Here is a 922,746-nt window from a genome sequence, read left to right on the forward strand (position 1 = left end):
GAAAAAAGCGTGTGGGTAAATCCCAGACTTTAACTTTGATATGTTCGGTTTCCATAATACCTGCCACTCGACTGAGCAATGAAATAAGTGAAGGTATTTTATCGGGATCTAATGAAAAACTTAAAGTAAAGATAGGTAAATGATGGGAAAGACTGCGCAGTTATCCCATCAAATATGGCCTGTTCCGATAACCAATTCAAGCCTTTTCGACCAAGAATCCGCGAGATTTGTCTAAGCGATCAAATAACCAACGAACAGAACTGAACAGGGTAAAAAATGTGATTTAGATCTCGTTTTTAAGGGTGTAGATTGGTAATCTGAAATCGAAGGAAACAAATAGAAGGTGCAACATATGCTAAAGATTACGAGCAAACAACTAGAAGTCACTGCCCCAATCCGTGAACGCATTGAAAGCCGTTTTGACAAACTTTCTAGGCACGATGTGCAGTTGATTAATCCCCATGTCATCATCACAGAGGAGAAACCTGGTTTCAAAATTGAAGCATCGGTTGGCATCCCAAATGGAGAACTTTTTGCTCAAGCAAAACACGACAATCTTTATGCAGCCATTACGGCCATGGGTCAAAAATTAGAGAAACAACTCAATCGATTAACCCATAAACCTGAAGCACAACGTTTCGCATCCATTGCTCATCCCGAAGATGCTGTTAATGTCGAGGATGATTATGAGGAGGAAGATGCAGCTTAAGTTACTAGATGTTAGTGCGAGACCACATCACTTCGAGAGCATAAAGTAGATAAGGTTTAATAGGTCACATTTTTAGCAAAAGTTTGATAGACCATCCTAATGGCCAGTAAAAAGAGTGTGAACCTGTAAATAACTACTACACTTTACTAAGTGACAGCAGAATCGAAGTGATGTGAATTTCAACTTAAAAGCGTTAAATATCACCATAAGAAGGAGTACGCCGCCACACAAAACTCATACTCAAAAATAGTGACACAGGCAGTTACATTAAGACAGTCACATTACGGCAGTCATATTAAGACGGCCACATAAATTCGGTAACGCCAAGCTGTAATATTTATGCGTTTTCCTCTGATGATCAAATGAGATGCGAGGTTACTAAAAAATAGAGACCAATGACCAACAACTAACGACAAACGCACTAAATGGGTGTTAACACACGAGTCGATCATAAAGGAGTAACCTACTACATCATATTGCCAATTTTAGTCTTACAAACTCTTTGAGCCCAAATGTAACAATCCAAGAGGAGGACGTCAGCAATAGAGCCACCATAGGTACCATGAAAGACCACTTTAGGTGAATTAGCTTCTTAACAGTCAAACAATATGAGGAGGTTAATAGCGTTATCGGTAATATGAGCAAGTGGGCATATTACAAATAGTGAGTAAAAAGAATTTAGATAACACGGAACAAGGCGAGCTGCTTAACAGCAAAATACCCAGTACCTTTTTGAGTACTAATATCAGCCAGATTCCTTTATTTATATTCTGTAGTGTAATCGTAAGTGAAAATGTAAGTTAAAATTGTAAGTTGAAAGTGAGTTAACCTGCTGAATAAACAAAATCTAATGCGATATGTGTTGTTTATTCACAAAGCGTCAATAAAATCCTTTAATAACAATGCTCAATAACCTAGGAGGAATAGTTTGTTTGACCAGTCTTTCAACCAGCGCACCTTCGGGTGCGCTTTGCTTTTATATCCCCAAAACCCATAGTCGTTTAACCATTACTCTTAGTCTTAAGCGAGTACTTAAGCTGTGCACATTTGGCACAGTAACGGCTTAAGCCAACCCCTGTCCCCTCCGCTCAAGCTCCCGTGAAAAACCCCGATGCTAAGCGTTAACCCCGCTTGAGTTTTAGTGTAGACTTACCCGTTCGTCTATAACTTAAAGCAAGGCATTGAAATCATGACTCAAGCGCTGTTTTATTTACTGCCGCCGATGGGCGTGAACACGGCCCTTAATGACATGTATCAATTGGCTTGCCGTCTAGCCCAACAGGGATTTATAAACCAGCAGCAGGTCTATATTCACTGTCAGGACAAGAACATCGCCTTCGAAATCGACGAGTTACTATGGCAGTTTGAACCCAGTGCATTTGTCCCCCATAACCTCAAAGGTGAAGGCCCCACCACAGGCTCACCTGTTGAAATCGGTTTTGACAGACTCGGCCCAAACAAAAGTCGCCAACTTCTGATTAATCTTGCAGACCAAGTACCTCCGTTTGCGGTAAACTTTGGTCAAATCTTCGATTTTGTGGCTAATGACGACCAACATAAAGCGATAGCACGTGAACGCTACCGCCAATATCGTGGCTTAGGGATTGAATTAACAACCCAAAATTTAGCAACACATCCACTTAATTTAGCTTGAGACAGATACGTTCCCATGGAAAAAACATACGATCCTCAGTCCATTGAGCAGACTCTTTACCAAAACTGGGAAGAGCAAGGTTACTTTAAGCCCCACGGCGATGCCTCACAGGGCAACTATTGCATCATGATCCCGCCACCTAACGTGACGGGCAGTCTGCACATGGGCCACGCTTTCCAAGATACCATCATGGATACACTGATCCGCTACCAACGTATGAAGGGTAAAAACACCCTGTGGCAAGTCGGTACTGACCATGCGGGTATTGCGACTCAAATGCTGGTTGAGCGTAAGCTTGAAGCCGAAGAAGGCAAGAGCCGCCATGACCTTGGCCGCGATGCTTTTATGGAAAAAGTATGGGAATGGAAAGCGCAATCTGGCGGCACCATCACTAAGCAGCTGCGTCGTATGGGCGCCTCAGTGGATTGGGACCGTGAGCGCTTCACTATGGACGAAGGCTTGTCTAAAGCCGTACAAGAAGTGTTTGTCCGTCTCTATGAAGATGATTTGATTTACCGTGGTAAACGTTTAGTGAATTGGGATCCTAAACTACACACCGCGATTTCTGATCTCGAAGTGGAAAACAAAGAAAAGCAAGGCCACATGTGGCACCTGCGTTATCCATTAGCCGATGGCGAGCTGACTGCCGACGGTAAAGATTACCTCGAAGTCGCCACCACACGTCCAGAAACTATGCTGGGCGATAGCGCGGTTGCAGTTCATCCAGACGATGAGCGTTATCAAGCGCTGATCGGCAAATTTATTCTGCTGCCTATCGTTAATCGTCGCATCCCTATCGTTGCCGATGACTATGTAGACATGGAGTTTGGCACAGGCTGTGTGAAGATCACTCCTGCCCACGACTTTAACGACTATGAAGTAGGTAAACGTCACAAGCTTCCTATGTTCAACGTGTTGACCTTAGATGCGGCCATTCGTGCATCCGCTGAAGTCGTCAATACCGATGGCACCATCAACACTAGCTTAGATGGTAGCCTGCCAGAGCGTTTCGCAGGCCTTGATCGTTTCAAAGCTCGTGATGCTATCGTGGCCGAATTTGAAACCTTAGGTCTGCTCGAAAAAATCGCGCCACACGGCCTAAAAGTGCCCTACGGTGACCGCTCAGGCGTAGTAATCGAACCAATGCTGACCGACCAATGGTACGTCGCCGTTGCGCCTATGGCGAAAACCGCTATAGAAGCCGTTGAAAATGGCGACATTAAATTTGTGCCGCAGCAGTACGAAAACATGTACTTCTCTTGGATGCGCGACATTCAAGATTGGTGTATCTCTCGCCAATTATGGTGGGGTCACCGCATTCCCGCTTGGTATGATGCTAACGGTAAGGTGTATGTTGGCCGTAACGAAGCTGAAGTGCGTGCTAAGCACAATATCGATGATTCAATTGCCCTGCGCCAAGATGAAGACGTACTGGATACCTGGTTCAGCTCTGCCCTGTGGACATTCTCAACCTTAGGCTGGCCTGACAATGTTGAAGATTTAAAAACCTTCCACCCGACCGACGTGTTGGTGACGGGTTTTGACATCATCTTCTTCTGGGTTGCCCGTATGATCATGATGACCATGCACTTCATCAAAGATGAAGACGGTAAGCCACAGGTGCCATTTAAAACCGTTTATGTGACAGGCCTTATCCGCGATGAAGCGGGTAACAAGATGTCAAAATCTAAGGGCAACGTACTTGACCCATTGGATATGATTGACGGTATCGATCTAGAAGCCCTAGTTGAAAAACGCACTGGCAACATGATGCAACCTCAACTCGCCGCCAAGATCGAAAAGAGCACCCGTAAAGAATTTGAAAACGGTATCGAAGCTCACGGTACCGATGCCCTACGCTTTACCCTAGCGGCAATGGCCTCAACTGGCCGTGATATCAACTGGGATATGAAGCGTTTAGACGGTTACCGCAGCTTCTGTAACAAGCTTTGGAACGCGTCACGCTACGTGCTGATGAATACAGAAGGCCAAGATTGCGGCCCGAACTCACCGGATTACCAAGGCGGTGAGATGGAACTGTCACTGGCGGATCGCTGGATTATCGGTTTATTCAACCAAACCGTGAAAACCTACGACGACCACATGACAAACTACCGTTTCGACCTTGCAGCGAACACGCTGTACGAGTTCACCTGGAACCAGTTCTGCGATTGGTATTTAGAGTTAACTAAACCAGTACTGCAAAACGGCAATGAAGCGCAAATGCGTGGCACCCGCCATACGCTGGTCAATGTGTTAGAAGCGATGCAACGCTTGATGCACCCAATGATGCCATACATCACTGAAACCATCTGGCAACGCGTTAAACCGCTGACTGGCGCTCAAGGCGACACCATCATGCTGGCACCATTCCCAAGCTATGATGCCGCCAAAGTAGATGCGACCGCGATGGCCGATCTCGAGTGGGTTAAGCAAGTCATTGTTGCAGTACGTAATATCCGTGCCGAACTCAATATTGCGCCTTCTAAGCCATTAAATGCCCTACTGCGTGGCGTGAGCGCCCAAGATCAAGCCCGTGTTGAAGCTAACCAAGCCTTCTTCACAACGCTTGCGCGCTTAGAGAGCATGACGATTCTTGGCGAAGGTGAAACAGCGCCAATGTCGACCACAGGTCTGATTGGCGAAATGGAATTATTGATTCCGATGGCAGGTCTGGTGGATGTCGCGGCTGAAATGGCTCGCATCGACAAGCAGCTTGAGAAGCTGACTCAAGAGATTGCCCGTATCGAAGGTAAATTATCGAATGAAGGCTTCGTGGCGAAAGCACCGCCAGCCGTCATTGATAAAGAACGCGCCAAGATGGCCGATCTGAGCCGTGATATGGACAAACTAAAAGAGCAAAAAGCCGAGTTTGCTAAGCTAGAAGCCTAATCACGACATCTACGCTAAAAAGGGCTGTATTTTACAGCCCTTTTTATTTCCCCAAATTGCTGCGCTAACACTCTTCAAACCTCTCTCAGGACTCGTCCCTAAGACGCGAAGTCACTCATCAATCCCTTGTTCCATGCTTATCTCTTCGTCTCTTTTACAGCTCAACTTGCGAGTCAAGATAACCCTTACAGCTATCTCTTTATCAGGCGCTAAACAGCAAGCCAGCGCGATAACATCATCGCTTAAGGCATAGGTACTAGATTAAACATAGCGTGGCGCAAGAAGCGAATTATCAAGGTTTTAAAGCATGGGAAGAGATAAGGATTGATTCGAGATGAAGCAGAAAAATTTCATTAAAAAAGCCCTGCAATTGCTTGCAGGGCTTATCTAAATCTAACTAAGTAAATGGTGCGCGTGGAAGGATTCGAACCTCCGACCGCCTGGTTCGTAGCCAGGTACTCTATCCAGCTGAGCTACACGCGCTTAAATACTGGGTAAGTTGCCACCTTACCGATAGACTTGAGTCTAGAAGAAGCACTTAAGTCTCGCAAATTAAATCTATTCACTAGGAATAGAATGGCGGAGAAGGAGGGATTCGAACCCTCGATGGGAGATAAAGCCCATACTCCCTTAGCAGGGGAGCGCCTTCGGCCACTCGGCCACCTCTCCGCAAAATCTGCATTTGTAAGCTAATACTTACTAAAATGGTGCGCGTGGAAGGATTCGAACCTCCGACCGCCTGGTTCGTAGCCAGGTACTCTATCCAGCTGAGCTACACGCGCGATTTTTGCGTTTTGCTAACAAAGCTAAAGCTCTGTCGGCGAATTGGTGCGCATGGAAGGAGTCGAACCTCCGACCGCCTGGTTCGTAGCCAGGTACTCTATCCAGCTGAGCTACATGCGCATTTTTAACTGTTATCTCAACACATTCGCATTGAGATTGAATATGGTGCGCGTGGAAGGATTCGAACCTCCGACCGCCTGGTTCGTAGCCAGGTACTCTATCCAGCTGAGCTACACGCGCTTAAAACACTTACTTGAAGCACTAATTACAAAATTTCGTCTGAAATTCAAACCTGATGAGTTAAACATAACTAATGCAGAGATGGTGCGCATGGAAGGAGTCGAACCTCCGACCGCCTGGTTCGTAGCCAGGTACTCTATCCAGCTGAGCTACATGCGCGACTTGTATCTATCTTGCTTCAATAAAATGGTGCGCGTGGAAGGATTCGAACCTCCGACCGCCTGGTTCGTAGCCAGGTACTCTATCCAGCTGAGCTACACGCGCACTTTTATCGGTAAGAAATGGCGGAGAAGGAGGGATTCGAACCCTCGATGGGAGATAAAGCCCATACTCCCTTAGCAGGGGAGCGCCTTCGGCCACTCGGCCACCTCTCCGTTTTCTTGGCGCACATATTACTGTTTGACGAAAATAAGTCAAACCCTTTTTCTGAAACAACTTCTGTTTGAAGCGTTTTTAATCACATTGCTGTTATATCCATCCAATGTGTTGATTTGCGCCAATCTTTCGGTTCAAAAAATAAAAAAGCCAGTTAAAAAACTGACTCTTCTATGTCGCTAATACTCGCCTAAGCGCCGTATTAAAAGTTACCACCTTCTGAAGGTGTACCTGATTTTTCAGATTGAATGCGTTGATAGATTTCTTCACGGTGGACAGAAACCTCTTTCGGTGCATTAACACCAATACGCACTTGATTGCCTTTTACCCCTAGCACTGTAACTGTGACTTCATCACCAATCATCAGTGTTTCGCCAACACGACGAGTCAAAATCAGCATTCGATAGCTCCTTTATGTCTTAATTCAGCTTACACACGGCACTCATCCGGTAGATGGGCATATTATAGGGTCAGCTGAGTACAAATTAATAGTATTCAATACTCAAACAGTTATTTAATTACACCTTATTTAGCTCGAAGGCGTGATGCAACGCTCGAACCGCCTTGTGTAAGTCCCTTTCATCGATCACAGTTGACAATTTACTCTCCGATGTCGAAAGTAACTTAGCATGGATTGTTTCATTACCCAATACATCTAACATCTTAGTCAATAATCCAACTTTTGCCTGTAAACCTTTGCCAACTAAAGACACTTTTGCACGTTGACGCTCAACAATCAATTGGCCTAGATCAAGACTTTCGCTTAAAAGCTCTAGCTCATGCAATAAAATATCGACCTTGGCTTCGGCCAGCATAAAACTGACACATTCGGCTGCTGAGGTTTCATTGAGCTTGAGCGGGGTAATAAACTCAACATCAATCTCAAGCCGTGCCAAGCAGGCTAACAGTGCTTGATAATGCTCACTGCTAGTAAACAAACCTTCGATGGTTAAGGTCGCAAGCGTTATTAATTGCAATACCTTGCACGGATGCGGCCATCGCTAGCTCTGATTCATCACCAAATTGGATCAATGTCCCATGGCCCGCCTCAAAGCTGGACAATACACGCAGTGGTACTCTAAAACGTTGTGCGTATTCAACCGAGTCGGGATGCAACACCTTAGCGCCCAGTTTTGCCATTTCTAGCATCACATCAAAACCAATCACATCGAGGCGTCTGGCACTACTATCGATATTCGGATCGGTCGTAAATACACCGGGCACGTCGGTAAAGATTTGGCATTCATCGGCTTTTAACGCCGCAGCGAGTGCCACTGCCGTAGTATCAGAACCACCGCGCCCTAGGGTTGTTACATCACCATTGGGATCAATACCTTGAAAACCAGCCACAATCGGCACAATGCCGTCGTTTAGCAACGAAGTTAAGTATGCCGTATCGACACGCTCAATACTCGCTCGACCAAACTGACTGTTTGTATGAATTTGGACTTGATCGCCAGTCAGGGATCTCGCGTTAATGCCGCGACGTTGTAACGCCATCGCCATTAACGCAATACTGATTTGCTCTCCCGTCGAGACCAGCATATCGAGTTCCCGCGCACTCGCGCGGGGATCGATTTGCGCCGCAAGCGCAAATAGTCTGTTGGTCTCCCCTGCCATAGCAGAAAGCACCAAGACCTGCAGCTCACCATTGTGAGCGGACTTTGCAATTTGCTCGGCAACCACTTCGATGCGTTCAATCGAACCCACCGAAGTGCCACCAAACTTCTTCACAAAAAGCTTGCTACCACTAAGCTTTCGTTTTTCGAGCACAGCAACCTCTTAAGCTAAACGCTCAGTAATCCAAGGTAATACTTGAGACAGTGCCGCATCCAGATTTTCTGGTTGGCTACCACCCGCTTGGGCCATATCAGGGCGACCACCGCCTTTACCACCCACCTGCGCAGCAACCATAGCAACCAGTTCACCGGCCTTCACTTTAGCGACTAAGTCGTTGCTCACGCCCGCGATAAGGTTCACTTTGCCTTCTTGAGCCACACCGAGCAGGATAACGGCGGATTTCAGCTTTTGCTTTAACTCATCTTGCAGGCCACGCAGTGCACCTGCTTCAACGCCTTCAAGTTTCTTAATCAGCACATTTACGCCATTAACCACAACCGCATCACCGGCTAAATCCGCACTGGCTGCCGCAGCTAACTTATCTTTCAGTTGCTGCATGTCTTTTTCAAGCTGCTTCATTTTATCCAGTTGCGCTTTCAGCTTAGCCACAACAGATTGGGTATCGCCTTTCAGAAGTGCTGCCGCTTCTTCAAGTTGTGCTTGTTGCTGTGCCACATAGGCCATCGCCGCTGCGCCGGTTACCGCTTCGATACGGCGAACGCCCGCAGCAATACCCCCTTCAGAGGTAATTTTGAATAAACCAATGTCACCGGTACGGCCAACGTGAGTACCACCACACAGTTCGATAGAGAAATCGCCCATAGTGACAACACGCACTTGTGCATCGTACTTCTCACCAAAGAGTGCCATAGCGCCTTTTTCTTTGGCTTCATCAATCGCCATTTCAGCGACTTTCAGCTCATGGTTACGGCGAATTTGGGTGTTAACTAACTCTTCAACCTGTTTCAATTCAGCAGGTTTGACCGCTTCGAAATGAGAGAAGTCGAAACGTAAACGCTCAGGGTCAACTAACGAACCTTTTTGAGTGACATGAGTACCCAACACTTGACGCAGCGCAGCATGTAATAAGTGAGTCACAGAGTGGTTTAACTGGGTGCGGTGACGCAGTTTCTTATCCACTTTTGCTTCAAGTACTTGGCCAACGCTTAAGCTGCCAGCCGTTAACGTACCTTTGTGACCTGAAGCTTGACCAAACTTTTGCGTATCGCTAACAGCAAACTCAATACCTTGAGCCACTAATACGCCCTTGTCACCTACTTGGCCGCCCGATTCTGCGTAGAATGGCGTCACATCGAGCACGACTACGGCATCATCACCCGCATTGATTGCAGGAACTGACTCACCGTTTAGGTAAAGTGCCGTGACTTTGGCATTGCCTGTGAGTTCTGAGTAACCACAGAATGCAGTTTCAGCATCAATTTTCAGTGCCGCGTTGTAATCGGCGCCGAAGTTACCCGCGGCTTGCGCGCGGCTACGTTGTTCAGCCATCGCCGCTTCGAAACCGGCTTCATCGACGATAATGTTGCGCTCACGGCATACGTCAGCGGTTAAATCCACTGGGAAGCCATAGGTATCGTACAGTTTGAAGACTGTTTCACCGTCTAAGGTGTCGCCCTGCAATTCGTTTAACGCGCTATCCAGGATACCTAAACCACGCTCAAGCGTACGAGCAAACTGCTCTTCTTCCGCTTTAAGGGCTTTTTCAACAATCACTTGAGTATCGGCAAGACCTTTAGCGGCATCGCCCATCACTTCGATTAGCGTCGGAACTAACTTGTAGAAGAAGGCTTCAGTTGCCCCTAACTTGTTACCGTGACGCACGGCGCGGCGAATAATACGGCGCAGCACATAGCCACGACCTTCGTTCGATGGCATTACACCATCGGCAACTAAGAAGGCGCATGAACGGATATGGTCGGCAATAACGCGCAGTGACTTGTTAGATAAGTCAGTCACGCCGATGATTTCAGCCGCTTTAGCAATCAAGGCGCGGAAAATATCGATTTCGTAGTTTGAATGCACGCCCTGCATAATCGCAGCGATACGCTCAATCCCCATACCGGTATCGACTGAAGGTTTTGGCAGCGGCAACATTTCACCAGAAGCTTGACGATTGTATTGCATGAATACGATGTTCCAGATTTCGATGAAACGGTCGCCATCTTCTTCTGGGCTACCGGGACGTCCGCCCCAAATATGATCGCCGTGATCGTAGAAAATTTCGGTACATGGACCACAAGGACCTGTGTCACCCATTTGCCAGAAGTTATCTGAAGCGTATGGCGCGCCCTTGTTATCGCCGATACGAATGATGTTTTCAGCGGCAACACCAATCTTTTTATTCCAAATTTCAAAGGCTTCATCGTCTGTTTGGTAAACAGTCACACACAGACGCTCCTTTGGTAGCTTCAAGACTTCAGTCAGGAATGTCCAACCAAAACGAATCGCATCTTCTTTGAAATAATCACCAAAGCTGAAGTTACCCAGCATTTCGAAGAAAGTATGGTGACGCGCGGTGTAACCAACGTTATCTAAATCGTTGTGTTTACCACCCGCACGGACGCAGCGTTGGGCTGTGGTCGCACGTGTATAGCTACGTTTGTCCATGCCAAGAAACACGTCCTTGAACTGGTTCATACCGGCGTTGGTGAATAAAAGCGTTGGATCGTTGCCTGGTACAAGAGAACTACTGTCCACAACTTGGTGACCATTGCTGCGGAAAAATTCGAGGAAAGCACTTCTAAGCGCTGCTGTCGTTTGATACATGAAATCGTCCTGAATTGGGTAAGCATGACCAGCTACACCATAAGGTAGCCGTATTTCTATTTGCCCAGCATTATAAGCAGACTGAGGAAAGACGACCAGCCTTGAATAGCGATATAGGCTTAGGAATCTCATATTTTCGGTGAGTTTGCAGCTAAGACATGGCTTATCACAAAAGCCAAGCGGTAAAGAAGAGTCGATGAGGCGAACCCGCACCGCTGCCGAACGCAAAAGACAACGACAAGCACTAGCCTAGAGCTGCGAGTTTATGCCATGACGTTAGTCATCATGGTCTTCCAAAGGGTCGTAATCTAAGGCGTAGGAGACTTGTTCGTAATTAAAGCCTTGGCTCAGTAAAAACCGCACCCGTTTGGCTTTTTCTTTCGCCAGCAGCTCGCGGGATTGTGAGCCTTTGACCTCGGTGACTTTTGGGATAGCATATTTTTTGATGGCTTTAGCTTTTGCTAGCTCAAACCAATCATGATCATTTGCAGATAACGCGGCTTCGATACAATCCTTTGAAAGCCCCTTTTGGGCAATGGCTTGGCGAATACGGATAGGCCCATGACCACGGGCAATATGGCTGCAAACGAGAAGCTCGGCATAGCGCTTATCATTGATAAAACCCGATGCTTCACAATCATCGAGCACGGGATCAATATCTACGACCTCAAAGCCTTTTTCGAGCAGTTTGGAGCTGATTTCTTGGCGAGAATAGTCGCGGCGCGCTAACAGCGCGACCGCGATTTGACGGGCAGACTGGCTCAGAATACTTCGCCTGTTTCGAAATCAACATTGCCTTCGCTATTTTCATCATCAGAAGAAGATGAAGACATAGCACTTGGGTTACTCAGCAGTAACTCACGCAGTGTTTTATCGATTTCAGCAGCAATTTCTGGATTTTCAGTCAGATATTTACCGGCATTTGCACGGCCCTGACCAATCTTGTCACCCTTGTAGCTGTACCATGCACCGGCTTTTTCGATCAGTTTATGGGCCACACCTAAATCGACTAATTCACCGGTACGGTTGATACCTTGACCGTAAAGAATTTGGAACTCAGCTTGCTTAAACGGCGCAGCAACTTTGTTTTTAACCACTTTAACGCGCGTCTCGTTACCTACCACTTCATCGCCTTCTTTGATAGCACCTGTACGGCGAATATCGAGACGAACAGAGGCGTAGAACTTCAGCGCGTTACCGCCTGTTGTGGTTTCTGGGTTACCAAACATCACACCAATCTTCATACGAATTTGGTTGATGAAGATTAACAGTGTATTCGATTGCTTGAGGTTACCCGCTAACTTACGCATCGCTTGGCTCATCATACGCGCCGCTAAGCCCATGTGTGAGTCGCCAATTTCACCTTCAATTTCCGCTTTGGGTGTTAATGCCGCAACCGAGTCAACGATGATCACATCTACCGCGCCAGAACGGGTTAACGCATCACAGATCTCAAGGGCTTGTTCACCAGTATCGGGTTGTGAACACAGTAAGTTATCGATATCAACGCCTAACTTTTTAGCATAGATAGGGTCTAGCGCGTGCTCGGCGTCGATAAAGGCACAGGTTTTACCTTCGCGCTGAGCGGCAGCAATCACTTCTAATGTCAGCGTCGTTTTACCTGATGATTCTGGACCATAAATCTCAACGATACGTCCCATTGGTAAACCGCCAGCACCTAAGGCGACGTCAAGGGAAAGTGAACCAGTAGAAATAGTCTCAACATCCATAGAGCGGTCTTCGCCCAGCTTCATGATGGAGCCTTTACCAAATTGCTTTTCAATTTGGCTCAATACCGCAGCAAGTGCTTTCTCTTTGTTTGGATCGACCTTCATTCCTGTTCCCTCATCTAGACAGTATCAGTACTGTCAAAAGTGATATTCAATTTATTAAAGCGGGTAATACAAAAAGCGAGGCTCTTTGTCATAATCTGCTGACTAGTATACTGTACAATCATACAGTATCAAGACCTGTGAATGATTTATTTTTCAGTCAGAAAATTTTCCCGTTGAGACAAGCTTTTACCGACTCGTGCTGCAGATTTGTCAGGATATCAGTGAATATCCATGGTTTAAGGGTCAATTTTCAGAAAATTATTGCTAAGATTGGCGTCAATTTATTTTAGACAGTAATAGTGCATATCCACTGATTTTTTATCCCATTACTGTACGACTTTTTTCCCCCGCTTTGGGCCGGCATAACGGACGAAAACGATTTAATGAATCCTATAGATACCGATGATTTAGAAAAACATACCCCTATGATGCGTCAATATTTGACCATGAAAGCAGAGCATCACGACATGCTGCTGTTTTATCGTATGGGTGACTTCTATGAACTCTTCTATGATGACGCAAAACGCGCCTCTGAATTATTGGGCATTTCCCTTACGGCCCGCGGCAAAAGTGGCGGTGACCCGATCCCGATGGCGGGTATCCCTTACCATGCAGTTGAAGGCTATCTCGCCAAATTGGTTCAAATTGGCCAATCGGTCGCGATCTGTGAGCAGATTGGCGATCCTGCTACCTCAAAAGGCCCTGTTGAGCGAAAAGTGGTGCGCATCGTCACCCCAGGTACTTTGACCGACGAAGCGCTATTACAGGAGAGACAAGACAATCTGTTAGCCGCGGTTTATCAAGGTAAAGTCGGTTTTGGCTACGCGACCCTCGATGTGTCTTCCGGCCGTTTCGTGATTGCTGAATTAGAGACAAAAGAGTCCCTCGAAGCCGAGCTTCAACGTACCAATCCGGTCGAAATTCTCTATAGCGAAGATTTTGGCGCGATGGAGCTATTGCATCATTTTAAAGGCAAGCGTCGCCGCCCCGAGTGGGAGTTTGATTACGATACCAGCATTAAACTGCTGCTGGCACAGTTTGGCACTAAGGATTTGCACGGCTTTGGGATTACCGATGCAAGGCTTTCGCTACAAGCGGCTGGTTGCTTAATGCAATATGTGAAAGACACCCAGCGCACCGCCCTGCCCCATATCAATGCCATTACCCGTTTCAATCAAACCGATACGATTGTCTTGGATGCGGCAACGCGCCGTAACCTCGAACTGACACAAAATTTGAGTGGTGGTCGAGATAACACCCTAGCAGCCGTACTCGACAATACCGCCACAGCCATGGGCAGCCGGATGTTGCAACGCTGGATCCATCAGCCGCTAAGAGACCATGCCCAGATTTTTGCTCGCCAAACGGCCGTGAATGAATTACTCGAGACCACTGCCCATGAATCATTGCACGAACAGCTTAAAGCCCTAGGCGATATTGAACGTATCATGGCAAGGCTGGCACTGCGTAACGCTCGTCCAAGGGATTTTGCCCGCCTACGCCAAGCATTAAACCTATTGCCTCAGTTGCAGCAATCACTCGCGCAGTTAAGTGCGCCCCATACGGTGAAACTAGGCCGACTCTTAGGTGAGTTTCCCGAAGAGCAACAACTGCTTGAGCGCGCCATTGTCGATAATCCGCCGATGCTTATCCGTGATGGCGGCGTGATCCGTGAAGGCTACAATGCCGAGTTAGATGAATGGCGAGGCTTAAGTGAAGGAGCCACTGATTATCTAGTTCAGCTCGAGGCGCGGGAAAAAGAGCGTACCGGCATTGCCACGTTGAAGGTTGGCTACAACCGAGTGCATGGCTACTACATCGAGGTCAGTCGCCTGCAATCGCAGCAAGTACCGTTAAATTACCAACGTCGTCAAACCCTTAAGAATATGGAGCGTTACATCACGCCCGAGCTTAAGGAATACGAAGAAAAAGTGCTGTCGAGCCAAGGTAAGGCGCTCGCCCTTGAAAAACAACTTTGGGACGAATTGTTTGATTTAATCCTCCCCAAGTTGCATGAGCTACAAGCCTTCGCCAGAGCGGCAGCCGAACTCGATGTGCTGAGTAACTTTGCCGAACGTGCCGAAACCTTAGGGTATACCTGCCCAGAACTGAGCAGCGAAATCGGCGTAAAAATCGAAGCGGGTCGCCACCCTGTAGTCGAGCGTGTGAGTCAAACGCCTTTTATCGCCAACCCTGTCACCCTGCACAATCAACGCCGGATGCTGATTGTTACAGGTCCAAACATGGGCGGTAAATCGACCTACATGCGCCAAGTGGCGCTTATCACCCTAATGGCACACATTGGCTGCTTTGTGCCAGCTGATCGCGCCATCATTGGCCCTATCGATCGGATTTTTACTCGGATTGGCGCCTCAGACGATCTCGCCTCTGGTCGCTCAACCTTTATGGTGGAAATGACTGAAACGGCAAATATTCTCCATAATGCGACCGCACAAAGTTTAGTCTTGATGGATGAAATTGGCCGCGGCACATCAACCTACGATGGCCTGTCATTAGCTTGGTCTGCGGCTGAATATTTAGCACAGCAAGTCGGCGCAATGACGCTGTTTGCGACCCATTATTTCGAGTTAACGCAATTACCGGAAATTATGGCTGGCGTTTATAACGTGCACCTCGATGCGATTGAACACGAAGACACCATCGCCTTTATGCATGCAGTGCAAGAAGGTGCAGCCAGTAAGAGTTATGGTTTGCAGGTTGCGGCCCTTGCCGGGGTGCCAGCTCGGGTGATTAAGGCGGCAAAACACAAGTTACATCAACTTGAGAGCCGCGATCATCAAGTGGAAGGTGCTAATGTTCACGGCACTAGGGCACCGATCCAAACACTGCTCGCTCTGCCTGAGCCAGTGGAGAATCCCGCTGTCAGCAAATTAAAAGCCATAAATCCCGATAACCTGACCCCAAAACAGGCGCTGGATTTACTCTACGAGCTAAAACGCTTGAGTTAACACATAGAGTGAAAACTCGCGATAACATAAACGCGAAAGCATAAAAAAACGCCCTCAATATTGGGCGTTTTTTATGACTTGATGAACGGGTTTAGGGCTAAATATCCAAGCCAAAGTTTCTAAACCTAAATCTCTAAACCTTAGTTTCTAAATAATGCCTCTACAGAGAGACCTTGAGCGCCCAGCAAATCACGTAGGCGTTTAAGGGCTTCTACTTGAATTTGGCGAACACGTTCACGGGTGAGGCCAATTTCTGCGCCTACGTCTTCAAGGGTTGAGGGTTCATAACCCAATAAGCCAAAGCGGCGCGCTAACACTTCTCTTTGCTTGGTATTGAGTTCGTTAAGCCATTTCACCACTGAGTTTGAAATGTCTTCATCTTGTACTTTGTAGTCAGGGCCTACGTTGTCGTCATCGGCAAGCACATCGAGTAACGCCTTGTCGTTATCGCCACCTAAGGGGATATCGACAGAGGTGATCTTCTCGTTGAGCTTCAGCATACGGCTGACGTCAACACTGGATACTTGCAGTTTCTCGGCAATTTCTTCTGCCGTAGGTTCGTGGTCAAGTTTTTGCGCTAATTCCCGAGCCGTACGTAAATAGACGTTGAGTTCTTTTACCACATGGATTGGCAAGCGAATCGTGCGGGTTTGATTCATGATGGCACGTTCAATCGTTTGTCTGATCCACCAAGTCGCATAGGTTGAGAAACGGAAGCCTCTTTCTGGGTCGAATTTTTCCACCGCACGGATCAAGCCAAGATTACCCTCTTCGATTAAATCCAGCAGCGCAAGGCCACGATTATTGTAACGACGGGCAATTTTAACCACGAGTCGCAGGTTACTCTCAATCATACGATTACGGGATTTTTCGCAGCCTTTTAAGGCCTTACGGGAAAAGTAAACTTCTTCTTCTGCGCTAAGCAGTGGGGAAAACCCTATTTCACCTAAATAGAGCTGGGTGGCATCAAGATTTTTTTGCAGGTCATCTTGAACCTGTTGTTCGAGTCCTAGTTCTTGAACTAAATCAGCGGCAATATCCTCTTTATCGAGATCAAACTCTGCGGTATCTACGGAAAAATCTACGAGTTCTTCTGCGGCAGTGCTATTTATGCGGCTCATGATCAAATCTCCCAAACCTAATGTAAACTGCTTGAATTACTGCAATTTTTTATCCTCCATGCCAACAAGGCCCTAAACAATCATTGCTTAGGTAAATAGTTAAGTGGGTTAACAGACTGACCGTGGTAACGGATCTCGAAACGAAGCATTACCTGATTGGTACCTGTACTGCCCATTTTTGCAACTGTCTGTCCAGCAAGGACATGTTGCTTTTCTTCGACTAAGATCTGATCTGCATGAGCATAGGCACTAAGGTAATCGTCACTATGTTTAATAATCACTAAATTACCGTAACCCCTAAGAGCACTACCTGCGTATACCACCCGCCCATCTGCAGCGGCTTTGATGATATCTCCGCGTTTTCCTGCGATCTTAATTCCTTTATTTCCCTGCTCATTGGCAGAGTATGTCCCAATCAATTTACCTCTTACTGGCCATTGCCACTGACTGACACTGTCTGGCAGTGTTGATGTCGGGGCGACGATCGAAGGGTTAATATTTTGTTGAGAGCTTGTTGCAGAATACGCAGGCTTCGCTTTCTGATCAAGTGTTTTTTTCTGCTGTTCACTTGACAAGTTTTTCGCGGAAGAATTGTTACTAGCTGATTGTTTATCAAGAGAATTAGCTTTATTTTGCCCTTTAGACGCTGAATTGCTTCCACCTAAAGTTGTAGAGCCTTTACCATTTTTTCCTGTGTCATTCGTTAAATATAAAATCTGTCCAGGGTAGATGGTGTACGATTTATCTAATTGATTAATTTTGGCAATTTCGGCGAAATCTTTACCCGCAGCCCAAGATATAGAATAAAGGGTGTCACCTTTCTTAACTTTATATGAATTAGATTTAATGTGGCCTTTGTTATGTTTGGAATAACTGTGGGAGAGACTTTCGACAGGTGCGGGGCGACTCGCCTGAAAGCTACAGCCCACAAGCAACAACACTAAACAGAGGTTTAAGAGTAAACCCGCATTCAACAATAAAAACTCCTCTTTAGGGCTATCTTACTGTTTTACCTAATCATAAAAGGCCAAGTGTTTAACGAAGTGACCTAAAGCTAAAAACTTAAGCGAATAACTTAAGCGAATAACTTAAGCGAGCTCGCCATTGACCAAGGGAACAAATTTGACGGTTTCTATCACTTCAGAACTAAAACGGTCCGAGCGGCGGGTAAAGCGCATCAATTGCTGCGTCTCTTCCCCCACAGGGATGATTAGCACGCCGCCTTCGGCCAACTGAGACAACAAGGCTTCGGGAACCTTAGCCGCTGCCGCCGTGACCATAATCCCATCGAAGGGGCTGCGATTCGGCCAGCCCTGCCAGCCATCACCATATTTGAATGACACGTTATGAAGATCGAGCCGCTTTAATCTTTGTCTCGCTTGGATCTGTAAACCTTTAATACGCTCAATGGTGCACAGTTCTGGCACTAATTGCGCCAGGATCGCCGCTTGGTAGCCTGAGCCCGTTCCCACCTCAAGCACCTTTTGCGGCTGATGTTGAAGCAGTAACTCTGTCATACGCGCCACGATATAAGGCTGAGAAATGGTTTGTCCTTGGCCTATGGGCAAGGCAGTGTTTTCGTAAGCTTTATGGGCCAGCGCATTATCAAGAAACAACTCGCGCGGGGTATGGGATATTGCCTTAAGAACGGCTGGATGGCGGATCCCCGCCTCCTGAAGCTTTTTTGCTAAATTCACCGCCGATGTTAAGGCAACTCGAGTCATATTTTATCTACCCAATCTTGCAATACCGATAATTGTCTATACGCGGTCAAGTCCACGGTTAAGGGAGTGATCGACACATAACCATGGGCAATCGCATGGAAATCCGTTCCTTCACTCGCATCTTGTTCTACACCCGGTGGGCCAAGCCAAAAAATCTCTTTCCCCGCAGGATCCTGCGTTCGCACTATGCCTTCGGCCTTATGCCGTGCACCTAGGCGCGTCACCCGAATCCCTTTAATCTCATCGAGCGGTAAATCGGGCACATTGATATTGAGGATCTGATCGCTCGCAATCGGATGCGCTAACAGCCCCTGCACGATCCGCCGCGCATACACTGCCGCAGAGTGGTAATGTTTTAATGCCTTACCATTAAGCGAAATTGCAACGGCGGGGAAACCTAAAAACCGCCCCTCCATCGCCGCCGCTACTGTACCCGAATATAAAGTGTCATCCCCCATATTCGCGCCAGCATTGATGCCCGATACCACCATATCCGGCTCTCCATCACAAAGCTCACGTATAGCTAAGTGAACGCAATCCGTGGGTGTACCGTGAACCGAAATATAACCATTATCTAACCTATTAATTCTTAATGGGTTAGTCAAGGTTAAAGAGTTACTTGCGCCGGAACAATTACGATCGGGCGCGACCGTCATCACAGTGGCGATTTCGGCAAGCGCCTCGGTTAAGGCTCTGATCCCCGGCGCATTCACACCATCATCATTACTGACTAAGATGCGGATCATGAAGCGGACTCATCAGGCTCTGGCGCACTGGTTTCTGGTGTATCGAGCTCTACAGTCTGACTCGCTGTTGCAGTATTAGCCTCAGGAGCATTAGCCTCAGGCGAGACTGTCGCTTGCCATTGCAGCTCTTTCACATCTTGATAATCAACCAGCTCTCTTAACAGCGATGTCGCAAAGCTGCCCGCAGGTAAGATAAATTCGAGCACTAATCCATCCACGGTTTGCTCGTATTTAAGACCTTGAGGTTCGAGCAGCAATGGACGACGCTCCTGCTCAAGCCCCGCGTGCTCAAGGCCGTAGCAATCTTCGCTCAGCTCTGCCATAGCGAGGGTTTCAACCTCGGCAGCCTCGCCCTGCGGTAGCATTTTCCCGCGGCCCCAAAGTGGGGCTGAAAGCTGAATATCTTTCTCAATCAAGCGTTTTAATACCACTAAATCCCATTCTGGCGTGACGAAAAAGCTCTTACTGCCCGCCAGCATCACGCAATCCCCCGCTAAGGGTTTAGTGCCATGATTCGCCAAACGATAGGAGACAACGGTATTGAACAGATTGGAGCGCACCGCAGACAGATACATGCTTCGCTTATTACGGTCTTTCACCTTTTTGCCCGCCAGCATTTGCCGTCCCATCACGAGGTTTTTACCATCGTGACCGAAACGCTGCTCACCAAAATAATTAGGCACACCAATCTGGCTGACTTTTTCGATGCGGCTGATAATGTCTTCCACGTTTGTGACATTACGCAGGGTAAGAATAAAACGGTTGCCCAAGAGCGCGCCAATGCGTAGTTTTTTGCTGTGGCGACTGCTGGATAAAATGGTTAAGCGCTCGCTGTTTAGCTCGTTCCACGCAGGGGTTTCTTTACCTGGGATACGAATGCCAAACCACTGTTCTGTGATGGCATTTTTATCTTTTTGTCCGGCATAGGTCACCTCTTTGGGATGAACCTTAGCGAACTTCGCCAGCATTTCAGCCACTTGCACCGTATTCAGCCCATCCTTACGAATGTGGACTAAATGATGCTCGCCCTCGCCCGACGGGCTAAAAGGCAAAATCTCTTTCACGATAAAGTCGCTGTTAACGGTTCTTAAATCTGCGGTGCCCGTCGGTTTGCCGTACAGGTAATGTAGTTCGCTCATGGGTCTTTCTTATCTCTTAAAGTTTCAGGCTATTGGCGACTGAGTAATACGACGGCTTCGACCGCAATGCCTTCTTTACGGCCGGTAAACCCGAGTTTTTCGGTAGTGGTTGCCTTAACGTTGATATCGGCAACGTCAGCATTAAGATCGGCCGCCAACACGTGGCGCATATCCTCGATATGCGGCGCCATCTTAGGCGCTTGGGCAATGATAGTGACATCCAGATTACCCAGCTCAAATCCCTTCGCCCGCGCTAACGCATAGCAATGGCGCAGCAAGACGCGGCTATCGGCGCCCTTATAGGCGGCATCGGTATCGGGGAAATGTTTACCAATATCCCCAAGGGCCATAGCCCCTAAAATGGCATCGGAGATGGCATGCAGCACCACATCGCCATCGGAATGAGCCACCAGCCCGGTTTCGTAGGGGACTTCGACCCCACATAAAATTAACGGGCGCGCTTCACCAAATTTATGGACATCAAAACCATGGCCGATTCGGATTTTCATTACTTAATTCCTAACGTATTTAATAAATTGCGCAATTCACTCAACTTGCATTCAAGCATTCGCGCGCAGTAAAAAGAGCTCTGCCAACTCCAAATCATCGGGATGGGTGACTTTAATGTTATCCGCCCGCCCGGCGACCAAACCAGGGGAAATGCCCGCCCACTCCATCGCCGAGGCCTCATCGGTTACAACAGCACCCGCGGCAAGCGCGGCTTTTAAATGTAATCGCAACAAGGAGGTTGGAAATAACTGCGGCGTCAACGCATGCCAGAGATTATCGCGGCAAACGGTCGAGCTAATTTCACCTAAGCTATTGGCGCGCTTCATGGTATCCCGCACAGGCATGGCTAAAATCGCCCCCTGGGGAAAGTGCACCCGCGAAGCCAGCAATTTATCTATGTCCCCCGCCATCAGGCAGGGTCTGGCCGCATCGTGTACTAAAGCCCAACCATTATCAGGCGCCTTATCGAGTGCCGCCAATACCGAGTCGGCGCGCTCAGAGCCGCCAATGACAGTCACCAGCTTGGGATGCTTGGCCTGCGGCAACGCAGCAAACTCGGTATCCTCTGGATGCAGTGCCACAATCACTTGGTTAATTTGCGGATGGGACAATAACTTGTCTAAGGTATGGGCCAGAATGCTTTGCCCCAGCAAGGTTAAATATTGCTTGGGTTTGCCCGCGCCCATGCGACTGCCAATCCCCGCGGCGGGCACAATCGCGACCACATGGTGCGAGAAAGGATCAATTTGAACTGCAACTTGGGTTTCGACCTGCGGCGCGGCTTCTAATACGGTATCCATAGGCGCTCCGTTACTGCGAGGGACTCGATACTGAACGGTCACCGCCCACCACGCGATAGAAGGTTTCACCTTCTTTCACCATGCCTAGCTCGTTACGCGCCCGCTCTTCAATCGCTTCGGTACCACTCTTAAGGTCGATAATTTCCTCTTTAAGCACTTGATTACGCTCATTGAGTTTTGCATTACCTTCTTGCTGAGCCGCGATCTGTTTTTGCAGAACAAAGTATTCGGGCAGGCTGTTATCGCCCGACCACAGCCGATATTGCAGCAAACCGAGAAGCACTATGAGTGCAATGACAAAGAATTTCATGGAGGAATTAGCGTCAGTATCTTGAATTAAAAAAATATACTGCAGATAGTACAACAAAAAAGGCCACCAAGTGGTGGCCTTTTTACATCAGACGACTAAATTACGCCTGACCTTTGATTTCTTTCAAACCGCGGTATGGTGCTTTTTCACCTAATTGCTCTTCGATACGCAGCAATTGGTTGTATTTAGCAACACGGTCAGAACGGCACAGTGAACCGGTCTTGATTTGGCCAGCCGCAGTACCTACCGCTAAATCAGCGATAGTAGCGTCTTCAGTTTCACCGCTACGGTGTGAAATCACCGCAGTGTAACCCGCTGCTTTTGCCATACGGATAGCCGCTAAGGTTTCAGTTAATGAACCGATTTGGTTGAACTTGATCAGGATTGAGTTAGCGATGCCGTTCTCGATACCACGGGTTAAGATCTTAGTGTTAGTTACGAATAAATCGTCGCCCACTAATTGGATCTTGTCGCCCATGATCTTAGTTTGGTATGCCCAACCATCCCAATCTGACTCGTCCAGACCATCTTCAATAGAGACGATTGGATATTGTTCAGTCAGTGACTTCAGGAAGTCAGAGAAGCCGTTTGAATCGAATACTTTGCCTTCGCCAGACAGGTTATATTTACCGTCTTTGTAGAACTCAGAAGCCGCACAGTCTAATGCCAGAGTCACGTCAGTACCCAGCTTGTAACCCGCTAATTCAACGGCTTCTTTGATTACCGCTAATGCATCGGCGTTAGAAGACAGGTTAGGAGCGAAACCACCTTCGTCACCCACAGAAGTGCTTAAACCTTTACCGTGCAGTACTTTTTTCAGGGTGTGGAAAATCTCAGCGCCCATACGTAAAGCTTCGCGGAAGTTTTTCGCGCCAACAGGTTGCACCATGAACTCTTGGATATCAACGTTGTTATCCGCGTGCTCGCCACCGTTGAGGATGTTCATCATCGGTACAGGCATAGCGTATTGGCCAGGTGTGCCGTTTAATTCCGCAATGTGAGCGTATAAAGGCATGCCTTTAAATGCCGCAGCCGCTTTAGCCGCCGCTAAGGACACAGCGAGAATCGCGTTAGCGCCTAACTTGTCTTTGTTTTCAGTGCCGTCTAAGTCGATCATGATTTGATCAAGTTCGGCTTGGGCAGTCGCATCTTTACCGATTAACGCAGCACGGATAGGACCGTTTACGTTAGCCACAGCAGTTAATACACCTTTACCTAAGTAACGGCTCTTGTCGCCATCACGCAGTTCTAGTGCTTCGCGGCTACCGGTAGAAGCACCAGATGGCGCAGCCGCCATACCGATAAAACCACCTTCTAAATGCACTTCGGCTTCAACTGTTGGGTTACCACGAGAATCCATAATCTCGCGACCAATCACGTTAATAATCTTAGCCATATTACCCTCGATTTAAGTTTAAAAGAGAAAAGAAAAAACCAATACCAATGGGAATTAACAGATGTAGAGTACGACCAAAATCTTTAAATTCCGTTTACTATTTCCGTCTAGACGCATGTCGTTTATACACATGGGTATGAGTTTTGACTCATGTTTACGCGGCCTGAGTGTAACAAAAGGCCGGGCCCACTGTCGCGGGTCCGGCCTTAAAATTTATTTCTTCAGATCACGTTTTTGATGTGCACTCGCGGCAGCAACGAAACCTTCGAACAATGGATGACCATCGCGTGGGGTCGAAGTAAATTCTGGGTGGAATTGACCCGCTACAAACCAAGGATGATCTTTGAGCTCAATCATCTCAACCAGTTTACGGTCAGAAGATAAACCACTAAATACCAGACCCGCTTGTTCTAAACGTTCTCTGTACTTGTTGTTCACTTCGTAACGGTGACGGTGACGCTCAACACAAGTGTTACCTTTGTACGCTTGCGCCGCTTTTGAGCCTTCCAACAGGTGACATAACTGCGCACCTAAACGCATAGTGCCACCTAAATCAGAGGCTTCATGGCGTTGTTCAACATTACCTTCTTCGTCAACCCATTCAGTGATTAAGCCAACCACTGGGAATGGCGTTGCTTTATTGAATTCGGTTGAGTGAGCATCGGCCATGCCTGCAACGTTACGGGCAAATTCAATCAGTGCCACTTGCATACCTAAACAGATACCGAAGTATGGCAGGTTGTTTTCACGGGCAAATTTAGCCGCCTGAATCTTACCTTCCACACCGCGTTCACCGAAGCCGCCTGGAACTAAGATACCGTCTAAACCTTGTAAGACTTCATCGCCTTTGGCTTCAACGGTTTGTGAGTCGATATACTTGATGGTAACTGATACGCGATTTTTCAGACCTGCGTGTTTTAACGCTTCGTTGACTGATTTATAGGCGTCTGGCAGTTCGATGTATTTACCCACCATACCAATCACGACTTCGCCGTTTGGATTGGCTTCTTGGTAAATGACGTTTTCCCACTCAGACAAGTCAGCTTCGCGGCATTCTAAGCCAAAACGCTTAACGACTAAGTCATCTAAGCCCTGTGAGCGCAGCAGCGCTGGGATCTTGTAGATGCTGTCGACGTCTTTTAATGAAATAACTGCACGTTCTTCAACGTTACAGAATAGCGAAATCTTCGCACGCTCGTTGGCAGGAATCGCACGGTCGCCACGGCAGATCAATACGTCTGGTGCAATACCGATAGAACGCAACTCTTTTACAGAGTGTTGAGTCGGTTTCGTTTTCACTTCGCCCGCAGCGCCTAAGAATGGCACTAAGGTTAAATGCATAAACAGGGTACGATCCCGGCCCAGTTCAACGCCTAATTGGCGAATAGACTCAAGGAATGGCAGTGATTCGATATCACCCACAGTACCGCCGATTTCAACGATAGCCACATCGTGACCTTCGCCACCAGCTAATACTTTTTCTTTGATCGCGTTAGTGATGTGCGGGATCACCTGAATGGTCGCGCCTAAATAGTCACCTCGACGTTCTTTACGTAATACTTCTTCGTAAATACGGCCTGTGGTGAAGTTGTTGCGACGATTCATCTTAGTGCGGATGAAACGCTCATAGTGGCCTAGGTCGAGGTCTGTTTCTGCGCCGTCCTCAGTCACAAACACTTCACCATGTTGCGTTGGGCTCATGGTACCTGGATCAACGTTAATGTATGGGTCCAGTTTCATGATGGTTACATTGAGACCACGGGCCTCTAAAATTGCGGCTAATGAAGCGGCTGCAATGCCTTTACCTAGTGATGAAACCACACCACCAGTAACGAAGATATACCTTGTAGTCATGCTGAACCTGAGAAAATGAGTTTGAAAATACGTGCTTGTAAGAAAGCACTAGGACGGGGCAGTAGTATACCAAAGGTGTTGCCATTCGACAAACACCAATCCGGATAATTTGCCCTTTATCTTGGCTCGCCCTGTTTAACCTTATCCCAGTAGGCATCTAACTCTTCTAAGCTATGTTCTTCTAATGCTTTATTATTTTGCCTTGCAAATGCCTCAACACCTTTAAAACGGCGTTCAAATTTAACATTGGCTTGGCGCAGCGCTTGTTCTGGGTCCACCTTTAAATGACGCGCCAAATTCACCACTGCAAATAATAAGTCACCCATTTCGGCCTGAACTTTGGCTTGGTCGAGCGTTGGCTGGTTCACCTCCGCCAGCACTTCCTCAATTTCCTCATGGATTTTTGCCACAACTGGCTCAAGCTCAGGCCAATCGAACCCAACGCGCGCGACCCGCTGTTGAATTTTGATAGAACGGGATAACGCTGGCTGTGCGCGCGGAATATCATCCAGCACAGAAACCTCGCTTGGTGACGTCACCCCAGCCGCTAATGCCTTTTGCTCACGCTCGCTGGCTTTGATTGCTTCCCAATTGGCCTTCATTTGCTGACTACTAGCATCGGCCTCAAACGTGGCTTCGCCAAACACATGGGGATGACGGCGGGTCAGCTTATCAGTGATTTTATTGACGACTGTGCTGAAATCAAACCTGCCCTGCTCTTTGCCAAGCTGACAATAAAACACCACTTGGAATAATAAATCCCCCAGCTCATCAGGTAATTCATCTAAGGCTAAACGTTCAATGGTATCGGCCACCTCATAGGCCTCTTCGAGGGTAAAAGGCACTATGGTTTGAAAAGTCTGCGCCTTATCCCAAGGACAACCCGTTTGCGGATCGCGCAGCTTCTCCATAATCTTCAATAGTGGAGCGACATCGGTTGCTGAAACTGCTGTTGCGGGAAGCTTATTTGGTGATGGCACTTTTGAAGAGGGTTCTTTGGTTGATAGCTCTGTTGCTGAAAGCTCAGTAGTAGAAGGCGTGGTATGGGAAGTCATGCAGATATCCTTTCAAGAAAGAGAGTCGACACAGGTGCAGGATGCGTAAACAGGAATACACTCAAGCTGAGTCGCAACTAAGGCCGTAATAAGGGCAATAAAACGCTAATAATAAAGTAGCCAAGCTCAAAGTGCTATTTTGAGTCTGATATTAGGCTTTAACGAAGAGGATATGCCCCATTGTGCGTTGGCAAATTGGCATCTAGCTAACTCCAGCAGAAGAACATTGACCCAATTTAAGTAATGCTACAGAGTTTTAGCCTGATCCTTTATCACCTCCTAACCAATGAAAAAAAGTGGTACGAGTGTTATTCTAAATGCAGTGATTTAAAGTCAATAATTAATCAATCGTTAGCATAACACAATAAGAAAGCTAAAATGATATCAAGTAATTACCCATCAAACCGTATAAAAAACTTCTATCGCAAAAAAGCAAATCCCTATAGCATCATTTGTACCAATTGACATGGATGTGGCAGCGGCCAAGTCCAGCAAGCGATTTATGTGCAGCAAACAGCACAGCGTATAAATACTAAGACGTGATGCATCGGAGACATCTGCATGAGAACAAAGCCAAATGGTCATATATGGATGGCAGCTGAACAATTTTTTAATGCTGCAGAGCACATTTGGAATGATGACACCGCTGAACTTGAACGTTACGTGTACCCGCTGATAGTAACAAAACATGGACACCCAACCTTAATAGCGAGGTAGCTAACCTCCGACTATGCTTTGGTTAAGCATTGAACAAGGAGGTTTGTATGCCGCGCCCTCGCAGAACTCAGATAAGTCTTGAAGACACGCCCTATTACCATTGCTGTAGCCGCGTGGTGCGGCGGGCATTTTTATGTGGTGATGACAGTTACTCGGGTAAAAATTATGACCATCGTCGAGGTTGGGTAGAATCGCTAATGTTTGAACTTGAAGCTGTTTTTGCTATTGATATCGCAGCCTTTGCCGTGATGTCTAATCATCTGCATCTGGTGTTGCGAGTCGATATCGAGACGGCAAATCGTTGGACTGACCGCGAAGTGCTTGAGCAGTGGCATAAGTTGTTTAAAGGCGATGAGTTAACGCAAAAATTCGCTAAAGGTGAGTTAGTCGAAGCCCATCAGGTCAACCGATTAAAGCACTCAATCGCCCTTTATCGTAGTCGTTTGTGTGATATCTCATGGTTTATGCGCTGCCTTAACGAACCAATAGCAAGGCAAGCAAATCAAGAGGATAACTGTACAGGTCGTTTCTGGGAGGGGCGATTTAAATCGCAAGCCCTACTCGATGAAGCTGCGGTATTAGCCTGTATGACCTATGTTGATTTGAATCCGATTCGAGCGCAACTTGCTGATACACTAGAACAATCCGACCATACCAGTATCCAACTACGTATTCGGGCCGCATTAAAAGGTGAGCAGCCGAGTAATCTATTACCGTTTATTGGTAACGAGTGTGACAACCAACCCAATGGCATTGCGTTTTCCTTAACCGATTACCTTCAATTGGTGGAAGATACAGGCCGAATCATTCGCAATGATAAACGTGGAAGCATTAGTGAAAATAGTGGTAAGTTACTGACCAGATTAAATATCCCCCATGACAATTGGCTCAAATTGACTACCGAGTTTGGTAAGCTATTTCATGGTCCAGTAGGCACATTACAAGAACTGACTCATTACTGCGAACGCTTAGAAAAGCGACGACGGCACTTTGTCGCAAGCTGCCAGCACTTTTACAGTGAGTGACAACTGCTTATATCCCTTCGACAACAATCATTGCCTAAAACTTCCCAAGCACTATGGGATGACTTACCTCGTCTGAAATACACTATTTTTGAAGGAATTAGCTCAATTTATTACCTCAGATGCTATCCCTGTGACTTTTGATGATTCTTTTTTGAACAATATTAACTTTTACAAGTTGTAGGTAAACGGAAAGTGCATTATGTTGTTGATTCAAAATGGGTGGCTCGATTTATTTGTGCGGGGCGGAGGAGTGGGTACAGCTCTATCCATTGGTTATTCGGTAGTAGATGTTACATATCCAGGCGGATGGATACAGGCGAATAAAGACGCCAATAGAGGTATATCGCAATTTTCAAAAGAAATTGATACACATAATATCCAGAAAGGATGGCGAGAAGACCCTGTGAATACAATGAAACAAATTTTTGGGGTACCGGTGATTAAATTATGAAAACTTTTTTCTTTGACGACTTTCTAATTGGTGGGTGGGCGTACGCAAGACGTCATGGTACGTCAGACGATCGTGCTTGTAGTCTTGCTGTCGCTCAAGTTGAGCTATTTATCTTATTTCCTCTCATGCCTTGGTTAGTTCTGTTACTAAAATATTTAAAGTTCGAAAGTTCCAATATTATGTACGTGATAATTGGTTCTGCAATCATGTTGGGCATTATTTTTGAATTATATGTCAGTAAGAAAGGTCTGTTTAGAGATATAGATTTCCACAGTGAAGAAGTAAGCAAAAAGATCAAAAAGTGTACATATTTTTTTGTTTTTCTATTTTTCTATATGCCACTATCAACCTACATTACGTGGCCCATTATGAGGCAGCTCTAATTTCTATTAGCACCATTTTTGGGGCTTTTTCTTGCCTGAAACTGGGCAATTCAACCAGCAGACTGGGCAGTCGTGACCAGTAGAAGCGTTCAGTCTGTAACAGCCGTGTGGGCAACTTGGTGCAGCGCCACCAACTGATGACACTGACGCAATTGATCGCTTCTGCTGTTTATGGGTGATCACTTCTACTGCTTTGAGCTGCTCAGTCTGCTGCAAGTGTTGGCAAAATGAGTTTTAGAAGAGCATTCGCTTTAGGATGGCTTGTTCATCGGTTTTAATACTAACGTTCAATAGTTGCCTTACAAATATTAATCCGAAACTAATGGACTAGAGTAAAAAATCTATCACGCTTTTGTCCCAAAACGGGACACGTACCTTCTTTCAAACCGACAGATTACGCCGATACCAAAAAGGTGAGCCATGGAGATTAGCGAGACGACCGTCCGCCCCATGGACGGGGCGGTCGAGCATCCAAGGACGGACTTGCTGCGCGTCGGGGAGCAAGTGCCATGGCTCATCCATCAATCTTCCGCAGCTTTCAATTGACCAAATAAGTGATTTAGCCGTATAGGTATTAGCACTCCTATTTTAACGTTTTTACCCTACAAACTCCCAAATACAAAAAAGCGGTAGCGCTTTATGCCCTACCGCCTTTTACAACCGATAACCAATGGAGTCGAGAATTACAATCTGCGCGCTTCTATCACGCTATCGACTTGGGAGAGCTTAGATAACACCCGCGATAAGCCATCGAGATTATAAAGTTCTAATTCCAGCTCAATGGCTGCCGTCTGATTCTTAATATCCGATGACGAGCTCATGGCGAGTACATTGGACTTTTCGGCGGCGAGTACTGAGGTGAGATCCCGCAATAAGCCGCTGCGATCATGTGCCAAGACGCGCAGGCGCATGCGATAACCGCCGGAGTAATTTTCGCCCCAAACTACATCGACGCCACGCTCTGGGTGAACGCGCATCAACTCTTTCACCTGCTCACAGTCGGAGCGATGCACCGAAATACCGCGCCCTTTGGTGATAAAGCCTAAAATCTCATCCCCTGGCACGGGCTGGCAGCAACGGGCGATATGACTGAGTAAGTTACCCACGCCATTCACTTCCACCTGCCCACGGCTATTAGTGCCAGATTTAGGTTGGCTCTTCTTAACTAATTCTTCAACCGCATCTTCTTCGCTCGCCTCATCGAGGCGCAACTTACTCTGGATATGGTTAACAACCTGATGTAAACGCACATCACCGCCACCGATTGCCGCAAGCAAGTCGTCCATACTTGCCATATTAAAACGTTCAACGGCGATGGCTGCATCTTTGATTTTAAGGCTCACACGCGCCAGCTCGGCTTCGAGCATTTCTTTACCGGCGATAATGTTTTTATCGCGGTCTTGCTGCTTAAACCAATGCTGAATTTTCGAGCGCGCCCGCGATGTGCGGATATAACCTAAGTTTGGATTGAGCCAATCGCGCTTAGGATTAGGGTGCTTCGAGGTAATGATCTCGATACGCTCACCCGTTTCAACCTGATAAGTAAACGGCACAATGCGGCCATCGACCTTAGCACCGATACACTTATGGCCGACCTGCGAGTGAATATAATAGGCAAAGTCGAGCACGGTTGAGCCAAGTGGCAAGTCAACCACTTCACCGCTTGGGGTAAACACATAGACTCGGTCTTCAAACACTTGGCTGCGGACTTCTTCGACCAAGTTGCCGCTTTCAACCACGTCCTCCTGCCATTGCAGAATTTTACGCAGCCAATTGATTTTTTCTTCGTAGCCGCTTTGCTTACCGGAGTGATTACCCTCTTTGTATTTCCAGTGCGCGGCAACCCCCAGCTCTGCATCTTCATGCATATCTTGGGTACGAATTTGAATTTCAACGGTTTTACCCTCAGGCCCCACCACAACCGTATGGATGGATTGATAACCGTTAGGTTTAGGGTTGGCCACGTAGTCATCGAACTCGCGCGGGATATGATGCCAAAGAGTGTGCACTACGCCTAAGGCGCCATAACAGTCCTGCAAACGCTCTGTGACAATCCGCACGGCGCGCACGTCAAACAACTCATCAAACTTGAGGTGTTTGCCCTTCATCTTGCGCCAGATGCTGTAGATATGTTTTGGACGACCATACACCTTAGCGCGGATATGATCCTCATCGAGGCGTTGTTGCAACTGTTCAACAAATTTTTCGATATAGACTTCGCGGTCTAACCGCTTACCATCAAGCTGTTTGGCAATGTCCTTGTAGGTATCTGGATGCAGATAACGGAAGGAAATATCTTCTAATTCCCACTTTAACTGACCAATCCCCAAACGGTTAGCGAGCGGCGCATAGATATCGGCAATTTCACGGGCCAGCAAGACGCGGGTTTCTTCGTCGGCATTTTTCACGGCGCGCAGCAAACAAACACGCTCGGCCAGTTTTATCACCACGGCGCGCACGTCTTCGACCATCGCCAGCAACATGCGGCGGATATTGTCGATTTGCGGCTCGGTTGAGCGGCTATTGGGATTGATTTTTAACGCGCCAATGGCATCCATGGTCACCACGCTGGCGACTAACCGCGCCAGCGGCTCACCAAACTTTTCTTTGATCGCTTCTTCGTCTAATAAACCGGCATCAAACACCACAAACAGGATGGCCGCTTGCAGCGTCTCAATGTCCATATTCAGAGGCGCGAGGATTTCAATCATCTCGCGGGCACGTTCGAGCAGTTCTCTTTTCGCGGCAGGACTCTTAGCGGGTAAAGCATCGACCTGCTCAATCAGGGCGAGTAAGGTTTGCGCCTCCTCGACATGACTAACATAGCGAGCCACCCACTCTTCAAGATGAAAATCGGGATCATTAAAGTGCGCTTCGCGAACAGAGACCATCTAATTTATTTCCTTATTCGTGCTCAGAGAAAAGTGGCACCACCTCGGCACTCCTATCTTCAGCATTGGCACGGACTTGTCAAACCCAACGAGACGAAACTTCACATTTTTTACGTTATTCAAACGCTTTGCTTACTTTACACTCGAATAACGCGGGCAAGTGAAGCAACCTTGCCCCACCGATAAGCCTTATTTTGCAAGCTCAAACAACGCCATGGCTTCGATATGATGTGTCTGCGGGAACATATCGATTAAGCCTAACTTTTGTAACTTGTAACCACGTTCGAGTAACACCGCACTGTCGCGGGCCAAGCTCGCCGGATTACAAGACACATAAACCACTTGGCGGGGCTTCATCTTCTTAAGCCATTGCAAACTCTCAAACGCCCCCGCGCGGGCAGGGTCGAGTAGCAATTTATCAATCTTGCCCATCCAAGGCTCACAGGATAAATCGGCACTTAAGTCGCCATGGTAAAAGGTTAAATTGCTCAAGCCATTCGCCGCCGCGTTTTCACGGGCTTGGCTGACCATTTCTGGTACCCCTTCAACCCCAATCACTTCGGCGCCCAGTTTAGCTAAAGGCAAACTGAAGTTCCCCATACCACAGAAGAGATCGAGAATACGCTCACCCGGCTGTGGTGCTAACCAGTCTAACGCCTGCGCCACCATGGCCTTGTTAATTTGCGCGTTGACTTGTACAAAGTTGCCTGGGGTAAAGGTTAAGCTCACAGGGGTTGCATCGACTTTATCATCGAGTAACTGGTAAACAGGCAATAACAGCGTGCCATTCACCCCATGGAACTCACCGTTGTTGTCTTGCAAACAAATATGAATTTGATGCTGCTCGGCAAACTGCGCAAGCTTTGCCATATCCTTATCGTTTAAGGATTTAGTGATCCGAATTACCGCAAAATGGCCATTGTCGGCATCAATTAACTCTAAGTGCCCAAGGCTCGATTTGGCCACCAGCTGATTAAGCAACTTAGCAAATGGCGCGATTAAATCCGCTAAGGGTTTCGCCAAGACTAAACAGGTATCAATAGGCACCACTTGGTTGCTGCTTGAGGCGCGAAACCCTAGGCTCAACTGCTTGGTATTTTTATCAAATAGGGTCGCAAGGCGGGCGCGACGACGATAGTGCCACCCTTCGCCGGTCAATGCGGGCACTGAGTTGCCTTCGGCGCCAGCAAATTTAGCCATAATATCAACCAAGGCCGCTGACTTATGCTCGCGCTGGCCAGCTAATGACATATGCTGTAAATCGCAGCCACCACAGCTATGGTAATGTGGGCATAGCGGCGTGACTCGCTCAGCGCTCGGCGTCTCAACTTTAATCAGCTTGGCTCGAGCATAGTTTTTCTTTTGTTCGGTCAGCTGCGCCTGCACAGTTTCATTCGGCAAGGCGCCGGGGATAAATACGACTTTTCCCTGATGTTGTGCTATACCTGCCCCTAGATGATCCAGCTGGTGCACGCTAAAGGACTGCTTCGCGGACAATTGCTTGGAACTATTTGGTTTTGCTTTAAAAAATTGTGCCATTTCGGCCTCTAAATCAATAAAAAACTGGTAAAGACCGCCCTTTTTCTGGCAGTCTTATAAAATTATATCGTCCCTAGAACTTAGGAAACTGCGCTGCGGCTATGAACCCTGTCAACAACATGACCAAATACAGCTTACGTTCCTGGGTTCTGGTGCTTGCGCTTGCGCCGACGATCTTAGTCGGTATTCTGCTGGGCAGCTACTTTACCATAAATCGCTTCTATGAACTCGAAGATACGCTGATTGAACAGGGCAGCAATATTATCGAGCCTCTAGCGATTGCCAGTGAAGTCGGACTCGTGGGCAATGACAGAGAGGCGACCAAACGCCTCCTTGCCGCCGCACAGCTGAATAAATCCACGCTCGTTAAATCCATCGCTATTTTTGATATTCAAAATCAACTGTTTGTCACATCGCATTACCACAAAGATTTCGAAATCATGCGCTATAAAGAGGCGCTGACGAATCTGCATAAAACCGAAATCGAACATGTGGGCGACAGCCTTATCCTACGCACACCGATTTTTGCCACCGCACCACCTGCGGCGGGCGCGCCCGTCAATTTTGATATCCAAACCGATAATGGCGAGCTGCTCGGCTATATTTCGGTGATTATCAATAAAGAACGCGCGCTACTCGAACAACATAGGGCCGCCGTGGCCGCCTTTATTATCGTCTTGATTGGGGTGCAATTAAACCTGTTGTTTACCTTTCGTCTGGTGAAAAACGTCACCCAGCCGATTACCGAAATGGTGCGGGTGGTCGCCAAAATCCGTGAGGGTAAACTCGATGCCAGGCTCGAGGGTAATCTTATCGGTGAGTTGGATTTACTCAAACGCGGTATTAACGCCATGGCGGGCTCGCTCTCGGAATATCACGATGAGATGCAGCAAAATATCGATCAGGCAACTTCGGATCTGCGGGAAACCTTAGAGCAGATTGAGATCCAAAACGTCGAGCTCGATTTAGCCAAAAAACGCGCGTTAGAAGCCAGCCGCATTAAGTCAGAGTTTTTGGCGAATATGTCCCATGAACTGCGAACACCGCTTAATGGTGTGATTGGTTTTGCGCGCCAACTCGTTAAAACCCCGCTGCACTCGAGCCAAGTCGATTACATTAATACCATTGAGCGCAGCGCGACTAACCTACTGGCGATTATCAACGATATCCTCGACTTCTCTAAACTCGAAGCCGGTAAAATGGTGCTAGAAAGCATGCCATTTGGTTTAAGGGAAACCTTGGGTGAAACTATCACCTTAATCTCCGGTAGCGCGCAGGCCAAAGGGCTTGAGTTAGTGGTTGATATTGCGCCGAATGTCCCCGACAACGTTAATGGCGATGCCATGCGTGTGTGTCAAATTATCAATAATTTAGTGGGCAATGCCATCAAGTTTACCGATTCGGGCAGCGTATTAGTCAAGTTAGAGTTACAAAACCAAACCGATGATCAAGTAATCCTGCGCTGTGATGTGATCGATACCGGCATTGGGATTGATGAAAACCAACAGGACTTCCTGTTCCAAGCCTTTGGCCAAGCGGACTCCTCGATTTCTCGCCGCTTTGGTGGAACAGGGCTAGGACTAGTCATCACTAAGCGTCTCGTCAATCAAATGGGCGGCCAAATTGGCTTTACTTCTTCGGTGGATAAGGGCTCGAACTTCTGGTTCACCCTACCATTAGGCCTAGGTCAATTCCAGATTGGCGATTCGCTACCCCTTGAAAAACTCAAAGACAAGACAGTGCTGTTTTATGAGCCCAGAGTCCTCACCCATTCAGTAATTAGTCGTCAGCTAAAACAGTGGGATACAAAAGTAACCCACCATCAACACATTCCAAGCTTGTTAACGACGCTCTCGACCACTGAGCATCAGTTCGATTATGTGTTATTGAGCTGCCATGGATTTAGCAATTCTAACCAATTGCTCGGTACCTTAAACCAAGCTAAGGATAAGACGGATTGTTTAATCGTACTGTTCGATTGCCAAGAGCAGGAAGTACTAAGCCAGTTTATTCGCCCCAATGCCGATGTGGTGTTGTCACTGCCGGTGAGTGAACATCAATTGGCGCGTAATATGCTCTATCCACCAATGGAATACGACATTTTACCTCCCGTGGCGATTACCGTTCCCGCCGCGCGTCAGTCCCTTACGGTGTTGGCGGTGGATGATAACTTTGCCAATTTAAAACTGATTGATACCCTGCTTAACGAGTTAGTGACGACCGTCATTGCCGTTAACAGCGGTGAAGAAGCCGTGAAGCAGGCTAAGAGTCGCACCTTTGACCTTATCTTTATGGATATTCAGATGCCGGGCACCGACGGCATCAGCGCCACTAAGCAAATCCGCCAAGGGTCGATGAACCGCAACACGCCCATTATTGCCGTGACCGCCCACGCGATTGCCGAGGAACGTGAACTGATTTTAGGCAGCGGCATGGATGGTTACTTGCCTAAGCCTATCGACGAAGCCGCCCTCAAAGCGGAGATAAACCGCTGGATCACTCGGCCCAAGTTCACCCACTTCGATTTACACACCCTCAACTGGGATCTTTGCTTAACCCAAGCCAACCATAAGTCGGATTTAGCCTTAGATATGTTGCGCATGTTATTGGATTCCTTGCCACAAACGGTCTCGGCAATTGAGACGGCGCTGAGTCAGAACGATCAAGCGACTATGCTCACCACTATCCATAAACTCCATGGTGCCAGTTGCTATTGTGGGGTGCCGACCACACAGCGATTATGCCAAGAGATTGAATCGGCATTGAAACGGGATGCCCGTGTCGAAGATCTCGAACCGGAAATACTAGAGTTACTTGATGAGCTAACTAAGGTAGAATCGGCGGCAAAACAAGTGCTATCACAGCTATCAGCGGAAATAACAGATGACCAAAAAAACGGGCTTCTTTAAGCGTTTAAAGGCGCTAGAACTACCACAGAAAAAACTCTTTGCCATTGCCCTTTGCCAACGAATGTTACCTAACTATCAATTGTTTTCAGAGGTTTGCGAGTTTGGCGATCCTGCGGTATTAAGCACTGTGCTCGATCTTCTTTGGCAATCCCAGTACGACAACAAGCTGAAATTCAACATTGATGTGCATCTACAGCGCTTAGAAGATAACACCCCAGAACCCGCCGATTTTGATAACTATGGCGTATACCCAGCGATGGATGCCGTAGTTGCTCTGTCTACGTTACTCGGTGCGATTCAAACCGATCTTGAAGAAGATATCACCAATATCAGCAAGTTATCCTCAAGCACTGTGGCAAACTACATCGAGACCATCAGCGATGTGGATCTAACCGATGATGCCTTAGATGACTATGTCTTCGCCCATGAAGTGATGGAAGAAGAGCGCGAACTGCAAAATACGCTGCTGGAAATCATCGAAGAAAATCCTAAGATCACCGCAGAGTTGGTGAAAGGTTTACGCAAAGAGATTATCGAAGCGGGTGTCTCGAATATCGGTATTAGCGTCGCGTAAGTGAGCCCAGCTACCTAAGAGTGATTCACTATTAGGTAGCATCTTATCCAAGGGATAACACTGCGAGGAGTAGGATTAAGCCAAGTATCCATTCAATATGAAAAAACTCGTTTACCAAGGATTTATCTTAACCAATAGCGAAGGTCGCACCGATACCTGGAAACTCACCATAGGCCAGCAAAGCCGTATTGGTTCTCTGTTTGAACTGCGCCGTTTAGTCAATTACTACCTTGAACTGGGGATTGTGCCCGCCACCCGCGCTAGCCTGCAAGAGGCGAAGCAGACCCAAAACTCCATGAGTAAAAATCCGCTAAAACCCCGCAAACGCTAACGAGCTTAAATCATCGAAAACAGTTCGGGCGCCTTAGACTGCATAAACTCTATAAATACTTTTACCTTTAGCGGCTGCTGACTCCGCTGGTGGTACAGAATCGATATTCTGCGTTGCTCACCTATCCATTCGGGCAAGAGTACTTTTAACTGTCCCTCTTTAATCTGCTGTTTTACAAATAATTCTGGGCCATAGAGTATGCCACCGTGATCGAGTGTCGCCTGAATCGCACCGTGTAGATCCGTGAGCGTGAGCTTTGTCGGGCCATTAAAATAAAACGACTCGCCATTTGGATGCTTTAAGTGCCAGTTAAACAGTGGCCACACTTTAATTAACTGATGGGCTTCAAGATCATCGGGATGGGTTAACTTAGGCGCCGAGGCTAAATATTCCGGCGTCGCAAACAGGCGGTAATCGAGTTCGCCTAAGGTGCTCGACACCCAAGAGGAATCGGGCTGAGCACCGCCCACAATCGCCACATCGATCCCTTTATCGATTAAATCCACCAATTCATTGCTTTGGGAAATATGCAGGCGAATATCGGGATATAAACGCCCAAACTCGTTCAATGCACGGATAAAGATGATAGAAATAATCGAAATCGGCGCCGCTATCCGCAATGTTCCTTCCGGCTTATCACTGCCGACACCGCTGAGTTCATCAAATTGGGCAATGACGCTCTGATAGCGTTGAAATAACGCTAGGCCTTCTTCGGTTAACCGCAGCTTACGAGTGCTACGCATAAACAATTGCTTATCGAGCTTCTCCTCAAGTTTGGCCAGCTTGCGACTCACAGTGGCGATGGGCATATCGAGCTCTTTAGCCGCTTGGGAAAAACTCCCCGCATTCACTAAATGCACAAACAGATAAATTAACTGCAGCTCGGCGCCTATATCATCAGCCATTTTCTATCCCAATCGTTTATGTGAGTGCTTGCGTTCAGACTACGCACTAACTCATTGTGTTTTAAACGTAGAATTATTCACTTCTACGACCATAGCGCAATAGCCTCTAGGGGGAATGCTATGCTATTTTGCTAACAGATTTGCTGCGCTAGCGCCGATTATCGTCAATTCGCTGAAATAACATCCCAACCGACCTCACCTTGGCGGCTTGAATGAAATCAAGCATCACTAAGGCTATCTCGCGGGATAAGCAACACAAAAGGATGAGTGAGGGTCATGAACATTTTAACCCCTCTGTTTGCCGTCTTCGGGATCATGCTACTGGGCACATTGGTGCAAAAACTGCGCTTTCTTCCAGTAGAAACAGACCAAGTACTCAATCAATATGTTTACTATATTGCGTTTCCTGCCATCCTGTTGATAGCACTGGCGCAGCAGCCCATTGAAGAGATCCTACAGTGGGGATTTATCGCCGGGTACAGCGCAGCCATGCTGCTGATTTACCTCGTTTGTATCGGCATCTCCCTGCTGGTTAATCCTAAACAACATGCAATTGCCGCCGTGCGCGCCTTAAATGCCACTTTTGGTAATACCGCATTTATCGGTATTCCACTCCTGATAATCTTATTCCCCCAGCAACAAAGCGCCTTAGTTGCCGCTGCGATTGCCAGTTTATTGTCCGTACTCATGTTTGCCGTGGCCTTGGTCTCGCTAGAACTCGCCACCAATAAACAGCGGCAACATCACGCCGCGGTGATCATGCTGTTAGCCGTGGTGAAAAACCCAATTGTGATAGGTTGCTTTATTGGTGTGGCCATCTCGGCATTAGGGATAACTCTCCCCTCCGGTTTGGCAATGATGATCCAGCAGATAGGCAATACGTCCAGCCCCTGTGCCCTCTTTGCCGTCGGCATGGTACTGGCGAAAGCCATGCGCTATCAAAAAGATAGCAAAGTCTTTAGCCTGACAAACTTTATCGAACTGAGCCTTATCAACCTGTTTAAACTTATCCTGCAACCCGCCTTGGTTTACTTCATGTTAAAAGGCGTGGGTGTCACGGGCGACTACCTCGTTATGGGTGTCATTCTTAGTGCCTTGCCCACGGCGGCAAGCGTCTATCTGTTGGCGCAGCGCTATAACACTCAGGCCTCCACCAGTGCTCAAGGGATACTCTTTGGCACTATAGTGACCTTTTTCAGCTTACCCATTCTGGAGCAGCTCGTTAAAACCTATTCATAAACAAATAATTAGGCTTTAGGTTATCGCGATATGTCGAATATTCACCCAAAGCCACTTTACTGTATATAAATTCAGTATATACTGTTTATCAATACAGTGATTTGGTAAGTTTTTCGACAGGAACTCACTATGCTTTGCCAACTCAGCATCAACAATTTCGCTATCGTACGTTTTCTTGAACTGGACTTTCGCCCCGGTATGACCAGCATTACCGGTGAGACTGGCGCGGGAAAATCCATCGCCATTGACGCACTAGGCTTATGCCTAGGTAACCGTGCCGATGCCAGCAGTGTTCGCCCTGGCGCGAGCAAAACCGAAGTCAGTGCCCGATTTTCGCTCGAGGATGTGCCTCTGGCAAAACGCTGGCTTGAAGATAACGATCTCGAACTCGATGATGAGTGTATTCTGCGTCGAACCATTGGCAGTGACGGCCGCTCACGCGCCTATATCAATGGTAATCCCGTCCCTTTGACTCAGTTAAAATTACTGGGGCAATTGCTTGTCGGGATCCATGGCCAGCACGCCCACCATGCCATGTTAAAGAGTGAACATCAGCTCACCTTGCTCGATAGCTACGCCAATCACAGACTACTGATAGACACAGTCGCGGCAAGCTATCAGCGCTGTAAACAAATTGAAGCCGAACTCAAACAATTAGAAGCCTCCCAGCAGGAGCGTATCGCCCGTAAACAGCTGGTGCAATATCAAGTTGAAGAGTTAGATGAGTTTGATCTCAAGGTTGGTGAATTTGAAGAGATTGAACAGGAACACAAACGCCTGGCAAATGGCACCGAGTTGGTAGATAGCTGCCAAGCCAGCCTGTTTTTGCTCACGGATGGTGAAGAGAGCAATATCGAGTCATTACTGAACAAAGCCGTCGGCCTTGCCGAAAATCTGCAAAGTTATGACCCCGCGTTAACCAATGTCAGCACTATGCTGAACGAGGCGCTTATTCAAGTGCAAGAGAGCGCGGGCGAATTGCAGCACTACCTGAGTAAACTTGAGCTCGATCCCGCGCATTTTGCCTATTTAGAGGAAAGGCTCTCTAAAGCCATGCAATTGGCCCGTAAGCACCATGTCAGCCCTGACAAATTAGCCGAGCATCATCTCGCCCTCAGAGCCGAACTCACGACCCTCGATGATGATGAAAATAAGCTAGAAGATATTCAACGCCAAGTGGAAGCCAGTAAAGTGGCCTACCTCGCTAACGCGCAAAAGCTGAGTCAGAGCCGCGCCCGTTATGCAAAAGAGCTGGATAAGTTGGTGACTCAATCCATTCATGAGCTCAACATGCCCAAGGGTAAGTTCACCATTGAAGTGAATTTCAATCCAGAAATCATGTCGATGAACGGCAGCGATAACATAGAGTTTATGGTTACCACCAACCCAGGCCAACCGTTACAACCTATATCAAGGGTTGCCTCAGGCGGCGAATTGTCACGTATTGGCTTAGGTATCCAAGTGATTACCGCGAAAAAGGTTGCCACACCAACACTCATTTTCGACGAGGTGGATGTTGGGATCTCAGGCCCCACTGCAGCCGTGGTTGGACGTATGCTGCGTAGCCTTGGCGAATCGACCCAAGTACTGTGTGTAACCCACTTGCCGCAAGTTGCCGGTAATGGCCATCAGCATATGTTTGTGAATAAATTCAACAAGGGCGGAAGCACTGAAACCACTATGACGCCTTTAGATAGAGAGCAACGTATCCAAGAACTCGCCAGATTACTCGGTGGCGATACTATTACTACCAACACCTTAGCCAATGCGCGGGAGTTATTGCAGTAGGGAGCTATTGCACTAGGTAATTATTGCAGTAGTCACTCACGCTACCCCGCTGTAAATAAAGACGTACACAAATTAAAGGCTCCAAGGGAGCCTTTAATTTTATTTGCAAGGGATAAACCTAAGCAGAGGCATTCACAATATTAGACATTTTAAGACGTTAGAATATTGATATCCCCAGATACTGACTAGCGGAATGCAAAATAACCGATAACGATAACAATCGCCCTCCGTGAAGGATGAATGAATAATTTTTTATATTAATCGTCATATTTATAAAAAATAATCAATAGTCCTGTCACCATTTTCAACAACCTAATGAAATTTAAATATTAATTTCAGTTGATTATTATTGGCTAGATTGCAAATTTGATAGTGATATTTAATATTATCGAATCACACCCGCTCTCCTAGACTTAATTACCTCTCTGGTCAATAGGAGTTGATCATGCCTTTCCAGCACATTCTCGCAGCAGTAGATGATTCAGTTCCGCCCAATGCCGTACTCAAAAAGTCCGTTGTCTTGGCTAGAAAATGCCATGCGTCCTTAACCGTTCTCAAGGTAAAACGTACCCACAATTTTAATCTCAACCTTTTATTTCATAGAGATAAATCTAAGCAAATGCCAGATGAAAGACGAAAGCCCATCTTGGCTTATCCAGATAAACAATATCCAATCCACATAAAAGAATGCCTATCCCACTCAATACACAATGCTATCGTCAACGAATGTAATCAGTTTGACTATGATCTCATCATAGTCAGTCACAAATTCTATCCACCTTTCTTCAATGAATTTTTAATTGCAGATGAATGGCAATTGCTACGATTACCCCATATTCCAGTGATGTTTGTGGATCTTGAGGATTGGCATGAGAACGGCCATGTTCTCACCGCATTGGAACTCGACAATGAAAATATGACTCACCTCGAGTTTAATGAAACCCTAATAGAAGAAAGTAAGCGGATAGCGAGCTTGCTCTCAAACGATTTACACTTAATTAATAGCTACTTACCCGACCCCTTCTATATGAGCTTTAATCATCAGCCGCAAGAACCCGTTTCAGAGCGGGAAAAATATAAAGCGAAGCTCACCACAGTGGCACGGCAGCACAATCTCAATACCCGCAACCTACACGTAGAAGAAGGCTTACCCGAAGATACGATTTCCAATGAGGCCCGTAGGCTCAACGTCAATATGCTGGTGATGGGCAGCGCCGAACGCAAAGGCATGTTGAGCGTATTCAAAGGTAATGCCGCGCGAAATATTATTAACAAGCTGCGAACCGATCTCTTTATAGTCAAACCGCGACATCCGCACTAAGCGCTAATCGCTCAGCACTCAGCAATCTCGCAAATAAAAACAGCCTTTAGAATTCACTAAAGGCTGCTTGATTATCACAAATCGGTTTCGTTAATGAATAAAAGCCGTGAGAGCCTGCACACCAATAAGCGCGAAAATGCCTGCTAATACATCGTCGATCATAATTCCAAAGCCACCTTCGACCTTGGCATCGAGCCAACGGATTGGCCAAGGCTTGATGATGTCAAAGAGACGAAATAGCACAAAACCAACGACTAACCAGAGCACTCCGGCAGGCGCGGCAATCATAGTGATTAATAGGCCTGCGACTTCATCCCAAACAATTGCACCATGATCATGTACGCCCATATCCTTAGCAGCTTTATCGCAGATATAAATCCCCGCGAGTACGCATACTAAGGTCACGGCTAAGTACCAACTCAAGGGCAATTGCGCCAGTAACAAATAGAGCGGCACGGCCGCCAAGGTACCAAAGGTGCCGGGCGCCTTAGCCGCTAAACCACTGCCAAAGCCTAATGCTAAAAAATGGATTGGATTTTTAAGAGACAGGCGCGACAGCGCCTGATCTTGGGATAACAACTTCATTAAAAGTGCTCAAAACCATGATATGGCGGCGTAAACGGCTCACCATTGAGTTGCAACTTAAGTTTACTGCCCGCGCAGATTTGTCCAACCCGCACAAACTTAGTCCCAGCGTGGCTCAGTGCTGTTTCTAACGCACCTTTTTGCGCCTCTGGCACGGTAAAGAGCAGCTCATAATCCTCGCCTCCCGTCAGCGCATAACCTAAGGCATGCTCTTCGCTCACGGTATCCTGCATGGCGCGAGACAACGGGATCGTGCCCACATCCACAACCGCGCCTACCTGCGATGCTTTGAGGATATGGCCAATGTCCGAGATAAAACCGTCGGATAAGTCGATGGCGCTGGATGCTAAAGACCGTAACGACTGACCCGCTAACACTCGAGGTGTTGGACGATAATGGCGATTGATTAAGAACTCTTTATGCTCCGCACGCGCATGCTGCACGCCGCGGATCAAATCCAACCCTAATGCTGAATCGCCTAGCGTACCGGTCACATAAATCCAGTCACCTGCTTTTGCACCGTGACGAGTCAATGCTTTACCCTGTGGCACTTGTCCATGCACGGTAATGTTAATGGCTCTAGGGCCACGGGTAGTATCGCCGCCAATGAGGGCAATACCATAGTATTCAGCCGCTTCGAAGAGTCCCTCACTAAACCCACTCAGCCAGGCTTCGTTAACCTCAGGTAAGGTAAGCGCAAGCGTCATCCACGCAGGCTCTGCCCCCATAGCAGCTAAATCCGACAGATTCACGGCTAAGGCTTTGTAACCTAAGGCTTGAGGGGGAATATCGGGGAAGAAGTGAACGTTTTCGACTAAGGTATCGCAGGAGATGGCGATCGACTTGTTTTCGGCGGGCTGCACTAGGGCGCAATCGTCGCCAATACTCAGTTTGACATCACGGCGCGTGGGGCCGCGGTGATTGAAATAACATTCAATAAGTTGGAATTCTTTCACTGTACAGTTTGGCGCGACTCACATCGGCCACCTTTGTTAGCAATGAAAAACGGTATCCTAAGATACCGTTTGTCCTTATTACTTACGTGCAACCAGTTTGTCGAGTAATCCATTAACAAACTTATGGCTTTCATCCGCACCGAAAGCTTTAGCCAGTTCAATCGCCTCGTTAATCGCGACTTTGAACGGCACATCTTTACGGAAAGTCAGCTCATAGGCCGCTAAGCGAACTATGGCCTTCTCCACTGGCGACACCTCATCAATGGGGCGGTCTAAGTGTGGAATGAACAACTCATCCAGTTGGGTTTTCTTAGTTGCTACGCCTGCAAATAGCTCACGAAAATAAGCTACATCAACACCGTCGAGGCTCTGTTCAGTTAAAAACTCGTGCTCGACATCGGCAATATTATTCCCGCTTAGTTGCCATGAATAAATGGCTTGTACGGCTAAACGGCGGGCCTTGCGGCGCTCAGAAGGCTTCATTATTTTTCCTACTATTACAACTGTTGTTCTAGCTGTTGCAGAACATTGACCATTTCAAGCAAGCTTAGTGCAGCTTCGCCGCCCTTGTTACCTGCTTTAGTACCTGAACGCTCAATGGCTTGTTCAATGGTATCTGTCGTCAATACACCGAAGGCAACAGGCAGATCGAACTCTAATGCGATTTGAGCAAGACCCTTGTTACATTCACCTGCAACAAAATCAAAATGAGGGGTACCACCACGGATCACAGCACCAAGTGCAATGATACCGTCAAACTTACCACTTGCGGCAACACGACGTGCAGCCAGCGGTAACTCAACCGCACCAGGTACACGGACGACAGTGATGTTTTCATCACTGACTTGGCCAAAACGTTTCAGCGTGTCAAGTGCACCTTCAAGCAGGCTCTCAACTAAAAAGCTGTTAAAACGCGAAATTACAATCGCAACTTTGGCATTCTTCGCTTCGATATTACCTTGAACTACGTTCATTTTCTTACCTAATTTAGCTAAAGCACCCGGCTTGGGCGAAAAGTGGCGACATGATACCACAGTCAATCGCCCACAGCCCTATGCAAATTATACAAATGATTAATTTTACCTTAGTGCAACGTCTAACAAGCTCAGCCTGTTACTCCGCCACGTATTCAGTCACTTCAAGACCAAAGCCCGAGAGCGAGTGATAACGCTTAGGCGAGCTCAAGAGGCGCATTTTGGTCACCCCAAGGCTGGCAAGGATTTGCGAGCCCACACCCACGCGCCGTGAAGTGCCTTGCCATTTTGCAGAGGCTGGCGCTTGACCTTGATCTTCTGCCTCAAAGGCTTTGACTTTAGAGAGGATTTCACAGGGATGCTCTTGGTTGCCCAGCAACACCAACACACCACCTTCGGCAGAAATACGCTCCATGGCTTTTTCAAGCGGCCAGCTACGCTGCTGATCGCGCTCTGAGTGGAGTAAATCGTTGAAGGTATTTTGTAAGTGTACGCGCACTAAACAATCTGGCTTCACCTCGCCCTTCACTAAGGCAAAGTGCAGTTGATTGTCGATAGTGTCCCTAAAGGTCACCATGTCGAACTCGCCAAAGCGGGTTGGCAGTTTACATTTGGCTTCGCGCACGACTGTGGTTTCTTTGGTGTTGCGGTATTCGATAAGCGCCGCAATAGTGCCGATTTTAATCCCATGTAATTCGGAGAAAATCTCTAAATCGGGGCGACGGGCCATAGTGCCGTCTTCATTGAGGATCTCAACAATCACTCCCGATGGCTCAAGCCCCGCTAAACGGGCTAAATCACAACCCGCTTCCGTGTGACCTGCGCGGGTTAACACGCCGCCGTCCTGCGCCATTAATGGGAAGATATGACCCGGCTGCACTAAATCCGATGCCTTGGCATCTTTAGCCACGGCAGCTTTTACCGTTACGGCGCGATCGTGGGCCGAAATACCAGTGGTTACGCCTTCTGCCGCTTCAATCGATACCGTAAAGTTAGTCGAGAACTGCGCATTATTATTAGTCACCATCAAGGGCAGGTTTAACTGCTGGCAACGGGCTTTAGTCATCGTTTGGCAGATGAGTCCACGACCGTATTTCGCCATAAAGTTAATCGCTTCAGGCGTGACCAGCTCGGCCGCCATAATCAGGTCGCCTTCGTTTTCTCTGTCTTCGTCATCCATCAAAATAACCATTTTGCCTTGACGAATATCCTCGATGATCTCTTCTATACTGTGCAGCGCCATTGTAGGACCTTTATGATTTTACTGTTGTTATGAAATTCTATACCTAAGTGAGCTAAGTGCCAGTGCCCTAACGCACAAAGCCAGCACGGGCTAACATTTCCATGGTCACCCCACCGCCTTGATTTTCTTTAGTATCAAAGCGCATTAAACGCTCTAAATAGCGGGCGATTAAATCCACTTCAATATTAACCTTATCGCCAGCTTTCAAATCTACCAGCGTGGTTTCACCCGCAGTATGGGGCACTATGGTTAATCGGAAACGGTGTCCATCGACTTCATTTACCGTCAGGCTCACGCCATCGATGGTGATAGAACCTTTATGGGCGATGTAGCGAGCCAGCTCCGCAGGCGCCGCTAACCAAAATTCGATTGCTTGCCCACGAGCAAGACGCTGCTCTACGGTGGCAATGCCATCCACATGGCCGCTCACCATATGCCCGCCGAGGCGAGTTGTCGGGGTAACGGCTTTTTCAAGATTAACCTTAGTGCCGACTTTATAGTTAGCAAAGCCTGTGAGACTGACTGTTTCAGCCGACACATCCGCCACATAGCCATCGGCTAATTGCTGAACCACAGTCAAACACACCCCATTGGTGGCGATACTGTCGCCTAAACGCACATCGCTTAAATCCAGTTTGCCACTGGCGACCGTCAAACGAATATCATCGCCTTTACGTTCAAGCTTTCGCAGCGTGCCAACGGCCTCAATAATCCCAGTAAACATGGTTAACTCACTTATTCGCTAAAGATGGATTGGACGTGAGCCTCAAGGTGAAACGCGTATCCGCGCCCACTTTACGCTCATCGACCAGTTTGAGGGTCGGAATATCGGCCATCATTTGATAATCGGGTAATTCGAGTAGATTACGTCCCTGTGCGCCAAGGATTTTCATCGCTTGATACAGCACTAACTCATCGGCTAATCCTGCACCGATAAAGGCGCCGGCTAAGGTCGCGCCCGCTTCGATAAGCACCTGATTACAGCTTTTGCCTAAATAGCTTAAGAGTGCTGGCAGCGAGATTCGACCATCAATCGCCGGTAATTGAAGACAAGTCACATGGGCAGGCAACTGCTCTACAAAGGCTGGCGAGTAAGGCTCAGTTGAGACTAATAACATCGGCGATTCAATCGCAAGCAAGGCTGCCGTAATCGGCATCCGGCAACGACTGTCTAAAATCACCCGCAGCGGTTGTAAAATCTGCGCTTCACTCAATAGTGAGCTAAGGCTGCCAAGTTCTGAGTAACGCACATTGAGCGAAGGGTCATCGGCTAGCACAGTTTCAATCCCTGTCACTAGTGCGCAGGCGCGTAAACGTAAGCGCTGCACATCGCGGCGAGCTTCGGAGCCAGTGATCCATTTAGACACACCGTTTGATAACGCGGTTTTACCATCGAGGCTCGCGGCAAGCTTTACCGTCACCCAAGGTAGGCCTGATTCCATGCGCTTCATAAAACCAAGATTTAAAGCGTAAGCTTCGTCGCGGTGCAAGCCAACATCCACTTCAATGCCCGCATCGCGCAGCATTTGAATACCGCGGCCACCGACCTGCGGATTGGGATCTTCAACCGCCACCACGACTCGTTTTACACCTATGTTGATCAACGCCAAGGCACACGGCGGTGTGCGGCCATAATGGCTGCAAGGCTCTAAGGTGACATAGGCGGTCGCGCCACGGGCAAGCTCGCCAGCCATCCGCAGTGCATGCACCTCGGCGTGGGGCTCGCCGGCTTTTTGATGATAACCTTCACCGACAATCTGATTATCTTTTACGATAACGCAGCCCACACTAGGATTGGGGCGAGTGGTATAAAATCCTTTGCGAGCCAGTTGTATGGCTCGGCTCATCATCTGGTTATCGAGTTCTGACCAATTCATATAAACCCTATGAAATCTTGAGGAAGCGTGCCCGAATGCGGCGTATAACGAGGCGCTAACCTAAGCACTAACTTAAGATAACCCACATTACTTTTGCAGTTTCGCAATCGCCTCCCCAAATTCGGAGACGTCTTCAAAGGCGCGATAAACCGAGGCAAAACGAATATAGGCAACCTTATCTAGGCTCATTAACTGTTCCATCATCAAGTTACCTATCATCTCGGATGGCACTTCGCGCTCGCCAGTAGCCCGCAGCGTTGACTTGATTTTACTTAAGGCCTGCTCGATTTCATCCATAGACACGGGGCGCTTTTCGACCGCGCGTAACATACCTGCTTGCAGCTTTTCTTCATCGAAGGGTTGGCGCGTACCATCGCGTTTAATCACCCGTGGCATGACTAATTCTGCCCCTTCGAAGGTAGTAAATCTTTCGTGGCATTCGGTGCATTCTCGGCGACGACGCACTTGATGGCCTTCCGCCACTAATCGGGAATCGATCACTTTAGTATCTGTCGCGCTGCAAAATGGACAATGCATTGAGCCTCCTGCCGTGAATGGAATAAAGCCTATGGCTTTCGCTGTTTCTCGCTTAAACCGAGCGGGTTTAAGTCTAAGATTTTAGCAATAAAAATGGCCGCTTAATGCGGCCATGGGATTTTATCCTATTTATCGGCTGAGGTTAACCACCTAAGAGTGACACCCTAAGCAGTTGTGAACTCAGCCTTCATATTCAGATAAATTAACGAATTAACCGTAAACAGGGAAACGGGCGCACAGTGCCAATACTTGGCCTTTTACGCGCTCGATGACTGCTGGGTTGTGGGCATCGTCGAGGATGTCACAGATCCAACCGGTTAACTCTTTCGCTTCAGCTTCTTTAAAGCCGCGGCGAGTGATCGCAGGCGTACCGATACGCACACCAGAGGTCACGAATGGAGAACGTGGGTCATTTGGCACAGAGTTTTTGTTTACTGTGATGTTCGCGCTACCTAAAGCGGCATCGGCTTCTTTACCCGTCAGGTCGCGACCGATTAAGTCCACCAGCATTAAGTGGTTGTCAGTACCGCCAGAAACGATCTTGTAACCGCGCTCTAAGAACACTTCAACCATGGCTTTAGCATTCTTAACCACTTGTTGTTGGTAAGCTTTGAACTCTGGCTCTAAAGCTTCTTTGAAGGCTACCGCTTTACCCGCGATAACGTGCATCAAAGGACCGCCTTGACCGCCTGGGAATACCGCAGAGTTCAGCTTTTTGTATAGCTCTTCATCATCGGCAGCAGACAGAATGATACCGCCACGAGGACCGGCTAAGGTCTTGTGAGTAGTAGAGGTCACAACGTGCGCATGTGGCACTGGGTTTGGATACACACCAGCGGCGATAAGACCCGCAACGTGCGCCATGTCGACAAACAGGTAAGCACCGATTTTGTCTGCGATTTCGCGCATTCTTGCCCAGTCAACGATGCCTGAGTAAGCAGAGAAACCACCGATCATCATCTTAGGCTTATGTTCAACCGCCAGACGTTCCATTTCGTCATAGTCGATCTTACCTGATTCATCGATGCCGTAAGGAATGATGTTGTACAGTCTACCGGAGAAGTTTACTGGCGAACCGTGGGTCAAGTGACCACCGTGAGCGAGGTTCATACCTAAAACAGTATCGCCTGGTTTTAACAATGCCATGTAAACGGCGCTGTTTGCTTGAGAACCTGAGTGAGGTTGCACGTTTGCGTAAGTCGCACCAAACAGTTGTTTTGCACGCTCAATCGCTAAGGTTTCAACTACGTCCACATACTCACAACCACCGTAGTAACGCTTGCCAGGATAACCTTCGGCGTACTTGTTGGTTAATTGTGAACCTTGCGCTTGCATCACGCGTGGACTGGTGTAGTTTTCAGAAGCAATCAGCTCAATATGCTCTTCTTGACGCAGAGTTTCGTTCTGAATTGCGTTGAACAGTTCCGGATCATAATCTGCGATATTCATATCTTTTTTCAGCATTGCTTACTCCAGCTGCCAATTCTTGTAGGTAGGGTTGCGCGGTATTCTACTCGTAACGAGCCGACAATCCCAGTCTCTGAAACATGAAAATCCTACAGTTTTACCTTGAACTCGCCTCAATGCCGAGTTGAGTTCGGCGCGCAATCGAGTAGAATTAGCCGCATCATTAGTCACTTATAGATGCAGAAAAATGGCTCAGTTTGTTTACAGCATGCTGCGGGTGGGCAAGGTTGTTCCTCCTAAGAAGCAGATCCTTAAAGACATTTCCTTAAGCTTTTTCCCCGGCGCTAAGATCGGTGTGTTAGGTCTTAACGGTTCAGGTAAATCCACCCTACTGCGCATCATGGCCGGTATCGATACCGAGATTGAGGGTGAAGCGCGTCCAATGCCTGGTCTGAAGATTGGTTATCTACCACAGGAACCGAAACTCGATCCGACGCAAACCGTGCGTGAAGCGATTGAAGAAGCGGTTTCTGAAGCCAAAAATGCCCTCAAACGCTTAGACGAAGTCTATGCGGCTTACGCCGATCCCGATGCGGACTTCGACGCGCTTGCCAAAGAGCAAGGCGAACTCGAAGCCATCATTCAGGCGCAGGACGCCCACAATTTGGACAACATCCTTGAGCGTGCGGCAAATGCCCTGCGTCTGCCAGATTGGGATGAAAAGATTGAAGTCTTATCGGGTGGTGAGCGCCGCCGTGTGGCAATTTGTCGTCTGCTGCTGGAAAAACCAGAGATGCTGCTACTCGACGAACCCACCAACCACTTGGACGCCGAATCAGTCGCTTGGCTCGAGCACTTCCTGCAGGAATACTCGGGCACAGTTGTGGCGATTACCCACGACCGTTACTTCCTCGACAATGCTGCGGGCTGGATTTTAGAACTTGACCGTGGTGAGGGTATCCCATGGGAAGGCAACTACTCTTCATGGCTTGAGCAAAAGGATGCTCGCTTGAAGCAGGAATCTGCCGCAGAAAGCGCGCGTCAAAAGACCATTGCGAAAGAATTAGAATGGGTTCGCCAAGGCGCGAAAGGCCGTCAGTCTAAGGGCAAAGCCCGTATGGCGCGCTTCGAAGAGCTGAACACCACTGATTACCAAAAACGTAACGAAACCAACGAGCTGTTTATTCCGCCCGGACCGCGTTTAGGTGACAAAGTCATCGAAGTGAAGAACTTAACCAAATCCTACGGTGACCGCGTTCTGATCGATAACCTGTCGTTCTCCATTCCTAAGGGCGCGATCGTCGGTATTATCGGTGCCAACGGTGCAGGTAAATCGACCCTGTTCCGCATGCTGTCTGGCAGCGAGCAGCCTGATAGCGGCACCATCGAACTGGGTGAAACCGTGCAACTGGCGTCGGTTGAACAGTTCCGCGATTCAATGAATGACAAGAACACCATTTGGCAAGAAATTTCCGGTGGTCAAGACATCATGCGTATCAACAACATGGAAATCCCAAGCCGCGCCTATGTGGGCCGCTTCAACTTCCGTGGTGCGGATCAGCAAAAGGTGATTGGCACGCTGTCGGGCGGTGAGCGCAACCGTGTTCACTTAGCTAAACTGTTGCAGGCTGGCGGTAACGTACTGCTCCTCGACGAACCTACCAACGACTTAGACGTTGAAACCCTGCGCGCACTGGAAGAAGCGATTCTCGAATTCCCAGGTTGCGCTATGGTGATCTCGCACGACCGTTGGTTCTTAGACCGTATCGCGACCCATATTCTGGACTACCGCGACGAAGGCCAAGTGAACTTCTACGAAGGTAACTACACCGAATACTCGGCGTGGTTGAAGAACACCTATGGTGCCGATGTGGTTGAGCCACACCGCTTAAAATACAAGCGTATGACTAAGTAAGCGCGATGCGTTTACAGGTACAAATAAGCCCCGCAATTGCGGGGCTTTTCTTTTATGCACAAAAGGTTATGCCGACTAATCCTGTTCCTGAATCGCTTTCACATCACCATCGCGGTCAATCACATCGACCTGAAAGTAACGTACGCGCACGGTCGCCGGTTTTACTTGCCCCGTCTGCGTCAACTCACTCTCCAGTAGTCGCACAAAGCTGGCATCTGGTTTTTTAATGCCGCCAACGGTGACCCGCACTATCCATTGACTCGCCTCTTCCTCAATGCCGACTTTAATCAACCGCATATTGGGGAACTTGAGTAGCTGCTCACTCACAATGCGAGTCACTTTGCTTTCATACAGTTGTCTTGCCACCACATTATGCAGATTCACGCTGAGGGCAATAATCAAAATGATCAGCAGAATCAATGTGATGAAGTTACGTTTCAGCAACTCCCACAACGAGCTTTTTTGCCAAAAATAAAATCCGTGGAAACCGTTCAACCACAGCACCACGGAGGACACAAATTGGATGGCGACTATGTTGGTAAACGTCAGTAAGAAGGCACCACGGGCGAGTTCAAAATTACCATGACCTAGCAATATCGCCGAGGCACACAGGGGCGGCACTAATGCAGTAGCAATCGCTACCCCCACAAAGGAAGTACTTAAGCGCGGCGAAATAGTCGCATAGGCGCCCGCCGCACCACCCGCAAACGCGACCATTAAATCGAGAAAGTTTGGTGCCGTTCTCGCCATGATCTCCGGCGTGATGGGAATATCGGAATGCAGAAAGCCAATTAAAAAGGCGGTGAAATAAACCAGAATACTCCCCACGATTAAACTTTTAATGGCATGGCGAACTAGCAACTTTTCCCCTTCAACCAGTCCTAATGCCAAGCCTAAAATGGGGGAAAACAGCATAGCGACAATCATGGCGCCAATGACCACCGCGGCGCTGTTGGCCAAGAGTCCGTAGCTGGCGATGATGGCCGCTAGGGTATTCATCGCCAAAAAGGGCACATCGAGCTGGGATTAACGCGAATATTCGCGCGGGTAATTTCTTTGTGATCTTTAATATCTTCGCTCATATCGTCTGCTCAGCAAGGGAGGATGGGGCCTAAGTTGCACATTTAAAACAAAAATATCCCAACCAATATAGCTGAACAGAAAATAGCCGCAATGGGGTTTAAGCGTATGACGCAAAATATAAATCGAAGGAAGGAGCTGGGGTTGATTAACGATTCCAAAGTGACGTAAACCGAGGGACAAAGTCGAACGAACAACGCAACCCTGTCACCGTTATCTCATAGAGATGCAAGCGCAAGTCGCGCATTCAAGATCACACCCTTAAATTGCCCCATTAAAATGCTGCACTAGCATATCCATCATCACCCTTAATGCGGGCTGCATATGTTTGCGGGATTGATACACCCCGTACACGCCTAGGGATTGAGGTTTAAATTCCCGCAGCAATGGCACTAATGCCCCCGAATCGAGGTGCGGTTTAGCCGCCCACAGGGGCTGCATGGCAATTCCCTCCCCCGCCAAGGTGGCATTTAGCACCACCATAGAGTCATTGGCACTTAGGTTGCCCTTCACCGGAATATTGAATATCTGCCCGACTTCCTGCGTTGACGTTGCCTTCGCGGCGATAGGCGTTTGAGTGAATCGCCACATCACATCGCCAAAGTAGGAATAGGTTAGGCAGTTATGCCGAGTTAAATCCTCGGGATGCGTGATGGCCGAATGGCTGGCAAGATAACTCGGTGCCGCGCACACCACAGACTCACACTCGCCTAAACGTCTGGCGATAAGCGTAGGGTCGAGTTCGTTGGTGATACGAATGGCAAGATCGATTCGTTCAGCCACTAAATCAACGGTTTGACTCGTCACATGAAAGTTCACACTCGCCTGCGGGTATTGGGCTAAATAAGAACGCACGACGCTGGGGAGGAGTAAATGCGCCATAAATTGCGAGCAGCTGATCCGCAGTAACCCTCGGGGCTGGGCACTCTGAGCATGACTGACGGCGGGGACTTCCTGCGCCAACTCAAGTAAACGCTGACAATAATCGAGCACTTGTTCACCCGCATCGGTCAGGCTCAAACGTCTTGTAGAGCGGTGCAATAAACGGGCGCCCGACCATTCTTCCATCTCTGCCAAATAACGGGTCACCATGGAGCGCGACATATCTAACGCCTCGGCAGCACCAATCATGCTCCCCCGTTTAACAATAGTCACAAACACCTTTGCCGCTTCGAGTCTATCCATGGTTTATTCGCCCCTTGTTGATTAGCTTGCACTAGATTCTCGGCTTTCAACGCCAATTCGTCCGAATTATGCAACAAATAAGCGCAATTTTCCGTGTTTATCTAACGTTTTTTGCAACCTAAACTAAGCTCACTTTTGCAGCAGTGCAAATCACCGAATGCCTATTTGAATGAATAAGTGAGAACTGAAATGACACTATTGAATAACCTAAGCTTAGCCAGCTTCAAACCCCAATTCGCCGCTGCAATGCTTGTGGCAGGAATGGCTACGGCGCATGCCGCACCTTTGCAAGTGAGCCATTTTAATCCGGGTGAAAACAGCATCTTTGCCGTATCCTCCAGCTTTATCAGTGGCGAGCATGAAATGATGTTGGTCGATGCTCAGTTCCAAAAAAATGATGCCCAAACCTTAGTAGATACCATTAAAGCCAGCGGTAAAAAACTCACCTTGGTTTATATCAGCCACAGCGATCCAGACTTTTACTTTGGGTTGGATGTGATTAAGCAAAACTTCCCCGAGGTAGAAATCGTCGCCACCCAAACCACGGTCGATGATATTAAAGCCTCAATGGAAGGCAAACTCGCCTACTGGGGACCGATCTTAAAGGACAATGCGCCGAGCCAATTAGTGCTGCCAAAGGTGGTGACAACCAATAGCTTTAGTATCGACGGTGAACAAGTGCTGATTGAAGGTCTAGAGGATGCACATCCTAAGCATACCTTCCTATGGGTACCTTCGGCTAAGACCATCACTGGCGGAGTTGAAGTATTTGATAATACCCATGTTTGGATAGCTGATACCCAAAGTATCGAGTCTCGCCGGGCTTGGTTAGCCCATTTAGATAAAATGAGCGCCCTCTCCCCCGAAACAGTGATCCCGGGCCATTATCTTGGCAAGGCAAGATTTGATCAGCGTTCAATTAGCTTTACCCGCGACTATATTCATGCCTTTGAAAATGCAGCTAAAACAGCAAAAAATTCTGCGGACTTAATTGCCAAGATGCTTGCACTCTACCCACAAATCCCCAGCGATGTGGGCCTTGAGATCAGCGCTAAAGTGATTATGGGCGAAATGCGCTGGCCCATGTAAACGCATCGGGGCACGGTATTCCCTGCCCCATTCATTCTGATGTAAGCATCGGTTAGCACTCAAGCCAAAGCTCAGTACAACTCAGTTCAGCCCGTTTTATAGGAAGTCCCCATGAATACCATTGAAAATCCACAGGCCGTTTTACACGCCATTATCGACCCTCTGTGCGGTTGGTGTTATGCCGCCGCACCGCTGTTTGATGCCGCAGCCGCTGCCGGATTTAGCATCAAACTCCACGCAGGCGGCATGCTCACAGGGCCAAGACGCAAACAGATTGATAATCAATGGCGCGACTATGTCATGCCCCATGATCAACGTATTGCCGCACTAACCGGACAAGTCTTTGGTGAAAACTACTACGAAGGCCTATTGCGTGACACGAGTATCCTATTGGATTCGGCGCTGCCCATCAGGGCGTTACTCGCAGTGACTGCCTTAGGTGGCGATGACTTAGCATACTTGCATGCGATGCAGCTCGGCCATTATCGTGATGGCAAGTGCGCAAGCGATGAAAATAACCTGCATCTTTTAGCGGAAAAATTGGGCATAGATGGCGCCGCCTTTGCCCGAGAATACGCCGAAAATGAAGAAGCCCTTTATCAACATATCATCGCTTCACGAGCATTAATGAATCAGCTCGGCGCCCAAGGGTTTCCCTCCGTGGCGCTAGAGACCAGTGAAGGTCACTTAAAGCTTCTCAATCACAGCCGCTTTTACGGTCAACCCTCGAAGTGGCTTGAATATCTGAAAGAGCAGCTATCCTAATCGGCAGCTTTCTTATCAAGTTGGTGTTTAAAAGCATACGCCTTAGGAAGTTTACTACCTAAGGCGTAATATTTTAGTCCTGAGCACAAAGCGATTTTCTAGGTTTTTTAAATACTTAGAAAACCGGTCAATCTTGATTTTCAGGAGAAAGCTCGGCCTGCTTGGCCTCTTCGAGGGTAAAACTCTCCGTCTTTTTCACGCATTCCAGCACCGTCTTAACATAGAGCGCTATCGGTTTATCCTGTGGTAAACGGGGCAATTTTGTTCCGGGTAAAGACAGTTGATACTGCTCGGCTTTAGATTCAAACCAGGAGAAACGCATCAATTTAGCTCCTTGATTCGTTTCTAAATAGCATTTGTAATCCTGTCGTTTCTCTTTTTCTGCCGCCATTGCAGGCCATTGAAGCCCCCATAACAGCAACAAACAAAATGCACCATATTTCATCATTAAGCTATCACTCATATTGATTTGTTAAGGCTTTGCATCATTGATCTACGTAATAGTAAATCTTACGAGCCTTTGGCCAACTGCCGATACACTTAGGATTACCACTCTCGCAGGTCGCCTCCTCAGGCACTGCCTTACCAATCCCAATCAAAAACATATCCTGCGTAGGAGCTTTAGCATTCGGAGCATCGGGCTGTGTATTGGGATCATCGGGCTGCGCAGCGGGGGGGATGACCAATTGTGGCGTATCCAAAACCAGTTCACCGGCATATAAGAAATCGGTTCTGTAACCATTTGTTCCCTTCTGTAAATTTCTCTTATGAAGAAATCCCCTACCCGAACTTAAACATTGGTCCTCCGAAGCATCACTGCCAGGCGCAAAGCTAGTAAACTGGACAGCACCGCCAACAATAATTGCAGACGAAAGGCTCTTTTGACCTTTCAGAGGGAACTGATAGTACCAACCCCGTTTTTTGCCAAAGGCGATTTCGCTAGCTTGGTTGCTTGGCGCCGCCGTAGTCACATCGTATAAATCACTTAAGGTTAAGGCACTCGGCACTGGCTTTTGATTAGACTTACCTTGGAATGATTGGGTCACAACATTCCTATCTTGCAAGGCAAAAAACATATCCGAACGGGACACATCGTTAGGTTTTGCCCTGTGACCACTACCCACCACTACGGCATCGTAGGGAATATTCTGCTTCGTCACTGTCTTGGTCGATTTTCCGTTGACCACCTGAGTCAACTCGAAGGTATTGGTGATTATGGTCTGCGCGACCGTGGGGCCGGAGAAGAATCGTCTGTCACTTGCCACCGAACTCCTATCCCCTAATGCGGCAAATTTAAATCCCGACCAGGTCGAGGTATTTGCCGTAGGCATGTCCATTCGCCACACATTCCCTTGTGTGTCTGTGGCATAGATCCTATCCGTTCTTCCATCACCATTACCGTCTAACACGGCAACGCTGCTCGGAATACTGTTGCCAATCCCTGGCAGTTGGGTGTTTGCGCCACTGCCACCAAATTGATGGATTAACGCACCCGTTTCGGCGTCGACAATAAACACGCCTCGGCCTTGGCTATCGTCACTGCCAATCTCGGCGCCATCCTTAGTCGCGGGGGTATATCCCGCACCGAAGATGAGCACGGGTTTATCCCCAGTGGCACTCGGAATCGTGGTGACGACAGGCGTCGACCAGGATTGACCCAACTCGCCCATTCCCGGAGAACTAGCATCAATCCTCCACATAAAAGTAGGATTATCGGGGGAGGTGATATCGAGGGCATAATAAGCATTTCCCCCACGGCGCATCCCCACAAACACCCACGCTTTTTCAATACGTTTGCCCTGCATTTTGGTGTAAGCGACTGGCGAGCCATCAATACCGTATACCGAGTGCACGCCCGTTGGCGCGTTCGCCTTCAGATCGCGAAAATTCGGCAGCAACTCATAGGGGATAAAACCCCAAGTCTCAGACACGCTATCGCCTTCATCCTTGAACATATGCAGGAACCCATGGTTAGTCCCCACGATAATCCGAATATCGGGCTGATCTTCAGAGCCAAAATTGAGTGCTAAGGGTTTGGAATGTAAAGCATCCCCCATAATATCGGCGCGCCAATTGGGGGTTGCGCCACTCGCGGCACTAAGGTCCTGATTCTTGTCATTATCGACATCGATGCCCTTGGCCCAATCAAAATGCTCGCTAAGCTCAGTTTCATCGACCCCCATATACAAGGCCAAACGGGCATCGCCCCCCGCTTTGCGAGAGGCATTCGACAGGGTAAACGGGCTTAATCCCGTGCCTAAATTACTGTACAAGGTGCGACTACTCGCCTGCTGCATTGCACCTAGCACACCACCCCGCTTCACATCGTTACCATCGCCACTCGCACCACACTCTTCGGCCGAGGTCCAATAGGAGCAGGCCTCGGCTTTGATGTTGCCATCTTCACCTATCGCATTGTTGCCTTTGCTATCGACAACATCACCACTACTGGTCACCTTAAATTTCTTGATATTGCCTAACCATCTCGGTCCTTTGTTCGGCAAAAACATAGAGTAATAAGCGGAATCAAAGGTTTGTGTTCGGTTAAAGTTATTACTCGCCACCGAAGGAGAGGTAAAGCTGGCATTTTTTTCGAGGATATTGTTCAGGGCCGTTTGTAATGAAGGACGTAATTTACTGGCATCGGTCGCATCGAAATACTTACCTCCGCCATTTTCGGCGGTCTGCTTCAGCAAATGTTCGGCACTGGCGGCACCTTCACTAAAGCCGATGGTAAAGGTTCTAACGGTTTGTTTACCCGCAGAATTAGGATTGACGTCTTCGTTTCTCATCCAGCCCGAAAGTGCACTGAGGTAACTGACGGGGCTTGAGGTATGTTTTCCCACACCTTTGGTTAACTGCTCCACCAAACCATCGGCCGCGTTATCCAAGGTGGGTTCACCATCGGTGATATAGATGATATAGGCGTCGTTTTGGCAAGGTTTGAAGGGCGAGTTATAGTTATTTGTAAACTTTACCAATGCATTGGGATCGGTAAAAGGGTTGACGTTCGCTTCGTAAGTCCCCTGATAGCGCCCCCAGCGGTCGTAATAATGGTAATCGCTGTCGTCGTCACCAAAATACTGACTCTGCCCGCCGAAATAGCGGTACGCCTCATAGAGGGTTTCGCATAAGGGAGTATTTTGAGCATAGTTAATGCCATTAACCCCTTTGAGCAGATCAATTTTAGCTGCAGCGGACATCGGCTTAATCCCAGAGATAATCCGCCCACCGTCACGCTGCCCATCATAGGGGCCATTCATATTGAAAATCGCTAGACCAAAATCCACACCCGGCGTGGTTAAAATCACACTTTCAATGGCATCTTTAGCCAAGGCCAGTCGCGTTTTATTGACCCTAGTTTTAGGACCATGCAGCCAGTTTAAGTAATCTTCGGTATAGACGGTAACCACTTTACCAGTACCAAACGCGGTCTTTTCCGCCTTCGCCTTGGCCGCGGACTTTACACTGTCTGACGAGTTAATACTGGCTTTAGTGTAACGAACCGGTTTGCTCGCCGTCCCTAAGCTATCCACGGGTAAACCTTGAGCTTCACCTGCCGCGTTACCGAACTTGTTTTCCTGAATATCCTCAAAACAGTCGACGGCGGAAATGGAACTGCCGTTAAGCTCTGAAAACTCTCTCCAAGACCCCGAGCTTCCCGAAAAACCATATTCCCTAAAGAACCCCGTAAAGGTGCCGTAACGATTCAGATATTCCCATGAGCTTTCGCAGCCATTGAGAGCCCCTTTGAACTTACGTTTTTCCCGCCCTGAATTAGGGTTGGGCGCAGCCTCGTTTTCCGATGAGCCTCGGCTATAGAATAAATTACCCGATTGGGCATAATTTACACCGCGCTTATTCTCGTAGGGCGCCTCGACATCATAGGCGAGACTGCTCATGCTGCCCGAGTTGTCGAAAATAATCAGCACCTGTGGACGCGAGCCATTACGGGCGGACGCTTCGAAAACATAAAGCTCTGTGTCATCGGCGTGAGTCGGCGCCATAAATAAACTGGCCGCACTCACAATTACACTCGACAGAATAAGAGAAATGACTGACGTTAACGTATGGCGAACGTTTTGTAGTCGAGCGTTAAGGAATATCAGTGAAGAAACACGAGCAAGCGAGGACGCTACCCTATTATTAGGCTGGCATGTTAATAAAGACGGAATCATACAGTACGCATATCTGTTATTTAGATAAAAACACTTTCACCTAGCGCTTTATTATCAATCCACAGATTAACAATAAAGCCGATGCCATAACTACCAACACCATTACCGAATGGAAACCAGTAAAATCATAGCATTAGGTAACACGAACTGACTTTTACCATTATCAACACTTCTTTGGCAATAAATAAACAAAACTATTTAAACTGATAAATATGTATCAACAAGTTCACAATGATGCGCACTAAAAATAATCACTTAAAAGTCATCATTTAAAAGGTGTCAGAAATAATTTATTTAAAAGTAACCGTATACCTCCCGTTTAAAATCAATTCCAAAATAACGCATTTAAATATGCGTAAAATATGATCAACCCATTTCAACTATTTATCTTGATATCCGATTTCGATGCTCAATTATCGCTATCACTTTAGCGGTATTTTAGGCACTCAGTGAGTCCATCATGAAAATATCCCATCTTTATGCCCCTTGCTGCATCTAATTATTAACATTATGCTAACCAGCCCTAAATAGGCGGCGTAAAACGATATAAGGAACATCGAATGCACTTAGTCTCTGAATCTGGCCTCCCCCATGCCAACAGTCCATCGCAGGATGTGTATTCGTCCGTATCAACCCCAAAACGTCGCACGCTCGCCGCTCAGGGAGTCTTATTGACCCTGCTCAGCTTATTTTCTGTTGCCAGTTATAGTGCAGAGCCAAGCTCCCCGGTCACAGATGGCCCCTATGTGTTTCTCAATCAAGGGCAAGAAAATATCGCCTACTGGATCTGCCAGAGTGAGTTAAAACAAACCCCTATCGCACACAATCAATTGGCTCGCCCAAATGATTGCGGCAACTTGCCACAGCCCTTACGTCATAGCGAAGCGCCTCAAATTGAAGCCGACACTTATACCCATGCGGGTAAAATAGTGGCCCTAAGCGATGTGCATGGCCAATTTGATGTGATGATTAACTTGCTTAAGGCGCACAAAATTATCGATGACCAAAATCGTTGGGCCTTTGGTGATGGCCATATGGTGATGACGGGCGATATGTTCGACCGCGGTCATCAAGTTAACGAAGTTCTGTGGTTTTTATATGAGTTAGATAAGCAAGCCCAAGCTGCTGGTGGTCGATTACATTTACTCATGGGCAACCACGAGCAAATGGTGTTTCGCGGCGACTTACGTTATGTGAATGAGCGCTATCAAACCTCGGCGGAATTACTCAATCGCAGCTATGATGCGCTCTACAACAAAGACACCGAAATCGGCCGTTGGCTTCGCAGTAAAAATACTCTGGTGAAAATCAATAATCTGTTGTTTATGCACGGCGGAATAAGCCCAGAATGGGTCGAGCGTAAACTCAATATCAGTGATGCCAATCAGTTATTTCGCCAGCATTTAGACGATAAAAAAGAAGATTTAAAACAAAACGATCTGCTGAACTTCCTGTTCTTCACCAACGGCCCGACTTGGTACCGTGGCTACTTTAAAGATGCGCTTAACGAACAAGAAATTGACCAGATCCTTAACTACTTTAAGGTTGACCACATCATAGTTGGCCACACCTCGCAGGATCGGGTTCTTGGGCTTTATCATAATAAAATCATTGCGATTGATAGCAGCATTAAGAATGGTCAATCGGGCGAGCTATTACTGATAGATCAAGACAAGCTCACCCGTGGTCTGTACCAAGGTGAACAGGTAAAGCTTTAAATACCCGTAGCGCGTTAAACAAGAGCAAGCTTTAAAATAAGCACAACTCGAAGATAAGCACAGTGCGAGATGATTAGGGCTTATGGGCTTTCCCATAAGCCCTATTAATTGGTCAAAGCAATAACTTCACTCCCCCTTTAGTTAAAGAGTCACATCCAGTTTAGTCATCGCTGTTGCCACCATTCGCTTCCGCCGTTTTCAACACAGCGAGGCCATTACACAAAATTCCCGCTCAAGGCCTAAACAGCCCCTATACTCAGCAAAGTGGCTCTGTCTATTTAAAGGATAAGTATGGGTTTCAAGTCGCTAATCAAGATTAGCCTTGTATTACAGCTCTTAGGATTATCCGCACCCAGTTTAGCGGGGCGAGAGTTGACACTGGTCGCAACTAACTATCCTCCCTTTTATACCAGTGAGTTAGCCGATCAAGGCGGCGTCGCACTCGTCGTCAAAGAAGCCTTTAAACGTCGCGGCTACCATGCCAGTGTAAAATTCTATCCCTTCGCGCGGGCAGCCTTACTAGTCAAAACCGGCCAAGCCGATGGCATTATCGGCCTTTGGTATCGTAAAGAACGTGAGCAATGGGCGCACTATTCCGATCCCATACAAGCCGTACAGATAGTGTTCTTTAAACGTAAAGATAACCCCTTACATTTTAGTCAATTGAGTGAGCTTAAGCCCTTCACCATAGGCATTGGTCGCGGCTACGCCAATCCGCCCGAGATTGCCGCAGCAGGGTTAACCACAGAGGAAGGCAATTCCGATGAGATGAATCTTAAGAAATTGTTTCTAAAACGCATCGACTTAGTGCTGATTGGTTACAATCTTGCCCAATATTTAATCAAGCAACATGGCGATGAGTATCTCAATGCCCTTGAACAAGTTGGCGAACCCATAGCAACTGAGGTATTCCATTTAGGGATATCGTTAGCGGTTGCCGATCAGGCCACCTTAGTCGATGAGTTTAATAAAGGCCTTGAAAGCATGGCCCAGGATGGCCGCCTTGACGCGATTTTAAGCCAATATCCGCAAATTCAATCCAGCTTAGATCCGATAGAGAAAATACGAACACAAGCACATCCTTAGCAAGATAACTCGGCTATCTTAGCCACTTCGAACGGGACGGATGAGATTGCCATGGGGTATCTCGACACAAAACACAATTTCTTTCACTTTCGAGTGCTTAACTTTACAAACTTTTACCCACCTGATGACGGTTATTCACTAGAATAGCGCCATTAGTGCGTACGCCTGTTAACCGTCTTTGTGCGAGATAATCATTCCAATGAAAAAAACCATAATAGCCATTGCCTTAGTAGCTGCGGTTGCCGCCGCTGTGAGTTTTAGTGATGTACTGCAAGCGGCCAAACCCGAAAGCGCGCCCCATTTAATGCGCACTGTACCAGTGGTAACCGGAGAAGTGATTGAACATCCGCTGGCACAATCGATTTCACTCATAGGTAAACTCGCCGCCGATCGCGCTGTGGTCATCGCACCGCAAGTCACAGGCAAGATTAAGCAAATCGCAGTGACATCAAACCAAGCGGTCAAAAAGGGCCAGCTACTTATCGAACTCGATGATATGAAAGCCCAAGCCGCAGTGGCCGAAGCCAATGCCTTTTTAAATGATGAAACCCGTAAACTCAGGGAATTTGAAAAACTCATCAGCCGCAACGCCATCACCCAAACCGAAATCGATGCGCAAAAGGCCAGCGTCGATATCGCCAGAGCACGACTCGCCTCGGCGCAGGCGGATTTACATTACCATTCGCTGATTGCCCCCTTTGCCGGCAAAACCGGTCTGATTAACTTCAGCGAAGGTAAAATGGTCAGCATAGGCACTGAGTTGATGACCTTGGATGATTTATCTAGCATGCGACTCGACCTGCAAGTCCCCGAACATTTTCTGTCTCAGCTGAGCATTGGTATGCCAGTATCCGCGGCCAGCCGCGCCTGGCCGGGGGAAACCTTTATCGGCAAAGTGGTCGCTATCGATCCCCGCGTCAATGAAGAAACCTTAAACTTGAAGATCCGCGTGCAATTTGAAAACGCGAAAAACCGCTTAAAGCCGGGCATGATGATGTCATCGACCATCACCTTCCCGCCGATTTCCGCCCCAATTGTGCCAGTACAAGCCTTAGAATATTCAGGCACTAAGCGCTACGTGTATGTGGTTGGTGAGGACCATATCGCCCATCGCACCGAAGTGATTTTAGGCGCCCGCGTAGGTGACCAAGTGCTTATCGATTCTGGCCTCAAGATTGGCGACAAAGTGGTAGTGCAAGGGCTAGTGAACATGCGCGATGGCTTAAAGATCAATGAAGTCGTGCTCGAAGCCAATAACAAGACTCAAGGTCCTGCCGCTAAATCAGACGTCAACACCGCGGAGACGAAATAATGTGGCTGTCCGATGTTTCCGTTAAGCGCCCCGTCGTCGCGATCGTTTTAAGCTTATTGTTGTGCGTCTTTGGTTTAGTGTCCTTCACTAAACTGTCGGTACGGGAAATGCCCGATGTCGAAAGCCCAGTGGTGACCGTCAGTACCAGCTACTCTGGTGCTTCGGCCGCGATTATGGAGAGCCAAATCACTAAAACCCTCGAAGATGAACTCACGGGGATCAGCGGCATCGATGAAATCACCTCTACCACCCGTAATGGCAGCTCGCGGATCACAGTGAAATTCCTCCTCGGTTGGAACTTAACCGAAGGCGTGAGTGATGTGCGTGACGCCGTGGCCCGCGCCCAGCGCCGCCTGCCTGAAGATGCCAACGATCCTGTGGTCTCTAAGGACAATGGCTCTGGCGAGCCCTCTGTCTATGTCAACTTAAGCTCCAGCGTAATGGACAGAACTCAGCTGACCGATTACGCCCAGCGCGTATTAGAAGACAGATTTAGCCTCATCAGCGGCGTCAGTTCCATCAGCATCTCGGGCGGTTTGTACAAGGTGATGTACGTAAAGCTCAGACCCGAGCAAATGGCGGGACGCAATGTCACAGTCACCGACATTATTAACGCACTGCGTAAAGAAAACGTCGAAACCCCAGGCGGTCAAGTACGTAACGATACCACTGTGATGTCGGTGCGCACTAAGCGACTCTATTACAGCCCGAAGGACTTTGACTATCTAGTGGTTCGCACCGCCAGCGATGGCACGCCTATCTATCTTAAGGATGTGGCGGATGTGGCCGTTGGCGCCCAGAACGAAAACTCCACCTTTAAGAGCGATGGTATCGTTAACTTAAGCTTAGGCGTCATCACTCAGTCCGATGCTAACCCTTTGATTGTGGCGCAGGAAGTCCATAAAGAAGTCGATAGAATTCAAGACTTTCTCCCTGAAGGCACAAGCCTAGTGGTGGACTTTGACTCGACCGTCTTTATCGACCGCTCAATTAACGAGGTGTACAACACCCTCTATGTGACAGGCGCCCTTGTGGTATTAGTGCTGTACATCTTTATCGGCCAAGCCAGAGCGACCCTCATCCCCGCTGTGACAGTACCTGTGTCGCTGATCTCGGCCTTTATTGCCGCCAATATGTTTGGCTACTCGATTAACCTCTTGACGCTGATGGCATTAATTCTCGCCATCGGTCTTGTCGTTGACGATGCCATCGTCGTGGTAGAGAACATCTTCCACCATATTGAGCGCGGTGAAGAGCCGCTACTCGCCGCTTACAAAGGCACGCGGGAAGTCGGTTTTGCGGTTGTGGCCACCACCGCCGTGTTAGTCATGGTGTTCCTGCCGATTTCCTTTATGGAGGGCATGGTCGGTTTACTCTTTACCGAGTTCTCGGTGATGCTGGCGGTATCCGTGCTGTTTTCTTCACTTATCGCCCTGACGCTGACGCCAGTACTGAGTAGCAAACTGCTCAAAGCCAATGTTAAACCGAACCGTTTTAACCGTTTCGTCGACAGTGGTTTTGCCCGCATGGAAAAGGTTTACCGTGTTGGCGTGACTCAGGCGATCCGTTTTAAATGGTTGGCGCCACTGGTAATCCTCGCCTGCGTTGGCGGCAGTGCCTGGTTAATGCAACAAGTGCCCTCACAGTTAGCACCGCAGGAAGACCGCGGCGTACTGTTCGCCTTCGTAAAAGGCGCCGAAGGCACTAGTTATAACCGTATGACAGCGAACATGGACATAGTCGAAGACCGACTGATGCCCCTGCTCGGCCAAGGCGTGTTACGTTCTTTTAGCGTTCAAGCCCCCGCCTTCGGTGGTCGCGCTGGTGACCAAACCGGCTTTGTGATCATGCAGTTAGAGGACTGGGAGCATCGCCATGTCACGGCGCAGCAAGCCCTTGGCATTATCAGCAACGCCTTAAAAGACATTCCCGACGTGATGGTTCGCCCTATGATGCCAGGCTTTAGGGGCCAATCGAGTGAGCCTGTACAATTCGTCCTCGGCGGCTCAGATTACGCCGAGCTGTTTAAATGGGCGCAGGTATTAAAAGAAGAAGCCAATGCCAGTCCTATGATGGAAGGCGCGGACTTAGACTATGCCGAAACCACACCGGAGCTTATCGTCACCGTCGATAAAGAACGAGCGGCGGAGCTTGGGATCAGCGTCGATGAAGTCTCGCAAACCTTAGAAGTGATGCTCGGCGGTCGTAAAGAAACCACCTATGTCGACCGAGGCGAAGAGTACGATGTGTATCTGCGCGGCGATGAAAACAGCTTTAACAACGTCGGCGATTTGAGCCAAATCTACATGCGATCGGCCAAGGGCGAATTAGTGACGCTCGATACCCTAACCCATATCGAAGAAGTCGCATCGGCACAAAAACTTAGCCATACCAATAAGCAAAAATCCATCACCCTCAAGGCCAACATCAGTAAAGGCTACACCTTGGGTGAAGCCTTGAAGTTTTTGGATAATAAGGCGATTGAGTTATTACCTAAGGATATTTCCATCGGTTATACTGGCGAATCTAAGGACTTTAAAGAAAACCAGAGCAGCATCTTAATCGTGTTCGGTTTAGCGCTCCTAGTGGCTTATCTGGTTCTGGCGGCGCAATTTGAAAGCTTTATCAACCCCTTAGTGGTGATGTTTACCGTGCCTATGGGGGTATTCGGTGGCTTCCTTGGCCTGTTGGTTACCAGTCAAGGCATTAACATCTATAGCCAGATTGGGATGATCATGTTGATTGGTATGGTGACTAAAAACGGTATCTTAATCGTCGAGTTTGCCAACCAATTGCGTGACCGAGGTTTAGCCCTAGATAAAGCCATTATCGACGCTTCGACTCGTCGCTTACGCCCCATTTTGATGACAGCCTTCACCACCTTAGTGGGCGCAGTGCCGCTGATCTTCTCATCGGGCGCGGGCTCTGAAAGTCGGATTGCCGTGGGTACTGTAGTGTTCTTCGGCATGGCCTTCGCCACCTTTGTGACCCTGTTTGTGATCCCGGCCATGTACCGTTTAATCTCGGCCGCGACCCATTCACCGGGTTATGTTGAGGCCAAACTCGAGGCGGCCATTAAGGCTCAAGAATTAGCAGCGAAAGAATTAGCGGCGCAAGAGGCAGCCAAACAACAGGAACAAACAGCCAAAGCCTAGCGCGATACAGTAAAGCGAAACGGCATAAGGTGTTTGTTAAAACCATAAAGCCAAGGGAGTCATTGCCCCTTGGCTTTTTTATTTAAGTCTGAGCACCGCTCCCTCTGCGCCCAGTCAAACTCTTCAAGTTAGTCAAGCTCGTCAAACCAAGCCCCACACAAAGCAGCGCCGCGAAGCTAATCACGCCCCCAAGATGGCTAACCATGCCTGCACCACCTAAACCTAGCCCCAACAAAATGTAATAAAACAGTCCAAATAGCGCGCCAGCAGAACCAGCATAAGCGCGGTAGTTTGCCAGCGCCGAGCTGAGTATGTTCGGAATCGCGATCCCATAAGCAATCACAATCAACAGCATGGGTAGTAAGAAGTAAACATTGTTCAAGCCAATATCTGTCGATTGGATGAGCCAAATACCGAGTCCCCCGAATAGTGCAATAAGGCTTGCTAACCGCACTAATAGTGCACTGGAGTAACCTCTGCCTAGTAATAGTTTATTAAAATAACTGCCAAGGAATGCGCCAAAGCCCAATAACAACCCACTCATCCCGAAGGCAAGCGTCGACAATCCTTGCGCCTCAAACATAAATGGCGCCAATGAAAAGTAGCTAAACCACATCAAGTTAAATGAGGCCACCAGCAAAGTGTTTTTAATTATCCCGCTGTCGGTAAGCATCTTGATAGCTAACTTAACTATCGCGATTTTTTGGGTATGGGCAGGCCTCGTTTCGGGCAAAGATTTTACCGACAAAAACAACAACACAATGGCAGAAACCATCAGGGCGACAAACACCCCTTGATACCCCCAATAAGCGCTGAGGATGCTCCCCAATAGCAATCCGATAATGGGGCTGATCCCAAGAGACATGCCCATCACCGAAAAGACTTTGGCCAATTCCTCCCCGCTGTAGCTGTCACGCATCATGGTTTGAGTAATGACAGACCCCACTGCTGCACCAAAGGCCGATAATATGCGCGCCAGCAACAGCAGAGTAAAGTCGCTAATCATCAAGGCGCATGCTGAACCAATGGCATAACAGACTAATCCCGCAAGCATGGCGTTACGGCGACCAATGATGTCGGCTAAACGCCCCCAACAAAATACGCCTACAGCAAAGGCGATAAAGTACACGGATAAGGTTTGCGAGGCGCTGGTAACAGACACCGCAAAGTTTTCTGCAATATTAGGCAAAGCCGGGCTATAGATGGTTTCCATAATTTGCGGAAACATCATCAACAGCACGCACAGCCAGAGTGGTGGTTTTATTTTCATGATTTTAGATACGTTTTAGCCTTTCAGTGTTAACCGATAAACCAAAACGGCACTCCATACTTGTCAAAAAGGGCGCAGTATAGATAGGATCACCAAGTGACAATTAACGACACTTAGACAAAAAACATCAAAAATAAGACAACATGGCCTTTATTCAACCCGAGCAGCAATTTAATCCCGATGCCTTAGACAACCTAGTGATTGGCATTGCCGCCGAAATTGGCGAACATGACTCAGGCGTACATCAGCATCGCAAGGCTCAGCTGCTCTACTCATCGGCGGGATGTATGCGGTTTAATTTAGCCGATACTCAAGTCGTATTGCCGCCAACCCGTGCAGCTTGGCTGCCCGCAGGCGTGGTACACCAAGTCACAATGCGCGATGTAGTGGCCTATCGTTCACTCTACTTTGAGCCTGAAACCGTGGCGTCTTTGCCGGATAAAGTCACGATTTTCCATGTGAATCCGTTACTCAAAGCGTTAATCGACACTATGTCCTTTTGGCCTTGGGACAAACCCAGACACAGCCAGCACAATGCCTTTGCCCTGCTAATTGAAGAGTTACTCCATGCGGATGCACAGAATTTAAGCTTACCCCTGCCCAAGGACAAACGGCTGCAAACTTGGCTTAAGCAATTGCAACAACAGCAAAAAATTCCCGCCAGCTTGAAGGACATGGCCATTGAGATCGGCGCCAGCGAACGCACCATCAGCCGTATCTTTAGCAACGAAACGGGCATGGCTTATCAGGCGTGGCGGCAGCAATGGCGCTTGCTCTCAGCTATTGAGCAGTTAGCTGCGGGCGCCTCGGTGGCGCAGGTAGGATTTAATTTACAGTTTTCCAGCGACAGCGCCTTTATCAGCTTTTTTAAACAATATACCGGCATCACCCCGGCGCAATACTTTAGATAATCAATCCGTTAACCTAGCTAAAATCCATTAAGCACAGCTGCACACGGCAACTCCCTTTTAGACCCATTGCAGTTTTGCCTGCTCGCGCCATTACCCGCCTTGCTGTGCTATAGTGCGCAGAGTCACCCAACTGATAGCCATAATCCCTTGAAAAGAATCGCCCTCTTTGTCGACGTGCAAAACATCTACTACACCTGCCGTGAGGCTTATCAGCGCCAGTTTAACTATCGCAAACTCTGGCAACAGTTAAGCGCGCAGGGTGAGATTGTCAGCGCCATCGCCTATGCCATTCATCGTGGGGACGATGGCCAGTTAAAATTTCAAGATGCGCTGAGACATATTGGTTTTGAGCTAAAACTTAAGCCCTTTATTCAGCGCAGTGATGGTTCGGCAAAGGGTGATTGGGATGTGGGCATCACCATAGATGTGCTGGAAATGGCGCTCGAGGTAGATACTGTAATCTTGCTGTCTGGCGATGGGGACTTTGCCCTCTTGCTCGATAAGATAAGGCAAAAATACGCCGTCGAGGCTGAGGTGTATGGCGTGCCCTCCCTCACGGCAAAATCTCTGATGGAGGCGGCCACGCAGTTTATTCCTATCACTCCCGATTTACTGCTCTAACCTTTTACGCTAGTGAGCCACTAAGCCTCATACTCTTGTGTCGAGAGTTGGTAAAAATTATCGGCATCGGCTAGCAACACATCATAAACGTTCGAGTCCAACTTACCTTGTTGAACCATAGGCAACATAATCTCCAGCACCTCACTTAAGGACATAGAACCTCGATAAGGCCGATGTTGGGTTAAGGCTTGAAACACATCGACGAGTGCAAGGATACGCGAAGGTAAATCTAACTGTTCTTGTCTTTTTCTAAAGGGATAGCCCGAGCCATCGAGACGCTCATGGTGGTTTGACGCCCACTCACCAATCACAGACTTAGGAAAAAAACTCTTTAAGGTGTGGTCGGTATCGACTGTGTGACGCTTCATAATCGAGTATTCCTCCCTAGTCAGCTTGCCTTCCTTATGGAGTAATAAATCGGGGGTTTTGAGCTTACCAACATCGTGTAACAGCCCAGCCACATACAATAACTCGGCATCGGTATCCGATATGCCACAATCCTTAGCGACCAGTTTTGCCAGCAGTGCCACCTTGTCCGAATGATGAAAAGTAAAGGGACTCTTGGCATCGACAATCCGCGCCAGAAATCTTGATATCTGCTTAACGCCTTCGAGATCCAGCTGTTTGTCGTACAGTTGATTCGCCTCAAACTCAAGGGCCATTTGCTCGATATGGGCAGCCTCCATGTTGTACCAAAAACCGTCTTTGCTGACTAATTGGCACATGGCCGCCACCATATTCGGCTCGAAGAGCACGCCACTGTGGGCTAGCAAATTATCCGCAACTAACCCCTCATGGAGGGTGATAAGCTCTTGATGACAACCATGGGTATAGCGCGCTCGCAGAAAATCGGTCCGATCGGCCAGAAACACCAATGCAGCAAGATCACGGTCAAACTCAGAGATTGCCGCGGTTTGCAACTCTAGCCAAGGTGTATGGTGATAAAGCACAGTGAGGGCAAAGACATCTAGGATAGGACACTTCATTAATGCCTCATACCCACGGCGACTGTGGGAGGTGGCATCTTCTGGCTGCATTAATTTGAGTAGGCGTAGATGTTCCTCGGAGGAAGACACGCCGCAGTCATGGATAAGCCCCGCAAAATAGGCAAACTGCTTCTTTTCATCTGACCAGCCCAGCACATTGGCGCATTCGTAGGCCATATAGGCCACTCGATGACCGTGGTGTAAATCATCCACGCCGACAAAATCCAATGCCGTCGCCACGGCTAACAGCGCATGCCGCACATCAATTTTGATGCTGATTTCCTGGGGCTGAAAAGCATTCATCGTATTTTCCTAATTTAACGCACTGATCTAACTATAGTTACTCCGTCGATATTTACCCGCAAAAATAAAAAAAGACCTGCATTTGCAGGTCTTTTAAGGAGATAACAGATTGAACTGGCTTAATTATTGTGCCGTTAGCGCTTCCGCTTTACGGCGACCGCGTTTAGCAAGGGCATAGTAAAATAGCGGTGTCAGGATTAACCCAAACAGTGTCACCCCTATCATGCCAGCAAATACCGCGACGCCCATGGCCTGACGCATTTCAGCGCCCGCGCCTGTTGAGAACACCATGGGCACCACCCCCATGATGAAGGCGATAGAGGTCATCAAGATGGGGCGTAAACGTAAGCGCGCCGCCTCGAGAATCGACTCCATGACTTCCATACCATGGTCTTGTTTTTCCTTGGCAAATTCGACAATCAGAATCGCGTTCTTGGTCGCTAAGCCCACGAGGACGATAAGACCAATCTGGGTGAAAATATTATTATCACCGCCATAAATAAGCACACCACTGAGCGCTGAGAGTAAGGTCATTGGGATAATTAAAATAATCGCCAATGGTAAACTCAAACTCTCGTACTGCGCCGCCAGCACCATAAACACCAGCAGGATCACTAGAGGGAACACTAACAAGCCTGTGTTACCAGCGAGGATCTGCTGATAGGTCAGCTCAGTCCACTCGTAGGTCATGCCTATCGGCAAAGTCTCGGCGAGGATTTTCTCAATCGCTGCCTGCGCTTGGCCCGAACTCACACCGGGTGCTGGGCCACCGTTAATCTCAGCCGTGGTGAAACCGTTATAGTGCATTACACGATCGGGTCCCGCGCTCTGACTCACATTAATAAAGGAGCCGAGTGGGATCATATCGCCATTCACATTAGGCACTTTTAGCTGACTAATTTGCTGCGGGCTTTGACGGAATGCTTCGTCGGCCTGCATATTCACCTGATAGGTTCGACCGAAACGATTGAAGTCGTTGACATAGGTCGAGCCCATATAGGTTTGTAATGTCTGGAAAATTTGATCGAGCGACACTGCCTGCTGTTTCGCTTTAGTCCGATCGATATCCAGTTCAAGTTGTGGCACGTTCACTTGATAGCTAGAGAAAATCCCCGCTAATTGTGGATCGGCCCACGCCTTGTACATCACTTGTTGGGTCACCTGATACAAGGCCTCATAACCAAGGTTGGCTCTGTCTTGAATTTGCAGACGGAACCCTCCAATAGTGCCGAGGCCTTGCACAGGTGGCGGCGGGAAGATGGCAATAAACGCATCCTGAATACCAGCAAATTGCTGATTTAATTGGCCGGCAATCGCATTCGCCGAAAGCTCAGGACTCTTACGTAACTCAAAATCATCTAGGGCAACAAACACCACGCCCGAGTTAGGACTATTGGTAAAACCGTTGATACTCAGACCCGGGAAGGCAATAGAGTGCGCCACACCGGGGTGATTTAAGGCAATGTCGGACATTTTCTTGATCACCGCATCGGTACGCTGAGTGAGGCCGCATCCGGTAATTGGGCAAATGCCACTAAATACTGTTTATCCTGTCCTGGCACATAGCCCGTTGGGGTATTTACAAATTGTACGCCCGTAAGCGCAACCATCCCCAGATACACCAGTCCGATAATGCCGCCAAAACGGATCACCTTACGCACTAAATAGCCATAACCTTCTGATGCACGGTTGAATAAGCGATTGAATGGCGTAAATAACCAACCACCAAACAGCTTATCCATTAACCGAGTGAGCGCATCTTTAGGCGCGTCATGGCCCTTGAGTAACAATGCCGATAACGCTGGGCTCAAGGTGAGCGAGTTAATGGCCGAAATAAAGGTCGAAATCGTGATAGTCAGCGCGAACTGCTTATAAAACTGCCCCGTTAATCCGCTCATAAAGGCGGTCGGAATAAACACTGCGGCCAACACTAAGGTGGTTGCCACAATCGGCCCAGTCACTTCCTTCATGGCTTTTTGTGTTGCGGCAATGGGGCTTAAACCCGAGGCGATATTTCGCTCCACGTTTTCTACCACTACGATGGCATCGTCCACCACAATCCCGATGGCCAGCACCAAACCAAACAGCGACAACGCATTGAGCGAGAAGCCCATCAAGTGCATAAAGGCGAAGGTACCCACCAAAGACACAGGCACGGCCACCAGCGGAATAATCGAGGCGCGCCAAGTCTGCAGGAATAGCACCACCACGAGCACCACTAAGAGCACGGCTTCGAGCAGGGTTTTCACCACCGCATGGATAGAGCCACGCACAAACACAGTCGGATCGTAGACAATCTCGTATTGCAGCCCTTCGGGGAAAGACTTAGCCAGTCTTGCCATTTCGGCTCGCACATCGTCGGAGATTTGAATCGCATTCGAGCCTGATGCTTGGAACACTGGAATAGCGACCGCGTCCTTGTTATCCAGCAATGAACGCAGCGCATAGCTCGTTGCACCGAGTTCGACACGGGCCACATCCTTAAGACGGATCACCTCACCGTTTTGACCAACCTTGATAATAATGTCTTCGAATTCTGACAGTTCAGTCAGACGACCCTTAACGTTGATCAAGAGTTGGAAGTCAGCATTACCACTAGGCTGCGCCCCTAAACTGCCCGCTGCCGCTTGCTGATTTTGCTCACGTACGGCGGCTATAATTTCAGCTGGTGACATGCCAAGCGCCGAGACTTTATTCGGGTCAAGCCAGATCCGCAGACTATATTCGCCCGCACCGAATAAACGCACCGCGCCCACGCCTTTGATGCGTGCTAACTCATCTTTTACGTTGAGCGCCGCGTAGTTAGACAAATACAGCATGTCATAACGGTTATCCGGCGACAGTAAATGCACCACCATGGTTAAGTCTGGCGATGACTTTTCGGTCACAATCCCTAGGCGTTGAACCTCCTGCGGCAAACGAGGCATAGCTCGGTCAACCCGGCTCTGCACTTGGGTTTGCGCCCTGTCCACATCGGTGCCAATGGCGAAGGTAATGGTCAAGGTCATGCGTCCATCGGACGTCGCCTGCGATGACATATACAGCATGTCTTCGACGCCGTTGATTTCCTGCTCTAAGGGCGAGGCAACCGTTTCGGCGATGACTTTAGGGTTAGCGCCAGGGTAGTTGGCGGTTACCACGACCGTCGGAGGCACCACTTCTGGGTATTCGGTAATGGGTAATTGCCAGACGGCAATCGCCCCTGTGATAAAAAACAGCAGCGAGAGAACGGCTGCAAATATCGGTCTTTTAATAAAAAACTGCGACAACATTCTGTTGGATTCCTTAACCGCGGCTCGCTACTTCAACGTCTGGGGTGGTGATATTTTCTTGATGTTTATCAAGCAGTAATTGAGCTTGACGAAGCGCCTCTAGCTGTTCGCTGTCGGCCATATCAACCAGATGTGGCTCAATTTGCATCTTAGGACGAACCCTTTGCATGCCATTGACGACGATTTTGTCGTCTGCCGCTAAACCTTGCTTAACGATGCGTAAACCTTGAACTTTTTCACCTAAGGTGACGCCGCGATACTCCACGGTGCCATCGTTTGCCACCACTAAGACGAACTTGTTGTTCAGATCCGTGCCCACGGCTTTATCGTCGATTAAGATGCCGTCGTAGGCGCCACTACCAGCGGTACGTAATCTGGCGAACAAACCAGGGAGCAAGCTGTTGTCTTCATTGCTAAACGTGGCGCGTACTCGAATAGTGCCTGTCTGTCTGTCCATCGAATTATCGACAAAGTCCACTAGGCCTATGTGTTGATATTCGCGCTCGTTGGCCAGCGCCATATACACGGGATTGTCGCCAGCCCTAGGGTCTTTACGCTTTTTCTCGGCGGTTAACTTGACGTATTTTAGATAGGTTTGCTCATCCACATCGAAGTAGGCATACATGCTGGCGGTCGACACTAAGCTGGTTAACACACTCTGCCCCGCAGACACATAGTTACCCGCAGTGACATTGGCGTAGGAGGCTCGGCCATCAATCGGCGCGCGTACTTGGGTGTAATCTAAGTCCAACTCGGCTCGCAGCAGCGCCGCTTTCACAGAGGCTACGGCCGCCGTGGTTTGACGTTTGTTAGACTCACGGGTATCGAGTAATTCTGCCGATACCGCCTTTTGGGCAAAGAGTTTGCGGGCGCGTTCTAAGTCGTTAGTGGCCAGTTGCTCAGCAGAGAGCGCGCTAGCAAGATCTGCTCTTAACCGGGCCACTTCCGCTTCGAACACACTCGCATCGATATGGAAGAGCACATCGCCTTTTTTCACTAAGGCGCCTTCTTTAAAGTTTACCGAGGCGATATAGCCAGACACGCGTGGCACTAAGGTCACACTCTCTGGCGCCTGCAAACGGCCAGTAAATTCATCCCACTCGGTAACGCGCTCATGCAATACCTGCGCAACATCGACCTTAGGTGCACCCGGTGCTTGCCCCTGCTGGGCTTCGGGTTCACCACAGGCCGAAAGGACAAAAGCCGCCACGGCAGTCAACATCAATATCCGTAAAGGTTGGTTACTTTTCATCTTACAATCCTCATGTGGCAGGCATTTATCTCGTTTAAGACAGACATCAGTGATGGGCACTCGGTCAAAACCAATAAATACCGATTGGTAAAAAATATTATGTACTGGACGGTAATATATAGTGTAAAATGACCCTGTCAACTCATTTTGTACCGGTTAGTATTTAATTTTTTGTGACAGCGTGAAACTATGTAGTTAAGCCTTTGAGGTCATTAGGGCGTGTTGACGTTTCGAGATTAGATTTTGTTCGTTCTGGCAAGCACGTGCTCGCGAAACGAGGAATGATGTGTAGTTATTCTACTCAAATGACGAGCTGCTCTTATGACAGAAAGTAAGAGCAAGGGCTTGCCAGACGAACCCTTCGGGCAGCATTTGGCTGGCGTTTCTGCTGCGTTATCGTCCGTTTATGTAGAATAACTACACTGCACGGACGTTGCCTTGCATAAAAGCCAGCCACATTGCTGCAAAAATAACCCTAAAACGTCAATACGCCCTAGCCACGGCGAACGTGCTATGTGGGCTTGAATGGACGATATATTTTGGTGAGTTACTCACCTAACCCGCAGACAGCAGGCAAGAGTGGCTGGACATGAACTAAACCCATGTCTATCCTAGGGGCAATTGAGAATTGAGGAGCCTAATGATGTCAACCGTCACCCAGACGCCCTGCGTAGGTCGCCCACGAGCCTTCGACGCCGACGATGCATTGGCCAAAGCCTTGGAAGTCTTCTGGCAAAAAGGTTTTGAAGGTACATCGTTAACCGATCTGACTCAGGCCATGGGCATCAACAAACCCAGCCTATATGCCGCCTTTGGTAATAAAGAGCAGCTGTTTCTGAAAGCGATCGAGTTATACGAGCAGCGACCCTGTGCATTTTTCTATCCTTCGCTTGAAAAAGAAACCGCCTATCAAGTGGTTGAGGCCATGCTCTATGGCGCAGCATCATCTTTAGTGGATGAGAGTCACCCACAAGGCTGCTTGATTGTTCAAGGCGCCCTCGCCTGCAGCGAAGCCGGACAAGCGATCAAAGATACTTTAATTACCCGCCGCCGTGATGGTGAACAGGCACTATGCCAACGCCTGCAACGGGCGAAGGATGAAGGCGATTTACCCGCAGATGCCGATCCGCTGCTGCTGTCTCGATATATAGGCACAGTGCTGCAAGGCATGGCAGTGCAAGCCACCAATGGCATATGCCCTGGAGAATTACGCAAAGTCGCCGAGCTAGTGTTAGCCAATTTTCCGAAAAATAATGCGTGATAGTGCGACTAGCTAAGAACCATTGACATAAACCCCAGCAAACACTGGGGTTTATGCTTTTAAGCCGCTATCGAAATTAATCTTGAGATTAGTGCTGAACTTGGTGAGTGACTAAGCTTGGGCGCAGCAAATTGTCGTGGACAGGGCAACGGTTACAAACAGTATCTAAAAACTCGCTCTTTTGTGCATCGGTTAAGTCAGCATCAATGCTGGCATTGATGGCAATTTCTTTAAATCCCACAGGATCATCCGAAGGCTGGCCTAGTAATCCCGCCGAATTCATCACGGCTCTGACATGCACATCGAACTGGTGAATGGTGATATTTCGCTCACGCGCAACCATCTTAGCAATCGCCGAGATACAGCCTCCGAGCGAAAATAAAAAAGTCTCTAAGGGATTCGCTCCTTCATTAGTCGCGCTGGGTTGATCGATAATCAGCAAATGCTCACGTACCTGCGCCGTAACCTTCCAACCGCTTCCCATATGTGTGGTGACTTCAACGACTTTATCCGCCATGACTTACTCCATTAGTTTTTTTTCAATCAGATTATTCTAATAATTAAAAAACCAAAAGTCACAACTTAAGATCACAGTTTTATGGCCTAACTCGTTTTGTCATAAACAATCTCGGCCACATCACAAATCGCAAAATCATTAGGTTCGTTATAGGCACTTATGATATAAATTTCCGATTAGGAATAGGATGATACGGAAATAAGATGCGTGTTTGCAGCCCAACAAGGAATGAATTTCAGCGAGTAATAAATAACCCGCTGACGTTGTTGACTGCGGCTTGCTTATTTTTATTCTCTACCACAAGCCACTCCTCCTTTGCCCAAGAAAGCCAAAGTAGCCCACAAGCCGTAGGCCATAGCATCACCTTAGCCGCCGAAGACAGCTGGCCGCCGTTTGCCAATCAGTTTGGCCAAGGGATCTCCCATCGCCTTATCGCGGCGGCATTCAAACAATCTCAAGTGGAAGTCAACAGCCTAGTCGTGCCCTATAGCCGCGCCCTTATGATGGCCGAAAAAGGTGCCGTCGATGGAGTCTTTAACGTGACCCGCGAAGCGAGTACCGAGCAACGTTTTGTGTTTGGTAACACGCCGCTATTTGTGGCGAAAGCCTCTTTTTATCAACGTAAACAACGCCCGCTCATCGCCGCCAATAAATGGGAAATTCCCAAAGGCAGCATAGTCGGGGTCATAAAAAGTTATGAGTATGGCGATGAGTTTCCCGAACTGGTGAAACAGCGCCAACTGAATGTCATCACGGTCGCCAACCAACAGCAACTGATTAATCTGTTGATGATTGGCCGAGTCGATGCGGCGGTCATGTTCGATTTAGTCGCACAGGAAAACCTGCAAAAAATGGGCGTCAGTGACGATGTGATCCCCGCCTTTAACAACCACAGCAGCGAGATTTATCTGGCCTTTTCGAAGGAAAACCCCAAAGCCGCACAACTCGCTAAAGAGCTAGATCTGGGCTTAACCCAGTTAAAAGCCAATGGACAGTATCAACAACTGCTTAGCACTAAGTAACCCTTCAAACCGCCATTAGCTGCCTTGGGTACGGATAATCTCTTGATTCACCCAATGTAGCAGCTGCTTAATCGCTTTCGATAGGATCTGATTCTGCCGCACTATGTAGCCCAAACTGGTGCTCGGAAACTGTGGCAATGGCGTGACTTTACTCTTTAAGTGCGTCTTAGTGTAAATCGAAAACTCAGGCACAATCGCCACCCCAAAGCCCGCTTCGGCCCAATCGATTTGCGCATCCACACTGCCGACTTCCATGATCCGATAACGGGGTAAATTTAAGGTCGGTAATGCGGGATCGAGCAACTCACGGGTACGGGTATCATGGCCGAGCAGAATCAAAGTCGGCCGCTCCGCATGGGGCATATCATGGCTGGCTTGGCTTTGCTGCCACAGCTGCAAATTATCCCCAAGGGCACACCATTTGATTTGCTGTAACTCGGTAAAATGCAGCGGCTGACTCTCTTTTTGCGCGATCACAAAGCCTAAATCCGCCTCGGCATTAGTCACCAATTCTGAGGCTTGGGAAGACGTGGTATTAAGCAGGGAAAAATCAATCCCGGGGAATTCCGCTTTAAATAACTGAAATGGCTGAATAAGCAGCAAACGCGAAATGATATCGCTGGCCGCTATGGTCAAAGTACCTTGACTGAGATCGTTGATAGCATTGAGATCCGCCTGACACACTTGCAGTTCCATCAAGGTCTTCTGGCTGCTCTCGAGCAAACGAAACCCCGCCTGAGTTAGCCTAAACGGATTGCGCTCAATCAACTTAACTCGAGTATTCTGCTCCAGTTGTTTGATATGCAAGCTGACATTAGGCTGCGTCATATGCAGCGCTGCTGCCGCTTTTCCGAAGTGCTTACACTCGGCTAAGGTCACGAAGGTCTTTAACCAATGAAGTTCCAGCATCGCATTCATCTCCATCCATTCAGCTCACCCTATGATATATGATTTCCTTATCACGACGATAACTATAATTAATTTCTCTTATTCATTAAGCAGGTCTAGCATAATCGCTTAATTCCTGTGGAGATGATGTTATGCCGTCTATCGTAGTTGTTGGTGCAAATTGGGGTGATGAAGGCAAAGGCCGAATCGTAGATTATTTAGCCGCAGATGCTGCAGCGAGTGTCCGCTTCCAAGGCGGTAACAACGCAGGTCATACGGTCGTTAACGACTTTGGCACCTTTAAATTACACCAATTACCTAGCGGTATTTTCAATCCAAACTGCGTTGCAGTACTTGGCCCTGGCATGGTGATCAGCCCTGAAAAACTCAGTGTTGAAATCGCCGAAGTCGAAGCGGCAGGCATTGAAGTTAAACTGTGCATTTCTGACCGTGCGACCCTGTGCTTACCTATCCATGCACTGGAAGATACCTTAGAAGAACAACGTTTAGGCGATCTGGCCTATGGTTCAACCCGTCAAGGGATTGCCCCAGCCTATGGCGACCGCGTGATGAAGAAAGGTATTCTGGTTGGCTGGTTAAACCAACCAGAAGTGCTGCAAGAACGCATTCAATTTATGCTCGACTGGAAACTGCCCCAGTTAAAAGCACTATATCCAAGCTGTGACTTTAGCCAAACGGCCGCCGAAATGACCCAATGGTTATTGGATGTGACCGCCCCATGGCGTCCATTTATTTGCAACGTCACAGAGCCATTAAAAGCCTTACAAAAACAAGATGCTAACTTGTTATTTGAAGCGCAATTAGGCGCGGGTCGTGACTTGATTTACGGTGAGTATCCTTACACTACCTCTTCTAACGTGACGGCGGCTTTCGCAGGTCTGGGTAGTGGTTTACCGGCTCTGCGCCCAGAGCGTGTGATTGCGGTAGCGAAAGCCTTCAGCTCATCTGTCGGTACTGGCACCTTAGTGACTGCGATGGAAGAGCAGGATGATTTCCGTAAAAACGCCAACGAGTTTGGTGCAACTACGGGTCGTCCACGTGATATGGGTTACTTCGATGCCGTTGCTACTCGCAATGGTGTTGAACTGCAAGCCGCAACTGAAATCGCCCTGACCAAGATTGACTGCCTGACTGGCATGAAAGATCTTAAGATTTGTGTTGCCTACGAAGGCGAGCACACTGAAAACCCCATTTGGCCACAGACTGCGGCATTAAGCCCAGTGTACGAGCAAATGGAAAGCTGGAGCGAAGACATCACTGGCTGTCGCACCTTCGAAAGCCTGCCAAAGGCGGCGCAACATTATGTTGAACGCATCGAAGCCTTAATGGGTGTGCGTGTGAGCATGGTGTCTGTAGGACCTGAACGCGACCAGATGATCATTCGCTAAGCGCTAGGCTTTAGCCACCGATTACCCTACAAAAAAGCCATATTCGTTTCGGCGAATATGGCTTTTTACTTTGTGTCGTCTAGATATTCTCAATCCTAACCACCTAATTTACCCGCACCTTGGGTTTTGTTTAGCCCGATAAACCGCTAGACTGCGCTCACTCAACATACTTCATATCGACAACGCCATGCCGCAATTTAGCCCAAGTTATTCTTTCCCTGTGCAAATTTACTATGAAGATACGGATTTTTCTGGCGTGGTGTATCACCCCAACTTTTTGAAATACTTCGAGCGCGCCCGTGAGCATGTGATTGGTGCCGAGTGCTTACGCAACCTCTGGCAACAGCAGCAATTGGGTTTTGCGGTATATCGCAGCGACATGTTGTGCCACGAAGGGGTGGAGTTTGCCGATATCATCGATATCCGCACTAAGTTCTACTTTGAGAGTAAATATCGCACCGTCTGGCATCAGGAAATTTGGCGCCCAAATGGTAAAAAACCGGCGGTCACCGCCACCATTGAAATGGTGTGCATGAATCAGGCGCGCCAACTTGCGCCCATGCCCGCCGACTTAATCGCCCAATTAAGCCTAGGGATGTAAAGCTAAGTCTAAGGATGTGAACCATTAACGCAGAGCATTTCGGGTCTGGGTCTTAGCTGGTTCCAGTTCATTTCAAGCTCTGCGGCCCGCATCGGCTTGGCATAAAAAATCCCTTGAATACGGTCGACGCCCATCTTCACTAACATATCGTGGATATTTACAGTCTCAACACCTTCGACCGTCACCTCATAGCCGAGCTTTTTCGCAATATTAATGCTGGCCTCAAGGATATATTCTGAAGGCTGATTCGGCTCAAGATCCCTAAGAAAGGCTTTATCGATTTTGACTTCATTGGCGGGTAAATGCTTTAAATACGCCAGCGATGAATGGCCCGTACCAAAGTCATCGATTGCCAATTTCACCCCAAGACGACGGATCTGTTCTAAGGTATCCACGGCCTTGTTTAAATCGGCCATCAGAGTGCTCTCGGTGATCTCAATCATCAAGCATTCTGGCGGTAATTTATAATGCTCGAGGCGAGCCGCGATATCATGGGGCAAGGTTTCACTGTCGAGATCTTGAGTCGAGAGATTAAGCGCCACGCACACAGACACGCCCGCCGCACGCCACTTTACCTGCTGCTGTAACACTTGCTCCAGCGCCCAATGGCTCACTAAATCGATCATCCCGGCGCACTCTGCCAGCGGAATAAATTCTCCGGGGGAAATAAACCCGAGCTCCTCATGCTCCCAGCGGATTAAGGCTTCGACTTGGGTGCAGGCGCCCGTATGAATATCCTGCTTAGGCTGATACACCATATACAGATGATTTCGCTGCAAACCACTGGGAAGGCTGTCGATAATCTTAAGCTCCCTCAATTGGCGGATATCGTCATTCTCGCTGTAACAGGCGATAGCACTACGGGTTGCGCGGGCCTTTTTAAGGGCAAGATCCAGCCTTCTGAGCATATGGCTAACATCGGCATGATGCTTAGCAAGTCGCAGACAACCAATCTGCATCCGCACACTGACGGGGGTATCTTTAATTTTAAAGGGCACCTGTAGTCGACCACGTAAATGCAGCAGTTGCTCCTCGGACAGACTTTGCTCGTAATAGAGGAAAAACTCATCGCCGTTTAGGCGCGCAATCAACTTAGGTTTAAGGCTTAGACTAGTTAAGCGCTCGGCAAACTGTTTAAGCAGAATATCGCCAAACACAAAACCAAAGAGATCATTCACATAGCGAAAGCGATAAATATCGATAAGCACTAAAGTGCCTTGGGTGATGGGCATCAATGCGGTCAGAGAACGCTTAAGCCCGACACGGTTATTCAACCCTGTGAGTTTATCCTTACCCATGCCCGCAGGCAGCGCTGCGAGCATCTCGTTTAAGGAATGGTAAAGCGGTGCAAACTCCTGCGGCACCACAGGCACATTCAAAGGACGGCGTTCAATCTTTTGCTGATCGAGCTGCGGGCATAATTGCGCCAAAAATCGCTGCTGTAACCGCAGCGCTTGGTATCTAGCGAGTAATATATAAAGCACGGCTATCAAGATGATACCCAGTGCTAAACCGATAAATCCCAGAATAACCATAATTTGGCCTCAATCTTACCACGTAAGCTTAACCACCATTCTCCCCTGACTCAGGGCAAGAATGGCTTCCCTATAGGCCCTACGACTACTGGTAACTCTCTCTGATTGAATGGAATTTATCCATAAATTCGTCACTAGCTAAATCATTCGCCGAGACGGGTAATCCACGACTCACAAAGACTTCCATCCGCTGCTCGAAATCGGCTCCGGCGCGTAACTCACCGGTGTAAAAGGCAGCGGCTCGGATAAAGTCTAAGTAGGTCACATGGTCTGGCAGATAAGGTAAATCCGCCCAGCGCTCAACCACTTCCATCACCTCTGGCGCAAAATCCCAGCTCTTTAATACTGCGCGTCCTAATGGGCCTTGCATTTTACGTACTAAAGAGCGCAATTGATCAATACTGGTGAATAACTCTGGATGGGCTTCGGCTTCAGTCAAAACCGGTAATGCACCGATATTATGGACTAAACCTGCCAATGTTAAGGTATCTAAATTGAGCTGCCCAGGATGACGTCTATTATACATTTGCAACATGGCACAGGCGGCCGCCGTTACTTCAATCGAGGTGCGCCACACTTCATCCATCACTTCCCATACCATTTCATTGGTGGAAATAAATAGCTGCTCCATCGCCACTGAGGTCGCAATACTCTTGATTTGGATGAGGCCAATGCGAGACACTGCGCTACTAATGCTCTCGGCGGGAATGCCGCGGCTATATAAGGCACTGTTGGCCACTTTGATGATACGCGCCGAAATCGCCGCGTCTTGACCTATCACCTCACCCACTTGCTTTAGGCTCGCATCGGAGCGGCTCACCACTTCTTGTACCCGCATGGCCACTTCGGGCAGGGTTGGCAACACTAAAGCATCATCTTTTAATTTTTTGAGTAATCCGACTAACAGTAGATGTTCAGTAGACATCTTCGCTCCCATCAATCTGCAAACATAAATCTTCAATAGTTGGAGTATATCAGTTGCCCACCAATTGATGGGCAGAAAAAAGCAACAGACGTTAATTATTTGTATGACGCTGTTATCAATTTCACCCAGAACGGCATACGAAAGTAATTGGCTATCCCTTGATTCGCTTAAGCGAAATCGCGCTAAACAAACAAGACGTCGTCAATCCACAGACAAGCGTCATCGCCCGCCATCACCTAGCTTAGGGGTATATTCGTAAAATGCGAACTATACCTAATCTTAGACGAGGTGATTTGCATAACCCTACTTTGATTGTGTAAAATGCCGCCCCCGCGCACTGCGCCTCCATCTACCAACCAATTCGAGAGTCATTATGTTTAAACCTGAGTTGTTATCTCCCGCTGGGACGCTGAAAAACATGCGTTACGCTTTTGCCTATGGTGCAGATGCCGTGTATGCCGGTCAGCCGAGATACAGCCTGAGGGTTCGTAATAACGACTTTAAAATGGAAAACCTCGCAACGGGTATCGAAGAAGCCCATGCGCTGGGTAAAAAGCTTTATGTGGTGAGTAACATTGCTCCCCACAACGCCAAGCTCAAAACCTATATCAAAGATATGGAACCGGTAGTCGCGATGAAGCCCGATGCGCTGATCATGTCAGATCCTGGCCTTATCATGATGGTGCGTGAGGCTTTCCCTGAGCAGGTGGTGCATTTATCGGTGCAAGCCAACGCCATTAACTGGGCGTCGGTTAAATTCTGGCAGACCCAAGGCATTAAACGGGTGATTTTATCCCGTGAATTGTCCTTAGATGAAATCGAAGAAATCCGTCAACGCTGCCCCGATATCGAGCTAGAAGTGTTTGTCCACGGCGCCCTGTGTATGGCTTACTCTGGCCGTTGTTTACTGTCGGGTTATATCAATAAGCGCGATCCAAACCAAGGCACTTGCACTAACGCTTGCCGCTGGAAATACGATGTGCACGAAGCGCAGCAAACTGACTCGGGCGATATCATTGCCACCCCCAATGCGGTGCAAATCGAGACGCCAACCTTAGGCACGGGTCCTGCGACCGACCAAATCTTCCTGCTGCAAGAAGCCAATCGCCCCGGCGAATACATGCCAGCGTTTGAAGATGAGCATGGCACTTATATCATGAACTCTAAGGACTTGCGCGCAATCCAACACGTTGAGCGTTTAGCGAAAATGGGCATCGACTCGCTGAAGATCGAAGGCCGTACTAAGTCGTTCTACTATGTTGCCCGTACCGCCCAGCTATACCGTCAGGCCATCGACGATGCAGCCTCAGGCAAGAGCTTCGATCGCAGCCTGATGAACCAACTCGAAGGCTTAGCCCACCGTGGCTATACCGAAGGTTTCTTACGTCGCCACGTACATGATGAATATCAAAACTATGACTATGGTTACTCGGTCAGCGATACCCAACAATTTGTGGGTGAATTAACCGGTAAACGCAATCTGGCTGGCCTTGCCGAAATCGAAGTGAAGAACAAATTCTCTGTCGGTGATAGTGTTGAATTAATGACGCCACAGGGCAATATCAGCCTCACCATAGAGCAACTCGAAAACCGCAAAGCCGAATCGGTTGAAGCGGGATTAGGTTCGGGCCATACCGTTTACTTGCCCGTGCCGAAAGAGGTTGATCTGAACCACGGCATTTTACTGCGTAACCTGCCCCAAGGTCAGGATACCCGCAACCCACACGAAGCAGGCTAAGGCATGGCATTACTGATCGACGACAGCTGCATCAATTGCGACATGTGTGAACCTGAATGCCCAAATCAGGCCATCACCATGGGGGAAGAAATCTACGAAATCGACCCAGACCGCTGCACCGAATGCGTAGGCCACTATGATAAGCCGACCTGCGTCTCCGTCTGTCCGATTGATTGTATTGACCCCGACCCTAACCGCGTCGAGTCCCACGACGAACTGTTGGTCAAATTCGCCATACTCACGCAAAAAATTTAAGTGAGCATCGGCCGTTTAGCTAAACAAAAAGCCCCGCAATATCAGCGGGGCTTTTGTTTATCACTTGATTAAAGCTAAGTTCGCATCAACTTAAGCTTGGGGATTTAGCCAAAATCACCGTCGGTTTTGCCTCAAGCTGCAAACGCACAATGGCATCGGCCAGCTTTTCAACGCTTAAGCGAATGGGTGTCGGCAGGCTGGCAAACTCGATACTCAGCAGTAGGTTTTTCACCTCAAGCCCTAACTCGGTATCGCCTTCGATGCTCAGTTTGCGTTGGAAAAACAGCGTATCAGGGTCTTCTTTTGCCGCAGCGACCAATAAGAGCTCGGCGGAATTAGCACTAAAGCTGACCTGGGCATCGGTCAGCTCACGCACCTGCCAGCGGCCATCGAAACTCACTTCAAAATACAGATTTAAATCTTCAACCCGAATCGCAACCCATTTATCTGCCAAGAAATCTAACTCGCCATCTTCGGCCTGCGGCGCCAGCAGCTGCGTTAAGAGTTGGCTAAGTACCTTGGCCTTAAGGCTAAAGGGCACTTTGGAGAGTGGCAAACGGATCAGTTTTGGGGTGAGTTCGAGCAGTTGTTTTGCAAGATTAGCTGAAAAAACAGCGGACATAAGCGGTTACCTAAGGATAAAAAACACTATATCTCCCAGTTTACCGAGATTTTATGATCTTAAACCTGTTTTAAATCAATTCACCGCCATTCAATCTTCCCTACACTCTGCCCCTGTTATTTTATCGGGAGCACCATTATGGAGTTGTTGTGTCCAGCAGGAAACCTGGCCTCGCTAAAGTCGGCGCTGCAGGCCGGAGCCGATGCTGTCTACCTTGGGTTAAAGGATGATACTAATGCACGTTCATTCGCGGGCTTAAACTTCACCCCCGCAAAATTACAGGAAGCCGCCGAGCTGACCCATCAGCGGGGCAAGAAAATCTTCCTCACCTTAAATACCTTTCCTAAGCCGAATGAGGAACACCGCTGGTATCAAGCCATCGACTTGGCGGCCAGCATTGGCGTCGATGCCTTAATCGTTGCCGATCTGTCGCTGCTCGACTATGCCCATAGGCAATATCCGCATATTCCGCTGCATTTATCGGTACAGGCGAGCGCCACCAACTTGGGCGCACTGAGCTTTTATAAAGAGGCTTTTAATATCGCGCGGGTGGTATTACCCAGAGTACTGTCGATGAAACAAGTGCGCGACCTCGCTAAAGTCAGCCCAGTCGATTTAGAGGTCTTTGCCTTTGGCAGTCTGTGCATTATGGCCGAAGGCCGCTGCCACTTATCCTCCTATGTCACTGGCCAATCGCCAAATACTGGTGGCTCTTGCTCGCCAGCAAAACACGTGCGCTGGCAGGAACAGGGCCAAGACAGATTGACTCGCCTCAACGAGGTCTTAATTGATAAGTCAGGGCTCGATGAGCAAATGGGCTACCCTGTGGTCTGTAAAGGCCGTTATCTCACCCAAGACGATGATAAACCGCAATATCTGCTCGAATCCCCCACCAGTTTAAATACCCTTAGCTTGCTGCCTGAGCTTGCCAAGGCGGGCATAGTGTCACTCAAGATTGAGGGGCGTCAGCGCAGCCCTGCCTATGTGGAGCAAGTGACAAAGGTTTGGCGTCAAGCGATTGATACTTATCTTAATCATCCAGATAAATTCCAGACTCAGGCCCATTGGGAACAAGCCCTCGCGAAAGTCTCCGAAGGTCAAATAACCACCTTAGGCGCCTACGAGCGTGACTGGCAATAGCCCTAGCGATAACCACAAAGAAGAAACGATTATGAAAATTTCCCTCGGCCCACTGCTCTATTGCTGGGAAAAACAACAGGTCATCGACTTTTACCAGCAAGTGGCCAACAGTCAGATCCCGTTAGTGTATTTGGGTGAAGCCGTTTGTAGCCGTCGACGCGAACTCAAGTTTGGCGACTATCTCGAACTGGCCAAAATGCTCAAATCTGCGGGTAAAGAGGTGGTGCTGTCTACGCTCGCCCTTATCGAAGCACCCTCTGAATACACTGAGCTTAAACGTCAGGTCGACAATGGCGAATTTAGCATTGAGGCCAACGATATGGCGGCCGTGTATCTCGCCAAGGAGCACAAGCTGCCCTTTGTCTGCGGCGCCAGCATCAATAACTACAACCGCGCCAGTTTAGATATTTTGCAGCGCTTTGGTATGCAGCGCTTTGTGATGCCAGTTGAACTGTCGAAGACTTGGCTAAGCCAAGTGATAGAAAACAAGCCTGCATTCGAAGTCGAAGTGCTTGGCCATGGCTATTTGCCACTCGCCCACTCTGCGCGCTGCTTTACCGCTAGGCATCAACACTTGTCGAAGGACAGCTGCGAAACCGTTTGCCGCCAATACAGCAAGGGCTTACTGGCACAGACGCAAGAGGCGCAACCTTTGCTCAGGTTAAACGGCATCCAAACCCAGTCGGCCAGCTGTGTCGATTTACGCAGCGAAATCAATGAAATGATAAAGATGGGCGTCGATGTGTTTCGGGTTTCGCCCAGCAGCTTAGCCTGTATCACTAAGGCCGATGCGCTGGTCGAGGCGTTAACTAGCGAGGCAACGGATGCTCAGTTTCCTCTTAGCGATGAGCACTGTAACGGTTACTGGTTTGGCGAGGCGGGACTGAAATCCTTAGGCTACTGAAATCCTTAAGCTGATGGCATGATGGGCTATCAGCTTAATCACTCACTCGGGAGCTGGCTCCTGAGCGAGTGACTGTGGAGTAAGCAGTAGCGCCGCCGTCCAACTTAATAAACTCCCAAGCGCAATCCACTCTAACAATGCAGGCCACCATAAATCGGGCCTTGGCAATTGCAGCACCATTTCTTGATAGAAGGGCCTGTCCCCCTCGGTTAAGCCCAGCTCTAATAGGGGGGCGTAGAGAAAGGTCATCATGCTCAGCAATACCACAAGCGCTAACAATAGCGTCCAAGGTTGTCGCCTTTGTGAATTAAGGCCAGCCCACATCAGATAACAGATGGCACTCGAACTGCCGAAGTAGAAAAACCATTTCAGGGCGAGGATATGCAGATGATACACATTGACCGGAAACAAACCCACGCAGGCCAAGGCTAAAAACGTTAGCGCCAGCGCGCAGTAAAAGGGATAGCCCCAAAAACCACTTACGGTTTGCAAGGATGAAAGGCAATAAAACACAATGCTTAAACTGCCAAAAAACAAGCCACCATTGAGCACCACAGCAAGAGCGGAATGCCCATAGGTCCCCAATTCACTCAAGGTATGATTCAAAAAGTTGAAGGCTGAGTCTCGGTCTGATCGAAGCCTAACACCGCCACGCCTATCCCGAGCAATAATCCAAAAATACCAAGAAAACCAAACTTAGTGGCGAGCGAAAAACCTCTTGTCGCGACATTCATTTTTGTAACAGTCATGGATAATTTAGCTAAACAAAAGTAGTACTAACTTACATGGAATTGAAAAGAATTAAAGCGGCGTTCATCCTCTTTAGGAGAAATATTTTATTTCACCACTATTTACGCTTATTTAGTCACTTGCGCGCAGCGCCCGCCCTTAGTCAATATTCAATTTAAAATATGCAAATACCGACTCAAAACCGCATAAAAATGCACAATCCATTCAGCAACACTGAGATTATTGTCGGCGATAACGTCGCGGTTACAATTCGCGTTAACGGCTTCACATTGTATGGAGAGCGACAGAAGCTCTAATCGCATTAACGGATAAATAAACCGCAAAAGCGGAATATTCGAAGAATCTAAGGGAAAATTTTGTACAAAATCCCCCATCGCCGCTAACAACACCAAGAATAAAACAACTCGATAAATCCGCTGCAACACCAAGATTTAATTGCATGATTTAGTTATCAAAACATCTAGCTTACGCTAAACATCCACTAAGATAAGCATTCAGGAATGGCCCAAATAACTATGCTATTTTGCTGCTTATCTCAAACAAATTTCCGAATCGTTTTACATAGCGGCGCTAAGCGAGTAATCTTCCCCCTTCTCGATTTTGAGTTGAATGAAAATGCACCTAACATCCGCCTAACATGCGGCTTTGAGGGGCAATTTGTTCAAGTTTATTTGTGCGACTCGTACTTTTAAGGTGTACACCATTGGCTACTGAACATAAAAACCGCAACATTAAGACGATACTCACCTTTATCGTCCCTTCGCTGATCGGTCTGCTGCTGTTTATGACCCCTATCAGCTACAACGATGCGATTACTATTCCCATCGCAATCATCTCTAAAGCACTGCAAAGCGTGTTAAGCGATGTATTAACCTTAATCGTGACTGTGATTGTTGTCGCCATGGCCTTGGCCTCTGTGCTGACGAAGTTACTCAAACCTAAGTTTGTGCTGAACAATCACTTTCTCAATGGTTTACTCAACATCAGCCCACTCTGGCTTGCAACGCGTGTCGTCGGCGCCGTCTTTATCGTGCTGACCTACTTTGGCATTGGCCCCGAAGCCATTAACTCTTCAAGCACTGGCGCCTTAGTACTGAACGACCTGTTACCCGTACTCTTCTCAGTGTTTATCTTCGCCGGTATGTTACTGCCGCTGCTGTTAAACTTCGGTCTATTAGAGCTATTTGGCACCCTGCTGACCAAGGTCATGCGCCCAGTATTTAACCTGCCAGGTCGCAGCGCCATCGACTGTATGGCCTCTTGGTTAGGTGATGGTAGCGTTGGGATTTTGCTGACCAGCAAGCAATACGAAGCGCGTTTTTACACCCAAAGGGAAGCCGCGGTTATCGGTACCACCTTCTCGGCGGTGTCAATTACCTTCAGCTTAGTGGTGATCTCGCAGGTGAAGTTGGAGCAAATGTTTGTGCCCTTCTACCTGACCGTATGTTTAGCGGGTTTTGCGGCGGCCGTAATTGTGCCTAAGCTGCCACCACTGTCGTGGAAAAAAGATAACTATATCGACGATACGCCACGTCAACCCGACGATGAGATGATCCCCGCTGGACACGGCGCACTCTCTTGGGGCTTTGATAAAGCACTCGAGAAAGCTGCCAGTGCTGGTGGTGTGAAAGCCGTTTTAAATGAAGGCGTTAAAAACGTTATCGATATGGTATTTGGCATTATCCCAGTGGTAATGGCCATTGGTACCACTGCGCTGATCATCGCCGAGCATACGCCAATCTTCAATTACTTAGGTATGCCGTTTATTCCATTACTGGAACTGCTGCATATCCCAGAAGCGACCGAAGCCTCTAAAACTATCGTTGTCGGCTTTGCCGATATGTTTATCCCATCGATTTTAGCTAGCTCTATCGAATCGGATATGACCCGCTTTGTGATTGCCGCCTTATCAGTAACCCAACTAATTTACATGAGTGAAGTGGGCGCGCTGCTGATTGGCAGTAAGATCCCAGTGAACTTTGTTGAGCTATTCGTCGTGTTCGTACTGCGCACCTTAGTGACTCTGCCAGTGATTGCCGGCGTGGCTCACCTGCTGTTCTAAGCACGACATCGGCTTTAAATATCAAGGGGAGTCAGATTTAACTGACTCCCCTTTTTTATACTCATTCAAACACAAACTCATACACGAACAGGCAGTTTTGATTACTTCGTTGAGTGTGGGTTAGTCGTACAAACTCCACTCGCCACCATATAACTCAGTTTTACAGGAAGTCATTTAGAATTTCTGGATACTACTGCTGAAGGATAAAGTTTGGCCGTTTAATTCTTTAAGTGCTGTCTTTTGGTGAGCCATGGCATTCTCTCACGCCCCGTCAATGGGCGACGGTCGTCTCGCTAATTGCCATGGCTCACCTGTTTAGCATCGGCGAAACCTGTTTGTTTTAAAGAAGATGGTGACTCGTTTTGGGACATTAAAGCATGTCAGGACATCAACTGTATCAGGTGAATTTCGGATAAAAATTTCTATGGGTTAATGCCCGCGTAATGTGCTGGTTTGAAGCACTAGCGGAAAATCCGCCCATTATGCGTTTGTTATGTATTTACTTCGCCACATAAGCATCAAGCATTTCATAAAAGTTTTCCGAATACTCGTAAAACTCTGAATCTAGCTCTCCGAGCTTACCCATCTTTGAGTCTTCATCTATTTTTAAATGGTTTTGTCTTTCAAAGCGAGATTCCGGTAACTTACCATTGAAAGCCACATCTATAGCTCGTTGGAGCAATGAGGCAGTTTTAGTGGCACCTATATTATTGAGTGATTTCAGAGCAAACGCAGCATGATCCCCTGAAGAGTTCCAGAAGTATTGATGGAACCCACCATTGTTTACCTCTGCTTCCAACCTCCAAATCGTATATATTGTCTGTTCTTTTTCAGACAGATTCGAAAAGCCAACAGCCTCATACTTTTCAGAAACTGCATCATAAGATGCAGGGTATTCATTTGCCATTACCAATCCCGATATAGCTGTAAGAATAATTAGAAGTTTTCGCATATTCCCTCAGAAAACATAACGCCTCAAACATCGGCTTGGTGAAGTTGGCGTTTTTTTTGCGCACGCAAAAAAAGTGACAGCTTTACCAAGCCCACGGCTTTGACTTGTTAATCCTAGTTTTTGGCAAACACCCATGCCGCATTAAACTCACGAGTACTTGCATTAAATGTAAATTCACAACCTTCATCAGTAAGGTCATTTAGAACCCCTTTTATTACAGGACCGGACTGGTCGATAAAGCTAATGCCGTCAGCAGATACTCTTTCACCTGACCATTCTAAGCGAGGCCCATTGAATAATGGCTAAACAAAGACCATCTGTTGCAACTAGAAACCCAGTTGCTTTGTTGTAGATAATATTGTCGATACCATCCCATTCAGTTGTTGAAACTATTTCTCTTTTATTTGGATCAACAAAATATCCCTGACCACCTGCAACAACCCAAAATAGCTTCTCATTGGGAACACGAAGGACGGTATTATAGGAACTCCAACCACTTTGACTAAATACGCCCACCCACTCGATATATTCTTCGTCGAAGAACTTTACCCACAAGTGTTTCCAGACTTTGAAAAATTGTGTTCTTCAAAATCTTCTGATAATGGTGGCCTATCAAGTATCCCTGCTTCCATGATAATGCTTAGTGTCAAATAGGGTTAACATATTAGTAAATATGCGATGCGCTGTTTGCAGAGCATAAACCGCTTGTTCACTAAATCTCAAATATGGCCGCAGCCACATCCATGTAAAATGATATAAATGATATAAATGATATAAATGATATAAATGATATAAATGATATAAATGATATAAATGATATAAATGATATAAATGATATAAATGATGCTATAGGTATTTGCTTTTTTGTGGTAGCGGTTTTTATACAGTTTGATGGGTAATCACTTGATATCGTTTTACCTTTCTTGTTCTTTCACGCTTATTTTTTGCTGATAAATTGCTATCTAACGACTCAAAACGCCAAGGAATACACCTCCCCTTGGAGTTGCCGCAGGGCGAATAGAGCTCTTGATTTAATAAAGAGTGCGTGAGTCTCGCTATGGATTGCGCACAAAATCTAGCCACCCATTTTAAATCAACAACATAATGCACTTTCGGTTTGCCTACAACTTGTGTGAGCTAAAATGACTTGAGTGGGAGTAATCAACAATCGCGGGGAGAGCATCTAAGGCAATAAATTGCGCTAATTCCTTTAAAAATCGGGTATTTCAGACGAGGTAAATTGTCCCATAGCGCTTGGGAAGTGTTCTGGATGGGGCTTTTGAAGTGATATAAGCCGTTGTCAGTTACTGTTAAAGTGCTGACAGCTTGACGCAAAGTGCCGTCGTCGCTTTTCTAAGTGTTCGCAGTAATCGGTCAGTTCTTGCAACGTGCCTACAGGACCATGAAATAGCTTGCCAAATTCGGTTGTCAGCTTGAGCCAATTGTCATGGGGGATATTTAATCTGTTCAGTATCTTGGCGCTATTTTCACTGATGTATCCACGTTTATCATTGCGAATAATTCGGCCTGTATCATCCACCAACTGAAGGTAATCTGTTAATGCAAACGCAATGCCATTGGGTTGATTGTCGCACTCGTTAGCAATAAAAGGCAGGAGATTACTCGGCTGCTCACCTTTTAATGCGGCCCGAATACGTAGTTGGATACTGGTATGGTCGGATTGTTCTGGTGTATCAGCAAGTTGCGCTCGAATCGGATTTAAATCAACGTAAGTCATACAGGCTAATACCGCAGCTTCATCGAGTAGGGCTTGCGATTTGAATCGCCCCTCCCAGAAACGACCTGTACAGTTATCCTCTTGATTTGCTTGCCTTGCAATCGGTTCATTCAGACAGCGCATAAACCATGAAATATCACACAAACGACTACGATAAAGGGCAATTGAATGCTTTAATCTGTTGACCTGATGAGCTTCAACCAACTCACCTTTAACGAATTTTTGAGTTAATTCATCGCCTTTAAACAACTTATGCCATTGCTCAAGCACTTCGCGGTCAGTCCAACGATTTGCCGTCTCGATATCGACTCGCAGCACCACATGCAGATGATTAGACATCACGGCAAAGGCTGCGATATCAATAGCAAAAACCGCTTCAAGTTCAAACAATAATGACTCTACCCAATCACGGCGATGGTCATAGTTTTTACCCGAGTAACTGTCATCGCCACATAAAAATGCCCGCCGAACAACGCGGCTACAGCAATGGTAATAAGGTGTGTCTTCAAGGCTTATCTGAGTTCTGCGGGGGCGCGGCATACAAACCTCCTTGTTTAATGCTTAACCAAAGCATAGTCGGAGGTTAACTACTGCGCTATTGAGGTTGGGTGTCCAGTTTCGGTACTTCCAGTTTCGGTACTTTAAGGTTGGGTGTCCTGTTTCGGTAATGGTATTGGCAGCAGATGAAGTCGTCGAGCCTATAGGGATACTTCTAGTTAAATAAAGGGGCGGCGTGTCACTGGGGAAGCAAGGCAATTCATCCTGCACACCTAGCGATAATACAATCTAGCTTTAGGCAAAAGTAAGTTAAATCCTCCAGCTTGTTCTCATTGCATCCAGTTCTAAATCTTGACGGGTGAAGTTCAAGCTAATCCACCTTGTTGTCATCTGCATGTCACTTAAGCTTCATCATTCAGTCAAAGCTCGTCCCTAATCTTTAAGGCAGTCAACAGCCGCATAGGGTGAATATGAGATGACGGGTGCTAATTACAGGGGATTTGAACGCACGCTTATCAACGCACTCAACGCCCCCCGCAACTCTTCCGACAATGCTCCATCCAGTGTTAACGCCACTTTCTTCTCCACGCCACATTTTGCCAACGCCAGCAACGCAGCAAACAGCCACACCACCACAGTCAACGCCCTCTGGCTATCGGATATCCATCTAGGTTGTAAGGATTGCAAAGCCGACTATCTGTTAAACCTATTAAATACCGTGCGTTGCAAGCATTTGTATCTAGTCGGCGATATTGTGGATTTATGGGCGCTCAAACGCCGCCTGCACTGGCCCGAGAGCCACAACAAGGTATTGCAAAAGCTGATTGAACTGGCGCAAAACGGCACTCAGGTGATGTATCTGCCGGGTAACCACGATGAGTTAATCAAGCCCTATGCCGAACTGACACTGCTGAATATCAAAATTGCTCGCCAGCATATTCATCAGGGCATTGGCGGCCACAAACTGTTAATGCTGCATGGCGATCAGTTCGATGCCGATGTTTGCGTTGGGCGCTTCTACGCCATCTTAGGCGATCATCTCTACGACTTGTTGCTGTTCCTCAACCGCAATCTCCACCGTCTGCGCGAACGCTTAGGCTACCCGTACTGGTCACTCGCCAGCTATATCAAATCCCGCGTTGGCAAGGCGCAGACGGCTATCGCCCGTTATCGCCAAGCCGTAGTGAATTATGCGCAGCACTATGATGTGGATGGCGTGGTCTGCGGACATATCCACCAGCCAGAGCTATCGATTCACCCTCGAGATAACCAATACTCCACACCGGATAAGCGCCAAATCATCTACGCAAATGATGGCGACTGGGTCGAAAACTGCAGCCTGATCACAGAAACCTTAAGCGGTGAATTACAGCTCTGCCGCTGGAATGAGCAAAGCTTAGGCCTCGATATTCTGAGAAGTATTATGTTAGTTCAAACGCCGCCTAACTCACCCATTCCAATGCCAGCTCAGGCCTCAAGACCAGTTCCACAAACGGCCACACACAGCCCCATACAAGCAGAAATCCAACCAAGGGATGTCGCCTAATCATGAATCACTTAACTAGTCATGCGCCAAACGCCGAGCCATTAAATCCCAACGCATTAAACCAAGGCACGGCTATTGAATCTACAGCAATGCCACAACCTGCTTTTAAAGACAGCTCGATGATCTTTACCGTCGATAATGTGGTGGAGCAAAACCTGCCCTCCCTCAAAGACAAACCTTGGTTAGCCAAGCCAACCAAGGCCATGCTGCGTTACCTGTTGAATGAAAAACAATGCAACGAGATAGCCAATCAATTTGCCTATCTGCAAGGGGTCGACTTTGTCGAGCAAGTGCTTGCCAGCTTTGATTTTAGTTTTACCGTGCCCGCCAACGAGGTCGAAAATATACCCTGCGAAGGCCGCGTGGTAATCTTCGCCAATCATCCGATTGGCTCTCTCGATGGCCTCGCATTGATAAAACTGATTAGTGAGATCCGCCCCGATATTAAAGTCGTCGCCAACGAGCTATTGATGGCACTTAAGCCTTTACATTCGATTTTGCTGCCGGTGCGCAATATGACGGGCGGCACGCCGAAACAGCACCTCGAAAAAATCCACCAGCATCTGCGTAATGAAGGCGCGGTGCTGATTTTCCCGTCGGGGGAAGTCTCTCGCCTGCGTCCCAATGGCGTGCGCGATACCCTGTGGCACTCAGGCTTTTTAAAGATGGCGATTTCCTGTAATGCACCGCTGCTACCAATCTTTTTGGATGCCAAAAACTCCGCCACCTTCTACGGCGCCTCGATGATTTACAAACCCTTAGCCACACTGCTACTGGTCAAGGAAATGTTTAAACAGGCCAAACGCAATATGCCTATTCGCATCGGCGAGCTTATCCCGAATGAAGCCGTGCGCTCGATGGACTTTCCGCTAAAGACCAAAATAAAACTACTAAAGAATCATCTGTATCGCATCGGCAAAGATAAAGACCCACTGTTTATCACCCAAAGCGCCATCGCCCACCCTGAGTCGCGCCGAGAGCTGCAAGCCTCGCTGCAACAATGTGAACTCCTCGGTGAAACCCAAGATAACAAACTGATTTATTTGTATCAGCATCAGGACAGCAACCCCATCATGCGTGAAATTGGTCGCCTGCGGGAAATCGCCTTTCGCGCCGTCGGTGAAGGCACGGGCAAGCGCCGCGATATCGATAAATACGATTCCTACTACCAACATCTGGTGCTGTGGGATAAAGAACAGTTTGAAATTGTCGGCGCCTATCGTTTCGCCAGCGGTGAGCAAGTGCTAAATCGCTACGGCGACAACGCCCTCTACAGCCAATCTCTGTTCCAATATGCCGACGGCTTTATGCCCTTTGTCAAACAAGGCTTAGAACTTGGCCGCAGCTTTGTGCAGCCCAAATATTGGGGCAAACGCAGTCTCGACTACCTCTGGTTTGGCATTGGCGCCTTCCTCGCTAAACATCCCGAATATCGCTACCTGTTTGGCCCTGTTTCCATCAGTAATCAACTGCCTGGCAGCGCGCGCGAAATGTTAGTGCATTTCTACTCCAAGGAGTTTGCGCCAGCACAGCAGCTGGCGGTGTCTATGTCCCCCTTTGGACTATCCAAACAGCGTAAAGAGCAGTTGGATGCCCTGTATTCCGGCGAGGATTACCAAAGTCACTTTAAGCAACTCAAACAAATGCTGGCGAGTATGGGAGCCGCAGTGCCTACCCTGTACAAGCAGTATGGCGAGTTGTGTAAGCAGGATGGGGTCAAGTTTCTCGCCTTCGGGATCGATGCCGATTTCGGCGACTGTGTCGATGGCTTAGTCTTGGTCGATACCCATAAACTCAAAGGGAAAAAGTACCAACGTTATATCGGCGCCCATTTGCCCGAAGACTTACGCAACCCCTTGATGACGGAAGACGAAACCGACGAGCAGGATTAGGCATAATCCTGTCTAAGATATTGGCTAAATAAACATCGGTCTGTTATAAGTATCTGTAATACAGTGCATTAAGGATACATATCCTTGGAAGGGTTTATCATGCCGATCATTATCGCCGATATTATGCGTACCCGAGTCGTTACGGTCGAAATGGACGATCGTTTAACCGTGGCGAAGGAGATTTTCGAGCAGGCAAACTTCCACCATCTACTGGTGGTGGATGAATATAAACTCGAAGGCGTGTTGTCGGAGCGCGACTTGCTGCGTGCCATCAGCCCGAATCTAGGTAGCAGCGCCGAAACCTCGAAAGATCTCGAAACCCTACAAAAACGCGTCCATCAGGTGATGACCCGTAATCCGGTGACCGTTGCGCCCCATGTGTCGCTCGATGTAGCCAGCCGTACCTTGCTGGAACACAATATTGGCTGTTTACCTGTGCTCGATAATGGCGATTTGGTCGGGATAGTGACTTGGAAGGATTTACTGCGAGCCTATTGTGAACACAATGAGGTTAATGAAAGCGAGTGCTAGCTGCACTCGCTTCCGACTTTATAGAGTAATCTAGATTGCCCAACCGCCCATATAGAAGGCCACAAGGCCCAAGGTAATGGCTAACACACCTAACTTAAGTTGACGCCATTCGCCGCTAAAAATACGGCCAACCACTAAGGTTACAAAGCCGAGCATAATACCGGTCACAATGTTACAGCTAAGGATAATGAACACGGCGCAGGTTAAGCCCGCCATCGCATCGACCTTGTCGTTAAAGTCCAACTTAGTCACATTGCTGAGCATCAATAGCCCCACATACATCAGCGCAGGCGCCGTCGCATAGGCAGGCACCAAATAGCTGAGCGGCGCTAAAAACACCATCAGCAGGAACAATCCACCGACTATGGTCGCCGTTAAGCCTGTCTTACCGCCCGCCGCTGTCCCTGCCGCCGATTCGATATACACCGCCGCAGGAGCGCCGCCGACAATACCCGCAAACATGCTGCTGACAGAATCTGACGTTAATGCCTTGCCGCCGCCAACGATATTATCGTCTTTATCCAGTAGATTGGCTTGCCCCGCTACCGCGCGAATGGTGCCCGTGGCATCAAAAATCGCCGTCATCACCAACGCCAGCACAATCGGCAATACCACAGGATTCAAGGCGCCCATAATATCCATTTGACCAATCAGCGAGTGCTCAGAGGTAAAATCAGGCACGGCGAAGAAACCTTGGAATTTCACGCTTGGGTCAAACACTAAACCGAACAGGGACAGGCCGATAATCACCAATAAAATCCCGCCGGGTACGCCGCGACGCTCTAAACCAATAGTGGCCGCTAAGCCCAGCACGGTGGCGATAACGGGCAGGCTGTTAATGTCGCCTAACTTCACAGGCAGCCCCGCGTCATTGGCCACAATCAACTGCACACTGTTAGTGGCAATTAAGAGTAAAAACAAGCCAATACCTATACCTGTGCCATGGGCAATCCCCTTGGGTAGGTTAGCCAGCACCCATTGACGCACGCCAGTAACACTCACGACGGTAAAAATCACCCCCATCCAAAAGATGGCGCCTAAGGTCACAGGGATACTCATGCCCTGACCTAACACCAAGCCGAAGGCGGTAAAGGCGGTGAGTGAAATTGCACAACCAATGGCCATAGGCAGATTCGCCCAGAGTCCCATCAGCAGCGAGCCAAAGGAGGCAATTAAACAGGTGGCGACGAACACGGCGCCGGGATCGAATCCCGCTTTGCCTAACATATTGGGTACCACAATCACTGAGTACACCATCGCGAGGAAGGTGGTTAACCCTGCAATCACTTCTTGGCGAACTGTGCTACCACGTTGTTGAATTGAAAAAAAACGGTCCAGAAACGAACCTGAGGGTACGGCTGTTGAACTCAATTGCTCAGACATATCTTGTTATACCTTGTGATCTCTTAAAATAGGGTCGATACCAATTGGCTTAACCATTGGCGACGCCGGCTGCGGCAGATTAGAGCCCCAAATCCAAGGAGTTGGGTGAGAGATCCACATCATTTTCCTACATCGGGAAAAATCCATGATCTGCAAGCAGTGATGCTTTGCCCAGTTAAACTATCTTCAACCATGCAAACGCAGCCTTTGTTGGCCGCGGATAATACTGTAAACGCCGCCAGATAGCTAAGACCTCGCCTGCACTTCAGTAAATAATTAGCCAAAAAAGTCAAAATCAGTGTTTAAAAAAACACCTAAACTGCATATCAAACTGCCGATAGCGATCACAGAAATAAGATTAACGCTCTGTCAGTAAAACAAAAAATGATGTGATTTTTAAAATTTTCATAATTTTTCATATATTGTCAAAGCCCATTCATCACAACAGGCAAGTCCATTCACATCTCCCCTTTATAGTGCTCCCATCAAAAATCGCTTTCGAACGGAGCTATTCCCAATGACAAAGCCCACTATGCAAACATCGGATAAGTCCTCACGCAGCAATGAGTTAAAGGCGCTGGGATTCATCATTTTCATACTCTTTCCCGCACTGACTGTCGCGGGGATCAGTCTCTACGGTTTCATCATTTGGATGATCCAAGCCTTCGGCGGCGTTGTCGGCCACTAATTCACTGATACTTTGAGGACGCTATTATGAAGTGGTTAACCAACCTCTGGCGCACACTAAACAAACCCACAAAAGCTCTCACCTTAGGCGCTGTCAGCATCAGTGCTTTTATCATGGGCATCATCTTCTGGGGCGGATTTAACACCGCACTAGAAGCCACCAATACCGAAGCCTTCTGTATTAGCTGCCACAGTATGGAAAGCAAGCCTTACCGAGAGTTACAGGAAACTGTGCATTGGTCGAATCACTCTGGCGTGCGCGCCACCTGCCCAGACTGCCACGTGCCCCACAACTGGAGCCGTAAGATTGCCCGTAAGATGGAAGCTTCCCACGATGTTTGGGGCTGGTTATTCAACACGGTCAACACTCCTGAAAAATTTGAAGCTAAGCGCCTAGAAATGGCGAGCCGCGAATGGAAACGTTTCGATCGCGACAATTCTCTGGCCTGTAAAAACTGCCACAACTACAACTCGATGAAGTGGGAAAGCATGTCACCACTGGCGCAAAAACAAATGAAACGTGCCGCCGAAATCGACCAAAGCTGTATCGATTGCCACAAAGGCATTGCCCACCATTTACCTGAAATGGGCACGGCCCGCGCACCCGAACTCATCGCCGAAGTGGGCGCAGGTGTCAGCTCAGTCGAAACCAACCAAACCTACTACAGCGCCCTGACTAAGCCACTGTTCTTTAGTGAAAAAGGTGACGTTGAAGCCGGTACCTTAAACGTAGCCACTAAAGTCAAAGTGCTCGAAACCCAAGGTAAGCGTATCAAAATTGGTATCGATGGCTGGCGTAAGAAAATCGGCGCAGGCCGCGTGATCTACATGGACTTTGGCGTAAACATTCTGTCGGCACAGTTAAGCAAAGATGCCGCCGAAACCGAAGGTGTTATCCAAACCTTTGAAGAGAAAGAAGACCCAATGACAGGCCTGAAATGGCAACGGGTTGAAGCCCAAATCTGGACCGATAAGGATTACCTGCTCACCGAGCTGCAACCACTCTGGGGCTATGCCCGCGACACGTTCCGCTCAAGCTGTAGTGTGTGCCACACCCAGCCAGATGAAGCGCATTTCGATGCCAATACTTGGCCTGGTATGTTCCAAGGCATGTTGGCCTTCGTGAACATGGACCAAGACACCCAAGCGCTGGTGCAGAAATACCTACAGGAACATTCGTCAACCTTCGTGAAAAAAGAGCACTAATTCGGGAGTAATACCATGAACAGAAGAGACTTTTTAAAAGGCTTAGCCTCAACCTCTTTCGTTGCTTTAGGTGGCAGCTCAGTGTTAGCGCCCTTAAATGCGCTGGCCAGCACAGGCTTAAATGAAGACGAATGGCTGACCACGGGCTCACACTTTGGCGCCTTTAAAATCAAACGTAAAAACGGTGTAATTGCCGAGGTCAAAGCCTTCGATTTAGATAAATATCCAACGGATATGATTAACGGTATCCGCGGTATGGTCTATAACCCATCCCGCGTGCGTTACCCTATGGTTCGCTTAGACTTTTTACTCAAAGGCCATAAGAGCAATACCCAGCAACGGGGGGATTTCCGCTTCGTTCGCGTGACCTGGGATAAAGCATTAAAGCTGTTTAAACACTCACTCGATGAAATCCAAACCCAATACGGTCCATCGGGCTTACACGCAGGACAAACCGGTTGGCGCGCAACCGGGCAACTGCATTCCAGCACCAGCCATATGCAGCGCGCGGTGGGGATGCACGGCAACTATGTGAAGAAAATCGGAGACTACTCCACCGGTGCAGGCCAAACCATTCTGCCCTATGTGTTAGGTTCAACCGAAGTGTATGCCCAAGGCACCTCTTGGCCGCTGATCTTAGAAAACAGCAACACTATCGTGCTCTGGTCAAACGATCCTTACAAAAACCTGCAAGTGGGTTGGAACGCTGAAACCCATGAGGCCTTCGCTTACCTCGCGCAGTTAAAAGAGAAGATCAAACAGGGCAAGATCCGCGTGATCAGTATCGACCCTGTGGTCACCAAAACCCAAGCTTACCTTGGCTGTGAACAGTTATATGTCAACCCACAGACTGACGTAACCCTGATGCTGGCGATCGCCCATGAGATGCTCACCCAAAAGCTACACGATGAAAAATTCATCCAAGGTTACAGCTTAGGTTTCGAAGAGTTTGTACCTTACGTGATGGGCACTAAAGATGGTATCGCCAAAACCCCTGAGTGGGCGGCGCCTATCTGCGGTGTTGAACCACACATTATTCGCGATCTGGCAAAAACCTTAGTTAAGGGCCGCACCCAAATCATGATGGGTTGGTGTATTCAGCGCCAACAACACGGTGAGCAACCTTACTGGATGGCCGCAGTCCTTGCGACCATGATAGGCCAAATCGGTTTACCTGGCGGCGGCATCAGCTATGGTCACCACTACTCGAGTATTGGTGTGCCTGCAACAAACGCAGCGGCGCCAGGCGCCTTCCCGCGTAACTTAGACGAGAACCAAAAACCCCTGTTCGACAGCACCGACTTTAAAGGCGCGAGCAGTACGATTCCCGTCGCCCGTTGGATTGATGCGATTCTCGAGCCCGGCAAAACCATTGATGCCAACGGTTCGAAAGTGGTGTATCCCGATATTAAGATGATGATTTTCTCGGGTAATAACCCATGGAATCACCATCAAGATCGTAACCGCATGAAGCAAGCCTTCCATAAGTTGGAATGCGTGGTCACTATCGATGTGAACTGGACGGCAACTTGCCGCTTCTCCGACATAGTGCTACCCGCCTGCACCACCTATGAGCGCAACGATATCGACGTATACGGCGCCTATGCTAACCGCGGTATTTTGGCGATGCAGAAGATGGTGGAGCCGCTGTTTGAAAGTTTGTCAGACTTTGAGATCTTCACTCGCTTTGCCGCATTGATGGGTAAAGAGAAAGAATACACCCGCAATATGAGCGAGATGGAGTGGATAGAAACCCTCTATAACGAGTGTAAAGCCGCGAACGCGGGTAAGTATGAGATGCCAGATTTTGCCACTTTCTGGAAGCAAGGTTATGTGCACTTTGGTGATGGCGAGCTGTGGACACGCCACGCCGACTTTAGAAACGATCCTGAAATCAATCCATTAGGTACGCCTTCTGGCTTGATTGAAATCTTCAGCCGTAAGATTGAACAGTTCGGTTATGACGACTGCCAAGGCCATCCAATTTGGATGGAAAAAGCCGAGCGTAGCCATGGTGGCCCGGGTTCAGACAAATATCCTGTGTGGCTACAATCTTGCCATCCGGATAAACGTCTGCACTCACAGATGTGTGAATCGAAGGAATACCGCGAAACTTACACAGTCAACGGCCGCGAACCCATCTATATCAGCCCTATGGATGCCAAAGCGCGCGGCATTAAAGATGGCGATATAGTGCGGGTATTTAACGACCGTGGCCAACTGTTAGCGGGCGCAGTGGTGTCGGATCGCTTCCCTAAAGGCGTTGTGCGAATTCATGAAGGCGCATGGTATGGCCCAGTGGGTAAAGATGGCAGCGTCGAAGGCGGCGCCGAAATCGGTGCCCTGTGTAGCTATGGCGATCCAAATACTCTGACCTTAGACATTGGCACCTCGAAGTTGGCTCAAGCCTGCTCAGCCTATACTTGTCTGGTCGAGTTTGAGAAATACCAAGGCAAAGTCCCTAAGGTCAGCTCCTTCGATGGTCCTATCGAAGTCGAAATCTAACCAAGCCCACAAGGCGATGCGCCTAGTCAACTAGGCGCATTCCACTGTTAATCTTGAGGAACATGCGATGAGCAACGTCGATATCAATCATGCCAGAGCCTTAGTGTATCAGCTGCTGTCTTCTCTGTTTGCCCGTGAAATTGATGAGCAGCGCCTTAAGCAACTCAGCAGTGAGCAAGCGCAGCAATTCTGGACACAACTGGGTTATGCGCCCGAGTTTAGTGCACCAGTCGCCAGCATACAAAAGGTGCTGAATGGCTTAACGAGCGATGAAGCCTTGCTCGAACTTGCCGCCGATTATTGCGGTTTATTCCTTGTAGGCACAAAGCACAGCGCCTCGCCCTATGCCAGCCTGTACTTGAGTCCCGAGGAAGAACCCTTGCTATTTGGGCAGCAGCATCAACAAATGAGCGAGTTTTTACACCAGAGCCAACTGCAAGTGCAGAGTCACTTCCCTGAGCCTGCCGATCACTTAGCCGTGATCTTAGCCTATATGGGACACTTAACTTGTCACAGTGAAGATGCCGCCCAGTTAAACTTCCTCAATGCTTGTATCGACTCATGGTTAGCCAAGTTTGTCGCCAAGGTCGTTGAGTGCGATAGCAAGCACAGCAATGGCTTTTACAGCGCCCTCGCCACACTCACCTTAGCTTGGGTGCAGCAAGATACACAGCAGTTAGAACAGGCAATGCATTAATCGCCATAAGCATAAAGCCCGATTAGCGTTACACCTGAGTCGTGTTAAACCTGAGTCGCATTAAGACTCAAAGTAATAACTCATGTCTCGTCCTGGAATAAGTTAACGAAATGTGGCTCCCATGGGAGCCGCCTTTTTATCACTCGATTTGCATTGATTAGGCAGAAATACGTTTTGCTTATGTACGACTCAGGACGACTCTCGCCTAGTGCAAACGTCTTGTCGTTAATCCTTTGTTGCTAACACTTTGTCGCTAATCCTGTATTGCGAGCCACTGCTCAATCGCTGTTATCGACGCCTGCCAGCAGGCGGTTAATTCAGTCACCGCTTTGCTATCCAATACATTTTCCCCTGTGGTGTTTAGTGCTTTCTCCCACTGCTGACAACACTGAGTCAGTGCTTTTAGCCCCATGCTGGCACTACTGCCCTTAAGCGCGTGCAATAGTTTTCCAACATCGCTGAAATGCGCCACAGAGCTTAGCGCCGAGAGTCGCTCCATTTGCTCAGTACTGGAGGTTCGATAGAGCGCTAACATATCACTCACGGCTTTCACGCCTAAAACCTCAATATCTTGCTGTAACTGGTTAAGATCTAACAAGGTTTCGGCTTGATGGCTCTGGCTGGTAGATTCGGCATTGTTCGCCGATTGAAGTGATTGTGCCGATTGCGGCGATGATTCACCTAGTGAAATCGGCATTGAAGTTGGCACACGCGCAACACCTAACCATTCTGTCAGGGTTTGCAGGCTCAAGGGTTTAGCTAATACAGTATCAAACCCCGCCTCCCGATACAGGCTAAGATCCTCTGTCTGCATCTGCGCGGTAAAGGCGGCAAACTTCACCTTGCCATTGGCGAATAACGCCTTTAACTGGGGTAATAGTGTGAGTCCAGAGCCATCACTCAGTTGGATATCTAGCATCACGGCATCGAATGCCTTGTCGCCACTTACATGCGCTAGCGCCTGCTGACAACTGATGGCCAAGCAGGAACTGTGGCCTAAATGCGCCAAAAATCCCTGCGCGACCATGGCATTAACCTTGTTGTCTTCAATCACTAACACCCGTAGGGGATTAACCTGTTTTTGCTCCTGAGTTTGCGTATCCAATGCCTTATCACATTGGGTAAAGCTCAGCTCAAAACCAAACTCACTGCCCTTACCTAGTTCGCTCTTGACCCAAATTCCCGGCCCCTCGGTATCCATCAGTTCAACTAACTGTTTGCAGATGGCAAGCCCCAAACCTGTTCCACGGCTGCGCCCCTGATTAGGCAATACGCAGTAAGGCATAAATAATTGCTCGCGCACCTCGGGAGCAATCCCCACGCCGGTATCGGCCACCACAAAGACCAACTTATCGCCTCGCACGCTGACATTGAGACTCACGCCGCCTTCTGGGGTGAATTTAATGCCGTTACCAATCAAGTTAAACAGCACTTGCCTCAGCTTAGGGCCATCGATATGAATACACGCAGGTAACTGGGGACGATTCAGCCTTAAGCTCAATCCTGCCAAATTGGCGCCCGCCACCATGATCGCCAGCACTTCATCGAGCAGGGCATTGATATCCGTTGGCCGCGGTTCATTGGTTAAATTACCCTGCTCGAGGCGAGAGAAATCGAGAATATCGCTCAGCACAGTTTGCAGCAGCGTGCCGCTGTATTGTGACAATGCGAGCATCTGTTGCTGCGCTGGCGGCAGCTGACTATGGCCGAGTAAGGTAAGTGTCCCGAGTAAGCCGTTGAGCGGGGTGCGAATCTCATGGCTCATGGTCGCCAAGAATTGGGATTTTGCCTGACTCGCCTCCTCGGCAACGATTCTTGCCTTAGCGTGGCCTTTGGCCTCCGCATCGAGTCGCAGGTTGGCTTCGGCCAATTCCTGTGTGCGCGTAGCCACGGTTTGTTCGAGGGCTTTTTTATGCTCGGTCAGCTCATCGGCGACCTGACGTAAATCCGTCTGTAATTTCAGGTTATGGGCGGTTTTTCGCTTAAATGCCTCGATGGCATTGGCCATGGCGGTCAACTCATCGTCACCGTGGGCATCGAGGCTCACATTGGTGTCCCCTAAACTTAAGCGCGACATGGCCTCGGTTGCCTGATTTAACCTCAAGGCAATGCCGCGATAGATCACCCGATAAACCACTACGGCTATGATAACCAACATTAATATGCCCGTGCCCCACAGCCCCAAGCGGGCGTAAGACAACTGCATTAAATAATCACTGCGCGCCAGCTCCGCCCGCTGCTGCTGTTGATTAAGTGCACTGTCCACCCGCGTATTGAGGCTATAGAGTTTTTCCGCTAACTCCTGCTGCTGCCGCTGTTGGCGCTGCAGGCTTTGGCTCAGTTCTCGCTGTAATTTAATGATTTTTGGGGTATGGAGAAGAATAGCCAGCTCCGTTTTTAGGGCATTGAGCCTGCCGGGGTCGCGGATAAGCTCAGCCACAGTGGTGAGCGCCATTAAATCGATACCCACCTCTGCCACTGGCGCCTCAGTGGTCGCCAGCTCGATAGCCATCCCTTGCGTTGGATGATGCTGCGCCATGGGGTGCGATGGTTCAGTACTGGCAAAGGTTGCCAATAAACGGGGAACACTCAATTGCAGCTCAGACTGTAACTCGGATGCCTCAAATAACTGACTGAGCAGCGCAATTTGATGCACTAACTTGAGCGCACGGTTGAGCTGCTCCTGCACATCTAACTCTCGCTCAATCACATCATCGAGCAATTGGCCACTGCGCTTATCCCCCGCCATATCCGGATAGGCTTGGCTGAGTTTTGCCAAAATAGCCGAATCGACAACCGCCAATTCGGATTGCAATAGCTCAGAGGCTCGGCCTGCGGCAACCGATAATTCGCAGGCCCTGAGCTGTAACTCATCGCCCAAGGTAAGGCGCTGGCCCACACTCTTACCAAGTAAGGTTAATTGCTCGATGATTTGCCCTGCTAATACGGATAAATGATTATCTTCGTTCACATCCAGTGTTAGTAACACTTTGATGCTATTTAACATTGTGGCGCTTTCAAGGCTGAGCTTACGGCCGATAAATTCCCGCTGCCGCTCATCCTCTACTTGGCCTAACTGGGTCACGCCATCGGATAAGGCATTAGAGGCCTGCACTAATTGGCGCGCGGCTTGAGAGGCGGGTAAGGATTCTTCATACAGGTAACTGTCGGCCTGTTTGAGCCAATGCAAACTCAGGCAACCTAAGCTAACCAGTAGCAACAGCAATACCCCAAGCACGCCGAAGGCGAGCATGAGTCTGCCGGTTAAACTACTTCGCGATAAAGATAAAGGCGCCACACTTGTTCCTTCTGTTACAATGCCTTCGAGATAATCACTGTGGATGATACGAGACAATGGGAAAATTTTGGCAAGCTTTGCTCACACTCACCACTTTTGGGCTGTTATGTTTACCGACTGCTGACGCCAACAGCCAAACTTGGCCATTAGAGCAACGCCATCCCTTTAATGCCAAAATTCAACAGGCGCAGGCGCTTGATTATCATCCCCTGAGTAAAGCACAACAGGCTTGGCGCATTTGTGCCTTAGTGCCTCATCTTAAGGACGCCTATTGGATTGGCATCAACTACGGCCTGATCCAACAGGCGAAACACCTCGGTGTGTCGCTGGACCTGTTCGAAGCAGGCAGCTACTACCATCAAGATAAACAGCTCGAGCAATTAAGCGCCTGTATGAAGGGTGATTACGACGCGATTTTGCTCGGCGCCGTGAGTCCCAATCTGCTCGAACAGTTTTCTGAGCCGTTAACCAAACCCGTGCTCGCCCTAGTCAATAAACTCAATGCAGAGCAAGTGCAGACCCATATCGGTGTTAACTGGTATCAAATGGGACTGAGCGCGGGCAATTTTATTAAGGCAGATGCCAAGGCGCATTCGCCCACCCAGCCAACTACCTTGGCCCTCTTAGCGGGCCCTGAAAACCTAGGCGGCACAGATTTAGTCGAACAAGGCATTCGCCATGCCCTCGAGGGCAGCAATGTCAGTATCAGTGCGATTCAGCATGCCGATAACAATCGCAATCTCTACCGCGACCAATTACAGATACTGCTTAAAGCCCAGCGCCCCAACTATATTCTCGGCAGTGCCGTGGCGATAGAAGCCGCCGTCAGCACCCTCAAACAAAAACAGCTGACGCAAGACATTAAGCTGGTGAGCAGTTACTTATCTCCTGCGATTCTTCGCGGCTTGAAACGCCAAAAAGTGGTATACAGCAATGATGACTTGGTCGTGTTACAGGGCAAACTCGCCATCGATGTCACGGTAAAACAGCTCGAAGGCGCTGCGCCTTTTGGCGATATAGGTCCTGCTATCGTTGAGCGCACGACTTCACCAAATACCCTATCGGATCTTAGCGTTAGCCTCGCTGAAGCGGATTTTTATCCTTTATATCAAGTACGGCCTTAATCTTTACCCTAGTCCTCCACCTTAGCGGCAAATAAATAACCCTCACCATGGACAGTAACAAAGAGTTCGGGATTAAGCTTATTACGTAGGCGGCGGATGATGACATCTATGGTTCTGTCATTCACATCCTGATTGCGATGACTGGTTTGCTGCATTAAGCGCTCGCGGGAAAGTACCTGCTGCGGATGCAAAGCAAAGGCGGTTAACAACTCAAACTCGGCCTTAGTGAGCTTGATTATCTCCTCCCCTTGGCGCAACTTACGGCTGTTTAATTCAAGCCGATAACCTTCAAAACTCATCACATCGTCGGGCTCGGATAATTCCTGCACCAGCGCTTGTTCGGCTTGTTTTACCAGAGAAATCCGCCACAGTAGATTTTTAACCCTAACCAATAGCTCCCGCAGCTCGAAGGGCTTAGTCACATAATCATCGGCGCCCATCTCGAGACCAACGATTTTATCAATCGATTCATCACGGCCCGAGACCAAGATAATCCCCACATGGGAACGGCTACGTAACTCACGGGTTAAACTTAAGCCATCCACCCCAGGCAGATTAATGTCCAACATAATTAAATCAATATGTTGACGATTAAACTCATGCCACATCTGCTCGCCATCGACCGCCTCGACAACGCGGTAACCTTCTTTTTCAAAATATCCTTTCAATCGCGCACGAATAACCGCTTCATCATCGACAACGAGCACACTATAGGCCATGTTCAACATCTCTTATTTTGCTTAACTGAATTATTCATACTTTTTCATATTTGCATATGAGGAAAAGGTGAAATGTGCGATCTGCGTTGCTTTATTGCACAAAAAACTGCCGGGCTTTTACAGCGACCTGAATATGACATATGCTTAGGCATATTGACTGGGGTGAGCACTAACAAACTATGAAAGATAAAGAATTAGTGATTGATGAAAGACGCAATTTTTCACGGATCTTGTTTGCCGCAAGCGCGTCGCTACACCAAGGCGATAAACAATGGCAAACCACCATTCTTGACCTCAGCCTGAATGGCGCTTTAGTGGAAGAACCCGCAGGTTTCAGCCATGCAGGAGAGCCTATCATCCTTAGTTTTAGCTTGCAGGGCTCGGATATTGAGCTGCAAATGGAAACCGAGTTAGTGCATCAACGCAATCAACAGTTGGGATTGAAGTGTAACTTTATTGATGTTGATAGTATCAGCCATCTGAAACGCATCGTTGAGTTGAACCTAGGCGATGCATCGATACTGAATCGTGAATTAGCGCTATTTATCGAAAAACATAATAGCGCCAATTAAGTAAAACACTTAGGTGTAACTTAGCCTTCGTAGAAATCAAAAACAGCGCCACTGAGCGCTGTTTTTTATTGAAAATTAAATCGCTTCAAGTGCTTCCGATAGTTTAGACACCCCTACCACTTCCATACCTGCGGGCGGCTTTTTCGGCACGTTCGCACGGGGCACAATCGCCCGCTTAAAACCATGTTTGGCGGCTTCGACTAAACGCTCTTGGCCATTGGGCACGGGGCGAATTTCGCCAGATAAACCCACTTCACCAAACACCACTAAATCGCTCGGTAAAATATCGCCACGAAAACTCGATACCATGGCCAGCAGCAAAGTTAAGTCGGCGCTGGTTTCCGTCACTTTAACCCCGCCCACCACGTTCACAAACACGTCCTGATCCGACATTTGCAAGCCACCGTGGCGATGCATCACTGCAAGCAACATGGCTAAACGGTTTGCATCCATCCCCACTGCCACGCGGCGCGGATTCGACATCGCCGAATTATCCACCAGTACCTGTAACTCAACCAACAACGGACGCGTACCTTCCCATACCACCATCACCAAGGAGCCAGAGGATTCCTCCTCGCCGCGGGAAAGGAAAATCGCCGAAGGGTTAGCCACTTCCTTCAGACCGCGCTCGGTCATGGCGAATACGCCTAACTCGTTGATGGCACCAAATCGGTTCTTATGGGAGCGCAGGGTGCGATAACGGCTGTCGCTATCCCCTTCAAACATCACTGAGCAATCGATACAGTGCTCGAGCACTTTAGGCCCAGCGAGGCTACCGTCTTTGGTTACATGCCCTACCATAATCACGGCAATGCCGTTTTGCTTGGCAAAGCGAGTTAAATAGGAGGCCGACTCTCGCACCTGCGACACACTGCCCGGACTCGACGCCACATCGCTCATATGCATGACCTGAATAGAGTCGACGACGATGACTTTTGGCAATTCTTGCAGGGCGATTTCGCAAATCTGCTCCACACTGGTCTCGGATAACATCCTCAATTTATTGGTCGGCAGTCCTAAGCGATGGGCCCGCATTGCTACCTGCTGCAGGGATTCTTCGCCCGTCACATAGAGCGCTGGCATTTGCTCGGCAAGATAACAAAGTGTTTGAAGCAACAACGTACTCTTACCAGCACCGGGGTGACCGCCAATCAGAATCGCCGAGCCAGGCACTATGCCGCCCCCAAGTACACGGTCGAGCTCGCCAAAATGGCTCACAATACGGGGTAAAGCATTGAGATCAATTTGATCTAAGGTTTTAACTTCGCTGCTGCCAGCACCGGCATAACCCGCAAACTTTGTTCCCCTTCCGGGCGAGGCGGCACCTAAGCGCACTTCGGTTATCGTATTCCATTCATGGCAAGCACTGCACTGTCCTTGCCAACGTGGAAAATCTTGTCCACACTCATTGCACACGTACGCGGTTTTATTCTTTGCCATAACTTATTAAAATCTGTATAAAATCAATTTAAGTAACTATGAATACTGCCGACATAAGACTAACACAGCACAACATATAACCAAACCATCTGAAGACCTGAGTTTCACTTAGCTTGAGATGAAATAAGCATTAGAAAAGATCCCTACATGAGTTTAGATAACCATAATGCGCTCATAGAACAGCTCAAGCCGCTACTCATGGAACCCAACTTCCAAGAGATTTTTCAGCAGCTGACTGCCGATGAAAACAACTCCACCCGTTTTCTGTTGAAAATGGAGCTGAATCGTTTGGCCTCGCCCTGCACGCGGATTATCGATCTTAGGGACAAATCAGAGTTGCCCTGCAGTGAAGTCATGCTGGGCCAACAACGTCATTTCCTAGATGAGCCAGCCAAACATAGCCTGCAAGAAGCGATGTCCTTATATCGTAATAAATATACGCTGGGCGTGTATGAGTACGTCATCGCTGCCCATCAACAACGGCGACAAAAGCTACGTCAGGTGACACAACAAACGGACGGCGTTGAACCCGAACCTTTTATGGTTCCTGGTGTGGTACTCGGCAGTTATTTTAACCGCGCCGAAGAGCGGATGAATTACAGTATCCGTATTGCAGTTTCGCAACCCGGGCGAACCGAAATGCCGGGGATCACCGTGGACTTATCCATTGGTGGTGCGCGTATTCGCTTGGGGGCGAATCATCCCTTCGATCTCGACAAGCCTCTCAAGGTCAAACTGCTCGAGCTGAGCGAGGAATATTACTATCCCGATCTGCAACTCGGGGTCGATTATCAAATTGTCGACAGCCAAGCCAACGGTGAGTTTATTTGGCTAAGGTTAAAGCGAATTAGTGGCACTGACGCACTAGGTGAAATGCTAGGTAATTTGATTAGGGGCTACAAACTCCGCTACAAACTCGATGTGAACGATGTCTTGGTGACAGCATCAGGCCTAGGCTTTGAACGCCACTATCTTCCACATTTGCCGCATTTGCCTTTGTTTTTTAATCAACAAACGCAATCGATTAGCCATATGCTGCTAAGCCGCGACAATCAGCAGATAGTACATTATTTTCAAGATGAGAATGATATCAGCCAGCTGCCCGCCATGCTGACACCCGCGCGGCTCTCTGCGCTGCTCAGCCACCCTGAAAATCCGGATTACGGACTGTTTTTTAGTTTTACCTACAATGCCCAAGGCGCGTTATATTTTTATTCCGCCACCTTAGCCGAATTAAAATCCAAGGGCATGATGCCCTTATTCCTTGGTTTTGCCTCAACAAAACCAAGCTGGCGTATTTTTAAGCTTATCCCCGATAAGATTTATCATGCGAAAGGCTATCGCCGTGCGACCTTGCCAGGGGATGAAGCTAAATACAGCCCACTGGTAGAGCAACAATTAGTCCAGTTCAGCCATATGTTGCAACTTATCGATCTGACCAACGAGGATGAAAGAGCGACCTATAAAGCCTGGCAGAACGATAGTAATGCTAATGCGCTCAAGACCTTTGGTCAGCCGCGCCTCACCGCACATCAAATTAAGCCAATTTCGATGCAATTTAGTGAGCGTAGGCAGGAAGCGCGTTTCGCCTTTAAAACTTTAGTGAATGTGTCACAAGGAGGCATAAAAGCGACAGGGATAACCTTAGATATTTCTGGCAGAGGCATGCAGCTGACGCTGGATAACCCGACTGAGTTTGCCACCAACAAGCCAATAATGATCAGTTTGCCTAAGTTGCAGACCATTGCCGGTAAGACTCAGCTAGACAATTTACCCTACCGTCTAGTGCGTACCCGTAAAAATGGCGTGACTCTTCATTTAGCCGCGGTCATGGGACATACCCCCCATGTTGGCGTTGAGTTTTTAAATAAGCTGATCGCTCACAATCGCGAAAAACTTGAGCAACTCACTGAAAATAATAGTGAAGCAAACGAACTTTCTGATGGCTTAAAAAACATCCTTTTACGCGAGCTACACTCAGTCCCCTATTTTGTTGAGAAAACAACAAAATCAGCCCAAGTCGCCTGCTTAGGTGTCAGCACTGAACATGATGAAATCAGCGATATTTTTGCCGCAGGCTCCTCGGATACCCTGCAATATAATCTCGCCCCGCTGTTAAAAGATGGATTCTTTAAACGGGATATTCTCGATCCTATTCGCCAAATGAAACCACAGCAGGATATGGATTTTATTGAGGTGTTTATCCAGTTGACCCGCCAGTCCCGCGGTCAATTCCATTTAAAATGTGTTCCTGCCACCGAACTTGGGGATGCGCAGGCCAAAATCGCCTTTATCAACCAAAGCAAACTGGCGGGACGCTTTATGGCGCTGCGGATTTACCGTGGAGCGACCGAGAAACCGGATATGGGTTATCTGCGCCGCGAATTGGAATACATCAATATCCACGCCAACCACAGGGCGAAACAACTCGAGGAACAACTCTGGCGAATTATCGGTGTAGGAGAACTACTCGATATCACCCAAGAGGTGGAGCTGCGATACCCTGCTCTGCAAAAATAAGCAAGGGCGCATCGCCCTAGTCTTTTAACACCGCCAATTCAAACCTGAGATACCAATCGCGGATCAGCGGAAAATGGTCACTCATCGCATCCAGATGGGTCAGCATATCCGCATGACCATAGTCGTGTTTAAAGCCGTTCGCCTTTGAGAGCAGAGTATATTTCACTTGGCGAAAACCACACTCAGAGATCATATCGGCGACATCTTCAGGATGGCCAAGCACGGTATCGTTTTGCCCGGCAATAAACCAAGCAACAGGCCAGTTGGCCACCTTCGCCGCCTTGCCGTAATCGAAGCCATCATCATGGTCACGCCACTCTCCACGTACCCAATCTATGCTTTGAGTTAACGATGCGCGGCTCTCGTTATCCATACCGACACGCAGCTTATCTGCGGCGAGATACCCCTGTCCCACGGCTAAACTCGGGGCGAGACGATTCCAAAACACATCGACCATCAACCATTTTTTAAAGGACTTCACTCGAATCGTGCGTTTACTGCCAAAAGTCAGTAGTGACCGCACACTTTGCTGCAATTCGGGGTAACGCGCTAAGGCGCTCGCCATCAACACGCCGCCCCACGAATGCGCACACCAATGTACCTTCGATGGAGCTGGTTTCCCCTGCTCCTGACAAAGCTGTTGATGCATATTCAAAATATGCTGCTGCACTAATGGCAGTTGTTCGCGGATCACCTCCCCTTGTCCTAGGGTAAACCCACGCGCAATTTTGGGCAGACTCAAACCTCTGCCCGCCGTATCCAGCACATAAACCACAAAGCCCGCCTGAGCGAGAAAGCATCCTAAGCCTCGGCCACTCTGGCTGTAAAATACCCTGCCATTGGACATAGCACCATGTAACATCAGGATCGGTGGCTTCGAAAAATCCGCATTAGCAGGCAATAACTGGCGCAGATGCAGCTGTCCGTCTCGGTACGGAATATAGAGGGAAGTTTGTGCGGGCGTTGGCGCCGAGTGTTGGGATGCAGGGGAAGTCAAAGGCAGTCGCTGGTAGTCCATTCATGAACACTAAACTACCAGCTAAGCGTCAAAAAACAAGAGTCATTACTCTAATGTTAACGACTCGGAAACAACCGATGAATTAAAACTGCAGCAGATAAGGCAATACGCGCAGATCTAAACTGCAGATCCGCGCATCCGCCGCCGCCGCAAGTTTAGGTTTAGCATGGAAGGCAATACCAAAGTCCGCCGCCTGCACCATAGGGATATCGTTGGCACCATCACCGATGGCGACACGCTGCCCAGCAGGGATCTGCCAGTCTTGGCTACAACGGTTAACCACATCGGCCTTAAACTGGGCATCGACGACTTTCCCCGTGACGGTTCCCGCGAGCTTGCCGTCCACAATCACTAATTCGTTGGCAAATGCCGCGTCTAAATTCAACAGCTGTTTTAAGTGACCAACAAACGGCGTGAAGCCTCCTGACGCAACAACCAAACGCCAATGGTGCGACTTAAGCTCGGTCAGCATGGCCTCAAGGCCCGGCATCAGTGGTAAAGTGTCACACAAGGTTTGAATAATCTTGGCATCGGCGCCCTGAAGCTGGGCAACCCTTTGGCGCAAACTCTGCTCGAAATCCAGCTCGCCCTGCATAGCGCGCTCCGTGATTGCCGCCACTTGCTCGCCGACCCCTGCCATCGCGGCAAGTTCATCAATACATTCAATTTGGATCGCGGTAGAATCCATATCCATCACCAGTAAACCCGGCTCGCTCAGTTTAGGTAATGGGCCGCGAATAAGGTGTAACTCCACCTGCGATGGACAAGTGGCTAACAGCTCGGCACTCGGCTCCACGGGAAGCACAACTTCAACGCAATGTAGCGCCACTTGACGGCGAATAGGTGCGATGGAGAGCGAAGTTAATTTAAGGCTTTTAGCCAGAGAAACAATCCAATCTGCTAATGAGTCTTCAATGCTTAAATCTTCGTAAATCAGACGCATAGCACATCCGCTCTGGGATGGCCGCGTAGACGATTCCTGATAAGCCTCGAAACTGAGCCCCTGATATTCAAAGCGAGGTGAAGGGCTAGCAGCTAACCATACAAACAGCGCATTTTGGTTCAAGCTTTCCATAGGACTCATGTTCTCCAACTATCGGGCTCACTCAGAATCAATTATGATTAGGCAAGCGCTCTCACTATTAAGGGTCAAAGTGTTATATCTTAAAGGGCTAAAGAAAAGCCATAAAATCAGTAGACTGCTCCAAATCGCCATCGCCTTGACCTTGATGGTCGGCTTAGTGCAATTGTGGCAGACAAGCCTACTACAAGGTCAGCTGCTTCTAAAGTCCCAAACGCAAAAGATGGCCAGATTACTGGTGCAACAAACGGCCTACAGCGCGGCGCCCGCCCTACAATTGCAAAACGATGAACAGCTCCAATGGCTGGCTAGCGCATTAGTTGAAGATCCTAAGGTGATTTCGGCGGCCATTTTCAGCGACCAAGGTATACGCTTAGCCTTCGCCCAAAGTATTACCAAGGAAGTCTTAGACCCAGAATCCGAAGACATGAGTTTGCTCCTGATTAAATATCCGCCCTATGTCGAACCCGTGATCCAAGATGGAAAGAATTTAGGCTATGTCGAGGTTAGACTCGACACCAAACTATTTTTTAATGAAATCAAAGAAGCGCATAACCTGAATATGGAGCAGCAGCAAATCATGCTGCTGGTTGCTGGCCTTATCGGCATGTTGTTATCCCGCGCCTTATCCTTTAAACGCGCCGATTTTGACCGCCGTCGCACCCGCGCCAAATTACGTAAAAATCCTAAGAAAAATAAAGCTATAAAAGCAGCTGAGGAAGCTACGCCCGCAGATAATCAAGATACGCAGCAAGATGCTGTTATCGCAAGTGACACTGAGGCCGCTCAAAAGCCGATAGAAGCTAAGAAGACCAAAGAAAGCAAAGAAGCAACAGACCTTGACACTCAGCCCTTGGAGAAATCGGTAGCAAGTAAAGCGCCAAATGAAGACAGCAATGAAGCCATTGCCGAATCTAAAGCAAGGAAAACCAAAGTAACCACAGGGACAAAAGCTGTGCTTGCGCCAGAAAGAGTTGCATCAGAGAAAGCGCTTGATACGGAACCGGAGCTTAAACCAGAGAAAGATACTAAGGACAAGTCATCATCTGAGTCTACGTCTCTGTCGCAGTCTAAAGTGGATACCAAGGAACATGCGACCCAAGCGACAGCTTCAACAACTGAGCCGCAAAGCTCAACGCCCGCACCAAATAAACCTAAGGTAAAATCGGTACGCCGCGTGAAAACCAATGCGGCGAAATCCAACACAGAGAAAACCCTAACTCAACCGAGCGATTTAGATACCGATTCTACGGGTTAATTGAGACGTATCAGCCCAAACTGAGCGTCTTGGGGTCAGAGACAATAGAAAAGGGTTCGCAGTGCGAACCCTTTTTTTATAACGAGATTAGCGACAGATTACAGCGTAATTGCTGCGTCTAATGTCATCACGATCATATCGTTGAACGTGGTTTGACGCTCTTCAGAAGTGGTTTTTTCACCAGTACGGATATGGTCAGATACAGTTACCACACACAGTGCACGGGCACCGAATTCATGGGCAACACCGTATAAACCAGCGGCTTCCATTTCTACGCCTAACACGCCCATTTTTTCCATCACGTCAAACATTTGTGGATCAGGAGTGTAGAACAGATCGGCAGAGAAAACGTTACCAACACGGATCTTAGTGCCTTTCACTTTGGCAGACTCGATCACGGCATTCATCAGCTCGTAGTTCGCGATAGCAGCGAAATCTTGGCCTTTGAAACGTAAACGGTTAACTTGCGAATCGGTACAAGCACCCATGCCGATGATCACATCGCGCACTTTAACGTCAGTGCTGATCGCGCCACAAGTACCCACGCGGATCAGGTTCTTAACGCCGTAGTCTTTAATTAATTCAGTTGCATAGATTGAGCATGAAGGAATACCCATGCCTGAACCCATTACAGAAATACGTTTGCCTTTGTAAGTACCAGTAAAACCTAGCATGTTTCGAACGTCAGTCACTTGCTCAACATTTTCTAAGAATGTTTCAGCAATATATTTTGCTCGTAATGGATCGCCTGGAAACAGAACCGTCTCAGCGAATGCGCCCTCTACAGCATTAATGTGTGGTGTTGCCATCGAAATAACCCCTGTTTATTTTATTAAGACTTAAGTCTTTGTTTACTGGCGGCCCAATGCTGGCCGCCAAATCGAGATCTTGCACGTTTACTTAGATAAACGACTCACCGTATTCCATCGGCTCAAGCTTGAAGTAGCTTGCGATAGATTGGCCGATATCGGCGAAGCTGTTACGGCGACCGAGTGAACCGGCTTTCAGTCCTGCGCCATAGGCCAATACAGGCACATATTCACGGGTATGGTCAGTACCTTGCCACGTTGGATCGCAACCATGGTCGGCGGTGAGGATTAACAGATCGTCCTCATCCAGCAGCGCGAGCATTTCAGGTAAACGCGAGTCGAAATACTCCAGCCCTTTCGCATAACCTGCCACATCACGGCGGTGACCATAGTGGGAGTCAAAATCAACAAAGTTAGTGAATACAATAGTATTTTCACCCGCTGATTTCACTTCGGCTAACGTCGCATCAAATAGTGCTTCTAAACCGTTTGCCTTCACCTTTTTGGTGATGCCACAGTAAGCGTAAATGTCGGCAATCTTGCCCACACTCACCACTTCACCACCAGCGGCTTTTAACTTATCTAACACTGTCTTCGCTGGCGGCTCGAGGGAGTAATCCTTACGGTTACCAGTACGAGCAAAGTCGCTTGGGCCAGTACCATCGAATGGACGCGCAATCACGCGGCCAATGTTATAAGGTTCTAACTCTTCACGAGCGATTTCGCAAAGACGATATAAATTTTCTAAGCCAAATGTGCCTTCATGGCAGGCAATCTGGAATACAGAATCTGCCGAGGTGTAAAAAATTGGCTTGCCAGAGCGCATATGCTCTTCGCCTAATTCTTCCAGAATAGTAGTACCAGAAGCATGGCAGTTACCTAAAAAGCCATCGAGTCCCGCACGGGCCAAAATCTTATCGGTCAGCTCTTTAGGGAATGAGTTTTGGTGCTCGCTAAAATAGCCCCATTCGAATAATACGGGTACTCCCGCCATTTCCCAGTGACCGCTCGGAGTATCTTTACCCGAACTTAATTCCTGAGCGTGGCCATAGGCACCAATCAAGTCAACATTGTCCGCAAAGCCTGGTGCAAACGCCCCGGTACTCTCCATCGCGGCATGGGCTAACCCTAAACGAGCCAAGTTTGGCAGAGCTAATGGGCCTTTACGACCAGTATCCGCTTTACCTTCGGCGCATGCTTTGGCGATATGGCCAAATGTGTCAGAACCTAGATCCCCAAACTTAGCGGCGTCACCAGCAGCGCCCACGCCAAAGGAATCCAACATCATTATAACTGTACGTTTCATAATTCTTCCTTAAAGATCCGAAGCTCGAATATAAGCATAGATCTCAGGTGTTTTTTCTGGAGCGACTTCATCGATATGAATCGCTTTTTTCACCGCTTCTTCTGCCTGCGCAAAGGCTTCTTCAGATTGCGCGTGGATCACAGCAATCGGCGTAGAAGCATCAATTTTATCGCCAAGGGCACAGACTTGCGTCAAACCAACACTGTAGTCGAGTGCATCACCAGGTTTGCGACGACCACCACCTAAGGTAACCACGGCTAAACCGAGTTCGCGGGTATCCATGCTGTAGGCATAACCTTGGGTATCCGCAAAGACAGGGCGAATAATTTGCGATTGCGGTAAGTACTTACTGTAGTTTTCGACAAAATCGACGGGGCCACCGAGGCCTGAAACCATCTTGCCAAAGATCTCGGCAGCGCGGCCATTATCTAATACCCGATTTAACTTGGCACGGGCATCCGCTTCATCGGTCGCGAGGCCACCAAGGAGTAACATCTCGGCGCAAAGACCCATTGTCACAGCGTATAGACGAGGATTACGGTAAGCACCAGTTAAGAAGTCGATGGCTTCTTTCACTTCAACCGCATTACCCGCACATGAGGCTAATACTTGGTTCATGTCGGTGAGTAAGGCCGTCGTTTTAGTACCTGCGCCATTGGCTACCGCAGCAATACTGCGAGCAAGCTCTTCAGAGGCTTCGTAGGTTGGCATAAATGCGCCGCTACCGACTTTGACGTCCATCGCCAATGCATCGAGACTACAAGCTAATTTCTTAGAGAGAATAGAGGCGGTAATGAGGGAGATGGATTCGACAGTCGCAGTGTTGTCACGGATGGAGTAGAAACGTTTATCGGCGGGAACCAGATCACCAGTTTGGCCGATAATCGCCACACCAACATCTTTGACCACTTTGCGGAACAATTCACTCGAAGGTTCGGTTTGATAACCGGGAATAGCGTCGAACTTATCGAGCGTACCGCCTGTATGTCCGAGTCCGCGACCCGAAATCATCGGCACATAACCACCGCAGGCAGCAGCCATGGGACCGAGCATAAGACTAATCACATCACCGACACCACCTGTACTGTGTTTATCGATGACTGGGCCATTAAGACCAAGTGATTGCCAATTGAGTACAGTGCCAGAATCGCGCATTGCCGTAGTCAAAGCGATTCTTTCATCCATATTCATGTCATTAAAATACACAGCCATGCCTAATGCGGCGATCTGACCTTCCGACACTGCATTAGTGGTTATGCCCTTAACGAAGAACTGGATCTCTTCGGTGCTTAAAGCTAACCCATTGCGTTTCTTACGTATAATTTCCTGAGCTAGAAACATGATACTGCCTCCAAGCTAAATACTAATACAACATATCCGTTATTTAGCTTTGCAATGAAACATCAAAACTGTAGCAATATTACAATTACATGCTATCGAAGTTTTGATGTTTCCAACTAGATTTAGGTCACACTTAATTAGTTTCGATATATGATTTTGGTATTAATCGAGATGCAATGTTCGATTAATAGCCTTGAGTCGGCTTAGGCGCATCGGCTAATTCTAACGTGTGTAACAAGCTATTGAGTAAGCTTGAAGCACCAAATCTAAAGGTACGTGGAGAGACCCAATCCGCACCAAGAATACGCTCAGCCACACCTAAAAACTCTGCAGCTTGAGCAGCATCACGTACGCCGCCAGCAGGCTTAAAGCCTACTTTGGTGTTCTTCTCACTGATCACAGTCAGCATGATTTCAGCCGCTTCAAGGGTTGCGTTGACAGGCACTTTACCGGTAGACGTCTTAATAAAATCAGCTCCGGCATCGATAGACAGTTCAGAGGCACGGCGAATAAGCGCAGGATCGGCTAATACACCCGATTCAATAATGACTTTCAGCAATACTTCGCCACAGGCTTCTTTACAGGCTTTGACTAACTCATAGCCGACTGTTTCATTGCCTTCCATCAGCGCGCGGTATGGAAATACCACGTCCACTTCATCGGCGCCATAGGCAACCGCTGCACGGGTTTCTAATACCGCAATAGCGATATCGTCGTTACCGTGTGGAAAGTTGGTTACTGTCGCGATTTGAATGTCTTCGGCGCCCAATTCATCAAGGGTCTTACGTGCGATAGGAATGAAGCGAGGATAGATACAGATGGCAGCAGTATTACCCGCTGGCGTCACAGCTTTGTGACATAGGTCGATCACCTTCTGATCGGTATCGTCATCGTTTAAGGTGGTTAAATCCATAAGTTCGATGGCGCGTTGTGCTGCTTTTTTTAAATCAGTCATAATAGCTCTCCAAAAGAAAAAACAAATAAACAGAAATCAGTCGCTTATAAGCAACGCTTAGAGGTGGCATTATTTTGATTATTTTTATATGGCCGGGCCTTCAGGCGATGCCGAGTAATTTGTGTAGGGCAAATTACATATTTATTAGGTATTCAATCTTGCCTATACATAACTAGGCATCCTGACACTTAAATTGACTATAAGTGATCACGACTTGAATCCTTGAAGACCGGAAGAGAGGAGACGAATAATGTCTTGTTCCTACTTTTCCGCGAAAAATCCGTTTTAGCGCGAGAAAAACACAAACCTTTATATAAACGCACTGCTCAAATTATAAATGGGTTTAGATAAAGATTCATGACACATAAAAGATGGAGCCGCCATCGCGGCTCCAACAAGTCTTACAAGCAATTAGAACTTGTAAGTTGCAGTGAAGTAGTGAGCGAAACCTTTAGTTTCTAAACCAAATGTTCCTTCATCCTTCAGCAAATAAACATCGCTATAGGCTTTCAGGCCATAACCAAGAGCATAGTTATCAGAATGCCAGTGCAGACCAAAGTATGCTGCACCACCGTGTGAGGTGAATGTAGTATTGATAAATTGACCATTATCGTCATACGCATTCACTTCGTCAGCACCGAATTGGTAATCAACATAACCCTGGAATGAAATAAAGCTCTTATTGTCAAAGAAATAGAAAGGCTTAAACCAGTTCATAGAGAATTGGTAACCATTCCAATCTTTAGCATTAATATCATAAGTAGCATACAGGTTCATGCCAGTCTTACCTAGCCAAGGCACCATAACATCAGCACCAACACCCCAAAATGACATATTTACGTCACCTGAGCCATCTTTATTAAATGCACCACCGCCCCAGTTAAACAGAGTAGAGAAGTAAACTTCTTGTACTGGGCCGAAAGATAAATCTTTGCCAGTAATAGCATCTAAAGAGAAACGTGGCGCAAACTTCATAAACATCTTGCTGTCGCCGCCAGTTTTATCGCCTGAGCTACTGTTAGCTAAATTGAAGACGTCTACATAACCATATAAATCAACGATGCCTTTACGACCACCAAATTCCATTTCTAAGTAATCATGGCCGCCATCATCAGCATCACCACGTGGCAATTCATTAACAGCATACATAGCATTAAACTGCATCCACTTGTAATCAGTGGCATAAATATCAGAACGGTCTGCAGCAAATGCGTTACCAGAGATTGCAGCTACTGCTGTAGCGGCTAAAGCTAAAGTTTTAACGTTTTTCATCATCAACCCCATTATTTTGGTTGCTACCGTCTAGGGTAGCGTTCTTTTTGTGGCGCTCGCATTTTACCTCGATTAAAAAAAATCTCAATAATCTTGCGTAAAATCACGAACACAAAATTCTTAATTGTGAACAAAGTCGCGACTTATTGTTTACGACTAATTAACTTAACCGTACGTCACGACCGTAAGACAGCATCACAGCTAAAGTTTAGTTGTAATCTGACCTATACAATCGGAGAAACTATTCACTACAGGAATCACTACTGGAAAATGGTTGAATTAACTTAGGTCCTGCCCTGCATGGTCAGGACCTAGTTAGTGGGGAATCTCTCCCCAACGTTTCTGTGCTTAGATAGCTAAGAACAGACCCGCAATTGTTGCACTCATTAAGTTAGCTAACGAGCCTGCGATAACCGCACGAATACCCATTTTAGCTAAATCGTGACGACGGTTAGGAGCCATAGCACCTAAACCACCCAACAGAATCGCGATAGAAGACAAGTTCGCAAAACCACACAGTGCAAACGAAACAATCGCTTTGGTTCTGTCGGTCATAGCTAAACCAGTTTCAGCCACAACCATACCGCCATCAGCGATGTCTTTTAAGTATGGAGCAAAGTTCAGGTAAGCTACGAATTCGTTAACAATGATCTTTTGACCAATGAAAGAACCAGCAACTAATGCTTCATTCCAAGGCACACCGATAAGGAATGCTAAAGGCATGAACACATAGCCAAGGATCAGTTCCAGTGTTAAACCTTCAACACCAAACCAACCACCTACACCACCGATGATGCCGTTGATCATAGCGATCAAGCCAACGAAGGCTAACAGCATTGCACCTACGTTCAGCGCTAAATGCATACCAGATGAAGCACCCGCAGCAGCAGCGTCTAATACGTTAGCTGGCTTATCAGGATCTTCTGGTAATTCATCCATGTCGTTTTTAGCAACTTCAGTTTCTGGATGCATCAGTTTAGCCATTAATAGACCACCTGGTGCCGCCATGAATGACGCAGCAACTAAGTACTCAATAGGCACGCCCATTTGCGCGTAACCAGCCAATACTGAACCTGCGATAGAAGCTAAACCACCCACCATGATCGCAAACAGTTCTGATTGAGTCATAGTAGGAATGAATGGACGAACAACTAACGGCGCTTCAGTTTGACCAACGAAGATGTTAGCAGTCGCAGACATAGATTCAGTACGGCTTGTGCCTAATGCTTTTTGCAGACCACCACCGATGATACGGATGATCCACTGCATTACGCCTAAATAGTACAGAACGGCGATTAGAGAAGAGAAGAACACAATAACTGGCAACACGTTTACCGCGAAGATAAAGCCAAGTTTGAAGTTAGCTAAATCACCGAACAGGAAACCGATACCGTTTTGTGCATAACCGATAACGCTAGATACGGCGTCAGATACACCTTTCAGGATATCTTTACCGACAGGAACGTACAGTACAAAACCACCGAAGGCAGCTTGGATGGCTAATGCCCCACCCACAGTACGCAAGTTAATTGCTTTTTTGTTATTCGATAGGAGGAAACCTATCGCAAGTAGGACGACCACCCCTACTAAGCTCATCAATATATTCATTAACCATCACCCTATTGTTAACACTTTTTAATTATGTTGTTAATCAACCTATTTCCGAGTCAGATTATACCCGAGAGAAAGTCGAAAATCGTCGTTTTGATCAAAATTTTGGAGTTTAATTTCAACCGCTTAGCGCAAAATGCTATTGCGACCTACACCTGTTTAACCAAAAACAACTAAAGGTCAAACAGTTGCATTGCATTCGACACCAAGTGTTCTGATATTAGAACACTAGATTTTTTTTGCAAAGTTGCAATTTTGTCTATAAAAAGTACAGCATTAGCGGGTTGATTCCGTTTTTCTGTAACATTTAGTGGAGTCATGGCTGGAGAATCAGTCTCAAGTAGGAAACTTTCTAAGGGCAATTCACTGACGGTTTTGAGCAGTTTTTTCGCATTCGGATTCATCACTAAACCACCAATGCCAAGTTTAAAACCTAGCTTAGTGTATTCGAGTGCAATATCAGGACTGCCAGAAAAGGCGTGTATTACGCCCGCTTTTGGGAGTTTATGGCGCTTTAAATGGAACAATACTTCTTGATGTGCTTTGACGGCATGGACGATAACAGGCAAATTTTGCTCATAAGCAAGCGCCAACTGAGCGTCAAAAAATGCTAACTGGTTGCTCCAATTGTCAGCATAAAGTTTGTCTAACCCACACTCACCAATGGCAACAAAACGGGGACATTCTCGTAACTGAGCTACCTGTAATGTTAATTCTGTGATGGCCTTATCAACATCTTCGGGGCAGAACCAAGGGTGGATCCCTAAGGCAAAATAACACTGGTATTGCTCAGCAATGGCCAATTGTTTGACCCAATGCAGAGGGGAAACACCTGGGATGATCAGATTATCGATGCCCGCTTGTCGCATACGCTGCACAACCTGTTCACGGTCACTATCAAACTCGACAAAATCGAGGTGCGCATGGGTATCTAACATCATCAATCCATTACTCCGATTTTGTCTCTCCATGGGATGCAGCAGCCTTTTCTTGGCAATTCGGCTTATTGCGGACTAATGGCGGGTCCTCCAATCGAGGCATACAACAGCGGCGATTCTCTGGTGTCAGCCCCATCTTGTCGCACCAACGGATATAAGCCTGCCAAGTTCGAGTTATCCAACTTATCATCAGTCACCCCTCAAATTTTAGATACAAAAAAGGCGGTGAATCACCGCCTTTTACCCTAGAGTCACTTACCTGTTAGTGTTCGCGCGTTTTAGCGAACTCGATATCAGGGTATCTTTCCATCGAAAGATTTAAGTTAACCATAGTTGGCGCAATATAAGTTAAGTTATCGCCACCATCGAGTGCCAAGTTCTGGCTACATTTGCGGCGGAACTCTTCTAGCTTACGCTCATCTTTACAATAAACCCAGCGTGCGGTTGAAACGCTAATACCTTCGTAAATCGCTTCAACGTTGTACTCGCTCTTTAAGCGGCCAACAACCACTTCAAACTGCAGCACACCTACAGCACCAACGATTAAATCGTTCGAGTCTAATGGACGGAACACCTGCACAGCGCCTTCTTCAGACAACTGCACTAAGCCCTTAAGCAATTGTTTTTGCTTGAGCGGATCGCGCAGACGAATACGGCGGAACATTTCAGGTGCAAAGTTTGGCACACCGGTAAAGCGGAACTTTTCACCTTGGGTGAAAGTATCACCGATACGAATGGTCCCATGGTTATGTAAACCAATAATATCACCAGGATATGCCACTTCGGCACGCTCACGGTCACCCGCCATAAAGGTCAAGGCATCGCTGACGTTTACATCTTTACCGATACGCACGTGGTGCATCTTCATGCCTTGCTCATAGCGACCCGAGCAAACACGCATAAAGGCAACACGGTCACGGTGTTTGGGATCCATGTTGGCTTGGATTTTAAACACAAAACCGGTGAATTTTTCTTCGTCAGGCATGATCATCCGCACATCGCTTTCACGAGGTAGCGGCTTTGGTGCCCACTCCACAATACCATCGAGGATATGGTCAACACCGAAGTTACCCAAAGCGGTACCGAAGAAGACGGGCGTAAGCTCACCCTTTAAGAAGGCTTGGTGATCAAATTCGTTCGATGCACCGCGAACCAGTTCCATTTCATCACGTAAATCAGCAGCATAACTACCAATCGCTTTATCCAGCTCAGGGTTATCGATGCCTTCAATCACGCGGCGCTCTTGGATAGTGTGCCCCATACCGCTTTGGTACAGCACCACTTCATCACGCAGAATATGGTAAACACCCTTAAACTCTTTGCCACTACCAATCGGCCAAGTGATAGGCGCACAGGCGATATTGAGTACATCCTCAACTTCATCCATCAGTTCGATGGGATCGCGAATATCACGGTCGAGTTTGTTCATAAAGGTGACGATAGGCGTATCACGCAGACGCGTTACTTCCATCAATTTGATGGTACGGTCTTCAACACCCTTTGCCGAGTCGATAACCATCAGGCAAGAGTCAACCGCCGTTAAGGTGCGGTAAGTATCTTCCGAGAAGTCTTCGTGGCCGGGAGTGTCGAGTAGGTTAACGAGCGCACCGCCATATGGGAACTGCATGACAGACGTAGTAATCGAAATACCACGGTCTTTTTCCATTTCCATCCAGTCAGACTTAGCATGCTGACCCGATTTTTTGCCCTTAACGGTACCCGCTTTCTGCAGCGCGTTTCCGAATAACAGCACTTTTTCGGTAATGGTGGTTTTACCCGCGTCGGGGTGCGATATAATCGCGAAGGTGCGACGTTTATCGACCTCTACTTTATTGTCTGACATTTAACCTATGCACTCGTATCGCTAAAAAAGGCGCAAATTATAGCGCCTCAGTGCGTACTTGGCTAGGTAAAGCCCAAGATGTGTCTCGGGCGATATGGCTTATTTTGTGCCTTCGAGCAAACCTTTAACTTTGGCTAGTTCAATTCGCGCATATCTGTGCTCAACAAAGTCATAGATATTGGTCGCGAGGGCAAGGCGGAAATAATTCGCCGCCTCTTGGTATTGATTCTTGGCGATTTCGATTTTGGCGAGGTAGAAATACGCTTCACAGAGACGCTCAGCATATTCTTTGGGATGGGTCAGGCCTAATTTGGCGTCGGCAAAAACCTGCTCGCGGCTCTTAACGCCTAGGTAATAATCAACAATCACGGTTGACCAGGCATCGGCTTCCAGTCCCTTTCGGTGCTCCTGTAACTGACGTTTAGCTTCCTCAGCGTTATCCTTTGACTGGATGAGATATAACCACAGGGCGCGGTAACCATCTTTATTGTCGCCGGCATAAAACGCCTGCATATCTTTTAAAGCGAGATCGTTCCGATCGCCATAATAAAGCGCAATGCCGCGATTCAAGTAGGCATAATCATAGTTTGGCGACAGCTCTAATACCCCATCAAACGCTTCATAAGCGCTATCGTATTCACCCTCTTGAGTGTAATAAATACCAAGGAAATTATAGGCATCGGCTAAATCGGGTTGCAGTTTTAAGGCCTGCATAAAATCGATGCGCGCCATTAAGCGTAAACCAACGCTATCGTAAATCACGCCACGGTCGTAATGAAAACGTGCGCGCTGCTCGTTGGTTAGCTCAACCGCCGATAATATTTCATTCAGCTTGGCAAGGGTGACTTCAACTTTATAGTCTGGCATCACGGGGGCGATGACTAACTTGCCTTCAACGTCATTTTGGTTGTCTAAGGGAGACTTAGTGGTCGCACATCCAGCCAACATCAAGCTGGCACCCGCCAGCACAGCAACAACAGCGGTTCTAATTTTAAGACTCATCCATTTCTACCTTTTTAGATTCCCAACCCACGCAGAAGAATGTTCATGATAGCAATCCCACTTCAGGACTGCTATTGAGGAATAGCATTAAACGCAATTTTATTAAACCTAAACAAACAAAAAGGAGATCAATTGATCTCCTTTTAGTCACGTCATGTCGAAACTGACGCCGATAATGTCAGTGAAGACGATTATTCAGCAGCGGCTTCTTTAGTCTGTGCTTCTTTGATTGACAGTCTTACACGACCTTGACGATCCACTTCCATTACCTTAACGGTAACTTCTTGGTTCAGTTCAAGGTGGTCAGAGACGTTAGCAACACGCTCATCGCTGATTTGCGAAATGTGCACTAAACCATCTTTGCCAGGCAGAATGTTAACGAAGGCACCGAAGTCTACGATACGGATAACTTTACCGTTGTAGATACGACCCACTTCAACTTCTGAAGTGATTTCTTCGATACGACGGATGGCTTCACGGGTTGCATCGCCATTTGACGAAGCAATCTTCACAGTACCGTCATCTTCCAGTTCGATAGTGGTGCCGGTTTCTTCGGTCAGCGCACGAATAACCGCGCCGCCTTTACCGATAACATCACGGATCTTCTCTGGGTTGATCTTGATAGTTGTGATACGTGGAGCGTGGTCAGAGATATCATCACGGTGTGAACCAATCGCTTGGTCCATCACGTTCAGGATATGTACACGTGCGCCGTAGGCTTGTTGCAGTGCAATTTCCATGATTTCTTTGGTGATACCTTCGATCTTGATGTCCATCTGCAGTGCAGTCACACCATCACGAGTACCGGCTACTTTGAAGTCCATGTCACCTAAGTGGTCTTCATCACCTAAGATGTCAGACAGAACAACGAAGTTGTCGCCTTCTTTTACTAGACCCATAGCGATACCCGCTACAGAAGTCTTGATTGGTACACCCGCATCCATCAGCGCAAGAGACGTACCACAAACTGATGCCATAGAGCTTGAACCGTTAGATTCAGTGATTTCAGAAACCACGCGAACGCTGTATGGGAATTCTTCAGCCGTTGGCATTACTGCGTTGATACCGCGCCATGCTAACTTGCCGTGACCGATTTCGCGACGCTTAGGTGAGCCCACCATACCTGTCTCACCCACAGAGTAAGGAGGGAAGTTGTAGTGCAGCATAAAGCGGTTAGTACGCTCGCCCATGATGCTATCAATCTTCTGTGCGTCACGCTCAGTACCTAGAGTACAAGTTACCAGTGCTTGAGTTTCGCCACGGGTAAACAGTGCACTACCGTGAGTACGTGGTAATACGCCTGCTAATACGCTGAGAGCACGAACCATGTCTGGCTCACGACCGTCGATGCGCGGCTCACCACGGATGATGCGACCACGAACCACTTTCTTCTCTAAGCTACCGAGCAGACCGTCAACTTCACGTAAATCGACGTCTGGGTTTGCAGCCAACAGTGCTTCTTTAGCAGCGGCTTTAACCACAGCAACTTGAGCATAACGATCTTGTTTAACTTGAATTTGATACGCTTGCGCTAAACCGTCTTCAGCTAATTCTTTAACTTGAGCAACTAAGGCTTCATTGGCAACTGGTGCAGTCCAATTCCAAGCTGGTTTACCCGCTTCTGCTTTGAATTCAGCAATCGCTTTGATAACCACTTGTTGTTGGTCATGGCCATAAACCACTGAGCCTAACATCACTTCTTCTGGTAATGCTTGAGCTTCTGACTCAACCATCAATACCGCGCTCTCAGTACCGGCAACAACTAGGTTCAGTTGGCTGCTTTCTAACTGAGTCACTGTTGGGTTCAGTACGTATTCGCCATTGATGTAACCCACACGCGCTGCACCTAACGGGCCGCTGAATGGGATACCCGAAATAGCAAGCGCAGCCGAAGTACCGATCATTGAAATAATATCCGGCTCGATTTGTGGATCGACAGATACAACAGTAATGATCACTTGAACTTCGTTTGTGAAGCCATTAGGGAAAAGAGGACGAATTGGACGGTCGATCAGGCGAGCGATTAATGTCTCATCTTCTGAAGGACGGCCTTCACGCTTAAAGAAACCACCAGGAATTTTACCTGCTGCGTAGGTCTTTTCTTGATAGTTAACAGTCAGAGGAAAGAAGTCACGGCCTGCTTCAGCTTCTTTTTTACCAACAACAGTGACCAACACTGTCGTGTCACCCATGCTAGCTAAAACGGCAGCGTCTGCTTGACGTGCAATAACACCTGTTTCCAGGGTGACTGTATGTTGACCATACTCAAAACTCTTTACAATTGGATTCACGTGACCCATTCCTTAATTAATGACCTTGAATTACGCGCGTAAGTATACTGCAATTATCCACAATAGATAAAGAGCAGATAATGATGACAAAGGTCTATCTTTTCACTAAAGTGGGTAAACGAACAAAGAGTTATGCTGTAACTTAATGTCGCAAGATCCCCATAGCGAAAACAATAATAAAGGATGTGTTGAATGACGGGTCGCTTTAAATCCCTAACTTGGAAACAAACAAATCTCGTCGTTTTTACAGCGCTTTTTTTCGCTATCGCCATCTTCATTGTTGAAATCGCCCTCGTCGTCGTCTCCACCAAGCAGCAACTCACTACCACTCAACAGGAATTACTCGATTCTGTAGAACAACCCGCCGCCAACGCCGTTTGGGCTTTAGATGATAATTTGGCAAGGCAAACCTTGGAGGGGGCGATTAAAGTAGAGCATGTGGGCTCTGCGGTGATTGAACTCGATGACGGCTCGATGTTTGTTTCCGTGAGCAATAATAAAAAAAACAACTCACAAACCTTTATCAGCCTTAGCAATAAACTCTTTGATGACTTAAAAGAAATTTCACGGCCCTTGTATCGGCCCTTTTACTTTGAAGGCACTCAAAAACAGCAACTTATCGGCACACTAACCATTTTTTACGATACGCAGGAACTGACCAACACCCTCTTTAGCCAGTTACGCTTCAGCTTTTTTGCCACCTTAGCCCGCGCGCTGTTACTCACCTTAGTGTTATCTGTTGTATTCCATCGTTTTTTAACCCAACCGATAGCTCGAATAAGTGAAGCGATCGATAAAATTTCCCCCGATTCACCCGATGAAAACCTGCTGCCGATGTCAAATGCCCATAAGGATGACGAGCTTGGCTTGGTGACATCGAAGTTTAATCAAATTCTTATTCAATTCAGCCAGACACAATCCAAATTACGTAAGATGGCAACTCGCGACCCTCTCACTGGCTTGCCAAATAGAACTCTGTTACTTGAAACGATCGCAGTGACAATCCAGCGCTCGCAAGTACATAAACGTAATTTTGCATTAATGTTTATCGACCTAGATCGCTTTAAAAATATCAATGACTCCCTTGGCCACGCGTTGGGCGATCAATTTTTGGCACGCATCGCTCGCATCCTCGAGCGCGTCGTCGGTGATAAAGGCACTGTATCGCGCCTAGGCGGCGATGAATTCGTGATTCTTGCCGACTCAGTTCACTCCCCCGACCAAGCGGCGGACTTTGTCGATAAACTATTAGTACAACTCAATGTGCCTATTCAGTTAAACGAACATGCCATTCACCCTGCGGCATCGATTGGGATTTCTATTTATCCAGAAGATGGCAATAGTGCCGAAGATCTTATCCGCCATGCCGACATCGCAATGTACAGCGCAAAGGCTGCGGGGTCGAATCAATGGGCTTTCTTCAAGCAACAAATGACCGAGCGTGCGGCCGTACGACTGCGTACCGAAGCATCATTGCATGATGCGTTAAAAAATAATGAATTCTTGCTCTACTTTCAGCCAAAGCTGGATTTACAGACTGGTAAAATTACAGCCTGTGAGGCTTTGATCCGTTGGCAAAAAGAGGGTCGCTTAATTAGCCCTATGTCCTTTATCCCTGTGGCGGAAGAAACGGGTATTATTATTCCTATTGGCCGCTGGGTAATCGAGCAGAGCTGCCGCGTATTACGTGAATGGCAGAAAAAATATAACTATGCCATCCCTATTGCCATTAACGTTGCTTCGCAACAATTTGCTGATGCTAGCCTAGTGTCAGATATCAAACAAATGGCGCTGCGCTACCAAATCCAGCCAGAATTGCTCGAAATTGAAATCACCGAAACATCGTTAATGAATGACATTGAGCTTGCGATCAACAAGTTAGAGCAGCTTAAGTCGGCTGGGTTTGGTATTGCCGTCGATGACTTTGGTACCGGCTACTCTTCCCTGTCTTACCTGCGCCATCTGCCAATAACCACGATGAAAATCGACCGCTGCTTCGTGTCGGACTTACCGGGAGACAGCGCGATTGCCTCGACCATTTTGATGTTAGGTAAACAATTGAATCTGACGATTGTGGCCGAAGGGATTGAAAACGAGATGCAACTCGATTGGCTCAAGCGTAACCAATGTCAAATCGGTCAAGGCTTCTACTTTAGTCAGCCGTTGCCACAGGCGGAATTTGAGGCGCTGTATATTGCCAATCAAACCGCAACCATTAGCAATATTGATGGATTACGTGGCGCTTAATACGTCGAAGAAGATAGTGTAAACACTGAATTTGAGGCAATAAAAAAGGAGGCTTAGCCTCCTTTTTTACGTCAGTAAACGCGTGATTAACGACGTAAACCTAACTTTTGGATCAGCTCATTGTAACGCGCTGCTTCAGTACGCTTCAGGTAAGCTAATAACTTACGACGAGCGCTAACCATGCGTAACAGACCACGACGTGAGTGGTGATCGTGGATGTGCTCTTTGAAGTGATCTTGCAAATGGTTGATTTGAGCAGTTAACAGCGCAACTTGAACTTCAGTTGAACCAGTGTCGTTTGCGCCACGGCCAAATTCAGCCAGGATCTTTGCTTTCGCTTCAGTACTTAGTGACATGTGTCTCTCCAAATATAAAATGTGAATCTCTAGCCGATCACTAACTCAGCCAGAGGGCGCGCTATTCTACCCATAAACCTTGGCGCGCGCAATAAAAGCGATGGATTAATAACCCAAGATAATCAATTAAGAGGCTTTTTCGCTTGATCGTGGATCACGACTAAGCGCTTAGGCGCCAGTAAACCATCTTCATTCATCTCGCCGATACCGACAAAACGACGCTCACTTCCTAAGGTAATGCGCACTAGTGTATCTGCAACGAGTCCAGAGACTCGTACTGCCTGACCTTGCATTAAATAAGCTGCGCTAGCATCAGGCACATTGACCTCGGGAAAGTCGGCAACCGCCGTATCCATAGGCAGCAACAGCGAGTCCAGCAAGCTACTTGGGTCAAGCTGCTCCTCCTGCGCCTTAGCGACTAAGGCTTCTAGTTGCTCAAGAGTGACCATTTTGTCGTAGGGATAATGGGCAACTTGAGTACGGCGCAGCATAATCACATGGGCACCACAACCGAGCATCTCACCTAAATCATCGATAATAGTGCGAATATACGTGCCCTTAGAGCAATGAATGTCTAAGGTCAGCTCATCGCCTTCAAGACCAATGAAATTCAGCTCAAAGACTGTGATTGGACGCGCCTCGCGCGGCACTTCAATCCCCTCGCGGGCATACTTATACAAAGGCTGGCCTTGGTATTTCAGCGCCGAATACATTGAGGGCACTTGCAGGGTATCACCACGGAAATGCTCTAAGGCGGACATTAACTGCGCCTCAGTGAACTCAAGCGGGCGAGTCTGCACCACTTCGCCGTCAGAGTCGCTGGTATCAGTGCGCTGTCCTAGTTTTGCAGTGACCAGATAACGTTTATCCGAATCCAGCAAATGCTGCGAAAACTTTGTCGCTTCGCCTAAACACACTGGTAGCATACCCGTTGCCAAGGGATCGAGTGCACCCGTGTGCCCCGCTTTGTTGGCATTAAAAAAGCGCTTTACCCGCTGTAATGCAAAGTTGGAGCTCATGCCAGTGGCCTTATCCAACAACACAATACCGTCGATAAAGCGGCCCTTCGAACGTCTCGCCATTACGCTTTACCTTCGGTGTCATCGGCTTCGTCGATGTCACTGTCTGTTACATCGTCGGCGCTACCAAACTGTTGCTGCTTGGCTTTATCGCTGTTGATGACTTGGCTGACGAGGTTAGACATACGCATACCTTCAACCAATGAGCTGTCATACACAAAACGGATTTCAGGCATGACTCTCAGCTTCATACGACCCGCCACTAAAGTACGGATATAAGGAGCGGCAGCAATCAGCGCGTTAAGCTTTTCTTGCACCAGCTCTTTGTCTTCTTCGAAGAAGGTGACAAAAACTTTGGCGTAGCTTAAATCGCGGGACACATCGACATCATTAACGGTTACAAAGCCAATACGGGGATCTTTCATGTCGCGTTGTAACACAACAGCCAGCTCTTGCTGCAACTGCTGGGCTATGCGACGTGTACGACTGAATTCTTTTGCCATAATAGAGTTACCATAGCTAATGTATAAAATTGAAAGGGCGGCTAATGCCGCCCTCTTTATCGTTACAGTGTACGTGCCACTTCGACGGTTTCGAATACTTCGATTTGGTCACCCACGCGGACATCGTTGTAGTTCTTAACACCGATACCACATTCCATGCCGTTGCGAACTTCGTTAACGTCGTCTTTAAAGCGACGTAGCGATTCGAGTTCACCTTCGAAGATCACCACGTTATCACGCAGTACGCGGATTGGTGCGCTGCGCTTGATGGTACCTTCAGTCACCATACAACCGGCAATTGCGCCCAGTTTTGGTGACTTGAACACGTCACGAACTTCAGCCAGACCGATAATCTGTTGCTTGAATTCTGGTGACAACATACCCGTCATCGCCGCTTTCACTTCATCAATCAGATTATAGATAACGCTGTAGTAACGCAGGTCAACACTTTCGCTTTCGATAGTCTTACGCGCCTGTGCATCGGCACGGACGTTAAAACCAACCATGATCGCGTTAGAAGCTGCTGCTAAGGTCGCGTCGGTTTCGGTCAGAGCACCCACACCGCGAGCGATGATGTTCACTTTCACTTCGTCGGTAGACAGACCCATTAAGGAGTCGGTAATCGCTTCGAGTGAACCTTGAACGTCTGCCTTCAGAACGATGTTCAGTTCCTTCACTTCGCCTTCGGTCATGTTTGCGAACATGTTTTCCAGCTTAGACTTCTGCTGACGTGCTAATTTCACGTCACGGAACTTACCTTGACGGTACAGTGCTACTTCACGGGCTTTACGCTCGTCGCGAACCACTGTTGCTTCATCACCGGCTGATGGCACACCTGACAGACCTAAGATCTCAACAGGGATTGATGGGCCCGCTTCAGTGATTGAACGGCCATTCTCGTCTTTCATCGCACGGATTTTACCGTACTCTAAACCACACAGAACGATGTCGCCTTGGCGCAGTGTACCTTCTTGAACCAGAATCGTTGCCACAGGGCCGCGACCTTTGTCCAGTTGTGATTCGATAACCACACCTGCCGCCATACCGTCACGTACCGCTTTAAGCTCTAATACTTCAGCTTGCAGCAGAATGCCTTCGAGTAGGTCGTCAACGCCAGCACCTGTCTTCGCAGATACGAAGGCGAACATGTTGTCTCCGCCCCACTCTTCAGACATAACGCCGTGTTGCGCTAATTCGCTCTTCACACGGTCGATATCGGCTTCTGGTTTGTCCATCTTGTTGACGGCAACAATCAATGGCACGTTACCCGCTTTAGCGTGTTGAATCGCTTCGATGGTTTGTGGCATTACGCCGTCATCGGCAGCAACAACCAGTACAACGATGTCCGTCGCTTTAGCACCACGGGCACGCATTGCGGTAAACGCGGCGTGACCTGGGGTGTCTAAGAAGGTGATCATGCCGTTTTCGGTCTCAACATGGTATGCACCGATATGTTGAGTAATACCACCTGCCTCACCCGCAGCGACTTTCGCGCGGCGGATATAGTCGAGCAGAGACGTTTTACCGTGGTCAACGTGACCCATAATGGTCACAACTGGCGCACGAGGCTCAAGTTTAACGCCACCGTCTTCATCACGCTCAGACAGCACTTGTTGCTCTAATTCGTTTTCACGGATCAGTACCACTTTGTGGCCCATTTCTTCAGCTACTAACTGGGCGGTTTCTTGATCTAACACTTGGTTGATCGTCACCATTGAACCCATCTTCATCATTTGTTTGATGATTTCAGTCGCTTTAACCGCCATTAAGTGGGCAAGTTCTGCCACAGTAACGGTTTCGCCGATACGCACATCACGGGTCACGGCAGCAACAGGCTTGTTAAAGCCGTGCGCCATTGATTCTGGCGCAGTGCTGCGGTTACGCATGTGTTTTTCGCGACCGTCACGGGCATCTTTACCACCACGTTTAGTCTTGGCGGTATTTTTGTTACGGGCACGACGACCACGTTTTTCTTCATCCATATCCGATGAATCTTCAGCAGCACGGGCTACTTTAGAGGTAGTGATATGGTGATCGCTGTAACGTTCAGCCTCTTTACGTTGACGCTCTTCTTCGTCCCAACGCTTAGAGTTTTCTTCCGCTAACAGACGCGCTTTTTCAGCCGCTTTAGCCGCTTCTTCATCTTGCTTACGCTTGGCAGCCTCGGCTTGTGCGGCTTTTAAACGCTCAGCTTCTAAACGAGCTGCTTCAACTTCTGGTGAAGCGTCTTTAGTCACTTTAGCATCAGCTGCAGCTTTCGCTTTTGCCTTAGCTTCTGCTTCGGCTTTTGCCTTGGCTTCGGCTTCAGCTTTCGCCTTAGCTTCGGCTTCCGCTTTTGCCTTGGCTTCCGCTTCGGCTTTCGCCTTAGCTTCTGCTTCCGCTTTTGCCTTCGCTTCTTCTTCAGCTTTTAGAACCGCTTCGCTCACGTCACGTTTTACGAAAGTACGGGTTTTACGCACTTCCACTTTGACGTCTTTAGATTGACCACCATTACCGGCCACACTCAGGGTCGATACGGTTTTACGTTGCAGTGTCATTTTGGTCGGTGCGCTTTCGCCGCCATGCTGCTTCTTCAGATAATCCAGTAACTGTTGCTTCTCAGCTTCAGACACGTTATCAGTTTGGCCTTTCTTAATTCCGGCCTGAGAGAATTGCTCAATCAGACGTTCAACACTTTTACCCACTTCCGTGGCCAATTTCTCTACGGTAGTATCTGCCATCAGTTAAATCCCCCTGTTGATCGACTTATGCTTCTTCGCCAAACCAACAGATGTTGCGGGCAGCCATGATCAGCGCACCTGCTTTTTCTTCTGTCAATTCTTCAATTTCGATCAAATCATCAATGCCTTGTTCAGCCAAGTCTTCTAGAGTCACGATACCTTTGCTTGCTAAAACATAGGCTAAGTGTCTTTCAACACCTTCAAGTGCTAATAACTCTTCACTTGGCTCCACACCATCTAGTGCTTCTTCAGAGGCGAGAGCTCGAGTTGAGATCGCCGCTTTTGCACGCTCACGTAATGCTTCAACAATATCTTCATCGAAGCCATCAATTGCTAATAATTCAGATACAGGTACGTAAGCTACTTCTTCGAGAGAAGTAAAGCCTTCGTCAGCCAGTACTTGAGCAAAATCTTCATCTACATCCAGTGCGTTCATGAATAAGCTCTTCACCTTAGCGCTCTCGGCTTGGTGCTTCTTGTTCATGTCTTCCACTGTCATCACGTTCAGTTCCCAACCAGTCAGTTGAGTCGCTAAACGGACGTTTTGACCGTTACGGCCAATGGCTTGCGCCAGACTTTCCGCTTCAACGGCGATATCCATTGAGTGGTTGTCTTCATCAACGATGATAGAAGCCACATCGGCAGGCGCCATTGCGTTGATCACATATTGTGCTGGATTATCATCCCACAACACGATATCGACACGCTCGCCACCAAGTTCATTCGATACCGCTTGGACGCGTGCGCCACGCATACCCACGCAAGCACCGATTGGGTCGATACGACGGTCGTTTGATTTCACGGCGATCTTAGCGCGTGCACCTGGGTCACGGGCGGCGCCCATGACTTCAATAAGCTCATCGGCAATTTCCGGTACTTCAACACGGAACAGCTCAATCAGCATGTCTGGCTTAGTGCGAGTTAAGAATAACTGCGCGCCGCGTGCCTCAGGACGTACTGAATACAGCAGAGCACGTACGCGGTCACCAGGACGGAAAGATTCGCGTGAAATTAAATCTTCACGGAACAATACGCCATCAGCGTTGTTACCTAAGTCAACTACCACGCTTTCACGGGTCGCTTTTTTCACCACACCAGTGATAAGCTCGCCTTCTTTATCTTGGAACTGTTCAACCACTTGTGCACGCTCGGCTTCACGCACTTTTTGTACGATCACTTGCTTAGCGGTTTGAGTAGTAATACGGTCGAAGGCAACAGATTCTATCTGATCTTCAATGTAATCCCCTGGTTGGATTTCTGGGTTTTCAAAACGCGCAGCTTCCAAGGTGATTTCGCGATATGGGTTTTCTAACGCAACACCGTTATCGTCGATAACCATCCAGCGGCGGAAAGTTTCATAGGCGCCGGTTTTACGGTCGATAGAAACACGAACGTCGATATCGCCTTCGTATTTTTTCTTGGTCGCAGTTGCCAGCGCAGTTTCTAGCGCTTCAAAAATTTTCTCGCGTGGAACGGCCTTTTCATTTGAAACCGCCTCAGCGACTAGCAGAATCTCTTTATTCATTTCGTCTTGCCTCGTTCACCTTGAAACCATCAAAACTTAGCGATGATGTTGCCTTTACGGATATTATCCAAGGCGACAACCAGCTCTTTACCATTCACATTAAGTGACAGCATTTGGCCGTCAACCTGTGTAATGGCGCCTTTTAAATTACGACTGCCCGCAACGGGCATAGTCAATTGAAGCTTGACATCCTCACCGACGTAGGCCGCATATTGTTCAGCATTAAACAGCGGTCTATCTACTCCAGGTGAAGAAACCTCTAAGGTATATTCGGTCGAAATAGGGTCTTCAACATCGAGTACAGCGCTGACTTGGCGACTTACGTTGGCACAATCTTCGATATTGATACCATTCTCACCATCAATGAACACGCGCAGGATTGAATGTTTACCCGCTTGTACATATTCAATGCCCCAAAGTTGGAAGCCTAATGCCTCCACAGGCACTTTGAGCATGTCTGCCAGTCTGGATTCTAATGTTGCCAAAATTGACCCCCGGAAAAAACAAAAAAGGGCTTAATAGCCCTAGTAAAGCGTCGTATTGGATACGACAAATTTAAAAGTCCAGATAACAAAAAACCCCGTAATAACGAGGTTTTTAGCTTTAAGAACCTGTAAACCATAACGAATTTAAATCTTATTCGTTACTAGGAGCTGGTTGCGGGGGCCGGATTTGAACCGACGACCTTCGGGTTATGAGCCCGACGAGCTACCAAGCTGCTCCACCCCGCGTCAACTGTGTGCAAGTATATTGACTATCGTCTTTGCTTGCAATAACTAAGTCAGCGCTTACTTCGTCTCACTTAGCTATATTATGGTGCCGAGAGCGGGACTTGAACCCGCACGTCCGTTAGGACACAGCCACCTCAAGGCTGCGCGTCTACCAATTTCACCACCTCGGCGACACCTTTTACTAGTCAGGAATTTTGGTTTCTGACTTTTCGGTTGCTTGATCAACTGGTTGAGTTACCTGTTCATCAGCACCTAAATTTTTCCATGCATCTTCATTTTTTGCGTGGTTTGCACTTAAGTTGCCAATCAGCAGACTTAACGTGAAAAACGCAATGGCCAGAATCGCCGTCGTACGTGTCAGGAAGTTACCTGAACCGCTTGAACCGAATAAGGTACCTGATGCACCGGCGCCAAACGAGGCCCCCATGTCAGCTCCTTTGCCTTGCTGGATTAAGATCAGGCCAATTAAGCCTAATGCAACCAACAAGTAAACAACCACTAAAACTTCATACATATTATGCGCTCATCGCTATGGTACACAGACTTAAAAACTCGGTAGAGTTTAAACTGGCACCGCCAATCAGTCCACCATCAACATCAGGTTGGGCAAATAAATCTGCCGCATTACTCGGTGTCACACTACCACCGTACAAAATCCTGATATTTTCTCCGATAAACGGAGACACTTCAGAGAGACGTTTGCGTATAAACGCATGTACTTCTTGTGCCTGCTCTGGTGTCGCGCTCTTACCAGTCCCTACAGCCCATAACGGCTCGTAAGCGATAATGGCGTTATCAAAAGCCATAGTGCCATTTTTCTGTATCACTATATCCAACTCTTCCGCAATCACCTCGAAGGTACGTCTTGCTTCACGTGCTGGACCCGACTCACCCACGCATAAAATGGGGGTTAAACCGTGCTTTTGTGCTGCAGCGAATTTCTCCGCTACGATATTACTCGTCTCTCCGTACATACGGCGACGTTCTGAATGTCCGATAATGACATATCGACATCCGCAATCTTTAAGCATCTGGCCCGAAACTTCTCCGGTATAAGCGCCAAAGTCATGTTGACTTAAATTCTGAGCGCCCATCCTAACAAGTGAACCGTCTAACGCTTCCTTGTTTGCTTCTAGCAGTTGCCTTACGCTTTCTAGATAGATAGAAGGCGGGCATAAAACCACTTCAGCTGAATCATTTTGGAGCTTTGAGGCAAATTTCTTGAACAACTCTTGGGCTAATGCCGCGCTGCCGTTCATCTTCCAATTGCCAGCGACCATAGGACGTCTGAGTGCCATCACTGTCTCCTCTGAAAGCGGCGTGAATAATAGCGAACCACTTATTAAGTTACAATAGCTAAATTCGAAATTTTTCAGATATTAGGTTGGAATGCTTACTTTTTACACGCCAAACCCTATTCTTGCTCATTAATGCAGCTAACACCTTCATTTTTAATCGGTATCAGCTGCACTCGACTAAAGATTGGTGTGATTAGCTCGCCGATTTTACCGCATCTGCAATCAAATTGGCGTGCGCTAACACAGTATTGTGATCATCACCTTCAACCATCACGCGAATTAACGGTTCAGTACCTGATTTACGTAGTAATACGCGACCTCGGGCACCCAGTTGTGATTCAACCTGAGCTTGAGCAGCTTTGACTTTATCTGAGCTTAATGGATCGTGTTCACCCTCAAAACGCACATTCACTAACACCTGTGGCAGCATCTCCATCGGGGCTGTGAGTTGCTCTAATGTGGCATTTTGTCGACGCATTGCCGCCAATACCAAGATACCTGCCACGATACCATCTCCCGTCGTGCCATGGTCAAGGTTAAGGATGTGGCCCGAGTTTTCACCACCGATACGCCAATCGAGTTCTTTCAATAACTCCATCACATAACGGTCACCCACTTTAGAGCGGGCAAAGGGAATATCTAAGGCTTGTAAGGCTAAATCGAGGCCTAGGTTAGACATTAGCGTGCCGACAACGCCACCACGCAGCACGCCACGGGCTTTAGCATCGCAGGCCAGAATATAGAGAATTTGGTCACCATCGATAACTTCACCACGGCTGTTGACCATCATAATTCGGTCACCGTCACCATCGAGTGCAATCCCTAAATCGGCGCCTTCAGTCAATACGGTTTCGCAAATTTTCGCCATGGACGTGGCGCCCACTTTGTCATTGATGTTGACGCCATTGGGCTTATCACCAATCGCAATAACCTCTGCGCCTAACTCACGGAATACCGCAGGTGCAATGTGATAGGTCGCTCCGTGAGCACAGTCCACCACAATTTTTAACCCTGTTAGGGTTTGATCCGCAGGGAAGTTACCCTTGCAATACTCGATATAACGACCACGCGCATCTTCAATACGTGACACTTTGCCCAATAAATGCGACTCGACACACTCTAAGGGCTTTTCTAATTCGGCTTCAATTTCAAGCTCTAAGTTATCGTCGAGCTTGCTGCCATCGTTGGAGAAAAATTTAATGCCGTTATCGTAGTATGGATTGTGGGATGCACTAATCACCACACCCGCTTCTGCGCGGAAAGTGCGAGTAAGATATGCCACAGCGGGTGTTGGCATTGGCCCCATTAACATCACATTGAGGCCCGCTGCCGAAAGCCCCGCCTCTAAGGCAGACTCAAACATATAACCCGAAATACGAGTATCTTTACCAATAATCACTTTTTTCGTGCCGCTGCGGGATAACACACGTCCAGCCGCCCAACCCAACTTTAATGCCAGCTCGGGAGTCATCTGGCCTGAACCTACCTTGCCACGAATACCATCGGTTCCAAAAAATTTACGTTCGCTCATAACGCCCCACAAACTTCAATGTGTCCCTCGGTTGGGATCATAATATTAATGAGATACTTAACAAAAATAGCCTTTATAGATATGCCTGTGTCGCTTGTAACACTTTCAGCATATCAACAGTTTCAGGGACATCATGGACACGAATGATATGTGCCCCTTTCTGGGCCGCTATCATGGCACCAGCAAGGCTCCCCGCTAGACGCTCGGAGGTCGGTCTAGCGAGAAGGTTTCCTATCATGCTCTTACGGGATAAACCTATCAATATCGGCAACTCAAACTGCTCAAAACGCTCTAACTTCGCGAGCAGTTCATAGTTATGCTCTAAGGTTTTGCCAAAACCAAAGCCCGGGTCGATTAACAATCGCTCCCGCGGGATCCCCGCATCGATGCAGGCTTGAATACGCTCGCACAAAAACTCAGTAACATCGGCAACCACGTCCTGGTATTCGGGTGCAGTTTGCATACTGCGCGGCGCGCCCTGCATGTGCATTAAACAGATGGGCACATTTAGCTGAGCCGCGGTCTCTAATGCCCCAGGCTCTAACAAGGCTCGCACATCGTTGATTAAATGCGCACCAGCATTCACCGCTTGGCGCATCACTTCCGGTTTACTGGTATCGACAGAAATCCACACATCATGATGTTTAGCGACATATTCCACCAGAGGGATCACACGGGCGAGCTCATCCTCAACCGTCACATCGGCCGCACCCGGCCTTGTCGACTCGCCACCGATATCGATGATAAGCGCACCTTGGGCTACCATGTCATCAGCATGTTGGCAAGCTAATTCAAAGGAAGAGAACTTTCCACCGTCGGAAAAAGAATCGGGAGTAACATTCAGAATGCCCATCACGACGGGCGAAGCTAAGGATAAGCGTTTGGTTCCAGCAATTAATTCAAACACGCATTGACTCCATATGGGACAGCTTGCTAGCGCGTTTCATCCGTTTACTGCGCAGGTTCATTCATGTGACTGATTTATATTGAATGACAGCGCAGTCAATTTTCTAGCAAGATAAAACAAGAAAACCCCTTAACGGGGTTCTCTTTCAATTAACAACCGCTACTTAACGGGTGACTCATCGGCATCTTTCAGCTCTGCCTCAACGGGAGCGGCCTTTACCACTTCGTCGACTTTAACGGCAGGCTCACCTTTGCCATTGCCTTTGTCGTTTGAACCATTGTCATCCGCTTGCCAATCGGCAGGCTGACGCACTTCACGACGGTTCATCAAATCGTCAATTTGTAGTGAGTCAATGGTTTCATACTTCATCAGCGCGTCTTTCATCGAATGCAGAATATCGATGTTATCCAGCAGGATTTGCTTAGCACGGCCATAGTTCTTATCGATAAAGGCTTTCACCTCGGCATCGATAACTGTCGCGGTTTCATCGGACATCGCCTTGGCTTTACCCATGCTACGACCTAAGAACACTTCACCTTCTTCCTCGGCATAGAGTAATGGACCGAGTTTGTCGGAGAAGCCCCATTGGGTCACCATGTTACGGGCAATCGACGTCGCATATTTAATGTCTTGCGAAGCGCCTGTAGACACTTTTTCGCTGCCGTAGATCAGCTCTTCTGCTAAACGACCACCGTAGGCAACCGAAATCTGGCTTTCTAACTTACGACGGCTTTGGCTAATCGCATCGGCCTCAGGTAAGAAGAAGGTCACACCCAACGCACGACCACGTGGGATAATGGTTACCTTGTGCACAGGGTCATGCTCTGGCACTAAACAGCCCACAATCGCGTGGCCCGCTTCGTGGTATGCCGTCATTTCTTTCTCGGCTTCTGACATCACCATAGAGCGGCGCTCAGCACCCATCATGATCTTGTCTTTTGCACGCTCGAATTCTTCCATACCGACAACACGGCGGTTACCGCGCGCCGCAAACAGTGCAGCTTCGTTGACTAAGTTGGCTAAATCGGCACCAGAGAAACCAGGGGTACCGCGCGCAATCACGCTTGCTTTAACATCTTCAGAAAGTGGCACTTTACGCATATGCACTTTAAGGATTTGCTCACGACCACGAACGTCCGGTAGACCCACAACCACTTGACGGTCGAAACGCCCTGGACGCAGCAGCGCAGAGTCCAATACGTCAGGGCGGTTGGTCGCCGCAATCACGATAATCCCTTCGTTACCTTCGAAGCCGTCCATCTCAACCAGCATTTGGTTAAGGGTTTGCTCACGCTCATCGTGACCGCCGCCTAAACCCGCGCCACGTTGGCGACCTACGGCATCGATTTCGTCGATGAAGATAATACAAGGGGCTGATTTCTTCGCTTGTTCGAACATGTCACGCACACGAGATGCACCAACACCGACGAACATTTCCACGAAGTCAGAACCCGAAATGGTAAAGAAAGGTACCTTTGACTCGCCCGCAATCGCTTTAGCGAGTAAGGTTTTGCCTGTACCTGGTGGACCCACCATGAGCACGCCCGTTGGAATACGGCCACCCAGTTTTTGGAATTTGGTTGGATCACGCAGATAATCGACCAGCTCTTTCACTTCTTCTTTGGCTTCATCACAGCCAGCAACGTCAGCAAAAGTGGTCTTGATTTGATCTTCGCTCATCAGCTTGGCTTTGCTCTTGCCAAAGGACATAGCGCCTTTGCCACCGCCGCCCTGCATCTGGCGCATAAAGAAAATCCATACCCCAATCAGCAGCAACATCGGGAACCAAGAAATAAAGATCTGGGTTAAGAAACCCGATTCTTCGGCTTCTTGGCCTTTCATGGTGATGCCTTTACGGTCAAGATCATTAATTAAATCTTGGTCATACAGTGGCATGATGGTCGTGAATTTTTCGCCCGTGCGCTTAGAACCTTCGATAGTACGTTGGTCACTTTTCACTTCAACACTGGCGACTTGTCCATCACGAACATTGTCTAAGAACGTAGAATAATCCATCTTCTGCGATGACGAAGAAGAGGGGGAGTAACCCTGAAACACTGACATCAGCACGACGGCGATGACAACCCAGAGTATTAGATTTTTTGCCATGTCACTCAAATTACTAGACCTCATAAAGTCTTGCGATGATTAACGCTAGGGTACTACAACTTGTACCCTGTCGCCACAAGATAGACTTCACGGGAGCGTGCCCGCGACGAGTCCGGTTTACGTGTTTTTACTACTTTGAATGCGTCTTTTACCGCCTTCATATATTCGTCAAACCCCTCCCCCTGAAAGACTTTGACCGCAAAACTGCCGTTAGGTGCCAATACTTGATGGCACATATCTAACGCCAGTTCGACTAAATACATGGCGCGCGGCTGATCGACACCATCGGAACCACTCATGTTGGGCGCCATATCAGACAATACAACGTCAACCTTATCCGCACCGACGCGAGTTAGCAATGCTTCGAGCACTTTCTCTTCACGAAAGTCCCCTTGCAAGAAATCCACGCCGACGATGGGATCCATTGGCAAAATATCGCAGGCGATCACTTTACCTTTATCTCCGGTCAGCTTAACGGCTATTTGAGACCAACCACCTGGAGCCGCACCTAAGTCCACCACAGTCATACCTGGGCGGATCAATTGGTCCTTCTCCTGGAGCTCCTCAAGCTTGAACGCAGCGCGAGAACGCAATCCCCGTTTCTGTGCTAGTTTGACATAATGATCATCAAAGTGTTCCTGCATCCAACGGGTGGAACTGGCCGTACGTTTTTTACCTGACATTTAAAATCCGCAACAATTGAGAGTTACACAAGGGCTATATAAGGGTAGAATAGCGGTTTTTCAACAGTAACTCAGCAAAAGTTGGTAGAAATGAACTTAACAACCAAACAAAAACAGCATTTAAAAGGTCTGGCGCACAATTTAAAGCCAGTGGTGCTGCTTGGTGCCAATGGATTGACTGAAGGTGTACTCGCTGAAATTGAAAGCGCACTCGCTTATCATGAACTGATTAAAGTGAAAGTAGCCTCTACCGATAGAGAGCTAAAAAATGCCATCGTTGATGCCATAGTACGTGAAACTCAATCTGCAAAAGTGCAACTTATTGGTCATATTCTGGTGATCTATCGTCAATCGCCTGAAATGAAAATTGCCCTGCCAAGAGCTAAGTAATTTTCCAGCCTTAAACAAAACGGCCACTCAAGCGAGTGGCCGTTTTGTTTTCAGCACTTAAGGCGTGTCGGTGATGACTTGCACTTTATAATGCTCTGGCGTTAATCCCAAAAATTCAGGCAATGAAGTCCCGACCGATATCGATGAGAAAGTACCAGTTAAGATGCCGATAAACATGGCTATCGAGAATCCTTCCAACGGCCCACCACCCATGATCCATAACGCTCCGACCGTCATTAAGGTGGTTCCCGAGGTCACCATAGTACGGGAAAATGTCGCGACAATCGCTTGGTTGTTAATCTCTTGGATAGCAAGCTTTGGCTTAGCAATCAATAACTCCCGGATCCGGTCGGCAATAATGATCGAATCATTGAGCGAATAGCCTAAAATCGCCAACACGGCGGCGAGCACGGTTAAATTAAACTCCATTTGGGTTAATGAGAAAAAGGCGAGTACAAAAATCACGTCGTGCACCAGTGCAAATATCGCACCTGAGGCGAGACGCCATTCGAAGCGATAACTCAGATACCCTAAAATACACAGCATGGCCACCAACAAAGCAAGACCGCCCTGCTCCGCTAACTCTTTACCCACTTGCGGGCCGACAATACTGGTGTTCAGCACTTGCACCTCACCTAGTGGCGCTAAGGTTTGCGCAATATCAACATTACTTTGTGCAGTGTCTGCATAGCGCAATACCCAACGTCCGGGCTCACTGGCCGAAATCACCGTCACCTCTTGCTGATAAGCCGCGTTCAATAGCGGTTGCAGCTCGCTGCTGGTGATCCGTTTATCGAGCTGAACTTCGGTCACCACACCGCCCGTAAAGTCTAGGCCCCAGTTAAAGCCTTTCATCCCGATGATAGTGAGTGAGGCCAGCATTAAAAAGATAGAGATAGCGCTCGAAATATAGCGCCATTTAGTCAGATTGAGATTCTTCATAGTTATACCCTCACATGGCGGCGCGCATCACGCCCATACACTAGGTTGATTAAGGCTCTTGAGGCAAAAATACCGGTAAACATACTGGTCAGCAGACCTAAACCTAAGGTCAAAGCAAAGCCTTGGATGGGGCCATTACCGATGGAATAGAGCACAACCGCGGTGATCATAGTGGTGAAGTTAGCGTCGAAAATGGTTGAAAATGCACTGTCAAAGCCAGTGTCGATGGCCAGAGCGAAGCTGCGCCCCTCTTTCAACTTGTCTTTAATCCGCTCGAAGATCAGTACGTTGGTATCGACCGCCATGCCGACTGTTAACACCAGACCGGCAATGCCTGGTAAGGTCAATACCGCGCCGGGGATCAATGCCAACAAACCAAAGAGAATAACCATGTTGGCAATCAAGGCCACATTGGCCACCCAACCAAGACGGCGGTACCAGAGCGCCATAAACAGCAAGGTGATTCCCATGCCAAGGCCGAGCGCAGCAAACCCGTTTTGAATGTTTTCGGCGCCAAGGGTCGGGCCAATGGTGCGCTCTTCAACGATTGTCACAGGCGCCGTCATTGAACCTGCACGTAGCAGCAGCGCTAATTGTTGCGCTTCTTGATAGGTCCCTGCACCAGTGATACGGAAACGATCACCTAGTTGGGATTGAATGGTCGCGACGCTAATGATCTGTTGTGTTTGCTTAGCTTTGCCCTGCTCATCCCGGCTATATTCGCTGTAGGATGTTGCCATCGGCTTACCGATATTGGCGCGGGAGAACTCCGACATTTTTTGGCCGCCGATACGGTCGAGGTGAATGTTCACTTCGGCCATGCCCATTTCGCCAATATTAGCGCGGGCATCGACAATATGATCGCCGCCCAATACAGGCGTACGCGCCACATAAACAGGATTGCCAGATTTATCCTTCAGTACCTGTGCGTTCACTGAACCCGATTCTTTGACCTCAAAAAAGGCCAGGCTTGCGGTCGCACCAATCACGTTTTTCGCTGCAGCGGGGTCTTGGACACCGGGCAGCTCAATACGAATACGGTGTTCGCCCTGACGCTGCACTAAAGCCTCAGTGATACCCAGCTCCTCAATCCGGCTACGCATAATTTGCAGGTTTTGCTGCACGGTTAAATTACGTAACTTGATTTGCTCTTCTTGAGCGAGTTTCACCACTAAGCCATTATCCGCATTGGTTAATTGCCAAGTCGGGTAGCTTTGCTGCATAAACTGGCGAATGGTTGAGCGTGCGTTATTGGTGGATTGAGCCGCGTCATTAAATGCAATTGCGATTTGTAACCCTGCGTCATCGCGCGTGCTATCAATACGCACACTGGCGCCGCGAATTTGCTGGTCACGCAAAAACTGCCTAAGGGACTCGACTAATGCATCGGCCTGGGCTTGATAGACGGGCTGCACATCCACATCCAGCAAAAATTGCACCCCGCCGCGTAAATCGAGCCCGAGTTTAATCGGTTCAAAGCCCATATTTTGCAGCCAACTTGGCGCAGCACTCACCAGTGCCAGCGTGAGTTCTTTCGGCTCACTGACCATGGATGACACTAAGGTCTTCACTAAGGTTTGCTCGCTGTCATCATTGAGTACAATAAGGGTTTGCCCGTCTTCTGAGCTGTTGGCGTTGCCATGTTGGGCATGCTTAACTTCGATACGCTTAACATCAACGCCCTGCGCCTTTAATTTATCCCGCAGTTCGATGGGGGTTAAATTAAGCCCCGCTTTAGCGCCCACCTGCACGGCGGCATCTTCTCCATACCAAGTCGGTAAGGCGCTAAATAACATCACGATAATCGTGACGATAAGCACAACGTATTTCCAAGCTGAATAATGATTTAGCAGCTTTTTACTCTGAATTTTATCCATAGATATCACTCGCATGATATTGCCCGCTCTAATAGCCAAATGCTGCGCAAATAGTGCTAATAAACATGAGCGAACAATCACTGTATTACGGTGAAACCTGTAAACACGGATCCCACAAGGAGTACGCTTAACGCGAGCAAACTCAGTGGTGATAACCGATTAAAATCCGTCTAAACCGAATGGATTTAAATCCCATGCGATTTAGTCGCACCTTCGGCGTACACACCGCAGGCTTTGATGCTAGGTTATCGGATACAGGTTTCGGATGACAAAATGCAAAGTTAATCAAAGACATCCCTAACGACCTCTGGTTCAGATGATGAACTCAAACGGTAGTTATGGATAAGCCTTGCTAACTTGCTACAGGGAGCGGTGAGTTAAGCGGCTTGCTGACTAAAGCGATATTGGAGATTGGAGACTTTCCAGCCGGAGATCCGCGCTGGTGAAGATTCGGCTAAGAGAGTCCAATCCGGGCGAGCATCGAGGCGAATATTTTCCCCTAATGCGGGCGCAGGCTCTGGTTCGAACTCAAAGGCTAACAGGTAAACAGGCTTCACCTCACGCATATCATGCTGAACAAGATTGATAAAACGCTGGGAGTTAGCCGGAGCAAAATTAAAATCATCCGAGTGACTGACTAATTCAGACTCTGAGCAATCGGTGGCTTGTGCCTTATCTGAATCGGTACAGACAGCTTGGCTATCGCTCACCGTCGATTGTGCCGTTGAGTGATGTGATGTTTTGCTCTGTTGCGCGGTGAGTGACGGCGTATCCGCGGTAGACGCAGTTGTAACTACCGTTGTCGCTACCGTTTTAGGCGCCAGATGCAGTTGCTGGGCGGTTAAGCTGCGCGGCGCATAGCCACCCGCATGGGCGATCAAGATGATCGACACACAGAGTAACATTAATCCTTGGCGCCAGTGCTTAATCAAACTCAGTTCCTAATTGGATACACGCAACTTTTACGTGATGAAATATTTGCAGAAGAAACAACACTTTTTTGGATAGCTTTCATAAAGAACCTTGATGAATGCATAGAAAGCTCCAAACATGCAGCTTAGGTAACCGCCGCCTCAGAGGCAAATTAAACTTTATCCATCTTGCTTATTTATGCGCCAAGGACACTGATGTTGCAGTGCCTTTGGTATAAAAAAGGCCATAAAAAAAGCCGCACTAGGCGGCTTCTTATCGGTAAATAATCGAGTCTGGTGAGACCAAGACTTAGATGTATTGCACCGAAATAATTTCGTAATCGGTCAAGCCACCTGGGGTTGCGATCGTCACTTCATCACCTTCATTCTTACCCACTAAACCACGGGCAATCGGAGAGTTGACTGAAATCAGGTTTTCTTTGATGTTAGCCTCATCGTCGCCCACGATACGGTAAGTCACTTCCGCATCAGTATCCAGATTGAGGATAGTCACAGTGGTACCAAAAATGATACGACCATTGTTCGCCATCTTAGTCACGTCGATGATCTGCGCGTTAGAAAGTTTGCCTTCAATGTCACGGATACGCGCTTCACAGATCCCTTGCTCTTCACGGGCTGCGTGATATTCCGCGTTTTCCTTCAGATCGCCTAACTCTCTCGCTGAGGCAATCGCTTCAGTGATTTTCGGGCGACGTTCAAACTTGAGCATATCTAACTCTTTACGCAGCTGTTCTGCACCGACAACTGTCATAGGAACCTTAGTCATAACTTCTTTCGTCTCCTTTAAAACAAAAGCAACCCGTGCCGACGCTAAAGGTCAACACAGTAAAATCAGGGTGGAATTGCGCTATTCTAATCGTTATGCGCTTGGGATGCATCAAGAACTATGCACCAGTGCAGCTTACTGAAGCTCACGCTCAGATGCTAGTGCCAAAGTATAATAGTGCGAACTTAAGTGGGGCAAAATGCCCACAAATAAATTTGTGGGCATGGGGAGCGTTAAAGCATGCGCTTATTCAAGCCCAGCTTCGAAGGTCAAAAAGATTTCGCTAACTGTTTTATCGGCAAGAGATTTATCAGGACTTGGACGTTCGATTGAAGCATGCAGCAGATAACGACCAGCAGCTGGCAGCGTCATCGCCACTTTACCTTCTTTATCCGAAGTTAAACTGATTTCTTCCGGCTTGTTACGGTACAGGCTGCCATCCTTCATGATCGCCACACTCACGCCTTCGACGGGCTTACCATCGTAAACAAACTGCAGTGTTGCGGGTTCATTTTCAACGATATCAGCGGGATGGGTAATAGGCACCAATTCCAAGTATTCACCTTTCGGTGCTAATACCTTATCGGTGGGTTTGTTGCGGGTCACATAGGTTTCGACCCGCGCCACATTTAATGAACCTTTTAGCTCATAGGCATCCTTTGGCATCACGGCCGCTGTCGCTTTTTTATCGAGTCGACTGCGAACCATGCCTTCTTTACCTTTGATTTTATAAACAGAAAAGTATCTCGGTGTGACTTCCTTTTCAAACTTATAGGTACCATCTTGCAGTAATTGCACGTCGAAAACCGATTTACGACCGCCAGTGTAGCTTGAACTTGGGGAGCTTGGCTTGCCATCGGGTAAGTACACTCGTACATCGCTGGCGGTGACCGGTTTATCAAACATAAAGACTTGGTTACTGGCAGACACATCCGAGGTGATCCACACCGCCTCTTGGCTTTCGGCCGAGACGTTATAGTGGCTAGGTAAAATCCAGCGGTCATGGCTGCTCGCCAATGGGCTGATGCAGAGCGCGCTAACTAAGGCAAGTAAACGTAGTTTCATCTTCATATCCTTTCAGTATAGTGTCGTGCTTAGCGAGTCATACCGCTTAAGCGAATATCAATCACGCCAGTTTCAGTGGTCGCTGGTAGTTGGGCGGAAAAATCCCCCGCCGTTAAATCAATATTTTGTCTCACTAGGTCACGCCCGCCGTGCTCGCGTACCACTTCAATAAACACTGTGTAGGAGGCAGGAGTCAGCGGTTTTCCCGCATCATCCGTTAAGTCCCAATCAATTTTGTAATGGCCTGCAGGCTTGGTCGCCGAGGCGATACCGTCTACAAAGCTCATATCTTCACGCCCCGCCTTTCGCCACCAACGGCGAATGTCCTTAAGCCATTTATGGCCCTCGTCCCATACCCATAGGCTTAAGGTTTTAACGGTTTGGCCCTTGGCATCCTCAACCCACACTGCCACATAGGGTCTGTGATACTGACCCTCAGTAATTTCAGGTAAGGTCAAATCAATGGTCATTTTCGGTGCGGCAAATACCGCTGAACTCACAAACAACGCACCGATGGCGCTGGTGCGAATAAGCTGACGCATCATTAATCGGTTCTCCCTATGGAACAAAATAGACATACACAAGTGCGCAGCCTGAACTGACAAGCACCATATACAACAAGGATTTTTTCAATCGTTTCGTTTGAGGTAGTAGCAAATAGGCGCCAGTGAGTGAAAAGAGAATAATCAGCAAGGAGCAGAGATCTAACACCCAAGCCCAGACAATCCCAGTATTGCGCCCCTTGTGCAGATCGTTCAGCACCGCAATAACGCCATAATCTAAGGTCTCAACATAGGCTTTGCCGTCGAGCAGATCTAAGGTGACGGTGCGATACGTGCCAGGGCCTTTATTCACTAGGCTTATCTCATCCTCATCAATATCGGCAGTACCGATATCCATATCCCACTGGCTTTTTAACCAATGCCCCGCCGCTAAACGCCACTCAGGCTCCTGTGGCGCAGCTGGTATCAAGTAGTTAGGAATATCAAACTGTTCACGTCGCGGTTCTTGATCCGCTGAAGAAAACCAATTGGGGTGGTTTAAGGTGATCCCAGTAATAGCAAAAAACAGCATTAACAGCAGCAGTGCCATAGAGACATAAACATGAATAATCCGAGCGAAGGAAAGCGATGATTTACTGACTTTTAATTTCAATGACTGACTCTCAAGAAGGGATATTAGGCGAGCGCCTAAATCGCCACCAACCGTTAGCTAATAGCCTGTATTAACAAAAATTAATGGGATAGAGATTAAATGATATTTATTATCAACAAACCCAAATTTACATTCTTTACATCTCAAGTACGGTATAACGGCAAGGTTGATGGGAAATATCGCAAACTCACAGTGTGAAAAAAGAAGCGGGGAACACAGAAACAATTGTAAAATCAATATAAATTCAATTAGATAAATCTTTACCTTTTACCTTCTAATCTCAGTAAAAATTTACTTATTCACCCCTCTCGTTTACAGAATTGCAATCGGCTACAATCCGCCGCCGGCGACTTGCTGGTACTTCCAAAGGAAATATCATCTTGAGTACAACTCTGCTCAAAAAAATGCGTTGCCTACATATTATCTGGCTCGCACTAATGCTTAATGCCTGTGTTGCCCCACTGCTGTTGATGTCACCCCAAGGTCAACTCATGTGGGCACTGCTAAAACCCCTTGTCGGATTAAATCCAAATGACGTGGGGCTGTTCGAACAGCCACTGATTAAAGATCGGATGAAGGCCCTGCTAGGTGACAACTACGAGACCACAGTATCGCTGCTGAAAACCGCCGATAAAATCCAGCAGGAAGGTCCGCTGTTTTATATGGTATCGACCTATACGCCAGTGCCGGAAATGGCCGAAAAAGCAGGCTTTGTATGGAACTCAGAAACCAACCAAATGGCGGTGATGTTGCTCACGGGTGGCTCGCCAAAAATTATCTCTGAGCAATTTACCGATCAGGCTGAGAAACTGGTACCAAGCTGGCCTAAAGAACTGGCTGACTACACAGATCCACAAAAACTACAGCAAAAGGTGATAGCTGCAGGCACAGAGAAACTTCAAGAACAAGTTCCAGCTGCTGCGCCCCTGAAAGCGGTTGCCACAGGCGATGTAAAAGCGACACAGGAAGCGGTGCTTGAAAAGGCGGTGAGTGAAGTTGCAGCTCCCGCAGCGGTCAAAGAAGTTAAACCCGTTCAATAATAACTAATCAACGCTCGGCGAACGTTTTAGTCGCACTTCACTTTTGTCGGTGTCAGCCACAGTGTTTATTCAGCACTGTGGCTTTTTTATCTCAATGAACACCCATTAAGCACATCTTAGCCATTAGCACATAGCCAAAATTCAAGGCTTGCGCTAGTGATGCCATAGCACGCTAACGATATCGGAAAAGAAGATTGGAAAATAACGAAGTAATGAGAGAGTGACTCGATAAGCACATACAAAAGACAGAAAGCAAAAAGCCCGTCGTAGGACGGGCTTTTTAACTATGGCTGGGGTACTAGGATTCGAACCTAGGTATGCCGGGATCAAAACCCGGTGCCTTACCGCTTGGCGATACCCCAATTAACTTGTCATCAACCTAAAGGTTGCATTTTGATGGTACGGGAAGAGAGACTTGAACTCTCACACCTCGCGGCACCAGAACCTAAATCTGGCGTGTCTACCAATTTCACCATTCCCGCATCAAAATCTACCAGATTGGCAAACAAAGGCGTCTCTGGATTTTTACCAGATAAATCAAATTGATTTAACGTGGATTTAAATATGGTAGCAATGGCGGGACTTGAACCTGCGACCCCAGCATTATGAGTGCTGTGCTCTAACCAGCTGAGCTACATTGCCATGGCTGGGGTACTAGGATTCGAACCTAGGTATGCCGGGATCAAAACCCGGTGCCTTACCGCTTGGCGATACCCCAAAAACTGAGAAACATGAAATGATGGCTGGGGTACTAGGATTCGAACCTAGGTATGCCGGGATCAAAACCCGGTGCCTTACCGCTTGGCGATACCCCATCACTAACTTGTTTCACACATCCGCTAACGCCGATGTTTAAAAATAATGGTACGGGAAGAGAGACTTGAACTCTCACACCTTTCGGCACCAGAACCTAAATCTGGCGTGTCTACCAATTTCACCATTCCCGCACTGCTTCAAGTTGACATCCTGAATTGATGCTAGCAAACGCTAGGATAACGAAATGGTAGCAATGGCGGGACTTGAACCTGCGACCCCAGCATTATGAGTGCTGTGCTCTAACCAGCTGAGCTACATTGCCACTTCGTTATTGCGCGCCCCTCGTAGCGAGGAACGGGGCGTATTATGCTTATTCGAGGTATCGAGGTCAACAGCTTTTTTTCGCTATTTTCCTCGAGGCAAACCGTTCGGCTATTACTTCACCAAACTGAGCAACAGATGCGCTAAATCAACCTCTGTTGCCCGTATTTTGCCTTACTTTCTAAAGCTTAGCCCTTTTTATCAAAGCTGTTATACGTTAAACAGGAAGTGCATTACATCACCGTCTTGAACAATGTATGTCTTGCCTTCTACACGTAACTTACCCGCTTCTTTGGCGCCCGCTTCACCTTTATAGGTAATAAAGTCATCAAATGCCATTACTTGAGCACGAATAAAGCCACGTTCGAAGTCGGTGTGAATAACGCCCGCCGCTTGTGGTGCCGTCGCGCCTACAGAAACGGTCCAAGCACGCACTTCTTTTACACCCGCTGTGAAGTAAGTTTGCAGGTTCAGCAATTGGTATCCAGCGCGGATCACGCGGTCTAACCCAGGCTCTTCTAACCCGAGGTCAGCCATAAACTCATCACGCTCTTCGGCCTCCATTTCAGCCAGTTCTGACTCAATGGCGGCACACACAGACACGACAATGGCATTTTCTTTTTCAGCAATGGCACGTACTGCATCTAAGTGTGGGTTGTTTTCGAAACCATCTTCAGCCACGTTAGCGATGTACATGGTTGGCTTTAAGGTTAAGAAGTTTAAGTAAGCAACGGCTTCTAATTCTTCCTTAGACAGATCCATAGAACGCAACATATGGCCTTCATCGAGGATGGGGCGCATCTTCTCGAGAACATCCACTTCAAACTTAGCGTCTTTGTCGCCGCCCTTAGCACGTTTTTGTTGGCGGATCACCGCACGCTCTAAGCTGTCTAAGTCGGCTAATGCCAATTCAGTATTGATGACTTCGATATCGCGCGCAGGGTCAACACGGTTAGCTACGTGGACAATGTTGTCATCTTCAAAGCAGCGCACCACGTGACCGATAGCATCGGTTTCGCGGATGTTAGCAAGGAACTTGTTACCTAAACCTTCACCTTTCGACGCACCCGCTACTAGACCAGCAATATCCACGAATTCCATAGTGGTTGGCAATACACGTTGCGGATTTACAATCGCCGCCAGTGCGTCTAAGCGTGGATCCGGCACAGGTACAACGCCAGTGTTTGGCTCGATGGTACAAAACGGGAAATTTGCCGCTTCGATGCCAGCCTTAGTTAACGCATTAAAAAGCGTTGATTTACCTACGTTAGGAAGACCAACAATGCCGCATTTAAAACCCATATTCTTACCTTTCTCTCGATGATAGGCTGGCGAGTCACACTCACCAGCAAGTTTATAGTCAGCCTGCCCTTAGGCAGTACATTGATTAATTCTATTGTCTTGTGTTCGCCGTCCTTTCGCGGGCCGCGAGCACTGGGCTTACTCCGCTTTAAAGGAGTGTAAGCGAGTCATGGCTTTCACCATGTCCTCTTTAAATAGCACTTCAGTGGAGCGTACAGCTTCATCCACGGCGGCGTTGATCAGCTCTTGTTCTTTGGCTGGCGCCTTACCCAGTACGTAACCACTGACTTTATTCTTATCGCCAGGATGGCCAATCCCAATCCGTAAACGGTAGAAGTTTTTATCATTAGCCAGTTTAGCAATAATGTCTTTTAAACCGTTATGGCCACCATGACCGCCACCGAGTTTAAATTTAGCCACCCCTGGCTGCATATCCAACTCATCGTGGGCCACTAGAATTTCTTCAGGCGTAATACGGAAGAAATTCGCTAAGGCCCCCACGGCTTTGCCGCTTAAGTTCATATAAGTGGTTGGGATCAGCAAACGCACATCTTTGCCATGCAATACGGCTCTGGCGGTGAGGCCAAAATACTTGCTGTCAGGCACTAAGCTGACACCACAGATGCGGGCCAATTCTTCCACATACCAAGCGCCCGCATTATGGCGAGTCTGCGCATATTCGGCGCCCGGATTGGCAAGACCTACGATTAATTTAATTTCGCTCATGACACTCACTAATGGCACTCAATACTGTGTTAATTGGTCGATGGCAAAGCGCACATGGACGACCATCTTGAGTTAATAATGCCGCTTATGCTCGTTAAAAACGCGGCATTTTAGCACTCAATGCGTAAGTCAACAAATGCCGAGTGAGTCAGCACTAATGATGCGGCCTAATTGAGGCCCATCGCATACTTCAGCACGGTTCGCTTGATGGGGGAGTTAATATTGGCCAGTTTTAACGCGCCGTTACGCAGTAATTTAAGCGGCAGAATGTCGTTACTAAAGCCTGCGTAAAACACATCCATGGTCGTCATCATCAGTTGATTATCGCGATAACGTTTAGCTTGATAGGCATTTAAAACCTCGGTGGACCACCAAGGTTTATCCTCGGTTAATGCAGTCTTGATGACCGCCAGTAAGGCTTCTACATCTTTAAAGCCGAGGTTAACCCCTTGGCCCGCCAACGGATTAATGGTGTGCGCCGCATCCCCTAAAATCACCACATTCGGCTTAAAATAGGCATTCGCGTGGCGGCGCGTGAGGGCAAAACTGCCTTTGGCTTCAACGGTAAAGTCACTGTCTAAGCGAGCGGGAAAATGCTGGCGGATTTGGTCGGCAAGCTGCTTATGATTCAGCTGCATTAACTGTTTAATGCGATTGGCATCGTCATACCAGACTAACGACGCATGATTGCCGGGTAGAGGTAATAACGAGCGCGGGCCGTTAGGGGTAAATTGTTGCCAAGTGACATCTTGTTGGCCTTGAGCGGTTTGGATATTAATCAGCATCGCCGATTGGGCATAGTCCCACCCCGAAATACCAATTCCCGCCCATTGGCGCACCTGCGAGTTGGCGCCATCGGCCCCGATGAGCAGCTTTGCCTCAAGCTTGATACCGGATTGTAAGTGTACGCTCACACCGTCTGCGAGGCGCGAAAATGTCGCCACACGCTCGGGGCAAAACAATTTAATCGCATCCCATTGCTGCATTTGCTCCCACAGGGCGAGTTGCACCAAACGGTTTTCAACAATATGGCCTAAATGGCTCGCGCCAATTTGTGAGCTATGGAATTGAGTAATGCAGCCATCAAGCTCCCAGGTTTCTAAGCCCAGATAAGGCACATTACGCATGTTAAGCAGACTCTCGAGCGCGCCGAGTTGTTCGAGTAACTGTTCGGAGGCCACGCTTATCGCCGACACGCGCACATCTAATGCCTGCTCAGGGGAATAAGCCTCGGGGGCAAATGATTCAATCACCGCCACCTGTAAGCCTTGCTTTGCCAGCCCGATAGCCGTTGCCGCGCCCACCATACCGCCACCGACAAGGATCACATCAAATTGTTGAGTATCTGTGGTTGTCTGGCTTGGTTGCTGTGTTTGGCTTATCACTTGGCTCATCTTAGTTACCACTCTTTAGAATTCTTTCCATTTATCTGACGCACTTTACTCTTAGCTAGAGCTCGAAATTAAGCCTCAAGCTTAAAAGCGCATCACGCTGATCGCGGGCATTGTATCAAAAGCATGTCAATTTCCGCTCAAAGGTGAGCAAATGTTGCTAGGGGCGCATTTGCTCACAGTTGCTTACAAAGGCAAGTTTTCACGCTTAACAAAGCCACTACACTCTAAAGCAACCCCGCGGGGATCTCAGGCGGTCTGCGGGATAAGCCGATTAGCATCTCACTTAGCGAGCCCTAGCCGTTCGGGACGAGTTACCAGTGAATCCACTTAATAGAGTTAGTGAGGATGTCATGAAAACACTCATCCACTTGCAGATAGCCAGTAGTCTACTGATTTGCAGCTCAGTCCTATTTAGTCATGCCTTGGCGGCAACGCCAGTGATGGAAACCATCACAGTCAGTTACCGCGACCCGCTCGATTATGCCCTATATCTACATACCACGGAAATGTTGAGCGTATTTCGACTCGAAATCCGTGAAGACATTAGCATTCAAGCCCGTAATAGCTTGTTAGAAATGGCAAATGCAGCTCAATTTAGCCAGCCATCCCTCGCACAAAACTCATCCGCTGAGATAAACCTAGCTTCTTTGTGGGTATCACAATCTCAGGGGATTGGCGAGTAAAAATGTGGACAAAGCTGGTCAGCAGCCATAACTGCGGGTAAAATGTCGCGCTATTTTTACTGGGCGGCCGGATTTGTCTGTAACAGGGCAAAGGCAGCTTGGGCACATATTTACTGGGCAGCGTAGGGCAACACAACTGATGAGCAAAAAACTCCATATTAAAACTTGGGGCTGTCAAATGAATGAGTATGACTCATCCAAGATGGCGGATCTTTTAGGCGAATACCAAGGTTACACCTTGACTGAAGAAGCAGAAGAAGCAGACATTCTACTGCTTAACACTTGTTCTATCCGCGAAAAAGCGCAGGAAAAGGTGTTCCATCAGTTAGGTCGTTGGAAAACCCTCAAAGATAAAAATCCCGATCTGATCATTGGTGTGGGTGGTTGTGTTGCATCGCAGGAAGGTAAGGCGATCAAAGACCGTGCTCAGTGCGTCGACATCATCTTTGGACCACAGACACTGCACCGTCTGCCAGATATGATCGACCAAGTACGCCGTGGCGAAAAGGCCGTGATCGACGTAAGCTTCCCTGAAATCGAGAAATTTGACCGTCTACCAGAACCGCGCGCCGAAGGCCCAACGGCGTTTGTGTCTATCATGGAAGGTTGCAGCAAGTACTGTTCATTCTGCGTGGTGCCTTATACCCGTGGTGAAGAAGTCAGCCGTCCATCGGACGATATCATCCTCGAGATTGCCCAACTGGCAGAACAAGGTGTGCGCGAAGTTAACCTGCTCGGTCAAAACGTTAACGCCTACCGTGGTGCAACCCACGACGGCGGCATTTGTACCTTTGCCGAGCTATTACGCTATGTTGCCGCTATCGATGGTATCGATCGTATTCGCTTCACCACCAGTCACCCGATTGAATTTACGCAGGACATTATCGACGTTTACGAAGATACTCCTGAATTAGTGAGTTTCTTGCACTTACCTGTGCAATCCGGTTCTGACCGCATTCTGACAGCAATGAAGCGTGGCCATATGGCGATTGAGTACAAGTCAATCATCCGCCGTCTGCGCAAAGCCCGTCCTGATATCCAAATCAGCTCTGACTTTATCATTGGCTTCCCAGGCGAAACCAAAGAAGACTTCGCCGATACCATGAAGCTGATTGAAGATGTAGGCTTTGACCACAGCTTTAGCTTTATCTACAGTGCGCGCCCAGGTACACCTGCGGCAGATTTACCCGATGACGTTGATATGGAAGAGAAAAAACAACGTCTGGCGATTCTGCAGGACCGTATCACTCAACAAGCCATGCGTTACAGCCGCCATATGATGGGCACAGTACAACGTATTCTGGTTGAAGGCCCATCGGTGAAAAACCCCATGGAGCTGCGCGGCCGTACCGAAAACAACCGTGTCGTCAACTTCGAAGGCCTGCCAAAGCACATTGGTAGCTTTGTGGATGTCGAAATTGTCGACGTTTACACTAACTCACTGCGCGGTAAATTTATCCGCGGTGAAGATGAAATGGATCTGCGCCGCAACCTGCGCCCATCGGATATTCTGGCGAAACACAAACAGGATGACGATCTCGGTGTGACACAATTTAAACCTTAAGGGTTTAAAATTTAGCGAGTAGCACCTATATCAGGGCGACATGGTTTAATTAACCTCAGTGTCGCCCTTTTTGTTTTGTGTACTTTTGCCTTGTATTGAACAAGCTATTCAAAACCCTTGGGCTTAACGATTTTCCGTTAGCAATTATCCGCTATGGCTCGTAAACTGAGATTGTCTTCTGATTAGAGACTGCGATCGCAAACAGGCATCGCACTTGGCTTTTCACTCAGCACTTTGCTTGGTATTTGACAATAGGAGTACTATTTGTCCAGTAAATTAACCACAATGAATCTGTATCTCGAACCCGCAGAAACCCGCCGTTTGGCCTCGCTGTGCGGTCCATTCGATGACAATATCAAACAGATTGAGCGTCGCGTTGGCGTTGAGATAGTCCGTAAGAACAACCATTTTCAAATTACCGGACTGCCGCGTAACTGTTTAAGTGCCAATAACTTACTTAAGCAGCTCTATATCGAGACCCAAACGGTCAAGGGCAGCACGCCGGATCTCGATCCTGAACAAGTGCACTTGGCAATCCAAGAAGCCATCGCCTTAGAGCAGGACGATAGCGGTGATGATAAAGCCTTATTTATCAAAACTCGCCGTGGTGTGATTAAACCGCGTAACCCCAACCAAAGCACCTATGTGGCCAACATTGTGCGCCACGATATTACCTTTGGTATTGGCCCAGCGGGAACGGGTAAAACCTATTTAGCGGTGGCCGCCGCCGTTGATGCATTAGAGCGTCAAGAAGTGCGCCGTATTCTGCTCACCCGCCCCGCGGTTGAAGCAGGAGAAAAACTCGGCTTCTTACCCGGCGATTTAAGCCAGAAAGTCGACCCTTACCTGCGCCCACTCTATGATGCCTTGTTCGAAATGCTCGGCTTTGAAAAGGTGGAACGCTTAATCGAGAAAAACGTCATCGAAGTGGCGCCACTCGCCTACATGCGTGGTCGAACCCTAAACGATGCCTTTATTATTCTCGATGAGAGCCAAAACACCACAGTCGAACAGATGAAGATGTTCTTAACCCGTATTGGCTTTAACTCGCGTGCGGTCATCACAGGTGACATCACCCAGACGGACTTACCCAAACATGTTAAGTCGGGTCTGCGCCACGCCATTGAAGTATTAAGCCAAGTAGAAGAAATCAGCTTTAACTTCTTCGTGTCTCAAGACGTAGTGCGCCATCCTGTGGTTGCTCGCATCGTTGAAGCCTATGAAGCTTTTGATCGTAAAGAGCAGGCATTAAAGGCCGAAAAAGAACGCCGCGACTATCAACAAGCGCACCCACAAACGCAACCGGAAGTCTTAAAGCATGAGTCTTGATTTAGCCTTAGATGTGCAATACGCCACGGCGAGTGACTATCTCCCGAGCGAAGAACAGTTTGCCCTTTGGGTAAAAACCGCCATTGGTAACAGCATGGAACAGGCGGAGCTGACAATCCGTATCGTCGATGCCCGTGAAAGCCAAATGCTTAACAGCACCTACAGAGGCAAAGACAAACCGACCAATGTGTTGTCGTTTCCCTTTGAAGCGCCGCCAGAAATTGAACTTCCACTGCTCGGAGATCTTGTCATTTGTGCCTCAGTCGTTGAAAATGAAGCGCGTGAACAAGATAAAACCCTAGAAGCCCATTGGGCACACATGGTTGTACATGGTTGCCTACATCTGCTAGGTTATGATCACATTGAAGACGAAGAAGCCGAAGAGATGGAGTCATTAGAGACTCAACTCATTGAAAGCTTAGGTTTTACTGACCCATATAAGGAACAATAATTAACTAAGATGCCATTCATCAAAGTTAATGAGAACACTATGAGTGACGATATCCCCCCGAGTACGACCGCCCAAAAGAAAAGCTGGTTTGACAGAGTAAGTCAGTTATTTCAGGGCGAACCTCAAAATCGCGAAGACTTAGTTGATGTAATTGATGGCGCAGAACAGCGCGAACTGATATCAGAAGACACCCGCGAAATGATTAAAGGTGTATTAGAAGTTTCTGATATGCGTGTTCGGGACATTATGATCCCACGAGCTCAAATTGTCGCAATTCAAATCGACAATACCGTTGAAGAATTGCTCGCAACTGTTATCGGTTCTGGCCATTCTCGCTTCCCAGTGGTTAACGAAGATAAGGACCATATCGAAGGCATTTTACTGGCTAAAGATTTGATCCCTTATGGTTTCTCAAACAGTGAAGAACCCTTCTCCCTTGAGCGCGTGATCCGCCCAGCGGTCGTTGTGCCTGAGAGCAAACGCGTCGATGTGTTACTCAAAGAATTCCGCTCCCAGCGTTACCATATGGCGATTGTCGTCGATGAATACGGTGGCGTATCCGGTCTGGTAACCATTGAAGATATTCTCGAAGAAATCGTCGGTGAGATTGAAGACGAATTCGATCACGATAGCCCTGAAGACACTGAGATCCGCAAGGTCGGTAACACTGTCTACATGGTGAAAGCGTTGACGCCTATCGAGGATTTTAACGAAGAATTCAACACTCACTTCAGCGATGAAGAGTTTGATACCGTCGGTGGTTTAGTGTCCCATGCCTTTGGCCATTTGCCTGAGCGTAATGAGAGCATCATGATCGAAGGTATTGAATTTAAAGTTATCAATGCCGATACGAGACGCTTAATCCAACTTAGAGTTAAACTACCCGATCCCAAAACTGGTGAAGACGTAGAATAACCCTCTGCGTAAGAATAACGCTCAGTGTAAGAAGAATTATCCGTGCTAACTAACATTCGGGCTTTTGCCCAACAAAAGTCCCGACTGAGCGTATTACGGCTCGTGCTGGCGTTTATTTTAGGCGCCAGTACAGCGCTTTCCTTTGCCCCTTATTCCTTGTGGATTATCTATCCCGTCGCCATGGCCTTAGCCCTGTGGCTGAGTGGCTCCTTGACTCCTAAAGCCAGCTTCTTCCATTGGTTAAGCTTTGGTTTTGGCTGTTTTGCCGTTGGGATCAGTTGGGTGCATGTCAGTATGGACACCTTCGGTGGCCTCCCCTTGGCCGCCTCAGTGGGGCTAATGGCGCTGCTAGCCCTCTATTTAGCCCTCTATCCGGCCTTAACGGGTCTAGGTTTAGCGTGGTTGACCCGCACTAATACTCCGTCGCTATGGCGCAATCTATTACTCTTCCCCTCGCTTTGGGTCTTAACCGAATGGGCTAGAGGCTGGGTGATGACAGGATTTCCCTGGATCTGGGCCGGCTACTCCCAAACCCAAGGTCCATTAAAGGAACTCGCGAGTATTATTGGTGCCCTAGGACTTAGTTTCTTAATTGCGATACTCGCGGGCGCCTTAGCCCTGTGTTTTAGCAAGCGCTACAAAAGCCTGTTGGTTTTACTGCCCATCATAGCAGCTGCGGCTTGGGTTGCCCCAAAGCTAACGCAGATCCAGCCGACAGGCGAATCAGTCAAAGTTGCATTGGTACAGGGAAACATTCCCCAAAGTATGAAATGGGAACCCGAGGCGCTCTGGCCAACCCTATTGAAATACATGGATTTATCCCGTGAGCACTTCGACGCTGACATTATCGTCTGGCCAGAAGCTGCTATCCCGGCGCCAGAATCCATGGTGCAAGACTTTTTGGATAATGCTAACAAGGTTGCCAACCTTAACCACACTTCCATCATCACGGGAATTATTAGCCGTCAACAGAACGAGTTTTATAACTCTTTGATCGTGCTAGGTAACCATAATCAGAAGCAGCAAGATACGCCGGATTATGAGAGCGATGGCAGCAACCAGTTTAAGAAACACCATTTACTGCCTATCGGCGAGTTTGTACCCTTTGAAGCCTTACTGCGCCCGATTGCGCCTTTCTTCAATCTGCCCATGTCCTCTTTTGCGCGAGGCGACTATCAACAGCCAAATTTGAGCGCGGTAGGCCATAAAATTGCGCCAGCAATTTGTTATGAAATAGCCTTCCCAGAACAGCTGCGTGACAGTGTTAACCTCGGCACCGATCTGCTGTTAACCGTATCGAACGATGCGTGGTTTGGCACCTCAAATGGGCCGTTGCAGCATATGGAAATTGCCCAAATGCGCGCCATCGAATTAGGCCGTCCTCTAGTGCGCGCCACCAACAACGGCGTGACCGCGGTAGTTGATGAGAAAGGCAATATCACAGCTGCACTACCGCAATTCGAAACGGGCGTGCTAAGCGCGACGATTCCATTGGTCACAGGCCAAACTTGGTTTGCCAAAATCGGTCAAACACCGCTGCTATTGCTGTGTGGTGCGCTGCTATTAGTCGGGTTTATTCGTCGTAAAAAATAACAATAGAGTCAGAAATTGATTAATCAGAAACGCATTCAAGGTTTTACCTTAATCGAACTCGTCGTCGTTATCATAGTGCTCGGGATTTTAGCGGTTATTGCAGCGCCGAAATTTATCGGTATGAGCAAAGAGGCGCGGGAGAAAAGTCTGCTGCAACTTCAAGCCAGCGTAAAAACCGCCAATACCTTGGCCTATTCCAAGACCCAAATGCCCAGCTTACAGAGTCAAGCCGTCGCAGGCCGTGATGATATTATTGACATCGACCTTAATGGTGATGGCGTGGCAGAAACCCGCCTCAAGTGGGTTATCTGGACAATACCGATATCGAAAAATGGATAGAGAAAGATGATAAACTCGTCATTCAATATCAAGGTATTGATATTACATATATTGGCTACGACTTGGATGCTAATACCTTAGTCAACGATGACCAATGTTATTTCCGCTATACCCAAGCAGCCGATGCCAACACACCACCGCTTTACGATATCAATGTCCAAGGCTGTTGATGGCTAATAAAAAACGACGCTAAGCGTCGTTTTTTATTTATGCACGTTGAAGCAATCCCCTTAAGGCGTTAATGCCTCGCGGGTAAACTCTTCATGGTCACACTCGGGGCAATCGGGGATCACGCCCGGAAACTCAATACTCATTTCATGGCCGCAGTTAGTGCACACCATCACCCCTTGGCTAACAATATCGCCACTCTGGTAATAGCCGTGGTGTTTAAAGTCTTGAGCCAGTTCATGCCATTCCACTTGGCTGCGGTCGGTGATTTCACTTAACCAATGCCAAAGGGTGTTTTCTAGGGTGATCACCGTGGGGCTGTGGCTTAAGCTGTCGGCATTTTGCTCACGCAAAAAGCTGGCGATATCACGCTTTAAGAATTGCTCAACTAACGCGAGCTCATCTTCCCCCGCTTGTTCTTTGAGGCGTAAGAACTCCTTCCCTTGAGTGACAGACTTAAATAAATTCTTTGCAGTCAGCGAGTTATCTTCCGCAAATTGCGCTTTCACTTCGTTAATTAAGGCTTGATACAGTCCTAGTAGCGCACTACTTCTATCATTCATAACCAATACTCCTTCATAGAACCTTTTTAATGCATCGCTTCTAGTTTATTCTATGCAGATCTTATTCGCGTCGATATGGCGTTAGATCAAATAAATAGGCGGCACTGCCGGAAATAGCGTGATGCAAGAGCAATATAATCCCTCAGAAATTGAAGCCTTAGTGCAAAAGCACTGGCACGACAACAAAACCTTTGAAGTTACTGAAGATGCGAACAAAGAAAAGTTTTATTGCCTTTCGATGTTCCCCTATCCTTCAGGTCGACTCCACATGGGACACGTTCGCAACTATACCATAGGCGATGTGGTTGCCCGCTTCCAGCGTCTTCAAGGCAAAAACGTGCTACAACCTATCGGTTGGGACTCTTTCGGTTTGCCTGCAGAAAACGCCGCAATCAACAACAAAACAGCCCCAGCACCATGGACTTATCAAAATATTGAGTACATGAAGAATCAGCTAAAACTGTTAGGTTTTGGCTACGACTGGAGCCGTGAAATCGCCACTTGTACCCCAGAATACTACCGCTGGGAACAATGGTTCTTCACTAAACTGTACGAAAAAGGCTTAGTTTACAAGAAGACAGCTTCTGTTAACTGGTGCCCTAACGATGAAACCGTACTGGCCAACGAGCAGGTGCAAGACGGTTGCTGCTGGCGTTGTGATACCCCTGTAGAACAAAAAGAAATTCCACAGTGGTTCATTAAGATCACCGCCTACGCCGAAGAACTGTTAAACGATATCGACACCTTAGACGGCTGGCCTGAGCAAGTTAAGACCATGCAGCGCAACTGGATTGGTCGCAGCGAAGGCGTTGAGATGACCTTCGGTGTAGCGGGTAGCGACAAGTCATTCGATATCTACACAACCCGTCCCGATACCCTGATGGGTGTAACCTATGTGGCGATTGCTGCGGGTCATCCATTAGCAGAATTAGCCGCTCAATCTAACCCAGAGCTGGCTCAATTTATTGAAGAGTGCAAAAACAGCACCACGTCAGAAGCCGATTTAGCCACCATGGAAAAACGTGGTGTGGCGACTGGTCTATACGCAATTCACCCCATCTCTGGCAAACAAGTGCCTATTTGGGCGGCGAACTTCGTACTGATGAACTACGGCACCGGCGCCGTGATGTCAGTCCCTGGCCACGACCAACGCGATTACGAATTTGCGAAAAAGTACAATCTGCCCATCGAAGCGGTAATCAAGCCTGTTGATGGCGACTTGGACATCAGCGAAGTGGCTTACACCGAAAAAGGCGTACTGTTTAACTCTGGTGAGTTCGACGGTTTAGACTTTGACGGCGCCTTCAATGCCATCGCCGACAAGTTAGTGGCTGAAGGTAAAGGCAAGCGCCAAGTGAACTACCGTTTGCGTGACTGGGGTGTATCACGTCAACGTTACTGGGGCGCACCAATTCCTATGGTGACCTTAGCCGACGGTACTGTTATTCCAACACCTGAAGATCAACTGCCGGTGATCCTGCCAGAAGATGTGGTGATGGACGGGATCCAAAGCCCAATCAAGGCCGATAAAGAATGGGCGAAAACCCAAGTTAACGGCCAAGACGCGCTGCGCGAAACCGATACCTTTGATACCTTTATGGAATCTTCATGGTATTACGCCCGTTATTGCAGCCCACAGGCTGATCAAATGTTAGATCCAGCCAAGGCTAACTACTGGTTACCTGTGGATCAGTATATTGGTGGTATCGAACACGCTTGTATGCACTTGTTATACTTCCGCTTCTTCCACAAGTTGCTGCGTGACGCTGGCCTAGTAAACACTAACGAGCCAGCAAAACAACTGCTGACCCAAGGCATGGTTCTGGCCGATGCCTACTACTACACCAACGATAAAGGTGCCCGTGTATGGGTGTCTCCGCTGGATGTAGTCACTACCGAAAAAGACGACAAGGGCCGAGTGACTAAGGCTATCGATAAAGACGGCAACGAACTGGTTTACACCGGTATGTGCAAAATGTCTAAGTCGAAAAACAACGGTATCGACCCACAGGTAATGGTAGAAAAATACGGTGCCGACACAGTTCGTCTGTTTATGATGTTCGCATCACCACCAGAATTAACGCTGGAATGGCAAGAGTCAGGCGTTGAAGGCGCACACCGCTTTATCAAACGTCTGTGGAAACTGGCCAGCGATTATGTGGCGCAGGACAACAGCGAAGCCTTAGACGTTAGCAAATTAACAAGCGAACAAAAAGCGCTGCGCCGTGAAGTGCACAAGACCATCGCTAAGGTGACCGATGATATCGGTCGTCGTCAGATGTTCAACACTGCGGTTGCCGCCGTGATGGAACTGATGAACCACCTGCAAAAAGCGCCACAAACCACAGGTCAAGACCGAGCCATCATTGGCGAAGCTTTAACTGCGGTAGTGCGTTTACTGTACCCAATCATCCCACACGTGAGCTTTACCCTGTGGAACGAACTGGGCAACACCAACAGCATCGAAGACAGCCAATGGCCTGTTGTGGATGAATCTGCTCTGGTAGAAGACAGCAAACTCATCGTGGTACAAGTGAACGGTAAAGTGCGCGCTAAGATCACTGTCGCTGCCGATGCTGACCAAGCGTCTGTTGAGGCACTCGGTATGGCGGACGAGCAAGTCATCAAGTACTTAGATGGTGTTACGGTTCGTAAAGTTATCTATGTACCCGGTAAACTGCTCAGCATCGTTGCCAACTAACATCGTTGCTGTGATAAACGGATGCTGTCCACAAGACAAACAGGAAACCGCGAAAACTTATGCTAATTAAACGCTTAGCTTTCGCAATCATGGCGCTGGTCATTATGACCAGCGCAGGTTGCGGTTTTAAGCTTCAACGTAGCTACCAAATCCCCGAGCAGCTCAATCAACTCAGTTTGAGCAGCTCGGACGAATACAGCGAACTCACCCGTTTGGTGCGTGAGCGGTTACGTTTGAACAACGTCAAGATTGTCGATGCCGCCAATGATGTGCCAGTGTTAAGGCTCATCACCGACTCCTTAGAGCGTTCTACCCTGTCACTTTACCCTACGGGCAATGTGGCTGAGTATGAGCTTATCTATTTCGTCGAATTTGCCGTGGCCTTGCCGGGCAAAGAGGCGCAGCCTTTCAAGATTGAAATTCGCCGCGATTACTTAGACGACCCTCGCACCGCACTGGCGAAAAGCCGTGAGATGGAACTGTTAGTCAAAGAAATGCGTATCCAGGCGGCCGACCGGATCCTGCAATCCATGGCCAGCACAGAGGTGAATTAATGCAGGGTCCAAATTAATGTGGAACTGCAATAAAATGTGGAGAGTGATTTAAATGCGTGTTTATCCTGATCAACTCTCCCGCCATCTCAATCCGCTTCACGCTTGCTACCTGATTTTTGGTGATGATCCTTGGTTGCTCGAAACCTCCAAGGATCAGATCCGCCAAGCAGCCAAACGCCAAGGGTTTGAAGAGCGCGTTCAGTTAATTCAAGAAACGGGTTTTAACTGGGGTGACTTGACCCAAGAATGGCAATCCATGAGCCTGTTTTCTAGTCGGCGCATCATTGAGCTAACTCTGCCAAACGCAAAACCCGGTGCAGATGGTTCGGCGGCGCTACAAGCGTTGCTGCAAACGCCAAATCCTGATGTGCTGCTGATCCTCGAAGGCCCAAAACTCGCCAGTGAGCAAACCAATAGCAAGTGGTTCAAAACCTTGGATAGTTTAGGGATTTATTTGCCCTGCACTACACCAGAGGGCGATCAATTCAGACGTTGGCTCGACTCACGCATTGCGCACTTTAAGCTGAATTTACAGCCCGATGCGCGCGCTATGCTTTACAGCCTCTACGAAGGGAATTTACTCGCCGCCGATCAGGCCATGCAGTTACTACAACTGTTAAGCCCAAGCCAGCCCATCGGCGCCGACGAATTAAGCCATTACTTTGAAGATCAATCCCGCTTTACCGTGTTTCAGCTCACCGATGCACTGCTGAATAATCGTCAAGACAGTGCTCAGCATATGCTGGCCCAGCTCAACGGTGAAGGCACGGCCATGCCGATTTTACTCTGGGCCTTATTCAAAGAGCTGCAGTTACTGCTTAGCCTCAAGAGTGAACAAGCCCAAGGCGCGCCCTTAAATAGCCTGTTTGGTAAACATCGAATTTGGGATAAACGCAAACCCTTGTACCAAACCGCGTTGCAGCGCTTAAGCCTCAGCCAAATCGAACATATGCTTGCCTTCGCGTCTAAGCTGGAGCTAAACCTAAAGCAATTAGGCCATGAAGATTGGACAGGGCTTAGCCACCTGTGCTTATTATTCGATCCTAAGGCCCACGGCCATTTGGCCCACATCAGCTTAGATTAAGGCAGAGTGTTGATGCGTATCGGTATTTTAGGCGGCACCTTCGACCCCATACATTACGGCCATATTCGCCCCGCGATGGAAGTCAAAGCGAGTCTCAAGCTGGATAAAATCCTGTTGATGCCCAACCATATTCCGCCGCATAAAAACACCACCCACTCGAGCACAGCGCAACGGCTCGAAATGGTCGCGCAGGTATGTGAGGCATTAACAGGTTTCGAGCTCTGTGATATCGAAGCTAAACGCGACAGCCCATCCTATACGGTTGTCACCCTTAAGCAGTTAAGTCGGCTTTATCCCGATGACGAACTGTTTTTTATCATGGGGATGGATTCGTTTATTCATCTGCAAAGCTGGCATAAATGGCAGCAACTGTTTGAATTAGCCAATATTGTGGTATGTCAGCGCCCGGGCTGGCATTTAGCCGAAGGGCACCCAATGCAGCATGAGCTAAGCGCCCGTCATGCAACGCACGAAGCCTTAAGTCACTCAAGCGAGCCGCAACATGGGCGCATCTTTACCGTCGATATCAGCCCACAGGATATTTCGTCCACTCAAATTCGCTCACAGCTGGCCATGGGGGAAATTCCACAGGACGCTCTGCTGCCCGTCACTCTAAATTACATTCAAAAACAACGGCTTTATTTTTCTTAGGCTGAAAATCAAGCGCTAAGAGTACAAACTCAGCCGCTAAGATCGCTAAGAGAATGTATTCCCCCGCTTAAGACTGATATACTAGCGCGCTATTTAAAATGAATGAGGTACATCAGCGTGCAGAGCGCCGAATTAAAGCAGTTTGTTGTCGACAAAATCGATGATTTAAAAGCCCGTGACGTCGTGGTTATCGATGTCAGCAACCAATCTAACATCACCGACTATATGGTGATTTGTTCAGGTACATCTAAAACTCACGTGAAAGCGATCGCCGAAAACCTCGTGCTCGAAGCGAAAGCCGCTGGCATTCCACCAATCGGTATCGAAGGCCGCGACAGCAGCGAATGGGTATTGGTGGATATGGGCAACGTGATCCTGCATGTTATGCAAGACCAAACCCGCGATTTTTACCAGCTTGAAAAGCTCTGGTCAGAAAAGCAAGCCTAATGAAGTTGCAACTTATCGCAGTAGGGACACGGATGCCCGATTGGGTCACCCGCGGCTTTGAAGAGTACCAACGCCGCTTCCCCCGAGATATGGCGCTGGAACTTATCGAAATCCCTGCCGGCAAGCGCGGAAAAAACGCTGATATCGTTCGTATCCTGCAAAAGGAAGGCGAGCAAATGTTAGCGGCGATCCCTAAGGGCAATCACATTGTCACCTTAGATCTTCCCGGCAAAAACTGGACTACGCCAGAATTGGCGACCGCCATGAACAAATGGCAACTCGATGGTCGTGATGTGAGCTTACTGGTTGGCGGCCCCGAAGGCTTAGCGCCCGCCTGTAAGGAAGCCGCCCATCAGAGTTGGTGCCTGTCGGCATTAACCCTGCCCCATCCTTTGGTGCGGATTGTGGTTGCCGAAAGCTTATACCGCGCGTGGAGCGTGAACACCAATCACCCTTATCACAGAGAATAGCGGGATCTTGATGTTAACGAGTGTCAACCACCCGGATGGGATCAGCTGGAGATAGCCTAAGTGTCGCCAAAAAAGCGGATAACCATGCACGACCACGCCGCCGAGGCGTCACTGTTTAAGCGCCGTGCGCTGTTCACTTTTTTTTGTGTTGTCGCCCTCCTGAGCGTGTTGGTGACCAATCTTTATCACCTTCAGGTTGAATCCTATAAAGATTACGCAACACGTTCTAATGACAACCGTATTCGTGTCGTGCCCATCGCCCCAAGCCGCGGCCTGATTTACGACAGAAACGGCGTACTCCTCGCCGAAAACCAACCCTTTTACTCCCTCGATCTGGTCCCAGAGAAAATTGCCAATATGTCCGAGACCTTGGACGAGCTAGGCAAGTTAATCGAAATCACCCCAGATGAGCGCGAAACCTTTACCGACGCCTTAAAGTTTCACCGCCGCTTTAAGCCGCTTACCCTTAAAAATCAGCTGACTGAAGAGCAAGTGGCGATTTTTAGCGTGAACCAGCATCGCTTTCCCGGGATTTCCGTCGAGGCGGGTTTAAAGCGTAACTACCCCTATGCGAGCCAGCTCACCCATGTGCTGGGCTATGTGGGCAAAATCAACACCCGCGATCGCGCCCAATTGGAGCGTAACGATCAATGGAAGAACTATGCCGCCACCAAGGATATTGGTAAGCAAGGCATTGAAAAGTTTTATGAATCTCTGCTACACGGCACGCCAGGTCACCTCGAAGAAGAAGTGAACAACCGCGGCCGAACTATCCGTACCCTTAAAATCGTACCGCCGGAGCCGGGGCAAGATATTTACTTAACCCTCGATTTGCAATTGCAGCAAAAGGCGGTGGAATTACTGCAAGGTCACCGTGGCTCAATTGTCGCTATCGACCCGAGGGACGGCGGCATCTTAGCCCTAGTCTCAAGCCCTAGTTACGACCCGAATCAGTTCGTTCAAGGGATTAACAGCAAAGATTACAGCGATTTATTAAACGATAAATCTCGCCCACTGATTAACCGCGCGACCCAAGGTCAATATGCGCCAGCCTCGACGGTCAAACCCATTATCGCCCTGCTGGGATTGGATGAAAAAGCCGTCACCGAGCGCACCCGTATTTGGGACCCTGGCTTTTGGCAAATCCCCGGCGTGGAGCGTAAATACCGCGACTGGAAACGTTGGGGCCATGGCTGGGTGAACGTCTACAGCGCCATCGTTGAATCCTGCGATACCTACTTCTATGAATTGGCTTATAAAATCGGTGTCGATCCTATCGCCCGCTTTATGGAGCAATTCGGCTTTGGTCAAAATACCGGTGTCGATATTTTCGAAGAGTCGGCGGGCAATATGCCGTCGAAGGAATGGAAGCGCTTAAAATACAACCAAGCTTGGTACATTGGTGACACCATTTCTGTCGGTATCGGCCAAGGTTACTGGACCGCCACGCCATTGCAATTGGCCAGCGCCACCGCCATTCTCGCCAACGATGGTCGCCGCTTCCCACCGCATTTGTTAAAGTCGATTAAGGATAATACGGCCAAAATTGACTCACCAATTAACGAGTTACCGCCGATTGAACTTAAGAACCCGCGCAACTGGAAAATCATCAATGAAGCTATGCGCCAAACCGCTCATAAGTCTCGCTTCACCGACGCCAGTTACACGGCTGCGATGAAAACCGGTACGGCGCAGGTCATTGGCGTGGCCGAAAACACTAAGTACGATGCCAATAAGATTGCCGAGCATTTCCGCGATAACGCCTTAGTAGTCGCCTACGCGCCCTTTGAAGATCCTAAAATCGTCCTCGCAGTGGTGATGGAAAACGCCGGCTGGGGTGGCGCAAACGCAGGCCCTGTAGCCCGCGCCATGCTCGATGAATACATGCTAAGAGACACTTGGAAACCAACGCCATGAGTGCCCATCAACGTCAAAACATCTGGCAACGATTGCATATCGACTTGCCCTTACTGCTCGGCCTGTTTGCCGTCATGGGCTTTGGCCTGTTTGTCATATACTCCGCCAGCGGTGAAGATCTTGGCATGATGGAGCGCCAACTGTTTAGGATGTTTTTATCCCTAGGCATTATGTTTACTATGGCGCAGATCAATCCCGAGGCGCTAAAACGCTGGGCCCTACCGATTTACCTTGCGGGGATTGTGCTGCTGCTTGGGGTGCATTTTTTTGGGGAAATTAACAAAGGCGCGCAGCGCTGGTTGAACTTAGGCTTTATGGAGTTTCAGCCTTCGGAGCTGATTAAGCTCGCCTTCCCCATTACTATGGCTTGGTATATCAGTAAGTTCCCTCTGCCGCCGAAGAAACGCTACCTTGCGGGTGCTGCAGTGATCCTCTTAGTACCGACGCTTTTAATTGCCAAACAACCTGACTTAGGCACCTCGATTTTGGTTGCCGCATCGGGCATTTTCGTGCTGTTTTTATCGGGCATGAGCTGGGCAATTGTGGGTGGTTTTATTGCCGCCGTATTAGCCTTCTTACCGATCCTTTGGTACTTCCTGATGCACGATTACCAAAGAACCCGCGTATTGACTCTACTCGATCCAGAGCAGGATCCCTTAGGTGCCGGTTACCATATTATCCAATCGAAAATTGCCATCGGCTCAGGTGGCCTCTGGGGTAAAGGTTGGCTCGATGGCACTCAATCCCAATTAGAATTTATCCCCGAACGTCACACCGACTTTATCTTTGCGGTGATCGGTGAAGAGTTTGGCCTGATAGGCAGCATTATCCTGCTCCTGATGTATCTCTACATCATCGGACGCGGCTTAGTCATCGCCTCTCGGGCGCAAACTAGCTTTGCCAGACTCCTTGCCGGCAGTATCACATTGACTTTCTTCGTTTATGTTTTTGTGAATATTGGTATGGTTTCAGGTATCCTGCCTGTGGTGGGTGTACCTTTACCCCTTGTCAGTTATGGTGGCACTTCCATGCTGACATTGATGACAGGGTTTGGCATTCTTATGAGCATTCATACCCATAGACGTTTTGTAGATAGATAATTTTTAGGGACTTCTTAATGCCTATTCTTCGAGCTTGTTTGGCTCCACTGGCAGTGCTTTGCCTCAGTTCATACCTCATTGGCTGCTCGACCGCGAACGAGCCAGCAACAACTACACCGCAGCCAAGTGCGGCCGTGACCACACAGGCGCCAACACCTGTATTGCCCGAGGCCTTAAAGGCAGAGTTTATTAAAACCCAAATAGCACAAGGCTTTACTCAAGCCGAAGTGGAAAGTTTCTTGGCCAAAGCCAATTACAACCAAGCGGTTATCGATGCGATTTCTCGCCCTTGGGAAGCTAAGCCTTGGCATCAGTATTATCCGATTTTCTTAACAGAAAAGCGCCTCAACGCGGGCCTAGCCTTCTGGAAAAAACACGAAAAAGCAATCGCTAAAGCCGCGTCAAAGTACCAAGTCGAGCCACAAATTATTGTGGCTATTATTGGTATCGAAACCTTCTATGGTCAGTACACGGGCAATTATCCGGTAATCGACGCGCTCTATACCTTAGGGTTTTATTACGAGCCAAGAGCCACATTCTTTCGCAAGGAATTTGGCGAGCTGATGAAGCTGGTAAAAGAAGAACACTTAGATATCAATAACCTAAAGGGTTCTTACGCTGGCGCCATGGGCTTTGGTCAGTTTATTCCGTCAAGCTACCGCCACTATGCCGTGGATTTTGATGGCAGCGGCAACCGTGATTTACTCCAGAGTCCAGAGGATGCCATTGGCAGTGTCGCCAATTATTTCCATGAACACGGCTGGCAGTTGCACGCGCCCGTTGCGCTTCCTTTAGTGAACAGCAGCCCCAATGCGCCTAAAGCCAAAGTGTGGGCCGGCGAGAAGTTGCAGTACAAGGTTTCTGATATTCTCTCTCCAAGTTTATCGCTGGCCAATGCCCGTGATTTAGATGCCTCGCAAAAGGCCATGCTTATCGAGCTGGAACAAGTGGATAGCAAGGACTACTGGTTAGGGCTCAATAACTTTTATGTGATCACCCGTTATAACCGTAGCCCTTTGTATTCCATGGCCGTTTACCAATTTAGCCAACAACTGAAGCAACAACATGACGCTAAGAAATAATCTTTTACAGCTCTTGATGCTCGGCTGCTGTTTTGCGCTTGCGGCCTGCTCAAGTTCTAATTCTGGCTCGGCTAGCGAGAAGAACAAGAACATGGATCCCAACAAGGGCCGCTATGCGCTAAAAAACGATAAGATGCCCATCAATCCACCCAATGTGGACCATGTGCCAAACGCGACCCCAAAATACGAGCCTTACAGCCGTCGCGGTAATAAACCTTACACGGTTTATGGTGAGTCCTATACGGTGTTAGATTCGGGCCAAGGCTTTTCCGAAACTGGCCGCGCCTCATGGTACGGCGAGAAATTCCACGGCTATGAGACATCGAATGGCGAGCCCTACGACATGTATGGCATGTCTGGGGCACACAAGACCTTGCCTTTGCCAAGCTATGCTCGCGTCACTAACTTAGATAACAATAAGCAGGTCATTATTCGGATTAACGATCGCGGCCCTTTCCATTCGGACCGGATTTTGGACTTATCCTACGCCGCCGCTTATAAGCTGGGTATGCTAGGCACAGGTACAGCACGAATTAAGCTGGATGTGATCTATATTGGCACCCAAGCCGCGACACAATCGGCTATCGCCAGTATTCAATCCTCAGGCAATCATTACATACAATTGGTAGCTTCGAAGGATCAGCATAGGCTGAACAAAATGGCGAAGGATCTGGAGAAGAAATATCAGGTCAAGACCCGTGTACAACCAGCAAACAATATGTATAGACTACAGCTCGGTCCAATTGGCCAAACCGAACTGGCCGACCGATTACTCAATAAAGTGAAACAAGACGGTTACCCCGAAGGCTATATGGTTTTGGAGTAGTGACCGCTCACTATAAGATATAGATTTAGCTTAAAAATGCCCCAGATGAAGGAACCTTCACTGAAAACCTTTGTCGAAGGGTGGTATACTCGCGAAACTATTTTGCCTTTTCTTTCAATACAACCAAAAAGACGTGCTAAGTTAATGATGAATTTTGTAAAAAGTCCCATTAAAACATTGCTGCTAATTTCGAGTGTTTCTCTTCCTGTTTATGCTGCGCAGCCGATTGTTACCCCTGATGCACCTACAGTTGCCGCCAAGGCTTACGTCTTGATGGATTATTACTCGGGCCAAATCATTGCCGAAGAAAATGCCTACGAAAGCTTAAACCCAGCCAGCTTAACGAAGATGATGACCAGTTATGTGATTGGTCAAGAAATCAAAGCCGGTAACGTATCCCCAGATGATGATGTGACCATCAGTAAAAATGCGTGGTCGAAGAACTTCTCTGACTCATCAAAAATGTTCATCGAAGTGGGTAAAACCGTTAAGGTTTCCGACTTAAACCGCGGCATCATCATCCAGTCGGGTAACGATGCCTGTGTGGCCATGGCCGAACACATTGCTGGCACCGAAGGTGCATTCGTCGACATGATGAACTCATGGGCGAAGCAGCTTGGTATGCGTGACAGCTACTTCGAAAACTCCCACGGTTTAGACTCTGAAAACCACAAATCAACTGCCTACGATATGGCGTTATTAGGTGCCGCACTTATCCGTGACGTGCCCGAAGAATACCGTGTCTACAGCGAAAAATATTATACCTTCAACGGTATCAAGCAATATAACCGCAACGGTCTGCTGTGGGATAACAGCATGAATGTCGACGGTATCAAAACCGGCCACACCTCTGGCGCGGGTTATAACTTAGTTGCATCTGCCACCAAAGACGGTATGCGTTTAATTTCAGTGGTCATGGGCACCCAGAGTGAAGCCGCCCGTAAAGCCGAAAGTAAAAAGCTGCTGACCTATGGTTTCCGCTTCTTCGAAACTGTAACCCCTTACAAGGCGGGCGACAGCTTCGTAACCCAACAAATTTGGTACGGCGATAAGAGCACTGTCGATTTAGGTGTTGCTACTGATACCCCAATCACCATCAGCCGTGGCCGCGCGAAAGACTTAAAAGCCAACTTCGAACTGACTAAGCCACTGGACGCACCACTGAAAAAAGGTGAAACTGTTGGTCGCTTATACTTCCAGTTAGATGGCAAAGATATTGCTCAATTCCCGCTGGTTACCCTGCAAGAAGTCAATGAAGGCAGCTGGTTCAGCAAATTAGTTGATTACTTTAAGCAACTGTTTTCTGGTTGGTTTAGCTAATCGGAATCACAAAAACTAAGCCACCTTCGGGTGGCTTAGTTGTTTTTGGGGGAGTATCGCCCTTGAATCGGGTATAATCGTCACCATATAGTTCCCATTAAAATGGTTATAGAGCACGACTATGTTAAACACGAAATTTGATGAACTCATGGAGTTCCCCTGCGCCTTCCCCTTCAAAGTGGTTGGCGATGCCCACGAAGCCCTGACCGACAGAGTCGTTGCCGTAGTGCAAAGACACGCCCCAGGTGATTATTCACCTACGGTTAAGGCCTCAAGCAAAGGTAGCTACTACTCTGTGACCATCCGCGTCACAGTGACCAGCAAAGATCATATTGAGACACTGTACACTGAGCTTGCCGGTATCGAAGGCGTACGCCGCGTACTATAAGTATTCCTCACGGCCATGAAATGTGATCTGTCTTACATTTATGGTCAAGAGGCGTATAATAGCGCCACTCAATTATAGGGGAGAGGTTGCCCTTGCAAGACACCACTTTGCATATTCGGCATCTGGGACAACAGGATTACGAGTCTGTGTGGCATGCGATGCAGCATTACACCGACACACGTAACAGCGATAGCCCAGACGAACTGTGGATCGTTGAACATCCACCCGTATTTACCCAAGGCCAAGCAGGTAAAAGCGAACATATTTTGAATCCGGGTGATATTCCCGTGATCCAAGTGGATCGTGGCGGCCAAGTGACGTACCACGGGCCGGGACAATTAGTTGTCTACCCTCTCCTCGATATTAAACGCAGCAAGATTGGCGTCCGTCAGCTCGTGACCCATATCGAGCAAAGCATTATCGATATGCTCGCCAAATACGATATCAATGCCTACGCCAAGGCCGATGCGCCGGGCGTGTATGTGGATGAGCGCAAAGTCGCCTCTTTAGGGCTTCGCATTCGTAAAGGCTGCTCCTTCCACGGCTTAGCACTGAATGTCGATATGGATCTGGCGCCGTTTCGCCGTATTAACCCCTGCGGTTATGCTGGGCTTGAAATGGTGCAATGCAAGGAACTGGGCGGCCCACAAACCGTGATAGAAGCAGGCGACCAACTCATTATTACCCTTAGCCAACTATTGGGCTACCAACAACTAGTTCATCATCAAGGATTAGCAGCGTCATGAATAGGCCTGAACGTTTACAACCCGGAGTCAAATTAAGAGATGCCGATAAGGTCTCGCGCATTCCGGTTAAAATCGTGCCCTCTGAGCGCGAAACCATGTTACGCAAACCCGATTGGTTAAGGGTCAAACTGCCCGCATCTAACCAACGCATTCTCGAGATCAAGCAAGCATTACGTTCGAACGGTCTGCACTCGGTCTGTGAAGAAGCTTCTTGCCCTAACTTGGCAGAATGTTTTAACCACGGCACCGCGACCTTTATGATTTTGGGCGCAATTTGTACTCGCCGCTGTCCATTCTGCGACGTAGCCCACGGTCGTCCACTCAAGCCCGATGCGGAAGAGCCAGTCAAACTGGCACAAACCATTCGTGATATGAAGCTGAAATACGTGGTTATCACCTCGGTTGACCGCGATGACCTGCGTGATGGCGGCGCCCAGCACTTTGCCGACTGTATCCGTGAGATCCGTAAGCTCAATCCTGAAATTAAGATTGAGATCTTAGTGCCCGATTTCCGTGGTCGTATCGACGCCGCCCTCGACATTCTGTCGACCGAGCCGCCTGATGTGTTCAACCACAACCTCGAAACTGCGCCTATGCATTACCGTAAAGCGCGTCCGGGTGCGAATTACCAATGGTCACTCGACCTACTGAAGCGCTTTAAAGAGCGTCACCCCAATGTGCCGACAAAATCGGGACTGATGATGGGTCTAGGTGAAACCAACGAAGAAATTGCTCAAGTGCTGCGTGACCTACGTGAACACAAGGTCGAAATGTTGACCTTAGGCCAATATCTGCAACCGTCTAAGTTCCACCTGCCGGTTGAGCGTTACGTGTCGCCAGCCGAGTTCGATGAGCTTAAAGTCCTTGCCGACGAGCTTGGCTTTACTCACGCCGCCTGTGGTCCATTAGTGCGTTCAAGCTACCATGCCGACCTGCAAGCTCAAGGTAAAGAAGTGAAGTAACCTTCGCTTTATTAACCCCATAAAAAAACAGCGCTAAGGCGCTGTTTTTTTTATCTTCTTCTAAAATATTAAGCCGTTTCGCTTAAGGCTAAATCCATCAAAATCGCATCTTCTTTGCCGTCAGCCAAAGAATAATAACCTTTGCGACGCCCGGTTTCGATAAAGCCCCGTTTCTGATAGAGCGCGCGCGCCGCAAGGTTTGATTCGCGAACCTCCAGCATCAGCACCACCGCCTTGGCAGCCTTAGCGCCGTCGATAACCGCCGTGAGTAGCAGATGCCCATATCCTCGCCCTTGTTGCTCCGGCGGCAAACAAATATCCAGCAGCGTTGCCTCATCGACAATCTGCTGCACAATCGCAAAACCGAGCAACTCGCCATCGTTTTGCATTAACCCAATAACGCGGTACAAGTGGCCAAAACAGTCGGCAAGATTATTCTCACTCATAGGGTGGGAATGGGCACTCGCCTCAATGCGCGTCATTTGGCTTACATCCGTTGGCGTCAGGAGCACAATTTGCAACGATTCACTAAGGGTTTTAAGGACTTGATGACTCACGGGACAATCCAAATTAAAAGGCAACTTAAGATAATGTATACAGGGTACGACCCATAGAGGCTTAGGCCGTTAATTGCTGCTCACGCCACTGGCAAATCTGCGTCCACAAGGTACGCTTTGCCTCACTGCGAGACAGTAAATCCGCTAAGGGATCCGACACTAACCAAGCCACTCTGGGCCTAACCCTGTGGCGGCGTAAATCCCAGACGATGGTTTTGCCCTTATGTGGCTCAGTGTTGAACTCACAATCGTCCTTACTGATGCCGATTAATCCCAGCACGGTTTCGAGTAAAGGCACGGCGGCGGGCGTCATCTCATCTGCATCCCAAACCACTTGATAAGGTCGCACTTTAGTATCACGAAGCTGCCAAGGAGTAATCTCCATTGCGGCTAAATAGGCTGATTTATTCATGGGGTGACTGGGGTTTCATTAGGCACTGACACCGCATAAGGATACCAGCTTAATAGGCTGAATGTTATTGTCTCGAGATAAGTCCCCATGCAAATCCATCCCAACATTCCAATTAAGCCGCAGACTTTAATCTGAAAATTCGATTTACAGAATCTATTTTAACCGCTTTAGATGTTTAGCTCATTTGATAAGCTATCCCCATTGAGTAGGACAATAGGAGGAATTTCCATGATTAACATCGGCATCAACCAGAGTCACAGAGAAGAAATCGCTGCTGGGTTAAATCAGTTATTGGCCGACAGCTACAGCCTTTACCTTAAGACCCACAGCTTCCACTGGAACGTCACAGGCCCCATGTTCACGAGCTTGCACTTATTGTTTGAACAGCAATATACCGAGCTTGCCTTAGCGGTCGATTTAATCGCCGAGCGAGTTCGTGCATTGGGCGCAAGAGCCTTAGGCTCCTATTCGGCCTATGCCAAGTTGACTGAAATCCGTGAAGATCAAGGTGTCACAAAAGCCGAGACCATGATCCGTGAACTGTTAAGCGACCAAGAAGTGGTGATCCGAAACGCTCGAGCGCTCTATCCCTTGGTTAGCCAAGCCAACGATGAGGCAACGGCAGATTTACTCACCCAGCGCATCCAACTCCATGAGAAAAATGCGTGGATGTTACGTAGTTTATTAAGCGAATAACCCTTTCATCATCCCCAAGCCAAATGGCCGAGCAGTCACGCGCTCGGCCATTTTATTAGGGCGTGTTAACGTTTCGAGATTAGATTTTGTTCGTTCTGGCAAGCACGTGCTCGCGAAACGAGGAATGATGTGTAGTTATTCTACTCAAATGACGAGTGACAAAGAGCAAGAGCTTGCCAGACGAACCCTTCGGGCAGCATTTGGCTGGCTTTTCTGCCGCGTTATCGTCCGTTTATGTAGAATAACTACACTGCACGGACTTTGCCTTGCTTAAAAACCAGCCAAATTGCTGCAAAAACAACCCTGAAACGTCAACACGCCCTAGGCATTTATTGATGCTAAAGCCAAGTTAGAGATACTTAAGCCAAGCCTGCTGACTCTGTCCTTTGTAACGGCTAAACCAGCGCACGGGATAATAGAGCAAAGGGATCAAGACTAAGCTTATCAGCCATATCCATCCCATATGCGCTACGCCAAACAGCTCGCCATGGTTTGCGCCAAATACCCATTTAGCCAGCGAGTACAGCAACAGCAGCACATATAAGTGCAAGATATAGAAGAACATGGGCACTGAGCCAAACACTGCTAACCTCTGCCCCATCCAACCTAATACTCTGCCTGTCGCAAAATAGCGCTCAAACACGACTAAGCCGTAGAACATCCCGCCCAAGGTCACCAACAAAAAACTCAGTGATGGCGGATACTTAGTTAGATTGAATACCGACATTAAGGTTTGGCCTAAGGTATCGCCAAACTGCCAAGGTAGCGTCTCGCCGTAGAGATTGAATCCGCGCAGCAAGCCAAACAGCAGGGCGCAGCCAAGCCCTAGCAATATTAATTTTTGCTGACGCAGCCCCGCATCACTCCCTCGGCCAAATAAGGGGCCAGCCACATAGCCCAATAAAATCACGCCAATCCAAGGTAGCGCTGGGTAACTTATCTTCAGCTTAAGCTCGCCCTCGGCAATCAAATAACCTCGGTCATGTAATATCGTCCACAGACTATAGCCCCACTCGTCTGGCGTAAAATGGATAGGCGACAATATGTTATGACCAAAAACTATCAATAGCCCGAGTAATGCCATCCACAGCCTCGGGAGCTTGATTAATGCTGCGAGGGCCAACATGCTCAGTCCTATCACCCAAATCACCTGCAACCATAGTGTGTGATAATTGCCCATCCATGAGAAATTAATCACCAATACTTCGAGGGCGATTAAGAATAGTCCGCGCTTGATTAAAAACTCGCGCGCAGAGCGCGGCTCGCCATAACCACGATTGGCATAAAGCCAGGCAGAAACCCCAGTTAAAAAGACGAATACGGGGGCACAAAAGTGCGCCGCAAAACGGCTGGCAAACAGCGCCCAGTTGGTTGTGCTTAAATCCATTGGGTCGCTCACCTGCATATGCAGGAAAAACCGCTCCCGCACATGGTCGAGCAACATAATCAGCATCACTAAGCCGCGCATCATGTCGATGCTATTGATCCGCTGACGCCCATGCAGCTGAGGCGTCTCAGGCGAAGCGGCGGGTGTCACAATGGCATTAGAATTCATAGCTAATACTCACTTTAACATTACGTGGCTCACCCGGCACGGCCCACAGCGCCGAATAACTGCTGGCGATATAGTGCTCATCCAGCAGGTTATCGACATTAAGCGCGAGACTTAGATTTTCGCCAAGCCGAGTAGTAAAGAACATTCCAAGCAACTGATAACTCGGTAATTGAAAACTCGGATCGGCCGAATCGCCCAAGCGTGAGTCCACATAACGCCAACTCAGCCCTAAATGACCGTCGATAGAAAGATCATTTAAGTCCTGCTTGAGAATGATACTGCCCGTGTGTTTTGGCACATTGACCAACGGACTGCCCGCCGGAATTAACACGCCCCAATCTAAATTCAGGCTGTCGTTCGCCGTGCGGGTATTCAGGTAGGCATAGGACAAGGTCGCTTGTAAGCTCTCGGTCAACTCGGCCGCGACATCCAATTCAATCCCCGTGCTCTTGGCTTCACCAAGGGTCGCCGAAAAGCCGACATTGACGGGATCTGAGGTCAAGATATTGCTCTTTTGCGCATCAAACCAAGCCAAACTGCCATTGACGGGTAACTCAAACCAAGTGCTGTTGAACTTAACCCCCAACTCGACGGATTTGCTCTCCTCTGGCTCGAAGGGATTACCCGCATAATCAGTGCCTGAAATCGGTAAAAAACCTTCCGAATAGGAGCCGTAAACACTTAACGCCTCAGACCATTGATACACTAATCCGACTTTCGGGCTGACCCTGTGATCGCGTTGCTCCGACAGACTCGCGTTGACCTGCTCTGCAATTTCTTGGGAATAACGGTCAAACCTTAACCCTAAATGCAGTTTCCAGTGATCGGTTAACTCCAATTGATCCTGTAAATAGGCGCCCCAGGCATCTTGAGTCTCTCGGTTTTCATACAGCAGACTGACCTCTGGCTGAGCTGCGCCATATTGAGGTGCCAAAATATCGATGGCATAGGCGCCCTTCTGGCCTCGATAACGGTAGAGTCCCGTTTTCAGTCGATAATGATAGGCATCCATCCCGAGCAGCAGATTGTGCCTTATGCTACTAGTATCAAACTGGCCACTGAGTTCGGCACGCACTGAATGATCCTCTGAAGCGTAATCTCGATAGCGATGCTGCCGCGTCAGAGTACGGCCATCGTCATATAAGGATTGACGTCCCTTTGCTAATTCGGCATCCGATGAGTAGCCATTCAGACTCGAATCACGATAGTTATAACCCGCGGTAAGCGACCAATCCTCATTTAATTCATACTCATAGGTAAGCTGATGCCCAGTCGCATCCACTTTCGTTGGCCCATCGTTGGGCTCGCCCAAGTAACGCGAACGGGGCACGGTATTAAAGTCGTTATTGAGCACCACTACGCCACGATCAAATAACTGTTCTTGCTTAAGATATTCAACCTCATACAGGAGCGATGACTTATCCGACAGTTGCCAGCGCAGCGATGGTGTGACGATTTTTTTATCGCTAAACACGTAATCGCGAAAACTGTCATGCTCCTGCCAAGCACCATTGATCCTAAAGGCCAAGGTATCGGTCAGCCCCGAGGTAAAATCCCCTTCTAACCGATATTGATCAAAACTCCCCGCAGACGCTTTTAAATAGCCTTGCGCCTCGTACTGCGGCTTTTTAGTCACAATATTCACAGTCCCGCCCGGCTCCGAGCGTCCATAAAGCGCCGAACCCGGGCCTTTGAGGATTTCCACATAGGCCACGTTCGATAGGTCTCTATGACCGCTAAAGCCTCGACCACCATTAAAACCATTGATTAAATAGCCTGATGGCATGTTTTCATTCCCAGGAAAGCCCCGTAACGAAAAACTATCCCATAGCCCACCACCGTTGTTTTGCCGCGCGACACTGGCGGAATAATCCAATAAGTCTTGAAAACGCGTCAGCCCAGTATCTTTAATCAGTTGCTCATCCAGCACAGTGATCGCTTGAGGCAACTCAGTCGCCGGCACATTGCCGCGGTAGGCCTGACGATAATGAATGCTTAAACGCTCGATATCGTCGTCATTAAGTCCCGCGGTATCAGTTTGCACAACCTCGGCGGCCAATAGAGGAACACTCGCATCCAACGCCAATAACGCCACGCCCAGCACTAATGCCGAGCGCTTGTGGCTCACATAAACAGCCATTTTCACTCCAAAAATAAACAGCATCGGGCACCTTAGTTAAGCCAAGGCGCTCGAAAAATAAGAGAAATAGATAAAAAAGCAGGAGTTAGGCTGTTAGCGGCGGCGCGCGGCTATGGAAGTGGCGCCTAAATGGCGTCTTAAAGGAAATAACATCAAACTCAACCGAAATGATACCCTGTTGAGCAACTTGAAAATCTAACGGAGAGTATGAGAGTGCATGCTGCAATTGATGCTGATGCAAACACAGCGCGCAGTGGGCCTTGGTATCATCATTGAGGTGGGAAACACTGTGCACCGCAAACGCAACAGACAGCAACACTAAGATGGCGGCAAGCCATAGTGCTAATCTGCGCCTTGTTTGCATCACAGAACTCAAACCATACATCCTCAAACCAAAGGGCTTGCGATTGTATGTTAGACACTACGAAAGTTGCAAATACCTTTACTTAACAAATGTAAGCAAATGCGGTGAGAAAATTTATCGCGCGCAAAATAAAACGGCTCGCATATTTCTATGCAAGCCGTTGTTTTATTTGGCAGGGGTGGCAGGACTCGAACCCGCAACCATCGGTTTTGGAGACCGCTGTTCTACCAATTGGAACTACACCCCTGTTGACGTGGGGCATTATGCTAAAAGCACTCTCAAAGGTAAAGGACTTTTTATGACAAACTTAATTAACTGAGGAATTTTCAAACAAGTTTGCCATCTACTGTTGATTTAATTGGCATAAAGCTGAAAAAGTCAGCATATAAGCTCAGTACAGAGCGTTAAAAACCCGTCTGCAATCGAGTAAACATTAAGACCCGACGCCCTGCTTATGGCAAAAAACTAACAAAAGAGCCGTGAAAACGTCTTAAAAGATGAATTTAAGCGCGGTACGTCCCATACACTCGCGACTAAATCCCATCGCTGATGGTTAATCATCAAGGGTTGAGATAAAAATCCGCCGCAAATCATTGTCCCAAAGCTGGACAATCTTACGGGTCTTGTCCTTATTCCAAAAACACTTACCAAACAGGATAAGCCCTGCGCCCTCTAAATCCCGTTTATCTTCGATATTAAAGCGCTTAAACAGTTTAGTTTTGACGGCCTCGATTGGAATGCCAATGTCTTTACTGTCGGCGGGATTGAGCCAAGATAACGTCGGGTCGCTGTGGGAGATAGTGCCCCAGTACATATGGGGTTTGCTATCTGTAGGATCCGCATCGGCAAAATTCACAAACAAATTCTTCGCACGCCAGCGGTACTTACGTTCATCATCGGTGTAAACCCAAAGATCCGAAGTCGCCAAATCCGAGCCGCGCAGCAGGCTATGGAGTAACTTTTCTAGCCCTTGGCTCGGAGTACGCTTTACCGTGATGGCTACCTCGGGTTTATCGGCCGCCACTTGATAGCCAGCTTTGGGCTCCTGTACTGACGCTAATTGCTCGGTATCATTTTCAATTTCACTTTTGACTCCAAACTCTTGCTCTTGGAGAGCCTTGATTTTGTGAGCTGAGTTAGAGGGTCTCTTATTACTGGGATTAACCGAAAAATCGATAACCAAGGCATCGGCGTCGAGCAGTTGTTGCTGCACTTCGAGGGCATCTTGTTCTTCACGGGACTTTTGCGCCGACGGATTAAATTCGATGCAATCGAGCTCATGGTAACGGGAGCCAAAACAGGCGGCCTTACCATCCTTAGAAGCTTTACGAAAATAGGCTTTGCCGTAGCAGGCGGGGCAATATAAATGCTGGCGCAAACGCTCAATCTCAGCCTCGGGTAACTGCTGAAACTTGAACACACTGTAGGTGACACCAGCCTGAGCATGAGGATTGAGTCGTAATGGCGACGAAGCGTGCTCTGCCGCAGCCTCGGTTGTGAGTACACAAATCGCATCCAACATCTCTTGCCCCCTAATCCTTATCGTTACGACCTTATCTCAAGTCTTAAGCTGGATGAAAATAGCTCGCGAGTCGTGCGGCTAAACTCGGCGGCAATAAGGGTTTATTACCGACAGTCGTTTTGCCATAAAAACCTTGTAGCTTGTCGATTAACTGCCAAAAACAGAGGTTCGCCGCCAATGCATCGAGGGCGGCGTACTGATTTTGCGCTTGGGATAAAGGCACCTGTTGCCAATTCGAGAGGGTAATTTTTTTAGGTTTATCGATGCGTTTATGCAGTAATGCCGCCACCAATTGCCGCGTGCCCATTTCCTTACCGGCGCCGAGCTGCGCCATCGCCCAATTCAAATCGAGTCGAGGGGAGACCTGTATATCCCAATCCCGTTTCATTGCTTGGCCATCGCCCCTTAATCCAATCCCCACTTTGAGGATCTGTTCATTTTCGAGCAAAGGTTTGAGCTCGGCGAGCCTCTCACCCAATACCACCCGCTGAAATAAATAGCAGGTATCTGAGGTCGCCAATTGCACTAAGCTCAAGGGATATTGAACGCCCGGCTCAAAGCTTGCCCGCGTTTCGGTATCAAACCCCAGCACGGACTCACTGCTAAGTTGTTGTAATGCGGTGGCAAGCGTATCGGGCGTGACTAACTCGACGCGCATTTCCACCCGCATTTCACCACGAATTTCGCCACGCATATCCACCAGCGACAGTGGTACGAGGTTTGCCAGCTCGGCATCCGTTAATCGCGTCGTTAAGGCGAGTTTTTGCTGAAACCATTGGAACTTAAGTTGCGAATCGGCTGCCGATAAGTCCCCCGCTTGGGACTCGGCTAACCCAGCCAGATATTGACTCCCAGCTTTATCCATCGCCGCGATAAGCTCGTCGGCATGTTCGCCTAATTCCTGACGCAGCCAAGCCAACTTATTGGGAGAAAGGCAATAACGCATTAATTGCATACTTCGTCCTTGAGCGTTGAAATAATCGCCGCGAGCACCTTAGCACTCGCGCAACTCGGGTTAGCTGATCTGCAATAAAGGATGAAAAACGGATCAGCTACGCAGCTTTTGGAATCCAGTCATCAGCAGTACCGCAACCGCGCCCGCCGCGATGCCAAAGAGCGCGTTAAGAATGCTTGGCGTCAGTAACCCAAGCACTGGGCCGACAACGGCAATGGTTTCCACAAATTGCTCGGCATGGTGGATTTGCTCGCCGACCCAATGTAATCCATGGGTTAGAATGCCGCCGCCCACCATAAACATAGCGGCAGTACCGATAATGGTTAAGCTCTTCATCAACACGGGCGCCGCACTCAGTAAGCCAAAACCCAACTGACGATTAAAGCGAGTAAAGCTCGACTCGCCCTGACGCTGGCTCAGATACAAACCCGCATCGTCCATTTTGACAATCGCTGCCACCAAACCATAAACGCCTATGGTCATCACGATACCAATAATGGCGAGGGTAAAAAATTGCGTTGAGAGCGACTTATCCGCGACTATGCCTAAAGTGATGGCGATAATTTCTGCCGACAACACAAAGTCGGTGCGAATTGCACCCTTCACTTTTTCCTTTTCATAGGCCGCAAGATCGCTTATCTCGGGTAAGTCAGATTCGGCCTTCTCCGCGTGTTTGTCTTTGCGGTGGCTATAGCTGTGGTGTAATTTCTCAAAGCCTTCAAAACATAAAAACAAGCCGCCGAACATCAATAAGGGGGTCACCGCCCAAGGAATAAAGGCGCTGATCAACATGGCTGCGGGCACTAAAATCAATTTATTGCGAAACGAGCCTAAGGCGACCGCCCAGACCACAGGTAATTCGCGGTCGGCACTCACGCCCGTGACTTGCTGGGCGTTTAAGGCCAAATCGTCCCCTAACACCCCAGCGGTTTTCTTGGCCGCGACCTTACTCATCACTGCCACATCATCCAAAATAGATGCAATATCGTCGAGTAAGGTTAGTAAACTCGCCCCTGCCATACATACTCCCTTAAACCAATGGTTTTGTTTTTCCGATTCTGCTTTGGCAATAGTAACTTAGTTAGATTAAGCCCGCATAGCGAATCGTCAATAGTGAAATGTATTTCATCTAAGGGCTGAACTTAGGTGCTTAAGATGAAATAAGTGAGCGCTGCTAGCGGGATCACAGCCACAATGCAATTGCACCACATTGTTTGACGGAAAAGAGTATACTAACCCCAGAATTTTTTACTGCCATTACAGGATGTCAACATGACTCAAGATGAAATGAAAAAAGCCGCAGGCTGGGCTGCCCTCAAATACGTTGAGAAAGACAGCATTGTGGGTGTAGGCACAGGCTCAACCGTTAACCACTTTATCGATGCTTTGGCGACCATGAAGGCTGATATTGAAGGCGCAGTATCAAGCTCTGAAGCTTCAACTCAAAAAATGAAGGCCCTTGGCATCCCTGTTTATGACTTAAACAGCGTCGATAAATTATCCGTGTATGTCGATGGTGCCGATGAAATCAACGGCCACATGGACATGATCAAAGGCGGCGGCGCAGCATTAACCCGCGAAAAAATCGTTGCAGCCGTGGCTGAAAAGTTTGTCTGTATCGTGGATAACACTAAGCAAGTTGATATCCTAGGTGAATTCCCACTGCCTGTTGAAGTGATCCCAATGGCGCGCTCTTACGTGGCCCGTGAACTGGTCAAACTCGGCGGCGACCCAGTGTACCGTGAAGGCGTTGTGACTGATAACGGCAACGTAATCCTCGACGTTTACAACCTTAAGATCATCAATCCTAAGGAATTAGAAGATAAGATCAACGCCATCGTCGGCGTAGTGACAAACGGCCTGTTCGCAAAACGCGGCGCCGATGTGTTACTGGTTGGCACCCCTGAAGGCGTGAAAACCTTTACCGCTTAAGGCAAGGTGAGTCAAAAGACTCCCATGTAAGAAACAAAAATGCCGATGCAACTGCACCGGCATTTTTTATGACCCTAGGGCTATTAAGCGATTACCACACTCGAGCCACTAAGCCCTTGAGGTAAAAACCTTCTGGGAAGGCGCTACCAATCGGGTGATCGCTCGCTTGGCTTAAGCGCTCGATAAATTGGATCTCACGTTTGGCATCCAAAGCCGCATCGGCAACGATTTTTTGGAACAGATCCGCAGGCATTAATCCCGAGCAAGAGAAGGTCAACAGCACCCCGCCCGGATTTAATAATTGCAGCGCAATCATATTGATATCTTTATAGCCACGACAGGCGCCATTGAGCTGCGACTTATTGTCGGCAAACTTTGGCGGGTCGAGTACGATCACATCGAAGGTTTTACCCTCATCGCGGTACTGACGTAGTAACTTAAACACATCGGCTTCGTTGTAATGCACATTGTCATCATTTAAGCCATTGACTCGCATGTTCAAACGCGCGGTATCGAGGGCAAGCGCCGACACATCGACGTTTTCAATGCTGGCCGCGCCCGCCTTAGCGGCGTACAGACCAAAGGTACCCGTGTAGCAAAAACAGTTCAGAACCGATTTGCCCTTCACAAACCGCGCCGCCATAGCACGGTTGTCGCGCTGGTCGAGGTAGAAACCAGTCTTATGACCCTTAGTCACATCGACGGCAATCTTGATACCGTTTTCTTCAATAATGACGGGCATTTCAGGCAACGTGCCATGGAGCAGTCCCATGGTAGAGGCTAAGCCTTCTTTCTTACGGGAATCAACGTCTGAGCGCTCGTAAATCGCGCAATCGGGATACAGCTCGGCGAGCACATCGACAATAGTGTCACGCCACACATCGGCGCCCATGCTCAGCAATTGGCAGACCAACACATTGGCGTATTTATCAATGGTGATACCGGGCAGACCATCGGACTCGGCGGCAATTAAGCGGTAACCGGTTAAGCCTTGCTCACGAATGAGATCGTCGCGTCCCGCTTGGGCACGCAGAATACGGCGCTTAAAAAACTCACGGTCAATTTCTTCTTCGCGATCAAAAGTCCAAATCCGCACTTGGATTTGAGACTCAGGAGACCAGGCACCACGGCCCAACCAATGACCATCATGGGCAACCACATCGACGGTATCGCCCGCTTCGGGCTTACCTTTTACGTTGTGGATCCCGTTGGAAAAGACCCAAGGATGACGACGCTCAAGGGACTTTTCGCGACCGGGTTTAAGTTTGATTCTGACTGCCATAGTACCGCCTTAAAAAAGTACCGCCTTGCTAAATTGAACCGCCACAACAAACTGCGTTAAGTTCGTCAGGCGCCGTCTTCAAAAAATGGAAGCGGATAATATACCTAATATCGTTTGAGCGCGAGCCATCCACAGTAAACAACGCGTGTCCACCGTCAACAACGCGCAATAGTGCCGCGCTAAGTGATGGCGATCATAGCTTAGTTTTCGCCGCAAAACCCACTTACCACAGCCGATTTTTGGCAAACCAGCACGATTTTCGACGAGAGAAACAGGATTTTGCTGAAAGATATTCTCGCCCCTTAAGGTCTTATCCCAGTAACAGGACTTAAGCAAAAGCTGCACAAGCAACTAGGCTTATTCCTGTGTTTATCCATCCGCTTTATATGCTGCCTATTGGTGCTGTCGTTATAAAAGCAAGCTAATCAACAAGATGACTCATGTAGTCAGAATGCAAAGGAAGAGACCATGAATAAGAAAGCCCAAACCGCACTTTCAGGTGCAGCACTTGCTATGGCCATGGCCGGTATGGCAAGCCAAGTAAGTGCAGCAGAACCGCTGACCAGCGCCGACAGTAGCGACCTCGTCCACTGTTATGGCGTGAATACCTGTAAAGGCCATAACGACTGTAAAACCGCAGATAACGCCTGCGCCGGACACGCCAGCTGTAAAGGCAGTGGTTTTGTGGCTATGCCATCCAAGAGTTGTGGCGATGTCGGTGGCAAAGTCGCCGATGATTGGGTGGGCAAAATCGCCAATACCGAGCTAGTGCACTGCTATGGCATCAATACCTGTAAAGGCCATAACGACTGTAAAACTGCTGACAATGCCTGCGCCGGACACGCCAGCTGTAAAGGCAGTGGTTTTGTTGCCACCCCAGCCAAAGCCTGTGGCGACTTAGGCGGTAAAGTCGGCGCCTAAGGCTCATCCGCAAGCTTGGCACAGAGGAAGAAGCGGTCGGAATCTGGACCGCTTCAGCTACTCAGTCATCATGAGGTTGATACATGGATAAACAGCGTCTCACTCACCCCACCCTAGGTTTTGGTTTAGGGCTGCGAACCCAGCACTTCGACCATGTGCTTAGGCATCAGCCCGAAGTCGACTGGTTCGAGATACTCTCGGAAAACTTTATGGTCGCAGGCGGAAAACCCCGCTATTACCTGAGTGAGATTGCCGAGCGTTATCCACTGGTGATGCACGGCGTTTCTTTATCCATCGGCAGCACAGATCCACTGAATATGGATTATCTTAAGGCGCTCAAACAACTCGCGAATGAAGTACAACCCCAATGGATTTCGGATCATATTTGCTGGACCTCCATCCACGGCATCAATAGCCATGACTTATTGCCCCTACCCTACACCGAAGAAACCGTGAGACACGTGGCCGAGCGCATCGGCATAGTGCAGGACTTTTTAGGCCGCCGCATTCTGATGGAAAACGTCTCCAGCTATTTGTCCTACCAAGGCTCCACCATGAATGAGTGGCAATTTGTTAACGCAGTAGCCGAGGAGGCTGATTGCCTCTTGCTGTTAGACATCAACAACATCTATGTCAGCGCCCGTAACCATCAGTTCCCCCCTGAGGATTATCTGCTGCAAATCGCGCCTAATCGGGTGCAACAATTTCACCTAGCGGGTCACTCGGATTACGGCGACTATGTTATCGACACCCATGATCACGATGTTTGCCCCAGTGTCTGGGAGCTGTATCGGCAGGCATTAACCCGCTTTGGCGGCGTCAGCACTATGATTGAGCGCGATGCCAATATCCCCGAATTTAATGCATTGGAAGCCGAGTTGGCGATTGCCCGTAACATCGCCCGCACCACGTTAGGCGAGTCACATCCTCTGGTTTACAGACCGCGGCAGGAGACGGTGGTATGAGTCAACTTCGCGAGATCCAACAGCAATTTATGGATTATCTGCTGGCAAGCGCCGCCCAAACGCCGATACCAGAAACCATAGAAAAATCCTTTAGTGACAAAGTTGCCGAGCAAGGCGGCGTAGGCCGTGATATCCGCATGCAGATTTACGCCAATGCCTATCGCATTCGCTTAACCGAAGTCCTCGATACCGACCATGAAATACTCGGTCTGTATTTGGGCGATGACTTATTTGCGCGCATGGCCAATGGCTATATCGCCCACCAGCCCTCACGTTTTACTTCGTTACGCCAATTTGCCGATGCCCTGCCCGACTACTTAGCCAGCGACGCTTTTTTTAGCCAGTATCCGATTATCAGCGATATTGCCAGATTCGAGCGCAGACTACTCAACACCTTCGATGCCAAGGATGAACAGCGCGCGAGTTTTGCGGCGCTGCAATCCTTACCCGCCGATGCTTGGCCCTATTGCCAACTGCGTTTTCACCCTAGCGTGCAGCTTTTTGAGTGTGCCAGCAATGCGGTCGAAACCTGGCAAGCCTTAAAGCATCAACAAGTCCCGCCCGCGCCCGATTATCAAAGTAAACGCGCTTGGTTACTCTGGCGCGGTGAAAGCCGTTTAACGGAATTTATTTCCCTCGCTGAATACCAATTCGCCTTGATTCAAGGATTTATTCACGGCGCCAATATTGCCGAGCAATGTGAATTGATGCTGGCGTTTTTTACGCCAGAAGAGGCCATGCAGCAGCTGTTGCAAGCGCTGCAAGCTTGGTTTCAATTAGGTTTGATATTGAGTGTTCAACCGAATGATTAAGGCATCAGCCGCTCTATACACAAGCAGCGGCTCGAACCGCTAACGCCGCAGTGCCAACTCCACCATCACGGGCGCATGGTCAGTACTATAGGCATCGCGCTCATATTCGGGCCTGACTAAGTGTCTATCGCAGGTCTGATAATCCACCACCTGCGCCAAACTGCGGCTATCGCTGGCATCAAACTCATTGGAGAGCAACACATAATCCAGCACTGATCCTTTAGGGCCATAGTAATGGGTGGGCGCCCTATGCTCACGGTAATGGATAGCGTTATCGGCTAAATTGGCTTCGATAAACAGCTCATAGGCATCTTGTAATCGATAGTGGGCAAACACTTGCGCTAACGCCGCATCGGATAAATGCCCAAGCCCAGCGGCTTTAATATCGTTACTGTGCAGCGCTTCGCCTTGGAGGGTTAACGCATCCAACGCGCCTAAGGACAAACTATCGTTAAAATCCCCCATCAGGATCACCGGATGTTTGGCACTCTGTCTTCTGGCGAGTATGGCATGGAACAACAATGCCGCCTCGGCGCCCCGCTGCATGGTCGAGGCCCAACGCCCGAGGGCTTGTTCGGTTAATAGCTTAGTCTCGGCGTGTAACTTAAGATCCGACGGCGCATTTAACGACAAGCCCAAAGGATGCGGCTCTAAAGCCAATCCCGGCCGCTTAGATTTAAAATGCACCACATAGCAATCACAGGGGCCAATCTGCGGCACCTCCACCGTTGCCCGTAACACTTTACGGCTAAAGCTAAATTCGCTCGACAGACCCATCGCCAACACTAAGTGCGCCTCTGGTTCGATAGCGTGTACCTCAAGGATTGGGAAGCGAGATGCCAACGCCACCACAGGGCTTTGGTAGATATAGTCACTGACCAAGGTTGCACTATCGACCACCGCAAAGTGAGTGAGTCCCTGCTGCAGCGCAAGCTGGCGTAACGGTTCGGGGCTAAACACCTCCTGAAACCCAACAATATCCGGATGGTGTTGATTCAATAACTCGCTAAACCACTGGCACTTTTTCTGCCATTGGCCGTGGCTATAGATATTCTCAAAATCATAAAAGGCTGAGGGCGGCTCGATAAAGTTAAATAGATTCACGGTCGCAATTTTAATATTCGATTGCGTCGCCTCGGTCGAACTCGACCATTCTGGGGAATGCTGCGCCACGGTATTATTCCTCTTTAGCCAAATCATGCTATCAACAGCGCCTTTAACGGATTTACGCATCAAAATGGCCTATTTCCCCAATGACTTAGGCAAGAGATGCCATTTTAAGGCGTGATACCCAAGGTTATACCTAAATCGATTTGATCATCAATCACAGCATGCTCATTGCCACCAGCGACCTAGGCAAGAAAGCCCATAAAACCAACAATCGCCACACCCAATGAGAACACTTAACCACCAAGGCGCAACAAGATTAAAACCAACTAACTCAATTCACTCAAGAATAAAAACCAAATTCAAACATAAACATAGCCAATTGGCGTTCGGGTTTGACTTTGCGTTTTTGCGGTTTAGAATCTAGCCACTTTTATCATTGCGGAGACCCACTGTGGGCACACACATAAGTGACAGTAGATGCCCTGTCCAAGTGACAGGATTAAACACCTAGCACTAGCCCGCAATGTTTTTGCTGCTACCTGCTAGGCAGGGTAGTAGCGTGACGCTTCCTCACTCCACTCCCATATATTCAATTTAAGCCTTTCCCCATGGCCAATCAGCTTATGCTTGCGCTCGGCTATTGGTTTTATCCGGCCTTTGGCTGGAGGGAAAGTGCTGACCATTGAATACATCTTCACCCATGTTTTGCCCCAGTAGGCCTCCCTTACTTTGGGAGTTTACCTATGGCTTATATCAAACATACATCCACCTTAGCCCGGCAACCTTTGGCCCTCTTTGGGCTATGTCTTAGCGTCACAGCGAACGCTTCTTTACTGGACGTTGATGATCCTGGCATCGCCGAGCGTTGCGAGCTGCAACTCGGCTGGCAACAACCTAGATCGGATCACTCTGCGACAGCACTCAAAACGGCGGCAACCTGCAACCAAGGACAATGGGAATGGCACTTAGGGCTTGAACATCAACATCTAAGCGTTGAAGAACAAGCAGACAGCAGCAAGAACCAACAGCAAGCCGAGCTGGGCATTAAATTACCCTTGTCTATCGACACTGGCCCTTGGCAGAGCGCGCTGGCTATTAATCTGCAACACCATCATCAAGAGCCACACCCCATTGCCACAGAAGTGCTCGGCATTATGGGATATCAGATGGCGGAGCGGGATTTACGCCTCTATAGCAATTTGGGCTTTTATCAACACGCGGCTCAGTCGCCACAACTGATCGCAGGCATCGCCATTGCCTTAGCGCAGAGCGAAGATCAGCAATGGATCGGCGAAATTTATCGCAAAGCACCCGAGGCACACGCCTACCGTCTTGCCTATCAATGGTTACTCAAAAGACAGTTGCAACTCGAGTTCAGCCTAGGCAATGACCTTAAGGGAAACGCCCAGCAATTCGGTGCTGATATCACTTTTTTCTTTGGCTAATAGCTCGTTGGGAGAATGACCTATGAACATGAACAACAACCAAAAAAACACTAAGCAAATCATCTTAGCCCTGCAAATCATCCTAGAACAACGCGACAGCGAGAGCATGGTCGCCTTGGCCAAAGAGCGCCATCCCGCGGACATTGCCACCGCGCTCAGCACCTTTAGTCAGTCGCAGCAATTAGTGTTTTTGCAACTGGCACCGGCAAAAGTTGCCGCCGATTTACTGCGCTATTTAAGCGATGAGCAGCAAGCCGCATTAGTGCAACAGCTTGATAAAGCGACACTATCGTCGCTATTACTGACGATGGCGGCGGATGAGCGCGCCGATCTCTACAATCTGCTTGAACCCGAGCAGCAAAAACTCTTCTTGCCAGTGTTAGCGCAGGCTAAACGGGAAGATCTGCGTACCTTAGCCGCCTACGATAAAACCAAGGTCGGTGCGGCGATGACATCGGATTACACCTTACTCAATAGTCGACATACCGCCGCCCAGGCGATTGATATGCTTCGCACGGAAACCGCCGACAAAGAAACCATATATCAAGCCTATGTGGTTGATATGTTGGGACGCTTAATTGGTACAGTCTCGCTACGGCAATTACTGCTGGCTCAACCAGAAGAACGGGTGGTCGATTTTATGAAGCCCAACCCTATTGCCTTGGATGCCAACGCCCAATGCCAAGAAGCGGTGCAGATGATCGCCCATTACGATCTGCTGGCCCTGCCCATCATCAATGGTAAGGGGCAATTGGTCGGGATTGTGACCTATGACGATGCGATGGATATTGCCAGCTCACAGGCCGATCTCGAGTTCACCAAAACCGCGGCCATCGGCAATATCGAACACAATTTAAAGACCGCAAGCATAGGGCTACTCTACCGTAAGCGCGTGGTCTGGTTGGTGATTTTGGTCTTTGGCAATATCTTCTCCGGGGCGGGCATCGCCTTTTTCGAAGATACGATTTCGAGCTATGTGTCTTTAGTGTTCTTTCTGCCCTTACTTATCGACAGCGGCGGTAATGCTGGCTCGCAATCCGCTACCTTAATGGTGCGGGGATTAGCCACGGGCGAAGTGATACTCAAGGATTGGCTCACACTGCTAGCGCGCGAGTTAGGGGTTGCGGGATTACTCGGTGCCAGCATGGCACTGGCGGTGTCCTTGCTCGGTTTCTGGCGCGGCGGCCCTGAAATTGCCCTCGTCGTCGCACTGACCATGCAAATTGTGGTGATCATTGGCAGCCTGATTGGTATGTCACTGCCCTTTTTACTCAGCAAGTTAAAAATGGATCCAGCTTCAGCCAGCGCGCCACTTATCACCTCAATAGCCGATATCATTGGTGTGCTGGTTTACTTTAGTATTGCCACTCTGATACTCGACTTACCAACGGCATAGGTCGATTGTCATCTAACAAATCGTCACAGCGTTTGCAGTCAAATGCCGCTGTGACGCACAGATTGGTGTCATAGCTTAAAACCACCATGGGAAGGCAAAGGCATTTATCGCTCTGTCTTCCCCTCTGGTTGAGGTCCGTTATTTGCGCCAGTTCATAAATTTGTTGTTTATTAAGAAAATGATAAGAATAAAATGCTGGGGTAGATTACGCTTTTACTAGCCGCATTTTGATTTAACACCTGCCTCACAGGAATCGCCCATTAATCGGCGAACAAGCTGCTGCCATAACAATATCGACAAAGGTTTAGAGGTTTTTTATGTGGTTTCATTCCAAACTCAAAGCAGAAAACGAAGCGCTTAAACAGCGGCTGATGGATCAACAACACAGACACGAATTGGAAATTGAAGAGTTAAAAAACATGGCCAGAGAAAACGAGGCCATGCAGCAACAGTCCCGTCAGCATATTGATCTGTATAGCGAAGTCATCGCCTGCCAAAACCAAGGCGGCGAGATGTTAAATGCAGTGAGAGAAGGCCTAGCCAGCAGCGCCGAATTACTCACCGAAGAACAGGCTGCGCTGTCTGAATTAGACAAAATATTTGATCAAACACGGGTAGCAATTGCCAATTTAGGCAGCCGCGCGACTGACATCAACGAACAAGCCACCAACAGTATGGATGCCGTAACCGAGCTGAATAACACTACCTCATCGATTAATCAGTTTGTCTCCGCCATTCAAGGCATCTCAGAGCAAACCAACTTACTCGCCCTCAATGCCGCCATCGAAGCGGCTCGTGCGGGAGAAGCTGGCCGAGGCTTTGCCGTGGTCGCCGACGAGGTAAGACAACTCGCCAGCAAGGCCCACGAGGCCAGTAGCCAAATTGAAAAACTGGTAAAACAGATTGTGGCACAGGCGTCGAATATCAAAGAAATTGTGCACAACAATCAAAACAGCGCCCTCGATGTCGCCTCCTCTTCGACTCAAATCGGCCAAGTGGTTGAAGATGTACTCCAACGCTCCCACAAAATGCAGCAGGTCATCCACAATGCGGCGACCGCTTCGTTTTTAAATACCACTAAACTCGACCACGCAGTATGGAAGAGCCATGTGTATCAATTAATTGAGAAGAATCAACATAACCACAGCGTGAACTCCCATACAGAGTGCCGCTTGGGGCAATGGTATTTCAAAGGATTTGGCGCGGAAAATTATCAGCATTTAAGCAACTTTAAAGCCCTCGACGCTCCCCATAAAGCAGTGCACGATGCGGGTAAAGCGGCGCTGGCTGCAAAACAGAAAGGCAACTTAGCAGACATGGTAAAGCAGTTACATGCTATGGAAGACTCGAGTATGCGGGTTGTGGCTTGCCTCGATAATCTACTGCGAGATGTGTATCGCCAGTAACTCGCAAGTGTCAGCGGATATGAGCGCCCTTGGGCGCTCTTTTTATTGCTAAGTCTCTTTTCCCTTCCCGCTCCTGCACTCGTAGCAGGGGAAATTCACTATCTATGTGCCGCTGACTAGAAGCCATCGCGCCATCACAACCTACAAATACCTCTGAGCCGCCTTGATAGCCTAGGGCTTATCAACTTTACTTCATTGAGAGCATGCCGTGAGACTTGCCGATAACCGTTTCATTTTTAGGGTGATTAATGAAGTTTGTCACACACTTACTACTTGCAGTGTGCCTGTGTATTCTTCCGTACCGGGCGCTTGCCGCCCTCAGTATTTATACCGAAGAATGGGCTCCCATTAGCTTTTCCGTCGACGGTAAACCCGATGGTTTAGCGGTACAAGTGGTGCAAGAAATTCAAAAGCGCGTGAATAATCAGGATCCCATCAAGGTTGTTCCCTGGGCTCGCGGCTGGAAGATTATGACGGAGCAACCTAATACAGTGCTGTTTGCCATGACCAGAACGCCAGCACGGGAACAACTGTTCAGCATGATAGGCCCTATCGCCACGGGGACGATTAACTTCTACGCCCTGAAAGACAGCCAACTCAAGATTAGCTCGATTGATGATGCCAAGCAGGCGAAAGCCGTGGGTGTATATCGCTCTTCCGTGGAAGATCAATTATTAATGGAGCATCAGTTTACCAATATTGCCCCTTCTACCACGCCGTTACTGAGCGCGAAGCAACTAATGAAAAAGCGTATCGATTTATGGTGCAATACTAACCTCACCGCACCGAGTATTCTCGCCGAAGCGGGCGCGAGTATGGATGAGGTCAAATCCCTCTACACTATCAGCGAAAATCATCTGTACATTTCGTTTTCGAAGGGAACCCCCAACAAAGAAATAGAACAATGGAAAGAGGCGCTTATCGACATCAAGGCCGATGGCACCTTTGCACAAATTTATCACCGCTGGCTGCCCAATGATGCGCCGCCAATGGAAACCGAGCGCGTTGGACAATAAATCTTTAGTACAAGGTATTGAGTGCAAAAAGAAAGGCCGGATAACTAAGTTATCCGGCCTTTTGATGGCAGAGGCTTATGGCTTATTTTGCCAATACGCGCTGATGCAGCTCTTGCACTGACGTCACGTTAGTGCGGTCGTCCGCAGCGTGTGCCATACAAGTGGCGAATGCGGCGTTCATGGTCGTGGTGTAGTTCACTTTGTAACGCAGTGCACCGCGACGTAATTGACGAGAGTCTTCAATCGCTTGACGGCCTTCGGTGGTGTTCACTATGTAGGTGTACTCACCGTTCTTGATGCGGTCAAGAATGTGTGGACGGCCTTCGTGTACCTTGTTCACTAAGCGTGGGTTGATACCCGCTTCACCTAGGATAACCGCAGTACCGTGGGTGGCATCGATTTGATAACCTAGCTCAATCAGCTTAGCGGCTAAGTCGGCAACACGTTTCTTGTCGCTGTTACGCACAGACAACAGTGCACGACCAGACTTAGGCACTTCAGAAGTCGCACCTAACTGCGCCTTAGCATAGGCTTCGGCGAAGGTATCGCCCACGCCCATCACCTCACCCGTTGAGCGCATTTCAGGGCCTAACAGTGGGTCAACGCCAGGGAACTTGTTAAATGGCAGTACCACTTCTTTCACTGAGTAGAAAGGTGGGATAACTTCTTGAGTGAAGTTTTGCACCTTCAAGCTTTGACCCGCCATCACACGGGCGGCAATCTTAGCTAACGGCACGCCAGTAGCCTTCGATACGAATGGCACGGTACGCGCTGCACGTGGGTTAACTTCAATCATGTAGATTTCGTTATTCTTCACGGCAAACTGTACGTTCATCAGACCGACAACACCCAGCTCCATCGCAAGCTTTCGTACTTGCACGCGCATTTCGTCTTGGATTGCTTGGCTTAAGGTGTAAGGAGGCAGTGAACAGCCTGAGTCACCTGAGTGAACACCCGCCTGCTCGATATGCTCCATAATCGCGCCGATAACCACGGTTTCGCCGTCACACACTGCGTCGATATCCACTTCGATAGCATCGTCTAGGAAGTGGTCTAACAGTACTGGCGAAGCGTTAGATACGCTTACCGCTTCGTTGAAGTAGCGCAGTAAATCCTGTTGGTCGTAAACGATTTCCATCGCGCGGCCACCCAGTACGTAGGATGGACGAACAACTAATGGATAACCGATACGCTCGGCGGCAATCACAGCACCTTCAACGGTGGTGACTGTATCGTTTTCAGGCTGCTTCATTTCCAGACGTTGAATCGCTTGCTGGAAACGCTCACGGTCTTCAGCGCGGTCAATCGCATCTGGGCTAGTACCAATAATTGGCACACCTGCCGCTTCGAGGGCGCGAGCCAGTTTCAGCGGAGTTTGACCACCGTACTGTACGATAACGCCCTTTGGCTTCTCGATACGGACGATTTCTAACACGTCTTCTAGGGTAACAGGCTCGAAGTACAGACGATCTGAAGTGTCGTAGTCGGTAGAAACGGTTTCAGGGTTACAGTTAACCATGATGGTTTCATAACCGTCTTCACGCAGGGCTAATGCCGCGTGCACACAGCAATAATCGAATTCGATACCTTGACCGATACGGTTTGGACCACCACCTAACACCATGATTTTCTCACGGTCTGATGGGTTCGCTTCACACTCTTCCTCATAGGTTGAGTACATGTAAGCGGTGTCGGTGGCAAATTCAGCCGCACAGGTATCTACGCGCTTGTAAACTGGGTGGATGTCGAAACGGTCGCGCAGTTTACGGACTTCAGTCTCGTTTACGCCAAGGACCGCCGCCAGACGCGCATCGGCAAAACCTTTACGCTTAAGCTTACGCAGTAGTTCTTCGTTAAGACCGGCTAAACCACCTTCGGCCACTTGGCCTTCCAGCTTAATCAGCTCTTCAATCTGGACTAAGAACCATGGGTCGATGTTGGTTAAACGGAAGATTTCATCTAGGGTTAAACCCGCACGCATAGCGTCGGCGATGTACCAAATACGGTCACAGCCTGGCTCTTTCAGCTCGAGGCGAATGCGCGCTAGTGCATCGGCTTTGGTTAAGTCAGTGATTGGGTCAAAGCCGTGACGGCTCACTTCTAAACCGCGCAGGGCTTTTTGCAGTGACTCTTGGAAAGTACGGCCAATTGCCATCACTTCGCCCACTGATTTCATCTGAGTGGTTAAGCGATCGTTTGATCCGGCAAACTTTTCAAAGTTAAAGCGAGGTACTTTAGTCACGACGTAGTCGATGGCTGGCTCGAATGACGCTGGCGTACGGCCGCCAGTGATGTCGTTCATCAACTCATCGAGGGTGAAACCCACCGCTAACTTGGCGGCGATTTTCGCGATTGGGAAGCCCGTTGCTTTAGACGCCAGTGCCGATGAACGTGATACGCGTGGGTTCATCTCGATGATAACCATACGGCCATCTTTCGGGTTGATACCAAACTGTACGTTAGAACCACCTGTTTCAACACCTATCTCACGCAGTACCGCCATAGAGGCGTTACGCATCAGTTGGTATTCTTTGTCTGTCAGAGTTTGTGCTGGGGCAACGGTAATAGAGTCGCCAGTGTGCACGCCCATTGGGTCGAAGTTTTCGATAGAACACACGATGATACAGTTGTCGTTACGGTCACGAACCACTTCCATCTCGTATTCTTTCCAACCGATTAAGCTCTCGTCGATGAGCAGCTCTTTGGTTGGCGATAAATCTAAACCTTGAGAACAGATTTCTTCGAACTCTTCCTTGTTGTAGGCGATACCACCGCCTGAGCCACCCATAGTGAATGATGGACGGATAATACAAGGGAAACCAACGAGGTCGAGTACACCATAGGCTTCTTCCATGCTGTGGGCGATGCCCGCACGTGGACACTCTAAGCCAATGCTCTTCATGGCTTTGTCGAAGCGGCTACGGTCTTCTGCTTTGTCAATCGCATCGGCGGTTGCACCGATCATTTCAACGTTGAATTCAGCCAGTACGCCTTTAGCTTCAAGCTCAAGGGCGCAGTTCAGTGCGGTTTGGCCGCCCATAGTTGGCAGAATCGCATCAGGACGTTCTTTAGCGATAATGTTGCGTACCACTTCCCATTGGATTGGCTCGATGTAAGTGGCATCGGCCATTTCAGGGTCGGTCATAATGGTGGCAGGGTTAGAGTTCACCAGAATGACGCGGTAACCTTCTTCACGCAGGGCTTTACAGGCTTGAGCGCCTGAATAGTCAAACTCACACGCCTGACCAATGACAATCGGGCCTGCACCTAGGATAAGAATACTCTTTATATCTGTACGTTTTGGCATTGCTTCTCTCTTCTCCTAGCTTGCGTATTACTTAGCGTTCTGACGGTATTGTTCAATAAGCTCGATAAAGTGATCGAACAGTGGGGCCGCATCGTTCGGACCAGGGCTAGCTTCAGGGTGACCTTGGAAGCTGAACGCAGGCTTGTCCGTCAGATGGATACCTTGCAGTGAACCATCGAACAGTGACTTGTGAGTCACTTTGATATTGGCAGGTAATGTGGCTTCATCGGCAGCAAAACCGTGGTTTTGGCTGGTGATCATCACGTTACCTTTTTCGATATTGCTCACTGGGTGGTTAGCACCGTGGTGACCAAACTTCATCTTTAAGGTTTTCGCGCCTGATGCCAATGCCAGTAATTGGTGGCCTAAACAGATACCGAAAATCGGCGTATCGGTTTTCAGGATTTGTTGAATCGCTTCAATCGCGTAGTCGCATGGCTCTGGGTCACCAGGGCCGTTAGAGAGGAACACACCGTCTGGGTTCATCGCTAACACGTCAGCTGCGGGTGTTTTTGCTGGAACAACGGTGACGTCACAGCCACGGTCAACCAACATGCGCAGAATGTTTTGCTTAACGCCGTAGTCGTAGGCAACGACTTTGTACTTCAGCGCTTCGGCTGGAGTATCTTCAGGCAAACCGCCCACTAAACGCCAGCTACCTTTACGCCATGGGTAAGCTTTCTCAGTCGTCACTTCTTTTGCTAAATCCATGCCCTTTAAACCAGGGAAGGCTTTAGCCGCAGCCAGTGCTTTCGCTTCATCTAAGTCAGCACCCGCCATGATGCAACCCGCTTGGGCACCTTTTTCACGGAGGATTCGAGTTAATTTACGAGTATCGATATCTGCGATGCCAACAACATTGTTTGCTTTGAGATAATCACTGAGGGTTTGCTGATTGCGGAAACTACTTGCTACGAGTGGAAGATCGCGAATGATTAAACCACAAGCATGAACCCCATTGGATTCGACGTCTTCATTATTGGTACCAGTGTTACCAATGTGGGGGTAGGTTAAAGTTACTATTTGGCGTGAATAAGAGGGATCAGTTAAAATTTCTTGGTATCCTGTCATGGAAGTGTTAAAAACAACTTCACCAACAGAGAGACCATCGGCACCAATTGCTGTGCCAGTGAATACGGTTCCATCTTCGAGTACGAGTAAGGCAGACTTTGTCAACGCGACCTCCATAAAGAGCCAAGCCACTGAAATATAATGTTTTTATGCTATGTTAAGATACCAATTTCCGCTTATTTACGAAATTTTGACAAATTCCAGCGAGTTTACAGGATAAATCCAAACTCGTCTACACCTTGGTATCTGAGTGCAAAAAAAAACGCCAATATGGCGTTTTTTCTGTTAATTCAAACCTAATACCTGCTGCATGTCATACAGACCCGGTTTTTGCTCCACTAACCAATGGGCGGCACGCATAGCGCCATTAGCAAAGGTCATACGACTAGAGGCTTTATGGGTGATCTCTAAACGCTCACCGATATCGGCAAACATAGCGGTATGTTCACCGACTAAGTCGCCCGCGCGCACAGTCGCAAAACCAATAGTTTCACGGTCACGCTCGCCAGTGATCCCTTCGCGGCCATAGACGGCGCATTTTTCAAGATCACGACCTAAGGTCTTGGCAATCACTTCACCCATTTTTAGCGCAGTGCCAGATGGCGCGTCTTTCTTATATCTGTGGTGACCTTCGATAATTTCGATATCGGTGTAATCGCCCATGACCTCTGCGGCCAACTCGAGCAATTTCCACATCAGATTGACACCCACTGACATATTCGGCGCCATCACTACCGGCGTCTGCTCGGCAAAGGCATTGATCTGTTCTTTTTGAGCATGATTGAAACCGGTTGTGCCGATCACCATGGCTTTCTTATGGCGCACACACCAGTCTAAATGGACAATACTGGCCTCTGGCGCAGTAAAATCAATCAGCACATCAAAGTCATCAGTCGCATAGTCGAGCGAATCCATCACTAGGACATTTAACTTGCCCACACCGGCAAGCTCGCCCGCATCCACGCCAACTAAGCTTGAACCAGGACGCTCGATGGCGGCCCCTAAGCGAATGTGCTCTTGATGATAAGCCGATTCAATAAGAGTCCGTCCCATGCGTCCACCCGCACCGACAATTGCAACTCTCACTTGTCCACCCATTTCAATCTCCTCAAACCTGTTCATCACTTCCATACAAAAACGCCTAAGACTGGCTTAGGCGTTTCAATCACATTAGACGATGTCTAATAACTCGACTTCAAACACTAAGGTTGAGTATGGAGGAATAGAAGCACCCGCACCACGCTCACCGTAAGCTAAGTGATGTGGAACGAATAATTTTAACTTAGTACCTACAGGCATCAGTTGCAGCGCTTCAGTCCAGCCAGCGATAACGCCAGATACTGGGAATTCAGCTGGTTGACCACGAACAACAGAGCTGTCGAACACATCACCATTGATGAAAGAACCATGGTAGTGAGTACGCACTGTGTCTTCGTAGGTTGGTTTTGCACCGCTACCTTGAACTAATACTTCGTATTGCAGACCAGAGTCAGTCACGATCACGCCAGCACGCTTAGCGTTTTCAGCTAAAAAGGCTTCGCCTTCAGCAGAAGCCGCAGCAGCAGCTTGCTCTTGAGCCGCTTGAATACGACGGCTGATCTCAGTGAATGCAACTTGCATATCTTGCATAGATACAGCGCTTTCAACGCCAGCAAATGCATCGGCTAAACCTGCTTGAACAGCAGCAATATCCACACCTTCAAAAGAATTAGCAGCCAGTTGCTCGCCCATTTGACGACCTACACCATAGCTTGCTTGCTGTTCAACAGTACTGAATTTATCAGACATAATTAACGACTCTCAATGTTCAATGGAATTTTGCGCGCCAGTTTACCATAGTTCCACGCCCTATGCTGATAAACTGACTGCTTATTTAACTTTGGCGGCGATTTTACGTAACCGATGCGTATTTATCCAGCAATAGCGCCTAATTGCGGCAAGATAAGGCCTGCCTCTAAACGAGCGCCACGCACTGAATGGCTATTTAGGCAACACGCATTGGTTTTTGATATTCGCCTTTGCGCTCTGATACAAAGGCTGCATTTGCCCCTGTAATTGCTCGAGTTGGGCGATGCGGTTGCTGTTTGATGGGTGCGTCGATAACAGCTCTGGCCCTTGGCTACCGCCCGCTTTCGACATGTTGTGCCAAAGCACTACGCTCTGCGCTGGGTCAAATCCTGCACGCGCCATCAACTCCAGCCCCATCACATCCGCCTCACTCTCCTGAGCGCGACCAAAGGGTAAAATCACCCCAACCTGCGCACCTAGTCCTAAGGCCGACATATATAAGTCACGGTTTGAAACGCCGCTCGCGCCAAGGGCGGCATCGGCGATTTGCATCCCCATGCCCGTCATCTGCGCCCGTGAGACCTGTTCATTCCCGTGCTGGGCTAAGACGTGGGCCACTTCATGGCCTAATACGGTCGCCAGTTGGTCAGGAGTGCTCGCGACGTTAAGCAAGCCCGTATACACGCCAATGTGTCCGCCAGGCAATGCAAAGGCGTTCACTTGTTCGGAGTTGAACAAGACAACATCCCACTTCTGGCTTTGATCGGGTAGCACTGCGGTGACGCGATTCGCCACGCAATTTACATACTGGGTGAGCTTTTTATCGCTGCTGATCTTTTGCTGCTTTTTCATTTCTTCAAAAGAAGCATCCCCCATTTGCTGCATCTGTGAAGCCGAATACAGCAAGGTTTGGCCACGCCCCGTAGGCGATTTAGTGGTCGCGCAGCCCGATAATCCTAACGTGAGTCCAATCGCCACTAAGGCGAGTGATGTTGCTTTCATAGGGAACTCCTTAATCCGAACGAGGCCGAACCTCGCAGCCAAGTGACTCAACTGATCATGCTTAAGATTTTACTGAGATAGCAAGCAGAAGCCAAACGACATTCAGAACTTGCCTTAAAGCCTAGTGAGCTTCGAGCCAGCTAAGGTGCAATATAGTCTTCCCTTAACATGGCATAGAGGTATTCATCGCCCCATGCGCCCTTAAAGAAGATGTTTTTCACATAATGGGCTTCGCGCCGAAAGCCGAGTTTTTCAAGTAATCTACAGCAGGCAAGATTGTCTACATCGGTTATCGCAATGACACGATGCTTATCTAATTCCACAAAGAGATAACCCAGCAATGCACTGACGGCCTCAAACGCAATCTGCTGGCCTTGATACTCAGGCGCAATCGTAAAGCCGATTTCCATTTGCTGCTCATCGATAAAATGCAGCGCCACATCGCCCACTAAGATGGCAGGCGTCGCTGCCGATGCCTCAGAGACAATCGCCAATTGAAACCATGTGTCCGCCGCGCCAAATTGTGCATAATCCATGTTCTCGAATAGCGCGACGGCATCGCTATAAGAGTAATCCGTCCAGCTTTGATATTTGGCGACCTTAGGCTCGGCTCGATAGGCGGTAAAAGCTTCGAGATCCGCTCGCTGAAATGCTCGAAGCGTAAAACGTTGGGTGGTTAAACCGTGATTTACCATATGGTGAAGTGCGTTACCTATCGTCAATGTCGACGCCATGCCAGCTCCTTTAATGTGAATAAACCGCTAATGTGAGTAAGTCCCTAAACTCGCTATATAGTTCGCCCATTGGAAACAGGTAAACAGCAGCGAATAAGTGCTAGCGGTTTAAGGGAAGCAGCGCAGGCTCACTCTCAACGCTTACCTTTAAAGGCTTTGATGCTGTGCTTATTAAGACTGCGACGATTCGCCTGCTTATCACGAGGTGGGCGCTTAGGCGCCACTTTATTCTCGGTACCGTCCTCTCTGACTCTTTCGCTCGGCTTATCGGTCACAGGAAAGTCCGCCAATGATGCTAACGGTAACTCACGCGCCGTCAAGCTGCGGATCGCGGTCAAGCTTGGCATTTCACCATGGCACACCAAAGAGATGGCAAGCCCTTTGGCGCCCGCCCTTGCGGTGCGGCCAATACGGTGCACATATACAGGTGCACTCATGGGTAAGTCTAAGTTGATCACCACAGGCAAGGCATCGACATGAATACCACGGGCCATTAAATCCGTCGCCACCACCACTTGAATGCGATTGGCTTTAAAGTCTGCCAAGGTTTGACTGCGCACGGTTTGATCTTTTTCGCCGTGCAGCGCAGCAGCATTTATCCCCGCCTTAAACAGTCGTTTCGCTATCGCATCCGCATCATCCCGAGCACTGATAAACACTAGCACTTGCGGCCATTGATATTGTTTGAGTAACGCAATCAATGCCTGCGCCTTACTGCCCTTATTGACTAAATACAGCCGCTCTTCGATGTCGGCGGCGACAGCATTGCGTGTACTGGCCTCAACCCGTAGGGGATTGTTGGTCAGCAATTTACCCGCCAAGGCATCCAACGCCTCTGGCAAGGTGGCTGAAAACAGTAAGTTTTGCTTACGCTTAGGCATTATTGCCATCAGCTTTTGCACATCAGGCCAAAATCCCATTTCCAATAAGCGGTCGGCTTCGTCTAGCACTAGGTATTTAATCGAGTCGAGACTGATATGGGACTGCGTGCATAAATCCAATAAACGCCCAGGGGTGGCCACGATAAGCTGCGGTTTAGCGGCAAGTTCGGCTAATTGCTCTTCCTGCGCGATGCCGCCACAGAGGAGCTGAATATTTAAAGAAGACGATAACTTACTCGCCAGCGCGTGCAGCGCTATCGTTACCTGCTGCGCCAATTCCCGTGTCGGTACTAACACCAAAGCCTGCGCATTGCTGGCCAAAGATGGCACTGACTCAGCCCCCGCTACCCCCACTTGCTGCTGAAGTTGTTGATGGATGGCTTGTAGCAAGGGCAATCCAAAAGCCAAGGTTTTACCGCTACCGGTTTGCGACAGCGCTAACACATCTCGCCCCGCAAGAATCGCCGGAATCGCTAATTGCTGTACCCGTGTCGGATGCTTGAGCGCGGCAGGCAATACCGAACATAACGCCGCATTGACGCCAAGCTCGGCAAAGGTTAACGACTCAGGGGAAGACTCTGTGGAAGAAAAAGGCTTAGGAATGGTCATCGCAACACCAATAAAAACATGGGAGCGAAAGTTTACGCAGAGTTGGCTGCTAATACCAATGTTGTTTCGGCTTTGACTAAAGCCTTGGGATAGTTTTCGACGGTATATTTAGGCATTTACGTTAGGCCACTAAGAAACCTTAAGTTTTAAATTTGTTTAAATATCTGAGCCAAACACAAAATCAAAGTCAAAATCAAAGTCGTGGGGCTTCACCCCACACCCGACCAAGAGGGGATCAACAGCAATTCCCTCTTGGATCTCCCTTGCCGCCCCTAGCGAAGTTACATGCTTTAGAGACTGGCCTTGGTCTTATGGATAAATAGCTATCGCTTCCGAAGGCAACGTCCCTGTACCTGCGAAAGCTAGCCGGTCATCCATGACCGGACTCACGCAATTTATTCCAACGCCCCGCGGCAACTTCGCAGGGGAAGGTGTATTCTGGGATAATTTGTGATGTGTTAAGTAAAGGAAATTACTAATCAGTCCGACTCTATACATGCACTGCTTGGCAAGTAAGGTACTGTGACTCGTTTCATAAAATACTCATGAGCCAAATCTGAAATATCGCAACCTAGGTAAGCTCTATTTAAATTTTTTGCAGCTATCAATGTCGAGCCAGAGCCAAAAAATGGATCAACCACTAAATCCCCGACGGCACTGCTTTGAGAAATCAAAATTTCAAGTAAGTTCACTGGTTTTTCTGTGGGATAACCTCTATAAACCCTCTTGCATTCGAGTATATCAGGCACAGCCAAATCATTGAGCTTCCTCTTTCCTTTTTCAAAAAAAAGAATGTACTCATGACGACATCTATAGTGATACCCCATTCCTATTGTGACCTTGTCCCAAATAATAGGTTTCCAAAATTTGAAACCAACTCTCTCAGCTATCGGTTTGATCTCAAACATGGTTTCTTGATCACAAAATAAATAGAAGTGTGAGTTCTTTTTTAAAACTCTATATATCTCTTTTAACAAATCCTCAAAACGTTCATTGGGAAACACATTAAACCATTGATTACTAGATGATTTGCTAATCTTTAGCCTAGTCGTAGTACCAATGTTACGGTGTTTTTCTAGGGATTCATAAGGGGGATCGGTGACTAATAGATCAACACTCGCATCAGCGAGTGTTGAAAGCCAACTCACGGCATCACTTTGATAAATATGCATTTAACCTCAGATAAAACTGTTGCAGGTTCGACCATTCAAATAAACCTGTGAAGGTACACCTTTATCTAACCCACGGCAATCAATGCAATAGCTCTGATCTCCATCAGGATTTCTAGCTGTTACACGAGCAGGAGTATTCCCAAATGACGAAGGATAAGGATGAAACACATGGAGACCACCATTAGCGTCAGAACAATGAGGACAGGATTTATATTTCTTACCTGTCTGAGAATCTTTTTTATGTATCATTCCACTATTTAATCTTTTTCCACAGCAGTTACAAGCCATATAAATCTCCATAAAGAATACAAAAGTAGAACTCACTAAAATATTAAAAATACATTGGGCTTATTCCGTATAAAAAAGACATTAGCTCTCTGGATGATACATAAGGCAATTCTAATAAATATATTACTCATGACTTGCCAAGTTATTCTAATGCAAGTAATCCTCATCAAAATCGAAATATCTGAGGCTCATCCATATTGTATTTATTTTAAGCGTTACAATATATTAACCTGTATGTTTTTAGTCCATATTTTTGGCAATAAATAAACAATTAGTATGATATTCATTATCTAAAAAAGGATGGGAGATCGGACAGGCATAACTCTTTCGGGATTAACAGCTAACATCGAAGCTACAGAAGTTCACCTCCCCTCGGAGTTGCCGCAGGGCATTTGTGTCCGTTGCGTGAGCGAGGCATGGATGCCGAGATAGCGTCAGTCGAATCAGGGACGAGCGTCTGACGCGATAGCATAAGGACGCTTAATGCCCAAGGGGCTTTCAACTCCGTTGGGGACGCCGGGGGATATCCAAAAGGGGAACAGGCGCTTTTCCCCTTTTGGTCGGGTGTGGGGTGAAACCCCACGACTTTGACTTTGACTTTGACTTTGACTTTAAAAACAATCAAATCTCAAACTAGATTTGAGATATAAAAAAGCCCCGCTAGTGTTAAACACTGCGAGGCTTTATTTATCTAGTGCGCAGCTAACATAACCGCTGCGCCACCCAACCTAATTAGCTATTTAGGTCTTGGAAAAACTTCTTCACGCCATCGAAAAAGCCTTCAGCCTTTGGGCTGTGCTTCTTTGACTCACCAGTTAATGTCGCCTCAAACTCACGCAGTAATTCTTTCTGACGCTCATTGAGGTTGACTGGCGTTTCCATCACGACTTTGCAGAGCAGGTCGCCAACAGCATGGCTGCGAACCGATTTTACCCCTTTGCCACGCAGACGGAACATACGGCCCGTTTGCGTTTCGGCTGGGATCTTCAGGCTGACTTTGCCGTCCAGTGTTGGGACTTCAATCTCGCCGCCGAGCGCCGCTTTGCTGAATGAAATCGGCACTTCGCAGTAGAGGTTGTTGCCATCACGCACGAAAATAGCATGTTCACGTACTGTGACCTGAACGTATAAATCGCCCGGTGGCGCACCAAACTCTCCCGCTTCACCTTCACCCGCTAAGCGGATACGGTCGCCAGTGTCGACACCCGCAGGGATCTTAACTGACAGGGTTTTAGTCTTCTCGACACGGCCATCACCATGGCACTTAGAGCAAGGGTCTTTAATGATCTTGCCGCGACCATGACAGGTTGGACATGGCTGTTGTACGGTGAAGAAACCTTGGCGCATTTGCACTTGGCCTTGACCATGACAGGTGCCACAGGTGGTCGCTGAAGAGCCTTTTTTCGCCCCGCTGCCGTCACACACATCACAGCTGGCTAAGGTTGGAATACGCAGTTCTTTGGTGAGGCCTTTTACGGCTTCTTCCAGTGATAACTCTAGGTTGTAACGTAAATCTGAGCCGCGGGCCGCTTGGCGTTGACCGCCACGACGTCCACCGCCGAAAATATCGCCAAAGACATCACCGAAAATATCGCCGAAATCTCCCGCGCCGCCGTAGCCACCACCGCCGCCGCGATTCGGATCCACACCCGCATGACCAAATTGGTCATAGGCCGCTTTTTTGTTGGCATCGGTCAGGATTTCGTAGGCTTCTTTAACTTCTTTAAAGCTCGCCTCGGCAGCTTTGTCGCCAGGGTTGCGATCGGGGTGAAACTTCATTGCCAAACGCTTGTAGGCTTTTTTAATTTCACGTTCGCTGGCGTCACGACCAACGCCTAATACTTCGTAATAATCTCGCTTTGACATAATCTCATGCTTCTCAGCTTAAGTTGAACGAACGGGCGTTAGGGTTTCCCCGTAACGCCCGCCTAGAAATTAACTATTTGAAATCAATCAATTTGATTGAGAGCAAATGTTATTTCTTGTCGTCTTTCACTTCTTCAAATTCAGCATCGACAACGTCATCGGCAGTCGCGTTAGACTGTTTAGCAGCACCTTCTTGTGCGCCGCCTTGAGTTTGAGCTTTAGCCTGAGCAATTTCCATCAGCTTAGCAGACGCTTCGATTAGCTCTTGAGTCGCTTTTTCAATGGCTTCTTTGTCGTTGCCTTTAGTTGCAACTTCAACTGCGCTCATTGCCGCTTCAATCTTAGCTTTGTCGTCTGCTGGCAGTGCGTCGCCCGCTTCTTCAACTTGTTTCTTAGTTGCGTGAACTAAGCCGTCAGCTTGGTTGCGAGATTGCACTAACTCTTCAAACTTCTTGTCTTCTTCAGCGTGTGCTTCAGCGTCACGTACCATTTGTGCCACTTCTTCTTCACTTAAGCCTGAAGAAGCTTTGATGGTGATGTTTTGTTTCTTGCCAGTTTTCTTGTCGGTGGCAGAAACATGCAGAATACCGTCAGCGTCGATATCGAACATCACTTCGATTTGTGGCATACCACGTGGTGCTGGCTCAATACCGTCAAGGTTGAACTGACCTAATGACTTGTTCGCGCTCGCTTGCTTACGCTCACCTTGCAGTACGTGAATGGTTACTGCGCTTTGGTTGTCATCGGCTGTTGAGAACACTTGCTGTGCCTTAGTCGGAATAGTGGTGTTTTTCTCAATCAGCTTGGTCATTACGCTGCCCATGGTTTCGATACCCAGAGACAGTGGTGTTACGTCTAACAGTAGAACGTCTTTCACGTCGCCTGACAGTACGCCCGCTTGAATCGCAGCACCTACGGCTACGGCTTCGTCTGGGTTTACGTCTTTACGAGGTTCTTTACCGAAGAAGTTAGAAACCGCTTCTTGAACCTTAGGCATACGGGTTTGACCGCCCACTAAAATCACTTCGTTAATGTCTGATACTGATAAGTCAGCGTCAGCCAGTGCCACTTTTAATGGCTCTAAAGTACGAATGATTAAGTCTTCAACCAGTGACTCTAACTTAGCACGGGTGATTTTCACCACTAAGTGCTTAGGACCTGTTGCATCGGCAGTGATGTATGGCAGGTTCACTTCAGTTTGGTTGGTGCTTGAAAGCTCAATCTTCGCCTTTTCAGCCGCTTCTTTCAGACGTTGCATTGCTAATGGATCTTTACGCAGATCTAAGCCTTGCTCTTTCTTGAACTCGTCAGCTAAGTAGTTGATTAAACGGTTGTCAAAGTCTTCACCACCTAAGTGAGTGTCACCGTTAGTCGCTAATACTTCGAAGGTTTGGTCGCCGTCGTTGCTGTCGATTTCGATGATAGAGATATCGAATGTACCACCACCTAAGTCGTACACTGCAACGATGTTGTCGCCTTGCTTCTTGTCGATACCGTAGGCCAGTGCTGCAGCCGTTGGTTCGTTGATAATACGTTTAACTTCAAGACCTGCGATGCGGCCCGCATCTTTAGTGGCTTGACGTTGTGAATCGTTAAAGTATGCAGGAACGGTAATTACCGCTTCTGTCACTTCTTCACCTAAGAAGTCTTCTGCTGTTTTCTTCATCTTTTTCAAGATTTCAGCAGAAACTTGTGGTGGAGCCATTTTGTTACCACGTGATTCAACCCAAGCATCACCGTTGTCGGCTTGGATAATTTTGAATGGCATGATGTTCACGTCACGTTGAACTTCGTCATCTTTGAAGCGACGACCGATCAAACGCTTGATCGCGAAGAATGTGTTATTTGGGTTAGTTACAGCTTGGCGTTTTGCTGGCTGACCCACGATGGTCTCATCATCGGTGTAAGCGATGATAGACGGGGTTGTGCGATCGCCTTCAGCATTCTCTAATACGCGTGCTTTGCCACCATCGAGGACAGCTACACAAGAGTTTGTTGTGCCTAAGTCGATACCAATAATTTTACCCATGAGGTCCTCCGAAAAATTTCTGTCTAACTAAATTTATAAGTTGGTTTTGATATGGGGCCGGACGGTTTTTTTTCAAGTCCACTGTTGGCCACCTTCTCTGCCTTAACACCTATATTGGGACAGGGAATTTAATTACAAGGGCCGATAAAAAATTTTTCTGATTTATCTTTTCAAAGGACTCGACTGTATAAAATATTCAAAACCACAAAATCCGCTTGCTTATCAGCAATAGCTGTTATTCAATCTGCGCACATTGAGTGATGTTTAAGCGCATAGGGTAAAAGTGTGAAATCTTCAAATTTGGCGTATGTGTACGGCATGGCCGCGGTATTCCTCTGGTCGACGGTGGCAACCGCCTTTAAGATTGCCCTCGGATTTTATAGCCCGTTGCAACTGGTGTTTGTGGCGGTACTCATTTCAATCGTCGCCCTAGGTGCCATTCTCACTTGGCAGAAAAAACTGCCACTCCTTAAAGCGCAGCTCCTGCGTCGCCCGGCGTTTTATCTGGTTACCGGGCTGATTAATCCGTTTCTGTATTACGTGGTGCTGTTTAAAGCTTATTCACTGTTACCCGCCCAGCAGGCACTGTCACTCAACTACACTTGGGCGGTATTGCTGCCGCTGTTAGCCGCGCCGCTGCTGAAACAACATTTGCGTAAGAGCGATATGATTGCGGCACTGATTGCCTACTCTGGGGTTTTTATTATCGCCACCGGCGGCGATGTCAGCGGTTTTCGCTTCGACAGTCCACTCGGGATTGGGCTTGCATTAACCAGCACTTTGCTCTGGTGCCTATATTGGATTGTGAACACTAAAGATCAAGGTGACCCAGTGGTCAGCCTGCTATTAAGCTTTTTGATTGGTTTGCCCTTTATTACCGTGACACTGCTACTGACCGATACCCTGCCCAGCTTTAGTTTGAGCGCTGTAATGGCGGGAATGTATGTTGGCTTATTTGAGATGGGCATTACCTTCGTGCTTTGGTTAATGGCACTAAAAACCGCGACTCGCACGGCCAATATCAGTACCTTAGTATTTTTATCGCCTGTGATGTCGATTGGCTTTATTGCCTGGATTCTGCAAGAGACTATCGCCGCCGCGACTTATATCGGGTTAGGTTTTATTTTGAGTGGCATGATGTTGCAGCAGTTATTCCCGCGCTATCTGGAGCGCAAAACCAAGCTCAATGCCAAGCTTGTAGACTAAATAAGGCGTATCACTCGGGCATAAGCAATTTATGCCCGAGCTAACATTTTAACGCCGCAGAAAGGGCTACTATGGCGGACTTTTATTGCCCCTAGACTGTTATTGCAGCTAATTGGGGCGCGAGGACGAGAGCATGACACCAGCCGTACAAATGGCAAAGAAAGCCAAAATTCCCTTTGAAATCTTAGAATACAGCCACGACCCACACTGCGCCGCCTACGGCGAAGAAGCCGCCAATGTGTTAGGGCTCGCCCCCGCGCAGGTATTTAAAACCTTACTGGTTGCGACCGATAAAGCCCATCCACCACTGGCCGTCGCTCTGGTGCCCGTTGACCATCAACTCAATTTAAAAGCCGTCGCTAAATGTTTAGGCCAGAAGAAACTGCAAATGGCCGATGCGGATTTAGCACAAAAATCATCAGGCTATCTCGTTGGCGGCATTAGTCCCCTCGCCCAGAAAAAACAGCTGCCAACGCTAATCGATGCGACGGCTCAGCAATTCGATAAAATCTATGTGAGTGCCGGCCGCCGTGGCCTTGAAATCTGCCTTGCGGCGAATGACTTAGCGAGATTGTGCCGCGGGTCTTTTGCCGATATTAAAACCCTTTAAGGCTAAATATCAGATATTTCTAAAATATGTTCAGAGCATCACAGTATTTATCCCAAATTGATTTGAAAATAGAGACATATCCGACTATAAATTGAACTGTACACAGACGACTAAGGATAGTCAGATGGAAAAATCAACTCAATGGAATCAAGAAGATGGCTTAAGCCCTATCAGTTGGGTCGCCATGCTCATTTGTATTGCCCTTTTTATCTACGAACATTTTTGGGGAAATGGTTTTACGACCATGGTGGTGATGCTCTACTGTACTTTTTTACTCCCCTCGGTACTGATCACCCGTAGAGTGCAAGAAAGGTATTTCCTGTATACCTTGGTATATATCAGGGCCTTTCGTAAATTCACTACCCTAATGTCGGTGGCGTTTCTGTGTCTGTGGTTGATTGCCACTTACACTCCACTCATCCATTAACCGAGATGTTTGTCTGGTCCTGAAATAAGTTTGCCAACAAAAAAGCCGCTATTGCGGCTTTTTTAATTGAACGATGTAGCCAAGCGAGATAGCCCGTCGTTGGCAAGTGAACTATGCGCGGCTGGTGTAATCACCCCATGCTAACCACTTATAGGTGGTCAGCGCCTCGAGCCCCATAGGACCTCGGGCATGGAGTTTTTGCGTGCTTACGGCCACCTCGGCACCCAAACCAAATTGGCCGCCATCGGTAAAACGGGTGCTGGCATTCACATACACAGCTGCCGAATTCACTTCGTTCATAAAATGCGTTGCGGCGTGGATATCATCGGTGAGAATCGCCTCAGAGTGCCCACTGGAATAGGTACGGATATGGGCAATAGCTGTATCTATGTCATTCACCACTTTTATACCTAAGGTCAAAGACAACCATTCGGTCGCAAAGCTTTGCTCAGTTGCCGGGGAAATATCAAACCCCAGCCCATCGAGCAGTGCATAGCTTTGTTCACATACCGAAAAACGCACACCTAAACGGTGTAAGTACTCGGCAATTTGCGGCACAAAACGCTCGGCAACCGCGTTATCCACCAGCAAAGTATCTAATGCATTACACACCGTTGGACGCTGCACTTTTGCGTTAGCAATCACCTCGAGTGCGCGCTCAAGATCGGCATGTTTATCGACATACAGATGGCAGATCCCAATGCCACCTAAGATCACCGGAATCGTCGCTTGCTCGGCGCAAAGGCGCTGTAAGGCTTGTCCGCCACGGGGGACTATCATATCGACATATTGGTCAAGCTTGAGTAGCCCTGTGACTAAGGCTCTATCGGGTGAATCAATCAGCTGCACCGCATCAACTGGCAGACCTTGGCTTGCAATTGCGCCACGGATCACTTCGCTAATCAGTTTGTTAGATTCGAGCGTCTCTTTTCCGCCGCGCAAAATCACCGCATTACCAGTTTTAAGTGCCAACACAGCAATATCGACCGTCACATTCGGCCGCGCCTCGTAGATAACCCCAATCACCCCAAGCGGTACACGGCGGCGCGTGAGCCTTAAGCCATTGTCCAACACGCGGCTGCCAAACTCTTCGCCAACAGGATCGGCAAGACGCACCACATCACCGATATCACCGATAATCCCCGCCAGACGCGACTCGTTAAGCAACAATCTATCGATCATTGCATCATTCAAGCCTTCAGCCTTAGCGGCTGCAACGTCTTTGGCGTTGGCCGCGAGAATCGCCTGAGTATTCTGCGTCAGGGCCTCGGCAATCGCCTCGAGTAAATCCGCTTTCTGTGCGGCGCTAAGATTTGCTAAGGCATAGCTGGCTTGTTTAGCCTGACTGCCCAGTTGTTGTAAATATTGCGCTTGATTAGTTTGACTCAAAACAGACCTCGCTTATAAGACGACCATGTCGTTGCGGTGCACTATTGCGTCACCATAATCGTAACCGAGTACAGACTCGATTTCGTCGGAATGTTTACCCGCAATTAACCCTAAAGCCTCACCACAGTAGCGGGTGATGCCTCTGGCAATGATTTTGCCTTTTTGGTCAACCAATTGCAGGGTTGCACCACGTTCAAATTCCCCTTTAACCCCAATAATCCCCTTCGATAGCAGGCTGCGACCTTTTTCGGTCACGGCTTTCACCGCGCCCGCATCGAGCACCAAGGAACCTTGGGCGGCTGGTCCCGCTAAAATCCACTGTTTGCGGCTCTCTAACGGATTTTCGATGGCACTAAAATGTGTGCCGACAGATTCTTTGCCGACGACTTTTTTAATCACATCGGGGTGATGACCCGAGGCAATCACCACTTCGATGCCCGCACGGCGAGCAATATCCGCAGCTTCAAGCTTAGTCGACATTCCGCCCGTGCCTAAGCCCGACACCGAACCACCCGCTAACAAACGCAGACTGTCGTCGATTTTCTCGACCTGAGAAATCAGCTTAGCATTCGGGTTAGTGCGCGGATCGGCATCGAATAAGCCTTTTTGATCCGTCAACAAAATCAACAGGTCTGCATCACACAGCAGTGCAGCACGCGCCGACAAGTTATCGTTGTCGCCCACTTTGATCTCATTAGTAGCGACGGCATCGTTTTCGTTGATGATGGGGATAATATTGTTTGCCAGCAAGGCATTAAGCGTATCGCGGGCATTCAAATAGCGCTCTCTATCGTGTAGATCGGCACGGGTCAGCAGCAATTGCCCCACATGCAAACCGTAGATACTAAAGAGTTGTGCCCAAGCGAGAATAAGCTGACTCTGCCCGACAGCGGCTAATAACTGTTTGTTAGCCATAGTGTCGGGCAATACCGGGTATTGGAGATGTTCGCGTCCGGCGGCAATTGCGCCAGAAGTGCATAATACGACTTCGACCCCTGATCTCATCAGTGCGGCCATTTGACGAGCAAGCTCAACCATATGGGCTTTATCCAGCTGTTTACTGCCAGAAGTCAGCACACTCGTCCCTAACTTCACTACCACGCGGCGATACGCTATCTCACTTAAATTCATTATTCATATGTAGAAAATAACCGGATAATCCTTATACCTAATCCGCAGAGCAATTGGTAGTTAGTGGGCAGGATGTTGGTAGAAATTTTCAATTCTGCTTGGGATCGCGCATAAAAAAGGGCCATCGATTAGATGACCCTCAAAAAATAGCCGCGAATAGGCGACTAGCTCAGTATCAGCCGTAAATAAATTTCGCAATAAACATGGCCGCGAGCACCAGCACGCCGATATTTAAATCGCTAAAGCGGCCCGTTAACAGCTTGATGACAGCATAGGAAATAATCCCCAGCGCAATCCCTGTGGCAATCGAGAAGGTCAGCGGCATCAGGATACACACCACAACCACAGGTGCAGCCTCAGTTAAGTCTTCCCATTCAACGTGAACCAGTCCAGCCATCATTAGAATCGCCACATAGAACAAGGTACCAGCCGTGGCATAGGCGGGGATCATTCCAGCTAATGGTGATAAGAATAAGGCCAAGATGAACAGTAAGCCGACCACGACGGCGGTTAAGCCAGTACGGCCGCCCGCGCTCACCCCAGCCGTACTTTCGATATAACTAGTGGTGGTTGACGTACCGAATGCAGCGCCCGCAATCGTCGCTAAACTGTCGGCGGTTAAGGCACGGTTTAAGCGAGGTAAACGGCCTTTTTCATCGAGGAAACCACCGCGCTGCGCAACCGCAACTAAGGTGCCCGAGGTATCAAAAAGATCCACAAACAGGAAGGCAAATACCACGGATAGCACTGTCACTTCAAATACTTGGGATAAATCCATCGCCATAAAGGTCGGCGCGACAGAAGGCGGCATAGAAACGATACCGTTGTAATGCACATCACCGAAGAGTAACCCAAGCCCGGTGATGATAAGGATGCTTAAAATCACCGCCGATTTCATTCCACGTTGCACCATGGCGATGATCAGGAAGAAACCTAACACGGCCATCACCGCTGGGAAGGCGGTAATATCGCCCATAGTCACTAAAGTTGCAGGGCTTGCGACCACAATGCCGGCACTCTTAAGACCGATCAGCGCGAGGAATAAACCAATACCCGCAGCAATACCGATACGTAGCGACATAGGAATACTGTTCACAATCCACTCGCGAATACGTACTAGAGACAGGATTAAAAAGCAAATTCCCGACAGGAAAACCGCACCGAGTGCCGTTTCCCAGCTATAACCCATCTCACCTACCACAGTGTAGGTAAAAAAGGCATTGAGTCCCATACCAGGGGCCAGTGCAATGGGGTAGTTCGCCATCACACCCATCACAATACATCCCACCGCCGCCGCTAAACAGGTGGCCACAAACACGGCGCCATGATCCATACCCGCATCGGCTAACATCATTGGATTTACAAAAATGATGTAGGCCATAGTCATAAATGTTGTCAAACCTGCTATCGCTTCCTGCTTGAGGCTCGTTTGATTTTGTTTCAGTTTGAACAGCTTTTCTAACATGGAACTGGGTTCCTTTTCTTTTTAAGTAGGTAGGGTCAAAAATGTAAACACTATGTAGTCGTGTTTTCCGCAGGGGATTATAGGGAGTTTGTGCTGGTCAGGCCAGAAAATTGATGGAGATTTTCTTGATATAAATCGCTAAACAGAACAAAAAACCACCGCACTTAATTTACATTAAAGCTCACTATAAATAGGGCTTAGCAAGCCAATCTCAACCACGGGGAAATTCAAATGCCGTTCAGGATTAACAGCACATTGTTTTTAAAGCGAAATAATCACAATAAAGCACAATGGTTATCCCATGCTGACATATAAGGCTACCTCAGTACCCCAAATGGGATTAAAGTCGATAGCAAAAAGCCGGCGCCCTTAAGGGCGCCGGCTTTTTGAGTGCAACGGGTAAAATGCTTAAAAACGATAGTTAAAGCTGACGGTAAAATTACGTGGCGCGCCGTAGTGATACGCACTGTAAGCAATGCCAGACGCTGTCATATAGGCATAATATTTCTCATCCAGCAGATTCTCTACGTTAACCTGCAGATCCATATCCTCAGCCAGATCGTAGCGCGCCATCAGATTCACTAGGGAGTAAGCATCCTGCTTGATTGCCACACCACCGCCTTCAGAGTAACTGTCGCTTTGCCAATTCACCCCACCACCTATGGTTAACTCAGGCAATAAGTCCACAAATTGATAGGTGGTAAAGAGTTTAAATTGCTTCTGCGGACTAGTAGTCGCGACTCGCTTACCCTCTGCATCTTCGGCATTAAATTGCGAGTAACCAGCAGAGATATTCCAGCCATCGGCAGGCTCACCCACCACTTCTAGCTCAAATCCCTTACTCTTAGTGCCTTGTGCGGCCTCATAGTAATTCACGGGTTGACCACCGATAACAATCGTTCCGGCTAAGGTTGCCAAGTTATCTTGGTCAATTTGGAACACGGCCACAGTGGTATGTAGACGATCGTCAAGATAAGCACTCTTTAGACCTAATTCGTAGGCTTTGCCTTCTAATGGGTCTAGATATTCTTGATTGGCATCGAAATAGTTCTGCGGGTTAAAAATTCCGGTATAACTGGCGTAAATACGATGCGCGTCATTGATATCGTACAAGGCACCAACATAGGGCACAAACACCCCATCATCACCAAAGTTAGTATCGGTACCATAGCTCACACCTTCACGGTTCCAGCTTGAGATACGTCCACCGGCAATCAGTTTAAAATCATCGGTAATGGTCAGGCGAGTCGCCGCATAAAAGCCTTTTTGCTCGGTATCCATATTGAGCTGACGGTTCGCGTTGCTAGACCATTCAGGCTCAGCAAACTGATTTTGTTGCCATTCGTAGAAGTTATCCACCACTTGTGAGTCCCAACCCGTCATATCCTCACGGATAGGCTCATAGGTATCGGCGTAGGATTTTTGCTTACTATACAAAGCGCCCGTCACAAACTCATGGGTTTGACCAAAGAGGTCATAGTCGCCTTTAAGCTGCACATCAAAGTTATTCGAGTTACTTTCACCATGGCTGTGATAACGCTGTCCACTGAGTCCCGCCCCGGTGTCTTTATCGAGCATACCCGACATGTAGATCATCTTAGTGGTGGTCTCATACTCCATGCGGTTGTAGTTAGCGACCAGCTGCCAACCATTGCTGAAGTAGTGATTCAGGTTCGCAAAGTAGTTGATATTTTTGGTTTCCCAGCGGCTCCAATCGGCAGCTGTGGTGGCCGATGTATCCCAATCAGTGGCAGAACCATCACTAAAGACGGCGGGCAACGCGCCCCACATCGCCCCTTTGGGATCATTGTGGTTATAGCTACCACCGACACGCAGCAAGGTGTTGGCCGTAATATCACTGTCGACCACACCATAGAGAATAGTTTTGCGGTCTTGATACAGATCTTGGTAAGAGTCGCTATTTACATACTTAGCGACCAAGCGCCCACGCACGCTGCCGTCTTCATTCAGACCATTAGACACATCCGCAGTAACTTGTTTTTTATCCCAACTTCCAGTGGCGACATCCACATAACCTTTAAGATCAGAACTGTCGGCATGCTTACGCACTAAGTTAATCGAGGCCGAAGGATCGCCAGCACCTGTTAATAATCCGGTAGCACCACGTACGACTTCAACGCGCTCGTAGATAGACACATCCGATACCGTTTCACCGGCATCACCGCCTAAACTCCAAGATAAAGGCACGCCATCAATTTGATAGTTTTGCACGGTAAAACCACGGGCCGAAAAACCGTTACGCACGTTATCGGTTTTTGAAGATGATAAACCCACAGTGTTGTTGACCACATCGACCACGGTATTTAGTGCCTGATCTTCAATCCGATCCGCCGTCATAATGCTGACCGACTGTGGCGTTTCCCGCAGCGTGAGTCCTAACCCCGTTGCGGTATCAATATTACGACTCACTGTGTATTTCCCCATCACAGTGATTTTTTCGATATTTTGATCTTGTGTCTCTGTTGTTGAAGCGGTTTGTTCTTCGGCCATCAGCGCCAAAGGATTCAAAGCTAGGGTTACTGCAGCAGCAAGTGGAAGTAGATTAAAACGCATAGTCGTTCAGCAAGTTTCGTTAAGGTGCGCATACGGTAACATCATTGAGAACGATTTGCATTTGTATTTTATGTGACAAATGTAACAAATTCATCATTCTTAAGTCGTACAAAAAGATGAATAGATTGATGAAAAAGTTTTATGCTTTAAAAACAGATAATTAAATTAACTCTTGATAAGAACAGTCATTTCGAGATGGCCGCAAAAAAATTTACGTTTATGGGAATAAATGAGAGGCATTGCGCCGTAACGACATTAAAAAGCTAAAAAAAAGCCTGCTCAATGAGCAGGCAAGACATATTTCAAGCGTCCCTTTCGGGGAAGTACATTACCGCGCTAGCGGAAGAAACCTGGCATACCCATGCAAAAACACCGATATGCTACTTGAGTCTAAACACGCCAAAAAGGCGATACAAAGGTTGATGGATGATGGAAACTAGGTTTAAAGGGATAGTTAGCCCTTAAAGCTCATAGCGAATAAACCGCCACGCAAAACATCAGAGTTAATCCAAGTGTTTTGCCAAACAAAGTGATTCTTGCCTGTATAAGACATAGTCAATTACTCCTAAGTAAAGTTGAGATTAAGTACTCTAGTAAAGCTTGGCTCGGTTCCTTGGAACTAGAGATTCTCAAATCCGTTGAGACGACTTGTCACTCGGGTCCTTGGAGAAGGATATCCATCCTGGATAGACTAGAGGGGATGGGCGCATTGCCCTGTCCACGAAAACTATTATATGTTTTCGTAGTTTTATTACAAGCTTTATTTGTATTTTTTTTAATTAAGGCTTTTTAATGTAATTTTATTACGTAAAACAACCAAAAATCTTGGCGACCTGCATCACATAAAAACAGAAATAATCCTGTAACCACCTAATAAGTAAGATATTACAGAATTATTTCTATTTATTACGTTAAATTGTTAACGATTGATCAGATATTGATACAGACCGACCAAGGGACTCGCAGTGGGTTTACCATAGAGCGGATCGCCCTCCGTTGCACTGCCAGCGATATCTAAGTGTGTGTAAGCTAAAGGAATAGCGGCATTTATGCCATGTTCAAACAATCCCGAAGCCTTAAGCAGAAACGCCGCCGGATATTGATGCCCACGGGCAGTTACCGAAGATGGCGCATTGTTAGAAGATAAAATATCAGCCGCCCCCGACACTTCACGGATCTTGGCAAAGTCCTCGCGGCGTAATGTAGAAACCTCAAAGGGTTCGCCCCATTGGCTTGCCTGTAACGCGAGTGTCTGCGCACACTTGGCGCCACTGGCGACCGCATTTTCAACCGCAGCAGGATACGCCCCATAACAACGTACCACATGGCCCGTGAGAGTCGCGACCGAGAACAACTCTGGTTGCACCGCCGAAACCGCTTTAATACGCAGATGACTTAACAGGTCTGCCAATACTAAACGCCCTTCCGCATCCGTATTACCAATGCGTACCCGCACGCCCGCATGGCTAGTGATAATTTCATCGGTGACAAAGGCTTCGCTACCAATGCTATTACGCACTAAGCCCAGTTCGGCGATCACTCGGATCCCTTTAGGCTTGAGCATAGACAAGGTTTTAAATAACCCCGCCACGGCAGAGGCGCCACCTTTATCACGACTCATGCCCGCCATTGCACCGCCGACTTTCAGATCGGCGCCGCCCGTATCGTAGACCACACCTTTACCTGCAAATAAGAAGGTACGAGTAATCTCGCCTTCGGGCAGATATTCGAGTTTCACCACCCTCGGTTGATGCCGCCCAACGGCAAAGGAAGAACGCGCCACCGCACTTAACAGTGGATAATCGCGCTCGAGAATATCCCTATCTTCCACGACTGCGGTTTTAATCACACTGCCTTTAAAAGCTTGCAAACAATATTCGGCAAAGGCTTTTGCCGACATACGCTCAGGTTCAGTGCCACATAAATCCCGAGCCAACACACGGCCAGCTTCTAATGCGTTGAGCAATTGACTCTTTTTAGATGTTAAAGACAGCAACCCTATGGCTTCAAAGGCTGGCGTTAAGCCCGTTGCCTCGCGCAATTCTAAGGTTTGCCATAATTCTTGGCCGCAGGCGAGCGCCGCAACTTCAGTCGCAAACCCAAACTTGGGCGTGGTAGAAGGCACCACATAAAGCAGGGGACGCTTAGCGCCCGCGTCTTTAGCAATAGCAATAGCAGCTCTTGCCGCATCGCCATAAACACGCACATCGGCATAATCATCAGCCACTTGAGTAACCGGCGCTATGATTAAACGGCCACCGGCTAAACCGGGGGCAAACAGTAACGTCGGGCTCTTACCGACACGCTTATCGACCTTAGCGCCATGCTCGGCCAATAAACTGATCTCATCAATTCCAATAGCACCAAGATCCGGTGTGACGACCACAACCGCATCCCAACCTTCACCATCAAAAATGGCATTTTCTGCTTGTACATCAACAAAGTTAACTTGAAACATGACCCATCCTTTTTCATTATTGTGCCTGCATTATTCCCGCTATAACGCTTAATTACCAATCAAAAAATCCCTTTGTCCCCATCGAAAAGACTGAGGGTGGCAACTTTCGCTGCCACAAGCACAGATAGGCTGATCGAGAAGATTAATCGGCCGAGCAGAATGTGGTAGGATCAAGCCAAATTTGCCCTATACCCACAAGACCTGATGAGGGACCTCCTGTGACAGCGTTAAGTCAGTTATACCCACAGCCTTTATGGCAATGGTTCGAACAAATCTGTGCAATTCCCCACCCTTCCAAACATGAACAAGCACTCAGCCAACACATCCAAGCGTGGGCTAAGAGTAAACAACTCGATGTCGTGGAAGATGCGGTCGGCAATTTAATCATTCGCAAACCCGCAACGCCCGGAATGGAAGATCGCAAAATCGTCGTGATCCAAGCTCACATCGATATGGTGCCGCAAAAGAATGCCGACAAAGTGCATGACTTTACCAAAGATCCTATCGAAGCCTATGTTGACGGTGACTGGGTAAAAGCCAAAGGCACAACCTTAGGCGCCGACAATGGTATTGGCATGGCGTCAGCCTTAGCGATTTTAGGTAGCGACGATATCAAACACGGCCCACTAGAAGTACTGCTCACGATTGATGAAGAAGCAGGCATGACAGGCGCCTTTGGCCTGCAAGCGGGTATGCTCGATGCTGAAATCCTGATCAACACCGACTCAGAGCAAGAAGGTGAGATCTACATGGGCTGCGCTGGCGGCGTCGATGCACAGATCACTCTGCCTATGGTATGGCAAGCATCGGAGCAAAGTTACGCGTCATTTAGCCTGCATTTATCTGGCTTAAAAGGCGGTCACTCTGGGGTTAACATCCATTTGGGTCGTGGTAACGCCAACAAACTCTTGGCACGCTTCCTGTTTGAAAATGCCGATGAATTAGCGCTGGAATTAACCCAATTTACCGGTGGTTCACTGCGTAATGCCATCCCACGCGAAGCCAATATCAGCTTTATGTTACCCGCTGAAAATGTCGATGCACTGAATGAAAAAGTGCGCGCTTTTGAAGCCTTAGTCCGCGCCGAGCTGGCCATTGCCGACCCTGATATGCGTTTAGTGTTGAGCGAAATCCCAACGCCAAAACGCGTGATGAGTGAAAACAGCCAAAACACGCTGATCGACCTGCTGCATGTATGCCCTAATGGCGTGATGCGTATGAGCGATGAAGTCGCTGGCGTGACAGAAACCTCACTCAACGTAGGCGTGATTAGCACTAACGATGAAGAAGTTAGCATTCTGTGCTTAATTCGCTCGCTCATCGATTCGGGCCGCAGCCAAGTTGAAGGCATGCTCAATGCGCTGACTAATCTCGCTGGCGCTGAAATTGAATTCAGTGGCGCTTACCCAGGTTGGAAGCCAGATAACAGCTCACCCGTAATGGCGATTGTGCGTGAGACCTACGAGTCTATCTACCATAAAGAACCGGTTATCATGGTGATCCACGCGGGTCTTGAATGTGGTCTGTTCAAGAAGCCTTATCCAAATGGATATGGTGTCGATTGGCCCTACCATCCGCTATCCACACGGCCCGGATGAAATGGTCAATATCACCACAGTAGGTCAATACTGGGATCTGCTCCTTGCTGTGCTAGAACGAATTCCCGCTAAAGGTGAATAATCACTCTAGGTGAATAGTCGCTAAGCAGACTTAAATAACAAAGGCCGCAGAGGGTTTACCAATGCGGCCTTATTGTTGCTTCTATTTGCGCACTGCGTAAAGCTGATTATCGCGTTATCTAAACTAAACTAGGTTAGATTGGCGCGGAGCCAGATCCGCTCAGATTAAATTGACACTAAAACACAAAATCCAACTGCTTCGTTTCGCGTACCATGAGCGGCGAAAGCGTGTCTTTACTCTCGGCGAGTCCAACAGAAACCCCGAGTAACCGAATTCCACGGCCCTCTTGCCTAGCCATTGCTTGGCTCAGTAGCTCATAGAACATCACCACGGAGACCTCGTCACTACGATGCTCGATGGTGGTCTGTTTAAAATCATTAAATTTAAGTTTGACCACCTGCTTATGGATTTGCCTCCCCTTAGCACTTCGCCCTAAACGGCTGGACAACTCTTGGATTAATCCCGGCATCACCTGTTGGCACTGCTCCAGCGTGTAAATATCCTGAGCGAGAGTGGTCTCAACGCCTACGGATTTGCGCTCGCGGCTCACAGAAATCCCGCGATCATCGATGCCATGGGCCCGCTCGACTAACACGGCGCCAAACTTACCAAAACGGGCAATCAACTCTTGCTTTGGATAAGCCTGCACATCGGCGCAGGTATTTAAGCCTAGCGAAGACAGTTTCTCAGCGGTCACTTTACCGACTCCGGGTATTTTCCGCAGGGATAAGCTTTTAACGAACTCGGGCACCTCATCGGGTGGGATAACACATTGCCCATTGGGCTTATTTAAATCAGAGGCAACCTTGGCGAGAAATTTAATCGGCGCCACGCCCGCCGATGCCGTCAGCCCAGTTTCGGCCAAAATATCACGGCGAATCGCCTCGGCAATTAACGTGGCTGAGCCCTTAAACAGCTTACAATCGCTGACATCTAAATAGGCTTCATCGAGGGAAAGTGGTTCGATTAACTCAGTGTATCGGGAAAAGATGGCGCGAATTTGCTGTGAGACCTCTTTGTAGACCTGCATACGACCGGGAACGAGGATAAGATCGGGGCACAATTTCAGTGCGTAGCCCGTCGCCATGGCCGAACGCACGCCAAATTTGCGCGCCTCATAATTACAAGTGCTGATGACGCCACGCTGCACCCGACTGCCGCCGACAGCCAGCGGTTTACCGCGGTATTCGGGAAAATCCCGCATTTCTACCGCAGCAAAATAGCAATCCATATCGATATGAATGATTTTTCGCACCTTGCATTCCTCCGACACTCAAAATACTGTATATAAAAACAGTAATCAAGTATCACTTATCAATTTGCAGCGGTGCTGTTTGCGCTTGGATTATCAGCGCTCAAAAACAAAGGGAGCCCTAAGGCTCCCTTGATTTGCAACGTTTTGAATTAAATCTTAAATTGCCCAATGTTGCGGGTGAGTTCGTGAGTCGCTTGCTCAAATCCTTGCAAACTTTGGGATAAATCTTGGCTCGAGAGCAAAGACTGATCGGACAAACCACGTACGCTAACCACGTTCTGTGCCACCTCTTCAGCCACAACGGCCTGCTGGCCAATCGCGACAGTAATTTCCACCGTTTGCTGCTGAATCGACACAATGGCACTGGCGATATCACTTAAGGCTTGCTCCACTTGTGTGGTCAAGTCTTGTCCGACTCTTGCCTGCTCAACCCCAGATTCCATCACCTGCTCGGCTTGTAGCGCACTCTGTTGCAGGGTTTGGATAATGCCTTGAATGTTGGCGGTAGAATCTTGGGTACGAGACGCGAGGGTACGCACTTCATCGGCCACCACGGCAAAACCTCGGCCCTGCTCACCCGCCCGCGCCGCCTCGATGGCCGCATTGAGCGCCAGCAAGTTGGTTTGGTCGGCAATGTTGCGGATCACGCTTAACACTTCGCCAATTTGCTCAGATCTGCTACGTAACTCCTTGATGACTTTGGCCGCTTCAATCACTTGAACCGATAATGCCTTCATACCTTCGGTCGCGCGGGACACGATTTGGGTACCGTCATGGGCTTGGGTTTGTGCCTTTTCAGCAAAATCATTCGCCCGCTGCGCGCTAATCGCCATTTCTTGGCTCGTCTGTGCCATTTGGGTGGCGGCCGTGGCCACTGAGTCGATTTGTTGTTTCTGCGATGACACCGAAGATACGGCTAAATCACACACTTGGCGCGCATCCATCATCCCAGTGCCCACCTCTTGGGTTAAGTTACGAGTATGCAGTAACATCTGCTGCACCTTTTCGGCAAAGCGATTGAAGGCATCACCCAACTTGCCTAACTCATCTTCGCGCTCCATTAAAATGCGTTGGGATAAATCGCTATCACCTTCGGCAATGTCTTCCATCGCATCGAGCAATTTGCCGAGTTGGCGTCTAAAGGGCAATAACATCAACCATACTGTGATGCCGACCAAGAGCATGATCCCTAAGGCTACAAAACAGGCATTCCAAAAGGCTTCGGTTACAGGCGCTTCAATCACCTCATGGGGTAACATAAAGGCTAAGTGCCATTTCTGCTTAGGATAATCACCGCCCACGGACACAAAGGTTACCCGCTGCGGCACACCGTTAAAGGTGACTTCGGCAAAGCCCTGCGTCTCGCGCTGCATTTGTTGTCTTAAGGCGGTAAAACCTGAGGTGTCCTTAAACTGGCTATCGATTTGATTCGCAAGTGAGCCTGGCGGGAATTTATCTGAGAATCCAGGGAAATAAACCAGCTTACCTTCATCTGTCATCAGGAAGGCTTGGCCATAGTTGCGGTATTTGATTGGCGCTAACAGGGTTTTACCAATGGTATCGATAAGAATATCCATACCACCAATCCCGATGAGTTCGCCATTGGCACCATAGACTGGGGTTTTAACCGTGGCTGAAATAGATCCATCGTTGGCATCGACCGCAGGATCGCCCACAAACAAGCTACGCTGATCGATAGCCTCCTGCCACCAAGGACGCTTGTTAGTGTAATAGTTTGGATCGCCATCGAAACGGCCATTGAGGTCGAAATATTCGAAGGTATTCGCCGAGCCAAAGAACACTGACTTCACATCGCTATCACGGTCGGAGAACGAGCGGAAATAGCGAATAATATCTTGGTACTGTTGATCGTTGGCTAAGTTACTGCCACGGGCATGATATTGGCTAAACCAATGGATAAGCCCTGGTTCAGCAAAAACCGAGTGGATCACTTGCCCTTTAGCAACAAAGTAACCACCAATCTCATTGGCCTTGAGAGCCACAAGCGCCGAAATGTCCGCATCCACTTGCTTACGTGTGTTATTACTTTCTTTATTCACGAGCAAAGCGGCAACTAAAGTAAGAAGTACAGCGAGGGCACCGACGATAGTTACCACTAACTGCAAACTAAGAGAACGTTTTATATATCTCATCCATCTTCCCGTCTGGTTAACCAACCACTTAACAAAAAAGCCTGCAAAAACAGTTTCACACGGTAACAATTTTTACCAGCCAACAACAGCCGAAATGATGAGAAAAAACGTAAACAAGTATTTGTAAAGAATAGACATTAGCAAAATAACAGGAATCGCTAAACAATCGACATCCATCAGAAGATCCCATTGCGATAGCGATTTTTTACAGAGTGTTAGACTAAATACTCAAAATCCAAAAACAAAGGCCAGTCATTTAGTGACTGGCCTTTGTGCTTAAGCTGCGTAAGCTGGAGTGGTTACATCTTAGTTTGCAGATAATTCGGTAAACCAATTCGGTCAATCAAACCGAGCTGTTTTTCTAACCAATACATGTGGTCAGATTCGGTATCGTCGAGTAACACTTCTAAGATCTCACGGGTTTGATAATCTTTTTTCGACTCACACAGGGCAATCACCTTACGCAGATCATCGGCGACCTTATATTCATAGGCCAAATCGTTACGCAGCATCTCTTCAACGTTTGAACCAATGTTGAGCGCTTCCCGCGCGGCCACATTCGGCACGCCTTCGAGGAATAAAATGCGCTGTACCAGTTTGGCCGCATGGCCCTTTTCATCATCCGACTCGTGGGCAATACGTTCATAGAGTTCGTTCAGGCCCCAGTCTTCGTACATATGGGCATGCACAAAATACTGATCCATCGCCGATAACTCTCCCGTTAGGAGTCGATTCAACGCGTCGATGACCTCTTTATCACCTTTCATATTCAGCTCCTATGACTCACTAATTTGCGATTGAAGATAGTTTTGAATGCCGGTTAAGCTGATCAGCTCCTGCTGTGACTCGAGCCAATCCAAGTGCTCTTCTTCATCTTCAAGGATATCTTCGAGCAGATCGCGACTCACATAATCCTGCTCCGCCTCGCAAAGGCTAATGGCATCCCGTAACAGTGTGAGTTGTTCCTGCACCATGGCTAAATCGCAATCCAGCATCTCTTGGGTATGCTCGCCAATACGCAGTTTTTCGAGCTGTTGCAGATTCGGTAATCCCTCTAAAAATAATACTCGCCCGATAAGTTTATCGGCGTGTTTCATATCTTGGATGGATTTCTTGTATTCGACGTGATCTAGCTTCTCGAGACCCCAATGCTTGAACATTCTAGCGTGGAGAAAATATTGATTAATGGCCGTTAACTCACAGGTAAGCACCCGATTGAGTTGTCCCACCACTTTAGGATGACCTTTCATAAGTAACTATCCTTGATATGAGTGAAAGATTGATCTAAATCAAGCTTCTAGCCTAGTACAGTTTTCAAGCTAACTCAAATTTTCTTTATTTTTCACAAGCTTAAAGATAAAAAGCATTCTCATTATCGCTTAGATTAGCCAGCTATCCTCCTCATATATCAAGGATTAATTTTATGGGTACGCTCAGCAGGTAAGTAAATTCTCTTTCTTGCAGTTATAAAAGGCACTCGTTAACTGATTAGCATAACCCGCGTCACTCATCCCTTCGTGAACTTGCGCTTTCCAGAAGAAAATCGACGCTCCAAACCTCTGCTGCGCTAAAATCGAGGCAAAAAATAGCCTCCAGAGGAGGCTATTTCAGTTGAAGCGGATAATTAAATGATCCTGTCTTTCGTTAACTTCTCACGGCGCGCTTCTTCTGCGGCCATACGACGCTTACGCTTGTCGCAGGGATCATCACAATCGCAGGCTTTTTCAATCCCTAATACACCTAAACCGCCACAGCTTCCTTCAACGGCTTTGCGCTTGATGAGATAACCTATCGACATAAGCAAAAAGAACAGTAATAAAATCACAAATGCCGCGATAAAAGTGCTCATGTTAACTCCAACTACTTAAGGAAAGGCTTGAAGGCGTCACTGTAGTAGACTTTAAATCCTTCGCCTTGCTTTTCTATTAGCATTATCGCCAAGTGTTCTTTCTTGGCAAGCTCCAATGACGCTTCTGTGCCTAAAACCATCATCGCCGTCGCAAAACCATCGGCCGTCATACATTCTTTATGCAAAACGGTCACAGATGCTAGCTTATGATTAATCGGTAAACCGGTACGTGGATCAATTATATGAGTAAAACGCTGACCTTCTTCCTCATAATAATTGCGATAATCCCCCGACGTTGCCATCGCCATAGTGCCAGGCTCAATCACCTGCTGCACCGCCATGCCATCATCGGTCGGTTTCTCTATTGCGACGCGCCACGAGCTACCATCGCCTTTAGTGCCTTTAATGCTTAGCTCGCCACCAATTTCGACTAAGTAACCGCTTGCATGATACTTATCTAAAATAGAGGCCACTTTGTCCACGCCAAAACCTTTGGCGATTGAAGACAGGTCCACATATAAATGCGCATTGTGCTTGCTTAAGCGATTGCCTTCGATAGAAAGCTCACTGATACCCGTTTTGGCTTTAGCCGCATCGATATCGGCCTGAGTCGGCACTTTGGTTGGGCGCTTATCGGGGCCAAATCCCCATAGATTCACCAGCGGCCCTAAGGTAATGTCTAAGGCTTTGTCCGTCACGTTATACAAACGCATGCCTTCTTTAACCACTTTGATGGTATCCGGCGACACTTCAACGCTCTGCTCGAGCGGTAACTGGTTGAAACGGGACAGTTCTGAATTGGGTCGATAGGTCGACATTTGGTTATTGACTTGCTCGAGTGCTAAGTCAATTTCGGCCTGCAACAGCTGGGCCGTTGGCATTTGCTCATTGGGAACCACTTTAATGTGGTAGGTCGTGCCCATTGTGCTGCCCGCGAGGGAGATAACCTCATCCTGTTTGCTACAGGCTGAAATAAAAAAGGCTAGACCTACAAGGACCAGCCAGCTCACTGAATGCTTTAACACTGAGGTTTTTAACACGGGGGTTTTTAACGCTAGGGTTTTAAACATAGTGACTAACAACTCTTTTGGATGCCCTTTAATGCAAAAGTTGCAGATGAGAGCTTTACTCCACATCTGCAACTCTTCTCACCTTGGGCTAATTCACATTAGCCGCCGAAGTCATCCAACAGGATGTTTTCGTCTTCGACACCAAGATTTTTCAACATACCGATCACGGCCGCGTTCATCATTGGAGGTCCACACATGTAGAACTCACAATCTTCTGGCGCTTCATGGTCTTTCAGGTAGTTTTCATACAGTACGTTATGGATGAAACCTGTGTAACCATCCCAGTTGTCCTCTGGTTGAGGATCAGACAGAGCCACATGCCATACGAAGTTGTCGTTTTCAGCCGCTAGGCCGTCAAAGTCTTCCACGTAGAACATTTCACGCTTAGAACGTGCACCGTACCAGAAGCTCATCTTACGCTTAGACTTCAGACGCTTCAGTTGGTCGAAAATGTGTGAACGCATTGGTGCCATACCCGCACCACCACCGATAAACACCATTTCTGCATCGGTATCTTTCGCGAAGAATTCACCGAATGGGCCAGAAATCGTCACTTTATCGCCAGCCTTCAGGCTCCAAATGTAAGATGACATCTTACCGCATGGTAAGCTCAAGTTACGTGGAGGTGGCGTTGCGATACGTACGTTCAACATGATGATGCCAAACTCTTCTGGGTAGTTAGCCATTGAGTAAGCACGGATCGTTTCTTCGTCAACTTTAGATTCTAACTTGAAGAAGCCAAAGTGTTCCCAGTCACCACGGTACTTTTCAGGTACGTCGAAATCAGCATATTTAACATGGTGCGCAGGCGCTTCGATCTGGATGTAACCACCCGCACGGAACGGAACAGATTCACCATCAGGGATTTGCAGCTTCAGTTCTTTAATGAAGGTCGCCTTGTTATCGTTAGAGATAACAGTACATTCCCACTTCTTAATACCGAAGATTTCTTCGTCAAGCTCGATTTCCATGTCGTTCTTAACGTTCACCTGGCAAGACAGACGGCAACCTTTACGGGCGTCACCCTTGCTGATGTGATCTAATTCTGTTGGCAGAATATCACCGCCGCCAGACTTCACCACTACGCGACATTGGCCACAAGAACCACCGCCACCACAGGCGCTCGATACGAAGATACCGCTGTTCGCTAGCACGCCTAACAGCTTGCCACCGGCACCGGTTGTAATCGCTTTTTCAGGATCGTCGTTGATGCCGATCGTGATGTCACCGCTAGACACTAGCTTAGATTTAGCGAATAAAATCACTAACACTAAGACCAGGACGATAGCAGTAAACATACTCACACCGAGGTAAACCTCGAGCGGAGTAGATTTAAAAATACCAAGAATATCCATTAACTTATCCTTAGAAGGTCCAATTCAAGAAGCCGTTTGGTGTCTCTTACAGAGACACACCAGAAAACGACATGAAACCTAAGGCCATTAAACCAGCGGTAATAAAGGTAATACCTAAACCACGCAGGCCATTCGGCACATCGGCATACTTCAGCTTCTCACGGATACCGGCCATCAATACGATAGCTAATGCCCAACCTACTCCAGAGCCGAAACCAAACACCACACTTTCGCCCAGCTTGTAGTCACGCTCAACCATGAATGATACCGCACCGAAAATCGCACAGTTCACAGTGATCAGAGGTAAGAAGATACCTAACGCGTTGTACAAAGGAGGAAAGTACTTATCCAGTGCCATTTCCAGAATTTGAACTAAAGCCGCAATCACACCGATAAAGGTAATGAATTTCAAGAAGCTTAAGTCAGCTTCAGGTGCACCAGCCCAAGCCAGTGCGCCAGGAGCTAACAGCCCTTGGTAAATAACTTGGTTAGCAGGAACAGAGATAGTTAACACTACAACTACCGCAATCCCTAGGCCCATCGCGGTAGTCACTTTCTTCGATACCGCTAAGAAAGTACACATACCTAAGAAGAAGGCCAGTGCCATGTTTTCAATGAAAACAGAGCGAATTAACAGGCTAATATAATGTTCCATCTCAAATTACCCTTTTGCTTCAACTTGCTCTGGCTTATAGGTACGAATAATCCAAATCAGAATACCGATCAGGAAGAACGCACTTGGCGGCAGTAATAACAGACCGTTTGGTTGATACCAGCCACCTTCAGAGATCTTGTGCAGGATTTGAACACCGAACAGAGAACCGTTACCAAACAGTTCACGCACGAAGCCAACGGCTAACAGAATCGCACCGTAACCTAAACCGTTACCGATACCATCCATAAAGCTCATCATTGGCGGTGTTTTCATCGCATAGGCTTCAGCGCGACCCATTACGATACAGTTCGTAATGATAAGGCCCACGAATACCGATAACTGCTTAGAAATCTGATAAGCATAAGCCTGCAGCAATTGGTCAACCACGATTACCAGAGAGGCAATAATGGTCATCTGTACGATAATACGTACGCTACTAGGAATATGGTTACGGATCATTGAGATAAACAGGTTAGAAAACGCTGTTACCGCAGTTAATGCCAACGCCATTACCAGTGCAGTTTCGAGCTTGCTCGTTACCGCTAACGCACTACATACACCAAGTACCTGTAATGCAATCGGGTTGTTGTTGACGATAGGTCCAGTCAGAACCTGTTTCAGTTCTTTAGCGTCAGACATTAGCTGAGACCTCCATTGCGTGCTTTTTCAATGAAACTCGCAAAACCTTCTTTACCTAACCAGAATGTTAGAGAGTGTTGAACACCGTTACTGGTCAGAGTCGCGCCGGATAATGCATCCACACCGTATTCAGTGCTAGCAACAGCTGGGTTTTTAGTTACGCTGATTGCAATGTTACCTTGCTCATCAAATAACTTCTTACCGTGCCATTTCGCTTTCCACTGAGCGTTTTGCACTTCACCACCAAGACCTGGGGTTTCGCCTTGCTCGTAGTACACTAAGCTTTGAATCGTGTTCAGATCAGCATCTAACGCGAGGAAAGCATACATAGTCGACCACAGGCCATAACCATGAACTGGCAGGATCACACTGGTTAACTTACCTTGTTCGTCACGCACTAAATAAACCACTGCATCTTCAGCAACACGCTTAACAGAAGCGATGTCGTTTTCAGGTACAAATGAGGTTTTCACATCGCGAGACGCTTTGCGTTGATCGAATGTGTTGGCATCAACACCTTCAACCCAATCACCGGTTTTTAAGTTAACTAACTTAGCTTCGATGTGCTTGCTGTAAGTATCCAAAATCTGAGCTTTGGTTACTTTGCCCGCTTTCGTGTCAATCAGACCCGCAGCTTCGAGGATGTACTTTTGCTTATCAAGCAGCTTGTTTTCTGCTTGAGTTGGGCGCAGTAATACTGCCGCTGTCGACACGAATATCGCACAAATTAGACATAAGCCAACGACGATAAATAACGTTCTGCCGAACGAATCTTTATTACTAGCCACGAGCAATCCTCCGCTTGATATTTGCCTGAACCACGAAGTGGTCGAACAATGGCGCGAACAAGTTAGCAAACAGAATCGCTAACATCATGCCTTCTGGGAATGCAGGGTTAATCACGCGGATAAACACAGCCATTGCACCAATCAAGATACCGTATGCCCATTTAGCTTGGTTAGTGAACGACGCAGACACTGGGTCAGTCGCCATAAACATCATGCCAAATGCAAAACCACCTAACACTAAGTGCCAGTACCAAGGCATTGCAAACATTGGGTTAGTGTCGCTACCGATCACATTTAACAGTGTAGAGATAGCAATCATACCGACCATCACGCCGCCAACGATGCGCCATGAAGCGATACGGGTATAGATGATAACCAGACCACCTAACAGAATCGCCAGAGTCGATACTTCACCCACAGAGCCTGGAATGAAACCGAAGAACGCATCCCACCAGTTTTGGTTGAATGTGTAATCTAAAGTACCCGCTGCCGCTTGGCTCAGAGCCGTTGCACCAGAGTAACCGTCAGCGACAACCCATGAAGTGTCACCAGACATGTTCAGTGGGTAAGCGAAGAACAGGAAGGCACGACCGGCTAATGCTGGGTTTAAGAAGTTACGACCAGTACCACCGAACACTTCTTTAGCCACAACCACACCGAAGGTGATACCTAAGGCCACCATCCACAATGGGATAGTTGCTGGCAGGGTTAACGCGAACAGGATAGAGGTAACGAAGAAACCTTCGTTAACTTCGTGGCCACGGATAGCGGCAAACAGCACTTCCCAAATACCACCTACGGCGAAAGTCACCGCGTAGATAGGTAGGAAGAAACATGCGCCGTACCACATCAGTGCTGGCCAGCCAGAGTTGGCGGTCAGTTCGGTACCGAACATGCCGAACAGGCTCACTTGCCATACGTCAGGCGTTGCAAAACCCGCGATTAACGCAAGTTGTGCTTGCAAACCTACGTTGTACATACCCACGAACATCGCAGGGAAGGCACAGGCCCAAACCGTGATCATCATACGTTTCAGGTCGATGTTGTCGCGAACATGGGTTTTACCCTTGTTCACTTTACCCGGCGTATAAAAAATGGTGTATGCCGCTTCGAAGAGGGCATAAAACTTTTCGTATTTACCGCCTTTTTCAAAGTCGGGTTCAATACGTTCGAAAAAATCTTTCAAGCTCATTAGCCTTCCCTCTCGATCGTATCTAAACAGTCACGCAGATATGAACCGTAGTCATATTTGCCTGGACATACGAACGTACACAGTGCGAGATCTTCTTCATCCAACTCTAACGCGCCTAAAGTGGCAGCACCGTCAAAGTCACCTGAGATCAGGTCACGCAGCAACATAGTAGGAAGAATATCCAATGGCATTACACGCTCGTAGTTGCCGATTGGCACCATAGCGCGGTCTGAACCACCAGTGCTCGTTGTCATGTTGAACAGACGAGAAGCGCTTAAGTGGCCAAGGAATGCACGGGTAATAGAGTATTTGTTTGAGCCTGGTAACACCCAACCAAAGAATTCTTTTTCAGTGCCTTCTTCTAACAGACTCACCTGCGCGTGGTAACGACCTAAATATCCTTGAGGACCTACAGCAGTACGGCCATTCAGCACAGAACCTGAAACAACACGTACGTTACCATCTAAGGTTTCGCCCGCGGTCAGTTCAGTCATGCTTGCACCTAAAACAGTGCGAACCAAACGTGGCTTAGCCGCTTTAGGACCGGCAATAGCGACCACGCGTTCGGTATTCAGTTGACCGGTAGTAAATAGCTGACCAATGGCTATTACATCTTGGTAACCGACATGCCAAACAGTACGTTTTGCAGAAGCTGGAAGTAGGAAATGGATATGAGTACCAACAAGACCCGCAGGGTGAACACCGGCAAATTCTTCAACTTGGGCATTAGCGGCAGGAATATCGGCGCCAGGCGCTTTACAAAGGTAAACTTTACCTTCGGTAAGTCTTGCTAAGACCTTAAGACCATTAGCAAAATCTTCTTTATGCTCACGGATCACTACAACAGGATCGGCGGCATGGGGTTGCGTATCAATCGCGGTTACAAAAATACCAGCGGCAGAAGAATCTACGGCAGGCACTTTGCTGAAAGGACGTGTACGCAATGCAGTCCATAAGCCTGATTCGATCAGGTTGTCACGGACCAGTTGCGAGTCTAGCGTATCGAGAGCAGTGGCGTCATACTTAGCAAAGGCAACGCTTTCGTTCCCTTCTACTTGAATAACAACAGACTGCAGCACACGCTGGGCGCCCCGGTTAATGTCTAATATAGTACCACTGGCTAAAGCCGTATATTTTACGCCAGGATTTTTCTTATCTTCGAAAATCACCTGACCTTTTTGTACTTTATCGCCCACTTTGATCTTCATCGTTGGACGTAAGCCAATATACTCTTCACCCAAAGTAGCTACATGTTTAATGGCTGGGCCATTATGGATAACTTGCTCTGGTCCGCCTGCTATAGGCAGTTCCAATCCTTTCTTAATTGTAATCATATCCACAAGCACTACGTTTTGAAGGAAAGACAATGCGCCGCGTTCCTGCTAAATACTGAGGTTTTAAACAAAACCTACTGCATTGAGCTAGCGCAGATTTATCACAGAAATGCGATCGCAATCACGCTGGTCGCGCGCATTTTACCCCAATTGCCGTGGCATCGCCACGAAAATTATAGGTGATTTCAAACCTCAAATAAGGATTTAAAAGAATCATGCGCTACAGCGTTCACCTTCCGACCGAATGAGGGCTCAGAAAGAGAAAATATTACGGTCGTCAAATACTATAACATTAATTTTAAAAGAAATAATTTAGCGAAAGGTCGATACCTCTTTATGGCGAGGCTTAATACGACCATTTCGCTTTCTCGTTGAATAATCTTTAAACAAGATTTAATTCAGTTTAAAAACGCCATTGATAACCCAAATAGCTGATCCGTCCATTTTCAGACCGAATTCCGCTATTTGATGCTGTGGTGACTAAGGACTCATCGAGTAGGTTTTCGACGCGAATATACAACCTATGGTGTTTATCAAAATCATAGTTTGCCGCTAAATCGACCCGCCATTGGCCCGAAACCTGTTGCAATTCGCTGCCAAATTGGCTGAAATTCCGCTCCGATTGATAGGCCGCCTCAAGATTTAGTTGATATTCGCCGTAGTTAACCCCCGCACTCAATTGCAATTGATGCTCGGGTAACCAAGCCAATCTCTCTCCCTCCAGAACACAGCCTTGAACATCGGTGCAAGTGCTGGTTTGATACTCGGCGCTAAGATATTGATAATTTAGCCCTAAGGGTAGCTCTACCCCACCCAGATCCCAGCGATAGCCAAGGCCAAGTTCTACGCCGTAGGTGAGCACATCGGGAATATTCTCTTGGGTTAACAAGCGTTCATCGGCGCACATCGAATAGCTATCGCAGTCCACATGTAAATTATCGAACTCTTGAACATAGGCCCGTAAATCCGCTTTTATCCCTTCGCGCGCATATTGGGCGCTCACTTGATAATGAAGCGACACCTGAGCCTCTTGGGTAGTATTCCCCGCGCTTGCCGCAGTCCAGGCACGACGGATATCGGTACTAAAACGCCAATCGCCCGCATCATAGAGAACACCTAATTGCGGCATCCAATCACTATCGGAGAAATCCGCTTCATCCAGCCCCGCAAACGCTTGCTTCACTTCACGATTGACAGTCACATGCTCGTAAGTAAGCCCTAACTTGATTTGCATGCCTTGCCAGCGGAATAACGAATCGATGGCCGACGTCAGCGCAGTGGCATCATCGGTATAAGCGAACAGGGCGTTTGACTCATCAGCCATCAGACTTCTATCCGCTTGCCATAACGCGGTTTGCTCGCCAAAGTGCATTTCGGCCTTATCCGTATGATAACGAGCGCTGTAAATAATTTGATGTTCGCCGTATTGGTTTATGGCTTGGGTCTGGGCGCCAAAGGCGCTGTAATCGTTGTCTTGGACGAGCAGAGCGACATCATTAACATCCGCGGTTGGCGCACGGTCAAAGGCGGCGATGTCCGCAAGCGTTGCAGCGTCAATCTCTTGCCCATTAAACAAGCCAAGTTGGTTCAGTTGTTGTGAATAGGACTGATAGTAAAAGTCAGTGATCACTTTACTGCCGCCTAAATCCACTTGGTGTGATAGCTGATACTTGTGCTGCCGTCCCTGGTGGTTATCTTGTGCCGTTGCCGAATATAAGAGTAAGGGATCCTGTTGCCAGTCCGCTGCCGTGATACCAAGCTGCGAGCGATAGCTGTCATCATCGATAAATTGGTAAGTAAATTCTGTTTGCTGCGGACTACGAGCCCCGAGCAAACTGGCGGCGTTGACCTTAAACAGCAGGTCAGTTTTTTTTCTATCGGCATCGCTACCGTTGAAAAAATTGGCATCACCTTGTTCTTGAAGATAATTCGCCGCGAATAAGGCTCCATATTCCTTTTGCTTAACACCCCAAGTCATGCCGGCATTGAAGTCGGAATCCGTTGTGCCTTCAACCTGAAAACTACCAGACTGAGGTTGGTCGGCAATTTCAAGGCTCTGGTAATTCACTACCCCAAAGGCCCCCTGCCCGCCTACCGTCATATTTGCCAGTGGTGTACTCGTGACATTTTGCTGTAGTAAAAGGTTAGGCAGTAACTGCAACTGCGGCGCCGAATAAGGCGCGGGTGAAAAATACACCCTATCTTGCATCACAGCTACTCCTTGGCTGGCGGAGCGCATACTGATATTCGCACTGTTTCCGCTGTGGTCGGCTCGCAATAAGGTTAGGCTGTTTAAGTAACTCAACTGCATCCCATCATCACTGGAGTGATACAGGTTATTGAGTTCAATCAGATCGAGCGTCTGAGAATGGAGCGGATTTGCATTAAGTTTATTAGGGTAAACACAGGAAACCGCAAGCGCGGTCAGCGACATCACAAAGTAGCGACTGGACATACCAAGCTCCCAAAAGTGTTTGTTAGCGTACGGCGTTTTTGTTGTTATTTTGTAAAATAGCTGAATTTACTCGAAAAAAAAAGCGACGAATGTCGCTTTCTTGACGCTAACACTTTGGACATCGCTAGCGCAGCAAAGCTTAGAGTTGACCTAAGATCTCATCGCTGAGTTTTAAGTCGTCGTTCCGGTTAACACTCACGCCTGCGGCGATAATGTTGCGGGCAATATCTTGTGCTTGTTCTAACGAGTGCATCTGATAAGTACCACATTGATACTCGTTAAGCTCAGGAATTTCAGATTGCTCAACCACTTTGAGCACATCTTCCATAGAGGCAAGCCATGCATCGGCCACTTGGCGCTCGCTGGGCTCACCAATCAGGCTCATGTAGAAACCAGTGCGGCATCCCATTGGTGAAATATCAATAATTTCAACATCGCTGCCGTTAAGATGATCACGCATAAAGCCCGCAAACAAATGCTCTAGGGTATGGATACCGCGCTCGCTGAGGATATCTTTATTCGGTGCACAAAAACGCAGATCGAATACGGTAATGGCATCGCCTTTGGGGGTACTCATATGTTTGGCAACGCGCACGGCAGGCGCATTCATCCGTGTATGGTCAACGGTAAAGCTATCAAGTAATGGCATAGGGCTCTCCAAATTCTTAGGGCGATACAACCGCTATCGGTTTATGGGCGCAAGCATAACACCAAATGGATTCGGTCGATAACAAGATAATGTAAGATGAAATCATCTCATATCAATCAGACGCTAATATGAACATTTTGTTCAAATTAGCAGCATTAGTGCTGACGCTGCAGGCTGTAAGCATCCTCAGAAATCTTATGATACTCACGCACCCCTTGCTCATACGCATGGTAAGCGCGGTACACTTTGCGCATCATAGGGTCTTGCTCCGCCTGTTCTTCAATGACCTGCTGTGAAATACGTTCAAGCTCGCTAAGCACCTCTGGCGGGAATGCCTTCAGCACCACACCTTCGTCTTTTACTAAGGTTTCAAGGGCGGTCACGTTACGCGTGGTGTATTCGTCCAACATATCTTGATTGATAGCACGCGCCGCGCCTTTGACTATGGCCTGTAAATCTTCGGGCAGACTCTCGAAGGCGGCTTTATTGATCAAGAACTCCATATTGGAGCCAGGCTCATGCCAGCCGGGATAATAGTAATATTTGGCGACTTTATGTAAGCCAAAGGCAAGGTCATTAACTGGCCCAACCCACTCAGCCGCATCAATCGACCCCGTTTGCAAAGCGCCATAAAGCTCCCTGCCCGCCATATTAACGGGAACGGCACCGACACGTTTCAGCACTTCGCCCCCGAGGCCTGGCATACGGATCTTCAAGCCTTTAAAGTCGGCAATAGTGTTGATGGGTTTATTAAACCAGCCCCCCATCTGCATGCCCGTATTGCCCCCCGCTAATGGAATAATACCAAAGGGACGATAGACTTCCTCCCACAGTGCCATGCCGCCACCATAATGCAGCCAGCCGTTCATCTCTTGGGCCGTCATGCCAAAGGGGATAGAAGAAAAAAACTGTGAGGCGGGCGCTTTCCCCTTCCAATAATAGGAGGCGGCGTGGGCCATCTGCACTTTACCTTGGCTCACCCCGTCGAATACCGCAAAGGCAGGCATGAGTTCACCCGCGCCATACACATGAATTTGTAAACGGCCATGGGACATGTCGTTGACCAGCTTAGCAAAACGCTCAGGCGCCATACCTAAACCAGCAAAGTTTTTCGGCCACGACGTGGCTAAGCGCCACTCAATCACCTCTTTGGCGGGAGCCGAGTCAGGATGGGGCGATGCAGAAATCTGTTCGGTCTTTGAAGGCGCAGGATTACACCCACCGAGTCCAATCAATAATACCGCAAGCAATAGACTCCCCAAATGACGCATCAAACCTCTCCCAGAAGACAAATAACCAGTTAACAGTATGAAAATTAGCGTGCTTTTATCGAACAACGAACGCTTAACGCTGCTGAAATAAAACATATTGTTAACACATAAAGTTAGGGAGGGAAACCCAATAATTTCCTCAATTTGACCTAAAACAAAAAAGCCACGTTGATAACGTGGCTTTTATAAAATCAGGGGCGCAATTAACCGCGACAATTTGGCGTTTTAGGCACTTCAACATCCTTAGCCCATTCACTCTGAGTGAAGGTATGGATAGAAAGTGCATGCACACCGTTCGCTAATTCATCGGCTAAACAATTGTTTACCAAACGATGGCGGGCAAGTAAGCGAAGGCCTTCAAATTCATCACTGACGACAACCACTTTAAAGTGAGTCTCTGAATTTGGCGGAACATGGTGACGATGGCTTTCGTTAAGGACTTCTAAATGAGTTGGCGAGAAGCTTTCAGTCAGCTTCTTATCAATGGTCTGTGCCACTGTGCCCTGCGCATGGGTATTGGACATATTCAAATCTCAACATGGGAAAATCCAGTGGCCGCAGAGTACTGCTTCAAGTACAAAAGATCAAATCCCAACGTCAGCTTTGCGGCTTTAAACTGAGCCAATTTAGCAACAGTATGAAATGATTTAGCTTTCAATCAGCCATGATAATTAACAATCAATTGCCTAAAGGTGTAGTTCCAACGGGGTTCCTTAACCTTTAAGCGCTTAGGCACGCTGTGTAACCAATCTTGCTGCATTGGCCAGTGCATGATCAGTAAGTCACCACTGTGTAAGCTAATAGTGTATTTCACCCTGCTGTGTTTATGTTTAATCACAAAATCCCGCGAGGCGCCAAGGCTGATAGAGGCAATGTCAGTGCCGCTTGCAATCTCGGGCTCATCATCGCTGTGGGCGCCCATGCAATCTTGACCATCGGCATAGCGATTCACTAACACACCATTGCTGCCTAGGCCAAAATCCCGCTGCAGTTTGTCGCGCAATTTTTGCAAATACTTAGGCCAAGGCAGAGCACGAATAAATAGCCCTGAATATAAGTAGTCGCATCCCGCATCGCCATACCAAACCTGCAACCTTGGAATGGCATGATATTCCCCAAACACTTGGATTTGTGGGCGGCTCAGCGGGTAAGATTCGGCCTCCTTGAGTAAGGCATGTTGCTGCGCCACATTCAAATAATCCCTAATTAAGGTAATAGGCGGCTCGACCTGTGCCGCATCTTGGCTATGAGCACAAGAGCTTCCTCTAGCAGCTTCAATATTGACCTCAGGCTCGAGTCCTAAATCGACTTGTTTCATGCAGCACCTTATTACAACTGACGACGTGATTGACCCCGCTCAATTACCCATGAATGCGCGAGCGGATACACAACCTCAGGCAAGCATCGCACGATGAGCGGAAATCTGCGATAATCTGCGCCTTATTTTTATTGGCAGCATTTTTATTGGCGCCGTTTTTATTGGCATAGTACAAAGATGACGACACAATTTTCAGTGGCAGGGATTGAGCTTGAACTATTTCGCTACCCCGCTTCGCAGGAATCCAATCTCCAAGCTTGGGATGCGGCAGACGAGCATTTGATTAACACCCTAGTCGAAGGCGGACAAACCGCTGTGCCAACGGCCATTATCAACGACAGCTTTGGCGCCTTAAGCTGTGCCCTATCGCGGCTCACTCCCGATTGGCCACTAAATGTCGAAAGCGATGCCAGAACCAGTTTTTTAGGTGCAGAGCAAAATCATCATCGCAATCAGTTGCCTATGGATAACCTCACCTGGTTTACCAGTCGCGATGCCTTGCCTGGCGATCTCGCCCTCGTGTTGATGAAGCTGCCTAAAAACCTCACTTACTTTGCCCACCAGCTAATGCGCTTATCCCAAGTGTTGCCCGCGGGCAGTAAAGTGTTGGTTGGTGCAAAAGCCAAGTCAATCAACGCCAGCTTATTGGAAGTCTTTGCCAAATACTTAGGGCCAGCGAGCGCCAGCCTCGCGTGGAAGAAAACCCGCGTCATCACCTGTATTAGCGATGGTAAGCCACGTGCCTTACCAAAGGAAATCACTTGGGATATTCCCGAATTTAATCTCCACATCAGCAATTTAAGCAATGTGTTTGCCGCCAATAAACTCGATATCGGCGCGCGCATTATGTTGGATAACCTCCCTCAGGGCGATTTTAAAACAATTGTCGACCTAGGTTGTGGTAATGGCGTGCTCGGTCTGCGTGCCGCCCAGTTATACCCAAATGCCGAAATCCATTTTATTGATGATTCCGAAATGGCGGTGGCCTCGGCAAAAGCCAATTGGGCAAACAACCAACTCCCCAATGAAAAAGGCTATTTTCATTGGGACGATTGTATGACCCATTTACCCGATGAAGTGGAGCCGGATTTAGTACTCTGCAACCCGCCCTTCCATCAGGGCGAGGCGATTACCGATCACATTGCTTGGCAGATGTTTTTAGACGCGCGTCGCCGACTCAAAAATGGCGGCATTTTACATATAGTGGGTAATCGCCACTTGGCTTACCACGTGAAATTGCAGCGTTTATTTAAAAACTGCACTACTGTTGCCTCCAACGGCAAATTTGTGATCCTGCAAGCGCAGAAATAACCGCTTTAGCTCAGCAAAGATAGGCCAAAATAATGGCGCTATCTTTGCTCTCTCTTTTCATTCCAGCATCAGCGCATACTGAATAACGGCTTTCGCTAGCCGTCCCCCTAAGTTGTCAGTACAATCTTTGGCAGCAAATGCATAAAAGTGAGTCACTTAGACTTTTATGCCCCATGGATATGGAAAGCATATTTAGGATATTGAGATGCCGTTAAAGGATGACGTTGACCAACTCAAGGCAGAATTGGCACAGTTAAAACTGCAGCACCTGTCGCAGCAATCTTCACTCAGCCGCCAACTGGCAGAATTCTCGGCCAAGCTCGACAGCATCAGTCTTCAGCTTGAGCAGCAAGACAATGGCCCTCTCACCACCCCATCCGCGAGTGTGGACGATATCACGGCACCATTCGGCACGACGATTGATTCAGGGGATGAGCGCGTTTCGCTGCAATCTGAAGAGCTTACCCCCCATATCCAGCCGCAAATGCCCGAGGCAAATCCTTGGCAAGACGATCCTTGGCAGCGCCACGCAAAGGCTCCCTCAAAAGCCATGCATTCACCTGAGGATTCGCAGCAGGATGATTCGCAGAAAGATAAGGCCTTTTCTCAGCAAGCCGGACTTGAAGTGGGTGTGCAGGCCACAAGTCAGTTAGAGACCATCTTATCCCAAGGCGTTGCCGTCATCATGGCGCCATTTGCGGCCATCAGCGAACAGGTCAAAGGCTTTTATCAGCATTATCAAGCCAAGGGCTTAGGCCCAGTGTTTTTGATGACGGTCGCGGGCATCATCACCCTAACTCTGGGTTTTGGTTATCTACTGCAATATTCAATCAACCATTGGTTTTCCGAACTCGGTAAAGCCCTGCTGGGTTTTGGCTGCGCCAATGCGATCATTGCGGGCGGGATTTTTATCCGCCAAAAAAGGGCGGGCATGGCCGACTTTGGCTCTGGGATTGTCGGATTAGGCCTCATCCTAAACTATCTCTGCGCCTATTTTATTGGCCCTTACTTTGAGATTATCCCCAATAGTGCCAGCTTTATCCTGCTGCTATTGATTACCTTAGCGGGCTATGGCCTGTCGATGCGGCTCGATGCCAAGGTCATAGCCGTGATAGCCTTAGTCGGCGGTTCGATGGCACCTATGATGCTGTTATCCCAAAGCTATGCGCCGTTACTGTATATTCCCTATCTGCTACTGATTGGTGCGGGCGCCCTCGCCCAAAGCCGTAAATTACACTGGCCATTACTGCTTGAAATCACCGCCTTCCTGCATATCGCCTGCATCGAAGCCTTCAGCTATTTTGTCGATTTACCGCTCACCCAATGGGGCGGCGCTGCAGTGCTCGCCCTAGTGAGCATTAACGCACTGTTTTATCTCTATGGTCTATATGGGTTTATGGTCAATCCTTCAACGACCTCACTCAGCCATAGAGCCCTCGTTCTGCCGATAGCCCTACTGGCATTTGCTCTCTTCGAAATCACCCAATTTACGCCATTTGCCGGGGAGATTTTTATCGCTAACGCACTCATCTGTGCGGGCTTATACCTTAAGCTTAAGTCTCGACTCACCCCGTCCCAACGCAGTCTCTTATTAGTCTTTGGCGGCAGTTTTGCCGCTTTTGCCGCCCTTTATCTATTAAGCCATGATTTTCTCGGATTAGTACTTATCCTCGAAGCATTGCTCCTGCTCTGGATTGGCCTTAAGGAGAAACTGATTTCGGTACGCGCCGAAGCCTATGTGTTATTGCTAACAGGGCTTATGCTCAATTTATATGCGGTGCTGACAGGTTTTTCCTTACTCGGACTTGGCGAGCGAACGCCTATGGCGGCACTTGGGTTCCCGCTGCTCGCCTTAGCCTTAAGCGCGGCGGCACTGCTATTTGTTATCCGCCAAATAGCCAATGATGAGTTACCACTGTCACGGCTTGAGCTGCAACTGAGCTATTTACTCAAAGAGTTACTCAGCGGTTTTTATGCGGCGACCCTTTTGCTGGCAGCTTTCCTTGTCAGCAGCGATTATTATCTCGCCATCATCCCGCTTGTGAGTCTGTTGCTGTTGTATTTAAGTGGTAAAGACAAGTTGATGGTCAGCGAGTTTGCCGCTTGGCTCTTGCTACTACCGCTCTTATTTACTGTGGTTGAAGGCGTGACCCTTACTGACAGCCTGAGCTTTAGTGCGCAGCCACTGATAGCCAAGCTGGCACGCATCGAATTGTTCGCCGCCCTGCTGCTGGCCCACTATTGGTATCGTAAGCATTATCCAAGTTCGCTGTTCGCCCAAGCCGCCAAGCAGATACAGCTCGGCTGTTATCTGCTACTGCCGCTGCTCTTCTTGCCTAAGGTAATGCGCAGTTATTGGGAATTTACCGCGGTTGCACTCTGGCTTAGCAGTTTGTTCAGCCTCGCCCTTGCCTATGTTATCAAGCATAAAGCCCTTGAGATTGAAGCCAAGATTTTGACTTGGCTGGCGATACTCACCACCGCCAGCTTGTGCCTATTTGAAGTTTGGCAAGGGCTTATCGCGCTGCTCATCGGCGCCCTAGTCATGGGCTTTGTACTGCTGCGTTATCGCAAGCTTGCCAAGCCTTGGGCATCACTGCTAACCCTGCAATGGCAACTTAGCCCTTATTATTTCGCGCTGGTGCTGGCCGTATTGGTCTATGGATTTAATCGTGTTGATGTAGTGGCATGGTCGATGACAGCATTAGCTTTGAGCGGCTACTTTGCACTCTTGCTCCAAAGACGCGCCAAACATGGCGCCACGCAAACGGGATTAATGGCGCACTTAGCCATCGAAACCCAAGCCGCGGTGCGCTCAAGCTACAGCTTGGCCTACGGGCTCTGCCTGGGGCTAGCGCTACTGCCGATAATGCTGCACTTTGAGATATCGTTAAGATTGGACTTGAATAACGCCTTACTATTCCTCTGTGAATTGATGGCATTAGCACTGCTCGCGCTACTTATCTTACGCCGCGGCGTCGCTATTCGTTTGCATCAGCGTTTCTTACCACTGCAGTGGCTCAAATGGGGCTGGCACGGGTTGCTCGCATTGAGTTATCTCACTTGGAGTTATACGTTCGATAATATTATTGCCGCGCCACTCAGTGCCATTCTGCTGGTCGTGCATGGCAGCGTGTTGATGTTTATCAGCCTAAAACCCCAGCATGCGGATATGATCCGCCTCGCCGCCGGACTCTTTACCTTAGCCACACTCAAAGTGTTATTGCTGGATATGGCATCCTTCGAGCTAGTGCAAAAGGTTATCGCTTTTATGGTGATTGGGGTGATCTTACTGACCGTATCTTACTTCTATCAAAAGGCGCGTAATCGCCTACAAGAAGCAAACCAATAAGTCGCCAGTAATGCAAAGTAAAAGGCCGCTAACAATAGCGGCCTTTTCATTCAAATAATCAATCTGCTAGGGCGTGTTGACGTTTCAGAGTTATTTTTGCAGCAATTTGGCTGGCTTTTATGCAAGGCAAAGTCCGTGCAGTGTAGTTATTCTACATAAACGGACGCTAACGCAGCAGAAACGCCTGCCAAATGCTGCCCGAAGGGGTCGTCTGGCAAGTAGGTGCTCTTACTTTCCGTCATAAGAGCAGCTCGTCATTTGAGTAGAATAACGACACTTCATTCCTCGTTTCGCGAGCACGTGCTTGCCAGAACGAACAAAATTTAATCTCGAAACGTCAACACGCCCTAATTTAAGCCAAGGCTTTTTCTAGCGCCTGCGCCACATCGGCAATAATATCGTCGATATGTTCAATGCCAACGGAGATTCGAATTAAGTCCTCAGACACCCCGGCTCTGGCAAGCTCGTTCGCATCCAACTGTCTGTGGGTGGTGCTGGCTGGATGGCAAGCCAGCGACTTGGCATCACCAATGTTCACTAAGCGCAAAATCATCTGCAACGCGTCGATAAACTTGCCACCAGCGATTTTTCCCTCCTCGGGAGTGGCCGCTTTAATCCCGAAACTGATGATCCCAGAGGCTTTACCGCCAGTGATTTTTTGGCAATTTTCACGGTAAGGGCTGCTCGGCAAAGCGCCGTAATTCACCCAACTGACCGAAGGGTGCAGTATCAAGTACTCGGCTAATGCCAAGGCGTTCGAGCAGTGACGATCCATACGTAGGCTCAAGGTTTCCAGCCCTTGTAGCAGCAAAAATGCACTGTGGGGTGAAAGCGCCGCCCCAGTATTACGCAGCGGCACCACACGGCAACGTCCAATAAAGGCTGCGGCGCCAAAGGCCTCGGTATACACCACGCCATGGTAGGAAGGATCGGCTTGATTCAGCAGAGCAAAGCGTTCTTTGTTCGCCACCCAATCGAACTTGCCCGAGTCAATAATCACACCGCCAATCGTCGTACCATGGCCGCCAATGTATTTGGTCAACGAATGAATAACGATATCGGCACCATGCTCAAACGGGCGACATAGAACAGGGGTGGCGACAGTGTTATCGACGATTAAAGGCACGCCGTGTTTATGGGCTATCTCGGCTAAACGTTTAAGGTCGACAATATTGCCGGCGGGGTTACCGATGGACTCACAGAATAGCGCTTTGGTCTTGGCATCGATTAAGGCATCAAGCTCTTCAAAGTCATCGAAGGCTGCCATCCGCACTTCGACTCCTTGGCGCGGCAGCGTATGGGCAAACAGATTATAAGTGCCGCCATAGAGTTGGCTGGTACTGACAATATTGTCCCCCACCTGAGTAAGGGCTTGAATCGCATAGGTAATGGCCGCCATTCCCGAGGCTAGTGCGAGTGCGCCTATGCCGCCTTCAATGGCCGCAAGCCGCTGTTCGAGCACGCTGGTCGTCGGGTTCATAATCCGCGTGTAGATATTGCCTGCGACTTTTAAGTCAAATAAATCAGCACCATGTTGGGTATCATCGAAGGTGTAGGAAGTGGTTTGATAAATAGGTACCGCAGCGGCTTTCGTGGTCGCCTCTGATTCATATCCGTGGTGTAACGCCAGTGATTCAAGTTTCATCTTTGTGTCCTTCCCCAATAAATTCCCCAAGCCGTTCCTCAAACATAGCCACTCCCCAAGGCAAATCGAGGGTGTGCGCTACGCAAATTGATGCTCCGATCGCACAAGATTTGTGCACTGTAGCCAAGCTAACAGATGGACATCTAGAAGTCTAAATAATTTTCAGATCTACATTAAGAATGTGCGACAAATGCCAAAAAAGAAGGCCTATCATTCACTAAAATAATAAATATTCTTTTACTGGTTAATGATCATTATTTTAAATATTATCATGCTTGCTTTATTTTTTTAGTTGGCCTATGGTATGGGTCATTAATTAGTGATTAATCATCAAGCACTGAATGATTAATTTAGCCTTAATTTTAGATGGAGATGTAGCACTATGTTAAAAAATGCATTTTCATTATTCACAATTAAGCCAATCTTTTTAAAGCTGAATCGTGCAATTTATTTAGCTAACGCTGTACGCCTGTCACTTAAATTTCCAGTTTAAGCCGAGTGCCACTCGCACTCGGCATCTAATACCCACATTTAATTTTATCGCTTCCATGTTTATTTGGGGCATGGCAGTTATCTAGCTCATATTTTGGGGTAGTTATGTTTTATTCTTTTTTTAGCAATCTATTTCAGTCTTTTATGTTGAAAACTGAAACCTATTACCTGCAAAACAGTTTTAATGCCTCACTGCGCCCGACTTCATTAGCCGCAGTGATTGCAAAACTGGATCAACTCAAAAGTGAAGAAACCCTAGATAAAGTGACGGTTGGACGAGAAATTTTACTGATTAATCAACAGGACCAGCAGGAATACCGTATCGAGCTGGTGTATCCACCTAGGCACAAACCCAGAGCAGGACGCTACTCGGTGATCTCCGATCTCGGTGTCAGCCTACTCGGACGCACTAAGGGCGAATATGCCGAAGTCAATATTCTAGGTAAACCCGTACTGTTTATGGTGAAGAATATCGCCCTTTGTAAGAAATAAGTTAGAGGGAAAATAGCATTTTCAGAATAAAGCATGTTCAAATTTCAGTGGCAGCATGCTTTTAAATCGCTATTTGCGGCGGCATTTAGCATAAGCATAATATAAAAGCAGGAGAGCATTATTTTGAAGTTATTAACAGGCCGCGTAATGAATTAAAGCCGATGGCCCAATATCAGAACCTCTTGACTATTTACCGAGTATGGCAGCGCTTATGTAAAAATCATCAAGGAGTGAAAGTAAATTATGGGTCATCGACTTTTACCATTTAACTTTATCGACGGATAGAGTTGAATAAACTATCGATGGGAATGCGGCGCTACACTCGATAGTCTCATTTTATGAAGTTTCACTTTACTGAGTATCACTTTGCTGAGTTTAAGTTCAGTTAGGAGTATTTGTCATGAGTAAAGAAAAAGCGAAAAAACCGCCGATGAAAACCTTAAAAGAGAAACGTCAGGATAAACGGAATCGACAGAAAAACTCCGATTAATCCCTGTGTAAAAAATCCCTTAAATCCTCTCTTTATTTGTAAGAGGGCGTGGTGACTACCGCGCCCTCTTTTTTATCCCAGTTGACGGCGGTATTGCTCAGGCGAATATTGGGCATATTTTTTAAACATCACTATATAAGGTGAGGTTTGGTTATAGCCCAAGGTCAGCGCCACTTCCTTGATTGCCAATCCTTCACGTAATAGCTGTAACGAATAAATAAACTTATGCCGCTGTCGCAGCTCGGTAAAACTCATCCCAAGGCTGTCTTGGCAACGCCGAGCCAAAGTGCGCTCTGTGGTATGCAGCTCACTCGCCCAGGTCTTAAGGCTCTTTTGGCTGGCGGGGTCGAGTTCGAGTTGCTGCAAAATGGGCTGTAATAATTTATCGCGACTCGAGGGTAAAAATTGCGGCTGTGCCTGACCTAAAATCAATTGGTCGATTAACACCTCAACCAGACGTTTATCCGCTTCGCTCTCGGCCACTCGGACTTGCCGCTCCCTTAGATCGTTCACTATCGCCTGCGCTATGGGGGTGACCGCCAGCAGACAGGTCTCCTCCGGAAAAACACCCGCACGACTAGCCACTATATTCATCGAGCAATAATGGATACTGCGGCGAGTAAAGCTCTCATGTTCTATCCCCGCCGGCACCCAAATCGCATATTGGGATGGCGATAAAAATCGCTGCCCAGCGGCATGCAGCTCCATAATACCGCCGCTGATCAGCTGTAATTGCCCCCAAACGTGGCTGTGTTTGGGGGTGATGGTATTAGGGAGAAAAGCTTCATAGTTAAAGAAAATATCGGCAACAGGTGCTTGTTCCGCCCTGAGCGGATGATAAACCGAGCGCATCAGTACTCCACTGTTCTCCATAATAGCGAGTCGATTCGGGGCGCATACAGGGGCTTTAGCCGAAAAAGGATTGTCCGCCGACGAACTGACATTGTCTTATAAGCGATATTTATATCATAAAAGACCAGAGATAATAGCAACCAACCTATGACATCGGGTTTATGCCCTTTCGGCTAACCCCGTCTTCACGCCAATTAAGACTAATCTATGCTGTATTTATTTCCCCTGCTCGCCGTCGTGATTTGGGCGGGCAATGCCATTGTTAACAAACTCTCCTTTGGGATCATCGCCCCCGAAGCGATAGCCTTTTATCGCTGGTTTTTTGCCATGCTAGTGTTAACCCCATTTATGCTAAAACCCGTCTGGCGCAAGCGTAAAACGATTGCACCATTACTGCCCAAACTCGCCACCTTAGCCGCCTTAGGCATGGTATTAAACCAGAGTCTTGCTTATTTTGCGGCGGCAACAACAACTGCTACCAATATGGCCCTAATCAACTCGCTGGTGCCAATGGTGAGCTTGTTTTTAGCCGTACCACTGCTTAAACAAAAGCTGACACCCTTAGTCTTTGGTGGCACTGTGATTTCGCTCTTGGGCTTAGTGTTTATGTTAAGCCACGGCGATATGGCCAATCTTGCCATCGGCGTGACCCAAGGGGATTTACTGTTACTCATCAGCGCCTTTGTCTACGCGCTTTATGGAGTATTGCTTAAACGCTGGCAATTGCCGATATCGACGTGGGAGTCAGTGTATATTCAAGGGCTTATTGCCGTGTTGATGTTAACCCCACTGCTGTTTAGCGCCCCCAGTGTCGCCATTAGCAGTCAAGCCGCACCGTTAATACTCTATGCCGCTCTGGGGGCTTCACTCATCGCACCTTGGGCCTGGATTAATGGCATCAGCAAGTTAGGTGCCGAGCGCACCAGCATTTTCTTCAATTTGCTGCCAATCCTCGCGGCTATCTTAGCGGCGATCATTTTGAATGAAACCTTAGCCGTTTATCACTATTTAGGCGGCGCTATGGTCATCATTGGGGTGATGTTAGTGCAGGTAAAACCTAAGATGAAACCCATAGCCCCCATCGCTTGTACCGAATAAATTGCTGTATTCAACGCCTCAAAGCCTTGGGGCGTTTTTTATCATCGCTTCTAATACAGACTTTTCGCCGACTGCTGCAAACAACCAAATAGCGACTAAGCTATTTAATAAGTCGTTTTGTCAGAGAGTTATGGAGAGTCCCATGTTTAATAGCATTAGAGTAAAGTTTTCACTGATGTTTGCCATTATGGCGACAGCTTTAATTGTGATGGCCGTGACGGATGCGATGCAAAACCGCACCACCCTTAAGCAAATGCAGGAATTTAGCCAACGATTTAATCCGGCAATTTCGGCCATTCTTAACGCCGACCGCGATCTTTATCAGGCCCAACTGAGTGAGGAAATTTTGCTTCGACCCGAACTCAGCAACGAGAACCGTAAGAGTGAGATAGACAATTGGCAGGAAAACGTCGACCAAGCGCGTGATCGCATGGGGGAATTTAAAAATTATCTGCAAGACCATTTAGAGGTGATAAAGTCCACCAGCGGTTTTGAGGCGCAGTTTTCGCTCTGGTATCAAGCCTCATCGGAAGTGATCAATGCAGTGAAAAACAATGACCTCGAACAGGCAAGACAACTCCATGAAAACAAATCTAAAAAAGAGTTTAAGGCCCTGAGGAGTATCTACAACGCCGCCGGTGAAGCCGCCGATAACCGCGTTAAAGAACTCGATTTACAGGCCTCAGAGCAGGCCACCACGCAAACCCAAATTTCGGTCACCATAGCCACCTTAGTCGCCATAGTTGCCCTAGTGATTGCCTACTTTGGCCCCAAAATTATCGTCAATGCTATTCGTGATATTACCGATAGGATCAAGGATATTGTCGATGGCGACGGAAACTTAACCCAGCGTATACCCATCACCCGCCAAGATGAAATTGGTGAGCTGGCCAATGCCTTTAACTTGTTCGTTGCCCAATTGCAGCAAATGGTTATCGCGATTATCAGCCAAACCAAAGATGTCAGCCAAACCGTTGAAAACCTAGCGACAAAATCAACCACCACCATAGGCATCAGTTACGAGCAGGAACAGTTTGTCGATACCATAGTCACGGCGGTGAATGAGATGAGTGCCGCGGTGCGAGAGGTCGCCAGCAACGCCCTGCATACCGCCACCGAAATCACTAAGGTTAATGACCAAACCATTGAAGGTAAAAACATTCTCACCCAGTCAGTCAATCATATTCAGCAGCTGTCAGAGTCGGTGAAACAAGCCGTAGCGGTTATTGAAAAACTCTCAGTCAATTCCGCCAATATCGCCTCCGTATTGGATGTTATCCGCTCGATTGCAGAGCAAACTAACCTACTCGCCCTCAACGCCGCCATTGAAGCGGCCCGTGCGGGTGAGCAAGGTCGGGGCTTTGCGGTGGTTGCCGATGAGGTGCGGACACTGGCGAGCCGCACCGAAACCTCGACCCAAGATATTCAGCGAATGATTGAAGAGTTACAACGGGGCGTGAATGATGCGGTTAAGAGCATTGAATCGGGCGCCAGCCTCACGAACTCGACCGTGACCCTCGCCAGTCAGACACAGGATGCTTTAGATGAGATCCTGAACTCCACCTCTAAGGTCAGTGAAATGTCGACACAAACCGCCACGGCCACCGAAGAGCAAACCCATGTGACCGAAGAAATCAATCGTAACTTGACCGAGCTGTCTGACAAAACCCGCTACTGCAATACCGTTATCCAAGAGACTCAGCAAATCGTCGTCAACACCCAAACCATTTGCAGCAATCTGCAAAAAGAAGTGTCACGCTTTAAAGTCGCTTAAGGAAAGTAACGCGCCCAGATGTACCAGGCTTAGCGTTACTCAAAGACCAATAAAAAGAGTGCCTAGGCACTCTTTTTTATCGATTAGAGGATACGTTGGCGCGTTAAGGATTGCTGGCGAATTTGCCGGCCGTGCCAATAATGCCAACCAAAGCCACCACAGAGTAACAGCCCTAAAAAGGTGTGTAACAAACTCGCGGCCAACTGCGCCGATTCAGAGCTTAAGTAATACAAGCCAACACCCGTTAACGCTAATGCCAACAAACTGAGTGACATCACTAATCCACTCTTATGATTAAGCTTTTTACGCCAGCCTGCACGAATATGGCTATGCCACAGTGCGCCGAGCAACATGAGCATCAGCCAGCCGAGCAGCACATGCATCACAACTGCGGGTAAGCGCAGATCCCCGCTCAGACCAAAATCCACATCCCACTGCAGCTTAAACTCCATCACCCAAGGCAACATAAATAAGCCCGTAAGGCCCGTCACTGTGATGGCAAGGATAATCAACCAGAAAAACCAATTGGGATAACCACTTAATTTTTTCATTTTTATTTATATCGTCAAAAAAACTAAAGAGTGATGAAAGCGTTACCGACAAATCTTAGGGCGCGAAGTTGACTAAATCGCCACCCAACTGCTGAATTCTTGCGGCGGCAGTAGCATCGTCAAGGTAACCCGCGACCTTAGTTAACGCATCGGCGCGCCAGGCAAACGGTGCGCGAACACTCACAACCCTTTCTTGGTCGCAGGCACACCGCTGCTCGTCTAAATTGCCCGTCGGTAACAATAACGCGGGGTAATCATGGCTTAAATGCTGAGAAACCCGCGAACTGGCAAGGGCGGTATTGCTGACGTTGATCTTTTGACTCAATCCGTTCGGACCACGGCACAACACATTTAATGAAGCGCTGCCAAACACTTTTAAATCACCACCCGCATTCACCCAGCCGCCGCACACGCCAGCCCGTCGCAATTCAGTGACCGCCATATCGACCGCATAGCCTTTAGCGATACCATCTAAGGTCAAAATCAGTGGGCGAGCTAACCTTGCTTTATCCGCTTGGATTTCAATATCTCGCCAATCTCCCTGCAACAGCAGCGGCATTCCGAGATAAGCAGGCAAGGCGCCGCGGGACATCATCTCGCCGCCCACAGTGCAGTTGAAGAAGTTGTCACTAGCCCTGCCAAACCACTTGGCGAGCTTCAACACCCTCAGGCTATCAGGACTTAAGGATATCCACTGCCCCGGCTGGCGATTCAGTAGATTCAGCTCACTATCCTGCTGGTGAAAACTGAGTAAGCGGCCAATATGGGCCACACGCGAAAAAGCCGCTGTTATAGCGGCTTGAAGGGCAGACTCATCCAGTGAAGGATGAGCATTGTGCTCGGCAACGGACTCAGCGGCAATTTCGACTAAGGTACCGAGTAAGGGTTTGGCTCTACGTATCACTATGCGACTGACTGCGACAAAAAGAGTTGATGGATAACAAGTAACCGTTTTACGCCATCGAGTAAATTACGGCAACTTAATGTGGCCCCACTAATATTGCTGACATCCTCATCGAGTTTAAAGGGATCTTTGAGGGTTTTACCGTGGAATTGATCGCGCCAACTCGCTTCACGCACTTGGCCGCCGTGGGTTTCACGATAACTGAGCACTTCTAACCCGAGCACTTCACCCTGCGGGCTAATGCCAATAGCGTAGGTAATATACTCATGTTTACCGACAACATCATCCACCACAAACCAACCGAGAAACTGACCATCCTTTTCAACTTTCCAGATAGGTTGCTGATCTTGGCGTTGGCGAACGCCCGATAAATCTTTGATCTGATCTTTCGCATCGGAGCTCAGTAAGGTTGGACGCTCACTAAATACCGCTGCCTTATCAAAAATCAACGCCTGCGCTTGGGCCACTGTTAAATAATCCGCAGAAAATGCAGGGGCGGCAACTATGACCATTGGCATAAACCACAAGCTATTCAGATATGTATGCGCCATTTCAATACCTAGTGTTAAAGCAAAAGCTTGATTCATCGCAGGCAGAGCCACGCTGCCCTGCCTATGAGCAAAGTACAAATTAGAAGTTAAATGCCACTTTTAATCTGACTTCTTGTTCCGTTTTTTCAATCAGATGCAGACTGGTGTCCTTTTGACCTTCGTACTGCTCACCGCCACCACTTAACTGGGGTAACCAAGTGAGGGTCGCCCACCAATCGGCGCTACCATAGTGCAATGAAGGGCCGGCGAAGAATGACCAACGCTCTTGACCAATCTCAGTCTCAAATTCAGTCTCGAATAACACTTCGGCACTGATAAACCAGTTAGGCGCGAAACGGTAGCTCAGGCCAGTGCCCATTTTCAGCTCCAGTTCCATCTCAGGGTCGGTTGACCAATCAAAGTCTTCAGGCAAATTGGCAATTGGCGCACGGTCGGCATAGGTCGATTCCATGCCAAGGTTGCCAACCCAAATTAACTCGCCTTCGAGCATGTACTTTTGAGTCTGTAAGCCTAAATCGAGTGACAGGGTGTCTTTGTCTTGACCAGAGTGCACATCAATCCAGTCATAGTCTAAAGAGGCAGTCATAGACAGACCGATATCATCCTTGGCAGGACTTAAAAACATGTAGCTTAAGCCGACTTCAGCGCCAGAGGTGGCAAAACCAATGTTTTTCTCTTTCGGCAGATAACCATCGATGATTAAGCCGCTGGTATCTAAAGACATAAACTTAGCCGAACCCGATACCGCAAACTTGTCGGTCACACCGTATTCCAGCTCAGTTTCGTAATTAATACCACGGTAAGTGCCTTGGCCTTTGTCGTTACGCAACGTCACTTTTTGATAGAGTTCAATGGCTTCTTTAGGCATAGCCTCAGCGCCTTTGACATAACCAAATAAATCTTCACCCGCAGTGGCAGTGTGGCAGATACCGAGTGTTAGCACAGAGGCAGCGACGACACTCAGGCGATGACGAGAAGATGTGCGCATTTAAACAAAGCTCCAAAGAGTTATTAACATAATTTGGAGGCGATTCTAGTAGAGCAACAAAAACAACGCAAATCATTATCATTAGTGTTTTATCAGATAAAGTACCAAATAATAAAGATATTTCATTTAAAACACGATATTACAAATTAATATTCAATTAATATTTTTTTGCTATGCAAATCAATCTGCTCAGGTCATCGCGCATTTCTGCTCAATGACTATACTCACCACAGCCTTGAATCGGCTCACGGCCACCCTACTCACACAAATACAGGGTTCATTCATTGCGTGGGGACAACAAAATAGCGGTAATTAACCAACTGATAAATAAGGTCTAAACTGAGTAAAAACCACGATTTAAACCTCTTTTTAACGAACAGATCACAATGGAAGTAAAAACATCTAGACGTCTAGATTGACAGTAAAATGGCAATCCAATATGCTTGGCACCAAGTTGCTAGGATATGATGCCAAAGCGGCATAGATTTTAAGCGAGTTCGACTGCCAAGGATCACGCGGACAACCCGCCGAGTAAAAGAGAAATTACATTGAGTCAATCAGCCCAAACCACTGCACCGAGTAGCCCGGCATCCTTTATTGCCCTGTTACCCTTATTCGTTTTTCTAAGTCTGTTTATTGGCGCAGGCGTCTATTTCCAAAGCCAAGGTGTGGACTTTGCCTTCTATCAATTACCGAGTGTGATTGCCATTCTGCCAGCTATTATTCTGGCCTTGGTATTATCAAAACAAAAACTCAATCAAGCGATTGATACCTTTATCGGCGGTATTGGCCACAGCAATATTATTGCTATGTGTTTGATTTACTTGCTAGCAGGCGGTTTTGCTGCGGTAGCGAAAGCCACAGGCGGTGTCGATGCGACTGTCGCCTTAGGTTTATCCCTTATTCCTTCAAACCTATTACTGCCCGGCTTTTTCGTGATTGCCGCCTTTATTGCCACCGCAATGGGCACCTCAATGGGCACCATCGCCGCCGTGGCACCTATCGCCTTAGGCGTTGCCGAGCAGGCACAAATTGATTATGCCCTGATGGCGGGCGCCGTGATGTCTGGCGCACTGTTTGGCGATAACCTCTCAATTATTTCGGATACCACTATTGCGGCCACTCGTACTCAAGGCTGTGATATGAAAGATAAATTCCGCGAGAACCTGATTTTTGCTATCCCGGCTTCACTACTGACCTTTATCGCTTTTGTGATTGCAGGCCAAGGCCAAGCCGATCTAGCCGCTCAAGAAATTGACTTTATTAAGGTGATTCCTTACCTGACGATTCTGGTATTAGCAGTCGCAGGGTTAAACGTGTTTGTCGTATTGACCTTAGGCATTCTGCTGGCGGGCGCAGCGGGATTCCTGACCATGGACTATGGCGTTATCCAATTTGGTAAGGATATCTACGCGGGCTTTAGCAATATGCAGGAAATCTTCATCCTGTCGATGCTAGTCGGTGGTTTAGCCGCGCTGATGCAGCAACAAGGTGGTCTAGCCTTTGTAAGCAAGCAGATTGAAAAGCTCATCACCCGTTTCTCAAAAGCTCAAGGTGAAGCCTCATGCCGCGCGGCCGAATTAGGCATGGCAGGGATTGTGGCCGTCACCAACAGCTGCGTTGCTAACAACACAGTGTCTATCGTTGTGACCGGTGATATTGCTAAAGATCTGGCAGAAAAACACGGTGTTAGCCCTAAGCGCGCGGCCAGTGTACTCGATATTTTTGCCTGTATTATTCAAGGGTTAATTCCCTATGGCGCCCAAGCACTGCTGATTGCTTCAACCTTTAGCATCACACCGCTGGCGGCCGTCTCCCACGCTTGGTACTGCATGATCCTAGCAGCTGTCGCGATTGCGATTGTGATTTTCCGTAAGCGCCACTAATCTTATTCGACTGTCGATAACACAAAGGGAGCCATTCGCTCCCTTTGTTTTTATCTGCCTAAGGTTCAAATTAGCTCAAGGACTTGCCATCAGTTTCGGATTAAGGCAAGTTACAGCGGGTTATTTGCGCGGTATTAACCTTAATTTACGCCATAGCCATTCACCCCAAAATGCATCCATAAAAATATGAATCCGCAGCATGAACCCAGCTTTTACGACTTACATCGCCTGATCACTTGGTTGATTGTGGGCGCGGCGATGCTAAGTGCCACAGGGGTTATCATCGCGCTCTACGCCGAATATCAAGTCGTCGGCACTGCAGCCCTGTTTATGCGTGCCGATTTTCTTAGTGACTATATCAACTCACCCCTCGCCTATGTCTTTAACCTCGGATTATTAGCTGCGGGGATTTGTATGTTGATCTCTATGGCTGGACTCTACTTACTTAAACTCGACAGCTTTAGCCAATATATTGCGCTCACTGGCACCTGGGTTGGCACCTCGGTGATTTTGATGGGTATTTTTCCGATTAACTTTTTAACCATGCACAGACTGGTTTCCACTAGCTATCTGTTAAGCACGCTAACCCTGCATGCCTTGGTGATTATTGCGGGAATTGTGCCTAAACTAATCTGCCCAAGACCTTTGTTTTACTTAAGCTTATTAAGCTTTATCAGTGCCGTTTGCCTGAGCTTACAGCTGGACTGGAGCCAGCTAGATTTCCCGCCCTGCGAGACAGACAATCACTTCTGTGTTGTCGCCGCCAATATGTGGCTGCAAACAAACCTCAATATTATTTGGTGCATCAGCCTTGCATTTGCCATGCGCCGTTTATCCAAAATCCTGTATTATCGCGCCCAAGTCCATCACCCGTTTTAGCTTAATCATTTATGCGTCTCGCCAAATACCTTGCCCAATGCGGCATTAGTTCACGCCGTGAAGCCTGCCGCTTGATTGAGGCCGGACGCATCAGCCTCAATGGCAAGATAGCCAAGCATACCGATGCCGTGCATGTCGATGCAGATGGCCAATGTCTTGATAGCCTCTGCTTAGATGAAAAGCCCATATCGGGCGCCGAAGCACTCAGCTATTGGATCTTCAATAAAGCCGTGGGCACAGATTGCCGTTTGTTAGGCGCCGATAAGTCCAGTTTGCTGCATTTACTGCCAACCACGCCAAGACTCTACCCTGTTGGCAGATTAGATAAGGATTCCCGTGGCTTATTGCTGCTCACCAACGATGGCGAACTCACCCATAAACTGATGCACCCTAGTTTTGCCCACAGTAAAACCTATCATGTGCAACTCGATAGACCCTTCAACGATGCCTTTATCGAACAAATGGCCTGCGGCGTGCAATATAAAGAGGTGCGCACACTCCCCTGCCAAGTCACGCGGTTAAGTGATGTGAGTTTTGAAATTGTGCTTACCCAAGGGTTAAATCGCCAAATTCGGCGCATGTCCAACGCCTTAGGTTATAAGGTGATTGACTTACAACGCGTCGCGTTAATGACATTAACGCTAGGCTCCTTAGCCGAAGGCGAAATGCGCCCACTCAGCCCAGAGGAAGTTACAGCGCTTAAAGCCGCTGTGGCAATTTAGTGGAAGACAAATGGCGAATGCCCTCAAGTTGCTAGCCTGAATTTGAGACAAATACCTGCGCGAACAATATCTGCCAAAGAGCACCAATGAAGATAAAAACGCCTGAGATGACTCAGGCGTTTTAGATGGAACGAAGATAGCCTTTCAAGCTGATGCGTTGAGCTACTTTTTATCGGAACGAAGCACTAACTCCACTCTGCGATTCAATTTTTGTCCAGCATCATTTGTGTTACTGGCCACAGGGCTGTATTCCCCGTTTCCGTGGGCGGTTAATTGGGCCGACGGAATTTTAAACCCGTCACTCAACTGCTTAATCACTGCTGCGGCGCGGCGCTCCGACAGGCTTTGATTGTAACTCCGCTCGCCCTTGTCATCGGTATGTCCGACCACATAAAAACTCAGCGTCGGATTCTGCTTAAGATAACTCGCGAGGACCTCGAGTACAGGCTTGGACTCAGGTAACAAACGCTCACTGTCATAATCAAATAGCAATCCCTCCAACGTCGCCTTGCCAGTTTGGCTAATCGCATCGGTCAGGGCATCGAGATTAATCGCCACACGATCATCTTTCAGAGTAGAAAGCTCCATTACCCTAAGCGTAGTATCGGCAGGTGTGCCATCGAAATATCCTTGGGAATAGATATCGAAGTAAACATCTCCCTTGGCGTGACTCAGCTTAAACAGCTGATACTCCTGCCATTCGTCCTCTTTATCGTCCTTGATTAATTTGATGGCATTGATCAGGCTATCATCGTCGCCGCAGGCCGTACCTTTACAGTGGAATACCCGTTCAGCCTGCAGTTTTTGTGCTGCTGCGGCATAATTGCTGTTGATTTCAAACAACGAATAGCTTTCAGGCATCTGATAACTTATTTGGGTAAGCTTGGCATCCAGCGATTGGGTTTGATAATCTGCGCCCGAGATCCCCACCAATACAGGCACTTGGATAAAGTTAGTTTGTTTGTAACTGGTAATATAACTGCCGGGCATGCGCCCCAATAAAGGATGGTCGGTCGCGCCTTGAGCATCGTCACTACGCCTATCTTTAATCTCAATTTGCTTCGGCGCCTGCTGTAAAAAGTCACTATTCGCTTGGATCAAATCCAGCGGCTCAGGGATAGCATCGAGGATATCGACCTGCAGATAGGTATATCTATCCTCGCGATTGACGACATAGATACTGGCGTAAACCTCACCGCGAGTACCTTTCAGTTTTGCCGCCACGTAAGCACTGTGATAGTCGGCATTCACACTTTTAAGCGGCTTTAGCTGAGTTTGCATCGCTTGACCATCACCGCAGCTGGCGGCCTGACAACTAAATAACACTTCAGCATTCAGCTTTTTTAGCTGTGCCAAATAGTTATTGATTACATGTTCAGGACTATACCCCTCGGGCAACTCAACGCTTTGTCGAGTCAATTTGCCTGATACAGGCAACAGAGTGAACTTGCCACCATCCACTGCGGTAATTAGTTCAAATGGCGTAAAGTGGATACGCTTTTCTTCAGGCGATTTGGCGTCAGGAAAGGGAGTAAACAGCGATTCAGCATTCACCACAAAAGTAGCGACACAGCAGGTCGCAGTCAAAAGTACAGCACTCAATAACGTCTTATGTCCCATAAAAAATCCTTTTCTGTGGAATCTAGCTCTCGCGAAGCAATTAAATAGATAAAAATAGTGACGGGATAATACGATAAAATTTTTTACCTAGGTATTAAACGACATAAAAGTAATACTTTTTATTGAAAAGGAAATACGGGAAATACTGCGAAGAAATAAAGAAAAATATAGAAGCCCCATCTTTAAATAGCACACAGAAGTAGAGATACCATGTTCATATGAATGTGAAAGAGCAGCCATGCGACCAACGGTCACTATTGCAACAATGGCAATTTTAACGACCATTGAACTGTTCATCTGGCTAAAAGCTTTTTGCCCCCAAACAAGACAGTCGAATCGGATATTGCGTTATATGCTTTGCCACTGTTTCCCCAGTGACACGCCGTGAATATATCCCTATAGGCTCGACGGCGGCATCCATGCCGCCAACGGTCACTGTTGTAACAGTGGCAATCTTAACGACCATTGAACTGTTCATCTGGCTAAAAGCTTTTTGCCTCATTCCGTGTTTCGGCTCGTTAGCTCAATCGAAAATTCCCATACCTGCTGCCATATATATTCTTATCTATTTGCCTATGTTTGGCCTTACCAGAAATTGGCTAACAATGTATGGGTATACAGTCATATTTAAATTTAAGTATTTTAGTATTTTAGTATTTTAGTATTTTAGTATTTTAGTATTTTAGTATTTTAGTATTTTAGTATTTTAGTATTTTAGTATTTTAGTATGATTTTAAGACAAAATCAGTGCGCACTAATTCCATCCGCAATAAATAAAACGCTATAAAATCAGGTGAATATAGTAACTGAATTTTAGTTAATAGGTTTGGAAAACGCGCATGCGCGTTTTTCCAGATGGTGTATTTGGCAGAAAGCTGATAAGTTCTTTACATACAGATAGTTAACCGTGCGCGTTTTCACTGGTCTAACAAGGTAAACGCGCATGCGCACTAATCAAATGTTAGCATTCAGGAGTACTCTATAATATGAATAAATGTCCAACTTGTACTCAGTTTCGTAAACTTGATGCTCACCTATTTGAATTAGCATCTTTTTGTGAAAGTTTGGGTAATAGCGTTTCTTACGACGGGGACGAGGGTGAGGTAAGTGTATCCACAGAAACCATAGGTCAGTGGTTAATGTTGGCGGCACAGCTTGAAGAAGTAAAAATCAACACTTGGAAGTTTGCAGATGATTCGGGGCTATATTGTCGACCCGCAGCTGATGCATATGACTCTGACATGAAGCATTATTCTTCATACGCTACTGTGTTAACTCGCTTTATTTTTGTGTCTAACGCACTTGAGGAAATGTATCGTTTTATTGTTCCGTCATACCTCAATCACGATAAGATCAAAAATAAGAAGCTGCACAAAGCTAGCATGCAAGCAGCTGCGTTAGTGGACCATAGTACTGAGTGTGAACTGCCCCTTCATTTCCATCATAAGATCGATAGCCTCATTAAATCTATCGAGGTGTGTTCTTATATCAATAAAAAACCACTTGGTGGTATGAAAGGCGTCAAGAAGTCAGATATAAGTTATGGTCTTCATTTAATTAGGAATATTAGGAACTATATTGCCCATGGTGTTTTTCCAATTGCAGTAAACCCTGAATGGGACCTAGATTATGAACCGTTAGAAGCCTTGTATGGTGTTCTTCTTAACGCATGCAGAGCTGCTTGTTTCTATATTCAGATATTGCTGAACAAGTATAATCAGGGAATGCAATCATATGACTATGATCATGCAGCTAGTGCGATAGGGGAAGAGTTTGACTACTTTCGAGATCACTGCACACCAGAGTTAGCTTTAAAGCTACATTTATTGGGTCAATTTAGTTTTCAAGCACCTTTTGAATGCTAACAAACAATTTAAGAGTGATTCCCCACGCTTGGCATTTTTGGTTTGGGTTTAGTTTAGTGTTTACGGTGTCCAATTTGACTGGCGTGGTAGCGTGGCTCACACCTTAATTGGGCGTTAACCCATAGAAATTTTTTCCGAAACAGACGCGTTAGAGTTAAAGCTTTAACTCGAAAATGTCCCAAAGCATGCTGTGTGTTTCTTTAAAACCTGCAAGCTACACCGATGCTAAAAGGGTGAGTCATGGTGATTGGCGAGACGACCGTCCGCCTCAAGGACGAGGCGGTCGAGCATCCACGGATGGACTTGAACAACATCCCTGTTTAACGGCCAGTTCGCCATCCATGGCTCTCGTTCATAAGCTTAGAAACCCTAGGTTTCTATTCACCGTGTCGGTGAGCGAATACCATGGCTCGCCTAGCAATACTGCTATCTCAACAGCTATCAGTAGTCATTGCACAAAAAAATAGCGATAAACTTACTTAGTTTATCGCTATTTTGATGTGTTGCTATTGCAGTCTTATATCACGCTTAAATGCTGATAATCCGGCCACTATAGGCCGCACCATTGCTGATGCGGCGATGGATTACTTAACGATTTCCATCTCGGCTAGCAGGTTGTCGGCATTATCTAAATACTTCATTACCCACAGCATATAACGGCTATCGACTTGGATTGAGCGGTTGATGTTATCGTCGTACGCCCAGTCACCGATGATGCTTTCATACACGCCATCGAACAGTAAACCCACTAATTCGGCGCGGCCGTTTAGGGTTGGAGAACCAGAGTTACCGCCCGTTGTGTCTAAGGTCGACAGGAAGTTTACTGGTACAGAATCGATGGCTTTCACATAGAAATCACCGTATTGCTTCTGCTTGATAAGCTCTAACTGCTTTTTCGGCGCATCGAATGGGTCAACGCCAGTGTCTTTTTGCACTATACCTTCGAGGCGAGTAAAGGGCTTAGCCACTAAACCATCTTTAGGTTCATAACCTTTAACATGGCCAACGGTCACGCGCAGACTAGAGTTCGCATCGGCGTACACTGGCTTACCTTGCTCACGGTTATAGGCAATGATGGCATCCATATATTGCGGACGCACTTTCATCAGCTCGCCATCTAACTCTTTCTCTTTCTTCTCTTCGCTCATGTTGGTGTCATACATGGCCACGGCGAATTGAATAAAAGGATCCTTAGAGGCTTTGAAGTCATCAACGGATTTTTCCATCCAAGCTAAACGCACATCTTTGTTGCCCAGCTCGGTTTTGGCGTACATTTTGTCTAAGGTTTTCGCAAGTTTAGCTTCGTTAACCTTTTTATCGATACCAAAGGCTTTATCCATTGCTGGTAAGCGCTGCGCCTCGGGTAATGCGGCATAACGTTTAAGCATATCCAATAGAACGGCCTTATCGACACTTGGCGCATAACGGCGATCGATACGCTCCATGCTCGCCTTGAAACGCGTCATATCGCGGTCTTGGAAGCCGGGTTCGCGTTGCATATCAGGCAATTGCTTCTCATGGGCTAGACGGTACAGATTGGTCGCCGTTGGCACCATAGTCGTGTTGCCAATGTAGCTTAAAATCATATCCCGTTCTTGATGGGCTTTGCTTTTGGCGATCAGCGCGTCTAGCTCGCTTAAGGTTTTACCGTATTTGGCTTCGCGGCTGCTGTCTTTGGCAATCCATGCGGCGAGCTCGGCTTCACGGGCCTTGCGGTCGGCTAACATGGTGGATTTGCCATAAAACTCGATCATCGAGGTGAAGTTTTTAGCGTAGTTCGCTAAGCCAGCGATTTGGCTCTCGTACTTAATGCGCTCGTCGCTGCCTTCTGGCGCTGTTTCTTTGATGATTTCAATAAAACGTTCGCGCAGCATCTTGCCTTCTGGGTAAGCCCATTCGAACTGATTTTGCACTTCGTTCGCGGTGCGGTATCTGTTAGTGCGGCCGGGATAACCCGCCACCATCACAAAATCCCCTTCACTCACGCCTTTGGCCGAGACTTTTAAGAAACTCTTTGGCTCGTAAGGCACGTTGTCGGCGCTAAATTCGGCGGGTTTACCGGTTTTAGACACATAGGCGCGGTAGAATGAAAAGTCGCCCGTGTGGCGCGGCCACATCCAGTTATCGACATCGCCGCCGTATTTACCGACGCTGCCCGCTGGGTTATAGACTAAACGTACGTCGCGGATTTCTAACTGTTTTACCAGATAATATTCTAAGCCACCGTGGAAGCTATACACTTGGCAGCGGTAGCCTTCATCCTTTTCACACTCGGCAACGAGAGCTTTTTCTTGGTTCTCAACGCCTTGATAAAACTCACGGCCCGCTTTGTTTTCAAGCCCAGCGTTGACGCGCTCAGTCACATTGGTCACCTCTTCGGTAACATAAACGCGAGAACCTGGCGCTGCGGGTAATTCATCGGCAAAGGTTTTAGCTAAGAAACCGTCCTGCAACAGGTTTTTCTCTGCAGTCGAGTTATATTGAATCGAACCATAGGCGCAGTGATGGTTTGTCACCACTAAGCCTTTTGGCGAAACAAAAGATGCCGTACAGCCACCTAGGCTGATCACGGCATTCATGGGGAATTCGGTCAGTTTGGAAATCGATTTCGCATCAATCTCTAAGCCTTTCGCTTTGAGTTCATCGGCCATTGCGGGCAATTGGTGTGGCTGCCACATACCTTCATCGGCATGGGAGGCAAAACTCGCCGCCACGGCAACTGAGAGTAACCATTTTTTCATTATCTTAAGTCCGTTTTAGGTGAAGAAAGCCGAGCGCTTGCGAGGCCATTTCTTATATTTATTGGGATTACATGCCACTTTGGTTAACGCTAAAAAGCAAAAAGTCAGGCACTGGGCCTGACTTTAGCATATCGCACGCACTCTATAACAGAGTTAGAAAAATTCGCTTACAAAGCAAATACATTCATCATATTTATCGGTTTAACTCTACCGTTTCAGTACGCTAAACGGCTTTAACTTACAGCGCGACAAATAACTGAGCGCCGATAATCACCGCGCCTAGCAAACCCGCAATCCCGAGGGCAAATGCCCCGCCAGACACTTGGTATCCCTGCGGCGTGGCTTGGCGCTGACGCAGTGCCATCACGATCGGCAGGAAGATAATCATCACCACCAGCGGCACGGCGGCAAAGCCTAATACCGCAACAAAACCTTCGGGTACATAGAGCGCGCACAACAGCGGCGGCACAAAGGTTAACAACCAGGTTTGGGCGCGACCGAGGAAGGTCTTCTTCGCGCGGGTCAGTTCGGCCACAAAATCATACAGGCTTAAGGTGACCCCGAGGAAAGAGGTGATTAAGGCTAAATCCGCAAACAGCGAAATACATTTGCTGATCCAAGGCGTGTGGGCAATCTCTTGTAATGCACTGATAAGCGCAGGTAAAGAGCCATTAAAGCTGCTGATTTCGGTGCCACCCACTGTGCCTAAGGTCACCAATAACCAGAAGATATAACACGCGAGCGGAATGGTTGAACCGATTAATAATACTTTGCGCAGCGACACGGCATCGCCATCCAAATAACGTACTAAGGTCGCAATACACACGTGAAAACCGAAGGAGGTAAACACCACGGGAATCGCCGCCATCCAACTGCTAGTCATGGACTCGGCCACCGCACTGGTTGCCATACTCGAGATACTGACTTCGGGTAATAAAAACAGCACGACCACAATCAGTAATAAAATCATCAGCGAAAACAAGAAGCGCGAGGCTTTATCGACCCAAGCGACTCCTAAGGCCGCAAATCCACCCAGCACTAAGGTAAACAGCACGACCGCCAGTTGGTTATCTAACACGAGGTCGAACATATTTTTGGCTTTAAGTACTAATAGCGATGAACCGCCCGTCAAATACGCCGCCGTTAAGGCAAAGAGTAAGCTGAGAAAAGAAGCACCTTGCACCATTTGGCCTTTTTTGCCGAGGAGTTTGCCCGTGATGGCGTGGACGTTATCACCGACGCCTGAGCGCAGGTTAATCTCAAGCATTAACAATGAGGTATAGGCTGACAAGCCCCAAATCACCACCATTAACAAAATGGCTGGCACCATGCCTAAGGCGGCCGTGGCTAAGGGTAAGGCTAACATTCCCGCGCCAATGGCGGTCCCCGCGACAATGGCTATCGAGCCTAACATTTTTGAATTCACACAATTATCCTGTTCAAGTATTAATTATTATTTTTTAAGGTTTTTTGAGTAGATTTGAAGGATAAAGCCTTGCGCACTCTGTGATTAAGCCAACAGCAATCTCAAACGAAAAGCGTCACTAAACTTAAAGCATCCAATCCGATCTCAAAGAGCAGATCAATTGGCCCCAATAGCTTTTGAATATTTCAACCCAGTCGCCATTGAGGCTAACTAAATCGTTTGCAGAAAAGTGACATTAATTTCAACCGTGATTGCCTTAGCAAAGCAGCGACATCGCGCGTAAAAGAAGATAGCTCTGGACATTAACAGAGCCAACCCCAGCGGGCAAGCCAGTTATAGACAAAGATGAAGCCGCTTTGGCTATCCGAAGGGGAAATGTGAGTAAAAGATAAAAAAACGAGGCGGAACTGTTATCAAAACAATAAACCCTGCAACACCTGTGGCATTGCAGGGTTTATCAATGAGTTTAGCGATTCGCTCACGGGGATACGGGATTGCGCTAAAGCGGATTAACGCGACTCACAATCCGCTTATTCCCCAGTTAACCAATTACAGCTCAGTCCAAGCCATATTCCAAGAGCCGCCGACACCCGGTTCAAACCCAGTTGCAGTGGGCGACCATTGCATGCAATAACCACTGTAAGGCCAAGGTTTACATTGATAGACCTTGCCAGTTTTAGGTTGCAGCACTTTAGTGCCCGCCACATAGTTTTTAACTCCCTCGGGGAAGACAAAATCGGCATCCGGCGCTGTGGTTTGATCTTTTAAGAACAGATCGAAGTTTTGCTGGATAACCTCACCTTGCTTCGGCTCGCCCTTCACTTGTAAGTGATAATGGCCTGCCTTTGGCGCGACGACATCAAGCACTAGACTCGCGTTGGTGTTGTTGACCGCTTGTGTGACATAACCAGCTGCCGTGCCATCGTGGCTAAATAGGTAAGCCGAGACCTGCATATCCGCATTAGTGCTGACATCGAAACTGACCTTTGCGGCACCATCGACAATGGTGTAATCATCGGCCAGTGACGTGACATCGAGCTGATTGCCCGGCGCAGGCGCAATATCAAAGCTCACTTCCACTCGCTCTAGGCCTGAATTAGGCGCGGCATAAATCTCATTTTTACCGTAAACGGGCGAGATTACCCCAGAGGCATTCTTCTGCCCCGCCTTAAGTTGTGGCTGCTGGTCATTAATGGCACTGGCTAACAGGAATGGCCAATTTTGCTTGGCGCCTTGAGTAGTGTCGGCAATGGTTATCTGGGTTTGCTTGGCAGTTTGCTCGCCATTAGCATCAAACACCCGCGTCATCACCTTATCACCCGCCTTAAGATCGAGTGACGGATTGATATCGCCAATATCGGTCCACTCGCCCGGCACCACAACATCTGAGCTAAAGTTCACATCGATGGCATTATAGAAACTGTTGGTGGTATCACCGACTTCCCACACGGCCAAAATCACGTGATAACCGCTTCTGTCTTCAGGCACATAACAGTTATGTGTCACTAACTTAGGCGGCTGCACCATGCCTCCGTCGACCACACAGAAGGGAGCTAAGTCAAAGCTTGCACGGCTCAACGCTTGGTTTTGGTCCCACCCTTGGCGAGTTAAATAGTAACGCCAATTGCGGGTCACGTGGTTAGCGGTGAACTGCCAGCTAAAGTCATTCCAACCCGACTTAATGTCATGCTTAGACCAACGGCTTGGGCTCTGTTCATCCAAGGGAGAAAACGCAGCATTGGCTGCACTGGCAATTTTACCGTCGGCAGGGCCTGACTCAGGAAAACCTGATGGGCCTTCAACACTTTGCGGTTCCCACTGAACGGCGCCGCAGTTTAAATTGCTGCCAGTTTTACAGGCGTACGAGCGTGATTCTGGTGAAACCACATAACCGTGGGCCGACGCCGTTTGGCTAACTAGCGCACTCGTTGCGCTTAAGGCCAAGGCAATTAGGCTTAAACGAGCCAGTTGTGGGTGTTTGTGGTTAGCATTTCTGATTGATGTAAAAGCAGTTAGATGTGCCACTTTATTGTACTCCGTAGGGCGCCTTTCTCGACGAGATTGGCATAGGTATAAAAGTGGTATTTAGGCAAAACAGCATTAAGCAAAGCCGTTTATTTTTCAAAGAATTAAAAGCATCAGCTCAATTCTGAGGCAACCCCGCTATCTTAGTTTCAATATCCCTTTACAACCTTAGACCGGAGGCTTTGCGTCCTAATTTTTCAATTAGTTTGCCAAATACGGTGGATCTCCATTGAAGTTAACAGTATGTAACTTAAACATTGAGACCCGGCTAACCTAACAACAAAAGACAGCGTTGTCAAAATTTAAATTATTACAATTCAATGCCTTAAAAAACACTAAGCGGTATTTTACTGGCACCTGTCAGATTATTTGCCCTCTGACTCGATGAGTTTAATCTTGAAACCCTGTTGCACTTGGGTATAATGCCCACCTCGCTTCGGGGGAGTAGCTAACTGGATTTCGAGCCATCGATATTCAGGGTGAACATCAACATACTTGGCCGCATGCCATGGTGTTCACAGCAAATCATCGATTTGTCCTGCAAGACCTGAGCACAGTAACCGCACCTAGGGGTGGACGGTCTATTGTGCTTATGTCAAAAACCACCCCTAAAAGGATCACACTTGGAAGCGTTACTCGCCTCAACCTTTACGGTTGCCATCGCCGAGATTGGCGATAAAACCCAACTGCTTGCCCTATTACTCGCTGCAAGATTTAAAAATAAAACTGCGATTATCTTGGGTATTTTACTCTCAACCCTGTTTAACCATTTTGCCGCCGCTTGGCTTGGACAATGGGCGATTAACTGGGTGAGCCCAGATGTAGCACGCTACTTGGTTGCCGCCTCCTTCTTTGCGATTGCACTCTGGGTACTGATCCCCGATAAAGTGGACGCCGAGGAGAGCCGTTTCTATAAGATGGGACCCTTTGTTGCGACCTTTATTCTGTTCTTTATCGCCGAAATGGGCGACAAAACCCAAATCGCAACTGTCGTTTTAGCCGCTAAATACGATGCCTTAGCCATGGTGGTTGCAGGTACTACTTTGGGTATGTTGCTAGCGAACGTCCCAGTGGTTATTGCGGGACATTTTAGTGCCGAAAAATTACCAATGAAGTGGATCCACAGAGGCTGCGCAATTTTGTTTGCCCTGCTCGGCGTAGCAACCTTAATGGTTAACTAATTGATAAAATGAAGATAAACAAAAAGGCCAGTGATAACACTGGCCTTTTTTTATGGGGCTAACGAATCAACTTATAACCCGAGAGCAGTTTGGATCCGTTGACCGTAATCGGCATCTGCTTTGTGGAAATGTGCCAGCATACGTTGCTGTACCTCTACACTTGCCTGACGCAGTGAGCCAGAAATCGTTTCCACTAAGCGTGCTTTCTCGGCTTCGCTGAAGATGCGATACAAATTACCCGCCTGAGTGTAATCATCCTGATTGTAACGGCTGTAACGCGCCGCTTCGCCATCTAAACGCAGTGGTGGCTCGGCAAAGTTTGCCGGTTCAACTAAAGCACCCGCAGTGCTGTTTGGACCATAGTTAGCCGCGGCATCGCCGCCGGTTTGACTACCGTGGTACGGGCATTGTGTTCCCGCCATGGCTCCCGCACGTTGGTGATGGTTGGCTTTAGTCGCATGTGGGCAGTTTACGGGTAACTGGTTGTAGTTCGCCCCAATTCGGTAACGCTGCGCATCGGCATAGGCGAATAAACGCGCCTGCAACATCTTGTCGGGCGATGCGCCCACACCTGGTACTAAGTTGCTCGGGGCTAATGCCACTTGCTCGACTTCGGCAAAGTAGTTTTGCGGTAAACGATTTAGCTCTAACACACCAATCTCAATTAACGGGTAATCGCCATGTGGCCACACCTTAGTCAAATCGAATGGGTTGATATGGTAAGTGTTGGCATCAGCCTCAGGCATAATCTGTACGTTCACCGTCCAACGAGGGAAGTTACCGTCGGTCACAGCTACCACCATATCGCGCTGGGATGAGTCAGGGTCGATACCCTTTAACTTATCGGCTTGCTCATTAGTTAAGTTCACCACGCCTTGCTGCGATTTGAAGTGGAACTTCACCCAGAAACGCTCACCTTTAGCATTCCAGAACGAGAAAGTATGCGAACCATAACCATGCATTTGGCGGTAGTTTGCCGGAATACCACGGTCAGACATCAGAATCGTCACTTGATGCATGGCTTCAGGGTTTAATGACCAGAAGTCCCACATAGCTTGTGGATCTTTCAAATTCGTCAATGGGTTACGCTTTTGAGTATGGATAAAGTCAGGGAACTTAATACCGTCACGCAGGAAGAAAGTCGGCGTGTTGTTACCCACGATATCGTGATTACCGCGAGCGGTATAGAAGCGTAAACCAAAACCACGGGGATCGCGCTCGGCATCGGCAGACCCCATTTCACCGCCTACAGTAGAGAAGCGCACGAAGGTCTCAGTTTGCTTACCCAAACCGTTAAAGTGATCGGCGATGGTGTATTCGCTTAAGTCTTTAGTCAGGGTGAAAGTACCGTATACGCCAGTCCCTTTCGCATGCACAACACGCTCAGGAATACGCTCACGGTTAAAGTGGGCAAGTTTTTCAATTAAATGCCAATCTTGCAGTAGTAAGGGACCACGCTCACCCGCTGACAATGAGTTTTGATCGTCAGCAATTGGAGAACCGCTTTGGCTTGTTAAATACTGTTGACTCATATCTTGCTCCTCATTCTTGATTGGTGTTAACCCAAGATTCAATTAAATCGTAAATGGTGGCCATGGCTTCTCTCCTTGGCAGGGCGACGTGTTGTCGATGGAGTTAGAATAGGCAAAAATACGAATTCAATAAAACGATTAATATAGATTCAAATAATCTACATTTCAGATTAACGAAGAGTACTTAGATCATTCAGGGAGTAAAGTTCACTCCCTGAATGTGATGAAATAGCCAGCAACAGAATAAAGAGTATACCAGTCGCAACGCAAACCGACTTGGCAAAAATGAGAACTTGAGCTTAAGACAAACTTAAAAAATACTTCAATTGATTCAGAGTGCTACATATTACTCATTGACAGAACTCGCCTGCTCGCGATAGATAACGACCAAGTAATAGGCATCGATTAACACGATAAAAAAGTTAACCGCCGCCACCGGATAAGCTTGTATCGCAACCCCATAGGCAACGAACAATGCCGACCCCAACAAGTTCCACCAGCGTAACTTTTTGATGTTAGACATCATCAAAGAGATGGCCACCACCACAGATGCCAAATAACCAACCCATTCCCACATCATTGCACTATCCATATCACGTCCTTATTTATCGATTGATACAACTAAACAGGTTGGTTGAGCCTTCTTAGCGTTTTACTACCGCCGCCGTCATCCGTGAAATACAGGTCAACTCCCCTGCACTATTATGGATTAAGATTTCCCACACCGAACTGCGTTTCCCCAAATGAACTGGTTTAGCCGTCGCGGTCAGTACGCCATTACGCGAAGCGCGTAAATGGTTGGCGTTAATCTCTTGTCCAACACAATAATATTGCTCGAAATCTACCGCAAAGTTTGCGGCATAGCTGGCCACGGTTTCGGCCAGTGCCACGTTCGCGCCGCCATGGACAATGCCTAAGGGGTTATGTATGGCGGGCGTGGCAGGCATAGTCGCCTTCATATAGTCATCGCCAATCTCGCTGATCTCGATCCCTAGGGTCTGCATCAGGGTGCCTTTGCCCCCCATACCAGCATCTAATCGGGCACAATCCTCTAAGGTGACAGGTCTAAACCAAATACTCATTTCAACATCCTAGTAAAGAAAACCAGCTAGCAGTTTACTAAGAAGTGACTGAAGTTCAACACATAAGCATTGGCTAATAACAGCCAGATAATGGCAAGGAGTCACTACGCCTAAGTTAACCAATGCTTTGTGACACCAAAACGACTAAACCAGGCTAAGAATATTCCCCACAGGATCACCACGCTCGGCATCATAAGGGCATCGCTCCCCAATACTGCAGCCGCCTGCTGAATACTAAATACATAGCCCATTTGCACCAATATGGCGACAAGAGACGCGAGCAACATTTTATAAGAAAAGGCTTTTTTAACGAGTAATAACAGACAACCTATAACGCCAGAAACCACCGCAAACCCAAACACACAGTCGAGCCAGGCGGGTGTCGATTCATAGAGCTTTATTTGATCTGGGCTCATTTGCGCCATGGCCTCAGGCGTCATGGTCATTTGGATAACAAATGCCAATAAGCCCATGATGTTCCATAACAAACTGATGAATGCGACAAAATAAAACCACAGTGGCGCTTTTGCCACGCCGATTGCATGGTCGGAGCCAGTCGCTGCCATGTCCGCTCTCCTTGTGATCAAGGTACATAAAGTCCCACAACAACAGTGCCATAAAAAAGGGATGGTAAAACCATCCCTTAGCTTTGAGTTTAGCTCACAAACTCAGTTGTGAGCGTGCAATCACTCGATTAACGGCGACGGCGTTGCAGGCCGAATAGCGATAGCAAGGCTAAGCCTAAGTATCCTAATGCACCACCATCATCCTTGGGTTTTGGCTCAGGTTTTGGTGGCTCAACAGGCGCAGGGTAGCTTAATGCCACAATCACTGGATCATGGTCAGAGGCTGAGAAAGCATTCTCAGATTTGGCCAGTGCGCCAGAGAATTTTTTGCCGTATTCGAACAGGTTAGATTCAACCGAGTTGATATGCCAATCTTCGATATCCACTAAACGCTTAGCAAGACTAGTATTTGCTAAGGCATGGTCGAGGTTACCTAACTCACCGTTGTAGCTGTATGAGTAAGTACCAGCGCCATGGGCCTTAGTATTGAGGTTAACTAGGCCATAGCCCTTCTCAATCTTGCTACCTTGGCGCTCAAACACTTTGCCATTTAAGGTGGTCCAAGAGGCGGTCATAATATCTCTGTCAGACTTGCTCGCATCGTAGTCGGTCAATACGCGGATAGGGTCTTCCATGCCGTAGGCATTCATATCACCAATCACCAGCAGATCGCCTTTAACATCTTTCAAAGCTTCGCCAAGCACTTTAGCCGCTGACACGCGGAAGGCGTTACACTTGCCCTGTTGATCGGCAGGATCGACTGACTCTTCGAAGTTGACCCAATCTTCTAGACAGCCTGAACCTTTAGATTTTAGATGGTTAACCACAACGGTTAAGTTTTCATCATGGATCTTAAAGGTTTGCGCTAAGCTGTGACGTTGATAAGCATCGTTACCTGGGTTGGTCTCAGTTTTACCGTCTTTAGTGCGAGTCACACTGCCAGCGCTAGCGTGTTGTTCTGGCGTATCAATAGTACGAGCCGCACCCGCTAAGCTCACTTTGCCTGCGCGGTAAAGCATACCCACTGTAATGGCATCGCTACCGAAGTACTTACCGTCGTATTTATCTTCATCGGTGATTTCAACGAAACTATAAGCGTTTTCAGCAGTTTGCTTCTCGTTTAAGGCATCAACTAAGTTCTTAATTGCGCTCTTTTCACCAAAGCCGTTGTTAGCGATTTCCATTAAACCGACGATATCGGCGTTCATGGCGGTGATAGCGCTAACGATTTTCGCGCGTTGCAGTAACATTTCCTCTTCGGTCAAAGCGCCGCGGTTACTGCCCGATGGGTTAGTGTCACCACCGACAACATCGTTGAAGAAGTTCAGTACGTTAAAGCTAGCAACACGGATATCGCCCTTAGTTGCAACCGAAGGTGCGTCGGTTCTGTCATCACCACGGATAAAGTCACCAGCGGTAATGGTGTTAGTTGCCACTAAACGGTAGGCACCATAGCTGTAACCAATCACCCCTTCAAGATTAGTCAGTTGGTCACCCACACGGATATAACCGGTTTCGACGTTAAAATCAGGGAAGTAAGGGATAACACCATCGGCTGGCTTGTAGTCAGACTCGATAAACAACTGATTTTCAAGGTTAGATTTAACTAAAGCTGTCGCTTCTGGAGATACTGCAGGATAAAGCTGAGTTGGCTTCATCAACGGCGCTTTGTAAGACACCAGCATATTATTACGACGGCCAGCATAATCGTAGCTGAAGGTACGACTGATCTTCAGATCGCTACCCGCATCCAGTTTCACGTTCATGCCTTCGTAGCGCTCTAATGCCTGCGCTAAGGTTTCGCCATCGGCCACATAGAATGGCGCAGCAGCAGGGACTTCACCCTTGGTACCGACTTCGAATTTCTTGTCGGTTTTGATATCGATTTGGGTTAAGCCGAAGTATTCCTTCACCTTACCCTGAACGCAGACCTCAACCCCAGGTTGAATCGCTTCTGGTGGATTCTCACCTAAAAACACGAACACACCGTCTGAGGTGTATGGCGAGTTATCGCCCTTCACTTCTTGAAGGTAGAAACCTTTGAATAAGCTCTCGCCACGGGCAGTCACTACACCGCGAACAGTCACTTCAGTTTCAGACTCGAATGCGCCAACTGGAACATAAGGGCTAGACTCACCCGCGCCTTGGACTTGATAAATAGGGACGATTTTCGCGCCGCTGCAGCTAAAGACTGGTGTTTCTGGCTCTGCTGCACCTTCTAGCGAACCTAAACCGGTGAAGGTGTCCTTAGGTAATTGTTCCCATTGGGCAGGATTAAAGACAGTGTTAGCGACTAATGCGTCGAGTTTACGCTTAAGGGTGACATCGAGCCCCCAACCAGTCGGCGTTGGCACGTCACCGATAATATCGACCACAGCGCCATCTTTAACTAAGGCAACCGCATCGCCACCGTTAAAACTTAAAGAACCCGAAAAACTATCGACACCTTGAGGAAGGGTAATGACTGCGCTTGAGTTTAAAATGACTTTTGTCGATTTTGGCGCAATGCTTTGTCCATCTAATACCTGCATATCTAAGGCATCAGTGGCGCCATCTTTATAACGAACGAGTTTATAACCCGCCAAATCAATTGCCGTATCACCGCTGTTATATAACTCGATAGCTTTGTTGTTTGAGCTACCTTCAACATATTCAGTGATCATCACATCAGCGCTTGCCATCATTGGCAAAGCTGCGGCCACAGCTAAAGATATAGCCGTTAACTTATTAACATTATCCATATTATCAACCCCATTATTATAATATCGCCGCTAATTTTTATTAACGTGCGGGCGAATTATTCCAGAGTTGAATTGCTAAAAAAAGAGGGGAAGATCTCACTATGCACGCATAAGATATTGATGGAAATGAAATTTTACAAACAAAACTGTCTTTTATTCAGAACAGTGATATAACACAAAAGTATTAAGCAGTAAGAAAACAATAAGTAAGATAAAGACATCACAGTGATATACCAGAGTGAAATCGAACAAATAACAATCAAAAAATAAATGTGATATTTTGATGACATTTTTAAGTACACCATCCTGAATAATATAAGCGTTTTCGATAATTTAAATCATCGCAATTTATTTAAAACTTAATTATTCGATCATTATTTTGAAATATTATTCGTTGAAAAACGAATACTCCTTATCCGTCTTTTAAACGCTAGCTCGATTTAAAAAGCTTGGCAGTGGGTCATTTGCGAGATGGTATAAAACGGGTAAACAAACTCCTCCATGATTTTATTTGTATCGATTGCAGCACTGCTTAGTCATTTCGAGTGCAAAAAATACCGCCCTGTGTGGGGCGGTATTTTATCAGTGAACGACTTAACCCAAGTTAAGCCGTTATCACAGTAAATTACTTTTTAGCAGGCTCAGCAGCAGGAGCAGCTTGTGCTTTCTCAATTGATTTCAGTTCAACTTCAAAAATCAGGGTTGAGTTTGGTGGAATAGTACCAGTATCGCGGTCGCCATAAGCTAAGTTTGCAGGGATAACAAACTTGTACTTAGCACCGACAGGCATTAACTGTACGCCTTCGGTCCAACCGGGAATAACGCGGTTTAATGGGAACTTAGCCGTTTGACCACGCTTGTATGAGCTATCAAACTCAGTACCGTCAAGCAGTGTACCTACGTAATCCACTTCTACAGTGTCTTCAGCCGCAGGCTTGTCACCAGAACCTGGAGTTAACACTTCGTATTGCAGACCCGATTCAGTGGTCACTACGCCAGGCTTAGCTTTGTTTTCCTCGAGGAACTTTTTACCATCCTCGATGTTTTTCGCAGCAATGGCTTTAGCTTGTTCTGTACGTTTGTCGTTTAACTTTTTATCTAAACCTTGAAGAATGGTTTGCATTTCTTCTTCAGTTAATTTCAGTTGATCATTCAGACCGTTAGTAAAACCAGTTACGATCAGCGCACGGTCAACTGGCAGGCCTAATTCTTCTTGCTCTTTGATATGGCCAGACATATAACGACCGATTGAAGCGCCAACACTGTAGGCTTCTTTTTGTGCTTCAGTCGTTAATTCAACATTTGTGCTTGCGTTTGTTGCTTTTTCTTCTTGATTACAAGCAGATAGGCCAATAACAGCCAATGCAACTAACGATAATTTATAAATCGATTTCATTAAAGCTTCCTCAGCATCCTCAAGCGGTTACAATAACCTAAGCGCGACAACTGTATACTAGTTATCTGGGTTATACCAACTAGATTCTGTTATGTGTTAACTGTGATTAATCTCACTCTACCGGACTAGAGACACCAACTTTAGGAGCAAGTTCATGAAGAAAACCCTACTGCTGGTATTTTGCACACTTTTTTTAGCGGCATGTCAGCCCAAAGCCGATGATATTCGAGTCATTTCACAGGAACCCTCATACAGCGCGAGCCTCTCTAGCGACGGCAATATCGCCATTGTCGCCACCCAAAGCCAAGGGGTGCAATGTTGGGACTTAACCACCCACAGCCTCAAGTACCAATGGGTGCATGGCGATCTGAATACCGGCGTCACGGCCACCGCCATTTCCCCTAACGGTGAGTTCGCCGCATCGTTAAGCCGCGATTCAGTTGCCCTATGGACAATAGCCGACGGCAAATCCCGAGGATGGTGGTCGCTGCCCGCCTCGGGTGAGAGTGTCGCCGTGGCGAATAATGGCGCCCTACTCATAGGCTTAAACGATGGCAGTGTGATGTCACTCAATGCGGCCAAAACGGCATTGATTAAATTTTTAGGCCATAAGGAAAGGGTGAATACCGTCGCGCTTTCCGCCGATGGACGCATTGCCCTCTCAGGCTCCAACGACATGCAGGCTATCCTGTGGCAGGCGCAAACGGGGCAGCCAATCCACACTTGGGATATAGGAAGTCGGGTGACTAAGGTGGCACTCAACGACAGTGGCACATTAAGCTTTACCAATGGCAGTATCAATGAAGCGAAGATTTGGGATAACACCAATGGTAAGCTATTAAATCAATTAGAGATTAAACGCAGGCAAATGACCTTCTCGGCGGTGCGTTTCGCCCAGCAAGACAGCCAGCTGCTCACAGGGACGCCCGCGCGCGAAGTCATACTCTGGCAACGCCAAACGGGTAAACCTATTGCTAAGTGGCAAATTGCGCTGACTAAAAACAGCCAAAACCGAGGAGCCGTTGTATACTCTGTGGCAATTCGAGATACCAATAAAGTGGTTAGTATCAGTAGCCAAGGCTTAGTCGAGACTTGGCAGGAGTAGAGGTTAGTCATGCAAGGCGTACAAGAACAGATTGAAGAGCTGCAAATGAAAATGGCTTTTCAAGAGCTCACGGTCGAAGAGTTAAACCAAGAGGTCATTAAGCTGAACCAGCTCATAGCCCATCAGCAACATCAAATTCAGTTATTGATTGGTAAATTAAAAGCGATGGAACCCAGCAATATTGCGACCCAAGCCGAAGAAACGCCGCCACCCCATTACTAATGTGATAGCGGATAAGCCCATCCGTTAACGACACCATGGCCCATAAATATCCAAGGAATGCGATGTTTAAAGATGCGATATCACCCACACCCAGTCAGCCACTGCCTATTGCCGTGGTGGGTGAAGCCATTTTAAAAGAGCAAGCCATTGAAGTTCGCGACTTCGATACGGCCTTGAGTCAATTAGCAGAGCAGATGGCAGTGAGCATGGAGGCCGCTAAAGGCGTTGGTATTGCCGCACCGCAAGTACACAGCCCGCTGGCACTGTTTATCATGGCTTCTCGGCCGAACGAGCGTTACCCCGATGCGCCGCTGATGGACCCCGTTGTGGTGGTCAACCCAGAGATTTTGTCTGCCTCTGCGGATTTAGTCAGCAGTGAAGAAGGTTGTTTATCGGTTCCCGGACAAAGGTTTACAATTTGGCGCCACCAGCAGATAGTAGTGCGCTATCAAAACCTGGCAGGACAATGGCAACGCTCTGAGTTAACAGGTTTTATTGCACGTATTTTTCAACATGAGTTTGATCATCTTCAGGGGATCACTTTGCTTGAGCGTTCACAAATGCCAGAACAAAAACACATGGCGCGAGAAGGTAAACCACAGGCATGAATAGCACCTTCATTCACTCTTTAATCAGACCCACACTCAGCACGCTGATGCTCGCCGCGATCTTAGGCTCGAGCGGTTGTGCCTATAACAGTATTTTTATCAATTATCCGGCGCAAATTGCACCGATAAAACAAGAACTCAATACCGCAACGCCCATGGCGGATATCGAGAAATTAGCCAGCAATATCCAAGGTAATGATGGCCTACTCTACGCCCAAGAAGCGGGACGTGTAGCGCAGGTTGCCGGAGACTTTGCCAGCAGCCGTAAGTACTACCAGCAAGCGGTCGAGGCCTATACAGCCTTCGATGATAAAGCCAAGATTAGCGCCAGCGACATAGGCGCAACCGCTACAAGCTTGGTATTAAACGATAATGCCATCCCCTACCGTGGCCCAGGCTACGAGCGCATTATGCTGCACCAATATCAAGCCTTGAATTACCTGTTCAGCGGTGACTATCAAGGCGCCTTAGTGGAAGTTCGCCGCAGTAACGAGCTGCAAAGCTCTGAGCAGGAGCGTTATCAGAAGTCACAAAAATCCGTGCAGGCCATGGCCAATGGCACCATAGATGCCGAAATGAATAAGCTCGGCCAAGCCGCAGGCACGGTAACCAGCTCCTTCCTCAACGCCTACAGCTACTACACGACGGGGTTGCTCCACGAGGTTTTGGGCGAGCCAAACGATGCCTTTATCGACTATCGTAAAGCGGCACAAATCAGCCCGGATAACACTTATCTGCAACAGGATTTAGTGCGTCTTGCCAAGCAACTCGGCATGCCACAGTACGATGAGTTTAAAAAGCGCTGGGGCGATGCCAAGTTTCCCAAGGCGGGCGAAGGCCAAGTCATCCTAATGGTCGAAAAGGGCTTTGTACCTGAAAAACAAGCGCTCACAGTGCCCTTCACTATCCATGGCAACTGGCAAACCGTGTCTCTGGCCACCTATGGGCCGAACAATAGTGTTGTCGCCGAGACCCAAGTACAAGGCTTAGGTACAGTGCTGAAAACCGAGCCCATCGCCAATATCGATGCCTTAGCAATTAACGCACTCAAGGAAGATTTACCCGGCACCTTGGTACGACAAGTCGCGCGGGTGTATGCCAAATCAGAAATGGCCTATCAGGTCGAAAAAAGCGGTAAGCCCGGCAACAATGCCGCCGATATTGGCAGTATCGCCATGCAGATTTTTAACGTGGTCAGCGAACAGGCGGATCGCCGCAGTTGGTTGACCCTGCCAAAACAGGCGCAAATTGGCAGACGTTACCTCAATCCCGGGGAATACACGCTGCAGTTGGACAAGGCTCCACCGGCCAAAATTGAAGTTGCCGCAGGCAAGACCACCTTGGTCTGGGCAATTGATACTGGTAATTACACCCGAATTTATTCAATAATCATTTAACCTAGCGGTGAATGTTTGAATAAAACGAGTGTCATTAAGTTTTTACAATCACAAAATGGAACTGACTATGAAACAATTTAAACTGATTTTTGTGCTGGCTGCCGTAATGGGTCTGGCTGCATGTCAATCGAAAGTCGAGTATGGCGATGCCACAGAAGTGGAAACCGTTAACGAAAACTTTGGCTCAACGGATCTGCAAGCCATCGCCGCTAAGATGGTCGATAGCATGATGACTTTCCCACCTATCGTGGCTATGACGGCGAACAACCGCCCAATTTTGTTTGTCGATAGCATCAAAAACAAAACCTCTGAGCATATCGATACAGAGTCTGTGACCGACTCTATCAGCAACAAGTTACTGCGCTCAGGCAAGTTCCGTTTTATCGACATGACAAAGGTAGATTCAGTTCGTAAGCAACTGGATTACCAAAACAATACCGGTATGGTTGACCCATCAACCGCCATCAAGTTTGGCCGTCAAATCGGCGCCCAATACATGCTGTATGGCAACCTGTCTAGCATCGTTAAGCAAGATGGCAGCACCAAAGACGTTTACTACAAGATGACTATGCGTCTGATGGACTTAGAAACAGGCCTGATCGAATGGTCTGACGAAAAAGAAATCCGTAAGACTAAGTCTAAGTCTTTCTTAGGCATGTAATCCCGCTAAGCCCCATGGGCTAAAGCCGAAATACTCAAAAAAAGCCAGCATTTTCGCTGGCTTTTTTTTACATTTTTAACATTGGTTATCCCAGCTAAATAAGGTAGTGTACTCGGCCAAAATACCCAGCATGGGTGCCGCTTTCAAATGGGGATAAGTTTACTAGGCCACAGAGCCTAAACTTACCAGCCTGCGCCGCATCCAAGCCATAAATAAAGTAAATCGTTGAAGGATTGAAGTCGTGAATTTGTTCAAAGCCAGCCTAGTTGCCATCACCTGCTCGGCACTCATGTCGTGCGCCGTCCAAAGTCCGTTAAATACGGGCCCAAGGGATGCAAGCCCCTATATCAGCCAATATCAGGCAAGCTTACGTTCACAGGTGATTTCGAATGTGCATTATGAGCTGGATTTTCAACTGACTGGCGACACTGAGTTTAGCGCAACGACTAAGGTCAACTTCAATCTCAGCGAAGTGCCCAAGCAATTGAGTCTCGATTTGAATAAAGCACAAATTAAGCGCTTTTTGATCAACGGCACCGCGGTTTACCCCAACTACAACGGCGCCTATATCAGCCTGAATACTCGTTTGCTGTCCTCGGGTGACAACACCATTGAAGTGCAATTTACTCGCCCCCACAGCACCAATGGTGAAGGCTTGCACCGTTTCCAAGATCCCGTCGATGGCAAAGTCTACCTGTATTCACATTTTGAGCCTGCCGCTGCGCAGCAAATGTTTGCGGTGTTCGACCAACCCGACTTGAAAGCCAACTATAAAATCAGCGTGACCGCGCCGAAAGACTGGCAAGTGATCAGCACCATGCGCGAGTCCTCAGTCACACCAGCTGGGGCCATGAATCGTTGGGAGTTTCCTGAAACACCTAAGTTAAGCCCTTATAACTTCTCGATGCATGCAGGTCCGTACCATATGTGGCAGGACAACTCTGGCCGCTATCCGATGCGCCTCTTCGCGCGCCAATCGGTGGCGAACCAAGTCACGCCAGAGGATTGGTTTACCTATACCAAACAAGGCTTAACCTTCTTTGATGCCTATTTCGGTATTCCTTATCCCTTTAAGAAGTACGACCAACTCTTAGTGCCTGATTTCCTCTACGGCGCAATGGAAAACGCTGGCGCCATCACTTTCGCCGAAGATCGTTTCCTCCACAAAGCCGCTATGACCGCCGAGCAAAAACAAAGCTTAGCCGGCGTTATTATGCACGAAATGGCACACCAATGGTTTGGCGATCTGGTCACAATGAAGTGGTGGAATGGTTTGTGGCTAAACGAGAGTTTTGCTTCCTTTATGGGTACGCTCGCGACTCAAGAGGCCACCGAGTTCACCAATGCCTGGCGCAGCTTTTACGCCCAAGGCAAACAACGTGCCTATGAGCAAGACAGCCTAGTGACAACGCATCCCATCGAAGTGCCCGTGGCGACCACGCAAAACGCCTTCGATAATATCGATGCCATCACCTATCAAAAAGGCGCCTCGACCCTCAAGCAGTTGCGCCATTTACTCGGCGATCTAGTGTTCCAGCGAGGCGTGAGTAACTACTTAAAGCAATACAGCTATCAAAATGCCGAGCTAGATGACTTTATCAATAGCCTAGCTAAATCGGCGGGCCGTGACTTAAGCGCCTGGACGAAAGATTGGCTCTACAGCGCAGGGGTTAACACTATTAAGGCCGAATACCGCTGTGACGGTAACCGCATCAGCGATTTTAGCCTGTTGCAGTATCCTGCAAGCAGCGAGTTGCCTACACTCAGGGAGCAGAAAGTCCAAATCGCCCTGTTCACTAAGGGACGCTTCGATTTAAGACATGAGACCACGGTCGCCGTCACCTATAAGGGTGAGCGCACCGAGGTGAAACAATTGGTCGGCGAGCGTTGTCCAGATTTGGTTTACCCCAACTACGATGACTGGGGCTTTGTAAAGGTGCAACTCGATGACAAATCCTTCGACACCGCTAAGCAACAGTTAAGCCGTGTTACAGATCCACTGCTGCGCTCCATGCTGTGGCAAAGCCTGTGGGACAGCGTGCGTGAAGGCAACCTGAGCCTAGATCAATACTTAAGCACAGTGTTCGTCAACGCCCCTGCGGAAAATGACTACACTGTAGTCGGCCAGATTATTTCGACTCTGCTGCGCAGCAAAGAATACCTCGCGCAAATCGCGCCGATTCAGCAAAACTATGCTGAAAATGCGGTCAAAGGCTTAGCGCAAATGAGCCTTCGCAAAACCATGGAGAGCCGAGGCGACAATGACTTCCAGCGCCGCTGGTTCAATGCCTATATTCAGTTAGCGGGCGATCGCGACAGCTTGCGTCACTTAGCGCAATTGCTGGATGGTACAACCAAAATCAAGGGCTTAACCCTAGACCAAGATCTCCGCTGGGCCATCATCACTCAGCTGAATCGCTATGACTTCCCAAATGCGCAGCAACGTATTACCCAGGAAGCCGCCCGCGATAACTCGGATTCGGGTGAAAAGGCCGCATTGGCCGCACAGGTTATCCGCCCAGAAGCCGCTGCCAAACGTCGCTGGTTGAGCAAAGTGCACACCGACGCCCTGCCGTTTGCCAAACAGCGGATCATCATGGAAAACCTCTATCCTGCTGAACAGAAACTGCTCAGCGCCGCCACCGCAGAAGAGCGCCTCGCTAACTTGGCGGACATGGATAAGAAAGGCCCTGTGTTTATGCGTAGCTACAGCCGCAACCTTATCCCAACCGACTGTAATTACACCAGTATTGCCGCCTTGGATAAGGTATTAGATACCCAAACAGGATTATCAAACCTAACGCGCCGCACGCTGTTAGAAACCCGCCAAACCGAGCAACGTTGCGTGCTGATCAAAAATAAAATGACCCATTGATAATGGCTCATTAAAAAGAGGCTCAATTGAGCCTCTTTTTGATCGGGTTACTCGATACGCCGAGAAGGCAATTCTTGGTAGAACTGCAGCAACTCTTCGAGCGCCAAAGGTTTAGCGTAAAAATATCCCTGATGTTGATAAACCCCTTTCGCGGCTAAGTACTCCACTTGCGCCTGAGTTTCAACGCCTTCGGCCACCATATCCATATGCGACTCACGGCCAAAGGCGATAATGGCATCGAGTACCGCGCCCTTTAAATCCTGCGTGCCTATGGTATCGGTAAACATCTTGTCGATTTTGATGCTGTTAATCCCTAGCCGCTGCAAATAACTAAAACCACCAAAGCCAGTGCCAAAATCATCCAATTTAAAGTCATGGCACAGGGGTAACACCGCCTTCATTTCGGCGAGGGCCAGCTCAAATTGGGTGATGGGCTTACGCTCAGTCAGCTCAAAGGCGATGCGCTTAACCCTGTGATCGCTATGGCTGGAGAACCATTTGCTCAATAACCCCGACTCGAGCTGCTGGGCGACGATATTAACGCTGACCCAGCCTTTGAGCTGAGGCAAGTCCTGATATACCTGCTCGAGGATAAGATCGGTGATCGGCAAAATTAAGCCCGAATCTTCGGCGTAGGGAATAAACTGATTAGGTTGAACGAGCACGCCATCGAATCGGCGCCAGCGGACTAACATCTCTTGGCCGACGACCTCTCCGGTGCGGCAATCTATAATCGGTTGATAATAAGGAATAAACTCTTTTCGACTGATGCCTTTTTGGATAAGCATCCCCAGCGACACCCGCGCCGATTGCCAATTCCAATAAAAAATCACCGCAAGGAAAGACACTATCAAGGCAACCACAAATAGCACAACGGCTACGTGTGAGGCTTCTCGCCAGTAAAGCGTATCCCCCGCCCTTAAGGTCAAGGTCACATCTAATACGTTGATATAACGAGAGTCCTCAATAAATACGTTCTCTGTTTCTAGCCGCTCAACGCCCCGCTCGAGGGAAGAAAGGCCTTGATAACCAACCAATAGTTGATAACAACCTAGGCACAGATTTGACAGGGTTTCGTTATAGACAGAGCTATTGGTGAGCACCACTAACTTTTGCTCGCCCAAATGGAACACATAACCAATGCTGCGAGCCCTATCGTTAGCCGCGACTGTCGTGGCAATATCCACTCGATGTGAATCGAAATATAAACTTCGAGAGCGGTCGAACTGATAATTAACCGGAGGCCCTATATTGGAGCATTGCTTGCCGTCTACCAATTCTAACTGAATAAAACGAACGATCGCGGGGCTTAAGGATGGGCTATTTAGCAGCGCGATATCGTCGGTATCGCAGGTAAAAGATAATTCGCTGAAGGCCTGCGCGACATTTGTCGCTTCAAATCCATCGAGTCCATTGGCAAACGAAGTCGCAATAATATCTAAATCATCGCTGAATCTTTTTTCCATGCTGTAACGGGTCAGCCAAGGTTGCATCGCACATGCCAGCAGTATGGGCAAAATAAAGATAAGGCTGGTATGTAACCAGGGATTAAGGCTCCAGCGAGGAAAATTCCATTTCATATTATTCCGCTCATTTGCATTCATCAGCACTGATTTGTACTAACTTACTGTTATATCAGAGTATGCCTTATATCCGATGAAAGCTGTGCAACAAATCAAATTAGTCATCTTACAGGAGTAAACTCCTATTTGGGCAATATCGCCAATTTACCAAGATGACAGTCAATCCGAGGTGCTGCCAATTTAAACACATTAAAAAATTGGCAACTTATCAATTAATGCTTTCACACTTTCAGCCGCTATACTCTATTGACGTTAGACAGCTAACGGAATTTAAAGGAATTAAATATGAGATCAACACTCAAAACCCGCCTACTCTTTAGTAGTCTTTTCGCCGTTCTCATTACTGTTGCAGTACTGGTAAGCATTTCAAGCTATTTCATCCGCAATAACGCCTTACAAAACACCCAACATGAAATTGATCAACTGGCGAACACCTTTGCCGAAGGGATTGGCCTGTGGATGCAAGATCGCAAAATGGCGATTACCAGCCTTAAAAAGACCGTAGAAGCCGATCCTAATGTGCAGATCACGCCCTATTTATTACAAGCCCACAATGGCATGGGATTCGCGCTGACCTATTTTGGCGATGAACAAGGCAACATGTACCGCCAAGATCCCGCGCTAAACACGGCTAACTATGATCCCAGAGTCCGTCCTTGGTATATGGACGCCAAAGCCGCCAATGCGATGGTGATGACGGCGCCCTATGTTAGCGCGACCTTGAAAAAACAAGTGGTGACCATTGCCGAGCCAGTCATGGTCTCGGGTAGCCTATTCGGGGTGGCCGCAGCAAACCTCACCATAGACCAGCTCACCGATGCGGTTCAGCGCCTTCAAGTCCCAGGTAAAGGCTACACCTTAATGGTAGACAGGACAGGGCTTATCATCAGCCATCCCAATAGCCAGCTCAACAATCAACAGCTGAACACCATAGATAAAGACTTTACCCCCAGCTGGTTATCCCAACGGGCAAATGCCAATACCTTAGAAGAGCGTGAACTCGGTGGCGAAACTCAACTCATTTATGTGGCGGCAATACCGTCCACCGATTGGGAGTTGATTTTCGTGATGAACAAAGAGGAGATCATGTCGCAGGCCACCACACTCGCTTGGTGGATGTCCGCCGTCGGTGCCGCGTTACTGGTCCTCTTCGGCTTGGTTCTCGTGGCTATCTTCAAAATTCAATTTAAAGACCTAGAACGCGTAGCCTTGGCACTCAATGATATTGCCGAAGGGGATGGTGACCTGACAATGAGAATTCACACAGCCAACAGCCACGACGAGATTGGCATCTTGGCCTCGGGCTTTAACCGCTTCGTCGAGCGCCTGCATGGCATGATCTCCAGAATGCACAAGATTGCAGGCCAACTGGAATATCAAGCCCAGGGCAGCAGTGCATCTGCCACGGATAATAGCCAGCGCATCGCCGTGCAGCAGGACGAAGTGACTATGGTGGCGACCGCTGTCACTGAGATGGCGAGCGCCACCGAAGAGATTGCTAGCAACGCCGAGCATACCGCGCAAACGGCACAAGATGCGGTTGGTCTGTCGAACCACGGCCAAAAACAAGTGATGCAGAGTCAGCAATCGATCCGCAACTTGGCCAATGAGGTCGAAACTGCGGGCCGTATTATCAGCGAGTTGAACGAACACTCGCAAAAAATTAATAGCATCCTGCTCACCATCAGTGGCATTGCCGAACAAACCAACTTGCTGGCGTTAAACGCCGCCATTGAAGCCGCCCGCGCCGGTGAACAAGGTCGCGGCTTTGCCGTGGTAGCCGACGAAGTGCGCGTGTTGTCGCAGCGAACTCACTCCTCGACCCAAGAAATTCAGGCGATGATCGAAACCTTACAGCAAACTGCGGGTAAGGCGGTTAAATCTATGACACAAAGCCATGATATGGCTGAAACCAGTGTCGCCGACGCCAACTCGGCCAGTGAGAGCCTGCTACAGATCAGCAAAGCCATTAATGAGATCTCGGATATGGCGAGCCAGATTGCCACCGCAGCAGAAGAACAAACCTCGGTCACCAGCGAAATTAACCGTAATACCGAGTCGATTCGCGAAGTTTCTGAAAACCTCTCCATCGAGGCGCAAAGCTCTATGGTACAAGCGCAGGAATTGGCTCATTTAGCCGCCTCGCTGCAACAGGAAGTCGGCCGCTTTAAGCTATAAATGCGCCAACGCCCTATGCCCTATGCCCTAACGCATCGCCACGCTATAAAAAATCCCCGATAATGTTGAGCTTATCGGGGATTTTTTTATAAAGATCACACTAGCGCTTCAAGGCCTCTCGATGGGGTTGGATTAAGGGTTCGAAATAGCTGGTCTTTAAGCCTTGATAACCCATTTCAATCCGATTGCCACCATTACGCTTCGCCTTGTACATCGCCGTATCGGCGCAGGACAACAGTTGTTTTTCATCCCTGCCATGCTCGGGATAGAGGGCAATTCCAATGCTCGGCAAAATATGGACCTGTTGATTAACCAGCTCAAAAGGCTGGTTAAGCACTTCTAAGATTTTTTGGGCGACGAGCAAGGTATTCTGCGCCGAATCGACACGCTCAAGCAGGATCACAAACTCATCGCCACCAAAACGGGCAACCGTATCCGAGTTTCTCACGCATCCCAAGATCCGCTGGGCGGTGATTTGTAGTAAGAGATCGCCCACGCCATGGCCATAGGTATCATTCACCCATTTAAACTTGTCTAAGTCCAAATAGAGTAAGGAGAAATAGCTCGACTCACGATTCGCGCGTGATAGCGCCTTTTGGAATCTGTCATAAAACAACTCACGATTAGGCAAATGGGTGAGTTGGTCATAAAGTGCAATATGCTCTAACCGCGCCAACATCTGCCGCCGCTCAATCGCAAAAGCGACTTGGGTCGACACAAACTCCAGTAACTCACAATCCTGCTGAGTGTAAGCCCGAGAATCAGGGGTACTGTGCATAATCAAGGCGCCGATAATGCCCTTCTGCAATGTTAGCGGCACGCCAAGCCAACTTATGGCTTGCGGATTTTCTTGCTGATTTTTTTGCGGGCCTACTTGCGAATAACAAAGCTCACTTTCAACCGCAGAAACAGGCCGAGTCATGGGGCAAAGCAGCATAGACTCTGCGCTTTGGATCACTTGCTCGGTAAAATGATCGAAACTGGCGGATTGCGCCGGATTTTGCTCCCCCGCCAACACACGATAGGGAAAATCTAACTCATTAAGATCGGCATCATACAGCGCGATAGCAAAATTATCCGTCGGTAACAGTTTGGCTAGGATCTGGTGAATGCGTCGATACAGTGCGAGGAGATCTTCGGTAACATGCACCGCCTCAGAAATCTCATACAGCGCAGCCTGGCGCCGCTCGGCGGCTTTGCTTTTAGTGATATCGCGAGCGACGGCAATCCGCTGCTGGCGATCCTCAGACCAACGGGCAGACCAGAGAATATCGACCAGTGAGCCATCTTTACGAACATAACGATTTTCAAAATCGAGCTTATAACTGCCCGCCATAATGTCATTGGCGGCGGCCAGTGTGCGTTCTCTATCTTCTGGATAAACAAGATCTAACATCTGCATCCCCAGCATTTCATCTGGGGTATAACCAAAAATACGCTCGGCGCCCGCACTGACAAACTCGAAGCGCCCGGTTTTATCGACGACGCAGATAGCATCTAATAACAAATCAACAAATTGGCTTAGGGAAGTATAACCATCGTTTTTCACACAACTCTCCAACTATGCCGAGGGTTTATTTACGTCATGAGGCCCATTAACAAACCGGGGAAATCCCCGCCATTAAAGTCCAAAACACAGAATAACATACTATTAGAGTAGGTTAATTACCATGACAGTTCCAAGCTAAATCCAGCGCAATCTCGCCCGCATACTGATAAAAGCCAGCGGTGGATTTGACGGACACAAACCGATTTAAGCACAATACCCTAAAGGGCGATGGCATAAGTCGCCCACTTATGCCTCATTCCAGTGTTTAGCCAGTTAAGTAGGAGTATGTTTGACGTCGTTCCAGTCCCCTCCCCATAGCGCGCGACAATTACGTCTCGGGCTTGCCATGTGGTCGCATAACCATTGGCAAGAAAGTGTTTATGGTTCAAGCACTAAACAAGCTGAAAGACTTGCCCGCTATGCCAGTATCTTCAATACAGTGGAAGGCAACACCAGCTTTTACGCGACGCCAAATGCGCAAACAGTGATGAATTGGCACAGCGCCACTCCCGATGATTTTCGCTTTACCTTTAAACTGCCACAAACCATCACCCATCAAAAGCAGTTGCAGGATTGTCAGCAGGAGTTATTGGCCTTCTTCCAAGTGATGTCGCCCTTGGTTGAAAAAACTGGCTTGTGGAAAATTCAGCTCCCTGCCTCATTTGGCCCCGAACAGCTGCCAGTGTTAGCAGGTTTTTTTGATCTTTTACCGCAAGGTTTAAGCTATGGCGTCGAGGTTCGCCATTTAGCCTTTTTTGCCAAGGGAGACGCCGAGCGAGCACTGAATCGCCTGCTGATGGACAGACAAGTCAATCGCATCATCATGGACAGTCGCCCGCTGTTTGCCCTGCCGCCCGCCAACGAAGCGATTATCGATGCCCATAAAAAAAAGCCACAGGTGCCCGTTCACGCTATCGCGACCGCCCATACGCCCGTGGTGCGTTTTATTGGCCAAACGGATGGCACAATTGAAGCCTTAGCGGCGAGTAACGATAAATTGCAGGTGAAGAATAACGATAGCTTTTTTAACAACTGGCTAAGGCAACTCGCACTCTGGATAAAAGAAGGGCGCGAGCCCTATCTGTTTATCCATACGCCCGATAACCAGACCGCGCCCGAATTAGCGGTACGTTTATACCAGCAGTTGCAGCAACAACTGGCCGATGAAATCAGCTTGCCCACTATTCAGTTGCATAAAGCGTTGGCAGAGTCTGCCGCGCAGATGCAACTGACGTGGTAAAAGGAATTTAGCTTAACCCCAGAGCGCGTTAGCCAAGATAAACACCAATGCAGATAAGAGCATGGTAATCGGCAATGTCAGTACCCAAGCTAATAAAATCTGCTTAATGGTTTGGCTTTGTAAGCCAGAGCGATTAGCCACCATAGTGCCCGCCACCGCCGAAGACAGAATATGGGTGGTTGAAACCGGCATCCCCGTCACGCTAGCAATCCCAATCGATGCCGCCGCCGTCACCTGCGCCGCAATCCCTTGGCTGTAGGTCATCCCCGAGGAGCCTATCTTCTCACCGACCGTATAAACAATGCGGCGCCACCCCACTAAGGTGCCACAGCCCAAGGCCGTCGCAATGGCTACTATCACCCACAAAGGCGCGTATTCGGTTGACTTAGTTAGGTCCTTACGCCATTTATTGAGTGATGTTAACTCTTTGGCGGGTAAGTCTAATTTTGCCACTTTGCGCGCAGTGTCATCGATACACAGCAGCAAACGACGCACTTCACGACGTTCTTCGACACTCATCTCTTGAAAACTGCTGGCCTTATCTAAACGGCGATCGAGCAGCGACATGGCCGGTAACACGGTTTGTGCCGAGCAGTGGCTCAGTAAAGTGTCAGTCACATTCACTTGTGCTTTAACATCCACCAGATCGCTAATCACAGCTTGATTGCGACTGTAGATAGCCATAATACGGCGGTTAGCATCCTGTGTTCTCGCCAAATCATAGGATTGGCTACTCATGTCGAGGGCAAAATACGCTGGTGCCATACAGATCAGCACCAGCATCACTAAACCAATGCCTTTTTGGCCATCGTTAGAACCGTGGGCAAAGCTCACCCCCATGGCCGAGGCTATCAAACTGACGCGCGCCCAGAACGGCGGATGGCGTTTGCCATTAATCTGAAATTGTTCATCGGGGGTGCGGTGTATCTTGTGCTTTTGCCACACGTACTTCATTAGCAATAACAGTATCCCCGCCAGCACAAATCCCAGCGTGGGCGAAATGATCAACGACAGCATAATCTGCGTGGCTTTGGTGAGATTAATGCCGTGCAGTACAGGTTCATTGTGTATCCAGGCGAATGCGCCGCCAACACCCATAATCGAGCCAATCAGGGTATGGGAACTGGAGGCAGGAATACCAAAATACCAAGTCCCTAAGTTCCAAATAATGGCCGAAAAGAGTAGTGAGAACACCATCAACAGCCCTTGGGTTGAATCCATTCCCAGTAAAGAATCGACGGGCAAGAGATGCACTATAGCGTAGGCGACGCCAAGTCCACCGAGCAGCACTCCGGCAAAGTTGAACAGGGCTGAAGAAATCACCGCGAGGTTGGCAGGCATTGCCTTGGTGTAGATGACTGTGGCAACAGCATTGGCGGTATCGTGGAAACCATTGATAAATTCGTAGGCCAGCACAAATAACACCGCCAGCACTAAAGCTACCGACCAACCCAGGCCGATAGAAGTCAATATCTCAAACATGAATCGCTAACCTATAACGAGGACGCCACAGATTACGCCTAAGGTTGGCCTCTTTGACAGTGAAAAATTATTTAGATTTGCAAAAAGTGAATCAGTCCTCAATAACTCCGTGTCAGGCTTGCATTTAACAAATCCGCTAATGCAAAAACGCCAGCACAGGGCTGGCGTTTTAAGATTTAACACTGAGTCACGGCTTACTGCAGATGACCGGCGTTATGCAATTCACGCTCGTTCACTGGTGGTGGTGTCCACTGGTACATCCAGGTCTCAGTTAACGGCTGACCATCTACCTCTAAGTAAACTCTGAGGTTAATTGGCTCAACGCTGTCTTCTGGCGGCACTAGGTCAAACATAGCGCGGTAACCGTTGATCGCATGTTGTGGGCGAGCAGATTCGATTTCTACACGACCCTGAGAGGTCGAAATCACCGCTTTCACTTGGGTATCTTTACCCAGCATAGGTAAGGAACCACCAGCAAAATCAATCACAAAGCGCTTGCTATAGTACTTACGCTTTTGACCAACCACACCACCAATACCGGTAAAGGTATCGACTACGCGGGCACGGGGTGACTGCACGGGTGGAATACCGCCCCAGTACATGTTGTAGCTATAGAGTAACTCTTGACCCGGTTGAATGGGCTCAGCAGGGTTCCAAAACGCCACGATATTGTCGAAGGTTTCATCCAGTGTTGGAATTTCCACTAACTGCACCGAACCTTTACCCCAGTTGCCAGTTGGCTCAATCCACAGGCTTGGACGCTTCTCGTAGAACACACCATCATCTTGATAATGGTCGAAGTTACGGTCGCGCTGCATTAAACCAAAGCCCTTTGGATTCTCATCGCTATAGGCATTGAAACGCAGGTTGCTTGGGTTACCCAGCGGACGCCAAATCCATTCACCGTTACCCGTGTGCATGGCAAGACCGTCTGAATCGTGGATCTCTTGGCGCCAGTCGTAACCCGTGCGGCGATCGTTTTCACCCACCATGTACATACTGGTCAATGGTGCAACGCCTAAACGTTCGATGGCTTTACGCGGGTAAATCGCCGCATCGACCTTCATTTTTAAACGCTCACCCGGCTCGATATCGAAACGGTAAGCCCCTGTTACACTTGGTGAATCTAACAGAGCGTACACAGTCGCAATATTAGAACCCGGTTGTGGTTTCTCTAACCAGAAACGGGTAAACATAGGAAATTCTTCAGGCTTAGGCAGCGCAGTGTCTACCGCTAAACCACGGGCAGATAGACCATATTGCATTTCTTGACCTACGGCGCGGAAATAGCTGGCACCTAAGAAGGCGACCACGTCACGCTGCCAGTCGGTATTAAACTGCATTCTAAACCCAGCAAAGCCTAGGTCTTTCGGTAGTTGGCTACCCTTTACCTTGGATTTACCGTAATCGAACATGGAAGACGAATATTCGATAAGCTTTGCCTTGCCATTTTCCAATTGGTAAATATGCACAGGCGTATCGAAGTACAGACCTAAGTGGAATAACTCGGCGCGAAACTCCGAATCATCCTCACGCCACAGGGCGGCTTTTTTCTTGAAATGGAACTGCTGGTAATCATCCCAGCTCATGCCCTGTAAGCTTTTTGGCAACTCGCCCTTATGGCTCACATAGGACTCAGTCGCCAGCGTATGGGCATAGCCTTTCAACCAGGCGTAGCTAAACTCTTCTTCCTGCGGTGCACTCGCCTTACCCGCTGCACAAGCAGATAAGCTTAACAACACGCTGCAAGTGAGTAGCACACTGCCCACCATGCGTTGTAAACGGCTACGGGTAGACTGAGCTTCCACCGACGGCATCACCATCGGCTCACGATTTAAATGTCTTTGTTCGGGAAATAAATTGGGTTGCATAAGCAGACTCTGATTTGGTGTAACTTCCTGACACTTCTCTGCAAAAGTAAGCAATATTGCAGTGACTGCCCTGTGGAGAACTGTTGATGACAGTGATAACCATACCTCTATCTCCATCAGTTCGCCAGAATCTAACATAATTTCGACGCAATGGAATATGTCACAGTGACAATATTCAATACTGACGCCAGTTTATGAAAATAGTATTAAAAAGGGCTGCAAAATGCAGCCCTTAGCAATCATAAAACCGATGAGGTTAAGAGTTTGTATCCAGCACTGTTTTGCGTTTGTTGTGGGCAATAATCAAGGCCACTAAACACACCACGCCGACCGCAATCCCCACGGGTTGACTCAGAGATTGAGGCAAGCCTAAACCAATACCCGCCGTCATGATGTAAGAGATGGTGACACAGGTTCCGGCAATCGCAGGCAAACTCACAATCCAATGGAAGCTGCCTCTATCGAACAGGTACTTAGTCGCCAACCACAGCACGCTTGTCGATAACAGCATGTTTGAGAAGGCAAAATAACGCCAGATCAAGGAGAAGTCGATCTTAGTCATAAAGTAAGCGATAGTCAGGATAGGCGCCGCCACCAACAAACGGTTACGCATACTCTGTGGGATGTTAAAGGCGTCGATAATGGTGAGACGCAGCGATCTAAATGCAGTATCACCCGAGGTAATAGGGAATACAGCCACCGCAATAATCGCCATCACACCGCCTAATACACCAAGATAGCTAGTAGCCACTTGGTTAACGACCAGGCCTGGACCACCTTGGTCGAGTAAGCTCTTAAGCTCAACGTAACCACCTGGGAAGGCCGCAATACCCGCAGTCGCCCACACACAAGCTACAACACCTTCAGCCACCATAGCGCCATAGTAAACGGGGCGAACGTATTTCTCGTTGGTCAGGCAGCGCGCCATAATAGGTGCTTGAGTCGAGTGAAAACCACTGATTGCACCACAGGTAATAGTCACAAACAGCAATGGCCAAATCGGTAAACCGTCTGGGTTTGGCTCGAGTAACTCATTGTTGTAATGGCTGTGGTTGAAGTAAGCAAACACATCGCCCATTTCGGGTAACTGTGGCGCGCTGATCAGCAGAGCAACCGCAATCGAAGTGGTCATGACGATCATCAACAGACCAAAAGCGGGATACAGCTTAGTGATGATCTTATCGATTGGCAGCATAGTGGCTAAGAAGTAATAAGCCAAAATCACTAACACCCAGAAGGTGTTATTGCCAAAAATGGTGTCTTTAAAATAGTCGAGGTTACTTAACAGGCCCGCAGGGCTCATGATAAACACCACGCCCACGAAGAACAGTAACATCGCAGTAAACAGCAGCATCACGCCTTTAAAGTAGACATTAAAGTAGTGACCGGCGATTTCTGGCAGGCTCTTACCGTCTTCTTTAATGCTTAACACGCCCGAGAAATAGTCGTGTACCGCGCCGCCAATAATGTTACCTAACACAATCCAGAGTAAGGCGACTGGACCATATAAAGCACCTAGGATAGGACCAAAAATCGGGCCGACACCGGCAACGTTTAAGAATTGGATCAAAAACGCTTTGGCGGGGTGAACGGGCACATAGTCCACACCATCTTCGAATCTTGCTTGGGGAGTTTGCGCTTTAGGATCAATCCCTGCTTGGCGCTCAACAAATGGGCTATAAAACTTGTATGCCAGCACTAAGAGCGCAAGGCATAAGAAGAAAATAAACATTATTTAATTATCCATACTTTAGTAGGAGGTGATTAAATGGAGAGTTTCATTGAGTTAGCCAATGAGGTCAAGCCATCAGGTACTAGACTAAAGTCGGGTTGATAAATCTAAATTTACGATAAAACACGTATATCTAAATAGATTTATTAAATAATGTATCGGCTCCCAATATGCCAAAATCTCAGGTTAAGGGCTTTAAGCTTTTGGTTAGCGTGACGGTTTAAGCATCAGCGCAGCACAAACTCCAACAAAGGCGCCACATCGTCTGCCTCTTGAATGAGTCTGTCCATCTTTACAAATCCATGGCGCAGCAACACCCGCTGAGACGCAAGATTATGCTGTGCTACATGGGCAAAAAGCGGCCTTGAGGTCACTAAAGGTAAAAACGCGCTTAAGGTTAAGGTTGCTACCCCGCGCCCCCAAAATGCGCGGTCAATCCAGTAACCAATCATCGCCTGACCATCCATATGCCAATGGCCAATATTGCCAACCAGCAAGCCATCGACTTCTATCCCCCGTGCCAGTACCGACGCCTGTCCGAGAATATTTTGCTGCCAATGAAGGTAAAACGCCTCACGATCCCGCGAGGGAAATTGCGCCAATTGGGAGGCAATCGGATCCTGTTGATGGGTGAAGATCAACTCCAGATCGTCTTGCCCTATGGGTCTCAATGTCACATTCGATACCCGTGTTTGCTTATCCATCCTATGTCCCTATTTGATTTAATTTAGTGCCACTTTATTTTGACATTAGCCGCCAGCTAAAAAAATGGGCGCATAACCCAAGCAGAGGTTAGCGCCCTAAGAGGCAAAACAACATCATTAAAACTGACAAAATCACATTTAAGGTAGAGAGGGTTAACGCAAATTCAGCACATCACTCTCGAACACTAACTAAAGATCACGGCAAATACGGGCGCGCCCAGCACCATGGCGATTCCGATAAAAATCATGGTCAAACTGGCAATAACGCCCTCTTGCTGGCCTAACTCACTGGCTTTTGCGGCGCCCGCACCGTGGGCCGAAGCGCCCAATGCCACGCCCTTACCTAAAGACGTACGAATGTGCATCAGCTTGAACAGCGGCTCACATACCAACATGCCGATAATGCCGGTGATGAGCACCATCATGGCGGTCAGTTCTGGCACACCGCCAAAGGCGCTTGTCGCCTCCATCGCAAAGGGCGTAGATACCGAACGCACCAACAAGCTCTTAGACAGCTCGACCGGCAGTGGCACAAATTTCACTAACAGCCAGCTAGAAATCATGCCCAACAACAATCCCGCTATCACCCCAAGGGCAATGGTCAGCGGATATTGGCGAATGAGTTTACGCTCCCGATAAATCGGCAAGGCAAATGCGATTGTCGCAGGTGCTAACATCGCCATTAACCAATGGGTGTATTCAAAATAAGTCGGCAGTGGAATATCGAGATTAAACACCAAGAGCGTAATCACTACAGGCGCGAGTACAATCGGCGCCAACCACCACACACGGTGAAGCCTATATAAACGCTTGGCTGCAAAGTAACAGAATAGCGTTAATAACAAGCTGATAAGTGCCAATCCCGTCTGCGAAAACAGTAACTCGGAAATCGCTGCAGGGCTTAAATTCAGGCTCGACATTAAGCGGCCTTAGCATGCCGACGTGCATGCTTTTTGATATTGAGTTGACGCTCGAATCGAAATACTCGGTCAACCACAAATCCCGTGCCCACCATCACGCACACACTGCCCATGACTAAGGTGAAGAGAATATTCACCCCATATTGCTCAAACAGTCCTTCGTACTTGATAACAGAGATCACTGGCGGAATAAAAAACAGCAGCAACTCACCAATCAACCAAGCGGCACCAAGCTGCACCGCATTTTCAGGGATTAGCTTAGTCGCGAGTAAAATCAGTAAGATACCTAAACCTAAAACACTACCAGGCACAGGTAAATGCGCCCAAGAGGCTAACCAATGGCAGGCGAAAGACAATAAACAAAAGAGGCCAATTTGAGTTAACAATAAAGCCCCATGACGGCATCGACGTATTGCGGCTTGTAGGAAAGACATGCGGTTTCTCGATTTACACTAAAGTTGCTATGGGAATATTTTAGTCTTGCCTATTAAATAAAAAAAATGAATATTAAGCATGTAATCCATGAATTTTAAGAATGTATTATCGAGGCGAGAATGGATCTTAAAGTGCTGCGTTATTTTATCGAGATCATCGATGCCGGCGGTTTTGGTAAGGCCAGTGAAAAGGTTCATCTCACCCAACCCGCCCTCTCCAAGGCGCTGCGCCAATTAGAGGAAGAACTCGATCTGGTACTACTCGAGCGCGGCAAGCGTGGCACTCAGGTTAAGCTCACCCAAGCGGGAGAAGTGGTCTATCGCCATGGCAAGGAGTTGCTCGCTGGGCGACAACGCATGCTGGCCGAACTCAGTGCCCAGCGCAGTTTAACCGCAGGCGAATTGAAACTCGGTCTCGCGCCACTCGGCAGTGCTGAAATTTTTGCCCCTATCATTGCCAAATATCGCCAGCAATATCCGCAAATTGATATGCACCTGCTGGTGCGCGGCGGTGTGGAGCAAACCTTAGCGATTCAAAAGGGTGAAATTGAACTGGCCACCGGGATTATCAACTTCGACGATGGTTACCACGGCATTCGGGTGTTTAACGATCCCATGGTGGTGGTGCTGCCCAAGGAGAATCCCCTCACCTCACAAGCTATGCTGTCGATCCACGACTTAGTCGACGAGCCACAAGTGATGTTTGAAACCGAATATACCTTGTACCAACTCGTATTAACCGCTTGCCAACACGCAGGATTTACCCCTAAAAACATCACTCGAGTCAGCCAAGCCGACTTCGGTATTGCCCTTGTGGCGGCGGGCACGGGCGTGATGATACTGCCGCGCTCTATCGCGCGGCGTTACAGTGTCTCTGGGGTGGTGAATATTCCATTGGCGAGCGATGAACTGCGCTGGGAGTTATCACTGTTTTGGCGCAAAGAACAGGTGTTGTCCTTTGCGGCGAAGGCGATGATTGCGTTAGTGGAGAAACACTTAACGCAAAAGTAGCTCACTACCAAGGCACGACTAAGCTAAAACGCACTAAGGTATCGTTATCCCAAGGCAGGATGGGCAAGTAGTCGGGTGAGTGCACACTCTCCTTGGCATAGTGGTCGAGGTTGTATTCGGTATGCTCCACATACAGTAACCACTGCTGCCCTTCTCCCAATAATCCGTATCGTAACTCATGCTGAAGCGATATTGATTTTCAAGCCATTTATCACCGTCGTTCCAGTTTTGCGCGGCAAAACTCATGTTTAATTTAGGCGTAATATCAAAACCAAAACTGCCCATTAAGGTGTAAGCGAACTCGCCATTACCAAAATCGCCCCGATCGTAACCACGGGTACGGGGCACGTCGTCATCGATTTCTAAATAGTAATAACCTGCGCCCGCTTTTAACTGGGCCTGCGATTCCTGCCCCTGATAATTGGCGGTTAATTCAGGGAATAGCTTGGCTTGCTTTTCGATAGAACTCACAGTGTTACGTTTACCCTGTAGGTCCACTTGCCATCCGAAGAAGAAGCGAGGATCGATATGGTAGAACTCACCCGAGGCCACATAGTCCGATTTAAACCACACGGGAATATGGTCGGGGTCGAGATCGTCGGTATCAATGTCGATAAACATATCCAGCATGGCGGACAGGTAAATATCCGATGCAGTGGTATGTTCAATCATAATATTGCCGTTAAATCCAAAGGTATGTGAACTCTCCTGTTCCACAATAAAATCGTGTATCCCCATGGTGTAATGCCACTGGGTCGATTCTTCTGCACTGACCGAAGTTGCTAGACCCAAAAGGAGTGCCGCTGGTGCCAGAGTTAGGTATCTCACATTTCGCTCCATAAATTGCTATTTGATCCTGCATTAAGATTAGATTAACTGGGCATAATTTAATGAAGTTTTTACAATTTTTGTTAGAAATCGTTCATCGCTAACTATTTTAGCCGTAAAAATGAATAAAAAATGATATATCCCGCACAAGTGAAAGCCGAAAATTGCTATTCACGGTCATCCTAAACAATTCACTAACGCTTTAAAAACGTATCTATATCAAACACAGCCAGCGTTGTAATCACAAGTGTTTAGGCATACAGCAATCACGACTCAACATGCATTTTTAATCACTTTTAAAGCATAATTATTGACAAAGAGGCGTCACATCCCTATAGTCGCCACATTGCGAGTCATTCAAAAGAGAGTCTTAAATGAAAAAATCCATGTTATTAGGCGGCCTAGCCCTCACTGCCACCTTGTTGTTAGCTGGATGTGGGAAAAGCAACGATGTTTTAGTGGTTGGCACCAATGCGGCCTTCCCGCCCTTTGAATATGTTGGCGGACAGAGTGGCGACGAGATCAAAGGCTTCGACATTGAGCTTGCCAAACAAATCGCTAAAGATGCCGGCAAGACGCTCAAAGTCGAGAATATGAAATTCGATTCACTGATCGTGGCGCTAAACTCTGGCAAGATTGATTTTATCGCCTCGGGCATGACCATCACGCCAGAGCGCCAAGCCAGCGTTAACTTTTCGGAGCCCTACTATGAGGCTACTCAAGTGCTGCTCGTGAATAAAGATAACGACACCATTCATACCCTTGATGACATTAAAGACAAACACTTTGCGGTGCAGCTCGGCTCAACCGCCGATATGATGTCTAAAAAATACACCCAAAATGTCACTGCTTTTAACACCGGCTTCGAAGCCATCATGGAACTGAAAAATGGCAAAGTCGACTTAGTGCTATTCGATAGCGAGCCTGCGGCGAACTATCTGGCGAAAAACCCCGATCTCAAACTGATCAAGCTGGATTTCCCCCCAGAGTTTTATGGTTTTGCGGTATCAAAGCAGCAGCCAGAACTTCTCAATAGCATTAATAACACGCTGAAAAACTTGAAAGAAAGCGGCCAATATCAGACGCTCGTTTCAGCCCATATCAAGTGATCCCTATGTTAGAAGCAATCAATACTTCGCTGTTTAGCCCCATTGGCGACGACGGCATGATAGGCATACTGCTGATCTTAAATGGCTTAAAAGTCACCTTGATTGTGACCTTCTTCGCCATGTTATTAGGCGCAGTATTAGGCGTGGGTACCACACTGATGAAGATGTCTTCAAAGTGGTATATCCGCTTCCCCGCCGAGCTTTATGTTGGCGTTATCCGCGGCACGCCAGTGGTGGTACAGTTAGTGATCCTTTACTTCATCGTGCTGGCCGCATTCGATGTCGATAAGGTCACCGCTGCCATCATCGCCTTTGGTTTAAACAGCGGCGCTTATATCTCTGAGATTATTCGCGCAGGGATCCAAGCCGTCGATAAGGGTCAAACCGAAGCGGCACGCTCGCTCGGCCTGTCGCAAGCAATGACCATGAAGCTGATTATTCTGCCGCAGGCGATTAAGAATATTCTGCCCGCTTTAGGCAATGAGTTTATCGTGCTACTCAAAGAAACCGCCGTAATTGGCTTTATTGGCGGCGTGGATTTAATGCGGGCGGGTGAGATTATCCGTAGCCGTACCTTTGAAGACAGTATCCCACTCTTTACCTGTGCACTGATTTACCTGTTCCTGACCTACAGCTTCACATTTATGCTGTCGAAATTCGAAAAGAGGTTGAAGCAAAGTGATTAACATAACCAACCTACACAAAAGTTACGGCGATAATGCGGTCCTTAAGGGCATCAACGAACATATTCGCCAAGGCGAAGTGGTCAGTGTGATCGGCCCCAGCGGCAGCGGTAAAAGCACCTTTTTACGTTGCATCAACCTGTTAGAAAAACCCACCCAAGGGGATATTGAAATCGAAGGGCAATCCATTACCGCTAAGGATGCCTGTGTCGATAAATTGCGGCAAAAAGTGGGCATGGTGTTCCAAAACTTCAACCTGTTCCCCCATAAAACCGTATTGCAAAACATTACCTTAGCGCCAGTGAGCCTAAAGTTAATGACCCAAGCCGAAGCCGATAACAAGGCGCTCACGCTACTCACTCAAGTGGGTTTGCAGGATAAAGCTAATGCCTATCCTTCGAGTCTCTCGGGTGGACAAAAACAACGGGTTGCCATTGCCCGCGCGCTGGCGATGGAGCCGGATCTGATGTTATTCGATGAGCCCACCTCGGCACTCGACCCCGAAATGGTCGGCGATGTACTGGATGTAATGAAGGACTTAGCGCAAAAAGGCATGACCATGGTGATTGTCACCCATGAAATGGGCTTTGCACGCGATGTTTCCGACAGAGTCATCTTTATGGATGGCGGCTATGTGGTGGAGTCCAATGTCCCCGAGGAATTATTCACCCGCCCCAAAGAAGCCAGAACCCAAAGCTTTTTAAGTAAAGTGCTGAGGTAATAAAGACTTATACAACATTAAAAGGTGAACAATGGTATTTGCTTGATGAGACTCTGCATGCTTTGAGACAGAAGAGCGTGAAAAATTGAAAGGCTAATATCACTGCTTAGTTATTAAATTCATGCCCATATTGAAAGGCGAACCATGGTGTTTGCTCGACGACACGCAGCGAGTCCATCCGTGGATGCTCGACCGCCCCGTCCTTGGGGCGGACGGTCGTCTCGCTAATCACCATGGCTCACCTATTTAGCATTGTCGTAGCCTATAAGTCTTAAAGAAATACTCAGCAAGCTTTGGGACAAAAATGAGTTAGGTTATTAACTCTAACTCGTCATTTTCGGATGAAAATCTCTATGGGCTAACGCTCAGCTCACGCGCCGTTTTGTAGCTGCGAAGCGGCGGAAAAACGGTCGCCGTGCAGCTGCTTGTTAAGTTTTTCGTTGCTAAAAGAAATATTCGACCCTATGTCGTCAGCCACCCGAACAAATATTTTTGTTATGCAGAAGTCAACTATTCTTACAATAGAGCTCCTAACATCTCGGTCATAGACAGAATCATCTCCATTCTCTAATGAGCCTTTATATCTTGCAGACATACTGAAATCGTGATGTGCGATGTCAGAAAGGAAAGAATAGACATCTTTATAATATGACTCACCGAAAGGTGAAAGCCTAGCCTTTTCTATGACCGAGGTTGCAATGTTAAATTGATACAACTTAGCCTCTTTTATTTTTTCCGCAGAGGTTCTGTCTAGTTTTTTAGCAACTTGCTCTTTGACTGTTTTCTCACATATTTGTTTCCACTCATTTTCTGACATCACACTCGATAATTGGACCATTCGCGTGATTTCGTGCGGGCTCAACCAGCACAAATAGAAATTTAACGAAAGCTCATAGAGACTTCTTACCAGATTTGATGACTGAATAACTAAATTTTCATCAGTTAAGATCCTGATTGACTTTAGTATTTCAGATGCTCTAACCAGCATGCCGAATATGATTTGGTGATAGCTAACATCTGACTTTCCCTTTGCATGAAACTTTCGAAACTCATCTTTTAGGTGATTGATATAGTCTTCTAGCTTTAAAAGGTCTGAAGAGATGTTGTTACTTAAATTAGTTCCTAATAACGAAAGAAAGGAATCTCGATTTATTTTTTCCATAGAAAATATAAAGTGAGTGTAAGGATTGTGCGTGCATTTAAATCCTTTGATAACAAGTGCTGATTCCTCGAGTCCTTTTTTCGACCCCAAAATTATTGCCGGAGGCTTGCTGATACCCAAAGAAGCGTATGCATAATATGTAGCCACATCGTCTGCGCACACAAAATCAAATTTACTATCTTTGTTCAGATTTTGATAAAGGTGTAACGCAGGACGATATCCGCCGCGAATTGCAGCGGCTATGTAATCTATATCATCTTGTGGGGGATTATCTATGACGTGTTCCCATCCATCTTTTTCACGCCTATAAAACCCTGGTTCTATGCGAGATATCGACACTCTGGTTATATATCCCTTAATTTTCCCTTCAAGATAATCACAGTATTTTTTGAAAAAGAATTCGTCGTGCTCCACGTCACGCGCTACGAGTTCATTAGGATCAACCATGATCGTTTTGGGTGCCACCAAGAGTGACAAGGGATTACTTGAATTATCTAGTTCATTCATACATGGAATACTTAACGCTTTGCTAAGGGGCAACCGAAACGCAGTGTAGGTTGTCCCGCGGAGGCCGTGCTTTTTGCGGCCGGAGTGAACTTGAGCAACTTGTTAGCTGTATTTGGCAATAATCTGATTATATAAGTCAATTTCAGCCTGAGTTCCTTTTCGCTTTTCTATTATATATTCTCTGGAAACCTTAATAAGGTTTAACTTAGTACCACTTAGTTCACCAAGGTTTTCAGCTGGATTCCAGGTACTTTTTATAAAATTACAGGTGCGGCAACTTAGGGCATAATTTTCAATATCATCATCACCACCTTTAGATACGGGGACAATATGATCAGTTTGCCACTCTTTATAATTATCAACGGACTCCAACATTTTTTTATCGCAGTATGCACAGCAAAAATTAAAATCGATGCCTAGCTTTGTTTCAATTGGCCCCCAATGACCAGTTTTCATAAAATCATCATATATACTCATAAATATCCTTATACAGCTAACATTTTATTCGTGCGCATGCACGTTTATCTCGTTGGACCAGTAAAAACGCGCACGGTTAACTATCTGTATGGAAAGAACTTATCAGCTTTCTGACGAATACTCCATCTGGAAAAACGTGCATGCGCGTTTTCCAAACCTATTAATTAATTTTGGGAAAGTTTATGCGGATGATTTTTAAGGGTTTTATAAATTTTAGGCTGGATAAACGCGCAAACTAATGAGTGTAAAAACACTCAAAAGCATCTAAATTTAAATACGACTGTATACCCATACATTGTTAGTCGCTTTACGGTAGGGCCAAACATTAGGTAAATGGATGAGATTTTGTAGGGCAATTCATTCGTCAGTTTTCGATTCACTAAATAAATGCTAGCAAGCTTTGGGGCAAAAGCTCGTTTGCCAGAAGCCAACGAAAATTGAAAATGGGTCGAAGTTAACAAGACTAGGCAAGTTTGATCCACTTTCACGTTCAAAAAATTGATAGGGTAATTTCAAATTAATACAGCAACAGATTACCAATGGTCTTTCATCACCAACTTATGGATATAAAAGACTGCGCAAACATCTGTTTGTGACTTTTGGGAGTCTGCACTCTCCAAAACGATCTCTAGAACATAACCTCTATGGCATTACATTCCCGCAGGTTAATCGCAGGTCTCATAGTTTTGCTGAGTACAAAAGGTCACTGGTGTGTAGATAATGTCGTCGTATTTTTGTTTGGTGACAATTTTATATAAGGTCAAAATGGCCTGTCTGCCCATTTCATAGGGACTTTGACCAATGTTGATATGGGCAAGGCGGTCTTTCAACATAGTTAATTGCTCTGGAGAGGTGTCGGTAATAATAATGACGATGTCCTTGTTATCGATTTTATTTTGATAGGGAGCCATCATTTCACGATAGAGGGCTGCATCATTTTGTGCCCAACCGCCTACGGCAACGAAGGAATTTGCCTTTACAGGCTTACCTTTCATCACGGACTCCATTTGCTTAACCGCTTGACTAAGTTGGTCAAAATTAAACAAAGGCTCGCGCACTTCAGTCCAGCCCAAATCGTTATTGAGCAATTCTCCTGGAGGGGCATTGTAGGTTTTGCCAGATAACGCGGAGCGCACGCCCATCAACCTTAAATTCAGATTTGGAGAATCGGGCCGGCCCGATTGCATGATGAGGCTTCCCCCATTAGGCCGTAACTTTTTAAGCTGCTCCCCTAACGACTGACCTAGTGCGAAATTGTCGGTGCCGATATAAGCCAAACGTAAATTTTTAGGATCTTCATCGATAGAAGCATCCAAGTCTGAGTCATAGGTAACTACGGGGATGCCGGCTTCCTTTGCCCTCTTTAGGCTATTTTCGGCAAGATACTTAGATTGTGTAACCGCGACGGCAATTCCATCTACACCTTCATCAATCAGCTGGTTTATCACTTGATCTTGCAATCTCACACTACTTGATTCGGGTCCCCGATAGATGCATTCAACCCCTTTAATTTGTGCGGCGGCGTCAACACAACCCGTTTTGCTTTGATCAAAAAAAACACTATAGAATTTAGGCACTACTGCAAACTTAAGCTCCTTTCCGTAGCCACAAGACAGTGGTAATAGGCTAAATGCAATCAGCAGCATCAATAATCTCGCCATACATTCCCCTAAACAGTAAGCTCGACTTAATAAAATGTAGCAAAGGAATAGATTAAACCATACGAGCGACAACGGTATTTTGGAGGACTTTTGATCTCACTCAGTATTTTTGAGTTAGCTCATTTCTCAGCCCACAATAAAACCGCACTCAGCAATTTGTTTAATCAGTCATAACGCCATGAGATGACTCTTGCTATTCACTACTATTCATAAAAAGTCCCTCAGCATTCATTGCGTACAACTGCTATTAATTTCAAAAATATTTTGAAACTGATAGCCGTTTTGATCACATTGTTTTTTACTTAAACCCGCTTAAAATGCTGTCGTTGATTTTGTATTCCTCGATGATTTGGAGCTGTTACATGAGTGATTTAAGTTTTCTCGCTAAAAAGCGTTACACCACTAAAGCCTTTGATCCAACAAAGACGATTCCTGCCGACAAGATAGCCGAAATCAAGACATTACTGCAGTTCAGCCCATCATCGACTAACTCGCAGCCTTGGCATTTTGTGCTAGCAAGTACGGCGGAAGACAAAGCCTTGATCGCACAATCGACCGAGCACTTTGCCTTTAACACCCAGAAAATCCTCAATGCTTCCCATGTGGTTGTGCTCTGCACTCGCACTCAACTCGATGAAGCCCATTTACTGCAAGTGTTAGAGCAAGAGGCTGCTGATGGCCGTTTTGCCAATGAAGAAGCCAAGCAAGGCCAGCACAACGGCCGCTCTTTCTTTGCCAATATGCATAAGAATGAGTTAAAAGACGCCCAACATTGGATGGAAAAACAAGTGTATTTAGCTCTCGGAACCCTGATGTTAGGTGCGAGTGTGCTCGATATCGATGCCTGTCCAATCGAAGGTTTTGATGCGACTAAACTCAATCAAGTCTTAGGCCTACGCGAAAAAGGTTTCTGCGCATCAGTGGTGGTGGCTCTAGGTTATCGCTCCGAAGAAGACTTCAACGCTAAGTTACCTAAGTCACGTTTAGCGCAAGAGGTTATCTTTACCGAGATCTAAACCTCGTTCGCTAAGTTTGCATATGCCCTTGTTTGTGATTGCAAACAAGGGCATTTTCATCGCTTGCTCTCTAGCATCAGCCAGATCCCATTGCCGCAGTTAAAACCAACCAAAGTCGGAGTGACCTCGGGGTAAATTGCTCTAGAATCCTTCTTTGCCTACACTTTTCCTCTATGGCATAGTGTATTCCAAGCTCAGTAACGACTCGCATCAAAATAAGATAAAAGCATTTAAAATCTTATAGATAGTAAAACCTTACTTTTAATCACACTCGCTTGATAACAACTTAGGATGGGACAGTCAGTATGCTACTCGCTAAACCTTCACTCAGTGCAGAAGCTCAATCGGCAACGCTCTCGACCACTAAGGGCGATAACCCGTTAATCTGGCCCGTGTTATCCGTGTTACAAGCCTCTAATCAAAGCTGGAAAATCCATCACCTGGCTACCGAACTGCAAAATCGCGGGCTAATCCATCCGTTAGATGAAAACCCTGGTAATGATTTGTTTAAACGCAATTTTTTACTGATGAATGCCCTGTTCGAACTGCAAGAGATCCTGATGCCAAAGCAATGGCTGCAAGTCAAAGCGATGGAGATCCAGATTTTCCGCCTCGTGCCTTCCAACGTTAACCTATTGATAATGGAAGATACTTCACTGCGGGAATACTATCTTGACTGGAATAACTACGACACCAGTGAAAACGTAGTACGCGAATTATTGGAAGCCTTCTGGAGCAGTTATAAGAGCTATATTGGCCTGAACGTGAACTTAATGCATAAGGGCCACGCCCTGAGAGTATTCGAGTTAGATGAGAGCGCAACCCCAAGGGACATCCGCAAACAATGGCGCCGTTTGGCACTGAAATGGCATCCCGATAGACCCGAAGGCGATGCGGCGCGTTTCCGCGAGGTCTGTGAAGCTTGGCAATCCCTGCGGGATATTGCTTAAGTTTTTCCTTTTATATCTGTGATCCCCTTTGCAGTCTGACAAAGTTATCGAGCTAAACTCCCGCGGGATCACAGATTTAGTCCAATATCTACCGCCCATTTCAGCGATAATTAAGCATCCCAAACTAACCTAAAACCATATACACGCTGGTATAACGCGAGCGTAACTCCGAGACTGAAATCACCTGAGCCACCTTAATCCACTTAGGTAGGTACAGCGCATGCAATTGATGCGGTGAATTCACTCTAACCGAATTTGAGGGTTCTATGATCAAACCAATCGCCTTGGCTGTCGCCTTAATCGTTGCACCATTTAGCACCTTTGCCGCCAACTTTGTCGAAGGCACGCACTTCACGCAAATCTCTGACAAAGCACCGAGCAGCGAGCCAAAACTCACCGAGTTTTTCTCCTTCTATTGTCATAACTGTTTCAATATGGAAACCAACTATCTGCCTGATATCAAAGCCAATCTAAACAAAGGTATTGCATTTGATACTAAGCATGTCGACTTTATGAATAGCGACATTGGCACCGAGGTGATGCGCTCACTGGCAGTCATTCATGAGTTAGATAATAAGGATGCGTTAACCCATGCGATGTTCGCCGCCATCCAAGGCGAAGCAGGCGCAAACGGCCACGACCACAGTGCGCCAGGACATAAGCACGAGCCGCAAATCAACAGCCGTGACGACATTAAGCAAATTTTTGCCAAGTTTGGTATCGATGCTGCCAAGTACGACCAACTCGCCGACAGTAAAAGCACAGATGAGAAGCTGGCCCTGTGGCGTGCCCAGCAAAACCAATTCCGCGTTGAAAGCGTGCCAGCCTTTATCGTTAACGATAAATATGCGGTTAACTTAAGCAGTATCAAAACCTTAGATGAGCTGATTGGCTTAATTAACTATCTGGCCGTCGAGAAAGATGCTCAGGCGCCTAAGAGTTCAGGCGGCAGCTTAAACTGGTTATTCTTAGCCTTTGCAGCCGTTATCGCCCTTGGCCGCCAAAAGCGTTTGAGCTAAGGCTCGATTGAAGAGCAGCCAGTAAAAAACCAGCAGTGATGCTGGTTTTTTTGTTGGCTCGGTTAACGACTAAGGGAAGTTACGCTCGGCAACCCCTTTGGCCGTCACTGTCACCCCAGTTTCTGCGGCGTGAATAAAGAAAGGCGATTCCACATCATCGGGATTGTTACTCACATCTGGGTCATCATTTTGCGCTAGGCAGGTATAACCTAAGCTGTAATCCCCTGCGACCACAAAGCCAAATTCATAATCGTGGCCGATGACTTGGCCGTTTGCATCGGTGACATCATTCACCCGAGCCGCCGCAATAGGCGCAATCTCAGTGGCCGTATCGGCCTCGGTTCTGAAATCCTTCATCTGCTCCAGCGTGGTATTGGCTGGATACAAATAAACCGCTGGCGAGAACACTGAGCCACCCGCGGCGACTTCACAGCCTTCCATCACAGTAGCGCCAACTGTGCCTTTAATCGCGCCCACTTCGGACTGATTAAATAATTGCACTGAAGTCGGTTTTAGCGTCCAGTAATCTTTATTACCGTGGGGATCTTGCAAACCTTTGCTTAAATCAAACTCGGCAACAAAGCTATTGACGCCCGCCGCAATGGTGAATTTCTTATTGAAAAACAATCGGCCCGTATCGCTTTCATCGGCACCCACACCGCCGCATGAACCGTTGCTGTTGGTCGTTAGCCCATAGAGAGTGTCGTCTAAGGTTTGTACGTGTGAGCTGTCGCTATTGGCTACTGTGCTGTTTTTCATATACAAACACATTTGATATTCGCCCACGGGAATCGATTGACCGCTCACTAGGGTATCTACCGCACTGCCTTGAAACTCCAATAAATCGACAAATTTAAGCTCGCCATTTGGGGTGACATTGAACGAGTAGCTACCTGTGTCGTTCTTTAATACCACTTGCCTGAATGCAATCGTGACCGATTTGGCATCGGCGGGATTATCGGATACGCCTAGGCTGAATGTCGCCATTTGGGTGGCAGGTTCGCCCGAGTCAGATCCACCGCAACCAAACAGCAAACCTGTTAACGCTATCGCTAGAGCACTTTTTAGAATATTCATAGGATACCTTCATTAGTCTTCCACAAAATTCTCAACATCGTCATACCTCGCCCCATGAGCACACATCGTAACGCCAAAGCATGAAAACAACGGCTCAAACGGGTTGGGTAGGCATGTAGAGATAAGTCTAGGGCTGAGTGTGCAGCTTGTCGATTAACGTACGCTGAACGGTGAAAATCCGTTCAACGGTGGAAGATATTAAGAAGGCGTAGGACTCGAGCAGAACAAAGCCACATCCTTAGGTGCATCCGAACCTATTTGCGACTTATTGCCTGATAAATTCAATGATGTGAGATGCCGCTAAAACCAAGTGAACCACTAAAAAGCCAATAAATACATCGGCGCAAATTTGATGGTAACCACGCCATGTCATCGCCAGCGGGGTGCCTTGATAGAAAAACCACAACGCCCCAGTCACGCCCGTTGCGACCAGCAGCAACATGCCAATGCCTTCAACCGTGCTGAATAAGCCCTTGCCCCCGGCAACCGGCAGTTTTCCCTTAAAAAGCCCTTTTACATCCTGTATGAGTTGCCCCCAATCCCCCACCAGCCAAGCGAAGTATTGATGCCATTTGCCTTGAATACTGTTGCGCAGTAAAAATAAGATCCCCAATGCAGCAGCAATTAATCCAAGATAAACATGCAGATAATCCCAGATACTGGCATTGGCGCGCAGGCTTCTACCGATAAAAATCCATGGGCTGGTGCAGACGAGTAGCCCCACGGATAGCACAATCCACAGGTGTAGACGTGCCAACACAAAATCGAATATCTGGGTTACTTTTGCCGACATAGTGGGTTTCCCCTTAAGAGCTAAGCGACGGGCTCGCTCAGGCTTGGTGGATCAACAGGCCGAAATCATTCACTTTTTGCCAATCCGTGTATTCAACATTGGTAACAGGATCCGTTGGCCCCTTAGTTAACCACATGATAAAGCGTATGATATTTCTATCGAAGGCATTGTAGCCTTGGTAATTTAGATTACCGCCAAACACTTGCAATAGGGTTGGGCGCCAAGTGGTTTTGCTTAAAAACGCCTGCATATAAGGATTGGTTTCTGGGGTGTTTTTCTCAGGTTTACGGGCGACTAAACTGACGGAGAAAAAACCGCTCACCTTTTGCGTGAGGATCTTTTGATGCTTTTGAATAAATTCGTACAACGCCGGATTATGTTTTCCGTGGCGAATACTGGCGCCAATAACGATCTTATCGAAGGACTCCATCGCCGGCACAGCCTTAATATCCGCAATCACCACAGAATTACCTAACTCTTTGAGTTGCTGCGCCAATTGATTGGTGATTTTGCGAGTTTGACCATGAACACTAGAGAAGATGATCAGAATTTTTTTCACTTAAGCCTCGATTATCTCAACAAAAATAAGAAAAAGCGGCCAGAAGAAAGACAAAGAACGGCGGCTTTATGTTGACCTAAACAAACCGATAAATTCAGCCCTATAACACAATTCACCACTTTGATAATCAAGCGCCTGCGAAGCGCATCTATGGTGCATGAGTCAAATAGAGGCGGTTTAGGTTTACCACGCAAAAAGCAAACTGCCTATTACGATATTGCATACTAGGTGATTTAGTCACCGATTTACATGAAATAGATCACGGGCTTAGCGCCAAATGGCCGCTGGATATACGGTAATTCTAGCTTGCTCACAAAAATAAATATCCTCATCTCTGGGATCAAAATGTTACAAAATCAGAAATAAGTGCCAATCCTTAGCGCTAGCGCATAAAAGGCAAAAGCATTAGCATTTGTTCACTTATCGCCTGAGTACCCTACCCATGAAAACAACTCAAAACGCAGATCCCAAAGCATTGCTGCTGTGGATGACGTTTGTTATGTCGCTCGTGTTCGCCGTTTGGCAAGCCCTACTGAACAACTTCGTGATTGAAAAAGCCCAATTCACTGGCGCCGAAATCGGTATGCTGCAAAGCCTAAGGGAAATCCCCGGCTTTTTGGCCTTTACCGCTATTTTTGTATTGCTGTTAGTGCGCGAGCAGGCCTTCGCCCTGCTGTCATTAGCCCTTCTGTGCATTGGCGTGGCGATTACCGGCTTTTTCCCGCAGGTATTGGGCTTATACCTCACCACAGTGTTGATGTCGGTTGGTTTCCATTACTTTGAAACCATTAACCAATCCCTCACACTGCAATGGGTCGCGAAGCAGGATACTGCAGGTTTTATGGGTAAAGCGCTGGCATGGCGCTCGGCAGCGGCCTTAGTCGGCTATGGCAGTATTTGGCTTGTCATGACTTGGCTTAAACTCGATTACTGGCATATGTATTTGATTATTGGTGTATTAGGCCTACTGATGGTGATCAGCATGAGTCTGTACTACCCACAGTTTGATACCCACGAAGTGCAACACAAAAAAATCATCCTACGTAAACGCTACTGGTTGTATTACCTGTTAACCTTCTTCTCTGGCGCCCGTCGGCAGATTTTTATGGTGTTTGCAGGCTTTATGATGGTCGAGAAATTCGGCTATACCGTCAGTGAAATCACCGCCCTTTTCCTGATCAACTATGTGGTCAATCTATTGTTTGCGCCATCCATTGGTCGCCTAATCGGCCGTATTGGCGAGCGCAACGCCCTCACAGTGGAATACATTGGGTTATTTTTTGTGTTTGTCAGCTATGCGCTTGTCGAGCACCCCCATATGGCCGCCGCCCTCTATGTGATTGACCATTTGCTGTTTGCGATGGCAATTGCCATGAAAACCTATTTTCAAAAGATTGCAGATAGCAAAGATATTGCGGCCACCATGTCGGTCAGTTTTACCATTAACCATATCGCTGCGGTGATTATCCCCGTGCTCTTGGGCTTACTGTGGCTGAGCGATCCCGCCCTCGTCTTCTACATTGGCGCTGGATTTGCGGTCTGTTCCTTAGTATTGGCCCTCAATGTGCCGCGCCATCCGTCACCAGGGAATGAAACCAATTGGGCTTGGTCTGCTAAATCTATCGAAAAACCCAGTCTCGACAGTTAAAAAGTGCCCGCAGCGTAATAAAAGCAATCCAGCGCAGAGACTTAAGGATTGCAATCGACTAAGCTGGAAGCATTTCGTGGGGTCAACTTGATCCCACGAGCTAACAAAAATAGGGCCAACACAAATAGGTCAGACAGGATAAAGGCATGAAGGATTCAGATATTTTAATGCTTGCGGATGAAGCGGCTCCCGCAGCCGAGGTCTCGGCCCGTAAAAAAGCGCTGGTACTGGGTCGCCAACTCGGGCTCGCCAGTGAGCAGGAATATCGCCCCGCCAATGCCTCGATGGCCGAACGTGCGCAACATAGGGAGCGTAAACTCGCCAGCCAGTATCAAGCCAATGTCGAAACCATTTTCGCCCTCGCCTTGAGTTACACCCCGTCGGATGTCACTGGGGTCGATCTGGATCCCGACTGGAGCCATCAATTTTTTTTGATGGCGGAGCAAATCCACAACCGCAAAATGCAGGATCTGTGGGCCCGTATCCTCTCCAGTGAAATCGTCAACCCGGGCAACTTTAGCCTGCGCACCCTAGCGCTGTTAAAACAACTGACCCATAGGGAAGCGCAAATCCTCGAGAAAGCCCTCGGCATGGCGGCCAAAGTGAATAATGAGCAGCGCTTAAAGCTGATCAGCGGCTATCGGCTCACGGGCGGACTCGGCCAATATTTTCGTAAGAATACCAGTGTCACCCTAGGCTTATCCCAATTTGGTCTGCCCTACTCCAGCATTCTCACCTTAGTCGATGCGGGGATCCTGCACAGCAGTGAGTTTGAAACTGGTCTGCTCAACAGTAAAACCCCCATCCAACTCACCATGCCCGGCATCCAAATGAAGCTCACCCCAAAGAGTGGTAACTTGCTGTTTAGCTACTATCGCTTAACCCCGATTGGTGATGAACTGGCGCAACTGGTGCTACCAAAACAGGATCAAGATTACCTGAAGGCGCTACAGGCGCTATTTGCGAAGGATTTTAAAATAGAGTAATCGCTTAAACAGACTTATATATCTGACCACGAAATCTTTTCTTGAATTACCCCTGAGTGTCGCAAATACTTTGAGTATAAAAAACACTCAATTCTAAACTGGGTAAATAAGGATGTTTCGACATCTCAAGGAAAGAGAATATGGTCAGCCAATCGCAAGACATTATCTTCTTAGATGAACCCGAACCCAGTACCGCGCTAAAGGCGACGAAAGCGGTCAAAATTCTCACGGTAGACGATGATATTAACTTCCAACGCTCTACCGCTTTCGCCTTGTCCACTCTCACCATTCTTGGCGCAAAAATAGAATTAACCCAAGCATTTAGTTACGCAGAAGCCTGCCAGATGGTCGCCAATGAAGACGACTTTGCCATTGCCTTAGTCGATGTGGTGATGGAAACCGAAGATGCAGGCCTCAGACTCGTGCGTGGCATCAGGGAAGTGCTCGGTAACGAGAAAATCCGCATTATTCTGCTCACAGGGCAACCCGGTATGGCGCCCGTGTTTAACGTGATGCGTGATTATGATATCAATGACTATTGGACTAAATCCGAGCTTTCCGCCGACCGTCTGCAAACCATCTTGACCACTAACCTGCGCTCCTATCAGCAGATCAGTAATATCGCTAATGCAAAGCGCGGGTTGCAGTTAATTGCCGAGTCCAGCGGTGCCCTCTACACCTCGCGCAATATCAAAGAACTGTCGAGCAAAATGCTTCAACAATTGGCAATTCTGCTGAATTTACCCTCGGGCGGCATAGTCTGTGTTAAAGCCATTAACGATCTGCATGAATTTGGCCATATGCATCAGATCATTGGCGCTTCAGGAGAGTTTGAATCCTACTACGGTAAAGCCTTACAACAGCTCGAACAGCAACATATCCGCATCCAACTCGAGTTGTGCCTAAGCAGTAAACACTCCCGAATCGAGTCGCAATATACCTGCCTGTTTTTCCCCGGCGAGCTTGCCGGTAATGACTACGCGGTTTACCTCGCCACGGGGCGACTGCTCGATGCGACCGAAACCGAACTTATCCGTGTTTTTAGCATGAACATTTGCGGCGGCCTGCACAGCGTATCGCTAATGAGCCAACTGGATAAAATCGCCTTTGAAGATCCCTTGCTCAGAATACCGAACCTCAACGTACTCATCCGCACACTCGATGGCATTTTGAAGGAAGACATTCGCGACAAATTTAATTTACTACTCATAGACATAGATAAGTTTTCAGACTTCAACCATGTATTTGGCTCAGAGCATGGCAACAACATGCTCAAGCATGTGGCAAATAGTCTAAAAGATCAGTTCGATGCCAGCGTACTAGTCAGCCGTTTAAAGGATGATAAGTTTGCCATTTTAGGCCCTAAACATTTAGTTTCAGCCGCTTTGATTGAGCAGTTATTTGTCGCACCCTACCAACAGGGTACCTCCTGTATTACTGTCAATATCAGCACTGTTACTCTGCCCTTGGAGCTCGCCGAAGGGGATGCTGTCGCCGCCATCACCCAGCTGAATATGGCACTGAAAAAGGCCAAGAGCCTCGGGATACGTCAACATGTGACATATCAACCATCTAAAGATGATGTGGCGTCGCATTTTGAATTACTGCAGGCCTTGCAACTTGGGATAACCCAAGGAGATATCAATATCGCGCTGCAGCCACAGGTGTCGTTACAAACGGGGGAAGTCGTGGGTGTCGAAGCGCTGGCGCGCTGGACCTTGCCCAATGGCGACAGCGTACCTCCCTTGCGCTTTATTCCCATCGCCGAAGCTACGGGGCTGATCACAAAACTTGGTAAGCAATTATTTGTGCAATCTTGCCAAGCCATGCATGCCTTAACCGAGGCGGGTTACCCGAATCTGCGGATCGGCGTTAACCTCTCGGCGATGCAGTTTGAGCAAGAGCAAATCGTCAATCAGCTCAATGCCGATATCCAAGCGGCACAAATTGCCAGTGTTCAGATTGAAATTGAAGTCACAGAGTCGATTGCTATGCAGAATTTTGAGGTGATTAATAAGCAACTCAAAGCTCTGCGTAATATGAATATTAACGTCGCCATCGATGACTTTGGCACAGGTTTTTCATCGCTGGCCTACCTCAGCAAACTCACCTTCGATCGCATTAAAATTGATAAGTCCTTTATCGATAATGTCACCACGGACGATGGTGCCGCGGCCATTGTCGATAGCATTATCCTGCTCGGGGAACGCTTTAAGATGAATGTGATAGCCGAAGGTGTCGAAACCCTAGAGCAAGCACGTTGGCTAAAACATCGAGGATGCCACGATGCCCAGGGCTATTTTTACGCGAAACCAATGCCACTCAAAGAGCTACTCATTTGGTTGGCCAACTTCCAAAAACGCATTATCGAATGATATTGAGCCAAGCCATGACGCCCTTACAACTGCTTAGTCGCTACTGGCTTAAACTGATGTTGCCTTGGTTACTCTTGGTACCCTTGCTAAGTCTCTTGCTTTATCAAAAACGCCATGAAGAAGCGATGACGCCTTTAGCGCGACAGGCGGCGATGGTGCTGGCCGATGCCAACCAAACCATAGCCTACTATTTGGGCAGCCTTAAACGGGATGCGCTGTTTCTCGCTAAATATCAACTTCTTCTCGATACCGCTTCGGGCAAAAATACCGATCTCAGTACCGTCGAACACTTTTTTAAGGCATTCAGTGAGGCGTCACAGCAATATGACCAAGTGCGCTGGCTCGATAACGACGCCATGGAAAAGGTACGCATTAATCTCATCAACCAAGTCGCCCAAATAGTGCCGCAGACAGAGTTACAATCTAAACAAGGGCGCTACTACATAGCACCGAGTCTGGCGCTTGAACCCGATACGTTTTACTTCTCCCCCCTAGACTTAAACGTTGAAAACAAAGTCATTGAAACCCCGATTAAACCTATGCTGCGTATCACCACCCCAGTGTTTTTAGCCTCGGGGGAAAGGCAAGGATTTATTGCGCTGAATTTTCTCGCCCAAACCCTGTTAGACGCCATCGCCAGCACAACTAAAGTCGGAGTCGAACTGTCGATGCTAAACGCCGACGGATACTGGTTATTGGCGCCGCAGCCGCAAATGGCATGGGGATTTATGTATGGTCGAGAAGATTTAAAGTTTGGCAATAACTATCCCGAAGCGTGGCAAGCCATCAGCAAAAATACCGAACTTGCCTTTACCACATCAAATGGATTTTGGGATTATGAAAATGTGCAAAATCTCGGTAATGCGACGCTACCGAATTGGCGCTTGGTTGCTCATATTTCCCCAACAGTGTTAAGCCAAATCACCCTGCAATGCGCTCTGGAGTCTTTAACTATCGGGCTAATGTTGTTGATTTTAGGCGGCATAGTCTGTTGGCGCGCGGCTAAGTCTATGTACGAACGGGATAAACTCCACGACGACTTAATCGAGCAACAGCGACGACTGGCAAGCAGCAATAAGGCGCTGGCACAATCTTTACAACACCTGCACGACACCCAGCAGCAATTAATTGAAACCGGCAAACTCTCCTCACTCGGGATGATGGTCGCGGGCGTCGCCCATGAGTTAAATACCCCCGTGGGCGCATCTTTAATGACCCTATCGAGCATGAAGAATGAATGTCGCCGTTTACAGTCAGCCTTCGAGACTGGCCTTAAACGTTCCGATGTAGATACGTATTTTGAGCACTTTAATGAAGGCGCAGAGATAGTCAGAGCCAACTTGGAGCGCGCCGCCTCCCTCGTCAAAAGTTTTAAACGCTTAGCGGTCGACCGTACCGGGGAAGAACGGCGCGTCTTTAAACTCACAGGCTTAGTTCAAGATATGCTGCACACCTCATGGCTGAGGATGAAGAAACAATCCCATGAGTTAAACATCGATATTGCGCCAGAGATTGAATTAAACAGTTACCCTGGCGCCCTTGGCCAAGTGCTCGAAAATCTCGTGTCCAACGCCCTCATTCATGCCTTTGATGATGTCGGTAATGGCCAGATTTACATCACGGCCTACCGTCTTGAAGATGCCTTCATCGCCATAACTGTTAGCGATAATGGCAGCGGAATGGATGATGCGACCTTGAAGCAGATCTTCGATCCCTTCTTTACGACTCGCCGAGGTAAAGGCGGCACAGGCTTAGGATTACACTTGGCGCATCAACTGGTGACGCAGTTACTTGGCGGGTATATCAAGGTGACGAGTGAACAGGAAAAAGGCACTTGTTTTACGCTAACGCTGCCAACAAATGCCCCCGAATCCCATAAAATGACCTTAGGCTAAGGCTTTGGCTTTATCTGGATTAATGACTTCAATCGCGGTCAAATAGTCAATCAAGGCGCGGACTTGCGAGGCTAAATCCCCTTTGCTGGTATCAATCGTCAGCTCCGCCGAGAGCGGCGCCTCATAGGGAGATGAAATACCAGTAAAGTTACTGATCTCACCGCGACGAGCCTTAACATACAAGCCCTTAGGATCGCGCTGCTCACATATGCTAAGCGGCGTCGAGACATGCACTTCGATAAATTGCCCTTCAGGAAAACGTTCCCGTATGCTATCGCGCTCCTCACGGGTCGGAGAGATAAAGGCTGATAGTACGACCAAGCCCGCATCCACCATGAGTTTTGCTACTTCGCCGACGCGGCGTAAATTTTCGTCCCTATCGGCGACGCTAAAGCCCAGATCCTTACATAAACCGTGGCGAACATTGTCACCATCGAGCAGATAAGTGTGAAAGCCCGCCTCAAACAGTGCACGCTCAAGCGCCCCAGCCAAAGTCGACTTACCCGCACCAGACAGCCCAGTAAACCAGAGTAATACCGGATTTTGTCCCTTAAGTTTGGCTCTGGCCGCTTGGTCAACGCTATGTTGGTGCCACACAATATTGCTCATAAACACTCCTCAAACCTTAGGTTGAGTAACTACCTAAGACAAAAAATCATTAAAACGGAAAGATAACTGGGACCATAAAAATCACGATCAGCGAATACAGCAGGGATAAGGGCAGCCCTAAACGCACAAAGTCACTAAAACGATAGTTCCCCGCATTAAACACCATCAAATTAGTTTGATAGCCGTAGGGCGAAATAAAGCTAGCGCTGGCACCAAACACCACGGCCATGATAAACGGCCGAGGATCGACGCCATAATTCAGCGCTACCGCATAGGCAATCGGAAAGGCCAAGGCCGCTGCAGCATTATTAGTCACGAGTTCTGTCAGCAGCAGTGTGACTAAATAAACGCCCACAAAGGCACCAAACACTCCGTAGCCATTGATGGCACCAAGCAATCCCTGTGCTAAACCATCGGCAAGACCTGTGCTCATCATCAGGTTTGCCAACCCCAAAGCGCTGCCCACAATCACCACTAATTCCAGCGGGAAGCGGCGCTTAAGTTCAGATAAGGTCACGGCGCCAATGGCAAAATAGCTGAGTAATAACAGCACGAGTCCTTTGGCTAAGGGTAAAATCCCCGTAAGACTCAGGCCTATTGTCAGCACAAACCCAGCAAGCACAATACGGCTACGGCGACTGTCTAAACGCACATTCAAATCGAGCCCGCTTACGGCAGCAAATTCGGTGCTTAGCTTAGAATTGGTGCTAAAACCATCCCCCGGCGTCAACAGCAACACATCACCCGGCTGTAATACGATATCGCCCAAGCCGCCCTTTAGCGGATGGTGGCCACGGCGAATCGCCATCACCGCCGCATCAAACTGCTCGCGAAAGCGTGATTCCTTCAAGGTGCTGCCCACCAGACTCGACGAAGACGCTAACACGGCTTCGACCAGATTTTGCCCCTTGGCTTGATGTTTACCAAACCAATCGAGACCATCGAATTGATGTAACAACTCCACCGACTCCACTGCGCCACTGAAACGCAGCACATCGTCCGCCTGTAACACTAACTGGGGCGGAACCGGACAGATACAAATGCCGCTTCGCTCAAGCTCAACTAAATAGAGTTTTTTCAGGGCTCTTAATTTGTTATCCACCACGCTGCGACCGACTAAAGACGAGCCTTTGGCCACGTGGGCTTCTAGCAGATAAGGCAACGCTTCCTCAGTCGATTCATCCCGCCTGTCGGGTAAGGTATTGGCCAGCACTATCAGCAGCACTATGCCTAAGATCACAATCAGCGTGGCCACTGGAGTGAACTCAAAGAACCCCAGCGCTGGCAAGCCAGCGTTTTCGACAAACGAGTTGACGATAAGGTTTGTGGAAGTGCCAATTAAGGTCAGCGTGCCGCCCAAAATCGCCGCATAGTTGAGTGGCAGTAACAACTTAGCCGGAGCGTGGGCCTGATTACGGCGCACCACTCCAATCAAAGACGCGACTACGGCGGTGTTATTGGTAAAAGAGGACAGCAACGCCGTTGAAAATCCCAGTTTTGCCATCGTCACCGCAAGCGAGCTGTTACCAATCACTTGGCTTAACTTACCCAGCAGTGAGGTTTTCTCCAGCGCCGTCGCCGCCAGCACCAATAACACCAGTGTGACCAAACCTGTGTTGGTAAAGCTAGTGAGCGCCGTGTCGAGTGATACCATTCCTAGGAGGTAACAGAGTAAAAAAGCAAATAAAAACAACACAGCGGGATTAATGCGGCCGGCGATTAAGCCAGCCACTAATCCAAACAACACAATAGCTAATAGCCACAAGTCACTCACGTATTAGGCTCCAAGCTTTGAAATATCAATCGCTTGCCAATGCGGGAAGTGCTTACGCACCAGTGCATTAAACTCGATTTCAAAGGCACTAAATTGTGAAGATACTTGCTTATTCACATGCTGACCCGATACCACCATCACCGCCGCCACAGTGGCATTGGATAAACGGTCAATCAGGATCATGCCGCCGGTATCACGCACCAAAGAATAGGCATCGAAGACGATATCTTCGGTCAGCTCTAAGGTCACCCGGGCGATGGCATTGAGCCCTAAAGTGTCGGCGCTGCTGCGCGCAAGCGTATTCACATCAACCACATAGTCGATGGCAGTAACAGAGGCTTGGGTCTTCTTACCCGCGACTTTAATGTCGTATAACTGGCCGAGTTGTAATGGCTTTTCATCCATCCACACTAGGTCAGCCACGATTTGGTTGGCAACCTGTGGCGCACTCTCAGGCAGAGCCAGTAAGTCACCACGGGAAATATCGATTTCATCTTCCAAGGTGATAGTCACGGCTTGACCAGCCGTCGCTTCGGCGAGATCGCCATCGAAGGTCACGATACGTTCAACCTTGCTACGCTTACCCGAAGGCAGCGCAACCACCTCGTCCCCCACCTTAATCACGCCAGAGGCTAAAGTACCGGCAAAACCACGAAAATCCAGATTTGGACGCGACACATATTGCACTGGGAAGCGCACGGGTAAGGCACTCAGTTCACGTTGAGTATCAATAGTTTCGAGTAGCTCCAGCAGTGTGCCGCCCTGATACCAAGGCGTATGCAGACTCGGCTCAACCACGTTATCGCCATTGAGTGCAGATAAGGGCACAAAGTGAATATCTAAGTCGCCAAAATCTTTTACGAACTCACTGAAATCATTACGGATACGATTGAATACTTGCTCATCGAACCCGAGTAAATCCATCTTATTAACCGCGACCACAAAGTGGCGAATGCCCAGCAAAGAGGCAATAAAGGCATGACGCTTAGTTTGAGTCTGCACGCCGTAACGCGCATCCACTAAGATCACCGCTAGGTCACAGGTTGAGGCACCAGTCGCCATATTACGGGTGTACTGCTCATGGCCTGGGGTATCAGCGATAATAAACTTACGCTTGTCGCTTGAAAAATAACGATAAGCGACATCGATAGTAATGCCCTGCTCGCGCTCGGCTTGCAGACCATCCACCAGCAAAGCCAAGTCGATGGCTTCACCCGTTGTACCCATCTTAGCGCTATCATTTTTTAAGCTGGCGAGTTGGTCTTCATAAATCTGCGCGCTGTCATGCAGTAAACGACCAATCAGGGTACTCTTGCCATCGTCTACGCTGCCGCAGGTTAAAAAGCGCAACAAACCTTTATGCTGTTGCTGGGCTAGATATTCTTTAACCCCGTGCTGGCTAATTTCTGCCGCCATACGATTGGTTTTATTGACCGCTTTATCCATCTTTATCTCACTCTTATCTTGCTCAACTGTTCGTGAAGTCGCTGTTACTTGATTGCTCTACAAGCCTTTATCAGGACATTCACGAAATCGGTTTAATTTGTCTCTAACCTGCGCTAGAAATGCCTTGGTTTAGAAATAACCTTGGCGTTTCTTTTGCTCCATCGATGCACTCTGATCCGAGTCAATCAACCGCCCTTGGCGTTCGCTCGAGCGAGTTAACAGCATTTCTTCGATGATTTTTTCGAGATTATCCGCCTGCGAATGCATCGCCGCCGTCAATGGATAACAACCTAAGGTTCTAAAACGCACCACCTCATTCTTAATGGTTTCGCCGTCTTCGAGTTTCATGCGCTCATCGTCGGCCATAATCAACTGACCACCACGCTCAACCACTGGGCGCTCGGCGGCAAAATACAGTGGTACTAACTCAATGTTTTCTTGGTAGATATATTGCCAAATATCGAGTTCGGTCCAGTTAGATAAAGGGAAGACACGAATACTTTCGCCCTTATTCACCGCGCCGTTATAGGTGCGCCACAGTTCTGGGCGTTGATTCTTAGGATCCCATCTGTGGTGACGATCGCGGAACGAATACACCCGCTCCTTCGCACGAGACTTTTCCTCATCGCGGCGCGCACCACCAAATGCGGCATCGAAACCATATTGGTTTAAGGCTTGTTTTAAGCCTTGGGTTTTCATGATGTCAGTGTGCTTGGCACTGCCATGATCGAAGGGATTAATCCCTTGGGCAACGCCTTCTGGGTTGGTGTGGGTTAATAATTCAAAGCCAAACTTTTTCGCCTGCGCATCACGAAAGGCGATCATCTCTTTGAATTTCCAGCCCGTATCCACGTGCAACAAGGGGAATGGGATCTTGCCGGGATAAAAAGCTTTACGCGCAAGGTGTAACATCACCGAAGAATCTTTTCCGATGGAATACAACATTACTGGATTATCGAATTCGGCAGCGACTTCACGAATGATCTGAATGCTTTCGGCTTCCAGTTGTTGTAAGTGGCTTAATTCACGCCCGGCCATACTCTTCTCCGTTTACCTAAAATGGGCTGCGACAGGCAGCTGGATTTAACTTAACTATTTCTAAAAAATGATCTGATTTAACTAAATTTTTGCCACAATCTTGGCGGCATCTGCGGTGTCGAGCGCTGACTCGCCTTCACCCTTAGGTTGGAACCAATTTAAGCTGTCTGCCAGCGCAACCACTTCACCAATAATCATCAGGGCGGGCATTTGCAATTGCGGATCGGCCGCAAGCTGTTCGAGTGAATCTAATTGACCAATAAAACGCTGCTGCGACTGAGTGGTCGCCTTAGAGACAATCGCCACAGGGGTTTTTGGGCTACGGCCAGCATCGATTAATCCTTGACGAATAATGCCCGCATTTAGAATCCCCATATACACAACTAAGGTATTGTTTGGATTAGCATAACCCTGCCAGTCCATCGGACGGCTTTCGAGCTGACAATGGCCAGTGATAAAAGTCACCCCTTGGGCATAATCCCTGTGAGTTAATGGAATGCCCGCATAGGCCGAAGTGCCACTGGCGGCGGTAATGCCAGGAACCACTTCAAATTCGACGCCTGCTTCGACTAAGGTTTGTAATTCTTCACCACCGCGGCCAAAAATAAACGGATCGCCGCCCTTGAGGCGTACCACGTTTTTACGGGTATAGGCTTTTGTCACCAGTAACTGATTAATTTCATCTTGCGCAGCACTATGCTTACCGGCACGTTTGCCGACGGCAATCTTCTCCGCATCCTTAGGGATCAGATCGAGGATATCTTGGCTGACGAGCGCATCGTATAGCACTGCGTCGGCCGACTTGAGAATGCGCCAGGCTTTGAGGGTTAAGAGTTCAACGTCTCCGGGGCCTGCGCCAACAAGCCAGACTTTGCCCTTCGCCCTTTGGCCCGGTAAAGATAAAATTTCCATCACATTCCCCGATATGAGATCAATGTGTAGCAATATAGCCCTAGTTATATTCCTTAATAAATATAAAATCATTAATTGTTATATCAAAAAGGAATAACAAAAGTGCTTCGAATTAAGCCTGTTAACGATAAGTGAGGGTAACCAAAACGCCAATGGCCGAAAAATCGTTTAAGCAAATGAAATAATTAAATAAAACAGGATTTCATGCCGAATATATCGGCAATCAAAACTTGCGTCACCTCACATAACCGCACTATGTTATTGCTAAAAATTCTACTCAGGCGTCTCTTTAGCACATAAAAATGGGCGCAAGCTCGCGCCAGTTGCGTCACTCTCTGGCAGGATTTCTCACAATAGATCCACAAACTAATGTTAAGCTGGGCAAACAACGAGAAAGCGTAAGGCAAACAGACACATCAAGGAGGGCCGATGTCCCGATTTAATAAAGGTATCGCATTAATTGGACTGTTAACTTGTACAGGGCTTCAGGCGGAAGAATCCCTTGTCGAAGGACGCGTGCAGGACGAACTTGCCACCTCAGAACGTCCCTTCGTGATCACGCCACATAAAGTGAATTACATTTTACCCGCCACCTACAATCCCGATCCCAACATGGCCCCCTTTGCTCAAGATGCGGCGGAGAACAACTACACTCTGGACGAGATGGAAGCTAAGTTCCAGATAAGTTTTAAGTTTCCCATTTGGTACAACGTCTTTGGCGACAATGGCCACCTGTTTTTTGCCTACACGAACCAATCCTATTGGCAGCTGTATAACAAGGATATTTCTTCCCCCTTCCGTGAGACTAACCACGAACCCGAAATCTTTATGCTGTTTAACAATGATTGGAAAATCGGCAGCGTGACTAACTCTTTCTGGGGCTTTGGCGCTGTACATCAATCCAATGGCAAGTCAGGGTTGTTATCCCGAAGCTGGAACCGTATTTACGGCACCATGATCTTCGATGCTGGCCCATTGGCCTTCTCAACCAAGGTGTGGTGGCGTATTCCTGAGGACGAAAAAACCGATATCCATCAACCCCGTGGTGACGATAACCCTGACATCGATGAATACATAGGTAAAGCCGAGTTTGTGGGAGTGTATGGCATCGATGACCATAGATTCACCCTCACCCTAAAAACCAACTTTAAAGATATTGATCGAGGCTCGGCAGAATTTACGTGGAGCTACCCAATCATCGGTAATTTACGCCTTTATACTCAATACTTTAATGGCTATGGCGAGAGTCTTATTGACTATAATTACCATAACCAACGCATCGGTATCGGCGTATCACTCAACGATATCCTCTAACGATTTAACCGTGACAGAGCACAAAAAATAGCCATAATTCTATGCTGACTTGCCAAAACTGCTGCTAAATTGCTCAAATGGACCGGAGCAAAAGGGGCCGAATGATGATTTTTATTGCCAAAATAGGCATTTACATCGATAGTCGCACACCTTTTTAGCGGTAAAAGTAAAGTGGTCATGGAGGAGTATGAATTTTAGCTATCGCACTGTCGTTACTTTACTGAGCGTGATCATTTGCGCGAGCCTCATCAGGCTCGCGTTTTTCGCTATTCCTGAAAAAGCCCAACCCACGCTGACGACCAAAGATATTCGCCAAGATCTCTATATTCTGTTCGATCAAATTGAACAACACTCGGCATTTTACGCACTGGACCCACAGGCGAATGGGCAGCAACTCAAACGATTAGCTGGATTAATCACAGAACAATATCAAGATGTTATCCCTAAAGAGCGCTTCGCCGCCGAGCTCACCAAACTGCTCAATACCTTGAAAGATCCAGGGACACAGGTCGCGAAAGTCGAAAATAGCAGCGGTGAACTGCCCTTAACGCTCAGGCCTGTCAACGAGCAATGGCTCGCCTTGGACAGCAAAAATAACCCCATCAGCGCCGATTTTCCCTTTATTACCCATATTGATGGCATCCCCTTAAGCAAGTGGATTTCAGCCAGCCAAGCCTATTTATCTGAGCCTGCAAAAAACAGCCAAGAGATGCAGCTGATTTGGCTCAAGCGACTCAATTTACTGCGGGAAGACTTAGGTTTAAGCATCAAGCCCCATGTGCTTATCAGCTTGATTAATGATGATTTGCAGACCACGCAAGTGACTATCGCCCTGCCGCAGCCGTCAAAAACCATAGTCAAACCGATTGAAGATGAGACTGAGCTGAGCTTTGAAAGCCTCATCACCCAACTCGATAATTTGGCCCCAACGGCGCCAATCAAGCCCGATTATTTACTGGAACAGGTCAATCCAACCACGGCTAAGCTCAAGATTGATGATCTCTACGCCTTTGAACTCGATAAAAACCAGCAGGATGCGCTCCGACAGGGAATGCAGCAGCCGTTACTGATTGTCGATTTGAGGCAAGCCAAGGGATTTAGCCCTAAGTTATTGACCATGTTGTCGCGTTATCAAGATATGCCGCCCCAAAGCCAGCAATATCATTCGGCGTTAGAACAAATCATGGGCTTTGCCCATTATCGCCGCTCCCCCGAACTTAGGAATGATTATTTAAAGCCCCTCAATTTTAGGCCGCTCGATGCGCTTGAACTCAGTTCACCACGACTTAAGGTGTTAACTCGGCGTTTGCCCAGCATAGATGAGGGCCGATTTAGCCCTTGGTTTGTCCGCACTAAACCCGAAGTGCTCGCCGAAGGCAATAATCGCCTTGCCCTACTCGTCAGCCCCTTATGTAAACAAGAGTGCGAGTGGATAGCCTACCGAACAAAAGCCTGGTCTAGAGTGAACCTGATTGGTGAAAAAACCTCGGGGGATTTTGCCAGACAGTATCAACTGACCTTACCTAACAGTGATTTAGATGTTCGTTTTAGTAGCTCACTCACCTATGATGCCGCAGGCGAGCTGCTTTCAGGAAAAGGCACTGAGCCGGATATTTGGCTGCCACAGAACAACGATATTGAATGGCAAGGGCTAGTCAGTTTAGTGCGCTCCGCTAAACCTAAACCCACAGATACGCCCCTTGGTTCTCAACCTAAGTTAGCCCAAGCCAATTAACAAAAAAGCCAGCAATAAGCTGGCTTTTCGATTAATGCACGATTGGCATAAAGCTTACTTCTTCTCGCTCGCCTTTGAGTTCATCACTGAACCAAACACTAAGCCCTGTTTATTCACATCGAAGCTCATTTGTACGCGCATATTGTAATCTTTCAGCGCTTGCAGCTCTTCAGGAATCGGCTCGCCAGTCAGTTCTAATAGGGTTAACACTGGGGTAAACATCTTACCGTAGTCAGCCGACATGCTGTAAAGCCCATTGGCCGATGGCTTTTCGCCAGCCAGTTTATTGGCTAACGCTAAGCCTTTATCGCCAGAGTAAACCACTAAGTGTTGTCCCTTAATGGCCAGCATCGGCTTGATGTTCATCTCAGGCGGCAACATTAACAGTGGTGATAAATCGGTAGGCTCACCATTATCTGCAACTTGCAGTTCGGCCAGCATTGGAGCAAAAGGTTTCACCATGTTGAACAGCATTGATGGGTTATCGGCCGTTAAGCTCACTAAGGCATCCAAGCTTTCAAGCTTAGGCTCTTGGTCTTGAGAGCTCATCTTATAGTCGAGCAATGACAGGCTCACACCTTTAACGCCGTTCGCCATGCCAGTAAACATCCCCAGCATCGCAGGGCTTTGTTGGCTTAATTCGGCTTGTAACTCGGCAAGCGGCGCACAGGTTAACTGTGGCTTTTGCAGATCGTCCCAAATCGCCGTCAGTGAAGGCGCAACTTCATTAACGTCAATCCCCAGTCCCATCGAGAAGATAGTGCTGTTAATGTCAGCTAAGTGGGTTGGAATGTAGCCGCGCATTTTTTGCAGCGCAGTTAAGATTGCTTGGTTTTTGCTTTCAACCACAAAAGAGGCCGCCATATGGCTTTCTTTTTCGGTTGAGCTAAATGCCGTTAATCCCGCAACAGTACGAGGCCAGTTGGCAGCAATGGCGGTTAGCTCAGTTTTGCACTCAGGAGTACGGATTTCCGCTAACGGATCTTCACCATGGTTTTCTTCAGCCATGAATTGAGTGAGCTGCTTACCTAACATATTGCCATCGGGAGACGTAATCGCTTTAACAATCTCAACGTGGTTGATAAAGCTGATGCTATCTTCCATAAAACCATGGGTTTTGATGATCTCTTTCAGCATGCCTGAAGCGGCTAAGGATTGAGTCGGTTTCTTTAATCCAAAGGCCATTTCTAAGATTTCTGGCTCAATCGTTGTGCCAGATAAGGTCACAGTTAAGATGCCATCTTTATGGGCAAATAACAGGTCAACCTTCTCAGTAGAACCTTCTTCGGCCAGTGAATAAGCGCGATAATCAACGCCCGCTAAGGTGCGCTTTTCATGGGTGAAACCGCTGTCTTTCTCGGCTTTATCCAAGACGGCCCAGAATGCATCAATTTGATCCACATTGGTTTTAAGAACAGGGATCACACCTAAGGTATAGAAAAAAGGCTCGACTTCATTTGGTAAACCAAAGGTCTTAAGCAATTGGGTTGGATCTTTCATTCCATCCATATACTGCGTATAGATGCTGACAAAGAACTTGGCCATAGGGCTATCTAATGCACCTAACTCGGCCAACGAATCCGTTGAAAATTGCTGGTAATTGCTAGAAATGGATTGCAGGTAGTTTTTCAGTGGGAAAGGTTTTAATTGACCTGAAAATACTGGGGTGTCGGCAGGGATATAATCAAGCAAAGGATTGGCCGAAGCACTCGAGCTAGTTCCATGCTGAGTGTACCAATAAGCACCTGCGCCCGCTGCAATAATTGCCGCAGCAATAACAATCTTCTTCATCTAAAACTCCATTTAATAACCGTCAAAGTGACAAAAATAATACCGAAAGCACTCGCCTTCGGTATTTAAATACTGACCTGTTGTCATTCCTTTTTACACGCGTCATGGCACACCAACATCCGACACAAGCTAAGCATTAGCGAGGGGAATAGCCCAAGGACAGAGTGTATTTGAAGGGGAAATTCGTACGCTAATTTACCATTAATTAACCTAGGATGCGAATCAAGCTGCTCTATTAAGGCGAATTCGCTTAGCAAACTAAATTAATTTCATATTCAGCGCCTAATTCATATTAAAGATAAAGTTCATCGCAGCGATAAAGCGCATGACATATTAATAAGACGAAGGTTATCGCCTTATTTCCCCGTTAATCGGCGTTATGAACACGGTTAAGCGTCACTTCCCCTAACTGGCGCATTTGCTTACGGATCCAAGCGGAGCGCTGCTCAACATAAGGTGAAGGCGGCGAGACTTTATATCGCCAAGGATTGGGTAATACCGCCGCTAATAATGATGCCTCATAACGGGTTAATTTGGCGGCACTCTTACCAAAATAATGTTTCGATGCGGCTTCTGCGCCATATATTCCGGGGCCAAATTCGACGATATTGAGATACACTTCGAGGATCCGCGACTTATCCCAAATCAATTCCATCAACAGGGTAAACCAGGCCTCAATTCCCTTGCGGATAAAACTGCGGCTCGACCACATAAACAAATTTTTCGCCGCTTGCTGACTTAAGGTACTCGCACCGCGAACCTTGTTGCCCTTTTGGTTGTATTCGATGGCCGAACTTATTGCGGCTAAATCAAACCCCGTGTGGTTGGCAAATTTTTGATCCTCTGCGGCAATCACGGCTAATTGTAATTCAGGGGAAATTTGCTCGAGTGAGCGCCATTGATGTCGCACCTCTGTCACTGGTGCAGGCGGGAATAATGCCCGTTCAATCCGCCAAGTCCACATCGGCGGGTCAATAAAACGCAGTAGCACCACGCTTAGAACAGAGGCGAGTAATAAGCCCAAGATGAGTTTAACGAACCAAGCGACTATGCGCTTAAAGCCTCGCGACTTAGGTCTGGGTGCTGGGCGATTGGATTTGTTCCCTTGAGGACGATTGACATGATCGCGCATGGCATACAAAGGGGCGGTCATCCAGTTATCCTCATCAATAGTTTTACCAAAGGGGCCGTTTGCGGTGGCATTAGCCACACCGCATAAAATAGCACAGTGTAAGTTGATGATAATATTGTCATAAACAGCGCCAAAAACCGAGCTGAATTGATGAATTAGCGAAATAAACGATGTTAACTATGTTGGCTCAACCTCGGCAGCTTTGACCACAGCTGACCGAGGTGAAATGGGCAGATTAACGAGGGCTAGCAAGTCAATCAAACTGCTTGATACTCGCGGCGGCGAGCAAGGTCTTTTGGAAGTGCTACTGTTTTCCGTCTCGTTATATCGTTACACAGCAAACTAAGCCCATAAATAACGATATTCAACAACTTAACTTGGCAAAATACCGACTAAGGCATATCTGCGCAGTAAACTCCCTCAAAACCATCTACGGGAACTTTGTAATATAGCTCAGAACATTCTAATGTGCATAACTCTGTGAGTAAAAATGTACAAAAAATTTATCACCGATGAAAAAGTCTAAACTAACTCTATGAAAATAAACTCTATCTGACTTTGATGACGCCAGAATGACATACAAAATACTTTAACGGCCAAACCGCTTTAAAATTGAGCAAAATACCATTTTGGTGGTGTAAAATAAAAAATGCCACAGGGAATACTGTGGCATTTATCTATTAAATCAAATAGATGACTATATTTCGTAATGCAAACCGCATTCACGTTTTAGACCATTAAAGCGGGTTTCTTCTTCAGTCATCCCTAATTCTAAGGGTTTACTCGAATGGGTATCCCCAACAGAAACATACCCTTGATCCCATAGAGGATGGTAAGGCAAGTCAAATTGCGTCAGATACAAGTGCACATCTTTGTTCGACCATTCGATAATCGGCAGCAGCTTAAAGCGAGTACCGTGGATAGCCAATATCGGTAACTCTTCGCGAGTGCTCGACTGGCTACGGCGAAGTCCCGCAAACCAAGTGCCGACTTCAAGTTCCGCCAAAGCACGTTGCATCGGCTCCACTTTATTCAGTCGATTGTAACGCTCGAGCCCGTCTAAGCCCTGCTCCCACAGCTTGCCAAAACGCGCTTCCTGCCATGCCGAGGTCATCGGCGCTTGGTAAACTTTGAGGTTTAAGGATAAGCGCTCGGTGAGCTGGTCAATAAACTGATATGTCTCAGGAAAGAGATACCCAGTATCCGTTAAGATCACCGGAATATCCGATTGCACCTGACTCACCATATGCAGCATCACCGCCGCCTGGATCCCAAAACTGGATGACAGCGCGTGATTCCCCGGCAAATAGGCTAAGCCCCAGAGCACTCGCTCTTGAGCCGTCAATCCGGCCAAGAAGCGATTAATGCGTTCCAGTTCCGCTCGCTGCACATCCTTAGGCGCCGTCAGCAGCGCTTTCAGTTCGCTGTGACTTACCACGCTCTGCAACGCGTTCGGCAAGCCGGAACCCGTCACCCCAGAATCAAGATCAGCCATGGAAATCCTTAGCGGCATCGATTACCGCCTTCACTACGCCCGTGCGGACGGTGAAGTTACCAAAGGTTTCGCCTGCATTACGCTCAACCGCGTAACGGGCAAATAATGCATCCAATTCAGCAAGGATCTCAGCCTCTTGGATATTCTCTCTGTACATCTTATTCAGACGAGTGCCTTCGAAGTTCGCCCCGAGATACAGGTTGTAGCGACCCGGCGCCTTACCCACTAAGCCGATTTCAGCGGCAAATGGGCGCGCACAACCATTTGGACAGCCCGTCATACGCACTACTATGGCTTGATCGCTAATGCCGTTTTTAGCCTGCAGCGCATCGATATGGTCGATAAACTCAGGGAAATAACGCTCGGCTTCCGCCATCGCCAATGGACAGGTTGGCAAGGCCACACAGGCAATCGAATGACCGCGAGTTTGGGTCAACACTTGGCCAAGTAAACCGTGTTTACGGGCAAGGCCTTCGATGGTCGCTTTATCCTCGGGAGCCACACCCGCAATAATCATATTCTGGTTTGAGGTCATGCGGAAATCACCCTTGTGGATCTTCGCGATTTCACGCATACCGGTTTGCAAACTCTTACCGGGCACGTCTTTAATGCGGCCGCTTTCAATAAACAGGGTTAAATGCCACTTACCATCGACACCTTCGACCCAGCCATAACGATCGCCGCGATCGCCAATCACCACATCGCGCTTCGGCTCAAACTTGACCCCAGCACGGGCTTCCACTTCGGCCTTAAACTTCTCATAGCCATGGTCGACGATAGTGTACTTAAGACGCGAACGCTTACGGTTGGTACGATTACCCCAGTCACGCTGCACTGTCATCACAGCTTCGGCAAACTTCATCACATCTTCAGTTTTGATAAAACCAAAGTCATCGGCCAAGCGCGGGAAGGTTTCCACTTCGCCGTGGGTTGAGCCCATGCCGCCACCAGCGGTCAGGTTAAAACCGACTAATTCACCATTTTCAGCCACCGCAATAAAACCTAAGTCGTTGGTGTAGACGTCAACATCGTTATCCGGCGGTACGGCAACGGCCATCTTAAACTTACGTGGCAAGTAGGTCTTGCCGTATACAGGTTCAACGGTTTCGTCTTCTGTAGTCAGTAACTTCTCTTCATCTAACCAAATCTCGGCGTAGGCACGAGTGTGAGGCAGTAGGTGATCAGAGAGCTTTTTCGCGACTTCATAGGCCTGCGCATGCAGCTTAGATTCGACCGGATTCGGGTTACACATCACGTTACGGTTAACGTCACCACAGGCGGCGATTGAGTCGAGCGCCTCACGGTCCAAGCCTTGAATAATGGTCTTGAGGTTACGCTTTGGAATGCCGTGGTATTGGAACGTCTGACGCGTCGTTAAACGAATGCTGTTAGAGCTGGTAAGCGTCGAGGCAATTTCATCCACGCCTAACCATTGCTTAGGCGTACACACACCGCCAGGCACGCGGGCACGTAACATAAAGCTATACAAAGGCTCGAGTTTTTGCTCTTTACGCTCGTTACGTAAATCACGGTCATCCTGCTGATAGAAGCCGTGGAATTTGATCAATTGCTGATCGCCATCGCTAAAACTACCCGTCACCGAGGAATCTAATCCCTCTTTGATGGTGCCACGCAGATAATCACTGTCGGTCTTTAGGTATTCGTTTAATGCTAACTTTTGCTCACTCATGGCAACTGCCTCTTAAAATTCGTTCGGCGGCAGTATCTCCGTGGATACTGCTCTCTATCTTTGGGATCGATTAATTAGTACACGTCTTTTTGGTAACGTTTATGACTGCGCAGGGTTTCGAAATATTCTTCCGCCGCCTCGCTCGACAGTCCGCCAAACTCCACCGCAACCGCTAATAGGGCTTGGTGTACGTCTTTAGCCATACGTTCAGCATCACCACAAATATAGAGATGCGCGCCATTTTGCAGCCATTGCCACAGGGTTTGTCCCTGCTCTTTGATGCGGTGCTGCACGTAAATCTTATGGGCCTGATCCCGCGAAAATGCCACATCGATACGGGTTAAATCGCCGTTTTTCAGATACTGTTGCCACTCGGTTTGATACAGGAAGTCCTGCTCAAAGTGAGGATTACCGAAGAATAACCAGCTATCGCCCTCAGCGCCTTGCGCCACGCGCTCCTGCATAAAGGCGCGAAACGGCGCAACCCCTGTGCCAGGGCCAATCATGATGACTGGCGTTTGTGGATCTTCAGGTAAACGGAAATGCTTATTCGGTTCAACATACACTTTTACTTCGGCGCCTTCCTCTGCCGAGGCTAAGAAATGCGATGCACCGCCAAAACGGGCTTGCCCTTGGTGCTCATCTTCCACCAAAGCCACGGTGAGATGCACTTCGGTATCGACTTCACTCTGGCTCGAGGCGATGGAGTAGAGTCTTGGCGTTAATGGGCGTAATAATTCCACTAACTTGTTTGCATCGAGATTAGCATCGGCCTTGAGCTGATAGTTCGCCACTAAGTCTGCAAATTGATGATGTAAGATAAACTGGCGAACCTGTTCTTTATCTTCGCTCAGGGCAAGCAGCTCTGGGCTTGCGGACAACTCGGCCCAGGCTTTGACTAAACCCGGATATAACTGTGTCAGCTCTTTCTTCTCGATCAAGGCTTGTTTGAGGCTGATGGACTCATTACTCACAGTCACCTTAGTATCGGCTGCTAACCCTAAGCCCACTAAAATCTCATCGACTAAAGTTTCACTGTTGCTAAACCACACCCCAAGGGCATCACCGACTTCGTAACGCAGCCCTGACTCGCCTAAATCGATTTCAACGTGGCGCACGTCTCGGTCTGAACCACGTCCGGTGATCTTTTGGCTCACCAACACTTCGGCACTGTAAGGGTTTTGCTTAGTAAATTCGCTCTCGCTGGCAGCTGGTGCCGAGCTGGTATCATTCAGCGCCACCACGTTAGCCGTGGTTTGAATCAGTGGCTTCACGGCGGTGAGTACATCGGCGTGCCACTGTCCAGCCGCAGCCTCATAGTCCACATCACACTCAACCAGAGGCAGTAGCGCTTTGGCGCCTAATGCCGAAAGACGAGCATCAAAATCTTTACCTGTCTGGCAGAAAAACTCATAGCTTGAATCGCCCAGCGCCAACACAGAGTAATGTAAATTGTTTAATTGAGGTGCGCGTTTCGATGCTAAAAACTTATGTAATTCAATCGCATCATCCGGCGCTTCACCTTCACCATGGGTACTGACTACCAGCAATAACAAGGTTTCTTGCTTAAGCTGGCGCACATTGTATTCACCCATAGAGGCTAGATTCACGCTATAGCCCTGTGCTTTTGCCTTCTCGGCCAAGGCTTTGGCAATACCACGGCCATTGCCGGTTTGGCTGCCATAGAGAATGGTCACTGTCTGCGCCGCCTGAGCATCGGACACGGGCGCGAGCTGGGCTAGATTACCCGACGCATTGGCCGTTGCGGCTAAATAACCGCTCACCCAAGCAAGTTGCACCGCGTTTAATTCAGCGGTGAGTTGTTTCAGCTTTTCGACCTGCGGTTGCGACAGGGGTGAAGCCAGTGATGAAAGTTCTTTTAACAACATGAGACGGCCCTATGACAGTGTAATGTCCAGCAGATTAGCGTGGTTTTAGAAAAGCAAAAAAGAATAATATTTGATTTTTAATTCCATTTTGGAATATACAAAGTGCAAAATTTAAGCTACAAAAGTGTGCACTGGTTAAAAGTTTTTGATACGACCAGTTCAGAAACGACCAGCTTGAGCAATATGCGCTTGTGTCAAACCAAAGTATTGCCACAATGGTGACGAGCCTGCTGTACAGTACCTTCTGTTGCTCGCAAAGAAGTTTGTTTTCAAGCACAAATTTCATACCAAGATTGAATGCGCTAACTGCCACAACTGAATAAACGAGTTCATTCTTATCGCGGCCTAGCCCTACCTAGGTTTAGCTCAGGGGAAGCACTCAGGCGGAACGATTATATAAACCACCAGGGAGTAATCATGCATATTGGAATACCGAGAGAGAGTCTCGCCGGTGAGACTCGGGTCGCCGCGACCCCTGCCACCGTCGAACAACTTAAAAAGCTCGGCTTTGAAGTTGTTGTTGAGGCCAATGCTGGCTTACTGTCTAGCTTTGACGATGCCGCTTTTGAAGCCGCTGGGGCGAAGATCACGGCAGAGGTTTGGCAAGCGGATCTGATTTTTAAAGTCAATGCACCGACCGATGCTGAAATTGCGCAAATTAAAGAAGGCGCGACCTTAATCAGCTTTATCTGGCCCGCTCAAAATGCTGAGCTGGTCGAGAAACTGTCTAAACGCAACATCAATGTGATGGCGATGGACATGGTGCCACGTATTTCCCGTGCCCAATCCCTCGATGCTCTCTCTTCTATGGCAAATATCGGCGGTTATCGCGCCGTTGTTGAAGCCGCACACCACTTTGGCCGTTTCTTTACTGGACAAATTACCGCCGCGGGTAAAGTTCCTCCAGCCAAAGTACTGGTGATTGGTGCCGGTGTAGCGGGTCTTGCCGCCATTGGTACCGCAGGTTCACTAGGGGCTATCGTTCGCGCCTTCGACACACGCTTAGAAGTGGCCGAACAAATCGAATCTATGGGTGGCCAGTTCCTCAAACTGGATTTTACCAATGAAGATGGCAGCTCATCGGACGGTTACGCTAAAACCATGTCGGACGAGTTTATCGCCGCCGAAATGGCACTGTTTGCCGAGCAAGCCAAAGAAGTCGATATCATCATTACCACAGCGCTGATCCCAGGCCGCCCTGCACCTAAGCTCATTACTAAGGCGATGGTCGACAGCATGAAACCCGGCTCTGTGATTGTCGATATGGCCGCGCAAGCGGGCGGCAACTGTGAATACACTCAGCCTAGCGAGCTATTCGTGACCGAGAATGGCGTCAAAGTCATCGGCTTTACCGATCTTCCCGGCCGCCTGCCCGCGCAGTCTTCACAGCTTTACGGCACTAACTTAGTCAACCTGATGAAGTTAATGTGTAAAGAGAAAAACGGCGTCGCCAGCATCAACTTCGATGATGTGGTGATGCGCAATATGACAGTGGTCAAAGCAGGCGAAGTGACCTTCCCGCCACCGGCGATTTCGGTGTCGGCAGCGCCCGCCAAACCTGCGGCTAAGGTTGAAGCCAAAGCGGCTGAAGCCAAAAAGCCATCCAAACTTAAGTATATTCTTGCCGCCCTTGGTGCTGCGGGTTTTGCCGCGGTTGCCTCGGTTGCGCCAGCCGAGTTCTTATCCCACTTTACGGTTTTTGTCCTGTCCTGCGTGGTGGGCTATTACGTGGTGTGGAACGTCTCCCACTCACTACATACGCCTTTAATGTCAGTGACTAACGCGATTTCGGGCATTATCGTGGTCGGCGCCTTGCTGCAAATTGGTCAAGGTTCAACCTTGGTCACTGTGCTGGCGTTTATCGCCGTGCTGATCGCCAGTATTAACATCTTTGGCGGTTTTACCGTCACTCAGCGCATGCTGAAGATGTTCCGTAAAGATTAAGGGGGTATAACGTGTCTCAAGGACTGGTAACAGCAGCTTACATTATTGCCGCCGTGCTCTTTATCTTCAGTCTCGCAGGATTGTCGAAGCAAGAAACGGCCAAACACGGCAATTTATTTGGTATCACAGGTATGGCCATCGCCCTACTGGCGACCATTTTTAATCCTGACACCAGCGGTGTCGCTTGGATTATTGTCGCCATGGTGATTGGTGGTGCCATCGGCGTGCGTTTAGCACTTAAAGTCGAAATGACGGAAATGCCCGAACTGGTCGCAGTACTCCACAGCTTTGTGGGTATGGCGGCGGTATTAGTGGGCTTTAACAGCTTTATCGACCTTCACCCAGAGCAAGTATCGCAAGTGGTTGTGGCCGTTGGCGGAGATATCAACTCCACCTTAGCCGCGGTGCAGGATGCGCTAAGCGAAGCGGCCAAAGCCGCCGAGAAAGCCCATTTAACTGGCGCTATGCTCAACATTCACTTAGTGGAAGTGTTCCTCGGTATCTTTATCGGTGCGGTGACCTTCACGGGTTCTATCGTGGCCTTCGGTAAGTTACGCGGATTAATTTCCTCAAAACCTTTGATGTTGCCACATCGCCATAAACTGAACCTCGCTGCGGTATTGGTATCATTGGCGCTATTGGTTTACTTCGTACAAACGGGTGGCACTATGCCAGCCCTACTGTTGATGACACTTATCGCCTTCGCCTTTGGCTGGCATTTAGTGGCTTCAATCGGCGGTGCGGACATGCCAGTTGTGGTCTCAATGCTGAACTCCTACTCGGGTTGGGCGGCAGCGGCGGCGGGCTTTATGCTGTCAAACGATCTGCTGATCGTGACAGGTGCGCTCGTGGGCTCATCGGGTGCGATTCTGTCTTACATCATGTGTAAGGCGATGAATCGCTCGTTTATCTCGGTTATCGCAGGTGGATTTGGCACCGATGGTGTGGCCTCATCTGGCGATGAAGAGATGGGCGAATACCGTGAAACCAACGCTGAAGACGTGGCGGATATGCTCAAAAACGCAACTTCTGTCATCATCACCCCAGGCTATGGTATGGCAGTGGCGCAGGCGCAATATCCTGTGGCTGAAATCACTCAAAAACTGCGTGATCGCGGCGTGAAGGTACGCTTTGGTATTCACCCAGTGGCGGGTCGCTTACCAGGCCATATGAACGTACTCTTGGCTGAAGCCAAAGTGCCCTACGATATCGTGCTCGAAATGGACGAAATCAACGAGGACTTTAGCGATACCGACGTAGTACTCGTCATTGGTGCCAACGATACGGTGAACCCAGCGGCGATGGAAGATCCAGGCAGCCCAATTGCGGGCATGCCAGTGCTCGAAGTGTGGAAAGCACAAAACGTGATTGGCTTTAAACGCTCAATGAATACGGGTTATGCGGGTGTACAAAACCCACTGTTCTTTAAAGACAATACTCAAATGCTGTTCGGCGATGCTAAGGCCAGTGTTGAGGCGATTTTAAAAGCGCTGTAATGCTTAAGTTTGCGTATTAACCATAAAGGGAGCCACTTGGCTCCCTTTATCTTTTCCCCTGCTTAGGGATGTGTTTTCACACGTTTTTAAGCCAGCTCAGCTAGTCTCTGCGCAACTTGTTTATGGTCGCCCCATTCATTGAAAGGATAGCTTGATGCTGCTTGGATTATTTATGCTGTCGGCAATTTTGATTAAAACCTCATTGCTGGGGCTCGGCTGGATATCGATTGGCATTGGCGCCGGCGGTTATCTGTTTTGCCGCTATTACAGCATCAATCTCGCCGCTCGTTTGGTGCAAAAGTTTAAGCGCCTCTTTATCACAGGAGCGATATTGCACTTACTCTTGTACTTTGGGCTTATCGTTAAACTCTTCTTTATCGATAGTATTGAGGATATCCCAGCCTTCTTTATCAGCCATTTGGTGTTCCATCATGCGCTTTGCGCCCTGATCGCCGCGGCGCTGACCTTTATGGCTGTCGGTGTTTATCTTACCCAACAAAAGTTAAAACAAGCGCAGCTGTCTCCCCCATTGCAGCTTAACTAACTTAACAGCGCGAGCACGTAATCGGCGCGACAAACCATAGAAACAAAAAAGGAGCCTAAGGCTCCTTTTTTGTGGTGATGCTTATGATTATGCCGCTTTGGCAACATCAAAATTAGACAGCAGCATAACCGCAGTACGGCCTAATAGATGATTGATGGTGCGATCACCGACCAATCCTAATTCAGCAATGGCTTGCTGACGTGCTGTGCTGACCGCTCTGAAGAGGGTGATTTCATTATTCGCGCCACCACAGAGGCTGAAGAATAATCTTAGCACTGCGCGGTAATGCTCTTCTTGCATCGCTTTCATCCAAGAGGCTTCTAAGGCTTCTTGGCTAGAAAAGTCGAGCGCGGCAACAAATAAATTGCCAATACGACTATCTAAACGGATTAAGAAGTCGTTTTTACGCGGAAAGTGATGACTAATACCAGTGCGGCTAATCCCCGTTGCTTCAGATAACGTGGTATAAGACATAGTCTCAAAGCCAATAGTCAAAATTTGTCTTAACGCTTCATCCATAATCTGATTTATGGTCTGCTCAGTCTGTACTCGCGAGCGCTTAGCCATAGTAAAGTCTCCCGTTGTTCTTTTTCTGGGGTAGAGCTTACCAAAGCCTTTCAGGGATTACTGCTGTTTGGAAACGCCAAACAAGTGTATTTCGCTTTTGTTCAGCTAGGGTTCAGTTTGAAACAGGGAGATTTATCGATTCTGTTTACATATTCACAACATTAAATTTTGTACTAACCAGTCGTGGGCCTTTGCCTCCCCCATCAGCAATGTCAGTGTCGGGTTAAGGTAACGTCCAAGATCCGGCTTACGCCAAGATAGGTATGCTGGCAGGGGTTGCAGCACAGTCTCACCAAAAGTACGCTGCATTAAACTCGAATATTCGCGAAATACCTCTGGTTCTATTTGTACTATTTTAGGATAAAAATCGGCGACAAAATCACGATATTGGCTGTAGTGGGCAATCTGGCTCACTTGATACTTTTTTAACACTTGTATCATCATCGGGCTGCTCCAGTGAGACATATACTGCGAACTTGTTAACGCTGCAAGGTTGCGTCTGTGGTATTGCTGCCAGGCTAAATCCAGATTGCCTTTGGCCTTAGCAACACGCCAAACCAGATAGAGATCCGCTAACCACTCATGCTGGTAAGCTGTTAATTCTTTTGGCAATAAACTGCCCTGCAAGGCCAGATTCTCAAGGTGTCCTAGCTCATGCCACAGGGTCAATAGTTCCTGTTCTTTGAGGTCATATTGGTAGGTTGTGCCATCGATATTGAGCAGTTGAAACTCTGGTGTTTCTCGCTCATTTACTAGGATTAAACCGGAGAAATGACTATTTTCGACGGGTAACACCATGGCACTGCGAAGCCCAAGCTCTGTTTGAAATTGGGCTTCGCTGCGGGGGAGTTGTTCACGGACCTGAGTTGGAAAGCTTGCCAGACACTGACTCAATTGCGCTAACGGGCAAATTAACGCCTGCTTGTCGCCAATAGGCACCCAAGTCAGGCTAGAGATCAGCGTCAGAGCAATGAGACTCACTGTTTTGCCATGATATTTTGGATAATGGCCGTCGTTGATATCCCGTCTTCAAATCCCAACACTTGGACTTGGCCGCCCGCGGCAATCACCTCGGCTCCACCTGCGATATCTTCAACCTTATAATCACCGCCTTTGACGAGAAGATCGGGGAGCAATCTGGCGATGATCCGCTGTGGCGTATCTTCACTAAAAGGTACCACCCAATCGACGGCGGCTAATCCCGCTAACACCGCCATACGTCTATCCACTTGATTGACAGGGCGACCTTCGCCTTTTAAGCGTTTGACCGAGGCGTCATCATTCACAGCCACAATCAATCTATCGCCTAAGGCTTTGGCTTGCTTGAGGTAACTGACGTGCCCCGCATGCAGAATATCGAAGCAACCGTTGGTCATTACCACTCGCTCGCCGCGCAATTTGGCTTGCTCTAGGGCATAGGCAAGTTGATCTTCACTCACCACCCCAAAACCCGACTCACCGTGGTGCAGGGCTAAGGCTTCAATCAGCTCGATACGAGACACGGTTGAAGTGCCCAATTTACCCACCACAACCCCAGCGGCGGTATTGGCAATGGCGCATGCCTGCGGCAATTCTGCGCCCGCGGCGAGTGACGTCGCCAGAGCAGAAATCACAGTATCGCCAGCGCCTGTTACGTCATACACCTCACGGGCCACCGTAGGAATGTGTAACTCAGGGGCATTGGCCGTCACTAAGGTCATGCCCTTTTCTGAGCGAGTGACTAAGATAGCGTCGAACTGATGTTTATTGAGTAAGCCTCGGGCCTTTTCGAGCAGATCGGCCTCAGAGGTTACCGCGCCAACCACGGCTTCAAATTCACTCATATTGGGTGTGATCAGTGAGGCGCCATGGTAACGGCTAAAATCGGAACCCTTTGGATCGACAAGCACTTTCACACCTTTAGCGCGAGCCAGTGCAATAAAATCCTGCGGCTTATCGATAGCACCCTTTGCATAATCCGACAGCACCACCACATCGACCGAATCGAGTAAGGCTTCAGACTGTTTGAGTAAACGCGCACTATCCTGCTTATCGAAGGACTCTTCAAAATCGAGGCGAATGAGTTGCTGATTACGCGACAGTACCCGCAGCTTGGTGATGGTCGGTTTGTCGGCAATATTCAACCACTGTGGCTCAACCCCCAGGGCTTGCACGCCAAGGGTTAACGCTTTAGCGGTATCATCCTCACCGACTAACCCCGCCAATTGCACTTGGCCGCCGAGGGTCGCGATATTTAGCGCCACGTTGGCCGCACCGCCCGGTCTGTCTTCGACTTGGTTGATCTTCACCACGGGCACTGGCGCTTCGGGCGAGATACGTCCCGTCGGCCCAACCCAGTAGCGATCTAACATCACATCGCCGACAACTAACACTTTGGCTTTTTCAAATGCTGGCAGAGAAACCTTCATAGCGCTCTTATCTATTGCAGAAATTAAACCGTGATTGTACCTAATTTTCGGCAAAATATGAGTTAGAATAAGCAGTAATTTTCAAAAGTAGTGAGTATTTTTGTGGTCGAGAAAGCTGAGTTTTCATCATCCTTATATCATCCGAAGCACTGGCCCATGTGGTTTGGGGTGTTAGTGATGCGGATTACCCAAGTGTTACCTCTCTCGTGGCAGATGAAGTTAGGCAAAGGCCTAGGCCGATTAGTCAAGGCTATTGCAGGCAGTCGTACCCATACCGCGCGCCGCAATTTAACCCTCTGTTTCCCTGATATGCCCGAGTCGGAGCGTGAAGCCCTACTGACCCGCAACTTTGAAGAAACGGGTAAAGCGATTTTCGATACCATCAATGCCTGGTGGTGGTCCGATGAAAAAATCCAACAACATATGCAGATCACTGGCAAGGAATACGTTCAAGACACCTTGAACGCTGGCCATGGGGTGATTCTGTTTGCCGTGCACTGCTTACCACTGGAAATGGGCGCACGTATTTTTGGTCAATTCCAACCCGGTGTTGGGGTATACCGCCCACACAACAATCCGGTGATGGAATACCTGCAGGTCAAAGGCCGCCTACGCTCAAACAAAGCCTTAGTACCTAAACGCGATCTACGCCAGATGGTGCGTTGTTTACGCAATCCCGATGTGATTTGGTATACCGCCGATCAGGATTTTGGGCGTTCGAGTGCGGTATTTATTCCCTTCTATGCTGTGCCCGATGCCGCGACCATTACTGGCGCCACTACACTGGCCAAACTCGGCAAGGCCAAAGTGCTTCCCTTCTTCGTGGAGCGCACCGAAGGCGATAAGGGTTACCATATTGAGATTATGCCGCCGCTTGATAACTTCCCCGGCGAAGATGAACTGACCGATGCCATTCGCGGTAACAAAATAATCGAAGGGATTATCGATAGAAATCGCGCCCAATATATGTGGCTTCACCGCCGCTTTAAGACTCGCCCAGATCCAACGGACAAGTCCTTATATAAATAAACTTTTGTTCAGTTTGTTCGAGATAAGCGCTTAAACGCGAATAAAAAAATGCCAAGCAATCGCTTGGCATTTTTTATCTTAGAACTTTCGGTTTAAAGCATTGTTGAGGGTTGAGGATTGAGGGCTGAAACCCTAAGCATCATATCCTGTTAAGTCCTGCATAGCAGGCTTAAGCAGTGATTACGCCTCTGCCGGTAAGCGAATACCCACATTGGTGACTTTGCCTTCATAGAGCCCTGCAACCACCCAATGCAACGACTGCCACAGGAACTGATCCCCAAGTACCGGATGTGAACCTAATTCTGCCGCCACTAAATCCGCGACCGTCATATCACCGGTTGCTTCGTCTAACTCCAGACCATAAATCGGCGCTAGATCCAGCAGCTTAACCTCGGTATCGATAAAGAAGTCCCCGAAGAAACGTGGTACTTCTTTGGTTTCGGGCGCCTGACTAAAGAGATTACTCAAGGCCTCTAGGCTCTTCTCTTGCCCGAGCACGCACAAAATATCCCCCGCTTCTAGGCAGGTACTACCCGATGGATGCAACAGTGTGTTGTGGCGAAATACCGCAGCAATCCTCGTGCCATCCGGCATAGAGAGACGTTTGAGCGGCTCGCCGATACACCATTTGTTTTCACTCAGATGGTACACAAACACTTCCCACTCGCTGCTCGGGTAAATTTCGACCCCAGAGCGTGAAATAGGTAATGGCTTAGGCGGTAACTCCACCTTAGCTAAACGCGCAGCCGTGGTAAGTGACGCCCCTTGTACTAGCAGTGACACTAACACCACGAAGAATGCCAAGTTAAAGTACAACTGAGCGCCCGGTAAACCCGCCATCATAGGGAATACCGCTAAAATAATCGGCACGGCGCCACGAAGCCCAACCCACGAGATAAACCAACGGTCACGACTGCTAAAACTCTTAAAGGGCAGCAAGCTGAGCCAAACGGCTAACGGTCTGGCAAACAGGATCATTCCAAAGGCTAATGCCAAGCCCGGCAGCCAAATATCCAACAAGTCAGACGGTGTGAGCAGTAGCCCTAACACGAGGAACATGCCGATTTGGCTGACCCAGGTCATGCCATCCAATACGTTTAAGATTGAATGGCGACCACGGGTAGGCTTGTTGCCAAGGAATAAACCGACTAAGTAAATCGACAGGATGCCGCTGCCGCCCAGTTTGTTCGACGCTGCATAAATCATCAAGCCGCCACTGAGCACTAAAATTGAATACAAGCCTTCGGCAAGTTTGCTTAAATTCACCAACTTCCACAGCAGCCAACCGCCACCGAGGCCGAGGAAAATCCCCAAACCAAATTGCTTGATAAAGCTTATCAGCATAAAACTTGCGGATAACTCGGCATCCACGTTCGCGAGGATGGCAATCAGGGTTACGGTTAAAAACACCGCCATAGGGTCGTTGCTACCCGATTCGATTTCCAGCGTCGCGCCTACACGCTCGTTTAAGCTACGTCCCTTTAATAGTGAGAATACCGCCGCCGCATCGGTGGAGCCGACTATCGCCCCCACCAGCAAACCTTGTAACCAGTGTAAGTCAAATAACCATGCGGCCATCACACCAGTGATACTAGTGGTGATAGCAACTCCAAAGGTCGCCAGCGACAATGCCGGCCAGAGTGCCACCCTAAAGCTTGCGACCCGCGTACGCATACCGCCATCGAGCAAGATAATGGCTAAGGCTAAGTTACTGACAAGATAAGCGGTTGAGTAGTCGTCAAACAGAATGCCGCCGGGACCATCTTCCCCAGCTAAAATCCCTACTGCGAGGAAAATTAATAAGATAGGGATACCCAAGCGCGAAGACACGGGACTTAACAAAACACTCACAGCGGCAAGCAAGGCACCGATCAGAAAAAAACTATTGATGGAATCTGCATCCACACATGCCTCCTTAAATACAAGAGTGTTTAGTTAAACGATAAAGAAATCACCTAGATTAAAAATGACTCAGTTGAAAATTTTTGTGTTTCTATACTAGCATAAAAAATGCAAATTAATGGAGTTTTAAATATTAAATTTCAAACATCTACATTGAAATCCTCAGTAATAGGCCATTTTGACTAACTTTTATATAAAAACCAGTACAAGCAAAAATACCTACTGAACATAACCTAAGCCCCATAAACAAGATAAAATCTTTATTTATCAATACATTTAAAAAACCTATTCCATACAAACTCACCGCATATAGCCTAAATGGTGGGGATAACCATATAAAAATGTACAGTATCTTCCCAATGCCGACTTAAATCCCATTAACTCCGCAATAACTTGAAAGCATAGATAAAATCCCTTTTTTCATTGTGTTATCGACATTCAAGCCCCTAAAGCTGTCACAAAGACAATGGCTGTCATATCAACAATAAAAATTCAGTATCAAAAAGACAATACACCATAACACAAAACTTATATTTCCTTTTATTTTCAACAACAAAAACATTTGGCACGTATTACGCAATATCAGGTGAAACGTATCAAAATGACGTTGCATCAAGGAGACTTATGAGCAAACAAAAACTCACCGCTATCGCACTGTTAGTTGTGCTGATTGCTTCATTCACTGTCCTACTGAGCATAGGCAGTGAAATTTATCGGGAAAAACCGCCGATACCCAACGCATTTACGGATGTAAATGGTCAAGTTGTGTTTAGCGAAAATGATATCGAACAGGGCCAATTGGTCTGGCGCTCCATGGGCGGCCATCAACTGGGGTCGGTTTGGGGACATGGCTCTTATGTCGCCCCAGATTGGACCGCCGACTGGTTACATAGAGAAGCCGAAGCTTGGCTCGATATTCGCGCAGAGCAGCAATATCAAACGCCGTTCGCCCAATTAAATTCCCAACAAAAAGCCGGGCTTGAGCAGGCATTAAGGGAAGATTTACGCCATAACAGCGTCGAGCCACAGGCCGATGGCACAGTGCTTATTCGCTTGTCTAGCACTCGTATCGAAGCGATTAACAGGGTCGAGCAGCATTATCTATCCCTGTTTGGGAGCGATTCAGCGCTTAGTCATCTTCGTGAACAATACGCCATGAAAGAGGGCACAGTGCCCGATCTTGCGCGCCGCGAACAACTCAATGCGTTCCTCTTTTGGGGAGCCTGGGCGGCAATCACTGAACGCCCAGATGCCCCCTATACCTACACCAATAACTGGCCCTTCGATCCCCAGTTAGGCAATACACCGACCTCGGATAATATCGTCTGGTCGATACTCAGTATTGTGACTCTAATTGCGGGGATTGGCGGATTGATCTGGCACCATGCAAGCGGCAAACATGAAAGCCTGCCCAAGCCTTCGGAGCAAGATCCGCTGTTTTTCACTAAACCAACCGCCTCACAAAAAGCCGTCGGTAAATACTTCATCACGGCAATTGGCCTGTTTTTACTGCAAATTTTACTCGGCGGGATCACTGCCCACTATGCGGTAGAAGGCCAAGAGTTTTATAGTTTACCAATTTCAGAAATACTGCCCTACTCAGTCACTCGCACCTGGCACACCCAATTAGCGGTATTTTGGATTGCCACGGCCTGGTTAGGTACTGGGTTGTATATTGCTCCCGCCTTATCGGGTTATGAGCCAAAATATCAACGTCTTGGCGTTAACGTACTCTGGGTAGCCTTAGTGGTCGTAGTGCTTGGCTCCATGGCCGGCGAATGGATTGGGGTGCAGCAGTATTTTGACCTCGATATGAACTTCCTCTTTGGTCATCAAGGATATGAGTACATAGATCTTGGTCGAGTATGGCAAATCTTACTCCTCGTTGGATTATTGATTTGGCTTGCCTTAGTCACTGCTGCCATCAAACCCGCCCTCAAAGTGCAAGGCGAGATGCGCCCTGTTATTTGGGTACTCTATGCCTCCTGCGTGGCGATTGGTTTGTTCTATGGCGCCGGCCTCTTTATGGGTAAACACGCCAATTTAGCGATTGCAGAATACTGGCGTTGGTGGGTAGTACACCTGTGGGTCGAGGGCTTCTTCGAAACCTTTGCCACCGCAGTTATCGCCTTGATGTTAGTACGTTTAGGGTTAATCCGCGGCCGCAGTGCCAACGGTGCAGTGTTATTTACAACGGTGATCTTCTTAACCGGCGGCTTGATTGGCACCCTACACCACCTCTACTTTACTGGCACACCGACCTCGGTGATCGCTTGGGGCGCCATCTTCTCGGCCTTGGAAGTTGTTCCCCTCGCCATTATTGGTTTCGAAGCCATGGAAACCTACCGCCTGCGTAAAGCCAGCGGCTGGATGCAACGTTATCACTGGGCGATTATGTTCTTTGTGGCTACCGCGTTTTGGAACTTGGTCGGTGCCGGTATGCTGGGCTTCTTAATCAATCCACCTATCTCGCTCTATTACATTCAAGGATTAAACACCACGGCCACCCATGGTCACGCCGCCTTTATGGGGGTTTACGGTATGCTCGGCATGGGCTTGATGCTCTTCTGTCTGCGGGGCCTTACCGGCAATATGCAGTGGAATGACAAAATGCTCAAAGGCGCCTTCTGGAGCCTCAATATTGGCCTAGCGGCTATGGTGTTCATGTCGTTATTACCCGTGGGAATTACGCAGTTTTTTGCGGTCATCGACCATGGATATTGGTTCGCCCGCTCGCCAGAAGTGATCCATAGTCCGCTGGTTGAAAGGCTGGTTTGGATGCGCATGTTTGGGGATGTCATCTTCAGTATCGGTGGTCTCTTAATGGGTGCCTTCTTGCTCGATTTGATCAGAAAAGCCCTGAATAAACCTGCCAAATTGCAACAGGAAGTCTTACAAACAAATCACTAACCACTGCGATTAATCCGGTCAGAACAAGGTGTCGTTTAGGCACCTTGGTTGCTGATTTTTTTTATAGTTTGCGCCGTTTATCGTCCACCACACTTTTATGGCCATACCGCATTGACGGTTAGCAGTGTCTAAATAACCTGTGTCAATATAACAATCAATGGTATAAATCAGGGAAGCCTCGCTGCAGGAGTTTTTATGGCCCTTAGTCAAACCGACCTTACCCGTATCGCTCTGGATATCACCTCTGGTTTAGCCCACAGGGACCGCTTCACACGCTTGCTCGATACGGTGAGAGCTAACCTGCACTGTGACGCAGCAGCGCTACTCACCTTCCATGGACACTATTTTACCCCGCTGGCCATCGACGGTTTGAACGAGGATGTACTCGGCAGACGCTTTATCCTGAATGAACATCCAAGGCTTGAGGCCATTGCCCGTGCGGGGGATATAGTGCGCTTTCCCGCCGACAGTGAACTTGCCGATCCCTACGATGGTTTGATCCCCAATCAAACTGGGACCTTGAAGGTCCATGCCTGTATCGGACTGCCCTTATTTGCCGACGAGCAGCTTATCGGTGCCGTGACTATCGATGCCTTTAATCCGCTACAGTTCGACCAATTCAGCAATACTGAGCTTCGCAGCTTAAGTGCGATTGCCGCCGCATCCTTAAGCAACGCCCTGTTGGTTGAAAAGTTGGAGCGCATGGCACTCAATAGCCACTCGACCCATGTGCAGGAAAAAAGCCCCAACCTTAACCACGATGCCGAAATCATCGGTAACTCGCCCCAGATGCAAAGCTTAAATAGGGAGATAGAAGTTGTTGCCCATAGCGACCTTAACGTACTGATTTTAGGCGAGACAGGAACAGGCAAAGAGTTAGTTGCACAGGCAATACACCAAAAGTCCGCGAGACAGCACAAACCCTTGGTTTATCTCAATTGCGCGGCGCTTCCAGAATCGGTTGCCGAAAGCGAACTCTTTGGCCATATCAAAGGCGCGTTTACCGGCGCCATCAGCCATCGCAGTGGCAAGTTTGAAATGGCCGATAAGGGCACACTCTTTCTCGATGAAATTGGTGAGCTTCCGCTCACGCTTCAGGCCAAGTTGCTGCGGGTATTACAATATGGCGATATTCAAAAAGTGGGGGATGATCGCAGTCTTAAAGTCGATGTGCGTATCATTGCCGCCACCAATAAGGATCTGAAGACAGAAGTGCTGGCTGGCCGCTTTAGGGCCGATCTCTACCATAGATTAAGTGTGTTCCCCCTGCTGGTGCCGCCCCTGAGGGAACGTGAGCAAGACATCACCTTGTTGAGCGGATTCTTCGCCGAGCGATATCGGCAAAAGCTTGGGATGAAGCAGCTTAACTTTAGCCCCAGTAGCTTAATGTTGCTCAATCAATATGCATGGCCGGGCAATGTGCGCGAGCTCGAGCACGCCATTCACAGGGCGACCGTGCTGGCGCGCGTCTCGGCACAGGATGGCTGCTGCACCATAGCGCCACAACATTTTGATTTACCGTTTAAACAAAGCTCTGTAGAGACAAACGCATCGACAAGCTTAAGCGTAAACGAAACCCAGCTTCGCCCGTTAGAAGGTGCCAGTTTAGCCCAAGCGACCGACGCCTTTCAGCGTGACTACATCAAACAAGTGCTCACGGCGCAAAACGGCAATTGGGCCGCCTCGGCCAGAGCCTTAGGACTCGACCCTGGCAATCTGCATCGCCTCGCAAAACGCTTAAGGCTAAAATAAGTGATAAATACGCCGTACGGATCATATTTCAGTTGAAATAATGGCCAAAATAAGGAAGGATGCGAGCTTCGCGCGCCAGTGCACTTTGCCCAACAATTTGCCGCCCTGTTTTGGGGAGAAAAAGCCGCGTAAAACAGGTTATTTTATTAACAGGAATCGTAGTATCCGCTTATGAGTATGCTTCGCACCACAGCTTTATTATTGACTCTGGTTTTTCCGAGTCTTTCCGCTTTAGCAACGGAATACCCTTTACCGTCTTCGAAGAGTCGGTTAGTTGGCGAGAACCTGTATTACACAGTGCCAGAGGGTAAACACACCCTCGAAGATATTGCCGCTAAATTCCAACTCGGTCTAAGCAACTTGCTGGAAGCAAACCCTGGCGTGGATCCTTTCCTACCAACACCAGGCAGCAAGCTATTAATTCCTCAACAGCTCATTCTGCCAAATGCGCCGCGTGAAGGCATTGTCATCAACGTCGCCGAAATGCGCCTGTATTACTATCCAAAAGGTAAGAACACAGTTGAAGTACTGCCAATCGGTATTGGTCAGATTGGTAAAGATACCCCTGAAAACTGGGTCACCAGTGTTCAACGTAAACGCGCTAACCCAACTTGGACACCGACACCACGTATTCGTAAAGAATATGCGGCAAGGGGCGAAATTCTGCCTGCAGTATGGCCAGCGGGTCCCGATAACCCAATGGGACTCTACGCGCTCTACATTGGTAACTTGTATGCCATCCATGGTACCAACGCCAGCTTCGGTATTGGTTTACGTGTCAGCCAAGGCTGCGTGCGTTTACGCCACGATGACATTGAACACTTATTCAAAACGGTTCCAGTGGGTACCCGAGTACAATTTGTGAACCAACCAATTAAAGCGACCGAAGAGCCAGATGGTAAGCGCTACTTAGCCGTGCACCAGCCACTGTCACGCACCATTGCCGAGTTTGAATCAGCAGAGCCAGTCTCTCTGACCTTACCGAAAGAAATCGCCAAGTTTATTGCTAAGGCCGATACCGATTCAGCAGTGATTAAAAAGCTGCTCGATGAGCGTACAGGCGTGCCAACGATTATTAATCAGTAATCGGCGAGCGTAATCGTCAGCAGCGGTTAATACCGCTGCGCCCATAAAAATACCCGCCTAGGCGGGTATTTTTGTTTCAATCGAAATAGAACTTATCGAATCAATCGCATAATGGTGCGCAAAGGGCCAAGAAATGGGTCATTGCCGCGCTATTTGCCAAGACGCGTTGGTCGAAGTTTTGCAGTGCTGGCGTTTCGGTACAGGCACCGACACGCGCGCCGCTACGCACTAAACACGCCTCAAATGAAGTATCGAAGTGGTTGAAAATGAGGCCATCTTTAACCGGGCAACCATCAATTTCACCATCTTCTGCGATAGGGAAATAGCCCCCTAGGGTATCGCGTAAATCGATACTAAAACGTCCAGGCACTTGGCTTGGCTCGAAGGAATACACATAAGCCTCACGGCTCAGCACGTCCTCATGGCAGGTTAAAATACCGTCACGGCTCGCCGCGATGAGTAACTGCGCATGGTCTAACAGCAGTTTACCTTCGACCGAGGTGCTTTCATTGGCCTTAGGTTTACCATTTTCAAACACGAAACCACGGTTAGGGTTTTCACCAAACTTGTTAAATCGATGACCACGCTTAAAGCCTGTTGGATTCACCAGAGGCAGAATGCTCAAATTCACCCGTTCGAATAAATCGGCCGATGCCTCACTTAAAAAGTGCAGTAAGCCCCAAGGGCCTGCCGATTCTTCACCGTGAAACCCTGCGCTGATCAATAACGAAGGTAAGCCAGATTTGGCGGCGGGAGATTGATACAGACTAACGCTGTACTTGCCGACTTCACCGAGTTTTTTCTCAACCATCCCCAAACGGGACATTTCCTGCTCAAGCTGTAGATAAAAATTATCGATATCAGTGCTTTCACAGTTAAAAATATCGCTTTTCCACTGAAAGGATTCGAACGGAGATCTGCTTACCATATCTTGTACTTATGCCAGAAAAAGAACTGTGCCATCATAGCAGTTCTTTTAAAAAACTGAATGCTATTCAACTGATTTAGATGAAATCAGACGAGTGGGTTAACCTGCCTACCAACCACACGGATGAAAGCCTTCAGCGGGTAATTTAGATAGGATGCTAAATGACACCATACCTTAGCGGTTATTTTGGCCTAGTTATTGCGTTGCTTAGCCCTGCGCTTAAGGCGCAGTGCCAGATAACGGGCGCCGAGCGACTGTATCAACTCGAGTCGCAAATTGAGACTTACACTTTGGCCAATGGCCTCACGGTGCACCTCTTGCCGCAGGCAGATATGCATACCTTGACCATTGCCAGCCAGTTTAATGTCGGCGCGCGCAATGAGGCCAAGGGCCAAACTGGCTATGCGCACTTATTCGAGCACATGCTCTTCAAGGGCAGCGAGCAGGCTCCCGGCGACAGCTATGCCCAGCAGTTAAGTGCCCTAGGGGCGCGTTTTAACGCCAGTACCCACTTCGATTACACCAATTATTACGTCACTCTACCCAGCCAAGCCCTCAACTTAGGGCTGTTCCTCGAGGCCGATCGTTTTATTCGCCCCGATTTGAACCAGACTACGGTGAAAAATCAGCAGGAAACCGTGCTCCAAGAAATGGCGCAAACCATAGATAACCAGCCCTATGTGCGCATTGCGATGGAGTTTCTGCTAGAGCAAGTAAAGGATACGCCCTACGGCCACGGTGTTATTGGCAGCCGCGAGGATATTACCGAGGCGAGTCCCGAGCGTTTAACCGCCTTTCACCGCGACCATTATCGCCCCGATGCGATGCAGTTATCCTTAGTCGGCAAGCTTCCCTCCGACGTTAAGTCGCTTATAGCACAATACTTTAATGCTTGGCCCACGCCTAGTCAGCCCATAGCCGAATTTGATGAGCTGAAAATCACTCCCAAACCCGTGCATGCAGAGCTTATTGATGAGCGTGGTCCTTGGCCCGGCTTACTGCTCGCCTGGCATACTGTGGGTAAAAATCATCCCGACGCCGCCGCGATTCGCCTGCTCGAAGGCAATTTATTCCAAAATACCCGCAGCGCCATAGCGCAAATCAGCCAGCACGATCCGACACAAATGTTGAGTTATTCATTGCCCTTTGAGCTGGAAAATCATGGCATGACCAATCTGGTCTTAGTGCCTAGGGCCAAAACCTCCCTCGATGACTTAACGGAAAAGGTTTTAAGCGTGGTTGCTAAAGTGCAGCAGACACCATTGAGCAACGCAGAACTGTGCCAACTTAAACAAAGCTGGTTGAACAATCAGTTAGCGCTGCTCGATAACACTCAATCGCTCGCCACCCTGTTATCCGCCACGGCGAAACAAGACCAAATGCATCCTTTAACGGCCCAGTGGCAACGGATTAACTCCGTTAGTGCAGAGGATATTCAACGGGTTGCCACGCGATACTTTACCACCGATATGGTCAGGGTTGACCTGTTACCGCCTTGGTATATCCGCGTAGGAAAGACATTGCTGGAGTGGCTGCCATCGGGTGTGAGCGATAGCCTTGAGGACGCGGTACTATGATAAAAATGATTCCATTCACTAGATTGGCAATAGTGCAAAATCTCCTTAAAGGCCTAAAAGCCATGAGCCTTGGCCTTATCGGTATCTCGCTAATGGCCTGCCAACAGACCCAGCTTAACTTTACCGCCACCCAAGCGCCCAGCTTGGCAAGCTTCGATACCCCAACTCAGCTACCGGAGGTGGGGCTGATCCGCCTGCCCACGGAATCGGCGTTTATCGATGTGGTGCCCGATGGCTTAACACTCCCCTACCAGCTCCACACAGCACACAGCAACCAAGGGCTGAGTAACAGGGTGAGCCTCGTCGCCATCAGTCCCAGCATGCCCTTCGAAAATCCAGATATTTTACAGTTCGCCTTGCAGGAAAAAGCCCGCAGTCTGGCGCTCAACCAACCCGATGCCTGCCTTGAAACCTTCGAGACTCGCGTTACCCTGCACAGTATCAATCTGAGCCTAGCCTGCCCCATGCCGGTTAATCATCTCTACCGCCTATTGATACAATTTTGGCAAGCCGATGCGTTTAGCGAACATGGAGTGGCAGCGGTCGATATCGACAATATCCGCCGCCAATTGAAACTCAATAAGCACTTAAATGCCTTTAGTGGCGTCGAAATTGATAAAGTCTGGCGCGATAAACTCCTCGGGGCGGCACATCCCTATAATCAGAGCATCAATAATCAGGCACTGTACGACTCACTGACCTTAAGTGAGCTGTCGCAATTGCAGCAGCGCACGTTTGCCCAAGCAAAGTGGCACCTGTTTTTAGAAGGCAAAGAGGCCGCAGAAGCCGAGTTTGATCTCAAGCAAAGCCTCGCCCTGTGGCCGAGTGCTACAAACTCAAGCTTGCCAACGGCATCAACAAAACCAAAACCGCTTAATCAAGCGACGGCGTCGATAAAGCAGTCCCACACTATCTATCTGATTGATGCGCCGGGCAGCGTGCAAACTCAGGTACGGATCGGTTATGCCCTCGACGATAAACACTTATCAGCGCAGGATATTCCACTCGCTTGCCGCAGTTTGGCCGCCATCATGGGACGCAGTTTTTCGGGTCGACTCTATTACGACTTACGTGAACAGCGCGGCTTAACCTATGGCATTTACGGCCAATGCGCTAATGCGCCGCTCGCCACCAGCATTAAGTTTTATGGCAGTACGGCAATAGAGCACACGGGCGCCTTTGTGGTGGGGATTTTAGATCATCTCAACCTGCTGGCCTCAGCGCCCGCAAGCGAAGGGGAAATTGCCGCCCTTAAAACCTATCTGATTGGCGAAGCACTGTTAACCCAAGACAATCCCAGCCAGCGCGAAACCCAGTTTATTCATCAACTCGTGTTGGGATTAGATCCCCAGTCGAACCAAGCGATGAGCGCAAAGCTGCAGGATCTGACGCCCGCTCAGTTGCAGCAATTAACTCAGCAAGCCTTTAGCGGCGAACCTTTGGTGATTTTACGGGGGGATGTCGATAGGATAACGGCCGACCTCACCGACAAGCTGCCGGGCTGGCAGCTAGAGGTGGTCAAAGTAAACGATTAATTTTTAGAGTTTACCGCTAGGTACATCGCTCGCCGTGCCCTGTTGTAACATCTGGGCATGGCCTTGCTCCATTTGCGCTAAGTCTTCCATGGCGGCGCCAGACTCCATATTAGGATGCGCTTCGCTTGGGTGTTCTGGATTGCTGCCATCGTGGTTATCTAATGCCATGGCTGAAGCCGTTTGCGTGTCGTTATCGCTTGCTACAGCGCTATCATTGACGAACGAGTCATCTTTCACGGGTGATGGCAGCAGAGTTTCACCGCCCTCATTCTGCGCGCGCAAATTCTCACGATTCTGTACCTCGCCCTTGGCAGTATTTGCTGTAATGGCCGCTGGTTGACTAAGGGTGCTTAGCCAAGTGGTTAATTTTGCGGGCGTTATAACACTGACCAGCACAATGACAGCTGCGGCCGCGGCGCCATAGGGTAACCATTTGCGCGCACCCGGCTGATTATCCCGAGCATACAAGGCGTTAGTCTGAGCGGTTTTGGTATTTTTGGCTGCGCCCTCTGGCGCTAAGGTTTGTAATAGCTCGGGTAGATGTTCCAGCTCTTGGCCGATAACACGCTGACCGATAAATTGCCCACCTTCATAAATTTCTAATTGATGGCTAAGCACTTCGCCCTCGACCGTGCCAGAGCTGACAATCACTAATTTATTGCAACGCACCTTGCCGCGAAAAACTCCGCAGACTTTCAGTTCATCACAGCTGAGCTCACCCGAAACTTCGCCACCAAGCTCGATTTTAATCTGTCCGGCGCAGCGGATATTTCCCGCTAATTTCCCCGCAACTAATGCCGTGCCCGCCAGTTGCATCTCGCCCTCAATGGAGGTTGAGGCACTGATAAAAGTGACACCATTACCTTTGCTACCCATAGGTTTAATTCCATCTCATTATTTTGTGAAAAAGATGTTAAGTGAAAATACCTGAAGAATAAAGCATTGGATTCCCTTGATATTTGACTTGAGTCGGTTTTAGGTAAGATTTTAGTCCGCTGATTAACTGTGTTAGGCTGGCAAGGTTTTTCAGCAGATTTAGGCTTAACACCTCACACGAAATCAGCCCAAGCTTGCTGCCGCAAAGGGATAACACTGGCTCAATTGATGACAAATTCCATGGTCTTAAACCAGCTCACAACGACAACCGCCCCCCAATCACCTCTGGCCATTTATCAGGCCAAAATCGGCACCGAGCTGATTGAGGATCCCGCGCAGGCACAGGCGGTACTCACCTTAGATAAGCTGTATCAGCAGATTATTGGTCGAACAGACGCTCAGCCAATCAAAGGCTTATATCTGTGGGGTGATGTTGGCCGGGGTAAAACCTTTCTTATGGATTTGTTCTTCGATGCCCTGCCACAACAGGGAAAGCTCAGGCTGCACTTTCATCACTTTATGGCGCGGGTGCACCAAGCCTTAAAGGAACATGCGGGGCAGCGCGATCCGCTTAAGCTGATCGCAAAAAATCTAGCGCAGGAGTGCAAGGTACTCTGTTTCGATGAGTTTTTTGTCTCAGACATAGGGGATGCCATGATCCTCGCCGGTTTGTTTGAAACCTTGTTTGCCCAAGGGGTGGTGCTTGTCGCCACATCCAACATTCCCATCGAGCGCTTATATGAAAATGGCCTCGCCAGACACAGATTTTTACCCTGCATTGCCCTGCTCCAAGCCCATACCCAAATGCTGCATCTGAATGGCGAGCAAGACCACAGGTTGCACGCCTTGAATCACGAACCGTCGGCAGAGGCCATTGCCGCCACCTCAAAGAATATTGGCCTGACGGGCACACTGGATTTCGAGGCCATTTTTGCGGCGCTGACGCATGACGCGCCCGTGCTTGAAGCCAGCACACTGCGCATCTGTCAGCGGGATATTCCCGTCGTGCACGCCACTACCGAAGACCAGCAGCCTTCGGTCGCTTGGTTTGATTTTCATGCCCTGTGTGATGGCCCGCGCTCGCTACTCGACTATATTGAAATTGCGAGCCGATTTAAGGTGTTAATGCTAAGCAATGTGCCAAGACTCGGGGGCGAAGTAAAAGGTTGGATCCGCGCCCGCGGCACTGAAGATGGCACAGGCGACAATCAAGCGGCCACCACGGGAGAGCGGCAACTGTCCTACGCCGCTAACGATGATCCAGCGCGGCGTTTTATCAGCCTTATCGATGAGTTATACGATCAAGGGGTGAGCTTATATTTAAGTTGCGAAGTGCCACTGAGCGAACTCTACCAAGGCGGCGCCCTCAGTTTTGAGTTTCGCCGTACCTATAGTCGACTCATTGAAATGAGCCAACAAAGAGTAGAATGAGGCATCCCAACATGGTCACGATTAACATCAGAAAAAAGCGAATATTTACCACAGTACTCCTCTAGACCGTGATAATAATAAAAATGACCTCCAAGGTGCACTTATTGCGGTAAAACGACAAGGAAACGACGCCACTTTGGATGTAAGAGACATCCTCATGTAAAAACACATTAGCGTTAAGCCATGTTGTCACCCATTAAATCGCTGGCTTAACTGCTGAATATCCGCAGCAACCCACTCAGGTTCAATACAGTCGGCAAGTTGGCTCGCCATAAACGACACCAACTGCATGGCAGCATAGGGTAGGCGCCTATCCTTGCGCCCCACCAGATACCAGTTACTCTCCAGTGGAAATCCTTTCACCGACAAGATTGCGGGTTTTTCACGGCCTTCTTGCAGAGTGTGCGCCGAAATTACCGATAATCCTAAGCCCGACGCCACGCTTAAACGAATGGCCTCGTTGCTCTCAATTTGCATAGTGTCGCTCAATGCTATCCCTTGGGCGCTACACCAAGACTCAAACATCAGCCGTGTGGCAGAGCCTGGCTCGCGCATGATAAAGCGCTCTTGTTTCAATTCGCTAAAGCTGAGGTGTTGGCGCTCAACCGCCCAATGATCCTTTGGGGCTATCAGTTGCAGCGGATTTTTAATGATCCTCGCCGATAACACATGCTCACCACTTGGGGGATGACTAAAGAGATATAAATCATCTTCTTGGCGCTCGAATCGCCCCAAAATATGCGCACGGTTGCCAATATTTAAGGTGACTTTGACCTGCGGGAATTGACGATAGAAGGCCCCTAGAATCCGAGGCATCACGTATTTTGCCGTGGTCACTAGACCAATATTGATATGGCCCACACTGCCGCCCCTCGCCTGCTGGATAAAGGCATCGAAGTCTTCGAAACGACTCAAGGTATCGCAGGCAACCCGATAGAGCTCTTGCCCAACTAAGGTCGGCTGCATTCGCCCCTCAGCGCTTACCAACAGAGGCTCACCCAAAATATCCGCCAATTTCTTCAGCTGTAGCGAGACCGTCGGCTGAGTGAGATGCAAGGCGCGCGCGGCGGCCGAGATATTGCCAAGCCTGACGACCTGCACATAGACCTCGAGCAAACGAAAGCTTAAGTGCCGAAGTTTAAGTTGGCCTTGGGATGATTTACTCATAGACGATTATCTATACCTAATCTGCAAACAATTTATTTTTCAATATAGCGAATTGGGTTCAGAATCTCCAGCCATCGATGCCCGCAGAACTTTCTCGGCGCATTATTCTGTTGATGTCGTTATTAATGAGATACTTATGCCAGATATTGTCATTGCGTTTTTCGCCTTAGGTTTACTCGCCGGTTTGGTTAAATCCGATCTTAAGGTCCCCCCCGCCATCTACGAAACCCTCTCGATTTTGTTAATGCTGACCTTAGGGCTTAAGGGCGGTATGGCGCTGCACGGTCATACCCAAAACCTAGTGATCACCGAATTGGTTGCCGTTGTCGCCTTAGGCTTACTGATCCCCTTAGTGCTTTACCCTGTCCTGACGCGCTTAGTGCAACTCGGTCGAACCGATGCCATTAGCATCGCCGCCCATTATGGTTCGGTGAGCGCGGGCACCTTTGCCGTGGTTCTCGCCATGGTCGAAAAATCAGGAATGGAATTAAGGCCCGAAACCACCCTATACCTAGTACTACTCGAACTGCCCGCGATTGTGGTCATGCTCTGGCTGCACAGATACTTAAGCTCAAAACAGGCGGGACAAGATGCCGCGCCAACGGCCCATAAATCCAGTGTGTTACATGAGGCGCTAACCAGCCGTGGCGTCGTGCTACTGGTTGGCGGTGTCGTGATAGGTTGGCTCTATGGCCCGGCGGGACTTGCTCCTCTCACACCTGTGCTGCTCGGCGGCTTCAAAACCCTACTGGCACTGTTTTTACTGGAGATGGGCTTAGTCACGGCGAAAGTCTGTTTACCGCTGCCACTGCAACAATGGCGCCTGTTAGTATTTGCCGCCGTTACGCCGTTTATTTTGGCATGGTGTGGTATCGGAGTCGGTTTGTGGTTGGAATTGCCCGAAGGCAGCATCTTAATACTTGCGGCCTTAAGTGCCAGCGCCTCCTATATTGCTGCGCCTGCCGCTATCCGCGCCGCGATTCCCGAGGCCAATATCGGTTTAGCGATGCTGGCATCGCTGGGGATTACCTTCCCGGTAAATGTGCTAATCGGTTTGCCCCTGTATCAGCACTGGGTGCTACAAATTACCGCTTAAACTACGCCCATAAAAAAGGAGACGACAGTCTCCCTTTTTAGCTTTTCAATCTGCTTATCACTGAGCGAATGCCCAATCTACTAGGGCTTATCTAAGTGGTGCAAGGCTTTGTTTTCATACATAGCCCGGTCGGCGGTATCGAGTAAATCCTCAAGGTTCATATCGGATTCTGGCGACCAATGGGCAACACCGATACTGGTTTCTAACGGACGCTGCTGCGGACGTTGCTGATTATATTGCTCAAGCAATAACTTAAAACGCTCGATGGCAAAACTGACGGTATCAGGCTGCACAAAACTGAGCAGCACCACAAACTCATCCCCGCCCAATCTGGCTATTACATCTGACTCTCTAAAGGCCGCCATTAAAATATGGGCAAAATCATAGAGCACTTGGTCGCCCTTACGATGGCCAAAGCTGTCGTTTACTTCTTTAAAAAAGTCGAGGTCAAAAAACACTAACGCCGCTTTTGCGTTAGTACGTCGACAACTGGCAAGAGATTGATAGGCCAGCAGTTCAAACCCTCGCCGATTAGAGATCATGGTGAGCGGATCTAAGGTATTTTGCGCGATAAACAGCAGCTCGGCCTCAACCATTTGTCCCAGATCCGTTAAGGTTTCAATATCATCGTCGCTAAACTCCCGCGGCTCATTGCCGATTAAGCACAGCGTCCCAACCCGATATTCCCCTTGAATGGTAAGAGGATAACCCGCATAAAACCGGATATGCGGAGGCTCGGTAACTAAGGGGTTATCGAAAAAACGGGGATCCTTGAGGGCATCGTTAACGATAAACACGCCATCATGGTTAATAGCATGGGCGCAAAAGGAAATATCCCTTGGAGTTTCAGTCACCTCTAACCCTTGGCGAGACTTAAACCACTGACGATTCGCGTCGACTAAAGTCACCACGCAAATCGGCAGGGCAAAGATCCGCCGCGTTAGCCGAGTGATCCTGTCGAATCTTTCCTCGGCATCTGTATCGAGTACATTCAGCGCCCTTAGGGTGGCTAAACGTTGTAACTCATTCTCAGGAATGGGAGGTAGTTGCATAGTACACTCCGCTAATGGCTCTCTAACAAGCTTAGACTAACTGCAAGGCCCACGTTGATTTACTCAAGGATTGCCTGATAAATCACAACCACTCGCTCCGCGTGAGCTGCCACATCATCAAAGGCTAACTTACCGGCTTTTTGTTGCAGGGTGAGACGATGATTTTCATCCCGTAGCCAGCAATAACTCTGGGTTAAATGCTGCGCGCTCATCAGAGGCAACAGCTCAAGCTCGGCCAGCACACCAAAAATACGCACGTTATCAGACCAAATCGACAACTCGGGATACTCATGGGCATGAGCAAGCACTAAATATTGGGCGATAAACTCAATATCCGTGATCCCGCCGGGGCTCTGTTTTAAGTCGAATTCACCGTCACTGACCTTAAGTAAATGGTCACGCATCTTTTGGCGCATCTCACGCACGGCCTTTTTCAGCTCGTCCTTGTCTCTTGATTGCTCAAGCACAGAGGCGCGGATCTGGCTAAATTTAGCCGCTAAACTATTATCGCCAAAAACAAAACGTGAACGCACTAAGGCTTGATGTTCCCATGTCCAGGCCTCCTGCGCTTGATACTCACCAAAGCGCGCAATCTCACTCACCATTAAGCCCGATGCGCCAGACGGACGCAGGCGCATATCCACTTCATACAACTCACCCGAGGTGGTTCGGGTCGAGAATAAGTGCAAAATACGTTGAGCCAGTTTCAAATAAAAATGACCCACTTCTATCGGTCTATCGCCATTGGTAAGGCTGTTGGCCATATTTTCGGGCGCTTCGTAGAGGAAAACTAAATCCAGATCCGAACCGTAACCCAATTCGATACCGCCTAATTTGCCATAGCCTATGACCGCAAAGCCGGTGTCGTTGCCTTCCTCAAGATAACTGGGCACACCATGGCGCACCGCCACTTGTTGCCATGCCTGCATTACCACTTGTTCGATAATGGCTTCGGCCAAAAAGGTTAAGTGGTCACTCACCTGCATCACAGGTAAAACACCAGTCACATCAGCGGCGGCGATTTTCAGCTGTTGTGACAACTTAAACTGACGCAGCGCCTCCATTTGCTGCTCCATATCATCCTCAGGTACTCGCAGCAGATATTGGCGTAGCTCACTGGGGTAATCATCAAGCGAGGTTGTATCGTACAGATGCGCAGGGTCGATAAGCTCATCGAGCAACATCGGGAATTTAGCAAGCTGCGCCGCAATCCAAGGACTGGCGCAGCACAGGCTCACAAGCTGTTGCCGTGCGCCGGGGTTTTCGCACAGCAACTCAAGATAGGTGGTGCGCGTTAGAATTTGCTCTAGCACCTTTGAGACAGGCTCGAAGGCCGCTGAAGGGCTCGGCTGATTGAGTAACTCGTCCAGCAACCTTGGCATTAATTTATCGAGGGTCTCACGACCACGGGGACCAATCGAGCGTTTAGTCACGGTGTCGCGCCAACTGCTGAGCAGCGGCCAGAGTTTATCGTCGTCAATCTGCTGCTCGGCGAGGAGATTGATCGCGTGGTCGTCCTGCTGCACATTCCACAGCTGCGCAGTCCAATGCTCGGCTTTCTCCTCACCTTCTTCACCGCCAACTGTGGCTTTAAAATGACGATGAATTTTCGCCATCGCCGCCTCGATATGGGTGCGAAGATCGGTTTCGTTGATCATATCCAGCACTGCGCAAAGTCTTGCCCAATCGAGGGGATTATTTGGCAGAGTCTGGGTTTGCTTATCATCAATCGCCTGTAACAGGTTCTCGACTCGGCGCAGTAATAAGTAACTGTGTTTTAGCTCATCGACCGCTAAGTACTCGAATTGCCCTAGGCTGTAAAGGGTATCCATGGCTCCAAATAGGCTCTGCTGGCGCAGGGCGGGTTCACGGCCGCCGCGGATCAGCTGGAAGCTTTGCACCACGAACTCCACCTCACGTATCCCGCCCGCTCCGAGTTTTATATTGTCGGTTAGCTGACGGCGACGCACTTCTTGGGCAATGAGTTGTTTCATTTTGCGCAGGGATTCAATCGCCGAGAAGTCGATATAACGGCGATAAACAAAGGGGCGCAGCAAGCAGTGCAATTCGTCGGAAAAATGATTCCACGGTCCGAGCGAACGGGCTTTGACCATGGCATAGCGTTCCCAATCCCGCCCTTGCTCTTGGTAATAATCCTCAAGGCCACTAAAACTCACCACCAATGGACCACTCTCGCCGTAGGGACGCAGGCGCATGTCGACGCGGAACACAAACCCATCGACAGTAATTTGGTCGAGTAAATTAACTAGCCGCTGCCCCATACGGATGAAAAACTGTTGATTATCGAGGCTTCGGCGCCCGCCCACGGTTTCGCCATGCTCGGGGAAGGTAAAAATCAGGTCGATATCGGAGGAGAAGTTCAACTCACGCCCACCGAGCTTGCCCATGCCCAAAATAAGCAAAGGCTGCGGATTGCCCGCCTTATCCATTGGCGTGCCATATTGGGCGCACATTTCTTTATAGAGCCAATCCCTTGCACCAATCACCAACGCTTCGGCGAGTGCGGAGAGGTCTAACAGTGACTCTTCTAAACTGGCGTAATCTAAAAAATCTCGCCAGGCTAAACGCACCATTTGATAGTTACGGAATCGGCGTAATTGACGTTTTGCGAGGTCTTCAGTCGTCGCGCTATTTAACTGTTCGTGTAGCTGGGCATCAAAGGTCTGCCGCTCCACTTGCTGCAGATCGCCCGCGAATAAAGTGTTAATCCACTCGGGTGACCGAGTTAACTGCGCTGCGATATAATCGCTTAATCCTAAAACGTTTTTCAGTTCCTGCTGCTGCGCAGGCGTTAAATTTGCCAGTCCTTCTGACCATACTTCGGCGAGGCGTGCCCAATGCCGCTCTGCGGCTTGAGTAACGAGGGGAGACAATGACTTATTACTGTCTTTTTGTACGGCCATAATAATCCCTAACAAATTTAAACATCGACATATTATGTCATAAATGATATAGAATGAAGCCACATCAGGTTTGATGCCATTGCCATGCCTCAAGGCAAATTTCCCTCCATGGCAAATGCAAGCTCAGCCCAACAGAAAGTGGCCCCCTCTTTCTTGGCTGTTTAGGGTACTATAACCTGTGAGGCAAACATATTGGGCAAGTAGATTATTATTGTCCGCCCATATTTGAGTTTTATTTCAGCACTTTTGGAGAAAACATGGCAGGAATGCTAATGCGGGTTCTCACGTCGATACTCATTTTGGCCGCGACCTTATCGCTTACGGGTTGTGGCGATGACAGGCCAGAGAAAATTGAGAAGTATCAACAACTCACTCAGCAGCGCCTCTCGACACTCAATACTATGCTTGAGGACGGCCAAGTACGTAACGCCAATCTGCTCAAGCAATACAGCAGTTTGCTTAAACAACAAAAGCCCGATTTCGCGCCACTCTTGGATGAATTAGCCAAGGATTCCACCGCCGAAGGGCCAATGTATACGTCGCTGAAGCGCCGCTTAGACGATGCCAAAAACTCGGCTAACTTTACCGATCTCGACCAGCAACTCGCCGAGGTTGAGAATCTTTATCAAGCGGCCGATCCCAGCCTGTATAACGACATGCTTTCCGATCCCGTCAACGTGATTGCCGATATGTCGGATGGCAAGCTTGCCCGCGTTAATGCCATCAGCCGTGAAGCGGCGGCCCTTGCCAATAATGCCGAAGATTTTGGCCCTGGTAGCCAATTGGTGGGTAACCCAGCCTACGGCAGCTGGCAGACAGACTCGAGCGGCATGTCCTTCTGGGCTTGGTACGGCATGTATTCGATGTTTTCGAATATCTTCCACCGCCCCATTTATTACGACCGTTGGTCGGGTAACCGTGGCTACAGCTATTACAACGACGTAGGTCGCTATCGCTATACCTCGCCAAAACAAGCACAGGCGCAGGAAAAAACCTTCGAGCAGACCAAAAAACGTTTCGATTCTCAAGGGAAACGCTTCGACAGCCCTTATTCAAAATCGCGCACGGGTGCCACGGCTCTCTCCCGTGAGAGCAGCAGCGCGCCTAAAACCAATACCACAGCGAATAAGTCTAGCGCGCAGTCGGACAGCAAATTCCGCTCAAATTATTCTAAAGACAGCAGTTTCCGTAATTCCAGCAACCGCACGACCCGCAGTGTGCGCCGAGGCAAGTAAACTAAAGGATCTCCCATGACATTATTTCAGGATTTCGGTATCACACCAGAGCTAGTCACCATACTGGCAATTGACCTCACTATTGCGGTTATCTTATTGACATTAATGCGTTATTTGCAGGGTTGGAGCGTCAGAGTCAACAGCAGTAAAGAGCTGGCCGAACGTGATAACTTTGCCTTTGGGATCAGCACCGCCGGCGCCGTTGCCGCGCTCGGCATAGTGCTGACCGGTGCTATTACTGGCGCTGCTGCCCCCTCCTATTTAACCGAAGCCATTGGCATGAGCGCCTACGGGTTATTTGGTTTAGTGCTGATTAAACTCGGACGTTTTTTACACGACAAAATCGCGCTAAATGAATTAGATAAGAACCAGCAAATCCTTAAAGGCAACGTGTCTGTCGCCATTGTGGATGCGAGCGCCGCCATCGCTACCGCGATCATTATTCGCGCCGTACTGCTATGGGCCGAGGATTTAACACTCGACACCTTTATTGCCATCTTCAGCGCCTTTGCGATTTCACAGTTGATGCTAGTGCTACTCACCCGCCTACGCGAAAAACGCTTCGCGAGTCGTAATCAAGACTCTTCCATGCAGCAAGCTCTCGCCCAAGGCCACACGGCATTAGCCATTCGCCACGCAGGCTTTATGATCGCCATGGCACTTAGCTTTAATGCCGCGAGTCATTTTATCCTGTTCAACCCAACCGCCTATGTGACTAACATCATCGGCTGGTTAGTGTTCTCCATCATCATGTTGGTCGTACTGACACTGCTGCTATTTGTGATCAAAAAGCTAGTGCTGGCACGAATCGATTTAGCGGATGAGGTTGAAAGACAGCACAACATTGGTATAGCTGCCGTAGAAATGGCCATCAGTATTGCTATCGCACTTATTCTCACGGCCCTAATGGCGTAATCCAATGCACGAATCCCAAATAACTGGCTCGGCGACTCAAGCGGTAAAAACGAGTCGCCTAAGCTGGTTCGATGATGTCCTACTATTGGGCATTATGGCCGTACTCGCTGGGTGTGGCCTGATCTACGAATACCTGTTGTCCCACTACGCAGGCCGGATCTTAGGCGCGTTAGAAGCCGCCATTTACACTATGATCGGCCTGATGATCGTCTCCATGGGTCTTGGCGCCTTTGCCGCTCGCAAAATTAAAGATGCCTTTACTGGCTTTGTGGTGCTCGAACTCACGGTCGCGCTCTGCGGCTCGCTGGCGATTTTAATTACCGCAGCCGTAATAGGTTTTGGTCAGCAGCTGCCGATGCTTATCGCCTCCACCTTAGGCTTACCACCGGATCAATTGCCCGAGGGTGGCATGATTGGCTCGCTGCAAAAGCTGAGCGAATATCTGCCCTATGTCTGGGGCGTTTTGCTCGGCTTGATGATCGGGATGGAAATTCCGCTGATCGCGAGGGTAAGACAATCTCTATCAGATGAACACTTACTGCATAATGCCGGTACCATTTATGGCGCCGACTATATTGGCGCAGGGATTGGCGCAGCCATTTGGGTCGGCTTTATGCTGGCCATCGATATTCAACTCGCCGCCGCGCTGACCGCCAGCTTTAACTTGCTCGCTGGCTTTGTGTTTATCTGGCGTTTTTGGCCCAAGATCCAAAGGGCGAAATTATTGCTCGCGGGGCATTTTGTGGTCACGGGCGTATTATTGCTGCTCGCCATTCAAGGGCCGAGTTGGGAGCAACAGTTCAACAATCTGCTCTATAAAGACAAAGTGGTTTACGCTAAGGCCACGCGTTTTCAACAACTCACCTTTACCGAGCGCTTACGTGGCAATGGCCTCTCCCCCATATACTCTTTGTATATCAATGGCCGATTACAGTTTTCGAGTATCGATGAGCATATCTACCATGCGTTTTTAGTTCACCCAACGCTTGCGGCCAGCGCTCGCCACAACAAGGTATTAATCATTGGTGGTGGTGATGGACTGGGCCTAAAGCAAGTGCTGCGTTGGGAACCTGAGCAAGTGACCTTACTCGATCTGGATGCCGCATTGGTGCAACTCTTTAAAACGCCCGATACGGATATGCCTAAGCGTCTAAGCCAAGCCCTGTTAGCCCTCAATGGCAATGCCTTTAACGATCCTCGCGTTAAGGTGATCCACGACGACGCCTTTAACGGAGTCGATAAATTGATTGCCGCAGGGGATAAATACGATGCCATTATTGTGGACTTGCCCGATCCTAGCCATCCCGATTTAAATAAGCTCTATTCGGATTATTTCTATCGCAAGCTCAAGGAACTAATGAGCAGTGATGGCGCTCTGACTGTACAGTCAACCTCGCCCTATCACGCGCAAAAGGCCTTTATCTCGGTCGCGAAAACCTTGGCTTTAGCGGGGTTTGACGTAAAACAGTATCACCATAACGTCCCAAGCTTTGGAGAATGGGGCTGGAGCATTGCCACCCTATCGGGAAAAGATGCCCAGCATCGCCTTGGCGAGCTGACAACACTGCCGATAGCGGATGACTGGTTAACCTTAGGTTTAGTCAAAGGCGCCTTTGAATTTCCTGCCAATTTTTATCAGGACGCCGCCAATATTAAGCCTAACGAACTCGGTTCATTGCAGTTGTACCATTATCATCAACAGGCATGGTCCGAAACCCAAGGACTGGATCTTTTTTAACGGATAAAGATAGTGCTTGACATATTATGTCTCGGTGCTATCTTTGAACACAGACATAATATGTCAATAAGGACAAATATGAATATCCATACTCTTGCAAATCACCTCAACAGCCTTGGCAATAACAGCCAAACCGGCTTCCAATTCGATTGCTATCCAATTGATGGTGAAGTCGAAGTGTTGCAAGTGAATGTGGTCGGCCGTGAAGAAATCCCGGTATTCGTATCGGTTACGGACAACCAAATTCTCTGCATCAGCTACCTATGGGGCGAGAACGAAGTAAACCAAGAACGTCGCAGCGAAATGTTTGAAACCATGCTCGAATTAAACATTCCAATGCCATTGTCAGCCTTTGCCAAAATTGATGACAAATACGTGGTTTACGGCGCGCTGTCCCTGCAATCTAGCATGCTCGAAATCGAGCAAGAGTTAGCAGTCTTATCCGATAACTGCTTAGAAGTTATCGATGAAATGGTCGACTATCTGAAATAAGGAGCCACTACTATGGGCATTCTGAATAAAATTTTAACAGCGTTTCGCGGTGGTGCCACCGAAGTAGGCCAAAGCATCGTAGACGCAAACTCGACTCGTATTTTCGAACAGGAAATCCGTGATGCCGAGAAACACTTAACCAACGCTAAGCGCGAACTGACCGATGTGATGGCGAAAGAAATGCAAGCCAGCCGCGAAGTTGACCGCTTAAAGCGTTCAATTGCCGAACACGAAGGCTATGCAACGCAAGCTTTAGATAAAGGCAACGAAGCCTTAGCCATTGAAGTAGCTGAAAAAATTGCTCAATTAGAGCAAGAACTGGCTGAGCAGCAAACTGCTAATGATAGCTTCAGCGCCCATGCAGTACGCCTAAAAGATTTAGTGAAGAAAACTGAGCGTCAACTGTCTGATTATCAACGTCAGTTAAGCATGGTTAAAACCACCGAAAGCGTACAAAAGGCAACAGCGACCATTACCGACTCTTTTGCCTCAAGCAACTCTAAGCTGCTGAATGCTAAAGATTCATTAGAGCGTATCAAGGCGCGTCAACAACAGTTTGACGACAGATTGAAAGCCGCTGAAACCTTAGCCGAAGAAGGCAGCGATAAATCATTGCAAGCTAAATTAGCCGAAGCTGGCATAGGTGAGCAAAAATCGAATGCCAACGCCGTGCTCGAACGTATTAAGGCACGTAAAAGCTAATTCATGATTGACCAAACGCCGAGCACCGATGGGACCATCACCCCCTATTGTGCTCGGCTTTTTTGTTTTAGACACGCGAATATGTCCAATCACCCACTCATAGCGTGAGCTTTGGCATAGTGCGCACTGTTTAGGAGCGAATATGGGATTTTTTAACAGTATTTTTGGTAAAAAGGCGCCGCCAGCGCGTGAACTCAACCATCCCTCTGCGCTCAAGATCGGCGATATGATCTCCATCGACAATAGTTTTGCTCTGCCGCCACAATTGCGCGGTCAGCAACTCAAAGTCGAAGCGGTGAATACCTATGAGTTTGAACGCAATCAGCAAACCGAGTGGGTACTTAAGGGTCATGGTAGCGAGACGCTATTTTTGAGTCTTGAAGAAGACGATGAAACTTACCTCGCCTTCTCTATGAAAATTACCCGCGCACAGGTGGAACAGTTATTCGATTTAGAGCAATTCAGCACTCTGTTCGATGAACCAGGCCACGCCGAACTCACCCCCCAAGAGTTATCGCCACAGCTAGCCGAGCAGCTCGAACAATGGCTGGGTAAGCAATACCATCAAGTGACCTTTGCGCTGTTTGGCTATTTTCACCGCGAAGACTACCGCGGCCTAAAACCACCGCAGGATGCCAATGGTGCAACCGGCGAGCCCTTCGAATATTATTTACTGCTCGATGATGACGAAAGCCGCGCGGTAGAAGTCGAAGTGTACGAAGGCGGAGATACCGATGTGGTACTGACCTTATACCGCCCCCTGTCGGACATTAGGGATTACTGGCCCGGTCAATAAAGTTTGGCATACGATAAAGTGCGCGACTCGCACTTTATCGCTTAAGCCATTACAATCCCAATTGAATTCGCTCGAAATGTACGGTTGATAGCAACAGGTAGCGCCTAATGAGTAAAACGAAACACCCTCTCCCAGAGCAATGGCAAAAGAACCAGCAAGCCGCAAAAGCGACGCAAGTGGCCTTCGATCTCGATGAAAAGTTTCAATATTCTATTCGCAAAGCCGCGCTCGATGCGGGTGTCAGCCCTTCCGATCAAATCCGTACCATTTTAGGCTTAAGTGTTTCAAAACGTCCGACTCGCCCCCGCTTAACCGTCTCTCTAAACGCCGAAGATTATGTACAACTCGCGGAGAAATACGGTCTTAGCGCTGACTCTCAGCTTGAGATTAAACGCCGCGTGCTCGAAGACTTAGTACGCTTTGTCGCCGATGATTAATCGCAGTTACGCCTCTAAGCATTTAAGCGCCCGACAAACCTAAGTCGGGCGATTTATCACAAAGTTAATTTACTCATAGCGTAAACTCTTTTACCTTAGACATTCGCCTTAAAACACAGGGATCATGTTAGGCATGACAGATAAAACCCCTTGGTCGCTCCGCTCTTTGGGTAATCCATCTCCCTTCGAATTAGCCATGATGCTGTTGTCGCTGCTCTCGGTCATCATAGTGTTAGTGATGACCTTTGGCCGACTCGACAAAGAAACCTACCGGTTACTGTTTTTTATCGATACCACGATTTGCATGATTTTTATGGTTAACTTTTTCGTTGGCCTATTTCGCGCACGCGATAAAGTTTTTTATCTGCGCCATCATTGGATTGATTTTATCGCCAGTATTCCCGCCATCGAGGCACTGCGTATCGCGAGGGTGTTCCAAATTCTGCGGGTGATCCGCCTAATTCGCATGAGCCGTTCTTTCCTTATTCCATTGATAAAGCAGCGCAAACAAGCAACCCTCGCCAGCTTACTGGTCGCTATGGTGACCATTTTAACCTTCGCTTCTATCATCATTCTGATTGTCGAAAGTGGCACCGAGGGCGCCAATATCCAAACCGCCGAGCAAGCCATTTGGTGGGCCTTAGTGACGATTTCGACCGTGGGTTATGGCGATTTTTATCCCGTCAGCACCGCAGGACATATTGTGGGCGGCATAGTGATTGTCAGCGGTGTAAGCTTTTTCGGGGTGATTTCGGGTTATATGGCCTCGGTATTTGTCGCCCCCGATGAAAGTGAGCGCCAAGAACGTCAAGACGCCCATAAGGCGGAGATTAAAAGCGAACTCGAAATGGCTCTTGCCAGAATGGAAGAAAACCAGCGGCAGATGGAGCAGAATCAAGCGCAGATGCTGGCCAAAATTGCCGAGTTAAAACAGGCATTGGAAGCCCAAAAAAATTAGGAAGGCATGGCCTTCCTAAGCTTCATTCTATGGGGTGATGACCAATCGGCCATTTACCAATAGGTCGTTTGCGTCATCGCGTTTTGTCTCGACGCCTCCATCGCAAAGAGTAAGCTTTGCTGCTTAGCCTCAAGCCAGTCGCTTAAGTCGATGCCAAGGGTTTGCGCCGCCAGCGTCAATTGCTGATAACAGGCTAAGGTTCTAATCCCTAACACTAAATCCTGCCAAGGTGCCCTAAAGGCATCGCGGGATTTTGCCTCATACAAAAGCCCATACGCTTGCCCTACTTGAATACTCTCATCCAGTAACGCCGCGCACTGTAAATAATCCTCGGCTGTCATGGTCTTATCGCTTGGCATAGCCGAGAGTACCGCCTGCCATGAGGCTTCCTGCGCATGATCAGCATGCTGGGATAGCCCAAGCTCTGCGGGTAGTTCGATATTTCCCGCGCTGAGCGCCAATAGGATCTCGACAATCGCTAACTGCAATTGACCATATTCAACACTTTGCCAGAGTGAGTTTAACCGCCCAGAGATATCCATGGCCTCAAATTGCAACTGTAGTTGTTGCATCAAAGCTTGACGGGCGTCGTGCCGAGCCAATAAGCCTTTTTGACTGCCGAGCAAGGCTGCGAGGGCCTGCGCCTCTTCAATAAAGGTGAGTTGCGATTCAATCAAATTAAAGTGCTGCATCAAAGTAGCATTGGCGAGACCAAACTGGCTCAGCGTCATCCGTAATAAACGGATACAGGCGCGCATCCGCCACCACAGGACTATTACGGCTTCGTTGTCTTGTTCTTCAACAATCATGGCTTCGAGCAACTGCCAACGTTCGAGCGCAGTTTCCAGTAGCACTTGGCAGGTAGCCGTTAAATCCTGTTGGTGGGGCTGATGCAGGTTGAGATCCTCTGGCACGGGCAGCGGTAAAAACTCCAGCGCACTCAAGGTTAGCGGCTTAGATTGCCCCGCAAGTCGATAGCCGCGCTGCGCCTTACTGGCTTTACCTAAACGAACAGGAACGCTATCGGCCACTTGCATCGCCAAAGTTAATAAGGCACTGGCATCCCCTGACAATAGCTCAAACTCGAGTTCGCAGAGGACTTCATGCTGACCATTAGCGGTAATATCCCCCGTGTCCAAGGCAACCTCAATAAGGCTCTCTTCGAGAGTCACATGCCAGGCGCGGCGATAAAAATCGGTATGAAATACGCAGCCAAGCGCCGCTTGCACTGAGGCTAAATCGGCATTCGCGGGCCAGATATTGGCGGGAAAGAGTCTTAAATTTGGGCTGTCGGCTTCAATGGTGACGTTATATTCGGGACGTGAATGGATCCCGCCCACAACTTGCCCCGCCGTCTTAATGGTTTGCTCTTTGTGACCATCAAACCCGCGTACCCTTAACCCCATGTCCCATTGGCGTAATTGTAATCCGGGGGTATCAAAGTAACCGTTGCTTAAGCGACGCTTTCCCTGCGGAGTGGCGTTTGGCAGGCTATCTAACTTATTTATCAAGGATTCTTGAAACTTAGGAAGGAAAAACAGTTTTAATTCTATCTCTGCATTCATTGCGGCACCGCTCATTTTGTCATCAAATATTCATTGATGCGTCACTTTTAGTTCATAATGTCACAAATGTGTCATAAAAATCCCGTAGGATTTGGTTTTGAAGTTGGTATATAACCCGTTAGAATAAAGCTGTGATTTTTTCTCAAAAAACACAGTTTCAATACGCGGACGCATAGGGTAACATGCGCCCGCTTTTTCCAATCATGGAACAATCTAAATAGGTAAACGGCAATGCCAGTAAACTCTATTTTGGGCGTGTTTGCAAAATCGCCAATCAAGCCTCTTCAAGAGCACATGGACAAAGTCTACGATTGCGCATCGTTACTGGTCCCCTTTTTCGAAGCCACCATCACAGGTAACTGGGATGGCGCAGTTCAACTTCGTAAGCAAATCAGTTTAGCGGAAAAGCAAGGTGACTCACTCAAGCGTGAAATTCGCCTCACTCTGCCAAGCGGCTTGTTTATGCCAGTTGAGCGTACAGATCTATTGGAACTACTGACTCAACAAGACAAAATCGCTAACAAAGCAAAAGATATCTCTGGTCGTGTTATCGGCCGTCAATTATTAATCCCTCAGGTCATGCAAGTGCCATTTATTGCGTATCTACAACGTTGTATCGACGCAGTAGGTCTTGCAAAACAAGTCATTAACGAACTCGAAGATTTGCTTGAAGCAGGTTTCCGCGGTCGTGAAGTCGACTTAGTGGCTAAAATGATCAACGAACTCGATATCATCGAAGAAGATACTGACGATCTGCAAATTCAATTACGTCGTCAACTATTTGCATTGGAATCAGAATTGAATCCTGTCGATGTGATGTTCCTCTATAAAACGATTGAATGGGTCGGCGGTCTTGCAGATCTTGCCGAACGAGTCGGTTCGCGTCTTGAGCTTATGCTGGCTCGCGTTTAATAAATAAGGTTATCAAGGTATCAATATGGTTGATGCAGGTATGGAGGTGGCTAACGTCTTAGCCACTAATGGGCCGTGGCTTATTGCCATTGCGGCCGCGTTTGGTTTTCTAATGGCGTGGGGTATTGGTGCGAACGACGTGGCCAATGCAATGGGAACCTCTGTGGGTTCCAACGCGATTACTATTAAACAAGCGATTATTATCGCAATGATCTTCGAATTTGCTGGTGCTTACTTAGCCGGCGGCGAAGTAACCAGTACGATCCGTAACGGTATTATTGATTCAAGCTACTTTACCCAAACCCCTGAATTGTTGGTATACGGCATGATTGGCTCGCTGTTAGCCGCAGGGATTTGGTTAGTTGTCGCATCAGCCTTAGGCGCCAGTATCGACCACTCACTCAATCGTGGGTGCGATCATCGGCTTCGCGGCTGTGGGTGTTGGCACTGATTCAGTCGCTTGGGAAAAAGTAGGTGGTATCGTTGGCTCTTGGGTCATCACCCCTGCAATCTCTGGCTTTATGGCTTTCATTCTGTTCCAAAGCACGCAAAAACTGATTTTCAACACTGATAACCCACTCGCTAACGCGAAACGCTATGTGCCTTTCTACATGGCATTTGCGGGCTTTATCATGTCGTTAGTCACCATCCTTAAGGGTTTATCACACGTTGGTATTCACTTAAAAGGTGCCGAAGCGTACATGCTAGCCGGCGTGATTGCGCTGATCGTGGGTATCGTGGGTAAGGTAGTGATTTCTCGTTTAAAAATGGATGAGAAGGCCACCCACAAAACCATGTACGCTAACGTTGAAAAAGTGTTTGCTATCCTGATGGTGCTCACCGCCTGTTGTATGGCGTTCGCCCACGGTTCAAACGACGTAGCTAACGCGATTGGCCCACTAGCGGCGGTTGTCTCTGTGGTAAACAGTGGCGGTCAAATTGCGTCTAAGTCTCCGTTAGTTTGGTGGATCCTGCCTTTAGGTGCCGTTGGTATCGTGATGGGTCTGGCAATCTTCGGTAAGCGCGTGATGCAAACCATTGGTAAAAACATCACTCACTTAACGCCAAGCCGTGGTTTTGCTGCCGAATTAGCCGCTGCCTCGACTGTCGTTATTGCTTCTGGTACTGGTTTACCTATCTCTACCACACAAACCTTAGTAGGTGCGGTATTAGGTGTGGGTATGGCCCGTGGTATTGCTGCAATCAATATCGGTGTAGTGCGTAATATCGTTGTGTCTTGGGTGGTCACCTTACCTGCGGGTGCGGGTCTGTCGATCATCTTCTTCTTTATGATTAAAGGTATCTTTAACTAAGAAGCCCAAGGTGACTATGGCAAGCTTGCCTTAGAAACGCACAAACACACAGGAATCGCTAGCATGGATGCGGCAAAGTTGAGGGAAGTCTATGACTTCCCTCTTGCATTGCAGGCCTCAAATCCCTAGCATGTGGTCACTATTTCGTTGATGAGAATACAAAAGTGTTAAGAATGCTGACTCTGGTGGGAATGATGTTACTCTCCCCCAACCTGCTGGCCGAAGGCCAACCCCGCTATATCTCGGACAACGTGTTTCTTTATATTCTCAATGGTCCGAGTACAGACTACCGTATCTTAGGCTCAATTGAAGCGGGTCAACCAATTACCTTATTAGGCGAAACCCAAGGCGATTACTCCAAAATTGTCGACCACAAGGGCCGTGAAGGTTGGATACCGACTAACATGATTAGCTCGGCACCCAGTTTTCGCGAGCAAGTATCGTCACTCACCAGTGAACTGGCTGAAGCCAAAGCTAAACTGGACGAAGTGATGAGCTCAACCGATAACCATGCCGATGAAGTGGCCGAGCTTAAAGCCAAGCTGACCGAAGCCGAAACTATGCTCAGCAAAACTACCCAAGAGCGTGATAGTTTGAAAGTCGCCGTGGATCGCAGCGCTCAGGAAGCGCAATTTGCCCTATGGCGTGAAGGTGGACTGATCGCCGCAGCCGGTTTAGTGGTCGGGGTGATTTTGGTGTATCTACCAAGACCGCAACGCCGTAATAAAAAGCGTTGGATGTAAATTTTTACGCGAATCCGCTGAAAGTAAAATCAAAAGCCAGTGTTTTCAAACACTGGCTTTTTTGTCAATTGAGCGTTACATCTGGCGCGTAACAAGCTAATCAAACAATCTTCACATTCTTTCACGCTATAGTGTTGTCCGTCACATTTTGGTTGTATAATCTGCGCGCGCAAAGCTTCATATTGTATACAAAATATCAAATGCGTTTCGCGCCCCCCATTTTTGTTTCAACAATAGAGCCCAAAACAACTGGCCAAGATGGAAGCGATTACTATGTTCAAAGCGAGTGAAGTGCTGGCAGGCCGCTACGATTCTGCCAATCTCGACGAACTGTTCAAAGCCGTCACCGACAACTACATTGTCGATGAAGAACAATACTTGTCAGAGCTAATCAAACTAGTGCCCTCCAGTGATGAAGCCATCGAGCGCGTCACTCGTCGTGCCCACGAACTGGTCAACAAAGTTCGTCAATTCGATAAGAAAGGTTTAATGGTTGGCATCGATGCCTTCCTGCAGCAATACAGCCTAGAAACACAGGAAGGGATTATCCTGATGTGTTTAGCCGAAGCCCTGCTGCGTATTCCCGATGCGGCCACCGCCGACGCCTTGATTGAAGATAAACTCTCAGGCGCGAAATGGGATGAACACTTAAGCAAGAGCGATTCGGTACTGGTTAACGCCTCAACTTGGGGCCTGATGCTCACTGGCAAAATCGTCAAACTCGATAAAAAAATCGATGGTACGCCAAGCAATCTGTTAAGCCGTTTAGTGAATCGTCTAGGTGAGCCTGTGATCCGCCAAGCCATGATGGCGGCGATGAAGATCATGGGTAAGCAGTTCGTTCTCGGCCGCACCATGAAAGAAGCGCTCAAGAACAGCGAAGACAAGCGTAAATTAGGTTACACCCACTCCTACGATATGCTGGGTGAAGCCGCGCTGACGCGTAAAGATGCCGAAAAATACTTTAACGATTATGCCAATGCGATTACCGAGTTAGGCGCGCAAAGCTATAACGAAAACGAATCACCACGCCCAACTATTTCTATCAAGCTGTCGGCACTGCACCCACGTTACGAAGTCGCTAACGAAGACCGTGTACTGACCGAGCTATATGACACAGTTATTCGCCTGATTAAGTTAGCCCGTGGTTTAAATATCGGTATTTCTATCGACGCCGAAGAAGTTGACCGCCTCGAACTGTCATTAAAACTGTTCCAAAAACTGTTTAATGCTGACGCTACTAAGGGTTGGGGCTTACTCGGTATCGTGGTGCAAGCTTACTCTAAGCGCGCTCTGCCGGTGCTGGTATGGTTAACCCGCCTAGCGAAAGAGCAAGGCGACGAAATCCCCGTTCGCTTAGTGAAAGGCGCTTACTGGGATAGCGAGCTGAAATGGGCACAGCAAGCTGGCGAAGCCGCATACCCACTCTACACTCGTAAAGCTGGTACCGACGTTTCTTACTTAGCCTGTGCGCGTTACCTGTTATCTGACGCCACCCGCGGCGCGATTTACCCACAATTTGCCAGCCACAACGCGCAAACCGTTGCCGCAATTTCCGATATGGCGGGCGATCGTAACCACGAATTCCAACGCCTGCACGGCATGGGACAAGAGCTGTACGACACTATTCTGTCGGAAGCTGGCGCGAAAGCGGTACGTATCTACGCTCCAATCGGTGCCCATAAGGATCTGCTGCCCTACTTAGTGCGTCGCCTGCTGGAAAACGGTGCAAACACCTCGTTCGTACACAAGCTGGTCGACCCGAAAACCCCTATCGAGTCTTTAGTGGTTCACCCACTGAAAACCCTGACAGGCTACAAAACCCTGGCTAACAACAAAATCGTTTTACCTACCGACATCTTCGGTAGCGATCGCAAAAATTCCAAGGGACTCAATATGAACATCATTTCAGAAGCAGAGCCATTCTTCGCGGCCTTAGACAAATTCAAATCGACGCAGTGGCAAGCGGGCCCTCTGGTTAATGGTCAAACCTTAACTGGCGAGCACAAAACCGTGGTCAGCCCATTCGATACCACCCAAACCGTGGGTCAAGTGGCCTTTGCCGACAAAGCGGCTATCGAACAAGCTGTCGCCTCTGCCGATGCGGCGTTTGCAACTTGGACTCGTACTCCGGTTGAAGTGCGCGCCTCTGCCCTGCAAAAGCTTGCGGATCTGTTAGAAGAAAACCGCGAAGAACTGATTGCTCTGTGTACCCGTGAAGCGGGCAAGAGCATTCAAGACGGTATCGACGAAGTGCGTGAAGCCGTAGACTTCTGCCGCTACTACGCGGTGCAAGCTAAGAAGCTGATGTCAAAACCTGAACTGCTCCCAGGCCCAACGGGTGAGTTAAACGAACTCTTCCTCCAAGGTCGCGGTGTGTTCGTCTGTATCAGCCCATGGAACTTCCCATTAGCGATCTTCTTAGGCCAAGTTTCGGCAGCCCTCGCTGCAGGTAACACTGTCGTTGCTAAACCTGCTGAGCAGACTTCTATCATTGGTTACCGCGCGGTGCAGCTTGCACACCAAGCGGGTATTCCAACAGACGTGCTGCAATATCTACCAGGCACTGGCGCTACCGTAGGTAACGCACTGACGGCTGATGAGCGCATCGGCGGCGTATGTTTTACCGGTTCAACTGGCACAGCCAAACTCATCAACCGCACACTGGCAAACCGTGAAGGCGCAATTATTCCGTTAATCGCCGAAACCGGTGGTCAAAACGCTATGGTGGTTGACTCTACTTCTCAGCCAGAACAAGTGGTTAACGATGTAGTGTCTTCATCCTTTACCAGTGCGGGTCAACGCTGCTCGGCGCTGCGTGTACTTTTCCTACAGGAAGATATTGCCGACCGCGTTATCGATGTACTCCAAGGTGCAATGGATGAGTTAGTGATTGGCAACCCAAGTTCAGTGAAAACCGACGTAGGCCCAGTTATCGATGCGACCGCGAAGGCTAATCTTGACGCCCATATCGACCACATCAAGCAAGTGGGTAAGTTGATCAAGCAAATGTCTCTGCCAGCGGGTACCGAGAATGGCCACTTTGTGTCGCCAACGGCCGTTGAAATCGACTCAATCAAAGTGCTTGAAAAAGAACACTTTGGTCCAATCCTGCACGTGATCCGTTACAAGGCATCTGAACTTGCCCATGTGATCGATGAAATCAACAGCACAGGCTTTGGCTTAACCTTAGGCATCCACAGCCGCAACGAAGGCCATGCCCTCGAAGTAGCTGACAAGGTTAACGTAGGTAACGTGTACATCAACCGTAACCAAATCGGCGCAGTCGTTGGCGTACAGCCTTTCGGCGGCCAAGGTCTGTCGGGCACAGGTCCTAAAGCCGGCGGCCCACACTACTTAACTCGCTTCGTGACTGAAAAGACTCGCACTAATAACATCACTGCTATCGGTGGTAACGCGACCCTGTTGTCACTGGGTGATAGCGACGCTTAAGCTTGCTCACGACTATTCCGTAAAGTTAAGGCCAGACATTGTCTGGCCTTTTTTAATTCATTAATCAAAGTCGTGGGGCTTCCCCCACACCCGACCAAGGAGGACTGCTCGTCCTATCCTCCTTGGATGCTCCAAGACGCCCCAACGGAGTTGAAAGCCCCTTGTGCTCATTGCCAAATTTGCTATCGCTTCCGAAGGATGCGTCCCTGCACCTGCGAAAGCTAGTCGGTCATCCATAACCGAACTCACGCAATTTGTCTATTCGCCCTGCGGCAACTCCGAGGGGAGGCGTATTCTGTTGCTTCGGTGTTAGCAGCTAATAACAAGAGAGTGGTGCCTTTCCCATCATTAAGACGTGAGCGTATAAGAATGAAAAAGCCAAAACGATATCAAGTAATTACCGACTAAACTGTATAAAAAACCGCTACCGCAAAAAAGCAAATTCCTATAGCATCATTTATATCAATTGACATGGATGTGGCAGTGGCCAAGTCCAAGAAACGATTAATGCCATGCAAGCAACGCATTGCATAAATACTAAGACGTTAGAATTACTCAGCTCAACATAAGGATTTAAACTTGAACGACATATGGAAATTATTAGTTGACCATTATCAATGGGTATTTAGTGGAGCTGGTATCGCTGTGTTAGGTGGAATGATTGCATTCTTTAAAAAGAAGAAATCCTCTGGAATAACCCAAACTCAAAAATCAGGTGCCAATTCTCTTAATATACAAGCAGGCAAAAATGTTGAATTTACTCAGAAAAATGATTAATAAATCAGATCAAAAACAAAATGCTGGAGATAATTCAACAAACCTTCAAGGTCAACAGGTCATTGTCAATCAGGGTATTTCATATTCAGATGCAAAAGAAATTGCAAACGACGTATTCAAAGCCAATTTCATTGAACTAAAGCAAGAAGCAGCAATCATCGCACAAGAGCGGGCAGAGGAAGTAACTGAAAAAGTAATTGCTCAACTAAGCAAACGCCACCCCGAATCACTTGAGCAGTTTGAAACACCTGCATTGCAAGATGCTTTGTTTACCGTTCAAAAACAGTATGCAATTAGTGGCGATAAAGAATTGGGCGATCTTTTGGTCGATATTCTTGTTGACAGAGCTGCAGCCCCAAAAAGAAATATGGTTCAAATCGTATTAGATGAATCCTTGGGTATCGCACCTAAATTAACTCTAGAGCAATTTGATACTTTAACACTCAACTTTCTATTGATCAGCACTCGAAGACTCGATGTACTGAACTATGAAGGGTTGCTGGCTCATTTTAGAAGAAGAATAGTCCCTTTTATTGAAAACCTATCCGATAAACATTCGGATTATACTCACGCTGAATACCTTGGTTGCGGTCATGTTCGAGCAGGTAATTATGGGCAGCTTGAAGGAAATTTAAGAACAACTTATAAAGCATTTTTCTCGAATGGATTTAGTGAAGAAGAACTAAAAGAGAAAGTTGGCGAAAGAATAAACCTGCAAGGCTTAATAATTCGGTGCTTTCATGATAATGAAAAACTGCAAATCGGTGTGCTGGATGACGAAACACTTGAGAATATTGCCAGCGAAAATGGTCTTGAGGATGAGACAAAGCAAAAACTAAAACAGCTTTTCGAATCTTCAACAAAACCTGCAAATGAAGTAAAGAAGATGCTGACAGATGCAATCCCGGAAATGGAAAGAATCTTCGAGACTTGGGGCAAGTCACCTTTCAATAAGTTTGAGTTAACTAGTGTTGGAATTGCTATAGCGCACGCAAATTACCGAAGGAAAATTGGCGATACAATGGATTTATCTATATGGATACAATAATTCTTAAAAGACAGGATAGGCACAGATCTTCGGGGATTAATAGCTCGCACAATTGCGTCAGGAGTTCACCTTCCCCTGCGAAGTTGCTGAAGGGCGTTGAAGAAAATCGCGTGACGCAGACAGGACGTCTGCGTAGCTTTCGGGGGGAAGGGACGCCCCATCGGAAGCGTTAGCTATTTTCGAATAAGCACGAAGCCACTCATCAATGCATGTAACTTCGCTAGGGACGCCGGGGGATTTCCAAAAGGGGAACAGGCGTTTTTCCCCTTTTGGTCGGGTGTGGGGTGAAGCCCCACGACTTTGATTCACCTCGGCCGAAAGGCCATGATTCGAGATTTGTGACACAACCCCAACGCATTTTTCTCACTCACTTACCTGACAAGAATTTCCTCAAAACTGAGTCTCGCCAAGCAAGAGGTTTCAAAGCCAATGTGAGCGGCTTCAAATTGTGACTAGGTGAGATTTGAAAGCGATATGAGGGGATTGCGCCTAAGAGATAAAAGCCTTCATAATCGCCATTCAATCAACCGATTTTTATTTTTTCAAAGTCACTTTCTCAAGGCAACTATGACATTCTCGCTATTAGATATTTCTGCATTAACGTGGTTTATCGTTTCTTGGGCTGGCTATACCGCTTTTGCCCGACGTAAGGCGAAGGATACCGACTGTATTGCCCGTGGCCTGCATAAACATCGAATTTACTGGATGCTCGAGCTGATGACCCGAGGCGTGCGCGTAGGCGATGCGGCGTTATTAGCGAACCTTGAGCGTAATATTGCCTTTTTTGCCTCGACCACGCTGTTCGTGCTCGCGGGGGTATTAACCTTATTTGCCCAGGTTGAGCGCCTCGAAGCCGTGATTGCTACGATTCCCTATGCTACGCCGCCGAACCACTCCTTAGTCCAAGTGAAATTGGCGCTATTAGTGGTGATCTTCGTAATGGCGTTTTTCCAATTTACCTGGTCAATGCGCCAATACGGCTTTGTGAACGTGATGATAGGCGCAGGCCCAATGGATAGCGAAGGCGCCAACGACAACCTCAAAGCCTACGCGCGGCAAATGGCAACGGTGCAAGACCAAGCCGCGCACTCCTATAACTATGGCCTGCGGGCTTACTACTTTTCGATGGCCGTGCTCTGCTGGTTTGTGCACCCGATACTGTTTATTTTGGCTAGCCTGTTTGTGGTGGTCACCCTCTATCGCCGCGAATTTAAATCCCGCGCCGTAATAGCCATTACTGCCGCCAAGGCACATTTAGGCAGCGAATATCAGGCGCGAGAAAACCAGCGCCAATCCAAGTAGTCGCCAGCCAACCCAAGACTGCGCCAGCCAAAGCGCAGTCTGATTCTTGTTCTATACTCATTGGGTTAATCACCAATCAATAATGGGAGTGAGCCATGAGTGATAATCTGTTAACTGTGGATGAAGTATGCAAGTTGCTGGATAAGAGTCCGGCAACGATCAAACGCTATGCGCGGGAAAACCTGCTCAGCAGTGTGAAAGACGGTGAAGAATTGCGATTCCCCGAAGAAGAGGTCAAACGTTACTTAGCCTTTTCGCAGCGCTTAGGAAGATAAGCCGCCGCGTCTTTGTCGATTCATCCCCAAATGGACTTGGGATGCCTCGCTTATCCTTGTATAGCCATCTGTAACTGTCTGTAAGATAACAACTCCCGCTGAGATTCCTCTAGCCCAAGCTCTGCGGCTAAAGCGAGGAGCTGCGCCTCATAGATTGGCAGCTTAGCTTCATCATTAGTCATAATAGCAAGCTCGGCAAAGTCACCTAAACCTTCGAGCCAATCAAGCGTTAAGTGAAATTCCCCAAGAAAATACACGCTGCGGCGTTTTTTAATCTCAAGCACACATTGATAGCCTAAAGTCCGCAGCATACTTTTGGCCTTGTTGGCATCCGTGATATTGACCGCCTCACAGCGGTCTTTCTCGGGCCCTTTCACAATCCACAGCATGATGCCAGAGGGCTGCATCTCGCGCATACACAGGCTTTTATGCTCAGCCGCTAAGGATGCTGTTGGTGAATCAAAATAGCAGTCATGCTCAAGATTATTCTCGAGCATCACCTCGGGGGATTTGGCACTTAAACGCGCCCAAAAGGCCTCACGGTCCGTGAGACGATACTTAAGCTCTACCTCAAACTTACCGTTAAAATGGGTGTTAATTTGCGGAGCGAATTCTTTTGCTGCCAATTCTTTTGATGCAATGTCTGCTGGCATTGAATTACTCATATAAAGGCTGCACTCCTGCTGCGCGTATTTCTCACCCATTCGACATCCAGACTCAAGCTAAGCGACGATAGAGCGCCTGATAGGCGGGGCAAGTTTGAAGTAACTGCTCATGGTTGCCCGATGCCACAATTTGCCCTTCGGCGAGGAGGTGAATTTGGTCCATCTTGGCCATCGCCGTTAATCGATGGCTGATCATTAGCAGGGTTTTATCCTTTGCAAATTCAAGCAGTAAACTTAAGATCTCCCGCTCGGTGCGCTTATCTAAGCCCTCGGTTGGCTCATCTAACAGTAATAAAGGCGCATCACGCAGTAATGCCCTTGCCACGCCGATACGGCGCTGCTCACCGCCCGATAACTGCCGGCCGCCCTCACCAATCCACATATCGAGAGGCTTGTCGCCTTTAAGTAATTCGCCTAAACCTACCTGCTGTAATACTTGGATAAAACGCTCGTCATTGGCGGTACGCTTTTGCCCTTCTGGCACAGGCAAGGCAATAGAAAGGTTCTCCCGCAGCGTGCCCGCGTACAGGTAAATCCGCTGACTCACAACAGTCATCGCCGATCTTAATGCGGCCTCGCTATAGTTCGTCAGCGGCTGACCATCTAGGCAAATTTGACCACGCTGCGCCTGCCATTCACGGGTGATTAAGGACAATAAACTGGATTTACCGCAGCCCGTGGCGCCCAATAATGCCACCTTTTGCCCAGGCTCTACCGTTAAGGATAAGCCCTGCAGAACGCTCTGATTGTCGTGATAGCCAAAATAGATATCCGTCATCTGCAGCCCGCCCGATGTCGCCTTGAGCGTTGAATCTTCGCTAAAACGAATATCGCTTTCCTGCTCGGTGATTTCGTGAATTCGTGTCGCCGCCAGCACGCAGCCCGACAAATGTTGGAAAGCGCCCGCGATTGGCATCATCATTTCGACGCAGGCCATAGTGGCAAACACCATCAAGGCGAACATCGGGCCGGGAGGTACGGTATCGCCCACGCCATTGGCGGCTAAAAATAGCATCATGATGAGTGCCGAGCCTGTCGCCAGGATCAGCATGGCTTGGCTCAAGGCGGTGATATTCGCCATCGCACCTTGGCTGGCAAATAACGCCTGTTCTGCCTCATCGAGCTTGTGTCTGTATCTGGCGTTCGCACCAAATAAACTCAGCTCAGCTTGGCCCTGCAGCATCTCAAGCAACTGTACCCGATATTGGCGTTTGGTCTCCAGCATATTGCGACTTGGCTCATGCCCAAGCCGATAAAACAGCAGTGGTAGCAGCAGCCAAACCACCACTAAAAACAGGCATAAACTTAAGGCCAGCTTGGCATCAAACCATGCGAGGAACAGGTATAACAACGCCGTCATCAGCAAGGAAGCCGCCATCGGCGTCAACAATCGTAAATACAGATGGTCGAGCGTATCTATATCCGCCACGAGGCGGTTGAGCATATCCGCGCGGCGCAGACCCTGCAGATTTTTAGCACTGAGTGGGAAGAGTTTTCGCCACGCCCAAACTCTGAGCTCAGTCAGTAATTTAAAGGTCGCCTCATGGGTCGCGAGACGCTCCCCGTAACGACTGGCAGTTCGCGCGATAGAAAGGAAACGCACGCCACCCGCGGGGGTAAAAAAGTTAAAGGATTGGGAGCCGATAACCGTTAATCCCGCCACCGCCGTCGCCGATAAAAACCAGCCCGACAGCGACAATAAACCAATCCCCGCCATGAGTGTGGTTAAGGTGAGCATAAGTCCAACGGCCATCATTAACCATTGGTGGGAGAACAATCGAATAAAGGGCAGGAGAATTTTCATTGTGTGGCTCCCTCGGTTGTCCCTAACGCGAGATCGCTGTGGGTATCGGGCATGGGTGATTCCAGCCCAATATCGGCTACTGACTCAGTATTTTCATGCAACATGGTTTGGAATAACCCTACCTCAGTAGACAGTGTCGCAAAATCCCCCCGCTGGACTATCTCGCCTTTATCGAGCACTAGGATCGACGACATATGGTCCAGCTGATCGACTCTGTGGGTTACCATAATGCCCATCTTGCCCGCCATCGCTGCTTTTAAGGTGCGGCTAACGAGTTGTTCGCTGACACTGTCTAAACTCGCCGTCGGTTCATCGAGAATAAAGACCTGCGCCGCCTGTCCCAATGCCCGCGCAAGCGCAATACGTTGCGCCTGCCCGACCGATAAGGTCGATGACTGCTCGCCTATTGGCGTGGCTAAACCAAGGGGTTGGCTGCGGACAAACTCATGGATATTGGCCTGCTCCAGCAATTGCCACACCTGCTCGTCTGTAATATTAGGATTGGCTAGGGCTACGTTTTCCCGCACTGTGCCATGGAATAACTGTGGCTCTTGTCCAAGCCACGCTAATTGGCGCCGCCAATAGGCAAGATCAATGCTGGAGAGCTCAACACCATTAATCAGTAACTTGCCTTGATAGGGTAAAAATCCTAATAGCGCGTTGAGTAAACTGGTTTTGCCTGCACCACTTGGGCCAACTAAGGCTAAATGTTCCCCCTGTTTCAACTCAAAACTGATGGGGCCGAGTAAACGGCTGCCATCGGTACTAAAGACTTCTAGATCTTTTACGCTAAGGTGAGTCAGCTTATCGAGTCGCGTTTGCTGCCCGAGCTTGTCCTGCGAAGAATCTGGCTCAGGATGTTCCAGCAGTGTCATCAATGCTTGGGCTGCGCCAATCGCCTGCGCTTTAGCATGGTAGTGAGTGCCCATATCCCTTAACGGCTGATAAAACTCCGGCGCTAAAATAAGGATAAACAAACCGACAAACAGGCTAAAAGGTAAACCTTCATTGGTATTAGGCCCAATTTGAGCGTGCGCGCCATAGTAGCCAAAATCGAGGTGACCTAAGTAACTAAAACCAAAGTAAACCGCTAATACAGCAATCGACACCGCGGCAAAAAACTCCAGTACCGCCGAGCTTAAAAAGGCCATGCGCAGCACAGACATAGTACGGCTGCGAAACTCCTCCGATGCCTTTTCAATCACCTTCAGCTCAGCATCGCCTCGATTGAATAGCTTTAAGGTCGCGAGCCCTTTTAATCTATCCATAAAGTGGCCACTTAATCTGGCTAACGCATTGAAATTTTTACGATTGGCATCAGCAGCACCCATACCGACAAGGATCATAAACAGCGGGATAAGGGGCGCGGTTAACAGCAAAATCAGCCCCGCCGCCCAGTTGATGGGAAACACGGCGATGAGGATCAATAAGGGGATCACGCCAGCAAGCGTCATTTGCGGTAAATAACGGGCATAAAAATCTTGTAAATCTTCAACTTGCTCTAACACTATGCTCGCCCAACTGCCTGCGGGTTTACCTTTAATAAACGCGGGGCCAAGCCGAGTTAACTTATCCATTACCGCAGCGCGGATTTGTTGGCGTAAGCGCTTACCCGCTTCAAAACTGGCGCGCTCGCGGCCATAGGCGAGTATTGCTCGCAGCAACATTAAGCCAATCAAGGCCATAAAATGTGGCAGATAATCGATTGCCCCCACAGCAGGCTGGATTGGTGTGCTATTCGCGCCATCAGTAAATGCCAGCAAGGCATTGCCAACAATGACGCCATCGAGGAGTGTGGCTATCAGATAAGCCTGTGCTATCAATGCAATAGCACTTAACATTCCACACCATACGGAGAGCTTAACAAACCAGCCACAGGCTTTTTTTTGCGACTTGAGCCAAACGAGAAGGGACTTTTCTAACGACTTATCCATGGTGCTCCAACGGAAACTAGCAAAGCAGTAGGTTGTAGAAATAGGCTAAACACTGAGTGACCCCGAGGGGCTTGCAAGTGTTGAAAAGGTTCGATAGGGACGCAGTATCGCAGGCATCCAAGGTAGATGAAACCTTAGCGGAAGCTTTTGTTAGCCTATTCACAAAAATGAGATAAAGATCAATAAATTCCCAAAGTGCGGGAACCCTGAGCCAACGCTTGCCGCCAGCTTAATCAATCGGCCTTAATTATTGCTGAGCGCCGTATTTGACTAACACATGCCAGAGCAGCTTGAGCTCGTGTGCCACCTGAGCGCGGTTCCCCCGATCGCGCCAATGCTGTGGCGAATGGTATAAATCCCGCGCCGCCACGCCAATGGCATAGGCATCGACACGCTCGTCGATAGCAATTCGACTCGCCAAAGATGGCATAGTCGGTCCACGGAAATCACTGGGGATCTGCGCCGTGTGCAGACTAAAACCATTATGATATTGCAGCTCGATATCATAGCGATCACAGAGCTTGCTCAAGGTGGCACCGATTTCAGTCCCTTTAAAACTAGGATCTGCCACCAGCATGGCAATGTCTTCATCGAGGGACACATCACCGTGGATCTGCGCTTCAATATAATGGTCGAGATTGTTCGACATCGGCCGTTCAAAGCGCGACAGCAGGGAGGAGTTCAGTTGATGCGCCAAATATTGGATCACATTGAGCGGTTTAAAATCTACTTTCCCCAAGGCATAGTGGCGCTCAAAACTCTCGGTGAGCAGTGCCGCTAATACATCATCAAAGCAGGATAAAGTGCCCTTTTCCTTCGGGTTACGGTAGGAATCTAAATAAGTGAACGTCGAGCGCGTGAGTAACTGCGAATGGGTCAGCAAATAACAGCTGCCAAAACGCGGGGCAGGGCCATCCTGCCACATGCCTAAATCCAAGGCGCCATACTTAGGCCGAGACTTAGTCCCCTTGTAAGCATCGCCAAAGAGTTGATTTTCCCAATGATCCCTTGGCCCACCTAATTCGGGGGATAACTGTCCGTTGGAGATATGGGTTTCGAATTGGCTGCGGTATTGACCATCACGCAATAATCCTTCGGCCACTGTGATACCGCGGCTATCGATTCTGTCGGGATGAAAATGCAGTGCGACTCGGCCACAGTGTAACAATTGCTTCAGCGCCGCTTGCATCTCCTGCATGGGAATGTTGGACATCTGCTGCACGTTTCGAATAACCGCCACGGCCTGTTCACTTCGACCACGTGCGAGGCGTTCAATATGCTGTATTGCTGTCATAATCCACCTGCCATGGAGCGTCAATATGCCTAAGAGGACTCATCCTAAGAATTCAATGCTGCTGAATTCAAGCTACAAAGGGAAAATTTCCCAGTTATCTTTACGAATCCGATTGATGACTAACGTCTTTGCAACCTATTGAGGATGCTTGTTAATTTTACCCCAAGTTAGATTACTTAGAAGCAATGAAATTAACACAAGCGTGATCTTTCCCTAAATACTGAACAAGATACTGATAGGTCGATAAATTAGCCACTCCTGAATCGGCTTTTGCGCCAGATAGACAACAAACCACTTTCAAACATGGCGATCTAGCGCCTCTTCATGTAAGCTGCACGCCCGCCAATTCGGCCATACTACTGCTGCGACACTTTGCTGCCACAAGAGACCCATTAATGAGTTTTTCCTCCCTAGGTTTATCTGCACCGATCCAAAAAGCCGTGACTGAACAAGGTTATGACACACCCTCTCCTATTCAAGCACAGGCGATTCCCGCCGTACTGACGGGTAAAGACGTGATGGCTGCGGCCCAAACGGGGACAGGAAAAACCGCAGGCTTTACCCTGCCGTTGCTCGAATTACTCTCTAAAGGCAATAAAGCCAAGGCGGGACAAATCCGCGCCCTAGTGCTAACCCCCACGCGCGAGTTAGCGGCTCAAGTAAGCGAAAGCGTTGAAACCTATGGTAAATATCTGCCATTGCGCTCAGCGGTCGTCTTTGGTGGCGTGCCAATTAATCCCCAAATTCAAAAGCTACGCCACGGGGTAGATGTACTGGTCGCCACACCTGGACGATTATTAGATCTTGAGCAGCAAAAAGCGGTGAAGTTTAATCAACTCGAAGTCTTAGTGCTGGATGAAGCGGATCGCATGCTCGACATGGGTTTTATCCGCGATATCAAAAAGATCCTCGCCATGTTGCCCGCTAAACGACAAAACCTGATGTTTTCGGCGACCTTCTCCGATGAAATCCGCGAGCTGGCCAAAGGCCTAGTGAATCAACCAGTAGAAATTTCAGTTACGCCACGCAACGCCGCGGCAAACACAGTCAAACAATGGATTTGCCCCGTCGATAAGAATCAAAAATCAGCGCTGCTAATTCAGCTCATCAAGCAGGAAAACTGGCAGCAAGTCTTAGTGTTTTCACGCACTAAACACGGCGCCAACAGACTGGCTAAGAGTCTTATTCAAGCCGAGATCAGCGCCGCCGCTATCCACGGCAATAAGAGCCAAGGCGCACGCACCAAAGCCTTAGCCGACTTTAAGAGTGGCGAAGTGCGCGTGCTAGTGGCGACCGATATTGCGGCGCGCGGGCTCGATATCGACCAATTACCACAAGTAGTGAACTTCGATCTGCCCAATGTCCCCGAGGATTACGTACACCGCATTGGCCGCACCGGCCGTGCTGGCGCCTTAGGCCAAGCCGTATCCTTAGTCAGTAGCGAAGAAACTAAGCTGCTCAGGGACATCGAGCGTTTGATCAATCGCGTGCTTGAAAGGCAGGAGCTTGAAGGCTTCAGCCCTGTGCATGCGCTCCCCGAATCGACACTAAATGCCCATGGTAAAGAGAACAAAATCAAAGCCGTGGCGAGCCAACGTAAGCATCGCAGCGCGGGTAAACCCTCGCCAAGAGCCGGTACAGGCCGCGATGGTCGTAAAACGCCAGACAGCAGCGACGGCGCTACGCAGCAAAAGAACTCAAATCCAAACCAAGGCCAGCGCAATAATCAAGGCCAGCATAAGCGTCCTCAAGCGGCAAAAAACGCTGAGCATAAAAATACGCACTCAAGTACCGAAGCTGGCCGCACGCCCAAACCACAGGATAAACGTCCTCCGCGCGGCAAAGGCCCGGCTAATAGCGAACATAAAGCCAAAGGCCAGCCTCATTCAGCGGCGCAACAACTTAGTCCACAGGCTCGCAGCGAGAAACAACATTCTGACTCACGCCGCCAAGGCCGCGCTCAGCAAACGGCCAATCCCGCCAGCGGTGAGCACAAAAAGCCCTCGCATCGACCAGATAACCGCCCTAATCGCGTAAAATCCTAAATCGATTTCGAGCTAAAAAGCCCCGTAACAAGATGCGTAAAAAAGATGCCCAGCACTGAGTGCTGGGCATCTTTGTTTGAGAACTAACTTATCTACAATCTTAGAGTTGTTAGGCTTCACGCACCTTAAATTGCTGCATGGCTTCGCGTAGAGTGTTGGCCTGCTGCGAGAGGGATTCGCTGGCCTTCGCCGTTTCAAATGCGCTATTAAGCACGGATTCTCCCGAGTCACGAATGGTATTTAAGCGCTCGCTGATATCTTCGGCGGTGACCGCCTGCTCCTCACTGGCGGTGGCGACTTGAGCATTGGCCTGTGAGAGCTGAGTTAAGGCATCTAAGATCTCAAACAAGTTTTGTTTAATTTGCTTAACTTGGAGCGATGACTCATTGATTTGTTGCTCATTTTTACCAAATGAGTCGACTGCAGATTGGGCATCAAGCACTAAGGTTTGAATAAGCTGACTAATTTCCTGGGTGGCGGTTTGGCTGCGCGTCGCGAGGGCGCGCACCTCGTCAGCAACGACGGCAAAGCCCCGTCCCTGATCGCCCGCCCTAGCCGCCTCAATGGAGGCGTTTAACGCCAGTAAATTTGTCTGCCCCGCAATGGCATCCACCACGGAAACAAAGTTTAAAATTTTGCCTGTGCTGGCCTGGAGCTGCTGGATAAGTTGGCTCGATTGCTGGGCACTCTCCACCAGTTGCTGAGTGATCCGCTCGCTGGCCTCCACAACGGCGCAGCTATCCTTAGCTCGGCCTTCCGCTTGGCCCGCCGAAAAGGATGCCGTCTCGGCGCTGCTGGCAACCTCGGTAATGGTCGCCGCCATTTGTGTCATCGAGGCGGCGACTTGGTCAGTATCTTCCTGTTGGCTGAGTATTGCCCTGCGATTATTTTCTGCCACCGCATTGAGCTCTGTCACCATAGAGGCGATTTCTTCGCTGCGCCCAATCACATGCCCGACGGTTTGGCTCAGGGTCAAGGCCATTTGATTCATGCTCAAGGTTAACTCGCCAAGCTCATCCTTAGATTCTGCTTGCAGCACTCGGCTAAAGTTACCCGACTCCATCATGGCGGCGGCATTACGCAAGCGCGTAATAGACCGCACTATGTATTGACTAAATAACATGCCGATGCCTAATCCCAAGATGAGGGCGACCGACGAAATCACCATCAGGCCGTAAATCGCGCTTTTCTCCTCATCCTCAGTGATGGATACCGCGGTTTGGGTCATTTGCTCTAAACGCTGCGCAAATTGGCTGAGCTGGGTGTTGAATTGGGATTGAGTTCGCTCAAGGTCGCTCACCTGCTGCACCAACGCCGTGGCCTGAGTATGTTGCTGTATCGCATTCACCACAGTCGCTAGCTGAGCATCATAGTCACGATAAACGCGAATAATGTCGGTGACTTCTTGGATCAATTGTTGGGTTTTATCACGTAGTTCAGGCGGTTGAGGGAGGGTTAACGCCTCATTTAGCATGGTCTGTGTGGAGAGTAACTCGCCGTTAATTCGCTCTTTATGTTGAATCACTTCACCAATAAAGCCTTCAATTAATCGCTCTTGGGCTGAGACTGGGATCTCTGAAGCGCGAAAAGCCTTTTCAAGGCTAATCGAACTCTCGAGCTGCAAAATAGTGACCTCACTCGATAACTTCACTAGGGGGAGGTTTTCGGCGGTAATAGTGTGGATTTCATCCGTTACCCGCTTCATCTTTAGTAGGCTAAAAGCCGCTAATAACAGCATGAGTAGCAGCATGATGCCGATAAGGCTGCCCATCTTATATTTGATCCGTAAATCTTTTAAAAAACCAAGCATAAGCTTTGAACTCCAACTACCAAGGATCCCTTTGTCTGTATTTAGCATAGTTGGAGTTTTACGCTTTGCCGCTTAGGCTAAGCGCTTATAAACGAAAAATAAAACCTTTAGCATACCCGATTCACCTAATCCAAGTAGGCAACTGAGTGTCAATCCCTTACAGACCCTAGCGTCCCCTTGCAAACCACACGCCCGCAACCGATGAAAACTTGCATTCAGGTGAGAGATAACCGAAGATCCAAAAGCCTTTTTATTGCGTTAAGCCCCAGATGACACACTCAGCCTCGACCGACACAACATTGCCCGATAGCCATAGCCAAATCCGCTCGCAATTTCCTACCCTCTCGCAAATGTTGGGCGACTATCCCCTGTGTTATCTCGATACCGCGGCCACCAGCCAAAAGCCGCAATCCGTGTTAGATGCCATGGCGCAGTATTACCTGAACGACAATGCCAATGTGCACCGTGCGGCGCACCAGTTATCGGCGCGCGCGACCTCTAGCTACGAGAAAGTCCGCGATGAGTTAAAAGGGTTTATTAATGCTAAGCGCCGCGAAGAAATCATCTTCACCCACGGCACCACAGAGTCGATCAATCTAGTTGCCTATGGCTTAACGCCACAGATAGCTGCGGGCGATCTGATTTTGATCGATACCGCCGCCCACCACGCCAACATAGTGCCGTGGCAAGAATTGGCAAAACGCACGGGCGCCATCATTAAACCTATCTCTCTCGATCGGGATGGCAGGCTCGATCGCCATGCCTATCAAGCGCTGCTCGCCCTCAAGCCCAAAGTAGTCACCCTTTGCCATGTGTCGAACGCCTTAGGCACAGTGAATCCTGTTGTCGAGTTAGTGCAACAAGCCAAGGCGCAGGGGGCGATCACTTTAGTCGATGGGGCGCAGGCGGTTGCACACTTAAGCTTAGATATGGCCGCTATCGATTGTGATTTTTACGTCTTTTCAGGCCATAAGATGTATGGCCCGACTGGCATTGGTGTGCTTTATGGCCGCTTCGATAAGTTAGATACGCTCACGCCACTGTTAACGGGCGGCGAGATGATTAAACGAGTGAGTTTCGATGGCACCGAATTTGGCAGCCTACCCAATCGCTTAGAAGCGGGTACCCCACCCATCAGTGAAGTCATCGGCCTAGGCGCCGCTATCCGTTTTTTGCAACAACACCTCACGCCTGAGGTTCAGGCCCACGAGGCTGAACTGCTGCAGTATTTACAGCAGCAGCTTCGCGCCCTCGGAGATGTGCATCTCTATGCTGCCCATAGTGATAATCTCGGTGCGGTTGCCTTTAATCTGGGCGATGAACATCATCAAGATGTCGGGATTTTATTAGACCAACAAGGCGTTGCCGTGCGCTGTGGCCATCACTGCGCCATGCCCTTGATGCAAAGCCTTAACCTGAAGGGTTGTTGCCGAGCATCGATTGGTATCTACACCAATAAAGCCGATATCGACCGCTTTATTGCCGCCTTAGCCTCAGTCAAAGACTTGCTACTCTAATCCGCTCGCTAAGGGCTAACATCATTGCGCCATCAGGCAACACGCTTAAGAAGAGGACATTTTCGCCATGACATTGCCAATCATGCCCGCTGCCACCGAGTTTGATTACTCCGTTGAGGAGACATCAAGCCTGTTAGCCCGTTTTGAGCAAGCGCCGAACTGGCAGGAAAGATATCGCCAAATCATGTTATTAGGTAAAACCTTACCGAGTTTAGCGGATGAATTTCGCCTTGAGTCTGCCCAAGTCAAAGGCTGCGAGAGCGATGCCTGGCTGTACCATCTAGAGCGAGACGCTAAGCATTATTTTCTGGCCGATAGTGATGCACGCATAGTGAAGGGGTTAATCGGTTTACTATTGAGTGCCTGTCACGGCAAACTGAGCGACGAGATACTCGCCTTCGACCCTTCCGCCTATTTCAAACAATTAGGGCTAGAGGGCCAATTAAGCCCCTCGCGCACCAATGGCTTACATGCCTTAGCTAAGGCGATGGTTGATGCGGTAAAACCCTAAATCAATCTGCGGGTTAAATAGGTAAAAGAGGGATTTAATCAAAGACTTCTACGCCTTAACAGGGTATAAAGAAGTAAAAATTAGCTTCATCTGAAGGAGAGCGCACGCCCATGAAGGCTGTTAATCAAGATCGTCGAACGCTGTTAAAAGGGATTGGCGCCGCCACGCTACTTTGCCCCTTTGCCAGTTTCTCCAGCCTTGCTGCGCCGCGCTCTCGGCGCTTATATATCGATGGTTTATCCTTTCTGCCCGATGATTTAGCCGATGTTCCCGCATCGGGGCTCGATGCCTTTTTATGTGATATCTCTGCCATCGAAACCATTGAACAAGCCGACGGCACCTTAAACTACAAACGCACTTACAAAGCCTGTATGGAAAGCATCCAGCAAGCCGCGAAACGCGTCAGCGAACACCCTGACATTCTCCTGCAAGGCTTAACTGGACGCGATATCCAATTGGCGCGGGAGAGCAATCGCACTGCGGTTTTCTTCCAAATCCAAGGCGCAGATTGCGTTGAAGAAGACAGCGAGGCTAACCAATGGGCCCGTGTCGATGAGTTTCACCGTCAAGGTCTGCGAGCACTGCAACTTACCCACCATTACGGCAATACCTTTGCGGGCGGCGCCCTCGATAACGATGCCAATGGCGGGCTCAATAAACCTCTTACCGCCCATGGCCGCACACTGATTGAAAAACTCAATCATGCCAATATCTTAGTCGATGTCAGCCACTCGAGTGCCCAAACCGCGTTAGATGTAGCTAAACTCAGCCGCGCGCCCATAGTCCAAAGCCATGGCGCAGCGCGGGGTATTGTCAAACATGCCCGTTGTAGCCCCGATGAAGTGATCCGTGCCATTGCCGACTCAGGCGGCGTATTCGGGGTCTTTATGATGAGCTTTTGGCTCACCAATAATGCCGTTCCAACTGTCGATGACTATATCCGCCAGTTAGAATATGTCGCCCGAGTCGGCGGGGTCGATTGTGTTGCCATCGCTAATGATTATCCGCTCAGAGGCCAAGAAAATCTGTTAGCCCTGAATAACGACAATGCCCAGGGCGTGAAGGAATATCAGGAATGGTGGTACAGCCTAAGGGCTAAAAAAGTGTTAGGTTTTGATGCAGAGCCAAGGCATGTGGTCATTCCCGAACTAAACCATATTGAGCGTATGAGCCGTATCGACGATGCCTTAGCTAAGGCCCGTTTTAAGTCGACCGATCGCGACCGCTTTATGGGCGGAAACTGGCAAAGAGTGCTCAATCAGGTACTCATCTAAGCCCGCGCTAACTCAGTCAGGGTTAAATTGCGAAAAATTACTCGAGAAAACGGACCGTCATGCTGACCACCCTAGCCATCTCTAACTATCGTACCTTGCGGGAGATAGTCTTACCCCTTGGGCGCTTAAACTTAGTGACCGGCGCTAACGGTAGTGGCAAATCCAATTTATACAAAGCGTTGCGACTACTCGCTCAAACAGCGCAGGGTGGCGTTGTTAATGCTTTGGCGCAGGAGGGCGGCTTAGACTCCTGTTTTTGGGCAGGACCAGAAAATCTCACCAAGGGCATGTTAGCGGGCGATACGCCAATTGAAGCTACAGTCAGACAAGCGCCCAAACGCCTAAAACTCGGATTTGCGGGCGAAGATTTTAGTTATCTGATTGAACTTGGTCTCCCCAAACCGGACTCCACCACCCTATTTGGATTAGATCCGCAAATTAAACGCGAAGCGATTTGGAATGGCCCCAAATATCGCTCCGCCAGCGTGTTGGTCGAGCGGCGCGGTCCTATGGTGAAGAGTCGCAGCCCTGAGGGACAAGGTTGGCTCACCTTGAGCGCCCATCTGCAAAACGGTGACAGCATTTTTACCGAACTTGCCGATCCTGAACGTAGCCCTGAAGTATTAACGCTAAGGGACAGCATTCGCGCATGGCGCTTTTACGATCACTTTCGAACCGATGCCGAAGCTGCTGCGCGTCGTCCACAGCTAGGGACCGCCACGCCCGTATTGCACCATGACGGTCGAGATCTTCCCTCTGCCATACAAACTATTTTTGAGATTGGCGATAAAGCCGCATTCGATCATGCTGTGACTGATGCTTTTCCGGGAGCCAAGGTGCGTATCACGCCCCAAGCGGGCGGGATACTCCAACTCGAATTTCACCAGCAGGGCTTATTAAGGCCACTGCATGCCAGTGAACTCTCCGACGGCACCCTGAGGTATTTATTGCTTATTGCCGCATTACTCACCCCAAGGCCACCCGAGCTAATGGTATTAAACGAGCCAGAAACCAGCTTGCACCCCGATTTATTGCCCGCTTTAGCTCGGCTTATCGCCAAGGCTTCCGAGGTGTGTCAGCTTTGGGTCGTGTCCCACGCTAACCGCTTGATTAATGCCTTGAGTCAGTTTGAGCACTGCAATACTTTGGCGCTGGATAAAAATCTAGGGCAAACCCAAATCGTGGGGCAGGATTTACTCAATACGCCGAGCTGGCAATGGCAACTCAAATAGCTGCTAAGATATAGCGTCTTTGCATCATACCGTTTCAGCATCGTAAAATACTGCCAGCCATAAGGTTTCGCCCTCTGAACTGGTCGAAGCGACTCTGTGCTTTTGATGCGGCGCTAGGGTGAGATAATCCCCAGGTTTAAGGGTAACTAACTGAGCATCTTCGAATTCGAGCTGCGCCTCCCCTTTGAGCAACATCACCCACTCATATTGAGATTGATCGTACCACTCCCCCACTGGCGTCGAATGGCCTTGCGAGATAATGCGCTCTATCTTCACCTTGCCATTGCCAGCAAGGGTTTCGAACACTTCTTGTGATAAATCATCGGGGAGTGACTGATAAAAATTTTGTAGCATCTTGAATCCTTATCATGGCTTGAGTGCAAGATAATCTATTGAGAAACCAAAGTATAAACCGTTATCATAAGGCTCTTAGGGCTAAGAGCCTTATGAGATGACAAGATAAGACAGTTGTATCATATGGATATGGAGAGGTTGACCTATGTCGTTGTTTCGCGCGTTTAAAGCTAAATTATTTAATACCAAAGAAAAAAGCTGCGCCCATCAAGACATACCTCTTCAAACTTCTCCCAATCCCGCTCCGCTCCCATCCAGTACCTTCAAACCCTATTTTAGTCTTGCCATTCAATCAACTCCGGCGCAAGCCACTCATTCAGAAACCCATGAAGAATTTACCCGCCACGACTTCGACAGCCCGCAAACGATTGAACTGCTCGGTTGGGAGCGAGAGCATGAATCCTGCACCTTTCACGAGACCCAATTTGACCGCATCGAGATACACGGCCCTGTGCAAGATTTTTATCTCGGTCAGGATAAGACCTGTAGCCTAGTGCTGGATTCTGATGCAGCGACAACTCAAGCCCGCTGGCAAGTGGCACTGGTAAACCTGCAGGAATTAGTGATCTGCCGTTTTTATATCGATGCAGGGTACAGAGTACAAGGCGATATGCAGGACTTCGGCAGTCTCACTGGCAAACTGCAACGGACATTCCATCAGATTGAGACTGAGCAAGGTCAGAATGTACTGAGAATTGTCACCCAATCCCCCAACCTCACTCAGGCCGTCGATTGCAATTACTTTGGTGAGCGTAACGGCATCACTCGCCAATTCAATGCCTTAGGTGTATTGCAGTTCGAAGGGCATTTTATTGAGGAGCAACAGCTCGGGCGCCAGACCTGGTATGACAATGAGGGCAAAATCAATCAAGTCGAGGAGCGCCACGCCGAGGGAATGTTACTGACCCGCTACTATACCAATGGTCAGATAAAAGAAACCGCTGAGAAGGATAGCGAAGATAATTATATCAATCAGTTAACTCGCTATTATGAATCAGGCGCCCTGTGGCTGATACGCCCCATGCGGGCGGGAAAAATCCATGGCACAGAGCATATCTACTATGAAGATGGCAAGCTACAGGCCGAATTAAGCTATGACATGGGGGAGTTGGTTAAAGAGCTTTGGTACCATACCAACGGCAATCTTAAGCAAGAAGTCCATCTCGATGCCGCGGGCAAAAGCCTCGAAACCTATTACGAAGATGGCCAACTCGCCTGGCGAGAACGCCTCAATCCACAAGGGTTAAATTGCGGTCTACGCCAGGAATGGCACCCCAATGGCGTGCTGGCAAATCAACTCAATTTTGTTGATGGCCTTGCCCATGGCAACAGCGAGAAATGGTATCCGAACGGACAGCTTGAACAATGCATCCCCTTTGAAAATGGCCATGAACAGGGTCTTGCCACTTGGTACCATGAAAATGGTCAACTCTCCCTTGAGATTTACCTTGAAAAGGGTCTAAGAGAAGGCCTTTTCCGTAGCTATTATGCAAGCGGCGTATTGTCAGCCGAGGGCCAATATCAGCGTAACCTCTCCGTCGCGCCCTTTATCGAATACTATGAAAACCAGCAAATTCAAATGTATCTGCCCCACACTCAAGGCAATCGCGATGGCACTGCCCGCTGGTTTTATGAAGACGGTACTATCAAGACAATTGCTGAATATTTTGTCCGCGATGGCCAAGGTTACCTTAAGGAAAGCTCCTCCTATAACAAGCAAGGTATTCTCGAATCCTTTGAGAGCCACTCCAACACCCGTTGTGGCTATCACCTTGAGGATAATCAACGGGAATATTATCAAACGGGCCACCCAGATACTCGCATCGAATACTATGAGGATGGAGCTATCCGTTGGCTGCTCACTCGCGTAGACGAGAACCTATTCAGCTCAAAAGCCTTTTCAAAACAAGGCGAATTACTCGAGTCTGGTTTTGTGAAAGTGATAGATAACGATTATCAAGATGTCGGCCACTGGCAACGTTTTACACCGCAAGGCCAACTGCAGCGCGAAGCCTGGCTCAGTGATGATGGCAAGCTCAATGAAACCCGTCACTATTTTGATGCCGCCGAGCAGCAACAAAAGATGGCAGCGGAAACCAAGGTCGAAGACAATAATATTGTCGAGGCAATGGCTAAGTCTAACGATACTAAGGAGCCACAAACGTCGGCGCCTATTCTTAGTTACCATTTGAAATTTGACCCAGATAGCCAACTCTATGCCATGAAACGCTATCATCCGAATCGTCAAATCGCCGAAGAAGGCAACTTACATTTTCGGGGACAAGAGCACTTTTGGGTGGGGATACACAATCAGTACGATAAACAAGGCCGACTCGAATTATCCGAAACCTATACTATGAATGGTGAACCGATAGAACACACAACAGAGTCAAATACCATTCGTTTAAATTAACTAGTTTTACAGAAAACTAAGGATGACTAAATGTGCAATCATATGGGCACCAATTGCACACTCTAAACCTCGCTTCCAATACAGGTAGCCAGCGATCAAGCCAAAGCCAGCATTACCAAAAATAATATACAAAACTAAGGCTAAATTAACCTCAGAACTAAGCGCAAAGGCAACGGGTAAGTGACCAACTCCGAACAGAAAAGCAGATAACACTATTGCGAATAGATAATTATGAGATTGAATAACAGAGTCTTTTGCTTGGGTTAATCGATAGCAACACCAAGTGATGAACGACATTAATCCCCATCGAATTAATATCTCTTCAGTTATTCCACCATAGATAACTTTCGAATACCAAGGAGGGGTAAGTTTCTCTGCTGCACGAATAAAATCTTCAGGTAGATAGCCAACCAAAACAGCCATAAACCCCAAAACAAACAGTCCCCCTAATACTCCGCCGATCACGGCTGGAATCACCTGCGATTGCAGAATACTGTAGGGCTCCTTTCCCTCTGCATAAGCAGCAATAACGGGTGCATGCAAGCCAACTTTGGATGAGAAAACAGAACCGATAAACATCATCAGTACTAACATCAACGATGACTGTATTACCGTTAGTAAAACCAATAGAAAACTGGGAATTGCTAACTGAGTAGAATGTGTTTCGAGTAGTTTCGAAACAAAAGGGATAATTGAAATAATCCCTAAAAAACCAAAGCTAAATAATAGCTTATTAAAACGCCATGTTTTTACATCCATGTATCTTATTCAAACCTCTTAGTAGTTAGAGCGCGAACGTCGCTATGGTCTTTTGGATCCCCACCACATCGGTGCCGCGTTTCAGCTCTTTGACCAGAGGATCACTTTGGCCAGAGATCCAGATCCTAAGCTCGGCATCCATATCGAAATGGCCTGTGGTTTCCACTTCGAAATGGGTGATGGATTTATAGGGCACTGAGTGATAGCTGGTTTTCTTGCCCGTCAGTCCTTGCTTATCGATTAAAATCAATCGCTTGTTGGTAAATACAAACAGATCGCGGATCACTTTATAGGCCAGTTTTAATTCTTCCTGAATCCCCATAATTGGGCGCAACTCTTCGGCCAGTTCCTGTAAATCGACCTCAGACGCATTCCCCAGTAACCCATCTAACAATCCCATGCTGACATCCTTTATTATTGAAATTTTTCAATAAAATATCCTGTAGTTAACCAAGTGGCAACATAGAGCGCGGCAACGGCCCTAAAAACAAAAAGGGAGCATTGAATACTCAATGCTCCCTTGATAACCATTCAAGCTGAATTAAACAGCTTTTTGACCGCGAACCTGACGGTTTTCACCGACGACCATCATCTCGCATTTTGGACAGTCGAAGACCAACTTCAACACATCGTTACCTATCTCAAGCACCATAGGATCCGCCTTAATGCCCGGCACTTCCTTAGGACAGAGATTGAAGTTAAATCGCAGGCAATGCTTAGTGATCATTAACGGCACGTCTTCAGTTACGCCGTTTTTCTCGTAGGTGTCCTGAATTTCAATCACGCCATGGCGTTGATAAAAGTCCTTCGCCTTTTCGTTTGCCACGTTCCCCAAGTAACTTAAGTGTTTGAATGGATACACGGCATCTTGATTATATTTCCAAGGTTTTGGACGCTGGTAACCTTCAACACGGGCAAGTTCTAATGCTGCTACCGCATCACGGCGCAGGCCGTTGAGCACAGATGCAGGCAGGAACCAAGGCTCGGCAGTTTCGATACTGATCTGCCGCGCCGTAAAATCGGTACTGCCCAGCTTCGACAATTGAGTACGGATAGTCTGCAAGGTTTTTTCAGCGTCGGTGGCGGGCATCTTTTCGACTGCAAGCTCAACCGTTGCACTAAGACCGTAAATATCCGTTAAGGTCAGCGCCACGCCCGTAGCAGTATCGGTTAAACGCATGTCGACGCCGATAATACGCTTGGCTGACTCCTTAGAAAGTAAAGTCTCGAAGGCTTGGTTGTGGTTACGGTATAAGGTCATACCGACACGCAGATCGCGCGGCACCTGCAATACATGCAGCTTATGACCTTCGGCTCGGTTAACACGCAGTCCCTGCAATTTGTCATCGGACTGTTTGGCCATCGCATAGTTTGGCGGGAAATAGGCTAAACCATCGCCGTTATTAAACTCGTGGGTTGAACTGACTTGAATAAAGTCTTTACCGATGGCGACCACTTTACCCACATCTTGACCGATATATTTTGGCGAGCGGAAGTCTTTAATCCCTTGGCTACGCTCATTCACAAAGTAATCTGTGCTGCCACGGTTAAAGGTTTTTTCGGGATCCGGAGTAAAAGTATGTTCAGTACGGCCATGGGATGACGCCACAAACTCTGGGCGACGCGCCATAATGGCATCGAGCTTTTGACGATAATGGGCGGTCACGTTTTTAACGTAACTTAGATCTTTTAAACGCCCCTCAATTTTGAAGGAGCGCACACCGGCATCAATCAAGGCTTCGAGGTTATCGGTTTGGTTATTGTCTTTTAATGAAAGTAAGTGCTCATTTTGCGCCAACACATCCCCTTGACGGGTCTTAAGATTGCCCGGCAGACGACACATTTGCGAACATTCGCCGCGGTTTGCACTGCGGTTACTGAAGGCGTGACTTAAGTTACATAAGCCGCTGTAGGCCACACACAGGGCGCCGTGGATAAAGAACTCAATCTGCATATTGGTGTGAGCCGCAACCTCACGGATTTGACTTAAGCCTAACTCACGCGCCAATACCACTTGTGAGAAACCCACTTGCTCTAAGAAGGCGACTTTCTCGGGATTACGGTTATCCATTTGCGTACTAGCATGCAGCGCAATCGGCGGCAAGTTAAGTTGCAATACGCCCATGTCCTGCACAATCAGTGCATCGGCGCCCGCGTTATACACATCCCAAATCAGCTTTTCAGCGGTCTCGAGCTCATCGTCCATCAGAATAGTGTTAATGGCCACAAACACTTGCGCATGATACTTATGAGCAAAAGTACACAGACGGGCGATATCTTCCACACTGTTACCCGCGGTCGCACGCGCTCCGAATGCGGGACCACCGATATAAACCGCGTCGGCACCATGGCGAATGGCTTCAATGCCATAATCGGCATTTTTTGCAGGCGCCAATAACTCTAAGCGGTTATTAACGTGAGAAAGTGTCTCAGGTGTGTAAATCTCTGGCTGGCTCATACTTCACTGGCTCAAAATGAACAATCACGAAAAAGGTGACGAGTATAACAAAAACTCAAATCCAGCTCTATCTGCAAATCATTTTTCGATGGATTAAAGCGAGGCGAGATAAGGAGCAGAGACAACAAACTTGCACCCCAGAGCCGAGCAGAGTATCTTTGCCGCGCATTGTTTAATAGGCGCGATTATGACTGATTTTATTTACCAACCACCGACAACTCCCTGGCTCGATGTGCTTTACCAAGATAAAGACATTATCGTGGTCAACAAGCCTTCGGGATTATTGTCCGTGCCAGGTCGCGATCCCGCCCATTACGACAGTGTTTACGCCCGAGTAAAAGCCGAGCATCCCCATTGCCAAATCGTCCATCGCCTCGACATGGCGACCTCTGGTGTCATGGTGGTTGCGCTCATTCGTAGCGCCGAGCGCGAGCTAAAACGCCAATTCCACGATAGAGAAACCAGTAAAACCTATCTCGCTCGGGTGGCTGGTCATATCAAAAATGATACAGGCAGTGTGGATTACCCGCTAATCTGTGATTGGCCCAATCGCCCAAAACAGAAGGTTGACCACGAAATAGGTAAACCCTCATTAACCCACTTTGAAGTGTTAAGCCGCGCCAAACGCTCGACTCTCGTTAAGCTAAAGCCGATTACTGGACGCTCACACCAACTCAGGGTACATATGATGGCACTTGGGCATCCTATTCTCGGCGACGGCTTTTATGCCGATCCGCTGGCAAAATCCTTAGCACCGCGATTATTACTCCACGCCGCAGAACTGACCATTAAACACCCATACACGGGTGAGAGCATGACGTTCAGTGCCGATGCCCCCTTTTGTGAGCCAGAAGGTGAGCAATGATCACTAAAAACAATAAAAACACCTAAAAGCAGTAGCCATTCACCATAAAAGAACGTAACTTTATGACAATTCATTATGTTATAGAGAGTTTATTTATGGAAACCGCATTTCAGCGCGATCAGCTTGATAACCATATCCTCGAAGCCTTAATGCAAGACGCACGCACCCCGTTTGCCGAGCTTGCCAAACGTTTCGGCGTGAGTGCGGGTACTATCCATGTGCGTGTTGAGAAAATGAAACAAGCAGGGATTATCACTGGTGCCCAGATCACCATCAATCCCAAGGCACTTGGTTACGATGTCTGCTGTTTTATTGGAATTAATCTCAAAAGTGCCGGCGACTACCCCGCCGCCATCGCCAAGCTAAATGCCTTAGAAGAAGTGGTAGAAGCCTACTACACCACAGGCAACTACAGCATTTTTGTCAAAGTCATGTGCCAATCCATCGATGGCCTGCAACACGTGCTGATTAACCGCATCCAATCAATCGACGAAATTCAATCGACTGAAACCCTTATCAGCCTGCAAAACCCTATCACAAGAGCGGTGAAGCCTTAGTTACGGCTCTCACAAAAAAGCCTTCAAACAGAATGCTATATCGCAAAATGATGACTTAAGTCTTTTTTCCACCAAAAGTGTTAACCGTACGATACTTTTGTGTTACAACTTCATTGCTAGCCATTAAATGCGCAGCATAACAATAACAATTTAGCTACACGGTACTGTTGTCAGTACCAAAAGCATTAATTGACAAGGAATGAAGTTGTGAAGACAAAATTATCTATCGCTATCTCGGCGGCACTATTATCAAGTGCAGCAGTTGCAGACAATAATACTCTACGTATACATCAAATCAGTAATAACTTAGCCAAAAATCAGCATAGCCAGAGCGTAACTTCAGTCAGCGGTATGAAAGATCAATATGACCAAGAAACTGGAGAAGCCACTTTTCAGTGGGCAAAATCAGATCAAAGAACTCCCGATATGGGGGCCCTTGATTCACAATATAAACTTGCCTTTGCAGCCGATTACTATCTAAACCAAGTAACGGGTCTATCAACCAGCAAAAATGCTAGTTTGAAACCAGTGCTAACCAACTTGCACGATACAGGCCGTGGGGCAAAAATTGCTAAATACCAGCAAGAATATCAAGGCGTTGAGGTTTTTAACCGTAATTTCAATGTGTTGATGAATAGTAATTTTGAACTCGTGGCAACTTCTGGAAGCTTATTACCCTCAAGTACAGCTAACACAACTGAGCTCAAAGGGATTAAAACGACTTTTAATGATCCTTTAAATGCGGTGAAAGCGGCTTCAAAGGCAATGGGTGTTTCCGATGCCAATATCAGCGCATCGACAACGTCTGGTAAATACCAATCTTTTAACGTAACAGCTTCTGGTAGTTCGAAAATACTTAAAGGTGAACCACGTTCTAAACCCGTATTTTTTGAATTAAAAGGTTCGCTCGTACCTGCTCATTACGTGGAGATTGAGGTCGCAGATAACGACAGTGTTGACTCTGAATTTTATTCATTTGTTATTAGCGACTTAGATAATAAAGTCCTTTTTAAACATAACCTGACAGCACAAGAAGCCGCGTTTAATTATCGTATATATGCTGATGAGCAAGGTGTGCCTTGGGATGGTCCACATGGCAATGTTATTCCAGCGATGAGTGAAGACCAAGTCGACGCAACTGAGTATTTAGATGCTCCAATGGTTACTATCACCTCTGGCCCCATTAGTACAATGGATCCATGGTTAGCGGAAGATGCCACCACAACATCGGGTAATAACGTCTTTGCCTATGTAGACGCTCTAGCCCCAGATGGTTTTACCAATGGTGACTTCACAGCAGAGATCACTAGCGATAAAACTTTTGACTATCAATATAATACAAATCAAGTCGAAAGCTCTGTTAACAACCGCAAAGCATCTATTGTTAACCTGTTCTATATGAACAACTATTTACATGATTTATTTTATGATCATGGGTTCGATGAAGCCTCAGGAAACGCTCAAGCACAGAACTACGGGCGTGGCGGTGAAGAGGGAGATGCTATTAGAGCCGAAGTTCAAGATAACTCAGGCTTTAACAATGCAAACATGAGCACTCCAGCTGATGGCCGCTCACCGAGAATGCAAATGTATCTTTGGGATAGTAAAGATGCAGTCAATGGTGAAGACTATGGAGTAACCGTAACCTCTGATGCTGCTATTGGACTACTCCCGTCGACACAACGCGCAAGCTTTGGTCAAGGTCAGTTTGAAATCAGTGGTGAAGTGGTTCGTCTTGTTGATGGTGTAGCCCCCGTAAATGATGGATGTACTGCACCAACAAATGCAGCAGACCTCGCAGGTAAAATTGCCATTATTGACCGTGGTGTTTGCGGCTTTACCGTGAAAGCTAAATTCGCCCAAACTGCAGGAGCTATTGGCGTACTCATTGCTAACAACTCGGGTACCACAGAGCCTGCGCCAATGGGCGGCAGCGACGACACTGTCAAAATTCCAAGCATCGGCTTGTCAAAAAATGACGGTGCATTGATTTATGCCCAGCTCGATGCAGCCAAACCAGTCAATGTCACCATGTTCAACAAAAAGCCGTTTAAAGACAGCTCTTGGGATAATGCTATTGTTGCCCATGAATGGGGACATTACATCAGTAACCGTTTAGTGGGTAACTCTTCGGGTTTAATCAACCAACAAGGCCGTTCTATGGGCGAAGGTTGGGGGGACTTCCATGCATTGCTCGTGATATCAGAAGCAGACGATGCATTAATCCCTGGTAACGAGCTATTCCAAAAACCTTATGCTGCGATTACTTATGTAGCCTCTTTCTATTCAGGCATCCGCAATTACCCTTACAGCACAAATATGGAAGTGAATCCTCTCACTTTCGGTAATGTCGAGTTAAATAAAGGGACTAGTGCTGACCAGTATGGCAATGCGGAAGTACATGATGCAGGTGAACCATGGGCCGCCATGCTATGGGATTGTTATGTCTCTTTAATCAATGATGAGCGCTATACCTTTGCAGAAGCGCGCAGCATGATGATGAGTTATCTCGTTGCCGCCTATAAAATGACGCCGATTGCACCAACTTATACCGAAGCCCGTGATGCCTTATTAGCCGCAGCGTATGCAAATGAGCCTAAGGACTATGAACTATTCCTAAAAGCCTTTGCTCGTAGAGGTATGGGCCTTGGAGCCGTTTCACCTGAACGGTATGACACCAAACATCGTGGTGTGGTCGAATCTTATAAGACGGAGCTATCTGCCTTTAATGTGACTAACCACGAAATCAATGCAGACTATGAAGGATTAACTGTCGGTTATTGCAGTAAAGATGGCATTTTAGATAAAGGCGAAACAGGGGCTGTCAGCTTCACGATAACTAACCGCGGAAGTAAAACTTTTGAAGGGCTAGAAGGAAAAGTTGAAATTGTCAGCGGCCAAGATATTACGCTTGCAAACGACGGTAAAGTCACCTTTGGAGCTCTAGACTTATTTGCAGAAGTCACTAGTACTCCGATAGAGATGACTCTTAATGAAGCTACAACAGCAGATACTGTTGAGTTAAAACTGACGTTCCCAACTTTAGAGGGAACCGATGTAAACGAATATAGCTTTACGACCGTCGTTAACATGGACTTTAAAGACAAAGCGCCTGAAGGCAATAAGTCTACGAGTAATATGGAAAGCCAAGCTGGGCTAGTTGACTTTAAGGAACATGTGCTTGAAGGCGGTGACATGGCCAAGGGCACTGCGAAACTTGAAAGCCAATATGCTGATTACTTCCCCGTTGACACTCAATATCTACGTATTGCCAATAATGGTTTTGCATCAGATGTCGCTTATGAAACTAAACCAGTAACTGTTGGTTACGGCGGTGATTTCAAAATCAGCTGGTTCCAATATTTTGAAATTGAAGAAAACTACGACGGTGGTGTCGTCGAAATTAGCATCAACGGAGGAGATTGGGCCGATGTTACTCAAATGGGCGGTGTCTTTGAAGGTGCAGGCTATACTGGTGAGTTAGCGGATCTACTCCCTGGTCGCCAAGCATTTACTGGCTTTATGGATTTCCCTGGTGATATTGAAACAGTTAACTTTGGAACTAAGTTAAATGGTAACGAAGTACGTTTCCGCTTCCGCATAGTCTCTGATACCAACACAAATGAGTTTGGCTGGATTATTGATAACATCACCTTCTCAAATATTGTGACTAGTGTCTTCCATGAGCAAACGGCAGGTGATGTAAATCCATGCGTTAACCGTTTACCCAATGTTAGCTTGGTCACCAGCGCGACAGAGGTAAAAGAAGGCGAAGCTGTGAGCATTACTGCTACAGCTATTGATGCGAATGCAGGTGATACTCTCACTTATACTTGGGTTCAAACTTCAGGCACTGCAGCGACACTTACAGGCAAAGATACTGCTTCGTTAAGTTTTACAGCGCCAAATGTTGATGCTGATGAAGTTTTAGAATTCGCATTAACTGTAAATGATGGTACAGATGATGTTGTAAGCACTGTGTTGGTAACAGTAAAAAACAACAACATTCCTGTCGTCAGTTTGACTCCAAGTGCTACTGAAGTAAAAGAGGGTGAAGATGTTAGCATAAGCGCTGTTGCGACTGATGCAGATTCTGATGATGTACTCACCTATTCTTGGGCACAAACCTCAGGGACAGCAGTCACCTTGACTGGTGCTGACACGGCATCATTAAGCTTTACAGCTCCGCAAGTTAATGCAAATGAGACTCTTGAATTTACACTAACTGTAAATGATGGAACAGACGATGTAGTGAGTACTATATCAGTGAAGGTGAATGATATTCCGGCACCAACACCAACTCCTACACCGAATAAGTCTTCCGGAGGTAGTTTAGGTTGGTTAACATTTATCTTGTTGCCTTTAGCGACATTACGTCGACGTAAATAACGCGCTATGTATCGTCCAGAAATAAGTTGACACTTATTTCCATCTAAAACGCCTGATGAACCTCATCGGGCGTTTTTATTTCAGCACGATAAAAAATAATTCCTTAAATACTACATTTCTGAATTTTTATCTTGCGGAGTGTAATCGACCTCTAATTCAACTTGACCTAATTTCTGTAAGCTTTTAAGAATATCTAATAATAAAATAGAGTTATCGATTGGTATTAATCGATAAGTATTATCTGCAATGTGCTCAATTCGAAAACTAGAGGATAATGCCGCTAAATTAGATTTAGAAACCAGTACGAATGAACCTCTAAGCCGTCCAAACGTCGATATTTGCGTATCGTAAACCACTGTTCCTTTAACGAGTCGAGCTGCATGCGCGGTAAACAGACGTTCATTAAATTGATAACTGTATAATTTATTTTTCTGAGCCAAGCCTTTTGGTTGCGTTGATGAGAGATTGTTTTGTGGATAATTCTCTCCCTCCGTCGGCAAAGTTGTTACTTGACCATTGCGAGTAGAAAGAGTGTCGCTGACTGTTACTTCATTTTTTGCGTTCGTGCAGCCAAATAAGCACCCCACAATTAGTATATATAAAGTCCTATACATGCTCATCCTTCATTTCAAACCAACATAAAACATTACCTTAGCAAGTTATCATCAAAAATGAAGCTAAATACTCCTTAAACAAAAACCAGCACATAAAAAAGGCATAAGAAATTATGCCTTCTATAGTCACAACCTTAATAGTTAGCTACGAACGCAGGCCAATTCCCCGCGAGATGAGGTAATACGCAACGCCCCAGAGTACGGCACAAAAGCCCACCATAATGCCAATAGAAAGCGGGATGCTAATATCGGCAAAACCTAAGAAACCGTAACGGAAGACGTTGATCATATAGACCACAGGGTTCAGTGCCGAAACGCCTTGCCAAAACGATGGCAGCAACGACAGTGAATAGAATACTCCGCCGAGGTAGGTTAAGGGCGTAAGCACAAACGTCGGGATGATGCTGATATCATCGAAACTCTTGGCAAATACCGCATTAATTAATCCCCCTAAGGAGAACAGCACTGAGGTTAAAAATACCGTCATGACCACAAGGCCCGCATGGTGCAAGCTGATGTCGACAAAGAACATGGCGACTAGCGTGACGATTAAACCAACGCATAAGCCCCGAGCGACACCGCCCCCCACATAGCCTGCGATCATCACATAATGAGGCACGGGTGCGACCATTAACTCCTCGAGATTACGCTGAAATTTCGCACTATAGAAAGAGCTCGCCACATTCGAATAGGAGTTAGTAATCACCGACATCATGATTAAACCTGGCGCGATAAACTCCATATAAGATACGCCACCCATATCGCCAATGCGGCTACCGACCAAGTTACCGAAAATCAAAAAATACAAGGTCATAGTGATCGCTGGCGGAACTAAGGTCTGGATCCAAATCCGGGTAAAACGATTGATTTCCTTCGTTAATATGCTTTTGAAGGCGATAAAATACAGCTGTTTCATGCCTTAGCTCCTTGGGTTTTCTTCACTAACTCGACGAAGAGTTCTTCTAAACGATTGGATTTGTTACGCATCGACAAAACCTCTACCTTAGCGGCGGTTAACTGCGTAAACACATCATTGAGATTGTGATCCTTTGCCACATCCACCTCTAAGGTATGCGGATCGGTTAAACGGCACACCATCCCATCGAGTGTGGGGGCGACATCGATGTCGCGGCGTAGGTCGAGGATAAAGGTTTCGAGATTCAGCTTACTCAGCAAGGCCTTCATGCTCGTGCATTCCACCAGCACGCCCTTATCGATAATGCCGATATTGCGACACAGCATTTCAGCTTCTTCAAGGTAGTGGGTCGTCAGAATGATAGTCACGCCCTGCTGGTTGATTTGTTTGAGGAATTCCCACATTGAGCGGCGTAGCTCAATATCGACCCCTGCCGTTGGCTCATCTAAGATCAGTAACTTAGGTTCGTGCATCAGGGCGCGGGCAATCATTAATCGCCGCTTCATTCCCCCAGAGAGAGTGCGAGATTGGCTATTGCGCTTATCCCACAAATCCAGCTGGCTTAAGTATTTTTCGGCTCGCTCAAGAGCCACGGCCTTAGGCACACCATAATAACCCGCCTGATTCACGACAATTTGCAGTACCGTTTCAAACTGGTTGAAGTTAAATTCCTGTGGCACTAAACCTATGCACAGCTTGGCTTCCTCGAGCTGCTTATCGATATCAAAATCAAACACCTGCACAGAGCCAGCGGTTTTCTGCACCAAGGAGCTGATAATACCAATAGTGGTCGACTTACCTGCGCCGTTCGGGCCGAGTAGAGCAAAAAAGTCTCCCTGTTCAACGGTAAGGCTAATCCCCTTTACCGCTTCTACACCACCTTTGTAGGTTTTTTTTAGCCCCTCGAGTACGAGAGCATGGGCATGATTGGCCATAGTGCTTCCTGATCCTGAAAGAATGAACAAAACAATAAGATGGTGTCGAAAACAGCAAATGCAACACGCTAGGCTGTATAAAAACGAATTATGGCTCTAGTTGATTGAATCAATACAGATTAATTTATTAAAAATAACTAATAGATCACCAAACGCAGATAGGTGACCCCAAACAACATTTGCGTCGCCAACTTTCGGCACAAAACAAAACTCCCGCCTAGGCGGGAGTTTGAGTCATAACGCATCGGGCTTATTCGAGCGGCACCACTTTAGCGATATAAGGCAAGTTGCGGTATTGCTCAGCATAATCGATGCCGTAACCCACAATAAACTCGTCTGGGATCGTAAAACCGATAAAGTCGACTTTAACATCCACTTCACGGCGCTCGGGTTTATCCAACAGAGTGCACAGGGCTAAGCTCTTTGGCTCACGCAATAACAGCATTTCGCGCACTTTGTTTAAAGTGTTGCCCGAGTCAATTAAGTCTTCCACAATCAGCACGTCGCGACCCGCGATATCCGATTGCACATCCTTCAGCACTTTCACATCCCGTGAGCTGGTCATGGCATTGCCATAGCTCGAAACCGACATAAAATCGATTTCAACATGGCCTTTAATACGGCGGCACAGATCAGCCATAAATACGACTGAACCTTTTAACAATCCCACCATCAGCAAACGCTCGCTGTTGGCATAGTGGGCATTGATTTGCTCGGCCATTTGATCCAATTTTTGGCTGATCTCTTCGGCGGAGATCATCACTTCGATGGTGTGTTTCATATCAGTCTCAATTGTCGATGTCATTGGGGGAGTGTTTGTCATAGCCCCAGCGACTCGTTAATGCATGGTCAACGCCCAAATGATCGAGGATTCGAGCGACCATAAAGTCTACCAGATCTTCTACGGATTTGGGATTATGATAAAAGCCCGGCGCCGCCGGCATAATAGTGGCCCCTAAGCGCGACAGGGTTAGCATATGCTCTAAGTGTATGGCATTAAACGGAGTTTCACGCGGAACCAAGATCAGCTGACCGCGCTCTTTTAATACCACGTCCGCCGCCCGTTCGAGCAAATTATTGCTCATACCAGTGGCAACAGCCGCCAGTGTCCCAGTCGAGCAAGGGCAAATCACCATTTGTTTAGGGGCTGCACTGCCTGAAGCTGGCGGCGAAAACCACTCATCTTTGCCTAATACCACTAACTCGCCAGATAAGGTTATCTTCTTCTGTGCCAGCATATCGAGCAATTGTGCCTTGGCTTTATCGCTGCTCGCACTAAGCTGCAAGCCATGCTCAGTGGCCAGCACCACACGGGCGGCGCTTGAGATCATTAGAAATACTTGATAGCCCGAGGCCAATAAACATTCTAACAATTTCAAGCCATAGGGCGCGCCCGAGGCACCGGTCCAGGCTAAACTAATGGCTTTCTCAGATTTGGCATAGGCCATATTAGTCCGCCTGCTGAACAAACTGTGGGCTCACTTCGAGCGCCGCCAACAGTTTCTTATGTAAGCCGCCAAAGCCACCGTTACTCATCACCACAATAGTGTCACCCGCTTTTGCCGAGGCAGAGACTTTAGCGACAACATCATCAATTTGATGTAGGACAGTCACAGGGATCACCGCCGCTTCCATCGCCTCTTTCATGTTCCAATCGATAGTATCGGCTTGATATAAAAAGGCTTCGTCCGCTTGCAGCATGGAATGAGCCAGCGTGTCTTTGTGCACCCCACTCTTCATCGTGTTTGAACGTGGCTCTAATACGATAGTGATTTTGCTTTGACCGACCTTGGCACGCATGCCCTTAATGGTGGTCGCAATCGCCGTTGGATGGTGGGCAAAATCATCGTATACGCTCACGCCGTGGACTGTGCCCAACAGCTCCAGACGACGTTTCGGCGGTACAAAGCGAGTTAATGCTGCAATTGCAGCACTCGGTTTAACCCCAACATGGCGCGCGGCCGCGATGGCCATTAGCGCGTTTTCGATATTGTGCTGACCAATCAGCGCCCATTCGAGCACACCTTGGGATTCGCCGTCGAAGAAGACTTCAAACTCGTGGCAATCATCACTTAAAGCCTTAGCATACCAACCCTTAGTCACCTCAGCGGTGTTGAAGGTCTCTTGCTCGCTCCAGCAGCCCATCTCAATGGTTTGTTTTACCGCGTGGGAATCGGCAGGCCAAATCACTTTGCCTTGCCCTGGCACGGTACGGATCAGATGATGGAATTGTTTTTGGATCGCAGCTAAATCGGCAAAAATATCGGCATGGTCAAATTCGAGGTTATTGATCACCAGCGTACGGGGATGATAATGCACAAATTTAGAACGCTTATCGAAGAAGGCGCTGTCGTATTCATCGGCTTCGACCACAAAAAACGCCGATTCCCCTAAACGGGCCGACACACCAAAGTTTTGCGGCACGCCGCCAATCAAGAAACCGGGTTGATAACCACAATCCTCTAAGATCCACGCCAGCATGCTTGAAGTGGAAGTCTTTCCATGGGTACCAGACACGGCTAACACCCAACGCTCAGGCAGAATATGATCGGCTAAAAACTGCGGTCCAGAGGTGTAAGGGATCCCAAGGTTTAATACCGCTTCGACGCAAGGATTGCCTCGGCTCATGGCATTACCAATCACCACGAGATCGGGATAACTACCCGCTTCACCTAACTGACTTGGGTCAAAACCTTGAATAAGTTCAATACCTTGCTCTTCAAGCTGCGTACTCATCGGTGGATAGACGTTGGCATCCGAGCCTGTCACTCTGTGCCCTTTTGCCCTAGCCAAGAGTGCTAGGCCACCCATGAAGGTTCCACAAATTCCTAAAATATGTACGTGCATACCGCTCGCTCTGATGTTTTTGAATTCAAGGCTATTCTAATCCATAGCACCGCAGATTGGCAGGTTAGGATCTCGGAAAAGCCACTTGTTTGGCAAAGATACTGATAGAGAAAGGGATTTTTACAATTGAATTAAGTTTAGCTAACAGAATTGTGCCACCAAGCTCACTTATCCGCGCAAGCTGGCATAGAGCTTTGGATATTGACTGCGATGGCGATTAAAGAGGAACTGACGCAGGGCTTCTCGCTCTTCGGCTTCGGCCTGAAACCTGACAATCGCTAGCCCTTGCTCGTGGCGAATAGGCTCGATTTTAACCCGCATGGTTTCACCATCGGGTAACTGTAATTGTAGTTCTTGGCTATCGACCAACTGCTCAAACTGCTGCTGGGATTTAGCACGAATCGCCATGCCAGAACTCGACAAAGATACCACAGACCATTGTTCACCCTGATCTTGGTCGAAGATCCACACATCTTCTGGCTGAGTCAAACGCCAACTCCGCTCCGCCCCAGTGGCGTCGAACACTTCAGGGACACCCAAGGTGGGCTGCAATTGGCCAAAATCATCGAGGCGCATCTCTAAAGGAAACCAGAGTTTGTAGGGGCCGACTTCGGCCAGCAGGGTCAACTTGGCCTTACCCAATAGCGAAGCCAGCGCTTGCGGCACATCGGTTTTGACCGTTAAAACATGATTAACCAAGGGCTCAGGATGAGCATCCTCGGCGTTATGGGTTATGCGATTAGGAGAAAATAGCTCTCTAAAACAAGCTAATTCCTCTAAGGTTAAATGCGGCTCATCAACCATACTGCAACCTACTCAGATGAATCCCTTGTACAAAAAATTACCACCAAAGCATGAGCCTGTACATTTTTTCATCTATAAATTTGCAAAAAAAGAAAAGTAGGCTAGCAAGGCTAAGGTCTGACTCCTATTAGCCATTTGCACTATTTAGTGAAGATTAACCACTCGTTGAGCACTGCTAATTCGCGTATTGAGCTAAATCACTTATCCTTTTGCTGACTGGCAGGGGGCGCGAAGAGGATTTTACAGCGCTCCGAGAATGTCAGCCCCCGCGCCGTCACCTCGCTGAACATATCGCGCCATTCGCTAAAGGTCACTTTGAGTGGATTAAAACTGTTGACGGGTTTAGTGATCCCGTAAATCACTGTCTCGCCTTCGGGTACAAAGGTACCGAAGAGTTTGTCCCAAATAATTAAAATACCGGCGTAATTTTTATCAATATATTGTGGATTACGCCCATGGTGCACCCTGTGGTGGGAAGGCGTATTAAACAGCCATTCTAAGGGGCCAAGTGTTCTCACCGCTTGGGTATGCACAAAAAACTGCAATCCCAAGTTCAATAGCACCACAAAAACCACCCAATTAGGGTCGAAGCCTAAGATCACCAGCGGCAACCAAAACACCCACATGCCAGCGAAGGGATACATCAAACTCTGGCGAAAGGCGGTGCTGAAGTTCATATTTTCCGAGCTGTGGTGCACCACATGGGCCGCCCACATCCACCGCACTCTATGGCTCGCACGGTGGAACCAGTAATAGCAAAAATCTTGGGCAATCATCAGCAGCACAAAGCTGAGTGGACCCATTTGAATATCGAATAATTTCCAACCAAATACCGCTAGGTACAACTTAGCGATCAGCAACCCCGTGAGGATATCCGCGCCTTGGTGCATGGCGGCGAGACTAAAATTACACAGCACTTCCTTCGTGTGGTAACGGGCACTCACTGGCAGTTTTTGTCTTCTGTCGCCGAAATACCATTCCAGCAAAATGCAGACAAAAAACAGTGGAGCCAATACCAGCAGCAACACCTCGGGATGATTGATTAACGCGGCGATATCCATATACCCTTATCCTATTGTTATTATTGTATTAAAGCGTAAATCGGCTACCAGCGGGCGTAGTGGTCCTCGGTCAATCCCAACACATTATTGAGTTGGAATTTACGCCCCTGGTTGTCAATGATAAAACCGCTAAAAAGCCCCAGATATTGGCGGAAATTACTTTTCAGCAAGATAAAATTGCGTTTCTCACTGCGGCAATTTCGCGCCGTAAACTCTAAATCGACGCGGCCATCGTGACTATGAATACGCCAGAGATCTGTGCCCTGCTGACCATGACGGTCAAACTCAAATTGCACAGGTCCGAGTAAATGCCGCTCGCCATTGATCCAAAACACGTTTTCATTGGCACCGGTTTCATTAACACCCGCAGCAAGATTTAATCCAATCACCCCTTCATCTATTTGGGCATTGATGGATGCCCAGCGCCAGCTGGTATCTCGGCGCATAAAGCCCGCGGAAAAATCATAACCTGCGAGGGCAAAATTCAATGGTTGCGGTTCATGGTCTATGGTGAGTTGTCCTTTGACCGATAAGCCATTGTGTTTTTGGGTATAGGTCCAGCCGTTGTATCCCGTGGGACTACACATGGCCATAGGTAAACTTAAGGGTAAGGCATGCAGGGTTAAATCGGCTTGAATGCTTTTAGTATCAATGACTAAATGCCAATTACCCTCTTGGATCTTAAAGGTCACGCTAGCGCCTTTACCGCCGATTGCGGCAACCCCGTTGGCGGGTGAAGGCGTCATCCGGTAGCCAATCCCAAAGGGTTTTAGCCAGTCCTGTTGAGTTAAGCTGTTATTTTTAATGTCATATAAATAACAGAAACCACTCCCGAGATAAGCGATATCCGCCAGTGCAATTCCAATGATGTAGCGCGGCGTGATAATCGAAATAAACTGGAACTGCTTAAAATCGAACCGTTTTGCCCAGGCCGATGCGGGCTTGTCCATGGTATCGAAATAGGCAAAATCCGCTAAACCTAAGCTACCGACTATGCCATCGAAATGGCCGAAATGTGGCTGACCTTTGGCATTGATTAAACTGTCGGGGGCGATTTGGGTAATAATCCTAGACATAAACTCGCCTTTGCTTGTGCAGTCGAAGGAGCATTTATGCTCTCTTATTTAATGTTGAATTTTTACTCTAACCTGTCGCCCATTGCATTAAAAGAGTGCAAGCTCAAATTGTTGTGATTTTGTTGCCGGCAAGAGTTCGGTTTAATCCCACCTGCGGATCATAAAAAAAGCGCCCGAAGGCGCTAATCGACACAGACTTATCCGCTACATAATAGCGAATGACTCTGTAAACCTGATTCGTCGTTAGAAACGATAACTCATGCCGAAGTTTACCCCTTGTAGCTCGAGTTCTTTCATTGGCACATATTGGTATTCAAGGTTTAACCCAAAGCCCGACTGAAACCGATATTGCCAACCGACCGCGCCGTAAAAGCCTACATCGTCCGAATCCATCTCTTGCTTATCCATCTCATAACTCACTTGGGTGTAAGCAGCGCCGAGTTTGGCGTACAGACTATTACCACGGGAGAGCGCATATTCGCCGTAGGCGGTAGCTCTAACACCCTGGAAACGTAAATCTTTTATCTCGCTGAACGTACTAACGAGCGCACTTGCCACACCACCAGAACCCGTTAAATACCCAGCCTCAACGCCAAAGTTGTCGTTAAGCATATAGCGGTAATACAAGTCGCTGGTGAAGGTATCGCCCGCATCATATTTGCCGCTCTTAGTTTCAAATTCTTGAGTGCCGTAGCCTAAGCTGCCACCTAACACATGGGGAGAATCGCCAGCATTCGCCTTGCCCACAACCGCCCCGGTAAACAGCGCGAACGACAACAGCCAAGTATTAATTGTTAAGTATTTCATATTGTTTAAATTCAGTATGCAGATGTTGGCACATCATAACCTTTGCACCTGTATAAGGACTGAACCCGAGTGCATTGTGGTAACGGGGGGGATTTCTGGTATGCTGTAGCCACTTTTTACTTGCATGAGATCCCCCATGAAAAAGTTATTATTGACGCTGACTTTCCCCCTGCTCTTCGTGGGCTGCGCGAGCCAAAATCCAACTCATATGGCATTTAGCCCACAGGTTCCCGATATTAGCCAACAGACCACCAGACCCGTACAGATCTCATTGGATACCATTGATACCCGTAACGTTGAGTACGTGGCGCGCTTTATCGAAGAAGGCACTAAGACTCGCCTCGTCGGCCCGAGTGAGCCACCAAAATTATTGCTCGATGAAGTTTTCCGTAACGGTTTTACCCAAGCGGGCTACCAGATTGACCCAAGCGCAACCAACTCAGTGCAAGTTCAGTTAGAAGAACTGCAAATGGATGTCACCAAAAAGACCTTCGGTTATGAAGCCAAACACAGCGTGCTGATTGCCGTGCAAGCCCGTAATTCCAGTCAAGAATTAGTCAAACGCTATAAAGCCAAGGGCACTTTAAAAGGCCCGTTAACGCCAGACTTTGCCACTCTAGAGCTGGATATGAACAAGTTACTCGGCCAACTCACTGGGGAAATTTTGAATGACCCTGAGTTAAACCAGTTCCTGCAACAATAATAGTGCTAATCGATAATTAATAAGGAAATCATAATGTTTCGTTGGATATCTGCACTCTTAGTTCTGTGTGCTAGCTATAGCAGTTGGGCAGCAATCGACATTCAACCCGATACCTTGTATCCCCAAGTCGAGTTTGATACCAGCCTAGGTAAGATTGTGGTCGAACTCGATAGAACCCGCGCACCGATTACCGTCGATAACTTCCTGACCTATGTAGTCAAAGGCGAGTACAACAATACGATTTTCCATCGCATTATCAGTGACTTTGTCGTTCAAGGTGGCGGACTAAACCCGCAATTAGAAGAATTACCCGCAGGTAAGCCGATAGTTAACGAGTCTGGCAACGGCTTATCCAACAGCATGGGGACTATTGCGATGGCGCGCGACAACGATCCCCACTCGGCTACCCGTCAGTTTTACTTCAACGTGGCGGATAACACTAAGCTGGATCCATCCAAACGTCGTTGGGGTTATGCGGTATTTGGTGAAGTGATTGAGGGCAAACAAGTGCTGGAAGCCATGGCCGTGGTCGAGACCACGACCAATGCGAAACTCAATTGGCCCGATGTGCCAGTGACACCTATCATATTGAAAACAGCTAAATTACTGCCGAAAAAATAATCGAAAATAATTTGAGCAAAAGCCCTAATCCTCTGTCTATACTCAAAAGGCAACAGAAAGGAGGCAAGGGTGACGATTGAAGAATTTATCGATAATAAAGCGCCCCAGCTTGCTATGTATGGCAAAGCATTTTTGAGTGACGAGCTCGATTTCCATGAAGTCCAGCTCTATCTTTGGGACACACTCGAGGAATGGCAATTACTCATTCCAAGTAGTGAAGCGCAAACAGAAACAGAAACCGTGTTTTGGCATTTGCTCCATAGCTTTAACAAGTGGCCAGACTGGGTGATCCGCGGCAATCAGTACCTGTATCAGCAGTTGCATGCGTGCTGCGACTTCCTTAGTTTAGGAGGCCAAATGCCCTCAGGGTGCGTTGGTATTCGACCTTGAGCAATACACTCTCTAAAGACTCAGCTTGCTGGGTCTTTTTATTTTCCCCCTGCCGCACAGAAACCCATCGAGCATCAAAAGGATACGCATTAATCCTTGAATCCCACCGCATCTTACCCGTAAGCTAGGCGGATTCGACTCCTCGGCTCATGCTTATGTTCGTAATCGGTTTAAATCGGCGCATCTTAGAATTCTTTAGCGTTTACTACCATAAGCGCGTGTTGATACTGCTGTTACTCGGCTTTTCTGCCGGCCTGCCATTAATGTTGGTCTTTTCAACCTTGTCTTTTTGGCTACGGGAAGCGGGAGTCGACCGTACTTCTATCGGGTATTTCAGCTGGATAGCGCTGGCTTATGCCTTCAAATGGGCCTGGTCGCCCTTGGTGGACAGATTATCTCTGCCCATACTGACGCGCTTTTTAGGTCGTCGGCGCAGTTGGATGTTGTTCGCCCAACTGCTATTGGTCGGCGCGATTTTGGGCATGTCCTTTAGCGACCCACTGCAAGATCTCGAACGCTTAGCCGTATTTGCCCTGATGGTCGCCTTTGCATCTGCCACTCAAGATATTGTGATTGATGCCTTTCGGATTGAATCTGCCCCCGAAAAAATGCAGGCCGCGCTTGCTGCCGCCTATCAGGTGGGCTATCGCAGCGCCATGATTGTGGCGACCGCTGGTGCGCTCAGCATCGCCGCTTGGGTTGAGCCAGGCAATACCGAATATAACCTGCTCGCTTGGCAAACTTCCTATTTGGTGATGGCAGGACTGATGTTTGTCGGGGTGTTAACAACGCTTTTTAGCCGCGAGCCACAGGTCGATACCCGCGCCGCCGATGAGACCGAATTAGCGGTAAAACAACGCTTGAGCGAGCGTTATCCCAAGCCCGTTGCGGCGAGTCTCTCATGGATTTATACCGCCAGCATACTGCCCTTTATTGACTTTTTTAAACGCTATGGCCGTAGCGCCATTTTGATTCTTTTGCTGATTTCCTGCTATCGCATTTCGGATATTGTGATGGGGATTATGGCCAACGTGTTCTACGTGGACATGGGATTTAGCAAAGAAGAAATTGCTTATCTGAGTAAGATCTATGGCCTTATCATGACCTTAGTTGGCGCAGCCTTTGGCGGTATCCTATTAGCCCGCTTCGGCACCATGAAGATTTTATTCCTTGGCGCCCTCTTGGTCGCCGTCACCAATTTGCTGTTTGCTTGGCAGGCGATGATTGGGTACAACGTCCAATTTTTAACCTTCGCGATCTCAGTCGATAACTTTAGTGCCGGTATTGCCACCGCCGCCTTTATCGCTTACCTCTCGAGCCTCACCAGCAGCGGCTACAGTGCGACCCAATATGCGCTACTCTCCTCAATTATGTTGCTCTTCCCTAAGTTTATTGCTGGCTTCTCGGGCGCCTATGTCGATGCCTATGGCTATGTGAACTTCTTTGTCGCTGCCAGTGTGATTGGTTTTCCCGTGTTACTGCTTATTCATTTAGTGAATAGATACGTACCCCATGGCAGCAAAGACAACGCCGAATCTAAGCAATAAAAAAGCCCCTCGCCTTTGATAGCGAGGGGCTTTTGAATCTCTATCAGCACACTGACTCGAGGTGAATCAAATGCTGGCTAGGCTTTGCGATTAATCGCGGAAGTTATTGAACTGGAAAGGCTGACCCAGATCCGCTTGACGCACTAACGCCATCACAGCTTGTAAATCATCGCGAGCTTTACCCGTCACACGCACTGTGTCGCCTTGGATCTGAGATTGCACTTTAATCTTGCTATCCTTGACCATCTTAACGATTTTCTTGGCGATATCCGTCTCGATCCCTTGCTTAAAGCGCACTTTAAGAGAGAAAGTCTTGCCACTATGTACCGACTTTTCGTCGACATCCATAGTCGAAGGCTCAACGTTACGCTTGCTCAATTGGGTACGCAGAATATCGACCAACTGCTTGCACTGGAAATCATCTTCCGCGGTGAGAGTCACCACATGATCTTTATATTCGATGCTGGCATCTTTACCACGAAAATCGAATCGGCTGCTGAGTTCACGGCGGGAGTTTTCGACCGCGTTACGTAATTCAACCTCATCCACTTCAGACACAATATCAAATGAAGGCATAGTTGCCGCCCCTTAGGTGATTGTAAATGCCCATAGTTTACCGACTCCCTCCCCCAAGTTGAAGGTTAACTTTACCCAAGCAAGATAAAACTCGGGTTATGGATGACTTTGGCGGCACATTTTCCTATTATGGCGTCACACTAAGATAATCAAATTGTATTTGTGATAACTAAAAACACCCTATTCAAATTGGCTTTAGCCGTAGCCTTTGTCGTGATCAGTTATCTGGTGTTTTCCAGACCAACCTATTCGCAAAGTATCCCCAATATCGATAAGGTAGGCCATCTTGGGAGCTTCTTCTGTCTCTCTTATCTGACCTTTCTCGCCTTTCGCCCTAAGTGGTACTGGCTCTCGCTGGTGCTTGCCGCCTACGCGATTTTGATTGAGCTAGTGCAATCGCGTTTACCCTACCGCAGCGCCTCTGTCGGCGATGTGTTAGCTGACTTTGCTGGTATCGCTTTGTTTTACTTCTGTCTTTGGGCCTATCGAAAATACTTTAGCGCCGCCCAACTCAAGGAAGAATAATGTTCGGCCAAGGTGCGTCATCCGCTATGGAGCCTCAAATCACCGATATCGCGATTTTAGGGGCTGGCGCCGTGGGGCAATTGATTTGCCATCAACTGCATTCGGCGGGATTAGCCGTAGGCCTGATAGCGCGTGAATCAGTATCCACTTCTGAGGCGACGGATGGGCAAGACCTTGTGTTTTGCCCTCTGCCATCAACGGATGCAAGTGCCGACTCAGTCTCATACCGAGTGCCTAAAGTCAGTTTAGACAGCACAGGCTTACAGCAGGTTAAGCTGCTAATTGTGTGCGTTAAGGCTTATCAAGTCGTTGATGCTATTAGCCCTTTACTCGACAAACTCTCGCCCCAGTGTCATATCCTGTTATTACATAATGGCATGGGTCCACACTTGGCTCTCGCGCCTAAATTACAGGGTCGCGGCTTAAGCCTTGGCACCACCTCACAAGGCGTGCTGCGCCAGTCCCGCTGGCAAGTCAAACAAACCGGTCAAGGCTTGACCCAGTTTGGCCATTTTACCGGCCCCGCATTACCACACACACTGCGTGATGGGCTGCTCAACGCTATCCCCAGCAGTGAATGGGTTGAGGCAATTATCCCGAGTCTTTGGCAAAAGCTTGCGGTAAACGCCGCGATTAATCCGTTGACTGCCCTGCATCAATGCCCGAATGGCACCTTGGCTCAAGCACAATTTACCCAGACCATCGCCAGTATCTTAGATGAACTGGTCGAGGTGGCCGCCCACGATGGTATCGAGCTGGATAGACAAATGCTTGAAGAGCGCGTGTATCGGGTGATTGAACTCACGGCCGCGAATTTCTCGTCGATGCACCAAGATGTAGCACACCATAGGCCAACCGAGATTGAACAAATTAATGGTTATATTTGCGACCGCGCCAGCGCGCACGGTTTAAGTGCAGCCACCAATACCCAAATGTGCCAAGCCATTAAACAGCTGTCGGCAATAACGCCACAAGCTTAATCAATATACTCAATTGATTTTAAATGGATTTCCCCCTATCCAACCGAGCTTAATAAAACTCAGTGATATTCCAGCATTTTTAAATGCACTCGAATTGGTATTTCGGTGCCAAATGCACCATCACAGCGCACCAAATCGGGGCGCAATCACCTGTTTTCGCACTGTTTTGCGGCAAAAACGCTGTCTATTTGAGTGCCCCACTTTGTTAACATAATGATAATAAAAACATTATTGTTATGGCCTGATTCCTGCTTTGTTCACCTAACTTACGTCTGAAGTTCGTTGGAGAATAAAGTTGAAACTCATCACCGCTATTATTAAACCCTTTAAAATTGATGATGTACGTGAAGCGCTGACGCAACTTGGCATCCAAGGTATGACAGTGACCGAAGTACGCGGTTTTGGTCGCCAGAAGGGACATACAGAGCTGTATCGCGGCGCCGAATATGCGGTCGATTTTCTCCCCAAAATGAAGCTTGAAATCGCCATCCATTCCGAGCAGGAGGATGCGGTCATCGAAGCCATTGTTGCCGCGGCTCACACGGGTAAAGTCGGCGACGGCAAGATATTCGTCACCCCACTCGAGCAAGTGATCCGCGTGCGCACCGCTGAGGAAGGGAGTGATGCAATATGAGCCAACAGACAACCGCACTTAACGCTACGCTCGAGCGCAGCACGAATACCCAAATCAGCCAGCACACTCAGTCCGCGAAGCCAAACGCCCGTTATTCAAAATTGGGTTATCAGGCATTATTGGCGCTGTTCGCCAGCAGCTTTGCGGGCACGGCTTTGGCCGATGAGGCGCAGCTCAGCGGCGCCAACACAGCATGGATTTTAAGCTCATCAGCACTCGTCCTATTGATGACACTCCCAGGGCTGGCGCTGTTTTACGGCGGTCTGGTGCGCAGTAAAAACGTGCTATCAATTTTAATGCAGTGTTTTTCTATCGCCGCTATCGCCTCCGTGCTGTGGTTTGTGGTGGGTTACTCTATCGCCTTCGATACCGGCAACGGTTTTATCGGCGGGCTTGACAAAGCTTTTCTAGCCAGCATTGGTCGCGATAGTGTCAGTGGGGATATTCCCGAACCTTTATTTATGCTTTTCCAGATGACCTTCGCGATTATCACGCCAGCGCTGATCATCGGTGGCTTTGCCGAGCGGATGAGGTTCTCCGCCGTACTGATGTTTTCAAGCGCTTGGTTGCTGTTAGTCTATGCACCTATCACCCACTGGGTGTGGGGCGGCGGCTGGTTGGCGGAACTTGGCCTGTATGACTTTGCTGGCGGTACAGTCGTACACATTACCGCTGGGGTGGCGGCACTGGTGGCGGCAAAAGTGTTAGGGCCGCGTAAGGGATTCTTAAACTCGGCCATTATGCCCCATAACCTGACCATGACAGTGACAGGCGCGGGCATGTTGTGGGTAGGCTGGTTTGGCTTTAATGGCGGCAGCGCTTTAGGCGCCAATGGCACTGCGGCCATGGCGATTCTCGCGACCCATCTAGCCGCGTCAATGGGCGCCATCACGTGGGCAGGTATCGAGTGGTATAAATTCGGTAAGGCCAGTGCACTCGGTATCGTCACCGGCATGGTGGCAGGCCTTGGCACTATCACTCCTGCATCGGGTTATGTCGGCCCTGCTGGCGCGTTAGTTATCGGTTTTCTTGGCGGCGTGGTCTGCTTCTTTTCAACCGTCTACATTAAACAAAAGCTTAAGATTGATGACTCACTCGATGTGTTCCCAGTGCATGGTGTCGGCGGTATTCTCGGTACGTTACTGGCGGGAGTATTTAGTTCGACTCAGCTTGGGATCTTCAGCGGTTATGGCTTTGCCAGTGTGAACCACACTATGCTCGACCAACTCGGGGCACAGGCCATTGGCGTTATCGCTACGTTCACCTATACAGCGATTGTAACTTGGTTATTGTTTGTGGTGATTGGCAAAATCCTCGGCGGACTTCGCGTCAGCACAGAGCAAGAAGTGAATGGCCTAGACCTTTCCGAACACGAAGAAACAGGCTATAGCCTGTAGCTCGATGACTACACTTGCCGTCAGGACTCACATCCTGATGGCAAGTTTACTGATACCGCTTGTTAATGAACCTTCAGCCATTGCCTAAGCTCATCTAATTTCATCGGCTTAGCGTATAAATAGCCCTGCAAAGAATGCACATTACGACTGATTAAATAGTCCGCCTGCTCTTGGGTCTCCACCCCTTCGGCCACAGCCACATAATTCATCTTATGGCAGAGTTCGATGATGGTATCGAGCACATGGGAGGTCACCGAATCTTGGCCTATGGTATCGATAAAGCATTTATCGATTTTAAGGTAATCCAAGGTAAAGGTTTGCAGCAGCGACAAGGTTGTCTGCCCAGTGCCAAAATCGTCAATCGCCACCAGAATCCCCAGCTCACGTAGCGCCGCAATTCGCTCACACATATCCGCCGTTAATAATTGCCGCTCGGTGATTTCGATTAACGGCTGCACACCGATTTCGGCAAACGCATCCCTAAGGTAACGAAACTTAGCCTCGATATCGCTTTGGATAAAATGTTCGGGCGCCACGTTAAAACCGACCCTAAAACCCGGTTCCACTTGCATCGAGCTAAAATCGGCCAAGGCCCGTTCAAAAATATAATTGGTTAATGGCACAATTAATTGGCTTTCTTCGGCGATGGGAATAAACAAATCAGGACGAACTAAGCCCATTTGCGGATGTTGCCAGCGCACCAGTGCTTCAACGCCTTTGGCTTTGCCATCTTCACTGCCTACAATAGGTTGGTATACGAGGAAAAACTCTTTATTTTCAATGCCGCTTCTAATGTCGTCCGCAAGGGAGTGGCGCCCACGACGCTTTGTCAGCAATAGGCTAGACAATATGATCAGGGTAAATATCTGCGGCAGTGATAATGCAAAGGCAATCCAATAAAAATGCCAAAACAATCCCTTAGAGATCTCCAGCAGGATGACAAAATCCTGATGCACATCAAACTGATCCTTCGCCAATACCCTAATAACTTGATTACCACTAAACTGCGGGCTTGAGGGCAACGTCGCCCCATGTAAGCCAAGCACAACGGTTTTCACCGCGCGAGGAAAGACATCCGGCTGAATGAAACTATCGATCAGGTATTGGCCTTCGGAAACAACCACGGCGCCGTATTGCGTATTCTCATTCTTATAAATCGTGATGATCGCTGGTACGCCCGGCCGAGCAGGCGTCTCAGGCACGATATATTGCGCGCCATCTTGCAAACTATTCGCTGGAAGTAAGGTATTTAAGGGGAGATTCACCCCGCCCGTAGTCGACGAGCAGTAAAACTCGTTTGCATTGAAGAGTAATACGCCCCGAAAATAAGGCTGAAAATGCATATATTCGGTTAACTTGCCGCAATCTTGTTCAGTTAAGTCCTTGGCAAACTCACCCACTTCATCCGATAAGTCTAAGATTGCCTCTAGACGCTCCAAATTGAAACGGCCAATCTCCGCGGCTTTATTATGGCTTAAATAGCCTGCGATAAAGTAACTCAATAGCAAAGCTAAAAAGATGGGCAACAGAAGTAAGGTTAGCCAGTGTTTTAATGTCAATTCGGATAAGGAGAAGATGTGACGCATCGAAATTTGGGCAAGAATCGTACGGACTGGCATAGTAACAAATCCCCGTTGAATCGATTGTTAATTTTTGTATCGACAGTATCTTAGCCACTTAAAGAATCAAAGATATAGCCGATTTGGTCTTTCTTGCCCTATGTTTTGATTAATCGATTATCGGGCCTGCGCAACTTAACTAATCGATACCGACTTTGCCATCAATTGCGCATTATTCCCACATCACTAATATCGCCGCCAAGGCGATTAAGATAAGGCCGAGCAACTCTTTAATTTTCACTTTCTCTTTAAGCCAGAATGCCGAAATCAACATCATAAAGAAGATTTCTACTTGGCCTAGGGTTTTCACGTAGGGTACGGCCTGCAAAGACATGGCACTAAACCAACCAATGGAGCCAAAGCAGCTAGCGGTACTCGTCAGCAAGGTTAACCTAGGCCGTTGGATTAAGGCGATTAACGTTTCCTTATCCTTTAGGACTAAATAACTCACTAACACTAAGGTTTGCAAACTGATCACGCATAACAATACCCAAGCGGCGCTATGGGGAAAGCCGACATTTAACCTCAGGCTTGCTTCCCTCACCCATAAAGAGGTCAGTGCAAAGGCGCTACCGCTAGCAATGCCGAGCAGCACAGTGCTTAGGGATAACTGCCTAAGCCCTTGCTTGGCACTCAATAAAAACACGGCAACGCCACCTAAAATCACCCCAATCCAACCGAGTAACGATAAATGGGTGCCAAAAAAGAAAGTGCCTAATATCGCGGCGACGATGGCCTCACTCTTGGCAAGCCCGGCACCGATGGCAAAATTTTGTTGTTGAAACAACTTAACCATCAAGCCAGTCGCGAGGATCTGCATCATGGATGCGCCGACAATAAAGCCGATATATTCCGCCGTAAAATGCGGTAATCCCACATTGTCCCAAAGATATAACAGCCCAAGATACAAGGCCGCAATCGGGCCTGCCCAAATAAACCGCGCCAAGGTGACGCCCGCCACCTTAACCTCTTTACTCAGTTGGCTCTGAAAGGCATTGCGCCACGCCTGCATAAATGCGGCTAATAAGGTAAAGAAAATCCACATCCGAGCTATCCTGTTACTGCCAGACGGCACTCTGACATGGGTTATGCGCTAAATTGCAGCCAACATCATAAACACAAGGTATTGATATCGCTATGGAGAAAATTTCACCCAATAAAAAACCCCGAACGATTCGGGGCTTTTTAGTTAAGAAGGTTCAGCCAAGCTTATTTGCTGGTATCAATCGGGTCGAAGGATTTCACCAAATCATCAATCGCCTTCATCTGCTTCAGGTAGTTTTCTAACTGGTGCAGTGGTAAGGCGCATGGACCATCACACTTAGCGTTATCTGGATCTGGGTGGGCCTCAATAAACAGACCCGCTAAGCCTAAGGCCATGCCACTACGAGCTAATTCAGTCGCTTGAGCACGACGGCCGCCCGCAGAATCGGCACGACCACCGGGGCGTTGCAATGCGTGGGTAGCATCGAAAATCACTGGATAGCCGGATTGCTTCATCTCATCCATGCCCAGCATATCAACGACTAGGTTGTTGTAACCAAAGCATGAACCACGCTCACACAGGATAATCTCATCGTTACCCGCTTCGTTAAACTTAGTGATGATATGGCGCATTTCATGGGGCGCTAAAAACTGTGGCTTTTTCACGTTGATGATAGCGCCCGTTTTCGCCATGGCGACAACGAGGTCAGTTTGGCGCGCTAAGAAAGCAGGTAGCTGAATAATATCAACCACTTCAGCGACAGGCGCACATTGGTAAGGCTCATGCACGTCGGTGATTAATGGCAGATTGAAAGTCTTTTTGATTTCTTCAAAAATCTTTAAGCCTTCTTCCATGCCAGGACCACGGTAAGAGTTAACAGAAGAGCGGTTAGCCTTGTCGAACGACGCCTTGAAAACATAGGGAATACCCAGTTTTTGCGTCACTTCGGCATAGGTTTCAGCAATCGACATAGCGAGATCGCGAGACTCAAGCACGTTCATGCCACCAAACAACACGAAAGGTTTATCGTTAGCGATCTCGATTGAACCTAGGTTTATGATTTTATTACTCATCGCAACTTCTCTCTAAAATGCTGGAACCTTACCAGCGCTGAACAGGAGCTAAGGCTACTATACCGCGACGGCTTGCAGTAACTGACCGCAGAGCCACGCCATATAAGTGCCTAGCGCATAACCAAATACGGCTAACAATACCCCAACAGGGGCTAAAGCTGGGTGGAACGCCGCCGCCACAACTGGCGCCGATGCCGCTCCACCTACGTTTGCCTGACTGCCCACGGCCATATAAAACAAAGGAGCCTTAATTAACTTAGCAATCAATAACATAAAACCAGCGTGCACTATCATCCAAATAATGCCCACTAAAAAATATAGCGGCGTATCAAGGACCTTGCTTACATCCATATGTAAACCAATGGTCGCCACCAAAATATACAAGAATGCCGACGCTACCTTAGAAGCCCCCGCCGCCTCTAAATGGCGCATAGGGCTAAAGGACATGGCTAAACCTATGGTGGTCACAATCACCACTAGCCAGAAGAACTTAGAGGTTAAGCTGTAATCCTCAGTCCAAGGATAGTTGGCCTCAAAATAAGGGCCGAGGAAATCGGCGGCAATATGGGCCACGCCCGTGATGCCAAAACCGACGGCCACAATCAGCATCAAATCACGCAGGCTTGGAATACGTGCATTTTCAGCATGATACTGCTCAACCTTGTTCTTTAAGGTCTCAATTGCTGTGGTATCTGCACCTGTCTTGGCATCGATTTCTTTGGCTTTTGATGCCATAAACAACAATACCGCCATCCAAATATTGGCCACAATCACATCGACTGTCACCATCACGGAGAAGATATTGCCGCCCACTTCATAAATTTCCTTCATCGCGGCTTGGTTCGCACCGCCGCCAATCCAGCTCCCCGCGAGGGTCGTCATGCCACGCCACACAGCATCAGGACTATCGACACCAATCAATGAGGGTTCGATAAAGGACACTACGAACAGTGCAATCGGCCCGCCGATCACAATGCCGACAGTCCCAGTTAAAAACATGATCACCGCCTTAGGCCCCAGTCCTAAGATGGCTTTTAAATCCACACTTAAAATCAGTAGCACCAAACAGGCGGGCAATAGATAACGCGAGGCCACATAGTAAAGCTGCGATGTGCCACCATCGATCACCCCAAAGGTATTCAACAACGATGGCAAGAAATAGCAGAGTAATAACGCTGGGATAAAACGGTAAAACTTTTGCCAAAATGGATGGCTACTACTACTGGTATAAAACACAAATCCCAGAATCGTTGCCAATATTCCCAGCGCCACCGCGTCATTGGTGACTAATGCCGTGCTTGCCATGTGTATTCTCCCTGTTTGGTACAGTTGTTATTGTATTTATGCTAAAAACTGCCGTTTGCAGTTAGTGGGCAAACTTCCCATTCGCCCGATTTATTGTTGTTTTTTAGAAAAACAAGGAGAGCCTGTTAGGCTCTCCTTTAAGATTTAGTGATAGATTTCAGCGTGTTCACTGAGCTCTTTGAGCTGCATTTTGACGATTTCGATAACAGGATCATGCGGACTGTTATCGACAAAGTGTTGCAGATCGGCCGCAGCGACATTGATACATCCCAGTTGCTGGGCGATAAAGGCGCGCTCCCGATTTAGGTGCACATCATCTGGGTGCCACTGTAGCAGTAAGTTGCAACATTCCATCGCCGCCTCAAATTGATGCGACACGATACACCCCGCCTTAAGCTCATGCAGCATGCGTGAAATCAGCTTCTTCACCGACGCCGCCTTTAAGTAGCTTGGCTTAAGTTCAGCCGCGTTACCCAACTCACCGCGCACTAACACATGGAGCTGGTGCTTCGTTAGCTCTTTGCCCGTCAGTGGGTCGTGATAACGCACAACACCAGCAACATGACTGCGAAGCACGGTATTACCCGGTAAGAGTAAGGCTTCGAGCTCTAAATCGAGCTGCTTGGCCAGTAGCATCAAAACCGTCGCCAGTGTGGTGCTATTGCCCTGTTTAGTGATAAGGCAAGTGCCTAAGTCCGCCGCTTCGGTACTGAAGTAATTGTCGCGGACACAAAAACCCAAGTCCTGATAAAACCAATGCAGCAACGCATTAAAGCGTTGCTGTTGATCCACCAGGTAATGACTTAATACGGCTCCCGCCAATTCAAACCAAGCCCATTTCGCCGCTTCGAGGTTTGAAAATCCAAGGTGAGCACCTACATCCAATGCCGACTCGGGCAAAGAAATGCCATCTTGCAGATTGTATTTACCCATTAACCCAATAATACCGCTTGTTTAAAATGCGCCAATTTGGCGGCGTAAACTAACCAACCTAATGCACCTAAAAAGGCAAAAACTTTGAACAATTTGTTTCTGTTCGCTTTTATCGCAATCACGCCCAAGGCAATATACGCGAGCACGGCGCCAATCTTTTCGGTCAACCAAGGGTCCACAAAGGGATATTGCTTGATCATAAAGCACAGGGTTAAGCCCGACAGCAGTAAAAAAGTGTCGATAACATGGGGCGCGATTTTGAATACTTTCTTGCCCATCAGTGCTGACTGACGTAAGTGCAACACAAAACGAACGACAAAAAACAGCACACTCACGGCAATTAAGGTTAAATGCAGGTGCTTAACAGCAGGATAAAGACTGTAAAAAGTTTCCATTGTGATACTTATGGCCAGTGACAAAGGCGCTAGTTTACCCTAATCATAACGCCAGACCAATGCCTAACGCGCGAGATTCGCAGACGAAAACCTGGCCCTCAGTTTGTAGGAAACCACAATGAATTTAATGATAATTGACGATGAGTCCGCCGAATTTGCCGATGCAGTAAAGCAAAAAATTGTCGAATTTAATCAACTGCACTGGCAAACACTGAAACGCCAAAACCTAGGATTAAAATTACAGGATGAGGATGGCAGCTTGCTCGCGGGCTTAAGCGGCAAAACCTTTGGTAATTGGCTATTGATTGACTACCTTTGGGTCGATGCCGCATTACGCCAGCAAAACATCGGCTCACGCTTATTATTCGAGGCCGAAACCAAGGCCAAACAACGCGGCTGCCAATTTGTCCTACTCGATACCTTAGATTTTCAAGCCAAACCTTTCTATGAGCGCCACGGATATCGCGTGCAATGGGTACAACAAGCCTATCCCGAAACCGGCAGTAAATTCTTTATGGTCAAAGTGTTATAGCTTGAGCCTAAGCTTAGAGCTGATTTTGAAGATATTGAGTCGGGCACTTGCCAAAAGCGGCCCATTTCAACCGATACACAAATAAAAACGCCATTGATAAATAACCAATGGCGTTGTTTAGTGCTTGGCAGGATAGGATTACATATTAAATTCCAATCAAACCCATCCACTTACCCATAGTACATCTGTCGTTGCTGCCAAAATCCCGCACGGTTGCGACATTCTGATAACCCAGCTCGGTCAGTTTTTCTCTAAGCTTTACCGCCTGCTCAAAACCATGCTCGAGCAGAATATAGCCGTTGGGCTTTAAATAATCCCGAGCGGTTTTGGCGATGTAGTAAAGATCGGCAAAGCCCTCATCGGCGGCAGTGAGCGCGCTTTGCGGCTCAAAACGCACATCCCCTTGATGTAAATGCTCATCGGCCTCATCGATGTAAGGCGGATTTGAGACAATTAAATCAAAGTCATGGGCCTTGATAGCGCTAAACCAATCACTCTGGAGGATCTCTACCTGCTCTAACTTAAGGTTAGTCCGATTCGCTTTGGCCAATGCCACCGCATCTTCCACCTTATCGACGGCAGTGATTTGCCAAGTCGCCCGCTCAGAAGCCAGCGCCAGCGCAATTGCACCGGTTCCAGTCCCTAAATCGAGCACCTTAGCATTGCTCTCAAGGGGCAAGTTTAAGGCAGTTTCGACTAAGATTTCGGTATCGGGGCGAGGAATTAACGTGGTGTCATTCACGATAAACGGCAGTGACCAAAACTCACGCTCACCCACAATATGCGCCACGGGTACGCCCTGCTGGCGACGTTGCACCATTTGCTGGAAACGTTTCCACTGCTCCACCGTTAAGGCTTTTTCGGGCCAAGTGTAGAGAAATGCACGGTTTTTATTGAGGCAATACAGCAGGAAAACCTCTGCATCCAAATGGGCGGATTCAGAGGTTGAAGCTAGCTGTACATAGGCCCATTGCAGGGCCTCGGCGATACAGGATTGATCAGCCAAAATTACCCCTGCTCGTCAGCGAGTGCGGCTAATAAATCTGCCTGATGTTCTTGCATCAGCGGTCCTAAAATCGCATCCAAGTCACCCTCCATCACTTCATTTAAGCGATATAGGGTTAAGTTAATACGATGTTCACTCACGCGGCCCTGCGGGAAGTTATAGGTACGAATCCGCTCAGAGCGGTCACCACTGGCGACCAGACTACGACGAGTTGACTCTTCAGCGCTGCGGCGTTTTTCATCTTCTACGGCTTGGATACGCGCCGCTAACACGCTCATTGCTTGTGCGCGATTTTTATGTTGCGAGCGTTGATCCTGACATTCCACCACAATCCCGGTAGGAATGTGAGTAATACGAATGGCAGAATCGGTTTTGTTAACGTGCTGACCACCTGCGCCCGATGAGCGGAAAGTATCGACCTTAAGATCGGCAGGATTAATGGAAATCGCCTCAGCTTCAGGCACTTCATGCATCACTACCACAGTTACTGCGGAAGTGTGAACTCGGCCTTGGGACTCGGTTTCAGGTACACGTTGAACGCGGTGACCACCGGATTCAAATTTGAGTTTACCGTAGGCGCCTTCACCACTGACTTTAACGATGATTTCTTTAAAACCGCCATGCTCGCCTTCGTTCGAGCTCATGATCTCGAGCTGCCAACGGTTGGCTTCAGCATAACGGCTATACATACGGAATAAGTCGCCCGCGAAGATCGCCGCTTCGTCGCCACCCGCACCGGCACGAATTTCGATAAAGGCGTTAGTGTCGTCGTTAGGATCTTTTGGTAGTAACAGAATTTGCAGTTCGGCTTCGAGACGTTCAAGTTCAGCTTTAGCAGCCTTGATTTCTTCCTGCGCCATTTCACGCATTTCAGCGTCATCTTCTTCCAGCATTTCCTTAGCAGACTCGAGATCCGCCAGTGCCTGCTGGTAGGCTTTAAAGCCTGCAACCACTTCTTCTAACTGAGAATATTCTTTGGATAACGCACGAAAACGATCCTGATCGGCAATGACAGACGCATCACCAAGCAAAGCTAAGACTTCTTCGTTGCGCTCGAGCAAGCCTTCCAGCTTGCGGATAACGGATTCCTTCATTTAACTCGCTAACCTTAGTTTTTATCTAATCCGAGCGCTGTTCTTAACTGACCTAATGTATTCAAATCCCCCTGACGGCTCGCCACCGTGAGGGCTTGGGTGGGTGCGTGAATGAGTCTATTGGTCAGGCGATTGGCTAGTTCAATCAATACCTGCTCAGTGTCGCCCCCCTGCGCTAATTTATTCAGGGCGCGTTCCACTAACTCATCCTTTATCGCCATGCTCTGGCTGCGATACTCGCGAATACTATCGACCGACTCTAAAGAACGCACCCACTCCATAAAGAGGTGAGATTGTTCTTCAGTAATTAATTCAGCTTGCTCGGCGGCCTCCTTACGGGAAGCCTTATTCTGTTCAATAATGCTATGCAGGTCGTCCACTGTATACAGAAACGCATCGTCCAAATCGGCGACTTCCGGCTCAATATCCCGGGGAACTGCTATATCAACCAATAACATAGGTTGATGGCGACGCTGCTTTAGCGCTTTTTCTACCATGCCTTTACCAAGGATTGGTAGCGGGCTGGCGGTAGAGGATATCACGATATCGGCTTTAGGGAGAAAATCTGGTATCTGTGCCAGCGTAATTGCCGTGGCATTGAACTCTTCACACATGCTTTGAGCGCGCTCTAAAGTACGGTTTGCCACCACCATAGAGGCAACACCGTTATCTTTAAGATGCTTAGCTACTAGCTCTATCGTTTCACCCGCACCGATTAACAGTACCTTAGTGGTCGACAGCGAAGAGAAGATATGTTTTGCCATGCTCACGGCCGCAAAAGCGACCGATACAGCAGCGGCACCGATTTCGGTTTCGGTACGCACTTTTTTAGCAACAGAGAAAGTATTTTGGAACAAGCGGTCAATAGTTAAGGCGACAGTGCCGGCTTCTTTGGCTTTGACAAAGGCTTGTTTAACTTGACCAAGAATCTGCGGCTCACCCAGGATCAACGAGTCAAGACCCGAAGCAACACGCATCAAATGCCTCACCGCCTCTTGTCCGTGATAATTGTAGAGGCAGGGCGCGACATCTTTATGCTCTAGGCCATGAAACTCTTCAAGCCATTCAATGATATCGGCCTCATCGCCATTGTTACAATACAACTCAGTGCGATTACAGGTCGAGACGATAACGGCTTCACCGGAGCGCGTACGACTGGCCAGACTCTTCATGGCATCATGAATTGTGTCTGGAGAGAAGGCGACTTTCTCACGCAGGTCTACCGTGGCTGTTTTATGGTTAATACCGATTGCTACAAGGCTCATCTGACTCTTTTCTAGATTCTTGGCGTCTCTCTTAATAAGGGCATTCTACTGAATTGGCCCAACTAAAAACAGAATACGCTTAACAAAACCGAATAAAGGTCTAACTTCTTACCTAAATTTTCTATCAATGATAGACAATTACCGATTAGCACGACTGAAGTTATCCCAAGTGACTGCCAATGGAAATTTTACAAATGGCATTGGTATTCTTTCCAAGCCCTCGTATCATAAGGACTTTGGTATATCAGTTATAGATGAATAATTTGAAGCGCTTCACAAAATCCATTTTCTCTTGTATCGCCTTGAGCGGACTATTGTTTTTAGGCGGCTGTGAAACACTGCCGCCTATGACCGATCTCAGCCCTATTACGGTCGATAATGCAGCCCAAGCTAAAGCGTGGGAGCTACAGGGTAAACTCGCTATCCGCACACCTGAAGATAAGCTCAGTGCCAATCTCTATTGGCGCCACAGCGAGGAACGCGACGAGCTCACGCTCACGACGATGTTAGGTACTACAGTATTGACTTTGGAGGCGACGCCTCACTCGGCTCACCTACATATTGATGACAAAGATTTTCGTGATAATAACGCCCAAGCCTTACTTGAACGCGTCAGTGGCTGGTCCATCCCGATTAACGATTTGCCCCTGTGGATCACAGGGCAAGTTGGCAGTTTAGATCGCGTTATCGCCGTTGATAGTACAGGCCAAACTAAGCAACTGCAAAATGTGCAAACGCCACCGCCTTGGTTAGTCACATTTTTAAGCTGGCAATTCCAAAGTGGCGCTAAGGTGCCTTACCAATTAACGCTCGAACGCGGTGATTTACAGCTCAAGCTTCAGCTCAATCAATGGCAAGCCTTAGGTAAACCCTCAATACTGCTCGGAGAAAAACCTTAGCATGTCCCAAGAGATTTCACGAAATTGGCCAGCTCCCGCCAAACTCAATCTGTTTTTGCATATCAACGGACGCCGCAGTGACGGTTACCATGAGTTGCAAACCCTGTTTCAATTTGTTGACTGTTGCGATCAACTCGACTTTCGAGTGACTGACACACCTGAACTGATTTTGCACTCGGACATGTCAAACGTTGTCGCGGATAGCGATAACTTAATTCTGCGAGCCGCAAAATCACTGCAACAATCTACAGGTTATCGTGGCGGTGCTGAAATCTGGCTCGATAAACGTCTGCCCATGGGCGGCGGTTTAGGCGGTGGCTCCTCGGATGCAGCCACCACACTTGTCGCCTTGAATCAGTTATGGAATACCCAATTGTCTCATGATGAATTAGCGGCAATTGGATTAAAACTCGGTGCCGATATCCCTGTTTTTATTCATGGTTTCGCTGCATTTGCCGAGGGAGTTGGAGAGTGTTTACAGACGGTTAATCCCGCTGAATTATGGTATTTAATCATTGCCCCTGACGCCCATGTTTCCACCGCAGCGGTATTCCAAGATCCGAAGCTGCCGCGTAATACGCCTAAGCTTGGCATTGACACTTTACTGAGCCAACCTTGGAGAAATGATTGCCAAGAACTGGTCGTATCTAAATACCCTCAAGTTGCCAAGGCCTTAGGCTGGCTGCTAGAATATGCGCCGTCGAGAATGACCGGAACGGGCGCATGCGTGTTTGGGGAGTTTTCGTCGCAGCAGCAAGCTCTCGCAGCCTTGGCGAAATTACCGTCTGATATGCAAGGATTTGTTGCAAAAGGGATGAATATTTCGCCGCTCATAGTGCGACTCAATCGTCCATAAACTACTTTCTTCTAGAGCAACTTTTTTCACGATAGCCCACGGGTCCGCTCCCGTCCCCGCATCGTCGTTGCTCTAGCCACTAAAATATAAAGCAAACGCCTGAGGTTCATACAGTGCCCGACATCAAGCTCTTTGCTGGGAATGCCACCCCCAGTCTCGCTAAGAAGATAGCCGATCGTCTATTTTGTAAACTCGGAGACGCAGTGGTTGGTCGTTTCAGCGATGGTGAAATCAGTGTCCAAATCAACGAAAATGTACGTGGTGCCGATGTGTTTATCATCCAATCCACCTGCGCGCCGACTAACGATAACCTCATGGAACTGATCGTGATGGTTGATGCGCTACGCCGTGCATCTGCTGGTCGTATCACTGCTGTTATTCCTTACTTTGGTTATGCTCGTCAAGACCGTCGCGTCCGCAGCGCACGTGTACCTATTACGGCAAAAGTGGTTGCTGACTTCCTGTCTAGCGTCGGTGTTGACCGCGTTTTAACCTGTGATTTACACGCTGAGCAGATCCAAGGCTTCTTCGACGTTCCTGTTGATAACGTATTTGGTAGCCCAGTGCTATTAGAAGACATGGTTGCGAAGAAGTTAGATAACCCTGTGGTTGTCTCTCCTGACATCGGTGGCGTGGTTCGTGCTCGCGCAGTGGCAAAACTGTTAGATGATTCTGATTTGGCCATTATCGATAAACGTCGTCCACAGGCAAACGTTGCACAAGTGATGCACATTATCGGCGATGTTCAAGGCCGTGACTGCATTATCGTTGACGATATGATCGACACAGGCGGCACTCTGTGTAAAGCGGCTGAAGCCCTGAAAGAACATGGTGCAAACCGCGTATTTGCTTACGCAACTCACCCAGTGTTCTCTGGCAAAGCGGCTGAAAATATCGAAAACTCAGTGATCGATGAAGTTATCGTGACCGATACTGTACCTTTAAGCCCTGAAATGCTTAAAGTGGCTAAAGTGACTCAACTGACAATGTCGGCCGTATTGGCAGAAGCCATTCGCCGCGTAAGCAACGAAGAGTCTATCTCTGCAATGTTCAGCCACTAATGGCGGCGCTTTGCATAAAAAACGCACCTTAGGGTGCGTTTTTTGTTGGTGGGTTTTATCGCAGTTATCATTTAGAGCTATTCACGTTAATTCACTCACGCAGCCATCTTAAGACAAAACCTCAGCGCTTAACTTCCCCATAAAAAACGCACCCTAAGGTGCGTTTCTGACAGACAAAAGTGCGACTAGATCTTAAAGTGACTCACAGCACTGACCAGATATTCGGCGCGGGATTTAAGTTCATCCGAAGCCGATGCATTGGCATCGGCAGCCCGAGAAGAATCCTCAGCAATATCACGGATAACGACCACGTTCTTATTCACTTCGGCGGCAACCATGCTCTGCTCTTCAATCGCTGCGGCAATCTGTGTGCTCATATCCATAATATTATGTACATCGGTATTGATAAGCTTCAGCAACTCTCCTGCCGCCGCAGCCTGCTCAGCACTCTCGGCCCCTTGCTTTTGGCTCGCATCCATTAATTGCACTATGGCGCGAGTTCGGCTTTGCAAGGTTTGAATAATGTTGGCAATTTCCTGTGTCGACGATTGAGTTCGCATCGCCAGACTGCGTACTTCATCGGCAACCACAGCAAAACCACGGCCTTGCTCACCCGCGCGAGCCGCTTCAATCGCCGCATTGAGTGCCAGTAAGTTGGTTTGCTCCGCAATGCCACGGATCACATCGAGCACGCTACCAATGGTTTCACTATCACGCTCGAGCTCATCCACCACAGAAGCGCTGCTGTTAATCTGATCTGACAGTTGTCTGATCTTAAGGATGGTTTGCTCAACCTCCGTTTGCCCTAATTGGGCGTTTTCATGGGTTTTACCCGCTTTGAGGGCTGCAAGCTCGGTAGTTTTAGCAATTTCATCAATGGTCGCGCCCATTTCGGTAATCGCCGTCGCCACCATATCGGTTTCATTAAGCTGCTGGGCAACGCCTTCAGACGCAAGCATGGCGTTCTCTGACACACTCTTACAGGAGGTGTTAATCGTGGCGACTGAGTCAATAACCTGCTCGATAAGCTGCTGGAAGCTTCCCACCATGCTGTTGAAATGCTGCGCAATTTCCCCCAGTTCATCTTGGGTCGAGGCATCGCATCTGAGGGTTAAATCCTTACTGACCTCGATACGTGAAATCACCTGAGTGATACGCTCAACTGGGGTGATAATACTGCGGATGATGAGGTAGGTAATCACAGCAAGGATCAGGGCGATAATCACGAAGACCAAAATCCCGATATTGACGCTGCTGCTTTCAGTATCATCGATGGCTTTTAACGCAAGATTATGCAGCTCGTCAGCACTCACTTCGGTCAACTTATTCGCGGCGATCAATTTCGCCATGGTGCCATCTTTTTCACTGAGACCCAGTTGCTGCTCTTTATTAACTAAGCTCTTAAAATCCTTTTGATATTGTTCAATTAAGCCCGCAATTTTATTTTGGGTATCCGTGTCTAAACTCGATGCTCTGAGGCTAGTATTGAACTTGGCGATGTTAGCGTCGAAGGTCTCGACATAGCTCATCTCGCGGCGCAGCATAAAGTCTTTTTCGTTGCGGCGTAGCTGCAACATAGCGACTTCGAGGGATAACTGGTCGTATTCCTTCAGCATGGACTCGACATTATGCACTGCCGTTCTTAGGGTGCCGTAGAGACCCGTTTTAGGGGTTAAACCAATTTCTTGTTGGAGTTGTACAACTTCGTTAAAGGCGACTTGGTACTGATTGAGGTTACGGTCAAAGCTTTCGAGTGACGCTGTGGAAACCTTGTATTTTTTAAAAATACTCTCGAGACTCGGGACTAACTCATCAATCTTTGCATGTACTTCTTTATGCTTTTCAACATATTGAATATCTTTCCGACCAAAGAAGTCCTTTTCATTTTTACGCAGTAGCAATACGTCTCGCTCTAGCTCGAGAACGGTTTGCGCGGCGTGGGAGAGTTCCGACTCAACCGAATTAGAATGAAGCTGCAATCCAAACATGGCAATCAAGGCCGTCACGGATACAGCGGCACTGAGTAACAACTTTGAGCGGATTAACATATAAAGCCCCTAATAAATAACATCTCTTAAAAAGATAGCTGGGAGTTAGGCCTTTAACAGCAAAATATCCCTGATATACAAAGTTTATCTTTTATTTATAGTGCATCGGTCGAGCAATGCTCCTCTTCACACCATCACCATTAACTGCAACGCCAGTATTAGGCTGAATATCGCGAATGATTTATCCTGCTGTATTAGCGATTACACCTGAATACCATCTGGTATAAAATTAATAACTTCATAAAGTTAGCGCTAAAAAACACCACTAATTTTACTACAACAACGCAAAGAGTTACGCAATATCTAAAAATAAACTGAATATATTTTTATTGGATACAAACCTTTTGCGCTTTTCAAAGCGTCCAATCAGTAATCATTCACCTTGATGACAGGAAAATACAGTGACGGTAGGGAGACTCCCACTCAACGATGCAATGTCAGAATTTGACCTCATCACCTTGGCCAGCCAAGGGAATAGAGCCGCATTTAAGCAACTGTATTTACAGCATCATCCAAGAGTATATGCCCTATCACTGCGGTTATCCGGCCAAGCCTCGCAGGCGGAAGAAATCACCCAAGAGTGTTTTATTCTGGTCTGGCAGAAATTGCCGCAGTTTAGGGGGGAGAGCCAATTTTCCACTTGGTTACACAGTATTTGTGTGAATCAGGCACTGAGCTTTATCCGTAAGCAAAAGTCATTTTGGGCACGTTTTATCCCGATGGAGAGTGACGATGAACATTCAAGCGCGGATGAACATTATCAAGGGTTAGACAAGTTGATCCTCAAACTGCCAGAGCGGGCGCGCATCGTGTTTGTGCTCTGCGCCATTGAAGGCTATCAACATGAAGAAATTGCGCAATTACTGGGTATTGCGGTGGGAACCAGCAAGACCCAGTACCACAGAGCCAAGCAATTACTACAGGAGATGCTGTAATGTCCTTATCTAACGATCCCCGCGAGGCCAAGCTCCAGCAGTTGATTGATGATGCCCCCAAAGCATTAACTCCCGAACGGGATCTTTGGCAAGGCATCGAAAAACGTATGGATAAGCCATTGGTGTCGCAAACGGCTGTTCGCCAAGCGCCGCGACTGCAAGGCGTGCAATGGGCGATTGCCGCAACTGTAGTGCTAGCTGTGTTCTTTGGTTTTTACACTCAAGCTCCGGTAATAACGTTGCTCCCTGAGCAAATCGTCAGCCAACCGGCGGATGATGAACAAGCGCTGCACACGCTGCTAAGCCAAATTGCCCAGACACATCAAGCCCAAGTGACGAGCCTCGAACACCCCCCGACGGTTGTGGCTTGGCAAACCAGTCGCTTTAGCGCGCCATTAGAGCAAGGCTTAGCGGAATTACGCCGTGCCGGCGAACAGATTTATCAAGCGTTACAAGCTAATCCAACCGACAAACAACTTTGGCAACTCTGGCTTTGGGTGCAACAACGTGAACTCGATTTGCTACAGCAAGGCCAAAAACTTCCGATTCAAAACTCAACACAAGGAAATAGCATATGAGCCATTTTACCCTCACGAAAACCAGTCTCTTAGTGTCGACGCTTTATCTTGGCCTTATGGGCAGTGTGTTCGCCGCTGAAAGTGTGGACAAACAGTTGCCGATGAGCAGCGATACCCTGCTGCAAATCAAAGTCCAACGGGGCGAAGTGCAAATTCAAAGCTGGGATAAAAATGAAGTCAGCGTGACGGGCACTCTCGATGAGCTGAGCGAAGGTTTTGTCTTCGAACAGAAAGGTAACAACCTGAATATCGAAGATAAAATGCCACGCCACTATAACGGCAGTGACAATAACGGTTCAAAACTCACCATTAAGGTACCTAAAACCGTCAAGCTGAGCGCCGATACGATTTCAGCCAATCTGCAAATCAGCCAGACTCAAGGCGAGCTGGAGTTAAATACCGTTAGCGGTAATATCACCGCCGAGGCACTAGACGGCACACCGACATTGCACACTGTGTCTGGCGACATCACCACTAAGGGGTTAGCGGGTAAAGTGATGTTAGATACCGTCTCCGGTGAGATTAAAGACACCCAAAGCAAAGGCGAAATCAAATACCGTTTAGTGAGCGGCGATCTCAACAGCCAAACCTTAGCCGATAAAGTGAAAGTCGAGCAGGTTTCGGGGGAAATCAAAGCCGACTTAAATACCGCCAAAGAAGTCAATGTCCGCACCGTGAGCGGCGACACTCAAGTGTCACTGGCAAAAAGCTTCGATAAAGCCAATCTAGAGAGCGTCAGTGGCGATATTATTGTGACATTTGCTGATACACCAGATGCCAATTTCGAGCTCAATGGCGGCCCAGGCGGCAAAATCAAAAATGGCTTGAGCCAAGATGTGCCACAAAGACAAAAATACGTGCCGAATGAATCCTTAAGCTTCCAAACGGGCTCTGGTAGCGCCAGTGTGAAGATGGATACCATTAGCGGTAATCTGATCCTGAAAAAACAATAGCCTTATCAGAAAACGCTAATTGGCGATAAAAATAGCAATAAAAATGCCGCTCATCAGGAGCGGCATTTTTTTAGCCAAAGGGTGTTAAATCGAGGCGATTTCTTCGCTCGTCAGATAGCGCCATTCGCCTAGAGCAAGTTCTGCGTCTAATTCAATTTTGCCAATGCTTTCACGGTGTAAGCCAACCACATGATTACCTACGGCGGCAAACATCCGCTTCACTTGGTGATACTTGCCTTCTGTAATGGTTAAACGCACCAGCTGCGGCTCGATGATTTCAAGCACTGCGGGTTTTGTCAGGCCGTCCTCGTTTCTCAGCTCCACTCCAGCGGCAAAAACGCCAATCAGACTCTCATCCACAGGCTCGGCTAACGTCACTAAGTAACGCTTGCCACATTCTTTTTTCGGCGAGGTGATCCGATGCGACCATTGACCATCACTCGTGATCAACACTAGGCCCGTGGTATCGGCATCTAAACGGCCAGCAATGTGTAAAGTTTCGGGCTTTTCAATATCCAGCAGGCTCAATACCGAAGGGTAGACTTCATCTATGGTCGAGCAAATCGTATCCACGGGTTTATTGAGCATCAGGTAACGCTCACCGAGGAGGGAGATAGGCTCACCTTCGAGGCACACTTGCATCCCCTCGAGCACTTTAAAGCCAGCATCTTTAATCACAGCCCCATCACAGGTGATGTCACCACGGTGCAGGGCTTTTTTCGCTAAAGAACGGGTAAGCGAGGTACTTTCACAGATAAATTTGTCTAAACGCACGGGACGACTCAACTTCAATAAATGAAAACCGCCGTATTATGAGGCCCAACGAACGAAAGGGCAAAGCCTAGCCAATCAAATTACCCAAACGCGTGCTCGGTTACGCAATGCAAACCTAAGTGCTTACTTACTTGACAGAGCTTGCGTACGGTATGTTTGGCGGTTTTTAGGCCAAATTCAACCATGGTAATTTTTAGTTACAACTGACGGATAATAAATCCGACTGAAAAAGTGTAATCACCTTGTTTAGATTCCCACTAAAGCATTAACATACGTAGCGTTGCGCCTGAAGCAATCCCATTTTACAGCCAAACAGACCCAGAGATGGGCACAATAACAAATTCGAAGGAAACGACATGAGAAAAGTACTCATTGGGGGACTGTGTGCCTCACTCATCGCGGGCCTCACTGCCTGTAATGACAAACCCGCTGAAGTTAAAGCGCCAGAAACCACTAAAACCGCCACTGCTGCCGCTGTAACTAAAGCATTAGGTTCAGGTATCGAATTTGAAAACTTCGATAAGTCTGTGCGTCCACAGGACGACTTCTATGAATATGTTAACGGCGCTTGGCTGAAGAAAGCCGAGATCCCAGCCGATCGCACTAGCATTGGTGCCTTCTACGATCTGCGTGAAAAATCCCGTGATGACGTTAAAGCCATTATCGAAGAAGTCGCTGCAACGCCAAATCTGGCCGTAGGCACTGACGAGCAAAAAGTGGCTGATCTTTACCGTTCATTTATGGACACAGCGACGCTAAACAAGCTAGGCGTGACGCCACTGAAAGGCGAATTTGATGCTATCAACGCCTTAAAAGACAAAAACGAGCTGGTGAAATACTTCGCCCACAGCCAAATCATGGGCGCTGGTACGCCAATGGCTTTCTACATCGATATCGATGCAAAAAACTCTAGCCGTTACGCGACTCACCTGTATCAATACGGCCTAAGCCTGCCAGAAAAAGACTACTACTTTAACGAGTCAGAGCGTTTCGTTAATATTCGTAAGGCTTACCTTGCCCATATCGAAAAAATGTTTACTCTAGCCGGCCTTGCTAATCCAAAAGCCAGCGCAGAATCGATCCTCGCACTCGAAACTGCGATTGCCTCTAAACATTGGGATGTGGTTGAAACCCGCGACAGCACTAAATCCTATAACCTGTACCAAGTTAAAGATCTGCCAAGCTTAGCGCCAGATATCGACTGGACAGGCTACTTAACGACATTAGGTGCTGACAAGCAAACCGACATTATCGTTAACCAACCAAGCTATATCCAAGGCCTGAACGAAGTCCTCAAAACGACCGATCTAGCGACTTGGAAAACCTACATGCAATGGCAAGTGCTGACCCACGCGGCAAGCAACTTGAGCGAAGAGTTAGACAACGAGAACTTTGCCTTCTTCTCTAAAACCCTGAACGGACAAGAAGAACAAGAGCCACGTTGGAAGCGCGGTGTTGCGGCAGTCAACGGCGTATTAGGTGAAGTGGTGGGTAAAGTGTACGTGAAGCGTCACTTCGCACCAGAAGCCAAAGAGCGCATGCAAGCATTGGTTGAAAACCTGCGCGGCGCCTACGGCGACAGCATCAAAGATCTGACTTGGATGAGCGATACCACTAAGCAAGCTGCTGCCGAAAAATTAGCGAAATTCAACCCGAAAATTGGTTATCCAAACAAGTGGGAAGATTACAGCAAGCTAACCATTAAAGCCGATGATTTGATTGGTAACGCGGTTCGCGCAAGCGAAGTTGAGCACGCTAAGTCACTGGCTAAGTTAGGCGCGCCAATCGATAAAGACGAGTGGCACATGACCCCACAAACGGTTAACGCCTACTACAACCCAACCATGAACGAAATCGTGTTCCCAGCTGCAATTCTGCAACCACCTTTCTTCAACATGGAAGCGGATGATGCCGTTAACTACGGTGGTATCGGTGCGGTTATCGGTCACGAAATGGGTCATGGTTTCGACGACCAAGGCGCTAAGTTCGACGGCGAAGGTAATATGCGCGACTGGTGGACAGAGAAAGACTTAGAAGAATTCTCTGCCCGTGGTAAGGCGCTGATCGCACAATACGATGGCTACTATGTGTTTGACGATCTGCACGTCAACGGCAGCCTGACCTTAGGCGAGAACATCGGTGACTTATCGGGCGTGACTATCGCTTACCGTGCCTACAAAAAGTCACTCAATGGTAAAGAAGCACCGGTTATCGACGGTCTGACTGGCGATCAACGTTTCTTCATCGGCTTCACGCAAATTTGGCGTGCAAAAGCCAAAGAAGAAGCCCTGCGTAACCGCGTAGCAACAGATCCACACTCACCTGCGGAATTCCGTGCTCTTGGCGCGCTGTCTAACATGCCTGAGTTTTACACCACCTATGATGTGAAACCTGGTGATGCTATGTATATCGCACCAGAGAAACGCGTGAAAATTTGGTAATCCCAAATTAATTCAAGATAGTAATCAACAAACCCTATGGCGCCGCTCACTATAGCGGCGCTATTTTTTAGGCGCGAAAAATGTGAACCTAAGCTAAACATGAACAAGTCTTCATCATTGATTCAGCTTTAATTAAGCCACTCCAGCCTATGGTATTCCCGTGATGTGTATCACTCCCATAAGGAAGTAGGCCGTTATGAATAAGTTATTTCGTACCTTTTTTATCTTTCTACTCTTATTATCGACCCGCACTGGCGTAGCCAATCCTTTAGATATCAATGACAGCAGAGCCGAACGTGGCAGCTATAGCGCAAGGCAAGCTCAAAGCCATGATCTTCAAGGGCTATATGCACTCAACACTCAAACCTTCGACACACCACGCCAATCTTTAAGCTGTTTAGATAAACTGTATTCAAATGCCCCTATTGCCCAAAATGAGCTAGGTAACTTATTGCAACGAATCACAGCGGATACACAGGCGCGGGTGATTTTACCAGACGTAAAAAGCTATCAACGCGCCGCCGAGAAGGTCGCCACTAAATTTAATGGTGATGCCAGCCAAATCACCGATCTTGCCCGCGCCAGCATCGTCAGTAACAGTATCTCCGAGCTGATGCAAAGCTATTATGCCTTAAGCGAGCAAGCTCAGGTCGTGAAACAGAAAAACCGTTTCGCCGAGCCTAAAGCCTCAGGTTATCGCGACCTTAACTTACTGGTACGTTTGCCCGAAAGCGGCATGATTGCCGAGGTCCAATTACACCTTAAAGACATTGCCGACATTAAAAGTGGCCCAGAGCACAAGGTTTACGAGCAAGTTCAACAGATTGAGGCAAATGCGATAAAACAGCAACGTGCATTAAGTGAGTTTGAAACCGCGCAGATCGCTAAGCTGCGCCAAGAGTCCCATAAGCTGTATCACAAAGCTTGGCTTAACTATAAACGCGTCGATGAAGGACTACTGCTCACTAACTCAGTTGCTTAATCACCCGTTTGTTTAATTGTTTAATCGCTTAACCGTTTAACGCTATACCACTTCCACTGTTGCGCTGGCTATTTGTGAAAACAGATGCCAGCGCTTTTTTATGGCATAACCCCAAACTCAGCCCAAAGCGTCATCTCGCTAACAATCGATCTATGCCCACTATCGTTCTATGTCCACTATCGCTCACAGCCCTTCCCTCGCATCCAACCTTATTTCCCTATATAATCCCGCGCCATAAGGCGACCCTTAAGGACATTCCATGCACGACATTATTGAGCAACTCCAAGAACGCAGCGAAACCGTGCCTGTGCCACTGAGTTACCCACATTCGAGCAGTTAGTGGAGGTTGAGGAACAGATTTTGATCCCGCTGCCACGGGAATTAAAGGAATACCTACTCCATGCCAGTGATGTGATTTATGGTGCGATTGAGCCTGTGACCGCAGCCGATCCCTATTCACACACCTATTTACCCGAAGTCACTTGCTATGCTTGGTCAATCGGCTTGCCGAGGGACTTAATCGCCATCTGCCAATTGGGCGATGACTTTTATTGTATCGATCAGGATGGCCAAGTTCACTTCTGGCAAAACGGTGACTTTACCGATACTTATTGGGAATCCTTCTGGGAATGGGTCGAAGATATTTGGCTTAAAAACAAATACTGATTTTACCGAGATTGTATTTTTATCAACTTGAGAACCGCATTATGTCTAAAAATATTGGCTTGAACGCCATCGAAATGAGCTACTTACGCCAATCACTCAGCCTCAGTGCGGCTCAAGTAGGACAACTGACCAATCACAGCGAAGCCGATGTATTAGCGTGGGAAAATGCTGAAACACAGGCCCCTGAACTGGCACAGAAAAAGCTGTTAGATCTCGACGATATTATCGAGATGCAAGTGCTCAATACCACAGACGGCATCGAAGCCTTGTTTAAGAAAGAGCCTAAACGTCACCTAGCCTTCGTGGTGTATCCAACCCAAGCCGTTTACACCCAATATAATCCTGAATTTTTAAGCTCGCTGCCGTTAACTGAGCTGTACAACACCGCTGCATGGCGCATTAAAAAAGAATGCAAACTGGTGCTTGAAGTGGATGTTAGCTTAGTCAATCTCGATGTCGAAGCCTACAAGGCATTCCGTGAGCAAAATGGATTAAGTGAAAGCCGTGAAAGCCGTGCGAAATGGGCGGCGACTCAGCTATAAACGCTAAACGACTTAAGCAAAAAGGGCAGAAGTAAATCTTCTGCCCTTTTGTTTTTTATCGCTTAGTGCCAATTAAGCCTGCGCTGCGTTGGCGACGGCTTCCATTTTGGCGAGCGCCGATTTACGCGAAGGACGCGCCGCAATTCTATCGCGATACGCCGCCAATTTAGGCGGGATCTGCTGCTCAAATAAAGTGCCCCACATCAGTGTATGTGCCAGCAGAATATCGGCAACCGATAAGGTATCGCCGAGTAAAAAGTCACTATCGGGCAGCATAGCTTCAGCCAAGGCCGCCGCCTTATCAAACTCCCACACAGCGCAAGGCATGATAGAAGGATGACGCTGCGCTTCCGGCAGCGCGAATTTATGCTTGCCTAGGGTCCATAGAGGCTGCTCGAGTTCGGTAATAATAAAGCTCACCCATTGATGATGCAGACCCGATGCCGCACTGCCCGCTTCAGGTAACAAGCTGCCAAACTTCTCTGCCAGATACAGGCAAATGGCCGCAGACTCAGACAATACAAGATTATCGTCGGTTAACACTGGCACTTTGCCGCAGGGATTAAGCGCTAAGAACGCGGCGCTACGGTGCTCGCCCTTATTCATATCCACAAACGAAAAGGCCCATTCGGCGCCTAACTCTTCTAACACCCAAGCGACTCGTAATGCACGGCTGCGGGGCATGCCATATAAGGTGATCATATTAACGTCCTTTTAGTGATGACTGATTAACGAGAACGAAGATACACTGTGTCGCGGCAGAGTAAAATACAAAAACGGCGCCGAAGCGCCGTTTCCTATGACTCAATCAATGACTCATTAGAAGTTCATTGTCAGTTTGGTGTAGATATAACGTCCCATTGGGTTGTGTACAGAAATCACATAACCATAGAGGTCGGTATCGCCGTCACCAATCGCAAATGGTGGTTCTTCATCAAACACGTTGTTCACGCCTAATGTCAGCTTAAACATCTCGTTGAATCGGTAACTACCTGACATATCAACTAATAACTGAGCATCCACCATACGAGACTTGTTAGTTTCGAAGTCTAACACACCGTCAAAGTCGATATCTGGAGTATCTTCGAACTCACCGATGTAACTTAAGTTTACGTTGGCCGCGAAGTTATCCATGGTCCAATTCGTGGTGAGTAACCAGCGATGTTGTGGGAACTTGTACTCGCCAGTGTAATCGAGACCGTCTTTTTCGAAGTTATTAGCTGTACTCTAGGCCAAACTTCAAATCACCAAAGCTATCTAGCTCAAGACCATAGTGGGTTGACAGGTCAACACCCTGCACATCCTGCGAGCTTAAGTTGATAAAGCTTGAGTGAATAATGCTGATAGGGCCTAAGGTTTGACCCGCTTGCGGTGCTAAACGCTCACACACTGTGCTGTTTTGATCGTTACAGTTTGCGGTGTAGATATCACCCAATGGCTGCTTATCGATCTTGTTATCTTGAGTGATGCTGTAAACATCGAAACCGATATCAAACTTCTGGCTTGGCGCCCAGATAAGTCCAAGGTTCCATGTTTCTGACTCTTCGGCATCCAACTCAGAGTTACCTTGGAATTCAGTGTTGTAGTCGAGCGCTTCACAATCTACACCATCGGCGGCGCAGCGATAAGTATCGATAAAGAAGCTACTTTCGCGTGATGGGCCTAAACCGATTTGTGCTAATGAAGGCGCGCGGAAACCCGTTGACCAAGAACCACGGCTCGTCAGCTCATCGGTGATGCCCCATTGGAACGCCACTTTAGGGTTAGTGGTTGAACCAAAATCGCTGTAGTGGTCGTAGCGACCCGCGAGTTGCAGCTCAAAGTTATCCGTGACAGGAATAGAGAACTCCACATAACCCGCGTATTGGTCACGGGATGCCGCCGCAGAAACCGCTTCGGTACCGAAAATCAGCCCACGTTGGAACTGTTCATCCGGCACGTCGCTGACACTTTCTTCACGGTATTCCACACCCGCAGCCATCATAATATCGCGATCCGCCAGCGTGAACGCTTGGCCAGAAATGTTCGCCGCGTAAGACGTCATGCTCGATAAACCTTGGCGAACTAGGCTAGTGGTAATCGCATCGATCACATCCTGCGAGTTCATGGTGCCGCCAAAGGGATTGTAGCGACCCGCATCAATTTCGGCTTGCAGGTAATCGGTTCTGACCCAACCTTGAGTACGATCGCCCGTTTGAGTCGATTCACTACGGCCGCGTTGTACCGAGGCTTCCCAATCCCACTCTTTAATCGTGCCACGTAAACCCGCGACTAAACGCAGGGTGTCGGACTCGATATCCCAACGACGAGCGCCCGCATCCACTGTACGGAAACGACCGATTTCAATATCTTTGCCCCAAGGATTATTTGGGTGAGTGCCAGGCACAGTTAAGGCCGCATCTTCATCCAAAGGTGTTGGCGCACCACCCGCAATTGAAGAGTTATGTTGCGCGGCTAACTCGAGGAACGCGGTTAAATCGTCATTGAAATGGTAATCGAATTGACCAATAGCCCCGATACGCTCAGCCTCAGGGATCACTAAGTTGTATGGACCATAGTCAAATAAACAGCTGCCGCTGGCCGTTGCACGATCGGGCGGACAGGATGGATCGATTGTCTTCACGCCATCAACATAAAAATAACCGGGGAAACCGCGTGAGGAGCGGAAATCTTCACCACCGTAAGGGCTTTGATCGGCTGTGCCAAAACGGCCCAAATCGGTTGCCGCTAAGGTATCGTTTTTAAAATAGTCGAGAATAACCGACGCACTGCCCTTTTCGGACTTCACGCCCCAAACGACGCTTGCCGTGGTTTCATCATAACCCGTACCTGGGGTGTCGCCGTAACCTAAGTTAACCTCAATCCCTTCGATGTCTTTTTTCAAGACGATGTTAACTACACCCGCAATCGCATCGGAACCGTAAATCGCCGATGCACCATCTTTCAGAATATCAATGCGTTCAATCGCTGAAACCGGAATGTTGTTAATGTCGACGAAGGAGTTAGTGATACCTTCGGCAAAGGCACTTGCCGCAACACGGCGACCGTTAATCAATACCAGAGTGGCGTCAGGGCCTAAGCCACGCAAACTGATTGAAGCACCACCGTTTGCGGTCGAGTCTTGGCTGTTCCCACGGGTAGAGAAAGCGCCAGCACCGTTGGCAGGCATACGTTCGAGTAACTGCTGCAGGTTGTCAAAACCCATGTTGGCAATATCCTCTTTGCCAATGGATTGAATGGGTGACGGTCCCTCGATATCAGTGCGCTTAATACGAGAGCCCGTTACTTCAATGCGTTCAACTTTGTCAGCGCCGTTATCGGCAGCATAGCTAATACTCGGGGCAAATGCCATTGCGATCGCAATAGCACAAGCACTGGGTAGAATCTGAGGTCTTTTCATTTACATCCCCTAATCTTCATTCGTTAAATTTATTTTACTTTTATTAAACTAATTTTTAACACAACCAAGGTAATCGGTTGTAAAACAAAGTCAATGGGGGACTGTAAAAAGTTAAACTTTTGTTACTAATAAAAACCATGTATTTTCCTGCTGAGATCTCTCAAGATAGCGAAATGGAACATTGGCATTGAGGAAGAACATGCAAGAACAAACAATTCATGAAGCCCAATTTGAAGATAATTTAGGTTTGTACTGGTTACTCTCAGGGGCCGCTTACTTCACCTTAAGTATTGTGGGTATTCCCTTGTTATTACTTTGGTTTCCTATTGGGTTATGGGGGACTCGCCGCTACATCAGCAATATGAGCGCACGCTTAACCAGCAAAAAGCTGATCGTGCGCAGAGGCATATTAACTCGCACAGAAAATACGGTTCCCTTAGATAAAATTACCGATATCGCCCTCATTCAGGGGCCGATTATGCGCCTGATGGGATTACATAAACTCACTGTAGAAACCGCAGGACAATCGGGCGCTGGCGCCTTAATTAGTCTGGTTGGTATAGTCAACGCCCCCGATTTTAGGGCGCAGATTTTGGAGCAAAAAGAACGCTTAAGTGAGGCACATACCACCAGCGAGACGAGCGCTCCCACAGAAGATAACGCAATGTTGACCCAACTTGTGGAAATGACGGCAAGCTTAAAACGCATCGAAGCCCTACTCGCCTCAAAATACAATTCTTAACAGTTAACATCGCGACTTAACGGCTTAGATAGCTCAGTATCGAGCAAACCATTTCCAACGGATAAGGAAACACCCTGCGTATTATGGCGACTTCTCAAGTAAAACCTCTCCCCATGAATTGGACAGCCCAACTGGCCCTCGGCGTAAAAGCCATGGGACCCGGTGTGTTAATGGCCGCCGCTGCGATTGGGGCTTCACATTTAGTGTCATCTACCCGCGCCGGCGCAGAATTTGGCTGGCAACTCGCCTGGGTGATTCTGGGAGTAAACTTGCTGAAATACCCCTTCTTTGCCGCAGGTGCACGTTACACCGCTGCAACGGGTGAAAGCCTGCTGCATGGTTATCTTAAACAGGGCCGAGGTTACTTGTGGTTATTCACTGGCCTCAATGTGATTGCTTCCATCGCCAGCACCGCGGGGGTTTGCATGTTAACCGCCGCCATGCTCACCCAGTTTATCCCTCTGCCTATTGATGTGTTGGCGTTATTGGTGCTGATAAGTTCGTTGTTGTTATTGATTTTAGGGCACTATTCATTGTTGGACAGGCTGACGAAGATCATCATGTTCGCCCTGACACTCACCACCTTAATCGCCGTCGCCTTGGCATTGGATCATGTAAAACCGCTTGAAAGCCAGTTTGTCTCCCCCTCACCTTGGCAGTGGGCCCATGTGGGATTCTTGGTCGCCATGATGGGTTGGATGCCAGCACCAATTGAAGTCAGCGCATGGAATTCGCTGTGGTTATTGGAAAAACAAAAGACATCACCCGTTACCCCCGCCCAAGCCATCTTAGACTTCAACTTAGGCTATATCGTCACCGCCCTGTTAGCTGTGGTCTTTTTGGCCTTAGGTGCGCTGGTGATGCATGGCAGTGGTGAGCACTTTTCCGACTCTGGTGCCAAATTTGCGAACCAATTAATCAACTTATATAGCCAAGTCATGGGTGGTGAAAGCCGCTATTTGATAGGCATAGTGGCGTTTTTATGTATTTTCAGCACCACTGTCACTGTCATCGATGGCTATAGCCGAACCTTGAACATGGGCTGGCAACTGCTCTCACGCGCAGCAGTCAGCGAAACCCCATCGGACAAACGCCTAACGGGCATCATGCTCAGCGTAAGCGCATTAGGATTATTGCTCATCCTGTTTTTCAAGGGCGCCCTGCTGCCACTGCTGGAATTTGTGATGATTTTGGCTTTTATGACTACAGTTGTTTTTGCATGGCTAAACTATCGCTTAATGACTAGCACCCAACTGCCAGAGGCTCATCGTTATGGCATAAAAATGAAAGGCCTCTCTTGGATAGGATTAAGCTATTTGCTTATTTTTGCAGTGCTTTTTATTTACTGGTATTTAGCCGTTAACGTTTAGTTTTACTTATTTAAGCATGAGCCCTCAGCGAGGGCTCATGCTCTACTGTGCCACAGGCCTCATCCATACTAGACTTTCCTGCTTTTCTGTTACTTTGAGTATATAATGTCTGCTCTTAAACCAGACAGCGCAGCCGCGCCTAGAGATGACCATGATTAACAATGATATTTTGCGCCGTTTGCGCTTCGTGTTTGATTTCAACAATGCCAAAATGATTAAGATCTTTGCCAAAGTTGGAAGAGAAGTGCCAACCGAAGAGATGATTAGTCTGCTGCGCAAAGAAGAGGAAGAAGGCTATAAGGCCTGTAACGACACGACCCTATGTCAGTTTTTAGATGGTCTTATCATCGAAAAACGCGGTCTACGTGAAGGGGCTGAAATCCCAAAGCCAGTATCAAAATTAAACAATAACTTAATCTTCAAAAAGTTACGTGTTGCTCTCGAAATGCGTGAAGAAGATATTATGGCCACCTTAGCGCTCGCCGAAGTGCAAATGTCTAAGTCTGAGTTAAGCGCACTGTTTCGCAATCCAGATCATAAAAACTTCAAAGCCTGTGGCGACCAGATCCTGCGTAACTTTATCCGTGGCTTATCACTAAAATATCGCGGTGTTTAATCTCCAAATAGCTTAACCCCAGAAACGCAGCCTAGGCTGCGTTTTTTGTTTTAATAGCACCTTAAACAGCCATTTACACGGCAAAAGCATTTACAATCAGTTAACAGAAGCATGTTTTAAACGGCCAGATTGGCGCCTGCTGCAAAAAAAGCCACAAATAGCGCACGACACAGGCAACAAAGATCACATTTCATGATAACCTTACGTGACTTACAGCACGTCTCAAGCACGTACCGAACCATTAAACAATAACTCAAAGGTTACCCATGGACGATAATAAACGCCCCCTCTATCTTCCGTTTGCAGGACCTGCCATTCTTGAAGCCCCCTTAATTAACAAGGGCAGTGCATTTTCGGAAGAAGAGCGTATTTTCTTTAACCTCGAAGGCTTAGTACCCTACGCCATTGAAACCATTGAAGAACAGGCTTCACGCGCCTACGATCAGTTCAGAAGTTTCAATAACGATCTCGATAAGCACATCTATCTGCGCAACATTCAAGACACCAACGAAACCCTGTTTTATCGTTTAGTGCAAAACCACATCAGCGAAATGATGCCAATTATCTACACCCCGACGGTAGGTTTGGCCTGTGAGCGCTTCTCGAAAAACTATCGCCGTAACCGTGGTCTGTTCATCTCCTACCCGAATAAGGACAGAATCGACGACATCCTCAATAACTCGACTCGCCAAAAAGTAAAAATCATCGTTGTGACCGACGGTGAGCGCATCTTAGGCTTAGGCGACCAAGGTATTGGCGGCATGGGGATCCCGATTGGTAAATTGTCGCTCTACACCAGCTGTGGTGGGATCAGCCCCGCATACACACTGCCAATTACCTTAGACGTAGGTACCGATAATCCACAGTTGCTGGAAGATCCTATGTACATGGGTTGGCGCCATCCACGTATTGGCGGCGAAGAGTATGCCGAGTTTATCGAAGCCTTTATGCAAGCCGTGCATGTACGTTGGCCAGATACACTGATCCAATTCGAAGACTTTGCCCAAAAGAATGCGATGCCAATCCTTGAGCGTTATAAGGATCGCTACTGCTGCTTTAACGATGACATTCAAGGCACCGCCGCCGTGACTGTGGGTTCATTACTCGCCGCCTGTAAAGCCGCGGGCACTGAGCTGAATAAACAACGTATCGCCTTTTTAGGTGCCGGTAGCGCAGGCTGCGGTATTGCCGAAGCTATCGTTGCACAAATGGTGTCTGAAGGGATCAGCGACGAGCAAGCCCGCAGCCAAGTTTGCATGGTTGATCGTTGGGGCCTGCTGCTCGACAACATGCCTAACCTGTTGCCATTCCAACAAAAATTGGCTCAAAAATGTGCCGATATCAGCAACTGGAATAACTTCAGCGACAATATTTCACTGCTCGATGTGGTCAATAACGCTAAACCAACGGTGCTGATTGGCGTATCGGGCGCACCGGGTCTGTTTACCGAAGAAATTGTTCGTGCAATGCATAGCCACTGCGAACGTCCAATTATCTTCCCACTGTCAAACCCCACCAGCCGTGTTGAAGCGACGCCAAAAGACATTCTGCACTGGACGTCTGGCCAAGCCTTAGTGGCAACGGGTAGCCCGTTTGAACCTGTTGTTGTCGATGGCGAGACCTATGAAATCGCGCAATGTAACAACAGCTTTATCTTCCCAGGTATTGGTTTAGGTGTACTCGCCTCGGGTGCTCGCCATGTCTCAGATGCGATGTTAATGGCATCGAGCCGCGCGCTCGCCGAATGCTCACCGTTAGCCATTAATGGCTCAGGACCACTCCTGCCAAAATTGGAAGATATTCACTCAGTAAGTAAGCATATTGCGTTTGCCGTCGGTAAAGTGGCGATTGAGCAAGGATTATCCTTGCCTGCAAGTGATGAGCTGCTGATGCAATCTATCGAAGATAATTTCTGGAAGCCAGAGTATCGCCGTTATAAACGTACGTCTTTCTAATATCAGACATTATTCCAATAAAAAGCCCGTCAATCGACGGGCTTTTTATTGAGTCAAACTCACAGCTTAAGGCGCCATCACCTGCTTAAAGCTGTTGAGCATAGAACGGTCGGTACGCGCTTTCTTTAATTTCCGCACGCACTCTTTCAGTGACTCATCGGCTAAGCGACCGAAAATACCGTTGTACTCATTCTCATTGATGGCCTCATCGGTATCGGCCTGCTCAGAAATCTCCTGGGCGACACGGCTAAGTTGCAACCACGCATTGGCAATATAAAAACCGTGGAACTCAGCCTGCGGCATTAAATTGCGCGCACTGGCGGGTAATGCTTCCCAAGCCGTGGCAAATTTGTCTTCGCGATCGAGTAACAACTCGGCACATAAACCTTGATAAGCCGCTAACAGGCTCTCTGGCATTTTTGCCATAGGTAGCACTTTATTGGCAACATTGTGGGAAATCCGCTCGGCGATTTCACGATACTCAACTGATACTTCAGCCATAATAACTCTCTTATCCTAAGCGGCTCAAAATTGGCCACTAATATATAAACCATAGACCCCATTATGGGCCAAAGGTGTCACTGTGATCCCTTTATAGGGCTCAGTAAAATACCAACCCGCCAGTGCGCCAATGGCTGCGCCTGCGAGCACATCTTCTAAATAGTGCTTATCACTCTCGACTCGGGTATAGCCCACATAAGTTGCGGCAAGATAGGCCGGCAGACCATATTGCCAGCCATAACGCTGCTGAATAAACGTGGCCGCCATAAAGCTGTCCGAGGTGTGCCCTGACGGAAAAGAATCATCACCACTGCCATCGGGTCTGTCCTTACTGACACCCAGTTTAAGCCCTTCGACTATGACTCGGCTCGAGACTGCTGCTTTAAGTAATTGCCACGAGCCTTCATTCCCCTCTTCATAGAATAGGGTCGCGCCCAAAGCCGTCGCCGGCAGGAGTAAATGAACCACATCGCCCGAGGTCTCGATATCATCCGAGTTTGCCCAACTCGCTCCCGAGAACAGTAACAGTGCGGCACAGAGTAATTTTTTCAAGGGTTTTCCTTATTGGGTGAGATCCAAGGCGACGTTTATACCTTGATAGCGGAATGAATGCAAAAATTGCCAATACACAATGTAAACAATTAGTGAAAAACTTATGTTAGGATAATAGTTAGCTATCTGTTTCAAAGTGAACAGGAAATCTATCTCTTGCGATATTGCCGACGATTCTTTGCCATAGCACTACTCCTCTTCACCGGGCAAGCATACCTAGCTTTAGCTGAAGAGCCGCCACAGGTCGAACAAATATTCAAATTATTTGATAGCGGTGAGACAATGTCCCGTGAAGCCATCGAGAAAAATATTGCTTTACTAGAGCAGTACATCTCAAGTGATGATATAGAACGTATTGAAAAACTGAACCAAATCAAGTGCTGGAGCCAACCTTCAGATGATGAAGGCCAAATAACTAACGCGCTTAATTATGCCGAGCAAATGCTCTCACATATTCCATCTACCGCTTCGGCCCATTTTATTACCGATATAACCCTTTGCCATGCTTGGTTTTTACAGCTAAGTGGTGATATTAGCGGAGCTATGGAAAGTTATAGTAAAGGCGTGAAAAGCGCATACGCGCATGAAGATATAAAACTCATTGCCGATGCCCGCAGTCTTCGTGGAGCACTACACTCCTATATTGGTGACTTTTCAGAGGCATTAGACGATCTTGTCACCGCCCAAGGGCTTTATGAATCATTAAATCTCACAGGCTGGGCCAATATAAACTTGACCGATATTGCCACCAGCTTTAGACGCTATGGCGACCCTGAAAGCGCAATAAAATACTATCAAAAACTCAAAGAGTTATATTTAAAAAATGGCAATATGGATCAAGTTGCTGGTGTAACTTCAGATATTGGACTCGCCCTAGATGAAATAGGGGAGCATGAGCAAGCAATAGAGAACTTTCGCTTTAGTTACCAATATTTTAAAGATCACAAGTACAAGCTTGTGGCTGCAATAAATGCAACGAATATAGCCTACAGTCTTATTCAATTAAACCGGTTACAGGAAGCGGAAAACTATTTAAAGGAGGCTGCACTCGACATTACAGAGAAAGAGCCCGGAGCTTATGGTTTTATGAAGCTGTTTATGGCAAAAATCCTTTCTCAACAAGCTCTTTACCCAGAGGCGCTAACTGAACTAGCCTCAGCCGAAAATGCTTTTCGGACCATGCATAATGACCGTGGTCTTATTCAACTGTTACAACTCAAGAGTGATATCTATGCTGCGATGGGGGACTTACAGCAAGCCTACTATACTCTGCAGCAATTTGTTGATCTAACGAAGAAAGTTGATAACAACTCCACGGCTCACCAGACAACTGAATTAAAAGTAAAATTTGATACCAGTAGGATCGAGTCTGAAAACAAGCGATTGATTGATAACCAAAAATTAAAAGAGCAAGAACTAGCATTGCTCGAAAAAAATAAGTCACTACAGCTTATCATTCTACTGTTGACGGGCTGTATTTTGGGCATAGTGTCGCTATTTGCCTATAAGCAAGTGCACAGAAACCGCCAACTACAAACAATCGCCTTAACCGATTATCTCACCCAATTGCCTAATCGCAGGCATATATATGCCCAAGCAGAACAGTATTTTCAGCAAGCGATTAAACAGCAAATGCCTTTTTCGATCATCATCTTCGATGCCGATCATTTTAAAAAAATCAACGATAACTTCGGCCACGAAATTGGCGACCAAGCACTTTTAACCATAGCCCAGGCCTGCAAAGAATTTGCCGCGGACCACAATCAAATCGGCAGGATCGGCGGTGAGGAGTTTTTGATCTTATTACCCAATACCAGCGCTGAACGCGTTTGGGAGCTGGCCCATGAATTACAAAGCTTAATCAGCCGTTACGGCACCATTAATTTACCGGAAGAGTTAAAACTGACGGTTAGTGCAGGAGTTGCCACCTTATGTCCAGAGAAAAAGCCTCAAGATGAAAGCTTTGCCCGTTTACTGAAACGGGCAGATAGCGCGCTGTACGAAGCCAAAAATGCCGGAAGAAACTGTGTTAAAGCTGCGGAACTTACCTGCTAGCTGAATTATTTTTACGCCAAAAAATCTGATTTTCGAGGGGGGGCTGCAGTGCGCCAAACCATTTTTGATAGACCTTTGCAAACTCCCCTGACTCTTTTAGCTTTTCTAACTCAACTTGCCAACGCTGCACAGTCTCGGCAGGTGTCCCCTTCGAGAAAGCAAGATAAAGATGGATTTCAGCGATAATATAAACAGGTTTAATAGCCGAGTCCTTCGCCCCAACATCTTCAAGTATATGCTTTACCGCCAGATCAGCCTGACACCAGAATCGTATCCGCGAAAACAACAGCTGTTTAGCCGATTGCTGTGGAAAACTTGCCACTAAGAGGGCATTAACTCCCTGCTGTTGCAACAGTTGTGCCCCCACAGACTCTCGATACACACCAACGATTCCCGCCGTATTCACATCTAACAAGTGATTGATGCTGATAGGATCGTCCGCTCTGGTGTAAAGAGTAATGTTACTAGTCGCGATGGGACCAATAAAATCAAAATTGGCTTCCCGCTCATCGCTAATAGATGTCGCAAACAGCAGCACATTTGCCGTTGTACTCGCGATCGAATACGCCCGCGCCCAAGGCAATACTTCAATCTTTTCTTGCTGTCCAAGGCGAGCTTGCAGCATATTCACCAGTTCCACCCCAAAACCAGTGGGTACACCATCTTGCTCAAAACTCATAGGCGGCCAAGCTTCTGTGACTAAACGCACTGGAGCCACTACAGCAAAGCTTAGCCCTGAATAACCTAAGCTCACACCTAATAACAATCGATAGCAGTACTTGGAAATGGCGGATAACATAGGCAAGGCCGAAGGGGAGGTTAATCTTAATCATAGATCTAATTTACGCACAGAAGAAAGTAACAATTGCTGTTTGGCTTAAATCCCCGAAACACTAAACTCGTCCGTAGCGGCTTAAAACTGCTATCATAGCGCCATCTTATTAAGTTCAACGCAGCTTCCATGTCAACCACAGCAACCTCTCCCGCCAATATTCCCGACGCAGCAACACTTAGTCGTCTTGCCATGCAAATCAAGAACTGGGGAAAGGCGCTCGGTTTTGCCCAAATAGGGATTTGTGACACCGATTTAACCGCGGAAGAAGCTAAGTTGGAAGCGTGGTTAGATAAAGGATATCACGGAGAAATGGCCTACATGGCCACCCATGGCATGATGCGCGCTCGCCCCCATGAGTTGCACCCAGGCACAGTTCGAGTGATTTCAGCACGGATGGATTATTTGCCACCGGAGGCGGGCTTTGCCACTAACTTAGCTTCACCGAATATGGGCTATATCTCGCGTTATGCGGGCGGCAGGGATTACCACAAACTCATCCGTGCCCGCTTAAAAAAGCTGGGCGATCAAATCAGTAGCGAGCTTGTCGCCTTGGGGTTTGATGCCGCCGACTTCAGGCCCTTTGTCGATTCGGCCCCAGTGCTGGAACGTCCACTCGCCGAAAAAGCCGGCATTGGTTGGACAGGTAAGCACTCACTTATCCTTAATCACGATGCGGGCAGTTGGTTCTTCCTTGGGGAATTGCTGATCAACCTACCCTTACCCGTAGACATTCCAATCCAAGAAGACTGCAACACCTGCGTAGCCTGCATCACCTCCTGCCCGACAGGCGCCATAGTCGAGCCTTATACCGTGGATGCACGGCGCTGTATTTCTTATCTCACAATCGAATTGCAGGGTGCCATTCCTGAGGAGTTTCGCCCCTTAATGGGAAATCGCATTTACGGTTGTGATGATTGTCAGTTGGTGTGCCCGGTCAATCGCGAGGCGCCGCTGACTCTAGAGAGTGATTTCCATATTCGGCCTAAACTCAAGCAGCCTGAACTGCTCAGCTTGTTTGCGTGGAGCGAAACCGAGTTTCTTAAACAGACAGAAGGCAGCGCCATTCGCCGTATTGGTCATCAGCGCTGGCTACGCAATATCGCCGTCGCCCTAGGCAATGCGCCGAGTTCGCCGCAAATCATCGCCGCCCTTGAGCAACGTAAAGCCCAAGCGGATGTCGATGAAATAGTGAAAGAACATATCGATTGGGCCCTAGCGCGGCAACATGCGGGCGGCTCACAAGCCAATAACCGAAAAACGGAGCGACTGGTTCGGGTCATTCAAAAAGGCCTGCCACGTGATGCCTAGCATCCTCGCGGCATGCCTTAATTCATACTGGCAACAATCACTTGTGTTGCATCAAAACAGGCAAAACAAGGCTCACCAACCTTGAGCGTTTGAATGTCGGCCAATGGTATCACCGAATAGATAATCTCCTTAGCGCCAATCTCTATCGCTAACTCAGCCTTATCGGCCAGTTCGGTCACACTCAGTAAGTGCCCACTGACGCAATTTTGCCCAATGCTCTGGCAAGCATCACGACTGGCTGTCACCGCGGGTGCCTTAAACAACAATAGAATCGATTGGTCCAAGGCTAACTGCAGACGCTCAAAACTAGCATGGGTCACTGAGATTTGGATCTGTTGCCCACCCGCCAATGTCACCTTCAGGCTGTCATTCAAACCGAGTGGCTCAATGTCGTGGATACGCCCCGTTAATTGGTTGCGAGCACTGGTTTTAAGGGAGAAATGCGCCATCACATCTAACAAACTGTGCATATCGACCGAATCATCCAGCAACGCTGACAGTGCCATTTCCTGCACCTGCGAGGTGATGGAATACACCTTAAGTAAACGCTCACCAAACTCGGTGAGTTTGGCGCCGCCACCGCCCTTACCGCCCTTTTCGCTGCTGACGACGGGCTCGGGCATAGTGGTATTCATCTCGTTTATCGCATCCCACGCGGCCTTATAGCTGATCCCCGCCAACTTAGCGCCCTGGCTGATAGACCCAGTATTAGCCACTTGGCGTAGCAAAGCTATCCGCCGAGGATTGGCGAAGGGTTTGTCCCCCAATGACAATGTCAATAGTGCGTGTAAGTCCATGTTCCTGCGCGCCTTAGCTTAAGTGAATGCTATTGTCCCCGATCAATCTTGAGATACCAATACGTACGGTCGGAATTCTCCGCCGAGGTATTAGCGTTTTCGCCAATAAACCGAGCCGAGATCACTAATTTACGCATCGGGACTTGAATGATCGATATATAGATTGGTATATAACGATCACTTTTTATCACGGAGGAACACCATGAGCTCGCTCAAACACTTTTTACGCTTTACCACAGCCTCAGTCGTTGGCTTAGCCCTCAGTTGCAGCATCAGCTTTGCCGCAGACCAAGAACAAGTGACTGTTTTTGCCGCCGCATCCCTCACGAATGCGCTTAATGAGATTGGCCAGCAGTACGAAAAGGAACATCAAACGAAAGTGATTTTCTCCTTCGCCTCCTCCTCAACACTCGCCAAACAAATCGCTAATGGTGCGCCCGCCGATCTGTTTATCTCCGCCAACCAAAAATGGATGGATTACCTCGTCGAGGCCAAGGCGGTCAATGCCAATAGCCGCATTACCCTGTTAAAAAATACCTTAGTGCTGATTGCCGAAAAGAATAGCCCAGTAGACCAAGTCACCCTAAACAGCGATTGGGATATTAAGGCCGCGGTCAATGGCAGCCGCTTAGCGGTGGGCGACCCAGATCATGTCCCAGCCGGACAATACGCCAAGCAAGCGCTTGAAAACCTGAACCTTTGGAAAACCGCAGAGCCACTTCTTGCAAGAGCAAACAATGTCCGCGCCGCTTTAGCATTGGTAGAACAGGGCGAAGCACCCCTCGGTATCGTGTACTCGACCGATGCCAAAGTGGCACAAAAGATTAAAATTGTGGCAACCTTCCCCGCCACCAGCTATAGCCCGATTGAATATCCCAGCGCCTTAACAAAGCAGGAATCCACCGCCAGCGCTAAAGACTTTAATCAATACCTTCAAAGCTCAAGTGCAAAAGCAGTATTTGAAAAATATGGCTTTGGAGTGAACTAGTGCTGAGTGATGTTTTAGTAAGTGGCTCGCTGTTTGACGGGCCACTGCTCAGCGAATACGAAACCGCCGCGCTGCTGCTGAGTCTCAAAGTCTCGGCGGTTGCCGTGCTCGCCAGTTTACCCTTAGGCATTTTATGCGCTTGGTTGCTGGCGCGCGTAGAGTTCCCCGGTAAGGCTGTCTTCGACAGTCTCCTGCATCTCCCGCTGGTGTTACCACCAGTGGTGGTGGGTTACCTGCTGCTCATCAGTATGGGGCGTCAGGGCGTAATCGGGCAGTGGCTCTATAACTGGTTTGGCATAAGTTTTAGCTTTAGCTGGCGAGGTGCGGCACTCGCCGCCGCAGTGGTCTCCTTTCCTCTGATGGTCAGAGCCATACGTCAATCCTTCGAAACCGTTGATATTCGCCTCGAACAGGCGGCGCGCACCTTGGGAAGCAGCCGCTGGCGGGTATTTTTGACCATCACCCTGCCGCTCACCTCGCCCGGCATAGTCTCAGGGATGATCATCGCCTTTGCCCGCAGCCTAGGGGAATTTGGCTCGACAATTACCTTCGTCTCTAATATTCCCGGCGAAACTCGCACCATTCCGCTGGCCATGTATTCCTTTATCGAAACACCGGGAGCGGAATATCAGGCAATGCGCCTGTGTATCATCTCGATAGTAATAGCCCTGGCTTCTTTGCTCGCCTCCCAATGGCTCACGAAAAAAGCCCTCAAAAGAACGGCAAGTGTATGTTAAACATCAATATTGAAAAACAACTCGGCCAACTACAACTTAAGGTGAACACCCAGTTACCTTTACAGGGCGTCACCGCCGTATTCGGCCGCTCAGGAGCGGGCAAAACCTCCTTAGTGAATTTACTCGGCGGATTAACCACGCCAGACAAAGGCGAGATTAGCTTGGGCGATACACTATTGTTCAAGCATAAAACCGTTAATCTGCCCCCTGAAAAACGCCGAATTGGCTATGTCTTTCAAGAAGCGAGATTATTTCCCCATTACAGTGTGAAGGGCAATCTCACCTATGGAATGCGCTATAAAGCACCTGAATTGTTCGACAAAGTGGTCTCGCTACTGGGTATAGAAAAACTTTTAAGCCGCTATCCCAGCACACTGTCTGGCGGTGAAAAACAACGGGTCGCCATTGGCCGAGCCCTACTCATCTCGCCGCAAATGCTATTGATGGACGAGCCCTTAGCTTCCCTCGATTTACCCCGAAAACGCGAATTGCTGCCTTACCTACAAACCCTAGCGCAGGAATTGAAGCTACCAATCGTCTATGTGAGCCACAGCTTGGATGAAATCCTACAACTTGCCGACCATATGTTGGTGTTGCATCAAGGAAAAATGATCGCCCAAGGACCGCTAACACAGGTATGGAATAGTGAACAAATGCGCCCCTGGGTACCATTGCAGGAATTAAGTTCGCTGCTGAGCGCCAGAATCTCCGACAGACATCCTGATTATCCAATGACCAGACTGTTGATGGATGACGGCAATCAGCTCTGGGTCAGCGGCCAATTGCCGCCCACCCATAAACAGTTAAAGGTGCGCATTCAAGCGAACCATGTTTCGGTTTGCACTGAGGAGCCTAAAGGCTCGAGTATCCGTAACTTACTCAAAGGAAAAATAAAAGAGCTCTACCCCAGCGATAATGGCGAGCAAATTCAGCTTAAAATTGCCCTAGGTAAAGACGAACTGTGGGCCAACATCACCCCATGGGCTTGTAACGAGTTACAACTAACTCCCGGCAAAAATATCTATGCCCAAATCAAAGGCGTGACTATGACGCAAATGGATATTGCTGAGTCCCACTGAGTGGAATATTTAGCGCAAAATTCAGACACAAAAAAACCGACTCTAGGTCGGTTTTAATCCCTTTGAAGGGATGGTACCAGAGGACGGACTCGAACCGTCACGCTTTTAAGGGCGGCGGATTTTGAAAAGATAGTGTTTTATTTCTTATCAAAACTCAAATTTTTAGGTATTATTTTTCAGTAAGTTATCAAAAATTAGCTTGTGCTAATATCAACTTTGCAAATTCTTTGCAAAAACATCTCAGACACTGACCATGAGCAAACAACTCGAACGACACGATATCTCAGACGAATTATACGTCTATAAGCAGGACAATAGCGAGCGTTGGTACGCGCGGATTAAAGTTGCTGGCAAGTGGATTGCCAAAGCCACAAAGCAAAAGGAAAAAGAGAAAGCCATAGCCATGGCTCACCGCCTACAAATGGAATTTGGGATATTGCAGGAACGTGGCCTTTTTGTTAGCTCCAAACGTTTTCGCGATGTAGCAGAAAAAGCCATTAGTGCCATGAAAGTTATTATCAAAATCGATACCGAAAAGAAAAATAAGACAGACAAAGACAAAGACAAAGACAAAGACAAAGACAAAGACAAAGACAAACAGAATCCAAAAAAGCACAAGCTAACAACCTACATTCAGGTACTCCGCAAGTACCATATCCCCTTTTTCGACCGCACTTACATCACCTCTATCGACAGCGATAAGCTACGTGAATTTGATAAATGGCGAATAGAGCAATTCGGCCGTGAGCCAGCAAAATCGACGCTACTGAACCACAATGCTGCCATGCAGTTAGTATTCAAAGAAGCGGTAGACCAGAAATGGATGCTAGCCGCTCAAGTGCCGTCCCTATCGACTAAAGGTGCTGAGTCACAACGACGCGCACACTTCACACCAGAAGAGTATGAAAAAGCCTTTGATGCCGTGGTTGCCTTGGAGGAAAACAGCCGTAAAGAAAAGACCAGACAAATCCGTGAATTGCTAATCGATTATATGGAATTTGCAGTCTACACAGGTATCAGGGCTGGTACTGAAATGGATAATTTAACGTGGGGCGATATCCGCTTCCGGACCAACGGCACTGCCGTTCATTTATTTATTACCGTCACCAAAGGCAAAACCATAAAGCATACTGGGACTCGTGAGATTGTGTGTCGTGAAGAGGTTCTGTCGAGCTTACAATCATTACGCGAACGATTCCCAAACAGGAAACCCACTGACAAGATCTTTCGATTAGCAGATGGCACTACAACCAATGAGCTGACGAAAACCTTTGAAAAGGCGCTAATCAGTGCAGGTTTAAAGAAATCCCCACATGGTGATAGGTCGCTTTACTCTTTACGCCACAGCTATATCACTTGGCAACTCTTAGCGGGGGTGAATATGGAAGTCTTGGCTAAACAATGTGGTACCAGTGTAGCTATGATTGAAAAGCACTACAGCCATGTAATCCCTAAGATGTTCAGTAAAGAATTGTCTGGTGTTGACCTCGGTGAAGTTACGGTCAAAAAGCCGATTAAAAACCGCAGTGATAGACTTCTTAAAATATTGAAAAATAGGTATAAAGAGTGGGAAGCACACTATAAAAAAGTTGGGTGTATCTAAACCACATCAGAATTTAACTTGGCCTCAATCACTTAACATTCATAGCTTACAAATTCAGGAGCTAAAAATGACATTATATAAACGCGAGTTTGGTGCAAGCTTTAATTTAGGCTTTGACCATTCCGAATTCCCTTGGTTGGTTGATAAGAGTTGGCACAATGATGTCTGCCCTAGCTTTACTTTTAAAGCAGGTTCCCAGTACCTAGTCCTTTGGGTCGACTATGAAGAACCTGATAGCCGCGAACTTGGGCAAGAGCGCTATGTCGTAATGACAGCCACCAATGAAGGAACAGATACTGAGCCAGAAATATACGCAGACGAAGGGAGCGAAGTGGTATTGGCAACTGAAAGCCCATCAGAATTAACGGCGTATCTGAGACAATTAGCCACGGCACATTAATCTTGGGCACACAATCCCGATGAATTTCGCACAGGCTATTGCAAGCATTTGAATCCAAATTAAGTATAGGAAAAATATGATGAATAAATTTGAGCTGGGCGCGGAAGGTGTTGGTGATGTTCCAGACTATCTGGCACAGGAGGGATTAGAATTAGCGGTTCTTTACTTTGAGGAAAACGATTTAGACGCCGCTGAATGTTATGTGGCCTTCAAGCAAGCTCCTGATTCTGAGCTGGGGCAAGCTTGGTACGCTGCCGAGACCGAAGCCAATAGAGTTATTCAAGGAAACAAAAAATATGATAACTCTATGATTGTGTTAGTTAATGAGTTGGCTTAACACCGTCACTTTGGTACTACGTATTATCTGAAATGCTGGCAGCCTATGAAAGTGACTCAAACTTGCAGCTATGACCTCTGTTTTATTAGTTCATCATGTAACCTACGGATAAACTCTTCAGAAGTCACGCCTAGCGCACCAATAAGCCCTTCAAGCGAATCAAGGGTGATGTTACGAACGGAGCGTTCAACTCCCGAAATGTAGGTGCGATCAATACCAGATTGCCTTGCCAATTGTTCTTGGCTTAACCCAGCCTCATTGCGCAATTGCCTTAACGTTACCGCTGTTGCCAGTTTAATACTCATAGTCAGTCCTACACATAACAATAGACAGGATGTTCCCAAATCTTTGCCTTAGGCACAACCGACTATGAGTCACATACGGCAAGGTTTACTCGTTTGATTGCTCTCGAACGCAGCTTATTCACACAAACAGAGGAACTATTACATCAAATAACCCATGTTAATATCCTGGTTATAAATGGTTTACATGTCTTTACCAATTTCCGATGACTTTCCAAGACAATTGTTAATAGTGTAATACTATTCACATTGACATCAATAATTCTTATATAAACTAAAGCCATTCAAAAACATCCGAATATAAATAGAGAAACACAATGAGTAAGGAAGCTATCTACAAGAATATAGAAGCCTTATCGCCTGTTGAGAAGGTATTAAAAGAGGTTGACAAAGCTCTGGGTGATCAGAATAGAACAGGCTCTGACAACGACGAAATAAAGGAAGTATTGGCAACAGCGAGTGGTGTCGCAGCAGGTGCAGGTATTGGTTTTGCCGGGCTGTACTTCGGTGGAGTGACGGGACTGTCTGCCGCTGGTATTACTTCAGGTTTAGCTGCTGCAGGCGGCTTAATTGGTGGAGGCATGGCTGCTGGTGTTGCAGTACTGGCCGCGCCAGCAGTAATACTGGGGATTGGCTCATACGCTTTCGTATCACAATGGAACAAACGCAAGCTCAAAGAAAAGAAAGAGATGTTGTTGCAAGAAGCGATGAAAAAGCAGAATGCCATCATCTCTGAACTGCGCAAATCCTCAGACGACAACAAAGCAAGAGCAGACTATTTGACCAAACTCAACACACTCCTGCAGTCAATCATCATTGACCTTGAGGGTGATTTGAAGGCGGCAGCCTGATGAGCAATGACAAGGGTGATTACCTCACCGATGGATTGAGGGTTGCAGTTCATCACAAGCAAATGCTTGATCAACTGGGCTCCGAACATGATGAACAGCATCATAGCCTCGATGCTGCGATCAACTCCAGTGAAGCCTTGCTCCGACGCTTGGGTAAGGCATTACCAGTAAAGGACTCCAGCACGTCAAACTCTTTGCACGTAATTCCCCCTGCTAGGACAAAATCATGGGAACAAATCCTCACAGAGGCTAAACAGGCGATACCCTGTAATGTGGATTTTAATGATGTACTGACGCCAGCGGAAATTGATGCTGTATTGGCAAAACATCAGAAACTCGGTGAGCACCTAGGTTGGCTCGGCAGCCTTGATCGATACGATGTTGCACTGGCTGTTTCTGCGGGCATCCTCTCCGGGCTTATCGATATCTTTCTTGTCCAAGTGCCCGCACATCCGGTTTTTTTGGGTAGCCCTGCTTCGGAAGGGGGATGGCTATCCAACAAGGTCAAGGAACTTTTTGGCGAAGTTCTGCCACCAGACAAGATCAAAGAGCTTGAGGGGTTGTACAAAGTCTCTTTCGATCCCTCAACTAGCAAAGGTCTGGAAGAAGCGGTTGCTGGATTGGGCCCTCGCATCCATCGTTACCAATCATTGGGACATGACCCCATCCTAGGTTTCATTTTTGGGGTCAAAGATGTGTTGTGCGGTGAATTTACTGCCATTGATAAGTTTGGCAACGTGATTGTCCAACAAACTGCTGCGCCATTACTGGAGGGTGAGCATTTTATTATTAGGCTCTTGGAGGCCATCAGAAAAGTTGGCGGTCATCTGGCATCAGATGTAGCAACATCAGCAGGCCTGCCCGCCCCCCTGATGCCCCTTCTCTCTTTCTTTCAATTCGGAACGATAGGAAAGCAAGGCTACACCATCGCAGAAGTTGCAAGACAGATGTATCGCAGTGGATATGACCTGCGTCATTTCATTGCGGCATCAGTGCCATTGGCGATCAGTGAATTGATTGTTCGGCTTGGCTTTATGGTGAGAAAGCTCAATGCGGGAGCGACACTGGCCGAGGCATTTCCCAATGCAGCGCATCCGCAACTTCGTCGCCAGTTGCTGATTGCACATGGGGTGGCCGGTGTGATCAATGCAGGCAAAGTGACAGTGACCAGCAACCCCTTATCTATTAGCTGGCCACTCGTTTTAACGCTGCTGCGCTATGGTATGCCAGAAATGATGTATTTGATTTATGGCCAAGAAAAAGAGAGAGCAAAGCTGGTTGAGACCGAGATAATGGCAGATTACGATGCCATTCATCAAAGTTTAGATAAAGAAATAAAAATGCTTCCTAATCTTGTTATATGAATCTCTACAGACAAAGCACTTTCTTTATTACGGTTGTGATATTGTTTATTTAGACACTAACTAAAGAGATCTATATTAGAACCGTCTTCTATTTCTAAGATGTACTAGCTCAAATCTAATCTGAACTAATACATCTTAGAAAACGGCTTTTACATTTCTCTCCCTATAAATACCTTTTCAGCAAATCAGCCACACCACTAAATACAGGAACAACTACAGAGTTACCAAATTGCTTGTACGCTGATGTGTCAGCACAAACAATTCTAAAATTCGTATCCACTTCGCCTCTATCGAATTCAGGCTTTTCAAAACCCATTAAACGCGCACATTCACGAGGTGTTAAACGACGAGGGGTACGGTATAGGGAGTCAAACTCCTCAGCATAACGACCGAACTTGTCATCGTAAATCTTCTCACCTTCTTTAATCTGTTCATTAAAGGCATTTGTTGTCGACTTGGGATTATCATTCTTCCATTTATTTGCAAATTCTATAGCAAACCGTTCTCTATCTTGGTTTTTGCGAATAGCAAACTTTTTCCTGCTCTGAAGATACTCATCCTGTAAACCATGTTGGTTGACCAGAATTTCTGAACCATCTTTGTAATAGCGGGCAGATAGAGTACGAGTCACTGCTTGTTCATTTTTAGGGTCAACTAATCCAAAACCGAAACCATTACCTTTACTTTGATGCTTAAGAGCATAGTGATATAAGTAGCTCCATAAATTTGGAGTAAGTGTATATTTAGCTTGCTCAGCTTTATCAAGAGGGAGAAGAATGTCTGACAATGTATAGCGACGCTCAGGCTTAGCAATGTCTTTCAAACTTAAGTTAGCGAGTTCGGGTTTAGCCGCTAAAATGTCTTTTCTCACGCCGACTAAAACGATACGTTCGCGGTGTTGTGGCGTATATATCGCTCCATCTATGATGGTCGGCTCAGGCTTACGCTGACGTACGAATTTAATAGCCTCTTCAATGTCCTTGTGCTGATTACTAATATCTGCAATCCAATAACCAGCTCGATCTAACGCACGAATGATTGTTGCAAAAGTATTTCCCTTATCGTGACTTTTAAGATTCTTAACATTTTCAAGTACGAAGTATTTTGGCTGTCTAACTATAAGTATTTGTTCGACATCGAAAAACAATGTCCCTTGCGTGTCACAATCAAAGCCATGTGCGCGACCAAGTGAGTTTTTCTTAGAAACACCAGCAATTGAGAAAGGTTGGCAAGGAAAACCAGCTAACAACACATCATGCTCTGGAATGTGAGAAAGAATACTATGCTTTCTTTCCTCTTCACTTGCTGAATCATCACCACTTCTTGTCACTTTGGTGATATCCATGAATGTATTGTTTCTATGGGGGTCATCTTCCTCACTGTTTAGAAAGTAAGGTAACTCGGTATCGTCTACAAAATGGTTTGCGAGGTAGGTTCTACGAGCATTTGCATCATATTCACTTGTAAACACACACTTACCACCCGCGGCTTCAAAGCCTTTTCTTATTCCACCGATACCTGCAAATAAGTCGATAAATGTGAAATCAGGATTATCCCAATGTGTAGGTTTACGAGGTAGTAAGTTTTCTCTAAGATGCGCTATCGCTCGTTCGTGGAAAATGATTGGATGCTCTTCTGCTGAGGCTTTCCACTTATTAAGCTTTTCTCTTGTCACCGATGAGAAATCACCGCCAAGCATTTGAAATTGAATAGCGAGATTTTTTTGATCATAAATCTCGACAAGTAGCTTAAGTAACTTATTGCTTTGTAATCTATTCGTTTCGATTCTCAGTTTGTCAAACTGATCGCCTATTCGTATTTCTTTATGTAACATAACAATATTTTATGGGAGTTTTCCGTAAAGTTTATCACACAAAATTCCCAGAGAGTATTTTTATATTGTATGGATATCCAGTACTAAGCATATAAAGATTGACTATTTGTCTATTCGGCAACTGTCTAAAAGACTATCCGTGACCTTTTCAAGGGAGGTTCCTTCCAGTAAGAGTTTTATATTCTCTGCTACTTCTTCTGGCGGGGTCTGGTAGCTACCTAGTACATGGAAATCGGTTGCAGGTATTTCAAGGAAGTGATTCTTGGTCGCACCAGTAAAACTAGTTGTTTCATCGCTCTCTTGTGCTTTTTGGTTCAGCAGAGCTTCGGCCTTGTCTTTGGTCAACTCGGTGCCAATGAGCAGAACTTTATGGTGAATGTCCCGGCGATTAAATATGTAGCCAGGATCGGAGTTTTTATTCCATTCAGGTTTTACTAAGATCAGGTGTAAAGTGCGGACGCCAGCCTTCCCTAAGTCCCTAACTAGTTTCGCTTGGCCTACATTGATACCAAATTTGAGAGGGGCCTTCGCTCCGCGTCTAAAGGGGAACTTATGCTTTAGTTCGATCTCCCAGAACTGATTTCTATAAAGGATGATCCGATCGAGATCCCATAGCCAACTGAAGAATGGCTGGATCACGAAGTTTTTCATTACCCTATTAAGCAGCACCTCGTTCCTGAAATTGTCTTTTGTTTCAAAGGCTCCATGTAATCTACCCCAGAAAACAGCCATCTGTCTTTCTGTATCTCTGACATTCTGTTGGATAGCGGGGAAAGGGATTGTTGTACATCTTCTTTTTCGTTGCAGGAAGGTTTGAAGCGGTAATACCTTTTCTTCTTGGCCGGGTTTGTGGCAGTAGAAGTCGTAGCTTTCCTCGTTGAAGCCGACGATAAAGGTAGTTTTAGGCGCAAGTTTCTGGAGAGTTCTAATATACTCTTGACTTACCCGGCTGTTACTTCGATCCCAAACGAAAAAACAGCGAGCATTTCCTAATCCCTTTTGAAGAGCAATAACTGTCGTAACGTTGGGCACCTCGAGACCTAGCTGTTCGAGTTGCTTTATGTAAGTCATCGCGATTGGTTCTATTTGTAGTCCTTCTAGGGTCTGGTGTTTGTCGTAGCTAAGGAGTTCGAACTGAATCCTTTTATTGTTCAGATCTAGTTGACTAAGCACTGTACCGTTGCTGACAGGTGTTTGCGTCCCTTGTATTTGTGTATTCACGCGGCATTTGCTCCGACTAACGCTGTATACCTTTGATTTCGTCTATAAAGTCCTTGAATGACATCAGCCATTCTGCCTGCGACGGTTGGTAACTCGCTTGAATTGCTTCAGGTACAACGAGCTGCAGCTGTAGTTCTTCCATCTGCTGAGTCTGGGCTTCGCTGATAGCTGGTTCCATTGTTATAAGATGCTTACGCGGAACTCTTTTTGCTTCAGCCAGCACCTGCCTCCATCTGTCCTTACAGGTAGTCTTAGCCCCCAGAATACGGAGATTATTCCCGGAGAAATTGTTATCAGCATAGCTACTACTGCCGGGAAATAGAAAGTCAGGCCTCTGTCTCCCCTCTGTTATGGCACCACGATCAAACATAATGCCGTTAGAAAGCAATATAGTTTCGATATGGTTCTCAAAAGCATGTCCACTCCGTGATTTCCTTCGATTCTGGACACTAAGCGAAAAGCGTACGAACTCGTCAACATCGTCGCCATTCTCACCAAACCCTTCTCGCAATCTCTGTTGTACGATGTGTTTCTCAAGCTGCCTGAACGCAGACTCTTCTGTCTCCATCCACTCTATGAGAGTCATATCAGGGTTATCGATCGGAGATAACTCCCTTGATAGGTCACGTGCAAATTTGGAGAAATCCTTGGTTTTGGGAAATTCGGCGCCAAACCTATCGATGATAAGCTCAAGATAGTCTGTACCCTCGGAGCCGATTTCTATTCCGTACCGAGCGAACATCAACCTGATGGGGAGAGTGAATCCGGGCTGATCGACCTTCACGCCAGTTAGTCCCCTCTCATTAGTATTGGTATCCCGCACACCGAAAAGTGTTCGGATTTGATCTTCATAATCGCTACTAGGGGGACAGAATATCATCAGCAGCGTCCCTTCACGTGTAACTGCTATCAAGAAAAAATCGCCGGGTTCAAACCTATTACTGACATCGTTAGATTTGTAATAGAGCCTCCACTCAGGGGAGCGGTTAGGATCGTGGTAACGTGTATCGTACCAAGTAACTGTATCCTCACAGATGATCGGCTCGCCTTCCTCCTCAGTGAGGTAGACGAGCATCGCGGCAATTTTTATCTGGCTACCATCATCAGGAGTTCCCAAATCTTTGCCAATACCAGCCTTAACCAGTCCACCAATTTCGTGCTGATTTGACACCGGACTGGCATCGACGGCTGTAAGGTACTTGAATGCGGCTGATGTGAATACATCAGCGAGCTGCTCGAACATGCTTAACTCTTATCATTTAAATACTATTGATTAAGCTTAACCTAGATTAAATTCAAACTCATCAACAAGTTATATTTTTGATAGTTATGTTGAATATATTCGTTTAGTTATACTAAATCGCCACTTCTTCACTAGGCGATTTTTAGCTCCATATAGTACTGACTTACAGTGTCACGAAATAAACTTTGCAGCGATTTTGAAACGAGGCGGAAAACCAATCTGGCAACCATGCCAAGATTAGTCCTTTGAAGCCAGAATTTTGATTATTTCATTATATTCAATGTTACTTTCCTTCATGAGTATATGAACAGCCTTATGACAGTTAGGACAAAGGAGCGCTAAATCTTGAGGTTTGATGGCGTACTTTTCTGAGTAAGTAGAAATTGGAGTCTTGTGGTGTGCCTCAATATATTTAACTCCATATTTTTTATGAAAATCCAATGAACATATTTCGCAGAACCATGAGCGAGCATTCTTTACAGCAGAAACTACCGCCTTGCTTCTTTCTGCCATCAAATGGGTAACATAACGACGCGAGCCTTCTTGATACAGGATCTCGCTCAAATCATTAACCTCATGTGCAAAAAATGAACCTTTTCGTGCAAGTACAACGAATTTTTCTTCGATCTCTGCAACAGAAAAATCACCTTCGTAAAGCCATTTGCCCTCTGACTCTGTGAACAAGAGAATAGGATAAAGATGCAGTGGTTGCTGTATAAGAACATCGTTGGCCTGTTCCCGAAAATTAACCTCCCCATTCCTTGCTTTAAATGAATAGTGAAATATCGATTTTTTATCGCCAGACCAACCATCTTCTTCATATGATCCCGGACGAGTTTTTATAATTACAGCTTTCACGGATGGTAATTTTCCAATCCAGTTTATGCCTTGCTGAGGTGTATTCCAGATAGCAAACTCAGAACCCGACCAATACTGCGAGGACTCAACCTTAGAGTACTGAATTAGGTCAAATAAATTTCTCTTTGAAACGGTATCTCCAGCAACAAGAGAAAATAAATCCAGTGGCTTACTCAATTCCATGTGTGCTCGCTCGAATGTTTCTAAGGGCTTGAAGTGACAAACTAAATTTTTCCAGAGCTTCAAAATCTTCACAAAATCTTAGCTCTGATTCATTTGGACTCTTTCTTCAATAAGGTACTTGCTCACAACATCAACAAAGCTCCCAATTTAATTAATCTGTTTCATTCAAAGAAACTGACCACACCCCCACAACACAAGAAGTTTCCGATTGATACCAATTTTGTTTTGTCTTGAATGATCTTTTTAATAACGATGTAACCCTATATCCAAGCATTGACTCGATATAAGATTGCCTTCCATCATCAGGCAATTTCAAATCAAAAACATCAATTAATGCACAAAATATCTTTGATGTATTTGGTTGTGTAATTTTACAGAGTTTAATTATATCTTTTTTGTAAGCAGTTGCAGTACCCCGAAGTTTGAACTCTATCGCTAAGGTATCTCCATTTTCAAGTTCAAAAACTAGGTCCGTAGGGCCACCATTACCAAGGTTTGCCTCTCTAATCCAAGTAACACTTAGACCATCAAAAATTGTATGAGCCTCCTTTAAAATGGCTTTTCCGCATTGATAAGCAAATGCCAACTCTGGCATATGAAAAATTCCTTGATTAGCAATAACCGAAAGTTCTTTATTCTCAGAGATTGCCGTTTCAAAAATAATCTCTGCTATTCTAGTCATGCGCATGCTTCGACCTCCGGTGATATAGCAAACAACAGCGCTCTGTTACGTTTTTAGCCATGTATAGAACTCTTCTGTCATTTCGCTTTCCACTGCCTCAATAGTTCTAATGTCAACAGTGGAATTACACCCCATCAGAGGAACTTCGATAGTATCTTCTTGGTCTGACCAATCCATTTCGAGATATCGCACTTGATCATTATCATAGGCGATTCCACTCACTCGACCAAATCCGTATAGTTTCATGGTCTTACCAAATTGCTCTCTCTTCTTTAGGATAACTAGATCGCCTTTACAGATGCTGTTGAAACGTTCTACCTGATGCTCGCTTTCATGATAATCGAATCTACAAATTCCTTTCTCTTTCCATTCGGTATCAAGGCGTTCATTGAAGTCAGCTCCGGGACAAAATCCCATAAAAAGTATGTAAGAATCAGTTGGCGTGGAATTATTAATCGCATCAATAACATACTTAGCATCACAATCACCTTTACTATATTTTTCGTCTGCGTTCCGTTTCAACTTGACGAGATCGGCACGACTCATATTTCCACTTTGAATTCGGTCGATTACTTTGTCGTACTTCATAAAATTTCGCTGATTAATTGAGAACGTAACATCTAAGGATTTGAACATTATCTATAAAGCAAAAATATCTAGATATAGTTGGTGGCAAACAATCCATTTATATTGATATTAATTATGCTATAGGAGTTTGCTTTTTTGCGAAAGCTGTTTTTTATCACGTTTTGAGGGTAATCACTTGCTCTCATTTTAGCTTTTTCATTCATTTACGTTCAGGTCTGACTCATTATTGATCTTGATTGACAGCATTTTGGTCTCGCAATGCTTATATTGAATACACTATCATGTTATGAGTTAATCTAATGTAGTTGAATTAAGGAATAAATAATGTTCTCAGTAACTTACCATGACGATTCTAGACGAACAAAAAAATATAAAACTGAGATTGGGGCTCTTCGCGCTGTTTGGAAGTGGCTAAGGTCAGAAGAAATCGTTGGTAAGGGACACTATGCAATTGTGATTGGACCAAGTATTACAGAACCTAGAGTAATATCGCAGTGGTCAGAATTACCATTCTCTGAACAGCCAAATGAAGTAAACTTTTTACAAACAACTGAATGGCGTCAATTAAGGCGTAAAGCATTTGAACTATACGGTAACTACTGTGCCTGTTGTGGAAAGACTCCCAAAAATGGAGCCGTGTTACACGTAGATCACATAAAACCTCGCTCATTAAGACCTGATCTTGAATCAGATATCACTAATCTTCAGATTCTTTGCGACGGGTGCAACCAAGATAAATCAAATATTTCTGAAAGAAAATGGCGCTAAATTGATTAAAGCAGTAAAGAAGCTACCTATACCTATACGAACAGTTAACACGTAAAGTGACTCATTTGCACTTTAATAACTGAACACGCAGAAATCGCGTGTTGACGCGTATTTTTAGTTGTTTTCGAAGCCAATAGCTAGATTAAGTCGATAGACTTCACTTATGAACATAAACCGAGTGAATAGTAGCGATATGAGTAGTTATGAGCATGAGTCCCATCAAGTTGCGACAAATCAATGTTAATCGGAAATTAAAAGATATTCAGTAGGTTAATCTTAATGCTGACCGAATAGACCTACAAAATGTTCCAAAGTGCTCTTTTTTAGTTCCCATCGCAAAGTACTTACAATCAGTGAAAACAACCCCTTTAAATCAAATTTCATACAGTTATTTATTCTTTTGTGTGCTTAAAACTCTCATCAGGTTTGAAGCGGTTTTTGTATCATTGGCATCTAAAGCTGCCTTAATTTGCTCTTTAAGTACTTCTAACTCGTCACTTGTTGCATTTTTAGCTTGACTAAAGACTATTTGCCTAATGGCCTCGTCCTCAGCAATTCTAGCAACCCTTTTGGCTTCTTTAGCCTCACCAATTTGCACCACTTTATACTTTGCAGTCTTTGCTAACTGCTTTGCTTTCCTTAATGCATACTTAGCAACCTCGTAAGCTAGGAATAGAGCAATGGTAAGAGCAACGAAGAGCACGATCCTTATTTTTGATAGCTCGCTGTTATAAAAGAAAGTAGAATCTTTGTTAGCTTGCGATAATACCGCTTGGAAGCCTTGGATATTGAGCTCTATCCCATCAATTTCAATAAGAAAGGAGTCCTTATCGCCTATCAGTGGTCTTAGGTCTATAAACGTAGACTCTACACCATCGATTAAAACTTTTGATCCTGAAGGATACGCAAAGACGCCAGCAGCCCCGCAGTCATCAGAACTAGTAAAAGCTTTAGCCACAACATCGCTAAATTGTGGCGGGGAATAGTCGCATTCCCCAATGAGTAAGACCGTTTTATCTTCGAATGCCCATTTAGCAAACCCTACGCTAACGTCAGCCTTTAGGATAGCGGGTTCATTACCCATAGCTATGAAACTAAATGCAAAAAGCGAGAGGGCAAATAATTGCTTTAACTTTGTAACCATAGAGCAGCTACCTAAAAAGTTGATTTTATAAAGATACATCGATATAAAAGTGGTTTAAAAGTAAAACTATCTTGAAAATACTAATTCTATATTATCAAGAGTTGGATTAGATACGAAGGCTTAAAAATTGTGATGATGGGTAGAAAAACGTGAGTAAGTCGATAAGAAAATTGAATCGCCACCACTTCACTAGATAACTTCTGCATTCTAACAACTTAACATGCATATTTGAGCGGCTTTGGTAGCTATCTACGTGAGTCAACAACTATTCAACACTTATGCACTACGCATCTTTGAATCACATTCCCCATAACAATACCACTCTCCGCCTCTATATTTTCCAAACCCATCTCTAACACTAAAAAATTTAAACCTTATAAAACAACACATTAGATATCAACCATTAATCACAGTAATTAATTACTGCATTTTTACAAAGTTTATGTAAATTGTAATTTTGAAACTAATTTATAAATTATTTTTAATGAGTACTCTAGTCACCGAAGGAGTGAAAAATGCAATTTGATCCACATGCAACCAAACAATCTAGAGTAACCACTCAAATACTGATTACTCATGCGATTCAACGATGTCCTAGCCAAAAAACACTAGCTCTTGAATTAAGTACTCCTGATTCTCGGATCAGCGAATGGAAAAATGGCAAGGGCCAAATGCCTACAAATACTGCTTTACAACTGATTGAGAAATTTGGGTCACCATCTCAAGCTAAAGGAGTGTTTAAAAGCAACTGCAAAATTCTACCTAAAGAACTGTCACTACAAAGCTTCTTTAATGACATTTCTAATCTGCAGGCAAGTAGGTTGCTTGCAGGATATATCAATAGTATCAGATGCATAGTTATCCCAAATAGAAGCATCAGGTTAGAACCGACTATTGAAGATTATGTCATTTCAAATATGCTAGAAGATGATAGCTTTCTGATGATTTCACGAGAACTACTTCGAAATCATGCAACAACAAAACGCCACTGGAATGACTCTGATGAGTTCTTACTTGGTGATGCAGAGATTGGTCATATCATTTCAATTCAGGGAGAAGATTTATCAATATTAACCCTGTTTAAAAAATTCAATTTGGAATATTTACTTGAGGATAGAGAATATAAATACCTTATAAGTAAAATGCGACCGACCTCTAATGAAATTATAACTATGCTTGCCTATACATCGATTGTAATTAACGACCTTAAGAAACTGCCAAATACGATTCTTTCGACTTGGTTAGGAGGGCCGAGCTATCTTAATTTAGAAGAACCTAGTGGAGGAGATGTAGTACTTACTGGTGACTTAATTCACGAGTGGTATGACAATAATTACATTGGAATTCCCGTGAAATCACCTGAAGAAACTGACTGCTCTGACGACTCAAAAATACTGCTTAACCATATAAATCAACTATGGAAATGGACACGGAAATTCGAAAGAAGTATAGAACATCATCTTGCAAACCAAGTAATGCAGCATCCCCCACTATTCGATCATCACAGTAAAAAAGTCGAATCATTAATTTTCGTGAAAGAGATCGATGTGTTTCACAAAACTGAGTGCTCGTATTTGAATATAGCAATCACCATCTCAATGAACCAAAATATCAACCCAGAATATAGATATAGAGAATTCACATTAATATTAGAATACGTTACAACATATAAGCTTCTTGATGAATTAATTCCTCTGCTAGGTACAATTGGGCTCAAACTAACAATGAGTGAGTTAAATACCAAGTATAAACTTGCAAAACATGGCCTATTGATACCTGGAGCAGTTTCGATTTAGCGAATTCCACTTTACCCCTCGAGAATGGGCTTGTTGTAGCTAAACAACTTGGTTACAACAAGCAATATAAGTTTGTCATCTAAAAATCAACTTCAGCATTTTAATAAATCTTAACATGCAGAAACCGTGTGTTTTCGAGCAGATTTAAGCTGTTTTCGAAGCGAATTGCTCGTTTTTATCGATAGACTTCACTTATGCATACAGAACTGCATAAATAGTCAGATTTTGACTCATATCTGACTTCTAACTAGCTTAGGCGTGCAGAAGCATGTCAGCACACAACGAACACGAGATCTCTGGGCTTTATGCGTAAATCTGTCTGTGAGAGACTGATTCACAAGCTCACTTTGGGACAATAGCGTTAGGACTTTAGCTCTACTATGTGAGTTTCAGATTAAATTTCTAAGTGCTAACGACATAACTCACTGGCGAGGATTGAGCGTAGCTGAATCCCCGTCCAGTACATTGCCTTATTGGCTATGGCTAGTGTTTCCTTGGTACCTGCGATGTTATATTGATAAATAACAGGGTTATGCTCAAAATCAGTTATATATGAAGTTTAAAAAGTTTCCTGCTGAAATTATTTGAACGTATTCTTCATAATTGTCAGTGTCTATTTTAGAAATAGCGATAAAAGCCTCCTCTGGATACTGATGCTTGATTATCATTTTATTTTTACTTTGGTCAGAGGATATTGCGACAATATCCCCATAGGCTGGTGTTGGTTGATTTTCTTTGTTCACTATCCATTGGAATGTTTCGATAATATTTTCGTACTTCGGGTATAGCTCATCACTCTTTTTCTTTAAATTACCCAACTCTTCTTCTGTTGAAGCTATAGATTTATTAAGATATATAATCCTTTTCTTGAGATTTTCTATATCTTCGGCTATAGATTCGAGCATCATAGCTTTATCAGCAGCTAATCGTGCGATGCGGGCTGCTTTTAACTCTTGAATACGTTTATTTTCACTTTCTAATTTACTATTAAAGTAAATATTAAGCTCATCCATGTACTGCCGCATACCCTGAAGATAACGATCTACGTTTTGTCTTTTGTAATTCTCTTGCTCTGCTGCTGTAGTTTTTCTCCGCATCCATCCAACCTGTGCTTTAAATGAGCGCATAGAATCGCTAAAAAATTCTAACATCTCAGCATGTTCGGGGGAAGTATATGGTAATCCCAATAAAGACTGAAACTCATGTGTAAGCAAAAAATTTATATAGCTGTCATCGCTGTAGTTGTTTTTTAGCTTGTCAAGTTGATCAATAGCCCAACTTAATCTAGTTAAGTGATCTGAAGTTTCCGCTGGTGCAATATTGTATTGTTTGAGCTTATCTTCTGTAATCTTTTCCCCATTATTTGTTAAGTTAGCTATCTCGTCTTCATCGGCGACGATCTTATCTCTTATGTCTTTTATCCGTTCATTCAATATCATATTTTGGCTGTTTAGGTACGAGTTTCTTTTTTTTGCCAAAAAATCAGCTGTGTTGATAAATGTGCATTTATATTCAACTACTGTTCTTTTGTGTCGATCTTCAAAGTTGCTCCATTGAACGTCTTCGCATATTCTTCTGTTGTCCAGCAACTGTGATGTCGTCATTGTCATGGCGTCGTCAATGTATAAATCCTTGACGGCTGTGGTAGAGGGGTTTCCGCACCCAGACAACATAAATAATATGGTGACTGGCAAAATATTTTTTATGTAAAAACCACTGCTGCGGCTTTCCGTTATCTGTTTTTGATGAAGATAATTTGTCACCTAACTACTCCTTTAGTTGCCTTAACAAGACTGTTTTTGATGGTCCATCTGTGTATTACCCATACTTCTCATTAATCCCAAATCACAAACAGTGGCAACAACGAGTTATGGGTAAATTATTCTAAATATAGCAATAAGTTACACCCAGTCAGAACAAAATACAACGTTTGTTCACATGCAAAAACATAGAATGGATTTACCGAACCAATATCTGGCGTGGTAAATTTTGCAGTTTTAATGTAAAGCATTTATTTTCAAATATTTATATATACAAATAAAAACAAATGAGAAGTTAGAATAACTTTTTTGGCTCGTTCTATGGCAAGAATATTACTTCAACCCACACATTGTTAGGTATGCAGTAGGGTCTAACATTAGGCCAAAAGATGAGAATCTGTAGGGCAATTTTTTCTGAAAGCCTGTTATTCTCTACCCGAGTGCTAGCAAGCTTTGGGGCATCTCCTCGTTAGCACTTAATGATCGGCATACTTCGCCACTTAGTCGTATATTGAGGCGTCAATAAGTCCCTCCGCATTGCCCATTTTTGCTCTATGCCTTGAGCTGCAACAAACAGAGTATCACTTCCATAGCGTTGGTTAATGTGATCGAGCGTAAGCATTAGCGCTGGCTTTACAGTCGGTGGATTGAACAAGTCTAATTGGCTGTGTTTCTCGCTCGCTAAATCAATCAAACCAACGCCTATCTTGTAATAGCGTACACCTTCACGAAATAGCTTGGGTGCGGCTTCACAGACAGCTTTAGTCAGCTCTATCGTACAGTTCGTCGGACAAGGGAAGTGCACCACGGTTTTATAGCTAACAGGCCGCTCATCATGGGGGGAGTTACTCGCAAATAGCAGCATCGTCTTGCAGACTGAGCCTTGCTTACGTGCTTTAGCCGCTGCAATCCCCACATGCTTACTCAGTGCTTGGAGTAACGATTCAAAATCAGTGATGCGCTCCCCCATGCTTCTTGTCGAGAATATCTGCTTCTTATCAGCCCTCGCTTCATCCCACACCTTGCATGCTTGGCCGTTAAGCTCTCGTACTGTCCGCTCGACTTCAATGCTGAACTGTTTACGGGCTAGCCCTGCTGGCATGTTTGCTAGGTCAAACGCAGTACGGATATTCATCAGTTCAAGCTTTGCACTAATCCTGCGCCCAATCCCCCAAACATCACCTACTACTAGCTGCTTTAGAATAGCGGTTCGGTCTTGGTCATTGCCGATGACACAAACGCCTTTATAACCCTCAATCTTCTTAGCAGCATGGTTAGCCAGTTTTGCCAAGGTCAGGGTCTCCGCAATTCCCACACAAACAGGTAAGCGAGCTTCTTTCCATACAGCCCGTCTTATTAATTGACCTTGAGTATGAAGACATTTTATTGCTGGATAGCAGTTCTTAAACGACAGGAAGGTTTCATCGATGCTGTAGACATGCTGCTCAGGCGCAAAGCGGCCAATGATATCCATCATCTTGCTAGACAAGTCAGCATACAGTTCATAATTAGATGAACACGCAATCACACCACGCTCAGCACATTGTGCTTTGACTTGAAAGTAAGGCACAAACTTCTGAATACCCGCCTCTTTAGCCTGCCTATTGGCCGCAACAATCATCCCATCATTGTTACTTAGCACAACAACAGGCTTACCACGCCAATCAGGCCGGAATACTTGTTCCGCGCTACAGTAAAAGCTGTTGGCATCGACTAGCGCAAACATCTACTTTTTACTCAATTTTTTACTCAATACAGGACTTTTACGGTGGCAACGAATAGAACGAGTGATAACGCCTTCAATACTAAACTCGTCGTATTCATGAATGATGACAGGCTGGTGTTGCTGATTAGAGGAAAGCAGTAAACGGCGGGGGATATCAATGATTTTACAGACAAACTCCCTATTTAAATTGGCTACAATGACATCGCCATTTCGCACCATCTCGTGGCGGTCAACAATGAGAATATCACCATCAAAGATGCCGACATCTTGCATCGAGTCCCCTAGGGCATAAGCCATAAAAGTTGAGCTTGGGTGGTCGACCAATAGCTCATCTAAGCTTAGACCTAGCTGAGTGTATTCAGCCGCAGGCGACTCAAAACCTGTAATGCCAGCACGGGCAGGAATAGGGATAACACGCATAGCAATGAACCACTGTTAATATATACAGTATATTATAGTCGCAGAATAGCAGCTAGCAAGATCTATTGAACGACCTCGACATAACACCATTGGTTCTTTTCTTTATCGAATGTAGCACTGATGTGCATTGGTGAAGTGTCACCCTGCTTAGCTCTTAGCAACACAACCTCGGAAACCTCCGACAAGTCATCAATACATTGAGGCTGAGTTAGGGAGTATAAGAACATTGCAGCATAACCGAAAATGGTTAACGCTGCTGTTGCGACGAGAACACGTATAGGTCTGAAAACCATAGACTAGCCATCCTTAGCGCAGAATCAAAATACCATTTATCAACATGACGATAGTATAGATTTGGCTTAGCGCAAGTAGGGCTAAATAGCTGTTCCGAATAGTAGGTCTCTTCACTCGTAAGCTTCAACAAGGGACACGGTGTACGCATCGTACGCTGAGTTTTGTCACTTCAGTGATGTGGAGCCTGATTAATAAATACCTTACGCTAAATGGGTCAGGCAAGATGTTGCACTATCAAGAACAGTTATTTAGTGATGCGCACGGTGCTCACCATTGCTGAATCACATCTGGCTTGTACAGCTACTGTGTATGTGTCGTCCTCCATGTTCTTATTTACTTTCAACCGGAAAAGAGACTAATCCAACTTATCGAAAACGAAATTCAAACCTTCTTCCGGTGTAATCTTTTGACGTTTATTATTCGAACGACTCGATAAAGAGGTTTTCTTCTTAGGCTTCAGCTTAGGTTTATGAACTTTAACTGATGTTTTTGAAATTTCGTAGGTTTCAATTAGCTTAAGAATTAGGGCATCATTTGAATCTAAACGGAGCTCGTCTCTTAATTCGTCCAACTTTGCGACTGTAGATTTTTTAACCGTCACTCTGCCCCGAGTTTTTTCGTACTCTTTATCACGACATCGCCTTAGGAAATTTTCCCAAGTTGGCTGACTAACTTTGTCTATGCACTCCCGAAACTCTTTAAATTTAGTTTTTGTAAGCTTTCGAGACTCGCCTAGTATTTGTTCGCATCTCTTGTAAAGCACCTTTTCATCGTTTACTTCAAGGGCTTTAAGCCACTCTACCAAATGAGCAGAAATGGATTGATACGATACCTCCCGTCCTGAAGCCATAAGATCTCCTACATGTAAAACCCGACTAGTGAGGCCTTACTTAATCATTACATTAAAACATCGTCCCGTCGATAATACATCATGATAAAATTCTACAAAAATATAATTAGTCGGCCCGTCGATTCAATTCCTATTCTGCTTGCTGCGAAATCACTAAACCATCGGTCCGTCGATAAAATATCTTGCCAATAAAGCATTGTCTAATAAGGTATTTCTAGAACATTCTTATCTAAAGTGATTGTATTCATTAACACTAACCATGTCTAAAACTGAAAGCTTTCAGTTGAGTAGAAACAGCAGTAGATAGCAGTACTTAGATAGCTACACATTTAAATCTGTAAATAGATCTGTGATTGCAGAGAAAGTTGTTTCAGTGATGAAAAAGCGAATCTGTAAATCAAGAGATCGGTAATCACCGAACACACACAGTTCTAATTAGGAGATTTACAATGGCTATTCAACGTAAGCAAATTCATGATGCAAATGCACCAGCAACCAAACACGCTAAAAAGAAATCGAAGAAATCGAAGAAAGTGAAATCAACGTCGTTAGTTGTAGTACAAAAATGCGCTATCAATCATGACATCTCGAGCCAGTCTTTTGCAAAATCGAAGTTGGTATCAGCATTATTCAACGATGAACACGATTTTAAATCCGCATTTGAAGGTAATTTTGAACTATCTAATGATCACGTTAAACAGTTAAGCAATATTGTCACAACTTCGCAAACCGAGCTTAAACAAGCTCTACTCATCATCTATAAAAATGAGGGTTATAAAAAACTTGGTTGTGCAGACTTTAAAGCTTACGTCAAAGACAATCTCACCATCTCATATGACGTGGCGCTTAAACAAGTTTGGGCCGCAAAGGTAGCGTATGCAATTAACGGGATGGATGCTATTGGCTTCTATAGTGACAACTCAATGCTACCAATGAAAGACCTGTCAAACGATCAAATTGAAGAAGTTGTTATGCATATTGAAGAAGTACACGGCGAGGAAATTACTATCGTGGGTAAATACACCCGCAAGATAGTTGAAGCCGCTATGCGTTCGCTTGGCCTACTCCAAGAAGTTAATTCGAATGATGACCTAGATTTGGATGTAAATGATGGCGTCGAAGAAGATAGCGTTGAGCAAGACGATTATAGTCTAGATTTTGATGGTAGCGACGATGAAACTTTAGACTCTGATACAAAGGCTAAGACATCGACTAAGCAATCATTTAAAGCTAAACAACCCAGCACTGATAAAGTCAAACAAAGCAAAAGCCATCGCCAATTCCTTGAACAGTTCAATCTTAAGGCTGAGAAATGCAAAAGTAGCAAAGCCATCTTCGAGGCGTTTATTGAAACGGATGCAGGTAAAAATCAAGCTATTTTAGCAAAGGCTATTGAGTTCTTGATGAAGCAGCAAATATCAGTCATGACTTTAGAAGCAAAAGCGATTCTGGAGGCTCAAGATGAATAAGCTCTCCAAATCCATTGAAAGTGTCCTGTTCGACAAATTGGTGATTGTCTGCCACTGCTTAGACTTAGACCACCGTGAAACCATTGTGCTTAACCTATTCAGCATAATTGAAGCTATTGTCGGTCATGAAGGGCTTGCTCAGCCTCAGGTAATGAAGTCTTTAGGGGGCTATCGCTATTCTGTTAAGTTGCCATTACTAGAGCCGATTGATTGGGTAAGACCAGTAAATGGAGAGCCCCATTTGTTCATTCAAGTGGGTCCCTACGCTCAGAATAGGCCTTTCATTCGGTTTGAGTTTAAAGGGTTCCCACTCAATAGAGAGCACTATTATCTCGCGCGGTTATGGCTCGAAAAGATTATACCGGCCTCAGCCCATTTTCTACTAAGCAGCGAGAATATGAAGGTAACAACCCTTGATATAGCCCTTGATTTGATGGTCGATATTAATAACATTTGCGTCAATTTCGCGAGCTCGCAGACATCTGGAGTCTTCTTCGCTAAAGATGGTGGTATTGGAACGATTATATTAGGTAATAAGAAAAGTGGTTGCCGCATAACTGCTTATGATCGTACCGCAAATTGTAGGGCTAAAAACCTTCCCACAAATGACGAGCCTGAGACACGCATAGAGTCCCAATTCAAACCCAATTGTAAATTGTTGCAACTAGATAAGTTCATAAATCATCACAGTTATCTTAAAAGGATCCAAGTGTATGATTTCTTGAAATTAAAAAAATCACCTACTTTACACCCGCATACGCTTATGGCTATTACAGCTTACGGACTAAAGTCTGCATTACAACGCCTACCTAAGGAAGAACGGCGCAAAATGCAAAGCCAGCTAAAAGATTGTGTGCTCCTTTCTCTTGATGATAAAGCAGTGAAAGATGTAGTCACGAAAGAACTGAAAAAATTGCGGGGGTTAATGTCTGAGTATTCACGCTCTAAATCAGTCAAAGCGCAGAAGATACGTAAGATGTTTATGGAACAATACGGTTCGATGACATCCAAGTGTGAGTAAGTAGGCCAACTAAAGATATAAGGAGAGCGAGTACAGCTAAGTAGTTTCTCATTTACGTAGCCTAACCGTGTCAAAAACATCGGCTGAAGTTTAGCCGCACTTGTGATACCATACTCTTACAGTGTGGTATCACTATTCCCTTCTGTTTCAATCCCCTAGCAACATATCAATCTATTCTTACTGGAGTTATCTATGACTACAGCGACTGCTTATGCGCTCTATTTGAGCCGTCTTGCACCCAACAGTCAGCGCTCAATTGCTTCGCAGATGCGCAGCATTGCACAGCTGATGGACTGGCCTGACGCAACGATAGGCAAGCAACTCAGCAGCATTAACTATCAACAAGCGATGCAGATACGGGCATTGCTAATCCATGAGCAGTGGTCGGCACGCTCGATTAACCGTGCGATGACAGCGATTAAGAGTATCGTCAAAGTCGCGGCCTTAATGGGTGAAGCGGATATGCAGCAAGTCGCGCATATCAATAGCATCGCTAACATGAAACACGGTGCCCATCAGGGCAATCCCCTGAGTGCTGAGCAAGTCACCAAGCTGCTCACCTTACTTTCCAAACGCCAAGACACGTATGGGCTTCGCACATTAGCTATCTTTGCGCTGTTCCTCGGAACGGGGTTGCGCCGTAGTGAGCTTGCGGCACTGATGCTCGCCGATTATGACAGTGCAACGTCAACGATTAAGGTGGTTGCAGGTAAAGGCAACAAGAGCCGCATTCTGTTCTTACCCGATTGGGTTGAACAGCATGTCATCGCTTGGCTCAACGTGCGCAAGATGCAGTCGGGACCACTCATTTGCCACTGTCGCACGACTGGCATTATGGTCCATTACCGCCCCGTGAGTCGGGATGCACTCTATCGGTTAGTCAAAGATAAGCTGGGAGATATCGGCGTAGTAGGAGCATCACCCCATGATTTACGCCGCACCTTTATTACTCGACTACTGGAGCAAAACGTTGATATCAACACCGTGCGCCAAATGGCCGGCCATGCGGATATCAGTACCACCACCATTTATGACAAGCGCAGTGATGCCTTTATGCGTGAAGCCGCTGCCACCTTGAACTATGTGTCAGCACCGAACGAACGGGGCGGGAAAACAAGATGCTAAAGCGTGCAAAATCACCCCGTAAATGGCGCGCCAATCATTGCCACTACCTCGCCTCGCAGTTTAGTGAAGCATTGATTTTTGCCCTCATTACCGTCGATAAAGCGGTGCCATCCTCAATACTGGGCGCAATCACAGGCGAGCAGATGGAGCCGTTTCTACGCCTTAGCCTAGAAGATGCATCACTCAAACTACCGAGCAAAGACCGTGCACCGCTCAACACGGCAACGGTTAAGCATAATGCGCAGTTTCTTGGTCAGTTGTTTGGCTTAATGCCGCAGATGCAACCTGTAGTTGAGTTCTTGATTGTCATCAATGCCAATGCCGGACTCAGGGAGTTAACCGAGTTCCTGATTGATGATGACTTTGATGTACTAGAACGCATGCTACAGGCTAAGACAACCCTCGATTTAGAGGTCATCCTGTCGCAGTTGGCGGTGTTCGAGCGTTATCAACTGATTGCAGAAGCAACCTTGGATGCACCTTACCGATTGCTGTTCCCAAGCGTACTGGTATCCATTTTAGTGTCGCAGAAGTTAACGAGCGCGGTCGACTTCTTAGCCCCCATGCTCAGCAAAAGCCCCGAGGCACAATTTAGCTTGTCGCAATTTGGGCATGTGAACACTGACTTACTGGCTAACTACCTTGCGGCCATCACTCAAAAGCCCTCGGTAGGCGTCAATATCCTGCTCTATGGTAAAGCGGGTACAGGTAAAACTGAGCTGGCTCGGACATTGGCAAAGACGATTAAGCGCAATCTACTGGAAGTCCAAAGTCAGCAGTTAATCGAGAGCCAATACCGAAATGACAACATCGCAAAGGCAACCAGCATACGGCTTGCTCACCTGAACTTGTTACAAGGTCTACTGGCTCACAGCAATGACAGCTTGTTATTGGTCGATGAGTGTGAAGCGTTATTTGTGCAAGCCGATGAACAGTATTCCAAAGAACAGTTGATGCAGGCGTTAGAGCAAAACCCTGTCCCTGCGATTTGGATTACCAACCATGTTGGCTTGTTAGAACCCAGCTTTATTCGCCGTTTTAAGTTGGTGATGGAAGTCCCTGTACCCGATGAACCCTTTGCCTATGCCATCAATGAGCACTTACTAACACCGCTTAAGGTATCACAGGACTATCACCTGCTACTGGCAGAAAAGCCTAATGTCACCCCCGCCATGGTTGGTAATGCTGCCCATGTGGCGATGACACTCAAGCTCAAAGGAGCCAAGGCGGAAGTCCTTATCGATGAAGTGATTGATGCCACCCTAGAAGCCTGTGGTGAAGAAGCGCCACCGCCAAAGTATCAAGGGGAGCTTGCGTTTGATAGCAACATGGTCAACTTCAAAGGCGGTGATGATGCAGCAAGTATGACTACCGATGATATGTTGGCCTCAATTAATCATGCGGTTAAGCAGGCCATGCCGATTAGGGTGATGCTGAGTGGTCCCCCTGGTACAGGCAAGACAGCATGGGTACATCACTTAGCTGAAACCCACGGCTTTGAGCTGATGCACATCAAATGCTCTGATGTACTCAGTAAGTATGTCGGGGACAGCGAGCAGAACATCGCTAGGCTCTTCAGAGAAGCGCACAAACAGCAAAAGCTGATGCTCATTGATGAAGTCGATAGCTTGCTCAGCAAACGCGATAGCGCTCAAGCGCTGCATGAAGTCCAGCTCGTTAACGAACTGCTATCTCAGCTTGAGTGCAACACTCTACCTGTGTTCGCAGCAACCAATGCCCTTGCAAGTATTGATGGTGCGGTCATGCGCCGATTTGATTTCAAGTTGGTGTGTGATTATTTAACGAATGACCAACGCCAAGCGCTGTATAGGCAAGTCCTTGGCATTAAACGCCTGACCCATGAAGAAGTCTCAACCCTAAACAGCCTAAACCAGTTAACGCCCGGCGACTTTGCCATCTTAGCAAGACGCCAACGTTTTGAACCCAAGCGCGACCACCGCGCAATCGCCCTTGCGCTACTCACCACCGAGAACAGCCGTAAACAAGGGCAACCCCGTATCGGATTTATCCGCTAACACCCACTAAAGGAAACACACCATGACCACTGTATTGAGTTCTCTCAAGGTAATCGCTCGCCCTGAAATTGCCCCTAAGCCACCTGTGCTCGGCAAACGAATGAAGCTGCTCGACAAGCTAGACCAGCAATTGTCTCTAGCCGAATGCATGATTGAAGGCCGTGAATTTGAAGCCTACAAAGAGCGTTCGGTTAAAGACCCAGAGACTGGCGAGCGTAAGAAAATTCGCCGCCGTTACATCGTCCGACCTTGGTTCTATGACAGCAACGAGCACTACTACTTTGAAGTGCGGATTAGTAACAAACCCATCGAACTGGAAAAAGGCTGCCCTGCTATTGATGTGGGTGAAAAGGCCAACTTGCCAGCGGTCATTAAGGTGGTCATTGATGCCGTGGAGAAAGGCGAGTTAGACGAGCAGTTACTCGCCCCTGCACCCAAGATAGGCAAGAAGGCCAAAACCGATAAGACATCAGCTAACACCGAGAAACAGGCCACCAAACCAAGTAAGTGACAACTCACCTCACCCACATTCCATACCAACAACAGGGGGACATGATGCCCCCTTTGTTTTACCACTTTTGAGGGTTAAATAATGAAAACCATGAATACCGACCTACCATTACCCGTGTCACCTGTCTTTGCCCAAGCACTGGCAGAGCTTGTGAAAAATATTGATAGCAACGCTGTCACCATTAACTTTCGCGACCCCGATTACAGCCCACAAACAGGCGGCTTTCATCCTGTGGAAATCAGGCTAGAGAAAGGTGCTGACCAATGGCAGTTATGCTACATCACCGACTTTTGCTATGTCGGCTATGCGGGGCAATGGGAATTAGTGAAAGAGTTGGACTTTGACTTTAGCTGCGGCGTGTTTCAGTCCATTAGTGGCTTGTTAGTGATTGAAGCGGCAGCAGAGCTTTACCCCATTTGGGAGCAAAACTTCTTCTGTTACTGGCAAGAAATGGACGTTTTTAATGTCAGCATTTCGACGGACTAACCTTCAAAACACTCAAAAATGTGGCATCGGCATATATCAAACCAGATAAAGTCGACTAGACTGAGGCACGAGCAGGAAATGGTTTCCTCGCTTGCGCTATGCAATGCCTTAAAGAAGAAGGAGCAACCCCATGTCAGGATGGTATGAATTAAGCAAAAGCAGTAACGATCAATTTAAGTTTGTGCTTAAGGCTGGTAACGGAGAAGTCATCCTCACCAGCGAACTCTACACGGGTAAGAGTGGTGCCATGAATGGTATCGAATCCGTTCAAACCAACGCCCCTATCGAAGCCCGATATACCAAAGAAGTGGCGAAAAACGATAAGCCGTACTTCAACCTAAAAGCTGCGAACCATCAGATCATTGGCACCAGCCAAATGTATTCGAGTACCGCAGCAAGGGACAACGGGATCAAGTCGGTAATGGAGAATGGGAAAACCACGACGATTAAAGATCTAACCTAGATCGGTATGTGCAGAGTGGTGGATCTTGAAGGGCATGTGTGTACCAACAAAAAGCTGGACATAAAGCGGTAAGTATCTAACAATGCTGAATTTTAGATACAAAAAAACCGACTTAATGTCGGCTATTTGTATGGTACCAGAGGACGGACTCGAACCGTCACGCTTTTAAGGGCGGTGGATTTTGAATCCACTGTGTCTACCGATTTCACCACTCTGGCACAACTTTGGAGCTTCAAAAACTTTGCAAATCTTTGCATCGTCTTTGCGTGTTAATCATTTTCAATTAACATTTTTAATCAACAGCTTAGTGAATTTGATATTGTAACACAGTGAATTTTGAATCCGCTGTGTCTACCGATTTCACCACTCTGGCATCAAGATTTAGAGCTAACAAAAACAACTAGCTGGCTCTAAGTGCTGGGAATTATACCTTTGCCTTTGACAATGGCAAGCCCTTTTGAAAGGCTGGGTGGCAAATTAGTTTTAACCGCTCAAAAATCAGTCTTATATAGGATTAAAGCCCTACATAGCTCGATAAGAAGACATTTATCACGCCTGATTCTACTCAGCTCCGTGGGAAAGCAAAAATTGCGCGTATTCCCTGTCACTTTTTTGTATATGGTTAACTAACCAGGATTTTAAAAATGCCATAAGTTCATCGGCAACATCTTCACCTCTCGCTACCCGCTTCTGGAAATCCAGCACCTGACCGACAAGTTGAGCATGCTTTTCTTTATGTCCAGCTGTTTGAGGATAACCAAAGCGTGCAAACAGTTCTTCTTCATAGGAAAAATGATTCGCGGTGTAATCCACAAGTCCTTGAACAATCCGTTTAATCGCTTCGAGGCCATAGGCTTCGCTTAAGGTACGGTGCAATTCGTTAACAAGAGAGACTAAGCGTTGATGCTGGCGGTTAATCTCCGGCATACCGATATCAAGTTCTGGCCCCCATTTTACAAATAGTTGGCTTTGGGCTTGATTAGAGGTAAATAGCTGCTTATCCACATGGAAACGATGTAGCAGTGAACCAATCTCCTGAGACATATTATAAACCTTAAGACTAGATAGATTGGTTAGATTAGTATGATGTGCATTTTTCAACGCTAATTCAGTCATCGCGTTGATATTTTTGTTAATTTCCTCTGCAACGGCATGCTGCTCTTCCGATGCAGTGGCAATTTGATGAGACATATCAGTAATGCTTTCAACGTGAGTGACAATTTCCCCCAAAGATTGGTGCGCTTTCTCTACCATCAAGGCGGTTTCATCGGCGATAGTGACGTTTTTTAACATCACTTCAACCCCTTGTTGAGCGCCCTTTTGTAATGCGGTTATCTGCTGTTGAATTTCAGCGGTCGCCTCTGAGGTACGTTTTGCCAAATTACGGACTTCATCGGCAACAACCGCAAATCCACGGCCATGCTCACCCGCTCGAGCACTCTCAATCGCCGCATTAAGAGCCAATAAGTTGGTTTGTTCGGCCACTTGCGAGATAGTCTCAATAATGCTGCTAATGCTATTCGTATCGGCAGCTAGGTGCTCAATCACTGCTTTTGTTTGGTGAATTTGCGACGTCATATCGCTGATTTTATTGACAATAGCGCCCATGACTTCATCACCATGTTTAGCTGAAGTCTGCGCAATATCAGCGGCTTGCGCGGTATTAGCCGCATTGTGTGACACTTCTTGTACGGTTGAAACCATCTGGGTCATGGCCGTTGCCGCAAGCTCGGTTTGACGTTCTTGCTCCAGAACGCCTTGTTTTGCCTGCTCACTAATCGTCTTGATGTCGGTGGCGACCTTCTTCATCCATTCGCTGGTATCAACTAGAGATAGAATAGTACGACTCACATCTTCGCCCATGCGATTGATGCTGTGAACGACAGTGTGAAACACTCCCGCATCTTTCTCATCAAGCTGGTAACTCAAATCACCGTCACCCAAGTGATGAGCCGCACGCTCGAGGTGCCTCAGATTACGGATAAGTTTGTTAATGTTAAAAAATAGAATAAGGGCAAGTGCAATTAAACATAAGGTTGCAACCCAATGCGCGCTACTAAGCAAACAATAAAGGGGATATAAAAGTAAGACCATGGGAGCGAAAATAATACCATATCCCATAGTGCCCCTTTTAACAGTGGTGCTAGCCATTTTTGGCTCCTTCAAAAATGCAGTCTAACTTCAATCAATGCTAAAACAGATTAGCAAATACCTTGTTCTTGGTACCACTTAATAGTTACTACTCTTAAGACTAGTCCCGAATGAAGTAAGAAACAAAGCCCAAAAGATTGAGTTTGATAAAATTTCATCACCCGCTAAATTTGAGGTAGATCACAGGGTTAATCTTTGGTTACAAGATTGTTTTAGGACGTCGATTTTTTATTGATCAGGATCAGTATTTGCTGACAGTAAGAGCGCTAGTGTATGGATGACTTCACAAGAAAGAGGATTTCAATCATGGCATTTTGGTTAGATTTAATGTTCGGTAACCCAATTGGTTTACTTTCAATGATCGTTATCTTTAGCACTATAGGGATAATTTCTTATATCACTTGGATGTTTATCGTGAAGTCAGCGCAACAATCGTAGTTTTTGCTTCCAAATTGTTATTCTGTTCATTGTAGCTTGTAAAAATTGCACGTTGTTATGGGGGTTCCATTAACCCCCATTTTTTATGCCTGTAATTTCGCGTTAGAGCCAACGCTACACTTAAGCTGCGTGTTTACGGTTTTGAACTAAGCCATTGAGAAACTGCGGGCGCGCTTTAATCAGATGTTGCATTTCTTCTTCACTTGGTTCCCCTGCAGGTAAACGTAAAACGCCCCGATTTAAGTAGATACGTGCTTTCATCGAAATTTTATAGTCTGCTGTGGGCCCTTGGATTGCGTAATGACGTTCATTACCTAAACATTCGAGGATACAAGCACTGAGCAAACTTTTGACCGCGGGTTCGTTTTGCGGCAATGTCAAAATAGTGGCTCCTTGCAAAAAGAATTCTCGTAATAATGCTCGCTCTGCACGATCCAGCAAATTAACTTTTGCTTCAATGGTCTCGGTGATGCGCTTATCACTTAAATGACGAATCGACTCATCTAATCCCAAGTTCAATAACTGAGTTAAAAAATACGCGATCGAGATAATAAGTCCAAGCCCGACAAAATGTGCGTGCTCGGGTACAAACTTATCCAGTGCCAGCAAAGTAAGAATATTTGACGGCATCGCCAATAAAACTGCACAACTCACCATTAGCCACAGCATAACCCGAAACATTACCTTCTTAGGGTTAAACAACTTCACTGAATCGAATTTGAGTTTAATCATAGTGTTATCCCAGTGACAAAAAATTGAACTTAGCCAAGCCCAAGCAAGTTTGATGCCATTGCTTTATTCAATATTGAGGGATTTTTCACTGGGATAACATGCGAAATTTTTTAAGCTTGAGTCTATGCTTATAAGCATCCAACTTGCTATCAGATAAAGATTATTTAAGATGCTGACATTCTTCAGTCAATTTATAAAAAGCCCGATTGGTAGGCACCTCACCTTGTCAATTGTGCTATTCAGCTCCTTAATCACGCTAATGACGACAGCCTACCAACTCATTAGCGATTATCGTGGCGATGTTAGTCGGATTGATCGGGTATTTTCTAATATCGAGAAAGCTAACCTGGATGTATTAGCCGCAAGTATTTGGGTAATAGATGAAAGACTGATTAACACCCAACTGAATGGTCTCATCCAACTACCTGATATTAACTACATTTCAATCAAAGATGATAGTGGCCAGTCGTGGAACGGAGGAACCCCAAAACCAACTCATACTTTAAATAAAATCTTTCCTCTGGTGTATAAATCACCGACCGACAATATCAACGTTGGTACTTTAGAAGTACAAGTAGACATGGATGCCATTTATGACCGCCTTTACGATAAAGCCATCCTTATTTTACTCTCCAATGGCATAAAAACCTTCTTAGTCGCTGGATTTATTCTATTTTTAGTCTGGTACAACATCACTAAACATCTCGATAAACTCAGTAAATACTGCAAACGGATTAACTTAGACGCGGACTTCGAACCCCTTCAATTTGAACGTAAGGAGAAAATCGATGAGTTTAAACAAGTTGCTGATGCGATTAACAGCATGCAAGGGCAACTTCGCAACTCATTTGAAGCACTGAAAAGTTCTAAAGCAGAGTTACAAACAGCATTAGAAGATAGAGAGCGTTTACTGAAACTCGAACGTAGTTATAAGGAAGAACTAGCAAGACAAGTTAAAGAGCGAACCCAAGAGTTAGAGCAATCCTTAGCCGCTCTAAAGCGCGCACAACAGGTGTTAGTTGAACAGGAAAAAATGGCCGCCTTAGGAGGGTTAGTGTCTGGTGTGGCGCACGAAATTAATACCCCCATTGGTATTTGCTTAACGGCGGCCAGCGCGCAATTAAACCATATAGAAGAACTCATAGAGCTTATCCATAGTGAGCACGCGACACTCGACGAAATCAATGCGATTTTGGACGAGTATCAACAAAGCTGTGAGCTTATAGTTCGTAATATCACCAAAGCCAGCAGCCTAATTCAAAAATTCAAGACTATTGCTATCGACCGCAGCCACGAAGAGCATCAGTGCATCAATCTGCAAAGGCAGCTTAAAGAGATTTTAGCGTCTAGCTTGATAATGCATCCTAAACTCAACGCAAAAACCGACCTACAAGTCGATCCCAACTTAAATATTCAAACTAATGTGAGTCTATTAAACCAAATCGTCAGTAATATATTGTCCAACGCTTATACCCATGCATTTCAAGACCGAGAAGATAATCAGATACAAATCTCCGCCAGTATTGAGCAGGGTTTTGTGAATATCAGCATCCAAAATAATGGCGTCGCAATCCCCCCCGAAGTCGCTGAACATATGTTCGAGCCTTTCTTTACCACCAATAGAAGTAAAGGCGGCACGGGATTAGGTTTATCCGCCGCCTTTAATGCAGTCACCTTGTTAAAAGGTTCAATGAGCTATCAAGCAGACTCTTCACTCGGCGGCGCGCAATTTAACATTCGCATTCCTCTTAACCAATGCGATGCGCCTAAGATAACCACTCACCACGAGTTCACTATTTGAAAATATTTAGAACAATAAAACACACAAATTGGATTATTCGTTAGCTAATTGTGCCAACCGAGAAAGGACACGGCTCGCCGCCACAAATCCAAAAGAACCAGTGACCATAGTCACAGCACCAAACCCCGAAGCACAATCCATCCGCATGCTACCATCGGCGGTGGCTTTGGTACTACAAACCGAGCCATCAGCTTGAGGGTAAACGAGCTGTTCACTAGAAAAAACGGCATCCACAGCAAAACGACGTTGTACATTTTTGGAGAAATTATATTCGCGGCGCAAAATATTACGCACTTTTGCAAGCAACGGATCTTGATAGGTCTTAGCCAAATCAGTCAGTTGGATCTGAGTTGGATCAACTTGCCCACCTGCACCACCTACGGTCACAATCTTGATTTTTTGACGTTTACACCAAGCAATAAGCGCTGCTTTTTGTTTTACCGCATCAATACAATCAACAACATAATCAATATTGCCGCCTGACAGAGAACCTAGTAAATAGTCACCCAGATTGTCGACCGTAATAAAATCTTCTACTTCATTGACTTGGCAATCAGGATTAATCTCGCGGATCCGTTTGGCCATAACTGCAACCTTAGAATCGCCAATAGTTGAGGTAAGCGCATGAATTTGACGGTTAGTATTGGTCACGCAGATATCATCTAAATCAATTAAGGTAATTTGACCAATACCACTCCTTGCCAATGCCTCAGCCGCCCAAGTGCCCACACCACCAATACCAATTACCACGACATGAGATGCTGCAAATTTCGCAAGCGCTTTTTGCCCGTACAAGCGGCCTATGCCACCAAAGCGATTTTGATAGGCTTCAGTCATCAATACTTACCTTATTTATATCTAGCGAACCCGGCCGCAACGAGAATGAGGAGAAACACTTACCAACGCAGCATAATGCATGAAAAATGCGCCGAAGATTCTAAACGATTTAAGCCAAAAACCGAAATCAAACTCAACCCATGAGCTAAAAGATGCAGCTAGATATTAAATTAAACCACTCGGCTTTCCTAAGGCACTGAGCAGACATGTTTGCACGAATGCAAATGTAAGCGCTAAACCCACGTTGATTGACGGCTTTACTCGTCAATAATCATTTCTCGTATCGCAAGCACAAGCTTGCCAGAACGAATAAAATTCACACTCAAAACGTCAATACGTCCTAATACTATGGTCTAGGATCATGGCTATCGCATTGAAGTTATGCTTATGCTAGCTGAGTTAATACAATATCTAAACAATAGAACAGCAGCATCAACTAAATAATTGATTTTAAACGCATTTAACAAGAGCCTTGCAGGTATTTTGTTGCTAAAAAGTAACTTTACTTGTTTTTTTTATTGTACTCGGTACCCAATAACACCAACTCACGCGTATATGACAAACTTGCGACAGCATTAGCATATGCTACAGTTAGCCCCGCCGGCTCATTTGTGCCATGGCACTTCACCTATCCCTTTAGTGGTATGTGAAAAATACAGTTTTATGACTTTCACGTCGATTTACGATCAAGCTATAGGGAAATTTCCTAAAAAACCCCGAATACGGGCAAGGAGAGCCAAAAACATGATCTGCGACACAGCCTGCAGGTCGCAAAACTGTAAGAATCGGCAGCAACTTTGTTACTGATTTCTGTAACAAATGTGTTAAACCACACAAAAACCATGAAAAATGGATAAGAACTTAGGTTCGAGGGAGCACAAAACATGAAAAAGACATTCATCTCTGCATCAGTCGCATCAGTATTAGCACTGGCCTCATTCGGTGCGCTAGCCGAAGGCCCAAGCTTCTACGGTCGTTTAGAGCTTGCATTAACCAATACTGAAACAGGTGCAACTCTACAATCTGGCACTAACGGTGTTGATACTAAAAACTATGCTGATGAAAACAATGGCGGCACTTATTTAGAAAATAACTTCTCTCTGTTAGGAGTTAAAGGTTCTGAAAAGATTGCCAACGGTTATGATGTTGTTTATCAAATGGAATTCCAAGTTGAAAACACTTCAGGTTCTGGTGATGTGTTCAAAGCACGTAACACTTTCCTCGGTTTAAAAACTAATGCAGGTACTGTATTAGTGGGTCGTAATGACACTGTATTTAAACAAGCTGAAGGTAACGTAGACGTATTTGGTAACACCAACGCGGATATCGACCGTTTAGTTGGCGCACAAACTCGTAGCGCAGATGGTGTATGGTACTACTCACCAAAAATCGCCGATTTAGTGACCTTAAACGCAACTTATCTATTTGATGATAACAACGATAATAATATCGATGGCAAACCAGCTCCAGCGACCAATGAGAGCTTATACGCTCTGAGTGCAACTCTGGGTGATAGCAAGTTCAAAGATCAAAACTACTACTTAGCGGTTGCCTATAACAAAGGTATTGCGGGTATTGATGCATACCGTGGTGTAGCACAAGTTAAATTTGGCGATTTCAAAGTGGGTGGTTTATTCCAAAACTCTGAAAGCGTAACTGATAGCTCAGTAGATGGTAACACTTACTTTGTAAACGTTGTTTACACTTTAAACGGTGTTAACCTGAAAGCCGAATACGGCTTTGATGAAACAGGCTTTGGTAACTACTACAAAAACGTTACCACTGGTACAAACCTGTTAAAAGGCGCAGACATCAGCGTACAAAACTTCAACGTAGGTGCTGACTACCGCTTCTCTAAATCAACTATGGTTTACGGCCAATATTCAATGTACAGCGGTGACCATGTTGTAGCAGGTAACAAAGTAGACCTACAAGACGACAACGTATTCTCTGTTGGTGTACGTTACGACTTCTAATATCCTTACGGATATTCGCTAATAAAAACCTACCGCAAGCGGTAGGTTTTTTTATGCCTTGTATTTAAGAAAAGTGACTCTGTAGCGCATAACTCTGAGAATAAAAAAGCCACTCCAGTGAAACTTGAGTGGCTTTGATTAACGGTTTTGATAACTTCTGCTGGCTACCTCTTACGCAGCCTCAAATTAACAGTTAAATGCTAGGCAAGACCTCAGCACCTTCGCCTAATTCCACACTATCAACACGCTGTAATCCACGTGGTAATTTTGCCCCACGACGTCCGCGCTCACCGCGATAATGCTCTAAATCACTTGGTTTAAGTGTGAGTTTGCGCTTACCCGCCCACAAGGTAACTGGAGTATCTGCTGGCACAAGTTGTAAATGTGTCATTAACTCTTCACGGTTTTTAGCGCGCTCGCTTGGAATACCGATAATCTTATTACCTTTACCCTTGGATAATTGCGGTAATGCTTCTAATGAAAACAGCAGCATACGACCTTCATTGGTGATGGCAAGGATAGACATCTCTCGATTACGATCAATCGGTTTGGGTGATAAAGACTTGGCATTCGTCGGTAAACTCAATAGCGCTTTACCCGCCTTATTACGAGACACCATGTCATTGAAAGTACAAATAAAACCGTAACCTGCATCGGTTGCTAAGAGGAAGCATTGCTCGTCTTCCCCCAAAATAACATGCTGCATGGTCTCACCAGATGCCATATTAAAGCGCGTGGTAATGGGCTCACCTTGGGTACGAGCCGATGGCAGACTATGACTATCGGTGGCAAAGGCGCGACCGGATGAGTCAATAAACACTGCCACCTGATTACTGCGCCCGATGGCACTACAGAGATATTGATCGCCCGCCTTATAGGATAAAGACTCAGCATCAATATCATGGCCCTTAGCACAACGCACCCAACCTTTTTCTGATAACACCACAGTCACAGGTTCACTCGGGGTAAGCTCTTGCTCTGTTAAGGCACGGGACTCATGGCGTTCTACAATTGGAGAGCGGCGATCGTCGCCATAGGTTTCGCCATCTTGAATTAATTCTTTCTTTATCAAGGTTTTTAAGCGGCGATCTGAGCTTAATAACTGTTCTAATTTCTCACGCTCGGCCTCAAGCTCATCCTGCTCGGCCTTGATTTTAAACTCTTCTAACTTAGCTAAATGACGTAACTTTAACTCGAGGATGGCTTCGGCTTGCCTATCCGTCAGGTTAAAGCGCGCCATTAACTCGGCCTTTGGCTCATCGTGGAAGCGAATGATTTCAATCACTTCATCGATATTGAGGAAGGCTATCATCAAGGCTTCGAGGATATGTAACCTTGCTAAGACTTTATCGAGGCGATATTCGAGGCGACGTCTTACGGTATCGACACGAAACTCAAGCCATTCGGTGAGTAAGTCTTTTAGGCCCTTAACTCTTGGACGACCATCAAGGCCCAGTACGTTAAGGTTTACCCTAAAACTTTTCTCAAGATCGGTAGTCGCAAACAAGTGCGCCATCAGTTGATCGCAATCGACGCGATTTGAGCGCGGTACTATCACCAAGCGAACGGGATTTTCATGGTCAGACTCATCACGCAAGTCAGCAACCATAGGCAATTTTTTCGCCTGCATTTGAGCAGCAATCTGCTCTAAAATCTTACCACTACCCGCCTGATGTGGTAGCGCGGTGATCACTATTTCACCGGCTTCGACAGTATAAACCGCACGGGCTTTTAAGGAGCCCCGCCCAGTTTCATAGATTTTGGCAATATCGGCAGACGGGGTGATGATCTCAGCTTCTGTAGGATAATCAGGCCCTGGCACATAGGCCATCAACTGCGCAAGGTCGAGTTTGGGCTCGTCCAAAAGCGCAACGCAGGCATTCACTAACTCTCTAGCATTATGTGGCGGTATATCTGTCGCCATGCCCACCGCAATACCAGTGATCCCGTTGAGCAAAATATGGGGTAAACGTGCAGGCAGCACTTTGGGCTCTTTTAACGTGCCATCGAAGTTTGCCCCCCAGTCAACCGTACCTTGTCCCAGCTCAGATAATAACAACTCAGAAAACTTTGACAGGCGCGCCTCGGTATAACGCATTGCTGCAAATGACTTAGGATCGTCTGGTGCCCCCCAGTTTCCTTGACCATCTACCAGTGGATAACGATAGGAAAATGGCTGCGCCATCAGCACCATCGCCTCATAACAGGCACTATCGCCATGGGGATGGTACTTACCTAATACGTCACCCACTGTACGAGCTGATTTTTTATGCTTTGATTGAGCCGATAAACCAAGCTCGCTCATAGCATAAATAATCCGTCGTTGTACGGGTTTAAGGCCATCACCAATATGGGGTAAGGCTCGGTCCATAATGACGTACATGGAATAATTCAGATAAGCTTCTTCGGTAAAGCGCCGCAATGGCATCTGCTCTACGCCATCCAAGCTTAACTTGATTGCGTCACTCATTTTCTTCTAGTTCCTGTGGTTCTTCAGTATTATCGCCATCCCTATAGAACAGTCGATACAGGTTACCTTTCAAATCATCCGAGATGTACATGGCCCCATCTTCACCGGACAATAATCCATAGGGGCGGGCGACAGGAAACTCACCGTCGAGAAAACTCACTACGGTTTCGCGGCTGACCACCTGTTGGTTCTCAAGCTTCAACATGACGATTTGATAACCGACTTTGCTTGAACGGTTCCAAGAACCATTTTCAGCAACAAACAATTGGTTATGATAGATTTCTGGGAATTGCTTACCACGGTAAAATGCCAGTCCCGTTGGCGCAACGTGTGCTGGAAGTTCGTATATCGGTACAGAAATTTTTAAATTTTTTGGCTTTTCATAGGCAGGTTCGACCACGGATGATGCGTGTAAATACGGAAAGCCATAATGGCTGCCCGCCACATCTATGCGGTTAATCTCATCGGGGGGTAAGTTATCGCCCATCCAATCGCGTCCTTGATCGGCAAACCACAATTTGCCGTCTTGAGGAGACCAGTCAAAACCTGTCACATCGCGAATACCTGACGCAATTTGCTCACTGGCGCCGGTATCCACATTAATCGCAATAATACTGCTATAGGGCGCGCTCGCTTCACACACGTTACAAGGTGCACCGATAGAGACATAGAGCCTGCCATCAGGACCAAAATTCATCGCTCGTGCACTTTTCTTATCTGACTCTGGTAAATCGCTATAAATCTCTTTAGGACGACTTGGACGGCGTAAGCGCTGCTCAATATCAATAAAGCGGACAATTCGGTTTTCAGTTGCCACAAACAGATCACCATTATGGAACGCGATCGCATCGGGAGACTCTAACCCCTTGGCGATGACATAACGCTTGTCTACACGACCATCTTGATTACTATCAACAAGCGCATGCACTGTGCCACTCTTATTGGAGCCGACAAATAAGGTGCCATTTGCCCCCATCGCAATCTGTTTGGCATCCCCAAGATCGGAAGCATAGAGCGATAAACCAAACCCCTTTGAGACGGTAATCATGATCGACTGCGACCCTGCAATAGCGCTCTGGAATGGTAACAAAGCCAGACTCACCAGTAGGGTCCAATAGGCAGAGAACACCTTTAAACATTTATAATTATTCGTTTTAATATACAACATGGTAATTTTCTTTATGCCTAAGTGTTATTGTTATCGGCAATAGTGCACAACATTAAAGTACCGCCATGTCACCCTTATCTTCGAGCCAGTTTTTACGATCGGGTGAACGCTTCTTAGCTAACAGCATATCCATAAGAGAATCAGTTTCTTCTGCATCATCAATAGTTAACTGCACTAAACGGCGAGTATTAGGGTCCATTGTCGTTTCACGCAATTGCAGTGGATTCATTTCACCCAGACCTTTAAAGCGTGTTACTTGAACTTTACCTTTTTTATTCTCAGCGCTGATACGATCGAGAATACCTTCTTTTTCAGCCTCATCTAAAGCGTAATAAACATCTTTACCTATATCGATACGGAACAGTGGCGGCATGGCGATATAAACATGCCCCTGCTCAACCAACACTCGGTAATGTTTCAGAAACAGTGCACAGAGTAAAGTCGCAATATGCAATCCATCAGAATCGGCGTCGGCGAGAATGCAGATTTTGCCATACCTTAACTCAGAAATATCATTGCTATCGGGATCACAACCAATTGCCACCGAAATATCATGTACTTCCTGCGACGCTAATACCTGAGATGCATCCACTTCCCACGTATTTAAGATTTTACCACGTAGCGGCATAATAGCTTGAAACTCACGGTCTCTAGCCTGTTTAGCACTGCCTCCCGCAGAATCCCCTTCCACAAGGAAGAGTTCGCCGCGCATTGGATCTTGGCCACTACAATCGGTCAATTTACCCGGTAATGCAGGACCTGATGTGACTTTTTTACGGGCGACTTTTTTGGCTGCTTTTAAGCGTTTTTGCGCGTTATTAATACACATTTCAGCCAATGACTCGGCTAATTCGGTATTCGAATTTAACCAAAGCGAAAATGCATCACGCACGATACCAGAAACAAAGGCTGAGCTTTGACGGCTCGAAAGCTTCTCTTTTGTCTGTCCCGCAAACTGCGGGTCTTGCATTTTCACTGACAGAATGAAGGCTGCGCGATCCCAAATATCCTCAGGAGAGAGCTTAATCCCGCGGGGGATGAGATTACGAAACTCACAAAACTCACGCATCGACTCTAGCAAACCTTGGCGAAAGCCATTCACATGGGTGCCACCTAAGGGAGTTGGGATCAAGTTAACATAACTTTCGTTGATCGACTCTCCGCCCTCTGGCAACCAGGTAATAGCCCAATCTGCCGCCTCAATTTGCCCCTTAAAACTACCGATAAAAGGCTCTTCCGGCAGCATGATATTATCGCCTACCGCCGTCTTAAGATAATCGGTTAAGCCACTCTCGTAGTACCACTCATGCACTTCGTTAGTGTGCTTATTAGTGAATTTAATTCTAAGACCGGGGCACAATACTGCTTTGGCACGCAGTAAATAAATAAGTTTGGAATTGGAGAAATTCGCCGAATCAAAATAACTCGCATCAGGCCAAAAATGTACTCGAGTACCGGTATTGCGCCGACCGCAGGTACCATTGACTCGTAAATCTTCGACTTTAAAGCCATTTTCGAAAGCCATATCATACACTTGGCCATCTCGGCGCACAGTGACTTCAACTCTGCGAGACAGGGCGTTAACGACTGAAATCCCTACACCATGCAAACCACCAGAGAATTGATAATTTTTATTTGAAAATTTACCGCCGGCATGGAGTTTAGTCAGGATCAGCTCGACCCCAGGAATACCTTCTTCGGGATGAATATCCACTGGCATACCACGACCATCGTCAGTGACTTCCAGCGAGTTATCTGTGTGGAGCACTACTTCAATTTTAGTGGCATGGCCAGCTAAGGCTTCATCGACACTGTTATCTATGACCTCTTGGCCTAAATGGTTAGGTCGGCTGGTATCGGTATACATACCTGGACGGCGTTTAACTGGGTCAAGTCCGTTAAGAACTTCAATGGCGTCAGAGGTGTATTGATTAGTCATAGTGTACGCTATAGGTTGTTATATCCGGCCATGTTGCGGCTGTGGATGACGATTTGTCAAGGTAAGTGTAAAAATTGGCTTACAGTTTGCAGATATCGCTCATAACCCACAAAACTGTGATCACCACCGGATTCAATCCGTAATTGGCAATGATGATATTTATGTAGCGCTTCGCGATAATCCAGCACTTCATCGCCCGTTTGCAATAGTACCAAAAAACGATCGGGATTGCGGATAACAGTCGTATTAAATTCAGTCACTTCCTGCTTATGCTCTGGCAATACCTGATAATGCTCTTCGGTATAAGGGTTAAATTGCGGCCCCATAAATTCATCAAACAGTTCAAAGGGTTTTACTGCCGGATTCACCAACACGGCTCGGCCACCATAATGCTCAGCCAAGTAACTGGCAAAATAACCACCTAAGGACGAGCCAATATAGTTAAGCGGCTCACCCGCTTGCAAAGCCTCCTCAACATAGCGCTGTAGTAAGGCCATCGCTGCTTTGGGGGTATTGGGTAACTGTGGCTGATGAAAAGTGACGGACGGGTGATGCTCGGCCATATATTGTGCCGTCATCACCGCTTTATCAGAGAAAGGAGAACTGTTGAATCCGTGAATATAGAGCAGCATAGTTCCTCAAGCTGCGGTCACTCGCGTTAATAACCGCTGGAATCTTTATCGGGGGAAAACAGATTTCCCGGTACGCGATACACATTAGTGCTGATGCTACCATCGGCCTTGAGCTCCAGCAAACGATAACCGGGTTGCAGTCCATCGAGGGCAAAATAAGGCGATTGCGGTTTAAACTGGATACAAGTAGAAGGTGTCGCCATTAATTGCAACGCACCATGTGGACCATCGTAAAGGCTATCCCATTGTTGATGCACATGGCCCCACAGCAAAGCTTTGACCTGCGGGTATTGAGCGACGCACTTTAAAAATTCCGTCCCATTATCCATGCAGTGTTGGTCTAACCAAGCACAATTAACCAAAATAGGATTATGATGCATCACCAGTAAGGTATGGCGGTCTGGATGTGCGGCTATAGCCTGTTCAATGAGTTCGAATTGACTCGCGGCCATATGACCACCAGGTTTTCCTCTCACGGTGGAATCCAGCATCAAAATTTGCCATTTACCAACTAAGATACGTTGCTGGCCAAAAATCCGCTCGCCCTGCATATGCAAAAACATGATCCGCGGATCATCATGATTACCCAGAAGATAATGGCAAGGTAAATTGAGCGGGGCGACCGCTGACACAAATTGGCGATAGGACTCAGGGGAATAATCTTGACTTAAATCACCTGTGGCAAGCATAAGATGCGCAGGGTAATTAACGGCACGGATCGTATTGAGTACCGCGGCCAAACTTTTGCTGGTATTAACACCAAGTAGCTGAGCTTCAGGATCGGCAAAGAGGTGCGGGTCGGTGACTTGCACTATGCGCACACTTTCATCAGCTACAGAGTAAGAGATAGCCTCTTTCAGCACATTGAATACCCAATTCTAAGACTGGCAAACCAAACGTTGTTGGCCACCAATCTTCAATAATTCTCCCAGGAATGCATTTACCTGGTACTTCTCATCACTATGATACATACGTAAATTGGGATAATCATACACTGGGCGCAGTTGGTAAATCTGTTGACCAGTTAACACTTCTGCTAATTTAGCATCATGATAAATTCTCACTAACACCTTGGGAATATTAACAAACTCCACTATTTGTAGTGGGCGTGAGATTTCAACTAATTGAGTATATTTGGTATTTTCTAAAATACGGATAACTAATACACCAAATTCACCTTCAAGTTGCCAAGATTGACCCACAGCAATATCCAGTGGCAACCACTTTTGCATATAGCCATAGTTACGCCCGCATAGCGCTAAAAAGTCGCTCACGTTGGGTTGATAACGCGGTTTTTGATGTGATGTTGAATGCGCCAAACCTTTTCCAGCCTAAACCAGTTGCTGATAGTTTAATTGCAACCACTGCAATCCAATAACGGTCGATGCATTGTCTATTTCGCCATTAACGACACCGCGATAGGCAACCTCACGGTCTACAACATGCAATCGAATATCTTCGTGTTCGTCAGCTAATCCATGCAAACCTTGGGCTTGTGATGAATCCACCTCAGCCCAATAAAAATAGAAACGTTCAGTACTGCCACCAGGGCTTGCAAGATAACTGCTCACAAAATGGATGTGGCGAGCGGTCAAGCCAGTTTCTTCTAACAATTCGCGGTGCGCGACATCCTCTGGCGTTTCGTCGGGCGCAATCATACCCGCGACTAACTCCATAAGCCAAGGAGATTTAGTGGTTGCTAATGCAGGAAATCTAACTTGCTCAATCAACACAACCTTATCGCACTTAGGATCATAGGGCAGCACAACGACTGCATGGCCACGTTCAAAGACCTCACGGGTGACAGGCTGACTCCAGCCTCCAGCAAATAGCTTATGTTTGAAGGTAAATTGCTCTAAGGCAAAAAAGCCTTGATATAGCGATTTTTTTTCGAGGATTTCAATATCTGTTTGCGAAAAAACCTGAGGCTTCATATCTTATCCTTAACAGTTAAATTTTCGCCTATTATCAAGGCAATTTGGCTCATTTTTAAATAAAATCTGTTACACTTCGCAGTTGACTTGAACGTGTGGGAGTTTTTAGACTCTACGTCATTAAGTTTTAGCTGTATCGGGAAGCGTCGGGAAGCGCAAACCGCCTTGGTAAAGGCATTACTTAGTCTAAACGAAGTTATATATTTCTCCTTTTGGAGATTTTGTCTAATAAGGACAGCAAATGAAATTTAAGATCCGTTCTCTATGCGTAGCATTAACTCTAGCCGCTTCCGCTCCTGCGGTTCAAGCAGATGATTTACTGCAAATTTATCAACAGGCACTGACAAGTGACCCACTCGTGTTGCAAGCGCAAGCGCAACGTAACGCTTTGTTTGAAAAGATTGAACAAAATCGTGCGCCACTGTTACCGACTATCAGTGCAAACGTGGGTTATGACAAGGCATGGAATGATCCTGAGATGATAGCAGCGGCCTGACTGGCAACCTAAAGCTCAATCAAGTCATTTATGACCATAGTGCTTGGGTAGGTTTAAGCCTTGCGGAGAAAGCCGCTTCTCAAGCTGACTCAACCTATGCATCGGCACTGCAAAATTTGATCACTCGCGTGACTAAAGCCTACTTTGATGTATTAACGGCCAAAGATAACTACGAGTTCCAAGGTGCAGAAAAACGCGCGATTGAGCGTCAACTTGAGCAAACTAAACAACGTTTTGCCGTTGGTTTAACTGCGATTACTGACGTTCATGAAGCTCAAGCACAATATGACTTAGCCTCAGCCTCTGAAATTTTGGCAGAAAATACCCTTGCCAATAGTTATGAAGCACTGCGCGAAATCACGGGTATCGATCACAAAGCCTTAAACGTACTCGACACTAACCGCTTCTCAGCAGTCACACCAGCACCGAGTTCATCTAGTGATTGGTTAAAAATTGCCGAGACCAATAGCGTCGATCTAATGACTCAACGTATTGGCAAAGATATCGCTCAAGAGACCATTAGCCTCTATAAAGCAGGCCATATGCCATCACTAAGCTTAAATGCTGGTTATAGCAAAGGTTTAGAGCAAAAATTAGGTAATTCGAATGAACCTGATTTTGACAACATGAGCGCAGGCATTAACTTAAGTATTCCGATTTTTGAAGGCTTTAAAGTCTCATCACAAGTCAAAGAAGCGCAGTTCCAATATGTTGAGGCAAGCGAGAAGTTGGAACAAACCTACCGTAGCGTAGTGAAAAACGTTCGTAATAACTACAACAACGTGGGGGCGTCAATCAGCTCTATCCGTGCTTACGAACAGTCTGTAATTTCATCTGAAAGTGCATTAAAGGCTACGCAAGCAGGCTTCGAAGTTGGTACTCGTACTATTGTTGACGTATTGAACCGTACACGCGATCTGTACGACTCAAAACGTAAATTATCAGATGCGCGTTACAGCTACATCAACTCGATTGTTGCACTGAAACAAGCAGCGGGTACATTAAACGAAGATGATGTTATTGCTATTAACAACGGCCTAAAAGCTGAATAAGTTAAGCAATATTGTCCAATAAAAAAACCGCCAAGATTGGCGGTTTTTTATTGTCAGAATTACGACTTAGAAGTCAATTTCGACGCCAGCGAAATAGCCATCAAACTTTGAGTCAGCACTAATGCCAGAGAAATTATTCACATCAAAGGCAAACTCACGATAGCCAACGCGCACACGGGTATCCACCGCAACACCATCAAACTGCCAGCCTAAACCGACCGCATAATCGTGTACATTCGACTCATTCACCCCAAGCATTAAATCTGCAAAGCCAAATAAGCCTAAACCCGGCATGCTCACATGGGTACTGGCGTACCCCATAACAATTCCGCTATCTACGTCTTTCTCTTCTGGATGACCTGCATCTTGGACACGCAGAGAGCCATTCATCAACTTATAAGCTGCGCCCAAATCAAAAGATAAAATATCGTTATCCAGCAGTTCGTAATACAACACAAAATCGGTGTTGCTCAGATCGGTATAACTGGTCACATTACCTTTAAAATCATGACCATTAAAGCTGAAATCAGCGTTCGCCAAGCTACCTTTTTGATCAAGACTGTTTTCACGAATTTTCAGATTTGGCACAAAAGGCAGTGGGTGTTCAACGGCAAACCAATAGCTACCCTGCGCTGATGAGCTGTAGTCAAAACCTTGTTGTGGCTGACCTTTATCGGAAAAAGTACCGCTAGTATCGGCGCGCCAATAATCGCCACCTATTTTAAAACCAACCACAGTGGCCGCGTGAGCTGATGTAGCCATTATGCAGCCTAATACTGCACTGGCCAGGAGTATTTTTTTCATAATTAACCTTGAGATAGCAAGTTCGTTAAATCAATCACCGCGGCATTTGCACGGGATACATAGTTAGCCATAACCAATGAATGATTAGCGACTAGACCGAAACCACTGCCATTAAGCACAACAGGGCTCCAAACCGTTTGCTGAGTTGCCTCTAGTTCACGAATGATCTGTTTTAGGCTCACTTCAGCATTTTTCTTTTTCAGCACGTCAGCAAAATCGACTTCAACTGCACGCATAAAATTCAGTAATGCCCATGAGGCGCCGCGGCTCTCATAAAACACATCATCAATCTTCCACCAGCTGGTTTTCACCTGATGGCTGGCTAAATTAGGGGTTGATTGACGCGCAGCATTATCCCCCGCTAAATCGGTGTTAAGACGTTCTTGACCTACACTTGCAGATAACCGTTGCGACATACTGCCTAAACGTTTTTGCACTTCTTTGAGCCACTCATTAAGGTTATCTGCGCGGGCATAAAACTGTGCATCTTGATTATTCGGATCCATCATTCGCGCCCGGTACAACTTAAGTAGCTTAATACCATCGCGGTATTCGCTTTCAGCACTCGGCACTAACCAACTGGTATGGTCGATGTTTAACTTAGCCTGCGCTTCACTCAAATCTTTATCAGCGGTAGATTGCGACTGTGAACGGCTAAACTCTTTACGCATAATCAGCGCCAAATCACGCGCTTGCTCTAAAGCGCCATACTCAAAGGCGGGCATGTTATCCATAAAGATTGAGGGTGGCATAACATCATTCGATAGCCAACCACCTTGCTTATCCAGCAGCGTTTCAACGGTCATAATCAAAGAGGTTGTGGTCGCATAACCAACAACATTCTTTTCTGTGGCAGTAAGCTGTTGTGGCGTCAGCGGATCAGGCTCGATACTCCACCAGACACTCACAACATAACCAATTAAAACAACGCATAAACTAACTCCAGTGACCTTCTTCCATGTGATTTGCATCAAGCGACTCCTTAATGATGGTGATGATGCTCATGTTCAGCAGCATTCTCGGCCTGCTTAGCAACAGGCAATGTAATCGTTAGATTCTCGCCATCGTCAAACGCTAACTGCAGTTTAACTTGCTGATCTAGGGCTAATGGGGCTTTGAGTCCGATGAGCATCACATGCTCTCCTGACGGCGAGAGGGTTAATTTTCCGTGGGAGGGAATATCGAAACCTTCAACATGGCGCATCTTTACCATGCCTTGTTCTTCGATGATGGTATGTAATTGTGCTTCCGTCGCGACCTCAGTCGTCACTCCGGTGAGGCGAACCGTTTTATCGCTATGGTTCTCCAGCGTAAAGTAAGCGGCGGTATTTGGTACTGTATCAGGCATTGCACGGACATGACCTTCGGTCATCACTACGTTCGCGAAAACAGAAAATGAGGCACAGGATAATGCGACAAAATTAAACATCTGTTTGAATATCGGTTTCAATGTCTTAAACTCCATGTCTACCCAATGTCGTCGTAAAGGAAAACAACCCATGAGTCATATACAGGTTCGGGATGATCAGGGCGTTCGTATTATCAGCTTTAATCGCCCAGATAAACGCAATGCACTTGATCTTAATATGTATAAACAACTGACAGAATACCTGATCGAAGGTGAAGCAGACAACGACATTCGTGCCTTTATGCTCCATGGCGAAGATAATTGTTTCACCTCGGGCAATGATGTTGCTGACTTTTTGAAAAATAGTGACTTAGGTCCAAATCATCCTGCGGTGCGCTTCCTATTTTGCCTATTGGAACTCAAAAAACCACTGGTTGCCGCCGTCTCTGGTGCCGCCGTTGGCATAGGCACAACGGTACTGCTTCACTGTGATTTGGTATATGCCGACAACACGGCTAAATTCCAACTGCCCTTCGTCAATTTGGCCCTAGTGCCCGAGGCTGGCGCAAGCTTACTCTTACCCGAATTGGTGGGTTATCAAAAGGCGGCAGAGCTCTTGCTGCTCGGCGAAAGTTTTGATGCAAATACTGCACACAGACTGAATATCATTAACGATGTGATCGCCCAAGAAGAGTTACTCGGTTACGCCCTGAGTCAGGCCAAGAAACTGGCGAATCAGCCACCGCAAGCACTGCAAATTACCCGTCAGTTGATGCGACCACATAAAAACCGCGTGCAACATCAGATGCATCAAGAATTAGAACAATTTAGTGCAAGACTTAAAAGCGATGAAGCAAAAGCCAGATTTCAGGCTTTTCTTAAAAAGTGATACTCACTTAAACAGTGTTCACTATTGGCATGAGGGTCGATGTGCCCTCTTGTTGATAGCATCCCGCTAAAGACTGTGTCCATAAACTTGCATCGGCAATTCCATTCACGTCCCCAAATTGAGGGAGTAAAACGAGGGTTAAATCGGTCTTTTCCATTGGTCCACAAGTAAGGCCAACACAAAGTAAACCAGCAGACTCACACCCGGCATAAACAGAATCGCGCCAGCCCACACTACACGAGTCCAAAAACAGGACCAACCAAACTGCCACGCCATACCGGAGGCAACACCGCATACTAAACGTTCCGAATTGTCCATTCGCATTTGCGCTCGTTTCATTTTGAACTCCAATCGATGAATAACTTATTTATCGCTGACACTGTGCCACTGAAACCAGCAGATAATTCCTGAAAACAACGCGAGGCTAATCACTGGTAGCAGTAGCAGAGTCATAAGAGGTGCTACAAACCACATAGGCAGCTCCTTACTTGTTTGCGCTGTATTCGCCTGAGGTGACAGACTCACCTTGGTTATCGGCGCTCAGTGTTAGCTGGCTATTGAAGTCATAGATACTTTCAGCTAATTGTGTTTGCAGTGATAACACCAGTTCACGCTTAGTGTTAACCAACAACTCCTGCGCTTGGGTGCTCAGCGTTTGCTCGATGGCGCCCACTACATCAGATACAGGTGCTGCTTCGGCGTGTACAGAAACACTCGCCATTAATGCACCAAATAACACACTCGCTTGAACTGATTTTTTAACGTTTGAAGTAAACATGATGTCGTCCCTTTCCGATTGATTAACTTGACATAGGGACTGTTACAAAGGGCGTGCCAACTTATCAAATCACTCTTAACACACTAATTTAATTAGATTTAAAAATTTATTTTAAGCTATAACGAGATAAGCGGGATATTTAGGAAAGGTAAAGTGGTGAAAAATACTACAAGCATTAGTCAATCTCACCACTTTTTAAATCGAATGATTATTGAGCAATTATTTCGCTCTGAATACTTTGGTAAGCCTGCTTGACCACCTCAATACCTGCACCATTTTTATGGGCGTTTTCGCTCAAATAACGACGCCACGCACGGGCACCCGGTAAGCCTTGGAATAAGCCAATCATATGGCGAGTGATATGATTTAAGCGCCCGCCCGCCTGCAAGTGAGCCTCGATATAGGGCAACATAGCCTCAATCACAGCTTCACGGCTAATTACCGCCTTCTGGCTACCACAGAGGATTTGGTCAACCTGCGCCAGAATATAGGGATTTTGGTAAGCCTCACGTCCTACCATCACACCATCTAAGTGCTGCAAGTGGTTTTTAGCCTGTTCAAGGCTAGTGATACCACCGTTAATGCTGATATTGAGCGTCGGGTAATCACGCTTAAGCTGATATACCCGGTCGTAGTCTAAGGGCGGGATCTCGCGATTTTCCTTCGGACTTAAGCCCTGTAACCACGCCTTACGTGCATGGATAATAAACTCACCACAGCCTTTAGCCATGACAGTATCAATAAAGTGAGCCAGAAACTCATAACTATCCTGCTCGTCAATGCCGATACGCGTTTTTACCGTCACAGGAATATCAACCACTTGCTTCATAGCATCGACACATTCAGCCACCAGCTCGGGTTCAGCCATCAAACAGGCACCAAAGCGACCGTTTTGCACCCGATCGGAAGGACAGCCCACATTGAGGTTCACTTCATCATAACCGCGCTCGGCGGCAAGTTTGGCGCAGCGAGCAAGTTCAGCAGGATTCGAGCCACCCAATTGTAATGCAAGGGGATGTTCTTCTTGGTTATAGGCAAGATAATCACCACGGCCATGTAAAATCGCCCCTGTCGTCACCATCTCGGTATACAGCAAGGCATTAGCCGACATTAAGCGAGCAAAATAACGGTAATGACGATCCGTCCAATCCAACATGGGCGCAATGGAAAAGGTGCGGTCGAGCTGTAGACCATCATTAAGATTATTTTTCAACACGTGACTATCGACTCAAGTAATTAGAATTTGCCAGTAAGTTCCAGCTTTGAGGGATAAAGCGCCTTACTTTAAGCTGCAGATGAGCCATGCAGCGCCAGCGTAAAAATACAAAAACAGTAAACGAGTTAACGTTTACTGTTTTGTTGCCCCTCAGAGCTGGCGGGATTATACCTTAAACCGCCCGCTTTGGGGAGATGAAGCAGGGACAGAAGCCTAGCTTAGAATTACTACAACTCGCTCCAACGTCTGAGCAAGTTATGGTAAACCCCCGTCAGATTAAACAACTCTTGTTCTGACGCGGCCTGCGCCGTCAACGCTTGAATCGATTGATCAAGTTGAAATAGCAAGCGGCGCTGCCCCTCATCGCGCACCATGCTCTGTAGCCACATAAAAGCGGCGGTACGTTCACCCGAGGTAACAGGAGTGACTTGATGCAAGCTCGTCGAAGGGTATAGCACCAATGAGCCCGCCGCGAGCTTTATGCTTTGCTGGCCATAGGTATCTTGGATCACCAGCTCACCACCTTGATAAGTGTCTGGTTCACTTAAAAATAAAGTTGCTGACAGGTCGGTGCGTACCATGCCTTCGCTGGTCGAGCGAATCGCGTTATCAATATGATAGCCAAAGGTTTCGCCGCCTTGATAACGATTAAACAAAGGGAGATAAAACTGTAATGGCAGCGCCACCGACACAAATAAAGGGTGGGCCAACAAACGCGCCATGATCAACTCGCCGATTTGCAGTGCAACAGGGTCACCTTTGTCTAACTGCTGATTACGTTTGCGGGTACTCGCCATCACGCCCGAGGTCTGATTGCCATCAATCCAAGTGCAGGCATCGAGCTCTTCCCTTAGCTGATTGACTTCTTCTTTAGAAAAAACATTCGGAATTTCAATAAGCATTTCAAAATCCTATTGGAATAGCATAAACATCAAAGGCAGCCCTAGGGCTGCCATTCAGATCTCGATTAATATTGCTTAGAAGTGCATATCCGCACTTAACATCACTAAGCGACCAGGGGCCATATTGGCAAAGTGCGCGGTATACGCTTTATCGTAATAACGCTCATCCGTTAGATTTTGCACGTTCAGACGTAAGGTCAAGAATTCACTCATTTTATAGGATGAAGTCAAATCAAAACGCCAGTAGGATGGAATCGACAGCGTGTTAGCCGTATTACCATAAACTTTACCCATGTAGTACGCGCCCGTACCAACAGTAAAATCCTCAGTTACATCGTAAGTCGTGAATAAACTTAAGCTATTTTTAGCGGTATTGGGGAAGCGGTTACCATTTTGCGCTTGGTTATAACCATTGCTTTCCAAGGTCGCATCCAAATAGGTGTAACCGCCAAAACCGTGCCAATGCTCAGTGAAGTCACCGGAGAAGCCAAGTTCAAAACCTTTCACCTTTTGCTCACCGACGTTTTCCTGCGGCGAATTACGATCGCCAGAGGTCGCGACCCGAGCGTTGTTTTTCTCGATTTGGAATACCGAACCATTCAAAGATAAACGTCCGGCAAAGAAGTCCCACTTAGTGCCTAACTCATAGCTTTCAGTATCTTCTGGCTCTAAATCGGCGTTGGTACTGCCGAGGCGATCCGCGCCATCACCATTTGAGGTTCCCGGAGGGTTAGAAGAAGTACCCCACGCGGCATAAATACTGCCGTTTTCAGCGGGCTTATAAAGTACCGATAATTGATAGTTAAAGAAGTCAGTATCATTGCTAAATTGAGAAGTCGAATTCTCGGCACTGGTGCTGTAATCATCCCAACGGATCCCGGCGTTCACCATCCAGGCTTCGGTTAACTCAATGGTGTTAAAGGCATAAAGCGAGCGAGTATCGGTTTCTGTAACTGTCGCATCGGTGCCGAGGGTGATAGTAGCAACCCAAGGATCGTGCGGATTCGGATTATCCAGCAGCGTACAGTTGTAGTTGTCCAGCATCGCCTGATCACAACCCGCGTTGCGGCCATTACCCGTATCGACGGTGTAACTCAAATTGCTAGTACGTTCGTTACTGAGTTCAGTCCCGACGGCAAAACGGTTCGTCATCCCCGCGAGTTTTGCTTCACCCGAGAGTTGTAATTGAGTGGCTAGAGTCTTAGTAACCGAATGGCGCGACTTAGTGTTTCGCCAGACATAACCATTAGCCACGTTGCCCGTGGTATCGTCCGGGTTGGTCACAATATAGTAATTGCTGTTACGGCTATAGATGGAGGTCGAAGTGAACTGCATGTCGTTATTAAAATCATGGCTTATCAACACTGACGCCGTATCATCCATAGTGTCGCGAAAATCCCGCGACAACAGACCATAGAAGTTGTCAGGGTCGACATCCGCTGGCTCGCCCGTAGCCTGATCGTAAGGAATACCATAATCAGGAATGTCATGATTTTCAAAGTGATAATATTCGAGCGTCACTTTCGTTGGCGTGGTTAAACCAAAGGTCACCGAAGGCGCTACGCCCCAACGGTTACCCGTGACTTCATCGCGTCCAGGGGTATCGGCATCGTGGGCCATCATGTTGATACGAACCGCAGCCTCATCGGCAATCACATGGTTAACATCGACGCTGGCGCGTTTAAGGGAATCCGTTCCAACGGCAACGTCAGCATTAATAAAGTCTTCGGATTGCGCTTTTTTGGTCACAATGTTGATGCTACCACCAACGGCACCACGGCCGTTGTAAACAGAGCTTGGGCCTTTCAGGACTTCAATTTGTTCAATGTTAAAGGTTTCGCGGCTTTGAGAGCCCACATTACGCATACCATTGATAAAGGTTGAAGATTGGGCATCGTAACCACGGATGAAAGGTCTATCACCGTAGGGGTTGCCACCCTCACCTGTACCTAAGGTAATACCAGGAGTTGCACGTAGCGCATCGGTAAAACTTTGGGCGCCCATGTCTTTGATTAAATCTTGGTTGATAACGGTAACAGTTTTAGCTGTATTGAGCAGGTCTTCGGTAAATTTACCCGATTGCACTTTACGGGTGTTGTAACCTAAGTACTCACCGTTTACTTCAATATGCTCGACTTTTTTATCAACGACTTGCGTTTGCCCTTCCGTTGCCATCGCGGGAGTGGCCGAAACCGCCATCCCAATCGTTAACGAACCTAAAACATGAGCACCGAGTGTGACTCGGCCATTACGACGTTTTGCAAATTTCATCAAAAACATTCCTGTTGCGGACTAAACCTGTAACAGATGTCCCCCACCTGTTAATCGCCGCTAATATATTCAAAACACAATTTGCAATCAATAATTATTATCATTTACATTACAATTTAATCTTTATCACATTATCAACAGCGATTGAGTGCTAGGTCTCAATTAACAAGATATGAGAATAACATTTGCACCAATTGAGCTTAACAATATGAAAATAATAGAAATTTAGTATTAAGTGGGGAAATACTGCGCTTGCAAAGTCCTGAATAATCAAGCTTCTCTCGAAAAATGATGGATAAATCATTGGAAAGGTATAAGAGGCCGAATGGACCCAAATCAACGGCCGTTGCGCGAAGCAGATGTATTCAGATGCGTAAGATTAAAGGACTGTGTCTTGAGCCTCTGCACGGATAAACAACAATAAAATCGTGAAATTAACCTCACATTTCCATTTGTGTCATCTAAGCTGATAGAGTGTGATTAAGATTGCTGTGGTTCAGCCACTTTTCGTCTAACCTTAATGACATGGTGACCATAAGGCTTAAGTTCATAAGAGGAAACACTGAAGCATGAACGTCAATTTTATTAACCCTTTTCTGCAATCCCTGCTCAATGTCATTTCGACGATGGCAAGCATGGATCTCACTCCGGGCAAGCCCCAAATTAAAACCGACAACTTAGCCAAGGGTGATGTGTCGGGGTTAATTGGTATGGTTGGGCCGCAGACTAAGGGATCGTTATCTATTACCTTTGAACAAAAGCTGGCACTGCAGATCATGCAAAATATGCTTGGGGAAAACCCTGGTAAGATAAACGAAGAAGTCACCGATCTCGTGGGTGAAATCACCAATATGGTTACAGGTGGGGCAAAAAATCTTTTAGGGCAAAAGGGTTACGAGTTCGAAATGGCAACCCCTATGGTGGTCTCGGGTAAAGGGCATACTATTTCCCATAAAGCGAACGGCACCAAAATTATCATGCCCTTCAGCAGCCCATTCGGTAACGCCTTTATTGAAATCTGCTTCGAGAATTAATTCATATCGTTCATGTCGCTCTGCAAGATTGATTATCGCTTCAAAGGCTTAATAACCAAGTGCAGAAAGGCTGACAGCAAACCACTCAATCTCCCGCTTCTTAGGGCATAAAAAACGGCGCAAATGCGCCGTTTTTTATTTCTACTCTGATGGCTTATGCAAGACACACCGCCACCCTTGGGGTGAGTTTAGTCACTAATTCATAGGCGATGGTGCCAATGTGTTCGGCGACTTCCTCAACGGGCAAGGCGGCGCCCCAAAGCAGGGCTTCATCGCCAACTTGGTCTGTCGCATCGGCGCCTAAATCAACGGTTAACATATCCATAGATACACGACCAACAATCGGCACTCGGCGACCATTAACCCATACAGGCGTACCTTCTGGCGCATTGCGCGGATAACCATCACCGTAACCAATCGCCACGACACCAAGGCGAGTATCTTGTTTCGCCGTCCAATAACACCCATAGCCAACGGGCTGTCCCGCCTTGTGATCGCGCACCGCAATCAAACGCGAGACTAAGTTCATCGCCGGGATCAGACCATGATTGGCACCGCAATCCCCCGTCACAGGTGAGACGCCATAGAGTGCAATCCCTGGGCGGATCCAATCCCCTTGGCTCTTAGGCCAATAGAGGGCACCCGCAGAATTGGCTAAAGTTCTAAACCCAGGCAAATCCGCGGTTAACTGGTTAAAGGTTTGCATTTGCACTTGGGTGTAATGATTTTCAGGCTCATCGGCACAGGCAAAGTGAGTCATCAAATGGATAGGCTTGGCGACATTATCACAGGCCATCAAACGCGCATACACCTGCGTAAATTGCTCAGGCGTCACACCTAAACGATGCATGCCCGAATCCACTTTCAACCATACGGTGACAGGTTTTGATAGCGTCGCTTGCTCTAACATCTCGATTTGCGACTCGTGGTGCACCACAGTATCGATATCGTGGGCCACCAACAGAGGTAAATCAGTGCTGCGAAAGAAGCCCTCAAGCAATAACAAGCGCGCCTTCACGCCACCGGCGCGCAATTCTAAGGCCTCTTCTAAACGGGCTAAGCCAAAGCCATCGGCAGTGTGTAAACAGTTGGCGACATTTAATAATCCATGACCATAACCATTGGCTTTCACCACCGCCATCACTTGGCTGCGACTCGCCTGTTGACGCAAGACGGCGAGATTGTTTTGCAGTGCACTACTGCTAATTTCTGCTCGGGGAAAAGGTTTCAAAATTTGCCTTGTCTATTTGGAAAGTCAGGAAATAAAAAAGAATACATAAGCAGTGCTTAGCTTCTAACACCAGAAATTAATCTTCTTCAAACTGCGGGCCAGCGTAGTTATCAAAACGGGAAAACTGGCCTTGGAAGGTCAAGCGCACACGTCCAATGGGGCCGTTACGCTGCTTACCTATGATGATTTCCGCCGTGCCCTTATCGGGAGAATCGTTGTTATACACCTCATCACGGTAAATAAACATGATGAGGTCCGCATCCTGCTCAATAGAACCCGATTCACGTAAGTCCGAGTTCACTGGGCGCTTATCGGCACGTTGTTCGAGCGAGCGGTTAAGCTGGGAAAGTGCAATCACGGGGATCTCTAACTCTTTAGCCAATGCTTTGAGAGATCGAGAAATTTCGGCGATTTCTAGGGTACGGTTGTCCGATAACGCCGGTACTTGCATCAGCTGCAAGTAGTCGACCATGATCATCGATAAGCCGCCATGTTCACGGGCGATACGGCGAGCACGGCTGCGCACTTCGGTCGGGGTTAAGCCTGAACCGTCGTCGATATACATCTTGCCCTGCTCGAGCATGATCCCCATGGTCGATGACACCCGCGCCCAATCCTCATCATCGAGCTGTCCGGTACGGATTTTGGTTTGGTCGACGCGGCCCAAGGAGGCCAACATACGCATCATGATCTGTTCCGAGGGCATCTCGAGACTGAAAATCAGTACAGGCTTGTCTTCATTCATCGCCGCCTGCTCGCAGAGGTTCATCGCGAAAGTGGTTTTACCCATAGAAGGACGCGCCGCGACGATGATCAAGTCGCCGGATTGGAAGCCCGCAGTCATACGGTCGAGATCGCTAAAACCGCTCGACACCCCTGTCACACCGTTATGCGGGTTGTTGTAGAGCTGCTCAATCTTATCGACGGTTTTTTCGAGAATGGTTTTAATGCCTTCGGGACCTTCGTTGGCATTGGTGCGCTGCTCGGCAATCTTAAAGACTTTACTCTCGGCTAAATCGAGCAAGGCACTGGAGTCACGTCCCTCGGGATTGTAACCCGCATCGGCAATCTCATGGGCGACGCGGATCATCTCCCGCACCACGGCGCGCTCGCGCACAATCTCGGCATAGGAAACAATGTTACCCGCGCTCGGGGTGTTTTTGGCGATCTCACCTAAATAGGCAAAGCCGCCCGCTTCTTCGAGTTGATTTTCAACTTCAAGTTGTTCAGAAACCGTAATTAAGTCGATGGGTTGACCACTTTCGACCAAACGGTGCATGGCCGCAAAAATCATTCGGTGGGATCGGGAATAAAAATCCTCTTTCACCACAGTCTCGGCCACTTTATCCCAAGCGTCGGCGTCTAACATCAGGCCACCTAAGACCGATTGTTCAGCCTCAATCGAATGCGGCGGCAGCTTTAAGCTATCGACCTGCACATCTGTCGGCTTATTCTTAGGTTTAAACGCACCTTGTTGTGACATTAACACTCCCGATTTCCAACAACTTAACAAAATATGATATAAAACCCGCGTCAAGCAAACAGGCCGTTTACATTCGCCTGTTACTTCATTCCAACGGACACTCTAACTAAAAATAAGGAAAGAACATGCGTATTGCATTGGTTGCAGCCTTAGTACTGACCTCTGGCGTAGCAACAGCCGATGAAGGACAATGGCAACCTTATCAAATGCCTTCAATTGCAGACAAACTCAGCGCGCGTGGAATCGATATTCCCGCTGACAAATTAGCCGATCTCACCAGTTATCCCATGAATGCCGTTGTTGGGCTGGGCTATTGTACCGCCAGTTTTGTCTCGCCCCAAGGGCTAGTTGTGACAAACCATCATTGTGCCTACAAGGCGATACAATATAACACTAAGAAAGAACATAACTATCTCGAACAGGGCTTTTTAGCCACCTCGATGGATAAAGAACCGTCGGCAGGTCCTAACGAGCGTTTATACATCACCGAAGCCGTGACCAATGTCACCAGCGATGTCACCAAAGACCTCAGTCAAGATCCACTCAAACGCTACGAAGACATTGAAAACCACAGCAAAGCCTTAATCAAAAGCTGTGAGGCCGATGATAACTACCGCTGTAACGTGCGCAGCTTCCACAATGGCTTGGAATATTATCTCATCAAGCAATTGATGATCCGTGATGTGCGCTTGGTGTACGCGCCACCAGAAAGCGTTGGCGCTTACGGCGGTGATATCGATAACTACGAGTATCCACGCCACTCGGGCGATTTTGCCTTCCTGCGCGCCTATGTAGGTAAAGATGGCAAGCCTGCGGCCTACAGTGAAGATAACATTCCTTACACGCCAAAGAGTTACCTGAAAGTGAACGCCGATGGTGTGAAAGCGGGCGACGGCGTGTTTGTGGCGGGTTACCCTGGCACCACTAGCCGTTATAACCTCACCAACGAGCTTAAATTTGCTAGCGACTGGTTATACCCAACTCAGGCAAAACGCTATCAATTACAGATTGATACTATCGAAGCCATGGGTCAGGAAGATGCCGATATCGCCATTAAATATGCAGGCAATATGGCGTCGATGGCGAACCGGATGAAAAAACTCAACGGTCTGCTAGCAGGCTTTAAAGCCACGGATATCGTTGGTATTAAACAGCAACGCGAAGATGATTTTCTGGCTTGGTTAAAGAAAAACCCAGCTCTTAATCAAAACCTTATCAGCGAGCTAGAAGTCTTATTGACCGAGCAGCAACTGCAAACCCAAACCAATTATTACTTCACCAACGCCCAATCGAGCACACTGCTCACTGCGGCCAATAGCCTCTATCGCTTAGCCAAGGAAAAGCAAAAGAGCGATGCCGAGCGTGAAATCGGTTTCCAAGAGCGTGACCTTGCCATGTTCAGCTCGCGCCTGAAGCGTATCGACTCCAGCTTTGACGTTAAAGTCGATAAAACCCTTTGGTTGCAAGATTTAAATTCCTACTTATCACAACCTAACCGTGTTGCAGCCTTAGACAATATGCTGAATCTAGACGACAAAAACGTCAGCCTAGAATCGAAACTCGACGGCCTGTATTCGCTCACAACGCTGACAGACCAAGCGCAACGTCTGGCGTGGATGGATGCCGATGCGAAGGCCTTTGAAACCAGCAGCGATCCCTTTATCCGCCTCGCTGTCGCGTTGTACGACACCAATATGGCACAGGAAAAGGCAGAAAAAATCCTAGCGGGTAAACTGTCTACCGCTCGCCCTGCGTATATGGCCGCCGTTATCGACTACTACAAAGCCAACAACTGGCCTGTGTATCCCGATGCAAACGGTACCCTACGTATCAGCTACGGAATGGTCGATGGTTATCAATCCCGCGATGCCCTCTACAAACAGCCATTTACTCGCCTCGATGGCATCGTAGCTAAACACACTGGTGTTGAACCCTATAACGCTCCGAAAAAACTGCTCGATGCAATCCATGAGCAGCGTTTTGGCGATCACTTAGTGAAATCTGTCTACCAAGATCCACGCGGCTGGATTTGCCGTCTGTTCTCTTGCTTGGACAAGCCTGAAGAATTTAACTCTGTGCCGGTTAACTTCTTGTCGAGTGTCGATACCACGGGTGGTAACTCGGGCTCACCTGTCTTTAACGGCAAAGGCGAACTCGTCGGCCTAAACTTCGATTCCACCTATGAAGCCATTACTAAGGACTGGTTCTTCAACCCCACCATCACCCGCGCCGTACACGTGGATATTCGATATATCCTGTGGATGATGGATGAAGTAGACCATGCTGATAATTTAATTAAAGAACTCGATTTAGTGAGAAATTAATATAAAATTAATATTCAGTGTTAATTGACAATAACATTAGCTGATATTAATTCCATTAATTTAATCAACATAAATTAAGCACCTTTTAAAACCGTTCAAAGAATATTCTTTGGACGGTTTTTATTTTAAGCAATTTGCTAATTTGTGATCTATCACATTATCCATTCGCCATAATCATTCATCAGCCACCTTAATTAGCATTATTTAAACCAAGAGCATTTATGGACAATTTGTCCAAACACAAAATCCAAACGAGTGATAACACCCTCATAATGCAATAAATCACATCGCAAGCCTTTAAAATACAACAAACAGTGTTAGGCGACCGATGACGCCACCATAACGCACTGTATATAAATAATAAATTAAATCGAACCTGATAAACCACAAACACAAAAGTCTATTTTTATTTCTAAAAATTTATCAAAAACGTCTAATAAAACCATTAAAAACGCCTGTTTTATCAAAAAGAATAAAACTTGATCGTTCTCAAGTTTTTTCCAGAATCAATTTCCTATTATCCAGCCGTCTAAAACTTACCAATACGCTTTTGCCATAGGCATAAGCTGCCAAACAAATACATTAAATAACACTGAAAATATAATTCAGGTTGAAAATGAGGAACGCGAAATCCTATGACAGCGACAACTTATCAACCGGGAGAAATCCAAGGGCTGATCAAGATAAATGCATCTAAATGCAAAGGATGTGATGCCTGTAAACAGTTCTGCCCAACCCACGCCATTAATGGCGCCTCGGGTGCAGTACACACTATCGATGAAGATAAATGCTTAAGCTGCGGCCAATGTTTAATTAACTGCCCCTTTAGCGCCATTGAAGAAACCCACAGCGCCCTTGAAACCGTCATTAAAAAGCTCGCCGATAAAAATACTACCGTCGTCGGTATTATCGCCCCTGCCGTGCGGGTCGCAATTGGTGAAGAATTCGGTCTAGGCACGGGCGAACTCGTGACGGGTAAGCTCTATGGTGCGATGAATCAGGCCGGTTTTAAGATTTTCGACTGTAACTTTGCCGCCGATCTCACCATCATGGAAGAAGGCAGTGAGTTTATTCATCGCCTCCATGCCAATGTCAAAGGTGAAGAAAATGCAGGTGCGCTGCCGCAGTTCACCTCCTGCTGCCCAGGTTGGGTGCGTTACCTCGAAACCCGCTATCCAGCGCTACTGCCTAATCTGTCCACCGCTAAATCTCCCCAACAAATGGCAGGTACGGTCGCTAAAACCTACGGTGCTAAGGTGTATCAAATGCAGCCAGAGAATATTTTCACTGTCTCTGTGATGCCTTGTACCTCGAAAAAACTCGAAGCCTCACGCCCCGAATTTAACTCAGCTTGGCAATACCATCAGGAACATGGGGCTCACACACCTTCGTACCAAGATATTGATGCTGTGTTGACCACCCGAGAAATGGCTCAATTGCTCAAACTGCTCGATATCGATCTCGCTAATACCCCCGAGTATCAAGGCGATAGTTTGTTCTCTGAATACACTGGCGCGGGCACTATCTTTGGTACCACTGGTGGCGTAATGGAAGCGGCATTACGTACCGCCCATAAGGTACTTACAGGAACTGAAATGGCTAAGTTGGAATTTGAACCCGTACGCGGGCTAAAAGGCGTCAAATCGGCTTCCGTCAGCCTGTTTGATACACAACTCAACCAGAATGTAACCGTCAATGTCGCTGTAGTACACGACATGGGCAACAACATCGAACCCGTGCTGCGCGATGTAATGGCTGGCACCTCGCCCTATCACTTTATCGAAGTGATGAACTGCGCTGGCGGTTGTGTCAACGGTGGAGGCCAACCTATTGAAGGTAAAGGCTCTTCTTGGCTTGGTAACATTTAACGGAAAACGGATATGAACAAGAAAAAACACCTATTTGCCGAGGACAGTTTCTTTCTGTCACGCCGTAAGTTTATGGCCGTCGGTGCAGCCTTTGTCGCCGCCTTAGCCATTCCTATTGGTTGGTTTACCAGCAAGCTTGAGCGCCGCAATGAGTACATTAAGGCCAGAAGCCAAGGGTTATATAAGGACGACAGCCTAGCGAAAAAGCGTGTCAGCCACGCCAACCCTGCGGTAGAGAAATACTACAAAGAATTCGGTGGCGAGCCATTAGGACATATGTCTCACGAGCTGCTGCACACCCACTTTGTCGACCGCACTAAATTAAGCTCTTGATTGGAGATGAAAAATGCATCAAGAACATGATATGAGACCCATTTTAAAACATCCGCTAAACGTCAGGATCTTCCACTACATCCTGCTACTGAGCTTTTTGCCGTTAGCCGCGACGGGTTTGTTATTGTTTTTTAAACCGCTTTCCCAAGAAGGTATGCAGCTAACCTATGATGTGCACATCATTGCGGGGATTGTTATGGCCCTCGATGCCGTGGCATTTACCATCATGGCATTCGACCGAGTGGTGCTATTTATCGCCCGCGTGTTCAGCTTCTCCGAGCGTGACGTGAAATGGTTTATGGTGTTAGGGGGTTACCCACAGAAATTCTTACTGGGTAAAAAAGTGCCTATCCCTCCGATGAACAAGTACAACTCTGGCCAGAAGCTCTTTGGTGCCTGCGTACTGATTGGCGGCACAGTGCTTATCCTCTCCGGCTTAGTGCTGTGGCTTATCCCCCACGCTGCGCCGCGGGATATAGTGTGGTTTTTAGGTCAAGCCCATTTAGTCTCAGGCCTAGTGTTAACCGCCTTCTTACCCGTGCATTTATTCCTCGCGGTGTACCGCTTCGATGACTTCAAAGCCATGATGATCCACGGCAATGTGCCCTACCATGATGCCGCCGAGTACACCCCGCTATGGGTCAAAAATGAAATTGCCCCCGTCGCCACAAACGGCGAACAACTGACCAGCAAATAGCAAGGTCTCCTGCGGCAGTTGCTCAACAACTGTCGCATTTCTGCATTCACACTCAAGGGCATAGATAACCATGAGCACACACGAGCATCATTCTATTACCGTCTCTGACTATAATCCCAACGTCAGTTTTATTGACGATCAGGCGATTTGGCAGGCCATTGAAGACGCTAGCAATCCGAGTCGCGAGCAAGTCCTCGCCATTCTCGACAAAGCGCGCCAATGCGAAGGCTTAAGCATTCAAGAAACCGCTCTCCTACTGCAAAACCAAGATAAAGCGCTGGATGAAGCACTCTTTGCCGTCGCCCGTGAGATTAAAAACACCATTTACGGCAATCGTATTGTGATGTTTGCGCCGCTGTATGTGTCGAATCATTGCGCCAACAGTTGTAGCTACTGCGGCTTTAATGCCGATAATCATGAGCTAAAACGAAAGACCTTAAAACAGGATGAGATCCGCCAAGAAGTTGCGATCCTCGAAGAAATGGGCCACAAACGGATCTTGGCCGTTTATGGCGAGCATCCACGCAACAATGTGCAAGCCATTGTTGAAAGTATTCAAACCATGTACAGCGTTAAGCAGGGCAAGGGTGGCGAAATTCGCCGTATCAACGTCAACTGCGCGCCAATGAGTGTGGAAGACTTTAAACAACTTAAAACCGCGGCGATAGGCACTTATCAATGCTTCCAAGAAACCTATCATCAAGACACCTACAGCCAAGTCCATCTTAAAGGTAAAAAAACCGACTTTTTATACCGCCTCTACGCCATGCACAGGGCAATGGAAGCGGGAATCGATGATGTCGGTATCGGCGCCCTCTTTGGCCTGTATGACCATAGATTTGAGCTGCTCGCCATGCTCACCCATGTTCAGCAACTCGAAAAAGACTGTGGCGTTGGCCCGCATACTATCTCCTTCCCGCGGATAGAACCCGCCCATGGCTCCGCTATCAGTGAAAAGCCGCCCTATGAGGTCGATGATGACTGCTTTAAGCGCATTGTAGCCATCACTCGCCTCGCCGTACCTTATACAGGCTTGATTATGAGTACACGGGAGAGCGCGGCCCTACGTAAAGAGTTGTTAGAACTCGGCGTATCACAAATCAGTGCAGGCTCACGCACTGCGCCGGGTGGCTATCAAGACAGCAAGCTAAATCAACACGATGCCGAGCAATTTAGCCTTGGCGATCATCGCGCCATGGATGAGATCATCTATGAATTAGTTACGGATTCGGATGCCATCCCCTCTTTCTGTACAGGCTGTTACCGTAAAGGGCGCACTGGCGATCACTTTATGGGATTAGCCAAACAGCAGTTTATTGGCAAGTTCTGCCAGCCGAATGCCTTGATCACCTTTAGGGAATATCTGAACGACTACGCCAGCGATAAAACCCGCGAGGCAGGTAACGCCCTGATAGAGCGAGAGCTCGCCAAAATGAGTCCATCACGGGAACGTAATGTGCGTGGCTGTTTGCAAAAAACCGATGCGGGTGAACGGGATATCTATCTGTAAATGGCACCTTATTTATTTTCTGAGCCCGGCGTGCAGTTGCATTTTGGCCTTAACACTAGCGCCTTACTGAATGCGATAGAGCGCGCTGATGTAATCGTGTTACACGCGTCGATTTACAGTAATTTTGCCGATAATGCCGTGGGGCAGTTGTTATTAAAGCGGCTACAAAACGCCCGCTTAAGGCAACTCACCCTGATTAAACTTGAGCCCACTCGTCTATGGCGGGATGAGTTTGCCACCATCTTAAGACCTGAGATGCCACTGCCGGAAGTGGAACGACTCTATGAAAACTCCCGACACTGGTGCGCCGAGCTTAAAACGCAGTTTCCTGAGGCCATCAATTTAGTCTCGACCCAAGCGCTGCCACTGCAACCTATATTGCTGATTGGCGATAGACTCTTTGTCGGCCACTACGCCCACAGCAATTACACCTCGGCTCAAGGACTTTGGCTGGAGTTTGATACTATTGCTTTAGGCCTTGCGCCAAACAGCTTAATCGATTGGTTTGATACTGGCGTCCCCAGTGAGCAAAACTCAGCGGTGGTAGTAGCACTTGGCCGTTATGTTGAGGAATGCCGCCGCGCAGTGGGTGAGCTTTGGTATCAGAGCTTGATTGAGCTAGATAAAGGGCGTAACAGATGAACACTCGCCCTAGCCCGCCAGTACCAGTCACTCAGCCAACATCCGTTAAACCGACGTTGCTTAAGCCCACGGCGTTTTCCTATGCCGAAATCCTTTCGCTACTTCAGGGACAAGACGATGAATGGCTATTTAGTCGCGCCCAGCTCGCCACTGAATTGCAATTTAATCAACAGGTGTATTTACGCGGCATTGTCGAGTTTTCGAATCACTGTCGTAACCACTGCCATTACTGTGGTTTACGCACCGAAAATCGACAGGTAACACGCTATCGGCTCTCGAACGAAGAAATCCTTAACGCTGTGGCTAGCATTGCCGAGCTGGGACTAGGTACTGTGGTGCTGCAATCGGGGGATGACTTTAACTACAGCGGCAATCGTATAAGTACCCTGATTACTGAGATTAAACGTCACCACAATCTAGCAATCACTCTGTCACTGGGTGATCGCAAACATCAAGAGCTGGAAAAATGGCGCGAAGTTGGAGCAGATCGCTATTTACTCAAGATGGAAACTTTCGACCGCGCCCTCTTTGCTCGGTGTAGACCTAAAGCCAATTTTGACGAGCGCATTGCAAGGCTCAATTATCTTAAGTCACTGGGATATCAAACTGGCTCAGGAATTATTGTCGATTTACCGGGAATGACGGATGCGATCTTAGCCCGTGATATTCAGCTATTAACCGAACTACAACTCGATATGCTGGCCTGCGGCCCTTTTATCGCCCATCAGCAAACACCGTTTGCGACTTCAGCCAATGGCAGCGCCCTTAAGAGTCATCGAGTGAGCGCTATTTTGCGACTGATGAATCCAGGGGCAAATATTCCCGCCACCAGTTCACTCGACGCCCTTGAGAAGGGCGCAAGGGAGCAGGCACTAAAGCGAGGTTGCAATGTGATTATGCCCTCCTTCACCCCAACACAAGTGAGTGGCGATTACAGCATTTATCCGGGAAAAAACCAGCAACAACAGTCAGCCACAGCACGACTTAAGCAAGTCTGTCAGCAAATTCAACGCCACGGGCTCCTGCCATCCTTTAGCCGTGGTGATTCAAAAAGGAACCAATATGTGTCAAGGCATTAATCCACAAGAGCACTCCCAAGCCCAATCGGCACCTCGGGGCATGCGTTACCATATAGCCTTAGTCGGTCGACGCAATGCGGGTAAGTCTTCTCTGCTCAATATGATCGCGGGGCAACAGATCTCCATTGTGTCCGATATTAAGGGCACCACGACTGATGCCGTAGCCAAGGCCTATGAGTTACAGCCCCTGGGGCCTGTGACCTTTTATGACACTGCCGGGATCGATGATGACGGAGAATTAGGTACAATGCGGGTGAAGGCGACTCGTAGAGTGTTATTCCGCTCCGATATGGCACTCTTGGTGGTGGACGAACAAGGGCTTTATCCATCGGATATCGCCTTAGTAAACGAAATACAGCAGATGCGAATGCCAATATTGGTGGTCTTCAACAAGGCTGATATCTACATGCCTAAAACTGAAGATATTGCCTTCTGCCAACAGCAATCATTACCTTATATTGTGGTCTCGGCTACCACAGGTCTTGCGGCCAAAACACTTAAGCAGCAGATTATCGATTTAGCACCCGCGGAATATAAGCAAGAGCCACTGCTAGCGGGCGACCTCTATCAAGCGGGGGACATTATCCTCTGCGTCGTACCAATCGATATGGCAGCACCGAAAGGACGCTTAATCCTGCCGCAGGTACAGATCCTTAGGGAAGCATTGGATCGCAGCGCGATCGCAATGGTGGTGAAAGAAACAGAACTCGAAAAGGCATTATCCGTCGTCACCCCCAAACTGGTGATCTCAGATGCTCAGGCAATTAAACAAGTCGCCGCCCTAGTACCAGCATCGATTCCACTCACGACTTTCTCAACCCTATTTGCGCGTTTTAAAGGGGATTTGCCCACCCTTGCCGCAGGCGCTGAGGCGTTAGATAAATTGCAAGATGGCGATAAAGTGCTCATCGCCGAAGCCTGCAGCCACAATGTACAGGAAGATGATATCGGCCGAGTCAAACTCCCCCGCTGGATAAATAGCTATACGGGTAAACAACTCGAATTTATCGTGACGTCCGGCCACGACTTTCCCGATGATTTAGAGCAATATGCCCTCGTCATCCACTGCGGTGCCTGTATGTTTAACCGCAATGAAATGATCCGCCGCATCCACGAATGCCAACGGCGCAATGTGCCTATCACTAACTACGGGGTCGCGATTTCAAAGCTACAGGGCGTGCTACCACGGGTGCTTGCGCCTTTTAACAACAGTCTTCAGCAATAACATATTGAGCCTTAGTGCCAGGCTTAGCTGCGATGAAGTAGCTAAGCCTGTTTATCCTTGATGCTTGACAAACAACCACTTACACAACAATACGAACTAAATCGCGCCCATAAAAAAACACCGCCGAAGCGGTGTTTTTCATTTAAAGCAGTTGGTAATTAAGCTTCTGCAACAACAGATACTTTAACAACAGCTTTAACTTCAGTGTGTAACTGAACTTCAACTTCGAAGTCGCCAGTAGTACGCAGAGCGCCTAATGGTAAACGAACTTCTGATTTAGCCAGTTCAACGCCAGCAGCAGTTACTGCATCAGCGATGTCACGAGTGCCAACTGAACCAAACAGTTTGCCTTCATCACCAGCTTTAGAAGCGATAACAACAGCTTCCAGAGCAGCGATTTTTTCAGCGCGTTGGTTAGCAGCAGCCAGATCAGCAGCTAATTTAGCTTCTAATTCAGCGCGACGAGCCTCAAATACTTTAACGTTGCTTTCGTTAGCAACAACAGCTTTACCTTGTGGCAGCAGGTAGTTACGAGCGTAACCAGCTTTAACTGCAACTTGGTCACCCAGATTACCCAGGTTAGCGATTTTATCAAGCAGAATAACGTTCATTATCAAATCCTCTATATTCGATTAGGAATACTGCAATTACTGATGTAAATCAGTGTATGGCAGTAGAGAAAGATAACGAGCACGCTTGATTGCGCGAGCTAGTTGACGCTGATATTTAGCACTAGTACCAGTGATACGGCTTGGAACAATCTTGCCGCTTTCAGTGATGTAGTTCTTTAAAGTAACGATATCTTTGTAATCAATTTCTGCAACACCTTCAGCGGTGAAACGGCAGAACTTGCGACGACGGAAATAACGTGCCATTTGACAGTCTCCTAAGTTTTCAATTCGACATTTTCGGCATGGATGACTAAGCGATTTTGGCCATTTCGCCCCTGTTGAAGCGTCATAAAACCTTGAACTTGTACTTCCACACCTGCTTTCAGATTGTCTGCCACGCTCTCAAAGCGTGGGCCACTCAATATCACTTGTATTTGTACGTAGACGTTGCGGAGCATATCTGCTTCATAACGCTGCGATTTGTGTTCTAGCATTATCACACTGTGTGCGATGCCTGCCGGGCTTTTAAAGCGTCTGGAACGGGTTATGGTTCCTGACAACACCAAGTTATTGGTGGTCACAGATAAACTTACTCAGCGATTTCTTCAGCGTTAGCTTCATCATATGAGCGGTCGCCAGCTGGGCCACGACGTGAATCGCGCTCATCTTTAGCTTTCGCCATTGGAGATGCTTCGGTGATGGCACCTTTAGTACGCATTACCATGTTACGCAGAACTGCGTCGTTGAAACGGAAAGCAGTTTCTAGCTCTTCAATCGTCTCTGCTGGTGCTTCAACGTTCATCAGAACGTAGTGAGCTTTGTGCAGGTCTTGGATTGGGTAAGCCAGTTGACGACGGCCCCAATCTTCTAAACGGTGGATTTTGCCGTTAGCTTCGGTGATTGCACCGGTGTAACGCTCAATCATACCTGGTACTTGTTCACTTTGATCTGGGTGAACCATAAATACGATTTCGTAATGACGCATTTATTGCTCCTTACGGTTATGTAGCCTCGTTATTGGCTCAGTCAGACCAAGTGGAGGCAAGGAACGAAAATAGTGACTGATTCGAGCGCGAGATAGTACAGAAAGCAGACGCGAAACTCAAGCAATAACTTTGCCTCAACCCCCAATACGGGTATGATGACGCCTCACCCCTATTCGGATATCAGACACCAGCCATTCAAGAACCCTGACTAATGTTACGAGCAATGCTAAAAGTTATCGCCCCTGTGAGTTTGTTTTACCTATCTTTTCAGGCACTTGCGCTTGTGCCTCCCGATTATCAGGAACCGCCAAGCGATTTTACTGCAGAAGTCGAAGCTGGCTTACAGTTGAACACGGGTAATACCGAGTCGAGCAGTTTTAATGGTCGCACCCAGCTGATTTACGATGCCAAGCAAACAAAACAAGAAGCCACGCTAAAAGCGTATTTTGCTTCAGAGAAAAACCAAACCACCTCAGAGAAGTACGAACTCCAATTGCAGAGCAACTATAAACTCACTAAGGGCTATATCTTTGGCCGTGGTGACTTTACTTGGGATCAGTTCGGTAGTTATACCCAAATTTCAACCCTTTCTTCGGGTTATGGTTTTAATGCCATCAGTACCTATAAGACCAAACTCAGCCTCGAAGTCGGTCCGGGTTATCGATACAACCTGCCTGCAGAATCGGTAGCAGAGCCCGATCCCGCCGCCGAAAAGGATGTGATTTTACGTACTGCGGCAAAGTTTTCGCAAAAATTGCAGGAATACACCAGCATCAATGCCGATCTCACCGCCGAGGTGGGCGAGAATAACAACACTCTCACCCTCGACATGAACTACAAGAACTTAGTGTTTCAGGATTGGGCATTTAAAATCGGCATGAACGTCAAGTACACCGAAGTGGTTCCCGAAGGCAGTAAGCAGACAGACACAGTCACCACCTTTAACTTGCTCTACACCTTTAGATAATCGAGGTACTCAGAGGTTTGGCTGAAAACAAGTTCACCCTCTCAGCCAAATCCCATTTCAGTCGAATTGAGTGACCCACACACAAAAATGATAACTCAGTCATTAAATCCCAACATTTTGCAACACGGAATACACACCAACTCCTGATATACTCTCCCTGCAACCACACAAGGAGTAGTTAATGGCAAATCCGCTACGCACTTTCGCCTCTTTATATAGCACGACTCTATTAACTGTGTTGGCAGGCGGTTTACTCACCACCTATTTAGGCCTGCGCCTGTCGGTGATGCACGTTCCACAGTTATGGATAGGCGGCATGATGTCGGCCTATTACGTCGGTCTGGTGGCGGGCTCTAAGATAGGCCACCGTTTGATTGCCCAAGTCGGGCATATTCGCGCCTTTGTCGCCAGCGCTGGGATAGTGGCCGCCTCCGCGCTCGGCCACGCCTTAGTGGATGAGTTAGCTGTTTGGATCCTCTTAAGACTTATCGTCGGTATGGGCATGATGTGCCAATACATGGTGCTCGAAAGCTGGCTCAATGAGCAGGCAGAAAGCAGCCAACGCGGCACTGTGTTTGCCAGCTACATGATAGTCTCGTACTTCGGTTTGATATTGGGCCAAGGTGCCATCAGCCTCTATCCTGAACTCGGCCTAGAGCCGCTGTTACTGATCGCCATCTGTTTTGCCCTGTGTATTGTGCCCATTTCCTTGACCCGCCGTATTCACCCTGCGCCACTGGTGCCCGCGCCCTTAAAAATCGCCCATTATTGGCGCAAAGCCCCGCAAGCACTGACGACTATTGCGATAGGTAGCATGATTGTCGGCTCCTTTTACGGCTTGGCGCCCGCCTATGCGAGTAACTTAGGTTTACCGCCCGAGAAAGTCGCCACCTATATGACGGCCACCATTCTTGCGGGTCTGCTGGCGCAATGGCCGATGGGGAAATTATCCGACATTATGTCCCGCAGCCGGCTTATCCGCATTAACTGCGTATTGCTTGGGATCTTAGCCTTAGCTATCGCCCTCACGCCTTACCACCCCACACTCTCACTGGTGATGACGTTTCTGTTCGGTATTCTTGGTTTTACCTTCTACCCTTTGGCGACGGCACTGGCCAACTCCCGTGTCGAGCAGAGCGAAAGGGTCGGTCTGTCGGCTACCATATTACTGACCTTCGGTCTTGGCGCCAGTATCGGTCCGCTTATCGCCTCAACCCTAATGCAATGGCTCGGCAACAGCATGCTCTATGGTTTTATGTCGGCCTGTACCTTAATTCTGTTTTTACGCCTGCGTTATGTTCACTCACAACAAAAGGCCGAAACCAACGTGACTCAAGACTACATCATGGCAACCGGTGACTTAGTCTCATCCCCGCTCGCGGCCGCGCTCGACCCAAGGGTTGATGTCGAATCGGTGCAGGAACAAATGACTCCCACGCCCAGCGACGATGAAGAAGATTTAGGTGCCGATACCCTCGAAGATGATGACACTGACAGCGAACAACAGCTGACATTCGAGTTTGACGTTAATCCAGAGCCGACTTTTGTTGACGCAGAAAGTCACGACTTAGAAGAGTCTAATCTCGATACGGTGAAAACCGCTTAAGAGGGATTTCAGTAATTCGGGACAATAAAAAAGACGGGCTAGCCCGTCTTTTTTATGGAAAGCTATCGATTAGCTACGGCGTTGACGCACGGCTTCGAATAGGCAGATGCCCGTTGCGACCGATACGTTTAAGCTAGAAACGCTCCCCGCCATCGGAATCGACACTAAAGTATCGCAACATTCACGACTTAGGCGGCGTAAGCCTTTGCCTTCAGCGCCCATCGCAATCGCCAGTGGCCCTTTAAGATCGGCTTGATATAGCTCGCAATCCGCTTCGCCCGCCGTGCCGACAATCCACACGCCCTTTTCCTGCAGATGACGCATGGTACGCGCAAGGTTAGTCACTTGGAATAAGGGCACAGTTTCGGCGGCGCCACAGGCCACTTTACTCACCACAGCGGTTAAGCCTACTGAGTTGTCCTTCGGCACAATAATGCCCTGCACACCCGCGGCATCAGCGTTACGTAAGCAAGCACCTAGGTTATGCGGATCGGTTACACCATCTAAAATCAAAAAGAACGGTAAGTCGGTCTTAGCTAACAATTCATCTAAGTCATGCTCACCAAGGATTTTAGCTGCCTTAACACGGGCAACAATGCCTTGGTGCTGAGCACTTTCGGCTTTATCGTCCAACACTTTGCGTGAGGTCACTTGGATACTAGTGCCAAAAGCTTTGGCCTGACGGATCAGCGGCGTTAGACGCTCATCTTCACGGCCCTGCAACAGCCAAAGTTCAATAATGCGCTCTGGGCTATGTTTTAACAGCGCTTCAACTGCGTGGATCCCAAAAATAATATCTTGTTTCTTCATTTACTTCTTTCTCGTGCTCCGCTTCGCGGCCTTTGGCTTTTTCGCCGAATTTTTTACGCTTTTCTTAGGCTTAGCGCCTGCTTTAGACTTGGACTTACTCGCCCCGGCTTTATCTGAACTGGCTTTCGATTTCGCGCCTGTCGATTTAGCCGCCTTAGCCATTTTGGCGCCTTCACGGTTTACCCGCTCACGTGCCGTCATCGGTTTTTCTCGACTTGGCGCAGACTTACGGCGACCGCCTTTTCCACTGTCGCCGAGCATGACTAAGTCAATCTGTCTATCATCTAAGTTTACTGCGGCCACTTTTACCGTGACGGGATCACCCACTTGATAGATTTGACCTGTGTGCTCACCAATCAATCGCTGACGCATAGGATCGAACTGGTAATAATCGCTGCCTAGGCTGGAAATATGCACTAAGCCATCGATAAATAAGTCATTTAAGCGAACAAATAAACCAAAGTTAGTGACAGAGGCAATAACCGCCTCGAAGGTGTCACCCACATGGTCCTGCATAAATTCACATTTCAGCCAGTCGCTTACATCACGCGTCGCTTCATCGGCGCGGCGCTCGGTGTTCGAGCATTCTTCGCCTAAGAGATCTAACTCATCAAGCTGATAATGGTAGCCACCATCGGATGTCCACTTTTCATTGGCTTCGCCTTTTTCCTTCGCCAATAAATAGCGGATCACGCGGTGAAGCACTAAGTCAGGATAACGGCGAATAGGCGAGGTGAAGTGCGCATATTCTTCGAGTGCTAAACCAAAATGACCTTCGTTATCAGGTGTATAAATAGCTTGGCGCATTGAGCGCAGCAACATCACTTGAATAAGCTCGGCATCGGGCCTATCGGCGATTTGCAGCATCACATTCTGGTAATCCGCAGGCGTTGGCTCAAGTCCACCGCCCATGCTTAAACCACGTTCGGCCAGAAACTCTTTAAAGTTTGCCAGCTTCTGCTCAGAGGGCGACTCATGCACGCGATAGAGGATTTCACCCTTGTGCTTTTTCACAAACTTAGCGGCCGATACGTTGGCCAAAATCATACATTCTTCAATGATTTTATGAGCTTGATTACGCGCTCTTGGCACAATCTTATCGATCTTGCGCTGATCGTTAAAAATAAACTGCGTTTCTAAGGTCTCAAAGGCAATCGCACCACGCTCGGCGCGCTGTTCATCGAGCGCTAAATAGAGTGACTGCAAACATTGCAGATGCGGGAATAGCGCCTCATGCTCAGGCGCAATCGGGCCGCCTTCAAGCATTGCAGCCACTTGGGTATAAGTGAAGCGCGCATGTGAATGCATCACCGCGGGATAAAACTTATAACCCGACAGCTTACCGCGGGCCGAAATCGTCATCTCTGCGACCATACACAAGCGGTCGACATGGGGATTAAGCGAGCACAGGCCGTTAGAGATTTTCTCCGGCAGCATAGGGATCACTTGCGACGGGAAATACACAGAGTTACCACGGGCACGGGCTTCGGTATCTAAGGCCGAATCGGTACGCACATAGTAGCTCACATCCGCAATCGCCACCCACAGACGCCATCCACCACTAGGTTTGACTTCAGCATATACCGCATCGTCAAAGTCACGGGCATCTTCACCATCGATGGTCACTAAGGGCAGATCTCGCAGATCGACGCGGCCAACTTTATCGGCTTCGGTCACTTCATCGGGGATCCGACGCAGTTTTTTCTCAATCACCGCCGACCAAGTGTGGGGTAAATCGTAATTACGCAAGGCAATTTCGATTTCCATTCCCGGCGCCATTTGCTTGCCGAGCACTTCAGTGACTTTACCGGCAGCTTTAACGAATCGGCCTGGACGACGGGTTAATTCAACCACGACCACATCGCCTTGACGGGCGCCATTACGATCTTCGGTGGCGATTAAGATTTCTTGGGTAATGCGCTTATCATCGGCAATCACAAATGCCATGCCACTGTCGACATGGAATCGCCCCACAATGGCGGCACTGCGTGGTTGGATCAAGCGAACTATACGGGCCTCGCGGCGGCCTTTACGATCCATACCGGCTTTTTGTGCCAGTACTTTATCGCCATGGAAATACATCAGCATGTCGCGATTTGAGATAAATAAATCGTCGCCACCTTCGTCAGGTTTAAAGAAGCCGTAGCCTTCTCTATGCCCAAGAACTGTGCCGGAAATCAGATCCATTTTTTCAGGTAAGCCATAGCTTTGACCGCGGGTAAATACCAGTTCACCATCGCGCTCCATCGCCCGTAAACGGCGACGCAGGGCTTCTAACTGTTCTTCATCGTGGATCTGCAGTGCAACAGCGATGCTGTCACGGGTAATAGGTGATTTTTGAGAACGTAAGTACTCGATAATATACTCACGACTTGGGATAGGGTTTTCGTACTTATCCTGTTCACGCTCGAAATGAGGGTCTTTGATCATTCAATATCCAATATTTCTGTCTCAATCAGTAGAGACATCTCAACGGGTTCGCAAGTGCCCTTGCTGGGCCCGCGCCACTGCACTGGCGGGCATTTTAGCGGCTAACACCTGCAGTAATGACAAGGCTTTTTTCTTGGTCGCCTCATCGGTAAATACATTGTTGTATAACCAGTTATAGGCCATTTCATAGTCCCTTGGACTACCATAACCTTCACCGTATAAACGAACCAGCATCATTCGCGCGGCTAAACTGCCGCTCGCCGCCGCTGGCAATAAATAATTGACCGCACGGTCTTTATTACGAATAACAAACTTACCATTTTGATAATATTCGGCAAGTTTCACCATGGCCTCGGGACTGCCCTGCTCGGCCGCCTCTTGCAATAATCCCATCCCTTTGACTGCATTGGCTTTTACGCAGGTACCATGGTTGAGCATTTCCCCCCACAGAAACTGATACAGGGGCTGCTTTAAGACTTCTGCGCGCGCTTCGATGTCTTGCACTAACTGACAGTCATCTTGCTTAACTCTTGCCAAATATTTCTCGCCGCGGATCATTTCAAGTAATTGATCTTGAGAATAAATATCCACCGCCTGTGTTTCAGCAAAGCACATTGAAGATACTAAGGGCAGCAGCGCAACTAATGCAGTACGTGGCATAACGACTCTCAATGACAATAGGGTGAATACTTGCATCGGCAGTATAACCTATTTCTTGAGCTCAAGCCGAATTTCTAACCACAGAAAACAAACAGGAAGGAACAACAAAAGAAGAAAAGGCCGTGAAACACGGCCTCTACGATTTTAGTTAAATGGGCTAACTAAAATCATCGTTTCATTACGGTCTGGACCGGTAGAAATGATGTCGATCGGCGTTTCTAACAACTCTTCAATACGCTTGATGTAGTTGATAGCTGCTTGCGGTAACTGTTCTAAAGAGGTCGCACCGAAAGTTGACTCGCTCCAGCCTGGCATAGTTTCATAAACAGGCGTGACCTGCTCATAACCTTCAGCCGCTAATGGCGTAACCTTAGAGATAGTGCCATCTGGATGTTGGTAACCCACACAGATCTTCACTTCTTTCAGGCCATCGAGTACGTCTAACTTAGTTAAGCAGAAGCCGCTTACGCTGTTGATTTGTACTGCGCGGCGCATTGCCACTGCATCTAACCAACCCGGACGACGCTTACGACCGGTAGTCGCACCAAATTCATGACCTTTAGTCCCTAAGTGATCACCCACTTCACATAAGAGTTCAGTAGGGAAAGGACCTGCACCCACGCGAGTGGTGTATGCCTTCATGATACCTAAGACATAGTCTAAATGACGTGGACCAAAGCCGCTGCCTGTCGCCACACCACCTGCGGTAGTGTTTGACGAAGTTACAAACGGATAAGTACCGTGGTCGATGTCTAACAGTGTACCTTGTGCACCTTCGAACAGAATTGGCTCACCCGCTTTACGCGCGTTATCCAGCAGTTCGGTTACGTCAACACACATGCTCTTCAGGTAGTCAGCTAAGGCTAACGCGTCGCTCAGTGTTTGCTCGTAATCTACGGCGTCAACTTTGTAGTACTCTGTCAGCATAAAGTTATGATATGCCATAACTTCTTTCAGCTTTTCAGCAAATAGTTCAGCATTGAACAGATCGCCAACACGCAGACCGCGACGGGAAATCTTGTCTTCATACGCAGGACCAATACCACGACCCGTAGTACCAATAGCTTTGTTACCGCGCGCTTTTTCGCGAGCGATGTCTAAGGCACAGTGGAATGGTAGGATCAGCGGACATGCTTCAGAGATCAGCAGACGTTCCTCAACTGGAATGCCGCGCTCTTTGAGCATTTTGATCTCTTTCATCAGTGCGTCAGGTGCAAGCACCACACCGTTACCGATAATGCATTTCACATTGTCGCGTAGGATGCCTGATGGGATCAGATGAAGTACGGTTTTATCGCCATTGATCACAAGAGTGTGACCCGCGTTGTGACCGCCTTGGTAGCGAACTACATATTTTGCCTGTTCTGTTAGAAGGTCGACAATCTTACCTTTTCCTTCGTCACCCCATTGGGTGCCGAGAACAACTACGTTTTTGCCCATTGTTTGCTGCAAGGTTGTGGTTAAAAAAGAATTCTAACAGATTTTAAAGCGCAAGTGGTAAGGCATTTATGAAAAAATAATCAAAATGACCAGCCCAGCGGTGACTAAAGAACCGCCAATCCGGCGTAAAACTTGCTGATTTTGATGGGAAAGCTCGTTTAAATATCGGCGCCATTTATTGGGAAACAACAAAGGCCCCACGCCCTCTAAAATCAGCACCAATGCCACGGCCAACATGAATAACTGTAAGCTCATCTTCCCCTCTCTTCGAACAGTCAGCAAAAAAACACTTTCATTAACGCGAGCATAGCCAATTTTAGGCAATAAAAAACCCAGCATAAGCTGGGTTTTTTGAGATTCCAAAACGTATTAACGCTTAGAGAATTGTGGCTTACGACGTGCTTTACGTAGACCCACTTTCTTACGCTCAACTTTACGAGCGTCACGGGTTACGAAACCAGCAGAACGTAATGATGGACGCAGAGCTTCATCTAATTGCATCAGAGCACGAGTAATACCGTGACGGATTGCACCTGCTTGGCCAGTGATACCACCGCCCTTAACAGTTACATAGATGTCCAGCTTGTCAGTCATTTCAACTAGTTCTAATGGTTGACGAACAACCATACGAGCAGTTTCACGACCAAAGTATTGGTCCAAAGGACGTTGATTTACAACGATGTTGCCACTACCAGCTTTAGCGAATACGCGTGCTGTAGAGGTTTTGCGACGGCCAGTGCCGTAGTACTGAGTTGCAGCCATTTGCTTAATCCCGTTTAGATATCAAGAACTTGAGGTTGTTGTGCAGCGTGGTTATGTTCTGCGCCAGCGTAAACTTTCAGTTTACGGAACATGGCACGGCCCAGAGGACCTTTTGGTAACATACCCTTAACTGCTTTCTCGATGATCATTTCTGGCTTGTGAGCTTGCAGCTTTTCAAAGCTGATTTGCTTGATGCCACCAGGGAAGCCTGAGTGCGAGTAGTACGTCTTGCCTTGCGCTTTGTTACCAGTAACAGTAACTTTCTCAGCGTTGATAACGATGATGTAATCACCAGTGTCAACGTGAGGAGTGTATTCTGGCTTGTGCTTACCGCGTAAACGCAGAGCGATTTCGGTAGCGATACGACCTAAAGTTTTGCCGTCAGCATCAACGACGAACCAGTCACGAGTTACAGTTTCTGGTGTAGCAGTAAAAGTCTTCATTATTACAAAAACCCAAAGTTAATTTCTGTCTCACATGTTGCCTACAATGGTAAACAACACAAAATTGCCTTTCAGTACCCCTTCGAGTACTTAACTCGGCGTACAACTTCCACCTAGTTTGGTGGAGTAACGTGGGCAGGTGGCGGATTATAGACAAACGTGAGCTAAAAATCACCTGATATTTTGACAAAAATCATAAAAAATCGATCGGTGAGGCTGATTTTCACTGGGATGGATGAGTCACAGGAGGTTTGCGCAAAAAACGCGCTAACCTCCGATAAAACTCACTCGCTAACTTATGGTAAATGTTCTGATTTTAAGTAATCGTGGGATTGCATTTCGATTAAGCGAGAGCGGCAGCGTCTAAATTCAAAACTCAATAAGCCATCTGCATAAATCTCTTCCAGCGGCACCTGCGCGGAAACAATCAACTTAACGTTGCGCTCGTAAAACTCATCCACCATAGCTAAAAAACGTCTGGCGATATCATCACCCGTTAAAAACGCGCCCATTTGTTCGATGCCACTCACCAACACAGTATGATAAATCCGCGCCAGCTCCATATAATCCCGCTGACTACGGGGACCATCGCATAAGGCCCTGAAATCCGCGAGCAACACACCTTGCGCCTGTTGACGTATGCTGATTGCGCGCCCTTCAATCTCTATCGCGTCGGTTGACACTTCGGCCTCGGGGGCTAACTGGCGGAAATAACGCAGCAAGTTAGTATCGGCCTCTTCATCGAGTGGATGGTGATAAATCTCGGCCTGCTCCAGTGTGCGTAGACGATAGTCGATGCCCGAATCCACATTGAGTACTTCACAATGCTGATTGATCAAGGCGATCGCGGGAAGGAATCGCGCCCGTTGCAATCCGTTTTTATACAAATCATCGGGAATAATGTTTGAGGTAGCGACTAATACCACTCCTTCTTTAAAGAGGGCTTGGAATAAGGTGCCAAGTAACATGGCATCAGTGATATCAGAGACAAAAAATTCGTCAAAACAAATAACTCGGTATTTAGCCGCCATCTGTTTGGCAATCACTAACAAAGGATCGCGCGTACCTTTGAGCGCATCCAGATCTAAATGCAGTTGATGCATAAAGCGGTGAAAGTGCGCCCTTAGTTTTTGATTACCTGGCAGCGCATCAAAAAAAGTGTCCATCAAATAGGTTTTGCCGCGACCGACACCGCCCCACAGATACAATCCCTTAGGCGCGACAGGTGCTGACTTAAGACCAAAGGAGGTCAGTAACTTGCCTAAGAGTGAGCTTGGCGCTTCGGCAGCGGTTAAATCCTCGTAGACGCGTTGCAGTGCCTTTACGGCCATTTCCTGCGCGGGATCATGGGAAAAACCATCACGAGTAAGATCTTTTTGGTAATGCTGCCAAGGGCTTAACTGGGGCACGTTATAATTCTCTTTTATCCTTTGGAAAAACTGCGTCGATATTACCACGGCCTCTCACACAGGGCATATATTTATCCCCCAACAAGCTAAGGATGCTGGATTCCATTTTTAGACACTCGACGACGGAAAAGCCAAATTGGGCACGAAAGGATAAAAACTTATTTAGAAAGCGCTATGCTGTTAACTTATTTCACGCGACGATTGAAACATTTTAAGACTTGAAAAAGGCCTTAAAAGCCCACAGGTTTCACTTAAGTTACAGCCCATAAAATGCTGATAAAATAACCGTTAAGATATTAACCTTTGTTAATATTGATGAACTTTTTCAATGAGGTGCGTGTCCGAATGGTTACCTAGGCAAATAGCCGGTACCGATACAGATTCGATCTGGTGCGGACACAACTCACGACGCATTACATCCAGATCCTTGATCCCTTATTTGGAGTTATGAATAGATGAAAACGAAACTATCTGTACTTTCAGCCGCAATGTTAGCCGCAACTCTGACAATGATGCCCGCTGTCTCACAGGCCGCTATTCCGCAATCTGTTGAGGGTCAATCCATTCCAAGTCTTGCGCCTATGTTAGAGCGCACGACGCCCGCTGTGGTTTCCGTGGCGGTATCTGGCACGCACGTCTCTAAACAACGTGTACCCGATGTGTTCCGTTATTTCTTTGGCCCCAATGCACCGCAGGAACAAGTGCAAGAGCGTCCTTTTAGAGGCTTAGGCTCAGGTGTGATTATTGACGCAGATAAAGGTTATATCGTCACCAACAATCACGTGATTGATGGTGCCGATGATATCCAAGTCGGTCTGCACGATGGTCGTGAAGTCAAAGCCAAGCTGATTGGTACCGACTCAGAGTCCGACATTGCCTTGCTGCAAATTGAAGCGAAAAATCTAGTCGCAATCAAAACCTCAGATTCTGATGAACTACGTGTGGGTGACTTTGCCGTCGCTATCGGTAACCCCTTTGGTTTAGGTCAAACAGTGACCTCAGGGATCGTCAGCGCCCTAGGCCGTAGCGGTTTAGGCATTGAAATGCTTGAAAACTTTATCCAAACCGACGCAGCAATTAACAGCGGTAACTCGGGTGGTGCGCTGGTTAACCTGAAAGGTGAGCTGATCGGTATTAACACCGCCATCGTAGCGCCAGGCGGTGGTAACGTGGGTATCGGTTTTGCGATCCCTGCCAATATGGTGAAAAACCTCGTGGCACAAATTGCCGAGCACGGTGAAGTGCGCCGTGGCGTGCTCGGGATCTCTGGCCGCGACTTGGATAGTCAACTCGCCCAAGGTTTTGGTTTAGATACCCAGCACGGTGGTTTTGTGAATGAAGTCACCGCGGGCAGCGCCGCTGAAAAAGCCGGCATCAAGGCGGGTGATATTATCGTCAGCGTCGATGGCCGTGCGATTAAATCCTTCCAAGAGCTGCGAGCCAAAGTCGCGACTATGGGCGCGGGTGCCAAGGTTGAACTGGGACTTATCCGCGATGGCGATAAGAAAACCGTGAATGTCACCTTAGGTGAAGCAAGCCAAACTACTGAAAAAGCTGCCGGTGCTGTGCATCCCATGCTACAAGGTGCCTCGCTAGAAAACGCTTCGAAAGGGGTGGAAATTACTGAGGTGGCCCAAGGCTCGCCAGCGGCAATGAGCGGCTTACAAAAAGGCGATGTGATTGTCGGCATTAACCGTTCGGCGGTGAAAGATCTGAAATCACTCAAGGAGCAGCTCAAAGATCAAGAAGGCGCTGTCGCCCTGAAGATCCTCCGTGGTAAGAGCTTGTTGTACTTAGTGCTGCGTTAATCGGTACGCCGCTCTGATCTTTATCCCATTATCAGATGCGGATCAGCATAGGGAACGCGGGTTCCCTATGCTTTAACTTGTTAAACATGTTAATCTAACTCACCTTTTTCAATACTTAGCCTGCCATGACAATAAAAGAAACCCTGTTATATCTCGGTAAAGCCGTGCTCTTCGGCCTTATCATGGCGGCCATGTTTTTGTTAGTTACACACTACTTCGACAATAAGAATCTCGGCAGCTCGTTACTGCAAAACCGGGGTAACAACACGGTCGAACTCTCCTTTGCTAAGGCCGTCCGCCGCGCCGCCCCTGCCGTAGTCAATATTTATAGCTTAAGTATCGATCAGAGCCGTCCGCTGAACTCTGGCTCCCTCCAAGGCCTAGGCTCTGGGGTGATCATGAGCAAAGAAGGCTATATTCTCACGAATTATCATGTGATTAAAAAAGCCGACGAAATTGTGGTCGCCCTGCAGGATGGCCGCAAATTCACCTCGGAAGTCGTAGGGTTTGATCCCGAAACCGATCTTTCAGTGCTTAAGATCGAAGGCGATAATCTTCCTACGGTGCCAGTCAATCTCGACAGCCCACCGCAGGTTGGGGATGTGGTATTAGCGATTGGTAACCCTTATAACCTCGGCCAAACCATTACCCAAGGCATTATCAGCGCCACGGGTCGTAACGGCTTAAGTTCTGGTTATTTAGACTTCTTACAGACAGATGCCGCAATTAACGCCGGTAACTCAGGCGGCGCCTTAATCGACACTAATGGTAGCCTGATTGGTATCAACACCGCCGCCTTCCAAGTGGGCGGTGAAGGTGGCGGCCACGGGATTAACTTCGCGATCCCAATTAAACTGGCCCACAGCATTATGGGTAAACTGATTAAAAATGGTCGGGTGATCCGTGGTGCTTTAGGGATCTCTGGCGAACCGATTAACCCGGTTGTGGCGCAAATCCTCAACCTACCCGATTTACGTGGGGTATTAGTCACAGGCGTCGATCCTAATGGCCCAGCGGCACGGGCGCAGCTACAACCAAGGGATGTGATCATCAAATACGATGGCGAAGATGTGCCAGGGGTCGAAATGCTGATGGATAGAATTGCCGAAACCACACCCGGCAAGAAAATCATGATGACGGTTATTCGCCAAGGCAAAGAGCAAGTATTGCCGGTGATTATCGATGAAAAGGTCGTCGTCGATAATTAAGCTCAGTAAGCTACCTTGATTAATCTCAGAATGAGGCATGTATAGAACCTCATTCTGAGTCATCATCCAAATCACCTATTACCTTATAACTCAAATAGCAGAGCTATTTATCTCGCATTGCCATTTTTCACTGACTTTTGCCCCAAATTTAGATGAGTTTGTCGTCGGGTGTGTACGATGAATTGTCATTGTTTCCCCTGTGACACGCCACCCTTTTATTTCACAAAAAGCATCCCTGAGGGCTCGACGGCTGCATCTGCTGCATATGGAAGTGCGAATGCCGCGATCACATGGATGTGAAAGAGCGGCCATGCCGCCAACGGTCACAGTTGCAACAATGACAATCTTTACGACCATTGAACTGTTCATCTGGCTAAAAGCTTTTTGCCCCAAAACGAGATAAGTTTGTCGTCAGGTGTGTAGGATGAATTGTCATTGTTTCCCCAGTGACACGCCGTGAATATGTCCCTATAGGCTCGACGGCGACATCCATGTCGCCAACGGTCACTGTTGCAACAGTGACAATTTTGACGACCATTGAACTGTTCATCTGGCTAAAAGCTTTATGTCCCAAAGCTTTATAAGTAGATCTAAGCTGACTTAACTTTCGAGTGAGCAGTTTGTTCTGGTCTAATCCCATCGGACACTTAATTTTGAGACAGTATGGTCAATAAATTAAGAGGTCTATATGAGTCTGAAGAAATCACATAAAAGTTATCCGCAGGCATTTAAAGATGAAGCCGTCTTGATGGTGCTAGAGCAAGGTTATAGCGTTGCCGATGCGGCAAAGTCTCTTGGAGTTAGCACGAGCCTGCTTTACAACTGGAAAGAAAAACACGAAGCCCTGAAACAAGGTATCACCTTAGAAGAGTCTGAGCGGGATGAGTTGAAGCGATTGCGTAGAGAAAACAAAGAATTGCGCATGGAGAAAGAAATTCTAAAAAAGGCAAGCGCCTTCTTTGCGAAAGAAATGAAGTAAGATTTCGTTTCATCAAACTGCAATCTCACCTGTTTCCCATAGCACTGTTATGTCGAGTAATGAGTGTCAGTAAGTCAGGCTATTACGATTGGCATAAACGCCCTGCAAACGTGATAAGCCTTGAAACACTGAAGCTTTATCGCCTTGTTCGACAGCTATTTAAGCAAAGTCGAGGCAGCTTAGGGAATCGTGAAATGGTGAAGAAATTGCGCAAGGAAGGCTACCAGGTTGGTCGCTATCTCGTTCGTAAAATTATGCACCGCCTTCGACTTAAAGGAACCCAGCGACGCGCTTACAAGGTGACTACGCAGCGAAAACACTCAGATGCAGTGGCTGATAACCTGTTAAATATGAACTTTAATCCAGTATCGGCTAATCAGGTCTGGGCGGGTGACGTGACCTATTTAAAGACGGGTGAAGGCTGGATGTATTTAGCAGTGGTGATGGATTTATATTCACGCCGGATTGTGGGATGGCACATAAACAAACGCATGACCACAGATTTGATATCTAAGGCATTAATAAAAGCCTACAACCTGCGACAACCAGCGCGAGGGCTGGTATTTCACAGTGACCGAGGCTCGCAATATACCAGTAAGCAATTCGGTAGGCTGCTATCGAGTTATGGTATCCGAGCCAGCATGGGTGATGTGGGGGCGTGTTGGGATAATGCCGTTGTTGAGCGATTTTTTGGCAGCTTAAAACACGATTGGATTTTTAAAGTTAATCAACCAACAAGGGAGTTTATGAAGCAAGATGTGACTGCTTACATGAAATATTACAACTTGGAGCGACTGCATTCTGCTAATGACGATATGTCACCTGTAGAGTTTGAAAATTCTCAAGTAAAAGTGTCCAGTTTGGATTGACCAGTACACCTCTTACCATCCGCCCTAGTTGTCCATCGCGCACAGTTTGAAGCTCTTACCCGTTCGATTTGGCTCACATACGTTGCGACAGACCACCAACTGTCTAAACTAACAGCAGACCTATCTCTAGAATCGGAGCAAGCCGCAAAGAACATGCCTCAAATTGCACAAATGATCGAAGCATTAGAAAAAAAGGGGCCACCGCAGGCATATGATGCAGTTTCCCGATTTAAAGACAACTCGTGGAAGGCTCTCAATTCTTATGCGCATGCAGGTATTCATCCTATCCTAAGGCATCGCGACGGGTATCCAGTAAAATTGCTTCACGATGTGCTACGCAATACTAATGGGTTGGCAGTTATGTCATTTATGCAAGCCGTAGTTCTTTCTGGTCAACAACCACTGCAAAAAACAATACTAGAGCTAGCAGGTAAGCGTTTAGGGTGCATGCCTGCACTACTATGACACCTAACAAATCAATCAACTATTCGCCTTCGGCGCCTGACGCAGCGAATCTGCGCCGTTTATTCGAACGTAATGAGTCAAGAATCGTATGAGCAAGAATAGTAAATCTAAGAGAGATGCCCAAAAAAAGGCTAAAGAACATCTGCAGAACCAAAAGCAAGATTTAGCCACGCGTGAAAAGCAAAAAATCCCAACGATTTTTCTTGATGAATCAGGAAATACAGGCTCGAATCTACTTGATCAAGACCAGCCTGTTTTCACTTTAGCTAGCTGTATATTTACTGAAAAGGATTCAGAGAAGCTGCTGGCTCTTGTAGATTCCAATTCTCCACATGAAGCACATTTCAAAAATCTGAAACGGAGAAAATCTGGCCAGGATGGCATCGTTAGGTTAATGAGTAGCAAGTTACTTAATACAAAAAATGTGAAAATAAACATATTCTTAAAGGAGTTCATGGTCACAACTAAGATCGTAGATATTCTTATCGAGCACATGTTACACCTGATGGGCGAAGACCTCTATTTAAACGGAAGGAATATAGCTCTTTCAAACATGCTTTATTACTGTTTGCCATCATTTTGCGACAAGGATATGGTTCAATCTATGTACAAATCCTTTGTGGTAATGATTCGAGACCAAAAGCAGGACGATATTGACAACTTTTACAACAGTCTTGAAAAGGTAAAAGAGTCGTCGTCTAACGAGGATTTTAAAGAAGACATTGACTTTATTATGGCTACGAAAAATTGTATCCATGATGCTCTTAACGGAATTGATAAATTTTCCTTAGATCCATCAATACCAGCATTGTTTAGTCACTGCGCTCAATGGGGAGATGCATATCCGAAAGGTTTTCACATCATTCATGATGATTCTCATAGCATCGAAAAGCAAAGACTCTTGTTTGCACAATTTATGGACTGGACTCAGGACGAGGTGGAGCTTGGTTACGACCGAAGGAAATATAACCTCCCTCTTAAAGGAAAGTCTTTAAAGTTCGCAAGCTCCAAAGATTATTCACAAATTCAGGTAGCAGACATCATAGCTAGCTCATTTTCATACTGGGCTGCAGGAGTTAGTCGCGGCGAGACCGAGGATTACTTATTTTTAGAGCTTAATAAGCTCAATTTAGATCGATTTATTGGCCACAATAAAATATGGCCAACATTGGATGTAACACCAAAGGATTTAGGCACAGTACATGATGGTGGTCTTAATGCTGCAGACTATACGACATTCTTTTTAGAAAAAGCCATCCCGAATCCAGATATTGTGAACACTTAACAAGTCATTTAACTACGCGCCTTTTAGGCGCCGGACGCAGTAAAGCGGCACTGGATTTTGAGGCGTTATCCCTTAGATATTTTTATCTGAAAATGACGAGTTCGAGTTAACACTTTAAATCGGAATTGTCCCAAAGCATGCTGTGTGTTTCTTTAAAACCTGCAGACTACACCGATGCTAAAAGGGGTGAGCCATGGTGATTAGCGAGACGACCGTCCGCCCCATGGATGGGGCGGTCGAGCATCCAAGGAAGGACTCGCTGCGAGTCGTCGAGCAAATGCCATGACTCATCCATCAATCAGATCCAGCATTTAGATGTCCCTTTCCTTTTTACCTAAACAAATTGCGCCCAATAAAAAACCAGCACTAGGCTGGTTTTTTATTGGGAGCTAATCCTACGCAAATGTTATTGCACACGTTCTACATGCGCGCCCAATCCTTGGAACTTCTGCTCGATATGCTCATAACCGCGATCTAAGTGATAGATGCGATCGACGATGGTTTTACCATCGGCGACTAAGCCTGCGATCACTAAACTTGCCGAAGCGCGTAAATCGGTCGCCATCACCTGCGCACCACTCAAAGACTCAATGCCTTGGATGATGCAAGTATTGCCTTCAAGCTCCATGTTCGCGCCCATACGGATGAGCTCTGGCACGTGCATAAAGCGGTTTTCGAAGATAGTTTCGGTAATGGTCGCCGTGCCCTGGGCTAATACGTTAAGCACACAGAACTGCGCCTGCATATCGGTTGGAAAACCTGGGTATGGCGCCGTCTTGATATTTACCGCTTTTGGACGCTTGCCTTCCATGTCGAGCTCAATCCAATCTTCACCTGTGGTGATCTTGGCGCCCGCATCTTCAAGTTTCGCGATAACAGACTCTAACGAAGCTGGATCGGCCTTTAAGCAACGGATACGACCACGGGTCACTGCCGCAGCCACAAGGAAGGAGCCAGTTTCGATACGGTCTGGCATCACACGGTACTCACAGCCCTGAAGACGCTCAACGCCTTGAATACGCAGTGTGGCACTGCCAACACCAGTGATCTTCGCGCCCATGGCAATCAGACAGTTAGCCAAGTCAATCACTTCTGGTTCACGGGCCGCGTTTTCAATCACGGTTTCGCCATCGGCAAGTGCCGCGGCCATCAACAGGTTTTCGGTCGCACCCACGCTCACCATGTCCATAAAAATATGGGCGCCTTTTAAGCGACCATCGACACGGGCCTTGATATAACCTTCTTTCACTTCAATCTTGGCGCCCATCATTTCGAGGCCATGTAAGTGAAGGTTTACAGGACGGGCACCAATGGCGCAGCCACCGGGTAATGACACATCTGCGGTGCCATAACGGGCTAATAACGGGCCAAGGATCAGAATCGAGGCACGCATGGTCTTAACGAGATCGTAAGGTGCGCAGAACTCGTTAAGGTTCTTGGTCGAAATACGGATTTGGCCATTGCCTAATTCATCCACATCGGCGCCTAGGCAGCGCAGCAATTTGCAGCTGGTGCTCACATCGCGCAAATTGGGGACATTCGACACAATAAAATCAGTCTCGGCTAACACGCCTGCCATCAGAATCGGCAGCGCAGCGTTTTTAGCGCCGGAAATAATCACATCACCAGCAAGCGGAGGGCTTGCTTGAATTGCTAATTTATCCACTTTTCCTCACTACTAGCTGTTGAAAATTTTCTCGCGTTTCCATTGGGTCGGCGTGAAAGTTTTAATCGTTAATGCATGTAACTCACCGCTGGCGATATAGCTCATCAGAGGTGCATAAATGGCTTGTTGTTGTTTTACACGGCTCATGCCGTCAAAACATTCACCGACCGCGACCACTTTGTAGTGGCTGCCATCGGAGCTGGCGTGCACTTCATCGAGTGCTAACGCGTCACGTAAAATCTGTTCTATTAAGCTGCATTCCATGAAATTCGGTACCTTTTCAATTCGCTTCTTCGGTGAAGAAGGACTGTAAATCATATAAATCGATTAATTTTTTTAGCTGATCCGACGCTGAGCATAGCTGTAGTGGCGTGCCATGCTGGCGTACTAACGCCAGCAAAAATGCCACGCCAGCACTGTCGCTGTATTCCAGCTCAGTGAGCGATAAGATTTGGGTTTCTTGGCTTAACAGGCTTTGCCTTTGCGGCCATAACGCGGCCACTTGTTCCTGTGATAAACGCCCTTTTAGGTGGCAAATTTTACCCTGTTGCACAAATTCAACCACGGCGCTTACTTCCCTGCTTTAGGCTGTTTAGTCACTTTATCTTTGGTGCGCTCTTCCAGCATCTTGATCACGGCATCAATCCCCTGTTGGCGGATAAGATTCGAGATTTCAGATTGCTTAGAGGACAGCAAACTCACGCCTTCGGCAACTAAGTCAAACGCCTTCCAAGAGTCATCCTTGAGGCGACGAACTTTAAACAACAGCTTAATCGGCGGACGACCCGCTTCGATAATCTGTACGTTTACGTCGACAATCTTCTCATTGCTGAAATCACTACCGGGAGAAAACTCCACTTTTTGGTTAGTGTATTCGGTAAAAGCTTGGGCATAGGTTGAGACCAAGTAGCCTTCAAAGGCATCGACGAAGCGATTGCGCTGATCTTCAGTCGACTCTTTTAAATACTGGCCTAACACTTTGTATGAGGCGTATTTATAGTCGATGTAAGGCATCAACTCTTCACGCACGATCACCTTGAGGTGATCCGCATCGGCGTCGATCAAGGCTTTATCTTGATGAAAGCGGTCGAAGGTTTTATTGGCAACGGATTTCACCATGGCATACGGGTCCATAGTGTTAATCGTGGCATCATCCGCCAGTGCGGTCGTTGCAGTAAATATCCATACTAACGGCAGTAAAAAGCGCGATAAGCGTTTCAACATAGCTAACCCCTATTTATCCTTTGAACCCATACTATATAAGAACTGACCAATCAGATCTTCTAACACTAATGCGGAGCGAGTATCGTCAATCTTGTCGCCATCTTTAAGCATACTCACGTCATCATCGACAAAGCCCGGTGTTAATCCGAGGAACTGCTCACCGAGTAAACCTGAAGTTAAAATAGCTAAACTACTGGTTTCAGGGAACTTATCGAAACGCTTGTCCATCACAATCGTCACCACAGCCACTAGTTTGACTGGGTCTAAATCAATCTTACTCACGCGGCCAACCACAACGCCGCCGACCTTGACCGGAGAGCGTACCTTCAAGCCACCGATATTAGTGAAGTTGGCGGTGAGGGTATAGCTGCTGTCGCTGGTCTGCACTTCGATATTGGCGACTTTAAACACCAACACCAAAAAGGCCGCTAAGCCCGTTAAGAGAAACATACCCACTAATAATTCAATTTTTCGTGTCAACATGCTCAGTTACCACTCTGTTAATCCGTATATCTGTATCCTTGGCGCTGCAATCCGTTAGCGGCCAAACATCAGGGCTGTTAGTAAAAAGTCCAATGCCAGCACGGCGAGGCTCGATTGCACCACGGTTGAGGTGGTAGCACGGCTGATCCCTTCAGGATTCGGCACCACTTGATAACCGCGATATAAAGCAATCCAAGTCACCACCACGGCAAACACGCCGCTCTTAATCAGGCAGTTCACTATATCTTGGCGCCATTCGACCGAGGCTTGCAGAATCGACCAGAAAGCCCCGCCATCGATACCTTTCCATTCCACGCCCACTAAATGGCCGCCATAAATGCCTACCGCAGTAAACATCAGCGCCAACAGCGGCATGCTGATCACCCCCGCCCAAAAACGTGGCGCAATGATTTGCCTGAGCGGGTCAATCGCCATCATCTCTAAGCTGGATAACTGCTCGGTACTCTTCATCAGACCGATTTCGGCGGTCAGCGCCGAACCTGCGCGGCCCGCAAATAATAGCGCTGTGACTACAGGACCGAGTTCACGCAGTAAGCTTAAGGCCACCATGGGACCTAAGCTCTCTTCAGTACCGAAACCCACTAAGATGTTGTAGCCCTGCAATGCCAACACCATGCCGATAAACAGGCCCGAGACCACAATAATGACCATAGATTGTACGCCGACCACATAGATTTGGCGCACTAATAATGGAAAACCTTTACGCACCCGAGGCCAGCGAAAAATCGCACCCCAGAGCATCAAACCCGCACGGCCAAAACCGAGCACTAACTCGATAGCGCTGCGGCCGAGGTCGGCAATACTGTCGAATAACTTCACTTGCCAGCTCCTTTAGCCATTAATTCTTGCTGATAATCCTTCGCCGGATAGTGAAAAGGTACAGGACCGTCGGGCGCGCCTTGAATAAACTGTTTGAGCTGCGGATTGTCCGCATGCTTTAACTCCTCAGGCGTGCCATGGGCGATCACTCTTTTATCTGCCACCACATACACATAATCTGCAATGCCGAGCACTTCATCCACATCGTGGGACACCACAATCGAGGTCAGATTCAACGCATCGGAGAGTTCGCGGATAAGCTTCACCAGCACGCCCATGGAAATCGGGTCTTGTCCGGCAAAGGGCTCATCGTACATCACCATTTCAGGCTCAAGGGCGATCGCCCGAGCAAGGGCAGCGCGGCGCTGCATCCCACCGGATAACTCACTTGGCATCATCTGCGCGGCGCCACGAAGGCCAACGGCTTCGAGCTTCATCAATACGATTGAGCGAATAATCTCTTCGGGTAAGCCCGAATGTTCACGCAGCGCAAAGGCGACGTTATCGAAGACGTTGATATCGGTGAATAAGGCGCCACTTTGAAACAACATACTCATGCGCTTACGCAGTTCAAATAATTGGCTACGACTCGCGGCATGCACATCCTGACCATCGAACAACACTTGGCCGCTATCGGGCGTTAATTGGCCACCGATAAGCTTAAGCAAAGTGGTTTTACCTATACCACTGGGGCCCATAATGGCGGTAACTTTGCCCCGAGGGATAGACAAGCTAATATCTTCATATATGACACGCTGGCCACGGCTGAAGCCCAAATGACGGATCTCAACCAACGGCGTTTGTTCTTGAGTCATGCTTGATTCCGATATTTGAAAAGAGGTGGCCTACGCTTCCTGCCCAGACCAATCGAAGAGCCGCAAATTGTACGTAATTGCGCTTTAACCTACAACAGAATCGACACTATCGTCCTGCGATACTTTCAATTTGCCTCATTTCCAGCGAGAATGCGCCCTAAGTTTTCGCTCTGTGAAGATAAAGTGTTACTTAATGTTTTCATCCTTGTTGATTAATCAGCAGGATTGTTTAGTTAAGGCTAATAAGATAAGCGAAATAACACTGAACTAGGCAAGACAACTTAACTCAAAAGCCATATTGAATGTCAAACTGGTTATTATGGCGGCCATAGCAATAAAAGTGGCAGCACAAAACAACCAAGACGATGATTTTGCTCAAGGCATTCAATCGCTAAACAGGTTATCCTGCCCTATTGCCTCACACCCTATAGGCAAGGGCAGAACAATAAGACGCTACTCCGAGTAAGAAGCCGTTAATTTTATCATCTTTATCGCGTACCAAATTGTGCTATTCCAATCCCAGAACGGGGCGACAAAGACAATGCAAGAAGAGAGATAGACATGGTAGACCAATCACAATTGCGCCAGTGGGGCTGTAAAGTCATCGATATTGAAAAATCGGCCCTCGACAATCTTTATCAATATGTCGATTCCGTTGAATTTGCCCAAGCCTGCGAGTTAATTCTCAACTGCACCGGCAAAGTGATAGTGATGGGGATGGGAAAATCAGGCCACATTGGCAATAAAATCTCGGCCACCCTCGCCAGCACAGGCACCCCAGCGTTTTTTGTCCATCCAGGCGAAGCCAGCCATGGTGACCTAGGTGTACTCTCTGACAATGATGTGATTCTTGCGATTTCAAACTCGGGCGAGTCGAGCGAAATCCTCGCGCTGATGCCAGTTATCCAGCGTAAAGCCATCCCTGTGATTGCCATGACTGGCAAGCCAGAATCCACCATGGCGCGTCTATCTAAAATTCATTTATGTATTGAGGTGCCAGAGGAAGCCTGCCCGCTTGGGCTTGCGCCAACCTCAAGCACCACGGCAACCTTAGTCATGGGCGATGCCATCGCCATTGCGCTGCTGCAAGCCAAAGGCTTTACCCGGGAAGATTTCGCCATGTCCCATCCGGGCGGAGCCTTAGGCCGTAAGCTGCTGCTTAAAGTCAGCAACGTGATGCACAGCGGCGATGACTTACCACTGGTTAAACACGATATCTGCATCACCGATGCCCTGTATGAGATCTCCAAGAAAGGCCTTGGCATGACCGCGGTTATCGATGAGCAAAACAAACTCGTGGGTATCTTTACCGACGGCGACCTGCGCCGCGTTATCGATGCCCAAGTCAACCTGCGTACCACGCCGATTGCCGATGTGATGACGCGAAACTGTGTCACAATTACTGAAAACGTTTTAGCGGCGCAGGCGCTGCAAGTGATGGATTCCAAAAATATCAACGGCCTGATAGTGATAGATAAAGAACATCATCCTGTCGGAGCCCTCAATATGCTCGATATGGTTAAAGCGGGAGTGATTTAATGCCACAGCAAGGTTTTTATGGCCCCATCAGCGACGATGTTTGGCAAAGGGCGCAAAAAATTAAACTGCTGATCTGCGATGTGGACGGGGTGTTTTCCGACGGCCGCATTTATTTGAGCAACTCAGGGGAAGAACTCAAAGCCTTCCACACCCGCGATGGTTATGGCGTGCGCTCATTATTGACCAGTGGTTTTAATCTGGCCGTGATAACAGGTCGTCAGTCTAAAATTGTCGAAAACCGCATGACGGCTCTGGGTGTAACGCATATTTATCAGGGCGTGGATAATAAATTCGTTCCCTATGAAGAACTGCTGTCGCTCTACAATGTCACCCCAGAAGAAGTCGCCTATATTGGTGATGATATTGTCGACTTGCCTGTGATGAATGTGGTCGGCTTGGCCGTCTGTGTTGCCGATGGTCATCCCTATGTCCGCCAACACGCCCATTTTGTGACTCACTTGAATGGTGGACATGGCGCACTCAGGGAACTCACGGATCTGCTCTTACTGAGCCAAAATAAGTTCACTTCCGCCCATGGGATGAGCATATGAGTCGTGTGACCCTCGCCATTATCGCCTTTTTTGGTACTGCGCTGGTGCTATATTGGCAAGTGCAGCAAAAACGCGGTGGCGATACGGATGACAGCTTGAACGTCAGTGACAGACCCGATTACATTATCGAAGATCTGCGCAGCATTGAGTTTAATGAGCAAGGGCAAGTTAACAGTCGCGTCACGGCAAAGCACATGGAACACTATGAGCTGAAAAACCAAACCGACTTTACTGAGCCCGTCTATCTTGTCTATCCCGACCAAGGTAAAGCAAAATGGCAGATCCGAGCCGATCAAGGTCGACTCAACAAAGATACCGGCAAGGTTGTATTAGAAAATAATGTTATTATCGATGCCATCAGCCCTGGTGAACCCATACAGACATTGTCCACCAGTTTTTTAGAACTCGATCTCAACACTATGATAATGACCTCTGACCGCATCATTTACGTCACAGGGAAAGATTTTAATATTCAAGGGCAAGGCCTTTATGCCGACCTTAACGCGCAGGAAGTGCAATTGACCAGTCAGGTAGTAGGAACCTATGAAGCAAAATAACATATTACTTGCCGGCCTAATGCTAATCACCAGCATGAGCGCCTTCGCCAAGGTTGGTGACTTACAGCAAGAAGTGAAAATTAAAGCCGTTAGCCAAACTGCGGACATTAAAAACAACCAGATCATTTTCTTCGGTCCGGTTGAAGTCACCCAAGGCTCGATTAAAATCCATGCGGATCAACTACGTGCATTTTCTGCCGAAGGGGAAAACAGCAAGATTTTAGTGGCAACCGGTAATCCTGCGACTTATAGCCAGATCCTCGACGATGGACGCCCAGCTTCGGCGAGCGCGAAAGAAATTCGCTACGAAATGGCGACCCGCACCCTAACTTTGACGGGCTCTGCCAGCCTAGACCAAGCGGGTAGCCAAGTGACGGGTAACCTCATCCGTTACGATATTATTCAGCAAAAATTGATCGCTGAGAGCACGGGTAGCGGTGATGATCGCGTGATTACCATTATTCAACCTGACAACTATCAGGAAGAGATCAAGAACCAGCCCGCGGACAAACCTGTGAAAAAACAGGACTCTAAATGACCCAAATCACCTTAAAAGCACAGAATCTCGCTAAGAGTTATAAGAGTCGTCAGGTTGTGAAAGATGTCAGCCTGACGGTGAAAACGGGTCAAGTCGTCGGCCTACTCGGCCCAAACGGCGCGGGTAAAACCACCACCTTTTATATGGTCGTGGGCTTAGTCAAAAGCGATAAAGGCCATATCTTTATCGACGATGATGATTTAACCGCCGATCCCATGCACCTGCGCGCCCGCAAAGGCATTGGTTACCTGCCACAGGAAGCCAGTATCTTTCGCAAGCTGACCGTGCACGACAATATCATGGCGGTACTGCAAACCCGTAAAGAGCTCAATCGCGATCAACGCGAAGAAGAGCTGGAACATCTGCTCGAAGAGTTCCATATCACCCATATCCGAGACAGCCAAGGCATGTCGTTATCGGGCGGTGAACGTCGCCGCGTCGAAATTGCCCGCGCTTTAGCGGCCAATCCAAAGTTTATTCTGCTCGATGAACCCTTCGCCGGTGTCGACCCGATTTCGGTTATCGATATCAAGAAAATCATCGAACAACTCAAGAGCCGAGGCCTTGGGGTACTGATCACAGACCACAATGTGCGCGAGACCTTAGACGTCTGTGAACATGCTTACATTGTCAGTCACGGAAACCTGATTGCCGAAGGAACTCCCGCAGAGATCTTAGACAATCAGCAAGTTAGGGCTGTGTACTTAGGTGAACAATTCAGGCTATAGTTACTTAAACAGAGCCAATTAGCCTTGAATTTTGGCTTATAAGCGCCATCGATATGATAACAAGCGGCCTAAATTCAAAATAATAACGTAGGGATCAGCGGTAACATGAAAGCGTCACTCCAGCTCAAACTGGGTCAACAGTTAACCATGACGCCACAACTCCAACAGGCCATTCGTCTGTTGCAATTGTCGTCATTGGAACTGCAGCAAGAGATCCAGCAAGCCTTAGACTCTAATCCTCTTCTCGAGCTGGAAGAGGAGCAATTCGACGCGCCTACCGAACGTAAGCAAGATATCGCCGATACCGACTTTAGCGAAACAACGGCCCTGCCACAGGAACAAGACAATTCCACCGTGGACATTGCCGAGTCGTTGACCAAAGAATCCCTGCCCGAAGAACTGCCCATGGATACTACTTGGGATGAAGTTTTTACCGCCTCGCCAAACTCAGGTTCTGGCGCCAGCCGTGAAGATGACATGCCCTTCCAAGGGGAAACCAGTGAAGGCCTGTACGAGCATTTAGAATGGCAGAAAAACCTCACGCCCTTCTCTGAAACCGATTTAGCCATCGCCACCGCGATTATTGATGCCATCGACGATCAAGGTTATCTCACTCAAAGTACTGAAGATATCCTCGAGGCCATGGGCAATCCTGAGATAGAACTGGATGAAGTCGAAGCCGTACTTAAGCGTATTCAACACTTCGATCCCGTTGGTGTCGCCGCAAGGGATTTAAGCGAATGTCTGCTTATCCAACTCTCCCATTTTTCGCCGGATACCCCACACCTCGAAAACGCCCGCATGTTGATCAAAGATCATTTAGATCTGATCGCCGCCCGCGACTTTAGGTTGTTGATGCGTAAGACCAAACTTAAAGAGGACGAGTTAAGGGACAGCATAGCGCTGATCCAAACCTTAAACCCTCGCCCCGGTTTGCTCATCACCCCTGTTGATGAAGAATATGTCATCCCCGATGTGTCGGTATCGAAGAAAAACGGTCGCTGGGTGGTCGAGTTAAATCCAGATTGCATGCCAAAAATCAATGTTAATCAGCAATATGCAGCCATGGCGCGCAGCACCAAAAGCCAAGCCGATAGCCAATTTATCCGCGGGCATCTGCAAGAAGCCAAGTGGTTTATCAAAAGCCTTGAAAGCCGTAACGAAACACTGCTCAAGGTGGCAAACTGCATAGTGCAATATCAACAGGGCTTCTTCGAATACGGTGAAGAAGCCATGAAACCTATGGTCCTGAACGATATCGCTGAGGCGGTAGAAATGCATGAGTCCACCATTTCACGGGTGACGACACAAAAATACATGCATACCCCAAAGGGACTTTTTGAACTAAAATATTTCTTCTCAAGCCACGTCGGGACTGATGATGGCGGTGAGTGCTCATCCACGGCAATCAGAGCCTTCATTAAGAAACTGGTTGCAGCGGAAAACCAGAAAAAACCATTAAGCGACAGCAAGATGGCACAGCTTCTGGCAGAACAGGGAATTAACGTTGCGCGCAGAACCATTGCGAAGTACCGAGAAGCGATGCTTATTCCCCCTTCCAATCAGCGTAAAAGTTTATAGCCTAAAGTGGAAATCGGAGGACGTTTATATGCAAATAAACCTGAGTGGACACCATATCGAGATTACTGAATCGTTACGGGCTTATGTTGAGGAAAAGTTTTCAAAACTTGAACGTCATTTCGAACAGATCAATAATGTGCACGTTGTGCTCAATGTTGAGAAAATGCAACAAATTGCCGAAGCGAGAATCAACCTCACCGGTGGTGAAGTCTTCGCGACTTCAGAGCATGCAGATATGTATGCTGCCATAGACGTCCTGATCGACAAGCTTGATCGTCAGGTTATTAAACACAAAGAGAAGTTAACAAAACACTAGCAATGGAACTTCGTACCATACTGCGGCCGGAATGCACGACCTGCGCCACTCCGGGCAGTAAGAAAAAGGTACTGGAACTTATCAGCGACTTAGCCGCTGCCCAGTACCCCACCCTCTCATCTCAAGAGATCTTCGAAAGCCTAGTGGCGCGCGAAAAGATGGGGAGCACAGGTATAGGTAACGGCATCGCCATTCCACATGGTCGATTAACCGATATAACACAACCCATAGCCATATTGGTGAAATGTGAGGAGCCGATAGCCTTTGATGCTATCGATAAACAACCTGTCGACATTTTATTTGCGCTGCTGGTGCCTGCTGACCAATGTCAACAGCACTTAAGCACTTTGTCCTGCATGGCTGAAAAGCTCAGCGACAAACAAATATTGAAGCAATTGCGCAAGACGCATGATGAAACGGAACTCTATCAGGTAATCACTGGATGAAACTGGTCATAGTGTCAGGGCGCTCAGGCTCAGGCAAATCGGTCGCACTAAGAGTGCTTGAAGATCTCGGCTATTATTGTGTCGATAATCTTCCGTTGCCGCTGATTGGCAGCTTACTCGAACAGCTCAAGGGCAGTAACGATCTCGTCGCCATCAGCGTTGACGTGCGTAACCTGCCGGAGCAAGACAAGGTACTCGTCAAACAGCTCGCAAGCCTGCCAGAGGGCACTGAACTTACCAGCTTCTTCTTAAATTCCAGCGATAAAGTACTGCTAAAGCGCTACAGCGAGACTCGGCGCTTACATCCCTTATCTAAGAGCCGAGTATCACTGCAAGAAGCCATCAAACTTGAAGGCAAATTGCTCGAGCCCCTGTCACAGCAGATGGATCACTACATAGATACCTCAAATCTGAATATCTATGAACTCAGCGACCAAGTACGGCAAATCCTGCTTGGCAGTGTCGATAAGGAACTGGTGATCAACTTCGAGTCCTTCGGTTTTAAGCATGGTATGCCAACCGAAGCCGACTTTATGTTTGATGTGCGCTTTTTACCCAATCCCCATTGGGAACCCGAGCTGCGCCCTCTCACCGGCTTAGATGAACCCGTTGCCGAGTTTTTAAATCGCCAGCCGCTGGTTAACAAGTTCATCTGGCAAATTGAGAATTTACTCGAGACTTGGTTGCCCCACTTAGAGCGTAATAACCGCAGCTATCTGACCATCGCCATCGGCTGTACCGGCGGTCAACACAGATCGGTTTACGTGGCCGAGCAACTGGCTAAACGCTTTAGCAACGGTAAACACAAAGTGAATGCCCGCCACCGAGAGTTAAGCCATGCCAAAGCTTGAGCGCCAAATCACCATCTGCAATAAACTCGGCTTACATGCCCGCGCTGCGACAAAGCTCGTGGTGTTGGCCTCAGAGTTTGATGCCAGCATTACGCTGATCCAAGGTGAAAAACAAGCCTCTGCCGCCAGTGTTTTAGGGCTACTCATGCTGGAAACGGGTATGGGTAAAACCATTACCCTGATTGCCGAAGGCCCAGATGCGGAGCCTGCGCTCAATGCCATTTGCGCGCTTATCGACGCGAAGTTCGACGAAGCCTGCTAATTGCCTCGACATCTCATCTCGATGCCCCCTACCGTTATTCAGTACCCTGTTTGGTTTTGATTTCAGCACCTTATACCAGTAAAACACATTTGTGACTCGACGCCCTCCCGTGCGCTCAATTACAATATACTGCTGCGCTTTGGCTTAAGTCCTCAACAGCCAAACGCCCCATCCACGTCGCCACCTTGGAGGAAACATGCCTGTAGAAGCTTCAGACAGCTTACAAGTCGAACAACGTCTCGACCAACTGAGCCATGCCCTCAATAGCGGTATGTTTGTGCATGTCAGGCAAATGCTGCAAAACATGGCGGCGTCGGATATAGCATTGATTTTAGAGTCCTCGCCCCCTAAAGCGCGGCAAGTGCTATGGCAACTTATCGATCAAGATCAGCTCGGGGATATTCTCGATGAACTCAGTGAAGAGCTAAAAGATCCGTTGATCCGCGCCATGAGCCCTGAACGGGTCGCCAAGGCGACCGCCAGTATGGATACGGACGATCTCGCTTATATCCTGCGAAGCTTGCCGGATACCGTCTATAAGCAAGTATTGCAGTCTATGAGCCTGCAAAACCGCCAGCGGGTGGAGCAAGCGCTCTCCTACCCCGATGAAACCGCGGGCAGCCTAATGAATACAGATACTGTGACCTTAAGGCCCGATGTGAATATCGATGTGGTACTGCGTTATTTGCGCCAACGGGGCAATCTGCCCGATACCACTGACACCTTATACGTGGTGGATAAGCATGATCGCGTACTCGGCGGGGTCAAACTTGCGGATCTGCTCACCTGCGATCCCAATACTCATATCAGTAGCATTATCGATACCGATATCGAGAGCATTCCCGTGGGCATGTCCGACAGCGAAGTAGCGCAGCTGTTCGAGCGCCATGACTGGGTATCTGCGCCAGTGGTCGACAGTGAGGGCAAATTACTCGGGCGTATCACCATCGATGACGTAGTAGATGTTATCCGTGAAGACGCAGAGCACTCCATGATGGGGATGGCGGGGATGGACGATGATGAAGACACCTTCGCCCCAGTAGTGAAGAGTACTTTCCGCCGCTCACTCTGGCTGACGATTAACCTATTCGCCGCCCTATTAGCAGCCTCTGTCAGCAATATGTTTGAAGGCACAATCGAACAATTCGCCACCATTGCGATCTTAATGACGATTGTCCCGAGCATGGGCGGGGTCGCGGGTAATCAAACCTTAGCCCTAGTGATCCGCGGGATTGCCTTGGGCCATATTGGCCAGAGTAATGCCCGCTGGCTGATTGGCAAAGAACTCGCCATTGGCTTTTTGAACGGCCTCATGTGGTCGATTTTGGTGTTTATCGCGGTATTCGTTTGGAAAGATGATATGGCGCTTGCTAGCCTGATTGGCGGTGCAATGCTCATCAATATGACAGTCGCAGGACTGGCTGGCGCCAGTATTCCGCTGATCTTAAAACGCTTGAAAGTGGATCCGGCGTTAGCGGGCGGTATGGTACTCACCACAGTCACCGATGTCATTGGCCTGTTTGCCTTCCTAGGATTAGCGACCCTGTATTTAATGCACTAGCACAGGCCTAAGCCTTGCTAAAACGAGCAACAAAAATGGCGCCATAGGGCGCCATTTTTAATAGACGATTAGCACTATTTTTTAGGCGGCTGAAAGCCATAGCCCGTTAAAATCGCTTGTCCATCAGGGGATAAAATAAACTCGGCCAGAGGCGCGGCCGCACTATTGGCATCCTTTAACACCAATAGGCCATAGTCGGCGCCAACGGCTAACTCTGGCGGTAAATCGACAACCTTGAGGCTCGGCACTTCTTTTTGTGCCAGCACCGCATTGGTGCAATAGGTTAAGAACACGTCCGCCTGCTTATTTTCCATCACCCAAGCATAGGGATTACGATCTTTGGGCGGTTTAGCACTCTCAGGCCCACCCGTGAGCTGCAATGCTTTGGTTTCTAATGTGGTTTTTGCATTAGCTTTTAAGGCCTCGGCTTTCGCAAACACAGCCCAAGCATAATCCCCCGCGGGATCGGCTTTTGGCGTTGATGTCCCAAGCTTAATTTGCGGCGCGAGCAGGGTGTCTAATAAGTTCGCACTGGTGAGTGGTACATCCGCCTGGGCAATGGCACAGAGCTGGTTACGGGCAAACATTTGCACCTGTTGACCCGCTCCCGCATCGACTAAGGCCTGCGGATGTTTCATATTCGCCGAAGCGAAAATATCCACCCGCTCACCCTCTTGGATCCGCTTAAGTAATAAGCCCGAAGGCGCATATTGCGCCGCGACTTTAGCGTCGGATTTCGCTTGATAGGCGGCAATAATATCGTTCATCGCCGCCTTTAAACTGCCTGCGGCCCTGAGTTCAATAGGGGCTGTCGCTTCAGTGCTCGTTGGCGCGCCTTGTACCATTCCCGCCATCAATGTCGCCCCTAAACTGATTGCTAACACTAAACCCTGCTTTGCCATGATGTTATCTCCGTTTGCACAGGAAAATGTCCTAGTGCATACAAGACGGCAAAACCTTCAGCGGATCAAGTATTACCGCTACTGGATAAATTCAAATCGGGACGATTGTGGCCAAGATCACTTAAGTTGTTTAGGTGAATGGACAAATTGTCCCCGAATGCAAAATGTTGCCTAATGCAAAGAATCAGCGAGTGCAGAGAGTAAAAAGTCGCCCGTAGGCGACTCTTATTTTATGGAAATTATTGCCCCGTTGGGGTTAACACAATTTCCACTCGACGGTTTTGCGCGCGACCTGCGGCATTCGCATTCGATGCAATAGGACTCGCCTCACCCATGCCCTTAGATTTAACGCGAGCAGAAGCCACGCCTTTACTCATCAGGTAGTTGCCCACTTCGCTGGCGCGGACTTGTGATAAACGTAGGTTGTACGAATCTGAGCCGCTGCTATCGGTGTAACCTAATACATTCAGTTGAGTCTTGCTGTATTCCTTGGCCACCAGCGCCACTGAGTTAAGTACACGCTTAGCACCATCACTCAGTTCAGTTTGGTCAACACCAAAGGTCACTTCGTTTGGCATATTGAGAATAATATTGTCACCGTCGCGGGTCACACTCACGCCTGTCGAGGCCAGTTGTTGACGCAGTTTGGTTTCTTGCACATCCATGTAGTAACCAATCCCACCGCCGACGGCCGCGCCTGAGGCTGCACCAATTAAGGCACCTTTACCACGGTCGCTCTTGCTAGAGGACGCAACCCCAACAGCCGCGCCGGCAACCGCACCAATTAAGGCGCCCGTAGTTGCTTTTGCCGTTTGTTGCTCATTGGTATAGGGATTGACTGTAGAACAGCCAGACGCAATCAAGGCGCCTGTCACCACAACAATCGCAAGCTTAGATGCTGGCAGTGATTTGATCAGAGAAGGCTTCATCATTTATGACCTCATAACATGATTGATGATGGTATTTGCCCGCCAAAAGGCAAAGGGCGTGGCAAGTCGCCAAAGGACACCATAAAAAATCGCAGTATATAAGCATTCTCTTTTGAGACAATCTTTAATCGCTTCTTTGCTCAGTTTATGACTGATTCAATCGAAAACAACACTAAATAAAAACATCTTAAGATCATCTGCACAACATTTAGAGTAAAAGCACTGAAATAGTGCAAGCTGCACCGTTTCAGACATGGCTTAAAAAAGTCACCGTTTGAAACATTTTAATAAGCTTATGATTTTTAATGTAAATTTAAATTTATAAATGTTGGCACGGATTTTACATACTAATAAATAGGTAGAAGAGCAGAGGCGCTCAAAGCCACTCACTCAACACCTTATGTAAGCTGTTTGACATCAATGGACGTTAATCTAAGTGCCCGTTGTGAGGCATGTAATCGAAGCACAATCTCTAAGTGGATTGAGGAGAATAGAGATGAAACATCTGATGAAACTTATTAGTCATTGTCGCCACGAATGGTTGTCCCTGCGCCACCTAGGACATAGCCAGTGGGATATAGAACAGCGTCATTAATCACCAAGGAAAGCACCGAAAGAACCAGCAAGCAGACAGAACATAGAGTAAGAGGGATAACCCATGGGAATCGCCAATCATAGTCTTAAACCTGACGTTATTTTTGAAGTAAAAGTCAAAGGCAGATTACTCTCTGATGTCGCACGACAGTACGGTATTTCGGCTAAAGCGGTTTACCAATGGGTAAGGGAAAGTGAGCAACAGCCGCAGCAAAGGGAGTGCGCTTTAATCTCTGAAATTGCGCAGTTGCAGAAACGTATTAAACAGCTAAACAGTGAATTACGCACTATAGGTTGAGGTAACCTCGCCCAGTGCCCTTATCGACAAGGCCGGACCCCATTGCATATTGCCCTGTAGGTCTAACGCGGTATGAAAGTTGTGCTAAAAACAATAATAACAGCGCCCTTTTACGTCCGGCCTTGTCATCCAATGAAGAGAATGCGTGATCAATAACAGTTTAGACAGGGTCGGATGGGTATCTATTATCGCTCCCCAACGACCTAAGATATGAATCGTACAAATAACAATAATAACTGTGCTGTTTACTATCCGGCTCTGTCAACTTAATGCTTAAAGGGTATGCAATAGCAAAAGAAGAAAGGTTTTGACAAGGCTTTAGAGGGAGCTATCTCCCCCAAAGATCAAATATGTGAATTGTGCTCCCCCAAGTCACGAACATATTACCCTCTTGGGTCTTGTCCTTTTATTCACGGATCAATGACGATCCAGCACTAGACTAGGATAGCGCGCCATGGATGGCTGTGTTGCTTGCAACACCAAAGGTTTCGGCAAGGCTCGAGGGAGTTGTCTCCCCCAAAGATTAATATGTCGATAGGGCTCTGTGACCCATCAATATATTTCTCCCTTCGGTCTTGTCCTTTTATTGAGTGGTTCAATGGAAAGGAAGGGGCTGAGTGCCCATGCCAAGGACGGCAATGCCACTGTTTTTATGACTGCATCGAAAGGATTTATCCAATACAAAAGACGCCTATCTGGCGTCTTTTTTATTGGGATGTCAGCTAATAGTTTTCGTTAGCCTCTTGTAGTCGCAGCTTACGCTCTTGCGCCTCATCATAGGCGGCTTGGATCTCATCCAAGACAGAATTCACATCGGCATCGACTAATACTTCGGTAAATTTACCCGTGAGCGGCGTATCCGCTTTTAATTGTCCCGCTTCGAACAGTGCCCACATTTCTTTGGCATATTGGGTCTTGAGCAGCTCTGGGGCGTACTGACCGTAATATTGCGTCATGTTGTTAACATCACGCTCCAACATCCATTTCGCATGGTTGTTGGCCGCAGCATCGACAGCCTGAGGCAAATCGATAATCACAGGGCCATTAGCATCCACTAGGACGTTAAACTCGGATAAGTCGCCGTGAACTAAACCTGCGCAGAGCATACGTTTAACATAGGTCATCACTAACCCATGGTCGTGGATGGCTTGCTCGGCACTGAAACTCACATCATTTAGACGGGGCGCGACATGGCCTTCGCTGTCGGTGACGAGTTCCATCAACAATACGCCATCGAAACAGCCAAAGGGCGTTGGTACTCTGACGCCCGCATCGGCTAAACGAAACAACGCATCGACCTCGGCGCTCTGCCATGCCTCTTCCATTTGTTCGCGGCCAAACTTAGAGCCTTTTTCCATCGCTCTGGCTCGGCGGCTATTACGGACTTTCCGTCCCTCTTGGTAAACCACCGCCTGCTTAAAACTGCGTTTCTCCGCTTCTTTATACACCTTGGCGCAGCGAATATCCTCACCACAGCGTACCACGTACACTGTAGCCTCTTTACCGCTCATCAGTTGGCTAATGACTTCGTCAACCAGCCCTTCATCAACCAGAGGTTGGATTCGTTTAGGAGTTTTCATACCGACCTTATACCTTACTTAGGCGTAAGATGGAATGTGCCGGGCAAATCTTCATATAAAAGCAGCCTTATAAAGAGGATAGATAAAAAGATTCAGTTAAAGATACCTGACTTCAGTAAAAACTAAAGCACCTCGTGCAGGAACACAATAGCAAAACGCAGTGGATTTACCGTCAGTAAAGCTGCTGAAAATTAACCCTGATTGCCTGTACCTTGGCTTAACGAGCGCATCGATTGACTCAAGCAACAAGGCTATGAAATCCATCGTGATTTATACGAAGAGCGCAATCACACTGCCAACCGTTGCCGCAGCCTTGAGCAACTGTCCGGCTTTGTAATAACCTTGAACATTCTCTTGGGACGATGCTTTCGGCTCATGGACTGATTCACGCCCCTGCGGCTCAGCCAGACCAAGCGCGCCATGGGCAAAGGATTGCAGAGCGCCGACCTCAGTCTGAGTCTTGTTATCGCTCGACTCTTGAGGTCCAGTGCCACTTTTAAGTTCCGTCTTCAGCTCTTTGGCAGACGCAGAAATCGTCGCCGTGTGTGGCACAGACCGTTTTGTCCCCAAGGGCGAGCTATCTGATGAAGGTGGCAAAACCTGCATAAGCATATCCAATACAATGGGTTAAAAATTAAAACTAACATTAACTCAATGCCTTAGCATTATTACATCGCGCGAGTTGTGACTCAGATAGGGAAAGCCAGCCAAAGCGCTGTGCCGGATAACCGTATTGCGGGCGCAATATTGCACTGGCTCTCCCCTTCCCTAAGCTTTATGCTGATGCCCTTTTGTGACTGATCTGATTTTCAAATGCGCTATCTTAATCTTGCTTTGGCTCTTACCGCCCTCTCCCTCACCCAATGCACGAGTCTCTCACTCGAGGAATGCCGAGATAATGACTGGTACGCCACGGGCTTAGCCGATGGTAATCGAGGCGCCAACGCGAGTCTGCTCAATCAATATCAGCAGGATTGTCATGAGTTTAACCTCAAGGTGGATGCAGCCCAATGGCAACAGGGGTATCAGCAGGGGCTTATCAGCTATTGTTTGCCCGAAAATGGCTACCGCGTAGGTTTAGCAGGAGAAAGTTACTACGGCGTTTGTAACAACAATCAGTTTGTTGAGCGTTATAACCAAGGACACGAGCAATATTTGGTGAATAAGCGTCTGGCTGAAATTGCCGACCGCCTAAATGCCATCGATATCGAAATCAGCAGCATCAACAACAAGCTGAACAATCTCACCGATAAAGCCGATCTGCTGCGGCAGAAGAACATCCTATTGAACGAGAAAAACCATCTCCTCGACGAAAGGCTCAGATTGCGTCAAGGCGATATCCGCTTTGAGTTTCGCTTCTAAGCTTTCGCCTCAGACTAGTTTGAGGGATAAGAATGGCTTAAGGGATCAGCTATCACTTAGAGATGGCTTCTTTGGTATTGATAATACTGATTTTGTTGGCAACTTTAATCTTTTTGACCTTGGGCACACGAAGAAAGAAGCCATAGTAGAGCAAGCTGGCGGATGTCCAAGCAATCGCCAAACTCCAGAGGTCATGGCTCAAGAAATGGGCACCACGAAGCTCCTGCGCAAAACCAAATACCGCGCCTAATACTATCCCAAAGATGAGACCCGCTTTGGCATAAGCTGGGCGGTATTCCTTCAGCACATAATAGCTTGCCACCCAAGCAAAACCGCCGCTCGAATGTCCACCGGGAAAACACTGACCAAACTCGGCACCCTCTGGCAAGCGAGCAAACAGGGATGAATGCATCATGCGACCGCCAAACTCAAGCACATCCCAAGGGCAAGTATATGAGTAAGACTCTTACCAAGGCGCACTAAAACCACGCTGGCCAGCACACTGCAGAATAAATAGATAAAGCCTTTACGGTAGGGGCGCAGTTTGTCGATGCGAAAACTTAAACCAATGCAGCTAACTACGACAACGGCAAGCAAAATAACCAAGTTTCGCCCAGTGACATGCAGCAAATTCTCAGTCAACCAATGGCCGCGCAGTGGCCAAGAATCAACACCACCCTGCCAGTGAAATAACATGCTGGCGAAGCGCATATCGGCATGGGTCAATTCGAGCCAAAAAATAATCACCGCAAACACGAGCCAAGGAGCAAGCAAATGTCCCTTTGCGAAGCTGAAAAATGTCGTCCTAACATCGCTTTTGTTATTGTGATGCACTTAATTATCCACTCGCCAAAAATACCCAGCACCAGACTACGGTCGAATTCTTATCAAAATCTTAAGAAATACAAAACATGGTAATTAACATACCATTTACAAAGTAAAGCAAACTTAATTGTTTGGGTAAACTCGCGCTGAGAGAAAAAGACTATAGTTTATAAACAACAACCTGCTTTCGGATGAGCCTCAAATGCCCTACAAGTTTGCCCTCCAACAATCTCAAAAAGAGCGTATATTCGCCGACATGGCAATTGAGACAGGAAAAATTACCGTACCACCTGAGATGCTAGAGAATTGGCAACAAACCTTAGATCTGCTCTCCGAAATTGTGGATACACCTGCCGCGCTTATCATGCGTGTCCACCCCACTGAGATAGAGGTGTTTGCTTCGAGCCATAGTCAGGGGAATCCCTACAAACCCCACGATAAAGAACATTTAGGGCATGGTCTCTATTGCGAGACAGTGATGAAAGAGTGCCGTGAACTTCACATTCCCAATGCCTTAAAGGATGCCAATTGGGATAAAAATCCCGACATAAAGCTAGGAATGATTGCCTACTGCGGCCTGCCATTGCATTGGCCCGATAACAGCACCTTCGGCACCATTTGTATGCTCGATAGCAAGGAGCGTAACTACAGTCAGCAATTTCGCAGTTTGTTAGCACGGTTTCAAAATGCCATCGAAACCAATCTAATCACTCTGTACCAACAGGCTAAATTGCAGCTCCATAACCAGCAACTCGAGCAAAAAGTCCAGCAACGCACCCACGAGTTGGCCGAGCTGAGTGCCAAATTAATCCGTGAAATCGAAACGCGCACCACCACCGAAAGCTCGCTTGAATACCATAAGAGTTACGATCCGCTGACTGGCCTCCCCAATCGGCTCAATCTGCTCAATACGTTGGCCAAAATGCTGGAAGATATTAATCGTAAAGAAAAAATCTCAGTGTTTTACCTCGGGCTACGTAACTTTAAGTCCATTAATGACAGCTATGGTTATCTTATAGGCGATAAGATACTCACCATCTTGAGCCAGCGGTTACAACATTGCACAGACGGCCATACCTTTATTGCCCGTATTGCAGGGGCGGAGTTTGTGCTAGTGCAAGCCCATAAGCCCTCGCAGCGTGAGACCCACAAACTGCTGAATCAGATCATCAACTGCTGCAATTCCCCCTTTGGTATCGCAGACTTCGTGATCACTATTCCCTCGTCAATCGGCATAGCACAGGCGCCAAGCGACGGCATCGATGCAGCAACCCTGCTGCAAAAAGCTGGAGCCGCCATGACCATCAGCAAGGCCGAAGGCATTCCCTATAGTTTTTTCAATCAAGACACCCAAATCGCACTGAGCCAGCGCTATCAACTCGAGTCGCACTTAGTCGATGCCTTGAGAAACAATGAATTAAGCCTGCACTACCAACCATTTATCGAACTCAAGACCCACAAAGTCATTGGCGCTGAAGCCTTACTGCGTTGGCACAATCCGGTGTTAGGACAGGTTTCACCCGACCGATTTATCGCCTTGGCCGAGCGCAATGGACAAATCATGGAGATAGGTAACTTCGTGCTCCACAGCGCCATTAAGCAAGCGGCCGACTGGTGCCAAATGTTGCAGCGGGACTTTAAAATCGCCATCAATATCTCCCCCGTACAAATGCGTAATCCCCGCTTTGTCGAACATATTGCCGAGCTATTAACCCTGTACCAATTACCCGCCACGGCGCTGGAGCTGGAGATCACCGAGGGCATGTTGCTACAGGACGAACACTTGGCCCACAAGGCCATTATGCAGTTGCAGGAACTGGGGATCCGCATCTCACTCGATGACTTTGGCACTGGCTACTCTTCATTAAGCTATCTACAGAAATATTCCTTCGATACCCTAAAAATCGACCGCTGCTTTATCAGTAAACTCGAAAACAGCGAGCAGGATAGGGAGTTAACTAAGGCCATTATCGCCATAGGCAAAAAGCTCAAACTGAAGGTGATTGCTGAAGGCGTCGAAAACCAAAATCAGGACAGTTTTATCCGCAATGAAGAATGCGATTTAGGACAGGGGTATCTCTATGGCAAACCTGTGACACCCGCGCAGTTTGAACGTGACTTTATTCGCCCATCCAAGCGCTAAAAGCGTGATGTAGATAAAGTCCGCATAGACGCGGCAAGTTGTTTGCACCTAAAGCAAAAGAGTCAGAACTGACGTGATATTGGCCTCGACCTTAAACGACAACAAGCTCGAAAGCCGCCAAAAATAAAGCCCCCGCAACCTAAGTTGCGGGGGCTTTTACATGAGGGGTTAGCTCATATTCAACAGGAATTACTTATAAGTTGCTTCGCGTTTTTTCGCTTCGGCATCCCACTTAGGTAATGTGTCTTTCTTGAATGCTTCTTTCTCTGCATTCATCTTGTCCATATCCATACCCAGTGCAGCTTGAGCTTTCGCTTTGGTAGAGATATCTGGGATAGCAACAGCGTCAGTCACGCCTTTCTTCGCCAGTAATTGGGCTAATTTCACACGGGCATCGGCCGCTTTATCAACCGCAGTACCTAGGATTCGCAGTGCTTCTTCTGGCGCGTGAGCCGCAACACCGTGAGAAGCAATCGCGAAGTCCCAGCGCCATTGAGCGTGGCGGATATCCGTTAGGATTGGCTTCATTTCGGCTTCAGTAGCACCCACTTCCCACGCTTTAGCAGCTTCGAAGTGTGCTTTCACTAATTGACCTTCGGCGCGAGCTTTAAGCTCTTTCACTTTGGCATAACGTTCTTTGGTGATGCCTTCTAAGAACTCTTTGCTTTGGCTATGGCAAGTCGCACAGGTTTCTTCGAAGCGATCGAATGGGTTACCCACTTTATGATCTGTGTACTTACGACCTTTGTCGTTAGTCACTTTAGGCATGTGACAGTCAACACAGCTCACATCGTTCTTACCGTGTACGCCCAGTTTCCAAGTTTCATAACCAGGGTGTTGTGCTTTCAGCATTGGAGTCTTAGACAATGAATGAGTCCAGTCAGAGAACTCGATTGCATCGTAGTAAGCTTCCATTTGTTCAACAGTAGTACCTGAATCCCAAGGGAATTTTACGAAACCTTTGCGGTCGTCTTTCTTCTCGAAATAGTATTCAACGTGACACTGACCGCAAACCATAGATTGCTTGTCTTTCTTCGAAGCTTTGTCGAATGGTGTGCCAATAGTTTCCATTGCGCGCTCAGCGAATGGACGTGAAATGCGTAGTTTTGGGGTGCCTTTTTCGTGGCAGTCGCTACAACCGATAGTGTTAACGACTTCTGGGCCACCTTTAGCCCACTTGCCTTTGAAGTAACCGTCTTCGCCTTGTTCTTCGATCAGGCGAGGTACGTCAGGGCTCTTACAGCTCCAACATGCCATTGGCATTGGGCCGTCTTCAGCATTGGCAGGTGCGCCAGTACGTAGCGTGTTACGTACGTCAGTCACGGCATACATGTGGCCGCGAGGTGCGTTGTAGTCTTTTGCGAAACCATAACCGGCCCACAGAATCACTAAGCTAGGATCACCCGCTAATGCGTCGGTGATCTCTTCACTTTTTGCGGTGTCATGCCAGCTATTGTATTGATTAGCAAACTTATCTTTGTATACTTCGTTGCGCGGCTCGGTCTTATCGCTCGCCATCGCACCCGCCGCCATGAAGCTCGCGGCAACCAATGCACTGAGTGCAAAGGACTTACCTGTCATCTTCTTCATCATCTCATCTCCGTGTTGCATTATTTTAATAAATCACGACATCTCCAAGGCCAAAGTTAGTGGCTTAAACCCTCCAAAGACATACCTCTTAGGGGGTATCTAGAGCGAAGTTTGCGCTAGATCAAAATGTAATAGTGTTGTTGTTCACACTTTTATGTTTTCGTTAATGTAGTACATTATTTTCTAATGTAAAACACGACTAAAGTGCCATTAAATCAACGGCCATATATTAGGTAATGGACATATGAAACGAGGCAGCCTTACCTCAAAAATTCTGGGTTTAATGTTAGTACTGATTTTACTTTCTAGCAGCCTAGCCATCTTCGCAATCATCAATTTGTCTTACAGTTTAGGCGATGCAAAGGCCATCAACGCCTCGGGTTCGCTGCGGATGCAAAGTTACCGGCTGATGTTTTATGCCAATTCCGGCAGTGACGCCGCCCAAGAGAAAATTACCGAGTTTGAAAACACCTTGCATTCCGAGGCATTGCAGCCCTCCACGGGTTGGCTTAGCCCGAAAAAGATCGCCGAACAGTATCAACTCGTTATCGATAAATGGCTGGTGATGAAGTACTACATTGAGCAGGAAAACTCCCGCGATTACGCCGCCTCGCTCAAGGACTTTGTCGATACCATTGATTTGTTGGTGTTAGAAATGGAGCACCACGCTGCCTTTAAGCTGCGCCTACTTGCCGCGAGTCAGATTTTTGGACTCGGGCTGATGCTCGCCATCGCCTTTTTAGCGGTACGTTTTACCAAGCGAAAAGTCGTGGTGCCTTTGCAGCAGCTAATGGAATCGGCCAACACCATTTCAAAGGGTAACTTCGAGATAGAAATGCCCGAAACCGAATATATTGAACTCACCGCCCTAACCCATGCACTGCAAAAAACCGCACGCGAGCTCGCGACCCTGTATGGCAACTTAGAATCCCAAGTCGCCGAAAAGACTCTTGCGCTCACCAGAGCAAACAATGAGCTCGCTTTTTTATACGATAACCTATTGACTCTTAATGCGAAAAAACTGGACTACAAGGCGCTCAAGGCCGCGTTGAATCAGTTAAAGGATTATGAGTCTATCGACTATTTAAGGCTGATTATTCAGTACCCAGAACAGGAACTCGAAGTCGTCGAAGCCGATGGTGGCTGGCCGGAAGATGCCCAGCACAGCACCCGTTTTCCGCTGCAATTTGAACAGGCCGACTTAGGTTACCTAGAACTGATTTCGGCACAGGATACCAATACGCCGCTGTTTAAAAACTTCGCCATCATGCTCACTCGCTCCATCGTTATCCATAACGCCACCGAGCAGCGACAACAACTGGCCTTGATGGAGGAGCGCGGAGTGATTGCTAGGGAATTACACGACTCCCTCGGCCAAGTACTGTCATTCCTCAAAATCCAAATTAGTTTGCTGCGCAAAAACTTAGACCATAGTTGCCGCAGCCCCGCGGTGGAGAGTCAACTGACGGAAATCAATGAAGGCGTCAGTACAGCCTATGTACAGCTCAGGGAGTTATTATCCACTTTCAGATTAACCATTAAGGAACCGAATCTGAAGAACGCGATGGAAGCCATGCTAGAGCAACTCAGGGCCAATACCGATATCAAGATCCATCTCGATTACAAACTTTCGCCCCAATGGCTCGAGGCGAAGCAGCATATTCACATTCTGCAGATCACCCGTGAGGCCACACTCAACGCCATCAAGCATGCCAATGCCAGCCTGATCAATATTCGCTGTTATAAAGATGACAATGGCATGGTCAATATCAGTGTGAGCGATAACGGCATAGGAATTGGTTATCTTAAGGAGCGAGATCAACACTTTGGCATAGGGATCATGCACGAGCGCGCCAGTAAATTAGCGGGCACTGTTGTATTTAGCAGTAATGATACGCACACTAATAGCAAGGGAATTGCAGAACAATATCAACAAATCCCTGGCACTCCCTCAGAGTCCAATAACGCATCACATTTGTCACAGGGAACCAAAGTCACTTTAGTTTTCCCTTCCCAACAGGAGCCTACACATGGGTAAGCCTTATTCTGTCCTCGTGGTCGATGACCATCCTCTTCTTCGCAAAGGGATCTGCCAACTGATCGCCTCCGATCCGGATTTTAGTCTCTTCGGTGAAGTTGGCGGAGGCTTGGATGCCTTAAGCGCCGTCGCCACCGATGAGCCCGATATTGTACTGCTCGATCTGAATATGAAGGGAATGACAGGACTCGATACCCTCAACGCGATGCGACAAGAAGGCGTTACCTCACGGATAGTGATCCTCACCGTTTCGGATGCAAAACAAGATGTTATTCGACTACTGCGTGCGGGCGCCGACGGTTACTTACTGAAAGATACCGAGCCGGATCTGCTGCTCGATAAGCTCAAAAATGCCATGTTGGGCCACAGAGTGATCAGCAATGAGGTTGAAGAATATCTGTACGAGCTTAAAAATGCCGCCGATGAGCAGGAATGGATTTCAAGCCTCACGCCAAGGGAGCTACAGATCCTGCAACAGCTGGCAGAAGGCTTAAGCAACCGAATGATTTCAGAGCACTTACATATCAGTGAAGGCACGGTAAAAGTGCACGTGAAAAACCTGCTGCGTAAGGCCAATGCCAAGTCGAGAACCGAAATGGCAGTCAGGTATTTGAACAACTAATACTTCAAACCTAGTGATTTAGCACTAAGCTCAAAAAATAAAGGCAATCAATCGATTGCCTTTATTTTATGCTTTGATTAAATCGGTATTATCGCCCTTTTTGCACAAACTCATACCAACTTAGCAGGGCTTCCTCTAAGTCTTCTAAACCGCAATAGGCTTCCGATTCCGCATCGTAGAGAGACATTGCCTCTTCGAGTTCATATTCCTGCTCAAACCCTAAGGCATTGGCATAAATGCGTGCCTGCTCTTCATCCAGATCTAGGGTGAGATCGCCACCGATTAACCGCCAGGAATCACGCTTACCCGCTTGAATATCTTTGATAATATCGAGCACTTGTTGAATTTTGGCTAACTCTGGCCCCAACTCTTCCGAAAACCATTGGCCCAGCACTTCATGGTCCATACTAAAGCTGGCTAAATAAGTGCCCGTCAAACTGTTACGCCGAAATTCATATTCCATTTTATCTTCTCAATGCATTACAACTAAGGCTAATTTTAATCTATTTCATCGTAAGTTGCTTGGCCAGCAATTTAGCCCCGCGAACCGTCGCAATTGTCAGCACAAACGTCGCCTAGACTTCATTTTCACAACGAAATCAGTTAGCTTGAGTCCATGATTTAGCAAGAGATGGAATGCGATATGCACGATGGATTTATCTACAGTTTAGTGCTTAGCGGCGCGAAGGCGGGTTCAAGCTTAAGCCCAGAAGAGCTTGAAAACTGGGATCCCAATGATGGGCTAATCTGGATACACCTACGTTATCGCCACAAAAAGGCCCGTCACTGGGTGTTAAATAGCGGCCTGAATAAAGTCGAAAGCGACGCCCTGCTCGCTCAGGATACTCGCCCGCGGGCCGTACTGGCTGGCGAAGGCGTCTTGCTAGCACTGCGCGGAGTAAACTTAAATCCTAATTCGGCCCCAGAAGACATGGTCGCGGTACGTATTTATGCCGATAAACAGCGGATTATCTCTACCTGCGATCGCGAGCTGCTCTCAGTCAAAGATGTCGCCGAGCTCATCATGGAAGGCGCAGGCCCCACCACCACAGGGGACTTTATCGTCGCCGTTTGTGAAAGACTCACCACCCGTAAAGTGGATTTTATCGACACACTCGAAGAGCAACTATCTGAGTTAGAAGAACAAGTGGTCTCTGGCAATGTGAAAGATTTACGCACTGATATCGCCGAGCTACGCAGGCAAACCGTGGCGCTGCGCCGCTACTTAGGCCCGCAGAAAGAAGCCTATCTCAAGATGCTCGCAGAACAATTTGTGCTGTTTAACGAGCCCGAAAGACTCAAGATGCGCGAAACCACGGATAAGCTGATCCGCACCATTGAAGACTTAGACGCCCTGCGTGACCGAGCCAATGTGACCCAGGAAGAGCTACTCAGCCAACAATCGGAGCAGCTAAACAAGCGCTTGTATTTCTTATCCTTAGTCTCGGCAATCTTTTTACCGCTAGGCTTTTTAACCGGATTGCTAGGGGTGAATATTGGCGGCATTCCCGGTGCGGATAACACTTGGGCCTTTGCGACCTTCTGCGGCATTCTTATCTCGCTGGTCGCCCTGCAAATGGCACTCTTCTATCGCTTTAAGTGGTTGTAGACTGGAATAAAAAACGCCAATCTTATGATTGGCGTTTTGTTTTACCCATTGCCGTTACTGTGGCAACTCAAACAGATTTGTCATGACTTTATAAAGCTCAGTGCCTTGATGCACGGACGCCGAGGCAAAATGGAGTATGGGCACACAATCCTGCGGCAAGCTTAGCGCCGTCAGCTCATGCTCACTGCCATATAAGTCGAGCCGCAACAGATTGACTAAGGTCTCACCCGCCGCCAGAGGCTCTCCCACGGGCGCCACATATTCCACCAATCCCGCCATGGGCGCATGGTACTTTTTGTAATCCTTAAGATAACAGCCAAAACGTGGCATCTTTGAGGGTGCAACTCGCTCGGCGATCACCCCACGATGACTCAAGTAGGCCAAAATCCCCTGAGCATCGACTAAAGCATCCTCAAGGCAAATGCGTTCTTGGCTCGCCAGTTCCAAGGTAAAGGCCGAAACGGCGATCTTAAGTTCTCGCCCTTGTGCTTTGGCGACTTCACTCAATTGCCACCAAGGGCAAAATGCCGCTTCATCCATAGCCCCGCCAAAACTATTGGGGATCACTAAGGTGTAAGGAATCGAGAAAAACTGCGCCGCCGTAAGGTCATATTCAGGGCAATACAAGTGTTTACAGGATTTAGGCCCAGTATGCAGATCGAGTACTATATCCGCCTCGTGGGCCATGGCCTGCAGATTAACCGCTAATCTGTGGCCCGTGGTCACGCCCCACTCGTTGCGCAATCGCTGCTGACACGCTTCGACTAAGGTACTGCGATAAGCTTGGATAAGTTCGCTATCACTAAGCTCGGCATGTTCACGGTACCAAGTGGGTAAATCAATCGAGTGATTTAAGTACTCGCGGTTCCAGTTTGCCCCTGTGATAGGGTCAAAACGCCCCAGCGTAAACTCACCACTCTTTTGATTTATCCCCAGCGGATTTGCCAAGGGCACTAAGGTAATTTCCCCTAAGATGTCACAGCGCTCGAGCTGCTTCATCAATTGGAAAATCACCGCATTCCCCTGTACCTCGGCGCCGTGGACATTGGCCTGAATATACACTTTAGGGCCAGAAACATGACCACTTGGCTTGAAGTGGTAAATCGGCAGAGTGAGTGCTTGCCCTGCGGCAAGCTCCCCAATGGTTAAAGACGACGCAGTCGGTTGCATATTACGCGCCTTCAAACAGGTTTTCGTGCAGTGCTTTAACCACTTGCGCCGCTTCTGATTCGGCTACCAATACGCACAAGTTATGCGGGCTAGCACCTTGGCAGATCATACGCACATTGTGGGGCTCAAGTACTTCAAACACCCGGCGGCAGATACCGGCTGTGGTGGCAATGCGATTACCGATAATCGCCACCAGTGCTAAACCATCTTCAACACGCACACGGCAATGCTGTGATAATTCCTGCAGCAGTGCTTCGCTCAACAGCCCTTGGCCGCTTGAATCAGAGCCGGTTTTATCTAGGGTCAGCGATACGTTAACTTCTGAAGTGGTGATCAAATCCACACTGATCTTATGCCTTGCCAGTGTGGCAAAGGTTTCAGCCAAGAAGCCCTGAGCATGCAACATTTGCAGGCTGTGTAAATTGAGTAGCGTTTGGTCGCGGCGCAGCGCAACAGCGCGAAACACAGGCGCATCTTCAACCTGATGACGGATCCAAGTGCCGCCCTTTTCAGGCTCCTTGCTCGAACCGACAAACACTTGAATTTGTTGGCGCACCGCAGGCAGGATCGTCGCAGGGTGCAGCACTTTGGCACCAAAAGTCGCCATTTCGGCGGCTTCGTTAAAACTGATTTCGGCAATAGGATGGGCGTTTGGCGCAAGACGCGGATCGGTCGTGTAAATCCCCGCCACATCGGTCCAAATCTCAACCGCAGAGGCTTTTAAGGCTTCGGCTAACAATGCCGCAGAATAGTCGCTACCGCCACGGCCAAGTGTAGTGGTTTGTCCGGCCTCATCTGAACCAATAAAGCCTTGAGTCACAATCACTTGCTCAGATAACAGCGGCAATAAATGCTCAGACGAAAGAAGCGCAATTTGCTCAACCTGTGGCTCAGCACGGCCAAAATGACTGTCGGTGCGCAGCACTCGGCGCACATCGAAAGCACTCGAGTTGGCGCCTTTTTCGCGCAATACCGCCGCAAATAATGCCGACGAACACTGCTCACCAAGGGACAATAACTCATCCATGGTGGCCTTGCTGCGTTGGGATGCTAGCGCTTCGCTCAATACCGCCATACGACTTAACAGCTTATCCAATGCCGCGGCTACATCGTTGGGGCGACCCAGTTTATCTAAGATAGCGTATTGAATTTGCGCGATTTGCTTTAAGCGCTGTAAACGACCATCGTCGTTCATCGACTCTTGAGTAAGTTCAACCAAGAGGTTAGTCACGCCACTGGAGGCGCTAACCACTACTAAACGGCAATCGGGATTGCCCAGTACGATATCGGCGCAGCGATTCATTGCACCGTAATCGGCGACTGAGGTACCACCAAATTTTGCGACAACAAGAGACATTATCGTACCTCCGCAGAAGCAGAAGACACGGCACAAACTAGGATAAGATCTTGATTAACTAACATGATTACGCTCCGAACCAACTTCGTTCGAAGAGCCTGGTGCTCAATGATACGCACCCCAATAGAAGGGAAACAGCAATCGTCACCAGAAGCTCTCCACCAATTACAGGTGACAATCGTTAGGATTCAGCCTAAGCGACCGACATAAACATGCAGCAACCACATCTATGCCTCGGCGTTAATCTCCCTCATCAATCATCGCTGGAGTTTGTGCTCCTCTGACTGACTACCTAGTTAACGCTCCTCTTCTGTTCCTTTCCGCCGGAAAGGGACGAAAAAAGTAGCAATAAACCCCTAATGAAGTCAATGCTAATTTCACATCGCATAAACAAATTCAATAAACGCTTTTAAAAACAATGAGCAATTTAGCGGTAAAGCCAAAGCAAAAATGGCGGCGAGGTATCATGCAGGCATTAACAGGATTAAAAAATAACTGGCCTAGCCTTGCCCTTTACAGGCAAAGCCGGATAAGAAAAATAGTAATAAACTCGCGGGGCTTAGGTCGCTAGATCCGGCAGTTCGTAAACCAAACGCACGTGATCATTAAACAGGCCTAAACACACTTCATCATGCCCAGTGATGGTGCAAGGCACTAAACTCACCTCACCCTTTTCCACCATGTAGATGGCGTATTGATTAAACTTTTTCCCCAACTGCAGCGCCATGCTTCTATCGACAAACACCGCCCAGCTCTTTTCCATATGGGATAAATCTGGCGATGCGCCCACCATTGCACGATAGGGGCTGCCGATTAATTCAATATCACGGAGAAGTTGGCGGTCGAGTAAACGGTTTTGGCTGGGACTGAGGAGGGTTGAAGCGGGATTATGGGCGGTAATTACAGCAAAGGAAAAATCACAGGATAATGCTTGAGTAAGCAAAAACAACGGCTTCTGGTAATGCTGCCACAAATCTTGAGTCATGTTGTCCATTGGTAGTCTAGTCGAAAAATGAACCCGAGTTAGTGTAGCAGAGCGCCTCCAAAATCCAAAGAGGCGTGAACTAGGTCACAAGAATTAAAAATACATTAGTTATACTAATCAATGACTAAAGTAAATATCATGGTAAATCAGGGCCTCATCCAGAAATTTGTTAACATTTCATTTGTTAACAAATGCCTAAAACGAGTACAATGACGCCATTGGCTAGTTGAGCAGATAACATTAAGTTTGCTTAATCTTGACAAGGGTTTGTTAGATTCCTCTGTGAAATCACCCAAGGCTAGCCAGACATCTTTTAAAATGTGTTCTACATTTGAGTTATCATTTAAACATTTTAAAAAAAACAATAGTTAAGGAACTATTTATAACTATTGCTTATCGAAGTTGATACTGGTTACGTTTTATCGTATTACACTTTAAACGTGCACTTTATATACATCCTGATGTGTCGCCGTAAAGATCTTTCCTTTGAAGCACAGAGCAGTTAGAGGAAGTATCAACATTTTATGAATATAAGGATCCGATGTAAGCGGTCCTTATGGTTAGAATAAAATTGGTTAAAATTTAGGTAATTAATATGCAAAATCCGCACATTCTGATCGTTGAAGATGAAGCCGTTACCCGTAACACGCTGAGAAGTATTTTCGAGGCAGAAGGGTATGTGGTAACTGAGGCCAATGATGGCGCAGAAATGCATAAGGCTATGCAGGAAAACAAAATTAACCTAGTGGTTATGGACATTAACCTACCAGGTAAAAACGGTCTGTTGTTGGCACGTGAATTACGTGAAATCAACAACATCGGTCTGATCTTCCTGACAGGCCGTGACAACGAAGTCGACAAAATCCTTGGACTTGAAATTGGCGCGGACGATTATATTACCAAGCCGTTCAACCCACGTGAATTGACGATTCGTGCTCGCAACCTTCTGACTCGTGTGAATAGCGCTGGTAACGAAGTCGAAGAAAAGAGCTCTGTCGAATACTACCGTTTCAACGATTGGAGCCTAGAGATCAATAGCCGTTCTCTGGTGAGCCCACAGGGTGAATCTTACAAACTGCCACGTAGCGAATTCCGCGCTATGCTGCACTTTGTTGAAAACCCAGGCAAAATCTTAACTCGTGCCGATCTGCTGATGAAGATGACTGGCCGTGAGTTAAAGCCACACGACCGTACTGTTGACGTGACTATCCGTCGTATTCGTAAGCACTTCGAAAGCTTGCCAGATACGCCAGAAATCATCGCGACTATCCACGGTGAAGGCTACCGTTTCTGCGGTAACTTAGAAGACTAATCTTCGAAGTCCGTTTGAATAATAAAAACCAGATCCTCGGATCTGGTTTTTTATCTCTGCAATATGGCAAATCCTCTGTCCCGCTTGATCACCCCGCCAAACTTGAATCGCTAAACTTGAATAACCGAGCTTAAATAGCCATCGCAAACCTTATGCACATCGATTGGGATGGGAGTTGCTCACGACCAAGTGCTATCCACAGCCTTAACTCAGATGCTAGCTAAGGTGCTAGCTAAGGTATTAGCCAAATACCGAGTGTAAAAAAAGAGTGAGGTGTTAGCCTCACTCTTGGATAACGGCAATCGCTTGGTTAAACAGCGCCCTGCTGCCGGTTATTTGCCGCTTTTAAGCTGCCTATCGAGGAAATCCGCCAGCGAGCGATATAAGTGATTACGCACTTTCTCACCGCGCATCGAATGCTTAGAACCAGGGTAATCAATCATCTGGAACAGTTTGCCTTCGTCCTGCAACGCCTTATACACGCGAGTACTGTTTTCAAACAACACGTTATCGTCGGCCATGCCGTGGTACATCAATAGCCCCGATTGATAGTTTTTCACATAGGGGAACACGCTACTGGCTTCGTAACCTTGTTCATTATTCGCGGGATGGGCGAGATAACGTTCGGTGTAGTGAGTGTCGTACAAGCGCCAATCGGTGACGGGCGCGCCCGAAATCGCCGCCTTAAAGTAATCCGGCGCCTTAAACAGACTCATCAAGGCCATATAACCGCCGTAGCTGTGGCCATAAATCGCCACATTATCGCTATCGACAAAGGGCAAGCTGCGCAGATAATCGACGCCAACCTTTTGGTCGTTCACTTCCGCCTCGCCCAAGTGACGGTAAATTACCTGTTCGAACTGAGTGCCTCTGTGGGCACTGCCACGGTTATCCAGTTGAAATACCACATAACCTTGCTGCACTAAGTATTGGGTAAAGTAATCCTGCTCACTCCAGCTATTGGTCACCAATTGCGCATGTGGGCCGCCATAAACGCGCACGACTACAGGGTATTTTTTGTTCGCATCGAAGGGCACAGGTTTAAAGAGGCGCGTTTGTAAGATTTGACCATCTTCCGCCTTAAGCTCTTTAAACTCAGGCAGTTGCCACAGGCCAGCATAGTCATACAAAGGATGACCTGCTTTGACTTGGTTCTGCTCGACCCACGCCAAGTGTTGGCCCTTATCGCCGTGCAAACTGATCTGCGGCGGCTGAGATAAGCTATTGAAATAATCCAGATACACGCTTTGACTATCGGCAAATACCGGATTGTGCATCCCCGCCTCGCCGCTCACGCGCTCAACCTTGCCACCGGCTAACGGCACACGGTAGAGATGCTTTTCGATAGGGGTATCTTTACGGCCGGTGAAATACACCCAACCTGCGGTTTCATCAATATATTCCAGCTCATCGACCGCCCAATTGCCCTTGGTCAGTTGCGCCTTAAGCTTACCTTTTAGGTCAAACAAATACAGATGATTAAAGCCGTCACGCTCTGAAGCCCAGATAAACGCCGATTGCTGCTTTAAGAAGTGCAGGTCGTTGTTAAGATTTACCCAAGCATCGCTGCGCTCTTTGACTAAGGTTTTCGGCTTGGTCAGCGCATCGAGCGCCACCAGTTGCAGGTCTAATTTTTGTTGATCGCGGCTCTGCCACTGGAAGGATAAATGCTTACTGTCGGGCAACCAATCGACGCGAGGCAGGTAAATATCCTTATTTTTATCATCGCTTAAGGTAACCCAATTGATGGCTTTATTATTAAGGGTCACAACACCCAGTTGGATCTCGACATTGTTTTTACCCGCCGCCGGATAACGCTGCTCGGTAAGCTTAATGCCATCGGCGTAGATTTCATTACGGGTGACTAACTCAACGCCAGACTCATCGATACGGGTAAAGGCGATGGCCGACTCATCGGGCGCCCACCAGTAACCCGTCATGCGATCCATTTCTTCCTGGGCGACAAATTCCGCCATGGCATTTTTAATCGCGCCGCCACCGTCTGTGGTCATGGCCTCAAGCTTTTTAGTCGCTAAATTGAGCACATACAGATTTTGGTCCCGCACGAAGGACACAAAATTGCCCTTGGGCGATAGGCGCGCATCGGTGGCAAAGCCCTCGCCTATCGGCAGTTGGCTGACGCTGTTATCCGCTAAGGAGAAGTAATACAGATTACCCGAGGCAGGGATCAACAGCGCCTTGCTATCGTCCGCCCAGAAATATTCCATAATGCCTTCGCCATAAATACGTTGGCGCTCGCGGCGGGCCTTTTCTTCATCGGATAACTCATTGCTCGCCAGTTTATCGGCGTTTAGCAACAGGCTAGATTCGCCCGTCTTCACATCCATCTGCCAGAGATCGTAAAAATTCTGGTTGTCTTTACGTCCCGCAAGATAGGTCACCCTTTGACCATCGGGGGATAACTTTAATCCACGGGGACTCGTGCCAGCCAAGGCAGGCGAAGCATTCATGCGCTCGATAGTCAGCGGCGTTGTGCCGCCTTCAAGCGCATAGGCGGGGGTCAATATCGCGCTAGAAACCATGGCCAGTTGACTCGCTATCAGTAGGGATGAGGCGCCCAATGTCACCGAGCGCAGGGAAGAAGCTAACCCATTTTTAGTCATTATTATTCCTTGGAAGCATACTCGCCTTAAGGTGGCGATCAAAAACTGCCGTCATTGTGCCAAGGCAAAGCCTAAATAAAAAGCGCAGGCAATATACAGATACAAATTAGCTGGCGAACTCCTGCGGTTAGCTCAATTTTCAAGATAACCCACTCAGTCTGACACAAAGGGATAACCCTCTTGGCTTAAATTGATTAAAACCCACAGCAACATCGCTGAAATTGTCGACTAACTGAGTTATTATTCGCGGCAAATAATGAAATTGACCTCAATGTTGAACCCCTAAAGGACCTAACATGCAGACTCTTGCCCAGCACTTAACCTCAAAGGCAGTGAACGAATCCCTCTCGCAACTGATTTTGACCTTAGCCGACACCTCCAAAGCCATCAGCCATGCCGTGCGCCACGGTGCCTTAGCCGGCGTGTTAGGCGCGACCGAACAGGAAAACGTGCAAGGTGAAACCCAGAAAAAACTGGATATCATCACCAACGATATGCTCAAAGATGCATTAAAAGCCGACGGAACAGTGCGCGGCTTAGCCTCTGAGGAAGAAGATCATGTGGTTGAAGTCAGCGCCAATGGTCAATATCTGGTATGTTTCGATCCTCTAGATGGTTCATCAAATATCGATATCAACTCGCTAGTCGGCACGATTTTCTCTGTTCTTCCCGCCCCTGCTGGCGAGTTAACTGAAACAAGCTTTTTGCAATCGGGTCGCAATCAGTTAGCCGCTGGTTATGTGCTCTACGGCCCATCAACCATGCTCGCGCTCACCACAGGCCAAGGCGTGCAACTCTTTACCCTGCACCCAGAAACCAACGAATTTTTACTGACCAACGCGGCCATGAGCATCAGCCCAGACACCCAAGAGTTCGCCATTAACATGTCGAACCAACGTTTTTGGGAAGCGCCAATGCAGACCTACATCGCCGATTTACTGCTCGGCAAAATTGGCCCGCGCGAAAAATCCTTCAACATGCGCTGGATTGCCGCCATGGTCGGTGACGTGCACCGCGTACTGTCTCGCGGCGGTATTTTTACTTACCCAACCGACAATAAAGATCCGCAAAAGCCATACAAGCTGCGTTTAATGTACGAAGCCAACCCAATGGCCTTGTTAGTCGAACAAGCTGGCGGTAAAGCCTCTACCGGTTATGAAACCATTTTGGATATTCAACCGACGCAAATTCACCAACGTGTAGCGGTTATCCTTGGTAGCGCCAATGAAGTGGACGCTTGCCTAAGCTACCATGGTATCGATGCTCGTCAATAAAGAGCGTGAAGAACCAACTCTAGACTAAGCCGAATCGCTTATATTTTGATTTTGATGATAAAAGCCACTGACCACAGTGGCTTTTATTAACTGTAAACCACCAAGGATAAATAAACCATAAATGGAGTATTTGATTAAGCGTTATCACTCCCTGTGGCATGCAGCTTGCGTTGTGCAAGTTCGCCCTCGCTGAGCTCGGGCGAATCCGTTAATACCTTTCAACCACTGCGAAAAAATTGCAACCACCGCTAACCGGTATGCAGACGCCCGCGACTGCGTTCACTCGTTTACATATGAGCCTCATGTCACATAGAGACTTATAAATGCAAGATAATAGGTGTTGTGTCTCACATTACTGAGGCGTTACCCCAAAAGGGGTATGATTAATGAATGTTAATGTAAGTTATTGTATATAAAAATAACCTTGAGACATTTTCTATGAATAGATCACTCACCTTACTTTTTGGGCTGCTCTCACTCTCAGCCATGGCTAATAACGACAATCGCATTGAACTGGCTCAACAAGGTTGGCAAGCAACGGCAGAATCAAAACAAAGAACCGATTTACTTGCGGAACGGCCAGATTTAGTGCTGCTTTACGCTGGCTCGCCCTACGCAAAAGAATACAATAGCCCTCGAGGCCATCAATTCGCCGTCTTAGACGCCACCACTATCTTACGCACAGGAAGCGGAAGCAAAGCACTGGATGACCCCGGTGCCAGTTGTTGGTCTTGCAAAGCCCCCGGTGCAGTGCACTTAACCCAAGTCCTTGGCGCGCAAGAATTCGCAACTAAGACCTTTGCAGATACGGCTTCTGCCATGGATATCAGTGTTGGCTGCAATGATTGCCACCTACAAGGCTCGGCTACATTAGATCTGCCCAGAGCTCACGCTAAAAATGCCATGAATAAAATACGCCAACCCTTTGAGCAGCAGTCGCCAGCGGTCAAGTCATCACAAGTCTGCGGCCAGTGCCATGTCACCTATTACTTTCAACCAGAAAAATCGAATGCAGTAAATATTCCTTGGATTTTCGGTAACGATGCCGACAATATCGAAAAATATTATGATACAAGACGTTACTCTGATTTCGTCCACCCCATATCAGGTGTTCCACTGGTTAAAGCTCGTCATCCCGAATTTGAGCAATGGAGCCGAAGTATTCATGCCCAAAGTGAGATTGGTTGCGTAGACTGCCACATGGCAAAAACGACAAATAACAAAGGCGAGAACTTCACCAATCACAAAATCACCAGTAGTTTTAACAACTTTGACAGTAAATGTTCAGGCTGCCACGAAAGTGCCACTGAACTCAATCAGCAAATCGCCAGCAATAAACGAGCACTTGATAACAAACGCACTGAAGTTGAAAAATTGCTGGTTAAGGCTCACATAGAAGCCGGTGCAGCTTGGGATCATGGCCAAAAGTGGCCTGATTTAGAGAGTGCACTTATGGATATTCGCCATGCACAATGGCGTTGGGATTATGTCGTGTCATCCCATGGCTCACATGCGCATAACAGCACTGAAGCCTTGCAATTGTTAGGGGTTGCTCAATCACAAGTTGTGATGGCTAGAACAAAATTAGCCAAGATATTAAAAAATATCAACGCGCCTGAAATCCAGTATCCGGCGTTAAAGACCAAAGCCGAGGCTCAGGCTTTTGTCGGACTCAACATGGAACAGCTCGAAACCGAAAAGCATCAATTCCTGCAAAATGTAGTCAAAAAGAACTGGCCACCGGCAAGCCACACCGTTGCACACCCTGAGGCAAAATAGAGAAAGATGGGAATGTCATAACTCTTTTGGGATGAACGGCCAACACTGGGAACTACAGAAGTTCACCTTCCCCCTGCGAAGTTGCTGAAGGGCGTTTAAGACTCTTTATTAAAAGGATAGCGCGTGAGGCAGGAAGTCTGCGTAGATTTCGGGGAAGGGGCGAATGAAAATCGGTGATTTTCGCGCTGATGAGCGAGAGGCAGAGATTGCCGAACTGGAGTGCTTTACATGGATGTAAAGCGGAACCATCGGAAGCGTTAGCGATTTTCGAATAAGCACGAAGCCACTAACTAATGCATGTAACTTCACTAGGGGCGTCTTGGCTGATGTGAAAACAAAAGGCAAGGAGGATAGGACGAGCAGTCCTCCTTGGTCGATTCTTTATTAAAAAATCAGGGGTGAAGACCCACGACTTTGATTTACCTCGGCCGTAAGGCCGCAATGACTCACCTACTTACAGCGATAACCAGCCAATTCAAACGCTAAACAAACCAGCATTATTATCCGGTGTGGGGTGAAGCCCCACGACTTTGATTCACCTCGGCCGTTAGGCCGCAATCACTAAACTTCTACATGAGGTATGGGTTAAAGCCCCGCGACTTTAACCCACCTCGGCCGAAGGCCGTATTGCTCTTCTACACGTCAGTGGAAACTGAAACACCCAACTAACTTGCAACACAAAGATTTTGCTGAATCTTCCAACGACGTTCCATTAATGGAATCGAAAACCCATAACATACCACCACAATCAAAGGTTGAAGCTGAAAACTCAACTCAGGCCACAACATAAAGGCAGCCACGCAAGCCACAGTGCGTACAATCGCATGCACAATGGCCACCTTTTTCGCCGCTAACACGCCGAAAACCAACCACATTAACCCTGTTTGTACTGCAAGGGCGAAGGGCAAGGCTAAATAGTTTTCCATAAAAAAGGGAATACTGATGCTAAAGGTTAAAAAACTCATCCCCATGGCAGCCAAAAACACAGTCTCAAACCAATTACGATCAGCACTTTTTTTGAAGGAGATATTCTCACCGGTGAGACGCGAGACTCCCATAGCAAGGTAGACAATAGAACCCGTGCCGATAAATGTTGCCATCACCATTTGCGATGCTGGCAGAATAAAACTCAAGATAAACAGTAGCGTCCATACAATCATGCCTGATAAGGGCATAGCTAAAGCACGTTTTTGGCGGTATTCGATAAGTTGTTGATCCAGTGATTGATGTTGCATGATTAAGCCTCCTTGTTGGTATGGCTTAAGTATCCCTGCATCCGCTAAACCACGGCAGTGTGAGTTGTCAGCAATTACGGATGACAAATGTCATCAATGGCAAACGTCTTTGGAAAATGAGAAGAAAAGATGGCACAGGCATAACTATTTTGGGATTAACAGCCAACACCGAAGTTACAGAATACACCTTCCCCTGCGAAGTTGCCGCGGGGCGTTGGAATAAATTGCGTGAGTCCGGTCAGGGATGACCGGCTAGCTTTCGCAGGTACAGGGACGTTGCCTTCGGAAGCGATAGCAATTTATCCATAAGGCCAAGGCCACTAACCAATGCATGTAACTTCGCTAGGGGCGTCTTGGAGCATCCAAGGAGGATAGGACGAGCAGTCCTCCTTGGTCGGGTGTGGGTTGAAGACCCACGACTTTGATTTACTTCGGCCGTAGGCCGCAAGACTCATATACTCACAGCGATAACTTTGCCAATTCAAACGCCAAACAAACCAGCACTATTATCAAATCTGGGGTCAAACCCCACGACTTTCTCGGCCGTAAGGCCGCAATGACTAAACATCAGCATAATCAGGTGCGGGTGAAACCCCACTAACCTAACTCACTTGGCCGTAAGGCCGCAAAACCAAATCTGCTATGCTCGCAACTTGAGCTTAGCTGCATATACCTCACGCCTTTGCGATTGGCCGATAGCGCGGCGTTAACCCAGTATGTTATTGTTTTGGCTTCATAGATTCGATTATTAAGCTTTAACCACTAAGGATTTGCTCCATATGGAAAAAATATTTGAAAGGCTAATGTACGCATCACGCTGGATTATGGCGCCCATTTACTTGGGACTGAGTCTAGTGTTGTTGGGTTTAGGCATTAAATTCTTCCAAGAGATCTTCCATATTCTGCCGATTATTTTTGAGATGACCGAAGTGGATCTGGTGCTGGTCACCCTGTCCTTGATTGATATCACCCTAGTGGGCGGTCTGATTGTGATGGTGATGTTTTCTGGCTACGAGAATTTTGTCTCGCAGCTGGATGTCGGCGAAGACAGTGAGAAGCTCAGCTGGTTGGGTAAATTAGATTCGGGCTCACTGAAAAACAAAGTGGCCGCCTCCATTGTGGCGATTTCGTCAATTCACCTGCTGAAAATCTTTATGGATGTGAAGAATATCGATAACGACAAAATCATGTGGTATCTGTTAATTCACATCACCTTTGTGTTATCCGCCTTTGCTATGGGCTACTTGGATAAGCTGACACGCAAATAATCACTAGGCCTGTAATAACTATTGCAAATCAACAACACGATTTGCCACTTGCCAGCAGTATGACTGCTGGCTTCACACTGACACACCTAAAACGAGAGCGTTCCGTATCTAAACCGCTAAGCTCACGGGCTTAATTTGCTGCGGGCAAAGACACTGTGACTATAGTTTTATTTTGTAAATCATCAACTTGTAATTGAGTCGTGCCGCCCTGGGCCTTAGCTAATAAGCGTGCAGAATACGTCCCTAAACCCACGCCCTCCACTTTTTGACTCGTCACATATTTATCCCAAAACCGCGGACGAATCTGTTCCGGCACCACGCCCGAATTCTCTATCTGGATCACTACATTGCCTTGCTCGATCGATAAATGGATCGCCACTTTAGTGCGCAGGGTTGAGGCTTCGAAGGCATTTTTAATTAGGTTTAGTAGTAATGAATAAGTTAAGGTTGCATCCGCTAACACATCAAACTGACCATTGGGATCTTCATCCGGAAATTGAAAGGCAATCAATTGTTTGTGATGAAAGGTCACATGCATCGAGTGCAATACTTGCTTGACCAGTCCGTGGGCAGAAAATCGCGCAGGTTTGAGGATAAATCGCCCCGTTTCAATTTTAAATATCTCCGAGGACAGGTTGACTGTGTTAATCGATTGCATGGTGAGATCATCAATTGCCATTAGCTTTGCACGCCAATCTTTAGGACAACTTTTATCCTGTGACAAACGCTTTAGCATCGCGCTGATCGCCGCCAAGGGGCTTTTCAGATCATGGTGAATTAATTCATCGACACTGTCTCTTAAGCGCGATAGCGCTAACATATTGTCATAGTTAGCTTGTAAATCGCGCTGTAAATTGACCGTTGCCAATAGGTTAGCCAGCCGAAGTTTTAAAATATCAGGCTGTACGGGTTTGACTAAATAATCAATGGCCCCACCCTGCAGGCCTTGGATCTGATTTGCGGTTTCATGTAATGCGCTGACAAAAATAACCGGTATTGACTGCGACTGCGGATGCTCCCGCAGTGCATTGAGTACTTGGTAGCCATCCATCTCTGGCATCATAATGTCGAGTAGCACTATATCTGGCGCATTGGCTGACTGACAGAGATTAAGCGCCGTTTGGCCATCCTTTGCCACTAATATTTTATAAGTGTCTTTCAACAAACCCACCATCACCGCTAAATTATCTACAGCGTCATCAACAATTAATACCGTGTTTTTGATGGGCTCATTGGACGCCTCAATACTCAGTTCAGTCATACTGGTTGCGGTTGGCGATTCTAGGGTTGCGAAGCTTTCAATTTGCGGTTCGACCTGCAACGCTTGTAACACTCGGTCTTGCAAGGTTTTAGTGGTGAAGGGTTTGGCAATAATGTCGACAACACCATACTTGATGGCTTCTTGGATCATGTTTCTGTGGGTGTTGGCGGTCACTAGTATCACTGGCAAATATTGCCATTTTGCCTGCAAACGTATGGCCTTGAGTAAATCGGCACCGCCGCCATGGGGCATACTCCAGTCCATCAGCACGATATCGATAGACATCTCTTCTAACAACTCGAGGGCGCGGCGACCATTTTCTGCTTGATAAACTTGGCCAAAACCCATTTTGCGCAATTGCTCGACTAAAATTTTGCGCATAACGTCCATGTCTTCAACGATAAGTGCCTGTTGCTGTCTTAATAACATAGGTTATTCCTTCGCCAACTGCTGCTGCGCCCACTCTTGGAGTTGAATCGCGAGCTCAAGCCCTAGGGAAAAATCGAATTGTCCCGTGGCTTGCTTTAATTCGGCAATGAGTTGTCGTTGTGGCTGCAATACCGTTAATTGACTTAACCGTTCAACTAAAGGTAATGCGTCGGTATTATATTCTTTAAGGTTTTGAGTTAATTGGGCAAATAACTGCATCAATTCTGTCGTAGAAATAGACTGTGATGCCTCATCGGGTTGATTTACCGCCTGCCACTCGGCCAATAAGGTTAATAGCTGCTGGAGCTTGGCATGCAGCAAGTGGATCTCTTGGCTAACGGTTTCCTGGGTATTTGCATCAAGCTGCTGTAGGCTGCTGATATCGTTAAGACTTGCTTCTAATCGGCCCGAGTCATCTTTGAGCGACACGGCACCAATATTGCCCGCCACTCCTTTAAGAGTATGTAGACTTAATCTCAAGGCTGAAAGATTATCCTGTGAAAATTCATCTTGCTGATTCTGCAGAAGTTTAGCGCCAGTCTGCACAAATAATGTTAATAAATGCCGATACAAATCAGCGTTGTAGTTACACAGCGCCAACCCAACATCAATATCAAGCTCTTCGACCAAGGGTAAACCCTGTTTAAGCCGTGCCTTATCAAGATCATGGACCTCGGGAGTTAAAACTAAGGCTTGCACACTATGCACCGATACATGCTGTGCAATGATGGAATACAATTCTTGCGCTTGGAAAGGTTTATTAATCTGGGCATTCATACCTGCCGCCAAAGCTCTTTCTCTATCAGAGTCCATCGCATTGGCGGTCATGGCTATAATGGGCAAATCGACAAACTGTGGCTGCGCACGAATAAGCCGTGTTGCTTCATAACCATCCATTACGGGCATTTGTCCATCCATCAACACACAATCGAAGGATTGCTGAGCCAGCAGTGCTAACGCTTCTTGACCGTGCTGGGCGACGGTGACTCGCGCCCCAGCTTGGCGCAATAACTCAACGGCTAATTCTTGATTCAGATAATTATCTTCAACGAGCAACAATTCTACGCCCGCTAATTGATTTTTTAAGCTTGCAATAGATTGATGCTCAAGGTGTTGCCCAAAAGGAGAGCTATCCCTGTTGAGCAACAATAATAACGATTCGCCTATGGCGCGCAGCAATAGCGGATGCTGTTTCACAATGATTTGTGGGTGCTTGTCCACTAAAGATGGTATGGTCACAGGCTCACTACCATTACCGATTAACAATAAACCAAGTTTGTCGTTGGCCAGTACCACACTCAATAATTCTGGCTCAAATGCGTTAGTGTCACACATAATCAGATGCTGACTTGTACAGGCGCTTAACTCGGTCAACGCCATATGCATCTCTAGCGTGCGCACCAGCATACCGATGCGAGCAGCAAAGCGGCTATACATAGCGCTCAAATCTGGCGCAAATCCAACGATTGAAAGGCTTTGCCCTTGAAGCGCGGCAAATTGTGTCGACAAATCATAGGGCTTGACCAAGGGCAAATGCAGACGCAAATAAAAACGCGATCCTTGCCCTAACTCACTTTCACACCATACCTCCCCTTGCATTAATTCACTCAGGCGTTTACAGATTGCTAACCCTAAACCGGTTCCACCGTATTTGCGGGAAGTCGATGTATCGACTTGTTCAAACGAGTGGAATAGTCGTGCCTGTTTATCTAAGGGAATACCGATGCCATCATCTGCCACACAAAAAGTCAGCGTAGCGCCTTGCTCATCAAGCTCAGCTTGGCAACTGAGTAAAATATCACTGCCCTTGGGAGAGAATTTCACCGCATTGTTGCAGTAGTTCAGTAAAATCTGCCCTAGGCGCAGCGGATCACCCATAAAATAGCGAGGGCAATCGGTAGCGATGTCGTAAATCAAGCGCATGCTATTTTCTTCAACCTTAAAACCAATCACATTGCTCAACTGAGTCAACACCTCATCAAGGTCAAACTCGATCTGCTCTACCGTGAGTTTATTGGCTTCGATTTTAGAAAAATCCAAAATATCGTTAATGATATTGAGCAATGAGCCAGCGGCCTGATGCACCTTAGCAATATAATCCTTTCTTTTTTCGGCTAAATCCGTTTGCAATGCCAGATAAGACATACCGATAATGGCATTCATTGGTGTGCGGATTTCGTGGGACATATTCGCTAAAAAGTCTGACTTTGCGCGATTTGCCGCATCCGCCTGCACCTTAGCGCTCGCCAGCTCAGCTTGAATGGCCTTATCTTGAGTAATATCTAAGGCCCAACACAAATTAGCATGCTGGCCATCATGGAATGTGGGATAGGCGGTAAACGATACATCAAGTAACTGGCCATGAATCCCCTTGAGCTTAGACTCAAATACGACATATTCCTGCTCGGGCGCAAGTCCACGAATGTAATGCTGATAATCCTTAGGTTGGAGAAAAATATCAGCCACAGCATGCTCAACTTCTAGTCCAGTCATCTGTGTCATTTGCGCATTGGCATAACGGCAAATACCATTAACGCAAACCCAAACTCCAATCGGGCTCATCCCCAGCACGTTTTTGAGCAGATTACGCTCATGGCGAATAAGGCTGTCCACCAAGCGGCGCTCGGCCAAATTGTGATAAGTGGCGAGCACAAACGGCTCAGCATTTAACTCAATAAATTTAAGCGTCACCTCAACGGAAATCGCTTGCCCAAGACGGTTGGTAATCTCCGCCTCAAATTTAAGCCCCCCTTGTTTGAGTACCTCTTCAACACTCTGAGTTATTTGAGAAACCGAGCCCATAAAGGTATCTGCAAGATGAAATTGTGTTAGTGAGGTGCCAACTAACAATGCCTTATCTTCAACCTGCAGCAAGCTTTGCAGTGCCGCATTACACTCCTTAATCGTCCCTTGATTGTCGATAATCACACAGGCACTATCAACAGAATCAAATAACGCGTGGAACTTTTGTAAGCTGGATTTAAGCTCTAGCGCATAGGCTTCACGTAACATCATCTCGCGCTTGAGCATATGGCGCCATATCATAAACACCATAAATAACGCTAATAGCACCGCAACAGACACACTCACCCAACGCTTAATCACCTGGGGATCAATACCTATTTCATACAATACCTTAAACCAACGGTCATCCAACTCGGCGCGCGTATCTACAGGGATTGCGGCCAACGCTTTATTCAAAATACTCTGAAATTCTGGCCAATCCTGGCGCACTCCGATTGCATTTTTAAACTCATAATCCAGCGGGGTAACCAGCTCTAACTGTTTATATTCTGGAGATTGGAGCGATTTTACCGCCTTGGGTAATAAAACAATCGCAGCATCCACCTCTGCCGTTAACGTTGCGGCCAACACATCTTCTAATCGATTGAATCGCTTTAGGTTTAATAGCGGGCAATGTTCGGTTAAATATTCATCAGTGATATCACTGCGGGTAACTGCCACTTTTTTACCGAATAAACCTTTTATACCCTTAACGACTGCGGCGTCTCTTCGCATCACAATTACTGCGGGGAAATTGCCGATATCATCGGTGTACAGAAAACGATCTTGGCGTTTTTGGCTGACTGAAATGAGCGAAATCATATCAAGTTTGCCTACATCAAAATCCGCCATGGTTTGCTGCCAAGATGCAGTGGGCTGAACCTCTAAATTAATAGGGAGTAATTTAGCTAGCTCGGATAAATAGCTAGCCATTAGCCCAGCATGCTTGCCTGCTTGGTCAAAGTAATCTAACGGTGCACCATCGGGCTCAATCCCCACGCGGATTAATGGATGTTGCCGTAAAAATTCCCGCTCTGGTGGCGTTAATGTATTTAAAAACTGCACCTGAGTCTGAGTAGGTAATAGGTCAGCAAGGCGTAGCTCGTTGAATGAGAGTGCAGGATTAAAATTGCGAGTTATGCGCTTAAAATCGAGATACAAGGGGTCAAAATCCAGTATTGATTTATAGTCGTAATAATTATTCGGGGTAATAACCACCAAGGGAGAAACAAAACTGCCTTTACTCCACTTCCTACCGCTAGCAGTTAAATGATCAAATAAAATCGATAGAGCAATAGCCCCTGAAAACTCACTTCCTGCAATTGCAGCCTGAATTTTATCTTGTGCCATCGCCTGCCCCAACGCCTTTGACCATAGCATTGAGCCTATAGCTGGCACATTTTCGCCCTCGGGTTGGTGGACTTTTTCTGCGATAGCAACGGCTGCTGCCGCATTCATAGTGACTATGGTAGTTAACGCTGGTTGCGCAGCGATAGCACTGTCAAATTCTGCCAAGGCTTGTTCGGCACTCCAATCGGTATATGCGACTTTCAGCTTTCCCTTGGTTGGCAAAGAATTCATAAAATGCTGTACATCTTCAACTCCTCGTTCAACATTCGAATTCCCCTGAGGGCCTGCAATTAACAATACGGCAGGTTGATCATGGTTAAGCCGATTTATCGCCAATAAATTGTGCATCAATAGCTTGCCAGATTTGTGATCATTGAGATTCACACTGGCAATCAAATTGGGCAATTCAGCTAAGGTAGCAGGACTGAGCATGTCGAGTTCAGACCTTAATGTCACAACGGCTGTATGATGCTTTAGCGACTCAAGGATTAATTCCCGACCAAAATCAGCGATAGGGACAAATATCAGACCATCAATCCCCAGATTGAGCGCCTCTCGCCCTAACGCCATCAGACTGTCTTGCGTGCCATCGCTGTAGGATACAGTTAAGCGGATATTTAAATCCGCAGCAGCAGCTTGCGCCATCAAGCCAATTTGTCGATTAAAAGGCGTATCCATGGACAAAATCATGCTGACATGTAAAGAGGAAAATGGCTCTTGGGCAAACTCAACGGCATTAGAAATGGATTGAGATTGAGATGGTGCGGCACTTACATTCAGACAAGTAAAGAGACTAGCGAACAACAGGCAACATAAGCGCAATAACGTACGACCATAGGAAAGTAAGATTAAAAACGATTGTTTTAATGTGCTTGCAGACTTACAAATGACACTCAATATCGCCAACCAGCTGAACCGATAACTTAAGCTATCGTATAGCGCAAATTTATTTCCATTCGTGCCTTGTATCATAGATTTTTTATTCCTAAACAAGAGAAGGTGACACACCGCACCACGCACATTAAATCAACTCAACAGACTCTTAAACATGGTAAAAATTGAAAGCTACATGCTAACATAGCACAGAGTGATTTACAGACTACTCACACATTGACGATGTGGAGGAGATGTAATGCATAGGATAAATAAGGGACTATTATGACGCAGATGCCGGCTAAACCCATCATTTTAATCGTTGATGATTCAGCGGATAATATTCAAATTATGAATGGCTTACTGTGTGATAAATATAGTATTCGCGCAGCCACATCCGGCGCGAAAGCCCTCGCCTTAGCCAGTCTTGACCCTATTCCGGATCTCATTCTATTAGACGTGATGATGCCTGAGATGGATGGATTCCAATCCTGTAGTCGCCTAAAATTAAATCCTGTCACTCGCCACATTCCAATTATCTTTGTCACAGCAAAAACAGACACCCTAGATGAGCGCACAGGTTTTGAATTAGGTGCTGTCGACTATATTTCTAAGCCCATAAATCCTGCCATTCTGGAAGCTCGAATACAGACACATTTAAAATTAGCGTCGAGAACTAACCTGCTCGAAGACCTTGTACAACAACGCACTCTAGAGCTTGAATCTGCAAGGCAAAAAATTATCAACAAACTCGGCCGTGCCGCTGAATTTAGGGATAATGAAACTGGCTTACATATTATCAGAATGAGCCAGTATAGTTTTTTGTTAGCACAACAAATTGGACAACCTGCCTATTGGTGCCAATTACTGCTAAATGCAGCGCCAATGCATGATATCGGAAAAATCGGTATACCCGATGCAATTTTACTAAAACCCGGAAAGTTAACCCTTGAAGAATATCAAATAATTCAAAAACACCCGGAAATCGGTGCTGAAATAATAGGCGAAGATGACGATCCACTATTGCATATGGCCAAAGAGATTGCGCTTTATCACCATGAACGCTGGGATGGCACAGGCTACCCTTGTAAGCTCAGTCAAAAGCAAATCCCACTTTGTGCCCGTATCGCCACGATCGCAGATGTGTTTGATGCCTTAACGACTTCACGCCCTTATAAAGCCGCTTGGAGTATCGACGATGCATTTAACTATTTGCGCGATGGCGCAGGCTCGCAGTTTGATCCATTTCTGGTTAGTGCATTCCTCGAATGCAAAGCGGAAATTACCGATATTTGCACCCAATTTGCAGAGCCAACATCAGAGCATTCTACAGTTGTGGAAGTCGAATTAACTGAGTGATTTAGTTAGTGAGTCACATACTCGAACCATCAAAGATATGGGATCGCGTGACTTATGGCCAAACACCCTAAAGAGAGCAGTTTGTGCTCCTTCAGGCTGTTTGGTCAGAGGCTATCATCGCGCCCTCAGGCTATTTAATCGCCTTTTCGGTTTGATCGACTATGGTCAATACCGCAGTATCGCCCACTACGTTGCAAGAGGTCAGCACCATATCGATGATGCGATCCAGCGCGGCCACAATCGCAAAGGCTTCAATCGGCAAACCCATTTGATGGATTAACACGCCAATCATCACCATGCCACCACCGGGTACACCTCCCGCGCCAACAGATAACAAAAAGATACTAAACAGTAGCGATGGCAGTTGCTCGCTGGTGATTGGCATTCCGAAGGCATTGGCAACGAAGAAAATCGCAATGGTGATATAAATCGCCACACCGCCCATATTCATGGTCGCCCCGAGCGGTACGCCAAAGCCTGCCACAGCGCGGTTAACCCCGAGTTTTTCAGTCAAGGTACGCATAGTCACAGGAATCGTGGCATTGGAGCTGGCGGTAGACAGTGAAAACAGCACTTGCTCCTGTGTCTTCGCCCGAAAGGTCTTGGCCGAAATCGGTGTAAACATACCGACCGCCAACGGATAGACCACAAAAATCCACAGTAATAACAGCGCCAGAATGATCACGACATATTCGAGCACACTCATAAATACCGCGGCATCTAAGGTGGCGCCTAACTTAAACATCAGCGCAAACACCCCGAAAGGTGCAAGACTCATCACCACAGAAATCAGTTTCATCATGATTTTATTGGCGGTTTGAAAGCCTTGTACCGCACCAGCCACATGCTCGCCGAGGGACTTCATCACTCCACCCAACATCAGCGCCATAAAGATCACTTGTAGCATATTGCCCGACATAAAAGCCGCTACCGGATTACGCGGCACAATATCAATCAACAGCGCCATTAAGCTGGGGAGTTCGGTCGCGGTAATGGCGACACCATCGGTGCTGCTCATATCGACGCCTTTACCTGGGTCGAGCAGTAGCACCACTAACAGAGCGGTCGAGATGGCGACCACAGTATTAATGATGTAAAAGCCGAAGGTTTTGCCGCCAAGGCGCCCAAAGCTTTTTAAGTCCTGCAACTCGCACACGCCACAAACAATACTGACAAATACCAGAGGCACGACCAACATCATGATCATGTTGACGAACATAGTGCCGACGCCGCTAGCCAATTCGACTAAATTGCCTGAAAAAAAGCCAATATCGTTTAAAAAATACTGCACTAAAGTGCCAAGAATAAGTCCCGCAAATAGACCGATAAAGATCCGTGTCGAAAGTGATTTCATCATGCTGATCGTTTTCCCAGATAGCTCATCTTTTGATATTCATCTTCCCTAATGAGCAACATCGCCATTCCCTTTTAAGTTCAGGCGGGGATAGTGAAACATGCTGGCAGTAAATTCAATGAATAAATTTACTTATTTCATTTTCAATTAAGCCAAACTCATCACAAAAATTTTTTATTATTCTGATTTATAACAAAAATAAAATCATAGATTAATAATCACGCTATTAATACATAAGTTAAAAAATCAAAAATTAAACACTATTTAAACCAAATAAACACAATTAATCGATTAATACCGAATAAGACTAGATTTAAAAACTGAATAAATACTTTAAACAGTATTAAAAACTACAAACATCGAACTTAACAGAGAGATGGGGAAGGATAACGACTAACAATATGCCAGTAGCACTAGCTCAAGCCGATGAGACAGCAGGTGCTGCTGTTTAATGCTAATGCGTTGCTGAATTAACCAACGGCTTAATTGCTGCCAATTTTTTAAGTCGGCTGACTGTAAATATTTAGCCTGAGGCGCTTGCTTAGCAAAGTCATCCGCGGAATTAATTTGTGGGATAGCGAGTAACTCGTTGGGCGCAAAAAGCGCTAACTGCGGCACAATACAATGGGTCATGCCCGTTAAGGTATGGGCAATTTGCAGCCCTGCGGGGTCGAGATCGGTAAAGGCAATGATCGGCATTTTACCCGCCATCGCCTGTAAAAACTGCCGCACACCAATGGGGGAATGGTGGCCGCTGCCACGGTAAATCACCATAACGCGGCTAAGTTCGGCAGGTAGGCGCGCTTGAGTGATGGCATCGAATATATCTAGGTTTTCAACTACTAAGATGGCGTTAACATGAAGATCATGGCAAAGCTGCTCTGCTTCATCTAAGGGGATACGTAACGAAGAACGCGCAGACATCCCCACGGGAGATGACTCAAACCCGAGATACTTCAACAAAACATACTCGGCTTCGGGGCGAATACTCGCCAGCTTTTCATTCTGGCTTTGGGCGGACATAGTGATACGGTCTAGATTAAAGTCCAGCGCCTGTAAATCGACGCCCTCTTTTGCCAACACGCCCTGGCGCAGCAACTCAAAATCCCGCGGCGCAAAACACAAATATTTTTCTGCACCATCCAGCTCGCCCACTTCTAACTCGCGGTAAATCGTTCGCCAATTCGGGGTGAGTTTCACCCTTGGAGAGCGGTTAAGATAAACGCCCTCCAAGAGTTGCAACTGCTGCCGACCTAGGCGAGCCATAATTCCACATCACGGATAATAAAGTTACCGCTGTAGATCGGATGGGGTTCGCCTAAGGGTTCTAACTCGAAATAGGCTTTATGCTCATCGGGTAAGCCGTCGTAGCCGCCAATCACTTGATAAATCCAGCTTTCAGCATCCCATGGCAGGGCTTTTTCGGCTAAGTAGTCGAGCGCCGACTGACGTAAGCCAGACTCAATCACATCAACAAAATAGGCATCTACGGCTTGCTTGAGTGGATTATCAGGAATATCAAAGTCTTCACTCTGAGTAAGCGACACGCTCACATCCTGCTCACGCACTGTTTCTATCACGCCCTGACGGCTAATCGCCTTGATATGGGCGACGATATTCATCAGCTCAAACTCTTGGCTGGCGTTATGCACATCCACAGACGCTGGGGCCAATAACACTTCGGCGCGATTGAAAAGGCTTGGGATTTCCTTGTGGGACACATGGTCCGCAGGGCGATAATCCGGATGCAAATCTGTGTATAGCAACCAGCCCTTAAGCAAGCGGGTACGGCCGCGAATTTGCCTAAAGCGGCCGAGTAGTTCCAGCAATCTGCCCTGCACCACACTGAGCTCCTGGGCGCAGTCGCTCATGGTTTCCTGCAAGGTGGTCACCAGCAACTTACGCAACTCACGAATATCACCGGCGATTTCGCCTAATTCGCTAAACTGGAACATCTCCAAGCCATTTAGCAATTCAGACACTTGGCTCTGGGCGAGTTCGTTTTCACGGATCTTAGCGTTAATGGTCCCGACATAACCGAACTCGTTGTTGATGCGCCCCCACAACACGCGGATCGAATAGCGTAAACTGTCGGCAAAGCTATACACATGCTCACTTAAATCAGACAGATACGCCTCGGCGGCGCTGTAATCTGAGCTGTGGCGCGCCTCTTTATAGTGGTCGGCCAAGGTCTTAATGGTGGCGAGCGCCGAGCCGACGTTGGAGTCGATTTGGCGATTGCGCTCATCACTTAAGCCCTCTTCGAGCAAGGCACGCACCGAGCGTTTAAGGCGCAGCTCTTGGTCTGGCTCTGGGCGCCATAAAATTCCCGCCTGCTTGAGTTTTTCAACCACGGCGGGATCATGGCTCTCTTCCTTAAGCGAGCCCGCCAGATAGGCATCCATAATGATGTCAGCATGGCGGCCTAACTGCTTGAGTAGCTTAACCCCAGCCTGATGTAAGTTACTGCTCATCACGGCCTCCTTGGTTTACACCGCAGATGATTGTCCAAAGCATCATAGTAAATCCCGCTGGGTCGCCGTTTCCGCCTGCGCCTCTAGGCTTAGGCCTTCAGTTTCGTCAATAAAACGGATCACTTCGTACAGGTAATCCAGCTTGCCGGTGGCGATATAAATTTGCTTTTCAACGTTGGGGCGCACCAGATAGCCAAGCTCCACTAAGCGTTTGAACACTAACTTAATTTGCGCATCACTATTGGTACTGGTTGAGCCGAATAAGCGGTATTGGCTGAGTTTGGCCAACTGCTCACGAAACGCAGGGGTATCTTCAATTCGGCTTTGCAGCTCGGTTAACCGTACTGGCGCACCTTCGCTTAAGGGCGCATCTTGGCCGCTGGCTTCCTGCACTAATACTAGCCACTCCACCATAGGGATAAGTGCCTGACAAATATCCTTAAACTGCGATGAAATCACCTTGCGCTCGCTCTCGCCTAACTGCAAATAACCGCAGAAAAACACATCACCCTCAGCGGCCGAGGCCACGGTGCGGTTGATTTGATTCAGATAAGCCTCGACCCGCTCGCGGGTGCTGTTATTTTTCAATGCGCGCCAGCCATCTTCATTGGTGGTGCGGCAAATAAATTCGCCCTTGAGCAAGAGTTCGATAATGGCGCCCGTGCCGACTAAGACGGTTTGGTTTGACTCATTCATGGCACTCATTAGATGGCCTCCTTGCTCAGGCGTTTACTCAACAAATCGGCAATCGGATTAGCTTTGGGCTTCACCACCTGCAACTTCTTAGTTTGTTTATTAATAATGTAACGGTGCTCAAACAGGTTCAGCACTTCTGACTCTGGGTTCGGGAAAGCGCCTAACACGCTGATATTGTTGTTACCACAGGCATCGAAAATCTTCTTCACGTTGGTGTGGTGCAGCGTGCCCAGCTCGTCAATAGGCCAGTGAATGGTCACATTGGCACGGCCACGTAACAAACGGGTAAAGGCAAGCAGGAACTTACATAAAATCAGGTAAGCCATACCGTGGCTCGAGGATTCGTTCAGCTGTCTGTCGGTGCGGATAATCAAATCGCTATTACCCTCTTTGAGGCGCAGCTCGATTTCAAGCAGCTTTGAAATGCCACCCGTCAGTGCAGCGCGGCCAATAATATCCAAGGCGCGGCGCATGCTGTTGGTGTATTCCTCATCGGGCAGACCATTAAAGCCGTCGGCTTTCCAATTTTTGAAGGCTTTAACAAACTGCTCAAGCTCGGGCCAAAACTCTAATTCGCTGATCTTAGAACGAATACGAACCGCAGATTCGGACACACCATCGAGGAATAACTCCTCGCCCACTTCGCGGGTAATGCGCGCACTCTGCGAGGCGATACGACGATCGATATCGGCAAGCACATCGTAAAAGGCGGTTAAATCGACACCGAAGATCCGACCCTGCTCGCGCAGCGCCATAATCGATTGCGGCACAATCACATTGAGTAGCTGTTCAAGCTGCGGCACAAGCTTGCGGTAATCCAACAGGCGAATACCTTTGTCGTTGATAAAGCTCGATTCTTCGCGGGCACGCTCCCAGGTTTCGGCTAAGCCTGAACCTGACTTGCTGGCAATCACAGAGTCGAAATGCTCCACATATTGCTTAACCGAGCCCATCAAATAATCGCGTTTTAGCAGTAAATCTTCACCCTGACGCAAACGCTCACCGAGGCTACCCTGGGCTTCTTCATTGTTGGCGGGCAGTTTCAGCTCGGCCAACTTACGCATCACGGCGCGCAGTTTAGTTAAGTTTTCAGAGGCTTCAATCTGCGCCGCATCCGAGGCCTTACGTTCGGTCTCGAGTTGTTGGCGGCGGGTCTTCACCTCTTGGGTCTTGGCTTTAAGCTGCTGATCGATTTCTGAGGCGGCGCGTTTAACGTCACTTAACTGGGTTTGCAGCTTGGGCTTACGGATAAGCCAAGTGTGTTGATACCAATCGTCAAAGCGCAATACTTCGCTGCGACGCTGCTCGGCGCGGCTGATTTTGGTTTCAAGCTCACGGATTTGTTGCTTGAGTTTAAGGATATTATCCTCATCCACACCGCGGGATTTAAGCTCGTTTTTGTACCAGGTTTCACAGGCTTTTTGCTCGGCCTTAGCGCTTTCGCGGCGGGCGTCGATAGTGGCCTTGATTTGCCCGAGTTGATTGTCGAGCGCGCCAATGACTTCCTGCCAGTAGGCTTGTTTTTCCATCCGCGCTTCGAGCGCCTGCTCTTTTTGCTCTTCGAGCCAGAGCTGATGTTGGTGCTTAAGCTGCTTTAGCTCGCCATCGAGCTGAGTTAAGCGCTGCTGGGCAAAGGCTTTACGCTCGGCCAGCGCCTTGTTGATCTTATCCTGCTCACTGCGTTTTTCATCGAACAGACGACGTAAATCATCGCGGCTATTTTTGTAAGCCGTGCGGGCAAAGGTGAGTTCGCGGCTGAGTTTATCCAGCTCACCGTTAATCGCCACCAGCTGTGATTCGGCCTCAGCCTGTAATTCCTGCGCGCTTTGCAGCGCTTCTTCGGCCTTGCTTAAACGAATACGCAGCTCCTGCTCGGAGGCGGCATATTCAGGCACATCGATGGCTTTAAGATCTAAATGCACCCCAAACACAGTGTCGCTCTCGCCCGTGACCGTTGGGTGTAAATCGGTGCGGTGCAGTAACTCTGGCGCAATCACTTTACCCAGACTTTGCTCCCAACCTTGGGCTTCCTTACGCAGGAACTCAAGTAAAGTATGGGATTGCGGGAACAGCATATGGTGCAGTTCATCGAGCGCGGTTTGCCGCTCGTTAACCCGCAGGCTGGCGATACGCAGTGCTTCGTTGGCTTGGTCGCGTTTGGCGCGTAATTTACGCTCCTCGCCCGTTAAGCGCTCCACCTTGGCATTGCAGCTTTCTTGCTCTTCGTCGGCGCGGTGGATCCGCTCGTCGAAAATCGCAAGGCTTAACTTTTCTTCCTCGGTGTAGGTTACGCCATCGACACGTAACTTAAGCTCGGCAGCATTGAGTTTGAATTGGTATTCCTGCTCGCTAAAGCTCGCCTTGCCCGCATCCATTTGGCTACGCCATTGGGCTTCGAGGGCATCGAGATCGGCTCTTGCCACTTCACGCTGCTTATCGCGCGCTTCGCGTTGTTTATCCTGATCGCTATGCAAACCTTCCAGCTCGCGGTTTAACTGCTCACCAATTTTGCTGCGGCGGGCATTGTAAGCCGCTTCAATATCTTGGTGTTTTTCAGTTTGTAACTTATGGCGCTCGCTTAAGTTTTCCATGTCCGCGCGCCAGTTTGGCAGCATGTCCAAATCGGCCTTGGCTTGCTCGATATTGGCATCTAAAAAGGCGCCGTGCTGATCTTCAATGGCATCTAACTCATACTCGCACTTAGCTACGTCACCCTTGGCGGCGGATAAGTCGAGGTTAAGCTCATCGCGCACTTCTTTCCATTCGTCGTCCAACATTCGAAGCTTTAAATTCAGCTCCTTAGACAGAGTTTGTTGTATCTCTAAACGATCGGCCTCTAGGGTTTCATCGTTGCGATAACCACGGGACAAGCTCGAGAGACGCATCTCGGCGCTGAGTAATTGGTTAAATTCCTGCTCGAGCTTTTCAAACTCGGGGCGGATCACTTCAAAGCCTTGGATTAATTGACTCTCGCGGATCCATGCCTCGACGCGTTGCGGATTGAGGCGTGAGCTAGGTGGATTCACCCCGTCTTCTTCCAAAATGGCGGCGATCATCGATTTGACCGTTTCCATTTTGCCTTCTTTGGAGTGCACCGCCTTGGCGAGTTTCTCGATATGGCGTAATGAATGCTCACCTTCACACAGGGCGAATTGATGCGCATAGGCTCGTAGCTCGCTGCGGTTGCTGCCCGTGCTCAACAGGGTGCGATCGTTTTGAATAATCGCGCGGTATTCGCGGGTATTCAGCAAGTTAGTGGTGGCTACGCCCTGGCGTTTTAATTCGCGGCCCAGTTCTGCCATGGTGTGGCATAAAATGGTGTCACCATTTTGGGTTTTAATGTAATCGCTTAACTCGAAACCTTTGCCGATAAAGCGGTAGTTCACCCCTTTACCATCGCCCGCCGACGCCAGCACAGCTTGATAGAGTAAGCCATCGGCCTTTTGATATTCGTAAATGATGTAGCTTGAATCGTGTGGCAAGTACCAACGCTCGAAACTGTCACGGGTTGAAGGCACCACGCGGCTAGGATATTCGCCATAAAATACAGGCACTAAACGTTGCAGAGTGGTTTTACCCGAGGCGTTAGTACCACAAATATTGGTATGGCCATTGAGGGCGAGTTCCACAACGCCCGGAAGGTGCGTATCAATCAGCACAATACGAATCAAGCTTGGCATTTCATTCCTTATCCAAACGGGGTCAAAGCTAACCCAGATAAATCGAGCCCAAATCGAGACCATGACTCAAGATTAAACGCCGAGGCGTACAACCTAAGCTCAACACACCTAAGATCTACACAATAAAGGGGCGGTCAGTCTCAATGGACAAAAGCGTGTGACGGGTAATCATCCTTGCGAAATCATCTTTGCGAAAGTTGCGAGGTAAAATCCCATTTTGTGCCCCTAAAATAAGGCAAATAGGGGGCATAAGCAATCGAGCACCCGAGTCTTTCACCTTCGCGAAACAAGTCTGCTCAATGTTACCTCAATTCCCGTCCATTTAACGGTTAACAAAACGTCAGTAGATCACAATTGGGCATAAAAGCTTTGGGGAAAACGGCCGATGTCGGCGCTCCAAGCTAATACAGAGGCATTGGCCGCCGTTAACATTTTCAGCAACTGTCAACTTGGGTAAAACAGTGAAAGACTCGGCCTCGCAGCCGAACCAAAATCACATTTCATTCACTAATCACTGCAAGCGTTAACAATAAAACCCAGCTAAGTGAGTAGCCTAAATGACAAAAAATACCCGCCCCCCTTCAGCGCTTAAGACGGCGCTAAACACCACGATAGACAACGCCCCGCGCCGCACCTTACTCAAGGCTATCGGCTGGACATTGGTCGCGAGTCCCTTGGTCGGCTTAGTCGGCTGCGGCTCGGAGTCCGAAGAAAGTACCAACGACAGCAGCAATAGCAACACGGATACCGGCTCAGGTGCCGATGTGACGACCCCGAGCGATTGGGCCAGTGGTGGCACCGCCAGCATGACGGTCAACTTCCCCGACACCAGCCTCTTCACCGCCAGTGGTGCCTGTGCCTTGGCATTAACCCAATCGGCGGTGGAAGGCCCTTGCTATTTCCAAGTCGATAACCGGGATGATATTTCGGACGCCGAATCGGGTTTGCCTATGCAGATTTGTTTTCAAGTGATTGATAAAGATTGCAATCCATTGAGCGGATTAGAGGTGGAAGTCTGGCATTGTAATGTCGCTGGCATTTACTCGGGCGACACCAGTGGCAGCGCGGATAAGAGCCGCTTTAACAGTGGCTACTGCACCGGAAACTCGAGCAAGGCGCTGCAATCCCAGTGGTTTAGGGGCACCCAAGTGACTGACAGCGAGGGGCGAGTAAATTTTAAATCCTGCTTTCCGGGCTGGTACTCGGGGCGCACTATCCATGTGCACTTTCGGATACGAAACAACAATAACGACCAGTTGGTCTCACAACTGGGCTTTAGCGAGAGTTTGACGACCGAGATTTGCACCAGCCATCCCGAATATCTGACCCGTGGCCAGCAAGATACCAGCCTCAGTCGCGACAATATTTTTGGTAGCAATTACAGCGCGTTTCTATTTAATACCAGCCAAAATGACGATGGCTCACTCCTCGCGTGGCGGACACTCCAGTTGAATTAATCGAGTTGAATGAACTAATTCGACCGCATGATTGAGCATGATAGAAAAGCGCATCTTTCGATGCGCTTTTTCCTGTCAAATCTTTGGGTAAAAGGGCTTATTTTCGCGCCATTAATCAGAGTCCAAGGTCTTTAAATGTTCGGCGATACGACCATAGATTAAGATCATCTCGGCGAGCGAGCCGACTTGCATGCCCCGCATGAGATTGGAACGGTGAATTTCGACCGTGCGCATAGCGATGCACAACGTATCGGCAATCTCCTGATTCTTAAAGCCTTTAGCGATAAGGATGAGGATTTCCCGCTCACGCGGCGGCCAATTCGGTGCATCGGCGCGGCAAGGACTTCCCGCCAAGATAGAGAAAATCGCTTAACCTAGGCTCACCATCCAAGGCGCTTGCAGCGGCGCCTTGGATAAATATTCCGCCTTTGAAGCGCGACACATGTCGCTCTTTTTTATCCTCAGCGTGATCTTATTTTGACGATAATTGGTATCTATCTCACAGCATTAAGTTTCGTTGAAATGCCTCTTACGAGTAAAATCATGGCTATAGTTACACTATATTGCACTATGCCGAACGCTAAGAGCCTAATGCTCTGTGCCTAATGCTCGGCTTAGGCTCTCAACGCCGTCTTTGAGTTAACCCACTCATCAGGAGTATTCAGTGTTTAATTCTTCACTACGTAAAGACCTCGCAGAAAGCGAAACCAAACGCAGGGAAGCCGAGGCCGTTGTCGATTCAATTAAGGCGAGTATCGCGACGATTGAGTTTACCCCCGATGGCATCATCCTCGATGCCAATCCCCTGTTTTTGAAGGCTGTAGGCTACTCACTGGACGAGATTGTCGGTAAACACCATAAATTATTTTGCGCCGCAGACTATGTAAATACCTCGGAGTATCAACAGTTTTGGCGCGAATTAAAGCAAGGACAGGCGAAGGAAGGCAAATTCCCCCGCGTGCACAAGAATGGTCAAGAGATCTGGCTCAGGGCGACCTATTTTCCCATCAAGCAGGATGGCAAAATCACTAAGATCATGAAAACTGCGGCGGTGATCACCGAGGATAAATACCAGCTAGATGCTCAGGCGGCGCTATTTGCCGCCCTGCAAAAATCCCAGGCGATCATCGAGTTCAGCCCCGAGGGTAATATCCTCAATGCCAATGCTAACTTCCTCAGAACCATGGGGTATAGCAAGGAGCAACTCCAAGGCAAGCATCATCGCCTATTCTGCTTCGATAACTTCTATCAGGATAATCCCCATTTTTGGGATGACCTGCGACGCGGGCAATACAAGAAAGGCCTATTCCAACGTAAAAATGCTTACGGGGATTCGATTTGGCTTGAGGCCGTTTACAACCCTGTGATGGATGATCACGGCAAAGTGGTAAAGGTGATCAAGTTTGCCAGCGACATTACCCAGAGGATTATCAAGAGCCATGCGATTCGGGATGCGGCCAATATCGCCCATGCCACCTCGCAGAGCACGGTGGAACAGGCTAACCGCGGCGTGCAGTTACTCGATGCGACGGTAAACACCTCAAACGCGATTGCGGCGCAGACCCATAAAACCACTGAGTCTATGTTGAAGCTCAACGAGCAATCCCAAAGTATTCAAGCAATTGTGGCAACAATCAGTGCGATTGCCGATCAAACCAATCTACTGGCCCTCAACGCCGCCATCGAAGCTGCCCGCGCGGGCGAACAAGGCCGTGGCTTTGCCGTAGTGGCCGATGAGGTGCGCCAATTAGCGGCGAGAACCAGTAAATCGACCGGCGAAATCGCCGCTGTGGTCGATAAGAACAGCCAACTGACGGCCAGTGCCACCAGCATGATGAATGAGGTTGAGCGCATCGCCGAGGAAGGCAAACAGCAATTAGCGGAGGTCACCGCCGTGATGGGCGATATTCGCACCGGCGCGGAGAATGTCGCCGAGACAGTCTCGCAACTTTCCATTGATTAACCCATTTTGGCCAAGCGTTAAGGGATAAGCGTGATGCTTAACCCAATGGCTAAATTGAAAGGCTGAGCTAATAAGTGAAGTGGGAAAACGGCTGGAAAGCGAGGTTAGCAAGCTTAAGCGGTTAGAAGGTTAAGTTAGAGAGCCAGCTAAACCCTTGGGATAACAGGCTTTAAAGCTGTTGTTATTCCAAGTGTTTTGAATTGAGTCTTAGCCGTTATCGGCGCCTTGGTTTTCCCTCGGCGCCTTACTTACCAAATCACTCAGGTTTTACTCGAAATAGTTCTGACTCGAAACATGTCGACTCAAAATACCGCTTAAAAATCGGTTTTGCGCCCTTCATAGGCGGCGCACATTTGTTGCATTTGCGCCTCTTCGTAGGGGCGCAGGCCACTCATGACTAAGGTTTTAATCCCTGTGCCAACGAGGGTATCGCCGCTATGCAGCTCAAAGTGCAGCGTCACATCGCCACGCTTACCATCAATTTTAAGCTCTTGTTGTACAAGCGATAACTTCACTTCCACAAAGTCGAGACTGGTTAAGTCGAATGACATGCTCTCGTAGATCACTAAGGGACGCTCGGGGTTAATCATCACTTGATGCTGTTTCATCAAAGGCACCAAGATATCGATAAAATTGTGTCCCGAAAACGCCACATAGTTGCGAATAAAGGATTCGGTTTGCGCGTCGCAGCGACTCACATCGCCCTGACGACTCACCTGCAAATAGGTTTTCTCGCGGTTATCGCAAATCGAAAAACTGTCGCTCACCTGCTCGGGAAATTGCAACTCGACACCATCACCGACCATGCCAGCAAAGGTAAACTTCATGTTCTGGCTTAAACCGTACTGGGTTAAGACGAGGGCAAACAGCAAGTCGCCGGGCACACAAAAGCGCTTAGCACCCACATCGTGAATAGGGTTAAAGTCTTGGGCGATTTTCTTGGCGAAGTCACTGGCTTGTTGTGCAGAAACAGAAATTGATTGATTTTGCTTAGAAAAATACGGCGATAGGAACATATAAACTCGATCTTAACTGGCTCAATATTGGGCGAATAACAAAGGTGCAACGAGTCTACCTCAGTTTCGCTATTTCACTCACCCGATGACTTACCCTCTTAGGGTAACGAACAAAGTAACATCTGACTTACATTTGTAAAGATAAAGAATTTTAAGTTGGTTTTAAGTTAATAAAACTAAGCTCCGCGGCCGCAAACGAGAACAATTCCTGTTTGCAAAAAAAATAAAGACAAGCACCATGTCCGATTCGGAGAGCCCAATGACCCAACTTAGCCCAATGCGCCTTAGCTTATTGGCCTGCGCATTAACTACCGCCTTCAATGCCCAAGCCAATTCGCCCACCCAAGCCCCCGCAAAAATAGAACAGATCAGTATTTTCGGCAGTAAAAATCCCCTCGATACCACCCCAGGTAGCGCCCATCAAATTACCGAAGCCGAATTAGAAACCTTTAAATATTCCGATATTATGCGCACCTTGGCCTCTGTGCCCGGCGTTTATATTCAAGAAGAAGATGGTTATGGTCTGCGCCCTAACATTGGTATGCGTGGCACGGGGCAAAATCGTTCTGAAAAGATTACCGTGATGGAAGACGGTGTTCTCGCCGCTCCCGCCCCCTATGCCTCCCCAGCGGCTTACTACTTCCCCACCTCAGGCAGAATGCAATCGGTTGAAATCCTTAAGGGAAGCTCAACGGTAAAGTATGGCCCCCGCACCACAGGTGGGGTGATTAACATGTTGTCTCGACAAATTCCTCAAGAGGCATTAGCCGGCAAAATTGATCTTGCCTTAGGCCAAGATGGCTTCGGTAAATTACACACCTATGCAGGCGGACAAGGCGAGCGGATTGGCGCTGTGGCCGAGATTTATCGCTATCAGGCCGACGGATTTCGAGAGATAAACTCGGTCGGCGGCGACACTGGCTTTACTAAAAATGATGCCTTAGCCAAGGTCAGAGTTAACACCGACAGCACGGCTGCATACCAGCAATCCCTTGAACTCAAATTGAAATTTGCCGATGAGACCTCTAACGAAACCTATATGGGTCTGACCGATGCGGATTATCAGGCCTCGCCCTATAGTCGCTATTCGGCCTCGCAAAAAGATCAGATGACCACAGAGCATAAGCAAGTACAGCTCAACCATATCATCGATTTTAGCGACACGCTAAGCCTTAGCAGCATTGGCTATTACAATGATTTTCATCGAAATTGGTATAAGGCCGACAAGGTTGGTGGTGAATCTTTAAGCGGCAAAGGGATCCAAAATGCTGCCGACTTTGATGCGGGTCTACTCTCTGAGCTTGAGGTCAATGTCAAAGCCAATAATCGCAGTTACCTCGCCCAAGGGATACAAACGGAACTCAATTGGTTACTCGGAGATCACGACCTCGCCTTTGGTCTTCGCTACCATGAAGATGAAATGGACAGATACCAATGGGCCGACAGTTATGCCATGGACGCCAACAGTGTCATGTTACGCACTAAGAGTGGTGTCCCGGGCACCGACTCTAACCGTGTCGATAGCGCCACGGCATTTGCGGCCTATGTGCAGGATAAAATCAGCCTAGACGCGCTCACCATTACCGCTGGCCTGCGCTGGGAAGATGTCGAAACCCAACGCCGCGATTGGGGCAAGAAGAACCCCGGTCGCGAGGGGAATCCCGATAAACAGGTTGAAAACCAGTTCAATGCGCTGCTGCCTTCGTTATCAGCAACTTACCAGATTAATGAGCAAGTATTACTTCTGGCTGGAGTACAAAAAGGCTTCTCGCCCGCCGCGCCCGGCAATGCTAAGGGACAAGAAGAACAGAGCTGGAACTATGAGGCTGGCGTTCGCTACCATCGAGATGCATTTAATGCAGAGTTAATCGGTTTCTATAGTGATTACAGTAACATGCACGGCAACTGCACGGCGGCGCAGGGTTGTGATGACACTAAACTCGACAATCAGTACAACGCTGGCGAAGTAGAAGTCAAAGGCCTCGAACTCAGCCTCGCCCACGAGTTTAACCGCGCCGGAGCGATGAGCTTTCCAGTCAAACTCGCCTACACCTACACGGATGCCGAGTTTGGCAATAGTTTCGAATCTGAGTTTGAAACTTGGGATAAGGTTGAAGCGGGTTACAAGTTAACCTATCTACCTGAAAACCAATTGTATATTTCAGCAGGTGTGCAATCGCAACACTGGCAAATCACAGTGGCGGCACGTTATACCGATGAGATGCGAACCAAAGCAGGTGCAGGCGCCATTCCCGCAGATGAAGTGATTGAGGCCAAAACCTTAGTGGACTTGTCGGCGCGTTACTTTGTCACCCACAGTCAGGAAGTGTACTTAACTGTAGACAACCTCTTAGATGAAACCTATATGACGACGCGAGTACACGGCTCTATTTTTGCCGGAAAACCTCAAACGGTCACACTCGGTTACAGCTATAAATTTTAATCCCTCGTAAAACGAGCAAGGGCAAACCCAGTTTGCCCTTGTAAATCATCTGTCAGCAATCACTGCGACTAAACTCGCTTAAATTCGCGCTTTAACTGAAAACTCTCGTCGGTCACCAGCTGTTCTAACACCTCAACCCGCTCGCGCAGTTTATCAAGCTCAATGCGTAACAGTTGGTTTTCGGCCTGAAGCTTATTGCTGACCGAATTGCCGCGCTCGCGGATCTTCATAATCGCGACTGTATATCCGCCGACAATGGCAAAAATAGGGATAAGTAATGCAAGCGTTGCTGCGTTCATAACGGGTCCTTTTCGAATTTATCTCTTAATCCAGTATGTGCAACATAACCTAAATGCACCAGTGACAAAAGTCATGAGTTGTCACCAAGCAGTTGAGCGACGCTCTACGAAGTCCCGCGCTACTCTTTATCGAAACTATCCACCACAATCGCCCCCATAGAAGCCGGCATGGTAATCACGATAATCCGTTTAATCGAGGTCAAAGGGTCATCAATAAAGTGTTCTGGTCTAATCCCATCGGACACTTAATTTTGAGACAGTATGGTCAATAAATTAAGAGGTCTATATGAGTCTGAAGAAATCACATAAAAGTTATCCGCAGGCATTTAAAGATGAAGCCGTCTTGATGGTGCTAGAGCAAGGTTATAGCGTTGCCGATGCGGCAAAGTCTCTTGGAGTTAGCACGAGCCTGCTTTACAACTGGAAAGAAAAACACGAAGCCCTGAAACAAGGTATCACCTTAGAAGAGTCTGAGCGGGATGAGTTGAAGCGATTGCGTAGAGAAAACAAAGAATTGCGCATGGAGAAAGAAATTCTAAAAAAGGCAAGCGCCTTCTTTGCGAAAGAAATGAAGTAAGATTTCGTTTCATCAAACTGCAATCTCACCTGTTTCCCATAGCACTGTTATGTCGAGTAATGAGTGTCAGTAAGTCAGGCTATTACGATTGGCATAAACGCCCTGCAAACGTGATAAGCCTTGAAACACTGAAGCTTTATCGCCTTGTTCGACAGCTATTTAAGCAAAGTCGAGGCAGCTTAGGGAATCGTGAAATGGTGAAGAAATTGCGCAAGGAAGGCTACCAGGTTGGTCGCTATCTCGTTCGTAAAATTATGCACCGCCTTCGACTTAAAGGAACCCAGCGACGCGCTTACAAGGTGACTACGCAGCGAAAACACTCAGATGCAGTGGCTGATAACCTGTTAAATATGAACTTTAATCCAGTATCGGCTAATCAGGTCTGGGCGGGTGACGTGACCTATTTAAAGACGGGTGAAGGCTGGATGTATTTAGCAGTGGTGATGGATTTATATTCACGCCGGATTGTGGGATGGCACATAAACAAACGCATGACCACAGATTTGATATCTAAGGCATTAATAAAAGCCTACAACCTGCGACAACCAGCGCGAGGGCTGGTATTTCACAGTGACCGAGGCTCGCAATATACCAGTAAGCAATTCGGTAGGCTGCTATCGAGTTATGGTATCCGAGCCAGCATGGGTGATGTGGGGGCGTGTTGGGATAATGCCGTTGTTGAGCGATTTTTTGGCAGCTTAAAACACGATTGGATTTTTAAAGTTAATCAACCAACAAGGGAGTTTATGAAGCAAGATGTGACTGCTTACATGAAATATTACAACTTGGAGCGACTGCATTCTGCTAATGACGATATGTCACCTGTAGAGTTTGAAAATTCTCAAGTAAAAGTGTCCAGTTTGGATTGACCAGTACAAAGGGCAGCTTATCGAGGCAAAGGAGCACCAAACTCACCACACAGGCACTAATCAGATAGGCCATAACAATCCGAAAAATAAATACCGGTAGGCGGTGACGAATGTTTTGTTGGAACACACTCTGGTAAGTAAATTGTACTAGCTCAGACCTGATCTGACAGTTACCCATTTTTTAGGGTGCTACTGTCAGCTTAGATTTGAGCTAAATTCTTTTCAGCCCAAAACCGTTTCCCATCTATTAATGTGGCCAGTGGTGTTCTGCCGCAGCACATTTTACCTTGATGGGTTCGTTCATTGTTGTAATAAGCCAGCCATTCGTCCAGATCTTTTTGTAGTTCCTCCATGTTAGCGTACAGTTTTTTTCGGAAAGTAACCTGATAAAACTCATTCAAAATAGTTTTATGGAACCGTTCGCAGATCCCATTCGTTTGCGGGTGTCGCGCCTTCGTCTTAGTGTGTTCTATATCGTTAATTGCTAAATACAGCTGATAGTCGTGCTGTTCCACTTTGCCACAGTATTCGGTTCCTCTGTCAGTTAAAATGCGCAACATGGGCAGCGCCTGTGTTTCAAAGAACGGTAATACTCTGTCGTTGAGTAAATCGGCCGAGGTGATTGGGGTTTTCGTGGTATACAGTTTCGCGAAAGCAACTTTGCTGTAAGTATCGACAAAGGTTTGCTGATAAATCCTGCCTACGCCCTTAAGACTACCAACGTAAAAGGTATCTTGTGAGCCGAGATAACCTGGATGATGCGTTTCAATTTCACCACATGCTTCATCGTCTTGCTGCTTACGCTCAAGGGCGGCAACTTGTTCATCCGAAAGGATTATCCCTTCTAGCTCGACTTTGGCTTCGAGGGCTTTTAATCGCTTTTTGAAGTTCTCTAAGCCATGCCGTAACCAAATGGAGCGCACGCCACTGGCGGAGACAAATATCCCTTGTTTTCGAAGCTCGTTACTAGAGCGAGACTGCCCATGGGCAGGAAATGCGATAGCATGTGTTAAGACGGCATTTTCAGTTACATCATCAACACGATTCTTGAGGTTAGGTGTTCTTCTGGACTGATTAATCAACGACTCAACACCGCCGTTTTCAACCAGCTCTTGATAGCGATAGAAAGTATCACGGGAAAGCCCCATGACTTTACAAGCTCTAGACACGTTTCCCAATTCTTCAGCGAGATTGAGTAAACCAGCTTTGTGTTTAATGATGGGATTGTTAGTATGAAGCATGAGAGTTACCTTTTTGCTTTGATTAAGTTTCGACACCTTTATCAAAACGGGTAACTCTCATCTTTTCAAGATGATGTGTCAGATCTAGTCTGAACTAATACAAGTAAATACCCCGAGAAACAGCAGCGACAAACTCAATAACATCAGCAGATTCAGTAGCGGCAAGGTCTCCCCGAGTTGCCATGCCTCCTCCGAAAACCCAATAGGCACGGCAAGCGCAAAGGCACCGACACAGACTTGAATCGCATCTTCGGTATTAAAACGGTAGGTATCAAAGTTAAAGCTCATCGCGCCTCCCTGTAATTTCACGGCACATCATCGCCGCACATCGAATAAGCAAATCATAACCCGAAAAATATCACCCATTGTCGCTACTTTGGCTGCGCTTTTAATGCGTCTGATAGTATCTTAAAGGCCACACGATAGCATGGCTGCCAGAAGCAGCCTTGAGGTGGACTGTCGTCTCGCTAATCGCCATGGTTCTGCTGTTTAGCATCGATGTCGCCTGTTTGTTTTGAAGGAAGATGAGTAACTTGTTTGTGGACAGAAGAGTGTTAAATATTGAAAGACTTATATCATTGCTTAGTTATTGAATGCAGACCTTATTAACGGCGATCCATGGTATTTGCTCAACGACACGCAGCAAGTCCTTATATGGACACCTCGAATAGATCAACCACTTTTTAAGTAACAGAAAGTAATACTGCGTACGTATATCCGACCTGTTTATGAGAATCTTTGCTCTCTGGCCTTAATGAGAACCGCGCCTTTGCTGCTTATCGTCCTTTCGGAGTCATATGCTCCTTGTACTCTCTCAGCATCTGCAAAGGCCGGTATTACCTGTTACTTCATTACCTGTAGTCGTGTTTTTGGGGGGAGTTTGATACTCGATTTTTATAAATTAACAAGGCCGATATTCGCTGCGATGAAACAGCATCGCCCAGATGATCCGCGCCAATTTGTTTGCAATTGCTACTGCCGCTTTCTGTTTACCTCGCCGCTCTATCACCTTTAAGGCCCATACGGAGATCCTGTCATTACTCTTACTTGCATAGCGAATAATCGACCAAGCTCCCTGGATCAGTTGCCGCCGCAGATAGCTGTTACCTCGTTTGGTTATGCCGCCTAATTTCTGTTTCCCCCCACTGGAAAACTCTTTAGGAACCAGTCCTAAATTTGCAGAAAAATGCCGAGCACCATGATAGCCAGAGCCATCTCCGGCAAATGACACCGCGGCAGTGGCAATGATTTCTGCAACGCCTCTGATACCCATTAGTCGCTTGGCATCTGGGTGCGTTCTTGCCTGCAGTTTGATGTCTTTTTCCAGCGAACCTATTGCAACGTTGATCGTACGCAACTCCTCCATCAGCTCACGCATGTATTGGCGTGCAATCGTAGTGAGTTGATTATTGGCATCCTCAAGTAATTCCGGCAGCAAAAGATTCAATGGATTACGTCCTTTAGGGAGGGCTATTCCATATTCACTTAGTAACCCTCTGATTTGATTGGTTAGTGCAGTGCGTATTCTGATCCGGCGCTCGCGAATTCTGTGGGTAATGATGATATCAACCTGCGCTAAGGTTCTCGGCTGGACGAAAATCAGGTTTGGTCTCTGCGCTGCCTCACAGATAGCGAAGGCATCATTGCGATCGTTCTTATTGCCTTTGACAAATGGCTTAACATGCTGAGGCGGGATCAGTTTGACATCATGCCCGAGAGAAAGTAACTCTCTGCCCCAATAGTTAGAGCCACTGCAGGCTTCCATCGCAATAGTGGCATCAGCGTAAGTACGCAGAAAAGTCAGGAGCTGAACACGTTTAATCGAACGGTTAAAAACACTCTTGCCTGCTTGATTAACTCCACATACTTGGAAGATATTTTTTGCGAGATCAATTCCTATTAGTGTAACTTTCATTTTGGACACCTTTTGTTGTTATTGAACGTGCAAATTCAATATGGCGTAAATGACGCCTACTTCACAAGAGGTGTCCATCCCATCATCCTTGGATGCTCGACCGCCCCGTCCATGGGGCGGACGGTCGTCTCGCTAATCACCATGGCTCACCTGTTTAGCATTAGCGTAGTCTGTAAGTTTTAAAGAAATACGAAGCATGCTTTGGGACAAAAGCGTGATAGCTCCTTTGCTCTAACTTTTCAGTTTCGGATTAAAATTTCTATGGAGATAACGCTCGCATTTGCGGCTGGTTTGTAGCGCAGCGGAAAACCTGTCCGACAACATGCGCTTGTTAGGTTCTTTAAAGGTTCTCAAAGTAACCCTCGCTATTTCCTGAAATTTTCTCCACCTCAGCCAGTTCTGGATTGATGATATTCCCAGAGTTGTGAGCAATAAGCTCTGGGAGCGTTAGACTTAACCCTTTATCAAGAGATTTAAAGAGAACAACACACAATCCATGTTCAAGATCTCCTTGTATAAGATCCTTAACATCATCTATCTCGGCGATTCCTATAGTCCAATTCATTTTCTTTGAAATATTCAAGTTAAGGGTGACATACTTAGACGAAGGTATAATAGTTATCGTAACCCCATTTGATACGCCGCACTCACTCTTTAAGAAGCCATCGCCTTGCCCTAAATTATTTTGCCCAGCTATAGATGGCTCTTCATCTCCTTCTTTGAACCATAAAGCTTTGTGTAGCTCATTAGTATATTTTGAGCTATCAAATTTTTCTCCAAATAGGACGTGACCAAGACCAATCGCCAGCTTGGCCATGAAGCGGATGTCATAACGAAGATACATAGATAGTCTATTCTTACGTTCCTGTCCGTTACTGCACTCATTGTTAAAATACGCGATTCGACTTAAATCTAAATCATCTGCTTCAGAAAAACCGATGTCAGCTAAATTAGCTCCTTCTACCGGTGTGCATGATACCTTTCTAACTTTACGTCCTTTAAAGGCATCCTCGAATGACAGCCAAGTAATTATAGGGTTCTTAATAGAGCGCTCCGACCATATAAAGTACGCTCGAGTCTTTACTTTTTTAACTGTCCTAGGATTACCACCAGAGTACCAATACATCCTTTCGTCAGAAGGGCGAATCCAGTAAATTTGTTCGCCTAGAGGACCAATCCAGCACTCACAAATTTCATCCTCTTTAATTTCTGGGGGAGTAAGGTCAGATACCCCCATATTTCTCAATGGAAGCGATGTTGGTTTATCAGGATTAAAGAAAGAGTATGCGGCCTCATTCAGCTCATTAAAAACTAAAAAGTCCTTTTCAAAGGAAGCATCAACAAAAAGTCCTAAGTTGCTATTACATGTTCCACATACATTTCTTGTCTTCAAATAGTCTGGAGCCTGTGCTCCTCCTAAAAACTGTGATATCACATGTTCTAATGTGAATTGATTTTCTTCTTTATCAATTTTGCAGTAAATACAGGTTTTCAATTCTTAATCCTTTCGAATAAATATCCCGGGCTTAACCGATGGGAACCTAACATTTTATTCGTGCGCATGCGCGTTTACCTCGTTGGACCAGTGAAAACGCGCACGGTTAACTATCTGTATGCAAAGAACTTATCAGCTTTCTGCCAAATACACCATCTGGAAAAACGCGCATGCGCGTTTTCCAAACCTATTAACTAAAATTCAGTTACTATATTCACCTGATTTTATAGCGTTTTATTTATTGCGGATGGAATTAGTGCGCACTGATTTTGCCTCAAAATCATACCAAAACACCTAAATTTAAATACGACTGTATACCCATACATTGTTAGCCGATTTCTGGTAAGGCCAAATATAGGCAAATAGATAAGAATATATATGGCAGCAGGTGTGGGAGTTTTCGGTTGAGCTAGAAAGCCGAAACAAGGAATGGGGCGTTAGCTTTTTTGCCAAATGGACAGTGCAATGGCCGTCAAAATTGCCATTGTTGCAACAGTGACCGTTGGCGACATGGCCGCTCTTTCACATCTGACCCATAGGGATATGGGAAATGCCACAATGATGTTGGGAACATCATTGGCCATGTGAACGCGGCATTTACACTTCCATGTGTAGCAGATGTCGCCGTCGAGCCTATAGGGACACTTTTTGTTAAATAGAGGGGCGGCGTGTCACTGGGGAAACAATGACAATTCATCCTACACACCTGACGACAAACTTATCTCGTTTTGGGGCAAAAACGCGTTAGTTTTTACTCTAAGTCGTTGGCTTTAGACTTTTATGGATAACATCCACACTTAGGGGTAAGAATATGGGCCGCATTCGCCCAGCGGCCCATATTTTGCCCCTGTGTTCGAAGGGAGCGACTAGTTCAGATTATTAGCTTTTCGCTGGTCCCAAATAATCAAACAAGCGGTTCCTTTGCTCTTTATTTAACGCGTAGTAACTAAACTCTATATGTTCGCCGTTAGCCTCTAATAGCTGTATTTTCTTAGGATACTGCGAGGTAACTTTATAGCCACAATATGAAGCTTTATCTATCTTCTGGACTTCTTCATAGGTCGAAACAAGAATTTTCTGGTCGTCTATTGTGATTGAAAATGAATCAATTTTTGATTTCCCAGTGTTGAAGATAAGTAACCATACGGGAATGAGAATATTCACCGCTAGAAAAACAATAAACATCAGTAAAAAAGTATTTTGATCACTTTTTGAACCAACGATGGTGAGTAATCCTAATTGTGGGAGGAGTAGTGTCAACGCAGTCTTATAGAGCCTGTCGAGAATGCTCTGCAAATTTGTTTGTTTTAAATCCATTTATACATACCAGAAGCTAACGTCTTATTAGTGCGTATGCGCGTTTATCCCGTGAAAACACTGGAAACGCACACAGTTAACTATTTTTTGAAAATAAGCGTTTAGATTGGTGTTGAGATGCAGCTTAATGCGTCGATAAGTAGCTTATTGACTCAATCAACGCAGCCTGATTAAGTGCGATACAACACCTTCACTACATGCCAACCAAACTTGGTTTTAACGAGATGTGGCACCAGCAGTTCACCGGAAAAGGCGACTTTATCGAACTGCGGCACCATTTGCCCACGCTTGAATTCACCGAGATCGCCGCCCTTTTTCGCCGACGGGCATGAGGAATAGCGCTTGGCTAACGCGCCAAAATTCGCGCCTTTATTCAATTGCTTAATAATATCTTCCGCCTGCTCTTTGTGTTTAACAAGGATATGCACTGCGGCTGCGGTTTTATACATCTGGTACTCTCTTTTATCAAAGACAGCGGTGCCATTTTGCTGCACCGCTGTTATCGCTTTACCTATCAAGAATAAGTATTACTGACCTAAAATCTTCTGCCACCACTGCAACGGCTCACCGCAGTTTTTCGCAGGATTATAGGTACCTCTAAGGGCTGGCAATGCCTCGGTATTGCGGCATCCCGCCTCCTTAGCTTCACCAGTATCACGGTCAAAGTAACCTTGGATCACGCCCGTTGGCGGAATCGAGCGCAGCCCAATCGGTGGACGCTCCTTCAAGAAAGCTTGATACACCGCCATGGCGCCACTGCTACCGTAAAGGCTGGTCTTGCCGTTATCGTCGCGTCCGACCCAAATCGCCGCGACGTTACGCTCGTCAAAACCCGCGAACCAAGAGTCGCGGCTATCGTTACTGGTACCGGTTTTACCCGCCAGAGCAACGCCTGGGAAGGCATTACCTAAACGTGTTGCCGTCCCCGAGCGCACCACTTGCTGCATGGCATATTGCACCAAGAAATCAGTATCCGGCGTAATGGCTTGCTCCTTCGGTGAGCGAGTCACTGGTAACGGCTGATTATGACTGTCGAGCACCGCCGTCACAGTGGTGAGTTTGCGATAGGCACCATAATCGGCCAGCGTTTGATAAACCTGCGCCACCATTAACGGCGAGCCATTCACAGCGCCCAGTAGCATAGACGGGTATTCGTTAAGCGGCTCTTGCCAGCCAGATTTCGCCAGCGTGGTTGCCACCGCATCCACCCCCACGGCAATCCCGAGGTTCACCGTAGGTACGTTCATCGACTTTTTCAGTGCCGTTAACAAGGAGACTTGTCCACTAAACTTCTTATCAAAGTTCTGCGGTGACCAGGTTTTGCCCTGCTCATTCTTTAGGGTAATCGGCTGATCTTTAAGTGGCGAAGCCAAGGTGAACTGGCTATTTGGCGCCAATGCAGTCGCATACACAAATGGCTTGATGAGCGAGCCTATGGGTCGGCGGATCTCAACCGCGCGGTTATAGCCATCAAAGCCAGGCGTCTTATCACCCACCATAGCTGCGATACCGCCAGTGTATTTGTCCGTCACGACCATACCAATCTGCAACGACTTATTGCCTTTATCTAAGCTCTTAAAGGTTTGAGTCACGGCGATTTCGGCGGCTTCCTGCGCCATTGGATCCAGTGTGGTGTAAATCTTCACCCCGGATTGTTTTAATAACGCATCGCCATAACGCTCGTTAAGCTCTTGTTTAACCAAGGCATAGAACGCAGGTAGCTTTTGATGCACGGGTTTATTGGGATTACGCAAGCCTAAGGGCGACTCTACCGCCACCTTGTATTGCGCGGTGCTCAGCTCACCCGACTCCATCAAGAGACGTAGCACTAAATCGCGACGCTCTTGGCTGCGCTCAGGATAACGCCATGGGTTGTAATAGGAAGGCCCTTTAATCGCCGCCACTAAAAACGCTTGCTGCGCCGTGGTTAGCTCGCCGATGGGACGACCAAAATAGAACTGTGAAGCCAGCCCCATACCATGCACGGCGCGGGATTTATCTTGCCCCATATACACTTCGTTGAGATAGGCCTCGAGGATTTCTTCCTTGCTGTAACGAAAATCGATAATCACCGCCATTAAAGCTTCGCGAATTTTACGCAGCAAAGAGCGTTCGCTCGAGAGGAAGAAGTTTTTTGCCAACTGCTGGGTCAGTGTCGAGCCGCCCTGTACGGTACGACCCGCACTGATATTCACAAAAGCGGCGCGCAGAATCGCGAAGGGGTTGACCCCGTGATGTTCGTAAAAACTGCGGTCTTCCACCAGCAGCAGGGCTTTTACAATCGCCTTAGGCATTTCTTCTGTAGGAACAAACAATCTGTCTTCGCCGTCACCCGCAATAATGCGGTCGAGCAAGACAGGTTCTAAATGGAATACCGCCAACTGGCGCTTATCTGACATACGTGCAATCGAGCTGATCCCATCGCTGTCGAAGCTAATCATCACCCGCTGCTCGGCCTGATCGCCCTCAGGATGTAAGAAGGGACGACGCCATAATTCAATTTTGGTGCTGGATGCAGAGAACTCACCCACCTCACGGGGATTGGCGACTTTGCGATAACCTAAGAGTTTGAGTTCGGCCATTAACTGTGGATGACTCACGGCTGCGCCGGGATATAAGGCCATCGAGCGGCTAAATACTGTGCGGGTAAGTGCCATTTTTGCCCCTCAAACTTGCGGGCAATAATTTGATCGAGGTAAATACTGTAGAAGGTCACAACGGCTAGGCCGATTAAGGCTAGTTTCCAAGTGAGCGACCAAATTTGCCCAAACAGGCCACGGCTGCGCTTCGCTTTCGCTTTTTTTGTCGTCTTAGTTGTCATATCTACTTCATCATTTATGCGTTAACGGCATCAGTCACAGGCACAACACAAGGTTGTAAATCAAAGCAGTCTAAAGGCTATGACTGAGATAAACCTAAGGTTTTCTTCTTGGTAAATTTTGTGGGCTGCGTATTGGCAGGGTCGTCCGGCCACAGGTGTTTAGGATAACGCCCACGCATTTCTTTTTTCACTTCCACATAGGGTCCTTGCCAAAAACTGGCGAGATCCGCCGTCAGCGCCAAGGGGCGCTGCGCCGGTGACAGCAATTCCATCGTCACCTTCAGCTTACCTTGGGCCAGTAGCGGGCTGTCTGCCATGCCAAAGGTTTCCTGCAAACGTACCCGCAACAAGGCTCGCCCCGAAGCATCGTACAATATCGGCGCGAAGGTGCCCGTGGCTAACGGCCATGAGGTGGGCAGCAGCGCATCGAGAGCCTGTTGCTGTGACCAAGTTAATTGGTTTACCAGCAAACTAAAGCAATCGAGTTTTTGTAATTGCGGCAGATTATTCACATTTTCAAGGTAGGGCGCCAGCCATGTTTCAAGGTTTGCCAGCAGCGCGGCATCGCTCATATCCGGCCAATCGGCATTCGGATCTAAATCGCGCGCTAACTGTAACCTCGCTTGAAACTGCGCTAAGTTATCGTGCCAATTGAGGATTTGTAACCCCTGCTGACGAATGTAACTCAGTAATGCCGCTACAATTTGGCCACGATTCGGATTAGCGATAGCCTCTGACTTCAATAAAATCTGCCCGACTTTGGTTTGGCGTTCGGCCACCGCGCGGCCTTTGGCTTCGTCCCAGCCACATTGGTCATGGCGCTCCACCAGCTCGGCTAATTCCTCATCGAACAGACTTGGCGATAATGGACTGGCAAGATAAATCCGCCCGGCATTCTTGCCTTCGGTTTCTTGAAAATCAGCCACCACCAGCCAAGGCGTTTGCGCTAAGGCATCTTCGGCGTTGAGCACCACACCCGTTCCATTGGCCAATTGATACCCCTCAACGCCACGGGATTTGGCAATCCGGTCGGGATAAGCCAGCGCCAACAGCAAACCGACATCCTGATGATGGGCATGGGAGGCGATGGCCACTAAATCGGCCTGAGTACATTGCTTATCTAGCGCCAGCTTTTTAAGCCATTGTCTGGCCTGCTGCCCCGCACTGCCTTGGGTGGCAAAGTGCAGATAATTCATGATATCGGCGCCTTTGCGTGGCAATCCTCGCGCCTCTAAAATCCCCGCCAGTAAACAGGCTAAGGCCGCCAGTTGATGTTCGTCACGAGATTTGGCCACCAATAACATATGGGCGAGGCGCGGATGACACCCCAGCTCATAGGCCGCTTTGCCATGCGCAGTCAGCTTGTTTTGTTCATCGACCATGCCTAAACGCTGAAGCAGTTGCCAAGCTAATGCCTCGTTCACCGTGGGCGGCGCAGTCAATAACAGTAAGTCGCTGAAGGATTTCGCGCCCCAGTAGGCACAGTCATGGGCCATGGCGACTAAGTCGGCTTGGCTGATTTCTGGCTCATCGGCCTTGAGCAGACGTTGATGCTCCTCTTGGCCCCATAAACGGATGCACTCGCCCGCCGCCAAACGCCCAGCACGGCCAGCACGCTGGGTTGCCGAGGCCTGGCTGATGCGCTTAAGGCTTAAACGTGTCACCCCAGTTTTAGGATTAAAGCTAGCTTGGCGTTTATAACCGCTGTCGATAACCAGGCCAATGCCCTCGATGGTCAAGCTCGACTCGGCCACGTTGGTGGAGAGCACAATTTTGCGCCTGCTGCTGTCGGCCTTTATCGCCCTATCTTGCTCCTGCGCCGATAACTCGCCATAGAGTGGGCACACCGCCACGCGACTGCTATCGAGGCGCTCTTCCAGATACTGCGCTACTCTAAGGATTTCAGCCTTACCTGGCAAAAACACCAGAATATCCTGCGGGCCGTTATCACCAATGGATGTCGCGGCATCGAGCACAACGCGGCTAAGATGGTCGAGCCAATGCTGCTGTCCGGCAACCGGGCGATAGCGAATGTCGACAGGGAAACTGCGCCCTTCACTCTGTAGCAGTGCGGCATCGGGCATCAACTCGGCTAATGTTAGGCCAGATAAGGTTGCCGACATGGCGAGGATTTTTAAGTCATCCCGCAGTGAGCTTTGCACTTCGAGCGCCAAGGCTAAACCGAGATCTGTGGTCAAATGCCGCTCGTGGATCTCGTCGAAAATAATCATCTCGATACCTGTTAATTCAGGATCTTGCTGGATCATGCGAGTTAAAATCCCTTCGGTAACGATCTCAAGCCGAGTCTCACCACTCACCTTTGACTCGCCACGCACGCGATAACCGACCTCTTGCCCCACCGTCTGTTGCCGACAACTGGCGATAAATTGCGCCACACTGCGGGCGGCCACACGCCTAGGTTCCAGCATTAAAATCCGCCCCGAAATCTCAGGCCAATCCAGCATGGCTAAGGGCAATGCGGTCGATTTACCCGCCCCCGTAGGCGCTTCGAGGATCACTTGCGCATTTTTCGCAAAGGCATCGCGCAGGGATGGCAATAAGGAATGAATGGGTAGATTGTTCAATGCAACAGTATCAACAGGGAAAAATGATGGGGCAGTTTAACATAGGCCTTAGGCAGTGTCCCTCCCGCGGCCTTCGCTTTGATACGTGACTGTTTTGTTTGGCATTGGCTTGCTAAAAATAGCATCGCCCCGACAGCAAGGCTCTCGGGGCGCCAAAAGTACAAATAAGCCGAGTTAGAACTGATAGGTCAGCTTAGCCCAGAGATTACGGCCCGGCTCGTTGACCCTAAACATGGCCTCACTACCCGGCAGATCGTTACCCGTGCCTGCCTTACTCACATGTTCAGCGTAGGTTGCATCAAACAGGTTTTCGACACCAAAGATAAAGGATAAATCCTTGCTGTATGACCAAGATGCATTCAGTGCCAGCGTACCAAAGCCGCTACTTGGGCCTAAGTCTTGGCCCACGATATTGCCATGGCCTAAGGTGTAACGGTCTTGCGCGGCCACCACACGCCACTGCGCCGCCATTGTCCAAGCTTGCCATTGATAGTTAACGGTTAATCTGGCCTCTAACGGTGATATTTGCCCAAGCGCGACCTTGTCCGTATCGTTTTCACCATGGGTATAACTTAAGGTAAGTTGAGTCGACCACTGCTCATTAAGCGCATAGTCTAGGCTTGCTTCGCCGCCGTAGAGGCTGGCATCGATATTACGCGCTACTGTGGTATTGCTGGTCGAATCAATCAGAATATAGTCATTAATCTCACCATAGAAGAGTGAAACCGAAGCCTCCACAGGCCCCTGATAAATCCAGCCTATATCAAATTGATTGGTCGTTTCAGCTTTAAGATCAAAGGCTTTTTGTGTTGGATTATCGGCACTGGCCTTCATGATCTCCCAATAGTCTGGCATGCGCTGCGCCGAGCCAAATCCTGCATAATATTGGTGAGCATCGAGTTGATATTCATAACGCACATAACCGCTGTAGAGGGTATCCTCCCGCTCACCCTGCTGGGCGATTAACAATTCGCCATCCCAGCGATCGCCCCTCAATCCAGCGTGCAAGCTACTATTGCCTAAACCTTGGTTATCAAAGCCATAGCGGGATTCGGCAAACAGCGCGTAGTTTTTATAGCGCATATCTTCCTTAAACGGCTTATTGAGTAAGTCGTCTAAACCAACATCGCTGGGCGCCATACTGCGGCCATCATGCGCGCTAGACATATAATCCAGCCCCAGTGTTAATTCGAGGGCATCGAGCGGGGTCAAATCAAACCAAAGATGACCACCGTCGGTCATCCGGCGCACATTTGAGCCAGAATTCACCCCTTCATCAAATCGGTCCATTATATGGTCGTTTTTGTTACTAAAGGCTTGTAACTCAACTGCGGCCAACCAGCTCGACTCAAACTCATGTTGGAATAGTAACGCCGCATCACGGTTATCAATTTGGCGAGCCTTATTTAATCTGTCGGCATACTCTGCCTCACCGCTCGACTCTCCGTAGGTTAACTCCACCACAGTGCGCTCTGTTGGCGTCCAACCCAGGGCAAGATTGGCGTTTTGACGGTCATAACTGGATTGGACTTTATTGCCATTGCCATCCTGATAATGATCACTACTCGATTGATTAATATCAAAATCTAGGTAGTAATTCTTATCGCCTGCATTCAACTCCACCATGGCATCTCGTCTATCGAAACTGCCACCCGTCGCACTGGCACGCCCTTCAAGATCCGCTTGATTAAAACGATGGCGGTTTTTTTCAAATAAAATTGTGCCCGCGGTGCCTACAGGGCCGTATTTCACCGTCTGCGGGCCTTTAATTACCGTTATCTGATCGTAGGTTTCGGGATAAATATAATTGGTGGGCGGATCCATACGTCCACCGCAGGCGCCATACACATGCTGACCATCATCGACTATGTTTAGACGCGAACCGCCCAGCCCCCTAAACATAGGATCGCCACCTGAGCCGCCTTTGCGCGTGATGTTAAATCCGGGGATCGAACGTAAAAATCCCGAACCATCATAGGCAGGCAATGGCAAACGGTTCTGTTTAGGATCGCTCACTAAGTGTACGGGTTGACGCATTACATCGGCTGTAACTAGCAGATAATCTTTACATTTTTGGTTTTCACCACAGTCGGCCGCCTCAGCAGACCAAGCCAGTTGAGGCGCAGCAGTGCCCAAAACACCCGCTAAAATAGCGGCTAATTTGATAGGTTGATACAGCATGACATTCCCCTACATATTGTTTTTAATGATTTTTGTGGGGGTATTGTTGTCACAAGTGAAGGAAGCGCAATCAAAACTCGGCTGGGCGCGACAATCTGTCGCAGCACAAATTGCGGCGGGTCACAATCGGATTAATTTTGATAAATTAATCACTTACATTTTAAGAATTGCAAATACTGAAAAACATCCACACTTAAACAAGCCAAGGATCCGCTAATCCCGAGGTTAATGATAGGAGTGGTGCAGGTTTGTTGATGGCATAACCTTGGGCATAGTCCACACCTAAGCTTTTTAACTTAGTGGCAATTTCGGTGGATTCAACAAACTCCGCCACCACATCGAAGCCCATATCTTGTCCTAACTGGCAAATGGCTTTGATGATGGCTTGGTCAGCCTCGTCTTCGCAGAGATTAATCACAAACTGGCCGTCGATTTTGACATAATCCACGTTCAAGCGTTTAAGGTAGGCAAAGCTTGAGAACCCCGCGCCAAAGTCATCCAACGCGAGTTGGCAATTTAATGGCCTCAGCACTTCAATCAATTTAGTGGCCTGATCTAATTGGCTCACTGCGGCAGTTTCGGTGATCTCAATGCAGAGCTTATCCACCAGCTCAGGTTCGGTCATCAGGCGCATTTCGAGCCAATTCATAAACTCGCTGTCACCTAACGAGGTCGCCGACAGGTTGACCGAGACCAACTCTAGCTGTTGCCAAATATCTAAATGGCTACTGCCCCACTTCAGCAGATTATCTATCACCCACAGGTCGACCTTGGCTGCCAAGTTGTAACGCTCCGCCGCAGGGAGAAAGATCGCCGGCGAAACAATAGTGCCATTGGCCTGCACCATCCGCAGTAGCACCTCTAAATGCAGGCCGGATTCTTCGCGACTTAACGGGGCAATGCTTTGGAAATACAACTCAAATTGATTTAGCGCGAGGGCGCTGACGATATCGACCGAGGCCATCATCTCGGTATAGAGGCGGGTCATTTTAGGGTCTTTGGCACTGTACAAGTGCCAGCCATTGCGGCCCTTATCCTTGGCGAGACGACAGGCCGCATCGGCCTGACTCATCACAGTGTAAATATCCGTCGCAGACTTTTCGAGCTTAGCAATCCCCATGCTGACGCTGACATTGTGGCAACGGTTTTCCCAAATAAACTCGTGGGTGGCTAACTGAGTGCAGATCCGATTAGCGATATGTTGCGCCGAATCCACATTGCAATAATGCATTAAAATCCCAAACTCATCGCCGCCCAAACGCGCGACAATATCGCCCTTACGCACCAATTGCTTGAGACGTAATGCAAGCTGGCACAGTAATTTATCACCGGCCTGATGGCCGCTCACATTGTTGATCACCTGAAACTGATCGACATCGATAAAGGCAACGCAGGTGGGCATCTCATCTTTGGTTTGCAGCAGGTTTTCGAGCAAGGCCTCAAAATGCAACCGATTCGGTAACCCAGTCAAAGCATCATAATTGGCATGGAAGGACAGCTCATCGGCGAGTCGATATTTTTCACTGACATCCTCGGCAATCATTACTAGGGTGTCTTTATTGCCGTGGATTTGGCTAAAGCTCAATCTAAGCCAATCCAACTGCAGGTTAGATTTTAAGGGTAACTCACACCAGGCTTGCCCTAATACGCCCTCACGCACCATGTGCAGTGTATCGGTTAACATGGCATGTTCTTCTTCACGCACCATATCGAATAAATCATAACCATGTTGTGCTGGAAGGGTTTGCAACGCCACTTTATTGAGCATGGTCAGTTGATTCTGTTTATCGAGTAAGGCGCAGGCTAAGGGCAGTTGATTAAAGACTTCACGGTATTTATTTTCACTCGCTAACATATCGTGGGCGATGCGCGTTAACTCCATAGCAGAGCCAATCATCACAGCTGCATGTTGAAACTCTTGAATAAACGCCTCACTCCATTCACAACACTCAGAGCAATTGACGGCACCAAGGGCAATACGGGTTTCGCCAAACACCACTGGAGGTAACACGAGTAAACTTTTAACATCCCAATCCCTTAATAACGCTCGCTCCGCCTGAGCCTCCGGCGGCAATGTATTCACATCGGAAAGATTCAACAGCTTTGGATTTCTAACCAGAGATCGAAAAAATGGCATACGCGCAAGCGGCCAAACACGCGTTTGCTGGCCTTGACTAAATTGCGGTTTTAAGTAGAGATTACGGGTACGCAGATGATCCAGGGATAAGCTCCCCGTCAGAACAAACACACCGTCGCAGTGAAGTTGAAGCGTAATCGCCTCTAATGCTCGGTCAACATTTTGCTCTAGGGTTTCTAGTGGCGTTTCACTAAAAATCGTCACTAATGCCTGTTGAAGGGGATTTGCTAAACCATCTGACATGAAAAAAGATTTCCTTACCTACAATTCCATTTAAGGTAGTATTTCTCCACTTCCAGTGGAGAAACTCACGTAATCGAAAGCCTATAGCCAACCACCCCAGTAGTACTTTCTGCATTACCAAACAAAAGCATAGCTTATGTTTGGCATTTGAGCAGGCGAAGGAGATAAAGAGTGTTACAACGTCTGTTTCTTGGATTTGCTCCCACCAGCATACAAAGGCAACAACTGCTACTGTTGCAACAAAGCTTGGCATTACAGATAGCGCCGAATGCCAAACCTGTGACTCGCACTAATTTGCACTTAACCCTCGCCTTTTTAGGGCTAGCCAATCCGACTCAAGTTGCACTGTTGCTCGACGGCGTCGATAAGCTAGCTAAACCCCAATTTAGCGTCACCTTGGATAGTATCGCCCTATGGCCTAAGGCTCAGGTCTGTTGTTTAAAGGGGGATAGCATCAGTTCAGAGTTAGCCCTCTTGGCATCTCAAGCACAGGATTTAGCCCAGCAATTACAGTTGCATCGGAGTGAGCATCCATTTCGGCCCCATATCAGCTTATTTAGAAAGGCAAAGCCGTCAGGCATCTTGGTCAGTGAGCTAACGCTTAAGGAGCTGGTACAGCAGAAAGTCATCCAAGCTTCGATGCTTGAACTCACACTGACGCCCGAGCAGCTGCATTTGTATCTTTCCGCCAGTGGTAATCACGGGGTGGAGTATCAAATCTTACATTCTTGGCCGCTCGCATAAGCCTAATCCGCTCACGCGAATAAACATTGCACCAGAAGCAATCCGTAAAAATAATCTGTAAAAGTAATCCATAAGAACAATTAGCCCGAGCATGGCTCGGGCTGATAGGAAGGTGAGAACGCCGACGGAGTTAATCGAGTAAACGCAAAGTCTCACGGTAGGCGCGCTTTTGTTCATAGCTGTGCAGGCGCTGCTGAAACTCGTCGGTCTTAGTAGCTTCAGCCGTCATCTTTAAAGCGGCTATCGCTTTTTGCTGGGTCGATACCGCGGCACCAAAATCACCGACTTCGGCATAGGCAGCCGCTAAGTTATCGAGGTTGGTGGGGTCGTTCTCATTCACTTTAAGCAGCTTAAGAGATAACTCGAGCGCTTTATTACCATCGCGATATTCGGCCTCAGGGCAAGTTGCGAGAATCCACGCCACATTGCCAAGGGCAATATCATCCCCAACACGAGTAAATTGCTCTACGGCTTTACCGCAGTTACGCGCAATGCCATCGCCACCCGAGGCATAAATAAAGCCTAAACGAAATTGCGCCCAGCGATTACCGCGCTCACCCATGTCCTTATACCAACGTTCGGCCACGGCTAAATCACGCTTCACTAATTGTCCTTCAAAGGAGAGATCCGCTAAGGTTTGCTGCGCCTTTTCGTGTTGCTGTTCGGCGGCAAGGGTCATCCAATGTAATCCGGTCGGCACTTCTTGCTGTACGTAACGTCCAGAGAGAAACATCAGCCCCAGTAAAAATTGTGCGTCGGCATCGCCCTGCTCTGCCTGCACTTGAATGTGCACAAATTTACTCGCCGCAACTTCATTGGCTGGCTGTGGAATAGAAAATGCGTGCGCGGCAGCACTCATCCCTAAGGATAACGTGAATCCGGCGCCTAAAACCCATTGTCTGTATTTCACCTGGTAACCTCTTTACGAAAAACAACCGCGCCCTCAAGTTAGCCTGAATTATTCCCATAAGTCGAGCCTAAATCGGCGTAATCGAACCTATATTAAATAGAAATAACCCTTAAGGGGCCGCAATTATCCCATTCCTTTGATTCATTAGTCGCAATTGAGGTTATTTTCTTCGCAAAAAACCTTAAAAGCCTTTATAAGATGTGATTAACTCTACAGAGTTAAGTGAATCCAGTGAGTTTGGCACCGATTTAGTTGACTAATATCACTAAAGTAGCAAAATAAGCTCTAATTTTAGGTGGTTAATTGCATTTATTCACTCATTCTAAACTAAGAGGTGTATCAAGTTTTTATGAGTGTAATTGACGTAAAATGCTTATTTAGAATATTCTTACTTTCGTTTTAATCAATCGAGGAACATCGACATGGCTCTGATTGGTAAGCCAAAACCGGACCCAACTTTGGAATGGTTTTTATCACACTGTCACATTCATAAGTATCCCGCTAAAAGCACCTTGATCCATGCTGGTGAAGACTCAGATACCCTTTATTACATCGTAAAAGGTTCTGTAGCGGTATTGATTAAAGATGAAGAAGGTAAGGAGATGATCCTTTCTTATCTTAATCAAGGCGACTTTATCGGTGAGTTAGGATTGTTCGAAGAACAAGCTGAACGTACTGCTTGGGTTCGTGCGAAACAAGCATGTGAAATTGCTGAAATCTCTTACAAGAAGTTCAAGCAATTAATCCAAGTTAACCCCGAAATTCTGATGAAGCTATCGGCTCAAATGGCGTATCGCCTACAAAGCACTAGCCAAAAAGTGGGTAATTTAGCGTTCCTCGATGTGGCTGGCCGTATTGCCCAGACATTGTTGCACTTAGCTAAGCAACCCGATGCCATGACTCACCCTGACGGCATGCAAATTAAGATCACTCGCCAAGAAATTGGTCAGATCGTCGGTTGCTCCCGCGAAACCGTGGGTCGTATTTTAAAGATGCTTGAAGAGCAGAATTTGATCCAAGCACACGGTAAAACCATTGTGGTATATGGTACCCGTTAAGATAGACTTCAGCTTGATTTAAGCCTGTTTCATTAAAGTGGCCTAGCATAAAATCTAGGCCATTTTTTATTGGGGAGCATAAATGAAACGGCTGTTTTTTATCTGTTTTTTCAGTCTGTTTACGCTGGTGCATCCAACAATAATTCACGCCGAACCGATTGAATTAGAACATTATCAAGCCAAGGCTTTGGTCAACTCCGGGCAAATTTTATCACTCAATGGCACCCTTGCTGTGGTGAATCAATTTTGCCAAGGCGAACTAATTGACGCCCATCTCTATCAAGAAGATCATAAATGGCGCTATGATTTACAAATCAAAGTGCAACGCGGCCAAATAGTGAATTTGAGTATTGATGCCACCAATGGTCAGCTCGAACACTCCACCGCACTACCGAGCGAATGTCGAAAACATGAAACTGCTACTCGTTGAAGATAATCCGATGTTGGTCTCCGAACTGGAGAAGCAACTCAAACAGGCTGGCTACGTTACCGATATTACTGACAAAGCAGTTGAAGCCGATTACCTCGTTAAAGAAACCCAATACGACTGCGTGATCTTAGATATTGGCCTCCCCGACGGCAATGGACTGGAATTACTCGAAGGTTGGCGTAATCAAGGCATTAGCACACCGGTTATCATGCTAACGGCCCGCAGCCAATGGCATGAAAAGGTCGAAGGCTTTAATGCCGGCGCCGATGATTATTTAGGTAAACCCTTCCATGCACAGGAATTACTGGCGCGTATCCAAGCGCTTATTCACCGCGCGCACGGCCGATTAAATAATCCCAGTAAACAGTTGAGCTATGGTGGCGTCACCTTAGATGAAGCCGAGCAGACGGTGAGCGTTGGCGAACATTTATATGAGTTGACCGCCATGGAGTTCAGGCTGTTAAAAATCTTCCTCATGTCGCCTAAGAAGCTGTTATCTAAGGCACAACTGACGGACAAGCTCTATCAGTTTGATGACGAGAAAGAGAGTAACGTGGTTGAAGTTTACGTGACTCACCTGCGTAAAAAACTCGGCAAAACCGCGATTGAAACCCGCCGCGGCCAAGGTTACATCTTCCACGGCCTGACTGCATGATCTCCATTCGCACTAAGCTCAGTTTATGGTTAACGAGCTTATTAGTGTTAGGCACAGTGATTGGACTCATATTGTTTGAGTCCATGCTGCGCCAAGCGTTTCACGACTCCATTATCAACCGCTTAGAAGAAGATCTTGAGCACATCATGTTGGCGACCCATATCAATAATGGGGAGATCAATATCGATCAGAGCCAACTGTCGAGCTTCTACCGCCCCGCCTATTCGGGACGTTATTTCCAGCTCAACCTCCCCAATGAAGTGATCCGCTCCCGCTCCCTGTGGGACATGCAGCTCGATATCGAACCTTTAGCGCCAAACCAGACCCGCGTCTGGCAGGCAAAAGGTCCGAAAAACAATGATATGCAGCTATTATCCCTAGGGCTAAACTCCAGCAGCGCCAATGTCACTGCCACCCTAACAGTAGCGCAGGATTTAAGTATCGGCCGGCGCGTGTTTAGTGAGGTCTATGGCACTAAGCTTGGGATTAACCTCGCCATGTTAGTGGCCATGATCGCGGGGATCTTCTTGATCCTGCGTCAATCCTTTAAACCGGTAAAACAGATCCAACACGCGCTCTCACGCCTGCAGGAAGGCGAGATTAACGCCTTAGAGCTGAATAACATTCCGCCCGAAGTGCAACCCCTGGCCAAGACCTACAACGAGTTATTGGAATACACCGCCAAGCAAATTGAGCGTAGCCGCAATAACTTAGGCAACTTAAGCCATGGGTTAAAAACCCCACTGGCGGTGATGCAGCAACAGGTTGAAGCCTTGGGGCTTAAAGATCCCGACACCGCCATGGCGCTGCAACAGCAACTCGACGCTATCCATAAAATGGTCGAACGTAAACTTGCGGCGGCGCGGATCACCGGCGATATGTTACCTGCCGCCCAGCTAGTAGTGCCGAGGGATCTTCACAGCCTCGCCAATACCCTCAACAAAGTGCATAGAAGCAAAAGCATCAATTGCGACTTTGAGCTCGACCCCAGTATCCAGCGCCTGCCCATTCATAGGGAAGATGGTATGGAGCTCTTAGGGAATCTGCTCGATAACGCTTTTAAATGGGCGGGCAGCCAAGTCGCGGTCAAACTGTGGAAGACGCAAAACAAACTCTGCCTTAGCATAGATGATGATGGCCCAGGTGTTGCCGACGACGAACTCGATAAACTCACCCAAAGGGGCACACGCCTCGATGAATCCGTTATGGGCCATGGCCTAGGGTTATCGATAGTGAAAGAGATTGCCGAGCAATATGGCATTGAGCTTAAGTTTAAGCACAGCAGCCATTTATCCGGTCTCAGTATTGAACTAGTCTTTAGCTAACGAGTGCTTAGCTAACGAGTGCTTAGCGAGCCAACTATTTGCTCTGAGTGTTGCTCTAGAGCCGCCAATAAAAACGCCATCGAACGATGGCGTTTTTGTTTGAGATGAGTCAGCAACCGCCTTAATTTTTTAGGCCTTTTTCGCGTTGGTGCTCTCAAAAATCTTATCGGCGGATGCGGCTACGAACCCAGTGTACAGCTCGCCATTCGCCTTGGGATAACGCAGGGCAAATTCATAGAAGCAGCTTGGGATCTCAACCGTTGCATCGCTAAATTCTACGGCGATTTTATCGGCCATGGTCGATGATTGTTCCAATAACACTTCTGGCGAACCTTTGATTTCGCCACCTGAACTATTCAGCACAAAGCCCGCTTGCTTAAGCGCATCGTTTACAGACTCTAATGTCTCGAAGCCCTCGAGGTGATTGATAGAGACTGTAAAATGGTTGGCGCGGTAGCCAAAGGCCGCCACCCAAGCCGCATATTCGCTCTCTTCGAGCAGCGTCTCATAGGTCTTAGCATCCAGTGACCAATGACGACCCGAATAGATAAAGTTATCCGCTTTCGTCGCTTGCTCATCCACTTGGGCAATCAAGCCTTGGATGGTGCTTTGCAGTGATGGGCTAAATTCTTCCACCAATAACTCAGAAATAAACACCTTTGGCTGAGTCGCATCTGGGTGCTCAAAATGCTTAGCCACCAGTTTTTTCTGTTCAAACTTATAATCACCACAAGCCACATAACCTAGAGAGGTAAAGTGCTCGGCCAATACGGCTAAATTCACCTTAGCGATGTTAAAAGTACGCAGGGCGATATGGTCGTTGATAATCGGCTTACCGTGTCCGAGTAGCTCGTGCACCTTGGCCGCAGATGGGGTCATTTGAATATAGTCTTGCCAGAGAGCGGCAAATAACGCATTGATATCTGTGTGCATAAAAAACTCCTTTTATTGTGCTGCGACTATAGTGCGTATTGTTTTGCCGCTCGCACTCAGTGTAACGACCCTAGCCACTTGCTGCACAACGGCGCTCAGTAGCAGCCCAAGTAACGTTACTGCTTGCTATGAAAAAGGAAGAACCTAGGTTCTTCCTCAATGATGTCACTCTAAACTTAACCCTGGGCTTAAGCTTGCGGGTAAACTCACCGCATCCGCCTCAACGGAGGCAACAGGGTAAGCACAATAGTCGGCGGCATAAAATGCACTCGCCCTGTGGTTACCCGAAGCGCCTACGCCGCCAAAGGGGGCTGCGCCAGAAGCACCAGTGATCTGCTTGTTCCAATTCACAATACCCGCACGAATGCGGGCGAGGAAATACTCATAATCATCACGGCTATCGGCCAAGATCCCCGCGGATAAGCCATAACGGGTTTTGTTAGCCAGCTTAATCGCTTGGTCAAAATCGCTGTAGCGTACTAATTGCAGCAGTGGTCCGAAGTATTCCTCATCGGGTAATTCGCCCACCGCAGTCACATCGATAAGCCCGGGTGAGACTAAGCCTGTTCCCGCTTGCAGGTGAGTGAGTTCAACCAGCGACACACCGCCTAAGTTCTGCAAGTTAGCCTGCGCCGCAACCATACCTTTCGCCGCAGCTTCGGAAATCATTGAGCCCATAAATGGCTGTGGCTGCGCGTTCCAAGGACCGACTTTAATCTGCTTCACCGCTTCAACCAGCTTGGCGACTAAGGCATCGCCCTGCTCGCCTTGCTCAACATAGAGCCTGCGGGCGCAGGTGCAACGCTGGCCAGATGAAATATAGGCCGATTGCAGAATATCGTGCACAGCCGCTTTAATATCGGCGACACCTTTAATAATCAGTGGGTTATTACCGCCCATTTCTAAGGCGAGGATCTTACCAGGATGACCCGCATATTGCTGATGCAATAGGTGACCAGTGCGAGAACTACCGGTAAAGAACAGGCCGTCGAGTTGTGGGTGCGACGCCAGCGCTTTACCCGTATCGACTTCGCCTTGCACTAAGTTGATAACACCCGCGGGCAGACCCGCCTTTTCCCAAAAAGAGACCATCAACTCGGCCACTTTAGGCGTCAATTCAGAGGGCTTAAACACCACGGTATTGCCCGCGAGCAGCGCTGGCACTATATGACCATTGGGTAAATGCCCAGGGAAGTTATAAGGCCCAAACACAGCAACCACACCGTGTGGCTTATGGCGCAATACCGCGCGCCCTGCTGGAGTATCATTGGCCTCAGTGCCGGTACGCTTATTATAAGCCGTTGCCGACAGGCCAATCTTACCAATCATGGCAGCGACTTCTGTCGCCGTTTCCCATTGAGGTTTACCAGTTTCCTGAGCAATCGTTTCGGCTAATTCGGCTTTATTCGCTTCGAGTTGGCTGCGATAGGCTTCGACAATCTTTAAACGCGCATCAAAACCTAACATAAACCAATCGAACTGAGCTTCACGGGCGGCATCGACGGCGGCGTTAACTTGATCAGCTGTCGCCGTTTGGCCACGCCAAATGATTTCGCCATTTGCTGGGTTGCTAGAGGTCACATCATGACCCTTGCCAGCTTGCCACTGGCCTTTAATAAAATGTGTCATTTGCATTCCTACATTGCCAAAATACGGATTTGATCGCCTTTTGCGAGTAACAAACCCTCGGCGAGTTCTGGACTAATTACCACCTGCTCGGTTTTGTCATCCACAGCAAGACAAGCGGAGGTCGCACGGTAATTGGCTAATTGAGTGTTAGAGATAATAAATTGCTTATCAGATTCAGGCATTTCACCAATATCCACGGTCAGCAGACGGCTCTCACGCACGGCGCGGATATCTGTGAGACGGCATTCCACCGTTGGACCACCATCGAAAATATCCACATAACCACGGCATCTAAAGCCTTCGGCCTGAAGCAGACTCAAGGCTGGACGGGTATTGGTGTGCACTTCGCCTATCACTTTTTGTGCTTCTTCTGGCAGCAGGCAAACGTACACGGGGTTGCGGGGCATCATCTCCGCCATAAAGGCTTTTTTGCCTAGACCCGACAGGTAATCGGCCTGAACAAAATCAATACCTAAAAAGTTTTTTTGCAGCCAACCATAGAAGGGGGAATGACCATCGGCATCGCTCACACCACGCATTTCGGCAATCACAGTCTCGCCAAAACGCTTTGCATGTTGAGCTAAAAACAGAAAACGGCTGCGTGACAACATGCGGCCATTATTCCCCTTACGATAGGGTTCCCGTAAAAACAGGGTACAAAGCTCAGCAGCGCCAGTGTAATCGTGGCACAGGGTTAAGGTTTCGACCTCATTACGCACTTCGATTTGCTCAGAATGATAAACCTCTGTCCCGAGGCGATAGTGGTAGAAGGCATCCTCCATACCCACTGCGGCTTCAATGGCACAAGTACCAACCACTTCGCGGGTCGCAGTATCCTCGAGCACCATCAAATAGCCTTCATCGAAGGGCTTATCAACCACCTTAACGAATGAGGCTTCTGCACGGGCAATTTTATGCCTAAGCAAATCGGCATTGACTGGCAATGAGGTAAAGCCATGGCCAGACTCTTCGGCGATTTGATATAGAGATTCAAAATCGCCTGCCTTAATAGGACGTATGATTAACATCTTAGTGTCTCCTCACTTAAGCTTGCTGTGCATCAAGGCGCCTATCTTAAAAAAGACAGGATAGATACACGCAAGTATTCCCTGACAAAAAAGGAGTGCGAATAAAATTCAGCACTCCTTTGGTCGCTTAGGCAGCAGCGATGCTCGCCACAGCACGCTCAAAACGTGCTAGGCCTTCTGCAATATCTGCCTCAGGGATCACCAGTGAAGGAGCAAAACGTACCACATTAGCACCCGCCATCAGGCTCATTAAGCCTTCAGCAACAGACGCTACTAAAAAGTCACGTGAACGACCTTGGTACTGTTCATTAAGGACCGCCCCTAACAGCAAGCCTTTACCGCGAATTTCAGAGAAAACATGATATTTTTCATTAATTTTGTTCAGACCATCGCGTAATAACTGCTCGCGATGTTTCACACCGTTCAATACTTCCGGTGTGTTAACCACATCTAATACCGCGTTGCCGATAGCGCAAGCTAATGGGTTACCACCGTAGGTTGAACCGTGAGTACCCACTTTCAAGTGCTCCGCAATTTCTGCGGTCGTCAGCATAGCTGCGATCGGGAAACCACCGCCCAGCGCTTTAGCCGTGGTCAGAATATCCGGCACTATGTCGGTGCCCATGTAAGCATATAGTTCACCCGTACGGCCAACACCGGTTTGTACTTCGTCGAAAATCACCAGTGCATTGTGTTTATTAGCCAGTTCACGCACCGCTTTGAGGAACGCAGGATCAGCATTAATAATACCGCCCTCGCCTTGCAGCGGCTCTAACATGATGGCGCAGGTTTTATCCGATACGGCCGCTTCTAATGCAGCAACATCGTTATAAGGTAAGTGGGTAATGCTTTGCGGTTTTGGACCAAAACCATCTGAATAGGCTGCTTGACCGCCAACGCTCACGGTGAAGAAAGTACGACCGTGGAAGGCTTTATCGAAGGCGATAATTTCATCTTTCTCAACGCCGAATTTTTCTAAAGCGTAACGACGAGCCAATTTCAGTGCCGCTTCGTTGGCCTCGGCGCCAGAGTTGGCAAAATACACACGCTCAGCAAAAGTGCTGTTAACCAACTTAGTGGCAAGCTCAAGCGCTGGCTCGTTGGTCATCACGTTAGACAGGTGCCATAATTTTTCGCCTTGCGTTTTTAAGGCATTCACTAAGGCGGGATGACAGTGACCTAAGCAATTTACCGCGATACCGCCGGCAAAATCGATAAACTCGTTACCCTCTTGATCCCATACTCGGCTGCCTTCGCCACGTACAGGGATCACGGCAGCAGGCGCATAGTTAGGCACCATTACCGCATCAAACTGGGCACGATTCAACTTCATATCAACGCTCATTCTTCTTCATCCTTTGTTTAAATGTAACGGCCTCGGGAGCCGTCTGAGTCCCCAACGTATCTTTATCTTGAGTTAGTGATACAGGGTATGCTTGTGTCTATTAATAGCCATTATTAGCGAAATTGTGATCAAAATACCAGTTTTTCACAAACAACATTCGCCATGCTTTGGGTCAAAGTGCATAAAGATTGTAGTTTAAGAACTATACAAGCGTTTACGCCAGAGGCCTTTAGCATATTTAGTCAGAAAAAAAGTTATTTACCCCTATTTTTGCTAGCTATTCACTGAATATGAATAACTACACAATTTTAACGAATCAGCTGTGAAAGCACAAAATCTGCAATTTGTTCCCTCGCCTCAAGCGCTTCTGGCAACAGATGAAACAGAGGAAAAACATGGGGCATATTGTGATAAAAACGCGATTCTACCACACCACCACAAGCCTTAACTTGCATAACCAGTCGTTCTGAGTCCTGTAACAGCAACTCGCGCGTACCGGCAATCACTAAGAGTGGCGGCAAGTCTGCCAAGTTCCCCTGTAAAGGTGAAACCCGTTCAGACATAGGATTCGCCCCAGCAAGATACGCCCCGCGCAGCCGCAATAGCGACTCAATGGTAAAGAACGGATCGTCCGCACCTAAAATCAGCTCAATATCGCCCGTAATCGCTAAATCGAGCGCGGGTGACAACAACACACAGGCTTTAGGCATGGGCAGCTGGCGCTTTTTCAGTTCGAGCAACAGACTTAAGGCTAAATTGCCACCGGCAGAATCGCCCATTAGCACCAGATTATCGTTGCCTTTCAACTCAATTAAATGCAGGTAAGCCTCGAGCACATCGTCACAGGGCGCGGGATAAGGATGTTCCGGTGCTAAACGATAATCCGGGATAAACGTGTCTAGGCGACAACGTTCGCTGATATCGGCCACCAGTCTTGCATGGGCATGGGGAGTCTTAAAACAGAATCCGCCGCCGCGAATGTAAAATAGATTGCCCAAACGCGGCGTGTCATTGAGCAGCACATAATGCAGTAGTGTGGAATGTTGTAAGGGAATCGAGGCAGTAACGAGTTTTTCGGGCCACGGCAGCCAGCGCTTATCCAGCTCTAATAAGCGTTGCCGCACTTGATTTAGAGGGAGTTTGGCCTTACCTCGGCTGATCGAGGGCCGTGCCACATAGGATAAAATAGTATTTAATACAGAAGCTTGCCAGCTTGGCATTTCCCGTCCTCCACATCAGTGCCGCAATTAGACACCGATGGGAACGGCGTGCAGATTACAGCAGATCCAACTTCCGATAATTCTGTGCTTTTAGGCGCAGTACTTCCTGCTCGCTGAGCTCGTAATAATCGAACATTAAGCGTTTTTCCTGCGGCTCGATTTGGCGCATCTCTTCAAGCAACAGCACCTTAGCATAACAATTCGCCCGTGCCACTAATGCGGCCGGCATAGAGAGTTCGCGGTAAGTTAAGGTTTGGTCCAACTCTTTAAGCAATTGAGTTAATGGACTCTGCTCAAACTTAAGTAACTCTAATAGTTGCCAATTAAGCTTATGTCCATGGGCTAACACTTGCTCGAAAACCACTTTAGCAGGGAACTCGGTGGCGATAACAGCATCATACACTTCTTTATCTCGACTCGAGCTTGCCTCACGGATCCAATTGCCCCACGTTTTATCAAATAAACGCGCGCTCAAACTAAGCACAACCGAGGTGCCTAACTGATTTAATAATGCGCCACTATAAACTAGGGCTGAGTCAGTATTATGAAGCTGCGCTAACGCATTCGCGGCTATTCCGCTCACAATGCTATAGCGCCATAGCTTACGGGTGGTCCAGAGTAACTTAGCATTGCCACTCGGCAGCCAATTACGCAGGCAAAAATAAGGAATAATAGTGCGCAGGTTTTCGATGCCAATGTAATTCATCACTAATTTGATATCGGTGACTCGTACGTCGGAACTTTGCGGGCGGCGCGCCCGAAATGCCGGACTATTGACCATATTGGTTAAATCGCGACACAACCAGCTTAAATTGCTGATTAAAGGTCTCAATCTTGTAGCATCAAGGTTTTTTGCTAGCAGTAGCTCAAGCAGCAGTATCTGTGATTCGTTAATATCAGACTTGGCGAGCACTAACTCGGGCGATGCCAGTTGATGCTCAATAGCATTATTGACTGTGCCGGTGAGTTGTTTTGAGATGGCTTCAAAAACCTCACGGGCCTGAATTTGTTTGAGAAGTCGCGACAGTATCGCCTCTCGCTCGACATCGAGTTTATTGGCATCGGCCTCAAGCTCTCGGTCTAAATCATCCAATAGAGTAGGACTGGCTTTTTGTTTACCGAGAATAAGTTGCTGATAGAGTCTATGTTCTATCTCTAAAATCTTGCCAGGTCTAACACCGCCCGCTACCGATATCGCCACAGTTTATCTTTCCTATTTCGCCCGTGCTAAGTGGCGCGCATACGCTAAAATCGTTAAAAACATGACAATTTCAGCATATAGGTTAAGTCTTAGCAATAAGCAACGGGTCACAATCTCACAACATTAATGCAGGGCTTGCGCCCGTAAATTATGCTCAAGAAAAAGGCCTCATATTGAGGCCTTCATATTGTCACGATATTTACTTAAGCTCTTGTTCAAACAGCTTATAAATACGGCGATATTCGTCCAACCAGCTCGATGGCTGACGGAAACCATGGGGCTCAACTGGGTAAATCGCAGTTTCGAACATAGGTTTTTCCAGCTCGATAAGGTGCTGCACCATACGCACGCTATCTTGGAAGAACACGTTGTCATCCATCACGCCACTCATGATAAGTAACGGCTTAGTCAGACCTTGGGCATGCTCGATAGGCGAGCTACGCTCGTAGGCGATAGGGTCAACATCCGGTGTGTTTAAAATGTTGGAGGTGTATGGCGCGTTGTAATGTGCCCAATCCGCCACAGGGCGCAGTGCAGCGCCTGCTTGGAATAATTCCGGCTCAGTAAACAAGGACATAAAGGTTAAGAAGCCACCGTAAGAACCGCCATAAGTACCAACGCGCTTAATATCCACGTTGGCATTTTGGCCCATCCAAGTTACACCGTCTTTTAAGTCTTCAACTTCAGGGTGACCCATGTTGCGATAAATCGCCGTGCGCCAGTCACGGCCATAGCCTTTAGAACCACGGTAATCCATGTCCATCACCACATAACCTTGTTGAGTCAGTAGGTTGTGGAACATAAACTCACGGAAGTAACCACTGAAACCATAATCGGCATTCTGTAAGTAGCCCGCACCATGGTTGAAGATAACGGCGGGGTATTTCTCGGCGCGGGATTTGTCGTAACCCTGCGGCAAATAAACCCGCGCATACACTTGGCCAGCGCCATGGTTAGAAGGTACGGCTACCACTTCGGGCGCTTGCCATGGATATTGCTTAAAGGCATCGCTGGTGTATGAGGTGAGCTGTTTTAACTCACCGCCAATCGGTTGAACATACAGCTCATTCGGCTGAGTACGGCGAGACGCATTCAGCAGCAACTTAGTGCCATCGGGACTTAAGCTGTAATCTAAGTTACCGTCCCACTGGGTTAATTGCTCATTTTTGCCCGAGGCGATATTCACACGGTGAACGTTGTAAATACCAGGGTGACTTTGGTTAGCCTTGTAGTAGATATAGTTTGCATCGGGCGAGAGAGTAATATCGCTCACCACAAACTTACCTTGAGTCAAAGCGCGGGGCTTTTCGCCGCGGGCTTTGATATAAAGCTGGGAATAGCCTGTTTCTTCAGAGAGATAGTACAGAGTGTCCGTACCTGGTAACCAGCCAAATTGGTTATAGTCGTAGTTCACCCAAGCATCATCATGCAGGCGATGCTCGGTAATAAACTTGCCCTTTGCCAGATCGACGCTGGCAATCCAGCGGTCTTTGTTATCGGTCGCTTCGACCATCACCGCCAGCTTGTCCTCAGACTCATGCCATTGAATCGCGCTTTGAGTCCAGCCCCAATCCTGCATCAGCTGGATTTTACGGGGAGCCTTAGTACTTTGATACGACTCACCTTTTGCCTTAGCGTTTTCACTCTTAACCTTAGCTAAAACGTCCTCATCGAAGCCGGTTAAACCTTCGATAGTCACATCAATCTGTTTATGCTCATTGAGATCGAGTACCACAAAGCGTTGGCCAGGCGGCGTATCTTCTGCAACACGGGCGCGTACGGGCACAGGATCGATATAACCTTCGCTACCGAGGTAGTTTGGCATAATGTCATGCTCACTACTGCCGGTGTAATTTTTATCGGTAAGGGCGACAAACAGATAGCGACCGTCTGGCGACAGACTTAGCTCAGACACCACCTCGGCATCCCCTAGATACCAAGTGTTAGCGGCGAGGGTTGGATCGCTCTTTTGCAGCACGTTCTTAAACTGTTCTTTGGCTTTGGCATTTTCTTGCTGCAACGCCACATATTGAATGAGTCTGTGCTGCTGCTTGGCTAAGTAGCTGCTTGGCTCTTTCACGCCCTCGGGCGCTTTCGCCATTTTGATTTCAGCCAGCTGTTCCACTAATCCACTGTCTTGATGGATTTGGAAAACATTATCCCCTTGCCAATAGGCGATATCGCCATTGTTAAGGTAACGCAGGCCACTGATGGCAGTGCGCTGGCGGGTAAGCTGGGTGATTTTGCCAGAGCTTAAATGCTTAACAAAAATATTGCCTTGGTAGAGATACGCCTTATTGGCCTTAGCACTGTCTAACACACCAAACTGTTGGTCCGCCGCGTGTAGCTTATCGATGGCCAGTTCAACGGCGCGGCTGTCATTAATGCCCTGCTGATAATAATTCCGTAGCGGCGACGCGCTAGGTTGACGGGCAAAGAAAACGCTCTGGCTGTCATCGCTCCAGTAAGTTTCCTTAGCGAAAATCCCCATCCAATCGGGGTTCGCCATAATTTGATTCAGCGTAAGGGGTTGTGAAACTTGGGGAGGCTGAGCTAAAGGGACTTGATAAGCCTGTGGTGTGGTCGCGGGAGTCGCCGTTTCAGTTGAGGTGGCGGCGCAACTCGTCAATACCGCAACGGCTAACGCACTTAAACCCAAATTTCGCATTACGCTGTTCATTCGTCCTTCCTTTTATTGTTATCGCAATCCTGCAAACGCAGCGGACTATCCCCACAACGCTCGCAGCTAGACGTAGTTTGGCGGCATTTATATCACACTTAGGCGACATGTTTGCTTAAAAGGAGGAGAAATCTTGTAACAAAGCTTAGGGCGTGTTGACGTTTCGAAATTAAATTTTGTTCGCTCAGGCAAGCTCGTGCTCGCGAAACGAGGAATGATGTGTAGTGATTCTACTCAAATGACGAGCTGCTCTAATTACAGCAAGTAAGAGCAAGGGCTTGCCAGACGAACCCTTCGGGCAGCGTTTGGCGGGCGTTTCTGCTGCGTTATCGTCCGTTTATGTAGAATAACTACACTACGCGGACTTTGCCTTGCATAAACGCACGCCACATAGCTGCAAAAATAACCCTGAAACGTAAACACGCCCTAGAACTGAATGGAGCTTTTGGATTTAATCTAAGCCGATTGCGACAAGAAGTTTGCCAACAATTCATGGCCTTGCTCGGTCAAAATTGACTCGGGGTGAAATTGCACACCAAAGAGTGGCAGCTGCTTATGGCTCATGGCCATAATTTCGCGGCCATGGGTTGGGTCGTCAAACCAAGCATCTAACACAAATCCCTCAGGGACAGCATCGACCAACAATGAATGGTAGCGTGTTACAGTTAATGGTTGATTTAACCCTTTGAATAGGCGCTCGCCTGTATGGCCAATCGCACTGACTTTGCCATGCATCACTCGTTGCGCTCGCACAACCTTAGCACCAAACACCTGCGCCATGGCTTGATGCCCTAAACACACACCCAAGATAGGTAAACGCGTGGCAAAATGCTCAATCGCCGCGAGGGAAATCCCCGCTTCATTGGGCGAACAAGGCCCGGGAGAGATGACTAAATGGCTCGGTGCCAGCGCCTCGATTTCCGCTAAGCTGATTTCATCATTGCGTTTAACCACGATCTCTTGCCCTAACTGCTGAAAATACTGCACTAAGTTAAAGGTGAAAGAGTCGTAATTGTCGATCATTAGCAACATACAAAATCCATTGGCTCAAATGGTAAGTCGATGCATTCCACGGCTGAAATGCGGCGCAAATGCTACCACAGGCCTTTGCGCGGATTAAACCTTTATCCAATAAAAAAGCCAGTCAATAGACTGGCTTTCAAGAGTATAGAACAGGGCGCAATTAACCTATTTAACTAAGGTTAAATGACTGCGACGCTTAGGAGGCTCATCCGTAGGTTCGGTTGGCTTCTCGTTTGTCTCGATAACAGACAAGGTCGATTCGGCTTCCTCTTCGACTAAGTACGCATCTTCAATATCGAAGACAGTCCCTGCACCATTTTCACGGGCGTAAATGGCCACTATCGAGGCCATTGGCAATAATACCTGTTGAGGTACACCACCGAAACGCGCATTGAACTCCACAAATTCATTACCAATTTGCAAATTGCCCACCGCGCTGGCCGCGATATTTAATACGATCTGGCCATCCTTCACGTACTGCTGTGGTACTTGGGTGCCTTTCACAAAGGCATCCACGACAACGTGAGGCGTTAATTGGTTGTCCATCAACCAATCGTAGTAAGCCCTGAGTAAATAAGGACGATTTGGAGTCAACGCTTTCATTACATTCCCATGCGCATTTCGCGTTCAGCTTCAGTCAACGAAGCTTTAAATGATTCACGCTCGAAAATACGTGTCATGTAGGCTTTGATGTCTTTCGCTACGCGGCTATCTAACTCGATACCTAATACAGGTAAACGCCATAATAATGGGCCGAGGTAGCAATCCGCTAAACCGAATTCTTCGCTCATAAAGTAAGGCATTTCACCAAATACTGGAGCGATTGAAAGTAAACTTTCAGTCAGTTCTTTACGGGCCGCTTCGGCGCGATCGCCTTTGCGAATACGGTCAACGAGTGAGTACCAGTCAGTATCGATGCGGTGCATCATCAAACGGCTTTGGCCGCGAGATACTGGGTAAACAGGCATCAACGGCGGATGAGGAAAACGCTCATCCAAGTATTCCATGATGATACGTGATTCATACAGAACGAGCTCACGATCTAACAAGGTTGGCACTGAGTTATAAGGATTTACTTCAAGTAAATCTTCAGGCATTTCGTTTGGGTCGACCTGTAAAACATCAACAGTAACCCCTTTCTCAGCTAACACGATACGCACTTGATGGCTATACAGATCATCAGCACCTGAAAACAGTGTCATGACAGAGCGTTTGTTGGCAGCAACAGCCATTGATACCCTCCAGAGTCGAAATAAAACAAAAGTAAACGAGGGGCAAAGCCCCCCGTTTACACTATGCGGATACTATATTTTACCCGTTATTGGTGCCTAGTGTACATCTTTCCAATACTCTTTCTTCAAGAGGTAGGCCACAATAAAGAATATAAACAGGAATCCGAGCACCCACCAACCTAAAGCTTGACGCTCTAACTTAACAGGTTCAGCTGAATAAACTAAGAAACCAGTGATATCAAGTACCGCTTGGTCATACTCTTCAGCATTTAACTTACCACCAGAAACCACAATTGTACCATCTTCTTGCTTAACAGGCGTGCCTTGCAGTTCTTCAAGAACATGTGGCATACCCACAGAAGGGAATACAGTGTTATTTACGCCAAATGGGCGGCTTGGATCTTTGTAGAAACCTTTGAGGTATGAATACACCCAATCTTCGCCACGAACCCGTGCCACTAAGGTAAGATCTGGTGGTGTTGCGCCAAACCATTTAGCCGCATCTTTGTGTGGAATTGCGTTTTGCATCAGTTCACCAATTTTGGCATCGGTAAACATATACTTGTTACGCATATCATCGGCAGAAATACCGAGATCGTTCGCCACACGCTCATAGCGTTGATACTGAGTGCTATGACAACCAGAGCAATAGTGTTGGAACATATCCAGACCACGCTCTAAAGAAGCCTTATCATGCAGATCAACGTTGGCTTTTTCTAAATGTACATTGTGTCCAGTTGCGGCCATCGCCAGCGTTGGGAGCAATGTAACTAATGCAATCAGTAATTTTTTCATTAGTGTGTCAACCTCGCTGGAACAGGCTTAGTTTTCTCATTTTTGCTGTATAACCACAGTAATAAGAAGTAGCCGAAATACGTCACAGTGAAGATACGTGCAACAATAGTCAGCTCTGGTGTTGCAGGTACAGCGCCTAAATAACCTAAGACGATGAACGATACAGCGAACTGAGCGATGTTCAACTTGTGCAGCGTGCTGCGGTAGCGAATTGACTTCACTTTACAACGATCTAACCAAGGCAATACGAACAGTACTGCAATCGACAGCCCCATCATAACCACACCGCCCAATTTATCGGGAACAGCACGTAAGATGGCGTAGAAAGGTGTAAAGTACCATACTGGTGCAATGTGCTCCGGTGTCTTCATTGGGTTAGCCGCTTCAAAGTTTGGCTTCTCAAGGAAGTAACCACCGCCTTCAGGGATGAAGAACAGTACGTAACAGAACACAATCAGGAAGCCTGCAACGCCCATAATATCTTTAACTGTGTAGTATGGGTGGAATGGAATACCATCAACTGGCCAGCCATTCTCGTCTTTGTTCTTCTTGATTTCGATACCGTCTGGGTTGTTTGAACCCACTTCGTGCAGAGCGATTAAGTGTAAGAACACTAAAACCACTAACACTAATGGCAGTGCGATAACGTGCAGAGCAAAGAAACGGTTCAGTGTGGCGCCAGAGATCACGTAGTCACCACGGATCCATAGAGTTAAGTCATCACCGATAACAGGGATAGCACCGAACAGAGAAATAATTACCTGCGCACCCCAGTAAGACATTTGTCCCCATGGCAACAAGTAACCCATAAAGGCTTCAGCCATCAGCACGAGGAAAATCAACATACCGAATAGCCACAGTAGTTCTCTAGGCTTTTGATATGAACCGTAAATCAGACCACGGAACATATGTAAGTAGATCACCACGAAGAATGCAGACGCACCAGTTGAGTGCATATAACGAATAACCAGCCGTACTCTACGTCACGCATGATGTATTCAACAGAGGCAAAAGCACCTTCTGCTGTTGGTACATAGTTCATGGTCAACCAGATACCCGTCAGTAATTGGTTAACCAATACCAACATGGCTAATGAACCGAAGAAGTACCAGAAGTTAAAGTTAGTTGGCGTCGCATACTGACCCACGTGACGGTTATAAGTCGCCGTCATTGGGATACGCGCATCGATCCAATTAATTAAATTCTTAACCATTACGCCACTCCTTTATCTACACCGATGATAACGGTGCCATCATCAACGTATTGATGTGGAGGGATAACTAGGTTCAATGGAGCTGGAACGCCTTGGAATACGCGGCCCGCCATATCGAACTTAGAACCATGACATGGACAGAAGAAACCAGAAGTCACGCCTTGAACTTGCTCACCAAATGAATCTGGTAAATAAGTTGGTGAACATCCTAGGTGGGTACAAATACCGACGGCAATAAAATACTCTGGCTTAATAGAACGCAGAGGATTTGTTGCATATTCAGGTTGTTGCATTTCTGCAGACGCTGGATCTCTTAGCTTATCGTCGTGTGTTGGCAGTTCATTAATCACTGCTTCTGTGCGACGGACAACCCATACAGGTTTTCCACGCCATTCAACACGGATCAGCTGACCTGGCTCAATTTTACTGATATTTACTTCTACCGGCGCACCTGCAGCTTTCGCCTTGGCACTCGGATTCCATGACTTGATGAAAGGAACCGCTACAGCGACGGCACCAGCACCACCTACTACGGCGGTTGCGGCTGTCAGGAATCTGCGACGTCCGGTATCGACTGGCGCATTGCTCATCCACTTATCTCCCAGAGGGTGTTGGAATTTTTGTTTTTCAAAGACTTTCTGCCCCCTAGTTATCACCATGGGCAAAAATCGAAGTTTGAAGCGGGGCTCATTATAGCTAAAAATTAGAAGCAGATCATAGTGAAAACACTCAACTAAGTTAGGGAGATTGCGTGTTTTTTATAAAATGGACAAAAAAAGCACAACTATTAAGCGATTTTAATCGTTTTGATATACTTTTTGAGCAAATGGTCTGTGAGGTCGGCATAATCCATGCATCGCTAATATAACTCCAACTCTCATTTTGCAACTTTACGTTTTCCTGCAGATAAAAAAATGGGCCCTGTTTTCAGGACCCATTTCAATACATTTCTGATTGCTTACTTCTTAGGCGAAGTACTCTTCATATATTTGAAGAACTCGCTATCTGGTTCTAACACCATCACATCAGAGTTACCGGAGAAACTCGCACGGTAAGCATCTAAGCTACGTAAGAAGCTGAAGAACTCAGGATCTTTACTGTAAGCGTCAGAATAAATCTTCGCTGCTTGCGCATCACCTTCACCGCGGATGGTTAAGGCTTTACGCTCGGCTTCTGCAATCTTCACTGTCACGTTGGCATCAATCGTGGCGCGAATGATTTCAGACTGCTCTTTACCCTGTGCTCTATGCTCTTTGGCAACCGCTTGACGCTCGGCACGCATACGTTGGTAAATACTGTTACTCACGTTCGCGGGTAAGTTGATTTGCTTCACGCGCACGTCAACCACTTCAATACCTAAGTCTTTAGCGCTTTCTGAAGCGTTTTCTAACGCATCATTTTGCAGCTCATCGCGTTTACCAGAAACGATTTCCTTGATAGTGCGACGACCAAACTCGGTACGTAAGTCGTTATTGATCTTACGTTGTAGTAAGGTCTCTGCATTCGACTTAATCCCGCCGTTAGTGGAGAGGTAGTATTTTTCGAAGTCGAAAATACGCCACTTCACATAGGAATCGACCATCAAATCTTTTTTCTCAGAGGTAACGAAACGATCGGCTGCACCATCTAAGGTTTGGATACGCGCATCGAGTAACTTCACTTTATCGATCACAGGCACTTTAAAGTGTATGCCTGGAGCGAAAACGCGGGTCACTGGTTTGCCGTCAACGTTGTCTTTAACGATTTCACCGAAACGCGCCACAATCGCACGCTCGCCTTCGTTAACCACCATCACAGATGACAGACCTATGCCTAATACGATGGCAATCAGAACAATACCTAATCTACCCATGGATTACTCCCTCCCTTGGCGAGCACGGTCCTCGCGAGAAGGGCGTCCACTCAAAGGCTCACCAATGCGAGTCGTTGACATAGATGAAGAATTGACGTTCTGCTGAGCCTTATGCTCAACCTCTGGCGTAGTCACAGGCTTCTCTTTCATTAACTTGTCTAAAGGCAAATACATTAAATTGCCATTGTTCTTGGCGTCGATAAGCACCTTGTTGGTATCTGTCATCACCTGCTGCATTGCATCGAGATACAAACGCTTACGGGTCACTTCAGGTGCCGCTTGGTACTCTGGTAACAGCAACTCGAAACGAGCCACTTTACCGCGAGCCTCAAGAATTTCACGCTCTTTATAGGCATTCGCTTGTTGCGCCATACGCTCAACTTCACCGCGCGCTTTAGGCTCAACTTCACGGGCATAAGCTTCGGCTTCACGGATAAAGCGTTGTTCGTCTTCTTGCGCCGCAATCGCATCATCGAAAGCATCTTTCACTTCTTCAGGTGGACGAGCAGGCAAAAAGTTAACGTCAACAATGGCTAAGCCTAATTTGTACGGCTCAATGATGCGCTCGAGTTCTTTCCAAGTATCGCGACGAATCGCATCACGACCTGTGGTCAGAATATCGTCCATCTTGTTGTGGCCAATGACATAACGCAGCGCACTGTCTGTGGCTTCACGTAAGCTGGCATTCGCATCAACGGCACTGAATAGATAAGAGTACGCATCTAGAATACGATACTGTACGTCCAACTCGACCTTCACGACGTTTTCATCTGAGGTCAACATGCTGCCAGAGGCAGGAATGGAGCGAACAGACTGCACATCAACGGGATAAATCTGGTCGATAAACGTAGCCTTCCAATGCAGACCAGGTCCCACCTCACCAATGTGCTGACCAAAACGCAGCGCAACACCACGCTCAGCTTCTTTAATGGTGTAAAAACCCGAGAGTCCCCAAACAACAAAAGCGATGGCAAGAATGATGATTAAGCTGAACGAACTAAAGCTCTGGCCTGATGAGCCATTGCCTTTGCCGCCAAAGCGTTTTGAAAGATTACGAAAAACCTCATCAAGGTCTGGTGGTCCTTTGTCGTTACCACCTTTATTTCCCCAAGGATCATTACCCTTGTTACCGGGCTCGTTCCAAGCCATTTAGCACTCCATAAGTGGATGAAATAAATTAGATTATTAACAAACAGCCTTTTCTGTCGACGGATCGAAGATAAAGGTTTCTAACTCACCCTGACTCTGTTTAGCTAATCGGCGCCAATCGGCATCCGATAAACGAACAGACAAAATACAGTTCCCCAGATCGTCGTACTCTTTCTGCTGTATCGCATCCAGTCGATAAAACTGGCCAAGATAATGTCCAGCAGTTGCCGGAATCTTAAGTGTAAACTCATGAATGACTTCACCAATCAACTCGGTGATCGCCTTCAGGAGCAGATCAAATCCCAAACGTTTTTGTGCCGAAAGCCAGACGCGTACCGGCTTACCGCGTTCATCGTATTCAATGCGCGGCGCGACATCCTCAAGCAGGTCGATTTTATTACAAACGACCAACTGCATCACTTCGGCAGCATCAATATCTTCGAGCACGTTTTGCACCTGCTCGAAGTTATCCGCCATGTTTTCATCAGCACAATCAACAATATGAAGCAGCAATTCCGCTTGACGCGTTTCCTGCAATGTTGCCTTAAACGCGGCAACCAGATCGTGTGGTAAATGGCGAATAAAACCTACAGTATCCGCTAAAATCACGGCACCGTCGGGCAGATCTAACTTTCTCAATGTGGGATCGAGTGTGGCAAATAGCTGGTCGGCTGCATAAACATCAGATGAGGTTAAGGCATTAAACAGCGTTGACTTGCCCGCGTTGGTATAACCCACTAATGAGACTGTTGACATGTCACTACGCTTACGGGCGCGGCGACTCTGCTCACGTTGTTTATCAACACGCTCTAAGCGTTTATTGATATTTTTAATGCGGCCCCTGAGCAAACGTCTATCGGTTTCTAGCTGGGTTTCACCCGGACCACGTAAACCGATACCGCCTTTTTGGCGCTCAAGGTGAGTCCAACCACGCACAAGACGCGTCGACATGTGGCGCAATTGCGCTAGCTCCACCTGTAACTTACCTTCATGGGTCCGAGCACGTTGAGCGAAAATATCCAAGATCAGCGTGGTTCGGTCCAATACTCGGCACTGACACACCTGTTCAAGGTTTCGCTCTTGAGCAGGACTCAAGGCGTGATTGAAAATAACCACATTAGCCTCGGTTGCAGCCACTAATGCAGCTAACTCCTCGGCTTTACCAGAACCAATAAAAAACTTACGGTCTGGTGAGCGTCGACTTCCAGTAATGACCCCGACTGAGCGTGCTCCAGCTGACTCTACTAATAGCTGTAACTCGACTAAGTCTTCTCGGCGTTCCTCATCGGAAAAGTCGATATGGACAAGAACCGCTGTTTCTCCCGCCTCATAACGATCAAACAAGAAGCAAACTCCTCAAACTAAAACTTATTCGCCACTTGGCATATCGTCTTGCGCGCCATAACCGCCCTGGGCATTTTGATGGCCAGCAACGTTAAATGGACGAGCAGGTACTACGGTAGAAATAGCGTGTTTGTAAACCATTTGGCTCACTGTGTTTTTCAACAGAATGACAAACTGATCAAACGACTCTACCTGTCCTTGGAGTTTAATGCCGTTTACCAAGTAAATTGATACAGGAACGCGCTCGCGGCGTAGTGCGTTCAAAAATGGGTCTTGTAAAGATTGCCCCTTAGCCATTTTATTATTTCCTTTTTAATTTATATAAAAATAAATCGTTATCAGTGAAGTTTTTTGTTTAGTTTTAGTATTATACAGCAAGGGCTAATAAGCTAGCGGCATTGACGCATAAGTGTAACTAAATTCCCCTCAGCACCACTTTCAAGCCAATTCAACTCTGGCCAACTACGCAACCATGTTAATTGACGCTTAGCTAATTGCCTAGTAGCGGCAACGGCTTTTTCGACCATAGTATCATAGTCAAATTCACCATCGAGATACTGCCAACATTGTCGATATCCCACGCAACGCATTGAGGGCAAATCTAAATGTAGGTCACCTCTCGCTTTCAGCTGGGCGACTTCATCAATAAAACCTTGCTCTAACATTATCCGAAAACGCTGCCCGATTAACTCATGCAGCACTTTGCGCTCACGGGGCGCAATGGCAAATTGCACCACATCGTAGGGTAAAGGAGCTGACTTGGTTTGAGTTAACTCGGTCAGACTCTTACCGCTTATTCTATATACTTCTATCGCTCTTGAAAGCCTTTGTGGATCATTAGGATGAATTCTTTCTGCCGATACGGGATCTATCTCCCTTAATTGCGCGTGCAGTGCTTCCCATCCGTTTGCGTCCGCTTCGGCTTGAATCTCGGCCCGAATCGCCTCATCGGCACTCGGTAACGGCGATAATCCTTCTAATAACGCCTTAAAGTACATCATGGTGCCGCCCACTAATACGGGGGTCTTTCCCATGCTAATAATCTGTTCAATCTCGCGCAGCGCATCGGCTCTAAAATCGGCGGCGGAGTAGCTCTCTGCCGGATCGCGGATGTCGATCAGTCGATGTGGACCTCGCGCTAATTCCTCGGCAGAGGGCTTAGCACTGCCAATGTCCATGCCACGATAGATCAATGCTGAATCAACCGAGATAATCTCGCAATTATGCTTTTCGGCTAATTCGAGTGCTAAAGCGGTTTTTCCGGACGCCGTTGGTCCCATCAAAAAAACCACTTTTGGCTGTAATTCTTTATTCAATTGCTTGCTCTTCTAGCCACGATTGCCAAGGTAAGGATACTGCTTTATCGGCAATTTGCTGTCTTTTCTCTTCAGTTAACTGACTATAGGCCGCCCAAATATCCGCAGCCGAGGTAAATCCAGTTAAACTCTGCTCTGCCAGCCACACAGCCAATGCATTAGGTGCTGGCGCTTCAAAACGTAGCGATTGCAACCACTCGGGGATCACCTTCGCTAACTGGCTATCCCTGAGATATGGGGGCACTTTTTTGATTATCAACTGCTGATAGCGAATTGTTAGTTCTAATCCTAATTGCCGGATAAGTGTTTCATGTTCTTCGAGTAATGCTGGCCAATCCGTATCGGCGGCTATCGACACTGGCATCAATAATGGCTGACCTATCAAACCAGTTGCCAACTTTGTTTCTATCTCATGGCTACGTGTCGCTAACGCCACAGATTGAATCGGCAACAGACTCAGGTTTTGCCCCTGCGCTAATACCCAATATTGACCATTGAGTATGGCGGGCATTGCAAGCACGGGTTGATACGGCTTGTCCTGCACGCTATAGGATGGCGTTTGCAATAATTCGCCATAACTGGCGATTTCCGCCTTAGTAGGAAGCTCGGCTCGGGCACGATTTTCCCCAGCCGAACCACTGCGAGACTCCCGCGGAACCGCCATACTGCCGTAGGCATTGCTTTGCACGCCAGAATACGGACGCGCGCTAGCAATATCCCGAGTACGCTCAGTAAGCTGAGAATCCCGTGATATCTCGACGCGAGAAGTATCAACACGTGAAGCTTCATTCCAAGTTGAATGCGTTTTAGATTCAGGCGATTGCAGCTCGAAGGCATGATGCTCTGTTTGTGTCTGCGTCCCAGATTCGGAGAGAGAGACCTCATCCCTAACCTGTGGCGAACTTGGCTCGAAAGGATGCTCAAAACCCAGTTCACCCGCTTCTTCGAGCGCCGATTGCAGTGCCTGCAGAATATAATCATGCACATAACGGCTCTGATGAAAGCGCACTTCGTGTTTCGCCGGATGCACGTTCACATCCACCTGATGGGGATCGATATCCAGCATCAACACATAACCCGGCTGTTCGACCTCGGCTTTTTGGGCAAATGCTTGGCGCACCGCATGATTGACTAAACGGTCACGCACTAAGCGGCCATTCACATAAAAGTAATGGGTGTCGGTTAACACCGTTGACCAAGGCGACTGTAAATAACCACTTAAACGTAGGTCATCGTGTTGGCATTCGACCCGCAATGCCTCATCGGCAAATTGGCGTCCAGCAACCTGAGTCAATCGCTGCAAATACTGCGGCTCATTCATCGCCGGACGATAGTTACGTACGGTTTTGCCATTGTGGGTCAAGGTAAAGTGGATATCCCCACGCACTAATGCAATGCGTTTTAACCATTCATCGATATGGGTAAATTCGGTTTTATCGCTTTTAAGAAAACGTCTACGGGCGGGCGTATTAAAGAACAGATCGACAACTTCGATAGTTGAACCAACAGGATGTGCGGCCGGCATCACCTTAACCGCCATGTCGACGCCTTCGGCATAAGCCTGCCAGGCTTCCGTTTGCTCGGCCGTACGCGAGGTCAAGGTTAAGCGGGAAACTGAGCTGATACTCGCCAATGCCTCGCCGCGAAAGCCAAAGCTGAGGATGGCTTCAAGGTCGTCAAGGGAATGCAATTTCGAGGTAGCATGGCGCGACAAGGCTAAGGCCAGCTCATCCTTTGGGATCCCCGAACCATTGTCGCGGATCTTAATCAGCTTGCTGCCGCCCTTATCGATTTCGATATCGATACGCGTCGCCCCAGCATCTAGGCTGTTCTCGACAAGTTCCTTCACCACAGAAGCAGGCCGTTCGACCACCTCTCCGGCGGCGATTTGGTTGGCTAGTTGCGGCGGAAGGATCTGGATCCCCATAGACTTCATCCTATTAACTCTCAGGAATGACGAGTGTTTGCCCGAGTTGTACCACATCCGTCTTCATGCCATTGGCGCGCTTAATGCTTGCCATAGGCACTTGATAACGCTGAGCAATCGCCGAAAGTGACTCGCCGCGGCTCACCTTGTGTTTAATATTTCCCGAGGATGATTTCGCGCTCGTGCTGGCCGTTGTGCCACCGCTATTACGCTTCGCGAGCAAGGTGTCTGCTGGCGGGTTATTGTGGAAATAACGGCTAACGCCCTTATGGATAGCGGTTGCGATACTTTCCTGATGGCGACTGCTATTAAGTAACCGTTCTTCCTTCGGATTCGAGATAAATCCTGTCTCCACCAGAATGGAGGGAATATCGGGGGATTTTAATACCGCAAGACTCGCAGACTCAGGGCGACTCTTATGCAGCTCAGTCACCGAGCCGAGATCCTTCAAAATATCCCCAGCAACAGAGTGACCTATGGCCATCGAACTGTTCATAGACATGTCGAGCAGAGTCATTGCAAGGTACTGTTCATTATCGGTATTTTGGATAATTTCCCCTGCACCACCCAAGAGTTCTGAGTGTTTCTCTTTTTGCTCTAACCAACGACCAATTTCACTGTTCGCGCGGCGCATCGACAACACCCACACTGACGCCCCTGGCTGGGGCGAGGTAAAGGCATCGGCGTGGATAGAAATCAGTAAATCGGCCTTACTGTTACGGGCGAGCTCGGAGCGCTTGTTCAAATTCACAAAGTAATCGCCTGTACGAATCATCACGGCGCGCATACCCGGCGTGTCGTTGATCTTACTGGCCACTCTTTTTGCTATTTCCAGTGCGACTTTTTTCTCGTAAACACCTGAAGGCCCAATAGAACCAGGATCATCACCACCATGACCCGCATCAATGGCCACCACAATATCACGAGACGATTGCGCCGATTGAGTAACCGTTTTAACGGGAGTTGAGCTAACGACAGCTGTCGCCGTGGTTAAGGTTTTATCCTCGAGATCGACCACCAGACGATTACCATAGGGCGCCGTCACAGGTAGGGAAAACAGGTTAGCATTTAATGGCTTAACCAGATCGATCACCAAACGTAAATCACCTTTAGTGGGTGATTTGCTGACGCGAACCCCTTTAACCAATTTACTGTTGTTATCGATATTTTTCAGGCTCAGTTTTGTCGAAGCCTTTTTCAGATCGACCACTAAACGATTGGGTCCATCGAGGGAAAAATAAGTGTAATTAGGCGCTTCGCTCAAATCGAACACCACCCGGGTCGACTCGGGTGCAGCCCAAATACGCACGCCCTCAAGCTGGTTAGCCGCGTGGGCTGCTACAGCAAAAAAAGCGCACAGAAAAAAAGTAATAGTTTGAAAGTAATGCTTATTTTTAGTCATCTTTGTTTTTATTTTATTGCGGCTAATAGCTTTTTACCTGATTCTGTTAAGGCTCGAATTTGGATTTCACGTCCTTGATTAACATAATTTAAATGCAGGTGAATATCGGCATCGGGCAAGAGTCCATGACCTTTGTCGGGCCATTCCACAATGCACAGGCTGCTATCGGTAAAGTAATCACGGATCCCCATGAACTCGAGTTCTTCAGGATCGTTTAAACGATACAAATCAAAATGATAAACTTCGACACCGTCTAGCTCATAAGGTTCAACTAAAGTGTAAGTCGGGCTCTTTACCGCTCCTTTATGCCCTAATCCTTGAATTAAACCGCGGCTCAGAGTGGTTTTACCCGCCCCTAAATCCCCCGTCAAATACAGAGTCAAAGGCGCTTGAATATGGCGGGCCAGTTTTTGCCCAACCGCAATAGTCTCGTCTTCGTTATTTAATTGAAAGGTTAACTCTGTCATTTCCGCTTTTATCACTGCTGTTATGGATGGAGGAGGCAACTTAAGCGCGGAAATGTCCTGCGCTTAAGTTTTACAGCGCCTAGAGTAAATCACTATTTACTAATTGGCGAATAAAAGGCATCAAATCGCTGGCCAACATGCCCCGCTCACCTTGCACTGCAGCCAAATCCGCCGCGCAGCCATGAACGACAACCCCAACAACGGTCGCCTGCATGTTATCCATTCCTTGAGCCATAAGTGCGCCTATAATACCAGATAACACATCGCCGCACCCACCACTCGCAAGCCCAGGATTACCAACAGGTGCCACGACCATCTGTTTTCCATCAAAAATGACAGTGCCCGCGCCTTTGAGCAGCACCACGCCACCATATTTTTGCTGCAGAGCATGCACGGCAGCAAATCTATCCTGCTCAATGTCGGCGACACTGCATCCCAAGAGCCGCGCGGCTTCCCCGGGATGAGGCGTGAGTACCCAGTTAGTTTGCCTGCGCGGTTCTTGACTGAGAAGATTCAGAGCATCGGCATCGAGCACACAGGGTTTATCGCTTAAGCCCGCAGCTTTAAACAAGTTATAACCCCAGTCGTGTTTTCCTAAACCTGGGCCAAGTACCACCACCTGTGCCCAACCTAGGCGCAGATAGACTTCCATATCGACCAGTTCACAGCCCCAAAACATCAATTCGGGGCGCGAGACGTTTACTGTCAGTTGATGCTCTGGCCTGCTGATCACTGTCACCAATCCGGCGCCCGCACGTAAACAGGCTTCACTGGCGAGGCGAATGGCTCCTGCCATACCAAAGTCACCACCGATCAGCGTTACCTTACCCGATTGTCCCTTGTGGCTGTCCCGTGCTCTTGCGGCAAAATGGCTTTTTAACATTTCACCGCCGACTCGCGTAGCACTCTCAGCATCGAAGAAAGGCGTTAATCCCAGATCGGCAAAGGCTAAATAGCCGCAGTGATGTCTCGCCTTGCTGGTCAAAAGCCCCTGTTTTAATCCACCAAAGCACAAAGTGACATCCGCCATCACGGCGACCTGAGCGACAACCCCCGTATCGGCAACGATCCCCGAGGGCAGATCTAAACTCAGCACCCAAGCCTCACTCTGATTGACGGCATGGATCAGTGCAGCAATATCGTCACGCACGGCGCCCTTAACTCCCGTGCCCAGTAAACCATCGATAATGACTGGTGCCTGTTGTATCGCTTCGATATTTGGGGCATCGATAACACCGCCCTTGGTTAGATAGGCAGAAAGTGCCTGCTCGAATTCAGCTGTGCCTTGGGTCTTGAGTAAGTACACCTTGACCTGATGCCCTGCTTCTAAGACTAGGCGCGCGCAAACTAGCGCATCGGCACCATTATTGCCGCTGCCCGCCAATACCAGTAAAGGCATTCCTTCAAGCTGAGGATGCCGTTCACTCTGCTGAGTAAAGCACTCAAATGCCGCTCGACCAGCACGTTCAACTAATTGATATAAAGTGGTTTCCCCTTCTGAAACAGCGAGCAATTCGGCGGTTCTCACCTGCTGCTGCGTATAAAGCGCCGTGGGTAAACTCGATAAATCTTGTGCCATAGAGGATCTCCTGCGCGACAAATAATCAAAAGGACAGCTCACCTAACACACCCTGTGATTGGTGAGAACCAAGCATTACAAGGTCAAATCAACCAATGAGATCAAGAAAGTAGCAAAAACCGCCCCCAAAAATTATGACGTAAATCAGTTGCCATGCAAAAAGCGTCCAAAGTGAAAAATACTCATCCGGTAAAGACAACAAAGCCAGCATTACGCTGGCTTTGAAAGGTCATTCTGAATCGAATTAGATATCGTCCATCCGAATTGTGCTATGCACCAAACGTTGCTGCTGAGTTTTCTCTACTCGAATCAGGCCCTCTAATGCGGTGCGAGCATCTTCGGCAGTAGTTGAGTTAACGGTTTTTTCCAATAAGCCAATCAGTCGATTTTCTAAATCAAGGTGCAGATTTAGCACATCATCTTCGTTCATATTGGCGGGCAACATAGTGTCTTGGCAGCGCTTAGTAAAGTCTTCAAATACAAAGTCTTTATACCAAGTATCTAATACTCTAACGGGCGCCTCATCCATATAATCACGCAATTTTTCAGCCACATGTTTTTGGTGAGACTCAAAATATTCCAGCATCATTTTCACGCGGGCAGAATCGGCCTGATTGTTCAGTCGGCCATAGAGTTGCGCCATATCTAAGCGGCAGTTCGCCACATACTCAAGTAAATCACGCAATTGTTGAATACGCATATAATGCACTCCAGTGTTAAGCCAACTACTTGGCGCTATTAACTTTGTCTGGATTCATTATGTAAGTAAAAGCGTTGCGAATATTTGAACAAGGTCATAATTTAACTTTCGCAACGCCATCTAATTTAGGAAATCTTGAAGAAACAAGGCGCAGATCACGCATTAACCTTGCAGTTTTATTTTTTACATAATAGAAAACATCAGCGATAACAGCCGCAGAGCAGGCAAAGTGTGCCCATACTTAACCGCATTAGCATTAAAAATAACCGTGCAAACAAAGGTTAATAAATTGCAGAGCTAAAAAGCGCTTGGAGTAATCAAGAACGAAACAGACACGCTAAGCAGACAGAAAAGCAAAGTAGCACTGCGAAGGTTTTGATATATCAGTTTGAAATCGAGAAGATTTTATGAGGGAATGACTAGAAAAATTGGAGCGACATATCGGGTTCGAACCGATGACCTATACCTTGGCAAGGTATCGCTCTACCAACTGAGCTAATGTCGCATAATTTTGTATTTAATGACTTGGTGAATCACTAAATTTGTATTTGGAGCGACATATCGGGTTCGAACCGATGACCTATACCTTGGCAAGGTAGCGCTCTACCAACTGAGCTAATGTCGCATAATTCTGTATTTAATGACTTGGTGAATCACTAAATCTGTATTTGGAGCGACATATCGGGTTCGAACCGATGACCTATACCTTGGCAAGGTATCGCTCTACCAACTGAGCTAATGTCGCATAATTCTGTATTTAATGACTTGGTGAATCACTAAATTTGTATTTGGAGCGACATATCGGGTTCGAACCGATGACCTATACCTTGGCAAGGTATCGCTCTACCAACTGAGCTAATGTCGCAATCACTTATATGAGCAGCGCTTCGTGTCCGCATCAAAAAGTTGAGGCCGCATTATATGAAAAATTTATGCGGCTGCAACCCCTTCTTGCAGATTTATCTGCTGATCGGTCAAATTTTAAATACTTTGCTGCGGTAATACTGTAATTCCGCGATCGACTCTTGGATATCTTGCAGCGCTTGGTGGGTATTTTGCTTTTTGAAACCCGCCATGGTTTCAGGGCTCCAACGCTTCACTAACTCTTTTACCGTGCTCACGTCGAGATTGCGATAATGGAAGTAGTCCTCCAGTTCACGCATATAACGATTTAAGAAGCGACGGTCCTGGCCCACGCTGTTACCACACATAGGTGAGGCACCCTTAGGCACATATTGCTCTAAAAATGCGATGGTTTGCGCAACGGCCTGCGCTTCGTTCACTTGGCTAGCACGCACTCTATCGATCAGACCCGATTCACCGTGGTGTTTTTGGTTCCAATCATCCATGGCCGCCAGCACATCATCCGATTGATGAATAGCAATCACAGGCCCCTGACCGATAATATTGAGTTCTTGGTCTGTTACTAAGGTAGCAATTTCAATGACTCTATCGACATCGGGTTCTAACCCTGTCATTTCGAGATCGATCCAAATGAGATTATTCGCGTCCGCCGCCATAATTCAGCCTTATCATGTCAGTTAGCCTAAATTCAGGCTTTTTTATTCAAGAGCGTGTATCATACTGCTTTTTTCAGACACAAAAAATCATCTAATTGACGAAGACAAATCAGTGAGTAAAAAGAAACCCCTAAGCCAAGGCCAATTACGCCGTATGCGCGCCAATCACGAGAAACGCCTCAATCGTGACAATGGTGATAAAAATGCGCCTGAGTTACAGGATAGCTCACTCGGCCCAGAACAGAGCGGAACCGTGATCTCCCGCTTTGGCCAACATGCCGATATTGAAACCGAAGATGGCCAAATCGTGCGCTGCAATATTCGCCGCACTATTAAGAGCTTAGTCACCGGCGATAAAGTGATTGTACGCCTCGCTATTGAAACCCAAGCCAACAGTGGCATTGCCGGCATTGTAGAAGCGGTACACCCAAGACGCTCTTCCCTCTCGCGTCCCGACTTATACGATGGCGTGAAAATTATCGCCTCGAATATCGACCAAATTTTGATTGTGTCGTCCGTGCTGCCTAGCTTTACCACCCAGATTATCGACCGCTACTTAGTGGCAGCCGAAGACACGGATATTCCGCCGATCATCATTTTGAATAAAATTGATCTGCTAACGCCAGAAGAAGCCCCCGCAATCGAAGCCGCCTTAAAGCGTTACGAAGCCATAGGTTATCCCGTGTATAAGGTCAGCAGTAAATTAGGCGAGGGTTTAGATACCATTAAAGCCCTGCTGAAAGATAAAGTGAGCGTATTTGCAGGCCAGTCCGGTGTAGGTAAATCTTCACTGGTTAACGCCTTACTGCCCGAAGCCGAATTATTGGTGGGCGATGTCTCCGACAACTCGGGGCTGGGCCAACACACGACCACCACGGCTAAGTTGCTGCATTTACCCAGCGGTGGTGATTTAATCGACTCTCCCGGTGTGCGCGAATTTGCCCTCTGGCACTTACCCGCCCAACGTGTCGGTTGGTGTTTTATCGAATTTAGAGACTTTTTAGGTGGCTGCAAATTCCGCGATTGTAAGCATGGCGATGACCCGGGCTGCGCCTTAAAAGCCGCTGTCGATGCGGGTAAAATTAGCGAAGATCGCTTTAATAACTACCATCGTATTATCGCAAGCCTTGATGAGCAGCGCCACGCACGGCATTTTCGCGCCCAAAGCGATGAATAACTAACGCCATCGCCTCGCATCAAATTAACGTAAAACAAGTCTCAACCTAAGTTGAGCAACATAAAGGAAAGGAACATAAATTGGATAAAGTTAAAATTGCGCTGCAGTACATGCTGCCAAAGCACCTGTTATCTCGCTTAGTCGGTAAACTTGCCGCTTCCGAAGCTGGCGCATTAACGACTGCCGCGATTAAATGGTTTATCAAGCAATATAAAATCGATATGAGCGAAGCGGCTCAGAGCGAACCCGAAGCCTATAAAAGCTTCAACGACTTTTTTACCCGCGCACTAAAGCCTGGTATTCGCCCAATTAATACTGCGGCCAATATCATGGTGCATCCTGTTGATGGCGCCGTCAGCCAACTTGGCCCCATCAAGGATGGCCGTATTTTCCAAGCTAAAGGCCATCACTATTCTTCACTCACTTTGCTGGGCGACCAAGCAGAAGATGCCAAACGCTTCGAAGGTGGCGATTTTGCGACGATTTATCTGGCTCCCAAGGATTATCACCGCATCCACATGCCGATTAAGGGCACACTGTCGAAAATGACCTATGTACCGGGCGAGTTGTTTTCCGTTAACCCCTTAACGGCGCGCCATGTACCAGGCCTGTTTGCTCGCAACGAACGTGTTGTGGCGATTTTTGAAACAGAGCTTGGCCCGCTAGCTATGGTATTAGTAGGTGCGACCATTGTGGCCAGTATCGAAACCGTGTGGGCAGGCACTATTACGCCGCCAACGGGTAAGCAAGTGTTCACATGGGAATACCCAACAGTAGGTCCAGACGCCATTACCTTAGATAAAGGCGAAGAAATGGGCCGCTTCAAGCTTGGCAGTACCGTCGTCATGCTGTTTGCTAAAGATGCTATCGACACTTTCGCCGAAGGCGTTGAGCCAGAAGCCGTAACGCGTATGGGTCAAGCCTTTGCTAATCTCAAAAATCAGGCGTCAGCCGACTAACTACGGCGACCCAATTGAGCCAGACCGCTAAACCTTCGGGATTAATCGAATTACATTTAGCTGTGCTGATGTTTGGCGGCACAGCTTTGTTTTCCAAATTAATTCCCTTAAGCGCACTCGATATCACCTTCTTACGGTGTGTTGTCGCGGCCTTGGTCTTGGCATTACTCATCAAATTCCGTGGTAAATACTTAAGCCTTGCCAGCAAACAGGATTATCTGGTTGCTATCGGCTTAGGTGTGATAGTCAGCTTACACTGGGTCACCTACTTTGCCGCGATGCAACTCTCATCGGTCGCCATCGGCATGATTGCTTTCTTCACCTATCCGGTGATGACAGTCATTGCCGAGCCGTTATTAACTGGCAATAAAATCAAGCTGATGGATATTATCAGCGGTGTTTTAGTGCTGATAGGCGTAGTGCTATTGATCCCCGAAGCCAATCTTGGCAACGATACAACCTTAGGGATTGCGGTCGGGATTGTCTCGGCGATGTTATTTACCGCCCGTAACCTGCTGCAAAAACGCTATTTTTCCCAATATAGCGGCCCCCACGCCATGTTTTATCAGACCTTAGTGGCGGCGGTGTTTCTTATGCCTTGGCATCAAACCGAGTTACAGACTATCTCCCTCGAGACCTGGGGCTTGATTGTGCTGCTCGGAGTGGTATTTACCGCGGCGCCCCATGCACTCTTCACCTCAGCATTGCGCCAATTAAGCGCTAAAACCGTCGGGTTAGTCTCCTGCCTACAACCCTTCTACGGGGCCATGTTGGCATTGGTGATCTTAGGCGAAGCGCTGAATCTCAATACTCTGATAGGCGGAACCATCATAGTCGCCACCGCCATCTTCGAAACCCATCAATCCCACCAGTCACAACGGCGAAAAAAGAACGTCTGAAACATACCAATCTTGGCCTAAGTTGGCTAAGATGAGTGCGTCTTTCGCCCCTAATTGCTTTTGCTTATATGCCACGTATTTTATTGTTCGTTATTGCTTTTTTCTCTTTTTCTCTCCATGCCAATTCGCCACTGCAATTGGACAAGCGCCTTGGCTTAAACAACCAAAATCAGCAACAAAATATTAGCATTGACGATCAAATTGTTGAGCTTAAAAACAACATTGATAGATTGGCAGCGAATGCGAGCAGTTTTCAGCAGGCTCAGCTCGATTTTGAAGAAAACAAAAAGGTCATCGACCACGGCTTAAAAGAAGCCGCCAAGCCCTTAAAGCTGGATAAAGCTACAGATCTCAACCAGCAAGCCTCGATGGCTTATTTACGACTGTCGGAATTAAAAGAGAGCGAAACGGCCCTAGGCAATCAAGTCAGCGAACTGTTGCAACGCCACAATCAGCTGCCCTCCGTCATCGCCAACGCAAGACAGAATGTGCTGCAAAATAAGAAAACCGATTTGGCCCCACTGGATACGCCAACGGGCGAGTTACAGCAAACACAGCGGATTTTCTTCGAGCAAAGCCTCGCCACTAACGAGGCCGAGCTGGCCAGCAGCCAAAAGCGCATCGAACTCACCCAGCTACAGTTACAGTTGGTTCGCCAGCAATTGAGCCAACAGGAAGCCTTTATTGAAACCATCAATAAGGCGATGAATAAACAGCGCCAACAACAAACCGATGCAACCCTGGCGAAGAATTTAGTGGATACCGCCAAGGTCGTGGATCCTGTGACCCGCAATATTGCCGACACAAACCAGATCTACGGCCAAAAACTCCAAACCTTAACCTTGCAAATCAACAATGTGGTTGAACAGCAAGAGCAGGCCGAACTGCAATATCAATCCCAAGCCAAACAGCTGGCGAATATCCAAGAGCAAATCACTTGGGTCAAAATGAACTCCGCCTTTGGCGAGCGTTTTTTGCAGATGTTGCAATCTCTGCCTAAGCCGCCAAACCATGAGAAGCTACAAACTCTAATCGCCGATGCTCGCCTCGATAGGTACCACCTCGAGCAACAACAAGCACTTAACGAACAAGAGTTAGAGCAAACCAATCTCTACAACGAGGGACAAATTAAGCTACTGCGTTCACAACAAGCGCTGCTGACGCAGCTGATGCAAAGTTATGATCAATATTTGAGTGAGCTTGGCAAACTCAAAGTCAATTATCAGCAACTCAGCCAGCAACACCTGACCTTAAAAAACACCCTCAACGAGCACTTGTTTTGGGTTCCCAACGCCGCGAGCATGAACAAACTCTGGCTCACCGACGTGCAGCGCAGCGCTCTATGGCTCATCCAAGAGGCGCAGTGGGGACAATTGGGCAAAGCCTGGCAGGAGCAAAATGACTACTGGTCCTGGTGGATCATTCTGTTGGTGCTCTGCTTGGTCATCCAAGATTTAATCCGTCCTAAGTTCAAACGCTTACTCAGCCACTATGTCACCTACGTGGGCAATGTGACGCAGGATAAATTTATTTACACCTTTAAATCCTTAGTCCTAAGCCTTGGTTATGCCCTGATCAAACCCCTCCCCATAGTCGCGGCGGGATGGATTTTCTATCAATCCGAACGTAACTTTGTGCAGGCCGTCGGCATGGGGATTTTAGCGATAGGATTAGTTTACCTCTTGTATCGCTTGATATTTATTCTCGCCCTCGACAAAGGGGTCTTGGTTGGCCATTTCAAACGCCCTTCGAAACTCATCCAAGCAGGCCAGCTCAGGCTCAAACACTTTGTGTTTGTCGCCAGCCCCCTGCTCGGCATTATGGGCTTTACCGAAGTCCTCGACGCATCCCTTATCCGCAATAGCATCGGCCGTGGTGCATTTATCTGTTTTTGTGTAGTTTTATTCTTGTTATACAAGGATATCTTGGTGCTAAGCCGCCAAAATAGCGACACTCAAAAGGATGGCAAAAACAAACGACTGCTGCAAAAAATGCTCTGGGCGCTATTGATCTCTGTGCCCCTGCTCAGTGCCGGACTCGCCTTCAGGGGTTACTACTTCACCGCCTTCCAAATGCTGTTGCAGTTACAGCTTTCCATCGTATTGGGATTAAGTTTCTTACTGCTTTATCAATTAATTAAGCGTTGGATGTTGATCGAGCGCCGCCGTATTGCCTTCGATCGCGCCAAGGCCAAACGGGCCGAACGGTTAGCGCAGCGGGAAAAGGGTGAAACTCACCATGTTTCTAGCGATGGCCTAGATACCTACGAAGAGCCCGTCGTCGACCTCGAAACCATTTCGAGTCAGTCCCTCGGGTTAGTGCGCTCCCTATTGCTATTGGCGTTTTTAGCGAGCTTGATTGGCCTATGGACGCAAACCCATACGGCGCTATTTTCCTTCTTAGATGGCATCACCCTCTGGACGACAAATACCAGCGTTAATGGTGTCGAGCAGCAACTGCCTATCACCATGAAATCGCTGTTATTGGGCTTAGTCATCGTTGGTTTCTCACTGATGATTGCGACCAATTTACCCGGTCTGCTTGAGCTGATGATCCTACAACGGCTCGATCTGACACCCGGTACTGGCTTTGCCATCACCACGGTAAGCCGTTATTTAGTGGTGTTTTTAGGCCTGCTGATTGGTTTTTCGAATCTCGGGATGGAATGGTCAAAACTGCAATGGTTGATTGCCGCCTTGTCATTGGGTCTAGGTTTTGGTTTGCAGGAGATTTTTGCCAACTTTATCTCGGGCCTGATTATCCTGTTTGAAAAGCCAGTGCGGATTGGCGATACGGTGACGATCCGCGATCTGACGGGGACTGTGAGTAAAATTCAGATCCGCGCCACCACCATTATCGACTGGGACAGAAAGGAAATTATCATTCCAAACAAGGCCTTTATTACCGAGCAATTGATTAACTGGTCACTATCAGACCCCATCACGCGGGTGATAGTGCATGTGTCGGTTGCCCGCGACTCCGATCCAGCCAAAGTCGAGGCCACCCTGTATCAAGCGGTGCAGGAATGCGAAGATGCGCTGCCGACTCCAGAGCCTGAAGTCTGGTTTGCAGGCTTTGGCAAACATACCCAAGATTACGAAGTTCGTGCCTATGCAAAAGAGATGTCGGCCCGTTGGCCACTACGTCACGATCTGCATAAACGCATCACCCGTAAACTGAAAGAAAACAACTTAGAACTCGCCTATCCGCAAATGGAAATCCATCTTAAAAATGGCCAGAATCGCGATCAGGTCGGCATAATCCGCAGTTAATAGGACGAAAATCAGATGCTTATTTTTGCTCACCGTGGTGCCAGCGGTTATGTGGCGGAAAACACCTTAGCCGCCATGGCCAAAGCCATCGAGTTAGGTGCCACAGCCATTGAGCTGGATGTGCATAATGTCGAAGGGGAGTTAGTGGTATTTCACGACCGCAGACTCGACAGTAAGAGTTCGGGCCAAGGTATCATCCATTTAGTCAACAAAGAGTATTTGGGCAAGGTCACTGTCAAAGGTGAGCCTATTCCCACGCTCTGGCAAGTGCTCGAACTGGTTGCTGGCCGCGCCACAATCAACATCGAACTTAAAGGGGTGAATACGGTAGCGCCGCTACTCGAGCTTTATCCTAAGGCGATTGCCGAGCTGGGATTCAGCGCGGAGCAATTGCTGATCTCATCCTTTAATCATCCCTATTTACAGCAAGTCAAACAGGCGTTGCCACAGGCATTAGTGGCGCCCTTACTTGCCAGTATTCCCCTCGATGGTGCGGCGGTGGTGAGCGAGTTGGCAGCCTACTCCCTGCATTTAGACGTGAGTTTTATCAGCAAGGCCCTAGTGGATGACGCCCACCAGAGGGGCGCTAAGGTGTATGTTTACACTGTCGATCATTGTGATGATATCCATGCCCTTAAGCAGATAGGGGTCGATGGTATCTTTAGCAATTACCCCGACCGTGCCATGCAGGCGCTGTTACAACCCACCAATACGGATTATTGCGGCTACTTCGAATAACACCATGGCGTAGATTTAGCGGCTTAGGCTTGGCTATTTCGCTGCGCCCAATAACCGATAAAAATGAACATGGCGACGATCAGCAAAAACATCCAATGGGATGGCATGGCAACGATTTGCCTTGCCACCCAAGGCGTAGCTTTAACGATAAGCAATCCATAGCCAAAGGCATTCACAATAATAAAAACAAAGGTTCGCAGGATAAACGAATGGCCCAGTAAATGCCGCCTGAGGATACGATTCACATCGGCTGAAAACACTAAAATCAAACACACGACCATGGCCGTGGCGATATCGAAGGACCAAGGGCGAAGCATATTTCCTAAATGGCCAATAATGGCGACTAACTGATCAAACATAATCACTCAACCTAAAATGACGCTGCAAAATCAAAACAACTACAGCAGCGTATTGAAAAATAAAGACAACCAAGCATAAAGGGAGACGACATGGGGCACAAGTTACTCTTACTGACCAAGGCGAATGAGCAGTATCGCCAGCTCATTGAGGCGCAGCAGTTGCCAGGGCTTGAGTTGCTCGATGATAATCCCGCGAATATTGCACAGGCCGACATTTGGCTTGCCGAACCCAAGCTTGCCGCGCCACTGGTGCCCCATGCCAAACAGCTAAAATGGCTGCAATCCAGTTTTGCAGGCATTGATGCCCTGATGGGCCCAAGAGCAAGGAAGGATTATCAACTCACTAACATTAAAGGCATTTTCGGCCCCTTAATGAGTGAGTATTTGTTTGGTTATCTGCTCGCCCACGTGCGAGGACACCAGTTCTACCAAGCACAGCAAAGGCAAAAATCTTGGCAAGTGCAAAGTACTACGCGCAGCAGCTTGCAAGGGATGCGATTATTACTCTTAGGCACAGGTTCTATCGCCCAGCATGTGGCCAAGACAGCTAAGCACTTTGGCATGTATGTTACTGGAATAAACCGCAGCGGCCGTGAAGTCGAAGGCTTTGATGCGATCCAGCCGCTCTCGCAGCTCGGACAATGCTTAAGCCAAAGCGATGTGGTAACCAATTTACTGCCAAGCACCCCTGAGACACGTTTGCTGCTAAATGCAGACATGCTCGCCACGCTCAAAGCCGATGCCATTTTAGTGAATGTGGGCCGTGGTGACGTGCTCGATCTCGATGCCCTCAATACGCAGTTGATTGCGCGTCCTGAACAACATGCCGTTATCGATGTGTTCACGCAGGAGCCACTCCCTGCGAGTCATCCGATTTGGGAAAGACCCAACGCCATCATCACGCCCCATATCTCGGCGCCGAGTCATCCTGAACAAATCGTGCGTATTTTTAGTGACAACTATCGCCGTTATATTGCAGCCGAGCCACTGCAAAATCAGGTTAATTTTACTCAGGGTTATTAATTTATGGGCGAGTTTGGCGGTTGAATGAAAAGCGGCAAATCCCAACTCTTGCAGGAAAAAAACAAAAGGCAATCAGACGACTGATTGCCTTTTGATTAAGGATTCTTGCGATAAAAGTTAGACTTTAAAACTGCGCTTTAAAAACTGCCCAACCAGCACAGTATGGGAGTCCATTTCACCTATCACTTCATCGTTGAGACTCACCATTTCGCAGCCGAGTTGATGACTGGAATGGGTAAATTGCGACACATTCACTACGCTGCGATTCATCTCATTCGCCACGCTCGATTGCTCCTCCACCGCACTGGCAATATGGTGGGTCATATCCGTGATGGTAGTGATCGCTTCACGTATGGTACGCAGCGCTGCGCCCGCAAGATCCGCCGTGGTAATACATTCGCCAGCCGCATCAACGCCCTCCTGCATACTGCGCACGGCCTTGTGAGTGCCCTGCTGCAACAGATTGATCATTGTGTGGATTTCTTTGGTGGCATCATGGGTGCGCTGCGCTAATGCCCGCACCTCATCGGCAACCACAGCAAAGCCTCGTCCTTGCTCGCCCGCCCGCGCCGCTTCAATCGCAGCGTTCAGCGCCAATAAATTCGTTTGCTCGGCAATACCTTGGATCACATCCAGCACAGTGCCTATGTCTCGGCTATGCCCTTCTAACTCAGTGATCACCAGAGAGGTTTCCTGCAACTGCCGCGCCATGGTCTGAATCGACTGAATAGTGGTGACGACGGTTTTATCGCCGTTGATTGTCTGCTGCGACGCCATTTGCGAAGCATTCGCCGCATCGGCGCAGTTTGAGGACATATCCCCAAGCGTCGCCGTCATCTGTTGCATAGCCGTGGCAACCTGTTCAATCTCAGCGAGTTGTGACTGACTTGTTCCTTGAATTTCTTCGCCTTTCGCCGCAGAAATCTTGGCTTGCTTACTCACTTTATCGCAGGAGTCGCGGGCGCGGCCCAACACGGACTTTAACTCCGAGGTTTGCATTTGCAGCGCCAGATCGACTGCGCCTAAATCGTCGGATTGCCCCGTATAGATATGTGCCATCAAAGGGTTATCGTAGATTTTCTTCGCCTTAGCAACCAGCGCCCGATAACGCCCTAAGACAAAATTACCGCCGATAAACAGCACGAGGGCACTGATGGCAAGCGCCACAAATCCTACCGCCCCAATCTGCAACGCCAAATACAACATGGGCAACAGGGCGACTAAGGCGAGTAGCATCAACTTAGTCGGCATCTCTAAGGTGCGTTTTAACGCTTTAACATTACCGCTTTTATTCAATTCGGCGTAGGCAGCTTCTGCTCTGTTGATCTGGTCACGGCTGGGTTTAGTGCGTACCGATTGAAATTCGGCCACCTGACCATTAACCATAATTGGCGACACATAAGCGTCGACCCAATAGTGGTCGCCATTGGCGCAGCGATTTTTGACTATGCCTTTCCAAGGCTCGCCTTTACGGATGGTTTTCCAAAGATCTTCAAATGCTTGGGGAGGCATATCGGGATGGCGCACCATATTATGAGGTTGTCCCAACATGGCACTCAGCTCGTATCCCGCAACGGTACAAAACGATGGATTGGCGTAGGTGATATGACTCTTAGTGTCCGTCGTAGACAATAAAATCCAATCCGCTGGATAGTCATATTCCCGCTGTGTAACTGGCAAATTCTTTCTCATGATAACCCTTGGATCTATTGTAAGTTTATTATTCCATCGTCCATGAGTTATCCATCCTTGATCGCGTCCAATGACCCGTAATCGCTAAATCATCCCTCTTTTTCTTGTCTTCTGAGCACTGAGCATAGACTAGAAAATGTGCGATGTGTAACAAAACAGGAAACCAGCACAACAAGTTTACTACTAGGATTGCATTTGATAAGCGTTTTCATTTAGAATTAGCTCAATTCGTTTTGGAGTCCAAAAAATGTACGTTTGTCTCTGCCATGCCATCACAGATACGCAAATCAAAAACGCGGTAAGTCAGGGTGACTCTAGCCTTGCTGACGTTAAAAAGCGTTTAGGCGTTGCCGATCAATGCGGCAAGTGCGCAAGAATGGCCGTACAAATTATTCAGAACCAATTAGAAATTGAACCTAATTACTACGAAGTGGCTTAACTTCGAGCCTCCAGCTCCTTTTCTGTCAAACTAAACCTGTATTTCAATGCTTGTTCCTTGAGCGATGCCATCGCCTTAAAGGGGTTGTCGCAAATCTCAGCGCAGATGCCTATTTTGCGATAATTGTATGACCCCTTAATGACACATCCCACGTCCCCCAAAGCATTAATTCTTTGAGTTCAATGGGATGCATATCTTTACCGGCGAATTATCTGCGTGTTAATAAATACGCAGCTTCATTCAGCCAAGGGACTTCTTTCTTAACAAACCTAGGATTGTCCGCAAGCACGTCCTGACAATCCAAGAGCTGGATTTCAAAATCGTCACTTAAATGTGTTTCGACCCAAGTTGGCGACACCGCAAAAGGCGGCCCACTTAAAGCGTCCTGCGGGTAATCTAAAGTCACCAATAAACCCACACTGCCCGAAGGCAATAACTGCGCTAATTGCTTCGCGTATTGCGCCCGCATACTCTCAGGCCAAGCAATCAAGGCCGCGCGATCATAAAAACCACTTACCTTGGCCGTAATCGACTGGGGTAAAGTGAAAATATCCCCTTGATATAAACTGACCTGCTCAGTGTGGTAATGCTGATGCTCGCCCAGCGCACTTTGCTGCATAGGTAATTGGTTATCTTCGAAAAACTGCTGCACTGCGAGTTCATTTAACTCACAACCAATCACTTGATGCCCCTGCTCGGCTAAAAAGCACATATCTAAAGATTTACCACACAGGGGAACGAAGACTTGAGCCTCGGCGGGCAATGCCAAGGTATGCCAATACTTTACGAGAAAGGGATTGATATCTTGCTGGTGAAAACCAATCAGCTGTTGCTGCCACTTCTCATGCCAAAAACCGGGTTCCATAGGTATATCTCAAATGACTAAAGTTATCCTTACTCTAATGGCATTCACGGGTGGATGCAAAATCTCAGATACCGTATGTTAATCATAGAGATGTAAACAGTTAATGACTAAGCCAATGCCGTTTGTACCCGGCGGAGCCAAACGCAATTCTCACACTGGCATTGGCGGCGCGACAAATGATGCGGACTTAGGGATGAGTCGATAAAGTCAACGGCGATCAGCAACTGCTGCTTAAGCTCGGCGACGGATTTTTGCTCGACGGCTACCAGCTCATCGTTCTGGTTCATCCAGATACATTCCATGCCCTGGTGGCAAGTGAGACACTGCTCATCGCGATCATTAAAAAATACCGCATGTGGACAATGGGTCACCTCCATTGACTGCAAAATTCGCTTACGCGGAAACTCTAACAACTCGATCAATAAAGCCTTATCTTGGGCGGGCATATGCCCTCCTTTCATCCACTTTGTCCACGGGAAATTTAACACAAATGTATCCCATCCAATGTGCTTAAGATTACCTAGACTCCATACGATTTAACTTGATATAAATCAAAGTCAGCGACGAAATGATGGGATAGGTAAGCCCTAAAAATCACAAGTTTATCGCAGGCAACACCAGTCACAGCATCCTAAGCCGATTTGCTTATCAGCCTCGCTTACTGTTTAAATAACCAAAACAAGGAGTCGCGCATTGCAAACACCCCAACTACAACATTTTTACATTTCCGAAGAGCAATCCATTTACTTGCTCAAAGCCAACGATGCCCGTAAGCACAAGGCATGGATCCGTTTATGTAAACAACAGTTAAGTAAGTTGGGTTATCGCGACATTGAGTTTATCGGTAAGGGGGCTTACGGCTTTGTGTTTGCGGGAATCAATCAGGCCGACGAAGCCCATGTATTTAAATTCTCAAGAATTAATCTGCCGCAGCATATTCAAGATCGCTTAGAGGAAGAAGCCTTTATGCTGTCCTTACTCAAACACCCCAACATTCCGGGGGCGATCAAATTTGAGCGGGTCGGCAAACAAGGGATCTTAGTGATGGAGCGTGCTAAGGGCGAAGATCTCGAACAGCTTTGCCGCCGTTTAGGCGCCCTGCCCCCTGCCATGGTGATGAGCATCGCCCGCCAACTGGCCGATATTCTCTACTATCTGCGAACGGGAAAACCCTTAGTGCATGGCGACATTAAGCCTTCGAACCTTGTCTATGATATTGAAAGCCAACATTTATCCTTAATCGACTGGGGCTCGGCCGTATTTGCGCAACGGGATGAATATAACAAGGCCGTTGAAGACAATGTGATGACGCTGATGTCGAGCGATCAACAGCACACTAACGCCCGCATGGGGGACGTGTATTTTATCGGTGAAGAACAGCTAAATGGCGCGCTCTCCAGCCCACGTTTCGACGAGCAAGGCGTAGCAGCGACCTTGTATGCTTTGGCCTCAGGACAGGCAAGTCGCTTCGGCGCACAGGTGATCCCGCCCACCAGCATAGGCTTACCCATGGAGTTGGCGCGCACCTTGGAAGGCATGCTCAGTAGTGATGCCGTGCAGCGCAATTTGGCGGGGGATTATTTTCTCAAAAGCATGCGCCACAGCCATAGAATACATTTACCCGAGCTGCCCAAAACCGAACTGCTGGGTGAAATCCCAGTCTGGGTACAATCCCGCGAAAAAGATGTCGAAACCGTCAGTTACAGCTCGCGTAAATCCTTTTTAAAGGAACATAATGCGCAGGATCCCATCGCTAAGATGGATGACATTCAGCTCGAAAAATACTATCGCAACTTCTTAGCCGGCATGGGCGATACAGAAAAGGGCTTTATCGCCGCCGTGGGGCGACTCGGTCAATACCCTATCGTGGGCGGCCTTGCCATTCATTGGCAGGAAACAGGCGTGTTTATCGACTCAAACCTCGCCATCTACGATGCTAAACAAAAGAGCGCCCTCATCATCGCCGTTAATAATATGGTCACGCTCGCGCGGGGGATTAAGCGTATCGGGGTGTTTAAGGCCTGCTTCTTTAACGCTAGGGACACGCTGCATATCGAGCGCGAAAATACTAGCGAACCCTTTGTCGCCAGCGCTGATTTGCAACTGCCCTTCGAGGTGGGTGATGTGCCGACCCTCGAAGATAAATCGCGGCTGCACTCTTACTTTGAAGACGGTAAAGATCCAGATGAGAACCTCGAATTACCGAGTGAAATCATGGAGGAATTGGCGCGTATCAACCAAATCCACCACACGGGCTGCATCATTTTCGAGGCGCTGCCGAATCACTTAAAGATCCACAGTTACTTAAAACTGCTCAATCCACGTAAACAGGCGGCGTTTCGCGCTAGCCTCGACCGCATTTTGCATTATGTTGGTAAAATTCAAGGCCATGGGGTCTCGGGCTTTATGAAACTGCCCTATAAAAATACTCGCCGCTTTACCCATATTGAGCGTAAAGCCGAACATTTTTATCCTAGAAACCCAAAAGAAATAGGCGCATAACGAATCACCTCGTTAGCGCCTATGATGCTGAAAACCAAGCTTAGATAGGTGAACCTGGCGGCAATCTCAAGGGTTTTGGAATGAGTTTGCTGTTGGCATCCGTGAGTCCAGCACTCAGCCCCAGTTGCAACCAAGTGTAGTGGGAGGCCACCTTAGCATTCGCGCGATTCGCTTTGGCTTTAAGCTGTTTAATCACGAATTGGGCGCGCTCGTAAATTGCCGCCTTCACCTCTGCTGAGGTTTGCGGATTGTGATACGCAGACAAGAGTTCATCAATCACCACCGCATTTACCCGCATCCACACACCTTCAATCAGAGCGAGCTTATCTTCTTGATAAAGGGTCGCGGCAAACAGCTTGTTGAGTAAGGTTTCAACCGAGAGCTGTTCATTATCCGCCATCGCCCCTTGGCTGACACGATTTAAGCGCTGCGGCATCAATAACTGACCCACAGTATGGCGCACTAACACTTCCGCCATGCCGAGGGGATCGTTAACCACCCCAAGCCCAGACTCGAAGGACTCCCGCGTCGCTTGATAATTGCCCGCTTTAGGCACTAGCGTATCGAGTAAGGTTTGCGGAACCGTTAAACTGGCCGCATCTAAGGTGCTGAGCAGCGCATCGAGGGCCGACAATTGTAACTGCGGCGCTATGTAGCTCCAGCGACTACCCTCACCGATGGACAGATAATTATAGTCAGTGCCACCAATAAACTTAGTGACCGCATCGATTTGATAACGGTTAAGCAAATAGATAGGCACAAAGGCATCGGCTAACTCACCCAGTGGCTCGCCCGGCAACAGTGCCGTGCTGCTAAAACCTTCGATGGCCTTAGCGCGAATACGGGTCAAATCCAGCAGCTGCGCGATAGGGTCGTCACCGCTGTCCCATAAACTCGCATAGGCTTGGCTGGCATCCGCTTGGCGCGAATCGGCTTCGCCAATATAGCGCAGCCCTTTTCGAGCCACTTCGGCCAGCAACTGATTTTGCAGCGCCTGCTGCGCCGTTACATCGCCTTCATCGCTATAGCCGTAAGCGATAGCAAAGTTATCCCATGGCCCGACACCTACGCCATAGGGTGCTGATATATCAATGTCATTGCCTTTCAGCATGATCTTAGGATGGGGATAATCCATCACTGAGGCGTCCTGATTGGTCGATGCGGCAAAGTTATGATCTAAGCCTAAGGTATGGCCGACCTCATGGGCGGCAAGTTGGCGAATACGCGCTAAGGCTAAGTCATTAGCCGCTTGCTCGGCGGCGCTTCTATCTCGCCAGCCCGCAGTTAAGCCTTTGGCAATCAAGTAATCTTGGCGCACTCGCAAGCTACCTAAGGTCACTTGGCCTTTGATGATTTCGCCGGTACGCGGATCGGTTAGCGCCGCGCCGTAGGACCATCCGCGCGTGGCGCGGTGTACCCACTGGATCATGTTGTAGCGAATATCCTGCGGATCGGCATCGGGCGGCAAGAGTTCAACCTTGAAGCCGTTGATAAATCCAGCTTGGGTGAAGGCCGTTTCCCACCAGCGTGCACCATCGAGTAGCGCCGAGCGGATAGGCTCAGGCACACCTGGGTCGAGGTAATAGGTGATGGGCTTGACTACTTCGCTCGGTGCAGGGCCAGGATTCACCTTTTGCAGGCGGTGGCGCAAAATAAACCGCTGCACCAATGGCGCCGAAAACGGCGTGGCATAGTCGCGATACTCATCGGATAAATAGCCGCTCATAGGATGATAAGTGCGGGGTTGATAGCCCTCATCGGGTAGCTCGACAAAGGAGTAGCGCATCCGCACCGACATTAAGGTGCCATCGGGCGTGACCTTAGCCACTTGCTCACCCGCCGCATCGGCTTTAAAGGTAAGCTGCACATCCACATCACTATTCTTTTCAAAGGATTTCACCCCAGCGGGTAAAATCGCCGAGCGGGTTAAATCGAGGCGATAATTCCCTTGCCCGCGATGCAGGAGAGCATCTGCGGCGCCGTGCAGATCATTGAGTACCAACTCACTAATAGCCACCATCTCTGGCTTACCATCGAGTAACTTCCCCTGCCACAATACCGAATCGGCAAAGGCCTCATCCACGGCGCGCTTTTCGGCGGCGTCTTGGGTATTAGCGCGATACTGGGTATTAAGTTGCTTAAGTTGGATGTAGGGACCTTGGCGCTCAAACTGCACCATACGAGTTTGACCTAATTGACCACGGTCGAGACCGATATCGTTAGAACCGACCCCTTCAGGCAAGCTAGTCACCAATAAAAAAGGCTGATTTAAACGGCTCACCTCGAGGTATAACTCCCCCTCGCTTGGCTCATAGTAAAAATTAAGAAATCCCTTAGCGGCTTGGCTCTGCTTAACGACTTTAGTGCTCGGCAGATCCGCGGCGACGCTCAGCGCGGGTAAACCTAAGAGTAGGATGGCGAGGGCTAGGCTATGGGGTTTCATCTTTCCTCCTGATTGGGCTGTCTACGTGGTCATGTTACACAAAACTAAACCACGCGGGGCCATCATTGGCCCCGGGCAAACAATTAATGATGATTATTCTTGTGTTTTATCCAATGCGATAAGGTTTCAAACAGTTCAGTTAACACTATCGGTTTAGTAATGTGGGCATTCATCCCTGCCGCGAGACTCTTTTCTCGATCGCCCGACATCGCATGGGCTGTCATGGCGATAATAGGCAGCACGTCGGCACTAAAGCGTTCACGCAGTGCCCGCGCCGCGGTTAACCCGTCCATCACTGGCATTTGAATATCCATTAATACCGCATCGAAGGGGCGAGAGTCGATAATATCGAGGGCAATTTGGCCATTCCCTGCAACAACGACTTCGTATCCTGCGCTCTTTAGTAGCTCAGTCGCCACCTGTTGGTTGATAAAGTTATCTTCCACCAAGAGCACAAGCCCTGTATGTTCACCCTCTTCTACCGGCACTTCATCAATAGGTTGCACCACATTAAGCCTTGGCTCATCGGCAAAGGCGGCGATGATCTCATCGAACAGACTCGATGCCTTAAAGGGCTTTTGCAACACGGCAAACACATTGGCACTGTCGACTTCGTGCTGTAAAGGTTCCGCCGCATAGGCGGTCATCATGATGATAATGGGCCGTTTCGCGATGCGGCCTTCGGCAACCATGGTATCGATGGCACTGATCACATCGCCACCATCCATCTCTGGCATCATCCAGTCGAGCAACAATAAATCGATAGGATCCCGCGACAACTTATACAGCGCCTCGGCGCCGCTCGCGGCCGTATCCACCTCAAAGTGGAAGTCACGCATCAACGCCGAATAAATTTGCAGCGCCGTCGGGTTATCATCCACCACAAGTGTGCGTAAATTATTGAGTTTTTCAGGCACCACTAAGGGCTCAACCTTGGCCTCTTCGGCAATCTCAAAGCTGATGGTAAAGCTGAAGGTACTGCCAACGCCTAACTCACTCTGCACCTGCATCTTGCCACCCATCATGGAGACCAAATGCTTACTGATCGATAAACCTAATCCCGTACCACCGTACTTACGGGTCGTCGAACCATCGGCCTGGGCAAAGGCATCGAACAGTTTTTCCTGCTGATCTTTACTGATCCCAATACCCGTATCCCGCACCCAGAATTTTAAGGTAATCCGATGGTCGCGCTCGCCCACATCTTCGCAGCCCAGTTCAATCTCACCGGATTGGGTAAACTTCACTGCGTTCGATAACAGGTTAATCAGCACTTGGCCTAAGCGCAGCGGATCGCCCTTAAGAATGAGGCCTGCCGTGACTGGCGCATACAGTAATAACTCGACCCCTTGTTCCTGCGCCTTAAGCGCATTGAGATCGAGGGCATGGTCGAGCACTTTATCCAGCGGAAACGGCACCCGCTCCAACTCTAACTTACCCGCCTCAATCTTAGAGAAGTCGAGAATATCGTTAATAATCCGCAGTAACGACTGCGCCGAGAAACCGGCTTTTTCGAGGTAATCCTTCTGCTGCGCCGTCAGCGAGGTGCGCTGTGCCAACTGCAACATACCGATAATGGCGTTCATTGGCGTGCGGATTTCATGGCTCATATTCGCCAAAAATTCACTCTTATACAGGTTGGCCAATTCTGCGTCCTGCTTCGCCTCCAACAGCGCCACTTCGTTACTCTTATGACGAGTAATATCCTTATGGGTACCAACCATACGCTTAGGCTGACCATCGGCGGTAAATTCCACTACCCGTCCACGGGAAAGCACCCAGTGATAACTGCCATTTTTACCTAAAATCCGAAACTCGATCTCATAGGCATCGACGGGATTTTGCAGATACTGATTACGGTACTCTTCGACCCGAATTCTATCGTCGGGGTGCGTCAGTTGATCAATCGCCGACAATAACGCAGGGAATTCATTGGGTTTATACCCCAGCATCGAATAATAGGATGGGTTGCAAATAATATGCTCCGAATCCAGATACCAGTCCCATAGACCGTCCTCTACCGCATCCATCGCTAAATGGTAACGCTCTTCCGACAGACGTAACTGTTCGGCGGACTCGTACTCACGCGTGACATCGCGCCACACGGCAATTAAGCCTTGCAGCTCACCACGACGGTTATAGAAAGGCAGTTTCAGGGTGTCGAGCAACACAGGTTTGCCCGCTAACTCGACCTTCTCTTGATAACGCAACGGCGTGCGATCTTTTAGGATCTGCTCATCCTCGGCACGAATACGAATGCCCATCTCTGGCGAGGTTAAATCCTCCGACGACAGACCGATCATCTCGCTTTCGGTGTAACCCAACATCCGCTCGGCGGCCTTGTTACAGCCGAGGTAATTGCCCTCTTTATCTTTAAAGACAATGGCTTCTGGGATGGAGTCGAGTAAGGACCGCAATAACGCATATTCACGTTCGCGGCGCTCGGTAGCATCTTTTAACCGCTCAGTACGACGCGCGACCAGTTTATCGAGTCGTTTATTTTGCTCGGCCAGATGGTGAGTGTATTGCTTGTTTTCCTCAAAAATGCGGCTGACCAATAGGAACCAAGGCTCCCAACCCGGAGTAATTTTTTCTGGCGGTTTACGCGGTTCTTGGGAGCAGCCCTCTAAGTGGGATAACAGCCGCGATGCAGGGCTCACAAAAGAGCGGCGCGTTTGCCAGTGTACTATGGTCACCAGCACCGACAGAGCGATGACCACAAGGATAAAGGTCAGTTGCAGTTTTTCGACCGAATCTTGGAACAGGTCGTCTTCATTTTGCAGATATAACAAGCGCCAAGGCGCATTATGCAGCGCAACCGAGTGGATATAGTAACCGTTACGAATAATGCCTTCGTGGGCATCGAACAATTCTGACTCAGGCAACGAATGCAGCTCAGAAGGAATGCGCTGGCTGATGTGATACACCCGATTGATATCTGAACCATCAAAATCACTGTGGGATAAAATATTATTCTGCTGATCGAGCAGGATCACCGTCCCCGGCATTTTGAAGTACACCCGAATTTGCCGCGCCAATGAGGCTAAGGTCATATCGAGGTTTATCGAGCCCATAAACTCATCGTCGAGGTAAACGGGCACACCTAAGGTGGTCAATAAGCCTTTACCTGTGGAGTCGACGTAGGCCTCACTCCAAAACACGCTGCGTTGCGGGTTCATCGCTGGCGTCGCGTATTGGAATTGTTTTTTATTGAGCAACTCGTCTCTAAAACGTTGATCATCATTGGTCCAAGGGAAGTATGACATCATCCGCTGGCGCGATAGATAATAAATTGCCGAGGCTTTGGGTGCGGCTTCTTTGGCCACAGGGAAAGACAGCGATAACTCGAACAGCATTTCCAGCTCTTGGTAGAACTTATCACTGCGACCATCGAGGGAACCCGCGCCCGTGATCCGCCCCATATTAGTGAATGGCTTGCCACCTTTGGCGTAATTAGGCTCTAAGGTAAAATACTGACCACTTTCGTTAAATTTGCCGTACTGCGGTAAGCGATCCTTACGCACTAACTCACCTAAACGTAGATGATCCACTGCCACATCCCGCAAGCTCTTCACCGCACGAATGCTCGACTCCAGTAGTAAGTCAATTTGCAATACATGGCGTTCAACCTGCTCTTCACGCTGATCCATCTGCTGGCTTTTCTGGCGATCGAAAAACATCCACGCCGTCAGCAACGACAGGACAATTACACCGATATAAGTATAAAAAACGGCACGGTTATAATTCTTTTGGATCGGCGATTTTAGCTGGAGATCCGGCTCACTCGATTTCATCCACTACCCTTGATTGCAGCACTTGATTTAGCCATCGGTGGCAAAAGTTACGGAGTTCATTTATGGGTCCTTATATTAGCAGGAAGAAACCCCGAGTCACATCAAATAATTGCCGCTCTCAGACTAGCAAAGTCTATGGTTAGCTAACTGAAAAATCATAGAAATGGCTAAAAATAAAGGTCCCACAAGTGAGACCTTTTGTAACAATTTAGTTAATGGTTAGAGATGTTCTTCAGCGTATTCAGCTAAGCGTGAACGCACCACGCCATTCAGGTACAAGTTTGCACTGCCTTCAAAGTCTTTAAAACGCTCAACAATGTAGGTTAAACCCGAGGTCACTGCGGTGAGATAATTGGAATCGATCTGCGCTAAGTTACCGCAACAAATCAATTTTGTGCCTTCTCCCATCCGAGTGATCATGGTTTTGATCTGTGACGCCGTCAGGTTTTGACATTCATCCAAGAGCACGATGGAGTTTTGGATCGAGCGGCCGCGCATAAAGTTGATCGACTTAAATTGGATATTCGCCTTCTCCATGATGTAGTTCAAACTGCCAGTCGGATTGACATCATTCTTATGCAGCACTTCTAAGGTATCGGTAATCGCCGCCAGCCATGGCATCATCTTCTCTTCTTCGGTGCCGGGTAAGAAACCGATGGACTCGGCAATTTCTGGCGTATTACGAGTCACAATTACCTTATCGTAGCGATTGCGCTCAACTACCAGTTCAAGCGCAGCCGCCATTGCCAGTAAGGTTTTACCGCAACCCGCTGGCCCCGTTAAGATCACCAGATCAATATCGGGATCGAGCAAGGCTTGCAGCGCCATGCCTTGATAAACATTCTTAGGTTTAACGCCCCACGCCTCGAGGTTTTTTAAGCGCTCGCGGCCCAGATCTAAAATATGCAGATGGGTATCGCTACGCTCGGTGACGCGGCCACAAAAATCAGATTCGGTATCAATCAGATACTGGTTAATGTAGAAAGGTTCGTTGTCTAAATCTTTCAGCGGGACTTCATGAATCGTATGCCGACCGTGGCGCTCGGTGGACACTTTGTTTAAATGCTCCCAAAAATTACCTTCGAACTGATAAAAGCCCTTGCTGAGAAAACGAATATCATCGATCAGCTGGTCGGTTCGATAATCCTCAACCAATTGAATACCCGCGCCCTTGGCCTTAAGACGCATATTGATATCTTTAGTGACTAGTACCACAGTGCGTGGATGGTGAAGATTTTGTAGATGTAGTGCGGTATTGATAATGCGGTTATCGTTGCCATCCCCCGGCAGGGCACCTAAGGTAAAATCGACAAGATGGTCAGGGAAAATAGAAAGTGAGCCTATTGCATCGGCATGCCCTTCTCGACTAGGCAAAGGGACACCATTAATAATTTGTTCAGGTGTTGTATCGCCGCCGAGGGTATCTTCCAATGCCCGAATGGCAACTCTCGCATCGCGACTCACATCACTCTTTCGATCTTTAATCTGGTCTAGCTCTTCTAGCACAGTCATCGGAATGACTACATCGTGCTCTTTAAACGAATAGATCGCCAAAGGTTCATGTAGTAACACATTGGTATCCAGTACAAACAACTTTCTGTCGTCTTGTTCCATGGCGCCTCCAGAGTGCTCGATTATTTTATGTTATATCTCGTTCCCAGTGAGTGGATATGGCTCCTTTGCTGATTGGCGTTAGGTTAAGAATGATCTTTAAGTTCAAGCCTCTACCGAATAAAGATAGCTAGCGGCTTACACTAATATTGGCACCATTCTCAATGAATGCCAACCAAATCATCAGAGACTCGAAAGCAGTGTAGGTCCCTCGATATGACAGAAGCATGACAAAACCTCGAGCTGCAACAGAGAATTTTCTTCACTGTTCAATTTGTAATCTGCTGTGTGGAGAATTAGTCTCTAACGGTTGAGAGGGCGATTCAAATATCCCTAGTATTGATATAACATACGCGCCCTTTGTTAGAGTCCGCCCAGAGATGAGAATTTAAGATGCCGTTTGCCTTAGGACAACGTTGGATAAGTGATACCGAGTCAGAGCTTGGTTTAGGAACAGTCGTACAAGTTGAAGGCCGCATGGTCACAGTGTTATTCCCTGCGACTGGTGAGAACCGTATGTTCTCGCGTAACGAAGCCCCGCTGACCCGCGTCATATACAACCCTGGCGATACGGTTGAAAGCCATGAAGGCTGGAGTCTCTCGGTCGAAGAACTCACCGAAAAAGACGGCCTCGTCGTCTACCACGGAATCCACAGCGAAACAGGCGAAAAAGCCAGCCTGCGTGAGACCCTGTTAAACCACAACATTCGTTTTAACAAACCGCAGGATCGCCTGTTTGCGGGTCAGATTGACCGCCTCGATCGTTTCGGCATTCGTTACCAATGCCAGTTACTGCGCAATCAACTGGCGACCTCTGATTTACTCGGCTTACAAGGGCCACGCGTCGGTCTTATCCCCCATCAAATGTGGATCGCCCATGAAGTGGGTCGCCGTTATGCGCCGCGGGTGTTACTGGCCGACGAAGTGGGTTTAGGTAAAACCATCGAAGCAGGGTTAATTATCCACCAACAACTGCTGACAGGCCGTGCCGAACGAGTATTGATTATTGTGCCGGATACCCTGCGCCATCAGTGGTTAGTGGAAATGCTGCGCCGCTTTAACTTGCGCTTCTCCGTGTTTGATGAAGACCGTTGCGTTGAAGCCTTTGCCGACCATGACAATCCTTTCTACACCGAGCAGTTAGTGATTTGTTCCCTCGAATTACTGCGTAAAAAGAAACGTCTCGACCAAGCACTCGATGCCGACTGGGATCTGCTGGTTGTCGACGAGGCTCACCACTTAGAGTGGACCGAAGAAGCCCCTAGCCGTGCCTACCAAGTGGTTGAAGCATTAAGCGAAGTAGTGCCTGGCGTATTGTTATTAACAGCAACGCCAGACCAACTCGGCCATGAGAGCCACTTTGCGCGCCTGCGCCTACTCGACCCGGATCGTTTCTACGACTACGATGCCTTCCTCGCCGAAGAAAACAGCTACAAAGATGTCGCCGTTGCCGCCGAAGCCTTAGCGGGCGACGCAAAATTATCCGATGCCGCCATCAACAGCCTCACCGAATTACTCAGCGAGAAAGACATAGCGCCGAGCATTCGTTTAATTCAAGCCGAAGATATCGACAGCGAGTTGCAACAAGCGGCTCGCAGCGAACTGCTGCAAGAGTTGCTCGACCGCCACGGCACAGGTCGCGTGCTGTATCGCAACAGCCGCGCCTCGGTAAAAGGTTTCCCGAAACGTATTTTCAACGCCTATCCCCATGCAATGCCTGAGCAGTATCTTACCGCGGCCCGCGTAAATGAGATGATGGGCGGCCGTAAGAGCTTAGAAGCGAAAGCGGCTCAAGCCCTTAGCCCTGAAAAACTCTACCAAGAATTTGAAGATAACAGCGCCAGTTGGTGGAAGTTCGATCCTCGCGTGGATTGGTTAATCGAGTTCTTAAAGTCGCACCGCAGCAAGAAAGTGTTGATCATCGCCAGTGGCGCCGATACCGCCCTGAGCTTAGAAGAAGCCCTGCGTACCCGTGAAGGCATTCAAGCTACCGTATTCCACGAAGGCATGTCGATCATCGAGCGCGACAAGGCGGGAGCCTACTTCGCCCAAGAAGAAGGCGGCGCCCAAGCGCTGATCTGTTCTGAAATCGGCTCCGAAGGTCGTAACTTCCAGTTCGCCAGCCACTTAGTGCTGTTCGATCTGCCATTGAACCCAGATTTATTAGAGCAACGTATCGGCCGTTTAGACCGTATCGGTCAAAAGAACGATATCCAAATTCACCTGCCTTATCTGCAAGATACGGCGCAGGAACGTCTGCTCAACTGGTATCACCAAGGTCTGAATGCCTTCGAGCTGACCTGTCCAAGTGGCCATGTGCTGTACAGTGAATTTGCCGAAGATCTGTTAAATGTTCTCGTCGGCGGGGATGAAGATGAGCTGACCAATCTGCTCAACCACACCCAAAGCCGTTACAAAGAACTGAAACACGCTATGGAGCAAGGCCGCGATAAGCTGCTGGAAATCAACTCCCACGGTGGCGATAAGGCCAAGGCGATTGTCGAGCGTTTAGCCCAAAGCGATCAGGACACTAAGCTGATTGGTTCGGTGATCCGTTTGTGGGACATTATCGGTGTCGATCAAGAAGATAAAGGTGAAAACTCTATCATCCTGCGTCCAAGCGAACACATGATGTTCCCAACCTATCCGGGTCTGCATGAGGATGGTGTGACGGTCACCTTCGACCGTGATACAGCGCTCTCCCGTGACGATATCGCCCTGATCACCCAAGAGCACCCGCTGGTGCAAACAGGCTTAGATCTGATCACTGGCTCTGACACGGGCACGACGAGCGTCGCGATTTTGAAAAACAAAGCCTTGCCCGCAGGCACCCTGTTCTTAGAACTGATTTACATGGCGGATGCTTCGGCGCCTAAATCGAGCCAGTTATATCGTTATCTGCCACCGACGCCTATCCGCGTACTGCTGGATAAAAACGGCAACGATTTATCTGCTAAGGTGGATTACACCAGCTTTGACAAACAGTTAAGCGCGGTTAACCGCCATATTGGCAGCAAGTTAGTCACAGCATCCCAACCGATTCTGCATCCGTTATTTGCTAAGGGCGAAGAATATGCCCAAGCCGCAGTGAACGAGTTAGTGGCGCAGGCGCGTGAGAAAATGACCAGCCAACTGACGGGCGAATTGGACCGTTTAGAATCCTTGAAAGCGGTTAACCCAAATATCCGTGAGGAAGAGTTGGAATACTTGCGTAATCAGATGCAGGAACTGAGCACTTACCTCGACGCGAGTCAGCTACAGCTCGACGCGATTCGTATGGTTTTAGTTAGCCATGTCTAATCCGTAATAACGGTAAGCAAGAGTCTCCTTAGGCTCGCTTAAGCGAATATGCAAACGCCCAGCCAATCGCTGGGCGTTTTTATTTTATCATCACGATAAGTATGGCTGTGGGCAGGGTCTAAGCACTGCTGTGCGCGGTCGCCGTCACGAGCTCAAGCAAAAATTGCTTCTGCTACGCCGCTTCAGGTTATACTCTAGCTAATTGAATTTATGAGACTACACAGGTGGTTATCAATTCTATGGCGCGTATTATCCCCTCGGTATTGAGCCTAGCCTTAGCTCTCGCCAGTGCGAGCTTATTCGCCGCCGATCCCAGCACTCAAGCGCCTGCCCCCAATACTCAGGCGCCAGAGACAACTCCCCAAAACGCCGAGACGAACCAAGCTAGCAAAGCGCCCAATGGGCAAGCTGTGGCAAAGAACAAGCAGTTATTTACCCGCGAGTGAAATCAAGCAGATCACCATAGATGATCAACCGCTCGAACTTTTAGTTCGTTCATGGGAAGGCCGCAAAAAACTCGGCGCCGCGATTATCTTACCCGCCACTAATGGCACCGCCGATGCGCCCGGATTAATGGCTTTTGTCAGACGTAATATCAATGCTGCTGGCTGGGCCAGTTTAAGCCTTACCCCGCCCACAGAGCCGCCCGCACCCAACTTCGCCACTCCGGCGACCGAAGTGACCTCCGCAGGGGCGGCGCAGTTAAGCAGTCCTTCGAATAAACCGAGCCAAAAAGTGAAACCCGAGCAGAGCAATAAGCATTTGCTTGAACAGGAAGACTTTTTAGTCAAAAGCATGTCTCAGCTCGACAGCGTAGGCACCGACTTTCCCGGTAAACGGGTGCTGATCACCGCCGATCAAAGTGCGGGATTATTGATAAGTCTATTAAGCCAAAAGAAAATTGCCGATCCCGATGTATTAATCGTCATCAACCCCTACAGCGAAGATGAGGCGCGTAACCAAGCCCTTGCCGAAAAACTGGCCAAGCTCACTATGCCAATACTCGATATTCAATCGCCCGATGGTCACCCCGCATCGTTAGAAACGGCGGAGCAACGCAAAAGCCTCGCCGTGACGTTAGAGGCGCCGAATTATCGGCAAACGACATTGGCATTAAATCTGGATAACGAGAGTGCATGGCAGAACTGTTTGAGCGCCATAAGGGGATTCGCCGCCCGTATGAGCGGCGCCAATTGAGGTGCAAGCCTTTCTAAAGCTTAAGTAATCCGTTATGGGGCGTTATCGAGATAGAATTGCACTGCTACCAACCCGATTGGCGATCTTGATAGGCTTTGTTGGGATCCTTTAGCTGACGCGTCGCCGCAATCGCGCGATTTTTACCGAGTAACAGTCTCACTTGGCTCCACGACTCACGGCAAAGAAGTGCACGAATCGAAGCCGTCCAGCTGCGATTGATGCTCAACTTGATCGCCGCTGCGGCATCGGGGGAGGTATTGAGAAGCTCCTGAGCCAATTGCTGCGCGCTTAACATCGGATGATCACTTAACTGAGTCACTAACCCTAAGCGACTCGCCTCTTCGCCCGACAACACTTTGGCCGTAAGGCTGAGTAACATCGCCTGATCCTTGGGCATTATTTGCCTCAGCGCCACTAAGCCTGCCATGTCCGGCACTAGCCCCCATTTGGCTTCCATAATAGATAACTTGCTGTCAGGGCTAGCAATTCTAAAATCAGCACCTAATGCGATTTGCATGCCACCGCCATAGCAGCAGCCTTCTAACACCGCGATGACGGGCACGGGTAAACCTTGCCAACCAAGGGAGACTCGCTGCGCTAAGTTGGCATTGCCAGGCAGCCATTTAAACAACAATTTGAACGCTTGCATCGGTGCCGACATTACGCTCTTTACGTCCAGCCCAGAGCTAAAATGGCCTCCAGCTCCAGATAAAATGACCAGTCGAATCTGCGAATTTGATTTAATACGTTTGATCGCTCTATCCAACTCGCTAAACATTAAATAATTAATTGCATTATATTTTTCTGGTCGATTGAGCTGGACATATGCAATGCCATTCTCAATCGTTACTTGCACACAAGGCTCACTCATGAAATATTCCGTTACTGGTCAGGCCAGAACAAATGTTAACACGTTTGGAATAATTCACCAAAGGATGTAACATAAGCCTAAATTTTGACATCCGTCAAAATACTGTCGACTGTCATTAAGTTTTACTGGGTGAGTATGCTAGGCTTGCGCTGAAGCATGAGAACCTCAAAAGTATTAACCCCTTATGTTCAACCATAGGTGCAACTTATCGTTTTAACGAGTCATCTTCTCTGAACATCGGTTGCATCACCAACGGCGCTGCTTACCCACAAATTTGTAAAATCGTGTCGAGATGAGTCCCGTGGGGAAACAGCCTATTGCAGGATTGAGCATCGAGCTATTCGCAAAAATCGATGCCCTGCTTACGACAAATTCGCGAAATTTGATTTAATTCTCCAAGGCTTTTTACTGCCAGCGCCTCGCGCTCGAGAGATAAATAAATTGAATTAACAAATAAAATCTATAGGTTACATATAGATGTTATAAATCAAACTTGCCCGAAGAGCCTAATTCGTCATTCAAAGATTTAGAATTAGTGTTATCTTCAATAAATGGGCAATTAAGGATCAGTAGTCAGCATGACAATCTCTGTACTCATCTGTGACGACTCCGCCATGGCGCGCAAACAAATGGCTCGTACCCTACCGAAAGAATGGGATGTCGAGATCACCTACGCCACCAATGGCGCCGAAGGTTTAGATGCCATTCGCGCAGGTAAAGGCGAAGTTGTCTTCCTCGACCTTAATATGCCAGTCATGGATGGTTATGAAGTGCTGCAAACCGTGCAGCAAAACGATCTTCCCGCGCTGATTATTGTGGTCTCGGGTGATATTCAGATCAAAGCCCATGAAAGAGTTAAAGCCTTAGGGGCATTGGATTTTATTCAAAAGCCCGTCAGTGCCGACGCCATCAGTAATATCCTACAGGAATACGGCATCCTCACCTTAACGCAGAAAGATCAGGCGGAAGAAACGCCGATGATCAAAGTCGATATGCGTGACGCCTGCCAAGAGATCGCCAACGTCGCCATGGGGCGCGCCGCAGATCTATTAGCCAAACTTCTCGATGTTTTTGTCCTCTTACCAATTCCAAACGTGAACGTGCTCGAAGTCAGTGAGCTGACGATGGCGCTCAAAGCGACGGAAGAAAGTTCAACGGTATCAGCCCTCTGCCAAGGATTTATTGGTGCGGGCGTAGCGGGTGAAGCCCTGCTGCTATTCCACGATTCGAGCTTTCAAGACATGGCGAAACTCATGGGGCTAGCCAATCCAGAGGACATCAGCACCGAGATCGAAGTCTTGATCGACACAGGCAACGTATTGATTGGCGCCTTCCTAAACGGGATCTCAGAGCAGCTCGACATGAAGTTCAGCCAAGCTCACCCTGTAGTGCTAGGCCGCCACTGTACGGTGAATGATCTTATCCATGATAACTCGGAAAAATGGCACAGAACCTTAGCAATGGAGATTAACTATCGTATTGAAAACCATAATGTTCAATGCGATTTGTTACTGCTATTTACCGAAGACTCTATTCCGACGCTCAGTTATAAGCTCGGTTATTTACTCGATTAATCAGTTGGATTTTACCTTATGTCAAACGATCAAAGCGCAATGAACGAACTCCATTGGCTTATCGATATGGTGCAAACCATCGAAGTGGGTCTAGTGGTATTAGATCGCGATTATAATATCCAACTGTGGAACGGCTTTATGGAAAACCATAGCGGCGTATCCCCTAATTCGATTAAAGGGCAAAACCTGTTCACCCGTTTTCCTGAGCTGCCTGCGACTTGGTTAAAGCAAAAGATGGAATCGGTTTTTATGCTGAAAAATCGAGCCTTTATCAGCTGGGAACAAAGACCCTACGTGTTTCAGTTTAAAAACTACCGCCCCATTACCGGACGGGCCGATTTTATGTACCAGAACGTGACGCTGTTGCCTCTGGCCTCATTAACCGGAAAAATCACCCATATCAGCGTGATTATTTATGATGTCACCGACATCGCCGTCAACAAGTTACAGCTCAAGGCCGCCAACGAGCAGTTAGAACGCCTCAGCCAGACCGATGGCCTGACACAGCTCCATAATCGCCGCCATTGGCAACAATGTTTAGAGCATGAGTTTGACCTCCACGCCCGTTATTCGGGGATGTCGAGCTTGGTCATGATAGACATAGACCATTTCAAAAGAATCAACGATACCTACGGCCATGTCGCGGGTGATAAGGTGATTCAGCATATCGCCCATATCCTAAGCCATTCATTACGGGAGACCGATTGTGTCGGCCGTTATGGCGGAGAGGAGTTCGCGGTGGTCATGCCCAATACTTGTGGCGCCGATGCCCTCAACTTTACCGAGCGTTTGCGGGAAAGAATTGCCGACTCCACCATAGTGTACGAAGGGCTGAAGATAAAAGTCACAGTAAGCCTAGGCGTGTGTGAAATCGGCAAACATATTACGAGTAGTTCAAGTTGGATTTCTTGCTCAGACAAAGCCTTATACGAAGCCAAACAGAAGGGACGTAACTGTAGCGTCCTGCACACCGCGCAAACTAGTGGTTACTAAAACCAAAAAGCCCATCGATGATGGGCTTTTTGTTACTGAAATCTCAATGGTCGCGAATTAGTGCGGAAAACCATCGTCTTCTTCGTCATCACCTTCTTCATCATCGATATCGTCGCCAACGAAGTAAGTGCCCCAGCCGTCGTAATCCACTTTCTGTTTAGCCGCAAGTTGCAGCAACTGCTCGGTCGCTTTATCCAGTAAAGCAACTTCCAACTTGTGGTAAGCAATAGCATCAAAACAGAAAATCACTGAGCCATCTTCCAGCTCCATCTCTTCGGCGTCATTGACTTCAAAACCGAGTTTGAATGCATCAACGGCGGCTTTTTCTAAGCGGTCGAAGTTGCTAGATGAGAAATGGTGCTCAATGGTGTATTCCGCATCTGGCTCTGAGCCATCGTCAAGCAGGGCTTGCACTATGTCACGATTCTCGGCAAGTTGGGCTTTTAATTGACTTTCAATAGACATGGATTTGTCTCCGTTAAGGTAAAACTGGCTCAAATTGGCGCTATTATACGTCATCGCCTTCGAGAGTTTTACCCATTAATGTTGCCGCTTCACGATTTATCTCGTTAAATTTGGCTGACATAGTCTCATACACTTGGGCAGAAAAGGCCTTCACATCGGCTTTGTCTAATCCTTCGGTCGGGATAGGCGCCATCATCTCAATGATCACTACCCCGTTATCCCAACGGTTTAAATTAATATGGCTCTGACAAGAGGCAAGCACTGGCACTATCGGCACTCCAGCGGCAATCGCCGTATGGAAGGCGCCAGCCTTAAAGGGGAGCAAACCGCGGCCACGTGAGCGGGTACCCTCGGGGAAAATCCACACAGATAAACGGTTCTGTTTAATCTTTTCGGCGGTTTTGGCCATGGTATCGAAGGCACTGTTACGATTTTTTCTATCGATCAGAATATTGCCCGATAACCAGTAGATCTGCCCGAATAGCGGGATCCACACTAAGCTCTTTTTGCCTAAGCTGACGGTGCTTTTCGGCACGGCTTTAGTATGAGTGAACAGATCGAAGTTATTTTGATGGTTCCCTAAAAAGATATAAGGACCATCCTGAATCTCTTTGTGCCGACGCACTATGACTTTAAGCCCTAGAATAGGGGCGACGGATGAGAAGATCTTGGCGAACATATGTACATTGTCACGGTGACGGGGCCGCAACAAGCAGACCAATCCACCAAAAATAAACGCGAGTAACAATGACACAGCCAACAACACAGATCTGACGAGTAACAGCACGACATACTCCAAGGATGAAAGTGGCGACAGTATAGCCACCCAGCCCTAGGGACTCAATATAATGTTTACATCTGTAAGCTGAGTTGCTAACAATCCAAACAAAAGCCCATCGGTACTCGCGCAATCATGCACGACGATGGGCTTTTAAATCAATATCTAAGCTTAAACGACTAAGCGAAAAACCTAGTTTGCGACCTGGCGCACTGCCGCGGTTTTACTTAAGCCTAAACGGAAGACCAAGGCACTAAGGGCCAAAGTCGCGACAATCGCCGCGCCGCTCGGTAAGTCCAACGTTGCCGAGAGCACCAGCCCCAGCAAGTAACCCATAAGGCCGACCAGATAAGCGTAAAATAGGCCGTTCTTACCTTGGTACTTGTTGAGCGCAAGAGCAGGCAAAATGAGTGTACTAAACACTAAATAGACCCCTACCAGCTCTACCGACAAGGTGATCACCAGTGCAAACAGCAGATAGAATCCCGCACCATTTAAGATCTGTGGCCGCAGAAAAATCACCGCTAACACAGCCGCATAAACCACGGTCGGCAACACTAATTGCGACCAACTCACCCAAAGGATCTGGCCCGACATCAATTGCTTTAACAGCTCAGCCCCGTGGGGATCGTTCGCCAGCAATAGCATGGCCGCCACCGCCGACAACACGTAAAAGCACCCTATCATCGCTTCTAGCTCACCCGCCATCCGCTTAGATAACCAAGCAATAAAACCCGCCCCCGCAAGGGCGAATAAGGCTGGCATCCACACATTAGAAAATGGCATCTCTTCTAACCTGTGGTCCATGTGCGCCACAATCGCCCCCAACGCGGCGACTTGCGCAATGGCTAAATCGATAAAAATAATCCCACGCTTAAGCACTTGTTTTCCAAGTACAATATGCGTTGAGAGCACTAAAATCCCCGCCGCCAGTGCTGGCAGCAGGATCGACATCAGTTCCAGATCCAACATAGGCTTATTTCACCCCGTTTAAGAGGGCAATCGCGCTGTCGTAGAGGCTGAAGAGATCTTGACTCGCATCGTTGCCACCTACCGACATTGGCAACATAAGCACAGGTAGATTAGCCTTTTCACCCAACCACTTAGCACCACGCTCATCCTGATAGGACGCCACAACTACCGCCAGAATATCGCCCTGCTCGGCGCGGCTCAGCAAACTGGCTAAATGGCCGCTAGTCGGTGCCAGACCGGGTTTAGGCTCAAGATCAGCAGCTTGTTCAATCCCCAACCAGTTGAACAGATATCTAAAACTGGTGTGATAGGCGATGACCTTTTTGCCTTTTAACGCTTTGGCCTGCTCTTCCCAGCGGGGAATCGCCGCCTGCCAACGAGTGCTAAAGTCCGCTAATGCCTTTTGGTAATTCGCCGACTCGCTCGGGTCGAGTTGGCTCATCTTAGCGCTGAGCGCATTCGCGACGCTTAGCAAACGCGTCGGATCGAAGTGAATATGCGGATTTCCCTGAGCATGCACATCACCCATGCTGCGATCCACACTCGCTAACTTATCTAAGGTATCGATTTGATCGGCGGCGAAAAACAGCCCCTGATCGGTAGAGCGAACCTTTGCGTTAGCCGACTTCATTTGCAGCATTGGCAGCCAACCGATTTCTAAATCGGCGCCCGCACAGACCACCAGATCCGCTTGGCGCATTTTGGCGATCAAACTCGGACGCGCCTGCACTTGATGCGGATCCTGTAAGGCCGTGGTTGCCGAATAAATGCTGGCGTTTGGAGCCAACTCTTTTGCCAATGCGGCATATTCGGGTTCACAGGCAAACACATTCAGTTCTGCATGGGCAAAGCCTGAACAGGCGAAAGACAGGGCCGCTGCGGCCGCTTTAACAAAATTAGAATTGATGCGCACCGTGAGCCCCCAGAGACATAATGTATTGAACAGTGAAAACATTGTCGTCTTCGATTCCATCGAAGTTAGTACCCTTCTGATTAGTGTACTGGAAACGTACTGTCGAGAAATGGCTCGAATGCCACGCCAGACTCACCTCAGATTCCTTTAACTTCTGTCCATGGAAATGATCGCCATGGAGCTCTTGGGTATCCACCTCGCCGTAACGCACACCCGCAGACCAGCTAGGCGTGAATTGATATACGCTGCTCAGATACCAACCTTGATGATAATCCTTGCTCGGTGCATCTTCGGGATGAAGGTCGCTCGGCACAAAGTCAGTCACACGGTAATACTCGCCGCTCAGGGTCAGGTTTTGGTATTTATAGTTACCATTTGGCGCCCATTTATACACAAAATCAGCACCATAGGTGTTTTTACCTGTGTAAGATGCCGCATGGCTGTGGTCATGGCCCTCCTCGGCGGTTTCATCTTCGTGCTCATCGCCTTCTTCATGGGCAGTGACTTGGCCATTTTCGTTACGTAGGTAACTTAGGCCCGCCTGCCATGAACTGTTATCACCAATGTCACCACCGATTTTGGTGTAAAAGGTGTATACGCCCACATTTTTAAACTCACGTTCGCCGTGTTCATCGGCGGCGCGCATGCTGTCGCCCTTGAAGGCTTCGGCGCCTAAGGTCCAATACAGATCCGTCGGAGCAACAAAGTTTAAGCGCACACCGTCGTCAAAGTAATGGCCACCAAAAAATGCGCGGTAAGCAATAGGACGGTCGGTAAATGAATCTGTGTGTAAATGCTGGTTATTTAGATAACCGATATCCGAGAGGAAACGTCCACCACGGATTGAGAACCCCGCAGGCATCGCCATGGTTTGGATAAAGGCTTCTTCGAGATTCAGCTCAGTTTCACCGTCGTGCATCTCAACAACGGCAGTGACTTTGCCGTAGAACATGTCGTCAATGTTGGCGCTCATCGCCAGCTCAGTTTCGCCTAAACCAAATCCTTCGGCGGTTTCGGCCAATGGACGCTCAGCCGTTTGATAATAGCCATTCAGCACAGCGCTGATCGCCGGATTAGTTAAACTTGAGTCAGCGGCAAATAACGTCGGTGAAGCAAATGCGCACGCCAAAGCCACCAAAGAAATTCGGTTGTTAAAAACAGTCATGATATCTCCAAAATACAACTAGCGCTCGATGACTCATCCAAGTCATCAAGAAATACAATAAGTTAAAATGTAAAAGTTGATTTAACGGAGAACAGGTGGCGCGCGGCTTAGGTAAACACTGACGTGTTTGGAGAAGCTAACGGGTAAGACAAATTCACAGACATCGAACCGCTGTACCGCTAAATCGAGCTTAAGCGGTTGGCTGAGCAGAATTTTATTCAGCTGATGTTGATGGAAGCACAGGGTACAGTGCGTCTTTGCCCCATCATCAAGGTGGGTCACACTATGGGCTGAGGCAACAAAAGACAGCAACACCAATACGGCGGCAAGCCATATCGAAATTGTGCGTCTTATGTGACTGTGCAGTCTCACTCAGTCGTCCCCATAGTAAAAAAGTGGCACAAGTTTAAGTCAGGCCACTAGCAAGTTGCAATAAGGTAATAGGCGCCCAATGCGTTACAAGATATTTACCATTGCAACTTTAGGATGAAAAACGCACAACAAAAAACCGGCTCAAGTTGGCAAAAAGAGTTATTTAAGATTAGCTTAAGTCAGTAAAACTATGATGTGCCCAGTGTAATACTGGCTAATATGTCATTCTATTCAATCCAGCAAAAGGCAACCAAAATGCTAGCATTCTTTCGTGAAAACTTAGGATTAATCTTAGGGATAGTGATTTTCGGCGCAGTAATTTTGGGCGGGATTTATTACGTAGAACACTCACTCGAGAGCCAAGAGCAGGTTATCCAATAACTCAGCCCTAGCCTAAACCAAGTTGAGCCAGTGCGATAACCCCTGCGCGGCTCGACTCGGTTAATCTAACGCCCTCACCTCTAGCGATACTTCTGCCGTTGATCACTATCGTCTTGCTTCTCTGGCGCCTCAATCGTTTGTAGTTGATCCATAAAATGGCTCACCAGCAGCAACATCACACAGAAGATCATCACTGGGATCAAAAAATGCCGCGTCGAGGCATCGAAATAACTGTATAAGCCCGTCAGCACACTCGCATAAAAGCCAAATAATTTTAACTTCAACAGTTTAGGATTGTGTCCCAGCCACGCTGAACAATGAGGACATTGCACTTGAGCGTGAAAGCCCTTTCCGCGCTGTTGGGTAATTTGGGCAATTTTGATCGACTGATGGCAATGGGAGCACAGCATTTAGAGTAGGTTCCTCGACATGGGGCGCTAAGTTTATCAGAATTTCCCGCCACTCAGTCGAACTAATTAGCGCAGTGGTTTCAAAACCTCACACCCATAGCGAAAGCTGCAAACCAGCGCACAAATTTTATACTCAGATAGCATTTTATGCGGTTCTAATTTTACAGTGTTTAGCGCAGCTCCTATTATGTACCTACCTATTTTTATTGAAGATAACGCCTATGCGCCGCTCACTCATATTCATGTTCGCTCTCAGCTTTCCCCTGCTATTGAGTACCGAGGTTTTCGCGACGGATGCAGCCGAACCCGTTGCCACCACTCAAACCGCTACCGTCCCTAACGAAGCCCAAAACGAATTAATTACGCTAAAGTCAGCCATTAAAGAGGATATTGCGCGCTTATCCCAATCCCAAGGTGAGCTGCGCACCATTGTTGAATATCGAATTCAAAACAAGACATTGCAGTTACGCAATAAGATTAAAGTGCTGTTAGAAGATGAGAACTACGATAAAGCCTTTATGTTGGCATTGGTGCAAGAGCAGCTGACATTTAATCTTAAAATCAACGACTACTTCAATGATATTGTGACCAAGTTGTCCCATAAACTCGGCTCGGCGGATGACGAGTCGACCTTACTCGAAATCTCTAAACGTGAGCTCGATAAGGACAACAACTACAAACAACGACTCGAGACCTTAAACTGGCTCGGCCAAATGGGCGAAGATGTCGCAGCGCAGAAAGCGGAGCTGACCCAAATTCTCTTAAGTCGCGCCGATAACTTCGATAGCTTTGTCACTTTTACCCAGCAGCAGTTACAAAATGCAGTTAACGCCGCCACTAATGCCGGTAAAGATGTGACCGCCGCGCAAACCAGTCGCGTCATGCAGCTAAAAGACAGATTGGCGCTCAATAGCCAGAGCCTTAGCATAGATATCGACTTACTCGATGCGCTCGAGCAAAACACCGCCTCACTGAAAAAGACCCTGTTCAGTATCTCAGGCGATATCACTCAGGATGTCTTGAGTATCGATGTGGCCTCAAGCTTAGTCGAGCAATGGCTGCATACGGCCAAAGAACAGTCCATCAACCATGGCCCGACTTTAGTCTTTAAGCTATTTATCTTCTGTATGATCCTGTTTGTCGCAAGCCTTGCCGGCAAACTGGCGAAGAAGATTGTGAGCAATACCGTTAGTAACTCTAAATTAAATTTCAGTAAGTTACTGCAAGACTTCTTTACCTCGCTCTCGGGCAAAGCGGTCTTCACTATCGGTGTACTGATTGCCCTCTCCCAGCTTGGCATAGAATTAGGGCCGTTATTGGCAGGCTTTGGTATCGCCGGTGTGATCATAGGTTTCGCCCTGCAGGATTCACTCTCGAACTTTGCCTCTGGCATGATGATTTTGATCTATCGTCCCTACGATGTGGGTGACTTGATTAGCGCCGCTGGTGTAACGGGGCGCGTAAGCCATATGAGCCTAGTCTCCACCACAATTAAAACGTTAGATAACCAAAGGCTTATTATTCCTAACAACAAGATTTGGGGTGATACCATTAACAATATTACCGCCGAGCACCAACGCCGCGTCGACATGACCTTCGGCATTGGCTATGGCGACAATATTGAGCACGCCGAAGCCGTGCTTAAGTCGATTGTGGAAGCGCATCCTAAGGTGCAAAAAATCCCTGCACCGCTCATTAAGCTGCACGTTTTAGGGGAGTCCTCGGTCGACTTTATCGTCCGTCCTTGGGCTAAGCCCGAAGATTATTGGGATGTGTATTGGGATATTACCCGCGAAGTGAAAATGCGCTTCGATGCCGAGGGCATCAGCATTCCTTTCCCGCAGCGCGATGTACATATTTACCAAACCAGTAAATAACGCTTCGCCAAGGCGATAACTACACAAAAGGCGCAATCCTAGATTGCGCCTTTTTCATTTTATTCAAACAGTTAAACGATTAACCTAAACCAGTAATCTCGCCATCGGCGCCGATATCAATCTTTAAATAGCCCGGAACTAATCCAAGTCCTGGCATAGTCATCACATTCCCCACCAGCGCGGTAATAAATCCGGCTCCAGCATTTAACACTAACTCGCGCACTGGCACGATAAAACCCTGCGGTACGCCTTTAAGTTGAGGGTCATGGCTAATGGACAAGGGTGTTTTTGCCATGCAGACAGGTAAATCGGCGTAGCCAAGGGCACTGAGTTCTTGTAATTGCAGCTTAGCCGCCTCGGATAAACTCACCCCAGCAGCGCCATAGCCGACTTCAGCCAAGGTCGATAATTTCGCCTCAAGCGCCATGTCATCGGGATATAGCAGGGTAAACTCGCTTGGCTGCTCACAGGCGCGCATGACGGTTTGCGCCAAGGCCAGCGCTCCCGCTTCACCTTGGCTGAAAGCCTCGCTAAGCTCGCAGCCAAAGGCGGCAGTGCCCGCAACGGCTTCAATCAACCAGTTAAGCTCGGCATCCGTATCGGTTGCAAAGCGATTAATAGCCACCACAACGGGAATGCCGTAACGCGCCACATTGTCGATATGCCAGTTTAAGCTGGCAAATCCCGCCTCGAGACGGGCTTGGTCGGGCGCATTGATATCCGCATCAGACGTTAAGCCGCTATTGGCCTTCAATGCCTTTAAGGTGGTCACTAACACCGCGGCGCTCGGGGTTAATCCCGACTGGCGCGCCTTGATATTACAAAATTTCTCAAACCCCATATCGGAGCCAAAACCGCCTTCCGTCACCACAAAATCGGCCAATTTTAAGGCGATATCGTCGGCAATCACCGACGAGTTGCCATGGGCAATATTGGCAAATGGCCCTGCGTGGATAAGACAAGGCGCACCGTTTAAAGTCTGCATCAAGGTGGGTTTTACCGCATCCGCCATGATCGCCGTCATCGCGCCGGCAACCCCGAGGTCTTCCGCGCTTATAGCCGCACCTTGGCGATTGACTGCCAGCACAAGCTTGCCAATACGCGCGCGCATATCCGCCAGATTACGGCTGAGCGCCAGAATCGCCATTAACTCAGAGGCGGCGGTAATATCAAAGCCAGAGGTGTAAGCTGGGCCATTATTTTCACCCAGCCCAACCTCTATTTCACGTAAACAGCGATCGTTATGATCGACCACCCTGTGCCAACGGATGCCGTTAGGCGCTATATCCAGGTAATTCTGTCCAGACTGCGACTCAAATTCGGCCTTGCCTAAACGCGTTTCATGGTACAACCGAGAGGCTATCGCCGCCGCGCCAAGATTATGGGCACTGCTGACGGCATGAATATCACCCGTTAGATGCAGATTCAGCTCCTGCATGGGCACCACTTGGGCGTAACCGCCACCAGCGGCGCCACCTTTCACCCCAAAAACCGGGCCCATACTGGGCTGGCGAATACAGGCGCACACCTTGTTACCGAGCGCTTTAAGGGATTGAGTTAAGCCAATGGTGGTGACGGTTTTGCCTTCGCCGTGGGGCGTTGGCGTCACGGCGGTAACAATGATTAGTTTACCCTGTTGCTGCTCGGCTAAGCGCTGCTGCACACGCAAATCGACCTTGGCTTTGGTCTTGCCAAATAGCTGCATCTCATCGGGCAATAACCCAAACTCGGCGCCAAGCGCTGCGATATCTTTTAAGTGCGCACGGCGCGAAATATCCATATCGGTTAGCATGGGTCATCTCTCCCTTGGGTATTTTGGTATCCACGCTCGGCATGCGAGCAGGAAATACAAAATAGGTATGCAAAATCGGTAAGTATCAGCAACGGCTGATTGAATATGGCGGATATTAGGTGATTAGCTTTAAGATATATAGCCATCGAAAGGGTTAATGAGCGATTCCTTAATCTGCATCAAATAAATCGACTCGGGTCCTTTCCCCTACAAAATACAGATTCCCAAAAGAGAAACAACATGAGCGGAACCCCTTTTAGTTTTTCAGAGTTTGTTGCCGGTTTTTGGCGAATGCACAGTTGGCAAATGTCACCCACCGAGCGACTTAACCTGATAGAACAGTATTTAGACCTAGGTGTGACCACTATGGATCACGCCGATATTTATGGCCAATACCAGTGCGAAACCCTGTTCGGCGAGGCGTTAGCGCTAAAACCCGCCTTAAGGCAGCAGATACAATTGGTCAGCAAATGTGGCATTAAGCCCGCCTTCGATTGTCGCCCAGAGCGCTATGTAAACCACTACGACACCTCCAAGGCGCATATTATTGCCAGTGTGGAGCAATCACTAAAGCAACTGAAAACCGATTATTTAGATCTGCTGCTAATCCACAGACCCGATCCTTTAATGGACGCCGATCAAGTGGCCGAAGCCTTTGCTGACTTAAAACAGGCGGGCAAAGTGCAACACTTTGGGGTATCTAATTTCACCAACGCGCAGTTTTCATTATTGCAGTCGAGATTAGCTGAGCCCTTAGTCACCAATCAAATCGAAATTTCACCGCTAACAATGGCGAGTTTGCACGATGGTACGCTCGATTTATGCCAAGAGCGGCGCATTCGGCCTATGGCTTGGTCATGTTTGGGCGGTGGTAAGATCTTTGATAATAACCATCCGCAGGCCATTCGCCTGCAACAAACCTTAGCCGTCATCGCCGATGAGATTGGCGCCCAAGATATCAGCCAAGTGATTTATGCCTGGGTGCTGATGTTACCGAGTCGGCCCGTGCCGATTATCGGCAGTGGCAATATCGCGAGGATAAAAACGGCGGTGGCCGCACAGTCACTCACCCTAGACAGGCAGCAATGGTTTAGTATCTGGCAGGCATCAACCGGACACAGCGTGCCTTAGTACAGCAAACAACACCAACAAAAACGGCGCCTTAGGCGCCGTTACTCATCATGCTTAAAGCTGCACTTCACCACTGAGATGTGGCCTGCGACCTTTACTGTCACGCAGCTCAAACACCCACTTGTCTTGTGATTTTTCGTAACCAAATCCCACTTCTGCGGGCATTAGTAACGGCAGCTTAAAGGCCACATCGACCACGAAGGGACGCTCACCAATCTCAGGCATTAATTCCGCTAAACAGCGCGCCTTAGACCACATACCGTGGGCCAGCACACGGTCAAAACCGAAACGTTTGGACAGCACGGGATGCAGGTGGATCAGGTTATAGTCGCCTGATGCTTTGGCATAACGACGACCTAAATCTTCACTCAATTCCCATGATTGGGGTGAGTCCCAAGCCATCTCGAGCGCCTTAGGTGGACGAACACGGCGGCCAGCGGTCTCGATACGATAGAGGTAAGTCGACAACGATTCCCACACCAGCTCTTCGCCCACAAAGGCCTTAGAGACAAATTCAAACTCTAAGCCTGAATCGGTTTCACGGCTGGTGGTTAACGCGCATTCGAGGGAGAACACTTCATCGACTGTCGTCGGACGATAGACTTGAATACGGTTCTTTAAATGGATCATCCCCAGCAGCGGGAAGGTAATACCATCGTGGGTAAAAATCACCGCGTGTAGGCGAAATGCCATCACATACAAATAGGTTGGCGGTAATATTTTACCGTCGAAATTAAAGCCACACACTTGGGCATATTGGCTAACTTTGGCCTCGGACACTTGCACATTGGGCGCCGACACCTTGATATAAGGTAAGGGCTGTTGATCCCAACCGGGCTTACGACCAAAGAAAATCTTGCGATAAAGAGAAAACAGCGAGGGCATCGCGTTCAATTCAACACAATATGCATTATTCAAGTCTGAGTACCTTTTAATTAACTATCCCTACGCACGAATAACCAGAAATACCCCGTACAGATGCATAACATCTGAAAAATCAAAAAGCTCACGAGTGTAAAACAGGCAAAACTGTGTCTAAAAAGGGCTGATGCTGACTCACCGAATGGACAATTATACCCAAACAACCTGAAGATGAGGGTTCAGCGGGAATGTAACGCTCTTTAGGCAAGGCGGTTATTTGCGGACCTAGTGGACTAAGTTAAAAATAACCAACACAGCATAAAGAGCGTTAAAACCCGCCGAGACGGAGCGCCTAGGGCACTCCACTTCGGTGTTGCATCAATTCACAAGGTGTTCACATTCCTTCATTGATGCGCCTTGAATTGAAGCCCCCTAGACGCTCTGAAACTCATATCTTCAGGTCGCTTGGGTATATTAGAGTCAGGTTTATCGAAAACGGCGTGATTATACCCCAGCGGATAGAGTTCTGGATATCCCCAACTTTACTGTGATTTTTTATCCTATTAAAAATCAATATATTATAAAAACATGGCCCTGCATGACTTTGCCTTATCCACACTGCGAGTGCGAAAATATTACGCCTGTGCCACACTATCGCCCCCAGTCTTTAACTTAGTTAACCCGTGCAAGATAAGAATTTCGATAAACTCGCGCAAAAGTTCGCGAAGAACATTTATGGCACCCCTAAGGGTGAAATCCGTGCCGCCGTGTTATGGCGCGATCTCGCTCCCGCCTTGGCTCAATTGGGCAATAAAAAACTGCGGATTTTAGATGCGGGCGGCGGCTTTGGTTATTTCAGCCAAAAGCTGGCACGTCTGGGCCATGAAGTGGTGCTGTGCGATATTTCCGCCGAAATGCTCGCCCAAGCGAAAGCACAAATCGATGCCAGCGACACCCCATTGGCAATCCGTTTGGTTCATGCACCGATTCAGGATCTATCAGTCGACGAACATGGCAAGTTCGATCTTATCCTTTGCCATGCCGTAGTCGAATGGCTGGCCGATGCGAAAACCACCATGGAAGGCTTGCTGACCATGCTTAAGCCCAATGGGCTGTTTTCGCTGATGTTTTACAATAAAGAAGCGATGCGCTTCCATGCGTTAGTGTCGGGTAATTTCGACTATGTTGCCGCCGATCTTAAAGTGAAGAAGAAGGTGCGACTCACGCCCACGCACCCGCTTTATATTCATGATGTTAAACAATGGTTTGCTGAATGGCACATGACCCTGCTGCGCGAATCTGGCGTGCGAGTCATTCACGACTATTTGAAAAAACATCAGCCTGCGGATTTTGACTATCAAAAGTTGCTGACGATGGAGCTCGAATATTCCCAACGCGAGCCCTATATTTCGCTCGGCCGATATGTGCATTTTCTGGGGCAAAGCGCCGCAACCGACACATCCGCATAAGCTCGCGAAACAATAAAGGACGCCAAGGCGTCCTTTATTGTTTAAAAACCGTTGATTAGACACTCACTCTGCGCACTAAGTGTGTTCAACCCTAGTGCGTTAAACCCTGGTGCGTTCAACCCCAGTGCTTTCAACACCAAAGTGCCAACCCCAATCATCCGTCACACAGCGATATCAGTCACATTGCTCACGCCAACAGGCGATTACGGTGGCGCCCTTCAGTTTAAGTAGCTGAACTACGCTTTTATCACCCACCACATGGCCTGCGCCCACCACCACAAATAGCGGTTCGCTGGCGGCTTCTGCGGTCATTAATCTCATCATGCCATCGGCCATGACTTTATTACGCTGCCAGAGAATTTTATCCAGCATCAGGGTATCGCCCTCACCGCCAAGCTGCTCCTGCATCAAGTCATCTAGCGCAGTTTCATCACCGGAGCGCCACGCCTCAACCAGCGAGAGTAGTTCGGCATCAGAGGCATTAATGGCTTCGCGCACCATAGACCACTGGACTTGGCTATCGAAGGAGGCCAGTAATTGGAACTGCGACTCAGCCGTCTCCAACTGATACACAGGCTTACCCGCACGGCCAAGCAACTGCATATCGACACCATAGTCGGTAATAAACCCTAAGCTATTGTAACGTAAAAGATTAAGTTGAGATGCCTGCAACCAAGGTGCAAAGGCTTGAATCGACTGGCATAGGCTTGCCTTGTCTTCACAATAGTGGCGCATCACCTCTACCGTTTGCTTATCTCGGCTCTGCCAATCGAGCCCCTGTTCATGAGTCGCCATACCATACTTTTGCAATAGGGCGCGGCTGTCGATTTTATTAGTATCGATTTCAACCACTAATCCCTTGGATTTGGTAAATGCCGCCTCCACTTGCGCTGGCATAGGATAAAAATCGGCACGGCCAATATGGATTGAACCCAAAAGGTAAGCGGATTTCCCCTGCCATTGCACCTGATAAAACGGCGGTTTATCCGTCTGCGCCGCCCAACTCGGCCCACAGGTAAACATTGCGACGCCGCACAGTGCCAGTAATAGTCGCCACCGACTTGTTGCCATATCCTTTGCCCCTTATAATTCCTGCAAATTTTGCAATGAGACGCTGTTATGCCACACACTAAGGTTATAGAGCAACTGAAAGAAAACCTTCAAATCGCCTATCGCCAAGCCATAGACGCTGACACTAAGTTAGATGAGTTGAAAAAAGCGGGCCATGGGAAATTCACTAGCATTTTCACAGCCGAACAGGGCTTTATGGTGTCGAGCAACCGCTTTTTGCCCTATGTGCAAGAATTGGTGGATGACCTCACTAAGCTGCAACAACAGAGCAGCCTAGATCCCGTAGCACTGGAAACCTTAGTGCGCCAACTGGCCACCCTACTCAAAACCTTGCACGCCTTTAAAAAGCAGAGCTAATTCAATAAACGCTGAAATATCATCGATTTCAGCGTTTGCTCTCATTTCCAACCCACGGATTTTCGGCAAACAAAATTGTCATCATTTTGTCATTTCTAAGTCATAGACTCCGCAAACATTGTAGTGGGGGCTGAAGTAATGACGAGTTTAGATCTGGCAAAAGAGCTTGATAAGATAATCGCAAAGGGGGCAATCAGCCCGCTTTTTCAGCCCATATTCAATATCTTGGAACACAAGATCCACGGATTTGAAGCCCTGAGCCGCGGGCCAGAGCACAGCCCACTCTACTCACCCATTCCGCTGTTTAAAACCGCGGAGCATCAGGGCAAATTGAGCGAGCTTGAGACCTTATGCCGCCGTATTTCGCTGGAACAATTTAAACTGCGCCAGTTCCAAGGCCGTTTGTTTATCAATATTTCCCCTAAGGCCCTGCTCGATCCCACCCATCCTAAGGGCATGACGCTGCAACTGTTACAGCAGCTTGGGATCTCACCTTCACAGGTGGTGATTGAGTTATCGGAGCAATATCCCGCCGACGATATCGACTTACTGAAATCTTGCCTAAATCACTATCGCAGCCAAGGCTTTATGACCGCTATCGATGATTTAGGTGCGGGCTATTCGGGTTTACGGCTCTGGTCTGAGTTATCGCCCGACTATGTGAAAATCGATCGCCACTTTATTCACCAAATCGATTCGACCCCGGTTAAACAAGAATTTGTGCGCTCGATTGTCGAACTGTGCCAGAGCCTCACCTGCAAAGTGATTGCCGAAGGGATTGAAACCCAAGAAGAACTCGCCGTACTCAAACAGCTAGGCATAGTCTATTGTCAGGGGTATTTGCTCGGACGCCCCGAGGCGCAGCCAAGCCGCGCAATGAAAGCGACCTTAGTGCCAAACAATACCCAAGTTCAGCCCAGATACAGCGAATCCGCCGAAAGCCTCTGCACCAGCGCCATTACTGTGGTACCAACACTTAAGCTTAAGCACTTAAGCGACACTTTTAGCTCTCAACCCGCCTTACAAGCCGTGGTTGTGGTGCAAGATCAACTGCCACTGGGGATTATTAGTAGAGCGACTTTGCTGGAGCTTTTTAGCACGCCCTATGGTCGAGCCCTGCATGAAAACCACGCCGTCAGTGAAGTGATGGACCCGCAAGTGTTGCAGATTGAAGCCAACGAGCCCCTGTCGATTGTGAGTCAATTACTGACCTCGGAGAGCGCCAATACCGTCGCCCAGCAATTTATCATTCTGCGCCGTGGCAAGTTGCTCGGCATTGGCCACACTAAAGATTTGCTACAGCGGATCACCGAGCACAGGATCAAGATGGCAAGGCATGCCAATCCGTTAACCGATTTACCCGGTAATGTACCAATCCAGGAAGAGCTCAAACGCCTCAGAAACCAACAAAAACCTTTCTACTTGGCCTATTTTGATCTCTGTCAGTTCAAGCCCTATAACGATATTTACGGCTTTTGCCGTGGCGATGAGGTGATCTGCGAGGTTGCCAATCTGTTAGTGAAATACAAGACGGACAACTGTTTTATCGGCCATGTCGGTGGCGATGACTTTGTGGTGATCAGCACCTGTGAGCAACTCATCGACCGCTGCCAACGGATATTGACGGATTTTGAGGCCAATAAGTCGCTCTTTTATAGTGCTGAGCACTGGCAAGCCCAAGAAATGCTTGCCGATGATAGGCAAGGACAAGCCTGTTATCACAAGTTAATCAGCCTCTGTGTCGGCGTGCTTACCCCCGCCCATACCTATAACTGTAATGAACATAGCCTATCGACCTTAAGTGCCAAGGCAAAAAAACAGGCAAAATCCGCAAGTAACGGATTTTGCCTGTTAGAAGAACTCAATATAACCCAAGCCCTAAGCGCTTAGGCGAGAGTGGTGACAGATGCGCCTAGAGTTTAGGTGCGATGGTTTTCTTTAACCAATCGCGAAGCATTTCAGTCTCATACATAAATGGCTTGTCAGTGATAGGTTGAATGCCCGTCATAAAGCCCATGTCTGAAAGCTTTTCGTCCCCGGTGATGATGACTTTGTCATTCTCAAGCACTTGATAACTAAAGGTCATGCGTGGTGGATAAATCTCTTTGATCACCCGCAAATCATCGGCTGTAGCACCAAAGGTTGGGCGCATATCACCGGCTAAGTCGACATCGGTCACCGTCATCTCTAACTTTTGATTCGGTTTTAAAACCTTTGTCGCTTCTTTATTGATATTGGTGGTTAAGGTATCGAATAAACGCTTTTCATAACGGGACTGAATTTCACCCGATGATTTAATATCACGGAAATCCTTTGGGTTTTGCCAAACAATCTTAACCACCCCATCTTCTGTCACTGGGTCGGTTTTCGCCTCGTCTGCGGCCCATACAGCACTGCAACTCAACACGCTGGCGAGTAATAAGAACTGAACTTTCATATTTGCCTCCTAGGCCTAATTGTTTCTGCCATATACTGTACAAAATCTAACCTGAACTTCAGCTTAATGTAAAACAAAACTCAATACAGCATCACTAGCGTAAGCTTTTGTATAGATTAGTAAATATTTTAGATAATGTTAGGGAAACTCGTATCTTTTTGTATCCAATACCCCATAAGGGATAAAGTTATTAATTTGTGATCATTTAACGCGCATATTACGCCAAAAAGTATTATCCTTCGCACACTATTTTATGACCACGAATGAAAAATGAAATTCCCCGTTGTACCTGTGTTTGTGTTAATCCTGTTCACTTGTTTTGCCAGCGCTATTTGGTTTATCTCCTCGGGAGAGAAAGACACACGCCCCGAAACCTGGTCATCTTTTATTTATACCCATGGTTATGATTCTGGGAAGTATAAGAAAATGGATAATTTCGACAGCTACGAAGCCTGCCGAGACTATGCCAAAGAGCAATCTTCCTTCTACGATGATGTGCCTTGGGAATGCGGTTTAAAATGCGGTTTTGATGCCCGTAAACAGGGCTTTCAATGTCAAGAAATGCGAAACGAGCAGTAAGATAGCGGTTCAGCCAAGGTTCAAGATCCCTCCGGTAAGCTTAATTTTTCAGCAATACCTTTGGTTTTGTTTGTCATGGATGCACGATGAAAGCCAAACGACGATTTAACAATCGACCGAATTCCGGTGATTTTAATTTGGAGTTATCTATGAAACTAACAACCGCAAATCTACAGCAACCTTTAATGGCAAAGTTCGCCTTACTGGCGCTCCTCACCCTAGGCACACTTATCAGTTTACCTAGCCATGCCGCCACGCTTAGTGCTACGCAGCAACAAGTGGTAAAGTCTCACTTTGATAAACTGGCTCAGTCACAACAGCAGGCAGAAGAGCGCATGACTGAGCAGCTCGATCAAGAATTTAGCCGTCAATTAGCGGAGCAAGAGCATCAGCTGATGCGCCAAGCTTGCCCTCGCTATGGCATGACCTTCGATATTAGCAGCAATGCCTGCTTACGCTCTTAAACCGAATTAAAACGGAAAACGCGCACTAAGTTCAGGATATTGCTGCTTTAAATCTTTGGGCTTAGTGCTAAATTTTTTACCCGCTGGCGTAGCCTTACCCGAAGGCATAAAAGGCAACTCCTTACCTGTTCTGTCTTCAAATAGTTGACCCGCGATCAAGTCGTAATCTTCGATAAAAGGATAGGCGTAGCCGTCCTTCTCAGGCCATGCCGTTAACTGCGCCAAAGTGTCTGGATTGGCAATCACCGCCTCGTAACGGGCCTGTCCAAGTGAGATCAGAAACGCGCGAAATTCAGCAAAGGCATAATCGGAATCACAGCCAGTGATGATATAAGCCGCTCCCCATACCGACCATAAGTAGCTTCGACGCATCTGTTGGCCAAACAATTTATCGAAGGCTTTTAACTCCTCGTCACTCAGCTCTGCCAACTTTTGCTTTAATGCCTGCGCTAAAGATTCCTGGGATTGCGCGGGTTCACTGCGGGTCACTAAGTCCCAAAATTCTACTTCTGTCATCACTTAACCTAATATTGAATGCCTAAGCAAAGGCGTATTCTACATGATAATACGGTTATGCTGGACTCAGTTCAGGGCTTTTCCTACACTTGCTCCACTTAAAATCAGCCATAAACCCTAACCCTATGCCTAAACGCCTTATTCTACTGATTGCCCTCTACACCCTGTTTGCTGTGGCAGCGCTACTCCGTGCCGTTGCTACCAGTTCGTTCGACCTCTTTAGCTTAGGTGTATTGCCGGTTTTGTTTGGCATACTCACACAGGCACCTTGGTCTAGCTTAGTGCTGAAAATTTATATTGGATTACAGACCTTAGGCCTTTCGGCACTGGGGATTACCGCAATTATCGCCTATCAAATTACCCCGCAAGACGTCAAAGTGGTGGTTGAAGGTCACAACATCCCTATGTTGCCCTTAGTCTTAAGCATCATCGCCTTGTTGTTAGTGCAGTATTGGGTAGCCTTTTCCCGTATCACCCATCATTATTTAACCGCAAAGGTAAAAGCGTAAGCTTGTTTATTGCTAAGCCCTTGTTTCTAGCATAAGTTAACGGCTCCCTAAAAGACCTGATAAAGCCAGCCACTATGACTCATTTATCGCCTAGCGAACTCTCGATTCTCATTGTTGAGCCATCGGAAACCCAGCGCCGCATTATCATCAAGCGTTTACAGCAAGAAGGCATTATCAGCATCCAAAATGCCGCAAGTTTGACCCAAGCAAGGGAGTTGATTGCTCGCCACAAACCGGATCTCATCGCCAGCGCCATGTATTTTGAAGATGGCACCGCGACCGAGTTTTTAAGCTACCTGCGCACCAACAGCGAATATAAAGACATACAATTTATGTTGGTTTCGAGCGAATGTCGCCGCGAGCAATTGGAAATTTTCCGCCAGTCTGGCGTGGTCGCGATTCTGCCAAAACCTTTTAATGCCGAACACTTAGGTAAAGCACTGAATGCAACCATCGATTTGCTCAGCCACGATGAACTCGACCTAAGTCACTTCGATGTGCATGACGTGCGTGTGCTCGTGGTCGATGACAGCCGCATGGCGCGCAATGTGATTAAACGTACCATTGGCAACCTTGGGATCAAGCAGATCACCGAAGCGGAAGATGGCGCTCAAGCCATTGAGTTAATGCGTAATAATATGTTTGACCTGATCATTACCGATTACAATATGCCCAGTGTTGATGGCCTAGCACTCACTCAATTTATCCGTAATGAAAGTCAGCAATCCCATGTGCCTATCCTCATGGTGTCTTCGGAAGCGAATGATGCTCACCTGAGCAATGTCTCTCAGGCGGGAGTCAATGCCCTGTGCGATAAACCCTTCGAACCCAAATTGGTGAAGCAGCTCTTATATCAACTGCTCGAAGAATAAAACCTAAGTCACGAATGGGGTAAATATTCTGCATTTTTGTTACTTATAGGACACAAGCCCGTAGCAAAGGGCTTTCCAATGGCTAAACCTTGTGGCATGTTAGGCACGCTGACTTAATAAATCTACGGAAAGAAGAGACAATAAAGATGAACAAAACTGAACTTATTGCCAAGATTGCAGAAAATGCCGATATCACTAAAGCTGAAGCAGCACGTGCATTGAAATCTTTCGAAGCAGCTATTACTGAATCAATGAAAAACGGTGACAAGATCTCTATCGTTGGATTTGGCTCTTTTGAAACCTCCACTCGCGCAGCTCGTACTGGCCGTAACCCACAAACAGGTAAAGAAATTCAGATCGCTGAAGCCACTGTGCCTAAGTTTAAAGCGGGTAAAACCTTGCGTGATAGTGTGAACTAATTCGCTCGACATTGATTTTATAAAACGCCTCCTCTGTGAGGCGTTTTTTTTGCTCTCAAAAAAGCATGAAAGATGATTTTTTGCACAAACACAGTGCGTCAATCGCTCCATTTTTGAGCATTTTAAAACATTTTATTAACACACATTGTGTAACCAATTGTTTTTAATGATGTTCAAATAATGGCATGTGATTAGCAATTCCCTTATCAGAAAAAACCATGATGCACCAATGTCACCCACTCTGTGGTGGCATGAGTGAATCGATAAATAAGTCAATCGAGGGGATGAGAATGAGAAAATCACTGTACAGCGTTTTGGCATTATCGACGGGATTGTTATTAACGACCAACGCCTTTGCGGCGGTGTCCGGCAATATTGGCGGCACCTCAAACTATCTATGGCGCGGGGTCACTCAAACCAATGATGCGGTCGCCATCCAAGGAGGCATTGACTATAGCCATGACTCCGGATTCTATGCTGGCACTTGGGCCTCAAATGTCGACTTTGGCGACGATACCAGCTATGAGTTGGATCTCTACGCAGGCTACGGCGGCAACATCACCGAAGACCTCAGCTACGACATTGGCTACCTCTACTACGCTTACCCCGATGCCGAAGGCAGCATCGATTTTGGTGAACTGCACGGTGCCATCACCTGGAAATGGTTTGAACTCAGTTATTCCCACGTGATCAACGCCGGTGATGATGTCGCGGCCGAGCCATTAGATAACAAAGATATGAGTTATCTTGCGGCCACTGCGTCTTTCCCACTGACGGATAAACTGAGTCTGTCATTGCACTACGGTTATTCTAGCGGCGATGTAGTCGAATCTTGGTTCGATGAGGATAACTACTCAGATTACAACGTCACACTCAGTGCCGATACCAGCATGGGTACAGTCTCATTTATGGTGTCGGATACCGATCTGCAGGGTGATGATGCCAAGGTTGTTTTAGGCTATTCCTACGGCTTTGATTTATAAAATTAAACGCTAAAAAAACGCCGCGATAATCGCGGCGTTTTTGTTAGGCTATCACGGCGCGATTCGATTTACGCGCTAATACCATCTTCTCAATATATTCCACGATAGGCTCAGTCACCGAAATCCCCGTGGTCTGTTCAATGCCTTCAATACCGGGCGCCGAGTTCACCTCTAGGATCAAGGGGCCGCGATTCGATCGTAAAATATCAACCCCCGCCACCACTAATCCCATGGCTTTCACTGCGGCAACCGCCATCTTGCGCTCTTCGGGCGTAATTTTTACTTTCTCGCCGCAGCCGCCTAAGTGCAGGTTAGAGCGAAAATCCCCTTCGGGACCTTGGCGCTTCATCGAAGCCACCACTTTATCGCCGACTACAAAACAGCGAATATCGCTGCCGTTGGACTCCTTAATATATTCCTGCACCATAATATTGGCTTTCAACCCTAAAAAGGCTTCAATCACGCTCTCGGCGGCGGTTTTGGTTTCGGCTAACACCACGCCAATCCCTTGGGTGCCTTCCAACAACTTAATCACTAAAGGGGCACCGCCCACCATGTTAATCAAGTCAGGAATATCATTGGGTTTATTGGCAAATCCCGTCACAGGCATGCCGATACCTTTGCGGGAAAGCAATTGCAGCGCGCGTAACTTGTCCCGTGAACGTGCGATTGAAATCGAGTCGTTGGCGGCAAATACGCCCATCATTTCAAATTGGCGCACAACGGCACAGCCATAAAAGGTCACGCTCGCGTGGATCCGCGGAATAATGGCATCGAATCCCGTTAACTCTTGGCCTTGATAATGAATGCTCGGCTTGATGGAGTTGATATTCATGTAGCAATTCAAGGTATTAATAACCACGGCTTCATGGCCACGGCTCTCGCAGGCCGCGACTAAACGTCGGGTGGAATACAACTCAGGGAACTGGGATAAGATACCTATTTTCATTGCCAAATGACCAAATTAAACACTGTGATTGAAGCTCTGAGCACACTGCATCAGAAAGGGGCGCAGATATTTGTCTATTGCTGAGTGTAAAGCAAGAAAATATTCCTCACCAGACGAAAACCTCGGCACTAGCCAAACGTAAGATAATCTTCACAATTTAGGTTCGCTATTTAGGAAGTAAGGGAGTGATGTACTTAGCTTCAAATTCACTCGCCTCTATGGGGCGTGAGAAAAGGTATCCCTGCAACACATTGCAATGCCTTTCGGTGCAAAACTCGGCTTGCTCAGCGGTTTCAATCCCTTCCGCAACCGCGGTGACGTTAAAACCATAGGCAAAATTGAGTAATGCGGCGAGTAAGCGAGTGTCTTTTTCGTCCTTATCGTAGGAGGCAATAAAGCTCTTATCGATTTTTAATACACTGATTGGAAAGAGTTTAATATGTTCTAATGATGAAAAACCTGTGCCAAAGTCATCGAGGGCAAATCGCACCCCAAGTTGCGCAATTTTATCCAGCACCTTGGCATGCTCATGGGGCTCTTCAATCAAGCAATTTTCAGTGATCTCTAACTCCAGCGCCGTAGGTGCAAGCCCAGTTGCATCCAGGGTTTTCACTATCTTCTCGTATAAGTCGATATGACCAATTTGCGAGGCGGACAGATTCACCGCCATAGTAAAACTGCGCCCGGTCGGCGCTAAGAGGCTCAACCATTGCTGCGCCTGTCGGCACGCCTCAAGCAGGATCCAATCCCCAATCTCCTCCATCAGTCCAATTTCTTCGGCAATGGGAAGGAACTGATCCGGTGAAATCAGTCCATCTTGGGGATGTAACCAACGGATCAGCGCTTCCATACCAATCACTTGGTGGGTTTGAGCGTCGACTTGTGCCTGATAGTAAACTTTCAGCTCGTTCTGCCTCAAGGCCATTCTCAGGCTAGACTCGATATGATTGCGGTAGCGCACCTCACGATCTAAGGCTTCGGAATAAAACTGAATTTGGTTACGGCCCATTTTTTTCGCGCGATACATGGCGATATCGGCGCATTTCATCAGCTCAGAGCTATCGGATGCGGCCTCGTTATAAAAGGCCACCCCAATACTGGCACCAATCATCACGTCGTTATCCCCAAGCTCAAATACGTCTTCAAAGGCCTTGAGCAGCCGATTAGCCACTATCATGGGAAAATATTTGTAGTCATTGTCGGTCACCAGCACCACAAACTCATCCCCACCTAAGCGGGCAATCACGTCACCATCGCGCAATACCGAACTTAACCTCGACGCCACCTTTACGAGTAAGATATCACCCGTTTGATGCCCTAAAGTATCGTTAATCGCTTTAAAATCATCGAGATCGAGCAAGATTACCGCTAAAAAATCGTTGCTGCGTTTCGCCCTCGCGATGGCGCGATTGAGGCACAACTCAAATCCATAGCGATTCATTAATTTGGTGAGCGAATCGTGCTCGGCGAGTTCTTTGAGTTTTTGATGACTGTTGCGTAAAGCCAGAGCCATCGAGGCACGTTGCTTAGCGTAACGAATTGAACGGCTTAGAATTCTTGAATTGACTTCATCCTTCAGTAAAAAGTCCTGCGCGCCCAGCTCGATACAGCGCTGCGCCAGTTTTTCATCTTCGTAGCGACTCAGCATTACCACTACGGTTTGCTCTTGAGTCATAGAGTTAAGCTTGATCAACACTTCTAAGCCGTTAGCATCGGGCAGCAAATAATCGAGTAAGATACCGTCAAAATGACGCTCTAACGCAAGATTTAAACCATCAAATGCACAATTAGCCTCAATGACATTAAAGGCTAATTTCGACTGCCGCAGCGCCCGAATAATGGCAGTTCTATCGACTTCATCATCATCGATCAGTAGTAAATCCATATACACACCCTATACGCTTGGAAGCTCCACGATGCGCCAGTAGCCTTCCAACATATTAAAAATGTTATTAAAACCGTCTTTAATATCCGTTTTCACCATGTAGCCTGCAACGTGGTGACTGTACGCCCTCATTCTGTCTTCATCAGCGCTCGAGGTCGTGAGCATAAAAACCACAGAGGAGGACAACACCGGATTGGAGCGAATATGTTCGAGAAATTCGAACCCATTCATGCGGGGCATATTGAGATCGAGCAGAATTAAATAGGATCCTTTAATGGCATCCGAATGAGTCAGAATAGAGAGCGCTTCGAGCCCATCCCTCGCCCGAACAAGTGGATTCAGTAAGCGAAGCTGCTTCATCGCCCTCTGCACCGCCATATAATCCACATCGTCGTCATCCACTAATAAAATGGTGACTTGTTTATAGTCATGACTATTGCTCATATCCCCTCCTTGTTGATTATGTGCATTGGCCAGCTAAACCGGAAACAACATCCTCGCCCTTCTGATTCTAGTTGAATTTTTCCGCCAAGACTTTCTACTGTCTTTTTAACTAATGACAGGCCTAAACCACTGCCTTCAACTTCATCTCTTGGTCTAAGGGTCTGGAACATTTGAAATACCTTTCCATGGAAACTGCTGGCAATCCCAGGACCATCATCAATCACGCTAAACCAATAATGATGATCCGAGGTTTCACATATCACTTTGATGACACCTTCACCTTTATCATGGTGTTTAATCGCGTTGCTGATTAAGTTGCGGATCACCAGTTCTAACAAGGTTTTCACTGTCTTAAGCGTTGGGAAATTCCCTTCAAGCACTAAACTGAACCCCTGTGGCGGGGCCACTAAGGCAAACATATCTTCCACCAGCAGCCGAGTGTCGACTTCAACAATCTCGGTATCGACTCGACCAATACGCGAAAACATCAGTAATCCGTCGAGTAGCAACACCATCCGCTGAATACGGCTTTGGATTAAACCTAAATATTTTTGAACATTTTCGTCAGTGTTCTCGGACAGATCTTCACTGAGCCAGTTAGTTAATTGCTCTATGCCACGCAGTGGTGACTTCAAATCATGGGAGGCAATGTAGGCAAACTGGTCAAGTTCCTTATTGATACGCTCAAGCTCCTTAGTATGTTCAATGCGCTGCGCTTCTATCCGCTTACGCTCCGACACATTGTTTATTGTCGCCAATATCGACACGCCATTACTGAAGTGAATTGGTGTTAGCCCAACTTCAATCGCCAGCCGCGTCCCATCCTTACAGCAGCCGAACAAGTCATCCCGCAGCGACATATTTTTCGCAATCGGTTGGGCAAGATAAGCGCCCATATGCTGTTGATGTATTTCCCTCAACCCTTCGGGCAGTAACATATTGATTGAACGACCGAGTAACTCATCCCGTGCATATCCAAATAGGCGTTCGGCATGGGTGTTCACTAAGGTAATGACGCCACTTCTATCCACCATAAAAAGCGCGCTGGGTGAAGCTTCAATCACGAGGCGGAAACGTTTTTCGTTGGCAATTAACTCTGCCGTTAATCGCGACTCTTGATAACGATTTCGCGCCATCGTCAGCACTGAGTAAAACAAGGCTAAGATAAACGCACTCCCAATGACCTGTAGCCACACACTTTGGGTTTGTTCCGCACTTGAGATAAAGCGTGACTCGGAGGACACCTCTAAACGCCAAACTTGACCCTCCATGGTTTCTAATTGGGATTGATAAAACACATCATTTGTAGAGGGCAAGGCTTTATGACTGCTAAACATCAGGCTCTGGTTGTTGGCCTCCATACCATCGTAAATCGCCAGTTTTAATCCCGAAAAGCGTTTCCCCATAATGCCTTGCATCAGATCATTCATACGAAATGGGGCGTACACCACGCCGATAGCCTGTTGCTTACGCTCTTCCTCTGTCATCGGCTGACCACGGTATAAAGGGACATACATTAAAATGCCAGCCTGAGCATCATCCGGGGTTTCTTGCACTAAGGTGACCTTACCCGATGCGGTGGGAAGCCCTGTGGCAATAGCATGTAAGATGGCCGTTTTGCGGGTAGGCTCTGAGCACATGTCAAAACCAAATGCCCGTTGGTTGCGCCAGTCAAATGGCTCTAGGTATTTGATGGCGCAGTAGAACTCTCGCTCACCAGCGGGAGTGACTCGATAATCGCTGAAACCTTCCTGTTGCACCTCTTGCGTAAAGGAATCTAAATTGGCTGGAGTTAAGAGCTGCGCGAAGCCTAAACCTTGAATCCCTGGGTAATACTCGGATAAGCGCGCATTAGAAACATAGAGTTGCCATTCATGGCGCGTCACCCCATCAGAGGCCAGAAATAATCCAACTCCGCCACGTAATACTTGCTCATAGGCGGTCATACGACTGCTGACGGCAGCAATAAGATCTTGAACATTATTGTTAAAACGCTCTTCACCCCGGTCTCGTAAATATTCTTCGAGGACATACCAGGATATCCCCATAAAAAAAACGGCGGCGAGTAACATCAACCAACTGGAACTGATTACGCTGGCATAAACATTTTTTGAGGGGCTGAAAGAATCGGGGAAACTATCCATGTCCATACACGCTAAATCCCTAGCACCAAATTGATGATAATGACTTCTCCAAGTGTTGTTGGTGTTTTAGGCAAATTCAAGTCAATCCGACCATTTAAGTAGGAATTAACTTAGAAAATAAAAATAATGAGTTATGCGCTTAATCACAAAATTCAGCACTCACTGAAATAACCCAAAATAGCGCGATAATATGACAAGCCTACGACGTCGCGTTTCGGCACCACGGGAAGAAAATTTTACGTTGACTCGCAAAATTTTTTGCTTTTCTGCCACACTCTTTTTAGATAGAAAGGCGTTAGGAACAACATGAGGAATTCGTTATGGCTCATATTACTGAAGTCGTGCCCAACGATACTGAAATTGAGGCAATGACCACCCCTAGAAACAGCAAAGCAGCCGAGGCAATGCAACATAAGCGCGAAATTAAGAAGCGCTTAGAAGATTACCTCGAACGCGCCGAGTTAAGACGTGCATTAGGAGATGACGACTTTTTCTAAGCTGCCCGTTCCCTTAAGGCGTTAGGTGACTCAAACCCGACGTTTTTCTAAAAGCCTCACCCAGCTCCTAGGGGCTGGGTGTACAATTTACTATTCTTTTGATGCTACTTTTTGCCACTCTTATAAGCCTGAGTTTTAATCAGCAGCCATTCTGCTTTTGCCCCGAGATACACATAAGCCCCTAAACCGACTAATAACCCTACCACGGCCAACATCATACAAATCGCTGGCTCGATATATTGTTTCTCGCCCAGTGACGCCTTAAACATGGTCAATAACGCCTCAATCGAAATGGCGATCAAAATCGTTGAAACAAAGCGAGTGATGGTTCGGCGGGTGGAGCTGTGACGAAAAATATCTTTATGCATTAACACTTCTTCCTCGAGAATGGTTTTTCCAAGGTCAAAGATCGCTAACGCTAAAGTCATAAAGATAATGATCCCAAAGGGTTGCAATGGATCTTGCCCGACATGATCCACCACAAATAACCCATAAATATCCCTAAGCGCCGTCCAAAGTAGCACCATCACCAGCACAAAAAGCCCTGCGACTATCAAGCCATACACGGCTTTAAAGGCTGGCGTTACTCGCCGACGAGCACTGTCGCCCATCATAAACTCAATCATCCGCGTCAAATCCACATCGACGACCAGATAACCCAGCTTTTGCTCCTGCTGCACAATCGCTAAGGAGGCTGATAAACATAAGTTCCCGCTGGCATTGGATAAATAAGGGCGAGTGATATTGACGCCATCGGACTCATCCCGATTAGTAAAATAGGGCCGCTGACTGCGATCGCGATTCCCCCCAAGGGGCACTAACTTGATCTGCTGATCGACCACTGTGATATTTTGGCTAATCTGCACTCCTTGGGTATCGAGCAAATACATCAACTCGACAAAGGGGTAACTGCCTGCAATGCCTTTCATGGCCTTGATATCGACTTTAGGTTGGTGAAATAAGTCCGCATCGGCAATCCCCGTTAAAATGGACTCCATCAGCTCATGCACTGTGGCCTCGTATTCGTGATAACGCTCAATCACACTCAAATAGCTCATTGCAGCCATAACTCTCTCCCATCGACGTTATCCCATTGCTCAAATACCCAAAGCAGCTTTGATGCCAGCTAAATAAGTTAATGTTTAACAGTGGGTTATGAGATTAAGTTAGCGCTGTCTCGCGCTAAAATAAGCCGCGTTGCACCAAAATGATTCATTAAATCGATAGTGTTCAAGGTATTTAATCGACAATATTTAATTGTTCTGGGTAAGAAACCTATAAAAACAACGACTTTACCGCTATGATTGAACTAATTTTAGCGCCTAAGTAGCAACAGGATTTCGGGAATGTCAGAGTCATTAGCCCAGTACCAAGAAGATTTACGTCGCTTTTCCGATGAGCTGATCCGCATTCAAACCCCGATCAAGATTTTAGATGCCATCAAATGGCCGCGGGAAATGGAGGAGCGTTTTCTTTCTAGTAAAGGCACGGTTCTGCCAGCAATTACACAGGATTTTTATCAAAAAATTGCTCTGCCCTTCGATCCCGTAAAAACACAGGCTGAATTACTTTCGCTCAAACAAGACATTCATCGACGTTTAGGCAAAAAAGACAAGCTGGGCAAGATATTAGTCGCTAACGTAGACCAGTATCGTCTGGTGGTCGATATGCTGGGTCATCGAGGGACCCCTGTCTTTGGTCAGCTTAGCCAAGAACTCTACGGCAGCGCCAGCCACAGATTACATGGCGATCGCCACACTCTGCGTCAATTGGGCGATAAACTCAGTTATATCTTCTCATTGCCCGCTGCGCGGCATATGAATAAGCATCACCCTAAAATCATCAGTGCCCCCGAAGCCGTGAATGTGCTGAGCCAGCGATTGGAAAAATACTTCCATAGCGATGACATGCGGGTGCGTTTGAGTGACGGGATTGTGTCTGACGCCGCAGTGGGGGGCGATACGGTCAAACTCAATAGTAAGGCCATGTTCAGCGAGTCAGATCTCAATGTGTACGAAGTTCATGAAGGTTGGGTGCATGTGGGCACCACCCTGAATGGTCGGGCTCAACCCCATGCTACTTGGCTCAGCGTCGGCTCTCCCCGCGTAGCAGCCACCCAAGAAGGGCTTGCCGTCTTACTCGAAATGCTCACCCTAAGCTCAAACCCAGGCCGTGCCCGCCGTATTAGCGACCGTGTCGCAGCGGTAGATATGGCGGAAAATGGGGCCAACTTTATTGAAGTATTTAACTATTTTAGAGAGTTAAATCTTAGCGCTAAGGATAGTTATCGAGTCACACAAAGGGTGTTTCGTGGCGGTATGGTCGAAGGCGGCAGCTTTTTTACCAAAGATATTTCCTATGTGCGTGGTTATGTTGAGAACATCAACTTTATCCGCAGCGCCATCACATCGGGTTTACCCGAACTTATCCCTATGCTGTTTTTAGGCAAACTCGCCATTGAGGATATTCCCGTTCTCTATCAAGCCTGCCAAGAAGGCATAATTACGCCACCAAAATATTTACCGCCCATGTTCGACAACTTTAGCGGTTTGTATGCTTGGTTTGGTTTCGCCTCAGGATTAGCAGGAATCGATCTGAAAGGGGTGCAACGTCACTTCACTCGCCTATTTAAAGATGTGCCTAGTATCGATCCAAGCTTAGAGTTATTCGACGATACAGAGTTTGATAATAACTCAGACTAATCAAGTCATTTTGCCACAGCCCTCTTCGGGCTGTGGCCTATCGCTTAAGTTGTTATCCACATCAGTTTGGGTAAGGCATTCAAATCCAACTTATCGCCACGGGTGGCAATAGCCAGTGCCTTAGGTTTAGTTTTCGGATCTTGATTCATGACAGTCACTAATCCCTGTTGTGCTTGGGCCTCGCCATGCACTAGCACTAAAGGTGGTTGATCTTCAAAGTGCCGATACCAACGTAGCAACTCTGCCTGATCCGCATGGGCGGATAAGCCTCCGACGGTATGTAACTTGGCGGCAACTTTGACGCTATTACCATGGATAGTGAGCTCCTCAGCGCCATCGACCAAGGCTCGTCCAGGCGTGCCAAGCGCTTGGAAACCACAGATAATCACATCACATTCTGGCCGCCACAGATTATGTTCCAAATGACTACGGATACGGCCACCATTACACATGCCGCTACCCGCAATAATGATCAAGCCCTGATGCACATCATTTAATGCGATAGACTCTTCAGTAGTTTGAATAAATTCGACATTCGATAATAAGGGATGTTGCCCCGGGTGCTGGCGAGTAAAACGCTTAAAATCATCATCCATTAACGGATAGTTATTAACATATACTCGTGTTGCCTCAATCGCCATTGGACTATCGAGGCAGACTTTCCAGCGAGATAAATCCCAATCTTTAGCATATAAATGAAATAGATATAAAAGCTCCTGCGCTCGCCCCACAGAGAAGGCTGGCAAAAGAATATTACCGCGGCTCTCGGTGACTGCCTTAGCAAAAATCGCCTTTAATTCGGCCAGAGTATCAGTCCAGCTTCGGTGGAAACGATTACCGTAGGTGCTTTCCATTAACACTAAATCGGCGGTGTCGACTAAGGTGGGATTACGTAATATCGGCATGCCAGCACGGCCAAGATCGCCACTAAATACCAGTTTTTTCTGCGCTTTCCCTTCTCCCAACCAAAGCTCTACCAGTGCCGAGCCTAAAATATGCCCCGCATCCGATAAACAAATATCCACATGGGGGATCACTTGGGTGACTTGGCCATATTCAAGCGATACAAACTGAGTAATGGCCTGCTCCGCATCTTCTACAGTAAATAGCGGCTCTAAAGGCTCCAACTCATGCTTAGCGCGCTTTTTATTGGTTCTTTCGGTATCGCGCACCTGCAACATGGCGGCATCTTTCAGCATGATGGCACACAGCTCTGCCGTCGCTTTATGGGTAAAAATCGGCCCGGTATAGCCCGCCTTAACCAACAGGGGTAAGCGGCCCGAATGATCAATATGGGCATGACTCAAGACAACGGCTGAAATCGCAAGGGGATCGAAGCTAAAAGGTTCGTGATTACGTAACTCATCGGCCTTGCCACCTTGGATGAGGCCGCAATCGAGCAGCATTTGCTTACCTGCCACTGTGAGTAAGTGGCACGAGCCAGTCACTTCCTCGGTCGCGCCCAAAAACTGCAATGTCATCTGCATAGCCTGCCTCCAGCATGTTTATCTCTTTTAAAGATAGACTATGCCCTTATTCCTAAAAGAAAAAGGAATAATTGGTAAAGCATGATCAAAGCCAACTTTCGATGTAAAACCTTGGGGATCAATAACCTAACAGAGGGTACAACTGGCCCTGACGAACCGCTTTATCGGCTTGTGTCAGCGTGCCGTCCCGCTGCCATTGTTCGAGTTGTTTTTGCAATATGGGTTGCACTTCGGCGGCCGTCATACCTGCGCGAATATCCGCACTGTAGAGCAATTTCAGCAAAATATAATCCAGCCCAGTGAGTAAATCCTGCGGTGTTTTATCATTAAAAATGGAAGGAAATACTTTCACCGAATCATTGGGTAGGCCCAGCACTTGGGTGATTTCTTCCACCACGCAGGCCACCAATTTGCCATGCATTTGCGCTTGGTCGACGGGGATAACCACCCAAGCACGCTCAATCTCATTCTGGGAATTAAGCGCAAATTTGCCCATACAAACAGAGCTATGAATATTACTGGCCGCACTTGCACCCATAAGACGCATCACCACATCGGCCCATTGGGATTGACGGGTAAAGACTAAGTGTAAATTGGCCTCTTCGAGCGAATCCACTTTGACAATACTGTGGCCGGTGATTTGTGCCAGATGGCTTAAATGCATCTGCACCAATTGTGCATGCAACCCATTATCGCCCACTTGATGCTCGACAAAGACGCGCACGGGCTGACGCCATTTCCGTACCCGATGTTTATCTTTATCGTATTCATTTTTAAGGGCTATCTCATCGAAGGCTTGGATAATATAAGCGTGATTTTTCCAATCTCGAATAGGTTTTGGCACCAGGTTAGGTGTTGCATCGGAGGTTATCGCAGCGCTTGGTGTCGAATCGTTCGCGGCCTTCGCGGGCACGATAACGAATGGCAAAAACAGGGCGATTAAGCCAATGACAGCAGACCTAGTGAAACGCTTTAACCCCGAGAGCATCCTATTCCTATCCTTGTCGAGGCAGCTTGATAGAGATCAGTGCCGTCATTGCAATAAAGGCCGTCGAAATCCATAAGCAGGCCACCAGCCCATAACTCTGATACACCCAGCCCGAGAGCACGGTTCCGACTAAACGCCCCATGGCATTGGCCATATAATAGAATCCCACATCGAGGGATACCGCCTCTTCACTGGCGTAACTGACGATTAAATAGCTGTGCAGTGAAGAGTTAATCGCAAACAGTCCGCCAAATAACATCAGCCCCAAGATCAGACTGAGCTGTGGTGAGAAATCCAGATACAAACTGAGTGCAATTAACGCGGGAATAAAAGCTAATAAGGTCGACCAAACTAAGGCGGTATAACCATCGGGGATACGCTGCAAAGTGCCAGCTTCCGCTTTGCTCGCACCGGTAATCTTCGGTGCTAAGGTTTGCACTATGCCGTAGCCTATCACCCAGAGCGCCAAAAAGCCGCCCACGGCCCAATGATCCCAGCCCCATTGGCTCGCCAGATACACGGGCAAAGCCACCACAAACCACACATCCCTTGCGGCAAACAAAAACAGGCGCGCCGCCGAGAGAATATTCACGCTGCGGCTCTTAGAAAAAATCTCGGTAAACTTAGGTTTGTTCTTCGCTTTCCCCAGATCTTTTTTCAGCAAGGTCAGACTCATTAACCACACCAGCGCAAGCACGGCCATCATGGCGGCAATCGCCATATTGAAACCTAATCCCGCTAACAAGGCGCCACCGAGGAAAAAGCCCGCTCCTTTGAGGGCATTTTTAGATCCGGTTAACAGGGCAACCCAATGGTAAAGCTTGCCCTGTTCGCCCTTTGGAACCAGCAATTTAATCGCGCTTTTGGCGCTCATTTTGTTGAGATCTTTAGCAATGCCCGAAAGCGCCTGCGCCGCCATCACCCAAGGCACGCCCGCGAGCCACAGCGGTAAACTGGCCGCTGGCACCAATAACATCCCTAATGCCAACACCTGCATGCCAAGGCCTAGATTCATGGTGCGATTGAGCCCTAGGCGAGCGCCGAGATAACCGCCCACCAGATTGGTCACGACGCCAAAAATCTCATAGAACAAGAACAACATCGCAATCGCGAATGGCGTATAACCGAGATCGTGAAAATGCAGCACCACCAACATCCGCAGCGCACCATCGGTTAAGGTAAAACTCCAATAATTGAAGGTGATCAACAAATATTGCCGCACAGCCGCGGGCAATTGCATCAGTTGTTCAAATAGCTTGGCAGCAGGCACTGTGCTCTCCTAACGCGGCAAATCAAGCTGGCCGACTAAACGGGCGAGTTCTGCCGTACGGTTGGCGTATCCCCACTCATTGTCGTACCACACGTAGAGTTTTAGCTGAGTACCATTCACCACCATGGTCGAAAGCGCATCGACAATACTCGAACGGGGATCGGTTTTATAATCAACCGAGACTAACGGCCGCTCCTCATAACCTAAAATGCCCTTGAGTTCACCTTCGGCGGCGCTTTGTAGCAACGCATTCACTTCCGCTTCAGTCACGCTGCGCTCAAGCTCAAATACACAATCGGTAAGGGATGCGTTGGCGAGCGGCACCCGTACCGCATGGCCATTCAGCTTGCCCTTAAGCTCAGGGAATATATGGGTAATTGCCGTCGCACTGCCCGTGGTAGTGGGGATTAAACTTAACCCACAGGCGCGGGCGCGGCGCAGATCCTTATGCGGCGCATCCAGAATCGTTTGGGTGTTGGTAATATCATGGATAGTGGTCATAGAACCGTGCTTGATGCCTATCTGCTCATGGATCACTTTTACCACGGGCGCAAGACAGTTGGTCGTGCAGGAAGCCGCGGTCACAATCGGATGAATAGCCGGATCGTATAGTTGATGATTCACGCCCATCACCACATTTAACACACCTTCCTCTTTAACTGGCGCCGTCACTACCACCCGCTTCACGCCTTGATCTAAATAGGCTTGCAGTAAGGCTTTGGTTTTCATCACCCCGGAGGCTTCAATCACTACATCGCATCCCGACCAATCGGTCTCGGCAATGGTCTTATTGCCTGTGGTGCGAATGGTTTTATCTTGAATTTGAATGCCATCGTGACTCGCCGTTACCGGATAGCACCAGCGACCGTGAACTGAATCGAACTCAAGCAAATGGGCCAAGGTAGCCGCATCCCCAGCGGGATCGTTGATTTGCACAAACTCAACATCATCCCATTCCCACGCCGCACGAAGAGCCAAACGCCCCATGCGCCCAAATCCATTAATTCCGATTTTAATTGCCATGATTTATAAATACCCAATTAACTTACAATTTGTTGATTTAAAATATAATTATTTTGAAAACAGATTAAGTCGTAAACCAATGGCGAGTGCGATTGGCAAAGTACACTAAAGACAACATCACTGGCACTTCAACCAACACGCCCACCACGGTCGCCAGCGCCGCCCCCGAATGCAAACCAAAGAGCGAAATCGCCACAGCCACGGCTAATTCAAAGAAGTTAGAAGAACCTATCATGCTCGCGGGCGCGGCAATCGCATGGGTCAATTTGAGCTTTAACGCCAGCCAGTAGGTCAAGATAAAGATGCCATAGGTCTGAATAATCAAAGGAATAGCTATGAGTAGAATATTTTGTGGCTGTGTCACTATGGTCTTGGCCTGAAAACCAAATAACAGCACAACCGTCGCCAGCAGCCCTATCACAGACCAAGGTTTGAGTTTAGCTAATAGCTGCGGCACCGCGCTGGCACCATGGCTTACCTCTAGGCGTTTTCGAGTTAACACGCCTGCGACTAAGGGCAATAAGACATACAACACCACTGAAAGCAGCAGGGTTTCCCACGGCACTTGAATATCACTCACCCCCAGCAACAACGCGCAGAGCGGCGCAAACAAAAACACCATAATGATATCGTTAACAGAGACTTGCACTAAAGTGTAGTTAGGATCACCCTTCGTCAGTTGGCTCCAAACAAATACCATGGCGGTACAAGGGGCGACGCCAAGGAGAATCATCCCCGCGATATATTCGCCCGCCGTTTGCGGGTCGACCCAATCGTCAAACACCAGTTTAAAGAATAACCAGCCGAGTAAAGCCATGGTAAAAGGTTTAATAAGCCAGTTAATAGTGAGTGTCAGCAACAACCCCTTGGGATTTTTACCGACATGTTTAACCGCCGAAAAGTCAATCTGCACCATCATGGGATAGATCATCACCCAGATGAATAACGCAATAATCAAATTCACATGGGCCAACTCGACAGCCGCGATAGCGGAAAATGCCTCTGGCGCCAGATTCCCAAGCGTGACTCCAGCAAGAATACTCAAGCCAACCCAGACACTTAAATAACGTTCAAAGATCCCCATAACAACCTCGACTCACAAATTGCATTGTTTGCGACTCAGCAGCAGGCTTTAGCACGTTCGGGACGAGCCCCCATGCTGCACAGATTCTGCATACTTTCAGCTAAAAACAGGCCATTAGCCTCACAACTTTGCGCTAATACTTGCTGACACCAAGCATTAAGCTCAGGATTAATTTGATAAAAAACCCATTGACCTTGGCGCCTATCGACTAAGATCCCTGCTTTTTTTAACTGCGCTAAATGCCGGGAGATCTTAGGTTGGATCTCCGACAGCGCGGCCATTAATTCACAAACGCACAGCTCCCCCTCCCGCTGGATTAGCAGTAAACATTTCAGCCGAGTCTCATCGGCAAGAGCCTTAAAAAATGCCACGGGTTGCATCGAGTGTTCCCAAAATGATCAGGTTACATATGGAATAAAGTATATATGAAAAAACATATATACATAATCATCATAATCAAAATAAATTCTGTCTATAGCCTATTTAAATTTAAGAAGGATATTGTTTGAACAAGATCACATCAGCAAAATGGATATAAAAACCATCAATTGCAAATGATAATAGTTGCCATTAAAATCCGTACTAAGCTAAAAGTTATGGTGCAATATGTTGTTTTCTCTCCTCTACCACATCATCAAACCAAAGCTCTGTAATCATAAAAACATTAGATAATTGCCAAACTCCGGAGCCAATCCATATGTCTACTAAAGGCATTTTTCGTGTATCCCTTATTCAAATCGCCATTTTAAGTGTGCTTACTCAAACAGTTTATGCCGAAGAGTCCACGCCCAATATCGAACACCTCGAAGTCAAAGGTATTCGCCAACCATTTCGAGGGGATGTGCCACTGAAAGCTCAGCCACAGGCGGTAGAAAGCCTGTCGATGGAGCAAATTAGCGATGCAGGTATATCGACGCTGATGGATGCGCTGGATTTATCGAGCTCAGTCAATCGTCAAAATAATTTTGGTGGTATGTGGGATAGTTTCGCCGTGCGCGGCTTTGTGGGCGATGAAAACGTTCCCTCGGGTTATCTAGTTAATGGTTATGATGCGGGACGTGGTTTTGGTGGTACCCGTGATACTGCGAACGTAGAAAGTATCGAGATTATGAAAGGTCCAGGATCTGCTCTTTATGGCCGTGCAGAACCTGGCGGCACCATAAATATCATCACCAAAAAACCTAAATTCTTCCAAGAAGGCTATCTGCAAGCAAGTGCTGGTCGCTGGGATAATTACCGTCTTGAGGGGGATTATACTAATGCCATTACCGACGATTTAGCCTTTAGGGTTAATGGTGCAATTGAAGATAAGGGGAGCTTTCGCAATCCCGTTGATTCGGAAAAACGGATTTTAACCCCCTCTTTGCTTTGGGTAGCCAGCGATACTACGCGCCTAAGCTATGAACTGGAATATGCAAACCAAAAAGTCCCCTTCGACCGCGGGATTGTGGCTATTGACGGCGACATTAAAGCCTTACCCATTGATAGATATCTAGGTGAAGCCAGCGATGGTGCAACCCAAATAGATTTGTTAGCCCACCAATTTACCTTAGAACATGACTTTGGTAACTGGAGTTTATTATCAGGTATTAGCTACCGCGACACAGGACTTGAAGGCTACTCGAGCGATCCAGAGCTGGTGAAAAGTCGCCAAATGCTCAACATCGACGGTGAAACCCTAAGCCGTCAACATAACTACCGTAACTTCACCTCAACGGACTTATCGGGCCGCATTGAGTTAAGCGGTAAAGTCGAGACTGGCGATATTAGCCACCACCTTCTCATTGGCGCAGACGGTTATCACTTCCATTTTGACAAATATTGGGAGCGCTTCCGCCCAGCAGCTGGCGATACCACTTACAGCATCAATGTTTACAATCCAGTCTATGGACAAATTGCGCCCGAAGGCGCCCTGCTCTACAACCAAGTAGAGACTCAGGATAACTATGGGATCTATCTTCAGGATCAACTCGATCTCAGCGAAAAATGGAAACTCACCTTAGGTGGCCGCTTTGACAGTTTCGAGCAAAGCATTGAAAACCATAAAAATCAGACAGAATCCAATCAAACCCAAAATGTCTTTAGTCCAAGAGCTGGTATAGTTTACGAATGGCAACCTTGGTTAAGCCTCTATGGCAGTTACTCTGAAGGTTTTCGCCCTAACACAGGTTCTGATTATCGCGGTGTCGCATTCGAACCCGAAGAGAGTAAATCCTATGAGCTAGGTACTAAGTTTGAGTTAGAAAATCTGACAGGCTCTATCGCCCTCTTCCGCGCCGAAAAGAGTAATGTGCTAACTGCAGACCCTGTGAATTCAGGTTTTTCAGCGGCACTAGGTAAAGCAGATAGCCAAGGGATTGAGCTGGATTTGGCTGCCTACCTAACAGCCAATACTCAGCTGTTGCTATCCTACGCCTATACCGATGCCAAGACAGCTAACGATATTCTCAACGCAGATTGGGGCGTGAGCATTCCCGAAGGCAGTCGTTTAATCAACATTCCAAAACACAATGGTCATCTCACGCTAAAACATGATACTTCATTGTTTGGTTCCGATGCCTCCGCGGGAGCGACAGTGCTTTATGTGGGCGATCGCTTAGGTGAAACCATTGATCCAAACTACATACTGCCGGCATATACCTTAGTGAATTTATTTAGCACCTACGCGTTAAATCAAGATGTTAGCCTGCAATTTAATATCACTAACCTATTCGACGAAGTTTACTATCAAAGCTCTTATTCATCGATGTGGACTATGCCTGGCGAGCCACGCAGCTACAAAGTCAGCGTTCGTTATAATTTCTAAGCACTGCTAATCCGTTTCCAATAAAAAAGCCCCAGCATCTTCCTGGGGCTTTTTACTCGGCCTCAATTACAAACCCCGCTGCCATTCCTGCCTTAAGGGAATGCTGCGCGGCGCGTTAATCGCCTGCTCGACCTGTGCCAGCAATTTGGCCTTGTCTTTACCTAATACTCCTTTTAGCACAAGGTAATTAGAGGCATGATCGGAGCGAAAAATCGTTTGCTCCAGCTCCAAATGGCTAAGCAGGGTTTGCATTTCTTGGAATAATCCCAATTGGTCCGGCAACTGAAACTGGCCATCAAACACGGCATCCATCCGCTCGGTGCCGAGCGGCAAAGTGACCACCAATGTGGATAAATAATCGGGCTGGGCAGCATTCATCAACTTGGCCGAGTTGATGGCATGTTGCTGCGATAACGCCACGCCACCTAAGCCATTGAGGATCATGACAGAAGACTTCATCCCCGCCGCGCGAATTTTTTGTAATGCCGCCAGCGATGACTCGAAAGTTTCGCCTTTTTTAATCTTGGTCAGCACTTCGTCATCACCACTTTCGCAGCCAACGTACAGTAGACTTAGGCCTAACTCCCGCAGCCGAGCGAGCTGCTCAGGAGTTTTATTATTCAAGTTACGCGGCAAACAATAACTGCTGATCCGCGTAACCTGTGGTAAGTGCTTATGGATTAACTCGCAAATCGCCTCTAGCCGTGCAAAGGGTAAGCTCATAGCATCACCATCGGCCAAAAACACCCGCGATACTGGCATACCAGTTTGGGCAATTGCGAGAATATCTTTTTCAATCTTATCGAGTTTTTGTGCTCTAAAGGCTTTTTGCGGCTGAGTGTACATATCGCAAAAACTGCACTGATTCCAACTACAACCGTTAGTCACTTGCAGTATTAACGACTTCCATTCTGATGGCGGTCTAAATACAGGTTCAATGTAGTTAATTAACACTGCAAACTCCTGTTAAGCCAGATAAATTAAGCGATGACTTGATGGTAAGTTTCCACATGAAAAGACTCGACTAACTCGGGCATCACCTGATGGAAATAATGCTGAATGGCATCCTTAGCGCAGTGCTCATCGAACGCGGCGATATCGACAAACTTCTCCACAAAGGTCACGCGGCGCGGTTCATCACGGCTGAGGTTGAGTTCATAGCGGATGCAGCCCGCTTCGCGACGCGTATCGGGGATCAGCGAAGCGAGTGCCGCAATCAAGGCCTCGGTTTTACCTTCTTTCGCTAAAAAGCTCGCGACGCAAACGAGTTGTTGTTGATTGATTTTGTAGTCCGTAACTGTCGTCATTTGATTTCCTTAATAAAGTAAATTCAGCTAGTTAAAACCTGATCACTTAGGCTGGTAGCGCATATCAATATGAGGAATGCCATCTTCCAAATACATGTCGGAACAGGCGTTAAACCCAAGTTTTTGATAGAAGCTTTTCAGATAATCCTGAGCACCAATTTGGATACCTGCAGCAGGCCAAGTGCTAAGAGCGGCATCAATCGCCTGTTGCATCAAAGGCATTGCAAGCCCTTTACCTCGTCCCGCTGGAGACACGACGACTCGGCCAATGCTGGCCTCGGGATAACTCAGCCCAGGAGGTAAAATGCGGGCATAGGTGAGTAACTCGCCCGCTGGCGATAGGCCGAATAAATGCTGGGTTTCAGGGTGTCTATCTTTATCGTCAAGCTCTGGATAAGCACAGGCCTGCTCGACCACAAACACATCGACTCTCAGTTTGAGAATCTCATACAAAGTGTTAGCAGTTAATTGATTAAATTTAAGATTTTGCCATTCGACTGAATCTTGTATCGACATAAAAAAACTCTGCGTACAACCGGAAAAGAGCCCGAGTCTATCACAGCGGTCGCCGCATAAAAAAGCGCCTTAATCCTGGGGGAATTAAGGCGCAAGGGTTCCGCATTGCGAAAACGAAATGAGTCAGTCTTATTCAATTACCGCATCGTGGGCGACTGGCCCTTGAGGTTTACGGATAAGCAGCACAGCCACCACGGCAATTAACAACAGGGCACCCATAATCAAAAACACATCGTTATAGGCTTGAATATACGCCTGCTGACTCATGGTTTGTCCTAACAGAGCCTTGGCCTGCATGGTGGCGGTATAGGGATCCGAGCCACCCTGTTGCAACATGCTGGCGCTCTGATTCAAATAGTCCTGCGCCTGTGTGCTGACCGCTGGTAAAGACTCCTTCACATGGGCCAAATGGCTGCGGGCCAAGTTATCGCTTAAGGTCGCCACCAGCGCGATACCAAAGGCGCCACCTAAGTTACGCATCACGTTCAACACGGTCGAAGCCGAAGGATTCTCATGGGGCTTTAAATGGGCCGTCGCCAACATGCCAATCGGCACTAAGATAAAGGGCTGGCCTAAGGCGCGCACCACTTGGGAAGCAATCATCTGCGGCCCAGCGTAATCGGCGGTCATTTGGCTATTCATGTAATAACTGAGGGCAAACATAAAAAAGCCGAAGGCGGCTAAATAACGCCCGTCGAAACGTTGCATTAAACGCGGCACTAATGGCAATACCAACAACTGCGGGAAGCCCATCCACATAATGACTTCACCGATTTCCAGCGGCGTGTAATCATGCACTTGAGACAAATAAAGTGGGATCAAATAGATAGCACCAAAGAGTGCCATCCCCAGCAAAAAGTAAGCTATGGTCGAAAGCACAAAATCGCGTTTACCGAGCAGGCGTAAATTCACTAAAGGATCTTTACGTTTAAGCTGGATCCACACAAACAGCACTAAATTCACTGCGGCAATGATGGCAAGATTGCGGATCAAATCCGAGCCAAACCAATCCTTGCGGTTACCTTCCTCAAGTACCACTTCGAGGCAGCCCATACCCAGCGCCATAGTGACAATGCCCGCTAAGTCGGCATTTTTCAGTTTGTCCCACACCACGGGGCGTTTTTCGAGACCATAGGCCAACATCGCCATCACCAGCAAGCCGGGCGGCACGTTAATATAAAACAGGTAATGCCAACTAAAATGCTCGGTTAACCAACCACCTAAGGTTGGGCCAATCGAGGGGGCAAACGTCGCCGTCACCCCGAATAACGCCATCCCCACGGCACGTTTATTCTCGGGTAAAAATTCTAAGATCAGCCGAAAGGCTAGCGGGATCAGCGCGCCACCAAAGAAGCCCTGCAACGCCCGAAAGGCGATCATGGCCTCGAGGTTCCACGAAATCGAACACAGGATAGAAGCAAAGATAAAGGCAGCTGTGGTCCACAACAGATAACGCCTGACCGACAGTCCTGTGCTTAACCAACCCGAGAGCGGGATCGCAATCATCTCTGCAACAAGATAAGCTGTTGAAATCCAACTGCCTTCCTCCAGCGTTGCGCCGAGACTGCCTTGGATTTCCTTCATCGAGGCATTAGTGATTTGAATATCGAGGATCGCCATAAAGGCGCCAATCAAACCACCGAAAACAGCAATCCACGATCGGCGACTACCACGCTCATATTCGCTCGGTGTAGCCCCCGCGGCGATAGCCTCAGGTGCCGCAGCAATTGTGCTCATGTTAACGACCTACTTAGCGACCGACGTTAGCAGCGATGGCTGTCGTCGGATGCGACGCAGTATCGACCTTGACCACGGCACTTAAACCGGGGACGACACGTGCCTCTTCTGAGAGATCTAAACGGATCCGCACCGGAATACGTTGCACGATTTTAGTGAAGTTACCCGTGGCATTTTCGGCGGGCAGCAGACTGAATTTGGCTCCGGACGCCGGCGACAGACTATCGATAACACCTGTAAAGGTTTTGTCGGGAAACGCATCGAGACTGACCTGCACCGACTGCCCAGGTTGCATATGTTGGATTTGGGTTTCTTTAAAGTTCGCCGTGATCCACACAGCCCCATCCGGAACCAAACTGTAGAGAGCCTGGCCGGGCTGCACATATTGCCCCACCATGGCGCCGCGTTTACCAATCACCCCAGAGAAAGGCGCGGTCACGCGGGTATCATTAAGCTGAATTTTAGCCAGCTCCAATGCCGCATTCGACTGTTCAACCACAGAGCCTGCTTGGTTAAGCTGGGCATTGAACACGGCAAGCTCACGCTCTTTAGCCACTAACAGCGCCTTGGCTTCATCCAGCCCAGCGGCGGCAGAATCAAAACCTGCTTGTAATTGGTCGACATCGTCCTGTGAGCTGTAGTTGCTGACTTTTAACTTTTTAGCACGAGTTAACTGTTGCTCGGCGCGCAGTTTGTCGGCCTGCGCTGCGACCACGCCCGCACTCGCTTGACTGATCAACGCATGTTGTAATTCCACTTTAGCGGCTAAGGTTTGCAGATCGGCCTTAGCACTGGCGAGTGACGCCTCGGCTTGGCTGACTTTGGCGCTAAACTGGTTATCCTCAAGCTGCGCCAATAACTCACCCTTACGCACATGCTGGTTATCGGTCACATCGGATAACACTACATAACCCGGGACCTTCACGCTCACATGGGAGATATCGGCCTCAACATAGGCGTTGTCAGTGGTTTCGATAAAACGTACTTGCGTCCACCAGTAATAGCCGCCCCCCGCGACAGCGGCGAGTGTCAGTGGAACGGCGATGATGAGCTTACTTTTGGACATGAATGACTCCTTGATTAGTGAGTGCTAGTGTACTACTGTCTCATCACGTTTATTAGATAGTTAAAAATCAACCCACTGTTTCACAGGTGTAACAATCATGGATCTCAATCGTGTGCAGATATTTGCCCAAGTGGTCGAGCAAGGTAGCTTTACTGGCGCCGCCAAGGCCCTGGGTTTAACTAAGGCCACCGTCAGTCGCAAGATTGCCGAACTGGAGTCAGATACTGGCACCCAATTGTTATTCCGAACGACCCGCGCCCTCAAACTCACCGAGGCGGGATCGAGTTATTACAATCGGATCAATAAGATCTTGAGCGATCTACAGAGCGCCGAAAATCAGCTCAGCGCCCACCAGCAATTGATTAAAGGCAACCTAAAAATAGTGTGCCCCATCGAGTTAGGCCAATTGTTTCTCGGGCCTATCTTCGCCCAGTTTTTAACCCTTTATCCCGATATCACCATTGAGGCTGAACTCACCAACCGCAAGGTCGATGTGATAGAAGAAGGCATCGATTTGTTATTCCAAATCGCCGACTCGAGCGATACGCGTCTGCAGAGTTATTCCTTAGTTAACGCCTACAAATCATTGATGGCAAGCCCAAGTTATTTAGCCGAGCACGGCACACCCAAAGTGCCGCAGGACTTAGCCAAGCATAAAGCGATTCGCTTACAGTCGGCCCATATTGAAGGGGCGTGGAAGCTGTTTGATGGCCAGTCTTGGGTGGTGATTGAACCCGTCACGCAGCTAACGGTAAACAATGTCACCATTGCCCGCGAAGCCGCCATTGCTGGGCTTGGCATTACGGCCGTACCGTCGATTATTGCGCAGGAAGCGATAGAGAAAGGCTATTTAGTGCCGCTCCTCGACGATTATCCAATGGTGCAAACCAAAGTGGTGCTCAGCTATCCCAAACGGGCGTATTTACCACGAAAATATCGCGTCTTTATCGAATTTATCTATACCGCCCTGTTCAAACGCTGGGGGTCACAGGTATTAGAAGTGCCAGAATTTATCGGTCAGCAAGAGCAGCTCCCTCACGTCAAACTTAACAATTGTAACTTTCAGAGGGTGAAATCAGACGGCGAAGGATAAATCCAGAAAGTCAGAATTGCCTTAATCCTTAAGCCCCTATAAGCTTGGCAAGGTAACAGGCAGCAAAAGACCCTTAGGTTTTCCTGATACAGATAACACAATAAAATTTAACATTTCATTTTTAATTTCGGAGGAAACCTAATGAGCTTAATTAAAGAGTTCAAGGCTTTTGCGTCCCGTGGCAATGTGATCGATATGGCAGTGGGTATTATCATCGGTGCCGCTTTTGGCAAGATAGTCTCATCCTTTGTAGCCGATATCATTATGCCGCCAATTGGGATCATCTTAGGTGGCGTGAATTTCAGCGATCTGAGCATAGTGTTGCAAGCCGCCCAGGGCGATGCGCCAGCGGTAGTGATTGCTTACGGTAAATTCATTCAAACCATCATCGACTTTACCATTATCGCCTTCGCGATTTTTATGGGCTTAAAAGCCATTAACAGCCTAAAACGCAAACAGGAAGAAGCGCCGAAAGCGCCACCTGCACCGACCAAAGATCAAGAGTTGTTATCAGAGATCCGCGATCTGCTTAAAGCGCAGCAAGAAAAATAAGCTAACGCCATTTTTATCTGATTGATTGCAATAAAAAACCCATCGACTTCGATGGGTTTTATTTTTGTTCAAGCGCTTAGCTTACTCGGGCACGTCGTGCACTGTTTCGCTATAGTCTTGCACGACTTCGGCAACACGGATGCGATAAGAGTTAAATAAGCAAGGCACAATGCCAGATTGCTCAGCAATGCTGTGGGCCATTTGATTACGCCATTGGGTAATAGAGGCCATATCATCCCAAAACGATAAGCTCAGCACCTTGCCATCGTCGGTTAAGCTCTGAAACCGTTCAATTGAAATCAGCCCCTGACGCCCTTCTAAATATTGGCGCATCTCAGCTGCCACGTGCAGATATTCTTCCTTGCCTTCTTTCGTGGGCACGACTTCAAAAATGACTGCGATCATAATGCTCTCCAGAGATAGTAATCCTTAATACCAGAGCTAAGCCTAGCCTAGATCGCGCACTATAGCTCACTGATTTTTAACTTTAACATTGAGCCTTGCCACAAAATGAGGCCAAGGCTCAACATCCCACTAGGCGGGCGACTTATCGTGGCGATATAACCAACGATACAGGGTCGGTAACACCAATAACGTCAGTGCCGTAGAGCTAAACAGCCCACCGATAATCACCACCGCCAGCGGCTTTTGGATTTCGCTACCCACACCCGACGACACTAAGATGGGGATCAAGCCCAAGGCCGAGGTCAATGCCGTCATCAGCACGGGGCGTAAACGGCCAACCGTGCCTTCGTAAACCGAGTCATAGAGCGACTCGCCGCTCTGCCTGCGCTGGTTTATCGAGTCCACTAACACCACGCCATTGAGCACAGCCACCCCAAACAGCGTGATAAAACCAATGGAGCTCGGCACCGACAGATAAGTGCCGCTGACAAACAGCGCCACGATACCGCCGATCAATGCCAGAGGAACGTTTGCCATGATCAATAAGACCTGCTTCAGCGCACCAAAGGAGAAGTACAACAGCAAGGCAATCAAAGCGATAGAGATAGGCACCACCAACATCAGCTTTTGTTGTGCTCTTTGCTGGTTCTCATACTGACCACCCACAATTACCGTATAGCCCGCGGGCAAATCGGCCTGAGGCACCAGCGCATAGATATCTTTGACCACAGATCCCATGTCCCGCCCCGCCACGTTGGCTTGCACCACCACGCGACGCTGCACATCATCACGGCGAATATTCGGCGGCGCCATTTCCACCTCAACGCTGGCCACCTCACCTAAACGCACTGTGGCACCATTGCTGCCGCTAAGGAGTAAATCCTTAATCACATCCTGGCTGCTGCGATACTCGGCTGCGAGGCGCAAATTGATGTCGTATCTCGCGTTACCGTCGATCACCTGTCCGGCGCTGGCACCACCAATCCCTTGGCTGACTAGCGACATCACTTGGTCGACGCTGATGCCATAACGGGCAAGCTGCGAGCGGTCTGGCCGCACCACCAGCTGCGCCTCACCACTGACCTGCTCGAGGGACACATCCACGGCGCCGGGAATTTTCGCCACCAGATCGGTGAGCACTTGTCCCTTTTCTGATAAGACATCTAAATCGGGGCCAAAAAGCTTAATCGCCAACTGTGCCTTTACCCCAGAGAGCAACTCATCGACCCGCGTCGCAATCGGTTGTGAGAAGGTGAGTAGCAGCCCAGGGAAGACACTGAGCTTTTCCTCCATCAGCCGCTGCAACTCCAAACGCGAGCTAGCCGATTGCCATTCTTCGATGGGTTTAAGGCCGATATAGACTTCGATATTGCTGACAGGCTCAGGATCGCCGCCTAATTCGGGCGCACCGATACGGCTCAAGGCATATTCCACCTCGGGGAATTCCAGCAACATGGCCTCAAGCTTTGGCGCCACATCTAAAGAAGTGCCAAGGCTCGCGGTCGGTGCCAGCGTCACCCTAAGGTTAATCGTGCCTTCCTCTAGCTCGGGCACAAACTCGGTCCCCAACCTTGGCAGCAAAACCATACTCATGGCAAACATCAGCAGCGCACTGATCATCACCAACTTTGGCCTAGCAAGGGTTGCACTCAGCAGCTTGCGATAGGCTGAGTCCAAAGGGGCTAAGACGACGCTCTCCTTGAGCACGACGCCACGCTTAAACAGATAAACCGCCAGTGCAGGCACGGCAATCAAGGCCACCAGTAAAGCGGAAATCATTGCCAAAATAATGCTGACCGCCATCGGTTGGAACAACTTGCCCTCAACCCCTTCCAGCGCAAATAACGGCGCAAACACCACAATGATGATGGCGGTCGCGAAGAAGATCGGACTGCAAACCTCTTTCGCCGCCAGCATAATGCGCACGGCCATGCTGTTCTCCGCTTCTAAAGCGTGAGCACTGCCATCCTCATCGCCATGATATGGGTCGACCTCACCATCGGCGCGGCTTCTCGCCTGGGCTAAATGGCGACGGTCTGGCTGAGTTAAATGTTTGAAAATATTCTCAACCATCACCACAGAACCATCGACCAACATACCAATGGCCACCGCTAATCCACCGAGAGACATCAAGTTGGCAGACAGGCCATAGTAAGACATCACCATTAGCGCCAAACCAATAGATACAGGGATAGACAGCAGCACTAGCAAGGTGGCGCGGATATTCACAAGGAACAGCGCCAAGATCACCACAATAAACACAAAGGCCATTAATAACGCATCGCGCACTGTGGTAACGGCTTTATCCACTAAGTCCGCTTGGTCGTAAAACACCTCGAAGGACACGCCTTTTGGCAGTGCCTGCTCAATCAGATTAATCCGCGCATCGATATCATCAATCGTCGCCTTAGTGTTGGCGCCCATGCGCTTAAGCACGACGCCCGCCACCACTTCGCCCAAGGCTTGCGCCTGACCCGCTTCATCGCGGCGCGTCATAGTCACGGCCCCTACGCGGATCTCACTGCCAAAATCGACCTTAGCAATGTCGCCCACTCGCACAGGCGTGCCACGCACTTCTGTCAGCGGAATTTGGGCGATAGCGGCAAGCCCTGCTTCACCCGCGGGTAACATGCCATAACCCCGCACCACCAATTGCTCCTGGCCTTGGTCCATAAACCAGCCACCGGCGTTGCGGTTATTGCTCTCAAGCGCCTCACTCACCTGCGCCATCGACAAACCATAGGCTCGCAGCTTGTTAGGGTCGACCTGCACTTGATACTGGCGCACCTCGCCGCCAAAGGATAAAACATCGGTCACGCCGCCAACCGGCATCATGATCAGTTTAACGAGGTAATCGTTAAGGCTACGCAGCTCGGCGGCATTAATGCCAGAGCTAGGATCGGCCCGCAGAATGTACTGATAAATCTGCCCTAAACCCGAAGTGTTAGGGCCAATTTCTGGCACGCCCACTCCGCTTGGGATCATCTCCCGCGCCGCCTGTAACTGCTCAAATACTTGCTGACGGGCAAAGTAAATATCCGTACCCTCGGCAAATACCACGGTCACAATGGACAAGCCAGTCCGCGATAACGAGCGCACCTCGGTCACCGCCGGCAAGGCATACATGGCCGATTCGACCGGATAACTGATGAGCTTCTCCACCTCTTCGGCGGCCAAGCCCTCGGCCGCAGTATTGATGGTCACCTGCACGTTGGTCACATCGGGAAAGGCATCCAGATTCAATTTGGGCAACATGGCGACACTAGCGGCCACCACAGCAAGCAGTGCCAGCACTACTAATAGCCGATTTTTAATCGCGGCTTCGATTGCTTTTTGCAACATAAAAATTCCTCGCGCATTCGCCCTAAGCCTTTAAAAAGGCGTAAAAATAGGGCTTGATAAGGTTCGACTCATCGGCATTAGTGGGCATGAATATCAAAGCCAGCTTTGGCCTGCTCCGACGCTAAGAAAAATGCGCCTCCCACTACCACTTTTAGTTGTGCCTGTCGTGCCTTATCCAACTTGTCGCCGCGCACTAGGCTTAAACCACGCTGACGCTGCACCAGCTCCACCTCAATGGCTTCAAACCCATCCTCGTCTTGAATAAAGATCTGCCAATCGCCGTCACCGCTGCGGGTAAGCGCCGCATCGGGCAAGACGATTCCTGAAGAAAAGCCTGATGATAAGTCGCTGCCCTTAGGCGCATCGGCAAAATACAGCTCAGCAAATTGCCCCGCGTGCAACACATGCTCAGGGTTGGGCATACTGACTAAAATCTGCTCGGTGCGGGTCACGCTATCCAGCTCATGGGAACGGCCAATAATCTTGCCCGCCAGCGTTTTGTCCCCAACTTGCACCAACGCCGGACCACCGACATTCACATTGGCCGCCTGCGCTGGTGTTAATTGCGCTTCGACCCAAAGGTGCGACTCATCGGTCAACTGCATTAATGGTGTGCCAGCGTTGAATACTTGGCCTAGCATGGCAATATCCTGCTGCACACGGCCATCGATAGGCGCTAAAAGTTGATAGCTACCGATAGCTTCTGGAGTCGACTCTAAGGTACGGATCTGTGCATCCGTCATCTTGATCGCCTCCAGAATTGCTCGCTTAAGTTCGGCATCAACCTGCGCCTGCATTCTGCGGCTCACGCTCACTGCGCCCTCGCTCATCCGACGCACTCGACTCCACTCTGCGGCGGCATTGATATATTCCGCCTGCGCCTTGGCGACTTCTGCACCGCCCAAGGTCAGTAAGGGCTCACCTTTTTTTACCTCTTGGCCGGGCACCACATGGCGCGCCTGAACCCGCACATCCAGCTGCGGCGCTAAGGTCGCGGTTCTATCACGGTCAACCACTAAGGTCGCCGTCGCCCGAATGTCGAGATTAAGATTGCTAAGACTTAAGCTGTCGCTGCTCAGGGGCAACAGGCGCACGCCTGCAAGTTCCAACTGCGCAGGCGTAAAAGTGAGTGCCTGCTCACCATGGTCATCTTCTGTCGCAGAAGCGCTCTTTTCCGCCTGATTGGTAACCTTTTCAGCGTCGTGATCATGGCCTTCACCCGCGAAGGTTGGCGCCGTCAGGGTTAGGGAGGCAAGCATCAAGGCCAAGGCTAAACGGGAAGGAGTAAATAACGACCTTAAGCCTTCAGCAGACACTGTGCCCAAAGTATGGAAAGACGATTTTTGAGTAAATGAATTCATAGTGTTACCTCACGATTACTTTGCTGGCACGGCATTTGTGGAAGAAGTGGACCTTGATTTGTCGACGGATTTGTCGGCGAATGTGTCAACCACGGGCAGCAGCTGACCGCTGTCCCCCATCCAAGTTAACCAACTCTGATAAATTGCCGTTTCGAGGTTTAAACCGACCAAATAACTGGCCGCGAGCTGACGTCGACTCTGCAAATACTCGCTAGTACTCACATCACCCGAACGCCACTGCTCACTTAAGGATTTAGCGGCTTTACTCCCCGAGGCTGCGACTCGCTCGCGCCAATCTTGGTAGCGCGCCAGTAAACGGGGTAACGCATTGGTAAATTGTGCCTGTTTGGCCGTAAGTACTCGCTCACGGGCTAAGTAGTTCTGCTCCGCGATAGCGATGCCTTTATCGGCAACCGACTGTAACTCGCTGTAGTTATTCCGCACCTGCAAAGGGATCGCCACGCCGACGCCAAACTTGTTGTCATCGCCTTCCTTTTCAACACCCAGGTTGATGGTGGGATCGGCCGCCGTGTCCGCCTTAACCTTCATGGCATTGGCCTTCGCCAGCAACACCTGTTGATGGGCACTGGTCAATGCGGGTAAATCCACTTTCGGGGCCATTTGCGACACCCATTGGCCAATCTCGGGGATAAACTCCCTAAATCCCAGCTTATCGACTCCAAGTAATTCGATGACTTTGCCATCGGCCACTAACGCCGCTTGTTCGGCCAGCGCATAGTCGGCGGTGTTACTCGCCAATTCGAGCTTAAGTAGTTGCAACTCAACATCGGATAAATCCCCTGCCGCAAAGCGCTGCTCGGCAATATTGAGCTGTGCCTGCGTAAACCTTAATTGCTGCTCGGCGAAGGTCAGCGCCTTATTGCTCTGCGCCTGCTCGGCCAGCGCCAATAGCCGCTCGGCCAACATCTGACTACGCTCTAACTGTATATCTGCTAACAGGATTTGCGCCTCAAGCTGGGCAAGGCGAGTCGCCACGCCGCGCTTATCGCCCCAATCTAGGGTTTGGCTCAGCCCTAGGCTGTAGGTATCTGTGTCGGCGTTTTGATAATTGAGCCCAAGCTCAGGGTTATAGATGGCGCGATCCGCAGCCGCAATGGCAAGTTCTGCCTGTTGCTGCCGAGCAATTTGCGCCTGCACTTCGGGTAACTGATTAATTTGCATGAGTAACTCAGGCAACCACTGATTAAGTGAGGCTTGAGCCTCAGTGGCTAATAAGTTGTCTGGTGCCAATTCAACCGATGAGGCGATTGAATCGCCCTTAAGCACTTTGGATTCGAGGGCTGAAGTTGCTGCAACGGCAGAGTTAACCTGTCCGCCGACGAGCACTAAGCTACTCATGAGGGCAAACAAGGTCTGGGCGATAATGGTTTTATTCATCGCAATTCCTAACAATATCTAATATTGATTGGCCCACGCCATAGGCATACGGATACCAATCGAACACTCCCCAGAGGCGTTAAATATCGAATAAGCTCAAAGCGCTAGCGCGAGCCATGGGCGTTTTAGACCCATCATCGATGCTGTGGGGATAAATAAAGGGCTTATGGCAGCGCAAAAACGCTGCGATACGCGATAAGCAGATATTGAAGGTTAAGCGATGGGAGGGCGGTACTTAGGTAATTGATCTGCCGAGAAATAAGCTAAATCAGCCGGCACATAGGCCATATCAAACGCGACTGTCGTTTGGCTCTCAGTATGGGATAACAACGCCACATGACCGCCGTGACATTGGCAATCGAGGCAGAGGTCAAAATCTTGAATTTCAGTGGTTTGCACTAAGTGTGAATGGCCACTCACGCTCGCCGTTGCTATGCCCGACTTGAGTGCCGTTTCGCCAAACGCCTCGGCACTGAATCCGAGTGTCTGCTCATTGGGGCATGCACAATCCACACATTGGGCCAAGGTGGTCACGGGAGCACTAAATTGGAGATGGGGATGATTCTCGGCTTCTTCGGCACCATTACCCGCATGTAACTGATGCGCACCCAAATTCGCGCCCGCAAATTGCAGCACGATAATGGCTATCAGTAGGGTGACCATTCGGCTAAAGAATGGCTTGGCGGTCGAAATCAAATATCACCTTTGGACAATTCAGTAGGTTGTTAAGCAATAGCTTGTGCAACTTCAGACAGGGATTCTAAGCATAAGTTCACAGCTTGCAACTAAAAAGAAGCCAAGCTGTGACGCTACTAGCTTGAAAAGCTTATTTAAACACGCAATGTTTTGCGTAATCGGCGGCTTCGTTCGCCGTCCAATCGCCAGAAGGTTTATCCTTCATTTGCTTACACCAAGCTTCACTGCCCACCTCTGGCGCACAGGCACTTAAGCCTGCGGTAAAGGCCAACACTAAGGCGATAGCGCCTAATTTAGCGGTCGGTTTGGCAGTCATAGTTTTCAACAAAGGCATAGTTAATTCCTTATAAGTAATACCCACCATGGGCCGTTAAAAAGTTGAACGTTTCGCAATCCAGTCGATAGCTTTGGCTTTTTGTTCTAAGGGGAACCAAGCCACTTCGCCCTGCATAAAGGGGCCGAGTAAGCGCACAGCATTACCCACCCAATCTGGGCCACCAACAAATACTAAGGCTTCAAAATTAGGGAGTTGGACTTCGCCGCTGCCCGTTAGCGATTCAAATTCCCAGCCTTCGAGTAAGACGTCCGCCTCGATATATAGGCAAACTTGTCCCCAATCCTTGCGGTAACTCTTAATGGCCGGCTGTAAACGGGTACGATAATCGGTTGATGAGAGTCGACCACTGGCGAAAAGACTGATAACACCCTTAGCAATATCGGGGATTTGGCATAACATAAAGGCACTCCGAAACGACAACACTATTTTGCAAACGGGCAAATACGCCTGCCCAGCAAGAATGCGCCGATGATAACAAATCTATTGAAAAGCCATAAGCAGTTATTGCTCGCTTCACAAAGCAATTGGACAAAACCCTAAGTCTGCCATGATAAAAATCTCAAACCGTGTGGAACTTCCGGAAAATGAAATCGAGTGGCAATTTATCCGCTCAAGCGGCGCTGGCGGGCAGAATGTCAATAAAGTCTCCACCGCCGCCCAATTGATTTTTGATATCAGAAACTCGTCATTACCCGAGTTTTATCAGCAGCGCCTGCTGCAAAAAGCCGATCATCGGATTACCGCCAGTGGCAAAATCATTATCAAATGTCAGGCGAGTCGCAGCCAAGAGGCGAATCGGCAAACCGCATTGGAGCAATTTATCGCTCTAGTTGCCAGCGTGGCCGAAGTGCCCAAAAAACGCATTCCAACCCGCGCGACCAAAAGCAGCCAAACCAAACGCTTAGATGCGAAAAAACAACGCGGCGCCACTAAAGCCATGCGACAGATTAAGTTTGATTAACCCGGCCGACAGCGCGGTGACATTCATAATGCAAAATCCGCCCGAACAGGTTAAGTTAATGGCATTCAACCCGTTAAGGCATGTCGTAAAAGGAAAGCGTAATGAATCATAAAGTTCTGCTCATCAATGGCCCCAATTTAAACCTCCTTGGCCGCCGTGAGCCCAGTGTTTACGGTCATCAAACCTTAGCCGATATCGTTGCCATTTTGAGTGAACAAGCTCAAGCAGCAGGTGTTGAACTTGAGCATATTCAATCGAATGCCGAATTTGAACTGATCAACGCTATCCATGCCACCGATGCGCAGATGATCATTATCAACCCCGCAGCTTTTACCCACACCAGTGTGGCCCTGCGTGACGCACTGCTTGGGGTAGATATTCCCTTCTTTGAAGTGCATTTATCCAATGTCCACGCCCGCGAGCCCTTCCGCCACCACTCCTATTTGTCCGATAAGGCCATTGGAGTGATTTGTGGTTTCGGCGCCCAAGGCTATGAGTTTGCCCTCGCGGCGGCGATTAAGAGATTGAAGGCATAAACGCGATTAGCGTGAGTACAGGGAGCCACAAGCCATGGCGGTTGACCTTCGAAAGATCAAAAAACTGATTGAATTAGTGCAGGAATCTGGGATTGCAGAACTGGCGATTACCGAAGGGGAAGAGTCCATTCGCATCACCCGCTACGGCCCGCATCCCGCAAGCGCACCTGAAGGCGCGCATCATCCTGCGCCCTCTTCTGCACTGACGCCAAAGCTTACCAAAGCCCGTGACGCCCTGCCTGTGATTGAAGGTTTTGTGCAGCTATCGCCCATGGTCGGCACCTTCCATGCTTCGCAAGGCCAAACCGAAGTGCCCTTGGTGCGTGTGGGTCAAAGTGTGGCCCGCGGCGACACGCTTTGCATTATCGAAGCCATGCGAATGCAAAATCCTATCGAGGCCGAGCGTGACGGCATAGTCGGCGCCATTTGGGTGAAAGATGGGGACGATGTCGCCTTCGATCAGCCGCTATTTACCCTGATCTAAGCCTAAACGTCCAGAGAACACTAAGAGGTAAAGATGATACTGATTACTGGCGCAAGCAGTGGCTTAGGCGCGGCATTAGCCGCCCTGTATGCCAAGGATAACCAAGCACTTACACTGACGGGGCGCGATGCCAATCGCCTGCATACCGTGGCCAATGCCCTCAGCCCATTTTCGACCCAAAGCATCAGCGCCATCAGTGCCGATTTAGCGGACGAAGCGAGTGTCGAAGCGCTATTCGATGGCCTCACCGATACTCCCAACACGGTTATTCACTGCGCTGGCAGTGGTTACTTTGGCGCGCTGGAAACCCAAGGCACGAGTGAAATCCAAGCGCTGCTGAATAACAATGTCACTTCAACCATTCTGTTGGTACGTGAATTAGTGAAACGCTATAAACAGCAAGCAGTTAAGGTCGTGATCGTGATGTCCACCGCTGCCCTCGCAGCTAAGGCGGGCGAGTCAACCTACTGCGCCGCAAAATGGGCGGTGCGAGGCTTTATCGAATCGGTACGTTTGGAGCTCAAGCAAAGTCCAATGAAGTTGATTGCGGTTTATCCCGGCGGTATGGATACCGGCTTTTGGCCAAGCAGTGGTAAGAGTCTAGATACCTCAAGCTTTATGTCCGCCGATGAGGCCGCAGGCATGCTAAAACAAGCGCTACTCGCCACTGAGCACGGTTATATCGCCGATATCACCATTCAAAGAGGTTAAGAAAACCGATAGGCGGCGCAGAGATGGATCTGCGCCGTCATGGTCGGCTTAATCAATACAGTTTGCAGTACAAAGATTATCAGCGCGGCGGCTCTCCCTGTGGGTTAACCACCACATGACTAAACCGCCAAGGGATAGAAGTGCTGCGGCATAACCAGTCGCGGCGATGCCTTGGCCTGATAAGATCACTAAGCTGCCAACCCAAGGGCCAATCGCATTGGCAAGGTTAAAGGCACATTGCACTAAGGCACCTGTCATGGCCTGCCCATCGGGGGCCACATCCATTAATCGCGCCTGCACTATCGTTGCTAGACCAATCCCCGAACCCACAAAGAATACAATCGGCATTAATGCCCAATAAGATCCCGTCAAACTTGGATACAGCGCCAATACTAAGGTGCTTAACACCAGCGACCAAAATGCCGCCGCCAGCGCCGACTTATCCGCCGCCCAGCCACAGACTAAAGTGCCTAAGGTGGCACCAATCCCAAAGACCGCCATCATCACCGGGATTTTAAAGGGCTCGACCTGGGTGACTTGGATCAGCGTTTCGGCCAGATAGGTATACACACAGAAAATCCCGCCAAAACCGATAGCCGCAATGCCGAGCGTGAGCCAAACTTCGCGGTTCTTCAGGGTTTGCAGCTCTTTTTTCGGACTGGCATTTTGCGGTACGGCGACATTCGGCGCGAGAAAATACAGCATCACCGCGGTAACGGCGGCAATAATCGCCACTATACCGATACCTGAGCGCCAACCGACGGTTTGCCCCATCCAAGTCGCGAAGGGCACGCCAACGATAGTGGCTAAGGTTAAGCCGATAATCACCCGAGAAACCGCTCGAGCCTTCATCTCGGGAGGCACTAAGGAAGCCGCCAGTAACATAGCCACCCCAAAGTAAGCCCCATGGGGCAAGCCGCTTAAAAAGCGGAAAAAGACTAACCAATTCAAGCTGGGTGCTAGGGCGCTTAAGCCATTGGCAACCGCCATCATGGCGGCCAAGGCGATTAACAGCGTGCGCCGCTTAATCCTCACCCCCAGCACCATAATGATGGGCGAGCCCACCACTACTCCAAGGGCATAGGCGCTGATGGCATAACTCACATGAGCGACATCGACGCTTAAATCACTGGCGATATAAGGCACTAAGGTCATGGCGGCAAATTCTGTGGTGCCTAAGGCAAAGGTGCCTAATGCCAAGGCAAGTAACACCCAAAGCGCGCTGCTTTGAGCCTGAATCTGGGGTTGAACTGCTTGCAAACGATTTCTCCGCGATTCTATAAAACGACAACTGGCTAAGAAAAAAAATAGGAGCCCACTCGGGGCTCCCGTCGATAAGGCCTAAAACAAGATTACTTCACTAACTGTTCTTGATAGGTTTGGCTATTCCAATCGAAGGCGTAAAGCGTACCTTGCCACTCATATAAGGTACGGCCATCCTGTTGCACTATTCTGGCATTGCTCGGCAGGCTCGACACACTGCGCGCCGCCCGTGCCCGGGGCACATTGGCAATTTGCTCCGCCGAGGCTGTTGATGCCCTAGCCGTCGATGCACCTGTCTGTGATATCACAGTCGCGCTATTCGTTGGCATATTCGACACCATACGGCCTTCACTCGGCGAATATTGCATACTCGTTGTGACTCGCACTGGGGGCGAAACCGCCACTGGCGTATCATCATAGGCCATAGGAATAGACAAGCCTATGCCCGAATAGGGTGAATTCCAATAACGCGAGCTATTCCAGCCCCAATCGTTCCAACCGTTATTGTTCCAACCATAGCCGAGATTCCAACCCGTACCCCAGCCCGTCGCTAAGCCAACACCTAGGCCCAATCCCCACGGATAATAAGGACGATAATAGGGACGATAGTGGCGGTGGCTATCCCCATGTTTATGGTGATTATTGTAGTGATTGTCGTGCCGACCATGACTCTCGCTATGGCGATCATTGCCGCGATCGCGCGCCGCCGCCAGGTTCGGCACGGCTAAACTGCAAATCAGTAAGGCGCCCAGTAAAGACAAGCTAAAGCCTGTTTTATGCCAAGGCTCAGCCGACTTAGGTAAGCAAACTGATTGAAATTGAAGATATTTATCTTTAACAAGGCATGGAAAGAGTGTCATATAAACCTCGAAATACCGGGCACTGGTCAAATAAACATCGACCTAGGACAAGCATTTTACGCTTCCAAAGCTGGAAGATCACTGAATAGGTTAACCCTAAAACAGAAAAATGCTATAGTGCGCGCCACACGGATTTCCACTGCAGAGGCTATTTCCACATGAGTTTTAAGGATTTACGCAGCTTTATTGATCATCTGGAAGCCAATGGCGAACTCAAACGCATTAGCTACCCCGTTGATCCTCATTTAGAAATGACAGAGATCGCCGATCGCGTTCTACGCGCTAAAGGCCCTGCACTCCTATTCGAAAATCCAACGAATCATTCAATGCCAGTGCTGGCCAACCTCTTTGGTACCCCAAAACGCGTCGCCATGGCGCTGGGCAAGGAAGACCCACTCGCGCTGCGCGATGTAGGTGAACTGCTGGCGTTTTTAAAAGAACCCGAGCCACCACGCGGCTTTAAAGACGCGATTTCAAAAATCCCCATGTTCAAGCAAGCCTTGAATATGCCGCCTAAGACGGTGCGTAATCCCGCCTGCCAGCAAGTGGTAAAAACGGGCGATGAAGTCGATTTAACTCAGCTGCCGATTCAGCATTGCTGGCCGGGCGATGTCGCGCCTTTGGTCACTTGGGGCTTAACCATTACCAAAGGTCCGCGTAAGAGTCGCCAAAACCTTGGGATCTACCGTCAACAGTTGCTCGGCAAGAATAAACTCATTATGCGCTGGCTGTCCCACCGTGGTGGCGCCCTCGACTTTGCCGATTTTAAAGAGCAATTCCCCGGCGAGCGTTACCCTGTAGTGGTAGCCCTAGGCTCTGATCCTGTGACCATTTTAGGCGCAGTCACCCCAGTGCCCGATGCCATGAGCGAATACGCCTTCGCAGGCTTGCTGCGCGGCGAGCGCACCGAAGTCTGCAAGGCATTAAGCTGTGATTTAGAAGTGCCCGCCAGCAGCGAAATCATCCTCGAAGGCTATATCGATCCCGACGAAATGGCTGAAGAAGGCCCCTACGGCGACCACACGGGTTACTACAACGAGACGGATAAATTCCCAGTCTTTACCGTGACCCATATTACCCACCGTAAGGATCCGATTTACCACAGCACCTACACAGGCCGTCCACCGGATGAACCCGCCATGTTAGGTGTGGCACTCAACGAAGTGTTTGTGCCGATTTTGCGTAAGCAATATCCTGAAATTATTGATTTTTACCTGCCGCCCGAAGGTTGCTCCTATCGGATGGCGGTGATCTCGATTCGTAAACAATACCCTGGCCATGCGAAACGGGTGATGATGGGCGCTTGGTCCTTCCTGCGCCAATTTATGTATACCAAATTTATTGTGGTGGTCGACGACGATGTGAATTGCCGCGACTGGAACGATGTGATTTGGGCCATTACCACCCGTATGGATCCTAAGCGCGATACCGTGATGATCGATAACACGCCTATCGATTACCTCGACTTTGCCTCCCCCGTGGCAGGCCTCGGCTCCAAAATGGGCCTCGATGCCACCAATAAGTGGGAAGGCGAAACCAACCGCGAATGGGGCACACCGATCGTGATGGATCCTAAGGTTAAGCAAAAGATCGACTCAATCTGGGATGAGTTAGGCATAGACGACAGCCCAACCCTATAATTCAGCTTAAGCACGACTCTCGTACCCACTTAAGCCAAGAGAATAGGCCGCCAGCGGCCTTAATGTGACACCTAACGACAACAAATGATGAAAGGTGCAAAGGAAGTTTGATGAAAACCATACGTTGTAAGATAGAGAAAGTAACCCCCTTTAACGACGCCGTGTATCAGGTGTGGTTAAAGCCCGACACCCCCTTGGAGTTTCAAGCGGGACAATACCTGTGTGTTGTGATGGGTGAAAAAGATAAACGTCCCTTCTCTATCGCGTCCGCCCCCAATGCCGAAGTGATTGAGCTTCATATTGGCGCGGCCGTCAGCGAAAGCTATCCAATGCAAGTGGTTGAAAAATTGCGTAATAGCACGCATATCGACATCGAAGCGCCAGGCGGCGAAGCCCACTTACGCCATGACAGCCAGCGCCCACGTCTATTGATCGCCGGTGGCACTGGCTTCTCTTACATTAAGAGTATTGTCGAGCAACAAATCGCCCTCGGCCAACAGGTCGAAACCACCCTCTACTGGGGTTGCCGCACCCAAGATGCGATGTATTACGAAAGCATCGCCCGCCAATGGCACGACGCTCACCCTTGGTTACACTTTGTGCCCGTTGTGGAAGAAGCTCCAGCCAACTGGCAAGGTAAAACCGCTAACCTGCTCGCGCAAATCAAGCAAGATTTTATCAGCCTCAATGGCTATGACATCTATATCGCAGGTCGTTTCGATATGGTCGGCGCCGCCCGCGAAATCTTCCGCGAAATGGGTGTCGATGAAGCCCATCTCTACGGCGATGCCTTCGCGTTTATCAAATAACGCGTTGATTTGTGAGTTTGGCTGAGTCACCTTTGCCAACATAGGCTCAAACAATAAACCCCAGTTTTTACTGGGGTTTTGTTTATACGTTATGCCGTATTTCACATTGAATATGGCCTACAGCTAAGAAATCTGCATATCCAGACGTCGTTTGTTTTTTACATCAAAGTCAACGTCGTGGGTCTTCAACCCACACCCGACCAAGAGGGGATCAACAGCAATCCCCTCTTGGATCTCCCTTGCCGCCCCTAGCGAAGTTACATGCATTAGAGACTGGCCTTGGTCTTATGGATAAATTGCTATCGCTTCCGATGGTACATCCTGTACCCCGAAAGCTAGCCGGTCATCCATGACCGGACTCACGCAATTTATTCCAACGCCCCGCGGCAACTTCGCAGGGGAAGATGAACTTCTGTGACTTCGGTGTTAACTGTAAATTCAGAAAGAATTACGCCTGTCCGCTCTTTCTTTGAGAGGTGAATTAACGATTAGCATAAATTATAGGAAATTGACCTTGCTAAGCCCGAGGTGACCATCTATATCTCGATAAATGGAAATGATTATGGGTTAAGATTGTCTGCTAATCTAACTTTGAGGCATAATAATCTCATCTAAGGGAAAGAGAATTTGAAGATGAAAAAGCCAAAATCTGTACTAATAACTGATTTAGACAACACCTTATTTAACTGGTTTGAGATTTGGTTCAAAAGCTTTAAGCCAATGTTAACAGAGATAGCTAGAATTAGTAATATTCCTGAAGATACGCTAAAAAAGGAAATAAAGGTAATCCATCAAAAACATGGAACAGCAGAGTATGCTTTTTTAATTGAGGACATACCATCTCTGTTAAATAAATATGGTTCGAAAGAAGCTGTCCACAAAATTATGACTCCGGCTATCGAGGCTTATCGAAAAGGAAGGAGTGAAAATTTAAAGCTTTATGATGGTGTAGAGTCAACCTTAAAAAAAATCAAAGATAGTGGTTCTCTAATCGTTGCTTACACTGAGTCAAAAAGCTACTACTCATCATACAGAATAAATAAGCTAGGACTTGATAGATATATTGACATTCTATATTCGCCAGAAGACCATGAAATACCAGACTCTCATCAGCAAACAAAATTTAACTTTAAGAACATGATAACAAAACACACTCCAAAAGATGAGTTAAAGCCTAACCCACAATTACTTTTAGATATAATAAGCTCTATTAAATCCACCCCTAAAAACTGTGTTTATATAGGGGACAGTGAAATGAAAGACATTGATATGGCACAAAAAGCTGGAGTTGATGATGTATTTGCTAGATATGGTACAGAACACTTCAACAGCAAGGAGGGAATTTCTATGTACAATTTACTTCGAGAAGTTACCCATTGGACTAAAGTGGATGTTGAACGAGAAGAAAAAATTAAATTTGAGTACCACAAAATCAATGCCAATATAGTTATTGACAACTTTAGCGAGATATTAAACCATTTCGATTTCATTTCATACAAAGAGGCTCAAAATGAACTTAAGTGATGAGAAAAAAGTAGAAATACAAATCGACATATGGAAACAGGTTATAAGTACTCAAGAACACTTTAATGAATTGGAGATGAAACTTAGAAATTTTGCAATATTAATATTATCCGCATTTATCGGTGCGGCTGGCGTCAGCCTTAAAGAAAACATTCTTGTTTTAGGGATAAATATATCATCCATAATAATATGGGGAGGGGCGCTTGTTTGGTTTACGTTCTATCTTGCTGACAGGTTTTGGTATCATCCTTTGCTGAAAGGTGCTGTTGCACAAGGGGTGTATATTGAAAAAGAACTTAAAGATATACTTCCTGCAATTCAGTTAACCTCCGAAATTGGAAAATCCAGCCCTGTAAAGCTATTCAATATAAACATTAGAAGCCATCATAAAATAGATATTTTTTATGGGTTAATTTTCACAGCCATATTTTTAATTGGTGTATTTTTAAACACTACCAACGCAAACAGAACTAAAAATTCTGAGTTAGTTAGCGATGTAAAATCTTTGATTAATCAACGTGATGAACTTACAAAATCAGTTCAGTCTCTACAGCAAATCTTAAATGATTCTAAATAGAGTGAGTATTGTAATCTACGTAACTAAAAAAATAGGACTGGCATAACTCTTTGGGGATGAACAATACACCAAGATTACAGAAGTTCACCTCCCCTGCGAAGTTGCTGAAGGGCGTTGAAGAAAATCGCGTGAGCGAGGCATGGATGCCTCGCTAGCTTTCGGGGTACAGGATGTACCATCGGAAGCGTTAGCGATTTTCGAATAAGCACGAAGCCACTAACCAATGCATGTAACTTCGCTAGGGGCGTCATGGAGCATCCAAGGAGGATAGGACGAGCAGTCCTCCTTGGTCGGGTGTGGGGTGAAGCCCCACGACGTTGATTTTTCTTTTAAAAAAGCTTAAATCATGAATTGCTCTGCAATGAGATACCAAAACTCATAATTCAAAAACTCAAACGAAGTTTGCCTCTCAAGCCTAGCAGCGTTTAAGCGCCCTACACTTGTGGTCTATGTAGATCGAAACGCAGATCTTCCGAGATCCCATAGTAGGCGGATGGACCGCCGGCGCGCAGCACGGGTTCGGCGAGGGCGGTTTGATACACACCTTCACTATTGAGCAAATGCTTGGCGATATGCACGGCAACGACTTCACCTAAGACGAGCCAAGTATCAATCTTATCCCCATTTGCGGCAGTTAATTGAATACATTGAGACAGCTTACATTCAAAGTTGACCGGGCTTTCGGCCACCAGCTCGGCTTGGACGATAGTGCCCGCCTTGGGGGTGAGTCCGGCAAAGGCAAACTCGTCCTCCCCGCGGGGTAACATAGCGGAAGTTTGATTCATTTTCTCGGCAAGGCTGCGGGTGGTGAGGTTCCAGACGAACTCACCGGTGTCGACGATATTGGCGACACTGTCCTTCCAGCCCGTGCTGGCAAAGCCAATGATTGGTGGTTTGTAGTTGAAACAATTGAAAAAACTATAGGGCGCGAGATTGCGTTGCCCCAGAGCACTGCGCGAGGAGATCCAGCCTATAGGTCTGGGGGCGACAATCGCATTTAAGGGGTCGTGCGATAGTCCATGTCCCTTACTCGGCTCGTAAAAATAGCGTTCTGTAGTCATCTTCTTCCCTTATCGATTTGTGCCCAATAAAGCTTAGCATTCACGCATGTCATTCATCTTAACCCGTGAGCAGGTCGAATAAACACCCCAAATAAACAGTAAATTCAACTTGTTCAGACTATTCTGCTAGAGTATTGCAGGTTAGAAATGGATAAGACTGATCAGTGTAGGCAAAGGAGTGGATATGAATCCGATAAATGCAGTCTGGAAACGTTGGCTATTGGCCCTAGTGTTAGCGGTCACGGGTTGTGCCAGCGTCGCCCAAGTGGATTTTGATAATCTTTATGGTAAAAGCTCGCCGCAGACGCGGGCCGACAATCGGCCAATCCAGAGTGAACTCACAGCACAAACAAAGGCTTATCATTCGGCTGTTGAACCTATCATCAACGGTCGCTGCGTGGTTTGCCATGCCTGTTACGATGCGCCCTGCCAACTTAAAATGACTTCCAGTGAGGGCATTGAACGGGGCGCGAACAAGGAAAAAGTCTATCAGGGCACCCGCTTAATGGCGGCAACGCCGAATCGGTTATTTGTCGATGCCCACACGCCTGAAGCATGGCGCGAACGCGGCTTTTATCCCGTGCTCAATGAGCGCGCCCAAACCCCGCAGGCCAATACTCAGGCCTCAGTGCTGGCGCGGATGCTCACGCTAAAACAGGCCCATCCCCTGCCGGACACTAAACTGCTCGATAAAAGTTTCGACTTTAGCCTCGATCGGGTTCAGCAGTGCGCCAGCATTGAGGAAATGGACAAATACGAGCAATACCAACCGCTTGCGGGCATGCCCTACGGCTTGCCTGCGCTCAATCAGCAGGAACATAAAGTATTGATGCAATGGCTCGAACAGGGCGCAGTATTGCCGACGCCACCCGCGCTCAGCGCCGAGTTTAATCAAGAAATTGCCCGCTGGGAGCAGTTCTTAAATGCCGACAGCCTCAAGGCGCAACTGAGCGCCCGTTATATTTACGAGCACTTATTTGCCTTTCACCTGTATTTTGAGTCATTAACCGCGGCCGATGCTCCCGCGGCTTACTTCGAGTTAGTACGCTCACGCACGCCGCCGGGCAAACCAATTGATCTGATTGCCAGCCGCCGCCCCTTCGACGATCCGCAAGTGTCGCGGGTGTATTACCGCTTTAAGCCCTATCACGCCACGATCGTCGATAAGACCCATATTCCCTACGCCTTGAATAACACTGTGCTGCAAAACTGGCAGCAGTGGTTTATCGATGCCAACTACCAAGTCAGCTCGCTGCCAAGCTATGCACCGAGCGTAGCGGCCAATCCCTTCGAGGCCTTTATTCAACTGCCCGCAGGCTCGCGTTATCGCTTTATGCTTACCCGTGCCCAAGACACTATTATGGGCTTTATCAAGGGGCCGGTTTGCCGTGGTCAGGTCGCCCTCAATGTGATCAACGATAGATTTTGGGTTTACTTTGTCACACCAGAATATATGGACGACAGCGACTTTACTGACTTCTATCAGGGCCAAATCGAGAACCTACGCATGCCCGCCGAGGAAGAAAGCACCGCCCTTGCCGTGACCTGGGTGAAATACGCCGCCAAACAGGGCGATTATATGCGAGCGAGAAATCAGTTTTTAAATCAAAAGTTTAAAAATGGCCGACACCTCACTATCGATGGTTTATGGGACGGAGAAGGCAGTAATGATAATGCCAGCCTGACGGTGTTTAGGCATTTCGATAATGCCACTGTGGTCAAAGGGTTAGTGGGAGAATCCCCCAAAACGGCTTGGGTGATCGACTATGCCCTGCTGGAGCGCATTCACTACCTCCTAGTCGCGGGTTTCGATGTGTATGGCAACTACGGCCACCAGCTACTCACCCGCCTGTATATGGATTTTTTACGGATGGAGGGCGAGTCTAACTTCTTGACCTTGTTGCCCCAAGAGGAGCGCCGTAAGCAGTTTAAAGACTGGTATCAGGATGCGGGAACCCAGCTAACCGCCTTTATTGCGGGGGATATTAATACCTTCAATCAACCCACGGGCGTACTCTACTACACGGACGATCTTAAGGCCGAACTCTATCAAAAATTGGCCGCTAAGGTCGGCGAGGTTCAGCCCCAACGCTATCAAATCGCACTCAGTCAGTTGCAACCTAACAGCAAAGCATTGTTGCAGGCGCTAGGCAGAGTCAAAGGCACGCAAGCGACCCTTTTGCCCGAGCTGACGATGATCATGATTGAGCCTGAAAAAACGGGCAAAGCGGAAATCTTTACCTTAGTACGTAACAGTGCCCATCGAAATATTTCGAGCCTATTCAATGAGGAAAGCAACCGCGATCCCGCCAAGGATGATGTCACGCTCGTGCGCGGGCTTTTGGGCAGTTATCCCGAAGCCTTCTGGCATATTAAGGAGCAAGACTTAGCCAAAGTTGTGGCTAAGGTCGAAAGCATGCAAACCGAAAAAGACTACGAAGCGTTATTGGATTTGGCGGCGGTGCGCCGTACCGATCCGCGTTTCTGGGCCTTTAGCGATAAATTGAACCAAGCCTTTTTCGACAGTCATCCGATTGAGAGCGGTTGGCTGGACTACAATCGACTGCAAAATCGCTAACAAAAAAGGGAACCCTAGGGTTCCCTTTTTATCGACTTACGCTTACCAGATCTTCACGCGATCCTCTGGGGCCAAGTACAGCTTATCGCCGGGCTTCACATCGAACGCTGTGTACCAAGCGTCTAAGTTACGCACGGTCAGCGCGCGGTACATGCCAGGGGCATGGCCATCGGTCGCCACGCGGGCACGCAAAGCTTCGTCACGCATCTTAGTCGCCCACGTTTGCGCAAAGCCGATAAAGAAGCGTTGATCGCCACTAAAGCCATCGATAACAGGTGCAGGTTTGCCGTTAAGCGAAGCATGATAGGCATCGAGCGCCGCCGCTAAGCCCGCCACGTCGGCAATGTTTTCACCTAAGGTCAGCTTGCCGTTGACATGCAGATCCGGGAATGGTGCATAGCTATCAAACTGCTTCGCCAATGCCTCACCCTGCTTAGCAAACTGTGCAAAGTCCGCTGGCGTCCACCAGTTACGCATAGCGCCAGTTGAGTCGAACGCCGCACCATTGTTATCGAAGCTATGGCTGATCTCATGGCCAATCACAGCGCCAATCGCGCCATAGTTATAGGCGGCATCGGCCTTAGCATCGAAGAATGGTGGCTGCAAAATCCCCGCAGGGAAGTTAAGCGCGTTCTGTACTGGCAGATTAACCGCGTTAACCACTTGCGGCGTCATCCACCACTCACCCTTGTCCATTGGCTTACCAATTTTGGCGAGTTGATGGGCGTATTCCACCTTTTCACCATTGATAGCATTGGCATAAGCATTAGTTGGCGATACCGCATAGGCATCGTAATTGCGCCATTTATCGGGATAACCCACGCCCACGGCGATGGTCGCAACCTTAGCTAAGGCTTCCTGCTTGGTTGAAGGGTCCATCCACTCGAGTTTTTCGACACGCTTACCAAAGGCACTGACGATGTTATCCACCATAGTGCTAACTTCAGCCTTGGCCGAGGCAGGGAAATAATGCTCGGCATAGGCGCGGCCCACGGCATCACCTAAGTATTCATCCAAGGCACTCAAGGCGCGTTTATCGCGGCTGCGCTGCTCAGGGGTGCCCGACAGCTTAGTGCCGTTAAAGGCAAAAGAGGCGTTATCGATAGCCGATGGCAATACATCGGCGTGGCTGTTGATATGGTGGAACACCAACCAGTCTTTCCACGCATCCAACGGCTCTGAGGCCACTAACGCCGACAGCCCAGTAATGGCACTGGCGTGGTAGGCGGCAAATCTGTCTTGCTTGCCAAGCTGGGCGGCATCTAAAAAGGCTGTCCAGTCGATGCCAGGGGCTTTAGCGTCAAAGTCGGCGCGGCTCCACACACCCGATGCCTTAGTGAAATCTTCACTGTCTTCACGGCTGGCGTGGGCGCTAGCAATCTTGTGTTCGAGGGCAAAAATGCGATCGGCACGGGCCGCGGCATCGCTGATGCCCGCATCGGTCAGCAGGGTCTCGATATAGGCACGGTAAGCGGTGCGGATCTCGACCATTTTAGGGTCGTCCGACAGATAATATTCGCGCTCGGGTAAGCCTAAACCGCCTTGGAGAAAATAAGGTAATACTTCACCCGGCGTCGCCAGACCTTGAGTCACGAAAATACCGAAGAGGTTTTCGGTGAAAAAGTCGGTAGCATTGAGAGGGTCCACATCGGCGCGCAGGTTAGCACCAAGCGCCGCCGATAAAGCTTGTTTATCCGCAATGGCTTGATAACGGGCTAAATCGGCTTCCATTGGCTTCATGCCCGCCGCATCGATTGCCGCAGTGTTAGTGTACGCCTTGTAGAAATCGGCAATGCGCGCATCATCGCTGCCTGCAGCGTGTTCGGCCTTAACTAAGTCGGCGATCAGGCTGGTTTTATGCTTTTCCGTCTCTTGGAAAGCCACTAAAAATGCGCCTGTGCTTGAGCGATCGGCGGGGATCTCTGTGGTTTTCATCCACTCGCCATTGGCGTAGGTATAAAAATCATCGCCGGGTTTAACCTTAGGCGACATGGCCGCGAGGTTAATGCCAATTGGCGTGGCGGGTTGGCTGGCAGCGGGTGCTGCGCTGGTTTGTACTTTTGCAGCATTATCGCTGGCGGCAGCGGCGGTTTCCTTGGTGTTATCACCACAGGCAGTTAACCCTGTCAGTACTGTCGTCGACAGTAATATGGCGGGGATCAGGCGGTCCGACATGAGAGACTCCTTCCGTTGTTATTCTTGTATTTTTGGTATTTTGGCTATTCGAATGCTTTCCAGCATGGCGAGGCAGTGTAACTGGCGATATGGTGAGATGTAAAAGAAACTCACGCTTTATGATAGAAAGTTAATGCAAAGTCTTTAATACACTCTATCTCTGGGCAAATAAGTGCATCTAGCAAAAAGCCAAACAGCCGATGGCTATCGGCTGTTTGAATAACATACGTGGTTAAAGTTTGACTTGAGTGTACTGAGTCCAGGCCAGCAGTTGCCCCATTTGTGGGACTATCCACACCGCCGTGCCCTGATTTTGATAAACCCGATAGTAAAACAGATCTTCATCGCGAATATCGTGCTTACGGATCGCGCGGTAAAACTGCATGGCAGAGCCACTCACCTCATCGGGTTTGGTAAGTTCCTTTTGCGATACTTTGACATGGAATACATCCACATTCAGATCATCAATTTGCGTTTGATACTGCTCAAACTCCCCACGGATAGTGTACTTAATCGGCGTGGTTAAACAGTCCTGATCGGTAATGCAGGAGGTGGAGTAAAACTTACCCCGATTCTCCCCTTCGTACACCAGCGACATGCTGAGATCCGTACGCACCAGCAGCTCACCCGCCACTGGGAAATAGATATCCGCGTGGTAGTTATGCTCCAGCAACTCCCCCGCACCCTTGTCATCAATCGGCAGTACGATGCGGTTGTAGCGAATACGCTCCTCCATCGTCTTACTCAGCGGGATAAACTCGGCCATGTTAAGGCCCGCCGGCGTTGCATCAATCGAGGTGATATTGATCATGCCCTTGCCGTTACAATCCTTGGCATCGAGCGAGGGGCAAATAACCATCGAATAGTTTTTACCATCCGTTGCGGCAAAGGCGCTGAAATAAGGCAAGCCGCTGATATGGTTACCTTCTGGCGCTAGATGTTTTTGCCACCACGAGGGATGTAAGTGTTCTTCATCGTCGATATACAGCACCTGTGCCGTGCCCAAGGTGCCGCCAATATTGAGGCTGATATATTTATCGGCGTTCCATTTTGCCACCTGTTTGACCACGGCATGGTGATCGCTCCAATACCACACGGAGATAAGGATTAACCCCAGCATGACGATGCCTGCCAGTTTCGTCCACGCCGAGACACCGACAATGGCATCGCGGATCGCATCGGCATCGTTAATCGCCAACATCTTCACATGGGACTGTTCGGACACATGCAACTGATAACCGCGGCGCGCCACCGTTTTGAGCTGCACTTCGGTATAAGGCTCTAACTTTTTACGTAAGGTACTGATGCACTGGGTTAATGAGGTAGGTGCGACCACTCGTTCTGGCCAGCCGACTTGCAGCAATTCTTCCTTGGTAAAAATCGCGTTAGGGGCAGATAACAGCAATACAAGTACGGCGGTTTCTGAAAAAGTCAGGCCGATCTGGGTTCCATGAACATGGTCAACAAGCTCTTTGGCCTGTTCATCTAACATTAGGTATGAAGTGATTTTATGCATGTTAAGCGCCCAAACTAAGCCAACACAATAGACTATGATTGCGCTAACAACGGGCAAACACAGTGAAACTCAGTCTCACCCGAGAGCAACCGTGATTCCTAGCTACCAAATCAAGAGGGTTTATTTTACTTCTTAACAACATAAAATACTGTGACTCTATACTCAGTTTACCCATTGTTTTATAAAGCATAAATTTAAACTAATGCAGAAAAAACTAAACCTCTTGCCTCGCAAAAATCCAGCAGGCTAGTAATCCTAACAGCCCTATCCAAGCCGCCAGCATGGCGTACATCAGCACAGGCCCCATTCCCGTTTGGGCAATCAGGGCGAGACTACTCTTAGCCGACAGGGTATCGGCGGGATTGGCAAGCAGGTTCAAGGCACGGAAAAGATCGGTAGGATTAATTAAAATCAATAGGTTAAATAGCTGGCGATTGAAGACTTCCGCCAGACTCACCAGCGCCGTGAGCAGCACTAAGTCATAAACCAAGACCAGCACAAACCACAGCAGCAGTAATATGCCTAGGGCTTTGGCCTTTTCGCGAACACACAGACTCACGCAATAACCCAAAAGCACAAACACCAGCGACAGCAAAATACCGCTGCTAATCAAGTGGATAAAACCGATAATTAAGGCGTCTCTTAAGTGTTCGTCAACAAAGGTAAGCAGTAACAATGCTGTCGCGCCAAACCCCATCATACAGGCAGTCATCATCACATAGGCATGGCCAAGTAACTTGCCACATACCAAGTGCCAACGGGCCAAGGGATAGGTGAGCAATAGCAATAGCGTGCCCGACTCGCGCTCACCGACAAAACTGTCGTAGCTGAGCAAAATCGCGCCCAAGGGCAAGATAAACACCGCCAGTGTGACTAAGCCCGAGAAGATTTGTGCGCTCTCGAGCAGCACTACAGTGCCCGACACGGCGCTGCCCATAAAGCTCACGCACAGGGACAAAATCAACAAAATACCCGCCATCAAGCCTAGCCAACGGTTACGTAAATTGTCCTTAAACTCTTTCACGGCAACAGCTTGAATGAGTGTCAGCGCCTGTGGGGGACAATATTGGGCAGTTTCTTGCTCGATACTTATCTGACTCATGCCACTAACTCCCTTTGATATTGCTCTTCTCCAACCGCCGAGCACACGGTTGATGAATTAGAGCGATTCAGCCCTGCCATAAAGTGATGGAAAATATCCTGCAAGCTCGGTGGCGCAATGGAAAACTCTTGGATTTTAAGGAGATGTAATTGCTCGATAACCTTGGGCTTAAGCACATCGGGCACACTAAAGCACACTCTGTTTGCGCTTGAATGATTCCGCATTGAGGCGAACAGTGGCAGAGCCATTAGCTGCTGATATTGCAACGGCGAAACGCGGTGCAACTCAAGCTGACTTGGCAGCGCGCTGATTGCCCTAAGCTGCGATAAATCACCTGCGGCGAGCAGCCGACCTTGGCCTAAGATCAGCGCACTATCCATTTGATCTTGCACTAATCCTAACTCGTGGGTACTGATAATGATGGCGCAACCCTGCGCCTTCAGTTGCGCCATTTTCTGATATAAAAATGCCGATGCGAGCGGGTCTAAGCCCACAGTCGGTTCATCCAATAGCAGCACCTTAGGATCGGCCAATACCGCCTGAGCTAATCCCAAACGTTGACGCATGCCCTTGGAAAAGGTGCTTAGGCGTTTATCCTTGGCCGCCATCAGGCCAAATTCTTCCAGCAAAATGGATACGCGCTTGGGGGCTACCCCCTTAAGTTTGGCAAAATAGCTTAAGATCTCCTGCGCCGTCATATTGTCATAAAAGCTCACATTTTCAGGCAAGTAGCCTAATGACAGATTGGCATTGGCTCGCTTAGTATGCAGAGGTTGTCCCTGCACAAATAGCTCGCCCAGGCTTGGGGAGACAAGCCCTAAGATCATTTTAATCAGGGTCGATTTACCCGCACCATTGTGGCCGAGTAGCGCTAAAGTTTGGCCAGCGTGTAGTTCAAAATGAAGATCCGTGAGCGCCTCAAACGTCGCATAACGCTTGCAAAGCCCAATGGCCTTAATCGCCACTTGTCCTTGGGATGAAACCTTGTTTTTCATCAAGGTAAGCGCCTGTTTATGCTGTGCATCATTGCTGAAATGGCTCATTGCCCATCTCCTCGGTTTTCCATCCCATTAAGGGAAAGCTGTCACTCACACCACTTGCAGCCGTTGGCTGAAACTGCCGCTCCACCCAACGCAGCAGTAAGACCACAGGGCTTTCCATCAGCAGTTTCGCTTCGGGATAGAGCCAAAAGAGTTTGTCTAAGCTGTCGTTGGGCCGATGGGCGATATCCCCGACGCCATCGCCATTAGTGTCCCAACCCTGATATTCGGACCAGTAATTGCCCTGCCCCTGATAACTCCACTCAAGTTGTGCCTCGCCAACGTATTTGACTTGGGTTTGGTTGGCGACAATGCGGTTATGCCAGAGACGATTCACTTCGCCGCCCATGGCCATGCTGATCCCAGTATCGCTATGGCTAAACTCGTTCGCCTCGATGCGATTATTCTGCGCGGCGTAGATAAAAATGCCCTTGCCCTCGCTACCAAGCTCCAGCGAACCTTGGGGATTGACCACCTCTGTCGCGATATTCGCCTGAATATGGGCATAGTTAGTGATATTGAGCAGAATGCCAAAGTCCCGCGCTTGGCTGACCTTGTTGTGGTGTAAAAAGATGTGCTGCGAGTTCATCAAGGCATAACCGCCATCGACGCTAATCGCTCGATTATTTGAGGCTTCATCGCCTCGGGTGTACATGTAATGGATGCCGTATTGCAACTTAGCGAATTGATTATGGTGGATTTGGCTGTCTGTCACCGACTCGAGATACACGCCATCGCGGACAAAAATAAAATGATTATCTTGCACCTGCGGCGCGCTCACATGTTTGAGGAAGACGCCATCGCCCCTATCTAACACATAAATGGCGCCATTACCGCTGATGCTGTTTTCCATAATGCGGGGCGCACTCAGCTGCTCGCCATAGATACCAAAGCCATCACCCACCAGCCGATTGCCCTTAATGAGCACTTCGTCAGCCCCCGCTTGCAGCAAGATCCCCGCATTCTGGTAATAAAGATCCCGCCCCCAGTGACGGATATTCAGCCCTTCAACAATCACCTTGGGCGCTGCAATGGTTAAGGCGCTACCTTGGCGCAAAGCATCTAGGGTTGCCCCCGCTTCGCCCTTAAGATGAATCGTGCGGCTGACATTAAAATTGCCTTCGTAAACGGCGGTGGCGAGCACAACAGTGTCGCCATCCTGAGCCCGCGCGAGGGCTTGGGTTAAAGCCGCAGTATCTGTGACCCTAAACTCCTGCGCCAACCCAACAAGGGATAAGCTACAGAGCCAACCGAGGAGCAAGCAGCGCCACATAGCAATCGCCTACTTATCGCCGGCCAGTAATTCGAGGGTGATCTCATCGAATCGGAGCACGCGGCCACCGTATTCTTGAGCAAAGGCCTCGGCGGCGGCTTTGGTGCTAAAAGGTGCAACTGCTGGCCCCATCACGGCTTTTTTACTGGTGCCGTAGACATAAAACGCACTGGCGGCATCGATAAAGGCACCATCGTCTGGCTGTTCCCAGTCGGTTGATGCGGCGTCATGCACCATCATGTACTCAATTTGTCTTTTGTTTTCAGGCTGTAGGGCAAAGTTAAACATATCGCGACTGGAGCAAAACTTAGGCACCATCTTCTCGGCCTTCAAATGCACTTGTCCCTTAGGTCCTGGGTATTTAGTGATCACCATGCCGCAGAGGTGGCAACGGTCATGCTCGTGGATCATCTCGGCTTTATGTTGATGATCCGTGGCTTCACTCTTGTTGCAACCCAATAACAAAGGAGCGACTAGTAGCAAACTTAAGTACTTTTTCATCCTGTTATTCCTTGAAAAATATCAACGCCTCGCCAAGGCACCTTGCAGGGACAGACCTCTTGCGACGAGGGTTGATACAAAAATGGTTCTTAGCTCAGGCCTTGGGCCTTAGCTCTGGATTAAATCGCGTAGTTTTGCCCCGCCAACAGGATGAAGAGTCGCAGGCACATCATGCCCACTACCGCACACATGCCCGACATATAAAACGCTTTGGCCGAATGGCTAAAATGCTTACCCGTGGCGAAGTTAAGGAGCAGCGGCGCACCAAAACCGATACCGACCACACCAATCCAGAATACGCTTGCCCAGATCCCTTCTTGGAAGGCGGCAAAGGCAAGCTGCCCCCCGGCATTACCGGTTAACAGCGCGGTGGCGATCATAAAAATAAACAGGGCTTCGGCGAACATAATTGGCCACTCAGCGCCGTGTAGGATCTTCATCTCGCCGCTGTGTAAAGGTTCTTTAAACAACCACACCGCCAGCATTTTGACCGAGGCGCCGCCCGCTGAAAGCCCTGAGGCAATAAACAGCGCAGGCAATACCGAAGTGTTGATCAGCGGGAAGCGGATCAAGGCGGAGATTAAGAAGCCGGTGTAAGCACATACGGATAACGCCAGTAATAGCACCAGTGCTTCCATTGGGCGTCTAAAGCCCTTCAACTTAGTGATGATGGGGCCGAGGAACTGCAATTGGGGGATGGCCATCAGCTCTTTTTCGAGGGCGAATAGCGCGACCACAGCCACTAACGGGATATACACCGACAGGGCAATCACACCAATCGACATCACAGAATTTAAGTTGTAGAACACCAAAATTCGCCAGAAGAATAAGGGGTTAGTCAGGTCGAGCACCAGACACAACATCCCTAAACTGATAGTGACAAACGACAGCAGAGTCGCCGCTTTTAAGAAGGCGGTATTTTCAACCTGACCTAAGTAAAACCGCAGCGCCAGCGCAATGGTTAACGCCCCGCCAGAGATGCCCGCGAAGAACAAATACACCGCAATCGGCCAAGGCCAAGCGACGCCTTGGGAGAGGCCTAAGGTAAATTCCATACTGGTATCCATATTTACACTCCCAGTTTGACGATTGGTATGTAACGTAAGCTCGGCTCGGTGCCAAACTGCGGCTTAATGCGCACTGAGTCTTTTACCGCTAAGAGTTTGCTTACGTAGGATTGAGGATCGTTGGCATCACCGAAGATCAACGCATCGTATTTACAGCTCTGCACACAGGCAGGCAATTCGCCCTTGGCTAACTTGCTGTTCAAACAGAAATCGCAGTTATCGGCCACATCGGTATCGCTGTTGATGTAGCGGGCGTTGTAAGGACAAGCCCCAATGCAGTATTTACAGCCGGCGCATTTGCTCGCGTCCATAGTCACAATGCCGGTTTTCGCGTCGCGGTGCGCCGCGCCCGTAGGGCAAACGGTCACACAGGGGGCGTTCTTGCATTGCTGGCAGGAAACCCGCACAAACTTACGTTCACAGTCACAGCTCATCTTGCCGCAATGTGGACAAGGCTGACCTTCGACACGGCCACTCTGCTGCTCGAGCAACACCCGTGACTTGCCTTCGGGCAACTGGTTGGCTTGATTACAGGCGGTTTTACAGTCGCCACAGCCGACACATTTGTTTTGGTCAAAGACCATGACGTAATGGGGCTTATGGGCGCCGTCGGACTCTTCTTTGACCGAACACCCGGCTAAAGGCGTTAACATCAAAGAGCACATGCCAGCGCTTTTAAGGAACCTCCGTCTCTCTATATTTTCACTCACAACATCCTCCATCTATCGGTTTTATACCGACGTTTTTATTTATATCGTTATCGTTCCAACATGCCTGAAAATGGCTAGCGACTTGATTAATATCCACTTTCATTCAATTTGCTTTCAGCCTTGCCGATGGCGTTTAACAGGGCCTCACGATTAATCTCTGCCCTTGGCTGCGCCAGTAATGCTTGCCAATGGTCTATCGCCTCTTGGTAGCGCCCATGGAGATAGGCGTCGTTGGCCTGTAGCATCCGCGTCTGTGGCTCAAAGGGCGCAAGCGCAAGCGTCTGTACAATCAGTGCTTGGGTCTCTGCGGTCATTTGCCGACCATCGCGGTAATAGAGGGCATTGGCCTTAGCGCCGAGCACCTCTGCATCCTCCCCCACCAACACAAGCAGTTTGTCTAGGGTTTGCACCGCATCGGCATATAAGCCACCGGCGCTGTAAGCCTCGGCAAGCGCCTGTAATGCCAACGGGTTTTGCGGTTGTTCATCCACGAGGCGCAGAGCTTTGGTGATGTCGGCAGCCACTAAATAGTCAATGTTTTCATTGAGTTTGCCTGTATCCCAATCCTGATAACGCCCCGTTTGGCTATAGATGGCGAGCGTGAGCAATAGCAGCAAACCACTGCTCAATGCGGGCACAAGGTAGGAGACTTGAGGGAGCCTCTCCACCGATTGCAGCAGGTTTAAACGCGCGTGTTGCCAGAAAATCCAAGCCACAAACCCGCTTAATAGGAGTGCCATGGTGAACCCTAAACTTGCCATGCCTTACCTCGACGCTCGCCTATCCAAGTTCATCTCTCACTGAACCTAAGCCAATGTTTAGCCCTTAGTGGGCTGGCATCATGCCCATCATGCGGGCTTCTTTTTTCTCGCTGGGCTTTTCGATATTTTTCAGTTCAATTTCAAAAATTAAGGTGGATTGCGGCGGGATTTCACCGACAAACTCATTGCCATAGGCCAGCTCTGCCGGGATAACAAAACGGTATTTAGAGCCCATAGGCATAAGTTTTAAGCCCTCTTCCCAACCTGGGATCACGCTCATCAGGGCAAAACGGGTAGGTTCTTTACGGCCAATGGTGTTTTCAAACTCAGTACCATCGATAAGCTTGCCGACGTACTCGACGGTAACCACATCTTCAGGGTTGGGTTTATTGCCTGTACCTTGAGTTAACACTTCGTATTGCAGGCCAGATTCTGTGACTTTAACGCCAGCTTTATTTTTATTTTCAGCAAGATAGGCTGCTCCCGCCTTGGCATTCTCAGCGGCGAGTTTCTCGGCGTTAGCCTTACGTACCTCGTTTAACTGTTCGGCGCGTTGGTTAAGATAGGTCAGCACTTCTTCATCGGTTAATTGCTGCTGTTTTTTCAAGGCATCGACAAAGCCCTGTACCACTAAGTCCACATTCACTTCGGCGCCCAGTTCGACTTGGTTATAAATCTGGCCAGAAATGTAGTTACCCACAGAGGCGCCGATGCTGTAAGACGCTTTATCCGCATCGGTTTTAAGCGTTGGGGCAGCAAAGCTCGCCATAGAGACAAACAATGCAGCGCAGGTCGCCACTGTGAGGGTTTTTGGGATAAAAGAAGTTGGCATAGATATTTTCATTTTATGTTCTCTACAATTTAGCCCTTGGGCTTTAGTGCTTTAGCCGAAAACGTATGGGTAACCCCATAACTGATTAAAATATTTATTTGATTACTATGGTTTTTCTGTTGTTCTGCCTGACATACGCCAGCCGAAGATGCCATCGGCCATGTGGCGCACTCCTGTGTAACCTAGCTTCATGGTTTCCCGTGCGGCCATGTTGCTGGCGGTGCAAAGACGGTTGGCGCAATAGAACACCATCACAGCGTCTTTATTCTTTGGCAGTAGCTCTCGCCAATTCTGCACATTGAAAAACACCGCTCCGGGGATAAAACCTTCCGCCCAAATTTCCAGCGTGTTTACATCGAAAAAATACACTCCTGGCTTGCCGACTAAGGTTTCGGCTTCCCGCATGGAAATCGGATTCAACTGAATTTCGTTATAGGGCGCCTCGGAGATCTCAGAGCCACCACCAGCCACGACGGGTAAACTCATCCCCCCTAGGCCCAGTGCCAGTAAGCCGCCTAATAGGCTGTGTCGAATCACTTTATTCATCATTTGGCCTCGTATAGCCCCCGACACTTGCGTGCCGGGGACAAGTTAGACTCGAGTCGAACTACATTTTCTGTGCGCTCAGGCCGTTGCCATCAATAATGGCTTGGGCTTGAGTGACATAGGTCAAGGCAGCGTCGAGACGTTTCAGTGAGTAACGTGGACCATGGACACCCCATGAACCGTCAGCCTTGATCAGGCGGACAACGTCTTGGGCTTTGTCGGTCAACATCAACACTTGAGTCTTGTCTTCTACCGACAGCTTGGTGACTTCTAACAGCTTATCGATACGGGCAAGGGCTTGTTCTACTTGAGCAAAAGTATCCTTAACGGGTTTTTGCCACTTTTGAACTTCGCCGTAGATTTCCATCTGATCTTCGAAGTGCAGGCCGACTTCTAGCTCAGATTGGAACTGGCTATGACAACCTTTGTTATCCACTACATCATGGTCTGAGGCCGATGTACGGGCACAAGTCCACATCAGGTCGAGGTAGTTGTAGCCGTTTTCGTCTTTCGCCACAGTCCAGCCCTTAGTGGTCGCATCGCGAGACTTGCCTTCAGGTGGGTTGAGGGTCTTACGCAGTGGGTCGACATCAATCTTCCACATGTGTGACTTACGCACGTTGTCGAAGCCCGCCATATCTGGGAACTGGATCGCCGTGAAGTTTTCACAACTTCCCATGTTTGGCATGTGGCAGCTTTGGCAAGTTTGATTGCTGTGGGTGTTAGTGTTCTTGGCGATCTCGGCTTGGGCCGTGTGACAGTCAGTACACTCTTTGATGATTTTTGGCTTAGTCATACCCGTAGTCCAATCACCGTCGGTGACTTCGTGCGGATCGTGACAGGTTGAACAACGCATGCCTTTGTCATAGTGCGCTGAGGCAAACATTTGCGAACCTTCAGTACCACAGGATGGGCAAGAAGACTTCATCTTCACGTTGAAGGCATATTCCAGCTTCTCTTTACCCTGTGGCGTGTCGGCTAACTCTTCAACAAAGTTAAAGCGTTGGTGACAACGTTCACAGTTAGATGGCATGCCACCACCAATACCACCGTCTAAGTGACCGCCCGCGCCGTGACACTCTTCACAGGTAATCCCTTTGGCGATAGTGTGCTTTTGCAGCTCTTTCGGGTTACCTAAAGCCGCGAAGAATTCATCCTTGGTTTGGAAGTCAAACTTAAAGGTGTGGCACATTTCGCAATAGGAGCTAGCCGGTTGGAACAGGAATTCCTTCTCGTACTTAGCACCGTATGAACTCATGCCCCATTGGTGTGAACCGCTGGTACCGAAGTCTTCCATTTTGACGGGGAAGCTTGGGATGGCTTTGTTGATTTTGGCTGCCATTTCAGGGGTTAACCACTCAGCCCAACCACGGGAGAACTGGTTACCACCAGCGACCATAGTCCCTGTGCCATCCTTCAACAGACCGTCTTTCACGTGGTAAGTACCGCGCACTAGGTAGGCGTCGATAAAGCCATATTTAGTCCGTGGCGTACCCACAGTGGCGTAGATGGCATCGGCGGTAATACCCGATGGCAGAATCGAGGTATCCTTAGTGCCATACATGGTTTTCTTCAGGTCGTTATCGACCTCTGGGTGCTCGCCAGGGAAGCGAATCGTCTTAGAGTGGCGTGAACGTCTCCACTTCTCGTATTGCGGACCATGACACTCACCGCACTTTTCTGGGCCGACAAACTTGTTCGGGAAATCTAAAATCGATTTCGCCCCTAAACGGTATTGCAGTGCCTTAGGACGCTGGCCATCGTTGTAAGAACTGTAACGCACTGCGGTGCCATCAGTGGGGTTCACTTCTTTACTGTGTTTGCTGTAAGCAACACTGTCACCACCGTGTAAATATTCTTCACCACGGTCACTGACTTTATAAGTGCCCTTTAATCGACCTTCAGCGTCGTATTTAAAAACTGGGTGATTTTCAAATAGAAAATCAAACAATTCTTGCTCTTGAACAATATAATCCTGCAGTGTTTTCACACCGCGGGATTTCTCCATTAAATTTTCATTTAAATTGGGGTTAGCCAGAATATCTTGAGTATAGTGGGATTGCTGTTTATTACCCACTCCAGGTACCACTTTCCCCTCCGACTTAGCATCGGCAGCGACTGTGGTAGCGCTTACGGCAGAACCTAAACAAAATAGCACGCTTAATGCTACTTTGGATTTCCATCGCTTCATCATTCACTCCTAATTTATCATTAGTTTTATATTTTCCACTGAACCTAACTGTTCACTGAACGACATAAACAATTGACCAGTGGCGGCATGATGAAGCAGCTAAACGCCTAAAAACCTGAGCTAGAGCACATTAAATTTAGCTTCAGAAATCAATAGAAATAAAAAGAAACAAATAAAATAAAACCAATGAGTTAATTAAAATACAGGAAAAATATTTTAGAAATAAACCGTGGTTTTTGAGATCTAAAAAGACCTAAAAAATGGTTTTATTTTTCAAAAATCACCAAAGGGAAAAGTGACGATTTTAATGCCGAGACAGATCACATTCCTAGCCGAAAAACTCCGCTACCCTGCCAGTCAATCCAAAGCGGGTGAAATGTTCGAGATATTTAAAATCACTCAAAATTAAAAATAAGATTCATCAAAAACAATCCAGCGATGATTGACTTAAAGCTTAAATTAAAATGCTCGAACATTATCAACGTTAAATTTCACCATTAATGAATAGCCAATAAATCAGATTAACCATGCAACACAGGAAATCACTATGATAAGTATGTTCCCAGAAATAGGTCACCTATTGCTCATCATAAGTACTGTGTTGGCATTATTCTCCGCAATCATTCACTTTATTGGCACTCATCAGCCACAACTTTATTTAATCGAATTCGGCAATAAATTATTTAATGCCATGTTTATAAGCTTATTGAGCGCACTCTTATGCCTTATTTATGGCTTTATTAGCGATGACTTTTCGGTTGCCTATGTGGCGAATCATTCCAACAGCCAACTCGCCCTCGGTTATAAAATTGCCGCAGTATGGGGCAGTCATGAAGGTTCTATGCTGTTTTGGGTGTTCGCCATCGCGTTATGGGGTGCCATCATCAATTGCCGCCAAGCAAGTAAACTCGTCGGCTTAGATAACGCCGATGTGCAAACGGATAAAGCCTACTTTGCCCGGCTATTGGCGATTCTCGCGCTCGTTATCCTCGGCTTTAATCTGTTTTTACTCTTTACCTCCAATCCCTTTGCCCGATTACTACCTAACATCCCCATTGAAGGGCGCGACCTCAATCCGATATTGCAGGACATTGGCCTCATACTGCACCCACCTATGCTGTTTTTAGGCTATGTCGGGCTGACGGTATGCTTTGCCGCGGCGCTAGCATCCCTGCTGGGAGGCGCATTAGTGCATCGTCACCTCGAATACTTGCGGCCTTGGGTATTATTGGCGTGGATTTTCCTCACGGGAGGCAATGCCTTTGGTTCTTGGTGGGCCTATAACGAATTGGGTTGGGGCGGTTGGTGGTTTTGGGATCCCGTTGAAAATGCTTCTTTTATTCCTTGGCTAGTCGCCACTGCACTGGTGCATTCTTTAGTGCTGACCAGAAAGACCCAAGGCTTTGCCCTCACCACGCTATTTTTGTGCATCTTGGCATTTTCGCTGAGTTTACTCGGCAGCTTTTTGGTGCGTTCCGGCATAGTGCAATCCGTGCATGCCTTCGCGGCGGATCCCACCAGAGGCATGTCAATCCTATGTTTATTGGTGCTATTTGTCGGTGCGGCGCTGCTGATTTTTGCGCTCAAAGCCCAAGCCTTGAAGCATGAGGTCAGCCCTAGCCTATTGAGCAAAGGGACACTGTTACTACTTGGCATCATAGTATTGGTGGTTGCAGCCTTTTCCGTTCTGCTGGGCACCTTTTATCCCCTGCTATACGAGTTGTTAGGCTTAGGCACTCTGTCGGTCGGCGCGCCTTATTTTAATGCGATTTTTGTCCCACTGACCTTTATCGCGGTGATGCTAATGGGCATAGCACCGTTAATTGCTTGGGGACGATCGCGCGGCAAGCCACTCAAGGTATTAGCCTTGCCCTCTGTCGCCATTGTGATTATCGCGGCGCTGATGAGTTATCAAACCCAAACCGATGGTGCTCTCTTCCTATTCCTTGGCTGCGCCAGCGCGTTGTTTTTGCTCTGCTGTCTTGGGGTGAGTGTAACAGTGACATCCCAAGCATTAACCCCACCTAAGCCCGTCATATCGACAACATCAAAGCGCGCCAGATTAGCCATGCTAGTCGGTCATTTTGGTGTGGCGGTCAGCATTATCGGCGCGACCTCGGTATCGTTTTTCGAGCAGGAAGCCTTGCTGCGTATGGGGCCTGGACAAGGTAAACCCCTTGCCGATTATGTGCTGGTGTACGAAAGCACAGAACCTGTAGAAACCCCAAGTTTTAGCGCGATCCAAGCCAATATCAGTATTCGCGATGCCAAGCAGGATGGCGTAGTACTGGGTTACCTGCATCCACAGCGACAAACCTTTCATAGCAATGGCATGGAAGTGTCCCATGCGGACATAGACCACGGTTTTTGGCGGGATCTCTATGTCTCTATGGGGCTACAACTGAGCGACACCGAATACCTGATCCGCATTAGCTATAAGCCCTTAGCGACCTGGATTTGGCTGGGTGCTTTATTGATGATGCTTGCGGGCGCTATTGCCGCTTGGCCAATCAAACAAGGCCACAGAGTCGCACAAACAAAGGCGCTGAATGTAAGTCGCTCACCACAGGAGACAATGACGTTATGAACCCACTGTTTCGCTCGCCCTATTTGAGCCTCTTATTTTGGTTGCTGTTGCTGAGCCTGTGCTTTGGCGGCGCGACGTTTCTCGCCACGGCGCAGGAGGCTCCCAACCTTGGCGCCTCCTATCAACAGCAAGCCATAGAGATCAGCAAAGTGCTGCGCTGCCCCATGGCAACTAATCAAACCTTATTTGAATCGCAAGCACCGATTGCCCATGAGCTGAAAGGACAAATCTTTTCACTTTTGGAACAAGGCTATAAGCGGGACGAGATCTTCGATTTTATGGTGCAGCGCTATGGCGAAAAAATCCGTTATCAGCCCGAATTTAAACCCGCCACTCTGGCACTCTGGCTCGGCCCGCTCGTGCTGTTAGCCGCAGGATTTGGCTTAGGGTTTGCGCTGTTAAAGCGCAGGCCACAAGTCCCAAACGCATAGCTCCTACGCATGGCCCGTAGAAGATAGCCACTTTTACCCTATTGCTAAGTTTGAATAGAAGGATTATCCCATGAAATCTTACACCGCTAAGCTCACTCTCCTTTGCACCGCATGGCTGCTGAGCTGCGCCGTTCAGGCCCATTCACTGCAAAACAAACTCTATGACACGGGTGAGCCCATTCCTAAACCCAGAGTCATGACCGGCTTTATCGAGATGCAGCATGCCCGCGGCGTGCCCGAAGTGCCTTTTATCGATGAAGCTGGGCAGGCACACAGCTTAAAACAACACCAAGGCAAACTGACCTTAGTGAATCTGTGGGCGACTTGGTGCGTGCCCTGCTTACGGGAAATCCCTGAGCTGCAAAAACTCCAGCAGCAATATGTCGATAAGAACATCGCCATAGTGCCCATCTCGATTGATGAAGAAGTAAAAGATGTACGACCATTTTTGGATCAGCATGGCTTTAGCAACTACCGCACTTGGCTCGATCCTGACAAAAACATCGAGCAGATCATCCCTGCCAACGTTGTCCCTGCGACCTATGTGTTTGATGCTAAAGGAAACCTAGTCGGTTTTGTCCGTGGCTATCTCGATTGGACCGATAAAGAGGTTGCGCCCTATTTGGATAAGCTTATCGCCAAATATGCCCAGTAATTTCGCTCGGCACTCATTAGCACAGCACTGAAGGGCTAAGTGGGTTTTGACTTAGCCAATCCATGAAATCAAATCTCCGTTCGGTACCCCACCCTAAATCTTTGCCGAAGCCCGCTGCTCCCCAATTTGGCAGCGGGTATTTTTACCCCAAGGCGGACTCGCTTTGTATTCTGCGCCACCTTTCTTTAGAATTGCCGCTGTTATCCATGAATCGATTTTGCAAATCCATTCGTAAAACCCATTGATAAAATCTAAGGCTTCCCGATGAAACTCACTTGTTTAACTCAACCTATTTATGACCACTTGTACCGTGATATCAGTGAGTTTCGCAGCACCTTCGACCTCGCCGTCAACGATGCTAACTCCTTGGATGAAAAGGCCGACACGCTACATACTTCACTGATTATTGAAGAATTAACCGAACTTGCCGAAGCCGATAGCCGTATCGAGCAGGCGGATGCCATTGTCGATTCTGTGTATGTATTAATGGGGCGTTTAGTGCATTTAGGCGCAGCCCAAATGAGTGACCGCCTAGAGATCAGCTACCTTATCGACTTGCTGCTGTGTGTGGCTAAAAATCGTGAAATCGACTTTATCGCCTGCTGGGATGAAGTGCATTCGAGCAACATGAGCAAAGTGTGCCGCAATGAGCAAGAGCTGACAGAGACTATCGCCTTCTATGCCGAGCAAGGCGTTGAAATCGTTGGCAGCAAAAAGGGCGAGTTTATCATCGCCAAATGCGCTAAGGATGTGGAAATGGCCGGTAAAGTCGTGCGTCAAGGCAAGGTATTAAAGTCGGTGTACTATCGCCCTGCGGATTTAACTCAGTTAGTAAAAGCGTAAAACCGCAAACCTAGGCTGCAAAGCATGTAGAAACAGCATGCAGCCTAGGCCGCTTCCTTAGTCCGACGCGTCTTGCTCGGCATCCTTGCGGTATTCCAAAATATCCCCAGGCTGACAGGCCAAGTATTCACATATACTCGCCAAGGTATCGAAACGCACCCCTTTGACTTTGCCCCGTTTTAACAGCGACAAGTTAGCCTCGGTAATGCCCACCGCTTTGGCCAGCTCCTTAGAGCTCACCTTTCGCACCGCCATCATGACGTCTAAATTAACGATAATATTCAAAATCAAACAAACTCTTGGTTTTCCGCCTCATAATCGCGGGCGGCTTTAAGCAAATACACGATCAGCAACATCAGTAAAATCGTCGATATATTGCCAAAATCGAGCACCAGTTCGATACGACCTTCTTCAAAAAATGACTGATGATAGATACCTATCCCTAAGGTTTGCAGCATCTCGAACACTAAGGCCGCCACTTTTAACCACACTAGCCATAGGTAACATTTCATACTCTCATCACTGAAAAACAAGCCGCGCTGATAGCAGGATAAGAGCCGTTGCAGCCAATAGACTCCTAATAAAAATGTGATAAATAAAGGGGTTAGCATTGCAAGCAACAGCATTCTGTTGGCGCTTGCGAGATGCCATAACTCGAGCAACTGGGTGTTACTGCTATTGAAGCGAATATCGTCGTAGGCCCAATAGCAATAAAACAGGTAGCCGACAATGGCCACCGCCGAAAAGAGCACCAGCCAGCGGCAAAACTCACTGATTTTTATTAATTTTTTAAAATTTTGATTCATCAACTCACCCAAACATCACCCTAGATAATTCTTAGCGAACGAGCACCAGTATAATCCTTCGACAAAAAATATTACAAAGAAATATAAATTTATTGTTTTACGATAATTAATTTTCGTATTAGCATGTTTTCAATTTCAACACACTCAGGTGACGACAATGCAAAAATTTCCATTCACGAGTCAGTTATGCAGTGCTGCCATTGCCGCCGCACTGCTACTGACGGGTTGCAGCGCCGCTGATACCCAAAATGCACAACCTCAAGTTGCCGCGACGCAGCAAACCGAAGCGCCGTTAATTCCTATCGAAAACTTCTTTAACGAGCAGAGCATTCGCCATTTAAAAATGTCCGACGATGGCAAGTGGCTCGCCTTTGTGAAGGAGTATCAAGGGGCCAGTAATATCTTCCTGATGGCCGATAAGGCCGATCTTGCCAGTGCTACGCCACTCACCACCTCCGCCGAACCGATTCGCGACTTCGAATGGTCCGCCAAGGGCAATGACCTGTTCTTTATGAAGGACAAAGGCGGTAATGAGAACACCCAGATTTACAAGCTGAGCTTTGAAGAACACGCGGGCAAGATCACCGCCAAAGAGCAACGCTTAACCCATAAGGACGATGTGCAATACAGCGTGCTCGAGCAGGTAAAAGACAATCCTGATTTGCTGGTTGTTCAAGCCAACCACGACGATTCGAGCCGTATGGATATTTATCTGCTCAACATCCACGATGGCAAGTTAACCCCTATCCTGAAGAACGAACTGAGCTTTACTCAAGTGAAGTTTAACAAGCAGGGCAAACCTGTGATTGCCAGCAGCAGTAATCTCGATAACACCAATGCCTTGTATGTGTTGATCGACGGCAACTGGCGCAAGATCATCCAAAGCGCCAAGGGCGAGAGCATCGATATTCTTAAAGTAAACGATGACAAAAAACTCGCCTATATCAGCGCCAACATCGGTGATCGCGATAAGCAGGAATTGCTGAAAGTCGACCTAATGACGGGTAAATATGAAACCCTGCACAAGGATCCCGACAACGAGGCCGACGTCTATTCGGTGCAATTTAACGATGCGGGCGAGCCCTTAGCCGTGGCTTACTACGGTGGTCGTTTGCGAGTTTATCCCTTAGATGCCGAGTTTGCCCGCCATTGGGATGTGATTAATCGTCATTTTAATCAAGATGTTGAAATCACGATTGGCGAAATGAACGAGAAAACCCATCTGTGGCAAATCCATGTCGCCAGCGACAGAGCCGCGGGTGCGGACTATCAATACAATGCCGCCACAGGGGATATCCATCTGTTAGTGGACATTCCGGCCAGCATTCCTGCGGATCAACTCTCGCCACGTCAATCGATTGTGTATACCGCGCGGGACGGGGTGAAAATCCAAGCCTATTTAACACTGCCTAAGGGTAAACAGACTCAGCTGCCGACCATTATCCTGCCCCATGGCGGCCCTTGGGCACGGGATTTTTGGACGCTCGACTCGGGTTATTTCCACGCGATTGCCCAGTTTTATGCCAACCGTGGCTATGCGGTGTTGCAACCTAACTTCCGTGCATCGACGGGGTTCGGTAAGAAATTCTTAAACTTGGGTAACAATAATTGGGGGATTGGCAGCATGCAGCACGATCTCACCGACGGTGCCAACTACTTAGTGGCGCAGGGTATTGCCGATAAACAACGTTTAGGGATCTTCGGTGCCTCCTACGGTGGCTATGCGGCGCTGTCTGGCGCGACCTTTACGCCTGACTTGTACCAAGCGGTGATCGCCTATGTAGGGCCATCGAGCCTAGTGACGCTGATGAATTCCTTCCCCGACTACTGGCGCCCCTATTTAGGCCAATGGTTTGAGTCGGGTGATCCACAAATTGCCGAGCAGAAACAAGATATGGAAAAACGCTCGCCAATTAACTATGTCGATAACATCAAGGCACCATTGATGCTGATCCAAGGGGCGAATGACCCACGCGTCACCCAAATAGAATCGGACAACATCGCTAAGAAGATGTACCAAAAGTCTTTGCCTGTTAAGTACATACTGGCAAAAGATGAAGGACATGGATTCAGTAAGCGAGCCAATAAACTGGCCTCGATTGTCGCCACCGAGCAGTTTTTTGCTGAGCACTTAGGTGGGCGTGTCGACACCAATGTGAATCCTGAAATCCTAAAACACTTGGACGGTTTAAACGTCGATATCAGTAAACTCTAACGCGCTAAGGGCAAGCTAAGGCTTGCCCTTTTTATTGTGTCTTTATCACTCGGCAACCACGGCATCGACGGCGGCGGGTAAACGGAGCTCAACTCGAGTCAGTAACTTAGTATCATCCACCACGAGATTAGCCTCGCCCTTTTGTGCCCGAGCAAACAAACGCGCCGCATAGGTGCCTATGCCTAGCCCCTCTGCCTTGCCTTGAGTCACATATTTTTCCCAAAACTGTTCACGGATATCGACGGGCACAGCGCCTGTGTTTTCGATAGCGATCAGTACATCACCTTCCTGGCGCGATAGCGAAATCGCCACTTTGGTTTTTGGGCGCGCCGCCTCGAAGGCATTTTTTAGCAGATTGAACAGCATAGGATGGCAGAGCTTAGGATCGCCCATCACATCGAAGCTGCTGCAGGGATCTTCGTCGGGTAACAAATACGCCACTAACTGTTTGCTGTGAAAGGTTAGCTGCGCCGCCTGCAGCAACTGCTTAAGCATCTCATGCACCGAAAACCATTCGGCATCCAAGGCATATTGCCCCGCCTCGATACGCAGAATATCCGAGGTCAAATTCACGGTATTGATCGACTGTAATGCCAGTTCATCGACCAAATTAATCTTAGGCAGCCACTCCTTAGGACAGCTTTTATCCTGCGCGAGCTTTTGCGCCAGCGCGCTGATGGTCGCCAGCGGATTTTTAAGATCATGGCTCATGATGCCATCGGCATTATCCTTTAGCTGTGCCAGACGCTGCATCTCGTCGCACTCTTGCTGTAATGCCCGCTGACGCTGCATTTGCGCCAGCACATTCGCCAATTTGAGCTTTAAGATCTCTGGCTGTACAGGCTTAGTGAGGTAATCTATCGCGCCGCCTCTAAGCCCCTGTAGATGATGCTCAACCTCGCCGAGGGCACTGACAAAGATCACTGGGATCTGCGCCGATTTAGGCTCAGTTCTCAAGGCTTGCAGCACTTGATGCCCATCCATCTCTGGCATCATCACATCTAACAACACCGCATCGGGCGGCGTCGCCGATTGGCAAATTTTTAGCGCCGCCATACCGTCCTTGGCAAACAGCACCTTATATTCGTCATTTAAGAGCCCCGCCATAAAGGCCAGATTATCCGGCATATCATCGACCACCAGCACCACATTCAAGGCTGGCGCGGTTTCAGCTGTCGCCGTTGTTTCTACCTTGGCCGCCATCGCTGAAGATAGCGCGACTTGAGTACGTTTATGCCGACGCGTGAGTGCCTGCAACACTCTGCCCTGCAAGGTTTTAGAGTTAAAAGGCTTAGCGATAATGTCTGCGACATGGTATTTCATCGCCACGTCCACTAAACCTCGATGGGCATTGGCCGTCACGAGGATAATGGGTAAGTCCCGCCATTTTTCCTGCTGGCGCAGACTCTCGAGTAACTCTTGGCCATCGCCATCGGGCATGCTCCAATCCAGCAGCAACAACTCGACCTGATGACGCTGTAAGACGTCCAAGGCTTGGCGACCGCAATCGGCCTGTAACACCTGACCAAAACCGAGTTGCCGCAGCTGCTCGGCCATAATCTTACGCAGGGCATCCATATCCTCGACGATCAAACACTGCATCTGACCTAACTGCATACTTCCTCCTGCGCCAATTTAAGTGTGTGCAGTCGCGTTAATGCCTGTTCAAAATCAAACAGTTCAACATCCATTTTTAACTGTTTAAGCACACTCGCCTGGGACTGAAACTGCGGCGCATGGATAAGCTTATTCACCCATTCCAAGGCATTGGTGTTGTATTCCAGCAGGCTGTTTTCTAATTGCTCCATCAGCCCACTTAAGGCGTCATCATCCAGACAGGTTTCATCCTTAGTGCTGAGCTGTTGATGCCAAAGTTCCAAGCCATTGACCAAACACTGCAATTCGGTTTGTAGCGCCAACAGTTGATCGTGTAACTCCACGGTAAAACTCTGTTGCGCCGTGTGGCATTGCTGCTCGAGTTCACCGGCTTGGCGGCTGATCTCCACCGCCCCGACATTGGCGGCAACGCCCTTTAAGGTGTGCAAGCTTAAGCGCAGCTCATCGGCATTTTCGTCCTGCCAGGCGCGCTGTTGCTGCCCGAGCAGTGTCTTGCTGGTGTTGATAAATAACCCCAACAAATGACTGTAGAGCGACTCGTTATGATCGCAAAGCGCAAGACCATTGTGAGTCTGTAAGCCATCGAGCTGCGGCAGGCCATGGGCCGTGCTCGCTCGCTTTAATACCAAGGGCACTGGTTTACGCTGCTTTGGCGTTATCCAGCGCGCCATAACCGTGTAGAGATCCTTCACATGCACAGGTTTAGTGATTTGGTCATTCATCCCCACCGCCAGCGCTTTTTCAATGTCGCCGGACATGGCATTGGCCGTCATGGCCAAAATCGGCAGATTGGCAAATTCAGGCAATTCGCGGATCCTGCGAGTCGCCTCGTAACCATCGAGCACTGGCATCTGGCAATCCATAAGCACACAGTCGAAGTACTGCTGCTCGATGCGCTCAATGGCCTCAAGCCCATGATTCGCCACTGTGACATTCACGCCCGCTTGGCGTAATAGCTCTACCGCCAGCTCCTGATTGAGCTGATTATCCTCAACCAGTAACACCTCAGCCCCCGCTAACTGAGTTTTCAGGGCGTGCAGAGAATGGTCCTGCTGCACCTGTCTGCCATGCTCATTGTTGTGTCCCAGCAGGGATAACAGGGCATTACCTATGGCAATAGGCGTCAGTGGTTTCGTTTGTGACAGCACCCTTGGGTTATTTTCAATCAGCGGCCTTAGGGTGTCTTGGTCGCTAAGGTTACCAATCAGCAGCATCCGCGAATCGGGATTGGCCATTAGCGCAGCCAGTAACGCTGGGCTAAATGCACTGTAATCACAGAGCACAAGCTGGCGTGAACCTGAGTGTTTAAGCGATTCAATCACACTATCAGGGTCGGCCACTGAGACCTGCATTTGGGCCGATATCCCATGTTCTGTGAGTAACGTTTCTAATCTAGGGTGCAGCCCGACTAACTTAGCGGTTTCGCCCACTAAGGCATCGAATAGCGACTTAGGCTCATAGGTATCTGCACAGTTGAGTGTGATCCTGAGGTAGAAGCGGCTGCCCACACCAAACTCACTCTCACACCACACCTCGCCGCCCATCAAATGGGCGAGGCGCTTACAAATGGCCAAGCCAAGCCCTGTGCCGCCATATTCCCGAGAGGTCGAGGCATCGACTTGTTCGAATGAGCCAAATAGCATCCCTTGTTTTTGCTCGGGAATACCAATGCCAAAATCTTCCACACAGAAGGTCAGCTCGACCTCATCCCCCTGTTGCGTACTCTGACAACTTAACACCACACTGCTGTCGTCGTGGGAAAACTTGACCGCATTATTGCAGTAGTTGATCAGGATCTGCCCCAAGCGCAGACCATCACCATGGTAATAACGGGGCAGCTCGGGCGGCAGATCGAAGATAAATGCCATGTTTTTCTCTTCGACCTTGTAACTCACCACATTGGCCAAGTTAGACAGCACATCGTCGAGATCGAATACCGTGCATTCGATATCCATCTTCTCGGCCTCAATCTTGGAAAAATCCAAAATATCGTTGAGTATGCCCAGCAGCGAACCTGCGGCTTGATGCACCTTGCCCACATAATCCCGCTGCTTACTGTTCAGCTCTGTCTGTAGTACGAGATATGACATCCCCAGAATCGCATTCATCGGCGTGCGGATCTCATGGGACATATTCGCTAAAAAGTCCGACTTGGCGCGATTAGCTGCCTCGGCCGCGTCTTTGGCTATGGCCAGTTCGTCCTGAATCGACTTAGTGTCGGTAATGTCTAAGGCCCAACAGAGGTTAGCATTTTGGCCATCCTGCACTGTGTGATAGGAGGTCAGCAGCACATTACGGCGCTGGCCATGGGCATCAAACAGTTGCGTCTCAAATACGGTACTGTCTTGGCTTAAATCCAATTCGCGGATATGGCAGCGGTAGTCATCGGGCTGCACAAAAATCCGATAAACCGATTGCCCCACCTCTAGCCCCGTCATCTCGGTAATTTGCTCATTCACGTAACGACAAACCCCTTCGATACAGATCCAGACCCCGATCGGGCTTCTGCCTAACACGTGTTTCAGCAAATCCCGCTCACGCTCGAGCAGGGCATTCATTAACTTTCGTTCCGACAAATCGTGGTACGACCCTAGAACAAACAACTCGCCATTGAGCTCGATACGCTTGAGTGTCACGTCTACGTGAATAACCTCACCGGCCGTGTTAATAAAGTCGGCCTCAAACTTAAGCTGTCCTTGGTCTAACACGGTTTGCAGACGTTGCTCAAACACACTCTGTTTAGCGGCATCATCATCCTGCTCGGGGTAATAGACTAAGGTGCGTTGCCCAATTAGTTGGTGTTTACTCTGATACTTGAGCAATGACAGCAGTGCACTGTTGCACTCGATGATCACCCCCTGACTATCGGTAATCACACAGGCATCGACCGCCGAATCAAACAGCGCTTGAAACTTATGCATGCTCAGGCTTAGCTGCTGCTCGGTGTGGATCCGCTGCACGATATCTTTATTTAATCGTCTGTTGCGCAAGCTAAAAAGAAACAGCACCAGCAACACCGCCACGGCAATCCGCACCGCCCAGTCGAATACTTTCTGCTTCTTTATCCCTAGGTCATATTGCACATTCACCCAGCGGTGCTGAATTTCGCGCGCCTTATCCTGCGGGATTTGTGCAAAGGCTTTATCTAAAATGCTTTGCAGTTCGGGCCAGTCCTTACGCACCCCCATAGAAATCCCAAAGCGGTAGTCACTGGCCGCTGCAATTTGCAGGTGATTAAAGGGAGGCGACTGAAGTAAGTGCGCTGTGCTTGGGAAATTAACAAAGGCCGCATCGACCTGACGCTTATCCACTGCCGTTAAGGCTTGCTCCAAATTACTGACGGGCACCAGCACTATGTCTGGATAGTCTTCGAGTAGCTGCGTGTGAGTAATATCACCGGCTACTACACTGACCGATTTGCCCTTAAGGCTCTCAAGGCTGTTGGGATGCTCGCCTTCGACGTGGGTCACTATCACCGGCGGATACTGATTTAAGGCATCGGTAAATAACATCCACTGCTCACGCCCTGAACCCGCCGAGGCCAGCGATAACATATCCACTTTATGCTGCTTAAATTCCTCAAGCGCTTGCTGCCAGGAACCTTCGTTATAGGTCTGGAAAATCAGCGGCACCACACGGCTGATTTCGGCAAGATAGTCCGCCATCATGCCGCGGTGAATGCCGTTTTCGTCAATAAAATCAATCGGCGCTGAATGGGGATCCACGCCCACCCTGACGATGGGATTGTTGTTGATAAAGGCCCTTTCCTCTGCGGTGAGCATGCTCATAAAGCGGTGTACATCCATATTGGGGATCAGCGCGCCTAAGCGAAAATCGACCAGAAATAGATTTTTATTGAGCGCCAACGAGACTCGGGCGAAATCGGGCTGTAGTGAGTCAAAGTCGAGTAACTCATAGTAATCGTTATAGTTATTAGGGCTGATGATCAAAGGTGTAATTAAAAACTCCGCCCCCTTGGAACGAATATCCACCCCATTTAAATAATCGAACAGCAGCACCAGACAAATGCGCCCTGAAACTCCATCCCACCGACAGCGGCGGCGATAGCCCCCTTTTGGATCCCTTGGGCGAGCTGATGATCCCAGCTTAACGAAGCAATATGGGGAATGGGCCGCTGCGGATTGGCTTCGGCCTCATGGCTTACCGCCAATGCCATAGTGGTGTTCATGGCGATCACTGTATTAATACTAGGATCCTGTTGTATGGCTTTAAGATAAGCCTCACGCGCCGCAGGCGCCGTCCAGTCGGTGTTCACTACTTTGAGCTTGGCATTGGCAAATTGCTTGTTGACCGCAGTTTTCAGCTCAGCAGTACGCTTTTGCACATCGTGATTATCTTTATTCCCCGCGAGTAACAGCACATTCATGCGCTCGGCAGCGCTTTCCTGCTCAAACATTTTTTCGAGTAGGTTTTGCCCAAGGTTGTTGTTATTCATCGCCACTCGGCCAATCCAGTTGGCATTTTGTGTGCGCAGAGACAATGAGCTTTGGCTAAATTCAGAATTGATGGTCACCACAGGGATATGCTGCTGATTTGCCTCGGCTAAGAGCGCCTGCCCCTTGCCTGCAACGGGGACAAAAATAATCCCAGAAACATCGTTAGCTATCGCCTCACGGCCCAACTTGAGCAAAGTGTCGGGCGTGCCATCGCCGTAAGCCACATCCAATTGGATATTGAGATCCATCGCCGCAATTCTGGCGAACTTAGCGATTTGGTGCCAAAAGGGTCTATCGGATTCCAAGATCAGACTCACCCTATGGCTATGGGCGAGTTTTTGCGCCGGCGTCAACTGGGCCAGCGCCTGACGATGTTGCAACGTCGATGACTCATTGGCCTGCGCGGCATTGGGCCATACCAAAAGCAACGCGGCAGATAACAGCAAGAGACCCGCAAAATAACCCAATGAAGCGAGTAGCTTACAAGGATGCGCTTGGTGTTGACCCCAGCCGATGGCGGCCAAGCCTTGTCGAATAGTCCTGTGTATACGACCCGATGAAATGCCAAAAACGGCCATAACTTTTCCTCTTAGGTTAAGTTTCTTACCGTCCCGTTGGTATGAATGGTGTATTAAGAATGAGAAGACGAAATGCGAACAGCTAAAACACGGAGGATCTTATGGGATCCGAGATCATGGATGGAGCACAGTTAGCCCGCTTATCCACTGGGCCAAAGGCGCTTTCGCTCATAAAACAGGCAACAATTGTAAAAAAAACCGCATCGACTAAAAAGTATCAATCCCTAAAAGTGTGAACAAAACAGGCCAAAAGATACAACATGATACATTTTTTTGGGGTATTATCCTGTTAGTACAAGATTTAACCAGTCGTTAAATCCGCAATATTTTTTCCGTCAAGCTTACAGCTACCGCCATCATATAACCTGAAAAATGAAAATGTAGACTTCATATTTTTATGATGATTTTCATATTGTTATATTGATTCTTCATGGAATTAAGCAGCATTAACCGCCTAGTTTGGCACTGGCATTAACGGGGACGAATTGGGGCTCTCTCAGCATCGTCGCCGAATTAATACGGGAAACCAACCGACACAGTTGAGGCGAAACCATGACTCCATTTGTAACAAAGCCCACCCTATTAGTAGTGGATGATACTCCTGACAATATTCAGATCATTCATGGGATCCTGTCGGCGCACTATACGATCCGCGCCGCAACATCGGGTGAGAAAGCGTTAAAACTGGCCAGCACCCATCCATTACCAGAGTTAATCCTACTCGATGTGATGATGCCTGAGATGGACGGCTTCGAAACCTGCCGCAGACTCAAACGCGATCCTGTGACCAGCAAGATCCCCGTGGTGTTTGTGACCGCCAAGACAGATACCATAGACGAGCAAACCGGGTTTGAACTCGGTGCCGTGGACTATATTTCTAAACCCATTAGCCCTGCGGTACTTAAGGTACGGACTCAAACCCATTTAGCCTTGAGCAATCAAGCAAGGCAGCTCGAAGCACTGGTTCAGCAACGAACCCAAGAGCTTGAATCGACTCGCCATAAGATTATTCAAAAGCTTGGGCTGGCGGCTGAATATCGGGATAACGAAACGGGATTACATATCTCCCGCATGAGCCATTATGGGCGCATTCTGGCCGAGCAAGTCAGCGACTCCCAAGCTTGGTGTGAGATGTATTTTACGGCGCTGCCGATGCACGACATTGGCAAAATTGGTATCCCAGATTCGATCCTGTCGAAACCGGGTAAGTTAACCGATGATGAGCGCCAGCAAATGCAGCAACATACCAGTTTTGGCGCGCAGATCCTCGATGACGAAAACGATCCCTTGTTATCCCTTGCGCAGGAAATCGCCCTCCACCACCATGAACGATGGGACGGAACTGGTTATCCCCATGGGCTGGCAGGCGAGCACATTCCATTGAGCGCCCGTATTGCTGCGGTTGCCGATGTGTTCGATGCACTCACCTCAGACCGCCCCTATAAAGTGGCGTGGAGTACTGAGCAGGCCTTTGATTACATCCAAGAAAACTCAGGGACTCAGTTTGACCCTCAGTTGGCGCAGGCCTTTATCGCCTGCAAGGAGCAAATACTGCAAGTGCAGCGACGTTTTGCCGAGCCAGCGACCACTGTCACCCATTGAAAGTCTGACCAAGTGCTTCAGAACGAGGTAGACTCCTAAAACATGGGTGCAACGGATAGGGATAACAAATGAATCCTGCAAAAGTGGTACGCGCTAAGGTTATGCAATTAACGGATTTACCGAATATTGGTAAAGCGAGCGCGGCGGATTTACGCCTGCTCGGCATAGAGACACCGGCGCAATTGCTGGGGCAAAATCCCTACCAGATGTATCGCACTCTGTGCGACAAAACTGGCCAAAGACACGACCCCTGCGTACTGGATGTGTTTCTGTCTATCACCCGCTTTATGGCGGGTGATGACCCTAAACCTTGGTGGTATTACACCGAAGAGCGTAAACAGACATACGGCCAGCTTTAATCTGCATGCTTTGGCAGTATCTCTTGGGATGCGGATGCCTGAACCTCTGGTGAGTCAGAGTCAGATTCAGTACTGGGATCGTCCCTTAACCATTCGCGCCAAATGGCAATCAGCAACGCCATCAACACGGGGCCGACAAACAGACCAACAAACCCCATGGTTTTCACCCCGCCAATCAAACCGAAAAAGGTCGGCAAGAAGGGTAATTTGATTGGCCCGCCAACCAGATTAGGTCGCAGCGTTTTATCGACAATAAACAGCTCGATACTACCCCAGAGGAATAAGCCCACCCCTGCCGTCATGTCGCCGGTGCCGACTAAGTACAGAGAGATCAAGGTGAACATAGTTGGCGCACCACCGGGCACTAAGGCCATAAACGCGGTCAACACCCCAAAGGCCACGGCCGAAGGCACGCCAGCAATCCAGTAAGCAATCCCCAGCACTATACCCTCGCCGATGGCGATAAGTGTCATGCCGATAACGGTTGAACTCACAGTCGCAGGCACCACGCGGGAGAATCGATGCCAGCGGGCAGGAAGAATGCGCTCGCCAACAATATCCAGCTGTTTAGCCACTGACTCGCCATCTTTATATAAGAAAAACAAGGTGATCAGCATAAACAGCAAGGTCAACAGCAAGCCCAAAGTATTCCAGCCCAATTGCAGTACCCAGCGGGAAATACCACTCAAATTCTGGCCACTAATGGCGCTGACTATCTTGCCCAGCTCATGGGGTTCACCGATAAACTGCTGCCATTGCAGGGTGAGCCACTCGCCAATCCAAGGTAGATCCTTAATCCACAGCGGCACGGGAGCGCCATGCTGGTTGGCATACACCAGCCACTCCACCCAGGCTCTAATCTCTTGTAAAGCATAGGAAAATACAAAAATCAGCGGCGTAATAAGCCCAAGAATAATCAAGACTAACGCGATAGTGGCAGACAATGCCGAGCGACCACCGCATTTAACCATTAATTTTTGATACAACGGCCAACTGGAGAAGCAGACGATCAGGGCAGCCAAGGCGGGAACTAAAAAATCGATAAAAAAGAAAACACCAGCACACAGCAATAAAATCAATAGGGTACGACCCACCGCAGCATTACTGATAATCTGTGCCATCCACATACTCCCACAATAGAATCCAACAACAAGGCGGAAAACTTGGCAGAGTGCCAAGCAACAACCAGCCTTTGGGTGTTCCCCATTCTGTGAGCCAGTTTATTGCGCAGTGCTTTCCATGGGCAACGACATTTAACTAAAGCGTGAGTAGTGTATCAGTGCTACTTGTATCCCCAAAGGCCTTCGAATGTCTCGAAGGCCAAATGGTTGAAAATCCCTATGGCGCGGCCTTGAGCCTTGCGACAATTTTCTCTGGCTGGCTAAAATCGGTAATACGCTCAATGACTTTACCGTCTTTCACCCAAAGCAACGTCGGAATGTTGCGGATACTAAAGTGATTAAATAGCACGCCTAATTCATCAATACTGAAATCGACGCGTGAAGGATAGAGCTGTTTAAAATCGGCGAGGGCTTTATCGTCAGTCCACAGATGATTAACCACCCCATGCCAGACTTTGTTCGGCAATTTTTGCGCTAGCTTGTCTAAATCTTTCTGGGCGGCAACACAGGCCTGAGACATTTCGGGGCGACTCTCAGCCAAATACCAATCACACCAAGTGGCGGTAAAAAACAGTAGATGCTCACCTTGCTCCCATGGTTTCAGCAGCTTAGCCGTTTGTTCTGGGCTTGGCGCATCTGTAGTTTGTGCGCTGAGTTCTTGGCCATTGGCCAGCATATCGATAAATTTATCGAGGTTCGCATCCGACTCATGGCTAGTGTAAACCACTTCGCCTGCGCGATTGATTAACACGCTATAGGGCGTCCCGACTAAGCCAAGAGCCACACCCAATTCGCCCTCGTTGTCTAGCCAGACAGGCATAGTCAGACCGAAACGTGAGATGACTTCGGCTATCTTAGGTTGTTCTTCGTTGATATTGATATTCAGGGCGAGGATATTGACCTTGTCCTGATACTTTTTCTGCAATTCCTCAAAATGCGGCATCTGCTCCATACAGGGCTGACACCAGGTTGCCCAAAACTTAAGGTAAATCGGTTTATCGCCAGCGATGTTTTTTAAGGAGGTTTGCTGTTGATCTGGATAGGTTTTTAGCACTATATCTTGATAGCTTTTATCGGCAGCAAAAGTAGAAAAACTGATAAGGGCGAGACAGGTAACTATGATTCGACGTAACAACATTAGCGTTATCCTTTCAGGTGGAGATCGCTCACAACCACAAGGGTTGGTCGTGATATTCAGCCAGTGACATAAGCAATTACTGAGAACAAATACCAAGTGAAACAGGGCGGCATTACAGGACTAAGCCGCCCGGCCGCCAGTATAAATGAATAGGCTTATATTTTAGCCATGTAAAATATAAGCCTATTTGAGCAGAAGCGACGCATCGATTGCACCAAGGCCGCGAACTAGCGCTGGATGCAGCAGTAAATGGTGCAATATCAGCAACTCATCCCCCGTCATCACTCTCGCAAATGATTAGTAGATACTGAATTTGCACCTGTAACTATTTATTGGATTTCAAACATTAAACCATCAAGCCTAAAGCCAGCTGCCGCGTCAGATCGGCTGCGGGAATGTTTCGGCAACCACTGGCATTTTGGCCGCACCATAGCGGACTAAAATCGCCAAATCCTTGCCGCTCCGCCGCCGTTCTTAAGCCCGCAACGGCTGAGGATGCCAAGGGGAAATCTGGCACAGCCTCATTCATCGGCCCCATTTCGGCCATAAAGCGGTTCACTATGCCGCGGGCGGGTCGACCGGAAAATAAGTTCGTCAGTGCCGTATGCTGCGCGGCGTCGCTTTGCAGCGCCTCACGATGAATGCTGCTGGTATTGCACTCGGGGCAGAGTAAATAGGCCGTCCCCACTTGCACCGCCGAGGCGCCCATCGCCATGGCGGCGCGCACAGTGGTGGCATCGACAATGCCGCCGGCGGCAATCACCGGAATATCCACCGCCGCAATCACCTGTGGTAATAGACTAAAAGTCCCCAACTGCTCGGTTAAATCCTCGGATAAAAAGTGTCCTCTGTGTCCACCTGCCTCAAGGCCCTGGGCAATAATCGCATCGGCGCCGCGAGCTTCGAGCCAAAGTGCCTCCTCGACTGTGGTCGCCGTGGAGATAACTTTTGAGCCCCAGGATTTGATTTCCAGCAGCAATTCTTCATCGGGCAACCCAAAATGAAAACTCACCACCTCGGGCTTAAATTTGGCTAACACCTCTGCCTGCGCCTTGCTGTAGGGGGTGCGCTGGGCGCCAGCGGGCTGCGCATTCGGGTCGAGATTAAATTCAGTGAAATAAGGCGAGAGCTGTTCGAGCCAAGCCGCTTGCTTGTCCGCCTGCGGTAAAGGCTCACTATGGCAAAAGAAATTCACATTAATAGGTTTAGTGGTATTGCTGCGGATTTCGGTTAACTCAGCCTCAAGCGCCTCGAGGGATAACATGGCGCAGGGCAAGGAGCCCAATCCACCTGCCTGTGATACTTCAATCGTCAGTGCACTACCCTGCACGCCCGCCATCGGGGCTTGAATAATCGGAAACTGGATCCCAAACAATTGTGTTAGTCGGCACGGCATACTTCACCTCCATTGAATAAATCCTGTAGCGACTCGCGCCTGTCTTGCTTACCGCGCATACTGCGATAAGCGAGCGGCCGAGTACGTGTTGTCACAATCTACCAGAAAAATGCATACGACATACAGCATTTGGCCGACAGTGAAAAATCGGCACTTTAAATCTGCCCTTTAAATAGGATGATAAAATGTCATCATTTAATGGATATTTCAGTCTAATTAAAAACAAAAATAATATAACCAAAATAACAATGACATTTGTATCAAAGTAAAAAACACTTATCGAAACATCCTAAAAAATCACGTGATATCCGCCGCATTCACTAATTAAAAAACTATTTAGGGATAGTTAAATACCTTATGATTCGCCCCCATTTTTTGGAGGCCATAATGTTATTAAAATCCAGTCTATTTTCGACGACCATCATCCATCGACTCATTCTTTGTTTACTACTCGCGCTCACCACATCCGTTGCCCACGCAAAAGATGATAAGGACGATGAAATCACCCTAGGTCGAACCCTGTTACTCGGCATAGGTGATCATCCTGCCACCATCCCGCTTATCATTTGTAGACAAGCAAAGTACATTAAAATCAAGGCAGAAAGAGATGTCAGCGTAGATCGCGTCGTGGTGACCTATGGGGATGATAAAACCCGTACCGTCCGCTTTGATACCGATCTCGAAAAGGATAAACACTCGGAGTGGAAATCACTCGGTGCGCGCCGCTGTGTGAAAAAAATTGAGGTATATGGAAATTCAGACCGCAGTAAAGCCGGTATTAAAGTCATCGGCAAAAAGTAGTGATGAATTAATAGATCCCCCATTAACTTCAATTTGATGAAATAGTGAATGCGAGCACTCAATAAATGATCTTTCGTGCAATGTTGCTGTTATTAATCGGTTTAAATTTAACGGCGTGTGTCACCTTTCCCACGCCAGAATCGGCACAGGTTAAAATATTATGGGAAAACTCTGTCGCCATCGAAAACTGTACCTATAAAGGCACCGTCATTGGCTCACAGGGACATTTCTATGACTATTGGTTGCACAGTGATAGGGATATGGTGTGGGGCACACTCAACGAGCTACGCATCAAAAGCCATGCACTCGGCGCCGATACGGTTTATCTCTATCAACCGCTTAAGTTTTTAGGCTCAGTGACTATGATGGGGAATGCTTACCAATGTGCTGAGACTCATGCTTCTGAGGCCGAAGCTTCTGAGGATAAAGCTTCTGAAACTTAGATTCGACAAGTCTGCCGTCGCAGATGAATAGCGTATCGAGTCAATGAGTTGAGCGTTGAGCAGGCTTTTAATGAGTTTTGAGCGGCTATCAGACGACACGCCTGATAGCACTCATACAAACGGAGAGGGAAACTTAAAACAGGTAATCGGCGCCTAAACCAACAAACAGTGCTAATCCCGCCCAGTTATTGTTGAGGAAGGCTTTAAAGCAAGGAGCTCTCTCGCGGCCAAAAATCAACATCTGTTGGTAAGTGCTAAAACCAACAAAGGTAAATAGTCCTAGACCATAGAGCAGACCACGGTCGGCACTCCAACCCGCGGCGATAAAACACAGCAGCGCGGCAAATTGAAATAACCCAATGATTTGACGGTCGTATTGGCCAAACAGAATGGCGGTCGATTTGATACCGACTTTTAAATCATCATCCCTATCGACCATGGCGTACATAGTGTCGTAGGCCACAGTCCAGAACCAATTGGCGGCAAATAACCACCAAGCTTCGATGGGCACTTCACCGGTTTGCGCCGCATAAGCCATGGGAATCGACCAGCTCCACACCACGCCCAAAAACATCTGCGGCATGTTCGTTACCCGCTTAGTAAAGGGGTAGATAATGGTGAGGATAATGCCGACAACAGAGAGCTTAACCACTAACCCATTGAGCAGTAAGACTAAACCAAAAGCGGCCAGACCTAAGATCACAAACAGCAATAGCGCTTCTTTGGTGCTGATTTCGCCACTGGCGAGGGGACGGGATTTAGTGCGTTCAACGTGGGAATCGAGGTCGCGGTCGGCATAGTCGTTAATAATGCAGCCACAGGCGCGCATGATCACCACACCGATAATAAAGATAATCAACACTTTAATATCGGGCATTCCACCCGCAGCTAACACCAGCGCCATTAAACAGGGCCAGAGCAATAACAAGGTGCCGATAGGACGGTCGAGTCGAGTCAGGCGGGAATACACGTCCCACTTCTGCTTTAGATTCATTAACTAGCTACTCCCAAACCTAATTTTTTATCTCGGTTGCTAGGCTAAGCATCATATACCCTAGCCACCTTTTAAGCGAATTTGTGCAGACTCAAGCTGTCACAAAATCATGACATTGGCGTCAATCAACGCGCCTCTAAACGCGCGTAGGCGACCACCAGCCACTTACTGCCAAAATCACTAAAATTCACCTGCACTCGCGCCTGCGCGCCACTGCCCTCAAAGTTAGTCACTTTACCGTCACCAAATTTTGGATGATGCACTCTTTGGCCGACGCTAAAGCCAGTATCGTTGGCGACCGCCGACTTTTGCGCACTGAAGCGATTATTCGCCATCGGCGTTGACACCTGCGCCTTTAAGCGAATTTCGTCCACATATTGCGGCGGAATTTCCTTAATAAAGCGCGATGGACGGGCATAATCTTCGCGGCCATAAATACGGCGGGATTCAGCATAGGTGATATAGAGTTTTTCCATCGCTCGGGTCATGCCCACGTAACAGAGGCGGCGTTCCTCATCGAGTCTGTCGCCCTCTTCGAGCGCCATCTTACTCGGGAAAATCCCCTCCTCGACGCCCGCCATAAACACCATGGTAAACTCAAGCCCCTTGGCCGAGTGCAGTGTCATCAACTGTACGGCATCGGTAAAGGCATCGGCCTGACCTTCGCCCGCCTCTAGGGCCGCATGGGATAAGAAGGCATTCAGCTCGCCCATATCCTCAAGCTCTTCCGGCATTTCGAAGGTACGCGCCGCAGTGACGAGTTCCTCTAAGTTTTCGATACGGGCGTGGGCCTTTTCGCCTTTCTCCGCCTCGTACATGGCCTTAAGGCCAGAGGCTTGGATCACTGTGTCCGTCATCCGGTACAACGCCATATCCTGAGTTTCTTCCTGCAGGGTGACGATAAGATCCATAAAGCCACGTACCGCAGAGGCGGCGCGGCCAGCGAGCACTTTTTCATCCAGCAAACGTAAACAAGCCTGCCACAGGGTGAGTTCCTGCTGACGGGCGGTCGAACGCAGAATATCTAAGGTGCGATCGCCAATGCCACGAGGCGGCGTATTGACCACCCGCTCGAAGGCGGCATCGTCATTTTTATTGCTGATAAGACGCATATAACCCATAGCATCTTTAATCTCTTGGCGTTCGAAGAAGCGCAGGCCACCGTATATACGATAGGCTAAGCCTTTGTGTAATAAGGCTTCTTCGAGCACTCGCGATTGAGCGTTTGAGCGATATAAAATCGCGCAGTCACTTAAATTGCCGCCTTTTTCGTACCAATCATTGATACGGCCGACAATAAAGCGCGCCTCGTCCATTTCGTTAAAGGCGCAGTAGAGGGAAATCGGCTCACCATCGGCTTCGTCGGTCCACAACTCTTTGCCTAAACGCTCGGGGTTATTGGCGATAAGGGCGTTTGACGCCTTCAAAATATTGCCCTTGGAGCGATAATTTTGCTCGAGGCGAATCGTAGTCGCCGTCGGAAAATCCCGCAGGAAACGGTGCAGGTTTTCAACCTGAGCGCCGCGCCAACCGTAAATAGATTGGTCGTCGTCACCCACTATCATCACGTTGGCAGTTTGGCCGGCCAACACACGGATCCACGCATATTGGATGGCGTTGGTATCTTGGAACTCGTCCACCAGAATATGCTTAAAACGCTCCTGATAATGCGCAAGCAGATGCGGTTTATTGAGCCATAACTCGTGGGCACGCAGCAGGATTTCGGCAAAGTCGACTAAGCCCGCGCGGTCGCAAGACTCTTGATAAACCTGATAAATCTTCAGCAGGTTTTGCTCAATCGGAAAACCACCCGCATCAATATGCTTGGGCCGTAATCCTTGATCTTTCTTGCCATTGATATAGGCCTGCGCCTGACGGGGAGGATATTGTTTTTCATCCAGATTCAAACTTTTAAGAATGCGTTTCAGCAAGCGCACCTGATCGTCTGAATCGAGAATTTGGAAGCTTTGCGGTAATCCCGCATCTTGAAAGTGAGTGCGTAACAGACGATGCGCCAGCCCGTGGAAAGTACCAATCCACATCCGCCCCATATTGGTGCCAGCGACTTTCTCCACCCGCTCACGCATCTCGGCCGCGGCTTTATTGGTAAACGTCACGGCTAAGATTGAGTAAGGGCTCTGCTGTTCGACCTGCATTAACCACGCGATACGGTGGGTTAATACTCGCGTTTTGCCACTGCCTGCGCCCGCAAGCACTAACATGCTGGATTGCGGTGCTGCGACAGCCTCGCGCTGTTTATCATTCAGGCCGTCTAGTAAAGAAGATACGTCCATTCTCGCCTCCAAAAAATCGAGGGGGCAGTATAACAGAAGAAGCGCCCAAGGCATGCCACGAGTTTGAGCTCAATCACAGACAATTCATTTGACTCAAAGGCCAAGTTTGGCTTGAATTGATTGATACAATTTATTAACAACTAAAGTATGACTCGATGCCAAGGGACCTGAATGCATTATTGTTTTAACGCTTTTGTGTTGGATACCCAGAACCGAACCTTGTTCTGCAACAACCAAAGGCTCCACTGCGACGAGCGCGTTATCCTGTTACTCGCAAAGCTAATCGACGCCTATCCCGCCCATTGCGATCAGGCCTGCTTGCTCGAACATATTTGGCCCAATACTGTGGTGAGTAGTTGGTCCGTCGCAAGATTAATCTCAGATACCCGCAAATTATTCGAGGCGGAGGGCCTTAAGGTACCCATAATTCAAACCTTGCATGGCCGAGGGTATCGGCTCTCCCCCGATATCGCCGCCATTATTCGCTCCGATGCCGTCGCTAACAGTTTTGCCGCTCAAGACCACTCACTCGCAATAACAGATAACGCCACCAGCGCAGCCAACTCGAATACACTTCAACCCGCGCAAAAAAAGCCCTACTTCACCCTGCCGGGATTAGTCTTGATTGGTATATTGTCGAGCGCAGTGCTTGCCCTGCTCTATCACAATCAGGCTGAACGCAACGGCCAATTAGTGTTGGCCGAGCCGCAAAACGTAAAAGCACGCATATTGTGGGTCGATGATCACCCAGAAAATAATCAGGCCGAGCGCCAGTTTTTAGAGCAAAAAAAGATTGGGGTTTACACCACCAAAACCAGCAGCGATGCACTCACACTGCTGAGTTTGTATAGTTACGATGCCATTATTACCGACATGGGCCGGGGTACCGATCCCCTCGCCGGTCTGAAGCTGATGCAGGCAATCCGCGAGCGCGGCATTAACACGCCCATTTACCTCTACACCATCATGCCCTCCGAGGCGCTAAGGCAAAAAGCCCAAGAACATGGCGCGCAGGACATCGCCGTCGAAGCCGAAGACTTATATCAACACTTGATGCCACTCATCCGTTATGCCGACGCAGGCGTGGAGTAAAGCCGCGCTCGACCTCAGCAAATTTTGCTTCAATCTATTGATATTGTTCATTTTCAAAAACATTCAATAAGTTTCAAAGACAAAATCCCTCCCGAGGATTTATATCTTGTTCAGGGTTCAGCACCTGACCCTTTCTGCCGATCGCTATCGCCCGTGCCCCAAGATGACTAACGACCATCCCGCTATGTGGGATAGCGAGTTGTTGCTGATATTTGCTCAGTAGCCTAAAAGGAATTTACATAATGAAGCCAATCTATCGACTTACGGTTCCCATTCTCTTAGGTCTCACGCTCGGCGCCTGTGGCGGCAGTGATGATGACGATGAAGATCCTAGCCCCATTGAATCCCAGCAGTTTGCCATTAAAGGGACAGTAAAAGGGCTAACCAACACCCTAAAACTCACCCTACAAACCAATGGCCAGACAGTAGAAACGCTTTCTGTTCAAAGTGATGGCACAGATAAGGCCTTTGCATTTTCGAATATGCAGAATGAAGGCGTTAGCTTTGCCATTACCGTTAATACGCAGCCAACGGCACAAACCTGTACCGTCACCAATGGCAGCGGCACCTTAAGCCAAAGCAATGCCGAAACAGCCCTCGTCACCTGTGAAACCAATGCTAATGCCGAATTAACCGGGATCTTTAGGGACAGCCCAGTAGCCGGGATCCATTATCAAACCGACAGCCAAACCGATGGCACCACCAGCGATATTGGCGAGTTTCAATACTTACAGGGGGAACAAGTTACCTTTTCGGTCGGCGCGATTCAGTTTCCCAGCACAGCTGCCAGCGCACTCGTCACTCCCACCGAAATTGCAGCAGGCAATGAGGTCACAAAGGTAAATATCCTGCAATTGCTGCAAACCCTAGATCAGGATTGCGATGTCGAAAATGGCATTCAGATCAAAAGCTCACACCATGATCTGCTCGCCAATACCGTACTGGATATCAGCAGTACCGATTTTGATTCCCAACTCAACACCGCCTTTGCCAGCCTCGGCTCGGGTTTGAGTCTTATCGGTGAAGCCCAGGCCCTAAGCCATTTTGATAATTCGAATCGTAATCTGTTGCTGGGTAGCTGGCTGCTGTCGGAGGGAGAGGGCCAAAGCAATATTCTGACCTTTATCGACCATAGCCGTTACCTATTGATCCACGAAAATTCTGGTGATGGTGGCCAAGCGGCGGCCTCAGTCGAATACGGTAATTACACTTGGGACAGTGTGACAGGCAGCTTCAGTGTCAGTCTTATCGGCCAATCTGACGGCTCCGGCGGCCTGTACGATGGCAGCAGTATCGTCAATAAGGCAGAGGTCAGTTTAACTACCCTCAAGCTGACCCTCACGGATAATGGTGCAAGCAATATCACGCTTACACGTATCGAAGATGCTAGCGATGCGTTAATCGGCACTTGGCATGTGTATGACCCAGAAACCGAGAACGACAGCTTTGTAACTTTCCTGCCCAATCAAGCCTATGCCATTGTGCATACCGCCAATTCCGACAGCTATGAGGGACAATCCCCCCAAGCGCAATCGGGGGAGTTCGGTCATTACGTCAAAGATGCCAGTGGCTATAAGTTTACCGCCAGTGTCGAGTCCGACGGCCCTAATGGTCTCTATGATGCCCAGTCGGCTGACGCCCATCAGTTTTCATCCATCAGCACCAGCCAATGGGGCGAGATGATGGCAACTGAAAATGGCCCAGATGGCGGTACTTTTACCTTAGATAAGGTCGGCAGTTTTGTGACTGAGTTGGTCGATAAACCTTCTGCCGCCGCGGGTACCAGCCTTGGACGCATCACCTCGGTACGGGACATCGAAGGCTTTAGCTACGACGCCACCGTCAATCGCCTGCTGCAATTCGACTTAACCTTTGCCACGGACACACAAAACCGCTGCACCACTGAGTTCGCCAATGGCCAATGCGGCGCACGTTACAACATGCTGGTGCAGAATGTGTCCGAGAATGATATGGGGGATGTGATTGGCGACATCAGTCTGAACGAAGTCACCAGCAATGCCCAAGTGAACAGCGATTTTTATATGACGACCGCTGGCACACTGCACTTTGCCTTTAGTGGCAGTCAGACGATGACTATCAGTCCTTTGTTAGGCAAATCTTGCCAAGGTAATCAACGCGCCTTAGTGAGCTTAACCGATACCAGTAATAACCAATCGCTTTGGTTAGTCGAGTTAACCCCAGCCGCCCTATAGCTAACGCTATCTTCCCTTTGTCGGGCTATGTTCTTCCGTAGTCCGGCATTTTTTATTCTAAAAACTACGAAATCTAGCGAAGAACGCAATTACCTATCGAACCGCGAGAAATCGACCTATATGGGCTGATTTATTTTCTATAACCACCTGAACCTTTTGTGATTTCAAAAGCTGTAAATAATGATTAAGCACTTTCATTCCAGTGACACGCCGTGAATATGTCCCTATAGGCTCGACGACGGCATCCATGCCGTCAACGGTCACTTCCATGACAGTGCTTAATCCCATTAACCTTTGCGTTTCTTTGCCAGCCAGAAAAGAATGAGAAAGCTGAAACGATATCAAGTAATTATCCATCAAACTGTATAAAAAACCGCTACCGCAAAAAAGCAAATTCCTATAGCATCATTTATACCAATTTACATGGATGTGGCAGCGACCAAGTCCAACAAGCGATTTATGCCCTGCAAATAGCGCTGCGCATAAATACTAAGACTTTATGTGTAAGGATAGGCATGAATTATCATTATTATCTTGATGAAAGTGGAAATTCTGGTGATCTCATTAATAAAAAATTAGATCTCAATTTTGGCAATCAGCCAATTTTCACTTTAGCTTGTGTCGGCATACTTGATGTAGAAAAAACAAAAAGTGACATTAACAACATAAAAATTAAACATTCTATTTCTGATGTTGAATTAAAATCATCAACACTTTATTTTCAGTGCCCAGAACTGTTCTCTGACATCTTTACTTACTTAAATGACAAACAGTATCCAATACTAGTTGAGCTTGTTGATAAAAAATATTGCCTTGCAGCACATATTGTTAATTACTATATCATCCCTCTCATGGCTGATGAGTCAAATGGGATAGCACAATTGATAAGAAATGGTATCGCTGACTACATAACACATCACTTACCCAACGAGTGTTTCTTGGCTTTTTTTTCAGCTTGCAATCAGCCATCCGAGACTAGCATCATAGCTGCTTTGGAGGTAACACGAGACTTTTTTTCTCAAAAAGTACCTGAATTAGATTTTGCAGAATTAACGGTAAAATCGATAAATTTAACCATTGATGGCTATTTTAAAACCAAAGAAGAATATGGCGAGACCGTTGCTATAGAGAAGTTTTCACCTATTCCCGAGAAAACAAAAACTGGTCAGAAAATTAATATATTACCCCACGTACATTCTGTCTTTAACATTCTAGCTAGGCTAAATCAACTTCACAATAAGAATATGAATGAAGTAAATATCCATCATGATTTACAAAATGAATTCGAAAGCATAATTTTATACTCTAAAAATATCATTGAACAAAAAACAACATCTTATAATGGCCCTCCAGTATTTAACTCTGATTATAATTTTACAAAAAAGGCAAATTTAGACTTTTTAGATTCCAAGTCGAATGTGGGTATACAAATCGCTGATCTTATAGCTGGCTTTATGAGCAGATATATAAATGGCTGGTTATATAAAAATTCAGAAATTCCAAGTATATATCATGAATCATTTTCTAGAATAGTCTCAAACTATAACAATATTCGCTCCCAAGGAGTAAACTTCGTAATTCCACAATCTAAACAACAAATCATTTTCAGAAAACATAATCTATAGATCTAAAACACATAAGATGGTGAAACAGGAAATACACAACTCTTCAATGCTTTTAGTGACCAACAGACAGCTCAACAATCAAAGGAATACACCATCCCCTCGGAGTTGCCGCAGGGCATTTGCGTTCGTTGCGTGAGCGAGGCATGGATGCCGAGATAGCGTCAGTCGAATCAGGGACGAGCGTCTGACGCGATAGCATAAGAACGCTTAATGCCCAAGGGGCTTTCAACTCCGTTAGGGGCGTCTTGGAGCATCCAAGGAGGATAGGACGAGCAGTCCTCCTTGGTCGGGTGTGGGGTGAAGCCCCACGACTTTGACTTTGCTTTTAAAAGCAATCAAGCCGATTAGCAGTCCAAGCTTACTGACAAAGCCTTAAAACTTTGCACTCACCACAACACCGTTGAAATTAAGACAATCTTTAACTCTTTGCTGCTGAACCGCGCTAAGGGTGTCGATATCATGGAAGGCAAACTCTGAGTGTTCATGGCTTAAGCGAATCACCGCATCGGCAGATGCAAACTCACAACGAAAGATAAAGGCTTGGGATTGATAGGCACTGTGATAATACACACCGCTTAGGTAGTGGACGTTCACCGCCAGCCCCAATTCCTCTTGGCATTCGCGCAGCAGCGCTTCGTGAATCGTTTCGCCGGGCTCTAAGGCGCCGCCGGGTAGGCCCCAGGCACAATTGCCGTAATTAGCCTTAAGAAGTAACACTTGGCCCGCATCGTTAGTGATCACCCCATGGCTACTGAGCCGAAACCTATCTTCAAATGCCATGTTTCAATCCCACGCTAAGGCTGTGTTATCACGAGTTGTGGTTAAAGGTATTGCAGCTGGCAAGCTTGCCTGAGGCAAAACCCGTCTTAAACCATTTTACCCTGTCAGCCGAACTGCCATGGGTAAAGGCTTCGGGTTGTACGGCTCGGCCAGCCATTTTTTGCAAGCGATCGTCCCCCACGGCACTCGCAGCAGCGATGCCCTCTTCTACATCCCCGGCTTCGAGCAGATTGAGCTGCCTGTCGACATAATGCCCCCACACGCCAGCATAACAGTCGGCTTGCAATTCGAGGGCAACACTCAGTTGATTGGCCTGCGCCTTACCAGCGGCTTGCTGCGCCTGACGCACTTTAGTACTGGTACCGAGTAGGTTCTGCACATGGTGACCCACCTCGTGGGCAATCACATAGGCGAAGGCGAAATCCCCCGGCGCCCCAAGTTTTTTCAGCTCCTCGAGAAAACTCAAGTCGATATAAACTTTGCTATCAGCGGGGCAATAGAAAGGCCCAGATTGCGCCTGTCCCATACCGCATCCAGTTGAGGTCATATTGCGATAAAGCACCAGTTTGGGCTCGACATATCGCCCCTGCAGTAATTGATTCCAGACGGTTTCGGTGGTGCCGAGGATCGCCGCCACAAACTGGGCATTTTCATCTTGAGCGGCTGTATTGCTGGCCGATTGTGATTGGCTGAACCCCGCTTGATTGCTCGGGTCTAGGGACAATCCGCCAGTAAAATACTGAAACGCAAAATACAATCCGCCCAACAGCAATATCACTCGGCCGATTTTGGTGCGAAGTAGAAAAGGCAGCAAGCGCAGCAGGAGCGCGCTGGGCACGCCCGCCGACGCCATCTGTTGGTCACGTCTGTCTTCGATATTGGAGCTGCGGTCACTGTCACGCCAACGCATTGGATTTCCTAGGCTATGGGTATGGGAACTAGATTTCAGTGTAGCCGTTATTTGGGATCATTCTGCTCGGCGGGCGCCGCTTTTAACGAGCGCAAAAACAGCCCGAGCCCACCAAAGGCTAACACTAAAATCACGATCAAATCGAAGGCCGACATGGCCCTAAAGTGAAACTGAATCGAGCTTATTACCCCGGCAATTAAGGCGACTAAGGAGCCTAAGGTAAGCAGCCAACCGAGCTTAGTCTTGGCATCAAAAAACACCATCACTATCCCGAGGATAAACGGTAGCATCACCATACCTGTGGTGATAGAAAATCCCTGTCCAAAGGCATTCATGCGGTAGAGTCCATAGCCCAGTCCAAAACTGGAACTTACCTGTATCGCATTGAATAACAGATAAAATCCTGCACACATCATGGCAAGCCCAATAAAAAATTGGCCAATACCGCCCTGTGTTCCTCCCGCTCCCTTCATACCAATCCTTTCTATTGACGTTGTTGAATCGCTTTGTCGACAGCTTCTTTAAGCTGTTGTTCCTCAGCAGCCTTTTTGGCTTTCTCATGGGCTGCCAACTGTTTATCCGCCTCGGCCACGCAGCGCTGTTTATCTAGCATGGGCTCATAGGGGTCGACATCCGTCCGGGCAGAACAGGCTAACTCGGCACAGGCGGAGGTCAACAGTGATGCGGACAAGACTAACATAATCAAAGGGGTTTTCATCTTCGGCTCTTCAACAAAATAGCTACACTTAACCAAGTTAACATTGGCAAGCTTTACTTGAGCTGTATCGATTATGTGCTCAACGATATTGACACAGATCCACGAAAGGCAAACACTGAGTGATGTTTTTTTATCCACCCATGACCGACGCCCCATTGGTTCATCACGGGGCTAATTAAGACAAGGACTGCGCTTGAATACTCTACTCTTAGGTAAAGGTGAGCAACGGGTTCACTTAAATCTTAAATATGCCAACCGCCACGGACTGATCGCAGGCGCCACTGGGACGGGGAAAACCGTTTCGCTGATGACCCTCGCCGAAGGCTTCTCTCGCCAAGGTGTGCCGGTATTTATCACCGACATTAAAGGCGATATTTCTGGGCTTGGCGTCGCGGGCACACCAAACGACAAACTCTTCCAACGGGCCGCCGAAATCGGGATTGAGGAATATCAAACCGAGGCCAATCCGGTGGTTTTCTGGGATTTGGCAGGAGAGCAAGGACACCCCTTACGCACAACCGTGAGCGAGATGGGGCCGACCCTACTCGGGCGCATTCTCGAACTCAATGACACCCAAAGCAGTATTTTAGACATAGTGTTTCAACTGGCTGACGACCAAGGTTTATTGTTACTCGATCTCGACGATCTTCGCGCTATGCTCAACTTAGTCGCCGATGAGCGCAAAGATATCTCCGCCAAATATGGGCTTATCAGCGCCCAGTCCCTCGCCGCCATTCAACGCTCGGTCCTCGGCTTGGAGCGCGATGGCGGCAAAGACTTTTTCGGCGAGCCAGCGCTACAACTCGAAGACTTGATGCGCACTAACTTACAAGGGCGCGGCATTATCAACCTGTTAGCCGCCAATAAGTTAATCCTGACCCCAAACCTCTATTCCAGCTTCTTACTCTGGCTGCTATCAGAACTCTTTGAAAACCTACCCGAAGTCGGCGATCTCGATAAACCCAAGTTAGTCTTCTTTATCGATGAGGCGCACTTATTGTTTGAAGGCTGCCCAGCAAGTTTGCTTAAACGCATAGAGCAGATTATGCGGCTTATCCGCTCCAAGGGCGTCGGGGTGTATTTTTGCTCGCAGTTTCCTGACGATATTCCCAACGAGATCTTAGGTCAGCTCGGTAATCGGATTCAACATGCCCTCAGGGCGTACACCCCTAGGGATCAAAAAGCCGTTAAAACCGCGGCAGAGACCTTTGTGCCCAACCCTAAATTGGTGGTCAGCGAGGTGATTTCACAACTCGCCGTGGGCGAAGCTTTAGTCTCGACACTCGCCGAGAAAGGTGTGCCCACTATGGTGGAACGCGCCCTGATTGCACCGCCCCGCTGTCGCATGGGGCCAGCAAGTGCGGAGGAGTTAAATGCCATTCGAGCCAAGAGTCCCATTGGCGGCAAGTACGACACTTTAATCAACCGAGAGTCCGCCTACGAGCGACTCAATCAGCGGCACGCCGAAGCGGCCAATGGCGCCGCTAGCACCAAAACCGCGAATACGCCCACCGCTCAAGAAGCAGATCAAGGCTGGTTTAGCGAACTGATCTTTGGCAATAAACGCCGCCAAGGATTGGCCGAAACCCTCTCCAAACAAGCGGCGCGAACCGTGGGTAATCAACTCGGCAAACAAATATTGCGCGGACTACTCGGCGGCATACTCGGCAAGTCGACCCGCAGGTAATGGCGCAGGGCTAAAACCGTGCACTAAACCGCATATTTTATATACACATTGGCACTACCATTAGCGTGAATTATTCTAAGTAGTGAGTGGATCTTAGTTAGGATTTAGGTGATAAGATTATTTTGCGAGTACCGCTCAGAGAGGCAAATAAATTCAAGTAATTTACCAATAGTTTTAAATAGTTGTGATTTAAAAATGGTGTAATTCGAGTTTAATCGTTTCGCTTTAATCAGGACATCATGGAACGGGTTTTACGCAAATGGCTTACATGATTAGCCTGATGAACAACCACTGAAAGTACATGGAGTTAACTATGAGTAAAGAGCAAAAAAATCGCAAAGAGGCCAAGAAAAAGCCGTTAATGACGATGAAGGAAAAACGTGCCGCAAAACACGCCAAAAACGCGTCTAAAGGTCTCCTCGATAACGTTAAATAATATTGTGGCACTTTAGGGTGCGCCTCCAATATCGACAATTAAGGGTTAACTACGGTTAGCCCTTTTTATTGGCTCGCTCTCGGTTGTTGGTTATTAATCCCGCAAACAACACAGATTAAGTTATCAATAAGGTAATGATTTAATTAGCCTAAGCCCTAAACTGAAAATGTCACCTAGACTAAAGCAACATGCACATTGCTTGAGTCTTTTGCTAAGGTTTTATTTACCTAGATCACCCATAACCACAATCGCAGCTAAGTTACCGATTTATCAGCTTATTCCATTTTAGCCATCACAGCACCCGACGCTCGTTAGCCCTATTGGAATATTGGTTATACGCCTAATAAATCACGATTTAGACTGCATATAAACTCGTGACAAAGCCTGTATTTTGAGCAGATTTGGGTATATAAGTAGTGATACTAAAGTAGCAATCAAACAGTCCGATTTACCTTACCCTATATAACACAATAAAAAATAAGGATATTTCAGCATGAAAATCAACAAACGTTTTATCGCCGTTGGCGCAGCATTAACGCTCTCACTCAGCGCAGCCTCAATGGCGGCCGCACCTGCCTTTATCAATATCTTAACTGGCGGCACCAGTGGCGTGTATTACCCCATTGGTGTGGCACTGTCGCAGCTCTATGGCTCAGGCATTGAAGGCGCCAAAACCTCAGTGCAAGCCACTAAAGCCTCGGTTGAAAACCTCAACTTGCTGCAAGCGGGCCGTGGTGAGTTGGCCTTAGCCTTAGGCGATTCGGTGGCAGCAGCCTATCAAGGCGATGCCGATGCAGGCTTTAAAAAGCCATTAGATAAGGTGCGCGTGCTCGCAGCCGCTTACCCTAACTACATTCAAATTGTGGCCAATAAGGAATCTGGCATCAAAACCTTAGCCGATTTGAAAGGCAAGCGTATTTCTGTCGGTGCGCCTAAGTCGGGCACTGAACTCAACGCGCGTGCCATTTTTAAAGCCGCGGGTTTAAGCTACGAAGACATGGGCAAAGTGGAATTTTTACCCTATGCCGAATCGGTCGAGCTGATTAAGAACCGTCAGTTAGATGCGACCTTACAATCTTCGGGCTTAGGTATGGCAGCTATCCGCGATTTAGCCGCGACTATGCCAATCAACTTTGTGGAAATTCCCGAAGATGTGATCGGCAAAATCAATAACCCAGCCTATCAACATGGGGTGATCCCAGCAGCCACCTACGAAGGCCAAACCGCCGATGTCTCTACGGTTGCGATTCAAAACCTCTTTGTGACTCAAGCCGGTGTGTCTGACGATTTAGCCTATCAGATGACTAAACTGATGTTTGAGCATTTAGACCGTCTCGGCAACGCCCACTCAGCGGCGAAAGCCATTCAATTAGACAAGGCAACCAAAAATCTGCCTGCGCCACTGCACCCAGGTGCTGAGCGTTATTTCAAAGAAGTTGGCGCACTCTAAGGGTGTAACCTCAATCTGTGCGACCCATTTTTCACCTAAGCACTTGAGTGATAGCGTCACTCAAGTGCTGCGTCGCCCTCTGTAGTCTAATGCTGTGAGGCATAAATATGAGCGATTCCGAACAAGGACTAGGCGCTAAGACCAGTGACTGGCCCAAGGCGCTGTTTTACACCGCGCTACTTTTCTCTATTTTTCAAATCATTACCGCCGCCTTTCATCCCGTATCGACCCAAGTTTTGCGGGCAACCCATGTAGGCTTTTTACTGTTAATCGTATTTTTAAGTTATCCGGCGGTGGGCAAGTCTCGCCCATGGCAACCCTTAGCCTGGGTACTTGGCCTTGCGGGCATGGCAACGGCCGCCTATCAATGGTTTTTTGAGGCCGACTTGATCCAGCGTTCCGGTGAACTCACCGATGCCGATATGGTGATTGGTGTGGTGTTGATTGTCTTAGTGTTTGAAGCCGCACGGCGGGTGATGGGCTGGGCACTGCCGATTATCTGCTGTATTTTCTTGGCCTACGGCTTATTCGGCCAATATCTCCCCGGTGACTTAATGCACCGTGGCTATGGCGTTGACCAAATTATCAATCAGTTATCCTTCGGTACCGAAGGGCTCTACGGCACACCAACCTATGTGTCGGCCACCTATATCTTCCTATTTATTCTCTTTGGTGCCTTTTTAGAGCAAGCGGGGATGATCCGTCTGTTTACCGATTTTGCCATGGGCTTATTCGGCCATAAACTCGGCGGCCCGGCGAAAGTGGCCGTGGTTTCTTCGGCAATGATGGGCACAATCACAGGCTCGGGCGTTGCCAACGTGGTGACCACGGGGCAATTTACCATTCCCTTGATGAAGCGCTTCGGCTACCGCCCCGCCTTTGCCGGCGGTGTAGAAGCCACTTCCAGCATGGGCAGCCAAATTATGCCGCCCATCATGGGCGCGGTGGCCTTTATCATGGCCGAAACCATTAACGTACCGTTTATTGAAATCGCCAAAGCGGCGTTAATCCCCGCGTTATTGTATTTCAGCTCAGTGTTCTGGATGGTGCATCTGGAGGCTAAACGCGCCAATCTCTGCGGTTTACCTAAGGACCAATGTCCCGATCCTTGGGCGGCAGTGAAGGAGCGCTGGTATCTGCTTATCCCACTGTTTATTTTGATTTACTTGCTGTTTTCGGGACGTACGCCGCTGTTCTCCGGCATGGTCGGTCTAGCACTGACTTCGATAGTGATCTTAGGCTCTGCGATTGTGCTGCGCCTACCTTCTAATGCGATGCGCTTTGCCTTTTGGATTGCCCTTGGGGTGTTGTGTGCTGGTTTCTTCCAGATGGGTATCGCCGTCGTCTTTGGGGTCATCGCCTTACTCGTCGCTGTCTGCTGGTTTATCAAAGGGGGCAAAGATACCCTGACCATCTGCCTGCACGCTTTAGTCGATGGTGCTCGCCATGCGGTGCCCGTGGGGATTGCCTGCGCCCTAGTTGGGGTGATTATCGGTATTGTCTCGCTGACGGGGATTGCCTCAACCTTCGCCAGTTACATCCTCGCCGTGGGTCAAGATAACCTCTTCCTCTCGCTGGTGTTAACTATGCTCACCTGCATGGTGTTGGGCATGGGCATCCCGAGTATCCCTAACTACATTATTACCAGCTCGATTGCCGCCCCCGCCCTACTGGACTTAGGTGTGCCGCTGATCGTCTCCCATATGTTTGTGTTTTACTTCGGGATTATGGCCGACCTCACGCCTCCCGTCGCCTTGGCCTGCTTTGCCGCCGCGCCAATCGCAAAAGAATCGGGGCTGAAGATCAGTCTATGGGCGATTCGCATCGCTATCGCTGGCTTTGTGATCCCCTTTATGGCGGTTTACGATCCGGCGCTTATGCTACAAAGCGATAGCTGGCTTGCCATCGGCTTTGTGATGTTAAAAGCCACCGTGGGCATTGGTATCTGGGGCGTGATCTTTACCGGTTTCTTACTGCAAAAACTCTATTGGTGGGAACGGGTTATCGGCTTCCTCGCCGGAGCCAGTTTAATCCTTGCGACACCGCTCAGTGATGAAATCGGCTTTGGACTGGCGCTACTCTTTATCGTGCAGCACAGCCTTAGAGCGCGCAAACTGAAACGTCTTGCCGAGCAGGGGTAAGGTTTTGAGTGTATGCAAAGGTAAGGCAATAAGATGCTAGGTCTATGTTTAGGCCTAGCGGGCACTCTGTGGGCGCAAGTGCCCACAGAGCAGTTCACTCTGGCGTGGAACCACAGCATAGAAAAAATCCGCTGGGAAGAAGACTATCAAGTCACCACTCAAGGATTACAACTCACTGAGGCCAGAATCAAAGGCACGGGCGCGGGAATGGAAATCCCCGATGATGCGGTATTTAGCAATGGCAGTTGGCATTATCAACCTAAGTTGCCCGTGCTGCCGAGATTACGCCTAGGGCGCACACCCGAGGCAGGGGATTTTGAGCTGTGCTTCACTCAGGCTTCGGGGGAGACGCAGTGCCAAGCTATGAGTCATTGGATTGGCCAGCCGAACAAACAAGATGCTGCCGTTGAGGTGTGGGGCTGTCAGCTGTGAAATATCACTTTATAAAGACGCGCAAGCTAGGCGCATCTGCCGCCGATTAACGGTCAATAGCGCTCTCATTCCGAGAGAAACTGTAGCCGTTTTTCCCTTGGTGTTTAATACGATACATAGCGGCATCGGCGCGATCGCAGCTTTGAGCAAAACGATCACCGTACTCAAAAATATCGATACCAATACTCAGGCTAATCGCCACCTCGCAACCATCGAGTAAGAAACGTTGTCGATAAACATCCAACAAGGATTGCGCGAGCATGCCTAAGGCTTCGATATCCGAAGTGGGCAGGACAATCACAAACTCGTCCCCACCGAGCCGCGCGATCTTCGCCTGTGCGCCCGAATGTTCCACTAAGGAATGCGCCACATGCACCAATAAGTTATCGCCAAACTTGTGGCCATGGTGATCATTTAAGGCTTTAAAACCATCAAGATCGATAAAGAATAACGCCCCGCGCTGGCCAGGTTGCAATAGTTCATCGAAGGCAGTGGTGATGGCTTGGCGATTCATCAGGTTGGTGAGAGGATCGCTATGGGCTAACCGAGCTAAATCCAGCTCGTAGCGCTTTTCTTGAGTGATATCGATATGGCTGCCCATCATCCGCAGCGGCGTGCCATCGGGTAGACGCTCAACAATGCGGCCACGATCCGACACCCAAGTGATGCTGCCATCTTTGTGCAGCATGCGATGTACGACCTGATAATAATCGGTCTTGCCATTCACATGATCTTCAAAGGCTTTGATTACCCAGTCTTTATCCTCTGGATGAAGTTTGCTTTTCCAGCTGTCGACATGGGCGCGAAGCTCCTCGCGGCTAAAGCCGAGCAGTTCGCCCCACTTCACATTGAACAGGGTGAGATTGCCACTGGGAACATGCTGCTCCCACAAACACAAGCCATTGCCATCGAGGGCGGCAAAGAGTTTTTCTTCGGCGCGATTATTGAGCGCCGTTAACCGCGCATTTTCACGTTTAAGCTCGGCGATTTCGGCCTGAAGTTGCTTTATTTGTGCTGCAGAATCCGCTACCACGAAAAGTCTCTGTTGTTAGGTTGGGGGATTTTCGTCCAGTGTAAAACAGTTAAAGCCGAAGGGACATAGTAAAAAGGATAAAGCCAAGGGGGGCTGACAAGCCATACAAAGGAGTCAGCCAGATGCTGACTCCATCAAGCTGACGCTTAATCGCGGGTGAGCACTTCAAGCAATTCAATCTCAAAGGTGAGATCCGAATTAGGCTTGATATGGGCACCAATTTGACGCTCGCCGTAGGCTAAATGTGCAGGTACGAATAACTTGCGTTTACCGCCAACCTTCATGCCCATCAGTCCTTGATCCCAACCTTTAATCACTCGGCCAGTGCCAATCACGCATTGAAATGCCTGACCACGGTCATAGGAGGAATCAAACTGAGTGCCGTCCTGCAAAAAACCGCGGTATTGAGTAGTGATCAACGCACCTTTTACGGCCTCTTTTCCTTCGCCGATAACCAGATCGACAACTTCTAACTCAGTCATTTAATTAATCTCTTAGTCTTCACTTACATACAAGTGATTCATCAAAGTGTCTATTCTAACATCGCCAACCGAGCTTGTCGGCGCGGCTCATCCATTTTGTGGTACAGGTTTCGATACGCCTTTACCTCCCTTTAAATTTGCCACGGCGTCCCCATATCTACAGCATGCATTGAGCTAAGGAGCCATTCCATGATTATCGCCTGCCCCCACTGTGACACCTTAAACCGCGTGCCCCAAGAGCGGTTAACTGAGCAGCCTACCTGCGGCAAATGTAAACAGAATCTGTTTGCGGCGGCGCCCATTGAGCTCACGAGCGCCAATTTTATCAATCATGCTCACAAGTCAGAGTTGCCAATCGTTGTCGATTTTTGGGCGAGCTGGTGCGGCCCCTGCAAAAGCTTTGCGCCCACCTTTTCGGCGGCAGCAAAAGCATGGGAACCACAATTTCGTTTCGGCAAGATTAATACCGAGGAGCAACAGGCGTTGGCGGCGCAATTTGGGATCCGCTCTATCCCTACGCTAATGATATTCAAACAGGGACATGTTATCGCCCAGCAAGCAGGCGCCTTACCCAAGTCGGCGCTCGACCAATGGCTGCAGAGTTATTGCTAGAATCTATAGTTTCGCCCATAAAAATACCCAGCCTAGCTGGGTATTTTATTTGGATGAATCAGGCGTGTTTACACTTCCCAGAAGGTGTGGGCAATAATGCCCAGCACTATCATGCTGAGGAAGTTAACTATCATGCCCACTCGCACCATTTCCGACTGCTTAATATGGCCAGAGCCGTAAACAATGGCGTTAGGCGGCGTCGCCACAGGCAACATAAAGGCGCAGGAAGCCGCAATACCAATCAGCACTGAGAGCATCACTGGCGATACCCCTAATGCTTCGGCAATCGCCGCAAATACTGGCACTAACAGCGCGGCACTCGCGGTATTACTGGCAAACTCGGTCAGCATCACCACGAAAGCGATTACCGCGAACACGAACAGCGACATATGGGTGCTACCAAAAATATCCGTCATCCAGTGCGCGAGGAACACGCTGGTACCGGTACTTTTGAGCACGGCACTCAAGGTTAAACCACCACCGAACAGGATCAATACGCCCCAATCTGTGGTCGATTCGATCTTCTTCCAGCCGACGAGCCCAAGTCCCGCCAGCAACACTACAGTGCCAAGGGCGACGACGGTATCAAATTGCGTGATCCCACCGAGCGCTTTTGCCAGCGGCACACTGAAAATCCAGCAACAAACCGTCGCGAGGAAGATAACTAAGGTGAGTTTGCCTTGGAAAGTCAGTTTTTGTTCTTCAACATCCAACTTACATTGCGCTGATAGATCCGGTTTAAAGTACCAGTAGAGCGCCAAAAGCATCATAGGCAACATCAAGATCACCGTAGGAATGCCAAACTTCAGCCAGTCGCTAAAGCTTAGGCCGACCTGCGCCGCGGCAATCGCGTTTGGCGGGCTGCCGACTAAGGTACCAATGCCACCAATGTTGGCGGAATAGGCAATCCCAAGCAGTAAGAACACATAAGTGCTGTGGTACATCTTGCGATCGAGCTGCTGCAAAATCCCCAGCGCGAGTGGCAACATCATCGCCGTGGTTGCTGTGTTACTGATCCACATAGACAGCAACGCCGTCACGCCAAACAGCATTAAACAGGCAATACTGAGTTTACCCTTGGAGGCCAGCAATAATTTTTGCGCGATCAAAGTATCGATCTTTTGATGGTGCAGCGCCGCGGCTAATACAAAGCCACCGAAAAACAGATAGATAATGGGATTAGCAAAGTTACTCATGGCTTCTTTGGTTTCAAACACTCCAAAGAATACCGCCAAAATCGGCACTAAAATCGCCGTGATACTGATGTGAATCGCTTCGCTTAACCACAAGATGGCGGCGAACACTAAGATAGCCAGCCCTGTATTGACCCCTTGGTCAAAGGGTAAACCGTAATACAGCGCGAATAGCAGCAGAATATCCGCCACTAAGATCAGCATTTTTTTCTTTTCAAGCCCGGCATTCGCGGGCGAATGATTGGGGGGAACCGACGTTGATTGCTCTAAGGACATGGTGACAACCTTCATACCATTATTTTTTTAGGCAAATTTAGGGCATAGGTCACACTTGGCAAAGCAGTTTATTTTGTACTTTTGCCACTAAGCAACCACAAACACTGCTGACAAAAGGCGCAAAAATGCCATTTTCGAGATAAAAATCACCTGTTTTTGATCTGAACTTATGTGCAAAATTTTCAAACGCACAAAAATACCGCAAAAGTATGCCAAAGCTGTAATTGAATAAATGTTTAAAACTGTGACACGCGTCAAACTTTAGTTTTTAACCAAGTGATAAAGGCTGAATTTAATCTTAAAAACAGCAGTTAAAACCAAAATATCTAAATCATTTACACTTTTACTACTAAAGATTCCGCAAAAGACAATCGCCGCATATTTTCCAATTTATTCACATTTAAACAACCACTCAATTTGACGGCTCACCGAACAACAACCGTCAGAGCCCCGAGATGACGCCAATTTTCAAACTATCACGCCCTTCGAATGACGCTACCCAGTTGTGTCAGCTTGAATGCAAGCAAGAGATTCTTTAACCTAAAACCAACAAAGATTGCAGAGCGTGCAAACTCACTCTATATTGCAGCTAGAACCTTATTTAGGCATTTAAAATGTTGCTTTAAATGACCAAAGGCGTTTAAGGGAGGGGATAGCGATGGACAGATATTTTAACCCCTTGAGTTTATCTGATAGTGCCAAGGAACATCAGATTAGCTTCCCCGTGGAATTTGTGCAGGCACTTACCGTGGCGACCTCACTCCAAGAAGTGCTCGATACGGTTTCCCAATGGATCTATCAACTCTTTGATGCACAACGAGTCAGCATCACCTTAAAGGACGATGCCGACTACCTAAAAATCTATTCCATCAGTGGCGACAAGGCAATCCCACTCGATTTTAGAGTCCCTATTACTAACACCTTTGTTGGGCGCGTCTTCACTGCAAAGACGGTACTGATTTGCGATGATCTGACAAACTCCACCACCTTGGATGGCATCATGCTGGCGCAACACGGCATGAATTCCTGCATGAACGCGCCATTACTCTATGGGGATATTTGTTTAGGCACCCTAAATGTCGCCCACCACCAATCCAACTACTACACCGATGTACACGCTTTAGAATTACAGTGCTTAGCCAATTGGATTAGCCTGAACATCAGCCTGCGTCTGCAACTGAAAGAACTCGAATACCTTGCCTCAACGGATCATTTAACAGGCGCGGCCAATCGACGGGTGTTTACCCAAAAAATCCAACAAGCCATCGCGGTGTTCCATGAACAGGGACAAGCCTTTTACTTTGCTTTGATGGACATAGATCATTTTAAGATGCTCAATGACCAATTTGGCCATACCGCAGGGGACTATGTGTTACAGCGGATTGTCGCGATTACCGAAACCCTGATGACGAGTCCAGGTAAATTCTTTCGGATCGGCGGTGAGGAATTTGCGATAATCTTCCTCGAGCAAACAGGGTATGATGCAGTGCAGTTTTTTAACGATATCAGGGAAGCCATTGCCAAGGCCGCCATGGACTATGATGATGTACAGCTCAGCGTCAGTGTCAGTATCGGCTTTACCGCGATGAGCGCATTAGATGAGGCGCCAGAATCCCTGCTGCGCCGCGCGGATAAGGCGCTGTATCAGGCAAAACTGGCGGGGAGAAATCGTGTAGTGATGTTTAACAGCACTCAAGTATAATTACCCGACATGTTTAATAACCGTTCATTCAACGCCGAAAAAACGCACAACAAAATCGCAAGTTTGTAACATTTAAAGCTCATTATCTATATGAATAATAAACACAAATATTATTCACCATCTCAGTCAATCTAACTCACTTTACCCTGCACAAAATTCGGCCTAAAGTCGCGCCCGTAATCTCACCTCCCGCTAATAATTTGTCCATTTTGGTACCGCTTGTGGAAAATAGTGCATTAACTCAATCGACTCAAAAGCCAGGGCTGTTTGTGCCTGTTGCTGGCTTAAGCCTATTTGCCCTCGCCTCGGGCTATTTGATGAGTTTGATCCCGCTGTCACTCAGTTACTTTGAGCTCAGCCCCGATCTCGCACCATGGCTCGCGAGTATTTTCTACCTAGGCTTATTGCTGGGCGCACCTTGCATCGCGCCAATCGTGGCACGTATTGGCCACAGCAAAGCCTTTATTTTATTTCTCAATATCTTATTGTGCAGCGTTGTGGTTATGGTACTGCTGCCACAGGGCGGTATCTGGCTCGCTTCGCGACTCGTTGCTGGTGTTGCGGTGGCAGGGATTTTCGTGGTCGTCGAATCTTGGTTGCTGATGGCCGACACCCAAAAACAACGGGCCAAACGGCTAGGCCTGTACATGACCGCCCTCTACGGCGGCACGGCAATCGGACAACTCGCGGTCGATTACTTAGGTACCACGGGCAACCTTCCCTATTTAGTCGTGATAGGTTTACTGGCCGCCGCCAGTTTACCCGCACTCTTAGTCAAACGCGGTCAACCACAATCGAGCGAGCAACACTCGATTGCCCTCTCGGATCTTAAAAACCTGAGTAAACCCGCCGTGGTCGGTTGTTTAGTCTCGGGATTATTGCTCGGCCCTATTTACGGCCTATTGCCTGTTTATGTGTCGCAGGACATGGGATTTGCCCAGCAGACGGGGCAATTTATGGCGCTGATCATTATGGGTGGCATGATTGTCCAGCCCTTAGTGAGCTATTTATCTCCACGCTTCCAGAAGAGTGTATTAATGGCCGCCTTCAGCTTAATTGGCGCAGCGGCACTCTTTTTACTGACACAGAAATCCCTCGTTGGACTCTGGTTAGGCTTTGTGTTGCTGGGCGCCTGCGCCTTTGCCCTCTACCCTATCGCCATCAGTCTGGCCTGTGATCATCTACCTAGCAGCCAAATTGTGTCAGCAACTCAGATTATGCTGCTCAGTTATTCCGTCGGTTCGGTTATCGGCCCGGTTGCAGCGAGTCGCTTTAATCATATCGAACATGGCCTACTGCTCTACTTAGCCGCCAGTTTTGTGCTGACTTCTTGTTACCTTGGCGCGCACTTACTGGTGCGAAGCAAACCTCGCTTGCCGACGGCAAAAGCTTAAGGCCTATTACTCAGTAACAAAAAGGGCACCGATAAGGGCGCCCATTTTTTAGATTGTTTTTAACCTGGCTTCTTCAGCCACCAGCTCCTTGCTGGGAATAGCCCAGACACTGTCCTGCGGGCCATTGAATACGCGATGGCGCGTGAGTCGGTATCCATAGCAGAACAGCCCACTAAAGCCGAGCGCCACCAGATCGACCCCGAGCGTTGCCGCCGAATGGGGCGCCCATAAACCCAGATTCGGCACTAACAGCCCAATCACAGAGGTAATAGGCATTGCCAGAGTCGCCAAGGCGCACAGAGGCAAAATCAGCAATGCCGCCCTCGCCGCCCCGCGCCAAAAGGCATAGGCCATTAAGGCGACGAAGACGACATAGTACAACCACAGATAGAGATGATTAATATTGCTCACCTGTGAATAGAACCATTTCCCCAGCAACATGCTCACCGCCAGAGCGGCAACCGAACCTAAACAAATCCCCACGGTGGCACTCGCCATTAATCGGCAGGCACGCGTCTGCTCACTCGCCTGTTTTTTACGTCGCTTTTCCAGCCACAGCAAGTTACCGCTGTAAAATAAAAAAGCGCCGCTCAAGCCTAAAAAGAAATACACCCAGCGCCCAAGATCACCGCCGTAACTGCCAAAGTGCAACCCAAAGAATACCGCCACCGTTCTGGCCCAAATGCCCTTGTCACTTTGGTCAATGGTGCTGTTGGTTATCTTGAGGCTATAGGGATGCAAATATAAGTAATCGGTAACTGGCCCGCGCATAAAGCCGTTAGGGTTGTACAGGCCTAAACGCAAGGTCGCACGGGGATTATTCAAGTTCATAAAGGTCATTTCATGCACTTGATACTCGGGGGCGAGTGCCTGCACCTTAGTCAGAACTGTGCTGACCTTAGGCAAATCGGCGAGCGTATAGGGCGTTCTGTCGGGTGCAGGTTGGGCAAACAGCGGTTTTTCACCGTAAACCACCAGCTTGAGCCCATCGTAAAGCTGATCATGGAAGGCAAACACTATCACGGTCAAACTGATCACCAGATGAAATGGCAAACTAGTGATGCCGACTAAGTTGTGGGCATCGAGCCAGAAACGACTCTCGCCCTTATCTTTACGTAGGGCGAAAAAGCTTTTAGTTAAGGTGGGCAGTAAGAAAATCACTCCAGAAACCAGCGCCAAGAAGTATAAGAAGGCGGCGATGCCGAGCACATAGACGCCTGCTTGATCGTGACCCACTTCACCGGCAATCCCCGCAGTGCGGTGTAATTGGTCAATCAGCTCGGCCAGCTCGCTTGGGGTACTCAGTTGAGTCACTAATTGCCCCTGCTCGTCGAGGCTAGCATGCCAAAGCTGGTTGCTCATGCTGAGTTCACGCTCCGAGCCCTGCTGATACCAAGTCATCGGCGACTGATGTTCATCATTCAAATGCAAACTAAAGCCATTTTTCGCCTTATCGTCCCGCGCTAACACCTGCAACACTAACTCATCGAGCCTATCAGCAGAGACTTGCGGCAAAGTCACAGAGGGCGGCATTGACCAAGCGTCAATCGCACCTTTAAACATAGTGAGCGATCCGGCATAAAAACCGATAAACAACACTATTCCGGCGATAATCCCAGTCCAAATATGGATAGACTGATACACCCGTAACACATCACTGCGAACTTTCATCCCTTATCACCTAAAGGTATATAAAACTATATAAGTCAAAATGTTAAGCAGGCCTAAATAGCCAATGGCCCTGAGTCCTGTTTTAAAGAGAAAACTCAAACTTAAGACAGATAACCAAATGGGCGCGATCAACCACATATTGACCTGCACCTTAGTATCGGCATCAATACCGCCTGGGCCAAACCAGGCAAATAATCCCACCAATCCAAGCGCTAAAGTGAAGCCTAAAATCAATCCCGCCAGTGATTTAGTCCACCAGTCGGGTTGTAACTTGTCCTGTTCAGCTAAACGCGCCATGGCTTATTTCCGACCGATAAGAGAGATAAAAGGCACTAAGCCCGAGAGCAACATCAACAGGGCTATCCAGATAAACATTGCGGCACTGAAGGTGAACAGGCTCAGCCAACCAATCAAGCTGGCGAGGGCAAGCCCATAGGCGAGTAACCGCCAAGGCCGCTTAGGCAAAGGGCGAGCTAATCGTTTTTGCTGCTTATTGGTCAAATAACACAACAGGCAAGCCGTCAGCGTCGACAACAAAAAGATAAGTTGCAACACAGGGATTTATCCTCTCACGACAAAGTGTTAGCACAATTAAACCCACTAAAATCTATCGCATTTCAGCCTGATTCCCACAAAGCAATAATGGGGCGAAATGATAGAAAATTGAGTTAATTTCGGGACTCTAACTTTAGTGAGAATAGTTCGCAATAACATTTACACTGTAAGGATAAGCAATGACATCTGGGTCACACATCGACAAGTCCAATGCAGTCTTGTTGCCTCACGTTAACCATTAAGATACATTTTGCTGCAAAATGTAACGCCAAGTGATTAAAACTAAACCGTATTCCGCCCCAATAAATTCGCCATCGCAACATATCAGCAAAGGAAGCGACATGATAAAAACTGAACTTAACCTGCCAAGCTCTATTGGCCTCTCTAAAATCATCCCCCTGGTGATTTTACTGATCCTCTTTATTTCACTCTTTGGCAGTTGGTACACGGTCGACCAAGGTGAGCGCGGAGTGATTCTACGTAACGGTAAGATCATCGGCACCGCCGAGCCAGGGCTCGGATTTAAAATGCCACTGTTCGATACAGTAGTGAAAATCTCAACCCAAACCCACACCACCAGCTACAGCTCATTACAAGCCTATAGCCGCGATCAGCAACCCGCGACCCTCAACGCTTCAGTCACCTTCAACGTGCCGCCGGATCGTGTCGAAGAAGTGTATGCCAACTTTAAGAGTATTGATGCCATGGTGGCTCGCCTACTCGACCGCCAAGTGCCAACGCAAGTTGAGAACATTTTTGGTAAATACACTGCGATTTCGGTCGTGCAGGAGCGGATCAAATTCGGTATAGATGTCACCAGCGCCATCACTAACTCGGTCAAAGGCCCCATCGAAATCACCTCAGTGCAGATTGAAAATATCGACTTTTCCAACGCCTATGAAAAGTCTGTAGAAGACAGAATGCGCGCCGAAGTTGAGGTACAAACCCAGCTGCAAAACCTCGAGAAAGAAAGAGTCAGCGCACAAATCGCCGTGACCCAAGCGCAAGCAGAAGCCGACTCACAACTCGCCCGCGCTAAGGCTGAGGCCGAAAGTATTAGGATTAAAGGGGATGCAGAGGCGTCTGCCATTAAGAGCCGCGCTGAGGCTCTGGCACAAAATCAAAACCTTGTCGAACTGACCAAGGCCGAGAAGTGGGATGGCAAGCTGCCCACCACAGTGCTACCGACGGGCACTCTGCCCTTTATCGATGCTAAAAAGTCGAACTAATAAACGGCTGAGCGTCACGCATCGCTCTGCCGCGTGAGCAGCACCATTAAAGTGTCACAATAAAAAATCCCCAGTCATTGCTGGGGATTTTTAGTTAGCGTTAGCACTATGAGCAGCAGTCACTACGGCGCAGCCAACTTCTTGGGATCTTCTCGAATACCACTTTCGCCATCAGTAGTGCGAGCACTATGCCTGAGGTAGCGACCAGCCACTCTGGCAACATTTGATGTTGCTCACCAATCTGTGGCATCACTTCAAAACCAAAGTTAGCGACCAGATAGTTCACCAAAGCGCCAGCGACTAAGGCAACACCCAAGACGCCGCCAAGATAGCCATAGAGCGCGCGCTTACCCAGCTCCTTAGTCACTACGCCTAAAGTCGCGATATTGGTTGCAGGACCTGCCATCATAAACACCAGTACGGCACCGGGGGAGACACCCGCCAGTAGCAAGCCGGCGGCAATCGGCGTCGAAGCCGTGGCGCAGATATACATAGGCACAGATACTAACACCATCACCAGCATGGCCAGCAATCCATCGCCCCACTTAGCTAAAAAGTCAGCAGGAACATAGGTTTGTACTATGGCAGCGAAGAATAACCCCACCAGCAACCAGAGTGTGGTGTCACGCACCAGATCCGTCGCCGCATATTTAAGCCCTATGCCTACACGTGCAATCACAGACTCAGACTTAAGCTCGGTCGCCATATCCTGTGTAGATGCGCAGCAGCTCTCGCCTTCGGCTTGATGGCTATCAGCCGTTTTCGCGCTTGAGCTACCACAACAAGCGCCCTTCTTCACTACGACTATTTTTTCAGGCGCGGCAGTTTGAGTGCCACAGCATGAACCAGCATTTTCAATCTTAACCGCACTAACTTTAGCCACATTAACCATAGTGACAGCGCCCATGCTTGGGCCGCCAGTTGCCATTAGACTTGGCGCCGCCATCGGCGTCATTTTGATTTTGGGCTCGGTTGCTGGCGCTTTCGCGTTATCACTGCCGCAGCAGGAAGACTTAACTGGCGTGATTGCCGGCGCGTTTGTCGATGCACAGCAGCTTTTTACCGCTTCGGCTTTGACCACTTTCTCCGCCGACGGGGATTTTGAAGCACAGCATGAAGCGACAGGCGCAGCGCTAGCGAATGCCTTGTTTGACTGAGCCGTGTCTGACTGAGCCGTGTCTAACTGGGCCTCGGCCTTAGCCGCAGGTTTGCCATCGTCATCATCACGCCCGACTAAAAGGCCCGCAACAATGGCGCTGGTAATCGCCGCAATCGGCCGTACTATCGCCATAAAAGGGCCGAGTAAAACGTAAGAAACCGTTACAGAGTCGACCCCAGTTTCAGGAGTCGAGACTAAAAAGGAAGTCGTTGCCGCTTTCGATGCGCCAGAGCGGCGCAGCCCAACGGCCGCGGGGATGACACCGCAGGAACACAGAGGTAATGGCGCGCCTAACAATGCCGCCTTCACCACGGTTTTAAAGCCATGCCCGCCGAGCTGCTTTTGCATCCAAGCCATGGGCACAAACACTTTGAGTAGGCCCGCCAGAATCAAGCCGAGCAACAGCCAAGGGGCGGAATCTAAAAACAGATCGATAAAATTCTTCAATAACATAGTTAATTCCCTGACTTATCTAGGGTTGTCGCATCTGGAGTTTGGCCATGGTCGTGCTCCACACGCACTCGCTCTGTGCTCGACTCCAGCGCCTCTAAAATCGAGCAATGTTCGGCGCTGCGCGGCCCGCCGCAGCAAGCATCCGACAGTTTTTGCAAACTGGTTTGAAAATGCAGTAACTCGGCAATCTTAGTCTGCACCTGAGCCAACTTAACGTCGACCATGCCCTTCACATCGGCACAGGCCCAATTGGATTTATCCAACTCGATAGAAAGCAGCTCGCTAATTTCACTCAAGCTAAAACCTACCGCCTTCGCCCGTAGAATAAAACGCAGCCGTGCGGCATCGGCATCGGTATAGACCCGATAGCCAGAGTCGGTGCGGCTCGAAGGCGAAAGCAGGCCGTGTTTCTCATAAAATCTGAGGGTATCGGCTTTCACTTCGCATAAATCGGCTAACTCACCAATGCGGTACATAGTTCTATCCTTTGCAGCTTAGCTTGCCTCATGCCAACCTTCGGAGACAATCAACATCATAGGGCGAGTATAAACCTTAGAGCCTACTCCAAGGTCAAGGGCTATTTTTAAATTTATCCCTCAGTCAAAAACCACGGCACTTTGTTCTGATATCAATATTGTGAAATCGCGCAGAAAAAACACCCGTAAATCCAGTTTTACGGTAGAATACGCGCGCCTGACGCTGGGACAAAAAATATAAGTAGGACCAAGGGGCTTTTGGAAAGCAGAATCCGATAGAAGTTGTTCTGTTTTCCGAAAGATCCTTGAAACTAAAATAACTGGACCCTGTACCCAAATGACTGTTGCAAATAATGCCAGACCCATTCGTCGCGCGCTGTTAAGCGTTTCAGATAAAACCGGAATTCTCGAATTCGCCAAAGCATTACACGCCCAAGGCGTTGAACTGCTGTCAACGGGCGGCACCGCTCGCTTGTTAGCGGATAACGGCGTGCCTGTTATCGAAGTATCTGACTATACAGGACACCCTGAGATCATGGATGGTCGCGTTAAAACCCTGCACCCGAAAGTGCATGGCGGCATTTTGGCGCGTCGCGGTCTTGATGAAAATGTCATGGCTGCCAACAACATCAATGCAATCGATCTGGTTGCGGTTAACCTCTACCCCTTTGCCGATACCGTTGCTAAAGCCGGTTGCACCTTAGAAGATGCGATTGAAAACATCGACATCGGTGGCCCAACTATGGTGCGCGCTGCGGCGAAAAACCATAAAGACGTGACTATCGTGGTAAATGCGGCCGACTATAACCGCGTATTAGCCGAAATGGCCGCCAACAATGGCAGCACGACTCACGCGACCCGTTTCGATTTAGCGATTGCCGCCTTCGAACACACTGCCGGTTACGATGGCATGATCGCCAATTACTTCGGCACTATGGTTCCTGCGCATAGCACTGATGAGTGCTTCGAAGATTCTAAGTTCCCACGCACCTTCAACACTCAATTAGTGAAGAAGCAAGATCTGCGTTACGGTGAAAACAGCCACCAAACTGCAGCCTTCTATGTTGACACTAAGATCGACGAAGCCTCAGTCGCAACGGCAGTTCAACTGCAAGGTAAAGCACTGTCTTACAACAACATCGCCGATACCGATGCCGCCCTTGAGTGCGTGAAAGAATTCAGCGAACCCGCTTGCGTTATCGTTAAACACGCTAACCCATGTGGTGTTGCACTGGGTAAAGATCTGCTCGATGCCTATAACCGCGCCTATCAAACTGACCCAACGTCAGCCTTTGGCGGCATCATCGCCTTCAACGGCGAGTTAGATGCAGCAACCGCTAGCGCTATCGTTGAGCGTCAATTCGTTGAAGTAATTATTGCGCCAGTCGTGAGCCAAGCTGCCCGCGATGTAGTGGCCAAGAAAACCAACGTGCGTCTGTTAGAGTGCGGTCAATGGGATACTAAGACCAAGACCTTAGACTATAAGCGCGTAAACGGTGGCCTGCTGGTGCAAGACCGCGACCAAGGCATGGTTGGCTTAGATGACATTAAAGTCGTGACTAAACGTCAACCGACCGAGAGCGAGCTGAAGGACTTAATGTTCTGCTGGAAAGTGGCTAAGTTCGTTAAATCTAACGCTATTGTTTACGCTAAAGACGGTATGACCATCGGTGTCGGCGCCGGCCAAATGAGCCGCGTCTACAGCGCTAAGATTGCCGGTATCAAGGCGGCCGATGAAGGCTTAGAAGTGGTTAACTCTGTGATGGCGTCCGATGCCTTCTTCCCATTCCGCGACGGTATCGATGCCGCAGCGGCGGCGGGCATCAGCTGCATCATCCAGCCAGGTGGCTCAATGCGCGATGCTGAAATCATCGCTGCTGCCGACGAGCACGGCATGGCCATGGTAATGACGGGCATGCGCCACTTCCGTCACTAATGCCACCTACAGCCAGCACGCCATGTGCTGGCTGTTTCGTTTATCGCACTCTGTAGCGCGAAGAATCTAACCACAAGAATTTAAAACTCAAAGGGATGACTTAACATGAAAGTATTAGTTATTGGTGGCGGCGGCCGCGAACATGCCCTAGCTTGGAAAGCGGCACAATCCCCACAGGTAGAACTGGTTTATGTTGCACCGGGCAACGCGGGCACGGCCCTCGAGCCAAAGTTAGAAAACCTCAACATCAGCGCGACGGACATTCCTGCCCTGCTCGATTTTGCTCAAACCAATCAGATCGAACTCACCATCGTTGGCCCGGAAGCGCCGCTGGTATTAGGCGTGGTCGATGCCTTTAACGCTGCGGGTCTACCCATTTTCGGCCCAACTAAAGCGGCAGCACAGTTAGAAGGCTCTAAGGCGTTCACTAAGGACTTCTTAGCACGCCACAATATCCCAACGGCGGGTTATAAAAACTGTACCGAAATCCAAGACGCTAAAGCCTTCGTGCGTGAACTAACGGGCAAGACAGGTTACCCAGTGGTCATCAAGGCCGACGGTTTAGCCGCAGGTAAAGGCGTAATCATCGCCCAAGATCAAGCCGAAGCCGATGCCGCCATCGAAGATATGCTCGCGGGCAACAAGTTTGGCGATGCCGGTTCTCGCGTGGTTATCGAAGAATTCTTAAAAGGCGAAGAAGCCAGCTTTATCGTGATGGTCGATGGTAAAAACATCCTCGCCATGGCAACCAGCCAAGACCATAAAGCCCGTGATAATGCCGACCACGGTCCTAACACTGGCGGCATGGGCGCTTACTCCCCTGCACCAGTCGTTACCCAAAGCGTGCACGATTGGACCATCGCTAACGTTATCCGCCCAACGGTTGATGGCATGGCGGCTGAAGGCAATGTTTACACTGGCTTCCTGTATGCGGGTCTGATGATCGCACCAGACGGCAGCGCCAAAGTACTGGAATACAACTGCCGCTTTGGCGACCCAGAAACCCAACCTATTATGATGCGCCTCAAGTCGGATCTGGTTGAGCTGTGTTTAGCCGCGACCCGTGGCGAGCTGGATAAAGTTACCGCCGAGTACGATTCACGCGCCGCAGTCGGTGTTGTATTAGCCGCTGGCGGTTACCCAGACGACTACCGCAAGGGCGATGTGATCCAAGGTTTAAGCCTAGGTAATCACGATGCCAAAGTCTTCCACGCGGGTACTGAGATGAAAGACGGTCATGTAGTTACTAACGGCGGCCGCGTTCTATGCGCTACAGCCCTAGGACACACTGTGACCGAAGCACAAAAAGCTGCTTATCTGCTGGTTGATGAAATCCACTGGGATGATGTGTATTTCCGTACCGATATCGGCTATCGCGCCATTGCCCGCGAACAACAGAGCTAAGCTTTAATTCATTTAAAAAACCGGCCATGCGCCGGTTTTTTAATGCCTTAAATTTGACGAGCGTCAATTTTAAGTTAATGATTTATATCAATTTTAAGCAATCAAAACCTACTTTCACCCGCATTATTCCTATACAATGCTACGCAAATGTTAACTACCTACAAATGCTAAGGACTCTCCATGGAGATTAGACTCATTTCTGCCGCCATCGCCTTGATACTCGCGGGTTGTGGCGGAGGCTCAGAGGACTCGGGTAGCACAACCCCTCCGCCGGAGCCGCCAGTCCAACCTCCTGCGGTGACTCAATATACGGCGAGTACTAGTTCAGTCTTGGGTGGCAAGCTCACCCCTAGCAGCCAGAAGGTAGATGCGGGTAAAAGTGCCAGCTTTAGCATTCAAGCCGACAACGGTTTCGTGCTGGATAGCATTAGCGGCTGTGGCGGTGCGCTGACCGAACAGACCTACATCACTGCGACGATAAGCGCCGATTGCACAATTACCCCAAGCTTTATCAGCAATGCTGAAAATGCCATTCGCCATCAAGACCATACCCTTGCCAGCGCTAACGAACTGATTGATTTCAGCACTGCTGAACTTGCCAAAGTGGACGCTGCCCGCAAAGCGAAAATCACCGAACTCTATCAAGGTGTCGGTAACAGCATCACTTGGCATCCGACCCACGATTCCATCACCTTTTCGAGCTTTATGCCGAAAAATACTTTTACCTTACTGCCATCCAATGTTGATGGCAGCGGCGCCAGCGCCGTACGCGGCTTAGTGATGGCGGGCGAACAACAAGGCCAGCGTTATGCCGCCATGGGTGGCAACCTGTTTGCGGTTAATAATTCGGATCAGAGTGATAAGCTGCTGAAAAACCTTATCGGATGGCTGACCAAAGGCGGCGATCAGCAGAATGGCCTGAGCATAGTCACGGCACAGATGCCAAGTCGCGCCGACAGTTGGTATTTCCCCCATAACGAAGGGATCCGCACTTGGCTAAGCAAGTACTACCCCGACGCCCACAGCATCAACGACGCCAATAGCTGTGATTGCACCGCCCTTGCCAGCTGTATCGATATCTTAAAACCCGATTTAATCGTTATCAGCGATATTGACCGCGATAACCTAGGTTACCCGGGCATTCAAGCGGCCATCACTAAAGCCAAGGCGGCGGGGATCCCGCTGCTGCTCTCAAATTATCGACGCGAACAAAGCGCTATGCTCTCACCGCTCTACCTTGAGATGGGGCTCTCTACTGCAGGAAACTATTGGTCGAAACTCAATGCCAATAACCTGAGTATCGACACTATCCTAGCGCAAGATAAGGCGCTTGCGGATGTCGAAACCCTGCTGGCAAATTTGCGCGAACAACGTTTCGACACGCAAGTGCTCAATGACTGCGGCGGCAACTATTTAAGCTGTAACAGCAGCGCCTTTGTCGAGACCTTCAAGGCGGGCGCGGATTGGTATCGCAGCAATGCAGAAACCTTAGATAACAATGATATCGATGCTTTTAACAGCCCTAATTTTAGCTTGATGAAAGCAGGATTACTCCTCGCCGACAAGTATCGCAGTGAAATCGATTATCCCATCGCCTACAGCGAATCCGCCCAGTGGCAGCAAGCCCTGTTTGCCGATTGGACAGTCAGCTACACCCGCGCCCACAACCTCGCCCAACCTGACTTAGGTGAGTATGTCACCGACAGGACCAATCTGAGCAAGGGCAGCAACGCCCATTACACCTACCCTGCAACGGTGTCGGAACGTAAAAGCATCACAGTACCTTACTCCGGCCAGTGGACAACAACGGGCTGGTACGCCTTACCCGGGCAGAGCATCACACTCACCCGCTTAGATAACACTGATGCTAATGTTGAAATTAAGCTGAATTATCATAGACGTAATACTAACCGCGCCTATGAGCAAAAGGTTTACCGCGCGCCATTAGAACTTGCCCAGCAGCGCCTCAAGCTCGCCAAAGGGCAAAGTCTTGAATTCTCAACCCCCTATGGCGGCCCTATTTATCTCTATATCAGTGATGGCGAAGATGCGCTCAGTGTCGATGTGCAAGCCAAGAATGTGGCAAAGCACCCCAGCATTATGGATTTTTCCAATCCTACTGAAATCACGGCCTTTAACGATAAGATCCAAAATACCGAGTTGCCCCATGTGGATCTTCGCACCGATGGCGCCGAGCAGCATTTGCGCCGTGACCGTTTTATGAATGCAATTGGCGGTAAGATCCCGGATGTCAATGCGTTGCTCAAGAGCATTGTCGAGGATCATATCAACAACGTGTATACCCTTGCAGGGCTGAAAATCCAAGGTAAGAGCTTAAGTGAATCTCTCCCCTCGGATGTGCTTGCAAGCTGTCAGGCACTCTTTGGCGCAGACTGCACCGATGCTAGCCTGCATACCCGCAGCATCATCCAACACGCTAACTATGACCAAAACGCCCACTGCGGCTCGGGTTGTAGCGGTAATCCATGGGATGCGGCTTGGAATATTTCGCCAACGGGTTGGGGAGATAACCACGAACTCGGCCACAATCTGCAAACCAACCGCCTGAACGTACAATACGCTACTGCCGCCAATCGCGATAATTGGGCTGGCTATGGCAGCCGCGCGGGGGAAAACTCCAACAATATTTTCCCCTATGTGGTGTTGTGGAAGACCCATTATCTGCGCGACGGCAACACGAGCAGCATCACCGATGGTCATATGAATCACAAAGATCTCTTCTATGTGTTTATGTCCGATGCAGCAGGCACCACGGATACCAGTGGCAAACGCGTGGTCTTTGGCGCCAACTGTAAAGTGCTCGATGTGGGCGAAGACAGATACACAGCCCCTTGGGCCAGCAATGCTTACGCGGTACACAACGGCTATCGCATGGCGTTTTACATCCAAATGGCGCTAAAAGCTCATGGCATGACGCTTAACGACGGTACCAGCCTAAGCAATGGTTTCAATATCTTCACCCTGCTGTATCAGCACAGCCGCATCTTTGGCAAATACGCCAATAATGCCAGCGACTGGGAGGCTAACCGCAGCAAACTCGGCTTTGAACTTTTCCCATACGAGGGCCATAGCGTTTACGGCGGCAAAACAGTGAGGGATATTCCGGGCAATGACTTTATGCTGGTATCCCTGAGTAAGCTCACAGGCAAAGATTGGCGCAGCCATTTTGATATGTTGGGCCTGCGTTACTCAAGCCTCGCCGCGGCGCAGGTAGCGGCAAACGCCAGCCAAGGTGCGGTCCCTATGGGTATGTATGAGCTTGAAACCGATTTGCCACCAGCGAACATGAGCCAAGGCTTAAGCTTTATCCCTCTGTCAGTTAGCGATGGCAGCACTCTGTGGAAAGGCACTGGCTCACCTAGCCAATGCGCTAAACCTTAATGGGTCATAGATGTCGATAGCCTCAACCTAACCCCAATAAACCTCGCTTATGCGGGGTTTATTTTTGCCACAAAGCGTGAGCTGACGCACACAAGTCCCCCTTTGGCGGGCGCACTATCTAGACCCAACAAAAATATCAGGGGTTATTTATGGGATATTCAATCAAAGACATTATTTATCAAGGGGAAAAGTCTGGCGTGCACAATTGGCAGACGCTATCGGGACAGAATTTTTACTGGCATCCAGACTGGTTACATATCGCAGAGGATCTCACCGTCCACAAAGCCACCGCCCATATTCAGGCCGATGGCGATAAGGCGACCCAAAGCGAGGCAGAGCAAGCTATTGTGAAACACCTTAATCGCGGCAAATAAGCATTAATGGCCCGACGCAATCGCCTTGCGGGCAATTTTATCGATTAATCCCGGTGCAATCAGCTTTAGCCAGCGCCCGAGTCGGCCACGTAGCGACGTAATAAGCTGCCGACCTCGGGTCGCTATCACAGGGAGCATCATGTTCGCACATTGCTCAGCGGTGATAATTTTGGCTTCTTGCATCGGAGATTTACCAAGCGGCTTACCCTCGCCATCGAGGGCACGCTTATGAATTTGTGATACAACAAAATCGGGACAAATCACAGTCACGGCAACGTTATCATCTGCCAGTTCAATCCGCAGCGAATCAAAAAAGCCGATAACCGCATGCTTAGAAGCGGCATAGCCACTGCGCGTCGGCACGCCCGTTAACCCAGCTACCGAGGCCACCACCACCACCTGACCTTGGCTCGACTTTAAATAAGGTAAGGCGGCATGAGTTAAATACGCTGGCCCTAAGTAGTTGACTCGCATGATATCTTCCAGCACAGACAACTGATTAAGCTCATCGAAACGCGACCACATGGTCATACCCGCGTTATTCACTAGAATATCGAGGCGACCATAATGGGCAATAGTGGCTTGAATTAAGGCTTCGCATTGGGAGGCGCTACTGACATCGGCGGCAAATACAAAGGGAGTCGGACCATAGTTCGCGATTTCGAGGGCAAGGGAGGCTAAACGTGTTTCATTGCGGGCACTGAGCACCAGTTGGCAACCCACCCGTGCCATGGCGATGGCCAGCGCCCGGCCTATTCCCTCCGAAGCGCCCGTAATAATGACTACTTTACCCGTCAGTCCATCCATAACTATTCCCTTGTTACCAATGTGTTAATTATGCTCCGAAGTAAATTGGCATAATCATCTTAAAAGCGCAATCCCCTATGCGCGTTGTGCGTGCGGCACGCCAAGCGGCTCGCAATAACTGCTCAGGGGTTGCGGTCGTCCTATCGCATAACCTTGCGCGTAATTAATCCCAATCGCCTGTAATCTATCGATAATCTCTTGGTTTTCGACAAACTCGGCCACTGTCTCAATCCCCATGACGCGGCATACGTCCTGAATGGATTTGACGATGGCGTAATCCTTGGCGTTGACCGCAAGGTTCTTCACGAAGCAGCCGTCAATTTTAACATAGTCCACCGGCAGTTCACGCAGATAACCATAGGACGCAAAGCCACTACCAAAATCATCCAACGCAAAAGAGAACCCGAGTTTACGCAGCTGCCTGAGCATTTCCATGCCGCGGTGACGATTTTGAATCGCCGTGGTTTCGGTGATTTCAAAGCACACACATTGGCTTGGGATATCAAAAATCTGTTGCTGCAAAGCGATATATTCCACCATGCCTTCGGCACCTAAGCTATTGCCTGAAAGGTTGATTGAAATACAGTGATTCGGCCATAACTGTGGATTTAAGGATAGCCATAAGAAGGCCTTACGTATCACTTCTTTATCGATTTCAGGCATGAGCTTAAAACGCTCCGCCGCTGCGATAAACTGTGCTGGCGCTAAAATACGGCCGCAAGGTTCTTGGATCCTGAGCAGGATTTCCATCCGTTGCCGTTTAGAACTCGCCCCTAAACCGCGGATCGGTTGGTAGTAGAGCAGCAGTTCATTTTCCTCAATCGCTTGCGCAATACGCACCGCCCACTTGGGCGCGTTGCGCTGGTAGGTCAGCTCTTTATCTTTATCATCATAAAAATGGATTTGGTTTGTTCCCTTGGCCTTAGCGGCGATACAGGCAATATCCGCATCCTTAAGTAGCTCTAAGGCATTAATATAGGGCGCACGGCCAAAGGCGACTCCAATACTCAAGCCGACTTTATAGTTACAGTTTTTATCGTGCAGTACCTGCAGCGAAACCAGAGCGATAATTTGTTTTAACTGCTGGGCTACGGCCAAAGCTGTGCTGTCGCAAATGACTAAGCCAAATTCATCGCCACCTAAGCGAGCCAATAATGCCTGCGGCCCTAGGCAAGATTGAATCGTCCGCGCCACTATGGCCAACATGCGATCGCCAGCGGCATGCCCACAGCTGTCGTTAATCAGCTTAAACTGCTCTAAATCCAGATAACATACCGCGAGGCGCTTAGCCTGACTGGCAAACTGCGGCAACCGCTCCTCGAAGGCTTGCCGATTGAGCAAACCTGTCACGCTATCGAAGTTGGCGCGTTTTTGCAGCTGGTGCTTAAGTAGCTCTTCCTGGGTAATATCCCGCAGCACCACCACAGTGCCGGTAATTTCTTTATCATGATTCAACACGTTACTGATGCTGCGCTCAATAATCCGTGGCGTGGCGGTTAATAGCTTGATTTTGGCGACTTGTGGTGTGGTTTCCCCCAAACGCATACAATGGAATACCGCTTGATTTAACTGCTCCCCCGCTTTTAATAACGACGCTAGGCTCTGGCCAACGGCGTAACAGCTGGCAACATCGAGCAAAGATTCGGCCTTGGGATTCATATAGATCACTTTGGCATCAATATCGGTCAGGATCACCGCCTCGGCAATCGACTCTAGGGTAGTCTTACCGCGTTCTTTCTGCTGATATATGCGGGCAAGTAAACTGTTAACTCGACTGGCTAACACTTCTAACTCGACGTTACCTTCACCGCTCACAGGGCGATACACGCTGGCCGCAGGGTCGACCAATGCCAGCTGCTTCATCATGCTTTTAAAGGGTTTTAACAGGCCAGCGCGCAGCCAAATGTACCCCAGCGCCACAATTAACACGCCGAGTAGAATAATCCCCACCGAAACCCAATCGAGGTCGAGCTTTACTTCTTGGAAGGGTGCAGAAGAGAACTGTACCTGCAGATACAATGGCGAGTTTTCCAGCAAACTCGGGATTGGCACAAAGCTGAGGCGATCTTTCGCGGCCGAGGTGTTGCTGCGACTCATCTGCACCTGAGTGACTAATGGCGCTTGGGCATATTCTAATAAATCCTGTGCAGACAACTGGCGCACCAAGAGCACGTATTCTTCGGGGGCGACGGCTGCGGCGGTGACAACAAGCCCAACATCCCCGGCAAGATACACCCCAGCCACTTTAGGTTTACCAGCAGCTAGTACCGCATCGGCAATTTGCTGTTGTGTCGCTAAGGCAATACTGGAGGTGTTAGCGAGGACACTTTGCAGCTGCCCGCCCTGCAGAATAAACCAGTGTAAATTGGCGGACATGGCGCTCTCAAGCCATGATGATTCGATGGATTGCAGTAATTCGCCATCGACCCGAGACAGCGGGGAGGCATAGATATTAGTGAGAAAACTTAAACGGTCGATATCGATGAGAAATTGTTGCTGGATATTAGTCAGCTCATGCTGCACATTATCTTGGCGCAGCAATTCGACCCTATGATCGAACCAATAGCCGAGGCAATAGGACACGAGCACAACCGCTGGTAAACAGAATCCTGCAATAAATACCAATATTTTGTTGCCAATGCGCATCTCTTACCACGGCTTTTGTCATTGAATAGATAAACGGCTTTACATAGTCCCTTATAGCGTCATGCAACATATCTCATTTGCAAATAGTATTAAATATCACTTTGCTTTATCCGTTGCTAAAGTAAGCAATAGCATGCATTTAATTGTGTTAAACGCCTTTGATTTAGCGCAGCTATTCGCTAAATAAGTTTTAAAAAGTTAGATGTTAATCAATATCCTATGTTCTAAAGCCGCTTGTAAACACCTTGTAATGCCTTGGCTTTACGTTTGGGGAGAAAGGCATAATCCGAGCCGAGTTGACGTTAAGCCCGCATTGTTTAGCACAGAGTCAGAGCATAAAAAAACGGACCTTAAGGTCCGTTTTTTCTTCAGTATCGCTTACTTATGATACTGCTTAGATTGAGCATGAACCGCCTTGATAAAGGCACCCGCATGCTCTGGGTCAACGTGCTGATGAATACCGTGGCCTAAGTTAAACACGTGGCCTGTACCCTCACCATAACCCGCCAGAATTTGAGCGACTTCTTCTTCGATACGTGGGATTGGCGCGTACAGCATAGAAGGATCCATGTTGCCTTGAAGCGCCACTTTGTGACCGACACGGCGACGGGCATCGGCAATATCGACAGTCCAGTCTAAACCTAAAGCATCACAGCCTGTTTCAGCCATGGCTTCTAACCATAAGCCACCGCCCTTAGTGAATAAGGTCACTGGCACTTGGCGGCCATCGGCAAAGCGAGTCAGACCATCGACAATCTTCTGCATATAACGCAGTGAGAATTCACGGTAAGCCGTGTGCGATAACGCGCCGCCCCATGAGTCGAAGATCATCAGCGATTGAGCGCCGTTAGCAACCTGCGCATTCAGGTACAGAGTCACAGAATCGGCTAACTTGTCGAGTAACATATGCAGCGCCGCTGGCTCTGCGTAGGCCATCTTCTTAATTTTTTCGAAGGTTTTGCTCGAACCACCTTCAACCATGTAAGTCGCGAGTGTCCAAGGAGAACCAGAGAAACCAATCAATGGCACTTGGCCATTCAGTTCGCGTCGAATAGTGCTAACCGCTTTCATCACATAACCCAGATCATCTTCTGGATCGGGAACGGCTAATTTTTTGATGGCATCGATAGTGTCTGTTGGGCGCTCAAAACGTGGGCCTTCGCCCGCCTCAAAATACAGACCTAAACCCATCGCATCGGGAACAGTCAGGATATCGGAAAACAGAATCGCCGCATCCAGCTCGTAACGACGCAGCGGTTGTAGCGTTACTTCACAGGCCAATTCATGGTTTTTACATAAAGACATGAAGTCACCCGCTTGAGCGCGAGTCGCTTTGTATTCAGGGAGATAACGGCCAGCTTGACGCATCATCCACACTGGGGTCATATCAACAGGCTGTTTTAGTAGGGCGCGTAAATAACGATCATTCTTTAATTCTGCCATTTGGCTTGATTCCTAGACTTATTGAGATCCGCTGGGTCGGTAGTTTAGCATTTACGCGGATAATGTAACCTTTAAGTGCAAATTTATGTGAGCTATTCCCCATCATTGCTGTCCATTTAAGCACTTATCGTCAAAATGCTAGCCAGATAACATACTGTTTAGTAATCGAACCCAAAGTCACACTAAGACAGAAAAAAGTTGCGCTGGTTTCCTGCCTTTGGTATAAAAAGTTTGCGCTAGCAAGAACAATCAAGAAGCTCGTCGCATCGAGCCTGCTATATACATTACTCGCCCAACGATAGGTTTCTATCGTTGGGCTTTTTATTTCCGCATTTTTTTATACAAAACAGCTGGTTTGTCCATCTGCCAATTCTCGCAAATCCCGATAAAAAGGGTTGATCCAAGAGCTATTTCTCCCCTACATTAGAGTCATGTCCTGGCACTTAAATGGAATGCATCATGCTGAGAGAACTCGAAAAAGCAGAACAAAAGTGGGGCGGTTCAAATAAGCTTATAGATCAATGGCTAGAAAATCGTCGTAAACTCTTGGTGCATTACTGCCAGATAGCAGGCCTTCCTCCCTATGGGAAAGCCGAAAAATCCCTTCCCTCCTTCGATCATGTGAAATCCTTTTGTGATTTATTAGTCGATTACGTCTCCGAAGGCCATTTCGAAGTCTATGACCAAGTGGTCAATGCCTGTGAAAAGTTTGGCGCCTCGAGCAAAACCTTAGCCCAGCAAGTATTGCCAAAGATCACTCCAACGACCAACGCGGCGTTAGACTTTAATGATAAGTACGCCGAAGCGCAGGATGATCAAGTGTTATACCAGCTAGATAAGGATCTTTCCGAACTGGCCCACACCATGGAAACCCGTTTCGAGTTAGAAGATAAATTGCTCGAAGTGCTACATAACCAGTATTCAGAGCACGCCCAGCAAGCCTAATTAGCGCGCTAACCGTTATGTGCCTCGAATCGCATAATTGCGCCTCAATGGGGGCAAGTTGCCATCCTTGAGCAATGAGTTTGAGATTGGCAGTCACTTCTTTACCAACCGTTTTGCCATAGAATTCCACAAACAAAAAAGCCAGCTTTCGCTGGCTTTTTCATTATCATATCAATCGATTATACAGCTGATTGAAAGATCACTTGTGATGCTTTCTGAGTGTAAGAATCGATTTGATCGAAGTTCAAGTAACGGTAAGTGTCAGCTGCAGTTGCATCTAACTCTTTCGCGTATTCTTGGTATTCTTCAACCGATGGCAGACGACCTAACAAGGCTGCTACTGCTGCTAATTCCGCAGAGGCTAAGTAAACGTTAGCGCCTGTACCTAAACGGTTCGGGAAGTTACGGGTAGAAGTCGATACCACTGTAGAACCTTCAGCCACACGTGCTTGGTTACCCATACACAGTGAACAGCCGGGGATCTCGATACGCGCACCAACGCGACCGAAAATACCGTAGTAACCTTCTTCGGTCAGCTGGTCTTTGTCCATCTTAGTCGGTGGTGCAATCCACAGACGTGTTGGCAGCGTCTTAGCGAACTTGTCTAACATCTTACCGGTCGCACGGAAGTGGCCGATGTTAGTCATACAAGAACCTACGAACACTTCGTCAATCTTAGTTTGCGCAACAGATGACAGTAATACTGCATCGTCTGGATCGTTTGGCGCACACAGGATTGGCTCTTTGATCTCGTTTAGATCGATTTCGATCACCGCAGCATACTCGGCATCGGCGTCTGCACTCATCAGCTCAGGATTCGCTAACCACTCTTCCATGCCTTTGATACGACGCTCTATCGTGCGACGGTCACCGTAACCTTCGGCGATCATCCACTTCAGCATAGTGATGTTCGAGTTCAGGTACTCGATGATTGGCTCTTTGTCTAACTTGATAGTACAACCCGCTGCAGAGCGTTCTGCAGAAGCGTCAGACAGTTCGAATGCCTGTTCTACTTTCAGGGTTTCTAAGCCTTCGATTTCCAGTACGCGGCCAGAGAAGATGTTCACTTTACCCTTCTTCTCAACGGTCAGCAGACCCATTTCAATCGCTTTTAATGGAATCGCGTGTACTAAGTCACGTAGGGTGATGCCAGGTTGCATCTTGCCCTTGAAGCGCACTAATACTGATTCTGGCATGTCCAGAGGCATCACACCGGTCGCGGCAGCGAATGCCACTAGACCAGAACCTGCTGGGAATGAAATGCCGATTGGGAAACGTGTATGTGAGTCACCACCAGTACCAACTGTGTCTGGTAATAACATACGGTTTAACCAAGAGTGGATAACACCGTCACCTGGACGCAGAGACACACCACCACGGTTCATAATGAAGTCTGGCAGAGTGTGGTGAGTGTTCACGTCTACTGGTTTTGGATAAGCGGCAGTGTGGCAGAATGACTGCATAGTCAAATCGGCACTGAAGCCTAAACAGGCTAAGTCTTTCAGCTCGTCACGGGTCATAGGACCGGTCGTGTCCTGTGAACCCACAGAAGTCATCTTAGGCTCACAGTATTGACCTGGACGTACGCCAGCAACACCACAGGCTTTACCAACCATCTTCTGTGCAAGCGTATAACCTTTGCCATTATCAGCGACGTCTTGAGGACGTACGAATACGTCAGAAGCGGGTAAACCTAACACTGCGCGCGCTTTGTCAGTTAAACCACGACCGATGATCAATGGAATACGACCACCAGCACGCACTTCGTCTAACAGTACGTCGGTTTTCAGGCTGAACTCAGAAATCACTTCGTCTGAGCCATGACGCTTCACTTGGCCAGCGTATGGGTAAATGTCGATCACATCGCCCATTTCCATTTTGCTGACGTCAAGTTCGATTGGCAGTGCGCCCGCATCTTCCATAGTGTTGAAGAAAATCGGCGCAATCTTGCCACCTAAGCAGAAACCACCAGCACGTTTGTTAGGTACGAATGGGATATCATCACCCATGAACCACAGTACTGAGTTAGTTGCAGACTTACGTGACGAACCTGTACCCACAACGTCGCCCACGTAAACTAATGGGAAACCTTTGGTTTTCAGTTCTTCTAATTTCTTGATTGGACCTACGCTGCCAGGTACATCTGGCTCGATACCATCACGCGCGTTTTTCAGCATAGCTAATGCGTGTAGTGGAATATCTGGACGTGACCAAGCATCAGGTGCTGGTGACAGGTCGTCGGTGTTCGTTTCACCTGAGACTTTGAATACGGTCAGGGTCACTTTGTCCGCTAATTTTGGACGGCTTAAGTACCAGTCTGCATTTGCCCAAGCTTCAACGACTTGTTTAGCATAGGTATTACCCGCTTCCATTTTCTCAACCACATCGTGGAAAGAATCAAACATCAGCAGGGTGTGAGATAAGGCTTTAGCGGCTAAAGGCGCCAGAGCTGGGTTATCTAACTGAGCGATCAGCGGCTCGATGTTATAGCCACCTTGCATAGTGCCTAATAACTCAGTCGCACGTTCGGCAGACAGGATAGGTGAAGTTGCAGTGCCTTTGGCAACCGCATCTAAGAAAGCGGCTTTTACGTAAGCGGCTTCGTCAACACCGGGGGGAATTCGATTTTCTAGCAGGTCAAGAATAACGGCTTCTTCACCAGCGGGCGGGGATTTTGAACCAATTTAACCAGTTCAGCCACTTGATGTGCATCTAATGGCTTAGGGACTACGCCCTCTGCAGCACGTTCTGCGACGTGTTTACGATATGCTTCTAGCACGGCAACATTCCTCTTTGTTTGGCGCTCTAACAACGAAACTGCACGTCTTCTCAATTGAAGCTGACAGTCCGACATGATCGACCCGTATTTCCGGCCAGCAGTATACTACAGCTTTGCAAAAGTATGAATCAGGTCACACTCGGCGAAAGACGAAATAAGGGCTAAATCCGGAGGTGCAGCTCAACTTACGGCAAGAATAAAACAAGGGAAATTAGACAATAGTTTGAAAACAGACAAAAAACCATAAGTGACAAATAGTTAACATAAGTTAATCAATTTAAAATCGAACGAATATTTTTTTGCTCGCAACCGCAGGTTAAGCGTAAATATTTTTAAACTTTGTGCTTTTAGACTTTGAAGATGCCGAGCTTAACCATACACTCAAGTTCCCAGAGCATAGCGCTTAGTAATCCTTCCCATCCCTTGGAGTAGTAATGACATCCCTTAGTATTCAAGCTGTTATTTTTGATATGGATGGTGTGTTAATCGATTCAGAACCCCTTTGGCAACGGGTTGAGTATGAAGTCTTATCGGCACTTGGCGTGCCCGTCACTATCGAAACGATTCAACAAACCACAGGTTTACGTATCGACCAATGTGTCGACTATTGGTATCACAAAGCACCTTGGGCCGATTACGACAATGCCAAGGTGAGCACCGCCATCGTCGATAAAGTCGCAGAGGAAATTCTGCGAACGGGCGAAGCCATGCAAGGCGTTCAACAAGCCATTGATTACTGCCAAGCTAAAGGCTTGAAGATAGGCCTAGCCACCTCTTCTTTTTACACCATTATCGAAGCCGTACTCAGTAAACTCGGCCTAAGCGATAAGTTTATGGCGGTACAATCCGCCGAAGGTCTCACCTATGGCAAACCCCATCCCGAGGTTTACTTAAATTGCGCCGCCGCGTTAGGAGTCGACCCGCGTTATTGCCTCGCGATTGAAGACTCTTTCAATGGCCTTATCGCCGCCCGCGCCGCCAATATGCAGACCGTCGCCATTCCCGCACCGGAGCAACGCGGCGAGGCCAAATGGGTTATCGCCCATCACCAAGCCGACAGCTTGTTAGATTTACCAGCTATCTTGGGCTAATCACAGCAACAATTGACGCAAATAAAAAAGCCAGACATCCGTCTGGCTTTTTCGTTTTCATCCTATGGATTACCAGATTTTAACGCGCTCATTTGGTTTTAAGTACATCTTGTCACCCTCTTTCATCTCGAAGGCTTTGTAGAAGGCTTCGATATTGCGAGGCGTACCCATAGCGCGATAGTGGCTAGGTGAATGCGGGTCAGTCAGCAGACGACGACCTAACTCTTCATCACGGTAATTGCGGCGCCATACCTGTGACCAACCGACGAAGAAACGCTGCTCGCCCGTTAAACCATCCAGCACAGGGGCAGGCTTACCATTTAAGCTCATCGCGTAGGCACGCGCCGCTACAGTTAAACCGCCTAAGTCACCGATGTTTTCGCCTAAGGTTAAATCACCGTTTACAAACTTACCTGGCAGGGCTTCATAGCCAGAATACTGCGCAGACAGTTGCTTACCACGTTTTTGGAACTCTTCACGGTCTTTATCCGACCACCAGTCACGCAGGTTGCCATCGCCATCGTACTTAGCGCCTTGGTCGTCGAAACCATGGCTGATTTCGTGGCCAATCACCGCACCGATACCACCGTAGTTCACCGCATCATCGGCATCCATATTGAAGAATGGTGGTTGCAGAATCGCGGCAGGGAACACGATTTCATTACTTACAGGGCTGTAATAGGCGTTCACTGTTTGTGGCGTCATATGCCACTCGGTACGATCGATTGGCTTACCAAGCTTGTTGATCATGTCTTGATATTCAAACTGGGCGTAACGCATATAGTTGCCCACCAGCTCATCAGGCTTGATCTCTAGCGCAGTGTAGTCTTTCCATTTGTCTGGATAGCCGATTTTATAGGTAAATTTAGACAGTTTTTCCTGTGCCGCGACCTTAGTCTCAGGCGTCATCCACTCGAGTTCATTGATGCTGACTTCAAAGCCCTTGATCAGGTTTTTGATCATGGTTTCCATACGGGCCTTCGCTTCAGGCTTGAAGTATTGCTTCACATACTCTTCACCCACTAACTCGCCAATCACTTGGTCGGCGCCATCCACAGCCTTTTTCCAGCGTGGTTGTTGCTCTTCAATACCCATCAAGGTTTTGCTCTTGAAGGCAAAGTTTAGGTCAACAAAGTTTTTGCTGAGTAGCTCAGCATAGCTATCTACTAAGTGGAACGTTAAGTAATCCTGCCAAGCAGAAACGGGGAAGGCATCAAAGTTAGCGCCTAATTTTTCGAAATAAGATGGCTGACGCACGATGATGTCAGTCACTTTATCGCCAAGGCCCGCACTGGTCGCAAAGGCATCGATATCAAACTTGCCGGTCAGCTTTTGCAGCTCAGCACGGCTCAGCTTGTTGTAAGCTTTGTTCGCATCGCGAGATTCAACACGGCTCCACTGGCTCTTAGCGATCATCATCTCGATGTCGGCCACGTTTTTCGCCGCGCGCTTGGCATTCTTGTAGCCCGCTTCGGTCAGAATATCGGTCACATATTTCGCCATTGCTTGGCGGTTAGCGACAAACTTAGCGTCATCTTTTAAGTAGTAATCACGGTCTGGCAGGGTTAAGCCAGACTGGCTTAAATACACCGCATATTGGGTAGAGTTTTTAGCGTCGTTGTTCACGTAAAAACCAAAGGGGATGCCTGAACCGTTGGTGAGTAATTTGCCCATTACTGCAGGTAATTCGCCATGGGTTTTCACCGCTGCGATATCCGCCAATAGTGGATTAAGCGGGGTCACACCTAAGGTTTCGAGCAAATCGGTGTTCATAAAGCTGGCGTTAAAGTCACCGATTTTTTGATTATTCGAGCCAGGGGCGGCATCTTTTTGCGCAGCGGCGGCATCGATGATTTTCTTCAATGCATCTTGGCTTTGATCGTACAGCACAGAGAATGCGCCATAGTTAGATTTGTCGGCTGGAATGGGCGTATTCGCTAACCATTTGCCGTTTACGCTGTAGTAGAAATCGTCTTGATGGCGAACTGAGGCATCAAAGTTTTGTAATTCAATGCCAGAAACCGCGGCGACTTCAGTTTTAGGCTCGCTGCTGCAAGCGGCTAAACCTAGGCTCAGGGCAATCCCCAGCGCCAGTGTGCTAATCTTCTTCATTGTTTTCCTCAGCTTCCGTTTAAAGTTGTTATTTTTTCCCGCAAAACCTTAGCATTTTGCCCTGTCTGGCTGTAGCAAGATTTTGTAAAAGGTTATGACACTTATCGCCAGCTGCCAAACACATCAAGCGGCTACCTCATGCAAAGGCAAGATAAATGCTCATAGGACAGCACATAAAACAAAGGGCATGACCTTCGTCATGCCCTTGCGTTAACTAGAACGCCTTACCGATGAATAAATACAGGGATTTATCCCCCATATCGGTAATACCAAAGCCCAGTGCCGCTGGGCCCATCGAGGTATCTGTGCCTATGTATAGACTTGAGGCGTAAATTAGATCCGAGAGTGAGACTTCATCTCGCTCAAACCAAACATTCCCCGCCTCTAAGCTTAAACCCAAATAGAGTGGGTAATCCGTCATCCCCAGCGCATCACGGCCAAGATCATACTGATAAACAAAGGCACCGAAGAGTTTGTGGGCGCCAGTGAGTGAGTCCTTGTGATAGCCCGACAGATTTAAGAAACCACCTAAATCCGACAAATGTAGCGTGTTATAGCCATCATTATTGTTGGTCGCCACTGAGGCTTTGCCGACAAAGGCATGATTACCGACACTGAGCGCCCCTTTCCAATCGGCCTCAATCTGCACGCTATATTCGTTCTCATTGTTATCGACGAGATCATCAAAATCTTCGTTACGCACATAGACGTTTAAGGTGATACGGTTACCCGATGTCGGGAAGCTGATACTGTCTAAACTGTCGTAACCTGCTCTTAAGTAAGCGCCATAGGATTTAAAATCGAAATCCTTAATCAACCAAGCATCGTTAACAATAACGCCCTTTTCGGCCACTAACCCTAGCTCGACAAAACCTTGTAACACATAGTTATAGCCAATACCCAGTTCAACCGTGTGGGTCTTTTTGTCGAAGATCAGGGCGCGGTTATTGTTATCGTATAAATCCCAGTTGTGGACATCGTATTGATAACGGGCACGACTATAAAAATCCTGATCCCTATCCAAGGGTTGATAAAACTCGGTCGCAAACAGTTTTTCAAAGCCTAATTTGACTTCGTTACGCCACTCGCCGCCGTTAAAGGTTAAGTCGGTCATGGTATAGGCCATATCGAAACTGATGGCCGATTCGGTGCTAAAGTCGTCTTCCCAGTTAAATCCGAGTTGGAAGTAATTCGGTCCCCAAGATTTAGCTCGGGTGGTCACCGTCAGCACTCGGCCTTCTTCAGACTCGACAAACTCGGCATCCACGCGCTCAAACTTATTCAGGGAATAGATGCGTTTTAAGGCATCGTTCAATTCATCCTTAGTCACGGCTTGGCCGGCTTTGAGATCTAAGGTTTCCTTCAATAAGTTAAGGCTCACCTTCGACTGATTATCGAACACAATTTCTTGGATTGGATGCGCCACATCCGCCATCAGCTGCTTACCTTTGGCCTTCTTGGCCTCAACATAGGCCGCATATTCCTCGGCGCTGACGCTCATGCCTTGTAATTTATCCAGCTGACCATTGGCGGCTTCTTTGCCCAAGGTCAACGCCAGAGGCATGATGGTAAAGTCCGTGGTGCTTAAGGCGTCGATGGCAGGACGGATCAATACGTCTTTCTCGCTAAGCAGCTGTTTTTGTTTTTCGGTACTGGCATTGGTCAAGAAGTTAGATAACTGATCGAGCACCGCAATCGTGCTGTCGAGCTTGTCTTTGGTCACCAGTGGCGAACCGATATCCACGGCAATCACTATATCGGCGCCCATAGCCTTAACTACGTCCACGGGCATATTGTTGGCAATCCCGCCGTCGACTAACAACTTGCCATCAATCTGTGTCGGCTGCAGCGCCCCAGGTACAGTTGCAGATGCCTGCATGGCTTTGACTAAGCTGCCGTGGTCGATGACGACGGGTAAACTGGTTTCTAAATCCGTTGCCACCGCTCGATAGGGAATGGCCAACGCATCAAAATCACCAAATTGCTGCACCAGATCCGTGGACTGGCGTAATAGCTGCGACATGGTTTGCCCGCGCAGCAAGCCACTCGGCGCCCGGACTTCGCCCTCGGTATAACCGATATTAAGCGGAATATTGTAACGATCGCGTAACTGTTTATCGCGGTAACTCAAGACGTTACGCGGAATGGTATCCGAATAACCACTATCCCAGTCGACACCCATCATAATGGCTTCGACTTCACTGGCGCTGTAACCCAAAGAATACATGCCGGCGACATAGGCCCCGATACTGGTGCCGGCGATATAGTCCACGGGGATATGATGTTCTTCTAGGATTTTAAGCACGCCAACATGGGCAGCACCTTTAGCGCCACCACCACTGAGCACCAGTCCGACCTTAGGCCGTTCTGCCGCATACAAGGGCGTTAACAGTAAACATAAAAAGACAGAGGCGAATATTCGACGCATCATAGTGGGCTACTTTTTATTGGATAAAAAATTCAACTTATCTTAACAAATTTATTGATTTAACCGTCAGCGATATTTTATCTGAACCGATGAGTGATTAAGGGATACAAAATAAACCGCATCATCTAATCCTTGAGTGAAACCACAGGCTAAATACGGCAAACGCAGCTCAAAATAACAACAAAGGGCCCGCAAGTAAAAATACCCACGGGCCCGATGAAATACACAATCTCTTAAGAGCCAAGCACACTCTTTTTCAGTAAATAGCGCTCGAACTCGACCACAGACATAGGTTTGGCAAAGTAATAGCCCTGCACAATGTAACAACCGCGGCTAAAGACCTGCTCCAATTGCTCAACGGTTTCGACCCCTTCGGCCACCACGGTTAATTTCAAGTTGCGGGCCAACTCAATAATACTGCTGACAATGGCCTGATCCGCTGAGTTGGTGGCGATATCAATTAAGAAAGAGCGATCAATCTTCAAGGTATTCACATCAAAATGACGTAAGTAAGCCAACGAAGAATACCCAGTACCGAAGTCATCGATGGCCACTTCAATTCCCAACTCTTTAAGCTGAGTCAGATGGGTTTTCGCCGCTTGCACTTCCTTCATCAACACTCCTTCAGTGATTTCTAACCCGAGGGATGAGGTCGGCATTTGTGTATCGGCCAAAATTTTCTTTAACCCATCAATAAAGTCGGGTTGACGGAAATGCACCGCCGAAATATTCACCGACAATTTGAACGGAGTGTTGCAATGTTTCACCCATTTAGCACCATCCGAACAGGCACGGCGGAATACCCAGCGGTCGATTTCAACCACTAAACCACAGGCTTCGGCTACCTTAATAAAAATATCGGGACGGATATAACCTTCCTTCGGATGACGCCAACGAATTAAGGCTTCCATCCCAATAAATTTATCGCCCCGCAAAATATCAATCTGCGGCTGATAATAGAGTTCAAACTCTTCCCGCTCGATGGCCTTACGTAAATCTGCTTCCAAGCGTAAATGGTATAAGGCTTGGGCATTACGCTCCGATGAATAATATTTAAAGTTGCCACGCCCCTCTTCCTTGGCGTGGTACATGGCAAGGTCAGCATTTTTAATAAAGGCTTCGGGCTGCACCGCATCATCGGGCCAAATACTGATACCGATACTGGTGGAGATATAAAACTCGCGACCAAACAATTTAAATGGCGCCACAATTTGCGCGAGTAACCGCTCGGCAATGTGGTTTATCTCGTTTAAGTTATTGGCATTTCTCAGCAGGATCACAAACTCATCGCCGCCAAAACGACACAGCAAATGCTCACTGCCGATGCAAGACTGCAAGCGGTTGGAGGCTTCGACTAGCAAGGCATCGCCCATGCTATGTCCGTAGGAGTCGTTTACATGTTTAAAGCGATCGAGATCGAGGAATAAAAGCGCCAGCTTTTCACCAGTCTGCTGCGCGGTCTGAATCGATTGCAATAACCTGCTCGAAAACAGTGAGCGGTTTGGCAGCCCAGTTAACACATCATAATTCGCCAATCGCCTCAGATCAGCCTCGGTACGTTTTCGTTCGGTAATATCTGAAAAGACAATCACATAGTGTACTGAGCTATCACTCGTCGACTGCATCACCGAGACGTTAAGCCATACGGGGCAAATCAGCCCATTCTGCCCCACTAACTCACGCTCACCCGTCCACGAACTGTCTTGGCCGAGTAACTGATGCACTTCGGTCGAGAGACCATCCTTCATTTGCACGAATTGAGAAAAAGATTGTCCAACGAGATCATGCTGCTCAGAACCAATGATTTGTTGCGCCGCATGGTTTGCCACTCGAATATTTTCATCCACGTCTAAGATCAACACCCCTTCTGAAGTGTTTTCAAAGGCTTGGGCGAGGAGATTGATTTCATCCTCTAGCTGACGCTGCAGGGTAATGTCGCTATAAATCCCCGCTACCCGTTCAATCTCATGGGTCGTGCGATTGCGCGACACAGGGCGGCCCCTCACTCTTAACCAGCCCCAATTACCACTGCGGCGTTGATAACGATATTCCGCCTCAAAGCGGTCAACTTCACCCGCTAACATACTGTTCCATTGACCTAAGGCTTTATCCCTATCCTCTGGGTGGACGGGGAGAGTCTCGAGGGTAACCACAATCTCATTGGCATGGTTACCTAGCACGGCGCCACGGTTATCGAGGTAAAAGCTCTGGGTATCTCTATGCCATTCCCAGAGATCGGAATCGCTCCCGCGCAGGGACTGACGCAAACGGTCGTCACTCTCGGTCAACGCTTGGTTCATCGTCATAAAGGTCCGAACTTGGCGCTGACGATACCAGGCTAAACTCAATGCGATGATCGAAAAGATCAGTAGCAAGATGCCCTTAAAGCCTTGAGTCAACCACCAATGCTGCTCAACATAGAAGGGATAAGCGAAGGGTTTATCCGACCAGATCCCATTCACCTGACTTAAAATCTCCAGCCCATACTCACCCGCCGCCAGTCCAGCGAGGTTTATCTGCGACTCGCCTTGCAGCAGTACATAGTTATCTTCTTCCCCTTGGTAGCGCAGTCGATATTTAAATTGAATTGGCGAATCATCGAGATAATCGAGGTTAGTGATCTGTAAACTCACCATGTTGGCATCGGGTTTAATTACCATCATGGGCTGGGGTAATAGGGAAACTTCGGTGCTGTTATCGTAATAGACAGACACAGACTCGAGCATCACATGGTCATCGGTGATCCGGTTGACCAGCTTATCTACATCCAAGTGCATAACCCCTTCCGGGGTGCCAAGATATAGACCAAACTCGGGCGAATAGAAGTAAGCTCCTTCATTCATTTCATCGGAAATCAGCCCATCGAGTTGGTTAAACATGGCGATATGGCCGGTTGCTACATCTTGGCGGATCAGTGAATCAGCGCAGGCCACCAGATTAGCTTTAGGCGTCTTTTGGATAAAAAACACTGAGCTGCAGTTCACTTGCCACAGCGCAGTCAGCGAAACCAGTTCACTGCTGTTGAGGTGATACTCGAATAAGCCCTTTTCGTAGGAACCAAACCACATCACCCCAGGTGACATTTCCTCGATATGACTAACGGTGGGCATGGCGCTCAAGCCATTGAATAGGCTTCGCTGATCGTGGAACTCATTCGCCTCATCCAAATAGCCAAAAACTCGCTTACCGCCGATCCACAGCTTTCCGTCGGAGGCGCGATACAAGGTTCTAATCGCCGGACGCTTGGGTTCCACCGCATCTTTAGCAGGCTTGTCGATATTGAAGGCCTGCGGAGCTTTTAAATCGGCCTCCCAAAAATACAGGCCGGTGGAACTGGCGATCCACACCCGCCCTTTTAGCTGCGGGTCGACATAAGTGCGATAAACCAGCTTGTTTTTAAATTCATCTTGCCCATTGATCCACTTTGCAAAGCTCTCGCCCTTAAAGCTTGTTCTATCAACCACAAACAGGCCACCCGTGCTTGAGACCAACAAGTAATGCTCGGCAAATGCCCTGATATCGTAAATGCTCTCGTGAGGTAGTAAACCTTCAATCGGGATATCTATGGTTTGCTGTGTATCCTTGGCAATAAACATCACATTAGATGAGCCAAGCCAAAGCCCTTCAGGTGCCGCAAACACCGACCAAATCATGGCATCGCCCAGTGCGTAGGGTTTATCGGCGGTATAGGTCTCTAAGATAAAATCGGGCCGCGATGCCAGCAGCGCCAAGCCATCGCCAGAACCGCCCACCCACATCAAACCCGAATCATCGAACAGCATGGCCTTGAGGATTTCCATATTGGCCTGCTTTTTCAGCTCCTCCTGATAATTCTCAATCTGGTGAGTCTCTGGCGACCATTTCAATAGGCCAAAACGACTGGTAAACCATAGCGAGCCCTTAGGATCTTCAACAATCACAGTGCTCCAATCGGGTAATTCAGGCACGGCCTCAAGTTGCTGTGTGCTTGGCTCGAAACGATACACGCCACGGCTCGTCGCCAACCATACGCGGTGTTTCGTATCCTCAAGCATATCGAGAATGCTTCCCATAGACTCAGTCCATGGGTATTTACTGAGGGTTTTACCTGACTTATCCAGCAGCAATAAATCAAATTGCCCAGCCAGCAGGATTTGCTCATTGGGGAGCACCAATAACTTGCGCCAAGGCAGATCGCGATTAACCGCCAGTTGAGTCACCAGAGTGAGTTCAGAAGTCGCAGGGGAATATTGATAAATCTGACCATTATCAATCAGCAATAGCCAACGCTGAGCATCCATACGCGCCGCAGACAGCATAGCGCCACCGGGAAAGTGCGGGAACAAATCGGGTGAACCAAACAGCGTAAATTGATTGTCACGGATATCGTAGAGATACAGCGCTGCGTTGGTGCTGACCAGCAGCTTGTCTTGCCCGACGTTGACCACTGAGTTGAGGAAATCATCCGCAAGACGGGACTCGCTCCCCGTTTTGTCTATGCGTCTGACCTTAGAATTACTAACGCGATATAAGCCTTGCTCGGTCGCCGCCCAGACAAAACCATGGTCATCTAAGGTCAAGCCACGGATACTGGTGGCGGCTAATCCATCTCGGTCGGTGAAAACACGTTGCACAAATCCACCAGCCCAAACCATGTTCAGACCAGAGACAAAAAGGATGAAACATGCCAGAAGTGTTTTAGTTATTCTTGTTTGCATTTGATGACTTACTTCATACCATAGTTGTACTGTAGCAGTTCAAAAGCCTCAATTCACCCGCTTATTCACATTAGCGTTACAATTTTCTCAAGACAATAAAAAAGCGCCCTTAAGGCGCTTTTTGTAGCTCGGCTAAATTACTTTTTCTTTGCCTTTGGATTTGGCAAGTCAGTAATAGAACCTTCGTAGATTTCAGCCGCTAGACCCACTGACTCGTGCAGCGTTGGGTGAGCGTGGATGGTTAATGCTAAATCTTCAGCATCACAACCCATTTCGATTGCCAGACCGATTTCACCTAACAGTTCGCCACCGTTCACACCCACGATAGCACCACCGATAACGCGGTGAGTGTCTTTATCGAAAATCAGCTTAGTCATACCTTCGCTGCAATCTGAAGCGATTGCACGGCCAGAGGCTGCCCATGGGAAAGTCGCTGTTTCGTAAGCAATACCTTGCTCTTTAGCTTCTTTCTCAGTCAGACCAACCCAGGCCACTTCAGGGTCTGTGTAAGCGATTGATGGAATGACTTTTGGATCGAAGTAGTGCTTCATACCCGCGATCACTTCGGCCGCTACGTGGCCTTCGTGCACGCCTTTGTGAGCCAACATTGGTTGACCAACGATGTCACCGATTGCGTAGATGTGCGGTACGTTTGTACGTAATTGCTTGTCTACGTTGATGAAACCACGCTCATCGATCTTAACGCCCGCTTTTTCAGCGTCGATCAGCTTGCCATTTGGCGTACGGCCGATAGCAACTAACACTGCATCGTAACGTACTGGCTCAGCTGGCGCGCTCTTACCTTCCATCGAAACGTAGATACCGTCTTCACGGGCTTCAACCGCGGTCACTTTAGTTTCGAGGATCAGGTTGAATTTCTTCTTGATTTGCTTAGTGAATACGCGAACAACGTCTTTGTCAGCCGCTGGGATCACTTGGTCGAACATTTCAACCACATCGATTTCACTGCCCAGAGAAGAGTAAACAGTACCCATTTCTAAACCGATGATACCGCCGCCCATTACCAGCAGTTTGCCAGGAACTTCTTTCAGTTCTAATGCGTCGGTCGAATCCCAAATACGTGGGTCTTCATGGGGAATGAATGGCAGTTTGATTGGGCGAGAACCCGCAGCGATGATCGCTTGGTCAAACTTAACAACGGTCACAGTGCCGTCTTCAGCTGTCACTTCTAAGCTGTTAGGGCCAGTAAATTTACCGAAGCCATTAACAACGTTTACTTTACGCATTTTAGACATGCCGCCTAAGCCACCAGTCAACTGGCTGATCACTTTTTGCTTAAAGCTGCGTAACTTGTCTAAATCGATGGTTGGCTCGCCGAACACCACACCGTGTGCAGCAACGGCTTTGGCTTCTTCGATGACTTTAGCAACGTGTAACAGGGCTTTAGATGGGATACAACCCACGTTCAGACACACGCCACCTAAGGTGCTAAAACGTTCAACGATAACGGTTTCCAGACCTAAGTCAGCCGCACGGAAGGCAGCAGAATATCCCGCAGGACCTGCACCTAATACCACTACCTGAGTTTTGATTTCGTTACTCATGTTTTCCTCTAATTCTCATTCAATCCGTTGGAGGGGAGTAATCCTGCCAACCGAAAATGCGCCAGCGCGTAAGGTGGGCGCATTTTAACCTGTGTTTGATACTGATCACAATAAACAAAAGGCCACTCAAGATGAGCAGCCTTATTTGTTTACAGAATCAAAGTACGAATATCGGACAGAATTCCTGACAGGGTCACGCTAAAGCGTGCAGCCATTGCACCATCGATCACGCGGTGATCGTAGGATAGCGACAGTGGCAACATCAATTTAGGCTCGAACTCTTTACCATTCCACTTAGGCTTAATTTCAGATTTAGACACACCTAAAATCGCCACGTCTGGGTAGTTAACGATTGGGGTAAATGCAGTACCACCAATGCCACCTAGGCTTGAAATAGTGAAGCAGCTACCCTGCATATCAGCAGATTTGAGCTTACCATCGCGAGCACGGATAGAAATATCGGCCAGCTCACGAGATAACTCGATAATGCCTTTCTTATCCACGTCACGCACCACTGGCACAACCAAACCGTTTGGCGTATCAACCGCCACACCGATGTGGTAGTACTTCTTCTGGATCAGTGATTCACCGTCGCTGCTTAAGCTTGAGTTGAACACTGGGAACTGTTGCAGCGTTTTCGCCACAGCTTTCATCATAAAGACCAGCGGAGTGATCTTATAATCGGCTTTCTTCTTCGCCGCCGCGTCGTTCTGCTGCTTACGGAACTCTTCCATTTCAGTGATATCAGCTTCATCGAACTGAGTCACGTGAGGAATAGTTACCCAGTTGCGGTGCAGGTTTGGACCAGAGATTTTCTGGATACGGCTTAATGGAATCTCTTCCACTTCACCAAACTTGCTGAAATCCACTTTCGGTGCGGCAATCACTTGCAGACCACCACCGTTACCCGCTGCAACGGAAGTTGCCGCTGTCGCCTTAGGACGAGACAGTTCGTATTTCACATACGCCTGAACGTCTTCCTTCATGATGCGACCTTTACGGCCAGAACCCGTCACTTGAGTAAGATCCACACCAAATTCACGGGCCAAACGGCGAACCGCAGGAGACGCATGAACCGCACCAGTAGACACAGGCGCACCTGCACTTGGGTGATGTGGAACTGGTGGACGGCTAGGAGCGGCTGCAACAGGCGCCGGTGCCGCTTCTTGGGCGACTGGTGCAGGTGCTGCGGCTTGAGCTACTGGCGCTGGCGCACTGCCTGCTGTCACAGTTTCAATCGTCGCAATCACGCTGCCTTGAGAAACCTTGTCACCCACTTTAACAGTTAACGACAACAGTTTACCGGCGAATGGCGCAGGTACTTCCATGGTCGCTTTATCGGTTTCAAGGGTAATTAAACCTTGATCAACTGTGATGTCATCACCCACAGACACGAGCACTTCGATCACATCGACATTGCTCGCATCGCCAATATCAGGCACTTGGATTTCTTTAACCGCAACCACTGGTGATGCAGCGGCTACTGGAGCAACTGGCGCAGCAGGAGCCGCTTGAGCGACAGGTGCAGAGGCTGCTGGCGCGCTCGCTTGTGGCGCTGCTGCAGGTGCCGCGCCGCCCACTTCGAGCATGATCACTAATGAGCCTTGAGAAACCTTATCACCCACTGCCACTTTCACTTCTTTTACCACACCCGCGAATGGCGATGGTACGTCCATGGTCGCTTTGTCGGTTTCAAGCGTGATAAGGCCAGCGTCAACCTCAATCTTATCGCCAGCGGCAACTAAGACTTCGATAACAGACACATCGGTGTCACCACCGATATCCGGCACAGTGACTTCAACCACTTGGGTTGCGCCCGTCGCTGGCGCGGCAGCCACAGGGGCTGGAGCCGCTTGTACTGGTGCAGGTGCTGCTGGGGCTGGCGCAGGAGCGGCAGCTTGAGCAACTGGCGCAGCTTGAACATTAGCCGTGCCCGCTGCTTGCATCATCGCAATTAAGGTACCTTCGCTGACTTTGTCACCGACGGCCACTTTCAATTCGGCTAACACTCCCGCGAAAGGCGCAGGAATGTCCATGGTCGCCTTGTCGCTTTCAACGGTCAGAATCGACTCTTCCGCTGCTAAGGTATCGCCCACAGAAGCACAGATTTCGATAACCTGTACTTCATCGCCGCCGATATCAGGAACAAAAACTTCTTTTAATTCAGCCATTTTCATTGCCTCTTACGCGTACTGTGGATTGATCTTGTCAGCGTCGATGCCGTATTCCTTGATGGCATTCGCTAACACATCAACAGGCAGCTCTTTACGATCAACCAGTGACTTCAGTGCCGCGATAACGATGAACTTAGCGTCCACTTCGAAGTGGTGACGCAGGTTGTCACGGCTGTCTGAACGACCGAAACCGTCAGTACCTAACACTTTGTAATCGGTTGGCATGTATGCACGTAACTGCTCACCGTAGATCTTCATGTAGTCAGTCGCTGCGATTGCAGGCGCATCACTGGAGATCACTTGGCTGATATACGCTTGTTTTGGCGTTTCAGTTGGGTGCAGCATGTTCCAACGCTCAACCGCTTGACCATCGCGAGTCAGTTCGTTGAAGCTGGTTACGCTGAATACGTCGGCAGTGATACCGAAGTCTTTTGCCAGTGCTTGAGCCGCTTTGCGGGTTTGCTCAAGAATGGTGCCACAGCTCATTAACTGAACTTTGCCTTTACCCGAGCCGGCAACGGTTTCTAACTTGTAGATACCTTTAACGATGCCAACTTCTGCGCCTTCTGGCATGGCTGGCTGCTCGTAGTTTTCGTTCATTGTGGTCAGGTAGTAGAAGATATCTTCTTGATTCTCGCCGTACATACGACGAATACCATCTTGTACCACAACGGCAATTTCATAACCGTAAGTTGGATCGTAGGTAATACAGTTAGGAATGGTGTTAGCCAGTACGTGGCTGTGACCGTCTTGATGCTGCAGACCTTCACCGTTTAGGGTTGTACGGCCAGAAGTACCACCGACTAAGAAGCCGCGTGCACGCATATCACCCGCTGCCCAAGCCATGTCGCCAATACGTTGGAAACCGAACATTGAGTAGTAGATGTAGAATGGGATCATTGGCACATCGTTCACTGAGTAGCTGGTCGCAGCCGATACCCAAGATGACATAGCACCTAATTCGTTAATACCTTCCTGCAGCACTTGGCCTGACTTATCTTCACGGTAGTAAGCCACTTGATCAGAGTCTTGCGGAACGTATTTTTGGCCTTCGTGAGCATAAATACCCACTTGACGGAACAGACCTTCCATACCGAAGGTACGCGCTTCGTCAGGAATAATTGGCACGATGTTTTTGCCAATCTTCTTGTCTTTTAACAATGCTGTCAGCACGCGAACAAACGCCATTGTTGACGAAATTTCACGGCCGTTAGAACCCTGCAGAATCGAGTCGAAAATCTTCAGTGATGGAATTTCCAGCTCTTCGCTGAACTTCTCACGACGTTGTGGCACGCTGCCATGCAGCTCGGCACGACGGCTCATCATGTACTTCACTTCTTCCGAATCTGGACCTGGGTGATAGAACGGCAGATCTTCTAATTGATCGTCTGGAATGGGGATATTGAAACGATCGCGGAAGTAACGGATAGACTCGATACCCATTTTCTTCACGTTGTGTGCGATGTTCTTACCTTCACCCGCATCACCTAGACCGTAACCTTTAACGGTTTTCGCTAGGATCACAGTTGGACGGCCTTTAGTCTTACGCGCATGGTCTAATGCCGCGTAAACTTTAACTGGGTCATGACCACCACGGTTTAAGCGCCAAATGTCATCATCTGACATGTTCGCTACCATTTCGGCGGTTTCTGGGTATTTGCCGAAGAAGTGTTCGCGAGTATAAGCGCCACCTTTGGCTTTACAGTTTTGGTATTCACCGTCAACGGTTTCTTCCATTAACTGCAGTAACTTACCGCTGGTATCACGGGCCAATAATGGATCCCAGTAACGACCCCAAATCACTTTCACCACTTCCCAGCCAGCGCCGCGGAATTCGCCTTCCAGTTCTTGGATGATCTTACCGTTACCGCGTACTGGGCCGTCCAGACGTTGCAGGTTACAGTTGATGATGAAGACTAGGTTGTCTAATTCTTCACGGGCGGCTAAACCGATAGCACCTAAGGCTTCTGGCTCGTCACACTCACCGTCACCTAAGAAGCAGTAAACGGTTTGGTCAGAACAATCTTTCAGACCACGGTCAGTCAGGTATTTTAAGAAGCGCGCTTGGTAAATCGCTTGGATTGGACCTAAGCCCATCGAAACCGTTGGGAATTGCCAGTAGTCAGGCATCAACTTAGGGTGCGGATAAGAAGATAAACCTTTGCCATCCACTTCTTGACGGAAGTTAGCCAGTTGGTCTTCCGTTAAACGACCTTCCAAGAATGAACGCGCGTAAATACCAGGAGCGATATGGCCTTGGAAATACACTAAGTCGCCGCCGTCTTTCTCGTTTGGCGCGCGGAAGAAGTGGTTGAAGCACACGTCATAAATGGTTGCGCTCGACGCGAAACTCGAAATATGGCCGCCTAACTCTAAATCTTTCTTAGAACCACGCAGAACCATAGCTAAGGCGTTCCAACGGATGATGGCGCGAATGCGACGTTCCATCTCTTGGTTGCCTGGCATGTGCGGCTCTTGACCCGCTGGAATGGTGTTCAAATAGGCCGTGGTCGCAGTGTAAGGCAAGTGCGTGCCATTGCGACGGGCTTTATCGATCAGTTTCTCTAATAAGAAATGGGCGCGTTCAGGGCCTTCCTGTTCTAATACAGCTTGCAGGGCGTCAACCCATTCCTGAGTCTCTAACGGATCTAAGTCTTGTAGCATATCTTCAGACATGACACTGTCCTTCTCTATATACATGATGATGAATGGTGTTTGCGGCATATTCCGCTTTAGCGAGTGCTAAAGTCGGGAACTTAAGCGCCACTCTTTAAACGGCGCAAACTTCGCTGCAACCGGCTATCTTCTTCCCGCACAGATAACATCACCTCTTCGATGTAACTTAAATGTTCATTCGAGGCTTCTCTGGCGGCTTCAGGATCACGACGAACGATAGCAGCGAGCAGAGCACGTCTGTGATCGTTGGCCATAGTGGAGGCTTCTTCGCGGCGGCTTAAAAGCTCCAGGTTTTGCGCCACATTCTTATGCAGCACAGGGGTTAAACTGAGAACGAGATGCAACATAGCCACATTGTGTGACGCTTCGGCGACGGCGCGATAGAAACGTACAATAGCGGCGGCTTGTTGTTCGATATTGGTGGCGGCTTCCACCTCAAGGATCATACGCTTGATATTCTGCATATCTGCGTCTGTGCCACGTAATGCGGCAAAATAGGCCATCATGCCTTCGGTTGCATGACGGAATTCCAGCAAGTCGTATTGGCTTTCTGGATCGGCAGTCATTAATTCAACGATAGGATCGGCAAGGCTCTGCCAGAGTTGTTCTTTGACATAAGTACCGCCGCCTTGACGGCGCATTAATAGCCCTTTCGCCTCAAGCTTTTGAATGGCTTCACGCAGTGAAGGGCGAGACACTTCAAACTGGATGGCCAGTTCGCGCTCCGGCGGTAATTTCTGACCCGGCTGTAAACTGCCTTCGAGGATCATCTGCTCGAGTTGCGCCATGATCACATCAGAAATTTTTGGCTGATTAATTTTACTATAGGCCATTAGGCGCTCAGCTCCGTTGTAAATTGGTCTTACCAATTTTTATGAGTGAGCGCACTTTATCAAATCACACTTTTGATGTCTAGATTGAAAATCGACCTTAAAAGGTGATCCCATTCAAAACCGCTCACGATGTGAGAGCATAGCCTAAAAATATCACTATGGGGTCAGACCATTTGACATTGAATAGCTGATGCCAAATAAGCCTCTGAGTAAACGGCATTTTCACCGAAAGTCATTCGAAAAAACAGCTAGAGGTTCCCATTTTGTGAACTCGTCAGAAGGACGTTTTACCCGCGTCCAAAAACAAAAAAGGAATTGGCCGCGGTCGCGAACCAATTCCTGATTAATTCGGGCGTGTTGACGTTTCAGGGTTGTTTTTGCAGCAATTTGGCTGGCTGTTATGCAAGGCAAAGTCCGTGCAGTGTAGTTATTCTACATAAACGGACGATAACGCAGTAGAAACGCCAGCCAAATGCTGCCCGAAGGGTTCGCCTGGCAAGCCCTTGCTCTTTGTCGCTCGTCATTTGAGTAGAATAACTACACTTCATTCCTCGTTTCGCGAGCACGTGCTTGCCAAAACGAACAAAATCTAATCTCGAAACGTCAACACGCCCAACCCTAAATAATGAAGATGCGTTAGGTCACTAAGCCAAAAATGGTCAATAGCGACAGCACAGCAACCATCAGAGTAAAGTTGCGTTTACTTAAGACTAATAATGCCAAGGTCGATTGTACACAAACTGGTGCACTCGACTCCTCTGGCAGCGGCTGAGAAGCTAACGCCGTTTCTGTCACAACCCTTCTGGCACTCGCATTAATGTTTAAGGCATGGTCACGCCAAGCCGAGAGCCCCTCACTAAACTGACCGCTGAGCGCATAGCCAAAGGAAAATACCCGGCTCGGGATCCAATCTAGGACAAACATAATATCTTCGATAAGCGGTAGGTTAAGAGATTTACGCACATTCTCTTCGGCATAAAAACGCGCAGTGCAATATAAGACAGCGCCAACCGGGCCTAGGAAGATAAAACATAATGCCACGGCCCCGTAATAACGATAGTTAATCCAAGCAACACTCTGCCCGACCTTGGCGCCTAAGTCTTTTTCAGACACCGCATCTAAACACTCACTGCAATCTAATTCGGCGGCATAGTGGTAACAGGCTTGCACGTCAGAGCGACACGCCGCCTGCATATACTTTTTAAAGCTATCGCGCTGTTTTTGATGATTAAAGCAAATAATTGCCACCACCACCCACAGGGCAAGAGTTAACAGCCCCCAGAACATGCCAGAGGCAATCCAACCCAAAACATGCACAACCAAGGCGGGCAACACTAAGGCGAGCAACATACTGGTATTGGTTAACGAGGCTTTGTCACCAAAGAAAGTGGATTGATAGGATTGCAGCACGCGATCGCATTGCCACGAAGCGGGAAGGAACTTCAATCGTTCCACAAGAATGGCGACCAGTAATGAAAATAATGCCATCGGTAATACTCCTTGTAAAAAAGCCGGAAACGCTTAGGGTGATGAGAAACCTCCCCTTCGCTTACTCCTCTTTGCTGCTAGCCTAACGCGGTTAAATACCTTTCCCAGTCGAAGCTTGGTCCTGGATCCGTCTTGCGCATCGGAGCAATGTCACAGTGCCCCACAATCCGCTGCGCTGTTAATGCCGGATACTGCGTCAATAAGGCTAGAGTCAACTCTGTGAGCTGCAGATATTGGGCCGCAGTATAGGGCTCAGTATCTGTGCCTTCAAGCTCGATACCGATAGAGAAATCATTACAATTTTCCCTTTCGCCATAACGAGATACGCCAGCGTGCCAGGCTCTATCTTCACAACTGACATACTGCACACATTCACCATCGCGGCGAATTAAAAAATGTGCTGATACTTGCAGCCCCGCTAAATCGGCGAAACTTTCATCGGCCTCAGTATCTAAACACCCTTGAAATAATTGATCAATATAGGGAAGTCCAAAGCATCCCGCTGGCAGGCTGATATTGTGGATCACCAACAGGCTAATTTCCCCAAATGGGCGACGGTTAAAATGCGGTGACTCACAGCGTCGAGCCGAGGAAAACCATCCGGCATCAAAGCGCATAAGCTCTTCCTAATTACAGGCATAATGCCACTACTCTAACAGCATTAAGTGACTGAATATATGCAATTCAATGACAAAGGTGAAATAACCAGCCGCGCCCCAAACCATCATCAGTTAGCACAGATAATCTCAATCGGCCCACTCCCTGTGACTTTTTATCACCCGCACTAGGTGGTAATCTTAGCCCTAAATGCAAGCAAGCAATTTCAAGCACGCCATCTGTGGCATGCAAGAATGCAAGGACCCAATCATGCTAGAGAACGATATTCGCCACGCCGTAAAAACCGCCCTCAATGAAGATCTTGGTGGAACCGAGATCAACGAGCACAGCAAAGCCATTGCCTACGGCGATATTACCGCCCAACTTATTCCTGCTGATAAATATGCCGAAGCGACCTTAATCACCCGCGAAGAAGGAGTTTTTTGCGGAAAAGCTTGGGCCGAACAAGTCTTCAATCAATTAGGTGGCGAAGTCGCACTGCACTGGCATGTTGATGATGGCGATCTCGTGCTACCAAACCAAGTGTTATGTGAACTATCAGGCCCTGCCCGCACTATCCTTACGGGCGAGCGCACTGCAATGAACTTTATTCAGACCTTGTCAGGAGTCGCGACACTGACAAAACATTACGTGGATAAGTTAGCGGGCACTCATACACGCTTACTCGATACTCGCAAAACTATCCCTGGACTACGCACGGCTCAAAAATACGCGGTCACCTGTGGCGGCGGTAAAAACCATCGAATCGGTTTGTTTGATGCCTTCTTAATTAAAGAAAATCACATTATGGCCTGCGGTGGCATTCGCCAAGCAGTGGATGCTGCGCGCAGCTTGCACCCCAATAAACCTGTAGAGGTTGAAGTTGAATCCCTAGAAGAGCTCGCATTAGCGCTTGATTCAGGCACAGATATCATCATGTTAGATAACTTTGACATCACCATGATGGTTGAAGCCGTCGAACTCAATAATCAATACAAGGCTAAAGGCAGCGGTGCCAAACTTGAAGTCTCGGGCAATGTCACCTTAGATACTTTGGCAGAATTTGCCAAAACTGGGGTTGACTATATCTCCGTCGGCGCACTCACAAAGCACGTTCGCGCCCTCGATCTCTCACTCAGACTCAAGTCTTAGTCTCATTGGCTCAAAGCTTGGGCTATCAGTAGCACTTTTGTCCCCGAAATACCCAACTTTAAGTAATCCAACCAAAAGCGGCTTAACACTAAGCCGCTTTTATCTACGAGTTTTATCAGCGTGTTCAGCTTTTCTTTACTGACTTTTCTTTATTGATTTTGTTCAAAGCCCTTTCGGCACTTATCCTGTTATTTTCTCAATATATAAAACGGCATATGGCTTTAATATTTTCGTTTTACGCATTTTTTAAACACAAAAACGCCAGCATTTGGGAGGGGTAAATAGCTCACTGAGGGTAACGAGCTAGCCGCTTTCGCTATTAATTCATAAATACTGGCTAAAATAGCTTCGGTATTACACAAAATTATAAACAATCAAGACAAAGTGTTAGCCTTACACTGCCCAAAACCAAACATTGGATACAATGCAAAAATACTTCAAGCGATTGATTTAAAATGTTTTATATAATATCCACTCCTTTTTTATCAATCAAAGAGTACTAAAAACTAATGCGTTTATCGCCAAACCTCATCTCACTCAATTATCACTAAAATCACGTCACAGTTTTGACACAAAGTTAAACAACGCCAACATTTGTATCACTGTCAATTTTTTGTTAGAACGCAATACGTTTTAATGTCAATTTTTTAGACAAAATAATCATTTTATTAGTGTTTTCCACCAAAAAGCAGTTCCCTTTTTTTTAACTTTGTACTAACTTTTACAGAAGTGAAAATAGCGACATGCTAGACACACTAAAGACATGGAATTTTTGTATCTCACTCACTGCATGAAGGGATACAGAAAGACAGCAAAGGATTGGCGCAAGGGATATGTGAAGTGCTTATTCATGACACATAGCTTCTTGCCAAAAGAGTTAAGTATAGCGTCTGTTACGGGTGAAATTGTTTTGGGCAAATTGAACCCTTTGTGCGCGAAACCAGAGCAAGAAACCAGTGCAATTTGATGTGGCTTGCGACCTCAATAGCATATTAGCCACATTTAAAGAGCACATTGATAGATGCAAAATGTTTGACGATACATCAAACGATGACCTATACAAGATGGTATGTTGGTAAATTGTTACAGTTTGAATCGATTTATCAGCCAACATAGTATAGGCTTAACGGTTGTAAGCACTGTCCACAGTGACTAAAGCTAAAAAGTAAAACAGATAAGTAAAAGCGATTGTAAAATAAACACTTTTACTTATCATTGGGTGACTACAAGTTAACTTGTTAATTAATACTGCGTAAGCTGGAGAAAGAAATGAAAGCAATGAATAAAGGTTTAAACAAGCAAGCTCAGGGTTTCACCTTGATCGAGTTAATGATTGTAGTTGCCATTATCGGTATTTTGGCTGCAATCGCATTACCTGCTTATAAAGACTATACAATGAGAGCAAAAGCATCAGAAATGCTGCTCGCTGCAAGTACTGCTAAAACTTGTGTGACAGAGCGTGCACAATTAGGACAAGATCCAGAGTCTTGTTCACCCACTGGTACATTTGCTACTACAAAATATGTAGCTGACGTTGTTACTGACGAGGATGGTGTTATTACTGTAACAGGCCAAAGTGATCTGACTGGTTTAGAAATCACTCTAACTCCAGAAAAGGTTGCTGGTACTGGTGGAGCAGCTGGTACTGCTGCAGCAAATGCTGACTTCATAGCTGCTGGAGGTTTTGAACTAAAATCTTGGCATTGCGCTGGAACGGCTGATTCTGCTACAGATGCGAAGTTATCTTGGTTACCAAGTAGTTGTGCAGGTTAAACACTTTTAAATTAGCCAAGGTGCTATACCCACCTTGGCTGATGAAGTTATTAATTTTACACGGACGCTACAATGCCAACTACAGGCCTTCATCTAGGTTTATCCACCCTCTTTATACGTAAGGGTCTACTAAATGAAGAGCAGATGGCCAATGCCATCACTAAATCCCGCCAAACTAAACAAACCTTAGTTACCACCTTAGTTCAGAGCAAACTGATTTCGGCACGTTCCATTGCCGAACTTTGTTATGAGGAATATGGCACCCCATTACTGGATTTAGCTGAATTTGATATTAGTGCCATTCCCGAAGAATTTACCAATAAAAAACTGATTGAAAAACATCGCTGTCTACCGCTGTTTAAACGCGGTAATCGCCTCTACATTGCGACATCCGATCCTACAAATATTGCCGCCCTCGAAGAGTTCCAATTTAGTGCAGGCCTACATGCCGAAGCGATTTTAGTAGAGGAAGATAAGCTCACTAAAGCTCTTGAAAAAGTGCTTGAAGAAGATATCACTGGCCTAGATCTAGGTGGAATGGATGAAGCGGCATTAGCGGGTATTGAGATTACCGATACAGATAAGCGCCAAGAAGAGAATACTAGTGATGGCAGTGATGATGCACCAATCGTCATTTATATCAATAAGATACTTACCGATGCCATTCGTAAAGGGGCATCCGACTTACATTTTGAGCCCTATGAAAAACGCTACCGCATTCGTTTCCGTATCGACGGTATTTTGCATGAAGTCTCCGAACCGCCCATTAGCCTAGCAGGGCGTTTATCGGCGCGCTTAAAGGTGATGTCGAAACTCGATATTGCCGAGCGCCGCGTCCCTCAGGATGGGCGGATTAAAATGAAGCTTTCCCGCACTAAGTCAATCGACTTTCGGGTAAGTACACTACCGACGCTTTGGGGCGAAAAAATCGTAATGCGGATATTAGACTCCTCCTCCGCACAGCTCGGTATCGAAAAACTAGGTTATGAGCCTGACCAGGAAAAGCTCTACCTTGAGATGCTCGCCAAACCCCAAGGGATGATTCTTGTAACAGGCCCAACGGGTTCAGGTAAAACGGTTTCACTTTATACAGGCTTAAATATCCTCAATACTGCCGAGCGCAATATCTCTACCGCCGAAGATCCGGTAGAAATAAACCTTGAGGGTGTAAACCAAGTTCATATTAATCTAAAGGCAGGTTTAACCTTTGCCTCGGCACTGCGCTCCTTTTTGCGTCAAGACCCCGATGTGGTAATGGTGGGTGAGATCCGTGACCTTGAGACTGCAGAAATTGCCATCAAAGCTGCACAAACCGGCCACTTAGTATTATCCACCCTGCACACAAACTCGGCGGCGGAAACCTTAACCCGTTTAATTAATATGGGAGTACCCGGCTACAATATCGCCAGCTCGGTGAATCTTATTATTGCTCAGCGACTTGCAAGACGGCTTTGCACTGAATGCAAGCAAGCCGAACAAATTCCTGAACATGAGTTACAACGTTTAGGCTTTACCGATGAGCAAATAACTCAAGGATTTACCACCTATAAACCTGTAGGTTGTGAGCATTGTTCAGGCGGATATAAAGGACGGGTAGGTATTTACGAAGTAATGAAAATGTCCGATGAAATTGCTCGCACTATTATGGAAGGCGGTAATTCATTACAAATTGCCGAGCAAGCCAAAACACAGGGGATGCGCGATCTGCGTCAATCGGGCCTACTCAAAGTTATCCAAGGGGTAACCAGTATTGCCGAAGTAAACCGAGTCACAAGTTTTTAACACGCATAGTTATTTAGCTAGACTACATAGTCTCGCTTAACGGTTTTATATAACCACTTTTTTGTTTCGCTATATATACTAATCTAGTGACAATAAACTTATAGCTAATTAATGCCTAATAGGGACTATCTATGGCGACGGCAACGACAGTAAAAAAGCCTCGTGCCAAAAAGAACGAGCAAAAAAGCCAACCTAAGATCTATACCTTTGAATGGAAGGGCTTAAACCGTGATGGCAAAAAAACCGGTGGCGAATTAAAAGGCGCCAGTGTCGCCGAGGTAAAAAGCCAGCTTAAGCTCCAAGGGGTAAACCCTAAAGTTGTCCGTAAAAAGGCATCGCCTCTTTTCGCTCGAAATCCCGATATCAAACCTATGGATATCGCCATGGTGACCCGTCAAATAGCAACCATGCTGGCAGCAGGCGTACCCTTAGTTACCACCATAGAAATGCTCGGCCGCGGCCATGAAAAACAAAAAATGCGCGAGCTGCTCGGTACTATCTTGGCAGAAGTACAATCGGGTATTCCACTTTCAGACTCACTACGCCCCCATAGACGCTATTTCGATGATCTCTATGTCGACTTAGTGGCAGCGGGTGAGCACTCAGGTTCCCTCGATGCCGTGTTTGACCGAATTGCAACCTATAGAGAAAAAGCAGAAGCCTTAAAGTCCAAAATTAAAAAGGCGATGTTTTATCCTGCGGCCGTTGTAGTGGTGGCGATATTAGTGACAACACTGTTACTGCTATTCGTAGTACCCCAATTCGAAGATATTTTTAAGAGCTTTGGTGCAGAACTGCCCGCTTTTACCCAATTAATTATTGGTATTTCACGCTTTTTACAGAGCTCTTGGTATATTTTCTTCGCTGCAATAGTTATAGCTATTTGGTCATTTGTCCGTGCCCACCGCAACTCGCAAATGTTTAGGGATCGTATAGATGAGCTTGTGCTTAAAATTCCCGTTATCGGCGAGATATTGCACAAAGCCGCGATGGCACGATTTTCCCGTACTTTAGCAACTACCTTTGCAGCAGGGGTGCCTTTAATTGACGGTATGGAGTCAGCTGCTGGAGCCTCTGGTAATGCGGTTTATCGATCGGCACTATTGAAAGTACGTCAAGAAGTCATGGCAGGGATGCAGATGAACGTTGCCATGCGTACCACAGGGCTTTTCCCCGATATGCTGATCCAAATGGTGATGATCGGTGAAGAATCAGGCTCACTCGATAATATGCTTAATAAAGTAGCCAATATTTATGAGATGCAGGTCGACGATGCCGTTGACGGCTTATCAAGCCTTATCGAGCCCATTATGATGGTAGTCATCGGCACCTTAGTCGGCGGTTTAATTGTCGGCATGTATCTACCAATTTTCCAAATGGGTAACGTTGTGGGTTAAGCTTAACGCAGCGACCCCAACCAATTGATTTAATGAGTAAGAATAAGAACGAGCAATGTCAGACTTCATATCCCTTTTAAGCCACTCTCTTACGCAGAGTCCTTGGCTATTTATTGCATTAAGTTTTGTGTTTGCCGCCACTATTGGTAGCTTTTTAAATGTCGTCATTCACCGCTTTCCGGTAATGATGAAGCGCGAATGGCAACAGGAGTGCAATCAATATCTGCAGGAATATCATGCTGATGTCGTAAAGCAGATTGGCATAGAAAAGCTCAACAAGCCGATAGATACTTACCCTGAAAAATACAATCTAGTGGTGCCAGGTTCCGCCTGCCCTAAATGTAAAACCGCAATCAAGCCTTGGCATAATTTACCGATTGTGGGCTGGTTAATGCTCAGAGGAAAATGCGCCGCTTGCGATGCACCAATATCCTCACGCTATCCGATTATTGAGTTAGTCACAGGATTATTGGTTGCAACAATTGCTTGGCATTTTGGTCCTAGCTGGCAGTTTGTGTTTGCTGCGGTATTAACCTTTGTATTGATTGCCTTAACGGGTATCGATCTCGATGAGATGCTGCTTCCCGACCAGATGACCCTTCCACTCCTATGGCTTGGATTACTCATTAACCTCAACCATACCTTTACCACACCAACCGATGCCATTATAGGCGCTGCAGCAGGCTATTTGAGTCTCTGGTCAGTGTTTTGGCTGTTTAAGCTACTCACAGGTAAGGAAGGTATGGGCTATGGCGACTTTAAACTGCTCGCCGTATTTGGCGCATGGCTAGGTTGGCAAATGCTCCCCCTAGTCATTTTACTGTCGTCTTTAGTTGGTGCCCTTGTCGGCATCACGCTCATCGTGCTCAAACGTAACCAGCTAGCAAACCCAATCCCCTTTGGGCCTTATATTGCCGCCGCTGGTTGGATAGCGCTAATCTGGGGACAACCTATAGTCGATTGGTATCTAAGTACGTTGTAAAAATACTAGATGCAGCTTTCTTTCTTCAGCGTTTGGCGTTCAAGCTCGTACGGAATAGTCTATATCGAGTAAGTACCTCATCTAGATGGGAATCTTATGTCCAAGTTTGTCATAGGTCTAACGGGTGGCATTGGTAGCGGTAAAACTACCGTGGCCAATTTATTTGCCGAAGAAGGTGTTGATTTAGTCGATGCCGATGTAGTCGCTCGTGAAGTGGTCGCTAAAGGCTCAAAAGGACTCGAAGCAATTATCGCTCACTTCGGCACTGAAATAGTAACCGAGGCTGGGGAGCTTGACCGAGCCAAGCTGCGGCAACGGGTGTTTAGTGATGAACAAGCGCGCCAATGGTTGAATCAGTTGCTCCATCCTATGATCCGCCAAGAAATGTTATCACAAGTCGAAAATGCTACCTCAGACTATGTAATTATGGTTGTGCCCTTGCTATTTGAGAACGGGTTAGATAGGTTAGTCAATCGGACTTTAGTGGTGGATATTTCGCCGGAGTTGCAAGTAAGCCGTACCGTAAAACGGGACAATGTTGACGCCACTCAGGTAAATAACATCATTAATAGTCAATGTAGTCGCAGTGACAAACTCGCTAGAGCCGACGACATTATTGATAATCAGGGAGAGATATCAAAACTAAAACAAGAGGTGCAAGCATTGCACCAGCGCTATTTACAATTATCCGGTAATCACGACGCCCATGACTGACTTAGTTTACGAACAGCCTTTAAATGAGAAGATTCGCAGCTATTTGCGCCTCGAATATCTCAATAAACAGCTCAGTAATAACCTAAATCACGACCACCAACATAGATGTTTCTACCCTCTTTTCTCCCTGTGCGAATTATCGGAGCGTTGCGACTATCGCAATGAAGTCCTTAAAGATATCGAGCGCAATCTGCTGCAACTGAGCAAATGGCAAGAGCTCGACCATGTCGATAGCGAACAGATTGAGTTTTACATTCAAGCATTAATGCAAGCTAGGGAGCCACTACAGCGTCCCGAGCGCTGTGGAAGCCAGCTCAAACAAGACCGATTTTTATCGGCTCTGCGACAGCGTTTTGGCATGCCAGGCGCCTGCTGCAACTTCGACCTCCCCCAACTGCATTTTTGGCTCGCCAAACCCTGGGAAGAAAGACAGCAAGATTACCAAGCTTGGATCAGCCATTTTGATCCCCTTCTCACTCCCATCACGCTTTTGCTTCAACTTACCCGCAGTACCGCCCATTTCGATAACGCCACCGCCCATGCCGGTTTTTACCAAGGTGATAGTGCTCAAGCGCTCTCACTAGTACGAGTCAAAGTCGATGCCGCCCACGGCTGCTACCCCACCATCAGTGGTCATCGCAATCGCTACGCCATCCACTTTGTCCAATTCGACCAACAGCGCCACTCCGACCGCAGCATCGAATTCCTACTAGCGACCTGTGCCTGAAGCCTTTACACTAACGACCTCTAAGTTACTGCCGAGTTAAAGCCAATGTTGCCTACTAGGCATAATTGCGATACTCAGCGATTCCCTTGTTATTTCAGTCGACTGCTAAGGAGAAGTCTATTATGCCGTTAACCGTCAACTGTCCAATTTGTAAAACCCCAGTAGAATGGGTTCCTCAATCGGAATTCAAACCCTTTTGTAGCGAGCGCTGCAAGATGATTGACCTCGGCGATTGGGCCTCCGAAAAACATGCTATTCCGGTCAAATCTGAGTTTGACCTCGACGCGTTAGATGAACTCGGTTACGACGAAGAAAGCTTTTTCAAAGAGTAAGACTCAATAATCAGCCCTTTATAAGCAGAATTTTATGACAAAACGCATTCATGTTGCCGTCGGCATTATCCTCAACCCTAATGGGCAAATCCTACTCGCTAAGCGTCCAGAACATTTACATCAAGGTGGTAAGTGGGAATTTCCAGGAGGCAAAGTCGAACAGGGCGAAACCGTCACCCAAGCCTTAATTCGTGAGCTAAAAGAGGAAGTTGCACTAATCGTCAGCGCAAGCGAGCCTTTTATGGCGCTAAGCTACGATTATCCCGATAAACATGTGTTACTCGATATTCACACTGTCAGTGAATTTACGGGAGAGGCGCAAGGACTTGAAGGGCAACAGATTGCTTGGGTTAATAAACATGAGTTAAGCCATTACGACTTCCCCGAAGCCAATAAACCAATCCTCAGTAAATTATTGGCACAAGCCGAATAACAACACCGCTATTTTGCAGGCAAGATTTAGGTTTTACATTAGCGATACGTGATCTGGGTTGCAGCAAATTCATCCGCAACTTTTAGAAAGCGCAAATTAGTGTTTGAATGCAATCTCATTATTCTTCTTCGATTTCGAGGGCATATCATGCACAATAACGTCAAAGCATTACTCGCCACGACCGCGTTATTTTTTAGTTGCCAAGTACTAGCAAATGGCGGCTGTGGCTTTGAAGAGCAACAACAGGGCTTGATTGCCACCTGCAGCGAGGAGAAACAAGAAGTGATTTTAACCGGTGTAGTTGAAGCGCAACATTTAGTAAAAGATCTCAATGAGTTTGCTGAGGGCTACAAGAGCTATCAGGTGGATACCGCATCCTTAGCCCCTCTTAAAAATATCGCTGAGCCAACCGAAATCGTGGTCATCATCGGTACTTGGTGCCCAGATTGTCATCGCGAAACACCACGCTTTATTCGCATTATGGAAGAAGTGGCTAACCCCAATATCAAAGTGACTTATATTGGGGTTGATCGCAGCAAACAAGATCCTGAAGGACTGGCGGCCAAATACGAATTTAAACGTATTCCCACCTTTATCGTGCTACAACAGGGTAAAGAAATTGGCCGTATCGTTGAGCGTCCAACCGTCTCGCTCGAAAAAGATTTAGTCGAGATTTTAAACTAATCTCGAGTCGGTAAATCATAAAGGCCGCCAAGTGTACACTTGGCGGCCTTTATCTTTTAAAAATGGATTTGAGGTTAAATCGCTTCTTCTAAAATTCGCTGTGCCAGCATCACTAGCACGCCCTCACGCAGTGCGCCGCCCGATAGTGCCAACTGCTCAATCCCCAAGAATTCAAAGAGCGCGAGTAAAATCGCCACTCCAGCGGCAAATGTCGGTGCGCGCTCAGCACTTAGGCCGATAATCCCCACAAGACTCGCATGTTCTTCAGCAAGGATTTCCGCTTTAAGCTGATTCAGCACAGCTAAGGTAATGATTTCAGACTGCTTACGGTGCATTAAGACTTCGACCACAGATTGCACCGCGCCAGAAGCCCCCACCACACAGTGCCATCCTAAGTCTTTTAACCTTTGTCTATGTTCACCTAAGACTTCCAACACTTCCTGCTTGGCATCGTCAAAATCGAGCTCTTGTAACGGGGCATTGTTAAAGAAGCGACGATTAAAGGTCACGCTGCCCATAGGCAAACTGGTCTTAAACTGAACTTGGTGACCATCACCGATAATAAACTCGGTACTGGCGCCACCAATATCGATCACTAAACGTCGACCTTGGCCGCAAGTAGTCGCCACCATACCTTGATAAATCAGCTCGGCCTCACGCATACCTGAGATAATCTCAATCGGATGACCCAAAAGCGGAATCGCCTTCTGATTAAACTCATCGGCATTATGGATACAGCGCAGTGTCGCGGTAGCAATTACAGCGACATGATTAGGATGGATTTTATGCAGCGCTAACATTTGGGCAAACATTGCTAGACAATCTAGGCCACGCTGCATCACTTCTGCGGTTAGATGACCATCTTCGCCAATGCCTTCGGCTAACCTTACTTTACGTTTGTATTTAGCAATAATGTGTGGCTGACCGCCTTTTGTCTTAGCGATCAGCATATTAAAGCTATTAGAGCCTAAAGTAATGGCGGCATAAGCGGGTGTTGGCATTTAAGGCTGTCTACGCGTCCTGTCATGGCGAGGTGGACGTCCACCACTACGATGGGCACCTTGTGGTCGCCCTGCACCTGAGCGTTCACGTAAATTACGTGCTCCCGCAGGATGCTTGCGATGAATTTTGACCGGCGGCGGAATATCTTCCAGCAAGGCATCACGGTCATAATTGCTCACAGGAATAGAGTGATTGATGTAGGTTTCAATCGCAGGCAAATTCAGAGCGTATTCTTCACAGGCAAAACTGACCGATACACCTTTGTTACCCGCACGCCCAGTACGACCAATACGGTGGACGTAATCTTCACAATCATCAGGTAAATCATAATTGTAGACGTGGGAAACATCGGAAATATGCAGTCCGCGCGCGGCAACGTCGGTCGCGACCAGAATATCTAATTGGCCTTGGGTAAATTGCTCGAGAATGCGAATACGCTTCTTCTGTGGCACATCGCCCGTCAGCAAACCAACACGGTGTCCATCCCCTTCAAGCCAAGACCATAGGTTTTCACAGCTGTGCTTAGTATTAGAAAAAACAATGGCCTTCTCTGGCCAATCTTCTTCAATCAGCGTCAACAGCAAACGCATTTTGTCTTCTTGGGAAGGATAGAAAATTTCTTCTTTGATGTTCTTGGAGGTTTTTTCTTCGGGGGCGATTTCGACTTTCACAGGATCATTCATATGATCGTAGGCGAGTTCCTGCACTTTCATCGAAAGCGTCGCCGAAAACAGCATATTCAGACGCTGATCGGCACTGGGCATACGTCGGAATAGGAAACGAATATCCTTAATAAAACCAAGGTCGAACATACGATCGGCTTCATCTAGCACCACCGCTTGAATACCACCGAGATTGATAATACCTTGACGAACATAATCAATGATGCGCCCGGTCGTACCAATCAGAATATCTACGCCTTGATCGAGCGTCTTGCGCTGTACATCATAGCTTTCACCGCCATAGACAATGCCGACTTTTAAGTGGCTGTGTTTGGCTAGAAGAATTGCGTCTTTCGCGATTTGAATCGCCAGTTCACGGGTTGGAGCCATAATGATGGCCCGCGGCTGATTTAACTGACGGTTTTCAGGAACAGGCGTCGACAATAAATGGTTAAATGTGGCAACCAAAAACGCCATTGTCTTACCCGTGCCCGTTTGGGCTTGGCCGGCGATATCTTTTGATTGAAGTAATACGGGTAATGATAACGCCTGAATTGGCGTACAAAATTCAAAGCCGTTTTCGGCAAGTGCCTGTTTAACCTCTGGATGCAGAGGAAGGTCGGCAAATTTTTGATTAGATAAATGTGTTTGGCTCATAGCGCAAGCATACCATTTGGGGTTGCAATAAGATACTCGATCGTTTGAAATAGCCACATTGTAAAAAGGTAACTTGAAAAGCTATTTTTCAGCCCCAATATACATGGTAAGCCATTAACAAACCAGCAATGGCAACCAAACTGGAGAACATCATGAGCGATAAAATTATATACCTGAGCGACGACAGCTTCGAAAACGACGTATTAAAGGCCGATTTACCAGTATTGGTAGACTTTTGGGCTGAATGGTGTGGTCCATGCAAAATGATCGCTCCAATCCTTGACGACGTTGCCGAAGAGTACGCAGGTCGTGTGACTATCGCTAAATTAAACGTTGACCAAAACAACGTTTCTCCAGCGAAATATGGCGTTCGTGGTATCCCAACTTTACTGTTATTCAAGAACGGTGAATTAGCGGCAACTAAAGTTGGCGCACTGTCAAAAACTCAATTAAAAGAGTTCATCGACGCACAAATCTAATTTGTTGTCGCTATGAGTGACCTCCGGCACAAGCTTTAATTAATTGTGCCGGAATACCCCTAAATTTCTGGACGCCCCGCTTTGTTAGTGCTACTTTAATAACCAGATTCTTTCTAACTAAACCACTTCTCGCTCGTCAATCACTATCCTGAATCACAAACTTTACTGATTGATCGCGGTAAGCTTTGTCGCGTAACACAAGATCCCCAACATGAACTTAACTGAATTAAAAGACACGCCGATATCCGACCTAGTCTCGCTAGCCGAAAATATGAAACTCGAAAATATGGCCCGCGCTCGCAAGCAGGACATTATTTTCTCTATTCTTAAAGCCCACGCCAAAAGCGGCGAAGACATTTTCGGTGGCGGTGTATTAGAGATACTCCAAGACGGATTCGGTTTCTTACGTAGTGCAGATGGATCTTACTTAGCTGGCCCGGATGATATTTATGTATCACCAAGCCAAATTCGCCGCTTTAACATGCGAACGGGCGACACGATTTTTGGCAAGATTCGCCCACCAAAAGAAGGTGAACGTTATTTTGCCCTGCTAAAAGTTAACGAAGTTAACTTCGATAAACCTGAAAACTCTCGCAACAAAATCCTCTTTGAAAACTTAACCCCACTCCACGCAGAAGAACGTATGCGCATGGAGCGTGGTAATGGCTCGACTGAAGACATCACTGCCCGTATTCTGGATTTATGCTCACCTATAGGTAAGGGTCAACGTGGTCTGATCGTCGCGCCACCAAAAGCGGGTAAAACCTTATTACTGCAAAACATTGCTCAGTCAATCACCTACAACAACCCAGAAGTGGTGTTGATGGTACTGCTGATCGATGAACGTCCTGAAGAAGTAACCGAGATGCAACGCCTAGTTCAAGGTGAAGTGATTGCATCGACCTTCGACGAACCAGCTAGCCGTCACGTACAAGTGGCTGAAATGGTCATTGAAAAAGCTAAACGTTTAGTTGAACACAAGAAAGACGTTGTGATCCTACTCGACTCTATCACTCGTTTGGCTCGCGCCTACAACACTGTTATCCCATCATCGGGCAAAGTGTTAACCGGTGGTGTGGATGCAAACGCCCTGCACCGTCCTAAGCGCTTCTTCGGTGCGGCTCGTAACATCGAAAACGGCGGCAGCTTAACGATTATTGCCACCGCTCTGGTTGATACCGGCTCGAAAATGGACGAAGTGATCTACGAAGAGTTCAAAGGTACAGGTAACCAAGAACTGCATCTGTCACGCAAGGCCGCTGAAAAACGCGTATTCCCAGCGATTGACTTCAACCGCAGTGGTACTCGTCGCGAAGAAAAACTGACCACACCTGATGAACTGCAAAAGATGTGGATCCTGCGTAAGATCTTAAATCCAATGGATGAAGTCAGCGCAATGGAATTCCTGATCGATAAACTGGCGATGACTAAGACCAACGAAGAATTCTTCACCGCGATGAAACGCGCTAAGTCTTAATCCTAGGTTTAGGGTCAAATCTTTCAAAAAAGCCGCTTAATGCGGCTTTTTTATTGCGCCGAGTTTGGCAGTGCAAAATTAAATCACTGAGCGTTGAGCCCTCTTCAGAGAGGAAATCACGAAGGCAATCCACTTATCAAACCTCAGCGAACTCCCTTAGATTTCCGCATTCAATTGTTATTTAAACTGCGTTTCAGACTTAAGGTATGTCGCTAGGGCACGGCTTAAGGCTTGAGTCTGTTGCCTGAGCATTTCACGAAGTAACAGCACCACGGGCGTGACATGCTCACGCCCAGGACACACTAAGTATAAATTGACCGACTCACCGCGATATTCAGGCAGTAAGGGCACAAGGCGCCCCGCCATAATATCCTCCGCCAGATCTAAGCTCGACTTGAACACTAAGCCTTTATCAGCCACAGCCCAACGCCGGGCAATTTCTGCATCATTGGCGCTGCGATTACCCGTCACGCGGATTTTAAATTCCTGGCCATCACGCTCAAATTGCCATTGATCATGGGTGCGGTCATCGAGTTTATAAAACAAGCAATTGTGCTGCGCTAGCTGTTCTAAGGTTTCTGGTTTGCCAAACTTGGCGAGATATTCAGGTGAAGCACATAGCAATCGGTCGGCGCAGCAAATCGGAAAAGCGACCTGATTGGAGTCCTGAGGTTTACCGTAACGCACCGCGACATCAATTTTATCGTGGTAAAAGCTGCTGATGTTATCGCCCAAATGCAGCCGTACCTGTAGCTGCGGAAAATCTAACAGGAAGTCATCGAGCCAAGGGACAAATAAGTTACGCCCAAAATCGGATGAAACCGACAGGCTCAAGGTGCCAGAGACTTTACCTTTATCGCTGGCAATCGCCTGCTCCCCGAGGGCGAGATCACTCAAAGCGCGTCGGCAATGAATAAGATAGCGCTCACCTTGAGCAGTTAATCTCAGGCTTCGGGTCGTACGTACAAATAGGCTAGTATCGAGTTGTTTTTCAAGCCGTTTAATCGCTGCGCTCGCCGATGCTGCCGAGAGTTCCATTTCAACCGCAGCAGCCGAAATACTGCCGCAATCGGCAACGCGAACAAATAGTGCGAGATCATTCAGCAGCATGATTTTCAAAAATCCTTTGAAAAAATTACAAAGTTTACCCCGTTTATCTAGGCTTAAATATTCCACACAATTGTTGCCATTGACAAGTACAGACACCAGCCGCAAGCGAGGAATCAAGATGAAAGCCATAGGTTATCAAACCGCGGGAGCCGTCGATGCGCCCAATGCATTAGAGAACATCACCTTACCCGAACCTACACCGCAAGGTTTTGACCTGTTAGTTGAGGTGAAAGCGATATCCGTTAATCCCGTCGATACCAAAATCCGCACATCGAGCTCAGCTCCAGCAGGGGAATATAAAATCCTCGGTTGGGATGCGGTCGGAGTTGTTAAAGCCGTGGGTGACAAGGTGAGCCTGTTTAAGGTGGGCGATGAAGTCTGGTATGCCGGCGATATTAGCCGCAGCGGCAGTTATGCCGAATATCAGTTAGTCGATGAGCGCATCGTTGGCCGTAAACCGCAAACCTTAAGCAATGCCCAGGCTGCCGCCCTACCCCTAACCAGTATTACCGCTTGGGAGCTATTGTTTGATCGCTTAGGCTTACCTCAGGATAGCTCGGCCACGAATGCGCGAATTTTGATTATCGGTGCCGCTGGCGGTGTAGGCTCTATCATCACCCAACTGGCGGTCAAGCTGACTGGCGCCGAGGTAATTGGCACAGCATCACGCCCCGAATCTGCCGCTTGGGTGAAAAAGTTAGGCGCGAATCAGGTTATCAATCACCAACAGCCACTCTCGCAGGAACTGGCGAAGTGGGATATTGCCGATGTCACCCATGTGATTAGCCTAACCCAAACCGATAAGCACTTTGACGAAATCGTAAAAGTCCTCAGACCCCAAGGTAAACTGGCACTCATTGACGATCCCGTCGGCCCACTGGACGTGATGAAGCTTAAACTTAAAAGCCTGTCACTACATTGGGAGCTCATGTTTACCCGCAGCCTCTTTCAAACCGAAGACATGATTGCCCAGCATCATCTGCTCAATCGTATCGCCGAGCTGATTGATACAGGCACAGTTCAAAGTACCTTTGGTGAGCACTATGGCGCCATTAATGCGCAAAACTTACTTAAAGCGCATGCACAAATAGAGTCGGGTAAGGCCATAGGTAAAATCGTGCTCGAAGGATTTAGCCAATGAAAGTGACAGTCTTTGCGCAAATTCAAGCGCATCCAGGCCAAACTGATGCGCTGTTTAACTTGCTCAAACAGTTAGTGAGGGATACCCACACAGAGGCTGGTTGTTTTGAGTATACGCTGCATCGCTCTTTAGATAATGCAAATCACTTCTGGATGTATGAAGTGTGGCAATCTCTAGCAGCGCTGGAGGCACATATGGCAAGTCCGCACTTTAGTGCTTTCGTAACAGCATCAGAAGAACTCGTTAAGCAGGTTGATATTCATAAAACCTATGCCTGCTAACCTCACCAAGTAAAAAGCGCCTAATCAGGCGCTTTGCTTTTTGAATCAAACAGCTAACAGAAATTAAACTAAGGTCATCGCCATTTTGCGGCGCAGATAGGCTATCTGCTGCATATGAGGCAAATCCTTCGGACAGTTGTCTTGGCAGCCGAGCAAGGTCATGCAACCAAACACGCCATCCTGATTACCAATCACATGGTAAAAATCTTCAGCCGTGCGCGCATCGCGGCTATCGAGTTCAAAACGGGCGATTTTCATCATCCCCACAGCGCCGACAAAGGTTTCACGCATTTGTTTAGTAGCACAGGCAGACACACAAACCCCGCACTCCACGCAGCGCTCTAATTCATAGAGCCGTGCCGCCTCCTCCGGCGCCATCGGCTCCTCGAGGCGATGGATACTGATATCATTCGCCTTTGGGTGTAACCACAGCTTTAAACGCTCGGCGAGTTCGCGCATAAACTTACCCGTGTTAACCGATAAATCACCAATCAATTCAAAGCCAGGCAACGGCATCAGAGTGATTTCGCCATTAGGGTATTTGGCGGTTAGAGTGCGGCAAGCTAAGGTTGGGAAACCATTGATCACCATGGCGCAGCTACCGCAAATCCCTGCACGGCAGACAAAGTCAAACTGCAACGAGGTATCTTGCTCTTCTCTGAGCTTATTGAGGGCAATAAATACCGTCATCCCCGGCGTTTCGGTGAGATGATAACGCACCATCTTCGGCTTATCGTTTGGCTCCTGTGGATCATAACGAAAAATATTAAAGGATAACTGGCGACCTTGGCTCATTATGATTTTTCTCCTAGCGCATTGGCGGATGGTCTTTGTAAGGTATCGCTTAAACGTTCATTTTTAGCTTGTAAGCTCGGGGGCAGCTCGAATGGCATCAGCGCCGCTTGGCGTTGATAACGATCGGCATCGTCACCCAGCCCAGCCAAAATCTCGGCAATTTGTTGCTCGCGTTTGGCGGTATCGGGGTGTGCGATGGCATTATCGATACCATAACCCCGGTATCCCGGCGGCAGCTCCATCTTCATCACATCCAGCGGCTCGTAGCTTAAAACGGGGGCCAACGCCTCGGCATCGGGCCAACTGGCGAGAGTACGGTTGAGCCAGTCTCTGTCATTACGCTGCGGATAATCCTCACGGGCGTGGGCACCACGGCTCTCGGTACGCGCTGCTGCGCCACAGGCTACCGTTAACGCCACCTTGAGCATCCGCTTCACCCTTAGCGCTTCTACCAGCTCAGGATTGGCATGGCGTTTCTTGCACTTAACTCCGAGCTTACGTGAGCGTTCAAGCAGGGCTTTTAGCTCAGTCACCGCTTTATCAAGCTCTGGGCCGTTACGGAAAATCCCCACGTAATCCATCATAATCCGCTGCATTTCGCGCTTCAGCTCAAAGGGACTTTCATGGCCTTCACCATCGACTAAGGTGTCGATTTCAGTCTGCACCTGTCGCATAAACTTTTCGGCAAGCTGAGTGTCGATCTCAAGGCTATTACTCTCACAAAAATCAGCCACATATTTGCCGATAATCATGCCGCCCACCACTGTTTCGGCGAGAGAGTTGCCGCCCAAGCGGTTAAAGCCATGCATATCCCAACAGGCCGCTTCGCCGACGCTGAATAAGCCCTTAAGCTGCGGACTCTCGCCCGTTGCCTTAGTGCGGATCCCGCCCATCGAATAGTGCTGAGTTGGACGAACGGGGATCCAATCCTTCGCGGGATCAATCCCGAGGAAATTCTCGCAAATCTCCTGCACTTCACGCAGGTTGGTTTCGATATGCTTACGCCCAAGTAGGGTGATATCGAGCCATAAATGCGGGCCGTAGGGGCTATCGACACCCTTACCTTTACGCATATGCTCGGTCATGCGACGAGACACCACGTCCCGCGACGCCAGCTCTTTCTTCTCTGGCTCATAGTCCGGCATAAAACGGTAACCGTCTTTATCCCGCAGCAAGCCACCGTCACCGCGACAACCTTCTGTGGTTAAAATCCCCACGGGCACAATTGCCGTTGGGTGGAACTGTACTGCTTCCATGTTGCCAAGGGTCGCGACCCCCGTTTCGAGCGCCAGCGCCTGACCTATACCCTCGCAGATAATCGCATTGGTTGAGACCTCATAAATCCGACCATAACCACCGGTGGCAATGGTGGTCGATTTCGCGACATAGGCACGCAACTCGCCCGAGATTAAACAGCGGGCAATCACCCCGTGGCAACGTTGACCGTCGTGGATAATCGCCAGCGCCTCGACGCGTTCGTGGACAGGAATATCCATCGAAATCGCTTTGTTATCCATGGCGTAGAGTAAGGAGTGACCCGTACCGTCGGCGGTGTAGCAGGTACGCCACTTTTTGGTACCACCAAAGTCGCGGGCATTGATCAGCCCGTGGGCCTCTTCGGCTTCCTGCAATGTGACTTTTTGTGCGTTAACAATGACATCCCTCGGGCCTGCGGTTACACGTGTCCAAGGCACACCCCAGTTGGCTAATTCACGCACCGCCTTAGGCGCACAATGGGCAAACATTCTGGCGACTTCTTGATCGCAGCCCCAGTCCGATCCTTTCACCGTATCTTGAAAGTGCACGTCTTCATCATCGCCCATGCCTTTGACTGCATTACCAAGGCTTGCCTGCATTCCGCCCTGCGCCGCCGCAGAGTGAGAACGTTTAGCGGGGATAAGTGATAGCACCAAGGTATCTAACCCGCGCTCTTTAGAGGCAATGGCCACCCTCAGGCCAGCCAATCCGGCACCAACCACTAATGAATCGGTATAAATCAGTTTCACGCCTGCTCCTTAACGGGTACTGCTGTTATTGTTTTAGGACAACACTCTTTTGCTATATTCGCTAACTCGCGTGGGGTAAAAATGCCAATAAGGAGGCAATCCCTACCGTGACAAACGCGATACTCACAATGGTTTTAATCTTACGTAAACGGCTGCGACTATTGAGATCCCGCGCAGCGCCCCACTTCAGTGCTACGCGGTAAATTCCGATAGCAGCATGTAACTCAACCGTCAGCAATAGCGGCAGATACACCATCCACACGCCTTGGTTCCAAATCCGCTCTGCACTGCCCTGCGGGCCTATGGTTTCTGGCGCCGAGCCGATAAGCCACAGATGCACTGGCAGCAATAACAGGATCACCACACCCGTAATGGCCTGCCAACGCCAGAGGCGAGTATCACTGTGATTGATCACTTGCATCTGTTGTTTTAGCGCTCTTTGCTGGCGCAAACTCATGGGTAACTTTTGCAGTGCCACAATCACATGCACCAATGCAAGGGCGGCAATACCGACGGCAATACAAGTCACCACCCAGGGATAGCCATGGCCGTCACTGGAGAGAAAACTCAGCTCCATAGTGCGAGCCACCCAGTTCATGGCATCGCCACCCAATAAAATGGATGACACCAGCACTAAGTGGGTCCACAAAAACACCGCCAGAATGACACCCGACAAACTCTGGCTTAAATCCAGCCACGCACTCCATTTTTTTATACTTAGTTTGATTGCCATTGCTTTCGCCTCGCGCCGCAGGCTCCTGAGAGCCCTGCTTAATAAGTTGTCCTCGAAAATTAATATCGCTCACAAATCCATCAAAAAACCTGAGTTAGATCAACTAGGAGGCGAATAATTAATCGAATGCTTAAATATTAGCAGCGAAACAAAATCCTGCTGCGCCCAAATCCATCAGGGATAAACGCAGCAGAATTGGATTTCAATCAATGGGGCACGTAAGGCTGCACCGGCACACTTAGCTCACTACCGATAAACATATAGGAGACTAAGCTCGCGCAACCTAAGCACAACAAGTAGATAATCAATACCTTAGCAAGCTTACGTAAGCCGGAGCGCTGGGTCGTGATGCCCCATTTAACCGCCACTCGGTATAAACCAATCATGGCGTGGATGACGACTGCGGGCAGCAACAGAGCGTAGAGCAACCAAGCATTATCGTGATAGACACGCTCGGCCGATAAATGTGGACCGATTTCAGGATTTAAGATCATGGTAAAGAGGTGGACAGGCACCAAGAAAAACAGAATAAAACCCGTGATCAACTGCCAAAACCAAGCATGGGTATCGCGATGTTTAATGCCACCTAAATGTGATCGCAACGCTCGCCACTGCCCAAGCTGCGCCGGAAACCGCCTAAGAGCAACGGCAGCATGTAAAATCACCACGAGCAGCATAAACACTGAGAAGACTTTAGTGACAATCGGAAAGCCATGGCCCGTACTGCTAAACATACCGCCTTCGAGCAACTGCACCACATGGTAAAAGGCCTCTTTACCCAGCAGAATGCTCGACTCGAAATGCATATGTAACAACAGAAAGCAGCCCAGCATAATACCAGTCGCGCTCTGTAATCTATCGGCCTTAGCCGACCAAGGGTGACCTATCCCCTGTGTTTTCACGCTAGTGTGAACGCGCGTTACGCTTGTCATCTTGCTTTTACCCTTTAATGGTTTGTTGACGCCTCTTTGCAAACTACACCATAGCAGCAACAAAAAACGCGGCTGAGTGTCACAGATTTAAAGCGTGAGGCAACTCACGGGATAAGCGTCAACTCTTAGAAGAGGATCACAAAAAAGTCGTAAAAACCAAACAAAGGTAAAACCAATTAACCATTATATTTCATGACTTTATATTAAAAATCGAAACGAGCGGTTCGATTTTGCGTACAACCAACAGCTGACAAGCTAACTCCTTGTCCATGCTGAAATAAACCTCGTTTACTACCCAAAACCCCCTAGATTGTTAGCACGAATCCCTCAATCCACCTCCTCACCATCACTCACGTTTAATTGCCATCGAATTCTGCAAATTAGCGCAGTTTGGGTATACAATAGCGCGATATTTTTTAAACCTAGCCACAGGATTTTACCCATGCCTTGGATCCAACTTCGCATTAACACTAACAGTGACGATGCTGAAACCATCAGCGACTTACTTATGGAAGAAGGCGCCGTTTCTATTACCTTTGAAGATGGTAAAGACACCCCAATTTTTGAGCCTAAACTGGGCGAAACCCCTCTGTGGCAAGATACCGTAGTAGTTGCCCTGTTCGAGGCGGACACAGATCTCGCACCGACTATCGAGATGCTGAAAACCCTGCCGTTTTTAGGCGAGTACTTCAGCCACAAAATCGAGCAAATTGAAGATAAAGACTGGGTTCGCGAGTGGATGGATAACTACCACCCAATCCAATTCGGTAAACGTCTATGGATTTGCCCAAGCTGGCGTGAAGTCCCTGATCCGAGCGCAGTGAACGTGATCTTAGATCCGGGCCTGGCCTTCGGCACAGGCACTCACCCAACGACAGCACTGTGTTTAGAGTGGTTAGATAGCTTAGATCTCAGCAACGAAGAAGTGATCGACTTTGGCTGCGGCTCAGGCATTCTCGCCGTGGCGGCGCTGAAACTGGGCGCAAAAAAGGTCACAGGTATCGATATCGACTATCAAGCCATCGAAGCCTCTAAAGCCAATGCCGAGCGTAACGATGTTGCCGACCAATTGGCACTTTATCTGCCAGAAGATCAACCCGCCGATCTTAAGGCCGATGTGTTAGTTGCCAATATTCTCGCAGGCCCACTGCGTGAACTTGCCCCCCTTATCGCCGAGCGCGTCAAATCTGGCGGTAAATTAGCCCTCTCTGGACTGCTTAAAGAGCAAGCGCAAGAAATCTCTGACTTCTATAGCCAATGGTTCGACATGGACGAAGCGGCTCACAAAGAAGATTGGAGCCGCTTGACAGGTAAGCGCAAATAACGCTAAAGGGTGGCGCAACATGCGCCACCACTGGCTTAGGCTTATTTTGTCGATGACTTCTCAAGGCTAAAAAGTCAAGAAAAAAAATTGCTCCTAGGTCATTTATTGACCTTTTCACGGCCAGTAAAAAGGGCTACTATAGCGCCCCTTTGAAGAGCTAAGGTGAAACAGTAAATGCAGATTGGACCCTATCAACTGAAGAATCAGCTGATCGTGGCACCAATGGCAGGTGTCACCGATCAAGCTTTCCGTAATCTCTGTCTTCGTTATGGTGCAGCCTTAGCGGTGTCGGAGATGCTTTCATCGAATCCTGAAGTTTGGGACACAGATAAGAGCCGCCAGCGTATGACGCATTCCGGCGAGGAAGGTATTCGCTCAGTGCAAATTGCAGGTGCAGATCCAGAGTTAATGGCGCAGGCCGCCCAGTTCAACGTCGAACAAGGTGCCCACATCATTGATATCAACATGGGATGCCCGGCAAAAAAAGTGAATAAAAAGCTGGCAGGTTCTGCCCTAATGCAAAATCCACCCTTAGTGAAAGAAATTTTACAAGCCGTGGTCGCTGCAGTAGAGGTGCCTGTCACGTTAAAGATTCGCACAGGTTGGGAGCCTGAACACAGGAACGGTGTTCAAATCGCCCAGATTGCTGAGGATTGTGGTATCGCCTCGCTCGCCGTTCACGGCCGCACGAGACAATGCATGTACAGAGGCGACGCCGAGTACGACACGATCAAAGCAATTAAACAGAATGTCTCGATTCCTGTTGTCGCGAATGGGGATATCGACAGTCCGGAGAAAGCCCGCTTCGTGCTGGACTATACCGGTGTCGATGCTCTGATGATAGGACGGGGTGCTCAAGGACGGCCTTGGATTTTCAGAGAAATCCAGCACTACTTGGATACGGGTAATAAGCTAGCGCCCATTGAGGTGGCTGAACAGCGTCAAGTGATGCTGGAACACCTCACCAAACTTTATGATTTGTATGGTGAATATAAGGGTATCCGCTTCGCCAGAAAGCATATTGGATGGTACCTAGACCAAGAGGATCAGCGCCAGTTCCGGGCTGACTTTAATCAGCTGGAAACCGCTGCAGAACAGTATTCCCTGGTGGAATATTATTTTGATGAATTAGTACAGAATTAATAAAGAGCAGAATAGAATGTTTGATCAGACAACTAACACAGAAGTTCACCAGCTTACCGTTGGCAAAATCGAAACCGCAAACGGCACTATCAAGCCCCAGTTATTACGTGACGCAGTTAAGCGTGCCGTAACTAACTTCTTCGCACAGTTGGACGGTCAGGAAGCACAAGAAGTGTATGAAATGGTGCTAAGTGAAGTTGAAGCACCTCTGCTTGACATCATCATGCAACACACTCGCGGCAACCAAACCCGCGCAGCAAACATGCTAGGTATCAACCGTGGTACTCTGCGTAAAAAATTAAAGAAATACGGCATGAACTAATCATTTCGATTAAGTGATTGTTAGAAAAGGGGTTAACCTGCAAGGGTTAGCCCCTTTTCGCATTACATGTACCCCCACATGTACCCCGAGATAATTCCTTGCCGAGTTTATATCGATGAAAACATCCACTGCTAACTCAATACGAATTAAAACATCAGACCATCCAAAATGGCCTAAATGGTTTTCAATTAAGAACTATGATTGCCTCGCAGATCTCACTGCTGCGCAATTTCTTAATGAGCTAGAGTTCAGGTTGACCCTTCATAACTCACCGACTTTACCTAATGGTAGAAAGTTGACTGACAGTAAACGGTGGCAACTGATCCAGAATGGCTATGTCATCATCAATTCGAATCCAGTCACACCACCAGACTTTCCGACAGTCATCGCATTGAACCATGTTGATCTTCTCGGGATAACTGAAGAGATTAAACTCCGCAGTGGTGATGACTACTTAGACTTAGAGCCGCAACAACTAATGCCTTTGCAGGGGCAGAGTCGAGACTTAACAGTGGTAGGTATAGACTTAACTAAACCCAATAAAGCGATATTGGGTGACTGTGAGTTTCTGATTAATCAGTTGCGCAAAACCCTATCAATCCCCGAACCCAAAACGCCTGACAATTTTCAAGCAAATGAGAAAACCTTCAAAAAGCTGCTGACTTATAAGTTGATCCCCTACCTTGATCTCATGATGTATTGCTATAACCATATCCCTTTTTATGAAGATAATTGGCAAAAGCTGGAATTTACACAAAATGCATTGAGTGAATTACTGCTTGGGGAAGAATCTAAACAAGAGCCTAGAATCGAGCTATATAAAAAAACCTATGCACCGTTTTATCGCAAGATTCTCAGCAACGAATCTCATCTAATGCAACTATTTGCGAATATCAGGCAAAATACGTGGGCGTTAGGCACTAAAATGCAGGATATTTAAGGGATTAAATTTGGGGTAAAAATCAAATTTCGTTTTTACCCCGAAATCACAATTGCAAACAGGCAAGATACTCCTAAGCCAAACAGAGACAATCTATAGGAGCATCTATGTCCCTCTTTAGTATCGAAAAATCAGCCATTCAAGACCGTATAGTACGAGAAACAGAGCGTAAACTAATCACCTCTATCAGTCGCTCACAAGCTTTTCAGCTAGAAAGACTTAACCGTTTCCCTAAACGCATAAAACTTGGAAATCGTTCTGTCGGTTGGCGTCTTTCAGAACTGATGCAATGGGTTCACTCTGGCGGAGAACTATCCGAACAGGTTACTGAGGGGGCGAGGTATGAAACCGAGTAAAAGAACTCAATTTGCCCAATTGCTCCACCAGCAGCGACCAATGGAGCGAATAATCCGAATCACTGAAATGTGCCAATTACTCGGCATCGATAGAACAACACTATACCGACGAGTAAAAAGAAAGGTCTTTATTCAACCCATCAAAAGCCAAAATCGAACTATTGGCTGGTCAGAATCAAGTTATATCAACTGGCTAAACGGCACTAAGTAATAGCTAACCAAGGCGGCATTTGCCGCCTTCTTTTGGCCTGTAAACGCAACAAACTGCGACAAAGCTCAACCGAGTGCGATTAAATGCTGACGAATGCAGGCTCTAAATCACGTTTAACCAGCAAAAAAATGCAGTCTAAGCATCTGCAATACTATGGTAGGTCTCGCTTTACGCCACTTTACAACCCTCACTACGAGCAGGTTATTTATAATATTTCCGCTCTTCGCTTTCCCTTAGAAGATTTTCTATATCAAGAAACCTTATTTAAAGTGATGAGCTTTGAACACGGCATCAGCTCCAGCATTATGAATGCAGCGATTGATCAACTGCTAACAGCTCTGAGTCAATATTCTAAAATCCTACTCGTCAGATTCGATCTACGAGTCTATACCGAAACACCCAATAACAGTGTAATCAGCAAATACCGCAAAACCCTGTTGAGATACCTAGATAAGAAGTACAAATCTAAAGCATGGTTATTTTGGGTACGAGAACAAACACCAAGAAGCGACAAAGCGCATTATCACTGCTTCATTCTACTCAATGGGCATAAAGCCAAGTCAGGCTGGGGCGCATTTCAACAGGTTCAGAAAGCATGCTATATGCATCCAGACACTTCAGCGTGGCTACCTGAATCGGCAAGCTACAAAATTGAACGCAACGAGCTTAAAGGTGTTGAGTCTGCAATTCACAGGATCAGCTACCTTGCCAAGCATTACAGTAAAGAACTCACCCCAAATAAAGTAAAACGCTTTCAAACTAGCGCTAGCCGACGCTAGTGAAATCTAACAATTCTTAAACATACAGGTAAGAGAAAAAGTGGATCACTCACACCTAAGCTGATCCGCTAAGATTGGATCAAAATAATGTCAACCTCAAATCAACAATAAGAAAAAATACTTTTTAAACAAAAAATTACCAGTAATACAGATACTATGACAACTGTAAAAACCGCTGAAGATCCAAAACATAAAGACGGTTGACATTTTATTAACAATCAATGTTTCAAAATTGTTTCAAGCTGCTTTTGATATAACAATTGGAACAACTAACGGTCTTAAAGTACTTATAACCGCGTTTTATTTCTGAACACAGGGAACTCGTTGAATCCACAATAAATGCAAAGTATTCGCGCAATTCACCCTCGTGGGTACGAGGAACACTTTTCATCGTCCATCCCTTCAATTACGGTGCCCGGTTCATCCCCATAGGCACGGGGAACACAAAAGACCATCAAAAGTACACCACACGCAAGACGGTTCATCCCCCGTAGACACGGGGAACACTCAACAGCATCAGTACAATCTGCCCCCTGATACGGTTCATCCCCGTGGGCACGGGGAACACTCGACTCCAAAGTTTTTGCTGGCTTCTGCCGTCGGTTCATCCCCGTGAGCACGGGGAACACCCCATGACGCAAACCGCATCAACGCCCTACTGCGGTTCATCCCCGTGGGCACGGGGAACACGTAAAGGTCAAATTGGCATAAGGCGTTAATAGCGGTTCATCCCCGTAGGCACGGGGAACACTATGCGGGCAATGAGAACGCGCTCTATCCACGCGGTTCATCCCCGTGGGCACGGGGAACACGACATCGAAAAAGTATCAGTGTGTGGTGACGCCGGTTCATCCCCGTGGGCACGGGGAACACGCTAATATCGAGGCCATAGGCAATCAAGCCGTCGGTTCATCCCCGTGGGCACGGGGAACACCAACTCGCTGAGGCCGATGTTTACGAGCAAACCGGTTCATCCCCGTAGGCACGGGGAACACACGATGTACGATTTCAACGGACTGCGGATTTACGGTTCATCCCCGTAGGCACGGGGAACACTGGATAGTCAACAAAGTGCTGATTGGGGTGATCGGTTCATCCCCGTAGGCACGGGGAACACGATCCGATTGGCAGCAACACTAATGCGGTGAGCGGTTCATCCCCGTAGGCACGGGGAACACTAGATCAGCACGTTGCGCTTTTTGTGCTCAATCGGTTCATCCCCGTAGGCACGGGGAACACAGCAGGGACGCAATACCGTTGAAACCGTGTTGCGGTTCATCCCCGTAGGCACGGGGAACACCAGCATGTCGTCAGTGGTGAACTTCATAATTCCGGTTCATCCCCGTAGGCACGGGGAACACTTTTCATCTTCGTGCATATCAGCCCCGCCATACGGTTCATCCCCGTAGGCACGGGGAACACTCAAAACCGCGCTGTAATTGCCCTGTCGCGTCCGGTTCATCCCCGTAGGCACGGGGAACACGGCGTTAAATCCATCCGTGACCATGCCCGCGCCGGTTCATCCCCGTAGGCACGGGGAACACCATAACACTTTGTACATCTACATCCTTGCCACCGGTTCATCCCCGTAGGCACGGGGAACACGGGCTTAAGCGGTTATAGTCATCATCATTGAGCGGTTCATCCCCGTAGGCACGGGGAACACCAACCCGAATAATCGCGGCATTATCCTCAGCAAGGTTCATCCCCGTAGGCACGGGGAACACTTTATTGGAGTATCGGTATGGATTTGAGCACCCGGTTCATCCCCGTAGGCACGGGGAACACCTCAGATAATAAAAAGGCGCCACGATGGACGCCGGTTCATCCCCGTAGGCACGGGGAACACTCTGACACACGTAAACATTCTTCGATTACCCGCGGTTCATCCCCGTAGGCACGGGGAACACACGACCTTCACGACGACACCACATCATGTACGCGGTTCATCCCCGTAGGCACGGGGAACACGCTCTATTAACCACATTTCCAGTGCCGGAATGCGGTTCATCCCCGTAGGCACGGGGAACACCCAACAGTGCCACCATTTGTTACATCAATATCCGGTTCATCCCCGTAGGCACGGGGAACACCTAACCTCTAATCCCACGTATTCGTAGGACATCGGTTCATCCCCGTAGGCACGGGGAACACTGAGATACACCGCTTGAATTAGTTACCTCGGACGGTTCATCCCCGTAGGCACGGGGAACACGCTACGTACATCTACGCCACCGCCACCGATAGCGGTTCATCCCCGTAGGCACGGGGAACACCCATGCCGACAACATGACAAGGCGACCAAATGCGGTTCATCCCCGTAGGCACGGGGAACACTTGAAATTACCATCGACAACAGCGACAGGACGCGGTTCATCCCCGTGGGCACGGGGAACACGTTGCCATTGCTCTTTAGTGATTGCGGGGTTGCGGTTCATCCCCGTGGGCACGGGGAACACTAAAGCGGACTGCCAAAGGCCAAAACCCATTGCGGTTCATCCCCGTGGGCACGGGGAACACTTTGTGCAAGAGAACGGCGGCTGCAAACTGCGCGGTTCATCCCCGTGGGCACGGGGAACACGGCTGTTTTTAGCTTTTGGGCTGATAGCAGCCCGGTTCATCCCCGTGGGCACGGGGAACACCTAAACTTAGGAGCTTACGACAATGGCACTCCCGGTTCATCCCCGTGGGCACGGGGAACACGACGATGGTCAGGACGGTAAAGAGATCCTGACCGGTTCATCCCCGTGGGCACGGGGAACACTAGTTTGGTTAGCCTTAGCCGCTTCATGGTAGCGGTTCATCCCCGTGGGCACGGGGAACACTTGCGCCAGTTATTAGGGCAATTAGTGATTAGCGGTTCATCCCCGTGGGCACGGGGAACACCCTTAACCTTTGGAATAAATACACTGAAGTTGCGGTTCATCCCCGTGGGCACGGGGAACACGGACGGCTGATGCTGCGTACTTGTGAACTATGCGGTTCATCCCCGTGGGCACGGGGAACACTAACTATATCCCCATCCGATAGGAAAGTATTACGGTTCATCCCCGTGGGCACGGGGAACACTATGATAAGGCTATGGATGAGTGGCGGCCATGCGGTTCATCCCCGTGGGCACGGGGAACACAGGTCTGATCACGAAAGGCCGGATTGCTTTTGCGGTTCATCCCCGTGGGCACGGGGAACACGGTTTAAATGTGGAACGGTAGGCAGTGATAGCCGGTTCATCCCCGTGGGCACGGGGAACACGCACTAGATACGTTAGTCAACTCAAATGATTGCGGTTCATCCCCGTGGGCACGGGGAACACATCACATAAAACCAAGGCCGCAATCATGCGGCCGGTTCATCCCCGTGGGCACGGGGAACACGCTTATTTCTATAGTGTGGCTACTGCTGCAAACGGTTCATCCCCGTGGGCACGGGGAACACATTTTCTATTTGGTGATATTGAAACAGGTGGCCGGTTCATCCCCGTGGGCACGGGGAACACTAGATGCTGAGTTTGCTAATGTTGGTATAGTGCGGTTCATCCCCGTGGGCACGGGGAACACGCTGATCCTGATATGGCGGGCCGTGGCTTTTGCGGTTCATCCCCGTGGGCACGGGGAACACCTGCTATCAAAAACCTATGCGCGGCGTGAAGACGGTTCATCCCCGTGGGCACGGGGAACACTTCGTTCAAGGCAAACTCGGCTCTGGTAAAACCGGTTCATCCCCGTGGGCACGGGGAACACGTCAATATTAGAACCACCACCGCCATTATCACCGGTTCATCCCCGTGGGCACGGGGAACACTGATTCAATAACAGGCTTAATTAAGTAGGTGACGGTTCATCCCCGTGGGCACGGGGAACACGTTCAGGTCTGCCAAAGCACAACATGTAGTATCGGTTCATCCCCGTGGGCACGGGGAACACGCGCTCAAGCGATTCTCGCAAGCTCGCCAACCCGGTTCATCCCCGTGGGCACGGGGAACACTCAAATTCACTTTATTTTTTCAGTTTTGCTATCGGTTCATCCCCGTGGGCACGGGGAACACTGGGTCACATCAGGTTCATGATCTCTATCATCCGGTTCATCCCCGTGGGCACGGGGAACACGACGGTTAAGTTGGTAAAGCTTTCAATTTTCTCGGTTCATCCCCGTGGGCACGGGGAACACAGCATGTTGACTGATATCCCAATGAAGATGGGCGGTTCATCCCCGTGGGCACGGGGAACACTAGCAGTCGTTTGCATGTTCATGGTGACACTCCGGTTCATCCCCGTGGGCACGGGGAACACTGCATAATCGCAGCACCAACAAAACCGGATTACGGTTCATCCCCGTGGGCACGGGGAACACGAGCTGCGCAGCGGCAAAGTGTTACTCAACACCGGTTCATCCCCGTGGGCACGGGGAACACTCGATACTGACAGTTCGGCAGCGCCTTTGTTGCGGTTCATCCCCGTGGGCACGGGGAACACTTGAAATGCCGTTAAATAAACTTTCATTACTACGGTTCATCCCCGTGGGCACGGGGAACACATCTTAGGCATTGGGTTTGGGTTTGGTAACGACGGTTCATCCCCGTGGGCACGGGGAACACGTAACGATAATAGCCGGCGTTATAGGGTTCGACGGTTCATCCCCGTGGGCACGGGGAACACCTGGCTTCATACGCTTGCATGGCTTGAGCGTGCGGTTCATCCCCGTGGGCACGGGGAACACTTTTAGCTTAACTAATTGAATTAATAACTCTGCGGTTCATCCCCGTGGGCACGGGGAACACGTTCTGACGGTGAGGGTAACGCTACTCATATCCGGTTCATCCCCGTGGGCACGGGGAACACGCAAGTATGCCGAGCTAGCTTACCGTGATGGTGCGGTTCATCCCCGTGGGCACGGGGAACACTTTACCCAGGCATCGCAAGGTAATTTTTCAAACGGTTCATCCCCGTGGGCACGGGGAACACTTTACCCAGGCATCGCAAGGTAATTTTTCAAACGGTTCATCCCCGTGGGCACGGGGAACACGGCTTTGTTTAGTGCTATTGTCGGTCTTTACGCGGTTCATCCCCGTGGGCACGGGGAACACACGTAAAGAATGGGAAAATCGTTGTAAAACTACGGTTCATCCCCGTGGGCACGGGGAACACTGTTTTTCATCTGTTGTTTGTCCTGCTGTGATCGGTTCATCCCCGTGGGCACGGGGAACACGAACCCTAAGTTTATTGCTGCTGACAAACCAACGGTTCATCCCCGTGGGCACGGGGAACACTATTCCTGAATTTTACCAACGGCAACCAATGACGGTTCATCCCCGTGGGCACGGGGAACACACTTCCTTTGTCCCTATAGTTAACTCCACAGCCGGTTCATCCCCGTGGGCACGGGGAACACTAATGTGTGCCGTCTGTTTCTCAATTGGATGGCGGTTCATCCCCGTGGGCACGGGGAACACCCAACCAGTATCTCCAGCTAATGGCGGATTAACGGTTCATCCCCGTGGGCACGGGGAACACCTGTAAAATCTGGAGGGGATAGGGTTAGCATGCGGTTCATCCCCGTGGGCACGGGGAACACGCGGCCGCTGCGGCTGACTTGGATATTAGCCACGGTTCATCCCCGTGGGCACGGGGAACACTGATGTAAGCGCCGACATTGATAATCTTGAGGCGGTTCATCCCCGTGGGCACGGGGAACACCCCGTTCTCTTGTCCACGGCCTCTGTTTCGCGCGGTTCATCCCCGTGGGCACGGGGAACACATTAGAAGAGCGAGTAAAGACCAGTGACAAGGCGGTTCATCCCCGTGGGCACGGGGAACACTCTTCCTCGGAAAGCATTGTGACTAATTTGTCCGGTTCATCCCCGTGGGCACGGGGAACACGTGTTCAGCTGATGATGCACACGCTCTCTAAACGGTTCATCCCCGTGGGCACGGGGAACACTGTTGAAGATAATAGGGCGCTGTTTCATGCTGCGGTTCATCCCCGTGGGCACGGGGAACACCCGACAACCAGGACGATGATCTTGAAGAGTTACGGTTCATCCCCGTGGGCACGGGGAACACGAAGAGTACGACCACAACAACAAAATGCATAACGGTTCATCCCCGTGGGCACGGGGAACACGGCAATGTCGGCATCACACAGGCGGCGAGTATCGGTTCATCCCCGTGGGCACGGGGAACACGCCGTTAATTATCTCTTCAAGCGTGAAGCACTCGGTTCATCCCCGTGGGCACGGGGAACACCAGCAATCAACGACGTGATCGTCCTAGGTAATCGGTTCATCCCCGTGGGCACGGGGAACACCCGAACAGAGTAGCCCTGCTGGCCGGAGTAGGCGGTTCATCCCCGTGGGCACGGGGAACACTCAACTTTTAGTTGCTGCGCCTGCCTCTTTATCGGTTCATCCCCGTGGGCACGGGGAACACCTCGCCAAAATTAAATAAACAAGTTGCAGCGCCGGTTCATCCCCGTGGGCACGGGGAACACTCAGAATCTAAAGCCCTAAAAGCCGTCCTATCCGGTTCATCCCCGTGGGCACGGGGAACACGCTATTGAATTGATTCAGTGCAACCAGCTCCGCGGTTCATCCCCGTGGGCACGGGGAACACCAAACAACATTGCTGGCGAATATCGATCGCTGCGGTTCATCCCCGTGGGCACGGGGAACACTGCTTGCACGATGCTCGCAAGTGATCTTGTTACGGTTCATCCCCGTGGGCACGGGGAACACCCAAGGGGCGGTACGCTTTTGGGTTTCGTACACGGTTCATCCCCGTGGGCACGGGGAACACATAACTGCTGCTGTATCAACGTTTTCACCATCCGGTTCATCCCCGTGGGCACGGGGAACACTTTCTGGCGACCGCTGCCCAGTCAATCCAAAGCGGTTCATCCCCGTGGGCACGGGGAACACCTGTTGTCGGAAATTCCAGACCCGAGTTATGGCGGTTCATCCCCGTGGGCACGGGGAACACTCTAAATATAGATCTTTGTTTCCTAAACTATTTTTAAAGCTCAAAAATTCTACCAGATTTTTAAAGAGCTAATATTGTTATTTTTGTTCAAGTGAAGGTTTAAATTTCACCAGCCGTAATCCATCTAGATCGATGGGTTCACGACGATTTTCGCCATAGGTTTGAAAATCGTAACCAGATTCAGTATTAGTTGCCCAAGCCATAACCACATTGCCATCTTCAGCCAACTCAGTTATCTGATACCAAATCATCTCTCGGATACTACGTGATACATCTCCAACATAAACGCCTGCACGCACTTCTAATAACCAGACAGCAAGCCGCCCCCTGAGTCTGGGCGGTACTGCTTCAGTTACTACCATTAATATACTCATGTTCGATCCTTGTCACTTACTTCTGTGACCTGTATCACCGATAGATTCTGGTTCAGGAATAGCTGGTGGTTGAACATACTCAGGAGGTGCTGGCGGTTCTATTTCGCCACCTGCGAGCACATCTTCTATCAGTGGGATAAGGCGCTTAAGTACTTTGTCTGTCCGAAACAAAAACCTGCACGCCTGACGCACTTCCTGATCCGGCATCCGAGGATGGGATGCGGCAATTTTAAAGGCGATGGGGACAACGGTGTCAAACTTGATAATGTCAGCTATATCATAAACAAAAGATAGTGGCTTACCCGAATGAATAAAACCTATAGCGGGCGCATAACCGGCAGCCAATATTGCAGCTTCAGTCACGCCATAAAGGCAGGCTGTAGCCGCACTGATACACTGGTTAGTAATGTCGCCTTTTTCCCATTCCTTAGGATCGTAGCGCCGTCCATGCCACTCTATACCATACTGCTTAGCAAGCAACTGATAGGTTTTGCGAACTCTGGCACCTTCTATCCCTCGAAGTTGTTCGACACTACGCCTCGCTGGCGCTGGCTCACCAAAGCGCAGTTCAAACATCTTACGGACTACTTTAAGACGCAGATCTTCATCCAATGCCAACTTAGCCTGATATAAAAGACGATCACAGCGAGCCCCACCTGGCTGACCAACCGAATACAATCTAACGCCTGCCTCTCCGACCCATATCAACAATGTACCCGTCACAGCTGCCAATTTTACAGCAGCGTGACTGATACGAGTTCCAGGCTCAAGCATGATACAAGCCAGCGAACCGACTGGAATATGCATGCGTTCGCCATTCACTTCGTCTATCACCACAAAAGCGCCATCCTTGACGTCGATGCGCCCCATACCCACAAAGATCATCGAATTGCGATCTTTGATAGGTATTGGCTTGAGAGGAATAAAAGCCATCTCGACTAATTAACCCTGCGGATCAACATTAAACCACACCCCAGTGCTTTTGCACGGCCAAAGCCTTTTTGATACTGCTGCAGGAATATTTCAGGATCTTTTACCGTCAGCATCCCTTCATAATCTACACTCGAAAATTGCACTTTTTGGCCTGAACGTTTTTTACTTTGGTGTTGATTATAAGCAACGATAATTGGCAGACTGTCCAACTCAACTCCCCATTGTTGTAAACGTTTTTCATCAGAGAACCATTGAATGGCTGCTTGATCCATGATGCTTTTAAGGTCTTCACCATTGGCAATACTTTGCTTGTTTTGCCGTTTAGCATGCATCAATACGTCATGGCGTTGGCTTTTACCTTCCGTTGAAGTGACGCAAATAGTCGGGTTGACCCTCAGCTTAAATGCTAGGCGGTTGCCAGCTATTAATTTCGGATTTAACGCTTTGCTTTTAATGGAAAATATCGGTGTTGTAGTGGGTTGTTTTTTAGATAGGACAAAAAACTGCGGTTGACCAAAATCATCTTGCTCTTCGCGATACAAAAACTCCCTTTCCTGTTCATTAGGAAATAATTGCCAGAGTAATTGATGCGCCGCATAAGCGCCATTTTGGCTTAACTTAACCAATTCAGCACCAGCCTGCATACTAGGCAGTAACTGCACTTTAGATAGGAACATTGCTATCCTCCTTAAGTGAAATTTGATGCATTTCACGTTGTTTAAATTGCCAGCGAACGCGGCTAATTGGTTCATCCCAAGGATGAGTCGTTAATACCGCATCATTGGCAAATTCTGATTTATCTCCCTCCCAAAAGTAGCTAACCCAACCGTTGCCTTTTAACCACAACAGGTCTTCTTTAGCCGAACGGCTAATTGCCGGGAACTCAATATCTAATGCCTGCTTCAAGGTTGCGGTTTCCACCAGCGTAGGCTTGAGAGGCAATGCTGGTGGGCAAGATTTACGGCCCAAACTTAAGCTGTAAACAGGTGCTAATAAGGCTTGCTGAATCATGGCTAAGGTGAATTGCGAGTCAGTCTTGAGTGATATTGCGACTATCCACAAGCCATCACAGCGGTAATCACGGCTTGATAAAATCGTATTCAATTTATCATTCGGTTCACTCAATTCACTCTTTCGAGTCCGAAAAACTACTTTATTGCTTGAGCTAGGAACTTGTGCAGTATGATAATCACGTAGCAAAGAACTCGGCACCGTTTGCTTCACGGCCGTGAAAACGGATTGCTGTAAAGAGGCAAGCTGTTGGTGTTCATCACGTTTAATACCTAAGGCGGCCCCCAGCAAGCCTAATATGGCCGAGCGTGTAGGTTGCAACCCCGTGGGCCTATCACCCCCAACAGCCGCAGTCCCCCAACTGGCAAGGGGGCCGTAAAGTCGGAAAACTAAGTATTCTTTCATGTCATGTCGCCTCCAGTTATTCAGCGACAAAATTAAGTAATTCGGTTAACGAACCTTCGCCCGTAATGGCATTAAACTGACAGCGAGCATCTGCACATTCACCATAAACTTTATCAAAGTTAGTAACTTGCTTCGTTAACGCAGCAATAGAGGCTGCGGCTTGGTCTGCATCATTTATGGGTTTTAAAAAAGCGACCGAGAGTTGACGTGGTTGCTGCTGCCCTTTTTCGGCAAGCGCAAAGCTGGCATAGGCACGAGAGGCAAAACTATTTTGCTTACCTGTTGGTGAGACTTTAACCGCAGCCTCTGTTAATGCGCGAATGGCTGAGTTGGCTAGCTCTTCATTGCCATCTAAATTTTCAATCAATTGGGTTTTGTTAATGCAAATGTAACTGTAAAAAAGCGCAGCAGCAAAACCAGACTCACCTATGTGAGCAGAGCCTGAATCTATTGTGCCATCATTCAAATCATCCACAGCAGTAAAGTAATCATCTTCTACCACTACGCTGTGAACACTAATGGCATGGGCAACCTGACAAGCCGCTTCTACATTGAATGCTGGACTTGATGCCAACATACGGCCAAATAGTGCGATATCCACCGCAGTATACTCATTCTTTAATAGTGCTAATTCCGCTTCGGTGGGGGCTCTATTTTGCTCAGCTAAAATAGCAACCAAAGTCATGGCCGCATCGCGCTCTGCAGGACTGATATGCGCAAGTTGCTCTATATCTAACGAATCTTTTTTGCTTTTACCAAATACACCTGCAATCGCTGTCGCCCATTCTTTTGCTGATTTTTCTTTAACATCTTTAGCGATTAACGCAGTAAAAATTTCTTCACCAAAACGCTTAGTACGTATTCCAATCTTCCCTGCCATAGCTTCTTCAAATAACTCTGAAACCCGCCAGTTCCGTTTTAAGCTTTGTGAACTGACTCGTAATCGTTCAAAACCACCCATTTTAGCGGTTTTTGGCCGGCCTAAATCGTCACGGTTTAAATTAGCAGGGGCATAGGAGGTTAATAAATGTAATTGGATAAATTGGCTCATGTGTATTCCTTAGTTTTAACATTAATCGGTTTTTGTCGTTATCGGTTTGGTATTCAGTTATGTTTCGCTGATGCGGCATGGTAATAATCCATGGCCCATTGCACCGCAATGCGCTTATCCGCACGCTCTGGACGAAAGTTATAATGTTCAACAAACCATTGCTGCACATCTTTAATTAACGCAATGACAGAAGCTTCATGATCAACTTGCTGCAGAACTCGGCGCATACGTCGCAATAACTCCTCTGCGTTTTTGGCATCTTGCAATTGGGCAAAACGCAGTTCACTGACAACCGACTTATCGCCATCAGCTTTATTGCCTGCGACTTGAGCAAGCTTTTGTTTACTATCTCTCTTTACATACACCAAAACACCAGCGAGCGTTGCCCAGCATGCGAAATCTTGCTCTGTTGCCGTTTCGATTATTTCAGTTGGTAAACTTAGCCATAACGCCCGAAAACCTTCAGTTAGCATAATCGCACTTAGGCTATCACAACGTTTTAGCTGCGCTTTATATAATGTGGGTGCAGTTTGTAAGCCGTGTTCCTTTAGCTGTTCAGCGGGTAAAAACAGCGTTTGCCACCAGCGTAAACAACTCAGCTCAGGGGAAAGATTGCTCATGCTATTTCCTTTTTAACGTCAATTTGATGGTTCACCATAAAGGCTTTAATTTCTTTGCCGCCGTACAACCAACCCACTAATGCTTGGCGCGCTTGTATGCGTTTAGCCATAGATCGCGCATTACCTAATTCTGATAAGGCGTATTCATCGAAGAGATCTACACAGATATTACGCAGCGCTTGCAACCATGTTTTAGCGACTTCAGGAGGGCATTGTGCGTGAGGGATAAGAGCCGCAACGGTAGTGAAGAAAGCAGCTTCACTACGCTGCCAAAAAGCCGTATCGATAAAAGACGTATCGCCTTTTGTATCTCCGGGTTTATCAAACCAAGCTGCTTTTATTTGGCTACGGCAATGCCAAAGTGCATTATTAGAAATCGCTTGTAATTGCTTTATTTCTCTTAACGTATCTTCTTGTTTTTCAACTGGCATCGTAAACAATGGCATTGATGAAGAATACCAGCAACGCGCTTTCATATTGTCCATGTCGTAACCGAATACCCATAACTGAGGTATTGCCCTTTTCGCTTCGGCAAACATATCGGATACAGCATAAAAATGAGCTACCACTGATGCACAACGTTGACCATCGGTGTCGCTGGTATATGTCAAGTTATCCCATGTTTTATATGTGATACCGCCGGGTTGACCTTTAGCTGATAGATGTTCTTCTTCCGGTTTTTTAGGATTCCACTTGTAAGGAGTAAAAGGATGTGTCCAAGTGCCAGAATAATTATGCCCATAATTTTGGGTACGGTATTCGCAAACGTATTGCTCTGTTGGTAAACCTGAAATTTGGCATTCAGCTGATTTAGATTCAACAATTAAGCGTATCCGCCGTGGCATCGCCCAATACATATGTAATGGGTGTACATCAGTGGCATAAATTTCCGTTCCTTTTTGATCACTTGTTTTCGTTGGTGCTAACCAAGGGAAAACCGACTCATCATGAAAATTTGGCGTAGAGTAAAGCCAATAATCACGGTTTATCACATTCATCCACAATTTTTGCCATAAATTAGCATTATCATTTTGTGGTATAACTAAAGTGGTTAGTGGCCCGCCACCTCGTAACCCTACTCTATGACCTGCACCACCGGAGGGGGCATTAATTTGTAATGTAAACAGCGATAACATTGCCATCTCTAGCGACATTATTTCGCCTATACCTCGTTTGATAAAATGATCGGTATTAAGTTTTAAGCCATTTGCACCCGGAGCCTCTATTAGCAATCCTGAAACCGTCGTTGGCTTTTGTTCGCTCAAGTCCGCAAAATCTTGCATAAACAACGGCCCAGAGCCGGTTGCTTTAAAGGCATGCTGCACTGTATTGAATGCTTGAGTTAACTTATCCTCGGTAGGGGGCTGTTCATAATAATCAATCCAACCATGCTCATCTTCTGGAGCAAATACGGTTTGTAATAACCCAATAGCAAATTGATAGGCGGCACCTTGAAAATCTGCACGAGGAAGAGCGAAGTCGACAATATCGGCTCGGCAAATTGCCGACATGGGTAGTGTTAATACGCTGCCATTACGTAATTTAAACGGTAACCATGGGTCTTGAACTAAGTTCATAACACCTCCTGTTTTTGTGCCTGACAAAAACCTGTTGTTGAGTGGTAGGTATAACGCTCCTCTAACTCTGGTAACCAAAGCTGAAGGTATTTTATTTGTTTATATTGCTGTTCTAACTTACTGATGGCATTTGCAAATAATGCAGGAACAGGTTGCAATTTATCGGCAAATTTATTTTTAGACATTTTCACTGTACTCAACGGCACGGCAAAACTGTCATCATCTACCCAAGGGCAAAGTTGACCAGCATCATTTTGTTTCAATAACAGAACCTCTACAGTTTCAATATCGCTGTACCTTGTACTAATGTCGCTATCATCTTCATACCAACCACTCGCACTTTCGTCAGCATAACCATATTCAAACTGCAATAGCTGTGATTTGGCTTTTGCAGCTTTACTTCGCTCATCGCCAATTAATTGGTTTTCTTGGTTGAGCAAAGTGTCTGGAATATCGTGGTAAGCGTTAACGCTGTAGACGGCCTCTATCAATTGACGAGCCTGACTAGGCATACGAATTGCGCCTAAGCTTAATAGCGCTCTTAAGCCTAACCATAAGCGCCCTGGCGAGCGGTAGACGTATTGGGTATTACAAAAATCTTTACTTAACCAATCGCTCGCAGGCGTATCGGTATATTCAGGCGCATGGATATATAAGGTTGCAGATACTCGAGCATCTTGAATATTAGGTTGATAACGTCCTTGCAAATCGCGAGTATGTCGATGTAAACGACCAGCTCGCTGGATTAAATCATCAATGGGGCAAATATCGGAGATCATCATATCGGCATCGGCATCTAACGACTCCTGAAACACTTGTGTCGCTATTAATACTTTTCCTTTACGAACTGTACTATCACCCTGCTTACCAAAAATACTCAACACTCTATTTTCAATTGCTTTTCTATCTGCCAGTACAAAACGACTGTGGAATAGCAAGCAATCTTCAGGCTTTTCCAGTTTATCTTGTAAGCGATAAAATACAGTCAATGCATCGTCCACTGTATTGCGAATCCACACTACACACTGCCCTTGTGCTACTGCTGTTAATATGATGTCAATACATGCATCAACCGTATTCAATGTGGCTATCGCGACTTCTCTGCTCACATCGACTCGGCTGGCTAGCGGCTGCTCTAACACGGGTTTCTGCTGATGCAATGTGACTTTTGTTGCTAATGGAAAAGCTTGTTGTTGCAATGGGTAACTCGGCAGTTGCCCCGCCTTTAACCACACATTAACTAAGCGCTGGCGTTGTCTTAACGACAGGGTTGCTGTGAGCAAAATAGCAGAGCCACCTTGGTGTAAATGCAAACCTAATAAGCTTTCTAGTAATTCAAACATAAATTCATCGGCGGCATGCACCTCATCAAAAATGAGTACTTTTCGATGGAGTCCTAATAAACGCAGTGATTGATGACGACGGGGTAATACGGCCAATAATGCTTGGTCAATCGTGCCTACCCCGACTGGTGCTAATAAGGCTTTTTTCTTTGAATCAGCTAACCATTGGTTACACTGTGCAGTAGCAGTATTATCTGTTTGGTGATAATTGATATCCGTACTGCCCGATGCGAATACTGCATCACGGAAAAGATCATTCATCTCACGAGCGCCATGCGCCAATACGATACTTGGCTGTATGTCGCCTTCACTTGTTAACATTTGCAGGTAATGCTGTGCGACTCGAGCAAACATGGCATTAGACGTAGCCATCGTAGGCAAACCAAAATAAAAACCTTCTGCCACACCCGCCTCCATCAATCGATGAGTTAGCGCTAATGCAGCTTCGGTTTTACCCGCACCCGTAACGTCTTCTAGAATAAATAACTGTGGTTGGTCGTTGATTTCGACAGTTTCTGCCCAGCGTTGTAATGGGGTCGGAGCGTAACCATAGTGTGCTTCAATGGATTGAAATGGTTTTATAATAGGCGTTTTGTTCAAATCGGTTGCAGCTAAAGCTTTTTCAGCATTTTCCTGTGCCTTTGACCAATAATCTTTGAGTGAAATATATTCAGTACGATAGGTAAAATAATAACTATCTGAACCAATCCAATCGGCCAGTACTGTAAGTCCTGCAATCTGCCAACTCACTTGTTCCAGTTTATTGCGCCATGCCTTTGAGCTAAATTTTTCAATTGGCAGTTCTGGCCGTAGAAATTCGACAACTTCGAAGAAAAATGCTTCAACCGCAGTCCTATTAGTGGATTCAGTAAAAGCTTTTATTGCTGCAGGGTCTTGTTTGTTGATGGGTTGCCCGTGGTGGCCAAGCATGCAGTCTATAATGACCATCAAGGATTTTTTTATCTCTGCATGCTCACGATTTCTTTTATTTAACTCAGAGATTGAAAATAGTTCTTTAACAACAATTTCTTCAATTTCACCCCAAAAATACAAGCCCATACGATCATGGCGAAAACTCTTACCATCGTATTGATTACAACGCTCGACTTTTAATAGCCGTTTATCATCATTGATATATAGCTGCTGAAAGGCTGAAGCAAACTTACCCAAATCGTGAAAAACGAGGAAAAACACTAGCAAACGTTGTACTTGCTTAGGCCTCAGCTCTAAAAAAACAGCGAGGTCTTTAGTGAGAGCTCTGTTTTCACCTAATAAACATTGACCAACTGCAGCCACATCCAAACAATGGTATGGCAGAAGATGATAATTAGCACCAGCTCGCTGTAAGTCTTTCTTAGCCTTACCCCAATAACTAAAAAAGCTCTGCTTATTTTCCATAAACACATGACCTTTAATGGAGCATTAGTTGAGTTTGTTTCAAGTACTTTACTCACTTAGATATGCATCTCAATGCTGGATGAAACATCAGGTAAAGTAACTTTACCTCACATGGATAATTTGTAGCTGTCACATGAATTAGGAACTAAAAAGCCACTGCTTCACGTCATTTCGATTAACAAGCACTAACTGCTGAGCTTCTGGCGAGCCATCTAAATACTTAGTATTCACTTGCATTTCTTTTAAGAGATAGTCAGCTAAGGCTGCTCTAGTCGTGAGATGAAGCTGACCGTTATTCATCTGATAGTCATTCATCAATACTTCTTGCTGTGCAGGAGAAAGTCGTTGATCCGGTGCTAGCACTAGAGTTATGAAGGTTTGCCAAGCATCATCTTGCTTAACTGAATGAATAGAATCCCCCTCAATTAAAGCCTCTCCTCGAAAGCGACTTAGCACGAGGTCTCGATAGCCATTGGATTTTTCACAGAAACCACGCACATGCCATCTTCCGCCCGCTTTAACAAAACAATGGGGACTAAAAATACGGCCATCAGCTTCTGGATTTGATAAGGACACATAAGCAATCTCAACCTTAAGTTGTTTTCTGATTGCTTGGCTCAATATTGCAATGATCTGTGGAGATATCTTTCGAGGTGGACTTGTTAGCGAATATGCTTGTACTGATTGCCTATTGCTGGTGGGCACAAATTCATGCGTTTGCAGCCAATGAAGGTAAGTGTCTAGATGTCCATCAAAATACTGTGGAGACGAGCCTTTGCTGAAATGATAACTAGCATCATTATTCTTAAGTAAGTATTGAGGATGGAGTTGCTGATATTGGTTGATATCCTTATAGGCTTGCTGACGAGAGACATGAAACTGTTTGACTACGTCGCAATTGCGAACATACCCTTGCCAGAATGCTAACATTTCAATAAATGCTAATCGTTCCTCGCACAATTGCCTTGCCATTTAGGTTCCATCCTCACCATCCATAAGTAATTAATAGGTTTATCAAAAATACCCCATCTTGTCTTTAGTAAAATTGATAGCATATGAATTACCTCAAAAATTTTTGATGAAGTACTTAAGCAATTAGTCTTATAACAAAACCTAGTTACCTCCAAAACCATATTTTGAATATATATTAACAAAGCCCAATTCTTGCGAAATACCCTTTACTTCACAAACCATGAATGTTTAACCAAGATAATGGATAGCTCAAGTCTATCCATTTATTACCTTTTGGTTTGTTGCTCAGTAAACCAATCCATCTACATGTGTAGCTATTTTATTGTTTGATTTGGGCTCTACATATCCCTGAGCTTCAACATCATAACCAAGCTCACGTAATCGATTGATAATACCCCATGGTGAGGCTTTACCGTTGCCAGTCATGCTTATACCGTAAACATCACAGCCACCAATCATAACTCGCTTCAACATAGCGTCTATCTTAGGATCTTGCGCTCGATATGGCGCAATCTTAAATGCCTCTTCAGTATCTACAGTTATAATGATGTGCTCTGTTAAACCTAGCGCGTCAATGATCATGTGTTCACCTCTTAAATTGATAACTTACTGCTGGCATAAAAGCTTGCGTTATGAATACCTTAGTTTTTGCCTTTGCTCTTGAAAGCTAGCACCCCAGAAGTAGCGTTGATTACCACACATATAGCAAGAGCAAATGCATGGCGTTACCAAACAAATTCCAAGAAATTGGGTTGATTGTTTAGGGCTACCTCCCCAATAAATAGCCCTATATTTTTTGAGACGAACATTATGATGGCGACGAATTGCACGCTTCGAAATTTTCACTTTTATACTCCCGAACTGGACTGACTATTCGGGTGGTCACTCTTTCGAATGACCACCACATTCGGTATCGGGATTTCTTTAACAAAAACATAAAACCTCTCCGTAAACAGTTGGGACGTGACAGATTAATATTTATGCTTTCCGTTTCAAAATGGACACATTATCAGGCTTATCCACCAGAAGTTTTAAACGTTCAACCCACATATCTAAGGCTTTCTTTTTCTCGGGGATATATTGGCTGCGATTATAAATAGCCATAACCCCACCCAATTTATGCCCTAATAGCTGCTCAACAACGTAAGGGGCAACGCCTAAGTCATTCATGTAGGTTGAGATAACTCGACGTAAATCATGCAAAGTCCACTTTTCAGAATGTCCTAGTTTCTTCCATAAAGAGCCACCATAAGCACTGACAGTCGCATCTTCTTTAAACTTTCCAAGAATGAGATCACTAGACTTAGCATTGCCTTTCAGTTTCACCATGAACTCTTTCAAGTCATCAGGAATTGGCCTAACTATCTTAACCATTTTGTTTTTATTCTCCCGCGAGTGAACCGTCCATAATCCTTCCTCGAAATCCCATTGTGACCAAGTAGACTCCCTAACTTCATGGGTTCTAGCACCAAAAATAACCAATAGTTTAAACAAGTTGCCGTAATACTCTGGTAATACATCGGAATTAAGAAGTTTGATGAAATCAGCTAGTTCACGCTGGCTGAGAACTCTATCCCTTTTATTTTGCTTTCTCCCCACATCTTGAATTGTTAAGGAGTCCAACGCAGTAGTGTGTACAAATTGCCTATTTTTACAAAAAATCAAAGCCTGCTTGATGTTCTGAAGAACATAGCCTGAGGCAACTGGGGCTGGACGTTGCTTACTCGGAATACCTTTACTTATACGATCAAAGCATTCAATCCAATGTCTTGTTTCCAAATCTGTTATAGGCAAATGCCCTATATACGGATAGATATGCTTAACAAATTGTGCTCTATGTTTTTCATGGTTTTTCCTACGAGTAACAGCTTGTTCCGCATACCAATACTCAAGCGCGTCTTTAACTGTGATGGGATTAAATGATTTTTCTCGTCCAATAGAGCGTTGGATTTTGGGATCTTTTCCATTCGCTAACCATTCACGGCATTGATGTGCCATATCCCTAGCTTTAACTAAAGATAATTCTGGATAGTCTCCTAAATCCATCCTGAAATTTTTGCCATCAATTTTGTACCTATATTGCCAACGAACTTTACCTAAAGGGCTCACTCTCGCCCCTAACCCTCGACCATCTGAAAGCTCGAATGCTTTAGGGTGATTTTTATTGAAAACTGCTCGAATATTTTTGTCGTAAAGCTTCATCAATGTCTCTTAATTATTAGCTTAAATTTCGGAGTAAATATCAACCTACAAATCTCTTGCGAAAAAAGCGCCTTCAACAGGCTCTATCCACCCAGAATATGCACACTAATACACACCCACACACTCACACCCATATGTACACCCATATGTACCCCTAGTTAACCATAAGAATGAATAAATACCAATACAAACCCGTACAAAAACACATCAAACAACTTAAATTATAAACACTTACAGTTTCAAACCCAACAAACCAAGAACAACCAAAAACGACCACTAAGTTAATACGGCATGAACTAATCCGCAAGGATTAAGCTGTTGTATTGAAAAGGCGAGTCAGCAATGACTCGCCTTTTTGCTTTATTAGCGACCATTCCCCGCCACAGCAAAGTAATTGAATTGTGCTGACCTTAAGGCAACTTTGCTACTCCCTTAGAGATATTTCACTGCATGAAATGTGATATGCCCGACTAATTTAGTCAGGATTTATTGCGCCAATATAAAGCTGCAAATATTATGCATGTAAAATTATTCTCGCTTTGGAGTGTTGCTATGTTATCTGCCCATCTCTCATCCGAAAACCCAGTTGAAGCACAGTCAGCCTCAATCACCCCATGGCTTGAACGTAAAGTGGGGGAATTGGTCGCAGAGGATTTTCGCCGCGCCCACGTATTTAGCCAATTTGGTATCGATTTCTGCTGCGGGGGTGGTCGAGCACTCGCCAATGCCTGCGAGCGAGCAGAGGCCAATCCTGAGCAAGTCGTCGCCGCATTGGAGGCCGTTTCCCACTCGGGAGCCAAGGAAGATGAACTCAATCAATTGCCACTCGACCAGTTGATCGATTATATCGAGCGCACCCACCATCAATACGTTCGCGCTAAGGCGCCGTTATTGCTCGAATATTCAGAGAAAATGGTGCGCGCCCATGGTGAGCATTATGCGGAGATCATTCCTTTCGCTGGCTGGGTGCGCGCCTTAATTGAAGACTTAATGCCGCATTTGATGAAGGAAGAAAATATCCTCTTCCCGGCGATCCGCGCCATGAGCCAAGGTGAGCAAGTGCAAGGTTGTTTTGGCCATATAGGCAACCCCATCAATGCGATGCAATACGAGCACGAAGAAGCTGGGCAAATTTTGCAAAAGCTACACGAGTTAACCAATGATTTTTCGCCGCCGGAATACGCCTGCACCACATGGCGCGTTTGTTACGCGACTCTGGTCGAATTTGAGGCAGACTTGCACCGACACATCCATTTAGAGAACAACATTCTCTTCCCTAAGGCGCTACAACTCGCCTAGTACAGACTGCTGATTCACAACAAAGGCCAGCACAACTGCTGGCCTTTGTTATTTTGGCGTGTTACAAAAAGTGGTGTGCTACGCAAGGAGCCGCCGCCATGACATACCCAACATTCGCACTCGATGATATTGGTTCACTGCATGAGTCCGCCCAAGTGGAGTTCAAACTCGCGCGGGGCCGCGATGGTCAAGGTCAGCTCCCCGAAGATATTTGGGCGACCTATAGCTCCTTCGCTAACACCTTAGGTGGCGAGATTATCCTCGGGGTACGTGAAGAACATGGTCATTTCACCATTGAAGGCATTCCGAATCCCCTGCCCGTGTTGCAGGAGTTTTGGGAAATCCTCGATGATCCAAGCCGCACCAGCCATAATATCCTAGCGATTTCTGATGTGCAGCTAATTGAAATTATGAATAAAAAGCTGATAAGGATTCGCGTGCCACTCGCGCCAGAACACCTAAAGCCCGTGTTTATCGGCACAGATCCTTATACTGGGACTTATTTTCGCGTTGGAGATGCCGACATGCACGCCAGCCGAAGACAGGTCACGCAAATGCTACGCCGCGCCCATCATTGCACTAAGCAACTCAAGGCGCGTTAAGCCATTAAAAGCCAGCGAGTAAATATCCGCCCATAGCCGCAATCGCCACGCCCGATACCCGCATTAAGCGGCGCTGGCCCGTCAGGCGCTGCATGCCTAATCCTAACATGACCCCACCAAGATGAATGACCGCAGTGCCAAACAAGAAACCGAAGGCATAGAGTATGGGACTGGCGAGTTCGGGCATTTCCATCCCATGGGCATGGCCGTGGAAAATCGCAAACACGCCCACAAAGGCCATGGCAAACAACAGCGGAAGTTGGCGGTCAAAAGCTATCGCTAGCCCAAGCAATAAGACAGATAGCGCAATGCCAATTTCGACAAAGGGCACCGGAATCGCATACAGGCCTAAAATGCCACCGACCAACATAAAACACACAAAGGCTAAGGGCACAGTCCAAATGGCTCGGCCGCCCAATTGAGTACTAAGCATGCCCACACTCAACATGGCAAGGAGATGGTCAAAGCCCAAAACGGGATGATTAAAGCCCGCCATAAAACCACCACCGGAGTGGATTTCGTGCGCCGACGCAGGGGCAATAAACGAGAGACTCAAGAGGAGCAACAGACTTAAACGCACCATAGCAGTTCCTTGACAGTGATGGCGTAACAACCGAGTGAAAGATATCGAACACTCTACGGCAAAGCCGTGAAGCAATCTTTGATCCTTATCACCTTAAGCTATCGCTTAATTCAGCGGATAACTTAGCTCAACTTTCCTTAAACCAAATTAAGGCAACAAGATCTCCAGCAGAGCATCGAGGGTCGCAATTTCCATATGGGGTAATAGGGCTGCTATCGGCAGCGACGCCACGCGGCCAAAACTCGGGTTGAGCCAGACCGACTGACACCCCGCCAAACGCGCACCGCGAACATCGGCATTCATACTATCACCCACGTGCAGCAGTTCGTCTAAGCCGATATCCAGCCTTTCACAGGCTTGTGAAAACATATCTTTAGCGGGCTTCATCCGCACACCACTACCAGGATGCAGCACAAATTCGAACACCTCACTCAAGCCAATGCGTTGTGCGTCCACATTACCATTGGTGATACCAATCAACCGAAAATGGGCCGATAAGCGCGTGAGTAGCGCCAATACTTCGTCTGAAACCTGAAAATGGCTGCGATGGAAATAGAAACAATCCAAACCTTCCTGTGCGCCCCGTTTTGCCTCCGACTCGCTATAACCGAGCAGCGAAAGGCCTTTATGCAGAGTCGCAATTCGCGCCGCCGAGGTGTCATGGGCTAGGGCGGGATTTTGCTGTAGCAACTGTAACTTGAGCAGTCGCCATTGCTGCGGTTGCCAAGCCTGAGTCAGCGGAAAAGCCTGATGCAAAAACTGCGTTAGCTCGGCTTCGGCATTCAGAATATGTGGCTCGTTATCGTATAAGGTATCGTCGAGATCGAAGCTGATCGCACGAATATTCTGGGGTCTAAGATAACAACGCATTATTTATCCTGTTGTTTTTTCGCTCTAGGATGGGCGTTATCATACACCTTAGCTAAGTGTTGGAAATCTAAACTGGTATAAATTTGCGTGGTCGACAGGTTTTCGTGACCCAATAATTCCTGCACCGCCCGTAAATCGGCACTGGATTCCAGCATGTGCGTCGCAAAGGAATGGCGTAACTTATGGGGATGCACCCGCATAGAAAGCGCCTGCTCCTGACCCCATTTGCTCATCCGCGCCTGAATACTGCGATGGGACAAACGCTTGCCCTTCTCCGTGACAAACAATGCATTATCTTCACAGGAAATTTGTTTGCGGCACTTAAGCCAAGCACTGATAGCCTCTATGGCGTAACGCCCAACGGGGACGATGCGCTCTTTGTTGCCTTTACCTAACACGCGCACTTCATGCTGGTCGTATTGCACGCTGGATAAGTCCAGCGCCGCCAACTCTGCCAAGCGCAATCCACTGGAGTAAAACAGCTCCATAATGGCTTTATCACGCAGGGTCAGCGGATCATTGCCCTCAATCGCGAGTAGATGCGAGATAGAATCGACATCGATATTCTTCGGTAACGGTTTGGCTTGTTTGGGCGCACTCAGTCCCTTGGCAGGATTAAGTTCAATCACGCCTGAGCGTAATAAAAATTCTCCCCACTGTTTGATGGCCGACAACCACAATGATAGCGAGCGCGGGCTCAAGCCCCTGCGATGCAGTTTAGCAAGCACCTGTTGCCAATGCTCACGACTCACATTGAGCAGATCGACGCCCTCGGGCAGTAACTCGCTTCCCCGCTGCAATTCATACATATAATTGCGAACCGTATGCGCCGACAACTGGCGCTCAGACTGCATATAGGTTTCAAACTGCTGCAAATAGGACTGACACTGCGGGGTCATCTCCATCTCCTCATCATTACGCAATTGAGGCAAGGCGCACCATGTACCTTAAAGTTTGGCCAGCATATGAGCGAGCAATCGGCGCAATTGTTCGAGCAACATATTGTCCATATCGGGATGGAAATGCGCCGCATCTTGGCTAGCAACGGCAAAAATCATCGGGATCTCATCGGCTAATTTCACTAACGCGACAGAGCCCACTTCGCTACCAAACAGGCGTTTCGCTTCCTGCTGGGTTAACCGGCCAAAGTAGTAATCCTTATGCAGACGCTGAGCCCAAATCGCTTGCATCTCCACATCGGCATCTAACACGCTGATCAGGCGCACATGGGTAAAATTAAACTGCGTCTTTAAACTATCGGCCAGCACTTCTTTAAGGGCTTCTAAATTAACGCAATTGAGTAACTTAAAAGACAGCTCGGTATTAAAGAGGAATATCTTTTCATTGCGCGCTGCCATCGCCAGCAGACTGGTGATTTCTTCTTCGAGTTGCCCAACCCGTTGGCGCAGTAACTCTTGACGACGCTCGACCAAGGAAATCGCGCCGCGCTCCGAATGGGGTAAACGCATCGCAAGTAACAGCTCGGGATAACGATTAAAAAAGTCTGGGTTATCGAGTAGGTACTCGCGAATAATCAACTCATCGAAGGGAAGATCGGTCTGCGGCATCAAAGGCTCGGTCATAACTGAATTTGTCCATCGTAAACGTGCTGCGCTGGCCCCGTCATCCACAGGGGTTTGCCTTCACCTTCCCAATTGATGGTTAAGGTGCCCCCCGGCAAGTCGACACGTACCTGTTGGTCGAGTTTGCCTTGGATTTGCCCTACTACCACGGCGGCACAAGCGCCAGTGCCACAGGCTAAGGTCTCGGCCGCACCACGCTCGTAAACTCTAAGCTTGATATGGCCCGAGTTCACCACCTGCATAAAGCCGACGTTTACCCCGCGCGGAAAGCGTTCATGTTTAGTGAGCAGTGCACCAATCTCGGCGACATTCGCGTTAGCAACATCTTCCACATCGAGCACGCAATGGGGATTACCCATCGACGCCGCGCCACATAAAAACGTTTGTTGCGACGTTTGCAGCAGATAGGTTTTTTCGGCCTTCTTGGCTTTGAAAGGAATTTGGCTAGGATCGAGCACAGGCACGCCCATATTCACAGTGACAGTGCCGTCACGTTCGAGGCGCAGAGTCATCTTACCCGCCGAGGTACTTACACGAATTTTATTCTTATTCGTCAGCCCTTTATTACGAACAAAGCGCGCAAAACAACGGGCGCCATTGCCACAGTTTTCGACCTCACCACCGTCGGCATTAAAGATACGATAGTGAAAATCCAAATCGGGATCATAGGGCGGCTCAACCAGTAAAAGTTGATCGAAACCGACACCAAAGTTACGGTCGGCTAAACGGCGGATCTGCTCAGGCGAAAAGAACACGTTCTGCGTGACACCATCGACCACCATAAAATCGTTGCCCAGTCCGTGCATCTTAGTGAATTGGATCAAGATACTTATCCTTTAAGCCTAGGCGCCGCCATTAACTAGCCAAGCGCCTGAATCAATATAATTTTCTAGTTTACGGCAGGAGTTGCTCACCTTGCCAGAGCTGCGCTAATTTTTCTCGCTCACGCACCAGATAAGCCTTGTCACCATCGACCATCACCTCGGCCGCACGGGGACGAGTGTTATAGTTAGAGGCCATGGCAAAACCGTAGGCACCGCTCGAGCGCACAACCAGTAAATCCCCTGCCGCAATCGCGAGTTGTCTGTCTTTACCTAAAAAGTCACCGGTTTCACACACTGGCCCTACGATATCAAATACTTGCGCCAGTTCATCCCTTGGATTTACCGGAATGATATTTTGCCAAGCGCTATAGAGTGCGGGGCGAATTAAGTCGTTCATCGCGCCGTCGACAATCGCAAAACGTTTATCACTGTTTTCTTTAAGGTACAGCACCTGAGTGACGAAAATGCCCGCGTTAGCGGCAATGGCGCGACCCGGCTCGAAAATTAACTTGAGCTTGCGATCGCCTAAACGTGCGAGCAGCGCGGCGGCGTAAACATCAGGATGCGGCGGAGTTTCATCATCATAGGTTACCCCTAAACCACCACCCACATCGAAGTGTTCAATCACAATGCCTTGCTCGGCCAAACGGTCGATAAGGGCTAACATTCTGTCCATCGCATCGAGGAAAGGCTGGATCTCAGTCAGTTGTGAACCGATATGGCAATCAACCCCTTTTACCTGCAAATGTGGCAGCGCATGGGCACGGGTAAATACGACTTCAGCCTCATCCATGGCGATACCAAATTTGTTCTCTTTAAGGCCCGTCGAAATATAAGGATGCGTACCGGCATCGACATCGGGATTCACCCGCAATGACACGGGAGCAATTTTACCTAAGCGGCCTGCGACCTGATTTAACTGCTCAAGCTCGGCGCTCGATTCGACATTAAAGCAATAAATACCGAGGTTAAGTGCCTGTTCCATTTCGGCAACGGTTTTACCCACGCCCGAAAATACCACTTTGGCCGGGTCGCCACCGGCTTCAATCACCCGCGCTAACTCTCCGCCCGAGACAATATCAAAACCACTGCCTAAACGAGCCAATACGTTTAGTACTGCTAAGTTCGAGTTGGCTTTCACCGCGTAACACACTAAATGTGGATGGTCGGCCACCGCATTGTTAAACGCATGCCAGTGACGTTCGAGCGTCGCACGGGAATAGATATACAGTGGCGTGCCATACTGCTGGGCTAAATCATTGACCCGACAGCCTTCGGCGTACAGGGTATTGTCTTGGTAGAGAAAGTGATCCAATGTCCGATTCCTTACTGCGCTTTGTTGTAATTATGCTGATTATTATTGTGTTTTTTCAGTTTCAGCTTGAGGCTCCGCCGGGTCGGCAGGGGTCGCTTCACTCTTCGGCGCCTTAATTTCTGTAGGCTGACTCACCTCTGCGGGAGAGGATTTATACAGGGGGCCTTTTTGACCGCATGCTGTAATGAATAGGCTACCAAGCAATAACAATAAAAACAGTCTCATTTTTCTCAACATCTGTGCATCTGGTGACTAATAGCCTTATAATCGCACCCATCTTGACGAAAGCAAAGGACAGAAATGCATGGCCATGACAGATACAGAATTTCACCAGCTCGCCGATGACATGTTCCAAGCGATAGAGACCGCTATCGAAACCGCAATTGATGAACAAGACGCCGATGTCGATATTGATGCCAGCGGTAACGTGTTACAGCTGGAATTTGTCGATGGTTCGAAAATTGTCATCAACAAACAAGAGCCTTTGCATGAGATTTGGGTTGCGACCCGTTTCGGTGGCTATCACTTTGGTTTTGTTGATGGTAAATGGATTGATGGCCGTAATGGTGGCGAGTTTATGCCCTTTGTACAGGACTCAATCCTTCGCCAGAGCGGTATCGCACTGAGCTTCTAAATAAGCGCGTGCAGCATTAACAAGCGGGAGCGATTCCCGCTTAAAACTCCACGTTAGCGTTATTGATATCGACCCCAAAGGGCATGACAGTCAACTCGCCCGCTACCCGCACTAGATGGAAAAACTGCGGAATGTTAAACCTCGCCTTCGAAGCATAATACTCATCAAATACATAGTGATGACTCACTTTGTTGACCAACTCCATCATATTCGAGCCAGGCTGCACATAATGGCTGAGCTGATTATCTTCATCGAGAATAAACACATCCAAACTTTCGGGCCGCTGGCGCAGGAAATATTGAATCGCTCCCTTAGCCGCAAAGTTCTGAATAATTTTCGGCATACTCGAAAAGGGATCGTCGCCCAACTCGGGCCGAGGCAATTGCACCAAATGACTGCGTGACAACTGCTGATAGAAGGATTTGGCATCGCTCAAGTCCTGATACGCCATCCCCAATGGGTTAAAGAAGATCCCATAACGGGTATGACTGATTTGCAGCGGCTGCACTAAAGTGCTCGATTGTTGCACCTGCTGACATAGGCGCACGGTTTGTTTCAGCAGGTTTTTCACCGCTAACTTAAGCTGAGGCCTGAGTTTTTGTGAGCAGCTAATCACATCCATATCCACCGGATGGGTCGCTCTCCTTAATCCCGGCGTGACAAACGATAGCGCCTGCAATACTGCGGTTTCGCCCTCAAAACGGTGGCATTGCCACTCTCCCCAACTATTGAGACAGATGGCATCGAGGGCGCCGAGCATATTTTCCTTCTTACGGCCCAAAGAAAACACGTTGGCATTCATCACATCGACCATCATCTCTTGCCCATGCCAGTGGACGGTAGGGTCGCAGTCGAGATTAAGAACAAAAATCAGCTTTCGAAAATGCCAAGGCTGACATAGGTCGAGTTTCGACACCCGCCAGTCGTGGTCGATAAAGTTCAAGAGTCGCCGCGCCGCCTCGGTTAGGCGCCGAGACTTAACCTTACTCTGGCCAAACTCATACCATTTGGTTTCTGGCGTCGACACGCCGTTCAAGCAGGCCCAGATCATCAATGCAGAAGGAGTTTTCCCCTTACATATCGCCGATTCGCCCAACAGATTTTGCGGCTTTGGCCCCTGACGATAAAGGTAATATTGGTTTTCCTTGGCGCTAGACACCATGGTCACTTCAGATTCGGCGACCGAGCGACTCCAGAGCAGATTTAACTTAGCAATTTGATCTTCATCTTGGCTGAAGTAAGTGTGCAGCTTGCGGGTGAGCATCCCTAACTCTTCAATCCTGAGTCCCTCATTCAACTCATGGGTCGAGGCGAAGCGCAGCAGCGTTTGGTAACTCGCCAGCAGTAACTCGTTAAGCTGTTCATTGAACCAGTTCAATTGTCCGCTGTGCCAATGCTCACAGTCATCTAAGGTCGAAATCAAGCTGTCGGGCCACTGCCATTCTTGCACGAGTTTTTGCATTTTGGCGTAGCGCCAGTCTTTGCCTTGGTCCGCGACGCTCAAATACACACCACATTTGAGATAAAAACAGCGGCGCACAATCTCGAGTCGACGATTATCATTCTGCTTTAATAGATAGGCTTCGATGACCTCATAAATTGCGTAATAAGCATCGTTAGAGGTGGAAAAATCCCCCGCTAAGGTCTTTTGCCACAACCTGTCGCACAACAGCTGCGAATGGGGATATTCACTCGCATAGGCTTCCAGTAGCAGTACTTTTATCAACGCCTTATGGGGTTTATTAAGGCCTTTATAGAGCTGCCACAGCGACGCCCCAAAGTACTCACTCGCCGGCAGCTCGTGCACATTACCTAGGTACAACAGCTCAGGATTAAGCTTGGCATCGGGCCACCATGCGATGGTTTTACCCGCTAACCGAATTTGGCTGCGATAAAACTCCTCAAGCAATAACCAATGTTGCGTACTACCGCTGTGCTCATGGGCCATCGACGATTGGCAACCGGAACGCTGCGATTTATCGCCAGAAAATTGCAGCGGGTGAACTAAGTAAAAGTTCACCTCAAATTGATATTCGGCAAACCAAGCGGTTAAACGCTCGGCTTTTAATTTGATTAAGGCTAAGTCCTCATCACACAGCTGTGCATGGTGCACTAGCCATACATCCACATCACTCTTGGCATTCTGGCCAAAACTGGCCGTGCTACCCATAGCGTAAACGCCTTCAAAGGCTGGATTTTCAACCTCATTAGCAATAAAGGGGAGCTTAAATACATCGCAGGCCTGCGCCTCAAGTGAATCAGGACGATAACCTTGGATCCCACACGGTGTGTCGGCATCGACAAAGCCGGGATACTGGACGCTATTCTGCTGAATAAGAAAGGGGATCAAACGGAACAAATGCTTTTGAAGTGGCGACAACAAGGCTAAAGCTCGTGCGATACGAACTTGATTAAGTCTTTCTGCAATATCAGGAAATTGACCTTGCTGATCCATCCAAGAACACGACACTTAAGCACGAGTAAGAAGTGTGCTCATGTTAACACTTTTGCAAAGTTGAGCAACCAAATGAGAAGTTCGTCACACTTTAAACCAATTTAGAACGCCGCCGACTTCAAAGAATCGATACGCCTTCCTTACATTCACGAATAGCCAATGTTAGCATTGGCGCAACTAAGATCTCGGATGGAAACTAGGCATGTCTGAAAACCGCATACGTATCGCTACCCGCAAGAGTCCGCTGGCCATGTGGCAAGCAGAATTTGTTAAAGCAGAATTAGAACGCGTTCACCCAGGTATCGTGGTGGAGCTATTGCCAATGAGCACTAAGGGCGATGTTATCTTAGACACCCCATTAGCTAAGGTTGGTGGTAAGGGCCTGTTCGTAAAAGAACTCGAAGTCGCCATGCTGGAAGACCAAGCCGATATCGCTGTGCACTCGATGAAAGACGTGCCAGTGGATTTCCCCGAAGGCTTAGGACTGGAAGTGATTTGTGAGCGCGAAGATCCGCGCGACGCCTTTGTGTCTAACCTTTATAAGTCAATCAGTGAGTTGCCACTTGGCGCCACAGTCGGCACCTCAAGCCTACGTCGTCAGTGCCAGCTGCGCGCCTCACGCCCAGACCTGATTATCAAAGATCTGCGTGGCAACGTCGGTACTCGCCTCGCGAAACTCGATAACGGCGAATACGATGCGATTATCCTGGCTGCTGCAGGTTTAATCCGCCTGAAATTGTCTGAGCGTATCGCCAGCTTTATCTCTGCGGAAGAATCCTTACCCGCCAACGGTCAAGGTGCTGTCGGTATCGAGTGCCGCACTAACGATGAACGCGTAAAAGCACTCCTAGCACCTTTAGAACACTTAGAGACTCGCTACCGCGTGATCGCCGAGCGCGCCATGAATACTCGCCTCGAAGGCGGCTGCCAAGTACCTATTGGTGCTTTTGCCGAAATCCACGGTGATGAGATGACACTGCGCGGCCTCGTTGGTAACCCAGATGGTAGCGAAATCATCGAAGGTGTGATTACAGGTCCAAAGACCGAAGCGACGAAACTCGGTGTGGCCCTGGCTGAAGAACTACTCAGCAAAGGCGCCAAAAGCATCCTCGACGCTGTTTACGCAAAAGCCTAAGACGATGAAAGTCTTACTGACGCGCCCCGAGGGGCGCAATCAGTCCATGGTCGATGCCTTAACTGAAAAGGGTATCGACCACTGCGTTACCCCGCTACTCTGTGTTGAGGCCACGCCTCCGCTGCCACCTGACACTTCACATCCCCTAGCCGATGTCGATATGGTTATCTGTATCAGCGCCAATGCGGTGAGCTTTGCTGATGCTGCGTTTAAAGTCGATACTGCCCAAGTTAAAGACTGGCCAAGCGTGCCTTATTTCGCCGTGGGTCATGCGACTTGGGAAGCGCTGCAAGAAAAGGGAATTGAGGCTCTCGAAGCACCGGATGATTGCCAACAAACGGAAGGCTTGCTGACCTTGTCTGCGCTACAAGATATCCAAGGCAAACACATCACCATCATTCGTGGTGTCGGTGGTCGTGAAGCCCTCGCCGAGCAACTGAATGCTAGAGGCGCGAAGGTGCGCTATTGGGAAGTCTATCAACGCGCTTGCCCGCCGCTCGATGGTGCCGCTGTTAGCCAACAATGGCGAGACTTTGGGATAGATACTATCGTCATAACGAGTGGTGAAGTACTGGATAATCTGATTAATCTAGTGCCAAAAGAGTTATTTGCATGGCTGCGCTCATGTCATATCATAGTCCCCAGTAACCGAGTAGAAGCTCAAGCTCATGCCTTTGGTATAACCCAAGTCACCAATGCCAATGCCGCCAACAGCAAAGCCGTGCTAAACGCCCTTAAACTCTAAGCGCTATTTAGCCCGATTTTACTCGAATTTCGGCAGTAGCATGATTTTAAGGACTGTTAAATGGATAACAACAAGCACGACGCCCAAAGCCCAGAGTCACAGGCTACCCCAGTTCTCGCTCCGTCGGTCAATACC

The 922,746-nt window shown here is 48.0% G+C and carries 759 protein-coding genes, 23 tRNA genes, 18 pseudogenes, 1 CRISPR repeat array and 2 riboswitches (2 of these 803 cut by a window edge); of the genes and pseudogenes, 332 read left to right on the forward strand and 468 right to left on the reverse strand.

Features of this window, described 5'->3' with window-relative positions; genetic code table 11:
- On the reverse strand, positions 1-55 hold the 5' portion of the coding sequence (locus ACUZ8J_RS15275; RefSeq protein WP_446694287.1) for a cytochrome b/b6 domain-containing protein. The gene continues 635 nt to the left of window position 1, outside the view; 55 of the gene's 690 nt are visible here — the first part of the coding sequence; its start codon is at positions 53-55; its stop codon lies beyond the left edge, outside the window.
- A 297-nt stretch (positions 56-352) separates the two neighbouring features.
- On the opposite strand from ACUZ8J_RS15275, the gene hpf (ACUZ8J_RS15280) reads away from it, so the two are divergent.
- From hpf (ACUZ8J_RS15280) to ACUZ8J_RS15290, 3 genes are all read left to right on the forward strand, one after another.
- Positions 353-709, forward strand: coding sequence for a ribosome hibernation-promoting factor, HPF/YfiA family (hpf, locus tag ACUZ8J_RS15280; RefSeq protein WP_011621920.1), 357 nt, complete (start codon positions 353-355; stop codon positions 707-709).
- 1,189 nt (positions 710-1,898) lie between these two features.
- Complete coding sequence (locus tag ACUZ8J_RS15285; protein WP_011716230.1) at positions 1,899-2,363, forward strand: DNA polymerase III subunit chi; 465 nt, start codon at positions 1,899-1,901, stop codon at positions 2,361-2,363.
- 15 nt (positions 2,364-2,378) lie between these two features.
- Positions 2,379-5,255 (forward strand): valine--tRNA ligase, encoded by a 2,877-nt coding sequence (locus ACUZ8J_RS15290; protein WP_279767415.1) that lies wholly within the window; start codon positions 2,379-2,381, stop codon positions 5,253-5,255.
- 406 nt (positions 5,256-5,661) lie between these two features.
- On the opposite strand, the gene ACUZ8J_RS15295 is transcribed toward ACUZ8J_RS15290, so the two are convergent.
- The 13 genes and pseudogenes from ACUZ8J_RS15295 to recA form a co-directional block, all read right to left on the reverse strand.
- A tRNA-Arg gene (locus ACUZ8J_RS15295) sits at positions 5,662-5,738 on the reverse strand.
- Positions 5,739-5,832: 94 nt separating this feature from the next.
- Positions 5,833-5,924, reverse strand: a tRNA-Ser gene (locus ACUZ8J_RS15300).
- Between the two features lie 36 nt (positions 5,925-5,960).
- A tRNA-Arg gene (locus ACUZ8J_RS15305) sits at positions 5,961-6,037 on the reverse strand.
- Between the two features lie 44 nt (positions 6,038-6,081).
- Positions 6,082-6,158 (reverse strand) — tRNA-Arg (locus ACUZ8J_RS15310).
- 43 nt (positions 6,159-6,201) lie between these two features.
- Positions 6,202-6,278: transfer RNA gene (locus ACUZ8J_RS15315), tRNA-Arg, on the reverse strand.
- Positions 6,279-6,360: 82 nt separating this feature from the next.
- Positions 6,361-6,437 (reverse strand) — tRNA-Arg (locus ACUZ8J_RS15320).
- Between the two features lie 28 nt (positions 6,438-6,465).
- Positions 6,466-6,542: transfer RNA gene (locus ACUZ8J_RS15325), tRNA-Arg, on the reverse strand.
- 18 nt (positions 6,543-6,560) lie between these two features.
- Positions 6,561-6,652 (reverse strand) — tRNA-Ser (locus ACUZ8J_RS15330).
- Between the two features lie 203 nt (positions 6,653-6,855).
- On the reverse strand, positions 6,856-7,053 hold the full coding sequence (gene csrA / locus ACUZ8J_RS15335; protein ID WP_006082602.1) for a carbon storage regulator CsrA: 198 nt from the start codon (positions 7,051-7,053) through the stop codon (positions 6,856-6,858).
- Between the two features lie 118 nt (positions 7,054-7,171).
- Positions 7,172-8,426 (reverse strand): annotated as a pseudogene (locus ACUZ8J_RS15340) (aspartate kinase).
- Positions 8,427-8,435: 9 nt separating this feature from the next.
- A complete protein-coding gene (alaS, locus tag ACUZ8J_RS15345) occupies positions 8,436-11,060 on the reverse strand; it encodes an alanine--tRNA ligase (RefSeq protein ID WP_446694288.1) in 2,625 nt (874 codons plus the stop codon).
- Between the two features lie 276 nt (positions 11,061-11,336).
- Complete coding sequence (locus tag ACUZ8J_RS15350) at positions 11,337-11,804, reverse strand: regulatory protein RecX (protein ID WP_446694948.1); 468 nt, start codon at positions 11,802-11,804, stop codon at positions 11,337-11,339.
- 17 nt (positions 11,805-11,821) lie between these two features.
- Positions 11,822-12,895, reverse strand: a complete 1,074-nt coding sequence (gene recA / locus ACUZ8J_RS15355; protein WP_109287350.1) for a recombinase RecA — start codon at positions 12,893-12,895, stop codon at positions 11,822-11,824.
- Positions 12,896-13,278: 383 nt separating this feature from the next.
- On the opposite strand from recA, the gene mutS reads away from it, so the two are divergent.
- Entirely contained in the window at positions 13,279-15,864 is a 2,586-nt protein-coding gene (mutS, locus tag ACUZ8J_RS15360; RefSeq protein ID WP_446694289.1) for a DNA mismatch repair protein MutS, read from the forward strand.
- Between the two features lie 140 nt (positions 15,865-16,004).
- Here mutS and rpoS read toward each other — a convergent pair whose 3' ends face one another.
- From rpoS to mazG, 11 genes are all read right to left on the reverse strand, one after another.
- Complete coding sequence (rpoS, locus tag ACUZ8J_RS15365) at positions 16,005-16,985, reverse strand: RNA polymerase sigma factor RpoS (protein WP_011621912.1); 981 nt, start codon at positions 16,983-16,985, stop codon at positions 16,005-16,007.
- Between the two features lie 80 nt (positions 16,986-17,065).
- Positions 17,066-17,962: a peptidoglycan DD-metalloendopeptidase family protein gene (locus ACUZ8J_RS15370; protein ID WP_446694290.1), complete on the reverse strand. Its 897-nt coding sequence runs from the start codon at positions 17,960-17,962 to the stop codon at positions 17,066-17,068.
- 111 nt (positions 17,963-18,073) lie between these two features.
- Positions 18,074-18,709 (reverse strand): protein-L-isoaspartate(D-aspartate) O-methyltransferase, encoded by a 636-nt coding sequence (locus ACUZ8J_RS15375; RefSeq protein WP_011621910.1) that lies wholly within the window; start codon positions 18,707-18,709, stop codon positions 18,074-18,076.
- Positions 18,706-19,455, reverse strand: coding sequence for a 5'/3'-nucleotidase SurE (gene surE / locus ACUZ8J_RS15380; RefSeq protein WP_086903152.1), 750 nt, complete (start codon positions 19,453-19,455; stop codon positions 18,706-18,708). Before surE ends, ACUZ8J_RS15375 begins: the two co-directional genes overlap by 4 nt.
- Positions 19,452-20,594 (reverse strand): tRNA pseudouridine(13) synthase TruD, encoded by a 1,143-nt coding sequence (truD, locus tag ACUZ8J_RS15385; protein WP_446694291.1) that lies wholly within the window; start codon positions 20,592-20,594, stop codon positions 19,452-19,454. The genes surE and truD overlap by 4 nt, the downstream gene beginning before the upstream one ends.
- Positions 20,595-20,623: 29 nt before the next feature.
- On the reverse strand, positions 20,624-21,103 hold the full coding sequence (gene ispF / locus ACUZ8J_RS15390; protein ID WP_086903150.1) for a 2-C-methyl-D-erythritol 2,4-cyclodiphosphate synthase: 480 nt from the start codon (positions 21,101-21,103) through the stop codon (positions 20,624-20,626).
- Positions 21,104-21,154: 51 nt separating this feature from the next.
- Positions 21,155-21,904 carry a 2-C-methyl-D-erythritol 4-phosphate cytidylyltransferase gene (gene ispD, locus ACUZ8J_RS15395; RefSeq protein ID WP_446694292.1) on the reverse strand — a complete coding sequence of 250 codons (750 nt, stop codon included), beginning with the start codon at positions 21,902-21,904 and terminating at the stop codon, positions 21,155-21,157.
- Between the two features lie 10 nt (positions 21,905-21,914).
- Positions 21,915-22,214, reverse strand: a complete 300-nt coding sequence (gene ftsB / locus ACUZ8J_RS15400; protein ID WP_011625569.1) for a cell division protein FtsB — start codon at positions 22,212-22,214, stop codon at positions 21,915-21,917.
- Positions 22,215-22,314: 100 nt separating this feature from the next.
- Positions 22,315-23,610, reverse strand: coding sequence for a phosphopyruvate hydratase (gene eno, locus ACUZ8J_RS15405; RefSeq protein ID WP_037421154.1), 1,296 nt, complete (start codon positions 23,608-23,610; stop codon positions 22,315-22,317).
- A gap of 213 nt (positions 23,611-23,823) precedes the next feature.
- Complete coding sequence (locus ACUZ8J_RS15410; RefSeq protein WP_037421150.1) at positions 23,824-25,464, reverse strand: CTP synthase; 1,641 nt, start codon at positions 25,462-25,464, stop codon at positions 23,824-23,826.
- 116 nt (positions 25,465-25,580) lie between these two features.
- A complete protein-coding gene (mazG, locus tag ACUZ8J_RS15415) occupies positions 25,581-26,519 on the reverse strand; it encodes a nucleoside triphosphate pyrophosphohydrolase (RefSeq protein ID WP_446694293.1) in 939 nt (312 codons plus the stop codon).
- 764 nt (positions 26,520-27,283) lie between these two features.
- Here mazG and ACUZ8J_RS15420 point away from each other — a divergent pair.
- Positions 27,284-28,261, forward strand: a complete 978-nt coding sequence (locus ACUZ8J_RS15420; protein WP_282633754.1) for a transposase — start codon at positions 27,284-27,286, stop codon at positions 28,259-28,261.
- A 199-nt stretch (positions 28,262-28,460) separates the two neighbouring features.
- Positions 28,461-28,712 carry a hypothetical protein gene (locus ACUZ8J_RS15425; protein ID WP_282633753.1) on the forward strand — a complete coding sequence of 84 codons (252 nt, stop codon included), beginning with the start codon at positions 28,461-28,463 and terminating at the stop codon, positions 28,710-28,712.
- A 764-nt stretch (positions 28,713-29,476) separates the two neighbouring features.
- On the opposite strand, the gene ACUZ8J_RS15430 is transcribed toward ACUZ8J_RS15425, so the two are convergent.
- The 3 genes from ACUZ8J_RS15430 to rlmD form a co-directional block, all read right to left on the reverse strand.
- On the reverse strand, positions 29,477-29,617 hold the full coding sequence (locus ACUZ8J_RS15430; protein ID WP_282633752.1) for a hypothetical protein: 141 nt from the start codon (positions 29,615-29,617) through the stop codon (positions 29,477-29,479).
- A gap of 161 nt (positions 29,618-29,778) precedes the next feature.
- Complete coding sequence (relA, locus tag ACUZ8J_RS15435; RefSeq protein ID WP_144344788.1) at positions 29,779-31,986, reverse strand: GTP diphosphokinase; 2,208 nt, start codon at positions 31,984-31,986, stop codon at positions 29,779-29,781.
- Between the two features lie 189 nt (positions 31,987-32,175).
- Positions 32,176-33,525, reverse strand: a complete 1,350-nt coding sequence (gene rlmD, locus ACUZ8J_RS15440; RefSeq protein ID WP_446694294.1) for a 23S rRNA (uracil(1939)-C(5))-methyltransferase RlmD — start codon at positions 33,523-33,525, stop codon at positions 32,176-32,178.
- A 101-nt stretch (positions 33,526-33,626) separates the two neighbouring features.
- Between rlmD and barA the strand changes: the two genes are divergently transcribed.
- The 3 genes from barA (at position 33,627) to ACUZ8J_RS15455 (ending at position 37,339) form a co-directional block, all read left to right on the forward strand.
- Entirely contained in the window at positions 33,627-36,434 is a 2,808-nt protein-coding gene (barA, locus tag ACUZ8J_RS15445) for a two-component sensor histidine kinase BarA (protein ID WP_446694295.1), read from the forward strand.
- Positions 36,409-37,008: a YjaG family protein gene (locus ACUZ8J_RS15450; protein ID WP_011716210.1), complete on the forward strand. Its 600-nt coding sequence runs from the start codon at positions 36,409-36,411 to the stop codon at positions 37,006-37,008. Before barA ends, ACUZ8J_RS15450 begins: the two co-directional genes overlap by 26 nt.
- Before the next feature lie 97 nt (positions 37,009-37,105).
- The gene (locus ACUZ8J_RS15455; RefSeq protein ID WP_011625558.1) at positions 37,106-37,339 is read left to right on the forward strand and encodes a DUF3319 domain-containing protein; all 234 of its coding nucleotides are present in this window, start codon (positions 37,106-37,108) and stop codon (positions 37,337-37,339) included.
- Between the two features lie 5 nt (positions 37,340-37,344).
- Here ACUZ8J_RS15455 and lldR read toward each other — a convergent pair whose 3' ends face one another.
- Positions 37,345-38,244 carry a LysR family transcriptional regulator LldR gene (gene lldR / locus ACUZ8J_RS15460; RefSeq protein ID WP_088210817.1) on the reverse strand — a complete coding sequence of 300 codons (900 nt, stop codon included), beginning with the start codon at positions 38,242-38,244 and terminating at the stop codon, positions 37,345-37,347.
- A gap of 276 nt (positions 38,245-38,520) precedes the next feature.
- On the opposite strand from lldR, the gene ACUZ8J_RS15465 reads away from it, so the two are divergent.
- From ACUZ8J_RS15465 to ACUZ8J_RS15475, 3 genes are all read left to right on the forward strand, one after another.
- A complete protein-coding gene (locus tag ACUZ8J_RS15465; protein ID WP_446694296.1) occupies positions 38,521-39,483 on the forward strand; it encodes an AEC family transporter in 963 nt (320 codons plus the stop codon).
- Between the two features lie 129 nt (positions 39,484-39,612).
- On the forward strand, positions 39,613-41,271 hold the full coding sequence (gene recN / locus ACUZ8J_RS15470) for a DNA repair protein RecN (protein ID WP_446694297.1): 1,659 nt from the start codon (positions 39,613-39,615) through the stop codon (positions 41,269-41,271).
- A gap of 445 nt (positions 41,272-41,716) precedes the next feature.
- Entirely contained in the window at positions 41,717-42,592 is an 876-nt protein-coding gene (locus ACUZ8J_RS15475; protein WP_446694298.1) for a universal stress protein, read from the forward strand.
- 90 nt (positions 42,593-42,682) lie between these two features.
- Here ACUZ8J_RS15475 and ACUZ8J_RS15480 read toward each other — a convergent pair whose 3' ends face one another.
- The 9 genes from ACUZ8J_RS15480 to glyA form a co-directional block, all read right to left on the reverse strand.
- On the reverse strand, positions 42,683-43,177 hold the full coding sequence (locus tag ACUZ8J_RS15480; RefSeq protein WP_446694299.1) for a phosphatidylglycerophosphatase A family protein: 495 nt from the start codon (positions 43,175-43,177) through the stop codon (positions 42,683-42,685).
- Entirely contained in the window at positions 43,177-44,133 is a 957-nt protein-coding gene (gene thiL / locus ACUZ8J_RS15485) for a thiamine-phosphate kinase (RefSeq protein ID WP_011716204.1), read from the reverse strand. The genes ACUZ8J_RS15480 and thiL overlap by 1 nt, the downstream gene beginning before the upstream one ends.
- Before the next feature lie 78 nt (positions 44,134-44,211).
- Positions 44,212-44,616 (reverse strand): transcription antitermination factor NusB, encoded by a 405-nt coding sequence (gene nusB, locus ACUZ8J_RS15490; protein WP_011621889.1) that lies wholly within the window; start codon positions 44,614-44,616, stop codon positions 44,212-44,214.
- Positions 44,617-44,630: 14 nt separating this feature from the next.
- Positions 44,631-45,107, reverse strand: a complete 477-nt coding sequence (ribH, locus tag ACUZ8J_RS15495; RefSeq protein WP_011073313.1) for a 6,7-dimethyl-8-ribityllumazine synthase — start codon at positions 45,105-45,107, stop codon at positions 44,631-44,633.
- Positions 45,108-45,246: 139 nt separating this feature from the next.
- Positions 45,247-46,350 carry a bifunctional 3,4-dihydroxy-2-butanone-4-phosphate synthase/GTP cyclohydrolase II gene (gene ribBA / locus ACUZ8J_RS15500; RefSeq protein WP_011621888.1) on the reverse strand — a complete coding sequence of 368 codons (1,104 nt, stop codon included), beginning with the start codon at positions 46,348-46,350 and terminating at the stop codon, positions 45,247-45,249.
- A gap of 67 nt (positions 46,351-46,417) precedes the next feature.
- Positions 46,418-47,074 carry a riboflavin synthase gene (locus ACUZ8J_RS15505; protein WP_086904359.1) on the reverse strand — a complete coding sequence of 219 codons (657 nt, stop codon included), beginning with the start codon at positions 47,072-47,074 and terminating at the stop codon, positions 46,418-46,420.
- A 7-nt stretch (positions 47,075-47,081) separates the two neighbouring features.
- Positions 47,082-48,227, reverse strand: coding sequence for a bifunctional diaminohydroxyphosphoribosylaminopyrimidine deaminase/5-amino-6-(5-phosphoribosylamino)uracil reductase RibD (ribD, locus tag ACUZ8J_RS15510; protein WP_446694300.1), 1,146 nt, complete (start codon positions 48,225-48,227; stop codon positions 47,082-47,084).
- 87 nt (positions 48,228-48,314) lie between these two features.
- On the reverse strand, positions 48,315-48,764 hold the full coding sequence (nrdR, locus tag ACUZ8J_RS15515) for a transcriptional regulator NrdR (protein ID WP_011073317.1): 450 nt from the start codon (positions 48,762-48,764) through the stop codon (positions 48,315-48,317).
- A gap of 210 nt (positions 48,765-48,974) precedes the next feature.
- Positions 48,975-50,228 (reverse strand): serine hydroxymethyltransferase, encoded by a 1,254-nt coding sequence (glyA, locus tag ACUZ8J_RS15520; protein WP_011625551.1) that lies wholly within the window; start codon positions 50,226-50,228, stop codon positions 48,975-48,977.
- A 190-nt stretch (positions 50,229-50,418) separates the two neighbouring features.
- On the opposite strand from glyA, the gene ettA reads away from it, so the two are divergent.
- On the forward strand, positions 50,419-52,086 hold the full coding sequence (ettA, locus tag ACUZ8J_RS15525) for an energy-dependent translational throttle protein EttA (protein WP_011621884.1): 1,668 nt from the start codon (positions 50,419-50,421) through the stop codon (positions 52,084-52,086).
- Positions 52,087-52,161: 75 nt separating this feature from the next.
- On the opposite strand, the gene ACUZ8J_RS15530 is transcribed toward ettA, so the two are convergent.
- Both ACUZ8J_RS15530 and ACUZ8J_RS15535 read right to left on the reverse strand, forming a co-directional pair.
- A complete protein-coding gene (locus ACUZ8J_RS15530; RefSeq protein WP_446694949.1) occupies positions 52,162-53,085 on the reverse strand; it encodes a TIGR00341 family protein in 924 nt (307 codons plus the stop codon).
- Positions 53,086-53,427: 342 nt separating this feature from the next.
- Positions 53,428-54,351, reverse strand: a complete 924-nt coding sequence (locus tag ACUZ8J_RS15535; protein WP_446694301.1) for a LysR substrate-binding domain-containing protein — start codon at positions 54,349-54,351, stop codon at positions 53,428-53,430.
- Positions 54,352-54,540: 189 nt separating this feature from the next.
- Between ACUZ8J_RS15535 and ACUZ8J_RS15540 the strand changes: the two genes are divergently transcribed.
- Both ACUZ8J_RS15540 and ACUZ8J_RS15545 read left to right on the forward strand, forming a co-directional pair.
- Positions 54,541-55,440, forward strand: coding sequence for an MBL fold metallo-hydrolase (locus ACUZ8J_RS15540; RefSeq protein ID WP_446694302.1), 900 nt, complete (start codon positions 54,541-54,543; stop codon positions 55,438-55,440).
- Between the two features lie 111 nt (positions 55,441-55,551).
- Positions 55,552-56,205: a DsbA family protein gene (locus tag ACUZ8J_RS15545; RefSeq protein ID WP_446694303.1), complete on the forward strand. Its 654-nt coding sequence runs from the start codon at positions 55,552-55,554 to the stop codon at positions 56,203-56,205.
- Positions 56,206-56,332: 127 nt separating this feature from the next.
- Here the strand turns inward: ACUZ8J_RS15545 and ACUZ8J_RS15550 are convergent, their stop codons facing one another.
- Entirely contained in the window at positions 56,333-56,668 is a 336-nt protein-coding gene (locus ACUZ8J_RS15550; RefSeq protein ID WP_446694304.1) for a TapY2 family type IVa secretion system protein, read from the reverse strand.
- 22 nt (positions 56,669-56,690) lie between these two features.
- On the reverse strand, positions 56,691-60,383 hold the full coding sequence (locus tag ACUZ8J_RS15555; RefSeq protein WP_446694305.1) for a pilus assembly protein: 3,693 nt from the start codon (positions 60,381-60,383) through the stop codon (positions 56,691-56,693).
- A 560-nt stretch (positions 60,384-60,943) separates the two neighbouring features.
- Between ACUZ8J_RS15555 and ACUZ8J_RS15560 the strand changes: the two genes are divergently transcribed.
- From ACUZ8J_RS15560 to ACUZ8J_RS15575, 4 genes are all read left to right on the forward strand, one after another.
- On the forward strand, positions 60,944-62,101 hold the full coding sequence (locus tag ACUZ8J_RS15560) for a metallophosphoesterase (RefSeq protein WP_446694306.1): 1,158 nt from the start codon (positions 60,944-60,946) through the stop codon (positions 62,099-62,101).
- Between the two features lie 291 nt (positions 62,102-62,392).
- Positions 62,393-63,187 (forward strand): substrate-binding periplasmic protein, encoded by a 795-nt coding sequence (locus tag ACUZ8J_RS15565; RefSeq protein ID WP_446694307.1) that lies wholly within the window; start codon positions 62,393-62,395, stop codon positions 63,185-63,187.
- 199 nt (positions 63,188-63,386) lie between these two features.
- A complete protein-coding gene (locus ACUZ8J_RS15570; protein WP_446694308.1) occupies positions 63,387-64,499 on the forward strand; it encodes an efflux RND transporter periplasmic adaptor subunit in 1,113 nt (370 codons plus the stop codon).
- A complete protein-coding gene (locus ACUZ8J_RS15575) occupies positions 64,499-67,654 on the forward strand; it encodes a multidrug efflux RND transporter permease subunit (RefSeq protein WP_446694309.1) in 3,156 nt (1,051 codons plus the stop codon). The genes ACUZ8J_RS15570 and ACUZ8J_RS15575 overlap by 1 nt, the downstream gene beginning before the upstream one ends.
- Before the next feature lie 82 nt (positions 67,655-67,736).
- Here the strand turns inward: ACUZ8J_RS15575 and ACUZ8J_RS15580 are convergent, their stop codons facing one another.
- Entirely contained in the window at positions 67,737-68,924 is a 1,188-nt protein-coding gene (locus ACUZ8J_RS15580; protein WP_446694310.1) for a multidrug effflux MFS transporter, read from the reverse strand.
- A gap of 143 nt (positions 68,925-69,067) precedes the next feature.
- On the opposite strand from ACUZ8J_RS15580, the gene ACUZ8J_RS15585 reads away from it, so the two are divergent.
- Entirely contained in the window at positions 69,068-69,835 is a 768-nt protein-coding gene (locus ACUZ8J_RS15585; protein ID WP_446694311.1) for an AraC family transcriptional regulator, read from the forward strand.
- 147 nt (positions 69,836-69,982) lie between these two features.
- Positions 69,983-70,456, forward strand: a complete 474-nt coding sequence (locus ACUZ8J_RS15590) for a LabA-like NYN domain-containing protein (protein ID WP_446694312.1) — start codon at positions 69,983-69,985, stop codon at positions 70,454-70,456.
- A gap of 20 nt (positions 70,457-70,476) precedes the next feature.
- Here ACUZ8J_RS15590 and ACUZ8J_RS15595 read toward each other — a convergent pair whose 3' ends face one another.
- The 3 genes and pseudogenes from ACUZ8J_RS15595 to ACUZ8J_RS15605 form a co-directional block, all read right to left on the reverse strand.
- Positions 70,477-71,745 carry an HD domain-containing phosphohydrolase gene (locus ACUZ8J_RS15595; protein ID WP_446694313.1) on the reverse strand — a complete coding sequence of 423 codons (1,269 nt, stop codon included), beginning with the start codon at positions 71,743-71,745 and terminating at the stop codon, positions 70,477-70,479.
- Positions 71,746-71,868: 123 nt separating this feature from the next.
- A pseudogene (locus tag ACUZ8J_RS15600) lies at positions 71,869-75,017 on the reverse strand (efflux RND transporter permease subunit).
- A 13-nt stretch (positions 75,018-75,030) separates the two neighbouring features.
- Entirely contained in the window at positions 75,031-76,269 is a 1,239-nt protein-coding gene (locus ACUZ8J_RS15605; RefSeq protein ID WP_011716183.1) for an efflux RND transporter periplasmic adaptor subunit, read from the reverse strand.
- Between the two features lie 640 nt (positions 76,270-76,909).
- Between ACUZ8J_RS15605 and ACUZ8J_RS15610 the strand changes: the two genes are divergently transcribed.
- Entirely contained in the window at positions 76,910-77,530 is a 621-nt protein-coding gene (locus ACUZ8J_RS15610; protein WP_011716182.1) for a TetR/AcrR family transcriptional regulator, read from the forward strand.
- Positions 77,531-77,618: 88 nt separating this feature from the next.
- Here the strand turns inward: ACUZ8J_RS15610 and ACUZ8J_RS15615 are convergent, their stop codons facing one another.
- Positions 77,619-78,047: an OsmC family protein gene (locus ACUZ8J_RS15615; RefSeq protein ID WP_011621862.1), complete on the reverse strand. Its 429-nt coding sequence runs from the start codon at positions 78,045-78,047 to the stop codon at positions 77,619-77,621.
- 203 nt (positions 78,048-78,250) lie between these two features.
- On the opposite strand from ACUZ8J_RS15615, the gene ACUZ8J_RS15620 reads away from it, so the two are divergent.
- Entirely contained in the window at positions 78,251-79,069 is an 819-nt protein-coding gene (locus ACUZ8J_RS15620) for a substrate-binding periplasmic protein (RefSeq protein ID WP_446694314.1), read from the forward strand.
- A 15-nt stretch (positions 79,070-79,084) separates the two neighbouring features.
- Here ACUZ8J_RS15620 and ACUZ8J_RS15625 read toward each other — a convergent pair whose 3' ends face one another.
- Complete coding sequence (locus tag ACUZ8J_RS15625) at positions 79,085-79,978, reverse strand: LysR family transcriptional regulator (protein ID WP_041408992.1); 894 nt, start codon at positions 79,976-79,978, stop codon at positions 79,085-79,087.
- Positions 79,979-80,109: 131 nt separating this feature from the next.
- Between ACUZ8J_RS15625 and ACUZ8J_RS15630 the strand changes: the two genes are divergently transcribed.
- Together ACUZ8J_RS15630 and ACUZ8J_RS15635 are read left to right on the forward strand one after the other, a co-directional pair.
- Positions 80,110-81,366 (forward strand): adenylosuccinate synthase, encoded by a 1,257-nt coding sequence (locus tag ACUZ8J_RS15630; protein ID WP_011716179.1) that lies wholly within the window; start codon positions 80,110-80,112, stop codon positions 81,364-81,366.
- Positions 81,367-81,553: 187 nt separating this feature from the next.
- Complete coding sequence (locus tag ACUZ8J_RS15635) at positions 81,554-81,967, forward strand: thioesterase family protein (RefSeq protein ID WP_109287382.1); 414 nt, start codon at positions 81,554-81,556, stop codon at positions 81,965-81,967.
- 8 nt (positions 81,968-81,975) lie between these two features.
- Here the strand turns inward: ACUZ8J_RS15635 and ACUZ8J_RS15640 are convergent, their stop codons facing one another.
- On the reverse strand, positions 81,976-83,502 hold the full coding sequence (locus ACUZ8J_RS15640) for a putative bifunctional diguanylate cyclase/phosphodiesterase (RefSeq protein WP_446694315.1): 1,527 nt from the start codon (positions 83,500-83,502) through the stop codon (positions 81,976-81,978).
- A gap of 85 nt (positions 83,503-83,587) precedes the next feature.
- Positions 83,588-84,427: an HDOD domain-containing protein gene (locus ACUZ8J_RS15645; protein WP_011716177.1), complete on the reverse strand. Its 840-nt coding sequence runs from the start codon at positions 84,425-84,427 to the stop codon at positions 83,588-83,590.
- Positions 84,428-84,800: 373 nt separating this feature from the next.
- Between ACUZ8J_RS15645 and trhP the strand changes: the two genes are divergently transcribed.
- Positions 84,801-86,165 (forward strand): prephenate-dependent tRNA uridine(34) hydroxylase TrhP, encoded by a 1,365-nt coding sequence (trhP, locus tag ACUZ8J_RS15650; protein WP_011621855.1) that lies wholly within the window; start codon positions 84,801-84,803, stop codon positions 86,163-86,165.
- Between the two features lie 3 nt (positions 86,166-86,168).
- Positions 86,169-86,420, forward strand: coding sequence for a YfhL family 4Fe-4S dicluster ferredoxin (locus ACUZ8J_RS15655; RefSeq protein WP_011621854.1), 252 nt, complete (start codon positions 86,169-86,171; stop codon positions 86,418-86,420).
- A gap of 85 nt (positions 86,421-86,505) precedes the next feature.
- Here ACUZ8J_RS15655 and ubiT read toward each other — a convergent pair whose 3' ends face one another.
- The gene (gene ubiT, locus ACUZ8J_RS15660) at positions 86,506-87,042 is read right to left on the reverse strand and encodes a ubiquinone anaerobic biosynthesis accessory factor UbiT (RefSeq protein WP_089068256.1); all 537 of its coding nucleotides are present in this window, start codon (positions 87,040-87,042) and stop codon (positions 86,506-86,508) included.
- Positions 87,043-87,180: 138 nt separating this feature from the next.
- Here ubiT and ubiU point away from each other — a divergent pair, with 138 nt between their 5' ends.
- Positions 87,181-88,182, forward strand: coding sequence for a ubiquinone anaerobic biosynthesis protein UbiU (ubiU, locus tag ACUZ8J_RS15665; RefSeq protein WP_374922261.1), 1,002 nt, complete (start codon positions 87,181-87,183; stop codon positions 88,180-88,182).
- A 31-nt stretch (positions 88,183-88,213) separates the two neighbouring features.
- Positions 88,214-89,086 carry a U32 family peptidase gene (locus ACUZ8J_RS15670; protein WP_282633907.1) on the forward strand — a complete coding sequence of 291 codons (873 nt, stop codon included), beginning with the start codon at positions 88,214-88,216 and terminating at the stop codon, positions 89,084-89,086.
- A gap of 42 nt (positions 89,087-89,128) precedes the next feature.
- On the opposite strand, the pseudogene ACUZ8J_RS15675 reads toward ACUZ8J_RS15670, so the two are convergent.
- A pseudogene (locus ACUZ8J_RS15675) lies at positions 89,129-89,835 on the reverse strand (hypothetical protein).
- A 704-nt stretch (positions 89,836-90,539) separates the two neighbouring features.
- Between ACUZ8J_RS15675 and ACUZ8J_RS15680 the strand changes: the two are divergent.
- A complete protein-coding gene (locus ACUZ8J_RS15680) occupies positions 90,540-91,898 on the forward strand; it encodes a YjiH family protein (RefSeq protein ID WP_023266715.1) in 1,359 nt (452 codons plus the stop codon).
- A gap of 499 nt (positions 91,899-92,397) precedes the next feature.
- Here ACUZ8J_RS15680 and ACUZ8J_RS15685 read toward each other — a convergent pair whose 3' ends face one another.
- The 3 genes from ACUZ8J_RS15685 to ACUZ8J_RS15695 all read right to left on the reverse strand — a co-directional run bounded on the left by ACUZ8J_RS15685 (position 92,398) and on the right by ACUZ8J_RS15695 (position 95,128).
- Positions 92,398-92,805, reverse strand: a complete 408-nt coding sequence (locus tag ACUZ8J_RS15685) for a DMP19 family protein (RefSeq protein WP_446694316.1) — start codon at positions 92,803-92,805, stop codon at positions 92,398-92,400.
- A gap of 309 nt (positions 92,806-93,114) precedes the next feature.
- On the reverse strand, positions 93,115-93,405 hold the full coding sequence (locus ACUZ8J_RS15690; RefSeq protein WP_446694317.1) for a hypothetical protein: 291 nt from the start codon (positions 93,403-93,405) through the stop codon (positions 93,115-93,117).
- 745 nt (positions 93,406-94,150) lie between these two features.
- Complete coding sequence (locus ACUZ8J_RS15695) at positions 94,151-95,128, reverse strand: transposase (protein ID WP_446694318.1); 978 nt, start codon at positions 95,126-95,128, stop codon at positions 94,151-94,153.
- 433 nt (positions 95,129-95,561) lie between these two features.
- On the opposite strand from ACUZ8J_RS15695, the gene ACUZ8J_RS15700 reads away from it, so the two are divergent.
- From ACUZ8J_RS15700 to ACUZ8J_RS15710, 3 genes are all read left to right on the forward strand, one after another.
- Entirely contained in the window at positions 95,562-96,632 is a 1,071-nt protein-coding gene (locus ACUZ8J_RS15700; RefSeq protein ID WP_446694319.1) for a UDP-2,3-diacylglucosamine diphosphatase, read from the forward strand.
- 89 nt (positions 96,633-96,721) lie between these two features.
- Complete coding sequence (locus ACUZ8J_RS15705; RefSeq protein ID WP_446694950.1) at positions 96,722-98,524, forward strand: GNAT family N-acyltransferase; 1,803 nt, start codon at positions 96,722-96,724, stop codon at positions 98,522-98,524.
- A gap of 99 nt (positions 98,525-98,623) precedes the next feature.
- Positions 98,624-99,055 (forward strand): CBS domain-containing protein, encoded by a 432-nt coding sequence (locus tag ACUZ8J_RS15710; RefSeq protein ID WP_037415302.1) that lies wholly within the window; start codon positions 98,624-98,626, stop codon positions 99,053-99,055.
- Between the two features lie 30 nt (positions 99,056-99,085).
- Here ACUZ8J_RS15710 and ACUZ8J_RS15715 read toward each other — a convergent pair whose 3' ends face one another.
- Positions 99,086-100,438 (reverse strand): NCS2 family permease, encoded by a 1,353-nt coding sequence (locus ACUZ8J_RS15715; protein WP_446694320.1) that lies wholly within the window; start codon positions 100,436-100,438, stop codon positions 99,086-99,088.
- 517 nt (positions 100,439-100,955) lie between these two features.
- Here ACUZ8J_RS15715 and torE point away from each other — a divergent pair.
- From torE to torD, 4 genes are all read left to right on the forward strand, one after another.
- Positions 100,956-101,126, forward strand: coding sequence for a trimethylamine N-oxide reductase system protein TorE (torE, locus tag ACUZ8J_RS15720; protein WP_011621844.1), 171 nt, complete (start codon positions 100,956-100,958; stop codon positions 101,124-101,126).
- A 26-nt stretch (positions 101,127-101,152) separates the two neighbouring features.
- A complete protein-coding gene (gene torC, locus ACUZ8J_RS15725; protein ID WP_446694321.1) occupies positions 101,153-102,331 on the forward strand; it encodes a pentaheme c-type cytochrome TorC in 1,179 nt (392 codons plus the stop codon).
- 15 nt (positions 102,332-102,346) lie between these two features.
- Positions 102,347-104,836, forward strand: a complete 2,490-nt coding sequence (gene torA, locus ACUZ8J_RS15730; protein ID WP_446694322.1) for a trimethylamine-N-oxide reductase TorA — start codon at positions 102,347-102,349, stop codon at positions 104,834-104,836.
- Between the two features lie 67 nt (positions 104,837-104,903).
- Entirely contained in the window at positions 104,904-105,533 is a 630-nt protein-coding gene (gene torD / locus ACUZ8J_RS15735; RefSeq protein WP_446694323.1) for a molecular chaperone TorD, read from the forward strand.
- Positions 105,534-105,786: 253 nt separating this feature from the next.
- On the opposite strand, the gene torS is transcribed toward torD, so the two are convergent.
- Positions 105,787-108,831 (reverse strand): TMAO reductase system sensor histidine kinase/response regulator TorS, encoded by a 3,045-nt coding sequence (torS, locus tag ACUZ8J_RS15740; protein ID WP_446694324.1) that lies wholly within the window; start codon positions 108,829-108,831, stop codon positions 105,787-105,789.
- 56 nt (positions 108,832-108,887) lie between these two features.
- Here torS and torT point away from each other — a divergent pair, with 56 nt between their 5' ends.
- A complete protein-coding gene (gene torT, locus ACUZ8J_RS15745) occupies positions 108,888-109,955 on the forward strand; it encodes a TMAO reductase system periplasmic protein TorT (RefSeq protein WP_133178648.1) in 1,068 nt (355 codons plus the stop codon).
- Between the two features lie 8 nt (positions 109,956-109,963).
- Here torT and torR read toward each other — a convergent pair whose 3' ends face one another.
- Positions 109,964-110,674, reverse strand: a complete 711-nt coding sequence (gene torR / locus ACUZ8J_RS15750) for a two-component system response regulator TorR (RefSeq protein ID WP_446694325.1) — start codon at positions 110,672-110,674, stop codon at positions 109,964-109,966.
- A 200-nt stretch (positions 110,675-110,874) separates the two neighbouring features.
- On the opposite strand from torR, the gene ACUZ8J_RS15755 reads away from it, so the two are divergent.
- Positions 110,875-111,246, forward strand: a complete 372-nt coding sequence (locus ACUZ8J_RS15755; RefSeq protein ID WP_446694951.1) for a PilZ domain-containing protein — start codon at positions 110,875-110,877, stop codon at positions 111,244-111,246.
- A 75-nt stretch (positions 111,247-111,321) separates the two neighbouring features.
- Here ACUZ8J_RS15755 and radA read toward each other — a convergent pair whose 3' ends face one another.
- Positions 111,322-112,686, reverse strand: coding sequence for a DNA repair protein RadA (gene radA, locus ACUZ8J_RS15760; RefSeq protein ID WP_446694326.1), 1,365 nt, complete (start codon positions 112,684-112,686; stop codon positions 111,322-111,324).
- A gap of 147 nt (positions 112,687-112,833) precedes the next feature.
- On the opposite strand from radA, the gene ACUZ8J_RS15765 reads away from it, so the two are divergent.
- Positions 112,834-115,206 carry a PilZ domain-containing protein gene (locus tag ACUZ8J_RS15765; RefSeq protein WP_446694327.1) on the forward strand — a complete coding sequence of 791 codons (2,373 nt, stop codon included), beginning with the start codon at positions 112,834-112,836 and terminating at the stop codon, positions 115,204-115,206.
- Positions 115,207-115,222: 16 nt separating this feature from the next.
- On the opposite strand, the gene ACUZ8J_RS15770 is transcribed toward ACUZ8J_RS15765, so the two are convergent.
- The gene (locus ACUZ8J_RS15770; protein WP_446694328.1) at positions 115,223-116,224 is read right to left on the reverse strand and encodes an alpha/beta fold hydrolase; all 1,002 of its coding nucleotides are present in this window, start codon (positions 116,222-116,224) and stop codon (positions 115,223-115,225) included.
- 82 nt (positions 116,225-116,306) lie between these two features.
- Positions 116,307-117,299 carry a phosphoserine phosphatase SerB gene (gene serB, locus ACUZ8J_RS15775; protein WP_446694952.1) on the reverse strand — a complete coding sequence of 331 codons (993 nt, stop codon included), beginning with the start codon at positions 117,297-117,299 and terminating at the stop codon, positions 116,307-116,309.
- 79 nt (positions 117,300-117,378) lie between these two features.
- Between serB and ACUZ8J_RS15780 the strand changes: the two genes are divergently transcribed.
- Positions 117,379-118,563, forward strand: a complete 1,185-nt coding sequence (locus ACUZ8J_RS15780; protein ID WP_446694953.1) for an AhpA/YtjB family protein — start codon at positions 117,379-117,381, stop codon at positions 118,561-118,563.
- Between the two features lie 98 nt (positions 118,564-118,661).
- Here the strand turns inward: ACUZ8J_RS15780 and deoD are convergent, their stop codons facing one another.
- From deoD to pnp, 11 genes are all read right to left on the reverse strand, one after another.
- A complete protein-coding gene (gene deoD / locus ACUZ8J_RS15785; protein WP_011071449.1) occupies positions 118,662-119,372 on the reverse strand; it encodes a purine-nucleoside phosphorylase in 711 nt (236 codons plus the stop codon).
- A 91-nt stretch (positions 119,373-119,463) separates the two neighbouring features.
- Positions 119,464-120,678, reverse strand: a complete 1,215-nt coding sequence (locus tag ACUZ8J_RS15790) for a phosphopentomutase (protein ID WP_240292349.1) — start codon at positions 120,676-120,678, stop codon at positions 119,464-119,466.
- Between the two features lie 9 nt (positions 120,679-120,687).
- Positions 120,688-122,019, reverse strand: a complete 1,332-nt coding sequence (gene deoA, locus ACUZ8J_RS15795; RefSeq protein ID WP_037415345.1) for a thymidine phosphorylase — start codon at positions 122,017-122,019, stop codon at positions 120,688-120,690.
- Positions 122,020-122,203: 184 nt separating this feature from the next.
- Positions 122,204-122,974 (reverse strand): deoxyribose-phosphate aldolase, encoded by a 771-nt coding sequence (gene deoC, locus ACUZ8J_RS15800; RefSeq protein ID WP_011625501.1) that lies wholly within the window; start codon positions 122,972-122,974, stop codon positions 122,204-122,206.
- Positions 122,975-123,385: 411 nt separating this feature from the next.
- Positions 123,386-124,246: a nucleoside-specific channel-forming Tsx family protein gene (locus ACUZ8J_RS15805; protein ID WP_188870228.1), complete on the reverse strand. Its 861-nt coding sequence runs from the start codon at positions 124,244-124,246 to the stop codon at positions 123,386-123,388.
- Positions 124,247-124,594: 348 nt separating this feature from the next.
- Positions 124,595-125,854, reverse strand: a complete 1,260-nt coding sequence (locus ACUZ8J_RS15810; RefSeq protein ID WP_037415347.1) for a NupC/NupG family nucleoside CNT transporter — start codon at positions 125,852-125,854, stop codon at positions 124,595-124,597.
- Between the two features lie 176 nt (positions 125,855-126,030).
- Complete coding sequence (locus ACUZ8J_RS15815; protein ID WP_208662921.1) at positions 126,031-126,795, reverse strand: TatD family hydrolase; 765 nt, start codon at positions 126,793-126,795, stop codon at positions 126,031-126,033.
- 10 nt (positions 126,796-126,805) lie between these two features.
- Complete coding sequence (locus tag ACUZ8J_RS15820) at positions 126,806-126,988, reverse strand: hypothetical protein (protein WP_341785868.1); 183 nt, start codon at positions 126,986-126,988, stop codon at positions 126,806-126,808.
- A 69-nt stretch (positions 126,989-127,057) separates the two neighbouring features.
- Complete coding sequence (gene prfC, locus ACUZ8J_RS15825) at positions 127,058-128,638, reverse strand: peptide chain release factor 3 (protein WP_133178639.1); 1,581 nt, start codon at positions 128,636-128,638, stop codon at positions 127,058-127,060.
- Between the two features lie 99 nt (positions 128,639-128,737).
- Entirely contained in the window at positions 128,738-129,640 is a 903-nt protein-coding gene (nlpI, locus tag ACUZ8J_RS15830; protein WP_086903699.1) for a lipoprotein NlpI, read from the reverse strand.
- A gap of 191 nt (positions 129,641-129,831) precedes the next feature.
- Positions 129,832-131,931, reverse strand: a complete 2,100-nt coding sequence (gene pnp / locus ACUZ8J_RS15835) for a polyribonucleotide nucleotidyltransferase (protein WP_011716147.1) — start codon at positions 131,929-131,931, stop codon at positions 129,832-129,834.
- Positions 131,932-132,123: 192 nt separating this feature from the next.
- On the opposite strand from pnp, the gene ACUZ8J_RS15840 reads away from it, so the two are divergent.
- Entirely contained in the window at positions 132,124-134,178 is a 2,055-nt protein-coding gene (locus tag ACUZ8J_RS15840; RefSeq protein ID WP_446694329.1) for a putative bifunctional diguanylate cyclase/phosphodiesterase, read from the forward strand.
- Positions 134,179-134,264: 86 nt separating this feature from the next.
- Here ACUZ8J_RS15840 and rpsO read toward each other — a convergent pair whose 3' ends face one another.
- The 14 genes from rpsO to rlmE form a co-directional block, all read right to left on the reverse strand.
- Positions 134,265-134,534: a 30S ribosomal protein S15 gene (rpsO, locus tag ACUZ8J_RS15845; RefSeq protein ID WP_011621820.1), complete on the reverse strand. Its 270-nt coding sequence runs from the start codon at positions 134,532-134,534 to the stop codon at positions 134,265-134,267.
- A 122-nt stretch (positions 134,535-134,656) separates the two neighbouring features.
- Positions 134,657-135,616, reverse strand: coding sequence for a tRNA pseudouridine(55) synthase TruB (gene truB / locus ACUZ8J_RS15850; protein ID WP_446694330.1), 960 nt, complete (start codon positions 135,614-135,616; stop codon positions 134,657-134,659).
- Positions 135,616-136,056 (reverse strand): 30S ribosome-binding factor RbfA, encoded by a 441-nt coding sequence (gene rbfA, locus ACUZ8J_RS15855; RefSeq protein WP_446694331.1) that lies wholly within the window; start codon positions 136,054-136,056, stop codon positions 135,616-135,618. Before rbfA ends, truB begins: the two co-directional genes overlap by 1 nt.
- 62 nt (positions 136,057-136,118) lie before the next feature.
- A complete protein-coding gene (gene infB / locus ACUZ8J_RS15860) occupies positions 136,119-138,776 on the reverse strand; it encodes a translation initiation factor IF-2 (protein WP_133178636.1) in 2,658 nt (885 codons plus the stop codon).
- Between the two features lie 25 nt (positions 138,777-138,801).
- The gene (gene nusA, locus ACUZ8J_RS15865; protein ID WP_023268275.1) at positions 138,802-140,301 is read right to left on the reverse strand and encodes a transcription termination factor NusA; all 1,500 of its coding nucleotides are present in this window, start codon (positions 140,299-140,301) and stop codon (positions 138,802-138,804) included.
- A 29-nt stretch (positions 140,302-140,330) separates the two neighbouring features.
- Entirely contained in the window at positions 140,331-140,786 is a 456-nt protein-coding gene (gene rimP / locus ACUZ8J_RS15870) for a ribosome maturation factor RimP (protein WP_039978622.1), read from the reverse strand.
- 169 nt (positions 140,787-140,955) lie between these two features.
- Positions 140,956-141,032 (reverse strand) — tRNA-Met (locus ACUZ8J_RS15875).
- 83 nt (positions 141,033-141,115) lie between these two features.
- Positions 141,116-141,202, reverse strand: a tRNA-Leu gene (locus ACUZ8J_RS15880).
- An 11-nt stretch (positions 141,203-141,213) separates the two neighbouring features.
- Positions 141,214-141,546: a preprotein translocase subunit SecG gene (gene secG, locus ACUZ8J_RS15885; RefSeq protein ID WP_011716140.1), complete on the reverse strand. Its 333-nt coding sequence runs from the start codon at positions 141,544-141,546 to the stop codon at positions 141,214-141,216.
- 1 nt (position 141,547) lies between these two features.
- A complete protein-coding gene (gene tpiA / locus ACUZ8J_RS15890) occupies positions 141,548-142,330 on the reverse strand; it encodes a triose-phosphate isomerase (RefSeq protein WP_011071430.1) in 783 nt (260 codons plus the stop codon).
- A 193-nt stretch (positions 142,331-142,523) separates the two neighbouring features.
- Entirely contained in the window at positions 142,524-143,861 is a 1,338-nt protein-coding gene (gene glmM / locus ACUZ8J_RS15895; RefSeq protein WP_086903707.1) for a phosphoglucosamine mutase, read from the reverse strand.
- Positions 143,862-143,934: 73 nt separating this feature from the next.
- Entirely contained in the window at positions 143,935-144,768 is an 834-nt protein-coding gene (folP, locus tag ACUZ8J_RS15900) for a dihydropteroate synthase (protein WP_446694332.1), read from the reverse strand.
- 159 nt (positions 144,769-144,927) lie between these two features.
- Positions 144,928-146,901: an ATP-dependent zinc metalloprotease FtsH gene (gene ftsH / locus ACUZ8J_RS15905; RefSeq protein WP_167373646.1), complete on the reverse strand. Its 1,974-nt coding sequence runs from the start codon at positions 146,899-146,901 to the stop codon at positions 144,928-144,930.
- A 29-nt stretch (positions 146,902-146,930) separates the two neighbouring features.
- Entirely contained in the window at positions 146,931-147,560 is a 630-nt protein-coding gene (gene rlmE, locus ACUZ8J_RS15910) for a 23S rRNA (uridine(2552)-2'-O)-methyltransferase RlmE (RefSeq protein ID WP_011621809.1), read from the reverse strand.
- Between the two features lie 90 nt (positions 147,561-147,650).
- On the opposite strand from rlmE, the gene yhbY reads away from it, so the two are divergent.
- Positions 147,651-147,950 (forward strand): ribosome assembly RNA-binding protein YhbY, encoded by a 300-nt coding sequence (yhbY, locus tag ACUZ8J_RS15915; protein ID WP_011716136.1) that lies wholly within the window; start codon positions 147,651-147,653, stop codon positions 147,948-147,950.
- A 57-nt stretch (positions 147,951-148,007) separates the two neighbouring features.
- On the opposite strand, the gene secF is transcribed toward yhbY, so the two are convergent.
- The 7 genes from secF to ACUZ8J_RS15950 all read right to left on the reverse strand — a co-directional run bounded on the left by secF (position 148,008) and on the right by ACUZ8J_RS15950 (position 154,687).
- A complete protein-coding gene (secF, locus tag ACUZ8J_RS15920; protein ID WP_446694333.1) occupies positions 148,008-148,892 on the reverse strand; it encodes a protein translocase subunit SecF in 885 nt (294 codons plus the stop codon).
- 2 nt (positions 148,893-148,894) lie between these two features.
- Positions 148,895-150,769: a protein translocase subunit SecD gene (gene secD, locus ACUZ8J_RS15925; RefSeq protein WP_446694334.1), complete on the reverse strand. Its 1,875-nt coding sequence runs from the start codon at positions 150,767-150,769 to the stop codon at positions 148,895-148,897.
- Between the two features lie 377 nt (positions 150,770-151,146).
- Positions 151,147-151,674, reverse strand: a complete 528-nt coding sequence (locus tag ACUZ8J_RS15930) for a hypothetical protein (RefSeq protein ID WP_446694954.1) — start codon at positions 151,672-151,674, stop codon at positions 151,147-151,149.
- A 316-nt stretch (positions 151,675-151,990) separates the two neighbouring features.
- Positions 151,991-152,467 carry a transcription elongation factor GreA gene (gene greA, locus ACUZ8J_RS15935; RefSeq protein WP_446694335.1) on the reverse strand — a complete coding sequence of 159 codons (477 nt, stop codon included), beginning with the start codon at positions 152,465-152,467 and terminating at the stop codon, positions 151,991-151,993.
- A 246-nt stretch (positions 152,468-152,713) separates the two neighbouring features.
- Entirely contained in the window at positions 152,714-153,532 is an 819-nt protein-coding gene (locus ACUZ8J_RS15940) for a DUF4198 domain-containing protein (protein WP_011716132.1), read from the reverse strand.
- 29 nt (positions 153,533-153,561) lie between these two features.
- A complete protein-coding gene (locus ACUZ8J_RS15945) occupies positions 153,562-154,074 on the reverse strand; it encodes a DUF2271 domain-containing protein (protein WP_446694955.1) in 513 nt (170 codons plus the stop codon).
- 16 nt (positions 154,075-154,090) lie between these two features.
- Positions 154,091-154,687: a PepSY-associated TM helix domain-containing protein gene (locus ACUZ8J_RS15950; RefSeq protein ID WP_446694336.1), complete on the reverse strand. Its 597-nt coding sequence runs from the start codon at positions 154,685-154,687 to the stop codon at positions 154,091-154,093.
- Positions 154,688-155,091: 404 nt separating this feature from the next.
- On the opposite strand from ACUZ8J_RS15950, the gene ACUZ8J_RS15955 reads away from it, so the two are divergent.
- Positions 155,092-155,727: a hypothetical protein gene (locus ACUZ8J_RS15955; protein ID WP_446694956.1), complete on the forward strand. Its 636-nt coding sequence runs from the start codon at positions 155,092-155,094 to the stop codon at positions 155,725-155,727.
- Between the two features lie 287 nt (positions 155,728-156,014).
- Here the strand turns inward: ACUZ8J_RS15955 and ACUZ8J_RS15960 are convergent.
- From ACUZ8J_RS15960 to ACUZ8J_RS16005, 10 genes are all read right to left on the reverse strand, one after another.
- Positions 156,015-156,089: transfer RNA gene (locus tag ACUZ8J_RS15960), tRNA-Gln, on the reverse strand.
- 35 nt (positions 156,090-156,124) lie between these two features.
- Positions 156,125-156,209, reverse strand: a tRNA-Leu gene (locus ACUZ8J_RS15965).
- A gap of 83 nt (positions 156,210-156,292) precedes the next feature.
- Positions 156,293-156,369: transfer RNA gene (locus ACUZ8J_RS15970), tRNA-Met, on the reverse strand.
- 1 nt (position 156,370) lies between these two features.
- Positions 156,371-156,445, reverse strand: a tRNA-Gln gene (locus ACUZ8J_RS15975).
- Positions 156,446-156,467: 22 nt separating this feature from the next.
- Positions 156,468-156,542 (reverse strand) — tRNA-Gln (locus tag ACUZ8J_RS15980).
- Positions 156,543-156,589: 47 nt separating this feature from the next.
- Positions 156,590-156,674 (reverse strand) — tRNA-Leu (locus ACUZ8J_RS15985).
- 54 nt (positions 156,675-156,728) lie between these two features.
- Positions 156,729-156,805, reverse strand: a tRNA-Met gene (locus ACUZ8J_RS15990).
- Positions 156,806-157,014: 209 nt separating this feature from the next.
- On the reverse strand, positions 157,015-158,106 hold the full coding sequence (gene ychF / locus ACUZ8J_RS15995) for a redox-regulated ATPase YchF (protein ID WP_133178631.1): 1,092 nt from the start codon (positions 158,104-158,106) through the stop codon (positions 157,015-157,017).
- Positions 158,107-158,244: 138 nt separating this feature from the next.
- Positions 158,245-158,832: an aminoacyl-tRNA hydrolase gene (gene pth / locus ACUZ8J_RS16000; RefSeq protein WP_446694337.1), complete on the reverse strand. Its 588-nt coding sequence runs from the start codon at positions 158,830-158,832 to the stop codon at positions 158,245-158,247.
- A gap of 167 nt (positions 158,833-158,999) precedes the next feature.
- Positions 159,000-160,226: an FAD-dependent monooxygenase gene (locus tag ACUZ8J_RS16005; protein WP_446694338.1), complete on the reverse strand. Its 1,227-nt coding sequence runs from the start codon at positions 160,224-160,226 to the stop codon at positions 159,000-159,002.
- Positions 160,227-160,576: 350 nt separating this feature from the next.
- Here ACUZ8J_RS16005 and ACUZ8J_RS16010 point away from each other — a divergent pair, with 350 nt between their 5' ends.
- From ACUZ8J_RS16010 to ACUZ8J_RS16040, 7 genes and pseudogenes are all read left to right on the forward strand, one after another.
- The gene (locus tag ACUZ8J_RS16010) at positions 160,577-160,909 is read left to right on the forward strand and encodes a hypothetical protein (protein WP_446694339.1); all 333 of its coding nucleotides are present in this window, start codon (positions 160,577-160,579) and stop codon (positions 160,907-160,909) included.
- Between the two features lie 139 nt (positions 160,910-161,048).
- Entirely contained in the window at positions 161,049-162,473 is a 1,425-nt protein-coding gene (gene miaB, locus ACUZ8J_RS16015) for a tRNA (N6-isopentenyl adenosine(37)-C2)-methylthiotransferase MiaB (RefSeq protein ID WP_023268293.1), read from the forward strand.
- Positions 162,474-162,737: 264 nt separating this feature from the next.
- On the forward strand, positions 162,738-163,802 hold the full coding sequence (locus ACUZ8J_RS16020; RefSeq protein ID WP_446694340.1) for a PhoH family protein: 1,065 nt from the start codon (positions 162,738-162,740) through the stop codon (positions 163,800-163,802).
- On the forward strand, positions 163,792-164,253 hold the full coding sequence (gene ybeY / locus ACUZ8J_RS16025; RefSeq protein ID WP_446694341.1) for an rRNA maturation RNase YbeY: 462 nt from the start codon (positions 163,792-163,794) through the stop codon (positions 164,251-164,253). Before ACUZ8J_RS16020 ends, ybeY begins: the two co-directional genes overlap by 11 nt.
- 39 nt (positions 164,254-164,292) lie before the next feature.
- On the forward strand, positions 164,293-165,168 hold the full coding sequence (gene corC / locus ACUZ8J_RS16030) for a CNNM family magnesium/cobalt transport protein CorC (protein ID WP_446694342.1): 876 nt from the start codon (positions 164,293-164,295) through the stop codon (positions 165,166-165,168).
- Between the two features lie 42 nt (positions 165,169-165,210).
- Positions 165,211-166,761 (forward strand): apolipoprotein N-acyltransferase, encoded by a 1,551-nt coding sequence (gene lnt, locus ACUZ8J_RS16035; RefSeq protein WP_446694343.1) that lies wholly within the window; start codon positions 165,211-165,213, stop codon positions 166,759-166,761.
- A 15-nt stretch (positions 166,762-166,776) separates the two neighbouring features.
- A pseudogene (locus ACUZ8J_RS16040) lies at positions 166,777-167,270 on the forward strand (type II secretion system protein).
- Positions 167,271-167,330: 60 nt separating this feature from the next.
- On the opposite strand, the gene ACUZ8J_RS16045 reads toward ACUZ8J_RS16040, so the two are convergent.
- The gene (locus ACUZ8J_RS16045; protein WP_023268299.1) at positions 167,331-167,831 is read right to left on the reverse strand and encodes a zinc ribbon-containing protein; all 501 of its coding nucleotides are present in this window, start codon (positions 167,829-167,831) and stop codon (positions 167,331-167,333) included.
- Between the two features lie 121 nt (positions 167,832-167,952).
- Between ACUZ8J_RS16045 and leuS the strand changes: the two genes are divergently transcribed.
- From leuS to lipA, 14 genes are all read left to right on the forward strand, one after another.
- On the forward strand, positions 167,953-170,532 hold the full coding sequence (gene leuS, locus ACUZ8J_RS16050) for a leucine--tRNA ligase (RefSeq protein WP_446694344.1): 2,580 nt from the start codon (positions 167,953-167,955) through the stop codon (positions 170,530-170,532).
- 59 nt (positions 170,533-170,591) lie between these two features.
- Positions 170,592-171,086, forward strand: a complete 495-nt coding sequence (locus ACUZ8J_RS16055) for an LPS-assembly lipoprotein LptE (RefSeq protein WP_011621788.1) — start codon at positions 170,592-170,594, stop codon at positions 171,084-171,086.
- A 52-nt stretch (positions 171,087-171,138) separates the two neighbouring features.
- Positions 171,139-172,170, forward strand: coding sequence for a DNA polymerase III subunit delta (gene holA / locus ACUZ8J_RS16060; RefSeq protein ID WP_446694345.1), 1,032 nt, complete (start codon positions 171,139-171,141; stop codon positions 172,168-172,170).
- A gap of 12 nt (positions 172,171-172,182) precedes the next feature.
- Entirely contained in the window at positions 172,183-172,821 is a 639-nt protein-coding gene (gene nadD / locus ACUZ8J_RS16065; protein WP_446694346.1) for a nicotinate-nucleotide adenylyltransferase, read from the forward strand.
- Between the two features lie 117 nt (positions 172,822-172,938).
- Entirely contained in the window at positions 172,939-173,268 is a 330-nt protein-coding gene (gene rsfS / locus ACUZ8J_RS16070) for a ribosome silencing factor (RefSeq protein ID WP_037430791.1), read from the forward strand.
- Positions 173,268-173,738: a 23S rRNA (pseudouridine(1915)-N(3))-methyltransferase RlmH gene (gene rlmH / locus ACUZ8J_RS16075; protein WP_011621784.1), complete on the forward strand. Its 471-nt coding sequence runs from the start codon at positions 173,268-173,270 to the stop codon at positions 173,736-173,738. The genes rsfS and rlmH overlap by 1 nt, the downstream gene beginning before the upstream one ends.
- Before the next feature lie 60 nt (positions 173,739-173,798).
- Entirely contained in the window at positions 173,799-175,655 is a 1,857-nt protein-coding gene (gene mrdA / locus ACUZ8J_RS16080; RefSeq protein WP_446694347.1) for a penicillin-binding protein 2, read from the forward strand.
- Positions 175,652-176,755, forward strand: a complete 1,104-nt coding sequence (gene rodA / locus ACUZ8J_RS16085) for a rod shape-determining protein RodA (RefSeq protein WP_011621782.1) — start codon at positions 175,652-175,654, stop codon at positions 176,753-176,755. Before mrdA ends, rodA begins: the two co-directional genes overlap by 4 nt.
- A gap of 17 nt (positions 176,756-176,772) precedes the next feature.
- Positions 176,773-177,837: a lytic murein transglycosylase B gene (mltB, locus tag ACUZ8J_RS16090; protein WP_446694348.1), complete on the forward strand. Its 1,065-nt coding sequence runs from the start codon at positions 176,773-176,775 to the stop codon at positions 177,835-177,837.
- Positions 177,821-178,663, forward strand: coding sequence for a septal ring lytic transglycosylase RlpA family protein (locus ACUZ8J_RS16095; RefSeq protein ID WP_011621780.1), 843 nt, complete (start codon positions 177,821-177,823; stop codon positions 178,661-178,663). Before mltB ends, ACUZ8J_RS16095 begins: the two co-directional genes overlap by 17 nt.
- 144 nt (positions 178,664-178,807) lie before the next feature.
- The gene (locus tag ACUZ8J_RS16100) at positions 178,808-179,983 is read left to right on the forward strand and encodes a serine hydrolase (protein WP_011621779.1); all 1,176 of its coding nucleotides are present in this window, start codon (positions 178,808-178,810) and stop codon (positions 179,981-179,983) included.
- A 121-nt stretch (positions 179,984-180,104) separates the two neighbouring features.
- The gene (gene ybeD, locus ACUZ8J_RS16105) at positions 180,105-180,371 is read left to right on the forward strand and encodes a DUF493 family protein YbeD (protein ID WP_011621778.1); all 267 of its coding nucleotides are present in this window, start codon (positions 180,105-180,107) and stop codon (positions 180,369-180,371) included.
- 92 nt (positions 180,372-180,463) lie between these two features.
- Complete coding sequence (gene lipB, locus ACUZ8J_RS16110; protein WP_011621777.1) at positions 180,464-181,117, forward strand: lipoyl(octanoyl) transferase LipB; 654 nt, start codon at positions 180,464-180,466, stop codon at positions 181,115-181,117.
- On the forward strand, positions 181,114-182,079 hold the full coding sequence (gene lipA, locus ACUZ8J_RS16115; protein ID WP_011621776.1) for a lipoyl synthase: 966 nt from the start codon (positions 181,114-181,116) through the stop codon (positions 182,077-182,079). Before lipB ends, lipA begins: the two co-directional genes overlap by 4 nt.
- A gap of 68 nt (positions 182,080-182,147) precedes the next feature.
- Here the strand turns inward: lipA and rimI are convergent, their stop codons facing one another.
- Complete coding sequence (gene rimI / locus ACUZ8J_RS16120) at positions 182,148-182,600, reverse strand: ribosomal protein S18-alanine N-acetyltransferase (RefSeq protein ID WP_446694957.1); 453 nt, start codon at positions 182,598-182,600, stop codon at positions 182,148-182,150.
- A gap of 97 nt (positions 182,601-182,697) precedes the next feature.
- Entirely contained in the window at positions 182,698-183,048 is a 351-nt protein-coding gene (locus ACUZ8J_RS16125; RefSeq protein WP_446694349.1) for a DNA polymerase III subunit psi, read from the reverse strand.
- 228 nt (positions 183,049-183,276) lie between these two features.
- Between ACUZ8J_RS16125 and dpsA the strand changes: the two genes are divergently transcribed.
- Positions 183,277-183,744 (forward strand): DNA starvation/stationary phase protection protein DpsA, encoded by a 468-nt coding sequence (gene dpsA / locus ACUZ8J_RS16130; RefSeq protein ID WP_011621773.1) that lies wholly within the window; start codon positions 183,277-183,279, stop codon positions 183,742-183,744.
- A gap of 349 nt (positions 183,745-184,093) precedes the next feature.
- On the opposite strand, the gene ACUZ8J_RS16135 is transcribed toward dpsA, so the two are convergent.
- From ACUZ8J_RS16135 to ACUZ8J_RS16165, 7 genes are all read right to left on the reverse strand, one after another.
- A complete protein-coding gene (locus ACUZ8J_RS16135) occupies positions 184,094-185,299 on the reverse strand; it encodes a DUF1624 domain-containing protein (RefSeq protein WP_446694350.1) in 1,206 nt (401 codons plus the stop codon).
- The gene (locus ACUZ8J_RS16140; RefSeq protein ID WP_446694351.1) at positions 185,289-187,463 is read right to left on the reverse strand and encodes a TonB-dependent siderophore receptor; all 2,175 of its coding nucleotides are present in this window, start codon (positions 187,461-187,463) and stop codon (positions 185,289-185,291) included. Before ACUZ8J_RS16140 ends, ACUZ8J_RS16135 begins: the two co-directional genes overlap by 11 nt.
- 61 nt (positions 187,464-187,524) lie before the next feature.
- Positions 187,525-187,815 (reverse strand): DUF2946 domain-containing protein, encoded by a 291-nt coding sequence (locus ACUZ8J_RS16145; protein WP_167373652.1) that lies wholly within the window; start codon positions 187,813-187,815, stop codon positions 187,525-187,527.
- A 158-nt stretch (positions 187,816-187,973) separates the two neighbouring features.
- Positions 187,974-188,050: transfer RNA gene (locus ACUZ8J_RS16150), tRNA-Trp, on the reverse strand.
- Between the two features lie 306 nt (positions 188,051-188,356).
- Positions 188,357-189,325, reverse strand: coding sequence for a hypothetical protein (locus ACUZ8J_RS16155; RefSeq protein WP_446694352.1), 969 nt, complete (start codon positions 189,323-189,325; stop codon positions 188,357-188,359).
- 43 nt (positions 189,326-189,368) lie between these two features.
- Complete coding sequence (locus tag ACUZ8J_RS16160) at positions 189,369-190,280, reverse strand: 3'-5' exonuclease (RefSeq protein WP_446694353.1); 912 nt, start codon at positions 190,278-190,280, stop codon at positions 189,369-189,371.
- A gap of 93 nt (positions 190,281-190,373) precedes the next feature.
- Entirely contained in the window at positions 190,374-191,300 is a 927-nt protein-coding gene (locus tag ACUZ8J_RS16165; protein WP_446694354.1) for a DUF808 domain-containing protein, read from the reverse strand.
- A gap of 252 nt (positions 191,301-191,552) precedes the next feature.
- On the opposite strand from ACUZ8J_RS16165, the gene rpiA reads away from it, so the two are divergent.
- Positions 191,553-192,212, forward strand: a complete 660-nt coding sequence (gene rpiA, locus ACUZ8J_RS16170; RefSeq protein WP_039978629.1) for a ribose-5-phosphate isomerase RpiA — start codon at positions 191,553-191,555, stop codon at positions 192,210-192,212.
- Between the two features lie 91 nt (positions 192,213-192,303).
- Here rpiA and ACUZ8J_RS16175 read toward each other — a convergent pair whose 3' ends face one another.
- Positions 192,304-193,494 carry a class I SAM-dependent rRNA methyltransferase gene (locus ACUZ8J_RS16175; RefSeq protein ID WP_126512576.1) on the reverse strand — a complete coding sequence of 397 codons (1,191 nt, stop codon included), beginning with the start codon at positions 193,492-193,494 and terminating at the stop codon, positions 192,304-192,306.
- Between the two features lie 468 nt (positions 193,495-193,962).
- Between ACUZ8J_RS16175 and bufA2 the strand changes: the two genes are divergently transcribed.
- From bufA2 to ACUZ8J_RS16190, 3 genes are all read left to right on the forward strand, one after another.
- A complete protein-coding gene (gene bufA2 / locus ACUZ8J_RS16180) occupies positions 193,963-194,415 on the forward strand; it encodes a BufA2 family periplasmic bufferin-type metallophore (protein WP_249554264.1) in 453 nt (150 codons plus the stop codon).
- A gap of 83 nt (positions 194,416-194,498) precedes the next feature.
- Complete coding sequence (gene bufB, locus ACUZ8J_RS16185) at positions 194,499-195,380, forward strand: MNIO family bufferin maturase (protein WP_446694355.1); 882 nt, start codon at positions 194,499-194,501, stop codon at positions 195,378-195,380.
- Positions 195,377-196,192 carry an HvfC/BufC family peptide modification chaperone gene (locus ACUZ8J_RS16190; protein ID WP_446694356.1) on the forward strand — a complete coding sequence of 272 codons (816 nt, stop codon included), beginning with the start codon at positions 195,377-195,379 and terminating at the stop codon, positions 196,190-196,192. The genes bufB and ACUZ8J_RS16190 overlap by 4 nt, the downstream gene beginning before the upstream one ends.
- A 39-nt stretch (positions 196,193-196,231) precedes the next feature.
- Here the strand turns inward: ACUZ8J_RS16190 and ACUZ8J_RS16195 are convergent, their stop codons facing one another.
- A complete protein-coding gene (locus ACUZ8J_RS16195; protein WP_446694958.1) occupies positions 196,232-197,365 on the reverse strand; it encodes an endonuclease/exonuclease/phosphatase family protein in 1,134 nt (377 codons plus the stop codon).
- A gap of 680 nt (positions 197,366-198,045) precedes the next feature.
- Here ACUZ8J_RS16195 and ACUZ8J_RS16200 point away from each other — a divergent pair.
- The 4 genes from ACUZ8J_RS16200 to ACUZ8J_RS16215 all read left to right on the forward strand — a co-directional run bounded on the left by ACUZ8J_RS16200 (position 198,046) and on the right by ACUZ8J_RS16215 (position 202,565).
- A complete protein-coding gene (locus ACUZ8J_RS16200) occupies positions 198,046-198,747 on the forward strand; it encodes a hypothetical protein (protein ID WP_374915764.1) in 702 nt (233 codons plus the stop codon).
- Positions 198,748-198,769: 22 nt separating this feature from the next.
- Positions 198,770-200,143 carry a magnesium transporter gene (mgtE, locus tag ACUZ8J_RS16205; RefSeq protein WP_249554256.1) on the forward strand — a complete coding sequence of 458 codons (1,374 nt, stop codon included), beginning with the start codon at positions 198,770-198,772 and terminating at the stop codon, positions 200,141-200,143.
- 317 nt (positions 200,144-200,460) lie between these two features.
- Positions 200,461-201,549 carry a methyl-accepting chemotaxis protein gene (locus tag ACUZ8J_RS16210; protein ID WP_011621760.1) on the forward strand — a complete coding sequence of 363 codons (1,089 nt, stop codon included), beginning with the start codon at positions 200,461-200,463 and terminating at the stop codon, positions 201,547-201,549.
- 248 nt (positions 201,550-201,797) lie between these two features.
- Positions 201,798-202,565 (forward strand): substrate-binding periplasmic protein, encoded by a 768-nt coding sequence (locus ACUZ8J_RS16215; protein ID WP_446694357.1) that lies wholly within the window; start codon positions 201,798-201,800, stop codon positions 202,563-202,565.
- 82 nt (positions 202,566-202,647) lie between these two features.
- Here the strand turns inward: ACUZ8J_RS16215 and carB are convergent, their stop codons facing one another.
- The 10 genes from carB to dnaK form a co-directional block, all read right to left on the reverse strand.
- Positions 202,648-205,872, reverse strand: coding sequence for a carbamoyl-phosphate synthase large subunit (carB, locus tag ACUZ8J_RS16220; RefSeq protein ID WP_446694358.1), 3,225 nt, complete (start codon positions 205,870-205,872; stop codon positions 202,648-202,650).
- A gap of 27 nt (positions 205,873-205,899) precedes the next feature.
- Positions 205,900-207,060 (reverse strand): glutamine-hydrolyzing carbamoyl-phosphate synthase small subunit, encoded by a 1,161-nt coding sequence (gene carA, locus ACUZ8J_RS16225; RefSeq protein WP_086903371.1) that lies wholly within the window; start codon positions 207,058-207,060, stop codon positions 205,900-205,902.
- A gap of 168 nt (positions 207,061-207,228) precedes the next feature.
- The gene (gene dapB, locus ACUZ8J_RS16230; RefSeq protein ID WP_055647169.1) at positions 207,229-208,041 is read right to left on the reverse strand and encodes a 4-hydroxy-tetrahydrodipicolinate reductase; all 813 of its coding nucleotides are present in this window, start codon (positions 208,039-208,041) and stop codon (positions 207,229-207,231) included.
- A 72-nt stretch (positions 208,042-208,113) separates the two neighbouring features.
- A complete protein-coding gene (locus ACUZ8J_RS16235) occupies positions 208,114-208,731 on the reverse strand; it encodes an FKBP-type peptidyl-prolyl cis-trans isomerase (protein ID WP_055647162.1) in 618 nt (205 codons plus the stop codon).
- A 192-nt stretch (positions 208,732-208,923) separates the two neighbouring features.
- Positions 208,924-209,733, reverse strand: coding sequence for a M48 family metallopeptidase (locus tag ACUZ8J_RS16240; RefSeq protein WP_374918266.1), 810 nt, complete (start codon positions 209,731-209,733; stop codon positions 208,924-208,926).
- Positions 209,734-209,873: 140 nt separating this feature from the next.
- Complete coding sequence (locus tag ACUZ8J_RS16245; protein WP_446694359.1) at positions 209,874-210,467, reverse strand: GNAT family N-acetyltransferase; 594 nt, start codon at positions 210,465-210,467, stop codon at positions 209,874-209,876.
- Between the two features lie 134 nt (positions 210,468-210,601).
- On the reverse strand, positions 210,602-211,957 hold the full coding sequence (locus ACUZ8J_RS16250; RefSeq protein WP_446694360.1) for a DEAD/DEAH box helicase: 1,356 nt from the start codon (positions 211,955-211,957) through the stop codon (positions 210,602-210,604).
- Between the two features lie 479 nt (positions 211,958-212,436).
- Entirely contained in the window at positions 212,437-213,129 is a 693-nt protein-coding gene (locus tag ACUZ8J_RS16255; protein ID WP_446694361.1) for a DNA-methyltransferase, read from the reverse strand.
- A 1,020-nt stretch (positions 213,130-214,149) separates the two neighbouring features.
- Positions 214,150-215,283: a molecular chaperone DnaJ gene (dnaJ, locus tag ACUZ8J_RS16260; RefSeq protein ID WP_011716086.1), complete on the reverse strand. Its 1,134-nt coding sequence runs from the start codon at positions 215,281-215,283 to the stop codon at positions 214,150-214,152.
- 109 nt (positions 215,284-215,392) lie between these two features.
- Positions 215,393-217,312, reverse strand: a complete 1,920-nt coding sequence (gene dnaK, locus ACUZ8J_RS16265) for a molecular chaperone DnaK (protein WP_011625422.1) — start codon at positions 217,310-217,312, stop codon at positions 215,393-215,395.
- A 285-nt stretch (positions 217,313-217,597) separates the two neighbouring features.
- On the opposite strand from dnaK, the gene ACUZ8J_RS16270 reads away from it, so the two are divergent.
- From ACUZ8J_RS16270 to ACUZ8J_RS16280, 3 genes are all read left to right on the forward strand, one after another.
- Complete coding sequence (locus ACUZ8J_RS16270; RefSeq protein WP_446694362.1) at positions 217,598-218,518, forward strand: DMT family transporter; 921 nt, start codon at positions 217,598-217,600, stop codon at positions 218,516-218,518.
- Between the two features lie 133 nt (positions 218,519-218,651).
- Positions 218,652-219,128: a Cys-tRNA(Pro) deacylase gene (ybaK, locus tag ACUZ8J_RS16275; RefSeq protein ID WP_446694363.1), complete on the forward strand. Its 477-nt coding sequence runs from the start codon at positions 218,652-218,654 to the stop codon at positions 219,126-219,128.
- 124 nt (positions 219,129-219,252) lie between these two features.
- Positions 219,253-219,555, forward strand: a complete 303-nt coding sequence (locus tag ACUZ8J_RS16280; RefSeq protein WP_086903375.1) for a hypothetical protein — start codon at positions 219,253-219,255, stop codon at positions 219,553-219,555.
- A 111-nt stretch (positions 219,556-219,666) separates the two neighbouring features.
- Here ACUZ8J_RS16280 and ACUZ8J_RS16285 read toward each other — a convergent pair whose 3' ends face one another.
- From ACUZ8J_RS16285 to ACUZ8J_RS16305, 5 genes are all read right to left on the reverse strand, one after another.
- A complete protein-coding gene (locus ACUZ8J_RS16285) occupies positions 219,667-220,944 on the reverse strand; it encodes a glutamate-5-semialdehyde dehydrogenase (protein ID WP_446694364.1) in 1,278 nt (425 codons plus the stop codon).
- Positions 220,945-220,956: 12 nt separating this feature from the next.
- Positions 220,957-222,075 (reverse strand): glutamate 5-kinase, encoded by a 1,119-nt coding sequence (proB, locus tag ACUZ8J_RS16290; protein ID WP_086903377.1) that lies wholly within the window; start codon positions 222,073-222,075, stop codon positions 220,957-220,959.
- Positions 222,076-222,250: 175 nt separating this feature from the next.
- The gene (locus ACUZ8J_RS16295; RefSeq protein WP_446694365.1) at positions 222,251-223,540 is read right to left on the reverse strand and encodes an NCS2 family permease; all 1,290 of its coding nucleotides are present in this window, start codon (positions 223,538-223,540) and stop codon (positions 222,251-222,253) included.
- Positions 223,541-223,948: 408 nt separating this feature from the next.
- Positions 223,949-226,114, reverse strand: coding sequence for a TonB-dependent siderophore receptor (locus tag ACUZ8J_RS16300; RefSeq protein WP_446694366.1), 2,166 nt, complete (start codon positions 226,112-226,114; stop codon positions 223,949-223,951).
- Between the two features lie 919 nt (positions 226,115-227,033).
- A complete protein-coding gene (locus ACUZ8J_RS16305) occupies positions 227,034-228,572 on the reverse strand; it encodes a leucyl aminopeptidase family protein (protein WP_446694367.1) in 1,539 nt (512 codons plus the stop codon).
- Positions 228,573-228,790: 218 nt separating this feature from the next.
- Here ACUZ8J_RS16305 and ACUZ8J_RS16310 point away from each other — a divergent pair.
- Positions 228,791-230,252: pseudogene (locus ACUZ8J_RS16310) on the forward strand (aminoacyl-histidine dipeptidase).
- Positions 230,253-230,427: 175 nt separating this feature from the next.
- On the opposite strand, the gene dinB reads toward ACUZ8J_RS16310, so the two are convergent.
- From dinB to ACUZ8J_RS16395, 17 genes are all read right to left on the reverse strand, one after another.
- Positions 230,428-231,507 carry a DNA polymerase IV gene (gene dinB, locus ACUZ8J_RS16315; protein ID WP_089068322.1) on the reverse strand — a complete coding sequence of 360 codons (1,080 nt, stop codon included), beginning with the start codon at positions 231,505-231,507 and terminating at the stop codon, positions 230,428-230,430.
- Between the two features lie 149 nt (positions 231,508-231,656).
- Positions 231,657-233,660 (reverse strand): methyl-accepting chemotaxis protein, encoded by a 2,004-nt coding sequence (locus tag ACUZ8J_RS16320; RefSeq protein WP_446694368.1) that lies wholly within the window; start codon positions 233,658-233,660, stop codon positions 231,657-231,659.
- A gap of 299 nt (positions 233,661-233,959) precedes the next feature.
- Positions 233,960-234,427: a bacterioferritin gene (gene bfr / locus ACUZ8J_RS16325; RefSeq protein ID WP_011625412.1), complete on the reverse strand. Its 468-nt coding sequence runs from the start codon at positions 234,425-234,427 to the stop codon at positions 233,960-233,962.
- A gap of 9 nt (positions 234,428-234,436) precedes the next feature.
- Complete coding sequence (gene bfr, locus ACUZ8J_RS16330) at positions 234,437-234,910, reverse strand: bacterioferritin (RefSeq protein WP_446694369.1); 474 nt, start codon at positions 234,908-234,910, stop codon at positions 234,437-234,439.
- 374 nt (positions 234,911-235,284) lie between these two features.
- Positions 235,285-235,509: a (Na+)-NQR maturation NqrM gene (gene nqrM, locus ACUZ8J_RS16335; RefSeq protein ID WP_007645837.1), complete on the reverse strand. Its 225-nt coding sequence runs from the start codon at positions 235,507-235,509 to the stop codon at positions 235,285-235,287.
- Between the two features lie 11 nt (positions 235,510-235,520).
- Complete coding sequence (locus ACUZ8J_RS16340) at positions 235,521-236,579, reverse strand: FAD:protein FMN transferase (RefSeq protein WP_089068993.1); 1,059 nt, start codon at positions 236,577-236,579, stop codon at positions 235,521-235,523.
- Between the two features lie 98 nt (positions 236,580-236,677).
- Positions 236,678-237,934, reverse strand: coding sequence for an NADH:ubiquinone reductase (Na(+)-transporting) subunit F (gene nqrF / locus ACUZ8J_RS16345; RefSeq protein ID WP_011621734.1), 1,257 nt, complete (start codon positions 237,932-237,934; stop codon positions 236,678-236,680).
- Between the two features lie 46 nt (positions 237,935-237,980).
- The gene (gene nqrE / locus ACUZ8J_RS16350) at positions 237,981-238,589 is read right to left on the reverse strand and encodes an NADH:ubiquinone reductase (Na(+)-transporting) subunit E (protein ID WP_006080469.1); all 609 of its coding nucleotides are present in this window, start codon (positions 238,587-238,589) and stop codon (positions 237,981-237,983) included.
- Positions 238,590-238,595: 6 nt separating this feature from the next.
- A complete protein-coding gene (locus ACUZ8J_RS16355) occupies positions 238,596-239,228 on the reverse strand; it encodes an NADH:ubiquinone reductase (Na(+)-transporting) subunit D (RefSeq protein ID WP_011621733.1) in 633 nt (210 codons plus the stop codon).
- The gene (locus tag ACUZ8J_RS16360; RefSeq protein WP_011621732.1) at positions 239,228-240,016 is read right to left on the reverse strand and encodes a Na(+)-translocating NADH-quinone reductase subunit C; all 789 of its coding nucleotides are present in this window, start codon (positions 240,014-240,016) and stop codon (positions 239,228-239,230) included. Before ACUZ8J_RS16360 ends, ACUZ8J_RS16355 begins: the two co-directional genes overlap by 1 nt.
- The gene (locus tag ACUZ8J_RS16365) at positions 240,009-241,208 is read right to left on the reverse strand and encodes an NADH:ubiquinone reductase (Na(+)-transporting) subunit B (protein WP_011716068.1); all 1,200 of its coding nucleotides are present in this window, start codon (positions 241,206-241,208) and stop codon (positions 240,009-240,011) included. The genes ACUZ8J_RS16360 and ACUZ8J_RS16365 overlap by 8 nt, the downstream gene beginning before the upstream one ends.
- Positions 241,208-242,542 (reverse strand): Na(+)-translocating NADH-quinone reductase subunit A, encoded by a 1,335-nt coding sequence (locus ACUZ8J_RS16370; RefSeq protein ID WP_055647166.1) that lies wholly within the window; start codon positions 242,540-242,542, stop codon positions 241,208-241,210. The genes ACUZ8J_RS16365 and ACUZ8J_RS16370 overlap by 1 nt, the downstream gene beginning before the upstream one ends.
- Before the next feature lie 403 nt (positions 242,543-242,945).
- The gene (locus ACUZ8J_RS16375) at positions 242,946-244,997 is read right to left on the reverse strand and encodes a TonB-dependent receptor domain-containing protein (RefSeq protein ID WP_446694370.1); all 2,052 of its coding nucleotides are present in this window, start codon (positions 244,995-244,997) and stop codon (positions 242,946-242,948) included.
- 139 nt (positions 244,998-245,136) lie between these two features.
- Positions 245,137-245,646: an S-ribosylhomocysteine lyase gene (gene luxS, locus ACUZ8J_RS16380; protein ID WP_011625409.1), complete on the reverse strand. Its 510-nt coding sequence runs from the start codon at positions 245,644-245,646 to the stop codon at positions 245,137-245,139.
- A gap of 155 nt (positions 245,647-245,801) precedes the next feature.
- Positions 245,802-246,917, reverse strand: coding sequence for a TRAP transporter substrate-binding protein (locus ACUZ8J_RS16385; protein ID WP_446694371.1), 1,116 nt, complete (start codon positions 246,915-246,917; stop codon positions 245,802-245,804).
- Between the two features lie 203 nt (positions 246,918-247,120).
- The gene (locus ACUZ8J_RS16390) at positions 247,121-247,441 is read right to left on the reverse strand and encodes a BolA family protein (protein WP_011621726.1); all 321 of its coding nucleotides are present in this window, start codon (positions 247,439-247,441) and stop codon (positions 247,121-247,123) included.
- 134 nt (positions 247,442-247,575) lie between these two features.
- Entirely contained in the window at positions 247,576-248,235 is a 660-nt protein-coding gene (locus tag ACUZ8J_RS16395) for an alpha-ketoglutarate-dependent dioxygenase AlkB family protein (RefSeq protein ID WP_446694372.1), read from the reverse strand.
- Between the two features lie 177 nt (positions 248,236-248,412).
- On the opposite strand from ACUZ8J_RS16395, the gene ACUZ8J_RS16400 reads away from it, so the two are divergent.
- Both ACUZ8J_RS16400 and ACUZ8J_RS16405 read left to right on the forward strand, forming a co-directional pair.
- On the forward strand, positions 248,413-249,546 hold the full coding sequence (locus tag ACUZ8J_RS16400) for a methyltransferase (RefSeq protein WP_446694373.1): 1,134 nt from the start codon (positions 248,413-248,415) through the stop codon (positions 249,544-249,546).
- 205 nt (positions 249,547-249,751) lie between these two features.
- Positions 249,752-252,898, forward strand: coding sequence for a DUF2339 domain-containing protein (locus ACUZ8J_RS16405; RefSeq protein ID WP_446694374.1), 3,147 nt, complete (start codon positions 249,752-249,754; stop codon positions 252,896-252,898).
- 352 nt (positions 252,899-253,250) lie between these two features.
- Here the strand turns inward: ACUZ8J_RS16405 and ACUZ8J_RS16410 are convergent, their stop codons facing one another.
- Positions 253,251-254,543, reverse strand: coding sequence for an O-acetylhomoserine aminocarboxypropyltransferase/cysteine synthase family protein (locus ACUZ8J_RS16410; protein ID WP_446694375.1), 1,293 nt, complete (start codon positions 254,541-254,543; stop codon positions 253,251-253,253).
- 597 nt (positions 254,544-255,140) lie between these two features.
- Between ACUZ8J_RS16410 and ACUZ8J_RS16415 the strand changes: the two genes are divergently transcribed.
- Positions 255,141-255,527, forward strand: a complete 387-nt coding sequence (locus tag ACUZ8J_RS16415; RefSeq protein WP_446694376.1) for a GreA/GreB family elongation factor — start codon at positions 255,141-255,143, stop codon at positions 255,525-255,527.
- A 562-nt stretch (positions 255,528-256,089) separates the two neighbouring features.
- On the opposite strand, the gene ACUZ8J_RS16420 is transcribed toward ACUZ8J_RS16415, so the two are convergent.
- Positions 256,090-256,869, reverse strand: a complete 780-nt coding sequence (locus ACUZ8J_RS16420) for an AraC family transcriptional regulator (protein ID WP_446694377.1) — start codon at positions 256,867-256,869, stop codon at positions 256,090-256,092.
- 207 nt (positions 256,870-257,076) lie between these two features.
- On the opposite strand from ACUZ8J_RS16420, the gene ACUZ8J_RS16425 reads away from it, so the two are divergent.
- Both ACUZ8J_RS16425 and ACUZ8J_RS16430 read left to right on the forward strand, forming a co-directional pair.
- Positions 257,077-257,967 (forward strand): DMT family transporter, encoded by an 891-nt coding sequence (locus ACUZ8J_RS16425; RefSeq protein ID WP_086904338.1) that lies wholly within the window; start codon positions 257,077-257,079, stop codon positions 257,965-257,967.
- 142 nt (positions 257,968-258,109) lie between these two features.
- Entirely contained in the window at positions 258,110-259,741 is a 1,632-nt protein-coding gene (locus ACUZ8J_RS16430) for a methyl-accepting chemotaxis protein (protein WP_446694378.1), read from the forward strand.
- A gap of 83 nt (positions 259,742-259,824) precedes the next feature.
- Here the strand turns inward: ACUZ8J_RS16430 and ACUZ8J_RS16435 are convergent, their stop codons facing one another.
- The 4 genes from ACUZ8J_RS16435 to ACUZ8J_RS16450 all read right to left on the reverse strand — a co-directional run bounded on the left by ACUZ8J_RS16435 (position 259,825) and on the right by ACUZ8J_RS16450 (position 262,735).
- On the reverse strand, positions 259,825-260,292 hold the full coding sequence (locus tag ACUZ8J_RS16435; protein WP_086904340.1) for a hypothetical protein: 468 nt from the start codon (positions 260,290-260,292) through the stop codon (positions 259,825-259,827).
- A 55-nt stretch (positions 260,293-260,347) separates the two neighbouring features.
- Positions 260,348-261,196 carry an FAD:protein FMN transferase gene (locus tag ACUZ8J_RS16440; RefSeq protein ID WP_446694379.1) on the reverse strand — a complete coding sequence of 283 codons (849 nt, stop codon included), beginning with the start codon at positions 261,194-261,196 and terminating at the stop codon, positions 260,348-260,350.
- Entirely contained in the window at positions 261,196-261,747 is a 552-nt protein-coding gene (locus tag ACUZ8J_RS16445; RefSeq protein WP_011625395.1) for an FMN-binding protein, read from the reverse strand. The genes ACUZ8J_RS16440 and ACUZ8J_RS16445 overlap by 1 nt, the downstream gene beginning before the upstream one ends.
- Positions 261,748-261,826: 79 nt before the next feature.
- Positions 261,827-262,735 carry a DUF6662 family protein gene (locus ACUZ8J_RS16450; protein ID WP_011621714.1) on the reverse strand — a complete coding sequence of 303 codons (909 nt, stop codon included), beginning with the start codon at positions 262,733-262,735 and terminating at the stop codon, positions 261,827-261,829.
- A gap of 548 nt (positions 262,736-263,283) precedes the next feature.
- On the opposite strand from ACUZ8J_RS16450, the gene ACUZ8J_RS16455 reads away from it, so the two are divergent.
- The 3 genes from ACUZ8J_RS16455 to ACUZ8J_RS16465 all read left to right on the forward strand — a co-directional run bounded on the left by ACUZ8J_RS16455 (position 263,284) and on the right by ACUZ8J_RS16465 (position 266,222).
- The gene (locus ACUZ8J_RS16455) at positions 263,284-264,621 is read left to right on the forward strand and encodes a Na+/H+ antiporter NhaC family protein (protein WP_446694380.1); all 1,338 of its coding nucleotides are present in this window, start codon (positions 263,284-263,286) and stop codon (positions 264,619-264,621) included.
- A gap of 186 nt (positions 264,622-264,807) precedes the next feature.
- Positions 264,808-265,500, forward strand: a complete 693-nt coding sequence (locus ACUZ8J_RS16460) for a hypothetical protein (protein ID WP_446694381.1) — start codon at positions 264,808-264,810, stop codon at positions 265,498-265,500.
- 11 nt (positions 265,501-265,511) lie between these two features.
- A complete protein-coding gene (locus ACUZ8J_RS16465) occupies positions 265,512-266,222 on the forward strand; it encodes a 23S rRNA pseudouridine(2604) synthase RluF (protein ID WP_446694382.1) in 711 nt (236 codons plus the stop codon).
- A 162-nt stretch (positions 266,223-266,384) separates the two neighbouring features.
- Here the strand turns inward: ACUZ8J_RS16465 and ACUZ8J_RS16470 are convergent, their stop codons facing one another.
- Complete coding sequence (locus ACUZ8J_RS16470; protein WP_446694383.1) at positions 266,385-267,842, reverse strand: DUF4892 domain-containing protein; 1,458 nt, start codon at positions 267,840-267,842, stop codon at positions 266,385-266,387.
- A 986-nt stretch (positions 267,843-268,828) separates the two neighbouring features.
- Between ACUZ8J_RS16470 and ACUZ8J_RS16475 the strand changes: the two genes are divergently transcribed.
- Positions 268,829-269,707 carry a hypothetical protein gene (locus tag ACUZ8J_RS16475; protein ID WP_446694384.1) on the forward strand — a complete coding sequence of 293 codons (879 nt, stop codon included), beginning with the start codon at positions 268,829-268,831 and terminating at the stop codon, positions 269,705-269,707.
- A 584-nt stretch (positions 269,708-270,291) separates the two neighbouring features.
- On the opposite strand, the gene ACUZ8J_RS16480 is transcribed toward ACUZ8J_RS16475, so the two are convergent.
- The 3 genes from ACUZ8J_RS16480 to gbpA form a co-directional block, all read right to left on the reverse strand.
- Positions 270,292-272,448 carry a S46 family peptidase gene (locus tag ACUZ8J_RS16480; protein WP_011623769.1) on the reverse strand — a complete coding sequence of 719 codons (2,157 nt, stop codon included), beginning with the start codon at positions 272,446-272,448 and terminating at the stop codon, positions 270,292-270,294.
- A 238-nt stretch (positions 272,449-272,686) separates the two neighbouring features.
- On the reverse strand, positions 272,687-273,862 hold the full coding sequence (locus ACUZ8J_RS16485; protein ID WP_446694959.1) for an aromatic amino acid transport family protein: 1,176 nt from the start codon (positions 273,860-273,862) through the stop codon (positions 272,687-272,689).
- A 561-nt stretch (positions 273,863-274,423) separates the two neighbouring features.
- Positions 274,424-275,899: an N-acetylglucosamine-binding protein GbpA gene (gbpA, locus tag ACUZ8J_RS16490; RefSeq protein WP_446694385.1), complete on the reverse strand. Its 1,476-nt coding sequence runs from the start codon at positions 275,897-275,899 to the stop codon at positions 274,424-274,426.
- A 125-nt stretch (positions 275,900-276,024) separates the two neighbouring features.
- A riboswitch (cyclic di-GMP riboswitch) is annotated at positions 276,025-276,120 on the reverse strand.
- A gap of 402 nt (positions 276,121-276,522) precedes the next feature.
- Between gbpA and ACUZ8J_RS16495 the strand changes: the two genes are divergently transcribed.
- Positions 276,523-277,080: a TMEM165/GDT1 family protein gene (locus ACUZ8J_RS16495; RefSeq protein ID WP_041408851.1), complete on the forward strand. Its 558-nt coding sequence runs from the start codon at positions 276,523-276,525 to the stop codon at positions 277,078-277,080.
- A 71-nt stretch (positions 277,081-277,151) separates the two neighbouring features.
- Here ACUZ8J_RS16495 and katB read toward each other — a convergent pair whose 3' ends face one another.
- From katB to fkpA, 6 genes are all read right to left on the reverse strand, one after another.
- Entirely contained in the window at positions 277,152-278,612 is a 1,461-nt protein-coding gene (katB, locus tag ACUZ8J_RS16500; RefSeq protein WP_446694386.1) for a catalase KatB, read from the reverse strand.
- Between the two features lie 346 nt (positions 278,613-278,958).
- On the reverse strand, positions 278,959-279,204 hold the full coding sequence (locus tag ACUZ8J_RS16505) for a YgjV family protein (RefSeq protein ID WP_086902120.1): 246 nt from the start codon (positions 279,202-279,204) through the stop codon (positions 278,959-278,961).
- Positions 279,205-279,256: 52 nt separating this feature from the next.
- Positions 279,257-279,694 carry a PaaI family thioesterase gene (locus ACUZ8J_RS16510; protein ID WP_374915729.1) on the reverse strand — a complete coding sequence of 146 codons (438 nt, stop codon included), beginning with the start codon at positions 279,692-279,694 and terminating at the stop codon, positions 279,257-279,259.
- A 110-nt stretch (positions 279,695-279,804) separates the two neighbouring features.
- Positions 279,805-280,260 carry a hypothetical protein gene (locus ACUZ8J_RS16515; RefSeq protein WP_446694387.1) on the reverse strand — a complete coding sequence of 152 codons (456 nt, stop codon included), beginning with the start codon at positions 280,258-280,260 and terminating at the stop codon, positions 279,805-279,807.
- A gap of 128 nt (positions 280,261-280,388) precedes the next feature.
- Positions 280,389-283,001, reverse strand: a complete 2,613-nt coding sequence (gene exeM / locus ACUZ8J_RS16520; RefSeq protein ID WP_446694388.1) for an extracellular exonuclease ExeM — start codon at positions 282,999-283,001, stop codon at positions 280,389-280,391.
- A gap of 625 nt (positions 283,002-283,626) precedes the next feature.
- Positions 283,627-284,397, reverse strand: coding sequence for an FKBP-type peptidyl-prolyl cis-trans isomerase (fkpA, locus tag ACUZ8J_RS16525; RefSeq protein ID WP_011716036.1), 771 nt, complete (start codon positions 284,395-284,397; stop codon positions 283,627-283,629).
- A 154-nt stretch (positions 284,398-284,551) separates the two neighbouring features.
- Here fkpA and ACUZ8J_RS16530 point away from each other — a divergent pair, with 154 nt between their 5' ends.
- The 6 genes from ACUZ8J_RS16530 to pepN all read left to right on the forward strand — a co-directional run bounded on the left by ACUZ8J_RS16530 (position 284,552) and on the right by pepN (position 291,265).
- Positions 284,552-285,502, forward strand: coding sequence for a WD40 repeat domain-containing protein (locus ACUZ8J_RS16530; protein WP_446694389.1), 951 nt, complete (start codon positions 284,552-284,554; stop codon positions 285,500-285,502).
- A 9-nt stretch (positions 285,503-285,511) separates the two neighbouring features.
- Positions 285,512-285,724 carry a SlyX family protein gene (locus ACUZ8J_RS16535; protein WP_011625380.1) on the forward strand — a complete coding sequence of 71 codons (213 nt, stop codon included), beginning with the start codon at positions 285,512-285,514 and terminating at the stop codon, positions 285,722-285,724.
- A gap of 62 nt (positions 285,725-285,786) precedes the next feature.
- Positions 285,787-286,332, forward strand: coding sequence for a peptide deformylase (gene def / locus ACUZ8J_RS16540; protein ID WP_446694390.1), 546 nt, complete (start codon positions 285,787-285,789; stop codon positions 286,330-286,332).
- On the forward strand, positions 286,329-287,729 hold the full coding sequence (locus tag ACUZ8J_RS16545; RefSeq protein WP_446694391.1) for a COG3014 family protein: 1,401 nt from the start codon (positions 286,329-286,331) through the stop codon (positions 287,727-287,729). The genes def and ACUZ8J_RS16545 overlap by 4 nt, the downstream gene beginning before the upstream one ends.
- A gap of 67 nt (positions 287,730-287,796) precedes the next feature.
- Positions 287,797-288,390, forward strand: a complete 594-nt coding sequence (lpoB, locus tag ACUZ8J_RS16550) for a penicillin-binding protein activator LpoB (protein WP_007645693.1) — start codon at positions 287,797-287,799, stop codon at positions 288,388-288,390.
- A gap of 241 nt (positions 288,391-288,631) precedes the next feature.
- Positions 288,632-291,265, forward strand: coding sequence for an aminopeptidase N (pepN, locus tag ACUZ8J_RS16555; RefSeq protein WP_446694392.1), 2,634 nt, complete (start codon positions 288,632-288,634; stop codon positions 291,263-291,265).
- Between the two features lie 47 nt (positions 291,266-291,312).
- Here the strand turns inward: pepN and ACUZ8J_RS16560 are convergent, their stop codons facing one another.
- Complete coding sequence (locus ACUZ8J_RS16560; RefSeq protein WP_446694393.1) at positions 291,313-292,845, reverse strand: EAL domain-containing protein; 1,533 nt, start codon at positions 292,843-292,845, stop codon at positions 291,313-291,315.
- 288 nt (positions 292,846-293,133) lie between these two features.
- Here ACUZ8J_RS16560 and ACUZ8J_RS16565 point away from each other — a divergent pair, with 288 nt between their 5' ends.
- Positions 293,134-295,026, forward strand: a complete 1,893-nt coding sequence (locus ACUZ8J_RS16565; RefSeq protein WP_446694394.1) for a methyl-accepting chemotaxis protein — start codon at positions 293,134-293,136, stop codon at positions 295,024-295,026.
- Positions 295,027-295,126: 100 nt separating this feature from the next.
- On the opposite strand, the gene ACUZ8J_RS16570 is transcribed toward ACUZ8J_RS16565, so the two are convergent.
- Positions 295,127-296,575: a sensor domain-containing protein gene (locus tag ACUZ8J_RS16570; protein ID WP_089068351.1), complete on the reverse strand. Its 1,449-nt coding sequence runs from the start codon at positions 296,573-296,575 to the stop codon at positions 295,127-295,129.
- A gap of 289 nt (positions 296,576-296,864) precedes the next feature.
- Between ACUZ8J_RS16570 and ACUZ8J_RS16575 the strand changes: the two genes are divergently transcribed.
- Positions 296,865-297,815 (forward strand): DUF72 domain-containing protein, encoded by a 951-nt coding sequence (locus ACUZ8J_RS16575; protein ID WP_446694395.1) that lies wholly within the window; start codon positions 296,865-296,867, stop codon positions 297,813-297,815.
- A 12-nt stretch (positions 297,816-297,827) separates the two neighbouring features.
- On the opposite strand, the gene ACUZ8J_RS16580 is transcribed toward ACUZ8J_RS16575, so the two are convergent.
- The 6 genes from ACUZ8J_RS16580 to ACUZ8J_RS16605 form a co-directional block, all read right to left on the reverse strand.
- Positions 297,828-299,297 carry an inorganic phosphate transporter gene (locus ACUZ8J_RS16580; protein WP_086902110.1) on the reverse strand — a complete coding sequence of 490 codons (1,470 nt, stop codon included), beginning with the start codon at positions 299,295-299,297 and terminating at the stop codon, positions 297,828-297,830.
- Positions 299,298-299,491: 194 nt separating this feature from the next.
- The gene (locus tag ACUZ8J_RS16585) at positions 299,492-301,168 is read right to left on the reverse strand and encodes a glucan biosynthesis protein (RefSeq protein ID WP_164717923.1); all 1,677 of its coding nucleotides are present in this window, start codon (positions 301,166-301,168) and stop codon (positions 299,492-299,494) included.
- A 256-nt stretch (positions 301,169-301,424) separates the two neighbouring features.
- A complete protein-coding gene (locus ACUZ8J_RS16590; protein ID WP_011716023.1) occupies positions 301,425-302,900 on the reverse strand; it encodes a carbon starvation CstA family protein in 1,476 nt (491 codons plus the stop codon).
- A gap of 227 nt (positions 302,901-303,127) precedes the next feature.
- Positions 303,128-303,604 carry a GNAT family N-acetyltransferase gene (locus ACUZ8J_RS16595; RefSeq protein ID WP_011716022.1) on the reverse strand — a complete coding sequence of 159 codons (477 nt, stop codon included), beginning with the start codon at positions 303,602-303,604 and terminating at the stop codon, positions 303,128-303,130.
- A 185-nt stretch (positions 303,605-303,789) separates the two neighbouring features.
- A complete protein-coding gene (locus ACUZ8J_RS16600; protein ID WP_011716021.1) occupies positions 303,790-304,524 on the reverse strand; it encodes an LrgB family protein in 735 nt (244 codons plus the stop codon).
- A complete protein-coding gene (locus ACUZ8J_RS16605; protein ID WP_446694396.1) occupies positions 304,524-304,958 on the reverse strand; it encodes a CidA/LrgA family protein in 435 nt (144 codons plus the stop codon). Before ACUZ8J_RS16605 ends, ACUZ8J_RS16600 begins: the two co-directional genes overlap by 1 nt.
- Before the next feature lie 120 nt (positions 304,959-305,078).
- On the opposite strand from ACUZ8J_RS16605, the gene ACUZ8J_RS16610 reads away from it, so the two are divergent.
- Complete coding sequence (locus tag ACUZ8J_RS16610) at positions 305,079-305,969, forward strand: LysR substrate-binding domain-containing protein (RefSeq protein WP_446694397.1); 891 nt, start codon at positions 305,079-305,081, stop codon at positions 305,967-305,969.
- Positions 305,970-305,973: 4 nt separating this feature from the next.
- Here the strand turns inward: ACUZ8J_RS16610 and ACUZ8J_RS16615 are convergent.
- A pseudogene (locus ACUZ8J_RS16615) lies at positions 305,974-306,797 on the reverse strand (hypothetical protein).
- 374 nt (positions 306,798-307,171) lie between these two features.
- Between ACUZ8J_RS16615 and ACUZ8J_RS16620 the strand changes: the two are divergent.
- The 3 genes from ACUZ8J_RS16620 to ACUZ8J_RS16630 are packed head-to-tail and all read left to right on the forward strand — an operon-like array spanning position 307,172 to position 309,310.
- Positions 307,172-307,906, forward strand: coding sequence for a basic amino acid ABC transporter substrate-binding protein (locus ACUZ8J_RS16620; protein WP_374915715.1), 735 nt, complete (start codon positions 307,172-307,174; stop codon positions 307,904-307,906).
- A 5-nt stretch (positions 307,907-307,911) separates the two neighbouring features.
- Complete coding sequence (locus tag ACUZ8J_RS16625; protein ID WP_011623798.1) at positions 307,912-308,592, forward strand: amino acid ABC transporter permease; 681 nt, start codon at positions 307,912-307,914, stop codon at positions 308,590-308,592.
- On the forward strand, positions 308,585-309,310 hold the full coding sequence (locus ACUZ8J_RS16630) for an amino acid ABC transporter ATP-binding protein (RefSeq protein WP_374895206.1): 726 nt from the start codon (positions 308,585-308,587) through the stop codon (positions 309,308-309,310). Before ACUZ8J_RS16625 ends, ACUZ8J_RS16630 begins: the two co-directional genes overlap by 8 nt.
- 370 nt (positions 309,311-309,680) lie before the next feature.
- Here ACUZ8J_RS16630 and ACUZ8J_RS16635 read toward each other — a convergent pair whose 3' ends face one another.
- The 3 genes from ACUZ8J_RS16635 to ACUZ8J_RS16645 all read right to left on the reverse strand — a co-directional run bounded on the left by ACUZ8J_RS16635 (position 309,681) and on the right by ACUZ8J_RS16645 (position 313,117).
- Positions 309,681-310,979 (reverse strand): DUF5677 domain-containing protein, encoded by a 1,299-nt coding sequence (locus ACUZ8J_RS16635; protein ID WP_446694398.1) that lies wholly within the window; start codon positions 310,977-310,979, stop codon positions 309,681-309,683.
- Between the two features lie 102 nt (positions 310,980-311,081).
- Positions 311,082-311,456, reverse strand: a complete 375-nt coding sequence (locus ACUZ8J_RS16640) for an HNH endonuclease (RefSeq protein ID WP_446694399.1) — start codon at positions 311,454-311,456, stop codon at positions 311,082-311,084.
- Between the two features lie 665 nt (positions 311,457-312,121).
- Complete coding sequence (locus ACUZ8J_RS16645) at positions 312,122-313,117, reverse strand: sugar-binding protein (RefSeq protein WP_446694400.1); 996 nt, start codon at positions 313,115-313,117, stop codon at positions 312,122-312,124.
- 362 nt (positions 313,118-313,479) lie between these two features.
- On the opposite strand from ACUZ8J_RS16645, the gene nfsB reads away from it, so the two are divergent.
- The 3 genes from nfsB (at position 313,480) to ACUZ8J_RS16660 (ending at position 316,102) form a co-directional block, all read left to right on the forward strand.
- Positions 313,480-314,133, forward strand: coding sequence for an oxygen-insensitive NAD(P)H nitroreductase (gene nfsB, locus ACUZ8J_RS16650; RefSeq protein ID WP_446694401.1), 654 nt, complete (start codon positions 313,480-313,482; stop codon positions 314,131-314,133).
- A gap of 305 nt (positions 314,134-314,438) precedes the next feature.
- Positions 314,439-315,083, forward strand: a complete 645-nt coding sequence (locus tag ACUZ8J_RS16655; protein ID WP_011623806.1) for a DNA-J related domain-containing protein — start codon at positions 314,439-314,441, stop codon at positions 315,081-315,083.
- A 266-nt stretch (positions 315,084-315,349) separates the two neighbouring features.
- The gene (locus tag ACUZ8J_RS16660) at positions 315,350-316,102 is read left to right on the forward strand and encodes a DsbA family protein (protein WP_126512518.1); all 753 of its coding nucleotides are present in this window, start codon (positions 315,350-315,352) and stop codon (positions 316,100-316,102) included.
- A 69-nt stretch (positions 316,103-316,171) separates the two neighbouring features.
- Here the strand turns inward: ACUZ8J_RS16660 and ACUZ8J_RS16665 are convergent, their stop codons facing one another.
- The 3 genes from ACUZ8J_RS16665 to hemG all read right to left on the reverse strand — a co-directional run bounded on the left by ACUZ8J_RS16665 (position 316,172) and on the right by hemG (position 318,531).
- Complete coding sequence (locus ACUZ8J_RS16665) at positions 316,172-317,179, reverse strand: DUF4382 domain-containing protein (protein WP_446694402.1); 1,008 nt, start codon at positions 317,177-317,179, stop codon at positions 316,172-316,174.
- A gap of 265 nt (positions 317,180-317,444) precedes the next feature.
- Positions 317,445-317,972, reverse strand: a complete 528-nt coding sequence (locus ACUZ8J_RS16670; protein WP_446694403.1) for a cytochrome b/b6 domain-containing protein — start codon at positions 317,970-317,972, stop codon at positions 317,445-317,447.
- Between the two features lie 37 nt (positions 317,973-318,009).
- Entirely contained in the window at positions 318,010-318,531 is a 522-nt protein-coding gene (hemG, locus tag ACUZ8J_RS16675; RefSeq protein WP_086902099.1) for a menaquinone-dependent protoporphyrinogen IX dehydrogenase, read from the reverse strand.
- Positions 318,532-318,973: 442 nt separating this feature from the next.
- Here hemG and ACUZ8J_RS16680 point away from each other — a divergent pair, with 442 nt between their 5' ends.
- The 4 genes from ACUZ8J_RS16680 to ACUZ8J_RS16695 all read left to right on the forward strand — a co-directional run bounded on the left by ACUZ8J_RS16680 (position 318,974) and on the right by ACUZ8J_RS16695 (position 325,435).
- Positions 318,974-320,179: an MFS transporter gene (locus tag ACUZ8J_RS16680; protein WP_446694404.1), complete on the forward strand. Its 1,206-nt coding sequence runs from the start codon at positions 318,974-318,976 to the stop codon at positions 320,177-320,179.
- Between the two features lie 146 nt (positions 320,180-320,325).
- A complete protein-coding gene (locus ACUZ8J_RS16685; RefSeq protein WP_446694405.1) occupies positions 320,326-321,165 on the forward strand; it encodes a TIGR03899 family protein in 840 nt (279 codons plus the stop codon).
- Positions 321,166-321,305: 140 nt separating this feature from the next.
- A complete protein-coding gene (locus tag ACUZ8J_RS16690) occupies positions 321,306-323,540 on the forward strand; it encodes a GGDEF/EAL domain-containing response regulator (protein WP_446694406.1) in 2,235 nt (744 codons plus the stop codon).
- A gap of 14 nt (positions 323,541-323,554) precedes the next feature.
- Entirely contained in the window at positions 323,555-325,435 is a 1,881-nt protein-coding gene (locus ACUZ8J_RS16695; RefSeq protein WP_446694407.1) for a sensor histidine kinase, read from the forward strand.
- Here ACUZ8J_RS16695 and cysC read toward each other — a convergent pair.
- From cysC to cobA, 5 genes are all read right to left on the reverse strand, one after another.
- The gene (gene cysC, locus ACUZ8J_RS16700) at positions 325,427-326,044 is read right to left on the reverse strand and encodes an adenylyl-sulfate kinase (protein WP_446694408.1); all 618 of its coding nucleotides are present in this window, start codon (positions 326,042-326,044) and stop codon (positions 325,427-325,429) included. The genes ACUZ8J_RS16695 and cysC overlap by 9 nt on opposite strands.
- 49 nt (positions 326,045-326,093) lie before the next feature.
- Positions 326,094-327,818, reverse strand: a complete 1,725-nt coding sequence (locus tag ACUZ8J_RS16705; protein WP_446694409.1) for an SLC13 family permease — start codon at positions 327,816-327,818, stop codon at positions 326,094-326,096.
- A gap of 3 nt (positions 327,819-327,821) precedes the next feature.
- The gene (gene cysN, locus ACUZ8J_RS16710; RefSeq protein ID WP_011623815.1) at positions 327,822-329,264 is read right to left on the reverse strand and encodes a sulfate adenylyltransferase subunit CysN; all 1,443 of its coding nucleotides are present in this window, start codon (positions 329,262-329,264) and stop codon (positions 327,822-327,824) included.
- 129 nt (positions 329,265-329,393) lie between these two features.
- Positions 329,394-330,302, reverse strand: coding sequence for a sulfate adenylyltransferase subunit CysD (gene cysD, locus ACUZ8J_RS16715; RefSeq protein WP_446694410.1), 909 nt, complete (start codon positions 330,300-330,302; stop codon positions 329,394-329,396).
- A gap of 81 nt (positions 330,303-330,383) precedes the next feature.
- Positions 330,384-331,214 (reverse strand): uroporphyrinogen-III C-methyltransferase, encoded by an 831-nt coding sequence (gene cobA, locus ACUZ8J_RS16720; protein ID WP_011625345.1) that lies wholly within the window; start codon positions 331,212-331,214, stop codon positions 330,384-330,386.
- A gap of 429 nt (positions 331,215-331,643) precedes the next feature.
- Here cobA and ACUZ8J_RS16725 point away from each other — a divergent pair, with 429 nt between their 5' ends.
- Together ACUZ8J_RS16725 and ACUZ8J_RS16730 are read left to right on the forward strand one after the other, a co-directional pair.
- On the forward strand, positions 331,644-332,528 hold the full coding sequence (locus tag ACUZ8J_RS16725; protein WP_011623818.1) for a phospholipase A: 885 nt from the start codon (positions 331,644-331,646) through the stop codon (positions 332,526-332,528).
- Between the two features lie 187 nt (positions 332,529-332,715).
- Positions 332,716-334,263, forward strand: a complete 1,548-nt coding sequence (locus ACUZ8J_RS16730; RefSeq protein ID WP_446694411.1) for a S41 family peptidase — start codon at positions 332,716-332,718, stop codon at positions 334,261-334,263.
- A gap of 54 nt (positions 334,264-334,317) precedes the next feature.
- Here ACUZ8J_RS16730 and ACUZ8J_RS16735 read toward each other — a convergent pair whose 3' ends face one another.
- From ACUZ8J_RS16735 to ACUZ8J_RS16755, 5 genes are all read right to left on the reverse strand, one after another.
- Positions 334,318-336,054 (reverse strand): hypothetical protein, encoded by a 1,737-nt coding sequence (locus ACUZ8J_RS16735; protein ID WP_446694412.1) that lies wholly within the window; start codon positions 336,052-336,054, stop codon positions 334,318-334,320.
- 367 nt (positions 336,055-336,421) lie between these two features.
- Entirely contained in the window at positions 336,422-337,207 is a 786-nt protein-coding gene (mtgA, locus tag ACUZ8J_RS16740; protein WP_446694413.1) for a monofunctional biosynthetic peptidoglycan transglycosylase, read from the reverse strand.
- A 676-nt stretch (positions 337,208-337,883) separates the two neighbouring features.
- Positions 337,884-338,681 carry a phosphoadenylyl-sulfate reductase gene (locus ACUZ8J_RS16745; protein ID WP_011623822.1) on the reverse strand — a complete coding sequence of 266 codons (798 nt, stop codon included), beginning with the start codon at positions 338,679-338,681 and terminating at the stop codon, positions 337,884-337,886.
- Positions 338,674-340,371: an assimilatory sulfite reductase (NADPH) hemoprotein subunit gene (cysI, locus tag ACUZ8J_RS16750; RefSeq protein ID WP_011625339.1), complete on the reverse strand. Its 1,698-nt coding sequence runs from the start codon at positions 340,369-340,371 to the stop codon at positions 338,674-338,676. Before cysI ends, ACUZ8J_RS16745 begins: the two co-directional genes overlap by 8 nt.
- 74 nt (positions 340,372-340,445) lie before the next feature.
- Positions 340,446-342,260 (reverse strand): assimilatory sulfite reductase (NADPH) flavoprotein subunit, encoded by a 1,815-nt coding sequence (locus ACUZ8J_RS16755; RefSeq protein ID WP_446694414.1) that lies wholly within the window; start codon positions 342,258-342,260, stop codon positions 340,446-340,448.
- A gap of 417 nt (positions 342,261-342,677) precedes the next feature.
- On the opposite strand from ACUZ8J_RS16755, the gene ACUZ8J_RS16760 reads away from it, so the two are divergent.
- The 3 genes from ACUZ8J_RS16760 to ACUZ8J_RS16770 all read left to right on the forward strand — a co-directional run bounded on the left by ACUZ8J_RS16760 (position 342,678) and on the right by ACUZ8J_RS16770 (position 346,244).
- Positions 342,678-344,204: a Re/Si-specific NAD(P)(+) transhydrogenase subunit alpha gene (locus ACUZ8J_RS16760; RefSeq protein ID WP_446694415.1), complete on the forward strand. Its 1,527-nt coding sequence runs from the start codon at positions 342,678-342,680 to the stop codon at positions 344,202-344,204.
- Between the two features lie 11 nt (positions 344,205-344,215).
- Positions 344,216-345,700 carry a Re/Si-specific NAD(P)(+) transhydrogenase subunit beta gene (gene pntB, locus ACUZ8J_RS16765; RefSeq protein ID WP_011623826.1) on the forward strand — a complete coding sequence of 495 codons (1,485 nt, stop codon included), beginning with the start codon at positions 344,216-344,218 and terminating at the stop codon, positions 345,698-345,700.
- A 154-nt stretch (positions 345,701-345,854) separates the two neighbouring features.
- Positions 345,855-346,244: a hypothetical protein gene (locus tag ACUZ8J_RS16770; protein WP_446694416.1), complete on the forward strand. Its 390-nt coding sequence runs from the start codon at positions 345,855-345,857 to the stop codon at positions 346,242-346,244.
- 87 nt (positions 346,245-346,331) lie between these two features.
- On the opposite strand, the gene ACUZ8J_RS16775 is transcribed toward ACUZ8J_RS16770, so the two are convergent.
- The 3 genes from ACUZ8J_RS16775 to hldE form a co-directional block, all read right to left on the reverse strand.
- Positions 346,332-346,811: a TetR family transcriptional regulator gene (locus ACUZ8J_RS16775; RefSeq protein ID WP_011623828.1), complete on the reverse strand. Its 480-nt coding sequence runs from the start codon at positions 346,809-346,811 to the stop codon at positions 346,332-346,334.
- A 153-nt stretch (positions 346,812-346,964) separates the two neighbouring features.
- Positions 346,965-347,792 carry a hypothetical protein gene (locus tag ACUZ8J_RS16780; RefSeq protein WP_446694417.1) on the reverse strand — a complete coding sequence of 276 codons (828 nt, stop codon included), beginning with the start codon at positions 347,790-347,792 and terminating at the stop codon, positions 346,965-346,967.
- A complete protein-coding gene (gene hldE / locus ACUZ8J_RS16785) occupies positions 347,789-349,219 on the reverse strand; it encodes a bifunctional D-glycero-beta-D-manno-heptose-7-phosphate kinase/D-glycero-beta-D-manno-heptose 1-phosphate adenylyltransferase HldE (RefSeq protein WP_011715992.1) in 1,431 nt (476 codons plus the stop codon). The genes ACUZ8J_RS16780 and hldE overlap by 4 nt, the downstream gene beginning before the upstream one ends.
- Positions 349,220-349,321: 102 nt before the next feature.
- Here hldE and ACUZ8J_RS16790 point away from each other — a divergent pair, with 102 nt between their 5' ends.
- Positions 349,322-350,248 carry an LpxL/LpxP family Kdo(2)-lipid IV(A) lauroyl/palmitoleoyl acyltransferase gene (locus tag ACUZ8J_RS16790; RefSeq protein ID WP_126512482.1) on the forward strand — a complete coding sequence of 309 codons (927 nt, stop codon included), beginning with the start codon at positions 349,322-349,324 and terminating at the stop codon, positions 350,246-350,248.
- A 180-nt stretch (positions 350,249-350,428) separates the two neighbouring features.
- Here the strand turns inward: ACUZ8J_RS16790 and ACUZ8J_RS16795 are convergent, their stop codons facing one another.
- Entirely contained in the window at positions 350,429-352,153 is a 1,725-nt protein-coding gene (locus ACUZ8J_RS16795) for a potassium/proton antiporter (protein ID WP_446694418.1), read from the reverse strand.
- Between the two features lie 621 nt (positions 352,154-352,774).
- Here ACUZ8J_RS16795 and ACUZ8J_RS16800 point away from each other — a divergent pair.
- The 3 genes from ACUZ8J_RS16800 to ACUZ8J_RS16810 all read left to right on the forward strand — a co-directional run bounded on the left by ACUZ8J_RS16800 (position 352,775) and on the right by ACUZ8J_RS16810 (position 357,898).
- On the forward strand, positions 352,775-355,060 hold the full coding sequence (locus tag ACUZ8J_RS16800; protein ID WP_446694419.1) for a nitric-oxide reductase large subunit: 2,286 nt from the start codon (positions 352,775-352,777) through the stop codon (positions 355,058-355,060).
- 195 nt (positions 355,061-355,255) lie between these two features.
- Positions 355,256-356,812, forward strand: a complete 1,557-nt coding sequence (norR, locus tag ACUZ8J_RS16805) for a nitric oxide reductase transcriptional regulator NorR (protein ID WP_446694420.1) — start codon at positions 355,256-355,258, stop codon at positions 356,810-356,812.
- A gap of 171 nt (positions 356,813-356,983) precedes the next feature.
- On the forward strand, positions 356,984-357,898 hold the full coding sequence (locus ACUZ8J_RS16810) for a L,D-transpeptidase family protein (protein WP_011715987.1): 915 nt from the start codon (positions 356,984-356,986) through the stop codon (positions 357,896-357,898).
- Between the two features lie 100 nt (positions 357,899-357,998).
- Here the strand turns inward: ACUZ8J_RS16810 and ACUZ8J_RS16815 are convergent, their stop codons facing one another.
- Complete coding sequence (locus ACUZ8J_RS16815) at positions 357,999-358,826, reverse strand: N-acetyl-ornithine deacetylase (protein ID WP_446694421.1); 828 nt, start codon at positions 358,824-358,826, stop codon at positions 357,999-358,001.
- A 161-nt stretch (positions 358,827-358,987) separates the two neighbouring features.
- Here ACUZ8J_RS16815 and ACUZ8J_RS16820 point away from each other — a divergent pair, with 161 nt between their 5' ends.
- Entirely contained in the window at positions 358,988-360,403 is a 1,416-nt protein-coding gene (locus tag ACUZ8J_RS16820; RefSeq protein WP_446694422.1) for a M16 family metallopeptidase, read from the forward strand.
- Complete coding sequence (locus tag ACUZ8J_RS16825; protein WP_446694423.1) at positions 360,400-361,938, forward strand: M16 family metallopeptidase; 1,539 nt, start codon at positions 360,400-360,402, stop codon at positions 361,936-361,938. The genes ACUZ8J_RS16820 and ACUZ8J_RS16825 overlap by 4 nt, the downstream gene beginning before the upstream one ends.
- Positions 361,939-361,941: 3 nt before the next feature.
- Here the strand turns inward: ACUZ8J_RS16825 and ACUZ8J_RS16830 are convergent, their stop codons facing one another.
- Positions 361,942-362,814 (reverse strand): bactofilin family protein, encoded by an 873-nt coding sequence (locus ACUZ8J_RS16830; RefSeq protein WP_446694424.1) that lies wholly within the window; start codon positions 362,812-362,814, stop codon positions 361,942-361,944.
- Positions 362,815-363,042: 228 nt separating this feature from the next.
- On the opposite strand from ACUZ8J_RS16830, the gene zapE (ACUZ8J_RS16835) reads away from it, so the two are divergent.
- Positions 363,043-364,245 (forward strand): cell division protein ZapE, encoded by a 1,203-nt coding sequence (gene zapE / locus ACUZ8J_RS16835; protein WP_446694425.1) that lies wholly within the window; start codon positions 363,043-363,045, stop codon positions 364,243-364,245.
- 189 nt (positions 364,246-364,434) lie between these two features.
- Here the strand turns inward: zapE (ACUZ8J_RS16835) and ACUZ8J_RS16840 are convergent, their stop codons facing one another.
- A complete protein-coding gene (locus ACUZ8J_RS16840) occupies positions 364,435-365,412 on the reverse strand; it encodes a LysR family transcriptional regulator (RefSeq protein ID WP_446694426.1) in 978 nt (325 codons plus the stop codon).
- A gap of 136 nt (positions 365,413-365,548) precedes the next feature.
- Here ACUZ8J_RS16840 and ACUZ8J_RS16845 point away from each other — a divergent pair, with 136 nt between their 5' ends.
- Complete coding sequence (locus ACUZ8J_RS16845) at positions 365,549-366,508, forward strand: sodium-dependent bicarbonate transport family permease (RefSeq protein WP_446694427.1); 960 nt, start codon at positions 365,549-365,551, stop codon at positions 366,506-366,508.
- A gap of 80 nt (positions 366,509-366,588) precedes the next feature.
- Here ACUZ8J_RS16845 and ACUZ8J_RS16850 read toward each other — a convergent pair whose 3' ends face one another.
- Positions 366,589-367,560: a GGDEF domain-containing protein gene (locus ACUZ8J_RS16850; protein ID WP_011623851.1), complete on the reverse strand. Its 972-nt coding sequence runs from the start codon at positions 367,558-367,560 to the stop codon at positions 366,589-366,591.
- A gap of 59 nt (positions 367,561-367,619) precedes the next feature.
- Positions 367,620-370,484, reverse strand: a complete 2,865-nt coding sequence (gene glnE, locus ACUZ8J_RS16855) for a bifunctional [glutamate--ammonia ligase]-adenylyl-L-tyrosine phosphorylase/[glutamate--ammonia-ligase] adenylyltransferase (protein WP_446694428.1) — start codon at positions 370,482-370,484, stop codon at positions 367,620-367,622.
- Positions 370,485-370,741: 257 nt separating this feature from the next.
- Here glnE and ACUZ8J_RS16860 point away from each other — a divergent pair, with 257 nt between their 5' ends.
- From ACUZ8J_RS16860 to ACUZ8J_RS16895, 8 genes are all read left to right on the forward strand, one after another.
- Positions 370,742-371,719, forward strand: coding sequence for a hypothetical protein (locus ACUZ8J_RS16860; RefSeq protein ID WP_446694429.1), 978 nt, complete (start codon positions 370,742-370,744; stop codon positions 371,717-371,719).
- Between the two features lie 15 nt (positions 371,720-371,734).
- On the forward strand, positions 371,735-372,634 hold the full coding sequence (locus ACUZ8J_RS16865) for a DUF350 domain-containing protein (RefSeq protein WP_011623854.1): 900 nt from the start codon (positions 371,735-371,737) through the stop codon (positions 372,632-372,634).
- Positions 372,635-372,638: 4 nt separating this feature from the next.
- Positions 372,639-374,372, forward strand: coding sequence for a polyamine aminopropyltransferase (locus ACUZ8J_RS16870; protein ID WP_446694430.1), 1,734 nt, complete (start codon positions 372,639-372,641; stop codon positions 374,370-374,372).
- Between the two features lie 78 nt (positions 374,373-374,450).
- On the forward strand, positions 374,451-374,864 hold the full coding sequence (locus ACUZ8J_RS16875; protein ID WP_007645549.1) for a YjfI family protein: 414 nt from the start codon (positions 374,451-374,453) through the stop codon (positions 374,862-374,864).
- A 12-nt stretch (positions 374,865-374,876) separates the two neighbouring features.
- Positions 374,877-375,566 carry a PspA/IM30 family protein gene (locus ACUZ8J_RS16880; RefSeq protein WP_011715973.1) on the forward strand — a complete coding sequence of 230 codons (690 nt, stop codon included), beginning with the start codon at positions 374,877-374,879 and terminating at the stop codon, positions 375,564-375,566.
- Between the two features lie 142 nt (positions 375,567-375,708).
- Positions 375,709-376,362: a hypothetical protein gene (locus tag ACUZ8J_RS16885; RefSeq protein WP_446694431.1), complete on the forward strand. Its 654-nt coding sequence runs from the start codon at positions 375,709-375,711 to the stop codon at positions 376,360-376,362.
- Positions 376,363-376,469: 107 nt separating this feature from the next.
- A complete protein-coding gene (locus ACUZ8J_RS16890; RefSeq protein WP_446694432.1) occupies positions 376,470-376,799 on the forward strand; it encodes a hypothetical protein in 330 nt (109 codons plus the stop codon).
- Between the two features lie 133 nt (positions 376,800-376,932).
- Entirely contained in the window at positions 376,933-377,757 is an 825-nt protein-coding gene (locus tag ACUZ8J_RS16895) for an ion transporter (RefSeq protein ID WP_446694433.1), read from the forward strand.
- Positions 377,758-377,810: 53 nt separating this feature from the next.
- Here ACUZ8J_RS16895 and ACUZ8J_RS16900 read toward each other — a convergent pair whose 3' ends face one another.
- Entirely contained in the window at positions 377,811-379,322 is a 1,512-nt protein-coding gene (locus ACUZ8J_RS16900; RefSeq protein WP_446694434.1) for a CYTH domain-containing protein, read from the reverse strand.
- A 231-nt stretch (positions 379,323-379,553) separates the two neighbouring features.
- On the opposite strand from ACUZ8J_RS16900, the gene ACUZ8J_RS16905 reads away from it, so the two are divergent.
- The 8 genes and pseudogenes from ACUZ8J_RS16905 (at position 379,554) to ACUZ8J_RS16940 (ending at position 389,145) form a co-directional block, all read left to right on the forward strand.
- Positions 379,554-380,234, forward strand: a complete 681-nt coding sequence (locus ACUZ8J_RS16905; RefSeq protein ID WP_011623862.1) for a TIGR00153 family protein — start codon at positions 379,554-379,556, stop codon at positions 380,232-380,234.
- 25 nt (positions 380,235-380,259) lie between these two features.
- Positions 380,260-381,547, forward strand: a pseudogene (locus ACUZ8J_RS16910) (inorganic phosphate transporter).
- A gap of 194 nt (positions 381,548-381,741) precedes the next feature.
- Positions 381,742-382,290: a TIGR04211 family SH3 domain-containing protein gene (locus ACUZ8J_RS16915; RefSeq protein WP_164717988.1), complete on the forward strand. Its 549-nt coding sequence runs from the start codon at positions 381,742-381,744 to the stop codon at positions 382,288-382,290.
- 258 nt (positions 382,291-382,548) lie between these two features.
- Positions 382,549-385,743, forward strand: coding sequence for a bifunctional proline dehydrogenase/L-glutamate gamma-semialdehyde dehydrogenase PutA (gene putA / locus ACUZ8J_RS16920; protein ID WP_011715966.1), 3,195 nt, complete (start codon positions 382,549-382,551; stop codon positions 385,741-385,743).
- 579 nt (positions 385,744-386,322) lie between these two features.
- Positions 386,323-386,520, forward strand: a complete 198-nt coding sequence (locus ACUZ8J_RS16925; protein WP_109286970.1) for a hypothetical protein — start codon at positions 386,323-386,325, stop codon at positions 386,518-386,520.
- The gene (locus ACUZ8J_RS16930; RefSeq protein ID WP_219930418.1) at positions 386,492-387,568 is read left to right on the forward strand and encodes an LPO_1073/Vpar_1526 family protein; all 1,077 of its coding nucleotides are present in this window, start codon (positions 386,492-386,494) and stop codon (positions 387,566-387,568) included. Before ACUZ8J_RS16925 ends, ACUZ8J_RS16930 begins: the two co-directional genes overlap by 29 nt.
- Positions 387,569-388,135: 567 nt before the next feature.
- The gene (locus ACUZ8J_RS16935; protein WP_011623866.1) at positions 388,136-388,870 is read left to right on the forward strand and encodes a DUF599 domain-containing protein; all 735 of its coding nucleotides are present in this window, start codon (positions 388,136-388,138) and stop codon (positions 388,868-388,870) included.
- Between the two features lie 95 nt (positions 388,871-388,965).
- A complete protein-coding gene (locus ACUZ8J_RS16940) occupies positions 388,966-389,145 on the forward strand; it encodes a helix-turn-helix domain-containing protein (protein ID WP_011623867.1) in 180 nt (59 codons plus the stop codon).
- 50 nt (positions 389,146-389,195) lie between these two features.
- Here ACUZ8J_RS16940 and cyaB read toward each other — a convergent pair whose 3' ends face one another.
- The 4 genes from cyaB to ACUZ8J_RS16960 all read right to left on the reverse strand — a co-directional run bounded on the left by cyaB (position 389,196) and on the right by ACUZ8J_RS16960 (position 394,842).
- Positions 389,196-389,810: a class IV adenylate cyclase gene (gene cyaB, locus ACUZ8J_RS16945; RefSeq protein WP_446694436.1), complete on the reverse strand. Its 615-nt coding sequence runs from the start codon at positions 389,808-389,810 to the stop codon at positions 389,196-389,198.
- Positions 389,811-389,862: 52 nt separating this feature from the next.
- A complete protein-coding gene (gene cydC, locus ACUZ8J_RS16950; RefSeq protein ID WP_446694437.1) occupies positions 389,863-391,614 on the reverse strand; it encodes a heme ABC transporter ATP-binding protein/permease CydC in 1,752 nt (583 codons plus the stop codon).
- Positions 391,611-393,548 carry a heme ABC transporter permease/ATP-binding protein CydD gene (gene cydD, locus ACUZ8J_RS16955; protein WP_446694438.1) on the reverse strand — a complete coding sequence of 646 codons (1,938 nt, stop codon included), beginning with the start codon at positions 393,546-393,548 and terminating at the stop codon, positions 391,611-391,613. The genes cydC and cydD overlap by 4 nt, the downstream gene beginning before the upstream one ends.
- A gap of 247 nt (positions 393,549-393,795) precedes the next feature.
- The gene (locus ACUZ8J_RS16960; protein WP_011625297.1) at positions 393,796-394,842 is read right to left on the reverse strand and encodes a DUF3626 domain-containing protein; all 1,047 of its coding nucleotides are present in this window, start codon (positions 394,840-394,842) and stop codon (positions 393,796-393,798) included.
- A gap of 395 nt (positions 394,843-395,237) precedes the next feature.
- Here ACUZ8J_RS16960 and ACUZ8J_RS16965 point away from each other — a divergent pair, with 395 nt between their 5' ends.
- Positions 395,238-396,887 carry a DEAD/DEAH box helicase gene (locus tag ACUZ8J_RS16965; protein WP_446694439.1) on the forward strand — a complete coding sequence of 550 codons (1,650 nt, stop codon included), beginning with the start codon at positions 395,238-395,240 and terminating at the stop codon, positions 396,885-396,887.
- 109 nt (positions 396,888-396,996) lie between these two features.
- Here the strand turns inward: ACUZ8J_RS16965 and ACUZ8J_RS16970 are convergent, their stop codons facing one another.
- The gene (locus tag ACUZ8J_RS16970) at positions 396,997-398,697 is read right to left on the reverse strand and encodes a methyl-accepting chemotaxis protein (protein WP_089068401.1); all 1,701 of its coding nucleotides are present in this window, start codon (positions 398,695-398,697) and stop codon (positions 396,997-396,999) included.
- 269 nt (positions 398,698-398,966) lie between these two features.
- On the opposite strand from ACUZ8J_RS16970, the gene ACUZ8J_RS16975 reads away from it, so the two are divergent.
- The 4 genes from ACUZ8J_RS16975 to ACUZ8J_RS16990 all read left to right on the forward strand — a co-directional run bounded on the left by ACUZ8J_RS16975 (position 398,967) and on the right by ACUZ8J_RS16990 (position 403,231).
- Positions 398,967-400,214: a cysteine desulfurase gene (locus ACUZ8J_RS16975; protein WP_446694440.1), complete on the forward strand. Its 1,248-nt coding sequence runs from the start codon at positions 398,967-398,969 to the stop codon at positions 400,212-400,214.
- 67 nt (positions 400,215-400,281) lie between these two features.
- Positions 400,282-400,725 carry a SufE family protein gene (locus ACUZ8J_RS16980; RefSeq protein ID WP_446694441.1) on the forward strand — a complete coding sequence of 148 codons (444 nt, stop codon included), beginning with the start codon at positions 400,282-400,284 and terminating at the stop codon, positions 400,723-400,725.
- Between the two features lie 110 nt (positions 400,726-400,835).
- On the forward strand, positions 400,836-401,999 hold the full coding sequence (locus ACUZ8J_RS16985; protein WP_446694442.1) for a membrane dipeptidase: 1,164 nt from the start codon (positions 400,836-400,838) through the stop codon (positions 401,997-401,999).
- A gap of 59 nt (positions 402,000-402,058) precedes the next feature.
- Positions 402,059-403,231 (forward strand): AAA family ATPase, encoded by a 1,173-nt coding sequence (locus tag ACUZ8J_RS16990; RefSeq protein WP_446694443.1) that lies wholly within the window; start codon positions 402,059-402,061, stop codon positions 403,229-403,231.
- A 24-nt stretch (positions 403,232-403,255) separates the two neighbouring features.
- On the opposite strand, the gene ACUZ8J_RS16995 is transcribed toward ACUZ8J_RS16990, so the two are convergent.
- Entirely contained in the window at positions 403,256-403,585 is a 330-nt protein-coding gene (locus ACUZ8J_RS16995; RefSeq protein WP_374915672.1) for a cupin domain-containing protein, read from the reverse strand.
- A 145-nt stretch (positions 403,586-403,730) separates the two neighbouring features.
- Between ACUZ8J_RS16995 and ACUZ8J_RS17000 the strand changes: the two genes are divergently transcribed.
- Positions 403,731-405,998, forward strand: a complete 2,268-nt coding sequence (locus tag ACUZ8J_RS17000; protein WP_446694444.1) for a toxin-antitoxin system YwqK family antitoxin — start codon at positions 403,731-403,733, stop codon at positions 405,996-405,998.
- A gap of 6 nt (positions 405,999-406,004) precedes the next feature.
- On the opposite strand, the gene ACUZ8J_RS17005 is transcribed toward ACUZ8J_RS17000, so the two are convergent.
- The 3 genes from ACUZ8J_RS17005 to ACUZ8J_RS17015 all read right to left on the reverse strand — a co-directional run bounded on the left by ACUZ8J_RS17005 (position 406,005) and on the right by ACUZ8J_RS17015 (position 409,215).
- Positions 406,005-406,757, reverse strand: coding sequence for a CPBP family glutamic-type intramembrane protease (locus ACUZ8J_RS17005; RefSeq protein ID WP_446694445.1), 753 nt, complete (start codon positions 406,755-406,757; stop codon positions 406,005-406,007).
- 25 nt (positions 406,758-406,782) lie between these two features.
- Positions 406,783-407,157: a PH domain-containing protein gene (locus ACUZ8J_RS17010; protein ID WP_011623880.1), complete on the reverse strand. Its 375-nt coding sequence runs from the start codon at positions 407,155-407,157 to the stop codon at positions 406,783-406,785.
- Between the two features lie 141 nt (positions 407,158-407,298).
- The gene (locus ACUZ8J_RS17015) at positions 407,299-409,215 is read right to left on the reverse strand and encodes a peptidase U32 family protein (RefSeq protein WP_446694446.1); all 1,917 of its coding nucleotides are present in this window, start codon (positions 409,213-409,215) and stop codon (positions 407,299-407,301) included.
- 187 nt (positions 409,216-409,402) lie between these two features.
- Between ACUZ8J_RS17015 and rluA the strand changes: the two genes are divergently transcribed.
- The 3 genes from rluA to ACUZ8J_RS17030 all read left to right on the forward strand — a co-directional run bounded on the left by rluA (position 409,403) and on the right by ACUZ8J_RS17030 (position 415,026).
- Complete coding sequence (rluA, locus tag ACUZ8J_RS17020; protein ID WP_011625286.1) at positions 409,403-410,080, forward strand: bifunctional tRNA pseudouridine(32) synthase/23S rRNA pseudouridine(746) synthase RluA; 678 nt, start codon at positions 409,403-409,405, stop codon at positions 410,078-410,080.
- Positions 410,081-410,175: 95 nt separating this feature from the next.
- A complete protein-coding gene (asnC, locus tag ACUZ8J_RS17025) occupies positions 410,176-410,637 on the forward strand; it encodes a transcriptional regulator AsnC (protein WP_011073571.1) in 462 nt (153 codons plus the stop codon).
- A gap of 207 nt (positions 410,638-410,844) precedes the next feature.
- Positions 410,845-415,026: a rhombosortase-dependent M36 family metallopeptidase gene (locus tag ACUZ8J_RS17030; RefSeq protein ID WP_446694447.1), complete on the forward strand. Its 4,182-nt coding sequence runs from the start codon at positions 410,845-410,847 to the stop codon at positions 415,024-415,026.
- 110 nt (positions 415,027-415,136) lie between these two features.
- On the opposite strand, the gene ACUZ8J_RS17035 is transcribed toward ACUZ8J_RS17030, so the two are convergent.
- From ACUZ8J_RS17035 to ACUZ8J_RS17080, 10 genes are all read right to left on the reverse strand, one after another.
- Positions 415,137-415,640: a hypothetical protein gene (locus tag ACUZ8J_RS17035; protein WP_446694448.1), complete on the reverse strand. Its 504-nt coding sequence runs from the start codon at positions 415,638-415,640 to the stop codon at positions 415,137-415,139.
- Between the two features lie 145 nt (positions 415,641-415,785).
- Positions 415,786-416,556 (reverse strand): ABC transporter permease, encoded by a 771-nt coding sequence (locus ACUZ8J_RS17040; RefSeq protein WP_011715945.1) that lies wholly within the window; start codon positions 416,554-416,556, stop codon positions 415,786-415,788.
- Entirely contained in the window at positions 416,553-417,491 is a 939-nt protein-coding gene (locus ACUZ8J_RS17045; protein ID WP_374918182.1) for an ABC transporter ATP-binding protein, read from the reverse strand. Before ACUZ8J_RS17045 ends, ACUZ8J_RS17040 begins: the two co-directional genes overlap by 4 nt.
- A gap of 250 nt (positions 417,492-417,741) precedes the next feature.
- On the reverse strand, positions 417,742-418,272 hold the full coding sequence (hpt, locus tag ACUZ8J_RS17050) for a hypoxanthine phosphoribosyltransferase (RefSeq protein WP_446694449.1): 531 nt from the start codon (positions 418,270-418,272) through the stop codon (positions 417,742-417,744).
- A 7-nt stretch (positions 418,273-418,279) separates the two neighbouring features.
- Positions 418,280-418,939 carry a flavin prenyltransferase UbiX gene (locus ACUZ8J_RS17055; RefSeq protein WP_446694450.1) on the reverse strand — a complete coding sequence of 220 codons (660 nt, stop codon included), beginning with the start codon at positions 418,937-418,939 and terminating at the stop codon, positions 418,280-418,282.
- A gap of 1 nt (position 418,940) precedes the next feature.
- Entirely contained in the window at positions 418,941-420,338 is a 1,398-nt protein-coding gene (gene mpl / locus ACUZ8J_RS17060; protein WP_446694451.1) for a UDP-N-acetylmuramate:L-alanyl-gamma-D-glutamyl-meso-diaminopimelate ligase, read from the reverse strand.
- A 168-nt stretch (positions 420,339-420,506) separates the two neighbouring features.
- Entirely contained in the window at positions 420,507-421,142 is a 636-nt protein-coding gene (locus tag ACUZ8J_RS17065; protein ID WP_374915666.1) for a hypothetical protein, read from the reverse strand.
- 197 nt (positions 421,143-421,339) lie between these two features.
- Positions 421,340-422,203, reverse strand: coding sequence for a sterol desaturase family protein (locus ACUZ8J_RS17070; RefSeq protein WP_446694452.1), 864 nt, complete (start codon positions 422,201-422,203; stop codon positions 421,340-421,342).
- A gap of 44 nt (positions 422,204-422,247) precedes the next feature.
- Positions 422,248-423,279 (reverse strand): DUF2804 domain-containing protein, encoded by a 1,032-nt coding sequence (locus tag ACUZ8J_RS17075; RefSeq protein ID WP_446694453.1) that lies wholly within the window; start codon positions 423,277-423,279, stop codon positions 422,248-422,250.
- A gap of 243 nt (positions 423,280-423,522) precedes the next feature.
- On the reverse strand, positions 423,523-424,086 hold the full coding sequence (locus tag ACUZ8J_RS17080) for a porin family protein (protein WP_446694454.1): 564 nt from the start codon (positions 424,084-424,086) through the stop codon (positions 423,523-423,525).
- A 136-nt stretch (positions 424,087-424,222) separates the two neighbouring features.
- Between ACUZ8J_RS17080 and ACUZ8J_RS17085 the strand changes: the two genes are divergently transcribed.
- From ACUZ8J_RS17085 to ACUZ8J_RS17100, 4 genes are all read left to right on the forward strand, one after another.
- Positions 424,223-424,789, forward strand: coding sequence for a YajG family lipoprotein (locus tag ACUZ8J_RS17085; protein WP_041412552.1), 567 nt, complete (start codon positions 424,223-424,225; stop codon positions 424,787-424,789).
- Positions 424,790-424,822: 33 nt separating this feature from the next.
- Positions 424,823-425,410, forward strand: a complete 588-nt coding sequence (locus tag ACUZ8J_RS17090; RefSeq protein ID WP_011625277.1) for a peptidylprolyl isomerase — start codon at positions 424,823-424,825, stop codon at positions 425,408-425,410.
- A gap of 69 nt (positions 425,411-425,479) precedes the next feature.
- Positions 425,480-425,800: a hypothetical protein gene (locus tag ACUZ8J_RS17095; protein WP_011623897.1), complete on the forward strand. Its 321-nt coding sequence runs from the start codon at positions 425,480-425,482 to the stop codon at positions 425,798-425,800.
- 149 nt (positions 425,801-425,949) lie between these two features.
- Positions 425,950-427,347, forward strand: a complete 1,398-nt coding sequence (locus ACUZ8J_RS17100; protein ID WP_011623898.1) for an AmpG family muropeptide MFS transporter — start codon at positions 425,950-425,952, stop codon at positions 427,345-427,347.
- A gap of 90 nt (positions 427,348-427,437) precedes the next feature.
- Here ACUZ8J_RS17100 and ACUZ8J_RS17105 read toward each other — a convergent pair whose 3' ends face one another.
- On the reverse strand, positions 427,438-427,923 hold the full coding sequence (locus ACUZ8J_RS17105) for a YajQ family cyclic di-GMP-binding protein (RefSeq protein ID WP_011623899.1): 486 nt from the start codon (positions 427,921-427,923) through the stop codon (positions 427,438-427,440).
- A 162-nt stretch (positions 427,924-428,085) separates the two neighbouring features.
- Here ACUZ8J_RS17105 and ACUZ8J_RS17110 point away from each other — a divergent pair, with 162 nt between their 5' ends.
- The 4 genes from ACUZ8J_RS17110 (at position 428,086) to ACUZ8J_RS17125 (ending at position 431,459) form a co-directional block, all read left to right on the forward strand.
- Complete coding sequence (locus ACUZ8J_RS17110) at positions 428,086-428,448, forward strand: VanZ family protein (protein WP_011623900.1); 363 nt, start codon at positions 428,086-428,088, stop codon at positions 428,446-428,448.
- Positions 428,448-429,428 carry a ketopantoate reductase family protein gene (locus ACUZ8J_RS17115; RefSeq protein WP_446694455.1) on the forward strand — a complete coding sequence of 327 codons (981 nt, stop codon included), beginning with the start codon at positions 428,448-428,450 and terminating at the stop codon, positions 429,426-429,428. Before ACUZ8J_RS17110 ends, ACUZ8J_RS17115 begins: the two co-directional genes overlap by 1 nt.
- Before the next feature lie 295 nt (positions 429,429-429,723).
- Positions 429,724-430,062, forward strand: coding sequence for a P-II family nitrogen regulator (locus tag ACUZ8J_RS17120; protein ID WP_089068421.1), 339 nt, complete (start codon positions 429,724-429,726; stop codon positions 430,060-430,062).
- Complete coding sequence (locus ACUZ8J_RS17125) at positions 430,059-431,459, forward strand: ammonium transporter (RefSeq protein WP_446694456.1); 1,401 nt, start codon at positions 430,059-430,061, stop codon at positions 431,457-431,459. Before ACUZ8J_RS17120 ends, ACUZ8J_RS17125 begins: the two co-directional genes overlap by 4 nt.
- Positions 431,460-431,521: 62 nt before the next feature.
- Here the strand turns inward: ACUZ8J_RS17125 and ACUZ8J_RS17130 are convergent, their stop codons facing one another.
- The 6 genes from ACUZ8J_RS17130 to ACUZ8J_RS17155 all read right to left on the reverse strand — a co-directional run bounded on the left by ACUZ8J_RS17130 (position 431,522) and on the right by ACUZ8J_RS17155 (position 437,769).
- The gene (locus ACUZ8J_RS17130) at positions 431,522-433,078 is read right to left on the reverse strand and encodes an EAL domain-containing protein (protein WP_446694457.1); all 1,557 of its coding nucleotides are present in this window, start codon (positions 433,076-433,078) and stop codon (positions 431,522-431,524) included.
- A 172-nt stretch (positions 433,079-433,250) separates the two neighbouring features.
- Positions 433,251-434,123: a multidrug transporter gene (locus ACUZ8J_RS17135; protein WP_446694458.1), complete on the reverse strand. Its 873-nt coding sequence runs from the start codon at positions 434,121-434,123 to the stop codon at positions 433,251-433,253.
- Positions 434,124-434,287: 164 nt separating this feature from the next.
- Positions 434,288-435,136 (reverse strand): 3-deoxy-8-phosphooctulonate synthase, encoded by an 849-nt coding sequence (gene kdsA / locus ACUZ8J_RS17140; protein WP_011623905.1) that lies wholly within the window; start codon positions 435,134-435,136, stop codon positions 434,288-434,290.
- A 57-nt stretch (positions 435,137-435,193) separates the two neighbouring features.
- A complete protein-coding gene (locus ACUZ8J_RS17145; protein ID WP_374908593.1) occupies positions 435,194-436,441 on the reverse strand; it encodes a DUF819 family protein in 1,248 nt (415 codons plus the stop codon).
- A 144-nt stretch (positions 436,442-436,585) separates the two neighbouring features.
- Positions 436,586-437,374, reverse strand: coding sequence for a transglutaminase family protein (locus ACUZ8J_RS17150; RefSeq protein ID WP_374916135.1), 789 nt, complete (start codon positions 437,372-437,374; stop codon positions 436,586-436,588).
- A complete protein-coding gene (locus ACUZ8J_RS17155) occupies positions 437,374-437,769 on the reverse strand; it encodes a SirB2 family protein (RefSeq protein WP_011623908.1) in 396 nt (131 codons plus the stop codon). The genes ACUZ8J_RS17150 and ACUZ8J_RS17155 overlap by 1 nt, the downstream gene beginning before the upstream one ends.
- A gap of 118 nt (positions 437,770-437,887) precedes the next feature.
- Between ACUZ8J_RS17155 and ACUZ8J_RS17160 the strand changes: the two genes are divergently transcribed.
- Positions 437,888-438,301, forward strand: a complete 414-nt coding sequence (locus tag ACUZ8J_RS17160) for a GNAT family N-acetyltransferase (RefSeq protein ID WP_446694459.1) — start codon at positions 437,888-437,890, stop codon at positions 438,299-438,301.
- Between the two features lie 145 nt (positions 438,302-438,446).
- Here ACUZ8J_RS17160 and prmC read toward each other — a convergent pair whose 3' ends face one another.
- Genes prmC through hemA form a run of 3 tightly spaced genes read right to left on the reverse strand, consistent with a single transcriptional unit; the run spans position 438,447 to position 441,666 of the window.
- Positions 438,447-439,307 (reverse strand): peptide chain release factor N(5)-glutamine methyltransferase, encoded by an 861-nt coding sequence (gene prmC, locus ACUZ8J_RS17165; protein ID WP_446694460.1) that lies wholly within the window; start codon positions 439,305-439,307, stop codon positions 438,447-438,449.
- 2 nt (positions 439,308-439,309) lie between these two features.
- Positions 439,310-440,401, reverse strand: coding sequence for a peptide chain release factor 1 (gene prfA, locus ACUZ8J_RS17170; protein WP_218738017.1), 1,092 nt, complete (start codon positions 440,399-440,401; stop codon positions 439,310-439,312).
- Between the two features lie 14 nt (positions 440,402-440,415).
- Positions 440,416-441,666, reverse strand: a complete 1,251-nt coding sequence (hemA, locus tag ACUZ8J_RS17175; RefSeq protein ID WP_037422253.1) for a glutamyl-tRNA reductase — start codon at positions 441,664-441,666, stop codon at positions 440,416-440,418.
- Between the two features lie 254 nt (positions 441,667-441,920).
- Between hemA and lolB the strand changes: the two genes are divergently transcribed.
- From lolB to ACUZ8J_RS17190, 3 genes are all read left to right on the forward strand, one after another.
- The gene (gene lolB, locus ACUZ8J_RS17180) at positions 441,921-442,565 is read left to right on the forward strand and encodes a lipoprotein insertase outer membrane protein LolB (protein ID WP_446694461.1); all 645 of its coding nucleotides are present in this window, start codon (positions 441,921-441,923) and stop codon (positions 442,563-442,565) included.
- Position 442,566: 1 nt separating this feature from the next.
- On the forward strand, positions 442,567-443,421 hold the full coding sequence (ispE, locus tag ACUZ8J_RS17185; RefSeq protein WP_342204739.1) for a 4-(cytidine 5'-diphospho)-2-C-methyl-D-erythritol kinase: 855 nt from the start codon (positions 442,567-442,569) through the stop codon (positions 443,419-443,421).
- 113 nt (positions 443,422-443,534) lie between these two features.
- Positions 443,535-444,482, forward strand: a complete 948-nt coding sequence (locus tag ACUZ8J_RS17190; RefSeq protein WP_133178484.1) for a ribose-phosphate pyrophosphokinase — start codon at positions 443,535-443,537, stop codon at positions 444,480-444,482.
- A gap of 185 nt (positions 444,483-444,667) precedes the next feature.
- Here ACUZ8J_RS17190 and ACUZ8J_RS17195 read toward each other — a convergent pair whose 3' ends face one another.
- Positions 444,668-446,530: a methyl-accepting chemotaxis protein gene (locus ACUZ8J_RS17195; protein ID WP_446694462.1), complete on the reverse strand. Its 1,863-nt coding sequence runs from the start codon at positions 446,528-446,530 to the stop codon at positions 444,668-444,670.
- A gap of 401 nt (positions 446,531-446,931) precedes the next feature.
- Between ACUZ8J_RS17195 and ACUZ8J_RS17200 the strand changes: the two genes are divergently transcribed.
- Genes ACUZ8J_RS17200 through ACUZ8J_RS17210 form a run of 3 tightly spaced genes read left to right on the forward strand, consistent with a single transcriptional unit; the run spans position 446,932 to position 448,996 of the window.
- A complete protein-coding gene (locus ACUZ8J_RS17200) occupies positions 446,932-447,465 on the forward strand; it encodes an RNA polymerase sigma factor (RefSeq protein ID WP_248966637.1) in 534 nt (177 codons plus the stop codon).
- Positions 447,465-448,043 carry an anti-sigma factor gene (locus ACUZ8J_RS17205; RefSeq protein ID WP_446694463.1) on the forward strand — a complete coding sequence of 193 codons (579 nt, stop codon included), beginning with the start codon at positions 447,465-447,467 and terminating at the stop codon, positions 448,041-448,043. The genes ACUZ8J_RS17200 and ACUZ8J_RS17205 overlap by 1 nt, the downstream gene beginning before the upstream one ends.
- Positions 448,040-448,996: a DUF4097 family beta strand repeat-containing protein gene (locus ACUZ8J_RS17210; protein WP_446694464.1), complete on the forward strand. Its 957-nt coding sequence runs from the start codon at positions 448,040-448,042 to the stop codon at positions 448,994-448,996. Before ACUZ8J_RS17205 ends, ACUZ8J_RS17210 begins: the two co-directional genes overlap by 4 nt.
- Positions 448,997-449,080: 84 nt before the next feature.
- Here ACUZ8J_RS17210 and rsuA read toward each other — a convergent pair whose 3' ends face one another.
- Positions 449,081-449,788 (reverse strand): 16S rRNA pseudouridine(516) synthase RsuA, encoded by a 708-nt coding sequence (gene rsuA / locus ACUZ8J_RS17215; RefSeq protein ID WP_446694465.1) that lies wholly within the window; start codon positions 449,786-449,788, stop codon positions 449,081-449,083.
- Positions 449,789-450,126: 338 nt separating this feature from the next.
- On the opposite strand from rsuA, the gene ACUZ8J_RS17220 reads away from it, so the two are divergent.
- The 4 genes and pseudogenes from ACUZ8J_RS17220 to ACUZ8J_RS17235 all read left to right on the forward strand — a co-directional run bounded on the left by ACUZ8J_RS17220 (position 450,127) and on the right by ACUZ8J_RS17235 (position 454,401).
- Entirely contained in the window at positions 450,127-452,211 is a 2,085-nt protein-coding gene (locus ACUZ8J_RS17220; RefSeq protein ID WP_342201350.1) for a M13 family metallopeptidase, read from the forward strand.
- Positions 452,212-452,407: 196 nt separating this feature from the next.
- The gene (locus ACUZ8J_RS17225) at positions 452,408-453,193 is read left to right on the forward strand and encodes a RelA/SpoT domain-containing protein (RefSeq protein WP_208661718.1); all 786 of its coding nucleotides are present in this window, start codon (positions 452,408-452,410) and stop codon (positions 453,191-453,193) included.
- A gap of 259 nt (positions 453,194-453,452) precedes the next feature.
- Positions 453,453-453,859 (forward strand): annotated as a pseudogene (locus ACUZ8J_RS17230) (SMI1/KNR4 family protein).
- Positions 453,860-453,900: 41 nt separating this feature from the next.
- Positions 453,901-454,401 carry a DUF4447 family protein gene (locus ACUZ8J_RS17235; protein ID WP_011623924.1) on the forward strand — a complete coding sequence of 167 codons (501 nt, stop codon included), beginning with the start codon at positions 453,901-453,903 and terminating at the stop codon, positions 454,399-454,401.
- A gap of 72 nt (positions 454,402-454,473) precedes the next feature.
- Here the strand turns inward: ACUZ8J_RS17235 and ACUZ8J_RS17240 are convergent, their stop codons facing one another.
- Positions 454,474-455,103, reverse strand: a complete 630-nt coding sequence (locus ACUZ8J_RS17240; RefSeq protein WP_446694466.1) for a glutathione S-transferase family protein — start codon at positions 455,101-455,103, stop codon at positions 454,474-454,476.
- A gap of 117 nt (positions 455,104-455,220) precedes the next feature.
- Positions 455,221-457,801: pseudogene (locus ACUZ8J_RS17245) on the reverse strand (TonB-dependent receptor).
- A 199-nt stretch (positions 457,802-458,000) separates the two neighbouring features.
- Between ACUZ8J_RS17245 and ACUZ8J_RS17250 the strand changes: the two are divergent.
- From ACUZ8J_RS17250 to ACUZ8J_RS17265, 4 genes are all read left to right on the forward strand, one after another.
- Positions 458,001-458,543, forward strand: coding sequence for a PH domain-containing protein (locus ACUZ8J_RS17250; protein WP_011625253.1), 543 nt, complete (start codon positions 458,001-458,003; stop codon positions 458,541-458,543).
- Between the two features lie 83 nt (positions 458,544-458,626).
- Positions 458,627-459,913, forward strand: a complete 1,287-nt coding sequence (locus ACUZ8J_RS17255) for an Nramp family divalent metal transporter (protein WP_446694467.1) — start codon at positions 458,627-458,629, stop codon at positions 459,911-459,913.
- Positions 459,914-460,064: 151 nt separating this feature from the next.
- Positions 460,065-460,529 (forward strand): DUF1456 family protein, encoded by a 465-nt coding sequence (locus ACUZ8J_RS17260; protein ID WP_041412549.1) that lies wholly within the window; start codon positions 460,065-460,067, stop codon positions 460,527-460,529.
- Positions 460,530-460,795: 266 nt separating this feature from the next.
- A complete protein-coding gene (locus ACUZ8J_RS17265) occupies positions 460,796-462,484 on the forward strand; it encodes an NAD-dependent malic enzyme (RefSeq protein WP_086902015.1) in 1,689 nt (562 codons plus the stop codon).
- Between the two features lie 66 nt (positions 462,485-462,550).
- On the opposite strand, the gene ACUZ8J_RS17270 is transcribed toward ACUZ8J_RS17265, so the two are convergent.
- A complete protein-coding gene (locus ACUZ8J_RS17270; protein WP_446694468.1) occupies positions 462,551-462,985 on the reverse strand; it encodes a DUF3069 domain-containing protein in 435 nt (144 codons plus the stop codon).
- A gap of 24 nt (positions 462,986-463,009) precedes the next feature.
- A complete protein-coding gene (locus tag ACUZ8J_RS17275) occupies positions 463,010-463,537 on the reverse strand; it encodes a phosphatase PAP2 family protein (RefSeq protein ID WP_282643430.1) in 528 nt (175 codons plus the stop codon).
- A gap of 114 nt (positions 463,538-463,651) precedes the next feature.
- Here ACUZ8J_RS17275 and ACUZ8J_RS17280 point away from each other — a divergent pair, with 114 nt between their 5' ends.
- Entirely contained in the window at positions 463,652-465,592 is a 1,941-nt protein-coding gene (locus ACUZ8J_RS17280; protein WP_446694960.1) for a diguanylate cyclase, read from the forward strand.
- On the opposite strand, the gene ACUZ8J_RS17285 is transcribed toward ACUZ8J_RS17280, so the two are convergent.
- On the reverse strand, positions 465,582-466,391 hold the full coding sequence (locus ACUZ8J_RS17285; protein ID WP_257749136.1) for a substrate-binding periplasmic protein: 810 nt from the start codon (positions 466,389-466,391) through the stop codon (positions 465,582-465,584). The genes ACUZ8J_RS17280 and ACUZ8J_RS17285 overlap by 11 nt on opposite strands.
- 162 nt (positions 466,392-466,553) lie before the next feature.
- Here ACUZ8J_RS17285 and queG point away from each other — a divergent pair, with 162 nt between their 5' ends.
- The gene (queG, locus tag ACUZ8J_RS17290; protein ID WP_446694469.1) at positions 466,554-467,735 is read left to right on the forward strand and encodes a tRNA epoxyqueuosine(34) reductase QueG; all 1,182 of its coding nucleotides are present in this window, start codon (positions 466,554-466,556) and stop codon (positions 467,733-467,735) included.
- Between the two features lie 17 nt (positions 467,736-467,752).
- Here queG and ACUZ8J_RS17295 read toward each other — a convergent pair whose 3' ends face one another.
- Entirely contained in the window at positions 467,753-468,532 is a 780-nt protein-coding gene (locus ACUZ8J_RS17295; protein ID WP_446694470.1) for a TOBE domain-containing protein, read from the reverse strand.
- 202 nt (positions 468,533-468,734) lie between these two features.
- Here ACUZ8J_RS17295 and modA point away from each other — a divergent pair, with 202 nt between their 5' ends.
- The 6 genes from modA (at position 468,735) to ACUZ8J_RS17325 (ending at position 473,676) form a co-directional block, all read left to right on the forward strand.
- Positions 468,735-469,520, forward strand: coding sequence for a molybdate ABC transporter substrate-binding protein (gene modA / locus ACUZ8J_RS17300; protein WP_330081999.1), 786 nt, complete (start codon positions 468,735-468,737; stop codon positions 469,518-469,520).
- Positions 469,520-470,257: a molybdate ABC transporter permease subunit gene (gene modB, locus ACUZ8J_RS17305; protein WP_446694471.1), complete on the forward strand. Its 738-nt coding sequence runs from the start codon at positions 469,520-469,522 to the stop codon at positions 470,255-470,257. Before modA ends, modB begins: the two co-directional genes overlap by 1 nt.
- Entirely contained in the window at positions 470,251-471,336 is a 1,086-nt protein-coding gene (gene modC, locus ACUZ8J_RS17310; protein WP_282678082.1) for a molybdenum ABC transporter ATP-binding protein ModC, read from the forward strand. Before modB ends, modC begins: the two co-directional genes overlap by 7 nt.
- Positions 471,337-471,589: 253 nt before the next feature.
- Positions 471,590-472,939, forward strand: coding sequence for a tyrosine-type recombinase/integrase (locus ACUZ8J_RS17315; protein WP_446694472.1), 1,350 nt, complete (start codon positions 471,590-471,592; stop codon positions 472,937-472,939).
- A gap of 67 nt (positions 472,940-473,006) precedes the next feature.
- On the forward strand, positions 473,007-473,339 hold the full coding sequence (locus tag ACUZ8J_RS17320) for a hypothetical protein (protein ID WP_446694473.1): 333 nt from the start codon (positions 473,007-473,009) through the stop codon (positions 473,337-473,339).
- A 76-nt stretch (positions 473,340-473,415) separates the two neighbouring features.
- Entirely contained in the window at positions 473,416-473,676 is a 261-nt protein-coding gene (locus tag ACUZ8J_RS17325; RefSeq protein WP_446694474.1) for a hypothetical protein, read from the forward strand.
- 68 nt (positions 473,677-473,744) lie between these two features.
- Here ACUZ8J_RS17325 and ACUZ8J_RS17330 read toward each other — a convergent pair whose 3' ends face one another.
- Entirely contained in the window at positions 473,745-473,981 is a 237-nt protein-coding gene (locus ACUZ8J_RS17330) for a helix-turn-helix domain-containing protein (protein ID WP_446694475.1), read from the reverse strand.
- Positions 473,982-474,295: 314 nt separating this feature from the next.
- On the opposite strand from ACUZ8J_RS17330, the gene ACUZ8J_RS17335 reads away from it, so the two are divergent.
- A complete protein-coding gene (locus ACUZ8J_RS17335; RefSeq protein WP_374923420.1) occupies positions 474,296-474,829 on the forward strand; it encodes a hypothetical protein in 534 nt (177 codons plus the stop codon).
- Positions 474,829-476,193 (forward strand): hypothetical protein, encoded by a 1,365-nt coding sequence (locus ACUZ8J_RS17340; RefSeq protein ID WP_446694476.1) that lies wholly within the window; start codon positions 474,829-474,831, stop codon positions 476,191-476,193. The genes ACUZ8J_RS17335 and ACUZ8J_RS17340 overlap by 1 nt, the downstream gene beginning before the upstream one ends.
- A gap of 163 nt (positions 476,194-476,356) precedes the next feature.
- Here the strand turns inward: ACUZ8J_RS17340 and dcm are convergent, their stop codons facing one another.
- From dcm to ACUZ8J_RS17370, 6 genes are all read right to left on the reverse strand, one after another.
- Positions 476,357-478,027, reverse strand: coding sequence for a DNA (cytosine-5-)-methyltransferase (dcm, locus tag ACUZ8J_RS17345; protein ID WP_446694477.1), 1,671 nt, complete (start codon positions 478,025-478,027; stop codon positions 476,357-476,359).
- A gap of 102 nt (positions 478,028-478,129) precedes the next feature.
- Positions 478,130-479,248 (reverse strand): hypothetical protein, encoded by a 1,119-nt coding sequence (locus ACUZ8J_RS17350; RefSeq protein WP_446694478.1) that lies wholly within the window; start codon positions 479,246-479,248, stop codon positions 478,130-478,132.
- A 16-nt stretch (positions 479,249-479,264) separates the two neighbouring features.
- On the reverse strand, positions 479,265-480,491 hold the full coding sequence (locus tag ACUZ8J_RS17355) for a type II restriction endonuclease (protein ID WP_446694479.1): 1,227 nt from the start codon (positions 480,489-480,491) through the stop codon (positions 479,265-479,267).
- Between the two features lie 237 nt (positions 480,492-480,728).
- The gene (locus ACUZ8J_RS17360; RefSeq protein WP_446694480.1) at positions 480,729-481,532 is read right to left on the reverse strand and encodes an HNH endonuclease; all 804 of its coding nucleotides are present in this window, start codon (positions 481,530-481,532) and stop codon (positions 480,729-480,731) included.
- A gap of 151 nt (positions 481,533-481,683) precedes the next feature.
- Positions 481,684-482,220: a hypothetical protein gene (locus ACUZ8J_RS17365; RefSeq protein ID WP_446694481.1), complete on the reverse strand. Its 537-nt coding sequence runs from the start codon at positions 482,218-482,220 to the stop codon at positions 481,684-481,686.
- 39 nt (positions 482,221-482,259) lie between these two features.
- Positions 482,260-482,802, reverse strand: coding sequence for a hypothetical protein (locus ACUZ8J_RS17370; protein ID WP_446694482.1), 543 nt, complete (start codon positions 482,800-482,802; stop codon positions 482,260-482,262).
- A gap of 324 nt (positions 482,803-483,126) precedes the next feature.
- On the opposite strand from ACUZ8J_RS17370, the gene ACUZ8J_RS17375 reads away from it, so the two are divergent.
- A complete protein-coding gene (locus tag ACUZ8J_RS17375; RefSeq protein ID WP_446694483.1) occupies positions 483,127-483,570 on the forward strand; it encodes an HNH endonuclease in 444 nt (147 codons plus the stop codon).
- Between the two features lie 388 nt (positions 483,571-483,958).
- Here the strand turns inward: ACUZ8J_RS17375 and ACUZ8J_RS17380 are convergent, their stop codons facing one another.
- Positions 483,959-484,714, reverse strand: a complete 756-nt coding sequence (locus ACUZ8J_RS17380; protein ID WP_446694484.1) for a hypothetical protein — start codon at positions 484,712-484,714, stop codon at positions 483,959-483,961.
- A 515-nt stretch (positions 484,715-485,229) separates the two neighbouring features.
- Here ACUZ8J_RS17380 and ACUZ8J_RS17385 point away from each other — a divergent pair.
- Entirely contained in the window at positions 485,230-486,510 is a 1,281-nt protein-coding gene (locus ACUZ8J_RS17385) for a hypothetical protein (RefSeq protein WP_446694485.1), read from the forward strand.
- A gap of 542 nt (positions 486,511-487,052) precedes the next feature.
- On the opposite strand, the gene ACUZ8J_RS17390 is transcribed toward ACUZ8J_RS17385, so the two are convergent.
- The 4 genes from ACUZ8J_RS17390 to ACUZ8J_RS17405 form a co-directional block, all read right to left on the reverse strand.
- Positions 487,053-488,273 (reverse strand): hypothetical protein, encoded by a 1,221-nt coding sequence (locus ACUZ8J_RS17390; protein ID WP_446694486.1) that lies wholly within the window; start codon positions 488,271-488,273, stop codon positions 487,053-487,055.
- Between the two features lie 466 nt (positions 488,274-488,739).
- Positions 488,740-489,996: a Y-family DNA polymerase gene (locus ACUZ8J_RS17395; RefSeq protein ID WP_446694487.1), complete on the reverse strand. Its 1,257-nt coding sequence runs from the start codon at positions 489,994-489,996 to the stop codon at positions 488,740-488,742.
- Positions 489,997-490,416 carry a LexA family protein gene (locus tag ACUZ8J_RS17400; RefSeq protein ID WP_037425205.1) on the reverse strand — a complete coding sequence of 140 codons (420 nt, stop codon included), beginning with the start codon at positions 490,414-490,416 and terminating at the stop codon, positions 489,997-489,999. It lies immediately after the preceding gene.
- A gap of 649 nt (positions 490,417-491,065) precedes the next feature.
- On the reverse strand, positions 491,066-491,560 hold the full coding sequence (locus ACUZ8J_RS17405; RefSeq protein WP_446694488.1) for a hypothetical protein: 495 nt from the start codon (positions 491,558-491,560) through the stop codon (positions 491,066-491,068).
- Positions 491,561-492,009: 449 nt separating this feature from the next.
- Between ACUZ8J_RS17405 and ACUZ8J_RS17410 the strand changes: the two genes are divergently transcribed.
- From ACUZ8J_RS17410 to ACUZ8J_RS17440, 7 genes are all read left to right on the forward strand, one after another.
- On the forward strand, positions 492,010-493,029 hold the full coding sequence (locus tag ACUZ8J_RS17410; RefSeq protein ID WP_446694489.1) for a hypothetical protein: 1,020 nt from the start codon (positions 492,010-492,012) through the stop codon (positions 493,027-493,029).
- Positions 493,022-494,050, forward strand: a complete 1,029-nt coding sequence (locus ACUZ8J_RS17415; protein ID WP_025007867.1) for a hypothetical protein — start codon at positions 493,022-493,024, stop codon at positions 494,048-494,050. Before ACUZ8J_RS17410 ends, ACUZ8J_RS17415 begins: the two co-directional genes overlap by 8 nt.
- 192 nt (positions 494,051-494,242) lie before the next feature.
- Positions 494,243-495,175: a tyrosine-type recombinase/integrase gene (locus ACUZ8J_RS17420; protein ID WP_446694490.1), complete on the forward strand. Its 933-nt coding sequence runs from the start codon at positions 494,243-494,245 to the stop codon at positions 495,173-495,175.
- Complete coding sequence (locus ACUZ8J_RS17425) at positions 495,169-497,211, forward strand: AAA family ATPase (RefSeq protein WP_446694491.1); 2,043 nt, start codon at positions 495,169-495,171, stop codon at positions 497,209-497,211. Before ACUZ8J_RS17420 ends, ACUZ8J_RS17425 begins: the two co-directional genes overlap by 7 nt.
- 22 nt (positions 497,212-497,233) lie before the next feature.
- The gene (locus ACUZ8J_RS17430; RefSeq protein ID WP_282679900.1) at positions 497,234-497,722 is read left to right on the forward strand and encodes a hypothetical protein; all 489 of its coding nucleotides are present in this window, start codon (positions 497,234-497,236) and stop codon (positions 497,720-497,722) included.
- Between the two features lie 81 nt (positions 497,723-497,803).
- On the forward strand, positions 497,804-498,208 hold the full coding sequence (locus ACUZ8J_RS17435) for a DUF2787 family protein (RefSeq protein WP_446694492.1): 405 nt from the start codon (positions 497,804-497,806) through the stop codon (positions 498,206-498,208).
- Positions 498,209-498,338: 130 nt separating this feature from the next.
- Positions 498,339-498,671 (forward strand): YegP family protein, encoded by a 333-nt coding sequence (locus ACUZ8J_RS17440; RefSeq protein WP_446694493.1) that lies wholly within the window; start codon positions 498,339-498,341, stop codon positions 498,669-498,671.
- Positions 498,672-498,802: 131 nt separating this feature from the next.
- On the opposite strand, the gene ACUZ8J_RS17445 is transcribed toward ACUZ8J_RS17440, so the two are convergent.
- Positions 498,803-498,889 (reverse strand) — tRNA-Leu (locus ACUZ8J_RS17445).
- A 343-nt stretch (positions 498,890-499,232) separates the two neighbouring features.
- Positions 499,233-500,822 (reverse strand): bacteriohemerythrin, encoded by a 1,590-nt coding sequence (locus ACUZ8J_RS17450; RefSeq protein WP_140906611.1) that lies wholly within the window; start codon positions 500,820-500,822, stop codon positions 499,233-499,235.
- 306 nt (positions 500,823-501,128) lie between these two features.
- On the opposite strand from ACUZ8J_RS17450, the gene ACUZ8J_RS17455 reads away from it, so the two are divergent.
- Complete coding sequence (locus ACUZ8J_RS17455) at positions 501,129-501,260, forward strand: DUF3149 domain-containing protein (protein WP_011715898.1); 132 nt, start codon at positions 501,129-501,131, stop codon at positions 501,258-501,260.
- 120 nt (positions 501,261-501,380) lie between these two features.
- On the opposite strand, the gene ACUZ8J_RS17460 is transcribed toward ACUZ8J_RS17455, so the two are convergent.
- On the reverse strand, positions 501,381-501,992 hold the full coding sequence (locus ACUZ8J_RS17460) for a superinfection exclusion B family protein (RefSeq protein ID WP_047540754.1): 612 nt from the start codon (positions 501,990-501,992) through the stop codon (positions 501,381-501,383).
- Between the two features lie 169 nt (positions 501,993-502,161).
- Here ACUZ8J_RS17460 and ACUZ8J_RS17465 point away from each other — a divergent pair, with 169 nt between their 5' ends.
- On the forward strand, positions 502,162-503,793 hold the full coding sequence (locus ACUZ8J_RS17465; protein WP_037428009.1) for an ATP-binding protein: 1,632 nt from the start codon (positions 502,162-502,164) through the stop codon (positions 503,791-503,793).
- A 33-nt stretch (positions 503,794-503,826) separates the two neighbouring features.
- Here the strand turns inward: ACUZ8J_RS17465 and tcdA are convergent, their stop codons facing one another.
- Entirely contained in the window at positions 503,827-504,630 is an 804-nt protein-coding gene (tcdA, locus tag ACUZ8J_RS17470) for a tRNA cyclic N6-threonylcarbamoyladenosine(37) synthase TcdA (RefSeq protein ID WP_282633210.1), read from the reverse strand.
- Positions 504,631-505,514: 884 nt separating this feature from the next.
- Between tcdA and ACUZ8J_RS17475 the strand changes: the two genes are divergently transcribed.
- Entirely contained in the window at positions 505,515-506,606 is a 1,092-nt protein-coding gene (locus ACUZ8J_RS17475; protein ID WP_446694494.1) for a porin, read from the forward strand.
- A gap of 193 nt (positions 506,607-506,799) precedes the next feature.
- Here ACUZ8J_RS17475 and parC read toward each other — a convergent pair whose 3' ends face one another.
- The 7 genes from parC to nudF are packed head-to-tail and all read right to left on the reverse strand — an operon-like array spanning position 506,800 to position 514,749.
- Positions 506,800-509,076, reverse strand: a complete 2,277-nt coding sequence (parC, locus tag ACUZ8J_RS17480; protein WP_446694495.1) for a DNA topoisomerase IV subunit A — start codon at positions 509,074-509,076, stop codon at positions 506,800-506,802.
- Positions 509,069-510,244, reverse strand: coding sequence for a PQQ-dependent sugar dehydrogenase (locus ACUZ8J_RS17485; protein ID WP_330081550.1), 1,176 nt, complete (start codon positions 510,242-510,244; stop codon positions 509,069-509,071). The genes parC and ACUZ8J_RS17485 overlap by 8 nt, the downstream gene beginning before the upstream one ends.
- 52 nt (positions 510,245-510,296) lie before the next feature.
- Positions 510,297-512,183 (reverse strand): DNA topoisomerase IV subunit B, encoded by a 1,887-nt coding sequence (gene parE / locus ACUZ8J_RS17490; RefSeq protein WP_342183196.1) that lies wholly within the window; start codon positions 512,181-512,183, stop codon positions 510,297-510,299.
- 56 nt (positions 512,184-512,239) lie between these two features.
- On the reverse strand, positions 512,240-512,815 hold the full coding sequence (locus ACUZ8J_RS17495) for a YqiA/YcfP family alpha/beta fold hydrolase (RefSeq protein ID WP_069454281.1): 576 nt from the start codon (positions 512,813-512,815) through the stop codon (positions 512,240-512,242).
- A gap of 26 nt (positions 512,816-512,841) precedes the next feature.
- On the reverse strand, positions 512,842-513,678 hold the full coding sequence (gene cpdA / locus ACUZ8J_RS17500) for a 3',5'-cyclic-AMP phosphodiesterase (protein WP_446694496.1): 837 nt from the start codon (positions 513,676-513,678) through the stop codon (positions 512,842-512,844).
- A 15-nt stretch (positions 513,679-513,693) separates the two neighbouring features.
- Positions 513,694-514,134 (reverse strand): DUF1249 domain-containing protein, encoded by a 441-nt coding sequence (locus ACUZ8J_RS17505; RefSeq protein WP_037422150.1) that lies wholly within the window; start codon positions 514,132-514,134, stop codon positions 513,694-513,696.
- Between the two features lie 12 nt (positions 514,135-514,146).
- A complete protein-coding gene (gene nudF / locus ACUZ8J_RS17510) occupies positions 514,147-514,749 on the reverse strand; it encodes an ADP-ribose diphosphatase (protein WP_301413532.1) in 603 nt (200 codons plus the stop codon).
- A gap of 241 nt (positions 514,750-514,990) precedes the next feature.
- Between nudF and tolC the strand changes: the two are divergent.
- Positions 514,991-516,297 (forward strand): annotated as a pseudogene (gene tolC, locus ACUZ8J_RS17515) (outer membrane channel protein TolC).
- Positions 516,298-516,363: 66 nt separating this feature from the next.
- Here the strand turns inward: tolC and ACUZ8J_RS17520 are convergent.
- From ACUZ8J_RS17520 to ACUZ8J_RS17530, 3 genes are read right to left on the reverse strand one after another with little or no spacing between them, the layout of a single operon-like run.
- A complete protein-coding gene (locus ACUZ8J_RS17520) occupies positions 516,364-517,101 on the reverse strand; it encodes a TIGR04219 family outer membrane beta-barrel protein (protein WP_037428021.1) in 738 nt (245 codons plus the stop codon).
- A gap of 2 nt (positions 517,102-517,103) precedes the next feature.
- On the reverse strand, positions 517,104-518,072 hold the full coding sequence (locus ACUZ8J_RS17525; protein WP_037422138.1) for a DUF2333 family protein: 969 nt from the start codon (positions 518,070-518,072) through the stop codon (positions 517,104-517,106).
- A gap of 11 nt (positions 518,073-518,083) precedes the next feature.
- Complete coding sequence (locus tag ACUZ8J_RS17530; protein WP_446694497.1) at positions 518,084-518,566, reverse strand: copper chaperone PCu(A)C; 483 nt, start codon at positions 518,564-518,566, stop codon at positions 518,084-518,086.
- Between the two features lie 34 nt (positions 518,567-518,600).
- Between ACUZ8J_RS17530 and ACUZ8J_RS17535 the strand changes: the two genes are divergently transcribed.
- Positions 518,601-519,338, forward strand: a complete 738-nt coding sequence (locus ACUZ8J_RS17535; protein ID WP_011625227.1) for an enoyl-CoA hydratase-related protein — start codon at positions 518,601-518,603, stop codon at positions 519,336-519,338.
- 138 nt (positions 519,339-519,476) lie between these two features.
- Here ACUZ8J_RS17535 and ACUZ8J_RS17540 read toward each other — a convergent pair whose 3' ends face one another.
- The 5 genes from ACUZ8J_RS17540 to ACUZ8J_RS17560 form a co-directional block, all read right to left on the reverse strand.
- Positions 519,477-519,677 carry a PspC domain-containing protein gene (locus ACUZ8J_RS17540; RefSeq protein WP_011623980.1) on the reverse strand — a complete coding sequence of 67 codons (201 nt, stop codon included), beginning with the start codon at positions 519,675-519,677 and terminating at the stop codon, positions 519,477-519,479.
- A gap of 145 nt (positions 519,678-519,822) precedes the next feature.
- Positions 519,823-520,116: a hypothetical protein gene (locus ACUZ8J_RS17545; RefSeq protein WP_011623981.1), complete on the reverse strand. Its 294-nt coding sequence runs from the start codon at positions 520,114-520,116 to the stop codon at positions 519,823-519,825.
- Positions 520,117-520,324: 208 nt separating this feature from the next.
- Positions 520,325-521,332, reverse strand: coding sequence for a tRNA dihydrouridine(20/20a) synthase DusA (gene dusA / locus ACUZ8J_RS17550; protein WP_446694498.1), 1,008 nt, complete (start codon positions 521,330-521,332; stop codon positions 520,325-520,327).
- Positions 521,333-521,559: 227 nt separating this feature from the next.
- Positions 521,560-522,234 carry a Fe2+-dependent dioxygenase gene (locus ACUZ8J_RS17555; RefSeq protein ID WP_446694499.1) on the reverse strand — a complete coding sequence of 225 codons (675 nt, stop codon included), beginning with the start codon at positions 522,232-522,234 and terminating at the stop codon, positions 521,560-521,562.
- Between the two features lie 75 nt (positions 522,235-522,309).
- Positions 522,310-524,505: a TonB-dependent receptor gene (locus tag ACUZ8J_RS17560; protein ID WP_446694500.1), complete on the reverse strand. Its 2,196-nt coding sequence runs from the start codon at positions 524,503-524,505 to the stop codon at positions 522,310-522,312.
- Between the two features lie 569 nt (positions 524,506-525,074).
- Here ACUZ8J_RS17560 and ACUZ8J_RS17565 point away from each other — a divergent pair.
- Positions 525,075-525,539 (forward strand): chemotaxis protein CheX, encoded by a 465-nt coding sequence (locus ACUZ8J_RS17565; RefSeq protein WP_086901993.1) that lies wholly within the window; start codon positions 525,075-525,077, stop codon positions 525,537-525,539.
- Positions 525,540-525,693: 154 nt separating this feature from the next.
- Here ACUZ8J_RS17565 and alr read toward each other — a convergent pair whose 3' ends face one another.
- Positions 525,694-526,770, reverse strand: a complete 1,077-nt coding sequence (alr, locus tag ACUZ8J_RS17570; protein WP_374918141.1) for an alanine racemase — start codon at positions 526,768-526,770, stop codon at positions 525,694-525,696.
- Positions 526,771-526,846: 76 nt separating this feature from the next.
- Positions 526,847-528,253, reverse strand: coding sequence for a replicative DNA helicase (gene dnaB / locus ACUZ8J_RS17575; protein WP_011715877.1), 1,407 nt, complete (start codon positions 528,251-528,253; stop codon positions 526,847-526,849).
- 125 nt (positions 528,254-528,378) lie between these two features.
- Between dnaB and ACUZ8J_RS17580 the strand changes: the two genes are divergently transcribed.
- The 8 genes from ACUZ8J_RS17580 (at position 528,379) to hydF (ending at position 537,931) form a co-directional block, all read left to right on the forward strand.
- Entirely contained in the window at positions 528,379-530,577 is a 2,199-nt protein-coding gene (locus ACUZ8J_RS17580) for a S46 family peptidase (RefSeq protein ID WP_446694501.1), read from the forward strand.
- Between the two features lie 635 nt (positions 530,578-531,212).
- The gene (gene hydA, locus ACUZ8J_RS17585) at positions 531,213-532,445 is read left to right on the forward strand and encodes an iron hydrogenase large subunit HydA (RefSeq protein WP_446694502.1); all 1,233 of its coding nucleotides are present in this window, start codon (positions 531,213-531,215) and stop codon (positions 532,443-532,445) included.
- A 12-nt stretch (positions 532,446-532,457) separates the two neighbouring features.
- Positions 532,458-532,778, forward strand: coding sequence for an iron hydrogenase small subunit HydB (hydB, locus tag ACUZ8J_RS17590; protein ID WP_023268564.1), 321 nt, complete (start codon positions 532,458-532,460; stop codon positions 532,776-532,778).
- A 31-nt stretch (positions 532,779-532,809) separates the two neighbouring features.
- The gene (locus ACUZ8J_RS17595; RefSeq protein ID WP_342201425.1) at positions 532,810-533,475 is read left to right on the forward strand and encodes a cytochrome b/b6 domain-containing protein; all 666 of its coding nucleotides are present in this window, start codon (positions 532,810-532,812) and stop codon (positions 533,473-533,475) included.
- A gap of 70 nt (positions 533,476-533,545) precedes the next feature.
- Entirely contained in the window at positions 533,546-534,985 is a 1,440-nt protein-coding gene (gene hydG, locus ACUZ8J_RS17600; RefSeq protein ID WP_446694503.1) for a [FeFe] hydrogenase H-cluster radical SAM maturase HydG, read from the forward strand.
- Entirely contained in the window at positions 534,986-535,627 is a 642-nt protein-coding gene (locus ACUZ8J_RS17605; protein WP_446694504.1) for a hypothetical protein, read from the forward strand.
- A complete protein-coding gene (gene hydE / locus ACUZ8J_RS17610) occupies positions 535,624-536,706 on the forward strand; it encodes a [FeFe] hydrogenase H-cluster radical SAM maturase HydE (protein WP_446694505.1) in 1,083 nt (360 codons plus the stop codon). The genes ACUZ8J_RS17605 and hydE overlap by 4 nt, the downstream gene beginning before the upstream one ends.
- Entirely contained in the window at positions 536,690-537,931 is a 1,242-nt protein-coding gene (gene hydF, locus ACUZ8J_RS17615) for a [FeFe] hydrogenase H-cluster maturation GTPase HydF (protein ID WP_446694506.1), read from the forward strand. Before hydE ends, hydF begins: the two co-directional genes overlap by 17 nt.
- 158 nt (positions 537,932-538,089) lie before the next feature.
- Here hydF and rplI read toward each other — a convergent pair whose 3' ends face one another.
- The 4 genes from rplI to rpsF are packed head-to-tail and all read right to left on the reverse strand — an operon-like array spanning position 538,090 to position 539,527.
- A complete protein-coding gene (rplI, locus tag ACUZ8J_RS17620) occupies positions 538,090-538,542 on the reverse strand; it encodes a 50S ribosomal protein L9 (RefSeq protein WP_023268570.1) in 453 nt (150 codons plus the stop codon).
- Positions 538,543-538,578: 36 nt separating this feature from the next.
- Positions 538,579-538,806: a 30S ribosomal protein S18 gene (gene rpsR / locus ACUZ8J_RS17625; protein ID WP_006083042.1), complete on the reverse strand. Its 228-nt coding sequence runs from the start codon at positions 538,804-538,806 to the stop codon at positions 538,579-538,581.
- A gap of 11 nt (positions 538,807-538,817) precedes the next feature.
- The gene (gene priB / locus ACUZ8J_RS17630; protein ID WP_011073673.1) at positions 538,818-539,123 is read right to left on the reverse strand and encodes a primosomal replication protein N; all 306 of its coding nucleotides are present in this window, start codon (positions 539,121-539,123) and stop codon (positions 538,818-538,820) included.
- A gap of 8 nt (positions 539,124-539,131) precedes the next feature.
- The gene (rpsF, locus tag ACUZ8J_RS17635) at positions 539,132-539,527 is read right to left on the reverse strand and encodes a 30S ribosomal protein S6 (RefSeq protein WP_011073674.1); all 396 of its coding nucleotides are present in this window, start codon (positions 539,525-539,527) and stop codon (positions 539,132-539,134) included.
- 224 nt (positions 539,528-539,751) lie between these two features.
- Between rpsF and ACUZ8J_RS17640 the strand changes: the two genes are divergently transcribed.
- The gene (locus ACUZ8J_RS17640; RefSeq protein ID WP_446694961.1) at positions 539,752-540,495 is read left to right on the forward strand and encodes a DUF481 domain-containing protein; all 744 of its coding nucleotides are present in this window, start codon (positions 539,752-539,754) and stop codon (positions 540,493-540,495) included.
- 181 nt (positions 540,496-540,676) lie between these two features.
- Positions 540,677-542,101 (forward strand): MFS transporter, encoded by a 1,425-nt coding sequence (locus ACUZ8J_RS17645; protein WP_446694507.1) that lies wholly within the window; start codon positions 540,677-540,679, stop codon positions 542,099-542,101.
- Positions 542,102-542,170: 69 nt separating this feature from the next.
- On the opposite strand, the gene rlmB is transcribed toward ACUZ8J_RS17645, so the two are convergent.
- The 8 genes from rlmB to zapE (ACUZ8J_RS17685) form a co-directional block, all read right to left on the reverse strand.
- On the reverse strand, positions 542,171-542,911 hold the full coding sequence (rlmB, locus tag ACUZ8J_RS17650; protein WP_086901989.1) for a 23S rRNA (guanosine(2251)-2'-O)-methyltransferase RlmB: 741 nt from the start codon (positions 542,909-542,911) through the stop codon (positions 542,171-542,173).
- Positions 542,912-545,341 (reverse strand): ribonuclease R, encoded by a 2,430-nt coding sequence (gene rnr / locus ACUZ8J_RS17655; RefSeq protein WP_249553720.1) that lies wholly within the window; start codon positions 545,339-545,341, stop codon positions 542,912-542,914.
- A 39-nt stretch (positions 545,342-545,380) separates the two neighbouring features.
- Positions 545,381-546,037, reverse strand: a complete 657-nt coding sequence (motX, locus tag ACUZ8J_RS17660; RefSeq protein WP_446694508.1) for a flagellar protein MotX — start codon at positions 546,035-546,037, stop codon at positions 545,381-545,383.
- Positions 546,038-546,145: 108 nt separating this feature from the next.
- Positions 546,146-547,441, reverse strand: coding sequence for an adenylosuccinate synthase (locus ACUZ8J_RS17665; protein WP_086901986.1), 1,296 nt, complete (start codon positions 547,439-547,441; stop codon positions 546,146-546,148).
- Between the two features lie 66 nt (positions 547,442-547,507).
- Complete coding sequence (locus ACUZ8J_RS17670; RefSeq protein ID WP_011715861.1) at positions 547,508-547,696, reverse strand: DUF2065 domain-containing protein; 189 nt, start codon at positions 547,694-547,696, stop codon at positions 547,508-547,510.
- Positions 547,697-547,810: 114 nt separating this feature from the next.
- On the reverse strand, positions 547,811-548,203 hold the full coding sequence (rpsI, locus tag ACUZ8J_RS17675) for a 30S ribosomal protein S9 (RefSeq protein ID WP_006083052.1): 393 nt from the start codon (positions 548,201-548,203) through the stop codon (positions 547,811-547,813).
- Positions 548,204-548,217: 14 nt separating this feature from the next.
- Positions 548,218-548,646: a 50S ribosomal protein L13 gene (gene rplM / locus ACUZ8J_RS17680; RefSeq protein ID WP_011073682.1), complete on the reverse strand. Its 429-nt coding sequence runs from the start codon at positions 548,644-548,646 to the stop codon at positions 548,218-548,220.
- 296 nt (positions 548,647-548,942) lie between these two features.
- Positions 548,943-550,055, reverse strand: a complete 1,113-nt coding sequence (zapE, locus tag ACUZ8J_RS17685; protein WP_086901985.1) for a cell division protein ZapE — start codon at positions 550,053-550,055, stop codon at positions 548,943-548,945.
- A gap of 455 nt (positions 550,056-550,510) precedes the next feature.
- Here zapE (ACUZ8J_RS17685) and degQ point away from each other — a divergent pair, with 455 nt between their 5' ends.
- The 5 genes and pseudogenes from degQ to ACUZ8J_RS17710 all read left to right on the forward strand — a co-directional run bounded on the left by degQ (position 550,511) and on the right by ACUZ8J_RS17710 (position 556,669).
- The gene (gene degQ / locus ACUZ8J_RS17690) at positions 550,511-551,863 is read left to right on the forward strand and encodes a Do family serine endopeptidase DegQ (RefSeq protein WP_011624007.1); all 1,353 of its coding nucleotides are present in this window, start codon (positions 550,511-550,513) and stop codon (positions 551,861-551,863) included.
- Positions 551,864-551,988: 125 nt separating this feature from the next.
- The gene (gene degS / locus ACUZ8J_RS17695) at positions 551,989-553,071 is read left to right on the forward strand and encodes an outer membrane-stress sensor serine endopeptidase DegS (RefSeq protein WP_011625166.1); all 1,083 of its coding nucleotides are present in this window, start codon (positions 551,989-551,991) and stop codon (positions 553,069-553,071) included.
- A 688-nt stretch (positions 553,072-553,759) separates the two neighbouring features.
- Positions 553,760-554,919 (forward strand): IS3 family transposase gene (locus ACUZ8J_RS17700; RefSeq protein WP_446693017.1). Its coding sequence is split into 2 segments (ribosomal slippage): positions 553,760-554,009 and positions 554,009-554,919, totalling 1,161 coding nucleotides; the frame shifts between segments, so codons are not numbered across the junction.
- Positions 554,920-554,940: 21 nt separating this feature from the next.
- Positions 554,941-555,384, forward strand: a pseudogene (locus ACUZ8J_RS17705) (DUF6988 family protein); the annotation flags it as partial.
- Positions 555,385-555,472: 88 nt separating this feature from the next.
- A complete protein-coding gene (locus ACUZ8J_RS17710; RefSeq protein WP_446694509.1) occupies positions 555,473-556,669 on the forward strand; it encodes a DUF3800 domain-containing protein in 1,197 nt (398 codons plus the stop codon).
- Positions 556,670-557,075: 406 nt separating this feature from the next.
- On the opposite strand, the gene murA is transcribed toward ACUZ8J_RS17710, so the two are convergent.
- The 7 genes from murA to mlaF are packed head-to-tail and all read right to left on the reverse strand — an operon-like array spanning position 557,076 to position 561,697.
- A complete protein-coding gene (gene murA, locus ACUZ8J_RS17715) occupies positions 557,076-558,335 on the reverse strand; it encodes a UDP-N-acetylglucosamine 1-carboxyvinyltransferase (protein WP_011621482.1) in 1,260 nt (419 codons plus the stop codon).
- A 12-nt stretch (positions 558,336-558,347) separates the two neighbouring features.
- Positions 558,348-558,599 (reverse strand): BolA family protein, encoded by a 252-nt coding sequence (locus ACUZ8J_RS17720; protein WP_446694510.1) that lies wholly within the window; start codon positions 558,597-558,599, stop codon positions 558,348-558,350.
- 16 nt (positions 558,600-558,615) lie between these two features.
- Positions 558,616-558,900, reverse strand: a complete 285-nt coding sequence (locus ACUZ8J_RS17725) for an STAS domain-containing protein (RefSeq protein ID WP_086901982.1) — start codon at positions 558,898-558,900, stop codon at positions 558,616-558,618.
- Positions 558,901-558,905: 5 nt separating this feature from the next.
- Entirely contained in the window at positions 558,906-559,559 is a 654-nt protein-coding gene (locus ACUZ8J_RS17730; protein ID WP_089068473.1) for an MlaC/ttg2D family ABC transporter substrate-binding protein, read from the reverse strand.
- A gap of 9 nt (positions 559,560-559,568) precedes the next feature.
- A complete protein-coding gene (gene mlaD, locus ACUZ8J_RS17735) occupies positions 559,569-560,042 on the reverse strand; it encodes an outer membrane lipid asymmetry maintenance protein MlaD (RefSeq protein WP_011715852.1) in 474 nt (157 codons plus the stop codon).
- 54 nt (positions 560,043-560,096) lie between these two features.
- The gene (gene mlaE, locus ACUZ8J_RS17740) at positions 560,097-560,882 is read right to left on the reverse strand and encodes a lipid asymmetry maintenance ABC transporter permease subunit MlaE (protein ID WP_023268675.1); all 786 of its coding nucleotides are present in this window, start codon (positions 560,880-560,882) and stop codon (positions 560,097-560,099) included.
- On the reverse strand, positions 560,879-561,697 hold the full coding sequence (gene mlaF, locus ACUZ8J_RS17745) for a phospholipid ABC transporter ATP-binding protein MlaF (RefSeq protein WP_011715850.1): 819 nt from the start codon (positions 561,695-561,697) through the stop codon (positions 560,879-560,881). The genes mlaE and mlaF overlap by 4 nt, the downstream gene beginning before the upstream one ends.
- 561 nt (positions 561,698-562,258) lie before the next feature.
- On the opposite strand from mlaF, the gene ACUZ8J_RS17750 reads away from it, so the two are divergent.
- The 11 genes from ACUZ8J_RS17750 (at position 562,259) to mgtE (ACUZ8J_RS17800) (ending at position 570,627) form a co-directional block, all read left to right on the forward strand.
- On the forward strand, positions 562,259-563,236 hold the full coding sequence (locus ACUZ8J_RS17750; protein ID WP_011715849.1) for a KpsF/GutQ family sugar-phosphate isomerase: 978 nt from the start codon (positions 562,259-562,261) through the stop codon (positions 563,234-563,236).
- Entirely contained in the window at positions 563,236-563,787 is a 552-nt protein-coding gene (gene kdsC, locus ACUZ8J_RS17755) for a 3-deoxy-manno-octulosonate-8-phosphatase KdsC (protein WP_023268678.1), read from the forward strand. Before ACUZ8J_RS17750 ends, kdsC begins: the two co-directional genes overlap by 1 nt.
- Positions 563,784-564,344 carry an LPS export ABC transporter periplasmic protein LptC gene (lptC, locus tag ACUZ8J_RS17760; RefSeq protein ID WP_011715847.1) on the forward strand — a complete coding sequence of 187 codons (561 nt, stop codon included), beginning with the start codon at positions 563,784-563,786 and terminating at the stop codon, positions 564,342-564,344. The genes kdsC and lptC overlap by 4 nt, the downstream gene beginning before the upstream one ends.
- Positions 564,331-564,882 (forward strand): lipopolysaccharide transport periplasmic protein LptA, encoded by a 552-nt coding sequence (gene lptA / locus ACUZ8J_RS17765; RefSeq protein ID WP_088211738.1) that lies wholly within the window; start codon positions 564,331-564,333, stop codon positions 564,880-564,882. Before lptC ends, lptA begins: the two co-directional genes overlap by 14 nt.
- A complete protein-coding gene (lptB, locus tag ACUZ8J_RS17770; protein WP_011621471.1) occupies positions 564,879-565,610 on the forward strand; it encodes an LPS export ABC transporter ATP-binding protein in 732 nt (243 codons plus the stop codon). Before lptA ends, lptB begins: the two co-directional genes overlap by 4 nt.
- Positions 565,611-565,715: 105 nt before the next feature.
- Positions 565,716-567,191 (forward strand): RNA polymerase factor sigma-54, encoded by a 1,476-nt coding sequence (locus tag ACUZ8J_RS17775; RefSeq protein WP_446694511.1) that lies wholly within the window; start codon positions 565,716-565,718, stop codon positions 567,189-567,191.
- A 28-nt stretch (positions 567,192-567,219) separates the two neighbouring features.
- On the forward strand, positions 567,220-567,507 hold the full coding sequence (gene hpf / locus ACUZ8J_RS17780; RefSeq protein WP_007650503.1) for a ribosome hibernation promoting factor: 288 nt from the start codon (positions 567,220-567,222) through the stop codon (positions 567,505-567,507).
- 2 nt (positions 567,508-567,509) lie between these two features.
- Positions 567,510-567,953, forward strand: a complete 444-nt coding sequence (gene ptsN / locus ACUZ8J_RS17785; RefSeq protein WP_011621469.1) for a PTS IIA-like nitrogen regulatory protein PtsN — start codon at positions 567,510-567,512, stop codon at positions 567,951-567,953.
- A complete protein-coding gene (rapZ, locus tag ACUZ8J_RS17790) occupies positions 567,950-568,804 on the forward strand; it encodes an RNase adapter RapZ (RefSeq protein ID WP_011073702.1) in 855 nt (284 codons plus the stop codon). The genes ptsN and rapZ overlap by 4 nt, the downstream gene beginning before the upstream one ends.
- Positions 568,791-569,066 carry an HPr family phosphocarrier protein gene (locus ACUZ8J_RS17795; RefSeq protein WP_011621467.1) on the forward strand — a complete coding sequence of 92 codons (276 nt, stop codon included), beginning with the start codon at positions 568,791-568,793 and terminating at the stop codon, positions 569,064-569,066. Before rapZ ends, ACUZ8J_RS17795 begins: the two co-directional genes overlap by 14 nt.
- Positions 569,067-569,262: 196 nt before the next feature.
- Entirely contained in the window at positions 569,263-570,627 is a 1,365-nt protein-coding gene (mgtE, locus tag ACUZ8J_RS17800) for a magnesium transporter (RefSeq protein WP_446694512.1), read from the forward strand.
- A 74-nt stretch (positions 570,628-570,701) separates the two neighbouring features.
- Here the strand turns inward: mgtE (ACUZ8J_RS17800) and ACUZ8J_RS17805 are convergent, their stop codons facing one another.
- Positions 570,702-571,529 (reverse strand): molybdate ABC transporter substrate-binding protein, encoded by an 828-nt coding sequence (locus tag ACUZ8J_RS17805; RefSeq protein ID WP_446694513.1) that lies wholly within the window; start codon positions 571,527-571,529, stop codon positions 570,702-570,704.
- A 239-nt stretch (positions 571,530-571,768) separates the two neighbouring features.
- Positions 571,769-572,461 (reverse strand): OmpA family protein, encoded by a 693-nt coding sequence (locus tag ACUZ8J_RS17810; protein ID WP_011621464.1) that lies wholly within the window; start codon positions 572,459-572,461, stop codon positions 571,769-571,771.
- A 655-nt stretch (positions 572,462-573,116) separates the two neighbouring features.
- Between ACUZ8J_RS17810 and ACUZ8J_RS17815 the strand changes: the two genes are divergently transcribed.
- Entirely contained in the window at positions 573,117-573,350 is a 234-nt protein-coding gene (locus ACUZ8J_RS17815) for a transposase (protein WP_011621463.1), read from the forward strand.
- Positions 573,351-574,072: 722 nt separating this feature from the next.
- Here the strand turns inward: ACUZ8J_RS17815 and ACUZ8J_RS17820 are convergent.
- Together ACUZ8J_RS17820 and ACUZ8J_RS17825 are read right to left on the reverse strand one after the other, a co-directional pair.
- Positions 574,073-574,930, reverse strand: a complete 858-nt coding sequence (locus ACUZ8J_RS17820) for a PA4780 family RIO1-like protein kinase (RefSeq protein ID WP_011715841.1) — start codon at positions 574,928-574,930, stop codon at positions 574,073-574,075.
- A 270-nt stretch (positions 574,931-575,200) separates the two neighbouring features.
- Positions 575,201-575,542, reverse strand: a complete 342-nt coding sequence (locus tag ACUZ8J_RS17825) for a hypothetical protein (protein WP_446694514.1) — start codon at positions 575,540-575,542, stop codon at positions 575,201-575,203.
- A gap of 201 nt (positions 575,543-575,743) precedes the next feature.
- Between ACUZ8J_RS17825 and ACUZ8J_RS17830 the strand changes: the two genes are divergently transcribed.
- On the forward strand, positions 575,744-576,292 hold the full coding sequence (locus ACUZ8J_RS17830; protein WP_089068481.1) for a DUF2799 domain-containing protein: 549 nt from the start codon (positions 575,744-575,746) through the stop codon (positions 576,290-576,292).
- A 52-nt stretch (positions 576,293-576,344) separates the two neighbouring features.
- Here ACUZ8J_RS17830 and ACUZ8J_RS17835 read toward each other — a convergent pair.
- A pseudogene (locus ACUZ8J_RS17835) lies at positions 576,345-577,003 on the reverse strand (phosphatase PAP2 family protein).
- A 316-nt stretch (positions 577,004-577,319) separates the two neighbouring features.
- Here ACUZ8J_RS17835 and ACUZ8J_RS17840 point away from each other — a divergent pair.
- Positions 577,320-579,260: a bifunctional diguanylate cyclase/phosphodiesterase gene (locus ACUZ8J_RS17840; protein ID WP_446694515.1), complete on the forward strand. Its 1,941-nt coding sequence runs from the start codon at positions 577,320-577,322 to the stop codon at positions 579,258-579,260.
- A 189-nt stretch (positions 579,261-579,449) separates the two neighbouring features.
- Here ACUZ8J_RS17840 and nrfA read toward each other — a convergent pair whose 3' ends face one another.
- Positions 579,450-580,853: an ammonia-forming nitrite reductase cytochrome c552 subunit gene (nrfA, locus tag ACUZ8J_RS17845; protein ID WP_446694516.1), complete on the reverse strand. Its 1,404-nt coding sequence runs from the start codon at positions 580,851-580,853 to the stop codon at positions 579,450-579,452.
- Between the two features lie 241 nt (positions 580,854-581,094).
- On the opposite strand from nrfA, the gene narQ reads away from it, so the two are divergent.
- Positions 581,095-582,888 (forward strand): nitrate/nitrite two-component system sensor histidine kinase NarQ, encoded by a 1,794-nt coding sequence (gene narQ, locus ACUZ8J_RS17850; RefSeq protein WP_446694517.1) that lies wholly within the window; start codon positions 581,095-581,097, stop codon positions 582,886-582,888.
- Positions 582,881-583,510, forward strand: a complete 630-nt coding sequence (locus ACUZ8J_RS17855) for a response regulator (RefSeq protein ID WP_446694518.1) — start codon at positions 582,881-582,883, stop codon at positions 583,508-583,510. The genes narQ and ACUZ8J_RS17855 overlap by 8 nt, the downstream gene beginning before the upstream one ends.
- 88 nt (positions 583,511-583,598) lie before the next feature.
- Here ACUZ8J_RS17855 and ACUZ8J_RS17860 read toward each other — a convergent pair whose 3' ends face one another.
- Positions 583,599-583,973, reverse strand: coding sequence for a YacL family protein (locus ACUZ8J_RS17860; RefSeq protein ID WP_086901968.1), 375 nt, complete (start codon positions 583,971-583,973; stop codon positions 583,599-583,601).
- Positions 583,974-584,153: 180 nt separating this feature from the next.
- On the opposite strand from ACUZ8J_RS17860, the gene ACUZ8J_RS17865 reads away from it, so the two are divergent.
- On the forward strand, positions 584,154-585,119 hold the full coding sequence (locus ACUZ8J_RS17865; RefSeq protein ID WP_089068486.1) for a zinc transporter ZntB: 966 nt from the start codon (positions 584,154-584,156) through the stop codon (positions 585,117-585,119).
- Positions 585,120-585,173: 54 nt separating this feature from the next.
- Here the strand turns inward: ACUZ8J_RS17865 and ACUZ8J_RS17870 are convergent, their stop codons facing one another.
- The 3 genes from ACUZ8J_RS17870 to ACUZ8J_RS17880 all read right to left on the reverse strand — a co-directional run bounded on the left by ACUZ8J_RS17870 (position 585,174) and on the right by ACUZ8J_RS17880 (position 588,640).
- Positions 585,174-586,289, reverse strand: a complete 1,116-nt coding sequence (locus ACUZ8J_RS17870) for a succinylglutamate desuccinylase/aspartoacylase family protein (protein ID WP_446694519.1) — start codon at positions 586,287-586,289, stop codon at positions 585,174-585,176.
- Position 586,290: 1 nt separating this feature from the next.
- Entirely contained in the window at positions 586,291-587,646 is a 1,356-nt protein-coding gene (lysC, locus tag ACUZ8J_RS17875) for a lysine-sensitive aspartokinase 3 (RefSeq protein ID WP_086901965.1), read from the reverse strand.
- A gap of 143 nt (positions 587,647-587,789) precedes the next feature.
- A riboswitch (Lysine riboswitch) is annotated at positions 587,790-587,964 on the reverse strand.
- 241 nt (positions 587,965-588,205) lie between these two features.
- Positions 588,206-588,640 (reverse strand): DUF3293 domain-containing protein, encoded by a 435-nt coding sequence (locus ACUZ8J_RS17880; protein WP_011621450.1) that lies wholly within the window; start codon positions 588,638-588,640, stop codon positions 588,206-588,208.
- Between the two features lie 586 nt (positions 588,641-589,226).
- Between ACUZ8J_RS17880 and arcA the strand changes: the two genes are divergently transcribed.
- Positions 589,227-589,943: a two-component system response regulator ArcA gene (gene arcA / locus ACUZ8J_RS17885; RefSeq protein ID WP_007644695.1), complete on the forward strand. Its 717-nt coding sequence runs from the start codon at positions 589,227-589,229 to the stop codon at positions 589,941-589,943.
- 332 nt (positions 589,944-590,275) lie between these two features.
- Here the strand turns inward: arcA and ACUZ8J_RS17890 are convergent, their stop codons facing one another.
- A complete protein-coding gene (locus ACUZ8J_RS17890) occupies positions 590,276-592,567 on the reverse strand; it encodes a S9 family peptidase (RefSeq protein ID WP_446694520.1) in 2,292 nt (763 codons plus the stop codon).
- 296 nt (positions 592,568-592,863) lie between these two features.
- Between ACUZ8J_RS17890 and ACUZ8J_RS17895 the strand changes: the two genes are divergently transcribed.
- Complete coding sequence (locus ACUZ8J_RS17895) at positions 592,864-593,841, forward strand: class 1 fructose-bisphosphatase (RefSeq protein ID WP_446694521.1); 978 nt, start codon at positions 592,864-592,866, stop codon at positions 593,839-593,841.
- 438 nt (positions 593,842-594,279) lie between these two features.
- Positions 594,280-595,620: an ammonia-forming cytochrome c nitrite reductase subunit c552 gene (locus ACUZ8J_RS17900; RefSeq protein ID WP_446694522.1), complete on the forward strand. Its 1,341-nt coding sequence runs from the start codon at positions 594,280-594,282 to the stop codon at positions 595,618-595,620.
- 665 nt (positions 595,621-596,285) lie between these two features.
- Here the strand turns inward: ACUZ8J_RS17900 and ACUZ8J_RS17905 are convergent.
- Positions 596,286-596,855 (reverse strand): DUF7010 family protein, encoded by a 570-nt coding sequence (locus tag ACUZ8J_RS17905; protein WP_446694523.1) that lies wholly within the window; start codon positions 596,853-596,855, stop codon positions 596,286-596,288.
- A 779-nt stretch (positions 596,856-597,634) separates the two neighbouring features.
- Between ACUZ8J_RS17905 and ACUZ8J_RS17910 the strand changes: the two genes are divergently transcribed.
- On the forward strand, positions 597,635-598,123 hold the full coding sequence (locus ACUZ8J_RS17910; RefSeq protein WP_446694524.1) for a TIGR00645 family protein: 489 nt from the start codon (positions 597,635-597,637) through the stop codon (positions 598,121-598,123).
- A gap of 130 nt (positions 598,124-598,253) precedes the next feature.
- On the opposite strand, the gene ACUZ8J_RS17915 is transcribed toward ACUZ8J_RS17910, so the two are convergent.
- Both ACUZ8J_RS17915 and ACUZ8J_RS17920 read right to left on the reverse strand, forming a co-directional pair.
- Positions 598,254-599,813 carry an ATP-binding response regulator gene (locus ACUZ8J_RS17915; RefSeq protein ID WP_446694525.1) on the reverse strand — a complete coding sequence of 520 codons (1,560 nt, stop codon included), beginning with the start codon at positions 599,811-599,813 and terminating at the stop codon, positions 598,254-598,256.
- A 3-nt stretch (positions 599,814-599,816) separates the two neighbouring features.
- Complete coding sequence (locus tag ACUZ8J_RS17920) at positions 599,817-604,625, reverse strand: ATP-binding protein (protein ID WP_446694526.1); 4,809 nt, start codon at positions 604,623-604,625, stop codon at positions 599,817-599,819.
- 480 nt (positions 604,626-605,105) lie between these two features.
- Here ACUZ8J_RS17920 and ACUZ8J_RS17925 point away from each other — a divergent pair, with 480 nt between their 5' ends.
- Positions 605,106-606,179 (forward strand): HD domain-containing phosphohydrolase, encoded by a 1,074-nt coding sequence (locus tag ACUZ8J_RS17925; protein WP_446694527.1) that lies wholly within the window; start codon positions 605,106-605,108, stop codon positions 606,177-606,179.
- Positions 606,180-606,309: 130 nt separating this feature from the next.
- On the opposite strand, the gene ACUZ8J_RS17930 is transcribed toward ACUZ8J_RS17925, so the two are convergent.
- The 5 genes from ACUZ8J_RS17930 to ACUZ8J_RS17950 form a co-directional block, all read right to left on the reverse strand.
- Complete coding sequence (locus tag ACUZ8J_RS17930; protein ID WP_446694528.1) at positions 606,310-607,536, reverse strand: dicarboxylate/amino acid:cation symporter; 1,227 nt, start codon at positions 607,534-607,536, stop codon at positions 606,310-606,312.
- Between the two features lie 390 nt (positions 607,537-607,926).
- A complete protein-coding gene (locus tag ACUZ8J_RS17935) occupies positions 607,927-608,799 on the reverse strand; it encodes a DUF7281 domain-containing protein (RefSeq protein ID WP_446694529.1) in 873 nt (290 codons plus the stop codon).
- Positions 608,787-610,007: a hypothetical protein gene (locus ACUZ8J_RS17940; RefSeq protein ID WP_023268711.1), complete on the reverse strand. Its 1,221-nt coding sequence runs from the start codon at positions 610,005-610,007 to the stop codon at positions 608,787-608,789. The genes ACUZ8J_RS17935 and ACUZ8J_RS17940 overlap by 13 nt, the downstream gene beginning before the upstream one ends.
- Positions 610,008-610,049: 42 nt before the next feature.
- Positions 610,050-610,703, reverse strand: a complete 654-nt coding sequence (locus ACUZ8J_RS17945) for a condensin complex protein MksE (protein ID WP_037422308.1) — start codon at positions 610,701-610,703, stop codon at positions 610,050-610,052.
- 8 nt (positions 610,704-610,711) lie between these two features.
- Positions 610,712-614,383 (reverse strand): ATP-binding protein, encoded by a 3,672-nt coding sequence (locus tag ACUZ8J_RS17950; RefSeq protein ID WP_446694530.1) that lies wholly within the window; start codon positions 614,381-614,383, stop codon positions 610,712-610,714.
- A 557-nt stretch (positions 614,384-614,940) separates the two neighbouring features.
- Here ACUZ8J_RS17950 and ACUZ8J_RS17955 point away from each other — a divergent pair.
- Complete coding sequence (locus tag ACUZ8J_RS17955; RefSeq protein WP_446694531.1) at positions 614,941-615,840, forward strand: dioxygenase family protein; 900 nt, start codon at positions 614,941-614,943, stop codon at positions 615,838-615,840.
- Between the two features lie 111 nt (positions 615,841-615,951).
- On the opposite strand, the pseudogene ACUZ8J_RS17960 reads toward ACUZ8J_RS17955, so the two are convergent.
- Positions 615,952-616,152, reverse strand: a pseudogene (locus ACUZ8J_RS17960) (LuxR C-terminal-related transcriptional regulator); the annotation flags it as partial.
- Between the two features lie 352 nt (positions 616,153-616,504).
- Between ACUZ8J_RS17960 and ACUZ8J_RS17965 the strand changes: the two are divergent.
- Positions 616,505-617,803 (forward strand): methyl-accepting chemotaxis protein, encoded by a 1,299-nt coding sequence (locus ACUZ8J_RS17965; protein ID WP_446694532.1) that lies wholly within the window; start codon positions 616,505-616,507, stop codon positions 617,801-617,803.
- Between the two features lie 314 nt (positions 617,804-618,117).
- Here ACUZ8J_RS17965 and ACUZ8J_RS17970 read toward each other — a convergent pair whose 3' ends face one another.
- Positions 618,118-618,819 (reverse strand): DUF3581 domain-containing protein, encoded by a 702-nt coding sequence (locus ACUZ8J_RS17970; protein ID WP_109287338.1) that lies wholly within the window; start codon positions 618,817-618,819, stop codon positions 618,118-618,120.
- A gap of 259 nt (positions 618,820-619,078) precedes the next feature.
- Between ACUZ8J_RS17970 and ACUZ8J_RS17975 the strand changes: the two genes are divergently transcribed.
- Positions 619,079-621,262 (forward strand): TonB-dependent receptor family protein, encoded by a 2,184-nt coding sequence (locus ACUZ8J_RS17975; protein WP_446694533.1) that lies wholly within the window; start codon positions 619,079-619,081, stop codon positions 621,260-621,262.
- 68 nt (positions 621,263-621,330) lie between these two features.
- Here the strand turns inward: ACUZ8J_RS17975 and ACUZ8J_RS17980 are convergent, their stop codons facing one another.
- Together ACUZ8J_RS17980 and ACUZ8J_RS17985 are read right to left on the reverse strand one after the other, a co-directional pair.
- Positions 621,331-621,561 carry a hypothetical protein gene (locus ACUZ8J_RS17980; RefSeq protein WP_011621428.1) on the reverse strand — a complete coding sequence of 77 codons (231 nt, stop codon included), beginning with the start codon at positions 621,559-621,561 and terminating at the stop codon, positions 621,331-621,333.
- 119 nt (positions 621,562-621,680) lie between these two features.
- Positions 621,681-621,779 (reverse strand): annotated as a pseudogene (locus tag ACUZ8J_RS17985) (DUF2391 family protein); the annotation flags it as partial.
- A 68-nt stretch (positions 621,780-621,847) separates the two neighbouring features.
- Here ACUZ8J_RS17985 and ACUZ8J_RS17990 point away from each other — a divergent pair.
- Positions 621,848-623,007, forward strand: a protein-coding gene (locus ACUZ8J_RS17990; protein WP_446693017.1) for an IS3 family transposase whose coding sequence is annotated in 2 segments (ribosomal slippage) — positions 621,848-622,097 and positions 622,097-623,007 — 1,161 coding nt in all. Because the reading frame shifts where the segments join, the coding sequence is not laid out codon by codon here.
- A 200-nt stretch (positions 623,008-623,207) separates the two neighbouring features.
- On the opposite strand, the gene ACUZ8J_RS17995 is transcribed toward ACUZ8J_RS17990, so the two are convergent.
- The 10 genes and pseudogenes from ACUZ8J_RS17995 to ACUZ8J_RS18040 all read right to left on the reverse strand — a co-directional run bounded on the left by ACUZ8J_RS17995 (position 623,208) and on the right by ACUZ8J_RS18040 (position 638,942).
- Positions 623,208-624,248: an IS481-like element ISShes15 family transposase gene (locus ACUZ8J_RS17995; RefSeq protein WP_011625997.1), complete on the reverse strand. Its 1,041-nt coding sequence runs from the start codon at positions 624,246-624,248 to the stop codon at positions 623,208-623,210.
- A 102-nt stretch (positions 624,249-624,350) separates the two neighbouring features.
- Positions 624,351-624,536 (reverse strand): annotated as a pseudogene (locus ACUZ8J_RS18000) (DUF2391 family protein); the annotation flags it as partial.
- A 613-nt stretch (positions 624,537-625,149) separates the two neighbouring features.
- Positions 625,150-626,163: an IS110 family transposase gene (locus tag ACUZ8J_RS18005; protein WP_446694534.1), complete on the reverse strand. Its 1,014-nt coding sequence runs from the start codon at positions 626,161-626,163 to the stop codon at positions 625,150-625,152.
- A gap of 340 nt (positions 626,164-626,503) precedes the next feature.
- The gene (locus ACUZ8J_RS18010; RefSeq protein WP_446694535.1) at positions 626,504-627,658 is read right to left on the reverse strand and encodes an HNH endonuclease; all 1,155 of its coding nucleotides are present in this window, start codon (positions 627,656-627,658) and stop codon (positions 626,504-626,506) included.
- A gap of 879 nt (positions 627,659-628,537) precedes the next feature.
- Positions 628,538-628,975, reverse strand: a complete 438-nt coding sequence (locus tag ACUZ8J_RS18015) for a hypothetical protein (protein ID WP_446694536.1) — start codon at positions 628,973-628,975, stop codon at positions 628,538-628,540.
- Between the two features lie 170 nt (positions 628,976-629,145).
- Entirely contained in the window at positions 629,146-629,424 is a 279-nt protein-coding gene (locus tag ACUZ8J_RS18020; protein WP_011627235.1) for a peptidylprolyl isomerase, read from the reverse strand.
- Positions 629,425-629,502: 78 nt separating this feature from the next.
- A pseudogene (gene mrcB, locus ACUZ8J_RS18025) lies at positions 629,503-631,796 on the reverse strand (penicillin-binding protein 1B).
- Between the two features lie 77 nt (positions 631,797-631,873).
- Positions 631,874-634,381, reverse strand: a complete 2,508-nt coding sequence (gene hrpB, locus ACUZ8J_RS18030) for an ATP-dependent helicase HrpB (protein WP_446694537.1) — start codon at positions 634,379-634,381, stop codon at positions 631,874-631,876.
- Between the two features lie 174 nt (positions 634,382-634,555).
- Positions 634,556-636,562: a TonB-dependent copper receptor gene (locus ACUZ8J_RS18035; RefSeq protein WP_446694538.1), complete on the reverse strand. Its 2,007-nt coding sequence runs from the start codon at positions 636,560-636,562 to the stop codon at positions 634,556-634,558.
- 193 nt (positions 636,563-636,755) lie between these two features.
- Entirely contained in the window at positions 636,756-638,942 is a 2,187-nt protein-coding gene (locus ACUZ8J_RS18040) for a putative bifunctional diguanylate cyclase/phosphodiesterase (RefSeq protein ID WP_446694539.1), read from the reverse strand.
- Positions 638,943-639,113: 171 nt separating this feature from the next.
- Between ACUZ8J_RS18040 and thpR the strand changes: the two genes are divergently transcribed.
- The gene (gene thpR / locus ACUZ8J_RS18045; RefSeq protein WP_446694540.1) at positions 639,114-639,686 is read left to right on the forward strand and encodes an RNA 2',3'-cyclic phosphodiesterase; all 573 of its coding nucleotides are present in this window, start codon (positions 639,114-639,116) and stop codon (positions 639,684-639,686) included.
- Positions 639,687-639,816: 130 nt separating this feature from the next.
- Here the strand turns inward: thpR and ACUZ8J_RS18050 are convergent, their stop codons facing one another.
- Entirely contained in the window at positions 639,817-640,596 is a 780-nt protein-coding gene (locus tag ACUZ8J_RS18050; RefSeq protein ID WP_446694541.1) for a sel1 repeat family protein, read from the reverse strand.
- Positions 640,597-641,018: 422 nt separating this feature from the next.
- On the opposite strand from ACUZ8J_RS18050, the gene crp reads away from it, so the two are divergent.
- The 4 genes from crp (at position 641,019) to ACUZ8J_RS18070 (ending at position 644,064) form a co-directional block, all read left to right on the forward strand.
- The gene (gene crp, locus ACUZ8J_RS18055) at positions 641,019-641,654 is read left to right on the forward strand and encodes a cAMP-activated global transcriptional regulator CRP (RefSeq protein ID WP_011070954.1); all 636 of its coding nucleotides are present in this window, start codon (positions 641,019-641,021) and stop codon (positions 641,652-641,654) included.
- Positions 641,655-641,736: 82 nt separating this feature from the next.
- Complete coding sequence (locus ACUZ8J_RS18060) at positions 641,737-642,084, forward strand: PepSY domain-containing protein (protein WP_011621417.1); 348 nt, start codon at positions 641,737-641,739, stop codon at positions 642,082-642,084.
- A complete protein-coding gene (locus tag ACUZ8J_RS18065; protein ID WP_011621416.1) occupies positions 642,065-642,739 on the forward strand; it encodes a response regulator transcription factor in 675 nt (224 codons plus the stop codon). Before ACUZ8J_RS18060 ends, ACUZ8J_RS18065 begins: the two co-directional genes overlap by 20 nt.
- Complete coding sequence (locus ACUZ8J_RS18070) at positions 642,736-644,064, forward strand: ATP-binding protein (RefSeq protein ID WP_086904185.1); 1,329 nt, start codon at positions 642,736-642,738, stop codon at positions 644,062-644,064. Before ACUZ8J_RS18065 ends, ACUZ8J_RS18070 begins: the two co-directional genes overlap by 4 nt.
- A 129-nt stretch (positions 644,065-644,193) precedes the next feature.
- Here the strand turns inward: ACUZ8J_RS18070 and ACUZ8J_RS18075 are convergent, their stop codons facing one another.
- From ACUZ8J_RS18075 to orn, 28 genes and pseudogenes are all read right to left on the reverse strand, one after another.
- A complete protein-coding gene (locus tag ACUZ8J_RS18075) occupies positions 644,194-644,997 on the reverse strand; it encodes a DUF1338 domain-containing protein (RefSeq protein ID WP_011621414.1) in 804 nt (267 codons plus the stop codon).
- Between the two features lie 165 nt (positions 644,998-645,162).
- The gene (gene astD, locus ACUZ8J_RS18080; RefSeq protein WP_446694542.1) at positions 645,163-646,626 is read right to left on the reverse strand and encodes a succinylglutamate-semialdehyde dehydrogenase; all 1,464 of its coding nucleotides are present in this window, start codon (positions 646,624-646,626) and stop codon (positions 645,163-645,165) included.
- Between the two features lie 8 nt (positions 646,627-646,634).
- The gene (gene astA, locus ACUZ8J_RS18085) at positions 646,635-647,654 is read right to left on the reverse strand and encodes an arginine N-succinyltransferase (protein WP_188870056.1); all 1,020 of its coding nucleotides are present in this window, start codon (positions 647,652-647,654) and stop codon (positions 646,635-646,637) included.
- Positions 647,655-647,781: 127 nt separating this feature from the next.
- Positions 647,782-648,999 carry an aspartate aminotransferase family protein gene (locus ACUZ8J_RS18090; protein ID WP_446694543.1) on the reverse strand — a complete coding sequence of 406 codons (1,218 nt, stop codon included), beginning with the start codon at positions 648,997-648,999 and terminating at the stop codon, positions 647,782-647,784.
- 308 nt (positions 649,000-649,307) lie between these two features.
- Positions 649,308-650,219: an alpha/beta hydrolase gene (locus ACUZ8J_RS18095; RefSeq protein WP_446694544.1), complete on the reverse strand. Its 912-nt coding sequence runs from the start codon at positions 650,217-650,219 to the stop codon at positions 649,308-649,310.
- A 55-nt stretch (positions 650,220-650,274) separates the two neighbouring features.
- Entirely contained in the window at positions 650,275-651,420 is a 1,146-nt protein-coding gene (locus ACUZ8J_RS18100; protein ID WP_446694545.1) for an HDOD domain-containing protein, read from the reverse strand.
- A gap of 199 nt (positions 651,421-651,619) precedes the next feature.
- Positions 651,620-654,100 (reverse strand): S9 family peptidase, encoded by a 2,481-nt coding sequence (locus ACUZ8J_RS18105; RefSeq protein ID WP_446694546.1) that lies wholly within the window; start codon positions 654,098-654,100, stop codon positions 651,620-651,622.
- 456 nt (positions 654,101-654,556) lie between these two features.
- Positions 654,557-655,132: an anthranilate synthase component II gene (locus tag ACUZ8J_RS18110; protein ID WP_446694547.1), complete on the reverse strand. Its 576-nt coding sequence runs from the start codon at positions 655,130-655,132 to the stop codon at positions 654,557-654,559.
- Positions 655,133-655,288: 156 nt separating this feature from the next.
- Complete coding sequence (locus ACUZ8J_RS18115) at positions 655,289-655,726, reverse strand: ClpXP protease specificity-enhancing factor (protein WP_011715796.1); 438 nt, start codon at positions 655,724-655,726, stop codon at positions 655,289-655,291.
- Positions 655,726-656,355, reverse strand: coding sequence for a stringent starvation protein SspA (gene sspA, locus ACUZ8J_RS18120; RefSeq protein WP_011715795.1), 630 nt, complete (start codon positions 656,353-656,355; stop codon positions 655,726-655,728). The genes ACUZ8J_RS18115 and sspA overlap by 1 nt, the downstream gene beginning before the upstream one ends.
- A gap of 96 nt (positions 656,356-656,451) precedes the next feature.
- Entirely contained in the window at positions 656,452-657,150 is a 699-nt protein-coding gene (locus ACUZ8J_RS18125) for a cytochrome c1 (RefSeq protein ID WP_446694548.1), read from the reverse strand.
- Positions 657,150-658,363, reverse strand: a pseudogene (locus ACUZ8J_RS18130) (cytochrome b). The gene ACUZ8J_RS18125 and the pseudogene ACUZ8J_RS18130 overlap by 1 nt, the downstream one beginning before the upstream one ends.
- Positions 658,363-658,953 (reverse strand): ubiquinol-cytochrome c reductase iron-sulfur subunit, encoded by a 591-nt coding sequence (gene petA, locus ACUZ8J_RS18135; protein ID WP_011715792.1) that lies wholly within the window; start codon positions 658,951-658,953, stop codon positions 658,363-658,365. Before petA ends, ACUZ8J_RS18130 begins: the two are co-directional and overlap by 1 nt.
- 368 nt (positions 658,954-659,321) lie before the next feature.
- Entirely contained in the window at positions 659,322-660,215 is an 894-nt protein-coding gene (hflC, locus tag ACUZ8J_RS18140) for a protease modulator HflC (RefSeq protein WP_086904175.1), read from the reverse strand.
- Positions 660,216-660,218: 3 nt separating this feature from the next.
- The gene (gene hflK, locus ACUZ8J_RS18145) at positions 660,219-661,364 is read right to left on the reverse strand and encodes an FtsH protease activity modulator HflK (protein ID WP_011715790.1); all 1,146 of its coding nucleotides are present in this window, start codon (positions 661,362-661,364) and stop codon (positions 660,219-660,221) included.
- A gap of 36 nt (positions 661,365-661,400) precedes the next feature.
- Positions 661,401-662,708, reverse strand: coding sequence for a ribosome rescue GTPase HflX (hflX, locus tag ACUZ8J_RS18150; RefSeq protein ID WP_446694549.1), 1,308 nt, complete (start codon positions 662,706-662,708; stop codon positions 661,401-661,403).
- A gap of 24 nt (positions 662,709-662,732) precedes the next feature.
- Positions 662,733-663,005, reverse strand: coding sequence for an RNA chaperone Hfq (hfq, locus tag ACUZ8J_RS18155; RefSeq protein WP_011070934.1), 273 nt, complete (start codon positions 663,003-663,005; stop codon positions 662,733-662,735).
- Between the two features lie 92 nt (positions 663,006-663,097).
- Complete coding sequence (miaA, locus tag ACUZ8J_RS18160) at positions 663,098-664,024, reverse strand: tRNA (adenosine(37)-N6)-dimethylallyltransferase MiaA (RefSeq protein ID WP_041416990.1); 927 nt, start codon at positions 664,022-664,024, stop codon at positions 663,098-663,100.
- Complete coding sequence (gene mutL / locus ACUZ8J_RS18165) at positions 664,017-665,951, reverse strand: DNA mismatch repair endonuclease MutL (RefSeq protein WP_446694550.1); 1,935 nt, start codon at positions 665,949-665,951, stop codon at positions 664,017-664,019. The genes miaA and mutL overlap by 8 nt, the downstream gene beginning before the upstream one ends.
- Before the next feature lie 13 nt (positions 665,952-665,964).
- The gene (locus ACUZ8J_RS18170) at positions 665,965-667,353 is read right to left on the reverse strand and encodes an N-acetylmuramoyl-L-alanine amidase (protein ID WP_446694551.1); all 1,389 of its coding nucleotides are present in this window, start codon (positions 667,351-667,353) and stop codon (positions 665,965-665,967) included.
- Positions 667,354-667,361: 8 nt separating this feature from the next.
- The gene (gene tsaE, locus ACUZ8J_RS18175) at positions 667,362-667,820 is read right to left on the reverse strand and encodes a tRNA (adenosine(37)-N6)-threonylcarbamoyltransferase complex ATPase subunit type 1 TsaE (protein ID WP_011621395.1); all 459 of its coding nucleotides are present in this window, start codon (positions 667,818-667,820) and stop codon (positions 667,362-667,364) included.
- Positions 667,821-667,899: 79 nt separating this feature from the next.
- On the reverse strand, positions 667,900-669,399 hold the full coding sequence (locus tag ACUZ8J_RS18180; RefSeq protein WP_446694552.1) for an NAD(P)H-hydrate dehydratase: 1,500 nt from the start codon (positions 669,397-669,399) through the stop codon (positions 667,900-667,902).
- Between the two features lie 244 nt (positions 669,400-669,643).
- Complete coding sequence (locus ACUZ8J_RS18185; protein WP_248968213.1) at positions 669,644-670,099, reverse strand: hypothetical protein; 456 nt, start codon at positions 670,097-670,099, stop codon at positions 669,644-669,646.
- 429 nt (positions 670,100-670,528) lie between these two features.
- Positions 670,529-670,604, reverse strand: a tRNA-Gly gene (locus ACUZ8J_RS18190).
- A 44-nt stretch (positions 670,605-670,648) separates the two neighbouring features.
- Positions 670,649-670,724: transfer RNA gene (locus ACUZ8J_RS18195), tRNA-Gly, on the reverse strand.
- A gap of 44 nt (positions 670,725-670,768) precedes the next feature.
- A tRNA-Gly gene (locus ACUZ8J_RS18200) sits at positions 670,769-670,844 on the reverse strand.
- Positions 670,845-670,888: 44 nt separating this feature from the next.
- Positions 670,889-670,964, reverse strand: a tRNA-Gly gene (locus ACUZ8J_RS18205).
- A gap of 109 nt (positions 670,965-671,073) precedes the next feature.
- The gene (gene orn / locus ACUZ8J_RS18210; RefSeq protein ID WP_086902935.1) at positions 671,074-671,619 is read right to left on the reverse strand and encodes an oligoribonuclease; all 546 of its coding nucleotides are present in this window, start codon (positions 671,617-671,619) and stop codon (positions 671,074-671,076) included.
- Between the two features lie 112 nt (positions 671,620-671,731).
- Between orn and rsgA the strand changes: the two genes are divergently transcribed.
- From rsgA to ACUZ8J_RS18235, 5 genes are all read left to right on the forward strand, one after another.
- Positions 671,732-672,796, forward strand: a complete 1,065-nt coding sequence (gene rsgA / locus ACUZ8J_RS18215; RefSeq protein WP_011715783.1) for a small ribosomal subunit biogenesis GTPase RsgA — start codon at positions 671,732-671,734, stop codon at positions 672,794-672,796.
- Between the two features lie 80 nt (positions 672,797-672,876).
- Entirely contained in the window at positions 672,877-673,755 is an 879-nt protein-coding gene (gene asd, locus ACUZ8J_RS18220; protein ID WP_011627258.1) for an archaetidylserine decarboxylase, read from the forward strand.
- Positions 673,756-673,769: 14 nt separating this feature from the next.
- Complete coding sequence (locus ACUZ8J_RS18225) at positions 673,770-674,654, forward strand: DMT family transporter (protein ID WP_088211790.1); 885 nt, start codon at positions 673,770-673,772, stop codon at positions 674,652-674,654.
- Positions 674,655-674,722: 68 nt separating this feature from the next.
- Positions 674,723-677,926, forward strand: a complete 3,204-nt coding sequence (locus ACUZ8J_RS18230) for a mechanosensitive ion channel domain-containing protein (protein ID WP_446694553.1) — start codon at positions 674,723-674,725, stop codon at positions 677,924-677,926.
- 15 nt (positions 677,927-677,941) lie between these two features.
- The gene (locus ACUZ8J_RS18235; RefSeq protein WP_446694554.1) at positions 677,942-678,664 is read left to right on the forward strand and encodes a glycerophosphodiester phosphodiesterase; all 723 of its coding nucleotides are present in this window, start codon (positions 677,942-677,944) and stop codon (positions 678,662-678,664) included.
- A gap of 23 nt (positions 678,665-678,687) precedes the next feature.
- Here ACUZ8J_RS18235 and ACUZ8J_RS18240 read toward each other — a convergent pair whose 3' ends face one another.
- The gene (locus ACUZ8J_RS18240; protein WP_011621386.1) at positions 678,688-679,023 is read right to left on the reverse strand and encodes a DUF3392 domain-containing protein; all 336 of its coding nucleotides are present in this window, start codon (positions 679,021-679,023) and stop codon (positions 678,688-678,690) included.
- A gap of 90 nt (positions 679,024-679,113) precedes the next feature.
- Between ACUZ8J_RS18240 and ACUZ8J_RS18245 the strand changes: the two genes are divergently transcribed.
- Positions 679,114-680,046: a D-2-hydroxyacid dehydrogenase gene (locus ACUZ8J_RS18245; protein ID WP_446694555.1), complete on the forward strand. Its 933-nt coding sequence runs from the start codon at positions 679,114-679,116 to the stop codon at positions 680,044-680,046.
- A gap of 117 nt (positions 680,047-680,163) precedes the next feature.
- Here ACUZ8J_RS18245 and ACUZ8J_RS18250 read toward each other — a convergent pair whose 3' ends face one another.
- Complete coding sequence (locus ACUZ8J_RS18250) at positions 680,164-681,738, reverse strand: methyl-accepting chemotaxis protein (RefSeq protein ID WP_446694556.1); 1,575 nt, start codon at positions 681,736-681,738, stop codon at positions 680,164-680,166.
- 247 nt (positions 681,739-681,985) lie between these two features.
- On the opposite strand from ACUZ8J_RS18250, the gene ACUZ8J_RS18255 reads away from it, so the two are divergent.
- The gene (locus ACUZ8J_RS18255; RefSeq protein ID WP_011715776.1) at positions 681,986-682,177 is read left to right on the forward strand and encodes a bacterioferritin-associated ferredoxin; all 192 of its coding nucleotides are present in this window, start codon (positions 681,986-681,988) and stop codon (positions 682,175-682,177) included.
- 208 nt (positions 682,178-682,385) lie between these two features.
- On the opposite strand, the gene ACUZ8J_RS18260 is transcribed toward ACUZ8J_RS18255, so the two are convergent.
- Positions 682,386-683,042: a thiopurine S-methyltransferase gene (locus tag ACUZ8J_RS18260; protein ID WP_446694557.1), complete on the reverse strand. Its 657-nt coding sequence runs from the start codon at positions 683,040-683,042 to the stop codon at positions 682,386-682,388.
- Positions 683,043-683,149: 107 nt separating this feature from the next.
- Complete coding sequence (locus tag ACUZ8J_RS18265; protein ID WP_086902944.1) at positions 683,150-683,488, reverse strand: hypothetical protein; 339 nt, start codon at positions 683,486-683,488, stop codon at positions 683,150-683,152.
- A gap of 247 nt (positions 683,489-683,735) precedes the next feature.
- Here ACUZ8J_RS18265 and ACUZ8J_RS18270 point away from each other — a divergent pair, with 247 nt between their 5' ends.
- The gene (locus tag ACUZ8J_RS18270; protein ID WP_011627267.1) at positions 683,736-685,544 is read left to right on the forward strand and encodes a protein kinase domain-containing protein; all 1,809 of its coding nucleotides are present in this window, start codon (positions 683,736-683,738) and stop codon (positions 685,542-685,544) included.
- Positions 685,545-685,584: 40 nt separating this feature from the next.
- Here the strand turns inward: ACUZ8J_RS18270 and ACUZ8J_RS18275 are convergent, their stop codons facing one another.
- The 3 genes from ACUZ8J_RS18275 to ACUZ8J_RS18285 all read right to left on the reverse strand — a co-directional run bounded on the left by ACUZ8J_RS18275 (position 685,585) and on the right by ACUZ8J_RS18285 (position 693,395).
- A complete protein-coding gene (locus ACUZ8J_RS18275; RefSeq protein WP_446694558.1) occupies positions 685,585-687,987 on the reverse strand; it encodes a zinc-dependent metalloprotease in 2,403 nt (800 codons plus the stop codon).
- Between the two features lie 83 nt (positions 687,988-688,070).
- Positions 688,071-691,781 (reverse strand): response regulator, encoded by a 3,711-nt coding sequence (locus tag ACUZ8J_RS18280; RefSeq protein ID WP_446694559.1) that lies wholly within the window; start codon positions 691,779-691,781, stop codon positions 688,071-688,073.
- Between the two features lie 219 nt (positions 691,782-692,000).
- Positions 692,001-693,395: a PhoH family protein gene (locus tag ACUZ8J_RS18285; RefSeq protein WP_037426948.1), complete on the reverse strand. Its 1,395-nt coding sequence runs from the start codon at positions 693,393-693,395 to the stop codon at positions 692,001-692,003.
- 390 nt (positions 693,396-693,785) lie between these two features.
- Here ACUZ8J_RS18285 and rapA point away from each other — a divergent pair, with 390 nt between their 5' ends.
- From rapA to ACUZ8J_RS18300, 3 genes are all read left to right on the forward strand, one after another.
- The gene (rapA, locus tag ACUZ8J_RS18290; protein ID WP_446694560.1) at positions 693,786-696,692 is read left to right on the forward strand and encodes an RNA polymerase-associated protein RapA; all 2,907 of its coding nucleotides are present in this window, start codon (positions 693,786-693,788) and stop codon (positions 696,690-696,692) included.
- Positions 696,693-696,916: 224 nt separating this feature from the next.
- A complete protein-coding gene (locus ACUZ8J_RS18295) occupies positions 696,917-697,138 on the forward strand; it encodes a hypothetical protein (protein WP_446694561.1) in 222 nt (73 codons plus the stop codon).
- Positions 697,092-697,889 (forward strand): DUF3530 family protein, encoded by a 798-nt coding sequence (locus ACUZ8J_RS18300; RefSeq protein ID WP_446694562.1) that lies wholly within the window; start codon positions 697,092-697,094, stop codon positions 697,887-697,889. Before ACUZ8J_RS18295 ends, ACUZ8J_RS18300 begins: the two co-directional genes overlap by 47 nt.
- 64 nt (positions 697,890-697,953) lie before the next feature.
- On the opposite strand, the gene ACUZ8J_RS18305 is transcribed toward ACUZ8J_RS18300, so the two are convergent.
- Positions 697,954-698,760, reverse strand: a complete 807-nt coding sequence (locus ACUZ8J_RS18305; RefSeq protein ID WP_109287548.1) for a crotonase/enoyl-CoA hydratase family protein — start codon at positions 698,758-698,760, stop codon at positions 697,954-697,956.
- Between the two features lie 578 nt (positions 698,761-699,338).
- Here ACUZ8J_RS18305 and ACUZ8J_RS18310 point away from each other — a divergent pair.
- Both ACUZ8J_RS18310 and ACUZ8J_RS18315 read left to right on the forward strand, forming a co-directional pair.
- The gene (locus ACUZ8J_RS18310) at positions 699,339-700,334 is read left to right on the forward strand and encodes a response regulator (protein WP_011621374.1); all 996 of its coding nucleotides are present in this window, start codon (positions 699,339-699,341) and stop codon (positions 700,332-700,334) included.
- Between the two features lie 18 nt (positions 700,335-700,352).
- Entirely contained in the window at positions 700,353-701,327 is a 975-nt protein-coding gene (locus ACUZ8J_RS18315) for a GGDEF domain-containing protein (protein ID WP_446694563.1), read from the forward strand.
- Positions 701,328-701,384: 57 nt separating this feature from the next.
- Here the strand turns inward: ACUZ8J_RS18315 and rraB are convergent, their stop codons facing one another.
- From rraB to ACUZ8J_RS18345, 6 genes are all read right to left on the reverse strand, one after another.
- The gene (rraB, locus tag ACUZ8J_RS18320) at positions 701,385-701,792 is read right to left on the reverse strand and encodes a ribonuclease E inhibitor RraB (RefSeq protein WP_011715766.1); all 408 of its coding nucleotides are present in this window, start codon (positions 701,790-701,792) and stop codon (positions 701,385-701,387) included.
- A gap of 43 nt (positions 701,793-701,835) precedes the next feature.
- Positions 701,836-702,579, reverse strand: a complete 744-nt coding sequence (locus ACUZ8J_RS18325; protein WP_041412535.1) for a 1-acylglycerol-3-phosphate O-acyltransferase — start codon at positions 702,577-702,579, stop codon at positions 701,836-701,838.
- Between the two features lie 183 nt (positions 702,580-702,762).
- On the reverse strand, positions 702,763-703,542 hold the full coding sequence (locus ACUZ8J_RS18330; RefSeq protein ID WP_011627277.1) for a metal ABC transporter permease: 780 nt from the start codon (positions 703,540-703,542) through the stop codon (positions 702,763-702,765).
- A gap of 4 nt (positions 703,543-703,546) precedes the next feature.
- Complete coding sequence (locus tag ACUZ8J_RS18335) at positions 703,547-704,455, reverse strand: metal ABC transporter solute-binding protein, Zn/Mn family (RefSeq protein ID WP_374919672.1); 909 nt, start codon at positions 704,453-704,455, stop codon at positions 703,547-703,549.
- Positions 704,439-705,620, reverse strand: a complete 1,182-nt coding sequence (locus tag ACUZ8J_RS18340) for a membrane protein (protein ID WP_011715763.1) — start codon at positions 705,618-705,620, stop codon at positions 704,439-704,441. The genes ACUZ8J_RS18335 and ACUZ8J_RS18340 overlap by 17 nt, the downstream gene beginning before the upstream one ends.
- Positions 705,621-705,701: 81 nt before the next feature.
- On the reverse strand, positions 705,702-705,992 hold the full coding sequence (locus ACUZ8J_RS18345; RefSeq protein ID WP_446694564.1) for an ABC-type zinc uptake system zinc chaperone: 291 nt from the start codon (positions 705,990-705,992) through the stop codon (positions 705,702-705,704).
- Positions 705,993-706,247: 255 nt separating this feature from the next.
- Between ACUZ8J_RS18345 and ACUZ8J_RS18350 the strand changes: the two genes are divergently transcribed.
- Positions 706,248-706,373, forward strand: a complete 126-nt coding sequence (locus ACUZ8J_RS18350) for a hypothetical protein (protein ID WP_011621366.1) — start codon at positions 706,248-706,250, stop codon at positions 706,371-706,373.
- Between the two features lie 80 nt (positions 706,374-706,453).
- Here the strand turns inward: ACUZ8J_RS18350 and ACUZ8J_RS18355 are convergent, their stop codons facing one another.
- A complete protein-coding gene (locus ACUZ8J_RS18355; RefSeq protein ID WP_011621365.1) occupies positions 706,454-706,783 on the reverse strand; it encodes a hypothetical protein in 330 nt (109 codons plus the stop codon).
- Between the two features lie 221 nt (positions 706,784-707,004).
- Between ACUZ8J_RS18355 and ACUZ8J_RS18360 the strand changes: the two genes are divergently transcribed.
- The gene (locus ACUZ8J_RS18360) at positions 707,005-708,660 is read left to right on the forward strand and encodes a mechanosensitive ion channel family protein (protein WP_446694565.1); all 1,656 of its coding nucleotides are present in this window, start codon (positions 707,005-707,007) and stop codon (positions 708,658-708,660) included.
- Positions 708,661-708,739: 79 nt separating this feature from the next.
- Here the strand turns inward: ACUZ8J_RS18360 and ACUZ8J_RS18365 are convergent, their stop codons facing one another.
- Complete coding sequence (locus tag ACUZ8J_RS18365) at positions 708,740-710,452, reverse strand: formate--tetrahydrofolate ligase (RefSeq protein ID WP_446694566.1); 1,713 nt, start codon at positions 710,450-710,452, stop codon at positions 708,740-708,742.
- A 240-nt stretch (positions 710,453-710,692) separates the two neighbouring features.
- On the opposite strand from ACUZ8J_RS18365, the gene ACUZ8J_RS18370 reads away from it, so the two are divergent.
- Positions 710,693-711,583 (forward strand): aldo/keto reductase, encoded by an 891-nt coding sequence (locus tag ACUZ8J_RS18370; RefSeq protein ID WP_446694567.1) that lies wholly within the window; start codon positions 710,693-710,695, stop codon positions 711,581-711,583.
- 54 nt (positions 711,584-711,637) lie between these two features.
- Here the strand turns inward: ACUZ8J_RS18370 and ACUZ8J_RS18375 are convergent, their stop codons facing one another.
- On the reverse strand, positions 711,638-712,468 hold the full coding sequence (locus ACUZ8J_RS18375) for a MaoC/PaaZ C-terminal domain-containing protein (RefSeq protein WP_084796712.1): 831 nt from the start codon (positions 712,466-712,468) through the stop codon (positions 711,638-711,640).
- Between the two features lie 659 nt (positions 712,469-713,127).
- Between ACUZ8J_RS18375 and ACUZ8J_RS18380 the strand changes: the two genes are divergently transcribed.
- Positions 713,128-713,913 (forward strand): methyltransferase domain-containing protein, encoded by a 786-nt coding sequence (locus ACUZ8J_RS18380; RefSeq protein WP_446694568.1) that lies wholly within the window; start codon positions 713,128-713,130, stop codon positions 713,911-713,913.
- 174 nt (positions 713,914-714,087) lie between these two features.
- Here the strand turns inward: ACUZ8J_RS18380 and ACUZ8J_RS18385 are convergent, their stop codons facing one another.
- Positions 714,088-714,984 carry a TraB/GumN family protein gene (locus ACUZ8J_RS18385; RefSeq protein WP_446694569.1) on the reverse strand — a complete coding sequence of 299 codons (897 nt, stop codon included), beginning with the start codon at positions 714,982-714,984 and terminating at the stop codon, positions 714,088-714,090.
- Positions 714,985-715,032: 48 nt separating this feature from the next.
- On the opposite strand from ACUZ8J_RS18385, the gene ACUZ8J_RS18390 reads away from it, so the two are divergent.
- Both ACUZ8J_RS18390 and ACUZ8J_RS18395 read left to right on the forward strand, forming a co-directional pair.
- Positions 715,033-715,341, forward strand: coding sequence for a hypothetical protein (locus tag ACUZ8J_RS18390; protein WP_011621358.1), 309 nt, complete (start codon positions 715,033-715,035; stop codon positions 715,339-715,341).
- Between the two features lie 138 nt (positions 715,342-715,479).
- Positions 715,480-717,231, forward strand: coding sequence for a GGDEF domain-containing protein (locus tag ACUZ8J_RS18395; protein WP_126512379.1), 1,752 nt, complete (start codon positions 715,480-715,482; stop codon positions 717,229-717,231).
- 22 nt (positions 717,232-717,253) lie between these two features.
- Here ACUZ8J_RS18395 and ACUZ8J_RS18400 read toward each other — a convergent pair whose 3' ends face one another.
- A complete protein-coding gene (locus tag ACUZ8J_RS18400) occupies positions 717,254-717,778 on the reverse strand; it encodes a DUF3016 domain-containing protein (RefSeq protein WP_109287535.1) in 525 nt (174 codons plus the stop codon).
- 270 nt (positions 717,779-718,048) lie between these two features.
- On the opposite strand from ACUZ8J_RS18400, the gene ACUZ8J_RS18405 reads away from it, so the two are divergent.
- Together ACUZ8J_RS18405 and ACUZ8J_RS18410 are read left to right on the forward strand one after the other, a co-directional pair.
- On the forward strand, positions 718,049-718,357 hold the full coding sequence (locus tag ACUZ8J_RS18405) for a hypothetical protein (RefSeq protein ID WP_086902961.1): 309 nt from the start codon (positions 718,049-718,051) through the stop codon (positions 718,355-718,357).
- Positions 718,358-718,506: 149 nt separating this feature from the next.
- A complete protein-coding gene (locus ACUZ8J_RS18410) occupies positions 718,507-718,821 on the forward strand; it encodes a hypothetical protein (protein ID WP_126512377.1) in 315 nt (104 codons plus the stop codon).
- A 6-nt stretch (positions 718,822-718,827) separates the two neighbouring features.
- Here the strand turns inward: ACUZ8J_RS18410 and ACUZ8J_RS18415 are convergent, their stop codons facing one another.
- Complete coding sequence (locus tag ACUZ8J_RS18415; RefSeq protein WP_086902962.1) at positions 718,828-719,337, reverse strand: DUF4240 domain-containing protein; 510 nt, start codon at positions 719,335-719,337, stop codon at positions 718,828-718,830.
- 125 nt (positions 719,338-719,462) lie between these two features.
- Here ACUZ8J_RS18415 and ACUZ8J_RS18420 point away from each other — a divergent pair, with 125 nt between their 5' ends.
- From ACUZ8J_RS18420 to ACUZ8J_RS18435, 4 genes are all read left to right on the forward strand, one after another.
- Positions 719,463-719,846 carry a hypothetical protein gene (locus ACUZ8J_RS18420; protein WP_446694570.1) on the forward strand — a complete coding sequence of 128 codons (384 nt, stop codon included), beginning with the start codon at positions 719,463-719,465 and terminating at the stop codon, positions 719,844-719,846.
- 74 nt (positions 719,847-719,920) lie between these two features.
- Entirely contained in the window at positions 719,921-720,718 is a 798-nt protein-coding gene (locus ACUZ8J_RS18425; protein WP_086902964.1) for a response regulator, read from the forward strand.
- A gap of 146 nt (positions 720,719-720,864) precedes the next feature.
- Positions 720,865-721,137 (forward strand): HU family DNA-binding protein, encoded by a 273-nt coding sequence (locus ACUZ8J_RS18430; RefSeq protein WP_011621350.1) that lies wholly within the window; start codon positions 720,865-720,867, stop codon positions 721,135-721,137.
- A gap of 290 nt (positions 721,138-721,427) precedes the next feature.
- Complete coding sequence (locus ACUZ8J_RS18435) at positions 721,428-722,120, forward strand: TorF family putative porin (RefSeq protein ID WP_086902965.1); 693 nt, start codon at positions 721,428-721,430, stop codon at positions 722,118-722,120.
- A gap of 43 nt (positions 722,121-722,163) precedes the next feature.
- Here the strand turns inward: ACUZ8J_RS18435 and rimK are convergent, their stop codons facing one another.
- The 4 genes from rimK to ACUZ8J_RS18455 form a co-directional block, all read right to left on the reverse strand.
- Positions 722,164-723,069, reverse strand: a complete 906-nt coding sequence (rimK, locus tag ACUZ8J_RS18440) for a 30S ribosomal protein S6--L-glutamate ligase (RefSeq protein WP_011621348.1) — start codon at positions 723,067-723,069, stop codon at positions 722,164-722,166.
- Between the two features lie 166 nt (positions 723,070-723,235).
- Positions 723,236-724,954 carry a putative bifunctional diguanylate cyclase/phosphodiesterase gene (locus tag ACUZ8J_RS18445; RefSeq protein WP_446694571.1) on the reverse strand — a complete coding sequence of 573 codons (1,719 nt, stop codon included), beginning with the start codon at positions 724,952-724,954 and terminating at the stop codon, positions 723,236-723,238.
- Positions 724,955-724,963: 9 nt separating this feature from the next.
- Positions 724,964-725,398 (reverse strand): response regulator, encoded by a 435-nt coding sequence (locus tag ACUZ8J_RS18450; protein ID WP_446694572.1) that lies wholly within the window; start codon positions 725,396-725,398, stop codon positions 724,964-724,966.
- Positions 725,395-727,548, reverse strand: a complete 2,154-nt coding sequence (locus ACUZ8J_RS18455; RefSeq protein WP_446694573.1) for a CHASE domain-containing sensor histidine kinase — start codon at positions 727,546-727,548, stop codon at positions 725,395-725,397. Before ACUZ8J_RS18455 ends, ACUZ8J_RS18450 begins: the two co-directional genes overlap by 4 nt.
- A 314-nt stretch (positions 727,549-727,862) precedes the next feature.
- Here ACUZ8J_RS18455 and ACUZ8J_RS18460 point away from each other — a divergent pair, with 314 nt between their 5' ends.
- Complete coding sequence (locus ACUZ8J_RS18460) at positions 727,863-728,039, forward strand: PA3496 family putative envelope integrity protein (protein ID WP_011621344.1); 177 nt, start codon at positions 727,863-727,865, stop codon at positions 728,037-728,039.
- A 104-nt stretch (positions 728,040-728,143) separates the two neighbouring features.
- On the opposite strand, the gene ACUZ8J_RS18465 is transcribed toward ACUZ8J_RS18460, so the two are convergent.
- Complete coding sequence (locus ACUZ8J_RS18465) at positions 728,144-729,106, reverse strand: PDC sensor domain-containing protein (RefSeq protein WP_446694574.1); 963 nt, start codon at positions 729,104-729,106, stop codon at positions 728,144-728,146.
- Between the two features lie 279 nt (positions 729,107-729,385).
- Here ACUZ8J_RS18465 and ACUZ8J_RS18470 point away from each other — a divergent pair, with 279 nt between their 5' ends.
- Positions 729,386-730,741, forward strand: a complete 1,356-nt coding sequence (locus ACUZ8J_RS18470; protein WP_069453686.1) for a flavohemoglobin expression-modulating QEGLA motif protein — start codon at positions 729,386-729,388, stop codon at positions 730,739-730,741.
- 44 nt (positions 730,742-730,785) lie between these two features.
- Here ACUZ8J_RS18470 and ACUZ8J_RS18475 read toward each other — a convergent pair whose 3' ends face one another.
- The 6 genes from ACUZ8J_RS18475 to ACUZ8J_RS18500 all read right to left on the reverse strand — a co-directional run bounded on the left by ACUZ8J_RS18475 (position 730,786) and on the right by ACUZ8J_RS18500 (position 736,973).
- On the reverse strand, positions 730,786-732,228 hold the full coding sequence (locus ACUZ8J_RS18475) for an MBL fold metallo-hydrolase RNA specificity domain-containing protein (RefSeq protein WP_446694575.1): 1,443 nt from the start codon (positions 732,226-732,228) through the stop codon (positions 730,786-730,788).
- Positions 732,229-732,346: 118 nt separating this feature from the next.
- Positions 732,347-733,216 carry a DUF2927 domain-containing protein gene (locus ACUZ8J_RS18480; RefSeq protein ID WP_446694576.1) on the reverse strand — a complete coding sequence of 290 codons (870 nt, stop codon included), beginning with the start codon at positions 733,214-733,216 and terminating at the stop codon, positions 732,347-732,349.
- A gap of 7 nt (positions 733,217-733,223) precedes the next feature.
- A complete protein-coding gene (gene arsJ / locus ACUZ8J_RS18485) occupies positions 733,224-734,486 on the reverse strand; it encodes an organoarsenical effux MFS transporter ArsJ (protein ID WP_446694577.1) in 1,263 nt (420 codons plus the stop codon).
- A gap of 9 nt (positions 734,487-734,495) precedes the next feature.
- Positions 734,496-735,509, reverse strand: a complete 1,014-nt coding sequence (locus ACUZ8J_RS18490; RefSeq protein ID WP_446694578.1) for an ArsJ-associated glyceraldehyde-3-phosphate dehydrogenase — start codon at positions 735,507-735,509, stop codon at positions 734,496-734,498.
- 64 nt (positions 735,510-735,573) lie between these two features.
- Positions 735,574-736,593 (reverse strand): ACR3 family arsenite efflux transporter, encoded by a 1,020-nt coding sequence (gene arsB / locus ACUZ8J_RS18495; protein ID WP_446694579.1) that lies wholly within the window; start codon positions 736,591-736,593, stop codon positions 735,574-735,576.
- 35 nt (positions 736,594-736,628) lie between these two features.
- Positions 736,629-736,973, reverse strand: coding sequence for a metalloregulator ArsR/SmtB family transcription factor (locus ACUZ8J_RS18500; RefSeq protein WP_446694580.1), 345 nt, complete (start codon positions 736,971-736,973; stop codon positions 736,629-736,631).
- 317 nt (positions 736,974-737,290) lie between these two features.
- Between ACUZ8J_RS18500 and ACUZ8J_RS18505 the strand changes: the two genes are divergently transcribed.
- Positions 737,291-739,399: a TonB-dependent siderophore receptor gene (locus tag ACUZ8J_RS18505; protein WP_446694581.1), complete on the forward strand. Its 2,109-nt coding sequence runs from the start codon at positions 737,291-737,293 to the stop codon at positions 739,397-739,399.
- A 66-nt stretch (positions 739,400-739,465) separates the two neighbouring features.
- Here ACUZ8J_RS18505 and ACUZ8J_RS18510 read toward each other — a convergent pair whose 3' ends face one another.
- The 5 genes from ACUZ8J_RS18510 to ACUZ8J_RS18530 form a co-directional block, all read right to left on the reverse strand.
- A complete protein-coding gene (locus ACUZ8J_RS18510; RefSeq protein ID WP_089068559.1) occupies positions 739,466-740,353 on the reverse strand; it encodes a radical SAM protein in 888 nt (295 codons plus the stop codon).
- A gap of 26 nt (positions 740,354-740,379) precedes the next feature.
- The gene (locus ACUZ8J_RS18515) at positions 740,380-740,706 is read right to left on the reverse strand and encodes a putative quinol monooxygenase (RefSeq protein WP_446694582.1); all 327 of its coding nucleotides are present in this window, start codon (positions 740,704-740,706) and stop codon (positions 740,380-740,382) included.
- 42 nt (positions 740,707-740,748) lie between these two features.
- The gene (locus tag ACUZ8J_RS18520; protein ID WP_446694583.1) at positions 740,749-741,222 is read right to left on the reverse strand and encodes a GNAT family N-acetyltransferase; all 474 of its coding nucleotides are present in this window, start codon (positions 741,220-741,222) and stop codon (positions 740,749-740,751) included.
- A 129-nt stretch (positions 741,223-741,351) separates the two neighbouring features.
- On the reverse strand, positions 741,352-742,959 hold the full coding sequence (locus ACUZ8J_RS18525) for a DHA2 family efflux MFS transporter permease subunit (RefSeq protein WP_446694584.1): 1,608 nt from the start codon (positions 742,957-742,959) through the stop codon (positions 741,352-741,354).
- Between the two features lie 13 nt (positions 742,960-742,972).
- A complete protein-coding gene (locus tag ACUZ8J_RS18530) occupies positions 742,973-744,025 on the reverse strand; it encodes an HlyD family secretion protein (RefSeq protein WP_446694585.1) in 1,053 nt (350 codons plus the stop codon).
- Positions 744,026-744,122: 97 nt separating this feature from the next.
- On the opposite strand from ACUZ8J_RS18530, the gene ACUZ8J_RS18535 reads away from it, so the two are divergent.
- Positions 744,123-745,118, forward strand: a complete 996-nt coding sequence (locus tag ACUZ8J_RS18535) for a LysR substrate-binding domain-containing protein (protein WP_446694586.1) — start codon at positions 744,123-744,125, stop codon at positions 745,116-745,118.
- 141 nt (positions 745,119-745,259) lie between these two features.
- Positions 745,260-745,670, forward strand: coding sequence for a large-conductance mechanosensitive channel protein MscL (gene mscL, locus ACUZ8J_RS18540; protein WP_011715722.1), 411 nt, complete (start codon positions 745,260-745,262; stop codon positions 745,668-745,670).
- 81 nt (positions 745,671-745,751) lie between these two features.
- Here mscL and ACUZ8J_RS18545 read toward each other — a convergent pair whose 3' ends face one another.
- The 7 genes from ACUZ8J_RS18545 to ACUZ8J_RS18575 form a co-directional block, all read right to left on the reverse strand.
- The gene (locus tag ACUZ8J_RS18545) at positions 745,752-746,075 is read right to left on the reverse strand and encodes an antibiotic biosynthesis monooxygenase family protein (RefSeq protein ID WP_011627310.1); all 324 of its coding nucleotides are present in this window, start codon (positions 746,073-746,075) and stop codon (positions 745,752-745,754) included.
- 129 nt (positions 746,076-746,204) lie between these two features.
- Positions 746,205-749,417 carry an efflux RND transporter permease subunit gene (locus ACUZ8J_RS18550; RefSeq protein WP_446694587.1) on the reverse strand — a complete coding sequence of 1,071 codons (3,213 nt, stop codon included), beginning with the start codon at positions 749,415-749,417 and terminating at the stop codon, positions 746,205-746,207.
- 77 nt (positions 749,418-749,494) lie between these two features.
- The gene (locus ACUZ8J_RS18555; protein WP_446694588.1) at positions 749,495-750,778 is read right to left on the reverse strand and encodes an efflux RND transporter periplasmic adaptor subunit; all 1,284 of its coding nucleotides are present in this window, start codon (positions 750,776-750,778) and stop codon (positions 749,495-749,497) included.
- A 15-nt stretch (positions 750,779-750,793) separates the two neighbouring features.
- A complete protein-coding gene (locus ACUZ8J_RS18560; RefSeq protein ID WP_446694589.1) occupies positions 750,794-752,176 on the reverse strand; it encodes a TolC family protein in 1,383 nt (460 codons plus the stop codon).
- Between the two features lie 213 nt (positions 752,177-752,389).
- A complete protein-coding gene (locus tag ACUZ8J_RS18565) occupies positions 752,390-752,839 on the reverse strand; it encodes a hypothetical protein (protein ID WP_167373719.1) in 450 nt (149 codons plus the stop codon).
- Between the two features lie 163 nt (positions 752,840-753,002).
- Positions 753,003-753,206 carry a DUF3012 domain-containing protein gene (locus tag ACUZ8J_RS18570; RefSeq protein ID WP_089068568.1) on the reverse strand — a complete coding sequence of 68 codons (204 nt, stop codon included), beginning with the start codon at positions 753,204-753,206 and terminating at the stop codon, positions 753,003-753,005.
- A 36-nt stretch (positions 753,207-753,242) separates the two neighbouring features.
- The gene (locus tag ACUZ8J_RS18575) at positions 753,243-753,608 is read right to left on the reverse strand and encodes an STAS/SEC14 domain-containing protein (RefSeq protein ID WP_011621315.1); all 366 of its coding nucleotides are present in this window, start codon (positions 753,606-753,608) and stop codon (positions 753,243-753,245) included.
- A 148-nt stretch (positions 753,609-753,756) separates the two neighbouring features.
- Between ACUZ8J_RS18575 and arfB the strand changes: the two genes are divergently transcribed.
- The 4 genes from arfB (at position 753,757) to ACUZ8J_RS18595 (ending at position 755,901) form a co-directional block, all read left to right on the forward strand.
- Complete coding sequence (gene arfB / locus ACUZ8J_RS18580) at positions 753,757-754,170, forward strand: alternative ribosome rescue aminoacyl-tRNA hydrolase ArfB (RefSeq protein ID WP_011621314.1); 414 nt, start codon at positions 753,757-753,759, stop codon at positions 754,168-754,170.
- A gap of 101 nt (positions 754,171-754,271) precedes the next feature.
- Positions 754,272-754,706, forward strand: coding sequence for a type II 3-dehydroquinate dehydratase (gene aroQ, locus ACUZ8J_RS18585; protein WP_037428701.1), 435 nt, complete (start codon positions 754,272-754,274; stop codon positions 754,704-754,706).
- A 34-nt stretch (positions 754,707-754,740) separates the two neighbouring features.
- A complete protein-coding gene (gene accB, locus ACUZ8J_RS18590) occupies positions 754,741-755,190 on the forward strand; it encodes an acetyl-CoA carboxylase biotin carboxyl carrier protein (RefSeq protein WP_446694590.1) in 450 nt (149 codons plus the stop codon).
- A 33-nt stretch (positions 755,191-755,223) separates the two neighbouring features.
- Positions 755,224-755,901 (forward strand): SDR family NAD(P)-dependent oxidoreductase, encoded by a 678-nt coding sequence (locus ACUZ8J_RS18595; RefSeq protein WP_392449468.1) that lies wholly within the window; start codon positions 755,224-755,226, stop codon positions 755,899-755,901.
- 48 nt (positions 755,902-755,949) lie between these two features.
- On the opposite strand, the gene ACUZ8J_RS18600 is transcribed toward ACUZ8J_RS18595, so the two are convergent.
- Positions 755,950-757,161, reverse strand: a complete 1,212-nt coding sequence (locus tag ACUZ8J_RS18600) for an MFS transporter (protein ID WP_446694591.1) — start codon at positions 757,159-757,161, stop codon at positions 755,950-755,952.
- A 92-nt stretch (positions 757,162-757,253) separates the two neighbouring features.
- Positions 757,254-758,024, reverse strand: coding sequence for a hypothetical protein (locus tag ACUZ8J_RS18605; RefSeq protein WP_446694592.1), 771 nt, complete (start codon positions 758,022-758,024; stop codon positions 757,254-757,256).
- 158 nt (positions 758,025-758,182) lie between these two features.
- Between ACUZ8J_RS18605 and ubiD the strand changes: the two genes are divergently transcribed.
- The 4 genes from ubiD to ACUZ8J_RS18625 all read left to right on the forward strand — a co-directional run bounded on the left by ubiD (position 758,183) and on the right by ACUZ8J_RS18625 (position 762,574).
- Positions 758,183-759,664 (forward strand): 4-hydroxy-3-polyprenylbenzoate decarboxylase, encoded by a 1,482-nt coding sequence (ubiD, locus tag ACUZ8J_RS18610; protein WP_011627318.1) that lies wholly within the window; start codon positions 758,183-758,185, stop codon positions 759,662-759,664.
- A 110-nt stretch (positions 759,665-759,774) separates the two neighbouring features.
- Positions 759,775-760,473 carry an NAD(P)H-flavin reductase gene (gene fre, locus ACUZ8J_RS18615; RefSeq protein ID WP_088211848.1) on the forward strand — a complete coding sequence of 233 codons (699 nt, stop codon included), beginning with the start codon at positions 759,775-759,777 and terminating at the stop codon, positions 760,471-760,473.
- Between the two features lie 633 nt (positions 760,474-761,106).
- A complete protein-coding gene (locus ACUZ8J_RS18620) occupies positions 761,107-761,997 on the forward strand; it encodes an HAD family hydrolase (protein WP_446694593.1) in 891 nt (296 codons plus the stop codon).
- Complete coding sequence (locus tag ACUZ8J_RS18625) at positions 761,984-762,574, forward strand: hypothetical protein (RefSeq protein ID WP_446694594.1); 591 nt, start codon at positions 761,984-761,986, stop codon at positions 762,572-762,574. Before ACUZ8J_RS18620 ends, ACUZ8J_RS18625 begins: the two co-directional genes overlap by 14 nt.
- A 434-nt stretch (positions 762,575-763,008) precedes the next feature.
- Here ACUZ8J_RS18625 and ACUZ8J_RS18630 read toward each other — a convergent pair whose 3' ends face one another.
- Positions 763,009-763,635 (reverse strand): flavin reductase family protein, encoded by a 627-nt coding sequence (locus ACUZ8J_RS18630; RefSeq protein WP_446694595.1) that lies wholly within the window; start codon positions 763,633-763,635, stop codon positions 763,009-763,011.
- Between the two features lie 184 nt (positions 763,636-763,819).
- Between ACUZ8J_RS18630 and ACUZ8J_RS18635 the strand changes: the two genes are divergently transcribed.
- Entirely contained in the window at positions 763,820-766,213 is a 2,394-nt protein-coding gene (locus ACUZ8J_RS18635) for a fatty acid cis/trans isomerase (RefSeq protein ID WP_446694596.1), read from the forward strand.
- A gap of 42 nt (positions 766,214-766,255) precedes the next feature.
- Here ACUZ8J_RS18635 and ACUZ8J_RS18640 read toward each other — a convergent pair whose 3' ends face one another.
- From ACUZ8J_RS18640 to sirA, 12 genes are all read right to left on the reverse strand, one after another.
- Entirely contained in the window at positions 766,256-768,388 is a 2,133-nt protein-coding gene (locus tag ACUZ8J_RS18640; protein ID WP_446694597.1) for a M13 family metallopeptidase, read from the reverse strand.
- 232 nt (positions 768,389-768,620) lie between these two features.
- The gene (locus ACUZ8J_RS18645; RefSeq protein ID WP_446694598.1) at positions 768,621-769,904 is read right to left on the reverse strand and encodes a winged helix-turn-helix domain-containing protein; all 1,284 of its coding nucleotides are present in this window, start codon (positions 769,902-769,904) and stop codon (positions 768,621-768,623) included.
- A gap of 214 nt (positions 769,905-770,118) precedes the next feature.
- Positions 770,119-771,006: an ABC transporter permease gene (locus tag ACUZ8J_RS18650; RefSeq protein ID WP_446694599.1), complete on the reverse strand. Its 888-nt coding sequence runs from the start codon at positions 771,004-771,006 to the stop codon at positions 770,119-770,121.
- The gene (locus ACUZ8J_RS18655; RefSeq protein ID WP_446694600.1) at positions 771,003-772,049 is read right to left on the reverse strand and encodes an ABC transporter ATP-binding protein; all 1,047 of its coding nucleotides are present in this window, start codon (positions 772,047-772,049) and stop codon (positions 771,003-771,005) included. The genes ACUZ8J_RS18650 and ACUZ8J_RS18655 overlap by 4 nt, the downstream gene beginning before the upstream one ends.
- Entirely contained in the window at positions 772,030-773,319 is a 1,290-nt protein-coding gene (gene nosD / locus ACUZ8J_RS18660; RefSeq protein ID WP_446694601.1) for a nitrous oxide reductase family maturation protein NosD, read from the reverse strand. The genes ACUZ8J_RS18655 and nosD overlap by 20 nt, the downstream gene beginning before the upstream one ends.
- Positions 773,320-773,328: 9 nt before the next feature.
- The gene (locus ACUZ8J_RS18665; RefSeq protein WP_011627329.1) at positions 773,329-773,820 is read right to left on the reverse strand and encodes a nitrous oxide reductase accessory protein NosL; all 492 of its coding nucleotides are present in this window, start codon (positions 773,818-773,820) and stop codon (positions 773,329-773,331) included.
- Positions 773,821-773,939: 119 nt separating this feature from the next.
- The gene (gene nrfD / locus ACUZ8J_RS18670; RefSeq protein WP_446694602.1) at positions 773,940-774,887 is read right to left on the reverse strand and encodes an NrfD/PsrC family molybdoenzyme membrane anchor subunit; all 948 of its coding nucleotides are present in this window, start codon (positions 774,885-774,887) and stop codon (positions 773,940-773,942) included.
- Positions 774,888-774,889: 2 nt separating this feature from the next.
- Complete coding sequence (locus ACUZ8J_RS18675; RefSeq protein ID WP_011627331.1) at positions 774,890-775,597, reverse strand: 4Fe-4S dicluster domain-containing protein; 708 nt, start codon at positions 775,595-775,597, stop codon at positions 774,890-774,892.
- A gap of 86 nt (positions 775,598-775,683) precedes the next feature.
- Positions 775,684-776,358: a tetratricopeptide repeat protein gene (locus ACUZ8J_RS18680; protein ID WP_446694603.1), complete on the reverse strand. Its 675-nt coding sequence runs from the start codon at positions 776,356-776,358 to the stop codon at positions 775,684-775,686.
- A 64-nt stretch (positions 776,359-776,422) separates the two neighbouring features.
- The gene (locus tag ACUZ8J_RS18685) at positions 776,423-777,202 is read right to left on the reverse strand and encodes an FKBP-type peptidyl-prolyl cis-trans isomerase (protein WP_446694604.1); all 780 of its coding nucleotides are present in this window, start codon (positions 777,200-777,202) and stop codon (positions 776,423-776,425) included.
- Between the two features lie 93 nt (positions 777,203-777,295).
- Complete coding sequence (locus ACUZ8J_RS18690) at positions 777,296-777,736, reverse strand: rhodanese-like domain-containing protein (protein WP_088211947.1); 441 nt, start codon at positions 777,734-777,736, stop codon at positions 777,296-777,298.
- A 61-nt stretch (positions 777,737-777,797) separates the two neighbouring features.
- Positions 777,798-779,927: a dissimilatory sulfite reductase SirA gene (gene sirA / locus ACUZ8J_RS18695; RefSeq protein ID WP_446694605.1), complete on the reverse strand. Its 2,130-nt coding sequence runs from the start codon at positions 779,925-779,927 to the stop codon at positions 777,798-777,800.
- A 547-nt stretch (positions 779,928-780,474) separates the two neighbouring features.
- On the opposite strand from sirA, the gene ACUZ8J_RS18700 reads away from it, so the two are divergent.
- From ACUZ8J_RS18700 to ACUZ8J_RS18715, 4 genes are all read left to right on the forward strand, one after another.
- Positions 780,475-782,514, forward strand: a complete 2,040-nt coding sequence (locus ACUZ8J_RS18700) for a heme lyase CcmF/NrfE family subunit (protein ID WP_446694606.1) — start codon at positions 780,475-780,477, stop codon at positions 782,512-782,514.
- Positions 782,511-782,945: a cytochrome c-type biogenesis protein gene (locus tag ACUZ8J_RS18705; RefSeq protein WP_446694607.1), complete on the forward strand. Its 435-nt coding sequence runs from the start codon at positions 782,511-782,513 to the stop codon at positions 782,943-782,945. Before ACUZ8J_RS18700 ends, ACUZ8J_RS18705 begins: the two co-directional genes overlap by 4 nt.
- A 70-nt stretch (positions 782,946-783,015) precedes the next feature.
- A complete protein-coding gene (locus ACUZ8J_RS18710; RefSeq protein WP_446694608.1) occupies positions 783,016-783,600 on the forward strand; it encodes a TlpA family protein disulfide reductase in 585 nt (194 codons plus the stop codon).
- Between the two features lie 264 nt (positions 783,601-783,864).
- Complete coding sequence (locus ACUZ8J_RS18715) at positions 783,865-784,443, forward strand: nucleoside triphosphate pyrophosphohydrolase family protein (RefSeq protein WP_011621286.1); 579 nt, start codon at positions 783,865-783,867, stop codon at positions 784,441-784,443.
- Between the two features lie 57 nt (positions 784,444-784,500).
- Here ACUZ8J_RS18715 and ACUZ8J_RS18720 read toward each other — a convergent pair whose 3' ends face one another.
- Together ACUZ8J_RS18720 and ACUZ8J_RS18725 are read right to left on the reverse strand one after the other, a co-directional pair.
- Positions 784,501-784,728 carry a helix-turn-helix domain-containing protein gene (locus tag ACUZ8J_RS18720; RefSeq protein WP_086903013.1) on the reverse strand — a complete coding sequence of 76 codons (228 nt, stop codon included), beginning with the start codon at positions 784,726-784,728 and terminating at the stop codon, positions 784,501-784,503.
- Positions 784,729-784,730: 2 nt separating this feature from the next.
- Complete coding sequence (locus ACUZ8J_RS18725) at positions 784,731-785,249, reverse strand: DUF2975 domain-containing protein (protein ID WP_109286855.1); 519 nt, start codon at positions 785,247-785,249, stop codon at positions 784,731-784,733.
- A gap of 157 nt (positions 785,250-785,406) precedes the next feature.
- On the opposite strand from ACUZ8J_RS18725, the gene ACUZ8J_RS18730 reads away from it, so the two are divergent.
- On the forward strand, positions 785,407-787,464 hold the full coding sequence (locus ACUZ8J_RS18730) for a S9 family peptidase (protein WP_446694609.1): 2,058 nt from the start codon (positions 785,407-785,409) through the stop codon (positions 787,462-787,464).
- Positions 787,465-787,509: 45 nt separating this feature from the next.
- Here the strand turns inward: ACUZ8J_RS18730 and ACUZ8J_RS18735 are convergent, their stop codons facing one another.
- The 3 genes from ACUZ8J_RS18735 to ACUZ8J_RS18745 are packed head-to-tail and all read right to left on the reverse strand — an operon-like array spanning position 787,510 to position 794,116.
- Positions 787,510-789,081, reverse strand: coding sequence for an ATP-binding response regulator (locus ACUZ8J_RS18735; protein WP_446694610.1), 1,572 nt, complete (start codon positions 789,079-789,081; stop codon positions 787,510-787,512).
- Complete coding sequence (locus tag ACUZ8J_RS18740; RefSeq protein WP_446694611.1) at positions 789,072-793,100, reverse strand: response regulator; 4,029 nt, start codon at positions 793,098-793,100, stop codon at positions 789,072-789,074. Before ACUZ8J_RS18740 ends, ACUZ8J_RS18735 begins: the two co-directional genes overlap by 10 nt.
- Positions 793,079-794,116: a substrate-binding domain-containing protein gene (locus tag ACUZ8J_RS18745; protein ID WP_446694612.1), complete on the reverse strand. Its 1,038-nt coding sequence runs from the start codon at positions 794,114-794,116 to the stop codon at positions 793,079-793,081. The genes ACUZ8J_RS18740 and ACUZ8J_RS18745 overlap by 22 nt, the downstream gene beginning before the upstream one ends.
- 552 nt (positions 794,117-794,668) lie before the next feature.
- Here ACUZ8J_RS18745 and ACUZ8J_RS18750 point away from each other — a divergent pair.
- Positions 794,669-795,718 (forward strand): HD-GYP domain-containing protein, encoded by a 1,050-nt coding sequence (locus ACUZ8J_RS18750; RefSeq protein WP_446694613.1) that lies wholly within the window; start codon positions 794,669-794,671, stop codon positions 795,716-795,718.
- A 68-nt stretch (positions 795,719-795,786) separates the two neighbouring features.
- Positions 795,787-796,077, forward strand: coding sequence for a helix-hairpin-helix domain-containing protein (locus ACUZ8J_RS18755; RefSeq protein ID WP_086903004.1), 291 nt, complete (start codon positions 795,787-795,789; stop codon positions 796,075-796,077).
- On the opposite strand, the gene ACUZ8J_RS18760 is transcribed toward ACUZ8J_RS18755, so the two are convergent.
- From ACUZ8J_RS18760 to ACUZ8J_RS18770, 3 genes are all read right to left on the reverse strand, one after another.
- Positions 796,074-797,198 (reverse strand): AI-2E family transporter, encoded by a 1,125-nt coding sequence (locus ACUZ8J_RS18760; RefSeq protein ID WP_446694614.1) that lies wholly within the window; start codon positions 797,196-797,198, stop codon positions 796,074-796,076. The two genes, ACUZ8J_RS18755 and ACUZ8J_RS18760, sit on opposite strands and share 4 nt — an antisense overlap.
- 217 nt (positions 797,199-797,415) lie before the next feature.
- Positions 797,416-798,336, reverse strand: coding sequence for a TlpA family protein disulfide reductase (locus tag ACUZ8J_RS18765; RefSeq protein WP_446694615.1), 921 nt, complete (start codon positions 798,334-798,336; stop codon positions 797,416-797,418).
- Between the two features lie 346 nt (positions 798,337-798,682).
- A complete protein-coding gene (locus ACUZ8J_RS18770) occupies positions 798,683-799,732 on the reverse strand; it encodes an NAD(P)H-dependent flavin oxidoreductase (RefSeq protein WP_446694616.1) in 1,050 nt (349 codons plus the stop codon).
- Positions 799,733-800,119: 387 nt separating this feature from the next.
- Between ACUZ8J_RS18770 and ACUZ8J_RS18775 the strand changes: the two genes are divergently transcribed.
- Positions 800,120-800,533, forward strand: coding sequence for a DUF2541 family protein (locus ACUZ8J_RS18775; RefSeq protein ID WP_446694617.1), 414 nt, complete (start codon positions 800,120-800,122; stop codon positions 800,531-800,533).
- Between the two features lie 65 nt (positions 800,534-800,598).
- Complete coding sequence (locus ACUZ8J_RS18780; RefSeq protein WP_446694618.1) at positions 800,599-800,976, forward strand: DUF4156 domain-containing protein; 378 nt, start codon at positions 800,599-800,601, stop codon at positions 800,974-800,976.
- 133 nt (positions 800,977-801,109) lie between these two features.
- Here ACUZ8J_RS18780 and ubiA read toward each other — a convergent pair whose 3' ends face one another.
- Positions 801,110-801,970 (reverse strand): 4-hydroxybenzoate octaprenyltransferase, encoded by an 861-nt coding sequence (gene ubiA, locus ACUZ8J_RS18785; protein WP_446694619.1) that lies wholly within the window; start codon positions 801,968-801,970, stop codon positions 801,110-801,112.
- A gap of 125 nt (positions 801,971-802,095) precedes the next feature.
- Positions 802,096-804,264 (reverse strand): DNA helicase II, encoded by a 2,169-nt coding sequence (gene uvrD, locus ACUZ8J_RS18790; RefSeq protein ID WP_011715677.1) that lies wholly within the window; start codon positions 804,262-804,264, stop codon positions 802,096-802,098.
- 171 nt (positions 804,265-804,435) lie between these two features.
- Between uvrD and ACUZ8J_RS18795 the strand changes: the two genes are divergently transcribed.
- From ACUZ8J_RS18795 to ACUZ8J_RS18805, 3 genes are all read left to right on the forward strand, one after another.
- Positions 804,436-805,356 (forward strand): response regulator, encoded by a 921-nt coding sequence (locus tag ACUZ8J_RS18795; protein ID WP_446694620.1) that lies wholly within the window; start codon positions 804,436-804,438, stop codon positions 805,354-805,356.
- A 242-nt stretch (positions 805,357-805,598) separates the two neighbouring features.
- A complete protein-coding gene (locus ACUZ8J_RS18800) occupies positions 805,599-807,569 on the forward strand; it encodes a hypothetical protein (protein ID WP_446694621.1) in 1,971 nt (656 codons plus the stop codon).
- A gap of 515 nt (positions 807,570-808,084) precedes the next feature.
- Positions 808,085-809,194 (forward strand): DUF3800 domain-containing protein, encoded by a 1,110-nt coding sequence (locus ACUZ8J_RS18805; protein WP_446694622.1) that lies wholly within the window; start codon positions 808,085-808,087, stop codon positions 809,192-809,194.
- 372 nt (positions 809,195-809,566) lie between these two features.
- On the opposite strand, the gene ACUZ8J_RS18810 is transcribed toward ACUZ8J_RS18805, so the two are convergent.
- The 4 genes from ACUZ8J_RS18810 to ACUZ8J_RS18825 are packed head-to-tail and all read right to left on the reverse strand — an operon-like array spanning position 809,567 to position 811,602.
- On the reverse strand, positions 809,567-809,974 hold the full coding sequence (locus ACUZ8J_RS18810; RefSeq protein WP_086903816.1) for an NUDIX hydrolase: 408 nt from the start codon (positions 809,972-809,974) through the stop codon (positions 809,567-809,569).
- A 28-nt stretch (positions 809,975-810,002) separates the two neighbouring features.
- Positions 810,003-810,884, reverse strand: coding sequence for a KPN_02809 family neutral zinc metallopeptidase (gene ypfJ / locus ACUZ8J_RS18815; RefSeq protein WP_446694623.1), 882 nt, complete (start codon positions 810,882-810,884; stop codon positions 810,003-810,005).
- Positions 810,885-810,931: 47 nt separating this feature from the next.
- Positions 810,932-811,357 carry a hypothetical protein gene (locus ACUZ8J_RS18820; protein ID WP_446694624.1) on the reverse strand — a complete coding sequence of 142 codons (426 nt, stop codon included), beginning with the start codon at positions 811,355-811,357 and terminating at the stop codon, positions 810,932-810,934.
- A gap of 11 nt (positions 811,358-811,368) precedes the next feature.
- The gene (locus ACUZ8J_RS18825; protein WP_088211882.1) at positions 811,369-811,602 is read right to left on the reverse strand and encodes a hypothetical protein; all 234 of its coding nucleotides are present in this window, start codon (positions 811,600-811,602) and stop codon (positions 811,369-811,371) included.
- 193 nt (positions 811,603-811,795) lie between these two features.
- Between ACUZ8J_RS18825 and ACUZ8J_RS18830 the strand changes: the two genes are divergently transcribed.
- From ACUZ8J_RS18830 to ACUZ8J_RS18850, 5 genes are all read left to right on the forward strand, one after another.
- Positions 811,796-813,289 (forward strand): helicase HerA-like domain-containing protein, encoded by a 1,494-nt coding sequence (locus ACUZ8J_RS18830; protein WP_446694625.1) that lies wholly within the window; start codon positions 811,796-811,798, stop codon positions 813,287-813,289.
- A 313-nt stretch (positions 813,290-813,602) separates the two neighbouring features.
- Positions 813,603-813,725, forward strand: coding sequence for a hypothetical protein (locus ACUZ8J_RS18835; RefSeq protein WP_039978852.1), 123 nt, complete (start codon positions 813,603-813,605; stop codon positions 813,723-813,725).
- Positions 813,726-814,218: 493 nt separating this feature from the next.
- Positions 814,219-815,175, forward strand: a complete 957-nt coding sequence (locus ACUZ8J_RS18840) for a TAXI family TRAP transporter solute-binding subunit (RefSeq protein WP_011627359.1) — start codon at positions 814,219-814,221, stop codon at positions 815,173-815,175.
- A gap of 107 nt (positions 815,176-815,282) precedes the next feature.
- Positions 815,283-817,316, forward strand: coding sequence for a TRAP transporter permease (locus tag ACUZ8J_RS18845; protein ID WP_011627360.1), 2,034 nt, complete (start codon positions 815,283-815,285; stop codon positions 817,314-817,316).
- 33 nt (positions 817,317-817,349) lie between these two features.
- Positions 817,350-817,748, forward strand: a complete 399-nt coding sequence (locus ACUZ8J_RS18850) for a DUF1850 domain-containing protein (RefSeq protein ID WP_446694626.1) — start codon at positions 817,350-817,352, stop codon at positions 817,746-817,748.
- Positions 817,749-817,794: 46 nt separating this feature from the next.
- Here ACUZ8J_RS18850 and ACUZ8J_RS18855 read toward each other — a convergent pair whose 3' ends face one another.
- Positions 817,795-818,781 carry a diguanylate cyclase domain-containing protein gene (locus ACUZ8J_RS18855; RefSeq protein WP_446694627.1) on the reverse strand — a complete coding sequence of 329 codons (987 nt, stop codon included), beginning with the start codon at positions 818,779-818,781 and terminating at the stop codon, positions 817,795-817,797.
- A 146-nt stretch (positions 818,782-818,927) separates the two neighbouring features.
- Positions 818,928-819,263 (reverse strand): FKBP-type peptidyl-prolyl cis-trans isomerase, encoded by a 336-nt coding sequence (locus tag ACUZ8J_RS18860; RefSeq protein ID WP_011621259.1) that lies wholly within the window; start codon positions 819,261-819,263, stop codon positions 818,928-818,930.
- A gap of 189 nt (positions 819,264-819,452) precedes the next feature.
- Here ACUZ8J_RS18860 and trxC point away from each other — a divergent pair, with 189 nt between their 5' ends.
- A complete protein-coding gene (trxC, locus tag ACUZ8J_RS18865) occupies positions 819,453-819,875 on the forward strand; it encodes a thioredoxin TrxC (protein WP_086903809.1) in 423 nt (140 codons plus the stop codon).
- Between the two features lie 68 nt (positions 819,876-819,943).
- Here trxC and ACUZ8J_RS18870 read toward each other — a convergent pair whose 3' ends face one another.
- Entirely contained in the window at positions 819,944-821,344 is a 1,401-nt protein-coding gene (locus ACUZ8J_RS18870) for a DASS family sodium-coupled anion symporter (protein WP_109286831.1), read from the reverse strand.
- A gap of 658 nt (positions 821,345-822,002) precedes the next feature.
- On the opposite strand from ACUZ8J_RS18870, the gene ACUZ8J_RS18875 reads away from it, so the two are divergent.
- Both ACUZ8J_RS18875 and ACUZ8J_RS18880 read left to right on the forward strand, forming a co-directional pair.
- Positions 822,003-823,046 carry a sensor domain-containing diguanylate cyclase gene (locus ACUZ8J_RS18875; RefSeq protein ID WP_446694628.1) on the forward strand — a complete coding sequence of 348 codons (1,044 nt, stop codon included), beginning with the start codon at positions 822,003-822,005 and terminating at the stop codon, positions 823,044-823,046.
- A gap of 221 nt (positions 823,047-823,267) precedes the next feature.
- The gene (locus tag ACUZ8J_RS18880) at positions 823,268-824,440 is read left to right on the forward strand and encodes an MFS transporter (RefSeq protein ID WP_446694629.1); all 1,173 of its coding nucleotides are present in this window, start codon (positions 823,268-823,270) and stop codon (positions 824,438-824,440) included.
- Positions 824,441-824,488: 48 nt separating this feature from the next.
- Here the strand turns inward: ACUZ8J_RS18880 and ACUZ8J_RS18885 are convergent, their stop codons facing one another.
- The 3 genes from ACUZ8J_RS18885 to ACUZ8J_RS18895 are packed head-to-tail and all read right to left on the reverse strand — an operon-like array spanning position 824,489 to position 826,666.
- Entirely contained in the window at positions 824,489-826,111 is a 1,623-nt protein-coding gene (locus ACUZ8J_RS18885; RefSeq protein WP_446694630.1) for a PepSY-associated TM helix domain-containing protein, read from the reverse strand.
- Between the two features lie 6 nt (positions 826,112-826,117).
- Positions 826,118-826,408, reverse strand: coding sequence for a hypothetical protein (locus ACUZ8J_RS18890; protein ID WP_086903804.1), 291 nt, complete (start codon positions 826,406-826,408; stop codon positions 826,118-826,120).
- Positions 826,409-826,411: 3 nt separating this feature from the next.
- The gene (locus tag ACUZ8J_RS18895) at positions 826,412-826,666 is read right to left on the reverse strand and encodes a hypothetical protein (protein ID WP_248968861.1); all 255 of its coding nucleotides are present in this window, start codon (positions 826,664-826,666) and stop codon (positions 826,412-826,414) included.
- A 341-nt stretch (positions 826,667-827,007) separates the two neighbouring features.
- Between ACUZ8J_RS18895 and ACUZ8J_RS18900 the strand changes: the two genes are divergently transcribed.
- Positions 827,008-827,895, forward strand: a complete 888-nt coding sequence (locus tag ACUZ8J_RS18900) for a prohibitin family protein (RefSeq protein ID WP_086903802.1) — start codon at positions 827,008-827,010, stop codon at positions 827,893-827,895.
- 106 nt (positions 827,896-828,001) lie between these two features.
- Here ACUZ8J_RS18900 and ACUZ8J_RS18905 read toward each other — a convergent pair whose 3' ends face one another.
- Positions 828,002-829,507 (reverse strand): SO_0444 family Cu/Zn efflux transporter, encoded by a 1,506-nt coding sequence (locus ACUZ8J_RS18905; RefSeq protein WP_446694631.1) that lies wholly within the window; start codon positions 829,505-829,507, stop codon positions 828,002-828,004.
- 2 nt (positions 829,508-829,509) lie between these two features.
- The gene (gene zntR / locus ACUZ8J_RS18910; protein ID WP_011621248.1) at positions 829,510-829,983 is read right to left on the reverse strand and encodes a Zn(2+)-responsive transcriptional regulator; all 474 of its coding nucleotides are present in this window, start codon (positions 829,981-829,983) and stop codon (positions 829,510-829,512) included.
- 337 nt (positions 829,984-830,320) lie between these two features.
- Here zntR and purH point away from each other — a divergent pair, with 337 nt between their 5' ends.
- From purH to ACUZ8J_RS18930, 4 genes are all read left to right on the forward strand, one after another.
- Positions 830,321-831,919, forward strand: a complete 1,599-nt coding sequence (purH, locus tag ACUZ8J_RS18915) for a bifunctional phosphoribosylaminoimidazolecarboxamide formyltransferase/IMP cyclohydrolase (protein WP_086903799.1) — start codon at positions 830,321-830,323, stop codon at positions 831,917-831,919.
- Positions 831,920-832,024: 105 nt separating this feature from the next.
- The gene (gene purD, locus ACUZ8J_RS18920; protein WP_446694632.1) at positions 832,025-833,323 is read left to right on the forward strand and encodes a phosphoribosylamine--glycine ligase; all 1,299 of its coding nucleotides are present in this window, start codon (positions 832,025-832,027) and stop codon (positions 833,321-833,323) included.
- A 180-nt stretch (positions 833,324-833,503) separates the two neighbouring features.
- Positions 833,504-836,725: an ImpA family metalloprotease gene (locus ACUZ8J_RS18925; RefSeq protein WP_446694633.1), complete on the forward strand. Its 3,222-nt coding sequence runs from the start codon at positions 833,504-833,506 to the stop codon at positions 836,723-836,725.
- 149 nt (positions 836,726-836,874) lie between these two features.
- Positions 836,875-837,099 (forward strand): hypothetical protein, encoded by a 225-nt coding sequence (locus ACUZ8J_RS18930; RefSeq protein WP_446694634.1) that lies wholly within the window; start codon positions 836,875-836,877, stop codon positions 837,097-837,099.
- Positions 837,100-837,102: 3 nt separating this feature from the next.
- Here the strand turns inward: ACUZ8J_RS18930 and ACUZ8J_RS18935 are convergent, their stop codons facing one another.
- From ACUZ8J_RS18935 to hemE, 3 genes are all read right to left on the reverse strand, one after another.
- Positions 837,103-837,906 (reverse strand): SDR family oxidoreductase, encoded by an 804-nt coding sequence (locus ACUZ8J_RS18935; protein ID WP_086903796.1) that lies wholly within the window; start codon positions 837,904-837,906, stop codon positions 837,103-837,105.
- Between the two features lie 75 nt (positions 837,907-837,981).
- Complete coding sequence (locus tag ACUZ8J_RS18940) at positions 837,982-840,552, reverse strand: putative bifunctional diguanylate cyclase/phosphodiesterase (protein WP_446694635.1); 2,571 nt, start codon at positions 840,550-840,552, stop codon at positions 837,982-837,984.
- 378 nt (positions 840,553-840,930) lie between these two features.
- Positions 840,931-841,995 (reverse strand): uroporphyrinogen decarboxylase, encoded by a 1,065-nt coding sequence (gene hemE, locus ACUZ8J_RS18945; protein WP_011621241.1) that lies wholly within the window; start codon positions 841,993-841,995, stop codon positions 840,931-840,933.
- A gap of 459 nt (positions 841,996-842,454) precedes the next feature.
- Here hemE and rsd point away from each other — a divergent pair, with 459 nt between their 5' ends.
- Positions 842,455-842,940, forward strand: a complete 486-nt coding sequence (gene rsd, locus ACUZ8J_RS18950) for a sigma D regulator (protein WP_086017236.1) — start codon at positions 842,455-842,457, stop codon at positions 842,938-842,940.
- A gap of 179 nt (positions 842,941-843,119) precedes the next feature.
- On the opposite strand, the pseudogene acnB reads toward rsd, so the two are convergent.
- A pseudogene (gene acnB, locus ACUZ8J_RS18955) lies at positions 843,120-845,719 on the reverse strand (bifunctional aconitate hydratase 2/2-methylisocitrate dehydratase).
- 434 nt (positions 845,720-846,153) lie between these two features.
- Between acnB and hxpB the strand changes: the two are divergent.
- Positions 846,154-846,810, forward strand: coding sequence for a hexitol phosphatase HxpB (hxpB, locus tag ACUZ8J_RS18960; protein WP_446694636.1), 657 nt, complete (start codon positions 846,154-846,156; stop codon positions 846,808-846,810).
- A gap of 69 nt (positions 846,811-846,879) precedes the next feature.
- Here the strand turns inward: hxpB and ACUZ8J_RS18965 are convergent, their stop codons facing one another.
- The 9 genes from ACUZ8J_RS18965 to ampD all read right to left on the reverse strand — a co-directional run bounded on the left by ACUZ8J_RS18965 (position 846,880) and on the right by ampD (position 865,400).
- Positions 846,880-848,922, reverse strand: coding sequence for a M13 family metallopeptidase (locus tag ACUZ8J_RS18965; protein ID WP_446694637.1), 2,043 nt, complete (start codon positions 848,920-848,922; stop codon positions 846,880-846,882).
- A gap of 214 nt (positions 848,923-849,136) precedes the next feature.
- A complete protein-coding gene (locus tag ACUZ8J_RS18970) occupies positions 849,137-851,353 on the reverse strand; it encodes a patatin-like phospholipase family protein (protein WP_374919737.1) in 2,217 nt (738 codons plus the stop codon).
- A 230-nt stretch (positions 851,354-851,583) separates the two neighbouring features.
- The gene (locus ACUZ8J_RS18975; protein ID WP_446694638.1) at positions 851,584-856,047 is read right to left on the reverse strand and encodes an EAL domain-containing protein; all 4,464 of its coding nucleotides are present in this window, start codon (positions 856,045-856,047) and stop codon (positions 851,584-851,586) included.
- Between the two features lie 137 nt (positions 856,048-856,184).
- Positions 856,185-857,612 carry a dihydrolipoyl dehydrogenase gene (gene lpdA / locus ACUZ8J_RS18980; RefSeq protein ID WP_011627382.1) on the reverse strand — a complete coding sequence of 476 codons (1,428 nt, stop codon included), beginning with the start codon at positions 857,610-857,612 and terminating at the stop codon, positions 856,185-856,187.
- 149 nt (positions 857,613-857,761) lie between these two features.
- Positions 857,762-859,783: a pyruvate dehydrogenase complex dihydrolipoyllysine-residue acetyltransferase gene (aceF, locus tag ACUZ8J_RS18985; RefSeq protein WP_446694639.1), complete on the reverse strand. Its 2,022-nt coding sequence runs from the start codon at positions 859,781-859,783 to the stop codon at positions 857,762-857,764.
- A gap of 12 nt (positions 859,784-859,795) precedes the next feature.
- Positions 859,796-862,462, reverse strand: coding sequence for a pyruvate dehydrogenase (acetyl-transferring), homodimeric type (aceE, locus tag ACUZ8J_RS18990; protein ID WP_011621230.1), 2,667 nt, complete (start codon positions 862,460-862,462; stop codon positions 859,796-859,798).
- Positions 862,463-862,542: 80 nt separating this feature from the next.
- On the reverse strand, positions 862,543-863,295 hold the full coding sequence (gene pdhR, locus ACUZ8J_RS18995; protein ID WP_011070781.1) for a pyruvate dehydrogenase complex transcriptional repressor PdhR: 753 nt from the start codon (positions 863,293-863,295) through the stop codon (positions 862,543-862,545).
- 636 nt (positions 863,296-863,931) lie between these two features.
- Positions 863,932-864,783, reverse strand: coding sequence for a beta-lactamase regulator AmpE (ampE, locus tag ACUZ8J_RS19000; RefSeq protein ID WP_374917487.1), 852 nt, complete (start codon positions 864,781-864,783; stop codon positions 863,932-863,934).
- 77 nt (positions 864,784-864,860) lie between these two features.
- Entirely contained in the window at positions 864,861-865,400 is a 540-nt protein-coding gene (gene ampD, locus ACUZ8J_RS19005; RefSeq protein ID WP_446694640.1) for a 1,6-anhydro-N-acetylmuramyl-L-alanine amidase AmpD, read from the reverse strand.
- Between the two features lie 250 nt (positions 865,401-865,650).
- On the opposite strand from ampD, the gene nadC reads away from it, so the two are divergent.
- The 10 genes from nadC to ACUZ8J_RS19055 all read left to right on the forward strand — a co-directional run bounded on the left by nadC (position 865,651) and on the right by ACUZ8J_RS19055 (position 875,356).
- Positions 865,651-866,532: a carboxylating nicotinate-nucleotide diphosphorylase gene (gene nadC / locus ACUZ8J_RS19010; protein ID WP_088211949.1), complete on the forward strand. Its 882-nt coding sequence runs from the start codon at positions 865,651-865,653 to the stop codon at positions 866,530-866,532.
- Positions 866,533-867,801: 1,269 nt separating this feature from the next.
- Positions 867,802-868,305 carry a pilin gene (locus tag ACUZ8J_RS19015; RefSeq protein WP_446694641.1) on the forward strand — a complete coding sequence of 168 codons (504 nt, stop codon included), beginning with the start codon at positions 867,802-867,804 and terminating at the stop codon, positions 868,303-868,305.
- Positions 868,306-868,377: 72 nt separating this feature from the next.
- Positions 868,378-870,087 carry a type IV-A pilus assembly ATPase PilB gene (gene pilB, locus ACUZ8J_RS19020; RefSeq protein ID WP_446694642.1) on the forward strand — a complete coding sequence of 570 codons (1,710 nt, stop codon included), beginning with the start codon at positions 868,378-868,380 and terminating at the stop codon, positions 870,085-870,087.
- A 131-nt stretch (positions 870,088-870,218) separates the two neighbouring features.
- The gene (locus ACUZ8J_RS19025; protein WP_446694643.1) at positions 870,219-871,484 is read left to right on the forward strand and encodes a type II secretion system F family protein; all 1,266 of its coding nucleotides are present in this window, start codon (positions 870,219-870,221) and stop codon (positions 871,482-871,484) included.
- 55 nt (positions 871,485-871,539) lie between these two features.
- Entirely contained in the window at positions 871,540-872,466 is a 927-nt protein-coding gene (locus ACUZ8J_RS19030; protein WP_446694644.1) for a prepilin peptidase, read from the forward strand.
- A gap of 96 nt (positions 872,467-872,562) precedes the next feature.
- Positions 872,563-873,180 (forward strand): dephospho-CoA kinase, encoded by a 618-nt coding sequence (gene coaE, locus ACUZ8J_RS19035; protein ID WP_086903879.1) that lies wholly within the window; start codon positions 872,563-872,565, stop codon positions 873,178-873,180.
- Complete coding sequence (gene zapD / locus ACUZ8J_RS19040; RefSeq protein ID WP_086903878.1) at positions 873,173-873,907, forward strand: cell division protein ZapD; 735 nt, start codon at positions 873,173-873,175, stop codon at positions 873,905-873,907. The genes coaE and zapD overlap by 8 nt, the downstream gene beginning before the upstream one ends.
- A gap of 122 nt (positions 873,908-874,029) precedes the next feature.
- Positions 874,030-874,239, forward strand: a complete 210-nt coding sequence (yacG, locus tag ACUZ8J_RS19045; RefSeq protein WP_011621218.1) for a DNA gyrase inhibitor YacG — start codon at positions 874,030-874,032, stop codon at positions 874,237-874,239.
- A 34-nt stretch (positions 874,240-874,273) separates the two neighbouring features.
- Complete coding sequence (gene mutT, locus ACUZ8J_RS19050; protein ID WP_446694645.1) at positions 874,274-874,672, forward strand: 8-oxo-dGTP diphosphatase MutT; 399 nt, start codon at positions 874,274-874,276, stop codon at positions 874,670-874,672.
- Positions 874,673-874,819: 147 nt separating this feature from the next.
- Positions 874,820-875,356 carry a thioredoxin family protein gene (locus ACUZ8J_RS19055; RefSeq protein WP_126512314.1) on the forward strand — a complete coding sequence of 179 codons (537 nt, stop codon included), beginning with the start codon at positions 874,820-874,822 and terminating at the stop codon, positions 875,354-875,356.
- Positions 875,357-875,430: 74 nt separating this feature from the next.
- Here ACUZ8J_RS19055 and ACUZ8J_RS19060 read toward each other — a convergent pair whose 3' ends face one another.
- Both ACUZ8J_RS19060 and rhlB read right to left on the reverse strand, forming a co-directional pair.
- Complete coding sequence (locus ACUZ8J_RS19060) at positions 875,431-876,357, reverse strand: Ppx/GppA phosphatase family protein (protein ID WP_446694646.1); 927 nt, start codon at positions 876,355-876,357, stop codon at positions 875,431-875,433.
- Complete coding sequence (rhlB, locus tag ACUZ8J_RS19065) at positions 876,358-877,677, reverse strand: ATP-dependent RNA helicase RhlB (RefSeq protein WP_086903875.1); 1,320 nt, start codon at positions 877,675-877,677, stop codon at positions 876,358-876,360.
- A 152-nt stretch (positions 877,678-877,829) separates the two neighbouring features.
- Between rhlB and trxA the strand changes: the two genes are divergently transcribed.
- Both trxA and rho read left to right on the forward strand, forming a co-directional pair.
- Positions 877,830-878,156 (forward strand): thioredoxin TrxA, encoded by a 327-nt coding sequence (gene trxA / locus ACUZ8J_RS19070; protein WP_011070766.1) that lies wholly within the window; start codon positions 877,830-877,832, stop codon positions 878,154-878,156.
- Positions 878,157-878,367: 211 nt separating this feature from the next.
- On the forward strand, positions 878,368-879,633 hold the full coding sequence (gene rho / locus ACUZ8J_RS19075) for a transcription termination factor Rho (protein ID WP_011621213.1): 1,266 nt from the start codon (positions 878,368-878,370) through the stop codon (positions 879,631-879,633).
- A 177-nt stretch (positions 879,634-879,810) separates the two neighbouring features.
- Here the strand turns inward: rho and ACUZ8J_RS19080 are convergent, their stop codons facing one another.
- Positions 879,811-880,743, reverse strand: a complete 933-nt coding sequence (locus tag ACUZ8J_RS19080; RefSeq protein WP_446694647.1) for a LysR family transcriptional regulator — start codon at positions 880,741-880,743, stop codon at positions 879,811-879,813.
- Between the two features lie 118 nt (positions 880,744-880,861).
- On the opposite strand from ACUZ8J_RS19080, the gene ACUZ8J_RS19085 reads away from it, so the two are divergent.
- Both ACUZ8J_RS19085 and ACUZ8J_RS19090 read left to right on the forward strand, forming a co-directional pair.
- Positions 880,862-881,884: a zinc-binding alcohol dehydrogenase family protein gene (locus ACUZ8J_RS19085; protein ID WP_446694648.1), complete on the forward strand. Its 1,023-nt coding sequence runs from the start codon at positions 880,862-880,864 to the stop codon at positions 881,882-881,884.
- Positions 881,881-882,165, forward strand: coding sequence for a putative quinol monooxygenase (locus ACUZ8J_RS19090; RefSeq protein ID WP_446694649.1), 285 nt, complete (start codon positions 881,881-881,883; stop codon positions 882,163-882,165). The genes ACUZ8J_RS19085 and ACUZ8J_RS19090 overlap by 4 nt, the downstream gene beginning before the upstream one ends.
- Before the next feature lie 63 nt (positions 882,166-882,228).
- Here the strand turns inward: ACUZ8J_RS19090 and ACUZ8J_RS19095 are convergent, their stop codons facing one another.
- The 4 genes from ACUZ8J_RS19095 to ACUZ8J_RS19110 form a co-directional block, all read right to left on the reverse strand.
- A complete protein-coding gene (locus ACUZ8J_RS19095) occupies positions 882,229-882,960 on the reverse strand; it encodes a fumarate reductase iron-sulfur subunit (RefSeq protein ID WP_446694650.1) in 732 nt (243 codons plus the stop codon).
- Positions 882,960-884,966: a fumarate reductase flavoprotein subunit gene (locus ACUZ8J_RS19100; RefSeq protein WP_446694651.1), complete on the reverse strand. Its 2,007-nt coding sequence runs from the start codon at positions 884,964-884,966 to the stop codon at positions 882,960-882,962. Before ACUZ8J_RS19100 ends, ACUZ8J_RS19095 begins: the two co-directional genes overlap by 1 nt.
- A 61-nt stretch (positions 884,967-885,027) precedes the next feature.
- Positions 885,028-885,699 carry a fumarate reductase cytochrome b subunit gene (locus ACUZ8J_RS19105; protein ID WP_011621208.1) on the reverse strand — a complete coding sequence of 224 codons (672 nt, stop codon included), beginning with the start codon at positions 885,697-885,699 and terminating at the stop codon, positions 885,028-885,030.
- A 206-nt stretch (positions 885,700-885,905) separates the two neighbouring features.
- Positions 885,906-886,631: a fumarate reductase cytochrome b subunit gene (locus ACUZ8J_RS19110; protein ID WP_446694652.1), complete on the reverse strand. Its 726-nt coding sequence runs from the start codon at positions 886,629-886,631 to the stop codon at positions 885,906-885,908.
- Between the two features lie 442 nt (positions 886,632-887,073).
- Here ACUZ8J_RS19110 and prmA point away from each other — a divergent pair, with 442 nt between their 5' ends.
- The 7 genes from prmA to ACUZ8J_RS19145 all read left to right on the forward strand — a co-directional run bounded on the left by prmA (position 887,074) and on the right by ACUZ8J_RS19145 (position 891,706).
- Positions 887,074-887,955 carry a 50S ribosomal protein L11 methyltransferase gene (gene prmA, locus ACUZ8J_RS19115; protein WP_446694653.1) on the forward strand — a complete coding sequence of 294 codons (882 nt, stop codon included), beginning with the start codon at positions 887,074-887,076 and terminating at the stop codon, positions 887,953-887,955.
- 174 nt (positions 887,956-888,129) lie between these two features.
- Positions 888,130-889,098: a tRNA dihydrouridine synthase DusB gene (gene dusB, locus ACUZ8J_RS19120; RefSeq protein ID WP_011621205.1), complete on the forward strand. Its 969-nt coding sequence runs from the start codon at positions 888,130-888,132 to the stop codon at positions 889,096-889,098.
- 16 nt (positions 889,099-889,114) lie between these two features.
- A complete protein-coding gene (gene fis, locus ACUZ8J_RS19125) occupies positions 889,115-889,420 on the forward strand; it encodes a DNA-binding transcriptional regulator Fis (RefSeq protein ID WP_006083371.1) in 306 nt (101 codons plus the stop codon).
- Between the two features lie 115 nt (positions 889,421-889,535).
- Complete coding sequence (locus ACUZ8J_RS19130; protein ID WP_446694654.1) at positions 889,536-890,360, forward strand: DUF6387 family protein; 825 nt, start codon at positions 889,536-889,538, stop codon at positions 890,358-890,360.
- A gap of 107 nt (positions 890,361-890,467) precedes the next feature.
- A complete protein-coding gene (locus ACUZ8J_RS19135; protein WP_011070746.1) occupies positions 890,468-890,716 on the forward strand; it encodes an AlpA family phage regulatory protein in 249 nt (82 codons plus the stop codon).
- Positions 890,717-890,756: 40 nt separating this feature from the next.
- A complete protein-coding gene (locus tag ACUZ8J_RS19140) occupies positions 890,757-890,927 on the forward strand; it encodes a helix-turn-helix transcriptional regulator (protein WP_446694962.1) in 171 nt (56 codons plus the stop codon).
- 83 nt (positions 890,928-891,010) lie between these two features.
- Positions 891,011-891,706 carry a YagK/YfjJ domain-containing protein gene (locus tag ACUZ8J_RS19145; protein WP_446694655.1) on the forward strand — a complete coding sequence of 232 codons (696 nt, stop codon included), beginning with the start codon at positions 891,011-891,013 and terminating at the stop codon, positions 891,704-891,706.
- 539 nt (positions 891,707-892,245) lie between these two features.
- A CRISPR array of direct repeats spans positions 892,246-898,680; the repeat unit is 29 nt; unit sequence CGGTTCATCCCCGTGGGCACGGGGAACAC.
- Positions 898,681-898,757: 77 nt separating this feature from the next.
- Here ACUZ8J_RS19145 and cas2e read toward each other — a convergent pair.
- The 11 genes from cas2e to ACUZ8J_RS19200 all read right to left on the reverse strand — a co-directional run bounded on the left by cas2e (position 898,758) and on the right by ACUZ8J_RS19200 (position 910,566).
- Positions 898,758-899,054 (reverse strand): type I-E CRISPR-associated endoribonuclease Cas2e, encoded by a 297-nt coding sequence (cas2e, locus tag ACUZ8J_RS19150; RefSeq protein ID WP_446694656.1) that lies wholly within the window; start codon positions 899,052-899,054, stop codon positions 898,758-898,760.
- A gap of 12 nt (positions 899,055-899,066) precedes the next feature.
- Positions 899,067-899,987 (reverse strand): type I-E CRISPR-associated endonuclease Cas1e, encoded by a 921-nt coding sequence (gene cas1e, locus ACUZ8J_RS19155; protein WP_446694657.1) that lies wholly within the window; start codon positions 899,985-899,987, stop codon positions 899,067-899,069.
- A gap of 5 nt (positions 899,988-899,992) precedes the next feature.
- Positions 899,993-900,664 carry a type I-E CRISPR-associated protein Cas6/Cse3/CasE gene (gene cas6e, locus ACUZ8J_RS19160; RefSeq protein WP_446694658.1) on the reverse strand — a complete coding sequence of 224 codons (672 nt, stop codon included), beginning with the start codon at positions 900,662-900,664 and terminating at the stop codon, positions 899,993-899,995.
- Positions 900,651-901,403 (reverse strand): type I-E CRISPR-associated protein Cas5/CasD, encoded by a 753-nt coding sequence (cas5e, locus tag ACUZ8J_RS19165; protein WP_446694659.1) that lies wholly within the window; start codon positions 901,401-901,403, stop codon positions 900,651-900,653. The genes cas6e and cas5e overlap by 14 nt, the downstream gene beginning before the upstream one ends.
- A 16-nt stretch (positions 901,404-901,419) precedes the next feature.
- Positions 901,420-902,454: a type I-E CRISPR-associated protein Cas7/Cse4/CasC gene (gene cas7e / locus ACUZ8J_RS19170; protein ID WP_446694660.1), complete on the reverse strand. Its 1,035-nt coding sequence runs from the start codon at positions 902,452-902,454 to the stop codon at positions 901,420-901,422.
- Positions 902,455-902,507: 53 nt separating this feature from the next.
- Positions 902,508-903,074 carry a type I-E CRISPR-associated protein Cse2/CasB gene (gene casB, locus ACUZ8J_RS19175; protein WP_446694661.1) on the reverse strand — a complete coding sequence of 189 codons (567 nt, stop codon included), beginning with the start codon at positions 903,072-903,074 and terminating at the stop codon, positions 902,508-902,510.
- On the reverse strand, positions 903,071-904,651 hold the full coding sequence (casA, locus tag ACUZ8J_RS19180) for a type I-E CRISPR-associated protein Cse1/CasA (protein ID WP_446694662.1): 1,581 nt from the start codon (positions 904,649-904,651) through the stop codon (positions 903,071-903,073). The genes casB and casA overlap by 4 nt, the downstream gene beginning before the upstream one ends.
- The gene (cas3, locus tag ACUZ8J_RS19185) at positions 904,648-907,392 is read right to left on the reverse strand and encodes a CRISPR-associated helicase Cas3' (RefSeq protein WP_446694663.1); all 2,745 of its coding nucleotides are present in this window, start codon (positions 907,390-907,392) and stop codon (positions 904,648-904,650) included. Before cas3 ends, casA begins: the two co-directional genes overlap by 4 nt.
- 138 nt (positions 907,393-907,530) lie before the next feature.
- Positions 907,531-908,364, reverse strand: coding sequence for a WYL domain-containing protein (locus ACUZ8J_RS19190; protein ID WP_446694664.1), 834 nt, complete (start codon positions 908,362-908,364; stop codon positions 907,531-907,533).
- 285 nt (positions 908,365-908,649) lie between these two features.
- Entirely contained in the window at positions 908,650-908,946 is a 297-nt protein-coding gene (locus ACUZ8J_RS19195; protein WP_446694665.1) for a hypothetical protein, read from the reverse strand.
- A gap of 396 nt (positions 908,947-909,342) precedes the next feature.
- Positions 909,343-910,566 (reverse strand): tyrosine-type recombinase/integrase, encoded by a 1,224-nt coding sequence (locus ACUZ8J_RS19200; RefSeq protein ID WP_446694666.1) that lies wholly within the window; start codon positions 910,564-910,566, stop codon positions 909,343-909,345.
- A gap of 552 nt (positions 910,567-911,118) precedes the next feature.
- Here ACUZ8J_RS19200 and ric point away from each other — a divergent pair.
- Both ric and ACUZ8J_RS19210 read left to right on the forward strand, forming a co-directional pair.
- Positions 911,119-911,865, forward strand: a complete 747-nt coding sequence (gene ric / locus ACUZ8J_RS19205; protein WP_446694667.1) for an iron-sulfur cluster repair di-iron protein — start codon at positions 911,119-911,121, stop codon at positions 911,863-911,865.
- A 98-nt stretch (positions 911,866-911,963) separates the two neighbouring features.
- On the forward strand, positions 911,964-912,467 hold the full coding sequence (locus ACUZ8J_RS19210; protein ID WP_109286796.1) for an AlbA family DNA-binding domain-containing protein: 504 nt from the start codon (positions 911,964-911,966) through the stop codon (positions 912,465-912,467).
- Positions 912,468-912,471: 4 nt separating this feature from the next.
- On the opposite strand, the gene ACUZ8J_RS19215 is transcribed toward ACUZ8J_RS19210, so the two are convergent.
- From ACUZ8J_RS19215 to lptM, 7 genes are all read right to left on the reverse strand, one after another.
- The gene (locus ACUZ8J_RS19215) at positions 912,472-913,050 is read right to left on the reverse strand and encodes a HupE/UreJ family protein (RefSeq protein ID WP_011715617.1); all 579 of its coding nucleotides are present in this window, start codon (positions 913,048-913,050) and stop codon (positions 912,472-912,474) included.
- 147 nt (positions 913,051-913,197) lie between these two features.
- The gene (locus tag ACUZ8J_RS19220) at positions 913,198-913,920 is read right to left on the reverse strand and encodes an HAD-IA family hydrolase (RefSeq protein WP_011621201.1); all 723 of its coding nucleotides are present in this window, start codon (positions 913,918-913,920) and stop codon (positions 913,198-913,200) included.
- Complete coding sequence (gene xerC, locus ACUZ8J_RS19225; protein WP_446694668.1) at positions 913,920-914,819, reverse strand: tyrosine recombinase XerC; 900 nt, start codon at positions 914,817-914,819, stop codon at positions 913,920-913,922. The genes ACUZ8J_RS19220 and xerC overlap by 1 nt, the downstream gene beginning before the upstream one ends.
- Positions 914,820-914,867: 48 nt before the next feature.
- The gene (locus ACUZ8J_RS19230) at positions 914,868-915,503 is read right to left on the reverse strand and encodes a DUF484 family protein (protein ID WP_446694669.1); all 636 of its coding nucleotides are present in this window, start codon (positions 915,501-915,503) and stop codon (positions 914,868-914,870) included.
- Positions 915,500-916,327, reverse strand: a complete 828-nt coding sequence (dapF, locus tag ACUZ8J_RS19235) for a diaminopimelate epimerase (RefSeq protein ID WP_011621198.1) — start codon at positions 916,325-916,327, stop codon at positions 915,500-915,502. Before dapF ends, ACUZ8J_RS19230 begins: the two co-directional genes overlap by 4 nt.
- A 70-nt stretch (positions 916,328-916,397) precedes the next feature.
- Positions 916,398-917,642 carry a diaminopimelate decarboxylase gene (gene lysA / locus ACUZ8J_RS19240; protein ID WP_446694670.1) on the reverse strand — a complete coding sequence of 415 codons (1,245 nt, stop codon included), beginning with the start codon at positions 917,640-917,642 and terminating at the stop codon, positions 916,398-916,400.
- A gap of 42 nt (positions 917,643-917,684) precedes the next feature.
- Positions 917,685-917,879 carry an LPS translocon maturation chaperone LptM gene (gene lptM, locus ACUZ8J_RS19245; RefSeq protein ID WP_011627406.1) on the reverse strand — a complete coding sequence of 65 codons (195 nt, stop codon included), beginning with the start codon at positions 917,877-917,879 and terminating at the stop codon, positions 917,685-917,687.
- Positions 917,880-917,946: 67 nt separating this feature from the next.
- Here lptM and cyaY point away from each other — a divergent pair, with 67 nt between their 5' ends.
- The gene (cyaY, locus tag ACUZ8J_RS19250; RefSeq protein WP_011621196.1) at positions 917,947-918,276 is read left to right on the forward strand and encodes an iron donor protein CyaY; all 330 of its coding nucleotides are present in this window, start codon (positions 917,947-917,949) and stop codon (positions 918,274-918,276) included.
- Between the two features lie 40 nt (positions 918,277-918,316).
- On the opposite strand, the gene ACUZ8J_RS19255 is transcribed toward cyaY, so the two are convergent.
- A complete protein-coding gene (locus ACUZ8J_RS19255; RefSeq protein ID WP_446694671.1) occupies positions 918,317-920,731 on the reverse strand; it encodes a class I adenylate cyclase in 2,415 nt (804 codons plus the stop codon).
- 202 nt (positions 920,732-920,933) lie between these two features.
- Between ACUZ8J_RS19255 and hemC the strand changes: the two genes are divergently transcribed.
- The 3 genes in view from hemC to ACUZ8J_RS19270 are tightly spaced (at most 60 nt apart) and all read left to right on the forward strand, a layout consistent with a single transcriptional unit that may run on beyond the window.
- Complete coding sequence (hemC, locus tag ACUZ8J_RS19260) at positions 920,934-921,866, forward strand: hydroxymethylbilane synthase (RefSeq protein ID WP_011621194.1); 933 nt, start codon at positions 920,934-920,936, stop codon at positions 921,864-921,866.
- Between the two features lie 4 nt (positions 921,867-921,870).
- Positions 921,871-922,611 (forward strand): uroporphyrinogen-III synthase, encoded by a 741-nt coding sequence (locus tag ACUZ8J_RS19265; protein ID WP_374919761.1) that lies wholly within the window; start codon positions 921,871-921,873, stop codon positions 922,609-922,611.
- 60 nt (positions 922,612-922,671) lie between these two features.
- On the forward strand, positions 922,672-922,746 hold the 5' end (the start) of the coding sequence (locus ACUZ8J_RS19270; RefSeq protein WP_446694672.1) for a uroporphyrinogen-III C-methyltransferase. 1,167 nt of this gene lie beyond the right edge of the window; the window shows 75 of its 1,242 coding nt (coding positions 1-75); the start codon lies at positions 922,672-922,674; the stop codon falls past the right edge of the window.

The sequence above is a fragment of the Shewanella sp. Koi 1 genome, from assembly GCF_052907445.1.

What these genes read in the sequence shown, in the direction of transcription:
- hpf (WP_011621920.1), top strand. Translation starts at nt 353, where the DNA reads ATGCTAAAGATTACGAGCAAACAACTAGAAGTCACTGCCCCAATCCGT.
- ACUZ8J_RS15285 (WP_011716230.1), top strand. Translation starts at nt 1,899, where the DNA reads ATGACTCAAGCGCTGTTTTATTTACTGCCGCCGATGGGCGTGAACACG.
- ACUZ8J_RS15290 (WP_279767415.1), top strand. Translation starts at nt 2,379, where the DNA reads ATGGAAAAAACATACGATCCTCAGTCCATTGAGCAGACTCTTTACCAA.
- csrA (WP_006082602.1), bottom strand. Translation starts at nt 7,053, where the DNA reads ATGCTGATTTTGACTCGTCGTGTTGGCGAAACACTGATGATTGGTGAT.
- alaS (WP_446694288.1), bottom strand. Translation starts at nt 11,060, where the DNA reads ATGTATCAAACGACAGCAGCGCTTAGAAGTGCTTTCCTCGAATTTTTC.
- recA (WP_109287350.1), bottom strand. Translation starts at nt 12,895, where the DNA reads ATGAAGGTCGATCCAAACAAAGAGAAAGCACTTGCTGCGGTATTGAGC.
- mutS (WP_446694289.1), top strand. Translation starts at nt 13,279, where the DNA reads ATGAATCCTATAGATACCGATGATTTAGAAAAACATACCCCTATGATG.
- rpoS (WP_011621912.1), bottom strand. Translation starts at nt 16,985, where the DNA reads ATGAGCCGCATAAATAGCACTGCCGCAGAAGAACTCGTAGATTTTTCC.
- ACUZ8J_RS15375 (WP_011621910.1), bottom strand. Translation starts at nt 18,709, where the DNA reads ATGACTCGAGTTGCCTTAACATCGGCGGTGAATTTAGCAAAAAAGCTT.
- surE (WP_086903152.1), bottom strand. Translation starts at nt 19,455, where the DNA reads ATGATCCGCATCTTAGTCAGTAATGATGATGGTGTGAATGCGCCGGGG.
- truD (WP_446694291.1), bottom strand. Translation starts at nt 20,594, where the DNA reads ATGAGCGAACTACATTACCTGTACGGCAAACCGACGGGCACCGCAGAT.
- ispF (WP_086903150.1), bottom strand. Translation starts at nt 21,103, where the DNA reads ATGAAAATCCGAATCGGCCATGGTTTTGATGTCCATAAATTTGGTGAA.
- ispD (WP_446694292.1), bottom strand. Translation starts at nt 21,904, where the DNA reads ATGGATACCGTATTAGAAGCCGCGCCGCAGGTCGAAACCCAAGTTGCA.
- ftsB (WP_011625569.1), bottom strand. Translation starts at nt 22,214, where the DNA reads ATGAAATTCTTTGTCATTGCACTCATAGTGCTTCTCGGTTTGCTGCAA.
- eno (WP_037421154.1), bottom strand. Translation starts at nt 23,610, where the DNA reads ATGGCTAAGATTATTAACGTGATTGGTCGCGAGATTATGGATTCTCGT.
- ACUZ8J_RS15410 (WP_037421150.1), bottom strand. Translation starts at nt 25,464, where the DNA reads ATGACTACAAGGTATATCTTCGTTACTGGTGGTGTGGTTTCATCACTA.
- mazG (WP_446694293.1), bottom strand. Translation starts at nt 26,519, where the DNA reads ATGACTTCCCATACCACGCCTTCTACTACTGAGCTTTCAGCAACAGAG.
- ACUZ8J_RS15420 (WP_282633754.1), top strand. Translation starts at nt 27,284, where the DNA reads ATGCCGCGCCCTCGCAGAACTCAGATAAGTCTTGAAGACACGCCCTAT.
- ACUZ8J_RS15425 (WP_282633753.1), top strand. Translation starts at nt 28,461, where the DNA reads ATGTTGTTGATTCAAAATGGGTGGCTCGATTTATTTGTGCGGGGCGGA.
- ACUZ8J_RS15430 (WP_282633752.1), bottom strand. Translation starts at nt 29,617, where the DNA reads ATGGATGAGCCATGGCACTTGCTCCCCGACGCGCAGCAAGTCCGTCCT.
- relA (WP_144344788.1), bottom strand. Translation starts at nt 31,986, where the DNA reads ATGGTCTCTGTTCGCGAAGCGCACTTTAATGATCCCGATTTTCATCTT.
- rlmD (WP_446694294.1), bottom strand. Translation starts at nt 33,525, where the DNA reads ATGGCACAATTTTTTAAAGCAAAACCAAATAGTTCCAAGCAATTGTCC.
- barA (WP_446694295.1), top strand. Translation starts at nt 33,627, where the DNA reads ATGAACCCTGTCAACAACATGACCAAATACAGCTTACGTTCCTGGGTT.
- ACUZ8J_RS15450 (WP_011716210.1), top strand. Translation starts at nt 36,409, where the DNA reads ATGACCAAAAAAACGGGCTTCTTTAAGCGTTTAAAGGCGCTAGAACTA.
- ACUZ8J_RS15455 (WP_011625558.1), top strand. Translation starts at nt 37,106, where the DNA reads ATGAAAAAACTCGTTTACCAAGGATTTATCTTAACCAATAGCGAAGGT.
- lldR (WP_088210817.1), bottom strand. Translation starts at nt 38,244, where the DNA reads ATGGCTGATGATATAGGCGCCGAGCTGCAGTTAATTTATCTGTTTGTG.
- ACUZ8J_RS15465 (WP_446694296.1), top strand. Translation starts at nt 38,521, where the DNA reads ATGAACATTTTAACCCCTCTGTTTGCCGTCTTCGGGATCATGCTACTG.
- recN (WP_446694297.1), top strand. Translation starts at nt 39,613, where the DNA reads ATGCTTTGCCAACTCAGCATCAACAATTTCGCTATCGTACGTTTTCTT.
- ACUZ8J_RS15475 (WP_446694298.1), top strand. Translation starts at nt 41,717, where the DNA reads ATGCCTTTCCAGCACATTCTCGCAGCAGTAGATGATTCAGTTCCGCCC.
- ACUZ8J_RS15480 (WP_446694299.1), bottom strand. Translation starts at nt 43,177, where the DNA reads ATGAAGTTGTTATCCCAAGATCAGGCGCTGTCGCGCCTGTCTCTTAAA.
- nusB (WP_011621889.1), bottom strand. Translation starts at nt 44,616, where the DNA reads ATGAAGCCTTCTGAGCGCCGCAAGGCCCGCCGTTTAGCCGTACAAGCC.
- ribH (WP_011073313.1), bottom strand. Translation starts at nt 45,107, where the DNA reads ATGAACGTAGTTCAAGGTAATATCGAAGCGAAGAATGCCAAAGTTGCG.
- ribBA (WP_011621888.1), bottom strand. Translation starts at nt 46,350, where the DNA reads ATGGCGCTGCACAGTATAGAAGAGATCATCGAGGATATTCGTCAAGGC.
- ACUZ8J_RS15505 (WP_086904359.1), bottom strand. Translation starts at nt 47,074, where the DNA reads ATGTTTACTGGGATTATTGAGGCCGTTGGCACGCTGCGAAAGCTTGAA.
- ribD (WP_446694300.1), bottom strand. Translation starts at nt 48,227, where the DNA reads ATGAATTGGTCAGAACTCGATAACCAGATGATGAGCCGAGCCATACAA.
- nrdR (WP_011073317.1), bottom strand. Translation starts at nt 48,764, where the DNA reads ATGCATTGTCCATTTTGCAGCGCGACAGATACTAAAGTGATCGATTCC.
- glyA (WP_011625551.1), bottom strand. Translation starts at nt 50,228, where the DNA reads ATGCTGAAAAAAGATATGAATATCGCAGATTATGATCCGGAACTGTTC.
- ettA (WP_011621884.1), top strand. Translation starts at nt 50,419, where the DNA reads ATGGCTCAGTTTGTTTACAGCATGCTGCGGGTGGGCAAGGTTGTTCCT.
- ACUZ8J_RS15530 (WP_446694949.1), bottom strand. Translation starts at nt 53,085, where the DNA reads ATGAATACCCTAGCGGCCATCATCGCCAGCTACGGACTCTTGGCCAAC.
- ACUZ8J_RS15535 (WP_446694301.1), bottom strand. Translation starts at nt 54,351, where the DNA reads ATGGATAGACTCGAAGCGGCAAAGGTGTTTGTGACTATTGTTAAACGG.
- ACUZ8J_RS15540 (WP_446694302.1), top strand. Translation starts at nt 54,541, where the DNA reads ATGACACTATTGAATAACCTAAGCTTAGCCAGCTTCAAACCCCAATTC.
- ACUZ8J_RS15545 (WP_446694303.1), top strand. Translation starts at nt 55,552, where the DNA reads ATGAATACCATTGAAAATCCACAGGCCGTTTTACACGCCATTATCGAC.
- ACUZ8J_RS15550 (WP_446694304.1), bottom strand. Translation starts at nt 56,668, where the DNA reads ATGAGTGATAGCTTAATGATGAAATATGGTGCATTTTGTTTGTTGCTG.
- ACUZ8J_RS15555 (WP_446694305.1), bottom strand. Translation starts at nt 60,383, where the DNA reads ATGATTCCGTCTTTATTAACATGCCAGCCTAATAATAGGGTAGCGTCC.
- ACUZ8J_RS15560 (WP_446694306.1), top strand. Translation starts at nt 60,944, where the DNA reads ATGCACTTAGTCTCTGAATCTGGCCTCCCCCATGCCAACAGTCCATCG.
- ACUZ8J_RS15565 (WP_446694307.1), top strand. Translation starts at nt 62,393, where the DNA reads ATGGGTTTCAAGTCGCTAATCAAGATTAGCCTTGTATTACAGCTCTTA.
- ACUZ8J_RS15570 (WP_446694308.1), top strand. Translation starts at nt 63,387, where the DNA reads ATGAAAAAAACCATAATAGCCATTGCCTTAGTAGCTGCGGTTGCCGCC.
- ACUZ8J_RS15575 (WP_446694309.1), top strand. Translation starts at nt 64,499, where the DNA reads ATGTGGCTGTCCGATGTTTCCGTTAAGCGCCCCGTCGTCGCGATCGTT.
- ACUZ8J_RS15580 (WP_446694310.1), bottom strand. Translation starts at nt 68,924, where the DNA reads ATGAAAATAAAACCACCACTCTGGCTGTGCGTGCTGTTGATGATGTTT.
- ACUZ8J_RS15585 (WP_446694311.1), top strand. Translation starts at nt 69,068, where the DNA reads ATGGCCTTTATTCAACCCGAGCAGCAATTTAATCCCGATGCCTTAGAC.
- ACUZ8J_RS15595 (WP_446694313.1), bottom strand. Translation starts at nt 71,745, where the DNA reads ATGAATGCTTTTCAGCCCCAGGAAATCAGCATCAAAATTGATGTGCGG.
- ACUZ8J_RS15605 (WP_011716183.1), bottom strand. Translation starts at nt 76,269, where the DNA reads ATGAAAAGTAACCAACCTTTACGGATATTGATGTTGACTGCCGTGGCG.
- ACUZ8J_RS15610 (WP_011716182.1), top strand. Translation starts at nt 76,910, where the DNA reads ATGATGTCAACCGTCACCCAGACGCCCTGCGTAGGTCGCCCACGAGCC.
- ACUZ8J_RS15615 (WP_011621862.1), bottom strand. Translation starts at nt 78,047, where the DNA reads ATGGCGGATAAAGTCGTTGAAGTCACCACACATATGGGAAGCGGTTGG.
- ACUZ8J_RS15620 (WP_446694314.1), top strand. Translation starts at nt 78,251, where the DNA reads ATGCGTGTTTGCAGCCCAACAAGGAATGAATTTCAGCGAGTAATAAAT.
- ACUZ8J_RS15625 (WP_041408992.1), bottom strand. Translation starts at nt 79,978, where the DNA reads ATGCTGGAACTTCATTGGTTAAAGACCTTCGTGACCTTAGCCGAGTGT.
- ACUZ8J_RS15630 (WP_011716179.1), top strand. Translation starts at nt 80,110, where the DNA reads ATGCCGTCTATCGTAGTTGTTGGTGCAAATTGGGGTGATGAAGGCAAA.
- ACUZ8J_RS15635 (WP_109287382.1), top strand. Translation starts at nt 81,554, where the DNA reads ATGCCGCAATTTAGCCCAAGTTATTCTTTCCCTGTGCAAATTTACTAT.
- ACUZ8J_RS15640 (WP_446694315.1), bottom strand. Translation starts at nt 83,502, where the DNA reads ATGGTTATTCTGGGATTTATCGGTTTAGCACTGGGTATCATCTTGATA.
- ACUZ8J_RS15645 (WP_011716177.1), bottom strand. Translation starts at nt 84,427, where the DNA reads ATGTCTACTGAACATCTACTGTTAGTCGGATTACTCAAAAAATTAAAA.
- trhP (WP_011621855.1), top strand. Translation starts at nt 84,801, where the DNA reads ATGTTTAAACCTGAGTTGTTATCTCCCGCTGGGACGCTGAAAAACATG.
- ACUZ8J_RS15655 (WP_011621854.1), top strand. Translation starts at nt 86,169, where the DNA reads ATGGCATTACTGATCGACGACAGCTGCATCAATTGCGACATGTGTGAA.
- ubiT (WP_089068256.1), bottom strand. Translation starts at nt 87,042, where the DNA reads ATGTCCGCTGTTTTTTCAGCTAATCTTGCAAAACAACTGCTCGAACTC.
- ubiU (WP_374922261.1), top strand. Translation starts at nt 87,181, where the DNA reads ATGGAGTTGTTGTGTCCAGCAGGAAACCTGGCCTCGCTAAAGTCGGCG.
- ACUZ8J_RS15670 (WP_282633907.1), top strand. Translation starts at nt 88,214, where the DNA reads ATGAAAATTTCCCTCGGCCCACTGCTCTATTGCTGGGAAAAACAACAG.
- ACUZ8J_RS15685 (WP_446694316.1), bottom strand. Translation starts at nt 92,805, where the DNA reads ATGGCAAATGAATACCCTGCATCTTATGATGCAGTTTCTGAAAAGTAT.
- ACUZ8J_RS15695 (WP_446694318.1), bottom strand. Translation starts at nt 95,128, where the DNA reads ATGCCGCGCCCCCGCAGAACTCAGATAAGCCTTGAAGACACACCTTAT.
- ACUZ8J_RS15700 (WP_446694319.1), top strand. Translation starts at nt 95,562, where the DNA reads ATGACGGGTGCTAATTACAGGGGATTTGAACGCACGCTTATCAACGCA.
- ACUZ8J_RS15705 (WP_446694950.1), top strand. Translation starts at nt 96,722, where the DNA reads ATGCCACAACCTGCTTTTAAAGACAGCTCGATGATCTTTACCGTCGAT.
- ACUZ8J_RS15710 (WP_037415302.1), top strand. Translation starts at nt 98,624, where the DNA reads ATGCCGATCATTATCGCCGATATTATGCGTACCCGAGTCGTTACGGTC.
- ACUZ8J_RS15715 (WP_446694320.1), bottom strand. Translation starts at nt 100,438, where the DNA reads ATGTCTGAGCAATTGAGTTCAACAGCCGTACCCTCAGGTTCGTTTCTG.
- torE (WP_011621844.1), top strand. Translation starts at nt 100,956, where the DNA reads ATGACAAAGCCCACTATGCAAACATCGGATAAGTCCTCACGCAGCAAT.
- torC (WP_446694321.1), top strand. Translation starts at nt 101,153, where the DNA reads ATGAAGTGGTTAACCAACCTCTGGCGCACACTAAACAAACCCACAAAA.
- torA (WP_446694322.1), top strand. Translation starts at nt 102,347, where the DNA reads ATGAACAGAAGAGACTTTTTAAAAGGCTTAGCCTCAACCTCTTTCGTT.
- torD (WP_446694323.1), top strand. Translation starts at nt 104,904, where the DNA reads ATGAGCAACGTCGATATCAATCATGCCAGAGCCTTAGTGTATCAGCTG.
- torT (WP_133178648.1), top strand. Translation starts at nt 108,888, where the DNA reads ATGGGAAAATTTTGGCAAGCTTTGCTCACACTCACCACTTTTGGGCTG.
- torR (WP_446694325.1), bottom strand. Translation starts at nt 110,674, where the DNA reads ATGGCCTATAGTGTGCTCGTTGTCGATGATGAAGCGGTTATTCGTGCG.
- radA (WP_446694326.1), bottom strand. Translation starts at nt 112,686, where the DNA reads ATGGCAAAGAATAAAACCGCGTACGTGTGCAATGAGTGTGGACAAGAT.
- ACUZ8J_RS15765 (WP_446694327.1), top strand. Translation starts at nt 112,834, where the DNA reads ATGAGTTTAGATAACCATAATGCGCTCATAGAACAGCTCAAGCCGCTA.
- ACUZ8J_RS15770 (WP_446694328.1), bottom strand. Translation starts at nt 116,224, where the DNA reads ATGGACTACCAGCGACTGCCTTTGACTTCCCCTGCATCCCAACACTCG.
- serB (WP_446694952.1), bottom strand. Translation starts at nt 117,299, where the DNA reads ATGGAAAGCTTGAACCAAAATGCGCTGTTTGTATGGTTAGCTGCTAGC.
- deoD (WP_011071449.1), bottom strand. Translation starts at nt 119,372, where the DNA reads ATGGCAACACCACACATTAATGCTGTAGAGGGCGCATTCGCTGAGACG.
- ACUZ8J_RS15790 (WP_240292349.1), bottom strand. Translation starts at nt 120,678, where the DNA reads ATGAAACGTACAGTTATAATGATGTTGGATTCCTTTGGCGTGGGCGCT.
- deoA (WP_037415345.1), bottom strand. Translation starts at nt 122,019, where the DNA reads ATGTTTCTAGCTCAGGAAATTATACGTAAGAAACGCAATGGGTTAGCT.
- deoC (WP_011625501.1), bottom strand. Translation starts at nt 122,974, where the DNA reads ATGACTGATTTAAAAAAAGCAGCACAACGCGCCATCGAACTTATGGAT.
- ACUZ8J_RS15805 (WP_188870228.1), bottom strand. Translation starts at nt 124,246, where the DNA reads ATGAAAAACGTTAAAACTTTAGCTTTAGCCGCTACAGCAGTAGCTGCA.
- ACUZ8J_RS15810 (WP_037415347.1), bottom strand. Translation starts at nt 125,854, where the DNA reads ATGAATATATTGATGAGCTTAGTAGGGGTGGTCGTCCTACTTGCGATA.
- ACUZ8J_RS15815 (WP_208662921.1), bottom strand. Translation starts at nt 126,795, where the DNA reads ATGTTAGATACCCATGCGCACCTCGATTTTGTCGAGTTTGATAGTGAC.
- prfC (WP_133178639.1), bottom strand. Translation starts at nt 128,638, where the DNA reads ATGTCAGACAATAAAGTAGAGGTCGATAAACGTCGCACCTTCGCGATT.
- nlpI (WP_086903699.1), bottom strand. Translation starts at nt 129,640, where the DNA reads ATGAGTCTTAAAATTAGAACCGCTGTTGTTGCTGTGCTGGCGGGTGCC.
- ACUZ8J_RS15840 (WP_446694329.1), top strand. Translation starts at nt 132,124, where the DNA reads ATGACGGGTCGCTTTAAATCCCTAACTTGGAAACAAACAAATCTCGTC.
- rpsO (WP_011621820.1), bottom strand. Translation starts at nt 134,534, where the DNA reads ATGTCACTAAGTACTGAAGCGAAAGCAAAGATCCTGGCTGAATTTGGC.
- truB (WP_446694330.1), bottom strand. Translation starts at nt 135,616, where the DNA reads ATGGCGAGACGTTCGAAGGGCCGCTTTATCGACGGTATTGTGTTGTTG.
- rbfA (WP_446694331.1), bottom strand. Translation starts at nt 136,056, where the DNA reads ATGGCAAAAGAATTCAGTCGTACACGTCGCATAGCCCAGCAGTTGCAG.
- infB (WP_133178636.1), bottom strand. Translation starts at nt 138,776, where the DNA reads ATGGCAGATACTACCGTAGAGAAATTGGCCACGGAAGTGGGTAAAAGT.
- nusA (WP_023268275.1), bottom strand. Translation starts at nt 140,301, where the DNA reads ATGAATAAAGAGATTCTGCTAGTCGCTGAGGCGGTTTCAAATGAAAAG.
- secG (WP_011716140.1), bottom strand. Translation starts at nt 141,546, where the DNA reads ATGTATGAAGTTTTAGTGGTTGTTTACTTGTTGGTTGCATTAGGCTTA.
- tpiA (WP_011071430.1), bottom strand. Translation starts at nt 142,330, where the DNA reads ATGGCACTCAGACGTCCTATGGTCGCTGGCAATTGGAAGATGAACGGC.
- glmM (WP_086903707.1), bottom strand. Translation starts at nt 143,861, where the DNA reads ATGAGCGAACGTAAATTTTTTGGAACCGATGGTATTCGTGGCAAGGTA.
- ftsH (WP_167373646.1), bottom strand. Translation starts at nt 146,901, where the DNA reads ATGAGGTCTAGTAATTTGAGTGACATGGCAAAAAATCTAATACTCTGG.
- rlmE (WP_011621809.1), bottom strand. Translation starts at nt 147,560, where the DNA reads ATGTCAGGTAAAAAACGTACGGCCAGTTCCACCCGTTGGATGCAGGAA.
- yhbY (WP_011716136.1), top strand. Translation starts at nt 147,651, where the DNA reads ATGAACTTAACAACCAAACAAAAACAGCATTTAAAAGGTCTGGCGCAC.
- secF (WP_446694333.1), bottom strand. Translation starts at nt 148,892, where the DNA reads ATGAAGAATCTCAATCTGACTAAATGGCGCTATATTTCGAGCGCTATC.
- secD (WP_446694334.1), bottom strand. Translation starts at nt 150,769, where the DNA reads ATGGATAAAATTCAGAGTAAAAAGCTGCTAAATCATTATTCAGCTTGG.
- ACUZ8J_RS15930 (WP_446694954.1), bottom strand. Translation starts at nt 151,674, where the DNA reads ATGTTACTCTGTGTGTCGATCATCTTGATCGCCCATGCGGGTGGCTAT.
- greA (WP_446694335.1), bottom strand. Translation starts at nt 152,467, where the DNA reads ATGACTAAGGTTCCTATGACAGTTGTCGGTGCAGAACAGCTGCGTAAA.
- ACUZ8J_RS15940 (WP_011716132.1), bottom strand. Translation starts at nt 153,532, where the DNA reads ATGAAACTACGTTTACTTGCCTTAGTTAGCGCGCTCTGCATCAGCCCA.
- ACUZ8J_RS15945 (WP_446694955.1), bottom strand. Translation starts at nt 154,074, where the DNA reads ATGCGTCAGCTTATTCGCACCAGCGCCATCGGTGCGTTGTTTGTGAGT.
- ACUZ8J_RS15955 (WP_446694956.1), top strand. Translation starts at nt 155,092, where the DNA reads ATGCGTTGCCTACATATTATCTGGCTCGCACTAATGCTTAATGCCTGT.
- ychF (WP_133178631.1), bottom strand. Translation starts at nt 158,106, where the DNA reads ATGGGTTTTAAATGCGGCATTGTTGGTCTTCCTAACGTAGGTAAATCA.
- pth (WP_446694337.1), bottom strand. Translation starts at nt 158,832, where the DNA reads ATGAGCGAAATTAAATTAATCGTAGGTCTTGCCAATCCGGGCGCCGAA.
- ACUZ8J_RS16005 (WP_446694338.1), bottom strand. Translation starts at nt 160,226, where the DNA reads ATGAGCCAAGTGATAAGCCAAACACAGCAACCAAGCCAGACAACCACA.
- ACUZ8J_RS16010 (WP_446694339.1), top strand. Translation starts at nt 160,577, where the DNA reads ATGAAAACACTCATCCACTTGCAGATAGCCAGTAGTCTACTGATTTGC.
- miaB (WP_023268293.1), top strand. Translation starts at nt 161,049, where the DNA reads ATGAGCAAAAAACTCCATATTAAAACTTGGGGCTGTCAAATGAATGAG.
- ybeY (WP_446694341.1), top strand. Translation starts at nt 163,792, where the DNA reads ATGAGTCTTGATTTAGCCTTAGATGTGCAATACGCCACGGCGAGTGAC.
- corC (WP_446694342.1), top strand. Translation starts at nt 164,293, where the DNA reads ATGAGTGACGATATCCCCCCGAGTACGACCGCCCAAAAGAAAAGCTGG.
- ACUZ8J_RS16045 (WP_023268299.1), bottom strand. Translation starts at nt 167,831, where the DNA reads ATGAATGATAGAAGTAGTGCGCTACTAGGACTGTATCAAGCCTTAATT.
- leuS (WP_446694344.1), top strand. Translation starts at nt 167,953, where the DNA reads ATGCAAGAGCAATATAATCCCTCAGAAATTGAAGCCTTAGTGCAAAAG.
- ACUZ8J_RS16055 (WP_011621788.1), top strand. Translation starts at nt 170,592, where the DNA reads ATGCTAATTAAACGCTTAGCTTTCGCAATCATGGCGCTGGTCATTATG.
- holA (WP_446694345.1), top strand. Translation starts at nt 171,139, where the DNA reads ATGCGTGTTTATCCTGATCAACTCTCCCGCCATCTCAATCCGCTTCAC.
- nadD (WP_446694346.1), top strand. Translation starts at nt 172,183, where the DNA reads ATGCGTATCGGTATTTTAGGCGGCACCTTCGACCCCATACATTACGGC.
- rlmH (WP_011621784.1), top strand. Translation starts at nt 173,268, where the DNA reads ATGAAGTTGCAACTTATCGCAGTAGGGACACGGATGCCCGATTGGGTC.
- rodA (WP_011621782.1), top strand. Translation starts at nt 175,652, where the DNA reads ATGAGTGCCCATCAACGTCAAAACATCTGGCAACGATTGCATATCGAC.
- mltB (WP_446694348.1), top strand. Translation starts at nt 176,773, where the DNA reads ATGCCTATTCTTCGAGCTTGTTTGGCTCCACTGGCAGTGCTTTGCCTC.
- ACUZ8J_RS16095 (WP_011621780.1), top strand. Translation starts at nt 177,821, where the DNA reads ATGACGCTAAGAAATAATCTTTTACAGCTCTTGATGCTCGGCTGCTGT.
- ACUZ8J_RS16100 (WP_011621779.1), top strand. Translation starts at nt 178,808, where the DNA reads ATGATGAATTTTGTAAAAAGTCCCATTAAAACATTGCTGCTAATTTCG.
- ybeD (WP_011621778.1), top strand. Translation starts at nt 180,105, where the DNA reads ATGTTAAACACGAAATTTGATGAACTCATGGAGTTCCCCTGCGCCTTC.
- lipA (WP_011621776.1), top strand. Translation starts at nt 181,114, where the DNA reads ATGAATAGGCCTGAACGTTTACAACCCGGAGTCAAATTAAGAGATGCC.
- ACUZ8J_RS16125 (WP_446694349.1), bottom strand. Translation starts at nt 183,048, where the DNA reads ATGAATAAATCAGCCTATTTAGCCGCAATGGAGATTACTCCTTGGCAG.
- dpsA (WP_011621773.1), top strand. Translation starts at nt 183,277, where the DNA reads ATGATTAACATCGGCATCAACCAGAGTCACAGAGAAGAAATCGCTGCT.
- ACUZ8J_RS16135 (WP_446694350.1), bottom strand. Translation starts at nt 185,299, where the DNA reads ATGAATTCTAATGCCATTGTGACACCCGCCGCTTCGCCTGAGACGCCT.
- ACUZ8J_RS16140 (WP_446694351.1), bottom strand. Translation starts at nt 187,463, where the DNA reads ATGCTGTTTATTTTTGGAGTGAAAATGGCTGTTTATGTGAGCCACAAG.
- ACUZ8J_RS16155 (WP_446694352.1), bottom strand. Translation starts at nt 189,325, where the DNA reads ATGTTGGATGCGATTTGTGTACTCACAACCGAGGCTGCGGCAGAGCAC.
- ACUZ8J_RS16160 (WP_446694353.1), bottom strand. Translation starts at nt 190,280, where the DNA reads ATGCAATTAATGCGTTATTGCCTTTCTCCCAATAAGTTGGCTTGGCTG.
- ACUZ8J_RS16165 (WP_446694354.1), bottom strand. Translation starts at nt 191,300, where the DNA reads ATGGCAGGGGCGAGTTTACTAACCTTACTCGACGATATTGCATCTATT.
- rpiA (WP_039978629.1), top strand. Translation starts at nt 191,553, where the DNA reads ATGACTCAAGATGAAATGAAAAAAGCCGCAGGCTGGGCTGCCCTCAAA.
- ACUZ8J_RS16175 (WP_126512576.1), bottom strand. Translation starts at nt 193,494, where the DNA reads ATGGCAGTCAGAATCAAACTTAAACCCGGTCGCGAAAAGTCCCTTGAG.
- bufA2 (WP_249554264.1), top strand. Translation starts at nt 193,963, where the DNA reads ATGAATAAGAAAGCCCAAACCGCACTTTCAGGTGCAGCACTTGCTATG.
- bufB (WP_446694355.1), top strand. Translation starts at nt 194,499, where the DNA reads ATGGATAAACAGCGTCTCACTCACCCCACCCTAGGTTTTGGTTTAGGG.
- ACUZ8J_RS16190 (WP_446694356.1), top strand. Translation starts at nt 195,377, where the DNA reads ATGAGTCAACTTCGCGAGATCCAACAGCAATTTATGGATTATCTGCTG.
- ACUZ8J_RS16200 (WP_374915764.1), top strand. Translation starts at nt 198,046, where the DNA reads ATGGCTTATATCAAACATACATCCACCTTAGCCCGGCAACCTTTGGCC.
- mgtE (WP_249554256.1), top strand. Translation starts at nt 198,770, where the DNA reads ATGAACATGAACAACAACCAAAAAAACACTAAGCAAATCATCTTAGCC.
- ACUZ8J_RS16210 (WP_011621760.1), top strand. Translation starts at nt 200,461, where the DNA reads ATGTGGTTTCATTCCAAACTCAAAGCAGAAAACGAAGCGCTTAAACAG.
- ACUZ8J_RS16215 (WP_446694357.1), top strand. Translation starts at nt 201,798, where the DNA reads ATGAAGTTTGTCACACACTTACTACTTGCAGTGTGCCTGTGTATTCTT.
- carB (WP_446694358.1), bottom strand. Translation starts at nt 205,872, where the DNA reads ATGCCAAAACGTACAGATATAAAGAGTATTCTTATCCTAGGTGCAGGC.
- carA (WP_086903371.1), bottom strand. Translation starts at nt 207,060, where the DNA reads ATGGAGGTCGCGTTGACAAAGTCTGCCTTACTCGTACTCGAAGATGGA.
- dapB (WP_055647169.1), bottom strand. Translation starts at nt 208,041, where the DNA reads ATGGGTGGACAAGTGAGAGTTGCAATTGTCGGTGCGGGTGGACGCATG.
- ACUZ8J_RS16235 (WP_055647162.1), bottom strand. Translation starts at nt 208,731, where the DNA reads ATGTCTGATAAATTCAGTACTGTTGAACAGCAAGCAAGCTATGGTGTA.
- ACUZ8J_RS16240 (WP_374918266.1), bottom strand. Translation starts at nt 209,733, where the DNA reads ATGAAAGCAACATCACTCGCCTTAGTGGCGATTGGACTCACGTTAGGA.
- ACUZ8J_RS16245 (WP_446694359.1), bottom strand. Translation starts at nt 210,467, where the DNA reads ATGGCGTCGACATTGACGATAGGTAACGCACTTCACCATATGGTAAAT.
- ACUZ8J_RS16250 (WP_446694360.1), bottom strand. Translation starts at nt 211,957, where the DNA reads ATGACCATTCCTAAGCCTTTTTCTTCCACAGAGTCTTCCCCTGAGTCG.
- ACUZ8J_RS16255 (WP_446694361.1), bottom strand. Translation starts at nt 213,129, where the DNA reads ATGCATATTTATCAAAGTGATGCCGTGAGTTGGCTTTCAACACTCGCT.
- dnaJ (WP_011716086.1), bottom strand. Translation starts at nt 215,283, where the DNA reads ATGTCAAAGCGAGATTATTACGAAGTATTAGGCGTTGGTCGTGACGCC.
- dnaK (WP_011625422.1), bottom strand. Translation starts at nt 217,312, where the DNA reads ATGGGTAAAATTATTGGTATCGACTTAGGCACAACAAACTCTTGTGTA.
- ybaK (WP_446694363.1), top strand. Translation starts at nt 218,652, where the DNA reads ATGACACCAGCCGTACAAATGGCAAAGAAAGCCAAAATTCCCTTTGAA.
- ACUZ8J_RS16280 (WP_086903375.1), top strand. Translation starts at nt 219,253, where the DNA reads ATGGAAAAATCAACTCAATGGAATCAAGAAGATGGCTTAAGCCCTATC.
- proB (WP_086903377.1), bottom strand. Translation starts at nt 222,075, where the DNA reads ATGAATTTAAGTGAGATAGCGTATCGCCGCGTGGTAGTGAAGTTAGGG.
- ACUZ8J_RS16295 (WP_446694365.1), bottom strand. Translation starts at nt 223,540, where the DNA reads ATGTTAGAAAAGCTGTTCAAACTGAAACAAAATCAAACGAGCCTCAAG.
- ACUZ8J_RS16300 (WP_446694366.1), bottom strand. Translation starts at nt 226,114, where the DNA reads ATGCGTTTTAATCTACTTCCACTTGCTGCTGCAGTAACCCTAGCTTTG.
- ACUZ8J_RS16305 (WP_446694367.1), bottom strand. Translation starts at nt 228,572, where the DNA reads ATGTTTCAAGTTAACTTTGTTGATGTACAAGCAGAAAATGCCATTTTT.
- ACUZ8J_RS16320 (WP_446694368.1), bottom strand. Translation starts at nt 233,660, where the DNA reads ATGAGATATATAAAACGTTCTCTTAGTTTGCAGTTAGTGGTAACTATC.
- bfr (WP_011625412.1), bottom strand. Translation starts at nt 234,427, where the DNA reads ATGAAAGGTGATAAAGAGGTCATCGACGCGTTGAATCGACTCCTAACG.
- bfr (WP_446694369.1), bottom strand. Translation starts at nt 234,910, where the DNA reads ATGAAAGGTCATCCTAAAGTGGTGGGACAACTCAATCGGGTGCTTACC.
- nqrM (WP_007645837.1), bottom strand. Translation starts at nt 235,509, where the DNA reads ATGAGCACTTTTATCGCGGCATTTGTGATTTTATTACTGTTCTTTTTG.
- ACUZ8J_RS16340 (WP_089068993.1), bottom strand. Translation starts at nt 236,579, where the DNA reads ATGTTTAAAACCCTAGCGTTAAAAACCCCCGTGTTAAAAACCTCAGTG.
- nqrF (WP_011621734.1), bottom strand. Translation starts at nt 237,934, where the DNA reads ATGGATATTCTTGGTATTTTTAAATCTACTCCGCTCGAGGTTTACCTC.
- nqrE (WP_006080469.1), bottom strand. Translation starts at nt 238,589, where the DNA reads ATGGAACATTATATTAGCCTGTTAATTCGCTCTGTTTTCATTGAAAAC.
- ACUZ8J_RS16355 (WP_011621733.1), bottom strand. Translation starts at nt 239,228, where the DNA reads ATGTCTGACGCTAAAGAACTGAAACAGGTTCTGACTGGACCTATCGTC.
- ACUZ8J_RS16365 (WP_011716068.1), bottom strand. Translation starts at nt 241,208, where the DNA reads ATGAGCTTGAAAGATTTTTTCGAACGTATTGAACCCGACTTTGAAAAA.
- ACUZ8J_RS16370 (WP_055647166.1), bottom strand. Translation starts at nt 242,542, where the DNA reads ATGATTACAATTAAGAAAGGATTGGAACTGCCTATAGCAGGCGGACCA.
- ACUZ8J_RS16375 (WP_446694370.1), bottom strand. Translation starts at nt 244,997, where the DNA reads ATGTCCAGTCGCTACTTTGTGATGTCGCTGACCGCGCTTGCGGTTTCC.
- luxS (WP_011625409.1), bottom strand. Translation starts at nt 245,646, where the DNA reads ATGCCATTACTTGATAGCTTTACCGTTGACCATACACGGATGAATGCG.
- ACUZ8J_RS16385 (WP_446694371.1), bottom strand. Translation starts at nt 246,917, where the DNA reads ATGCGTCATTTGGGGAGTCTATTGCTTGCGGTATTATTGATTGGACTC.
- ACUZ8J_RS16390 (WP_011621726.1), bottom strand. Translation starts at nt 247,441, where the DNA reads ATGTCCAATACCCATGCGCAGGGCACAGTGGCACAGACCATTGATAAG.
- ACUZ8J_RS16395 (WP_446694372.1), bottom strand. Translation starts at nt 248,235, where the DNA reads ATGAAACAAGTCGATTTAGGACTCGAGCCTGAGGTCAATATTGAAGCT.
- ACUZ8J_RS16400 (WP_446694373.1), top strand. Translation starts at nt 248,413, where the DNA reads ATGACGACACAATTTTCAGTGGCAGGGATTGAGCTTGAACTATTTCGC.
- ACUZ8J_RS16405 (WP_446694374.1), top strand. Translation starts at nt 249,752, where the DNA reads ATGCCGTTAAAGGATGACGTTGACCAACTCAAGGCAGAATTGGCACAG.
- ACUZ8J_RS16410 (WP_446694375.1), bottom strand. Translation starts at nt 254,543, where the DNA reads ATGAAACTTGAATCACTGGCGTTACACCACGGATATGAATCAGAGGCG.
- ACUZ8J_RS16415 (WP_446694376.1), top strand. Translation starts at nt 255,141, where the DNA reads ATGTTTTATTCTTTTTTTAGCAATCTATTTCAGTCTTTTATGTTGAAA.
- ACUZ8J_RS16420 (WP_446694377.1), bottom strand. Translation starts at nt 256,869, where the DNA reads ATGCGCTCGGTTTATCATCCGCTCAGGGCGGAACAAGCACCTGTTGCC.
- ACUZ8J_RS16425 (WP_086904338.1), top strand. Translation starts at nt 257,077, where the DNA reads ATGCTGTATTTATTTCCCCTGCTCGCCGTCGTGATTTGGGCGGGCAAT.
- ACUZ8J_RS16430 (WP_446694378.1), top strand. Translation starts at nt 258,110, where the DNA reads ATGTTTAATAGCATTAGAGTAAAGTTTTCACTGATGTTTGCCATTATG.
- ACUZ8J_RS16435 (WP_086904340.1), bottom strand. Translation starts at nt 260,292, where the DNA reads ATGAAAAAATTAAGTGGTTATCCCAATTGGTTTTTCTGGTTGATTATC.
- ACUZ8J_RS16445 (WP_011625395.1), bottom strand. Translation starts at nt 261,747, where the DNA reads ATGGCGCATACATATCTGAATAGCTTGTGGTTTATGCCAATGGTCATA.
- ACUZ8J_RS16450 (WP_011621714.1), bottom strand. Translation starts at nt 262,735, where the DNA reads ATGCGCACATCTTCTCGTCATCGCCTGAGTGTCGTCGCTGCCTCTGTG.
- ACUZ8J_RS16460 (WP_446694381.1), top strand. Translation starts at nt 264,808, where the DNA reads ATGAATCCGCAGCATGAACCCAGCTTTTACGACTTACATCGCCTGATC.
- ACUZ8J_RS16465 (WP_446694382.1), top strand. Translation starts at nt 265,512, where the DNA reads ATGCGTCTCGCCAAATACCTTGCCCAATGCGGCATTAGTTCACGCCGT.
- ACUZ8J_RS16470 (WP_446694383.1), bottom strand. Translation starts at nt 267,842, where the DNA reads ATGGGACATAAGACGTTATTGAGTGCTGTACTTTTGACTGCGACCTGC.
- ACUZ8J_RS16475 (WP_446694384.1), top strand. Translation starts at nt 268,829, where the DNA reads ATGAATAAATGTCCAACTTGTACTCAGTTTCGTAAACTTGATGCTCAC.
- ACUZ8J_RS16480 (WP_011623769.1), bottom strand. Translation starts at nt 272,448, where the DNA reads ATGAAAAAATGGTTACTCTCAGTTGCCGTGGCGGCGAGTTTTGCCTCC.
- ACUZ8J_RS16485 (WP_446694959.1), bottom strand. Translation starts at nt 273,862, where the DNA reads ATGTTAGGCTCGATAGCCATTGTCGCGGGGACCGCCATTGGCGCGGGA.
- katB (WP_446694386.1), bottom strand. Translation starts at nt 278,612, where the DNA reads ATGAGTCAACAGTATTTAACAAGCCAAAGCGGTTCTCCAATTGCTGAC.
- ACUZ8J_RS16505 (WP_086902120.1), bottom strand. Translation starts at nt 279,204, where the DNA reads ATGGATAGTGCAATGATGTGGGAATGGGTTGGTTATTTGGCATCTGTG.
- ACUZ8J_RS16510 (WP_374915729.1), bottom strand. Translation starts at nt 279,694, where the DNA reads ATGAGTATTTGGTTTAGACCTGTCACCTTAGAGGATTGTGCCCGATTA.
- ACUZ8J_RS16515 (WP_446694387.1), bottom strand. Translation starts at nt 280,260, where the DNA reads ATGGCAGCGACTGGCTCCGACCATGCAATCGGCGTGGCAAAAGCGCCA.
- exeM (WP_446694388.1), bottom strand. Translation starts at nt 283,001, where the DNA reads ATGGATAATGTTAATAAGTTAACGGCTATATCTTTAGCTGTGGCCGCA.
- fkpA (WP_011716036.1), bottom strand. Translation starts at nt 284,397, where the DNA reads ATGAAATCGATTTATAAATTATCGTTAGTTGCATTGGCTGTTATTGGC.
- ACUZ8J_RS16530 (WP_446694389.1), top strand. Translation starts at nt 284,552, where the DNA reads ATGAAGAAAACCCTACTGCTGGTATTTTGCACACTTTTTTTAGCGGCA.
- ACUZ8J_RS16535 (WP_011625380.1), top strand. Translation starts at nt 285,512, where the DNA reads ATGCAAGGCGTACAAGAACAGATTGAAGAGCTGCAAATGAAAATGGCT.
- def (WP_446694390.1), top strand. Translation starts at nt 285,787, where the DNA reads ATGTTTAAAGATGCGATATCACCCACACCCAGTCAGCCACTGCCTATT.
- ACUZ8J_RS16545 (WP_446694391.1), top strand. Translation starts at nt 286,329, where the DNA reads ATGAATAGCACCTTCATTCACTCTTTAATCAGACCCACACTCAGCACG.
- lpoB (WP_007645693.1), top strand. Translation starts at nt 287,797, where the DNA reads ATGAAACAATTTAAACTGATTTTTGTGCTGGCTGCCGTAATGGGTCTG.
- ACUZ8J_RS16560 (WP_446694393.1), bottom strand. Translation starts at nt 292,845, where the DNA reads ATGAAATGGAATTTTCCTCGCTGGAGCCTTAATCCCTGGTTACATACC.
- ACUZ8J_RS16565 (WP_446694394.1), top strand. Translation starts at nt 293,134, where the DNA reads ATGAGATCAACACTCAAAACCCGCCTACTCTTTAGTAGTCTTTTCGCC.
- ACUZ8J_RS16580 (WP_086902110.1), bottom strand. Translation starts at nt 299,297, where the DNA reads ATGTTTGAGATATTGACTTCTATCGGCCTGGGTTGGTCGGTAGCTTTA.
- ACUZ8J_RS16585 (WP_164717923.1), bottom strand. Translation starts at nt 301,168, where the DNA reads ATGCAACCCAATTTATTTCCCGAACAAAGACATTTAAATCGTGAGCCG.
- ACUZ8J_RS16590 (WP_011716023.1), bottom strand. Translation starts at nt 302,900, where the DNA reads ATGTTTATTTTCTTCTTATGCCTTGCGCTCTTAGTGCTGGCATACAAG.
- ACUZ8J_RS16595 (WP_011716022.1), bottom strand. Translation starts at nt 303,604, where the DNA reads ATGGATAAGCAAACACGGGTATCGAATGTGACATTGAGACCCATAGGG.
- ACUZ8J_RS16600 (WP_011716021.1), bottom strand. Translation starts at nt 304,524, where the DNA reads ATGTCGAGCCTGAATTTAAGCCCTGCAGCGATTTCCGAGTTACTGTTT.
- ACUZ8J_RS16605 (WP_446694396.1), bottom strand. Translation starts at nt 304,958, where the DNA reads ATGTCTTTCCTACAAGCCGCAATACGTCGATGCCGTCATGGGGCTTTA.
- ACUZ8J_RS16610 (WP_446694397.1), top strand. Translation starts at nt 305,079, where the DNA reads ATGGATCTTAAAGTGCTGCGTTATTTTATCGAGATCATCGATGCCGGC.
- ACUZ8J_RS16620 (WP_374915715.1), top strand. Translation starts at nt 307,172, where the DNA reads ATGAAAAAATCCATGTTATTAGGCGGCCTAGCCCTCACTGCCACCTTG.
- ACUZ8J_RS16625 (WP_011623798.1), top strand. Translation starts at nt 307,912, where the DNA reads ATGTTAGAAGCAATCAATACTTCGCTGTTTAGCCCCATTGGCGACGAC.
- ACUZ8J_RS16635 (WP_446694398.1), bottom strand. Translation starts at nt 310,979, where the DNA reads ATGAATGAACTAGATAATTCAAGTAATCCCTTGTCACTCTTGGTGGCA.
- ACUZ8J_RS16640 (WP_446694399.1), bottom strand. Translation starts at nt 311,456, where the DNA reads ATGAGTATATATGATGATTTTATGAAAACTGGTCATTGGGGGCCAATT.
- ACUZ8J_RS16645 (WP_446694400.1), bottom strand. Translation starts at nt 313,117, where the DNA reads ATGGCGAGATTATTGATGCTGCTGATTGCATTTAGCCTATTACCACTG.
- nfsB (WP_446694401.1), top strand. Translation starts at nt 313,480, where the DNA reads ATGAGTGATTTAAGTTTTCTCGCTAAAAAGCGTTACACCACTAAAGCC.
- ACUZ8J_RS16655 (WP_011623806.1), top strand. Translation starts at nt 314,439, where the DNA reads ATGCTACTCGCTAAACCTTCACTCAGTGCAGAAGCTCAATCGGCAACG.
- ACUZ8J_RS16660 (WP_126512518.1), top strand. Translation starts at nt 315,350, where the DNA reads ATGATCAAACCAATCGCCTTGGCTGTCGCCTTAATCGTTGCACCATTT.
- ACUZ8J_RS16665 (WP_446694402.1), bottom strand. Translation starts at nt 317,179, where the DNA reads ATGAATATTCTAAAAAGTGCTCTAGCGATAGCGTTAACAGGTTTGCTG.
- ACUZ8J_RS16670 (WP_446694403.1), bottom strand. Translation starts at nt 317,972, where the DNA reads ATGTCGGCAAAAGTAACCCAGATATTCGATTTTGTGTTGGCACGTCTA.
- ACUZ8J_RS16680 (WP_446694404.1), top strand. Translation starts at nt 318,974, where the DNA reads ATGAAAACAACTCAAAACGCAGATCCCAAAGCATTGCTGCTGTGGATG.
- ACUZ8J_RS16685 (WP_446694405.1), top strand. Translation starts at nt 320,326, where the DNA reads ATGAAGGATTCAGATATTTTAATGCTTGCGGATGAAGCGGCTCCCGCA.
- ACUZ8J_RS16690 (WP_446694406.1), top strand. Translation starts at nt 321,306, where the DNA reads ATGGTCAGCCAATCGCAAGACATTATCTTCTTAGATGAACCCGAACCC.
- ACUZ8J_RS16695 (WP_446694407.1), top strand. Translation starts at nt 323,555, where the DNA reads ATGACGCCCTTACAACTGCTTAGTCGCTACTGGCTTAAACTGATGTTG.
- cysC (WP_446694408.1), bottom strand. Translation starts at nt 326,044, where the DNA reads ATGAGCAATATTGTGTGGCACCAACATAGCGTTGACCAAGCGGCCAGA.
- cysN (WP_011623815.1), bottom strand. Translation starts at nt 329,264, where the DNA reads ATGGATAAAGCGGTCAATAAAACCAATCGTATGGCGGCAGAAATTAGC.
- cysD (WP_446694410.1), bottom strand. Translation starts at nt 330,302, where the DNA reads ATGGCCGGGCGTGAATTAAGCCACTTACAACAACTGGAAGCCGAAAGC.
- cobA (WP_011625345.1), bottom strand. Translation starts at nt 331,214, where the DNA reads ATGGAAATTTTATCTTTACCGGGCCAAAGGGCGAAGGGCAAAGTCTGG.
- ACUZ8J_RS16725 (WP_011623818.1), top strand. Translation starts at nt 331,644, where the DNA reads ATGTCCCGATTTAATAAAGGTATCGCATTAATTGGACTGTTAACTTGT.
- ACUZ8J_RS16730 (WP_446694411.1), top strand. Translation starts at nt 332,716, where the DNA reads ATGAATTTTAGCTATCGCACTGTCGTTACTTTACTGAGCGTGATCATT.
- ACUZ8J_RS16735 (WP_446694412.1), bottom strand. Translation starts at nt 336,054, where the DNA reads ATGAAGAAGATTGTTATTGCTGCGGCAATTATTGCAGCGGGCGCAGGT.
- mtgA (WP_446694413.1), bottom strand. Translation starts at nt 337,207, where the DNA reads ATGACCGCCCCTTTGTATGCCATGCGCGATCATGTCAATCGTCCTCAA.
- ACUZ8J_RS16745 (WP_011623822.1), bottom strand. Translation starts at nt 338,681, where the DNA reads ATGGCTGATCTTGATTCTGGGGTGACGGGTTCCGGCTTGCCGAACGCG.
- cysI (WP_011625339.1), bottom strand. Translation starts at nt 340,371, where the DNA reads ATGAGTGAGCAAAAGTTAGCATTAAACGAATACCTAAAGACCGACAGT.
- ACUZ8J_RS16755 (WP_446694414.1), bottom strand. Translation starts at nt 342,260, where the DNA reads ATGTTGTTAAAAGAACTTTCATCACTGGCTTCACCCCTGTCGCAACCG.
- ACUZ8J_RS16760 (WP_446694415.1), top strand. Translation starts at nt 342,678, where the DNA reads ATGCATATTGGAATACCGAGAGAGAGTCTCGCCGGTGAGACTCGGGTC.
- ACUZ8J_RS16770 (WP_446694416.1), top strand. Translation starts at nt 345,855, where the DNA reads ATGCTGCTTGGATTATTTATGCTGTCGGCAATTTTGATTAAAACCTCA.
- ACUZ8J_RS16775 (WP_011623828.1), bottom strand. Translation starts at nt 346,811, where the DNA reads ATGGCTAAGCGCTCGCGAGTACAGACTGAGCAGACCATAAATCAGATT.
- hldE (WP_011715992.1), bottom strand. Translation starts at nt 349,219, where the DNA reads ATGAAGGTTTCTCTGCCAGCATTTGAAAAAGCCAAAGTGTTAGTTGTC.
- ACUZ8J_RS16800 (WP_446694419.1), top strand. Translation starts at nt 352,775, where the DNA reads ATGAGCAAACAAAAACTCACCGCTATCGCACTGTTAGTTGTGCTGATT.
- norR (WP_446694420.1), top strand. Translation starts at nt 355,256, where the DNA reads ATGGCCCTTAGTCAAACCGACCTTACCCGTATCGCTCTGGATATCACC.
- ACUZ8J_RS16810 (WP_011715987.1), top strand. Translation starts at nt 356,984, where the DNA reads ATGAGTATGCTTCGCACCACAGCTTTATTATTGACTCTGGTTTTTCCG.
- ACUZ8J_RS16815 (WP_446694421.1), bottom strand. Translation starts at nt 358,826, where the DNA reads ATGGTAAGCAGATCTCCGTTCGAATCCTTTCAGTGGAAAAGCGATATT.
- ACUZ8J_RS16820 (WP_446694422.1), top strand. Translation starts at nt 358,988, where the DNA reads ATGACACCATACCTTAGCGGTTATTTTGGCCTAGTTATTGCGTTGCTT.
- ACUZ8J_RS16825 (WP_446694423.1), top strand. Translation starts at nt 360,400, where the DNA reads ATGATAAAAATGATTCCATTCACTAGATTGGCAATAGTGCAAAATCTC.
- ACUZ8J_RS16830 (WP_446694424.1), bottom strand. Translation starts at nt 362,814, where the DNA reads ATGGGTAGCAAAGGTAATGGTGTCACTTTTATCAGTGCCTCAACCTCC.
- zapE (WP_446694425.1), top strand. Translation starts at nt 363,043, where the DNA reads ATGACAAATTCCATGGTCTTAAACCAGCTCACAACGACAACCGCCCCC.
- ACUZ8J_RS16840 (WP_446694426.1), bottom strand. Translation starts at nt 365,412, where the DNA reads ATGAGTAAATCATCCCAAGGCCAACTTAAACTTCGGCACTTAAGCTTT.
- ACUZ8J_RS16845 (WP_446694427.1), top strand. Translation starts at nt 365,549, where the DNA reads ATGCCAGATATTGTCATTGCGTTTTTCGCCTTAGGTTTACTCGCCGGT.
- ACUZ8J_RS16850 (WP_011623851.1), bottom strand. Translation starts at nt 367,560, where the DNA reads ATGCAACTACCTCCCATTCCTGAGAATGAGTTACAACGTTTAGCCACC.
- glnE (WP_446694428.1), bottom strand. Translation starts at nt 370,484, where the DNA reads ATGGCCGTACAAAAAGACAGTAATAAGTCATTGTCTCCCCTCGTTACT.
- ACUZ8J_RS16860 (WP_446694429.1), top strand. Translation starts at nt 370,742, where the DNA reads ATGGCAGGAATGCTAATGCGGGTTCTCACGTCGATACTCATTTTGGCC.
- ACUZ8J_RS16865 (WP_011623854.1), top strand. Translation starts at nt 371,735, where the DNA reads ATGACATTATTTCAGGATTTCGGTATCACACCAGAGCTAGTCACCATA.
- ACUZ8J_RS16870 (WP_446694430.1), top strand. Translation starts at nt 372,639, where the DNA reads ATGCACGAATCCCAAATAACTGGCTCGGCGACTCAAGCGGTAAAAACG.
- ACUZ8J_RS16875 (WP_007645549.1), top strand. Translation starts at nt 374,451, where the DNA reads ATGAATATCCATACTCTTGCAAATCACCTCAACAGCCTTGGCAATAAC.
- ACUZ8J_RS16880 (WP_011715973.1), top strand. Translation starts at nt 374,877, where the DNA reads ATGGGCATTCTGAATAAAATTTTAACAGCGTTTCGCGGTGGTGCCACC.
- ACUZ8J_RS16885 (WP_446694431.1), top strand. Translation starts at nt 375,709, where the DNA reads ATGGGATTTTTTAACAGTATTTTTGGTAAAAAGGCGCCGCCAGCGCGT.
- ACUZ8J_RS16890 (WP_446694432.1), top strand. Translation starts at nt 376,470, where the DNA reads ATGAGTAAAACGAAACACCCTCTCCCAGAGCAATGGCAAAAGAACCAG.
- ACUZ8J_RS16895 (WP_446694433.1), top strand. Translation starts at nt 376,933, where the DNA reads ATGACAGATAAAACCCCTTGGTCGCTCCGCTCTTTGGGTAATCCATCT.
- ACUZ8J_RS16900 (WP_446694434.1), bottom strand. Translation starts at nt 379,322, where the DNA reads ATGAATGCAGAGATAGAATTAAAACTGTTTTTCCTTCCTAAGTTTCAA.
- ACUZ8J_RS16905 (WP_011623862.1), top strand. Translation starts at nt 379,554, where the DNA reads ATGCCAGTAAACTCTATTTTGGGCGTGTTTGCAAAATCGCCAATCAAG.
- ACUZ8J_RS16915 (WP_164717988.1), top strand. Translation starts at nt 381,742, where the DNA reads ATGTTACTCTCCCCCAACCTGCTGGCCGAAGGCCAACCCCGCTATATC.
- putA (WP_011715966.1), top strand. Translation starts at nt 382,549, where the DNA reads ATGGAAGCGATTACTATGTTCAAAGCGAGTGAAGTGCTGGCAGGCCGC.
- ACUZ8J_RS16930 (WP_219930418.1), top strand. Translation starts at nt 386,492, where the DNA reads ATGTTGAATTTACTCAGAAAAATGATTAATAAATCAGATCAAAAACAA.
- ACUZ8J_RS16935 (WP_011623866.1), top strand. Translation starts at nt 388,136, where the DNA reads ATGACATTCTCGCTATTAGATATTTCTGCATTAACGTGGTTTATCGTT.
- ACUZ8J_RS16940 (WP_011623867.1), top strand. Translation starts at nt 388,966, where the DNA reads ATGAGTGATAATCTGTTAACTGTGGATGAAGTATGCAAGTTGCTGGAT.
- cyaB (WP_446694436.1), bottom strand. Translation starts at nt 389,810, where the DNA reads ATGAGTAATTCAATGCCAGCAGACATTGCATCAAAAGAATTGGCAGCA.
- cydC (WP_446694437.1), bottom strand. Translation starts at nt 391,614, where the DNA reads ATGAAAATTCTCCTGCCCTTTATTCGATTGTTCTCCCACCAATGGTTA.
- cydD (WP_446694438.1), bottom strand. Translation starts at nt 393,548, where the DNA reads ATGGATAAGTCGTTAGAAAAGTCCCTTCTCGTTTGGCTCAAGTCGCAA.
- ACUZ8J_RS16960 (WP_011625297.1), bottom strand. Translation starts at nt 394,842, where the DNA reads ATGACAGCAATACAGCATATTGAACGCCTCGCACGTGGTCGAAGTGAA.
- ACUZ8J_RS16965 (WP_446694439.1), top strand. Translation starts at nt 395,238, where the DNA reads ATGAGTTTTTCCTCCCTAGGTTTATCTGCACCGATCCAAAAAGCCGTG.
- ACUZ8J_RS16970 (WP_089068401.1), bottom strand. Translation starts at nt 398,697, where the DNA reads ATGCTTGGTTTTTTAAAAGATTTACGGATCAAATATAAGATGGGCAGC.
- ACUZ8J_RS16975 (WP_446694440.1), top strand. Translation starts at nt 398,967, where the DNA reads ATGACACACTCAGCCTCGACCGACACAACATTGCCCGATAGCCATAGC.
- ACUZ8J_RS16980 (WP_446694441.1), top strand. Translation starts at nt 400,282, where the DNA reads ATGACATTGCCAATCATGCCCGCTGCCACCGAGTTTGATTACTCCGTT.
- ACUZ8J_RS16985 (WP_446694442.1), top strand. Translation starts at nt 400,836, where the DNA reads ATGAAGGCTGTTAATCAAGATCGTCGAACGCTGTTAAAAGGGATTGGC.
- ACUZ8J_RS16990 (WP_446694443.1), top strand. Translation starts at nt 402,059, where the DNA reads ATGCTGACCACCCTAGCCATCTCTAACTATCGTACCTTGCGGGAGATA.
- ACUZ8J_RS16995 (WP_374915672.1), bottom strand. Translation starts at nt 403,585, where the DNA reads ATGCTACAAAATTTTTATCAGTCACTCCCCGATGATTTATCACAAGAA.
- ACUZ8J_RS17000 (WP_446694444.1), top strand. Translation starts at nt 403,731, where the DNA reads ATGTCGTTGTTTCGCGCGTTTAAAGCTAAATTATTTAATACCAAAGAA.
- ACUZ8J_RS17005 (WP_446694445.1), bottom strand. Translation starts at nt 406,757, where the DNA reads ATGGATGTAAAAACATGGCGTTTTAATAAGCTATTATTTAGCTTTGGT.
- ACUZ8J_RS17010 (WP_011623880.1), bottom strand. Translation starts at nt 407,157, where the DNA reads ATGGGATTGTTAGATGGGTTACTGGGGAATGCGTCTGAGGTCGATTTA.
- ACUZ8J_RS17015 (WP_446694446.1), bottom strand. Translation starts at nt 409,215, where the DNA reads ATGAGCCAGCCAGAGATTTACACACCTGAGACACTTTCTCACGTTAAT.
- rluA (WP_011625286.1), top strand. Translation starts at nt 409,403, where the DNA reads ATGACTGATTTTATTTACCAACCACCGACAACTCCCTGGCTCGATGTG.
- asnC (WP_011073571.1), top strand. Translation starts at nt 410,176, where the DNA reads ATGGAAACCGCATTTCAGCGCGATCAGCTTGATAACCATATCCTCGAA.
- ACUZ8J_RS17035 (WP_446694448.1), bottom strand. Translation starts at nt 415,640, where the DNA reads ATGTATAGGACTTTATATATACTAATTGTGGGGTGCTTATTTGGCTGC.
- ACUZ8J_RS17040 (WP_011715945.1), bottom strand. Translation starts at nt 416,556, where the DNA reads ATGAAACAGCTGTATTTTATCGCCTTCAAAAGCATATTAACGAAGGAA.
- ACUZ8J_RS17045 (WP_374918182.1), bottom strand. Translation starts at nt 417,491, where the DNA reads ATGGCCAATCATGCCCATGCTCTCGTACTCGAGGGGCTAAAAAAAACC.
- hpt (WP_446694449.1), bottom strand. Translation starts at nt 418,272, where the DNA reads ATGAAACACACCATCGAAGTGATGATCTCCGCCGAAGAGATCAGCCAA.
- ACUZ8J_RS17055 (WP_446694450.1), bottom strand. Translation starts at nt 418,939, where the DNA reads ATGGCCTATGCCAAATCTGAGAAAGCCATTAGTTTAGCCTGGACCGGT.
- mpl (WP_446694451.1), bottom strand. Translation starts at nt 420,338, where the DNA reads ATGCACGTACATATTTTAGGAATTTGTGGAACCTTCATGGGTGGCCTA.
- ACUZ8J_RS17065 (WP_374915666.1), bottom strand. Translation starts at nt 421,142, where the DNA reads ATGGTTGATGAGCCGCATTTAACCTTAGAGGAATTAGCTTGTTTTAGA.
- ACUZ8J_RS17070 (WP_446694452.1), bottom strand. Translation starts at nt 422,203, where the DNA reads ATGGATATCGCCGCGTTAATCAATCATCCCGAGGTGTTGCTGCTGGTA.
- ACUZ8J_RS17075 (WP_446694453.1), bottom strand. Translation starts at nt 423,279, where the DNA reads ATGTCTAGGATTATTACCCAAATCGCCCCCGACAGTTTAATCAATGCC.
- ACUZ8J_RS17080 (WP_446694454.1), bottom strand. Translation starts at nt 424,086, where the DNA reads ATGAAATACTTAACAATTAATACTTGGCTGTTGTCGTTCGCGCTGTTT.
- ACUZ8J_RS17085 (WP_041412552.1), top strand. Translation starts at nt 424,223, where the DNA reads ATGAAAAAGTTATTATTGACGCTGACTTTCCCCCTGCTCTTCGTGGGC.
- ACUZ8J_RS17090 (WP_011625277.1), top strand. Translation starts at nt 424,823, where the DNA reads ATGTTTCGTTGGATATCTGCACTCTTAGTTCTGTGTGCTAGCTATAGC.
- ACUZ8J_RS17100 (WP_011623898.1), top strand. Translation starts at nt 425,950, where the DNA reads ATGCTTATGTTCGTAATCGGTTTAAATCGGCGCATCTTAGAATTCTTT.
- ACUZ8J_RS17105 (WP_011623899.1), bottom strand. Translation starts at nt 427,923, where the DNA reads ATGCCTTCATTTGATATTGTGTCTGAAGTGGATGAGGTTGAATTACGT.
- ACUZ8J_RS17115 (WP_446694455.1), top strand. Translation starts at nt 428,448, where the DNA reads ATGTTCGGCCAAGGTGCGTCATCCGCTATGGAGCCTCAAATCACCGAT.
- ACUZ8J_RS17125 (WP_446694456.1), top strand. Translation starts at nt 430,059, where the DNA reads ATGAGCCAACAGACAACCGCACTTAACGCTACGCTCGAGCGCAGCACG.
- ACUZ8J_RS17130 (WP_446694457.1), bottom strand. Translation starts at nt 433,078, where the DNA reads ATGCCAGTCCGTACGATTCTTGCCCAAATTTCGATGCGTCACATCTTC.
- ACUZ8J_RS17135 (WP_446694458.1), bottom strand. Translation starts at nt 434,123, where the DNA reads ATGTGGATTTTCTTTACCTTATTAGCCGCATTTATGCAGGCGTGGCGC.
- kdsA (WP_011623905.1), bottom strand. Translation starts at nt 435,136, where the DNA reads ATGAGTAATAAAATCATAAACCTAGGTTCAATCGAGATCGCTAACGAT.
- ACUZ8J_RS17145 (WP_374908593.1), bottom strand. Translation starts at nt 436,441, where the DNA reads ATGGCAAGCACGGCATTAGTCACCAATGACGCGGTGGCGCTGGGAATA.
- ACUZ8J_RS17150 (WP_374916135.1), bottom strand. Translation starts at nt 437,374, where the DNA reads ATGGGTAAATACAATCTGCAAGATGGCATTTCTTTGCCCGAGTCGGCA.
- ACUZ8J_RS17155 (WP_011623908.1), bottom strand. Translation starts at nt 437,769, where the DNA reads ATGGAAACTTTTTACAGTCTTTATCCTGCTGTTAAGCACCTGCATTTA.
- ACUZ8J_RS17160 (WP_446694459.1), top strand. Translation starts at nt 437,888, where the DNA reads ATGAATTTAATGATAATTGACGATGAGTCCGCCGAATTTGCCGATGCA.
- prfA (WP_218738017.1), bottom strand. Translation starts at nt 440,401, where the DNA reads ATGAAGGAATCCGTTATCCGCAAGCTGGAAGGCTTGCTCGAGCGCAAC.
- hemA (WP_037422253.1), bottom strand. Translation starts at nt 441,666, where the DNA reads ATGAGCCTTGTAGCAATCGGTATTAACCATAAAACAGCCACGGTAGAC.
- lolB (WP_446694461.1), top strand. Translation starts at nt 441,921, where the DNA reads ATGAATAATTTGAAGCGCTTCACAAAATCCATTTTCTCTTGTATCGCC.
- ispE (WP_342204739.1), top strand. Translation starts at nt 442,567, where the DNA reads ATGTCCCAAGAGATTTCACGAAATTGGCCAGCTCCCGCCAAACTCAAT.
- ACUZ8J_RS17195 (WP_446694462.1), bottom strand. Translation starts at nt 446,530, where the DNA reads ATGTTAATCCGCTCAAAGTTGTTACTCAGTGCCGCTGTATCCGTGACG.
- ACUZ8J_RS17205 (WP_446694463.1), top strand. Translation starts at nt 447,465, where the DNA reads ATGTCCTTATCTAACGATCCCCGCGAGGCCAAGCTCCAGCAGTTGATT.
- ACUZ8J_RS17210 (WP_446694464.1), top strand. Translation starts at nt 448,040, where the DNA reads ATGAGCCATTTTACCCTCACGAAAACCAGTCTCTTAGTGTCGACGCTT.
- ACUZ8J_RS17220 (WP_342201350.1), top strand. Translation starts at nt 450,127, where the DNA reads ATGAGAAAAGTACTCATTGGGGGACTGTGTGCCTCACTCATCGCGGGC.
- ACUZ8J_RS17225 (WP_208661718.1), top strand. Translation starts at nt 452,408, where the DNA reads ATGAATAAGTTATTTCGTACCTTTTTTATCTTTCTACTCTTATTATCG.
- ACUZ8J_RS17235 (WP_011623924.1), top strand. Translation starts at nt 453,901, where the DNA reads ATGTCTAAAAATATTGGCTTGAACGCCATCGAAATGAGCTACTTACGC.
- ACUZ8J_RS17240 (WP_446694466.1), bottom strand. Translation starts at nt 455,103, where the DNA reads ATGATCACCTTATATGGCATGCCCCGCAGCCGTGCATTACGAGTCGCT.
- ACUZ8J_RS17250 (WP_011625253.1), top strand. Translation starts at nt 458,001, where the DNA reads ATGCAAGAACAAACAATTCATGAAGCCCAATTTGAAGATAATTTAGGT.
- ACUZ8J_RS17255 (WP_446694467.1), top strand. Translation starts at nt 458,627, where the DNA reads ATGGCGACTTCTCAAGTAAAACCTCTCCCCATGAATTGGACAGCCCAA.
- ACUZ8J_RS17260 (WP_041412549.1), top strand. Translation starts at nt 460,065, where the DNA reads ATGATTAACAATGATATTTTGCGCCGTTTGCGCTTCGTGTTTGATTTC.
- ACUZ8J_RS17265 (WP_086902015.1), top strand. Translation starts at nt 460,796, where the DNA reads ATGGACGATAATAAACGCCCCCTCTATCTTCCGTTTGCAGGACCTGCC.
- ACUZ8J_RS17270 (WP_446694468.1), bottom strand. Translation starts at nt 462,985, where the DNA reads ATGGCTGAAGTATCAGTTGAGTATCGTGAAATCGCCGAGCGGATTTCC.
- ACUZ8J_RS17285 (WP_257749136.1), bottom strand. Translation starts at nt 466,391, where the DNA reads ATGTTATCCGCCATTTCCAAGTACTGCTATCGATTGTTATTAGGTGTG.
- queG (WP_446694469.1), top strand. Translation starts at nt 466,554, where the DNA reads ATGTCAACCACAGCAACCTCTCCCGCCAATATTCCCGACGCAGCAACA.
- ACUZ8J_RS17295 (WP_446694470.1), bottom strand. Translation starts at nt 468,532, where the DNA reads ATGGACTTACACGCACTATTGACATTGTCATTGGGGGACAAACCCTTC.
- modA (WP_330081999.1), top strand. Translation starts at nt 468,735, where the DNA reads ATGAGCTCGCTCAAACACTTTTTACGCTTTACCACAGCCTCAGTCGTT.
- modC (WP_282678082.1), top strand. Translation starts at nt 470,251, where the DNA reads ATGTTAAACATCAATATTGAAAAACAACTCGGCCAACTACAACTTAAG.
- ACUZ8J_RS17315 (WP_446694472.1), top strand. Translation starts at nt 471,590, where the DNA reads ATGAGCAAACAACTCGAACGACACGATATCTCAGACGAATTATACGTC.
- ACUZ8J_RS17320 (WP_446694473.1), top strand. Translation starts at nt 473,007, where the DNA reads ATGACATTATATAAACGCGAGTTTGGTGCAAGCTTTAATTTAGGCTTT.
- ACUZ8J_RS17325 (WP_446694474.1), top strand. Translation starts at nt 473,416, where the DNA reads ATGATGAATAAATTTGAGCTGGGCGCGGAAGGTGTTGGTGATGTTCCA.
- ACUZ8J_RS17330 (WP_446694475.1), bottom strand. Translation starts at nt 473,981, where the DNA reads ATGAGTATTAAACTGGCAACAGCGGTAACGTTAAGGCAATTGCGCAAT.
- ACUZ8J_RS17335 (WP_374923420.1), top strand. Translation starts at nt 474,296, where the DNA reads ATGAGTAAGGAAGCTATCTACAAGAATATAGAAGCCTTATCGCCTGTT.
- ACUZ8J_RS17340 (WP_446694476.1), top strand. Translation starts at nt 474,829, where the DNA reads ATGAGCAATGACAAGGGTGATTACCTCACCGATGGATTGAGGGTTGCA.
- dcm (WP_446694477.1), bottom strand. Translation starts at nt 478,027, where the DNA reads ATGTTACATAAAGAAATACGAATAGGCGATCAGTTTGACAAACTGAGA.
- ACUZ8J_RS17355 (WP_446694479.1), bottom strand. Translation starts at nt 480,491, where the DNA reads ATGTTCGAGCAGCTCGCTGATGTATTCACATCAGCCGCATTCAAGTAC.
- ACUZ8J_RS17360 (WP_446694480.1), bottom strand. Translation starts at nt 481,532, where the DNA reads ATGGAATTGAGTAAGCCACTGGATTTATTTTCTCTTGTTGCTGGAGAT.
- ACUZ8J_RS17365 (WP_446694481.1), bottom strand. Translation starts at nt 482,220, where the DNA reads ATGCGCATGACTAGAATAGCAGAGATTATTTTTGAAACGGCAATCTCT.
- ACUZ8J_RS17370 (WP_446694482.1), bottom strand. Translation starts at nt 482,802, where the DNA reads ATGAAGTACGACAAAGTAATCGACCGAATTCAAAGTGGAAATATGAGT.
- ACUZ8J_RS17375 (WP_446694483.1), top strand. Translation starts at nt 483,127, where the DNA reads ATGTTCTCAGTAACTTACCATGACGATTCTAGACGAACAAAAAAATAT.
- ACUZ8J_RS17380 (WP_446694484.1), bottom strand. Translation starts at nt 484,714, where the DNA reads ATGGTTACAAAGTTAAAGCAATTATTTGCCCTCTCGCTTTTTGCATTT.
- ACUZ8J_RS17385 (WP_446694485.1), top strand. Translation starts at nt 485,230, where the DNA reads ATGCAATTTGATCCACATGCAACCAAACAATCTAGAGTAACCACTCAA.
- ACUZ8J_RS17395 (WP_446694487.1), bottom strand. Translation starts at nt 489,996, where the DNA reads ATGTTTGCGCTAGTCGATGCCAACAGCTTTTACTGTAGCGCGGAACAA.
- ACUZ8J_RS17400 (WP_037425205.1), bottom strand. Translation starts at nt 490,416, where the DNA reads ATGCGTGTTATCCCTATTCCTGCCCGTGCTGGCATTACAGGTTTTGAG.
- ACUZ8J_RS17405 (WP_446694488.1), bottom strand. Translation starts at nt 491,560, where the DNA reads ATGGCTTCAGGACGGGAGGTATCGTATCAATCCATTTCTGCTCATTTG.
- ACUZ8J_RS17410 (WP_446694489.1), top strand. Translation starts at nt 492,010, where the DNA reads ATGGCTATTCAACGTAAGCAAATTCATGATGCAAATGCACCAGCAACC.
- ACUZ8J_RS17415 (WP_025007867.1), top strand. Translation starts at nt 493,022, where the DNA reads ATGAATAAGCTCTCCAAATCCATTGAAAGTGTCCTGTTCGACAAATTG.
- ACUZ8J_RS17420 (WP_446694490.1), top strand. Translation starts at nt 494,243, where the DNA reads ATGACTACAGCGACTGCTTATGCGCTCTATTTGAGCCGTCTTGCACCC.
- ACUZ8J_RS17425 (WP_446694491.1), top strand. Translation starts at nt 495,169, where the DNA reads ATGCTAAAGCGTGCAAAATCACCCCGTAAATGGCGCGCCAATCATTGC.
- ACUZ8J_RS17430 (WP_282679900.1), top strand. Translation starts at nt 497,234, where the DNA reads ATGACCACTGTATTGAGTTCTCTCAAGGTAATCGCTCGCCCTGAAATT.
- ACUZ8J_RS17435 (WP_446694492.1), top strand. Translation starts at nt 497,804, where the DNA reads ATGAAAACCATGAATACCGACCTACCATTACCCGTGTCACCTGTCTTT.
- ACUZ8J_RS17440 (WP_446694493.1), top strand. Translation starts at nt 498,339, where the DNA reads ATGTCAGGATGGTATGAATTAAGCAAAAGCAGTAACGATCAATTTAAG.
- ACUZ8J_RS17450 (WP_140906611.1), bottom strand. Translation starts at nt 500,822, where the DNA reads ATGGCTAGCACCACTGTTAAAAGGGGCACTATGGGATATGGTATTATT.
- ACUZ8J_RS17455 (WP_011715898.1), top strand. Translation starts at nt 501,129, where the DNA reads ATGGCATTTTGGTTAGATTTAATGTTCGGTAACCCAATTGGTTTACTT.
- ACUZ8J_RS17460 (WP_047540754.1), bottom strand. Translation starts at nt 501,992, where the DNA reads ATGATTAAACTCAAATTCGATTCAGTGAAGTTGTTTAACCCTAAGAAG.
- ACUZ8J_RS17465 (WP_037428009.1), top strand. Translation starts at nt 502,162, where the DNA reads ATGCTGACATTCTTCAGTCAATTTATAAAAAGCCCGATTGGTAGGCAC.
- tcdA (WP_282633210.1), bottom strand. Translation starts at nt 504,630, where the DNA reads ATGACTGAAGCCTATCAAAATCGCTTTGGTGGCATAGGCCGCTTGTAC.
- ACUZ8J_RS17475 (WP_446694494.1), top strand. Translation starts at nt 505,515, where the DNA reads ATGAAAAAGACATTCATCTCTGCATCAGTCGCATCAGTATTAGCACTG.
- parC (WP_446694495.1), bottom strand. Translation starts at nt 509,076, where the DNA reads ATGAGTGACGCAATCAAGTTAAGCTTGGATGGCGTAGAGCAGATGCCA.
- ACUZ8J_RS17485 (WP_330081550.1), bottom strand. Translation starts at nt 510,244, where the DNA reads ATGTTGTATATTAAAACGAATAATTATAAATGTTTAAAGGTGTTCTCT.
- parE (WP_342183196.1), bottom strand. Translation starts at nt 512,183, where the DNA reads ATGACTAATCAATACACCTCTGACGCCATTGAAGTTCTTAACGGACTT.
- ACUZ8J_RS17495 (WP_069454281.1), bottom strand. Translation starts at nt 512,815, where the DNA reads ATGCTGCTCTATATTCACGGATTCAACAGTTCTCCTTTCTCTGATAAA.
- nudF (WP_301413532.1), bottom strand. Translation starts at nt 514,749, where the DNA reads ATGAAGCCTCAGGTTTTTTCGCAAACAGATATTGAAATCCTCGAAAAA.
- ACUZ8J_RS17520 (WP_037428021.1), bottom strand. Translation starts at nt 517,101, where the DNA reads ATGAAAAAAATACTCCTGGCCAGTGCAGTATTAGGCTGCATAATGGCT.
- ACUZ8J_RS17525 (WP_037422138.1), bottom strand. Translation starts at nt 518,072, where the DNA reads ATGCAAATCACATGGAAGAAGGTCACTGGAGTTAGTTTATGCGTTGTT.
- ACUZ8J_RS17530 (WP_446694497.1), bottom strand. Translation starts at nt 518,566, where the DNA reads ATGGAGTTTAAGACATTGAAACCGATATTCAAACAGATGTTTAATTTT.
- ACUZ8J_RS17535 (WP_011625227.1), top strand. Translation starts at nt 518,601, where the DNA reads ATGAGTCATATACAGGTTCGGGATGATCAGGGCGTTCGTATTATCAGC.
- ACUZ8J_RS17540 (WP_011623980.1), bottom strand. Translation starts at nt 519,677, where the DNA reads ATGAAACGAGCGCAAATGCGAATGGACAATTCGGAACGTTTAGTATGC.
- ACUZ8J_RS17545 (WP_011623981.1), bottom strand. Translation starts at nt 520,116, where the DNA reads ATGTTTACTTCAAACGTTAAAAAATCAGTTCAAGCGAGTGTGTTATTT.
- ACUZ8J_RS17555 (WP_446694499.1), bottom strand. Translation starts at nt 522,234, where the DNA reads ATGCTTATTGAAATTCCGAATGTTTTTTCTAAAGAAGAAGTCAATCAG.
- ACUZ8J_RS17560 (WP_446694500.1), bottom strand. Translation starts at nt 524,505, where the DNA reads ATGAAATTTGCAAAACGTCGTAATGGCCGAGTCACACTCGGTGCTCAT.
- ACUZ8J_RS17565 (WP_086901993.1), top strand. Translation starts at nt 525,075, where the DNA reads ATGAACGTCAATTTTATTAACCCTTTTCTGCAATCCCTGCTCAATGTC.
- dnaB (WP_011715877.1), bottom strand. Translation starts at nt 528,253, where the DNA reads ATGTCACAACAAGGTGCGTTTAAACCTAAGAATAAGCCGACAGATGTG.
- ACUZ8J_RS17580 (WP_446694501.1), top strand. Translation starts at nt 528,379, where the DNA reads ATGCGTATTGCATTGGTTGCAGCCTTAGTACTGACCTCTGGCGTAGCA.
- hydA (WP_446694502.1), top strand. Translation starts at nt 531,213, where the DNA reads ATGACAGCGACAACTTATCAACCGGGAGAAATCCAAGGGCTGATCAAG.
- hydB (WP_023268564.1), top strand. Translation starts at nt 532,458, where the DNA reads ATGAACAAGAAAAAACACCTATTTGCCGAGGACAGTTTCTTTCTGTCA.
- ACUZ8J_RS17595 (WP_342201425.1), top strand. Translation starts at nt 532,810, where the DNA reads ATGAGACCCATTTTAAAACATCCGCTAAACGTCAGGATCTTCCACTAC.
- hydG (WP_446694503.1), top strand. Translation starts at nt 533,546, where the DNA reads ATGAGCACACACGAGCATCATTCTATTACCGTCTCTGACTATAATCCC.
- ACUZ8J_RS17605 (WP_446694504.1), top strand. Translation starts at nt 534,986, where the DNA reads ATGGCACCTTATTTATTTTCTGAGCCCGGCGTGCAGTTGCATTTTGGC.
- hydE (WP_446694505.1), top strand. Translation starts at nt 535,624, where the DNA reads ATGAACACTCGCCCTAGCCCGCCAGTACCAGTCACTCAGCCAACATCC.
- hydF (WP_446694506.1), top strand. Translation starts at nt 536,690, where the DNA reads ATGTGTCAAGGCATTAATCCACAAGAGCACTCCCAAGCCCAATCGGCA.
- rplI (WP_023268570.1), bottom strand. Translation starts at nt 538,542, where the DNA reads ATGAACGTTATTCTGCTTGATAAAATCGCTAACCTGGGTAATCTGGGT.
- rpsR (WP_006083042.1), bottom strand. Translation starts at nt 538,806, where the DNA reads ATGGCACGTTATTTCCGTCGTCGCAAGTTCTGCCGTTTCACCGCTGAA.
- rpsF (WP_011073674.1), bottom strand. Translation starts at nt 539,527, where the DNA reads ATGCGTCATTACGAAATCGTATTTATGGTTCACCCAGATCAAAGTGAA.
- ACUZ8J_RS17640 (WP_446694961.1), top strand. Translation starts at nt 539,752, where the DNA reads ATGCTAAAAGTTATCGCCCCTGTGAGTTTGTTTTACCTATCTTTTCAG.
- ACUZ8J_RS17645 (WP_446694507.1), top strand. Translation starts at nt 540,677, where the DNA reads ATGGCAAATCCGCTACGCACTTTCGCCTCTTTATATAGCACGACTCTA.
- rlmB (WP_086901989.1), bottom strand. Translation starts at nt 542,911, where the DNA reads ATGAAGAAACAAGATATTATTTTTGGGATCCACGCAGTTGAAGCGCTG.
- rnr (WP_249553720.1), bottom strand. Translation starts at nt 545,341, where the DNA reads ATGATCAAAGACCCTCATTTCGAGCGTGAACAGGATAAGTACGAAAAC.
- motX (WP_446694508.1), bottom strand. Translation starts at nt 546,037, where the DNA reads ATGCAAGTATTCACCCTATTGTCATTGAGAGTCGTTATGCCACGTACT.
- ACUZ8J_RS17665 (WP_086901986.1), bottom strand. Translation starts at nt 547,441, where the DNA reads ATGGGCAAAAACGTAGTTGTTCTCGGCACCCAATGGGGTGACGAAGGA.
- ACUZ8J_RS17670 (WP_011715861.1), bottom strand. Translation starts at nt 547,696, where the DNA reads ATGAGCTTACAGTTATTCATGTTGGCCGTGGCATTGGTGCTGATTTTA.
- rpsI (WP_006083052.1), bottom strand. Translation starts at nt 548,203, where the DNA reads ATGGCTGCAACTCAGTACTACGGCACTGGCCGTCGCAAAACCTCTACA.
- rplM (WP_011073682.1), bottom strand. Translation starts at nt 548,646, where the DNA reads ATGAAGACTTTTACTGCTACACCAGAAACTGTAACTCGTGACTGGTTC.
- degQ (WP_011624007.1), top strand. Translation starts at nt 550,511, where the DNA reads ATGAAAACGAAACTATCTGTACTTTCAGCCGCAATGTTAGCCGCAACT.
- degS (WP_011625166.1), top strand. Translation starts at nt 551,989, where the DNA reads ATGACAATAAAAGAAACCCTGTTATATCTCGGTAAAGCCGTGCTCTTC.
- ACUZ8J_RS17710 (WP_446694509.1), top strand. Translation starts at nt 555,473, where the DNA reads ATGAGCAAGAATAGTAAATCTAAGAGAGATGCCCAAAAAAAGGCTAAA.
- ACUZ8J_RS17720 (WP_446694510.1), bottom strand. Translation starts at nt 558,599, where the DNA reads ATGGAATGCAGCTTAATAGAACAGATTTTACGTGACGCGTTAGCACTC.
- ACUZ8J_RS17730 (WP_089068473.1), bottom strand. Translation starts at nt 559,559, where the DNA reads ATGTTGAAACGCTTATCGCGCTTTTTACTGCCGTTAGTATGGATATTT.
- mlaD (WP_011715852.1), bottom strand. Translation starts at nt 560,042, where the DNA reads ATGTTGACACGAAAAATTGAATTATTAGTGGGTATGTTTCTCTTAACG.
- mlaF (WP_011715850.1), bottom strand. Translation starts at nt 561,697, where the DNA reads ATGACTCAAGAACAAACGCCGTTGGTTGAGATCCGTCATTTGGGCTTC.
- ACUZ8J_RS17750 (WP_011715849.1), top strand. Translation starts at nt 562,259, where the DNA reads ATGGTAGACCAATCACAATTGCGCCAGTGGGGCTGTAAAGTCATCGAT.
- kdsC (WP_023268678.1), top strand. Translation starts at nt 563,236, where the DNA reads ATGCCACAGCAAGGTTTTTATGGCCCCATCAGCGACGATGTTTGGCAA.
- lptC (WP_011715847.1), top strand. Translation starts at nt 563,784, where the DNA reads ATGAGTCGTGTGACCCTCGCCATTATCGCCTTTTTTGGTACTGCGCTG.
- lptA (WP_088211738.1), top strand. Translation starts at nt 564,331, where the DNA reads ATGAAGCAAAATAACATATTACTTGCCGGCCTAATGCTAATCACCAGC.
- lptB (WP_011621471.1), top strand. Translation starts at nt 564,879, where the DNA reads ATGACCCAAATCACCTTAAAAGCACAGAATCTCGCTAAGAGTTATAAG.
- ACUZ8J_RS17775 (WP_446694511.1), top strand. Translation starts at nt 565,716, where the DNA reads ATGAAAGCGTCACTCCAGCTCAAACTGGGTCAACAGTTAACCATGACG.
- hpf (WP_007650503.1), top strand. Translation starts at nt 567,220, where the DNA reads ATGCAAATAAACCTGAGTGGACACCATATCGAGATTACTGAATCGTTA.
- ptsN (WP_011621469.1), top strand. Translation starts at nt 567,510, where the DNA reads ATGGAACTTCGTACCATACTGCGGCCGGAATGCACGACCTGCGCCACT.
- rapZ (WP_011073702.1), top strand. Translation starts at nt 567,950, where the DNA reads ATGAAACTGGTCATAGTGTCAGGGCGCTCAGGCTCAGGCAAATCGGTC.
- ACUZ8J_RS17795 (WP_011621467.1), top strand. Translation starts at nt 568,791, where the DNA reads ATGCCAAAGCTTGAGCGCCAAATCACCATCTGCAATAAACTCGGCTTA.
- mgtE (WP_446694512.1), top strand. Translation starts at nt 569,263, where the DNA reads ATGCCTGTAGAAGCTTCAGACAGCTTACAAGTCGAACAACGTCTCGAC.
- ACUZ8J_RS17805 (WP_446694513.1), bottom strand. Translation starts at nt 571,529, where the DNA reads ATGGCAAAGCAGGGTTTAGTGTTAGCAATCAGTTTAGGGGCGACATTG.
- ACUZ8J_RS17810 (WP_011621464.1), bottom strand. Translation starts at nt 572,461, where the DNA reads ATGATGAAGCCTTCTCTGATCAAATCACTGCCAGCATCTAAGCTTGCG.
- ACUZ8J_RS17815 (WP_011621463.1), top strand. Translation starts at nt 573,117, where the DNA reads ATGGGAATCGCCAATCATAGTCTTAAACCTGACGTTATTTTTGAAGTA.
- ACUZ8J_RS17820 (WP_011715841.1), bottom strand. Translation starts at nt 574,930, where the DNA reads ATGAAAACTCCTAAACGAATCCAACCTCTGGTTGATGAAGGGCTGGTT.
- ACUZ8J_RS17825 (WP_446694514.1), bottom strand. Translation starts at nt 575,542, where the DNA reads ATGCTTATGCAGGTTTTGCCACCTTCATCAGATAGCTCGCCCTTGGGG.
- ACUZ8J_RS17830 (WP_089068481.1), top strand. Translation starts at nt 575,744, where the DNA reads ATGCGCTATCTTAATCTTGCTTTGGCTCTTACCGCCCTCTCCCTCACC.
- ACUZ8J_RS17840 (WP_446694515.1), top strand. Translation starts at nt 577,320, where the DNA reads ATGCCCTACAAGTTTGCCCTCCAACAATCTCAAAAAGAGCGTATATTC.
- nrfA (WP_446694516.1), bottom strand. Translation starts at nt 580,853, where the DNA reads ATGATGAAGAAGATGACAGGTAAGTCCTTTGCACTCAGTGCATTGGTT.
- narQ (WP_446694517.1), top strand. Translation starts at nt 581,095, where the DNA reads ATGAAACGAGGCAGCCTTACCTCAAAAATTCTGGGTTTAATGTTAGTA.
- ACUZ8J_RS17855 (WP_446694518.1), top strand. Translation starts at nt 582,881, where the DNA reads ATGGGTAAGCCTTATTCTGTCCTCGTGGTCGATGACCATCCTCTTCTT.
- ACUZ8J_RS17860 (WP_086901968.1), bottom strand. Translation starts at nt 583,973, where the DNA reads ATGGAATATGAATTTCGGCGTAACAGTTTGACGGGCACTTATTTAGCC.
- ACUZ8J_RS17865 (WP_089068486.1), top strand. Translation starts at nt 584,154, where the DNA reads ATGCACGATGGATTTATCTACAGTTTAGTGCTTAGCGGCGCGAAGGCG.
- ACUZ8J_RS17870 (WP_446694519.1), bottom strand. Translation starts at nt 586,289, where the DNA reads ATGCAACCGACTGCGTCGTCTTTAACCATTGGGGAGCTTGCCGCAGGG.
- lysC (WP_086901965.1), bottom strand. Translation starts at nt 587,646, where the DNA reads ATGTCTCTTGTTGTCGCAAAATTTGGTGGTACCTCAGTCGCCGATTAC.
- ACUZ8J_RS17880 (WP_011621450.1), bottom strand. Translation starts at nt 588,640, where the DNA reads ATGGACAACATGACTCAAGATTTGTGGCAGCATTACCAGAAGCCGTTG.
- arcA (WP_007644695.1), top strand. Translation starts at nt 589,227, where the DNA reads ATGCAAAATCCGCACATTCTGATCGTTGAAGATGAAGCCGTTACCCGT.
- ACUZ8J_RS17890 (WP_446694520.1), bottom strand. Translation starts at nt 592,567, where the DNA reads ATGACTAAAAATGGGTTAGCTTCTTCCCTGCGCTCGGTGACATTGGGC.
- ACUZ8J_RS17895 (WP_446694521.1), top strand. Translation starts at nt 592,864, where the DNA reads ATGCAGACTCTTGCCCAGCACTTAACCTCAAAGGCAGTGAACGAATCC.
- ACUZ8J_RS17900 (WP_446694522.1), top strand. Translation starts at nt 594,280, where the DNA reads ATGAATAGATCACTCACCTTACTTTTTGGGCTGCTCTCACTCTCAGCC.
- ACUZ8J_RS17905 (WP_446694523.1), bottom strand. Translation starts at nt 596,855, where the DNA reads ATGCAACATCAATCACTGGATCAACAACTTATCGAATACCGCCAAAAA.
- ACUZ8J_RS17910 (WP_446694524.1), top strand. Translation starts at nt 597,635, where the DNA reads ATGGAAAAAATATTTGAAAGGCTAATGTACGCATCACGCTGGATTATG.
- ACUZ8J_RS17915 (WP_446694525.1), bottom strand. Translation starts at nt 599,813, where the DNA reads ATGTTATTAAGACAGCAACAGGCACTTATCGTTGAAGACATGGACGTT.
- ACUZ8J_RS17920 (WP_446694526.1), bottom strand. Translation starts at nt 604,625, where the DNA reads ATGGATACGCCTTTTAATCGACAAATTGGCTTGATGGCGCAAGCTGCT.
- ACUZ8J_RS17925 (WP_446694527.1), top strand. Translation starts at nt 605,106, where the DNA reads ATGACGCAGATGCCGGCTAAACCCATCATTTTAATCGTTGATGATTCA.
- ACUZ8J_RS17930 (WP_446694528.1), bottom strand. Translation starts at nt 607,536, where the DNA reads ATGATGAAATCACTTTCGACACGGATCTTTATCGGTCTATTTGCGGGA.
- ACUZ8J_RS17935 (WP_446694529.1), bottom strand. Translation starts at nt 608,799, where the DNA reads ATGGCTCGCCTAGGTCGGCAGCAGTTGCAACTCTTGGAGGGCGTTTAT.
- ACUZ8J_RS17940 (WP_023268711.1), bottom strand. Translation starts at nt 610,007, where the DNA reads ATGAGCAGTAACTTACATCAGGCTGGGGTTAAGCTACTCAAGCAGTTA.
- ACUZ8J_RS17945 (WP_037422308.1), bottom strand. Translation starts at nt 610,703, where the DNA reads ATGAATGAGTCAAACCAAACCGTCTTAGTCGGCACGGGCGCCATTATC.
- ACUZ8J_RS17950 (WP_446694530.1), bottom strand. Translation starts at nt 614,383, where the DNA reads ATGCCAAGCTTGATTCGTATTGTGCTGATTGATACGCACCTTCCGGGC.
- ACUZ8J_RS17955 (WP_446694531.1), top strand. Translation starts at nt 614,941, where the DNA reads ATGACAAAAAATACCCGCCCCCCTTCAGCGCTTAAGACGGCGCTAAAC.
- ACUZ8J_RS17970 (WP_109287338.1), bottom strand. Translation starts at nt 618,819, where the DNA reads ATGTTCCTATCGCCGTATTTTTCTAAGCAAAATCAATCAATTTCTGTT.
- ACUZ8J_RS17975 (WP_446694533.1), top strand. Translation starts at nt 619,079, where the DNA reads ATGACCCAACTTAGCCCAATGCGCCTTAGCTTATTGGCCTGCGCATTA.
- ACUZ8J_RS17980 (WP_011621428.1), bottom strand. Translation starts at nt 621,561, where the DNA reads ATGAACGCAGCAACGCTTGCATTACTTATCCCTATTTTTGCCATTGTC.
- ACUZ8J_RS17995 (WP_011625997.1), bottom strand. Translation starts at nt 624,248, where the DNA reads ATGCTTCATACTAACAATCCCATCATTAAACACAAAGCTGGTTTACTC.
- ACUZ8J_RS18005 (WP_446694534.1), bottom strand. Translation starts at nt 626,163, where the DNA reads ATGAAAGTTACACTAATAGGAATTGATCTCGCAAAAAATATCTTCCAA.
- ACUZ8J_RS18015 (WP_446694536.1), bottom strand. Translation starts at nt 628,975, where the DNA reads ATGGATTTAAAACAAACAAATTTGCAGAGCATTCTCGACAGGCTCTAT.
- ACUZ8J_RS18020 (WP_011627235.1), bottom strand. Translation starts at nt 629,424, where the DNA reads ATGTATAAAACCGCAGCCGCAGTGCATATCCTTGTTAAACACAAAGAG.
- ACUZ8J_RS18035 (WP_446694538.1), bottom strand. Translation starts at nt 636,562, where the DNA reads ATGCTGTATCAACCTATCAAATTAGCCGCTATTTTAGCGGGTGTTTTG.
- ACUZ8J_RS18040 (WP_446694539.1), bottom strand. Translation starts at nt 638,942, where the DNA reads ATGTCAGATGGTTTAGCAAATCCCCTTCAACAGGCATTAGTGACGATT.
- crp (WP_011070954.1), top strand. Translation starts at nt 641,019, where the DNA reads ATGGCTCTGATTGGTAAGCCAAAACCGGACCCAACTTTGGAATGGTTT.
- ACUZ8J_RS18060 (WP_011621417.1), top strand. Translation starts at nt 641,737, where the DNA reads ATGAAACGGCTGTTTTTTATCTGTTTTTTCAGTCTGTTTACGCTGGTG.
- ACUZ8J_RS18065 (WP_011621416.1), top strand. Translation starts at nt 642,065, where the DNA reads ATGAAACTGCTACTCGTTGAAGATAATCCGATGTTGGTCTCCGAACTG.
- ACUZ8J_RS18070 (WP_086904185.1), top strand. Translation starts at nt 642,736, where the DNA reads ATGATCTCCATTCGCACTAAGCTCAGTTTATGGTTAACGAGCTTATTA.
- ACUZ8J_RS18075 (WP_011621414.1), bottom strand. Translation starts at nt 644,997, where the DNA reads ATGCACACAGATATCAATGCGTTATTTGCCGCTCTCTGGCAAGACTAT.
- astD (WP_446694542.1), bottom strand. Translation starts at nt 646,626, where the DNA reads ATGACACATTTTATTAAAGGCCAGTGGCAAGCTGGCAAGGGTCATGAT.
- astA (WP_188870056.1), bottom strand. Translation starts at nt 647,654, where the DNA reads ATGTTAATCATACGTCCTATTAAGGCAGGCGATTTTGAATCTCTATAT.
- ACUZ8J_RS18090 (WP_446694543.1), bottom strand. Translation starts at nt 648,999, where the DNA reads ATGAGCGTTGATATGAAGTTGAATCGTGCCCAGTTTGATGCGGTAATG.
- ACUZ8J_RS18095 (WP_446694544.1), bottom strand. Translation starts at nt 650,219, where the DNA reads ATGCCAAGCTGGCAAGCTTCTGTATTAAATACTATTTTATCCTATGTG.
- ACUZ8J_RS18105 (WP_446694546.1), bottom strand. Translation starts at nt 654,100, where the DNA reads ATGAACAGCGTAATGCGAAATTTGGGTTTAAGTGCGTTAGCCGTTGCG.
- ACUZ8J_RS18110 (WP_446694547.1), bottom strand. Translation starts at nt 655,132, where the DNA reads ATGTTGCTAATGATCGACAATTACGACTCTTTCACCTTTAACTTAGTG.
- ACUZ8J_RS18115 (WP_011715796.1), bottom strand. Translation starts at nt 655,726, where the DNA reads ATGAAAGCGTTGACTCCAAATCGTCCTTATTTACTCAGGGCTTACTAC.
- sspA (WP_011715795.1), bottom strand. Translation starts at nt 656,355, where the DNA reads ATGGCTGTTGCTGCCAACAAACGCTCTGTCATGACACTGTTTTCAGGT.
- ACUZ8J_RS18125 (WP_446694548.1), bottom strand. Translation starts at nt 657,150, where the DNA reads ATGAAAAAATTACTGATTGCATTAGTTACATTGCTCCCAACGCTGGCG.
- petA (WP_011715792.1), bottom strand. Translation starts at nt 658,953, where the DNA reads ATGAGCAATGCGCCAGTCGATACCGGACGTCGCAGATTCCTGACAGCC.
- hflC (WP_086904175.1), bottom strand. Translation starts at nt 660,215, where the DNA reads ATGGGTAGATTAGGTATTGTTCTGATTGCCATCGTATTAGGCATAGGT.
- hflK (WP_011715790.1), bottom strand. Translation starts at nt 661,364, where the DNA reads ATGGCTTGGAACGAGCCCGGTAACAAGGGTAATGATCCTTGGGGAAAT.
- hfq (WP_011070934.1), bottom strand. Translation starts at nt 663,005, where the DNA reads ATGGCTAAGGGGCAATCTTTACAAGACCCATTTTTGAACGCACTACGC.
- mutL (WP_446694550.1), bottom strand. Translation starts at nt 665,951, where the DNA reads ATGGGGATCCAGATCCTTCCGCCGCAACTAGCCAACCAAATCGCCGCC.
- ACUZ8J_RS18170 (WP_446694551.1), bottom strand. Translation starts at nt 667,353, where the DNA reads ATGACTAAAAATAAGCATTACTTTCAAACTATTACTTTTTTTCTGTGC.
- tsaE (WP_011621395.1), bottom strand. Translation starts at nt 667,820, where the DNA reads ATGACAGAGTTAACCTTTCAATTAAATAACGAAGACGAGACTATTGCG.
- ACUZ8J_RS18180 (WP_446694552.1), bottom strand. Translation starts at nt 669,399, where the DNA reads ATGGCACAAGATTTATCGAGTTTACCCACGGCGCTTTATACGCAGCAG.
- ACUZ8J_RS18185 (WP_248968213.1), bottom strand. Translation starts at nt 670,099, where the DNA reads ATGCGTATTCAACAATTGCGTGATTTACTTGAGTATGTGGCGAACTGC.
- orn (WP_086902935.1), bottom strand. Translation starts at nt 671,619, where the DNA reads ATGGCGGCGGACGCGAATAATCTCATTTGGATCGATCTCGAAATGACA.
- ACUZ8J_RS18230 (WP_446694553.1), top strand. Translation starts at nt 674,723, where the DNA reads ATGCCACGTATTTTATTGTTCGTTATTGCTTTTTTCTCTTTTTCTCTC.
- ACUZ8J_RS18235 (WP_446694554.1), top strand. Translation starts at nt 677,942, where the DNA reads ATGCTTATTTTTGCTCACCGTGGTGCCAGCGGTTATGTGGCGGAAAAC.
- ACUZ8J_RS18240 (WP_011621386.1), bottom strand. Translation starts at nt 679,023, where the DNA reads ATGTTTGATCAGTTAGTCGCCATTATTGGCCATTTAGGAAATATGCTT.
- ACUZ8J_RS18245 (WP_446694555.1), top strand. Translation starts at nt 679,114, where the DNA reads ATGGGGCACAAGTTACTCTTACTGACCAAGGCGAATGAGCAGTATCGC.
- ACUZ8J_RS18250 (WP_446694556.1), bottom strand. Translation starts at nt 681,738, where the DNA reads ATGAGAAAGAATTTGCCAGTTACACAGCGGGAATATGACTATCCAGCG.
- ACUZ8J_RS18255 (WP_011715776.1), top strand. Translation starts at nt 681,986, where the DNA reads ATGTACGTTTGTCTCTGCCATGCCATCACAGATACGCAAATCAAAAAC.
- ACUZ8J_RS18260 (WP_446694557.1), bottom strand. Translation starts at nt 683,042, where the DNA reads ATGGAACCCGGTTTTTGGCATGAGAAGTGGCAGCAACAGCTGATTGGT.
- ACUZ8J_RS18265 (WP_086902944.1), bottom strand. Translation starts at nt 683,488, where the DNA reads ATGCCCGCCCAAGATAAGGCTTTATTGATCGAGTTGTTAGAGTTTCCG.
- ACUZ8J_RS18275 (WP_446694558.1), bottom strand. Translation starts at nt 687,987, where the DNA reads ATGAAACCCCATAGCCTAGCCCTCGCCATCCTACTCTTAGGTTTACCC.
- ACUZ8J_RS18280 (WP_446694559.1), bottom strand. Translation starts at nt 691,781, where the DNA reads ATGAAATCGAGTGAGCCGGATCTCCAGCTAAAATCGCCGATCCAAAAG.
- ACUZ8J_RS18285 (WP_037426948.1), bottom strand. Translation starts at nt 693,395, where the DNA reads ATGGAACAAGACGACAGAAAGTTGTTTGTACTGGATACCAATGTGTTA.
- rapA (WP_446694560.1), top strand. Translation starts at nt 693,786, where the DNA reads ATGCCGTTTGCCTTAGGACAACGTTGGATAAGTGATACCGAGTCAGAG.
- ACUZ8J_RS18300 (WP_446694562.1), top strand. Translation starts at nt 697,092, where the DNA reads ATGGGCAAGCTGTGGCAAAGAACAAGCAGTTATTTACCCGCGAGTGAA.
- ACUZ8J_RS18305 (WP_109287548.1), bottom strand. Translation starts at nt 698,760, where the DNA reads ATGAGTGAGCCTTGTGTGCAAGTAACGATTGAGAATGGCATTGCATAT.
- ACUZ8J_RS18310 (WP_011621374.1), top strand. Translation starts at nt 699,339, where the DNA reads ATGACAATCTCTGTACTCATCTGTGACGACTCCGCCATGGCGCGCAAA.
- ACUZ8J_RS18315 (WP_446694563.1), top strand. Translation starts at nt 700,353, where the DNA reads ATGTCAAACGATCAAAGCGCAATGAACGAACTCCATTGGCTTATCGAT.
- rraB (WP_011715766.1), bottom strand. Translation starts at nt 701,792, where the DNA reads ATGTCTATTGAAAGTCAATTAAAAGCCCAACTTGCCGAGAATCGTGAC.
- ACUZ8J_RS18330 (WP_011627277.1), bottom strand. Translation starts at nt 703,542, where the DNA reads ATGTTGGATCTGGAACTGATGTCGATCCTGCTGCCAGCACTGGCGGCG.
- ACUZ8J_RS18340 (WP_011715763.1), bottom strand. Translation starts at nt 705,620, where the DNA reads ATGACTGTTTTTAACAACCGAATTTCTTTGGTGGCTTTGGCGTGCGCA.
- ACUZ8J_RS18350 (WP_011621366.1), top strand. Translation starts at nt 706,248, where the DNA reads ATGCTAGCATTCTTTCGTGAAAACTTAGGATTAATCTTAGGGATAGTG.
- ACUZ8J_RS18355 (WP_011621365.1), bottom strand. Translation starts at nt 706,783, where the DNA reads ATGCTGTGCTCCCATTGCCATCAGTCGATCAAAATTGCCCAAATTACC.
- ACUZ8J_RS18360 (WP_446694565.1), top strand. Translation starts at nt 707,005, where the DNA reads ATGCGCCGCTCACTCATATTCATGTTCGCTCTCAGCTTTCCCCTGCTA.
- ACUZ8J_RS18365 (WP_446694566.1), bottom strand. Translation starts at nt 710,452, where the DNA reads ATGCTAACCGATATGGATATTTCGCGCCGTGCGCACTTAAAAGATATC.
- ACUZ8J_RS18370 (WP_446694567.1), top strand. Translation starts at nt 710,693, where the DNA reads ATGAGCGGAACCCCTTTTAGTTTTTCAGAGTTTGTTGCCGGTTTTTGG.
- ACUZ8J_RS18375 (WP_084796712.1), bottom strand. Translation starts at nt 712,468, where the DNA reads ATGCCCTCGCTGTTTTCTCTTTATCGCAAGATTTTCTTTGGTCGTAAG.
- ACUZ8J_RS18385 (WP_446694569.1), bottom strand. Translation starts at nt 714,984, where the DNA reads ATGGCAACAAGTCGGTGGCGACTATTACTGGCACTGTGCGGCGTCGCA.
- ACUZ8J_RS18390 (WP_011621358.1), top strand. Translation starts at nt 715,033, where the DNA reads ATGCCACACACTAAGGTTATAGAGCAACTGAAAGAAAACCTTCAAATC.
- ACUZ8J_RS18395 (WP_126512379.1), top strand. Translation starts at nt 715,480, where the DNA reads ATGACGAGTTTAGATCTGGCAAAAGAGCTTGATAAGATAATCGCAAAG.
- ACUZ8J_RS18400 (WP_109287535.1), bottom strand. Translation starts at nt 717,778, where the DNA reads ATGAAAGTTCAGTTCTTATTACTCGCCAGCGTGTTGAGTTGCAGTGCT.
- ACUZ8J_RS18405 (WP_086902961.1), top strand. Translation starts at nt 718,049, where the DNA reads ATGAAATTCCCCGTTGTACCTGTGTTTGTGTTAATCCTGTTCACTTGT.
- ACUZ8J_RS18410 (WP_126512377.1), top strand. Translation starts at nt 718,507, where the DNA reads ATGAAACTAACAACCGCAAATCTACAGCAACCTTTAATGGCAAAGTTC.
- ACUZ8J_RS18415 (WP_086902962.1), bottom strand. Translation starts at nt 719,337, where the DNA reads ATGACAGAAGTAGAATTTTGGGACTTAGTGACCCGCAGTGAACCCGCG.
- ACUZ8J_RS18420 (WP_446694570.1), top strand. Translation starts at nt 719,463, where the DNA reads ATGCCTAAACGCCTTATTCTACTGATTGCCCTCTACACCCTGTTTGCT.
- ACUZ8J_RS18425 (WP_086902964.1), top strand. Translation starts at nt 719,921, where the DNA reads ATGACTCATTTATCGCCTAGCGAACTCTCGATTCTCATTGTTGAGCCA.
- ACUZ8J_RS18430 (WP_011621350.1), top strand. Translation starts at nt 720,865, where the DNA reads ATGAACAAAACTGAACTTATTGCCAAGATTGCAGAAAATGCCGATATC.
- ACUZ8J_RS18435 (WP_086902965.1), top strand. Translation starts at nt 721,428, where the DNA reads ATGAGAAAATCACTGTACAGCGTTTTGGCATTATCGACGGGATTGTTA.
- rimK (WP_011621348.1), bottom strand. Translation starts at nt 723,069, where the DNA reads ATGAAAATAGGTATCTTATCCCAGTTCCCTGAGTTGTATTCCACCCGA.
- ACUZ8J_RS18445 (WP_446694571.1), bottom strand. Translation starts at nt 724,954, where the DNA reads ATGGATTTACTACTGATCGATGATGATGAAGTCGATAGAACTGCCATT.
- ACUZ8J_RS18450 (WP_446694572.1), bottom strand. Translation starts at nt 725,398, where the DNA reads ATGAGCAATAGTCATGACTATAAACAAGTCACCATTTTATTAGTGGAT.
- ACUZ8J_RS18455 (WP_446694573.1), bottom strand. Translation starts at nt 727,548, where the DNA reads ATGGACATGGATAGTTTCCCCGATTCTTTCAGCCCCTCAAAAAATGTT.
- ACUZ8J_RS18460 (WP_011621344.1), top strand. Translation starts at nt 727,863, where the DNA reads ATGGCTCATATTACTGAAGTCGTGCCCAACGATACTGAAATTGAGGCA.
- ACUZ8J_RS18465 (WP_446694574.1), bottom strand. Translation starts at nt 729,106, where the DNA reads ATGGCTGCAATGAGCTATTTGAGTGTGATTGAGCGTTATCACGAATAC.
- ACUZ8J_RS18470 (WP_069453686.1), top strand. Translation starts at nt 729,386, where the DNA reads ATGTCAGAGTCATTAGCCCAGTACCAAGAAGATTTACGTCGCTTTTCC.
- ACUZ8J_RS18475 (WP_446694575.1), bottom strand. Translation starts at nt 732,228, where the DNA reads ATGCAGATGACATTGCAGTTTTTGGGCGCGACCGAGGAAGTGACTGGC.
- ACUZ8J_RS18480 (WP_446694576.1), bottom strand. Translation starts at nt 733,216, where the DNA reads ATGCTCTCGGGGTTAAAGCGTTTCACTAGGTCTGCTGTCATTGGCTTA.
- ACUZ8J_RS18490 (WP_446694578.1), bottom strand. Translation starts at nt 735,509, where the DNA reads ATGGCAATTAAAATCGGAATTAATGGATTTGGGCGCATGGGGCGTTTG.
- arsB (WP_446694579.1), bottom strand. Translation starts at nt 736,593, where the DNA reads ATGGGGATCTTTGAACGTTATTTAAGTGTCTGGGTTGGCTTGAGTATT.
- ACUZ8J_RS18500 (WP_446694580.1), bottom strand. Translation starts at nt 736,973, where the DNA reads ATGCAACCCGTGGCATTTTTTAAGGCTCTTGCCGATGAGACTCGGCTG.
- ACUZ8J_RS18505 (WP_446694581.1), top strand. Translation starts at nt 737,291, where the DNA reads ATGTCTACTAAAGGCATTTTTCGTGTATCCCTTATTCAAATCGCCATT.
- ACUZ8J_RS18515 (WP_446694582.1), bottom strand. Translation starts at nt 740,706, where the DNA reads ATGACGACAGTTACGGACTACAAAATCAATCAACAACAACTCGTTTGC.
- ACUZ8J_RS18520 (WP_446694583.1), bottom strand. Translation starts at nt 741,222, where the DNA reads ATGTCGATACAAGATTCAGTCGAATGGCAAAATCTTAAATTTAATCAA.
- ACUZ8J_RS18525 (WP_446694584.1), bottom strand. Translation starts at nt 742,959, where the DNA reads ATGAGCACAATTGCTGCGGCACCTGAGGCTATCGCCGCGGGGGCTACA.
- ACUZ8J_RS18530 (WP_446694585.1), bottom strand. Translation starts at nt 744,025, where the DNA reads ATGTCCAAAAGTAAGCTCATCATCGCCGTTCCACTGACACTCGCCGCT.
- ACUZ8J_RS18535 (WP_446694586.1), top strand. Translation starts at nt 744,123, where the DNA reads ATGGATCTCAATCGTGTGCAGATATTTGCCCAAGTGGTCGAGCAAGGT.
- mscL (WP_011715722.1), top strand. Translation starts at nt 745,260, where the DNA reads ATGAGCTTAATTAAAGAGTTCAAGGCTTTTGCGTCCCGTGGCAATGTG.
- ACUZ8J_RS18545 (WP_011627310.1), bottom strand. Translation starts at nt 746,075, where the DNA reads ATGATCGCAGTCATTTTTGAAGTCGTGCCCACGAAAGAAGGCAAGGAA.
- ACUZ8J_RS18550 (WP_446694587.1), bottom strand. Translation starts at nt 749,417, where the DNA reads ATGTTGCAAAAAGCAATCGAAGCCGCGATTAAAAATCGGCTATTAGTA.
- ACUZ8J_RS18555 (WP_446694588.1), bottom strand. Translation starts at nt 750,778, where the DNA reads ATGAATTCATTTACTCAAAAATCGTCTTTCCATACTTTGGGCACAGTG.
- ACUZ8J_RS18560 (WP_446694589.1), bottom strand. Translation starts at nt 752,176, where the DNA reads ATGAATAAAACCATTATCGCCCAGACCTTGTTTGCCCTCATGAGTAGC.
- ACUZ8J_RS18565 (WP_167373719.1), bottom strand. Translation starts at nt 752,839, where the DNA reads ATGGTCACCCTACTGATAGCCATTATCGTGCTGCAATTTGCGGGCGCG.
- ACUZ8J_RS18570 (WP_089068568.1), bottom strand. Translation starts at nt 753,206, where the DNA reads ATGCCTTTGTTGAAAACTATGACTGCCAAACCGACCGCTAAATTAGGC.
- ACUZ8J_RS18575 (WP_011621315.1), bottom strand. Translation starts at nt 753,608, where the DNA reads ATGTTATGCCAAATCCCCGATATTGCTAAGGGTGTTATCAGTCTTTTC.
- arfB (WP_011621314.1), top strand. Translation starts at nt 753,757, where the DNA reads ATGATAAAAATCTCAAACCGTGTGGAACTTCCGGAAAATGAAATCGAG.
- aroQ (WP_037428701.1), top strand. Translation starts at nt 754,272, where the DNA reads ATGAATCATAAAGTTCTGCTCATCAATGGCCCCAATTTAAACCTCCTT.
- accB (WP_446694590.1), top strand. Translation starts at nt 754,741, where the DNA reads ATGGCGGTTGACCTTCGAAAGATCAAAAAACTGATTGAATTAGTGCAG.
- ACUZ8J_RS18595 (WP_392449468.1), top strand. Translation starts at nt 755,224, where the DNA reads ATGATACTGATTACTGGCGCAAGCAGTGGCTTAGGCGCGGCATTAGCC.
- ACUZ8J_RS18605 (WP_446694592.1), bottom strand. Translation starts at nt 758,024, where the DNA reads ATGACACTCTTTCCATGCCTTGTTAAAGATAAATATCTTCAATTTCAA.
- ubiD (WP_011627318.1), top strand. Translation starts at nt 758,183, where the DNA reads ATGAGTTTTAAGGATTTACGCAGCTTTATTGATCATCTGGAAGCCAAT.
- fre (WP_088211848.1), top strand. Translation starts at nt 759,775, where the DNA reads ATGAAAACCATACGTTGTAAGATAGAGAAAGTAACCCCCTTTAACGAC.
- ACUZ8J_RS18620 (WP_446694593.1), top strand. Translation starts at nt 761,107, where the DNA reads ATGAAAAAGCCAAAATCTGTACTAATAACTGATTTAGACAACACCTTA.
- ACUZ8J_RS18625 (WP_446694594.1), top strand. Translation starts at nt 761,984, where the DNA reads ATGAACTTAAGTGATGAGAAAAAAGTAGAAATACAAATCGACATATGG.
- ACUZ8J_RS18630 (WP_446694595.1), bottom strand. Translation starts at nt 763,635, where the DNA reads ATGACTACAGAACGCTATTTTTACGAGCCGAGTAAGGGACATGGACTA.
- ACUZ8J_RS18635 (WP_446694596.1), top strand. Translation starts at nt 763,820, where the DNA reads ATGAATCCGATAAATGCAGTCTGGAAACGTTGGCTATTGGCCCTAGTG.
- ACUZ8J_RS18640 (WP_446694597.1), bottom strand. Translation starts at nt 768,388, where the DNA reads ATGTCGGACCGCCTGATCCCCGCCATATTACTGTCGACGACAGTACTG.
- ACUZ8J_RS18645 (WP_446694598.1), bottom strand. Translation starts at nt 769,904, where the DNA reads ATGCATAAAATCACTTCATACCTAATGTTAGATGAACAGGCCAAAGAG.
- ACUZ8J_RS18650 (WP_446694599.1), bottom strand. Translation starts at nt 771,006, where the DNA reads ATGAGTCAGATAAGTATCGAGCAAGAAACTGCCCAATATTGTCCCCCA.
- ACUZ8J_RS18655 (WP_446694600.1), bottom strand. Translation starts at nt 772,049, where the DNA reads ATGAGCCATTTCAGCAATGATGCACAGCATAAACAGGCGCTTACCTTG.
- nosD (WP_446694601.1), bottom strand. Translation starts at nt 773,319, where the DNA reads ATGTGGCGCTGCTTGCTCCTCGGTTGGCTCTGTAGCTTATCCCTTGTT.
- ACUZ8J_RS18665 (WP_011627329.1), bottom strand. Translation starts at nt 773,820, where the DNA reads ATGAAAAAGTACTTAAGTTTGCTACTAGTCGCTCCTTTGTTATTGGGT.
- nrfD (WP_446694602.1), bottom strand. Translation starts at nt 774,887, where the DNA reads ATGGATACCAGTATGGAATTTACCTTAGGCCTCTCCCAAGGCGTCGCT.
- ACUZ8J_RS18680 (WP_446694603.1), bottom strand. Translation starts at nt 776,358, where the DNA reads ATGGCAAGTTTAGGGTTCACCATGGCACTCCTATTAAGCGGGTTTGTG.
- ACUZ8J_RS18685 (WP_446694604.1), bottom strand. Translation starts at nt 777,202, where the DNA reads ATGAAAATATCTATGCCAACTTCTTTTATCCCAAAAACCCTCACAGTG.
- ACUZ8J_RS18690 (WP_088211947.1), bottom strand. Translation starts at nt 777,736, where the DNA reads ATGAATAAAGTGATTCGACACAGCCTATTAGGCGGCTTACTGGCACTG.
- sirA (WP_446694605.1), bottom strand. Translation starts at nt 779,927, where the DNA reads ATGAAGCGATGGAAATCCAAAGTAGCATTAAGCGTGCTATTTTGTTTA.
- ACUZ8J_RS18700 (WP_446694606.1), top strand. Translation starts at nt 780,475, where the DNA reads ATGATAAGTATGTTCCCAGAAATAGGTCACCTATTGCTCATCATAAGT.
- ACUZ8J_RS18705 (WP_446694607.1), top strand. Translation starts at nt 782,511, where the DNA reads ATGAACCCACTGTTTCGCTCGCCCTATTTGAGCCTCTTATTTTGGTTG.
- ACUZ8J_RS18710 (WP_446694608.1), top strand. Translation starts at nt 783,016, where the DNA reads ATGAAATCTTACACCGCTAAGCTCACTCTCCTTTGCACCGCATGGCTG.
- ACUZ8J_RS18715 (WP_011621286.1), top strand. Translation starts at nt 783,865, where the DNA reads ATGAAACTCACTTGTTTAACTCAACCTATTTATGACCACTTGTACCGT.
- ACUZ8J_RS18725 (WP_109286855.1), bottom strand. Translation starts at nt 785,249, where the DNA reads ATGAATCAAAATTTTAAAAAATTAATAAAAATCAGTGAGTTTTGCCGC.
- ACUZ8J_RS18730 (WP_446694609.1), top strand. Translation starts at nt 785,407, where the DNA reads ATGCAAAAATTTCCATTCACGAGTCAGTTATGCAGTGCTGCCATTGCC.
- ACUZ8J_RS18735 (WP_446694610.1), bottom strand. Translation starts at nt 789,081, where the DNA reads ATGCAGTTAGGTCAGATGCAGTGTTTGATCGTCGAGGATATGGATGCC.
- ACUZ8J_RS18745 (WP_446694612.1), bottom strand. Translation starts at nt 794,116, where the DNA reads ATGGCCGTTTTTGGCATTTCATCGGGTCGTATACACAGGACTATTCGA.
- ACUZ8J_RS18750 (WP_446694613.1), top strand. Translation starts at nt 794,669, where the DNA reads ATGACTCCATTTGTAACAAAGCCCACCCTATTAGTAGTGGATGATACT.
- ACUZ8J_RS18755 (WP_086903004.1), top strand. Translation starts at nt 795,787, where the DNA reads ATGAATCCTGCAAAAGTGGTACGCGCTAAGGTTATGCAATTAACGGAT.
- ACUZ8J_RS18760 (WP_446694614.1), bottom strand. Translation starts at nt 797,198, where the DNA reads ATGGCACAGATTATCAGTAATGCTGCGGTGGGTCGTACCCTATTGATT.
- ACUZ8J_RS18765 (WP_446694615.1), bottom strand. Translation starts at nt 798,336, where the DNA reads ATGTTGTTACGTCGAATCATAGTTACCTGTCTCGCCCTTATCAGTTTT.
- ACUZ8J_RS18770 (WP_446694616.1), bottom strand. Translation starts at nt 799,732, where the DNA reads ATGCCGTGCCGACTAACACAATTGTTTGGGATCCAGTTTCCGATTATT.
- ACUZ8J_RS18775 (WP_446694617.1), top strand. Translation starts at nt 800,120, where the DNA reads ATGTTATTAAAATCCAGTCTATTTTCGACGACCATCATCCATCGACTC.
- ACUZ8J_RS18780 (WP_446694618.1), top strand. Translation starts at nt 800,599, where the DNA reads ATGATCTTTCGTGCAATGTTGCTGTTATTAATCGGTTTAAATTTAACG.
- ubiA (WP_446694619.1), bottom strand. Translation starts at nt 801,970, where the DNA reads ATGAATCTAAAGCAGAAGTGGGACGTGTATTCCCGCCTGACTCGACTC.
- uvrD (WP_011715677.1), bottom strand. Translation starts at nt 804,264, where the DNA reads ATGGACGTATCTTCTTTACTAGACGGCCTGAATGATAAACAGCGCGAG.
- ACUZ8J_RS18795 (WP_446694620.1), top strand. Translation starts at nt 804,436, where the DNA reads ATGCATTATTGTTTTAACGCTTTTGTGTTGGATACCCAGAACCGAACC.
- ACUZ8J_RS18800 (WP_446694621.1), top strand. Translation starts at nt 805,599, where the DNA reads ATGAAGCCAATCTATCGACTTACGGTTCCCATTCTCTTAGGTCTCACG.
- ACUZ8J_RS18805 (WP_446694622.1), top strand. Translation starts at nt 808,085, where the DNA reads ATGAATTATCATTATTATCTTGATGAAAGTGGAAATTCTGGTGATCTC.
- ACUZ8J_RS18810 (WP_086903816.1), bottom strand. Translation starts at nt 809,974, where the DNA reads ATGGCATTTGAAGATAGGTTTCGGCTCAGTAGCCATGGGGTGATCACT.
- ypfJ (WP_446694623.1), bottom strand. Translation starts at nt 810,884, where the DNA reads ATGCGTTGGCGTGACAGTGACCGCAGCTCCAATATCGAAGACAGACGT.
- ACUZ8J_RS18820 (WP_446694624.1), bottom strand. Translation starts at nt 811,357, where the DNA reads ATGAAGGGAGCGGGAGGAACACAGGGCGGTATTGGCCAATTTTTTATT.
- ACUZ8J_RS18825 (WP_088211882.1), bottom strand. Translation starts at nt 811,602, where the DNA reads ATGAAAACCCCTTTGATTATGTTAGTCTTGTCCGCATCACTGTTGACC.
- ACUZ8J_RS18835 (WP_039978852.1), top strand. Translation starts at nt 813,603, where the DNA reads ATGAGTAAAGAGCAAAAAAATCGCAAAGAGGCCAAGAAAAAGCCGTTA.
- ACUZ8J_RS18840 (WP_011627359.1), top strand. Translation starts at nt 814,219, where the DNA reads ATGAAAATCAACAAACGTTTTATCGCCGTTGGCGCAGCATTAACGCTC.
- ACUZ8J_RS18845 (WP_011627360.1), top strand. Translation starts at nt 815,283, where the DNA reads ATGAGCGATTCCGAACAAGGACTAGGCGCTAAGACCAGTGACTGGCCC.
- ACUZ8J_RS18850 (WP_446694626.1), top strand. Translation starts at nt 817,350, where the DNA reads ATGCTAGGTCTATGTTTAGGCCTAGCGGGCACTCTGTGGGCGCAAGTG.
- ACUZ8J_RS18860 (WP_011621259.1), bottom strand. Translation starts at nt 819,263, where the DNA reads ATGACTGAGTTAGAAGTTGTCGATCTGGTTATCGGCGAAGGAAAAGAG.
- trxC (WP_086903809.1), top strand. Translation starts at nt 819,453, where the DNA reads ATGATTATCGCCTGCCCCCACTGTGACACCTTAAACCGCGTGCCCCAA.
- ACUZ8J_RS18870 (WP_109286831.1), bottom strand. Translation starts at nt 821,344, where the DNA reads ATGTCCTTAGAGCAATCAACGTCGGTTCCCCCCAATCATTCGCCCGCG.
- ACUZ8J_RS18875 (WP_446694628.1), top strand. Translation starts at nt 822,003, where the DNA reads ATGGACAGATATTTTAACCCCTTGAGTTTATCTGATAGTGCCAAGGAA.
- ACUZ8J_RS18885 (WP_446694630.1), bottom strand. Translation starts at nt 826,111, where the DNA reads ATGAAAGTTCGCAGTGATGTGTTACGGGTGTATCAGTCTATCCATATT.
- ACUZ8J_RS18890 (WP_086903804.1), bottom strand. Translation starts at nt 826,408, where the DNA reads ATGGCGCGTTTAGCTGAACAGGACAAGTTACAACCCGACTGGTGGACT.
- ACUZ8J_RS18900 (WP_086903802.1), top strand. Translation starts at nt 827,008, where the DNA reads ATGATAAAAACTGAACTTAACCTGCCAAGCTCTATTGGCCTCTCTAAA.
- ACUZ8J_RS18905 (WP_446694631.1), bottom strand. Translation starts at nt 829,507, where the DNA reads ATGTTATTGAAGAATTTTATCGATCTGTTTTTAGATTCCGCCCCTTGG.
- zntR (WP_011621248.1), bottom strand. Translation starts at nt 829,983, where the DNA reads ATGTACCGCATTGGTGAGTTAGCCGATTTATGCGAAGTGAAAGCCGAT.
- purH (WP_086903799.1), top strand. Translation starts at nt 830,321, where the DNA reads ATGACTGTTGCAAATAATGCCAGACCCATTCGTCGCGCGCTGTTAAGC.
- purD (WP_446694632.1), top strand. Translation starts at nt 832,025, where the DNA reads ATGAAAGTATTAGTTATTGGTGGCGGCGGCCGCGAACATGCCCTAGCT.
- ACUZ8J_RS18925 (WP_446694633.1), top strand. Translation starts at nt 833,504, where the DNA reads ATGGAGATTAGACTCATTTCTGCCGCCATCGCCTTGATACTCGCGGGT.
- ACUZ8J_RS18930 (WP_446694634.1), top strand. Translation starts at nt 836,875, where the DNA reads ATGGGATATTCAATCAAAGACATTATTTATCAAGGGGAAAAGTCTGGC.
- ACUZ8J_RS18935 (WP_086903796.1), bottom strand. Translation starts at nt 837,906, where the DNA reads ATGGATGGACTGACGGGTAAAGTAGTCATTATTACGGGCGCTTCGGAG.
- ACUZ8J_RS18940 (WP_446694635.1), bottom strand. Translation starts at nt 840,552, where the DNA reads ATGCGCATTGGCAACAAAATATTGGTATTTATTGCAGGATTCTGTTTA.
- hemE (WP_011621241.1), bottom strand. Translation starts at nt 841,995, where the DNA reads ATGGCAGAATTAAAGAATGATCGTTATTTACGCGCCCTACTAAAACAG.
- rsd (WP_086017236.1), top strand. Translation starts at nt 842,455, where the DNA reads ATGCTGAGAGAACTCGAAAAAGCAGAACAAAAGTGGGGCGGTTCAAAT.
- hxpB (WP_446694636.1), top strand. Translation starts at nt 846,154, where the DNA reads ATGACATCCCTTAGTATTCAAGCTGTTATTTTTGATATGGATGGTGTG.
- ACUZ8J_RS18965 (WP_446694637.1), bottom strand. Translation starts at nt 848,922, where the DNA reads ATGAAGAAGATTAGCACACTGGCGCTGGGGATTGCCCTGAGCCTAGGT.
- ACUZ8J_RS18970 (WP_374919737.1), bottom strand. Translation starts at nt 851,353, where the DNA reads ATGATGCGTCGAATATTCGCCTCTGTCTTTTTATGTTTACTGTTAACG.
- ACUZ8J_RS18975 (WP_446694638.1), bottom strand. Translation starts at nt 856,047, where the DNA reads ATGCAAACAAGAATAACTAAAACACTTCTGGCATGTTTCATCCTTTTT.
- lpdA (WP_011627382.1), bottom strand. Translation starts at nt 857,612, where the DNA reads ATGAGTAACGAAATCAAAACTCAGGTAGTGGTATTAGGTGCAGGTCCT.
- aceF (WP_446694639.1), bottom strand. Translation starts at nt 859,783, where the DNA reads ATGGCTGAATTAAAAGAAGTTTTTGTTCCTGATATCGGCGGCGATGAA.
- aceE (WP_011621230.1), bottom strand. Translation starts at nt 862,462, where the DNA reads ATGTCTGAAGATATGCTACAAGACTTAGATCCGTTAGAGACTCAGGAA.
- pdhR (WP_011070781.1), bottom strand. Translation starts at nt 863,295, where the DNA reads ATGGCCTATAGTAAAATTAATCAGCCAAAAATTTCTGATGTGATCATG.
- ampE (WP_374917487.1), bottom strand. Translation starts at nt 864,783, where the DNA reads ATGGCATTATTTTCATTACTGGTCGCCATTCTTGTGGAACGATTGAAG.
- ampD (WP_446694640.1), bottom strand. Translation starts at nt 865,400, where the DNA reads ATGCGCTTTGATGCCGGATGGTTTTCCTCGGCTCGACGCTGTGAGTCA.
- nadC (WP_088211949.1), top strand. Translation starts at nt 865,651, where the DNA reads ATGCTAGAGAACGATATTCGCCACGCCGTAAAAACCGCCCTCAATGAA.
- ACUZ8J_RS19015 (WP_446694641.1), top strand. Translation starts at nt 867,802, where the DNA reads ATGAAAGCAATGAATAAAGGTTTAAACAAGCAAGCTCAGGGTTTCACC.
- pilB (WP_446694642.1), top strand. Translation starts at nt 868,378, where the DNA reads ATGCCAACTACAGGCCTTCATCTAGGTTTATCCACCCTCTTTATACGT.
- ACUZ8J_RS19025 (WP_446694643.1), top strand. Translation starts at nt 870,219, where the DNA reads ATGGCGACGGCAACGACAGTAAAAAAGCCTCGTGCCAAAAAGAACGAG.
- ACUZ8J_RS19030 (WP_446694644.1), top strand. Translation starts at nt 871,540, where the DNA reads ATGTCAGACTTCATATCCCTTTTAAGCCACTCTCTTACGCAGAGTCCT.
- coaE (WP_086903879.1), top strand. Translation starts at nt 872,563, where the DNA reads ATGTCCAAGTTTGTCATAGGTCTAACGGGTGGCATTGGTAGCGGTAAA.
- zapD (WP_086903878.1), top strand. Translation starts at nt 873,173, where the DNA reads ATGACTGACTTAGTTTACGAACAGCCTTTAAATGAGAAGATTCGCAGC.
- yacG (WP_011621218.1), top strand. Translation starts at nt 874,030, where the DNA reads ATGCCGTTAACCGTCAACTGTCCAATTTGTAAAACCCCAGTAGAATGG.
- mutT (WP_446694645.1), top strand. Translation starts at nt 874,274, where the DNA reads ATGACAAAACGCATTCATGTTGCCGTCGGCATTATCCTCAACCCTAAT.
- ACUZ8J_RS19055 (WP_126512314.1), top strand. Translation starts at nt 874,820, where the DNA reads ATGCACAATAACGTCAAAGCATTACTCGCCACGACCGCGTTATTTTTT.
- ACUZ8J_RS19060 (WP_446694646.1), bottom strand. Translation starts at nt 876,357, where the DNA reads ATGCCAACACCCGCTTATGCCGCCATTACTTTAGGCTCTAATAGCTTT.
- rhlB (WP_086903875.1), bottom strand. Translation starts at nt 877,677, where the DNA reads ATGAGCCAAACACATTTATCTAATCAAAAATTTGCCGACCTTCCTCTG.
- trxA (WP_011070766.1), top strand. Translation starts at nt 877,830, where the DNA reads ATGAGCGATAAAATTATATACCTGAGCGACGACAGCTTCGAAAACGAC.
- rho (WP_011621213.1), top strand. Translation starts at nt 878,368, where the DNA reads ATGAACTTAACTGAATTAAAAGACACGCCGATATCCGACCTAGTCTCG.
- ACUZ8J_RS19080 (WP_446694647.1), bottom strand. Translation starts at nt 880,743, where the DNA reads ATGCTGCTGAATGATCTCGCACTATTTGTTCGCGTTGCCGATTGCGGC.
- ACUZ8J_RS19085 (WP_446694648.1), top strand. Translation starts at nt 880,862, where the DNA reads ATGAAAGCCATAGGTTATCAAACCGCGGGAGCCGTCGATGCGCCCAAT.
- ACUZ8J_RS19090 (WP_446694649.1), top strand. Translation starts at nt 881,881, where the DNA reads ATGAAAGTGACAGTCTTTGCGCAAATTCAAGCGCATCCAGGCCAAACT.
- ACUZ8J_RS19095 (WP_446694650.1), bottom strand. Translation starts at nt 882,960, where the DNA reads ATGAGCCAAGGTCGCCAGTTATCCTTTAATATTTTTCGTTATGATCCA.
- ACUZ8J_RS19105 (WP_011621208.1), bottom strand. Translation starts at nt 885,699, where the DNA reads ATGGCAATCAAACTAAGTATAAAAAAATGGAGTGCGTGGCTGGATTTA.
- ACUZ8J_RS19110 (WP_446694652.1), bottom strand. Translation starts at nt 886,631, where the DNA reads ATGACAAGCGTAACGCGCGTTCACACTAGCGTGAAAACACAGGGGATA.
- prmA (WP_446694653.1), top strand. Translation starts at nt 887,074, where the DNA reads ATGCCTTGGATCCAACTTCGCATTAACACTAACAGTGACGATGCTGAA.
- dusB (WP_011621205.1), top strand. Translation starts at nt 888,130, where the DNA reads ATGCAGATTGGACCCTATCAACTGAAGAATCAGCTGATCGTGGCACCA.
- fis (WP_006083371.1), top strand. Translation starts at nt 889,115, where the DNA reads ATGTTTGATCAGACAACTAACACAGAAGTTCACCAGCTTACCGTTGGC.
- ACUZ8J_RS19130 (WP_446694654.1), top strand. Translation starts at nt 889,536, where the DNA reads ATGAAAACATCCACTGCTAACTCAATACGAATTAAAACATCAGACCAT.
- ACUZ8J_RS19135 (WP_011070746.1), top strand. Translation starts at nt 890,468, where the DNA reads ATGTCCCTCTTTAGTATCGAAAAATCAGCCATTCAAGACCGTATAGTA.
- ACUZ8J_RS19140 (WP_446694962.1), top strand. Translation starts at nt 890,757, where the DNA reads ATGGAGCGAATAATCCGAATCACTGAAATGTGCCAATTACTCGGCATC.
- ACUZ8J_RS19145 (WP_446694655.1), top strand. Translation starts at nt 891,011, where the DNA reads ATGCTGACGAATGCAGGCTCTAAATCACGTTTAACCAGCAAAAAAATG.
- cas2e (WP_446694656.1), bottom strand. Translation starts at nt 899,054, where the DNA reads ATGAGTATATTAATGGTAGTAACTGAAGCAGTACCGCCCAGACTCAGG.
- cas1e (WP_446694657.1), bottom strand. Translation starts at nt 899,987, where the DNA reads ATGGCTTTTATTCCTCTCAAGCCAATACCTATCAAAGATCGCAATTCG.
- cas6e (WP_446694658.1), bottom strand. Translation starts at nt 900,664, where the DNA reads ATGTTCCTATCTAAAGTGCAGTTACTGCCTAGTATGCAGGCTGGTGCT.
- cas5e (WP_446694659.1), bottom strand. Translation starts at nt 901,403, where the DNA reads ATGAAAGAATACTTAGTTTTCCGACTTTACGGCCCCCTTGCCAGTTGG.
- cas7e (WP_446694660.1), bottom strand. Translation starts at nt 902,454, where the DNA reads ATGAGCCAATTTATCCAATTACATTTATTAACCTCCTATGCCCCTGCT.
- casB (WP_446694661.1), bottom strand. Translation starts at nt 903,074, where the DNA reads ATGAGCAATCTTTCCCCTGAGCTGAGTTGTTTACGCTGGTGGCAAACG.
- casA (WP_446694662.1), bottom strand. Translation starts at nt 904,651, where the DNA reads ATGAACTTAGTTCAAGACCCATGGTTACCGTTTAAATTACGTAATGGC.
- cas3 (WP_446694663.1), bottom strand. Translation starts at nt 907,392, where the DNA reads ATGGAAAATAAGCAGAGCTTTTTTAGTTATTGGGGTAAGGCTAAGAAA.
- ACUZ8J_RS19190 (WP_446694664.1), bottom strand. Translation starts at nt 908,364, where the DNA reads ATGGCAAGGCAATTGTGCGAGGAACGATTAGCATTTATTGAAATGTTA.
- ACUZ8J_RS19195 (WP_446694665.1), bottom strand. Translation starts at nt 908,946, where the DNA reads ATGATCATTGACGCGCTAGGTTTAACAGAGCACATCATTATAACTGTA.
- ACUZ8J_RS19200 (WP_446694666.1), bottom strand. Translation starts at nt 910,566, where the DNA reads ATGAAGCTTTACGACAAAAATATTCGAGCAGTTTTCAATAAAAATCAC.
- ric (WP_446694667.1), top strand. Translation starts at nt 911,119, where the DNA reads ATGTTATCTGCCCATCTCTCATCCGAAAACCCAGTTGAAGCACAGTCA.
- ACUZ8J_RS19210 (WP_109286796.1), top strand. Translation starts at nt 911,964, where the DNA reads ATGACATACCCAACATTCGCACTCGATGATATTGGTTCACTGCATGAG.
- ACUZ8J_RS19215 (WP_011715617.1), bottom strand. Translation starts at nt 913,050, where the DNA reads ATGGTGCGTTTAAGTCTGTTGCTCCTCTTGAGTCTCTCGTTTATTGCC.
- ACUZ8J_RS19220 (WP_011621201.1), bottom strand. Translation starts at nt 913,920, where the DNA reads ATGCGTTGTTATCTTAGACCCCAGAATATTCGTGCGATCAGCTTCGAT.
- xerC (WP_446694668.1), bottom strand. Translation starts at nt 914,819, where the DNA reads ATGACCCCGCAGTGTCAGTCCTATTTGCAGCAGTTTGAAACCTATATG.
- ACUZ8J_RS19230 (WP_446694669.1), bottom strand. Translation starts at nt 915,503, where the DNA reads ATGACCGAGCCTTTGATGCCGCAGACCGATCTTCCCTTCGATGAGTTG.
- lptM (WP_011627406.1), bottom strand. Translation starts at nt 917,879, where the DNA reads ATGTTGAGAAAAATGAGACTGTTTTTATTGTTATTGCTTGGTAGCCTA.
- cyaY (WP_011621196.1), top strand. Translation starts at nt 917,947, where the DNA reads ATGGCCATGACAGATACAGAATTTCACCAGCTCGCCGATGACATGTTC.
- ACUZ8J_RS19255 (WP_446694671.1), bottom strand. Translation starts at nt 920,731, where the DNA reads ATGGATCAGCAAGGTCAATTTCCTGATATTGCAGAAAGACTTAATCAA.
- hemC (WP_011621194.1), top strand. Translation starts at nt 920,934, where the DNA reads ATGTCTGAAAACCGCATACGTATCGCTACCCGCAAGAGTCCGCTGGCC.
- ACUZ8J_RS19265 (WP_374919761.1), top strand. Translation starts at nt 921,871, where the DNA reads ATGAAAGTCTTACTGACGCGCCCCGAGGGGCGCAATCAGTCCATGGTC.